The sequence below is a fragment of the Pseudomonas sp. AB39(2026) genome (assembly GCF_059831485.1).
Window position 1 is genome coordinate 2,108,384 of the sequence record NZ_CP195212.1, and the last position, 917,504, is coordinate 3,025,887.

The window sequence follows — 917,504 nt, forward strand, 5'->3', positions numbered from 1 at the left end:
CCTTGAGCACCAGCTCGCGCGCTACGGTGTAGCCACCGATGAGCTCGATCACGATGTCGATGTCCGGGTTGGTTGCCACCGCGAACACATCGTTGGTAATGGGGGTACCGGTAATCTGGCAATCGGGGTTCTGCGAACGCATCGCAATTTGCGCGACCTGAATACCACGCCCGGCACGGCGGGCGATCTCCTCGGCGTTGCGCTGAAGTACATTGAAGGTGCCGCCACCGACGGTACCTAACCCACAGATGCCTACTTTGACCGGTTTCACTCTTGACTCCCCATGAAACGGCCAGCCTGGAAGCCGGCCGCGAACCACTGCAATGGTTGCAGCGTGTGTGTTTAATAGCGTGTCACTGGGCTGCCAGCGCCAGTTTGGCCACCTGAGCGGCTGGCTGGTAGCCCGGAATTACCTGACCGTCTTGCAGCACGATAGCAGGCGTACCGCTGACACCAATGCTCTGGCCCAGCGCGAATTGCTTGCTCACCGGGTTGGCGCACTTGGCAGCGTCCACATCCTTGCCGCTGATCAGCTTATTGAGGGCGCTGCGCCGGTCGGCCGAGCACCAGGCCGCCTGTAGCTGTTGATCGCCTTCAGACCCCAGCCCCTGGCGTGGGAACGCCAGGTAGCGCACCTCGATACCTTGGCGGTTGAGCTCCGGTACTTCGGCATGCAGCTTCTGGCAATAAGGGCACGTGGTATCAGTGAACACGGTAATGTGGGCTTTGGCCTCGCCCTGCGCCGGGTATACCACCATCTCTCCCGCTGGAATGGCGTTGATGGTCTTGGCAATGGCAGCGCGCTCGGTTTTCTCGGTAAGGTTGACCGGTTTGCCGCCCTGCATCTGGTACAGGTAGCCCTGCATCACGAACTGGCCATCGGCGCTGGCATACAACACACGGCCGCCCTTGAGGCGCACTTCATACAAGCCGTTGAGCGGGCTGCTGGAAACGGCTTCGATGGGCACGTCGAGCTGAAGGGTATCAAGGGTTTTGCGAATAGCCTGTTCGGCGTCGTCAGCCAGTGCAAAAGTACTGGCCAGCGCCAAGGCAGTGGCCGCGAAAAGACGTGTCACGCGCATGGGAACTCCTGGAGCGGCGGACGAACAGCCCGGGCCGGCCGTGTGAACAGACGAAGCGGCACATCGGGCATTACTGAGCGGCAAAGACTATCACATTAGGCTCACGGGGCCGACTGTGGCACATATCACCAAATGTGTTCCATGCTAACCCCGAGGATGATGACGGGCGTGCAATTCCTGAAGGCGCGCCTTGGCCACGTGGGTATAGATCTGGGTGGTGGACAGGTCGGCATGCCCCAGCAGCAGCTGAACTGAACGCAGGTCTGCGCCGTGGTTGAGCAAATGCGTGGCAAACGCATGGCGGAGAGTGTGCGGGGACAGCGCCTTTTGAATACCCGCCCGCACAGCGTGGTGCTTGATGCGATGCCAGAAGGTCTGGCGGGTCATCATGTCCCCTCGCTGGCTGGGGAATACCACATCACTGGGGCGCCCATTCAACAACTCGGCGCGGCCATTTCGTAGGTAGCGCTCAAGCCAGGTGATTGCCTCCTCGCCCATGGGCACCAATCGCTCTTTGCTACCCTTGCCCATTACCCGCACCACGCCCTGGCGCAGGTTGACCTGATCCAGCGTGAGGCTTACCAACTCGGTAACACGCAGGCCGCAGGCATACAGCACCTCCAGCATGGCACGGTCCCGCTGGCCCAGCGCCTCAGCCAGCTCTGGCGCTGCCAGCAACGCCTCTACATCCGCTTCGGACAGGCTCTTGGGCAATGGCTTGCCCAGGTTTGGCAGCTCCACCAGCAAGGTAGGGTCTACGGGGATAATGGCTTCGCGCAGCAGGTAACGATAAAACCCCCTGGCCCCCGAAAGAAAACGCGCCGTGGAACGCGGCTTGAAGGCCTCGTCCACGCGCCAGGCCAGGTAGTCGAGCAGCACATCCCGCCCCGCCGTTTTCAAGTCCACGCCCTGCTCTGCCAGCCAGCCGTTGAAATGCGCCAGGTCACTGCGGTAAGCACTGCGGCTGTTCTCGGACAGGCCTTTTTCAAGCCACAGGGCGTCGAGGAATTGGTCTATGAGGGGGTGGTCGAGGGCGGGCATGGCGAGCATTTAGGGAAAAGGTGAATCTATCACCATCTTCTCCTATATGAAACCTTTCTACGGCAAGAGAAGTAACTTGTTGCAATCGGATGCTACAAAGCGAAAGCTTTTTAAGATAATCTCCAGCGTTAAAGGAGATATGCTATGAAAGTTTTTAAATCGTTCGTTATTTTTCTTCTATTACAGGGCTGTGGAACCATCAAAACAAATGTTCAAGAAGACGCCACCATATCCGCAGCGCTCACACAAAGAAAAACGCACTGCACTAGCATCCCAAGAATATATAGTGGGATTGCTTACAACTGGTGCACACTCAACGCACACCCAACCAACTCAAAAGGATGGAACCCAACACTAGAATCGACAATCATAGATATTGCTCTTTCTGGGATAGCAGACACTGTCATACTTCCTTACACACTTATTCAGCACCTACAAAATGGTCCTAACCAATTTTTCGATGCCAAGCATTAAAAGAGGCGCTATCACATAGCGCCCCTCTCGAGTCAATCAAACTTATACACGGTATAACTCAATGGCCCCCAGACTACAAGCTTCCGTTTCGGAGCCTGCCGCAGCCCAAATCGCGCCCAGACGGGACGCTCTAGCGCGACAGAAAAATTACCATTACTTTGAAACTGTGCATATGCTCCCGGATTCCCTGCCGTGTTGGTAGCCCACAGTACTTGACCGCTCGCGCTAATCACGAAATTTCCATCTGGGTGCATAACAGCGGTGTTAGCCCCTTTCCCCTGAGTACCACTACTCCAAAGCCGCAGCCCATCTGCTCTGTAACCTACAAGATCGCCGTCCAACTGAAACACTAATTTTGCGCCATCTACTACATATTCCCTTCCCATCTCCAGCACCACCCCGGATTCAAATCTGAACCCCACCTTGATTGCCGAAAATTCCCAAAGCGACTTATTGACGCTCCAAAGCGGAACAATGTCCACTAGAACTATATTTCCATCATCTTGCAATACTGCAAAGACTCGCTGCTGCCCAGCGTCGTGGTTATTGCCGTGCGCGCCGTAGCCAACAGCACTCCAATATCGCTTTTGTTTAGGCTGATGCACCTGCAAGTACTCATACATAATCACAGCAGGGTGGTCAAAACGCTTTATCTTATAGTATCGACTATAGCGCTGCCCATCATTAGCTATCTAGATATCATTTCCGGCGTCCTTCAAGACCAGATTAGCATCTTCCTGAAGAATAAGCTGATACCGTCCGGACGGCGACTGCAGATACTGTCCCACCGTCATCTTGTTCTTGGCTGGTAAAATTGGGCCACCAGAAGCCCCGAATGGAATTAGATCTTTCATGCGTATTCTCTCGTTACAATGAACATGAGCAACGATTTTTACGCACCAGCCCTATCCAATAACGGTAAATATTGACCTCATGAAACAGAAAACCCCGGCACGAAGGCCGGGGTTTTCGGGTAAGCCTTGGAGGCTTATGCCGCTATCAGGAAAGCTTTTCCTTGATACGGGCAGCCTTGCCAGACAGCTCGCGCAGGTAGTACAGCTTGGCTTTACGCACGTCACCACGACGTTTCACGGCCAGGCTGTCGATCTGTGGGCTGTAGGTCTGGAAGGTACGCTCAACGCCAACACCGTTGGAGATCTTGCGAACGGTGAATGCGCTGTTGACGCCACGGTTACGCTTGCCGATGACAACACCCTCGAAGGCCTGCAAGCGGGTACGCTCGCCTTCCTTTACCTTCACTTGAACGACAACGGTGTCGCCAGGTGCGAAGGTCGGGATTTCCTTGGTCATCTGCTCGGCTTCGAGCTGAAGGATAATCTTGTTGGTCATGCTGTGCTCCTAAGGCAAAGGTGATTCATTTGCCATCGATACGTTAACTATCGTCCCGCTCACGGAAATACTCCGCCAGCAGCTTTTGCTCTTCTCCAGAAAGTGAGCGACTTTCCAGAAGATCAGGCCGTCGTTCGTAGGTCCGCCCAAGGGACTGCTGCAAACGCCAGCGCCGGATATGTGCATGGTTGCCGCTAAGCAACACGTCGGGTACACGCCGTTCCGCATACACCTCAGGCCGGGTGTAGTGCGGGCAATCCAGCAGGCCATCCGTGAAGGAATCCTCCTCCGCGGAGTCTGCATGCCCTAAAGCTCCAGGCAGCAAACGTGTAACCGCATCGATCAGCACCATGGCCGGCAGCTCGCCACCGGACAACACGTAATCGCCAATCGACCACTCTTCATCCACATGCGCTTCAATGAAACGCTCGTCGATGCCTTCATACCGCCCGGCAATCAGAATCAGGGATTCCGCCGTTGCCAGTTGCTTCACCGCAGCCTGTGTCAGGCGTTGGCCTTGTGGCGACAGGTAGATCACCTTCGCCGCGCCTCCGGTTGCCTGCCTGGCCTCGGCCAGCGCATCTTCCAGTGGCTTGATCTTCATTACCATTCCCGGCCCACCGCCGAACGGGCGGTCGTCCACTGTGTGGTGACGGTCCGTGGTGTAGGCCCGCGGGTTGCGACAGGTCAGCTCAAGCAGACCCTGCTTTACCGCGCGGCTGGTAATGCCGTATTCGCTGATGGCCGAAAACATCTCCGGAAACAGGGTGATGACTTCTATGCGCAGGCTCGCCATGGCCTAGAAATCCGCATCCCACTCAACCCTCATTACACCGGCACCCAGGTCGATGGCTTGCACGCAGTCGTCCGTATAGGGCAACAGCCGCTCGCGATCATCCAGGCTACCTGCACAAGGCTTGACCACCATTACATCGTTGGCGCCGGTTTCGAGCAGGTGATCAACCTTGCCCAACACCTGCCCTTTGCCATCAATGACCTGTAACCCCTGAAGCTGCCACCAGTAGTAGTCGCCATCAGAGAGGTCGGGCAGCAGGCTGCGCGCGATGCAGATCTCGTAACCAGCAAGGAGGCGGGCCTCTTCACGGTCATCAAGACCTTTCAACTTTGCGACCAGGACCTTGTTCTGCGAACGGCCACTGATCATGTCCACCTGCTTCACGGTGCCTTCGTGCCGAAGCGTCCAGCGTGTGTAATCAAGCAGGTTTTCAATCGGGTCGGTAAAGGAGTACACCTTCACTTCACCGCGAACACCGTGCACCGAAACAATTTTGCCGATGACGATGAGGTCATCTGCGGCGTCTGGCGTCGGGTTCATACTGCTCAGGCAGCAGCCTTGGCAGCGTCCTTCAGCAGCTGAGCAACACGCTCAGACGGCTGGGCGCCCTGGGACAGCCAGTAGCTTACGCGCTCCTGGTTGACGGACAGGCGAACTTCGCCACCGGCAGCGATCGGGTTGAAGAAGCCAACACGCTCGTTGAAACGACCGTCGCGCGCATTGCGGCTATCGGTCACGGTGAGGTGGTAAAACGGGCGCTTTTTAGAGCCGCCACGGGCAAGACGGATGGTTACCATATGAACATCGTTCCTGTTGTCGGTGCTGCAAATCTGTAAGGCACAGCGGGCACGGGTGCCCGAAAGGCCGCATATTCTCAGGGAACGCCGGAGTTTTTGCAAACTCCTTTTGCCCCTGAGGCGGGCAGGCGTCGAAAAAGGCAACCAAACGGCTCGCCGAACGGCTGGCCGAACGGCATGCCCAGTCGCATCAAAGGCGCGGCATGCCGCCGGGCATCATCCCACCAAGGCCGCGCATCATTTTTGCCATGCCGCCCTTGGCCGAGAATTTCTTCATCATTTTCTGCATCTGCTTGTGCTGCTTGATCAAGCGGCCCACGTCCTGGACCTGCGTACCTGAACCCAGGGCGATACGGCGCTTGCGCGAACCGCTGAGCAGGTCTGGGTCGCGACGTTCGGCCGGGGTCATGGAGTTGATGATCGCTTCCATCTGCTTGAACTGTTTTTCAGCCGCGCCTTGGGCATTGCCCATTTGGGAGAGATTCACGCCGCCGATGTTGGGCAGTTTTTCCATCAGGCTGCCCAGGCCGCCCATGGTTTTCATTTGCTGCAGCTGGTCGCGGAAGTCTTCGAGATCGAAGCCTTTACCCTTCTTGATTTTCTTGGCGAGCTTCTCGGCCTTGTCCTTGTCCAGGTTCTGCTCGGCCTGCTCGATCAGGCTGAGCACGTCCCCCATGCCCAGGATGCGCGACGCGATACGGTCCGGGTGGAAAGGCTCCAGGGCTTCGGTCTTCTCGCCCATGCCGATGAACTTGATGGGCTTGCCTGTGATGGAGCGCACGGACAGCGCCGCACCGCCACGGGCATCGCCGTCCACCTTGGTGAGCACCACGCCAGTCAGCGGCAGTGCATCACCGAACGCCTTGGCCGTATTGGCCGCGTCCTGACCCGTCATGGCGTCGACCACGAACAGGGTTTCGACGGGCTTGACCGCGGCGTGCAACGCCTGGATCTCGGTCATCATGTCGGCGTCGATGTGCAAGCGGCCGGCGGTGTCGAGGATGACCACGTCGATAAATTTGAGCTTGGCCTCGCGGATGGCGGCCTCGGCGATGGCAACAGGCTTCTGACTGATGTCGGACGGGAAGAAGGTTACGCCCACCTCACCGGCCAGGGTTTCCAACTGCTTGATGGCGGCCGGGCGGTACACGTCCGCCGACACCACCATCACCGACTTTTTCTTGCGTTCTTTCAGAAAGCGGGCCAGCTTGGCAGCGGTGGTGGTTTTACCCGCGCCCTGCAGGCCGGCCATCAACACCACGGCCGGCGGTGCCACATTAAGCACCAGGTCTTCGTTCGCCGCGCCCATGACCGATTCCAGCTCGGCCTGCACGATCTTCACAAACGCCTGGCCTGGTGTGAGGCTGCGTGACACCTCGGTACCGACCGCCCGCTCCTTGATGGCGTTGACGAAGTCCTTCACCACCGGCAGGGCAACGTCGGCTTCGAGCAAGGCCATGCGCACTTCGCGCAAAGTGTCCTTGATGTTGTCCTCGGTCAGCTTCGCCTTGCCGGTAACGTGGCGAAGCGTCTGGGAAAGACGGTCGGAAAGATTTTCAAACATGGGGGCGATCCTTTACAGGCTTCGTCGAACCGAAGTGGCATGCGGCCTGCCGATGTGCTCTGGCCACGGGCAAGGGAAGACCGGCGATTATAGCGGGAAGTTGCCTGGCCTGACACAGGGGCTGTCGGCAGTCTTTATCCGGGCCAACGTTCTATGCCACACTCGCGCCTTTAATGGCCGCTCGTCAGGACCTATGCTCCCCTTGCCCTCTAGTCTGCTTCCCAGCCTCGCCTCAGCCTTGATCTACGCAGCGGTCACGGCCTACCAGGGCACCCGGCTTGCACGCGGGGCCAAATCCAGCAAGCGCCTACTGTGCGGCGCTGGTGTCGTGGCCGTATTGCTGCAGGCGCTGGCCGTGTCGTCACAGATGCTGACCCCTGGCGGGCTCAACCTGGACTTCATCACAGCGGCAAGCCTGATCGCCGTGGCCGTGATCGCCCTCACCTTGCTGGCCTGTGCTTCGCTGCCCGTGGAAAACCTGCTGGTGCTGCTGTTCCCCTTGGGTGTCGTTACGGTGCTAGTGGCACAGTTCGTACCACCGGGCACCGTACCGCGCATCGATGACGAGCCTGGCATCCTGTCCCATATCCTGCTGTCCATCCTGGCGTATGGGGTGTTCACGATTGCAGCATTCCAGGCCCTGCTGCTGCTGGCCCAGGACCATCAGCTCAAGCATAAGCACCCGTCAGGCCCTATCCGTGCGTTCCCGCCGCTGCAAACCATGGAAAGCCTGCTATTCGGCTTCCTCTGGGCCGGGTGGGTGCTGCTGTCGCTGTCCCTGATCTCGGGGTGGCTGTTCCTGGAGAACATGTTTGCTCAGCACCTGGTGCATAAAACACTGCTCTCTTGCCTGGCGTGGATCGTGTTCAGTGTGCTGCTATGGGGGCGTACGCGCCTGGGCTGGCGTGGGCACGTGGCCATTCGCTGGACCCTCTCAGGCTTTGTGCTGCTGATGCTGGCTTATTTCGGCAGCAAGCTGGTCCGTGAATACATCCTTCATATCTGAGCGCCCGCTATGACGCCCCTGACTGTTGCACCTGCCGCTGGTGGCATTGCCTTGGCGCTGCTGTGGTCTGCCGGCCTTGGCACCTACGACCAGGCCCGACGCCTTCGACAGGGGCGTGGCCAACGTGCGTCGGACCGTGAGCGGCTTAGCCTGGCGCTGGCGCGCCTGATGTTTCAGGTGATTGCCATCAGCCTGGCGGTGGCGCTGGGGCACTACTGGCGAGGTGATACAGGCGCTGCCTACGGTGCGGTACTGGCCTGGCTGGCCATTACCTTGCTGACCGGCACCCTCCCAAGGCTGCTCGCCCAGCGTTACCCAAATCGCTTCAACGCGCCCGGGCCTGTGCTATGGCTTCCCGTGCGCGCCATGGCCCCCCTGGCCATCTTGCAACAGGCCATGGTGGGGCCACTCTCCACACCCCGGCCTCATTCGCCACCTTCCGGGAGCATGGACCAACGCCATGCCGATGCCTCGCAAGGCCCTGAAGCAGAAAGCCGTGCAGCGCGACAAAACGTTGCCGCCAGTATCATGGGGCTGGACCAGATGACCGTGAATGACATTCTGGTACCCCGCCATGAAGTGGACGGACTGGACCTGAACGACCCACTAGAGCAGATCATCGACCAGTTGATGGTTAGCCGCCATACACGCCTGCCCGTGTTTCGAGGCGATATCAATCACGTGGACAAGGTGGTCAATACTCGCCAGATCAGCCACCTTCTGCCCTCTCGCAGCCTGACTGAACAAGACCTCCTTGGGGCCTGCTACGAAGCGTATTTCGTGCCTGAAGGCACGCCCTTGCACATCCAGTTGCTGAATTTCCATAAACAGCAACGCCGCTTGGGTGTGGTGGTGGACGAATACGGCGAAGTCATGGGCTTGGTCACGCTGGAGGACATTCTCGAAGAAATCGTAGGTGAGTTCGAGAACGAGCAGGCCGCTAGCCACCCCCATGTCTTCCCTCAGGCCGATGGTCGTTACATCCTTGACGGCGCTGCCAGCTTGCGGGACCTGAACAAGGTGCTGGGCTGGCATTTACCCAGCGACGGCCCAAAAACGTTGAACGGGCTGGTGACCGAGGCGCTGGAGTCCATTCCCGAGCGGGCAGTGTGCCTGAAGATCGGGCGCTACCGCCTGGAGATCCTGGAAACCGAAGAAAACCGCGTCAAACGCCTGTTAGCTTGGCAGCACGTACCACCGGCTGCACCCTAGCACGATCACCAAAGCCTTCATTTCTTACGCAATTTTTACGCGCCAAGCCGCTCTACTACGCTGTTTTTAGGCACAGGTCGATACAGTGGCTACGTGTCTTCAGCACGTAGGTGCGCTATGAAACTTCCGCTTGTCAGTACGTTATCTTCAATAGCCTTCACCCGCCCGGCCTTTGCCGACGCCAATAGCAAACACCCTGATGCGGCAGCTTCGGCAGGCCCGGCCGGTTGGCATCAGCGTGAACAGCACCAGCAACAGAATCACGACTTGCGCAGGGCATTAGCCAGCCAGGCACCGGACATGCAGCACATAACCGACCTGCTTGCAGCGGGCGCGGACCCTGCAGCCACCTCTTCGAAACGAGGGGACACGGCAGCGCATGCACTGGCCCGGGCACCGAGCGTTTCCAGCGAACAGGCGGCTGCGTTGCTCGCACAATTGTCGGCCCATGGCCTGACCAACCTGCGTGCCAGCAATGCCAAGGGGAATACGCCGTTGCATCTGGCGCTCGAGGGCCAGAGCGAAGTGGCGAGCGCGCTATTGGCCCAAGGTGGCTACTCGACCAAGCGTAACCTTCAGGGCGAGTCCGTCAGTGATATAGCCAGAGCCAAGGTGGTGGATGCCCGCACCACGGCGCTGTTCAGCTATAAGGCCGCGCAGCTCAAAGAGGCAAACCCTACTGAGCCGGTGCTCCAGGCCTACCAGTTGGCCAAGCGGCTGGAAGGTGCTGTGAAGCAGGCGAGTGTCAAAGAAAACACCAGGCCACGTGTTCGCTTTGCCGAGCCGCCTTCGTTAGGCGCTGCCGCTCGGGTAGTCGAACTGGAGCAGCAACTGGCTCAGGCGCAGCAAGTAATTCAGGGCCTGCAGGCAGACATTGCTCAGCTGCAGCGCTACGCGCCCGGCCCATCGCGTTAAGCACGCACGGTGTCTCTCGGCGTCTTCGGCTATTCTGGCTGTCGTTCTGCACGGTATTAAAACAATACGCCAGCGCCGCCCTGTTGCGTTTGGCCACAGACTGCCGAGATGCCCATGACTGCTACCACCCTTGCTGCCGATGACGCTACAGCGGGGCAACCCGTCAATTCCCTTGCCCGGGTTGCTACCGCCAGCTTTATTGGCACCGCCATCGAATTCTACGATTTTTATGTGTACGCCACGGCCGCCGCATTGGTGATAGGGCCGGTGTTCTTTCCACAGAGTTCGGGCACCGCGCAGATGCTTGCCGCGTTCCTTACGTTCGGTATTGCCTTTCTGGCGCGGCCGCTGGGTTCGGCCTTGTTCGGCCACTTCGGGGACCGCGTAGGCCGAAAAGCCACGCTCGTGGCGTCCCTACTGTTGATGGGCGTATGCACAACCCTGATTGGCGTACTCCCTGGCCATGACCAGATTGGCCTGTGGGCCCCGGCGTTGCTGTGCCTGCTACGGTTTGGTCAAGGCTTGGGCCTTGGGGGAGAATGGGGCGGCGCGGCATTGCTGGCAACGGAAAATGCCCCCAAGGGAAAACGCGGCTGGTTTGGGATGTTCCCCCAGCTTGGCCCTTCGATTGGTTTTCTGGCGGCAAACGGGCTGTTCCTTGCCTTGGCAGTTGGCTTGGACGATGAGCAGTTCAGGGCGTGGGGCTGGCGTTTACCCTTCCTGCTCAGTGCGGTACTGGTGGTGGTGGGCCTGTACGTTCGCCTCAAGCTGGCTGAAACACCGGTGTTCGCTGCGGCCCTGGCACGCCATCAGACCGCTCGGGTACCAGTGATCGAGGTCTTCACCCACCATTGGCGCCCTACCCTGCTGGGTGCTGCGGCCATGGTGGTGTGCTACGCCCTGTTCTACATCTCTACGGTATTCTCGCTCAGCTATGGCGTAAAAACCCTGGGCTATAGCCGGCAGGGTTTTCTGGCCATGCTGTGTTTCGCTGTGCTGTTCATGGCCGTGGCAACGCCTGTTTCGGCATGGCTCAGTGACCGGTATGGGCGCAAGCCGGTGTTATTGGTTAGCGGCGTGCTGGCACTGCTGTCAGGTTTTGCGATGGAGCCTTTGCTCACACAGGGCTCCACAACTGCGGTGGTGGTCTTCCTAAGTATCGAGCTGCTGCTGATGGGGGCCACCTTTGCGCCCATGGGCGCCTTGCTGCCTGAGCTGTTTCCAACGCGAGTGCGTTACACCGGTGCCTCGGCGGCCTATAACCTGGGCGGCATCGTGGGCGCCTCGGCAGCGCCCTTTTTTGCACAGAAGCTGGTGGAAATGGGCGGCCTGGGTTGGGTAGGCGGTTATGTGTCCGCCGCTGCGCTGATCAGCCTGCTGGCAGTGGCGTGCCTGAAAGAGACACGTGACACCACGCTTTGACCGATAGGCCTTGCCCTTCAAGCGCAGGCACCCCTGTGGGAGCAGGCGCCAGCCTGCGAAAGGGTTCGAAGGCTTCGCTGGGCGGGCCTATAACTCGACCTTCACCGCCTGAGCAGCGCGAGTGGCCTTGGCGCGGGCGGCCTCGATGGATTCATCACGGGCCAGGGCCACCCCCATGCGGCGCTGCCCGTTCACTTCCGGCTTGCCAAACAGGCGCAAGGCCGTGTCCGGCTCACTGAGTGCGGCACCCAGGTTAGCGAAGGCTGTTTGCTGCGAAGTGCCTTCCACCAGTACCACTGCCGAGGCGGACGGGCCGAACTGGCGCACCACGGGGACGGGTAGGCCCAGAATGGCACGCGCATGCAAGGCAAACTGGGACAGGTCCTGGGAAATAAGTGTTACCAGGCCAGTGTCATGGGGGCGCGGGGACACTTCGCTGAACCACACCTGGTCACCCTTGATGAACAGCTCTACCCCGAACATGCCCCGCCCGCCCAAGGCTTCAGTCACAGCCCGGGCCACCTCACGTGAGGCTTCCAGTGCTTTCTCGCTCATGGCCTGGGGCTGCCAGGACTCCTGGTAGTCGCCCTTTTCCTGACGATGCCCTACCGGCTCGCAGAAGGTGGTGCCGTTGCCATGACGCACCGTCAGCAACGTGATTTCATAATCGAAGTCGATGAACCCTTCGACGATGACACGGCCTTTGCCAGCGCGCCCTCCTTCTTGGGCATAGTCCCATGCACCCTGCACATCGGCGTCGCTGCGCAACAGGCTCTGCCCCTTGCCCGAAGAGCTCATCACCGGCTTGACCACGCAGGGGAAGCCCAGCACCTGCACCGCTTCACGGTAGTCCTCAACGGTGTCAGCAAAACGGTAAGGTGAGGTAGGCAAGCCCAGCTCTTCGGCCGCCAGGCGGCGAATGCCCTCCCGGTTCATGGTCAGCTGTGCAGCACGTGCGGTAGGAATAACCGTAAACCCTTCGTTTTCCAGTGCCACCAGGGTAGCCGTGGCAATGGCTTCGATTTCGGGCACGATGTAATGAGGCTTTTCCAGCTCGATCACGGCGCGCAGGACGTCGCCATCAAGCATGTTCACCACATGGCTGCGGTGCGCGACCTGCATGGCCGGCGCGTTGGGGTAGCGGTCCACGGCAATGACCTCCACACCCAAGCGTTGCAGCTCGATCACCACTTCCTTGCCCAGCTCGCCAGAGCCACAGAGCAGCACACGGGTAGCCGTGGTCGACAGGGGGGTACCGATACGGGTCATGGGAAGGTCCTCAAGGTGAACGAGTCGAGGGCCGCCGGGTGCGCACCCCATAAAGGCGCGCATTCTACATCAGGCGTTGGCCGCTTACAGCAATACGCCCTGCTGCCGCGCACGCTCATGGGCCTGTGCGATGACCTGCCGGCGTTCCTCATTGCTCATTCGCCCCCAGCGGGTGATCTCATCACCCGTGCGCTGGCAGCCGATGCACAGATCGTACTCGTCCATGGCACAGACGCTTACGCAGGGGGAACGCACTGGGCGTTCGGCAGGGTGATCGTTCACAGTACTGCTCCCGCAGGCTGGTCAGGTTTCGCTGAACGGCCCAACGGGCCTGTCCATGCAAATATTGGCGTCATACAGCACATTGACCAGTTCCACGATCATGATGGCCGTAAGGCCCCATATCTTGTAGCGGTCGAAACGGTAGCTGGGGACGTACCAGCTTCGGCCTTGGTAGTCGATGCGGTGCGTGTGCTCGCGCGGGTCCTGCCGGAAAAAAGCCAGCGGCACCGAGAACACCGCGGCAATTTCCGCGTCGTTTGGGCGGTACTCCACATAATCGGGAATAAGCCCCACATAAGGCGTTACCTTCAAGCCGTGGCGAGAGACCAGAGGGCTAAGAGGCCCTATGATTTCCACCATACCGGGCGGCAGCCCAATCTCCTCCTCGGCCTCGCGCAGGGCGGTGAAGACCAGGTCCGGGTCCTCTGGGTCTCTGCGACCGCCTGGAAAGGCCACTTCGCCGCCATGGGTCGATAACCCTGCAGCACGAAGGGTAAGGATCATTTCCGGGTTGTCGCCACGTGTAATGGGCACCAGCACAGCGGCTTCCGGAAAGCGTGCATCGGTTTCCAGCGCAAGCGGAACATGATTGCCAATACGGCGCAACAACTCCTCAAGCATGGTTTTCCTCACCACAAGGCCCGGCCTCCATCATGCAACAAACAACCGTATTGCCCAACCTCTAAAAAAGACCCTCCGGGCTAGCGGGATCGGCCCTCTATGAAAGCCTGCAGCTTTGTCGGGGCAGGCTTCTCCCACACGGTGGCCGTGCTTTAGAATATGCCCCCACCCCCCTGGAGCTGAAGCTGCCGATGCGTGTGCTGTTCGCGTTGTTATGCCTGGCGTTCGCAAGCGTGGCCAATGCCGCTTTCACCCAGACCATCATCACCCGCCCGCTGGTGCCGCCGGCGACGAGCCCGCTTGCGCCTTCGGCGCGGGTGGATAAGCTGCTGGTGATCAAATCCACACGTCAGTTGCAACTGATCAGCCAGGGGGTGCCGATCAAGACCTACAAGGTGTCCTTGGGCAAGCAACCCAAGGGCCCCAAGGAGCGCGAGGGTGACAAGCGCACGCCTGAAGGCCTGTATTGGGTAGACTGGCGCAAAGTGAGTGACCGCTACAACCTGGCCCTGCACCTGTCCTACCCCAACACCCGGGATGCCGCCAAGGCCCAGGAGGCCGGTGTGGCGCCGGGCAGCATGATCATGATTCACGGCACGCCTGCCAGCGAGGACTACCCTGAGTGGTATTTCCAGTCGCTAGACTGGACCGACGGCTGCATTGCCCTGAAAAACGACGACATGCGTGAGGTATGGAACCTGGTAAAGGACGGCACGTTGATCGAGATCCGCCCCTGAACCTACACGCAACAGGTCCTAGGACATTTCCTGCAACAGCCTAGGCCGCCTCACGCCTTCCTTCCAGACCTGCCCTAACGCGCTCACAGGCGTCGAGCCGATAAGGTAAAAGCCATTCGTTCGAGTGGTTTTTATCGATGCGCACTAGTCTTCCTATCTTTTTGAGTATCGTTCTCGTTTGGGCTTTTTGCAGCTCAGGGCTACAGGCCAGCGAGCCTGCTTCCGTACCATTAGAGGCCAATCGATTTCTGGAAGAGGCCCAGCAGCGGCGTGAAGCCATTGAGCAGGCTGGGCGTGAGCGCCAGCTTCGACGTGGTGCGCCAGGCGCTCCTGCCCCCGATAGCCGGCCAATACCGCCTGAAGAACAACCGGATGCACCTTGCTGGTACTTGACCGGCATGCAACTGAGCGGCAATCAGGTAATCACCGATCACCGCCTTCGTACCGCCATGCAGCCTGTGCTCAAGCCCTGCATGAGCCCAGGCCAGATAAACCGTTTACTGGCGGCCATCACAAAGGCGTACGCCGACGCAGGTTACGTGGCCAGCCGCCCGCTATTACTCAGCCCGCCCAGCGACCATCAGCCGCTTTCATTGGCCATCGAAGAAGGCTTTGTGGAAGCGATCGAACTGGCCGACCAGGACCTTCCCATCAGCCTGGCCAGTGCGTTCCCCGGCATGATCGGCCAGCCCCTTTACTTGCGAGACCTTGAAAGCGGGCTGGACCAGCTCAACCGGCTACGTTCGGTAGACCTCACTGCCGACATCGAACCAGGCGCATTGCCGGGAGGGTCGCGCATTCTGCTGCGCACCCTCGCACGCTTGCCACGCTGGCAGGTGTCGGCCACGTGGGACAATGGCGGCAGCCTTGGCACGGGGCGCCACCGAACCACCCTTGGCGCCAGCCTGGACAGCCCCCTGGAGCGCAATGACGCGCTGAGCCTTTACGGCACGTTCAGCCATAAGGCAGGCCCTGCTGGCAGTGAAACCTTGGGGCTGTACTACAGCCTTCCCTACGGGCGCTGGACCTTGGCCCTGGCGGCCCACCACTTCCAGTTCCGCAGTACAGATAAAGGCCTGTTCGGCCCCCTGAATACCCGCGGCACCACACGCCAGGTCAGCTACTCCCTTGAGCGTACCCTGTGGCGAGACCAGAACCGCCTGTTCAGCGCCAGCCTTCGCCTGGATGACAAGCGGCAGCAAACCCGGTTCCAGCGCCTGCGCCTGCCCTATCAGAGCCCCCATTACCAAGCGCTGGAGGCTGGCATTCACGGCGTATGGACGGGCCAGACGACCTGGACGACCTTCATAGGCCATTCCCGGGGGCTGGGCGGTTGGAGAAGCGACAACCACCTCACCCACAAAGCGTCCAACGCACGTACCGCACGTTACGGAAAATGGCGCGCCAGTGTGAGCCGTACCGCTGGCTACAGCATCGGCGGGTTGCACTGGATCGTTAACAACAGTTGGCAAGGCCAATACAGCCAGGACGCCTTGCCCTCTTTGGAAGGCTTTGTACTAGGCGACGCGTCGCAGGTGCGGGGGTTTGCCCACCAAGGCGTGGAGACTGGCAGCGGCCTGGCCTGGCGCAACGCACTGTATTTACCCATCGCCCTGGGTGCAGGGCTGAGCCTTACACCCACGTTGGGCCTGGACGCAGGCTGGGCCGATGGCCGTGGCCGAGACGCTCGCGTGTTCAGCCCTGCACCCGTACGAGGCGACCAGTTGATCGGCGCCAGCCTGGGCTTTTCCCTCGACCACCGCCACGCCACTCTGGCCGCCGACTACCAGCGTGGCCTGTACCGACGCAATGGTCCCCTTGCGCCGGGGTACTGGCGGCTTGCCCTGCAATTGAAGCTTTGATCCCCCACCCCCAGAGAAACCCCTAATGAAAAAAACCAAAGGTTCTCCGCTGTTCCACCTGCGCCCCGACCCGCTTCGCTGGTCCATTGCAGGCGCCTTGATGCTGCAACCGCTGCTGGCACTGGGTGAGGGCATCACACCTGTTCAAGGCCCCAACGGCAGTGCGCAGGTGCACTTGCAGAACGGCATCCCGGTGATAAACATCACGGCGCCCGGCCCCAGTGGCCTGTCCCATAACCCCTTCAACGACTACAACGTGCCTGTGCAAGGCTTGGTATTGAACAATGCCCTTACGCCAGGCGACTCCCGGCTGGCGGGCGCGCTTGGGAGTAACCCCCAGCTACAAGGGCAAGCTGCAAGCGTGATTCTCAACCAGGTGGTAGGCGCACTACCGTCCACGGTACTGGGTACTCAGGAGATCTTTGGCCAGGCGGCGGACTATGTGCTGGCCAACCCCAACGGCATCCATGTTCAAGGGGTCGGCTTTATCAATACGCCCCGGGCCGTGTTTCTGGTCGGCACCCCAGAAGTCACGGACGGGCGCCTCACTGGCCTGAACACCTTCTCCGCCCCTGGCGACCTTCATATCAGTGGGCGCGGCCTCACAGCTGAAGGCGCTGTAGACCTGATTGCCCCGCGTATCAACAACGAAGGCCAGCTGGAAACCACAGGCGCCCTCACTGCCATCGCCGGGCGTAACCGCGTGGCTGCCGACGGTTTGCAGGTACTTGAAACCCAGCAGCGCCCTGACGAAGCAGCAGGCATCGACCTTAACGTACTGGGCGCAATGAAGGCAGGCCGCATTCGCATGGTGAGCACGCGGGAAGGCGCCGGCATCCGCCTGGCAGGGCCCAGCGTGCTCGGTACACAAGGCGTGCATGTGGTATCCGCTGGCGATGTGAGCGTAGGCCGGGAGGGCAATGGCAAAACCATTGTGGCGTCTACCCAAGGTGAACTGGCCTTCGATGCCGGGCAGGACATCACCTTCACCGGCAGCCGCCTGGCAGGCCGTACGGTACGCGCCAAAGCCAGCCGTGACCTGACCCTGGACGCTGCCACCGAAGCGCAGGTAAAGCGCCAGCGGGAAGACTGGAAAAAGAAAACCTGGTTCGTAACCACCGAAACCTATAGCAACAACACTGAAGAACACCGCACCCTGCTGGAAGGCAATACCCTCACGGCAGTGACAGACATGACGCTTGAGGCAGGGCGCAATGTGACCCTGCGTGCCAGTGACCTGCAAGCAGACCATTCGCTTGCGATCAATGCCGGGAACCAGCTGCTGATTGAAGGCGGCATTGAAACCACCACCCGCACCTCGGAAACTCACCACCGCAAACACCTCTGGAGGGGCGACAAAACCGAACGCAGCCTGGAAGAAAAGGCACGGCCTTCGGCATTGAGTGCAGGTACTGTCACCCTCAGCGCGGGTGACAAGGCGACCGTGCGGGGCAGCGACATCACTAGCCGGGGTGACCTCAACATCACGGCGGGCAGTATCGAGGTAGGCAGCCAGACCGTGAAACGCACAGCCAACCGCGATGACTACCGGGGTGACCTGATCGGCGGCTGGGCGTTTGGGGAAAACGGTGACCGGGAAGAAACCGGCACGCGCCAACGAGGCAGCCACCTCAAGGCCGAAGGCACGGCACGGCTGATTTCCGATGATGTAGTGATCCAGGGCAGCACTGTGCATGGCAAGGGGGGCACTCAGACCATTGGTAAAAAAGGGCCGGTGATCATCGAAAGCGTGGTGGATGTGACCCACGTGAAGGAACGCCGCCACGCCTCCAAGCTGGCAGGCCTGGTAGGCGACAAGACGTCCAGTGTTCGGAACCAGGAACAAGTAGTGCGCGCCTCTGTCACCACCGACGGTGACCACCTCGCTACCAGCGCCACGGACATCACGGTGATCGGCTCGGACGTAACGGCTGGCGGCGCCAACGTGAACAAAGCCAAAGGCAACGTGAATGTGCTGCCGGCCAAAGCCACCCGTAATGAAGTGTCCACCCATGAAACAGCCGGGTTCTATGCCAGGGCTGGGGAAACCCGCAAGGCCGAGGATGGCAAGGCAGGCTCCAAACAGTATGAAGCGGCTGTTGGCCACAAAACCACATCTCAACAAACAACCTTGGATGAAGCCAAGGTAGCGGGCAGCTCATTGACAGGCCGTACCGTTCAACTGGACGGAGAAACGGTCACCCTCGACAGCTCCAAGGTGACGTCCAAGGAAGGCAATGTGGACGTGAATGCAAAAAACCTCAACGTGGTGTCGCAACTCGATACGGCTAAGGAAACGTCCCGCGAGACCAGCCGCGCTTTTAGCGAGCAGGTTACTGGAGGCATAGAGCGCGTGGGCTCTGGCCACGTCTATGAGCAGGAAACATCAACGCGTAGCGAAGAAAAAGCCACCTCGGCCCAGGCAGAGGTAACGTCTGCTGCAGACATCAACTTCAATGTGGATGAACGCATTCACTACAAAGGCGGGTTGGTAAAAGCCGCAGGCAATGTAAACGAGAACGCCCGCGAGATTACGCGCGAGGCGGTGCATGAAGTTGAAGATATCCAAACCACCCGCGAACAGTATGCGTTCAAACCTACGGTCAGCGTGGAGGTTGAAGATGTGACCAAACCGCTGATGCGGCTGTTCACCGGCGAAGACCCTGCCAGGTTCCAGCAGCCTGGCCAGGAAGATTCTATGGTACCGCCTTCCCTGGGCATTGACCTGGAAGCCACCTACCTCAACCGTGAGCAAGGCAAACGGGTGGAAACGCCCGTTGTTACCGCCGTGGAGGGCAAGCAGGTGAATACCCAGGTGGCTGGGCTATTAAAAGACGAGGGCACCCAGTATGTGGCCAAGGAAGGGCCGGTCAACCTTACGGCAGGTAGCCACGAGGCACCGGCTGCCATTGCCAAGACGACTGAAACCTTGAACAGGACGGATGCCAAGGCCGCTGTTCGCGTCGATACCATCACCGGCAGCGACGTTAATGTGAGCGCCAGTGGCGACGCTACCCGCCAGAAGACGCTAACCGAAAACAGTGTGGCTGTACCTGCGTCCCTTGATGGCAAACGTGGCGTGAATGTACAACTGGGTACCGATGGGCGCTATGAAGGCACCGTTATCAAGGCAGGCGAAGGTGAGTTTATCGCCAAGGCAGGTGGCGACTTCACCCTCAAGCAGGCTCAAAACACCCAGTACACCAGAGAGGAAAACCTGGACGGGTACTTCCTGGTGAGAGGGGGTACCGCGCCAGCGGGTAAATCGGCCCTGTTGATGGTGGGTGCTAACGGTAAAACCCTGGAAACCACCAACACCCAAGGCATAGGTGGCAGCATTCAAACCGGCAAAGGCCAGATAACCGCGGGCGGCACCGCTCTGCTTCAAGGCGTAAGCATCAACCAAGGCAACCAGCCCACGGAAACATTTGATATCAACACAGGCGGCAAGGCCGAACTCTTGGCCACGGTGGATACCCACGAAGCCCATGGGCAAGTACTGGGCGGTGCCCTCCAACTGGGCATCAACCGCAACCCCACGGCAGGCGTTGAACGCTTGGGCGGGTCGGTCGGCGGGCATGTGGACATGGGCACTGTGAACGAGCAGTCCGAAACCCGTACAGGCGCGAAGCTCTCGGTCAACCACTTGAATATCAACGCCAAGGCGCACGAAGACGTAGCCATTCACCTGGAAGGCACGCAACTGGCCGGTGAAACCCTCAAGCTTGATGCCGTCAATGGCGGTATTTTGCTTGATGCCGCGCGTAGCCAGGAACACAAAGACAACCTTCGGCTGACGGCCGGTGCCGGCATTGGCGGCAGCAGCGGGCTGAAGAAAGAGGACGACGCCTCCGCACTGTACGGGCGCGTGAAGGTTGACTTGGACAAGGTGGACAACACCACCTACACCCCCCTGGATATTCGCCAGAAGGCCATCGACCTGAACGCTGCCATGAACGTGGAGCTCAAGGGCGCTGTGGTATCAGCAGGCACGGTCACAGGCAACGTGGGCGGCGACCTGATCGTGAGCAGCGCACAGGACAGCGTGTCGGCTACACAGGTAAACGTGGATGCGCGCCTGGGCAAGGAGAAGAACCCCCAAGGCTTGCTTAACGGCCTCAAATCGCTGACAGGCCCTTTCGCCGATAAAGCCACCGAGAAAGTAGGCAAGCAGGTGCAGGCTATGGACCTGGCTGTAACGCCTACCCTGTTGGTGGACGTGGTAACTGAGCAGCGCACCACCGCCGCCAAGGTAGCTTCACTGAGTGGCCAGCAAGGGATCAACCTGAACGTGGGCGGTGACACCTTGCTCAATGGGGCGAAGCTCAAGTCTGCGCAGGGCCAGGTCGCGCTGGGTGGAAGCGAGGTGAAACTCAACGACCTGAGCGGCCGGGACTACCGCGCCGACGTGAGCATCAATGCCTCCAATGGGCCGGCGGAATTGATAGGGAGTGTGATCAACGAATTCACCGCCAACCGCAGCGAACAGGCCAAGGCGGACGAGCATGGCAATGCAGGCCTGATTCGTACCGGTGGGCACGACAGGTCGCAAGCCATCAAGGCGGGGGTAGAGGCGCGTCAGTAATGGGTAGAAGCTGTTCGAAGGCTGCGTCCGCTCGGCTTTCTGTAGGAGCGGGCGCAGCCCGCGAACGGCTTCGGCACTATCTACAGATCATGCAGGTTACAGATCATGCAGGCGCCAGGTGTCATACGCGGGCGTTTCATAGGGATGGCTTTGCTTCAGCGCGGCAATGACAGCCTCAATGCTTTCGTCCACTACCACCAGCTCCACCCGCCACTCCGTGATGGTCTCCAACGCTCCAATGGTGCCTATGAACGGCGCGCTGCCGTTCATAGGCCGGAACTGGCCCTGGCCCAACACCTGCCAACTGCAATGCTCGTAACCGCCCATTCTGCCGCCACCGGCCGCAAACACAGCCGCCTTCACCTGTTCCACATGGCTGGGAGGCACGAAAAAACACAGCTTGTACATCGTGCCCCCCTGCCCCGCGGTCAGTTCACCCATACCCGTGCATTACGGAACATGCGCATCCAGCCGCCGTCTTCGCTCCACTCATCGGCGTACCAAGAGTTCTGCACGGCGCGGAAGACCCGCTCCGGGTGCGGCATCATGATGGTTACACGGCCGTCGCGGCTGGTGAGGCCGGTAATCCCGCGGGGCGAACCGTTAGGGTTGGCCGGGTAGGTTTCCGTAACCTTGCCGTGGTTGTCCACGAAGCGCAGTGCGATGCAGCCTGAGGTGTCCGCTTCGATCAAGGCCTGCTCGTTGGCGAACTCCGCATGGCCTTCACCATGGGCAATGGCGATTGGCATACGCGAACCGGCCATGCCCTGCAGGAAGATGGAGTTGCTCTCCTGCACTTGCACCAAGGCTACGCGGGCTTCGAACTGCTCGGAGCGGTTGCGCACGAAGTGGGGCCAGCTTTCGCTGCCAGGGATCAGCTCGTGCAGGTTGGACATCATCTGGCAACCGTTGCACACGCCCAGGGCAAAGCTGTCGGCACGCTCGAAGAACTGCTGGAAGCCTTCCCGTGCGCGGCTGTTGAACAGCGCCGACTTGGCCCAGCCCTCGCCCGCCCCCAGCACATCGCCATAGGAGAACCCGCCGCAGGCCACCAAGCCCTTGAAGTCGTTCAGGTCTACACGGCCAGCCAGAATGTCGCTCATGTGCACGTCCAGGGCGGTGAAGCCAGCGCGGTCGAAGGCGGCAGCCATCTCGACCTGGCCGTTCACACCCTGCTCGCGCAGCACAGCCACCTTGGGCCGCACGCCCGTCTTGATATACGGCGCGCTGATGTTCTCATTCACGTCGAATGACAGCTTGGCGTGCAGCCCTGGGTTGTCTTCTTCAAGCAACGCGTCGAATTCCTGGTCGGCACAAGTGGCGTTGTCCCGTAGCCGCTGGATGCGGTAGCTGGTTTCGGCCCACTGGCGTTGCAACAGGCGGCGCTCGCCTTCGAACAGGGTGGCCTCGGCCAAGCGAATGGACACATGGCCGTTGTTGATCGGTTTGCCGATCACCACCACGCAGTCGGCAAGGCCGGCCGCGCTGAACTGGGTGAGAATGGCCGGGGTAGCATCGTGACGCACTTGAATCACGGCGCCCAGCTCTTCGTTGAACAGCACGGCTGCCGCTTCTTCAGGGCCATGTGCCAGGGTGTCCAGGCGAAGGTCCAGGCCGCAATGGCCGGCGAAGGCCATTTCCAGCGCCGTTACCAGCAGGCCGCCATCCGAACGGTCATGGTAGGCCAGCAGGTGGCCATCCGCGTTCAAGCCTTGGATCACGGCAAAAAACGCTTTCAGGTCTTCGGCATCGTCCACGTCTGGCGCCGTACGGCCCAGCTGGCTATGCACTTGGGCCAGGATGGAGGCACCCATGCGGTTCTTGCCGCGACCCAGGTCGATCAGGATAAGGTCTGTTTCGCCCTTGTCCATGCGCAACTGAGGCGTGAGGGTTTTGCGAATGTCGGTGACCGGCGCAAAGCCACTGACGATCAGGGACATGGGCGAAGTAACGGACTTGTCCGCGCCCTCATCCTGCCAGCGGGTTTGCATGGACATGGAGTCCTTGCCCACGGGAATAGTAATGCCCAAGGCCGGGCACAGTTCCATGCCCACGGCCTTTACCGTGTCGTAGAGGCGCGCATCTTCGCCGGGATGGCCGGCTGCGGCCATCCAGTTGGCGGAAAGCTTCACGTCCGACAGTTTGCCAATGGCCGAAGCCGCCAGATTGGTAAGGGTTTCGCCAATGGCCATGCGCCCGGACGCGGGAGCGTCCAGCAAGGCTAGCGGGGTGCGCTCGCCCAAGGCCATGGCTTCACCGGTATGTACATCGAAGCTGGTAGCAGTGACCGCACAGTCTGCCACAGGCACCTGCCACGGGCCGACCATCTGGTCGCGAGCCACCAGGCCCGTGATAGTGCGGTCGCCAATGGTGATCAGGAAGCTTTTACTGGCCACCGCCGGGTGGTTCAGCACACGTTTGATCGAGTCCGCCAGGTTCAGCGTGGCCGGGTCGAAATCGTCACCTTGCTCGGCTTCACGCGCCACGGCGCGGTGCATACGGGGCGCCTTGCCCAGCAGTACTTCAAGTGGCATGTCCACAGGGCTGTTGCCAAAGTGGCTGTCGGTGACGGTCAACTGCGGCTCGGCAGTTGCCTCGCCTACCACCGCGAACGGGCAACGCTCACGCTCGCAAATGGCCTGGAAGCGGGGGAAATCTTCCGCAGGCACGGCCATCACGTAGCGTTCCTGGGACTCGTTGCTCCAGATTTCATGCGGGGCCATGCCCGGCTCGTCGTTGGGCACGCTGCGCAGCTCGAAACGGCCACCACGGCCACCGTCATTCACCAGCTCGGGGAAGGCGTTGGACAAGCCGCCCGCACCCACGTCGTGGATGAAGCAGATGGGGTTGGCATCGCCAAGCTGCCAGCAGCGGTCGATCACTTCCTGGCAACGGCGCTCCATTTCAGGGTTTTCACGCTGTACGGAGGCGAAGTCTAGGTCTGCCGAGCTGGCGCCCGTGGCCATGGACGAGGCTGCGCCGCCGCCCAGGCCGATCAGCATGGCCGGGCCGCCCAACACGATCAGCTTGGCCCCTACGGGAATCTCGCCCTTCTGCACGTGCTCGGCGCGGATGTTGCCCAGGCCGCCAGCCAGCATGATGGGCTTGTGGTAGCCGCGGACTTCCTCGCCACGGGGGCTATTCACTGCCTGTTCGAAGGTACGGAAATAGCCGGTAAGCGCCGGGCGCCCGAACTCGTTGTTGAACGCCGCGCCGCCTAGCGGGCCTTCAATCATGATGTCCAGGGGCGTGACAATGCGCTCGGGCTTGCCATAGGCTTTTTCCCAAGGCTGTTCAAAGCCGGGGATATTGAGGTTGGAGACCGTGAAGCCGGTCAGGCCTGCCTTGGGCTTGGCGCCCCGCCCAGTAGCACCTTCGTCGCGGATTTCCCCCCCCGAACCGGTAGAAGCACCTGGGAATGGTGCAATGGCCGTAGGGTGGTTATGGGTTTCCACCTTCATAAGGATATGCACGGGCTCACGCACGGCGGCGTATTCACGTGTGTCCGGGTTGGGGAAGAACCGGCCGGCCTCGTTGCCCACGATCACGGCAGCGTTGTCTTTGTAGGCCGACAGCACCCCTTCGCCATGCATCTGGTAGGTGTTCTTGATCATGCCGAACAGGCTCTTTTCCTGAGCCTGGCCGTCGATGTCCCAACTGGCGTTGAAGATTTTGTGACGGCAGTGCTCGGAGTTCGCCTGGGCGAACATCATCAGTTCGATGTCGTTGGGGTTACGCTTGAGGCCCTGGAAACTGGTGACCAGGTAGTCGATTTCGTCATCGGCCAACGCCAGGCCCAAGCTCACGTTGGCTGCCTCCAAGGCTGCACGGCCGCCGCCCAGCACGTCTACAGAGGTCATGGGTTGAGGTTCGGCATGGCGGAACATGGCCGAAGCGTCTTCCAAGCGATCCAGCACACGCTGGGTCATGCGGTCATGCAGCACGGCGGCCACATCGGCGGCCTGCGCATCGCTCAACTCGCCCTGCACATAATAGGCAATGCCGCGCTCCAGGCGCTCCACGGTACCCAGCCCACAGTTGTGGGCAATGTCGCTGGCCTTGCTCGACCACGGCGAGATGGTGCCGAACCGTGGCACCACCAGGAACAGACGCCCAGCGGGTTCCTGCACCGGAACGCTTGGGCCGTACTTGAGCAAGCGCGCCAGCACCTGCAGCTGTTCATCGTTGAGGTCTGCCTTGAGTTCGGCAAAATGGGCGAACTCGGCGTAAAGACCGGTGACAGCGGGGACCTTCTGACTCACTTGCTCCAGTAATTTACCGTGGCGGAAGGCAGAAAGGGCAGGAGCGCCGCGCAGGATCAACATCGTGGGGACAGCCTCGAGAGGGTGTAGAGGGGTCGCGCATTCTAGCCTAAAGCGGCGCGGCAGGCACCCGTCTCGGCGCAGCGGCAGGCAGACGGTCGCCCTCCTGGGCATAGCCCTGGCGCCTTAGCAGAACGCTGTTACGATGTCGAGATATGGTGGCGCAAGCGCTTTGCGTATACTGCACCCATGTTTGCCTCCAGTGTTCCCCACGTGCGCCATGCGCTGTGGTTCCTTGCAACCTGTCTTCTCCTGATGCTCAGCGGCTGTGTGGAAAAACCCAGCACACTGGAGCGAATCAAGGAGGACGGCGTGTTGCGCGTGATTACCCGCAACAGCCCGGCCACGTATTTCCAGGACCGCAACGGCGAAACCGGCTTCGAATACGAACTGGTCAAGCGCTTTGCCGACGACCTGGGGGTGAAGCTGGAGATCCAGACCGCCGACAACCTGGACGACCTTTTCGACCGCCTGGGCAAACCGGACGGCCCGGTGCTGGCCGCCGCCGGCCTGGTCAGCAGCAGCGCCCGCCAGCAAACGGCCCGCTTCTCGCACCCCTACCTTGAAGTCACGCCGCAGGTCATCTACCGCAACGGCCAGCCCCGCCCGTCCGAAGCCAAGGACCTGGTCGGCAAGAAGATCACTGTGCTCAAGGGCAGCACCCATGCCGAGCAACTGGCCGAACTAAAGCGCCAGAACCCCGGCATCGAATACGAAGAGTCCGACGCGGTGGAAGTGGTAGACCTGTTGCGCATGGTCGACGAAGGGCAGATCGATTACACCTTGGTGGACTCCAACGAGGTGGCCATGAACCAGGTGTACTTCCCCAACGTTCGGGTAGCCTTCGACCTGGGCGAAACACGGGACCAGCGCTGGGCCGTGGCCATGGGCAATGACAATAGCCTGCTGCACGAGATCGACACCTTCCTGGACAAAGTGCGCCGTAACGGGACACTGCAGCGGCTCAAAGACCGTTACTACGGCCATGTGGACGTGTTGGGCTATGTGGGTGCCTATACCTTTGCCCAGCACTTGCAGGAGCGGCTTCCGCGCTTTGAAAAGCACTTCCAGGCCGCCGCCAAGCAGCAGCGGGTGGACTGGCGCCTGATGGCTGCCATCGGCTATCAGGAGTCCATGTGGCAATCGTCGGTCACGTCCAAGACCGGGGTGCGTGGCCTGATGATGCTCACTCAGAACACCGCCCAGGCCATGGGCGTGGCCAACCGGCTGGATGCGCGCCAGAGCATCTACGGCGGCTCCAAGTATTTTGCCCTTATCAAGGATGGGCTCGATGACAGCATTCAGGAGCCAGACCGCACCTGGTTCGCCCTGGCTGCCTATAACATCGGCACCGCTCACCTGGACGACGCACGCAAGCTGGCCGTAGACGAAGGGCTGGATCCGAACAAGTGGCTGGACGTGAAGAAAATGCTGCCAAGGCTGTCCCAGAAAAAGTGGTACAGCAAAACCCGCTACGGCTATGCCCGCGGTGGCGAACCGGTGCATTTCGTTGCCAACATCCGCCGCTACTACGACATCCTCACCTGGGTGACACAGCCCCAGCCCGAGGGTGGGCAAGTGGCGGATAACAACCTGCACGTACCCGGTGTGGACAAGACCAAGCCCCAACAGCCCCCACAGCAGGGTCAGCAGCAAACGCCGCCGCTGTAACAGTACAGAGCCAGTGACGGTACAAAGTGAGGGGGTTGCCATGGCGCGCGCAGCAATCCCACATCTGAAACGAAGCGTTAACACGGAGGCAGGGTTGCGGTATGACGGGTTATGAACACCTGGAGCAAGATGGCACTGTACAAGTGGAGCACCGGTTGTCCTGGCTGGCCTACGTGCGCGTAGTGTTTACCTTCCTGCTCATGGTGGCTATCTCCGTGGGTATTGGCTGGTGGGCCTTGAACGAAGCCCTTACTGACCGGGCGTTTCAGGCAGGCATCGTGGCAAGCGGCGTCGTGCTGCTGAGTGCTTTGGCGTTGTTCGTGTATAAGGTGCTGTACCTCAAGAGCATCTACCTGTACACCGATGCGTCAGGTGTGTGGATACACAGCGGAATCCTGCCTTGGAGCAAAGGCACTCGCGGCGTGAAGTGGCGTGATATCGAAGACGCCGTGTATTACCCAGGCTTTGTCAGTTGGCTGTTTCGTTCGTATACCGTGCGCATCGGGCACCGCTTTACCAAAACCAGCGAAATCTTCGTGTACAACCTGGCCCAGGGCAACAAAGTGGTGGAGCAGATCAATGCGCTGCACCAGAGCAACCTGACAATGGAGCCGAACGGCACGTTGTAAGCTGGAGCTGGTGGTGTACCGCTTTATCCGGCCATTTCACACGCCATGATGTGTAGCCCCACCCTAGCGCTTCCGCGCCCCCAAGCACGAGGGAACTCATCGCCAACGATGGCCACTCATGGGGACACAGAGGGGGTTCGTGATGCACGTAAATCAGCCCAAACATATAGACCACAGTAACTTCTTATCCGCAGCCAGCAAACTATCCGCACCCGGCAAAGTTTCGGTCAAGTTCTCAATCCCGAAATCGCCGTTCAAAATCAATGGGGATTCGCTGGGATGGGTGGAAGGGGTCATCTCGAAACTGAGTGCTTCCCTTGGCAAGCGCTTGATGGACAGTATTCAAAGCAACAGCCTGTTCAAGGTGGCTGGTGCAGGGCCCAACACCTTCGGCATGCACACTTTTACCGAAAACGGGCAAGACTTTCACCCTCAACTCAATTTCGTGCAAGACCACAATCAGGACCTAAACCTCGCCAGTGTCAATGTAAAGATCAACAACGGCCCTTATCAGCAATGGGGAGCTGCGCCAGGCGCAGCACACCCAGCTCCGCCTCCTCAGGCCCAGCCCAGCGCCCCCCGGCCTACATTGCCCCAACGTCCGCCGGTGGGTATAGGGCTAACCAGCGTTGGGTTAGGGCTTGGTAACCATCAGGCATTTAAAAATGCACGCCCAGCCCGTGAAGTGTATGAGGCCAGGCACAGTTCAAACTCAAACGCCCAACACCTTGCTGACAGTATCAATAACATGCGACAGCAGCAGGAAGAACTTCAAAATGCCGCAGCGTTTATTGCTGAAGAAAAAGATAAAGATTTCAAGCCTCCCTTGAGCCGTGAAGCTTACGAGGCCAAGCTCAATGCTAACCTCTAGGCCATGAACCGCTTAGTGGGTGGTCAACCCAAATACCGTATCGCATACCTGCATACTCTGGAGTCGTCATTCGATAGGGTATTTTTTGAAGCGTTGCCGTGGAAGGCGGTACTGGAAGTGATGGGGCCACTAGAAATGGCTCATACCACCTGTGCAGTGATGGTTGAAGCAAACGTTTCAGAGCACTTCACTTATGTTTCGTGGCGACGTGCCAAGGGTGCGCTTAAATGCCGCACCAAAGGCACTGTCAGATGCATAACCAAGCGATGCTGCCACACGGCTGATGGTAGCCCCTTTGACAGCCAAGCGTTCGCAGGCCAGTAGCATGCGCCATCGAGTAACGTACGCCATAGGCGCCTCGCCTACCGTCTCGGTAAAGTGCGCAGCAAACGCCGAGCGCGACATACCAGCGGCGGCAGCAAGCAGTGCAACACTCCATGGGCTCCCCGGTTTGGCATGCACCGCACTGAGGGCCTTGCTCAGCTTGCTATCCTGCAGCGCGTATAACCAATTGCCCCGTCCCGGTACGGCACTGTCGAGGTAATGGCGCAGCGCTTCGATCAGCAGGACCTGAGCAAAGTGGCTGGCCATCAACTGCCCACCTGGCCGTGGGTAGCGCAGTTCCTCCATCAGCCGTGCAATCGCTAGCCTCAACGCTTCACCCGTCGTGGAGGTGACGTGCACCACCTCTGGCAACAGGCCGAGCAAGAGGCGCGCATGCGTATGACCAAAGCCAAGGTAGCCACCCAACCCGGCGCAGTCGATGCCGGACCCAATGCGTGCCACGTTGCCTGGCGCCACTACCGTCAATGCCTCAGCCACATCCACCGGCTCACGCTCCATGTCGCTGCATAAGCGAAAGGCCGTGCTCCCTGACACCGTCACCACATCGCCCTGCACCAAGCGACGCTGGCCAATGGGTGCATCCCCATATAGCCAACAACTGCCCACGGTGATGGCGAAGCACTTGAGTGAACCGTCAGCGGGATAATGGAGCGACCAGCCCCCACCCGCTTCCAACCCGCGAAAGGCATAGTCGGTAGGGCGCAGCATCGACAACACTTCGGACAGTGGATCCATCGGCTAGACCAGTTCCAGTAGCTAGGCCAAGCATCATATCTGCTTGCCATAGCCCCGTCGGCTGCCAGTGGCGCACTCAACAAATGACGTGCGATGGGTCGTTCTTGGACGAATGCGACGAGTTAAAGGGGTTTTGCGCATTTTTCATCAATGGGTCACTCCCTAAACTGTGCGCTCGTCATCCTGGAGTGGGCACCATGCAAGATACTGCTAACACGGCCTTGTGGCTGTCTGCAAAGCAGGCGGCCTTTACGGTAGCGCCGGCGCCCTATATGGCGCCCCGCGGCCGTGAAGTGGTGGTGCGCACCCGTGCCGTTGCACTCAACCCTTTCGATCGCCACATTCAGACCATCGGTTCTCTCGCTTGCCCGTGGCTTAAATACCCCATGGTGGTCGGCCATGATGTGGCTGGCGATGTGGTCGAAGTGGGTGAGGCCGTTACTCGCTTCCAACCAGGAGACCGTGTACTAGGTTTGGCCGGCGGTATCGACAAGGGGCGCAATCGTGCCGCTGAAGGCGCATTTCAGCGCTACGTTGTGTTGCTCGAACACATGGTAACGCCATTGCCTGCCGAGATGAGTTACAAGGAAGCCAGCGTGTTGCCGCTAGGCCTCTCAACAGCGGCCTGTGCCTTGTTTCAGGAGGGGTTCCTGGCCCTGGCGCCGCCCCAGGCCCAACCCCAGCGCCGTAGCGAAACCGTCATAGTGTGGGGAGGTTCAACCAGCGTCGGCGCCAATGCCATCCAATTAGCAGTAGCGGCTGGCTACGATGTCCTGACTACCTGTTCCCCTAAAAACGTTGAGTTTGTGCGGGGGCTGGGGGCGCTTCAGGCCTTCGATTACCGCAGCGCCACGGTTGTGGCTGATCTGGTGGCCGCACTCGGGCAGTCACGCTGTGCTGGCGCGGTGGCCATTGGTCCAGGCGCCGCGCTCACGTGCGTGGACCTCGTAGTTGCGGCAGGAGGCGCGCTTACTGTGGCGGTGGTTACGCCACCCGTTACCTTCGACGGCATCCCCATTGGTCGTGGACGCGTGCGCAAGCTGCTGCCCACGCTGGCCAACAATGGCATTGGCATAATGAAGTTGATGTGGCGTGGGAAGCGAAGCGGTGTTGCAACGCCCTTCGTGTGGGGCACCTCACTGATTCACAATGAGGTGGGGCCGATGATTTTCCAGGATTACCTGCCACAAGCGCTGGCATGCGGAGCGTTCAAGCCTAGCCCTCCCTGTCAGGTTGCAGGTCATGGCCTGGCGGCGATACCGGCAGCAATGGCCATGCATGAGGCGGGCCTCTCTGCCGCCAAACTGGTCGTTACCCTCTAACCGTGCGCACGAATACCTTAGGTCGCAGCCTAGATGAGCCAATGCCCCTTGGGTACGCCAGGGTCAACCTGCGCTGGTGGGAGAGAATACGGTGAACACCACAGCGCACATACTCACCGTGAAGCTGGGATCAATGCTATGGAAAGCAGTTCGATACGGCGGCGTGCTGCTCGGCGTGTGTGTCGGCTTACTTTCCTATCGTTACGTTGCCAACGTTGGCCCCGTGCCAGAGAACGTGCTCGCCAATCGGTTCTATAACCCCTGGATTATCGTTCACGCTGGCGCCGCTTCGACAGCCTTGATACTGGGCGCCATTCAGTTTTCTCACACTGTACGGCGGCGCTTGCCCAGATGGCATCGCGCAAGCGGATGGCTGTATGTATTCGGTTGCATGGCCGGTGGCGCCTCGGCATTGGTGTTGTCGGCGGGCCTGTCCACAGGCCCCATAGCGGCTTCCGGTTTTGGCGCACTGGGTGCACTGTGGCTTTACACCACGGTACAGGGGGTGCGTGCTGCCATTGCACGCGATTTTTCGAGGCACCGGGCCTGGATGATACGCGCTTACGCACTCACGTTTGCGGCGGTCACGCTCAGGATATACCTCCCCCTGTCGCAGATTTGCGGTATCGATTTTGCCCTTGCCTACCCGTGCATCGCATGGTTGTGTTGGGTACCGAATATGATCGTGGCCGAAATCTACATGCGCTGGCCTGTGGTAGGCCCTGCAAACCCTCAGGCTTGACGCGCCGCCCTCCGCTGCTTGAAGAACTCACTCAACACCGCTCCACACGCCTCAGCCATCACTCCGCCCTCTAGCAGCACCCGGTGGTTGAGAAATGGCTGGGTAAAGAACTGGCCCTGGCTTTGGGCAATGCCGGCCTTGGGCTCCAAGGCGCCAAACACCACCCGCGCTATGCGAGCGTGAACGATTAGCCCCGCGCACATGCTGCAGGGCTCCAACGTGACATAGAGCGTGCTGCCAGGCAGCCGGTAGTTGTTCACGGCCTGGGCGGCTTCACGAATGGCGACCATCTCCGCATGAGCACTGGGGTCGCTGGTGGTGATCGGGCAATTGAAACCCTGGCCTATCACCTCACCGTTCTGAACAACGACGGCCCCCACAGGTACCTCGCCCCGTGCGGCGCCTTGTGCAGCCAGTTCCAGAGCAAGTTGCATAAAATGCCGGTCCTGACTTCGGTCGACAATGACGGGCTGGCGCATCACGCCACCTCAATAGCGGCCATCAGGCCGGTTTCCATGTGGTCGATCACATGGCAGTGGAACATCCAGGTGCCTGGGTTATCGGCCACCAGTGCCACCTGCGCACGTTCGTTGCGCCCCAGCAGGTAGGTGTCGGTGAAGTAGGGAATGACCTTATGGCGGTTGGAAGCGATCACCTTGAAGCTCATCCCGTGCAGGTGCACCGGGTGCTGGTACTGGGTCATGTTCTTGAGCTCGAAAATGTAGCTCTTGCCCTTTTCAAGCCGTGCAATGGGCCGGTCTGCGCAGGTTTTATCGTTGATGTCCCACGCCACCCCGTTGATTTGCCAGAGGCTAGGCGTGCCAGTGTCGCCTTCCTCGGCCGTGCTACCTACCCATTCGAAATTGAAATTGAGTTTCTCGGCGGTGGCCAGGTCCGGTTCGGCAATGGGGTTGGCCGGGAGCGCAGGCGGCCACGGCGTGGCGCTACCTTCGGCGGCCACAGCACGCAACGTACCTAGGCGCACCGGGCCGTCGCGCAGTGAAATCTCTTCGCCTACCGCAGGTACTTTCAGGGCCAGGCACAGGCGCATGCCAGGGCCCAGCCAGTAGTCTTTCCCCAAAGGCCGTGGTTCGATAGGGTTGCCATCCAGCGCATAAATACGCGCCTCACCTGCACCTTTGAGGTTCAGCCGGTAGGTAGCGGTGTTGTCCAGGTTGAGTACACGCAGCCTCACGATCTGGCCAGCAGGCAAATCGAGGACAGGCATTGGCGTACCGTTGATGGTCGACAAACGGCCCAGGGTGCCATTGCGCGCTGCCTCACGGACGACGCTGAACGGCAGGAAGCCGCCCTCCTCGTCCACGTGCCAGTTCTTCAGGCATAGGGTGCGCTCGTGCAGGAAACCTGTAGATTCGCGCTCCTCGACGATAAGCGGCCCTACCAGCCCACGTCCCAGCTGCTCACTGCTGGCTACATGGGGGTGGTACCAGTAACTGCCTGCGTCGGGCACACGGAAGCGATAATCAAAGGTTTCCCCCGGCAATACTGGTAGCTGCGACACATAGGGCACACCGTCCATGTTCAACGGCAGGCGGATGCCGTGCCAATGAATCGTGGTAGGCACCGGCAGACGGTTCACGAAACGCACCCGCAGCCAGTCACCCTGCCGTACCCGCAGCTCGGTACCTGGCGCAGTGCCGCCAAAGGCCCAGGCCGTAGTGGTGTGGCCAGGCACCAGCTCCACATCCAGAGGCGCGGCGATCAACTCGTAATCGTGACCGCCTGGCGCTTCGTTTCGGCCCAGCCAGTATCGTGCGCCACCGCCAGCACCCAGCCCTACGACTGCCAGGCCGGAAAGGCCAGCAAGGATTTGGCGACGTGTGAAGGACATTGAGCTCAACCTCTGATACCGAGACGCGGCCCAGGCCGCGAAGGGGGCAGATACGATACACGTGTACTGCAAAAATTTTAAGTAACGGCGCATATGCCCCTGCAGGCTTTGTAATACCTCTGTACCACCCTTGGCTTGCCTCGCCTGCCCATGCTAGGCCCCTTTTCTCTGGAGGCACAGCATGAGCGATTCTGATTCTTCTCTTTCCCAGCCACAGGCCGCCCTATTGACGTTGGCCCAGGAGGTGGCCAGCAGTTGCCCGGACATGCGCCAGCAGGCGTGGGACATCGCCAATAGTGTATTGAAAGCGCACAACCTGGGCATCCTGGCACCGGACAAGGTGTACTGGCATCGCTTCCGTGATCAGGTCAGCAGCCCCCGTGCCTTTTCCGGCTGGGCACATTACCAGCGTCCTCTCCAGTCCCTCACTTTGGTGGAACTGGTGATGGTGCGTTTCAGTGCCAACGACAGCGAGGTTCCGGATGCCTTGGATGCGCAAACCGGTTTTTACCGGGAGGGGCCAGACGCTGCTGCGTTTGACGAGCGCAACGACATTCCTCTCTTGCCCAGCGCAGTCATGAATAAACTATGGGCCGTAGATTTCAAGCAGCGGTTCACGTCGCAGTGCGAGCAGTTCTGGGCAACCCATGCGGATGACTACCGCACCTTGGCCAAGGCCACGCTGATTGCCCATGCCTTGCAGGCACGGCAGCACAAAACGTTTACAGACGTGGACCTTTCCCGTGTTCTCCAAGCGCTTGCTGGCACTATTCAAGCACCCGCTACCCTGCCGATGTTGCAGGCTGCCTTCATCCCGCCTGCGTCAATGCACGTAGGCTTTTTGCGGATCGGGCAGCATCAAGCCACGGATATTCTGCATCTGATTACGGGTGACACCCATTACCTGTACATGCCTGGCGAACCGGAGCCTTGGCAGGTGTGTGCCGATTGGAAGGCTGTGCACTGGTGGCTGCTGATGCACAACAACCAGGCTGAAAACCGGGCACGCTTCGCCAGCCATTTTCCCTTACGCAGCGCGTTGGCCGATGAAGGGAAGCAGCCTTTGAACCAGACGCTGGACTTGCTGTACAGCACCTGGGGCCGGACCCAGTGCCCATTGCTGGAACCGCCAGCGCCCAGTTTACGCCAAGACGTGTTTACCCAAATGCGCACGCAGGCACAGGCCCGCATGGCCGATGATGCTGAACTGCGCCTGACCAGCAATGCCACCCTGCGCAAACAGATCTGGCTGGGCTACCTGGGTGCCTTCAACCGGGTATTCGGCCCGCTTGGGGCACTGGACTGGCCCATAACCCTGGCTTGTATAGGCGCCGGGCTAGCTGAGGTCGCGCTTAACGTGGACCTGGCTGTGAACGCACCGAGTACTGCCCGTCGACAGCACGCTATTCTCAACGCTGTGGTCGCCAGCGTGAACCTGCTGTTCAACAGTACCTTCTTATGGGGGGCGTGGCGTGGGGCACAGCCTGTAGAGGCACCACTGCTGCCGGAGGTCAGCGCAGCCGGCGACGCAGGCTTGCCTGACATTACACCCGAGCGCCAGTACCCCACTGACACGGCTGCCTTGTTAGACCAGTTTCATAGCAATCGCCTGCTCGGTGCTTACACACCAGGACAAGCGGGCCTGCTGCAAGGTGTATATACCCTGAACGGCCAGTTCTATATCGAACTGGACGGGTACAGTTATCAGGTACGCCATGCTTCCGCGCTTAACGAGTGGGCCATCGTCGATCCAGCCTCACCCTTTGCGTTTCAACGCAATGTACCGGTGCGCCTGAACGCGGACGGCCGGTGGGAATTGGCACCACGCCCCGGTTTGCTAGGAGGTGGGCAAACGTTGGGTTGCCTCAACCGAGGCCGCGGTTTGGCAGTAGTACCGGATTACACGCCGCCGCCCCCAAGCCCCTATGACGTTCCCTCGGCACATCAGGCACCGCTGCGCACAGCCGCAGGCAACCTGGGCAGCCCCCTGCTCGACGGTGAGGATTACGACTTTGTGGGTTATCCAGAAGGCAGTGAAGCGCTCGCTGTGTTTCGTGAAAGGCGCGCCAGCTTGCAGCGGGACTCACAGGCCTTTTTCCAGGCCTATGTGCCGCCTTTACGCTCCTCTAATATCGAGCTTGTGCCGCCCAGTACCGCACGCGCGGTACTGTCAGAGATATTCGGCGACCATGACGGTGTCGTTTTGGGAGAGGCGCACCAGGATAACGCTTGCAGGGTGTTTCTGATCGACCACATGGCTAGCCTGCGCAAGCTGGGTGTTAACACGCTATACATGGAGCACTTGCTGGCAGACTTCCACCAGGCCGACCTGGCTACAGCACTTCAACAACGCACCTTGCCTCCCAACTTGAAAGCCTACCTGAATCGCATGGACATCGGTTTCTACAACGGGCACCCCAGCCTCGGCACCTATACTGAACTGGTTCAAACCGCATGTGAGCAAGGTATACGCGTTGTTCCGCTGGATTGCCTGGCCAGCTACAGGGTCAACGGCTTGGAGAACCCAGCAGGCAACCTGCGCCAGCAAATGATGAATTTCTACGCCCATGGCGTGATACAGGCTGATGAAATAGCGCGGGCAAGTGGCAAATGGGTTGCGTTGGTAGGTAACACCCATGCCAGCCTGTTTCGTGGCATTGAAGGCCTTGACACTTTGGAGGGCGTTAACAGCGTACGCTTTGAGGACGTGCCACCAGGCACAGGTCAAGGCTTGCAGGTGGACCCGGGCCGGTATGTAGAGGTGGGGGATGGACGGCAAAACGTGATCCTGCACAGCGACTACCTGTACCGCATGGAAGCGCTTCGCCTTACGCCACCTATTGCTGATCACGAGATTGCCGAGCGGTTGGCTTTGCAGCAAACCTTCCTACTAAGCCCTAGCGACGAGGGCTGGAAACTGTCTATCCACTTGCCCAGTACGGGATTGGTCACGACCCCGGTAATACAGGAAGACACGCTGTTCTGGGTGGACCTGCCGCAGCTGCGCCAAGTCCATCAGGTGCGCTATACCAGCCTCACCGCCTTGAGCAATGATCTGAAACGGCTGGGCTTTAGGTCAGCAAGCTAACGGATCACAACACTTCGGCTGATTGCGTGCACCGTTCTGCACCCGGCATTGCCCAATGTAAGGTCCAGTTCCCGCTGTAGCAGGTTGAACGCATGCACGGCCCCAGGCTGCCCACCTACGGCCGTGCCATATAGAAAGGCACGGCCAACCATCACAGCCTTGGCGCCCAGCGCCAGAGCCTTGAACACGTCACTGCCGCGCTGTATGCCGCTGTCCATCATGATGGTCAGCCGATCAGCAATGGCCTCACTGATGGGTTCGAGGGTTTCCATGGGCGCCACTGCGCTATCCAGGTTTCGGCCCCCGTGGTTGGATACCACAATCCCGTCAGCGCCCAGCTCCAGCGCCTTGAGCGCATCGCCAGGGCGGGCAATGCCCTTGACCACCAAATACCCTTTCCATAGCTTGCGCAGGCGCGCGATGTGCGCCCAGGTCAGCCCAGGGTCATGACGCATCTGCTGCTTGGCGCCTCCACCCAAGAGGGTTTTACGATACGCCTCAGGGTAGTTGGCAAAACTGGGCATACCCCCATTGAGCCAATAACGCCCAAGCACACCCAGTACCCAACCTGGCCGTAGTGCCACATCGCCCAGCAAGCGTGGCGAAAACCGGAACGGCATGCCCATGCCATTGACCACATTGTATTCCCGGTTAGGCACTACGGGCGTGTCCACCGTAATGACAAGCGTACGAATACCCAGGTGTTGTGCACGCTGAACCAGCGCATCTGAAAGTGCCGGGATGTCCCATAGGTAAAGCTGAAACCACAGGTTCTGGACCTGTGTGGCGCTCGCAATAGCCTCGATGGACGTGATGGCTTCCGTGGCGGCACAAAAAGGGATACCCACTTGCTGCGCAGCCTTGGCCAGGGCAATTTCCCCCTGGTACCACACAAGGCCTGCGAACGCGGTGGGCGCAACGACCATTGGGGCGGATATCTCCTGATCGAACAACCGGGTACGGGTAGATCGCGGGGCCCCTCCGGTCAGTACCTGAGGGGCAATACGTACCCGTTCGAACGCTCGCCGATTGGCGATCAAGCCGGTTTCGTCCTCGGTGCCGCGGTCGATGTACTCGAAAATCGGCCGAGGCAGGCGCTTACGTGCGTGGGTGCGTAACGCCTTGAAATTGAGCGGTCGGCTCATTGGGCGTGCCTCGATACTGGGAGGCAGGTGCGGTGCAGGCAGGGGTTACCTGTCACGCTCATTCCGCATAAACCCACAGGACCACGGCCTCTTGCGCGCTGGTGGAAACCCACTTGTGGCCGGCGCTTGCGTCGTAATACAGGCTGTCGCCTTCGCCCAGCGCCACGGGCGCATAAATTTTCGAATACACCGTAAGTTCGCCCGTAAGCACATACACGAATAGCTCACCGGCATGGGTTGCCCAGTCGCTATAGTCGTCTGGGTGCCGCGCCGCCACTTGAGTCTTGAGCGGCAGCATGCGCTTGTGCCTGAGGTCAGCCGCCAGCCACGTGTTCTTGCAGGTGTGTGTATTGGAAACCAGGCCATGGGCGCAGCGGTTCACACTGCGCCGGGCATCGGAGGCATGGGCAGGATGCTCGGACAATAAGGTGATGACATCGATGGAAAAGCCCCGTGCAATCTTGTTCAGGCTGCCCAACGTGGGCGATAGCTCGTTACGCTCGATTCTCGACAAGGCCGAATGAGACAGCCCCGTCTGCTGAGCGGTCTTGGATAACGTCCAGTCGCGCTCTTTACGCAGCTTCTTGATGCGCTCCCCGATATCAAGGGCTACTTCATCCTCTATGATTTCGTACTCCGCCCCTGGAACGGAGGCTTTACCCAGCTGGATATCCAATTGTTTCACCTGATCGTTTTCAATACGGCACAGCATGCCAACTGATGCTGGCGTGCTTGGGTTACAACGTTGAAAGTATGTTCTGTGGCGCTGTGGTTCAAAGATGACACCGTTGCAACCGGCTATCAATTCTGTGATCCATTCTGGCGTGTTGCCCGAACGAATCAATCGAATACTTTGCCAGGGTTCATGCGCCTTTCGGGGTCAATCACGCCTTTGATGGCTTTCATCAGCGCCAGGTCCTGCGGGCTACGGCTGGCCTGCAGGCGCGCCTTGTTGGTCTGCCCGATGCCATGTTCGGCACTCACGGTGCCGCCCAGGCTCAGGGTCACGTCGTCTACCAACTGATGCACGCCCTTGGCCGCAACTGCCAGTTGTTCAGCCGAATGCTGGTCGCGCTGGAACATGTGGATCACGTGAATGTTGCCATCCCCGATATGCCCTACCATCAACACCTGGCCTTGGGGATAGGCCTGCATCAGCCGCTGCTCCACTTCAGTGGCAAACACTCCCTGCTGGCTTAGGGGCACTGCGGTGTCATGGGTGACCCCATACCCTTCCAGCTTGTTTGCCTCCGAAACGCTGTGGCGCAATTGCCAGAGGCTGTTCTGCTGCGCCTGGCTGGTGGCCACCACCGCGTCCGTAATAAGTTCGGTTTCAAGGGCCTTTTCAAGCTCAGCCTCAAGGGCACCGCGCAAGTCGTAGCCTTCAAGGGTTTCAGTCACCTCGATCAGCAAACACCAGGGCGACGGCTCGGCAAACGGCCAGGTGACCCCTTGGGCATGCTTGAGCACCAGCGCCACCTGCGCCCAATTGATGATTTCGCATGACAGCAAGCGCTCGCCCAGGCTGCGCCGCACCCGGTGAAGCAGTGTGAGGGCCTGCTCGACGTTGTGCAGGGTCACCATGGCCAATTCCCGTACCTTGGGCGCGGGAAACACCTTCAACGTGGCGGCCGTGATGATACCCAAGGTGCCTTCCGCACCAATAAAGAGCTGCTTGAGGTCATACCCGGTGTTGTTCTTGCGCAGCGGCGTAAGCCAGTCGTGAACCGTGCCATCGGGCAGTACCACTTCCAGGCCCAGAACCAAGTCTCGCATGGGGCCATAACGCAACACCGCCGTGCCCCCGGCATTGGTCGCAATATTGCCACCAATCTGGCAGCTGCCCTCGGCACCCAAGCTCATGGGAAAGAAGTAACCCTGCTCGGCGGCCAAGTTCTGTACCGTTTCCAGCACACAACCAGCGTCCAGCGTGATACTGCCATCGATCTCGCTAAATGCACGGACGTTGTTCATCCGGCCTAGCCACAGCACCATTTGGTTGCCGTTGGCGCTCGGCGTGGCAGCACCGCACAGCCCGGTATTACCCCCTTGGGGCACCACTTCCACCCCATGGCGCATACACAACGCCATTAGCTCGGACACTTCCCGCGTATTCCCTGGCCGGGCCACACACAGTGCCTTGCCTAAGTAACGGCCCCGCCAATCCACGTCGAAACCGGCTGTGTCAGAGCCGAACAACAGGTTGTCGACCCCAACCACTTCAGCAGCGGCTTGCAGGAACTCATTCAAAATCAATCCCCTACGCTTGATCCCAATAGGCCACAAAGTGCAGTGCGCTCAAAAGTGAAGGTTTTTTGTTGCATTCACTATGAACACAAAGTAACACTATACGCACAATCTGTCACTATGGTGGATGCGGGATATGACTGAGCACGTCGGTAACAACCAGAAAGGCATGACACGCCGCAGTTTCCTGCACAAAGCTGCAGCGACGGGTGCAATGGCAGCGGCGGCCCCTTATTTCATTGGTTCGGCACGCGCTGAGAGCAAGCGCCTGCTGGTGCGTGACGCTGGGGGCAACTGGACCGACGGGTATCGAAAGGCATATTTCGAGCCATTTTTCAAAGAAACAGGCATTGAGGTCATTGGGGTCACGTCCACAGCCGAACCCACAGCCGAAGTGAAGAGCCTGGTCGATACCGGTAACTACACCTGGGACATGGGCGGGGCCATCAGCCTGGCGGCGGCCAACTTGCTGGCGCAGATGAACCTGCTCGAACCCCACCAACTGGGGGACAAACCGGTCATCAAAAGCATTCCCGCGCAGTTCAACACTGACTACGCGGTGGGCTCCGATATTTACTCCACCGCCATCGGCTACAACGTGGAGCGCATCAAACAGGTGCCCGCTGGCTGGCAGCAATTCTGGGATACCCAGAACTTTCCAGGCCGCCGTGGGATGCGTAAATACGCCTTCGACACGGTAGAGGAGGCCTTGATGGCTGATGGCGTGCCGATGGCTGATGTGTATCCCTGCGACCTGGACCGGGCCTTCGCCTCGCTGGACAAGCTGCGCGACCATGTATCGGCCTGGTGGGGCTCCGGGGCGCAGGCCACCCAGATGTTCACCAGCGGGGAGGTAGAGCTGATGCCTACTTGGACATCCCGCATACTGGCGGCCCGTGACGCTGGTGCGAAGGTGGCCATTTCCTGGGACCAGCACATCTGGGGTGTAGATGCCTGGATCATCCTGCGTGGCACGCCCAAGGCAGACCTGTGCCGCCGGTTCATCGAGTTTGCCTGCGACCCCAAGCGGCAAGCCGCCCTCACGGAATACGTGATGAACGGGCCCACCCAGCCGGCAGCCTTCGAGCATATCCCCGAGGGCCGCGCGCGCGACCTGCCGACCTACCCCGACAACATGAAGCGGGGGTTACCCATCGACACCGCGTACTGGGCTGAGAACAAGGCTGAGGCGCTGGACCATTTCAATGAATGGATTCTCGGCTAACGCGCGGCGGACCCCCTATGCAGGCAAAGTTGAAGATCGAAGGCATTCAGAAGCGCTTCGGCGCTTTCCAGGCACTGGCGCCCACGTCGCTGGAATTGCGCCAAGGTGAGTTTCTGACACTGCTTGGCCCCTCGGGCTCGGGTAAGACCACGTTGTTGATGATGGTGGCAGGCCTGCTGGAGCCGGATGCCGGCAAGCTGTGGATTGACGGCACCCTGGCCACCTATGCCCCGCCCTATGAGCGCGACATTGGCATGGTGTTTCAGAATTACGCCCTGTTTCCCCACATGACCATTGCTGAAAACGTCGGCTTTCCCTTGCGCATGCGCCGTCGACCTCTGGCCGAGGTCAACAGCGAGGTGGCCAGAGTATTGGAACTGGTACAACTGGGCCATACCGCGCACCGCCTGCCCCGCGAGCTGTCCGGGGGCCAGCAGCAGCGAATCGCACTGGCGCGGTGCATCGTGTACCAGCCCAGCATCATCCTGATGGATGAACCTTTGGGGGCGCTGGATAAAAAACTGCGCGACCAGCTGCAAATCGAAATCAAGCGGCTGCATCGCCAACTGGGCACGACCATTCTGTTCGTCACCCACGACCAGCAGGAAGCTCTGACCATGTCGGACCGCATCTGCCTGATGAACCACGGCCGGATCGAACAATTGGGCACGCCCAGCGACCTGTACTTCCGCCCCAACACCACGTTCGCGGCAGATTTCCTGGGTGAATCCAACATCGTGCCCGGCGTTGCCCAACCCCAAGGGGCAGCCCGCTGCCAAGTGGCCTGCCAAACGCTGGGCATCAGCCTCACCGTGGAGGGCGCACACAGTGGCCCCGTTAATGTGATGGTGCGCCCTGAACGGGTTGGGCTGTTCACGGCTGCCCAGCCTGCCATGAACAGCGTGCAAGGCACACTGACGGATGTGATCTTCACAGGTGGAATCACCCGCTTTATGGTCACCACGGCCGGTGGCGCCGCGTTGATGGTCGAGGGCCTGACCCTTGAGCGCGAACTCGACGCTACGCCGGGTACACCTGTTTGGGCATGCTGGCAGCCAGCCGACACCGTGATACTGCCGGCTGATGCCGTGCCGGAGGCCGCATGACGGAAGTTGCCTGCGCCCAGGCAGTGGACCAGCGCATGGGGCAACGCCGCTGGCGGGTACGCCCGTGGATGCTGGTACTGCCCGCTATTGTGTTCTTGCTGGCGCTGATGGTCTTCCCCGTGGCAGACCTGCTAAGCCTGAGCTTCACGCGCAAAGGCAGCTTCTCCCTCTATCACTACCAGCGCATCCTGGACCGTGACATCTACTGGCGCGTACTGGGCATCACCTTGCAGTTCGCGGCCTGGACCACTGTGCTGGCGGTGCTGTTCAGCTATCCGCTGGCTTACCTCACCAGTGTTAGCCGTGCCAGCACCCGCACCCGTTTGATGTTCTGGCTGCTGTTGCCGTTCTGGACCAGCTTTCTGGTCAGAACCTTCGCCTGGATCGCGCTGCTGGGTAGAAACGGCCTTTTCAATCAATGGTTCCAGGCCATGGGCCTGAGCGAGGCACCGGCTGAGCTGCTGTACAACTTCACCTCGGTGATGATCGGCATGCTGCACGCCATGATGCCCTTGTGCGTAATCACGTTGCTGTCTGTGCTGGACAATATCGATGGCAACTTAAGCCGGGCCGCCATGACACTGGGGGCCAAGCCTGGCAGCACCTTCTGGCGTATCTATTTCCCGCTGTCGCTACCTGGTGTGGCAGCGGGGGGCCTATTGGTGTTCATTTCGTCTCTAGGCTTCTTCATCACGCCAGCCCTATTGGGCAGCCCGCAAACGATCATGCTGCCCCAGCTGATCATTCAGCAGGTGCAAGAGCTGTTGAACTGGCCGTTCGCCGGTGCTCTGGCCGTGTTGCTGTTCGTGGCAGTCATGGTTGTGTTTGTGCTCTACGACCGCATATTCGGGCTGTCGACACTGGCAGGCGGCGAAGCACGGCAACGGCCGGGCAAACGGGGCGTGCTGGCACGGCTGGGCAACCTGCTGCTGGCGGCGCTGGGCCGTGTATCGGACGGGTTGGTGACCTGCGTGCGCCCGCTGGCAGGAAGGGGTTCGGAAAAACGACGGCGCCCTGTGGGCCGAATCATCCTGTGGGCCATTTCGCTGATGATTCTGACGTTCCTGGTGGCACCCGCCTTTGTGATGGTGCCGCTCTCGTTCACCCAGGGCACGGTATTGGACTGGCCTCCTCAGGGCTTCAGCTGGCAGTGGTACCAGCAGTATTTTCATTCGCCGCAGTGGCTCTCGGCCACGTGGCGTTCCATCAAGGTGGCCACGCTCACGGCGGCCCTCTCCATGGTGTTAGGCACCTTGGCAGCCTTCGGGCTACAGCGGGGGCTCAAGCGAGGTAATGCCTGGGTACTGGCGTTCCTTCTGTCCCCCCTGATCGTGCCAAGGATCATTGTGTCGGTCGCACTCTTCTACCTGTTTTCACGCCTGTCATTGACCGGCTCAACCCTTGGCCTGGTGTTGGGCCATACCATCCTGGCCATTCCCTACGTGGTGGTGAGCGTGATGGCAGTATTGAAGAACTACGACCACCGCTATGACCAGGCGGCCTGGAGCCTAGGGGCCAGCCGGCTGAAAACCTTGCGCTACGTGACCCTGCCCTTGCTGCGAGGTGGGCTGGTGGCCGCCTTCCTGTTTGCATTCGTCACCTCCTTCGACGAGCTGACATTGTCGCTCTTCATCAGTGGCGGCATGCAATCCACGCTGCCCAAGCAAATGTGGGACAGCGCCATCCTTCAAGTGAACCCCCTGCTGGCGGCCGTCTCGACGCTGCTGTTACTGCTGATTGCCTGCATTTTGTGGGTCGCGGGGAAACTTGCCAACCGTGACCAGGCCAAGCGCTGACTGACCCATCCTTAAAGGACCTACCCATGAACGTGCCTACACTTGCCGGTATTCTGCCGCCTTTTCCTACCCCCATCAAAACGGATGGCAGTGTTGACGAAGCCGCTTTGAAAAAGCTGGTAGAACACCTGATTCAAGCCGGGTGCAGCGGCCTGGTGCCCATTGGCGGCACAGGCGAGTACACAGCGCTATCCCCTGCCGATCGCGAGCGCGTGGTGGCTATTACGGTGGAGGTGTCAGCGGGGCGCGTGCCCGTGGTCGCCGGCATGGTGTCGCCAGGGTTTGCCGAATCGGTGCAAGCGGGGAAAGCGTTCAAGGCCCATGGCGCGGACGCATTGCTGACGATCACGCCGTTCTATGTCACACCTTCGCAACAGGGCATTCGCGAGTATTTTCGTGCCTACCGTGAGGCAGTGGACCTGCCCATCGTGTTCTACGACATTCCTTACCGTACGAGGATTGTTACCGACGCCGCCACCATTGCCCAAATGGAACAGGACGGCTCCATTTTTGGCATGAAAGCCTGTAATACCGACATGGCCCACTTCAATGAGATTGCGGCCTCCACTAGCCAAGATTTCCAGTTGCTGGCCGGGGAGGACATGCTGTTCCCGGCGCAGATGGCACTGGGTGCGCGGGGCGGCATTCTGGCGTCGGCCCCACTGATCCCCGAGTACTGGGTAACGCTGTACCAGGCCTTGAAAGACGGCCATATCCAGGCAGCCATCGACGCCCAGCGGGAACTGCTACCGCTGCTCAAGGCGTTGTTCGCCGAGGCCAACCCTGGCCCTTTGAAGGCTGCCATGAAGTGGATCGGTCATGACTGTGGCGAGGTGCTCGCGCCCCTGCAGGCTCCCTCACCCACCACCCTCGAACGCTTGTCCAGTGCATTGGTAGCCTTGGAACGTAAAGGCCTTATTCCTTCAGGTTCTGTATTGGCACATTAACGCAAAGCCGTGCCTCTTACTGCCCGCCTTTCATACGCCGTGCGATCAGGTACAGGCCAAGGCCAGCCAAGGCAGTGGCCGCACCGATGTAACCGGTGCTGGTCCAGCCCAGCCCGGCGGTAATAGCCATGCCCCCGAACCAAGGGCCCAGCGCGTTAGCCAGGTTGAAGGCAGCATGGTTGGAGGCTGCCGCCAGGCTGGGGGCTTCATGGGCGATGTCCATCAGGCGGATTTGCAGGGGCGCGGCTAAGGCAACCATGGTGCCCACCAGGCCAATGCCCAGCATCACGCCCCACAGCGAACCCGCCGCGAACGGGAAGAACAACAGTACGGCGATGGACCACACCAACAGCAGCCCTACGGCCCGGAATTGCAAACGATCGAACAGCTTGCCGCCAGCGATATTACCGATGATGCCGCCTACGCCGAAGGCGGCCAGGCCAAACGGAATCATCTCAGGCGTGGCATGGCTCACATTGAGCATGATGGGCGCCAGGTAGCTGAATACGCAAAACATGCCGGCAAACCCAATGGCTGCGATGGCCAAGGCCATCCAGATCTGCGGCTTGGTAAAGGCGCGCATTTCCTTCATGGGGTGGCTGCGGGGCTCATCGTGGGGCTGGGGTACAAAGCGCCACACCAAAGCAATGGTGCACAGGGCAATCACGCCCACCAACGCAAACGCCGACCGCCAGCCCAAATACTGGCCCAAAAAGGTAGCGATAGGGTTGCCCAACAGCATGGCCAGGGTAAGCCCCATCATCACCCGCGCCACAGCACCGGCCCGTTGGTTGGCCGGCACCATACTGGACGCCACCACGGCTGCAATACCGAAATAAGCCCCGTGTGGTAAACCGCTAAGGAAACGAAACACCACCAGGCTGCCGAACGAGGGTGTAAACGCTGTGGCCAGGTTACCCAAGGCATACAGCATCATTAGCAGCATCAGCATGTGCTTGCGCAGCAGCTTGGCGCCCACAATCGTCAATAACGGTGCACCCACCATCACACCCAGCGCGTAGGCGCTGATGGCGTGCCCTACCTGGGGTTCGCTCAGGTGCAGATTGCTGGCGATGTCCGGCATCAGCCCCATGATCGCGAACTCGCCTGTACCAATGGCAAAGCTGCCAACGGCCATGGCGGCTTCCATCTTGGCGGCAGAATGCGCGGGTAAGGCAGCGCGGGAGGTGTGCGGGATAGACATGGGCAGGTCCGTTTATTGGCAGGTGGAAACAAATTGCTACGTTTATGGGGAACCTGTCTAGAGCAGGGTTTTGGCGTAGAGTTCAGGTGGGGTGTGCAAGACAATCAAGAAGAAGAGCGATGCGCGTAGAGTCGCGTAAAAGGCGACCAAACCGTCCTCTGGAAAGCGACGGGAAAGAAGGGGGGGGATAAAGCCCCAACGGGCACTCTAGCGCAGCCGCGAGACAACAGCCGGTATCTGGTCCCAGCTCAGGGGGCATGTCAACGCGGAGCTGCGGCGAGGGTAGGGGTAAGCCGAATCCTAGCCTTCGACCATAACGACACCGAAGTCCGGTCTCAATTTGTTAAATGAAAGCGTCAGGTAAAAATGTTCAGCTAACTTCCCAAGGATTTATAACTGTTACACCTGCAGCTTCATAAGGAGCGGTATCACGCGAGGCCACGATAAACCCCCGTGATGCGGCAATCGCTGCAATATAACCATCAGGCGTTGGGCACCCTCTTCCACAGCCTCTGGCAGTTAAAGCCAGTCGTGCATAGCAACGTGCAGCACCTGTATCGAAGTTAAGCACCCGCCCTTCGAACAACCCAAGAAGCCCTTCAAAGGCCTCGTCTAGCATGTTTTTCCGCTTACCCGCTGGCAGTGCAGCAATTCCAAACGTCAATTCAGCAATGCTGACGCTGGAGAGGTAAAGCGTGTCTGCTGCTTGTTCGTTCAGCCAATCCCGAACGTTTGGAGCTGGTATAGGCTTCATCGCCTCAGATACGACATTGGTGTCCAAGACGATCATTCAAACCTCATCGGTTCAGCTGAAATCGTGTCGCGCACTTGGTCAAGCACTGCAACGTCTTCGTTGGTGAGGCCTACTTTCTTACCTAGCTCTGCCAGGGCATCACCGAGACGCAAACGCTGATCGGGCTTCACCGCATTAGCTAAGATCTCCCGAACCTCTGCTTCTGCGCTACGGCCGTGCTGAGCGGCCCGAACGCGAATGGCGCGATGCACCTCATCAGGCACATTTCTTACCGTCAGGATTGCCATAGTCACACCTCATAAAACGCATTCAATGACATCAAAAATACAATAATGCAGTCATTCTGGCAAGATCAGTACACACCCGGCCCATGTGTAGTTTTTAGCATGACGGCCTCACTCATCACACCCTGCAGTAGCCCTTAGTCAAGCTCGTAATGACCGGATTGCTGACGGCTCTGGTGAATTGCTATTGCGTCATCGGTGAACCAGGGATTGAGCACCCGATCCGCACCACGTAAAAGAGCTGCTTGGTGCTGCCATAACTGCCAGACGCAAAATGCAAGAAGCCCGCAATGATGCGGGCTTCTTGATTAGGGTAGCGGTGCGGGGATGATTCCCACTGGATTATTAACAGAGGGCGGCCTCAGGTTCAAAGTGCAACAGTCAATTGATCATGTTGAGTCGATTGGTCGCCAGTAACTGCAGATGATCCGTCAACACTTCAACAGGGAATTTCCAGCCCAATGTCTGACGAGGTCGGGTATTGAGCAGGTCGGCAATCTCGTCCAGCCGCTCCTGGCTAACCAGTGACAAATCGGTGCGCTTGGGTAAGTACTGCCGCAGCAAGCCGTTTGTGTTCTCGTTGTTGCCTCTTTTGCCAAGGGCTGTGCGGGTCAGCGAAGTAGATCTTCATTCCCGTGCGCGCTGTCAGCTCCGCATGCCTGGCCATCTCGCTGCCTTGGTCATGGGTCATGGTTTTCAGCAGCGCCGATGCCATACGCGAAAGTTCTCGCGTCATTGCCTCCAGCGCAGCGTTTGCGGTGGGGCATCCAACTTGCCCAGAATCACGAAATGGCTCGTGCGCTCGACCAGCGTCGCCACTGCCGAGCGATTGTTCGTGCCCATGATCAGGTCGCTTTCCCACTGGGCCGGCATACCAGTGACCTGGCACTTGCCGACCTTCGACCTCTTCAGGCCGGTAGCGAATATTCTGTTCAGCTGGATAGCGCTCGCGCCGAGCTGGCGCAGTGCTCCGAGTACGCCGCTTGCGGCCGCCCTGGCGCAGGTAACCGATGAATTGACGCTTAAGCTCGCCGCGGAGGTATGCATAGATTGTCAGGTAGATCGTTTCGTGACTCACATGCCGCTCGGGATTGTCAGGCCAGTAGTTCTTGAGTTTGGCGGCAATTTGCTGAGGAGACCAGCCTTTGGCCAACATGCTGCGTACGACCTGGAACAGTTCAGAACCAGGGCAAGAATCTTGTTGCGCCTCGGGACGTGCTTGAGAGCGCGCGCTCGGGCACCGGCAGCGCTAGCGTCATAGCGCTCAGGCTGCAACTGGCGCCGAACCTCTCGACTCAGTGTGCTGGGCTGACGCCCAAAAATTTGGGCGACGGCTCGCAGCGAGGAGCCTTGCATACGCATGATCATCAGCGTTACGCGCTCTTTTATGGTCAAGTGGGTGTAGTGAGTAGTCAGCAGCACCTTACCTCGCGTGTTGCACTTGGTCACTGAGACCGCCAGGTGTATTTCTCAGCGCTGGGTAAGGTGAGGTTCGAGTTCACGGGCAAAACGTCCATTGTGGAAATAGCGAGGTTGATTTCGGGGCATGTGCTGGGATGAGTTGATTAGTTGAGTTTTACCACTGTTGTTGGTGCTAATAGGCCAATCGTATAAAAAACTAGCCGCCTTGTTCGAGAGCTTGGTGAATAGACGCGCTTACTAAGTTAGGCGAACCTCTATTGTCTGGTATATTTTCTGACAATTAAAAACAGGATTTCCATTTTTTCTATTTGCAATTCGTTACGCGTGATCTATAAGAGTCAATTTATAGCCAGACTGTAACATGAAGTTACATCGTATTGCACTAAGGTTGCAATACGATCCAATTTTGGTTTAACGTCCACGCCTCGCTATTTTTCAAGCAAGGAGCAGGGTTATGGCATTTGATGCTTTCATGAAGATTGAAGGGGTTCAGGGTGAATCGTTGGATGCAGGGCACGAAGGTTGGATAGAGCTACTTTCGTACCACTACGATGCCGCTCAATCCATTAGTCAAACAGCCAGCTCAAGCGGAGGTGCTACCGCTGGCGGTGTGTCGTTAGGGGATTTCCAGATAAGCAAATACGTGGACTGCGCTACCCCAAAGCTGTTCGAACTTTGCTGCCGCGGTACACATATCCCTACCGTCACCATTCGTATCCACCGTGCAGGCTCTGAGAAACTCAAGTACCTCGACATCGTAATGGAAGAGGCACTGATCGCCTTGGTAAGCGGCCAAGGTGCGGAACACTCCGGCTTTCCTGTAGAGGTTGTGACCCTGAACTACGGTCGCATCAGATTCGAATATTCAAAGCAGCGGCGTACCGATGGAGCCAGTGCCGGCATTGTTACAGGCGGCTGGGACAGAAAGGCGAAAAGGCCGTTTGCGTAAGGGAACACACCATGTCTGACGATGGAAGCTTTCGCGTCATCCTCAATTTCGCCCAGATGGCCGCGATACTTACTCACGAATCCCTTACACCTGCCGAAATCATGTCCAACCGTATATTCGGTAGCCTTCGGTTGGTAGGCGGAATTATCGAGCTGGCAGGTTCGGGCGTATTGTGCGCGGTACCTGAACCAACGATGATTTCAAAACTTGGCTGCGTAGCAATGGGGGTTCATGCCTCCGACCAGCTTTCGGCGGCCTCTACACAGCTTTTCACAGGCCAGCAAACGGACTCCTACGCATTCAAAGCGGGGGCAACAGCGGCCGAGGCTTTAGGGGCGTCTCGGATAACAGGTCAGGTAATCGGTTTGGCTACGGAGTTCGCTGTGCCGCTGACTACAGCCTCGCTTTACAACGCGTTTCGGGTGTCTTCGGTGCGGGCGGGTAGGATGAGCATAGCTACGAGCGAAAAGCCGCTTCATGCCCCTAAAAATCTCGGCGGGGGGCACACTATGCTCAAACACGTCGCCAAAGATTTAGATTATTTGAAAAAGAGATTTGCATCGAAGCGAGTTCACACTTCCTCCACGTTCTACAATTTGGAAATAGCGGAATGGGCGGTTAGCCAAGCCCTTAAGAAAAACAGGCTGAAAATATTAATGCAATCCAAAGCAAAGCTAGTGCTAAAGGAAAAACGATATGATTTTTCTACATCATTGGAAAAGCCAGTAGGTTGGGGCGTAAAAAGAGAAGCTCCTGACAAGATCATAGAGATGTCCAAAGTCACAGTTACAATTAAATTTGTAGAGTACAACCACATGCCTTATTATTTAGTAACAGCTTTCCCTTCAGCGTAGAGCAATAATTATGAAATACGGACTTATAAATGACTTCATTTACGATGTCGGCGATGCCGTAGGGGAGTTCCTACCTGAAGAGGAAAAGATAGATCTCACACCTATCAACTTGGAAGACATAGTCAAAAAATATATAGACGAGCGTAACTTGCTAAATGTTTTTTTCTTAAAACGACAGATAAAAATCTATATAAAAAGCCATATGACACCCGACGGCTTGGAATATGCCTACCCCCCTTTCGGGCAGGACACATCTTTTGTTGAAGACTATTTTGAGGGAGACCTTCATACCTTTTTTATCCGTGTCATAAGTCTGCTTGATCTAGAATCCAAGAATCGCTTACGTAGCTTTCTATCAAATGCAGTAAAAAAAGTTAATAACTCAGAAACTGGGAAAAAGTAAAATTTTGCAAAATTATTCAACCAAGAACTCAATGTGATATTTTTAAACCGTACATCGCGCGTACTATCCTAACTCTCCAAACCTCGGACTCTAATGATGCGTGGATATATGGAGCTAACAGACTTCATGAAACATTTAGCTGATGGCATACTTGACTACCTTCCAGATGACCAGAGAGTTGGACAACTCTCGATCGCAACCATAATCGAAAAATGGATGGCAGAGAAATCTTATTTTTCTGCCCTTTCATTGAGAAAAGACGTAGCTTCTTACATAAACCTACAGAAGTCCGGAGACTTTAAAGTTGATGAGATACTGTCATGGGACGACCTTTGCTTTATCCATGAAAGATTCGATGTCGAAGAACATATATTTTTCACCGCCATCTTTGGCTTGATTGACTGTCATGTCGAAAAAAAGAGAAAATCTCTTCTCGCTAAATATTTTGGATGGTTAGGCTATCGATAAAAATGGCCTGGTTTGAGTGGCCTGATGATCTTGGAATTCCAATAGCAGGATAAGGAGATATGGCCTACGGATCAGCGGATCTCTCGATGTGCCTGAATAAACTTATCTTAAAACCAGACTCTTGGCGTCTATTCGGGTATATCAGAACTGATTATGTACGCGCATATAGAAATACGTCAGTACCTGCATTAATTCTAGATAGAGCTGCCGACGCCTTCACAATAGAAGGAATGCAAAAATAGTGAACAAACAAAAAATCGGGCAAATTTTCACACGCAAGAGTTTATTTATTTGCGATTGCATGTGCTGCTTTTCATTCAGTATGGATATTACTTATTGTTAATTATTTTTTTGATTTTAGCATTTTTGTGGCTAGGCTTATTTTGGCAGTATCCTTTATCATAATCTCATTATTTTGCATTAAATTATTCCATCGAAAAACAAACAAGGTTGACGGTTAAAAATGAGTGCAACATCAAAATTTAAAACACGGTATACGCATGTCTTATCAAGAACTCAGCGTCGAAGAACGCGTCCCGATCCAGCTCAGCCAGCTCCAGAGATTGAGCCAACGAAACAGTGCTCGATAGGAATCCGTCCGATCGTCAGCCGTAAGCTACGTCGTCATGCTGCCAGTATCTCGCCCTACTCGGCCAGCCAAGCCCACAACGATAGGCGCGACGCTGCAGGGTCTGCGTCCAGTGCTATGGGCCTTCCTAGTGCTAGACTTGGTTTTGAGAAGCGATAAAGCAGGAGTAAAGAATATCAGCGAAATCATGCTCATTGATATCACCAACAACCAAGTCCCTAACGGCATCCGCTATCAAATCGTTATCTAGAGTAATTTAATAATCATTAAGCGAAAGGTACTCCAAGCCGACTGCAAGCCAGGTACGCTTTTTCGCATCAGGCAATGCGTGGCCTTGCGCGATGCTGGCAGTGTACTTAGCGGCAATTTCAAATACATCGTCAAGGCCATTATAGGCAATCGCGTTGTCAATTCGAGCCAGCGCGCCTTGTAAAAGCGGAATATTTACCACCCCTTTCATACCGGGCTCGGTAGTCAAGATCTGAGCATTTATCTCAATAACACGTTCAAATGGAAAAAAGATCAATTCCATTACATGTCAGCCAACTTCTTAAAGGTTTTTTTGTGCGTCCTGAGAACGAGCTTGGTTTCTGAATGAACGATCTGCTTACCCGAGTCGCCACCCAAGTCCAGCTTCTTGATGGCTTTAACTTTAGGTCGCTCTACTATGGATACACCATAAGTTTTCAGCTTGTGGTTCATGACTTGAGTACCCCAAACGGTTTAATCAATTCTGCTCACACGGTAGCACACTGAGAGGCAAGATACACTGAGCCGTTGGCTGCATCGGGCGCCGCTTACTGGCTAGCATCGGTGTAACGCCAGCGCATGGTTTAGCATCCGTCATTACTTAGGCTGGCCTTGGCGAGCCCAGCTTGACTCTGGCGGCCGCACCGTAGGCATCTAAAATGTCTCGCATCCCGACCTTGAGATTGTGATCGTGTTGAGCTGCTTTTAAACAGATGCGCCAGTTTCGAAGGGTGACAAATGCAAAAAGCCCGCAACTGAGCGGGCATTTTCGTTAGTCAAGACAGGTCCCTTAGAGGGCGCGGGATCATTCCCACTCTATTATTAACAAGCAGGTAAACCTCAGGAAAACCGGCGCTTCTGGAGAGTTGAAGCGCACAAGACCATGAAAAATACCATTTTACATCTCAGCGCATCATTCGTTATCTGTCGCAGATTATGCCATAACACTCAGGAGTAATTCCCCTACTGACTCGCCTACAAGACCTAGCCAAGTCGTCGATGTGCGAAGGCTGACAGGTTCAACGTCAAGCCCTGCAGCAACCGCAGGACCTCTGGATCGTCGTCCGTGAGAAGCTCGACCAGATCCTCTTGGTCAGGTTGCCCAAGCGCCACGCGATATAGGAGGCGTTGCGCCTTCAGCTTGGCAAATCGATCGATGTCGCGGCTCTGCGGCAGGGCGAACAGGTGGCGTTTGAGGTCAGCACCGGGCAGCGTCCACCAAGGCGTAAGGCCGGTTTCGTCATCTTTGAAAGCCTCGTCGGCACCTTTTGCTATCGCGTCCCAGGGAGAGGTCAGGTCGCGCCGGGCCTTGGCCAAGGCGTCCTTTCCGAGCTTGTCGGCGAGCGGACGGCGGACGGTGAGGCCGCCAAAACGCTGAACGCGGCCCTCGCGCTGCTCGAGATCGACCGGGCTCGAGCACAGGTCCCAATGCCCGAGACGGTCACACCAGCTATGGAAATCGAGACCTTCCTGACCAACTGAGGTGGTCGCGAGGACATAGGGCCAGAATGGCGTATTGAACGCGCTGCGAATTTCCTCCGAGCGCGCGGGCGTCTGGTTGTCGTCGCCCTGATCCTGACTCTGCGTCTCGCTCTCAGTGCCGCCGAACGGCACGGCGGCATGGCAGCGGATGCGGATCTTCTCTTTCTTGGCCAGCCCTTTGAAGCCGAACGTCCCGACATTTGCAGAAAGCGCTTCAGACAGGTCGTCGATGAGGCCGATGCCTCCCACCTTGGATTTGCGCAGCCAGAAATGCTCGTCGAGCACCGCCTCGAGACAACCCTCGACGCAGGCACGCTGATATTTGGCCGTCGCGTCGTCTCCCGGCAGTACCGACCAAAACACCGGACGATCAAGATAGGTGCGTAGCTTGCTCCAGCAGAACCGCGCCAACTTACGATAATGCTGACCTTTATAGTCGAAGAGCTCCGGGAGGTGGCGATAGAGCGCGCGGCCGGCAACAACACCCGGGGCGCCGAGCGCCATGTCGACCAGCGCGTCGAGCTCCCACTTGCTAATCCAGCTAATCTGCTCCGCCTGCTGACGCTGTTCGAGGAGGGACTGGAGAGCCGCGTCCTTTGGCGCCACCCCTCCCCACTCCTTTTGGATCGCGGCAAACTCGCGAACGTGTGGCTGCGGCTGTGCAGCTTCGATCGTTGCGAGCACCGCCCAAGCTGGCTTGCGACGGCGACCATCACGCTTGTTCGGCGCCTCGGGCGCAATGGATACCGGCAGCGCCCGAATGATCTGCTGCCTTGCCCGAGCACGAACTTGCTTGATCGAGGCGCCGTCGCGGACGTCGAGCGGATCGACGGCGCGGATCAGGAACGGGCTCGGGTGGAAGAGCGCGAAGGTTGGCCCCTGATTAGGCTTAGGATTGAGGTGGCGCTTTTTCCAAGCGTTCGTATAGGGCAGGGAGCTTCTCCCTACGAACTTGCGCTCGACCTCCAGGCTTACCAGCGCCGCGACGCTTTGCGGCGTTGCCCTAAATCGGCTGAAGATCATCATCTTTTGGGGTCGCGTCACCTTAGCCCAAGGGCCTGCAGGATCCCACCAACTCAACGACGGCAGCATCCAGGGTAAAGCGAGCGCATCGGTTGGCAAGATATCGCCGAGCGCCCGGAGCTTGGCACTCCCCCAGGCATCTTTCGGTGGCTTGGCCCAAGTCGTGATGCCAAGATGCGGGACGCTGCGCGTCACCGGGAACTCCACACCACGTGTGATTTGATAGCGGTCGCCGAGGGCCTGTGCAGGCAAAGGGACCGACAGCCAATAGGCGATCGTGGCGGTCTTCAGGTTGTTGGGCACCCCAGCGGTAAAATGGCGATAGACGTCTAGGTCGTGCGGCTCTATGCGCACGGGCTTAGGCGATGATTCGCTATTTTCTCGAGCGGCAGGACGTTCCGTCCGAGACATGAGCGGCGTGAGCAGTCTCTCTAACCGATGCTTAATCGCCTCAGCCTCGCCGATCGCCGCCCCACGGCTCTCGACCGGCAGGCGGCCGATCGCGTGCAGCAGATCGCCGAATCGGCGGAATTGGGTCTCAGCCTTGCAACGAACATCAGCACCGCCCAGAAACGCGATGAGTTCAAACAGTTCGACGTGCGGAGCAACGCCCGCGCCGGTCTCCCAACGCTCCGCATAAAAGCGGTAAGGCGTGGCCGAGATCAACAGGATTGGCGGCGGCGAGGAGCCGCTCTTGCCTTCGAGCATCTGGCGCGCGAGTGGATTGTCCGCGCGCGCATCGAGCAGTTCGCGGTAGCACTGGAACTCGTCGAGGATAACAAGATCCGGCCTCGCGGAGTCAAGCGCCGCTTGCGCCAGAGCCTTGCGCATTAGACCGATCGTGTGGCCGTCTGAGATCATCTCGTCATTGGCTGCTTGCGAGATGGTCTTGCGCGCAGCCCTGCCAAACTCTCCTCTGAGCGCCCTGCCATAGGCGATCTTGAAGGCAACCGAGGCATATTCGAACTTTCGTTCGGCTTCGGCGAGAGCCCAGACCCAGCCTGTCGTCGCGCCGTGCTCAATGAATTTGTCCGGAAACGTGCTTGTCAGCCCTGGATAAATCTCATCTAGCAACAGTTTGATAAAGGCACGTTCGACAGCTTTGCCGCCGTAGAGGCGCTTCTTGCTGGAGAAGGACGTGTGGGGCGTAAACGCATAGAGCCGCAGGCTGCCGGTACGTTTCTCCTCAATAGGGATCAGACCGACGCGATCAATCTTCGAGAGCGCCGCGTCGGCGGCATCCTCGTCCAGGAAGCGCAGCAGTTCAACCTTGTTCTGATCAGCGACCTTGTGACCGCTCGAGATGTAATAGACCGTGAACTTGCGGGCCTTATGGGCGAGCGCCGCGAGCGTGTCGCGAGCGACGACGGTCTTGCCGAGGCCAACCTCGTCAGCAACGAGGAACCGGCGAAGCTGATTTCCGCCCGAAAGAGCTTTTGTAGCAGCTGCGACCGTCGCTTGCTGGAACGGCTTGGACCGGGCACTCATGAGGCGAGTTGCATGCGTGCGATCGCCCAAATCTGCGCGAGCTCGTTCAAATCTTTCTTCTCCGCTGTGGTGAGGTTCTCGTCATGGGCAAGTAGCGCTTCGACATAAGGCCCGAAGTGTTTATCAACCCTTGTGAACGCCCTCTCATCGCGAGCCCAAGCGGTGAGGATGTCTTCGAGCGTCAAACGGCTATAGCTCAGCGCCTTGCGCCCATTGGCCGGCCCTTCCATTTCTTCGTCCCAGGCAACGTCACCGATCGGAATGGTTTCTCCGCCTAGCATCGCCCGCATCCAATCGTGGAAGGCGCGCAGCCCCATGTGACTGGCGAGAGCGGCGAGGTCGCGCTTTTCGTCGAGCGGGGGATCGACCGTCACGCGCTGCATCCACCGCGCTGATCCCCCGGCTGAGGTTATGCGGACCTGGATGAACGCTGATTGGATCGACAGCGGAATAGCCCCGAGATCGAGCCGGACACCGTCCTGGGGCCACTCGAGAAGATCGCCATTGGCATGCCCGGCGGACAGGCGGTGGCTCGCATCCGTGAGTTGCGGCTCTGCTCTCGCATCGAGGACGAAGCGATCGTCATCACGGCGGAGGATCGGATCCCACGATGCCATGAGCGCCTTGCGTGATTCTTCTAGCGCATCCCCCTTGCTGGTGTCGGCGGGATTGGTCTGCGCAAGTTCCTCGATCGTGACCGGGGTGGCCTTGCCAATCAGGAAATCGAGGCCGGCATTGAACGCGTCGCCCGCTTCGAGCTCGACCATTACTTCGGAATTCCTGCCAGCCCAAGCGCGGTCAGTGGCGTTGGCGCTGCCAACGCGGACGATTGTGGTGTTACGCTGATGAAAAGCGACGAGTTTGGCATGAAGCGCAAGAGGCTGCGGCTCGGCTTCGTCGTCCGACGTCGAAGTCTTGGGTACCTCCGGAGCCTTCTCCTCAATGGTCTCATCTGGTGCTGCGTAGGCGAGGATACGTGAAAAGGCCGCGAGCGGCGATCCCGAACGGTTCGCAACGTCGACCAACGCAGGCATTGAGGAGACCAAGGTTCGCGCGCCGGTCGGCCCCCAGCGCCCCGCTACTTTCAGAAACTTTGGCGAGAGAAACGGGCTAACGATCGTGATGCCATCTATAGTGCCCGCAGGAGGCTCGACGGCCAGAGCGACACCGTCTTCGAGACCGTTAAGAAGAGCCCGCAGTCGAAAGCCCTCCGGTGCCTCCCACCAGACAGAGTCAAGTTCCTCACTTATGGCCGAGGCGTCCGCCCGACCCGCTGCTCTGGCAAGGCTAGCGCCAAGATCACCAATACCGTCGAGGCGCATCCGACCTTTTCCACGCTTTCCATATCCGTCGAGAAGCACGCCCACCTCAAGGTCCTGTGACCGGGTGAGGTTCCGGCTCCCAACCCATAGCTTCCAGCGGGTCGGCCCCTTCTGGCCTTCGTATGCCACGAGCGCGATCTTTGGATGCCAACTGCGGAAACGCTCGTCATGCGTCTGCTCAATCACGAATTGGTCGAGAATACCCGCGACCCTCGGTAGCGCGACCGGCCGCACGATTCTCCCGCGCTGAACTATGATCCGCACACGGTTCCGCAACTGATCAACCGCTTCTGCGAAATCGATCGCCGCGCCCGAGCCCTTCTCGTTATTACGACCGATCAGCGCTAGCAGCATCGCTGCGATGGCCGAAAGGTCCACCGAATAGGTCGCGAACAGCGCGAGACGGACGGTCTCGCCGCGCTCTGGACGAAGCTCGTCAAGATAGGGCTGTCCGTCCCATGCTGGCAGGCGCTCCATTATGCGACGCCCTCCAAGTCCCGGAGAAGGCGTTTCACATTGCCCCAGCGGTAGTGAAGCGGATGCGCAAAGCCATGATTCTCTGCCTGCCACTCCATGCGCCGATCGACACCGAACTGGTTGTTAGCGAGGCGCGACCGATCACCTTTTCGGCTGTACTCGGCCCTGCTATAGACATCGAGCAGGGAGGCTGGCTTCTTTGTCCTCGAGCGGATCCAGGCAAGCGTCTCGCGAAGCACGGCTTCGACGGGCGCGGGGAGGTGGCCGACATCGTCGAGGAACTGAGCGAAATCGAGGCGCCCCGCCTGCGCCCCCCATTCATCAACGACGCCCCCGAGTCTCGCACGGTGCAGCTTCTCCTGGGGGCGCTTGTCTCGGGTCTCCTTTAAGGACTCAACAAGTGCGGCATAGACAGCCCGGCCAATCGCCGAGAGCGCGGCTGCCTGTCCGGCGCGGTTCAGAAGAGCGGCGTCCTTACCAGCAAGGCTAAGGATCTCGTCGCCCCAGCAATGCACAGCATCGTCCAGCGGACGCCCCACGAGCTTGGCAAAAAGGGAGGGCTCGCTCGGGTCGCTCGGCGAACGGACAGCGCGAAGCTTGCGAGCCAAGAATTCCTGTTCTCGTGCCGAGAGCTCAAGCGTCAGCTTGCCGTCGCCGTCCCATCCCGCCGGTGCGTCGATCAAGCCCGTGATCGGCCATGCGACCGCATCGAAGGGCTTGCCGTCGTCATCGTGCATCGACCGCTTGCTTCCGCCCGCGAGCAGCCGCGCCATGTCGGGGCGGCTCCAGGGACGTCCGTCGGGGCGGGCGCCGATCAGTCCCCATTTCGTGAGCGCCGTCCAGTAGACATAGGCAGGCGGCTGGCTGATGGTGCGAGGATAGACCTCACCACCGATCACGCCGTCGCGTTCCCCTTCACTGCCTTTGAACTGAAGGCGGCCGGTCAGCCTATGCTCGAGATCAATGAATGCATGTGCGAAATCTTTGGGGGACGGCCGCTTCGCCCGCAAGCTCTGATATAGCCACGGAATGAGGAGCGCGTATCGGAGTCGGGTGTGCAGGACCGAGGTGCCCGGAAAGAAATGGTCCGCGTAACGCTGGTGGACAATTAGAAAGCCGACCTCATCGCGGACCCCGGAGCTAGCACCGAACATCATCTGCTCTGCCTGCCCAAGTGCCTTCCGCGAAAGGAACGTAAAGCCAAAAGATGACAAGAGACTGCTCCCTATGAACTCTGAGAATCGGATTGCTGTTCGATCCCAGGTAGGACACCGGTCCTCCGGTTCGCAGTATTGCCCTCGCGCGGCGGTGCGATCAACTCTTTCATCCACGCGTTTGCTTTGATCTAGCTGTATTTCGCTTGCTGGGGACATTCGGGCAGCCCTTGCCGCATCTGCATCGATGAAGCTGCGTGGTCCTCCCCCCCAAACGTGGTTACAATACAATTACCATTCGCAGGGAATAAATTTGATGGAACAGCATGACGACCTATTAAACTTTGCTGACGACGCTGATGACGAGCTAGAAAAGCAGGAGAAGCCTGAGTTTTTCGCACAAGCCGTCCTCTACGGTACGGATTGGACCGTCAAAACGATACTTCAACAAATTGAAGACGGAAATATCGATCTGTCACCCGATTTTCAGCGTCGCGATGCATGGTCGTCTAAGAATAAAAGCAGATTCATTGAGTCTGTAGCACTTCAAATCCCAATACCACAGATTGTACTAGCAGAAAGAAAAGAGCAGCGAGGAACCTACATAGTACTAGACGGAAAGCAGCGACTAATCACGCTAGCACAGTTTGCAGCAAGGCTAGAAGATTCACACCCTGTCATTGCCATGTCGAAAGAAAGTCCGCCGCTGCGCTTGAACGGCCTAAAAATATTGAGTCAGCTTAACAAAAAGTCTTATTCAGACATTTGTGAGGATCATAAGCTCTCGGTATTCAAAACACAGTTTGACAATCATACAATCCGAAGCGCTTTAATTCGAAACTGGCCAGACGAAGATTATCTCTATGAGGTTTTTATCCGACTTAATACTGGCAGCGCAAAGCTATCTCCACAAGAGCTGCGCCAGGCAATGAAGCCTGGAGCATTTACTGAATATCTGAGCCTAAAGTCAACACAAATTAGTATTCTTCAAAACATATTGAAACTGGAAGGTCCAGATTTCCGTATGCGCGACGTCGATCTATTATTGCGAATGATAGCATACTCCTACCGCCTTGCAAGTTACAGAGGCAACCTGAAAGACTTCCTCGACAAAACACATGATGAGCTTAACGAAAAATGGGAACTACACCTACCTCCTATCGCTCGACTGACCGAAAACATTGAAGCCGGTTTGACCTATTTGTGTAACAACTTTGGCTCACCCCATCTCGTCGGACGCAGAGTGAAAAATGACGAGTATGAATCCAATATCAATCGCGCGCTTCTAGATGTTCAGTTAGCTTCAGTTATGTCTTCACACAACAGACTTCTGTATGAGGAAAAAGGACTGCGCTTAGCTGACGTGACTCACGAAGTATGTATGAACAACGCTGAGTTTGTTGACGCAATCTCGGGGACAACGAAATCCCTAACAGCCGTCCGTGCTAGATATTCGATTTGGCGCTCCGCGATTGAGTCACGCGTCGGAAAAATCGATATGCCGGAGCTGCCTTGATGCCTGCCGACTCCAAACATTTCACCGATCTAGTCACTGCACACCAGACACTATCATCAACCTATTTACCACACATAAACGACGTCGGCATCCCAACACCGAAAGAGCAGGAAATGGTACGTGCCTTTATAGCACTAATGCATTCGGAGATAGAATTTTACTTTGAGTCGATTTGCGAGGAAATCGTTCTCACAACGGAGGCTGAATTCAAAGCCGGTCGGGTCACATCGGCTGCTCTCGGACTGATAACATTCTCAGGCCAGCAACAATTGACACCCGGTGACAAGATAATACCGGACCAAAAAAGCTCGCCTCGGAAAATAGCCGAGCGCTTTTATACAGCCATCAAATTTTACAAAAAAGATTTAAGCGATAACCATGGAATTAGACAAAAATACCTCGCACCACTGCTCGTCCCATTGGGGTTAACTCAGGAAGACGTAGACCCAAACTGGGTTTTGCTAATAGACTCGTTCGCTGGAAAGAGAGGGGCTATAGCGCACAAATCCATGTTTCACATTGAGGCGCAATCAAAGAATATCAACCCTAAAGATGAGGCGGAGGAGGTTCGCCGAATATTATTCGACGATCCAAAAATAAAAGTTGCCGGATTAATTTCGTCCATCCAAAGCTTTGACGAGTGGGCAATGAGGAACATCGGCGCCCCCTCCAACAGATTTTTAAGCGGCCAACGACGGTATAACAGTTTTTTTAAGCGTATGCTTTGGCAAGTAATTAGAATAATTGAAAGAACTTAAATACCACCTAGCATGACACAAAAAAACTATCCCTGACCTATTCTCACCAATGGGTCAGAGGCTTTAAACCACTCCACCGCTACCTGATAGACGGGCTGCTGATGAGATTTGATACCATGCTCTTCCCTACCAGGGCGACATGGTATCGAGCACCGAACATGGCATTTGGCTCAGTCAATGCCCCGTACCATGCCACATAAGCACGCTGCTTGGCGATGCCCGAAGCTGCCTTTATTTGCCAGACCCAAAAAGCCAAAAGCCCGCAATCACGCGGGCTTCAGGGAATTTTCGCTAGCAGGTACCGGCAAATCCCGGCAACCCAATCATTCCCACTCAATAGTCGCCGGCGGCTTGCTCGACACGTCGTAGGTCACCCGCGAAATACCTTCGATCTCGTTGATGATACGGCCGCTTACCTTTTCCAGCAGTTCATACGGCAGGTGGGCCCAGCGGGCGGTCATGAAGTCGATGGTTTCGACGGCGCGCAGTGCCACTACCCAGGCATAGCGGCGGCCATCGCCGACCACGCCCACGGACTTGACCGGCTGGAACACGACGAAGGCCTGGCTGACTTTGTGGTACCAGTCGGCGTTGCGCAGTTCTTCGATGAAGATGTGGTCTGCCTGGCGCAGCAGGTCGGCGTATTCCTTCTTCACTTCGCCGAGGATGCGCACGCCCAGGCCTGGGCCTGGGAAGGGGTGGCGGTAGACCATGTCGTAGGGCAGGCCCAGCTCCAGGCCCAAGCGGCGTACTTCGTCCTTGAACAGCTCACGCAGCGGCTCGACCAGCTTGAGGTTCATCTCCTCCGGCAGGCCGCCCACGTTGTGGTGGGACTTGATCACGTGGGCCTTGCCACTTTTGGCGCCAGCGGACTCAATCACGTCCGGGTAGATAGTGCCTTGGGCCAGGAACTGGATGTTGTGCAACTGGCTGGCCTGGGCATCGAACACGTCGATAAAGGTGCGGCCAATGATCTTGCGCTTTTTCTCCGGGTCCGCTTCGCCCGCCAGGTTGTCCAGGAACTGGGCCTCGGCGTTGGCACGGATTACTTTCACGCCCATGTTCTCGGCGAACATGGCCATTACCTGCTCGCCTTCATGCAGGCGCAGCAGGCCGTTGTCCACGAATACACAAGTGAGCTGGTCACCGATGGCCTTGTGCAGCAACGCAGCTACCACGGACGAATCCACGCCACCAGACAAGCCCAGCAATACGTTGGCGTCGCCCACCTGGGCGCGTACCTGCTCGATGGCGTCGTCGGCAATGCGCGACGGCGTCCACAGGGCTTCACAGCCGCAAATGTCCAGGATGAAGCGGGACAGGATGCGACCACCCTGCTTGGTGTGGGTCACTTCCGGGTGGAACTGTACGCCGTAGTAGCCACGGGTATCGTCGGCCATACCGGCGATGGGGCAGCTAGGGGTGCTGGCCAGCACGTGGAAGCTGGACGGGATTTCGGTGACCTTGTCGCCGTGGCTCATCCACACGTCCAGGCCCAGCACGCCGTCTGCGTCGATATGGTCTTCGATACCGTCCAGCAGGCGGCTCTTGCCGACCACATCCACACGGGCGTAACCGAACTCACGCAGGTTGGAGCCCTCTACCCGCCCGCCCAGTTGCTCGGCCATGGTTTGCATTCCATAGCAGATCCCGAACAGTGGCACACCCAGGTCGAACACTGCCTTCGGCGCACGCGGGCTATCGGCCATGTGCACGGATTCCGGGCCGCCGGCCAGGATGATCCCGCGCGGGGCAAATTCGCGAATCGCTTCATCGCTCATGTCGAACGGATGCAGTTCGCAATACACACCGATTTCCCGCACGCGGCGAGCGATCAGTTGGGTGTACTGCGAACCGAAGTCGAGGATCAGGATACGGTGGGCGTGAATATCGAGGGCCATGGGGAGAACCTTGGAGGGCAGCTGCAAGCCATAAGCTGCAAGCCGCAAGTTGTTAGGAGCAACACAGCCGCTGCGGTATAAAACGCGGCGGCTGCGTTTTGCCTCAAGCTTGCCGCTTGAAGCTTATAGCTGGAAGCTGTCGGCGCAAGCCGACCGGTTAGCCGACCCTGTAGTTCGGCGCTTCCTTGGTGATCTGCACGTCATGCACGTGGGACTCGGCCATGCCGGCACCGGTGATGCGCACGAACTCGGGCACGGTACGCATCTCGTGGATGTTGGCGCTGCCGGTGTAGCCCATGGAGGACCGCAGCCCCCCCATCAGTTGATGGATGATGGCTGACAGTGCGCCCTTGTACGGTACGCGCCCTTCGATGCCCTCAGGCACCAGCTTCTCCGCACCAGCGGAGGAGTCCTGGAAATAGCGGTCCGAAGAGCCTTGGGCTTGTGCCATGGCGCCCAGCGAGCCCATACCACGGTAGGCCTTGTAGGAACGGCCCTGGAACAGCTCGATTTCACCCGGTGCTTCTTCGGTACCAGCGAACATGGAGCCCATCATCACGCAGTAGGCACCGGCCACAACGGCCTTGGACAGGTCACCAGAGAAGCGGATGCCCCCGTCGGCGATCAGAGGCACGTCCGTGCCCTTCAAGGCCTCGGCCACATTGGCCACGGCGCTGATCTGCGGCACGCCCACGCCGGCCACGATACGGGTGGTGCAGATGGAGCCTGGGCCGATGCCCACCTTCACACCATCCGCGCCGGCTTCCACCAGCGCCAGTGCCGCCGCGCCAGTGGCGATGTTGCCGCCGATGACCTGAACCTGTGGGAAGGTCTGCTTGACCCAGCGAACACGGTCGATCACGCCCTTGGAGTGACCGTGCGCCGTATCCACAACAACCACGTCCACGCCTGCAGCAACCAGCGCCGCAACCCGCTCGCCAGTGTCCTTGCCAGTGCCCACGGCGGCACCTACGCGCAGGCGGCCCTGGTCGTCTTTGCTGGCCAGGGGATAGGCCTTGGCCTTCTCGATGTCCTTGACGGTCATCATACCCTTGAGCTGGAAATCGGCGTCTACGATCAGCACTTTTTCCAACCGGTGCGTATGCAGCAGGTGGCGGACTTCTTCTTTGGTAGCGCCTTCGCGCACGGTCACCAAGCGGTCACGTGGGGTCATCACGTCACGTACGGGGATGTCCAGGCGGTTCTCGAAGCGCACGTCGCGGGAGGTGACGATGCCGACCAGGTCACCGTCATGCAGCACGGGCACACCCGAGATATTGTGCAGGCGGGTCAGCTCGAACAGGTCGCGAACGCTGGCGTCGGCTTCGATGGTAATCGGGTCCTTCACCACGCCAGCCTCGAACTTCTTGACCTTGCGGACTTCCGCGGCCTGCTGTTCGACGGTCATGTTCTTGTGAATGATACCGATGCCGCCTTCCTGTGCCATGGCAATGGCCAGGCGGGCTTCGGTCACGGTATCCATGGCGGCGGACACCAGGGGAATATTCAGTTCGATGCCACGGGTCAAACGGGTCTTGAGGCTGACTTCATTGGGCAGGACCTCGGAATAACCGGGGACCAATAGGATATCATCGAAAGTCAGGGCTTCTTGGCTGATACGCAGCATCGCGGGGGCTCCCGGGCGGGAAAAATGGAAGCGCGCCATCATACCCGTTTATGCCCTGCGGCTCAATGGACAGGCGACTTACAATTGCACGTCTACTACGCGCACCGGCCAGTCCAGGCGCGTGGCGAAGTCCTGCACGAAGGCGTCGGTAAACCCGGCTTCGCTCCAGCCTTCGAAAATGAACCCCAGGTTGGAAAACCCACAGGGCTGCAAGAACAGGAAACCATTGATGTCGTCTTCAAAGCCACACAGCGGGCACATGAAGTTGTCGGTCAAGCCGGGGTACCACTCGTCCAGGCTCTCGAACAGCGGCTCGCCCACTTCGCGCTGGCATTTGGGGCAGCCTGCTTCCTCAAGAAAGCCTTGCTGCGGGGTATAGATGCAGCGCTTGGTGACGATGCGCAGGCCGTTGAATTTCTCGCCAAAGGGGAGCCGCTCAGGATAACGCACCACACGGCGCGCGCCCTCGGCGATGGCATAGCCCATGCCGTTGCCGCCGCGGCAGCAGGTAGTGGCCTGGCCGTCTACTACGTTCTTGTGGACCAGCCAGCGCAACATCAGGCTGGCGGCGCCTTCGTTGCCGGGTACGGAGGACAGTTGTGGAACCAGAATGCTTTGAGAAGCCATGTAAACGCCATGCAACGTTGAAACGGTGGGCAATTCTACCATCAGTGGCCGCGACAGCCGACCGGGTTGCCTTTATTATCGGCCCATGAATAACGATCCCTTTGCCAGGCTCGGCCTGGATCGCCAGGTCCTTACCGTCTCCCAGCTCAACGGGCGCGCCCGGGTGCTGCTCGAAGACGTGTTCAGCAATGTGTGGGTGGAGGGGGAGCTTTCCAACCTGGCACGGCCGGCCTCTGGGCACGTGTACTTTACCTTGAAGGATGCCGGCGCCCAGGTGCGCTGCGCCCTCTTCCGTCAGAATGCGGCACGCGTGCGTTCTGCTCTACGTGATGGGCTGGCGGTAAAAGTGCGCGGCAAGGTGTCCTTGTTCGAAGGGCGCGGCGACTACCAGTTGATTCTCGATACGGTCGAGCCTGCCGGGGATGGCGCGCTGCGGCTGGCTTTCGAAGCATTGAAGGACAAACTGACTGCTGAAGGCCTGTTCAGCGCCGAACGCAAGCAACCCTTGCCTGCGCACCCCCGGCGCATCGGCATCGTCACCTCGCCCAGTGGTGCAGTGATCCGCGACATCATCAGCGTGTTCCGCCGCCGTGCGCCTCAGGTAGAGCTGACCGTGATTGCCACGCCAGTGCAGGGCCGCGAGGCCATTGCGCAGATCGTACGTGCCCTGGGCCTGGCAGACCGCCATGGCTTCGATGCGATCATCCTGGCCCGTGGCGGGGGTTCGCTGGAGGACCTGTGGTGCTTCAACGAGGAGGCGGTAGCGCGGGCCGTGGATGCTTGCGTAACGCCGGTGGTCAGTGCCATTGGCCATGAAACGGATGTGTCGATCAGCGACTTCGTGGCCGACGTGCGGGCCCCTACCCCAACAGCTGCTGCCGAGCTGCTGGCCCCGGACAGCAACGACCTGCAACGCCAGGTGGCCAGCCTTCAGCGCCGCCTGCTGTTGCGCATGCAGCATCGGCTGGCCCATGACCGGCTGCGGCTGGACGGGCTGGCCCAGCGCCTGCGCCATCCCGGCGAGAAACTGCGCCAGCAGGCACAAAGGCTGGACGACCTGGACATGCGCCTGCGCCGCGCCTTCGCAGCCGCCCAGCAGCATCGGCAGCAACGGTTGGTGCACCTGGATGCACGGCTGGCGGCCCAACACCCTGGGCGCACCCTGGCGTTGCTAGGGCAACGGCTGGAACAGCTCCGCCAGCGCCTACCCAAGGTGATGCAGGAACGGTTGCGCGCCGAGCGCCTTCGCTTGCAGGCCCAGGCCCAGGCCCTGAACATCGTTAGCCCCCTTGCCACCTTGGGCCGGGGCTACAGCATTCTGCTGGACAGCCAGGGCCACGCCGTACGCCGGGCCGAGCAAACCACACCCGGCCAACGCCTGACCGCTCGTTTAGGCGAAGGCGAGCTGAGCGTGCGGGTAGAAGATAACCATGTGGCTCCGGTCACCCTTTCCCTGCTGGATTGACCATGCGCCGACTGCTGTGTGTTGCGGTACTTGCCTTTAGCACCCTGCCCGCCTGGGCGGACAGCTACCTCACGCGCCAGTTGAACCGCCCGGTGCCCGGAGGCGTTGCCGTGGTAGACCTTGGCACTGGCGCTACCGCGCCGCAGGCTTCCCTGGCAGGTAAACCGGTGCTCGTGGTGAAAGAGCAGGAAACCTGGCGAGCCATCGTCGGCATCTCTTTGAAAACCCCGGCCGGCCCACTGGCGCTCCAGGTTCGGCAGGCCGGTAATGTGCGTAACGTGCCCTTCACGGTCGGCAGCAAAACCTACCCCGAACAACGGATCACGCTGAAAAACAAACGGCAGGTGAACCCCGAACCTCAGGACCTCACCCGTATCGACAAGGAGCTGGCCGAGCAGAACCGGGCCTATGCCAGCTTCAGCCCAAGCACGCCCAGCAACCTGCTGCTGGACAAGCCCGTGAATGGCCCACTGTCGAGTCGCTTTGGCGTACGTCGGTTCTTCAATGGCGAAGAGCGCAACCCCCACGCAGGCCTGGACTTCGCTGTACCAGCCGGCACGCCCATCCGGGCGCCCGCGGCAGGCAAGGTCATCTTGGTAGGCAACTACTTCTTCAATGGCAATACCGTGTTCGTCGACCACGGCCAGGGCTTTATCAGCATGTTCTGCCATATGTCGAAGATCGATGTGAGCTCGGGTCAAGTGCTTGCACGAGGCACGGTGGTGGGTCGTGTAGGCAGTACCGGCAGGGCAACCGGGCCCCATATGCACTGGAATATCAGCTTGAATGATGCGCGGGTTGATCCTGCGATCTTTATTGGTATGCCTTGAAAACGAACTGGTCCAGATTAAGCAGATCAGGCCTTTGAACCTGACGGTTTGCCAGGAGTAACGGAAACTTACATGCCTGTATGCTTTGAGAAAGCTACTCATAGGCCACCCCATGCTAATGCTTACCGACTCAGCCAATACCCTAAGCAGCAGTGTTCCCTCCCCTCATGAACGTTATAGGTACCGTTTCACCCCCTGGGGTTTTATGTCCATTGGCCCAAGCGGTCCAGGCCTGCATGGTGAATGGCGTGAATCAGGTTCTCAATACCTGATGGGCAATGGGTACCGCCTGTATCAGCCAACACTTATGCGCTTTGCGTCCCCTGACAGCCTCAGTCCCTTTGGAAAAGGCGGACTGAACGCTTACGCCTTCTGCTCAGGCGATCCCTTGAACGCGACTGATCCCACCGGGCATATGCCAGTTCCTTTAATGGCTATGACACGCTCATTGGACGATGTCATTGAAGCGGCCCGCAACATCGCCGTGCATCTGGACCCTTCGAGCACACTGGCGCTAAGTTCTGTTTCCCGCTCATGGAGAGATGCACTGAGAGTGGAGCAAGCAGCTGCTGTGCGTGCTATGCGTGCTGAGCGTGTAGGAAACTATGCGCGGCATGCGCCCGCATTTGCCGAAACTTTTGTCATATCTCGACTCACCGACGGTGATGTACCCAGTGAGGTGCTATTGCATTCGTGGGGATACAGGACTGCGGATATACCCCATGACACGAGGGAGTATTTGCGCGGGAAAGATACTGGCTTCCAAAATCAGGCAAGCGCTTTGAACCGCTTAGAAATAATGCACAGTGTTCTTAAACAGGAGTTCCCGATTACCCAAACCAACGAGGGAAGGCAGGGCTATGAAGTCATGCTAACGCAATCACACCGACGCATGATTTCTACTGTTCAGCACCACACGCGTCAACCGGAATTCTGGTTCGATCGGTTGCCGTCGCTCCACTGATCTCAACGCTGTTGCTATGCCAAAAGCACGTGCGAGCCAATTGATCTCAACCTAGCTGTCCGTCTCGTCAGCGGCATGACCCTACAATACAGACCAGGGCGGACTGATTCATGCGCAAAAAAATGCCATTTTCTTAAGGATCAACAAATTTTTTTTGCCTACAGCGGCTCAATCAGCGTTTTTATACCAATCTTTTTCAGTCGCTTGCGATATTCCCCTGCAATGGTTAGGGTTCTAGCCATGAATAACCCACGCACCCATATTCTGCTGCGCCAGCACCTGACCTTGAACCTGGTCAGCTTCCGACTGCCGGGCTGAATCGCTGCGCCTTGCCTCTTTAAACGACCGTATTCAGAAGCCAAGCAGGCCTATTGCCGCTGCCGCAAAAGGATTAGCCCCATGACCATGCTCAAAGACCCGTCCAGCAAATACCGCGCGTTCCCTATTATCGACCTGCCCGACCGTACCTGGCCTTCAAAGGCCATTACCGAAGCGCCCATCTGGTGCAGCTCGGACTTGCGGGACGGCAACCAGTCGCTGATCGAACCCATGGACGCCGAGAAAAAGCTGCGGTTCTGGAAAACCCTGGTCAAGGTTGGCGTAAAAGAAATCGAAGCGGCCTTCCCATCGGCATCGCAGACTGATTTCGACTTCATCCGTACCCTGATCGAAGATGGCCACGTGCCCGAGGACACCACCATCCAGGTGCTGACCCAGGCCCGTGAAGACCTGATCGCGCGCACGTTCGAATCCCTGCGTGGTGCCAAGAAAGCCATCGTGCACCTGTACAACGCCACCTGCCCTTCTTTCCGCCGCATTGTGTTCAACCAGGACAAGGCCGGTGTGAAGGAAATCGCGGTCAGCGCGGCCAAGCTGTTCGTGAAATACGCCGCTCAGCAACCGGACACTCAGTGGACCTTCCAGTATTCACCGGAAACTTTCAGTGCCACCGAGCTGGAATTTGCCAAGGAAGTGTGCGACGCAGTGATTGAGGTCTGGAACCCAACGCCTGAGCACAAGATCATCCTTAACCTGCCCGCCACGGTAGAAGTGTCCACACCCAACGTGTACGCCGACCAGATCGAGTGGTTCTGCCGCAACGTAAACCGTCGGGACAGCGTGCTGATCAGCCTGCATACCCACAACGACCGCGGCACCGGCGTGGCAGCGACTGAATTGGGCCTTATGGCGGGTGCCGACCGCGTCGAAGGCTGCCTGTTCGGCAATGGCGAACGTACCGGCAACGTGGACTTGGTTACCTTAGGCCTGAACCTCTATACCCAGGGCATCAACCCTCAACTGGACTTTTCGGACATCGACGGCGTGCGCAAGGTGGTCGAAGAATGCAACCAGTTGCCTGTTCACCCGCGCCACCCCTACGTGGGCGACCTGGTACACACCGCATTCTCCGGTTCCCACCAGGATGCTATTCGTAAGGGCCTTACCCAGCAGCAGGAAGGCGCTGTATGGGAAGTACCGTACCTGCCGATTGACCCTGCCGATATTGGCCGTAGCTATGAAGCGGTTATTCGCGTGAACAGCCAGTCGGGCAAGGGTGGGATCACCTACCTGCTGGAACAGGAATACGGCATCAGCCTGCCACGCCGCATGCAGATCGAGTTTAGCCAAGTGGTACAGGGCGAAACCGACCGCCTGGGCCTGGAAATGACCGCCGAGCAAATTTACAAGCTGTTGCAGAAGGAATACCTGCAGGCCAACCTCCCCTACGCGTTGGTCAGCCATCGGTTAACTGAAGAGAACGGTAACAGCCAGGTATTCGTGGAGATCAGCAGCGACGGCGAAACCCTGCACTGGAAAGGCAAAGGCAACGGCGCGCTGGAAGCCTTGGTGGGCTGCTTGCCCGTGGCTGTGGAAATCATGGACTACAACGAGCACGCCATCAGTTCCGGCACCAATGCCAAGGCGGCGGCCTACATCGAGCTGCGGGTGGCCGGTGAGCGGCCGGTGCACGGCATAGGGATAGACGAAAACATCACTACGGCCAGTTTCAAGGCGTTGTTCAGTGCGTTGAACCGTTCGCTGAGCCAGCGGGCGGCACAGGCAGCATAAGCAACACAACCCCGGCATTGGCTTCGTAGGAGTAGGCGCTAGCTTGCGAATATTCATTTCGCCCGCTGCGCAGGCTCCCACACAGGCCTCTGCCCTGAACACACCCACGGCATTGGCCTTGTGCAAGTAGGCGCCAGCCTGCGAACAATCATTTCGCCCGCTCTGCAGGTTCTCACACAGGCCTCTGCCTTGAGCACACCCACGGCATTGGCCTTGTGGGAGTAGGCGCCAGCCTGCGAACAATCATTTCGCCCGCTCTGCAGGTTCTCACACAGGCCTCTGCCTTGAGCACACCCACGGCATTGGCCTTGTGGGAGTAGGCGCCAGCCTGCGAACGTTTATTTCGCCCGCTGCGCAGACTCCCACACAGGCAAGCTGCCCAAAGCGCCTTGCACCGCGACTCAGGACAGCTCGAAACCATCCGCATCCAGGTGTGCCGGGAAGCGGGTACGGTAGGCCGCCAAATTGGCGCTGCTCAAGCTTACGTGAAACACGCCTTCGGCATTGCCTGCGTTGAGCAGCGTTTCACCCTGGAAATCCAGCGCCTGGCTATCGCCGCTGTAGGCATGGCCCTTCCCATCCGAGCCCACTCGGTTGATTGCGGCCACATAGCACAGGTTTTCAATGGCGCGGGCCGGTAGCAGCCGGTTCCAATGCTGGCGACGGGCGCCGGGCCAGTTGGCGGTGTACAGCAGCAGGTCTGTGTTCTCAGCATCCCGGCTCCACACTGGAAACCGAAGGTCGTAGCAGATCAGCGGGCGAATACGCCATCCCTTCAGCTCTAGCCGTACCTGGCGTTCGCCTGCTGCGTAATGCTCGTGTTCGCCTGCCATGCGAAACAAGTGTCGCTTGTCGTAATACAGCACAGTACCGTCTGGCCGCGCCCATAACAGGCGATTCCGATACGTGCCGTCTTGGGCCTGAACAATCACGCTGCCCGTGACCACTGCATTCAACTGCGCGGCCTGCTCGCATAACCAAGCCTGAGTCGGCCCCTGCTCAGGTTCTGCCAGGCTGGCTGACGCCATTGAAAAACCGGTGGTAAACATCTCAGGCAATACCACCAGGTCTGCACCCTTTGCCTGCTGCAGTAATGCTGCAAAGCGCATCAGGTTTGCTTCACGGTTGTGCCAGGTCAGGTCACTTTGTACCAAGGCCAGCTTCAGGTCGGGCAGGTCATTCAGATCGCGCATAGTTTCTCCGCCGCTGCCCGCAAGGTCGCTTCTTGCTTGGCAAAGCACAGGCGTACCAGCCGCTGCCCTTCTGCAGGCACTTGGTAAAACACTGAAATTGGGATAGTCGCCACGCCATGCTCGGAGGTCAGCCACAAGGACATGTCCACATCATTCAGGTCTGGCCGAATAGCGCTGTAATCCACGACCTGGAAATAGGTGCCCGATGTGCGGGTGAAGGTAAAACGCGAATGGTCCAGCAGGTCGCAGAACAGGTCACGCTTGGCTTGGTAAAACGCGGGGAGCTCATCCACGTGTTCCGGGTGGGCAGCCATGTAGTCCGCAAGCCCCCATTGCAGCGGGGTCACGCCACAGAAGTTGACGTACTGGTGAACCTTGCGCAGCTCGGCGGTCAGCGCTGGCGGTGCGACCACATAGCCGGTTTTCCAGCCTGTCACGTGGTAGGTCTTGCCAAAGGAGCTGACCACAAAGGCATGCGAGTACAACCCTGGATGGGCCAGCACACTGGCATGGCGCACACCGTCGTACACCAGGTGCTCATAAACCTCATCACTGATGAGGTACAACCCGCGCGCCTCCACTAGTGCTGCAAGGCGGTCCAGGTCCTCGGGGCTGACTAAGGCACCGCTGGGGTTGTGGGGGCTATTAAGCATAATCAGGCGGGTACGGGGGCTCAGCGCCGCCGTCAGCCGGTCCCAATCAATGGCAAAAGTATCCGGGTTGAGTTGCACATGAATACATCGGCCGCCCGCCAGCTCCACGGACGGTTCATAACTGTCATACACCGGGTCAAACACGATCACTTCATCACCCGGCCGCACCACCGCCTGAACCGCGCAGAAGATGGCCTCGGTGGCGCCAGGGGTAATGGTGATTTCAGCGTCAGGGCTTACCGAGGCGCCATAGGTGCGGGCAATCTTGGCTGCCACCTGCTCGCGCAAAGCTGGCAGGCCGGTCATGGGGGAATACTGGTTGTGCCCGTCCATCACATGCCGCGCCACGGCTTCGCGCAGCGCCAGTGGCCCATCGAAATCAGGAAAGCCCTGGCTGAGGTTCAACGCGCCGGTTTGCGTAGCGAGCTGCGACATGGTGGTGAAGATGGTAGTGCCAACATTTGGCAGTTTGCTAACGATCATCTGGGTCCCCTGGCCTGCGCCCATGGATCGGGCGAAGGCGCAGGATAGCCCATCAGCGCTTGTCTTTGCGCTTCTTCTCAGCCTTCTTATGGTGCGACATCAAACGCCGTTTCTTGTTGACCTGGCGGTCAGTCAGCGTGTTCTTGTTGCCTTCGTACGGGTTCTCGCCGCCCTTGTATTCGATGCGAATGGGCGTGCCCACCAGCTTCAACACACGGCGGTAGGTATTTTCCAAGAAGCGGGTATACGACTTGGGTACTTTATCTACCTGGTTACCATGGATCACGATCAGCGGCGGGTTCGCACCACCCAAGTGGGCATATCGCAACTTGATCCGGCGGCCATTGACCATGGGCGGCTGGTGATCGCCTACGGCGTCTTCCAGGATTTGCGTAAGGCGGCTGGTTGGCCAACGCGTGATGGCAGACTTGAACGCTGCCTGGACCGACCCATACAGGTTCCCGACGCCCGTGCCGTGCAAGGCAGAAATGAAGTGGATGTCTGCGAAGTCTACGAAGAACAACCGGCGTTGCAGCTCGGTTTTCACATACTCGCGCTCGCCCGGCTCCATACCGTCCCATTTGTTCAGGGCAATCACGATGGCACGCCCCGCTTCCAGCGCAAAGCCCAGCAGGTTCAGGTCGTGGTCCACCACGCCTTCGCGAGCGTCCATCACAAAGATCACCACGTTGGCGTCCTTGATGGCCTGAAGGGTTTTAACGACCGAGAACTTCTCCACCTCTTCATGGATCTTGCCGCGCTTGCGCACACCGGCCGTGTCGATGAAGGTGTACTTGTCCCCATCCCGCTCGAACGGGATGTAGATGCTGTCACGGGTAGTGCCGGGCTCATCGTAGGTGATAACCCTTTCTTCACCCAGCATACGGTTGACCAGCGTGGACTTGCCTACGTTGGGGCGGCCAATGATAGCGATCTTCACGCCATCCTTTTCGCTTGGGCCGGGTATACGAACCGGCTCCTCGCCCTCGGCCACGTTCTGGTTGAACTCGTCGTCCACTGGATCACGGGGGTACTCGCCCAGTGCGGTTTCCAGCAGCGCGTTCATGCCGCGGCCCTGGGAGGCGGCCACAGGAATCGCGTTACCCATGCCCAAAGGCGCGAATTCCGCCCGGGCCATTTCTGGGTCAATGTTGTCGACCTTGTTGGCCACCAGCAGCGAACGCTTGTTCCGCTTGCGCAGGTGTTCGGCAATCATCTGGTCAGCCGCGGTGAAACCGGCGCGGGCATCCACCATGAACATCACAAGGTCGGCTTCTTCAATGGCCAGCAAGGATTGCTCGGCCATTTTTTCATCCATGCCCGCTTCGTCGCCGGTGATACCACCGGTATCGATCACGATATAGGTACGGCCCTGCCATACCGCCTCGCTGTACTGGCGATCGCGGGTGAGGCCAGAGAGGTCGCCCACAATAGCGTCGCGGCTTTTGGTGAGGCGGTTGAACATGGTGGACTTGCCCACGTTAGGGCGGCCCACCAAGGCGATTACGGGAACCATGCGGCTCTCCACGTTGCAATTTCAGAAAGGCAAAGGCCGCTGCGGGGGCAGCGGCCATCAACGAATGCGGGATCACCCCGCGTGCTTGGGGCACTGTGCCCCAAGCATAGCAAGCATTACTTGAGGGTCAGCGCCTCCAGCTTGCCGCTGTTTGCATACACGTACAGCATGTCGCCTACCACCAGCGGACGAGCACGCAAGCCGTCGCCGTCTATTTTGGTACGGCCTACGAACCGGCCGTCTACCTGGCTGAGCAAGTGCAGGTAGCCTTCCATGTCGCCCACGGCCACATAGCTGGAGAACACTTCCGGCGCCGTTAGCTGGCGGCGTGCCAACTGGTCGTTGCTCCACAGGGCGGTAGTGGAACGTTCATCAACGCCCTCTACCGTACCCGAGGCCTCGGCCACATACACACTGCCAAAGCCTTGGGCCACGCCCGCGTAGCTGGACGCGTCACGCTGCCACAGCACTCGGCCGCTTTCCAGTTCCAGCCCGGCCATGCGGCCTTGGTAGGTAGACACATACAGCGTGCCGCCCGACAGCAGCAGGCCGCCATCGATATCCACTACCCGGTCCAGTTCCGAACGGCCCTGGGGGATCGCCACACGGGTTTCCCAAACAGGAGTGCCGTTTCGAACGTCCAGTGCGACTACCTTGCCGGTGGACAACCCTGCCACGGCTAGCTGATTGGTGACCAGCGGCGCGCTGGTGCCACGCAATGTGAGAACGGCCGGGGTGCTGTCATACACCCACAATTGGTTGCCATTGCTGGCATCCAGGCCTACCAGGCGGTCGTCCTGAGTCTGGATGACGACCACGTCACCGTTGGTAGCAGGCGGTGCCAGCACCTCGGCTTTTACATGGGCGCGCCAGCGCTCTTCACCGTTAGCTGCGTCTAGCGCCACGATGTCACCGCGCAGGGTTCCGAACATGACCATCCCACTGCCCACGCCCACGGCGCCGGAAATGGGCATTTCCATGTCCTTTTTCCACTGAACGTTGCCGTTCATGCGGTCCATGGCCTTAATGATGCCTTGGGTGTCAGCGGCATAGATCGTGTTGCTCTCTACTGCTGGCACCAGCATGTTGTAGGTCTTGCCTTGGCCGTCGCCAATGGACTCGCTCCACACTTTACTCAAGGTGACCTCTTCCTTGAAATCGGTCAGCTCTGCGGGAGGCAATTCCTTGTTGCTGTTGCTGCTGCAGCCTACCACCGTCACGGCCAGGGCCAGCAATACCGCCTGTTTCCATCGAATCACGTCACGCATCCCCTTTGGCCAGGTCATCCAGCTTGAGTTGGAGGTCGCCTACGGCGGCATCATCGGCCAGTGCAGCCTTGGCCTTGCGGTACGCCGCAGCGGCGTCATCGGCGCGGCCCAGTTTTACCAGCAGGTCGCCACGCAGCTCTTCCCGGCTGGCCACGAAGGCTTTGTCAGCCTCGCCATCGAGCAACTTGAGCGCGTCCTCGGCTTTGCCTTGGGCTGCCAGTACTTGCGACAGCCGCTCCCGAGCGATCTCGCCCAAGGCAGCATCGGCAGGCTTGTCGATCACAGCCTGCAACTGACCAGCCGCCGCGTCTGGGCGGCCGGCGTCTGCATTCACTTTGGCCTGGAACAGCTTGCCATACTGAGCGTAAGCGGTGCCGGCGTAGTTCTTGTCCAGTTCGCCTGCCAGGTAATCCACCTTAGCCTGCTCCGGCTTGCCACCTGGCACCAGGACGGTTTCAAGCAGCTGCTGGTAAAGGTTCGACGCCCCTTGAGCCTGGCTGCCTTGGTACCTCTGCCAACCCTGCCAGCCAAAGACCACGACCAGTGCGATCAGGCCACCGGTCACCAAGGGCTTGCCGTTGCGCTGCCACCAGTCCTTCAACTGGACGACCTGTTCATCATCGCTACCCGACACCCCAATACTCCTGTGTTTTATAAACGTCATGCCCAAGGGGGCAGTTGATCAGGCCTGCAAGGCGCTGGCGAGATGTCCGGCCAGCGCGCCCCAGGCAATATTCTGTTGTTCGCCCTGGCCGCGCAGGGGTTTGAACCCTATCACCTCTTGGGCCAGCTCGTCCTCCCCCAGCACCAAGGCATAGAGCGCGCCGCTTTTGTCAGCCTTCTTGAACTGGCTCTTGAAACTGCCACTACCCGCATTCACCTGTAGCCGCAGGCCTGGAACCTGATCGCGTAACTGTTCGGACAAGGTAAGCGCTGCCAGCTCAGCCGCCTCGCCAATGGCACAGAGGTACACGTCCACTTGGCGCGCCAGCGCATCGGGCACCTGCTCCAGGGTTTCCAGCAGCAGGATCAACCGCTCGATCCCCATGGCGAACCCTACGCCTGGCGTGGGCCTGCCGCCCATCTGCTCGACGAGGCCATCGTAACGGCCACCGGCACAGACGGTGCCTTGCGCACCAAGCTTGTCGGTTGTCCACTCAAATACGGTCTTGGAGTAGTAGTCCAGGCCACGTACCAATTTGGGATTGATCACATAAGGAATACCCGCCGCCTCCAGGCGTGCCTTCAGCCCGTCGAAGTGCACACGGGATTCGTCGTCCAGGTAGTCAGCCAGCTTGGGCGCATCAACCAGCAACGCTTGGGTCTGAGGCGCTTTGCTGTCAAGAATGCGCAGGGGGTTGCTCTTGAGGCGGCGCTGGCTGTCTTCGTCCAACTGCTCCAGGCGTTCGGACAGGAACGCGACCAACGCATCACGATAGCGTGCCCGCGCTTCGCTGGTGCCCAGGCTGTTGAGCTCCAGGGTCACGGCATCGCGGATGCCCAAGGCACCCCACAGGCGCCAGGTGAGCAGTATAAGCTCAGCGTCGATGTCCGGGCCGGTCAGGTTGAACACTTCTACGCCGATCTGGTGAAACTGGCGGTAACGCCCCTTCTGTGGGCGTTCATGGCGAAACATGGGGCCGATGTACCACAGCTTCTGTGGCTGGCCACTGCCTGTGATGCCGTGCTCGAGCACGGCGCGTACACAGGCGGCCGTACCTTCAGGGCGCAAGGTGAGGGAATCACCATTGCGGTCTTCGAAGGTATACATCTCCTTTTCGACGATGTCGGTCACTTCACCAATGGAGCGCTTGAACAACTCGGTGAATTCAACGATAGGCATGCGAATCTGGCGGTAGCCATAGCCATCGAGCAGGCCCGCCACGGTGCCTTCAAAGTAGCGCCACAGCGGCGTCTGCTCGGGCAGGATGTCATTCATGCCACGAATGGCTTGCAGAGACTTTGTCACGGTGTGTCCTTAACGAATTGATTAGCCGCGGGCGATCAGCGCCGCATCGGCCTCGGCTTTTTCCGCCGCCTTGTGGCGAATCAGCCGCTCCAGCTGCTCTACCAGGTTGTCGTTGGTCAGTTTCTGCGCAGGCTTGCCGTCGATGTAGACCAGGTTAGGTGTACCCCCCGTCAGCCCGATATGGGCTTCCTTGGCTTCGCCGGGCCCATTCACCACGCACCCGATAACCGCCACATCCATGGGAACCAGCAGGTCCTCCAGCCGCCCTTCGAGTTCGTTCATGGTTTTCACCACGTCGAAGTTCTGACGTGAACAGCTGGGGCATGCGATGAAATTTATACCGCGGGAACGCAGGCGCAGCGACTTGAGAATGTCGTAGCCGACCTTCACCTCTTCCACCGGGTCTGCTGCCAGGGAAATACGGATGGTGTCGCCGATGCCATCCATCAGCAGCATGCCCAGCCCTACCGAGGACTTCACCGTACCGGAACGCAGGCCGCCCGCTTCGGTGATACCCAAGTGGAGGGGCTGAACGATTTGCGTTGCCAGCTGGCGGTAGGCCGCTACGGCCATGAACACGTCAGAGGCTTTCACGCTCACTTTGAAGTCTTGGAAATCCAGCCGGTCCAAGTGCTCCACATGACGCAGGGCAGACTCTACCAAAGCCTCTGGCGTAGGTTCGCCGTATTTCTTCTGAAGGTCTTTTTCCAAAGAACCGGCGTTCACGCCAATACGGATGGGAATACCCCGGTCACGGGCAGCATCCACAACCGCGCGCACACGGTCTTCACGGCCAATGTTGCCAGGGTTGATCCGCAGGCAGTCCACGCCCAGCTCCGCCACCCGCAAGGCAATGCGGTAATCGAAGTGGATGTCTGCCACCAAAGGAACGTTCACAAGCTGCTTGATTTTCCCGAAGGCCTCGGCGGCGTCCATATCCGGCACGGACACGCGCACGATATCGGCGCCTGCTTCTTCCAACCGAGCGATCTGGGCGACAGTGGACAGCACGTCCAGGGTGTCCGTATTGGTCATGCTTTGCACCGCGATGGGTGCGTCGCCGCCTACCGGGACCGAGCCTACCCAGATCTTCCGGGACTCGCGACGTTTGATGGGTGATTCGCCGTGCATGGTGTTATTGCCCCAGTTTCAGGCGAGCGGTTTCGCCCGAGGTGAAGGGTGCCACATTGACGGCTGCGCCGTTGTAAGTGACCTGTGCGCCGCGGGCAAAGCCCAGGCGTACTTGAAAAGGTGGCTTGCCGTTAACATCCAGGCTGTCACCCTTGCGCTTGAGGCCGCTGCTCAGCACCTTGCCGGTGGCGTCTGTCACCTGGGTCCAGCAGTCAGCGACAAACTGGATCTGCACCTGGCCCTGGCCGGCAGCAGGCGCTGTAGGTTCAGAGGTTGCTGCAGCACTTGGCGCGGTACCCGGCACGGTAGCCGGCGTAGTAGCAGGTACAGTCGGCTGCGCAATGGCGGGTGCAGAAGCCGTGGCTGCTGGCGTGGATGAATGGGTGGTAGCCAGGGGCGGCGCTGTTGGGGTTGCAGCAGGCGCAGAGGCGGAACCCGCCGTTGAACCTGTACTCGACGCCACGGGGGCCTCCGAAGTGGAGGTGTCCGGCGCAGGTGCTACCTGGCTATCGCTTACCGCACGGTCTTCCGGCTCATCGATAGGGTGGATTTGCGTCGTGCCGTCTGCGCTCTCCACTTCAACGTGCTCCATGGCCGTACCGGCCTGGTCACGCCCGCGGGAAGCGTTTTGGTCCTGCCACCAGAGGAAGCCGCCGCCAATCACCAGCACCAGAAGCAACAGGCTCACGATACGCAGAATGTTATGAGACAGCCGCACCGGTTCCTCAATGCGCCCTAGCCCATGCACGGCGGCGCCTTGGGCATTTGTACCGGTGTAATGGTCAAAGGCTTGGACGAGGGGGGTCTGATCCATGCCCAGCAACTTGGCATAGGCGCGAATGTAGCCCCGCGAGAACGTATGCCCTGGCAGCCGTTCGAAAGCACCAGACTCCAGGTTGGTCAGAGAGGTAGTGGTGAGGTTCAACCGCGCGGCGACTTCCTGCAACGACCAGTTTCTGCTTTCACGGGCCTGTCGCAAGGTTTCGCCGGGATTGGTGCGAGCCGCTGCTGCTACTTCGGGATGCGCCGCTTTCATCTTTGCTCCGACAGGTATTGCTGATATTCCGGCGTACCGGGATAGAGTCTTTTCAATTGCAGACCATAACTGGCCGCCCGGTTCTTGTCGTCAAATAGCTTGGCCAGCCGCGTGCCTAATAACAAACTGCGCGCATTCTGCTCGCTCAGCTGGCTGAAGCGCTCATAGTAATCGCGTGCAGGCACATATTGCTGTGCTTCATAGGACAACTGAGCCATTTCGAGCAATGCGCGAGGTTGCTGGCGATTCAACCGCAAAGCCCTGTCCAGCAATTGCCGGGCTTCATCCTTGTTACCTAGCATCAGTGCCGTGATCCCCATGTTTTCGAACACTCTTGAGCGTTCAGGGTAGAGGGCATCGGCAGACGCTTGCTGGAATTTTTCGTAAGCGTCCTTGTAGCGTTTTTGCGCGTATAAAAAACCACCGTAGTTATTCAATATGCGCGCATCGCCAGGGCGTGAGGACAACGCCTTGCCAAACTGCTCCTCGGCAAGGGCCGTTTCACCCTCGGCCTGGAACACCAGGGCCAGGGCTGCGCTTGCATCGGCATTGCTGCTGTCCAGTTCAAGCGCCTTCTTGAGCGGAACCTTGGCGCGCTCGGTATCGCCCTGCTGCAGGTAGCCTAACCCCAACTGGATATAGGCATCGCGTGCCTGCTCCCGCCCCTGGCGGGTATCCATGGGGTTCACCTTGCCTGTGGTCACACAACCAGTGAGCACCAGCAACAGGAAAATCAGAGGTGCGCTGCGCAAGGTCATCGAGTTCCTCTCTAGGTTGCGCTCAGGGGCGGCTAACGTTGGCCGATAGCGCCTCGGCGCCAGCTTCCAGCTGACGCACTGCAATATAACGCTCGCTACGACGAGTACGGTCCATCACCTGCCCTACCAACTGGCCGCAGGCCGCATCGATATCTTCACCACGGGTGGTGCGCACCGTTACGTTGAAACCCGCATGGTGCAGGGCATCCTGGAAGCGCCGGATAGCGTTGTTGCTGGGACGTTCATAACCCGAGTGAGGGAACGGGTTGAACGGAATGAGGTTGACCTTGCAGGGCACATTGCGTAGCAGCTCGATCATCTGCTCGGCATGCTCGGGGCGATCATTCACGTCTTTGAGCAAGGTGTATTCGATCGTAAGCACCCGCTTCTCGCCCAGCGCGGACATGTACCGCTGACAGGATTCGAGCAGCATGGCGAGGGGGTACTTCTTGTTGATCGGCACCAGCTCGTTGCGCAAGGCATCATTCGGCGCATGCAACGACAAGGCCAGCGACACGTCGATGTGCTTGGCAAGCTCGTCGATCATAGGGACCACACCCGAGGTGGACAAGGTGACCCGGCGCTTGGAAATGCCATAGCCGAAGTCGTCCATCATCAGGTGCATGGCCGCGACCACGTTGTCGAAGTTCAGCAGCGGCTCGCCCATGCCCATCATCACCACGTTGGTGATGGCACGGTCCACGGTGGCCGGGATGCTGCCGAAGGACTTGCTCGCGATCCACACCTGGCCGATCACTTCGGCGGCGGTGAGGTTGCTGTTGAAACCTTGCTTGCCGGTAGAGCAGAAGCTGCAATCCAGTGCACAACCCGCCTGGGACGACACGCACAGGGTGCCGCGCTTGCCTTGGGGGATGTAGACGGTTTCTACACAACTGCCCGACGCCACACGCACTACCCACTTGCGCGTGCCATCGGTAGAAATATCTTCGCTGACCACTTCCGGGCCGCGAATTTCGGCACAGGCCTTGAGCTTGGCGCGCAGAACCTTGCCGAAATCGGTCATGGCGTCGAAGTCGTCGACGCCAAAGTGGTGAATCCATTTCATCGCCTGACCGGCGCGGAAGCGCTTTTCCCCGAGCGAATCGAAGAACTGTTCCATTTCCTGGCGGGTAAGGCCCAGCAGGTTGATTTTGTCGGCTGACGTTGTCATGAATTCACCCTTCACTCCTAAGCGATGCTTAGCGAGTGGTTACCTCGGTAGCAGCGAAGAAGTAAGCGATTTCGCGAGCAGCAGCGGCTTCGGAGTCCGAACCATGAACAGCGTTGGCGTCGATGGAGTCTGCGAAATCAGCGCGGATGGTACCGGCATCGGCTTTCTTCGGGTCGGTTGCGCCCATCAGCTCACGGTTCTTGGCAATGGCGTTTTCGCCTTCCAGTACCTGAACAACCACTGGGCCGGAGGTCATGAAGGCCACCAGGTCACCGAAGAAACCGCGCTCGCTGTGCTCAGCGTAGAAGCCTTCGGCCTCGGCCTTGGACAGTTGCTTGAGCTTGGACGCTACAACGCGCAGGCCGGCGTCTTCGAAGCGCGTGGTGATCTTGCCGATGACATTCTTGGCAACAGCATCGGGCTTGATGATAGAGAAAGTACGTTGAACAGCCATGTGACACTCCAGAAACAATGAGTTAAGCAAAAATAAAACCCGCGAATTATACGCGGGTTTGGAGGTATTTCCTAACCACGGAATATTTCAATCCGCTTCTTCGATCCAGTACGCCTGGATCGCTTCCAGTACCTTTTCACCACAGCGGCCAGGATCGTCGTCAAACTTCGGCAGGGCCATCACCCATTCACGCAAGCGTGGAAAGCTGAGGGTCCTGGGATCGACTTCTGGCCTGGCTTCGGCCAGCTGGATAGCGATCTCCTGCACATCCACCCATTTCAGACTCATAGGTACGCTCCTGCTCAGTGCGGCGCTTCAGCCGCATGGTTGAGAGAGTACTTCGGAATCTCAATGGTCAGGTCCTGGTCTGCCACAATCACCTGGCAGCCCAGGCGAGACTGCGCTTCCAGGCCCCAGGCCTTGTCGAGCATGTCCTCTTCCATCTCGTCTGCCTCGGCAAGCGAATTGAAACCCTTGCGTACGACGCAATGACAGGTGGTGCAGGCACATACGCCACCGCAGGCGCTTTCCATCTCGATATGGTGTTCGTGAGCCAGCTCAAGAATATTAGTGCCCGCAGGCACTTCTACCACCAGCCCATTGGGGCAAAATTTTTCATGCGGCAGGAATTCAACCCTGGGCATCGGTTACTCCTCGATCTCATTCAGGTTGCGCCCGGCCAGTGCGGCTTTGACCGTCGAATCAAGGCGACGGGCGGCAAAGGCATCGGTTACTTGCGACAGACGCCGTGTCTGCTGCTCGATGGCAGGGCCATCGGTGCCGTTCATCAAATCACGCAGCTCCTGCATCTGGTAGTCGATGGCTACACGCTCGTCGGCGTCCAGCAACCGATCACCGTCGGCGTCCAAAGCGCCCTGGACGGCTTCAAGCAAACGCTCGGCATCGACTTGGTGCTCGCGCAACTGGCGAGCCTGCTTGTCGTCGCCTGCGTACTGGAACGAATCCTTGAGCATGCGGGCAACTTCATCGTCCGTAAGCCCATACGAAGGCTTGACCTGAATGCTGGACTCTACGCCAGAGGCCAGCTCGCGGGCAGACACATCAAGCAGACCGTCTGCGTCTACCTGGAAGGTCACGCGAATTTTTGCAGCCCCAGCCACCATTGGTGGAATGCCACGCAGCTCGAACCGCGCTAGAGATCGACAATCGCTCACCAACTCACGTTCGCCCTGGAGCACATGGATCACCATGGCTGACTGGCCATCCTTGTAGGTGGTGAATTCCTGTGCACGGGCTACAGGAATGGTGGTGTTGCGCGGGATCACCTTCTCCATCAACCCGCCCATGGTCTCCAGGCCCAACGACAGTGGGATCACGTCCAGCAGCAGCAAGGCTTCGCCGTCGCGCTGGTTACCTGCCAGGGTATCGGCCTGAATGGCTGCACCAATGGCAACCACCTGATCCGGGTCGATGGTGGTCAGTGGCTCGCGCCCAAACAACTGGCCCACGGCCTGGCGTACGCGAGGTACCCGAGTAGAGCCGCCCACCATGACCACGGCGCCGATTTCTTCAAGCTCTACGCCCGAATCGCGCACGGCGCGGCGACAGGCTTTGAGGCTGCGCGCCAGCAGGGGCTCGATCAGGGCTTCGAAACCCACTCGCGTCAGCTCACCGGACCAGCCGCCGTAGGCCAGCGTCACCACGTCCGAAGCACTAAGGGCTTCTTTTGCCGCACACGCTGCCTGTAACAGTTCGCGTTGTGCTGCAGGCGCCAGATCGACTGATAACCCAGCACTTTCCAGCACCCAGGTCGCGATGGCGTGATCGAAATCATCGCCGCCCAAGGCGCTATCTCCGCCGGTGGCCAACACCTCGAACACTCCACGAGACAACCGGAGAATGGAGATATCGAACGTGCCCCCGCCCAGGTCATAAATGGCAATCAGGCCTTCAGCCTGTTGGTCCAGGCCGTAGGCCACAGCAGCAGCCGTGGGCTCATTCAGCAGGCGCAGTACATTAAGGCCAGCCAAGCGAGCAGCATCCTTGGTGGCTTGGCGCTGTGCATCGTCGAAGTAGGCCGGCACGGTGATCACTGCACCCACCAGGTCCCCGCCCAAGCTGGCTTCGGCCCGTATACGGAGGGTGCGCAGAATCTCGGCAGACACTTCCACCGGGCTTTTCGGCCCTTGTACCGTTTCAATGAACGGCATGTGGGACTCGCCCTGGCTGAAGCGATACGGCAGTTGCTCACCCAACTGATGAACATCGGCGATGCCACGGCCCATCAGGCGCTTCACGGAAACGATGGTATTGAACGGATCGGTAGCAGCGGCCTGCCGTGCAGTTGCACCTACCTCGACGCGCTCAGCGTGATAGCGCACGGCGGAAGGCAGAATGACGTTACCCTGCGCATCAGGCAGGGTTTCGGACAGGCCGCTGCGCAAGGCGGCAACCAATGAGTTGGTAGTTCCCAGGTCTATCCCCACCGCCAGCCTGCGCTGGTGCGGCTGAGGGCTGAGGCCGGGTTCGGCGATCTGCAATAAAGCCATGCTTGTCTTTTTTCAGGCGTGCGACCGTAGCGGCACAGGTTAATCGTCGAGGCGTTCTTCGAGCTGGCGCACTTCCTGGGCAAGCTTGTCCAGAAACTGCATACGGCGCATCAAGCGCTCGGCCTGCTCGCGCTGTTCAGGCTGGTCCCAGCAAGCGGCGAAGTCGCTGTCCAATGTGGCTTGCGCAGCTTTGAGGCGCTGCTTGAAGCGAGCAACACCTTCCAGGTCAGCAGCGTCCTGCAGGTCTTCCAACTCTTCGCGCCATTGCATCTGCTGCAAGAGAAAGTCCGGATCATGCACGGTCACTTCCTGCGGCACCTCTTGCCCGCTGACCGCCAGCAAGTAACGAGCACGGCGGGGAGCGTTCTTGAGGGTCTGGTAAGCCTCGTTCAACGCCGCCGACTTTTCCAGCGCCTGGCGCTGTTCAGCGGCAGGGGCATCGGCGAAGCGGTCCGGGTGGACACCCCTGGCCAACGCCCGATAGCGAACAGCCAGTTGATCCAGGTCCAGGCTGAAGGCCGGCTTGAGGTCGAACAGTGCAAAGTGACAGAGCGTACCCACAAGCGACCTCAGATGTTGAAGCTTTCGCCGCAGCCACACTCGCCACGTACGTTAGGGTTGTTGAACTTGAAGCCTTCATTCAACCCTTCGCGAACGAAGTCCAGTTCGGTGCCGTCCAGGTATACCAGGCTCTTGGGATCAATGATCACCTTTACGCCGTGGCTTTCGAACACTTCATCCTCGGAGGCCGTTTCGTCAACGAACTCCAGAACGTAAGCCAACCCCGAGCAGCCGGTGGTACGAACGCCCAGGCGGATGCCCTCACCCTTCCCGCGCCCGTCGAGGGAGCGGCGAACGTGGTTGGCGGCGGCTTCTGTCATGCTGATGGCCATTGGAACTCCTGGTATGCAAACGCGTTTCGAGCGAGTTAAAGCAGGCCTTTCTTCTGCTTGTAATCCCGGACGGCCGCCTTGATAGCGTCCTCGGCCAGCACTGAGCAGTGGATTTTCACCGGCGGCAAGGCCAGCTCTTCAGCCAACTGGGTGTTCTTGATGGTCTCGGCTTCATCCAAGGTCTTGCCCTTCATCCACTCGGTAGCGAGGGAGCTGGAGGCGATGGCGGAACCGCAGCCGTAGGTCTTGAACTTGGCGTCTTCGATAACACCCTGCTCGTTGACCTTGATCTGCAAACGCATCACGTCACCGCAGGCTGGGGCGCCGACCATGCCGGTGCCCACATCCGGGTCTTCGGCATTCATTTTGCCAACGTTGCGTGGGTTTTCGTAGTGGTCGATAACCTTTTCGCTGTAAGCCATGTCAGGTACTCCTCATCAATTCATCAAAGGCCGCTCTGGTGGCGGCCTTGCTAATCAGTGCGCGGCCCACTCGATTTTCGAGATGTCGACACCGTCTTTGTACATGTCCCACAGCGGCGACAGAGAACGTAGCTTCGTGACGGCATCACAGACCTTGGCGGCTGCGTAATCGACGTCCTCTTCAGTAGTGAAGCGGCCGAATGTGAAGCGAATGGAGCTGTGTGCCAGCTCGTCATTACGGCCCAGTGCCCGCAGCACGTAGGACGGTTCCAACGAGGCGGATGTGCACGCCGAGCCAGACGAGACAGCCAGGTCCTTGAGCGCCATGATCAGCGACTCGCCTTCCACATAGTTAAAGCTCAGGTTCAGGTTGTGCGGCACACGGGCATACTGGCTGCCATTGATGTACAGCTCTTCGAGGTGTTCGACCTGCTTGAAGAAGCGATCGCTCAATGCTTTTACATGCTCGCGATCCTTCACCATATCCACCTTGGCAAGGCGGAACGCTTCGCCCATGCCCACGATCTGGTGAGTGGCCAGGGTGCCGGAACGCATGCCGCGCTCATGGCCACCGCCGTGCATTTGCGCTTCCAGGCGTACCCGAGGCTTACGGCTGACGTACAGCGCGCCGATACCCTTGGGGCCGTAGGTTTTGTGGGCCGAGAACGACATCAGGTCCACTTTCAGCGCTTGCAGGTCAATTTCCACCTTGCCGGTGGATTGAGCTGCGTCCACATGGAACAGCACGCCGCGCGACCGGGTGACTTCGCCGATGGCGGCGATATCGTTGACTGTGCCAATTTCGTTGTTCACGTGCATCACCGACACCAGGATGGTGTCATCGCGCAGCGCGCCTTCAACCATGGCAGCTGTGATCAGGCCATCATCGCCGGGCTCCAGGTACGTGACCTCAAAGCCTTCGCGCTCGAGCTGGCGGGTAGTGTCCAACACCGCTTTGTGCTCGATCTTGGTGGTGATCAAGTGCTTACCCTTGCTGGCGTAGAAATGAGCAGCACCTTTAATGGCCAGGTTATCGGATTCGGTTGCGCCAGAGGTCCACACGATTTCGCGCGGGTCGGCGTTGACCAGGTCCGCCACTTGGCGACGGGCATTTTCCACCGCCTCTTCAGCCTTCCAGCCGAACACATGGGAGCGCGACGCCGGGTTACCGAAGTTCGTCTCCATAGTGAGGCAGTCGATCATCTTCTCGGCAACGCGAGGGTCGACAGGGGTGGTTGCAGAATAATCCAGGTAAATCGGCAATTTCATCGGGAATCTCCTAATCAGGCGCGCTCCGCTCTACGGCGGTCAGTCGACGGCAGAGGTTTCTATCTTTTCGAGGACGGGCTTGTCCGGCATCGCAGCCTGGGTGCCACAGCGGCGCTGATCTTGTCGCAGCGCCACTTCCTGGACCTCACGGCGAGTCACCAGGTCAGCAAGGCTGATGCCGCTGAGAAATTCATGGATCTGCTGGCTAAGGTCACACCACAAGTGGTGGGTAAGGCAGGTATCACCGGCATGGCAATCGCCCAGCCCCTGGCAGCGAGTAGCATCGACGGATTCATTGACCGCATCGATGACCTGCGCGACCTGAATGCCCTGCATGTCCCGGGACAACTGATAACCCCCGCCTGGCCCGCGAACGCTGGACACCAGGTTGCCACGGCGAAGCTTGGCAAACAGCTGCTCGAGGTACGAGAGAGAAATACCTTGGCGTTCGGAAATATCGGCCAGGGACACCGGCCCCCGCTGCGCATGTAACGCCAGATCCAGCATGGCGGTCACGGCGTATCGGCCTTTGGTTGTCAGTCGCACAGTTGGGTTACCACGGTTTGCGAATAGGGACGCGATGGGGCAAGTATGCGATTCCCGAGTATTTAAGTCAACTATAAGACCTAGTAAATTACTCGGGATTAGCGGGAAAGCGGCGACGGATAATAGCATAACAATGCACTGCAAGGCCGCTTGGGTTGCTTGCCCAGACCTCCGTGGTAACAGGTAAGCCGCTTCGCCCCTTGGCAGGGGCTCCTACAGAGGGTATCAGGGCTTGGATGCTTCCTTTACGGGGGCGAAGTCTGCTTCGTTCAGCTGAGGCAGGTCTTTGGCACAGTAGTCACTGCCCAGTTGGGTGAGCGCGCCGCACATGCCTTCAAGCCGACCGTCCACGGCATGCAGGTGGTCCAACAATTGGCCAATGGCACGGGCAACCGGGTCGGGCATATCTTCGGTAACGCCGTACGCATCGAAGCCGATTTTTTCGGCCATGGCCTTGCGGCGGCTTTCCTGGCTTTCATCCCGCTTCACGATAATACGGGCAGGAATACCTACCGCTGTCGCCCCAGCGGGCACGGCCTTGGTGACCACCGCGTTGGAACCGATCTTGGCACCTGCCCCCACTGTGAAGGGCCCCAGCACCTTGGCACCGCCGCCCACTACCACACCATCCTCCAGTGTGGGATGGCGCTTGCCAGCGTTCCAGGTAGTACCGCCCAGGGTTACACCCTGATACAGGGTCACGTCATTGCCGATTTCAGCGGTTTCTCCAATCACGATACCCATGCCGTGGTCTATGAAAAAACGACGACCAATGCGCGCACCTGGGTGAATCTCCACCCCCGTGAGCCACCGGCTGAAGTTGGATGTGCAGCGTGCGAGCCACTTCCAGTCCGAGCGCCAGAGGCGATGAGCCACACGGTGCAGCCATATGGCATGCAGCCCGGGGTAGCAGGTCAGCACCTCAAGGGTGTTACGAGCCGCCGGGTCCCGGTGGAAAACGCTTTGGATGTCTTCTCGCATGCGCGCAAACATGGTCAGTCCTTTCGCTTGTAGGGCTCGCCTCGCGCAGCCTTGCGGGTTTCGGTGAGAATGCCGCGCAGGATGCTGACTTCAGTGCGCTCCATGCGGCATCGGCTGTATAGCCGGCGAAGGCGCGCCATCAGATGGCGGGGTTTTTCCGGGTCCAGGAAACCGATCTCCACCAGAGCAGCCTCCATATGCCCATAAAAGCCTTCCAGCTCCTCTGCGGTGGCCAGTTCGGCCACAGGCTCGGCTGCCACGGCGGGCACTGAAGTTGGCAGGGCCAGGAAGGCCAGGCGTACTTCATAGGCCAGCACCTGCACAGCAGCCGCCAAGTTGAGCGAGCTGAATTCCGGTGCGGACGGAATATGCACATGGAAGTGGCAGCGTTGCAGCTCATCGTTGGTAAGGCCGGCATGTTCGCGCCCGAACACCAGCGCCACTTCGCCACCCGCCTGGGCGTCCTCAACCGCTTTGCTGGCGCAGGCACGTGGGTCCAGCAAGGGCCAGGGCAGGCTACGGTCACGGGCACTGGTCCCCATCACCAGGCTGCACCCTACCAGCGCCTCTTCCAAGGTAGGCACCACGCGTGCATTGGCCAGGATATCGTCGGCGCCCGACGCGCGTGCGCTGGCTTCGGCCGAGGGGAACACAGCGGGGTCTACCAGTACCAGCTGTGAAAGCCCCATGTTTTTCATGGCGCGGGCAGCCCCACCGATATTGCCAGGGTGGCTGGTATTGACCAAAACGATGCGAATCCTGCTTAGCATCCTGGGCGTTCCCGTATAAGAAAAAGGGGGCGAATTCTACAGAAGCGACGAAAGCAACGCTATGAAGGCTCAAGGCCCACTTCTGAATGCCAGCTTTTCTGTTAGAATGCGCGGCTCTTTTTAATGACCAGGTGAAAGAACATCCATGCAGCCCATGCTGAATATCGCGCTGCGCGCCGCCCGCAGCGCCAGTGAACTGATCTTCCGCTCCATCGAGCGGCTGGATAGCATCAAGGTCGATGAAAAGGACGCAAAGGACTACGTCAGCGAAGTGGACCGCGCGGCCGAGCAGGCGATCATTACTGCACTGCGCAAGGCCTTCCCTACCCACGGCATCCTGGGCGAGGAAAGCGGCCTGCATGCGGGCAGCGGTGAAGGCGAAGACTACCTCTGGATTATCGACCCGCTCGACGGCACCACCAACTTCGTGCGTGGCGTTCCGCACTTTGCTGTCAGCATTGCCTGCAAATACCGCGGTCGCCTTGAGCACGCCGTGGTGCTTGATCCTGTCCGCCAGGAAGAATTCACTGCCAGCCGTGGCCGTGGCGCTGCCGTAAACGGCCGCCGCATCCGCGTCAGTACGCGTCGCAGCCTGGAAGGCGCCCTGCTGGGTACCGGCTTCCCATTCCGCGACAACCAGATGGACCACCTGGACAACTACCTGGGCATGTTCCGCAGCCTGGTAGGCCAGACCGCCGGCATCCGCCGTGCCGGTGCTGCGAGCCTGGACCTGGCCTACGTGGCCGCCGGCCGCTTCGACGCCTTCTGGGAATCGGGCCTGTCCGAGTGGGACATGGCGGCAGGCGCGCTGCTCATCCAGGAAGCGGGTGGCTTGGTTAGCGATTTCACAGGCGGCCACGAATTCCTTGAAAAAGGCCATATCGTTGCCGGCAACACCAAGTGCTTCAAAGCGGTGCTGACCGCCATCCAGCCGCATCTGCCTGCGTCCATCAAGCGCTGATCGCAAGCGGCTGACATAGAAAAGCACCTTTCGAGGTGCTTTTTTTATGTTCGCGCTATTTCAACACCATCGAAGCGGCTGCTACCACCATCACCAATGCCGCACCACGAAAGAGGCGCTGCAGGGCTTGAGGGCTGCGCAGCAGGTGGCGAATGCGCAACGCCAACACCACAAACACCCCGCCGACACTCAGCAACACCAGTATGGTCAAGGGCACCAGCGTGGATGCCCACACGTGGAACGTTACTGCCTGCAAATCGATAACCAGGGGCAGCAGCGCCAGGTAAAACGCGATGGTTTTAGGGTTTCCCAGTGTAATGGTCAGGCCGGACACGGAGGCCGCCCACAATGCCCTACCCTGCTCGCTGGCAACGCTCTGCGCGGGCTCATGACGCGCTACCCAGAACTGCCAAGCCAGATAGCAAAGGTACAGCGCTGCGCACCAACGTACGACATGGAACAGTGCAGCGAAATGTTCGGCCACCATGGCCAGCCCGAATACCGCGAACGACAGGTAGGTCAGGTCTCCCAGTATCAGGCCGGCTAACAAGCAGAACCCTGCGGCACCTCCACTGCTTACACTTCTTGCCACCAACGCAGCCATACCAGGGCCAGGAATGGCAGCCGCCAGGGCAAGCGCTGCGGAGTAGGTCAGGGCCTGTGTAGTGTCCAGCATGGTTTCTCGCTCGCCTCTAGTGGATTCTCTCTACAAGAGCCTATACCGTTAGGCAGAAATAACTGTTCTGAATTGTCCTTATTAGCGGCCCTGCCGGGCAATTTTCTTCTTATTACTCCAGTTTCAGGGTAGATATGACCACCGACCTTTTACCCCCTACAGATGCCCGTATCTTGGCGGCACTGCAACAGGATGGCCGCATCTCCAACCAGGCCCTGGCAGACCAGTTAGGTATGTCAGCCTCTCCCTGTTGGCGCCGTGTACGCCACTTGGAAGAGCATCGTTATATCCAGGGTTATCGCGCAGTACTGGATCGTCGCAAGATCGGGCTGGGCGTGATGGTGTTCATTCGGATCAATATCGACCGGCACAGCGCGGCAGAAGCAAAGAAGTTCGAGCAGGAGGTGATGCAGCTGGACAGGGTGGTGGCGTGCTATAGCATCGGCGGGGATGCGGACTTCCTCTTGCAGGTAGTGGCACCGGACCTGGACAGCTTTGCAGAATTCGCCATGTCAGTGGTGCGGCAACTTCCCGGCATCAAGGAGATGCAGAGCATGTTTGTGCTCAAGGAGATCAAGCCGTTTACGGCCTTTCCGGTGTAGCGTCGTGCGGCAGGCCGTGGTGGCAGAGTTATACCCCCACGGCCATAGGCCCCGCCCTATTTAGAAGGCATAGCGCGCCTTCAACATCGTAGTGTCGGCGTTATAGCCTGAGCGCCCTTCATAGGTGTAGCTCACGCCCAACGTCAGCGCGTTGATGGCGTAGTTCAGCCCCACTGTACCTTCGTAGGTGTCACGTACAGGCTTGGCACCGGTCACAGCAAAGGTAGCGCCGCCTTGGCTAAAGGCCGAGGTCTGATTGATGCGGTCGCCAATCAGGTCGTGATAGGCCATCACCGTCGCTTCAGGCTGTAGAGAGCCCCCAAACAGCGGCGAGTTACCTGCGACACGCAGCCCGGCCCCTACTTCACCCGTCTCGAAACGCTGGTCGCCATTGCGCAAGGCGGCGCTGGAGCCATGCTCGGTGTAGCCATCCACCTGCACGTTGGCATAGCGGGCAGCCACACGCGGCTCCAACACCAGTTGCTCACTCATTTTGAACGTGTAGCCCGCCAGGGTATTAACGCTCAATACGTCGCTGTCATAGCTGCCCTTGGCCAGGGTGCCAGCCACATAGCGTTTGCTGTCGTTATCGTTATGGCCGTAGGACAGGCTGCCTTGGGTAAACCAGTTGCCTAGCTGCCAGTTGCCGTACAGGGCCAGCGCGCCACCTTGCACATCGGTTTTGTTGCCTGTGTCCGAGGTTACGTTGGCATTCACATACGAGTACGCCAGGCCGACTGTGGTGTCAGGGTTCAGCATGCCGTCCGCACCAACGGCGATGCCGCCAGCATTGGCCGAGTAACCGGCTACGCCATCGCGCGCGTTCTGGTCCATGGTGCTGTTGAGCGCCTGGGCCCATACGCCTGTGTTGGTGAGCACATCCCCCGACGACATACCCCGAAGGCTATTGATGCGAGTACCGATGGCACGGCTGGTGGCGCCCTGGCCGGCCATGGCAGCATCGACACCGCCACGGCTCACTTCAGGCGACAGTTGCTTGCTCAACCGAGCCAAGTTTTCGGTATTGGCGTTGGCAAAAGCTTGATACACGCGGTCGTCGGCCTGCAGGCCACCCAGCACGGTATTTTTAAAGTGATTGAGGATGCCCGTGGTGGCGGGCGTCGCTGCACCTACACTGCCCAGGTCCTCATTTACTTGCTGGTCGGACTTGAGTGTTACCACGGCGGCGACCGAAGTAGGGTCCACGCTATAGCTGGCTACGTTCAACAAGGCCGAAGAACTGGCAACGCTCAGGCCGCTGTTCTGCACGGCACTGGCCGACAACAGCGAATAGGTTTTTCCTTCAGCAGTAGGCGTGAAGTCCCCCGGGTTGGCGCTCAGCGTAATACGAGCGCCATCGGCAAAGCGTGCCACGCCGCCCACGGTGAGGTACGGCGTGGTGTTCACGGTAGCATTGGACAGGCGCATATCGATGGCGCTCAAGCGTGCAACGTCCAAGTCGCCGGTGATCGCGGTCCCGGCGCTTGCCAGGTTCAGCGAACCGCCCTTGCTGACCGACACATTGCTATCGATGCGCGAACCCTGGAAGCCGGCAGGGCCAGTAACATTCACGCCAGCCATGTCTAGCAGGTCGCCCTGGATGTCACCGCCGGACCAATTCAACGTCGCCAAACCGCCGCCCTGGATGGCGGCGCCGTTTGTGCTGACGATCTGGCCTGCACGCTGGTTGATCTCGAAGCCTTGGGCTGGCGCCTCCCGGCCAACGACGATGGTGTCGCCCTCAGCGCTGATAATGCCGGTGTTGACTACACCACGCTCGCCAGAAGGAAGGGTGCTGGTCAGGGTTGCGCCCTTGAAGACAATAGCGTGGGTATCCACGCCTTGGGCAATAATGCTGCCGGAGTTGTTGAAGGTATCAATAGTGCCATCCCACAAGATGACACCTACGGAGGTATCACCAACAACTTTGATAAGGCCGCTGTTCTGGATATCCAATGGGGTGGTCTCGACTTCAATGTCCACACCGCGAACATCATTGCCAGTTACACTGATGGTGCCACTATTGATCAGCTTGCCACCCAGATCAAATTTCAGGTCACCATCCATATCAATAATGAGGCCGCGGCCCTCTTCTGCCGTAACATCAATCAGGCCGGAGTTGACAACATCGCCCTCAACAAGAGTGCCATGAAGATAAAGGCCTTCCGACCCTCCCAGAAAGTCAGGCTTGGAGCCCTGCCGAATGATAACGGAACCGGCGTTGACAACGCTGCCTTTGACGGTCACAGGGCCAATATCAATGCCCTCGGCACTGTCGACATTATCGAGGGTAATCATGCCGTTATTGCGTATATCACCCCCGATGACTGCGGCGCGACCAGGTAGGTCAGAGCTGTAGTAATTCCACTCAGCAATACCAAGCCCTGAGAGGTTGTGATCCGCTGCATCTACCGTAAACGAAGCGTTATTGATCAGAGAGCCAGTAATAAAGGTATTTCTTAAACGTATTTCAGTTTCATCCTGAACAGCATTCTTTAAGGCTGCATTTCCTGTAACTATTACGCTTTCGTTTATTTGCTGCCCACTCAATAAAACACGGCCCTGGCCAATATCAAAATCCAGTGCGAAAGAAGGCGATGCACAAGCGCTGATAGCCAGTGCCAAAAGGGTTTTACTGAAGCTGTTCAAGTGTAGATATCCATGTAATGGTGACAGCGGCCCAGCTGTATTTCCAGTGGGTACATAGGCGCGGCCTGCGTTGGATCCCCTGCGTAGGCGAGGGCGATCTTAACCAGCTGTCAAATTTGTGCAAGCTTTTTAAGACAAATGACTGACGTCAGTTTTACGCCGCTTCGTTTGTGTCAAGGCGTATGGCAGCCAATAGGCTGGTTCGCCAAACGCTCCCACTGGGCCTGGTAACCTTGCGTGTGATCGGCCGGAACGGTTACGACTTCTACACATGTGCCCTTTAAGGCTGCGCCATAAGCCTGTGCTATCGCTGCTGGCATTACTGGGTCGTTCAGCCCTACGAAATGGCGTTGAGGGAGGCTGCTCAACCGGCCTTTGTAATCCAGTGGGAGCATGGGCTGAGCCAAGGGGGTCAGATGGTGCAACTGAACCCAAAGGGCCGGGTCCAGATTACCTGCAAGGGTTTGTACCTGGCCTACGTCCTCGCGCTTGCCCGCCAGCACCAGCGCTACCGCCCCACCACCCGAATGCCCCACCAGTTCGAAATGCTCCACGCCATAGCGTCGCTTGAGTAAAGACAGGGCAGCGTCCATGGCTTGTATCTGTGGGCTATCGAAGCGCGAGCGTGTCCACACGTCCACCGTGCACGCAGGGCCCTGTATGAATTGGCATGGCCTGGCCAGATAAACTGCGGGTGTAGGGTCTTGGGCGGCAAGCTCCACCATGAGCGAGGTATAGGGGGTGGGATCAGTACTGGGCTGGGAAGCCGTAGCCCAAGCATGGCCATCGCCTTCGATATACACCCGCAAACGTGGGTAACCACCCTCAGGGGGCACCAGTGCCTGCAAGCTGAATGGTGCGGTAGGCAGTGTAGCTGGCCGAAGCCTGGCCGTAGGGTAGGTGTCCAGCTTTAAAGGGGATTGGCATGCGGCCAGGAAGGCGAATATGCAGCCCGCTGTGAAAGCTTTGAGCAGGTGCGGTGTTTGGCGAGGCGATGCTTTGAAACGCAGAGCGTGTTGGCGTTGCAGGCACCTAAACATAGGGACGGTGCCTGCAGCGGCCAGGAAGCACTCGAAACGACGTGTTATTGAACAGCCGCTTGGGTCAACACGAGCTGGCCGTCTTTAGTGACCGGAATCTGCCCGCCAGGGTTGTGATCCATGCGCACCTGCCCTTCTTTGCCATTGAGCTGGTACTTCACGTTATAGCCCACCACTTTGCTGCTCACGTCATTGACGGTGCTGCAACGGTTCTGGGTGGTGGTGTAGGTGTCACCGGACTGCAAATGCTCTTGGGCCTTGTTACCGGCATAGCCGCCACCCACTGCGCCAGCTACGGTCGCCAGCTGCTTGCCGTGACCGCCGCCTACCTGATGGCCCAACAGGCCACCGGCAACGGCGCCCAGTACGCTACCTACGATCTGGTGCTGGTCTTGCACAGGGCGCTGGTGCGTTACCGTCACATCCCTGCACACCTCACGCGGCGTCTTGACCTGCTCGTTGATCGGCTCTGCCGCCAACACCTGAGCGTACTCAGGCGCTTTGTTGTTCACGAAACTGTAGGTAGCAACAGCACCTCCGGCGGTGACACCGACAGCACCCAATACTGCACCAATCAGCAACGACTTGTTCACGGAAACCTCCTGCGGCGAGGAAAGTTAGGGCCTCGCGCTTTGCCAAGCCTTGGAGCAAAAAAAACGGCGAAGGTTCAACCTTTCGCCGTTTTTCAAAGACTTAGCACAGCCTAAAGGCTGCCGGATAGCTCAAGGACGGTCGTCAACCGCCTCTTTGGTAGCCGGCGGAATCAGGTCGTCGCTAGTCAGGTTCAGCCAGATCAGCACCACGTTCGCGATGTAGATAGAGGAGTAAGTACCTGCCAGCACACCGATGAACAGCGCCAGGGAGAAGCCGAACAGGTTGTCGCCCCCGAACAGCAGCAACGCGCCAATGGCCAGCAGCGTGGATACCGAGGTGGCAATGGTACGCAGCAGGGTTTGCGTGGTGGACACGTTGATGTTTTCGATCAGCGAGGCCTTGCGCATCACGCGGAAGTTCTCACGCACACGGTCGAATACTACGATGGTGTCGTTGAGCGAATAACCGATAATCGCCAGTACGGCTGCCAGCACCGTAAGGTCGAACGTGACCTGGAAGAACGACAGAATGCCCAGCGTGACCACAACGTCGTGGACCAGTGAGATGATCGCACCTACCGCGAACTTCCACTGGAAACGGAAGGCCAGGTAAAGCAGTACGCCCCCCAGCGCCAGCAACATGCCTAGGCCACCCTGGTCGCGCAGCTCTTCACCCACCTGTGGGCCTACGAACTCTACGCGTTTCACGGTAGCCGGGTTATCTCCGCTTACCTTGCGCAGGGCGTCGGCCACTTCAGTACCCAGCTTCGGGTCTTCGCCTGGCATGCGTACCAGTACATCGGTCGCCGCACCAAAGCTTTGCACGACCGCTTCGTGGTAACCGGCGCCGGACAGCTCTTGACGCAGGCTGCCCAATTCTACGGGCTTCTCGTAGGTCAGCTCGATGAGCGTACCGCCGGTGAAGTCCAGGCCAAAGTTCAGGCCTTTGTAGAACCAGCTGAACAACGCCAGCAGGGTCAGCAACAGCGTGATGGCGAACGCAATATTGCGAACGCCCATAAAGTTGATGGTCTTTTTCATGGCAGTGGCCTCAAATCCACAGCTTCTTGACGTCACGGCCGCCGTAGATCAGGTTGATCATCGCGCGGGTTACCATGATGGCAGTGAACATCGAAGTAAAGATCCCGAGGGACATGGTGACCGCAAAGCCTTTCACCGGCCCAGTACCCATGGCGAACAGGATCGCGCCCACCAGCAGGCTGGTCAGGTTGGCGTCCACGATCGCGGTATAGGCCCGGTTGAAGCCTTCGTTGATGGCCCGCTGCACGCTCATGCCGGCGGCGATCTCTTCCCGGATACGGGAGAAGATCAGCACGTTGGCGTCCACCGCCATGCCCATGGTGAGCACGATACCGGCGATACCCGGCAAGGTGAGCGTAGCGCCCAGCAACGACATCAAGGCCAGCAGCAGGACCATGTTGAAGGCCAGAGCCACGGTCGCGATCAGGCCGAAGAAGCGGTAGATGGCCATGATGAACAGCGACACGAAGAGCATGCCCCACAGCGCGGCATGAATACCCTTGGTGATGTTGTCTGCACCCAGGCTTGGGCCGATGGTGCGCTCTTCGGCAAAGTACATCGGTGCAGCCAGGCCGCCGGCACGCAGCAGCAGGGCCAGCTCGGACGATTCGCCCTGCCCGTCCAGCCCGGTGATACGGAACTGGCTACCCAGCGGCGACTGGATGGTCGCCAGGCTGATGATTTTCTTCTCTTCCGTAAACGTAGGAACCGCTACTTCCTGTTCCACACCGTTGACCGTCTGCTTCACGTATTTGGTCGTGGGCTTCTGCTCAATGAAGATTACAGCCATGCCGCGACCAACGTTGCTGCGGGTCGCACGGTTCATCAGGTCGCCGCCATGGCCGTCCAGGCGAATGTTGACCTGTGGGCGGCCATGCTCGTCGTAGCTGGCCTGGGCATCGGTAACCTGGTCACCGGTGATGATCAGGCCGCGCTCCACGGCGGCTGGCGCACGGTTACCTTCGCGGAACTCGAATTGCTCGGTGGTAGCGCGGCTGTCATCCGGGCCTGCGGCCAGGCGGAATTCCAGGTTCGCGGTTTTGCCAAGAATACGTTTGGCCTCGGCCGTGTCCTGCACGCCTGGCAGCTCTACCACGATACGGTTGGCGCCTTGGCGCTGCACCAGCGGCTCGGCCACACCCAGCTCGTTCACGCGGTTGCGCACGGTGGTGAGGTTCTGCTTGATGGCGTAGTCGCGGATTTCCGACACCTTGGCCTGGGTCAGCGACAGACGCAGCACAGCCAGTTCGCCACGCTCGGTGGGCGCAAGGTCAAAGTCGGTGAAATTCTTGCGGATCAGGTCACGGGCCTGGTCGCGGGTAGCGTCGTCAGAGAAGCCCAGCATGATGCCGCCGTCCTGCTGAGGCAGGCTGCGGTACCGCACTTTCTCTTTGCGCAGCAGGGTCTTGACCTCGCCTTCATACACTTTCATGCGAGCGTCGAGAGCTTTGTCCATGTCCACTTCCAGCAGGAAGTGCACACCACCGGACAGGTCCAGGCCAAGCTTCATCGGGCTGGCGCCCAGGTTGCGCAACCACTGGGGGGTGGTACGCGCCAGGTTCACCGCCACTACGTAATCATCGCCCAGCGCTTTGCGGACAATGTCCTTGGCCGGCAACTGATCTTCCTGGCGGGTGAGGCGCAGCAAGCCGCCCTTGCCATTGTCGGCCAAGGTCGCGGCCTTGACGGTAATGCCGGCATCGCTCAAGGCTTTGCTGGCCTTTTCCAGGTCGGCCTGGCCTACCTGCAGTGCGGTGCTGGCACCGGACAGCTGGATCGCCGGGTCATCCGGGTAAAGGTTGGGTGCGGAATAAATAAAGCCGATCGCAAGTACCGCCACGATCAGAATGTATTTCCACAGAGGGTATTTGTTCAGCATCACGCCGCCCGTTCAAACGCGGGGCACGTTGCGCGCCCCGCCAAGTAGATGTCTTGATCAGATCGCTTTGAGCGTGCCCTTGGGCAGAGTGGCCGCAATGGCACCCTTCTGGAATTTCAGTTCAACGGTGTCCGACACTTCCAGTACCACGAAGTCGTCGCTGACCTTGGTGATTTTCCCGGCAATACCGCCGGAGGTCACCACTTCATCACCCTTCTGCAGGCCACCGAGCAGGTTTTTCTGCTCCTTGGCACGCTTGGCCTGTGGGCGCCAGATCATGAAGTAGAAGATGACCAGGAAGCCAACCAGGAAAATCCATTCGAAACCGGTACCGGCCGGGCCGGCAGCCGGCGCAGCTGCATCCGCATAGGCGGCGGGGATCAGAAAGCTCATTCAGCGCTCCATTCGACGTGTTTCGTCAATTATTAAAGTGGGTCCAGAGGCGGCACGGGAAGCCCGAGCCGTGCATAGAAGGCGTCGACAAAGGCGGCCAATTTACCCTGTTGAATAGCCTCGCGCAAACCAGCCATCAGGCGCTGATAATGGCGCAAGTTATGGATGGTATTGAGCATGCTGCTCAGCATTTCGCCACACTTGTCCAAGTGATGCAGATAGGCGCGGGAGAAGTTCTGGCAGGCATAGCAGTCGCAGGTTGGGTCCAGCGACGACTCATCATGGCGGTGAACCGCGTTGCGGATCTTGATCACGCCGGTTTCAACAAACAGGTGCCCATTGCGCGCATTGCGAGTGGGCATCACGCAGTCGAACATGTCGACGCCTCGGCGCACACCTTCAACAAGGTCTTCCGGTTTGCCAACCCCCATAAGGTAACGAGGTTTGTCTGCGGGCAACTGCGCTGGCAGGTAGTCCAGCACCTTGATCATTTCGTCCTTGGGTTCACCCACAGACAGCCCGCCGATGGCCAGGCCATCGAAACCAATGTTTTCCAGGCCTTCCAGGGAGCGCATGCGCAGGTCCTGGTGCATACCACCCTGCACAATACCGAACAGTGCGGCGGTGTTATCGCCATGGGCCACCTTGGAACGCTGGGCCCAGCGCAGGGACAGCTCCATGGACGTACGCGCCACGTCATGGGTGGCCGGGTATGGGGTGCATTCGTCGAAAATCATCACCACGTCCGAGCCCAGGTCCCGCTGCACCTGCATGGACTCTTCCGGCCCCATGAACACCTTGGAACCGTCCACTGGCGAGGCGAAGGTCACGCCTTCTTCTTTGATCTTGCGCATGGCACCCAGGCTGAACACCTGAAAGCCGCCCGAATCCGTGAGGATGGGGCCTTTCCACTGCATGAAGTCATGCAGGTCACCGTGGCCTTTGATCACCTCAGTGCCAGGGCGCAGCCACAGGTGGAAGGTATTGCCCAGGATCATCTGCGCGCCTGTGGCCTCGATGTCACGGGGCAGCATGCCTTTTACCGTGCCATAGGTGCCCACCGGCATGAACGCCGGGGTTTCCACCACGCCACGGGGGAAGGTGAGGCGGCCACGACGGGCCTTGCCATCGGTGGCCAGCAGTTCGAACGACATACGGCAAGTGCGACTCATGGGTGGTCCTCGATGGCGCTGCCCGCAGGCCCTTCCGGCGCCGGATTGCGGGTGATGAACATGGCATCACCGTAACTGAAGAAGCGGTATTCCCCGGCAATGGCCGCCGCGTAGGCTGCCATGGTCTGGGGGTAGCCAGCGAAAGCGGAAACCAGCATCAGCAAGGTGGATTCCGGCAAATGGAAATTGGTGACCAGGGCATCGACCACATGGAACGGCCGGCCCGGGAACAGGAAAATATCGGTGTCGCCACTGAACGGCTTGAGCTCGCCATCACGGGCAGCGCTTTCCAGGGAACGCACACTGGTAGTGCCTACGGCGATTACCCGCCCTCCCCTGGCCTTGCACGCTTTCACGGCTTCAACCACCTCGGCGCTCACTTCCAACCACTCTTTATGCATCTGGTGGTCTTCAAGCCGCTCGACCCGCACTGGCTGGAACGTGCCCGCACCTACATGCAAGGTCACGAAGGCTGTGCCCACACCCTTGGCGCGAATGGCCTCAAGCAAGGGCTCGTCAAAATGCAGCCCGGCCGTGGGCGCAGCCACGGCGCCGGCATGCTGTGCGTACACGGTCTGATAGCGCTCACGGTCGGCGCTTTCATCCGGCCGGTCTATATAAGGCGGCAACGGCATGTGGCCGACCTGCTCCAGCAAGGGCAATACCGGCTGGTCGAAATGCAGCTCAAACAGGGTATCGTGCCGCCCGACCATCTCTGCCTGGCCACCACCTTCTATCAATAGCGTGGTACCCGGCTTCGGTGCCTTGCTGGCGCGTACGTGGGCCAGTACCTGATGGGTGCCGGTCACACGCTCCACCAGCATCTCCACCTTGCCGCCGCTGGCCTTCTGGCCAAACAACCGCGCCGGGATCACCCGCGTGTTGTTAAACACCATCAGGTCGCCGGGGCGCACGTAGTCCAGCAGGTCTGCAAATTGGCGGTGAGCCAGCTCGCCTGTAGGGCCATCGAGCACCAGCAAGCGGCTGCCACGGCGCTCGGCCAGAGGATGGCGGGCGATCAGGGCGTCGGGAAGGTCAAAGGAAAAGTCAGCGACACGCATTATTTTGCACAGGGGGATCCGCAGGGCCGGGAAGCTTAGCGGAAAACTGCAAATTTGACCATGAAAGCTGATTGACCAACGGTCGCACCCTCTCTATACTTCGCGCCCAGCAAGCCCTGATGGCGGAATTGGTAGACGCGGCGGATTCAAAATCCGTTTTCGAAAGGAGTGGGAGTTCGAGTCTCCCTCGGGGCACCAAATAGAAGGATCACAATTCTCGGTATGAGGATCGTGTAAAAAACCGGCGATAGGCCGGTTTTTTTGTGCCTGCATGTTTAGTGGATGGTTGACCGGCGGATACGGCGCCCCCTTATTCAAACGCCTGACACACTGAAAAGGTGCGCTTGAATCTTGCCCATGCTGAGTCCCACCGCAAAGGCTGCCCCATCGCCAAACCGCCAACAGCCTCACCATCGGCCTCTCATTGAAATTCCGGAAATGCAAATACATTGACGTCAATTTTGTGACGAAATATTATGATCGTCCATCCTGCTTATGCTCAAAGGCTCTGTGCCGGCATGAGTAGTGCCTTTCCGTCGTCCATGTGTAATCAGCAAGGAAGCCTTTTATGTTCAAAGCCTTTTGCAAAGCCACAGCTGTATTTTCAATAGCTCTCCTTTATGGCTGTGCGTCTTCACCCTCCCCTGAACAGATGCAAGCTGAGGTAGCCAATTTTTCACTGCCCAAGAATGCCGTGTCTGATAAGGGTCTCGTTTATGTGGTCCGACCAAGCAATGCCGGGATGATGGTGCGCTTCAACGTCTTTCTTGATGACAAAGAAGCTGATTCCGAAATGGGCTACAACCGTGGGAATCAGTACATTTACTTTTACGTAACGCCTGGCAAGCATGTCATCAGCTCTAAAGCCGAAAACTGGGCAGACATGCCGATTACTGTTAAAGCGGGTGAGGTCACTTACCTCAAGCAAGAAGTTGAAGTGGGCGTGGTCATGGCGCGCAATAGCTTGAAGCAGCTAAGTGATGTAGAAGGTCGGTACTTGGTAAAAGATGCAAAGCTTGGTACGGTTACCAAAGAGAGCAAGTAATACCAGCCTAGGTTCTGTACAAAATTAGCTGTCGCAAACACCGTAGCGAGCAAGCGAGTGAAACCATCGCTGAAAGGCTTTTAGCCAGCTTGTCGCAGCGTGTACCGATCCGGCGATTTTCTCCTTCAGCTAACCGAACATCCGCTCAACATATTGGCTTTTCGAACAGGCGGGGCAGCCATCCTGCGGTAAAAGCTACCTATGCCGAGGGTACTTCACTACTGGGAAGCTTGGGCGGCAGCACGCTAGGTGGTGCTTTGGGCAGTAATCTTGCGGGGATGATATGTGCTGGATTAAGTATACCCACAGGCGGAGGTGCTGCATTAGCCTGTGCGGTAATAGGGGGAGCTGCCGGTGGCATAGCATTAGGCGCGTTGGGGGCTAAATTTGGTGAGGTAACAGGTGAGTATCTATATAGGCAGACCAGCTCATGATAGGCGTGGATCCTAGGCTAATAGCAACCATTATAACTTTTTCCATCTCAATAACGATGTGCGTTTCTTTCTATGTGGCTCACGCCTATATCGAGAAATTTGAACGCTGCCTTCCCAACTGTAAATTTATTGAAGAAAATAAAAGAGTTTTTTCGAGTGCAGGGCTGTCGGGTAAGGTTATGCGTTGCGGCATGATCTATTGGTACCTTTGGATACCAAGCCTTGGAGAAAGAAGAGGCTTATTGAATAGACAAGAGATCAAGCGCTTTCCTGTGAAGCTCAAATACCTGCTTACGATTCCGTGGACCGCGCAGATTATTCTTGTAATAGCACTAATATTATTTCATCAACTAGTTGAAGTTTAATCCCTGTTTCGCTTCCCGAGACCCAAGGTGTTTTTGATCGGCAAATATATGGATGCACATTAAAACCTTATACACCTGTCGCGGTAGAAACTGCTGTTTACTACCGCAACCAAACGAGTGGATTCAGAAGCTGGCGGAGGTCTCTATCAGTCCTGCCCCATTACGCCTACCTCGGCACACCTCCCATCACTCCCCCCTCAACCCACCCTGTGCCGTCTCTCGCAACGTGGTCAACGCCCCCAGCGCCAGCACCGCCGCCCCGCCCATAAAGTAACCGGGCAGCAGCAGGTTGCCTGTATCGGCAATCAGCGACGTCACCACATAGGGCGTCAACCCACCCCCCAATATCGCCCCTATGTTGATACTGATCGCCATGGCGGTGTAGCGCACTTGGGTCGGGAATTGCTCGGCATAGGTGGGGTAGCCCACTGATTGCACCACCGGCATGGGCAAGGTGGCAACGAACATGGCGAAGGCGGCGACCCAGAAGCCCCCGCTGCCCATTAGCATCATCATGGGCACCACCAGCACTACGTAGCCACCAAAGCCAATGGCAAGGGCTTTCTTGCGGCCGATGCGGTCCGATAATCCACCCCAGAACGGCATCATGGCTGCCATGCACAGGCTCACTACCGCAATCACCCAGTACACCTTGGCCTTGTCGAAGTGCAGGTAGGTGGTGAGGTAGATGTTCATGAACACCATGCCAATGAAGTAGCCAGCGTTTTGCGCAAAGGCGAACACAATGACGCGCAACAAGGATGGCAGGTTATGGCGGAACACTTCCCTGACCGGTGCTACCGGTGGTTTATCCTTGGCCAGGAAGGCTTTGAACGCCGGGGTTTCTTCCACGTTGTGGCGCATGTAGAACGAAAAAACCACCAGGGGAATGGACAGAAAAAACGGAATGCGCCACCCCCAGCTCTGCAACTGTTCAGCACTCAGTAGCCCTGTGGTAACCCCGCATACTATCGCCCCTGCCGCGCCGCCGACTGCAACCCCCAACGGCGTGAATGCGCCGAAGAAGCCGCGACGGCCGTCTGGCGAGGACTCGGCGACAAAGGCTGCGGCACCTACCACCTCGCCCCCGGCGAAAAACCCCTGGAACAGCCTGAGCAGCACCAGCAACACAGGCGCGGCGATGCCGATATGGGCCGTAGTGGGCAGTACGCCGATCAAGGCGGTGGCCGTACCCATGCCAATCACCGTGGTCAACAGCACCTTGCGACGGCCGATGCGGTCGGCCAACCGCCCTAGCAGCACGCCACCAATAGGGCGCACCACAAAAGCGATGCCAAACACTGCCAGGGTTGCCAGCAGCGCGGCCGTAGCGTTACCGCTCGGGAAGAACAGCGGTGCAATCAGAGTCGCCATGTAGCCGTAGATACTGAACTCATAATATTCAACCGCGGTGCCCGTAGCAGACGCCATGGCCGCTCTTCTGGCTATCAGGGTCGAAGCGTCAGTGTTCGTGACGCTAGTGAAGGGGGCGGAAGCGGTTTCAGAAAGCACACGGGACATGGTTACCTTCCCTCTTGGCGGATGGCCAATAGCGTTATCGGGCAGGCATTCACAGGGTGTGAATACCCAACGTTCGGCAAGCTGGGCAGAGGTAAACCGTCGCAAATAAACTGTTCATGTAGCGCCTCTTATTGTTTTGTATGGCTACGGATTTGTTGTAAAGCAGTGCCCTAGGGCCGCATTGTTACCTCACAGGTGTTGCAGTGACCGTTACGCCTAGGCATTGAAGGCCTCCATTGCCTTGAGCCCTCGGGCGCGCTTGATAAGCAGCGCCTGTGCGCTGTGCAAGTCGATAAGGGAAAAGCGCAACGTATCGCCCGGCAGCATTTGCGCCAGCCGTGGCAGGTCTACGCTGGCCACCTGGGCAATACGGGGGTAACCCCCGGTGGTTTGCCTGTCCGCCATCAGGATCACAGGCTGGCCATTGGGCGGCACTTGCACCGTGCCAAAGGCCACGCTTTCCGATAGCAGTTCGCATGGCATCGCCAGCGGCAGTGCCTCCCCCTCAAGCCGGTAACCCATACGGTCCGACGCAGGGGTCAGGGTGTAGCGACTGTCTAACAGTACTCGCCGTGCCTGCTCGCTGAAGAAGCGCCACTCCCTGCCCACCATCACCCTGATCGGCGCCTCCAGCCCCTCCTCCACACCGTGTTCCTGCCAGGCCGCCAGCCGTGGCGGGTTGGCGAACGACGAACAGATAGGAATAAGGTCCCCCGCTTGCAACGCTCGGCCTCGCAGGCCGCCGAAGCCACCACGGGTATGGGTGCTGGTGCTATTCATCACCGCAGGCAACAGGAAACCACCGCCAACAGCCAAGTACGCCCTGGCGCCTTTGACCCGTTTGCTAAAGCTGAGCACGGAATCGGCAGGCACGACCCGTGACATGCCGGGTTTGAAAGGTTCGCCATTGATGACAGCCCCGAGGTCAGCACCGGCCAGCCCAACCAGTGCCTTGGCTTGGAAATGCAGGGTCGGGCCTTGAAGGGTCATCTCCAGCGTAGTGAAGGTCCGTGGGTTGCCTACCAGCAGGTTGCACAGTTCATGGGCGGCTTCGTCCATTACACCCCCCACCGGTACCCCCCAATGCTGGAAACCATGGCGCCCGGTGTCCTGGAAAGCCGATAGCAAGCCCGGCTTGATCACTTTAAGGGTCACAGGGCCTCTCCTTGCGCCAGTACGTCAAACTCGCGGCGGCTGATTGCGGTAAAGCGAACCTGGTCACCCCCCTTCAGCAGGCAAGGTACTTCGTCGTTTGGTGAAAACAGGTTTAAAGGCGTAAGCCCCACCAGGTTCCAACCACCAGGCAGGTCAGCCGGGTAGATCACGCTTTGCTGGTTGGCGATCCCAATGCTGCCTTTCCTTACCTGCGTGCGCGGCACCGAGCGGCGGGGTACTGCCAACGCTTCAGGGTGCAGGCCGATGTAGGGGTGGCCAGGGGCGAACCCCATCATCAGTACATCAAGCCAATGTGCCGTATGGGCTTCTATCAGTTGCTTCACCGAGAGCGAACAGGCGTCTGCCACCTGTTCCAGGTCCGGCGCATACTCAGCTTCGTAACACACTGGAATTTCAACGCGCTTGGCAGGCGCTGTAGTTCCAGCTACAGGCTGGTTCAGTGAAGCACTTAACAACTCACATACGGCCTCGAATGGAGAGGTATGTGGGTATTGAGCGGCAAACGCCATGGGTGAGTAATGCACGCCTACTGTCACCATGGCAGCGACCACATCAGTAATGCCTGGCAACAGGCCCTGCCTCTTCAGGTGGCGCAAGGCATTGGCGGCTGCCGCTGCCTGGCGGTTGCGCTCAATAGAGAACACCGTGTCGAACACCAGGATGACGCAACACTCGCCACATGGCTCGAACTGCCAGGCGTGATTGCGATCAACAGGCTTTGGAACCGACACAGGTCGCTGGGTAGCGTTGGCATTGACGTCAAACATACCGGTCCCTATGGGTTGGCCGCAGCGGCAATCGAAACCCAACCGTTACTTGGCGAACAGCTGGCTCATGTCCTTGAACGCCTTGAACTCCAGCGCATTCCCACAAGGGTCGAACAGGAACATGGTGGCCTGTTCGCCCACTTGGCCCTGAAAACGTACATAGGGTTCGATCACGAACTGGGTGTCACGGGCGCGCAGGCGGTCTGCCAGGGCTTCCCATTCATTCCAATGGAGGATGATGCCGAAATGCGGGACGGGCACATCGTGGCCGTCTACCGGGTTGGAGTGAACGGACGCCTGGGATTCGGTTTTCGGGTGCTCGTGGATTACCAATTGGTGGCCGTAGAAATCGAAGTCCACCCATTGAGCGCTGGAGCGCCCTTCGGAAAGGCCAAACACAGTGCCGTAGAAGTGACGTGCGGCTGCCAGGTCGTAAACGGGAATAGCGAGGTGAAAAGGAGAGAGGCTCACGGTGGTCATCCTAGTCGTTGTTAGGCGTGACCTGATTCTTGACCGAAAGCTTGCTGGATAAAAACGGATATTTCAGGTGCTGAGCAACACTATTTTTGTTGAGTCAGCGGTTTTTTCCCTGTTTTGCATCATATTCAACAGGGATGAAGCCTAAGTGCTCAGAAGCTGTGCGCAATACAGAAGTAGGCATTAGTGGCCAAGGTCAAGGCGAGGCGCTTGAGCGCTATGTCTCGCCATGGCATCTACCACGCAGGTACGGAACAGGCTGAACAGCGGTGCGTGCCGTTGCTGGTAGCGCGTTAGCAGTACGATTTCGCGGTAGAACGTCTGTGCTTTCAGCGGGATGATTCGAACGTCAGAAGCATTCTCCAGCCACAGCCCCGCCAAAGGCACCAGCGCCACCCCTAGGCCGCTGCGCACCATTTTTACGATGGCGTCCAACTCATCCAGCTCCAGGGCCTGGCGAACAGAGAGTTTGTGCTCGCGCAGGAACTGCGTGACCGAACGGCCACCGAACGAGTTTCTGTCGTAGCGGATAAAAGGATGGTCTCGCAGTAGTTGCGCCGGGTCGCTGCCGCGTACGCCTTTGGGCGTAATGAGCACATAAGGCTCCCGGGCGATCACTTCGGCGCGCAGGTCCTTGGGTAATGCAAACGGCGGGTTAATCATGATCGCCAGGTCCAGGTCCCCAGAATCCACCAGGCTGAGCAGGTTGAGCGACACACCCGGAATAAGGCTGGCCTCGATAAACGGCGCCTTTGCCTTAAGCGCTACCAGCACCTGCGGAAGGATGCCGGTTTGCACCGTGCCAATGGCGCCAATACGCAAGGCGCCATGAAAGTCGTTCTCTGTAGCAGGCGCACCCATACGTGCAAACAGCTGCAGCATTTCCTCCGCTAGGGGAATGGCCCGCTGGCCTGCGGAGTTAAGGGTGGCGGCCCGGCCAGTACGGTCAAAAAGCTTCACCCCCAGGCTGTCTTCAAGGGTGCGGATTTGCGCACTCACTGCGGACGGGGTCAAGCCCACCTCCTGCCCCGCTGCGGCAAAGGTACCTCGGCGCGCAACGCAGATGAAGGTTTTGAGTTCTCGGATCACAGCTGGCTCTCTGGCTAGGGAATGTTGGCCGCATCTGGATATAGTTATACAAGCGGGCCAGCCCCCCTATTCAATCGCAGCAGCGCTTTATGCAAACAGGAATGTGAGCGCCAAGGGCATTACTCAAGGGGCTTCCCACTCAGGTGGAATATTCTTCCAGCCCGACAAAGTCTTTTTCCCCTCATCATTAATCCACCCCTTGTCGTAATAGTCTCTGTTTGTGACGTTGGAAAGGATTTTATAGGCATTGTCGAGTTGCGTGAACCGAGCTTGGGCATCTGGGTCATTTGGATTCTTGTCTGGATGATCTTTTAACACTCTTTTCCTATAAGTCGTCTTGATTTGCGCAGTGGTGGCATCAGCTAGCAGGCCCATATGCTGATAAAGCGGTTTAGCAGCCGACTCTTTTGGCGCCGCCTCCTCAACCTTGCCAGCACCTGCGGTTGATTCGGTATGAGGCTTCTCCTGTTCGACCTTAGGCGGCCTGGGTGGCGGTGCGTTCTGTGCACGCGGGCGTTCGGTACCGGCGCTGGCACTGGGGCGCCCAGTGCGCTCATCGACGCCAGCGGTAGGTGGTTGATCGCCGCCGGCTGCTTCTGTCTCCTTAGGCGGGCGAGGTGGTGGCGCCGCGTTTTCAGCCTTTGGTGGCTGAGCGAGGTTTGGTGTTGGATTGGGCTCACTGTTGCGACGGGGCCGTGGCGGCGGTGTTGTGCTCTTTTGGCTTTCTTGTGTCCCAGGCTGGTCTGCAAACGTAGATGGCCCCGTCCGCACAGCGCCAGCGGTCTGTGACTGCCCGCTGCCGGGAGCCGCTTCTCTTTCTTTGGGTGGGCGAGGTGGCGGTGCTGCGTTGTCAGCCTGTTGTGGCTGAGAGAAGTTCGGTGCTGGGTTAGGTACACTGGGGCGCTTCGGCAGCGGTGGCGGCCTATCACCTTGCGCGCTCGTTGGAGTGGCAAACGTACCAGGCTTGGATGTGCTGGGGCGCGGCGGCAGCGGTGGAGGCGTATCACCTTGTGCGCCCGGCGGATTAGCGAACGTATTAGGGTTCGGTGGGGTATAAGGCGGTGGCGGCGAGGATGGCCGCGCATAGCCTTGGGACGCCTGAGGATTACGGAACCGGCCTGGGTCCTGTGCGCTATAGCGTGGCGGTGGCGTAGCAGGCCGCCGCCCACTCGCCTGTTTAGCAGCATCCTGAAAAGCCCGAAGCCCACTAAGGCTACTACGGCTCAGGAAAGCCTGCTTTGCCTGGGCAGCGACCTCTTTGCTGAATTGCGGTGCAACCGAGTGCATTGCAGACAGTAGGCTTTGGCCAATAGAGTGCAACAGAACGCCTGCACGATCGCTGATGCCTAGGTAGCTCATAAGGTTTGAAAGCTTCACATCGCGTTCATAATTGACCTTGCTGGCACCTCGCACCTCCTGCGCCAATTCAAACGCTCCACCCTTTTCGTGCGTTTGCACATTGCGTACGGCCGCCTTGCCCTGCAAGGCTTGCATAACGTGCGCGAACATCTCGTGCTTCGGATCACCAGGCTTGGCCGTATGCTGTGACATCAGCGCCTCGGTCATCTGCAACCCAACGCTGCCTGCAATATTGCTGGCAACCTTGATGGCCTGCGTTAGCTTCTGCTGCCCTGTTTCGCTGAAGGCTGCCTTCAGCAACGAAGACGCCGCATTCGTAATGGTGTTCATAGCCGCCCCAGCTGAACCAATTAGCGCCTAAGTGGCCAATGGCGCTATTAGGTTCCCTGACATGTCGCGGTTCGGTACTCCCCCTTCAACGTCTTTAGTGTTTTCACAACGGCTCGTTTTCGCTGGTGCCTGCTTTGGCCAAGGGTTGGGGTGGCTATACCCCTGCCTGCACCGCCAACACCTCGCCCTCCCAAACGCCCGCACGCCGACAGGCAATAACCAAGCAATCGCCCGTGCCTGCAGCACTCACCACCAGCCGCCCGCCCTGCGCCCAAAACGCGCTACGCCCCGCACAGGCCCAGCCACCCGAAGGCCCGCCGTGGTTGGCCATTAGCACGCCGAATGGGTGCGCTGCCGCGTAGCCTTGAAGTAGCGCGCTGTCCTTGGCATAGCCGGCCTCACTGATCAGCACGCTGGCGGCGTATATACCAGCCCCGGCGCGTGCCGCAGCCTGGGCATGGCTGGCATGGGTGAAGTCTGCGCATACGGACAGCGCCAGAGGCTCGCCGCTCACCTCTACCAACGCACCGCCCGTTCCAGGGCTGAACACGACGTCTTCACCTTCATGGAGGTGCTGTTTGGTGTACAGCGCTTGAGAACCGTCCGCGCCCAATACAAGCGCACCGACCATAACCGTGCTCTGGCCAGCCAACCGCACGGGCAAACCTACCACCGTGGTCATACGTAATTGCCTTGCCAGTACCCGCAAGGGTTGCAAGCAGGGTGCGCCTGGGGGCAACGCCAATTGGGCAGCCAGTGAAGGCTCATAACCTGTCAGGGAAAGCTCCGGAAACACCAGAAATGCCACGTGATGCTGGGCCGCCTGGCGCATGAAGTGTTCATGCCGAGCAATATTGGCTTCGATATTTCCTGCTACCGCACAGTACTGTGCTGCACAGACGCTTATATCACTCCTATGGCTTGGCCCTGGCGTTGCCTGGCCCATGCTCAAAACCCCTTCCAATAGTCCACGAAGCCTGCTTTGTAATGAAAGTAAGGGGTCTGCAGCTCTTCGTTGATACGGGCTACTTGTTCAGCCAGGGTGCTCAGGTGTGGGCTGCCCGCCTTGAACAGGAACCAGGTTTTTGCCTGGGGCGAATACAGTGAGGCTGCGTAACCCCACTGCTCCATCAGCATGGCCATGCTTTTGTTGGTGTGCAGCGCCGTGTGCACCATAGGGCTGATGTAGAACCAATTCGGGTCCTGGGGGATGCGTTCGCACACCAGCGTGTGCAGCGCCAGCACCCCGTCGTCAGCGACCAGGTTATTGACTTCATCAAGGGCCGCCCGGTCCAGCACATGCTCGAACATGGCGCTGTTGATCACCAGTTTGTACACCCCCAATGCTTCTGGGGAGACGTACGACACGCCGCCCGTTTCAGCACGCACATATTTGTCGAATACGTGAAGGTCGGTATTGAAGTACTTCTTCAATACCTTGGAGAGGGTGCCATAGCCCGCGGCGTAATCGAGTGCACGTGAGAGGTCGAGCAGCCCGTTCTGTTCAAGCAGCTTGATCGCCAAGCCCTGGTCGGCATAAGGGGGCTGGTTGTTGGTGCGCGCGGCAAGGTCGCCTTCAAAATGAAGGTGCCAGCTTTCGTTCAGCGCCGCCCATTGGGCATGGCTCATGTTTTGGTGAGTGGCGGAAATGACGAACCCGCAATCGCTGCACTTCCAGAAGGCTGCGCTCAACGCCTGCTCGAAAGGGCTGCCTGGATAGGGCGGGTAGGTTTTAGAGAAGAAATAGCTCAACGGGGCATCGCAAATAATACAGCCCTTTTGGTCCACAGCCTCGATACGCATAGTCCACCTTGCAATAACCACAGCGAAACGTTAGCCCTGTGAACGTATGGCAGGCCAACATGGAAGGCACCGAGTATTGCAAATCTGATTGAAAGCAGCGAGGGCGCTGCGCCAGCCAGGCCCGCAAGCAGTGCTTGGAGGTGTGCGGCAATAGAACGTTGCGCCCTGCTACTGCACCCCGTAGGATCCCTGCAGGGTGTACCTAGGCCGCAGCCGGGTGCAGGTTAAAATCTATGCCAGTCGGGCCGCTGGCAGGGACGACCATGCCTGCACCTAACACACCTGCCTCAACGTCAGTGCCTCGTGCTCAACAGCTTACTCACCAGGCACTCACTGCCCTTGAACGTTTCAGCCATGTAGAAGCGGTTAGCGGCATCGTGCTTGTCATTGCCGCCGTTATAGCCTTGGCCTGGGCCAATAGCCCACTGGGTGCTACTTACGAAACCTTCTGGCATTCGCGGCTGAGCCTGACCTTGGGCGACTACTCGCTCGGTGCTTCACTGCATTTCATCGTCAATGATGGCCTGATGACCATTTTCTTCCTGGTCGTCGGTATGGAAATCCGGTCGGAGATCAAAGACGGCTCATTGTCCAACCTGCGAATGGCTGCTTTGCCCGTGGCGGCAGCCTTAGGTGGCGTTCTGGTACCCGCCCTGATCTACAGTGCAACCAACCTTGGCCACCCTTCCCTGTCGGGCTGGGCTGTTCCCACTGCCACTGACATTGCCTTCGCGGTAGGTGTGCTGGCGTTGCTGGGTAAATCCATTGCCCCTGGGGTAAGGATTTTTCTGCTGGCGCTGGCCATCATCGACGACATCGCTGCCGTGCTGATCATCGCGCTGTTCTATACCACATCCCTTGAGGCTACTGGCGCCGCGCTGGCCGTGCTGGGCATCGCTACCGTGCTAGCCATGCAGCGCATGGGGTTTGCAAACGCCTGGGTGTACGTGGTGCCGGGCGTAATGGTGTGGGCAGGGTTAGCCAAGCTGGGCGTACACCCTACCCTGGCTGGCGTAATACTTGGCCTGATAACACCGGTTTATTCCCGCCCCGCCATCGAGCGCCCGTTCGATACGCTGCTCAGCGCCGTTCGCGACCTGGCCCACCACATAAAAGAAGCGCCCGAGGCGGACTCGGTCAAGCAACCGCTGGGCCAGATCCGAAAGGCACAGCGGGAAATGCTGCCGCCGGTCAAGCGTGTGCAGACGGCCCTGCACCCTTGGGTGGCCTATGGAATCATGCCGCTGTTCGCCTTGGCTAATGCCGGCGTTGCCTTCAATGCCACCTCCCTTGAAGGCCCCAGCGCCTATGCCGTGGGCCTGGGCGTAGCCTTGGCGTTGCTGGTTGGCAAGCCTGTGGGGGTGGTTCTCACCTGTGTCGCGCTGGTCAAACTCAAGCTGTGCCAACTGCCAGAGGGCGTCACCTGGCGGGGCGTGGTGTTGATCGGCCTACTGGCCGGAATCGGTTTTACCATGTCCATCTTTATCGCCGGCCTGGCCTTCAGCGACCCCAACTTGCTAGGCGTTGCCAAACTGGCGGTGCTGGTGGGCTCTGCCTGCTCGGCCCTGCTAGGCCTGGCCTGGGGCGTCGTGATGTTTGTACGGCGCCCTGCTTCTCGGCACGTGTGACAACACGTGCCCAATGCTCCACCCAACACAGAGGTAAACAGTGGATCTGGCTTTTCTGACCAACATCACACAAACCGAATTTCTAGGTATCACCCTTGCCAACTGGTGCCTGGCCCTAGGGGCCATCACCCTGAGTTTCACCGTTGCCCGGGCGGGCATCGGCTTTGTGCTCAAGAACCTGCGCAGGCGAGCTAACCGCCCAGATGCACACCTGAGCCACATTGCAATCGAGGTGCTGTCCAGTACCAATAATGCGCTATTACTGCTGGGGGCGGTATTGATAGGGGTAGGCATACTGGACCTGCCTGATCGCTGGGCGTCGCGGGTGAGCAGCCTGTGGTTCGTGGTTGTGGCCCTGCAAGTGGGCTTGTGGGCGAACCGGGCCATTGCACTGGCTGTACTGCGATACTTCAAGCGCCATAGCCGGTCTGAGGTCTACACGGGCAGTGCCTTGGGCACATTGGCGTTATGGGGTGCCAAGGTACTATTGTGGGCCGTGGTGGCGCTGGCCATGCTCTCCAACCTTGGGGTCAACATCACCGCGTTCGTAGCCAGCCTGGGGGTTGGCGGTATTGCGATCGCCTTGGCAGTGCAAAACATATTGGGCGACGTGTTTGCGTCACTGTCGATTGCGGTCGACAAGCCTTTCGAGGTAGGCGACTTCATTGTGGTCGGTGCTTTGGCTGGTACGGTCGAGCACGTGGGGCTGAAGACCACACGCATTCGCAGCCTGGGGGGCGAACAGATTGTGATGGCGAACGCCGAAATGATCGGTAGCACCATCCAGAACTACAAGCGCCTGCAGGAACGCCGCATCGTTTTCAAATTCCGACTGACCTATGGCTGCACACCTGAACAGGTCAAAGAGGTACCTCGGCAAGTGGAGCGGATCATCAGCGAGCAGAAACTGGCACGCTTTGATCGGTCCCACTTCTTGGCCTTCGGCGAAAACGCACTGGAATTTGAAACTGTCTACATCGTGCTGGACCCTAGCTATAACGTGTACATGGACGTTCAGCAGGCTATCAATGTGCAAATGATGGAAGCCTTTGCCGACATGGGTGTGGAATTTGCCTTCCCTACCCGCACCTTGTACGTAGCATCGCTGCCGTCCACGCTGGAAAACCAGTTGCAGCAAAGCCATACCACCCAACAAGGCGACGCATTGCGAACGGTACAGTAACCTGGTGCCCTGCCGCCTGGTGCGAACCAAGTAGCAGGGCAAGTTGGGACCAAGCAGCCCCTACCCCCCTCCCGCGTACTGTCAGGCTGGGCGCACTATCGCCGCTGGGGTTGCGCTGCGCGCCTTCACCGGCCGGTTGCACACCACAATGCCCACAATAATCAGAACGCCACCTATAAAGGTGTAGCCGCTGAGTACCTCCCCTAGCAGTAACCCGCCCAGCAGCACGGCTGTCAGCGGGTTGAGGGCAATGAACACACCTGCCCGGGTGGCCCCGATTTTCTGAATGCCGTTGTAGTACCAGATATAGGCAATGGCCGAGCCCATCACGCCCAGGTACACCAAGCTCAGCATTTCACTGAGCGGCAAGGCCTGAATGGCCGCCAGTTGGAACTGCCCCATGCCCACTGCCGTCACCGTTAGCATCGCAGCCCCGGCCATGATCGAATAGGTCACAGTATGCAGAGCACCGATCTCCTTGACAGTGGTTTTACCGAAGATGCTGAACGCCACCCAACTCAATACGCAGCCAAAAATCAGCAGGTCCCCTATCCAGCTGCCCTCCACGCCTGCAAGGCTGCCTGATAGCCGCGTGAGCAACACGACACCAGCGCCCACCACACACAGCACAATCCCGCCTACTTTCGACAGGGACAAGTGCTCGCGGTACAACAGGTAGGACACGATAGCCATTACGGCAGGGTTCAACGCCACTATCAGAGAGGCCCTGGACGCACTGATGTAATGCAGGCCGTAGAAGAAGCACAGGTTGTACGCAAAAATGCCGCAAAAGCCCAGGCCGATCAGTTTGAACGACTGCGGCCGGGTAAGGCGAACAAAGCCTTGGCCCGATATCAGCAGGTATAAACCCAGCACACCGCCCGCCAGCAGAAAGCGTAAGCTGGCCGACAGCAAGGGCGGGGTTTCACCAGAAATATAACGGCCGGCGACGAAGGTGCCACCCCAGATCATGGCCACCAGCGACAGCTTTAGGTAGGTGCTGCTGTCTGCCAATGGGCGGCCCAGCATTGTATCTTGGGTCATGCCGAGTATCTCCCCAGCGCTACAGAAAGGGTTTGCTGTGCGGCGTAATCCAGCGTCAGCTCAAGGATTTCCCGCTGCGCGTGGCTGCCGCCGAGCAAATGCCAATGGGCGCGCGTATCGCGCAACAGTTCCAGGCACTGCCCATACTCCTCCAACGTGAAGAGGTGGATGGCTTTAAGAACGCCCACGCCTGCAAGGTGCGTTTTAGGCTCCACGCCAAAACCATCGCTTTCGGCAATCTGCTTTTCAATCAGCAACGGCTGGTTGCTGGCGGAGAAGGCGAAGGCAGCGTGGAGCTTGTGAAAGTACGAGGTAGACGTGAAGATACCGCCGCTCCATAGCACGGCCAGGCGCTTCCACACACCGTGATACCGACCATCGGCCGCCTTCAACCGTAGCCGCCATAGAAACCCGACTGCATCCAGGTCCTGTTTGGCAAAAGGGCTGTCCTTGAGCTTGTACAAGGCATCGAAGGCCATCAGCGCGCGCTCGGTGTTCTTGCACCGTTCGTAGGCAATCGCCAGGTGCCAATACACATGCATGCGCATGCCAGGGTTGTCGATCCAGTCGGGCTTGCGGCTTTCCAGGAACCCGGCCAACTCCGCCCAGCGGCCCAGCTCATGCAGCGCATGGGCCGCAGCATGAATGCCGTAGATGTTGCCCGGCACCAGGTTGACCGCTTCCAGTGCAATATCAAAAGCTTCCCCGAACAGGCCGCACTCGCACAGCACAAACGCTTTCATGGATAAATAATAAGAGTACAAAGGGTGCTGGGCCGAGAGCGCCGCATCAAGCATAGGAAACTGATTTTTCAACCGCGTGGTCTTGCCCGTACAGAAATCCAGCATGTGCAGGAAAAACAAAGCGACCACATCGGTGGGGTATACCTTGATGTGGCATACGAAGGCGGCACGCGCCGCTTCATAGTCAAAATTCACCCACGCCTTGAACCCATGCAGCACCATGTTCAGCTCAGGGCGTGATGCCATGTCTGGTGGAACCTGGGCTAGCAACAGCTTGAACCTGTACAGCTCTTTGATTTCACAGCTGGTGATTCTATCGAAACCTGACAGCAACTGTCGGTACAGCGCCTGGTGCTCATTACCGGGTTCCACCGCTTCCGGCATACCGCGCAGGGCCAGGAAAGGGCCATTGGCCTCTGGCCAAAAGCCCGAAATACCATCCGTTTTCCACTGAGTCATCATGGGCACATCCTTATTTTCCGAACCGAGCGCCAGCCTTGGCCCTTATGTCCGCTTCGTCTATCCTTGCGCATTTACGCACTCATGCGGAAATGAGCCTTTACTCATGGCCAGGCAATGACGCTCACTCAGCTCGAGATTTTTGTCGCGGTTGCGCAACGGCGCGGCTTTACCCTTGCGGCCACGGAATTGAACATCTCTCAGTCTGCCGTTTCCCATGCCATCCGGGCGCTGGAACAGGAACTGGGCGTAGCGCTGTTGTTGCGCTACCAAGGCCAGATCGAGCTGACCGACATTGGCGCAACGCTGGTACAGCGTGCCAAGGCCATGCTGGGCCTGGCGGAGGCCATGCGTATGGAGGCCGCTGACGCACAGGCCATGAAGGTCGGCACGCTACGCATCGGTTCATTCGGGCCCACCTCCTCCCAACGGCTGTTGCCCTTGATCCTGGACTCTTTTTCCCACCTGCACCCAGGGATCGAAATCCATATCGATGAAGGGCCAGACCGCCAAGTGGTGCAATGGCTATTGGACCGCCGTGTGGACGTCGGCTTTGTCACCTTGCCCAATGACCAGTTCGATACTTGCCTGCTGCTTGAGGATCAGATGGTGGCCGTGCTCCCCCTCGGCCATCGGCTGGCAACGCAGCCGGCGGTCAGCCTGAATGACCTATGCAGCGACCCCTTTGTGCTGACTGAGGCCGGGTCCTCTGCGCTAGTCTCCCAGTTGTTCGCCGGTGCCCGGCTGCAACCTCGGGTGCGCTACCGCACCTCCCAACTGATGAGTACCCTGGCCGCAGTAACACGTGGTGATGGGGTGACCATTGTGGCCGAATCGTCCCTGCCGCAGCAGACAGCATCCCCGTACGTATCAAAGCCATTGACCCCCCGTGTGAAGCGGCTGGTGGGCATCGCCGTACTGGACAAGGCACAAGCTACACCCGTTACCAAAGCGTTCATTGAAGTGGCGCGGAAGTGTTGTGCGGCCCATGGCTTATAACTCACTGCTGGGCAACGTCCACAAGGTGTGCCTTGGTGAAATGGGGGCGAATCGCCGCTTATGGCTGGCCCTTGCCCCGAACATTCCCACGTCACCGTGTTCCTATGCTGTTCAACCGTAACCCCGCGAAACGTACGAGGTTGTACTACCGTGTCCCAGCCGCAACAGTCAGACGCCTTCCAACTCGCCATGGACAACTGTGCCCGCGAACCCATCCGCATTCCCGGCAGCATTCAGCCGCAGGGGTTCATGCTGGTGATCGAAGAGCCCGACATGGTGATACGGCAGTTCAGCGAAAACCTGATGGCCTGGCTAGGCGTGGATGCCGACCAGTTGCTGGGCGCACGCTTGCCTGACGTCATCCGGGATGGGCATGAGCTGGTTGAACAGCTGGGCGAGCTGGAGGAGGACGAATCCCACCCCTACCACGTGGCAGACGTGGAATTCCTGATCGGCAAGGCCGGGCCAGTGGCCCTGCCCATGATGCTGCACCGGTACGACCAGGTATTGGTCGTGGAGTTTGAACGGCCTACTTCGGAAACCGTGACCCATAACCGGTTGTACCCCATCGTGCGCTCGTTCATTAGCAGCGCGCCGGAAATCGAAACGGTGCAGGGGCTGTGCGAGCGTGCCGTGCGGGTGGTCAAGCGGCTTACCGGCTTTGGCCGGGTCAAAACCTACAAGTTCGACGAGCAAGGCAACGGCCTGGTGAATGCCGAGTTGCTGGATGAGGGTTACCAAAGCTACCTGGGCTTGTGCTTTCCTGCGTCGGACATTCCTGCACAGGCCAGGGCACTGTACTGCTCCAATCGCATTCGCGTGATCGAGGATGCCAATTACACCCCCTCCAGGCTCATTCCCGCTAATAATCCACTAACGGGCCAGCCCTTGGACATGAGTTACGCGACGCTTCGCAGCGTATCGCCGATTCACTTGCAGTACATGCGCAACATGCAAACACTCAGCTCCATGTCCATCTCCATTGTGGTGGAGGGTAAATTATGGGGCTTGGTATCCTGCCACCACAGCGACCCGCACACGGTAAGCTTCCAAACCCGTACGGCTTGTGAGCTGTTAGGCCGGGTACTGTCGCTACAGATCGAAAGCCGTCAATCGCGCCTCAACGCGGCGCGGATGCTGGATATTCGCCAGCGCATGGTGCAGCTGTTGTCGGCCATTGCTGACCACGATAGCGTCCTGCTGGGCTTGCGTGCTGAAACCGATACCTTCCTTGGCTTTGTAGGGGCCGCAGGTGCAGCCGTGGTCTCGACTACAGGCTGCGACCTGTATGGCGATACCCCTGCAAAAGCCGATGTGCAGTTGCTGGCCGAGTGGCTGTTCCAGCGCCCGGCCAACGACTTTTTCGAAACGGACAATGCCAGCCAGAGCATCCCGGAGCTGCCTGCCATAGGTGAAGCCACCAGCGGTGTGATGGCCGTCGCCATTTCAGAGCTGCACCCTCATTACTTGATCTGGTTCAAGCCTGAACAGGCTCACGTGGTGCACTGGGCCGGCAAACCGGACAAGATTCTAGGTGATACCGGCAGCCTCAACCCTCGGCAGAGTTTCGAACAATGGCGGCAGGTGGTTCATGGTTTCTCAACCCCTTGGCTGGCCAGCGAGGCCGAGGGTGTTCAGGAGTTGCGTCAGGCCGTATTGGGCATTGTGCTGCGCAAGGCAGAAGAGCTAGCGCAGATGTCTGAAGAGCTGGACCGCTCCAACAAGGAGCTGGAAGCCTTCTCATACAGCGTGTCCCATGACCTGCGCGCTCCCCTGCGCCACATCGCCGGCTTTACCGACCTGCTGACGGACATGGAATCGGACAACCTCTCGGAGCGAGGCCAGCGCTTTGTCACCACTATTGCAGACTCAGCACGGTTTGCCGGCACACTGGTAGATAACCTGCTCAGTTTTTCCCAAATGGGCCGCAATGCTATCCACCTGGCGCCCATAGACCTGCGCAAGCTTGTGGACACCATTCGCGTGGAACTCCAACCGGACTACGAAGGGCGCGAGGTGCAATGGCACTACACCGACCTGCCTGAGTTGGTGGCAGACCCGGCCTTTATCCACTTGGCCATGCGCAACCTGATTTCCAATGCACTGAAATACTCACGCGCCCGGCCTGTAGCCCTTATTGAAGTCACGGCGGTCAAGCGCGACGACGACACGGTGGTGTGTGTTCAAGACAACGGCGTCGGGTTCGACATGCAGTACGTGGACAAGCTGTTTGGCGTCTTCCAGCGGCTTCATCGCATGGAAGACTACGAGGGCACCGGCATTGGCCTGGCCAACGTCCGCCGTATTATTGAACGCCACGGTGGCCGGGTTTGGGCCAAGGCAGCGCCTAATGAAGGCGCCGCGTTTTCATTCACCCTGCCCCACGCTACCGTGCCACCACTCCCTGACGAGGCGAACGAGCTTGGATAAAGACCTCACAGGTGCTTCTTGGCTTCTTTATCAAGGTGTTTGTCCGCCTTATGGCGCTCTTCGTCGTCGTGCTTGACGCCTTTGTCTACTTCGCTGGCGTCATGCTTCACACCTTTGTCCACCTCTTTGGCGTCATGGTCCATGCCTTCGTCCAACTCACGGTTATCGTGGCGTATGCCCTCTCCCACCTCACCTTCGGCAAAGGCTAATGGCATGGCGGCGGCGAACAACACAGCGACTGCAATCAGTTGTTTACGCATAAAACTGCTCCCGATGGATCCACTTTAAAGGTTGAGCTTTAACTTTAGACCACAGGCGCTTAGCTAGCCGGTTGTATTCAGCTCACGCCGTTAGGGCCGTTCAGTACCTGCCTGACCTTGGCCGATAGCACATTGGGCAAACACGGCTTGGACAGCACTTCAAACTGTTCGCCACTGGCGCCTGTGCGCTCAATGGCATTCTCAGCGTACCCCGTGGTGAGCAGTATCTTCATATCTGGGTAAAGCTTGCGTACTTCACGCGCCAGTACCACGCCATTCATGCCGCCAGGCATGATCACATCCGAAAACAGCAGGTCGAAGCGGGCGTCGCCGGCCAGGATTTCCAGCGCCTGGTTGGCGCTGTTGGCCACGGCCGTGGTGTAGCCACAGTCGTCAAGTACCGCCTTGGCCAGCTCGGCCACGTCTTCCCGGTCTTCAACAATAAGAATGGCCTCGGTACCCGTAGTAGCCGCTGTTGGTTTGGGCACTTCATGGTGAGTAAGGCCTGCGCTGTCGGCTGGGAAATACATCCGCAAGGTGGTGCCTATACCGTCTTCGGAATAGATGCGCACAGCCCCACCTGACTGCTTGGCGAAGCCATACACCATGGACAGTCCCAACCCAGTGCCTTTGCCTTCATCCTTGGTGGTGAAAAACGGCTCCATCACCCGGCTTTTGATGCTTTCGGGCATGCCACAGCCGTTATCGGTCAACGCGATGCACACATAGCGGCCAGGCAGCATACCGTCATAGGCGCGTGCATTGGCTTCAGACACGTGCAGGTTTCGCGTTTCTACGCTGACCGCCGGCCGCTCACGGCCCAGCAGCGCATCGCGGGCATTGATGATGATATTGAGCAACGCCATTTCGGCCTGGGTAGGGTCGATGCGGCAGTTCCACAGGTCCTGCTCCAGGTCCGTACGGAAATCGATGTTATCGCCCATCACATGCTCAACGTTGCGGCGTATTTCATCAACCAGGTTATTTAGGTTGATCACACGGCCTTGCAGCTTTTGCTTCCTGGAAAATGCCAGCAATTGTTGAGTCAGGGACGTCGCACGCTCGATGGCTGTGCGGGTCATGGCCAGGTTGCGCACGATGCGTTCGCCGTCTACCTCAGCCTTGCGTGCCGAACGGTCTGCTAGGTCTACGTACCCACCCATCACTTGCAACAGGTTGTTGAAGTCGTGGGCGATGCCCCCGGTCAGTTGCCCCAGGGCTTCCATTTTCTGAGCCTGGCGCAGTGCGTCTTCAGCGTCCCGGCGACGGCTCACATCCAGTTGCGAGGCAAAGAAGTAGATCAAGTCGCCATCGTCGTTGTACACCGGCGAGATGAACAGGGCATTCCAGAACGAAGACCCGTCCTTGCGGTAATTGAGTATCTCTACCGACACGTCCCGCTGTTCATCCACCGCCCGCTTCACCTGCTCCACCAAATGCCGATCGGTATCGGCCCCCTGGAGGAAGCGGCAGTTGCGCCCGTACAGCTCGTCGGTGCTATACCCCGTCATGTCAACGAAGGCACCATTGGCGAAGATGATCGGGTTATCAGGCTGGTTAGGGTCCGTCACGATCATCGGCATACGCGTGGTAGACACGGCCGCAAAAAAGATGTTTTTGCCTTGTGAGGACAGGTCGGCTGTCTGTGCGTTGTCTACCCGCGCATGCAGGTCTTTGGATTGGTCAGGCATCGGGCTCGTTTTCCTGAAAGCATAAGGCGCCGTACATCTGGTGTTCGATACACAAAGAAGGCAAATAGTTTGTGCAGCGTGTACCCAATGCTCCAAAAAAACTCAGAAATCGGTATCAAGCCGAAGAAAATAGTTGTCGCTCATTTATTTAGCGCGCTTTGTCTGGAACTAACGTGCCACCTGTGCAATAAAGGCACAATAACATCATTCCTCTCTATTTTTCAGTGACGCCCCTATGAACGCTTACGATGCACGACACCTGCGCCTGCTCAACCTGATCGAAGCCCGCCAGTGGAACGAAATAAGCCAGGACGATGCCGAGGAACTACGCGTATTGATTGTGTGCAAGTACGTAGCGTTGGCAGAGGCGGCGGGCAAGGCACCTTCCATGGTGCTAAACCCCGAAGGCCAGCATTACCACCAACGGCTGGCTGAATTGGCCCTGCAGCAGGCTGCCAATATCGCCTGACAAAGCGCAATAGCTCGACCGTTCGTCGCCCAGCAAGGCGAACGTCTTTATCCAGCACTTCGGTTGCCGATAACCATCGCAACCGTCTCGCTGGATAACGCCATGGCGTATCGCAAAACCAACCTGCTGCTTGCAGCCATGGCCGCCATGCTGGTGATGTCGATCACGGCTGCCGTAAGCCCTGTAAGCCTTTTCTGGACCAACCAGACCCGCATGGAGCGTAACTTGGTCGAGCGCCAGCTTGATAGTGTGCGCCAAGTACAAGGCCTGCTGGTGGATGCGGAAACCGGCCAGCGCGGGTATGTGATTACGGGCAAGGAACCCTTCCTGCAACCCTACTTTATTGCGGTTGCGCAATTGCCCGGCGCGATCCGTCAACTCCAGGCGCTGTACGAGGGTAGCGCGAGTACGGAAGCGGAGCAGATTCAAACGTTCATCACCCGCACCCACCTCAAGATGGACCACTTGAACATGGTGGTAAAGCTGCGCAGTGAGGCTGGCTATAGCGCTTCGGAAGCCGAGATTGCCAGTGGCCGTGGCAAGCAGCTAATGGACGACGTGCGGGAAGTCACCACAAGCCTTATGGCGGATGAAACCACCAAGGTCGCGCAACTGGATGACCAGCTTCAGACCAACCTGCGCATTGCGGTTGCCGTCTCCGTGGCCACCTTTCTGCTCACTCTGTCCCTAGGCCGGTTTATCTACGTCTCCATGCGCAGCGCGGTGCAGCGCCAGACCGAGTCGGCACGGCTACAGGCCGACTCTGCTGCGACAGCCCAGATCGCCAGTGCACGCTTGACCCAGAGCCTTGAGCACCTAGAGCACCGCAACCTGGAAATCAGCCTGCTGGCCGAGATGGCCAGGCTGCTGCAGACCGAATTGAGCCAGGAAGAAACCCTGCAGCTGGCCAACAGTTATTGCCAGCGCCTGCTAGAGGGCAGCGCCGGTACGTTTTTCCTGTACCGCAACTCGGCCGACGCCCTGTTACCAGCAGCCAGTTGGGGAACCGTGGACCTGGCGCCCGACACGCTGCTCAGCCCCAAGGATTGCTGGGCCATCCGCCGTGCCCGCGTGCACCTGGTAGAGCAAGACCACGACCTGTGCTGCGCCCATTACCCGCAACACACGGATACGGCGACCTACACGCATTGGTGTATTCCCCTGCTGGCGTATGGGGAAACACTGGGGCTGCTGCACATTTACAGAGACGCACGCCAGCCCACGGAAGAGGCCAGCCTGAAATGCGCCGAAGCCATTGCTGAACAGACCGCCTTGGCCCTGGCCAATGGGCGCATGCGCCAGGTGCTGCAAACCCAGTCCATACGCGACCCCCTCACCGGCCTGTACAACCGTCGGTTCATGGAGGAAACCCTGGAGCGAGAACTGGCCCGGGCCCGTCGAACCCACGCCTGCCTATCGGTGATCATGCTGGACCTGGACCACTTCAAACGCCTGAACGACAACTATGGCCACCCGGCCGGTGACAGCGTGCTCAGAGCTGTTTCGGCTTTGCTGCTCGGTGCCCTGAGAGCCTCGGACATCGCCTGCCGCTTTGGCGGTGAAGAGCTGATCGTGATCCTGCCCGACTGTGCGCTGGAAGGCGCGGTGGTCCGAGCCGAAGCCATACGTGCAGAATTTGCCGCCATGACCCTTCACGAGTTGGGGCAGCCACTGACCGTCACTGCCTCCTTTGGCGTGTCCTCCACTGCCGTGTGCGGTGCCGACCAGAGCCTGCTGCTCAAGGCGGCTGACACCGCGTTGTACAAGGCAAAGCAGAGTGGGCGGAATCGGGTTCAATCCTGCCTGGATGCCTAAGGCTTTGTGTGCAACACCTCTATCCACAACGCCCCTTTACCTGAAGGGGCCTGCCCAGTCCGGGTCAAGGCACCTTTTGGTCCAATGGCATAGCTGCCCACTACGGCGCTTTTTTCACCCGTCACCAGTAACCAGCGCCCGCTAGGGTCAAATGCGATGTTGCGGGGCTGCTGCTCCTGAACGGGGTAGTTGCCCATGAAGGTAGGTTTGCCAGTGTTGGCATCCAGGCTGAACGCGGAGACGCTGCTGCTGGTGCGTTCGGTCATGTACAGCAGCTTGCCGTCCGGTGACAGGCGCAGGTCCGCGGCCCAGATGCGACGGGTGGAATCGTTAGCCAGGTTATTGTTGCTGGCGTCTCTTACTTCTCCGTGGGTCAAGCCCAGGCTGGCCGGTATGCCAGGAACTGCGCCTGCCTCGCTCAGGACGCCGCTTTTGGCGTTGATGGCGTAGGCGGTCACCGTGCCGCTCATTTCTCCCACCACATACAGGAAATGGCCATTGCGGGAAAACGCGATATGCCGCGGCCCGGTTTTGGCCGGTACTGAAACATGCCCATCACCTATTGGCGTGAGCTGCCCCGTGGAGGCGTTGAAACGGTATTGCAGCACATGGTCTGCGCCCAGGTTGCCGGCATAGGCAAACTGGTTGGAAGGGTCGGTGCGTATGGAATGGGCATGGGGCCCGGTCTTGAAGGTGTTAAACGCCGCAGTAGGCTGGCCATCGGTGCCAATGGCCTGGGTGCTGATCAGGTCTGCACCGTAGGAGGCGGCCAGCAACCAGCGCCCGCTTCTATCAGTCGCCAAGTAGGCCATGCTCTCTGCCAGGGGGGCAGTGCCGTGCTCGCTGAGGTGCCCCGTTTCAGGGTCAATACTGTAGCTGCGCACCGTGTAGGGCTTGGCGCGCAGCGCGGCATACAAGGTCTTGCCATCCGGGCTCAATGCCATGGGGTTGACCTGAGCGCCGGCCTGGGTCTGCTCGACCAGCTCCAATTGCCCGGACGTTTCGTCCAGTTGGTACTGGGAAATCAACCCGTCTTCAGGGCTTGAGATATAGGCGAAGGTGGCGGCCTGAACAGGCCCGACCAATGCAGCAACAATCAGGGAAACAGCACAACCTGTACGCAAACCCATGGTGAAGTCCTGTTATTTTTATGATCAGTCATCCTATGACTAAGCCACTATGGACTGCAACGGGTGCCAGGGCCGCGCCACCCTGGCTTGCCTCAGCGGCGGATGTTTGCGTAGAAAATACAGCCGATCAGCCGTGCAAACAGCTCCAAGGTTTCAGCCAGGTTCTCATCATTGAAGGCTGTAGCCTTCGTATCCAAAGCGCAGAGCGCGCCATACAGCGTGCCATCCGGCAGGATCACAGGCACGCCGGCATAGCTGCCAAGGCGATGCTCGGCCACCACTGGCCGCGCAGCCAGCCTGGGATGGTTGGCGATGTTGGCCAGAAACAATGGCCTGGGGTCACGCTGCAACTCATGACACAGGGTGGTTTCCACGTCCAGCGACTCGCCTGGCGCAATGCCCAGGCCAATGGCGTCGTATACCGAACACACCACCCACTGCGTGTCCGTGAATTTGGAAATGCCCGCAAAACCCATCCCAGTCAAGCGCGTAACGAGCTTCAGAACATGGGTTGTCGCTTCGATCTCGGCGATGGCCGAGCGCTCTTCCAGGGTCAGCAGACCCTGCCGTTCACACAGCCTTTCCATCGACTACTTCTCCACTGATGGTCGAAAACGCCAAGGGCTCGCAGGCCCTGGGCGTAATGTAAAGGGAGCCTTCGCACCGCGCAATGTATGCAACACATCGGACGACGGAGCGGCGCCTGGCGGGGAACGGGCTGCGTGTTAGACCTGGCCTGATTGGCACGTAACAATCGGTAATAGCATTACGCGCTTTCTTTGCACAACCACGCATCAATCGCACAAAAAGCCAACCGGTGTCGTGTAAGCTCCGGTGCCTTGGCACAACGGAACACCCGAGCCCTCAATGCCCTTCGCACGTACCTCCTTGCAGGCCCTCCTCACCGCGCTCGCTGCCTGTGCGATGGCGTCAGGCTGCCGCCCTGCAGATACCCCGCCCTCGGCATCGCTACCGGTGGTCGATGTGGTGGTGGCTACACCTTCGGCCAAGGCCGCTACCGCCCTGTTGCCAGGTCGGTTGGAGCCCTACCGCCGGGCCCAGGTGCGCGCGCGGGTGGAAGGGATCGTGCACAAGCGTGTGTACACCGAAGGGCAAGAAGTGCAGGCAGGGCAATTGCTGTTCCGGATCGACCCCGCCCAGCTTGACGTGGACCTGGCAGCAGCCCAGGCCGAGCTTTCCCAGGCCAAGGCCGCGGCAGACGCCGCTGAAGACATCGCGCAACGCTCCCGGCAATTGATCGCGGACCAGTCCATCAGCACTCAGCAGTACCGCAAGGATTTCTTCGCGGCAAAACAGGCACGTGCCTTGGAGGAATCGGCCCTGGCTAAGGTACGCAGCGCACGGCTGCGGCGCGTGTATGCGGACGTGACGGCACCGATTTCCGGGCGCACCCGCAAAGCTGACGTCAGTGAAGGCGCCATGGTAGGCCAGGATGAAGGCACCGTGCTGACCACGGTGGAGCAGATCGACCCTCTGTACGTTGACTTCTCCGAACCCGTATCGGCGTTTCTTGCGCTACGCCAGCAGCAGGTGGACAACCCCCAGGCCGGGCGCGAAGTGGGCCTGATACTGGCAAACGGCTCCCGATACCCTGCTGCCGGCACTCTTGAGTTCCAGGACTCTGCCGTGGACCCTAAAACCGACACGGTCACCCTGCGCGCCGTGGTGCCCAACCCGGATCGCCTGCTGTTGCCCGGCATGTATGTTCAAGTTGAAGTGGCACGCCCCCAGGCGCTTCACACAGTGCTGGTACCGCAGCGTGCGCTGGCACGAGGGGCGGATGGGGCCTACGTGATGGTCGAACGCGACGGCATAGCCCACCAGGTCAGCGTGAAGGCAGACGCGCTGGAAGGCACACAATGGCGCGTGGAGGCCGGGTTGCTTGGCGGCGAACGGGTCATTCTTGATGGCGCTGCACTGAGCGATGGCCAGGCGGTAGCGCTCAAGCCCCCTCCAGCATCGGTGGCGGTGAGCACCCCCTGAGGAAGTCATGTCCGCATTCTTTATCGATCGGCCTGTCATGGCCTGGGTACTGGCACTGCTCATTCTATTGAGCGGCGGCTTTGCGGCTTCTCGCTTGGCGGTGGAGCGTTATCCCAATGTGGCGCCACCCAGGGTGGGTATCGAAGCCTACTACCCTGGTGCCTCGCCACAGGTGATAGCCCGTACGGTCACGTCGGTGATCGAGCGAGAACTGAGCGGGATTCCAGGCCTGCTGGCGTTCAACTCCAGCAGCATCGAAGGCATGGTCAGCATCAACGTACTGCTCGAACCAGGCACTAACACGCAACTGGCGGCGGTAGAGGTGCAGAACCGCCTCAAGCGCGTGGAGGAGCGGCTGCCTGAAACCGTGCGCCGGCAAGGTATTTCCGTAGAGCAAAGCAGCCAGAGTTCGTTGCTGTATGTATTGCTGACCGCTGACAATGCTCAGGTCACCGATGCCCACTTGGGCGATCTGGCGTCTACCTTGGTGCGGCCCGTACTGCTACGCCAGGAAGGCGTGGGGCAGGTGAGCCTATGGAGCGCCGAATATGCCATGCGCATATGGCCCAATGTGCACAAGTTGACCGCGCTGGGCGTGACCAGCACAGAACTGGTAAACGCCATTTCCCTTCAGAACCAGCGCATCCCCCTGGGATCAGTGGGCGGTGCCCCAGCCCCGGCCAGTACGGCCCTTACCGCCCCGCTTGTGGTAGAGGAGCGGCTGGAAACGCCCCAGGCGTTCGGTGACATTGCCTTACGTGTGAACAGCGACGGTTCGGCGCTGCGGGTGGCCGATGTGGCCCAGGTGGAGCTGGGCGCCAGCAACTACGATTACCCAGGGTTCTATAACGGCCAAGCCAGCGCGGTCATGTCCATCAAACTGGCGGCAAGCGCCAATGCCCTGGCTACGGCTGACCGAGTGAAAGCGGCATTGGCCGCGCTGGCGCCCCAACTCCCGCCAGGTACGCACCTGCATACGGCCTACGACGGCTCTGCCTTCGTGAAATTGTCTTTGAAAAAAGTCGGTTACACCTTGGTGGAAGCGCTGGTACTGGTGTTCCTCGTAATGTGGCTGTTCTTGGGCAGCATTCGCGCGACCCTGGTGCCAGCGCTGGTGGTACCTATTGCACTGGCAGGCACCTGCGGCGTGATGTGGGCCATGGGGTTTTCCCTCAATGTGCTCACCTTGTTCGGCATGGTATTGGCCATCGGCATTCTGGTCGACGACGCTATCGTGGTGGTCGAGAACGTAGAGCGCATCATGCGGGAGGAAGGCTTGCCGCCGCGTGACGCCACGCGCAAGGCCATGGGCCAGATCAGCGGCGCGATCGTCGCCATTACCCTGGTGCTGACCACGGTATTCCTGCCCATGGCCTTCCTGGACGGCGCCACGGGTGCCATTTACCGGCAGTTCTCGGTGGCCCTTGCCGCCCCCATGGCCTTGTCCGCCTACCTGGCGCTTACCCTTACACCTGCCCTGTGCGCGTCGTTTCTCAAGCCTGTCAACCGCTCCGCTCACACCGCTGGTGCACTGGCACGCCTGGGCGAACGGTTCGCCTCTGGTTATGCAAAGGCCCTAGGTAGTGTGCTTCAGCGCCCCCTGCGCTTTCTAACCTTGTACGTGGCCTTGGCCGGGGTGCTGGTCTTCTTGTTTGTACGCCTGGCCGGGGGGTTTCTGCCCAACGAGGACGAAGGCCGGTTTGCGGTAGTCGTTCAGCTCCCTACCGGCTCCACTCAGGCGGCCACACGGGGCGTGCTGGACGAGGTGCAGGCTTACCTTCGCCAGATGCCTGGCGTGAAGCATATTTTCGCCATGCAGGGGTTCAGCTACTTTGGCGATGGCCAGAACACCGCCATGGCCTGGCCAGAGTTGCAGGACTGGGCCCAGCGACAAGGGGCCGACCAGCAAGTGCAGGCCATGGTAAAACGCCTGAACGACCACTTCGCGTCCGGCACGGCCACCTACCCTACCGCCTTGATCAAGGCCCTGCGCCCACCGCCCATCAATGGTTTGGGAAATAGCGAAGGTATCGAGCTTCAGTTGCAAGACCGTGCTGGCCTAGGCCCCCAGGCGCTGGCAGCGGCTGGGCAACAATTGCTTGCCTTGGCTGCCCGTGAGCCAGCGCTGGCCAATGTGGAGTTTTCAGGCCAAGGCAGTGTGCCGCAACTACGCGTGAGCATAGACCGGCAAAAGGCGCAGAGCATGGGTATCATCCTGGGGGAGATCAACCAGACCCTGGCCACCCTGTACGGCTCGAACTACGTGGGCGACTTCATTCATGAAAACCAGGTGCGGCGGATTCTGGTACAGGCGCGGGGTGAAGACCGCCAGCAGCCCGACAGCCTGTTGCAGGCCCGCGTGCGTAACAGCAGCGGGGATATGGTGCCGCTGGCCAGCTTCGTGAGCCTGCATTGGACCCAAGACGCCCTCAGCGTTGACCGCTACAACGGCTTTGCCTCCATGGCCCTGAGCGGTAGCGCCGCACCTGGCTACAGCTCCAGCCAGGCCATGGCCGCCCTCGCCGGGCTGGTAACACGTTTGCCGGTGGGCTTCGGCTACGAATGGTCCGGGCAGAGCTATCAGGAACAGGTGTCCGGCCAGCAGGTGCCACTGCTGTTCGGGCTGTCCATTCTTATTGTGTTCCTGTGCCTGGCGGCCCTGTACGAAAGCTGGGTCACGCCGCTCAGCGTTATCCTGGCCATCCCCTTGGGCGTACTGGGTGCCTTCCTGGCCACCACCGTGTCAGGTCTGCCCAATGACCTGTATTTCAAAGTAGGCGTGGTCACGGTTATCGGCCTCTCCGCCAAGAATGCCATCCTGATCGTGGAAGTGGCGCAAGCGTTGATTCATCAAGGCCAGCCTGTCAGCCAGGCCCTCATAAGCGCCGCGCGCATGCGCCTGCGACCTATTGTGATGACCTCATTGGCCTTCATGATGGGTGTGCTGCCCCTGGTATTCGCCAGCGGCGCAGGTTCAGCCAGCCAGCGTGCCATCGGTACTGCAGTGTTTGGCGGCATGCTCAGCGCGACGGTGCTTACGTTGTTGTTTGTGCCACTGCTGCATGCGGGGGTGGTGAGGCTTAGGCAGCCTCGACGAGTGCTGGCGCCCGCAGGAGATTCGAACACCTGACACATCAGGGCCGGGTGAGTGAATGCAGCGGCATTACGCTGGCATTCACCACTCGGCGATGCTCAGGCTTAGTCGATACGGGGGTGCTGTTGCACTAGCAGATCCCGCTTGGCTTGCAGCTCTTTAAGCTGCTGATCGATGTCCTCGATTTTCTGCTCGATGTTGTCGTGGTGCTCCTGCAACAGCTCTTTGGCTTCGTCCAGGTCCGACGCGGTGGGTGCAGCGCCGCGCAAGGGCTTGTTGGCGGTTTCTTTCATGGTGATGCCCGTTACCAGGCCAATTACTGCCACCACCATCAGGTAGTACGCCGGCATGTACAGGTTATTGGTGGTTTCCACCAGCCAGGCAGCCAGCGTGGGGGTAAGGCCGGCGATCAATACCGAAATATTGAAGGCACTGGCCAACGCACTGTAGCGAATGTGGGTGGGGAACATGGCCGGCAATGTAGAGGCCATCACACCGATAAAGAAGTTGAGCACCACGGCCAGCATCAGCAGGCCAGAGAAGATAAGCCCCAGCTTGCCACTGGTGATAAGCATGAAGGCCGGAATCGCCAGGCAGAACAAGGCGATACTGCCGCAGACAATAAAGGGCTTGCGGCCAATCTTGTCACTGAGGCGCCCGATCAGGGGCTGCACGAACAGCATGCCCACCATGATCGCGATGATGATCAGCACACCGCGGTCTTCGCTGTAGTGCAGGTTATGGGACAGGTAGCTGGGCATGTACGTGAGCAGCATGTAATAGGTCACGTTAGTGGCAATCACTATGCCTACGCAGGTCACCAAACTGCGCCAGTGCTTGGTAGCCACTTCCTTGAACGACACCTTGGGGCCATCGGCCAGGCCTTCCCGGTCGCCCTGCTCCAGCTTTTCCACGTGCTGCTGGAATGCTGGCGTTTCTTCCAATGCATTACGCAGGTACAGGCCCAGCAGGCCAAGCGGCAACGCCAGGAAGAACGGCAGGCGCCAGCCCCACTCCTGGAACTTGTCTTCGCCCAATACGGTGGAAATGGCTACCACCACACCTGCGCCGACCACAAAGCCGGCAATGGAGCCGAAGTCCAGCCAACTGCCTAGGAACCCGCGTTTGCGGTCAGGCGCGTATTCAGCCACAAAGATAGAGGCACCCGTGTACTCGCCCCCTACCGAGAACCCTTGGGCCATCTTGGCCAGCAGGAGCAAGATGGGCGCCCAGATACCAATGGAGGCGTAGGACGGGATCAAGCCAATGGCAAAGGTGCTCAGTGACATGATCACGATAGTGGCCGCCAGCACCTTCTGCCGACCATAGCGGTCCCCCATGGCACCAAAGAACAGGCCACCCAAGGGGCGTATCAGGAAGGGCACAGAGAAGGTCGCCAGCGCGGCGACCATCTGCACACTTGGGTCTGCGCTGGGGAAGAACACCTTGCCCAGCACATAGGCAACAAAGCCGTATACGCCAAAATCGAACCATTCCATGGCGTTGCCCAGTGCAGCGGCGGTAATTGCCTTGCGCATCTTGGCGTCATCGACAATGGTGATGTCCTTCAAACCAAAAGGTTTGACACGCTTCTTGCTTAGTTTCATGCATCTTTCCTGGCTGGGGTCGAGCGACGGCTTGTTCGCGCACATGGCACGGCTAGCCGCGTGTGCGCTATTGAAGCTCAGACAATGGGACGCTAAATAATTCACCCGTTGTTTGCCGCCAAGTGCGGTTGTACCTTCTCAAGACGTCCCTTATGAGCAGAGCCCCGTAATGCCGCAAAACACACCACACGCTCTGAGCCTTCGCACCATGAACGCCGCTGACGTACCGGCTGCCTACGCACTGTCCAGGGCATTGGGCTGGGCCCATCGGCAGGAAGATTGGGCCATGCTGCAGCGCTGTGCAGAAGGCGTTGTGGCTGAGTACAACGGCGAGGTGATTGGAACGGCGTTTGCGTGCCATCAAGGCGCGTTTTCTACCATTGGCTTAGTGATCGTAAGCGCTGCCCACCAAGGCAAAGGCGTTGGCCGCCAGCTGATGAACCAGGTACTGGGCACCCTAGGCCCACGCACGGCCCTGCTCAATGCCACTGAAGAAGGCGCCCGGCTTTATGAGCGTATGGGGTTCACAACCTATGGGCATGTGGCGCAGTGGCAGGGCCTGGCGCCTGAACCCGTAAACATGGGCGACCATTGCCGTGCGCTCACACCGGCCGATACCCCTCGGCTGCTGACCCTGGCGGCAGCGGGCAGCGGCCTGGACCGCAATCACGTACTGGCCGACGTGTTGCCTACGGTGGTTCAGGGTGTGGGGATTGAACAGCAGGGTCAGTTGCAAGCGTTCGCACTGTTGCGCCCCTTTGGCCGCGACCTGGGCCTGGGCCCGGTCATTGCTGAGAATGAGGCGCAGGCCAAGGCGCTGGTGCTGGCGTTGCTAGGTACTGTGCCGGGCCGGTTCGTACGCGTAGACATTCCCAGCACCTGCGGGTTGGCAAGCGTATTGGCACAGCAGGGGCTGGTACAGGTAGGCACGGTCGCTCAAATGACCACAGGGCCCGTGCCGCAGCCCCGTGAAAGCGTATGCCAGTTTGCCTTGGTGAGCCAGGCGCTGGGCTAGGGCCGCCGCCTGGCGAGCCGCCTCAGGGGATCAGCTTCAGTTCGCGCAGCCGTTCGAACACTTCGAAGAAGGCCGCGTCACTGGCTTGATAGGACAGGAAGCCCAGTTGGCGGCTCTTGGACATGTCCGTGACCACCTCGATAGGCCGGCCTAGGTCGGCGTCGGTGTGCCACGGCGAAACCAGGCGAGTGATGTCGGTTTCAGCCAGCCCCTGTTCCTCAGCCAAGGCTTTCCACACCGGTGCATCATTGGCCATCTGCTCCTCCAGCGGCACCGCCGTACCGTCAAAGGGCGCTGCTTCCACGTCGAACCATTCGGCCAGTTGAGACCACATCCAGCTCCAGCGGAACACGTCGCCGTTGACGATGTTGAAGGCTTCATTGGCAGCGGCAGGTGTGGTGGCAGCCCACAGCAGTTGCCGCGCCAGCTGGCGTGCGTCGGTCATGTCCGTGAGGCTGTTCCACTGCGCGGCCGAGCCTGGAAAACGGAAAGGCCGGCCGGTGTGGCGGCACAGGCTGGCATACACCGCCAGGGTAGTCGCCATGTTCATGGCATTGCCCACCGCAACGCCGGTAATGGTGTGCGGGCGGTGCACGCTCCACGTGAAGCCATCACGCTCGGCGGCCGTGAACACTTCGTCTTCCTGGGCATAGTAGAAGTTGTCCACATCCAGGCGGGGCTGCGATTCGCGGAACGGCGTCTGCGGCAGGGTGCCTTTGCCGTAGGCTTCGAATGGCCCCAAGTAATGCTTAAGGCCAGTTACTAGTGCCACATGACGAACGCTGCCTGCGGGGCGCAGCGCGTCCAGCACGTTGCGCACCATGGCTGCGTTAACCTTGATGTTCTCTGCTTCCGTGGCCTGGCGCGACCAGGTGGTGATAAACACATGGGTAGGCGCAAGCCCGGCCAGGGCCTTGGCCAGGTCGGCTGGGTCCATCAAATCGGCCGCGACGGGGGTGAAGCCCTCTCGGGCCTGGGGCGTGCGCGCCAGCCCTGCCACCTGCCAGCCTTCGCTGATCAGCAGGTCGGTAATGGCACTGCCCACGATACCGCTGGCGCCTACAACCAATGCAACATTTGACATCTGTATTTTCCTCTCACCTGAACATAACGGTTAGGTGATGGACAGCCGGTGCTAGCGGTTAGCACCAAAAACCTGAAGGTCCGTACACCCAAACTGATCGGCAAGCGGGCTATCACGCCGTGGTATTGGCGAGGTAAATGGCACTTTGCCCACCCGCTGAACGGTGTTAAAGGGCAATCGATCACGGCAGATAGCAGGGTATCGCCCTTCACGCCCCGTTCAGGACCGTACAGGGCCACCTGCTGACCTATTACGGATGTCTACCATGATCGACTTAAGCGTTTGGGACCTGATTCTCCCCATTGGCACACCTGCTCAGGAAGTGGCTGCCAACCGGCTGAGCACCTTTACCAACCCCTACTTCCAGAACAACGGCAGCGGCCTTGTGCTGTGGGCCCCTGTAACGGGCGCGCAATCGGGCAGTAGCCACTTCCCGCGCAGTGAAATGCGTGAGGTGAACAAGAGTGGCACCCAGCGCAACTGGAAATACAACAGCGGCACCAACGAAATCAGTGGCAAGGTGGCCGTGAACCAAGTGCCGTCCGAAGGCAAAGTGGTGGTGGCTCAGATCCACGCCAAGGATGCTGAATCCCCGTTGCTCAAGCTGCAATACCGCTACGCCAAAGGCGTTGGCAACGTCGACATCACCTGGCGCAAGAAGCCAGGCGATGACAAGTCCCCGATCATCTACACCTTGAAAAACGTGCCCCTGGGCCAGCCTTTCACCTACGACATCAAAATGGTGAGCACGGGGGAAGTGACGGCCATCATCAATGGCGTGGCCACCCAGGTGACCCTGGACAGCAAATGGCGGCCCTACTCGTTCTTCTTCAAGGCGGGCAACTACACCCTGGACCACACCGGCTATGCCACTGAAGGTGGGCGTGTGACCTATTACGAGTTGAAGACCAAGCACTGATTACACAGGGGCTTGTTCGCAGGGTACCCCTGCTCCTACAAAACCAACGCATTAACCTGTTGGACCGGGCAAAGCCCGGGAAACGGGCTTAGTACCAGAGCCGCACGCCTACCACCAGGCGTGCTTCTTCGGCGTCGTCGCCTTCTTCCCGGGCATAGTCCAGGGTGCGGCCGTAGCTTTTGGTCCAGTTCACACCGATGTAAGGCGCGATTTCAGGCATGATCTCGTAGCGCAATCGCAGCCCGGCCTCAAGGGTGGATAAACCGCTGCCCTGCTGGCGCACTGGGTCGTTGCGGCTGAAAAAGTTGGCTTCCATCCGAGGCTGGAGCACGAGTGAGCTGGTAATGGCCAGGTCGTACTCGCCCTCAAGCCGCAGCGACGTTTGATGGTTTTCACCTACGTAAAACGTCGCTTCGGTGTCCAGGTCTGCCAGGGGTTCGCCCTGCACACCGAACGCGGCCCAGGTTTGCGGGCTTTCGGGTTTGAAATCCTGGCGCACACCCCCCAGCAGCGTCCACCACGGGGTGACCGAATGGCCATACAAGGCCTGCAGTTCAGCCTGCTCAGTGTGGCCATTGGTGCGTTCGCCCTGGGAGCGAAGCCACAGGCGGTCCACGTCGCCCCCAATCCAGCCTTCGGCGTCCCAGGACAAGGCCGTGCCTTCATCGGCTTTCTGGTACTCCAGCCGGTCAAACAGCCAGTAGGCGCGCAGGTCGCTGTCATGCAACGCATGGCCGGGCACATCCGGGAATGCGGCGGCGCGCTCGGCGGCGGTGGGCGTGGGTAGCGCTGGCGCAGCAGCAGGTGCGGCCTGAGCCGGGGCCGCATCGTGGCCCATGGTGCTGTGGTCCATGCCTTTCATGGCGCTGTGGTCCATCCCGGGCATGCCCTCGGCAGCCAGGGCCGGGCCGGCGCACAGGCTCAGCATCACTAACAGGGCGGGCTTATTCATCAACGCGTACCTCGCGGAACATGCCCGCTTCCATGTGATAAAGCATGTGGCAGTGGTAGGCCCAACGGCCTAGTGCATCCGCACTCACGCGGTAGCTACGCCGGGTGCCGGGTGGCACATCGATGGTGTGTTTGCGCACCATGAAACGCCCCGCTTCGTCTTCCAGGTCGCTCCACATTCCATGCAGGTGAATGGGGTGGGCCATCATAGTGTCGTTTACCAGCACGATGCGCAGCCGCTCGCCGTAGGTGAGGCGAATGGGCTCTGCATCAGAAAACTTCACGCCATCGAAGGCCCAGGCGTATTTATCCATGTGCCCCGTGAGGTGCAGTTCCAACGTGCGACTGGGCTCGCGTGGGTCCGGGTCAGGGAAGGTGCTGCGCAGGTCTGCGTAGGTCAGCACGCGACGGCCGTTGTCACGCAGGCCGATGCCTGGGTCTGCCAGGCGCGCCATAGGCATCATGGCTTGCATGTCTACCAAAGGGTTGCCTTGCTCAGTATCGGGGTGATGGGGCATGGCCATGCCCGGCATGCTGCCGTGGTTCATGCCCTTCATACCTTCATGATCCATGCCCATGTCCGACATGTTCAACATCACCGGTTCATCCAACGCAGGTACTGGCGCGCTGGCACCGGGCCGCGTGCTCAGGGTAGCGCGGGCATAGCCGCTGCGGTCCATGGCCTGGGCAAACACGGTATAAGGCCCTTCGGCGTCGGGTTGCACGATCACGTCCAGGGTTTCGGCCACGGCTATGCGGAATTCGTCCACACTCACCGGCTGTACCGGCTGGCCATCGGCGGCCACGACGGTCATTTTCACGCCAGGAATGCGTACGTCGAAGTAGGTCATGGCCGAGCCGTTGATAAAGCGCAGCCGCAACGGTTCGCCGTGGGCAAACAGGGCGGTGAAGTTATCGTCTGGCGCGCGCCCGTTGATCAAGTAGGTGTAGGCCTGGCCTGTCACGTCCGCCAGGTCGGTGGGGTCCATGCGCATGCGCGCCCACATCCACCGGTTCTTAAGGGTACTGCCCAGGCCCCGCTCGGCAGCGTCCTGCACAAAGCGGGTAAGGGTGAGCGGGTTCTGGTTGTAGTAACCGGGCTCTTTTTTAAGCCGGTCGAAAATGCGCGATGGGTTTTCGTCGGTCCAGTCGGTGAGCATCATCACCTGCTCGCGCATGGCGGGCTGCGCGGGCTCACGTGGCTCGATCACCAGCGGGCCGTACACCCCGATCTGCTCCTGAAAGCCCGAATGGCTGTGGTACCAGTAAGTGCCGCTCTGGCGAACCTTGAAGCGGTATTCGTACATGCCGCCCGGTGGAATGCCGTGGAAGCTCAAGCCCGGTACGCCGTCCATGTTGGCCGGCAGCACAATGCCGTGCCAGTGCAGCGAGGTGGGCTCGTCCAGGCGGTTGTGCACCCGTAGTGTCACGGTGTCGCCTTCGCGCCAGCGCAGCAAAGGGCCTGGCAACCCACCATTGATGGTGAGCGCGTCCCGCACACTTCCACCCAGCGTGACCTGCTGTTTATCAATCACCAGGTCAAAGGTGTCGCCGCTGAGCTCGGTCAAGCCGCTGGCCGGCGCTGCTGCCCAGCCAGGCGTTTGCCACAGGCCGGTGTAGCCCACGGCGCCCAAGGCAGCCAGGCTTTTAACGAAGGTTCTTCTGTGCGGGTGATAGGGCATCAGGGTGTCCTGTAAACGGCGAATAAGCCAGCGCCTGCGCGCTGGCGCTTATCAGAACATTAAACGCGTCCAAGGTTGCGCGGGTTACAGCCGATGCGTCCAACCATAGAACCTTCATAGGCCATAACCTTATGCACAACAGGTCTTGGAACCCACTGCACCGAGCAGGATCTGCGATTTACACGGCAAACCGCGCTGCTGGTACGTACCGCCTACGAAAACGACCATCCTGCCCAAGTACAGAACGTGGCCGCCCCCCGGGTAGTGGCCGCGCAGTGGCCCAGCGTGCTTGATAACCAGTAGGCAGCCCCCAGGCCACTGCCGCGACGGTAAGCGCCCCGGCCCGGCCTGCACACCTACCACGCCCTCGCAACCGCAGCGACAGCGCAGTTATCGAGCTGCGCGACGATGTGATGAGCGACTTTACCGCAACGCACTAGCCGCATGCCTCGTGTACAGCCCACCCACAACCTGAGATGCTTGGCGGCCCTGTTTTCCTGACCGCCGCCATGTTCCTACCTGTCGCCCACCGTTCTGCCTTTCTGCGCGGCGCTGTTGCCGCCATGCCCCTCTCACTGGCCTGCCTGCCGTGGGGCCTGCTGGCCGGCTCGCTGGCCGTTGACGCCGGCCTCACAGCCTTGCAGAGCCAAGGGCTGTCCACCCTTGTGTTCGCCGGCGCAGCGCAGCTGGTGGCTATCGGTATGTTCAAAGGCGGTGCGGGGGCATTGTCTATCCTCATCACCACACTGCTGCTTACGTCCCAGCACCTGCTCTACAGCATGCACATGCGTGCTCGCATTTCGCCGCTCAAGGCGCGCTGGCGAATGGGCCTTGGCTTTCTGCTAACCGATGAGTTGTTTGCACTCACCAGCCAACAACCGCCAGAGCAGTTCCAGCGCTGGTTTGCATTGGGTGCCGGGCTCTCGTTCTACCTGGCATGGAATGCCTGCACCCTGGCAGGGATCGTGCTGGGCAAGAGCCTCCCTGGGCTGCAGCACCTAGGCTTGGACTTCTCAATTGCAGCCACCTTTATTGCACTGATCACGCCCGTGGTGCGGTCGATACCCGTCGTTGTGTGCGTGGGGGTCTCACTGCTGTGTTCGGTACTGTTCAGCCTGTGGCAACTGGAAAGCGCCTTGGTATTGGCAGGGCTGTGCGCAATGGCAGCCGGCTATACGTGCCAACAGCTCATGGAGCGTAAGCCATGATGGTGTGGGCTGTGATAGTGGGTATGGCCCTGGTGTTGTTCTTCAACCGTTATATTTTCCTGGAGCCCCGCTTGCCGGTACGCCTGGGGAAACACGTGCAGGCCTTCCTGAGCTTTGCCGTGCCTGGCATGCTGACGGCCATTTGCGGCCCCATCCTGTTTATGCCAGGCCACCAGTTGAACCTGTCTGCGAACAACCCCTACCTGTTGGCTGGCTTGTGCACGGCCGTGCTCATGCTGGTCACGCATCGGGTGCTGACCAGCGTAGCCTTGGGCATGGCGGTGTTTTACGCCCTGCGCGCCTGGCTGTAATCGCAGTGGAACGTTTGCAAAGGTAAACAGGACGAACGCAAGGCGTGAAAATTGCCTATCGTTGTGGGAATCGTCGTCATAAAGGTGATAGCCATGGAAATCGAAAAACTGTTTGCCCAGTTGCACAGCCTACCCAGCATTCCAAAGGTGGCTCAGGACCTGATCGCTCAGTTCGACAACCCTTCGTCGAGCCTTGAGGCCATCGCCCGCAATATCGAGAAAGACCCGGTCATTTCCGCGAAAATCCTGCGCCTGGCCAACTCGGCCCGCTTCAAGGGCGCGCGCGAGTCCACCAGCATTGAAGACGCGGCCATGCGCCTGGGCTTCAACACCATGCGCACCCTGGTGCTGGCCAGTGCTGTAACGGGCGCTTTTAGTGCACCCGCTTCGTTCAACCTCAAAGCGTTCTGGCTCAAAAGCTTTCAGGTAGCCAGCATTGCCCGTGTGCTGGCCAAGCAAAGCGGCCAGGACCCGGAAGTGGCCTTCACCACCGGCCTGATGCACAACATTGGCGAGCTGCTGATCCAGACAGGCGCCCCGGAGATGGTCGAGCGCCTGAACGCCCGCCGTGCAACCACCTCCCCGGCCCATGCCGCTGACGAAACTGTACAAATCGGCTTTGGTTACCCCGAAGTAGGCGCTGAGCTGGCCAAGCGCTGGAACCTGCCCAAGCAGATTCTCGACGGCATTGCCTACCAAGCCAAACCTCATCAGGCACCCGGCCATTCTCCCCTGCCCCTGATGGTGGCCCAGGCTGAAGAAGTGAGCGATCACCTGCACCAGTACGGCGGCCCTACGCCGGAAGCCAAGGCACAGCTTAACGACGAGTTGATGAAAGGCGTGGACCTGGACCTGCTGTTCGACGCGCTGCCGCCGGTGCTTGAGGCCGACAAGGCGTTTGCCCAACTGCTGGACTGACCCTCGCTACCGGCAACGCTACCCTGCGCGTTTTTCGAAGGTGTCAGTAAGCAGCTGCCCCCGTGGCAAGCCGGCCAAGAACAGCCGCTTGCCAATGGCCTCCACCAGCGCTGGTGCCCCACACACCAGCGCCATGGTGTGCCGGCCGGGGCGTAAATCGTTGAGGTCGGCCACTGGCGCGCGCAGGTCCAGTTCAAGGTTGGAATGCTGAGCGGCCAAGGCGCGTAGCTCCCCTTCGAGGTAATGCTCACCAGGGGCCGCCAGGTGCACCAAGCGTATTGCCCCGGTGTGGCCCTGGCGCAGGGCTTCCCCCAGCACCGCCCACAAAGGCGCCAAGCCAGTTCCACTGGCCAGCAACCATAAGGGCCGCGCCTCCCAGGCCGGGTCATAATGCAGCGGCCCACCCAGTACCTCACCTAGCCGTACGTGATCCCCCACCCTCAACTGCCGGGCCAGCTCAACGAACACCCCAGGGCGCCCGCATTGCACCTGCAACTCAAGCCAGGGTGATGCGCCGGGCACGCTTGCCAGGGAATAGGGCCTTGCCACATCACTCCGGGCCCACACCACCACATGCTGGCCTGCCTGATAGCGCAGCGGGCGGGTGGGCATCAAGCGGATACGCAGTACCTGCGGGCTTAGCCAATGGAGGTCGCTCACCGTAGCCTCCACCCCATCACGGCTGGCGTTATAAGGCACCACCTCAAGGTCTGTGATGACCTGACACTGGCAGGCCAGGCGCCACCCCTGGGCATATTCAGTGGCAGGCAAGGCGTGAGGGCGCTGATCGGCCGGTGCGCCGGTGACACAGCGCACCCGGCACGTGTGGCAATGCCCTGCCCTGCAGCTGGAAGGCACCTTCACGCCTTGGCGGTTCAGCGCCTCCAGCAGGCTTGTACCAGCAGGTACGTGCCAGCGTTGGTCACCTACGGTAAGTTCAGGCATCGGCCGGTTCCCAGGCGGCCACGCACCGGTTGCGGCCTTCACGTTTGGCCTGGTACAGGGCTTTGTCCGCGCGTTGAAGGGCGTCGTCCAGTGCGTCCCCCTCTTCCAGCAAGGTCATGCCGGCACACAGGCTGACCGAGGCTGGTTGGCCTTCTGCAGGGCGGGAGGCGGCAAAGGCCAGCCGCAGGCGCTCGCAACACATGGCCAGGCGGTCGGCATCGGTGTCTAGCATCAGCAACACAAACTCCTCACCCCCGTAGCGAGCCAGCACGTCACCCTCGCGCAAACTCGCGTTGGCAACCTGCGCAAAGCTCTGTAGCACCGCATCGCCTGCGGCATGGCCATGCACATCGTTGATGCGCTTGAAATGGTCAAGGTCGATCAGCGCCAAGCCATGGCTATGCCCTGGCTGCAGCGCCTGCAATTCCCGGGTGGCGAGCCGTAGGAAATGACGGCGGTTGAACAGGCCAGTCAATTCGTCAGTGGAGGCCAGCTCTTCAAGCTGCCGCATCATGCCGCGCAGGGTTTCCTGGTGCGCCTTGAGTGCGAACCGTCGCTGGCGCGTACGCTGCCGGTAGGCCTGCACATAGTTGGAATAAAGGCACAGCCAGAACAGCACAATAAACAGCACCGCGCCCTGGATGGCCACCAGGCCTGGGTCTTGTACCCGGCCTGTGAGGGCTTCATACCCCACCAACCCGGCGAAGCTGATGCACACCAGCCCGGCACAACGCAGGAACACCGCCCGCGGCAAGTGAAACAGCCCGAACATCAACGGCACGATGTACACCATCATAAACGGCCCACGGGCGTTATCCAGGTGGTACAGCAGCCAGGTTTGCCACAAGGTGCCCATCCAGATCTGCAGCTCAGTGAGGCTGGGGTCGGTGAAGCGCCGGTTCAGGCGCGTCACAAACAGGGCTGCCAGCCCGGCCTGGCTCAGCAGCACCAATGCCCCGCCTACTGCCACACTGTGAAGGGTGCCGTCGTAATAGCCGCCCCAGAAGGCGACTGCGATCAATGCCAGCATCATCAGGTAGCTGCTGGCCCCGAGCAGAAACCGTTTGATGAATAAAGCCTGCAGGTTGTGCTCGGTCACTCGTTGACTCATCTCACTCATAGGGATCCCATCCCTTACCACGTTATGGCAAGGTGCCACTTTAGAGAGCCAAGCCTGAAATAACCACAGGATTTTCATCCAACCGATCAAGAACTTCGCTGGTTGATATCGCCGAATACCGCCCGTTGTCCTTCAATGGCGAGTGCGCGGCTGCTACAGGGAGGGTTATACTGCCGCGCCTTTTACAGGTGCCCGCGTGCCCTGCGCGGTGCCTAGAATGTTCCCGTGTCAAAGAGGAGCGCGCCCGTGACCCTGATCAAGCAAGACGACCTCATCCAGAGTGTCGCCGATGCCCTGCAGTATATTTCCTACTACCACCCCGTCGATTTCATTCAGGCAATGAATGATGCCTATTTGCGTGAGGCGTCCCCAGCCGCACGGGATTCCATTGCCCAGATCCTGATCAACTCGCGCATGTGCGCCACCGGCCACCGGCCCATCTGCCAGGACACCGGCATCGTGACCGTGTTTGTGCGCGTGGGCATGGACGTGAGCTGGGCTGGTGCCACCATGAGCGTGGACGACATGATCAACGAGGGCGTGCGCCGGGCCTACAACCTGCCGGAAAACGTACTGCGCGCCTCGATCCTGGCCGACCCGGCCGGTGCCCGCAAGAACACCAAGGACAACACCCCGGCCGTTATCCACTACTCCATCGTGCCCGGTAACACCGTGGAAGTGGACGTGGCCGCCAAGGGCGGTGGTTCGGAAAACAAATCCAAGATGGCCATGCTCAACCCGTCCGATTCCATCGTGGACTGGGTACTCAAAACCGTCCCCACCATGGGCGCCGGCTGGTGCCCGCCGGGCATGCTGGGCATCGGCATCGGCGGTACGGCTGAAAAGGCAGCGGTGATGGCCAAGGAAGTGTTGATGGACCCCATCGACATCCACGACCTCAAGGCCCGCGGCCCGCAGAATCGCCTTGAAGAAATGCGCCTGGAGCTGTTCGAGAAGGTCAACCAGCTGGGCATCGGTGCCCAGGGCCTGGGCGGCCTGACCACAGTGCTGGACGTGAAGATCATGGACTACCCCACCCACGCCGCCTCGTTGCCGGTGTGCATGATCCCTAACTGCGCCGCCACACGCCACGCGCACTTTGTGCTGGATGGCAGCGGCCCGGCGTTGCTGGAAGCACCGCCCCTGGACGCCTACCCAGAAATCGTATGGGAAGCCGGCCCTTCGGCCCGCCGCGTGGACCTTAACACCGTAACCCCCGAAGACGTGCAAACCTGGAAGCCGGGCGAAACCCTGCTGCTCAATGGCAAGATGCTCACCGGCCGCGACGCCGCCCACAAGCGCATGGTGGACATGCTCAACAAGGGCGAAACCCTGCCGGTGGACCTCAAGGGCCGCTTTATCTACTACGTGGGCCCTGTGGACCCGGTACGCGAAGAAGTGGTCGGCCCTGCTGGCCCAACCACCGCTACCCGCATGGACAAGTTCACCCGGCAGATCCTCGATCAAACCGGCCTGCTAGGCATGATCGGCAAGTCCGAACGCGGCCCTACCGCCATCGACGCGATCAAGGACTACAAGGCCGTGTACCTGATGGCCGTGGGCGGCGCCGCCTACCTGGTGGCGCAAGCCATCAAGGGCGCACGCGTGGTGGCCTTCGAAGAGCTGGGGATGGAAGCCATCTACGAGTTCGACGTGAAGGACATGCCGGTTACCGTGGCCGTGGACAGCCAGGGCGAGTCCGTACATATCACCGGGCCAGCTGTATGGCAGAGCAAGATCGCTGAGAGTTTGGCGGTTGAGGTGCGTTGATCCCCCAAGCCCGGTGCAATGCCGGGCTTTTCTTTGGGGCGGGCCTGCCATGGAACCTCCCTGGCTGGCCTGCCACTTACCTTCCTGAACTGTTAACACCCCGCGTCTGAACGTGGGGCTGCTACGGCCCTGCGCCATCGACCTTGGCCGCACGCCGTAAAACCCTGCCCGAGCCCTTGTTATGCATGCCAGAAGCACGATTGATGCGTGGCTGTCCCAGATAAACCCGGACGACCCTTCCCTGTTGCTGGACCCAGAAGGCCAATGCCAGCTAATCCGCAGCCCCAGCGAGATGTGTACATTGTTTTTACCGGCGCACGCCCGTGAAGCCGTAATGCTCTACAGCCACCTTTGGCAATTGAGCGGTGAAGTGAGTGCAGACCAATACGAGGCGTTGCTGGGCCTTAACATGCTGGGTATCAAAACCTTGGGCTGCACGCTTGGGCTGGATGCACGCATGAGGAGCCTTGTGCTTTCTTACTCATTGCCATTGCACGGGTGTGACCTGGACGGCTTTTGCAATGCCATAAACAACTTTTTCTCCGCTATCAGCGAGGTGCGCCGCGAGATCGACCTGGCGCTCAAAGCTAAAGCGCGTCGCGCTCCACGCGCTGCCGTAGGGCGAGCGGGTAACGCCCTACAGCAACCCCACTTCCTGGAAAAAAACTGAGCCGCCCCACAGCCACCTGGAGAGCCCTATGCAAGCGATTGGCGCTTTAGTGAAAAACCCCGCCCAGGTATTGGGCACCCTTGTGACAAGCGGCAGCAAAAGCGGCCCCCCTGCAGACATTGCTAGGGCTTAAGGGCGCCCAGGCGCCACACAGTGTGCGCGAGCTGAGCACCACCGCCGTGCAAAGCATGGGTTACATGGGTAGTAACCAACCCAATGCTTTCAACGAAACCAAGCGCGCCGGTGTCGCTGGCACTGCCTCTGCGCTGGGAAACGGTGTAGGGCAAAAGCGCACCAAGTTCACTATGTTGGACTACGCAGACTTTGAAAAACGTAAGACGTCCGGCCAGCTGGAGTTCGTAGGCCTGCATGGCACCGCCGGCTTTGCAGCTGAAGCCATGGAAAAAGATGGTATCGACGCAGACTTGGCTGGCAAATACACGGGCGGGCGCTCAGGAGGCGGTAAGGGCATCTATACCGCCAACTCCAACAACGCGACAGCGCCGGAGCAGGCCGCGGATGCATTCGAAGCGGTCAGTCACTACGCACGCCGTGCCAGCGTGAGTGAGCCGCTGGCCTATGACCTAAACACCACCAAGACCATCCTTGCGTTTTACCGTGCCCCGTCTCAACACTTGAAGAGCAAGGCCATGCCCTCGGACATACTGGGTAACCCAGAAGCCGTGGCGGCCTTCCGCAAGGAGCACCCCGCCCATGAATACAACCTGGGACCAACACCCTTGCCTCGGCGGCAGGAAGGTGTGAAGGCCGATACCACGCTGATTACAGACGACGCCTTGCGGGGCGACGAGGTGGAGTACTTTGCGGTGCGCTTCGAGCCCAAGCGATAAGCCGGGCAGGCAGGGCCACGCCCTGCCAATGAAGTGTTGAAACCATGGGAAAAGCATTGGCGATACAGCCACGCTTTCCCCCACTGGCTTTTAGTCCGTCCCGTACTTGGGCGACCGCGGCCCATACAGCAAGCCCGCCGGGTGCCCAGCCGACAGTAGCCGGTTGCTGGCGATGCCGGCAATGGGGTGGCCTGCATCGGTGGAGGCGGCGATAATCTGCTTCACCGCTGCGGTGATCAGCATGCCGATCAACCCGCCGCCGCTGTTGCTGCGCCCTTCCTCGCTGGAGGCAGAGGCTGTGCCAGTCCACAGCGCGGTGCCGGTGCGCAGGTCCACGAGCTTGGCCGTAACCGTGACCACCGTTTGGCTGCTGATCAGCACATAGCTGGTGCCGTACTGCTTGACCGTGATGTACATGGCCGCGTCTGCACCGAAAATCTCCCGAAGCTTGGCCGGCGAGGTTTCCTGAATGTCATTGGCGTTGGTCAGGCCGTTGTTGCGGAAGGTTTCGTCCACCAAGGCCACCGGCAACACGTAGTAACCCGACTCTGCCAAGGGGTAGGTCACTTGAGAGAGCAGGCTGTAGGTCGCCTTTACATCCGGGGATTCGTTGACCGGCGGCAACACCAGAATCGAACGCGGCTTGCTTTCCTTGAAGGCGGAATAGTCCACCACGGCCGGGGGCGTGGCACAGCCTGCCAACAGGCTGATGGCAAGCAGGCTGCCGGCGACGTTCAGGTAACGGGCGATCATTGGGCAACTCCGGCGTGGGCGTTCTTGAGCAGGAAGTCCATGTAGGTGGCGGACTCCGGGAACAACGCTTTCTCGGTGCGCAGTTCCTGAACCATCTGGTCGTCCTTGCCCAGGCTGCCGTACAACATGCCCAGTTGAGCGTGGTAACCGGGTGGTGGGTTAGCATTGGTGGAGCGGATTTTCTGCAGGTCTTCTTCGAGTTTGGCGACCTGCACGTCCTTGGGCTCGCCTTTGAAGTATTCGTACACCTCAGGCTGGTAGCTGCCCCACTGGTACAACGGCTTAGGCTGCGGCGCGCAACCGGCCAGGCAAACACCCACGGCACAGACCGTGGCAAACAGGCGCAAAGGCGCCCCGCCGATAGACTTGAACATGGTAAACATCCTTTTAAATGATCAGTTGGCCACTGGCTTCCAGGCACCGCTGTCCAACGCGCGCACCATGTTATTCACCGCCTCACGCATGGCCAGGTCCAGCACCTTACCGTTAAGGGTGGAGTCGTAGCTGGCGGTACCGCCGAAGCCGATCACTTCACGGTTGGAGAGTTGGTACTCCCCTGCCCCTTGGGTGGAATACACCACTTCCGACGTGCTGATGTTCACGATATTGAGGGCCACCTTGGCGTAGGCGATTTGAGATTTGCCACGCCCCAGCAGGCCGAACAATTGCTGGTCGCCCACTTCCTTGCGGCCAAATTCGGTCACGTCGCCGGTCACCACATAGTCCGCGCCCTTGAGGTGCTGGCTGGTGGCTTTGATGGACGCTTCACGCTGAATCTCGTCCATGTTGTCCCGGTCCAGCACGGTGAACCGGTTGGTTTGCTGCAGGTGCGTGATCAGGATGGTCTTGGCCTGGCCCCCCAGCCGGTCCACGCCATCCGAAAAAATCCCGCGCATGTAGCTGGAGCGGTTATCGAACTTGCCCACCGCCATGGGGTGGCGCACGCCGCTGTAGGCCACGCTGGCGCTCTCCACATTGGCCACCGGCAATGCCCTGGAACTCTCCGTGGCACAGCCACCGACCAGCGCAATGGCGACGGCCGTGATCCCTGTTATCCCTACCTGTTGCAGCTTGTTCACACACATGCTCCGACTGTTCTGAAATAGGCGGCCTTGACCGCTTCTGTGGCGATTTCAAGGCAGCAGCAAGGTGTGTATCCGCAGGGATCCAAAGAACTGTAATTTTTTTCGTGGGGTTGAGGGGGCGAGGCGTATGGGAACGTGAGGATTGGGAGGGGAAAGGTAGCCCGCCGCTGCCCTGCTTCGGTGGCTGAATGCGCTAAGCGTTGGGCGCGGCGATAAGCTCCATTACGTCGGCGCGTTGAACTGAAGGCCCTCCTGGATGCGTGCATTTTCCTTGATGATATTTACACGCATGGCTACGCGGGCCACATCCAGCGTAACGCGAGGCACAGGGTAGGTGCCCTTCCCGTCCATCCAACCCAGTACTTCAGCCAAATGCCAGATAACGGCGCTACCTTCATGCACAGGCGTCGGAAAACTGGGATGGTTAGTCACCAGTTTGCGCATGTTTTGCCGAGACACGCCCATGATGTCGGCCACGTCTGTCAAGCCCACCAGATCAGGGGTGGCCTCTATCAACCTGGCGCCGGGCAATGCGCGGCGGACGTCTGCCAATGCGCTTTCGATCGCTTCTCTAGCGCTGGCGGCCTCCCTTGTGAACTCAAGGGCAAGGCGGCCGGTTTGGCCGATGCCTACCAAAGCATCGTCACACCCTTCCTCTGCCAAACGCTCAACGAGGGCATCCGTGTCAGTGCTGCTGTTGGATAAGTGGTACTTAAGCGTGAAGGTAAATTTCATCTTCAATGCTCCGGTTTGTGGGGTCACTGCGCCCATAGTCGGGTGCGTTCTCAGGGTTCTGCTGGGCTTGTGCGTTTTTCAGCTTCGCGCTTTTCACGCTGCCTGGCGCAGTTGTCGACCACTCTGGAAATTTGGGCAGCGTGGTTAGCTGGATTTTTCGGCGTGCTCCACTCGCTGCTGGTGCAAAATTCTCCACAGCGACAGTCGTGATCGTTGAATGGGCAATATATTTTGCCCCAGGCGTGGGAGCCGCCCTGCTTGATGCTCCAACCTTGAGATTCGGCGTATTTCAAAGCGCCTTCAATTTCTTTATTCGCGTGTTTAGAACGACTCATAAGCCCATCCAGTATGGGAAGGTGAGCATTGGTTGTCAATTGACAACCACAAACAGCAAACCAGTATGCGAGGTCGCGAACCGGGGCTGCTACAAAAGGGTACGGCATCATAGCATTGGATCCTTTAAGAGGCCGAAGCGGCTCTTCCCCGCTGGCGAACTGGTCTAGATAAGTGGCGGCGGTGTTTCATCTTGCGGCCAGTGCTCGGGCTCAGGTCGTTGGCCGCTTCGATGCGGGCGGCGTTGTCGGTGTAGTCGGTGTGGCGCTGGCCGTAGGCGGCGGAATTTACCGCCGTAACGGTGCGTTCGTTGAGCACGTCGCCGTTAACCGCCGTCACGCTCACGTCACGGCCGGCGATGATGCCACCGGCCTTGTTGACGATGGTGTTGCCCGCCAGCAGGTCCAGGCGGTTGCCGGCCTGGATCAGGCCGCTGTTCACCAAATCATTGCCTGCCGTGGCGGACAGGTTGTTGGCAGCCTTGAGCGTGCCCACGTTGTCCAGGTTCTGGCCAGCGATCAGGGTTACGTTGTTACCGGCGATCAGTGCGCCGGTGTGGCCGAGGCGACCGCTGGCCTGGGCCAGGTACACCACCGGCACCAGCACGGTTTCGCCGTTCACTACGGCGTTTTCCATCCACACGATGTCGTGGGTAAGCGCGGCGACTTGTTCGGCCGTGAGGCTGACGCCTACCGAGAGGTTGAGCTCGGTTTTGCTGGCCAGGGCGTTGTTCATCAGGTACTTGAACTGGGCTTCGTTGGAGGTTTGCCCATCAATAAACGCCTGCCCGGTGCGGGCGGTGACGGCTTGCCAGGCAGTTGCAGGAAGCGTTACCACCCGTTAACCTCTGCCCGTCGCTGTCAATCCAGCGACCGGGTTTGGCGACCCGGCTAAGCAAAGGCGCACCAGCGCCCACTTCATGTCAGAGGCGCTTTTTTGTGCCTGCTATGACGTGTTATGGCGGCTGTGCGCGGGAGACTTTCGAGTCTGCCGGGTTCCTTTGCCCCGGTTCGCCAACCTGCGTACAGCTGCCACCCCTGCTCGTTTGGCGACGAGTTGTGGCAGCTCCCACATGCAAAGGAGCTTTATCTATGGATCTTTCTATCAGGGCTTGGTTTTACAAACCTGCAACACGTGCGCAAGAGGCGTTAGTCGTCTTGAGAACTGCGCCAACCTTTCTATGTTTAAAGGGCAGCAAAGCCTTCGTGGGGATAGTGAGTGGAGGTGTTTGGAAATGACCAACTTCATTCAGATTCAAAGAAATCTTGAAATACTAATCCAGCAGTCCGATTCCTTCCCGGCCACTGAAATTGATATAGAGATCAGAAGCCTGCGCAAGACGGCAACAAAATTGGATAAAGTCAGAAATCAGCTTAACGCGATGGAGTGTGAAGTGCGCACTGTCCTTGAATTACTGGACACAGCTGAGAATAAATATATGACCTGCAGTCAATTTCACTGCCTACTATCACCGCTTCATAAGCAGGTATTGTCGGCCGTCAGCGAGCTGGATGATTTATTATAGCTTTACGCTCAGGATCAATTAGTGCCTTAGTTCGGCCATAAAAAGCGCAGGCCTGGCCTACGAAGTTCAGGCCTGCTTTTATCATTTACCCAAGTTCTCAACCAGCTTTTTGCTGAGAATAGTAGCCACTCCATTCAGGGCTGCCTTCAATTTTTCGGGGTCAGTGCGGTATTCAAGTGGTGTAAAGGCATAGGTATTATCACCATTGAAAGGCGTGATATAGTTTCCATATCGCCAAACAATAACCTTGCCCTGCTTCATTTCTGCTTCAACTTTCATGGTAGGGTACATGACGCTGCTGAAACCTTGCGTCAGTCCAAACCCCCAGTTGACCACGGTTAGCTGAATTTCCGCGTCAGCTTGAGCATCCGCGCCTACCACTTTGTACTTATTCAACATAGTTATTTGGTTCTCAAACTGAGACTTCACGATCTCCCCTAAATCAATTTGGTTGATGCTCATGCTTGATATGATTGCTTGATAGGTTGGCATAGAGGCCAGGTCACCCAGCTTCATACCTGCTGCCAGGCCAGCGCCACCAAGTGCTGCTTGCCCAATTTTAGATGCCCCTGTTGCAGCTCCGGCCAGGGTCCCGGCCCCTGCGCCCAGCGCCATACCCCAAGCTTGCTCTCGACCTATGTAGGTAAACTCTTTGGGAGACCAAATGACAGGAAGTATTTTTATGGTGTGTATCTTCGAACCAATTTCAGGCTGAAGCGGTTTATTAGTACAACCTGAAAGGATAAAAATAAATACAAAAAAATAAAATATTTTCATAAGTCCTCAAAATCCTTAGAAGTGATTTCGGATTAAAATCTCGTATTCAGTGAATATACGCATCCAAACCAAAACACTTCAGTAACAATGATACCTTCTGAGCAGTTGGCATATCGATATCCTAATCTACATAGGGAACATGATTATTAGAAACATATTTTTCATGTCTCGGGATCTTTTACTCCAAAATGTACATGCAGAACTCTTGGTGCATGCGCTTTTGATGTAGACCCTGAATCGACACGGAACCCCTTGGGGCCAGCAGCGCTGTAACCCCCCCCAGAGCAGGGCTTACCAAACTCCTCATACTCCGGACCGAGGTATTTTTGCGCTGCTGATGTTGTCCCATCGGTTGTTAACCGACGTGAGACAGATGCATTCGCCAATACTATAAAATCTACTCCCCGTCTATCCACGCCTGTTTTATCCAGCTAGCGAGACTAGGCCAAGTTTCATTGGAATTCCAATCATGTGCCCAGTAGACAACAGAACCGTCTTCACGAATACAATAGTAGTTGCCATTGTCCTCGCAAATAGGTAGCCAAGACTTTGGAACACCTTGCCCCCGGGCCTCAGCAACAACGCTCAGAAGTTCTCTTGGGCTGTTTCTTTCTTCCGTTAACCGAAGCGAATCTTTACCATTAAAAATACTGTCACTTGCCTCTTTCAAAAAAATCTTGTACTCCTCCGAAAATGCAATACCCAGCTCACGCTCATAATCATTAATTAAGGCATCGTCAGGAAGCCGCTGTACATTAGGCAGAGATAAACGAACGCTTTTTAACTCTGCAATAGCATCTTTTATTTCAACAGTCATAATAACCCCTAACATTATATTTCATGAATCAAAAGTTATTTTATCGATTCTTCCAATATTCTTTTTTCCATTTCTCAAACTGGGATCTATTGATTCCAGAAGATATACCAGAGCCCGAATTTATATGAATAACTCCACTATTATTTTGGTGGGAGCTTTGCGTAACTTCAGCAATCGGACCGTCTTGAGTTTGCAACATATGATGCAGATTAATCTTCTTGCCATCAGGTCCATAAGGAGCTAATCCATTCTTCATAAGGTCCAAATTTGTAAGACCAGTTTGACTATCTATCCTGCTGGGGTCAATCAAATCATTCCTATGATAAACTTTATTACCGTTAAACTGCATTGGCTCTTGAGACCAATACTTTCTTTGCTGACTAAAAAAGCCTGTCGCTTCGCTCTCTAAAGTTGCTTCAGAAGCTTTTTCACCAAATAGCCTCGGCTGGGCCTAGGCTATTTTTTATTCGAAATTAAAAAGAGATATTATCCAAGAGCTCTTCTACTTTCGCAGTATCTTCGGGATGGCATTGAAGATATTTTTCACAAGCCAATCGAATGTATTCAGAGCAAACAGCTTCACTAACAACAACTGTATCTTCATTCTTAGGCGGATAACCATAAGCAAATTCAACCCCCTCAAAATGCTCCTCATCAAACGGACTATTTTCATCAGGAAAGTTACAGTACGCCCCATCCGTACTAAACCCCCACTTCTTAACTATATAGCCAACCGCTTCAACGAAGCAGCCATCATTATACATTCTATCAAAATACCCTTTAACCGCCCAACAAGGATCTGAATCATCGTATGGCTGACCGAAAAGTTCTTTCATAAGTACTTACCTTTACTTCGGGTGGAAGTTTGTCACCACACCTGTGGCTTTATCTAAATACACCCTAAAGGTGACGCTCCCTGCAATAGAGTCATATTGACTCAACCCTTTAGATAACGCTTCCCTATAGCCACTGGCTGCGGCTTGCTGCCCTAGATCAAGAATTTTCTGATCGGTAAATATTTTCGGATCATAAACAGTTTTCGGGAAGATCTTGTCTTTAAAACCAATAACGTTACCCGCCCGGTCATATGCAGGTATTTGGTATTTGACTGTAGAAACTCCCGCGACGGAAGTTGGTGTTTCGCTGAGTATCTTCAAACCATTCGTAGCTGCCGCCTGATTGAAAGCATCCAAGTTATGGGTACCGCTAATCCCGTTCTTCTGCGTCAAACCATCAAAGTCGCTGAGATGGCTCTTAATATTGGGATTAAAACTCATCCCCTCTGGGAAATCAGCACTTACTTTTGGACCGTCGAAATTCGCATCGTTAGCCGCAGCTTTACCAGTACCTACAACTCCAGTTTCTCCAGAAGCCAAACCTGATGGAATTGCTTTTGGACCAGCTGAGAGATAGTCTACAGCCTTCTGGATTCTTGATAAAGCCGCAGCCTCTCCAGTTTTCAAAGCCGCCCCGGTAGAACCCGCCCCTATTACGGCTCCATCGACCATCCCTAATCGATCATATGTTGGTGCCCAATCTTTGACCACACCAGACAGATAGCTAACTGTGCCCAATGAGCGCTTGATCAATAACTGCTTGTACCCTTCGCATGTACCGTTCCCGCATTGCATCGATACGATACCATCTAAGGAATCAAGCACTCGGTCCCGAGCCTCCTTCGCACGTTGGGAGCCAGCTATATCATTTGCATACTCAACATTGCCCAGGCTGTCTTCGTTATATTTACCTTGCTCCCACTTTCTTTTTGAGCATTCATCATCGGCGCCACAACCACCCATATCCTGCACGAATGCTTCTTTTTCAGGATGCTCTAAGTAATTGAAACTAGTTGCTTGCCGAGCAACCCAACCAGCGACTTCCTGATCTTTATTTGATCCTCCAGCAGCAGCTGATACTGTAATCCCTATGAGCTGCGACGTAATTGCAAGTAATTGATCACGCGGCAAGTCTTTAAAAATCTTATCGCCGACAGAAGCTACGAAAGCTTCATTCGCACCTGATGCTAATGCGCCTGTTCTAAAGTCACCACCAGCGATCTCTGCAATCAGCCCCCCTACTAGTGCGTGAGCACCAACTTTTGCTGTCAGCCCTGAAAACTTTAGCCGGTCCCCCAAGGTACTATATATACTTGCCGTGAGTGCGTCGGCTGCCGAGCTAATAGCTGCTTGAGCCAAATTATCTTTAAGGCTTCCGCCGCTTATCGCAGTACGTGTAGCAGCGCTAAAACTGCCTTCAGCTAAGGTATAGCTCGCATATTGAGTGAATCCATCGATAGTACCTAGTTTGAAACCATGTGAGGCTTTGGCAGCATTTTCAGGCGAAACGCCATAAATCTTGTCGAGAAGACCAGCAGCAAAACCAGCAGCTATCCCACTGATAACATAGCCTTTTAAGCTATCTGAAGAAGTCACATCTTTCAGTACTGCGCCTGGCCTTCCTTTATTGTTAACAGTACTGATTGCTGCCTGCGAAACGGCTGCAGACATAGTTGCTATGGCAGCAGCATTTGCAGCATTGCCTATAGCAACAGCCGTTGCTTGTGCAAAACCTGCTGCTGTTGCAGCACCACTAGCCGTGGCACCAGCGGATGTGCCTATCGCAGCAGCCGTTCCTGAGCCTGCAGTCAAAATCGTAGCCACAATGATGATCGCCAACTGCGCCCCTACACCCAACCCCGACTGGCTGTACTTGAACGAGTCATGAATCTCCTTCACCTGCCGCCAGTCCACATCACCGCGCTGCTCGGCATCTTTCAGCCACGCCAACTGCGGGTCCGCCTTCACCATGGCGTCGATGGCTTGGCTTACGGTCTGCTGGTTCACCTGCTTCACGTCGATGTTCAGACCGTCCACGGCATGAATGGCCACTTCACCTTGCGCCACCAACTCGCTCTGCTTCAGGGTTTCGTCGGTCTTGCCTTTGCCCTTGGCGCTGTTCCAGGCCAGGTTGCTATTGCTCTTGGTGTGGCTTTCCTGGTGCAGGTCCTTCACGCCTTCGAAGGCGATGGCGCCGCCGCTGTTGAGGGTCAGGTCCTTGCCGCTGTCGAGCTTGGCGGCCTGGTAGGTCTGGTCGCCGCCGCTGACCAGCAGCAGGTCGCCGCCGGTTTTTATCTCGGTGCCGATGTTGGTCACGTCGGTGACTTCGTCGTGCTTGGTTTTCTTGGCGCCGAAGTGGCCTTTTTTCTTTTTGTCGTACAGCGAATAGTCGCTGTCTTCGGCAGCGAGCAGGGCCAGTTTGCCACCTGCGACCAAGTAGGCTTCGTTGGCGGCTTCGATGCGGCTGGAGGTAACGGTCAGGTCCTGGCCGGCGCTGAGGGCGACGCTGCTGCCGGAGGTGATGGTGCTGGCCACCTGGCTAACGTGATCTTCCTGGCGCGTGACCTTTTTGCTCTTGGAGTAGGAGTGCTGCTCGTCCGCTGCCGAGCTGATGCTCAGGTCTTCAGTGGCTGACAGGGCCACGTCCCGCTTGGCGTCCAGGGAGCTAGCGATCACGTTCAGGTCGCGCCCGGCCTGGGCGCTGAGGTCGCGGCCGGCGGTGACGGTGGCGCCCAGCTGGGTGATGTCGCTGCTGGTGTGCTTGCGGTCCAGTACCAGGCTGTTGGTGACCTGGGTGGCGGCGAGGTTCACGTCGCGGCCGGCGCTCAAGCTCAGGTCGCGGCCGCTTTGCAGGGTGCTGCCCAGGTTATTGATGTCCCGCCCGGCCTGCACGCTCAGGTCGTTGGCCGCTTCAATGCGGGCGGCGTTGTCGGTGTAGTCGGTGTGGCGCTGGCCGTAGGCGGCGGAATCTACGGCCGTGACAGTGCGCTCGTTGAGCACGTCGCCGTTAACCGCCGTTACGCTCACATCACGGCCAGCGATGATGCCACCGGCCTTGTTCACGATGGTGTTGCCCGCCAGCAGGTCCAGGCGGTTGCCGGCCTGAATCAGGCCGCTGTTCACAAAATCACTGCCTGCCGTGGCGGACAGGTTGTTGGCGGCCTTGAGGGTGCCCACGTTGTCCAGGTTCTGGCCGGCGATCAGGGTCACGTCGTTACCGGCGATCAGTGCGCCGGTGGGGCCAAGGCGACCGCTGGCCTGGGCCAGGTACACCACCGGCACCAGCACGGTTTCGCCGTTCACTACCGCGTTTTCCATCCACACGATGTCGTGGGTAAGGGCGGCCACCTGTTCGGAAGTGAGGCTGACGCCTACCGAGAGGTTGAGCTCGGTTTTGCTGGCCAGGGCGTTGTTCATCAGGTACTTGAACTGGGCCTCGTTGGAGGTTTGCCCATCGATGAATGCTTGGCCGGTGCGGGCGGTAACGGCTTGCTGCACCAAGCGCTGTTCGTACAGGCCATCGCCCAGGCGCTTGGCGCTCTGGTCGGGGTCGTAGCCCAGGCCGGCGAGTAGGTAGTCCGAGCTCATGAATTGCTTGAGGTCGGTGAGTACGGGGTTGGTTTCGATCAGGTATTTATTGCGGTTGGGCTGCGCTGCCGAGCCGGGCAAGCCCTGTACTTTGCTGACAGTTTGCGCAGCGGCAGGTGTTGAGGCGGCAGGCTGAGTGCCCGCGCTCACCGCGGCCACACTGCCAACCTGAGTCATGTCACCTGCACTGGCCTGGTGACTGGGCACCACGTAGGTGCTGCTGCCTAGGCCGGTATCCCCTTGCGCGGTGATAGCAGTGGCGGTGCCCTCAATGCCCGCGCTGTGCCGGGTGACGCCAGCCAACTGCCCGGCGCTGGCGGCCAGCAATGCCGCCGAGCCGAACTGCACGTCCCGTGCCTGGGTGGCAGGTGCGCCTTGCTCACGCTGGGCCGTTGAAATACTGGCCCCGGTGAGGGTCCAGCTTTGGGGCGTGCCGGTGGCTTGGGTGAATTGCGGGGTGCTGCTGCCCTGCCCGCTCAGGCGGAACAGGCCGTTCTGGCCGGTGGGCAGGCTGAAGCCCGGCAGGCTCAAGGGGTTGATTTGTTGCTGGGCCAGGTTGGGGGGGAGTTGGGCGTTGATTCTCAGAACAACAGGCGCACTGGTGCCAGACGCTTGTGTGCCTTGAACTTTACTGGTGCCAGCGCCTACAGCGTAATCTTCATGGATAACGCTGTTTTGCAGGTCCTGGGAGGCTGTAATGGAGACTTTGCCGCCGGCTTGGATGACGGCGCTGCGGCCACCATTGCCGGTGTCATCCTTGGTGACTTCTACATCGCTTACTAATGTAAAGTTGCTTAATTCCGCAGGCAACTCCATTAAATTGGCTGGGTCGTACTCGGAAGTGGGCAATACACCAGAATCATAGCCAACCAGCGTTCTAGGGTACTTCCTGCTACTCCATAATGTTCCAGTTTCTATTTCTTTATAAATAAAGTAGCCGTCATGAAGTATTGGCTCTGCCAACACCAGCTCACCGGCAAGGTTTGTTATGTAGACGTTGGGGAAATCCGGGTTATTACGCTGGTTATAGGCATCTACGGTAGGCATGAATGCCCTTACTGCACCTGCCGATACTTCATGCCCTGAGTACCTGCCGCCCTGGTATTAGGTTCTGGTGCGCTCAACGGTTCCGCTTCTAGCCCCGATATTTTTAACGGTATCGGCCTGTATAGTGATATTACCGACAGCACCAATAGTACTTTTGCTGTTTAGGAAGCTACCGCCATTGAAGATAAAATCACTGCCAGCCATCAGTAGCGCTGAAGCACTGGTGTCATTATCTTCGCCTGCACTAAACGTTTCGCGGGCAATGTAATTTACTTCGTAGTGCGTTTTATTGCAGTCAATACACTCTACCGCAATAAACCCTTTAATCAGGGTACGGCCAACTGCAAAATTCTGCGCACCGTCCGAGCCCTGCGTCCGATTCTCAAACGCCGTCGCGGCAATAGAAAACTGACCGCCACTCTCCATAGAGCCCGAGATATTCAATACCTGGTCAGCCCGCGCTGTGCCGTACCCTGCCAGCGTGACATTGCGCAGCCCATAGAAATCGCCGCCCTGGTTGGTGACGTTGGCGACATTGAGCTGCATATCCCCACCACTGAACACCAACCCATGGTCGTTCACCAGCGACGGACCATTCACCGTCAGGTTCTGCCCGGCCCCCAAGGTGCCGTAGTTGCCTACCCCGCCCGCACCTACCGTAAGGTCACCGGCCGAGGTAAGGCGGCCGTAGTTGGTCAACTGCCCACTTACGTTGATGCCTGTAGTGCCACCGCCGGCGAGGCTGGCGGCGTTGCTGAGGTTCAACTGTGCGGCGCTGAGGGTGAGGTTGCCCAGGCTGGACGCCCGCCCATTACCGCCATAGGCACCACTCAAGATCAGGCTCAGGCTGCCATCACTCGCTATCAACCCATCATTGGTCCAGTTCCCACCGGTACCCACAAACGCGTCGGACGCCAGCAATTGCCCGCTGGCGGTTTGCACGAACTGCCCCACGTTGACGGTGAGGCGCCCGGCCTGGATCACGCTGCTGTTGGTCCAGCTGTCGGCGTTGAGGGTAAGCCCGCCGCGGGTGACGATGCTGCCGCCGGCGTTGGTGATGTTGGCGGTGGAAATGCCGAATTCGCCGGTGCCCACGTGCAGCAGGCTGCCGTTGGTGTTGAGGAAGTTGCCGACATTGAAGGCCAAATCGCTATTGGCGGTTTCCAGGGTGCCGTTGCGGTTGTCGAAGGTGCCGCCGATGTTGAAGCGGGTGGCACCGGCGCTGCCCAGGGCACGGATTTTGCCGGTCTGGTTGTCCAGGCTGGCGGCGGTCACGTTCAGGGTAGTGTCGCTTTCAATCACCCCAAAGCGGTTGTTCAGGGCGCCGGTGAGGTTCAGGTCTATCTGGTTGCCGGCGATCTGGCCGTCGTTGTCGCCGCTGTTGTCGAAGGTGTTGCCGGTGAAGCGCACCAGCCCTTTGGCGTAGAGGCCGCCGTTGCGGTTGTCGAAGCTGCTGGCGTTCACCAGGGCATCGCCGCCTTGGGCGGACACGCGGCCGCCGTAGTTGTCCAGCCCGTTGGCGGCGAGCAGGTCCAGGCGCTGGGCCTGGATCACGCCGCCCTGGCGGTTGAGGTCGTAGCCGTTTTTCAGCACGCCGGTGATACGGGCGGTGAAGGCGCCTTGCAGGCTGGAGAGCACACCACCGCGGCTGTCCAGGTTGGCAGCGGTTACGGTGAGGTCGCCGTTCTGGGCGATCAGGCGGCCGTCCAGGTTGCCCAGGTCCCCGCCCACGTTCACGCTTAGCGCGCCCTGGCTTTGCACGGCGCCGTTGGTGTTGGTGAGGCTGGCGGCCTGCAGTTGCACGTCTGCGCCTTGGCTGTAGATCAGGCCGTCGTTGCTGTTGAGCACCTCGCCGCTGGCGGTGAGGGCCAGGCGTTCGTTGGCGGCGATGGTGCCGCGGTTGCGGTTGTCCAGGCTGCCGGTGTTCAGGGTCATCAGCCGCTGGCTGACCAGTTGCCCGCCCTGGTTGGCCACTTGGCTGCTGCGCAGCAGTTGCAGGGCGCCGCCGCTGGCCAGTTTGCCGTTGGTGTTGATGAGGGCGCCCAGCAGGTCCAGGGTGACCACGCCTTGGCTGCTGAAGGTGCCGGCGCTGTTGTCCAGGGTGGTGCCGGTGAAGCGGGCGCCTTGGGCGGCGTTTACCTGGCCGGCGGCGTTGTTCAGGCTGGTGGCGGTGAGGGCCAGGTCGGCCCCGCTGTCGATCAGGCCGTTCTGGCTGTTGTCCAGCACGCCGTTGATGGAAAGGCTTTGTGCGGTGCCGCTGGAAAGAATACCGCCACGGTTGTCCAGGCTTGCGGTGGACACGGTGAGCGCCTGCTGGCTGACCAGGGCGCCACCGTTGCTGTTGAGCACAGCGCCGCTGAGGCTGGCGGTGAGGTTACCGGCGCGGGCGGATAGGGTGCCGTTGCTGCGATTGTCCAGGCTGTCGCCGGTGAGGCTCAGGCCCTGCCAGCCGGAGATCAGGCCGTTCTGGTTGATCAGGCTGTTGGCGGTCAGGCCCAGCTGGGCGTTGCTGATGAGCTTGCCGTTGGTGTTGTCCAGGGTGCCGGTGGCCAGGGTAAAGCCTTGGGCGCTGGAGATTTCGCCGCCCTGGCTGTTCACGTTGGCCACGTGCTGCAGCAGGAGTGGGCCTTTGGCGTTGATCAGGCCGGTGCGGTTGTTCAGGTCGGCGCCGTGAAGGTCCAGGTTGAGGCCCGCGTCGCTGAGCAGGCGGCCACCGGTTTGGGTGAGGCCGTTGAGGGCCAGCACCATGTCGCCCACTGAGGACACTTCGCCCCCATTGCTGGTGTCCAGGCGGGTGGCGGTGAGGTTCAGGGTGCCCTGGCTGTTGATCAGGCCCTTGGCGGTGGTGTTCAGGGTGCCGGTGGTAAGGGTGAGCGCACGGGTGCCCAGCAGTTGGCCGGCCTGGTTGTCCAGGCTGCCGGCGAACAGGGTCAGGGCCTGGGCGGCGTTGATCAGGCCGTTGTCGCGGTTGCTCAGCAGGCCGTTGGCGGTCAGTTGCAGGTCGCCACGGCTGGTGAGGGTGCCGTTGCTGTTGTCCAGGCTGGCAGCGGTGGCGTCCAGGCTGGCGGCGGCGATCATGCCTTTGACGTTGGTCAGGGCCTGGGCGATGCGCAGGCTCAGGGCCTGGTTGCTCAACACCTTGCCGCCATTGTTGTTCAGCTGTTGCGCGGCCAGGGTGAAGCCTTCGCTGCTGGAAATCTCACCGCCCTGGTTCTGCACCTCGCCCAGTTGCTGCAACAGCAAGGCGCCGGGGGCGTTGATCAGGCCGTTCTGGTTGTTCAGCAGGCCGTTGTTCAGGTTCAGGGTGAGGCTGGTGTTGCTGAACAGCTGGCCGCCTTGTTGGTCCAGGCCGGTCACGTTGGCGACCAAGGCCTGGCCGCTGCCGATGCTGCCCCCGTCGCGGTTGGTCACTTGGCCAGCGGTCAGGGCCAGCTGGGTGGCGGTGCTGATGCGCCCGGCGGTGTTGTTCAGGGCGCCGGTGGTGAGCGCCAGGGCGCCCTTGCTGCTGAGGCTGCCAGTGTTGCGGTTGTCGAGGGTGGTGCTGGTGAGGGTCAGGGCGTCGTCTGTGACGATTTCGCCGCCTTGGTTCAGCACGTCGCCGGTGGCGCTGAGGGCAAGCACGCCGGCGCTGGAGAGGCTGCCGCCGGTGTTGGTGAGGCTGCCCACGCGAGCGCTGAGGGTGCCTTCGCTGGTGATCACGCCTTGGCTGTTGTTCAGCAGGTCGGCCACAGCCAGGTCGATAGCGCCGAGGCTGGCCAGGGTGCCGCCTTGGTTGTCCAGGCCCGTGCCGGCCAGGGTAAGGCCCGTATGGCCAGACAGCACACCCCGGTTGCGGTTGGTGACCTGGGCCAGGTTCAGGACTAGTGCCCGTTGCGCCAGCACCTTGCCGCCGTCGCTGTTGTCCAGGCGCTGGCCGGTGAGGGTGATGTCGCCCTGGCTGGACAGCTCCCCACCCCGGTTGTCCATATCGGCCACCGTCAGCGTGAGGCCTTGGGTGGCGGCGATCAGGCCGTCGGCGTTGTTGACCAGGCTGTCGCCGGTAAGGTCGAGGGTGCCTTGGGCGATGAACTGCCCGCCCTGCTGTTGCAGGTGGTTAACGTGGGCAATGAGGTTGCGCTTGGCCGATACCTGCCCCTGGCTGTTGTCCAGGGTAGCGGCGGTCAGTTGCAGGTCGCTGTCGGCGGTAACGGCGCCGTTCTGGTTCAGCACGCCTTGGGTCACGTTCAGTGCCAGGCTGTCGCGGCTGCTGAGCAGGCCGTCGCTGTTGTCCAGTGTGTCGGCCTGTACGTCCAGGCCACGGGCGGCCACGGCGCCCTTGAGGTTGTTCAGCACCTGGGCGATGCGCAGGGTCAGGCCCTGGTTGCTCAGCACCTTGCCGCTGCGGTTGTCCAGTTGCTGGGCGGCCAGGGTGAAGGCCTGGTCGCTGGAGAGTTCGCCGTTCTGGTTGATCACCACGCCCAGGTTGCTCAGGGTGAGCGCGGGGGCATTGATCAGGCCATTGCTGTTGTTCAGCAAACCGTTGTTCAGGTTCAGGGTGAGCGCGGTGTTGCTGAACAGCTGCCCGCCCTGTTGGTCCAGGCCTGTGACAGAAGCGTTCAGCGCCTGGGCGCTGGCAATGCGGCCGCCGGCCTGGTTGGTCACCTGGGTGGCGGTGAGGGCCAGGGTGTCGGTGCTGGTGAGGCGGCCCTGGCTGTTGTCGAAGGCGCCGGTGGCCACGGTGGTGGCGCCCTTGCCGGAGAGCAGGCCGCCGTTGCGATTGTCCAGGCTGGCGCTGTGAACCATGAGGGCGGCATCGGTGGTGATGGCACCGCCCTGGTTGCTCACCTCGCCGGTGGCGGTGAGCATCAGGGCCGCCGCGCTGGAGAAGCTGCCGCCCGCGTTTTGCACGGTGCCGGCGTTCACGGTGAGCAGGGCTTCGCTGCTAACGGTGCCGGCGGTGTTGTTCAAGGCGTCGCGCAGGGCCAGGGTGGTGCCGTGCTGGCCGGCCAGGGTGCCTTGGGTGTTGTCCAGGCTGTGGCCGGTGAGGCTGAGGGTGTCGCCGAACAGCAGGCCCTTGTTCTGGTTGATCACGCGGTCCACGGCCAGGGCCAGTGCGGTGCCGGCCAGTACCTTGCCGCCGTCACTGTTGTCCAGTTGCTGGCCGTTGACGGCCACGCCCACCTGGCTGCTCAGCTCGCCGCCGCGGTTGTCTACCTGGGCCACATCGAGTGTCAGCGCTTTTGTGGCACCCACCAGCCCGCCGGTGCGGTTGTCCAGCTGGTTGCCGGTCAGGTGCAAAGTGCCCTGGGCGACCAGTTCGCCGCCCTGTTGGGTGAGGGTGTCAACGGTGGCGGTGAGGTCGGCCTGGCTGGCGATACGGCCCGCGCCGTTGAGCACGGTACCCACTTGTACCTGCAAGGGGCCGGTGGCGTTGAGCAGGCCGCTTTGGTTGTTAAGCTGCTGGCCGGTGAGGTCGATACCGGCGCTGCCGGTGATCACGCCTTGGGCGCTGTTGTCCAGTTGGCCCGCGGCCAGGTGCATGGCCTGGGTGGCGCGCAGTACGCCGCCGCGGTTGTCTGCGGTGTCGGTGCGCAGGCTTAACACGTTCTGGGAGGCCACGCGCCCGCCCCGGTTGTCCAGGGCCTGGCTGGTGAGGGTAAGCGCACCTTTGGCCTGCACGCTGCCGCTGTCGCGGTTATTCAGGGTGCCGCCCACGGTGGCGTTCAGCTCACCGTCGGTGACCACAACGCCAGCCTGGCGGTTGTCCAGGCTACCGGCGTTAAGGGTGAGGCCCTGCCCCGCCCCCAGGGTGCCGCCCTGGTTGTCGAGGGCCCCGGTGACCGTGAGGTTCAGGCGCTGGTCGGCGGTTACCTGCCCGCCCAGGTTGCTCAGGCGGGCGGCGGTCAGGGTGGCGTTGCCGGCGGCAGACACTTCGCCATTCACGTTACTGAGCACGCCTGTGGTGCGCAGGGCCAGGTCGGTATCGCTGCTCAGGGCGCCGTTGTCGTTGAGCAGGTCGCCTGCGTTTACCTCAAGGCTGTTGCCCGAGACCAAGCCGCGTACGTTGGCCAGTTGCTGGGCCACCCGTACGGTGAGCGCGTTCTGGCTAAGGAGCGAGCCGTCGGTGTTTTGCAGGCTGTTGGCCGCCAGGGTGAAGGCGTTGATGCTGGAGATTTCACCGTTCTGGTTATTTACGGCGTTGAGGTTGCGCAGCAGCAGTTGGCCGGGGGCGGTGATCAGGCCGCCCTGGTTGTTGAGCAGGCCGTTGTTCAGGTCCAGGGTGACGTTGCCGTTGCTGTACAGGCGCCCGTCGTTGTGCTGGTCCAGGCCCGTGACGCTGGCCGTCAGGGCCATGGCGCTGGCGATGCGGCCGGCTTCGCTGTTGTCCACCTGGCCGGCCGTAAGCTGTAGCGCGCCGGTGCTGGTGAGGCTGCCGCCTTGCTGGTTGCTGAAAGCGCCGGTGGTGACTGCCACGCCGTTGCCGGCCAAGCGGCCTTTCTGGCGGTTGTCCAGGCTGGCGCTGGTGAGCGTAAGGGTGCTGTTGGTCAGCACTTCGCCGCCCTGGTTCACCACCGCCCCGGTGGTGGTGAGGGTGAGTGCGCCAGCACTGGTCACGCTGCCGCCGCTGTTGCCCAGGCTGGCGGCCTGCAGGTTCAGGGTGCCGTCGCTGCGCAGGGTGCCTTGGTCGTTGTTCACGGCCTGGCGGGCGTTCAGGCCCAGGGCGTTTTTGGCGTACAAGGTGCCCTGGCTGTTCAAAAGGTCCGTGGTGGCCAGGTCCAGGCTGCCTTGGCTCAGCACCCGGCCCGCCTGGCGGTTGTCCAGGGTGGCGGCGGTGACCTGGGTGCGGGTCTGGCTGTTGAGGGTGCCGCCCTGGTTGTTCAGGGTTTGCCGGGCCGTGGCAGTGAGGCCGCGGCTGGCGGTGACGCTGCCGCTGTTGCGAAGGTTCTGGGCTGTGAGCGTTACGTCACCGGTGGTGTTGCGGCTGTTGTCTGCATTCACCCCGGCTTCCACGATGCCGCTGTTGGTGAGCTGGCCGCCGCTGCTCAGGCGCACGGTATCTCGGGCAGCCAGGTTGCCCCGGTTGGTGAGGTCGCCCGTGGCGGTGGCGGTAACGGCGGTACCGGCATACACCGGCCCTGTAGCCTCCAGGGCGGCGGCGTTGACGTTCACAGCAGCGGCGGCAGAGGCCTGGGCCACGGTCAACTGGCCGTTGGCGTCGATCTGGATGTCCCCGGCACTGGCCGCCAGGTTACCGGCCAGCTTCACGCCCACGCCGGCTTCGGTGCCCACCAGCTTGATCGCACCAGCATACATGCCGCCCAGTGCCGAGCTGTCGATGGCCACCGTCGGCTTGGCGCTGCCGTCGTCCGCCAGGGAGGTGGGGGTTAGGGTTTGGGCGTCCACCGCGTTGCGGCCCGCCACCACGGTCAGTTGCCGGGCGTTGATCTGGCCGTTGATCTGGGCGGCGCGGGTGATGATTTCGAACTGGTCAACGTTGCTGGCATCCAGGCCCTGCCCTTCCACCGTGACCTGGCCGCCGTTGACCTGGAAGTGGTCCAGGCGGCCGTTGTCCAGCACCGGCGTACCGGTGGTGAGGGTGGCCCTGGGGGTGTTGATAAAGCCGCAGCCGTTGCAGGTCACGCCATAGGGGTTGGCGACGATTACCCGCGCCGCCTGCCCGGCTACTTCCGTGTAGCCCTTGAGCTGGCTGGCGTTGGCGCCGACCACTTCGTTGAGGATGGTGGTAGCGGCTGTGCCCTGGAGGTTGGGGTTGCCAACGATGATGCCGCCCAGCTGGGTGTTCTGGGTGCGGGCGGTGGCGTTGTTGAGAATCGCCCCTTCGCTGCCCACGTTGTACTGCTGGTACTGGTTGTGGGACAGGCCCGTGGCATTGGGGGCGGCGATGTTGACGATGGGCACGCCGTTGCCGGCCTGGTTCAAGGTGGTGTTGGTGCCGCCGCTTACGGCAATGCCTTCGGCCTGGGCCCAGATAGGCTGCCAGAACAGGGCGTTGATCAGGATCAGCGCAATGCCGCGTTTGGGCAGGCCCCAGAAGGTATGCCGCTCCACCAGGCGGGCAGAGGGCTGGCGCACGAGGAAATCGAAGTGACGAACGTCCATGTAAAGAGTCCTGTGCGAGCGCGGGCTAGAGGAAGCAGGCGAGGCTGAAGTAGATCGGTGATTCGCGTTCGATCAGGCCGCTGGGGCGTTCCAGCGAATGGGCGAAAGTCACGCTGGCGGCCACATGCTGGCCCTTAGCAAACAGCTCCAGGGCATTGCTGGATAGCCGCCCGTGCTGGGTGCCGTTGTACCGGTCGTTGCTGATCACGCCTTGGTCGTAGCCCACGGCGGCGCCGTACTGGGCAAACGCCGGGCGCAGCCAGCCCAGGGTGATGGGGCGCGTGAGCCGCAGCTCGTTGCGCCAGTAGCCGCCGCTGTCGCCGGCCAGCAGTTGGTCCTTGTAGCCACGCAGCGACGAGGTGCCGCCTAGGCTCATGCGCTGGCCGCTGAACAGCACGTCTTCACTGCGCTGCCCAGTGGCCAGGCTGCTGAAGCTCAGGTTCTGGCCCCACAGGGTGAAGGGCTGCAGGTAGCTCACCGTGCTGGTGTACTTGCGGTAGCGGGCATCGGCTTCGCCGGGGCCAGGGTGGTTGTTGGCCTGAGCACCAAAAGCGCTGATGCCCTGCTGCATGCCCAAGTCGATGTTCAGGAACGCCGAGCCCACGCGGCGCCCATGGTTGAGCCCGTACTGCACTTCGGTGATGCGGTTGCTGCTCAGGGCCAGGCGGCTGTCTTCGATGTAGTTGTTGGTGCGCAGGTTGGACAGGCCGATGTTCAGGGAGGTCTTACTCAGGGCGTCCCGGTAGATCACACGCTCGGCCCGTACCTGATGGGTTTGGCTGTCGCCGGTCTGCTTGAAGTTGAAGCCGTTGGCGGCGGCTTGGGAGCGGTAGTCGCTTTCGCTGTAGTTGTAGCTGAAGGTCCACCAGCCATAGGGCAGGCTGTAGGCCAGGCCAGCATTGTGGCTGGTGTGCTGGTGGTCGGTCATGGCGTCGTGGCCGCCGCGCAGGTTCAGCTGGTCGGCCAGGCCCAGGGGGTTGTCCCATTCAAACCCGGTGTTCCACTGTTGCTCGCCGGTGCTGCGCTGGCCATCGTTGGTGCGGGCCAGGTTGGCGCGCCATGGCCTTTGCGGGGTGTTCTTCACCACCACGTCGCTGCCGCCTACGGCCTTGCCGGGGGTGAGCTCCATTTGCGCCTGGTTGGACGGCAGGCGGTTGAGCTGGTCCACCATCTGTTCGATTTCGCGCAGGTTCACCAACGCCCCGGTGCGGCCTGGGAAGGTCATGGCCAGTTCCCGGTCGGTCAGGCCGCTGTTGGCGTCTCCTTTGAGGTTTTCCAGGGCGCCTTCGATCACCAGCACCTGCAAGTGCCCTTTGGACAGGTCTTGCTGGGGCAGGTAGGCCCGGCTGGTGACCAGGCCTTTCTCGATGTACAGGTTGGTGACCGCCTTAAGCAGCGCGTTCAGCCCGGTTACACCTAGGCATTGGCCGGTGTAGGGCTGCGTTAAACGGGCGCGCTCGGTGGCGGACAGGGCATCGGCGCCCTTGAGTTCGATGGTGTTGATGGTGAAGCAGCGGGTGTCTTCTGGCGCTGCAGGGGCAGGCGCGGGGGCCTGCTGGCCGGGCAGGTTCTTCAGGTCTTCCAGGCGGCGCTGTTGCTCTTCCAGCAGCTGCTGTTGGCGGTCACGCAACAGGTCCTGATCGCCCGGCGTGGGCGCGGCCATGGCGATAAACGGCACGCTGAGCAGTAGCGTAGACAGTGCGATCCGAGCAGCGAAACGTTCCACAAAAGCGTTCCCAGTAATGGCACAAAGGCATCATTTGACACAATGCTAAATAGTTCAATTTTTGGCGTCAAATAATCGGGACGAGTGGATCCAGCTAGCTGAGCGCACAGTAGCTATCGGGCGGACAGGGGATTTCTTAAGGTTTTTTTCACAAACCCTTATGAAATGGCTGCTCTGGGGCGGGGGTTTGGGAGGGGTTGGTTGTTGAGGCAACCCACATTGGCGCCGCCTGTCCCCTGTGGGAGTTCGCGAAGCGGACGAACCTGGGCAGTTGATACACCGCGGCGGCCTGTTCCCGGTCTCCGCCTTCGGCTGCGCCCGGTCCCACAGCAACCAAGGCTCACGCTGCCTGCCCCCCTGTGGGAGTTCGCGCAGCGGACGAACCTGGGCAACTGATACACCACAGCGGCCTGTTCCCGGTCTCCGCCTTCGGCTGCGCCCGGTCCCACAGCAACCAAGGCTCACGCTGCCTGCCCCCCTGTGGGAGTTCGCGCAGCGGACGAACCTAGGCACTTGATACACCGCGGCGGCCTGTTCCCGGTCTCCGCCTTCGGCTGCGCCCGGTCCCACAGCAACCAAGGCTCACGCTGCCTGCCCCCTATGGGAGTTCGCGCAGCGGACGAACCTGGGCAACTGATACACCACAGCGGCCTGTTCCCGGTCTCCGCCTTCGGCTGCGCCCGGTCCCACAGCAACCAAGGCTCACGCTGCCTGCCCCCCTGTGGGAGTTCGCGCAGCGGACGAACCTGGGCACTTGATACACCGCGGCGGCCTGTTCCCGGTCTCCGCCTTCGGCTGCGCCCGGTCCCACAGCAACCAAGGCTCACGCTGCCTGCCCCCTGTGGGAGTTCGCGCAGCGGACGAACCTGGGCACTTGATACACCGCGGCGGCCTGTTCCCGGTCTCCGCCTTCGGCTGCGCCCGGTCCTACAGCAACCAAGGCTCACGCTGCCTGCCCCCCTGTGGGAGTTCGCGCAGCGGACGAACCTGGGGAACTGATACACCGCGGCGGCCTGTTCCCGGTCTCCGCCTTCGGCTGCGCCCGGTCCTACAGCAACCAAGGCTCACGCTGCCTGCCCCCCTGTGGGAGTTCGCGCAGCGGACGAACCTGGGCAACTGCTACACCGTAGCGGCCTGTTCCTACAGGGCATGCGCTAGCCGCGCGTGTCCAGCAGGTTTGCGACTAATCGATCCAGCCAGCCCCACACCCGCTGCTTGGCACGGCGCCATAGCGGGCGGGCTTGCCAGTGTGCCTGGGTGACCTCATGGCTATTAGCGAAGTCTGCCTCAAAGCTGGCCACCACGGCGGCTGTAAATGTGGGGTCCAGCGCTTCCACATTAGCCTCTAGGTTGAACCGCAGGTTCCAGTGGTCGAAGTTGCACGAACCCAGGCTTACCCAGTCATCCACCAGCACCATTTTCAGGTGGGAGAAACAGGGCTGGTATTCGAAAATCTTCACCCCCGCGCGCATCAGTTTGGGGTAGTAGCGGTGCCCAGCGTAGCGCACGGAGGGATGGTCGGTACGGGGGCCGGTGAGTAGCAGGCGCACATCAACGCCCCGCGCGGCGGCACGGCGCAAGGACCGGCGCACACTGAAGGTAGGCAGGAAATACGGTGTGGCCAGCCAGATGCGCTTCTGCCCCGAATGCAGGGCGCGCACCAGCGAGCGGAGAATGTCCCGGTGTTGCCGAGCATCGCAGTACGCCACCCGGGCATACCCTTCCCCACTGGACGGCATGGGCGGCACACGTGGCAGGCCGAAATGGGTGGGCGGGCGCCAGGCGGTGCGCCGCACATTGGCGCGCCATTGGCGGTCGAACAGCATCTGCCAGTCGCTCACCACCGGGCCGTGCATTTCCACCATCACTTCGTGCCATTCGCTGGTGGGCTCGCCGGGCCGCCAGAATTCATCCGTAACGCCTGTCCCGCCCACCACTGCCAGGGTGTGGTCCACCAGCAACACTTTTCGATGGTCGCGAAACAGGTTGCGCCCGCCTCGGCGCCAGGACACCGGGTTGTACAGCCGCAGCTCCACCCCGGCTGCGATCAGGGCCTGGCGCGAAGGCTCAGCAAAGGCCAGGCTGCCGTAGCCATCGAACAGGCACCGTACCCGTACACCCCGCTCGGCAGTGGCCACCAGCACCTTCACTACCGCGTCCGCACACGCGCCGGCTTCTACCAGGTACAGCTCCAGGTCCACGCATTCCTGCGCGCCCTCGATAGCCGCCAGCATGCGCGGAAAAAAGGCAGGGCCGTCGACCAGCAGCTCGAAGCGGTTATCGCCACGCCAGGGAAATATAGGGCCGGCCATGGATCAGGCCAGGCCGCGCAGGAAACAGCGCACGTGAACATCCTTCAATAGACAGGGCCTGTGGAAAAAGACCCAGCCCCAGCCGTTTAGTTGCTAAAGGCGCCCTGACCTTGCCCGTAACCTGACGCGAACGCCTGCACCTGCGGGTAGAACAGCCGGAAGTCGTTCAACAGCTGCGGGTACAGCGCACGCAGCTCTGGCAACGCCCCCAACAGCCCTTCGGGCCGGGAGAGCCGCCGAGAAATACCCTGCAGCACACGGCCGAGCACCTCGAAGTCCTGATAGGACCCTAGCCAGTCGTCCATCACCATGTAGGGCGCAATGTTAGCCAGCCGGCCTGGTAGGTCCGGCGTGCTGTTCAAAACGGCGTACACGCGCCGGGTAAATACCGGCAGGGGTTCGGGGTGATAGTCCGCCCAGTGCAAGGCCAGGCAGTGGTCGAAAAACACATCCAGAACGATGCCGGCGTACCGTCGCCGCTCGGCGGGGAACCGGCTAATGGCTTCCACGACGCGAGGGTGGGTGTCGGTGTAACGGTCGATGGCCCGGTGCAGGCGAATACCTGCTTCCAGTTCGATAGGAAACCGACCCTCAAGCGTGCCTTTGACGAAGTCGCCATACAGGCTGCCGAGCATCTGCTCAGGGGAAGGGCCACCCAGGTGGAGGTGCGCAAGAAAATTCATGCCCGCAGCGTATCACTGGGTGGCGGTGCCATATAGCGAGAAACCTGGACATCACGACAGAACGATATTTGTATATCGCGATATAACGATTTATAGTTCGTTGCATCGCGATATACCGTTATGCCTTCACCCTGTACCGCCATTGGCCCTCGGCACTGAGCCTATGAACCTCGACGATATCTTCAAAGCCCTGTCCCACCCTGTACGCCGTGACATCCTGCGGTGGTTGAAACACCCGGAAGCGGAGTTTCCAGGCCAGTGCCACAACCTGGGCTACGGCGTGTGCGCCGGGCAGATCGACCAGCGCTGCGGCTTGTCCCAGTCCACCGTGTCGGCTCATTTGGCCACCTTGCAGCGGGCGGGCCTGGTGACCAGCCGCAAGGTGGGGCAATGGCATTATTTCCAACGTAACGAGGCCCAGTTGCAGCTGTTCCTCACGCAATTGAGCGACCAGCTCTGAAAGGACCTTCCATGCCACTTCCGTTGTTTATTCTGGCGCTGAGCTCATTCGCCATCGGCACCACCGAATTCGTGATCATGGGGCTGTTGCCCAATGTGGCACAGGACTTGGGCGTATCCATTCCCGGCGCAGGCTGGCTGGTCACAGGCTATGCCCTAGGCGTAGCACTGGGCGCCCCCTTCATGGCCATGGCCACGGCACGCCTGCCCCGCAAGCTGGCGCTGGTGGTGCTGATGGCGGTGTTTATCGTGGGCAACCTGCTGTGCGCCGTGGCCTCCGACTACAACGTACTGATGTTTGCCCGCGTGGTCACGGCCCTGTGCCATGGCGCGTTCTTCGGTATCGGTTCGGTGGTGGCGGCCAACCTGGTCGCCCCCAACAAACGGGCCTCGGCCGTGGCCTTGATGTTCACCGGGCTTACCCTGGCCAACGTGCTGGGGGTGCCACTGGGCACCGCACTGGGCCAGGCCCTGGGCTGGCGCGCTACCTTCTGGGGCGTGACCGTGATCGGCGTACTGGCGTTCGTGGGGCTGCTGCGTTTTCTGCCCAACCGCCACGACGAGCAAAAGCTGGACATGGGCGCCGAACTGGCCGGTCTCAGGGGCCGTGGCATTTGGCTGTCCTTGAGCATGACGGCCCTGTTCTCTGCGTCCATGTTCGCCCTGTTCACCTACATCGCGCCGTTGCTGGGCGAAGTGACGGGGGTGTCTGACCGGGGCATCACCCTCACCCTGCTGCTGATCGGCCTGGGCCTGACCCTGGGCAATATCGTGGGCGGCAAGCTGGCAGACCGGCAATTGGCTGGCACCCTGGCCGGTGCGTTTATCGCCATGGCAGTGATGTGCACTGTGCTGGCCTGGGCCAGCGTGGCCGTGGTGCCTACCGAGGTCACGCTGTTCGTGTGGGCCATGGCCGCCTTCGCCGCCGTGCCCGCGCTGCAAGTGAACGTGGTGAGTTTTGGGAAGGCTGCGCCCAACCTGGTGTCCACTTTGAACATCAGCGCGTTCAACGTTGGCAACGCCTTGGGCGCCTGGGTGGGCGGTACCGTGATTGACCACGGCCTGGGCCTTACCCGTGTGCCCCTGGCCGCTGCGGCCTTGGCCGTGCTCGCACTGATTGTGACCTTCTTTACGTTTTACCGGGGCGGCACTGCCGGCCTGGCACCTGCTACCCACTGACGAGAGGCCTGATCGATGACGACGCTGTTCGACCCCATTCGTGTAGGCGACCTTGAATTGCCCAACCGGGTATTCATGGCACCGCTCACCCGCTGCCGTGCCGATGAAGGCCGCATTCCCAACGCCTTGATGGCCGAGTACTACGTTCAGCGCGCCAGCGCTGGGCTGATCCTGTCCGAAGCCACCTCGGTAGAGCCTATGGGCGTGGGCTACCCCAACACACCTGGCATCTGGAACGATGAGCAGGTGGCCGGCTGGGCCAAGGTTACCCAGGCCGTGCACGGGGCAGGTGGGCGTATTTTCCTGCAGCTCTGGCATGTGGGCCGTATTTCCCACTCCCGTTACCTGGACGGCAAGCTACCCGTAGCTCCCAGCGCCCTCCAGCCGGCTGGCCATGTGAGCCTGGTGCGCCCTATCACAGCCTTCGAAACGCCACGGGCGTTGGAAACGGCTGAAATCCCAGGGATCGTCGAGGCTTACCGCCTGGGCGCTGAGAACGCCAAGAAAGCCGGCTTTGACGGCGTTGAAATCCATGGCGCCAACGGTTACCTGCTGGACCAGTTCCTGCAAACCAGCACCAACCAGCGCACCGACCAGTACGGCGGCAGCGTGGAAAACCGTGCCCGCCTGTTGCTGGAAGTGACCGATGCGGTCGTGGGCGTATGGGGCGCAGGGCGCGTGGGCATGCACCTGTCGCCACGGGCAGACCTGCACGACATGGGCGATGCCAACCGTGCCGAAACCTTCACCTACGTGGCCACCGAGCTGGGCAAGCGGGGCATTGCGTTTATCTGCGCCCGCGAGAAAGAGGCGGCTGACAGCCTGGGCCCACAGTTGAAAGCCGCGTTTGGTGGCGTGTACGTGGCCAACGAAAGCTTCACCAAGGCCAGCGCCAATGCGGCCATCGCCCGGGGTGACACGGATGCGGTCGCGTTTGGCGTACCGTTCATTGCCAACCCGGACCTGCCCGAGCGCCTGGCGGCCGATGCCCCCTTGAACGCACCCCACCCGGAAACCTTCTACGCCGAAGGTGCCACAGGTTACGTGGATTACCCTGCGCTCTGAAGGCGTGTAACACCCCCACGGGGCTTAAGGGGCCTTATGGCCCTTTACGATCCAGTTGCTGCTGAAGGTTCTGGATCTGTGCCTGCAGGCCATTGATGTTACGGGTGGTCTGCCCTCGGAAGCTGTCAAACTCGGTAGTGCTGGGGCCGGCAGCCTGAGGGGCCGGGCGGTTGTCCAGTTCGCTTTTCACCACGATCAGGTCCTGCTCCAGGCGTTCGATACGGCTGGCAGGGTCCCCCTGTTTCTTCAGCGCAGCGACGTCTGCAGCCAAGCCCTTGAGTTGAGTATCAAGGGCCGCCTGCCCTTCTTGTGCCGCCTTGAGGGCGGCCAGGTCGGCGGCCAGGGTTTTGAGCTGGTTCTGCACTTGTTCTGCAGCGGCCTGTTGCGCACTGAACTGGCTACCTAGCTGCTCCACACGCTTGTCGGTAGCACCCTGTTGCCCGCTGGTGCCTTGCTGCTGGCGGCTTTGGTCATCCAGCTTGGCTTGCAGCTGGCGTACTTGCAGCTTCAAGGCTTCTGTGTCGCTGGCCACGCTGTTTTCCCCATCGGCCACCTTGCCGCTGATGGCTTGCAACCGCCCTGCGGCTTCTTCGCTGACCTTGGCAAAACTGTCCTGGGTGGCGACCAGTTGCTGCTCCATCATGGACATCTGCTGGAAGCTCCACCAACCCAGCACACCCAGGGCAATGAACAGGGCCGCTACCAGCGCCCAGAGCGCACCGAACCCCGGTGCCTTCACCTTCACCACAGGCGTGTCGCGTGAATACACCGCCTCGTGGCGGTTGACCGGCTGATCAAGCAAAGGGGCATCGTCGTCGCGGTCGTTGGCCGTAAGGCTGGGCAGATTGTCGTAATCGTCTGAGGCGTCTTTGCGCATGTGCAAGCGTTCCGGAACGGTAAGTAGTGGCAGAAGGCGCCCAGTTTACCACCGTGGCCACGCCGGAAGGCCGGCCGCCGTGGCTAGCGGTATTTGCCGGACGTGTCCCTGGCGCGCCAGCCTTGGCATAGGGCGTCCATGCCAGCCCACACCGAAGCCTTGGGCTGATAACCCAGGTACTGACGGGCGCGGGTGATGTCCAAGGCGAAATCCTCAGTCATCCAAGCGATATCGGCGGGCAGCAGTAAAGGCCTTGGGCGGCCAGGCCAGTACTCGCAGGCCAAGGCCGAGGCGCCGGCTTTGAAGCGGGCCAGCCCTGCGCCTGTGTAGGCCCGCAACGGCGGCAGCTGCAATTGGCGAAGCCCATAGTTGAGTACGTCCCAGAAGGGCACCGGTGCGCCATTGGCAATGTTGTACACGCGGCCCACGGCGTCTTCACCCGCGTACAGTGCCGCCAGCAGTGCCTGGTTCAGGTTGGCCTGGGTGGTGAAGTCCACGGTGTTCAGGCCCTTGCCCAGAATACGCAAGCGCCCTTTGGCGCACCGGCCGAACACACCGGGCCAGAACGTCGGCTCACCTTCGCCCACCACTGGGGCCGGGCGCAGGGCCAGCACCTGGAGGCCGAACTCCTCGGCACCGAACACCCGCTGTTCGGCCCGAAAGCGAATATCTGCCTGTACGGTGCGACGGCGCGCGGGCAGTTGATCCTCTCGCAAGGGCTGGGTGGTGCGGGGGCGCTCGTACACTTGGGCGCTGGACAGGTACACCAGCCGCTGCACCTGCTCTTTGAGGCAGGCTTCCACGATGTTTTCGGTCACCGCCAGGTTGGCGCGTTCCAGGTCCGCCATGCGCGCCCAGTGCCCGCCCAGCCCGGCACAGTGCACCACCGCGTCCACGCCTTGGCATACGCGGCGCGCGAACGCCGCATCGGCCAGGTCCCCCTCCACCACCTCAGCCCCTGACTGGGCAAGGGGCGCCAGGCGCTCGCGCCGGCGCCCGGTAGCACGCACGGCCAAGCCTTGGCTCAAGGCGTAATGGGCGAAGCTGGCGCCAATGAATCCGCTTGCGCCGGTGACCAGTATGCTCATAGGTTACTCATCAGGTGTTCACGTCCACAGGGCCGACGCTTGCCAGCGGCACCAAGGCACGGCCCGCTGCGTTTACCAGTTCGGTGGTCAGGTCGGCGAGCAGCTTGCCGCCATTGCGCCAATGGTGCCAGTACAACGGAATATCGCTGGGCCGGTCTGGCAGCAGCTCCACCAGCGTACCGCTGGCCAGTTGTGCCTGCACCTGCCGTTCGGGCACCAGCCCCCAGCCCAGGCCCGCTTCAGTCATGCGCACGAAGCCTTCCGAGGACGGCACCAAGTGGTGCGCGAACCCTCCATCAAGCCCCAATGACGCCATGAACCTGTGTTGCAGCAGGTCATCGGGCCCGTAGACCAACGCAGGCACCTGGGCCAGCAGAGGTGCAGTGAAGCCATGAGGAAAGTGACGCGCCAGGAACGCCGGGGTAGCCACCGCCCGGTAACGCATGGCGCCCAGGGCTTCGCTGCGGGCGCCTGCCACTGGCCGCGCTTCGGCACACAGGCAGCCCGCCACTTCGCCAGCCCGCATGCGCCGCAGCCCCACGTCCTGATCTTCGACGACCAGGTCCAGCAGTACCCCGCGCTCCTGGCAAAAGCTGGCTACGGCATCAGCCCACCAGGTGGCCAGGCTGTCGGCGTTTATCGCCACACGCAGGCGCTCTGGTAGCGTGCTGTCGTCCAGGCGGGGCACAGCGTCGCGCAGGTCATGCTCTAACAACCGAACCTGCTGCACATGGTTGAGCAACTGGCGGCCTACTGGGGTTGGGATGGGTGGTGTGGCGCGAACCAGCACCGGCTCACCCAGCCGCGCTTCCAGCAGCTTGATGCGCTGGGATACCGCCGACTGCGACAGGCCCAGTACATGGGCCGCCCGTTCGAAGCCCCCCTGCTCGATCACCATAGCCAGCGCCGACAGCAGTTTGTAATCGAACATCAGTTTTGCTAATGCCTCATGAGCAAGATGTGTTTTTCTTATAGCTCATGGGCCCGCAGACTGTCACCTATTCAAGGGAGACAGACCATGCTGCAGAGTTACCTCAACGGGCTGATCATCGCGATCGGCCTGATCATTGCCATCGGCGCACAGAATGCTTTTGTGTTGGCTCAAAGCCTCAGGCGTGAACACCACCTGCCTGTGGCAGCCCTGTGTGTGCTGTGTGATGTGCTGCTGGTGAGCGCAGGGGTATTCGGCCTGGCCACCGTACTTGCCCAAAGCCCTACTCTGCTGGCCATTGCCCGCTGGGGCGGCGCGGCGTTCCTGTTGTGGTATGGCTACTGCGCCCTGCGCCGTGCCTGTTCACGGCAGGCCCTGGCGGCTGCCAACCAGGCACCCCGCTCGCGCCAGGCCGTGCTGCTCAGCGCACTGGCCGTTACCCTGCTCAACCCCCATGTGTACGTGGATACGGTGTTGCTGATCGGCAGTGTCGGCGCGCGCCAGGCCGTACCGGAGGCCTATGTAGCAGGGGCCGCCAGCGCATCGGTGGTGTGGTTTTTCACCCTGGCACTGGGCGCTGCCTGGTTGGCGCCCTGGCTGGCGCGCCCGGCCACATGGCGGGTGCTGGACCTGTGTGTCGCCCTGATGATGTTCGCAGTGGCGGTGCAGTTGATCCGCGGTTAGGCCGTTGCGCCTGGCCTGCGCGCAGTGTCTAGCGCCTGACATTGGCGCGTGGTGATGCCCTGCCACGGGTGCTATGATCCTCGGCCTGTGCCCGCCCTGCGGGTGCAGCCACGGCCGCCCGTGATCGGCCTTGCGCATAATGCAACAGCCTGACTAGGAGAGTTTCACATGGCTTTTGAACTGCCGCCGCTGCCCTATCCACACGATGCCCTGCAGCCGCACATTTCCAAGGAAACCCTGGAATTCCACCACGACAAGCACCACAACACCTACGTCGTGAACCTGAACAACCTGGTTCCAGGCACCGAATTCGAAGGCAAAACCCTCGAAGAGATCGTCAAGTCCTCCTCCGGTGGCATCTTCAACAACGCCGCCCAGGTCTGGAACCACACCTTCTATTGGAACTGCCTGTCGCCCAACGGCGGCGGTGAGCCTTCGGGCAAGCTGGCCGAGGCCATCACCGAGGCCTTCGGCTCGTTCGAAAAATTCAAGGAAGAGTTCAGCAAAACGTCCATCGGCACCTTCGGTTCCGGCTGGGGCTGGCTGGTGAAAAAACCTGATGGTTCCCTGGCCCTTGCCAGCACCATTGGCGCTGGCAACCCTATTACCAGCGGCGATACCCCTCTGCTGACTTGTGATGTGTGGGAGCACGCCTATTACATCGACTACCGCAACGTTCGCCCTAAATACGTTGAGGCGTTCTGGAACGTGGTGAACTGGGACTTCGTAGCCCAGCAGTTCGAAGGCAGCACCTTCAAAGCGTAACGCTTTGCACAGCTGCATCACCCGCGAACCCACCAGGTTCGCGGGTTTACCCCCCTCCTGGCGCTACCGCTTCAGCGCACTGCCTGTACCGTTGGGCAGGTTTTGGCCACTCCCCCTCAAGTTCCCTCGCTACGCTCCGATACAGAGGTGACGCACTTTTTTCGTCGGCTGCGTGGCACGCCGCGTCCTGAATCTGCTCGAACCCTTTGACGGTCAACCCTGGTTTTGCCAATACTCGGCCGACTAGTACCGCGCGCTCGGAACAAGGAATCTTCCTTTGAAGGTGGAACTCAAGCACAGCTTGTCGCTGAAACTGCTGAGGATCGTACTACTCTCGACGCTTATCGTAGGTGTGGCGCTCAGCTGTGGGCAAATTGTGCTGGATGGCTATAAAACCCGCCATACGATCGCCCGAGACGCCCAGCGCATCCTTGACATGTTCCAGGACCCTTCCACCCAGGCGGTCTACAGCTTGGACAAGGAAATGGCCATGCAGGTGATCGAAGGCCTGTTCCAGGACCCGGCCGTGCGTGCGGCTTCCATCGGTTACCCTGGTGAAGAGATGCTGGCCAGCCGCGAACGCCCGCTGACGGCTTCGCCCACCCGCTGGCTGACCGACCCGGCCTTGGGCCAGGAGCGTTCGTTCAGCATCCGGTTGGTGGGCCACCCGCCGTACAGTGAGTACTACGGCGACCTGAACATCACCCTCGATACCGTTACCTACGGGGACGAGTTCGTACGCAGCTCCGTGGTGCTGTTCGTGTCCGGAGTATTGCGCGCCATGCTGATGGGCCTGGTGCTGTACCTGATCTACCACTGGCTGCTGACCAAGCCACTGTCGCGCCTGCTGCAGCACCTGAGCGAAATCACGCCAGACCGGCCAGGCCAATACCAGTTGCCGGTACCGCCGGGCCACGAACACAACGAATTGGGGCTGTGGGTACGCACCTCGAACCAATTGTTGGCTTCGATCGAACGCAATACCACCCTGCGCCGCGAAGCCGAGGACAGCCTGCTGCGCATGTCCCAGTACGACTTTTTGACCGGCTTGCCCAACCGCCTTCAGCTTCAGCAGCAACTGGACCAGATCCTGATCGACGCTGCCCGCCTGCAACGACGTGTGGCCGTGATCTGTGTAGGCCTGGATGACTTCAAAGGGGTGAACGAGCAGTTCAGCTACCAGGCCGGGGATCAATTGCTACTGGCCACAGCAGACCGCCTGCGGGCCCACAGTGGGCGCCTGGGGGCACTGGCCCGGCTGGGTGGCGACCAATTCGCCCTGGTGCAGGCCAATATCGAAGAGCCCTACAAAGCAGCCGCCCTCGCCCAGCAGATTCTGGATGACCTGGCCGCGCCCTTTGCTCTGGACGGTCGGGAAATTCGCTTGCGTGCCACCATTGGCATCACCTTGTTCCCCGAAGATGGGGACAGCACTGAAAAGCTGCTGCAAAAGGCTGAGCAGACCATGACCCTGGCCAAGACCCGGTCGCGCAACCGTTACCAGTTCTACGTGGCCAGCGTGGACAGCGAAATGCGCCGCCGTCGTGAGCTGGAAAAGGCCTTGCGCGATGCAATGGCGGGTAACCAGCTGTTCCTGGTGTACCAACCGCAGATCAGCTACCGGGACCATCGCATTGTAGGGGTGGAAGCCTTGATACGCTGGCAGCATCCCGAATTCGGCTTCATTCCACCTGACCAGTTCATCCCCTTGGCCGAGCAGAACGGCACTATCGTGGGCATTGGCGAGTGGGTATTGGACCAGGCCTGCAAGCAACTGCGTGAGTGGCATGACCAAGGCTATACGCACCTGCGCATGGCCGTGAACTTGTCTACGGTGCAATTGCACCACAGCGAACTGCCTCGGGTAGTGAGCAATATTCTGCAAACCTACCGGCTGCCGCCGCGCAGCCTTGAGCTGGAAGTCACGGAAACCGGCCTGATGGAAGACATCAGTACCGCTGCCCAACATTTGCTGAGCCTGCGCCGCTCGGGCGCGCTGATTGCGATCGACGACTTTGGCACCGGCTATTCGTCGCTGGGCTACCTGCGCTCGTTGCCGCTAGACAAGATCAAGATCGACAAGAGCTTCGTGAAGGACCTGTTGGACGACGAAGACGACGCTACCATTGTGCGGGCGGTGATCCAGCTGGGCAAAAGCCTGGGCATGCAGGTGATCGCCGAAGGGGTGGAAACCGCTGAGCAGGAGGCCTACATCATTGCCGAGGGCTGCCATGAAGGCCAGGGCTACTATTATTCCCGTCCGTTGCCGGCCAGAGAATTGCTGGCCTTCCTCAAGCAAGCGGAACGCGCTAGCTCATTGCCACTGTGAACCTGCCGGGCCCATGAATTATTTTTCACCCGGCCCTTTACATCAAATGCAAATCCTTCGCATCATGTGGCCCGCTTCGTTCGGCGCCACGGGCGCCTATCGCCACTTTGACGCAGGAATTGCCCATGATCCGTACGCCCTTGGTTGCCAGTCTGCTGGCTGTCGCCATTTCGCTCGCCGGTTGCGGTGACAGCGACAAGGAAAAAGCCGCTGCCCAGAATTCCACGCCTGCTGCCACCAATGCCAGCGCTACGCCAGCGGCCGTTGCCTTGGACGAAACCGCGGCCAAGGCTGTGGTCGCCCACTACAGCGAGATGGTGTATGCGGTGTTCAGCGACGCCCTCACTACGGCAACCACCCTGCAGGGTGCAGTGGACGCCTTCCTGGCCAAGCCTGACGCCAGCACCCTGAAAGCAGCACGGGACGCCTGGCTGGCCGCTCGCCCGTCCTACCTGCAAAGTGAAGCCTTCCGCTTCGGCAATACCATCATCGACGACTGGGAGGGCCAAGTGAACGCCTGGCCTCTGGACGAAGGCCTGATCGATTACGTCGCTAAGGGCTACGAGCCGGCCTTGGGCAATCCGGGCGCCACCGCCAACATCATCGCCAACACCCAGATCCAAGTAGGCGAAGACAAGGTAGACGTAAAAGACATCACGCCGGAGAAACTGGCCAGCCTCAATGAACTGGGAGGTTCGGAGGCCAACGTCGCCACTGGCTACCACGCCATCGAGTTCCTGCTGTGGGGCCAGGACCTTAACGGTACAGGCCCCGGCGCCGGCAACCGCCCTGCCAGCGACTACCTCGAAGGCAAGGGCGCCACCGGTGGCCACAACGACCGCCGCCGTGCCTACCTCAAGGCGGCTACCGACCTGCTGGTCAGCGACCTCACTGAAATGGTGGGCAACTGGAAGCCCAACGTGGCAGACAATTACCGCGCCAGCTTGGAAGCCGAGCCGGTGGACGGTGGCCTGCGCAAAATGCTGTTCGGCATGGGCAGCCTGTCCTTGGGCGAACTGGCAGGCGAACGGTTGAAGGTGGCACTGGAAGCCAATTCACCTGAAGACGAACACGACTGCTTCAGCGACAACACCCACAATTCTGCCTTCTACAACGCCAAGGGCATTCGCAATGTGTACCTGGGCGAGTACGTGCGCACCGACGGCACACGCCTGACCGGGCCAAGCCTGTCGTCGCTGGTGGCCAAGATCGACCCCGCCACGGATGACGCCCTGAAGGCCGACCTGGCCGATACCGAAGCCAAGATGCAAGTGATCGTGGACCACGCCAACAAGGGTGAGCACTTCGACCAGTTGATCGCTGCAGGCAATACCACCGGCAACCAGATCGTACGGGACGCCATTGGTGCATTGGTCAAGCAGACCGGTGCGATCGAGCAGGCTTCGGGCAAGCTGGGCATCACCGACCTGAACCCGGACAACGCTGAACACGAGTTCTGATCGCACGCTTTCAAAAGCCCCTACTGGCGAGCCCTGCCCTGCAGTGGCTCGCTTTTGCATCTTTGCAGCACAGGTTGTTCCGATGTTTGCGATGCCGCTTCGTTTGCCACTGTTGCTGACGGTACTGTGTGCTGCACTGGCGGCGTGCGACCAGGCGCCCCGTTTCACCCAGCCCGAGCCAGGTGAGCGCCTGTCCGGAGGCACAGCGACCGTACAACGCACCGATGTGAACGCCTATGCCCTGCCCTCTGCCAACCTGAGCCCGGCCCGCCGGGTAGACTTCAGCGTGGGCAACAGCTTCTTTCGCAACCCTTGGGTGATCGCGCCCTCCACAACCACCGCCCGTGACGGCTTGGGGCCGCTGTTTAATACCAACGCCTGCCAGAACTGCCACATTCGCGATGGCCGGGGCCAGCCACCTGAGCCCGGTGCCACCAACGCCGTGTCCATGCTGGTACGGCTGTCTGTGCCCACGGTTGATCCTGGCCTGGACGTTGTACGCCAGCTTGGCTTTACACCGGAACCGGTATACGGCATGCAGCTACAGGACATGGCTATTCCAGGTGTAGCGCCTGAAGGTCGTGTGCGTGTGGACTATGACCCCGTGCCCGTCACCTTTGCAGATGGCTTTACGCTGGAGCTTCGCAAGCCTAGGTTGCGTATTGATCAATTGGGCTACGGCCCATTGGCCCCTGAGGTACGGATGTCGGCACGCATTGCCCCGCCGATGATCGGGCTGGGCCTGCTGGAGGCCATTCCGGAACAGGCCATTCTGGATACGGCAACCGCCCAGGCTGCCGCTGGCAACGGGGTAAAAGGGCGGCCCAACCGCGTGTTTGACGATGTTACCGGGCAGCAGGTTGTTGGCCGGTTCGGCTGGAAAGCGGCGCAGCCCACCGTGGACCAGCAAAATGCCCATGCCTTTGCAGGCGACCTGGGGGTCACCTCCTCGGTGCACCTGAACGACGACTGTACGCCAGCCCAAGCGGCCTGCCTGCAGGCCATCAATGGCAATCAAAGCGCCGAAGAACCTTTCGAGGTCAGTGACAATATTCGCCGCCTGGTGTTGTTCTACAGCCGCAACCTGGGTGTGCCAGCGCGCCGTGGCGAAGGTGAGCCGCAGGTGCTGCAGGGCAAGGCCCTGTTCTATCAAGCCGGCTGCCAAACCTGCCATGTGCCCCAGTACCGTACGCGGGCCGATGCCGCCGAACCCGAGCTGGCCAACCAAGTGATCCGCCCGTATACCGACCTGTTGCTGCATGACATGGGCCCCGGCCTGGCAGATGCCCATAGCGAGTTCGAAGCACGGGGGCAGGACTGGCGCACACCGCCACTGTGGGGCCTGGGCCTGTCGAGCACCGTGAACCCCCGTGGGCGCTTCCTGCACGATGGCCGTGCACGCTCCCCTCTTGAAGCGGTGCTATGGCACGGCGGCGAAGCTGCCGAGGCCAAGGCTCATGTACTGGGCTTTGATGCCAGCGAGCGCGCGGCATTGGTGGCCTTTCTCGAATCCCTATAACATTCCTACCCTTTTACCCTGGAGCCTTTCATGTTCCGTCCCAAGCTGTTGTTCACCAGCCTCGCCGCCCTGGCCCTTGGGGCCTGCGCCCCTCAGGACCCGCAGGCAGTGACCAGCGCCGCCCTGGCCAAACAAGTCATATTGCCTACTTACAGCCAATGGGTAGACGCCGACCGCCAGTTGGCCCAAAGCGCCCTGGCGTTCTGCCAGGGCACCGAAAGCCTGGACAAGGCCCGTGCAGACTTCCTCGCTGCCCAGAAAGCCTGGGCGGCCTTGCAGCCCCTATTGATCGGCCCACTGGCCGAAGGTAATCGCCCCTGGTCCGTGCAGTTCTGGCCGGACAAGAAAAACCTCGTAGGCCGCCAGGTCGAACAACTGGTGGCGGGCGGTGCGGTAGACGCGGCCTCCCTGGCCAAGGCCAGTGTGGTGGTTCAAGGGCTGTCCGCCTACGAATACATCCTGTTCGACAGTAAGCCGGAAGTGGCCGACAGCGCACGCAAGGCCAGCTACTGCCCGCTGTTAGTGGCCATTGGCGCCCATCAGAAAGCCTTGGCCGAGGACATACTCGAAGGCTGGAAGCGTAACGACGGCATGCTCTCGCAGCTGAGTACCTTCCCCAACCAACGCTATGCCGATGCTCACGAAGCCATTGCAGACCTGCTGCGTGCGCAGGTTACCGCGCTGGACAGCTTGAAGAAAAAACTCGGCGCCCCTATGGGTCGCCAGAGCAAAGGCGTGCCTCAGCCCTACCAGGCCGAAGCCTGGCGCAGCCAGGCTTCCCTGAAAAGCCTGCAAGCCAGCTTGAATGCGGCCCAAGCCGTGTGGAACGGGGTGGACGGCAAGGGCTTGCGCAACCTGCTACCTGGTGACCAGAAGCCCTTGGCACAGAAAATCGACGCTGCCTACGCGGTAGCTGGCAAGGCCTTGGCTGACAACACCAAAACCCTTACTGAACTGCTGGCCGACCCCGCCGGCCTGCAAACCCTCAACCACCTCTACGACAGCCTGAACACGGTTCACCGGCTGCACGAAGGCGAGTTGGCCCGGGCACTCAACATTCAACTGGGCTTCAATGCCAACGACGGTGACTGACATGTGGCCACGTTCGCTTTCGGCATTGGTTGGCCGACTCACCAACGCCTTGCAATTGGGAGGCTGGCGGTTGGCGGGCAACCGGGGCGCAACACCTCTGCTGCTGTCTGCACGTGATGACGCGCAAGGTGGTCACTACGCGGTAGGTTACCGTTTGGATGGGCGTGTGGCGTTCAGCACGCCGGTGTCCCAACGCTGCCATGCCATCATCGAGCACCCTTCACAGCCTTTGGCATTGTTCGTCGCAAGGCGGCCGGGCACTGAGTGCTACCTGCTTGATCTGCGTGACGGCCGACTCGTGCAAACCCTGCACGCTCGGCCAGGCAGGCACTTTTATGGCCATGCCGTGATTCACAGCAGCGGGGAGTGGCTGTACACCACCGAGAACGATACCACCGAGCCGGGCAAAGGCGTGGTGGGCCTGTACCGGTTCGCGGGTGAGCACCTAGCCTTTGCTGGCGAGCTGACGACACATGGGGTCGGCCCCCATGAACTGGCCTGGATGCCCGATGGCGAAACCCTGGTGGTTGCCAACGGCGGTATCCGAACTGAAGCTGAAAGCCGCGTGGACATGAACCTGGACGCCATGGCGCCCAGCCTTGTACTGATGCACCGAGACGGCACCCTGATCAGTAAGGAAACCCTGGCCCAGCCTATGAACAGCATCCGGCACTTGGCGATTGCCCATGACGGCACCGTGGCGGCATGCCAGCAATTCATGGGCAGTGCAGAGGATGTGGCGCCGTTGCTGGCGATCAAGCGGCCCGGGGAGGCGTTCATTCCATTCCCGGTAAGCGACGCTCAACTGCGCTCGATGGGCCACTACACCGCCAGTGTCGCCATCAACGATGAGCTGCGGCTGGTGGCGATTACTGCACCGCGCTCAAACCGCTTTTTCGTCTGGCACCTGGACACGGCTGAGGTAAAGGTAGATGCGCCCATGCCGGACTGCGCTGGTGTGGCCGCAGTGAAGGGGGGGTTTGTGGTGACATCCGGCCAAGGGCGCTGCCGCTATTACAGCGCCCACACAGGGCAATGGCTAGGTACGCCCATGGACCTGCCTTCGGCTTATTGGGACAACCACGTGCAGGTGGTTGGGCTGTAGACATTCAGCCCAGTGCCCCTGTGGGAGCTGGCGAAGCCTGCGAACTGGGGGAGGCGCTTCACGCCGCAGGTTCCCGGCCTCTGCATACTGTGGGAGCTGGCGAAGCCTGCGAATTGGGGGCGCTTCACGCCGCAGGTTCCCGGCCTCCGCCTTTGGCTACGACCGGTCCTACAAGCCCCCCGACGCATACTGTAGGAGCTGGCGAAGCCTGCGAACTGGGGAGCGCCTCACGCGCCGGAACGCAGGCCCTGGGTCAGCCCAAACATCAATAGGAGGGCATTGTGGCTTGGCTGTACCGCTGAAGCGGCTTCACCCTTCTGGGCTCGCGGTAACACGCAGAACCCCTGCCCGTCTTCAGCACGCAATACGCCGGGGCGTGGTTCGTCCCATGCCGCGAACGCTGCGGTCGCCACTGCCAGTGAGCCCAACAGAAACAAACTTCGTGCAAAGTGTAGGTTCATCGCTCTAACCCTTTGACAACGCTGCCAAACGCGTTCTCATAAAAGTAGACCAGCTTGGTCCAGTCTGCCTTGCTGAACGACGAATGGCGGCGCAATTGCTTCATGTCGTGCTGGGAAGCAGCGGCGGCAGTGAGGCGGCGCCTGCACTTTTCAAGGTCCAGCAATGCCACCTCAGCGCGAAGCCCACTGGCGCCTTCCACTACCCGCACAAATACGTGCTTGATGTACAAGCAACTGTGCTGCCAGCGCCCTTGGTGCATGCGGGCCAGGTTATCGGCCAGGTCCTTGAGCAACTGGTCGTGCACCGCCTCGCCGTAACGTTCGCGGCCGCCTTTTTCATACCACTGGGTAATCTCCTCGAACCCGTCCAGGGACTCGGTCACCAGCAAGGCTTTCCAGCCCAGCGCCGTGTCGCGTTGAGCATCGCAGAACAACAGCCTGGGAACGCGCACGTTCAGCTTACTCAAACCCTGCAAGGCATCTCGCTCGCGCAACACGGTGGGGCGGCCAAAAGGATGCAAAGGTGAGCGGTAAATGTGGCCCACCTGGCGCTTTACATAAATCAGGTGGTCATTGCCCAGGACTACACGCTGCACACCGCTTTCACCGCCCCGCCGCCGGTTGGGTTCTTCTACCCACTCGCCTTTGGTGCCCCAGTAGTGATCGAACCCGGAGGGCCCGCTGGGCTGGTTGAATTCGCTTGCCGGTTGTACTGCCATGCTACTCACTCCTTACGTAATACGTACACTCGCCACATGGCATACAGCGGCAAGAAATCTAAACGCTCCTGAAGCCTGAAACCTGCCTGAGCAAACTCGGCCTCGACCGTGGCAGCTGGCAACATGAACCGGTTCTGGTAGGCCGGCCCTTCTCCACGGCGAGCGCGACGATGCTCAGCCCGTTGCCGCTTCCAGGCCTTGAAGTTGCCGTCTACCCACAACGACAAAATGACCGAATCCCGGGTAACCCGATGAAACTCGCGCAGCATTGCCAACCGATGGCTGGACTCTCCGATGTGGTGCATCAACCGCATGGAGAAAATGCTGTCTACCGCGTTATCCGGCAAATCGATGTCAAAGGCTGACGTCTGCATAGGCCGAACACGTTCCACTACGTCTTTGGGTTGCATCCTGCAAGCCGTAGCAACCATGTTTGGCGAATTGTCCGCTCCGATGATCACCCGGTTTTGCTTTTCCGCCAGCATGGGCCAGAAGCGCCCCGCGCCACAGGGCAGGTCCAGAACCAGGTTGGGATCGCCAGCCAGTTGGAGTGCCTTACGTGCCAGTTGCACATCGCGCATGTGCGACAGGCGGCGCGACAAGCCGTTCTGGTGCTTTTGAAAATAACGCTGCGCGTGGGCTTCGTCGTATTTTTCGGAAAATTCAAGCTTGATGGGGCTGGTCATTGGAACCTCCTGAAACCTGTGCGCACCTTAGGCGCCAGGAGGTCATCGACCAGTCATCTAAACGTGAAAAAACCGTCATGGACGTTAACAGGCCGGACTTGCTGTTGCCAGATGTTTCAAGACGTCGCCGTCTGAAAATACGTTTCAGTGCACAGGGTGTACGGGAGGCGCCGGCACCAGCACCACATGAAACGCGCAACCCTGGGGTTCGTTCGCAGTCAGGGTGACAACCCAGCCTTGGTCATCGCAGATACGTTGCACCAGTGACAGGCCCAACCCAAGGCCTTCTCCACGCTTTTCATTACCGCGTACGAACGGCTGGAACATGGCTTCGCGCTTTTCTTCAGGAATACCGACCCCTGAATCCTCCACGCTGAAGCCTCCTTGATTCAAGCTCAGGCGAATGAAGCCTTGGTCGGTGTAGTGCAAGGCATTACGCAACAGGTTGCTCATGACGGTATGCAGGAAGGTGGCGTTGAAGTGCTCACCATCAGGTTCGCCCCGTTCATAAACCAAGCGTAAACCCTTCTGCGCGATGGGTTGCTGCCATTGGGCCACAAGGTCGTCGGCCACTTTACCTAGGGTGGTCTGGGCACCCATGGTTTCATTGCGCTGTGCACGGGCCAGCATCAGGAAGGTTTGAACCAGCTCGCGCATTTCTTCGCAGGCACGGGTAATACGCTCAACCTGGGCACGGGCGCGGGTGTCCAGGTTATCGTTGGCCAGCAAGAGTTCGCAGGACGTGGCCAGCACCATCAAGGGGGTTCGCAATTCGTGGCTCACGTCGCTAGTAAACAGCCGCTCGCGGGTGAGCGCCTGGCGCAGCCGCCCCAGGGTAGCGTCGAACGCAACAGCCAACTGCCCTACTTCATCCTCGGCGTAGTCTGGCGCCAGGGGTGGAGCAAGCCCCAGCAACTGGTCCCGGTGCCGTACTTGCCGGGCCAGACGAATCACCGGCGCCATCACACGGCGAGCCAGTACCCAGCCCAGGAAGCCGGCCAGCGCCAGGCTGAGTACGAAACCCACCAGAACCACGGCGAACAGAATGCGCTCGCGCTCCTCGAAATCGCTTTGGTCTTGAAGCAGCACATACCGCCGGCCATCCACGATCTCGACCATGGCGTGGTAGGACAGGTCTCCACGAAACACCTCATGAAACCCTGCCGAAAGGTGCCGAAGGTCCTTGGGGAGGGCGAAGTCCCCTTGGCCATCGCTGAAATAGAACAGCTGGTCCGGCTCTGGCCGGTGGCTCCAGTCGTCCATGGTGTCCATCAGCAGCAGGCGCTGAAGGTCCCCTCCAAGGCCCGAAGAGATCAGCTTTTCTTCCACCAGGTGCACCGTAGCCACGATACCGACCGCGAAAGCGCCAGCCACCAATGCGCTCATCAAGGCAAAGGCGATGATGATCCGTTGGGCAAGGCTTTGCTTAAACTCCATCACGCCCCTCGGTGAGGCGGTAGCCCACACCGTGGACGGTATGCAGCAGCGGCTTGGCGAAGGGTTTGTCGATCACTTGTCGCAGCTGATGCACATGGCTGCGCAGGCTATCGCTGTCTGGGCAATCGTCCCCCCACAGGGCTTCTTCCAGCACCTCACGCCGTAGCACATGCGGGCTTTTCTGCATCAGCACCGCCAGCAGCTTCAACCCTACAGGGTTGAGCTTGAGCAACTTGCCCTCGCGGGTCACTTCCAGGGTGTCCAGGTCGTATTGCAGCTCACCCACTTGCAAGGTTCGCCGGCCGCCGCCTTGAGCACGCCGCATCACGGCTTCGATCCGCGCGGCCAATTCCGACAGGGCAAAGGGCTTGACCAGATAGTCGTCTGCCCCATGCCGGAAGCCTTGGAGACGATCATCCAGTTGGTCCCGCGCCGTAAGCATGATCACGGGCGTATCACGGCGGGCGTCTTCGCGCAGCCGCTTGCACAGGGTAAAGCCGTCGATACCGGGCAGCATCACGTCTAGCACGATCAGGTCGTAATGCTCGGTGGCTGCCAAGTGCAGCCCCGACAGGCCGTCCTGGGCACAATCGACCGTATAGCCTTTGAGGCCAAGGTAATCGGCCAGGTTGGCAAGAATGTCGCGGTTGTCTTCCACCACGAGAATGCGCATGGGTGTTTCCTCTGTGAACGCTGCACGGCCTGAAGCGGGGGGCAGCTTACCCCCTGTTTGCTGCCTTCGGCCAGCGTAAACGTCACTCCGAAATTTTCACACCGGCTTGACGCCACTGCCACGCATGCACGGACACAGTATGGCGCCATCCGGCCCTTGCCCAGTATTTGGAGGCACCATGGTGTTGCATCGTTCCCGCCCGCTCAACTGGCCACTTGCATTGGGTATTCCAGCGCTGTTAGTGGTGGGCCTGCTGCTGCTCGAATTCACCAACCTGGACATGTGGATGGCGCGCATGGCCTATGACAGCCGTGCACGCCAGTTCCTTGGCCGGCACAGTGCGTTCCTGGAAAACGTATTGCACGACCGGGCCAAGCAGGCCGTGATTGCCATTGCACTGCTCGCATTGCTGGCATTTGCAGGGGCGTTTGTTGTGCGGCAGCTCAAGCCATGGCGTAGGGAGCTGGGCTGTGTGGTGCTGTCGATGGCCCTCTCGACCAGTTTTGTCACACCGCTCAAAGCCCTTACGGCTGTGCAGTGCCCTTGGAGCCTGACGCAGTTCGGGGGCAGCGAAACCTACAGCAAGGTGTTCGACACCCGGCCGGAAACCGACAGCCCTGGGCGCTGCTGGCCGGGGGGCCATGCCGCCACAGGCTTTACGCTGTTTGCACTCTATTTCGCCTTGCGTGACCGCCGGCCACGGCTGGCGCGCTATGCCTTCGGTGTAGCGTTGGGGCTGGGGGTGATTTTTTCTGTAGGTCGCATGCTCCAGGGCGCGCATTTCTTTTCCCACAATGTGTGGACGGCCGTGTTCTGCTGGTGGATCTGCCTCGGGGCCTATTGCGCGGTGTTGTACCGTCGGCCGGTGGCTGCCCTTGGCGGGGCGGTTGAAGCGGTGGGGTAAAGACGGTGAAGCCACCGCCGGTTAGGGTGGCCTGATTAAGCCTATTCGCCCGCTGTCGCAGGCTCCTACATGATGGACGATGTAGTGCGTAAGGAGAAAAGCATCCCCGTAGAAACGACAAACCCCTGCACGTAGGCAGGGGTTTGTGTTGACGCTGGCCCTGCCGTTTTACCGGCAGGGCCTTATGGCGCAAGGTGAGGCTGGCTTACATCATGCCGCCCATGCCACCCATACCGCCCATGCCACCCATGTCTGGCATGCCGCCAGCTGCCTTGTCTTCCGGCAGGTCAGCGATCATGGCTTCGGTGGTGATCATCAGCGAAGCGATGGAAGCGGCTGCTTGCAGCGCGGAACGGGTAACCTTGGCTGGGTCCAGGATACCCATTTCGATCATGTCGCCGTACTCGCCGGTCGCTGCGTTGTAACCGTAGTTGCCGGTACCCTGCTTGACCTTGTCTACCACGACGCTTGGCTCGTCGCCAGCGTTGGCCACGATCTGGCGCAGTGGTGATTCAACAGCGCGGCGCAGCAGTGCAATACCCACGTTCTGGTCTTCGTTGTCGCCTTTGAGGTCAACGATGGCCTGCAGGGCACGTACCAGGGCAACACCACCGCCAGGTACCACGCCTTCTTCAACGGCTGCACGGGTCGCGTGCAGGGCGTCTTCAACGCGGGCCTTCTTCTCTTTCATTTCAACTTCGGTACCAGCGCCAACCTTGATCACTGCAACGCCGCCAGACAGCTTGGCCAGGCGCTCTTGCAGTTTTTCGCGGTCGTAGTCGGACGAGGTGTCGGCAACCTGGGCACGGATCTGGGAAACGCGGCTCAGGATGTCTTCCTTGGAACCTGCACCATCGACAACAGTGGTGTTTTCCTTGGTCATGGTCACGCGCTTGGCGGTGCCCAGGTGCTCCAGGGTAGTGGTTTCCAGGGTCAGGCCGATTTCTTCGGAAATCACGGTACCACCGGTCAGGATGGCGATGTCCTGCAGCATGGCCTTGCGGCGGTCGCCGAAGCCAGGCGCCTTGACGGCTGCCACTTTGACGATGCCGCGCATGTTGTTCACCACCAGGGTGGCCAGCGCTTCGCCTTCAACGTCCTCGGAAACGATCACCAGCGGGCGGCCCGACTTGGCAACGGCTTCCAACACTGGCAGCAGTTCACGGATGTTGGAGATCTTCTTGTCAACCAGCAGCAGCAGCGGGTTGTCCAGCTCGGCCACCATGGTGTCCGGCTTGTTCACGAAGTAAGGGGACAGGTAGCCACGGTCGAACTGCATGCCTTCTACAACAGACAGTTCGTTTTCCAGGCCCGAGCCTTCTTCAACAGTGATCACGCCTTCGTTGCCGACTTTTTCCATGGCTTCGGCAATGATGTCGCCGATGGCACGGTCGGAGTTGGCAGAGATGGTACCTACCTGAGCAATGGCCTTGTTGTCGGCGCAAGGCTTGGACAGGTTCTTCAGCTCGGCAACAATGGCGATGGTCGCCTTGTCGATGCCGCGCTTGAGGTCCATTGGGTTCATGCCGGCTGCGACAGACTTCAGGCCTTCGCTAACGATGGCCTGGGCCAGCACGGTAGCGGTGGTGGTGCCGTCGCCTGCTTCGTCGTTAGCCTTGGAGGCTACGTCTTTCAGCAGTTGGGCGCCCATGTTCTCAAAGGCGTCCTTGAGTTCGATTTCCTTGGCAACGGAAACGCCGTCCTTGGTGATGGTCGGTGCGCCGAAGCTCTTGGACAGTACAACGTTGCGGCCTTTCGGGCCCAGGGTCGCTTTGACAGCGTCCGCCAGAACGTTAACGCCAACCAGCATTTTCTTGCGAGCGGAGTCGCCGAATTTTACGTCTTTAGCAGCCATGATAGTTTCCTATGAACAGAAGGGATGACGGGAGGCCAGTGCGAGCACTCAGCCTTCGACGACGGCGAGGATTTCGTTCTCGCTCATGACCAGCAGGTCTTCGCCATCAACCTTGACAGTGTTGCTACCCGAGTAAGGACCGAATACGACCTTGTCGCCAACCTTGACCGCCAGGGCACGTACTTCACCGCTGTCCAGAACGCGGCCGGTGCCAACTGCAACGATTTCACCACGGTTTGGCTTCTCGGCAGCCGAACCCGGCAGAACGATGCCGCCCGCGGTCTTGGACTCTTCTTCGCTGCGGCGAATGACGACGCGGTCATGCAGAGGACGAAGCTTCATTGTCGATCTCTCCTAATTATGGTTGTTCATCGGCCAGGTTCACCCGGCCCATTGATGCAGTCCGGCTATCGCCGGTCGCGTTGCGCGATACGCCCAACGCAGATTATTGACCGGCATTCGCGCCGGAACCTTGCGGTGACCCATACATGAGGCCGTGCACCTGGATTGCAAGGCCGGCCTTGAAAATTTTTTGCCTTTTCCATGGCCCATAACGCACTACGCCCCCGAAAATGGAGGCGTAGTGCGTTATGGCGGTGGGTCAGGAATCGCGGTGTTCGTACTCACCTTCAATAACATTCGGCTGCCGGGCACTATGTGGCGGTGCGCCGGGCCCTGCATCCGTGAACGAACGCTGGCGCATCACATGCGCCTGGGTGCGGTCTTTAAGCTTGCCCGCCATCACTCCACGAGTAATGGGCAATAGGAAGAACAGACCAACAACGTCGCTGATAAACCCTGGAATAATCAACAGCAGGCCACCCACGGCGACCATTGCGCCGTTAAGCATGTCCTGAGCCGGCAGCTCGCCGCTTTGCAGGCTGGCCCGCGTTCGCAGGGCGGTAGCAAGGCCGGCGACACGAAGTACCAGCACCCCTATTGCAGAACCGGCGATAATCAGCAGCAAGGCCGGGAAGAAGCCTATGGCCTGCCCCACCTTGAAGAAAACGTAAAGCTCCAGTACAGGAAACAGGAGCAGCAACACCAGAAACGCACGCATCGAACTATCCTCGGCGAAAGTCACCTGCATATGTGACGACGATACGCCTCATTTCAAGCCAACGCTTGTGACATTACTTTCAACAAGCCTTGAAAGCCTCGCCAGTGCTGGGCTGGCGCAGGTGTTTCCAGGTATTGCGCGGGTGATGTATTACCAGGTTACGCCGAAGCCAGCGGTGTAACGGCTGCTGTCCAGGTTGTTGCCATTGGTCGTACCGGTGACCACATCCTTCTCATACTTGAGGTTGAGCGAGGCCCATTCGGTCACTTTGTAGCGCAGGCCTGCTTCGGCATCGAGGCTGTAGTCTGCAACGTTGCTCAAAGGGCGCCCCAGTTCGCCTGTGGTGAAGAACTCGACGGTTTTACCAATGAGGTAGCGGTTGTAATCCCACTTCACAGCCACCGAGTAGAAGTTCTCTTTCGAGTCATCGGCAAACAGGTAGTCGGTGCGGTTGACCAGGCTGCCCAAGGAGAACGCACCCAGCTCGTTGTCCCAGAACTGATAGCCTGGGCCAGTACCCACGGTGCGCTGGCGACGGATGTCTTCAATGTTGTCGTGCTTGTAGTTCAGGCGGCCCTGCCAGTACCACTGGTCCGTAAGGAAGCGGTCCAGGGAGTACTCCATGCCCCAGTTGTCTGTACCCGTCGTGCCGTCTTCCACTTCGCGGTTGTACTCGCCATCGGCGATATGGCGCCACTGGCCGTGACGGGCCGTAGTCTTGAAGCCAATGTTGTAGTCGTCGGTATTGGTGTCAGCGCGCTTGAAGTCCATGGCGGCATCGATGTTGCCCTTCCAGTTCAGGTCTTGCACCAGAGGCTTGGGCTTCATCAGCTGGTGAATGCTGGCCAGCTCCACGGTCTGGGGCGCGTCACCACTGGAGAGCACGACCTTGCCTTCGTCTGAGGGCTTGAGCGAATTGATTACTTCGTCATCGTTCGCGTCCTGGCGTACCAGCAGCGGCTGGTCGCTTTCCAGGGTCTTGACCTGTTTCATGTCCACCGGGATAGACCCACCGTAAGCGGTATCGACCATCAGCTTGCCGCCATCGAATACCTTGATGGTGCCGGTGATACGGTCGCCGTTTTTCAACCAGACAGTGTCGGCGAAGGCGGAAGACATGGTGCAGGTGACAGCCACACACAGCAGGGTTCTGGTGAACATAGGCGACTACGGACTCGGTTTCGTGGAAGATCAACGTTATCTTGCGACAACACAGGGCTCAGGACTGACCTGATTATGCCAAATGAGTTCCGCTTCGCTGACTGTAATAATGTAACGGATCCGTTACCTGATCCGCGCAAGCTTGCGTTATATACGGTGCTCTCTGCTGTTCCGCCGGGGCACGTGGTGACATACGGCCAGTTGGGCGAGCTGGCAGGCCTTGGCCGTGCGGCGCGGTGGGTAGGCCGCCAGCTGAGCCAATTGCCGCCTGGCTCTACCCTGCCCTGGCATCGCGTAGTAGCCGCCGGGGGCCGCCTGAGCCTGCCAGTGGGTAGCCCAAGCGGAGATGAACAGCGTGCCCGCCTGCGGGACGAAGGCATGACAATTAACGGGAATCGTGTGGATATCCTGAGCCATGGCTGGCGCCCAGGCGAGCACAGCGGTTAGAGTGCGCGCTTTGTTTTTGCAGATGTGAGGCACCGCTCCGCCCATGCCCGGTAAAACCTGGCGCGCCGCCTTGGCCGCCTATGCCAGCCCCTCCACCTTGGTGCTGTTGCTTCTCGGCTTCGCCTCTGGCCTGCCTTACATGTTGGTGTTCTCTACCTTGTCGGTGTGGCTGCGTGAAGCCGGCGTGGCGCGGGAAACCATCGGATATGCCAGCCTTATCGGCCTGGCCTACGCCTTCAAGTGGGTATGGTCACCGCTGCTGGATCAATGGCGCCTGCCGGGGCTGGCTCGCCTGGGGCGCCGTCGCTCCTGGCTGGTACTGGCCCAGGCGCTGGTGATCCTCGGCCTGATCGGCATGAGCTTTTGCGACCCTCAACAGCACCTGTCCTGGTTGATCGCCATTGCGGTGGTGGTGGCATTCGCTTCTGCCACCCAAGACATTGCCGTGGATGCCTATCGCCTTGAAATCGCCGGCGACCAGCGCCAAGCCGCGCTGGCAGCCAGTTACATGGCCGGGTACCGCATAGCGGCGCTGCTGGCCACAGCCGGCGCGCTGTTCTTCGCCGAATGGTTCGGGTCCACGGGGTTTGCCTACCTGCACAAAGCCTGGGCCGGCACCTATTTGCTGTTCGGCGTGCTGATGGTGCCCGCGCTGGTAACCACCCTGCTCATGCGTGAGCCGCCTGTGCCGCTGCGCACCCAGCTGTCGGCCGCGCGCTACGGATTCATCCACCAGGTCGCATCGGTAGTTGTGCTGATCATTCTGCTGGTATCGGTGCCCGCCATGTTCACGCAGCTGTATAACACCGACTTTGCCAGTGTGCTCAGTGGTGACATGAGCCCGCTGGACCTGCTGCTGCAGGACCGCGCGTTTCTTCGGGCGCTGCTGTACACGATTCTCACAGCCTTGTGCCTGTCCGCTGTAGGCCGCCGTGGCCTGGCCCCGGTGCTTACGCCGGTAAACGACTTCATTTTGCGCTATCGCTGGCAAGCCTTGCTGCTGCTGGGCCTGATTGCAACCTATCGTATGTCGGACACAGTCATGGGCGTAATGGCCAATGTGTTCTATATCGACCAGGGCTTTACCAAGGACCAGATTGCCAGTGTCAGCAAGGTGTTCGGGCTGGTGATGACCTTGCTGGGCGCAGGTGCAGGTGGGTTGCTGATTGTACGGTTCGGCATTATGCCTATCCTGTTCATTGGCGGGGCGGCTTCGGCAGCGACCAACATCCTGTTCCTGATGCTGGCAGACATGGGCCCTAACCTGCGCATGCTGATTGTGACCATTTCCCTGGACAACCTCAGTTCAGGTTTGGCGACGTCCGCCTTCGTGGCCTACTTGTCCAGCCTCACGAACCTGAAGTTCTCGGCCACACAGTACGCCCTCCTTAGCTCCATCATGTTGCTGCTGCCCCGCCTGATCGGGGGCTACTCGGGCGTGATGGTGGAGAAGTACGGTTATCACACCTTCTTCCTCATCACAGCTCTGATGGGTGTACCTACGCTGTTCCTGATCCTGCTGCACTGGCGCTATCACAACGCTGCTGACATGGAAGCCGCCAGCAGCGAAGCTGATCCGGAAAAACCCTAATCGGCCTTTGCCTGAGGCGCTGGTGACGCAGGCAACGGCTTGCCATCTTCCTGTACCAGGCGAATCACCCGCTGCGGGAATGGAATGTCGATACCGGCATCGCGCAGCCGGTCACGTACCTCGGCGTTGAGCTTGTTCAGAACGCCACCGTAATCACCGGTATTGACCCACAGGCGCAGCGACAGGGTAATGGCGCTGTCGCCCAACGCGGCCACTACCGCTTCCGGTGCGGGGCTTTCCAGCACGCGTGGGTCCTTGGCCAGCTCCAGCAGTACTTCACGGCCTTTTTGCAGGTCCGCGTCGTAGTCCACACCAATGTCCAAGGTGATCTTGCGGGTTGGCTGGCGGTTGGTGTTGGTGATGATGCCGTTGGACAGGTTGCCGTTAGGCACGATCACGGTCTTGTTATCACCCGTGCGTAGCACCGTGTGGAAAATCTGGATCGCGTCCACGGTTCCGGACACCCCTTGGGCTTCGATCCAATCACCGATACGGAAGGGCCGGAACAGCAGAATCAACACCCCGCCCGCAAAGTTCGACAGGCTGCCTTGCAAGGCCAGGCCTACGGCCAGGCCGGCTGCACCGATCGCTGCCACGAAGGAGGTTGTCTCGATACCGATCATCGAGGCCACGCTCACCAACAGCAGGATCTTGAGAATGATGTTGGCCAGGGTACTGATGAACCCCTGCAGGGCCAGGTCGGCGTGACGCAGGGCCAGCAACTTGCCGATTTCCCGCGTGACCTTGTTTATCAGCCACCAACCGATGAGCAGGGTGGCCACGGCCAGCAGCACACGGCTGCCGTATTCCATGATCATGGGTATCCAGGCCTGGGAGGCACGGATAAGGTGATTGACTTGGGCGTTCAGATCCATAGGGGGCTCCTGTGTCGACTTTCGAGGGGCGGACCAGGCGCCCCGTTAACAGCCGTCCGACGCCGATCCACCCGTGATGGTTCCTCGGGAAAGCGCCTGGGCAGCCACTTTCCCGAGCCTGCCTCAATCCCGGAAGTTGTTGAATTGAAGCGGCATGCCGAATTCTTCACCCCGTAGCAGCGCGATGGCTTCTTGCAGGTCATCGCGTTTCTTGCCCGTGATACGCACTTGTTCACCTTGAATGGCGGCCTGGACCTTGAGCTTGGCATCCTTGACGCGGGCCACGATTTTCTTGGCCATTTCCTTATCCAGGCCCTCGCGAAGGACCACGTCCTGCTTCATTTCCTTGCCGGAGGCATAAGCATCTTTCACTTCCAGGCACTGCACATCGATCTTGCGCTTGACCAGTGCCATGCGCAGGATTTCCAAGGTAGCTTCGAGCTGGAATTCCGCTTCGGCGGTGAGGTTGACCGTCTTGTCCTTGTCATTGAAGGACATTTGCGCCTTGCCTTTGAGGTCGTAGCGGCGGTCCAGTTCTTTGACGGCATTGTCGACGGCGTTTGTGACTTCGTGTTTGTCCAACTCGGACACTACGTCGAACGAGGGCATTAAGTTTTCTCCAGAATGTTACAAATAAGCGGCGTACGAGTGATTCTGTCGGTTAAGCACCATAAACCTGCGCACTTGGCTTGACGACTAAAAGCACGGATCATTATAACGAGTGCCAGCATTGAGACACGCATTCCTCCCGAATCTGGTCACAAGCCCGTGAACAGCGTTGCTTGCGTTGCACAGCGGCCCATCCTTCCTTGCGAGAGTGCGAGTTCCAGATGTCAAACCCCAACCTGAGTATTCTCCTGGCCATCAGTGATGCAGGCATGCGCCACTGCGCGGCTGAGTTGCTGTCGCAAGGGGGGTATCACGACGTACGTACCTGCACCCTGGAGGATGCGCCAGGTGAACTGGACGAGCGTGCGGCTGACTTGCTGGTGGCACACGGTGAGGCTGGCATGCGCATGGCCTCGAAGGTTCGGGTGCTGGACGAGGCCACTAACGGCCATACCTGGGTATTGCTTTTGGGCGAGCAGGCAAGCGAACAGGTGCTGGACGAAACGGCCGACCTGGGGGTTGACGACCTACTGCCACCTGAGCTGATCGGCGCGCACTTGCTGGCACGGGTGCATGCCGGGGACCGGATGCACAGCGTACTGCAGCGCCTGGCCCGCGAAAACCGACTACTGCGTGACAACATCGCCAGCCTGGAGCAACGCAACCTGGTGGACTCGCTGACGGGCCTGGGCAATGCACGCTACCTGCGCCAGAAACTCGAAGACAGCCTTCGCCAGATCCAGGCCCGTGGGGGGGCGCTGTGCTACCTGCTGATCGGGTTGCAGAACGCTGGCACCCTGCAGCAGCAACATGGGGAGGCCCTCTATGAAGAACTGCTTCAGGGTGTAGGCCGTCGCCTTCAGCAGATGGTTCGCCCGCTGGACGTACTGGCGCGTGTGGATGACCAGCACTTTGTATTGCTCACCCTGCCCAGAAGCCTGCAGGAGTGCGCGCCTAGCAGTTTCAAGCGCCTCCATGACGGGTTGAACCTCAGGGGGTTCATGACCAGCGGCGGCTTGGTGGACCTGAGCGCAGGCATCAGCCTGGTAGGGCTGGATGAGAAAAGCCTTCCCATAGAGCCAGTGAGCCTGTTTGGTGAGGCCAGCCGCCTGTTGCAGGAGTCCTATGTTTCCGGGCTGGTCAACGCCCGCCGCTTGCCCGCCAAAACCTGACAGCATGGCGGACACCCCCTGGCATGTATTGGGTGCGGGCAGTATTGGCACCCTATGGGCCTGCCGGCTGGCACGTGCGGGCTCACCTGTACGCCTTCTGATGCGCGGCCCTGCGCAATTGGCCCACTATCATCGAGGCTCTGGGTTACGGTGGGTAGAGGATGGTGTTGAACGCGCCTTCCAGCTGCCCGGCGAACTGCCTGACGCGCCGCAACCCATTGCCCGGTTGCTGGTGACCTGCAAGGCCTACGATGTGGCCGCGGCCGTGGCGGCTGTCAGGCCCCGCTTGGTACCTGGCGCACAGGTGATCCTGTTGCAGAACGGCCTGGGCAGCCAGCACGCCCTGACGGCCACCCTCCCCCATGCCTGCGTCACACTGGCGTCTACCACCGAGGGTGCCTTCAGGCGTAACGACGGTGCCATCGTGTTTGCCGGGCAAGGCTTCACCTGGCTAGGCGGCACAGGCGACCAGCCTGCGCCCCTGTGGCTAAGCGAGCTGGAACGCGCCGGCATTCCCCACCAATGGACACCTGACATGCTGGCCAGGCTCTGGCGCAAGCTGGCTATCAATTGCGCCATCAACCCGTTGACCGTGCTTCACGGGTGCCGTAACGGCGCCTTGGTGGAGCATGCGCCTGCGATCACCGGTCTGTGCCAGGAGCTGGCACGGCTGCTTCAAGCCGTGGGCCTACCCGACGCTGCCGTAGGCCTTCTGGAGGCGGTATGGGAGGTGATAGCAGCCACCTCGCAGAATTATTCGTCCATGTATCAGGACATGGCAGCAGGGCGCCGAACCGAAATCCATTACTTGATAGGCCATGCCTGCGCTGAAGCAGCGCGCCTCTCAGTGGCTGTGCCTGCGCTTGAGCAGCTTCGTCAAAACCTGATTGCGCACCTTCATGCCAAAGGCCTGCCCACAGACTGAGCGCACCCTTGCTACACTCGCTCCGTTCCCTTGAGCTGGATGTGTGATGCCTCTGCGACAGCGCCTCGAAAACCTTCCTGTTGGGCAAAAGCTGCTGGCCGCCCTGCTGGTCCTGATGGTCACGGTACTGGTAGCAGCCAACCTGACCTTCATCACGGCTGCCTACTGGATTTCCCACGAGAGCATGGCGCCTCAGGCCATGCAGACCATCGCTCGGCTGGTCAGCCAGCCGCAGCTGGCGCACCAGGCCGCCCGCTCTGCCGAGGCCGCCAATGACCTGCTTCGCGAGCTGGACAGCTACTCGCCCCTGCGTGCGGCAGCGGTATACGCGCCAGATGGTCAGCGGCTGGCGCAGTTGCAGCATGGCAGCAAGCTGTCGGTGCCGCACCTGTTCGAGGAGCTGGGCCAGTGGCGTTTGACCGAATTCCGCAGCACCCAGGTCGCTGAGTTGCCGTCAGACGACGGGTTGCCAGGCCACTTGCTGTTGGTAGCGTCCAGTGAATTGCCTGTGGCGTTCTATACCGGCACGTTTACGGCCAGCCTGGGCATACTGGTATTCAGCGTGCTGCTATGGATGGTGATTGCGCGGCAGATCCGCCGGTTGATCACGCGCCCTATCTACGACCTGGAAGAGCTGACCCGGCAGGTCACGCGCGAGGAAAACTATTCGCTGCGCGCCCTGCCCGGCAACCATGACGAAATCGGCAGCCTGGCCGAAGCCTTTAACACCATGCTGTCGCGCATGGAGGCACGGGAACAGCAGCTCAAGCGGGCACGCGATGATGCCCAGAGCGCCTATGACGCGGCCCAGGGCCTTGCCGAGGAAACCCGGCATACCAATCGCAAGCTTGAGCTTGAAGTGCAGGTACGCAGCAAGATCGAGAAAAAGCTCACCGGCTTTCAGAATTACCTCAACAGCATCATCGACTCCATGCCCTCGGCGCTCATTGCCCTGGATGAGCAGCTGTACGTCACCCAGTGGAACAAAGAGGCCAGTGCCCTTTCAGGCACTCCCCTGGACGAGGCGCTGAACCAGCCCATATTCCTGGCCTTCGAACCGCTCAAACCTTTTCTGACACAGCTGCGTGCTTCGGTGGAGCAACACCGCGTGGTCAAAGTGGAGCGCGTCACGTGGCTCAAGGATGACGTGGCCCATCACTATGCCCTGACCTGCTATCCGTTGGCAGGCGGTGCGGGCCGTGGCGTGGTCATCCGTATCGACGACATCACGCAGCGGCTGTCGCTGGAAGAAGTGATGGTGCAGTCCGAGAAAATGCTGTCCGTGGGTGGGTTAGCAGCAGGCATGGCACACGAGATCAACAACCCCTTGGGGGCCATCCTGCATAACGTACAGAACGTTCGCCGCCGCCTGTCTCCAGACCTGCCCAAGAACCTGGAACAGGCACAGGCCGCAGGTGTACCTCTTGACGGTATCAACCGTTACCTGCAAGCCCGTGAGATCCCTCAACTGCTGGAGGGTATACACAGCGCCGGGGCGCGTGCGGCCAAGATCGTGACCCACATGCTCAGCTTCAGCCGGCGCAGCGACCGGCAACTGGCGCCCTGTGACTTGCCCGCCTTGATCGACCAGGCCATTGAAATCGCCAGCAGCGACTTTGACCTGAGCCTCGGTTTCGACTTCCGTGGCCCGTCCATCGTGCGCCAGTTTGACCCTCGGCTAAGCCCTGTTCCCTGCACGGCCAATGAATTGGAGCAGGTGATCCTCAACCTGCTGAAAAATGCGGCCCAGGCCATTCACCAGCGCGAACACCCCAGTGAGGCCGGCCGTATTGTGTTGCGCACACGCCTTAATGGCACGTGGGCGGAAATACAGGTGGAAGACAACGGCGTGGGCATGCCGGAGCACGTACGCAAGCGCATGTTCGAGCCCTTTTTCACCACCAAGGAAGTGGGCCAGGGCACTGGGCTGGGGTTGTCCGTGTCCTACTTCATCATTACCAATAACCACAAAGGGCAGATGGAAGTGCAGTCGACGCTGGGGGTGGGCACCTGCTTCACCCTGCGCCTGCCGCTGGTGCAGCCAGCGGTGACAGGCGCCATCGCCTCAGGAGCATGACATGGGCTTCAGGCTGTCGAAAATCTACACACGTACCGGGGACGCTGGAGAGACTGGGCTGGGAGACGGGCGCAGGGTTGCCAAGGATCACCCTAGGGTCGAGGCCATTGGCGAGGTAGACACCCTCAACAGCCAACTGGGCCTGCTACTGGCACACTTGAGCGATAAACCTCACCTGGCACAGGTACAGGACGTGCTTGCCCCCTGCCAGCACCGCCTGTTCGATCTGGGCGGCGAGCTGGCCATGCCGGGGCATCGTGCGCTGTACACCAGTGAAATCGAACGCGTGGAGGCGGCCATCGATGCCTGGAACGAGGTGGTAGGCCCCTTGCGCAATTTCATCCTGCCCGGAGGCTCTGTGTGCATTGCGCAGGCGCACCTATGTCGCGCCCAGGCACGCACTGCCGAGCGCAGGTGCCAGCAACTGCAGCGCGAAGAGCCGTTGGACGGTGTAGGGCTGGCTTACCTCAACAGGCTATCGGACCTGCTGTTCGTGGCCGCCAGAATGATCGCCCGGCTGGAGGGTGTGGAAGAAGTGCTGTGGGCACAGGCGGCGGCCCCATCGGAGGGCTAACGCGCTTGGCGTGCCTGGTTTATGTTCTGTGGGAGTAGGCGACAGCCTGCGAATACGGGCCCACAAACCGGCGCCATACCCGGACCTCGCGAGCCCTGTTCGCCCGCTTCGCAGGCTCCTACACAAACCCCAGCAGGCAGGGCCCTCAGGCCGGCTTTTCGGGCCAGAACGCACGAATGCCGGCTACACCCTGTGCACCTATCTCCCATGCCCGCTGGGTATCACCCGGCCCCACCCCACCAAGCAGGAACACAGGCTTGTTGAAGCCTGCAATCCAGTGCTCTGCCTGCACCCACCCTAAAGGCACGGCATCGGGATGGGTTTGAGTGGGCTGTACGGGCGAGAGCGTAACGAAATCCACGCCCATGCGTTCTGCCAGCTCCAGCTCCTCAGGGCCGTGGCAGGACGCCGCCAGCCAACGGTCTGCTGGGAACGGCCGGCCGTTGGGTGCGTATTTGCGCAACTGTTCAGCGGTCAGGTGCCAGCCTGCGCTAGGAAAGTCCCCAAGCCACTCCAGCGGCCCCTTGAGCATCAACTGCGCCTTGGCCGCACACAACCCTGCCGCATCCACTGCCAGGTCCCGGTACTGAGGGTCGTACAGGTTTGGCGCGCGCAGTTGCACCAGCCTGGCACCCTGGGCAATGGCCGTACGCAGCCCGCCTAGCAATTCAGGGCCTGGCAAGCCATCAGGGGTGATCAGGTAGGCGGCTGGGAGGCGCGCTGCGCTCACAATGGGCGCATTGGCTGCCGGGAAGTCATAGTTGCCCAAAGCCTTGGGAGCGACCCATGCCAGCGGCTGCCCCTCGGCACCCTGGGGTTCACCCTCGAAGCCGTCTACCTCCCACACATCCAGCAGCACCTGCTTGTCGGGATAATCGTGGGCGACTTTGATCAGGGGCCGAGCCGAAGTGACCCGGATGGCCAACTCTTCGGCCAGTTCCCGTACCAGGCCAGCCTTGGGCGACTCACCCTCCTCCAGCTTTCCCCCAGGAAACTCCCACAGGTTGCCCTGGTGCTGAGCGGCATTGCGCCGGGCAATCAACACCTTGCCATCGGCGCGTCGAATCACAGCAGCCGCTACATGAACCCGTTTCATTGTGCCTCCTCGTCGCTTGCGCGGGTCAGGTGCGATATTCGGCGTTGATCTTCACATACTCGTGGGAAAGATCGGTTGTCCAGATCGTTTCGCTGCACTCACCGCGGCCTAGCTCGATACGGATACCGATCTCCGGCAATGCCATCACCGCACTACCCTGCTCCTCGGTATACGTTGGCGCACGGCCGCCCTGGCTGGCGATGCACACGTCACCCAGGTACACATCGATCTTGCTCACATCCAGGCTTGGCACACCTGCGCGGCCGACGGCGGCCAAAATACGCCCCCAGTTGGGGTCTGAGGCGAACAGCGCGGTCTTGATCAGTGGCGAGTGCGCAACGGCGTAGCCTACGTCCAGGCATTCCTGATGGTTGCCTCCGCCATTGACCTGCACAGTGACGAACTTGGTAGCGCCTTCGCCATCGCGAACAATGGCCTGGGCCACCTCCATGCACACCTCGAAGACCGCGGCTTTCAGGGCCTGGAACAACGGGCCTTGAGCGTCAGTGATTTCAGGCAATGCAGCCTTGCCTGTGGCGATGAGCATGCAGCAGTCGTTGGTGGAGGTGTCACCGTCGATGGTGATGCGGTTGAACGACTTGTTCGCCGCATCGCGGATCAGGTCTTGCAACAAAGGTTGGGCGACCTTGGCGTCGGTGGCGATGTAGCCCAGCATGGTGGCCATGTTCGGGCGAATCATCCCGGCCCCCTTGCTGATGCCTGTTACCGTAACGGTAACGCCGTCATGGGTAAATTGGCGGCTGGCGCCCTTGGGCAAGGTATCGGTGGTCATGATGCCCGTGGCGGCGTCGGCCCAGTGGTGCTCGGACAGGTTGTCCAAGGCGGTTTGCAACGCACCTTCGATTTTTTCCACTGGCAACGGCTCGCCGATCACACCCGTTGAAAAGGGCAGCACGGCGCTTGCTGGCACGCCCGTCAAGCGGCCCAAGGTTTCGCAGGTACGCTCAGCCGCCTGCAGCCCTGGCTGGCCAGTGCCGGCGTTGGCATTGCCCGTATTGGTCAACAGGTAACGCACGGCACCACCCGCACGTTGCTTGGCCAGGATCACAGGCGCCGCGCAAAAGGCGTTAAGGGTAAACACGCCTGCCACGGTGCTGCCCTCGGCGCAGCGCATCACTACCACGTCCTTGCGCCCTGGCCGCTTGATACCTGCCGAGGCGATGCCCAGCTCGAAACCGGAAACAGGGTGCAGCACAGGCAAGGGACCGAGACCAACCGCCATGTAAGACTCCTTGAGAGGGGTAGCGCTGAAAAAGTAACGCCGCGATGGCAAGGCCAGTCGCGGCGTGATTCAACACGAAAACCAGAGATTATTCAAAGGTGCGTGTTATTCGATACGGCCATGGCAGTGCTTGAACTTCTTGCCCGAGCCACACCAGCACACTTCGTTACGGCCCAGCTTCTGCTCGTTGCGAATGGGCGCCAGGGCCGCTTCCACAACACCTTCAGTGCTTTCCTCCAGCACTTCTGGCTGATCCAGGCCAGGTGCCTCGGCGTGGCGGAACTCCATGCGTTGGGCAAGCTCTTCGGCCTCGCGGCGCAAACGGGCTTCTTCTTCGGCCGGGTCTTCGCGGCGCACCTGCACGTGGGACAGCACGCGCAGGGTATCGCGCTTGATCGAGTCCAGCAGTTCCTGGAACAAGGTGAAGGACTCGCGCTTGTACTCCTGCTTCGGGTTCTTCTGGGCGTAGCCGCGCAAATGAATACCGTGGCGCAGGTGGTCCATGGTAGACAGGTGGTCTTTCCACAGGTCGTCGATCACACGCAGCAGTATCTGCTTCTCGAACGTACGCAGGGCCTCGGCGCTGGCCTGGTCCTCTTTCTCGTTGTAGGCCGCCAGAATCTCGGCCATCAGGCGCTCGCGCAGGGTTTCTTCATACAGCTTGTCATCGTCGTCCAGCCACTGCTGGATAGGCAATGTGACGGCAAAGTCGGCCTGCAAGGCGGCCTCAAGGCCTGGGATATCCCACTGCTCAGGCAACGATTGCGGTGGAATGTGCTGGGACACGATGGTGTTGAGCACTTCCTCACGGAACTCGGCAATGGTGTCGCCGATGTTGTCCGCCGCCAGCAGGCTGTTGCGCATGTGGTAGATCACCTTGCGCTGCTCGCTGGACACGTCGTCGAATTCGAGCAATTGCTTGCGAATGTCGAAGTTACGGCCTTCAACCTTGCGCTGGGCCTTCTCGATGGCGTTGGTCACCATGCGGTGCTCGATGGCCTCGCCGGACTGCATGCCCAGTGCCTTCATGAAGTTCTTCACCCGGTCCGACGCGAAGATACGCATCAGCGGGTCTTCAAGGGACAGGTAGAAGCGGCTGGAGCCGGAGTCCCCCTGACGGCCGGCACGGCCTCGCAACTGGTTGTCGATACGGCGCGACTCGTGACGCTCGGAAGCGATCACATGCAGGCCACCGGCTTCCAGCACCTGCTGGTGACGCTTCTGCCAGTCGGCCTTAATTTGGGCGATCTGCTCATCAGTGGGGTTTTCCAGCGCGGCCACTTCCACTTCCCAGTTGCCGCCCAACAGAATGTCCGTACCCCGGCCTGCCATGTTAGTGGCGATGGTCAGCGCGCCGGGCCGGCCGGCCTGGGCGATGATCTCGGCTTCCTTCTCGTGGTACTTGGCATTGAGCACCTTGTGTTCAATGCCTTCTCTCTGCAGCAGGTTGGACATGTGCTCGGAGGTTTCGATGGTCGCGGTACCTACCAGCACTGGCCGGCCGGTGGCCATGCATTCCTTGATGTCGGCGATGATGGCGACGTACTTCTCTTCGGCCGTGAGGTACACCAGGTCGTTGAAATCCTTTCGGGCCAACGGGCGGTTTGGCGGAATCACCAGAACGGGCAAGTTGTAGATTTGCTGGAATTCGAAGGCTTCGGTGTCGGCAGTACCCGTCATCCCGGACAGCTTGGTGTACAGGCGGAAGTAGTTCTGGAAGGTGGTAGAGGCCAGTGTCTGGCTCTCGGCCTGGATATTGACCCCTTCCTTGGCTTCGATGGCCTGGTGCAAGCCTTCGGAGAGGCGACGGCCCGGCATGGTACGGCCGGTATGCTCGTCGATCAGCAGAATGCCGCCGTCCTGCACGATGTATTCGATATTGCGGTGGAACAGCTTGTGCGCACGCAGGCCGGCATAGACGTGGGTCAACAGGCCCAGGTTGTGCGCCGAGTACAGGCTTTCGCCTTCGGCCAGCAGGCCGGCCTGGGTCAGCATGTCTTCGATGAACTGATGGCCGGACTCATTGAGTTCCACCTGGCGGCTTTTCTCATCGATGCTGTAGTGGCCCTGCTGGGTCACTTGGCCTTCCACTTCCTCGATGTGCTGCTCAAGGCGCGGAATCAGGCGGTTGATTTCCATGTACAGGCGGGAGCTGTCCTCGGCCTGCCCGGAAATGATCAGCGGGGTACGGGCTTCATCGATGAGGATGGAATCCACTTCGTCGATGACGGCGAAATTCAGCTCGCGCTGGAATTTCTCGTCCAGGCTGAAAGCCATGTTGTCGCGCAGGTAATCGAAACCGAATTCGTTGTTGGTGCCGTAGGTAATGTCAGCGTTGTACGCGATGCGCTTGTCTTCCGGAGGCATGAAGGGCGTGACCACGCCTACCGTCAGGCCCAGGAATTCGTACAGCGGGCGCATCCAGTTGGCGTCGCGGCGCGCCAGGTAGTCGTTTACCGTGACCACGTGCACGCCTTTTCCGGACAGCGCATTGAGGTACACCGCTAGCGTTGCCACCAGGGTTTTACCTTCACCCGTACGCATTTCGGCGATCTGGCCCTCGTGCAGGGTCATGCCACCAATGAGCTGCACATCGAAGTGGCGCATGCCCATGATGCGTTTGCCGGCTTCGCGGCATACGGCAAAGGCCTCGGGCAACAGGTCGTCGAGGGTTTCGCCTTTGGCGATGCGAGCCTTGAACTCGGGGGTTTTGGCACGCAGCTGTTCATCCGAGAGCGCGACCATCTTCTCTTCGAAGGCATTGACGTTGCCGACCGTCTTGAGCATGCGTTTCACTTCACGCTCGTTCTTGCTTCCAAAGAGTTTTTTCAACAAAGGCGCAAACATATCGGCTGGATCTTCCACACTTAGGGATGGAGGGCGGCCCCAAGGAGTCGCCCGAGCAGCCCTCATGGCCGCACGCGAACGAACATTCTACCCGGAAACGATGGAGAGGAAAGTGGCGACGCCACAATGCTGGCACAGCGCTTTTACGGGGCGGGTTTACAATAAGGCCTTTTTTTTCAACTTCAAGCGTCTGAAGCAAACGTCATGGCAATGTTCCTGACTTTCGTGCTGGCGGCCTTCTGTTAACATGCCAGGCCCACCGGAGACCGCAGATTTGGCCTTTCGCCCCCACCCTGCCCGCTTGCCTGCCACACTGCTGCGTGAGGCCAGGCCCCTCAAGGCACTCCTGAGCCAGGCGCAGCGCCTGGCGCTGGTCAAGCGGCTGCTGGATACCCAGCTGCAACCCGCCGCTCGCGCGCATTGCCAAGTGGCCAAATGGCGGGAGGGCACCTTGGTGCTAGTAGTCACGGACGGGCATTGGGCAACGCGCCTGCGCTACCAGCAGCGGCGGTTGCAGCAGGGCCTGAGCGGCATGCCTGAGTTCAGTGGCCTTGCGCGCATTCAATTCAAGGTTCAGCCTAGTGTGACGCCTCCAAGCGCCAAGGGCGCCGGGCTAGACTTGTCTGACAGTGCGGCAGACAGCCTGCAGGAAACGGCCGAAAATATCGCCGACCCCAGCTTGCGGGCCGCCCTGGAACGGCTGGCCAGGCATCGGCGCCGGGGTGGCGGCCTAGCTGTAGGACCGGTCGCAGCCACAGGCGGAGGCCGGGAACCTGCCGAATGAAGTGCCCAGTCCAGTTCGCAGGCTTCGCCAGCTCCCACAAGGCCCACGCGTAGTTTCCACAACGAACCTTCAGCCTTTGAATAAAAAAGGCCACCCGAGGGTGGCCTTGAAAGAACAGAGAGAGGAGGTTCGAACTTAAACCGCTGCAACCGGGCGCATGTACGAGATAGGCGCGGTGCTGGCGTCTTCGAACGTGACCACTTCCCAGGCATCCTTCTGCTCGATCAGCTTGCGCAGCAAGCGATTGTTCAGGGCGTGCCCGGACTTGAAGCCACGGAATTCGCCGATCAGGCTGTTGCCCAGCAGGTACAGGTCGCCAATGGCATCAAGGATCTTGTGTTTGACGAATTCGTCTTCATAGCGAAGGCCGTCTTCGTTCAATACGCCTTCCTTGTCCACCACGATAGCGTTTTCAACGCTGCCGCCGAGGGCCAGGTTGTGCTTGCGCAAGTACTCGATGTCACTCATGAAGCCGAACGTGCGCGCCCTGCTCACTTCCTTGACGAAAGAGGTGCTGGAGAAGTCTACGCTGGCACTCTGGGTGCGATCCTTGAAGGCAGGGTGATCGAAATCGATTTCGAAACTGACCTTGAACCCATCGAAAGGCAGGAAAGTAGCGCGCTTGTCGCCATCTTCCACGGACACTTCATGAAGGATACGGATGAATTTCTTCGGGGCGTCCTGCTCTTCCAGGCCAGCCGATTGAATCAGGAATACGAAGGGGCCTGCGCTGCCATCCATGATCGGCACTTCCGACGCGGAGAGTTCGACGTAGGCGTTATCGATCCCCAGGCCGGCCATGGCCGAAAGCAAGTGCTCCACGGTGTCGACCTTGATGTCCCCCTGGATCAGGGTAGTGGACATGGTGGTTTCACCAACGTTTTCCGCACGCGCGGGAATCTGGACCACTGGGTTCAGATCGGTACGACAGAACACGATACCCGTGTTGACCGGTGCAGGCTTGAGGGTAAGGTAAACCTTCTCCCCGGAATGCAGGCCGACGCCGGTGGCACGGATAATGTTCTTCAGGGTGCGTTGTTTAATCATGGCAATGGCCGCTTCAGCGCTAGTTGCGAACTGGTATCAACAAAGGCTGGCGATAATAACAGACCCTGCCTTTGCTGAACACCAATCACCCTTATAGCCCTGATAAATTGCATTAATCGGCCTGGCGACGCAGGAAGGCCGGAATGTCCAGGTAATCCAGATCGTCGTTAGGGTTGAGCTTGGCGGCTGCAGCGGCACCGGCATGGGCCTGGTTACGCATGACCGTTGGGCGTTCCAGATCACGGTAGTTGACGGCTGCCTGGTCATTGCGAACCGGTGCAGGGGCCGGCGTTTGCTGGGCGGCTGCGGTGGATTGCAGGCCGTTGTCGATCACCTTGACCGGTTTTTCGATCTTGGCGCCCAGGCCGGTGGCAACGACGGTCACGTGCAGCTCGTCGCGCATGTCCGGGTCGATCACGGTGCCTACCTTGACCATGGCGTGATCTGAGGCGAAGGCCTCGATGATGCTACCGACGTCTGAGTATTCACCCAGAGACAGGTCCGGGCCTGCGGTAATGTTCACAAGAATGCCACGGGCACCCTGGAGGTTTACGTCTTCAAGCAGCGGGTTGCGAATGGCGGCTTCGGTGGCTTCACGCGCACGGTTCGGGCCACTGGCGCAGCCAGTACCCATCATTGCCATACCCATTTCGCTCATCACGGTACGTACGTCGGCGAAGTCGACGTTGATCATGCCTGGGCGCTTGATGATATCGGAGATACCGCGAACCGCACCGGCCAGTACGTCATCTGCCTTGGCGAACGCCGACAGCAGGCTGGCGTCCTTGCCCAGGATAGTGAGCAGTTTTTCGTTGGGGATGGTGATCAGCGAGTCAACGCTGTCCGCCAGCATACGGATGCCTTCGTCGGCGATCTGCATACGCTTGCGGCCTTCGAACGGGAACGGGCGAGTCACCACCGCTACGGTCAGAATGCCCATTTCCTTGGCCACTTCAGCGATGATCGGCGCAGCGCCCGTGCCGGTGCCCCCGCCCATGCCCGTGGTGATGAAGACCATGTTGGTGCCCTGGAGCACTTCGGCAATGCGCTCGCGGTCTTCCATGGCAGCCTGGCGACCCACTTCAGGGTTGGCGCCAGCGCCCAGGCCCTTGGTCACGCCGGTGCCTAGTTGCAGAATGGTACGCGCACCAATGTTCTTCAAGGCTTGGGCATCGGTGTTGGCGCAGATGAACTCAACGCCTTCGATGTTGCTCTTGACCATGTGATTGACAGCGTTGCCGCCGCCACCACCGACACCGATCACTTTGATGACCGGGCTTTGCGGAATGTTGTCTACCAGCTCGAACATGTGCCCTCTCCTTTCAATCTCTAGTTTTATTCGCCTACTGCCGTTATCAGAAATTGCCCTGAACCCACTTCTTGAGGCGTTCGAATACTGGCGCCTTGGGCTCATCCCCGTAATGAGTTTCACGGCCCGCCAGGCCGGTGAAGGTTACGCCCTCGGATTGCTTCTGCAGGCCATAGGTCAGTAGGCCTACGGCTGTCGAATAGATGGGGCTGCGGATAACGTCATCCAGCCCACGTACGGTGTGCGGTACGCCAAGGCGCACCGGCATATGGAAAATTTCTTCAGCCAGCTCGACCGCACCTTCCATTTTGGCGGTGCCACCGGTGAGCACGATGCCCGCCGGAATGAGGTCTTCATAGCCACTGCGGCGCAATTCTGCCTGAATCAATGTGAACAGCTCGTCATAACGCGGCTCCACCACTTCAGCCAAAGCCTGCCGAGACAGCTCGCGAGGCGGGCGATCACCCACGCTTGGTACTTTGATGGTTTCTCCGGCGCCTGCCAGCTTCGCCAGGCAGCAGGCGTAACGGATCTTGATTTCCTCAGCGTACTGAGTTGGCGTGCGCAACGCCATGGCAATATCGTTGGTTACCTGATCGCCGGCAATGGGAATGACCGCCGTGTGACGGATGGCGCCTTCGGTAAAGATGGCGATGTCCGTGGTACCGCCGCCAATGTCCACCAGGCACACGCCCAGTTCCTTTTCATCATCGGTGAGCACTGAGTAGGCCGACGCCAGTTGCTCAAGAATGATGTCGTCGATTTCCAGGCCACACCGGCGCACGCACTTCTCGATGTTCTGGGCGGCGTTTACCGCGCAGGTTACCACATGCACCTTGGCTTCCAGGCGAACCCCGGACATGCCCAGCGGCTCGCGTACACCTTCCTGGTTGTCGATCACGTAGTCCTGGGGCAGCGTGTGCAGCACACGCTGGTCGGCGGGGATAGCCACGGCCTGGGCCGCGTCCAGTACACGCTCCAGGTCCGCCGTGCTCACTTCACGGTCGCGGATGGCCACGATGCCGTGGGAATTGAGGCTACGGATATGGTTGCCTGCTACCCCGACGAAGGCCGAGTGAATGCGGCAACCGGCCATGAGCTGGGCCTCTTCCACGGCGCGCTGAATCGACTGTACGGTCGATTCGATATTCACCACCACGCCTTTCTTCAGCCCACGCGAGGGATGCGTGCCGATGCCCACGATTTCCAGGGTGCCATCGGCCGCGACTTCGCCTACCAGCGCCACCACCTTGGAGGTGCCGATATCCAGCCCGACGATCATTTTGCCGCTTTGCGCGTTTGCCATGTCCTGCCTCTTGTCAATTCTTCGCCACGGTCGGTACCGCTGGCGCCGCCGCGTTCGGATCGCGCCAGCCGACGGCCAGGCCGTTGGCATAGCGCAGGTCGACGCGGGCAATGTTCGTGATCTGGTCTTTTAGGGTCTTGTCATAAATGGCGATGAACCGGCGCATCTTTTCCACCAGATGGTCACGCCCCAGCAGCAAGTCGATTCCAGGGCCGGCACTACCTGCACCTGTTGTCAAAAACCAGCTGCCGCGTTCACGCAATTCAAGCCGTACTATGGAAAAACCAAGAGGCCGGAGCATCTGGCTGAGTACTTGATACTGCTGCATGACCTGTTGCTGAGCACGCTGCGGGCCGAACAGCTGCGGCAGGTGCTCATAGTTGGCCAGTTCGCGTGGTGCGAACGCTTGGCCCTGATTATTCAGTAACTGGGCCTCGCCCCAACGGGCGATCGGCAATTGCTCTTCCAGGCGAATCACTACCTGATCCGGCCATACGCGGCGCACTTCGGCATGGGCAATCCAGGGCATCTGCTCCAGCTCGGTTCGCATGCCGGTCAGGTCAATGCTGAAGAAACGGGCATTGGAGTAAGGCGCGATGCGCTCCTGCACCGCCTGCTGGCTCACATAGCTGAGGTCGCCTTGCACATTGATCTTCGAAATCGGGCGGTCCAGGTAGGGCAAGGCGCGCTGCGTACCTTCATAAGTGCCTGCCGCCAGTGCCAGCAACAGCAAGGGCCACATCAGCTTCTTGAGGAAGCCGCCACCCCCGCCAGGCAGCCGCGCACGCCCAGGCTCTTTGGCGGCCATGCGGCTGGCACCGCGGGGCGGGGCCTTGCGGGCCGGCACAGGGGGCTGATGTCGAAGGTTCACGGCGCGCATGGGTTAGCCCCTCGCCTGCAATGAGTCGGCCAGAATGGACACTACCAGCTGCTGGAAATCCAGCCCGGCGGCACGCGCTGCCATGGGTACGAGGCTGTGATCAGTCATGCCTGGCGCGGTATTCACTTCCAGCAACCAGAAGGTGCCGTCGGCATCCTGCATCACATCCACCCGCCCCCAGCCGCTGACCCCGATAGCCACGCAGGCACGCTGGCACAACTCCATCAGCTCCTGTTCCTTTTCAGGGGCCAGGCCACAGGGAATGCGGTATTGGGTGTCGTTTGCCACGTACTTGGCGTCGTAATCGTAAAACGTGTGGGGCGTACCCAAGGCGATCGCAGGCAGTACCTGGCCACGCAGAACGGCCACAGTAAATTCCGGGCCGTTTATCCATTGTTCGACCAGAACTTGCGAGTCATAGGCGCTGGCGTCTTTCCACGCGGCGACCAGTTCGTTGCTGCTGGTCACCTTCGCCATGCCGATACTTGAACCTTCATGGGCGGGTTTGACGATCAAAGGGAACCCCAGTTCCGTAGCCGCCGAAATGCAATCGGCTTCGCTGGCCAGCACTGCATGGCGAGGGGTCGAAATCCCTTGGCTATGCCACACCTGCTTGGTGCGCAGCTTGTCCATGGCCAAGGCTGACGCCAGGATGCCGCTGCCGGTGTAGGGAATGCCCAGGCATTCAAGCAGGCCTTGCATGCTGCCATCTTCACCCCCACGGCCATGCAGAATGATGAAGGCGCGGTCGATCTTTTCGCGCAGAAGTACCTGCAGCAGATCACTGCCTACATCGATACCGAAGGCGTCCACACCTGCGGCCTGCAGCGCGCTCAACACCTGAGCACCGGACTTGAGTGATACCTCACGCTCGGCACTGGTGCCGCCATACAGCACAGCAACGCGGCCGAAGTCGCTGGCCGTGATGGTGGACTTCAGGCTCTCATAGTCATGGGCGTTCATTGGTTTTTCCCCGGGGTGGCAATTGCACCGGCAAACAACGGGCTTTTCAACAGTTGAGGTGCAATGGTGCCAACATCCCCTGCGCCTTGGCACAGCAGGATGTCACCTGGGCGTAGCAAAGGCTTGACCACAGGTGCGATGTCCGTACCCCGTTCCACGTAGATCGGGTCCAACTGGCCTCGCTGGCGGATGCTGCGGCACAACTGGCGGCTATCGGCGCCTGGAATAGGCTCTTCCCCGGCCGGGTACACTTCCATCAGCATCAGTACATTGGCATCGGCCAGCACCTGCACGAAGTCATCGTACAGGTCACGGGTGCGGCTGTACCGGTGCGGCTGATAGAGCATCACCAAGCGGCGCTCGGGCCATCCGCCCCGAACTGCCTGGATGACTGCAGACACTTCACGTGGGTGGTGACCATAGTCATCCACCAACATCACCGACCCACCCTCCACTGGCAACTCGCCATACACCTGGAAGCGGCGGCCTACGCCTTGGAAACAGGACAGCCCGGCCACAATGGCCTCGTCGCTGATGCCTTCGTCGGTGGCGATGGCAATGGTAGCCAACGCGTTGAGCACATTGTGATTGCCCGGCATGTTCACCGATACGTCCAGCGGCTCGCGGTCGCGGCGCAGTACCGTAAAGTACGTTTGCATGCCGTCCTGCCGGAGGTTGATCGCCCGCACATCGGCGGCTTCGTGTACACCATAGGTCACAGTAGGCCGTGCCACCTGGGGCAGAATTTCCCGTACCACGGCATCGTCGATGCACACCACGGCCAGGCCGTAGAACGGCAGGTTGTGGAGAAACTCCACAAAGGTCTTCTTCAACTTGTTGAAGTCGCCTTCGTAGGTTTCCATGTGGTCGGCGTCGATGTTGGTGACAACGGCGACCAGCGGCTGCAGGTGGAGGAAGCTCGCATCGCTTTCATCGGCTTCGGCGATCAAATAGCGGCTGCCGCCCAGCTGAGCATTGGTGCCGGCTGCATTGAGGCGGCCACCGATTACAAAGGTCGGGTCCAGGCCACCTGCGGCGAATACTGACGCCAGCAGGCTGGTGGTGGTGGTTTTGCCGTGGGTGCCGGCGACAGCGATGCCATGACGGTAGCGCATCAGTTCGGCCAGCATTTCGGCACGGCGCACCACTGGAATGCGACGCTCAAGTGCAGTCGCCACTTCAGGGTTGTTGACGTTCACAGCACTGGACACCACCAGCACATCGGCGCGGGCAGCGTTTTCGGCACGGTGGCCAATGAACACTTCAGCACCGAAGTCGCGCAGGCGATTGGTCACCCCTGAGTCTTTCAGGTCTGAGCCCGATACCTGATACCCCAGGTTCAGCAGCACCTCGGCAATGCCGCACATGCCCACCCCGCCGATACCCACGAAGTGGATACGGCGGATGCGGCGCATTTCGGGTTGTGGCATGGCGCGCTGGCTCTCAACCATGAGCCACCTCCAGGCACGCGTTCACAACGCTGCGGGTTGCATCGGGTTTCGCCAGGCGGCGGGCAGTCTCGGCCATGGTCACGAGTGTGTGCGGTTGCATCAAAACCTCTTCAAGGCGCGCGGCCAGTTCGGCAGCGCCGGTTGTTGCTTGCGGCATCACGAAGGCAGCGCCTTCACGGGCCAGAAATTCGGCATTGCGGCTCTGATGGTCGTCAATGGCATGGGGCAAGGGTACCAGCAGCGAGGGCAGGCCCGCGGCAGCCAGCTCGCTGACGGTCAGGGCGCCAGCACGGCAGATCACCAGGTCTGCCCAGGCATAAGCCTGAGCCATGTCTGCAATAAAAGGCGCAACCTGGGCTGTAACGCCGGCGGCCTTGTAGCGCTCGGCTGTCACGCCGTCGTGCACTTTGCCAGCTTGATGAAACACCTCTGGGCGCTCTGCTTCAGGCAGCGCTGCGAGGGCTGTGGGTACCAGCTTGTTCAAAGGTTCGGCACCCAGGCTGCCACCCATTACCAGCAAGCGTGCACGGCGGCCCGCCAAGGGCTGGCGAGGGGTTTCCAGGAACAGTTCGGGCCGCACAGGGTTACCCGTGGTGCGGCGTTTGGCAGAGGCGGCGAAAGTCTGCGGGAAAGCTTCGCAGATACGGCTGGCCAACGGTGCCAGCAGCCGGTTGGCGGTGCCGGCCACAGCATTCTGCTCGTGCACGATCACGGGCACCTGGCTCAGACGCGCCGCCAGGCCGCCAGGGCCTGTGACATAGCCACCAAAGCCTACAACGCATACGGGCTTCAACTGCTTGATGATCGCACGCGCCTGCAATACGGACCTGGCCAGCATCAGCGGCGCCTTTAGCAGGGCCAAGCGGCCTTTGCCCCGCAACCCGCTAGCCTGGATGGTGTGCAGCGTAATACCTGCGGCCGGCACCAATTCGTTTTCGATGCCTCGGGGTGTGCCCAACCAGTGCACAGCGTACCCACGCGCCTGGAATTCCCGCGCACAGGCCAGCGCCGGGAACACGTGGCCCCCGGTACCACCTGCCATGATCAGTACATTACCGGGCATGTCGTGGCTCCTCGGCAAAGTCCTTCTCCGTGAACTCCACCTCTTCGCTGCCCAGGTGCGTACGGCTTTCCCACTCGATCCGCAGCAACAGGCCTAGGCAGGCACAGCAGATCACCAGTGAACTGCCTCCGTAGCTGAGGAACGGCAAGGTCAGGCCCTTGGTAGGCAGCAGGCCAACGTTTACGCCGATATTGATCAGGAACTGGCCGATCCACAGGAACGACAAACCGTAGGCCATGTACGCCGCAAAAAACTGTTTGGAGCGCTCGGCCCACAGGCCGATGTACATGCCGCGAATGCACACGAAGACGAACAAGGCCACGGTGCACAGCGAGCCGACTACGCCCAGCTCTTCGGCCAGCACCGAGAACACGAAGTCGGTGTGCGCTTCAGGCAAGTAGAATTGCTTCTGCACGCTGTTACCTAGGCCTACGCCGAACCATTCACCACGGCCGAAGGCGATCAGCGCCTGAGTAAGCTGGTAGCCAGAGCCGAATTGGTCCGACCAAGGGTCAGTAAAGGTAATCAGGCGCGCCATGCGATAAGGCTGTGCCTGTACCAGCACAAAGACCGCGCCAACGGCCAGCACTACCATCAAGGCAAAGCGGAACAGCCCTACCCCTCCGAGGAACAGCATCGCCGCAGCCGCACCCATCATCACCACGGTGGCGCCAAAGTCCGGCTCCATGAGCAGCAGCACGGCCATGGGCATCAGCACGATGAACGGTTTGAAGAAACCCATCCAGGTTTCGCGCACTTCGGTCTGGCGCCTTACCAGGTAACCGGCCAGGAAGATCACCACGAACACCTTGGCCAATTCCGAAGGTTGAACGTTGAACGCCCCGAAGCCGATCCAGCGCATGGAACCGTTTACCTCACGGCCAATGCCCGGCACGATGACCATGAACAGCAAGCCGAACGCCCCTGCCAGCAGTATCCAGCCCATGCGTTGCCACGTGGCGATAGGGATCAGCAGGGTTACCCCGCAGGCACCCAGGCCCAACACCAGATAGATCAGGTGGCGAACCATGTTGTACAGGGTGTTACCGGTCTGGGCCGCCGCCACTTCGGACGACGCCGACGTGATCATCACCAGCCCCAGACCCAGCAGCGCCAAGCAGCCTGCCAGCATGGGGAAGTCGATGTCGATGCCGCGGTTACCGATCAGCGGTGAGGGGTAAGGCTTGATGGCGTTGAAGATCATGCCAATGCCTCCACGGCTTGGGCGAACAACCGCCCGCGTTCTTCATAATTACGGAACATGTCCAGGCTGGCGCACGCCGGCGACAATAGAACGGCATCGCCTGGCTCGGCCAGCTCGGCGCAACAGCGCGCGGCGGCGTTCAAATCATTCACGTACACCTTGACTACCTGTTCATCCAAGGCCTGCGCCACACGCTGGGCGTCACGGCCAATCAACACCACCGCCCGGCAATACCGGCTCACCGGTGCACGCAGGCCAGAAAAGTCGGCCCCTTTGCCATCGCCACCGGCCACCAGCACCAGCTTGCCGGCGATGTCGCTTCCCAGGCCCTCGATAGCGGCCAGCGCCGCTCCCACGTTGGTGGCTTTGGAGTCGTCGTACCAGGCCACGCCGTTACGTTCGCCCAGCCATTGGCACCGGTGTGCCAGGCCAGTGAACCCTCGCAGGGCTTCAAGCATGGCGGCCATGGGCAAGCTGGCGGCATGGCCCAGCGCAAGTGCAGCCAGCGCATTGGCCTGATTGTGCGCGCCACGGACCTTGAGCTCACTGACCGGCAGCAAGAGGGTCTGGCCAAAGGCGAGATACTTCACCCCACCTTCCTGCCGGAGGCCAAACGCGTTCAAGTCGGGTACATCCAGCCCAAACGACCCAGTGCGCATGTCATCACGCAGCAGTGGGCGCGTCAGTACATCCTGCCGATTGATCACTACCTGGCGGGCACCGCGGAAAATCCGATGCTTGGCCTGGTGATAGCCCGGTATGCCGCTGTAGCGGTCCATGTGGTCTTCACTGAGGTTGAGCACAGTGGCCACTTCGGCATTGAGCTGGTGGGTGGTTTCGAGCTGGAAGCTTGAGAGCTCGATTACGTACAGCTCCACGTCGTCGGCCAGCAAGTCCAGTGCAGGCGTACCCAGGTTCCCACCCACTGCCACGCGCTTGCCGGCTGCCTGCCCCATGGCACCTACCAACGTTGTCACAGTGCTTTTGGCATTGGAGCCGGTAATGGCAACGATGGGCGCCTTGGCATGGCGGGCGAACAGGTCGATATCACCGCTTAGCTTCACGCCACGCAAGGCCGCCTCCACTAGGGCCGGTGTGGCCACTGTGAGGCCGGGGCTGACATACAATTCGCTGGCACGGCAGAGAAAATCTACATCCAGCTCACCGCAACGTACGTCCACATAGGGGAAGTCACGCTGCAAGGTCGCCAGCTCCGGAGGGTTCGCGCGCGTATCGGCTACGGCAAAGGCAGCGCCCTGCTTCGCCAGGAAGCGAACCAGGGACATGCCGCTCTTGCCGAGGCCGACAACGATGCGGAATTGATCGGAAGCGATCAGCGACACTATGGGTTACCTCAACTTCAACGTGGCCAGGCCGATCAGCACCAGGATCACGGTAATGATCCAGAAGCGCACGATCACCCGGGGCTCGGGCCAGCCTTTGAGTTCGAAATGGTGGTGGATGGGTGCCATGCGGAACACGCGCTTTCCGGTCAGCTTGAAGGACGCGACCTGGATCACCACGGACAGCGTCTCCATCACGAACACCCCGCCCATGATGAACAGGACGATTTCCTGCCGAACGATAACGGCGATGGTACCCAGGGCGGCGCCCAGCGCGAGCGCACCTACGTCCCCCATGAACACCTGTGCCGGGTAGGTGTTGAACCACAGAAAGCCAAGGCCGGCGCCAATCAGCGCGCCGCAGAACACGATCAGCTCGCCGGCGCCTGGTACATAAGGAATCAGCAGGTAGTCGGCAAATTTCACGTTACCGGACAAGTAGCAGAAGATCCCCAACGCTCCCCCGACCATTACGGTAGGCAGAATCGCCAGCCCATCCAGGCCGTCAGTAAGGTTTACCGCGTTGCTCGAACCTACGATAACCAGGTACGCCAACACCATGAAGCCGACACCCAAGGCAATGCTGGCGTCCTTGAACAACGGAATGATCAGTGTGGTTTCCACAGGTGAATTGGCCGTGGTGTAAAGGAACACGGCTGCACAGATGCCGAACACCGATTGCCAGAAATACTTCCAGCGGCTGGGCAGGCCGCGCGAGTTCTTTTCGATTACCTTGCGGTAGTCATCGACCCAGCCGATGGCCCCGAACGCGAAGGTCACGGCCAGCACTACCCACACGTAACGGTTGGTCAGGTCAGCCCACAGCAGTGTGCTAACGCCGATGGCCGACAGGATGAGCGCACCGCCCATGGTGGGGGTACCCGACTTGGACAGGTGCGATTGCGGGCCATCATTGCGCACGGCCTGGCCGATCTGGCGGATCTGCAAGGTACGAATGAACCAGGGCCCCAGCCACAGTGCCAGGACCAGCGCCGTCAGTACACCCAGAATCCCGCGTAGGGTGAGGTACTGAAAGACCGCGAAGCCCTTGTAGAACTGTTGAAGGAATTCGGCCAACAGCAGCAACATTAATGTGTCTCCCCGCTTGCACCGCACAAGGCTGCTACGACGTGTTCCATCGCAGCGCTGCGCGAGCCTTTTATTAAAATGGTTGTGTCGGTGACCTGCTCGGCGGCCAATGCCGCGATCAGTTCAGCCTGGGTATGAAAATGGCGGGCGTGTTCACCAAAGGTAATGACGGCGTTGGCCATGAGCGGACCAACAGCATATAGCGCGCTGACCTTGCCCCGGGCATAGGTGCCCACCTCGCGGTGGCCTTCGATTGCCCAGTCCCCCAACTCGCCGATGTCACCGAGCACCAGGACAGTGCGACCGGAAAAGCCGGCGAGTATATCAACCGCCGCCGCTACCGAGGAGGGGTTAGCGTTGTAAGTGTCATCGATAACGCGCGTACCCTGCGCCGTGACTTGCGACACGGTGCGGCCCTTGACAGGCTGTACGCTGTTCAGGCCCCGCGCGATCTCCGGCAGCGTGGCGCCCATGGCGCGGGCTGCAGCGGCGGCTGCCAAGGCGTTGCGCACATTGTGCTCGCCCAGCAGGTTCAGTTGAACAGGCTCGATGCCGTCCTTGCAACGCAGCTCGAAGGCAGGGCAGCCACGGGCATCCGTACTCACGGGGCCGGCGTGGAAACTGGCCTCGGGGTTTGCCAGGGAAAAGGTGAGCACCGTATGCGTGCCTGCCCGAACGGCCCACAGGGGAAACGCCTTGTCATCCAGGTTGAGCACTGCGACGCCACGCTCGCCCAGGCCCTCGAGTATTTCGCCCTTGGCCTCGACGATTTTTTCAGGGCCGCCAAACTCGCCCACATGGGCAGTCCCTGCGTTGTTGATCAATGCAACCAACGGCCGGGTAAGGCCAACGGTGTAGCGGATCTCGCCGACACGCGAGGCCCCCAGCTCAATCACAGCCGCCCAATGTTCTTTGCCCAACTCCAGCAGTGTCAGGGGTGCACCCAGGTCATTGTTCAGGTTGCCGCGAGTGGCCAGTGCCGGGCCACGCACACGCAGCACCGCTGCCAACATTTCTTTGACCGTGGTTTTGCCACTGGAGCCGGTAATGGCCGCGACCGGCCCATTGAACGCGTCGCGATTCAATGCACCTAACTGGCCCAATGCCACGCGACAATCCTTTACCACCAGTTGGGGCAGGTTAACGTCGCTTACCGGGTGTTCCACTAGCGCCGCGACAGCGCCTTTGGCCGCTACATCGGCCAGGTAGTCGTGGCCATCGAAACGGGGGCCGGCCAGCGCTATGAACAACTGGCCCGGCACAATATTGCGGCTGTCGATGCTGACGCCCTTGAAGGTGCAGTCCGCGCCTGCCAGTTGCCCATTGAGGGCAGCAGCCACGTGGCTCAGGGACAGGGGTTCAAGCATGGTCTGCCTCCCAGGTGGCCAGGGCCTGTGAGGCCTGTTGAATGTCGGAGAATGGATGGCGCTCGCCCAGAATTTCCTGGTAATCCTCATGGCCCTTACCGGCCAGTACCACTACGTCCCCGGTTTTCGCCTGGGCGATGGCCTGGGCGATGGCGCCGCCGCGCCCCGCCACGAAGCGTGCTTGTTCAGGCCGGTCAAAGCCTGGGCGTATGTCAGCGAAGATCCCTTCCGGAACCTCGCTGCGAGGGTTGTCATCCGTCACGATTACGCGGTCGGCCAGGCGCTCGGCCACGCTGGCCATCAAGGGGCGCTTGCCACGGTCACGGTCGCCGCCACAGCCGAACAGGCATACCAACTGGCCTGTAGCGTGTGGGCGAAGGGCCTGGAGCACTTTTTCAAGGGCGTCGGGTGTGTGGGCGTAGTCGACCACGACCAGTGGTCGATCCCCGCCACCCAGGCGCTGTACACGCCCTTCAGGCCCTTGCAAACGTGGAACGACCTTTAGAATTTCATCCAGCGGGTACTCCAGTGCGACCAGGGCACCGATGGCGGCCAGCAGGTTGCTCAGGTTGAAGCGCCCGAGCAAGGCACTGCGCAGGCTGAACGTACCGTGGGCAGTAACCAGCGTCGCGCTTACACCATGGTCGTCGAAACGGGCGTCTCGGCAATACAGCGTGGCACTGACGTCTTCGAGGCTGTAGGTGATGACCTTGGATACACCTGGTCGCGACGCCAGGCTCTGACCGAACGTATCGTCCAGGTTAATGACACGGGCGCGCAGCGTAGGCCAGGCAAACAGTTTTGCCTTAGCCTGCCCATAGGCTTGCATGCTGCCGTGGTAATCCAGGTGATCGCGGGACAGGTTGGTGAATACGGCGATGCCGAAGTCCAAGGCCGCGACACGGCTTTGCTCTAACGCATGGGAGGACACCTCCATGGCAACCGCGCGTGCCCCGGCCTTGCGCAGGTCGGACAGCGTGGCCTGAACACTCACGGGGTCAGGCGTTGTCATGCGGCCGCTTTTGAGTTCCCCATGAAACCCACTGCCCAAAGTGCCGATCAAGCCACACGGCAGGCCAAGGTGGTCCAACGCCTGGGCAATCAGCTGGGTGACACTGGTTTTGCCATTGGTGCCGGTTACCCCGATCAATCGCAGGTGACGGCCAGGCTCGGAGTAGAAACGGCCGGCAATGGCAGACAATTGCCCGGCCAGGCCACGAACAGGGATCAACGGCGTGTCGGTAAGCGGCAGTACTGTAGCGCCTTGGGCTTCGTAGGCAATTGCCGCAGCCCCGCGCGCCAAGGCATCGGCAATATGCGCACGCCCGTCTACGCGGGCGCCCGGCACGGCCAGGAAGAGGTCGCCAGGCCGCACGTCGCGGCTGTCCAATGCCAGCTCACGAATCAGTGGGTCACGCCCGGCATCCGGGAACAGGTGAGTCAAGAGCATGCTCATCAGCCTTGCCGTCCTTTGACAGGGGCAGCCAGAGGAACAGCCACGGGCGTGGCGTTGGCCTGCTGCTGCGGCGTGGCAGGAAGGTTGTCTGGCGGCACGTTCATCAGGCGCAACGTACCGGACATGACCTTGCTGAACACAGGGGCCGATACCAAGCCACCGAAGTAACCCCCTGCCCCCGGCTCATCGATCACCACCACCACGGCATACCGGGGGTTGCTGATGGGGCCAAAGCCAGCGAACAAAGAACGGTAGGCGTTTTCAGTGTAACCGCGGGAACCAATGGTGGCCTTACGCGCGGTACCGCTCTTACCCGCAACGTGGTAGCCCGGTACCTGGGCACGGTACACACCGCGGGGCGCTTCGATCACCTGCTGAAGCATGCCTTGGATAGTGGAGGCGACGTTTTGCGGAATGACCTGCGCACCTTCGGGTTCGTTATCCACCTTGAGAATCGACAGCGGCACCAGCTTGCCATGGTTGGCCAAGGTGGCGTAGGCATGCACCAGTTGCAGTGCGGTGACCGACAGGCCGTAGCCGTAAGACAAGGTGGCGGTTTCAGCCTTGTGCCACTCGCGGTGGTTGGGCAGGTTGCCTACCCGCTCGCCCGGGAACCCAAGGCCCGAGTACTGGCCCAGGCCTACGGAGGACATCACGCGGTAGATGTTCTCGCCACCTACATCGAACGCTACCTTGCTCATCCCCACGTTACTGGAGTTGATCAGGATGCCTGTAAGGTCCAGTACAGGCCCCTCCGTCTTGGACACGTCCTTGATGGTGTAGCGGCCGATCTGCAACGAGCCGGGATATACCTCGACCTTATCGGTGGGTTTCCAGCGACCGGTTTCCAGCGCTGCACTCATGGACAGCGGCTTCATTGTGGAACCGGGTTCGAACACGTCGATGATCGCACGGTTACGCATAGCCGCCGGGACCATGGTGCGACGGTTGTTGGGGTTGTAGGTGGGCATGTTGACCATGGCCAGCACTTCGCCGGTTTTCACGTCCATGATCACCAGGCTGCCTGCCTTGGCCTGGTTGTCGGTAATGGCCTTTCGCAGCTCACGGGTAGCTAGGTACTGCAGGCGCAGGTCAATGGACAGAGCCAGGGTTTTTCCGGCCTTGGCATTCTTGGTGACCTGCACGTCGCGAATCAACCGCCCGCGGCGGTCCTTGATCACCTGGCGCCTGCCCGCCACGCCCGCCAGCCATTCGTCATAGGCCAGCTCCACGCCCTCGCGGCCGTGGTCGTCCAGGTCGGTGAAGCCCACCATGTGGGCGGTTACGTCGCCCGCTGGGTAAAAGCGGCGGAATTCCTCAAGGCTGTACACACCTGGCACTTTCAGGTCCATCACCGCCTGGCCCTGCTCTGGCGTAAGGCCGCGCACCAGGTAAAGGAATTCCTTGCTGGCGTTGGCTTCGAAGCGCTCGCTCATCTGCGCCGGGTCTTGCCCCAGGGCACGTGCAAGCTCGGGCCAGCGGTCCTTGGCCAGTTGCAGCTCCTTAGGGTTGGCCCACAGCGTGCTTACAGGCGTACTAACGGCCAGGGGTTCGCCGTTACGGTCGGTGATCAGCCCGCGGTGAGCTGGAATGGGGATGTGCCGCATACTGCGCGCATCGCCCTGCCCCTTGAGAAAGGCCCGGTCGATGACTTGAAGGTCGATGATGCGCCAACTAATGGCGGCCACCATGATGCCCAGCAACCCAAGCACCACGCGAAAACGCCAGGGGAAGAGCGCCCCTTCAAGCTTCATCATGGCGCCACCATGCGTACGTCGGCCGCATCGGGCACATGCATCTTCAGTTGGTCGGTAGCCAGGGCCTCGATGCGGCTATGGGCCGTCCAAGTGCTTTGTTCCAGAATCAGCCGGCCCCATTCGGCCTGTGCTTTGTCCTTTTCGCTCAACTCGGTGTAAAGGCCGTTGAGCAGGGTACGGTTAAGGTGTGCGCTGTAAGCCACGGCAATGGACGACACCAGTACTGCCACGAACAGCAGCAACATAAGGAAGCTGCCGGTAGGCAGGGGTTTGAAGAACACCTTGCTCACCGTAGTTTCTCCGCCACGCGCATGACGGCACTGCGTGAACGCGGGTTGGCCTTGAGCTCTTCTTCGGATGCAAAGCGTGCCTTGCCTAGTGTACGGATAACAGGTTCGAACCGCTGAACCTGCACAGGCAGGTTGCGCGGCAAGGTGTCGGCTTCGCCTTTCTCCAGGCGCCGCATGAACAGTTTAACAATCCGATCTTCCAGGGAATGGAAGCTGATCACCACCAACCGGCCGCCCACTGCCAGAATATCCAAAGCCGATTGCAGGCCGGCCTCCAGGTCTGCCAGTTCATTGTTCACATGAATGCGCAGCCCCTGGAACGCACGTGTTGCCGGGTGCTTGTGCTTTTCCCAGGCCGGGTTGGCGACTTTAAGCACCTCGGCCAAGTCACCTGTGCGCTCGAAGGGCTGCTGCGCACGGCGCTCCACCACGGCACGGGCCATCCGCCGGGCAAAACGCTCCTCTCCATACTCCTTGAACACGCGGGCGATTTCTTCCTCAGGCGCCAGGGCAATGAACTGTGCAGCGCTGATGCCACGGCCTGGGTCCATGCGCATGTCCAGCGGGCCGTCGTTCATGAAGCTGAAGCCCCGGCTGGGATCATCCAACTGAGGCGAGGAGACGCCCAGGTCCAGCAGAATGCCACTAACCTTTCCGGACAGGCCCAACTGTTGGGCTTGGCTGGCCATTTCAGCAAAACTGCGCTGCACAATAACAAAGCGGCCGTCTTCGGCCGCTAGCGCTTGCCCAGTGGCAATGGCTAGAGGGTCCTTGTCAAAGCCCAGCAACCGGCCGTCACTGCCCAGTTGTTCAAGTAGCAGGCGGCTATGGCCGCCTCGGCCAAACGTGCCATCTATATAGCAGCCGTCCGCGCGCACGGCCAAGGCCTCGATCGCCTCGTCTAGCAACACGGTAATGTGGTTGAAGCTGCTGTCAGTCGTCACAGGATCAGGTCACGCAATTCGTCAGGCATGGCGCCCGGTTGTTGGATAGCATCGAGGTCCGCCGCGGAAACTGCGTTCCAGGTGTCCTCGTCCCACAGTTGAAACTTGTTCAGTTGGCCGACCAGCATCGCCTTCTTGTCCAGCCGGGCGTGTTCTCGCAGGCGTGGCGGTACCAGAAAGCGCCCGCTGGCGTCCAGCTCCAGATCCACGGCGTTCCCGATCAACAGCCGTTGCAGGCGCTTGACCTCTTCTCGCAACGAGGGCAGCGCCTTGAGCTTGGTTTCTATGATTTCCCACTCGTCGAGGGGGTAGACGTTCAGGCAGCGGTCAACGGTGTCAATGGTGATGATCAACTGGCCAGAGCTGCGCTTATCCAGCTCGTCACGGTACCGGCTCGGCATAGCGAGACGGCCCTTTGCGTCGAGACTGATGGCATTGGCTCCGCGAAACACTGTTGAGCTACCCCGAAAAAGACCCTGTCGCGCTGTTATTCCCTACGCGCCTGAATTTCCCACTTCCTACCACTTCCCGCCACTCGCGCACACTATAGGAACCCGCTCCCTACAGCGTCAAGGCGCGTGGTCAGTGAATTCCCTTACATATCGGTGATTTAGCGCATAGAGAGCGTGGAAACCCTCAAAAAGGAACTGGAAACACCTGGAAATACCCTTTCCATACAGGCAATTACGTCAAATAGTTAAAGCTAATCGGGATGATTAAGATTTTTTCGGTATTACCCAAACCGGGTGATAAGCGAAACGCTGAGGAGGGGAAAAGCGAAACGGCGGGGAGAAACGAAAAGGTGGAGAGCCGGCCTGTAAGCCGGGTTCTGTCGAGGACAGTCATTCCTCTACGATGGCCATCACTGGACACCTTTAGCAACCTACCCGGTTCCAGCGCGGGCCACGCCTATGGAACCCTATTTGGTCTTGCTCCGAGTGGGGTTTGCCTTGACCACGAACTGTTACCAGCCGCGCGGTGCGCTCTTACCGCACCTTTTCACCCTTACCGGCGCCGAAGCGCTTAGGCGGTTATTTTCTGTGGCACTTTCCGTAGGCTCGCGCCTCCCAGGCGTTACCTGGCACTCTGCCCTATGGAGCCCGGACTTTCCTCCCCCGCGCATGCGAGCATGCAACGGCAGCGACTGTCCAACCGACTCTCCGCTGCCAAGGATACAGGCGTTAGCGCCGCGGGGCCAGCCCACGGCGGCATTTCCTGTCAGTGGTACTGCTCACGAGGGCGCCTGCCTTTTAATCAGGCTTGACGATCAAGGGCGGCTTGGTACAGCAGGTTCTTTCGCACGCCGGTGATCTGGGCCGCCAGGGCGGCGGCTCGCTTAAGGGGCATTTCTGCCAGCAGCAGGTCCAGAATACGCAAGGCGTCGGTGCTGACGGCCTCCTCTCCCACGGGCGCTACCCACCCGCCCACCAGCACTACACACTCTCCGCGCTGCTGGTTGGGATCGGCCTCGATGAAAGCACGCAGCTCAGCCAGTGGTACGCCCTTTAGGGTTTCGAACGTTTTGGTCAGTTCGCGTGCAAGCACGGCAGGGCGGTCTGCCCCAAAAGCCAGCTCCATGGCCTGGACCGACTCAAGGATACGGTGGGGCGCTTCATAGAAAATCATTGTACGAGGCTCTTCCTGCAGCGCTGCCAGCCTGCTGGCACGCGCCGCGGCCTTGGCAGGTAAAAAGCCTTCGAAGATAAAGCGATCGGAAGGCAGCCCTGCCGCCGACAAGGCAGCAATGACAGCGCATGCGCCGGGCACAGGTACTATGCGCACGCCAGCGGCACGTGCCTGCCGCACCAGGTGATAACCGGGGTCCGAAATCAGTGGCGTACCTGCATCGGAAATCAATGCAATGTGCTCGCCTGCCTGAAGCCGGCTCAAGAAGCGGCCGCCGTCTTCACGCTCATTGTGTTCATGGCAGGCCGCCAGGGGCGTGGCGATGCCGAAATGCTGGAGCAGGCGCAGGGAGTGGCGCGTGTCCTCGGCTGCAATGAGCGCAACACTCTTGAGCACCTGCAAGGCCCGGGGGGTCATGTCGTCGAGGTTGCCGATGGGAGTGGCCACTACATAAAGTGTGCCTAAAGTTGAATCTGTCGCGCCTGAGAGGGTCACAGCACACACCTTGGAAACGCCGGAAAGCGGGCATTGTAGCGACCTCGGGCGGCTTTTGCCGCATCCAGGGCAGCTCGGCCCGTAGCATCGCACCGGCCACAGGGCTTGGGTACAATTGCCCGTTCAACGATTCGTATCAGGAAGATGTACATGACCGGTTGCCTGCGTCTGCTAATCGCCTTATTCATGGCCACGCTTCTTGCGGCCTGTGCCAGCCAGCAGGGCTCGCCCCTGGGTGAACTGCCGAATACGGCCAACCTCAGTGTGGAACAGCTGTTGCAGCAAGCGGCAGCCAGTACGTCCCCTGACGAGGCAGCAGTATTGCGCCTGAGCGCTGCGAGCAAAGCCAAGGAGCAGCACCAGGATGCACAGGCCACGCAGATCCTGGGCAGCGTTGACCTCAACCGCCTCAAGCCTGCGCAACAGGTGTTTGCAAGTACATTGCTGGCCGAGCTGGCCTTGAGCCGCAACGATGCCAAGGCGGCACTCACGGCATTGAGCCACCCTAGCCTGCAGCACCTGGGGGAGCTGCCGATGGAGCAGCAAGTGCGCACTCAAACCGTTCGTGCCCAAGCGCTGGAAGCCGACGGGCAACCCCTGCCCGCAGCACGCGAGCGCGTATTCATGGCGCCCATGTTGCAAGGCGATGTCGCAACTGCTAACCAGGAGAGCATTTGGGCGCTTGTGTCGAGCCTGCCAGCGGATCAATTGCAGCCTGCCGTTAACGACGACCTGGCCGGCTGGCTCAGCCTGGCGCAAGTGGTGAAAACGCCTGGCACTCTGGACCAGCAGAAAGCAGCGATCCAAGCGTGGCAAGCACAGCACCCTAGCCACCCTGCGGCTCGTACGCTTCCTGCACCGGTGCAGCAATTGATGGCCTTGACCAACCAGCCGCTGGACCACATTGCGCTTCTGCTGCCTCAGCAGGGCCCGCTGGCGGGCGTGGCGCGTGCGCTACGTGACGGCTTCATGGCCGCCCATTACCAGGCGCTGCAGGCCGGCCAGCCAGGGCCTGCCATCGAGGTGTACGACAGTTCCCGTGTCACGTCCATGGACGACTTTTACCGCCAGGCTCAAGCCGCAGGCATCCAGTTGGTTGTGGGCCCTCTTGAGAAGAACCTGGTCAAGCAGTTGAGCAGCCACGCCCAGCTGCCCATCACTACCTTGGCGCTCAACTACAGCGACAGCACCCAGGCTGGCCCAGCGCAGTTGTTCCAGTTCGGCTTGGCCGCAGAAGACGAGGCACGCGAAGTGGCACGGCGTGCACGGGCCGACGGCTTCCACAGCGCTGCAGCCATCGTGCCCAAGGGCGAATTTGGCGATCGCGTGCTAGCGGCCTTTAGACAGGACTGGCTGGCAAACGGGGGCAGCTTGGTCTCCGCCATTCAGGTCGACCAGCCTGTGGCGCTGGCCCAGCAGATCGCTGAGCTGATGCAGGTCAGGCAGACGGGCACTGGCGGCCAGGGTACCCGGCGCCAGGATGTGGATTTCATCTACCTGACGGCGACGCCCCAGCAAGCCCAACAGATCAAGCCCACGCTTAATTACCAGTACGCGGGTGATGTGCCCGTATATGCCACCTCCCATATCTACAGTGCCAGTGGTGACCAGGCTCAGTACAACGACCTCAACGGTGTGCGCTTCTGTGAAACCCCGTGGTTGCTGGATGCGAACAATGCCCTGCGCCAGCAAGTCGCGCGCCAATGGCCACAGGCCAATGGCAGCCTGGGGCGCTTGTATGCCATGGGGGCCGACGCCTATACCCTGGCACCTCGCCTTGGGCAACTCAAGGCCCTGCCAGACAACCGTATTGAGGGGCTTTCAGGCAGCCTCAGCCTGAACAGTGCGCAGCGTATCGAGCGGCAGCTGCCCTGGGCTCGATTCAGCAACGGCAAAGTCGAAGCGCTGCCGGCTGGTAGCCAGTGACCCCAAAAGCCAGCCCTGGCCATGCAGGTCAACAGGCCGAAGCGTGGGCTGAGCGACACTTGTGCGAGCATGGTTTGACCGTGATCGCTCGAAACTGGCGTTGCCGCGAGGGCGAACTGGATCTGGTCATGCTAGACAGCGATACAGTAGTATTCGCCGAAGTCCGTTATCGCGCGCACCCCCAATGGGGCGGTGCGCTTGGTAGCATCGACAGCCGCAAGCAAGCACGTGTGATTACGGCGGCCCAGCGTTTCCTGCTCCAGGCACCAGCCTGGGCGGAATACCCATGCCGGTTTGATATCATTGCGCTTGAAGGTCGCGACGCTAACGCGCCTGGCCTTACCTGGCTAAAGGATGCTTTCGCCGGTTGACCCTAGCGCCACCCGCCCGACTCACCTCGTTAATTCGAGCACCCTGCCCTCGCCGACAAGCCTCTGCGTACGAGGCAGGGCCAGGTTTCTAAGGTAAACGATGGACATGCAATCCCGGATTCGCCGGCTGTTTCAAGCCAGCATCGACACCAAGCAGCACGCGATGGAGGTGCTGGCACCCCATATCGAGCTGGCCAGCCAGGTCATGGTCAATGCCATGCTGGGCGAGGGCAAAGTGCTGTCCTGTGGAAACGGTGGTTCTGCAGGGGATGCCCAGCATTTCTCCTCGGAAATGCTGAACCGCTTCGAGCGGGAAAGACCTGGCCTGCCGGCCATTGCGCTGTCTACCGATAGCTCGACCATTACGTCCATCGCCAACGATTACAGCTACAACGAGATCTTCTCCAAGCAGATTCGTGCACTGGGGCAGGCAGGCGATGTGCTACTGGCCATTTCAACCAGCGGCAACTCGGCCAACATGATCCAGGCCATCCAGGCAGCACACGACCGCGATATGACGGTCGTGGCCCTTACGGGCCGGGACGGCGGCGGCATGGCCTCGCTGTTGCTGCCTGAAGATGTGGAGATACGTGTACCGTCCCAGGTGACGGCACGCATTCAGGAAGTACACCTTCTGGCGATCCATTGCCTCTGCGATTTGATCGACAGCCAACTATTCGGGAGTGAAGAATGAGCCCCACCCGTATCAGCCTCGCGGCCCTGACCCTTTGCCTTGCCCTATCCGGCTGCAGCTCAGTGCTGACCGCTACCCGTGAAAAACCGATCAACGATGATCGGGGTACCCGCACCCTGGGTAGCAAGATCGACGACTCACTTATCGAAACCAAGGTGGCGGTGAACGTTGCCAAGGCCAGCCCAGACCTGGATCAGGGCTCCCACATCGTGGTAACCAGCTACAACGGCGTAGTACTGCTGGCGGGACAGACGCCCCGCGCAGACCTCAAATCCATGGCCGAACAAGCCGCCGCCTCTGTGCAGCGTGTGAAAAAGGTGGAGAACGAACTGCAGGTTATTCAGCCCTCCTCTCTGCTGGCTCGTAGCAATGACGCTGTACTGACCACCAAGATCAAAACCCAGATGTTCGCCGACAGTACTATTCCTGGCTCACGCATCAAGGTAGTGACTGAGAACGGTATTGTCTACTTGCTGGGCTTGGTCACCCAGCAGGAGGCTACCCGGGCAACTACCTTGGTGCAGGGCGTCTCTGGCGTGCAGAAGATCGTAAAGCTGTTCGAATATATCGACTGAAAGGCGTAGCGTTACTTGCAAAAAGGCGACCCAAAGGTCGCCTTTTTTCATTTCACCACTTTCAAACTAGGTCGGCCACTAGGGCGAGGCGGCTCGTCGTCAGGCGGCAGGCCAGGGCTGCTCGCCGGCTCATGCTCGGTGGCTGGCTCGTCGTCGAGATCCGGCACTTCGGGATCGAATACCATGCCTTGGCCATTTTCGCGGGCATAAATGCCCATGATTGCACCTATGGGCACATACAACGTATGAGCCACGCCTGAGAAGCGACCTTCAAAACTGACGGCCTCGTTATCCATGTTCAGATGACGAATAGCATTTGGGGAAACATTGAGCACGATCTGCCCATCCGTCGCGAACCCTTCAGGCACCTGAACCGCGCGATACTCAGCATTGACCAGGATATGGGGCGTGCAATCGTTATCTACTATCCACTCGTAGAGTGAGCGGACCAGATAGGGACGACTGGAATTCATTAATGGCTCCTATAGAACTAACGCATTTCTCGTTCGGCCGCCGAAAGGCTGGCCTGAAAAGCTTCCCGAGCGAACTGCCGATCCATGTAATCGAGCAGCGGCTTGGCCGCGCGTGGCAACTCTACCCCCATAACTGGCAGGCGCCAGAGGATAGGCAATAGACAGCAATCCACCAGGCTTTGCTCATCGCTCATGAAATGAGACATTTCGGCAAACAGGGGCGAGACGCCTGCCAGGCTTTCCCGAAGATGCTTGCGGGCGTCCACCCGAGTTGCTTCTTTGCTGCGAGGGTCCAGCAATGCATCCACGTGGCAGCACCAATCTCGCTGGATTCTATGCATCAGGAGGCGCGCATTGGCACGGGCAACGGGATACGCCGGCAGCAAGGGCGGATGGGGGTAACGTTCGTCCAAGTACTCCATGACCACTGTAGACTCGTACAAGGCCAGGTCACGGTCTACCAGGGTTGGGAGCGAGCCGTAGGGGTTCACCTCCATTAGTGCCGCAGGTTGACGCCCAGGAACGATATCGATGATGTGCACAGTAACGGCTTTTTCAGCCAGTACGATACGCACGCGATGGGAATAATGGTCGGCAGGATCGGAGTAGCAGGCCAACCGGTTGGTTACGCCCATGGCGATCTCCTCGCTGAAAGCAGATAAACAAACGCACCTGATGCGCTCCTTTGCTGCGTGCAGATCAGGGCCTGCTCGGCGACAGCAAAGAGCGCCTCAGGCGCGCAATAACGGCGAATCTTACAGGAGTTTTGGCCCCCACGGGCGGAAGCACGCTACGCGGAGCAGCCTTTCCTACCACTGCGGTACCTCCAAAACGAAAAAGCCCGGCTCTTTCGAACCGGGCTTTTTGTTGAAGCACGAGCAGCGAATTAACGCTTGGAGTACTGCGGACGCTTACGCGCTTTGCGCAGACCGACCTTCTTACGCTCGACTTCACGGGCATCGCGAGTCACGAAGCCAGCACGGCGCAGTTCGCCACGCAGGGTTTCGTCGTAGACCATCAGGGCACGGGTAATGCCGTGACGGATAGCGCCAGCCTGGCCGCTTACGCCACCACCGGAAACGGTCACGAACACGTCGAATTTCTCAACGTTGCCGGTCAGTTCCAGAGGCTGACGAACAACCATGCGAGCGGTTTCACGACCGAAGAACGTGTCCAGCGCGCGGTTGTTGATGGAGATGTTACCGGTACCCGGACGCAGGAAAACGCGAGCGGTTGCGGTCTTGCGACGGCCAGTGCCGTAATTTTGAGTCGCCGACATAGTGGACTATTCCGTTAAAACTTCAGTTCTTGGGGCTGCTGAGCAGTATGAGGGTGTGCAGCGCCCGCATAGACTTTCAGCTTACGGTACATGTCGCGACCCAGCGGGTTCTTCGGCAGCATGCCTTTGACCGCGGTCTCGATCACGCGCTCAGGTGCCTTGTCGATCAGCTTGTCGAAAGTGATCGATTTGATACCGCCCGGGAAACCGGAGTGGGAGTAGTACACCTTGTCCGTGGACTTGGCGCCGGTTACACGAACCTGCTCGGCATTGATAACAACGATGTAGTCACCGGTGTCAACGTGCGGAGTGTATTCAGGCTTGTGCTTGCCACGCAGACGGCTCGCGATTTCAGTAGCCAGACGACCCAGGGTCTGGCCAGCGGCGTCGACGACAAACCAGTCGCGCTTTACTGTTTCCGGTTTAGCAGTAAAAGTTTTCATTCTTTATAGCCTCAGGGGCCGCCCAGCAAAAATAGACGGCGGAGCTTACTGAATAGTGCTTGCTTTGACAAGGTCAAAGACAGCCGCATCCAGACGCTTTTGGGGGCTCGGGTCATCGCGTCGGGGGTCGGCCAGGGGCCTGTTCGGGGAGGGGCATCACTTCCTCCACGTTCAGAGCAGGCGAATTATCCGGATTACGAAGAAAAACTCAAGCAGCTTTTTCAATTCACGGCTTGTGAGCGCGTGAGAGGAACTCATGGGACTGCATTTCCAGCAGCCGGCTAAGTGTGCGCTGGAACTCGAAATTCAACCGGCCACCGGAGTACAGGTCCTTGAGCTCCACTTCTGCCGAGATGATCAGCTTCACGTTACGGTCGTAGAACTCGTCGACCATGTTGATAAAGCGTCGCGCGATGTCATCGGTTGCCACACTCATCTGCTCTACGCCACTGAGAATGACGGCGTGGAAGATCTTGCCCAACTCGATGTAGTCGTTCTGGCTGCGCGGGCCATCGCACAGCGCACGAAAATCAAACCAGGCCACATCGTCACAGGTACGCAATGCCTTGATCTCGCGGTTTTCGATCATCAGCACATCGTTTTCGACCGGTGCAGTGCATTCAGGCGTCAGCGCCTTGAAGCTCTCACGCAGGCTTTTTTCGGCAGCCTCATTGAGCGGGAAATGGAACAGCTCAGCTTGTTCGAGGTGGCGCAGGCGATAATCCACACCGCTGTCGACGTTCACGATTTCGGTGTGCTGCTTGATCAGCGCAATGGCCGGCAGAAAGCGTGCACGCTGCAGGCCATCCTTGTAGAGGCCGTCGGGCACGATGTTGGACGTGGCTACCAGCGTCACGCCGTGCTTGAACAGCTCTTCCATCAAGGTGCCCAGAATCATGGCATCGGTGATGTCCGAAACGAAGAATTCGTCGAAGCAGATCACGCGCGATTCGTCAGCGAAACGCTTGGCGATCAGGGTAAGCGGGTTTTTCTCGCCCTTGAGGTGCTTCATTTCCTCGTGCACACGCTTCATGAAGCGGTGGAAGTGCGTACGGGTTTTTTCCTTGAACGGAAGCGCTTCGAAGAAGGTATCCACCAGGTACGTTTTACCGCGCCCTACGCCTCCCCAGAAGTACAGCCCCTTGACCGGCACCGTGTCCTTCTTCCCGAACAGCTTGCCCAGCAAGCCTGGCTTGGCACCGTTGGCGGCAATCAGGTCATCGTACAAACGTTGCAGGTGGCGAACCGCTGTTTCCTGGGCCGCATCGTGGAAGAAGTCAGGACGTTGAAGGTCGGCTTGGTATCGTTCAAGGGGCGTCATAGGTCATCTACGGGGCTTTAAAACCGGGCCGTCACTGTAACGGCGGCCCTGTGGGATGGCAATCAAGGCCGCGACCGAACGTCACAGCCTTTGCGGGGGCTCAGGCCTGGGGCCGTAACGCCTCACGTACCGCACTCATGGCGGTGTCACGGCCAGTGTCGTCTGTAAAGGCCGGGCTGTCGGCCACACAGGTGTCATCCAGCCACAACTCGAAACCAGCACCGTTGGCCCGAAGGTCAACCCCGGCCTCTTGAAGGCGCTTGGTGACGGCACCTGCACTTTTGCCATCAGCGAACGGCCTGGACAGCAGCAACTGCTCACCCTCAGCGCTCAGCAGGCGGAACCGGAACGTGCCGTCTTGCTCACGGAAACTGACAAAGCGCGAGGCCTTGCCCGCTTTCTTGCGCGCTTCACCGGTGCCTGCCACCTGTGTACGGAACGATCGCAGGCCTACGGCCTCACGTAGCTGCTCAAGGAACGGCGTTGCCACTTGGCGCGCCTTGGCGGCACCTGCCTGGAGAATGTCTTCCAGGTCTGCCGGGCGCTCCATGAACTGGTGATAACGCTCGCGCGCTTCGCCCAGTTCGCTGTCGAGCAAGGCGAACAGTTGCTGCTTGGCCTCTCCCCACCCTAGCCCGCCCAGCAGGTGAGCACGGAACGCCTGCGTTTGCGAGGGGGTAGCGAATGCGCTGTAGAGGGTGAACAGGTGGCTGGCGTCGGGGTCTTTCGGCTCTCCCGGCAGGCGTGAGTCTGTGACGATTCTGGCGATGGTGTCCTTGAGCTGCTTGGGGCTGCTGAACAAAGGAATGGTGTTGTCATAGCTTTTGGACATCTTGCGGCCATCAAGGCCGGGCAAGGTGGCCACGCTTTCTTCTACCACGGCTTCAGGCAGCACGAACAAGTCGCTGCCCTTGCCGAACAAGTGGTTGAAGCGCTGGCCAATGTCACGGGCCATTTCCACATGCTGGATCTGATCACGCCCCACCGGCACCTTGTGGGCATTGAACATCAGGATGTCAGCAGCCATAAGAACCGGGTAACTGAACAGCCCCATGGTGACGCCGGCATCCGGGTCTTCGCCGGCCTCCACATTCTTGTCCACCGACGCCTTGTAAGCATGGGCGCGATTGAGCAACCCCTTGCCTGCGACGCAGGTGAGCAGCCAGGTCAGCTCCGGGATTTCAGGGATGTCGGACTGCCGGTAGAACGTGGCTCGCTCCACATCGAGACCGCCCGCCAGCCAGGTAGCGGCAATTTCCAGGCGGGAACGCTGGATGCGCAAGGGGTCGTCGCACTTGATCAGCGCGTGGTAGTCCGCCAGGAAGTAGAACGAATCCACATTGCTTTGGCGGCTGGCTTCGATCGCCGGGCGAATGGCACCGGCGTAGTTGCCCAAATGGGGCGTGCCAGTGGTGGTAATGCCTGTGAGAATCCGGGTGGTCATGGGTAATCGCTTATCGGGCTGCAGTCAGAGGGGCAAGGCGTGGCAAGACCAGGTCTTTGAGTTCGGTAAGTTTGCCATGAAAGAAGTGACCACATTCAGCCACTTTCAGCAGCTCATGGGGATGGCCGAGGGCCGCTGACCATTCATACACCTGAGCAGGGCTCACCACTTCGTCGCTGTTGGGCTGAATCACAGTGATAGGGCAATGCTGCGGTAGCGGCTCGTCATCACGCAGGCGTGCCACGGCTGGCGCGCACATGAACAGCTGGCTCAGGGGTGCGTTCTGGCGTTCCAGCCTGCCGGCCAATGTGGCGGCCACAAACCCGCCAAAGGAAAAGCCCAGTACCGTAAGCGGCAGCCCCGGATGGCGAATACGCAGCCAGTTGGCCGCGGCGTGGGCGTCGTCCACCTCTCCCAGGCCCATGTCGTGGCTACCTGCACTGCTACCTGTGCCCCGGTAGTTGAAGCGCAGGGTAATGTAGCCCGCATCCCGCGCCGTGCGCTGCAGGGTAGACATGACTTTGTTGAGCATCGTCCCACCCTGCTCCGGGTTGGGATGGCAGAGCAATGCCAGGCCCTGTGGCTCGGGCACTTCAAGGTAAAGGGCTTCAAGCTGGCCTATGGGACCATCGAGCATCAGAGGGTTTTCGCGGATCAGCAAGGGTATGAACTCCGTGACCCTGACCAGGGTCGACTCGTCTAGCTATCGGTTTGTACCTGTGAAGGGCCGGCGCAATGCTGCGCTTTTCAGGCCCTATGACGGTATACAGCGCCGGTGTGAGCCGTTAACGTAATGCAAAGCCGTTTATAGAGGAAGGACTCGTGGAATACTCGCTCTTGATTTGGTTGCTGCCCACCCTGGCGCTCATCGTGGGTGTCGTGGCGGGGTTCCTCATAGCACGCGTGGCGCCCAATGCCGTACCGGGGGGTACCCAGCGCCAATTGGATGACCTTCAGCAGAAGTTCGACAACTACCAGCATGAAGTGGTAACCCATTTCAACAGTACGGCGGTGCTGGTGAAGAAACTGACCCAGAGCTACCAGGAAGTGCAGGACCACTTGGCCGAAGGCGCCAACCACCTGGCGCTCGACGAGCTTACCCGCCAACGCCTATTGGCTGCGTTGCACTCGGATGCCAACCAGGTGCACCGCGATCGCCTCACGCCCCCACGCGACTCGGAAGCCCCCAAGGACTACGCACCGAAAGGCCCTGACATGCCCGGCATGCTCGACGAGCATTACGGCATCAAGCGCAAATAATGAAAAAGGGCCTCGAATGAGGCCCTTTTTCAGGATAAGCGAGTGCGTAAGCTTCCAGGTTACTTCCGCTGCTCGCAGGCCGAAGGGCTAGGCGTTCGAGCAGGTAGAATTTCAAAATTTCCAGAGCGCAAAGCAGCCTCGTAAGCCTGTAGTGCTTGGTTATCGACCCGAACCTTGTGCGCCTTGAGTTCGCTCAATAACACTTGCTGCGAAGCCTTCTTCGAATACTGCATACCCCTGCCCCCCTAGGTATATCTGCGGCTTGTAACCGTACTCACCAAGAATAGCCGCATGCTTTCTATATAACCGCCTATAGAAATCTTTCAACTGCGGCCGCTCATCCAGTACAAGCGCTGCAATGCCGTTGGGACGAATCTGCGCCTGTATCTCACGTATGCTAAGCGCTAGCCCTAGTCCCAGTTCCGTCATGGAAGCCATGCTCAGCGGCTTGAAACCCATTTCTTTGGGCGTACTGAAGTCTATCATGCCATCGGTCGCGTCCTCTGAAAGGTAGAACTTCATTTCCAGATGAAGACCAACCAATTCGCACCCCCAACTCGGCTTCCAGGATATCCCGACAACCGCTCGCACTGGACCCAAGAGGTGTGAAAAGCACTTTGTATGCGTAGCTTGAGGTGTTCAGATCCTGGACATAGAAATATCCGTCAAAACCATACCGCTCGCCCGCTATTTTCGTGAGGTTTCCCAGCAACCGCTGTGGCATCACGGCTCCACATCTACGTCTTATGGGTGCTACGCAAAGCAGCCTGAATTTTGTGAGGGCCATCCTAACGAAATCGACCCACGAGGCCTACACCACAACACATCACCATACAATTCACTGCGCCTGACAGCGCCCATCCCGGCATGCTCGACGAGCATTACGGCATCAAGCGCAAATAATGAAAAAGGGCCTCGAATGAGGCCCTTTTCATTAGGTTAGCGGTACTTGCAAGTCTCAATCACGCAGCGACCTGCAGAAAGGGGCATCTGAAGCTCCCCTTTCGCAGGCTATCGCCAGCTCCAACAGGCTATGCCATGCGCTGCTGGTGTGGGACCGGTTGCAGCCAAAGGCGGAGACCGGGAACTTGCCAAAAACCTCCCGGACACTTCCCAGGCAGAAACGGCCTTAAACCGCGCCACGTGCCCGTAGCAGGTCAATGACCTGTTTCACGCCCTCTTCCACCGACACCGCCTGCGTATCGACCACCAGGTCAGCTTTGAGCGGCACATCGTACGGGAAGGACTCGCCCGGTATATTGTCCTGAGCGGCCGCATAAAGGCCTTGAGGGTCACGCTCGCGGCAGGCTTGTGGCGATGCCTGCACATAAACGGTGACCAGCCGATCGCTACCGATCAGGTCCTGCGCCTGGGCACGGCCCTCAGCATCGGGTGCTACAAAGGCGGCCAGAGTCACCAGGCCCGCTTCGTTGAACTGGCGCGCCACATGCGCAGCCCGGCGCCAGTTTTCGGTACGGCCGGCGCGGTCCTGGGGCAAGCCCTTGTTCAGGTCATGGCGCAGGTTTTGCCCATCCAGCACAAAGACGGCACGGCCCATGTCGAACAGCTTGCGTTCCACCGCGTAAGCCAAGGTGCTCTTGCCTGCGCCGGACAACCCGGTAAACAGCACGGTGGCCGGCTTCTGTCCAAACCGCCGTGCGCGCTCTTCCACGCTCACGTGGGCCAGCTTGCCATGCGTACCGGCTGCGCCATGAGAGACCACCGCAGGCGCAACGATCATGCCTGCGCCGACAGTACCATTGGTCAACCGGTCGATCACGATGAATGCGCCGGTGGTGCGGTTGCTGGCATAGCCGTCCAGGGCGATGGACGAATCCAACGCCACCTTCACCTTGCCAATCTCGTTGAGCGCCAGCGCGCTGGCCGGCCCCTCTTCAAGGGTATTCACGTCTACCCGGTGGGTGATGCTGGCAATGGAACCCGGCACATAGCTCGTCGCACGCTTGATGTCGTACTTCTTGCCCGGCAGCATCGGCTCCTCGGACATCCACACCAGCATCGCTTCGAACTGGTCCGTCACCGGAGGCACATTGTCGGCATGTACCAGCAAGTCACCACGGGAGATGTCGATCTCGTCTTCCATGGTCAGCGTTACCGCCTGGCCAGGGCCAGCCTGCTCCAGCTCGCCCTCGAACGTTACGATGGACTTTACGCGACTGCTCTTGCCTGACGGCAGCACAACCACGTCATCACCCTTGTGCACCACACCGCTGGCAAGGGTGCCGGCGAAGCCACGGAAGTTGAGGTTCGGGCGGTTCACGTACTGCACGGGGAAACGCAGGTCTGTCAGGTTGCGGTCCGCGGCAACCTCAACGGTTTCCAGGATCTCCATCAGTGATGGGCCGGTGTACCACGGAGAGCGCTCACTGTGGTTGACCACGTTGTCGCCCTTGAGGGCCGACATGGGCACGAAATGAAGGCTCGACGGGTTTAGCTTGATGGCCTCGGCAAACTGCAGGTAATCAGCTTTGATGGTTTCGAACACGTCCTCATCGAAGCCTTTGAGGTCCATTTTGTTGATGGCGACCACAATGTGCTTGATACCGAGCAGCGAGGCGATATAGCTGTGCCGGCGAGTCTGGGTCTGCACACCATAGCGCGCGTCTACCAGAATGATTGCCAGGTCGCAGGTCGAAGCGCCTGTGGCCATGTTGCGGGTGTACTGCTCGTGGCCCGGAGTATCGGCAATGATGAACTTGCGCTTGGCAGTGGAGAAATACCGGTAGGCCACATCGATGGTAATGCCCTGCTCGCGCTCGGCCTGCAGGCCGTCGACCAGCAGTGCCAGGTCGATATCATCGCCCGTGGTTCCGACCTTCTTCGAGTCACGGGTGATGGCTTCGAGGTGATCTTCGTAGATCATCTTCGAATCGTGCAGCAGGCGCCCGATCAGGGTGCTCTTGCCATCGTCCACGTTCCCGCAGGTCAGGAAGCGCAGCAATTCCTTGCGTTCATGCTGGGCCAGATAAGCAAGGATGTCCTCGCTGATCAATTCGGATTGGTGGCTCATGGGTCTAGCTCCAAGCTGTTAGCTTCAAGCGGCAAGCTTGTAGCGTACAGCTATCTGAAATTATTGATCCATCGCGAGCATTGTCGAGGGTGCGTACGATGTCAGCAGCAGGCTACAAGCGCAGGACGCTTTTGACTTGTAGCTTGCCGCTTGTAACTTGCAGCTTCCTGTAACTTAAAGCTTAGAAATAGCCCTGACGTTTCTTGTCTTCCATAGAGCCCGCACCATCGTGGTCGATGACGCGCCCCTGGCGTTCGGACGTACGGGTCAGGAGCATTTCCTGAATGATGTCGGTCAGGCTATCTGCGTCCGACTCCACCGCGCCTGTGAGGGGGTAGCAGCCTAGCGTGCGGAAGCGGACCTTCTTCTTGACGATGCTTGCCTTCTCTTCAGGCGACAAGTGCTCGAGGATACGGTCGTCGTCGATCATGATGAGCGTGCCGTTCTTCTCAATAACGTCGCGCTCGGCCGCGAAGTACAGCGGAACGATCGGGATCTGCTCCAGGTAGATGTACTGCCAGATGTCCAGCTCGGTCCAGTTGGACAAGGGGAACACGCGGATGGACTCGCCCTTGTTCACCTTGCCGTTGTACAGGTTCCACAGCTCGGGGCGCTGGTTTTTCGGGTCCCAGCGGTGCTTGCTGTCGCGGAACGAGTACACCCGTTCCTTGGCCCGGGACTTCTCCTCGTCACGGCGGGCGCCACCGAAGGCCGCATCGAAACCATACTTGTCCAATGCCTGCTTCAGGCCTTGGGTTTTCATGATGTCGGTGTGTTTGGCGCTGCCGTGGGTGAACGGGTTGATACCCTGCGCCACGCCTTCCGGGTTCACATGCACCAGCAGGTCCAGGCCCATTTCCTCGACCATGCGATCACGGAACTGGTACATCTCCTGAAACTTCCACCGGGTGTCCACGTGCATTACGGGAAAAGGCAGTTTTCCTGGGAAAAAGGCTTTGCGGGCCAGGTGCAGCATCACGGCAGAATCCTTGCCGATGGAATACAGCATGACCGGGTTGTCGAACTCGGCGGCCACTTCACGGATGATGTGGATGCTTTCCGCTTCGAGCTGTTTCAAGTGCGTCAGTTTGTCGACCATGGCTACTCACGGATTGCGTTGCAGATAGGACGGCCTGCGGGCCGTGTTCGAGCCGGGCACTCTATCACAGCATTAAGGCCTATTAAGGCAGCGCCTTAGATCCAAAAGGTATGAGCATATGCCCGCGAGTTTTGACTACACCGGGTTTGGGCAGTCTATGAACAGGTGCTCGATGGCAAAGCGCCGTGCCAGGTAATCACCCAGCGCCTGCACGCCATAACGTTCGGTAGCGTGATGGCCGGCGGCAATGAATGACACGCGATTCTCACAGGCGCTATGGAACGTCTGCTCGGAGGCTTCACCGGTCAGGAACAGGTCTACCCCAGCCTCGATAGCCTTGTCGATGTAACCTTGGCCACCCCCGGTACACCAACCTACACGCCGTACCACCTGGCCACTGCACACCACCAGTGGCTCGCGGCCCAGCACCTGCGCTACCTGGCGGGAAAATGCCAAGGCGGTTTGAGGCATGGCCAGCGAACCGATCAAGCCAACGACTTTCGAGTCACGCGGGTCGAGGGGACCTTCCACCGTGATGCCAAGCCGCGCAGCCAGCTGTACGTTATTGCCGACGTCTGGGTGTACATCCAACGGGAGGTGGTAGGCCAGCAGGCTCATATCGTGCTTGAACAATGTCTTGAGCCGCCGATGCTTCATGCCTGTGATACAGGGGTTTTCACCTTTCCAGAAGTAACCGTGGTGCACCAGCACCAAGTCGGCACCGGCATCTACAGCGGCGTCCAGCAGTGCCTGGCTGGCCGTCACGCCGCTGACGATCTTGCGTACCTGGGGGCGCCCCTCTACCTGTAGCCCGTAGGGGCAGTAATCGGCAATGCTAGCCGCATTAAGATAACGGTCGGCCTCTTCTACCAGAATGCTCAGCGACACCGCCATAAAAGTCTCCACAAGACAGTTTGCGAGCGGCGATGCGCTCGTATAATGGCGCCCATTATGGGCCGGCACCGGCTCGGTGGAAACGCTATTACCGCTCAGGACTCATTGATGTCGATTGCCTTGCGTTACTTCAGCTGGCCGCTGCTGACCGGCATTCTGGTCGCCCTGCTGATTATCCTGCGCTTTCCCGAATGGGTCGGCCTGCCTAGCCAGGATGTGAACCTGCAAACGGCACCGCAACCAGGCGCCGTTGTCCGTGGGCCGGTTTCCTATGCCGACGCCGTCACCTTGGCCGCCCCGGCGGTCGTCAACCTCTATACCACCAAAGCGGTGAACAAATCGGCCCACCCCTTGCTGGACGACCCTCAGTTCAAACGGTTTTTCGGTGACAACCTACCCCGGCAACGCCGGTGGGAGTCCAGCCTGGGCTCGGCGGTGATCATGAGCCCGGAAGGCTACCTGCTGACCAACAACCATGTGACCTCCGGGGCGGATCAGATTGTGGTCGCCCTCAAGGATGGCCGCGAAACCCTTGCTCGCGTCATTGGCAGTGATCCGGAAACCGACCTGGCCGTGCTGAAGATCGACTTGCAGCACCTGCCCGCCATTACCATCGGCAGTTCAGACAGCTTGCGTATCGGTGATGTGGCCCTGGCCATCGGCAACCCTTTTGGCGTAGGCCAAACCGTGACCATGGGCATCATCAGTGCAACAGGGCGCAACCAACTGGGCCTCAATACCTACGAGGACTTTATCCAGACTGACGCTGCTATCAACCCCGGTAACTCCGGCGGCGCGCTTGTGGATGCCAATGGCAACCTGACCGGCATCAACACCGCCATCTTCTCCAAATCCGGGGGAAGCCAAGGCATCGGGTTCGCCATTCCTACCAAGCTGGCGTTGGAGGTGATGAAATCCATCATCGAACATGGCCAGGTGATTCGTGGCTGGCTGGGCATTGAGGTTCAGCCTTTAACGGATGACTTGGCAGAGTCGTTTGGCCTGAAAGACCGGCCAGGCATCGTGGTAGCTGGCATCTTCCGCGATGGCCCTGCGCAGAAAGCCGGCTTGCAGCTAGGTGACGTGATCCTCAGCATCAATAATGAAATGGCCTCCGATGGCCGACGTTCGATGAACCAGGTCGCCCGCACCAAGCCTGGAGACAAGATCGTTATCGAGGTGATGCGCGACAACAAGACCTTGAAGCTGACGGCTGAAGTAGGGATGCGGCCACCGCCAGCACCGGCGGCTGTGCCCAAGGAAGAGGGCTAACCCTTCTTATGGCAAAAGGGATTGCCACACTGTGGCGGCGCATCATTCGCCCGCTGCGCGCGGGCTGCCACAAGGGACCGTGCCAGGCACGACCCTTAGGGTGTTTAAAGCGCTCTACAGAGGATAGGTAGTGCCCTGTGGGGCCGGTCGCAGCCGAAGGCGGAAACCGGGACCCGCCTTATGTCAAAGCGTCCAGCAGCGCTTGGTTCTCCTCAGGCGTACCGATGGAGATTCGCAGGAACTGGGCAATCCGGGCCTGCTTGAAGTGCCGCACGATCACGTTGTGCTCACGCAAATGAGCCGCTATCGCCGCAGCGTCCTTCTCCGGGTGCCGAACAAAGATAAAGTTCGCCCCCGACGGCAACACCTCAAACCCACGTTGCGTCAATTCGGTAGACAGTTGCTCCCGGCTCGCGATAACACGCTGCCGGGTCTGGTCGAACCAGGCATGGTCCTCGAATGCAGCCGCCGCACCCGCTAGGGCAATACGGTCAATGGGATAAGAGTTGAAGCTGTTCTTCACCCGCTCAAGCGCCTCGATCAGATCTGGGTGCCCCACCGCCAGCCCTACCCGCAGCCCTGCCAGCGAGCGAGACTTGGACAAGGTCTGGGTCACCAGCAGGTTCGGGTACCGGTCTACCAAAGAAATGGCCGTCTCTCCGCCGAAATCGATATACGCCTCATCCACTACCACGACCGAATCCGGGCTGCCTTGAAGGATCTGCTCAATGGCTTTCAAGCCCATCAGGCAACCGGTGGGGGCGTTGGGGTTTGGGAAAATGATTCCGCCGTTGGGCCTGGCGTAGTCGCCCGGGTTTATCTGGAAGCTTTCATCCAGGGTCACCTGTTCGAAATCGATGCCATAGAGCCCACAGTACACGGGATAAAAGCTGTAGCTGATGTCCGGGAACAGCAGCGGCTTATCCTGCTGAAACAGGCCATGGAAGATATGGGCGAGCACTTCGTCCGAACCGTTGCCCACGAATACCTGGCCGGGCTGTACGTCGTAGAAAGCGGCCACGGCTTGTTTGAGCCGGTCCCCGTTCGGATCGGGGTAAAGGCGCAAGGTATTGCCGATTTCAGCGCGCATGGCCTCAAGGGCCAGGGGCGACGGCCCATAGGGGTTTTCGTTGGTATTGAGCTTCACCAAGTTGGTGAGCTTGGGCTGCTCGCCAGGCACATAGGGCACCAGCTGTTTAACAAAGGGGCTCCAGAACTTGCTCATGGTCAGGCTTCCTTGATCCGGTATTCGGCACTACGGGCATGGGCGCTCAACGACTCTCCGCGGGCCAGTACCGAAGCGGTACGGCCCAGTTCGGACGCGCCCTGCTCCGAACAGAAGATGACCGACGAGCGCTTCTGGAAATCGTATACGCCCAGGGGAGAAGAAAAACGTGCAGTGCCCGACGTAGGCAATACGTGATTGGGCCCCGCGCAATAGTCACCCAAGGCCTCGCTGGTGTGGCGCCCCATGAAAATGGCGCCGGCGTGGCGGATGTGCGGCAACCATTGGCTCGGCGTTTCGACAGACAACTCCAGGTGTTCAGGTGCAATACGGTTGGCCACGTCGATGGCCTGGGCCATGTCCGCGACCTTGATCAGTGCACCGCGATTGGCCAGAGACGTGCGAATGATCTCGGCTCGCTCCATGGTGGGAAGCAGCTTGTCTATGCTCTGTGCCACGTTGTCCAGGAAGGCCTGGTCCGGGCTGACAAGAATGGCCTGGGCGTCTTCGTCATGTTCGGCCTGGGAGAACAGGTCCATGGCGATCCAGTCCGGGTCAGTACCACCGTCGCACACCACAAGAATTTCCGAAGGGCCTGCAATCATGTCGATGCCCACCTGCCCAAATACATGGCGTTTGGCAGTGGCCACATAGATGTTGCCCGGCCCGACGATCTTGTCGACCCGGGGCACACTCTCGGTGCCATAGGCCAGCGCGGCGACAGCTTGGGCGCCGCCAATAGTGAATACCCGGTCCACGCCCGCGATACAGGCAGCGGCCAGTACCAACTCATTGATTTCACCGCGCGGGGTAGGCACCACCATCACCACTTCAGGCACCCCGGCCACTTTTGCCGGAATGGCATTCATTAGCACTGAAGAGGGATAGCTGGCCTTCCCACCCGGTACATACAGGCCCGCCCGATCCAGGGGGGTCACCTGCTGCCCCAGCACCGTGCCATCGGCCTCGGTATAGCTCCAGGAGCCCTGCTTCTGCTTTTCATGGTAGCTGCGCACGCGGGTAGCGGCGGTTTCAAGGGCTTCCCTTTGTGCTGGCGTAATACGCTCCAAGGCCTGTTCAAGGCGTGCACGGGGCAGAATCAGGTCAGCCATGGTGGTGGCCTGCACGCCATCAAAACGCTGTGTGAACTCGACCACGGCAGCATCGCCCTGCTCACGCACAGCCTTGATGATGTCCAGTACCCGGCCGTTTACGGCTTCGTCAGACACGCTTTCCCAGCTCAGCAGATGATCCAGATGCCGCGCGAAATCCAGAGCGGTGGCGTCGAGTCGGCGGATGGCGGTAGGTGCGGTCATAGCAAGCCTCAGGCGTTGAGCAAGGTGACGAAATAAACGAACAATCTAGCAGGACCACCGCGCCGTTATCAGCCTTTCTTCATGGAAGTAGCCTATGGCGCGGATAGTGAAAGCGCACCTGAGAAGGCGCGCGAGGTGTCAGCTACGGTGTCGGGATTCTACCGCGTGGCGCAGGCTGTCGATCAGGGCCTGGATACGCCCGTGCTGCATTTTCATGGAGGCCTTGTTGACCACCAGGCGGGAGCTGACCATGGCGATCAGGTCCTGGGGTTCCAGGCCATTGGCCCGCAGGGTATTGCCGGTGTCGACCACGTCGATGATCTTGTCTGCAAGGCCAACCAGGGGCGCAAGCTCCATGGAACCGTACAGCTTGATGATGTCCACCTGGCGCCCCTGCTCGGCGTAATAGCGCTTGGCAACGTTCACGAATTTGGTTGCGATACGCAGCCGGCCCTTAGGCGTTGGTGCGCCGACAGCACCGGCAGTCATCAGTTTGCAACAGGCGATTTTCAGGTCCAGCGGCTCATACAAGCCCTGCCCGCCGTACTCCATGAGTACGTCCTTGCCTGCTACGCCCAGGTCTGCCGCACCGTGCTCTACGTAAGTGGGCACGTCGGTGGCGCGTACGATCAACAGGCGAACGTCGCCTTGAGTAGTAGGAATAATGAGCTTGCGGCTTTTGTCCGGATCTTCGGTCGGGGCAATACCGGCAGCCGCCAGCAGCGGCAAGGTATCGTCGAGAATGCGGCCCTTGGACAGCGCGATGGTTAGCATGGGAGAAACGAATCCCTATCAGAAATGGGCCAGGCGAACCCGGCCCCAAGCAACCTAACCCGGTACGCGACGAATCTTCGCGCCCAGCATTTGCAGTTTTTCCTCGATGCACTCGTAACCACGGTCGATGTGGTAGATACGGTCGATGAGGGTGTCACCTTCGGCCACCAAGGCAGCCAGCACCAGGCTTGCCGAAGCACGCAGGTCGGTAGCCATCACGGGAGCGCCCTTGAGCCCTTCCACGCCGGTCACGATTGCAGTGTTGCCTTCGACCTGAATGTGCGCACCCATGCGCAGCAGCTCGTATACATGCATGAAGCGGTTCTCGAACACCGTTTCAATGACCGCACCCGTGCCTTCGGCCACGCAGTTGAGCGAGATGAACTGCGCCTGCATGTCGGTCGGGAACGCCGGGTACGGTGCTGTGCGCAGGTTAACCGCACGTGCACGCTTGCCATGCATGTTCAGCTCGATCCAATCTGCGCCGGTCGTCACGTCGGCACCTGCCTCGCGCAGCTTTTCCAGCACGGCTTCAAGGATGGTGGGATCGGTGTCCTTGAGCTTCACACGCCCGCCCGTGACCGCCGCCGCTACCAGGTAGGTACCGGTTTCGATACGGTCTGGCATGACCTTGTAAGTGGCCGAATGAAGGCGCTCTACGCCCTCAATGGTAATGGTGTCAGTGCCGGCACCCTGCACGTTGCCACCCATGGCATTGATGAAGTGGGCCAGATCGACCACTTCCGGTTCACGGGCGGCATTCTGCAGGACCGTGCGGCCCTTGGCCAAGGCAGCGGCCATCATGATGTTCTCGGTGCCGGTCACGCTCACGGTGTCGAAGAAGAAGTTCGCCCCACGCAGGCCGCCTTCCGGCGCCTTGGCCTTGATATAACCGCCTTCCACGTCAATGGTCGCGCCCATGGCTTCCAGGCCACGAATGTGGAGATCCACAGGGCGGGAACCGATGGCGCACCCGCCAGGCAACGCCACTTCCGCCTCGCCAAAGCGGGCAACCATGGGGCCGAGCACCAGAATGGACGCGCGCATGGTTTTCACCAGCTCGTAGGGTGCTACCAGTGTTTTGATGGTACGCGGGTCAATTTCGACCGCCAGCTTTTCGTTGATCACAGGCTCGATGCCCATGCGCCCGAACAGCTCGATCATGGTAGTGATGTCGTGCAGGTGCGGCAGGTTCGCCACGGTTACCGGGCCATCGGCGAGCAGGGTCGCAGCGAGGATCGGCAGTGCAGCGTTCTTGGCACCGGAGATGCGGATCTCGCCATCAAGGCGAGCGCCGCCGGTAATAATCAGTTTATCCATAACACTCTCGAAGCCTGTGGCTCAGGTACGCTCAGCCCAGGCTGCGCGGGTGAAAAATTTCATGGTCACGGCATGGATGCTGCCATCGGCGATCCATGGGTTCAGGTGCGTATAGATCTGCTGCTGCCGCTTGACTGGGCTTAGCGCGGCCAGTTCGTCGCTGACCACGTTCAGCTGGAAGTTGCAGCCTTCACCTTCGACTTCTACCTGAACCTGTGGCAGCTGCTCTTCAAGAAAGCGTTTAACTTCTAAGGCCTGCATGCTTAACCTCGATCGGCGCCCTGTGCGCGCGGGTCGGCCATGATACAAAAAAAGCCCGTTGGCTGCGAGGGCAGCAGCGCGAACGGGCTTGTTTCATTTTAGGGCGTGGCGCAGCAAAAGCCTTTGCTCAGGCGCGGCTTAGCAAACCGTCGATGCCACAGACTTCGGCAATCTGGCTCAGCTCCTGGGGCAAGGCACGTATGCTGAAAGCCTTTCCAGCCTTTTTGGCGTCCCGACTCAATGCCAATAGCAGGGAAACACCGACGCTGTTGGCACTCTGGACTGCTGAGCAGTCCACGATCACCTGAGCGGCTGGTAGCTGCCCTATGAGCTTTGCGCCCTGCTCGCGTAAACGCGCGCCTGTGCGATAGTCCAGCACGCCTGACAGGCGAAGCTCACCTGCGGCAACTTCGATAGAACCCAGGCTCATGGCTGCCCTTGCAGCGGCTGGCTGCCTGCAGCGTCCTTGGCCTTGGCGACTTCACCTGCCCAGCCATCGATGGTCTTGTCCAGGTTGTTGCCATTGCGCTGCATGGCATCGGCGAACTGGTCACGAAACAGCTTGCCAATGTTGATGCCGTTAACGATCACGTTACGCACTTTCCAGTCGCCATTTACCTTTTCCAAGGTATAGGAAACCGGATACATCGCGCCGTTGTTGCCTTTTACCTGCATGCCAACGGATGTGCGGTCGCCGCTTTCATCCTTGGGTGCATCTACGGTGATGCCTTGGTTGTTGTATTCCAGCAAGGCATTTCCATAAAACTGGAACAGGCTGCGACGGAAGTTTTCCTGAAAGCGCTGCATCTGCTCAGGCGTCGCCTTACGTGAATACTTGACCGTCATGATGCTGCGAGAGATGCCATCGGCATCTACCACAGGCCCTACGATGCGATTAAGCGCGTCGTAGAATGCCTGAGGGTTCTGGCGGTAACTCTCGCGGTTGGCACTGAGATCAGACAGCAACTGATCCGTAGTGCCCTTGATCAGGTTGTAAGCCGGAGTTGCCGGGGCCGCGCTGGCCAGCAGGGGCACTGCCAGCAGCATGGCGACCAGGGCTTGACGCAGAATAGCTAACATTGAAACTCCTTATTTCGCCTCTTTGCTCACATTATTGAGCAGGAATTTGCCGATCAGGTCTTCGAGCACCAGTGAAGACTGTGTGTCATGGATGGTCTGCCCATCCTTGAGCACAGCGCTCTCACCCCCTACGCTGACCCCGATATATTTCTCGCCCAGCAGGCCAGCGGTCAGGATGGAAGCAGTGGAGTCCACCGGCAGATTGTCAACACTCTTGTCTATTTGAAGCGTTACTCGGCCGGTAAAGGTGTCATGGTCGAGATCGATGGCCGTGACCTTACCAATGGTCACACCGGCCATGGTCACCTTTGCTCTGACCGTGAGCCCGGCAATATTGTCAAAAAAAGCGTAAACCTTGTACGTGTCATGGGCAGTGCCAGGCGATAGCCCACTGACTCGCAGGGCGAGCAGCAGCAGGGCAAGGATCCCGGCCAGGAGAAACAGGCCGACACCAACTTCCAGGGTGCGGTTTTGCATCAGAAATCTCCAAACATCAAAGCGGTCAGAATGAAATCGAGCCCCAGTACAGCCAGTGAGGCGTAAACAACGGTATGTGTGGTTGCACGGCTGATGCCTTCGGAAGTGGGGTCGCAGTCATATCCTTGATAAACCGCCACCCAGGTCACCACGAACGCGAACACAACGCTTTTGATCACGCCGTTGAGCACGTCTTCGGAAAAGCTCACGCTGTTCTGCATGTTTGCCCAGAACGAACCTTCGTAGACACCCAGCCAATCTACCGCTACCCATGAGCCGCCCCAGATGCCTACTACGCTGAACAGCGCAGCCAGAATGGGCAGTGAGATGAAGCCGGCCCACAGGCGGGGCGCGATGATGTACTTGAGCGGGTCTACGCCGATCATTTCCAGGCTGGACAGCTGTTCAGTGGCCTTCATGTTGCCTATTTCCGCCGCCAGGGCAGACCCGGCACGCCCTGCGAACAGCAACGCCGTTACCACAGGCCCGAGCTCGCGCAGCAGCGTAAGGGCAATCATCTGCCCTACGGCCTGTTCCGATCCGTATTTGGCCAGGATGCTGAACCCTTGAAGGGACAGCACACCGCCAATGAATACGCCCGACACCAGGATAATGGCCAGCGACAGCACACCCACCGAGTACAGCTGTCGCACCAGCAGGGAAAAACCGCCTGATACCCCATTCCGGCTGAACACAGCGTGCCCCAGGAACAGCGTGGCACGCCCGAACCCGGCGACGATATCGATAGCAGCCCGGCCCAGTTGCCGTACCCGCTCTATCAAGGACCTGCGACGCATCAGCGACTCTCCAGAAAGTCGTCGGCCAAAGCTGGCGCGGAAAAGTGGAAAGGGACCGGCCCATCGGGCTCCCCTTTCATGAATTGGCGGATACGCGGGTTGTCCGAGGCCATAAGCTCGGCAGGCGTGCCGTGACCCAACACTTGCTTGTCGCCGACCACATACAGGTAGTCGGCAATGCTGGCCGTCTCGGCCAGATCATGGGACACCACGATACTGGTGATGCCGAGCGCGTCGTTGAGCAGGCGAATCAAGCGCACCAGCATGCCCATGGCAATGGGATCCTGCCCCACGAACGGCTCATCGTACATGAGGATCCCAGGGTCCATGGCAATGGCGCGCGCCAGGGCTACCCGCCGCTTCATGCCACCGGACAGCTCATCGGGCATCAGTGCGATGGCGCCGCGCAACCCTACGGCTTGCAACTTCATCAATACGATGTCGCGAATCATCTCCTCTGGCAGGTCGGTATGGACCCGCAAGGGGAAGGCGACATTCTCGAAGACATCAAGGTCTGTAAATAGCGCCCCGCTTTGAAACAGCACGCCCATGTGCTTGCGCGCATCGAACAGATCACTGCGTGAAAGGGCTGGCAGGTTCTGCCCATTGACCCACACTTCGCCTGTGGTCGGGCGCAGTTGGGCACCCATCAGCCGCAGCAAGGTCGTTTTGCCGGAGCCGGATGGCCCCATGATACCGGTCACCTTCCCACGTGGAATGCGGATGTCCACATTCTCGAAAATGCTGCGCGCACCGCGCTTGAAGGTGACGCCCTTCAGCTCGACCGCGTAGGCGTGTTCGACACTCATTCGTTCTCCTTACGATGCGATACTGCGGTAAGACGTGCGGGCCAGACGCTAGGGCACAAATCGGCAGGGTCGAAGCGCGGCGCACTATACCATCGCCACTGGATACCATCGCCACTGGACTGTGACAGCGCGTGACCCCATTAGTGGCCCAAACTGGGCAAAAGGCGGGCTGAGGGGCACCGCCATCGCCTGCAGGCATCCCTCTTGATGACTCGATTTTGCCGCCCCGTGCGCAGTTCGGGCATTCCAGATATAATCTCGGCCCTTTCTTGAGACCGACCATCCCGGCATGAATAGCACCCGCGACCTTATCCAATCGGCGCGCCGTACCATCGGCCTTGAAATCAAGGCAGTGGAAGGCCTGCTTGAACATATAAATGCCGATTTCGTGCAAGCGTGCGAGATGATTCTTGGCAGCAGCGGCCGGGTCGTGGTCATGGGAATGGGTAAGTCGGGGCATATCGCTCGCAAGATTGCCGCCACGCTGGCCAGCACTGGCACGCCGGCCTTTTTCGTGCACCCGGCCGAAGCCAGCCACGGGGACATGGGCATGATTACGCCCAACGACATCGTGCTGGCTTTGTCGAATTCTGGCACTACCGCGGAAATTCTTACGCTTCTGCCCCTGATCAAGCGCCTGGGCATTGGGCTGATCAGCCTCACGGGCAACTCGGAATCCACGCTGGCTCGGGCCTCTGAAGTGCATCTGGATGCCCGAGTGGAGCACGAAGCCTGCCCACTGAACCTGGCACCCACCTCGTCGACAACGGCGGCGCTGGTGATGGGCGATGCCTTGGCGGTGGCCCTGCTGGAAGCACGTGGTTTCACTGCTGAGGATTTCGCTTTCTCCCATCCGGGGGGCGCATTGGGCCGTCGCCTGCTGCTTCGGGTTGAACAGTTGATGCACAGTGGGCGGGCCTTGCCTACCGTAAAACGGGGCACCCTGCTCAAAGAGGCCCTGTTGGAAATGTCCAGGAAAGGCCTGGGCATGACCGTAGTGGTCGAAGAAGATGGGCGCCTGGCGGGCGTGTTCACCGACGGCGATCTGCGCCGCACCCTGGACCGCAACCTGGACGTTCATGCCACGCCCATCGAGCAGGTGATGACCGTTCATGGAAAATCCGTAACGGCAGACATGCTGGCGGCTCAGGCGCTCAAAATCATGGAGGATTTCAAAATAGGTGCATTGGTGGTGGTAGACGAACGCGATCTTCCTGTCGGCGCAGTCAACATGCATGATTTCCTCCGTGCGGGGGTTGTGTAATGGAGCGTACCCTGCTCGAACGCGCAAGCCGCATCAAACTGGCTGTCTTCGACGTTGATGGCGTACTCACTGACGGCCGCCTTTACTTTCTTGAAGACGGCAGTGAAATGAAGGCGTTCAATACGCTTGATGGCCAAGGCATTAAAATGCTCATGGCCTCTGGCGTAGCCACGGCCATTATCAGTGGCCGCAACAGTGTGGCCACCGAACGTCGCGCCCGGAACCTGGGCATACCCCACGTGTTCCAGGGCCGGGAAGACAAACTGGCCGTACTTGAGGGGCTTGTGGCCCAGCTTGGCCTGCCCCTCGATCAGGTCGCTCACTTGGGGGACGATCTGCCAGACCTCCCCGTCATGCGTCGCGTGGGGCTGGGCATGGCAGTGGCCAATGCCGCAGACTTCGTGCGCAAGCATGCCCATGGCGTTACTCAGGCGCGCGGTGGTGAAGGCGCCGCCCGGGAATACTGCGAACTCATTCTGCGCGCCCAAGGCAACCTGGACGCCGCATTGAATCATTACCTGTAGGTTGCTCATGCCAAACCGAAAGTTGCTTACGCTTGCCATTGCCGTTTCACTGGTGGCGCTGTTGGTTGCCGTGGGGTATTGGAACGTCAGCCCAGAGCGCTTCCTGGACAACCCCAAAGCCAGCGTGGATGCTGCAACCATCGATTACTACGCAGTCAATGCCCACACGGTGCAGTATCTGCCCGACGGCAAAATGCAATATGAAATGACGGCTGATCGCGTCGAACACCTCAAGGCCAGTGAAATCACGCATGTGACCAAGCCGGTAATGGATATCTACCGAGGCACTACGTTCCCCTGGCACGTGGTCAGCGAACGTGCGGAGGTGAATCCGGACGGCACCCAGGTCGAACTCATTGATGCGGTTCGGCTCAACCGCACAGACCAGCAAAATCGCGCTACCGTCATTACCACCTCCCGAGCCATGGTCTTCCCGCAGAAGCAATATGCGGAAACTGATCAAGACGTTAGAATCGACGGCGCCGGTGGCGTCACGACTGCCAAGGGAATGAAGGCGTATCTGAATGACAGCAAGATCCACTTGCTGTCCACTGTAAGAGGACAGTATGAGGCTCGTTAAAACCCTCCCCTTTCTGCTTGGCCTGGGCGCGGCACTGGGAAGCGTGAACGCCTTGGCGCTGCCCAATGATCGGGACCAACCCATTCATATCCAGTCCGATGACGCCCAGCTTGATGACAAGCAAGGCGTGGCCGTCTATACCGGCGGCGTGGTCATCACACAGGGCTCCATGAAGATCACGGGCAACAAGGTAACTGTTACACGTACGCCCAGTGGCGATGTGGACGTGTTCACGGCTGTGGGCAACCTGGCGTACTACGAGCAGAAGCCTGCCGTGGACAAGCCGATCGTCCAGGCCTATGGCGTCACTATCCAGTACTTTGCCTCTCAGAACCGTATCGTGCTGATCGACAAGGCGAAGGTCATCAACGATGGCAATACGTCCGAAGGCGAAAAGATCGTCTACGACACGGTACGCCAGGTTGTGAACGCTGGCCGTGCAACGGGTAGCAAGGTCACTGCACCGCGCCCACGCATCGACATGGTGATTCAGCCCAAGAAGAAAACCGATCAGCCGCAGAAGGCCCAGTAATGGCGACGTTGAAGGCCCAGCATCTGGCCAAGAGCTACAAAAGCCGCCAAGTGGTAAGGGATGTGAGCCTTTCCATCGAAAGCGGGCAGATCGTTGGCCTGCTGGGGCCGAACGGGGCTGGCAAAACCACGTGCTTTTACATGATTGTTGGCCTTGTACAGGCTGACCAGGGGCGCGTACTGATTGACGACTTGGATGTCAGCCACCAGCCGATGCATGGCCGTGCCAAGGCCGGCATCGGCTACCTGCCCCAGGAAGCGTCCATTTTCCGCAAGCTGTCCGTGGCTGACAACATCATGGCCATCCTGGAAACCCGCAAGGACCTGGACGCTGCTGGTCGTCGCCAGGCCCTGGAAGGCCTGCTGCAGGAATTCCACATCACGCACATCCGGGACAACCTCGGCATGAGCCTGTCCGGGGGCGAGCGCCGCCGGGTAGAGATTGCACGAGCGCTGGCCACAGCGCCTAAATTCATCCTGCTGGACGAACCCTTTGCCGGGGTAGACCCCATCTCCGTAGGCGATATCAAGCAGATCATTCATCACCTCAAGGCCAAGGGCATCGGTGTGCTGATCACCGATCACAACGTCCGAGAAACCCTGGACATCTGCGAAATCGCTTACATTGTGAACGATGGCCAGTTGATTGCAGAGGGTGATTCGGCAACTATTCTTGCCAATGACCTGGTGAAGGAAGTGTACCTGGGGCACGAGTTCCGGCTGTAGGCCGTGTCTTAATGTAAAGACCTCTAGGCAAACACCCTGGTTTCAGGCATATAATTTGCTTAAGTTCAGGCGCCTCTCTGGGGCGCCCGTTGTGGATGGCGCCTCGCGCCGGCAACCAGGGTGTCAAGCTCACACCATGAAACCATCGCTTGTCCTTAAGATGGGCCAGCAACTGACGATGACGCCGCAGTTGCAACAGGCCATCCGCCTACTCCAGCTCTCGACCCTGGACCTCCAGCAGGAGATTCAGGAAGCGCTGGAGTCCAATCCAATGCTTGAACGCCAGGAAGAAGGCGACGACTTCGACAACACTGACCCGCTGGCCGACAAAGCCGAGCAGTCCGGGCCTGTCGAAGCCCAGGAGCCTACCTTTCAGGAAACCACGTTCCAGGAAACCTCCAGTGCTTCGGAAACCAGCGAGGAAGGCGATTGGAATGAACGCATTCCTGACGAACTTCCTGTGGATACGGCCTGGGAAGACATTTATCAGACCAGCGCCAGCAGCCTGCCAGGCGGTGATGATGACGAGTACGACTTTACAACCCGTACATCGGTAGGCGAAAGCCTGCAGAGCCATCTGCTGTGGCAGCTCAACCTGGCGCCCATGTCGGACAACGACAGACTGATAGCGGTCACGCTGATCGATTGCATCAATAACCAGGGCTACCTTGAGGAAAGCCTGGAAGACGTCTGCCAGGCGTTTGATCCGGAACTGGATATCGAGCTCGACGAAGTGGAAGCCGTGCTCCACCGCATTCAGCAGTTCGAGCCAGCCGGCATCGGGGCGCGCACGCTCAGTGAATGCCTGGCGCTTCAATTAAGGCAGCTTCCTGCAAAAACGCCTTGGCTGGCCGAGGCTCAACGCCTGGTGGCGGACTACATCGAACTCCTGGGCGCGCGGGATTATAGCCAGCTGATGCGCAAGATGAAGCTTAAGGAAGATGAGCTTCGCCAGGTCATCGAGTTGGTACAGAGCCTCAACCCTCGCCCAGGTTCGCAGATAGAATCCAGCGAGCCCGAATACGTGGTGCCTGACGTGATTGTACGCAAGGATAGCGAGCGCTGGCTGGTAGAGCTGAACCAGGAGTCGATGCCACGCCTGCGCGTAAACCCGCAATATGCAGGCTTCGTTCGCCGCGCAGATAGCAGCGCCGACAACACGTTCATGCGCAATCAACTGCAGGAAGCGCGCTGGTTCATCAAGAGCCTGCAAAGTCGCAATGAGACGCTGATGAAGGTGGCGACCCAGATCGTCGAACACCAGCGTGGCTTCCTCGAATACGGCGATGAGGCCATGAAGCCGCTGGTGCTGCACGACATCGCTGAAGCGGTGGGTATGCATGAGTCCACCATTTCCAGGGTGACTACTCAGAAATACATGCATACGCCCCGCGGCATATACGAGTTGAAGTACTTTTTCTCAAGCCATGTGAGCACGTCAGAGGGCGGTGAATGCTCGTCCACGGCCATTCGGGCGATCATCAAGAAACTGGTAGCGGCGGAAAACCAGAAAAAGCCATTGAGTGACAGCAAGATCGCTGGTTTACTGGAGGCACAAGGCATTCAGGTCGCACGCCGCACTGTCGCCAAGTACCGCGAGTCCCTAGGGATCGCGCCCTCGAGCGAACGCAAGCGGTTGATGTAAGCCTCACCCGGAAACGCCTGCTGTCACTGGCGCTACAGCACGCACGCCAATGTCGCGTTACCGGGATGCCACCAGCGTTTCAGTGGCAGGTGCCTCGCCTGCCTCTTTATGCACTGGCAACAAGGAGAAGCAGTATGCAAGTCAACATCAGTGGGCATCAGCTGGATGTGACCGACGCCATGCGTAACTACACCACCGAAAAACTCGCCAAGCTTCAGCGGCACTATGACAAGATCACCAACGTGCAGGTGATCATGGAAGTGGAAAAACAGAAGCAGCGTGTGGAGGCCACCCTCCGGGTGCCAAACTGCGGAGAAATCGTTGCCCAGGCGGAACATGACGATATGTATGCCGCTATCGACCTCCTGACTGATAAACTCGACCGGCAATTGCTCAAGCATAAGGAAAAACAGCAGAGCCACCTGCAAGGTGCGGCCGCTCGCTGAACCCCCAATGATTCGAATAGACAATATCCTGACCCCCGGCCGTTCACTCGTGAACGTGCCGGGCGGCAGTAAAAAACGTGTTCTTGAAGAGATTTCAAGGCTGATTCACGCAGACCTGCCTCAGGTCGGCCAGCAGGTGATATTCGATGCCCTGCTCGCTCGTGAACGCTTGGGCTCAACCGGTTTCGGAAACGGAATCGCCATCCCCCATTGCCGCCTGGCTAATTGCGATCAACCCATGAGTGCGCTTTTGCACCTGCAGGCAGCTGTGGACTTCGACGCTATCGATGGCGCGCCCGTAGATCTCATCTTTGTGCTACTGGTACCCGAGGCGGCTACCGATGCGCACCTTGAATTGCTTCGTCAGATTGCAAGCATGCTGGACCGCAAGGACGTGCGAGAGCAGTTGCGCTCTGCCCAAGACAGTACCGCGCTGTACCAGGTGGTGCTCAATGCGCAGGCTGGCGCCTGACCATGCGCCTGGTCATCGTGAGCGGTCGTTCAGGCTCCGGCAAGAGCACCGCCCTTGATGTACTGGAAGACAACGGCTTCTATTGCATAGACAACCTGCCGGCCGGGCTTCTGCCAGAGCTGGCAGACCGTGCATTGATCCATACCGAACTGGCCGAGCCGCTGGTAGCGGTATCCATTGATGCGCGTAACCTGCCCAGCCACCTTTCGCGCTTCCCACAGTTGCTCGAAGAGGTCCGCCATAAGCACATCCAATGTGACGTGCTGTTTCTGGATGCGGACGAGGATACGCTCCTCAAGCGCTTTTCTGAGACCCGTCGTCGTCACCCATTAACCAGCGCCGACCGCTCGCTGGCCGAAGCCATAGGCGTGGAAAGCGACTTGCTGAGCCCTATTGCGGACTTGGCCGACCTCAAGATAAACACCACTCACCTGAACCTGTACCAACTGCGGGATACACTCAAGCTCAGGTTGCTGGACAAGCCGGAAGCAGGCACGGCGTTTCTGCTGGAATCTTTTGGCTTCAAACGCGGCATGCCCACGGACGCAGACCTGGTGTTCGACGTCCGCTGCCTGCCCAACCCTTACTGGAAGCCCGAGCTCCGGGAGCATTCGGGGCTGGAGCAGCCCGTTATCGAGTACTTGGCAGCACAACCAGATGTCGAGGACATGTTCCAGGATATCTCCCAGTACCTCCTGAAATGGCTCCCCCGTTTTGCAGCCAGCAACCGGGCTTACGTTACGGTTGCCATTGGTTGCACAGGAGGGCACCATCGCTCGGTCTATCTGACCGAACGCCTTGGCAAACTATTGCAGGGCACACTCAGAAACGTTCAGGTACGTCACCGAGACCTTCCCTGAATTCAAGGATTTCCTACGCAATGCCCGCACTCGATATCACCATCATCAACAAGTTGGGCCTACATGCGCGCGCTGCTGCCAAATTCGTAGGCGTGGCCGGGCGCTTCCCTTGCCAGGTTCGGGTAGGCCGTACTGAAGGCAGCCTGGTAGATGGCAAAAGCATTATGGCAGTGATGATGCTGGCCGCCGGGAAAGGTACACAAATCCACTTGAGTACCGAAGGCGACCAGTCTCAAGAAGCATTGGATGCTTTGGTAGTACTAATCAATGGCAAGTTCGACGAGGGCGAGTAAACGCACAAGCCTGCGACCGGCTCCTCATCGGGTCGATATGCCGGTCGCAGCGATAGCCTGTCAGGCAGCCTGTAGCGCTGCGTCGTAGCGTTTCTGCACTTCAGCCCAATTGATCACATTGAAGAACGCACCAATGTACTCGGGCCTGCGGTTCTGGTACTTCAGGTAATACGCATGCTCCCACACGTCCAGGCCAAGGATGGGCGTGTTGCCCTTCATCAGGGGGCTGTCCTGGTTAGCGGTGCTTTCAACCACCAGCTTTTTCTCAGGCGTTACACTCAGCCATGCCCAGCCACTCCCAAACCGGCTCAGGGCTGCTTTGGTGAAGGCGCCCTTGAACGCTTCAAAGCCTCCCACGTCTTTTTCAATGGCCTCGCTCACGCTGCCGGTAGGCTGGCCGCCCGCACGTGGCGCCATCACTTCCCAGAACAGTGAATGGTTGGCATGCCCACCGCCGTTGTTGGCAACGGGGCCTTTAAGCTTCTCATCCAGGCTGGCATGGTTGGCCATCAACTTCTCGATAGGCCATTCGGCGTACTCGGTGCCTTCCAAGGCTGCATTGAGGTTATTGACGTAGGTTTGATGGTGCTTGGTATGGTGGATTTCCATGGTTTGCGCATCGATGTGCGGCTCTAGTGCTTTGTAGTCATAGGGCAAGGCAGGCAGGGTATGGGGCATGTCAGTGAACTCCGTAGCGGGAATGAGCGCTCGTGTGGCGCGACTGTCGGCCCATGGCACTGGCGAGCAAGCTCGAAGTGCGGGGGTATTGGCCATGGACGGCGATGAATCCCAGCAGTTCCGTGTAGGTACGATTGCTGTGACGAAGCGCAGCGTCGCGCAGGGGTTGAGGCAGGCTTTCTTGAGAGGCTGCAGCTAGCAAGTGCTGATGCGCTGCACATAGGTACTCGACGCTTTCTTCAGGCTGATGCAAGCAAAGGTGCAGGTCGGCCAGGTTGTGGTGGGAGACCACGAATGCCATAACGGCTTCGTCTGCATTGGCCCACCGCTCGAAGAGGATTTGCGCCAGTGCTAATGCTTGGAGGTAGTATTCCCGGGCATCCACCCATTGCCCTTGTGCAAAAAGCGCATTGGCGCGCTCAATGGTCTGTTTCCAATGGTCCATGGCCGCTCCGCTGTAAGGCTGGATGGAGGCGGAACCCACCTCCTGAGACTGACTATTAGTTGATAATCAATCTCATTTCAAGCGCAGCGGAGCAGTTTCCCGACGCTTAACTGCCCGCGACTGTCATTCGCTCGATCAACACCGAACCTGTACGGGTACTACCTCGCTGTTCGACATCGTTACCGATACTCACAATTTGGCGGAACATGTCCTTCATATTGCCGGCAATGGTGACTTCCTGAACCGGGAACTGGATTTCACCGTGCTCTACCCAGTAGCCGGCCGCACCACGGGAATAGTCGCCTGTAACCATATTCAAGCCACTGCCCATCAGCTCAGTCACCAACAGCCCGCGGCCCATGCGCCGAATAAGGGCAGCTTGGTCTTCGTTGCCATGGGTCACGAACAGGTTATGCACGCCGCCTGAGTTGGCCGTGCTCGGCATGCCCAGCTTGCGCCCGGAATAGGTGCTCAACACATAGGACACTACCCTGCCCCCTTCCACAAACGGCTTGGCATAGGTGGCGAGCCCGTCTCCGTCGAAACCGGCACTGCCTAGGGCGCGAGGCATGTGCGGGCGCTCGTCCAGCGTAAGCCACTCGGGAAACAGCAACTGCCCCATGCTGCCTTCCAGAAAAGACGACTTACGGTAGAGGTTGCCGCCCGATACCGCAGATAGAAAGCTGCCAAACAAGCCACCTGCCAGGTCAGCTGCAAACAGCACAGGCACTTCACAGGTTGGCACCGGGCGGGCGCCCAGGCGGCGGGCGGCACGCTGCGCTGCTTTGCGGCCAATGGCCTCAGGTGACGCTAGCAGGTGGCCCTCGCGGTTTACGTCGTACCAGTAGTCACGCTGCATCTGGCCATCTTTTTCGGCGATCATTACGCAACTGAGGCTGTGTCGCGTGGACGCATAGCCGCCGATAAAACCATGGCTGTTGCCATACACGCGACACCCTTGGTGAGTAGACACCTGGCTGCCATCGGCATTGCGAATCGACGGGTCTGCATCGAAGGCTGCCGCTTCACACGCCAGGGCCAGGTCAATGCTGGCCTGTGGCGAAATATCCCACGGGTGGTACAAGTCCAGGGTTGGCAGGTCGCGGGCCATCAGGGAGGCGTCAGCCAACCCGGAGGCTTCGTCTTCGGAGGTATGCTTGGCAATGGCCAAGGCCGCAGCGACCGTCTCGCGGATGGCCTCAACCCCGCTGGCCGACGTACTCGCCGACCCTTTGCGCTGGCCTAAGTAAAGGGTGATACCAAAGCCCTGGTCGCGGTTGAACTCAACGGTCTCTACCTCACGCTGGCGAACGGAGGTGGACAGGCCCTGCTCCAAGGATACCGCCACCTCGCAGGCGCTGGCACCTTGGCGACGGGCTTCGGCAATGATCGCTTCGACCTGCTCCTGCAACAGGGGCAGGGCCTCGGGACCAACGCTTTCAACTGCTTTCATTGGATTCTCCACACTTCAAATTCGGATCGCGGCAAAGGCCTCTGCTGGCCGGGCCGGACAATCGGCCCCCGACTGGTTATCATGGCGGCGTTTATCTGCGGACGGCCCCCATGGTTGATTCATACGACGATTCCCTCGGCGAGGGAAAAAGCAAGACACAGGTCAAACGTGAACTTCACGCGTTGACCGAACTGGGCGAGCGGCTTACCACGCTCAAACCCGACCTGCTCGCCAAGCTCCCCCTTACCGAGCCTCTACGGCGTGCCCTTGAAGAGGCGCCTAAACATACTGCCAATGCCGCACTCAAGCGCCACAGGCAGTTCATCGGCAAGCTGATGCGTGACCAGGACACCGATGCCATTCTCCAGTTGCTGGACCAGGTGGATGCCTCTACACGCCAGTACAACGAGCGCTTCCATAACCTGGAACGGTGGCGCGACCGGTTGATCGCTGGCGACGATGCCCTGCTGGACAGCTTTGTGACCCAGTACCCGGAGACCGACCGGCAGCACTTGCGATCCCTGGTGCGCCACGCGCAACACGAAGCCACGCACAACCGGCCACCTTCGGCGAGCCGCAAGATCTTCAAGTACATCCGCGAGATCGACGAACAGCAGCGCGGCCTTCGCTAGACACTAGGCCGGCGCTGCAGGCCTGCACACTCACGCGCCGGTGCCGCCTACGGTAATGGCATCGATTTTCAGGGTCGGCTGGCCAACGCCAACCGGCACTGACTGCCCATCCTTGCCACAGGTGCCAACCCCGCTGTCCAGCGCCAGATCAGTGCCTACCATCGACACGCGGCTCATGCAGTCCGGACCATTGCCTATCAGCGTAGCCCCCTTCACAGGTGCGGTGATCCTGCCGTCTTCGATGAGGTAGGCTTCACTGGTAGAGAACACAAACTTGCCGCTGGTGATATCCACCTGCCCGCCACCCAGGTTGGCGCAGTACAGCCCCTTCTTGACCGACTTGATGATCTCCTCAGGGTCATGTTCACCTGCCAGCATGTAGGTGTTGGTCATGCGAGGCATGGGCAAGTGAGCGTAGGACTCGCGCCGCCCATTACCGGTCGCGGCTGCACCCATTAACCGGGCATTGAGCTTGTCCTGCATGTAGCCTTTGAGAATGCCCTTCTCGATGAGGGTAGTGCATTGGGTACGGGTCCCTTCATCATCCACGCTCAGCGAGCCGCGGCGCCCCTGCAACGTGCCATCGTCCACGATAGTGCACAGGCTGGACGCTACTTTCTGCCCCACCTGGCCGCTATAGGCCGAGCTGCCTTTGCGGTTGAAGTCTCCTTCCAGGCCATGCCCAACCGCTTCGTGCAGCAACACGCCTGACCAGCCAGAGCCCAGCACCACGGGCAGGGTGCCTGCAGGTGCCGGCTGCGCCTCCAGGTTAACCAGCGCCTGACGCAGCGCTTCCCGGGCATACCCCATGGCGCGCTCTTCATCCACGAAATACTGGTAGTGGGTGCGAGCCCCGCCACCATGGCCACCACGTTCACGACGGCCGTTTTGCTCTACGATAACGCTCACATTGAAACGCACCAGCGGGCGCACGTCGGCGGCAAGGCTGCCGTCCATGGCCGCCACCAGTATGCGGTCCCACACGCCCGCCATGCTTACGGTCACTTGCTGTATACGGGGGTCGAGGGTACGGGTGTAGGCGTCGATGCGTTTCAACAGCTCGACTTTTTCGGCGCGCGTCATCACGTCCAGCGGGTTGTCGGGTGCGTACAGCTGTTCGACCGTGGGCGCCTTGAAGGCTTGAACCCGACCCTGCTGGCCGGCCCGGGAAATCGAGCGGGCCGCTTGAGCCGCCAGGCCTAGCGCTTCCCTCGTGATGGTATTGCTGTAGGCAAAGCCGGTCTTTTCACCCGCTTGAGCCCGCACGCCGACACCTTGATCGAAACTGAAGCTGCCTTCCTTGACGATGCCATCCTCAAGTGCCCAGGATTCGGACACTTGGGCTTGGAAATACAGGTCTGCCGCATCGATGCCCGGACCTGCCAGCTCACCCAGCACGCCCGTGAGGCTGTCGAGGGTAAGATTGCCAGGCGCCAGTAATTGTGCGCTGACCGTGTTCAACATTTCGCTCATGTTCACTCCGCGAAAGAGGCAGGCCGCAATGCGCCCTGCAAGGAAAACCGCCGATGCGCCTGCACCGGCATTGGCCAAGGTCATTAGTGCTGACATAAGGCCTTGTGCAAGAAGCTATGCCCGCATCCTAGCGCACTCGATTAAATGGGGCTAACTATCGACGTGATCAATGGGCTTTGTCGAAAGGGCGATCAAAGGTAAGTTTGGGCTCTTTCAGTGTGCCTTCAAGGCGGTACTTGACACTGACTAGGCGCGATACGCGATCGCCCAGCAGCTTGTCTACCAGGAACAAGGCACCGCCAATGGCCGGCGCACCCGCAATAAGCGCGGCCAGTGGCAAGTTGGTGCTTACCGGCAGAGAGACGAGAAGACGTGCGTCTACCCGGTCTGCGGCCATGTCCAGCGTGCCATCCAGCTCCAGGTTGCTCGAAGGCCCTGCCACTGTGATCGGCGTTCGCGTCACGTAGACGCCGTCGCTGGCCGCCAGCTGGCCCTTGATCTTGTCGTAGCTCAAACCCCGGTCCCACAGGTCGGAAAAGTCCAGGCGCAGGCGCCGCCCGATGGCATTGAAATTGAGCAGGCCGAACACGCGCAGAGCCTGCGCACCGCCTTCCACTTCCACAAACTGGCCATGGTTGAGCGTTGCATCAAGGCTGCCTGAATAACGCTTGGGCGACGCCCAGGCAGGCGACCCAGGCCAGCGGCCATCGATGTCGACCGCAAAGTCCTTGCTGGTGACAGAGGGCGCGAATCGCCAGGCTTTGAGGACGTCAGCCAGGTTGCCCCCGCTCACGCGCCCCTTGAACCAGCTGGCCGTGGAGCCGGGGGTACCCTCCCAACTGCCGTCGCCTTGCAACTGCATGCCCTTGAGGCCCAGATTCAATTCATTCAATGCCAGCCCTCGCGTTGAGGGGCGCAGCTTGAGCGACCAGGCGCCTACTAGGTCATCGCCTTGCCAAAGCCTCGCAATGTGCACGTTGGTTGCAGGCAACGTATGGGGATCCACGTCTGCCAGGGGATCTGGCGTGTCTGGCGGCTCAGGCGCCGCCGGGTCGTCCGGTGCAGGGGCGGGCAAGTGAATGTCCTGCATATCGATGTCCAAAGGCGCGGTGGCGCTGTCTGGCAGGGTTGCACGCCCTGTCACCTGCACGCTGTTGACCTGTAGCAGCCACGCCTCGGGCGCCCGATCCAGGCGCACCCTGGCCTGCTCCAGAGACTGCCCAAACGCACTCAGGTGCCCGATGGTCACGTCTGCGCCGCTGATGGCTGAGCTGGCCATCGCCGCATTGGCGGTTGGTGCACCAGCCTTTGCCGTCGCAGGCAGGTACCGGTCACGAACGGCTTGCCACGCTTTGAGGTCTAGCGTGTCGGCTGCACCTCGAATACGCAGGCCTGTACCCTGAGGCAACCGTGGTGTGCCCTCTCCCAGCCACAGCTCGCCTCGGCTAGCGCCGATAGGTGCCGTGAACCGTCCTTCGGCCGGCTGATAGATAAAGCTGGCAAGGTTGGCGTAAGCGACCCGCAGTTGAGGGGCACTGCCCTGCAGGTCCAGTTCCACATGAGCGGGGCGGCTGTCTTCGGGCGCCTTGCCATAAGGGCTAGGCAGGTCCACCGTCACCCCCTTAAGAGGAGAGTCCACTACCAACTGGCTGTTGGCGTTCAGATCTAACCGCAGTTGATAGGGGAATTCCCCGCTGACAGGCAATGCCTGTGTAGCGCCCAACCAGCTGCCAAGGGTGGCAACGTCCATTCGGCCGCCTACGTTTATCTGGGTGAATAGCGCCCCAGGGGCGCCAAGCGCAGCGATACTACCTGTAAAGGGTTTTCCAAGGGCCTGGCCCTCCACGCTCTGCGCTGAAAGCCCTTTATCCAGGTCGAAACGGAAAGCGCCTTTGAGCTGGCTGAGTTCCAGTACCGGCTGGGGGATTTTCAAACGTGCACCACTGGTGTTGAAGTCCACCACCACCTTGGGTGCCTGGCCATGGGCCAAGGGAATGTCCAGGTCCACGCTGCCTTGCAACGGCCCCTCTGCTTCCCAGCCCGTAAAGACTTCTCCGGTGCCTATGGGGGCAGTTTGAAGAATGTTGATGCCATCGCCCAGGGGGCCTTCGAACGCGCCTTGTACCGTGAGGTGTGGTGCTTGCCCCTCCGGCACATGGGGCACTTTTACCTTCACACCGCTTAAGGCGGTATTGAGCAAGGTGCCACGGCTGGCATTGATGCGAACATCGCCATCCTGGATGTAGACCTTACCGTCTACCCCATGAAGCGCCGGCCAGCCGGGCTGGAAGGCCAGCATTGCGTTATGTACGTTAAAAAACAGGGTAATGCTGCGCGCATGGTCCGGGGCGGCATGGGCCAGAGACCCCTGGTACTGGAAGTAGCCTTCCTCAACGTTGCCCTGCTGTACAGCGTTGCGTAGCCAGTCCGCCACCTGTGGGCTCAGTGCTTCAGGCAGGTATTTGGCGGTATAGCGACCGTCCCCTTCATGCAACCCCACGCGCAGGTCCATGTAGGGCTCCAGGCCTTCGCCAAAAGGCAGGCGAATCATGAAATCAGCTGCGATCTTTCCTTCTTCACCCAGCACCTGGATCACAGGGGCCACCAGGCTGAACCCCTCGCTGTTCAAGTGCCACTGAAGCCGCGCGTGGGCTTCCTTGTAACGCCACTGCTGCTTGAAGATTGGCCACAGGTGCAACATAAAGTCATTGCTGGCCAGGCGCAGCTCACCCTGCCCCAAATCACCGCTGATGCTTCCGCTTACGTTGGCAGCGCCGGGTGCGCCGTGATAGGCCTGGAAAGCCACTTGTTCCAGGTTTGTTTCGAACGCCAGGCGGCGGTCGCCTGCTTCCTGCGGGCGTAGCGTCAGCCTCAGGTTACGCAGGGTGCCGCTGGGTTTAAGGATGTCCATCGCAAGTGCCGCTTTGTCTGGCCACGGCGTATAGGCATCCAGCAAGGGCAGCAAGGGGCCGAGATCAAGGCGGTCTGCCTGCACCTGCCACGCCTCGCCTGCTTGCACGGCCTTGATATGGGTCTCCCATCGCTGGCCGTTCAGGCTCATGGCCAACGGCTGGGCCACGGCGGTATAGCCTTCGCCCGTGCGCTGCAGGCAGGCCGTGAGGGCAATGTCTTCTGCTGCGGCAGGCGTACGGCCTTCGATGCCCCCCTTAACACGCGGGGCATTCAAGCGCAGGGTGGCGCTGGCCAAGTGCTGCTGCGCCCAGCTCAGCCATACCTCCCCTCCCGCTTTCAATTCAGCGAAGCGCCACTGGCCCAAGAGGCTGGCGGGCACCCATTGAGCCCAGTCACTTTGGGGCACACTGATGTAGACCTGAGCAGAACCGTCTTGCCAGTGTGCCTGCTCGGCCTGAGCGCGTAGTTGTACAGCCACCGGTTTACCGTCCGGCAAGTGGAACCGGGCGTCCAGCCGCTGCTCGCCTGTTGCTGTTCGCAGGCTCAGGCCCAGGTACGTGAACGCCATGGGGTCTCGCTGCCATGGCCGTACAGTCAGTTGGCTATCCACCACATTCAGCTCGCCCAACTGCCGCAGGCGAGCCAGGGCTACGCCGGGGTCGAAGGGCGTATGGTCCGGGTTGCTGGCCATGCCCTGCAAGGCCCAGTGGCCTTCACCGTCCTGCTGCACGGTCAGCTGCACGCCCTCAAGCTGCAAGGTGGCCACATGGGGTTCAAGGGTGATCAGGCTGCGCCACAGCGCCGGTACTACCCGTATCTGCTCCAGATGCAGGGCGCCAGCACCTGTGCCCAGGCTGACATTGTGCGCAACAATGATGGGCGCCAGCCCGCCCCAGGTGCCTTCAAGCTTGCCGATCTCAACCGGAATGTTCAGCGCCTGGCTCGCCTTCAATGCCAGAACAGGCCGGTAATCACTTACCATGGGCAGCAGTTGCCGCCCCAGGCTTACATACAGGGCCAACAGGATCAGGCACAGGGCGCAGGCGCCGAGGCCCCAGCGGACAAGCACGCTGGCGACTTGTGTCAAACGTGCCATTCGAAGGGCCTTGTACCGTTACGCCACTGACTCAGAGCAGCACCACATCGTATTGTTCCTGCGAGTACATGCTCTCGACCTGGAAACGAATGGTGCGGCCAATGAAGGCTTCCAGTTCCGCGACGTTACCGGACTCTTCATCCAGCAACCGATCGACCACCTTCTGGTTGGCCAATACACGGTAGCCCTCTGCCTCGTAGGCCCGCGCCTCGCGCAGTATTTCCCGGAAGATTTCGTAGCAGACGGTTTCCGGGGTTTTCAACTTTCCCCGGCCCTGGCAGCAGGCACAGGGTTCGCACAGCACCTGTTCAAGGCTCTCCCGGGTGCGCTTACGGGTCATTTGCACCAGGCCCAGCTCGGTAATACCAATGATATTGGTCTTGGCGTGGTCGCGCTCCAGCTGCTTTTCCAAAGTGCGCAGTACTTGGCGCTGGTGATCCTCATCCTCCATGTCAATGAAGTCGATGATGATGATCCCACCGATATTGCGCAGCCGCAGTTGGCGCGCGATGGCAGTGGCCGCCTCCAGGTTGGTCTTGAAGATGGTTTCCTCAAGGTTGCGATGCCCCACAAAGGCTCCGGTATTCACGTCGATGGTGGTCATGGCTTCCGCCGGGTCTACCACAAGGTAGCCACCGGACTTGAGCGGCACCTTGCGGTCCAGCGCGCGCTGTATCTCGTCTTCCACCGCATACAGGTCGAAAATGGGCCGCTCGCCAGGGTAGTGCTCCAGGCGGTCAGCGATCTCAGGCATCAGCTCTTCAACAAACTGCGTGGTTTTTTGAAAGGTTTCCCGCGAGTCGATACGAATTTTCTCGATCTTGGGGTTTACCAGGTCCCGGAGTGTACGCAGGGCAAGGCCCAGGTCTTCGTAGATGACGGTGGGCGCCCCTACGGTTTTGATCTGGGTAGCGATCTGCTCCCAGAGGCGGCGCAGGTAACGGATGTCCATCAGGATTTCTTCAGCGCGTGCGCCTTCGGCCGCCGTGCGCAATATGAAGCCGCCGCTTTCCTGAATGCCTTCCTTCGCTACGCAGTCGCTTACGACCTGCTTGAGCCGGTCACGCTCGGCTTCCTCTTCGATTTTCAGCGAGATGCCCACGTGGCTGGTACGCGGCATGTACACCAGGTAGCGGGAGGGAATGGACAACTGGGTGGTCAGCCGTGCGCCCTTGGAGCCGATGGGGTCCTTGGTAACCTGCACCACCAGGCTTTGCCCTTCATGAACCAATGCACTGATGGCTTCCACCGCAGAGCCTTCACGCAGTGAAATTTCCGAGGCATGAATAAAGGCGGCACGCTCCAGCCCAATATCGATGAACGCTGCCTGCATGCCCGGCAGCACCCGTACCACCTTGCCTTTGTAGATGTTCCCGACAATGCCCCGGCGCTGAGTGCGCTCCACATGCACTTCCTGCAGCACACCGTTTTCCACCACCGCTACCCGGGATTCCATCGGCGTGATGTTGATGAGGATTTCTTCACTCATGACAGGCTCTCGTCAGAACAGTGACCCATGATGCCCGGACTGGCGACGCGGCGCGACGCCAGCGTGCGCTCACTCTACGGAACCTGGTACGGAAGCCGGCTGCCAGCAGGCAACGCCGAAGCGCGCCAGCAGTGCTGCGGTTTCGCACAACGGTAGCCCTACCACGGCGGAATAGCTGCCTTCTATCGCCTCCACAAACACGGCACCTAGCCCCTGAATGGCGTAACCACCGGCCTTGTCCACGGGTTCGCCACTGGCCCAGTAGGCTTGGATTTCGTGAGGCGAAATGTGCCGAAAGCGTACCTGGGTGCTGACACAGCACACTTCACTACGTGCCTCAGTGCTCAAGGCAATGGCTGTAAGCACGTAATGCGTGCGACCACTCAGGGAGGCCAGCATGTGTGCAGCCTGCTCGGCGCTGGTGGGCTTGCCGAAGATCTCACCTTCGCATACCACGGCCGTGTCTGCGCCCAAGACCACTGCACCCGCTGGCGCCTGAGCCAGGCCAGCAGCGGCCTTGGTAACCGCCAGGCGCTGTACGTAGGCGTCAGGCGCTTCTCCGGGCAGAGGCGTTTCGTCGATGCTTGCCTGTACTGTAGTGAAGGGCACGCCAATTTGCGCGAGCAGTTCGCGGCGGCGTGGGGAGCCGGAAGCCAGGAACAGGTTGGTCATGGGTACGGCTCCATGAAACGCGGGTCAGTGGATGTTGAAGCGGCGACGCAGGCCGCGCAGGCCGTAACTGACCCAAGGCCACAACAGGGCACTGGTCACTGCTGGCAGCACCAGCGCCAGGGTAGGCTGGCGATTACCGGTAAGGGCGCTCAGCCAGAGCTGCACCAGCTGCATCACGCCTAGCACCACGAAAATCACCAGGCTTTGCTGCCACATGGGGAACATACGCATGCGTTGCTGAAGGGACAGCACCAGAAAGGTGGTAAGGCTGAGGATAAGTGCATTCTGCCCAAGCAAGGTGCCGTAGAGCACGTCCTCGGCCAACCCAAGCAAAAAGGCCGTGGTCATGCCCACCTTGGCCGGCACGTTCAGGCACCAGAACGCCAGCAACAGCGCCAGCCATAACGGGCGTAACACTTCCATGAACTGGGGAAGCGGCGACACGCTCAGCAGCAGGCCGATGGCAAAGGTCAGCCAGATGATCCAGCCATGGTTGCGCCGGGTATTGACCATCAATGCGCTCCTTCAGGCGTGGCGGGTGCCGGATGGGCTGACCGCCCAGTAGAGGATGTAGTGTGAGGCTGGGTAGGCGCCGGTGTACTTGCCGGATGAGTAGAGGTGGCAGGTGCAGGGGTCGCAGGCGTACTGGTTGCGGGGTGCGCCTGAGTTCCCGAATGCGCGGGTTGGGCCGTGCCTGCAGGGGTTGAAGGCCCAGGCGTAGCTGCCGCAGGTGTCGACCCGGCCGGCGCGGTGGCTGCTGCACCGCCCTCCTCGGCCTGGGCAGCCTCTGCGGCACGCTGCTCTGGCGTACGGCTGTCCGAGAACACCAACAACACGTAGCGGCTTCGGTTCAGGGCTGCGGTAGGCACGGCACGTACAATCGCGAAAGGCTGCCCAGAGTCGTGGATCACCTCTTTCACCATTGCGACCGGGTAGCCTGCTGGGAAACGCTGCCCCAGCCCGGAGCTGACCAGCAGGTCCCCTTCCTTGATATCGGCAGTGTCGGCTACATGGCGCAACTCCAGCCGCTCGGGGTTTCCTGTGCCGCTTGCGATCGCCCTCAACCCGTTGCGGTTCACCTGGACAGGAATGCTGTGGGTGCTGTCGGTCAATAAAAGTACACGCGAGGTGTAGGGCATCAGTTCGACCACCTGCCCCATCAGCCCCCGCGCATCCAGAACGGGCTGGCCCAGAGACACACCGTCACGCTCACCCTTGTTAATCAGGATGCGATGGGTAAAGGGGTTGGGATCTACGCCGATCAGCTCGGCGACCTCGACCTTTTCATTCACCAGCGTGGACGAATTCAATAGCTCGCGCAGCCGCACATTCTGCTCGGTAAGGGCGGCCAGCTTCTGCAAGCGCCCTTGAAGCAGCAAGGCTTCGGTCTTGAGCTTTTCGTTTTCGGCAATCAGCTCGGTGCGGCTGCCAAACTGGCTGGCGACACCCTGGTAGAGCCGCTGAGGCAGGTCGGTAACCCAGTAGGCCTGCATCAACAGCAGCGACATCTGGCTACGGACCGGCTTGAGCAGCATGAAACGCGCGTCCACTACCATCAGTGCAACCGAGAGGACGGTGAGCACCAGCAGGCGGACAATCAGCGAAGGCCCCTTGGAGAACAGCGGTTTAATGGGCTGTTCCTCCCGGGCAGTAGGGCGAAAGATCAGTCATGGAACGGCGCCGCGGTAAAAACGGAAAACACGCGAGCGCCCGGGGCTGCGGCAACACCAATAGGCATTGCCCCACGGCACCAGGCGCCGCCCTGGCTCATTCGCTGGAGAGCAGGTCCATGGTGTGCTTGTCCATCATTTCCAGTGCACGGCCACCGCCGCGTGCCACGCACGTAAGCGGGTCTTCAGCCACGATCACCGGCAGGCCGGTTTCCTGGGCCAGCAGTTTGTCCAGGTCCCGCAGCAACGCACCGCCACCTGTCAGCACCAGGCCGCGCTCTGCAATGTCGGACGCCAGCTCCGGTGGAGACTGCTCCAGGGCGCTTTTAACGGCCTGAACGATAGTGGCCAGCGACTCTTGCAAAGCTTCGAGCACTTCACTGGAGTTCAGCGTAAAGGCACGTGGAACGCCTTCAGCCAGGTTACGGCCGCGCACATCGACTTCGCGCACTTCGCCGCCTGGGTAAGCGGTACCGATTTCCTGCTTGATACGCTCAGCAGTGGACTCGCCAATCAGGCTGCCGTAGTTGCGACGCACGTAGGTCACGATGGCTTCGTCGAAGCGGTCGCCGCCGACACGGACGGACTCTGCGTACACCACACCGTTCAGGGAGATCAGGGCGATTTCGGTAGTACCACCTCCGATGTCGACCACCATGGACCCGCGGGCCTCCTCGACCGGCAGCCCGGCACCGATGGCCGCCGCCATGGGTTCCTCGATCAGGAACACTTCACGGGCACCAGCGCCCAGCGCCGATTCGCGAATGGCACGGCGCTCCACCTGGGTGGACTTGCATGGCACGCAGATCAGTACACGAGGGCTGGGCTGCAGGAAGCTGTTCTCGTGAACCTTGTTGATGAAGTACTGAAGCATTTTTTCGCAAACGCTGAAGTCGGCGATCACGCCGTCCTTCATCGGACGAATGGCTGCAATATTACCCGGGGTACGGCCGAGCATGCGCTTGGCTTCGGTCCCGACGGCCACAACGCTCTTCTGGTTTCCGTGAGTACGGATGGCAACCACCGAGGGCTCATTCAGGACGATACCGCGCTCACGCACGTAGATAAGGGTGTTGGCCGTTCCCAGGTCGATGGACAGATCGCTGGAAAACATGCCACGCAGTTTCTTGAACATGGAGAAGTGACCCTGGCAACGCGTGGGTAAAAAAGTGCGGCAAACTCTAACAACGGTAGGGATTTTGGGCAAGGCGCCAATATGTTAAATTGGCTGTTTTTCCGGGCACACGGCCCCACGATCGCAGCTCTGTGCCAGCATTTTCGTAGCTTTGCCCCCTGTCGGGCGGACACTTTCCGCCTGACTTTACTGGAGATCCCCCATGGCGCTCGAACGCTCCGACGTGGAAAAGATCGCCCACCTGGCCCGCCTCGGGCTGCGCGAGGCTGATCTTTCCACCACCCTTGAGGCCCTGAACCGCATCCTGGGGCTTGCAGACCAGATGCAGGCCGTTGATACCCAAAATATCGCGCCATTGGCCCACCCCCTGGAAGCCAGCCAGCGCCTGCGCATCGACAGGGTTACCGAACACAACCAGCGCGACGCCTACCAGGCCATTGCACCGGCCGTAGACAGCGGCCTGTACCTGGTACCGAAAGTCATCGAGTAAGGGAAAACCGCCTGCCATGCATCAATTGACCCTGGCCGAGATCGCCCGCGGCCTTGCCGCCAAGCAATTCTCCTCCGAAGAGCTGACCCGCACCCTCCTCGCCCGTATCCAGGCACTGGACCCGCAGCTCAATGCCTTCATCACCGTGACAGAAGCGCTCGCGCTGGAACAGGCGCGCGCCGCCGATGTACGGCGCGCCAATGGCGATAACAGCCTACTGCTGGGCGCACCCATCGCCCACAAAGACCTGTTCTGTACGCAGGGCATTCGTACCAGTTGCGCTTCGCGCATGCTCGACAACTTCGAAGCCCCCTACGATGCCACCGTGGTAGAGAAACTGGCTGCAGCGGGCGCCGTGACCCTGGGCAAGACCAACATGGACGAGTTCGCCATGGGGTCGGCGAACGAAAACAGCTATTACGGCCCGGTGAAAAACCCCTGGCAGCTGGAGCACGTCCCCGGTGGCTCTTCTGGCGGCTCGGCAGCCGCCGTGGCAGCGCGCCTGCTACCGGCTACCACCGGCACCGATACAGGCGGTTCCATTCGCCAGCCGGCGGCCTTCACCAACCTCACCGGGCTCAAGCCTACCTACGGGCGCGTGTCCCGCTGGGGCATGATCGCCTACGCCTCCAGCCTGGACCAAGCCGGCCCGCTGGCGCGTACCGCCGAGGACTGCGCCCTGCTGCTGCAGGGCATGGCCGGGTTCGACCCGAAGGACTCCACTAGCATCGACGAACCCGTGCCGGACTACACCGCCACGCTGAACGACTCCCTGGAAGGCCTGCGCATCGGCGTACCCAAGGAATACTTCGGCGCCGGCCTGGACCCTCGCATCGGGGAGCGTGTACAGGCCAGCATTCGTGAACTGGAAAAGCTGGGGGCCGTGATCAAGGAGATCAGCCTGCCGACCATGCAGCATGCCGTGCCAGCCTACTACGTGATCGCACCCGCAGAGGCCTCGTCCAACCTGTCCCGCTTCGACGGCGTACGCTTCGGCTACCGTTGTGACAGCCCCGTGGACCTGACCGACCTGTACAAGCGCTCTCGTGGCGAAGGCTTCGGCCCGGAAGTACAGCGCCGGATCATGGTCGGCGCCTATGCGCTCTCCGCAGGTTACTACGACGCCTACTACCTCAAGGCTCAGCGCATTCGCCGCTTGATCAAGAACGACTTCATGGCCGCCTTCCAGGACGTGGACGTGATTGTCGGGCCTACCACGCCAAACCCGGCCTGGAAGCTCGGCGCCAAAGGCAGTGACCCGGTCGCGGCCTACCTTGAGGATGTGTACACCATTACGGCCAACCTGGCCGGCCTGCCAGGCCTGTCCATGCCCGTTGGCTTCGCCGATGGCCTGCCGGTAGGCGCGCAACTGCTGGCCCCGTATTTCCAGGAAGGGCGGCTGCTGAACATCGCACACCGTTATCAGCAGATCACCGACTGGCATCTCCAGTCGCCCGAAGGCTTCTGAGGAGCTCCACACATGCAATGGGAAGTCGTGATCGGGCTGGAGATTCATACCCAGCTCTCGACCCAATCAAAGATTTTTTCGGGCAGCGCCACCACCTTTGGCGCCGAACCCAACACCCAGGCCAGCCTGGTAGACCTGGGCATGCCTGGCGTATTGCCCGTATTGAACGAGGAAGCCGTGCGCATGGCCGTAATGTTCGGCCTGGCCATTGAAGCCGACATCCGCCCGCAGAACGTGTTTGCCCGCAAAAACTATTTCTACCCTGACCTGCCCAAGGGCTACCAGATCAGCCAGATGGACCACCCCATCGTGGGCAAGGGCCACCTGGACATCACGCTGGAAGACGGCACCGTCAAGCGCATCGGCGTAACTCGTGCACACTTGGAAGAAGATGCGGGCAAGAGCCTGCACGAAGACTTCGCAGGGTCCTCCGGTATCGACTTGAACCGGGCCGGCACCCCGCTGCTGGAGATCGTTTCCGAGCCGGAAATGCGCTCTGCCAAAGAGGCCGTGGCCTACGTGAAAGCCATGCATGCCCTGGTACGTTACCTGGGTATCTGCGACGGCAACATGGCCGAAGGCTCGTTGCGCTGCGACTGCAACGTCTCCATTCGCCCCAAAGGGCAAGCCGAGTTCGGCACCCGTTGCGAGATCAAGAACGTCAACTCGTTCCGCTTCATCGAACGCGCCATCAATAGCGAAGTGCAACGCCAGATCGAGCTGATCGAGGACGGCGGCCGGGTAATCCAGGAAACACGGCTGTACGATCCGAACAAGGACGAAACCCGCTCCATGCGTAGCAAGGAAGAAGCGAACGACTATCGCTACTTCCCGGACCCTGACCTGCTACCGGTAGAGATCGCGCCGGCCTTCCTGGAGGCCGTACGCGCGTCCTTGCCTGAGCTGCCACCCCAAAAGCGCGAGCGCTTCCAGAGCCAGTATGGCCTGTCGGCGTACGACGCTACCGTACTGGCCTCCAGCCGCGAACAAGCCGATTACTTCGAGCAGGTGGTCGCGCTATGCGGCGATGCCAAGCTGGCGGCCAACTGGGTGATGGTGGAGCTGGGCAGCCTGCTCAACAAGCAGGGCCTGGACATCGAGCAATCCCCGGTCAGCGCCGAACACTTGGGCGGCATGCTGGTGCGCATCCGTGACAACACCATTTCCGGAAAGCTCGCCAAGGTGGTCTTCGAAGCCATGGCCAATGGCGAGGGTACGGCGGACCAGGTCATTGAAACCCGCGGCCTGAAGCAGGTCACCGACAGTGGCGCCATCGAAAAGGTGCTGGACGACATGCTGGCGGCCAACGCCGAGCAGGTAGGCCAGTACCGCGCTGCCGACGAAGCCAAGCGTGGCAAGATGTTCGGCTTCTTTGTGGGCCAGGCGATGAAGGCTTCAAAAGGAAAGGCCAACCCGCAACAGGTGAACGAGCTGCTCAAGCGCAAGCTTGAGGGCTAAACGTGCCGGCAAACTGGCCGCTGCTTTACAGGCGGCCAGGACCGCTATCGCATAAGGACAAACCCATGCGGCGCCTGATGTTCTTAACCGCTGGCCTGCTGTTGCTGGCTGGTTGCGCCAGTGATAACACTCCGTTGGAGCGGGGGCAGGGCCAGGAAGGTATGGCCTCCTACTACGGCGCTCGGCACCAGGGCAAACGCACGGCCAGTGGTGAGCGCTTCGATCAGAACAGCCTGACCGCTGCTCACCGTAGCCTGCCCTTCGGCACCGAAGTACAGGTGACCAACCTGAGCAATGATCGCACGGTGGTGGTGCGTATCAACGATCGAGGGCCTCACGCACGCAACCGAATCATCGACCTGTCTCGCAATGCTGCGCAACAGCTGGGCATGACTGCCTCCGGCACTGCGCGCGTGCGTATCGAACGCCTGGACTGAGGAGGCCCTATCGCCGAGCTCGCTGCCCTGCCACCCTTGAGCCTGCTGCAATTTGCAGCGGGCGTATTGATGCTGATACTGGGTGCCGAACTGATGGTACGCAATGCCCTTCGATTGGCAGCTCAGGCCGGTGTTCGCCCATTGATGGCGGGCCTGCTATTGATGGCACTGGGCAGCAGCGCACCACAACTGGCCATTAGTTTGGGGGCCGTCGACGCTGGCGCACCGGATATCGCCTTGGGCAGCCTGGTGGGCGGCACGTTGTTCAACCTGCTGGTAACGCTGGGGGTGTGTGCGTTGGTTGTGCCACTTCGGGTGTCTTTGCCCGTGGTACGTGTGGATGTACCGTTGGTGATTGGCGCCGCGGCGCTGCTCTATGGTGTATCCATGGACCAGCACCTGGGCACGTGGGAGGCGATGCTGCTGCTGGCAGGGTGGGTGTTCTACCTGGGCGTGGCAGGCTGGCAACTTCGCCAAGGCAAGCGGCCAGTGCCTGTGGCCCTCAAACATGAACGCTCAACGCCTGCCACACTGGTTCGCCTAGCCGCTGGTATCACGTTGCTGACCCTTGGGGGCCAGTGGCTACAGGGCGCAGCCGTTGCCTTTGCCAACGAACTGGGCCTGTCTGAACGGGTGATGGGGCTTACTGTGGTCGCTGTGTGTGCCTCGCTGCCACCGCTGATGATATCGCTATTGGCGGCCTGGCGAGGCGAGCGCGAGCTGGCCGTCGGTAATGTGATCGGGAGCAGCCTGTACAACCTCACGGGCGTACTTGCCATCACTGTGCTTGCCAGCCCTGGTGGGGTATCCGTGTCACCCAACAGCCTTTCGTTCGACTTGCCGGCATTGCTGGGCGCTGCCCTGCTCGCCTGGCCGCTGTTCCGCCTGGGTTACCGGTTGACCCGGCTGGAAGGCCTGCTGTTACTGGCGCTGTACGGCGTGTACGGTCTGCACCTCATAGCGTTCAGCACGGGCATGCCTTTGGCGACTCGCCTGGAGCGGCTAGTGCTGGTGTACGTGCTACCGGTGCTGGTGATACTGGTGTGCGCGGGCGCATGGCGGTATCGGCGCCGCACCCGTGCGCGTTAAATCCAGCCACCCCAGTGCAACAAGAAGATACCGATATTAGTGGTCAGGATGGCAGCGATGGTCGTAATCACGACGATGGTCGCCGCCAACCGATAGTTGCCATTGGCCGCCCGGGCCATCACATAGCTGACCGAGGCGGTAGGCGCCCCGAAGTAAAGGAAGAGGATGCCCAGGTCTGCACCACGGAAACCGCATAGCCAGGCACCCAGCGTAGCCACGAGCGGCAACGCAACCATCTTCACCAGGCTGGCACTGATCGCCATTCGGCTGCCTGCGCGCAAGGCAGAGAGTGAGAGGGTGCCACCGATGCAGATTAACGCCAGTGGCAAGGTCATATTGGCCAGATACCCGGCCGACTTGTCCAGCCAACCAGGTAGCGGAATGCGCCAGATCGCGAAGGGTACCGCTGCCAGTACGCCGAGAATAAGCGGGTTGCGAACGATCCCTACCGCAAGGCTGAGCGGGTCGGATTTCATGGTAGGGCTGTAATAGGCCAGCACCACGGATGACAGGCTGTTATAGAGCACGATCAGCACTGCTGCCAGGATCGAACCCACCGCAATGCCGTAATCTCCGTACATACTGGCCGCCAGGGCCAGGCCAATGATGCCGTTGTTGCCCCGGAACGCGCCTTGAACGTAGATGCCACGGTCCTCCACCGGGCAATGCCAGCGCGCCCACAGCCAGATAAGCGCAAAACTGACCACGGTCGCTACCGCGAAATAGGCCAGCACGCCCAGTTGCAGCGCTTCATTTAAATTGGCGTGGATGATGCCCAGGAACAGCAGGCACGGCATAGTGACGTTGAACACCAGCTCAGATGCGACCTTAATGAACCCGTCGTCGATCCAATGCACGCGCTTGAGCAGCAACCCCATGAACAGCATCGCGAACACCGGGGCGGTGATGTTCAGTGTTTCAAGGAAAATGCCAAGCATGCGGTGGGCGGTCCGTTAGCGGTCGGTGATCACATGATAAGTCACTGGAACGAAAAAACGCGCCGAAGCGCGTTTTTCGTCAAGGGCGTTGCGCGTTACTGCGGGCCCAGCTTGTCCATCAGGGCCGCGAGCATTTCGTATTCTTCGCCAGTGAGGTCAGTCAGCGGTGTACGTACCGGGCCGGCATCGTAGCCCGCGATCTTAGCGCCTGCCTTGACAATACTGACCGCATAGCCGGCTTTGCGGTTACGGATATCCAGGTAAGGCAGGAAGAAGTCATCGATCATCTTGCCCACGGCTACGTGGTCGTCTGCAGCAATGGCGTGGTAGAAGTCCATGGCCAGCTTGGGCACGAAGTTGAACACCGCCGAAGAGTAGACCGGCACGCCCAGGGCTTTATAGGCAGCGGCGTAGACTTCGGCAGTGGGCAGGCCGCCCAGGTAGCTGAAGCGGTCGCCCAGGCGCCGGCGGATGCTAACCATCAGTTCGATATCACCCAGGCCGTCCTTGTAACCGATCAGGTTAGGGCAACGCTCGGCCAGCTTCTCCAACTGTGGTGCGTTCAGGCGGCACACGTTGCGGTTGTAGACGATAACGCCAATGTTTACGGATTTGCACACCGCCTCCACATGAGCGGCTACGCCGTCCTGCGATGCCTCGGTGAGGTAGTGAGGCAGCAGCAACAGGCCCTTGGCGCCCAGGCGCTCGGCTTCCTTTGCGTATTCGATGGCTTGGCGGGTAGCACCGCCAACACCTGCAAGGATCGGCACGCTGGTTGCGCAGGTATCGACTGCGGTTTTGATGACTTCGGAGTATTCACTGGCCGCCAGGGAGAAGAACTCGCCGGTACCGCCAGCAGCGAACAAGGCGCTGGCGCCGTACGGGGCAAGCCACTCCAGGCGCTTGATGTAGCCCGCGCGATTGAAATCGCCCTGAGCATTGAAATCGGTAACCGGAAAGGACAGCAGGCCGGCAGAAAGGATGGACTTGAGTTCTTGTGGAGTCATTGTAGTGAACACCCTGGTGCGCTGTAGAACGAAAACCGGCCTTGGCCGATGTTGTAAGTCATCGTACAACTAGTAAGACAAAGCAGCAAGGGGGGTGTCTGTAGATTCCTTGGGGAGACAGCGCTATGGGGACGGATAGGGCCTTTTGAAGCCGATTAGCCATGCGGCGCGGCAGGTTCCCGGCCTCCGCCTTCGGCTGCGACCGGTCCCACCGTAGGTAGCGCCTGGCTTACGCCGGCCTGGCGGCTTCTTCGTGGGCCTGACGCAAGCGTTCGCGGCTATTGGTAAGGTGCAGGCGCATGGCTGCACGGGCAGCGTCGGCATCCTGGCGGGCGATGGCATCGAAGATTTCTTCGTGCTCGCGGCTCAGGCGTGTCATGTAGTGCTGCTGGTCATCATGGGCCAGCCGCGCAGAATTCAGCCGGGTACGTGGAATGATGCTGGTGCCCAGGTGGGTCATGATGTCCGTAAAATACCGGTTACCTGTGGCCAACGCGATCTGCAGGTGGAACTGGAAGTCCGAGGCTACCGCATCGGTGGCATGTGCCGCGCTTTCGTTAAGGGCATCCAGTGCTGCACGCATGGCAGTAAGCTGCTCATCATTGCGGCGGTGGGCCGCCAGCCCGGCGGATTCCACCTCAAGGCTGATGCGCAGCTCAAGCACTGCCAACACGTCACGCAAGGTGACAATGGTGGCTGGGTCGATACGGAACCCGCTGGGGCTTGGGGTATCCAGCACGAAGGTGCCGATCCCGTGACGGGTTTCAACCTGACCGGCCGCCTGCAAACGGGAAATGGCTTCGCGGACCACCGTACGGCTAACGCCCTGCTCTTCCATGATTGCCGACTCGGTGGGCAATTTATCGCCGCGTTTGAGCTGGCCATTACGGATGCGCTCGCTCAGGATGGCTACCAGTTCCTGAGCGAGGCTGCGAGGTTTCTTGCGGGCGCGTGGTGGGGCGCTCTGATTATCCATAGATAAAGCCGGTCTCGGGGTTGATCAGCCGCCATCATAGCGCAAAAGCCCCTTGGACAATCACACCAGGCTGTGTACCTCTTGCGCCTGCAAATGTCCTTGTTCAATGCGCACCAGGCGCGGGTGGAAGCGTTGCAAGCTGCTGCGATGGCCCACGCTTAGAACGCTCAAGCCAGGCAATGTATCGATAAGCCCTTGGTAGAGCACGGCCTCATCCTCCTCGTCCATGGCTGAGGTGGCCTCATCCAGGAACAACCATTGAGGTTTGTACAGCAGTGCCCTGGCAAACGACAGGCGCTGCTGTTCGCCTGGGGATAACAGGCGCTGCCAGTGATTGCTTTCATCCAGTCGCGTCGCCAGGTGCCCAAGGCGGCAGCCTTCCAGCGCTTCGCGATACGCCTCATCAGGATAGGCATCGCCTGCCAAAGGGTAGCTCAACGCTTCGCGCAAGGTACCAATGGGCAGGTAGGGTTTCTGGGGCAGGAACAGTGAGCGCTCGGCTGGCATATGAATAGCCCCGCTGCCTTGCGGCCACAAGCCACCCATTGCACGCAACAAGGTACTCTTACCGCTGCCAGAGCGACCGCTCAGCATCACACGCTCGGCAGGGGCAATGGCCAGGTCTGCTTTGTCGACCAGGGTACGGCCATCGGCCAGGCCTAACACAAGCCCCTTGACGTCTACGCTCGCGTGATCGTGGCGTACGTTAATAGCAGCCGGCCGATCCTCATGCTCAGCCATCGCCTGGCGGAAGCTGAGCAGTCGGTCGCAGGTGGCTCGCCATTCAGCCAGCGAAGCGTAGGCATCCACGAACCAGCTAAGGTTCTCCTGCACATTGCCGAAGGCGGAGTTGATTTGCATCAGCTCACCGAGTTGAATCTTTCCAGCAAAGTAGCGGGGTGCAGCTACCACAAACGGAAAGATGATCGCGATCTGGCCGTAGCCTGCTGTAAAGAAGGTCAAGCGCTTTTGCACCTGCATCAAAGACCAGAAGTTGCTCCACACATGGCCAAACCGCTCTACCAGGCGAGCCTGTTCGTTTGGCTCCCCCTTGTATAGAGCAATGCTTTCAGCGTTTTCTCGTATACGCACCAGGGAAAAACGCAAGTCGGCTTCATAACGCTGCTGGCGGTTGTTCAAAGGAATCAAACGTCGCCCGATCAGGTGGGTTAGCCAACTGCCAACAACGGCATAGACCAAGGCCGCCCAGAACATATAGCCCGGGACGGTAACGCCGAATACTTCGATACTGCCGGACACGCCCCACAAGATCACCGAGAACGACACCAGGCTCACAATGGTACGCAGCAGCCCCAGGCCCAAGGAGAGCGTGGAGCTAGTGAAGCTGTTGATGTCTTCGCTGATGCGCTGGTCCGGGTTGTCCGTATAGGCCCCGGTTTCCAGATGGTAGTAGTTCTTGTGCGCCAGCCAGCGGGCAAAGTGCTGCTCGGTGAGCCATCGGCGCCAGCGGATAGTCAGCATCTGTGTCAGGTACAGCCGGTAGACCGCCCCAAGAATGGCGATGGCGGCAATACCGCCGAAATAGAGAATAAGGTGGCTGAATGCAGCCGTGTCTTTTTCTTGCAGGGCGTTGTAGAAATCTCGGTACCAGTTATTCAGCAGCACCGAAATGGCGACGCTGAACAGCGACAGCACTATCACTGCCCCCAACAGCAGCCAGGCCTTGCCCTTTTCTTCACTGCGCCAATAAGGCGTGGTCATGTTCCAGACGCGGCGTAGAAAATGCCCGCGTACAGCATCGTTCACTGCGGTGTATTCAGCGTTTTCGGTCATGGTGTGCTCAGCGCATCAGGTGCCCGCCAGGCCACCTGGCCTGGTACAGGCGGAACATGGAAAATCTGGGGATTCAGCGCCTGACGGGGCGCTTCTGCAGCTTTCTCTGCAACGTGCGCCGGTGCATGCCCAACGCCCGCGCAGTGGCTGAAATGTTGCCTTCATGCTCGGCCAGCACACGCTGAATGTGCTCCCACTGCAAACGGTCCACGGACATGGGGTTTTCCGGTACCAAGGTGTCCAGGTCGGCGTGCTCGGTCAGCAACGCGGCGAGCACGTCGTCTGCATCGGCGGGTTTGCACAGGTAGTTGCAGGCGCCGCGCTTGATAGCTTCCACAGCGGTCGCAATGCTGGAATACCCCGTAAGGATCACCACACGCATTTCCGCATCCAGCTCCAGCAACTGGGGCAATAGCACCAGCCCGGAATCGCCTTCCATTTTCAGGTCCAGCACGGCGTAGTCCGGAAGGTCCTGCTGGGCCAGCGTCAGCCCTTCTTCGGCTGAGCCTGCGGTGCTTACCCTGAAGCCACGGCGGCCCATGGCGCGTGCCATCACGCGTGTGAAGGTAGCGTCGTCGTCTACCAACAGCAGATGAGGCAGTTCTTCGCCCTCTGCAGCCTGGGGTTGATCAGTCATGTGTATCTCCTCGTGCGTCCCGCGGCAGGCGCAGCTCGGTGAGCGTGCCCCCGTCTTCGTGACTGTAGAGCCTTACCGAGCCACCAGCGCGTGTCACGCTGGCCTTGCTCAAGAACAGGCCAAGGCCGAAGCCTTTGCCCTTGGTGGTGAAGAAAGGTTTACCGATTTGTTCGGCAATGGCCAGAGGTACACCCGGCCCGTGGTCGCGAATTCGAATGAAGATGTTTTCATCGTCCCACTCGAGGCGCACTTCAAGCCCGTTCGGGCACGCATCTGCAGCGTTGTTGAGCAGGTTGAGCAACGCTTGGGTAAGGTCGGCAGGGGGCGACACCCGCGGGATGCTGCCCTGCCCCAGGCGTTGTAGCCGATAGGTGGCTTCCGGGCGCATCAGGTGCCAGCGGTCCAGGGCCTCATCCAGCCACGCTGTAACCTCCAGCTCGACCACGTCCTGCCGCCGATTGGCTTCGGCGGCACGCACCAGTTGCTGCAAGGTCTGCTTGCACAGCTGTACCTGGTCCTGGAGTACCTGAAAATCGTCCTGCAAAGCCGGGTCGTTATGGTCTTGGCGCATTTCCTTGAGCAGCACGCTCATGGTCGCCAAAGGTGTACCCAACTCGTGGGCAGCACCGGCGGCCTGCGTAGCGACCGCCAGCAGTTGCTGATCCCGCAAGCCCTCCTCACGACGCTGGGCGCGCCATTCTTGCTGGCGGCGAAGCTCTTCGGCCATGCGCGCCGCGAAAAACGTGATCACCGCTGCTGCCAGGGCAAAGCTGAGCCACATGCCGTAGATCTGCATGTTCTCCCGGGCGGCAAGGTAGGTTTCCAGCGGAACGAAGCGCACCAGCAGCACAGTGTAACTGGCCAGGGCCAGGCCGGAGAGCAGCAGCGAGTACAACCACGGCAGCGTGACGGCGGCAATGGTCAGTGGCACCAGGTAATAGGAGACGAATGGGTTGGTGCTACCCCCGGCGTAATACAGCAGCACGCTGTGAATCAGGAGGTCGCACGCCAGTTGCAGGGCATATTCCAGTTCCGTGACGGGCAGGCGGCTGCGCAGGCGCAACGCGGTCAGTGCACACAGCACCAGCGAGCAGCACAGGGTGGCGCTCAGCGGCCCCCATGGCAATGGCAGCAGGTGGGTGAGGTAGGCAAAGCCGACGGAGCCGGCTTGGGCGCCCAGCACCAGAATGCGCACGAAGGTCAGTCGCCAGAGGTTCTGGCGAGTAGCGGACAAAGGCAGAGCTACAACGGGCATGGCGTATCCGGCAAAAATGCGCTGGCAAGGAGGGTTGCAGTATAACGGCGTTGATTCAAACCGGCAGCGAAGGTTCGTTAACCGATGTTCCCCAAGCCTGCACTTCCCTTTCAATTACCTGCACGGCCAAGCTGCGATACACCCGAATCGGAACCGTCCGTGCCCCGCCAAGTCTTAGAACCACGATACACACTAAGGAAGGAATACCTCATGCCCCTTACGCTCCGCCGTTCCGCCCTGGCGCTCTGCCTGGCCGCCCTGTCAGTGCCCGCCCTGGCGGACGAGCCGCGTTACAACCAGGTGTCCCTGCACGCCGAAGCGACCAAGGAAGTTGCTCGCGACCTGATGAGCGTGACCCTGTTCAGCGAAGCTCAAGACACCGACCCTGCCCGCCTGGCTGAAACCGTAACCAAAAGCCTTAACGAAGCGTTGGCCAAGGCACGCCAAGCCAAAGGCGTAACCCTGCGCCAGGGCAGCCGCAATAGCAGCCCCGTGTATGACGATAAAGGCCAGAGCATTGTGGCCTGGCGTGAGCGCGCAGAGTTGCGCCTGGAGAGCCAGGACTTCCCCGCATTGGCCAGCCTGACCGGTGAGCTGCAAAAAAGCCTGAAGCTAGCCAGCATGGATTTCAGCATCGCCACCGCCACTCGCCAGCAAAGTGAAGACGCACTGATCAAGGACGCTATTGCAGCCTTCAAGGCGCGTGCAGACATTGCGCGGCAAGCCATGGGTGCGCAGGGTTACAAGATCGTCAACCTGACACTGAACAGTAGTGGTGCGTCGCAACCTTACCTGCGCGCGCCCATGCTGATGAAAGCAGCCCGCAGCGATGCGGTGACACCTGATGTAGAGGCAGGTACCACCGAGGTAACAGTCAGCGCCGACGGTACGGTTGAACTGCAGGTGCAATAAGGTTCAACCCGCCCTACGCTTTGCACCAATAAAGTGCAAAGCGTAGAAACGGTGCACTCGGTAACGGCGAAACAGCGGATTATTTGATCAGCCGACGCATCATTTCGCCTAAAACTTACATCCATGCGACATTACAGTACGTTCGTACTGCATTTTCGGAAGACTATTACCCTCAAGCATTGCATTAGGTATGGCCCCTGCATAAGTATCGGCAGGACGGCCCACAAGGCCCTCCCTCTTTTCGAAAAAAAGACAACAATGAGGCCCCCATGATCAAACACGCAGTCATTCCGTTCCTGGTCGGTGCAGGCCTGCTTGCCGTTACGCCGCTGAGCCAAGCCGCTTCGAACCTGGTGTTCTGTTCGGAAGGGAGCCCGGCAGGCTTCGATCCAGGCCAATACACGACCGGTACGGATTTCGACGCTTCGGCTGAAACCATGTTCAACCGCCTCACGCAGTTCCAGCGTGGCGGCACCCAGGTAGAACCAGGGCTGGCAACCAGCTGGGATGTCTCTCCAGACAACCTGACCTACACCTTCCACCTGCGCCAGGGCGTGAAGTTCCACACCACCGACTACTTCAAGCCCACTCGCAATTTCAACGCCGACGACGTGCTGTTCACCTTCAACCGCATGCTCGACAAGGACATGCCGTTCCGCAAGGCCTACCCTACCGAATTCCCGTACTTCACGGACATGGGTATGGACGCGAACATCACCAAGCTTGAAAAGCTGGATGACGCCACCGTTCGCTTCACCTTGAAAGACGTAGACGCCGCCTTCATCCAGAACCTGGCCATGAGCTTCGCGTCCATTCAGTCTGCCGAGTACGCCGACAAGCTGCTCAAGGAAGGCAAGCCGGAAAACATCAACCAGCAGCCCATTGGTACCGGGCCGTTTGTGTTCAGCCGCTATCAGAAAGATGCGCAGATCCGCTACAAGGGCAACAAGGACTACTGGAAGCCGGCTGACGTTCGCATCGACAACCTGATCTTCGCCATCACCACCGATGCGTCGGTGCGCATGCAGAAACTGAAGAAGAACGAGTGCCAGGTCACCGCCTACCCTCGCCCGGCAGACATTAAGCCACTGGAAGAAGACAAGAACCTGCAGATGCCCCATCAAGCGGGCTTCAACCTGGGCTATATCTCCTACAACGTGACCCACAAGCCACTGGACAACCTCAAGGTTCGCCAGGCGCTGGACATGGCCGTCGACAAGAAGCACATTCTGGAAGCCGTTTACCAGGGCGCAGGGCAATTGGCTGTAAACGCCATGCCGCCGACCCAGTGGTCCTACGACACCAGCATCAAAGATGCAGGCTTCGATCCAGAAAAGGCCAAAGCACTGCTCAAGGAAGCGGGCGTTGCCGAGGGTACTGAAATCCAGCTGTGGGCGATGCCGGTACAGCGCCCTTACAACCCCAATGCCAAGTTGATGGCCGAGTTGCTTCAACAGGACTGGGCCAAGGTGGGTATCAAGGCCAAGATCGTGAGCTACGAATGGGGCGAGTACATCAAGCGCGCCAAGGCCGGTGAAACCGATGCCATGCTCATTGGCTGGAGCGGTGACAACGGTGACCCGGACAACTGGCTGGGCACGCTGTTCAGCTGTGACGCCCTGAACGGTAACAACTTCGGCAAGTTCTGTAACCAAGACTACGAGAAGCTGATCAAGGGCGCCAAAGCGACTGTTGATCAAAGCAAGCGCACCGAGCTGTACAAACAGGCACAGCAGTTCCTGAAACAGCAAGTGCCGCTGACCCCCATCGCGCACTCCACGGTGTACCAACCCATGCGCGCCAACGTGGCGGATTTCAAGATCAGCCCGTTCGGCCTCAACTCCTTCTATGGCGTGGGTATCAAGGACTAAGTGTCAGCCCATGGCTACGCCGACGTTTGGCGTAGCCGGCTGAACGCTCGCACAACACCTTCGGATACAGCGTATTTAGCGCCTCAGTAACCCCTTACTCTTGGGCCGCCGGCCTGCCTGTCCTTATGGGACAGGGCTGGCTGGCGGCGCCTTGGGAAAGGGAACCCCTGCCTGCCACAACGTCCGCACAACGCCAAGGCTTGTCAGGTTTGAGCACTGCAATACCCCTTAACGCAACACAAAAAGAAATGACCGGGGCACCGCCACCGGAAATAAAGAAGTCAGGAGCTACCACTGTTATGAAAACTACCCAGCGCACATTGCTCGCCATTGCAATCGGCAGCCTCAGCACCGTGGCCATGGCTGAACCGGCGAGCCAGGAATTTGTGCCTATCACCGTGAAAAGCACCAATGCCCAAAGCGAAGCCACCGGCTTTGTAGAAGGTCAGTCGTTGTCTGGCACTACCCGTAACTTCTTTGCGAAAGAACTGTATCGGCGCACTGACGAGGGTTTTTTTACGGTTCCCAAGAAAAATGGCGTAATTGACCGCAAGGACCGTCGTGACACTTGGACTCAAGGCACCATCGTCAACTATACCTCGGGCTTCACTCAAGGCACGGTTGGTTTTGCAGTAGAGGGCGCGCTGTATAACGAAATCGCTTTGGAGCGAGGCCGTGGCCGGATCGTTGGTGGTGGCAACCGTACCTTGACCGACCATGATGGCGATGCCGTGGACCAGTGGAGCAAATTGGGCTTGGGTAACATCAAGGCCCGCTACTCCAATACCGTACTGACCGCCGGCCGCCAGACCCTCAACACCCCCATGGTCGCGACCATCGGTAACCGCGCCCTGCCTTCCAGCTTTGAAGGGCTGAGCCTGCACAGCGCGGAGCTCGAAAACCTGACCTTCGACGCCGGGACCTTCGACCGCGTATCACCACGAACCGAGCAGAGCCTTACCAAGTTCGTCAGTGAATACGGCGACCGTTCCGTCACGGCCGACCACGTGAGTACGCTTGGCGCCGTCTACAAGCCCTTCAAGAGCGTGGAAGCCAGCCTGTACGCCACGCGTGTCGAGGACCTGTGGAACCAGTACTACTTTGGCCTGACCCATGAGCTGGGCGATGCCGATGTGCTCGCGTTGACCACCAGCCTGAACTACTACAAGACCAAGGACGAAGGCGCCAGCAAGCTAGGTGACATCGACAATAACACCTACAGCTTGAGCTTTACGGGTACCCATGCTGCGCACAGCCTCACCCTGGCGTATCAGGAAGTGGACGGGAACGAATACTTCGACTACCTGCACGAAACCAACGGCATCTTCCTGGCCAACTCCCTGTTGTCGGACTTCAACGGCCCGAATGAAAAATCCTTCCAGGTCGCCTATGGCCTGAACATGGCCGAATACGGCGTGCCAGGCCTCAAGTTCAACATCTACACCGCTCGCGGCTGGGATATCGACGGCCGTAAATACAAAGGTGGTGGGTACGATGGGGTCCAAAGCATGGCCGATGAGCATCATTATGAATATGGTGTAGGCACGTCCTATGCCGTTCAAAGCGGCCCATTAAAAGCTACTACTGTACGCGCCACCTACACCACTCACCGTGCAAGTGAAAACCAGGTGGACGGCAGCCTTAACGAACTGCGCATCGTAACTACTGTCCCCTTCAACATCCTGTAAACCACAGCAAGCCCGCCTGGCGAGGTACACCCTGGCCCGGCGGGCTATGTTGCATCTGATAGCGAGAGGTTTCCCATGAAGCGCACCCCTTTGCGCATGGCCATCGGCGCAGCATTGCTAGGCCTTACGGCACTGGCCTCTGCCAAACCCCTGGTGGTCTGCACTGAAGCCAGCCCTGAAGGCTTCGATATCGTTCAATACACCGCAGCTACCACAGCGGATGCGGCTTCAGAAACGGTGTTCAACCGCCTGGTGGACTTCACACCTGGCAGTACCGACATCGAGCCAGGGCTGGCCGAGCGCTGGGACATCTCTGAAGACGGCAAGACCTACACCTTCCACCTGCGCCAAGGCGTGAAATTCCAGACCACGGATTACTTCAAGCCCACCCGCACCCTGACTGCCGACGATGTGGTGTGGAGCTTCCAGCGCCAGCTGGACCCCAAGCACCCGTGGCATGAAAAGTCCCCCATGGGTTATCCGTACTTCGAAGCCATGGGCTTCAAGGACCTGCTCAAGAACGTGAGCAAGGTGGACGATGCCACCGTGGTGTTCGAACTCAACCACCCTGAAGCGCCTTTCCTGCGGGACCTGGCCATGGGCTTCAGCTCGATCTATTCGGCCGAATACGCCGACCAATTGCTCAAGGCGGGCAAGACCGGGGACCTGAACACCAAGCCAATTGGTACGGGACCGTTCATCCTTACCCGCTATAACAAGGACGCACAAATCCGGTATAAGGCCAACCCGGACTATTACAAAGGCAAGCCGCCAGCCGACCCGCTGGTGTTCGCCATTACCGTAGACAGCAACGTGCGTTTGCAGAAGCTCAAGGCCAATGAGTGCCAAGTAGCGGTATACCCCAAGCCAGACGACATCAAGGCCCTGAAGGCCGACCCCAATGTGCGTGTGGATGAGCTTGAAGCCTTGGTGGTGAGCTACCTGGCCATGAACACCTCGCATAAATACCTTAGCGACGTGCGGGTGCGGGAAGCCATTTCACTGGCGCTGGACAAGAACAACCTAGTGAAGACGTTGTTCGGCGAGGGCAATGCGACCATTGGTACCGGCCCTTACCCATCGACGCTGCTGGGTTTCAACTCTAAAATCACCAACCCCGCGCCAGACCTGGACAAGGCACGGGCGCTGCTCAAGGAAGCCGGTGTGCCCGAAGGCACGACGTTCACGGTGTTCACCCGCAACGGTGGCGGCGTGACCAACCCCAACCCGGCGCTGTCGGCGCAGTTGCTGCAAGCGGACCTGGCCAAGGTAGGCCTGAAAGCCGACATCCGCATCATGGAATGGGGCGAAATGGTCAAGCGCGCCAAGATGGGCGAGCATGACCTGGTGTTCTATGGCTGGGCTGGCGACAACGGCGACCCGGACAACTTCGTAACACCCAACCTGAGCTGCGATGCAGCCAAGAGTGGGGAAAACGCGGCGCGCTGGTGCAGTGCGGCGTTCGACAAGCTGATTATCCAAGCAAGGGCCGAGACGGAACCGGCCAAACGGGCTGCGCTGTATGAGCAGGCCCAGGAGATTTTCCACAAGGACCAACCCTGGATCAGCCTGGCGTATCCAAAGCTGTTTGTGGCATTGCGTAACTCGGTCGAAGGCTTCCATATCAGCCCGATGACCAATAACAACTTTGCCACTACCCAGGTGAAGTAAAAAACTGACCTGCCGCGGCCCTATCCAGGCCAGCGGCGGGCTCCGAGGCGCCAGGGGTACCCTCCTGGCGCCTCGGCCGTACTGGCCGATGAGGTATGACCCTGAAATGTTGAGCTTTATTGCCCGCCGAGTGGGATTGCTGATCCCCACCTTCTTCGGCATCACCCTGCTGACGTTCGCGTTGATACGCCTTATCCCCGGAGACCCGGTGGAAGTGATGATGGGAGAACGCCGCGTCGATCCCCAGATGCACGCCGAGGCCATGGAACGGCTGGGGCTGAACAAGCCGCTGTACGTGCAATACGGTAACTACATTGCCCAGCTGGCCCATGGTGACCTGGGGCAGTCTTTGCGCACGCGTGAAAGCGTGTGGACCGAATTCACCTCCCTGTTCCCCGCTACCCTGGAGCTGTCCATCGCTGCGCTGATCTTCGCCGGCATCCTGGGCTTGCTGGCCGGGGTGATCGCCGCACTGCGACGAGGCTCACTGTTCGACCATGGCGTCATGGGCATTTCCCTCGCCGGGTATTCGATGCCGATTTTCTGGTGGGGCCTGATCCTCATCATGTTCTTCTCGGTCAGCCTGGGCTGGACGCCTGTGTCCGGGCGGATCGACCTGCTGTATGACATTCCGCCGAAAACCGGCTTCATGCTGATCGACACCCTGTTCACCGATGACGAAGGCGCCTGGATGGATGCCCTGCGGCACCTCATTCTGCCTGCCATCGTGCTGGGGACGATTCCCTTGGCGGTGATCGCGCGCATGACGCGCTCCTCCATGCTGGAAGTGCTGCGCGAGGACTACATTCGTACCGCACGGGCCAAGGGCCTGTCGCCTGCCCGTGTGGTGTTCGTACACGGCCTGCGCAATGCCTTGATCCCCGTACTGACCGTGTTCGGGCTGCAAGTGGGCACATTGCTGGCGGGCGCTGTACTGACCGAGACCATCTTCTCCTGGCCGGGCGTGGGCAAGTGGCTGATCGAAGCCATTGGCGCCCGTGACTACCCCGTGGTGCAGAACGGCATTCTGTTGATTGCCTGCCTGATCATTCTGGTCAACTTCGTCGTGGATATTCTCTACGGCCTGGCCAACCCACGCATCCGTCACCAGCGCTGAGATCTTCACCATGACTACTCAAGTTCAACCCGTGGCAGCGGATCAAAGCCTGCTGTACCCCTCGCCCTTCAAGGAATTCTGGAAGGCTTTCGCGCGTAACAAAGGCGCGGTCGCCGGCCTGATGTTCATGATCCTTGTCGTGTTCTGCGCCCTGTTTGCTCCTTGGGTCGCCCCCTTCGACCCAAGCGAGCAGTTCCGTGACGCGCTGCTCACACCACCATCGTGGGCCGACGGCGGCCAGGCGCGCTACCTGCTGGGCACCGATGAACTGGGCCGGGACCTGTTGTCTCGCCTGATCCACGGTGCGCGCCTGTCACTGCTGATCGGCTTGTCGTCGGTAGTAATGTCGCTGATTCCCGGCATCCTGATGGGCTTGGTGGCTGGGTTCTTCCCGCGCATCCTTGGGCCCTCGATCATGCGCCTGATGGACATCATGCTGGCCCTTCCCTCGCTGCTGCTGGCTGTGGCCATCGTGGCTATCCTGGGTGCCGGCCTGATCAACACGGTGATTGCCATTGCCGTCGTGTCGTTGCCCTCCTACGTTCGCCTCACCCGCGCTGCAGTCATGGGCGAGTTGAACCGCGACTACGTCACCGCCGCCAAGCTGGCCGGTGCCAGCCTGCCACGCCTGATGTTCGTGACCGTGCTACCCAACTGCCTGGCGCCCTTGATCGTGCAGGCCACCTTAAGCTTCTCCTCAGCCATTCTCGATGCCGCCGCGCTGGGCTTCCTGGGCCTGGGCGTGCAACCGCCTACGCCTGAATGGGGCACCATGCTCGCTTCGGCACGGGACTACATCGAGCGCGCCTGGTGGGTGGTGAGCCTTCCCGGCTTGACCATTCTGCTCAGTGTGCTGGCAATCAACCTGATGGGCGACGGCCTGCGCGATGCGCTGGACCCGAAACTCAAGAACGCGATTTGAGGAAGCCTCCATGTCATTGCTCGAAATCAAGAACCTGAGCGTACGCTTCGGCGACGCCAGTGCAGTGCCTGTGGTAGACGGCCTGGACCTGACCGTGGACCGCGGGCAGGTATTGGCCATCGTGGGCGAGTCCGGCTCGGGTAAATCCGTCACCATGATGGCCCTGATGGGCTTGGTGGAAGCCCCCGGCATCGTAAGCGCCGACGCCCTGCGCTTCGACGGCCACGACATGCTCAAATTGAGCAAGCGCCAGCGCCGCCAAGTCGTGGGCAAGGACCTGGCCATGATTTTCCAGGACCCGATGACCGCCTTGAACCCCAGCTACACCGTAGGGTTTCAGATTGAAGAAGTGCTGCGCGCCCACTTGGGCCTCTCAGGCCGGGCGGCCCGTGCTCGGGCACTGGAGCTGCTGCAAAAGGTGGAGATTCCTGCTGCGGCCAGCCGCCTGGATGCCTACCCGCACCAATTGTCTGGCGGCATGAGCCAGCGCGTGGCAATCGCCATGGCCATCGCAGCCGAACCCAAGCTGCTGATCGCCGACGAACCCACTACCGCTTTGGACGTGACTATTCAGGCGCAGATCATGGAGCTGTTGCTGGCGCTGCAGAAGGACCAGGACATGGGCCTGATCCTGATCACCCATGACTTGGCCGTGGTCGCTGAAACCGCCCAGCGCGTGTGTGTGATGTACGCCGGGCAAGCCGTAGAAGTGGGGCATGTACCCCAGTTGTTCGACGCGCCTGCTCACCCCTACAGCGAAGCGCTGTTGGCGGCGATCCCGGAGCACAGCGAAGGGGCCGAACGGCTGTCGACACTCCCTGGTATCGTGCCAGGCCGTTACGACCGCCCGCAGGGTTGCTTGCTATCACCCCGCTGTCCCTACGTTCAAGAGAACTGCCGGGTACAACGCCCGGCCCTGGACCCCAAGGCTCAGAGCCTGGCCCGTTGCTTCTATCCGCGTAACCAGGAGGTGGCGTAATGAGCGTCGTCCTTACCGCTCGCGAGCTTACTCGCCACTATGACGTCTCCCAAGGGGTGTTCAAACCCCATGCCACCGTGCGTGCGCTCAACGGCGTGTCGTTTGAACTTGAAGCCGGGAAAACCCTGGCGGTTGTAGGTGAGTCCGGCTGCGGCAAGTCCACCTTGGCGCGCCAGCTCACCCTGATCGAGGAGCCTAGCTCCGGCTCGTTGAAAATTGCCGGCCAGGAAGTGGCAGGCGCGACCAAAGAGCAGCGCAAGCAACTGCGCCGTGACGTGCAGATGGTGTTCCAGAGCCCTTATGCCTCCTTGAACCCTCGCCAGAAAATCGGCGACCAGTTGGGTGAGCCGCTGCTGATCAACACCAGCCTGTCCAAGGCCGAGCGCCGTGAAAAAGTGCAGGCGATGATGCAGCAGGTGGGGCTTCGCCCGGAGCATTACCAGCGCTACCCCCACATGTTCTCTGGTGGTCAGCGCCAGCGGATCGCCTTGGCGCGGGCGATGATGCTTCAGCCCAAGGTATTGGTGGCAGACGAACCTACCTCAGCGTTGGACGTGTCTATCCAGGCCCAGGTGCTCAACCTGTTCATGGACCTGCAGCAGCAGTACCAGACCGCCTATGTGTTCATTTCCCACAACCTGGCGGTCGTGCGCCATGTGGCCGATGACGTGCTGGTGATGTACCTGGGCCGACCAGCAGAAATGGGGCCCAAGGAGGACCTGTACCATAACCCGCTGCACCCCTATACCCAGGCCTTGCTGTCGGCGACACCTACCATCAAACCCAACCCGGACAAGCCCCGCATCAAAATCGCAGGCGAGCTGCCGAACCCACTCAATCCGCCCTCCGGCTGCGCTTTCCACAAGCGCTGCCCGTATGCCACGGAGAAATGCGTGACAGATGTACCCGCCTTCCGCCCGGTCGGCACTCGCCAGGTGGCTTGCCACTATGCCGAGCAATTTCTGAAGTAACAGCTTGGTTCATGCTCCGGCTTTGCCCGCATCGCCTGCTGGGTGCGGGCAAAGCCTCTGGTTAAGGTCGTAGAGCGCTTCACCTTATAGGTTGGAGCTGGACATAAAAAAACGCCGTAACCTCAGGGCTACGGCGTTTTTTAAGCTTCGCGACTCAGTGCACGAACAGTGCGATCAGGATAATGATCGGGATTGGGATGCCAAGGAACCACAGCAGAATGGAGCGCATAATGTTTCTCCTAGTTTGGGTTCAGTAACCGTTCGAATCAACGAACAGGCACAGTAGTGGTCTGGGTAGCGTGACGCTCTTCGATCCAGCGAGCGTTATCGCGCTGACGGCCACCGGCCAGTGCAGCCAGGCTTGCCGCGAATGCACCGCACAGCAGGGTCACGAAGGTCCACAGGGCAGCCCAGGCAGCGGCTTTGGCAGCAGCGTCGGCCGCTTGTTTAGCAGCCAGCTTGGCGTCATCAACAGCCTTACGTGCTTGCGCATACACTTGGTCTACACGGGCTTCGGCTTCTGCCTGGCTCAGGTTGGTACGCTGTGCGACCAGTTGAGCAAGGTAGGTACGATCATCAGCGTTCAGGCTACCGTCGCCGGCCATAGCCTTGGACAAGATGCGGTTGGCCACACCATTCACTGCATCATTGCTCACCGACGCTGGGCCGTTGCTACGGAACAGGGTATCGGTGAAGTAATCCATCGGGTTACCGCCATTGGCGTTTGCAGCGGCACCGCCAGCTGCACTACCCACCATGCTGGCCGCACCTGAGGCAACGCTTGCACCCGCTTGAGCGCCAGCACCTGCGATGTTGCCAGCGGTACCCACGATCAAAGCGGTGGTCACCAGCGTGGCAACGGCCCACGACAGGAAACCATGGGCGGTGTCACGGAAGTAGACCTCATCCCCATGCAGGTTGGCCCACTTCACCCGCAAGCGACCCGCGATGTAACCACCCAGGCCAGAGGCCAGAATGGCAGTCACCAGCAGCCACAGGATGCTGGAAATACCGATTGCCTTGGCGCTTGCGCCTTGGTCTGCCCACGGTGAGGTCGCGGAGAAGCCCAGGCCTGCGCCTGCAACAACAAGAATCAAGGTAAGCGCTGCAGCACCGGCAGCACCGGCAAAGATGGCACCCCAGGAGACGCCAGAGCGGTTTGGTCCGTCAGAGACGGCGGATGTGTAGTCGGCAGTGGTGATCATTTGGTGAGGCCTTTTTTAGTTAGCAATAAGTCCGTCGCCTTAATCTATTGCACTGTGCGTGCCAGCCTTCAAAATCAGGAAAGCTGTTTAAAAACATAGATATAGACTTGAATGCTATTAAAAGGCCTCATGCAAAATGCCAGATTGCTCTGTCAGCACTCTGGCGTTATGCAACATCTGGCAACGTTTAGGTAGCTACAAAGCACCCATAGTGGGCCACCGCGCTTTCAAGCAGAACGCGTATCTACCAATACTTCGCTCACCTGAGTAATCGGGGTGAGGTTGGTAAAATTGGGAACATCAGCACTCAATTCCTGCCCATGGGAACCCATGCCCGCACTCAGTGCTTCCAGCGAATCGAAGTACAACGTGCAGTGGGTGATGTAGGGAGGGGTACTATCAGGCTCTCCACCCGCTACACCCCTGTCCACGCTGTAAGACAGCAGGCTTGCGCCCAGCCGGTCGCTTACCAGCGTCATGTGCTTATCAAGGTAATAGTCGTAATCGAAGGTGGCGTTGGCAGCGTAAGGGTAAAGCACGGAAACCTTGATCATGCTGGAGGCCTTTTCAAAAAGAAGAAGCGCCCCAGCATAGGCCTAATGCGCCACAGGTCAATGATGCTCGCGTGTGGCGCGGAATTTCACGTCAGGCCAACGCTCTTCCATCACCGACAGGTTCACCCGCGTAGGCGCCAGGTAGGTCAGGTGGCCGCCGCCATCGATGGCCAGGTTCTCCATAGCCTTGACCTCGAAATCTTCCAGCTTCTTTTTGTCATCGCAGGCAATCCAGCGGGCCGACCACACGGTGATGGGCTCGTAGGCACATTCCACTTTGTATTCCTCCTTGAGCCGGCTGGCGACCACGTCGAACTGCAGCACACCCACCGCACCGAGAATGATGTCGTTGCTGCGCTGTGGGAAGAACACCTGGGTAGCGCCCTCCTCTGCCAACTGCTGCAAACCCTGGCGCAGTTGCTTGGACTTGAGCGGGTCTTTGAGGCGAACGCGCCGGAACAGCTCTGGTGCGAAGTGCGGGATACCTGTGAAGCCCAGGCTCTCACCTTCGCTAAAGGTGTCGCCGATCTGAATGGTGCCGTGGTTGTGCAGCCCAATGATATCGCCTGCAAAGGCTTCCACCAGTTGCTCGCGCTCTGAGGAGAAGAAGGTCAGCGCGTCGCCTACCCGCATGTCTTTGCCGGTACGCACGTGGCGCATTTTCATGCCTTGGTCGTAACGGCCTGAGCAAATGCGCATGAAGGCAATACGGTCGCGGTGCTTGGGGTCCATGTTCGCCTGGATCTTGAACACGAAACCGGTGAATTTCTCCTCCACAGGCTCCACAGTGCGCTCATGGGCCACACGCGCCAGTGGGCGCGGGGCCCAATCGACCACTGCATCCAAAACGTGGTCCACACCGAAGTTGCCAAGGGCTGTACCGAAGAACACCGGTGTGAGCTGGCCATTCATGAACTCGTCCTGGTCGAACGGGTGGCAGGCGCCCTGTACCAGTTCCAGCTGGTCCACGAAACGGTCGTACTCGTCGCCCAGGTGGGCGCGGGCTTCGTCCGAATCCAGCTGTTGGATGATCTTCACCTCGGTGCGCTCATGGCCATGGCCTGGGGTGTAGACGATGATGTAGTCGCCTTCCAGGTGGTACACGCCTTTGAAATCCCGATAGCAACCGATGGGCCAGGTGATAGGCGCGGCCTTGATTTTCAGCACGGCCTCGATCTCGTCCAGCAGCTCGATGGGGTCGCGGATGTCACGGTCCAGCTTGTTGATAAAGCTGACGATAGGTGTGTCCCGCAGGCGGCACACGTCCATCAAAGCAATGGTGCGTGGTTCAACGCCTTTACCGCCGTCCAGCACCATCAGGGCCGAGTCCACCGCCGTAAGGGTGCGGTAGGTGTCTTCAGAAAAGTCTTCGTGGCCGGGGGTGTCGAGCAGGTTGATCATGTGCTCGCGGTAAGGGAATTGCATCACGGACGTGGTGATGGAAATGCCCCGTTGCTTTTCCATTTCCATCCAGTCGGACGTTGCATGACGGTCGGATTTACGTGACTTCACCGTACCGGCCACCGCAATCGCCTTGCCCATCAGCAACAGCTTTTCAGTGATGGTGGTTTTACCGGCGTCGGGGTGGGAAATAATTGCGAAGGTGCGGCGTGCATTGACTTCGCTGACAATCTTGCTATCAGACATCGCTTAAAATCTCGATTGCGCGCATATGAGTACGCACAGCTAAAAATACCTTTGACCGGCTTAATGCTGCCAATCCAGAAAACATGCATTGTAATACAGCGCAGCCTGCACACGGCCTGTGGGAGGTAGGCGTAACGACAGATCAGCTATTGCAGTCCGTGTTCAAATCACGAAAGCCTTCCAGCTTTACCGGGCTGCGGCCGGGTAAATGTGCTACCAGCTCCAAGGTTCCGCCAAGCGCTTCCACATAATTACGCAGCGTGGAGATCAGCATGTCCGTGCGCTTTTCGACTTTTGAGACATTTGCCTGCTTCATGTCCAGAAGGCCTGCCATGGTCTCTTGCGTCAGGTTCAGCTCCTTACGCAGCGCTTGCAACGTAAGCTGCTCCTGAATAAGCGCATCAGCCCGCTGCGCAACCTTCTGGCGCCGTGTGGCCGGAAGCGTGCCCATCACTTGGTCAAGCGACTTAGCCATTACTGACCTCCTGTTTCAAAGACGCAAGGTGCCGGTCAAACCGTACATCAGCGGTTCTGATCAAGACCTTATAAAACCTTTTTTCACTACTGCCTGACTTATCGCCCCCTACCAGGACAACCGCTTTACGATAGGGATCGAATGCAAACGCTATGCGCCATACGCCATTATCTGCCTTGAAACGTAACTCCTTCATGTTGGCATGCTTCGACCCTTTTAAAGTATCCACGTGTGGCCTACCTAGGTCAGGCCCGAAGCGCTCAAGTACCTTGAGCTGAGCCAGCAGCTCATCCTGAACGACCTCTGCCATGGAGGCAAAATCCACGTCGAACTCATCGCAGAATTCGATGAACCACTTCGTCACACGATATACCTTTAAGTGACTATTTCGTCAAGCACACAAGCAGGTTTCTGACGCTGCCAAAAGCCTGCTGGGTCATTGAAAATCACCCCGGGAGCTGATCAAAAAAGGCGACTGATTATAGCTCAGTTCGAACGCCGTGCCGAGCCGCCGGGCACATGGCGGGTGGCCATAGTCCCTTTTATGTGGGAACCTTTAAAACACTGGAGCCGTCCATTACCACGCTAACGCTTCGCTTACGTGGCTGAATCACCTGGCTTTTGCGACCTGACGAGGTCGTGCTCATGGTTTGCCGAACACCTGTTTACAGGTCGCTTCGACCGAGCCGCTTTTCGCGCTCACGCCTGACCGCAGCCCTTTTCGGGGCGCTGCTATCACCGCGCGCGCAGACTGATAAAACAGGAGACGTCTATGGCCACACGCTATGGAACGGGCCTGGTAGGGTGCGCCGCCGTGCTCGCCGTCCTGGCCCTGCTGATCCGCTGGATCGGCGTCGATACCGTATTGCACTACCAAGATGACTTGGTGTTCTACCTTCAAGCTCACCTGATGCTTGTGCTGGTGTCCATGCTGGCGGCGCTGCTAGTTGGCATTCCCGCCGGGATAATACTGAGCCGCCCCGCCATGGCCCGGCACGCCGAACGCTTCATGCAAGTGTTCAACATCGGCAACACCGTCCCGCCTTTGGCAGTCCTAGCCATTGCCTTGGGTATCCTGGGTATCGGCAGTGGGCCTGCCATCCTTGCGCTGTTCCTCGCCTCCCTCTTGCCCATTGTGCGCAACACCTATGAGGGCCTTAAGAACGTGCCCGGCTCGCTCAAAGAGGCTGCCACGGGTATTGGCATGACCCCACGCCAAGTGTTGTGGCAAGTGGAGCTGCCCAATGCCGTGCCCATTATCGTAGGCGGTGTACGCGTGGCGTTGGCCATCAACGTAGGGACTGCACCCTTGTCGTTCCTGATCGGCGCAAACAGCCTGGGCAGCCTGATTTTCCCTGGCATTGCCTTGAACAATCAGCCGCAGCTGGCGTTAGGTGCAGCCTGTACCGCCTTGCTGGCATTGATACTGGACGGCCTGGTGCTGGTGATCAGCCGAACCTGGCTGGAACGCGGCCTCGCCCCTGCCCGCTGATAAAAGGACATGCACATGAAACCATCAGGCTGGTTGCTGGCAGCAACCCTGCTGCTCTCCAGTGTTGCCCATGCGGCAGGTGAACCGCCTTTGCTGCGCATCGGCGCGCGGGTGTTCACAGAACAAACCGTGCTGGCGACACTGACTTCCAAATACCTGGCTACTAAAGGCTTTCGCACCGAAATTACTGGCGGCCTGGGCAGCAATATCGCCCGTAGCGCCCAAGAAAGCGGCCAACTCGATCTACTGTGGGAATACACAGGCGTGTCGCTGGTGTCCTACAACCATATCGATGAGAAGCTCGACAGTGATGCCACATACGCCCGGGTAAAGGCGTTGGACGCGCAGAAAGGGCTGGTATGGCTGGCGCCTTCGAAGTTTAACAATACCTACGCGTTGGCTTTCCCAGACAAAGTGGCTCAGCAATACCCGCAGGTGAATACCATCAGCGAGCTGAACGCTCTGGTCGCCTCTGAAAAGGGCAAAGACCACGTACTGGCGTTGGATACAGAGTTCGCCAACCGCCCGGATGGGCTGGTGGGGCTGACCAAGACCTACGGCCTGACCTTCGACCGTCGCGATATCCGGCAAATGGACGCCGGCCTGGTGTACACCGCCTTGCGTAACGGCCAAGTGTTCACCGGCTTGGTGTACACCACAGATGGCCGGCTGGATGCCTTCAAGCTGAAGGTGCTCGAAGACGACCTTCACTACTTCCCCGACTACACCGCAGCGCCTGTAATACGCAAAGCGTTTCTCGACCAGCACCCGCAACTGGCCAGCCTGCTCAAGCCGTTGGCCGAGTTGCTGGACAACGCCACCATGCGCCAGCTCAACGCCAAAGTGGACGTAGACCATGAGAACCCAGGGGCCGTAGCCGACGCCTTCCTGGCACAACACCCTGAACTGAAGGAGGCGAAATGAATTTTCTCGCGACCTTCCAGCACATCGACTGGCAGCAGGTGCTGCAGCTTACCGGCCAGCACGTGATGCTGGTGGGCATTGCCGTAAGCCTGGCCATCTTGATCGGCGTGCCACTGGGCATTCTGATGACACGCTTCCCCGCCTTGGCAGGCCCTCTGCAAGGGGCGGCCACGGTACTGCTTACCATTCCATCCATCGCACTGTTCGGGCTGCTGTTGCCGTTCTACTCCAAGTTCGGCCAGGGTTTAGGACCGTTGCCAGCTATTACGGCAGTGTTCCTTTATTCGCTACTGCCCATCTTGCGCAACACCTACCTAGCACTGACCAGCGTGGAGCCGGGCATTCGTGAGGCCGCCAAAGGCATTGGCATGACCTTCGGGCAACGCCTGCGCATGGTGGAGCTGCCCATTGCGGTACCTGTAATCCTGGCTGGCGTGCGCACAGCCGTGGTGATGAACATCGGCGTGATGACCATCGCCGCCACCATCGGGGCCGGTGGCCTTGGTGTTCTTATCCTGACGTCCATCAGCCGCAGCGACATGTCGATGCTGGTAGTGGGCGCGGTACTGGTGAGCCTGCTCGCCATCGCCGCTGACCTGCTGCTGCAATGGCTGCAACGCTCGCTCACACCCAAAGGGCTGCTCAAATGATCGAACTTCAGAACCTGACCAAAACATTCAACAGCAATGGCAAAGACGTCCGTGCTGTGGATGCCGTAAGCCTGACTGTCAATGAAGGCGAAATTTGCGTATTCCTGGGCCCTTCGGGGTGCGGCAAAAGCACCACGCTAAAAATGATCAACCGCTTGATCGAGCCCACGTCCGGGAAGGTGCTGATCAATGGCGAAGACACCAGCGCCCTGGACGAAGTGAGCCTGCGACGCAAGATCGGCTACGTGATCCAGCAGATCGGCTTGTTCCCCAACATGACCATCGAAGAAAACATCACCGTGGTGCCGCGCCTGCTGGGTTGGGACAAGAACCGCTGCCGTGAGCGTGCGCGGGAATTGATGAGCATGATCAAGCTTGAACCCAAGCAGTACCTGAACCGCTACCCGCGTGAGCTTTCCGGCGGGCAACAGCAGCGTATTGGCGTGATCCGCGCCCTGGCGGCCGAAGCCCCATTGCTGTTGATGGACGAACCTTTTGGCGCGGTGGACCCGATCAACCGGGAGATGATCCAGAACGAGTTTTTCGAGATGCAACGGGCGTTGAACAAGACCGTGATCATGGTTAGCCACGACATCGACGAAGCCTTGAAGCTGGGTGACAAGATCGCGATATTCCGAGGGGGCAAACTGTTGCAGCTTGACCACCCCGACACCCTCCTCGCCCACCCGGTGGACGACTTCGTCAGCAATTTTGTGGGCCAGGACAGCACCCTCAAGCGGTTGCTGCTGGTTAAAGCCGAAGACGCCGCAGACAACGCACCGTCGGTAAGCCCGGAGACCTCCGTTGCCGAAGCGCTGGAACTGATGGACGAGCACGACCGCCGCTATGTAGTGGTGACCGATGGGGAGAATCGAGGCCTGGGCTATGTACGCCGCCGAGAACTCTATCGCCAGCAAGGCGACTGTGCGGCGTTCCTGCGCCCCTTCACAGCGACCGCTGCCTCGGAGGAAAACTGCCGGATACTGCTGTCGCGCATGTATGAATTCAACCGGTCCTGGCTACCGGTGATGAATGCCGAGCAGGTGTTCCAAGGTGAAGTGACCCAGGAATCCATTGCGGCTTACCTAAGCTCCGGTCGTTCCCGCGGCATGAAAACCAGCATTGTGTCGCCGGCCGAACAGGCTGCGGTATAGCTGCTCGTACACACAGGCCAAGGCGGCAGGTGTTCTTTTGTGGGACTGGGCGCAGCCCGGGAACAGGCTCAGTCCCCTTTTACTGCTGACATAAGCCACATCAAGCGGTCATATCAGTCGTTAAACATAGGTACTTCAAACGCTGTTTAATTTATTTAAATGCGACGTTGAATTTATTTAAACACGACATTTTTAGTTGATCTCGTTTTCCCTACGCCCTACAGTGCGCGCCGAACGTCCATGCTGGAAACGATCCATGCGGCCCAAGGGGTTGGTAGCACGCCTTGGGACACAAGCGAACCAGAGTGGGGATACGGAGGGCGTTCAGTTCAGCCACTTTCATTCACGCCTCCTCAAGGAGTTCCCGCATGCCGATCAAGGTCGAAGATTACTACCCGCGCGAAACCTTCCAGAAAATGAAGGCTTTTGCCGACACTCAGGAAACCCCGTTCGTACTGATCGATACCGCTATTATCGACAAGGCCTACGACGACCTGCGCGCCGGTTTCGAATTTGCCAAGGTGTATTACGCCGTCAAGGCCAACCCAGCCGTCGAGATCATCGACCTGCTGCGTGACAAGGGCTCCAGCTTCGACATCGCCTCTATCTACGAGCTGGACAAAGTCATGGACCGCGGTGTGGGGCCAGAGCGCATCAGCTACGGCAACACCATCAAAAAGTCCAAGGACATTCGCTACTTCTATGACAAGGGTGTGCGCCTGTACGCCACCGACTCGGAAGCAGACCTGCGCAACATTGCCAAGGCAGCGCCGGGTTCGAAGGTCTATGTCCGCATCCTGACCGAAGGCTCCACTACAGCCGACTGGCCACTGTCACGCAAGTTCGGTTGCCAGACTGACATGGCCATGGACCTGCTGATTCTGGCGCGCGACCTAGGCCTGGTACCTTATGGCATTTCCTTCCATGTGGGCTCTCAACAGCGCGATATCAGCGTCTGGGACGCTGCCATCGCCAAAGTAAAAGTGATTTTCGAGCGCTTGAAGGAAGAAGATGGCATTGAGCTGAAACTGATCAACATGGGCGGTGGCTTCCCGGCCAACTACATTACCCGCACCAACAGCCTGGAAACCTATGCCGAGGAGATCATTCGTTTCCTCAAGGAAGACTTTGGTGATGACCTGCCAGAAATCATTCTGGAGCCTGGCCGTTCGTTGATTGCCAATGCCGGTATCCTGGTCAGCGAAGTGGTATTGGTAGCGCGCAAGTCTCGTACGGCCGTGGAGCGTTGGGTATACACCGACGTGGGCAAGTTCAGCGGCCTGATCGAAACCATGGACGAGTCCATCAAATTCCCGATCTGGACCGAGAAGAAAGGTGAGATGGAAGAAGTGGTGATCGCCGGCCCAACCTGCGACAGCGCTGACATCATGTATGAACACTACAAGTATGGCCTGCCATTGAACCTGGCCATTGGTGATCGCCTGTACTGGTTGTCCACAGGGGCCTACACCACCAGTTACAGCGCAGTGGAGTTCAACGGCTTTCCTCCACTGAAGGCGTTCTACCTGTAAGGCATCAGCCGCCGACAGGGAACGGGGTCTGTCAAAGGTCCCGTTTTTTGTCGGCAACGGGCAGGCAAGGCTGAGGTGGCTTACCAAGCGCGCCCGCAGTAGCCGCTGTGCGGCTTTCCTTGCGCCATACAACAGCCAGGTGGCGCAGCTCAGGAACCGCCGCAGCGGCAAGTGCCTGCGCGCCTTTTTCACGAAAGCGTTCATGGCCACTCAGCCTTGCCCGTTCCAGCCACATCAGGCCTTCGTTCAGCTGGCCAGCGGCGACCAGTACACCGCCATGACTGAACTGGCCGCGAAAGTCACCCCCCTCAGCGGCACGCCGGTACCAGGCATGAGCGGCAGGAATGTCTTGCACCACGGCTACGCCCTCCTCCAGGTAACGTGCGTACACATTCATTGATTTGGCATGCCCCAGTTCGGCCGCCTTTTTGTAATACGCCACAGCTGTACAGACGTCCCGAGAAACACCACACCCGGTGGCCAACAGGTTGGCCAGGTTGTACAGCCCCCAGTCCAGCCCGCCCTGGGCGCAGGCACGGTAATGCCGTGCAGCAATGGCCGCGTTTGCGTCACACCCCCAGCCGTGTTCATGGCACCGCCCCAGCATGTTTCTGGCCATCAGGTGGCCCGCTTTGGCAGCGATAGCAAACCAGCGCCGGGCCAATACCGGATCACGCTCAATACCGCGCCCATCCAGTAGTATCTGCCCAAGCAGCGCCTGCGCCTCCACAACCCCGGCACTGGCGGCTGCCAACATGGCCTGGGCCGCACGCGCCGGTGTATCTGCCAGGTGAGCCTTCAACTGATCGGCATCGAGCATGCTTTCGCGTCGTAGTGTCCAGCCGCTCATACGTCTACCCAACGGCGCAGCAGGTTGTGGTAAGTGCCGGTCAAGCGCAGTAGCCCAGGGTGATCGGGCATGTCCACCGTCAACGCCTGAATGGCTTCGTCCATCTCGAATAGCAGGGCGCGCTGGGCATCCTCACGCACCAGGCTTTGGGTCCAGAAAAATGCCGCAAAGCGGGTACCTCGTGTGACTGGCCGTACCCGGTGCACGCTGGTACCGGGGTATAGCACCATGTCACCCGCCGCCAGCTTGACCGCTTGATTGCCGAACGTGTCCTGAATCTCCAGCTCACCGCCCTCGTAGCTGGCCGGGTCGCTGAAAAACACGGTGGCGGACAGGTCGGTACGCAACCGCTCGCCACCGCCCCTGGGCTGGCGCACGGCGTTATCGATATGGAAATCGAAACTGCCGCCCTCCCGATAACAGTTGACCAAGGGCGGGAACACTTTATGGGGCAACGCGGCCGAGAGAAACAATGGATGTGCCCACAACCGTTCAAGCACAGCAGCACCGATTTCCCGCGCCAGCGGGTGCTCTTCGGGCAACTGAAGGTTGTGCTTAGCTTTTGCGGACTGGTAACCCGCTGTAAGCCTGCCGTCAGCCCATTCTGTTTCAGCCAGTGCCTCACAAATGCGGGCGGCCTCGCCCAAAGAGAACAGGGCAGGAATGTGAATGAGCATGGAAGCACCTCCAATCAAGGGGGCGCAATGATATTGATTCCCAGTTGCGCAGAGCAAGCACTGGTTTGTTACAGGGCCCTTTAGGGTTTCAAAGGGTGCAAGGCTTCCAACCCTACGACACAAATAATAATATTTCTCAATTGATACAAATAAGCATTTGTCCTATATTCCGCCGCCTTGAATCCGGGGAGGGACCTTCATGTCAGGCAAATTCAACCATTCACCACCTTCATCGCGGCTGTTGGCCTCAGCCGTGGGCGTTGCGATCAGTGCTGTGTCAGTTACACAGTTGGCCCAGGCCACAGAAGCGGATGACAACACGGTTACGCTTGGGGCTACAGAGGTTACGGATAGAGCAGATACGGCATCGTACAAAACTGAGGCCTCGGCTTCGAACAAGTACACCGCGCCCCTACGCGAGACGCCTAAAAGCGTTACTGTCATCTCGCATCAGGTCATTGAGGACACGGCAGCCAGCTCTTTGGCAGACGCACTGCGTACAACTCCCGGCATTACCTTTGGCGCTGGTGAGGGCGGCAACCCTGCAGCTGACCGGCCGATCATCCGTGGTTTCAATGCTGAAAGCGACGTGTTCGTGGATGGTATGCGTGACGTGGCAGCGCAAAGCCGGGAAATTTTCAACGTAGCGTCTGTAGAAGTCAGCAAAGGCCCAGGGTCAGCGTATACCGGGGCGGGTTCGACCGGCGGAAGCCTCAATCTTGTGACTAAATCTGCAAGGCTGGGTGACGCCTACAATGGTGGCTTTACCTGGGGTTCGGACCAGACTAAACGTACAACGCTGGACCTTAACAAACAGCTGACTGATACCTCGGCATTTCGTTTGAACCTCATGAAGCATGAAGCTAATGTGGCTGGCCGCAATGACGTCGATGTCAGCCGCTGGGGCTTTGCCCCCTCCTTCGCATTCGGCTTGGGTACCGATACCCGCGTACAGGTTAATTACTATCATCTGTCCACGGACGACATGCCTGACTACGGCCTTCCTCTGTCACTAAGCCCCAACCGGTCGAAATACACGGTGGACAAGCCTGCTCACGTGAACGAAAACAACTTCTACGGGCTAAGTGGCCGGGATTACAGAAAGAGCACCAACGACAGCGGCACCATTCGTATCGAGCATGACTTCAATGAAAACGTGACGGTCGCCAACAGCTTCCGCATGTCTCGTTCCACCTTGGACTACATCGTCACCAACCCGGATGACAGCCGTGGCAATGTAGCTAATGGCTTGGTATCTCGGTCGGCCAAAAGCCGCAATTCCACCTCATCGGGCTTTGTGAACCAGACGGACATGACCCTGAGGTTCAATACAGGCTTTATTGAGCACACGCTTAATAGCGGTGTTGAGGTGAGCTATCAGGACACCCATAACCGTAACTACGTAGTCTCTGGCACTTCTAATTGCAGAGGTACTACTGTGGGGGCAGGTGACTGTACAAGCTTGTACCGCCCGCGGCCTGGCGACCATTGGGCTGGCACCATTACCGACAGCTCAGCCTATACAGACACCGATACAAAAACCTCGGCTGCTTACGTATTCGATACGCTCAAATTGAACGAACAGTGGTCGCTCAATGCCGGCCTGCGATACGACGATTACGAAACCCAAGCCAGTGGTTATGCCACTGCCGGCCGGGGTACAACGGCAGGTGACTTCTCACGGGAGAACACAGCACACCTGTGGAACTACCAGTTGGGTGTGGTTTACAACGTACAGCCCAATGGAAGCATTTACGCAGCGTGGTCTACCTCCAGCAACCCGGCAGGCGAAACCAGCGGTAACGGTGGCCTTGAGCTAAGCGCGGCGAACACCAACCTTGACCCAGAGCGTAACCGCAACTATGAAATCGGCACCAAATGGGACCTGTTTGATAATAAATTGGCGCTGACTGCAGCGCTGTTCCGTACAGACAAAACCAATGCGCGGATCACGGACCCAGATGGCAGCAGCTATCAGGTACTAGGCGGCAAGCAACGGGTAGACGGGGTCGAGTTGACCTACAGTGGAAAGCTGACCGAGCAATGGAAGGTCTACGGCGGCTATACCTATATGCGCAGCGAGCTAATGAAGGCTACCAATGAGGTGGATGAAGGCAATCATCTGCCTAACACGCCTCGCCACTCGTTCAACCTATGGTCCACGTACGCCATTTTGCCCAAGCTGACCGTTGGCGCTGGTGCGACTTTTGTAGACGCCCGTTTCGGCAACGAAGCCAACTCGGTGGAAGTGCCCTCCTACTGGCGCTATGACGCGATGGCTCAATACAAAGTGACGAAAAATCTAGATCTGCAACTCAACGTGCAAAACCTGACCGACAAGCGTTACTTTGATCAGGTGTTCCAGACACACTATGCACACGTAGCACCCGGCAGGGCAGCTCTTGTAAGCGCCAACTTCCACTTCTAACCCACGCCGGCAAACCGCCCCGCTCAGGTCAACAGCGGGGTTTTTGCTGTCTGCCCACCCTATCGGCCCCGTCAACAGGCAAGCCACGTGTTCAAGAAAACTATTTTCCAGCTTCACTGGCTGTTTGGAATCACGGCCGGCCTGGTGCTTTCGCTGATGGGTATCACCGGGGCGTTGTACTCGTTTCAAGAAGAGATTCTGCTGGCGTTGAACCCCACCACGCTCAGGGTGGAAGTGCGGCCGGCAGGCATGCTGCCCCCTTCGCAGTTGGTCACGCGCTTGGAAGCCCAGGGGTTGGGCAAGGTCAGCAACCTGTGGGTGATGGCCGACACCAATGAGGCGTCGCGGGTGTACTACGCACCACCAGCAGGCGAGCGACGCGGCCCCATGCGTTATTTCGACCCCTACACCGGGGAGCTGCGTGGGCAGGTCACAGGGCAGAACGTCTTCAATTTCGTATTGCAGCTGCACCGTTTTCTGGCCATCGGCGAAACAGGCAAGCAGATCACCGGGGCCTGCACCCTGATGTTGCTGTTCTTTTGCCTGTCAGGGATATACCTGCGCTGGCCTAGAAAGGCCTTGAACTGGCGCACTTGGCTAACCCTGGATTGGGCCAGAAAGGGCCGTGCCTTTCACTGGGACCTGCATGCAGTGGCAGGTACATGGTGCCTAGTGTTCTACCTGATCGCCGCCTGCACAGGCCTGATGTGGTCCTACGATTGGTATCGCGAGGGGGCCTCGAACATACTGACCGGCAATACCCCAAAGCCTCGCGGGGGAGAACGCCGCGGCAAATCAAAGGATGCCGCTCCACAGGCCGACTGGGCAGCGTTGTGGCAGGCCGTACAGAACGCAGCCGGCCCCCACATGAGCAGCTTCACCCTTCGCCTGGCAGCGCAGCCGGGCCAGCCCGCTACAGCGTTCTACCTGCTGGACAGCTCTCCCCATGACCGTGCGCTCAATGCGTTGGAGCTCAACCCGGTGACCGGTGCCGTACTCTCCCATGAGCGCTACGCAGATAAGCCACTGGGTGAGCAGTTGTTCGTCAGCAACTATGCCGTTCATACCGGCAGCTTTTTCGGGCTGCCAGGCCGCGTACTGATGACAGCCGCCAGTGTGTGCATGCCGCTGTTCTTTATCACGGGTTGGTGCCTGTACCTGGACCGCCGCCGCAAGCAGCGCCATATTCGCCTCAGCCAGCAGGGCGTGGACGGCACCGCTGAAGGCTGGCTGGTGGCGTTCGCCAGCCAAAGCGGCCTGGCGGAACAACTGGCCTGGCACACCGCCGCACGGCTACAGGCCAGCGGCCAGGGCGCACGCGTGGTCAACCTTAGCGCTGTTAGCGAGAGCGACTTGAAAGGCGCGAGACAAGCCGTGTTCGTGGTCAGCACCTTTGGCGATGGCGAAGCGCCAGACACGGCCCGGCTGTTCGAGAAGCAACTGGCAGCCCGGCAATGGCCACTGCCCCAACTGCACTATGCCTTGCTGGCATTGGGTGACCGCAGCTATACCCATTTCTGCGGCTTCGGGCGGCGGCTGTCCAGCTGGCTTGACAGCCAAGGTGCACAGCCGCTGTTTCCACCTGTGGAAGTCGACAATGCCAATGCTGACGACCTGCAGCAGTGGGACCGTGCGCTGGCCTCTATTGGCGTTGCAGGTTCAGGGCAGGCTGGCCCTGCCCCGCTGCAGCCATGGCCACTGGTCCAACGCTGCCTGCTCAATCCCGGCAGTGCAGGCGCTTCCCTGTTTTCCGTAGACCTGGCCATTCCCGACGGGTGCCAATGGCAGGCAGGCGACCTGCTGGAAATCATGCCACCTGGCCAGGCGCTGGCCACACGCCCTCGCGCGTATTCCATTGCCTCGTTGCCCAGCGAAGGTTACCTGCGGCTGCTGGTGCGGCAACATCCACAGGGCCTGTGTTCGGGCTGGCTGACTGCACAGGCTGAAATGGGCGAGCCGGTAGAAGCACGCCTGCGGCGCAACAGCAATTTCCATCTGCCCGAGGGGGGCTGCCCGCTGATACTGATCGGCAATGGTAGCGGCCTGGCAGGCTTGCTCAGCCTGCTCAAGGCGCGCATCACTGCTGGGCAGGTAAGCAACTGGTTGATCTTTGGGGAACGCAACCGCGCAACGGACTTCCTTTACGAACGCGAAGTGACTGCCTGGCTGGCTGAAGGCGGCCTGGCACGCCTAGACACGGCTTTTTCCAGAGACCAGGCCGAAAAGCGCTACGTGCAGGATGTGATACGCGAAACAGCACCTGTGCTCACACAATGGCTGGCGGAGGGCGCCGCCCTTTATGTGTGCGGCAGCCTTGAGGGCATGGCGCAGGGTGTGGATGACGCCCTGCGCCAGGTGGCAGGCGATGCGCTGGTGGAGCGGTTGATAGAAAGCGGCCGTTACCGCCGGGATGTGTATTGAACGCCCTACACCGGCGCTAGCTTCTTTTCGTACACCGCTACGCCGTCCAGGTCGCGCAGGGTGACAGTCAGTTCGCCGCTGTGGGCCTCGATATTCACTTCGCCAAAGAACTGGAAACCAGCAAAGGGTGACGTGTTCTGTGCAGTGGGCGCCTTCTGGAACACCAGTTCCGGGCCAAACGTCATGTCCAGCGGGTTTGGGCCGAAACTGCCCGCATTCAACGGGCCGGCAACGAATTCCCAGAAGGGGTCGAAATCCTGGAACGCGGCGCGGTCAGGATGGTAGTGGTGCGCGGCGCAATAGTGCACGTCTGCCGTGAGCCACACCGTGTTCTTCACCTGTTGCTGGCGCAGGTGCCCCAGCAGTTCGGCCACCTCCAGTTCGCGCCCTTTGGCAGGCCCATTGTCGCCATTGGCAATGGCTTCCCAACGCCCTACCCCTGGGCTGACTTCGCCATCGGGAACACCCAGGCCGATGGGCATATCGGCTGCAATCACCTTCCACTGCGCCGTTGACGCTGCCAGCTCAGCCTTGAGCCAATCCAGCTGCGCACGCCCCATGAAGGCGCTGTTGGCGTCCATCTGTTCGCCCAGGTTGGCATCATTGCCGCCTCTGTAGCTGCGCATGTCCAGCACAAAGATATCCAGGGTAGGCCCATAGGGAATACGGCGGTAAACACGTCGGCCCGCGTCACCGGCCTGTGGGCGCATGGGCGAATACTCCAGCCAGGCCTGGCGGGCAGGCGCCACCAGTTGCTGGATATCCCGGGTATGGTAGCGTTCGTCCAACTGCTTGCTAGGGGACCAGTTGTTTGTCACTTCATGGTCGTCCCATTGCCAGATCTGCGGCACCTCAGCGTTGAAACGGCGCACGTTTTCATCCATCAAGTTGTAGCGGTAGTTGCCCCTATAGTCTCCGAGGGTTTCAGCCACCTTGCTCTTGGCCTCTGTGGTGAGGTTGCGCCACACCCGCCCGTTTTCCGTGGTGAGTTGGGCAGGTACAACGCCATCGGCATAGATGGTGTCGCCACTGTGGATAAAGAAATCCGGCAGGCGCAGGCGCATGGCTTCGTAGATGCGCATGCCGCCTATGTCCGGGTTGATACCGAAGCCTTGGCCTACAGTGTCGCCGCTCCACACGAACCGGATGTCACGTGCTTGAGCGGGCACGCTGCGCAGGTGCCCGAACCAGGGTTCACTGGCTACACCGGTGTTACCGTCTTCGAACCAGGCTCGGTAGAAAATGGCTTGGCCGGCGGGTAGGCCAGTAAGCTCTACCCTACCTGTGAAATCACTCGCGGCGGTGACCAGCGCAGACGTTGCTCGCCGTGGCTGGGCGAACATGCTTTGAGTGTCCCATTCCACCACCAGCTTTGCGGGCCGATCACACCTGCTCCACACCATGGCCCGGTCCCCGAGTGGATCACCGGACTGCACGCCGTCAGTCAGTTGAGGGCGATCCTTCACCGATGCCAGGACCACAGGCGCCAGCCCAGGCAGCAACAGGCCAGCGCCGACGCTCTGGAGCAAACGGCGGCGGGCAATCGGAAATTGGCTCATGAACAGCTCCTTCAGCGTGAGTGAAGGGCTAATCAACTACATCAAGATGACAGCAACATGTACGACCCTTTGGGGCGCGGGCGCAGCGCTTGCACAGCGGGCGAACAGAGGGGCCTTTTGAGTGCCTGGCCTGGCCACTTCGCGGGTGGTCACCCGCTCCTACACGGACGGCAGCAGCCTGTATACCACCGTGTAGGCGCTTGCACAGCGGGCGAACAGAGGGGCCTTTTCGAGTGCCTGGCCTGGCCACTTCGCGGGTGGTCACCCGCTCCTACACGGACGGCAGCAGCCTGTATACCACCGTGTAGGAGCTTGCGGAGCGCTAGCGCAGCGGGCGAACGGATGGCCTGTTTTGAGTGCCAGCCCGGTCGTTTTCTCAGGCCGCTTCAGGTACCACCAGTTGCGCAGACTCAGCCTTTTTCAGTACGGCATACACCAAAGCGGTGACCAGGCTGCCTGCCAGGATAGCGATCAGGTAAAGCAAGGCATGGTTGATCGCGTTAGGGATCAGCAGCACAAACAACCCACCATGGGGCGCTACCAGCTTGCAACCAAAGTACATGGACAGCGCCCCTGTCAGCGCACCGCCTACCATGGACGCTGGAATCACACGCAGTGGGTCTTTGGCCGCGAACGGGATGGCACCTTCGGAGATAAAGCACAGCCCCAAGATCACAGCCGCCTTACCTGCTTCACGCTCAGTTTGGGCAAACTTGCGCCGTGCCAGCAGGCTGGCAAGGCCCAGGCCGATTGGGGGCACCATGCCAGCGGCCATGGTCGCAGCCATGGGCCCTGTGGTCTGGCCTGCCAGCAACCCAACGGAGAATGCATAAGCCGCTTTGTTGATCGGCCCACCCAGGTCCACACACATCATGCCGCCCAGCAGAATCCCCAACAGTACTGCGTTGGTGGTGCCCATGCTGTTAAGGAAGTCCGTGAGTGCGTGCAGCATGCCAGCCACAGGGCCGCCTACCACGTAGATCATCACCAACCCGGTAAACAAGCTGGCCAGCAAAGGGATGATCAAGATGGGCTTGAGCGACTCGATACTGGCCGGTAAGCGCGCAGCCTTGCTAATGCCCTTGGCGCCATAACCGGCGATAAACCCCGCCAGAATGCCACCAATGAACCCGGCACCCAGGGTGCTCGCCAATAGCCCGCCGATCATGCCGGGCGCCAGGCCTGGTCGGTCAGCGATAGACCAGGCGATGTACCCCGCCAGCAATGGCACCATCAAGGTAAAGGCCGCATCCCCGATTTGCTTGAGCGCGGCCGGCAGTGTGCCCGGCTGCTTGAACGCTTCGATACCGAACACAAACGACAACGCGATCAACAGGCCGCCAGCAACCACCATGGGCAGCATGAAGGACACGCCGGTGAGTAGGTGCTTGTATACACCACGCTTTTCCTGACGTGCCGGTGCGGCGCTTCCTTCTGCCGCCGCGCCTTCTACCTGCCCCTCGGCCAAGGCCTTGTCCAGCATGGCCTTGGCTTGCTTGAGCGCGATCCCGGTGCCGCAGCGGAAGATCCGCTTGCCTGCGAACCGCTCGGTAGCCACTTCGATATCACACGCTAGCAACACCACATCGGCTGCCGCAATGTCCTCGGCCGTAAGCGGGTTGCGCGCACCAACAGACCCCTGGGTTTCCACCTTCAAGGCATAACCCAGCTGGGTCGCGGCCTGTTGCAAGGCCTCGGCAGCCATGAAGGTATGGGCCACACCGGTCGGGCAAGCGGTAATGGCCACCAGCCGTGGCTGCTGGCTGGCAGCAGGCGCTGCAGACGACGTGCTTGCCTCATAAGGCTGAGCTTCGGCCATGGCGCGGTCTAGGAAGGCATCCACGTTACCTAGTGCTTCGGCAGGCGTGCTCTGGAACACGCGCTTGCCGTGCAGCCGCGCGAGGTCAACCGGGCCGGTATTGACCACCAATACCCAATCCGCCTCTTCGATATTCAGCGGCGACAGGTGACGTTCCGGGTGCTGCGGGTCGTGGATTTCCACGCACGTGCTCCAGCCGCGCCGCTGTGCTGCGCCGTCGAGCAGGCGCGCACTGAGTACGCTGGAGATCTTGCCACTGGGGCAAGCCGTGATAATGGCCAGTTTCATTTAGACACCTCCTGGGAGGTCGACAGGGGGCGTACGCTCACGCCGCTTTCAAGCTGAGCCAGCGCAGCGTGGTCTGGAATGCCAAAGCCGATCTGGGTCACGGCCATGGCGGCAATGGCCGTGGCCGTACGAAGGGTGCTCTCTGGTGACGCCTCGCTCAGCAGGCCGTGCACCATCCCAGCCAGCAACGAGTCACCGGCCCCTACGGTACTGGCGACTGCCACAGTAGGTGGCTGCGCATGCAGCCCCTGGCTTGGGGTCAACCAACTCACACCCTGCGCACCTTGGGAAATCACCACATGCTCAATGCCACGAGCGTGTAGTGCATGGGCCGCGCGGGTCTGGCTCTGGAGGTCTTCGACGGGCTCATCCAACACTTGCGCCAGTTCCTCGGTATTAGGCTTGACCAGCCAGGGCTGGCAGGCCAGGCCGGCACGCAAGGCGGCGCCACTGCTGTCCAGCGCCACACGCACGCCTACGTTACGAAGGGTTTCGAGCAGTGTCTGGAACCATTGGGGGCTTACCCCTTTGGGCAAGCTGCCCGCCACAATCGCCACGTCAAAGCCTGGGGCCAGGCTAGTGAGTTTTTCCAACAGTGCCGCCTGCAAGTGCTCCGGTACATCAGGGCCTGTGCCGTTCACGTCGGTTACACGGCCATCACGCTCGGCCAGTTTGATATTGCGACGGGTTTCCCCCGGTATGCGGATAAAGGCATCGGTAAACCCGCGCTGCTGGAACAGGGTTTCGAAGCGGTCGCTGTTGGCGTCGCCCAGAAAACCGCTCACGGTCAGCTCATGGCCCAGGTCTGCCAGCACCTGCGCCACATTGAGGCCTTTACCTGCCGCATGCACATGCAGCGCCTCGCCACGGTTGACTTCGCCAACGCGCAAGGTCGGCAACTCGACGGTAAGGTCCAGCGCCGGGTTGAGCGTAATTGTCAGAATCCTTGCCATCATGCGTTCTCCACCAAAGCCCGTACATCGCCTGCGCTTGCCGACACCAGCGCCTGCCTGGCCAAGGCCTGGGCATTGCTCAGGGTAAGGGCGCGCACGCCGGCCTTCACTTCGGCGATGCTGCGCGCCGACACACTCAGTTCATCTACGCCCAGGCCTACCAGCACAGGTACGGCCAGAGGGTCGGCCGCCAACTCACCACACACCCCTACCCACTTGCCATGGGCATGGGCCGCACGCACGGTGATGTCGATCAACTGCAACACCGCCGGGTGCAAGCCATCTGCTTGGGCCGACAGCGTGGGATGGCCACGGTCCATGGCCAGGGTGTACTGGGTCAGGTCATTGGTGCCGATACTAAAGAAGTCCACTTCGGCGGCCAGCACCGGTGCCAGTAACGCTGCAGACGGCACCTCGATCATGATGCCCACTTGCAAGTCATCTACCGGATGCTCCAAGCGCAGGCGCTGGACCATGTCACGGCCCAGGCGCCACTCCTCGACGGTGGCGACCATGGGGAACATGATGCGCAAGGGGTGCCCTTGCCCGGCCTGAAGCAGCGCACGCAGCTGGGTTTCCATCACATCTGGCCGTTGCAGGGTCAGGCGAATGCCGCGCACCCCCAGGAAGGGGTTTTCTTCAGCCGCAATCGGCCAGTACGGCAGGGGCTTGTCACCACCCACGTCCAAGGTACGGACCACCAGCGGCCTACCTTCGAGGCCTTCGAGCACACGCTGGTACTCAGCGCGCTGGGTCGCCTGGTCAGGGGCCTGCGGGTGTGCCATGAAAATCAGCTCGGTGCGCAGCAAACCGATACCTTCGGCGCCTTGCTCCACGGCCTTGGCCACGGCGGCGGCTTCGCCGATGTTGGCGCATACTTCTACGTCATGGCCGTCCAGCGTCACCGCAGGCTCATGGCGGCGCTCGGCGGCAGCGGCCAGGCGCGCAGCGCGATGGTCGCGCTCGGTACGCGCACGCGCCAGGGTTTCCTCAGTGGGCGCTACGGTGGCTTGGCCACGCTGCCCGTCCAGCAGCAGTACGGTACCCGAAGCCATGCGTAGCACGGCTTCACCGGCACCTACTACGGCAGGAATGCCCAAGGCACGGGCGACGATAGCGCTGTGGGCCGTGGCACCACCCCGTGCAGTGAGAATGCCGGCCACGCGTGCCGGGTCAAGCCGGGCCACATCCGAAGGGCCCACCTCGTCCATCACCAATACATAGGGCTCGTCCGGCGCTCGGCTGGCTTCTACACCGCAAAGCTGTGCCAACACGCGACGGCCGATATCGCGCAGGTCGGCTGCACGCTCGGCCAGCAAAGCATCATGGAGGGCCTCTTGGCGCTGGGCGGCTGACTCGATAACGGCAACCCAAGCCGCAGCAGCACTGTCACCCTGGCGCAGGCGCAGCGAGACTTCATCGATCAATGCAGGGTCGTCCAGCATTTCCAGGTGGGTAATGAAGATATCGCGGATGGACTGGGCCGCGCCCCGCTCTACCAACTGCTGAATATCGATACGGATGGCGCCAATGGCAGCCTCCAGGTGTTGGCGCTCAGCGGCTGCCGACTCACCCTTGGCGGGGTAATCGAACTGCTGGGGGCCTTCCACATGGGCTGGGCCGATAGCAATGCCAGGGGCGGCTGCCACAGCCCGCAAGGTGGTACCGGCCACAGGGGCCTGTACCTGGACAGGCGCGCTTGGGGCACTCGCCAGTTGCTCGGGCGTGACCAGCGGCAGCGGCTCCACTTCTTCGCCAAGCCCCTGCTCAATCGCGGCGATCAGGGCAGGCAGCGCCTGTTCAGCGATGGTGGGCTCGGCGGCCACTTCTAGCACCTGGCCGCGGCGGGCGCCCAGGCTGAGCAAACGGCTGAGGCTTTTGGCGGACACCGGGGCCTCGCCACTTCCCAGCACGCGAATTTGCACTTCTCCGTCAAACCCTTTGGCCAACTGCGCCAGTTCTTTAGCTGGGCGTGCATGCAGGCCATGTGCGTTGGCCAGGGTTACCTGCGCACTGGGCCAGTCTGGCGGAATGTCACCGCCCAGTACCTCCAGTACCGCCCGGCTGTTCGCGGCATGGAACAGCTCTTCGCCACGGCCGGCAATTAACAGCGCACACAAACGTTCCAACAGGGCCTCATGGGCCTCGCCAAGGCTGGCCAGGCAGAACAGGCCGTTCACAGCCTGGTCCTGGTAGGTCAGTGGCCGCTCCGGCGTCACAAAGGCCAGGCCAGGGCGGCCAACACCTTGCTCGCTGTGCAACCACCACAGCCCTTCGCCCAAGGGGAGTGGCGCCATCTGCTGCAATTGGCCAGCGAAACCGCTACCCACGCATTCGGCTTGGCGCAACAGGCGTGCACCTCGCCATACCAGCTCTTCGAAGTCGTCCACGGGCAGGCTGAGGCTGACCATCTGGGCGTCCAGCGCCAAGGCCTGTGGCGCGCCTTGCAACAACTTGAGCAAGGCATCCGGCGTGCTGGCCCGGCGCAGGGCTTCGCCCAGGTCGGTTTCACCCAAGGCACGGGTAAGTAACTGCAGCAGGCGCAAATGCTCGTCGGACTTGGCCGCGATACCGATGGCCAGGTACACCCGTTGGCCGTCGCCCCAGTCTACCCCTTCGGGGAACTGCAGCAGGCGCACACCGGTGGTAAAAACCTGGTCACGGGTTGCAGGCGTGCCGTGGGGAATGGCGATGCCCTGGCCCAGGTAGGTAGACCCTTGGGCTTCGCGGTCTTGCAGGCCTTGCAGATAACCTTCGGCAACCAAGCCATCGGCTACCAGCCGATCAGCCATCAGGCGCAATGCAGCGGGCTTATCCGCAGCGGCCTGGCCCATGGAAATCTGCTCAGAGGTGAGCTCGAGCATGCTGACTCCTTATCGCGCCGTTGAAGCGGTCGCTCAGGTATTGTTGTGAGTGTTTCAGCTCGCCAGAGCTATCCTGAAGTGCAGCGCAGGCAGTGCGCTTGTGTTGCCATTGAATATGAGACCGGAGAAGGGCCTGTTTTTCTCGTGGTACATCAAGCTGAAACGTTTAATCTGTCCAACCGCGAACGTTACTCGAATTCGTGCAACAAGGGAAAGCCTGCCGTCGGGCGACGGATGAGAAAGTGAGCCTGCGCCTGTGGGGCAGATAAGCGACAATGCGTCTGCCGCCCACTTGGGCGCGCCATGCCGTCCCTAGGGTCATACAAGGAACCTTTGTTTGAAACTCAGCGATATCGCTCGGCTTGCCGGGGTCTCGGTTACCACCGCCAGTTACGTCATCAATGGCAAGGCCACGCAGCAGCGTATCAGCCCCGCGACTGTTGCTCGGGTACGCGCGGTGGTGGACGCCCATGGCTTCACGCCCAACCCCCAGGCAGCGGGCCTACGCAGCCAGCGCACGCGCACCCTAGGATTTATTCTTCCCGACCTTGAAAACCCCAGCTATGCACGCATTGCCAAGATCCTGGAGCAACAGGCCAGGGCCCGTGGCTACCAGCTGTTGATCGCCAGCTCGGACGACGAGCCGGACAGCGAACGACAGTTGCAGCAACTGTTTCGCGCCCGGCGCTGCGATGCGTTGTTTGTAGCCAGTTGCCTGCCTGGCAATGATAGCTGCTATCGCGAAATCCAGAGCCGTGGCACCCCGGTCATTGCCATAGACCGGCAAATGGACCCTCACCTGTTCTGCTCGGTAGTCAGCGATGACCAGGAAGCAGCCCGGTTGCTCACGGCCAGCCTGCTGGCCCCTTCGCCCCGGCATATCGCGCTGATTGGCGCACGGCCTGAACTGAGCATCAGCAAGGCGCGAACAGGTGGCTTTGCGGCTGCCTTGGCAGACTTCCCAGGCACGGTACTGGTGCGTGAGGGCGCCGCCTTCAGCCGAGAGTGGGGCCAGCGGCTGATGGAAGAACTGATTGCTGAACTGGGTGGCCTGCCCGATGCCTTGGTCACCACCTCCTACGTGCTGCTGCAAGGCGTATTTGACGTATTGCAAAGCCGCGCTGCTGCCGACCGAACTCTGAGCCTAGGCACGTTTGGCGATACTCAGCTGCTGGACTTTCTTCCCTTGCCCATCAATGCCATGGCCCAGCAGCATGAGCTGATTGCGAGCCGGGCGCTGGATATCGCCCTCACAGCCCTGGAAGAAAAACACTACCAACCTGGTGTGTATGCCATCGCTCGAACCTTCAAGCAGCGCATCGACGAGCACCTGGCGTGAGGCTGGTGGACACCCATACACACCTGGACTTTCCAGACTTTGACGCCGACCGCAGCGCCTTGCTGGACGCTGCCCAGGCCGCCGGTGTGGAGCGGACCGTAGTGTTGGGTGTTCATCGTGCCAATTGGGCACGGGTATGGCAGCTGGCTGAACAGGACAAACGCGTGTATGCGGCTTTGGGCCTGCACCCGGTGTTCCTGGATGAGCATACCCAGGCCCACATAGACGACCTGCGCAGCTGGCTGGAACGCCTGAACGGCAATAGCAGGCTGTGCGCCTTGGGCGAATTTGGCCTGGACTACTACCTCAAGCATCTGGACCGCGCGCGCCAGCAATGGCTGTTCGAAGCGCAGCTACAACTGGCGGTGGATTTTTCGCTGCCTGTGCTGCTGCATGTGCGCCATAGTCACGCGGCGGTAATCGCCACCCTCAAGCGCTACAAGGTTCCCCGGCGCGGCGTGATCCATGCCTTCGCCGGCAGCTGGGAGGAAGCACGAGAATACCTCAAGCTAGGGTTCAAGCTGGGCCTTGGCGGCGCCCCTACCTGGCCACAGGCCTTGCGGCTACGCAAGGTAATACCGCAGTTGCCCCTAGAGAGCGTGGTGCTGGAAACCGACTCGCCTGACATGGCACCCAGCATGTACCCCGGCCTGCGTAATAGCCCCTTGCACCTGCCCGCCATCTGCCAAGCCCTGGCTACGCTGATGGGCGTGGCACCCCAGGCACTTGCCGAGGCCAGCAGCCGCAATGCCTTTGAGCTGTTTGGCTGGAGCGAAACCGCCCTGTAAACGCAAGCCTTGGGCACGCTACAGGCGTTAATACAGCAGCGCCCACACGGCGAACAGGGCATACCACAGCACAGCCGCCCGTTGCAGCAGGGCCCACAGCGCATCGATGCCTGCTACAGGCGCCGTGTCGCTGGCCGATGCCGGCAGGTCCGTAGCGAGGCACCCGGTGTGGGCAACAAAACGTGCCGCACTGCCCTGCCAGTCCAGCAGCTCATGCAGCATCCACCTGCACACCGCCACGAAGTTTCCCACCAGTGCAAAGCTGGCCCCCAGCAAGCGCGCAGGCAACCAGTTCAAGGCATGGCGAAGCCCACGAGCCTGCTCCCTCACCCCAGGGTGCTGACTGTGCTCGGCAGTAATGGCAAGCAAGCGATACGCCAAGGCCAGCGCAGGGCCAAGCAGGCTGTACCAGAACACGACAGCAAAGAAGCTCTGGAAAGCCTGCCATAGCAGCCAGCCCTGAACCTGCTCTGTAAGCGCGGCAGGGCTGTCTGCGGCGATGCCCAGGTCCCTTGCCGCCACATGCGCTGCTGCCGAGGCATCACCTCGGCGCCAGGCATCGCGCAAGGGCCCCATGGCCACCTTGGGTTCACCCCTGCCCAGGCTGTACAGCAATACCAGCAGGTGCACTGGCAGGGCCAGCCAACCATAAGCGACCGTCGCCAGCAGCCACAGCACCACGGCCACTCCCATCACAGGCAGGCCGATCAGCAAAACCAACAGCAGCCAAGGCTGGCTTGAGAACCTAGCTTGGGTTTCACGCGCGTGCAAGGCGTTCAAAAACCAGCGGTCGCGCTGAATGCGCAAGCGCCAGGCTGAAAATTTTTCGATCCATACAACGGCCAACAGCACCAGAAAACTCACGCATTGCCCTCCTTGCCGGGTGCGAGGGTGGAACGGAAACGGTCCCAGTCAAAGGCCGGCCCAGGGTCGGTTTTGCGGCCTGGAGCGATGTGGCAATGCCCCTGAACCGTTGAGGGGCCGATGGCGGGATACAGGCTTTGAAGCTGTTCAGCCAGCCGGGCCAGGCTACGGTATTGCGCCTCTGTATAGGGCAGGTCGTCCGTTCCCTCAAGCTCGATGCCAATAGAAAAGTCGTTGCAACCGGCCCGCCCCTCAAACGTTGACACCCCGGCATGCCAGGCGCGATCCCTGCAGGACACGAACTGAATGATGTCGCCTTCTCGTTCGATCATGAAGTGGGCAGACACCGTTAGGCTAGAAATGCTCTGGAAATAGGGATGCTCGGCAGGGTCCAGGCGGTTCTGGAAGAATTCCACCACTTTGCCTGTCCCGAACTCGCCCGGTGGCAGGCTGATGTTATGGATCACCAGCAGTGAAACGTCATCACCAGGGCGCGTGTTGAAGTTGGGCGAAGGGCAATGGCGCACGCCATGGCACCAGCCGGAGACGGGATCCAGGCGGACCTCATCAAGGTGCATAGGGGTTCCTTGTGAAGCGTCGATCAAGGGCGCAGTATGCCTTGTTCCGTCAGCCTGCGCAGCGTCGACACATCACGCCTTGAGCTGGCGCAGTTTGCCTACCACGGCATCCAGGGCACGGTCGAACAGCAGGTTGTCATCCAGAATGCGAATGCTGCCTTGCTGGAACTCTGCGGCCAACCCCATGCGAGACTTCTCCAGCACCTTCATGCCCGTGCGGTTCACGAATACGTACTTGCCCGTGCTTTCGATGATGGCCGTAAGCTTACAGCGAAGGCGGGTTTCGCTGTCTTCTTCCAACTCCACCCACATGCCAGGGCGCAGGCGGTCGACCTGTTGCAAAGAAGGGTCGCCTTCAGGCAGGCGTGGCGCGGCCTCACGTGCCGAAGGCGGTTCGCTGCCGGCCAATACGATTTCGTCTAGTACTTGGACCATGCCAGGGTCGTTGGCAGGGTCTGGCAGGCTGGCGCCCAAGGATTCGCGCTGGAAGGCCTGCACATGGAGGCTCTCCAACTGGCTGAAAAACTGGCTGGTTGCAAACGGGTCGAAGGCCGAGCTGGTCAGCCCCTCGCGCAACGACTTGAGCAAGCCTGGTACCAACTCAAGCAACCGCAGGCGGCTTTGTGAGTCATCGTGGGGCGCCACGCTCCAGATAAGCTGGTCCATGGTTTCAAGGCCAGCCCTCCACTCATCTGAATGCGCCCCATGCTTGAGCCAGGTCAGCAGCAGAAACTTGCTCCAAGCCTCTTCCAGCAGGCGCACTACTACGTGTGGCAACGTCTTGCCTACTAGACGGCGGTTCAGCTCATACTGCACTTGGGCACGCGCCATCTCCGCACGCGCACGCCCCTCTTCCGCATCCCGAGTACGCTGCTCCAACAGCTCGCTGCGACGGCGCTCCTCTCCTGTAAACGCCAGGAAATCCACCAGCAGTTCAGAGAACAGCGCAGGATCGTCCACAAAGTCATTGAGCAAGCGCTGAACGATCTGCTCGATACGTGCATGCAGTGCATCACGCTCGGACTCGCCGCGGTTGCTCCAGCCCATGGCCGCGCTGGCGATTTCATTGAGCAGCCGACGAGCCGGGTGTGTGCCCCGGCTGAAGAAACTCTTGTCCAGCACGGCCATTTTCAGCATAGGGATCTGCAGTCGGCCGATCAATACTTTAAGGGAGTCCGGCAGGTTGCGGTCGTCCAGGATGAACTCGAACAACATGGCAACCAGGTTGATCACGTCTTCGTCTACACCCCCAACGACACGGAATTTGCCGCTTTTTACGCTGACCCGCGTCAGCAGCTGTTCAAGCTGGTAACGCAAGTCATAGTCTTCGTGGCTGGTGGGGTGAGTCGGCACGTATTGCTGCAAGTGCGACAATAGCCTTAGCAGATCGTTAGTCGAAATAGGCTGGGCTTCGACAGAGTGTTCCAGCTTGGGCGCCACGGTGCCGCGCACGGTGCGCAGTAGTTCCTGCAACGCAGAAAACACTTCACGTACGCCTTCATCCAGAGGCGCTTGCGCCGAAGGTTGCTGCAGCACCGCAGCACTCTGGCTCAGTTCTTCCCGCTTTCGGCCGGTGGCCGTGCGGTCCTCGGCACGTCGGCTAGGCGCGGCCTTCAGCTCAGGCAGGATGCCAGTGGCGATCAACAGGTGGTTGGCATCGGCATAAAGGTGGTCCGTATCGCTGAGTACATACTTGTCGAACAGCTTGAGGATGATCAGCTTGACCTTGATTTCCACGCCCAAGGTGCGCCCGGCTTGCAAGAAGAACTCGCACAGCATTGCCGGCCCAAGGGGGTTGGTATCGTCATTGAGCTTGCGCGGCACCAGCGTATTAAGGCGGGTAGTCAACTGGCCGAGCGCCAGGCCGTCACGGGCCATGACCTTGCCGACCATGGCGTCCAGCGCCACAGTGCGCTCCAGTTCATCATGAGGAACCAGGGCGAGCTTGTCGTAAGTGACGGCCATGGCGCTGGTATCGGCCACGTCGTACTGGCCGATACGTACGAACGATTCGTAGAATTTTTCCAGGAACCCACGTTCAATACTTTTGCGCTTGAGGCGAAGGTCTCGCATGGCTTCGAAAAACGTATTCTGGTCAACGTTGTTCTGAGCCTTGTCTGCCATTTCAAACAGGGTGTCGTCAGCGTTATCAAACAACGCTTGCAGGCCCTCTTTGAGTTGCTGAGCCGCTTTGTCGCGCACCTGCAGGAGTACCACAGGCAGGCGGGCCAACGGGGCTGATGAAGCCGGGTCGGCAGGCACCTTGAGAGGTACCACTTTGCCATCTGTGGACATGACGTGCTCCTGAGGATTTGGGTTGGACGCTCGGCAGCGGCCGAGCATGACGTGCCGTAAGAGTGGCGTCAAACGCTGGCAGGGCCAATCGTGAACCTTATCGCTAATGCCTGCGTGACGCAAAAAATCGCACGGGCTCCAATGGTGCATAGACCTTGCGAAATGGGAAAAGCTCCCAGCCAGCGCTAAAAATCACGGATTGCCAACCCCGTCACACACGGGCTACGCAGCCACCGGGCACTGCCCTATAATCGCCCCCGAATTCGCCTACGGAGCTGCCCATGCCCCCTGTACAGACCGCTGGCCTGGCCACGGAAATCGAAGCCAATGTGCGCCGTGCATTGCTTGAAGACGTTGGTACCGGCGACATTACCGCCCAGCTGATACCAGCCGAGCGCCTGGCGCGCGCGACCGTGATCACCCGTGAAGCCTGTGTGGTGGCGGGCAGTGCGTGGGTCGATGCGGTATTCCGCCAGCTAGACCCGCGTGTAGCCGTGCATTGGCACGTGGCAGAGGGTGCGCGTGCCGAGCCTGGCCAAACGCTGTTCAGCGTGGAAGGGCCTGCTCGTTCGCTGCTCACAGGGGAACGGTCAGCGCTCAACTTCCTGCAGTTGCTGTCTGGCGTGGCCACGCGGGCAAGGCATTATGCCGACCAGGTCGCGCATACCAGCGTACGCCTGCTGGACACTCGCAAAACAGTGCCTGGGCTGCGCCTGGCGCAAAAATACGCGATCACCTGCGGAGGTTGCTACAACCACCGGATCGGGCTGTATGACGCTTTCCTGATAAAGGAGAACCACATTGCCGCCTGTGGGGGCATTGCCGCCGCCATCGAAGCCGCACGTCGCATTGCCCCAGGCAAGCCCGTGGAAGTGGAAGTGGAAAGCCTGGACGAGCTCAAGCAAGCGTTAGCCGGGGGTGCGGATATCATCATGCTTGATGAACTAAGCCCGGATGACATGCGCGAGGCAGTGCGGCTAACAGCGGGCCAGGCCAAACTTGAGGCCAGTGGCGGCATCAATGACAGTACCCTGCGTAGCGTTGCTGAAACGGGTGTGGACTTTATTTCCATCGGCACCCTCACCAAGGACGTGAAAGCCATCGACCTGTCCATGCGCCTGAGCCTGTAACCTGAGCCGCTACACATAAGCCTGCCAGCGGCCAGGGCCGCATTTACCTTCTTATCGATAAGGGTGCTATGGATATCGGGCCACGACTGAAAATGGTGCGTGAACGTCACCAGTTGTCCCAGCGAGAGCTGGCCAGGCGCAGCGGTGTGACCAACGCGACTATCTCGCTGATCGAGCAGAACCGCGTAAGCCCTTCGGTAAGCTCGTTGAAAAAGCTGCTAGAGGGCATTCCCATGTCCTTGGCAGACTTTTTCACCGCTGATGAAGCGCCTGTGGAAAATGCCCATGTCTTCCGCGCTGCCCTGCAGCCGGACCTGGGCCGCCATGGCCTGCGCTTGCTGCTGGTGGGCGCTACTGTCAAGAACAGGAATATGCGGATGTTGCGCGAGCTATACGCGCCTGGAGCAGACAGTGGTGAACCTATTGTCCACCCGGTGGGCGAAGAGTGCGGGCTGGTGACCCGAGGCACCATCGAGCTGACCCTCAATGGCGAGGTGAGCATTTTGCAACCGGGCGACGGCTACTACTTCTCCACCACCCTGCCCCATAGCTTCAAGAACATTGGCCAGGACGAGGCCGAAATCATCAGCGCCAACACGCCGGCTAACTTTTGAATTACACGCCGGCCAACGGCAGGCCCTCCACCTCCGGCTTGGCAAACAGGTAACCCTGCATCAGTTCAATCCCCAAGCTGAGCAAGGCATCGCGCTCGGCCTGGGTTTCGACGCCTTCAGCTACGATCTGGATATTCAGTTCACGCGCCACCAGCACGATGCCCGCCACAATGGCCTGGCGAACCCGGTCGTCATCGATGTTGCGGGTAAGCACCATGTCCAGCTTGATCACGTGGGGCTGGAACGTTGCCAACAGGTTCAGCCCCGAATAGCCCGACCCGAAATCATCGATGGCCGTGGTAAACCCCTGCCGGGCATATTCAGCAAAGATCGATTGCAGGTGTACCGGGTCTTCCACCCGCTCCCCTTCCATCACTTCGAACATCAGCCTGTCCAAAGGAAAGTCGAACCGGCGCGAGGCTTCCACGGTAGCGCGGATACAGGTTTCTGCACGGTACACGGCATTGGGGTAGAAATTGATGCTCAGCTTGCAGTCAGGCAGGCGCGCCAAACCTAGCCCGGCGGCCAGTTCGATAGCCTTCACTCGGCAGGCCTGGTCAAAGCGGTAAAGGTTGGCATCATTCACCTTGGCCAGAATGTCGGCCGCCCCCTCTCCGTTTACCCCACGCACCAGCGCCTCATAGGCAAAGGGCCGGCCACTGGGCACGTGGACGATAGGCTGGAAGGCCATGGTGAACTGGAAATCGAGCGTTTCCAGGGCACGGCACTGTGCACACCCTACTGCTACAAAGGGTTGCTCGAATACTGGCCTGAGCATTAAAACCTCCGAATACGGTGAAAATGATGTCACTTAGACATCATTGCGGTGAGCCGTTCGCTTGTTCGTTCAAAACATCCGTAAAGGGCGTTTTCGGCCGGCGGCCTTTTTTCTTTGAAAAGATAGACGAAAGGTCGTCTCGCCATTCAAGCCCGCTGTTTCACAGCCGATGAGTTAGACGACGGACAGGGAGGGTCTGGATAACGCAAACCGCCACGTTTTGATTGAGAATTCTCCATGTCGTTAAAGACCTCCCTTAAGGCGCAAATGCTACTGCTCATCGGCGGCAGCCTATTGGCGATCCTGCTGATCGCCCTTGGTTGTTTCCAGTTTCTGGCCCGAGGCGTACATGACTACCGTGCCTTGGTCGATGGCCCTGTCCATGCTTCCCAACTGGTCGAAGACGCCAACCTGCAATTTAAAGTGCAAGTACAGGAATGGAAAAACGTATTGCTGCGTGGCAAGCAACCGGCCGATGCTTCCAAATACTGGGGGCAGTTTGAGGACCGTCACCGCGCCGTGCAAGGCCTGCTTGGCCAACTGATCGCTGAGCCTGGGCTGACACCTGACTTCAAGCAACGTGCCACACAACTGAGGGACAGCCACCAGGCGTTGCTTGCAGCCTATAGCAAAGGCCGTGATGCCTTCACCGCCGCCGATGGCGACCCTGTGGCCGGCGACCGTGCCGTACAGGGCGTTGACCGGGCTACCACTGAACAGCTTAGCCAATTGGCCAAGGATATCTCCACCGACGCTGACACCCAGGCTGCAGCCATCAGCAGTACCGCCGAACGCGCGCTCTGGCTTGGCTTGGCGGTGATGATCGCTTCGGCGGTGTTGGTGGCCGTGCTGAGCCTCTGGCTGGTAAGCCGCCGCCTGGTGGAACCGGTGACCCGCCTGATCGCCTATGTGGCTGACTTGAGCCAGGGCAAGTTCAAGGACCGTGTGCACAATGACCGGCAGGACGAGCTGGGCCAGCTGGCCACTGCCGCCAATACGCTGCGCGACTTCCTGGACGAAACCTTTACACGCCTCAAGCGCAACGCGACTGAACTGGACGGGGCCAGCTCTGCCCTGCACCAGATTGCCCGGCAAATGGCCAAGGGCACTGAAGAACAATTCAGCCGCACGGACCAAGTAGCCACGGCCATGCACGAAATGTCCGCCACGGCGCAGGAAGTGGCCAACCATGCACAGGAAGCCGCCCACGCCGCCGAAGAGGCCGACCAGTCCGCCCAGCGCGGTGGTGAAGTGATGCAAGCCACCATCAACGCCATCAACCAGATGCGAGGCGAGATCGACACCACCTCTACCGTGATTCGCAAGCTGGAAAACGACAGCGGCCGGGTGGGCAAGGTGCTGGAAGTGATTCGCGGCATTGCCGAGCAGACCAACCTGCTGGCCCTCAACGCCGCTATCGAAGCCGCCCGTGCAGGCGAGGCTGGCCGAGGCTTTGCGGTGGTCGCTGATGAAGTGCGTAGCCTGGCACAACGTACGTCGTCGTCCATCACCGAGATCAACCAGATCATCGATGCCGTACAGCTGGGTACCAACGATGCTGCCCGTGCTATAGAAAGTGGCCGGCAGAGCAGCGAACGAAGCGCCGAGCATGTGGGCCAGACCGGCACCATGCTGAGCCGCATCACCGCTGCCATTGAATCGATCCGCGGCATGAACCAGCAGATCGCGACCGCTGCCGCCGAGCAGACCGCCGTGGCCGAGGACATTTCCCGCAACCTCACGGAGATCACCACCATCGGCGTGGCCAATCAGCAGCACGTGCAAGGCACCGAACAGGCCAGTGGCCGCTTGCATGATTTGTCTGGGCAATTGAATGCGCTGACGGCACGCTTGGGTAACTGATTATCGGCGAAATGATTTGAAAACTTTCCAACCGTAGTGTGTTCATGGCATTCCAGCCAAGGAAAACGCCTTGTTCCAATAGCCCTGACATTAGGTCAGGGCCAGGCTAACTAACCCAGGCAGCCCAACGCTTGAAAGTTTTGCATGGCTTTAAATCAATTCCATGAATATCTGGCGTGCACACTTTAAAGCTTCCTGCCTCTCAAGCCGATAACCGTCAAAGCCTAACGGTTACGAGCCTGCTGTCATGCCTGATGCGCCCTCCTCACAGCGTTTTCGTCGACGCCTTTATCCCATTTTGGCGATCTACCTGCTATCTCTGTTTATCGTATCAGTGTTGTGGGAGTTCAAGCTTGAAGGCGCTGCCATGGCGCTATTGGGTTTACCCTATGATGGGGATTTCGAAACTGCAGAACGCTGGCGGTTTGTACTCACCGCTGCAGGTTTTGCACTCCTGTCCATGGTGGTTCCTGTCATTTTGCTGCACCGGCTCCTTCAGCGTCTTAGACGTAGCTATCTTGATGTGCTCAGCGCCCAAACGCACAGCGAAGCCCTGGCTCGCTACGATTCTCTTTCCGGGTTGCTTAATCGTCGCGTGTTCAATGAGCAGCTGATGGATCTTCTTGCACAACAGCAGCCCACAGCAGTGTTCCTGATCGACCTTGACCATTTCAAAGGTATCAATGACAACCATGGCCATGCAGCCGGAGATGCGGCCATCTGTGCTGTCGCTGAGCGATTGCGAGAGGCCACCCATGGCTGGCAGGCTTCCTTGGCCAGGCTAGGTGGCGACGAGTTTGCCGTAGCCGTCACCGGCCATTTTGGCCGTGCCGAGCTGTCTCTTTTGGCTGAAGACGTGCTCAAGCGTATTTCCAAGCCTGTCGCGCAATGGCCAAGTATTTCGCTTGGTGCCACCTTGGGCATCGCTATAGCACCAGGGGACGGGCTGACCCCTGATACGTTGTTGCAGCGTGCAGACCGTGCCATGTACCGTGGTAAACGCAGCGGGCGTTCAGTCTTTCATTTCTTCGAAGCCAGTTTTGAAGCTGAGCAACGTGAACAGGCGCTGTTCGAGGAGGAACTGCGGCAAGCGATCAAAGACGATCGGATTCAGCCGTTCTATCAACCCATCGTAAAACTGCCGGAACAATACCTGGCAGGGTTTGAAATCTTGGCCCGTTGGCCACACCCCACACGCGGGATGATCATGCCACTGACCTTCATCGCCCTTGCCGAGCAGCTTGAACTGATCAAAGCGTTGACACAAAGCTTGTTGCTACAGGCTTTCGCTCATGCCCGCGTGTGGCCTAATACACTGATGCTGGCTATTAATGTGTCCTCCTGCATGATCGAAGATCCCGAGTTTCCACAATGGCTTGAGCACCTTGCCGCTGAAGGCAGGTTTCCTTTGACACGGCTGGAGATTGAAGTCACGGAAAGCATGTTGGTAGCCAACGTGGACAGTGCTCGGGTCAACCTTGAAGCACTTCGCGCCATGGGTGTCAGTGTGGCCCTGGATGACTTTGGTACCGGCTACTCAGGGCTGTATCACCTGACCCAATTGTCCATCGATAAGATCAAGATCGACCGGTCGTTCCTGGACTGTGCGTCGGAAAACCAGAATGAGATGGTCAAGGCTATTCTGGCTTTGGGCAAAAGCTTGAGCATGCAGGTGACCGCCGAAGGCGTGGAGCATGACCAGGTAGCGGACTGGCTGGCTACGCATGGCTGTGACCTTGCCCAGGGCTACCTCTTTGGCCAACCCATTTCTTCGCTTCGTGTAGAACAGGTACTGCGGCAAAACAATGTTTCTGATCGGGTCAGGTACTCGGCCACGTAATAGAATTTTTCAGAGCCTGGCTGCGATTTACTACGCCTTTTAGAGGGCCTGATCTTGCCCACTTCCAGTGGACACCCCGTTAAGCGATACACTGCAACGAGGTGAACCATGGCAAGCCAAGCAAACACGATGAAACACACCCGTACTCGTCATTCTCAAACCTACAAAGATGAAGCGCTGGCCTTGGCTGACCGGGCCGGCGTCAAACAGGCTGCTGAGTAGCTCGGGCTGCATGCGTCGTAGCTCTACGGCTGGAAAAACAAGAAGCATCAGGCCAAGGACAGTACCGAGCGCGAGCAATCGCTTGCCGACGAGAATGCACGGCTCAAGCGGCAGTTGGCTAAGCAGGCGGAGGAGCTGGCCATCGTAAAAAAAGGCCGCCGCGTACTTTGTCAGGCACTTCAAGTGAAGTACGCCTTCATACAGGCGCAGACGCCGCATTTCTCGATCAAAGCCCTGTTTGCTGTGCTGGGCGTCGCCCGCAGTGGCTACTACACTTGGCGTTCATGTCAAACATCAGTGCACCTGCAATGAAGTGTTGAATTGGACAAACCCATATGGCAAGTAGGCCCTCAAACTACGAGTCGCGCTTGCATACGGGCTTCTGCCTCCTTCACCACTTGTGCAGAGATATTGGCCATGAATATGTCTCCATTTTTCACAGCCGGTTTCGTCGCGCCTGAAGGCTTTCACGGGAGCCACTGACTAATCCGATGATGTTCTAACAAGAAATCCACGAACAATCGAACTCGCACCGGCATCGCCGCGCCGCCGACGAACACCGCGCAAACCGGTTCCCGGTCGCCAGGGTTGCAAGAAGCGCTGCCGATACCTGGGTTGTATGCTAGTGCAGGCTTACGACAACGCCCGAATGACGTCCAATGTCATGCTTTCAATGCTTATTGTCCCGTCAATTCGCATGGCTGGAGACGTTTGCCTAGATAGCCATTGCTCGTGCCAAGCTCGGTTGCGCCCTGAAAAGGTAGGATTATCATACTGTGATGCCCACTCCATGAAGCCCGTGTGTATTTCATGCATGTCCCCACCACGGGCTATACGATCTCCAAATCGAGCCTTCTCACGCGCCGCTAGCCGTTCAAGACGTACAGATGTATCGGTCACAACAAGCACTATCAAATCAAGTTGAGCCAGTAGCGCATCACCCCAGCCCATACATGAACCCGTTAGTATCCAGTTATCCTCGCCCAGTGCTTGCTGGATTAATGGGACGCGCTCGCTGACAGGCCGCTTGGTCGTAAACGGAGGGTCTGTGGGTATCCAGAAATAGTCATCCACATCCGCGTGCCGTAACCCGAGCTGCACAGCAAGATTCTGTCCCAACGTAGTTACACCCGCACAAGATGCACCTGTGATGCAGATCCGCATGTACTTCCCTATGAATGCCCGTCGATTTCCGGGACAGGACCTTACCCTGTTTCATGTCGATCTCACACTCGCCTGCATGGGGAGTGGCTAAGTTCTACCTATTGGTATCGTTCTCCATGGGGCCAGGCTTTGTGAAAACGCCAACTGAAAAACCACATACGCGTTCCGACGCGAAATCCGAGACTAAGTAACGGGTGAGCATATTTGAATTTGGCTAGAGACGCGGTTTTGAGAAAAATTTTCGAGTGACCCGGCGTCCAAAAAAATTTTCACACAGCCTGGGCCGATTTCGGCCTACTACCATCAGCAGTCACCCACCTAGCGCAGCTACTGATCAAAAGCGGTTTATCACCGTGAAGAAATGCGCCTCTCACCCAAGCGTTCGACCAATCTGATGAGATACCCATCGGGATCTTGAACGATGAATTCTCGTTGGCCGACTTCTACATCATCAGCTCGATACCAGGTGTCTGAGCAGCCTCGGTAGAGCGCATACCCAGCCTGGCCAAGCTTCTGGATAATAGGCGCGACAGCGATAACATCAATCTGGAGGTTGCTCCCTCTCCCAAACGGCTTGCTCAAAGGCGCGGCGAGCCACTGACCTGCGTCCGGGTTTACCTTCTCCAGCATCACTTGAGCACCATTCAAATCAAGGTAGGCAAATCCGTCTTCTGGACGCTGATAAGCCACTTCGAAACCGAGGCAAACTACCCAAAAATTCAAACTGGCATCTAAGTCTGTAACCATCAACTCTGGAACCAGCTTGTTGCGCTCGAACATGAAGCTTCCTTTTCTGTAGAGCAGAGGCGAGTGTTGTCTCATTAGGCTATCAGGTGGCATACCTTCGTTCCGACACCAGTCAAGCCGATTATCTTCTATGGCGTATTGCCCGGGTGAGTTGATCCTCAGCTTCTTTAGGTTGCTCCTGCCCATTGCTCCCCGAGTTCAGCGAAACATCAGCGACTGATGTGCCGCGCCGCCAGTGCGTGCGCCCTCTCCCACGGCGATGGCGACATTGCCTGCGCCTATGGCGGCATCACCGCAGGCAAACACTCCCTTGACGCTGGTTTCACGCATCGCATCGACCTTGATAAATTCACCCGTTGGCCCTGCTTCAAATTCACAGCCCAATTGCTCTGCCAATGGGCTACTCATGTAGGTTTTAGGCTGAGTAAACAACCCTGCAAATGTGATGACTTGGCCGCTGGCGAGGGTTACATCGGCTTGTTCTCCGCTGACCGACAAGACTGGCTCATCAATTACCGTAACCCCACGCGCGGCCAGGCTGGCCAGTTGCTCGGCATCTGGCTCGAACACCCTATTGAGCAAAAGCGTGGTGGGGCCCCAGTCGGGCAGCATAAGAGCGTGATGGATAGCCAAAGGGGATGCCGCCAATACCCCGATGTGTCCGCCATCCAGTTCATATCCGTGGCAATACGGACAATGAAACACTTGCTGGCCCCATCGCTCGAACACTCCGGGAATGTCAGGCAGCTCATCCACCACGCCGGTGGCCAGGACCAAACGCCGCGCTGTGAATTGTTCCCCGCGCTCGACACTAACCGTAAAGCCGGAGGGGCTTGTACTCGCCTGGATAGCAGATTGGGACACCCACGTCACCGTTGGGTACGCCAACAGTTGTGTCCGTGCTTCACTGGCTATCGTGCCAGGATCACGGCCGTCTTGGCCCAGAAACCCATGTGAGTGGTTGGCAAATCGGTTGCGTCGCCGTCCTCCGTCTATGACTAAAACCTGGCGGCGCGCCCGTGCCAGTTGCAAGCCTGCAGAAATACCGGAATAGCTCCCGCCTACGATAATCACGTCATACACCATGGATCAGCCCCCCTGAATTTTCACCCTTGGACAAGTCTAGATACAACGTAAGTTACGAGATATTGGACTGTCAATAGTCTCGTAACTTTTACTGTGGCGAGCGATACTCGCATCCAGTAATTCAGGAAACCGATCTACATGAGAAATGACACGCGGCTATCACGCATGCTCCACGTCTTGATCCATATGGCGCGCCACGATCAACCCTCAACCTCTGACACCATCGCGCAAATGCTTGGTACCAATCCGGTAGTGGTCCGGCGCACCATGGCGCTGCTCAAGGATAAGGGTTACGTGCGTTCAGAAAAGGGGCACCGGGGCGGCTGGACATTGGCTAAACCGCTAGCGGATATGACGTTGCTGGACATTCACCATGCATTGGGCTCTTCTTCGATTTTCGCCATTGGCTTGTCGACCGACCACCCACAATGCCCGGTTGAACAAGCGGTGAACGCTGCGCTCACCGACGTGTTCGACGAGGCGCAGGCTTTGCTCATCAACCGTTTGGGAAGCATCACGCTTGAGCAACTGGCCCGTGATTTTGAGCGGCGCTATCAGAATCTTTAGGATGTGAGACCTGCAACCCAGCGCTTTAATATGAATGGCTGTCAGGCATATAGACGTCCACGTAGAAACCCCACATAAAAAAATCAGGTTGGAGCTTGTGAGGCGGTAATGGGTACGTTGTCGCCCCTCTCCACACTGACCTGTCATTCCTGCGTGAGTACCCAATGCTGATCTCTACCCTTATCGACGGTCGACCTATAACGCCATCCTTGCCAGCCGAACCCCTCGTGCCCTGGTGGAGTTTCACGAAAACCGTGTTAGCCGTGACTGCCCTTACACTGGTGCGCGACGGTCGGCTCGACTTGGATGCTTCGCTTCCCGAAGGTGTTTTTACGCTGCGCCAACTGCTGCGTCACGAGGCGGGCCTTGCAGACTATGGTGAACTCCCCGAGTACCACGCTGCTGTCACCAATCATGAGTCCGCATGGCCCGCAGGCGAAATGATGAGGCGCCTGGAGGGGCACCGACTCCGATACACCCCCGGAACAGGTTGGCGGTACTCGAATGTTGGTTTCATGCTGGTAGCCCAAATCATCGAGCGTGCCGCCGATCTGCCGCTCGCAGACGCTATAAGGCAGCAAGTCCTGAGTCCGCTCGACATCGCAACGGCTCGCTTGGCAACGGAGCGGGCTGAACTCAATGGGAAATCCCCCGGTAGTTCGCTGAATTACGACCCCGGCTGGGTCTACCACGGATTGCTGATTGGTCCTGTCTCAGAGGCTGCCCGGCTGCTGGATGGCGTGCTCGCTGGAGGCCTCCTGCCCGACAATCTGCTTCAGGAAATGCAGGCGACACGAATACTGGGTGGCCCGATAGCAGGCCGGCCTTGGCTAGCACCTGGTTACGCACTCGGGCTGATGCGAGGGGAAATCAAAGGTGACCTGATGTTGGCTGGCCATACCGGACTGGGGCCAGGAAGCGCTATTGCAGTCTATCGGTGTACCGTTGGTGGCTCCGCCGTATGCTGTGCAGCTCACTCCACTGGAGAGGATGAGGCAGGTATCGAAAAGCGAGTAGTTCAAGAAATACGAAAGGCGTTGGAAACCACACGCTGAGGCTTCGCATATCCGTTGAATGTACTCTGCGCAATGATTCGGTTGCGGCCTGTCGTAAGTGTCTGGCGAAAGAAACTTGCGGATTTGTAATAAACGCACTTTGCAGAAGCCGGGGTTAACGAGTGCCGATTCGGTGGTTTTTTAGCAAGCCAAGCATCAGCTCAATGCCCAGGGTCAGTTGAGCATTCCAAAGGGAACTTAATGCCCTTTCCATGGGCATATACTGCTTTAGCAGCAGCACGCGAACCTTCCGGCAATTCGCATGCTTGGCAGTCGCTCCCGGCCACTTTCTATAGCTCAGAGAGCCCTGCCATGCCTACTGCGAACGACGACGATATCAAGCAGATCAACCGCCCTACCTACATTACCTTTATCGGCACCGACGGTGACGACACCATTACCGGCACCGAGAAGCGCGACGTCATGATCAGCGGCGCGGGCGACGATAAGCTCGATGGGGTAGGCGGCTCTGACATCTACATTGGCGGAGCAGGCGCCGACACGCTGGTTTCGCACCCATTCCACTTCGGGCTTATACCCAGCCAGTTCATTTACACCGCATTGTCCGACAGCTACTACAACGCCTCGGGCTCGCATTCCGACCTGATCGAGAACTTCAACGACAGCAAAGATGTGCTCGACCTCACCGCCTTGGGGCTGGAGCGAGTAGGCGATGGCCGCAACGGCGACTTGGCAGTGCGCTACAACGCCGATGAAAACATTACCTACGTGTATTCGCTGGACAAAGATGCCAACGGCAACGCTTTTGAAGTACGCCTGGCCGGGGACCACACGGCAATCAACACCGGCAACTTCGCGCTCATGTATACGATGGCGCCCAATGAGGAGTTCCCCTACGACAGCAGCGAGAAGGAGTGGCATGTCACCGGCACTGATGGCGATGACTTCATCGGCGCGCCCAAGTATGCCAGCACCATTACCGGAGGTGCAGGAGCAGACACTTACTATCCCGGCTGGGATACAACGTTTCAGTTCGACAAAGTGACGGACAGCTTCGTCAACGATGCGGCCGGCACCTCCAGCATTGATGAGGTGCGTTTCTTTCACGTCGGTAGCAGCGTGCTGGATGTCTCCCGCCTGGGCTTTACCGGGTTGGGCGACGGCTACAATGGCACCTTGAACTACGCCTTCGACGAAGCGCTCGGGAAGATGGTGGCGCAGTCGTTCGAGGCCGACTCGGAGGGCAACCGCTTCGTAGTTTACTCCAACAACACCGACCGCTACGGCGTGGAAAGCTTGCAGGATGTGGACCGCTTCATCTTCGCCGGCAACCCAACATTCGACCGCGCCACCGCGACACTCACTGGCGACGGCTACCACAACATCTTCACTGCGGGCAGCGACGGTGGCGTGTTCATTGGCAATGGCGGGAATGACTTGCTAACGGCCGGTGCGGGGGTAGATACCTTTCTCTACACAGACAAGAGCGACAGCCTGCGCGGCCGTAATGACCTGATCGTAAATTTCGATACCAAGCAGGACAAGATCGACGTGTCGGCGCTGGGCTATACCGGGCTGGGTGACGGCACCGACGGCACTTTGAAGGTGGTATATGACACGGCGAACCACCGTACCTACCTGAAGGATTTCGATACCGATGCCCAAGGCGACCGGTTCGAGATCGGGTTGCAGGGGAATTTTTCGAAAACGTTTAGTGCGGACAACTTGGTGGTACGCGTCCTTGTGGTACCGAGATATCCCTGGCCGTAGTAAAGGCCTAGGGACAAAACGCGGCAGACAAAAACAGCAAAGCCCGCATTAGGCGAGCTCTATTATGAGGGCGTTTTGTAGACAGTCATGGACCTTTAGAAACTAATCTGTGGTGCCGGAGACAGGAATCGAACCTGCGACCTTCGCGTTACGAGTGCGCTGCTCTACCGACTGAGCTACACCGGCGTGTTTCGGGGGTTTACGCTATCACCGCTTTGGCAGGCGGGCAAGCCCTTGTCGTAAATGGATTTTTAGGCGCCTGGGCAGGACTTTGGAGCGTAGGTATTAAGAGCTGTGGTAGCACAGGTCCAGGCTGGCGTGGCGTCACGGGTCCAGGTAATGGTTTGGCCCTGCACAGAGGCAGGGGCGTTGGTGATTGTGCAGACAATCGTGCCTTGTCCAGTCGAGGCGGTGCCTCTTGTAACCAGAGTGCTGCAATTTGCCGTGCTGAATTAGCCGCCGATTTCATCAGGTGAAGTAACGTTGGCCCCACTGTCCAAGCGATCCTGGAAGCTAGCTTTCAACGCGGATGATTCTGCTACACCTGCTGTTACTTTGGCCCGAGCTTGATAGCTGCTGTAAGCCGGGATTGCGATAGCGGCAAGGATGCTGATGATGGCTACTACAATCATCAACTCGATCAAGGTAAATCCTTGTGTACCTTTCACGGATACGCTCCCTGTAAAAATTCAAGGCCCTGAAGTGGGCCTTGAGCATTTCCTATCACTAAATCAGGTCCAGCCCCTTGACTTAAGTGCAGCCCTTTGGCTTAAGTTCTGTAGGAATACTGGCATTGGTAGCACAAGTCCAGCCGGCTGTTGCAGTACGGTTAAGGGTGATGGTACCACCCGCAACAAGAGCCGGAGCGCTTTGAAGGGCGCAGACTAGGCTACCTGTTTGGCTAAATGTGATTGTGTAAGCGCAGTTTGCGCTGCTTGCAGCTGCTCCCAAAGCTGCAGCATCCGCTGTAGTCGCACCGTTATTAAGCAGGTCTTCAAAGTTTGTTTTCAACGCTGATATTTCAGCAAGCCCCGCCGAAACCTTCGCCCGCGCCTGATACTTCGAATAAGCCGGAATCGCAATCGCCGCCAAAATACCGATAATCGCAACCACGATCATCAATTCAATAAGGGTAAAACCCTTCTGGTTCTTCATACTCGTTCTCCTAATGCGAGAAGCCTGGTGGCCTGTTTCCCTACCAGCAACCACCATGCCAACCGCCCATATCACAGCATTTCTACCTTCAAACCCACTTGGCCATCATTTAGCCCCTACCCTTTCATCGTCGTTTAGTGACGTTTTTTGTCACTTTATCCTGTGCATTTGGCACCTGAGGGTCGACTAGGCTATAAACGAGCGACCGAAGGAGTTCCGCCACCCATGAACGACATTGCCCTCACCGGCCTGGCCAAGCAGTTGGTCATTGCAGAGCTGCTGAACGAGAAAAACGCGCAGCAGGCGTTTCAGCAGGCCCAGCAGAACAAGATCCCGCTGGTGCATTACCTGGTGCAGACGAAGCTGGTGCGCGGGCGTGACATTGCGGAGCTGGCGGCGGATCAGTTCGGCATGGCGGTGCTGGATATCTCCGCGGTGGATAAAGAGGCTTTTCCCCAAGGTGTGGTCAATGAACGCCTGGTGCGCCAGCACCGTGCCCTGCCCTTGTGGCGCCGGGGCAACAAGCTGTTTATTGCCCTGTCGGACCCGACCAACCAGCAGGCCATCACCGACATTCAGTTCAACACCGGCCTGAATGCCGAAGCCATTTTGGTAGAAGACGATAAGCTCAGCGACGCTATCGAAAGGTTCTTCGAAAGCACCACAGGCCTGGAAGACCTGGCAGACGTGGACCTGGATGGCCTGGACATTGAGTCCGGTGACGACAAGCGTGACGACGCCCCTGGCCAGGATGCTGACGATGCCCCGGTGGTGCGCTTCGTGAACAAGATGCTGCTGGATGCCATCCGCAGTGGCTCGTCAGACCTTCACTTCGAACCCTACGAGCGGGCCTACCGCGTGCGTTTCCGTACGGATGGTATGCTGCGCGAAGTAGCACGCCCGCCTATCAGCCTGGCTGGGCGTATCGCTGCCCGCTTGAAGGTAATGGCCAGCCTGGACATTTCCGAGCGGCGCAAGCCCCAGGATGGGCGCATCAAGATGCGCATTTCCAAGAGCAAGGCCATCGATTTTCGGGTAAACACCCTGCCCACCCTGTGGGGCGAAAAGATCGTGATGCGTATTCTGGACCCCACCAGCGCGCAGATGGGCATCGATGCCCTGGGGTATGAAGAAAACCAAAAGGCCCTGTACCTGGCGGCGCTGGCACAGCCCCAAGGCATGATTCTGGTCACCGGCCCCACGGGGTCGGGTAAAACCGTGTCGCTCTACACGGGCCTTAATATCCTCAACACCGTGGACATCAATATTTCCACGGCCGAGGACCCGGTAGAGATCAACATGGAAGGCATCAACCAGGTAAACGTGAACCCTCGCCAGGGCATGGACTTTGCCTCGGCCTTGCGTTCCTTCCTGCGCCAAGACCCAGACGTGATCATGGTGGGGGAAATCCGGGACCTGGAAACGGCCGAGATTGCCATTAAGGCGGCTCAGACCGGTCACTTGGTGTTGTCCACCCTCCACACCAACAGTGCCGCAGAAACCCTTACGCGCTTGCAGAACATGGGCGTGGCCGGGTTCAACATCGCCACGTCGGTGAACCTGATCATCGCCCAGCGGCTGGCCCGCAAGCTGTGCCCCAACTGCAAGATCGAAGCGGACATTCCCCGTGACGCCCTGATCGAAGAAGGCTTCCCGCCCGCCAGCATCGGCACCTTCAAGGTGTACGAACCCAAAGGCTGCGACCAGTGCAATGGTGGTTACAAAGGCCGGCAAGGTATCTATGAAGTGGTGAAGAACACCCCGGCCCTGCAGCGGCTGATCATGGAAGCGGCCAACTCCATCGACATCGCCGCCCAGATGCGCGCCGAAGGCTTCAGCGATTTGCGCCAGTCCGGGTTGGCAAAGGTCATGCAAGGGGTCACCAGCCTCGCAGAAGTCAACCGCGTGACCAAGGACTAAACCATGGCAGCAAAAGCACCCAAGGTCAGCGTGTTCAGTTGGGAAGGCGTGGACCGCAAAGGCAACCGCATCAAGGGCGAACTCACCAGCCTCAACACGGCCTTGGTCAAGGCACAGCTACGCCGCCAAGGCGTGGTACCGGGCAAGGTGAAGAAGAAGTCCACGTCCATTTTCAGCCGTGGCAAAAAGATCAAGCCGTTGGACATTGCCTTCTTCACCCGGCAAATGGCGACCATGATGCGCGCCGGTGTTCCGCTGTTGCAATCGTTCGACATCATTGCCGAAGGCGTGGACAAACCCAGCATGCGTGAACTGGTGCTGGAGCTTAAAAACGAAGTGGCGGCCGGTAACAGCTTCGCCAGTTCATTGCGCAAGAAGCCTGAATACTTCGACGACCTGTACTGCAACTTGGTGAACGCCGGTGAGCAGGCCGGTGCACTGGAAACCCTGCTGGACCGGGTAGCCACCTATAAGGAAAAGACCGAAGCCCTCAAGGCCAAGATCAAGAAGGCCATGACCTACCCCATCGCGGTACTGGTAGTGGCCGGTATTGTGTCCGCCATTCTGTTGATAAAAGTGGTGCCGCAGTTCCAGCAGGTGTTCCAGGGCTTTGGCGCTGAACTTCCCGCGTTTACCCAGATGGTGATCAACCTGTCTGAAGCGTTGCAGAACTGGTGGTACATCATCTTGCCTGCGTTGTTTGGGGTAGGCTTGGTATTCCGCAGTGCCTATAAAAAGAATGTGAAGTTTCGCGATACCATCGACCGCCTATTGTTGAAGATGCCTATCGTGGGGCAGATTCTTTATAAAAGTTCGGTGGCACGTTACGCCCGTACCTTATCCACCACCTTTGCAGCGGGTGTGCCGCTGGTAGAGGCCCTGGACTCAGTGGCGGGTGCCACGGGCAACGTGGTGTTCCGTACAGCGGTCAACCAGGTGCGCCAGGATGTCTCTACCGGCATGCAGCTGAACGTGTCCATGCGCGCCACAGGTACGTTCCCTAGCATGGCGATCCAGATGACGTCCATCGGGGAAGAGTCCGGTGCGCTGGATGAGATGCTGGGCAAGGTTGCCAACTACTACGAGGAAGAAGTGGACAATGCCGTGTCCAGCCTCACCACCCTTATGGAGCCTATGATCATGGCAGTGCTCGGCGTACTCGTCGGCGGGCTTGTCATTGCCATGTACCTCCCCATCTTCCAGCTTGGTTCTGTGGTTTAAATGCTCGCTTTCGACCTTCTGGCCAGTTCGCCACTGGCCACCACCCTCTGCGCCCTGCTGTTAGGCCTTATGGTGGGTAGCTTTCTCAATGTGGTGATCCACCGCCTGCCTGTGATGATGAACGCCGACTGGCGCGCCCAGGCCAGGGAGTACCTCAACCTTCCGGCAGAGCCGCCGGGGCCTGTGTATAACTTGATGCTGCCGCGCTCGGCCTGCCCCCAGTGCGGCCACGGGATTCGTGCGGTGGAAAACATTCCGGTGCTTAGCTACCTGTGGCTGCGGGGCCGCTGTGCCAGCTGCAAGGCGGCCATTCCTAAGCGTTACCCGTTGGTGGAGCTGGCAAGTGGGCTGCTGTCGGCCTTTATCGCTTGGCATTTCGGCCCCACCTGGCAGGCCGCTGCCCTGCTGGTACTGACCTGGGGCCTGTTGGCCATGAGCATGATCGACATCGATCACCAGTTGCTCCCGGATACGCTGGTGCTGCCGCTGCTGTGGCTGGGGCTGATCGTTAATGCGCTGGGGCTGTTCGTGCCTCTAGCGGATGCACTGTGGGGCGCTGTGGCCGGTTATCTCAGCCTGTGGATAGTGTTCCAGCTATTCAAGTTGATCACGCGCAAGGAAGGCATGGGCTTTGGTGACTTCAAGCTGCTGGCCCTGATCGGCGCCTGGGGCGGTTGGCAGGTGCTGCCATTGACGATACTGCTGTCGTCGGCGGTGGGTGCCGTGCTGGGCACGCTGATGCTTCGTGCCCGTGGTGCCAACACTTCTACGCCTATCCCCTTCGGCCCGTACCTGGCCGTGGCAGGCTGGGTGGCCTTGATCTGGGGGGAGCAGATCACGGCGGCCTACCTTCAATTCGCGGGGTTCGGCCAATGACGGCTCGTGAGCATCACCCTTGGGTGCTGGGCCTGACCGGAGGCATCGGCAGCGGCAAGAGCGCGGCAGCCGAGCGCTTTGCTGCGCTGGGCCTTGAAGTGGTAGACGCGGACCAGGCGTCCCGCTGGGTAGTGGAGCCCGGCCGGCCAGCGCTGGCAGCCTTGGCGGAGCATTTTAGCCCTGCCATTCTCCAAGCCGATGGCACCCTGGATCGCGCTGCACTAAGGGCGCGTATCTTTGCCGACAGCAACGAACGGCTGTGGGTGGAAAAACTGCTGCACCCGCTGATCGCCACGGAAATCGCTGAGCGCCTGCGCACGGCCACGTCCGCCTACGCCGTGTTTGTGTCCCCACTGATGATCGAATCCGGGCAGTATCGCCTGGCCAATCGCCTCCTGGTGATCGACGCGCCACGAGAGCTGCAGATGGCGCGTACCTTGCGCCGTGACGGTAGCAGCCAGGGCCAGATAGAGGCCATACTGGCCGCGCAAGCCCGTCGCGAAGACCGCACGGCCTTGGCCGATGATGTGATTCTCAACGACGGCACCTTGGAACACTTGCACGCCCAGGTGGACCGCTTGCACCTTGTTTACTTGTCTTTAGCTGGAACCCGTTCATGACCCAACCTTCCGTTGTCAATTGCCCCACCTGCGGCGCCCCCGTGGAATGGACCGCCGCTTCGCTTAACCGCCCGTTCTGTTCCGATCGTTGCAAGCTGATCGACCTGGGGGCCTGGGCCTCCGAAGAGCACAAGATCGCAGGCCGTGAAGAATCCGAAGATGAGCTGTTCTCTGGAGACCTGCCACCGAGCCACCACTGACACAAAGGGTTGTAGTCGGGCGCGGTGGCTGTTACCAATAGGCTAAGCCGCCTACGAGGCATGGTTATGGACGATTCCGATTACCTGAGCCTGCTGACCACCCAGGCCGAACAGGCAAACGCACTGCTTTCCAATGCACGCAAGTGGGAGCGTGAACGCTGGGTATGCCAGCGGTTGCTACAAGGCTTGAACATCGCTCACAGCCCTGAAGAATGCCTGCCTGTGAGCCAGGAGCCGCCGGACGTGCGGTTCCGCGAGGCCAATTTCGAAGTGTTCTTCGTGCTGGATGAAGGCCGGCGCCTCAATGACGAATGGCGCGAGGAGCTGCAACGCCGCCGCAGCGCGTTTTCCCTGAGCCAGCTGGTACGCCGGGAAGCGCGTCCCAAGCGCATTCGGGCACCGGAGCTGCTGGCCCGCCTAGGGCCCACCCTGCGCAAGAAAGCCCATAACTACCGCGAGCGCGGGCTGAATCTGGGCGAGCTGGACATGGTGGCCTTTGCCAGCCTCAAGCGTGAGGTGCTCAACCTTAACAGCCACTTCCCGCCCCCTACCGAATACTTGCGCCAAGGCTGGCGCTCGCTCTCGTTGGTAGGCCCCAACTTTGCCCGTGTGCTGTTCGCTCACCCCAGCGCGCCGGACTTTCTGCGTGCCCACTTGGGCCGCAGTATTGTTTTTGATGTGGGTATCACGCTCTGAGCGTACGCCCATGGCACCTTTTCCCCCATAGTGTTACAACTGAAGCATTGCGCACACCTGCCGGTTTTTCCTTATGGCGACCCTCGACACCACCCTGCTGCCCTCAATCTCTGCTTGCAGACGAATGAGCGTTGGCCCTGTGCAACATTTTGCACAGTGGCGTGGTCTACTCGCGCAACCTGAATTTTGCCCCACCCTGGAGAGGCGCTCGAAGCTGCCTTGCGCTCGCCCCCTCCTGGCTCCCGAATTTTTCAACTCTACGAGATACCTCCATGAAACATCGCATCGTGATCGTTGGCGGCGGCGCCGGCGGCCTGGAACTGGCGACCCGCCTGGGTAAAACCTATGGCAAGCGCGGCAAGGCCAACGTAACGCTGGTGGACGCTAACCTGACCCACATCTGGAAGCCCTTGCTGCATGAGGTTGCGGCGGGGTCGCTGAACTCTTCGGGCGACGAGCTGAATTACCTGGCGCAGGCCAAGTGGAACCACTTCGAGTTCCAACTGGGCCGCATGAGCGGGCTGGACAGGGCCAACCAGCGCATCACCCTGGCAGCGACCCAGGATGAAAGCGGCATGGAACTGGTGCCCGAGCGCGAGCTGAGCTACGACACGCTGATCATCGCCGTAGGCAGCACCACCAACGACTTTGGTACCAAAGGCGCTGCCGAGCATTGCCTGTTCCTGGACACCCGCAAGCAGGCCGAGCGCTTCCACCAGCAGTTGCTCAATGCCTATTTGCGCGCTCACGCCCAGGATGAGTCTCACCAGGAAGAAATCACCGTGGCCATCGTGGGCGCAGGGGCGACCGGCGTGGAACTGGCGGCCGAGCTGCACCATGCTGCGCACGAGCTGGCTGCCTATGGCCTGGGCCGCATTCGCCCGGAAAACATGCGCATCACTGTGATTGAAGCCGGCCCCCGTGTATTGCCGGCCTTGCCGGAGCGTATCAGCGAGCCCGTGCACCGTACCCTGGAAAAACTGGGCGTAACGGTGCTGACCGGCGCAGCCGTAAGTGAAGTGACCGCCGACAACTTGCTGACCGCCGATGGCAAAGTCATTCCTGCACGGTTGAAGGTGTGGGCAGCAGGCATTCGCGCACCGGGGTTCTTGGCGAACATCGACGGGCTGGAAACCAACCGCATCAATCAGTTGCAGGTACGCCCCACCTTGCAGACCACGCGCGACGATAACGTGTTCGCCTTTGGGGATTGCGCGGCCTGCCCGCAACCTGACAGCGACCGTAATGTGCCGCCCCGCGCACAGGCTGCGCATCAGCAGGCCTCGTTGCTGGTGAAGTCCATCAAGCAACGGCTGGAAGGCGGCACGCTGCCGGAATACCGCTACACCGACTACGGCTCGCTGATCTCGCTGTCACGCTTCTCTGCAGTAGGCAACCTGATGGGTAACCTGACCGGTAGCGTGATGCTGGAAGGCTGGCTGGCGCGGATGTTCTACGTCTCCCTGTACCGCATGCACCAAGTGGCGTTGTATGGGCCGTTCCGCACGGCCATGGCCATGCTGGGCAGCCGGCTGGGCCGTGGTACAGAGCCGAGGCTGAAGCTGCACTGACAGGCAAGGTTGAACCAGGCGCTACCCTGTGAGCATCTGTTCGCGGGCTAGCGTCGGAAGACCGGCCTCCTACTCACACAGGCTATGTTGTGTGCTACCCCCTGTGGGACAGGTTGCAGCCAAAGGCGGAAACCGGGAACCGACGGCGACTGGGATATAAAAATCTGCACTTGCCATACCTGTATATACAGGTTTAGATGACAGGCATTCTTCATGCCCTGGGACATCCTGTCATGCCTGCGCCCTTGCTGATTCAGCCTGGTCTGTTCGACCTGGCCCAACTGCGTGCCATCTACCATACCCAAGCCCCTTTCCAGCTGGACCCGGCTGCTCGGGCCACGGTGGATGAGGCGGCCGCCACGGTCACGCGGATCATTGCCAGCAAGCGCACGGTGTATGGCATCAATACCGGTTTCGGGCTGCTGGCGCGCACCTCCATCCCTGAAGCTTCCCTGGCGCGCCTGCAGCGCAACTTGCTGCTCAGCCATTGCACGGGCACCGGGGTACTGCTGGACGACGCGACTGTTGGCCTAGTGCTGGCCCTCAAGGTAGCGTCCTTGGCGCGAGGGTTCTCGGGCATCCGCTGGCAGGTGATCGAACACTTGACCGCCCTCTACAACACAGGCGTGTACCCCTGTGTACCCTCTCAGGGTTCAGTGGGTGCCTCCGGTGACCTGGCACCACTGGCGCACCTGTCGGCGGTGTTGATCGGTGTGGGCCGTGTGCGCCACCAAGGGCGGGAAATGGACGCCACCGAGGGCCTGGCCATCGCGGGGCTGGTGCCGTTGGAACTGGGCCCCAAGGAAGGCCTGGCACTCATCAACGGTACACAGGTGTCCACAGCGCTGGCCCTGCGTGGCCTGTTTGCAGCCGAGCGCCTGTTCAGTGCTGCTGTGGTAGCAGGCAGCCTTACCGTTGAGGCGCTCAAAGGCTCGGACGTCCCCTTCGATGCGCGTATCCAGGCGGTAAGGGGCCAACCCGGCCAGATCGATGTGGCGGCGTTCTACCGCACACTGCTGGCAGGTAGCGACATCCGTGAATCCCACCGGGAATGCCCTCGCGTTCAAGATCCCTATTCCCTACGTTGCCAACCTCAAGTGATGGGCGCCTGCCTGGACCACTTGCGGTTTGCGGCCGGCGTGTTCCTGCGCGAAGCCAACGCCGTGTCCGACAACCCCCTGGTGTTCAGCGCCGAAGGCGATGTGCTGTCGGGCGGTAACTTCCATGCCGAGCCGGTGGCCATGGCCTCAGACGTATTGGCCCTGGCCATTTCGGAAATCGGCGCGCTGTCCGAGCGCCGCACCGCGCAATTGGTAGACCCCGCCCTGTCCGGTTTGCCAGCGTTCCTGGTCAAGGAAGGCGGGCTCAACTCCGGCTTCATGATTGCCCAGGTCACGGCCGCTGCACTGGCGTCCGAGAACAAGACCCTGGCCCACCCGGCGTCGGTCGACAGCCTGCCCACGTCCGCGAACCAGGAAGACCATGTGTCCATGGCCACCTTCGCTGCACGGCGTCTACAGGACATGGCCGGGAACAGCAGTGCGGTGGTGGCCATCGAACTGCTGGGCGCGGCCCAAGGCATAGACCTTCTCGCGCCCCTGCGCACGTCACCACCGTTGGCCGACGTGATGGCCTTGATCCGTTCCAGGGTTGATCACTACCACGAGGATCGCTACTTCGCGCCGGACATCGCTTGTGCAAGGGCGTGGGTGGAGGGCGGCGCATTCGAGCCCTGGATGCCTGTGGCACGGCTGTATGGCGAATAACCGATGTTCACGGTGCGAAACCCTCGGACAAATCCTCAGAAATCATTATTATCCCAAGGTAAGGAACGGCCGGTGATGAGCGGGCCGATATTGTTGATCGAGGGTGTCATGGGCAACGAAAGCATCGATTGGGACAAACTGGGCTTCGACTACATCAAGACTGACCTGCGTTACCTGGCCTACTGGCGTGACGGCGCCTGGCAGCCTGGCGTGCTGACCGAAGACAATGTGCTGCACATCAGCGAAGGCTCCACCGCCCTGCACTATGGCCAACAGTGCTTCGAAGGCCTGAAGGCCTACCGCGACAAGGACGGGTCCATCAACCTGTTCCGCCCGGACCAGAACGCCCAGCGCATGCAACGCAGCTGCCGGCGCGTGATGATGCCCGAAGTGCCGACCGAGCTGTTCATCGAAGCCTGCCAGCAAGTGGCCAAGGCTAACGAACGCTTTATCCCGCCCTATGGCACCGGTGGCACCCTGTACCTGCGCCCCTACGTTATTGGCGTGGGCGACAACATTGGCGTGCGGGCGGCCCCCGAATTCATCTTCGCCGTGTTCGCTGTGCCGGTAGGCCCTTACTTCAAGGGCGGCCTGAAGCCCCACAATTTCCTGATTTCCGGCTACGACCGCGCTGCGCCCAATGGCACAGGTGCGGCCAAGGTGGGGGGCAACTATGCCGCCAGCATGATGCCAGGGGCCGAAGCCAAGAAGCATGGCTTTGCAGACTGCATCTACCTGGACCCACAAACCCACACCAAACTCGAAGAAGTGGGTTCGGCCAACTTCTTTGGCATCACCAAAGACGGCAAACAGTTCGTGACGCCTAAATCCAGTTCCGTGCTGCCGGGCATCACCCGCCTGTCGTTGCTGGAGCTGGCTGCTGACCGCCTGGGCCTGGAGGTGGTTGAGGGCGACGTGCATATCGATCAGCTGGACCGCTTCGCAGAGGCCGGCGCCTGCGGCACCGCTGCAGTGATCACGCCCATCGGCGGGATTGAATACAAAGGCAAGCTGCACGTGTTCTATAGCGAGACCGAGGTGGGCCCGGTGACCCAGCGCCTGTACAAGGAACTGACGGGCATTCAGACCGGTGAAGTGGAAGCCCCACAAGGCTGGATCGTGAAAGTCGTTTAAACGCAGCACTCAAGAAAAAGGCGCCTGTCAGAGGCGCCTTTTTTATACCTGCCCGTTACATCACGGCGGCGAAGGCCTCGATCACATGGCCAAGGTTGCTGGGGCTGAGGCCAGCAATGCAGATGCGGCCGGTTTCTACCGCATACACCGCATGTTCAGCCTTGAGCGCCCGCACTTGAGGGGCGCTCAAACCGGTGTAGGCAAACATCCCTTCCTGATGGGCCAGGAACGCAAAATCCTGCTCGGGCAGGCGCTTGCTCAGGCCTTCCACCAAGGCAGCACGCATAGCCGTGATACGGTCGCGCATCTGGGCCAGCTCACCTTGCCACTGTTTGTTCAGGGCCGGGTCACCCAGTACGCGGGCCACGATACTGGCACCGAACATGGGCGGGCTTGAGTAGTTGCGGCGTACGTGAAGTTTCAGTTGCCCGAACACCTGCGCATGGCTGTCCCGGCCAGTGTGAACGCTCAAGGCCCCTACCCGCTCGCCATACAGAGAGAAGGTTTTGGAGAATGAGCTAGACACCAGGAAGGTCAGGCCACGGCGGGCACATTCGCGGATCAGCCAGGCATCCTCGTCCAGCCCTTTGCCAAAGCCCTGGTAGGCGATGTCCAGGAACAGAATGGCATCGCGCGCTTGCAGTACGTCCAGCATCTTTACCCAGTGCTCCCGCTCAGGCTGGATGCCGGTGGGGTTATGGCAGCACGGGTGCAACAGCACGATAGCTTTGGCCGGCAAGGCTCCCAGCGCTTGGAGTGCGCCCTCGAAATCGAACTGCTTGGTGGCAGGCTCGAAATACGGGTAACGGTTCACCGTAAAGCCGGCGCCCTGGAAAATGCCCAAGTGGTTGTCCCAGGTAGGGTCGGACACCCATACCTGGGAATCAGGCCAGGCGGTCTTGAGAAAATCTGCGCCCACTTTCAAGGCGCCCGAGCCACCCACCGTCTGGATAATGGCCACACTGTTACGGCTTGCGTCTACGCTGTCGGCGAACAGCAATTGCTCCACCACACGGCGGTAGGCCGGTGCCCCCTCCATGGGCAAGTAACTGCGCGGCTGGTGCTCGCCCACCAGCAGCTCCTCGGCCCGTTGTACAGAAGGCAGCAAGGGGACACGGCCCAGCTCGTCGTAATAGATGCCTACGCCCAAGTTGACCTTGTTGGGGCGAGGGTCTTCAGCAAACTCCCCCATCAGCCCGAGAATCGGGTCGCCAGCGTACAGGGGCAAGTGTTCGAACATAGCGGGGCATTCCTGAAAAGGTGTGTGTGGCGAGGGCCGCCAGGAGAGGGGAATTAGTCCACAGCAGCCTTGCAGGGTCAAGGCTGGGAAAGGAATCGGCCCCACAGGTCCGTGGGCTCCCCCCAAGAAGTTGGACACCTCTCCAACCTTAGGAGGATCTATGGGTAAGCACACCGTGTGGGACCGGGCGCAGCCCGGGAACAAGTCCCGAGCCACCCACCATCCATCACGCCACCACAGGCGTACCTTCAGGGCCTGCCTGCACAGTTGGCTCAGGTGGCCGCACCAATTCGCGCGCAACCGTCCACACCACAATGGCGGCGATGATGTCGAACACCGCCAGTACCACGAACAATGGGCTGTAGCCGATCTTGGTAACCAGCACGCCAAATACCATGGTGAACGCTGCGGCGCCCAGGTAACCGAACATGCCTCCCATGCCCGTGGCCGTGGCCACTTCGTTTTTGCCGAAGGAGTCGGAGGTGATGGAATACAACGCGCCCGACAGGGTCTGGTGTGCAAACCCACCGATGCACAGCAGCAGGATGGCGGTATAAGGGCTTTCCACCAAACCGATACAGGCCGGGCCGATCATGCAGGAGCACCCGAACAGCAGCACCATCTTGCGCGAGGTGAATAGGGACACCTTGCAATACTTATGGAACAGCGGGCTGAGGTAGCCACCCAATACGCAGCCGATGTCCGCGGCCAGGAAAGGCAGCCAGGCAAACATGGCCACTTCCTTGATGTTCATGTGGCGTTCGGTCATCAGGTACAGCGGGATCCAGGCATTGAAGGTCTGCCAGGCGGGCTCGGACAGAATCCGCGCCGAGGCAATGGCATAGAAGTTACGGCTGCGGATGATGTTCTTCCAGCTGCCCTTCTGGGGTGCAGCGTCCTTGAAGTGCGCTTCCTGCCCCGACAGGATGTACGTGCGCTCGGTATCGCCCAGCAGGCGCTGGTCACGGGGGTGCTTGTACAGCACCAGCCACAGGAAGCTCCACGCAATGCCCAGCCCCCCTACGATCAGGAACGCCAACTCCCAGCCGTTTTGCAGAATGGCCCATACCACTAGTGGCGGCGCCAGCAGCGCACCGATGGACGAACCGATGTTGAACCAGCCAATGGCTACAGAGCGCTCTTTGGCGGGGAACCACTCGGTGGTGGTTTTCACGCCCGCAGGCAGGCCGGCGGCTTCGGTCAGGCCTAGCAAGCCGCGCAGGAACGCCATGCTTTGCCAGCCAGTCGCCAGCGCCGCCGCCGCACAAGCGGCCGACCAGGCCAGGGCAAAGGTGAAGAAGCCCATCTTGGTCCCGATGGCATCCAGGATATAGCCCGCCACTGGCTGCATGAAGGCATAGCACAACTGCCAGGCCACCACGATCTTGGCGTACTGCTCGGTGGAGATACTGAGTTCTTGCATCAGGGTGGGCGCGGCCACCGACAGCGTGTTGCGGGCGAGGTAGTTGACGATAAGCCCAGCCGTGACGAGGCCGACCATCCACCAGCGGATGCCTTTGATTTTCATGGGCTGACACTCTTTGTATTGTTTTTGTCGAGGTAAAGCGTAACGACATGTGTCGTCGTACTTGTGCGCACTTTATAGGGCGATGCGGGTGCTCTGTCAAACGGATACTGCCTGCCAGCACGTGGCAATGGGGCGATTTCATTTTGCGACCAGGCAGTCACATTTTCCCCAATAACACCTGTAAAGCAGGCGGTATAAGCAGGTTGCATTGACAGCAATAACAACCAACCTGATAATTCCAATCAGTTGTACGACAACCTACTGCAATCATAAAAACAAGCGAGCGTGCGCCCTTATGTCCGTATCCAATGCTGAAGAGCGGCAACTCTACAACCGTGTGCTCTTGACAGGTGCGGCTGGAGGATTGGGCCAAGTGCTGAGGGAACGGTTGCCTGGGTTCGCCAAGCACGTGCGGCTGTCTGACATCTGCGAGATGGCCCCTGCGCAGTCTCAAGAAGAGGTTGTGACCTGCGACCTGGCGGACAAGGCCGCAGTGGACGCACTGGTAGCCGACTGCGACGCCATCGTGCACTTCGGCGGCGTGTCCACGGAAAAATCCTTCGAGACCGTCCTGGGTGCGAACATCTGCGGCGTATTCCACCTGTATGAAGCGGCACGGCGCCATGGGGTAAAACGCGTCGTATTTGCCAGCTCCAACCATGTGATCGGCTTTTACAAACAGACCGAACGCCTGGACCCTACCTGCCAGCATCGCCCAGACAGTTACTACGGGCTGTCCAAGGCGTATGGCGAGGACCTGGCCACTTTTTACTACGATCGCTATGGCGTCGAAACCGTCAGCATTCGCATTGGTTCGTCCTTCCCCGAACCCCAGAACCGGCGCATGCTCGACACCTGGCTCAGCTATGACGACCTGGTGCACCTGGTGGAGCGCAGCCTGTATGCCAGGGGCGTGGGGCATACGGTTGTGTATGGTGTGTCTGCCAACCGCAATACGTGGTGGGACAACCGCCTGGCCGCGCACTTGGGCTACCACCCCAAAGACAGCTCTGAACCCTGGCGTGCGGCGATCGAAGCGTTGCCACCCTTGGCCGATGACGACCCTTTAAGGGTGTATCAGGGCGGCGCTTTTGTTGCCGCTGGCCCCTTCGAAGGCTGAATGGCTGTTCAACCCCTCTGCCATTGCCTATAGTGCCCGCATTCCAATAAATGCCTCTGCCCGCCCCTGGTCTTTTCCAGCGGCGCGCGGAGCGTTGTGCCTTTTACGGACTCGAGGTTTTATGGCTTTCACTTCACTGCGTCGGGACGCACTCGCAGGGCTGACTACAGCCTTCGCTTTGGTGCCCGAATGCATCGCGTTTGCACTGGTTGCGCACCTGAACCCTTTGATGGGCCTGTATGGCGCGTTTTTCATCTGTACGCTGACTGCGCTACTGGGCGGCCGGCCTGGCATGATCTCCGGCGCAGCCGGTTCCATGGCCGTGGTGATTGTGGCGCTGGTGGTGCAGCACGGCGCTCAGTACCTGCTGGCCACGGTGGTGCTGGGCGGCGCACTGATGATGCTGTTTGGTGCCTGCCGCCTGGGCAAGCTGATTCGCATGGTGCCGCACCCGGTCGTGCTGGGCTTTGTCAATGGCCTGGCTATCGTGATCGCCATGGCGCAGCTGGAGCATTTCAAGCAAGGCGAGCACTGGCTACAAGGCAGCGCGCTGTGGGTCATGCTGGGGCTGGTTGCCCTGACCATGGCCATCGTCTACGCCCTGCCCCGCCTGACCCGTGCCGTGCCACCGGCGCTGGTGGCCATCGTCAGCGTCGGCGCGCTCGCGGTGGCCTTGGGCTTGCCTACTCGCACCTTGGGCGACATGGCCCACATTGCGGCTGGCCTCCCGCAACTGCAATTGCCCCAAGTGCCATGGACCATGGACACGCTTCGGATCATCCTGCCCTATGCCGTGCTGATGGCGGCCGTAGGCCTGCTTGAAACCCTGCTGACCTTGAACCTTACCGACGAAATCACCGAAACCCGTGGCCAGCCCGACCGTGAATGCCTGGCACTGGGGGTCGCCAACGTGGCCTCAGGGCTGTTTGGGGGCATGGGCGGTTGCGCCATGATTGGCCAAACCATGATCAACCTGTCCTCTGGTGGGCGTGGGCGCCTGTCCGGCGTGGTCAGCGGCGTGATGATCCTCATGTTCATTCTGTTCCTGTCCAACTGGATCGAACGCATTCCGCTGGCGGCGTTGGTGGGCGTGATGTTTGTGGTCGCCCAGCAGACCTTTGCGTGGGGGTCCTTGCAGGTATTGGGCAAGGTCCCTCGGCACGATGCGCTGGTCGTGGTAGCGGTCACCATCATTACCGTGCTTACCGACCTGGCCACAGCCGTATTGTGTGGCGTCGTGATCAGCGCATTGAGCTTTGCCTGGCAGCACGCTCGGGAGATCCGCGCTGAATACACCAATGGCGAAGGCGAGCGCCATTATCAGGTGCACGGCACGTTGTTCTTTGCCTCGACTACGGCCTTCCAGGCGCTGTTCAACCCCGCCAGTGACCCGGCGAAGGTGGTCATAGACTGTGCTGGCCTGCGTGTGGCAGACCACTCGGCCATTGCAGCCCTTGAAGCGCTGTTCACACGCTACCGTAGCCAGAACCGCCAAGTACGGCTGATCCACCTGTCCCCGCGTTGTGAAATGTTATTGGGGCGGGCGGGTATCCCTACCGCCTGACAAACTGACCGGTTAACCAAAGGGCCTTTTATGGCCCTTTTTTTTGCGCCTGTGTTTGCCGCGCTCAAATCACCTTCCCTCCGCGCCTTCCCGATCTTGACACCTCGCCGCCGCCCATCACGCTCAATTCAAAGCGCCACCATGCCAAAAAACTGAAAGTATACGATTGTTTATTGACGTTACCCTTCGTAACACCTGGCTTACAAAGGAACCGTCATAGGTTATTCGGCATAAAACTGACGTTTTTTTCACATCTGTCCGATCTATTGACGCTAATCGATGGGTGGCCCCGCAGGATTGTGTGAACTGTGTCATAAAAAAGATCAAGCGTGCGTTGAATTATTGGCACCTAACCCCCCTATATATCCAGGATCGGAGCAAGTCCATGATTTTTAACGTAAAGGATTTCGGTGCCGTTGGTGATGGTGTCACGGATGATACCGCTGCCATGCAAGCCGCTATTGATGCAGCGTCTGCTGCCGGCGGCGGCACCGTGTTCGTACCCAGCGGGACCTTTATCGTGTCTGCCGGTGAGGAGCCCTCTGATGGCTGCCTGATGCTCAAGAGCAACGTTCACATGGAAGGCGAAGGCGCTGGGCTTACCACCGTGAAAGTCGCCGATGGCTCCAACACCAAGATTACTGGTGTGATTCGCTCAGCCTACGGTGAAGAAACCCATGATTTCGGCCTGAGCAACCTTACTATCGACGGCAACCGGGACAACACCACCGGCAAGATCGATGGCTGGTTCAACGGCTACATTCCCGGCAAGGACGGCCAGGACACCAACGTGACCCTTAGTGGGGTCGAGATCAAGGACTGCTCGGGGTACGGCTTCGACCCGCACGAGCAGACCGTGAACATGCTCATCGAGAATTGCGTGTCCCATGGCAACGGCCTGGACGGCTTTGTCGCGGACTACATGATCGACACCAAGTACGTGAACAACGTGGCGTACGACAACGATCGCCACGGGTTCAACATCGTGACCAGCACCCACGACTTCACCATGACCGGCAACGTGGCCTACGGCAATGGCGCCGGTGGCATCGTGGTGCAGCGCGGCAGCGAGAACATTCCGTCGCCCTACAACGTCACCATCGAAGGCGGCGCCGTGTATGACAACGGCGCTGAAGGCGTGCTGGTGAAGCTGTCCAGCGGCGTGACCGTGACCGGCGTGGACATTCACGACAATGGCAGCGCGGGCGTGCGCATCTACGGTAGCAGTGACGTCACCGTCACGGGGAATACCCTGACCAACAACGGCCTGAATGCACCGGTGCCGGAAGTGATTATCCAGAGCTATGACGACACCAACGGCGTGTCGGGCAAGTTCTTCCCCGGCAGCGACAATAACGTTCTCAATAACACCATCACCGGTGGCGCCAACTCCACCTATGGTGTGGCCGAGCGCAACGAAGATGGCACGGACCGCAACACCATCGTGGGCAACGATATCACCAATACCACCAAAGGCTCGACGCTGGCCTATGGCGACGGCACCTATGTGGGCGACACACTGCCGACGCTGACCGTTGAAGGCACTGCAGGCAATGACACGCTCACCGGTACGGCCAGGGACGAGCTGTTCCTGGCAGGGGCTGGCAAAGACACCATTTCAGCCGGTGCAGGCAACGACATTCTGGTGGGCGGCGCGGGCGCGGACAAACTCACTGGTGGCGCCGGTGCGGACACATTCCGCTATACCGCCTTGACTGACAGCTACCGCACGGCCAGCGCGACCTTTAGCGACCAGATCACTGACTTCGACGTGACCCAGGACACCCTGGACCTGGCGGACCTGGGCTTTAAAGGCTTAGGCGATGGGTACAACGGCACCTTGCTGGTCCAGTACAACGCCAATACCGGCCGGACCTACATTAAAAGCTATGACGCGGACGCCAGCGGCAACCGCTTCGAGCTGTCCCTTAATGGCAACCTGACCAATACGCTCAAGGCTGATAACTTCGTGTTCCAGCGGGTGATCAACGGCACCAGTGGCAGCGACTCCCTGATGGGCACTAGCGGCGCAGACACGCTCAATGGCCTGGCCGGCGCGGACAGCATCAATGGCGGGGCTGGTGCAGACCGTATCAATGGTGGCGCCGGGGCGGATACCCTCACCGGGGGCGCTGGCGCAGACACGTTCGTCTATACCAGCCGCTTGGACAGCTACCGCAATTACAACACCGGTGGCGACACCGTCACGGACCTGATCACCGACTTCACCGTAGGCAGCGACAAGATTGACCTTGCTGCGCTGGGGATCACGGGCCTGGGAGATGGCCGCAATGGCACTGTTTACCTCACCCTCAACAGTGCCGGCACCAAGACCTACATCAAATCGCTGGACGCCGATGCCTCAGGCAACCGTTTCGAGATCGCCCTCAATGGCAACTACCTCAACAGCCTGACCGCCGCGAGTTTTGTATTTACCACGGTTGCACCGGTCAACCACGCACCTGTGGTCGCCACCCCACTGATGGATAAAACCGCCAGCGAGAACACACCCTTCTTCTATGCCGTGCCGGCTACCAGTTTCAGCGATGCCGACAAGGACACGCTCACCTATTCCGCCAAGCTGGCCGATGGCTCGTCCCTGCCCAGCTGGCTCACCTTTGATGCCGCCACCCGCACTTTCAGCGGTACGCCAGGGGATACCGACTCGGGTACGTTTAACGTTACGGTCACGGCGGCTGATGGCAAGGGCGGCACCGTGGACGACACCTTCACCCTGGCGGTGCAGGATATGCCTGCTACCGGCAGCATCATTAACGGGACAGTGGGCAAGGACACCCTCACCGGCACCAATGGCAATGATCAGCTGTTTGGCCTGGACGGCGCCGATACCCTTAATGGTGGCGCTGGCAATGATGTGCTGGTGGGTGGTGCCGGCGCGGACAAGCTCACCGGTGGTGCTGGGGCGGACGTTTTCCGCTTCACGGCCCTCACCGACAGCTACCGCACCGCCACTGCCAGGGCCAGTGACCTGATCACCGACTTCGATGTGGCGGCGGACAAGATCGACTTGTCAGCGCTCGGTTTTATCGGCCTGGGGGACGGCCTTAACGGCACGTTGAACATCTCCTACAGCAGTAGCAGCAACCGCACCTACATCAAAGAACGTGATGCAGATGCCAATGGCAACCGCTTCGAGCTGGCGTTGCAGGGCAACTACCTGAACACCCTCAAGGCCTCGAACTTTGTATTCAGCACCGATAGCCTGCCGCTCAACCATGCGCCTGTCGTTACCGACCCCTTGCTTGACAGCACGGCCACTGAAAACACGCCTTATAGCTACACGCTGTCCCAAAGTGCGTTCACCGACAGTGATGGCGATGCCCTGACCTTCACCGCTACGCTGCAAGACGGCACCCCCCTGCCAAGCTGGCTCACCTTCGACGCGGCCACACGCACCTTCAGTGGCACACCAGACGATGACGCCGCCGGTGTGTACAACTTCATGGTCACTGCCACGGACACCAAAGGCGCTTCGGCCAGTGACGTGTTCGCACTGACGGTGGCCAATGCACCGCCTGTCACGGTCACCGGCACGGAGAATGCCGAAACCTTGAACGGCACAGGCCGCGAGGACCTGATCCTTGGCCTGGGGGGTGACGACACCCTCAACGGCAACAGCGGCAACGACGTACTGGACGGTGGTAACGGCCGCGATACGCTAACCGGCGGCGCCGGCGCGGATACTTTCCGCTATACGGCCTTGAGCGACAGCTACCGTGATTACGACGCAGGGGGCATTACGGCCACCGATACCGTCACCGACTTCACCGTGGGTGTGGACAAGATCGACGTCAGTGCGCTCGGTTTCCTGGGCCTGGGGGATGGCACCAATCACACCCTCTATACCACCACCAGCAATGGCAAGACCTACATCAAGTCGGCCGACGCTGACAGTGAAGGCAACCGTTTCGAAATCGCCCTCACCGGTGACTATTCAGGCACGCTGACGGCCAGTGACTTTATCTTTGCCGAGCGCCCCCAGCAGGACATTCTGTTCCTGCCTACCTTGGGCCAATCCAACGCCCGCCTGCTGCGCATGACCGAAGACGATGGCGAATCCGGCATCACGGAAATGGTCAAGGACCTGAGCAAATACACCGATTACGACGTACGCAGCCAGTTCACGGACGCCGACGGCAATGGTGTCGACGTGGCGGTGGGTGGCAGCACAGTGAGCGGCTTGTCTACCGGCACGCCTGAAGAACTGCGCCTGTCCTGGTGGCTGACCGACACCAACGAGCCCGGCCCGGCCCTGCTGCGCGCCGTGGGCCTGCTGCAGGAGCAGCTCGCCTCGCTCAAGGCGGTGGACAACGTGACCATGGGCATCGTCTGGGGCCAGGGCGAGGAAGCCGCCCAGGAAATCGGCCGCGCGGCCGACCCAGTCGCCTATGCCGCCCAGTACAAGGCTGACACCTTGAAAGTGTTCGACTACCTGCACGCGCAGTTGGGCGATTTCAAGGTGTACATCATGGAAACCGGCCACTACGACGACAATGCAGCCCGTGTACGGGGCTATGACGACGCCAAGATTGCATCCATCCAGAATGGGGTGGTTGCCGTCAGGGCCATGCAGGAAGCCATCGCTGCCGAGCGCGCAGACGTTGACTTGGCCGTGGACTACAACGACCTGCCCCTGCGCCAGGAAGCAGACCCCGTCACCTACCCCGATGACGTGTGGCACCTGCACGAAGAAAGCGCAGAAATCGTGGGCCAGCGCCTGGCCGATTACATTGCCGGCGATGTGGGCTTCCAAGGCGATACTACGGATAACCGTACCTCGCAGGATGTGTACGACGAGGTGGCCAGCCAGAAAGGCGGGTACATTCTGGGTACCGACCAGGACGATACCCTGGTGGGCAGCGGCTGGAATGACACCCTCGATGGGGACCTGGGTGCGGACAACATGACCGGGGGCGATGGCAAGGACGTGTACATCGTGGACAACGAACTGGACACGGTGACCGAAACCAATGCCGAAGCCAGCCAGATCGACACCGTGAAGTCCTCGGTCAGCTGGACACTGGGCGCCAACGTCGAGTACCTGGTACTGACCGGCTATTCGGCCATCAACGGTACCGGTAACGAGCTGCGCAACTTCCTGACCGGCAACGATGCCGCCAACGTGCTGGACGGTGGTGCGGGCGCGGACAACATGACGGGGGGCAACGGCAACGATACCTACTATGTGGATAACGTTGACGACACCGTGGTGGAAAAAAGCGGTGACGGCAGCGGCATCGACACGGTGTACAGCAGCCTTGCTACCTTTACCTTGGGCAGCAACCTGGAAAACATGGTGATCAACAGCGACGGTGCGGCGGATGCGGTGGGCAACGGCCTGGACAACATCCTGTTCGCTGGCAGCGGCAACAACCTGCTCGATGGCCGTGCAGGCACGGACACCGCGTCTTATGTGTTTGCCGCCGCAGGTGTGAACATTGCGCTGAACACCAGTGCCCAGCAGGACACCCTGGGGTCGGGCCTGGATACGCTCAAGTCCATCGAAAACGTCGTCGGCAGCCGCTTTGCCGATAACCTCACGGGCAACAGCTACGCCAACGTGCTGGACGGCGGTGACGGGGATGACGTGCTCGTAGGCGGTGCCGGGGACGATACCCTGATTGGCGGCGCTGGGACCGACTCCCTCACCGGCGGCACAGGTGCAGACACTTATGTGTTCAAGGCGTTGGCTGACCTGGGCCTGGGTGACCTGCGGGATGTGATCGCAGGGTTCAAGACCACCGAAGGCGACAAGCTGGACTTCACTGGCATCGATGCCGATGCCAGTACTGCAGCCCATGAGAACTTCACCTTTATTGGCAGCCAGGCGTTCAGCAGTACCAACGCAGCCGGCCAGCTACGCCTTGAAAACGGCATTCTGTACGGCAGCGTGAACAGCGATGCCAGCGCTGAATTCGAGGTTTCGCTGGTAGGGGTCAAGGAACTGCAGCAAAGCGATTTCGTCGCGTAACACGGTGTTCGTTTGTAGGCGTGGTACCCAGTTGTGCCATGCCTGCAAACGCCTCAACACTCCTCTTCCCAAAACGCCAGCGCGCTTCGCGCTTCGTGTGTTTCCCGCTGCCTCAATTCCACCCGGCGGATCTTCCCTGAGATCGTCTTGGGCAACTCTTTGACGAACTCGATGCGCCGCACCCGCTTGTAGGGCGCCAGCTGTTCGCGAGCAAACGCAAAGATAGCCTCAGCCAGTTGCCTGTCCGGCTCATACCCCGGCGCAAGCATCAAATAGGCCTTGGGCACGTTGAGCCGGATAGGGTCCGGGCTAGGCACTACCGCCACCTCCACCACGGCAGGGTGCTCGATCAAAGCACTTTCCAGCTCGAACGGGCTGATGCGGTAGTCCGAACACTTGAACACATCGTCTGCCCGGCCTACGAAGGTCACATACCCGTCCTCATCACGCTGGGCGGTATCGCCTGTGCGATAGAAACCGTCGCGCATCGCCTCGGCGGTTTTCTCCGGTGCATCGGCGTACCCCAACATCAGGCCGAGGGGTGCCGGCTGCAAGGGCAGCGCCACCTCCCCTTCACACGCTGGCTGGCCCTGTGTATCCAGCAGGTTCACCTGGTAGCCAGGCAGGGGCCGCCCCATGGAGCCTGGTTTCAAGCGCTGGCCGGGGGTGTTACCAATGATCGCAGTGGTTTCCGATTGCCCAAAACCATCACGTAGCCATAGCCCCCACGCATTGTGTACCTGCTCCAGAATTTCAGGGTTCAAGGGTTCGCCCGCGCCTACCAGTTCGCGCAGGGCCAGGCCAGGCCTGGCAGCGGCCAGGTCCTCTTGGATCAGCAGGCGCCACACCGTAGGCGGCGCACACAGGCTAGTGATGGGATAGGCTTGCAGCACGGCAAGCAACCCCTTGGCACTGAACCGCTCCACGTTATGGATAAACACGCAGGCGCCAGCATTCCAGGGTGCGAAGAAACAGCTCCAGGCATGCTTGGCCCAGCCAGGCGATGAAATGTTCAGGTGCAGGTCACCAGGTTGCAAGCCAATCCAGTACATGGTCGACAGGTGCCCGACCGGGTAGCTTTGGTGGCTGTGCACCACCATCTTGGGCTTGGAGGTGGTGCCCGAGGTGAAGTACAGCAGCAACGGATCGCGCGCCTGTGTCGGGCCATCCACAGTAAAGCCTTCACTTGAAGCATAGGCTGGGTGCAACGGATGCCAGCCTGGCGCGGCCTGCCCCGTGGTGATGCAGGTGCGCCCGCCGCCTAGCCCTTCGAACCGGGGCACATGGGCGTGTGCGGCCACAATGTGCTGAATGCGCCCCCGCTTCAGGCGGTCCTCCAGGTCTTCCCGGGCCAGCAGCGTGGTTGCCGGCACCACCACTGCACCCAGCTTCGCAGCCGCCAGCATCAGGTCCCATAGCGCCACTTCGTTGCCCAGCATTAGCAACAGCCGGTCCCCGCGTTTCACCCCCAACGTACGTAGGTAGTTGGCGATCTGATTGGAGCGAATGCGCAATTGGGCAAAGGTGTAACACGCCTCCTGCCCGTGCTCGTCCACGATGCGCAGTGCCGGGGCGGGGTTGCCCATTGCCATGTGATCGAAGTAATCCAGCGCCCAGTTGAATTGCCCTAGTACCGGCCACTGGAACTCGCGTACCGCGGCGTCATAGTCCGTGCGATGGCGCAGCAGAAGGTCCCGGGCCTCGATAAAGGCAGCGGCCGGCGCCACCGAAGGCGCAAGCGGTGCAGAAGCGTACATAGAAAGGCCTGCTTATTGTTGTTGTGATGGGCCAGAGTATAGGTACGCAAACGCTGCTCGGGCAGGGTAAAAAGGCCTGACCCACCTGTAAAAAACCAGCAGGTTCTCGCACGGCCCGGCCATTGACGGGGCCACTTTAAAGGGGCTTTCAGGCGTCGCGGTTAGGGCTCGATGGCTTGCGAAGCAGAAGCTGAATGACCGGAGCCTGGGTGTAGAAAGCGTGGCAGCACCAGCATATGGGGCACTGCGAAAGCGGCCAGCAGGGCAAACAAGGCACGCATGCCTGTGTGCTCTTGCGGCAGGAACAGCATGCCACCTGCCAGGATGAACAGTGCGGAGGCCAGCAGCACCGGCCAGGTCAGCCACATATAAGCGGTTAAACTTGGTACCCCAAGCAGGCGCTGGCGCGCGTGGGTCTGGGGTGCAGCGTGCAAGCAGTGGAACCCCAACGCGAACCCTATCAGGGGCGGCGCTACCGTGATCCCTGCCAGCGTTGCCATCATCCAGAGGCAGCGTCGTTGCCAGGCGGCCCATAACAGTATGGGCAACGCCACTGCACCGCCTGCTGCCAGGAGTGTGCTCACCACAACCCCTGTCTCAGCAGGCACCTGTGGCCCCATGGCCGCCGCCAACAGCTGGGCAACAGCCTCGCCATGGAGCAGCGCCGGCCCGCCTACGATAAACATCGCCACGGCCAGAGACGTTACGCGGTGGGGGAACAGGTCGTCTTCATGAGCGAAATGCCAGATCGACATCAGCAGGAACAACGAGAGCGCCAGCGCACCTGCCACTTGCCAGCAGGCCAGGGATATCAGGGCGACTGCCAGGTAGCAGCCTACAAACCTGAAGCGCCTGGCAGGCAAAACCAGCTTCAGGTCGCTGGCCCCATGCAGCAACCCAAGCCCTAGGCCTACGGCCACTACAAAGGCCAGCTGCCCTCCACCGCCCGCCAGGCTGGCGAACAACGCCAGCAATGCAAGCGCCAGCCAGTTCCAGCCGGTGACCGTCATGCTTAGCGGCCAGGCTGTGCCAGTGCCGCCTTGAGGTTGCGCTCAGAGGTAAAGGCGTAAACCACTTTGGCGAGTACATCCAGCACCAGGAATGCCCAGACGGTGGCCGCATCGCTGACCATCCATATCCCTTCCGGGCCTACCGCGAACACTACGGGGTAGATAAGCCAAAGCACACTCAAGAAGCCTGTGTTGCGACGGTACGCAGCCCCCAGTGCCGGCTGCTGCCCGGCAACGGCTGCCAGGGGTTTCCACAGCAGGTACAGCACGCCCGCAAAGGCCGCGCAGGACCAGGCAAAAAACACCCACTTGAGAGTCCCATAGGGTGCTAGCGAGGCGACCAGGCCTGTCACGATCATCACCACATCCAGGGTCACAATGGAGGCTACGAAACCGGCCTGCCCTTCCCTTTCCCGTGCGGCCAGGTACGCCGAGCTCACTACACCTGCCAGCAGCAATGGCGTGGTGAATGCCCAGTCCAGGTAGCGGGCGATATAGGTCACGGTACCGTCTGGTTTGATCAGGTTGCCGACGCCCAGGTACATGGCCAGGTAGGCGGTGGCAGCAATGAAGGGAACGGCGGCATGTATCAAGGTATGGCTGGTCAACGGCCCCCGGTGTGCGCCTTTCGCGTAGATGGCCAAGGAGGCCAGCGACATGATGATAAAACCGATAAGCAAAGGCGTTTGGATCATAGGGATCTCCAGGAACATTAAGCGCGCATCGCTGGCATCAGGCCACTTCACGCCCACTGCTCAGCGTGCGCTTCGCTTAACGTAGAGATTTCCACGTAATAATTTGTTCCAAAACATTTCAAGCAGACAATGAGCGAACTAAGGGCTTCAAGGGTGTTTCTGAAAGCCCTTCAACAGGCAGGTTTCAAGCGTTACTCATGGCTGCTCAAACAGCTCCACGAGCATCTGTTCGTTGTCATGGATAAAGGCAAAGCGACAGCCGCCGCTGTTAGGCACTTCCCGTGGCGGCGATACGATGCTCACCCCTTTTGCCTCCAAGGCCTTCACCGTTGCGTCCAGGCCTACGACTTCGATAGCGAAGTGATTGATACCGCCGACCTGCAGGTTGGTCTCAGGCCGGCGACGCTCCACGGCCATGGGGGCAGCCTGCTCGTTTTGAAACAGCTCTATTCTCAAGGCGCCACGGCCAATGAACGCCGCCTTGACACCTGGCCATCCGTACTCATAAAGGGGCTCGAAGCCAAGGTGCTCCCTATACCACGCCATGCTGGCCTCAATGTCCTGAACCACGATGCCAATGTGATGCATACCTGAGAAGCTAGTCATTCGCTACATTCCCATTGCCAGTGTGTGGAGGGCAGAACAGTAATACACGGGGCGTTGAGGATCACCACCCCGCCTCGGTTTTTCCGAAGCAATACCCCGCGCAAATGCTGGTTTCGTCCAGGCCAGGGCGATGTGAAGCTTGGTGCATTCCTCTCCAAGAGTCCCTCGCCATGGTCACGCACACTCGCATCCGCATGTTCAACACCAAGCAGACCTACCCTAACCAGTCCTTGGATAACGACCTGTGCCAGGCCGTGCGGGCGGGGAATACGGTGTATGTGCGGGGCCAGGTGGGTACCGACTTCGAAGGTAACCTGGTAGGCCTGGGCGACCCACGGGCGCAGGCCGAACAGGCGATGAAGAATGTGAAGCAACTGCTGGAAGAGGCTGGCTCGGACCTTTCACACATTGTGAAAACCACTACCTACCTTATTGACCCACGCTACCGCGAGCCGGTGTACCAGGAAGTGGGGAAATGGCTCAAAGGCGTGTTCCCGATCTCCACCGGCCTGGTGGTCTCGGCGCTGGGGCAGCCGCAGTGGCTGATGGAAATAGACGTGATTGCTGTCATCCCCGATGACGCGAGCGCGCAATAGCCTTCTCCCCTCGCCTTTTGGAGCTGCCCATGGCGATTGCCCAGATCAAGCCCCCTGTCCCGCTGGCCAAGGCCGAAGTACCTCTTGCTGCCGGTATCCGTACCGCCGTGCAACTGGATGGCGTACTTAAACGCTTCGGGCAGTCCATCGCGCTACACAAAGTCTCTCTCAAGATTCAGGAAGGCGAATTCGTCACGCTGCTCGGCCCTTCTGGGTGCGGCAAAACCACCTTGTTGAACCTGATGGCTGGCTTTGCTGAGGCGGACAGCGGCGAGATTTTCATCGATGGGCAACTGGTCACTGAAACGCCGCCCTATCAGCGCGAGATCGGCATCGTGTTCCAGAACTACGCGCTGTTCCCCCACATGAATGTGGCCAAGAACGTGGGTTATGGCCTGCGCATGCGTGGTGTTCCAAAGGCGGAAATCGACGAGCGTGTGTCGCAGGCCTTGGCCTTGGTCAAACTGAGCGGCTATGGGGAACGCAAGCCCCGTGAGCTGTCGGGCGGCCAACAGCAACGCGTTGCCCTGGCCCGGGCACTGGTGATTCGCCCCAAAGTGCTGCTGCTGGACGAGCCCTTCTCGGCCCTGGACAAGAACCTCCGCCTGTCCATGCAGATCGAGCTCAAAGACATTCAGCGCAAGCTGGGCGTGACCACGGTGTTCGTGACCCATGACCAAGGCGAGGCCTTGAGCATGAGCGACCGCGTAGTGGTCATGTCCGCCGGGCACATTCGCCAGATCGGCACGCCGGACATGATCTACCGCGCCCCGGAAGACCCTTTCGTTGCGGGCTTTGTGGGGGATGCCAACATCCTGCCCGGCCGCTACCTGAGCCGTGATGAGCTGGCTTGCATCGAACTGGGCGGCGCCACGCTATACCTGCCTGCCGGGCGCGTTCATGCCTCGGTAGGCGACCGGCTGGAGGTGTACGTACGCCCCGAAAACATTCGCCTGGTGCCCTTGGGCAACACGGCAGTGCTCACGGGCACGGTCATCAATCACGTATTTCAAGGCGACCACGTGGATATTCACCTGGACGTGGCTTCCCTGGGCCAGGCACGGCTGTTCGTACGCCAGTCGGGCCTGGAAGCCTTGGCCCGCTGGCCGGTCGGCGCAGTAGCCGGGCTGGCCTTCGACGAAGAAGGCCTGTGCGCCTTCGCCAGCGACCCTACCCCTGCCTGAAACGGAGCCCTGCATGACTGCCTGCCCTGACACCATGACTGCTGTGATCGCACGTGAACCCGGTGGCCCTGACGTACTTGAATGCGTGCACCGGGCACTGCCACGCCCACGGGAAGGCGAAGTGCTGATTCGGGTGGCAGCGGCGGGGGTGAACCGGCCCGATGTGATGCAACGCACCGGTGCGCCGGTGCCGCCAGGCACCACCGATGTGCTGGGCCTGGAGGCTGCCGGCACCGTGGTTGCCCTTGGCGACGGGGTGAGCGGTATTGCCTTGGGCGACCCTGTGATGGCGCTGCTCAACGGTGGCGGCTATGCCCAGTATTGCACCGCCGTGGCCACCCACTGCCTGCCCGTGCCTGAAGGCCTTGGCCTTGAAGCGGCCGCGGGCGTTCCTGAAGCGGCTTTTACCGTGTGGCACAACCTGTTTGAGCTCGGCCGTTTGCAACGCGGCGACACGGTGCTGATTCATAGCGCGGCCAGTGGCGTGGGCACCTTTGCCATCCAGTGTGCCCAGGCCGCTGGCGCTCGCGTGATTGCTACCGCCGGTGGCGCCAGCAAGATCGCTGCCCTGGAAAAACTCGGTGTATGGCGTGCGGTGGACCGACACACCCAAGACTTTGTCGAGGTGGTGGCCGAATGCACCGGCGGGCGTGGTGTGGATGTGGTGCTGGACACCGTTGGCGGTGCCTACGTGCCCCGCAACCTGGCGGCCCTGGCCCCAGGCGGTCGCCATGTGAGCCTGTCGTTCATGCAGGGGCAAACCGTGGAAGTGGACCTGCTGGTGTTGATGCGCAAGGGCCTGAGCATGACCTCTTCCACCCTGCGGCCCAAGAGCCTGGAAGAAAAAGCACGCCTGGCCACCGCCATACGACAGCACCTGCTGCCTTGGTTGGCGTCAGGCCAGGTGCGCCCTTTGATTCATGCCGTGCTGCCGCTCCAGCAGGTCGCCGACGCTCACCGGTTGCTGGAAGCCAACCAGAACATCGGCAAGGTGCTGCTGGCCATGGGCACGGCTTAAGCACCGCACCGGGTGTTTCGTCTAGGGCGCTGCACCCTGGAACCTGCCAGCGAACCAGCAGCGCAGCCTTTCAATGCGTGGGGAGCCACCATGTTCAAGCTTTATTTCGCCGCGACGTCGGCCTACGTACGCAAGGTGATGGTGTGCGCGCAGGTGCTGGGGCTGGAGGATCAGATCGAGAAACTGGCGTCTGCGGCCCACCCTGTGGCCCGTGATGAGCGCATTGCCGCCTTCAACCCATTGGCCAAGGTGCCTGCGTTAAAAACGGCTGATGGCCTCTCGCTCTACGACAGCCGAGTGATCTGTGAATACCTCAACGCATTTGCGGGCGGCTCGCTGTTTCCTGCGCAGGGCAATGCTCGCTGGATCAGCCTTTCCCGCCAGGCGCTGGGTGATGGCCTGATCGATGCGGCCTTGCTGGCGCGCTACGAATCCACCGCCCGGCCTGCGGAAAAACAGTGGGATGGCTGGATAGCGGCGCAACTGACCAAGGTGCGCGCCGCACTGGTCGAGATCGATAAACAAGCCCCGCTGTTCAGCCCAGCGCCCGATGACATCGGCCTGATCGCCATCGGCTGTGCACTGGGCTACCTGGACTTCCGATTCGCCCACCTCAACTGGCGTGCTGACCATCCGGCAGCTGCCGCCTGGTTCGCCACCTTTAGCCAGCACCCTGCCATGCGCGCCACCGTGCCGGTGGCCTGACCTCCTGGAGCGCCTTGATGCCCCACACCGTGTTTTTCCTTAATGGCCCCAATGCCAACCTCTACGGCTTGGACAAAAGCGGGACCTACGGCAGCGAAAATTTCGCCAGCATCGAACAGGGCTGCCAGCGCCACGCCCACGGCCTGGGGCTTGCCCTGGACTTCCGCCAGAGCAACCACGAAGGGGTGCTGGTGGACTGGATTCAGGAAGCCCGCCAGCACGCCAGCGCCCTCATCATCAACGCGGCGGGCCTGACCTACAGCTCAGTGCCCATCTTGGATGCCTTGTTGGCGTTCGACGGCCCGATCGTCGAGGTCCATATGAGCAACCTGTGGAAGCGCGAAAGCTTCCGTCACCATTCCTATGTGTCCAAAGCCGCCACTGGGGTGATTGCCGGGTTCGGTGCACTGGGCTATCGCCTGGCTCTTTCTGCCGTGGCCGAACTGCTGGAGAACCGCCCATGACCCCGACACTGGTGTTTCATAGTGAGTTCGACAGCTTCGAGCAATGGCAGGCCCTGCTCGCGCCCCTGCTGCCCCAGGTGCGCATCTGCCAGGAACACGACGTGGAAGACCCGGACAGCGTGCACTACGCCCTGGCCTGGAAGCCCCCGCAAGGGTTCTTTGCCCGCTACCGTAACCTCAAGTTGCTGGTGAACCTTGGTGCCGGTGTGGACCAGTTGGTCGGCCGGGACGACCTGCCTGCCATTCCTATTACCCGGGTGTCAGACCCCGACATGGGCCGGATGATGGCCAGCTATGTGCTGTTCGCCGTGCTGCGCTATGCCCGTGACATTCCTGCCTTGGAGCGCGCGCAGCGCGAGTGCCGCTGGCACTACCTGCACCCGCGCCTGCCGGGCAGCATTCGGGTGGGCGTACTTGGCCTGGGCGAACTGGGCGCCTATGCCGCTCAGGAACTGGCCCGCCAGGGGTTCGATGTCCGGGGCTGGTCGCGCTCGCCCAAGCACTTGCAGGGCGTGTGCTGTGTCAGCGGCCTGGCGCACCTGGATGCGTTCATTGCCGAGAGTGACATCCTGGTCACGATGCTGCCATTGACCCCACAGACGCGGCACTTGCTGGACGCCCGGCGCCTGGCCTTGCTGCCTGAGGGCGCGTGTTTCATAAACGTGTCCCGAGGCGCTGTGGTAGACCAGCAGGCTCTCACCGAAGCATTGAGCACGCGGCGCATTGCCGAGGCAACGCTAGACGTTTTCGACTATGAACCCCTGCCCCCGCAAGACCCGTTATGGCGCTTGGACAACGTGCTGATCACCCCGCACCTGGCTTCCGTGGCCATTGCAGAATCCGCGGCTCGGCAGATCGCCGACAACATCGGCCGGGTGGACCGCGGCGAGGCTGTTTTGCATCAGGTGGACCCTGTGCGAGGTTACTGACCCTGCGCGCCCTTGCCTGGATCGGAATTTTCTATGCAAAGGCACGGCAAAGGCTCTTTTACCGCCTTGGGTGCTCACCCCTAGTATGACCACAGCAGTTACCAGACCTGCCAGCGCCTCCGGGGCTGGCGTTTTGTTTGGCCACTAGGCCACACGTTGGGCCCCCTCTACTAGGAGCAGACCACCATGCGTAAAGCCATCGCCTTGACGGTACTCAGTGCCAGCTTGCTGGCCAGTGCAACAGCCAGTGCCGCCGATAAGCTGATTGTGAGCACCTGGGGCGGCAGCTTTCGCGACTTGATCGACCAGGCCATTGGCCAGGAATTTACCCGGCGCACTGGCGTTGAGGTGGAGTACGTGACGGGGGGCACCATTGACCGCTTGAACAAGGCCAAGCTGGCCGGCACTGCGGAAACCGACCTCACGTTCACCACGGCCCATGTGGGCTGGCTATACGTCAACGACGGCCTGTTCCAGGAACTGGACACGAGCAAGGTGCCCAACGCGAAAAACCTTGTTCACCAGGCCAAGCTCAGCCCGAACCATATTGGCGTGTGGGGCTATGTCTATACCATCGGCTACCGCCCAGACCTAGTGCCTAAAGGCGAGACCTTCGAGAGCTGGAATGATCTCTGGAAGCCCGAACTCAAAGGCACCCTCGCCCTGCCGGACTGGGACCCGAGCCACATCATTGCCGTGTCCGCCAAGCTGGCTGGCGCCGACGCCCAGCACTGGGAAAAGGGGCAGGACAAACTCAAGGCCCTGATCCCTACTATCAAGTCTTTCTACACCAACGATGCCAACAGCCAGCAGTTGATCGCCACCGGCGAAACACCGGTACAGGTGATGCTCTCCATGAACGCCTACCACATGATGGAAGAAGGCGTGGACATCAAGCTGGCCATTCCCAAGGAAGGCGCCGTGCTCGGCATCGATGCCATGGGCATCAACAAGGGCAGCCACCATACTGACCTGGCGTACCAGTTCATGAACATTGCCCTGTCCCCTGAGGTACAGGCCAAGATTGCCCAGATCAACCGTGGCAGCCCGGTCGTGACCAATGCCACGGTTGACCCGGAGATTGCCAAGCTGCCTGGCATGCTCACCACACCGGCCCAGTGGGACGCCACTATTGACGTTGACCCCAAGCTGCGTGCTGAGCAAACCGCCGAATGGCGCAAGTGGTTCTCGGAAAACATCATGGCGCACTGAAGTGCCCCCCAGGCGCAGGCAGCGCTGCCCCTAAGGCAAAGCGCGTTTATCGATAGCGGTGCCCGTGGTGGCCGCGCTGGATGGAAAACCCTATGACCCGTAACCCTGCGTTTGTTCGCTGGTTCCTGCTGCCCTCGGTACTCACCGCACTAGGCCTGGCCCTTGCCATGCTCACGGTGTTGCAATACAGCGTGCGGGCCTATGTTCCAGGCTCGTTGGAGGTAGGCGGCTTCACCCTGGCCAACTTCCAAGGCATGCTCAAGCCGCTGTATGCAGAGGCCTTCCTCAATACCCTTTCACTGAGTTTCAAGACCGCAGTGTTCGGGCTGCTGTTGAGTTACCCCTTGGCCTATGCGCTGGTGCGTACACAGACCGCTTGGCTGAAGTCGTGCATCCTGATCATTGCGATCACGCCCCTGTTTCTTGGGGAGGTGGTGCGGACCTACTCATGGATCATCGTGCTGGGCAGCAGCGGCTTCCTTAACAGCCTGTTGCTGGGCATTGGGCTGATCGACAAGCCGCTACAGTTGATGTTCACCAACACCGGTGTCGTACTGGCCTTGGTCCATGTCACCCTGCCCATTATGGTGCTGATGCTGGCCACCGGCCTGTCGCATATTGACCCTGGCTACGAAAAAGCCGCCACCAGCCTTGGCGCTGGGCCCGTTCGCGCCTTTTTGACCGTTACCTTGCCGCTGTCGTTGCCCGGCATTGTGGCCAGCGTTACCACGGCGTTTGCCTGGACGTTCAGTGCCTTTGCCACGCCACAGTTGATCGGTGGGGGACGAGTGAGCACGCTCGCCACATTGGTGTACCAGCTGGGCTTCTCCTCGCTCAATTTCCCTTTCGCTGCTGCCCTGAGCATTGCCGGCCTGGTGCTGACGGTGCTGGTGCTGGCCGCCCTCAAGCGCATGAGCCGCTCGCTGCAGAACGTGGGAGCCCACTGAGATGACCCGTTCCAATCAAGACAGGTGGCTAGGCTACGCCGGGCGAGTGCTGGTAGGGCTGATCCTGTGTTTCGTACTGCTGCCCACGGTGGTGGTGATCATCTCGTCGTTCAGCAGCACCTCGGTACTGTTCTTCCCGCCCAAGGGCTGGTCGCTGCGTTGGTTCGAGCGCGCCCTGAGCTACGCTGATTTCCGCCATGGCCTCTCTGCCGGCCTGGTTGTCACGGCGTGGGCTTCGACCCTGGCCGTGCTGATCGGTACTGCCTTGGCCATCGCCATCAACCGCTACACGTTCCGGTTCAAAGCAGTGGTGGAGGCGGTACTGCTGTCACCCCTGTTCATTCCCCACTTCACCATTGGCCTGGGCCTGCTGATGCTGGTGGCGCAGTTCAACCTGGGACGCGGCTATGCCTTGGTGATTTTCTGCCACGTGCTGCTGGTGCTGCCCTTCGTGCTACGCAGCCTCTATGTGTCGCTGCATAACGTGGAGCAACGTATCGAGCTGGCTGCCGCCAGCCTTGGCGCATCGCCCTTGCGGGTGGTGTGGACCATTACGGTACCGCTTATCGTGCCCGGCCTGTTCGGCGGCTGGCTGTTCGCGGCAATCCTTTCCTTCAATGAGTTCACCGCATCGCTGTTCGTGACCACCCAGGCGACCCAGACACTGCCCGTGGCCATGTACAACTATGTGCGGGAATTCGCCGACCCCACGCTAGCAGCCTTATCGGTGTTGTATATCGCCGTTACGGCCACCCTGCTGACCTTGGCCAACCGCTTTTTCGGGCTGGGCCGGATACTCAACGTTGATGCGCCGCGCTAGGCCACAGAGGAACCGAGCATGACCTTTTCAATCACGGGCCGCTGCGCCAAAACCGGCCAGCTGGGCATTGCCATCAGCTCCTCAAGTATCGCGGTAGGCGCCCGCTGCCCTTGGCTACGGCCAGGTGTGGGCGCGGTCTCGACACAAAACGTTACCCTTCCCGCCTTGGGCGAGCGCGCGCTGGATCAACTGGCCGCTGGGCTGGCGCCAGACGCGGCCAGAGACGCTGCCCTCGCTACGGACCCCTTTAGCCAGTACCGGCAACTGACCATGATCGACGCCCAGGGCCGCACATCGCATTTCAGCGGCAGCGAAACCCTCGGCTGCCACATGGCATTGGCGGGTGACCAATGTGTAGGCGCCGGCAACATGCTAGCCAGTGCGTCAGTGATCGAGGCTTTGGTGCAGGCTTTCGAGCGCAGCGAGGGCGCACTGGCGGATCGTCTGCTAGCCGCGATGCAGGCGGCCATGGCCGCTGGGGGTGAAGCCGGGCCTGTGCATTCGGCGGCGCTGGTGGTGGTGGGTGAGCAGCGCTGGCCTATCGTCAACCTTCGCGTGGATTGGGCCGACGAAGCCCCCATTGCCCAGCTGGCCCAGCTGTGGGTCGCCTATCAGCCCCAGATGCAGGATTACATTACCCGCGCCCTTGACCCGACCAGGGCACCCAGTTACGGCGTGCCCGGAGACGAATGATGAACAGCCAAGCGCTTCTCGGCCAACTGGTGGCCTTCGACACGACCAGCCGCGAGTCCAACCTGGCGCTGATTGAGTTTGTGCGCGATTACCTGGCCGAGTTGAAGGTGCCCTGCGAACTTATCTTCAATGAAGCGCGAACCAAGGCAAACCTGTTCGCGAGCCTTGGGCCGGACGATAGACCAGGCATCGTGCTGTCTGGGCACACTGATGTGGTGCCGGTGGATGGCCAACCCTGGACCATGCCCCCTTTCCAGCTCACTGAAAAGGACGGCAGGTTATATGGCCGCGGCACCGCCGACATGAAGGGCTACATTGCCTGCGTGCTGGCGGCAGCCCCGAGGTTCCTCGCCCAGCCGCTGCGCATGCCTGTGCATATTGCCCTGTCCTACGACGAAGAGGTGGGCTGCCTTGGCGTGCGAGACCTGCTCGTTCAGCTTGGCCAACGGCCGCAAAAGCCGTTGCTGTGTATCATCGGTGAGCCCACCGAGCTGCGCCCTGTGCTAGGCCACAAGGGTAAGCTGGCCATGCGCTGTGACGTGCACGGGGCTGCATGCCATTCGGCCTACGCACCCGAGGGCGTGAATGCAATCGAATATGCCGCCGAACTCATAGGCGAACTGGGCCGCATCGGCCACCGCCTGCGCGACCCGGCCCTGTGCGACCCGCGCTTCAACCCGCCCTTCAGCACCGTGCAGACCGGTGTAATCACCGGTGGCAAGGCCTTGAACATTGTGCCGGCCGATTGCCGTTTCGACTTCGAGGTGCGTGCGCTTCCCGCCATGGCGCCGGGCGACGTCGCCGTTGAGCTGGAGCGTTACGCCCAGGAACAGGTACTGCCCAGAATGCGAGCGGTGAATGCCAGCAGCGACATTCGTTTTTCACCGCTTTCTGCCTATCCAGGCCTGGCCACCGACGCGAGCAGCGAAGCGGCGAAATTGATTGCGCAACTGTGCGGTTCCGATGACTTCGGCACCGTGGCCTTCGGGACCGAAGGTGGCCTGTTCGACGCCATAGGCATACCCACCGTGGTGTGCGGCCCTGGCTCCATGGACCAGGGCCATAAGCCCGACGAATTCATCAGCCTGGCTCAGCTCCAGGGGTGTGATGCACTGCTGGAACGGTTAGCGGACTACGTGGCGATGCCCTAGGCGGACAGGACACTGCACGTTTCGAACACCGCAGCTAACAGCATTTGGCTAATAAGGCGGCTGATAACTTTCGACTCGCCCGGCGATGACTTCGCTTTGTTTTTTCCTAAGCGCTGAATACAAAAAGCCTGATTTCTAAAAGCACGTGACCTGATCAGACTTACCTACAGCCGGAAGTTGGCACCTGCCCTCTACCTAACACACCGCGTCGCCTTTCTCTAGGAAACGAACATGTCAGTTGAAACGATCAACACCTTAGTGGTCGGTGCCGGACAGGCTGGGATCGCAATGAGCGAGCACCTTTCGTTGATGGGCGTACCCCACATTGTGCTTGAGCGCAGCCGCATTGCTGAGCGCTGGCGTTCGGAGCGCTGGGACTCGTTGGTAGCCAACGGCCCCGCCTGGCATGACCGCTTTCCGACCATGAAATTCGATAACGTGTCCCCGGAAACCTTCCCGCCGAAGGAGCGCATGGCCAAGTACTTCGAAGACTACGTGTCCATGCTTAACGCGCCCGTGCGCACCGGGGTGGAAGTATTGAAAGCGGAACGCCTGAGCGGCCGCCGTGGCTTCAGGGTCACCACCTCTGAGGGCGTGATCGAGGCCGCCAACGTGGTCGCCGCCACCGGCCCCTTCCAGAAACCCACGTTTCCGCAGATCGTCCCTGCAAGCGCCAAGGTGCACCAGTTGCACTCCTCAGCCTACAAGAACCCCGGCCAACTGCCAGAGGGTGCTGTGCTGGTGGTCGGTGCAGGTGCCTCTGGCTCGCAGATTGCCGAGGAGCTGCAGAAGGCCGGCAGAAAAGTCTACCTCTCGGTAGGCGAGCATTACCGCCCACCCCGCGCCTACCGTGGGCGCGACTACTGCTGGTGGCTTGGCGCCTTGGGCTTGTGGGACGAGGTGAAGGTTCGTCCGAAAAAGGAGCACGTTGCGTTCGCCGTCAGCGGCTATGAAGGCGGCCGTACCGTCGACTTCCGGCGACTTGCCCACGCCGGCATCACCCTGCTAGGTATTACCAAGGCCTATAACAATGGCGTCATCGAACTTCAGGAAGGTTTGGCCAAGAACATTGCCGACGGCGACCAGGCGTACTTCGATGTGCTGCGCGACGCTGATGCCTATATCGAACAGAATGGCCTGCCTTTCCCTCCAGAACCTGAAGCCTGGTCCTTGCTGCCCGATCCGGATTGCATTACCCACCCGATCACGACGCTCGATCTGGAGCAGGCCGGTATTGGCACTATCCTGTGGGCAACCGGGTTCAAGTTCGACTTCAGCTGGCTAAACGTGAATGCTTTCGACGACAAGGGCCTGCCGTTTCATAAGCGCGGCATTTCCGCTGAGAGCGGTATTTATTTCCTGGGGCTTCCCAACCTAGTCAACCGGGCGTCCTCGTTCATTTACGGTGTGTGGCACGACGCCAAATACCTTGCGGACCATATTGTTCTCCAGAACGACTACATGGCCTACGAAAAAGCCTGACATCGCCCTGGGCTGAACACTCATGCCCGCCTGTGCTGCGTTCGATAGCGATGCGGCGGGCTTGTTATGGCAGCACCACTTCAGAAACGCTAAAACCATGGCTGAGTTTACGTGTATTGAAGACTTGCGCTGCCTGGCGCGCCAGCTTGTGCCACGCATGTTCTACGACTATGTGGATGGAGGCTCGTGGACGGAGTCCACCTATCGGGCTAATGAGCGGGCCCGTGGGGCTCGTTGCACTGCGTTAATGGTGACCATGGACCTGTAGATGTTCGGCCAGCGCCACAAGGACATTAAAAACGCGCTGGTGCCTGAACATGCTTCGTACGCGCCATAGAAACTTTGGCAACATCCTGGGCCACGCCAAGGGCGTGGACAGCATTGATTCGCTGGTGGAATGGACGCGGGATCAATTCGACCCCTCCCTTTCCTGGCGTGATGTGGAATGGATCAAGCAACGGTGAGGCGGCCCGCTGATCGTGAAGGGTATCCAGCATCCCGAAGACGCCCGCCTGGAACCCAGGCCTGGGACTGGCGCCTGGGCCACACACCCTTCATCCGCTTTTTCAGACATCCAGAAACGCCAAAACCCTCCAATTAGGAGGGTTTCGGGTGAAGCTGGTGGGTCGTGTAGGATTCGAACCTACGACCAATTGGTTAAAAGCCAACTGCTCTACCAACTGAGCTAACGACCCAAAAATGGTCGGGGTGAGGGGATTCGAACTCCTGACATCCTGCTCCCAAAGCAGGCGCGCTACCGGACTGCGCTACACCCCGAAGTTGGCTCCGTGACCAGGACTCGAACCTGGGACCCAATGATTAACAGTCATTTGCTCTACCGACTGAGCTATCACGGAACTACATACAACGGTCAAACATACAACGGTCAAACTTTATTGCTTCCGAAGGGTTCGGCCTTCGTCTCAACCTGCGTCGCGTATCGCTACGTTCGCTTGTCTGAGGCGCGCCATTCTACACCTTCGTTTTGCTCTGTCAACCCCTGTTTTAGCGTTAAGATGCTGATTTTGCATCTTTTTTTCGCTACCGGTAAAACCGGCTGTCACAAGTGCGTCTGGAGCGGGGCGCATCATATATAACCTCGCCAGTGCATGCAACCCTGCATCCACACACTGGCGAGATTTTTTTAGGCGAAGGTGATTTCGTCCCCGTCTACACGCGCCTGGATCGACGTACCGGGCATAAACGTACCGCTGAGGATCAACTGCGCCAATGGGTTCTCGATCCAGCGCTGGATCGCGCGCTTCAACGGCCGCGCACCATACACGGGGTCATAACCCACAGCGATCAGCTTGTCCAAGGCCTCATCGGTCAGGTCCAGGGCCAGGTCGCGCTCGGCCAGGCGGCTGCGCAGGCGACCCAACTGGATCTGGGTGATCCCTGCGATCTGCTCACGTCCCAGTGGCTCGAAGATCACCACTTCGTCCACGCGGTTGATGAACTCGGGGCGGAAGTGGGAGCTGATGGCATCCATGACCGCTGCCCGCTGCGCCTCACGATCCCCTACCAGCTCTTGGATACGCGCAGAGCCGAGGTTAGAGGTCATGACGATCACGGTATTGCGGAAATCCACCGTACGGCCGTGGCTATCGGTCAAGCGGCCGTCTTCAAGCACCTGTAGCAGGATGTTGAAGACGTCCGGGTGGGCCTTCTCCACCTCATCGAGCAGTACTACCGAGTAAGGCTTGCGCCGTACCGCTTCGGTCAGGTAACCGCCCTCCTCGTAGCCCACATAGCCTGGCGGTGCGCCAATCAGGCGGGCAACCGAATGCTTTTCCATGAATTCGGACATGTCGATCCGCACCATGGCCTCTTCCGTGTCGAACAGGAATTCGGCCAGGGCCTTGCACAGTTCGGTTTTGCCCACCCCTGTTGGGCCCAGGAACATAAACGAGCCGCTGGGGCGATTAGGATCGGACAAGCCCGCGCGTGAGCGACGCACGGCGTTGGCCACGGCCACCACAGCTTCGTGCTGGCCAATCACACGCTGGTGCAGCAGGCTTTCCATCTTCAGCAGTTTGTCGCGTTCACCTTCAAGCATCTTGGACACGGGAATACCGGTCCACTTGGACACTACTTCGGCGATCTCTTCCTCAGTCACCTTGCTGCGCAGCAATTGGTTCTCGGTCTTCCCATGCTGGTCGACCATCTGCAGGCTGCGCTCCAGGTCCGGAATAATACCGTACTGAAGTTCAGCCATGCGGCTCAGGTCGCCCCGGCGGCGCGCCGCCTCCAGCTCCTGACGGGACTGCTCGATTTTCTGCTGGATCTGCGCTGACCCCTGTACCTCAGCTTTTTCAGACAACCAGACCTCTTCCAAGTCCGCGTACTCGCGCTCCAGCCGAGTGATGTCTTCGGTGAGCTTCTCCAGGCGCTTGCGTGCAGCCTCATCCTCTTCTTTCTTCAAGGCCTGGGATTCGACCTTCAGCTGAATCAGGCGCCGCTCCAGGCGGTCGAGCTGCTCAGGCTTGGAATCGATCTCCATGCGAATGCGGCTGGCGGCTTCATCGATCAGGTCAATGGCCTTATCGGGCAATTGGCGGTCGGTGATGTAGCGGTGGCTCAGTTTGGCAGCCGCGATAATGGCACCGTCGGTGATCGCTACCTTGTGATGAACTTCATAGCGCTCTTTAAGGCCACGCAAAATGGCGATGGTGTCTTCTTCGCTGGGCTCGTCCACCAATACTTTCTGGAAGCGCCGCTCAAGGGCCGCGTCTTTCTCGATGTACTGGCGGTACTCATTGAGTGTGGTGGCGCCCACGCAATGCAGCTCACCACGCGCCAGTGCCGGCTTGAGCATGTTACCCGCGTCCATGGACCCTTCGCCTTTGCCGGCGCCGACCATGGTGTGCAATTCGTCAATAAAGAGGATGACCTGCCCTTCCTGCTTGGCCAGGTCGTTGAGTACCCCTTTCAAGCGCTCTTCGAACTCGCCACGGAACTTGGCCCCGGCAATCAGCGACCCCATGTCCAGGGACAGCAGCCGCTTGCCTTTGAGGCCATCCGGCACTTCACCATTAATGATGCGCTGCGCCAGGCCTTCGGCAATGGCCGTTTTGCCCACCCCAGGCTCGCCGATGAGCACCGGGTTGTTTTTGGTACGGCGCTGGAGCACCTGGATGGTACGGCGGATCTCGTCGTCACGGCCGATCACCGGGTCCAGCTTGCCTTCTTCGGCACGCTTGGTGAGGTCCACGGTGTACTTTTCCAGCGCCTTGCGTGACTCCTCGGCATTGGAATCGTTGACGGCCTCACCGCCGCGCAGGTTATTGATGGCGTTTTCCAACGCCTTTTTGCTGACACCCTGAGCCAGCAGCAGCTTGCCGATCTTGGTGTTTTCATCCATGGCCCCCAGCAGCACCAGCTCACTGGAAATGAACTGGTCACCCTTTTGTTGTGCCAGGCGGTCAGCCTGGTTCAGCACACGGGCCAGGTCGGGCGACATGTTCACGTCACCGGTGGGGTTCTGTATTTTCGGCAGCCGGTCCAATTCCTTGGCCAACTCCTTGCGCAGGGCGCCTACGTCGAAGCCAACCTGCATCAGCAAGGGCTTGATGGAACCGCCTTGCTGGTCGATAAGCGCCTGCAGCAAATGCGCAGGCTCAATGGCCGGGTGGTCCAGGCCCACCGCCAAGGATTGAGAATCGGACAGCGCCAACTGCAGCTTGCTGGTTAAGCGATCTATACGCATGGTTGCACCTTCCCCCTAAAGACAAGGCAGGCCGGAACGCATGAACGCTCCCTAGCGATGGCGAGACAACCTGCCCGAGATACCGGTTAGATAGGGGCTATTGTTTAAGATTCAAGCAGGCGGGACGTGACAGGGATCAAGCTTGCCGCTGGAGCCATACCAGCGACGCAAACCGGCCTGTGCGGGCGCTACGGCGGTAGGAGAACCAACGCTCGTCGGTGACGGTGCACAATCCGCCACCATACACGGCAGTGACGCCCATGGCGGCCAGGCGCAGGCGGGCCAATGCATAGATGTCAGCCATCAGCTTCCCAGGCCGTGCGCTGGGCACAAAGGCCGAACGTGCAGCGGGGTGCTGGGCGACAAAAGCGTCCCGCACCTCTTCGCCCACTTCAAAACTTGAGGGGCCAATAGCAGGGCCTAACCACACCAGAACGTCCTGGGCAGGTACCTCAAGGCTGGCCACCGTGGCTTCGAGCACGCCGTTGGCCAGCCCGCGCCACCCGGCATGGGCGGCCGCTACACGCGTACCGGCACGGTCCGTAAACAGGGCGGGCAGGCAATCGGCTGTCATCACCGTACAGGCAATGCCCGGCGTGGACGACCAACTGGCATCGGCGTCAGGCCGCTGCTGGGGGTTCGCTTCCACCACCTCAATGCCATGCACTTGGGAAAGCCAGGCAGGCTTGATGCCATACAGCTCGCCTAGGCGGCTGCGGTTTTCAGCCACTGCAGCGGGGTTGTCGCCCACATGCCCGCCAAGGTTGAAGGTGTCAAAGGGGGCAAGGCTAACGCCGCCTTCACGCGTGGTGACGCAGGCGCGCACATGGGCTGGCGCAGGCCAGTCCGGCAGAAGCAGGCTGCCGGACTGGCCACTCATCCGACGAACGCCTCGCGGTCCTGCTTGAGCAGGGACGTGAGCCAGACGAAGTCATCGGGCAAGGGAGACTCCCAGCCGATGCGCTCGCCTGTGGTGGGATGGTCCAGCTCCAGGAAGCGCGCATGCAGCGCCTGGCGCGGGAACGTCTTGAGGGCATCGACCAGGCTGGCACTGGCCGCCGGCGGAATACGGAAACGGCCGCCATACACCGGGTCCCCGACCAGCGGGAAGCCCACATGGGCCATGTGCACGCGGATCTGGTGCGTACGGCCGGTTTCCAGCTTCACCCGCACATGGGTATGCGAACGGTAACGGTCCAGCACGCGGTAATGGCTTACGGCTGGCTTGCCGTTGTCCATCACGCCCATGCGCTGGCGCTGGGTACCGTGGCGGCCGATGGGCGCGTTGATCTTGCCACCGGCTGTGACCACCCCTACCACCACGCACTCATAGATGCGGCTGACGCTGCGCTTTTGCAGCTGCGCCACCAGGTTGGTCTGGGCTTGAAGGGTTTTGGCGACCACCATCAGACCGGTGGTGTCTTTGTCCAGCCGGTGCACGATGCCGGCACGTGGCACGTTGACGATGTCCGGCACGTGGTGCAGCAGGGCATTGAGCAGGGTGCCATCTGCGTGGCCGGCTGCCGGGTGAACCACAAGGCCTGCAGGCTTGTTGATCACCAGGATTTGATCGTCTTCATAGACGATGTCCAGCTCGATGGCCTGGGCAACCCATTCGCCTTGGGCTTCCTGCTCCGCTTCCAGCGCCAGTACGGCGCCGCCATGTACCACATCGCGCGGGCGCAAGGTGGCGCCGTCGACGGTCAGGCGGCCTTCTTTTATCCAGGCGGAGAGGCGTGAACGGGAGAACTCCGCGAAGAGTTGTGCGGCGACCTGGTCGAGGCGCTGGCCTCCCAGATCGGGGGTGACTTCGGCGCTAAGCCGGATGATCTCAGACATGCTTGGCTACACAGGAAACAGCGCGACCGCACAGCCTTTGGTTTCAGCTGCGCGCTTGTGGTTAAATACGGCGTCTTTCGTCCCGGAGGTTCGCGGGGCGCTCATCATAACAGGACGGCCGCGCCCAAGACAGCGGCTGTTAAGGGACGCAAGCCGCCATGCAACTGAAACACCTGCTGCTGATCGCCATTGTCGGCCTTACTGCCGCCTGTTCGTCGAACAAGGAAGTGGTCGACGAGAACCTGAGCGAAGTGGAGCTGTACCAGCAGGCCCAGACCGACCTGGATAACCACAGTTATACCAGTGCGACGGCCAAGCTGAAGGCTCTCGAGTCCCGCTACCCCTTCGGCCGTTATGCGGACCAGGCCCAGCTGGAACTGATCTACGCCAACTACAAGAATGCCGAGCCGGAGGCTGCCAAGTCTGCCGCCGAGCGCTTCATTCGCCTTCACCCCCAGCACCCGAACGTAGACTACGCCTACTACCTCAAGGGCCTCACCTCCTTTGACCAGGACCGTGGCATCGTGGCGCGCTTCCTGCCGCTGGACATGACCAAGCGGGACCCAGGCGCTGCGCGCGACTCCTACAACGAGTTCGCCCAGCTCACCAGCCGTTACCCCAACAGCCGCTACGCGCCCGACGCCAAGCAGCGCATGATCTACCTGCGCAACCTGCTGGCGGCCTACGAAATCCATGTGGCGCACTACTACATCACTCGCCAGGCTTATGTGGCCGCTGCCAACCGTGGCCGCTACGTGGTGGAGAATTTCCAGGAAACCCCGGCTGTGGGTGATGGCTTGGCCGTAATGACCGAAGCGTACCAGCACCTCCACCTGGATGACCTGGCCGATACCAGCCTGCAAACCCTCAAGTACAACTACCCGGACCACCCCAGCCTGAAAGACGGCCAGTTCGTGCCGCTCAAGGAAGAGGCAGACGACCGCTCGTGGCTGTCCAAGGCCACACTGGGCCTGATCGAGGGCAACGACGCGCCGCCACCACCGAGCGAAAGCCGCGCCAACCAGGAGCTGGCCAAGCAATATCAGGACGCCAAGGACAATATCCCGCGTGAACTGCGCCCTGCGGACGAAGGCGGTACTGCCGACGACGCGCCAGCCGATACCGATGCGCCCAAGCCGCACCGCAGCTGGTTCAGCCGCCTGACCTTCGGCCTGTTCGACTGACCCCCTGTGCAGCGGTCGCCCCACCACCGGGGTGATCGCTGCACAGCGCTTTTGCCCGCTAGCCCTCCCCTGCTCCCCTTGGCTACACTGCACCCTCCCTTTCGCAGAAGCCCCGCCATCATGATTCGCCTGATCTTCTGGATCGCCCTTGTTGCCATCGCCATCTGGGCATGGCGCCGGTTCAAGTCTCCCAAGCCATCTGTGCCACGCGCCTCCGGCACTACCCTGCCCATGGTCCGTTGCGCCCAATGCGGTGTGCATTTGCCTAGCGAGCGCGCCTTGGCCGACGGTAGCCAGTGGTACTGCAGCCGCGAACACCTGGAGCAAGGCCCTGCCCAGCTCGATCGCTGAAACCTCCATGGGCGGGCGGGCACAGGCGCAACGCATGTTGCGGCTGTACCACCTGTACCGGTTGGTCATCGGCATCAGCCTGGTGCTGCTGATTTCCAGCGACATGGACAACCGCCTGCTTGAGCTGGCAAACGGGCAACTGTTCCGCTTGGGCAGCTGGCTGTACCTGATCTTCAACTTGCTGGTAGCGCTCACGTTTGGCAGCGCACACCGTTCGGCCAAAGTGTTCAGCCTGTCCACAGCCGATATCGTGCTGCTGTCCGGGCTGTTTTACGCCGGTGGCGGCACGGCCAGTGGCATTGGCAACCTCATGATTGCCTCGGTAGCCATGAGCAACCTGTTGCTGCGTGGCCGCCTGGGCCTGCTGATTGCGGCCCTGGCGTCTATCGGCATCATCTACCTGACGTTCTACCTGAGCTTCACCCGGCCAGCAGGCCCTAATGATTACGTACAGGCTGGTTCGCTGGGCGTACTGTGCTTTGCCGTGGCCCTGATCGTTCAGGGCTTGAGCCACCTGCTGCGCACCAGTGAAACCTTGGCTGAGCAGCGGGCCAGCGATGTCACCAACCTGGAAGAGCTCAATGCCTTGATTCTGCAGCGCATGCGCACGGGCATCCTGGTACTGGACACAGGCCACCGGGTACAGCTAGCCAACCAAGGCGCACTGGCACTGTTTGGAAAACCTGTGCTTATCGGTCAATTGATCAGCCTGCATGCGCCGGATTTGATCGAGCGGTTGCTGCAATGGCGGGTAAACCCTGCGCTGCGGGTAAACAGCCTCAAGCTCAAGGCCGATGGCCCTCCTGTGCAAGTGAGCTTCATCGCCCTAAGCCGCAATGCGGGGCAGCAGACCCTGGTGTTCTTGGAAGACCTGTCGCAGATAGCCCAGCAGGCGCAGCAGCTCAAGCTTGCCGCGCTGGGCCGCCTTACCGCCGGCATTGCCCACGAAGTGCGCAACCCCCTGGGTGCCATCAGCCATGCAGGCCAGCTGTTGCAGGAGTCCGAGACGTTGGACGATCCAGACCGGCGCCTGGTGCAAATCATTCTGGACCAGTCCAAACGCATGAACCTGGTGATCGAGAACGTGCTGCAACTGTCTCGCCGGCGCCCGGCCGAGCCTCAGATGCTGGACCTGAAAGCATGGCTGTCTGATTTTGTCGACGACTTCATGACCACAGCCCCCAGCCATCACCGGCTGCACATGGAAAGCCCGCCCGGCGTTGTGGAAACTCGCATGGACCCCCATCACCTCACTCAAGTTGTGACTAACCTTGTACAGAATGGGTTGCGTTACAGCGGCCTGAGCCATACCACGGCACAGGTCTGGTTAACGTTGGGGGTGGACAAGGCCAGCGGGTTGCCCGTGCTGGAGGTGGTGGACGACGGCCCTGGTTTCGCCCCGGAAAAGCTGCAACACATTTTCGAGCCCTTTTTCACCACAGAAACCAAAGGTACGGGGTTGGGGCTGTATATTTCCCGGGAGCTGTGCGAAGGCAACCGCGCTCACCTGGATTACCGGCCGGTCCCCCGAGGTGGCAGTTGCATGCGCATTACCTTCGCCCATGCCCGCAGACAGGCCTGACCATGACGCAACGGCAAAAGATTTTGATCGTCGACGACGAGCCGGATATTCGTGAACTGCTGGAAATCACCCTTGGCCGGATGAAGCTGGAGACACGAGGCGCGCGTAACGTAAAGGAAGCAAAGGACTGGCTGGCCACCGAAGCCTTCGACCTTTGCCTGACCGACATGCGACTGCCCGATGGCTCTGGCCTGGACTTGGTCCAGTATATTCAGCAGCGCCACCCCAATGTGCCCGTGGCCATGATCACGGCCTATGGAAACGTGGACACGGCCATCAATGCCTTGAAGGCCGGTGCATTCGACTTTCTGACCAAACCCGTAGACCTGCCCCGCCTGCGCGAACTGGTCGGCACTGCGCTACGCCTGAGCCTGGGTAGCCCTGAGCGTGCCGCTGCCGACGACCGGCTGATCGGTGGCTCGCCGCCCATGCAAGCCCTGCGCAAGCAGATTGACCGCCTGGCACGCAGCCAGGCACCGGTGTACATCAGCGGTGAGTCCGGGACGGGCAAAGAGCTGGTCGCCCGGCAAATCCACGAACAGGGCCCGCGCAGTGAACGGGCGTTTGTGCCCGTGAACTGCGGCGCCATTCCCACTGAACTGATGGAGAGCGAGTTTTTCGGGCACCGCAAAGGCAGCTTCAGCGGGGCCATGGAAGACAAGCCCGGCCTGTTCCAGGCCGCTGAGGGTGGCACCCTGTTCTTGGATGAAGTGGCCGACCTACCCTTGGCAATGCAGGTGAAGCTGCTACGGGCCATTCAGGAAAAGGCCATCCGCAGTGTGGGTGGGCAAACCGAGCGTGTGGTGGATGTGCGGGTGCTGTGTGCAACCCACAAAGACCTGGCCCAAGAGGTGCAGGCCGGGCGTTTCCGGCAGGACCTGTACTACCGCCTCAACGTGATCGAACTGCGCGTGCCACCCCTGCGCGAGCGCCGCGAGGACATCGACGCCATTGCCCAGGCAGTGCTCAAGCGCCTGGCTGCCAGCAGCGGACTGCCCCCAGCCCAACTCGCGCCAGGCGCACAGGCGATCCTGCGCCAGTACCGTTTCCCAGGCAATGTGCGGGAACTGGAAAACATGCTGGAGCGGGCTTACACCCTGTGCGAAAACGACACGATCGAGGCCACTGACCTGCGCGTGGAAGACACCGGGGCGCTGCGTGAGGGCGGCGAGCACAGCTTGGCCGAGGTGGACAACCTGGAGGATTACCTTGAGAACATTGAGCGCACGCTGATTCTTCAGGCACTTGAAGAAACCCGCTGGAACCGCACGGCCGCTGCACAGCGGCTGAACATGAGTTTCCGTTCCATGCGGTATCGGTTGAAGAAATTGGGGCTGGAGTAGCCCCTATTCGCCCGCTGCGCAGGCTCCTACACGCTGAGTTAGGTGTAGGCCTTATGGGAGCAGGCGCCAGCCTGCGAATGAACTGCCCCCTTAAAACGGCGGCGCATAAGGCGCCGGGTCAACAATCGGGGCTCTCTCCAACATAAGGTCAGCCAACAGCTGACACGAAGCCGGTGCCAATACCAGGCCATTGCGGTAGTGCCCGCAGTTCAGCCAAAGCCCAGGGTGGCCGCCTACCGGCCCGATATAAGGGATACCTTCAGGCGACCCAGGCCGCAGGCCAGCCCAATGGGCAACCGGTTCGGCATCACGCAACGCCGGCAGCAGGGCTTCGGCAGAGGCCCGCAAGCTGGCCAGGGCCGGTTCGGTGGGCGTTTTGTCGAACCCGGCATGCTCCAAGGTACTGCCGACCAGCACATGCCCATCTCGCCGTGGAATGGCATAGCGGGTACGCGCCAGCACCATGGCCGGAAGAAAGTCCTCGGCACACTTGAACAGAATCATCTGGCCTTTCACGGGCTCCACGGGCAACGCAAGGCCCAACGTAGCCAACAATTCTCCGCTCCAGGCACCGGCCGTCAGTACCACCTGGTCGGCCAGGATCTCGCCTGCCTCGGTGCTCACGCCTTGAATACGCCCCTGCTTATGCACAAAGCCCTGCACCGGGCAGTGCTCCTTTAACGTTACGTTGGGCAAGGCCGCCAATGCGGCGCGCAGGGCCTTCACCAGCCGTGGGTTACGCACGTTGGCCACGCCCGCCATATGGATACCACTGGCAAAGCCCGCACCCAGCACAGGCACTTTGCGGTACACGTCCGTGATGTTCACCTTGTTCAGAGGGCGCGCCTCTTGCCGGGCCCAGGCCAGCGCCTGCGCTTCATCCTCCAGGTCCAGCCAATACAGGCCCGTAACGTGCACCTCCGGGTCCACACCCGTACGGGTGAAAAGGTGATCGCCCAGCTGTGGATAGAAATCCTGAGACCAGTGAGCCAATGCGGTCACAGCCGGGCTGTAACGCCAGGGGTAGAGGGGCGAGACGATGCCCCCACCGGCCCAGGAGGCCTCTCTGCCTGCTAGCTGGCGGTCCAGCAAGGTCACCTGAACGCCTGCGCTGGCCAGGTTGAGGGCGGTCATCAGGCCGATAACGCCTGCGCCGATGATGAGGGTGTGGTCTGAGCTGCTTGTAGTGCTGTGGTTCATGGCAGCTTATCGGCCCCAGCAGAAGGCATTTGTTGTGCCTGCTGGCAATTGAGAGTTGGATCGCTCGCCCGTTTGGTTAAGGATAAAGCTGCCGCAGACATCGTTGGCCATCATCGTGTTGTTCACCGGCTGGGCGGTTAAGGTAAACGCTTGGTCCTGGCGCACTGCGATCAAGTTATACCAGGCGTTACCTGTCGGAATAACAGGTTCGGTCACACCATCAAGCTTCGAGTACCTCCCAGCTCGTGAATAGTAACGCTCCATATTCTGGGCGGTTTCAGTCAGCAACTGCACAATTTCTGCCCGATGGGTTTTACGCACATAGTTCATGTAGGTGGGGTACGCGATGGCGGCCAGCAGACCGATAATCGCGACCACCACCATTAGCTCAATCAGTGTGAAACCCTTGGATGCCTGCTTCATGGTTGCCTCTACTGAATTTGTCGCCACATGATGCGCCTGTTGGGCGCATTTTCCCCATCAGAAGAAGGGGGGTCAGTAGGAAGGTCTGTGGGCTTGGAGCCACCCTTCTCGTCAATCTTGTCTGCCACACCGCCTGACGTGTTGACGATCTTGCTGTCCCTGCCGTTATCACCTTCAACGATAGAGTTGAGCGTGGGAATCCCCGAGCTGTAGGTTTTGCCGGCTGACATAAGGTCGTTGCCGTCCACCACGCCATCGCCGTTGGTATCGATTACGGCGTAGTTGAGCATGCCGCCACTCAAGGCATCGAGCTCCACCAGCCTGCCATAACCCTGGCTGGCACAAGGGTCTGTGATGTCGACCCCGGCGGTCGTGAATACGATGCGCCCTCGGGTATAGGCGGCCTGATAGATTACGCGTTCGCCTATCAAGGTGTTGTTATAGCTCAGCGGCAGGTACCAACCACTCTTGTTCGTATAGTCCACCGTGTTCTGTGACACCCTCAGGTATTGCCCTCCCGTTGAGCTGAAGGCTCCAGTAATGGACTGCGCCTGCAGGTTGTTCACAACCAGGTTGCCGGCACCTGAGGTCGCATCCAACACCCCGTAGAACGCTTGGGTCGCGCTGGTCGTTTTGTCGGTGTTTTCCAGCAGCTTGCCGGTACCGAAGTACACCATGCGGCCCTTGCCACTCAGGTTGGTGACAAAGGGTTGTGCGGTAATGGGCTGACTGGTGCCACCCGGTGCTGTGAACAAGGGGTTGCCAGAGAAGGCAACTTTCCAACCCGATGTGGCTGTGCTGGTAAGGTCGAATTTCCACATCCGCCCTTTCAGGTCCCCGCCGTAGGCTGCCTGAACCACGTTATTGCCATTGACCACCAGCCTTACCGAGGACAGGCCGTTGTCAGTCTCGCTTTTGTTGATCACGATCTTTTGAATCAGCGAGCCATCCGCCACATTCACTACATACAGTGCAGCCACGCCTGTGTTACTGCCAAAGCCATTACCAATAAATGCCGCCCAGGTACCGTCTGCCAGGCGCGCAACCTCGGGCTTGGCGTAGGCATATCCCAGGTCGTTGAAAGCGTCGGTCGCAGAGGCCGTAGCCGGGGCTCGAATTTCCCACAGGGCCTTGATGTCATTGCCCGTGCCCGCGTCGAACAGTTGCAGTGCATAAAACGCTTTGGCCGCCCCGCCCGTTCCGCCAAAAGCGATGGTTTTCCATGTGTTACCTGGCTTGGCGTCGAACACGGCCAGTTGACCGTCGTTCAAAAACTTGTGGGACGTGCCATTGATATAGGTGGGGTCTTCAACTGTGACCAAGCCAGGCAAGGTGGTAGAGGGCAGATACCCGTAACGACGAGCGCCCGTGGTGGCGTTGAGCACATGGGTAAAGCCGTCATTGGCGTTTACCAACAGAGTGCCTGTCATGTTGGCAGCTTTGTTGGTGGTGTAGGTGCTGTAACTGTAGTCCCCAGGGGTGTCTGATGCCGTCTTGTCCGAGCCAGCGGCCAGTACCACAGGTGAATTAATAATATCCCCCATCAGTACAGCACGGGTTCTCAGGCCATTCTTGTTTGTGCCCTTCAGCCATTCGATCAGGTCTGCACCTGTCACCCCAGCCCCGGTTGTATTACGCGTGCTAAGGCTGGCGAGGCTGCTGGTCAACGCACTCTGCTGTGCGGCAGAGAAGTTACCGTAGGCCAAGGTAATCGGCACGTTGGTGGCCGTGTTCCATGACTCGAGCGTTCCGTTGGCGTTCCCTACGGCCATGGTGGTGTTGGTCGTCCACTTGGGCGTACCGGCGGTGTCCAGGCCCCCATCGCTGTCAAAGGCATAGGCACGGATCAGGCCTCGCCAGTCGGAGGGGTCATACAGGCCCTGGTAATAGAAGTTGGCGTTGTAGGTGGTGGAAGAGGCTGTAGTTCCGCCGCCTCCAGAGCCTGACTGGGAACTGATGTCGTTCAATGCCTGCGTCAGCACGGCGGTCAGGGTGGCGCTGTCGGTGGCTTGGTAGTACTTGCCATGCCCATAACCAGCGGCATCGGACAGCATCTGGTTGGCGGCCGTAAAACCGACGGTGTAGGTCACGATGTTTTGTTGAGGAAAGTCGGTAGCGTCCCAACTTTTCCCGGCAAGGTCGGTACCGTTGTTACTGTTGGCCGCTGTTCTCAGGTCGATGTCGTAAGTGAACTTGGCAAGGTCATCCAGGTAGAGGGTGTCCCCTTCATCGTCTCCGGTAGGGTCTGCCCCGTCATTGTTCACGTTGTCCCAGTTCGGTAGCTTGTTGGCGGAGGTCACTGCCGGGTCATTGGTGGGGAACGTACGGTCGTAGGTGGGCAACCCATCGGTAATGACTACACCAAAGTTTCGCTGGCAGCGGTACTGGATAGGGCTGGTATAGGTGGTGGGCGAGCTGTTGTAGAACGGCGTCATCCCCCTGAAATACCGGGAAATCTCGTAGTAGGTTTCGGCCAGCGGCGTGTTGGCAATTGCGCCCAGCCCACTGATGGAACTGAGCAGATTGTTGTAGTTGGTGTTCGCCTGGGTGCTAGTGGTAGAGCTAGTGGCCTGCAGGTCCGAGATCACACGAGCGATATAACCACCAGGGCCCCGGTCGCTGCTGCTAGGCGGGTTGAACGTAGCCAGGCCCATGCGCAAGCCGCGGTTGGCGGTCACCAGCGAGGTGGATACCGTGCGCGCGACGTTGATGCGATAGTCGTTAGGGATACTGCCGTCAGTGTAGTCCTTGATGTTGACCGAGTTGGGCAGCAAGCCAATGAGGTAGGAAATGTACCGTGTGGAATAGCGGGTGTTCTCGTTACCTACCGGGTCCGGCAGTTTCAGGCAGATCCTGGAGCCCTGGTTGTAGCGGTAGAACCCATAATACCCAGCGCCGCAACCGCCCTGGAACAAACCGCTGAGTATCAGGTTTTCGCTGGTCATGTCCTGGGCGGAAATGTAGTTGCAGTCGCTGTCACGGGTACAGGCATACAATTGTGTACGCGCCACTGACTGGTCGAACGCGAGTGCCCGGATTACGTTGTTCATACTGCCGGAGTCGTCCACCAGCAGCATTACGTTGGGCGGTACTGCTGCGGAGCTCAATAAGGGCGCGGTAGCAGGCGTAAAGGCAGCATAGGCAGGCACGGAAATATACAGCCCCAGCAGCATACCGATGGCGACTGCACGCAGGCGCGCCAGCCGCTGTTTAATTGCAGTTTTTCGCATAAATGCTCTCCAGCACGGTACGCGCGTTACCGGCTACGCCCAGGCTCGTAATGCGGTACATATCCGTACTCTGGGTGGCGCTTCCTGCAACTACACAGTTGAGGGCGTCCTTGCTGCTACCTAGAAACTGCACGGCATACACCCCACTCGTACCGGCCTGTACCCAGAGCACGTTATCCTTTCGCCCCGCCACAGCAGTATCAGGAGGACTAGGCGGCGCACAGGCATTGCCGCAGGGTGGCAGCTGATAATCACTTTTGCTTACAGCCCTTTCACCCAGGCGAAGCGCGGCCTCTGCCGCCTGGAAAGACTGGTTGCGGAATTGCACGCCGCTGCTCATCTTTTCCTGCAGGGTGGAATTCTGCATGGAGCTCAAGCCGACCAAGGTCAGCAGCAGCAGGAAAATCAAGGCAATGATCAAAGCCATGCCTTGTTCTGCCTTGGCCTTCACTAAGGTGCTTGAGCACAGGCGCAGGTTCCTCATGGCAGACGGTTCCGTAGTGCTGCCACAACAGAGTAGGTCTGGTTACGAGTAGTGTTTGCAGGGTCTGTGAGGGTAAGCGTCAAGCGCAGGGTACGTATTTTTCCCATATCGGCCTTGTTCACAACCGTCACATAACGGGTAACCGTGCTGCCAGTGTCATCCGCAGCCAGGCCAAAGCGTACCTGGAAGTCAAAAACATTATTTATCAGGGCCTGCTGGCCCCCTGGCGCGCCTGTCCAAATCTGATTGTTGCGAAACGAATAGGTTACCTGGCGCAATGGGAAGGCGATTTGGCCAGCGGGGACGACCGGCGCGCCTTCGAATGCCTGTGCTGAGCTCTTGCAGTCGGTAACGATGGTCCAGGCAGGCGCAGTACCCGCGGCCCCTACATCGGCTGTTATCAGGACTAGGCGGTTGCCATTGGCGTTGTCCACAACCCAGTTGACCGGCATGGCCTTCGCGTCGGTAAAAGGCGCAGGGTTGTTACTGGGGGGGGTAATGTCATTCAAGCAACCGAACATGCCAGTCATGCGAATCTCCTGGCTCATGCGGCTGAGCAGGTAGCGGGCATCTTCCTGCATGGCCGAGGAGGCGTTTTGGGTCAGGTAGGTGTTCTTGGCGGAGATGAATGTCTGCGTCACCCCCAGTACGATGATCAAGCCCAGCACCAAGGCGACCATCAGCTCGATCAGGGTAAGCCCGCGCTGGTTATGTAAGTTCATTGAGGCTCAACCCCATCCGCGCCTACTCGGCTGGTAAGCACAAAGGTTTGCGTCACCGCGTCGTTCGAACTCTTGCCGCCCGCCGTTACTGTTTTGACAGCACGGGTGTCGTCCCAGGTGATGGTGATGATGTACCGGGTTCTATCCGTCAGCTTGATGCTGATAGGGTCCTTGCCGCCAATGGCCGTAATAGCCTTGTTGAAATCCATAAGGTCTTGCATGGCTATCACCGACGAAGTGTCACCTGTTGGCAGCGCCCCCATGTTATCCACGTTATAAGCACCGGTAGGGTTTGCACGAATCCGGTCCATCATGTCGTAGGCAATGAAACTGGCTTGAGTACGCAAGGCCGAACTGTCGGTATATTTCAGCGCGTTAAGCTGCAAGGCGGCGGCGCCCAGCAAGGCAATGGTCATGACCAATAACGCGACCAATACCTCGATCAACGAGATGCCTGACTGCCGTTGATTCAGCATCCGGCGATTGCTCCATTGGGAACCACACGGCCATTCACGCACACCAGCACGGTTCGAACCACGGTGCCGTTGGTGTATTTGAGAACGGTTTGCTCAGCGGGCACCGCCAAGGCACCTAAACTATTGAATTCCACAAAGTCAGGAACCGTGGTGCCTGCGGCAATGGTAAGCGTGGGAGTACCGCCCAGCCCGGGCACAAGGCGCAGCTTTTTAGGTTCGGCGCATTCCATGCACTGCACTAACAGGTCGCCCTTCCACACCCCTGTATTGACAGGCGCAACACGCACCCTTAGCCCACGGTTGATGGCTTCCAGCCGGGCATAACTTAGTGCGCGCGCGATCTCGGCGGTGTCCGCTTCGCCACGGTTACGGGCAATAAGGCCGGTAAAGCCGGGCACAACCATGGTGATGCCGATGACCAGCACCGCAATGGTGACCAACAGCTCAACGAGCGTAAACCCCTTGTTACCGTGCTGCATTGGACTCTCTCCCTCGATGCACTGACTATAAACCAGCTCCGGCACCGGACCACTGCCCAAAGCATATACGGTTATTTCGGAGTGTTCAGCGCAGGGAAGCGCTGCTTACGGATTATTTCAAGGAAGACACCCATGGCCCTCCATCATCTGTATCAGCGGGGTTTTACTTTACTTGAGCTATTGATTGCGGTGGCGTTGCTGGCGACCTTGGCAAGGCTGGCCGCGCCAGGCTTCAAAACATTGGTAAGCAATCAGCAAAGGCAGGTATTTGCCAATGAATTGGCCAGCGGGTTGCGGATGGCGCGTGTGGAAGCAGTCACGCGCAATCGTACAGTGATCGTTCAGGCCATTGGAGGGGATTGGCGCAACGGCTGGAAAATTATTGCTGATGAAACCGGAAAGGGGCCAGAGGACCCGCGCAACCCAATTATTGCAGTAAGCGAAGGAAATGCCCGTTTCCAGGTGATTGCCAGCAAGACCATGCAAACCCAGATCGCCTTCAACTACCTAGGCATCCCTCGCGCACTTAGCCAGGCAGCCCTGAATGGTTCGGTCCACCTCTGTGGTGCCTCGGCCAGCGACCGGCATTACCGTGTCGTGCTTGCCCGCTCGGGCAGGGTGCGGGTCGCTACCTCCCCAGGAGACACCTCACCCTGCCCCCTCAACTAAGCGTTTTCACCCGCAGCTCCTTGGGCATCGAAAACGTTACGTTCTCCTCGCGGCCAGCCAGCTCGTCTGCGCCGGTGGCACCCCACGCTTGGAGCTGCTGGATCACGCCACGCACCAGCACTTCCGGCGCCGAGGCGCCTGCTGTGATGCCGATGCGACCTATGCCGTCGAACCAGGCCTGGTGCAGGTCTTCGGCGCCGTCGATCAGGTAGGCCGGGGTGCCCATACGCTCGGCCAGCTCGCGCAGGCGGTTGGAGTTGGAGCTGTTGGGGCTGCCGACCACCAGTACCACGTCGCATTCATCCGCCAGCTGCTTGACCGCGTCCTGGCGGTTCTGGGTGGCGTAGCAGATGTCGTCCTTGCGCGGCCCGCCGATGTTGGGGAAGCGGCTGCGCAGCGCATCGATTACCCGGCTGGTATCGTCCATGGACAAGGTGGTCTGGGTCACGAACGCCAGGTTGTTCGGGTCTCGCACTTGCAGGGCAGCCACGTCAGCCTCATCTTCGACCAGGTAGATAGCGCCGCCGTTGCTGGCGTCGTACTGGCCCATGGTGCCTTCTACTTCCGGGTGGCCTTCGTGGCCGATCAGAATGGTTTCACGCCCGTCGCGGCTGTAGCGAGCCACTTCGATGTGCACCTTGGTCACCAGTGGGCAGGTGGCATCGAACACCTTCAAGCCCCGGCCAGCCGCTTCATGGCGTACGGCCTGGGACACACCATGGGCGCTGAAGATCACGATGACGTCGTCTGGCACCTGCTCCAGCTCTTCAACGAAAATGGCGCCACGGCTGCGCAGGTCTTCAACCACGAACTTGTTGTGCACCACTTCATGACGCACGTAGATCGGCGGCCCGAACACTTCCAGCGCCCGGTTCACGATTTCGATGGCTCGGTCCACGCCCGCGCAGAAGCCACGGGGGTTGGCGAGTTTGATGTGCATGCTGGGCTCCGCGGCGCTGGGCCTGTTGAATAGGCTCAAAGAGCCTTTACGTCGATGATCTGGACTTCAAACCGCAATGGCTTGCCTGCCAGCGGGTGGTTGAAGTCTACCGTCACCTGCTGGTTGTCGAAGGCCTTTACGATGCCCGGCAATTCGGTATTGGCCGCATCGTTGAAGATCACCAGCAGGCCTTCGGCCAGCTCCATGCCGTCGAACTGGTTGCGTGGCATCACCTGAACGTTCTGGGGGTTGGGCTGGCCAAAGGCGTTTTCTGGCGGCACTGTCAGGTCACGCTTGTCACCAGCCTTGAGGCCGAACAACGCGTTCTCAAAACCCGGCAACAAGTTGCCATCGCCTACTTTAAAGGTGGCGGGCGCCTTGTCGAAGGTGCTGTCCACGGTGTTGCCGTCTTCCAGGTGCAGTGCGAAGTGAAGAGTCACTTCGGTGTGCTGGCCGATACGAATGTCACCCATGAACGGCTTCTCCGGTTTTCTTGCCCTTGAACATGTCCAGCGCCAGCATGATCGCGCCTACGGTAATGGCACTGTCTGCCAGGTTGAAGGCTGGGAAGTACCAGCGCTTCTCCCAATGAACCAAAACGAAGTCGATCACATGGCCCAGCACGATACGGTCGTACAGGTTGCCAATGGCACCGCCCAGCACCAGGGCCAGCGCAATGGCCAGCCAGGTGTCGGCGCGGCCCAGCCGCTTGAGCCACACCATCAGCGCCACGCTGACCACGATGGCGATCAGCGCGAACAACCAGCGCTGCCAGCCAGAGCTGTCAGCCAGGAAGCTGAAAGCCGCGCCTGTGTTGTAGGCCAGGGTCCAGCTGAAGTAGTTGGGAATCACCACAATTTGCTGGTACAGCTCCAGGGTGTTCTCGAAATACCACTTGGTGGCCTGGTCCAGCACCACCACCAGCACGCTTAGCCAGAGCCAAGCCAGGCGCCCGAAGCGCCCCGCCATATCAGGCATAGTGGCGCACCTCGCCTGCCGTGGTGATGTTGGTCACACAACGGCCGCAGATGTCCGGGTGCTCGGCATTGGCGCCTACGTCTTCGACGAAATGCCAGCAACGGGCACACTTGGTGTTGGTGGACTTGACCACCTTGAGCTTCAACCCGGCCACATCAGTGACTACGGCATCGGCCGGCGCAGCTGCCAGCGGGGCCAACGTAGCCTTGGACGTGATCAGCACGAAGCGCAGCTCGTTGCCCAGTTTGCTCAAGTCGCCAGAAACGGCCTCGTCGGTGTACAGGGTCACTTCGGCTTGCAGGTTACCGCCAATGGCCTTGGCCGCGCGCTGGTTTTCCAGCTCCTTGTTGACCGACGCCTTGACCGCCATCACGCTGTCCCAGAACGCACGGTTCAGCTCGATGCCGTCTGGCAGCTCGGTAAGGCCGATGTACGGGCCGTTGAGCATCACGGACTCGTTGCGCTCACCTGGCAGGTAGCTCCAGATCTCATCGGCCGTGAAGGCCAGGATAGGCGCGACCCAGCGCACCAGGGCCTCGGCAATGTGGTACAGGGCAGTCTGGCAGGAACGGCGCGCCACGCTGTCTGCGGGCGTGGTGTATTGCCGGTCCTTGATGATGTCCAGGTAGAAACCGCCCAACTCCTGCACGCAGAAGTTGTGCACCTTGGAGTACACGTTCCAGAAGCGGTAGGTAGCGTAATGCTCTTCCAGCTCACGCTGAAGCAGCAGGGCACGGTCCACCGCCCAACGGTCCAGGGCCAGCATCTGGTCCGGTGGCAACAGGTCGCGTGCCGGGTCAAAGCCACTGAGGTTGGAAAGCAGGAAGCGCGCGGTGTTGCGGATACGCCGGTAGGCGTCGGCACTGCGCTGCAGGATCTGCTCGGACACCGCCATTTCGCCGGAGTAGTCGGTAGAAGCGACCCACAGGCGCATGATGTCAGCGCCCAGCGTGTCACTGATCTTCTGCGGCGCCACCGTGTTGCCCAGGGATTTGGACATCTTGCGGCCGTTCTCGTCCACGGTGAAGCCATGGGTGAGCAATTCGCGGTAGGGCGCGTGGTCGTCGATGGCACAGCCCGTCAGCAATGACGAGTGGAACCAGCCACGGTGCTGGTCGCTGCCTTCCAGGTACAGGTCCGCACGCGGCCCCTGTTCGTGGCCCATGGGGTGCGAACCGCGCAGCACGTGCCAGTGGGTGGTACCGGAGTCGAACCACACGTCCAGGGTGTCGCTGATCTTCTCGTAATCAGCCGCCTCGGCGCCCAATACATCAGTGGCATCCAGCTTGAACCAGGCTTCGATACCCTGTTGTTCCACGCGCTGAGCCACGGTTTCCATCAGCTCGACGGTACGCGGGTGCAGTTCGCCGGTCTGCTTGTGCAGGAAGAACGGGATCGGCACACCCCAATTGCGCTGGCGCGAGATGCACCAGTCTGGCCGGTTGGCGATCATGGAGTGCAGGCGCGCCTGGCCCCAGTCCGGCACGAACTCGGTCTGTTCAATGGCTTTCAGGGCCCGCTGACGCAGGGTGTCGCCTTCCACAGGCTGTTTGTCCATACCCACGAACCACTGGGCGGTGGCGCGGTAGATCAGCGGGGTTTTGTGACGCCAGCAGTGCATGTAGCTGTGGTTGATGGTGTCCGAATGCACCAGCGCGCCCACGTCAGCGAGCTTCTCGACGATGGCTGCACCGGCTTTCCAGATGAACTGGCCGCCGAAGAACGGCAGGCTGTCCACGTACACACCGTTGCTTTGCACGGGGGTGAGGATGTCGTCGTTGTGCATGCCGTAGCGCTTGCAAGTCACGAAGTCGTCTTCGCCGTAGGCCGGGGCGGAGTGAACTACACCTGTACCGGCGCCCAGCTCTACGTACTCAGCCAGGTAGACCGGGGACAGGCGCTCGTAGAACGGGTGCTGGAACTGAATGTTTTCTAGTGCGGCGCCAGGCGCGCGGGCGATGATTTCGCCAGTGCGGCCGTAACGCTGCAGGCAGCTCTCCACCAGTTCCTCGGCCAACACCAGCAGGCGGTCACCTACATCCACCAAGGCATACACGAATTCAGGGTGAACGTTGAGTGCCTGGTTGGCCGGGATGGTCCACGGGGTGGTGGTCCAGATCACGATGGCAGCCGGCTTTTCCAGGCCTGGCAGGCCAAACGCGTCGGCCAATGCTGCCTGGTCGGCAATTGGGAACGCCACGTCGATGGTGGTGGACTTCTTGTCGGCGTATTCCACTTCGGCCTCGGCCAGGGCCGAGCCACAGTCGAAGCACCAGTTCACAGGCTTGAGGCCCTTGAACACGAAGCCATTGCGTACCATTTCGGCCAAGGCACGGATTTCACCGGCCTCGTTCACAAAGCTCATGGTTTTGTAAGGGTTGCTCCAGTCGCCCAGCACGCCCAGGCGGATAAAACCCGCCTTCTGCTCTTCGATTTGCTCGGCCGCATAGGCACGGCACAGCTCGCGGGTTTTATCGGCGGACAAACCTTTGCCGTGAGTGACTTCCACCTTGTGCTCGATCGGCAGGCCATGGCAATCCCAGCCCGGCACGTAGGGGGCGTCGAAGCCCGCCAGGGTGCGTGACCGCAGGATCATGTCCTTGAGGATCTTGTTCACCGCATGACCGATGTGAATGGCACCGTTGGCGTAGGGCGGGCCGTCGTGCAGGACGAACTTGGGCCGATCCTTGCCAGTTTCGCGCAGCTTCTGGTACAGGCCAATGCTGTCCCAGCGCTGCAGTATCTGCGGCTCGCGCTGCGGCAGGCCGGCCTTCATGGGGAAGGCGGTGTCCGGAAGGTTTAGCGTGGCTTTGTAATCGGTCATTTCAGGCTCTTCATTAGGCGGTTAGCCCTGCCAATGGGCACGGGCGGCGGCGACGTCCGCATCGATCGCCGACTTCAACGCCTCCAGTGAGGCGAAACGCTGCTCATCTCGCAGCTTCTGGTGGAATTCCACCGTCAAATGCCGGCCATACAGATCGCCAGCGAAGTCCAGCAGGTGTATTTCAAGATGCGGCCGGCCATCACCGGCCACAGAGGGGCGTACCCCTATATTGGCAACGCCGGGCCATGTACGGCCCTCTACAACCGTGCTGACCAAGTAAACGCCGGTAAAGGGCACACGGTGCCGCTTGAGCTGCACATTGGCCGTGGGCCAGCCCAGCTGACGCGCCAGCTTCTGGCCATGCAGTACGCGGCCAGTGATGCAGTACGGGCGGCCTAGCAATTGCCGGGCCTGGGCGAAATCAGCATTGGCCAGCGCTATGCGCACCTGCGTGCTGCTGACGCGAACCCCGCTCTCCTCTACCGTACGCGCGGCTTCCAGGGTAAAGCCGTGGGCGCGCCCGGCCTGGGCGAGAAAATCGAAATCTCCCAGGCGGTCGCAGCCGAAGCGAAAGTCGTCGCCAACCTCCAAATGCTTCACGCCAAGGCCGCGCACCAGGATGGCATCCACAAACTCGGCAGCCGTAAGGCTACGCAAGTGCTGATCGAAAGGCAGGCACAGCACTTGGTCCACACCTGCGGCAGCCAGCAACTGTACCTTTTCACGCAACCGCGTAAGGCGCGCTGGGGCCGCGCCGGGCGCAAAATACTCGCGCGGCTGCGGCTCGAAAATCACCACGCAACTGGGTACGCCAAGCTCACGAGCGCGTTCACGTAGGCGCTGAAGGATGGCTTGGTGCCCCCTGTGTACGCCGTCGAAGTTGCCTATGGTGGCAGCACAGCCCCGATGCTGGGGGCGCAGGTTGTGAAGGCCTCGGACCAACTGCATAGCGCGCTTCTTGCTCATAAAGTCGCCGATTATAACCATACCCGGCCGCCTACGACAGGCAACAGCACAGGCAGTGGGCCATGGGGTAATGAAACCGATATTCGGGCAGCGCTCCAGGTTTTCAATGCAGGCCCCGACGAGCGAACTGATGAAGGCGCATACCCATGGCCAGCAAGGCAATAAAGTAAGTGCCTGCGCCGGCGACTACCAATACCCCGAGGCGACCGAAACGCGCAAGCATGGTGCCATCCGCCCACGGCGGCATCACAGCCATCAGGCCGACCAATACCCCAGTCATGGCCAGCACGGCAATCCCGAGACGTATTAGGAAGCCTAGCCAGCCTGGCTGTGGCTGAAACAGTTTCTGGCGCCTTAGTTGCCAGTACAGCAAGCCCGCGTTCAGCGTCGCCCCACCGCTGATGGCCAAGGCCAGCCCAGCGTGTTTGAGTGGCCCGATCAAGGCCAGGTTGAGCAGTTGGGTTGCCAGCAGCGTCACCACTGCAATCTTGACGGGCGTTCGCAGGTTTTGCTGAGCATAAAACCCCGGCGCCAGCACTTTAATCAGGATGATGCCCAGCAGCCCCACAGAATAGGCCACCAGCGCTCGCTGGGTCATGGCGGCGTCGAAAGCGTCGAAACGGCCATACTGGAACAGTGCAACGGTGAGCGGCTCTGCCAGCAACCCCAGCGCGATGGCGCAGGGCAGCACCAGCAGAAAGCACAAGCGCAGGCCCCAGTCCAGAATGCGTGAATACTCGTGCCGGTCCTTGTTGGCGTAGGTGCGCGCCAGGGTGGGCAGCAGAATGGTGCCCAGTGCCACGCCCAGTACGCCGGACGGGAGTTCCATCAAGCGGTCGGCGTAATACATCCACGACACCGAGCCGGCCACCAGAAAGGAGGCAAAGACGGTGTTAATGATGAGGGAGATCTGACTGACCGACACTCCAAGGATGGCCGGCCCCATCTGCCTGAGCACCCGTCGGGCCCCGGAATGCTTGAGGCTGACGCGCGGCAGTACCAGCATGCCGACCTTGCGCAGGTGCGGCAGCTGGTACAGCAATTGCGCCAGGCCACCAGCCAGCACTGACCACGCCAAGGCCATCACCGGCGGGTGGAACAAAGGCGTCAGGAACAGCGCAAAGCCGATCATGGCCACGTTGAGCAATGTGGGCGTAAAGGCCGGCACCGAGAAGCGGTTCCAGGTATTAAGAATGGCCCCCGCCAGCGATGACAGCGAAATGAGCACTATATAGGGGAAGGTGACCCTGAGCAGCGATGTGGTGAGTTCGAACTTTTCCGGCGTGTCTGCAAACCCTGGCGCAGTGACATAAATGACCCAGGGCGCGGCGAGCATGCCCAGGGCGGTTACCACAGCGAGCGCCAGGGTAAGCAGGCCTGCCACGTAGGCCGTGAAAGTTCGCGCCGCCTCATCCCCCTGCTGCTGGCGGTACTCGGCCAGGATAGGCACAAAGGCTTGGGAGAAAGCGCCCTCGGCAAAGATACGGCGCAGCAGGTTGGGCAGCTTGAAGGCAATGAAGAAGGCATCAGTTGCCAGCCCGGCACCGAAGATCCGCGCCACCAGGGTGTCGCGTACGAAGCCCAGCACACGGGAAATCATGGTGATGGAGCTGACCGCAGCCAGGGACTTGAGCAGGTTCATAAGGAAGGAGTGCCGCTGCGCCAAAAAGCCGAAAGTGTACAGGGCTTGCGTAGCAAGGAAAGGTTTTCTGTAAGCTGCCGTTCGTCCTGCCAGTTGAGTAATCTCACCGCTACCGCCCTTGACATTAGCTCGGCGCATGGGCATGATTCGCGCCCTATTTGTTTGCTATTACCCAAGTCTTTCGAGGAGCTCGACGGTGGCCAACTCACCTTCCGCCAAAAAACGCGCAAAACAGGCTGAGAAGCGTCGCAGCCACAACGCCAGCCTGCGTTCCATGGTTCGTACCTACATCAAGAACGTAGTCAAGGCAATCGACAGCAAAGACGCCGAGAAAGCGCAAGCTGCCTACACCCTGGCCGTGCCTGTTATCGACCGTATGGCCGACAAGGGCATCATTCACAAGAACAAGGCCGCTCGCCACAAGAGCCGCCTGAATGGTCACGTGAAGGCCCTGAATCTGGCTGCTGCCGCCTGAGCATGCTGATTCAAGAAAACCGACCCTAGGGTCGGTTTTTTATTGCGTGTTGCAAATGTCAGGCGCCAACGCTGGGCGCAGCACCTGACAAGTCTTAGTAAGCGACCCGCCTAGCGAACCGGCCAAGGCAAAATCGGAATAGCCGTCACGGCATTTTGCGGGCTGCCTTCGATCATGCGGTCGCTGTACACCAGGTAAACCAGCGTGTTGCGCTTGGTATCGAAGAAGCGCACCACCTGCATCGTTTTGAACACCAGTGACGTACGCTCCTTGAACACCTCTTCCCCATCCTTCAACGGCTGGGCGAAACGAATGGCCCCCACCTGCCGACAGGCAATAGAAGCCTCGGCACGGTCTTCTGCCAGCCCCAGCCCACCTTTTACGCCGCCCGTCTTGGCCCGGGACAGGTAACAGGTCACGCCTTCAACCTTGGGATCATCGAAGGCCTCGACCACGATACGGTCATTAGGGCCTACAAACTTGAACACGGTCGACACTTCGCCCACCTGCTCGGCACTGGCCAGCACAGGGGCGAACGCCAGGCTCAAGAGCGCGAACTTCAATACATTCATTGTTTGCCTCATACCAGAATCAGGTTGTCGCGATGGATCAGTTCAGGCTCGGCCATATAACCCAGCACACCATGAATGGCATCCGACGGCAGGCCAATAATCCGCTGCGCCTCGGCGGCGCTGTAGTTGGTAAGCCCTCGGGCCACCTCCGACCCATCTGGCGCAAGGCAGACCACCATCTCGCCACGCCGGAAGCCCCCTTGTACGGACTTTACCCCCACCGGCAACAAGCTTTTGCTGGCCGCGCGCAGAGCCTGAACCGCCCCATCGTCCAGCTGAAGCGTGCCACGGGTTTGCAGGTGCCCGGCCAACCACTGCTTGCGCGCGGCCAGCATGCCCCGCTCCGGCGATAGCAAGGTACCCAACCGCTCGCCAGCCTTGAGCCGATCCAGCACGCGCTCGATACGCCCACCTACGATCAAGGTATGAGCGCCGGACCGCGCAGCCAGCCGTGCTGCACGAAGCTTGGTTTGCATGCCGCCGCGCCCCAAGGCCCCCCCAGTACCTCCCGCCACTGCATCCAGGCTGGGGTCATCGGCGCGGGCTTCGTAAATCAAGGTGGCATCCGGGTTGTGCCGCGGGTCTGCGTCAAACATGCCATCACGGTCCGTGAGGATCACCAGCAGGTCAGCCTCGACCAGGTTGGCCACCAGCGCTGCCAGGGTGTCGTTGTCCCCAAAACGGATTTCATCCGTGACGACCGTGTCGTTCTCGTTGATGACCGGAATCACCCCAAGCTCCACCAGCGCCCGTAGCGTACTGCGGGCATTGAGGTAACGCTTGCGGTCGGAAAGGTCGTCATGGGTGAGCAGAATCTGTGCGGTGCGGCGCTCGTGCTGAGCGAAGCTGGATTCCCAGGCCTGCACGAGCCCCATCTGCCCAATAGCCGCTGCGGCCTGCAGCTCATGCATGGCCGTAGGGCGCTGTACCCAACCCAGGCGGCTCATACCGGCGGCAACGGCACCTGAAGACACCAGCACCAGCTCCACGCCGGCCTCGTGCAAGGCCACCATCTGCTCAACCCATACCGCCATGGCTGCACGGTCCAGGCCTTTGCCATCGGCCGTCAGTAAGGCGCTGCCGATTTTCACGACCCAGCGCTGCGCACCTGTCACCTTGCTCCGCATGTTTCCTGTCCTTGCGTGCCAAACCCATCAACGAAAACGCCCCGAAACCGGGGCGTTGGTAGTGTACTGCAACCGATCAGTCGCGCACGTAAATGATTTCCGGGCCGTCGTCGTTGTCTTCTTCGTCCCAGTCGTCGTCATCGCCGATGTCGTGCACGCTTTTTACACCGGTACGGCGCAGGGCGCGAGCATCGTCCAAGGCCTGCAACTGCGCACGCGCCTCGTCTTCGATGCGCTGATCCAGCTCGGCCAGCTCCTCGGCAAAGCCAGCTTCTTCGGCAATGCGTTCGGCACGCAGCTCCAAATAGCGCATGATGTCGCGGCTAAGGCGTTCGGTGCCTTCCTTGGCCAGGGCAGAAATCACGTACACCGGGCCTTCCCACTGCAAGCGGTCCACCACTTCCTTCACCGCTGCTTCATGCTCTTCTTCGAGCAACTGGTCACACTTGTTCAACACCAGCCAGCGATCCCGCTCGGCCAGGGAAGGGCTGAATTTCACCAGTTCGTTCACGATCACTTCGGCAGCGTCTGCCGCGCTGCTGCCATCGAAGGGCGCCATGTCCACCAGGTGAAGCAGCAAGCGGGTACGTGCCAGGTGCTTTAGGAAGCGAATACCCAGGCCAGCACCGTCAGAAGCGCCTTCGATCAGGCCAGGAATGTCAGCAATGACGAAGCTTTTCCAGCGGTCCACGCTTACCACGCCCAGGTTTGGCACCAGGGTGGTAAAGGGGTAGTCGGCAACCTTCGGCTTCGCGGCAGAGACCGAGCGAATGAAGGTGCTCTTACCAGCATTGGGCAAGCCCAACAGGCCGACATCGGCCAGCACTTTCATTTCCAGCTTCAGGTCACGCTGGTCGCCCGGCTTGCCTGGTGTGGTTTGGCGCGGGGCGCGGTTGGTACTGGATTTGAAGCGGGTGTTGCCCAGGCCGTGCCAGCCTCCTTGAGCAACCATTAGCCGCTGGCCAGCCTTGACCAGGTCACCGATCACTTCCTGCGTGCTGGCATCGATCACCGTAGTGCCTACCGGTACACGCAATACCAGGTCCTCGCCCTTGGCACCGGTGCAATCGGTGCTGCCGCCGTTCTCGCCGCGCTGGGCATCGAAATGGCGGGTGTAGCGGTAATCCACAAGCGTATTGAGGTTCTCGTCGGCGATCATGTACACCGACCCACCGTCACCGCCGTCGCCACCGTTGGGACCGCCGTTTTCGATGAATTTTTCGCGGCGGAAGCTCATGCAACCATTACCGCCATCACCCGCCTTCACGCGAATGGATACTTCGTCTACAAACTTCATTAAAACCATGCCCCTCGCCCGAAGGCGAGCTTATAAGCCAGAAAACGTAAGGCTCTTGCAAAAATGAGCGCAGCGCCCCAATCAACGACCGAGAAAAATAGCGCTGGAGCTCAGGCAGACAGCTTTGCAAGAGACTCACAAACAAAAAAGCCCCGTCGCGAGACAGGGCTTTTCAGCGGGGTCGCGATCAGGCTGCGACGACGCTTACGTAACGACGGCCGAACGCACCTTTGACTTCGAACTTCACCACGCCTTCGACTTTAGCGAAGAGGGTGTGGTCCTTGCCAATGCCAACGCCGTAGCCGGCGTGGAACTGGGTGCCGCGCTGACGCACGATGATGTTACCGGCCTTGATGACCTGGCCGCCGAACATTTTCACGCCAAGGCGTTTACTTTCGGAATCGCGACCGTTACGGGTACTACCACCAGCTTTTTTGTGTGCCATGAGTTCAATACTCCAATGTGCGGTACAGGCTAGAAATCAGCCCTGGATACCGGTGATTTTGATCTCGGTGAACCACTGGCGGTGGCCCATACGCTTCATGTGGTGCTTACGACGACGGAACTTGATGATGCGGATTTTATCGTGGCGGCCTTGCGCAACGACTTCGGCAACCACTTTGGCGCCTTCAACAACTGGTGCGCCGATGTTCACGTCGTCGCCATTGGCAACCAACAGAACGCGATCGAAGGTAACGGATTCGCCGGTAGCGACTTCCAGTTTTTCGATCTTCAGGTATTCACCTTCGGCGACCTTGTATTGCTTGCCACCGGTAACGATTACTGCGTACATGGTATTTCTCCGTTGATCCTGCTCACCCAGCGCTTTATAAGAAGAGTGTCGGCTGGCATGGCTGCAGCGGGTGGGAAACCCGTTCTGCAATTGCGTAAGGCAGGTGATGCCCAAGAAGTTCAGGGTGCGCGATTGTACGCAACACAGGCAGGTGACGCAAGGGCCCGGCCGCAGTCACGCGGCCCTGAGCGGGGCATTGCCTTGACAGGCCTGACCCTGCAACCTAGCATGCCGCGCAACCTATATGGAGCGTTAGTCGCTGATGCAACCCCAAGCCTTTTATCGTGCGGTGGCGGACGATTTCACCGCCGTCGACGAGATCATCAAGCAGCAGCTGACCTCTCGGGTGCCGCTGGTATCGAAGATCGGCGACTACATCACCTCTGCCGGGGGCAAACGCCTGCGGCCGCTGCTGGTCCTGCTCAGCGGCAAGGCACTGGGCCACGAAGGCGACAACCTGCGTTTGCTGGCGGCCACCATCGAATTCTTGCACACGGCCACCTTGCTTCACGATGATGTGGTGGACATGTCCGGCATGCGCCGCGGCCGTTCTACCGCCAATGCCATGTGGGGCAATGCCCCCAGCGTGCTGGTAGGCGACTTCCTTTATTCCCGCTCCTTCGAAATGATGGTAGAGCTGGGCTCGATGCCTGTGATGCAGATCCTCTCCCAGGCCACGCGCATCATCGCCGAGGGCGAAGTGCTGCAGTTGTCCAAGGTGCGCGACGCCAGCACCACCGAAGAGACCTACATGGAAGTCATCCGCGGCAAGACCGCGATGCTGTTCGAGGCCTCCACCCATAGCGCCGCGGCGTTGGTGGGCACTACCGACCAGGCACGCGAGGCGCTGCGCCAGTTTGGCGATCACCTGGGTGTCGCCTTCCAGCTGGTAGACGACCTGCTGGACTACAAAGGCGACGCGGAGGCCCTTGGCAAGAACGTGGGCGATGACCTGGCAGAGGGCAAGCCTACCCTGCCCCTGATCTACACCATGCGCGAAGGCACTGCCGAGCAGGCCGCGCTGGTTCGCCAGGCTATCCAGAAAGGCGGTATTGAGGACCTGGAGCGTATCCGCGAAGCCGTGGAAGCCTCAGGCGCATTGGCTTATACCGCCCAAATGGCGCAGGGCTTTGCGGGCCGCGCCATTGCTTGCCTGGATGCACTCCCGGCCAGTGAGTACCGCGATTCGCTCATCGAATTAAGCGAATTCGCCGTCGCCCGCACCTACTGACACCCGTTACCCTACCCGCTTGCCGCCGCCTGCCTGCCCACCCCGGCACCGCAGCCGTGCGGCTGCCTGCGCTATGACCTGGAGGAACCCCTGATGTCGCTGCCACCCTGCCCAAAATGCAATTCCGAATTCACCTATGAAGACGGCACCCAGCTGGTGTGCCCCGAGTGTGCCCATGAGTGGACACCGGGCGAAGCGGCGGGGAGCGATGACGATGCACGGGTTATCAAGGATTCGGTGGGCAACGTGTTGCAGGATGGGGACAGCGTGACAGTGATCAAGGACCTGAAGGTTAAAGGCACCTCGCTGGTAGTCAAGGTCGGTACTAAAGTGCGTGGCATTCGCCTGTGCGATGGCGACCACGACATCGACTGCAAGATCGATGGTATCGGCGCCATGAAGCTCAAGTCCGAGTTCGTGCGAAAGGCCTGACGACAGCCGGTATGGCCACTACTTTGCAAAGCTGCAAATACGAATTATTCTCAATGAACCTCATTAAGGAGAATAATCGTGACCTACCTCATCGACGCCTGGCTGGACCGCACCCACCCCTACTTGCGTATTCTCCATCGGGAAACCGGCGAAGTGTGTGCAGTACTCCATGAAGACGCCCTGGACGAATTGCGTGACCAGGGCGAGCTCGACTACGACGGGCTGAATTCGACCGAGCCGCAGGTACAGAAAGAGCTGGTACGCAGCCTCTTTCTGTTCTGCTATGCACGGGCTTTGCGCCCGGCAGGGGCGTTGCACTGAAGCGGGCCAGGCCTAGCTAGGGGTTCCCGGCCTCCGCCTTCGGCTACGGCCGGTCCCACAGCAAATACCGGCCCATTTGGCTTAAAGAATGTCCAGCAGCTCTACGTCGAAGACCAGCGTGCTGTGCGGTGGAATGGAGCCCACGCCCTGCGCGCCGTAGGCCAGCTCGCTCGGTACGTACAGGCGCCATTTGCTACCGGTATTCATCAACTGCAGGGCTTCGGTCCAGCCAGCAATCACGCCACCGACGGGGAATTCGGCAGGCTGGCCACGATCATAGGAGCTGTCGAACACCGTGCCGTCGATCAACGTACCGTGGTAATGGGTGCGCACGGTGCTGTCGCGGGTAGGCTTGGCGCCTTCGCCTGCGGTGATCACTTCGTACTGCAGGCCCGACGCCAGGGTGGTGATGCCTTCGCGCTTGGCGTTGGAAGCCAGGTAAGTACGCCCTTCACCCGCAGCCGCCTCAGCCTTGACGCGTTCCTGCTCTTGCATCACTTCGCGAATGGCACGGAAGGCATTGTTCAGGTCATCGGCCGCCACACGGCTTGGCTCGCCGTGAAACGCATCGGTCAGGCCGGCAATGAGGGCATCCAGGCTAACGCCCGGTGGCGGGTTGTCGCGGATCTGGTCACCCAGCTGGCGGCCAATACCATAGCTGACACGCGTTTCGTCAGTGGTGTAATTCACTTCGGACATTGCACTGCTCCGTGGAGGGCCAGCCTGCTGGCCCGGAAAAAAGGGTGAAAGCCTAGCACATCAGTGCTTGGTGAGCTTGTCGAGGTAGCCCATGGCGAAGGCGGAGACCACGAAGGTCATGTGGATGATCACGTACCACATCAGGTGATCGGCGCCGATGTTCTGGGCGTCCATGAACACACGCAGCAGGTGAATGGAGGAGATCGCTACGATGCTGGCCGCCACTTTCATCTTGAGCGACGTGGAATCCATCTTGCCGAGCCAGCTCAGCTTCTCGGAGCCTTCGTCTATGTCCAGTTGGGACACGAAGTTCTCATAGCCGGAAATCATAACCATCACCAGCAAGCCGCCCACCAACGCCATGTCGATCAACGACAGCAGCACTAGAATCAGCTCGGATTCGGCCAATGCAAAGACATTGGGCAAGATATGGACGATTTCCTGGAAGAACTTCAGGGCCAGGGCCAGCAGCCCCAGCGACAGGCCAAAGTAGATGGGTGCAAGTAGCCAGCGAGAGGCGTACATGCTTCTTTCGATAAAGCGTTCCATTGAGACTCACAGGTGGCCGAAAACTGGCGTGAAGTATATCAATATGAAGCCCGTGCGCGGCACACAGCCCCTTAAGGGAAAAGCCCTCAGGCCTCGGGCCCGTGGTCGATCAGATGCTGCCCACGGTCGGCATTGATCTTGCGCAATTGCCCATGCAGGTGAATGTCCCAGATACGGGGGTCATGCTTGAGCCGGTAACCGTGCAACGTAAGGCTGTCTACGATGGCTTCGAGCACCGATTCGGCAGCCTGGGCTCCGTGAAAAGGCCCTTGGGCCTTGATAGCCGTAGGCTGTTCGCCCTCCATGCCAGCCGCAAATAGCAGGGCCCAATGGCCTGCATCACCTGCCACGGGGCGGATGATGCACTCGATCCTTGTTTCCAGCCCCAGGCATTGACGGGTAAGGCTGAGCGAGTGGGTCATGCGTCAGTCCTCTTGTCTGATGCCCCTAAGACCTTCGATAAGCAGAAAATTCCGTGGTTGCTTAATGATGGCGCCGAGCGGTCATGCAGGCCTGGCGCCTTCGCAGGGTTACGAACAGGGCTTGACCTCGGCTAGCGCCTCCACCTTGTGCTCGCGCTCGGCTTCACGCAATTCCTCTTCACTGATTACCTCGGCAATGGCGCGCAGGCGGTCAACCACCAATGCGTTCACGCTACCCTCGGGGAAATTGCCCTCCCCATCAGGCTCGCCTGCATCTTCCCCCACCAGCAGGCTCAAGGCTTCGTCTGCCTGGCTGACGGCATACACGTGGAAGGTGCCCTCGCGCACGGCGTTTACCACGCGCTCATCAAGCATCAGCGTGGCCACATTGGCCTTGGGAATGATTGCGCCCTGCTCCCCGGTCAAGCCGCGCGCTTCGCACAGGCGGAAGAAGCCCTCGATTTTCTCGTTCACCCCACCTACGGCCTGCACCTCACCAAACTGGTTGATCGAGCCGGTGATGGCGAAGCACTGCTTGAGCGGCTTGCGCGACAAGGCGGAAATAAGCGTACAGGCTTCACCCAGCGAAGCGCTGTCGCCATCCACGTAACCGTAGGATTGTTCCAGTGCAATGCTGGCGGAAATGGCTAGAGGAAACTCCTGGGCATAGCGGCTGCCCAGGTAGCCAGTCAGAATCATCACCCCCTTGGAGTGGATGGGCTGCCCTAGGTTGACCTCGCGCTCGATGTCCACGATGCCACTACTGCCAGGGTAGACCGTTGCGGAGATACGCGCGGGCACGCCAAAGGCCGAATCCCCCACTGCTAGCACCGTCAACCCATTGCATTTGCCCACCGCAGCACCTGTGGTGTCGATCAGCACGATACCGGCCAGCATGTCGTCCAGAATGCGCGCCGACACCCGCCCTGTACGGGTGGCCTTGGCCTTGAGGGCGCGTTCGATATGGCCGGCGTCGGTAACCGGGTCGCCGGCGATCTGCCGAATGAAATCGGCCTCGCTTACCAGCTGAAACAGGTCACCGATCTTGGCCGACAGCCGCCCTTGATGTTCGGCCAATCGCGCGCTGTAGGTGGCCAGGCGGGCCACAGCGTCCGCGCTGAGCGCGGCCATGCCTTCTTCCGACGTACGGGTTTTCAGCAACTGGGCGAACTGGTCCAGGCTTTCCCCATCCATGGGAATGTCTTCATCGAAGTCCACCAGCACCCGGAACATCTCCTGGAAATCCGGATCATGGTCCTGCAGGGCGTAGTACAGCTGGCGCGACCCGATGATCACCACCTTCACATTCAAGGGAATCATCTGCGGCGTAAGCGTAACGGTGGCCAGGCGGCCGTATTCGCCCAGTGGAGACTCCATCTTCAACCGACGCGACTGCAGCGAGCGTTTGAGAGCATCCCAAACAAACGGCTCGCCAAGCATTTTCTCAGCTTCCAGGATCAAGAAGCCACCATTGGCGCGGTGCAGAGCGCCGGGGCGCAACTGGCGATAGTTGGTGTAGAGCGCGCCTTGGTCTGTGCTGTACTCGATGCGGCCGAACAGGTTGTCGTAGGTAGGGTGGGGCTCGAACTCCACCGGAGCACCACCACTGGCGTGGTGGCCAATGACCAGGTTGGGTGCGTACTGCTCCTCCAGCATCTTGCGAGCGACCGCGTCCGTTTTTGGATCATCAACCAATTGCTCGACAATGGTGCGCAGCAAATTGACCTGCATGGCTTGCAGGTAGGCGCATACCCCGGCGAGCTCAGCGTAGCGCTCCGACAATGGCCCTAGCAGAGGCTGCAGCGCGAGGGTAATGGTCTCTTCGTTGAGCTGGCGCAGTTGATTACTGGATTCGCGTTTCCACTGGGGCAGGCTGGCCAACTCCTCATTGAGGCGCTCCTCCAAGCCAGCAATATCACTGTGAAAGCGATCACGGTCCGCTTCAGCCAGTTGTGCGAATTCGGCCTCGTCCAGCGCCTTGCCCTCCACCATGGGGGTAAACGCGATGTTGCTGCTGTCCCGGTAAAGCGCCACGTCTTTTTCCAGGGCAGCCCGTTCGATCACATCCAAGGCACGGTCATAGCGGTGGTTGAAGGCACGGTCTATGGCGCTCTTCTTCTGCTGGTAGGAAGGGTGCTCGAAGACCGCTGGGAACGTGGCAAGCAGGTTATCGATCAGCCCGCCGATGGCGTTGATGAACTCGCCCGCACTGCCTGGGGACATTTCCAATGCACGCGGGTTACGCGGCTCATCGAAGTTGTTCACGTACACCCAGTCGTTTGGGGTTTGCAGGCGTTTGGCTTCGGTTTTCAGGTAACGCTTGGCAAAGGAGAAACGCCCCGTGCCGGGTTCCCCCATCACGAACACGTTGTAGCCAGGGCGTGGCATGGCTACCCCGAACTGCAAGGCTTCAACCGCACGCTCCTGGCCCAGTACGCCGCGGAACGGCTCGATGTCTTCTGTACTGACGAAACTGAACTGCTTGGCAGTGAAGGGGCGGGCCAATGCTTCCGGGGCAAGACGCAAGCGGGCAGCAACGGAATCGGGCATCAGGCTTCCTTAGGTTTACAGGCTATGGGGCATTCTGGCGCTCGCAGGGCGCGGCTGGCAAGGCACGTTGCCAATCGCCTGTGCCGCGCCGTGTTTGTGAATGACTTTTTTAAAACGGCAGTAAATGCCAACGGAACCGTAAACCCTGCCTAAACTCCAACGTGCGCACCCTGACCAACGGTGGGGTGTGCACCTGGTGCTTAAGGCCCAGGCCATTTTTGATCGACATGCGAGAACAATGCTATGAAACGGATTCTGCTTGGCTCCCTGTTTACCGTCGTTTCCATCCAGGCATTCGCCCAGGCCCCCGGTGGCCCGGACTGTGGATGGGGCAACATGCTGTTCGAAGGCCAGCGCGGCACCCCGGCTCACTTCCTGGCGTCCACTACCAATGGCACCTCCGGCAACGCCACCTTCGGGATGACGTCCGGCACCAACGGCTGCAACACCAGCGGCGCGCTGACCTATGGCGGCAAGTCCTGGATCGCCATGAATGGCATGATGAACGAACTGTCTGAAGACATGGCCCAGGGCCAAGGCGAAGCGCTGACAACTTACGCCGTGGTGCTGGGCGTACAGCCTGAAGACCGCGCGTACTTCTCCAGCGTGACCCACCAGCACTTCAACGATATTTTCAAGACGGCAGACGTGACGGCTGAAGACGTTCATGCCAACACCCTGAACGTGATTAAAAACGATCCACGGCTGGCCAAGTACGCTACCCAGGCGTAAGGTCTCGGCGTCTCCCGCCCCGTTCGGGGCGGGTTCTGTTTTCCTGACCGGATGCAACGGATGCTCACCCGCTTTCTGTGGCTGGCCTTGCTGGCCTGCGCGTCGACCCCTGCCGCTTCGCTTCCTGCCTCCGCCACGCTGGATCAGCTAGCGCTACAGCCTGGCTGGATCGCGCTGGGGCATTACGAGTACAAGGCGCTGCGCGGGTGGCACAGCTATGTTGACGACACGCGTTTCTTCCTGGCCCCCGATGGCCGCCAGTCCCCAGCCCATGAACTGGGCGCTACGCTGCAGGCGCTCTATGCATCGCCCAGCCTCGGCGACCAGCATGCCCAATGTGTATTTCCCGCACGCACGCGCTGGCTGAAGGCCCAGCTTGGGCTCAATGACCTGCCCACGGTGCAATGCCCCAATTTCAAGCAGTGGTACAGCGATATCGCGCCCCACGCGGCTGTGCTGGTATTTCCCGCCGCTTACCTGAACAGCCCCTCGTCGATGTTCGGCCATACCCTGTTGCGCATCGACCAGGCAGATACCCAGGCCGACAAGACCGCCCTGCTCAGCTACGCGATCAACTTCGGTGCCTACGTTGAAGGCAGTGACAACAGCATGCTGTACGCCTGGAAAGGCCTCGCAGGCGGCTACCCTGGGCTGTTCTCGCTAGTGCCCTACCAGCAGAAGCTGGCCGAATACCGCAGCCTCGAAAACCGCGACTTGTGGGAGTACCAGCTCAACCTTACACCGGAGGAAACCGGGCGGTTGGTGGAGCACGTCTGGGAGCTTCAACAGATTCGCTTTGACTACTACTTCTTCGACGAAAACTGCTCATATCGGTTACTGGAACTACTACAGGTAGCCCGGTCTTCACTGAAGCTGACGGATCAGTTTCCATTGGCGGCCATTCCTACCGACACCGTCAAGGCCGTGAAAGCGGCTGGCCTGGTTCAACACACCGAGTACCGCCCCTCCCGTGAGCGCGAGCTGCTGGTACGCGCCGCGCCGTTAAATGACCAGGAGCAGGCACTGGCGAAAAGCCTGGGAGCGGGCTCAGGGACACCCAATGATGCGGCCCTGGCAGCACTCCCTCGTGACCGCCAGGCCTTGGTCTTGGACACGGCCTACCGCCTGCAGCGCTACAACGCCACTGGAGAGGCACGGGATGCGCAACGCAGCCAACGTAGCTTCGACCTGCTCCAGGCCATCAACCGCAACCCGCCGCCCCCTTTGACGGTGGAACGCCCAGGGCTGCCAGAAGAAGGCCACCCTTCCCGCACCTGGGAGCTTGGGCTAGGCAGCCGTGATGACCGTGCCTTTGCCGAGTACGGGCTACGCATGGCGTACCACGACCTTAACGACAACGCTTACGGTTTCCCGTTGGGCGCCCAGATCGAACTGGGAGGGCTTAAGGTACGGCAGTACGAGCGAGGCGAGTGGCAACTGCAATCCTTGAACCTGGCCACGATCCGGTCGCTGTCACCGCGCAGTGACCTGCTCAAGCCTCTATCCTGGCAAGTCACAGGTGGCCTTGAACGCGTGCCCGGCAAGCACGGGGATGAGGTGCTGGTGACTCACCTCAATGGCGGCGCAGGTGGCACCTGGCAACTGGCACCCGACCTGCTCGGCTTTGCGCTGGGTACGGCCCGCCTTGAGCACAACAACGACTTTGCGGCCTTTGCGGCACCTGCTGCTGGCTTTGACAGCGGCCTTCTGTGGCGCAATGCCTTGGGTAACCTGCGGCTGGAGGCCACGGGTGATTATTTCACCAATGGGGAAGTGCGCCGGCAGTTGAGCCTGAACCAGCAGTGGGAACTAAGCCCCACTCTGGGCCTTCGTTTGAGCGCGATCCGGGACTTCAGCCACTTGGGCGGCACTACCAATGAGGTGATGCTTGAGATGAAGTGGTACCACTACTGACAAATTACTGACCGACGATTAACGCCGTATCCACAAAAACCGACCTAGACTTATACCTATGCCAGGCAACACGCCTGGCGCCTGAGGTATTGAGCATGAACATGCAATGGTGTGTGGTCTTCGGTGTACTGGTGCTCGCCGGCTGTCAGACAACCCACGAGCAATTACTGCAGCAAGGCTACCCGCCGGCCTTCGCAGATGGCTACCAGGACGGTTGTGGCAGCGGGCGTGAGGCGGCCGGCTCGATCAGCGGAACCTTCACCAAGAACGTGCCACGTTACTTGTCTGAGAAACTCTATAGCAGTGGTTGGGATGACGGGTTCCGTCAATGCCAGGCCGCATTGGCCAGCCGCGAACAGCAGGACCTTCATGACAAGGTGTTGAATGATCGTGATCGGGACTGGCAACGTGACGTGAACAACGGCAAGGCGCGGGCATTCCACTCGAACTGAACATTGTCTGGTACACAAGGGAAACTCTGGGGCGTGGATTGCTGCCTACAGTAAGGACGCATAAGGAGGGTTACCATGAGCCGCGCATTCGTCAATGAAGATAACGCCGCTGCCCAGGCCAGCCAACCGGTTGAGCGCTCGATCAGCTTGCACCCCAACTACGTTACCGAATCTGGCCTGGTACAACTGCGCGCCAGGGCCGACGAGCTTAGAGCACTGCACCTGGAGCAAAGCGCCCTGGGTGACCGGGCAGACCATCAGGCCTTGGCCGACCTGGAGCGGGACATGCGCTATTACCACCAGCGCCTGTCTACGGCCAAGGTCGTGCCGCCGGTTCGTGAAACTGAAAAGGTCCAGATCGGCAGTTGGGTCAGCTATGCCGATGAGCGAGACGTACACCGGCAAGTCTGCCTGGTTGGTGAAGACCAGGCCGACGTAGGCGTAGGACTGGTGAACTGGGCCTCTCCCCTTGGACGCGCGCTAATGGGCGCACGGGTGGGGGACGAGGTGGTGTGGCACCGGCCTGCGGGAGACCACACGCTCGAAGTGCTGGCCATTTCGGCAACACCGGACTAGCCCGCTGCTTTTTGGTCGTGTGCTTTGCCGGAGAGCTAGCAAAGCACGCGAACAGGCCAAGCCTCACGCCAACTTGCGGTACTTCACACGGTGTGGCTGGGCCGCAGCTTCGCCCAAGCGCTTCTTGCGATCAGCTTCGTATTCCGTGTAGTTGCCTTCAAAGAACACAATGGACTCGTCCTCGTACGCCAGAATGTGGGTCGCCACACGGTCCAGGAACCACCGATCGTGAGAGATCACAATGGCGGCGCCAGGGAAGTCCAGCAAGGCTTCTTCCAGCGAGCGCAAGGTTTCCACGTCCAGGTCGTTGGACGGTTCGTCGAGCAGCAGCACGTTGCCGCCTTCCTTCAGCGTCAGGGCCAAATGCAAGCGGCCACGCTCACCCCCGGACAGGTCACGGACGAACTTCTGCTGGTCCCCCCCTTTGAAATTGAAGCGGCCTACATACGTACGCGAAGGCACTTCATAGGTGCCGATACGGATCTGGTCCGAACCATCGGAAATCTGCTGGAATACGGTTTTGCTACCGTCCAGGTCCTCACGGCTCTGGTCTACGCAGGCCAGTTGCACGGTATCACCGATGTCGATCACACCTGAGTCCGGCTGTTCCTTGCCCATGATCATGCGGAACAACGTGGACTTACCTGCACCGTTGCCCCCGATCACGCCCACAATGGCGCCTTTGGGCATGGCAAACGACAGGTTGTCGATGAGTACACGGTCGCCATAGCTTTTGGTGACGTTATTGAATTCGATAACCTTGTCGCCCAGGCGTGGGCCCACCGGGATATAGATTTCGTTGGTTTCACTGCGCTTCTGGAATTCCTGGGACTGCAGCTCTTCAAACCGCTGCAGGCGAGCTTTGGACTTGGACTGACGCGCCTTGGCACCCTTGCGTACCCACTCCAGCTCTTCCTTGAGCGCCTTCTCGTGGGCGGACTGCTGCTTGGATTCCTGCGCCAGACGCTCGGATTTTGCTTCCAGCCAGCCAGAGTAGTTGCCCTCGTAAGGAATACCATGGCCGCGGTCCAGTTCCAGAATCCAGCCAGCCACATTGTCCAGGAAGTAGCGGTCGTGGGTAATAGCGACCACGGTGCCTTGGAAATCATGGAGGAAGCGCTCCAACCAGGCTACCGAATCGGCGTCCAAGTGGTTGGTGGGTTCGTCGAGCAATAGCATGTCTGGGGCAGACAGCAACAAGCGGCACAGGGCGACACGGCGCTTTTCACCACCGGACAGGTGTTCAATGCGTGCATCCCATGGCGGCAGGCGCAGGGCATCGGCGGCCACTTCCAGCTGGCGCTCCAGGTTATGCCCATCGGACGCTTGCAGAATGGCTTCCAGCTTGGCCTGCTCGGCAGCCAGCTTGTCAAAATCCGCGTCAGGCTCTGCATAGGCGGCATACACTTCATCCAGGCGTGCCTGGGCATCCTTGATGACAGACACTGCCTCTTCCACCACTTCTCGCACATTCTTGGTGGGGTCGAGTTCCGGCTCCTGAGGCAGGTAACCGATGTTCAGGTCCGGCATGGGGCGCGCTTCGCCATCGAACTCCTTGTCTACACCGGCCATGATGCGCAACAGGGTGGATTTACCCGAACCGTTCAGGCCCAGCACGCCGATCTTGGCACCCGGGAAAAACGACAGGGAGATGTTCTTGAGGATTTCCCGCTTCGGCGGAACAACCTTGCTCAGCCGATGCATGGTGAAAACGTATTGGGCCATGGTAAACCTGACTTATAACGAGGGTGGCGCGCAGAGATGAAAGCGCACGGTGGAAAGCAGTCAAAACTACCGGAATGCGTGATAGAGGGCAAACTTGCAGGCCGCAGTGATAGCACTTTGATATAATCGGCCTCAGCCCGCCTGCTAACGCAGGTGTGCCCTGCTATCATGTCGTCTTTGGCGCCGCCTAAGCATGTGGGCGCAGTGTTAATGTCGGTCGTGGCGTAACCTGGCAGGATTCCAGTTTGAGCAACCTCAATCAGTCGTCGCCTTTGCGCCAGCCTCACCTCCTCACAGGCAGCGTACTTTCAAGCTCCCTCAAGGGTGTGCTGGCTGTTCTGACACTCTTGCTGTCGGGGTTGCTCGTTTGGCAGGTGATTGGCGAATACCGCCACAGCCAGGAAACGCTGCGTAGCAATGCACTGACCCAGAGCGTCAACCTGGCCGACCAGCTCAACCTCAACATGGCGCTCTTTGCCGAAAGCATGCTCAACGGGCGATTGCTGAAGGCTGTTGGTGCAAAGCCTGCGGCCCGCTCCGATTCGCCTGCCGGGCTGATCGCAGTGGTTCAACTCGATGCCCACGGTCAGCTCCTGCCTGGCCAGGAGCCAGGGCCGCTTCTAAGCAACAGCCTCGATAGCTTGTTTGAGCAGGCCGCCGGCGTAGATTACTGGTACAGCAACAGCTCAGACGGCAAGGAAGCCTGGCTGCTGCTACGCGACCCCGTCAGCCAAGGCTACTGGATACTGCGCTTCAAGCCTGCGCTTTACTCAGCCCTGGCCACGCAAATGGCCCCCCAAGGCCCACTGCAATGGCTGATCGAAACCAGCGACGGGCAGGTTATTCATCGGAGTGAGAGCCCGCCTGAAACCCCCGAAGGTGCAGCACCTTTGTCGGCCCATGAGCAGGAGATGGCGCTGGCCAACTACCCGCTGGCCAACAGCGACTGGCAATTCCATAGCGTGTTCGATGGCCGTCAGGCCCGCCTGCCCCTGCTTCCAGGCCTGTTCAGCAAGTTGTCGGTCGGGCTGGCCTGTGCGCTTCTTCCGTTGCTCGTATTACGCGGAATACGGCGTAGGCAACGGGATGTACAGGCGCAACGCCGGCGCTATCAAGACATTTTCGAAGGGGCCGGCGTAGGGCTGTGCGTCTTCGATCTGCGGCACCTGCGCCACCTGCTTGACCAGAACGGTATCCATCAGGTCGAAGACCTCTTGCCGTGGCTGCAGGCACATCCGGGCGAACACGACCTGTTGCGTGATGCCATGTGCCTGACCGAGGCAAACCAGGTGGCACTGAACCTGCTACGCCTTCAGGACACAGCGGGTGTGTGGGAGCTACTGATTGCCCAAGGTGCCTTGGAACACCAGGGGCTGCCTTATGAGCTGCTGGCTGCATTGCTCTCGCCTGCGATGGTGGAACTGGAGTTTTCGCTCCAGCACAAGGACGGCAAAGTCTGCCATGTGTGGGCACAGGTGCGCATTCCTGAAGACGGCAGTGTGGATGAGGTGATTCTCAGCCTCAACGACGTCACTCAGCGTAGACAGGCCCAGGTGTCACTGGTAGAACGCGAGCGTTTCTGGTCGGACGTCGTGCGCGCAGTACCCGACCATCTGTACGTGGCAGATGTGCTTACCCGAAAAGCGCTTTACAGCAACCATCATCTGGGAACGACGCTGGGCTACAGCCCCAGCGAACTGGACGACCTGGGCGAGCAGTTCTGGGAAGGGCTCATGCACCCGGTGGATGCAGAGCAGTACCGTGGGCTGCGCCAATACCAGCGCGACACGCGTTATGTAGGCCAGTTGCACTGCCAATTGCGCTTCCAGCATCGAGATGGCACGTGGCGCTGCTTTGATATTCGTGAACAGACCCTGGCCGAAGACGCCAATGGGCAGGTAACACGCATCATCGGTGTGGCCAAGGATGTCACCGAACAGATCGAGGCCAGCCAATCCTTGCGTGACAGTGAGCAGCGTTATCGCATGCTTGCCGAAAGCATCAGCGACGTGATTTTTTCCACTGACAGCCGCCTTGCGCTCAACTATGTAAGCCCATCCATTAGCCGGATGCTGGGCTATGACGTTCAGGCGATCATGGACAGCGGCTGGCAGGCCATCGTAGCTACACCCACCCAGCTTACAGGCCTGGAAACACTGCTGGGCCGCGTAGCCTCAGCCCTTGGCAACCCTGGGCTGCTAGCCGAGCTGCGAGCCCAGGTACAAAGCCAAACGTTTATTCTGGACTGCCTGCGCGCCGACGGTCGCAAGGTACCCATCGAATTGCGCCTTGTGCTGATCTGGGACGAGCAGGACAACTTCGAAGGTGTGCTAGGTGTAGGCCGCGACATGAGCCAGCAACGACGGGCCGAAAAAGACCTTCGCATGGCTGCCACGGTGTTCCAGCACTCCACGTCGGCCATCCTCATCACAGACCCGGCAGGCTATATCGTTCAGGTCAATGAAGCCTTCACGCGTGTTACTGGGTACCAGCCTGCAGAGGTGCTGGACCAGTTGCCGGCCCTGCTGACGGTCACCGACCAACAGGAAGCGCACCTGCAGTATGTGGTCAAGCAACTGCGCCTTAACGGCAGCTGGGAAGGAGAAATCCGCCTGCAGCGGCGCAACCGGGAGCACTACCCGGCCTGGGTGGGTATCACGGCAGTGCTCGACGAAGAGGGCGACCTGGCCAGCTACGTATGCTTTTTCAGCGACATCAGCGAACGCAAGGCCAGCGAACAGCGTATCCACCGCCTGGCCTACTACGACGCCTTGACCCACCTGCCCAACCGCACCCTGTTCCAGGATCGGTTGTTTACCGCCCTGCAGCAGGCGGAACGGCAAAAGGCCTGGGTCGTGCTGATGTTCCTGGACCTTGACCGGTTCAAGCCTATCAACGACTCCCTGGGTCACGCCGCTGGCGATCGTATGCTCAAGGACATGGCCATGCGCCTGCTGGCTTGTGTCAATGAGGATGACACGGTTGCCCGCATGGGCGGAGATGAGTTTACCCTGCTGTTGCAATCGCGGGGCACACGCGAAGCGGCGCTGACCCAAGCCATTCATGTGGCCGAAGAAATACTAGGCAGCCTGCATGCGCCCTTTGTGCTGGAAAACCGCGAATTCTTTGTCACAGCCAGCATCGGCATTGCGCTCAGCCCCCAGGATGGCAACGAGCTGAGCCAGTTGATGAAAAACGCAGACACGGCCATGTATCACGCCAAGGAGCGCGGAAAAAACAACTTCCAGTTCTATCAGGCTGACATGAATGCCAGCGCCCTGGAGCGGCTTGAGCTGGAGAGCGACCTGCGCCATGCCTTGGAACAGGAAGAGTTCGTGCTGTACTACCAGCCGCAGCTTAGCGGCGACGGCAAACGCCTGACCGGTGCCGAGGCCCTGCTGCGCTGGCGCCATCCACGGCGCGGCCTGGTTCCCCCGCAAGACTTCATACCCGTGCTCGAAGAGCTGGGCCTGGTAGTGGACGTAGGCGACTGGGTATTGGCTGAAGCCTGTCGCCAGCTCAAGGCCTGGCACCAGGCACGGGTGCGTGTACCGAAGGTGTCGGTCAACATATCAGTGCGGCAGTTCTCCGATGGCCAATTGGGCAAACGTATTGCCAGTATTCTTGAGGAGACCGGCGTATCCCCGGCGTGCCTGGAGCTGGAGCTGACTGAAAGCATTCTGATGCGCGATGTGAACGAAGCGCTGCAGATCCTTGATGGTTTGAAACGGCTGGGCCTGAGCATTGCTGTGGATGACTTCGGCACAGGCTACTCATCCCTCAATTACCTCAAGCAATTCCCCATCGATGTGCTGAAGATAGACCGCACGTTTGTAGATGGCCTGCCCGAAGGCGAACAGGACGGCCAGATCGCCCGCGCGATCATTGCCATGGCACACAGCTTGAACCTTTCGGTGATCGCTGAGGGCGTGGAAACCCACGAACAGCTGGACTTCCTCCGCGAGCATGGGTGCGATGAAGTGCAGGGCTACCTGTTTGGCCGGCCAATGCCGGCTAACCGGTTCGAAGCACAATTCAGCAATGATGCGTTGTTCATGTTTGACTGATTATTGCCTGACAGTGACTCTGGTTTCAGGCAGACCTGGCACCCGCCTGAAGGCACTGCCTGTCTTGTAATAGGTGTGCTCAATGCTGCCTGACACCAATGCACCTGCGAAATTGAAGGCTCCCCCGACCAGGTTTTCAGCGGGCTTGGTCGATCCCCCTCGAAGCCAACCGACACTTGAACTGGCGAATGCATAGGTTATTCCTATGGTGCCTTGGTCCGTAGCCGAAGTTAGCGCCGCATACTGGTGAAACTTCTGAACAGACAGGTCCCCAACCCCGTTAGATAGCTGATTACTGTTTACCATCTTTACGGCCTCCGTAAAATGACTTCTACTCTCCGCGCCAATCAACTCATCAAGCCTGAGTCGACGCGTGACCTTGGCCGCATCAATAATTGTTTTTCCTGGTACAAGGGAGTGCTTGGCGACTTCCTTAGTATCTGAAAGAAAAGAAAAAAGTGGTTTTAGCAGCTGTTTGAAATGCCCCCCGCTATCATGATGATTGATAGGGTCGGCAGCGCAATAGCCATAAGCGTTTACGCCCCCATCTCCAAAAGGGCTGATCGCATCCGGGCCGCCGAAACGCAGTATTCCAGGAAGATAAAGCCGATACCCATTGCCCAACAAATAACCAAGGGTTGACCGCTCACAGTGGGCACCTGTAAAACCAGATTTCGCGGTAATGCCTGACGAGTAACCGAAAGGGGTATACGAGCCTTTGCCTTCAAGGTATTTCAGAACAGTGTGCAACCTGTCTGTACTTAATAAGGTAACAGTAGACTGCCGTTTGAGTGCTGGCGATGTGTTAACCGTCATGCCGATCCTCCTCTGGTGTGGTGACAGTAGATACCGGTCCAGCGCTGTCCGTAACTGACAGAAAGATAGACTATGCCCGTCATGAGCCCTGGGGTGAGTACGCATGACAAGCGCTCATATGCTTGGCAGGCTGCAATCTTGTAGAATGTACGCTTTCTCTCTGCCGATCCACGAGGACCGCCATGTTCAGCCGTGATTTGACCCTTGCCACGTTCGACGCTGACCTCTTCGCCGCAATGGAGCAAGAAGCCCTGCGTCAGGAAGAGCACATCGAGCTGATCGCCTCCGAGAACTACACCAGCCCTGCGGTGATGGAAGCCCAGGGGTCGGTGCTCACCAACAAATATGCCGAAGGTTACCCGGGCAAGCGCTACTACGGCGGTTGCGAGTACGTGGACGTGGTAGAGCAACTGGCTATCGACCGCGCCAAGGCGCTGTTTGGTGCTGATTACGCCAACGTCCAGCCCCATGCCGGTTCACAGGCCAACTCAGCGGTGTACCTGGCGCTGTTGCAGGCCGGCGACACCATTCTGGGCATGAGCCTGGCACACGGCGGTCACCTTACCCATGGCGCTTCCGTGTCGGCCTCCGGCAAGCTGTACAACGCCGTGCAGTATGGTATCGACGCCAATGGGCTGATCGACTACGACGAAGTGGAACGCCTGGCGGTCGAGCACAAGCCCAAGATGATCGTGGCGGGTTTCTCTGCGTACTCTCAATTGCTGGACTTCCCGCGCTTCCGCGAAATCGCCGACAAGGTGGGGGCCTACCTGTTCGTGGACATGGCCCACGTAGCGGGCCTGGTTGCTGCTGGCGTGTACCCTAACCCGGTTCCCTTCGCAGATGTGGTAACCACCACCACCCACAAGACCCTGCGCGGCCCACGTGGCGGCCTGATCCTGGCACGCAGCAACCCGGACATCGAGAAAAAGCTCAACTCCGCCGTGTTCCCCGGCGCTCAGGGCGGGCCATTGGAGCACGTAATCGCTGCCAAGGCCGTTTGCTTCAAGGAAGCGCTGCAACCGGAATTCAAGGTGTACCAACAGCAGGTGGTCAAGAATGCCCAGGCCATGGCCGAAGTATTTATCGAGCGTGGCTTCGATGTGGTCTCCGGCGGCACGCAAAACCACTTGTTCCTGCTGTCGCTGATCAAGCAGGACATCTCCGGCAAGGATGCAGACGCAGCCCTTGGCCGTGCGTTCATTACCGTGAACAAGAACTCAGTACCCAATGACCCACGCTCCCCGTTCGTGACCTCCGGCCTGCGCTTTGGTACGCCAGCGGTGACCACCCGTGGTTTCAAGGAAACCGAATGCCGCGAGCTGGCAGGCTGGATCTGCGACATCCTGGCCGACCTGGGCAACGAAGCCGTGATCGACGCCGTGCGCGAAAAGGTCAAGGCCATTTGTGCCAAGCTGCCGGTATACGGCAACTGATACCCCGGCTTGCAAAGAAACCGGCTCAGGCCGGTTTTTTTGTGCCTGGTCAGCGGAACGGGTTCCGTCTGCGACGTGCAATGGCAGCAATAGTAGGGTGTGCAGGCAAGCCTAGGCTGGGCTTTCACATAGACCAGGAGGTCGCCATGCCGTCAGACAAATCTCTTTCATTTACCGCTACGCTTTCCTGCGGGAACAAACCGGTCATCATATTGGGAGAATGGACACGCGGGCCTGTGATCGCAGGCCCGGTTACATCGGGTTCATCTCAACCCAGGCTTTTCGACGCCACCTCTGCATTGGGCACCGTCGATGACAGGCCGGGCGCACTTGACCATGAGCGTGAACTGGGGCTTGTTACGTTCGACGTGATCCCAGGCGTCACCCCTGTTCTGCTGTATTTCCGCCACTCCAACGGTGCCTACCGACTGTATGTACGAAGCGGTCGCCACTTTGGCGACGGCCTGTTCAGCTCGCCACAAGGGGTGTTGATCAGTGCCAACATAGGCCGAGTCGATCCGCCACTTTGGCGCCTTGGCGATGCTGCCACAGGCGCAGCGGTCACCTTGCCGAACCTCACAGACGCCATGGAGATAACGCTCGAATCAGCTGATTCACGTACAGCGGTTTCGCTGCAAGGCATTGCGCCGGGTGCCGGCTACCTGGCTCAACACCCTTCCACCCTGCTAACCACGTTCACAGTAAATATCGTCGAGCGTGAAGTCGATTGGCTCAACGCCTGAACCTTAAAAACAGACGGACAACAATGCGGGGGCTCACTGGCCAGGCTTGACCGGCTGGCTACCCCGCTTCCTACTGGAGGATGCAGGCATGGCCTACCCTTATCCTTTCTCCTTCACCGCTGAGATCCATGCTGGGCAAGGCGCATTGCACACGTTGAAAACCCTTGGCAAAACAAGCGACATTGGGGGCGCCGATCACTACCTGGCGATTGACCCTACCACCTACCTCGATGAGCCGCTGACCTTGACGTTCACACCTGTTGATGGGTTTTACCACCTTCGCGTTGCCTGCGGCCCGCTTGAAAACCAGATGGCTTATCTAGCCTATGGCTACCTCTGCCTGGGCCATGCAATGCCTGCCCCGTTCGCCTTGCGTGGCCTGAACGGCGAACCGCTAGCCGATCCTGGTATGCCCCCGGATTATCTGGAGGTCAGCTTATGCCTTCCGGAAGGGCCTGCCATCGCGGCTTATCGCGGGCAAAGAGACAACCTGCTGCTTATCGGCCCTGGTGCGCCTGACCCCTTACAGATAAGCCTGGCAGTACTTGCCATCCATTGACCCCAAGCCAGCAGTGGCGTGCCATAGCCTGGCTACGGCAGGGCCGAGGCCGCCGCTGCCTGCCTTTCAACTCACCTTGATCCGCACGCCCGACGAAGTCTGACCCTTGCCAAGTGCTTCAAAGCTGCTCGAAGGCCGTTCGAATAACGTCTTCAGGCAGGTCATCAGCAATGAACACCAAGGTACTTTCGCGAGCCTCGTTTGCTGACCACTCGGTATCCCAGTCAAAGCCATACAGCTTGAGCACTCCCTGGAATACCAGCTTGCGTGGCTCGCCTTCAATATTGAGCACGCCCTTGTAGCGCAACAGCTGGCGGCCATGGTCTTCCAGCAGTTGGTTCATGAAAGCGCTCAACCGATCGATATTCAGAGGTGTTGGCGTACGGAGCACCAGGCTACGGATCCGGTCGGTGCCGACGCCAATCAGCATAGGCCGCGCCCCAAGCCCTACCCCAAGCTCGGCATTAAGGTTGAAACCGCGAATATCCAGCAACTCGGACAGGTCGATTTCGCCATGATCCACCACGCGGACAGGGGCGCGGTGGTTGATGCGAGCCAGCCTCTGGCTCAACGCCTCGAACGCTTCAGGCGTGACCAGGTCGGTTTTGCTGACCAGCAAGCGGTCCGCAAAACCAACCTGAGCCTGGGCGATCGTCTGCTTCAGATGTTCAGCAGCATGTGCGGCGTCCACCAGGGTCACAATGCCATCCAGCACGTACCGATCACGCAGCGCCTCTTCAATAAAGAAGGTTTGTGCCACAGGGGCGGGGTCTGCCAGGCCCGTGCATTCGATCACTAGCCGGTCGAAGGCGATCTCCCCTGCGTCCAGGCGCTCAAGCAGCAGAAACAAGGCATTGGTCAAATCCGTATGGATACTGCAGCAGACGCACCCGTTGGCCAGGGTTACGACCTGTACAGGTTCGCTGCCCAGCAGTTGCGTATCGATACTGGTGTCGCTGAATTCGTTTTCGATGACTGCGAGCTTCAAACCATGCTCGGCCTGTAGCAAGTAGCGAAGCAACGTTGTTTTGCCAGCACCGAGAAAACCGCTCAGTACTGTCACAGCAATAGGCGTGGGCACAAAGGCCTCCCAAGTCATGCAGTGTGTAGGCAGGGGGCGGGTTGGCCGCCCCCTGTCGAGGAACGGGCCTCAGCAACAGCGGGGCGAACCCTTGCCGCCGCCGTAGCGCGCCTCTTGCCGCTCGCGAAAGAAGGCCTCGTAGTCCATTACTGCCTGCTCCGGGTGGGTCTTGCGCATGTGCTCCACGTAGTTGTCATAGTCCGGCATGCCTACCATCAGGCGTGCTGCTTGCCCCAGGTACTTACCCAACCGGCTCAGGTCATTGAACATCGATCAGCTCCTCAAGCGTCCGGGAGTGCCTGGAAAGGCGCCTCTTTGTCTGTACGGTCGCGCTTGCCCAAGGCCGCGTAACCCACTTTGACCGCAAACACCAGCACGGCCAGCACCACGAACAGGAACAGCACCGTCAGAGTGGCGTTGGTATAGGCGTTGAAGATCACATGCTGCATCTGGTTGATGTCCTTGGCCGGCGCGATCACCTGCCCTGCCGCCAGCGCGTCGCTGTATTTCTTTGCCAATGCCAGGAAGCCGACTGCCGGGTTGGCATCGAACAATTTGATAAAGCCTGCCGTTGTGGTGCAGATCAGCAGCCAAGCCGCAGGCAGCAGCGTGACCCAAATGTATTGCTGGCGCTTCATCTTGATCAGCACCACAGTGCCTAGCATGAGTGCAATACCGGCCAGCATTTGGTTGGAGATGCCGAACAGCGGCCACAGGGTATTGATACCGCCCAGCGGATCAATGACACCTTGATACAACAGGTAGCCCCACAGCGCGACGCAACCTCCTGTACCGATCAGGTTGGCTCCCCACGATTCAGTGCGCTTAAGGGAGGGGACAAAGCTGCCCAGCAAGTCCTGCAGCATGAATCGCCCTGCCCGGGTGCCCGCATCCACGGCCGTAAGAATAAACAGCGCTTCGAACAAGATCGCAAAGTGGTACCAGAAGGCCATTGCGTTCTGGCCTGGCATCAACCCATGAAGAATTTGCGCAATACCCACTGCCAGGGTAGGCGCGCCGCCTGCACGGGCCAGAATGGTATTTTCGCCGATGTCGTGGGCTACCGCCTGAAGGGCATCCGGGGTAATTGCAAAGCCCCAGTGGCTTACTGCGGCGGCAACCGCCGTGACATCGCCACCGACTACCGCTGCCGGGCTGTTCATGGCGAAATACACGCCAGGTTCGATCACAGAGGCCGCTACCATGGCCATGACCGCTACGAAAGACTCCATCAACATGGCGCCATAACCGATGTAACGGGCGTTGACTTCATTATCCAGCAGTTTGGGCGTGGTTCCGGACGCAATGAGCGAGTGGAACCCTGATACTGCGCCACAGGCAATGGTAATGAACAGGAACGGGAATAAGGTGCCCTTCCATACGGGGCCTGTACCATCGGTGAACTGAGTAAGCGCAGGCATACGAAGCTCGGGCATGGTGACCAGAATGCCGATAGCCAACGCGATGATGGTGCCGATCTTGAGGAAGGTAGACAGATAGTCACGGGGCGCCAGAATCAACCATACCGGCATCACTGCTGCAACAAAGCCATAGCCGATCAGCATCCAGGTGATCTGTACGCCGGTAAACGTGAAGGCTTTTGCCCAGACCGGGTCCGCCGCCACCTGCCCTCCCGCCCAGATCGATGCCAGCAGCAGCGCTACGCCGATCAATGAGATTTCGCCAATGCGACCGGGGCGTATGAAACGCATGTATAGCCCCATGAACATGGCAATTGGAATGGTCGCCATAACCGTGAACACACCCCAGGGGCTTTCGGCCAGTGCCTTGACCACGATCAGGGCCAGCACCGCCAAAATGATGATCATGATCAGGAAGCAGCCGAACAGCGCGATGGTACCGGGAATACGGCCCATTTCCTCACGCACCATGTCGCCCAGGGAGCGGCCGTTACGGCGCGTGGACAGAAACAACACCATGAAATCCTGAACAGCGCCTGCCAGCACTACCCCGGCAATCAGCCACAGCGTGCCTGGCAGGTAGCCCATCTGCGCGGCCAGCACGGGGCCCACCAACGGGCCTGCACCCGCGATGGCTGCAAAGTGGTGCCCGAACAGAATATGTTTGTTGGTGGGGACGTAATCCAGCCCGTCATTATTCAGTACGGCAGGCGTGGCCCGCCGAGGGTCCAGCTGCATCACCTTCTCAGCAATGAACAGGCTGTAATAGCGATACGCGACGAGGTAGATGGCAACGGATGCCACCACGATCCATAGCGCGTTGACACTTTCACCCCGACGCAGGGCCACAACGCCGAGCGACCATGCCCCGATCACTGCCAGCGCAAGCCAGGGAAGATGGCGGGCTAGGCTATTATTGTTTTTCATGTTTTGTATTCCAGCAAATGGGAACGGATAAATCCGGCTCAAGTCTAGCTACACTTGCCACACAGCACACCCCCTTACGAGGTGGGACGCGCAATCCCTGTGTATCTGGCTAAGGGTTTGGCAAGGTTGTCGCAAAAAAGGCACATAGGCATTGCCGAGCACTCACAGCCACGGCAGCATAGACATCATCCCGCGCGGCGGGGGCCTTATCGAGGAAGTACCATGTCCCAGACCACCACAGAAGACCGTCGTCGCTTCAAGCGCATCGCCTTTGATGCACTCACTACGCTCACCCAGGGCAACCAGCAGTGGGAGGTCACCCTGTTGGACCTGTCCCTGAAAGGCCTGCTGGTATCTCGCCCGGCCGACTGGGCGGCAGACCCTGCCCTTCCTTTTGCCGTTGCCATTACCTTGGGCGAGGACGCCCCCATTGCCATGGAAGCCGAGCTGCGCCATGACAACAACGGCCAACTGGGCTTTCAATGCACCCATATCGACCTGGACTCCATCAGCCACCTGCGCCGCCTGGTGGAGCTGAACCTGGGCGACGAGGCGGAACTGGAGCGGGAATTGAGTGCGTTGGTAGGCTAAGCCTCAAGGAAACGCAGGCAACCCCCACGCCTGCGGTTCAAACTCCAGCAAGCTGCCGAGCCGGCCATTAGCATGGGTGTACTTCTCTGGGTCCATAGCCGAATCCGGCACGGCCAGGGCATACATGCCGGCAGCCTTGGCGGCAGTCACGCCGAAGGGTGAGTCCTCGAACACCAGGCAATCGGCCGGCGCTACGCCTAATCGGCGTGCGGCCACGAGGAAAATATCCGGCGCCGGCTTGGCAGCGCCCACCTCGGGGTCATCGGCCGTCACAATAGTGTCGAACAGTGAAAACCACTCCTCGTGCTGCTGTGTCTTGAGCTTGAAATAGGTGCTGGATGAGCTGGTGCCGACGGCGATAGGCACCCCGTTGGCCTTCAAGTGCCGCACCAGAGCCTCAGCCCCTACCATGCCCAACGCCTCGGGAAAGCGAGCGGTCATCAGGGGCGCGCGGATGTCCAGAAACTCATCCACGCTGATCGGCAGCTCCAATGCGGTGACCACGTAGTGCGCCAGGTCTCGGGCGCCGCGGCCAATGATGTGCTGCTTGTGGCTCCAGTCGAAGGTTTTCCCGTACCGCTGGGCAATGGCCTGTGTCACCTCGGTATAGATACCTTCGGTGTCCAGTAGCAGGCCATCCATGTCGAAAATCACAGCCTTGATCTGCGGGGTGGGGCGTGGGGCGTTCACCATGGGGCTTCCTTCGCAGGCTTAAAATACGGGTTTACCCTGCCCCATGGCTTCGGTCAAGGTGGCGCGCTATTCAAACAACGCGTCCAACGCCTGCTCCAGACGCGTTACGGCTACCACCTCAAGCCCTGCGGGCGCCTCCTTAGGCGCATTTCCCTTGGGCACGATAGCGCGCTTGAAACCATGCTTGGCCGCTTCCTTCAGGCGTTCCTGGCCACTGGGCACAGGCCGCACCTCACCTGACAGGCCCACTTCACCAAACACCAGCAGGCCGTGCGGCAGGGGCCGGTTGCGCAAACTGGACATCACCGCTGCCATCAGCGCAAGGTCCGACGCCGTTTCCAGCACTTTCACACCCCCTACCACGTTCAGGAACACGTCCTGGTCATGGGTAGGAATACCTCCATGGCGATGCAACACCGCCAGCAACATGGCCAGGCGATTCTGGTCCAGGCCCAACGTAACCCGGCGAGGGTTGGCCAAGTGGCTGTCATCGACCAGCGCCTGCACCTCTACCAGCATGGGGCGCGTACCTTCCCAGGTCGCCATGACCACGCTGCCAGCAATTTCCTCCTGCGCCCGGCTAAGGAAGATCGCCGAAGGGTTAGATACCTCCTTGAGGCCACGGTCGGTCATGCCAAAAACGCCCAGCTCGTTCACTGCGCCAAAACGATTTTTCACCGCCCGCAACAAACGCAGCCGCCCGTCGGATTCCCCTTCGAAGTACAACACGGTGTCCACCATGTGTTCCAACACCCGAGGGCCCGCTAGGGAGCCCTCTTTGGTTACGTGCCCTACCAGGAAGACCGCCGTGCCGCTTTGCTTGGCGAAGCGTACCAGCAGCGCAGTGCTTTCCCTCACCTGCGCCACGCCGCCCGGTGCAGATTGCAGCTGCTCGGTAAAGATGGTCTGAATAGAATCAATCACCATCACTTTGGGCTTCTCCACCCGCGCCGTGGCAATAATGCTTTCGATGGAGGTTTCGGTCATTACCTTGAGCTTGTCCTGGGGCAGGCCCAACCGGCGCGCCCGCATGGCCACCTGCTGCTGGGACTCCTCCCCCGTGACATACAGCGCCGGCATGCGCTCGGCCATGTTGCACAGGGTTTGCAACAGGATGGTGGACTTGCCGATGCCAGGGTCCCCACCAATCAATACCACCGAGCCATCCACGAGGCCGCCGCCCAGCACGCGATCAAGCTCAGCGGAAGCAGTGGAAAACCGTGGAATTTCTACAATGCTCACTTCAGCCAGGGTTTTAAGCGACGCCTGCTCACCCGCCCACCCGGCACGGCCAGTGCCAGAGGCCGCCGGGGTGTTTTCGATCATAGTTTCCACCAGGGTATTCCAGGCACCGCACTCGGCACATTGCCCTGCCCACTTTGGGAAGGTCGCACCGCACTCGGTGCAGCCATACATGCGTTTGGCCTTGGCCATCGGGATACTCCACTGGAAAAGGCACCTATCATACGCTTGAGCGGGACCACGCCGAGTGGGTTGCAACAAAACTAATCGGTTTGATGCCGGTCTGGTAAAACAGTGGCTGAAGCGGCAACACACTGATTTGACAGCAGTTCGTGTAACACCGGCTTCAGAATTCTCTAACCTGCAAAAAAGGATTCATGCATGAGCTTGCTTAAAGAGTTCAAAGCCTTTGCCGTCAAAGGCAATGTAGTCGACCTGGCCGTAGGTATCATCATCGGTGCCGCTTTCGGCAAGATCGTGTCGTCGTTCGTGGGCGACATCATCATGCCGCCGCTCGGCTTGCTGATCGGTGGCATCAACTTCACAGACCTCGCTATCACCCTGCGCCCCGCCGACGGCGCTACGCCTGCTGTGGTACTGGCGTATGGCAAATTCATCCAGACGGTGGTGGACTTTGTGATCGTGGCGTTCGCTATCTTCATGGGTGTGAAGGTAATTAACCGCCTCAAGCGTGAAGAGGCCAAAGCCCCAAGCCTGCCGCCAGTGCCCAGCAAGGAAGAAGTGCTTCTAGGCGAGATACGCGACCTGCTCAAGGAGCAGAATGCGAAAGCGGCGCCCGTGACGCCGCTCAATCCGCCGATAGGCTAATGGCCTTACTGACGGGCACTCCAAACTAGTAAGCCGGTTTTGGTTTGAAGTGTCTGCTCTTAGGAAACAGGCTACCAGTAGGTCTCCACCGCCACAGCACCAGGGCGGCGGCTGAGGCTCAGGTTCAGCTCGCGGGCCTTCAGCAGCGCACGGGTCTCCTCGACCATGTCCGGGTTGCCACAGATCATCACACGCGAATGCTCAGGCGATAGTTGGGTGCCAGCAGCGTGTTCGAGCGTGCCGTCGGAAATCGCATCGGTGATCCGCCCTTGCAAGGCCCCCGGCCAAGGCTCGCGGCTTACCAGCGGGAGAAATGTAAGCTTGCCGGCATACTCAGCCAGGTAGTCCCGGTGCTCCAAGCCAGCAATGAGCTCTGCATACGCTAGGTCCTGGCCGTGGCGGGCGCTATACACCAGGAAAATTCGCTCGAACCGCTCCCAGGCTTCGAAGCCCTGCAAGATGGATAAGAAAGGCGCCAGCCCTGTACCTGTAGCCAGTAGCCATAGGTCCCGACCGTCCGGGAAACGGTCCAAGGTCAAATAGCCAAACGCCTGCCGTTCCACCAGCAGTTCGTCCCCTACTCCAAGGCGCGACAACTCACTGGTGAACTCGCCACCCGGCACCACTACCGAAAAGAACTCAAGAAACTCGTCATAGGGCGAAGAAACCATCGAATAGGCCCGCCACACCACGCTGCCATCGGCCTTGGCAACACCCAAGCGGGCGAATTGCCCGGCCTGGAAGCGAAAGCCTGCATCCCGGGTGGTGCGTAGCGTAAACAGGTTCGGGGTCAGGGTGTGCACGGCCAGCAGGCGCTGGCGGGTGAATTTCTCGTCGCTCATGAAACCTCCACATCTTGTGCTGTGTAGTGTGGCGCAATCGTGCCCTTACAAACACCGACGGCCTGTGTGGAAAGCCCGTAGAATTCTTCTTTTTTTCACGTTTGAGTGCTCGCATGCCCCGCTTCCACAACGCTTTCGCCCACCTCGACCTGGTTCGCCAGCCGGAAATGGCCAATGAACCGTTGTATGCGTTTGATGCTGCCGACGACTACTTGCTGGCGAACCTGGCAGCGCAGCTGTTGCCGCCGAGCACCCGTGTACTGGTGCTCAATGACAGTTTCGGTGCCTTGGCGATCAGCCTGGCAAGGCGCTTCGAGGTGGTCAGCAGCGGCGACTCGCACTTGGGTGCGCTGGCACTGGGCAAGAACCTGGCACGCAACCACCAGCCCTACGACGCGTTGACCCTTCGCCCGGCCAGCGAGCCATTCGAAGGCAGGTTCGACTATGTGCTGGTACGTGTGCCCAAGACCCTTGCGCTGCTCGAAGAGCAACTGATCCGCTTGCAGCCTCACCTGAGTGCCGGGACGCAGGTGGTGGCTGGCGCCATGATCAAGCACCTGCCGCGGGCGGCTGGCGAGTTGCTGGAAACCTACATAGGGCCTGTTCAGGCATCGCTGGCCGTGAAAAAAGCCCGGCTGCTGACAGCCACCTACCAACCCCGAGAGCTTGCCCAGTCCCCCTACCCTACTCGCTACCAATTGGACACGCCGCCGCTTACGCTCATCAACCACGCCAACGTGTTCTGCCGCGATGGCTTGGACATTGGCACCCGCGCCTTCCTGCCCCACCTGCCTCGCAACCTGGGTAACGCAAAGGTCGCAGACCTGGGCTGCGGCAATGGCGTGCTGGCTATCACGAGCGCACTGGCCAACCCGAATGCCCGTTACACGCTGGTGGATGAGTCCTATATGGCGGTGCAATCGGCACGGGAAAACTGGGCAGCGGCGCTGGGCGATCGCGAAGTGGACATCTGCCCCGGTGATGGCCTGGCCGACCAACCTGCAGGCTCATTGGACGTGGTGCTCTGCAACCCGCCCTTCCACCAGCAGCAGGTAGTAGGTGACTTCCTGGCCTGGCGCATGTTCCAGCAAGCCAGGGAGGCACTGGTCACGGGCGGCGCGCTGTACATCGTCGGCAATCGTCACCTGGGCTACCACACCAAGCTGGCGCGGCTGTTCCGCGGGGTAGAGCAAGTAGCCGCTAATCCAAAGTTTGTGGTGTTAAAAGCGCGTAAATAATTAGGTATTGCCTATCAGGTACCTATCAGATTGCCAGCTACCGGCAAGGCAGCCCTTGGCGTAGCGTTTGCAAGCCCCTATACGGAGTTTGCAAAAATGACAAAAGGTACCGCTGGCGAACTTGATAAATCGTACGGAGAAGACGGCATTGCGCCCATTCCTGCTCCAGGGTTCGAGCCTGACGTAAATACACTCGTGGTTCGCGCTATAACTACAGACTCGGATTATGGCATCGCATGCTTTGGCTACCCACTAGGAGGAAGCTAATGCTCGGCTCCTGGAATGGCCATATACTCATCAATAACAGAAAAATTCTAACTCGGAATTTTCTCGTATTACTTTCGATTTCCCTAGTTGTTTGCCTTCCGCTTCTGCCCGGCGGCGTCTATTACCTTGATGACTTTTCCAGGCTTGTTGGGGGAAGTATAGACTACTGGGCAAACAACGGTAGGCCATTAGCTGTATGGCTAGCAAAGGCCATCAACTATTCTACTGTGGTCAGTGATACATCCCCCTTGTTTTTAGTGCTAGGCTTGGCAAGCCTAGCACTAATACTCTCCCTGGCCATGGAACGCTTGACCCATGCCTCTCCCGGCATGGCCGTATTCTATTCATTGTGTATAGTGCTAAGCCCATTCATTTGCCAACCTCTACTTTATACCTTCGACTGCTTGCCTATTTTACTCGGCGTTGGCCTGAGCATTGCAGGAACAGTAAGAATCAGCGAGCGTTACGTCGCTCAGTTTGCCTTTAGCTGGGTTTCATACCTGGCAGCGCTCTGCCTTTATCAAACCTCGATAAACTATAGCCTCATACACATACTGTTAAGCGGTACGCTCTTGCTTGCGGCAGGAGGTGAAGCGCTTCAAAAAAATATAAAACCCTTCATAGCAATCATCCTTGCTTTCGTACTATCGCTGGTAGCCTATAAAACTTTGGTCGTTCCCTATTACGTGATCGATGACTGGAACCAGGCAAGAGGCGCGTTGATAGAGCCGACAGTGGCAGGGCTTGCACAGCTAGAAAGTAACCTGACCAAAGCCTACGCTTACGGCCTGCTGGCCTTTCCTGGCTTAAGCCTATGGCCTGTGGCCGCATTGTTCCTCATCGGCACGCTGGCGTGCTGGTGGATTGGTGCCCAACAGCTAAACATGAAACTGAGCACAGGGTACCGTTACAGCCGCGCATTGTTCTGTGCTTTAGCCCCATTTGCCGTGATGCTGGGGATAATGGGCGTGCTTCTTGTGTTGAAAAATCTACCTTTAGACCCTAGGGTGTTCACTGCATTTTCGTCGGCGCTCATTTTCAATGCAAGCGTAGCTTGCGCCGCATGGCCGAGGGTAAAACCAGCAATAGCAGGGCTTCTTTTGCTGTACTTGGTTTTTTCTGCAGTTTTCATGATGTCTGCGTTTAGAGCGGTTATTAACCAGCACACCTTCGATGAAGGCATTGCCATTAATATGCGAGGCGACCTTTCGAGGATTGGCATTGAAAACTACAGCCAATTAAGCTTCATAGGCACTAGCCCAAGAGCCCCTAGCACCGGACCTGCATTACTTAACTACCCCTTGCTGAAAAGCATTGTATTCCCCACATTCAGGGAAAACGGTGACTTCGGTTATTATGGCTTCATGGATAAGCAGATGGTTTTCCATCACCTCGCTACCACTACAAATGACATCATATTTCATACACCTGAAAAAGCGATATCTTCAAACTGCATCTATAAACTATACGTCTATCAAAGCACTGCAGTCTTCGATTTCAAATCGCCCACTTGCTCCATGCATAGAAACTTCATATGGGAGTGAGCGCCCTCCGAATTATCAGCTGCTTGGCCGTTCATACACCCTACAGAAAGCGGCAATCCAGCCGCGTGTTGGTAGGGGTGAGACGCACATAGGCCAGTTCGTTTTCGAGATAAAGGCGATAAAAGGGCCTGATCAGTACAGGCTCTGCCGGAGGCGCGGCAGCGTGAATAGGCTGAAGGCGAACGTTGTTCAGGCCTCGCTTGGCCAAGTGCTCTGGTAGCATCATGTAATGATCATTGGACAAATAGTCCATGAGGGGCTGGCCTTTTCGCAAGCATACCGGCGAAAAAAGAGGGTCGTTACTTTCGCGTAGAATGACTGTTTCCCGAGCGTGAAAAAATGCACTGTGGTTCAAAAGGTCGGCCGCTACAAGGTCTCGTGTGAAGCTTTCCTGGTCGTGTTTGTCTCGTACTATTTGCCCATACGCATAGGCGAAGGACAGAAAGCAGAACAAAGGTGCGTAAAGGGCCAAGGTCAGCCCGGGCCGTATCCTTACCAGCCCTACGTAGGCAAGGCACAGCAGGCCGACCATCAGCGAGGCAGCACCGATCATTGCCAATGGATCAAGCGTAAGCCCAGTCTGCCTGGAAAACAGCGTCACTCCACCAGTGGCCCAGACAAGCCCGGCTCCGCTCAAACCGCACAATAAGAAGTGATGCGCCCGTGCGCCGATAAAAACATGGCCTGCCTGGTAAAATACGACCCACCAGCCAGCCACCGCCACCACTGCCACGGTGATGAAGATCACAGCATTGAGTGGCGTGATGAACAACGCCAGGGTATGAGCGACAACACTGGATCGTGCGATGAGCGAATCCAGGGTCGGCCATGCCAACCCTACCTGCTCAGGCGCGACGAACCCACGTACCAACAAGTACAGCGAAATAGCACCTGCGGCGACCTTGATGTGATGCAGGGCCAAGACCCTGGCCTCACGGTTACCAGGCTGGGCATGGGCACGCTGGAGCACATCCACACACGCCAGGCCGAGAAATAGGTTGAGCATCGCTACATGAACACTCATCCCCGCCATGACCAATATGCAGGAAAAGCCCCAGTGGAAGAGGCCGATGCGATGCTGATACGTAATGGCAATGACCGCCATGGCCATTGACAGCGTTATCGGAATACAAGCCTCGTGCCACGAAAGTACAGGCAATAAATAAGGGTTGTACCAGAGGGGAAGTAGCAATGTGCATTGCATCACTGTAGGGCTGGAAAACCAGCGATGCGCCAGGCGACAAAGTGCATAGGTCATGATCGCTATGGCCAGAAGCAACGATAACGGAAACACGTCCAGCGTTGGCGTGCTCCAGTTCAATGCGTGCATCAGGTATAACCTTAACGTGCGCCCCTCTTCAGACCACAACGACGTCGCCAATCCGGTGCGTGACGGTGCATCTATCGCAGGGTAGTTATCCAGTATCAATGGCACGCTATAGCAGGTGAGTGCAGCGAAGAAAAAGCCGGCGGCTTGCCAGGTGGATAACAGGCTAGTCACCAGTTTTAGTGACAGCGGATCACTGGTTTTCATGGGTTTCTCCGGATTGCGTTGAACATTGCGAGGTGTGCACGTGTTCCTGGCGCAAAACGCTATCCACCAGGTAACGAGGCCGCGACTTGGCCTCGGCATAAATGCGGCCTACGTATTCACCTAGCACGCCAATGCCTATGAGCTGAGCCCCGCCCAGGAAAAGCAACGCCGCCATAAGGGAGGGGTAACCTGCCACAGCATTTCCCCAGATAAGTGTGGAAGCCACTGTCCACCCTGCGTAAAGCAGGGCGGAGAGTGCGATCACTGCACCAACGTATGTCCAGACCCTAAGCGGAAGCGTGGAAAAGGACGTAATACCCTCTAACGCCAGATTCCATAGCTTCCAGGCATTGAACTTGGAACTTCCCGCTATACGCCCCGGCCGTGAGTACTCGACAATGGCGCAACGCCCACCCACCCAATGCATCAGCCCCTTCATGAAAAGGTTGCGCTCGGGCATAGCCTTGAGCTGCTCAACTGTTTTGCGTGACAAGAGCCTGAAGTCCCCAACGTTTTCTTCGATAGGGTTCTGGCTAATGGCGTTATTAAGCCGATAGAACCAGGCGGCTGTCTTACGCTTGAGCAGGCTGTCGCTTCTGCGATCGATGCGTTTGGCCAGCACGATGTCAGCGCCTTTCTGCCACTGCTCGATCAAGCGCGGAATCAGCTCCACAGGGTCCTGGAGGTCCACATCGATAGGGATTACCGCTTCACCGCTACTGTGCTCCAGGCCCGCCAACAAGGCAGATTCCTTGCCAAAGTTTCGGCTGAGATTGATTAACAGTACCGCTGCGTCTTTGGCTATAAGGTGTTTGACGGCGCTCTGCGTGCCATCGGTACTGCCGTCGTTTATAAAGACGATCTCGAACGTATGACATTGTTCGCCCGCCATGTGCATCACGGCTTCATAAAACAGAGGGATTGCAGCTTCTTCGTTGAAAACGGGGACTACCAGCGATATACGGCTCATCGAACCTGCCCCCCAAATACAAGAATACGGGCAAAGGTATATCCCAGGATCAAACTCAAGCCACTGAACAGGCAGAAGGTGTAGAAAGGCGGCCAGCCCAGCGGCTGGGCTACTTTCCCCAGCCCGAACGCAAGCAGGGCCAGGAAAGAGGTGAACAAGAGGTAGCGTCGAAAGGAAAGTTGGGTGCGAAACGTCCAGCGAGCGTTAGCCATATAGCTAAAGGTTGCCGCGAGCAGAAAGCCACAGAGGTTTGCCAGGCTTTGATCAGCCACGTCCGCCTGGATCAAGCAAAAGAACACTGCCGCGTGAAGCGTCGTATTGATAACGCCTATGCACACATAGCGAAGGAAGGAAGGCGACTCATCCATATGACGACATACCTGAAAGCCTTTGAAGGCGAGCCCATGCAGCCTATCAATGGATGTCAGCCAGGATAAGCTGATAGAACTGCTAGGTTTGGCTGTTTGCCTTTATCAGTACTGATGCGCTAGCAGATAAACCTCATAAAAAAGCCCGCTGGAGCGCGGGCATAAAGAAAGGCGTGTTTTCAGTGGCTTCGCATCCCTGCAGCTGCCATCAGCAGCCGTAGCAGCCCGGCCACCAGGCCAAGGCTGACTACGCTGGCCACCCAGATAAGGACCAGCCAGCCCACGCGTTGCCATAGCGGTTTCTTCGTTTCAACTGGCTTGATCATGAGCACGCCTCCCTAGTGGTAGCCGTCGTCGATGGTGACCTTGCCTCGGAACACGTAATAGCTCCAAAAGGTATACACCAGGATGCACGGCAGGATGAACAGCGTGCCCACCAGTACAAAGGCCTGGCTCTGGGGCGGCGAAGCTGCATCCCAGATGCTGACGGCGGGCGGGATGATGTTGGGCCACAAGCTGATGCCCAAACCGCTATAGCCCAGGAAGATCAACAGCAATGTCAGCAGAAACGGCATGTAATGCGCTTTCTGTGCCACGGCTTTGATCAGGCCAATGGTGGCGACCACCACCAGAATAGGCACGGGCAGGAACCAGAACAGGTTAGGCAAGGTGAACCAACGGGTGGCGATAGCGCCATGGGCCAGTGGGGTCCAAATGCTGACGGCCCCTACAAATGCCAGCAATACGAAGGTCAAGGGCTTGGCCAACTGGTGCATGCGTTCCTGAAGCTCACCACCGGTTTTCATGATCAGCCAGGTGCAGCCCAGCATCGCATAGGCCGCAATCAACCCCAGGCCACAGAACAGTGAGAAGGGCGTGAGCCAATCGAATGGGCCACCGGCATAGGCACGCCCCACCACCTTGATACCGTCAATGTAAGCTCCCAGTGCAACACCCTGGGAGAACGTGGCCAGCAGTGAGCCGCCGATGAACGCCTTATCCCAGATGTGCTGCTTGTCCATCTTGGCCTTGAAGCGAAACTCGAACGCCACACCTCGGAAGATCAACCCGATCAGCATCAGGATAAGTGGAATGTACAGTGCCGACAGCACTACTGCGTAGGCAAGCGGGAACGCCGCGAACAGCCCTGCCCCACCCAGCACCAGCCAGGTTTCGTTGCCGTCCCAAACAGGGGCGACCGTGTTCATCATCACGTCACGGTCTTGGTTCTTGGGCGTAAACGGGAAGAGAATGCCGATGCCCAGGTCAAACCCGTCCATCACCACATACATCATCACACCAAAAATGATGATGATGGCCCAGATCAAAGAAAGATCGATGCCCATGGCTCAGTTCCTCTCGCTCGGGGTCGCGTGGTGGTCATGCTCGTTTTCTTCATGGGCAGCAGACAAGGGCCGTGCAGGTGTGCGGATCTGCCCAGGGCCACCCTGGCTGTGCGGCTCTGCGATTTTTGGCCCGCGCCGTACCAGGCGCATCATGTAGCCGAAGCCCACGCCGAACACGGCGAAGTACACCAGTACGAACAAGCCGAGGGTGAAGCTCATCTGCCCTACATCGTGGTTGGAAGAGGCATTGGCCGTGCGCATCAGGCCGTACACCACCCATGGCTGACGGCCGATCTCGGTAGTGAACCACCCTGCCAGCAAGGCAATGATCCCCGAGGGTCCCATGAACAGGGCAAGGCGCAGGAACAGCCGCGAATCGTACAGCCTGCCGCGCCAGCGCAGCCACAGGCTCCACAGCCCTACCGCGATCATCAACATGCCCAGGCCAGCCATGACCCGGAAGGACCAGAAGATAATCGTGGAATTGGGGCGGTCTTCTTTCGGGAAGCTCTTGAGCGCCGGGATCTGCTTGTCCAGGCTATGGGTCAGGATCAGGCTGCCCAGGTAAGGAATTTCCACAGCAAAGCGGGTTTTTTCCGCCTCCATATCAGGCCAGCCGAACAGCACCAGCGGCGTGGGGCCACTGTCCACGTTTTCCCAGTGGCCTTCGATGGCTGCAATTTTGGCCGGTTGATGTTCGAGCGTGTTGAGGCCGTGCATGTCGCCCAGCATGGCTTGCACCGGCGCAACGATCAGCGCCATCCACATGGCCATGGAGAACATCTTGCGCACGGTAGGGTTGTTTCGGCCACGCAACAGGTGCCAGGCAGCGGAAGCGCCCACAAAGAATGCGGTAGCAACGAAGGCGGCCGTGGCCATGTGCGCCAGGCGGTACGGGAAGGACGGGTTGAAGATAATGGCGAACCAGTCTGCCGGGACAATGCGCCCATCGACAATGTCGTATCCCTGCGGCGTCTGCATCCAGCTGTTGGAGGCTAGAATCCAGAAGGTGGAAATCAGCGTACCAATGGCGACCATCACAGTTGCGAAGAAGTGCAGCCCACGCCCTACGCGGTTCCAGCCGAACAGCATTACCCCCAGGAAGCCTGCTTCCAGGAAGAATGCCGTCAGTACCTCATAGGTGAGCAGCGGCCCCGTTACGGCCCCTGCAAAGTCTGAGAAGCGACTCCAGTTGGTGCCAAACTGGTAGGCCATGACTAGGCCGGATACCACACCCATGCCGAAATTCACGGCAAAGATCTTCGACCAGTAGTGATAAAGCTCTTTATATACGCTATTGCCGCTCTTCAGCCACATGCCTTCTAGAACTGCCAGGTAGCTCGCCAGGCCAATGGTGATGGCCGGGAACATGATGTGGAAGGAGACAGTAAAGGCAAATTGGATGCGGGCGAGGTCTAGCGCCTCCAAACCGAACATAGGGTTTCCTCTGACAGGCGGCAAGAATCACGGCATTGATGTAGATCAATGACAGTGCATAGCGTAGTCCTGTTCCACCAGATTCACGCTGCGGTGCAGTGCCGCGTGACCAATTGCCTCACCCGCTTCGAAGCGGCGCGCTTAGTGCAAGCCATTCTGTAAAAAACCTGCAACTTTTTGTTTCAGACTAATGATAGGCTGCTAACTTCCCTTGCCTTGCTAAGGTACACGTCGGCCCATGGCGACTTCGCCCCCCCTGCTGCTACGGCATCACCGCCCTTTCCTTGCCTTCTGGCTAGCACGTGTCTGCACAGCCAGCGGCTTCCAGATGCTAACTGTGGCCATTGGCTGGCACCTGTACCAGTTGACCGGTAGCGTGCTGGACCTGGGCTTGGTGGGCTTGGTGGAATTTGCCCCACGGGTGCTGTTCATGTTGCACACCGGCCACGTTGCCGACCGTTACGACCGACGCAAGGTGGCGGCCCTCTGCCAAACCTTGCAAGCGGTTGTAGCTTTGGTGCTGGTGGTGGGGAGCAGCCTGGACAGCGTCAGCCGGGACATGATCTTTGTGCTCGCCTTCTGCCTGGGCGGTGCGCGGGCGTTTGAAATGCCTAGCACGCAGGCCTTGCTTCCCAATATCGTGCCAGCCAGCCTATTTCCCCGGGCTGTAGCCGCTTCCGCATCAGCCATGCAAACCGCAACGATCGTCGCCCCTGCCTTGGGCGGCTTTCTTTATGCGCTCGGCAGTGTATGGGTGTACGGGCCCACCGTTGTGCTCTATCTGCTCGCGTTGACTTTAATGCTCAGCTTGCCCAAGCGGGACACGCCACTGCCTACCGGCAAGCCCACGCTGCACTCGCTGATGGCAGGCATTCGCTTTATTCGTAGCCGGTCAGACATTCTGGGCGCTATCTCCTTGGACCTGTTCGCCGTACTGTTGGGAGGTGCGACCGCCCTTCTGCCTGTGTTCGCCAAGGACATTCTGCTCACCGGCCCCTGGGGCTTGGGCATGCTGCGCTCGGCACCAGCTGTGGGGGCGCTATTGATGTCATTCTACCTGGCGCGCTTTCCCATCGAACGGCAGGTGGGGCGCATCATGTTCGCGGGCGTGGGTGTGTTTGGCGTAGCGACCATTGCCTTCGGCTTATCCACTTCATTCTGGTTCTCTTTGGCCACACTTGCCGTACTGGGCGCGGCAGACATGATCAGCATGGTGATCCGTGGCGCTTTCGTCCAACTGGAAACCCCGGACGAAATGCGTGGGCGTGTGAGTGCGGTCAACGGCCTGTTTATTGGTGCCTCTAACCAGCTTGGCGAGTTCGAGTCGGGGCTGACGGCGCACTGGTTTGGCACGGTACCGGCTGTGGTGATAGGGGGCGTGGGAACGTTGGCTGTAACAGGTATCTGGATAAAGCTATTCCCTAGCCTGGCCAACCGGGACCATATGCAGGCCCCGGTTACTGACAATCCTGCGGCCCAAGCGGCGTCTGCTCCTGTGCTCTAGGGGCAGACGACGGGTGAGAGCTTAAGGGTCAACCCTGTTCAGGCCCGTCCAGCAATTTATCCAGCGTGATAGGGAAGTCCCGAACACGCTTGCCCGTCGCGTTATATACCGCGTTGGCCACGGCCGCTGCAACGCCTACGAGGCCAATTTCGCCGACGCCCTTGGACCCAAGCGCATTGACGATGGTGTCCTGCTCATCCACGAAAACCACGTCGATGGGGCCGATATCGGCCTGAACAGGAATATGGTACTCCGCCAGGTTGTGGTTCATGTGGCGGCCCAACGCATGGTCGGTCAGCGTTTCTTCGTGCAACGCCATGCCGATACCCCATACCACGCCTCCCAGAATCTGGCTGCGTGCCGTCTTGGGGTTCACCACATTACCCGCCGCCACCGCGCTGACCACGCGCATGACGTGAACGGTGCCCAAGTCTTCATCCACTTCCACTTCTGCAAAGACTGCCGAATGGGTAGCGGTAGAATACGCCTCGCGCTTCTTGTCGGGCTCGGCATCGACCTGAACCTCTACTGCATCCTGCCCACTGGCGTGAACCAGGTCGACGAAAGTCAGCTGCTTATCTCCCCATACCAGCGCACTGTCCGTGAACTGCACCTGACCCAACGTCAGCGTGGCGAAGTCCGGATCGATGCTGGCGGCGGCCGTCAGCAACTGCTTGCGCAAGGCTTCGCAGGCTTGCTGTACGGCGGTACCCACGGAAGAGATGGTGAACGAACCGCCTTGCAATGGCGCAGTCGGCAACGAGGAATCGCCCAGCTTGATCTTCACACGCTCGGGCGGCAGACCAGCCGTCTGGGCGGCGATCTGGGTCAGCACGGTGTAGGTGCCGGTGCCGATATCGGTGGTGGCTGTACTGACGGTGAGCATTCCATCCTTACCCAGGCTGGCCTTGGCGCTGGCGGGCATTTGCATCGCCTCCCAGACGCCGCCAGCCATGCCCAAGCCTACCAACTTGTTACCCTTGCGCAGGCTGCGAGGCTGAGCTTGACGGCGATCCCAGCCGAACCGTTCCCGCCCTTCGTTGTAGCAGGCAATCAGCGCCTTGCTGGAGTAAGGCTTACCTTCGTTCAGGTTGCTGTCTGCAAAGTTGAGTTCGCGGAACGTGACCGGGTCCATACTCACACGCTCGGCCAGTTCATCCATGGCGCATTCCAGGCCGATGAGCCCCAAGGCCGCGCCCGGTGCACGCATGTCCAAAGGCGTGTACAGGTCCACTGGAACCAGGTCATAGCTGAGCTTCACGTTCTCGCAGTGATAGAGCATGCCGCTCCACTCCACCACGTGCTCGGTAAACTTCTCGAAGCGGGACGTTTGCCCGGTAGCATGGTGGGCCACCGCTAGAAGCTTGCCGCCAGCATCGCTGGCCAACTGCACACGTTGAACGGTGCGGGGGCGGTAGCCAAACGTGAACATCTGTTGCCGCGTAAGGGTGACTCGCACAGAACGGCGAAGCTTCAGCGCTGCCATGGCCGCCAGTGGCAGTTGGTATTGCGGGCGCAGGCCAGACCCGAATGCCCCGCCTACAAACGCCGCCAAAACCCGCACCTTGTCTTTTTCCAGCCCTAGCGTTTGGCACAGGTAGCTTTGGCAGTTCTGAGTGCCCTGGGTTTTGTCGTGCACTTCCAGACTACCGTCGGCCTTATAGATCACGGTACTGGCGTGAGGCTCCATAGGGTTGTGGTGTTCGATGGGCGTTTCGTAGGTCGAATCCACTTGGTAGGCAGCGGCGTTGTAGACACCGTCAAAATCGCCACGGGGCTCAGGCAGTTCCGCCGGTGCTGGCGCGGCCTTGTCCCATTCGGCCTTCATGTCCGAGCACCAGTCATGGGTTACATATTTGATACGCACCAGCGAGGCCGCATGCCGTGCCAGCTCTAGGTTCTCGGCCACCACCAGCGCCAAGGGCTGGCCGTTGTAAAGTACCCGGTCGTTATACAGCGGGCGGAAGGGCTTGCCATCAGCCGCATCGTCGTCTGAATAGTCTTCGTCATCACCGGCCATCGGGGGGCGATTGCTGTGGTCGATTACGTCCACTACACCTGGCAGCGCCAAGGCAGCGCTGCTATCAATCTTTACCACACGCCCAGCGGCGATGGTGCTGGACACCACACTGCCATACAGCAACCCCTGCTCAGGGTATTCACCCGCGTAGCGTGCCTTGCCAGTGACCTTCAGCAGGCCGTCTACACGGTCCATTGGTTTACCGACTACCGTCATGACCGTGCTCCTCCGCTTACCGCTTCATCCAAGGCGCGAACAATGGCCCGCTGAACCAGCTTGACCTTGAAGGCGTTTCCATCCAAGGGCTGCGCGTCCTTCACCAAGGCCTGCGCTGCTGCTGTGAAGGCTTCGTGGCCGGCAGTCTGCCCCACCAGGGTGGCTTCCACCTCTGCATTGCGCCATGGCTTGTGAGCCACACCGCCCAGCGCCACCCTGGCCTCGCGAATAACATCACCGTCCATTTTCAGCGCAACGGCAACGGACACCAGTGCAAAGGCATAAGAGGCACGGTCCCGCACCTTGAGGTAATGGCTATGGGTTGAAAAATCTTCAGCCGGCAGGTCAATGGCCACAATCAACTCATCGTCTGCCAACTGGTTGTCACGCTCAGGCCGGTCACCTGGCAAGCGGTGGAAATCGGCAAAATCGATTACGCGGGCGCCTGCCCTGCCTTTTACCTCGACCTTGGCATTGAGGGCCGCCAGGGCTACGCACATGTCAGAGGGGTGTGTCGCTACACACTGCTCACTAGCACCAAAAATCGCATGAATACGGTTCAGGCCTGTACGGGCCGGGCAACCACTACCAGGCTCACGCTTGTTGCAGGGCACACCGGTGTCATAAAAGTAATAGCACCGTGTGCGCTGGAGCAGGTTGCCACCGGTTGTGGCCATGTTGCGCAGCTGGGGGGAGGCCCCTGCCAGGATGGCCTGGCTAAGTAGCGGATAGCGGTTCTGAATCACAGGCTCATAGGCCAAGTCTGCGTTGCTGACCAGTGCACCGATGCGTACACGGTCGTCGGCCTGGGTGGTGACCTCATGCAGCGGCAACCGAGTGATGTCGATCAACCGTTCGGGCCGAACCACATTCTCTTTCATCAGGTCCAGCAGGTTGGTACCACCGGCAATGAAGCGACTGCCTGGCTGATAAAGCGCCAGGGCTTCGTCGACATTGGTGGCCCGTGCATAGTTGAAAGGCGTCATGCTGCGCCCTCCCCAGGTGCCTGCACCACCTCTTCGATTGCAGCAAGGATGTTGCCGTAAGCGCCACAGCGGCACAGGTTGCCGCTCATTTGCTCACGGATGTCATCTGCCGAGCTGGCCCGCCCTTCTTTGAGCAAACCTGCCGCCGAGCACAGTTGGCCAGGCGTACAGTAGCCGCACTGGAAGGCATCGTGTTTGATAAAGGCTGTTTGAAGCGGGTGCAAGCTGTCGCCAGTGGCCAAGCCCTCAACGGTGGTCAGGCTGGCCCCATCGCACATTACCGCCAGGGTAAGGCAGGCATTGACTCGCTTGCCATTGACCAGCACCGTGCAGGCGCCGCATTGGCCATGGTCGCAGCCTTTCTTGCTGCCGACCAGGTCCAGTTGTTCACGTAGCAGGTCTAGCAGCGTTGTCCAAGGCAGCACATCAAGCGCTTGCCGTTGGCCATTGAGCTCGAACTGGATCGAATGGCTGGCGTAGCACTCCAGGCCAGTGCGGTGGGAGAGAGCACTCATGGGGAAAGCCTCACGGTCATCTGCGCAAGTCTGGGCGCCTGCGTCACTCGTGTTACGACTTTCCCGTGTAGCGGTTCGTTCAGCCCGATGGCGTGGCATAACGCCGCCTGACGACTTGCCTAACCGTTAGCTGACCGACACTGGCCCGGCAGGAACCATGGAGCGCACCCGGAAACAGCCTGCCTCGCCGTTGTCAGGCTGCTCTAGCGCCCAAGCCCTGGCAGGAATTTCCCGGCCCTGGCTGGTCAAGTGGCTATGAACCAGCAACAGCCAACCGTTTTCTTCCACAGCCAGCAACGCGCCGCTGGCCCTTGCGCCCCCTGCAAACCTGAGCTGGCACGGCACCACGCCGGCAGTGGCCGACGGCAGCGCGCCATTGCCTATTTCACCTTCAGCCCCAGGATAGAGCAGGTTGGCGGACAGATCGAGAAAGGGCTCAGAGACTACAGCAGCCGTCATGTGAAAAACCTTCATAAGAGAGACTGGAACACTTGAAACCTCCCGCAGAGGACAGCTTAACAGCCCATCAGTGCCTGCTGTAGCCTCAGATCATGCCCTAGCCTAGGCGCCTTACACGCCATTGCAAGCGCGACCGCTGATCGCAATCAGCCAAAGGGGGTACGGCAGGCGTCAATGTGCGTTCACCACGGGGGCCTGCGCTGGTATGATGCGCGGCTTTTTTGGGGCCTACGCCAAAGCTGTGCTTTGCTGATAGGTCATCATTTATGGCGCCTATGGAGCGCCGCAGGGGAGCGGGCATGCTGGAAAGGCTGTTTCAATTAAGCGCACACAACACCAACGTGCGCACGGAAATCCTGGCGGGGGTCACCACCTTCCTGGCCATGGCCTATATCCTGTTCGTGAACCCCAGTATCCTGGGCGCCACCGGCATGGACAAAGGCGCCGTATTCGTGGCCACCTGCCTGGCCGCTGCCATCGGCTCGGCCATCATGGGCCTGATCGCCAACTACCCCATCGCACTGGCCCCCGGCATGGGCCTGAACGCCTTCTTCACCTACACCGTGGTGCTGCACATGGGCCACTCCTGGCAAGTGGCACTGGGCGCCGTGTTCATCTCGGCCGTGTGCTTCTTCCTGCTGTCCATCTTCCGCATCCGCGAATGGATCGTGAACAGCATCCCCCTGCCCTTGCGCAGCGCCATCGCCGCCGGCATCGGCCTGTTCCTGGCCCTGATCGCCCTGCAGAACGCCGGCATCGTGGTAGACAACCCCGCCACCCTCGTGGGCCTAGGCGACCTCAAGCAGCCAGGCGCCATTCTGGCAGCCCTGGGCTTTGTGCTGATCATCGGCCTGGAGGCCCTCAAGGTACGCGGTGCCGTGCTGATCGGCATCCTGGCCGTGACGGTGGTGTCGATCCTGTTCGGCTTCAGCGCCTTTGGTGGCCTGGTGTCCATGCCACCCTCACTGGCCCCCACCTTCCTGCAACTGGACATCGCCGGCGCCTTGAACATCGGCCTGGTGAGCGTGATCTTTGCCTTCCTGTTCGTGGACCTGTTCGATAACTCCGGCACCCTGATCGGGGTGGCCAAGCGTGCAGGGCTCATGGGCAAGGACGGCCACATGCCCAAGATGGGCCGTGCGCTGATCGCTGACAGCACTGCGGCCATGGCCGGGTCCCTGCTGGGGACCTCCACCACCACCAGCTACATCGAGTCAGCAGCGGGCGTAAGTGCTGGCGGGCGTACAGGCCTTACCTCCATCGTGGTAGGCGTGCTGTTCCTGCTGGCGCTGTTCTTCGCACCGCTGGCCGGTAGCGTACCGGCCTACGCCACTGCCCCGGCCCTGCTGTTCGTGGCCGTGCTCATGGCCTCGGGCCTGGCGGAAATCAACTGGGACGACATCACCGAAGCCGCACCCGTGGTGGTCACGGCCCTGGCCATGCCCCTCACCTACTCCATCGCCAATGGCATTGCCTTCGGCTTTATCACCTGGACCGCCGTAAAGCTGGCCTCCGGCCGCCTGCGGGACCTGAACCCGGCGCTGGTCATCCTGTCGGTACTGTTCGTAATCAAGCTGGCGTGGTTCAACGCATGACTGCCGTCAACCCGGCGGGGTACGCCGAGCAATTGCAGGCCAAGGTGGATCGCCTTCAAGGGCTGCTTGCACCTTTCGATGCGCCCGCGCCACAGGTATTCGAGTCGCCACCACAACACTACCGCCTTCGGGCGGAGTTTCGCCTGTGGCGTGAAGGCGGCCAACGTCACTATGCGATGTTCGCGCCTGGGGACAACCGCACGCCCATCCTGATCGACCAGTTTCCAGTGGCCAGCCTGCGCATCAATACGCTGATGCCGCTGCTCAAGGCAGCGTGGCACGCGGACGAACACTTGGGGCACAAGCTGTTCCAGGTAGAGTTCCTGACCACCCTGGCAGGCGATGCCCTGGTCACTTTGTGCTATCACCGCCCGCTGGACGCCCAATGGGAAGCCGCTGCGCAGGCTTTGGCGACAAGGCTTGGCGTGCATGTGATCGGCCGCTCGCGGGGCCAGCGCGTGGTGATTGGCCAAGACTTTGTCACCGAGCAGATGACCGTCGCCGGGCGTACGTTCAGTTATCGTCAGCCCGAGGGCGCGTTCACTCAACCCAATGGCACCGTGTGCGGGCATATGCTCAACTGGGCCCATGAGGCCCTTGGTGCACGCGAGGATGACCTGCTGGAGCTGTACTGTGGCAATGGCAACTTTACCTTGCCGCTGGCCACACGCGTGCGCAAGGTACTGGCCACCGAAATCAGTAAAACCAGTGTGGCGGCTGCCTTGCACAACCTGGCCGACAATGGGGTGGACAACGTGACGCTGGTGCGTTTGTCCGCCGAAGAGCTGACCCAGGCCCTCAATGGCGTGCGCGAATTCCGCCGGCTACAGGGTATAGACCTGGCCAGCTATCAGTTTGGCACTATCTTTGTGGACCCTCCCCGCGCCGGCATGGACCCAGACACCTGCGAGCTGGCCCGCCGCTTCGATAACATCCTGTACGTGTCCTGCAATCCTGAAACCCTGGCAACCAACCTGGAACAGCTGAACAGCAGCCACCGCATCGAGCGCTGCGCCCTGTTCGATCAGTTCCCGTACACCCACCATATGGAAGCTGGGGTGCTGCTGGTTCGTCGCTGAACCCTGCCTTAACCCGGGGCCTGCGCCCCGGCGTTTCACATTTTCTTCACGCGCCGCTCACCCCGCACTTACGAATTCGCCTCTACCCTCTGCGCCGACCCCGTTTCCGGGCTTGCCCACGCGCTTAGGCAGAGTATCCATGACTGTCGCACGCCGTTTCCCCGCCATCGGTTCTTCCCGCATGGTGATGCTGTTCTCGGCCTTTCTGGTCGTCGCTTTCAACGTTGCCAGCTGGCATGCCCTGGCCACACTAGTGGAGCTTCAAGGCTTCAAGCGGGTGCTGTTCGAAGCGTCCTTTGGCATATTTCTGTGGTCGGCCTTCACCCTGTTGTTTATCGGGTTTTCGTTCCGTCCCCTGCTCAAGCCCGTGCTGAGCCTTACCGTGCTGGGTGCCGCGGCGGCGGCCTACTTCATGGGTAACTACGGCGTTGCCATCGACACCGTGATGATGCAGAACGTAGTGGAGACCAACCCGGCCGAGGTGGCGGACCTGCTCAGTGCAAAAATGCTGGCCTACCTGCTGCTGCTAGGTGTGCTACCTGCCGTACTGATCTGGGTGTGGCCTGTGCGCTATGCCGCACCGTTGCGCGGGCTGGCCAACAAGCTGGGCGTCGCCCTGTTGGCTGCCCTGCTGCTGGTAAGCGCCGTGGCCGCGTTCTACTCCACCTACGGCCCTCTGCTGCGACAGCACGACCAACTGACCCACTTCATCAACCCCACTAACTTCATCTATGCCGGCGCCAAACTGGCCAAGGAGCAGCTGGGTTTGCATGAGCACCTGACCGTTCAGCCTATAGGGACCGATGCGGTGCAACGTGCACAAGGGCCACGCAAGCAGCTGATGATTTTTGTGGTAGGTGAAACCGCCCGCGCTGATCACTTTTCGCTCAATGGCTATGGCCGCGATACCAACCCTGAGTTGAGCCAGCTCGATGTACTGAACTACACCCAGGTCCATTCCTGCGGCACCTCGACCGCCGTCTCGGTGCCGTGCATGTTCTCGATGTTCGAGCGCAAAGACTACACCGACAAAAAGGGCAAGACGGTAGAGAGCCTGCTGGATGTCTTCCAGCACGCTGGCGTGAAGGTGCTGTGGGTTGAGAACAACAGTGATTGCAAGGGCACGTGCCTGCGTAGCCCTCATCGGGACATTCCGAAAAACCAGCCCGGCCCTTATTGCGATGGCCATAACTGCCTGGACGAGTCCCTCCTTGAGGGGCTGCAAGCTGACATCGACTCAATGGACGGCAATGGGGTGATATTCCTTCACTCTGACGGCAGCCATGGCCCGGAGTACTACCTGCGGTACCCACCGGCGATGGAGCACTTTGCGCCGGTCTGCCATACCAACCAGTTGGGCAGTTGCAGTAGCGAGTCCCTCAACAACGTGTATGACAATACCATTGTGTACACCGACCACTTCCTGGCCCGCGTAGTGGACCTGCTCAAAGCCAACCAGGCCCGCTTCGACACGTCCATGTGGTACGTATCAGACCATGGCGAGTCACTGGGCGAAAATGGGCTGTACCTCCATGCAGCGCCCTATGCCATTGCGCCGGAAACCCAGAAGCACGTGCCCATGGTGCTATGGTTCAGCCAGAACACACTGGCGGATGCCGGCGTGTCTCGCGACTGCCTGGCGGCGAAGCGCGATGAAGCCGACTTGAGCCATGACGTTGTGTTTCATTCGCTGCTTGGCCTGTTCAACGTGCAGACCCAGGTTTATAAACCTGCCTTGGACATCTTCAGCAGTTGCAGGGACAGGGCCCCGCCCGGTTGACAGACACCGCCCTGGGACCGTTATGGCACACGCTAACCAGGAGGTTATTTGACTACACCAACGGCTTTGGCCTTGTCGCCTTCACGCGCACGGTGGCTGGCGTTGCTGGTGGCGGCAGCGTTCTTCATGGACAACCTTGACGCTACTGTGATTGTGACAGCGCTTCCTGCCATGGCCTTGTCCTTCGGGGTGCAGGCCGTGGATGTAAACATCGGTATCACGGCCTACGTGCTTACCTTGGCCGTATTCATTCCAGCCAGTGGGTGGGCCGCAGAACGCTTCGGCCACAGGCGTGTGTTCATGGCTGCACTGGCCGTGTTTACCGCCGCCTCAGTGCTGTGCGCGGCCAGCCAGGCCCTCTGGCAGTTCGTGCTGGCGCGCGTGCTGCAAGCCATAGGCGGAGCCATGATGGTGCCCGTGGGGCGGTTGGCCGTGCTGCGCAACACCGAAAAGCATCACCTGCTTGGAGCGATCGCACTCATCACGTGGCCCGGCTTGATGGCGCCAGTGCTGGGGCCGCCCTTGGGTGGTTTCATCACCCTTTATGCGTCCTGGCACTGGATATTTTTGTTGAACCTGCCGCTTGGCACACTCGCGCTGGGGTTTGCCTGGCGCCTGATGCCTCAAGCACCGCTTTTGAAGGAGGATCACCTCCCCTTCGACTGGGTAGGGTTCGTGTACTGTGCGCTGGGATGTGGCGCGTTAGTGTATGGCCTGGAGCAGATAGGCCAACGGCCAACCGCCGCTGCAAGTTGCCTTTGGCTGGCAGGCAGCACCATGATGCTGTGGGTGTTGGTGCGGCATTTGCGGGTGGCACCGGCACCACTGCTGCGGCTAGGCGTTTTGGAAACACCCACCTATGCCGTCACCGTACGCGGCGGTTTCCTGTACCGGGCAACCGTCAGCACCGCACCCTTTCTACTGCCGCTGATGTTTCAGCTCGCATTTGGTCTGGACCCTGTCCACTCCGGCTTGCTGGTGCTGGCGTTGTTTGCCGGCAACATCGGCATGAAACCAATGACGTCCCGGATCCTGCGCCGCCTAGGCTTCAGAACGACGTTGCTGGGCAGCATCGCCGTACTGGCGATCACAACGTTTGCCTGTGCGCTGATCACTGCGAGCACGCCCTTGTGGGTGGTTGTACCCGTGCTGGTGGTGTCCGGCATGGCACGCTCCATGGGCTTTACCGCTTACCAGAGCCTGGCATTTGCAGACATTCCACCACCTCTGATGGCACCCGCCAACACCCTGTTCAGCATGGTCCAGCAACTGGCTTTCGGCTTGGGTATTGCCCTGGCAGTAATCCTGCTACGGGTGGCCCAAGGTGTACTGGGCCTGCCTGAAGCCAGTGAGCATGTCTTCCATGCCGTGTTCATGATGGTAGGCCTGCTTACCCTGGTTGCCGCCTTCGACGTATGGAGGCTTCCTGCCGACGCCGGCACTGCGGTGTCCAGGGCCCAGTGACCGATTGCCGCCCAGTTTTGACGCGAGCCTAGGGCAGATGCCGGGAAAGCCATTGACCAAGGTAACCGGCTGGTACAATTTAACGCCAGCCAACAATAACAACGGAGTTCTCCATGATTGCCACCCCTCCCGGTAGTATTCTCGCGGGCCTGATCGGTTCGGGCATTCAACTGTCGCGCACCCCAGCCATGCATGAACAGGAAGGTAAAGCCCAAGGGTTGGGTTATGTGTACCGGCTCATCGACCTCGATACGCTCAAGCTGGACAACTCCGCGCTGGAGGCATTGCTGACGTCGGCCCAACGCATGGGCTTCACGGGGCTCAACGTCACCTTCCCCAGCAAGCAAGCCATCATCCCGCACCTAGATGCGTTGTCACCCGAAGCCAAAGGCATTGGTGCCGTGAATACCGTGGTGCTCAAGGACGGCCAGCGCGTGGGCCATAACACTGATTGCCTGGGTTTTGCCGAAGGCTTCAGGCGCGGCCTTTCGCAGGCGGCGCGCGAACACGTGATCCAGATGGGCGCAGGCGGCGCGGGCTCGGCCGTGGCCCATGCCCTACTGATGGAAGGCGTGAAGCAGCTGACCGTGTTCGATGTGAACCCCAAGAGCGCGCATATCTTGGTGGACAACCTGAACGCGAGCTTCCCAGGCGAACGCGCCAAGGTCGGTGCCGACCTGGCCGTGGATATGGCTACAGCGGACGGCCTGGTCAACACCACGCCCATGGGCATGGCCAAGCTGCCGGGCACTCCAGTACCGCGCGGCTTGCTGCGCGCGGACCTGTGGGTGGCAGAGATCGTGTATTTTCCCTTGGAAACCGAACTGCTACGCGATGCCCGTGCGCTGGGCTGCCGTACCCTGGATGGCAGCACCATGGCGGTGTTCCAGGCGGTAAAAGCCTTTGAGCTGTTTACCGGCCTGCACGCCGATGCCGAGCGCATGAGCGCGCATTTCCATAGCATGAACGGCTAACGCAACCAAGTAGTGTGGCGGGCGGCTTGCCCGCCTTTGGCTATGCCCTCACAAACCTCACCAGCGCATCCACAATCATCGCCCTATGGTGCTGCTTGAGCGTGTTGTCCTCGAAGTCCACCTGGAAGATTTCGCCAAAGGTGTGCTTGTTCGACACGCGGTAGAAGCAGAACGAACTGATCAGCATATGGACGTCGATGGCGGCCAACCCTTCACGGAACACACCGCTTGCAACACCTTTGGCCAACAGGGCTTCAAGCTGGAGCAGCACAGTCTGGTTCATGCTGCGAATAGCGCTGGATTGCTTGATGTACTCGCCCTGGTGGATGTTTTCGTTACACACGATGCGCACAAAATCCACGTTGCGGTCATGGTGGTCAAAGGTGAATTCCACCAGGCGCTTCAGGCCTTCGAACGGCTCCAGCTCGGTCAGGTGCATGCTGCTTTCAGTGTGGCGAATCTCGCCATATAGCTTTTCCAGCACTTCGACGTACAGTTGTTCCTTGCTGCTGAAGTAGTAGTAGATCATCCGTTTGGAGGTGTGCGTGCGCTCGGCAATGGCATCAACGCGCGCGCCTGCCAAGCCCTGGGCCACGAACTCGGTAATGGCCGCCTGGAGAATGTTTTCGCGGGTTTTTTCAGGGTTGTTCTTGCGGGTACGTCGTGGTGCGTCAGGCACGCTCACGTCTTGTGTTGTTGTCATGGGCTATGGGCCTGTGGGGATCAGCGGTAATTATGTGCCCCCAGGCATCAGGAAGGAAGCCGCTCCAGGCCAGGGCCGCTTCCTTCCTGATGTTTATAACCGGGCCTGGCGGGCGGCACCGCTGCGGGCCTTGGCCATGGCAGCCAGGCGTACCGCCACATTGGCCGCACCGTAACCTGCATAACCGCCACGGCGCTGAAGCACTTCGAAGAAGAAGCGGTTCTCGAAGGGTTCGGTATAAACGTGGAACAGTTCGCCGCCATTGGCATCGCGGTCATACAGCACGTTGAAATAGGCCAGCTCGCTCAGAAACTCGTCGTCGAAGTCAAAACGGGCTGCCAGGTCATCGTAGTAATTCAGTGGAATTTCCAGCAACGGCAAGCCCGCTTCCTTGGCTTGGGTCACGGTTGCAAAAATGTCGTCGCAGTCGAACGCAATGTGGTGAACGCCCGACCCGCGATAGGACGACAGCGCATGGGAAATCGCTGTGCCACGGTTTTCAGAAATGTTGAGCGGCAGCCGTACCGAGCTGCAGCGGCTACGGATGGCGCGGCTTTTTACCAGGCCGTAGGGGTCGGGCAATACCACTTCGTCATCGGCCGTAAAGTCCAGTACGGTTTTATAGAACAGCACCCAGGTGTCCAATGCCTCCGGCGGCAGCGCCATCGCCATGTGGTCGATGCGGTTGAGCCTACCTGCTGGCCCCTGAGCCGGGGCGTTGAGGTTGAAGTCCGTGTCGTAGATGGTGCGGCCCTGGGCGTCTGGGTCTACCAGGTACAACAGGCTGCCGTCAGGGGCGCGTACCGCTGCCAACTCCCGCTCGTTGGGCCCTACCAGGCCCCGGTAAGGCTGGGCCTTGTAGTCCACGGCGCGCTGCAAGCCTTTGGCGCTGTCCGGCACCCGCAACGCGGTCGCACAGAGCGAAGGCCCGTGGGCTTCGAAGAAGTTATGGGCGAAGGAATAGGGTTCGGAATTCAGGATCAGGTTGATATCGTTCTGCCGTAGCAGCGTGACACTTTTCGAGCGGTGCTGCCCGGCCACGGTAAAGCCCAGTTGCCCCAGCCAATGCTTGAGCTTGGCGCCGGTGCTTTCATCTACGGCAAATTCCAGGAATTCGACACCGTCGTAGCTGGCCACAGGCGGGGTGGAAAACAGTGGCACGGTACTCGCCTTGTCAGTGCCCTCACGTGCCAGCAATTCGCGCGTCTTCTCCTCTAGGTACAGCAGCGAGCGCAAACCGTCGGCAGCATTGGCACGCGGGGGCGCGGCACGAAAATCGTCGTTGAAGATTTCCAGCGAGAGCGGCCCTTGGTAGCCCGTCTTAAGGATAGGCGCGAGGAAACGCGGCAGGTCGAAATCACCCTGCCCTGGGAAGTTGCGGAAGTGACGGCTCCACTCCAGCACATCCATGGCCAACAGGGGCGCGTCGGCCATTTGTACGAAGAAGATTTTGTCGGCCGGCAGTTGCGCAATACCCGATGGGTCTCCACGCAGCGAGAGCGTATGGAAGCTGTCCAGGATCACCCCCAGGTTGGGATGGTCTGCGGCTTTGACAATATTCCACACCTGCTGCCAGGTATTGACGTGGCGGCCCCAGGCCAGAGCTTCGTAACCGATGCGCAAGCCATGCACCGCCGCCCGTTCGGCCAGCAGACGCATGTCGTCCACCAGCACCTGATGCTCGCCTATGGAATCCGGTGCCACGTTGCTGCACACCAGCACCAGGTCGGTGCCCAGTTCCTGCATCAGCTCGAACTTGCGCTCGGCGCGCTCCAGGTTGCGGGCCATGCGCTCCCGGGGAATGCCTTCAAAATCCCGGAAGGGTTGGAATAGGGTGATGGCGATGCCCAGGTCCGCGCACATCTGGCGGATTTCCCGCGGGCTGCCGTCGTAATAGAGAAGATCATTTTCGAAGATCTCCACCCCATCGAAGCCTGCCGCGGCAATGGCTTCGAGTTTTTCCGGCAGGGTGCCGCTGAGGGAAACGGTGGCGATCGAACGGTGCATGCTCTACTCCTGAGGGCGCGTGGGCAATGGCCCATGACCCAACGGCCACCGCGCACCACTGACCGGCTGGCTAGGCCGAAATGCTTTGGGTTTTGTGGGTAGGTTTATACCTGAAAACAATCCTGCGCAAGCGTACCAGCTGGTTAGTATTCCGTTCGATTACCGCCCGATTCACGCCTGTATGCCTTCAGGCCGGCTTTGCCGCGGGGCGGTCAGCGTTATTGGCGGCAACCGAAGGCTGGACCTGTGCAGTGGCCAAGGGTGAGGTTAGGCGCGCTCGCCGCTGTACCCAGGCAGCGGCTATGCCACTGCCACAGATCACCGCAATTCCTATGACGGTGGTCGTGGTTGGGCTGTGGCCGAATACCAGGAACCCGTAGAGGCCTGCAAACACGATCTGGCAATACCCCAAGGGGGCAAGCAGCGCGGGCGGTGCGTAACGAAAGGCTTGGGTAAGCAACAGGTGTGCAGTCATCCCACAGGCCCCCAGCGCTATCATGAACAGCCCGTCGAACCAGGTAGGCCAATGCCAGAAAAAGGGCACCACGGTGCTCATGAGTACGGTATTGAAAATACCGGCAAAGAAGTTGCTGGTGGTAGGGCTATCTACCTCTGCCACTTTGCGGGTGAGTATCTGATAGAAGCAGAAGCACAAGGCCGAACCAAAAGGGAACAGGATGGCAGGGGTAAACAGCTCGCCCCCAGGGTGCACAATGGTCATCACGCCGCAGAAGCCCACCAGTACAGCCGTCCACTGGCCAGCGCTCACACGCTCGCCCAGTAAAGGCACTGACAACGCCGTTACCATCAGCGGCGCAAGAAAGTTGACCGCCGTGGCCTCCGCCAAGGGTATGTATTGCAGGCCGGACACGAACAGCAGGCTGGTACCTAGCAGGCAAAGGGCTCGCAGTACCTGGTGCCAGGGGCGCCGCGTGCGCAGTATGCGCAGCCCGGATTGCGGCAGGAAGATCCCCATCATGAGCAGCGTGTGCACCAGATAACGCACCCAGATCACTAGCATGACCGGGTAGATGCCAGACAGGTACTTGGACAGCACGTCGTGACTGGCGAACAGCAACGTGGCGATCACGATCAGCAACATGCCCTTCAGCGGTTGGCTAGCACCGGTGAGCGACGAAGTGGAATGGGTCATCGGTTAAAGGCGTTCCAGTACGCGGCGGGTGGCGTCCAATGCCAGGGTGGCGCGCTCCAGCGCACTCTTGCCCTGTTCTATCAGGCGGCGGGTCGGGATTTCAACGCTGATCGCAATACCCTCTGGCAGCGCCTTCAACAAGCCGAGCAAATTGCAGTCACCGTCGCCGGGCAGGCACCGTTCATGGCGTGCCTCGTACAGTATCTGGTCCATGTCGGTGGGTGCAGGGCCAGCAATATCACACAGCTGAGCGTAGCGCATCCAGGCTGCCGGTAGCTGTTCCAGTTGCGACAATTGCGAGCCTGAGCGGTTGAAATGAAAAGCGTCCACAAGGATACAGCCGTTGGGCTGATCGGCTTGCGCCACCACCTGAACCGCAGTGGCCAGGTCCTGCACATGGGTCCATGGCATGAACTCCAAGTGAGGGTAGAGACCGTAGCCCGTGGCCAACTCACACAGTGCAGCAAACCGTGCTGCACATCGGCCCAGGTCCGGGTCATTGCCTGCCACCAGCAACTCTGTGGCACCGCATTGGGCACCAAATGCCAGGTGGGGCTCGAACAGGCGGATGTCCGTTTCAGGCTTGAGCCGCAGGATCTCCAGGTCCAGCACCTTCACGCCGGTGTCTTTTAAACGCTGGAGGGTGGCTTGGCGCAGGCGGGGGTCGTTCAACAACGCAAAGTGATGCTCTTGCGCCGTGGCCGGCTCAGTGCGTAAACCTACGTGGCTGTACCCTGCCCGGGCCGCGACCTCGATCATGTCTACCGGTGACAGTTCCAGTACCGTCAACGCGGCCAGGGAGAACACCTGCTGCATGAAGTACCCCACCGATCATTGAAGTAGCTTATTTAGAACCCGGTTCCAGTTTTCGCGCAAGCCTGTTTTTCATTGAAACCACTCTGAAGCGGGGCTTGCTTCGGCCAGCTCCACCGCAGCGGACTGGGCCGCAGGCGCCAAGGCATGCAGCCGTGCTTCGGGCAACCGGGCAGTGGGCCCTGCCACGCTGAGTACCCCTAACGTGGCATGGGTCCGTGGGTGGCGCACAGCAACAGCCAGCGCGGACATACCCACAGCAGAAGACTCCACTACCCAGGCATACCCTTTTTCTCGCGCCAGCCTCAGCCGCTTGAGCAACGCGGTTTTGCTTTTCGGTGCGTTGGGGCCTAAGCCTTCTCTCGACGCTATACCTTGTGCATCCACAAGCTCCAACGCTTCTGCATCCGTGTACGTGGCCAGTAATGCATGACCGCTGGCGGTATAGAACAGGGGGGCTTCGCGGCCCATGTCCGGGTCGTATCGCAAGCCGGCCCTGGCCCCTTGTGCCTTTGCCAGCCATGTCAGGCGTGTGCCCTCCACGATCCCGAGCCGAATCAGTTCGCCACTGTGGTCAGCCAGGCGGTCTAGAACGGGCTGTACCACGTCAACGCCGCTGTTGCTCAAGTACCTGAAACCTTGGGCCACCCAACGGGTGGTGAGCAGGTAGCGCAGGCTTTCGGGGTTCTGGCGGATGTAGCCCAGGCGCGTCAGCTCTGCCAGCAAACGGTGCGCCGCGCTTTTTGGCATACCTGCCTCGTCAGCTAGCACCTGCAAAGGCACGCCACGAGGTTCCAGGGTAAGGCGCTCCAACAGGGTAAGGGCGCGTTCGATCTGACTTCCAGCCATAGGGATGTGTGACTCGACAGGACCGTACTGTGGGCGATCTTCGCCCACTTTTAACGCAAGCGGGCTGGCACCAGCGTAGAGGGCTTTCTACCCTTATGGAACCGAGTTCCAATAAATAATAAAACCGGAGCGTTCTGTGCCTGAGCATTCTCACCCCTTCCCTACCGCGCACTGCGATTTGCTGGTGATCGGCTCAGGGGCCGCCGGGCTGGCCGCTGCCGTGAGCGCGGCGTGGGCAGGTTTGTCTGTGATCGTGGTCGAAAAAGACAGGGTACTGGGAGGCGCCAGCGCCTGGTCGGGCGGCTGGATGTGGATACCCTGCAACCCGTTGGCCAGGCGCGCAGGCATTGTGGAAGACCCTGCCGATCCCCGCCGTTACCTGGAACATGAACTCGGCGATTGGTTCGAGCCTGAACGCATTGATGCGTTTCTGAAAGCAGGCCCGCGCATGGTCGCGTTCTTCGAGCAGCACACGGCCCTGCAGTTTGCCGATGGCAACGGTATCGCTGATATCCATGGGAACAGCCCCGGCGCAAGCACTGGGGGGCGCTCGGTGATTGCTGCACCTATCAGCGCCTATTCGCTGGGCAAGTTGCTTGCGCGCCTGCGCACCACCTTGCGCGAAACTGCGGTGATGGGCATGCCGATCATGGCGGGTGCCGACCTGGGCGCATTTCTAAGCGTGACTCGCTCCTGGCGCTCCGCCTGGCATGTGACCAAGCGGCTGAGTGCGCACCTGTTGGGGCTGGCGCTCAAGGGGCGCGCCACACACCTGGTCAACGGCGTGGCGCTGATCGCCCGGCTGGCAAAGTCGGCCGAAGACCTAGGCGTAGTGCTATGGCCCAGTGCGCCAGCGATACGCCTGGCCCAGCACCATGATCGCGTTACGGGTGCCGACGTGCTTACTGCCAAAGGCACGGTGCGTATTCATGCCAAGCGCGGCGTGGTGCTAGCCACTGGCGGCTTTGCTCACGATAAACCACGGCGCCAGGCCTTGTTTCCTCGAACCCCTACGGGAGAAGAGCACTGGCCATTGCCACCCTCGGGGGCAAGCGGCGACGGGCTGCGGTTGGGTGAAAGCGTAGGGGGTGTGGTCGCGACGGACCTGGCGAGTCCGGTGGCGTGGTGCCCGGTGTCCGAGGTGCCCTACCCTGACGGTACCCATGGCCACTTTCCCCACATCATCGACCGTGGCAAGCCCGGCATTTTCGGTGTGTTGGCCAACGGTAAACGCTTCGTCAACGAGGCCGGCGGTTATTACGACTATGCCAAGGCGATGGTGGAGCAGGCGCCTGGCCCAGAGGTCGTGTCCTGGTTGATCTGCGACCATGCCTTCCAACGTCGTTACGGGCTAGGTATCGCTCGCCCCTTCCCCTTCCCTGTCGGGCCTGCGGTACGGTCGGGTTATTTGAAGGCCGCCGACACTCCCGCTGAACTGGCCCGGCTGTGCGGTATCGACCCTCAAGGGCTTGAGGCTACGTTCGCCGAATGGAACCTGCATGCCCAGCGCGGTGAAGACCCGGCTTTTGGCCGAGGCACTACCCCTTACAACCTTAAGCAAGGCGATCCCCGCCATGCACCTAACCCCTGTGTCGCCCCCTTGCATACACCACCGTTCTACGCCGTAAAGGTACGCCCAGGCAGTTTTGGCACGTTCTCTGGCTTGAAGACCGACGCCAGTGCCCGCGTGCTGAATAACCAAGGCGGCCCTGTCCCCGGCCTCTATGCCGCTGGCACCGACATGGCCAGCATCATGGGCGGCTTCTACCCGGCAGGGGGCATCAACCTTGGGCCTGCCCTGACTTTTGGCTATATCGCTGGTCGCCACGCGGCGGGCGTATCGGACACCCACTGATACCTTGAGGACACTGTCATGCACACCCTCCATAATGCCCATGGCCTGAACATGCCCAAGCTGGGCCTGGGTACCTGGCCCATGCTAGGCCCGGAATGCACAAGCGCTGTACTGAGCGCACTGGACATGGGCTACCGGCATGTCGACACGGCGACGGCCTATCACAATGAGGCCGCCGTTGGCGCCGCACTTACCCACACCTCCGTGGCACGGGACGCTATTCACGTGACCAGCAAGGTGTGGTGGGACCAGTTAGCGCCTGCGGCTATGCAGGCGTCCTTCGACGCCAGCCTCAAGGCCTTGAACACGGACTATATCGACCTGTTCCTGATTCACTGGCCAGGCCAGGAAGGCTGGAACATGGACGCCAGCCTGGAAGCACTGGCGGCGATCAAGGCCAGTGGCAAGGCGAGAGCCATTGGGGTGGCCAATTTTCCGCTCGCCCTCATGCGCCGGGCCGTCGAAACGCTGGGCATTCCACTGGCGGCCTTGCAGGTGGAATACCATGTGGCCTTGAACCAGCAGCCCTTGCTGGACTTCTGCCGCACCCATGATTTGGCCCTGACCGCCTACAGCCCCCTTGCGCGCAACCAGGTGTCGAGCTACCCCGAACTTCAACGCATCGCGCAGAAGCACGGTGTGCTGCCTACGCAGGTGGCCTTGAAATGGCTGCTGGTCCAGGACGGCGTGGCCGCTATCCCCAAGGCTGCCAGTGTAAAGAACCAGCAGAGCAACCTGGACGCGCTCAATGTACGGCTGGATGACGAGGACCGTGCGTTGATCGCCGGGCTGCCCAAGAACAAACGCCTGGTGAGCCCGGACTTCGCGCCCGTGTGGGATTGAAAAGCTGCAGGCCTGTCAGAAGTCGAAGAACACCGTTTCGCCCTCACCCTGCACACGAATATCAAACCGGTACGCAGTTTTGCCTTCCACATCGCAGCGCTGTGCAATCAGGGTTTCACGGCGTTGCGGTTGTTCGATCAGGTTAAGGATTGGGCATTTGGCATTGGCTTGGGCTTCGTCATCGAAGTAAATGCGCGTTTGCAGGTGAATGTTGATGCCCCTGGCAAACAGGCTCACGTTGATATGCGGCGCCATGGGAATACCCGCCGTGGTCGTCACAACGCCTGGTTTGATGGTATGCAGGTTCCACTCCCCGGCATCGAACGTGGTGGCGGTTCGGCCAAAGCTGTTGAACGACTTGGCCAGGTTGTATTCAGTGTCGTAGCGCCCTTGGCTGTCGGCTTGCCAGAACTCCAGAAAGGAATCGCGGATCAGGTGGCCGTTGCCGTCGTACACGTTGCCTAGAAGCAAAATATGCTCCCCTGGCGCGCCGGCTTTAGCCATTTCATTCCAGATTTCCTGATCGCGGGTCGGGTTACCGGCAACACCCAAGGCAAGGCCGATATGCACGTAAGGGCCAGCGGTCTGCGAAGGGGTTTCCTGCAGGTATTGAACAGGCATGTGTGTCACTCCTCTCAGCAGTTTTCGAAATGGGTCTGGCGCTGGCCACGCAGCACGATGTCAAACCGATAGGCCAGGCAATCCATAGGGTTGGCGTTGGTCATGTCCAGGCGTGCAACCAAGCTCTGTACGGCCTCAGGGTTGGCAATGGACTTCACAATAGGGCACATGGGGATGAGGGGATCCCCTTCGAAATACAGTTGGGTAATCAGGCGGGTAGCAATGGACGGCCCACTGACTGACACGTGAATGTGGGCCGGGCGCCAGTCGTTAGGGCCGTTGCGCCATGGGTAGGGGCCTGGTTTGACGGTTCGAAAACTGTAATAACCTTCCGCGTTCGTACGGGTACGGCCCACGCCACCGAAATTAGGGTCCAGCGGCGCCAGGTAACGGTCATTCTTGTGGCGATAGCGACCGCCGGCGTTCGCTTGCCAGATTTCCACCAAGGTTTGAGTCACTGGCTTGCCGAACTGGTCCACTACGCGCCCGGCAAGAATAATGCGCTCGCCAATGGGTAACCCGCCCTGATTGAAATTCAGCAGCAGATCGTTGTCGAATCGTCCAAGTTCGAGGTGTGAGAAGTCCGGGCCGGTACTTTCGCTGGCGGTTTGCGGAATGCTGACCAAAGCCTGGCGGGGCGAGCGCGGTACCGAAGTCTTGTAGTCAGGGGTCAGCGCCTTGGGGTGCCAGTTGCGGTCACGGATCATGAAACGACGGGTGTCTTGTTCAGACATGTCGAGCTCCTGTTCTTGGATTTATAGGGCGTATCGGCAAATACACAGGCAGTGAGTGTCGAATAAAGGAAACCGCTCGACCACTGAAAATATGCAGTTCTTACATAACCTGATGGTTATGAAAAATGACAAAGGAGAGACACGAGCATGCTTTGGAAAAAAGGCCGGCGTAGCGACAACGTGGTGGATGCCCGAGGAGAAGGTGGCGGTGGCGGAGGAATGCGCATTGGCGGCAAAGGCCTGAGCCTGGGCGCGGTTGTGCTGATCGTTGGTTTTGGGCTGCTCACCGGCCAGGACCCTATGCAGATATTGGGGCAGCTTACGGGGCAGGCTACCTCCTCAGCCCCCACCCAACAGCGCACGGCGCCTGCAGGCAACGACGAACAGACCCAGTTCGTACAATCCATTCTCGGGGACACGGAGGATACCTGGCAGGCGATCTTCAAGGAAAACGGTCGCCAGTATCAGGACCCAACCCTTGTGTTGTTCGGCGGCCAGGTGAACTCAGCCTGTGGTCGCGCCACGTCGGCTGTGGGCCCGTTCTACTGCCCAGGTGATCGCAAGGTGTACCTGGACACTGCCTTCTTCACCGAAATGAGCCAGCGCTTCAACGCGGCAGGTGATTTTGCCCAGGCATACGTGATTGCTCACGAAGTGGGTCACCATGTGCAAACCTTGCTGGGAATCTCCGATCAAGTCGATAAAGCCCGCCAAAGCGGTCAGAAGCTGGAAGGTGACAACGGGCTACTGGTGCGTCAGGAATTGCAGGCCGACTGCTTTGCTGGCATCTGGGCCAACCATGCCCAAGCACGCCTGCACTGGCTGGAGCCTGGAGATGTGGAAGAGGCGCTGAACGCTGCCAATGCCATTGGCGATGATCGTCTCCAACAACAGGGCCAAGGGCGCGTGGTGCCCGACTCCTTCACCCATGGTACATCGGCCCAGCGCGTGCATTGGTTCAAGACCGGGTTTGAAGGCGGCAAGCTGGATCAGTGCAATACGTTCAATGCACAGCGCCTCTGAGAACCGCTACATGGCGGTGCCTACAGCGGCTTTGAATACCCGCTGCAGGCGCCAGGCGCTGCCTGCGCTTGGGTAATGGCCGGGGTCAAACCAGCCCCATCAACGCGTCGCAATCCACCACATGCCAGTCCGTCAGCTCAGGCCAGAGGTTGTCGGGCTGGTTCACCAGCACCGTTTGCGTACCCGCCGCACGGCCGGCGGCCAGGTCGAAGCGGTAATCCCCTACCATCACCATGTTCGAGGGCTGTACCTGCCAAGCCGCCGCCAGTTTGAGCAGCCCCTCAGGGTCAGGTTTGAAGGCGGCTTCGTCACGGCCAAGGATGTATTCAGGCGCAAAACAGTCGTCAATGCCAATGGCTGCCAGGGTGATGTGCGCCAGTTCTCGTGCGTTACGGGTCAGTATGCCTAGGCGATGGCCGCGTTCAGCCAGGGTACGTACCAGTGTCACGGCACCTGTTGCAGCCCGTGAGGCAAGGGCTACCTCTCGCTCGTGCTCCAGTAACCAGGCATGTTTGGCCGCAGCTTCTTCAGCAGGGAGCGCAGCAAGGTGGCCGAGAATATCGTCCTCTAACGGAATGCCTAACTCGGCCCGAATGGCCATGAAGTCATGGGCGGCAATGGTCAGGGTGCCGTCCATGTCGAACACCCAGTGGCGAATCTCGCTCAGCTTCATGCCCAGTCCTTGCGGTGGCGAATCAGCCCTTCCTGGGCCGAGGAGGCCACCAGTTGCCCGGCACGGTTATACACGCTACCGCGAGAGAACCCACGTGAGTTGCCCGCCCACGGGCTGTCCAGCGCATACAGCAGCCAGTCGTCAGCGATCAGGTTGCCATGGAACCACAGCGCGTGGTCGAGGCTGGCCAATTGCATGTCCTTGTGCCAAACGCTCTTGCCGTGGGGCAATAGCGCAGTGGTCAGCAGGTTGAAATCAGACGCATAGGCCATGACGTATTTGTGCAGCGCAGGGTTGTCTGCCAAGGCACCGTCAGCCCGGAACCACACATATTTGACCGGGTCCCCAGGCTTAGGGTTGAAGGGGTCGCCTTCGGTCACCGGGCGCATCTCAATGGGCTTGGCACACAGCAGCTTTTCCCGCATAGGGGAAGGGATCCGGTTCTCACCAAGGCGCAATAGCTCAAGTTCAGTAGGCAGGTTTTCCGGCCCCACTACGTTGGGCATCTGGCGTTGGTGGGCATAGCCTTCTTCATCGTATTGGAAGGACAGCGAAGCGGTGAAAATCGTGTTGCCTTTTTGCACCGCTGTCACGCGGCGAGTGGAAAAGCTACCGCCGTCACGCACGCGGTCGACCATGTACACCACAGGCAGTGCAGCGTCACCAGGGCGCAGGAAGTACCCGTGCAAGGAATGAACGTGGCGGCTGTCCTCCACCGTCTGGCAAGCGGCCGACAGGGCCTGCCCCAGTACCTGACCGCCAAACAGCTGACGAAAGCCCAGGTCCTGGCTGTGGCCACGAAACAGGTTTTCTTCGATGGGCTCCAGGCTCAGCAAGCTGACCAGGTCGTCGAGAACGTGGCTCATGTGGTGTTACCTCGGCTTACAAAATCGTATAAGTGGCCATCATACCTTGATCCATCCGCGCAGCGGCCAGCACTGCGTTGTCCGAAGTCACGTAGCTGGCACATTAGGATCGCAGCTAATGGCACCGCCGACGCTTTTGTGATCGTGACCCAAAAGCTGGCACACTCCAGGCTTTCGTGCCATGCAGCCGACCATGCGCTTACCTCTGGTTTATCACGATGACTACAGCCCGGCCTTCCCCGCTGAGCACCGCTTCCCCATGGAGAAATTTCGCCTGCTGCATGACCACCTGGTGGCCACAGGCATCGCCGTGCCCGAGCACTTGCACGCGCCCGGCCTATGCCCAGCGAGTGTGCTGGCACTTGCTCATGCCCCGGACTACATAGAGCGCTACATGGCAGGCGAATTGTCCCGCGAAGACCAGCGGCGGCTGGGCCTTCCCTGGAGTGAAGCCCTTGCTCGTCGCACAGTACGTGCGGTAGGCGGGTCCTTGTTAACCGCCGAACTGGCGCTGCGCCATGGCCTGGCCTGCCACCTGGCAGGCGGCACCCACCATGCGCACTTCGACTACCCTGCCGGCTTCTGCATCTTCAACGACCTGGCGGTGGTCAGCCGCTACCTGCTGGAAGCCGGCCGCGTGCAACGGGTGCTGATTTTCGATTGTGATGTTCATCAAGGTGATGGCACGGCACGCATACTGGCGAACACACCAGACGCCATTACCGTTTCGCTGCATTGCGAGCAGAACTTTCCTGTGCGCAAGGCCAATAGCGATTGGGACATTCCCCTGGCCAGGGGCTTAGGTGACGAGGAATACCTGAAAGTTGTGGACGATGCGCTTAATTACCTTCTGCCGCTGTACGCGCCTGACCTGGTGCTCTACGACGCCGGGGTGGATGTTCACAAGGATGATGCCTTGGGCTATCTCCAACTGACGGACGCCGGTGTGGCCGCTCGGGACCGGCAGGTGCTGCACCATTGCACTGGGCGTGGCATTGCGGTGATGGGTGTGATCGGCGGTGGTTACAGCAAAGACCGACAGGCCCTGGCCCGCCGACATGGCATTCTTCATACCGTCGCCACAGAAGTATGGAACACGGGGTTTAGCTGACAGCGCCAAAGCTTACCCACATTCACTGTGGAACGGCCTGTGGATAACCTGCGTGAAAGCCTGAATCCGCCCGCAAATACAGGCACCTTACACTGCTGGTTGTTTTTTGATCGATTCCACAGGAGTGTTTATACACAAGGTCCGGTACACTAGCGCCCCTCTTTTTTGCTCAGTGAACCCCATGGCTGTTACTTCCTCTGCCTCAACGGTCGCAATCATCGGCGGCGGGCCGGCCGGCCTGATGGCAGCGGAGGTCTTGAGCCAGGCGGGCTACGCCGTCACTGTGTATGACCGAATGCCGTCGGTAGGGCGCAAGTTTCTGCTGGCGGGTGTAGGCGGCATGAACATTACCCATGCCGAACCCGCTCCAGCGTTTGTAAGCCGCTATAGGGAACAGGCTAGCTGGGTGGAAGGTTGGCTGGCCACGTTTGGCGCCGAGCCACTGCGCGCCTGGATTCACGGGCTAGGTATCGACACCTTTGTAGGCAGTTCTGGCCGAGTGTTCCCTGCGGACATGAAGGCCGCGCCCTTGCTGCGTGCTTGGCTCAAGCGGCTACGGGACACTGGGGTGGTTATCCACACCCGCCACCAGTGGCAAGGTTGGGATGAAAGCGGCGGCCTGTTGATAACTCACGAAGGCCAACAAATGGCGGTTCGCCCTTCGGCGACGGTGCTTGCACTGGGCGGTGGCAGCTGGCCGCGCCTGGGCTCGGATGGCGCCTGGCTGCCATGGCTTTCGGCCCGAGGTGTGGCAACCCGAACGTTGCAGGCCGCCAATTGCGGCTTTGAAACCCAGGGCTGGAGCGCCTTGCTCAAGGAACGCTTCGCCGGCGCCCCGCTGAAGAACATTGCCTTGCAACTGGCCGGAGAAGCGCCCCGTGTGGGCGAGTGCGTGGTAACGGAAACAGGCATGGAAGGCAGCCTGGTGTACGCGTTGTCTGCGCCGATTCGCGAGGCCATCGACCGCCAAGGCTATTGCGACGTGTTCTTGGACCTGCTGCCCGCGCGCAGCCTGGCCCAAGTGGAAGCCGCCTTGAGCAAACCACGAGGCACACGGTCCATGGCCCGCCACCTGCAAGGCCAGCTGCGGCTCGATGGCGTAAAAGCTGCCCTGCTGCGTGAATGTAGCGAGGCGGCCGTGTACCAAGACCTGCCACGGTTGGCGAAGGTGATCAAGGCGCTGCCCCTGAAGCTGCTGCGCCCTCGCCCGCTGGCAGAAGCCATCAGCAGCGCGGGTGGGGTCTGCCGCTCCGCTCTGGATGATGGCTTGATGCTCCAGGCCCTACCAGGCGTATTCTGCGCAGGAGAAATGCTGGACTGGGAAGCGCCCACGGGTGGCTACCTGCTTACCGCCTGCTTTGCCAGCGGGCGGCGTGCAGCCGAAGGCGTTTTAACCTACCTGGCCAATAACCGCCGCCTACCTTAAGGCTTGCGCTTGCGCGGCCCGGTATTGAACGCCGGCACCTTGCGTACAGGCTTTATTTCAGGCTCTGGGGCGGCAACCTCACGGCTTTCGGTCCAGCGCCCCAGGGTGGCTTTACCACCCGTGGTCTTGGGCTTTTTAGGTTTCTTGGGCTTTTTGAGTATCTGCCCACCAGCGGTGGTTTCCGGCACGCGGTGCTCAGGTTCGAAATCCGGCTCCTCCACCCGCTTGAGGGTTTGCCGGGTCATGGCCTCGATGGCCGCCAGTTGTTCCACTTCATCTGCGCAGACCAGGGAAATGGCCTCACCCGTAGCGCCTGCACGGCCTGTACGGCCAATGCGATGAATGTAGTCTTCAGCCACAATGGGCAGGTCCAGGTTGACCACCAAGGGCAGGTCCAGGATGTCCAGGCCCCGAGCGGCCACATCCGTCGCCACCAGCACCGTGAGTTCGCCTGCCTTGAAGTTGTCCAGTGCTCTTTGGCGCGTTGCCTGGGGCTTGTCCCCATGGATGCCATCAGCGGCCACACCAAGCCCCTGAAGGCGCTCCACCAGTTGGTCCACGCCGTTACGGGTTTTTGCAAACACCAGCACATGCTTCCAACGGCGCTGGCGCAGCAGGTGGCAGAACAGCTCAGGCTTGCGCTTCTTGTCCACAGGTACAACAGACTGGCGGACGCTGGTCGCGGCCTGGTTTCGTGGGCTCACTTCGATGCTCAAGGGGTCATTGAGCATCTGGCCGGCCAACAGGCGAATGTCATCGGAGAACGTTGCCGAGAACAGCAAGGTTTGCCGTTGTTTTGGAAGGGCTGCATACAGGCTGCGTAGCTCCTCGGCAAAGCCCAGGTCCAGCATGCGATCAGCTTCGTCCAGCACCAGGGTTTCGACCTGGCCGAATTTCACAGCGTTCTGGCGGTTCAGGTCCAGCAAACGGCCTGGCGTGGCGACTAACACATCCACACCCTTGCGCAATGCCATCATCTGCGGGTTGATGCTCACCCCGCCGTATACCGCGTAGGTACGCAGGGGCAGGCCCACGGCATAGGCCTGGATATTGGCATGCACCTGCTCCGCCAGCTCGCGGGTGGGCACCAACACCAAGGCGCGCACGCTGTTGCTGGCTACCTGGCTGCCCTGCAGGGTAAGGCGCTGCAACACCGGCAAAGCAAAGCCTGCGGTCTTGCCGGTGCCGGTTTGTGCCGCAGCCATCAGGTCGCGGCCTGCGAGCACAGCGGGAATCGCCTTGTCCTGAACAGGCGTGGGCTTCTCGTAGCCAAGGCTGTGCAAGCGGCTCAACAACGGCTCGATCAAGCCCAGTGAAGCGAAAGTCATCGGGTGTACCTGAAAAAATGGACTGGCAAGGCGCGCAGTTTACCCGGTATCCATGCTCAACGGCGGCGCCATTGGGGTAAACCAATCAACACCACTGCCCCGACAATCACCCCCATGGCCACCACCTCCCAGGCCCCGATGTGTTCACCGGCAAAGGTAACGCCCAGCAATACGGCTACCACAGGGTTTACGTAGGCATAGCTGGTGGCCGCCGCCGGCCGCACGTGCTTGAGCAGGTACATGTAGGCGTTGAACGCCAGTATCGAGCCAAAGAAAATGAGGTAGGCCAGGGCCAGCCAGCCTGACAGGGTGGGCCAGGCATGCAGCCGCTCACCGCTCAACAGGCCAGCCAGCAACAAGGCAGCGCCTGCGATCAGCATTTCCACTGCGCTGGCCATCCCGCCAGCGGGTAGTGGCAGGTAGCGGCTCCACACCGAGCCAAAGGCCCAGGCGGCCGCGGCGAACAGCAGTAACGCCGCGCCGGCCGGGCTAGCCTGGAGGTTGGCGCCCAGGTTGAGCAATGCAATACCGGCAATGCCCAACAGGATGCCCGTCCATTCCAGCCACGAATTACGTTGCCCCCAGAGCAAGCCAAACAGCAGTGTGAACAGCGGCATGGTAGCGATCACCAAGGCCGCAACGCCGGAGGCGACGCCGGCATGTTCGGCCAGGGTAACGCCGCCATTGCCACAGGCCAGCAACAGCAGACCAATCCAGCCACCGGCCCGCCATTGCGGGGCCGTAGGCCGGGGTGCGCCCCTGGCACGCAGTACACCGTACAAAATGGCACCGGCTACTAGAAACCTGATGCCCGCCATGGTCAGCGGTGGCCAGGACTCCACGCCAATGCGGATAAACAGATAGGTGGAGCCCCACACCAGGTACAGCGCAAGAAAGGCACCCACCAGCAAGGCGGGGACAGGACGGGATGGCATGACAGGCGCTCGGCAGCCAGGAAGGCTGCTCAGTGTACGAGGGAAACAGCGCCTGTCCAGTTCAGTGGCGCAGCAGCAACTCGCCCTCGATAGGGATGTAGTTCGTAGCGGCACGAATCAACGACCCGGCCGTCAGGCCTGGGGTACCAAACACTGTGGTTTCGACGCCATGACGCTGGTGAACCCGTTGCAGGAGCAAATCGAAATCACCGTCTCCCGAAGCCAGCACCACCTCGTCCACATCGGCCGCTGCTTCCAGCAGGTCGATGGTGATACCCACGTCCCAGTCACCTTTGGCAGAGCCGTCGCTGCGCTGGATGTAGGGCTTGAGTTTCACCTCGAAGCCCAGTTGTCGCAGAATGCGTTGAAACTGTTGCTGCTTGGGGTCACCACGGTCGATGGCGTAGGCGTAAGCAAGCACGATGTCGCCGCGCCGGGCCACTTGGGCCCATAGGGCCGCGTAATTGAAGTGACAACCGTGCACTTGGCGCACGGTGTAATAGAGGTTTTGCACGTCGGCAAACAACGCAATACGCCGTTTGCCGGCAGGTGCAGGTGTGGCTTCAGACGTAGTCGTCGTCATCCGGGAGGAACCCTCCGCTGTCGCCGCTATAGTCGGTGTCGGAGAGGCCGCCACTGTCGTTGTTCCAGTCGTTGTTATCGCTTACAGCCTGCTGGTTGTTGTCATTGCCCCAGTCGCCACCGTGATCCGCAGCCGGCGCAGGCTCCTCGCGAATGATTTCCACGATTTCCTGCGGGTTGTCGTGGTGGAACAGGCTGCTGATGCCCTCAGCCAGCATCACGCCCCCCGCTACGCCAGCCGCCGTTTGCAACGCACCGCGCATGAAGCCGCCGCCAGCGGCCTGTGGTTGCGCATACCCTGGTTGTTGGTAAGCGGGCTGTTGATAACCAGGCTGGTATTGAGGCGGCTGGGGCGGCGGTGCAGAACCTCGCGCCGGCTCTCGCCAGCCACCGCCTGAAGACGCTGGCTGCGCAGGCGCTGGCGACGGGTCGCGGCCGCCGCCGAAGATGCCTGACAGGAACCCACCACTCTGGGCGGGTGCCTTGGCGCTGGCCGCCCTGGCTTGCTCAAGTTCAGCCTTGAGCTGCTGGTTTATCTGGTCCAGGCGCTTGACAGCCGCTTCCTGCACCAGAATGGCCTGGGCCATGTAATACGGCGCCGCTGGCTGCTTGCTCACATGTTCATGGATGCGTTGTTCGGCCTGCGTATCGCGGGTACTGCCTTCGGTTTCCGCTTGCTTGAGGCGGGAAAACAGTCCGTCGATCAGGCTCTGCTCATCAGTGTTCATGGCAACCTCTCTGTCAGGCGGCCCTGCAAGGGCCTGATGCAGACATTATGGGGCTGTGCCCCCTGGTTTCAACGACGTGGTGCGATGAAAGATTGTTAATCACTCACTCCCCGTTTGCCCTGCCTGGCCCATCCGGTACAGTGGTGGGCCTGCTGACCCAAGACACTGGCGTGATGAACCCGCTCACCATTCTTCAAGACTCCTTCTACTTCTTCCGTACTCACCTGCTGGCGATCGTGCAGCTGTGCCTGCCGTTGCTGCTGCTTCAGTCACTGGCCGAGCAGCTGGTGGACCACCACGTGGCCGAAAACGTACGTGGAGCGTTCGACATCCTAGTGGGGCTGCTGTTCTATCCGCTCTACACGGCGGCCTTGATTCTATACCTGGACTCACGCAGCAACGGTGAACAGCCTTCCCTGAAAATGCTGCTGGGCATGGGCGTGCGGCTATGGCCGCGCTTTGCACTGCTGGCAGCCATTTCCTCCCTGGCCATTTTATTAGGCATGGCGCTGTGGCTACTGCCCGGCCTCTGGCTCATGGCCCGCCTGGCGTTTGCAGAATACCTGCTGGTGCTGCGTGGCCTTAGCCCGCTGGCGGCCATCAAGCAAAGCTTTGAGCTGACCCGGGGGCCCTTCTGGCGCGTGCTCGGCTGTGTGCTGGCCGTGCTGGTACCGTTGTGGCTGATCGACTATGCCAGCGTGGCCGTCTTTCCTGACGACGACAGCCTGCCCCTGTCCATCGCTCTGGATACCTTGAACGGCCTGGTACAGCTGATGACCACCGTGGTGCTGTTCCGCCTGTTCATGCTGGTGACAGACCCGACACTGCGAGAACCTCGCACGTAGCTTGGGCTCACGCGCCGCCTCGGCTATGCTCTCAGGCTTCGTGATGCCGTAGCCGAGCCGATGATCCGACGACTGCGTACTGCCATGCTGATCCTGCTGCTGATGGCCATTGCGCTTGCCGCACTGGCCTGGCAAGTGTCGTGGCACCCTGCACCCCATGCCGTGCTCTCGCCCGCCTGCCGGGGCACCCCACCGTCACTGGCACCGGGCCAAGCCCTGAAGGTGATGACCTGGAACGTGCAGTTTCTAGCCGGCAAACGCTATTTGTTCTGGTACAACGCGCCCGAAGGCCGCAGCCATGATGACAGTCCCAGCCCCGAGGACATTGCCCATGACTTGGACGAAGTGGTACGGGTAATCCGTGAGGAGCAACCTGACTTGGTGCTGCTGCAGGAACTGGACGACGGTGCCAGAGCGACGGGCTACCAGAACCAGCTGGCCTTGCTGCAGGAACGCTTGGTCGACCTCTACCCTTGCAGCGTCGAAGCCTTCGACTGGAAGGCGGACTTCGTCCCCAGCCTGGACGTATTTGGCAGCGTGGGCCGCAAGCTGGCCACCCTTAGCCGGTACCGCATCGATCAGGCCGAGCGCTGGCAACTGCCGCGTGCCGGCAGCACACTGAGCCTGTTCCACCCCCAGCAAGCCCTGCTAGGGGCCTACCTGCCGATTGCAGACGGCGCGCAGCACCTGGCCGTCCTTAACACCCGTTTGGAACCCTACCGGCAAGGCAGCGATGCCCAAGCTAGGCAGCTGCAAGCGGTGGCCAAACGTGTTGATCGCCTGGAGGGGCAAGGCACACCCTGGTTGCTAGGCGGGGACTTCAACCTGCTGCCGCTGGGCCAATACCGGCGCCTCCCTCCCGGGGAGCAGCCTCAGTATTCTCCGGCGGATGATTTGCACCTGCTGTGGGACCGCTACCCCATCATCCCCAGCAACGTACAGGCCAGTGGCGCAGACCGCGCGGACTGGTTCACCCAGTTCCCGGCCACCGCCAAGGGCCCGGACCGCACCCTGGACTACCTGGTCCACAGCCCTCGCCTGCAACAGCTGGAGGCGCAGGTGAGGCAGGAGGATACACTGGGGATTTCCGACCACTTGCCACTGCTGGGGCGGTTCTTGTTGCCGGGTGGGTAAGGGGTAGCAAAATAGATGCGCGGGCGTTGCAATAGCTGTCAGTGAAAGATCCCCGCTATGTCATCCAACGTGGGCAGCCTGGCGGGTGTCACCGTGCATTCGCACTCCAGCGCAGCCAGCGTTCGAGCATAAGCAGACATGCCTACAGACAGGTCGCCCTTCTCTACGGCGATAACCTTTTGCCGTGTCAGCCTGGCCAGCTCCGCAAGCCTAGCCTGGGTAAGCCCACGGTTTAGGCGCTTTGACCGAATCTGGTCACCCAGACGAGTTGCTATCAGTTCATAATCCATGTCTTGTTTACGTAACAAATGAGCATCGATGTAACGTATACGTAACCCTGGCGTAGTGCAATTGGCCGACAGCGGTTTTTAGTAAGAACGCTTAATTCCACAGTGATCTCTGGCAGGCCTCATTTCCAAGCCACGTCGGGCTTCGTACTGGCAGAGCCATAGCGGCAAGAAGAGCCAAGACGGCGCCTACAGGTACCATTTTCAGCAACGTGCAAACGGCTTCACGTACCCCGCGGCTTTGCCCGCGCTGTCGCTTCAGCCACCAGCGGATCGTCGGGCCAGTAGTGCTTGGGGTAGCGCCCCTTCAGATCCTTTTTTACCTCGCCATAGGTACTGCGCCAGAAACTGGCTAGGTCTTGGGTGACCTGGACAGGGCGGCGTGCCGGTGACAGCAGGTGAAGTTTAACCTGCACACGCCCGCCGGCAATGCGCGGCGTATCCGCCAGGCCAAACAGCTCTTGCAAGCGCACGGCTAATACCGGCGGCTGCTCGCTGTAGTCCAGCCGGATGGACGAACCCGATGGCACCGAGAGGTGTGTGGGGGCCAGCTCGTTAAGGCGCTGGGGCAAAGGCCAGGGCAGCAAGCCTTGGAGAATGACAGGAAGGTCCAGCTGGGCGAAATGCGCAAGCCGGGTGACCTTGCCCAGGTAAGGCGCCAGCCAGCTTTCAAGGGTACCCAGCAGGGCTTGGTCGCTCACATCAGGCCACTGGCTGGTGCCTGCTGGAAGGTCCTGCTCGCGCAGCAGTTGGATACGTGCCTGCCATTGGCGAAGGTCTGGCGTCCAAGGCAACAGCGCTAAACCTTTGCGGCGTACCAGTTCTACCAAGGCACGGCCACGGGCCTGTTCGTCCAGCCCTGAGAGGGGTTCCCGCCGTAACACCAGGTCGCCCACGCGCCACTGCGCTTCAGCACGCAAGGTGCCTTCCTTTTCGTCCCATTCCAGCAATTCCCGCCGCTGCACTTGCTCGGCCAGAACAGTGCTGAAGAGCGCAGGGTCCAGATCGGCCGCCAGATAGATACGCTCCTCTCGCTGACCCTGGCGGCTACCTAGGTCGGCTACGACCAGCCATTCGTGCTTCATTAGCGTATCCGCTTCGCCAAACTGAGCAGCGCGGCCATTGGCCAGCCGATAGTCAGCGCCGCCCGGCCGACGCTGCTGGGCAACGCGGTCGGGGTAAGCCAAGGCCAGCAAGGCACCAAGCCAATGGTCAGCCTCTGGTTCAGCCACAGGTTGGGTGGCCAAGGGTTGAGCGTTGAGCAAGCTGCGGTATTGTTTGGCCAGTTGCTTGATCCGCTGAGGTGCTCGGCCTGCGCTATACAACAAGGCCATGCGGCTGTGCAGGTCCGCGCCACGGTCTCGGCCGATGTCGCGCTCGCCCAGCAGGGCAGCCAGGTCACAACCCATGGCCTCTAGGCCCAAGGCCCTTGCTCGCAACAAAAGATGTGCGATCCGCGGATGCGCTGGCAACACGGCCATAGCCTGGCCATGATGCGTAAGTCGGCCGCCGTGATCGAGTGCAGACAGCCGTGCCAACAGGTCATCGGCCTGCGCCAAGGCAGCAGCAGGCGGAGGATCAAGCCAGCGCAATTGCTCAGGCGTAGCGCCCCATCGGTGAAGTTGCAATGCAAGTGATGCCAAGTCGGCCTGAAGTATTTCCGCGCTATCGTAGGCGGTCAGTTGCTCATGCTGCGCCTCGGACCACAACCGGTAGCAAACGCCTGGCTCCAGCCGCCCGGCCCGCCCCGCGCGCTGAGTGGCACTGGCTTTGGAAATGCGCTGAGTGTCCAGGCGGGTCATGCCGGTACCAGGGTCAAACCGTGGCACGCGAGCCAGGCCTGCATCCACTACCACCCGCACACCTTCTATGGTGAGGCTGGTCTCGGCGATATTGGTGGCCAACACTACCTTGCGCTCACCTGCTGGGGCAGGTGCTATGGCAGCTCGCTGGGCTGAGAGGTCCAGCTCTCCGTGCAACGGGCAAAGCCGAACATTTGGGGCGGCACCCAACACCGTTTCCAGTCGTTGCTGTACGCGGCGAATTTCCGCCTGCCCAGGCAGGAAAACCAACAGGCTTCCGCTTTCCTCTTCCAAAGCCTGAAGCACAATGCTCTCTACCCGTGCATCCAAATATTCACTTGGTTGCAAAGGCCGGCCCCAGCGTACTGAAACCGGGTACATTCGGCCCTGGCTGCTCACTACGGGTGCGTGGTTCAGCAACGCCGATAGCCGTTCACCCTCCAGAGTGGCAGACATCAACAACACCTTGAGCGGCAGCTCGTCACGCAGCAATTCACGACCGTTAAGCACTAACGCCAAAGCCAGGTCAGCATCCAGGCTACGCTCATGGTACTCATCGAAAATAACCAACCCCACCCCTTCCAGCGCGGGGTCCTCTTGCAGGCGGCGGGCGAGAATGCCCTCTGTCACCACTTCGATACGCGTACGCGGCCCTACCCGGCTTTCCAGCCGAATACGATAGCCCACTGTTTCGCCAACGCTCTCCCCCAGCTCACTGGCCAAACGCTCAGCCGCCGCTCGGGCCGCCAATCGACGAGGCTCAAGCATGAGAATGCTCTGGTTGCCTAACCAGGGCTCATTCAACAGGGCCAGCGGTACACGCGTGGTTTTACCTGCACCTGGTGGCGCCTCTAGAACGGCTTCGTGGCGCGACCCAAGGGCCTTGCGAAGGGAAGAAAGTGCAGCATCGATGGGCAGCGAAATCATGAAGGCTCCTGGCAGGGGGCCAATTATAGCGATTTCAGCTTGGAGCACGTCTGATCCAATAAGGTACACTTGTGGCCAAATAATGGCTCATTGCATTCTGTGCGTGCTCGTCAGTCGACGCTGGCACCCCGTAGGGCCCGACCAGATAGAGCGCAACCTATGGAAAAATTCAGTGGCCTTGTTGCTTTTGTACGTGCGGCAGAGCATCAGAGCTTCACCATTGCCGGGAAGACGTTGGGCATTTCTTCTTCGGCGGTAGGAAAAAGCATTAGCCGTTTAGAGCAGCGAGTAGGCGTGCGCCTGTTCCACCGCAGTACTCGGCAAATCAGCCTTACCAGTGAAGGGGCAGATTTTTTCCTCCGCTGCAGCGAACTGCTGCAGCAGCTCAAGGACGCTGAAGAGGCGCTGGCCTCCTCCAGGCTCAGCCCCAACGGCCGCCTGCGTATCAGTCTGCCAGCAATGGGCTATCGGCTCATTTCGGACCTGCTGCCTGAGTTCAGCCGACGCTATCCTGATGTAGAACTGGATGTGGATTTCAGCGACCGGATGGTAGATGTGATCAACGAAGGCTTCGATGCGGTGATACGTACGGGTGAGCTCTCAGACTCAAGCTTGGCGGCAAAGCGTATTGCCACTTTTCGCTTCCTCGTGTGCGCCTCGCCTCGATACCTTGACACCTTTGGGCCGCTTGACCTGGACAGCAACATAGGCCAACACCCGGCCATTGGTTACAAGATTCCCAACACCGAGCGCATCCAACCTTGGGTGCTTCAAGACGATGCCAAGACTGTAACCTTGGCGCCCAAGGTCACGCTTACCATGAATAGCATGGAGGCGGTGCTGGCTGGGTGTGTGAATGGAATGGGCATGGCCTACCTGCCTGATTACCTTGTCCAAGACCATATCAGGCGTGGAACACTGGTTGTCATGCTATCCAAGGCATGTCAAAGCGGAGACTTCTGGATTCTATGGTCGCCCAGCCAGTTCCTGGCGCCCAAAACACGTGCCTTCATTGATTTCCTGACCGAGGTTGGGTTGAGCAATGCGAACACTATCCAGAACGCCCCGGCGGCTGGGCCACACCTGAAACTAGTGCCCTGCCCTGTTTGCAAGGTTGCCCAGTAACTTCTGGCTCAAGGCGCCTGCACATAGACCGGAGCATGGATATGCGCCTGCCCTAAAGACAGGCGACAAACGCTGACGGAAAACCCACCGCCAAACCCACAGGCGATCACTTGGTCCTGCTGCATGTTTTGTAGCTGCTGATGGTGGGTCAACATCAGAGGAATGGACGACGGCCCTGCTTCGCATACGCCGGCAACTTCCTTGGGAATTTTTTCAGGGGCGATGCCAAGCTTGCGTGCCACATAATGCAACATGAATGTACTGGCTTGGTGTAGAAGGAAGTAAGGCACCTCCTCCAGGTTTCGCTGCTGCGATGCCAGAAACCGAGTGATCATATAGGGGACTTTTTCGAAGGCGAAATTAATCAAACCCTCACTTTCAACTTCAAAAGCTTGCCGATAGGCCTTGTCTGTATCAATGTCATCATACGAGATGGAAGAGCGGAAGATCGGTGCCGGGTCAATACCCGTATCGAAATCAAAGGCAAGTTCGTCATCGCCCTGTTCCACTAGCGTGCAGGTTGCAGCGCTAGCGAAAACCAACTTCATGCCATGACGCTGCGGAGCCAGTGGCTCACTGATCATATCGCTAGTACACATCAGTACGCGCCTGCAGCCACCTGCTTTTACCAGCATAGCGGCCTGATAAAGGCCATAGATGTAGCAACTGCATGCACAACTCAGGTCAAACACTACAATATCCGCACGTAAGCCAAGCTTACGCGCTAGGTTAGCGCTGCTGGCAAGCATTGATGTCTCAGCAGCCTGGGTCACCAACACTAAACCGTCGATGCTCTCCGGGGCAATATTGCTGCGCATCATAAGATCCCGCACGGCGACCTCGCACAGCTCCACTGTAGCAAGGTGACCCGCAAGGTGGACCTGCTCGATCCCGGCATTTCTGGCAATGCGCTGCACATCAAGATCGCTGAACAGCAGATCAAAGTCACCACGGGAAGTACGCACTTGTGGAAGCGCAGCACTGACTGCTGCTACCCTGAGACCGGCAATCAATTTGGGCATTGCAGTCTCCCGCCACAGCTGTGCAGGGAATCTTTATCCGCATACGACTCTTTCAGCGCAAGGGCCCGGCTACACAGGCTCGGTATTTCATTCATAGTCGTTACTGGCCGCAATCTTGCAAAAATGATTAACTCGAAGGTGCTTGGCTGCTGCTTATCAAATAGGCCTCGACCGAGATAAATCGCATTACGGCATGCACGGACACCGCATCGAAGCCTGCACTCAACCTATTCTATTTCAAAGCTTTTAGCCACAGTAGAGCTTTTCAGTCCACAGTCTTCAAACCTGCGGTCTCGAATACGGTGCGCGCAAACCAGTAAAAATTACCCCTCCTGCAATATCTCCAGAGTATCGCAAACCAGAAAATTGAAAAAAAATTTACACATACTTCTGTAGGCCTGACTTCCTCTCCAACGGGTAGCCATGATAGTTCGTTAGTTCTAATAGCGCCTGCTTACCTTATATTTTAATAAAATGCGCAAGCCTCACATATGCCACTCTCCGCTCATAGGTGCACACTATGCCCAACGCACCACCCCTGCCAACGACAGCTAGCGGTAACGGCTGCTCCACGGTATAACGGCGAACCGCACGGTGTGGCGATGGTCGTACAGGGGCTGTACGACAGGTTGCCGTGACCATGCCCCTTACCCTCAGGAGAACTTGATGCGTTTCCCATCCCGTATGATTGGCAGTGTGGTGGTTGTGTCGGTGCTGACGCAGCTAACGGCGTGCGGCACATTGTTCTGGCCTGACCGTCGTGGCCAGATCGACGGCAAGATCGACCCGGTGATCGCGGTGCTCGATGCCGTGGGCATTTTGTTTTATGTCATTCCTGGCCTGATCGCCTTTGGCGTGGACTTTGCCACTGGCGCTATCTACCTGCCGGGGGGCACTCACGCACAGGTCGCCCCGGAGCTGCTCAAGGGCGCTGTGAACCCGGATGGCAGCGTGGACAACAAACGCCTGCAAGCCATTCTTGATGCTCAGCTGGGCAAACATCTACCTTTAGACGACCCGCGCCTGATCCAGCACCGCGGCAGTGTCGAACAACTGGCCGCGTACGGCCTGCGCCCGGCGGCCTGATCGCCCATGGTTATTGACGCACGCCATCGCCGCCTGCTTCGCCTGGCGACCCGTGCGTCGTTGGCCGTTGCTACAACATTGATACTGTGCAAGGCCATCGCCTGGTACCTGAGTGGCTCGGTCAGCCTGCTGGCAGGGTTGACTGATTCAATACTCGACGGCGCAGCCTCCTTCCTCAACCTGCTAGCCGTTCACTACGCCTTGCGCCCGGCCGACGATGACCACCGTTACGGCCATGGCAAGGCCGAAGCCCTGGCCGGTATGGGGCAGGCACTGTTTATCGGGGTCAGCGCGGTATTTATCGCGATCCAGGCCGTAGAGCGCTTACGCTCGCCAGCGCCCATTGGCGAAGCAGGGATCGGCATTGCGGTGATGCTGCTGTCACTGGTGCTTACCGTTGGCCTGCTGACGCTGCAGCACAAGGTGGTCAAGGAGACAGGCTCTACCGCCGTACGTGCAGACTCCCTGCACTACCGTTCGGACCTGATGCTCAACGGCAGTATCTTGGTGGCTTTGTTGCTGGCCCATTGGGGGTATCCACAAGTGGACGCTTTCTTCGGGTTGGCTATTTCGCTTTACATCCTGTGGAGCGCTTTCCAGATCGGCCAAGAGAGTGCAGCCATTCTCATGGACCAGGAACTGGACCCCGGTGTGGCCCAGGACATGCTCGCACTGGCCTGCGCCATCCCAGGCGTTCTAGGTGCTCATGACCTGCGGACGCGCATGTCTGGCCAGCACTGGTTCGTACAGCTGCATCTGGAGCTGCCGGGCACCCTGAGCCTTTCGGCGGCGCATGCTTTGTGTGAGCAGGTAGAGGCCGCCATTATTGCCCGCTTCCCGAAAGCCGAGGTGCTAGTACACGCGGACCCGGAAGAAGCAGTGAACCACGTTCAGTTCAAACCGTAACCACGGCTGGTCAAGCAATTTGCCATGCTCTGCCTGAACAGGTTTACCACCTGTTCGGACGGCGCATACGTGGCTGTTTCCGGGTTGAACCCCGTCTGCTGAGCGGCCCAGTTCTGGCAGGCGTACCTGTCCTGCTCCATCTGCGACGCCGTTTGGCCGTTGGCAGGGTAAAAGGCGACATCATAGCCAGCAGTGGGCGTGACAGGCTGTGGCTGGGACTGGACTGGAGCGATAGGGGTATCCACTACCACGTACTCCTGAGTGTCATTCAGCCATTGGTAATAGGTGCCGGCGGCTACGAAGAACATGCCACCTCCGATCCACACGCGAGAGGCATAGTCCGGCAGATAGCGCACACGAATGCCCCGAGGGGGTGGCGTGACGATGTACCCCCCGCGGTCTGGTCTATACCAGTAGCCACTGGAAAAGTAGTAGTCACTGCCACGGTAAGGCACTCGATAGTTATCCCCTGGGAAGCGGTCAATGCGCTGGCCTGGCCGATACTGAGGTCCGGGCCCCCATCCGTTGCCGTGGGGGCGGGCATCCCAGTTGTGATCGGGGTAGCCACCCCCGTGCCACCCAGGGCCGCCGTGAGGCCGAGGCAGGTCGGGATAGCTGCCAATCAGCGGCGGCTCAGTCTGCCGCACTTCGCCAGGCTTGGGCTGGATCGGAAGGCTATTGTCTGGCCGTGGCGGCGGTGGGCGATCGTTGCCGTTCGGGTTAGCCTGCCAACCCTGCCCGTTCTGCGGGCCTGGCCCCATGCCTGGGCGTTGATTGCCGGGCGGCGAATAGTTGGGTTGCCCGTAAGGTGCTGGCTGATAAGGCGTTGCCTGGTAGGCAGGCGGCAAGTAATTGGGCCGCTGAGCGCCTGGCCGTGGGCCGTCCGGGCGGTTGTAGCCTGGCTGTGGTGGGCGCTGTGGCCCCTGAGGCCCATTGCCTTGGGGCTGCCGATTGGGCGCAGCGCCACGTAGCTGGTCCTGGGCACTGGGCGTGTTATCAGCGAACGTCGGGGTGCCAAGGCAGAGGCACAGCGCGGACGCACTGGCCAGGCACCAGTCGCGGGTTTTCATGGTTGATCCTCGATAGGTGCGGGGCACTGACATTTGACTTGAAAAACCAAAGACGGTTCTGGGCGGCTATCAGCTGCTTTAAGAAGGTTATCGGCCGCGTGGTGGGTTTCATGAAAGAGCGCCCACAAAAAAAGGAGGCCCCATGGCCTCCTTCGAAAACAGCGTCCAGGCGCGTCGCTTGTGGCAACGGCTCACACATGCCAGCCTGATTGAGCCGGCACCAAACCCGGTGGCCAGTCGCGCCTGTGGGGGCGGTGGCCGCAGGCGGCCTGATTGGGCGGCCTGCAGTGGACGTATGTCCGGGTGGTGATCATGGTGTAAAGCTTATCGCGCAAGTCGCAGCACAGGATTGCGAAGATTGTCTCTGTAAAGGGCTATTGCGCAATATATAACCGTCTGGACATAATCGACCGCAATTAATCCCATCCAGGTACGCACCATGGGCAAGCTGGACCGTTACGATCTGAACATTCTTGCTGAATTACAGCGTGATGCGCGCATTTCCAACCAGGAGCTGGCCGAGCGTATCGGTTTGTCTCCTTCGCCATGTTCGCGCCGCGTCAAACAGCTGGAAGACGATGGCTATATCACTCGCCAGGTGGCGCTTCTGGACAGAAAGAGGCTGGGCCTGAACCTGACGGCTTATGTACTGATCGGCATGGACCGCCATACGCCAGAACGCTTCGAAAACTTCGAAGCGGCTGTACGCAACCTGCCTCAAGTACTGGAATGCAGCCTGGTCACGGGCATGGAAGCCGACTACCAGCTCAAGGTTGTGGTCCAAGACATGGACCATTATCAGCAATTGCTACTGGGGCATCTCACGCGTATCGAAGGGGTAACCAGTGTGCGCTCCAGCTTTGTACTTAATCAGGTGATTGCGAGCTCTGAGCTGCCGTTGTCTCACTTGCGGCCGTGAACATTGCTTCATAGCCGCGTGTACAAGGGGTGGTAAAACGGTGTGGAACAGGCAAGATAAACGCCTTGCCTGAAAGAGAAGGATCCGCCTGTGAGCACCGAGCCGTTTGTTACCTTTAGCACCCCTGAACAGGCTGTGGATCGCCTGGCCTGGCTGCATGAGCGCGCCACTACTGCGCTCAGCCAAGCCCTCAAGCGCTACTTGAAAGACCGTACCGAACCCAGCCCCGAGGAAAGGGCACAGTTTCGGTACCCCGAACTCCGGTTTACCTACCAGTCACATGGCGAAGTGCCCAGCACCACCCGCGCCTACGCCAAACTGCAGTTGCCTGGCACCTACTCGGTTACCGTGACCCAGCCGGCAGCGTTCCGCAAATACCTGATTGAACAGCTGGCCCCGCTGATCCGCGATTTCGACGTGACCCTGGAAGTAGGCGTAAGCCAGCAGGACATTCCCTACCCTTATGTGGTGGAGCAAGGCGACGAGCTGGCCGGCACAGGCGTGACCGCAGCGGCACTGGCCCGCGTGTTCCCCAGCACGGACCTGTCCGCAGCAACGGACAACATTGCCGACGGCCTGTATGACTGGGCGGACGCCGACCCCCTGCCCCTGGCCTTGTTCGATGCCGCGCGGGTGGACTTCAGCCTGCGCAGGCTGGTGCACTACACCGGCAGCGACTGGCGCCATGTACAGCCCTGGATTCTGCTCACCAACTACCACCGGTATGTGGACCAGTTCGTGGCCCATGGCCTGGAACAACTGAACAGCGATCCGCGTTTCGTCCGCCTGGTCATGCCGGGGAACGTCATCATTGAAAAAGGCATGGACCATGGCGAAACCCAGGCACTGGTCGCCAGCGTGGTCTGGCATCGCTACCAGATGCCGGCTTACCACCTGATCGCCGCCGATGGCGATGGCATCACCCTGGTCAATATCGGTGTGGGCCCGTCCAACGCCAAGAACATCACCGATCACCTGGCTGTGCTGCGCCCGCACTGCTGGTTGATGATCGGCCACTGCGGTGGCCTGCGCGCCTCGCAAACCATAGGGGACTACGTGCTGGCGCATGCCTACATGCGCCGCGATGGCATCCTGGACCGTCTGGTGCCGCCGCACATCCCAATACCGGCACTGGCCGAAGTGCAACTGGCCTTGCAGGACGCAGCCGCCCAAGTAACCGGCGAGCGAGGCGACGAACTCAAGAAGCGCCTGCGCACCGGAACCGTACTGACCTACGACGACCGCAATTGGGAACTGCGCTGGGCTCAGGAGCGGCCGCTGATCAACCTCTCCCGCGCCGTGGCCGTAGATATGGAAAGCGGTACCATTGCCGCCCAAGGTTACCGCCTGCGTGTTCCCTACGGCACTTTGCTGTGTGTCTCGGACAAACCGCTGCACAGTGAAATCAAGCTGCCGGGCTCGGCGAACGCCTTCTACAACCGCGCAGTGAGCCAGCACCTCACCATTGGTATCACGGCCCTGGACCTGCTGCGCACCCAGCTCAACGCACTGCACTCTCGCAAGCTGCGCAGCTTCGACGAGCCGCCGTTCCGCTGATCGTAAGCGGCGGGGCTGCTATGCTATCGGCCCCGCTGCAATCGGTTTGCCTTTATGCCTGCTCCTACCCGTCGCCCTCTGCCTCGCCGCCTGGCCAAAGCGGCCCCGGCCACCCCTCGGCTTATCCTGCTCAACAAGCCCTTCGACGTGTTGACCCAGTTCAGCGACGATCAAGGGCGCCCAACGCTCAAGGATTACCTGGACCTGCCCGGCGTTTACCCGGCAGGGCGCCTGGACCGCGACAGCGAAGGCCTGTTGATGCTAACCAACGACGGCCGCTTGCAAGCACGTATTGCCGACCCAAAGCACAAGCTGGCCAAAACGTACTGGGTACAGGTAGAAGGCGAGCCTACCGAAGCGCACCTCAAACAATTGCGCGAGGGCGTGGTGCTCAACGACGGCCCTACGCTGCCAGCTGAAGCCCGCTTGATGGCCGAACCCGCCCTGTGGGCGCGCAACCCGCCCGTGCGCTTTCGCAAAAGCATACCTACGGCCTGGCTGGAACTGGTGATACGGGAAGGCCGTAACCGGCAGGTAAGGCGCATGACTGCCGCAGTGGGCTTGCCCACCCTGCGGCTGGTGAGGGTAAAGATAGGGCCCTTTGACCTGGAAGGGCTAGAGCCTGGCCAGTGGCGGGAGGTGGATTCAACCCACGTGTAAAAATAATACTGCGCAGTATCAACATACTGAACGCGGTACAGGTGTATACCTAGGTGTTTGATAGCTGTGCAGCAGCAAAGTGACATGGTACCTATAGCTCTACTATGAACTAGACAGGCCATGCCATTATGAAAAAGGCCAATGTGATACATCTGTTACTGACAAGCGAGTCAGGCTGCACATTTGATACAGGGCCCTACGGATACACACGAGCAACGTCTTACAGCTACTTCAACTTCTGCCGTGCAAGCGGTGGCAAACCGTATCACCCCTTGGGGAATGGGCGCCGTTTTTACCACACGGTACCCATGCGCTTCCTTCAGCCTGACACCCTTAGCCCCTTCGGCCCTGGGGGGTTGAGCAGTTATGCGTACTGCCTGAACGACCCTATCAACAGAAACGATCCAACGGGCGCAGCGTCTGTCTTTGGACAGCTTGCAGGGCGATTTGGCAAGCTATTCAAGCGTAAGCCTCCAAAAGGTCTTTATGAACGCCCCAATAACTTTTCTCTAAAGGCAGCAGAGGCTCTTGAAAATCACCAGCCCTTTGAGATTTTTGAAGAGCTCGAAATTTATCAACAAAGCTCATACAAAGGCAGGGCAGTATTTATAACAGACGAAAAATCCCTAGCTAACCTGAAAAATAGAAAACAATACCTTTTCGCTATGTCACGCGAGGGAAAAATTGTTGCAAGCCCTTGGGATTGGCGAAACCATATACCTACTCATGCGGCGCTTGCTGAAGAGCTTGAGAGCAGGGAAATAATTTCGGCAGGGGTACTAAAAAGAAAAGGTAAGAAGCTTGTAAGAATCACCAATAACTCTGGTCACTTCAAGCCCGACAAAGAGTCACTTGATAACGCTGCCTGGCAGTTATCAAGCTTTGGCATATCCGTTCAAATAAAGCCGTGGGAGGCTCCTGAACCATGGCGCAATCGCTGAATATGTTCCAGCTTACGTTAGGTAGTGGCTGCCGGGCTGTGCAGCGCTACAGAAGAGGTTGCCAGCAGTTGCATTGCCAACACCCCTTGCAGCACCTCGAAACGCACAGGGCGCGTGATCACGGCGGCCGCGCCTGCATCCAGGCAGCGCTGGCGATCGGCACTGGACGCGCTGTCGATCAGGGCCAGCAGGTTTAAACGCGTCGAGCCCTGCCGTAGCCGACCCAGTTGTTCAAGCAGTGCGTCCATACCACCATTGGCTTCCAATAGCACGGCAGTCGCGGGCTGGTCCCCTGCACGTTCCAGCACAATCGCTTCGCTGCCCAGGCTGTGCACCTTGTACCCCAGGCGCAGCAACATCCCGCGAGTAAACAACTGGTCCACGCGCTCATTCTCAATCAGCACCACCGTGCAGTCCCCCGGGTAACGCCCACTTGGGCTGCCAGGCGCACCCCAGCGTACCGCCTGCTCAGGCGCAGGCCCATCTACACCCAATGTTAGGGTCAGCTCGAAACAACTGCCTTGCCCAGGTTCGGATTGGTGGCTGAGCAGGCCGCCTACCAGCGTCGCCAATTGGCGCGAAATGGCCAACCCTATGCCCAACCCACCGTGCTCGCGGGTACTGGACGCATCACCCTGATAAAACTGTTGGTAAAGCGTGTCGTCGGGCACATCCAGGCCAATGCCTGTATCGATGACCCGGAACACCACGCGCACCTCGCTGTAGTGCTGCTCAAGGGCTGCCACTTCCAACGTAACCGAGCCGGCTTGAGTAAACTTGATGGCGTTGTCCAGCAAACGCCCCAGGCATAACGCTATTTTCTTCAAGTCGCCATGCAAGGTATCGGGCACACCGGGCACGACGCGGGTGCGCAGGGCGAGCCCTTTGCCAGTGGCTTGGCCGACAAACTGCATGTGCAGGCTATCCAGTAATACCTGCAGGCGGAACGGTGCCTGTTGCGAAGACAGGCGCCCGGCCTGTAGCTCGGTAAGAATCAGAATATCGTCCACCATGCGCATCATGTCGCGGGCCGAATGGGCTGCCGTGCGCTGATAGATGGCCAGCTCGGCGCCCATGGGCACGGTCTGCATCAGTTCCAGCGAGCCGATCACGCCGTTCATGGGCGTGCGCAGTTCGTGGGTCACTGTGGCAAGGAATCCATCTTTGAGGCGATTGCTGTTGGACAGCTGAAGGTTCAGCGCTTCAAGCCGCTGATGGGCATCCATCAGCACCTGAGCCTGCTGGTCGCGCATCACGTTGATACGGTGGGCCAACGCCAAAGACAGCAAGGCCACTTCCAGCGCCGAGCCCAGTTGGCTGGCATACATGGTCAAGAATACATTGGGCAGCAGACCTAGCACCATGAACGTGTTGGCAAAGCCGCCCACCAGGAATGCCGACCAAGCAATCATGAAGTAGCGGGCCTGCCGCTGCCCTTTGGACCAAGCGATGGTGCCTGCAATGAAAATCAGGAGAATGAATACCAAGGCCAGCCCGGTCGCCAGGCGTAGCGCCAGGCCATGGCCTTCCATCAACGACACCCCCATGACCGCAACGCCTGCGCCCATCAACAGGGTTAAAAGGCGGTCCAGCCAGGGGCTATGGCTAGGGGTGTGCAGGAAATAACGCGAAAACTGGCAGCCAAAAAAGGCTGCTGCGCCAACGAAGAAAGGCGTGGCCGCATTCGCCCACCAAGGGTTGTCAGGCCAGAAGAACTGAATGCCTGCGCCATTGATCGAGACCTGGTACAACCCGAACGAGGCAATATAAAGGATGTAGTACAGGTAGCTGGTATCGCGGACGCTGAGGTAGATAAACAAGTTGTAGACCAGCATCACCAGCAGCACGCCGTAGATCAGGCCGAACACGTAGATCCGTTCTGGCTGTGCTTCCAGATACGCTTCTGTAGACCATAGCGAAAGAGGTACCTGGACCGAGCCCTCGCTCTGGACACGCAACAATACTGTGCGGTGCTCGCCAGGCTTGAAGGGCACGCTGAACACATAGGTATTCTGCTTCAACGGCCTGCTGGCCCATGGCAGCTCATCCCCTGTTCGAGCTTCAACCCGCCAGCTTCCGTTGTTGTCCTGCAGGTAAAGGTCCACATGGTCCATGGGCGGATAAGCCAGCTCCAGTAACCAATTGCGTACGCTGTTGGAGGTATGGGTGGGGACATAGTGCAGGTCCACCTTGAGCCAGAAGGCTGCGCTGGAATAGCCTGCGTTCAATACAGCGGTGGTGTTTGGCGTGAAGGGCTGCGCCAGCACCTGGTCCAGGGTAGCCGTGCCGGCCTTGTCCTCGAAATACGCCAGGTGCTGCCCGAGGGGCAGTGCGCGCGTGCTGTCATCAAAGTCCACCGCGCCTGCCAGCAAGGGCAACACGCACAGCATCAGAAAGAAAATGTAGCGCATACCGCCCCATTACAGATGCCAGGCACCGTAGGCCCCTTCAAGCTCCCTTTGAGCCGACGTGCTGGCAACCTGTTATCAATTTTGCCGCATCCTACCATGCCGATTACGGCTGGATCACTTCCTCGCCAGTGCGTTGCGGCCAAGCATTTTTTTGTAATGGCTTGGGGGCTAGGCCTGCATGCCCCAAGGGTTGAGCCGTTAAAATCAGCCTTGCCGTAGCCACGCTCCCGCTGCTTTGGTGATAAGCTCGCGCACCATGAATACCTACACTTCCCGCCCTGTTGTTCTCTGCCTCTCGGGCCACGACCCTAGTGGCGGTGCCGGCCTGCAGGCCGATATCGAGGCCCTGATTGCCCAGGGCTGCCATGCCGCCCCGGTGGTCACTGCTCTAACGGTACAGAACACCGTGGATGTGCTGGATTTCCGCGTGCTGGACCGTGAATGGGTACTGGCCCAGGCCCATGCGGTGATGGCAGATTCGGCTATTGCTGCGATCAAGCTAGGCATGCTGGGTTCGCTGGCCATGGTCGATACCGTGGTCGAGGTGATCCTGGCCAACCCAGGCATCCCCGTCGTCTGCGATCCGGTGCTGCGGGCAGGCGGCGGCGGCCGATTAGGCAAGGATGAAGTAGGCTATGCCATTCGTGAACGCGTGCTGCCCTTGGCCACCATCACCACGCCCAACCTGCCCGAAGCGCGTATCCTGGCAGAGCTGCCTGACGGCTCTGCCCAAGCCTGTGCCCAGGTGCTGCTTGCCCACTGCCCCCATGTGCTGATCACTGGCGGCCATGGCGATGAGCAGGACATTCACAACCGGTTGTTCAGCCGTAACGGCTCGCAAGACACGCGCACTTGCCAGCGCCTGCCAGGTAGCTACCATGGTTCCGGTTGTACCTTGGCCAGTGCCTTGGCGGGTCGCCTGGCCTTGGGTCAAAGCCTGACCAGTGCCGTGCACACGGCACTGGACTACACCTGGCGTACCTTGCGTGATGCCGAGCAACTGGGCAAAGGCCAGTATGTGCCACGCCGGTTGCCACTGGACTTCTGCCACTGAATACGCCTGCTCAGGGCGGCAAGCCTTACATGGCCCCAAGAGGTTTGAAATGAAACGACGCGGGCTCTATGCCATCACTGATCACAGGCTGTTGGCCGGGCACTTTCTGGACTATGTGAAAGCGGCCCTGGACGGCGGCGTTACGCTGCTGCAGTACCGCGACAAGAGCCAGGACGAGGCGCGTCGCCTGCGCGAGGCTCAAGCCCTGCTGCGTGTGTGTGAAAGCTACAACACATCCCTGATCATCAATGACGATGCCGAGCTGGCGGCTCGGCTGGGTGTGGGGGTCCATCTGGGCCAGACCGACGGCCCGCTCGCCCCCGCGCGCAGCCTGTTGGGGCCCAAGGCAATTATCGGCGCTACTTGCCATGCCGACCTTGGCCTGGCACGCCAGGCTGCCGCCGAAGGTGCCAGCTACGTAGCCTTTGGTCGCTTCTTCGACTCGGCCACCAAACCCGAGGCGCCCCCGGCCAGTCTGGATTTACTAACGCAGGCACGTGCCGAGCTGAAGGTGCCGATCTGTGTGATCGGCGGTATCACGCTGGAAAACGCACCGCAGGTACTGGCGCGCGGTGCCGACCTGCTGGCCGTAGTGCATGCCCTGTTTGCCGCTGATACCGCCGCTGACGTCACTCGCCGCGCCCTTGCCTTCAACGCGCTGTTTAGCGCCTGAATCGATCGAGAGAATTGCCCATGTCCCGCTCCGAACACCTTTTTGCTGCTGCCCAGAAACATATCCCTGGCGGCGTGAACTCTCCTGTGCGCGCATTCAAGAGCGTGGGCGGTACGCCTTTGTTCTTCAAGCACGCGGCGGGCGCCTACGTGACAGACGAAGACGACAAGCGCTATGTGGACTACGTGGGTTCCTGGGGCCCGATGATCCTTGGCCATAGCCACCCGGATGTGCTTCAGGCGGTACGCGACCAGCTGGAGCACGGCCTGTCCTACGGCGCGCCTACTGAAATGGAAACGCAAATGGCCGAGCGGGTATGCTCCCTGGTACCGTCCATGGAAATGGTACGCATGGTCAGCTCCGGCACCGAGGCCACCATGAGCGCCATACGGCTGGCCCGTGGCTTTACAGGTCGCGACAGCATCATCAAGTTCGAAGGTTGCTACCACGGCCATTCGGACAGCCTGCTGGTCAAGGCGGGCAGCGGCGCCTTGACCCTGGGCGTGCCCAGCTCACCTGGCGTACCTGCCGCGTTTGCACGTCATACGCTCACCCTCCCCTTCAACGACTTGGATGAAGTCGAGAAATTGCTGGCCGAGTCCGGCGACGAAGTGGCCTGCATCATCGTCGAGCCGGTAGCTGGCAACATGAACTGTGTGCCGCCTGCGCCAGGCTTCCTGGAGGGGCTGCGCACCCTGTGTGATCAGCATGGCGTGGTACTGATCTTCGACGAGGTCATGACAGGTTTCCGCGTGGCCCTCGGTGGTGCCCAGGCTTACTACGGCGTTACCCCCGACCTGTCCACGTTCGGCAAGATCATCGGCGGCGGCATGCCGGTAGGCTGCTTTGGCGGCAAGCGTGAAATCATGTCCCACATCGCGCCGCTCGGCCCGGTGTACCAGGCCGGTACCCTGTCTGGAAACCCGCTGGCCATGGCTGCAGGCCTGACTACGCTCAACCTCATCAGCCGGCCTGGGTTCCATGACGAACTGACAGCCTATACCAGTACGATACTCGATGGCCTGCAACAACGGGCTGACGCGGCGCAGGTGCCCTTTGTGACCACCCAGGCGGGAGGGATGTTCGGGTTGTATTTCAGCGGTGCTGACGACATCGTCACCTTCCAGGACGTGATGGCAAGCGATGCGGAACGATTCAAGCGTTTCTTCCATCTGATGCTGGACGGCGGCGTCTACCTGGCACCCAGCGCCTTCGAAGCCGGGTTTACCTCCATCGCCCACGGCGAAGCGGAATTGAAGATCACGCTGGACGCAGCTGAGCGCGCCTTTGCCCAGTTATAACGCCAACGCCTTTCCATTTGATGCACGGCTGTGCCCACCTCTATGGGGCTGGTACGGCCGTATCAATACGGAAAAATCCCAGTAAAGCTTTGTAAGGTGCGGCTGGCTTATTTCATAATGTGCGCATTGTCATCGCCAGGGCGGGCCTCCCCGCCAGCTCAGAGGTAAATCGATTCCCATGAACCGCACCGGCCGCGCCCTTTCCCTGGGCTGCCTGATGCTCCTCGTACCGCTGATGGCGCAGGCTGAAAGCAATTCATTGCTGGTGCCAGCGCCCAGCCGCTGCATCCTCGACAACGCCCCAGCAGACCTACCCGCTGCCATTACGGCCTGTGAGCAGGCGGCAGCCAGTGGCGACCCCCAGGCAGAATACGAACTGGGCCGGCTTTACTACGAAGGCAAGCAGGCCGAACGCGACCTCAACAAGGCATTGACCTACTTCGAGCAGGCATCACTCAAGGGCCACCCTGATGCGCAATACCACCTGGGGCTGATGTTCTTTCGCGGCGAAGGTGTACCGGCGAACAACATACAGGCTTATATCGTACTCAAGATGGCAGCCGTCAATGGCGCTGAGGATGCGTTGGACTCAGCTGATGAAGTGTCGGCGAGCATGAGTCACGAAGACCTTCAGCGGGCTACCGAAGTGCTGGGGCAGATCTTCCGCAAGTACCTGCTGGAACTGCAAACCGCCGATGGCCGTACGCCGTTCTCACCGCTGCCTTAACCCTACCTGTCTGGCACCGGCAAGGGAAAGGGCATCACATTGCCTACGCCTTGGGCGTCGGAAATCTTTGCCGTACCCAGGCGCTCTACTTCATCGATACGCACAATCGAATGAACCGGGACAAAGCTGCGCACTACCCCTTCGAATTGCGTCTTGAGCTTTTCTTCGCTCGGGTCGACGATCATTTGGGTACGCTCGCCAAACACAAACTCTTCCACCTCAAGAAAGCCCCACAGCTCGCTCTGGTAGATATGTTTGGCGTACATCTCGAACACTTGCCCCTGATTGAGGAAGATCACTTTATAGATGGGATCGCGCTTGGTCATCGTCTTCCGGGGAAACAATTGGAAAGGAAAAAGGGCCGCGATCATAGCATGGGGCAGGCTCATCAATGGCCACACGCTGTCTTTTAAACAGGGCAATGCGCACCCTGTCAGCCCATCATTGCGTTGCGCTTTCACCTTATGGCCCTTGGGGGTATCCTTGGGTCCAACTTCTCAGCCGTAGAGCGGCCAAAAAACGACCTTGAACGCACCTATAGAACCCCATCGCTTTACCCTGGAGCCCTTCGAAGCTCGCCGGTTCGCCAACCTGTGCGGCCAGTTCGACGAGCATCTTCGCCTGCTTGAACAACGCCTGGATGTGGAAATCCGCAACCGAGGCAACCAGTTCGAGATCATTGGCCAGCCTGAGGCTTCTCACTCCACCGAATTGCTGCTACGCCGCCTGTACAGGGAAACCAAGGCCACCGAGCTATCGCCGGATATGGTGCACCTGTTCCTGCAAGAGTCGGCTGTCGAAGCACTGGGCGATCCCGCCAATAACGAAGTGGCTGTGAGCCTTCGCACCCGCAAGGGCATGATTCGCCCGCGGGGGCTCAACCAGCAGAAGTACGTCAAGGCGGTATTGGCCAACGACATCAATTTCGGGATCGGCCCGGCAGGTACGGGCAAGACCTACCTGGCGGTAGCGTGCGCGGTAGACGCGCTGGAACGCGAACAGGTGCGTCGCATTCTGCTGGTCCGCCCTGCAGTAGAGGCTGGCGAGAAGCTGGGCTTCCTGCCTGGCGACCTGGCGCAAAAGATCGACCCGTACCTGCGCCCTCTCTACGACGCCCTGTACGAGATGCTTGGCTTTGAACACGTGGCCAAGCTGATCGAGCGGCAAGTGATCGAGATTGCGCCGCTGGCCTACATGCGGGGGCGCACCTTGAACAACAGCTTCATCATTCTCGACGAAAGCCAGAACACCACCACCGAGCAGATGAAGATGTTCCTGACCCGCATCGGCTTTGGGTCCACGGCCGTGATCACAGGCGATATCACCCAGGTCGATTTGCCTAAAGGCACGCGCTCCGGGCTTGCCCATGTGATGGATGTGCTCAAGGATGTACCCGGCATCAGCTTTACCCATTTCAAACCCAAGGATGTGGTTCGCCACCCCTTGGTGCAGCGCATCGTAGAGGCCTATGAGCGCTTCGACGAAACGGCTGCCCAGGGTAACCCCCGTCATGGTTGAGCTTGATCTGCAGCAGGCCAGTTCACGTGCCATTCCCAGCGAGGCGCAGTTCCGGCAATGGTGCGCGCTGGCCCTGCGCCAACGCACGGCAGATTCGGAACTCACTATCCGCATTGTTGACGAAGCGGAAGGGCAGTTGCTGAACAACACCTACCGGCAGCGAGACTACCCTACCAATGTGCTGTCGTTTCCGGCAGACGTGCCCGACGACATGCTGGACATTCCGCTGCTAGGCGACTTGGTGGTGTGTGCAGCGGTCGTGGAGCGTGAAGCGGCCGAGCAGGGCAAGCCGGTGGACGCTCACTGGGCCCATATGGTTATTCATGGCTGCTTGCATTTGCTGGGCTATGACCATATTGACGACGAAGAAGCCGATGAGATGGAAAGCCTGGAACGGGAGTTGCTTGCAGAACTGGGGCATCCCGATCCCTATGCAGAACCTGTCACATCGCCAAACATCCCATCCTCCGCTGTATCCAAGGAACACGAGTAAACAACGCCATGAGCGAAGATCGATCGAGCAACGGGCAGAAGTCCTGGCTGGAAAAAATCACCCAGGCTTTTGCCCATGAGCCGAAAAACCGCCAGGAGCTCCTTGAGCTGCTGCGCGAAGCCCACAGCAACAAGCTGCTGGACAGCGAAGCGCTGGCCATTGTGGAAGGGGCCATCCAGGTCGCCGACCTTCAGGTACGGGACATCATGGTGCCCCGCTCTCAGATGATCACCATCAAGGCCACGCAGGCACCAAAAGACTTTCTGCCGGCGGTCATTGACGCGGCCCACTCCCGCTATCCGGTCATGGGCGAGAACCATGACGAGGTGCTGGGCGTACTGTTGGCAAAAGACCTCCTGCCCTTGATCCTGAAAGGCACTACAGAAGGTTTCGACATCAAGGCGATGCTGCGCCAAGCCACCTTCGTGCCGGAATCCAAGCGCCTGAACGTGCTGCTGCGGGAGTTTCGCGCCAACCACAATCACATGGCTATCGTCATTGACGAGTACGGCGGTGTGGCAGGCCTGGTCACTATCGAAGACGTGCTTGAGCAGATCGTTGGCGATATCGAAGACGAGCACGATGTTGAGGAAGACAGCTACATCAAGCCGCTGCCCAGTGGCGACTTTCTTGTCAAGGCGCTGACGCCCATCGAAAACTTCAACGAAGCGTTCGGCAGCGACTTCTCTGATGACGAGTTCGATACCATCGGCGGCCTGGTCATGAGCGCCTTTGGCCACTTGCCCAAGCGTAACGAAACCACGGAGATCGGAAACTATCGGTTCCGCATTCTCAACGCCGACAGCCGGCGAATCCATCTGCTGCGCCTAACACCGATAAACCGCTAAGGACCCCCATGCGCTGGATCACCCACCCCGGCTGGCCCGGTAACTTGCTGGCCGTGGTGGCTGGCGGCCTGACCACCCTGGCCTTGGCGCCGTTCGATATCTGGCCATTGGCCGTATTGTCGCTGGCGCTGTTCTACTTGGGGCTACGCCACCTTAGCCCTCGCCAGGCCTTTGCACGGGGCTGGTGCTACGGCTTTGGCACATTCGCGGCGGGGACCAGCTGGATCTACGTCAGCATTCATACCTACGGTGGTGCATCTGCCCTGCTGGCAGGCCTGCTGATGTTCGGGTTCATTGCGGGGGTAGCACTGTTCTTCGCGCTGCCAGCCTGGCTATGGGCGAAGTTGGTACGCAACACCACCTCGCCTCTAGGTGACAGCCTGGGGTTCGCCGCCTTATGGGTTGCTCAGGAAGCCTTCCGAGGCTGGTTTCTCACCGGCTTCCCATGGCTGTATATGGGCTACAGCCAATTGGAAGGCCCCATGGCCGGCTTGGCACCGGTAGGCGGTTTGTGGCTGGTGTCTTTCTGCCTGGCGTTGACCGCCAGCGTAATATGCAACATCCCCGGTTTGCGTGCTCATAAAGGCTTACTCGTGACGGGGCTGGCCCTGTTGTTAGCGCCCTGGCTGGTGGCCACGTTGGTACAAGGCAAGGCGTGGACAGCGCCGGCTGGCAAACCACTTACCGTGGCTGCGCTTCAGGGCAACATCGCACAAAGCCTGAAATGGGACCCGGCGCAGATCGACGCTCAGCTTGAGCTTTACCGGGACCTCACCCTTAAGGCTCGCCGCACCGACCTGGTGGTATGGCCGGAAACAGCGGTGCCTGTGCTACTTGATAGCGCCCGCGGCTACCTCAACGGCTTGGGAGACTTCGCTGCCAGTCGGCAATCGGCACTGATCACTGGCGTGCCCATTCGCCAGGAAGTAGACCACGAGCGGCGCTATTACAACGGGATCACCGTGGTAGGCAATGGCCAGGGCACCTACCTTAAGCAAAAGCTGGTCCCCTTCGGCGAATACGTTCCTTTGCAGGAGCTGCTACGGGGGCTGATTGCCTTCTTCGACCTGCCCATGTCCGACTTCGCTCGGGGCCCGGCCGACCAGCCCTTGCTACAGGCCAAGGGGTATGAAATCGCACCTTACATCTGCTACGAAGTGGTCTACCCGGAGTTTGCAGCCAGCATGGCAGCGCGCAGCGACCTGCTGCTGACGATCAGCAATGACACTTGGTTCGGCACCTCCATTGGCCCGCTGCAACACCTTCAGATGGCCCGCATGCGTGCCCTGGAGGCCGGGCGCTGGATGATCCGGGCCACCAACAGTGGTGTAACTGCACTGATTGACCCCCAAGGGCGCATCACTGAACGCCTGCCCTCGTTTGAAGTGGGCGTGATGTATGGCGAGGTAGTGCCCATGGGCGGCCTTACGCCTTACCTGCAATGGCGTGCCTGGCCACTGATCGGCTTGTGCACCCTTATTTTCGGTTGGGCACTCTGGCAGCGCCGCACACGTTCAATGGCCGAATAGGTTACGCCTGCAATCAATAAAACAGACGATAGCCCAGTTGGCCCACGGCTTCGTTCAGCAACTGGGTGGTCTGCCAGAAGGCTTTTGCATCAGGTATCCAGCCACTGAGAGGGCGCCCGTTACTGTGGCTTAGAAAACCGACCGGGGCGCTTACTACCTCAAGCCCGGCGTGCTCGAAACTCCAGCGCGCGCGGGGCATGTGCCAGGCTTGGGTCACTACCACAACACGGCGCAGCCCTTGGGCCTTTAACAATTGGGCACTAAAGGTCGCGTTTTCCCAGGTGGTACGGCTATGGGGCTCAAGCCAGCGTGTTTCTATGGAAAAGTCCTGTTCAAGCGACTTTGCCATAATGTGGGCCTCGCTGGGCGGCTCGCCGTAGTGCAGCCCACCAGACGTCAACAGCGGCAAGCCGCTGGCTTTAGCCAGCGCTGCGGCATAGCGCAGTCGTTCCAATGCGATGCCCGTAGGCTGATCCTCACCCCCCCAGGCCGGGTCTCCCCGCTCCCGCCCTGCCCCCAGTACAACGATAGCGTCCGCACGCTGGCCCAGGGTTGCCCAACCCTCGACCGGCAGGGGTGGCTCTGTTTCCAATAGCGTGGCGCCCCCCTGCATGGCTGCAGGGAGACTCATCACAATGAACCCCACCAGGCCCGCTGCAAAACAGGTGATGGCCACCCGAGGTGCCCGGTGGCGCATCAGCCAGCCTGTCAGCAGCAGCATGATCAACAGGCAGGGAGGGTAGAAAAGCTGTTTCAGCAGGTAGCGAGCAAACATCGGGCACCCTCTCCTTGGCGGGTGCCCGATGGTATCAGGAACTACTCGAACGGCAGGGCTTGGGCATCGCTTTGCCGGGGTCGACGACGTCGGTCTTTAAGCCAGATCACATTGCCGAGCGGGTCTGCCCCTAACCGCGCTGGCACGGGTGGCACCAATGCACCACTGGCGTGCAGGTAGGCATTGAGCCAATCGAATTCGACGCGGGTGAGGCCTTTGAGCTCAAGCTCGGCAGGTATTTCCTGACGCAGGTGCCTGGACGTACGGGCAACATCCAGTGCCAGGCCCAGGCGATCTAACAGGCGCTCGTAAAGCGCCGGTTCAATGGCTGTGAGATGTGTTTTCACCCTCTGCTGACCTCTGTACTAACGAAACTTTTATCCCCACTCAACAGCTTAGCGGCACCCCTCGCCCAAGCTTGCTGCTGCGACCAACGGAGCACGCACAGCAATCAGCGTTTCACAGGCCCCGCGGGGGTCATGTATGCTACGGCGTTCATTGAGACACTTAGGCTAGCCTGGTCTCGGGCCACTGCGCTCGTTGCCTCCGAGCCTGGACAAGGTCGCCCACTTCCCCAGCAAAAAGTAGCCATGCACGAACACTACCAGCCTCGCGAAATCGAAGCCGCCGCCCAAGCTTTCTGGGATGCGCGCAAGTCCTTTGAAGTCAGTGAAGAGCCCGGCAAGCCGACCTACTACTGCCTGTCCATGTTCCCGTACCCCAGCGGCAAGCTGCACATGGGGCATGTGCGCAACTACACCATTGGCGACGTGATCGCCCGCTATCAGCGCATGCTGGGCAAGAACGTGCTGCAGCCCATGGGCTGGGATGCGTTCGGCATGCCGGCGGAAAACGCCGCGATGAAAAACAATGTCGCGCCGGCCAAGTGGACGTACGAAAACATCGCTTACATGAAAACCCAGCTCAAGAGCCTGGGGTTGGCGATCGACTGGTCGCGGGAAGTGACCACCTGCAAGCCTGATTACTACCGTTGGGAACAATGGCTGTTCACTCGCCTGTTCGAAAAGGGCGTGATCTACCGAAAGAACGGCACCGTGAACTGGGACCCGGTTGACCAGACCGTCCTGGCCAACGAGCAGGTGATCGATGGCCGTGGCTGGCGTTCGGGCGCCGTGATCGAGAAGCGGGAAATCCCGATGTACTACTTCAAGATCACTGCCTACGCCGAAGAGCTGCTGCAAGGCCTGGACGACCTGCCGGGCTGGCCGGAGCAGGTCAAGACCATGCAACGCAACTGGATCGGCAAGTCCAAGGGCATGGAGGTTCGCTTCCCTTATCACCAGCCCTCCATTGGCGAAGACGGCGTGCTGAAGGTCTTCACCACTCGCCCCGACACCCTGATGGGCGCCACCTATGTGGCCGTTGCCGCCGAACACCCGCTGGCTACTTTGGCCGCCCAGGGTGATGCCGACCTGCAGGCTTTCATTGCCGAATGCAAGGCAGGCAGCGTGGCCGAGGCCGACATGGCCACCCAGGAGAAAAAGGGCCGTGCTACCTCGTTGTTCGTGGAGCACCCGCTCACGGGCGAAAAACTGCCTGTCTGGGTCGCCAACTATGTGCTGATGCATTACGGCGACGGTGCAGTGATGGCCGTGCCTGCCCATGACGAGCGTGATTTCGAATTCGCCAGCAAGTACAACCTGCCTATCAAGGCGGTAGTGCGCACCAGTGCCGGTGATGAAACGCCAGCGCCTTGGCAGGCGGCCTATGGCGAACACGGGCAGCTGATCAACTCTGGTGAATTCGATGGGCTGGACTTCGAAGGCGCATTCGACGCCATGGAAGTGGCCCTTCTGAAGAAAAACCTGGGCCAGTCCCGGGTGCAATACCGCCTGCGCGACTGGGGCATCAGCCGCCAGCGCTACTGGGGCTGCCCGATCCCGATCATCCACTGCGACGGCTGTGGTGATGTGCCCGTGCCGGAAGACCAACTGCCGGTGGTCCTGCCCGAGGACGTGGTACCCGACGGTGCCGGTTCGCCGCTGGCACGCCTGCCCGAATTCTATGAGTGCGCCTGCCCGCGTTGTGGCCAAGCCGCGCGCCGCGAAACCGACACCATGGACACCTTCGTGGAGTCGTCCTGGTACTTCGCGCGCTATGCCTCGCCTCGCTACGAAGGTGGCATGGTCGACCCTGCTGCAGCTAACCACTGGTTGCCGGTAGACCAGTACATCGGTGGTATCGAACACGCCATTCTCCACCTGCTCTACGCTCGCTTCTTCCACAAGCTGATGCGCGATGAAGGCCTGGTCACTTCCAGCGAGCCCTTCACCAACCTGCTAACCCAGGGCATGGTGATTGCCGAGACCTACTACCGCACAGAGGCCAATGGCGGGAAAACCTGGTTCAACCCGGCGGACGTGGACCTGGAGCGCGATGCCAAGGCCAAGGTCATCCGGGCCACCCTACGCAGCGACGGCCAGCCGGTGGAAATCGGCGGCACCGAGAAGATGTCCAAGTCCAAGAACAATGGCGTGGACCCGCAATCGATGATTGATCAGTTCGGGGCTGACACGTGCCGGCTGTTCATGATGTTCGCCTCGCCGCCGGACATGAGTGCCGAATGGTCTGATGCCGGTGTGGAAGGTGCCAACCGTTTCCTGCGCCGCGTATGGCGGCTGGCCCAGGCACACGTCGCTCAAGGTATACCGAGCCCACTGCAGGTCACCGGGCTCAACGACGGCCAGAAAGTCGTTCGCCGTGCCATCCACCTTGCCATTCGCCAGGCCGGCCAGGATGTAGGCCAGCACCACAAGTTCAACACGGCTATTGCTCAGGTCATGACCTTGATGAACGTGCTGGAAAAAGCCCCTCAGGTGGACGAGCAGGACCGTGCCTTGCTGCACGAAGGCTTGGAGGCCGTCACCCTGCTGTTGGCCCCGATCACGCCTCACCTGTCGCATGAGCTGTGGCAACGCCTGGGCCATGGCGAGCCGGTCATCGATGCGGCCTGGCCGAAGCATGATGAGTCCGCCCTGGTACAGGACACCCTTACCCTGGTGATTCAAGTGAACGGCAAATTGCGTGGCCAGATCGACATGCCTGCGGGTGCAAGCCGTGAAGACGTCGAAGCGGCAGCGCGCAGCAACGAGAACGTGCTGCGCTTTACCGAAGGCCAGACCATTCGCAAGGTTATCGTGGTGCCAGGCAAGCTGGTCAACATCGTCGCCAACTGATCCCGGCCCCGAGGCGCCTGGCGCTTCGGGGTGCGTCGGCTAATAAAGGTTTGAAGGAGCAACACGCAATGATCAAACGTAACCTGCTGGTATTGGGGCTCGCCACGCTGCTGAGCGCTTGCGGTTTCCAGCTGCGCGGCACTGGCACCAATGAAATGGCCGTCAAGGAAATGGATGTGAAGGCACGTGATGCCTACGGTACAACGGTCAACGACCTGCGCGCGGCCCTTCAGCGTAGTGGTGTGGCGGTGGTTTCCGGTGCTCCATACACCCTTACATTGACCAATGAAAGCGAAGACAACCGTAGTGCGACCTATACAGGCTCGGCACGCTCTTCGGAAATCGAGCTGACCCTGCGCGCGGACTACACCATCACTGGCAGCCAGCAACGGGTGCTGGTCAGCGATCATATGGACGTACAGAAGATATACGTGCATGACAGCAATAACCTGACCGGGTCCGATCAGGAAGCCAGCCGGGTGCGTACTGAAATGCGCCGCGAGCTGATCCAGCGGATGATGCTGCGCCTGGCGCAACTGACCCCGGCCGAGCTGCAAAAGCGCCAGGCCCAAGAAGACGCCAAGGCCGAAGCCGCAGCAGCCGCTGAAGCGGCGGCACAGCGTGTGCGTGATGAAACACCACAGCAGTCACCGATGCAGCTGCCTGGCCAGTGATCGGCTTGGGTAAACGCCAGCGACTCGTGCAATGAAACTGGCGCCAGCCCAGCTGGGCAAACATGTGCAGGGGGCATTGGCGCCGATCTACATGGTCAGCGGCGATGAACCCCTGTTATGCCAGGAAGCCACCGATGCTATCCGTAGCGCGGCGCGGGCGCAGGGCTTCGACGAGCGCCAGGTGTTCAACGCCGACCCGAACTTCGACTGGGGTACCCTGCTCCAGGCGAGCGCGAGCCTGTCCTTGTTTGCTGAAAAACGCTTGCTTGAACTGCGCATGCCCGGCGGCAAACCGGGCGACAAGGGTGCCGCGGCCCTGATCGAATACTCGGCGCGTCCTGCCGACGATACCGTGCTACTGATCAGCCTGCCCAAGCTGGACGGCAGCACACAAAAAAGCAAATGGGCCTCAGCCTTGATCAATGCGCCCCATGTGCAATTCGTGCAGGTGTGGCCTGTAGACGCCAGCCAGTTGCCTCAGTGGATCGGCCAGCGGCTTGCCCAGGCGGGCCTCACCGCTCACCCTGACGCCGTGCAATTGATTGCTGAACGGGTAGAGGGCAACCTGCTTGCCGCTGCGCAAGAGGTGGAAAAGCTCAAACTGCTGGCTGAGGGCACCCAGGTCACCCTTGAAACCGTGCAGGCAGCCGTAGCCGATAGCGCCCGCTTTGACGTGTTTGGCCTGGTTGACGCTGTGCTTGCAGGGGATGCTACTCATGCGCTGCGTATGCTCGAAGGGCTGCGCGGTGAGGGGGTAGAGGCCGCCGTGGTCCTGTGGGCTTTGGCGCGGGAGCTACGAACGCTGGCGGGCGTAGCCCAGCTATACGGCCAGGGCATCCCGCTGGACAAAGCGTTCAGCCAGATGAAACCGCCGGTATGGGATAAGCGCAAAGCCATCGTGGGCAAGGCCATGCGGCGCTATACGGCCCTGCGTTGGAACCTGCTGTTACAAGATGCTCAACACCTAGACGCACAGGTCAAAGGGCAAGCACCAGGCTCTGTGTGGGCCGGGCTTTCTCGGCTGGTGCTGATGATGACGGGCCAGCGTTTCGCACTTCCTGCGCAATAGCCCCTTGGCGGGCCCTGGCCCCGGCGTGTTAAGGTTTCCCTTACCTCTGTATGCCTGGGCAATTGCATGTTTTTTCGCCGTATCTGCCGTCATCGCTCCAGCCGGATCATCGCCGCGTCCAGCCTGTTCTTCCTTGCCGCCTGCTCCGAAACGCCCACCGCTGCCGACGCGCTGCCTGGCAGCCCTGCAGCGGCAACAGCAGTCCCCGCCGATGCTGTGCCTGCACAGAGTTTTGAGCAGTGGCAAGCAGCCTTCCGCGCTCACGCGCTTCAATCTGGCATTCGCACCGATGTGTTTGATAACGCCTTCAAAGGCGTGACGCCAGACCCTTCCGTGATCGAAGCAGATCGCAGCCAGCCTGAATTCAGCCGCCCCGTATGGCAGTACCTGGACAGTGCCATTTCGCCCGTACGCGTGCGTAAGGGGCAGGCCCTGCTCAATCAGTACGCGGCTGACCTGCAGCGCATCGAGCAGCGCTTTGGCGTAGACCGCCAAGCCTTGGTGGCCGTGTGGGGTATGGAAAGCAGCTTCGGCCAGTTCCAGGGTGACAAGTCCGTGATCCGGTCGCTGTCGACGTTGGGCTACGAAGGGCGGCGCCCTGGGTTCGCTCAGGAGCAACTGGTCGCCGCGTTGCAGATCCTGCAGAACGGCGACATCGACGCGGCTCATATGCTGGGATCTTGGGCGGGTGCCATGGGCCAGACCCAATTCATCCCTACCACTTATAACGCCCATGCAGTGGATTTCGATGGCGACGGGCGCCGTGACATCTGGAACAGTGCGGTAGACGCGCTGGCCTCTACTGCGCAGTACCTGCAAGCCTCTGGCTGGCAGCGTGGCCAGCCTTGGGGTATGGAAGTGCAGCTACCTGCAGGCTTCGACTATGCCCAAGCGGATGGCAGCCTGCGCAAACCTGTAAGCGAATGGCTGGCCCAAGGCGTGAAACTGCCGCCGGGCGCGGTAGTAGCGCCCGCAGTGGCACAGCAGCAGGCCAACCTGTTGCTGCCAGCTGGCTACCGTGGCCCCGCATTCCTGGTACTAGACAACTTCAGGGCCATTCTCAAGTACAACAACTCATCGTCCTATGCCTTGGGTGTGAGCCTGTTGTCCCAACGCTTCAGCGGCGGTGGGTACGTGCAGGGCGCATGGCCCACTGACGACCTCCCCCTTAGCCGTACCGAACGTATCGAGTTGCAAACGTTGCTAAGTGCTGCCCAGTACGACGCCGGCGCCCCAGATGGGATTATCGGCAGCAATACCCGCAAGGCCATTCGTGCAGCCCAGCAAGCCCGTGGTTGGCCGGCGGACGGGTATCCTACACACAAGCTGCTGGAGAGTTTGCGCCAGGGGCAGTGATGGCTGTAAAAGCCTGTTCGCGGGCTACGCCGGCTCAGAGCGGCAGGCATCGGCTTCTGTGGGAGCTGGCGCAGCCAGCGAATGTGAAGGTATTGCACTCGCGGGCTGCGTAGCGTGGTTCTTTAATAGGTGATGGGCTGAGCCAGCCTCACCTGCTGACGGTCCGCATCCAGTACCACTTGGGCGCCAAGCGGCAAGGTCAGGTTAGGATCGCAGTGGCCACTGCGCCAGCCTGCCAGGATCGGAATGTTCAGGTGAGCGAAGGTGGCCTGAACCAGCTCGAACAGCGGTGCTTGTTCGACTTTCGCCACATCGCCCAGCAGTACCCCTTTCAAGCCCTTGAACTTGCCTGCCAGCCGCAGTTGGTTAAGGGTGCGATCTATGCGAAACAAGGGCTCGTTGACGTCTTCGATAAACAGCACGCTGTCTTGGGTATCAATGGGCCACGGAGTACCCAACGAAGCGCCTATCATGGTGAGGTTACCGCCTGTCAGGCGCCCTTCTGTCGTGCCACTGGCCAATGTTGTCAGCGGGAACTCAGAGGGGTGCTCAATAACATCCCCCTCCCCTAGCACCCCGCGCAGCATCTGCAGCAGCAGGGCCTCGGTAGGCGGCAGGCGCGGTGTCAGCAGGTCTGGGCGCATCATTGGCCCATGGAACGTCACACACCCTGTTTCCAGCCACAGCGCCTGGTGCAGTGCAGTCAGGTCGCTGTAGCCCACAAAGGGCTTGAGGTTGGCAGCAATCAAAGCGTAATCGATCTGGTCCAGCAGCCTGGGGCTACCGTACCCACCTCGAATGCACAGGATGGCGGCGATATCAGGGGCCGCGAAGGCAGCATGCAGGTCCGCCAGGCGTACTGCGTCACTGCCTGCCAGGTAGCCAGCCTTTTGCGATACACCGGGGTAGATCTTTAACCGGTAACCGTGCCCCTCTGCCCACAGGTGGGCAGCAGCATGGTCGAAGTCGGCAGGGCCTGCGGGGGCGATCAACGCCAGGCAGTCACCTGGGCGCAGTGCCCGCACAGGCCTGCCATAGTGCGTGGTCAAAGCTTGATCTTCGCCTCGTGGGCCTGCTGGTCCGCGTGATACGAAGAGCGCACCAGGGGGCCTGACGCGACGTTCTTGAAGCCCATGCGGTACCCTTCTTCGGCGAACCAGGCGAAGGTGTCCGGGTGAACGAAGCGCTGTACCGGCAAATGGCTGCGGGAGGGTTGCAGGTACTGGCCGAGGGTAAGCATGTCGATGTCGTGCTCGCGCATCCTGTGCATGACTTCGATCACTTCTTCGTCGGTTTCGCCCAAGCCCAGCATCAAGCCGGATTTGGTAGGCACTGTGGGCACACGCTGCTTGAATTTCTGCAGCAGGTCCAGCGACCAGTCGTAATCCGAACCTGGGCGGGCGGCCCGGTACAGGCGTGGCACGGTTTCCAGGTTGTGGTTAAACACGTCTGGCGGCTCCTGAGCCGTAATATCCAGAGCGACGTCCATGCGGCCACGGTAGTCCGGTACCAGTGTTTCCAACTGTACGCCTGGCGACAGCTTACGGATTTCCCGCAGGCAATCGGCAAAATGCTGGGCACCGCCGTCACGCAGGTCGTCCCGGTCCACCGACGTGATCACCACGTACTTCAGGCGCAGGTCTGCGATGGCCACGGCAAGGTTGTGCGGCTCATCCGCGTCCAGGGCTTTCGGGCGGCCATGGCCAACGTCACAGAACGGGCAACGGCGCGTGCAGATATCGCCCATGATCATGAACGTAGCGGTACCGCCGGAGAAGCATTCGCCTAGGTTCGGGCAGGACGCTTCCTCGCACACGCTGTGCAGCTTGTGCTTGCGCAACAGTTGTTTGATACGGTCCACTTCCGGCGATACCGGGATGCGAACACGAATCCAGTCCGGCTTCTTCGGCAGTTCGTCCGTGGGGATGATCTTTACCGGAATGCGCGCAACTTTTTCAGCGCCACGCAGCTTTACGCCCGCTTCCACTTTTTTAGGCGCCGAGGGCTTCTGGATCGCCACTTCAGGGCTTGCGACGGTGTCTTGGGCAATAGTCATATCAGTCGATTCCGCCCGTGAGGGTCGTCTGCTCAGCATAATCGAGGTGTTCGACGAGCTGCGCCTGCAGCCTTGCACTCACCTCACACATTTGGACACCGGGGGCATGGTCGGCCAGTTGCGTCATCGCAAGGCCGGCGTAGCCGCACGGGTTGATTCTCTGGAACGGACGCAGGTCCATGTCCACATTCAGGGCCAGCCCATGGAACGAGCGGCCATTGCGAATACGCAAGCCCAGCGAGGCGATCTTGGCCCCTTGTACATATACACCCGGTGCATCGGGCTTTGCCGAACCGCTGACCCCATAGCTGGCGAGCACAGCCACCAGCGTGTTTTCGATACGGGTTACCAGTTCTCGCACGCCGAACCCGCGCTCGCGCAGGTCCAGCAGCAGGTAGGCTACCAGTTGGCCGGGCCCGTGATAAGTCACCTGGCCACCGCGGTCCACCTGCACCACCGGAATGTCCCCCGGCAGCAGCAGGTGCTCTGGCTTGCCTGCCTGGCCCTGCGTGAACACGGGAGGGTGTTGGACCAGCCATATTTCATCACAAACCTGGCGCTCGCGGGCTAGGTCGGTAACACGACGCATGGCCTGCCATACCGGTTCGTAAGGTGTCAGGCCTAGCTCGCGAAAGCCCAGGCAACCCTGCATCACAACACCATGTGCACGAAGCCGGTGGCACGCAGGGCGCTATTGATATCGCGTAGCTGCTCTTGCCCGGTTGCAATGATGTGCAACTGGATGGTGGTGTATTTGCCATTGCTGCTTTGCCGCTCCGCCAGGGTATTGATGTCCACCTTGGCGTATTTGGCGAGAATTTCGATGACCGCGTCCTTGAACCCTACCACCGTATCGCCAATCACCTTGATGGGATAGTCGGGGCAAGGGAACTCAATGATATGAGACTTTACATCGGTGTCTGTCATGGCAGTGACGGCCTCATCAAGCCGTGGAAAAAAGCTACCCCTCCCGCAGCCGCAGGCTGGGGAGGGGTAACCGACGGTTCGTTAGTTGAACAAGCCGTAGAAGAATAGGCGAATGCTATCCCACAACCGGCGGAAGATACCACCCTCCTCAACCGCGTCCAACGCAATGAGGTCTTTGGTTTCCACAACCTTGTCACCGTTTTTCACTTCAACCTTGCCCACCACCTGGCCTTTTTCAATAGGCGCGGTCAGTTGTGGGTTCATGGTCATGCTGGCCTGCAGGTTTTTGAGCTGGCCACGTGGCAGGGTCATGGTGAGGTCTTCAGCCAGACCAGCCTTCACTTCGTTGGTAGTGCCTTTCCAGACGGGTGCCTTGTTCAGCTCGGCGCCGGCCTTGTAGAAGGTCTGGGTTTCGAAGAAGCGGAAGCCGTAGGTCAGCAGCTTCTGAGTTTCCGCCGCACGGGCCTGCTCGCTGCTGGTACCGAATACGACAGCGATCAGGCGGGTGCCGTCACGGACCGCCGATGCCACCATGCAATAGCCTGCCTCCTGGGTGTGGCCGGTTTTCAGACCGTCAACGGTCTTGTCACGCCATAGCAGCAGGTTACGGTTGGGCTGCTTGATGTTGTTCCAGAAAAACTCTTTCTGGGAGTAGATCGCGTAGTGTGCCGGGTCTTCATGAATGATGGCCCGTGCCAGGATCGCCATGTCGTGGGCCGAAGCGTAGTGGTCCGGGTTAGGCAGGCCAGTGGGGTTCATGAAGTGGCTGTTTTCCATGCCCAGCTTCTTGGCGGTCGCGTTCATCATGTCGGCGAAGGCGTCTTCGCTGCCAGCAATGTGCTCTGCCAGGGCAACGGTAGCATCGTTACCGGACTGGATGATGATGCCGTGCAGCAGGTCACTGACCGTGACTTGGGAACCCACCTTGATGAACATCCGGGAGCCGCCAGTACGCCAGGCATTTTCGCTGACCGTGACCAGGTCGTTCTCGCCGATCTGACCACGGCGGATTTCCAGGGTCGCGATGTAGGCAGACATCAGCTTGGTCAGGCTGGCCGGGGGCAGGCGTTCATCGCCAGCGCTGTCGATCAGCACATTGCCACTGGACGCCTCCATCAGCACGTAGGCACGCGCCGCCAACTGAGGGGCGGCCGGAACCATTTGGTCGACGGCCCAGGCGGTGGGCGAAAGCAGCAAGGGAACTAGCAGGCACAGGCGTTTGGCAAAGTTGGTGATGTTCATCCGTCTCTCGAGATTACTGATGGCACAGGCCCTGAGGGCAAATCTTTAAAAGCCTTGTCAGGGCTTACGTGGGTTGCCGTCCTTGGCGCACGCTCGCAGGGAGCATGAAGCGTTGCAGGTGCAGGTTAGTCTGCCGTGACCATGCTGGGCGAGCCAAGCCTGGCCAGGCGCACACTGTTCTGCACTTGCTGTGCTTCATCCTGGGTTCCGATCGGCCCCAGCCTCACGCGATAGAGCGTTTGCTGGTTGCGAACCGTAGGGCTGGTAAAGGCCGGAGCCTTGACCATGGTACTGAGCTTCGAACGGAGCAGCTCGGCAGCGTCCGGGTTGGCGAAGGCTCCCACCTGGAGATAAAGGCCAGTTGCCTGCGCAGAAACGTTTTTTTTTGGGTCCATGACAACGGGTGCCGTTGCCACGGCGTGCTGCTCAGGCGGCGGGGTGTACTGTTCCACCGTTCCTGTGGACGGCAGCAACGCCGCCTGTGCCTGCGCAGCCTGCACAGGCTCTAGCACCATCGGTGCTGGCCGCCCGCGCTGGGCCCACCATTGCTGCGGGTCGATGCCTTCCACCCGAACCCGAGCGGTGCCGTTTTCGGCATACCCCAACTTCTTCGCAGCGGCGTAGGACAGGTCGATCACACGGTCAGAATAGAACGGCCCGCGGTCGTTCACACGCAGGATCACCGAACGGTTGTTATCCAGGTTGGTAACACGCACATAGCTGGGCAGGGGCAGCGTCTTGTGGGCTGCACTCATGCCATACAGGTCGTACACCTCACCGTTAGCTGTGTTCTGGCCATGAAACTTGGTGCCGTACCAGGAAGCCGTACCCACTACGTTGTAGCTGCTGGCACTAGGGATCGGGAAATAGGTTTTGCCCAGTACCGTGTAAGGGTTGGCTTTGTAAGGGCCTGTATGCAGCGTAGGCACCGCGTCGGGAATACGCGAGATGTCCACATCCCACCAGGGCGCACCGTCTTTGTGGGCACGGTTTATATCCAGGCCGGGCTTGGCGCGCACGGTGTAGGTGCTGGTGCCGGTAGACGTACCCTGCGGGGCCCGGCTGCTGGAGCAACTGACAACCAGCAAGGCCAGCGCGCCATAGAGCGCCAGTTTCAGTGGTGTGCGAAACGGCAAAGCCCGCATTACTTGTTGCCCCGTGCTTGAACCAGCATTTGCGACAGTTGGTGAACGGCCATAGCGTACATCGCGCTGCGGTTGTAGCGCGTGATCACGTAGAAGTTCTTCAGGCCCATCCAGTACTCAGGGCCAGCCGCCCCGTCCAGCTTGAAGGCAACGACCGGCAAGTCATCGCGCAGCGCATCATGACTCGACCACCCCAGCGCTCGCAACTCCCCTACGGTTTTCGTCGGGTCCAGGCCGGGGCTGAGCCCTTCGTCCGCGCGCTCGCCTCGTACGTCGGCACGGCTGACCACGGGCTCGCCAGACACCCAGCCATGGCGGCTGAAGTAGCTGGCTACACTGCCGATGGCATCGGTAGGGTCGCTCCAGATATTGATATGGCCGTCACCGTCGAAGTCCACCGCGTAGGCGCGGAAGCTGCTAGGCATGAACTGCGGCAGCCCCATGGCACCGGCATAGGAGCCCTTGAGGGTCATGGGGTCGACCTGCTCATCCCGCGCCAGCAGCAGGAATTCGCGCAATTCCTTGCGGAAAAAGTCTGCACGGGGAGGATAGTCGAAGCCCAAGGTGGACAAGGCGTCGATCACTCGATAATTGCCGGTATTGCGGCCGAAGAAGGTTTCCACGCCAATAATGGCCACGATCACCTGGGCAGGCACGCCGTATTCCTGCTCTGCACGGGCCAGAGCAGCCTCATGTTGGCGCCAGAAGTCTACACCACGAGCGATACGTGCATCGGTAATGAAGATGGGGCGGTAGTCTTTCCAGGGTTTCACCCGCTCGGCCGGCCGGGAGATGGCGTCCAGAATGGCCTGCTTGCGCTCCACTTCACGGAACACACCCATCAACTGCTCGCCGGCGAAACCATAGTCGCGGGTCATTTCACCTACGAATTCGGCCACCTGGGGCGACCCTTCGTAGTCGCCGGCGACCGATGTAGCTGGCGTGCCAAGGATGCCTGCCAGGCCGACCCAAGGAGCGTATCGAGCGACCCAGCCGCGCATTGCTTGCATTGACATCTTCACCTTATTCAAACCTGAGCGATCCACTTGCGATGGGTATGGACCGACATCAAAACCCCAAACGCTGACAGTAGTGTCACAAGCGAAGTTCCGCCGTAACTAATGAAGGGCAAGGGCACGCCAACTACAGGTAGAAGGCCGCTGACCATGCCGATGTTTACGAATACATACACGAAAAAAGTCATGGTGAGGCTGCCCGCGAGCAGTTTCCCATACAGGGTTTGTGCCTGAGCCGTAATTACCAGCCCACGGCCGATCAACAGCAGGTAGATCAGCAACAGGGCACAGATACCTACCAGGCCAAACTCCTCGCCAAGGACCGCAATGATAAAGTCCGTATGGCTTTCGGGCAAAAAATCCAGGTGGGACTGGGTGCCCAGCAGCCACCCCTTGCCAAATACCCCGCCCGAACCGATGGCTGCCTTGGACTGGATGATGTTCCAGCCTGTGCCCAAGGGGTCACTTTCTGGATCCAGGAAGGTAAGGATTCGCTGCTTCTGGTAGTCATGCATGATGAAGAACCACATGGCGACCGCTACCGGCACCGCTGCAGCCACCACGCTGATGATCCAGCGCCAGCGCAGGCCTGCCATGAACATCACGAAGGCCCCAGATGCCAGGATAAGCAAGGACGTGCCCAGGTCTGGCTGCCGCACGATCAGCACGAAGGGCACACCAATCAGTGCCAAGCTGATTGCCACATGCTTGAGATGAGGCGGCAGCGTACGCTTGGACAGATACCAGGCAATGGTCGCCGGCATGATGATTTTCATGAACTCCGAGGGCTGGAAGCGAATCACCCCAGGGATGTTGATCCACCGAGTCGCCCCCATGGCGTTGTGGCCCATCACATCCACCACCACCAGCAATATCACGCCCACCACGTAGGCCAGGGGCACCCAGCGGGCCATGAACCTGGGTTCCAGCTGAGCAATGACGAACATGGAGACCAGGCCGATCCCGAACGAAGTAGCCTGCTTGATCAGCAGGTCCCAGCTTTTTCCACTGGCCGAATACAGCACGAACAAGCTGCCCGTGGCCAAGGTCAGCAGCAGGACCAGCAGCGGCCCATCAACATGTATACGTTGTAGAAACGTGGCGCGACGGCGCATCACATCTTCGCTGGACAGAATACGGTCGAAATTATTCTTCACGGGCCGTGACCTCCGGGGTCGAACCGCTGGCGAACTGGGGCTTCAGCTGGCCATCAGGGCCCAGCAGCCAAGCATCCATCACCTGCCGAACCACGGGTGCAGCCACACCCGAGCCTGCCTCGCCATTCTCGACCATCACCGCTACCACGATTTTTGGCCGTTCTGCCGGGGCAAAGCCCACGAACAAGGCGTGGTCACGATGGCGCTCTTGCAGCTTGTTGCGGTCATAGCGCTCACCCTGCCTGATGGCGACCACTTGGGCGGTACCACTTTTACCCGCAATGCGGTACTGGGCGCCCAGTGCAGCCTTGCGCGCTGTACCTCTGGCGTTCTGCATCACCTGTTCCATACCATGGGTGACACGCGCCCAATCTGCCGGGTCGCGCAGCACGATATCCGGCATTGGCGAGAGGTCCTTCGGCGGCTGGTTTTCGATTGCACGCGCCAGGCGAGGGCGATTCCAGCGGCCTTTGTTGGCGATCAGCGCGGTGGCTTGTGCCAGCTGCAGCGGGGTAACCTGCATGTAGCCCTGGCCGATCCCCAGGATCAAGGTTTCACCGGGGTACCACACCTGGCGGCGGGTAACCCGTTTCCATTCACGGGAGGGCATCAACCCAGGCGACTCTTCAAACATGTCCAGGGAAACCTTTTTGCCGATACCGAAACGCCCCAGGTATTCACCTAGGCGGTCGATTCCCAGCTTGTGCGCCAGGTCATAGAAATAGGTGTCGTTGGAACGCATGATGGCGGTGTCCAGGTCAACGAAGCCATCACCACTGCGGTTCCAGTTACGGTACTTGTGGTCGTAGTTGGGCAGCGTGTAATAGCCCGGATCGAACACCCTTGTGGAGGGCGTAACCACACCACTGTCCAGCCCTGCGATGGCAACAGCCGGCTTGATAGTGGAGCCTGGCGGGTAAAGCCCGCGCAATACGCGGTTGAACAGCGGCCGATCGATGGAATCACGCAGTTCGGCATAGGTCTTGAACGGAATGCCGGTCACGAACAGGTTGGGATCGAAACTGGGCTGACTGACCATGGCGAGCACTTCGCCTGTGGCCGGGTCCAGCGCTACGATGGCGCCGCGCCGCCCGCCCAACGCGGCTTCGGCAGCCTGCTGCAGCTGGATATCCAGGGAGAGCACGATGTCCTTGCCCGGAATCGGATCGGTCCGCTTGAGTACCCGCAGCACACGCCCCCGGGCGTTGGTTTCGACCTCCTCATAGCCCACCTGGCCATGCAGCTCGGGCTCGTAGAACCGTTCGATGCCTGTCTTGCCGATTTGGTGAGTACCGCTGTAATTAACGGGGTCGAGGGTTTTGAGTTCTTTTTCGTTGATTCGCCCCATATAGCCCACAGAGTGTGCGAAGTGTGCACCCTCTGGATAGTGCCGAGTGAGCTGAGCCACGACTTCAACGCCAGGTAATCGGAACTGGTTTACGGCGATACGGGCAATCTGCTCTTCGGTCAGCTCCTGCATCACGGGCACAGGCTCGAAAGGCCTACGGCCCTGGCGCATACGCTTTTCGAAAAGCGCCCGGTCCTCTGGTGTGAGTTCCAGCATCTCGACGATCAGGTCCAGTGTGCCCTCCCAGTCCCCTGCCCGTTCACGGGTGACGCTCAGGTTGAAACTAGGCCGGTTGTTGGCAATGATCACGCCATTGCGGTCGTAGATGAGCCCACGGCTCGGTGGAATGGGCTGGACGTGCACCCTGTTGTTCTCGGACAACGTGGAGTGGTACTCGTACTGGATGACCTGGAGGAAATACAGCCGCGCCACCAGCACAGCGATCAATGCCACAACTACCACAGCGCCCACCACCACGCGCCCACGCACAAGGCGGGCGTCTTTTTCGTGGTCCTTGAGGCGGATCGGCTGCGACATCTGAAAAGGCTTTAGGGCTTATTTGTGATAGGGATGGCCGGACAGTACCGTCCAAGCCCGGTAGACCTGCTCGCCGATCAGGATACGCACCAGCGGGTGAGGTAGCGTAAGTGCCGACAGTGACCACCGCTGGTCAGCACGCGCGCATACTTCCGGGGCCAGCCCTTCCGGGCCCCCCACCATGAAGTTCACGGTGCGGGCATCCAGGCGCCAACGGTCGAGTTCACCCGCCAGTTGCTCGGTGCTCCAAGGCTTGCCGTGCACCTCCAGCGTCACAATACGCTCGCCAGGTTGCACCTTGGCCAGCATGGCTTCACCTTCCTGGCGCATGAACCGGGCAACGTCGGCATTCTTGCCACGCGTATTGAGCGGGATCTCGACCAGTTCCAAGGGCAGCTCGGCGGGTAGCCGGCGGGCATACTCATGCCAGCCCTCTTCTACCCATTTCGGCATGCGCGAACCCACGGCAATCAGACGTAAACGCACGGGGGCGGTTATTCCTGGTCGGCGCCGTGCTGATCGGGCGCGTGCTGGGCGCGGCTTTGCTCGGCCCCATGCCACAGACGCTCCAGGTCGTAGAACTGACGCGCGGCAGCGGTCATCACATGCACGATCACGTCGCCCAGGTCCAGCAGCACCCAGTCGCTGTCGCCCTTGCCTTCCTCGCCCAAGGGCTGAACACCCTTTTCCTTCACCTTTTCACGCACATGCTCGACCATGGAGTTCACATGGCGGCCAGACGTACCGGTGGCGATCAGCATGTAGTCGGCAATACTGGTCTTTTCCTTCACATCGATGCTGAGGATGTCCTGGGCCTTGATGTCTTCCAGCGCAGCGGTGGCCAACTGGACCAGTTCTTCGCTCTTCATTGTGTGCTTCTTCATATAAAACTCTTCAACTCGTGTATTCGGGGCGCGGGGTATCCCGTCGTTGCCCGGTCAGTTGGGCGCACGGTACAGCCCGTGCGCCTCGATGTAGGCCAATACTGCGTCCGGCACCAGATAACGAACCGACTTACCGCTGGCCAGCAGCTGGCGGATCTGGGTAGCGGACACCGCCAAGGGCGTCTGCCAGACGAAAGCAATGCTGCCGGAGGGCCCATGGAGGCCTGTCGGCGAGCCGACCGCACGGGCGGCCAGCAAATTACGTAGTGCATCCGGGGGTTCGCTATCGGCGTCCGGCCGCTGCAACACAATGATGTGGCAGTGCGCCAGCAGCTCATTCCAGCGATGCCAGCCTGGCAGGCCGCAAAAAGCATCCCAGCCCAGCAAAAGAAACAGCTGGTCATCCGTTGCCAGCTCATCACGCACCGCCTCAAGGGTTTCGATGGTATAGGAGGGCCGCTCCCTCAGCAGCTCCCTGCCATCCACGCACAAGGGGGCAATATCTTGCACGGCCTGCTGAACCATGGCCAGCCGCTGTTTCGGGCTTACCTGGGGTTCCCCACGGTGAGGCGGCCGCGCATTGGGCACCAGCCTGAGTTCATCCAGCGCCAGCATGTCGGCCACTTCCAGCGCGCTGCGCAGGTGACCGATATGCACAGGGTCGAATGTGCCCCCTAGCAGACCAATTCGCCGGGCGTGGGCTGACGCCGGTGCAGGCTCATTCAATGGCCGTTCGACTCGCCACGCAACTGGCCATCACCGACGACGACATACTTTTCGCAGGTCAAACCTTCCAGGCCCACGGGGCCTCGGGCATGCAACTTATCGGTGGAAATACCGATCTCCGCGCCTAGCCCGTACTCGAACCCGTCGGCAAAACAGGTAGGGGCATTGACCATGACCGAAGCTGAATCCACCTCGGCCATGAAACGCCGGGCTTCGCCCTGATGGTCAGTCACGATTGAATCTGTGTGATGCGAGCCATAGTGGTTGATATGCTCGATGGCTTCATCCAGCCCACTGACCACGCGAATCGACAAGACAGGTGCCAGGTATTCGGTGTGCCAGTCCTGTTCGGTCGCCGGCAGTGCCTCGGTAAGCTCACGCGTACGTTCGCAGCCCCGCAGTTCCACACCGTGCTCACGCAATTGCGCCGCCATGCCGGGAACAAACGCAGCGGCCACAGCGGCATCGACCAACAGGGTTTCCATCGCGCCACAGATGCCGTAGCGGTAGGTTTTGGCGTTGAAGGCAATGCGCTGGGCCTTCGGCAGGTCTGCATGGGCAGACACATACACATGGCAAATGCCGTCCAGGTGCTTGATGACCGGCACACGTGCGTCACGACTGATGCGCTCGATCAGCCCACGGCCGCCGCGAGGAACGATGACGTCCACGAACTCGGGCATGGTGATCAGTGCGCCTACGGCTGCACGGTCTGTGGTTTCGACCACTTGCACCACCGCAGCGGGCAGGCCGGCAGCCTCAAGGCCCTGGCTGATGCAGGCGGCAACAGCCCGATTGGAGTGAATGGCTTCGGAGCCCCCACGCAAGATTGTCGCATTGCCGGACTTCAGGCACAGGCTGGCGGCATCGATGGTCACATTAGGGCGTGACTCGTAGATGATGCCGACCACACCCAGTGGTACGCGCATCTTGCCCACCTGGATACCTGAGGGGCGATAGCTCATGTCACGAATGGCACCCACCGGGTCGGGCAAGGCTGCCACCTGGCGCAGGCCTGCGATCATGCCATCGATACGCGCAGGCGTAAGGGCAAGGCGATCCAGCAGAGCAGCTTCCAGGCCGTTGGCGCGAGCAGTGTCCAGGTCCAGCTGGTTGGCCTCGGCCAAGGCGTGGCGGGCGTGGTCCAAGGCATCGGCGGTGGCCAGCAACGCTTGGTTCTTGCGGCCCGTGCTGGCGCGTGCAATAACCCGGGCCGCAGCGCGGGCTGCGTGCCCGAGGCGGTGCATGTAGTCGAGGACAGGCTCAGTCATGGTTCCACGGCTTGGAAAATAGGAAAGCCGCTGATTATAACTGTGACCGGTAGCGACTAACAGCGGTGCCGGGCAGATGGTTACAAACAAGTACGATCGCCCCGTGAAACCGTTCCCAATGGCTTGCTATTATCCACCCCACTCTTTCAACGGTTGGTGACATGCCCGTATTCAATCCCCTGCCCGACGCCTTTTTTGACCGGGATGCCCTTCTGGTGGCCCGCGAACTGCTCGGCAAGGTCATCCGCCATCGCCAGGGTGCCTATTGGCTGGCGGCGAGAATCATCGAAACCGAAGCCTATTACCTGGACGAGAAAGGCAGCCATGCCTCACTGGGATATACCGAAAAGCGCAAGGCGCTGTTTCTCGACGGTGGGCATATCTACATGTACTACGCCCGTGGCGGGGATTCGATGAACTTCAGTGCGAAAGGGCCTGGCAACGCGGTGCTGGTCAAGTCCGCCTTCCCTTGGGTAGATGAGCTGAGCGATGCCAACGCCCTTGCGCAAATGACCCTCAACAACCCTGACGCCAGCGGCCAGCCACGCCCACCCGAACGCTTGTGTGCCGGGCAAACCCTGCTCTGCCGGGCATTGAACCTGAAAGTGCCGGACTGGGACGCCCGCCGTTTCGACCCGGCCAACCTGTTCGTGGACGACGTAGGCGCTCTGGTACCACAGGTTATACAGGCCACCCGCCTGGGTATTCCTCAAGGCCGTGATGAACACTTGCCGTACCGTTTTGTCGATGCTCAATACACGCGTTTCTGCACACGTAACCCACTGCGTCGCGGGCAGGTGGAAGGGCGTGACTATCAGCTACTGACCCAAGGACTCTGAGCATGCATGCCTGGCTGGGCACTATAAACCAATGGCTGAGTGCCAACCCGGAATGGCTGGGCGTGACCATTTTCGTGGTGGCCTGTATCGAGTGCCTGGCTGTGGCCGGGCTGATTGTGCCTGGCACCGTGGCCCTGTTCGCGGTCTCGGCCCTGGCAGGCGGGGGCGCCCTGAGCCTGGGAGACACGTTACTACTGGGTTATGCGGGCGGGCTGCTGGGCGATGGCCTGTCCTATGCCATTGGCCGTGGCCTCAAGGACAGAATCCCGCACCTGCCAGGCCTGCGCAGCCATCCGCAGTGGCTCACCACCGCTGAAAACTTCATTACACGTTATGGGGTGGCCAGCCTGTTGGTGGGCCGCTTCATTGGCCCCCTGCGCCCCATGCTGCCGATGGTAGCCGGCATGCTGAAAATGCCGCTGCCTCGCTTTGTACCGGTGAGCCTGCTGGCCGCAGCCGGTTGGTCCATCGCTTACCTGCTGCCTGGCTGGATGGCTGGCGCGGCAGTGCGCCTGCCGTTGCCTCCGGGCTTCTGGCCACAGGCTGCAGTTGTCGCAGTGGGGCTTATAGCGTTGATCGGCCTTGCTGTTAACAGCAGCCTTCGCCGGCAACCCAGTGCCACAGTGATTACCAGCGCGGCCAGCTTTGTGCTGATGCTGGGCGTGTTTCTGGGCTGGCCCTACCTTGCCCATTTCGATGAGGGCCTGGTAACTCTCGTACAAGAGCACCGTAGCGAAGTACTGGACCGGTTCATTGTGGGTGTGACGCGCCTTGGGGACTTCCGCACACAGCTCTTCGCAGGCGCTTTACTGACCACCTTGCTGCTGATCGCGCGCCACTGGCGCCATGCATTGTTCGCAGGTGGCGTGCTGGTATGTACCGCACTGGGCAATGGCACCTTGAAATGGCTGTTCGCCCGCACACGCCCGGAGGTGCTCAGCCACCCCCTTAGCACCTACAGCATGCCCAGTGGGCACAGCTCAGCGTCCTTTGCGTTCTTCCTGGTGCTGGCGATTCTTGCAAGCCGGGGGCAGCCACCCCGCATGCGGCTAACCTGGGTAGGGCTGGCCTGTATCCCTGCCCTGTCCATTGCCCTGTCACGGGTCTACCTGGGCGCCCATTGGCCTACGGATGTGCTGGCAGGCGCTTTGCTGGCCGTGTTCGTGTGCGCTGCCGGCCTGGCGATCACCTTGCGGGTACATCGCCTTGAACCGCTAAGCTGGCGCACCTGGTTACTGATCCTTGTACCCTGCCTGCTACTCTTTGGCTGGTTCACCTGGCACGATTGGGCAGACGCCCTTACACGCTACGCCTACTGAGCCGCCCGCTGCGGGGCAACGTTATCGCTCAGGCTTGTAGTTCGCCTTGCATGCGCTCCAGCAATGCCTGGAGTGCTGCCAGGCGGGCGCCAGGCTCAGCGATGCCTAGCAATCTGAGCTTGTCGCGGTCGTCGAACGGCAGCAGGTAGGCCAGCCGATTGGCGAGGGCTTGGCGCCCCTGCGGCGGGCCGTCCATGTCCAGCCCAGCGACCATAGGGTGGTCGGTGAGCGCCGCCAGCAGTACCAGAAGGTCCTCGTCCTCATTCTGCACAGGCTCCTCAGGGGCCTCCTCCAGCCAGTGGACGTCGGCGACGATCAGTTGGTCGCGCTGAACCTCTACGCGCTCAACCTGGAAGCGCCGGCCACCTTCAATCCGGATACCTAGCAAGCCATTGTCTTGCTGCTGGAAATCCAACACCCGCGCTTCGCAGCCCAGCGCAGCGTGAGCAGTGGCGGCTTCACCCACTTCACTGCCCTCCAGAATGCACACGATGCCAAAGCCTTCGCCCTGCTTCATGCAACGCCCGATCATGTCCAGGTAACGGGCCTCGAAGAGTTGCAAGTCCAGTTTGCAACCGGGAAACAGTACGGTATTGAGCGGAAACAACGGTAACGTCATCTGGCTTTCCTCTATACAAACAGGCTGACGGCCAAGGGCAGGAAGACCGCAGTGGCCAGTCCCATCAGGCTCATGCCTAACGCAGCAAACCCGCCGCAGGTTTCACCCTCTTGCAGAGCAACGGACGTACCCACGGCATGGGAGGTCAGCCCTAATGCCATACCGCGCGCTTCCGGTGCCTGCACCTTGAGTAGCCGCAGAATGCCTGGGCCGAAAATGCCGCCGATGACGCCGGTGGTCAACACGAACACGGCGGCCAATGCTGGTACACCGCCCAGCTGGCCAGCCACCAGCATGGCAATGGGTGAGGTGACGGACTTGGGTGCCATGGTCATGAGTGTTTCGTGATCTGCACCAAAGCACCAGCCCAGCCATACGCCAGACGCAGTGGCCGCCAGCCCGCCGATAATCAGTGTAAGTACCGTAGGCCAGAACAGTTGCCGTATACGCCGCAGGTTCAGAAACAGAGGAACCGCCAAGGCCACCGTTGCTGGCCCAAGCAGGGTGGCGAGGATCTCCGTGCCGTGCCGATATTCGGCATAACTGATGCCACACGCCAACAGCACGCCCACCACCAGCAGCATCGATAGCAGCACCGGCTGGAGAAACACCAGGCGCGTGCGCTCGTAAAGGGCCATGGCGGCTTGATACGCGCCCAGGCTCACACCAATGCCAAAGAGGGGGTGGTGGGTAACCGAGGCCACTGCACCCTGCCAGTCAAGCATCGCGACCACCTTCGGGCTGCCCGACCTTAAGGTTGATCAAGCGGTTCATCAGCCACCCTGTCAGGCCAAGCGAAACCATCACCGAGATGCCCAGTGCGCCCACGATTGCCCAGAAGTGCTGAGCAATCACCGAGGCATAGACCATGACCCCAACAGCAGGCGGCACCAGCAACAAGGGCAGGTAGCGCAGCAGGCTGGAGGCCGCCAGCTCGATAGGCTGGGGCACATCACCCCGGTACATCAACCAGCCCAGCAGGCAAAGCAGCCCTATGATGGGCCCTGGCAGCATGGGCAGGAACAATTGATGAATGGCCGTGCCGAACAGTTGGAACAGAATCAGCCAGGTCAGCCCTCGCAACAACATAGCCTTCCTCCTCGTGGCGGCTTGAAGTGGGCGGCATTATAGGCATGGTCTCACTGCACCGTATTCAGGATCTGCCCATGCGCCAGGTACCCGCCCATCACTTGAAAGACTTTATCGGCCAGGAGCTGGGCTGCTCCGACTGGCTGCTGATCGATCAGGCCCGCATTGATCGGTTTGCGGATGCCACAGGCGATCATCAATACATCCACGTAGACCCCGTGCGTGCTGCCAGTGGCCCTTTCGGTACCACCATTGCCCATGGCCTGCTGACCTTGTCACTGATTCCAGGCCTGCTCGACGGCTTGCTGGTGCTACCCGAGGGCCTGCAAACGACCGTCAATTACGGCCTAGACGCGGTACGCTTCCTACAGCCTGTGCCTGTGAATGCCCAGGTGCGGCTGCGAGTGACCCTGCTGGGCGTGGATGAAAAACGCCCAGGCCAGTGGTTACTAAAGGTTCAGGCTACTCTTGAGATCGAAGGCCAGGCCAAACCTGCCTGTGTGGCAGAGCCTCTTTTGCTGTGTTTCGTCTGAGCCGCGCCGGTAACCGCGCCAAGGGCTGTATACAACCACAGCTTGTGCGGCATACTCGGCGCCTTGATTGCCCGGACCCTGTCATGCGCGTATTTGCTCCACTGGCTATGTGCCTGCTCCTTGCCGCATGCGGCGAAGGTAAACCCCTGCTGCCTGCCGATGCCCGCCTGCCTGATGGTGGCCAGTACCGGGGCACCATTGTAGATGGGTTGCTGCAGGGCCAGGGGCGTGTGGATTACCCCAATGGCAGCTGGTACGCCGGCACGTTCAAGGATGGCCAGTGGAACGGCAGCGGCGAATGGCATGGCCCCAATGGCGAGGTATACCGCGGCGACTTCAGCCAGGGCCTGTTTGAAGGGCAAGGCACGCTGACTACAGCCACCACCACCTACACCGGCAGTTTCAAGCGCGGCAAACGTGAGGGCGAAGGTACGCTCAAGGCGCCAGGGCGCAACTATCGAGGCGGGTTCCAGAACGATCAGTACGCCGGGGCTGGCCATCTGGACATGGATGATGGCAGCGTTTACCAAGGCGATTTCGAGCGCGGCCAGCCCAATGGCGAAGGTGTGCGTACCGATGCGGATGGCAACCAGTTCAGTGGCCATTTCGTGGACGGCCAGCTTGAAGGGCACGGCACGTTCAGCAACGGCGATGGCGACCAATACATCGGTGACTTCCACCATGGGCGCCTGGAAGGCCATGGCCGATATGAGACCCAGGCAGGCGACGTGTGGATCGGCCAGTTCAAGGAGGGCGCGCCCAATGGCCCGGGCGACCTGTTCGCTAACGATGGCAGCCACTATCAAGGCGACTTTGTGGATTGGCACTTCCAAGGGGAAGGCCAACTGGCGTCGGCCGATGGCAGCCTCTACACCGGCGGTTTTGCCAACGATGCCTACCAAGGCAAAGGCCTTCTGGTAGTACCTGGCCAAGCTCCGCAGGCGGGGTATTGGGCAGAAGGCCGCCGCGTACGCGACGAGCATGACCGAGCCTTGCCTGACCCTCTGGAGCAAGGCCTGCTGATTCAAGGTGCCCTGCTGGATCGCGCGCTCAATCGCCTGCCGAACTCAAGCCCCGCCATTGAACTCTACAGCTTGACGCTGGGTGGCGATGGGGAGCAAAGCGTGTTCATGCGCGAGGCCGATTACGTTCATGACCTGCTGGCCACCCGGTTTGGGGCGGTAGGTGGCGTGACCTTGGTCAACCACCGCGATCACCTGACCGACAGGGTGATGGCGACACGGGAAACCCTTGCCCGCTCGGTACAGGCCATTGCCCAGCGCAGTGGCCCAGAGGACTTGGTGTTTATTTACCTGACCAGCCACGGCACTTCCGAGCATGAACTGGTACTGGAGCAGCCGCGCCTTCAGTTGAGCAATGTTTCTGGACAGGACCTCGCCGCCTTGCTGGCACCGCTCAAGGACAGAGACAAGGTTGTGGTGATTTCAGCGTGCTATTCCGGCGGTTTCATCGAACCCTTGAAGAATGACAAGACGCTTGTGATCACCGCCTCGCGGCCTGACAGGGTGTCCTTCGGCTGCTCGGAAGAGGCCGACTTTACCTACTTTGGCGACGCGCTGTTCGCTCAGGCGCTCACTGCCACGGACGATTTGCAGGTTGCTTTCCAGCAAGCCAGCAGCATCGTTGCCCAGCGTGAGCAGGCTGAAAACTTCGAGGCGTCCGAACCTCAGATGTGGGCCCCCAAGGGCGTACTTGCCCATTGGCATCGGCTTCGACAGCAGCAGGCCAGTGCAGCGCTGCACGATAGCAGTAGCAACAGCCCACCAAAATTGCCCGCCCGCCATTAAACCCCAGGAGCCACTATGTACCTGACCCCACAGAACATCCTGCTTGCGGGCGCAACCGGGCTTACCGGTGAGCACGTGCTGGACCGGCTGCTGAACGAGCCAACGGTGAAGCGGGTAGTGGCTCCAACGCGCCGCCCGCTGGCCGAACACAGTCGGCTGGACAACCCTACTGGCGAACTGGCTGAGCTTTTGCCGAGCCTGGAAGGGCCCGTGGACACCGCATTCTGCTGCCTGGGCACAACCATCAAGCAGGCCGGCTCTCAAGCGGCCTTCCGTGCCGTTGACCATGACCTGGCCGTCGCCTTCGCGCAACGCGCCAGAGAGTTAGGCGCACGTCACCTGTTGGTTATCAGTGCGGTAGGGGCTGACCCAGAGGCCTCAACGTTCTATAACCAGGTCAAAGGCGAGCTGGAAATGACGCTTCGCCAACAGCAGTGGCCACAATTGACATTGGCGCGGCCTTCCCTGCTGATTGGTAACCGTAGCGAGCCGCGCCTGGCCGAACAGATCGCTGGCCCATTGTCCCGCCTCATTCCTGGCAAGTACCACGGCATAGAAGCCTGCCAATTGGCCAGGGCCCTGTGGCGCCTGGCGCTGGAAGAAAGCGACGGCGTTCGGGTGGTAGAGTCCGACGATTTGAGAAAACTGGGCCGGTAGGCCTGCCAGCGCTTACAGCCCGCCCTGGGCCTGGTACCCCACCCCTATCGCCGACAACAGCGAAAAGGGCAGCAATACCGTGTCGAGCAAGGCGCTGGCGGGAAGATCCGCTCGTGGCCAGGCGGGCGGTTGTGCGCCAAACCGGTCCATGGCGCAGCACCCTCCATGGATTGCGTACAGGTCCAACCGTGTGCCGGCGTACACCAGAGGGGCACCCGCCTTGGCGGCGTCCAAGGTGCGGACACTGGCACAGCCCGTGGTGAGGGCTAGCACCAGCAGCAGCCAGGCCTTACTCATCGTTACCTACGTGGTACTCACCCCAGCGCGGCAACATGTCCTGAGGCACATCCAGCAGGTTCAAGATACGCGCCACTACAAAATCCACCAGGTCGTCGATGGTTTGGGGCTGATGGTAGAACCCGGGAGAAGCGGGCACGATGATCGCACCATGCTGCGACAGCTTGAGCATGTTCTCCAGGTGCAGCGTGGAGTACGGCGCCTCCCGGGGAACCAGAATCAACGTGCGGCGTTCCTTGAGGGTCACATCTGCTGCACGCTCGATCAGGTTGTTGCATGCGCCCGTGGCAATGGCCGACAGGGTGCCCGTGGAACAGGGCACTACCACCATGGCGCCTGGTGCGCCGGAACCGGAGGCTACGGGGGCCATCCAGTCTTCCTTTCCATACACCTTGATCTGGCCTGCACTGGCCCCGGTGTATTCTGTAAGGAAGGTTTGCATGGCCTGGGGCTTGGCCGGCAACGTCACGTCTGTTTCAGTGGCCAGCACCAACTGGGCCGCCTTGGAAATCAGAAAATGCACTTCACGGTCTTCACGCACCAGGCAGTCCAGCAGGCGCAAGCCATACTGGGCACCGGACGCGCCCGTCATCGCGAGGGTGATACGTTGCGGACCATTCATTTCAATGCCTCAGCCAATTTACCGTGAAGGCCGCCAAAGCCGCCATTGCTCATAATCACCACATGGGTACCTGGTGCAGCCAGGGCTTTGACCTGGGCGATGATCGCCTCAAGGCTTTCCGCCACGGTGCTAGCTACCGTGCAGTGGGCAGCCGTCCCGGCCAAGTCCCAACCCAGGTTGGGCGGCGCATACCAGATCACTTGGTCGGCCTGGGCTACGCTGGCCGGTAGGCCTTCTCGGTGTGCACCCAGTTTCATGGAATTGGAGCGGGGCTCAACGATAGCAATCACCTGTGCGGCGCCCACGCGCTTGCGCAAGCCGTCCAGGGTGGTGGCGATGGCCGTAGGATGGTGGGCAAAATCGTCGTACACCGTAATGCCGTTGACCTGCGCCACAACCTCCATGCGCCGCTTCACATTGCGGAACCGGCACAAGCCCTCGATGCCCAGTGCGGGTACTACGCCCACGTGGCGCGCCGCCGCCAGGCAGGCCAAGGCGTTGTCCACGTTGTGGCGCCCGGTGAGGGGCCATTCAACCACCCCCTCCACCTGGCCATTGAACAGCACTTCAAAGCGGGAGCCGTCTTCGCTCAGCAGCCGGGCATGCCACTGGCCGCCCTCCCCTGTGGTCTGCACCGGGGTCCAGCAGCCCATCTCGACAACCCGCGCCAAGGCCGTTTCACGCGCGGGGTGAACAATCAGGCCTTCACCGGGAATGGTCCGCACCAAGTGATGGAACTGGCGCTCGATAGCGGCCAGGTCCGGGAAAATATCAGCGTGGTCGAATTCCAGGTTGTTAAGGATGGCCGTGCGAGGGCGGTAATGAACGAACTTCGAGCGTTTGTCGAAGAAGGCACTGTCGTACTCATCAGCTTCCACCACGAAAAATGGCGTATCACCCAAACGCGCCGACACGTCGAAGTTCTGTGGAATGCCCCCGATCAGAAAACCAGGCGCCATGCCGGCGTGCTCCAGCACCCAGGCCAGCATGCTGCTGGTGGTGGTCTTGCCATGGGTGCCGGCCACTGCCATCACCCAGCGCCCTTGCAATACGTGGTCTGCCAACCACTGGGGGCCGGAGACGTAGGGCAGGCCCTTGTTGAGCACATGCTCCACGGCCGGGTTGCCACGGGACAGGGCGTTGCCGATCACCACCAAATCGGGGGCAGGCTCCAGTTGCGCGGGATCATAGCCTTGGGTCAGCTCGATGCCCTGGGCCTGAAGCTGCGTGCTCATGGGGGGATACACGTTCGCGTCGGAGCCCGTCACTCGGTGCCCGGCCTCTTTGGCGAGAACCGCCAGCGAGCCCATGAAAGTACCGCAGATGCCAAGAATGTGGATATGCATGTTCAACCTCGGAAAACATCGCCGCAGGGTAGCCCAGCCCACGGAGAATTTCACCCGCCGGGTGTGGTTACACATGCCAGGCCATAGCGGTGCATTTTTTCATAGAGGGTATTGCGGCGAAGCAGTGCCTTAGGGTTTGCTCTACGCTTGTACGATCGCTCAGGCGTGCACAGCCAAACAATAAGAGGACACCGCCATGCAATACCCACATCCCGGCACCGAAGGCGCTACCGTTTCCTTCAAGGAACGCTACGGCAATTACATTGGCGGCCAGTTCGTCGCGCCTGTTAAAGGCCAGTATTTCACCAACACTTCGCCGGTAAATGGCCAGCCTATTGCTGAATTTCCCCGCTCCAGCGCCGAAGACATCGAAAAGGCATTGGATGCCGCTCATGCCGCTGCCGAGGCCTGGGGCAGCACCTCTGTGCAGGCACGCTCACTGGTGCTGCTGAAAATCGCCGACCGAATCGAGCAGAACCTGGAACTGCTGGCCATCACCGAAACCTGGGATAACGGCAAAGCCGTTCGGGAAACCCTCAACGCGGACATCCCGCTGGCGGCCGATCATTTCCGTTATTTCGCCGGTGCCCTGCGCGCCCAGGAAGGCAGCGCTGCGGAAATCGACGGTAACACTGTGGCGTACCACATCCATGAACCCCTGGGCGTTGTGGGGCAGATCATCCCCTGGAACTTCCCGATCCTGATGGCCGCCTGGAAGCTGGCCCCGGCCTTGGCAGCGGGCAACTGCATCGTGCTTAAACCTGCCGAGCAGACACCCCTGGGCATTTCGGTACTGATGGAACTGATTGGCGACCTGCTGCCGCCTGGCGTGCTTAACGTGGTGCAGGGCTATGGGAAAGAAGCGGGTGAAGCGCTGGCCACCAGCAAGCGTATCGCCAAGATCGCCTTCACCGGCTCAACCCCTGTGGGCTCGCACATCATGAAATGTGCGGCTGAGAACATCATTCCCAGTACTGTGGAGCTGGGCGGCAAGTCCCCCAACATCTTCTTCGAAGACATCATGCAGGCCGAGCCTTCTTTCATCGAAAAGGCGGCTGAAGGCGTAGTGCTGGCGTTCTTCAACCAAGGTGAAGTGTGCACCTGCCCTTCCCGCGTGCTGGTGCAGGAGTCCATCTATGGTGCCTTCATGCAGGAAGTGATGAAAAAGGTGGAACAGATCAAGCGTGGCGACCCGCTAGACACCGACACCATGATCGGCGCCCAGGCGTCCCAGCAGCAGTTCGACAAGATTCTGGGCTACCTGGACATCGCCAAGAACGAAGGGGCCGAGCTGCTCAGCGGCGGCAAGGTCGAGAAGCTGGAAGGCGACTTGGCTACCGGTTACTACATCCAGCCAACCCTGCTCAAGGGCAATAACCGCATGCGGGTATTCCAGGAGGAAATCTTCGGCCCTGTGGTGAGCGTGACCACGTTCAAAGATGAAGCCGAGGCCCTGGCCATTGCCAACGACACGGAATTCGGCCTGGGTGCCGGTGTGTGGACGCGTGACATCAACCGTGCGTACCGTATGGGCCGAGGCATCAAGGCCGGCCGGGTATGGACCAACTGCTACCACTTGTACCCTGCCCATGCCGCGTTTGGCGGCTACAAGAAATCTGGGGTAGGCCGTGAAACCCACAAAATGATGCTTGACCACTACCAGCAGACCAAAAACCTGTTGGTGAGCTACGACATCAACCCGCTGGGCTTCTTCTGACTCAGCGTCTGTTCGCGTGACCGAAGCTGGCGCCTGCTCAGGCGGCGCCAGCAACCTGGCTCCGGCACGATGCGCACTCCCCTTGCCTGCCCTTGTTACCAAGGTTCAACTTCCTAGTGAATTCACCCGTATAATGGCGCCCTTTGCCCGACCGGGCATGGATACAGGCAGCCGTATATGGACTTCAACCCGCTGGACCTCATTCTTCACCTGGACGTGTACCTGAACCAGTTGGTCACCCAGTACGGAAGCTTGATCTACGTCATTCTGTTCGCCGTGATCTTCTGTGAAACCGGCCTGGTGGTGATGCCCTTTCTGCCGGGCGATTCATTGCTGTTCATCGCAGGCGCGGTAGCCGCCGGTGGCGGTATGGACCCTGTGTTGCTGGCAGGGCTGCTCATGGCGGCAGCCATTTTAGGTGACACGACCAACTACACCGTAGGCCGCACACTGGGCGAAAGGCTGTTCGCCAACCCCCACTCGAAGATTTTCCGCCGCGACTACCTGCTGCGCACCCAAGCGTTCTACGCACACCATGGTGGCAAAACCGTCACCCTGGCGCGCTTCCTGCCCATCATCCGTACCTTTGCGCCCTTCGTGGCGGGTGTAGCGCGTATGCCTTATGCCCGCTTCCTGGGCTTCAGTGTGGTGGGCAGCGTGGCGTGGGTGGGCGGGCTGGTCACCTTGGGCTATTTCTTCGGCAATGTGCCGTTTATCAAGAAGAACCTCACGCTGCTGGTGCTTGTCATTGTGCTGCTGTCCTTCCTGCCTATGATTATCGGGCTGGTAAAGGCACGCATGGCCACTAACGACACCAAAGCGGCTCGCCGCTGAAGGCAGGGTGCAACCGAGCAGGCTTGCCATGGTCCTAGCGTGGCACCTGCAACGGGATGTGCCTATAATCCCGCCACTTTGCCAGACACTGGCCAACGATCCGACTTAACGGGAGCACTATTGATGAGCTACAGCAAAATCCCAGCCGGCAAGGACCTGCCGAACGACATCCACGTCGTTATCGAGATCCCGGCCAACCATGCGCCGATCAAATACGAAGTGGACAAGGACAGCGACGCGCTCTTCGTTGACCGTTTTGTCGCTACCCCTATGTTCTACCCAGCCAACTACGGCTACATCCCCAACACCCTGGCCGATGACGGCGACCCGCTGGACGTGCTGGTAGTGACCCCGTACCCCGTGGTACCTGGCTCGGTCATTCGCGCTCGCCCGGTTGGCGTGCTGATGATGGACGACGAAGGCGGCGGCGATGCCAAGGTATTGGCCGTACCTCACGACAAGCTGACCCAGCTGTACAAGGACGTGAAGGAATACACCGACCTGCCCCCGTTGCTGCTGCAGCAGATCCAGCACTTCTTCGAGAACTACAAGGCTCTGGAGCCAGGCAAGTGGGTCAAGCTGAAGGACTGGGGCAATGCTGATGCAGCCCGCGCTGAAATCACCAAGGCGGTAGCGGCTTACAAAGACTAAGCGATTGCGCTATTGTGTGGCCCCTTGCAGCAGGGGCCACTCGCGCTCCCGCTCGGCAACCCGGCTACCCGCCTGCTTGCCCGCTACTGCCTAGCGCAGCAGCACCCTACCCTTTTGCAGATGGGTAAGGCCTGCCAAAAACAGGCCAGACCTATCGACGAGAAGCCGGCCACAAGCCGGCTTTTTAATGCCTGCAAGCCGCGCAGAATGCAAGGTCCATATGAAACACTGTCTCTGACTATAGTGGTCACCAATTCCCGGACACAGAATTGAGTTTTCCTTCTGCAACAGCCGGCGGCACGAAGCCGTTGTGTTGATGCGGCCTTGTCCAGTTGTACCGCTGCATGAGATAGCGCCCGATATCTTGCTCGGCCAGCGCTGCCGTCATGTAACCCACCGTCGGTATCCATTCCGTTTTCAAGCTCCCAAACAGCCGCTCCGTGGGCGTGTTGTCATAGCAGTTCCCCGTCGGCTCATGTTCTCAGTTGTCCGGTAGCGCCACAGCCGCTGGCGGAAGCTACGGCTGGCATCCGAAAGAATTTGCCATGCTTTTCTGTACCAGATTCCGAGGTCGAGGCACGCTGCACGGAAAAAATGCGCGAGGCAGGTGTTAAGGTACGTATCACCGTGAACCCGGGAATGTTCCGTAGATGATCTACAGCAGACTCAATCCAGAAAAGGCTCTGATTTGGCGTATCGTCCAGCGCGATAACCTGCCCTGGATTCTGGACAATGGTCTGCACTGCGCAAATTCGGATGTACAGGCACCGCAGTACGTGAACATTGGCAACGCTGACTTGATCGACAAGCGCCGATCCAGGCACGTCCCGATAGCACCAGGTGGGGTACTGGCCGACTACGTACCCTTCTATTTCACCCCCTTCTCTGTCTAGAGGTCTGACGTTGGCTGTTCATGCGCGTCCGGGATGGTATTTCCAATGATCAGATTTACCCAAGGCAACCTTTTAGAAGCCAAGACCGAAGCCCTTGTCAATACGGTGAACACCGTTGGCGTGATGGGTAAAGGTATCGCGCTGATGTTCAAAGAACGCTTCGCCGAGAATTATCGTCTGTACTCAGCTGCCTGTAGGGCAGGCGAAGTCGAGACAGGCAAAGTTTACGTAACTGCAGTCAATGAACTGGAAGGCCCCCGCTGGATCGTAAACTTCCCTACCAAGCGCCATTGGCGATCACCTTCCCAGATGGCTTGGGTGAAGGAAGGCCTGCAAGATCTGCGACGTTTCTTGATTGAAAATCAGGTTAAGTCTATAGCCGTGCCACCATTGGGCGCCGGTAACGGTGGCTTGAAATGGCCAGAAGTTCGCGAACAGATTACTGCTGTGTTAAGTGATCTGGATGTGGATGTCTTAGTATTCGAACCTTCTAGCCAGTATCTGAATGTGGCTAAACGTAGCGGAGTGGAAAAGCTCACGCCTGCCCGTGCGCTCATTGCCGAATTGGTACGACGCTATTGGGTTTTAGGTATGGAATGCAGCCTGCTCGAAATCCAGAAGCTGGCCTGGTTCCTAGAGCGCGCCATAGGAAAGCAGCCGGATAGGGAAAATCCTCTGGGCCTTAAGTTTGTAGCTCATAAATTTGGTCCGTATGCCCATCGACTGGAGCATTTGCTAAATAATCTCGATGGTAGCTATCTGCATTGCAACAAACGCATTAGTGATGCGGGGATCAGTGATGTGATCTGGTTTGACGAAGAGCGTAAGTCCTTTTTGCAAACCTATCTTAAAACAGAAGCCAAAGAGTATGCTCAAGCGTTGGAACGCACCGTCGAGCTGATCGATGGCTTTGAGTCGCCCTTTGGTATGGAACTGTTGGCAACGGTTGACTGGTTGCTAAGCGAGGAGGGAATCTCCCCGACTGTTCCGGCTCTGCGCGAATCCCTGATGCATTGGGATGGCGGCGCCGGTGCTGCTGCGCGCAAAAGCAGGCTGTTCGACGACCAGGCGCTTGGTATTGCGCTCAAGCGCCTTACCTCCAGTAGTTTCAGGCCTGATATTGCTATTAGCTAGGGGATGCCAATTTTTTTGCGCTTAGCTCATTGTCTTCGAACTAATCGTTTGTCAAAACGCTTCCTGTCTACCCCTTTATCTTCAAGCCCCCAAGCCGAAACAGCTTTCAACCTGAGTGTACTTGAGCAAGGCGCTGGCACGGCGGAACACCACTATTGCTCGACTGAACCTTGCATGCTGCCAGCCCAGACAGCAAAAGGCCGGCATCCTGCCGGCCCTGGGGTTCCAGTAAACTTCAATGCCACAACCCTGCGAGGTATTCATGCCCTGCAGCGGTCAATGTGAGCCTGAACACGATGGCCCGTTCCGGGTCGTACACGCGTTCACTGCGAAGAAAGCCCCCCAGTACCAGGGCTTGCAAGGTCTGGGTCAGCTGCCCGCGATGGGTAGATTGACCAGAGGCTACGTCGGCAAGAAGGCAGCGATGAGTTTTCTTGTAGTCAAGCATGGCAAACATCCTTCTACTGTTTCTTATTGTTAAGCTGCACTGTAGACCATGCTTGAGCCCTCTACTACGGGCTTCTTGAGATTCATCCTCATTGCCGCAAGCGGCTAATGTAGGCAGAAGATCAAAGGCCGCGATTTCCGTGGCCTGGAGAACTGTGACAACCATCACAGCGGGCAGAAAATTCGCTGCACCGGTTGTCGGAATTTACCTTACAGCGCATTCGACCCTCCTTGTCCTCAGCCTTTGCTGTGCGTAGGGGAAGTTGGCGGCACGATAGCGCGTGGTCCCATGATGCCCCATATGATCAGACCTACGACGGGAAGGATAAAGATCAACAGCGTCCAACCCAGTTTGGTACCAGAGGATTTTTCGCTGCGCCAGACGCTCACGACTGCCCAGATGTCTGCTACTAGGATTGCAAGGCTTATCAGGCCGGAGAGTAAGGAGTCCATGGTTACATTCCTCAATGCCAGGGTGGGGGTGGCGGTGCCGCCAGTTACTACTGTCGGCGCCTGCGACAAGCGATGGTTCCCACTCGCCTGATTTATGCCGGACGAATGGCACCTGGCGGCCGCTGCGGAACGCTTCATCCAGGCACCCCTCCAATAGCCAGGCCTCATAGGGGTAACCATGGAAGACCAGAACGAATTTACCAACCGTACGTACCCGGTTGCCGAAAACATGCAACGGCAGCAACGTGCCTGGACAATCGAACGCATAGGCTGGTACGGGCTACTGCTGGTGGTTGCCCTGACGCTGCTGGGCCTGTTCTCGAAGGGCCCGCTGTCCTCCAGGGACCTTTCAAGCCCAGATGGCTCATTGCGGGTTGAATACGAGCGTTTCAGCCGTAATGGCGCCCAGGACACGCTGATCGTCACAGCCAAGGGCAAACCTGACCAGGCCGTGCAGGTGCACGTCGGCGCACGCCTGCTGGAAGGAGTAACCCTGGAAGCGGTACACCCCATCAACGGGCCTTCGCACAGCGAGGGGCGAGACCTGGTAATCCCGGTACGCACAGACTCGACCGGTATCGCCACGCTGTACCTCACCTTGCGCAGCGATGGCGTAGGGCTGTACCGCGGCACTATCTCGCTTTCCTCTGATGCGCTGCCATCCGGCGCCCAACTGGCGATTCCTCGATTCATCTACCCCTGACATTCGGAGCTTCCCATGGACGCGGCCCTGCGCGCAGGCGCGATGTACATCGCGCTGATCATCCTGTTCAAGATTGCTGGCCGCCGCTCGCTGATGGAGCTGACCACCTTCGACTTCGTTCTGCTGCTGATTATTGGCGAAGCGACCCAGCAAGCGTTACTGGGGGACGATTTTTCGTTCACCAACGCGGTACTGATCATCAGCACACTGATTGCCATGGATGTAGGGTTTTCGCTGGCCAAGCAACGGTTCGATGGCTTGGCGCGGTTCATGGATGACAGCGCCATGATTCTTGTGGAAAACGGCAAGCCCCTGAAAAAGCGCCTGGCCAAGGCACGCCTGACTGAGGATGACATCATGGAGAACGCTCGCGCCAATGAAGGCGTAGAGCGTATGGAAGATATCCGCTATGCGATCCTGGAGCGTAATGGCAGCATTTCCATCATCAAACACTAGCGTCGGTTTGCCCCCCTTGCCCCGCTCTGCTAACGTCGCGCGGTTGATCAAGACTGCCGAGACCGCCACCATGGCCCGAAAGAAAACCGCTCTGGACTTCGAGCAATCCCTCTCCGACCTGCAAACGTTGGTAGAGCGCCTGGAGAACGGGCAATTGTCTCTGGAAGATTCGCTCACCGCCTTCGAGCAAGGTATCGGCCTGACCCGTGATTGTCAGGACGCGCTGGCGGCGGCCGAGGTCAAGGTGCAGCAGTTGCTGGAGCGCGACGGGCAGTTGGTGGAAGCACCACTGGACGTGGACGACGCTCAATGATCGCGCGCTACCAGGCGCAATGCCAGGCACGGGTAGACGGGGCCCTTGCCCACTTGTTCGTGCCACACCTGGCAGAGGCCGCAAGGCTGTACGAGGCCATGCGCTATAGCGTGATGAATGGCGGAAAACGCGTTCGCCCCTTGCTGGTGTACGGTGCCTGTGAAGCCTTGGGAGGGGAAGCAGCCAATGCCGATGGTGCAGCCTGTGCTGTAGAGCTCATTCATGCCTATTCACTGGTACATGACGATTTGCCGGCCATGGACGACGACGACTTGCGGCGTGGCCAGCCCACTACACACAAAGCCTTTGACGAAGCCTGCGCAATATTGGCCGGAGACGGGCTGCAGGCGATGGCGTTCGCGGCCTTGAGTGATACGGCCCTTGGCAGGCTGAGTGACGGCACCCGATTGCAGATGGTCCGCGCCCTTGCCATGGGTGCAGGCCCTGCCGGAATGGTCGGAGGCCAAGCCATTGACCTGGGTTCAGTAGGGCTGAAGCTGGACCAGGCGGCCCTGGAGCAGATGCATCGGCACAAGACCGGTGCCTTGATTGAAGCAAGTGTCGTGTTAGGCGCACTGGCCAGTGAGCGTGCCAACGCGCAGAACCTGAGTGCCTTGAAGGCCTATGCAGGCGCTGTGGGCCTGGCGTTCCAGGTGCAGGACGACATCTTGGACGTTGAAAGCGATACCGCGACACTGGGCAAACGCCAGGGGGCAGACATTGCCCGCGACAAGCCGACGTACCCCGCCCTGTTAGGCATGGACGTGGCCAAGGCCTATGCCCATGAGTTGCGTGACCAAGCCCTTCATGCCTTGCAGCCTTTTTCGAGCAGTGCCGAACCGCTGCGGGCGCTGGCGCGCTATATCGTCGATCGCCGCAACTGACGGCCTGGCTTGCCCGCGGATGTGCTATCACGGGTAAGCCAGATTCCTACAGCTCTCCGCCTTAGGCTATGCACGAAAAGTCCTGACACTTGGTAATGCTGCGTTGAAAACAGCTGGGGCCGCCCAGGCTCGGAATACTCATTTACAACGCTTAAATTCGCTTCCTCAGCTGTTTTCGCCTTGCCTGACCTTCGCGTCAGAACATTTCGTACACAGCCTAGGGTAAACTCTTTCCCTTTATGGCTTCCAAAACGATCCGCCTGATGCCTACGACGTTCCAAGAGATTCCCCGTGAGCGCCCGTCAACCCCGCTGCTAGACCAGGCCGATACGCCGGCTGGGCTGCGACGGCTGGGCGAAGCCGAGCTTGAAGGCGTGGCCGATGAACTGCGCCAGGACCTGCTCTATACCGTAGGGCAGACAGGCGGCCATTTCGGCGCCGGCCTGGGCGTGATCGAGCTGACCATCGCGCTGCACTATGTGTTCGACACCCCCGAAGATCGCCTCGTATGGGATGTAGGCCACCAGGCTTACCCACACAAGATACTGACCGGCCGCCGGGAACGTATGCATAGCCTGCGTCAGAAAGACGGCCTTGCCGCGTTCCCTCGCCGCAGTGAAAGCCCTTACGACACCTTTGGCGTAGGGCATTCCAGCACTTCTATCAGTGCGGCACTGGGCATGGCCATTGCTGCCCGCCTGCAAGGCAGCGAGCGCAAGGCTATCGCCGTGATAGGTGATGGCGCACTTACCGCAGGCATGGCATTCGAAGCGCTCAACCACGCGCCTGAAGTCAATGCCAACATGCTGGTTGTGCTGAACGACAACGACATGTCCATTTCCCGTAACGTGGGTGGGCTGTCCAATTACCTGGCGAAAATCCTGTCCAGCCGCACCTATGCCAGTATGCGTGAAGGCGGAAAGAAGGTGCTGTCCCGCCTGCCTGGGGCCTGGGAAATCGCCCGCCGCACCGAGGAGTATGCCAAGGGCATGCTGGTGCCAGGTACGTTGTTCGAGGAACTGGGCTGGAACTACATCGGGCCTATCGACGGCCATGACTTGCCTACATTGATCGCCACGCTGCGCAACATGCGGGACCTCAAGGGGCCGCAGTTCCTCCACGTGGTCACCAAGAAAGGCAAGGGGTTCGGCCCGGCCGAGGCTGATCCCATCGGTTGGCACGCCATTACCAAGCTTGACCCCTTGGTGCCAGTGATAGCGCCGGTCAAAAAGCCAGTTGGGCCCAAGTACTCTGCCGTGTTCGGCCAGTGGCTGTGCGACATGGCCGAAGCGGATAAGCGCCTGGTCGGTATCACCCCCGCAATGAAGGAGGGCTCGGACCTGGTAGCGTTCAGCGAACGTTTTCCCGAGCGTTACTTTGACGTCGCTATTGCTGAGCAGCACGCGGTGACCCTGGCGGCAGGCCTGGCGTGCGATGGCATCAAGCCGGTAGTGGCGATCTACTCTACATTCCTACAGCGGGGCTACGACCAACTGGTTCATGACGTGGCCGTACAAGGCCTGGATGTACTGTTCGCCATCGACCGCGCGGGGCTGGTAGGTGAAGACGGCCCTACCCATGCCGGCAGTTTCGACCTTTCGTTCCTGCGCTGCATACCGGGCCTGGTCATCATGGCACCCAGTGATGAAAACGAGCTGCGCCTGCTGTTGAGCACGGGTTACCAACATGTGGGGCCGGCGGCCGTACGCTACCCCCGTGGTACCGGGCCCAACGCTGCACTGGCGCCTGGGCTGGATACCGTGGAGATCGGCAAAGCCGTGGTACGCAGGCGCGGTGAAGGCGTGGCGATACTGGTATTCGGTGTGCAATTGACCGAGGCCTTGGCGGTGGCAGAGCGCTTGAACGCCACGGTGGTGGACATGCGTTTTGTGAAACCGCTGGACGAAGCGGTTATCCGCGAGATGGCTAGCCAGCATTCACTGATCGCCACCCTCGAAGAAAACGCCGTCATGGGGGGAGCGGGTTCAGCAGTAGGCGAATTCCTGGCCAGCCAGGGCCTGTGCGTACCCTTGCTGCACTTGGGGTTGCCAGACACCTATGTGGAACACGCCAAGCCTGGGCAAATGCTGGCTGAGTGCGGCCTGGACGAAGCCGGGATCGAAAAGGCCATTCAGGCGAGGCTGCAGGCCTCAGCGGGCTGAAGTGCCCGTTACAGCCTGGGGTTACCCCTACACAAGCGGGCGGCATTCCCGCCCGCCTGCCTAGTAGGGGCGGGCCTGGAAATGACCAAGGCTGCTTGGGTTAATTGCCCATCATGTGCCCAAGCTTGCCAGCCTTGGTTGCCAGGTAGTACTTGTTGTGCGGGTTATGGCCTGTGTGCAACGGAACACGCTCAGCTACCTTGATACCCATATCAGTCATGGCCTTGACCTTGCGAGGGTTGTTGGTCATCAGCCGTAGTGAACTCACGCCCAGATGCGCCAGCATCGGTTGGCAGATGGTGTAATCCCGCTGGTCAGCGGCAAAGCCAAGGCGTTCATTCGCTTCCACGGTGTCGGCACCCTGGTCCTGCAACTCATAGGCACGGATCTTGTTCATCAGGCCAATACCCCGGCCTTCCTGACGCAGGTACAGCAATACACCGCGACCTTCGTGCGCAATGGCTTGCAAGGCAGCCTCCAGTTGCGAGCCGCAGTCGCAGCGCTGGCTGAATAACGCATCGCCTGTGAGGCATTCGGAGTGCACACGCCCAAGCACAGGCTGGCCATCGGCGATATCACCCAAGCTGAGTACGACATGTTCACGCCCGGTGGCTTCCTCAAGGAACCCATGCATCGTGAAGGTAGCGAAGGGCGTAGGCAGTTTGGAAGCGGCGACAAAAGCGACTGGCACCTTGTGCTCCTATCTAAGTAGGGAAAATGTTCGTGGCCACGCCTTCAAAGGTAGCGGCGCGGAGAAGATGTCACATTGTAACATCTGCACCTGAGCGTGGCTTAGCCCGAATAATTGACCTTACCTATCGATGTGCTCTATCAGCCCGGCCGTCAGTGTGCTTGGTGGGCTCCCGCTCAAAGGGATAAGGCATTTTCCAACGCTTGTAGATGGCGCGTAGCTGGCCATTGGCAACCAGTTCGTCCATACGCCTATCAAAAACATCGCGTAATTCAAGGCCCCTCGCGCTGTTTGTGAAACCTAGGTACAGCGGCAAGTCGATCAAGTGGGTCATTTTGTAGGCCATCGGGTCTGGCGCTTGCTGCTGGATGTAATCCATCTCCTGCTCGGCATCGATGTAGTAATCGGCACGACCGCGCTTGAGCATTTCGAGAATGCCATCCCGGCGGTGTATTTCTTCATACTGTTTTGCCGAGGGCAAGTAACGCTGGAACTCGTAGCCACGCACCCAGGCCAGGCGGTAGTCGCCCAGCGTGGTAGGGGTCGGTGCTGGCAGCCTGGCCAGGCTCAAGGCATAGATATGGTCAGTGTCGTAATGCCAGCGGGGGTACAGGCAATCTTGCTCATCCTTGTAAGACCCCACCCAGGCATCGGCCTCGCCACGCTGCACCAAGCCTACGGACCGGAGGTAGGGTTCGATCCGCCATACCACTTCATAGCCGGCTGGCTCAAAAATGGTGCGCATAAGGTCCCACCCTAGCCCGGTACCGTCAGCGCCGGTGTAGTCCTCCCAGGCATCGCTGACAATGGCAACGGTGCCAGACGCCGGTACAGCCTTGGCCGCCTGCGCGCTGACAAGCCCAGTGGCCAGAAGCCCGCACAACAATGACGCCACCCACTTGAACATTGCCTACTCCATTTGGCGCGATCCGTGTTTATGCCAGGGTCAGGCCAATAGCTGTACCAGCCCTTGCATTGCCAGCCAGGCAAAGACACCGGCAAGCACATCGTCCAGCATGATGCCGATGCCCCCATGCACATGCCGGTCGATCCAGCGAATGGGCCACGGCTTGAGAATATCGAAGAACCGGAATACCAGAAACCCTATGATCAGCCAGTACCAGCCCTCAGGCACCAGCCAAAGGGTAATCCACATGCCGACCATTTCGTCCCATACAATGCCTTCGTGGTCATGCACACGTAGGTCATCGGCGACCTTGCCGCATAGCCAGAAGCCGAACAGCATGGTCAACCCTAGTACCAGCCAATACCCCCAATCGGGCAGCATCTGCCATAGCGGGATGAAGGGCAGCGCTACCAATGAGCCCCAGGTGCCTGGTGCCTTGGGCAGGGTACCCGAGCCAAAGCCGAACGCGAGAAAATGCCACGGATTGCGCCACACTGAAGGTGGCACAAACTCCGCAGGTACCTGGTTCGGATGGTCTGTCACGGTTGCTCCCGAAAATGTTGATAGCCCAACTGGCGGGGCGTGATCTGCCTGCCCCGTTCATCAAGCAGACGTACGCCGCTGCCTGCCAGAGCCTTGCCGATCACGAAGGGCGTGTGGCCCTGTAGACGCAATGCCTCAAGGTGCTGAGCGGGTAATGTGAACGCCAACCTGTAGTCGTCGCCTCCACTCAGCGCCGCTTGCAAAGCAGCAGGGCTGCCAGCGAAGGCACATACGGCATCTGACAACGGCACGCTTGATTGTTCTATTTCAAGTGCTACGCCCGAAGCCGCCGCGATGTGGCCACAGTCCGCCAGCAGGCCATCGGAAATGTCCAGGGCAGCCGTTGCCAGGCCTCGCAGTGCCAGGCCCAAGGCAAACTGAGGTTGTGGTGCCCAGTAACGTTCGAGCAGCAGGTCGTTGACAGCCGCTGCAGCAGTGCACTCACCCAATACCAGCGGCAATGCACCTGCGGCCTCGCCTAACGTTCCACCCACGCATAGCAGGTCGCCAGGGCGAGCGCCTTGGCGGGTCATCGCCTGGCCCACGGGTACACTGCCAAAAACAGTAAGGGTCAGGCTCAACGGCCCACGGGTGGTGTCCCCCCCTACCAGCTGCATGCCACACGCCAGTGCCATGCTGTCCAGCCCTTCGGCGAAGGCCTGCAGCCATGCAGGGGCAACGGCCGGCAGCGTCAGGGCCAGGGTGAACCCAATCGGTGTTGCCCCCATGGCGGCCAGGTCGCTGGCCGCAACGGCGAGCGCTCGTTGCCCCAGCCGGTGCGCAGGCGCGCCCTGTGGAAAATGCACACCTTCCACAAGGGTGTCGGTAGAGACGGCCAGCTGTTCGCCTTCAGGCAGCCCAAGCAACGCGCAATCGTCGCCGATACCCAAGGCCACGCCGTTTACGGTACGTGCGCAGGCTGCCGCCGCAAAGTAGTGGCGGATCAGCTCGAACTCCCCTAGCGCCACGGCCTTAGCGCTTGTGCGCTTTGACTTCGGGCGCGCGCAGGCGCGGCGCCAGCTTGTCCAGCACGCCATTGACGAACTTGTGACCGTCTGTGGCGCCGTAGATCTTGGCCAGCTCGATACCTTCGTTGATGACGACTCGGTAAGGCACGTCCACTCGCTTGAGCAGTTCGAACGTAGACAGGCGCAGCACCGCCAACTCGACCGGGTCCATCTCGTCCAGCGTCAGGTCCACGCAGGGCGCAAGGGCTTCATCGATTTCGGTTTTGTTGGATGGTACGCCGTGCAGCAGCTCGCGGAAGTAGGCACCGTCTACATCACTGAAGTCGTTGTCCACACGAAACTGCGCTTCGATTTCGTTGAGCGAGTGCCCAGCCAATTGCCATTGATACAAGGCTTGGGTGGCCATCTTGCGGGCCTCGCGGCGCTTCGCGGTCTTGCTTTTCGCAGCAGCAGGGTCCTTGGCTTCCCGAGGGTTGAACTGCTCGTTTTCGTCGTTGATCACTTGGCCTCCAACTGCGCCAGCAGGCTGACCATTTCCAGAGCAGACAAAGCTGCCTCAGCGCCCTTGTTGCCTGCCTTGGTACCGGAACGCTCAATGGCCTGCTCGATGGAGTCTACGGTGAGCACACCGAACGCCACGGGCACACCAAACTCCATGGACACCTGGGACAGGCCCTTGGTGCATTCGCCAGCAACGTATTCAAAATGCGGCGTGCCGCCACGAATGACTGCACCCAGTGCAATGATGGCGTCGAACTCGCTGCGCTGGGCTACCTTTTGTGCTACCAGCGGGATTTCGAATGCGCCAGGGGCACGGATAACCGTGATATCGCTTTCATTGATGCCGTGGCGAACCAGTGCATCAACCGCACCGCTGACCAGGCTTTCCACAACAAAGCTGTTGAAGCGGCCAACTACCAGTGCATAGCGCCCTTGTGGGGCAATGAAGGTACCTTCGATGGTCTTCAGGGTCATTCGGCGGTCTCGTATTTAAAGAGCCAGGCCGCGTGAAGCGGCCTGTGGGTAAGTAAAGTCCAAAAGCAGGCAAGGGGCCTGTTTATTCGGAGGGCACGTATTCTACAACTTCCAGATCGAATCCGGATATCGCGTTGTACTTCATTGGCGAACTCATCAGGCGCATCTTGCGCACGCCCAGGTCGCGCAATATCTGCGAACCGGCACCGATGGTGCTGTAGGTAGTAAGGGCCTTGGGCGGCGCATGTTCGGTCACTTCACGGATATGCGCCAGTAAGCGGTCGCCATCGGGCGCATGCCCCAGCAACAGCACCACACCTGCGCCGGCCTCAGCCACCCGGCTCATGGCTGCCCGCAGGCTCCAGCGCCCTGGCTGTCTCACCATGAGCAGGTCACGCAGGGGGTCCATATTGTGGACGCGCACTAGCGTAGGCTCCTCGCCTTGGATTTTCCCCAGGGTAAGGGCCATGTGCACATCGCCTTCGACCGAATCCCGGTAGGTCACCAGGTTGAACGGCCCCAGGTCGGTGTCCAGCGGCCGCTCGGACACCCGCGCCACGGTACGCTCGTGGATCATGCGGTAATGGATCAGGTCGGCGATGGTACCGATGCGAATCCCATGCTCGGCGGCAAAGGTTTCCAGCTCGGCCCTGCGCGACATGGTGCCGTCATTGTTCATGATCTCGCAGATCACCCCCGCGGGCTCGAACCCGGCCATACGGGCCAGGTCACAGGCCGCTTCGGTATGCCCGGCACGTGCAAGTGTTCCCCCCGGCTGGGCCATCAGCGGGAAGATATGCCCTGGGCTGACGATGTCGTCGGCTACAGCGCCTCTGGCCGCAGCAGCCTGTACGGTCCGTGCCCTGTCTGCTGCAGAAATGCCCGTGGTCACGCCGGTGGCTGCTTCGATGGAGACGGTGAACTTGGTGCCGAAACCTGAACCATTGCGAGGGGCCATCAGTGGCAGCTTCAGGGTTTCACAACGCTCGCGGGTCATGGGCATGCAAATCAGGCCACAGGCAAACCGCGCCATGAAGTTGATGTGCTCGGCCTGGCAGCATTCGGCGGCCATGATCAGGTCGCCTTCGTTCTCGCGGTCTTCGTCATCCATCAGGATGACCATCTTGCCCTGGCGAATGTCTTCTACCAGTTCTTCAATCGTGTTGAGCGCCACGCGGCACCCCCTTGGTGTTATTTGAGGTAGCCATTGGCGGCAAGAAAGCCTTCGGTGATCCCGCCCTGCCCGGGCTCGGCGGCCTTGTCACCCAGCAGCAGACGCTCCAGGTAACGGGCCAGCAGGTCGACTTCCAAGTTGACGCGGCGCCCTGGCCGGTAGTCGGCCATTACGGTCTCGGCCAGCGTGTGAGGCACAATGGTCAGCTCGAATTCGGCGCCATTGACGGCATTGACCGTCAAGCTGGTGCCATCCACGGTAATGGAACCCTTGTGGGCGATGTACTTGGCCAGTTCCTTCGGGGCTCGCACGGTGAATTGCACAGCGCGGGCATTATCGCTGCGGGCAACGACTTCACCTACGCCATCCACATGCCCACTGACCAGGTGACCACCCAGCCGGCTGCTAGGGGTCAGGGCCTTTTCAAGGTTGACCGGGCTGCCAGCCTTCAGATCGTTGAAGGCGGTACAGTCCAGGGTTTCGCGACTCACATCAGCCCAGAAACCATCACCGGGTAGTTCCACAGCAGTGAGGCACACGCCATTGACGGCAATGCTGTCGCCCAGCTTCACATCGCCCAGGTCCAGCTTGCCGGTATGCACGTGAACGCGCACGTCACCGCCCTTGGGCGTGAGGGCGCGGATGCTGCCAATGGATTCGATGATGCCGGTAAACATGAAAACCTCCGGGAAAACGGGAATTATACGGGGCGGGCTGGCGCTGGCACGGCAATGACCTGCCAGTCGTCGCCCACCGCTCGCATGTGCACAATCTTGAGCGCTGGTGCTTCGGCCATATGGGCCAGGGGCCAGTCCAGCAAAGGCCGTGCGCTGGACCCCATGAACAGGGCCGCCATAAACACGTGGTATTCATCTACCAGCCCCGCCTGCGCAAAGGCGCCCGCCAGGCGCGAGCCGGCCTCTACCAATACTTCGTTGGCGCCGCGCCGCGCGAGTTCACGCAATAACTGTGGCAGGGCTACCTGGCTGCTTGAACCGGGCAGTGCCAATAACTCAGCGCTGACCGCCTGATAGGCGGCAGAATCAGCCGGCGGCTGGGCACACACCACCAGCGATGGGCCAGCGGCGAAAAAGGGGGCTGTAGTGGGTACACGCAAGCGACCATCGACCAACACCCGCGTGGGGGACCGGCTGGTTGCCAAGGCCGTTGCAGCTGGCGGCAGGCCCAGCTCAGCCGCTCGTACGGTCAAGCGCGCGCCATCGACCATGACCGTATCTGCGCCGGTAATAACCACACTGGAACGAGCCCGCAGGCGTTGAACCGCACGCCGGGCATCCGGCCCGGTAATCCATTGGCTCTCACCGTTGGCCATGGCCGTTCGGCCATCCAGGCTCATGGCCAGCTTGACCCGGACAAAAGGCAAGCCCTGTTCCATACGCTTGATAAAGCCTGGGTTGATCGCCCGGGCCTCAGCCTCCAGCACGCCAGCCTGCACTGTGACCCCGGCTGCGGCCAGCCGGGCCAACCCTTGACCGGCGACCTGAGGGTTCGGGTCCTGCATGGCAGCGACCACCCGCCCTACTCCAGCCGCCAGCAATGCGTCTGCACAGGGCGGCGTGCGGCCATGGTGGCTACAGGGCTCAAGGGTCACGTAGGCGGTCGCGCCCCGAGCCGCTTCGCCGGCCTGCCGCAGTGCATGCACTTCAGCATGGGGCTCGCCCGCCCGTACGTGCCAGCCCTCGCCTACTGTTTCGTCACCGCGGGCGATGACACAGCCCACACGTGGGTTGGGGTGAGTGGAGTACAGGCCCTGGCGCGCAAGTTCCAGCGCGCGGGCCATGAAACGACGGTCCACAGCATCTTGGGTCACGCTGTTCATTTGGCAGCGGGCTCCCTGGCCAAGCGGTCCAGTTCTTCCCGGAATTCGTCTAGCGCCTGGAAGCGGCGATACACCGAGGCGAAGCGGATATAGGCGACTTCATCCAGCTTGCGCAGCTCGGCCATCACCCATTCGCCCACCACCATCGATTTCACTTCACGCTCTCCCGTGGCACGCAGTTGCCCCTTGATATGGCCCAGCGCAGCTTCGATCCGCTCGATGCTGACAGGCCGCTTTTCCAAAGCCCGCTGCATGCCTGCACGCAGCTTGTCTTCGTCGAAAGGCTGACGGCTGCCGTCCTGCTTGATCAGGCGAGGCAGCACAAGCTCGGCGGTTTCGAAGGTTGTGAAGCGCTCGCCACAGGCCAGGCATTCGCGGCGGCGGCGGACCTGCTCGCCTTCTGCGACCAGTCGCGAATCAATGACTTTGGTGTCGTTGGCGGCACAGAAAGGACAGTGCATGGTGGCCGGTACGTTCTGGAAGGGAGAACAATGTTAGCGCATCGCCCGGCGCAGACACAGCCTTGGGTTTCAGGTATACAGGCCAGGCGCGATGACGCGCTGGTTTCATGCCTACAGGAACAGGCTTCCCATGACAGTACGTTCACTTGCCTTGCTCTGCTGCGTCGGCCTGCTTGCCGCCTGCTCCAGCGAGCCCACCAAGCCGCCACCCGCCCCCGCGCCTGCGGCAGCCAAAGCCCCCGCCCCGGATATACGCGACCCGGAGCCCCTTGGGCCTTTGCCCGCTTATCAGCGTGAACTCAGCGGCACCCTCACCACCATTCCTCGTGGTGCCGAGGTGGAGCTGGCCCTGCTGGTCGTAGACGAACGGGGCCGGCCTCAGCAACTGCTGGCCAATACCACACTGGCCGGTACGGGCCAGCCGCTGCCCTTCCGCCTGCGCTTCAACCCCGATGCGTTCCCTCAAAATGCTCGTGTTGAACTGCGCGGCCGCGCCAGCCAGTCTGGCCAGCTGATTCTGCACCTCACGCCAAGGCAGATCGGCGGCCCTACCACGCAACTGCTGGGCACCTTGGAAATGACCAAGGCCCCTTGAATGCCCCTTGAACACCTGCACAGCGCCTTGGCTGAACTGCTAGGGGAGGCCCGGCTTGCGCAGGTCGCTTTGCCGGGTACAGGGCTGCATCTCTGGTTGCTGGACCCTGCCAACATGGACCGGCCTTTCAGCCGCGAGGAAACCCAGCGGGTGCTGGACACGCCGCCTTATTGGAGCTTCTGCTGGGCCAGTGGCCTGGCCCTGGCACGCTTCATCGCCCAGCACCCCTATTGGGTACAAGGCAAGCGGGTATTGGACTTCGGCGCCGGGTCAGGCGTGGCAGCCATCGCAGCAGCCCGTGCAGGGGCTGCCGGCGTGGTGGCCTGCGACCTGGACCCTATCGCCCTAGAGGCCTGCCGAGCCAATGCAGCGCTTAATCGCGTGACGCTTGAATACCGCGACAACGCTTTTTCTGCCGGCGACAGCTTCGACCTGGCCAGCTTCGACCTAATAGTGGCCGCCGATGTGTTGTACGACCGGGAAAACCTGCCGCTGCTGGCTGCCTTTCTGGAACGCGCCCCGCAGGCACTGGTGGCCGACTCTCGCATTCGAGACCTTAGCCACCCGTGCTATACCCGGCTGGCACACCTTCAAGCCATGACGCTGCCGGACCTGGCTGAACCTGAAGCGTTTCGCCAGGTAAGCCTGTACCACGGCCAGCGGCCGTGACTTTCAGCCGGCCACGGCAGCCATTATAGTGTCGCCAATCATGTCTTCTTCGAGAGTCACCATGAGTCAGGCCACCGCTTACATTTTCGATGCCACCGATGCGAACTTCCAGCAGGAGGTCATCGAAAAATCATTCGACCAGCCCGTATTGGTGGATTTCTGGGCCGACTGGTGCGCACCCTGCAAGGCCTTGATGCCCGTGCTGGAAAAAATCACCGAGGGCTACCAGGGCGAGCTACTGATGGCCAAGGTCAATTGCGACGTTGAACAGCAAGTAGTTGCCATGTTTGGTGTACGCAGCTTGCCTACCGTGGTGCTGTTCAAGGACGGCCAACCCGTGGATGGCTTCGCCGGTGCGCAACAGGAATCGGCTATTCGGGCCATGCTTGAGCCTCATGTGGCAGAACCCGCGCCGATTGCGGCCGATCCCTTTGAGCATGCCCAAGCCTTGTTTGCAGAGGGCCGCTACAGCGAGGCCGAAGTGGCGTTGCAAGGCCTGCTAAGCGCGGACAACAGCCACATGGCCGCCTTGATCCTGTATGCCCGTTGCCTGGCAGAGCGCAATGAGCTAGCCGAAGCTGAAACTGTACTGAGCGCCGTGACCGGTGACGAACACAAGGCTGCATTGGCGGGGGCAAAAGCCCAATTGACCTTCCTGCGCCAGGCCGGCGACCTGCCGGATGCTGCAGACCTGAAAAGCCGCCTGGCCCAGAACCCTCAAGACGACGAAGCGGCCTACCAGCTGGCAATCCGGCAACTTGCGCGTCAGCAATACGAGGGTGCCTTGGACGGCCTGCTTAAACTGTTCCAGCGCAACCGTAGCTACAACGAAGGCCTTGCCCACAAAACGCTGCTGCAAGTATTCGACCTGCTGGGAAATGATCATCCCTTGGTCACCACCTACCGCCGCAAGCTGTTCGCCGCCCTTTACTGACCGCCTGCCCAGGTATAGAGCGGTGCATCGGCGCCGCTCACCACCTGCACCTGATCACAGTGACGCAGCCGTACCAACAGCCGTTTGCCGGCTGCCGCATTACCTGTCAGCCCTTCCAGTTGCTCGAACAACGCTGGCCCGCTGATCTGCCCGCTGGCCTTGACCAGCGCCAACGCGTTCTGCCACACAGCGTCGGTAGCGGCTGGGCGTGGCTCGGGCGCGGCAGGCGTAGCCACCACCTGTGTATTATCCAGGGCGGCCTTCAGTTGCGCCCAATCACCCTCACCCATGTCTATGTTGAGGTCTATCGGCCATTGGCCGATCGTGCCCGTGATTCTGATCATGCGTTCCCCCCATAGCCCATGGCAGCGACCTTAACATGAAGCTTTCGGGTAAGCCCTAGCCGGAGAAGCAAAGCCGTTATAACATAACCAAATACTCCTGATGGACTTCCCCCATGCGCCACGCCCTGCTCGCCCTTTCACTCTCACTAGTGCCCGCCTTTGCACACGCTGCCACTGAGCCTGCTCATGCCCATGCCACGCTAGCGCCCCATGAGCACGGCACGGCGCGGCTGGATGTCGCTCTAGATGGCCAAACCCTTGCCTTGGACTTGGACAGCCCCGGCATGAACCTGGTGGGGTTCGAGCACGCACCTAGCACCGACGCCGACCGTGCCGCCATTGCGAAGGCGCGTGCACAGTTGGCAGCGCCTGTTCAGCTGTTCAACCTGCCCCCGGCTGCCAAGTGCAGCGCCACGCACCAGGAACTGACCAGCCCACTGTTCGGTAACGCCGCTGCAGAACCTGCTGGCCATGACGATGAAGATGACGGCGACGGCCATCACCACGAGCATAGCGATGTAGACGGGCACTTCCAGTTCACCTGCGAGCATCCTGAAGCATTGAAGCGCCTGGACCTGAGCCGCTTCTTCACCACCTTCCCCGCGACCCATAAAGTGCTGGTGCAGGCCATTACCGCCAACGGCCAAGTGGGCGTTGAAGCCACACCTGACAACAGCACACTGGTGTTCTGAACATGGCGGCGGCGTTGATCGAACTGCACAACCTGGGTTATGCCTGGCCAGGGCAGCCAGAGTTGCTCGACCTGCCTGCCCTTGAGCTAGGCACAGGTGAAAGCCTGTTCTTGCGCGGCCCGAGCGGCAGTGGCAAAACCACGCTGCTGGGGTTGCTTGGCGGCGTTCAACTGCCTGATCGAGGGCAGGTACGGCTGCTGGGCCAGGACCTGGCTCAGCTCCGCCAAGGCGCGCGCGACCGCTTTCGAGTGGACCACACCGGGTATATCTTCCAGCAGTTCAACCTCCTGCCTTTTCTGTCGGTTCGCGAAAACGTACGCCTGCCGTGTCGCTTCTCCACCCTGCGCTTGGCCCGCGCACAGCAACGCCATGGCAGCCTGGAAAAGGCCACCGATACCTTGCTGGAGCGGCTAGGCCTGCCCAGCTCGCTGTTTGACCGGCGCGCCGATGCCTTGTCCATTGGCCAGCAGCAGCGTGTGGCCGCTGCCCGCGCCCTGATTGGCCAGCCAGAACTGGTGATCGCCGACGAGCCCACGTCGGCACTGGACAGTGATGCGCGGGAAGCCTTCCTGCGCCTGCTGTTTGAAGAATGCCAGGCCGGCGGTGCTGGCCTGCTGTTCGTAAGCCACGATCAGAGCCTGGCACCGTTGTTTGATCGGGCTGAATCCCTCATGGACCTGAATCGCGCCACGCGCGCCCGGGAGGCTTGATGCCGTTACTACGCCTTGCCCTGGCAAGCCTGGCCAACCGCCGTTTCACCGCCGCACTGACCGCCTTCGCGATTGCAGTTTCCGTGTGCCTGTTGCTGGCTGTGGAGCGTGTTCGCACCGAGGCGCGCGCGAGCTTTGCCAGCACCATCAGCGGTACGGACTTGGTCATCGGCGCCCGTTCCGGCTCGATCAACCTCTTGCTGTATTCGGTATTCCGCATCGGTAACGCCACGAACAACATTCGCTGGAGCAGCTTCGAACACTATGCCCAAGACCCGCGGGTAAAGTGGGCCATTCCGATTTCCCTGGGTGATTCCCACCGGGGTTACCGTGTGATGGGCACCGATCACAACTACTTTGAGCATTACCACTATGGCCATGGCCAGGCCCTTGAACTGGCGCAAGGCCGCGCCTTCGCCAACGACCCGTTCGAAGTGGTGCTAGGCGCCGAGGTGGCCGACGCCCTCCATTACGCTTTGGGCGATCATTTGGTACTGGCCCACGGTGTTGCCGCCATCAGCCTGGTCAAGCATGACGACAAGCCCTTCACGGTGGTAGGCATTCTCAAGCGTACGGGTACCCCTGTGGACCGTACGCTGCATATCAGCCTGGGCGGCATGGAGGCGATTCATGTGGACTGGCACAACGGCATGCCCGCACGGGGTGCCGAACGTATCAGCGCAGACCAGGCACGCGCCATGGACCTCACGCCCAAGGCGATCACGGCCATGCTGATAGGCCTCAAGAACCGAGTGACCACCTTTGCCTTGCAGCGTGAGGTGAACGACTACCTGGACGAACCGTTATTGGCCATTCTGCCAGGCGTGGCCTTGCAGGAGCTGTGGAGCCTGATGGGTACGGCAGAGCAGGCACTGTTCGTTGTGTCGTTGTTTGTCGTGCTCACCGGTTTGATTGGCATGCTGACGGCCATTCTCACCAGCCTCAATGAACGCCGCCGGGAAATGGCTATCCTTCGCTCGGTGGGTGCGCGGCCTTGGCAGATCGCTCTGTTACTGGTTGCAGAGGCCGGCGCGCTAGCAGCGGCGGGCATCATGGCCGGCGTAGCGCTGCTGTATGTGAGCATCGCCTGCGCGCAGGGTTATGTGCAGGCCAGCTATGGGCTATACCTGCCACTTACGCTACCTAGCGCCTATGAATGTGCGCTACTGGGGCTGGTATTCGGCGCTGCTCTCCTGATCGGGGCCATTCCCGCCTGGCGGGCCTACCGGCAATCGTTGGCTGACGGCCTGACGGTCCATCTTTAGGAGTTGAATCACCTGTGCGCCGCCTATTGCTCGCCTTCCTAATGGTCATAAATACGGCCTATGCCGAACCGATTCGTGTATTGACCTGGGAGGCACTGGTACCGCCGGACGCACCAAAAATCGCCCCGGTGCTCACCCCTATGCATGACCTGTCCAAGCTAGGCACAGGGTTAGCCGAAGCGGCCCCAGCCGCCCATCAGCTGGCCCCCCATTCACCGGTGGTGAAGGCCTTGGATGGCCAACTGGTCAGGTTGCCCGGCTACATCGTACCGCTGGAGGTCAACGAAGAAGGGCGTACCACAGACTTCCTATTGGTGCCCTACTACGGCGCCTGCATCCATGTGCCCCCTCCGCCTTCCAACCAGATCGTTCATGTGACCAGCGAGCTGGGTGTGAAGGTAGAAGAGTTGTACCAGCCCTACTGGATCGAAGGCCCGATGCAGGTCAAGGCCAGTAGCAGCGAGCTGGCCGAAGCGGGCTACCAGATGGAGGCGGAAAAGATTTTTGCCTACGAACTGCCGGACTAGAGCACCTGGTGCGACACAGCGCCGCAGACAGCGATAGTGCCGTTATTGATCTGGATCAATAGTCGGTAAGGGAGGGGCGTTCAGGATTGAACGCATTCGCCTACCCATGGAGCTGTCATGAAAACGTCTGCCCTCAGTGCCGCTGTGCTTGCCTTGGCACTGGCTACCCCTACCGCCTTCGCCCACCAGGCCGGGGACCTTATCATCCGCGCTGGCGCCGCAAAGGTGTCACCCGCCGAGGACAGCGGCGAGCTCAAACTCGATGGCGCGCGTATCAGTGGCACCAAGGCTACGCTCGATGGCGACACCCAACTGGGACTGGCCTTCGCCTACATGCTGACCGACCACGTCGGTATCGAATTGTTGGCAGCCACGCCTTTCCAGCACAGGGTTGGCGTGAAAGGTATCAGCAACGCCACAGGCATCGATGGGCTGGATGGCAAGCTGGGCGATATCAAACAACTGCCCCCTACCCTGTCCCTCCAGTATTACCCCATGGCCCCAACGTCGCGCTTCCAGCCCTACGCCGGGGTTGGCGTGAACTATACGATGTTCTTCGATGAAGACCTGAGCAGTGAACGCAAGGCCCAAGGCTTTAGTCACCTCAAGCTGCAGGACTCTATTGGCTTGGCTGGCCAGGTAGGCCTGGACTACATGCTGACCGACCACCTGATGTTCAACGCCGCCGTGTGGTATGCCGACATCAATACCAAGGCCAGTGTGGATGGCCCCACAGCCTTGGGTGTAGGCCGTACCAAGGTGAACGTGGATGTGGACCCCTGGGTGTATATGGTGGGGTTAGGGTACAAGTTTTAATATCAGAGCCTTCGCCAGCAGCCACATGCACCCTGCCGTACATGGCCTGTAGGACCGGTCGAAGCCAAAGGCGGAGGCCGGGAAGCTCTGCAACCAACCGGGGCCTACCGGGACCTACCGGGACCTACCTGTCAGCGGCTCCCGTCACCCAGCAAGCGCCGCAGCCCCGTTTCAAGCGGGGTTGTGTCGCCCAGCGTGAACTGCGCCAGCAACCGCGCGTTGTTGGCGCGTGAATGCCTGATATCCCCTGCCCTGGCCGGCTGATAAGTGATCGCTGGCAACCTGCCCACCACCGTGCCCAGCGCCTCAAGCAACTGGTTGAGGGAGGTGGTGTGGTTCAACCCTACATTGAAGGGCCCCTCTGGCGCGCTTGGGGCTTCCAATGCCTGCACCATCAAGCCAACCAGATCTTCCACATAGAAGAAATCACGGGTCTGCTCGCCATCCCCAAATACAGTAATCGGCAAACCGGCCTGCGCGCGCTGGGCGAAAATGCTGATCACACCAGAATAAGGTGAAGAGGGGTCCTGGCGAGGGCCGTAGATATTGAAGAACCGGAACACCACCGGCTCCAGGCCGTGCTCACGCCGGTAGAAATCCAGGTAATGCTCGCTGGCCAGCTTGTCAGCCGCATAAGGGGTCAAGGGCGCCTTGGTAACGGCTTCATCAATCGCTTCGCCCTCACCGTTATTGCCGTAGATGGCTGCGCTGGATGCAAACAGTACGCGGCGTACCTGGTTGGCCCGCAATGCCTCACACAGGTTCAGCGTGGTCACGAAATTGCTTTGATGCGTTGCTACGGGGTCTTCCACCGAAGCTTGTACCGACGCTACCGCTGCCAGGTGCACGGCAGCACTGCAACCTTGCGCAGCCTGTGCAAGCAGCGCCGTATCGGCAGCATCACCAACGTACAACTGCAGTCGTGGATGCCCCAGCGGGAGGTTTTCGCGCTTGCCTGTGGACAGGTTGTCCAGCACACGGACTGCATAGCCGCGCGCCAGTAGCGCGTCAACCAAGTGGGAGCCAATGAAACCGGCACCGCCGGTAATCAGAATGGGGCGATCAGCCATGGCGGTAATACCGGTCCAGCAGGGTCGGCAAGCCGGCACGCCAGGCGCGTGGCTTGATGCCGAACGTATGTAGAATTTTCTTGCACGCCAGCACGGCATGCTGGGGCTCTTCGGCAGCGTCGGTACAGGCGGCGTGCGCCTGTGGGGTCGGCGCCCGGACGCTCAAGGCACGCAACCCGGCCGCCTCGGCCAGAATGGCCTGGCCAAGGGCGACTGCGGTGGTGGCCTCATTGCCGGCGTAGTGGTACGTGCCCCATAACGGCGCAGCGCAATCAAGCTGCTTGACGACGGACAGCACCACGCGCGCCGCGTCATCGACAGGTGTGGGGTTGCCACGGCGGTCATCGGCCAGTCGTACTTCGCTAGCCGTTTGCGCGCGTTTCAGGAAGCGGCCCAGCAAGCCATCGGCGCTGTCATCGAGCAACCAGCCAAAGCGCAGCAGCACGTGCTGAGGGCAGATGGCACGTACGCTCTGCTCAAGGCGCCACAAGGCCTGGCCGCGCACACCCAAGGGCAGCGGCTCATCCTTTTCGCTGTAGGCCGTTGCACGGGCGCCGTCGAATACTCGATAGCTGGAAGGCTGGATCAATACGATACCGTGGTGCTGACACAGTTCGGCCAGGCGCTCCACCGCTCGCTCCTGCGCGGCAAGCTGTGCTTCGCTCACCTGCGCGGCCTGGAACCAGTCATGGTAATAGGCAAGGTTTACCAGCGCATCGGGGCGGGTATCGTCGAGCAATTGGGTCAGGCTGGAAGCGTCCCAGACGTTATCCGGGGGGCGGGGGGCCAGGAAGCCGATGTCTTCCTCGGCACCTTGGCGAATCAGCGCTTGACCAAGGGCGCTACCGCCGCCCAACAGCATTAGGCGCATTCGCATAGAGTTAGCAGGTCCAATCCGAAGTGTTCAGCGTATGGCCAAGCCATCGCAGGACTGGCCATTTTGCGTGTTTATTGGTCGTTAGTCACCCTGTAGGCAAAGTTTCCCCCGCCTACGCTCCACCTATTACCCAGTGGCGTCAGGCAGGTAGGCCTGACCACGCCTGATCCACATCAGACAGGCCCCAATCCTGTGCCATTTCTATACGCACAATGCGGTCCTCTCCTGTAGACAGATCAATGCACGTGGTGCTCAGCCGGCGGCGCCTTTTGCAGTCAAGCACCACGGCTACCTTGGGCGACAACAGGGCACCGTCGTTCTGGTCTATGACCACTGCCAGGCGGTCACTGCGCAAGCGGACCAAAGCGCCGATGGGATAGATGCCGACTGTACGCACAAAGGCCTGGAACAAGTGGCCATCAAAATGCCCCTTCCAAGACGCCATTTCCTTGAGCGAATGGGCAGGCCCCCAAGCCCTTTTGTAGGGGCGGGCCGAGGTAACGGCGTCGTAGACGTCACAAATGGCAGCCATGCGGGCCATCGGGCTGATAGCCTCGCCGGCCAAGCCATGGGGGTACCCCGTGCCGTCAAATTTTTCGTGGTGATGCAGGCATACATCGATGGCCGCCACGCTGAGAAAACCACTGCGGCGCAAAATATCCAGCCCGCTTACGGGGTGCGCACGCACTACGGCGAACTCATCATCGGTAAGCCGGCCAGGCTTGTTGAGAATCTCCAGCGGGATGGCCATCTTGCCAATGTCGTGCAACAGCCCGGCGGTGCCTGCTTCCAATACCATGGCATCAGGCCAACCTAGCTGACGCGCCAGCGCCACCATCAGCCCACAGACGGCTACCGAATGCATGTACGTGTATTCATCCGCCGTTTTCAGGCGCGCCAGGCTGATCAAGGCGTGAGGGTGGCGCATGACAGACGCGGCAATCTCTTCCACTACGGCGCGTGAGTGTTCACTGCTGATGGCCTGGCCCAGGCGAGCATCATTGAACATGCTAGCCACGGCGCGCTTGGCCCGGGCACATACTTCAACGGCCTGCTCCACTTCGGCCTGCAGGCTTTGTCGAGCCGGTACAGATAGTGCCGGTGCTACTGCTAGCGCCTCCAGCGGCACGTCCAAACCCTTGGCAGTGTCGATAAGCACTTCAGCCATGCCGGACCCACGGATGCGCTCCAGGTCCACAGGGTGCTGGATCTTGAACCCCACTTTCCAAAGAGACTGCGTGATGCCATCGCCTAGGGCTTCATGCAGAAACATGCCGACGGCTAAATCCGTAACTGAAATTTTTCGAATCATACGACGCACCCCATGGTGCCTTCACTGTAACGGCAAAAGACATCATTTTGCCACTATTTATGCTTTGCCGCGCCTCGCGTCAAGGCGCATAGCGGTGCAATGGACCGGTAATCCGCTCAACGGCCTGCACGCTTGATGTCGATCCACTCGCGTGTCATCAGCCGCATGATGCCTTTGGGCAGCTCCTTGGACACATACAACTTGGCCATCACTTCCGGCGGCGGGTAAATCCCTGGGTTACCTGTAATCGCAGCCCCCATAAGGGTGTTGGAAGCAGGATTAGGATTGGCATAGCCCACGGTTTCACTCACGCCAGCGATAACCTTCGGGTCCAGCATATAGTTGATAAAGGCCATGGCCTGTTCGGGGTGCTCGGCGTCCTTGGGTATGGCGAGCATGTCGAACCATAGGTTACCGCCCTCTTTGGGCACCACGTAGGCCACGTTGACGCCATTGCCCGCCTCGTTGGCCCGACTGGCGGCCTGTATCACATCACCCGAATAGCCAAAGGCGACGCAGATATCTCCGGTCGCCAAATCGCTGACATATTTTGAAGAATGGAAATAGGTCACGTAGGGGGCAACCGCCTTGAGTTTGTCTGCCGCGCGCTTGTAGTCGTCAGCGTTTTCACTCCGGGGGTCGAGCCCCATGTAGTTGAGTACGGCTGGGAACAGTTCGTCTGGAGAATCCATGAAAGACACGCCGCAGGCCTTCAGCTTTTTGATGTTTTCAGGTTCGAACAGCGTGGCCCAGGAGTCGATCCTGTCCACCCCCAGTACCGCTTTGACCTTGGCTACGTTGTAGCCAATACCATTGGTGCCCCATAAGTACGGGACGGCGTACTGGTTACCCGGGTCGTTGGCCTCCAGCTGCTTGAGCAACTGCGGGTCGAGGTTTTTCCAGTTGGGCAACTGGTTACGGTCCAGCTTCTGAAAGGCCCCTGCCTTGATTTGCCGCCCCAGAAAGTGGTTGGACGGTACTACCACGTCGTAGCCGGTATGCCCGGCGACCAACTTGCCTTCAAGGGTTTCATTGGAATCAAACACGTCATAGGTCGGCTTGATGCCGGTGGCCTTCTCGAAATCGTCAAGGGTGGTCGGGCCAATGTAGTCCGTCCAATTGTAGATTTTCACGGTGCCACCCGCCGCGTGGGCCAGGGCGCCAAAAAGAACGGCGGACAAGCAGAACAATGTGACGACTGACTTCATGAAGCCTCCAGTAGGCAAGCTAGGCCAGGTTAATTCACAAACATAGCCACTCAGAGCGTAGCCGAACCCGTCATGCCTTATTGGCTTTGGTCCGAGCCGCGCTGATAGCGATGCATGAACGCACCAGCACTGGGCAAAGCGCCGCAACAGTCGGTTTATTTGCACCCAACAAGTGCCGCAGAAAAAATAAACACCATAAAAACAACAAATACAACATATCCCACTTGACGCTTCAGAGCGTTGTGACTGTAATGCGACTGCCATCACCATACGCCTCACTCTTGCTGGAGCTTCAATGATGACTGAGCCTTTTAAGCAGACCATGCCGACTGTCATAGAGGCAGGCACGTTGTTGCATGCCTGCACATTGACGCCCGAGCATTTGGTTAAGCTCAGTCTTGATGCCATAAAAACCCACAATTCCACATTGAACGCTTTTGGCGATGTCTATGCAGAATTAGCGCTTGAGCACGCTCAAACACTGGGTGAAGAAGCCAGAAAGGGCATGTTCCGTGGGCCGCTGCATGGCATTCCATTCGGTATCAAGGATCTGTTTTCCACAGCAGGCCTGCGCACAACCAAAGGTTCTCTGACAAGCTTGACTAACGTGCCGGTCAGGGACGCGCCAATCATTAGACGGTTGAAAGAGGCCGGCGCCATCATTCTTGGCAAAACAGCCACCACCGAATTTGGGTGGACCGGCGCGAGCACCTCCCGTGTCTTTGGCAATGGCCGTACCCCTTGGGACCCGCAGTTGACCAGTGGTGGCTCCAGCTCCGGCTCTGCCATTGCAGTGGCCGCGCGCATGGTGCCTGCGGCGCTGGGGTCCGACGGCGGCGGCTCCGTAAGAATTCCAGGCGCGTTCTGCGGTGTATTCGCCTTGAAAGGCTCCTTGGGCCGCATTCCTACCTGGCCATGGTCGGCCACTGAAATGCTGAGCCATGCAGGGCCTATGACGCGCACAGTGCGCGACTCTGCCCTGCTGTTCGATATTCTGTCTGGCCCTGACCCTCTGGATCACCAGGCCCTGCCTGCACCTGAAGAATCGTACCTGGCACGCTGTGACAAACCTTTGGGGCCGTTACGCATCGGCTATGCCCCCACCCTGTTCAACACCCCTGTGGACCCAGTTATTACCACAGCGGTCGAAGCGGCCATTCAAACCATTGCAAGCAAGCTGCACGTTGATATCACCACGCTTTCCCTCGACTGGAGCGATCCGCTACCCACCTTCGAAACGTTATGGGTGGGCGGCCGGGGCATTGCCTATGGCGCCACACTTACCGACAGGCTGGACGAGCTGGACCCAGGGTTTGCTGAGCTGATCAAGCGATCGGCCCAGTACAGCCTCGCCGACTACCTGCAAGCCGTGCAGCAGCGAGCGGCGTTCGCCAATCAGGTGCATGGGTTGTTTCAGAACTACGACCTGCTGCTTATGCCCACCCTCCCCGTCTTGCCCTTTTCTGCAGAGGCGGTTGCGCCGTTGGGGTGCGCAGGGCAGGACGGTGCTGTGCCGTGGGCGCACTGGACGCCCTTTACCTACCCTTTCAACCTCAGCGGCAACCCGGCAGCGAATATTCCCTGTGGCTGGAGCCCCACTGGGTTGCCTATCGGGTTACAGGTGGTGGGGCCACGGTTTGCAGACGGGCCTGTACTTCAATTTTGTGCAGCCATTGAAGCCATCGCGCCTTGGGACCAGCGCATCCCGCCCATGCTGGGCGCCTGAACGTAGTAAACCGTAGCCTGCCCATGTGCAGGCAGCGGGTGGGTACACTGGCGTTTTATTTGTAGCGGAATCAAAGCCCTATGCTAAACCAGCCTCGTCTCGATGAAATTCTGCGCCTGCTAGCCCAGCAGCAGCGTGTAAAGGCGTCCGAACTGGCAGCCTCACTGTACGTATCTGAGGAAACTATCCGCCGCGACTTCAAGTACTTGGAAGAAATGGGGAAGTTAAGGCGTATTCACGGTGGCGCCATCTTGCCTCAGTTGCAGGATGAACCGCCGCTGCAGGTGCGTAGCCGGATCAAGCCGCAGGCCAAGGCTAGCATCGCCAATAAAGCCGCAGAGCTGGTAACTGAAGGCATGGTGCTGTTCCTGGATACGGGAACATCCACGCTGTCACTGGCCCACCGGCTGACGCAGTTCAGCCAACTTAGGGTAATTACAAATTCGCTGGACATCGCTCAGGTAATAACAAGCCAAAGTGACAATAAAGTGCTGGTAGCCCCAGGTGATGTTCGCCGTAAAGACAATGCGCTGATCGGCCCCCATACGCTGGAGTTTGCTGGGCAGTTTCATTACGACATCGCCTTCATGGGCATTGGGGCCTTTGACCTGGAGCTTGGACTTATGGACTACCAAGAGGCCGAGGCCATGCTGCGCAGACGCCTGGTCAGGCATTCAAGGCGAGGTGTCATCCTTGCAGACGACGGCAAGTTCGGGCACCGCCTATTCATAAACACACTGCCATTTAGTGCGATCACTACGCTGGTGACGAACCGCCCCTTGTCGGCTGAGTTCGCCACTCGCCTGGAGCAAGATAATGTCGAGATCCTGTATGCCTGAACCGCTGATACCCAGCGCTGCCGATCATGCCCAGTTCCAAGACCTGTTCGAACGAAGCTCTGCTATCGGTGCTACCGCGGCAGGCGGCCTGCATCGGCTTGCAGCCTCATCCGAAGATGGCGAGGCGCGCGACCTGCTGTGTGAGTGGCTAACAGCCCAAGGGCTCGATGTTCACATCGATGCCATTGGTAACATCTTTGGATTGAAGACCTTCACACCGGGCGCCCCTTACGTGGTGTGTGGGTCCCACCTCGACAGCCAGCCCAGTGCAGGGCGATTCGATGGCGTATACGGCGTGCTGGCGGGGGCCGTCGCGGTGGCCAGCCTGGCGCGGCAACTGGAGGAACGCCAGGAAACCCCTGCCTGCAACCTCGCAGTGGTTAACTGGACAAACGAGGAAGGCGCTCGCTTCCAGCCCAGCCTGATCGGTAGCGGCGTATTCACCCACGCCCTTACGCTGGAACACGCCTGGGGCAGCCAGGATGCTGACGGTGTGAGCCTGAAGCAGGCATTGCACGCCATAGGGTACCTGGGCCAAGGCAGGGTGGACCTGGAGGTTGCAGGGTATGTGGAAATTCACGTGGAGCAAGGCGCGGCGCTGGAACGTGAGCACCATGCGATTGGCGTCGTCCGAAGCACCTGGGCGGCGCTCAAGCAACGCATTCGCTTCACGGGCGAGCAGAACCACACCGGGCCAACGCCCATGGCAGACCGCCGGGACGCTATGCTGGCAGCGGCACATGCCGTCATTGCCGTTCGCGACGAAGCCGACCAGCACGGAGGGCGCATGCACAGCTCCGTTGGCCGCCTTGAGGTGTACCCCAATTCCCCCAACGTGGTGCCCTCCCTCGCCACCTTGATGGCCGAATACCGCGCCGAGGATGTTCACCTCCTTCAGGCTGCAGGCGACCGCCTAGACGCCACCGTTCGCGCCATTGCTGAAAGAACCCAGACGCAGGTCGAGATTGAAAGCAGTGTGCTGCGCAGCCCGGGTGTTCTGCATGAAGGCTTTGCCGAACTGGCCCACGCGGTAGGCCAGCAATTGGGACTTTCGATCACTGATAGCGTCACCGTGGCCGGCCACGACGCCATCAGCATGAACCGTAAATACCCTACCTGCCTGCTGTTCATTCCAAGCCAGGGAGGGCTGTCCCATAACGAAGCGGAGTTCAGCAGTGCACACGACATGCGCAACGGTTTGATCATGCTCACGGCCTTGCTGCACCGTGCCTGCACCCTGCCAAGCGACCTTCACTGAGGCCAGATCATGCCGAACTCATCGACTTTGCTGGCCCGCCTGAATACAACCTTATTAGGGCATGCGCCAGGCTGCAGCCCTCTGGTTGCACCAGGAGCACCGGCTGTGGCTTCGCCGTCCAGGCTGGCAACGGAGTGGGCGGGATACAGGGTGTCAGGCGGCAATACCCCTTGCTACGCAAAAGTGCTGCAGGCGGACATGACTGAAGTCATCGATGTGGCGAACAGCGCACAGGCTAGCCGCTGTGCAGGGCTGACAGGCGCGACGCCTCGCTTGATCGGGGCAGACACGGCCCTGGGCGTATTGCTTTTCGACGCGCTGCCAGAGGACAGCTGGCGCACTGCCCGGCTTAACGACCTTGTCGCCCCTGAAAGCCTGAACAAACTGTGGGCTTTGAAACGGGCCGTTCATTCCGGCCCTTCCCCAGGTTTTGTTCGGTCCCCCATGGGCGACATCGACACGCTACGTACGCTTTGCCGTCGCGATCAGGTTGCACTGCCCCCCAGCCACGCTTGGATTAATCAATGCATAGACATGGCGTGGGAGGCGCTTCAAGGCCGAGCGTTCTCGGCAGTACCGATTCACGGCGACGGTGTCAGCAGCAATGTGATGATCTCCACAGAGGGCGAACTCAAGCTGGTCGACTTCGACTACGGCGGCTGCATGGACCCTTGGTACGACGTGGCCATTACGCTCAATGAGCTGTACCCGTTCGAAAACCAATGGCGCGAGGGCATTGTAGCCTGGGCTGGCCAGTGCCTTGAAGCGGACTACGCCGCCTGCCGGCTATATGCACTGATCAACGACTGGTATTGGACACTGTGGGCCTTCTGGGCCGGAACGGTGTCTGGCAGGTCGCTCGAATTCTCCAAGCTGGGGCAATGGACGTTCCTGCGCTGCCAGCAGGTCACGCAAGACCCACGGTTGGAGAGCTGGTTGCGTCTGGTAAAGAGGATAAGCGCATGACTTTGCTTGGGAACGCTTCAACCGCTCAGGAGCTGCAACTGGAAGCCGCTGTCAGCAGTATCGGGGAATGGCGAGGCCGACACATTCGCTACTCGCCTGTGAGTGGGGGTATTTCGAACACCAACTGGCGCGTAGAGGTTGAGGGCGCTGGCACCGCTTACTTCTTTAAGGTGCCCGGTGCCGGTACTGAAATGTTCATTGATCGGCGTACAGCCCACGACGCTAGCGTTGCAGCGGCAGCCACCGGTTATGGCGCACCGGTGTTTGCCTTTATAGAGGCACTTGGGGTTGAAGTGTTTGAGTTCATGGAAGGGTGGCGCGCCTCTTCCAACCTCGATTTCCTGAACCGCGATGTACGCCATAACGCATTGCGAGGGCTAAAGGCATTCAACGACCAGCCCTTGCTGCACCAGACCAAAACCATTTTCCACATGATCGAGGAGCACCAGCAGCAAGTGGCTGTGCTGAAGGGAGAAAAACCCTTCGACGATGCCTGGCTGTCCTTACAGTCCCAGCGGGCCCGTGCGGCCCTGGAAACCTCCGGGGTGGACCTGGCGCCCTGCATGAATGACACCTTGGCCGGCAACTTCATGCTCAATGCGCAGCAGGACATACGGCTGGTTGATTTCGAATATGCGTCCAATAATGACCGCCATTACGAACTGGCACTCTGGTTTGGCGAAATGTTCTTTACAGAGGACATGGAGCGCGAATTGATTGAGGACTATTTCGGCCAGGTAAAACCCGAAACAGTGGCCAGGGTTAAAGTGTACAAGGCACTGGCGGACATCAAGTGGTCCACCTGGGCCATGGTACAACACGCTGTATCGCAACTGGACTTTGACTTCTACAAGTACGGCGCCTGGAAACAGATGAGGGCACGAAGTGTCATCAATGACCCTCGTTGGGAGTCTTGGCTGCGCGAAGTGTAAGGCTTCACAACACTAATAAGAACATAGCGGGCCACCGCATAACTTGCTTTCTCTGCTTGAGTTTTATCGGACCTCACCTCGTAAGATCCAAAATTCAAGGAGCTTTCCCATGAACACGCTCTCGACGGCCCCACAGCCGCAGCGCACGAAGTCGCTGGTATTTGCGCTGTACTTTATCGCCTTACTGATGATGGCATTGTTTCCGCCCTTCTACCTGAAGATAAGTGGCAGCACGGTAGTGATACTGGGCATACCCCTGCCTATCTTTTACTGGATCCTTAATGCAACGCTCATGGGCTTGGGCCTATGGGTGCTTTACGCCTATGAATCCGCCACCGGGAATATCCCCGAAGATGGAGAAGCATGATGGTCAGCACAGTGCTTGGCTCCGACCTCTATATCACGTTCGGCCTTGTGGGCTTGTTTCTGGCAGGCATGATTGCAGTGCTGTATGCCACCAACCGCAAGAGTGACTCTTTTTCTGACTATGCTGTAGGTGGCCGTTCATACGGCCCTTGGTATATCGCCATGTGCTACACCAATTCCTGGTGGCCCGGCGCAACTTTTACCGCTTTCTTCGCACTCTCGGTAGGCGGTGCGCTGGGCTTTTACGGCATGGTCTACGCCACACTTGGCGTTACAGCCATGTACCTGATGGCGAACCGTGCCTGGACCTGGGGCAAGCGGTTCAACCTCACCACGCAACCTGACCTGCTAGGCATGCGATTCAATAGCCCCGCCGTGAAGCGGATCGCGTCCATCATCGGCATCATCTCGGTCTTTCCCTGGGTGGTCATGGGCATTCAAGCGCTGGCGACGTTGTTCCAGTTTGCAAGCTTCGGGCGCTGGGGCGTGACAACCTGCCTGTCTGTGGGGGTAGCCGTTATCCTGATACGCCAGTACTGGACCGTGAGCATGGGCATGCGCGGCCTGATCATGACGGACATGTACCAGGGCCTGATTGCCTATGTACTCTGCGCGGCGTTGTGCATCTTCCTGCTGTTCGGTGACCAGGCGTCTTTCTCGAACCTGGCTCACCTGCCGGCGAACATGCTGGTTATCCCAGGCGGAGAAGGCAGCACCTATGGCCCGATGTACATGTTCAGCCTGATCTTCACCGGCGTCATCGGCTCCATGTGCTGGCCCATGAGTTTCCAGCGCATCTACACCGCCAGCGGGGTGCGCTCGGTCAAAAAAGGCACGCTGGTCACCATTATGCTGGTGGCTGGGTTCTACGGCATTCTCATGCTGTTCGGTGCTGCCATCAGCCAGAACCCCAACGTTGCCGCTGCCCCGCAACACGGCTGGTTCCTGTCACTGTTCGATATCGGGGGCCCCTGGCTGCTGGCCCTTGCCATCGTGATTGTGCTGGCAGCGAGCATTGGCCATGTGGATGGCTGCGTGCAGGTTTGCGGCACCCAGTTCGCCAACGACCTGGCCACCTGGCGCACGCCCCGCACAGATCGGCAAAAAACCGTGCTGGCCAAGACAGGCATGGTCGTCTTCATCTGCGCGGCCTCTGTACTGGCTTACCTGACCTTCGACTATGCCCGGCTGCAACTGCTGGCGCAGATCTCCTATCAGGGCATCATCCAACTGGCAGTGCCGCTTTTTTTCGGCATTTTCTCTCGCCATGGCAACAAGCAGGGGGCAATCGCCGGGATGCTGGCTGGCATCGCCGTTGCCATCGTCCTGACCGTGCTTTACCCCGACGACATCCCCGCACTGGGTTCGCTGACCAGTGGCATCGTGGGCCTGGTCGTTAATGCCGCAACGTTCATCGGCTTTGCCCTGGCCATCAAACCCAGCGCAGCTGAGATCAAGCGTGTGGATGACTTGTTCAACGCCGGCACCCGCGTTTCAAAAACGATGAGTGCAGTGCCAACAATGAGTTGATAGCAGGCGCGCCTGAACCCAGGCGCGCACCCCCTATTTGGCACAAAAAAAGGAAACGCCGATGGCTTTGGCAATATTTGACCTGGACGACACCTTGATTCATGGCGACTGTGCAAGCCTGTGGAGCCAGGAAATGGTACGCCTGGGCTGGGTAGAGGGCGAGGCCTTCATCCAGCGCGATCGTGAGCTGATGCAGGCGTATGGTGAGGGCAAACTCGCCATGGAAGATTACATGGCGTTCAGCCTTGCGCCGATGGCTGGGCGCAGTACTGACGATGTCGCCGCTGCCGTGGTGCATTTCATAGACACCGTTATTGAGCCACTTGTGTACCACGATGCACGCCAGGCCATTGCCAGGCACCAAGTGGCGGGTGACCGGCTACTGGTGATCTCGGCTTCCGGTGCGCATCTCGTGTCGCCTATCGCTGCGCACTTGGGCATTGAAGAGGTACTGGCCATCGACCTGGACGTGAAGCGCAACCAGTTCACCGGCCACACCAAGGGTGTTCTGACCTACCGCGAAGGGAAGGTATTAAGGCTGGCGGCCTGGCTGGAAGCGAGCGGTGAAGTATTGGAAGGTGCAGCGTTCTATTCGGACTCGCGTAACGACCTGCCGCTGCTCACCGCTGTACCCAAGCCGTTTGCCGTCAACCCTGACCCCACTCTGCTGGCACATGCGCAACAACAGGGTTGGCCCGTGTTGCAGTGGTCCTGATCGTTGCCATTGGCATCTGCTACAGCATGTGCACTGTTAAGAGGCAGTTGCGCCCACCTTGCAAGGCGCTATTGGCAGATTGGTTCGCTCAAGGCCGAACCAATTGAACGCCTGGGCCGAACCAGTGCCTGCACCAATCTACCATTGGCCCAGCAGCCTTTAGGCCTGTACAGCGTCCCATAGCGGTAAGCGGACCTGAGCCCTGAACCAATGTTCATTGGCATCACTATTGCACCCACCTCCATGCGCCCTACCCAGGCCCTGGCTTGCATTTGCAGGCTGTTCAGCCGGAGTCGAGAACTACGATGGAAAGGTTCGACAGTGATGCCGCTCATGACAGCGCGTCCAAACTCGCACTTGATGCCCTGCGCCAGCTCGTAGCCCAGCAGGCTGCCTACCCCCAGCGCCCGCTGCCTACCGAGCGTGAGCTGGCGGCAGACTTTGGCGTCAGCCGCCGTGCCATTCGAAGGGCATTAGCGGTGCTGGAGGCCGAGGGCCACATCTGGCGCAGGCAAGGCAAAGGGACATTCGTGGGCCCTACCCCGCCCAGCGCCTCCATCAGTTTTGCCAAGCTATGCAGCCGAACCAATTTCAGCGAGGTCATGGAAGCCCGCCTGCACCTTGAACCTGCCCTAGCGTCCTTGGCAGCGGTAAGGGCCAGCGGCGAACAGATGGCGATCCTTCGCCGCCTGGCCGAGCGCACCCAAGGCCAGCAGGGTGCCGAACACACGGACGCCGACAGCCTGGAACTCTGGGACAGCGCACTGCACCGTGGCATTGCTGAAGCCGCTGGCAATCGGTTGATGCTGGACCTGTTTGAAATGCTCGACGCCATACGGCTGGACCCGGTGTGGCGGACCTTACGCCAGCGGGCGCGCAACAGCGACCGCCTGAGCACCTATAGCCACGACCACGATGACATCGTAGGGGCTATCGAAAGCCGCGACCCGGTCAAGGCTGCGACGGCCATGCGCGGGCACTTGCGGGCCTTGCAGCAAGCGCTCGATAACGTCATCCAACACGACCTGGAGGCCAGCGCATGAGCGATCAATCCATAGCTTCAGCACGCCCGGTGCTGAGTGTCAGCGACCTCTCTGTACGCTTCAAAGGCGCCCCGGCCAATGTGGTCGATGGCGTGTCGTTCTCGGTACTGCCAGGGCAAACCCTGGCCATTGTGGGCGAGTCCGGCTGTGGCAAAAGTGTCACGTCCATGTCGCTGATGGGCCTGCTCCCGGACACCGCACAAGTAAACGCTACGGCGTCCAATCTGCTGGGTGAGCCCTTGCTAGGCATGACCGCCGAGCGCTTGCTCAGCGTGCGAGGCAACCGCATGGCGATGATTTTTCAGGAGCCCATGACCTCGCTAAACCCGGTGTTTACCATCGGCGAGCAGATCGCCGAAAGCGTGATGCGCCATCAGGGCCTGCCCAAGCCTGCTGCACGCCAGCGGGCCCTTGAGATGCTGGAAAAGGTGCGGGTGCCCGACGCTCGGCAGCGGCTGGACGCCTACCCTCACGAACTGTCTGGCGGCATGCGGCAGCGGGCGATGATTGCCATGGCGCTGGCCAACGACCCAGCCTTGATCATTGCTGACGAACCTACCACGGCCCTGGACGTGACCATTCAGGCGCAGATCCTTGCCTTGGTAAGCACCTTGCAGGCCGAGACGGGCACGGCCATGGTGTTGATTACTCATGACCTCGGTGTGGTCGCCGAAGTAGCCGATGAGGTGCTGGTGATGTATGCCGGCCAGGTGGTAGAGCGCGGCAGCGTCAAGACCCTTTTTGATGACCCACAGCACCCTTACACCATCGGCTTGATGGGTTCCATGCCGTCTATTGGCCCCCGTGAAGGGCGGCTCGCTACCATTCACGGGCGCGTGCCCACGCCAGCGGAAATGCCCACTGGCTGCCGCTTTGCCGGCCGCTGCCCGTTTGCGATCGACGCTTGCCGGGCGGCGCGCCCGCCGTTGCTTGAAGTATCTCCTGAACATTTCGCCGCGTGCATCCGTGCGCCCCTGGAGCAGCATGTGGGAGTAAGCGCATGAGCCTGGCCCCTGTCGCCCTGAGCGACACCACCAAGCCGATCCTGGAAAGCATTGCCCTGAGCAAGCACTTCAGCAGCGAGGCGGGCTTTCTCCAGCGCAGCAAGCCTCCGGTCCAGGCTGTAAATGAGGTTTCTCTGGCGGTACGCCGGGGTGAAACCCTCGCGCTGGTAGGCGAGTCTGGCTCCGGCAAATCTACCCTTGGCCGGCTGCTGCTCAACCTGCTCAAGCCCACGGCAGGCGATGTTATCTATGAGGGCCGCAACCTGGCCAACCTGGCGCCGGACAAGTTGCGCCAGGTACGGCGCGACCTGCAGATCATCTTCCAGGACCCGTTCGCTTCGCTCAACCCGCGCATGAGCGTTGAAGCGATTGTGGGCGAACCCATCTGGCTTCACCTGGACAGCAACCGCAGCGCCCGCCAGGACAGAGTCGCCGAGTTGCTGCGCACCGTGGGCCTGGCGCCCGAGCACGGCAGCCGGTTTCCCCATGAGTTTTCCGGGGGCCAGCGCCAGCGTATCGGTATTGCCCGCGCACTGGCCTCCGAGCCTCGGCTGATTTTGGGAGACGAGCCCGTGTCTGCACTGGACGTGTCGGTGCAGGCGCAAGTCGTGAACCTGCTGGAGGACCTCAAGCAACAGTTCGGCCTTACCCTGTTGATCGTCGCCCATGGCTTGGCCGTGATCCGCCACATGAGCGACCGGGTAGCGGTGATGTACCTGGGCGAGATTGTGGAATTGGCGCCGGTCAATGCCTTGTTTGAAACCCCTCTGCACCCCTATACCCAGGCGTTGATGGCGGCCGTGCCGGTCAGCCATCCAGATCTGCGCCGCCCACGGGCCGTACTCGGCGGCGATATGCCCAGCCCACGCACCCCGCCCTCGGGCTGTCGGTTTCACACCCGCTGCCCCCATGCGCGACCATTGTGCCGCGAGGTGAAGCCCTTGTTCGAAACGGTCGAGGCCGGGCGGCAGGTGGCATGTCACTACTGGCGCGAGATTGCCAACGCCGGGGCTGATGCCTTGGCGGTGCCTACCCCGAGTGCGGCCTATACCCAGCGCCTTAACCTGTTCAAACACCATCAAGCCATAGCCTTGGAGCGCCAACCATGAAACTCGCCCACCTCATCACAGGCACGCTGATGGTGCTCGCCGCCAACGCCGCCGTTGCTGAAACCACCTTGCGTATCGGTATCCAGGACGACCCGGACGTGCTCGACCCGCACCGCTCGCGCACCTATTCCGGCCGGCTGGTGTATACCGCGCTGTGTGACAAGCTGGTGGACATTAGCCCCCAGCTTGAATATGTGCCGCAATTGGCCACGGCCTGGCACTGGAGCGACGATGGCAAGACCCTGACCATGACCCTGCGAGAAGGCGTGACCTTCCACGACGGCGAAACCTTCGACGCGGCGGCCGTGAAGTTCAACCTGGACCGGGCGCGTACCCTGCCCGACTCGCTACGCAAGAGTGAGCTGGCGTCTATCGACAGTGTGGACGTAGTAGACGCAAAAACGGTGGCCATCAAGGTCAAGCAGCCAGACGCAACCCTTATTTCCCAGCTGTCCGACCGGGCCGGCATGATGCTGGCCCCCAAGGCATCCACCGCAGACGTCGCCGCCAAGCCGGTGTGCTCCGGGCCTTACAAGTTCGTGCAACGGGTGCAGCAGGACCGCATTGTGCTGGAGCGCTTCGACAACTACTGGAACAAGCAGGCCTACCACTTCGACAAGGTGATTTTCCTGCCCATACCGGACACCTCCGTGCGCTTGGCCAACCTGCGCTCCGGCGACCTGGACATCATCGAACGCGTGGCCCCCACCGATGTAAAAACCGCCAAGGCTGACAGCGCGCTCCAGGTATTTAACACCCCTGGGCTGGGCTACATGCAGTTGATCTACAACGTAGGCAACGGTGACCGTGCCAACACGCCCCTGGGCCAGGACAAGCGCGTGCGCCGGGCCTTCGAGCTGGCTATCGACCGGGACGCCATCAACCAGGTGGTGTTCGAAGGCTTGTACGCCCCCAGCGCACAGCCCTTCCCCACCAGCAGCCCGTATTACGACAAAAGCCTGCCTATCCCGCTCCGTGATGTGGCGCAGAGCAAGAAACTGCTGGCCGAAGCAGGGGTGAAGCTGCCCTTGAGCGTTGACTTGAAAGTGGCCAATAACCCCATTGCCCAGCAAGTGGGGCAGATCATTCAGGCCATGGCCGAAGAGGCTGGCTTCAAGGTCAACCTGGTGGCCACCGAGTACGCCACCCTGCTGAGCGAACAAGCAGCGGGTAATTTCCAGATTGGCATGAGCGCCTGGTCAGGCCGGCCGGACCCGGACGGCGACATTCATCAGTTCGTGACCTGCAAGGGCGCTCAAAACGATGGCCGCTTCTGCGACCCCAAGCTCGATGAGCTGCTAGACAAGGCACGTACTGTCAACGACCAGGCCCAACGCCAGGCCCTGTATTCCCAGGCACTGCGCCTGCTGGCCACCGATGTGCCCACCAGCTACCTGTACTTTGACCCGCGCATCATTGCTATGCGCAGCACACTTACAGGCTTTGTGCCCAACCCGGACGGCCTGATCCGGCTCAACGGCATGGCGTTCAAATGAACGCCGCCGGCCGCTTCAAGGAGGTGCCATGCTGACGTTTATCTTGCGGCGCTTGCTGAGCGCCATCCCCACGCTGATTCTGGTTTCCCTGTTCGTGTTCACCCTGCAGAAGCTGTTGCCGGGTGACCCAGTGCAAGCCATGGCAGGCGAGGAGCGCGACCCGGCGGTCATGGAGTACCTGCGTGAAAAATACCGCTTGAATGACCCAGTGCCGCTGCAATACCTGCACTGGGTAGGCAACGTGTTGACGGGTGACTTCGGCACTTCACTGCGCACCGAGCAACCCGTGACTGCGCTGCTGGCCTCCAAGCTGCCGGTGACGATCGAGCTGGCGGTGCTGGCGCTGATCATTGCCTTGGTCATTGGCATTCCCGCCGGAGTGGTATCGGCCGTACGCAAGGGCACAGCAGTGGATTATGGCGCCAACGTGTTCGCCCTATCGGGCATCTCGATTCCTCACTTCTGGCTGGGCATCCTGCTGATTCTGATTTTCGCCGTGAAACTGCAATGGCTACCGGCTTCTGGTTTTGTACCGCTGGGTGAAGACCTGATGCAAAACCTGAAAACCCTCATCCTACCGGCGTTTGTGCTGGGGGCTGGCCTGGCCGGCGTGCTGATGCGCCACACCCGCAGCGCTATGCTGGAAGTGCTGCGTGCTGATTACGTGCGTACCGCCCGGGCCAAGGGCCTGTTTCCTCGCACTGTGGTGCTCAAGCATGCGTTGCGCAATGCATTGATGCCAATCGTAACCCTGACCACGCTGCTGTTTGGCGAACTACTGGGGGGTGCCGTGCTGACCGAGCAAGTGTTCAGCATCCCAGGCTTCGGCAAGATGATTGTCGATGCTGTGTTCAACCGAGATTACGCCGTGGTGCAGGGCGTTGTGCTTTGTGTGGCCATTGGTTTCCTGTTGCTGAACCTGCTGGCCGACGTGCTCTACCGCCTGATCAACCCACGTTTGAGGGCCGCCTGATGACTACGCTGCTGTCGCCTGTTGCTAGTACTTCGGACACCACCCTCATACCACGTGCGCGCTCGCCCTTCGTGCGCAAGTTCTTGGCCAATAAGGGCGCGGTCATTGGCCTGGCGGTGTTGGTGGTGTTTATCCTGGCCGCGCTGCTGGCGCCCTGGATCGCGCCCCATGACCCGCTCAAGGCCAACTTTCTGGCCGTACGCAAAGCACCGTCATTGGTGTACTGGCTAGGCACCGATGAACTAGGCCGTGACCTGTTCTCGCGCCTGCTGTGGGGTGCCCGCAGCTCGCTGGTGGCCGGTGGCGTATCGGTTGCCATCGCCATGGTGATTGGCGTGCCCCTCGGGCTATTGGCCGGTTACTTCGGTGGCAAGCTGGACGCGGTGATCTCTCGCATCATGGAAGCCTTGCTGTCGTGCCCCTTCCTGGTATTAGCCATTGCCTTGGGCGCGTTCCTGGGGCCGAGCCTGACCAATGCCATGATTGCTATCGGCCTGTCGGCCATGCCTATTTTTTCGCGGCTTACCCGTGGGCAGGTACTGGCTATCCGGCATGAGGATTACCTGGAAGGTGCTCAGGCCATCGGCTTGCCGGACCGCTGGATCATCCTGCGCTACGTACTGCCTAACGTGCTATCACCGCTGGTGGTGCAAGCCACGCTGACCATTGCTTCGGCCATTCTTGCCGAGGCGAGCCTATCGTTTCTGGGGCTGGGCCAGCAGCCGCCCTCGCCGTCCTGGGGCTCGATGCTCAACACTGCTAAAAACTTCATGGAGCAGGCACCGTGGATGTCCATCGCCCCCGGTGTGGCGATCTACATCACAGTACTGTGCTTCAACCTGCTAGGCGATGGGCTGCGCGACGCCCTAGACCCAAAAAGCTGATCAACTGCCAAGAGACGACCGCATGTTTGATGATCTGGATTACGCTCAACCCTACGCTTCGGCGCGCTCGCCAGTGATGGGCAACAACATGGTGGCCTGCTCCCAGCCACTGGCTGCTCAGGCGGGCCTGGACATGCTGCGCCAGGGCGGCAATGCCGTAGACGCGGCCATTGCCGCCGCCATGGTGCTGACGGTGGTGGAGCCTACCGGCTGTGGCATTGGCAGCGATGCGTTTGCCATTGTGTGGGATGGAAAACACCTGCAAGGCCTGAACGCCTCCGGGCGGGCGCCTCAAGGCTGGACCCCGGAGTACTTCAAAGGCCAGGCTCAGATGCCACAGCGCGGCTGGGGCGCGGTCACCGTGCCGGGTGCGGTATCGGCCTGGGTCGCCCTGTCCGAACGCTACGGCAAGCTGCCCTTCGCCACGCTGGCCAAGCCAGCCATTGGTTATGCACGTGACGGTTACCAAGTGACCCCGATCATTGCTGAGCTGTGGCGCCGGGGTGCCGAGCTGCTCAAGGACCAGCCAGGGTTTGCCGAGTGTTTCTTGCAAGGCGGCAAAGCGCCTAAAGCCGGTGAGAAAGTTACCTTGGCCGACCATGCGTCCACCCTTGAGCAGATTGCTCAAACCAAGGGCGAGGCCTTTTACCGAGGCGAACTGGCCCAGGCCATGATTGCTCATGCCCAAACCAATGGCAGTGTGATGAGCCTGGAAGACCTGGCCGCTCACCGGGTGGACTGGATTGATACCCTGTCTGTCCCCTATGCCGGTGCTGTAGTGCATGAGCTGCCCCCCAATGGCCAAGGCATTGCTACCCTCGCCGGGCTTGGCATGCTGGAAGCCTTGGGCGTTGGCGAGCACCCGGTAGACAGCGTCGCCACCGTACACCCGGTGCTTGAAGCCATGAAGCTGGCCCTGGCTGACCTCAATGAGCACGTGGCCGAAGACAGCCACATGCGTGTGCGCAGCGAACATTTGCTCGACCCGGCCTACCTGGCTGAGCGCGCAGCCTTGGTGAACGAGCAGGCAGCCAACCCTGGCCATGGCTCACCCAAACCCGGCGGCACGGTGTACCTGTCGACCGCGGATGAAAGCGGCATGATGGTGTCGTTCATTCAGTCCAACTACATGGGCTTCGGTTCGGGTGTGGTCGTGCCTGGCACCGGCATCAGCCTGCAGAACCGCGGTGCGGGCTTTACCCTGGACCCCAACCACGTGAACACCGTGGCACCCGGCAAGCGCCCTTTCCATACCATCATTCCTGGCTTTGTAATGAACGCCGACGGCACGCCCTTGATGACCTTTGGTTTGATGGGCGGCCCTATGCAGGCCCAAGGGCACTTGCAGATGATGATGCGTATTCTGCGCTACAAGCAAAACCCACAGGCAGCAGCAGATGCACCTCGCTGGAGGCTTGAAGCCGGCTTGAAAGTGGCGGTGGAAAAGGCATTCGACCCAGCCGTGGTGAAGGCACTGCGTGACAAAGGGCACGACATCGATGTGGAAGAACCCAGCGGTGTATTCGCCTTTGGCGGCGCACAGATCATTCAGCGTACCGAGCATGGGTACGTGGGCGGCAGTGACCCGCGCAAGGATGGGTTGGTAGCCGCCTATTAGGCAGGCCCTGATGTAGGCAGCTCTCGGCGGCAGGCAAGCGGTACAACCCAATCGCTTGCTTGCCACTGGCTTCCCGTACGGGTGAGGGTCAGGCGTCTACAGCAGGCGACCATCCAAGCAGGCGTTTGGCTTTCTCATTGCTGACAGTGGGGTTGTCGTTAGTGATATTGAAAATGCCACCCTGCTCTGATTCCAACGCCAACAGCGCAGCGCGTGCAGCCGCTTGAACGTGCACAGGGCTGACGCCTGTTGGCTCATCGGTGCCGGTATCGGGCCCGTACAGCTGGCCATAACGCAGCACTGTGCCGCGCAGGGTGGGCTCACCCAACACTTGCTGTTCCAGCGCTACTACGCCCCCTACACTGATACCACGGCTGCCTTGGGCTTCAACGTCCAAGGGGTGGGTTTCCAGGTACGGGGTATCGCCCGGCTGATAGGCCCAGGCAATGCTTTGGGCGACCAGCCGGCTCGCACCCGCGGCCTTGGCTGCAGCCACCAGGTTACGTGTGCCTTCGGTACGGATACGGGCATTGTTCTCTACGGCTTTAGCCATTAGCTCGGGGCTCAGGCCACGGGGCAGGTCGGTCAGTTGGTGAATCACCGCCCAGGGCTGAAGGCTGACCAACGCCTCCTGCAACCGCTCAGCGTCGTACACATCGACGACTATCGCTTTAGCGCCTGTTGCCTCTATGCCCTCCACTTTATCTGGGTGGCGGGTAGCGCCATACACGCTGTAATCCGCCGCTACTAACAGCTTGAGCAGGGCTTTGCCGATTACACCGGATGCGCCGGCAACGAAAACCTTACGGGGCATGGCACGTATCTCCTTGAAGTGTCATGTGGATGAAAATAGGGCAATGGTCAGAGCTTACCAAACGCCGAAACGCCCTGGTGCCAGACCAAGGTGTTAGTACGTTTCAACGTCAGCGGGTAGCCCTGAGATTTCTAACCTGGAATAGCACAACCCCCGCAGTGCGCGGGGGGGTGTAGGGGTAAACCTTGAAAAGTGTATTAGGCGGGCCTAGAACGGGAATACAGATAAAGCCATAATACCTATTTGATTTATATACAAAATCCCAAATATTGCTTTCTAAGAGGGGTTCTGTAAAGAAAGAGACCATCTCCTTACTAATCTTTTTCGGGACGACAGGAATGTAAAGTAGGCTGTGCAACTTCGTAAAGGTCGTCATGCTCAGCGGGATCAGGCCCGAGGCATCGAAACCTCAAGTCGAAAGCGCATCCCGACACAGCTACCTTTCCAGGCAAAATTGGGAATCAGATCCTTGATGTAATGCAGCTCCCCTTTTGAGGCTTCGACCCATAGATCGAAAGTGGGTAACCAATGCTTCCATTCGTTGGCAGCTGGTATCTCGAAGGTTTCGTCTGCCTCTTCCCACTCGACACCGATGGCATTAATGGTCGCAGGTGAGCAAGTGTTAAATCCTGGAGGCGGAAAGCGCGCGATTTCGAGAGCAGAAATTTACGCAAGGCCAGCATCGCGGAGGACTTACCACTGTTGTTGGCTCCGACCAACAGCGTGGTGGTGCTTGCCAGGTCGATTCGAACGGACAGGAGCTTGCGGAAATTCGCGATTTCCAGGTACTGGATCTGCATAGCCTCTTCCTTGTGACGGCTTAAGGTAATTCGCAGGGCCGATGGATCCTGAAACTCTAGCCCAGCACCTGCAGCGCTCCAATAGACGTAGTGAGTTTTGGCAACTGCATTCAAGCAATGGAGCTGCAGCGATCAGAAGCCAGGTTCAATTAGCGCACACATGCACGGCTGACGCAGCTTGTGCCAGCCGTACACGGATTTCAGACGCGCTTTGCCTGGACGCTACTAGGCATACACGAAAGGCACCAAGTAGTTGACCAATCTGTCTGCCCGTATCGGCGAGTGCTCGATTGAAAGCTGACACTGCCCTTCAAGCTCGATGTCGGTCAACTGAGACTCACAAAGCTCTTTCAGCAATACCCGGGACTCAGCAACCAGTTGGTTCAACCGATCAAGCGTGAGCGCATAGCTCTCGTTCGCTGACGCTGCGGCGGTTGCCTTGTTACTGGGGTGCACCACCACTCGATGACTTGAGTAGCCGGGGTAGTTTCGGACAAACCACTGTTCTGCGACCAGAAGCTGACCATGCTCCTCCTTGGTCAACGGATTTTTGTCCTGTTTGCGACTTTTTGCTTCCAGGATCAGAGCAGTCTTGTTGGGGAGAAGCCAAAGCACATCAGGCCCTTCCCCACCGACATCATGGCGCTCTGTAGTAAGCCCGATCAAGCTACCAAGCTCTGCAAGCGCTTGCTCGAACTGATTGGCAGATGCGCCGCCGTGCAACTTGGACACCACCTCCTCAAAGCGTTGAAGCAGGCCGCGCCTGATCCGGTATCCACGTAGCTGAACAGCAATTGCTGCGCCTTGTGCGCCGGGAGACGCTAAGGGCCGGTAGGGAGGAGCGGTGCGTGGACGCAAAAGGTTGCGGTTCGCGGAAAATGCCGATCGTTGGAGCTCGTCACTGCGCTCGGCTTGCCCCCAGTTTTCCGCGATACGGCCTGCCAATTGGTACAACCAACCACGTGTCTGGTCATCCACCGCGCCTTGGGCACCTGCTACCTGATCCAAACGTTCGATAGCTTTGTCATAAAAACCATCAGCCCAAAGGTTGAAGGCCTTGCGTTCCGTTGAGGCAGTATTGAACCGCTTCGGGTCTGCCGCCTCTGGCCCAACGTTTTCCGCAAGGGTTGCGGCATGGTACTCAATCCATCCGATGTCCCGATTGATGCTGAGCGCGATTGTATTGTTCAAATCGTTGACATCACTGACTTCTTTACTGACCGTCGACCCCATTTCGAGCTGTGCCCGAGTCGCGCTCGTGAGCAGCCTGAAGTTCGCGTCCTTGGCAATCCAGCCAGCTAAGTCCGAGCCAAGCAGCAGGACTACGCAATGGTCGCCAGCCCCACGCGCTCCGCGTCCGATTCCCTGTTCAATGCGCTGAGCGAGCATGCGACTGATGGTAGCTCCACCGTAGAGGGTCGCAGCACGTAACAGCTCATAATCAGACGTGCCGGAGGGAAGCCCTTCCATCACCAAAACTCTGCAAGAGTCACCGGGTAGATCGATTCCATCGTAACGGTTGGCAAATACGAATGGCCCATTGGTTCTACGCGACTGCAACGCCTCGATCGCAATCTCCACTTGGTCTGAGCCTTCCGCGAACTGCGCAGTGTCAGTCCATGCCTGCGCGGCATAGTTGGCGTGCACCAAAGCAACAGCCCCCAGGTTCATCCCAGCCACTTGCTTGAGCGTTGACTTAGCGACCTGTTGCGGATCGAAATCGAACGGCATCAGGCTTGGGATCAGGATCATCCGCTCACTGATACCCGCGAGAGACCTGGAGGTCAAAGCGTTGTTTACGAGCTGGGGATCGGCGTCGAATGTGCGGACAATTTCGCTATCGTCAGCGATGGTCGCCGACATGTAGATACGCCGAGGCGCATCAGCGAATGTGGGGAAATTGTTTACCTGGGGCAGAACACTTGTAATGGTGAAGACTTTGCCACTGATCAGCGCATGGCACAGATGCAGATTGTCTCGCAGCAATGGCCAAGCATAAGGAACGTTCGCACCGTCGGGTCGCAACATTCCCCTTACGGTATCCAACTGCTCATTCCAGGCCCAATAAGGCACTTCAACTACGCCGCTGTTGAGGCCTGAAACGGTATCGTCAAAGGTGCCTAGTCGATCAATGTCTCGAAAAGCATTACGGAACAAAGTGCACAGCGCCTCGTACGTTTCCTTGTCATCCGCAGAGGAAACCTCAAGGGTGAACGATTCGCGCACCACAGAGAATGCTACGTGGGCGTCATCAAGGATAACGGCGCCCACTCTAATGGGCGCTTTCAACCCACGAACGCCAAACTTACTGTGGCCATTGAATAGGGCGTTGTAGGAAGCGACCATGACAGCCTTGCCGTTCACAAAGTCGTCGTGCAGGGGCTGACCTCGGGTGTATGGGACAGCGAGAATCCCCAACGATTTCGCTTTCTCCAAGGTCTGTTTAACTAACTGAGTGGTCGGAGCCAGATACAGAACGGGCTCTTTGAGGTCATTCAGGGTCGACTGAGCAATCAGCAGACCAACCAGAGTCTTGCCGCCCCCGGTGTGGAGCTTGACTACCGTGTCACGCTCATCCTTTCGCCCGAACCATGCCTCCAGCACCTCCGCTTGACTGGTATACAGATCATTGATGCCCTGAGGCTTGGGCATGCGCCTGAAGATTTCCAGGGGATCTATCGGTGCAGGTCGCTGAGACTGCGATCTGAGTTTGTTGAAGTCCACCATCCTTGTTTACCTCGCAGTCGTCGTTGAGCTTCAGTCGCTCATGATCATTGGGTTGGATCTCATCATTAACGATTACTTGTTCTGCTCTGCCATGCTGGAAACCCGCGATCCAGCCACGGGACTATTCCCAGCATGGGCTACCAGTGCGCTCTTTAAATGGTGTCTGGCCGCCTAGGCCAATTTCTAGGAATCAGTGCATCCTCTGACTCCTTGTTCCATCGCTTACGAGTAGCCTTGACGTACCTGGGATCGTCACCGAAGTACGCGTGCTCGATCAGCAACACCTGTAAGCCCTTCTGAGCAGCCGTTTCATCGAAAAGGAAGTCGAGGTGCCGCCGCATGGCTGAGACCTCTTCGTTCTCCTCGATGGTCGACTCGTCTTCCCCACGTTGCGGGTAATAGGGCCGACTGATCTGGTCAAACGCAAGAAAGGCAGGTACTGGCGAGTTGATCTCTCCCAGATACTTCTGCAGCGCGAAAGACAGGGCAACGTGAATAGCCAGATAGTTTTCGTCCGACCCGGCGTCATGCAGCCGCAATAAAGCCCTTGAGTCTTGCTCGATGATCGCGACATCTGGTGGTCTGGAGGAAAACTGAAGGTCGGCCCCAATACAGGGAGCCACAGTAGGCAGCTGGCCGAACGCTTCTGACAGATATTCGGACACTTTGCGCTCGGCAAACCTCAGCAGTTTTTCCTTGGCTTCGGTGTCGATTTGCCCTTCCAAACTCTGGATCTGGTCTCGCAGGACACCCAAGTCTGACCCAGGCTGCGGCGTGGTTGGATTCATCTCCAGAAACTGTGAAACCTTGCCCTGCAGGTTCGCATGGTACTAGGCCAAGGTGTTCAACTGCTTGGCCTCCTCACTCTGGCGAATCCAGGTCTTGATACGCTCATCAACCTCATTCACTTGGCGATTCAGGCGATCAATTTCCATGCCCAACGAGTCTTGGTGCTCGATCAGTCGAGGCCGCACGTTCTCAACCGCCACACTCTCCGACCGAATGACGGCCATGGAGTGGCGGATAGCCTCGGAGATTGCAGCACCACGTTCGGTCGGACTGTCACATACTGGGCATGCGTCTGCCGCTGGCTTGAGATGCTCTGCAATTTTCAGCTTTTCATATTGGCGTCGCACCGTACCCTCGAACCCCACCATGTCCTGAAGGGCTGAGCTGGTCGCACGTGATTGTCTCTTCGTTTGTTCAAGGGTGCTCAGCAAGCCTCGACGAGTGTCGTACAACTTGCCGAGCTCACTCTCATTCGGGTTCGAACCGGTTCTGCTGGCAGAGCGCTGAACGCGTTTGAGCACGCCCTCCAATTCTTTCTCGGAAGACTCCTGAGAAGGGGTGTCGCACAGGCCACTTCGGCTTGCATCATGCAGCAAACGCAAGGCGTGCTTTTTGTAGTCGCTACCGGCTGCCTGGCGAGACCGTTGCTGCCGCTCCTCTCGCTCAAGCTGCTTGCGAAGCTCACGCAGGCGCCGCTCCTTGAGCACCGAATCTTCGCTCACAATGCGGAGGAAGTAGGGCATCGTTTCGACAATGGCCGGGGCTTCATCAGCCTGATCCAGTCCATGCAGCAGAGCAGTTTCGTTATAAATGACATCCTTGGGCACGAACATGTAAGCCGTCGCGTGACGTACCGTGGGACGCCATTTACGGGCAGTTTTGTCATCGGAAGCATCGGGCACACCAGCAATCCCAAAGGCGCGCTCGATGAAGCCCTTTGCTGCCTCAAGTGTCGTCAAGCCTTGGAGCTGCTCGACATGACTTGGAATTGGCAGACCCCGTCCGTTGCTCACGTACATTTTGGTGCTGGTGGCCTGACCCACAGGCGGGACTATCCGCGCAGTAATCATCTGCGCATCTCCGAGCACCCATTTCAGACCCACCGCGAGACTATGTCGCTTCACGTGCGCCGCCAGCTCGCACTTGCTGGAGCCAAGACAGTAATCAATGGCTTTGATCAGGGTGGATTTACCCGTACCGGATGCACCCGTGAAGATATTTACCTCTCCCAATTTCAGCGGAAGGTCGCGTAGCCGACCACCCTCGCCGATGAAAAAAATGTTTGAAATATTCCAGCGGCTCATAGCTCCAGCCCCATCATGTCGAATACTGTCCGTGTAGTACCCGCCGAGGCAAACCAGTAACCCAAGCGGTGAATTTTCTTGAAGATTTGTTGAGTGTCCTCACCCAGTTGCGCGGTGAGATGTCGAGGCATCGAGGACGCCCCGTGAACTACACGGCCTTCGGGGTTGAGCGTTAACAACTGGCTGAAGCAGGCGAACTGGATTGCTTCGGTCACAATTTCCAGTGAGCCGTTAATCCTGTCCGCGAGCCGGATCTGGATGACCGGGCTACGGTGCAGCCACTCCAATAGGCCTGTGCTTCGATTAGTGCGATCAAAGGTCGAAGCCAGGTCACCCGAGAGTGCTACCGGCAGAGCCGCATAGCACAACGTGATGTCGGGAGCGCTGCTTCCAAACGACAGATACCCTGTAACGAAGTGGGTCAGCAATGCGGCGCAATATGCCGGGTTGGTTTCGGCGTAGATATCGTGTGTGATGGCCATTCCCTATTCCTTGAGAAGCTTCAGGTACTGGGCATGCCACCCTACCGTCAGATCGATAGCCAGCAGTTGGTAGGTTCCTCGCACGTAGTAGTGACCGCTCCAGCTTGATGAGATCGGCTCGACCTCTTTCGGCGCAAAGTCATGAGTCCAACGCAAGACATCAAGCCCCATGGGTGCGATCTCTTCGGGGCTGCGCATTTCGCAATTTTCAACCATCCGGGTGTGAATATCCGACCAGGACTCCTTGAGCTTGTCGTCGTACTTGGCGATTTTCGAGCGTAGTTGAGGCTTTTCACGAATCCATTTTGATCGCTGGTGTGCAGCCCGCCATTGCTCACGAACAGCTTTGCTGATGTCCGAGGGCTTGCCGCCGACCAAAGCGATCTGACGGTACAGCATGCTGTCAGCCTGATAGTCGTCTGGATGGTTCACCATATCGAAGTCAGCGGTCAGCTTGTCCTCGTCCAACTGGGGGATGATCGACGATAGGGTGTGCTCTACTTCACTTCGGTGAACAACCCGGTCGCGTTTACCACACAGCGTGTAGACCACTTGCAAATCCCACCATGCAAGCAGGCTCTCAGCGGCACGTAGACGGTGCTCTTTGGGCAGCAAATGCAGGTGTCGGGATAATTCAGCAGGAATCTCTCCGATGGTGACTTCATCAGGCTTTATGAAGATTCGCTTGAGAAGACTGGATCTGATGGTCGGGTCAAGCGCGAGAAAGGCCTCACAGCCTTTGGCACGAGCAGCATGGCGAAGACTGACTTTGTTTGCTCGATCGTCCGCACGCTCTGCGACAACCCTCTGCGCCTCCTCAAGCATTGCGTTGAGCAAGGGCTCTCGATCAGTTTCCTCGTCGCACAGTGCCATCAACGCAGAGCCGTCGGGTACGGGGCCCACTGCGACTAAGTGGAACCTCGTATCAGCGAGCGATACCAAAGGGATGGCGTCTATCCAGACCTTGATGGTCTTCCATAGCGCCACACATGCGAGCGTAACTGGAGGCGGGTTTTCCTGGATGGAGTGCTTGAGTTGGTACAGCAAGGACTGTCCATTGGACTTGATTTCAATGTCATCAAGCCTCTCAATGGCCACAGCAGCATCGTCTGTTTTCAGCCGTACCAACATTAGGAGCGCATACTGGCTCTGATAATAAAAACCTAGCGCAGCCGCCGATGCGTCATGAACAGTGTTCGAATCTGTTCCATCCATTCTCGACCACAAGCCTCCGTACGACTGAATGCGATCCAATAAAAATGGCAGAACGATACCAGAATGCCATCGCAAAGCCTACTAGAAGCGGCTAGGGACTAAGCCGCGAAACGCAAAACCCCAGATCCGCAGAGAAATGGCCGGCCCGCATCCGGCCCATCGCCAATAGTTCAGCATTAGTCTGGCGTCGGTGTGGGCCGCCGGCTGTACCGTTGCTCGACAAACAGGTCTGCTATCACCGCCCAAGATTCATTTACAATTACGTAGCGCTTGGTCATCGAGAAATCTGCACTTTCCATGAAAAAAACCAATACATTCAATTGGTTAGGGTAGGAGAAATAGAGGAAGCTAGTTTCGTGAAAAGGCGAACAACCGATAAAAATAGGTTTTAAGCTAGCCTACCGCATACCAGCCATCGGCCATCACCGTATTAGGATATGGCGATCATTAAAATATATAGGATGTAGCATGCGTATTGAATCCATATTGAAGAACATTGAGGCGGGAGGCTCTAGAAGAGGCTACTCTTTTGAGACGTTCGTACTTAACCTTCTGAAACTCCACATATCCTCTCAAGACAAGAGAATATACTTTGAGGATTCTTCTAAACTGTTCGATGCTTGCGCACCAGATGGCTTTGACGAGCATGACGGAATGGTGTTTTTCGAAATCACATATGACGTCAGAAGCTTCCTAAAAAGGGCACAGTCGAGATACTTAAGAGAATTTCTATCACAAGTTGAATCATTACCAGATAACTCTAAACCCAAAACCTTAATTATAATAAGTGCCAAATCGCTCCCTGCCGATCTCTATAGCCTGAACCCGTTCCTCAGCAGCCAAGCCGTGACCAAAACTTGCCAGTTCGTTTTTTGGGGAATAGAAGAGTTAAACAAACTGGTCACGAAACACCCTGGAAAAGCCAACGAAATCAGCAACAACCTTTTCTCTTTACGACTGGAGGCCGCAGTAAAGCCGGCAGAGCAAGACTGGCGAAAGAAAAGAGAAACCGTCATTCATAATTTGAAGGATAGTTTTGATAGAGGGCAATTCTCACTATTTCTTGGAGCTGGAGTTTCTAGCAGCGCAGGCATGCCAGGCTGAGACAACCTTCTTAACTCGCTGTTTATATCCTACCTTACGCAAGCGTTTGATACTGAAAAAACCATAACCAGACCCGAAATACCAGAACTAGTTGACCGCCTTAATAAAGTTTCTGAATCGTCGGCATTAATGGGTGCAAGGTATATTAGAAAGGGACTTACGGGAAAGACTCCCGCTACTGACAACTTTGTAAATGCGATCACAGAAAGCCTATACGAACTGAGAAACCAAACCTTTGACATAAGCTCCCCACTCATTCAAGAAATTGCTTCCATGTGCATGCCAAGGCGCACAGGAGCGAAAGTGAAATCAGTAGTAAACTACAATTTTGATGATTTACTTGAGAGAGAACTTAACAAATCGGGAATTTCACATCGAAGCATCTACACTGAAAGTGAAGCATATGACCCGGAAGAGCTTCCAATATATCATGTACACGGCTTTCTTCCTGAGAACAGAAAGAATTACAACTCTCTAGAAAAATCCACCTTGGTATTTTCTGAGGAAGGCTACCACCATATCTACACCAACGCGTATCATTGGTCTAACCTCGTCCAGCTTAATTGCCTACGCGAAAACATTTGCCTAATGATAGGCTTGTCTATGACTGATCCCAACCTCAGGAGACTTCTGGACATTTCAGCCAGAAGCGTCGAGCAAAACAAGCACTTTGCATTTATAAAGCGACTAGATCTTCATGATTTTTGTCACGACAAGGTGAATAGCGACGAGATAGTCGTTGTAAGTAATACGAAAGGAGCCCAAACATTCTTAGAAACACATCACGCACTAAATGAAGAGTTGATGCTGGAACTAGGAGTTAACGTTATTTGGTATGAAAACTACGATGAGATTCCAAAGATTTTGCATACTATAAGCCGAACACGCAGTAACTGAATAAACATTAGCAACGCGCCCTCCTGCTCGCAGGGCAAACAGCGTTTCGCTGATGCCGGCGACTTCTTACAGGGACAGGCAGACCTTGCTCGTCCAAGAGCATGTGCAACCGTTCTCCCGCCTGCAAACGAACTGTCTCAACAACCATGCACCGATCTCTAATGTTTACATTCGGTTTAGTCGGCATACCTAGCTTTTCAAAACCGTTTGTCTGCTTTCCTAAATCTGCTTTACAAAATGCGGTGCAAAAAAGCCTGAGAATATTTACAAAACCTCAGGCTTTTTTGTCTTATCTACTTGTATTTCAACAACCTATGGAAATATCTTTTACAGAGGAGCCTTTATCCAGGCTAGAACGGAATATCGTCATCAAAGCTGTCGAAGTCGTTGGACTGCTGCGGCGCAGGCTGCTGCTGTGGCGCGGGGCGCGACTGCTGCTGAGGCTGGCTTTGTGGGCGCGGGGCCTGCTGGCGAGGGGCCTGTGGCGCCTGGTTGTAGTTATCACCGCCGCCTTGCTGGTCCTGCCCCTGTGGGCGGCCGCCCAGCAGTTGCATGGTGCCTTGCATGTCCACGATGATTTCCGTGGTGTAGCGCTTGATGCCGTCTTTTTCCCACTCGCGGGTCTGCAGCTTGCCCTCGATGTACACCTGGGAGCCCTTGCGCAGGTAGTTGCCAGCAATTTCCGCCACCTTGCCGAACAGGGACACGCGGTGCCACTCGGTGCGCTCGACCTTCTGGCCGCTTTGCTTGTCGGTCCACTGCTCGCTGGTAGCCAGGCTCACGTTGGTGACGGCGTTGCCATTGGGCAGGTAGCGAACTTCAGGATCCTGGCCGCACGTACCGACCAATATGACTTTGTTAACCCCGCGGGCCATAAACGTTCTCCTAGGCGTCGCGCGTGCCTGGGCGCTGGTTGACCAGTGCTTCCAGCGTTGCGCGATCCAAAATTTTGGTATCGAGTTTGATGTAGATGGCAGCTTCTTCAGCTACCACAACGGCGTCTGTCACCCCGGGGACGACCATCAGCCGCTCGCCCAGCCCGGCTTCGTTCAGCGACGCTGGCGATAGCGGCAGCCGCAGGCTGGTAACGTAGGGTGGTTCACGCATAGTACCAGCAATGACCGCCCAGATCGCCAGTAATGCGGCACAGCCTAGGAATACTCCGCCCAAGCCCCCGTGCTGGTACATCCACCCGCCAAGAATCCCCCCCAATGCCGCGCCCAGGAACTGGCTGGTGGAGTACACGCCCATGGCCGTGCCCTTTCCGCCAGCGGGCGACACCTTACTGACCAACGAGGGCAGCGAAGCTTCCAGCAGGTTGAAGGCGGTGAAGAACACCACCGTGCCCACTACCAGCGCCGTAAGGCCCTGGGCGAAAGCCCAGAAGTACAGTTCGGTAAGCGCCAGCACAATGATTGCCCCGAGAAGAACACGCTTCATTTTGCGCTTCTTCTCGCCATAAATAATGAATGGAATCATTGCAAAGAATGAGATCAGCAAGGCCGTGAGGTACACCCACCAGTGCTGTTCCTTGGGCAGGCCGGCGCGGTCCACGTAGGCCAAGGGCAAGGCCACGAAACTGGACATGAGAATGGCGTGCAGAATGAAAATGCCTGCATCCAGCCGCAGCAAGTCTGGGTGACGCAGCGTAGGGCCCAATGCCTGCTTCGCTACCCCGGATTCACGATGCCGCAGCGCGCGCGTGGAACGTGGCACCACAAAGGCAATGATCGCCATGCCCAGCAGCGCCAGGATGCCTGTGGCGGCGAACAGCCCCTGAAGGCCGAAGGCGCGCGTAAGCAGTGGCCCCACTACCATGGCCACCGCAAAGGACAGGCCGATGCTCATGCCGATCATGGCCATGGCCTTGGTACGGTGCTGCTCGCGGGTCAGGTCTGACAGCAAGGCCATCACCGCTGCCGAAATGGCACCGGCCCCTTGAAGCACGCGGCCGAGGATCACACCCCAGATGGTGTCTGCCTGGGCAGCTACGCCACTGCCAATGGCAAAGATCACCAACCCTACATAGATCACTGGCAGGCGGCCTATTCGGTCGGAAATCATGCCAAACGGAATTTGCAGCACGGCTTGGGTCAGCCCGTAGGCACCGATAGCCAGCCCTATGAGCGGCAGCGTGGCGCCTTGCAGGCCCATCCCATAGGTAGCCAGCACTGGCAGCACCATGAACATGCCCAGCATGCGAAAGGCGAATACCAGCGCCAGGCCGGCAGCAGCGCGTGTTTCGCCGCTACTCATGCGTTCGCTGTGGAGATCTTGCATGGAATTACCTCGTGTGAACCGGTCGGGATTCTACCAGTCCCATCGAGTAACGGCACATCGAGTGACGCTATGCCACATGAACGGATCTTCATGGCATACGCCAGCAGATCAGCCCTCTGGGCTGCAGGGAGGCCATGACGTGAAGTTTGCCTGCCTGTCCCCGTATACTTTCGTGTTTATGCCCGCCGAGCGAGGCCGCCTTGGACAAGATCCTGATTCGTGGGGCGCGTACCCACAACCTGAAAAACATTGACCTGACACTCCCCCGCGACAAACTGATCGTTATCACTGGCCTCTCGGGCTCTGGCAAGTCTTCCCTGGCATTCGATACCCTGTACGCCGAAGGCCAGCGCCGCTATGTGGAGTCGCTGTCGGCCTATGCCCGGCAGTTCCTGTCGATGATGGAAAAGCCGGACGTCGACACGATCGAAGGGCTATCGCCTGCTATTTCCATCGAGCAGAAGTCCACGTCCCACAACCCACGCTCTACTGTGGGGACCATCACCGAGATCTACGACTACCTGCGCTTGCTGTACGCCCGTGTAGGCACCCCACGCTGCCCCGACCACGACATTCCCCTGGAAGCCCAGACGGTGTCCCAGATGGTTGACTTGGTGCTGGCCGAGCCTGAGGGCCGCCGCCTGATGCTGTTGGCGCCGGTGATTCGCGAGCGCAAGGGCGAGCACTTGGGTGTGCTGGAGGAGTTGCGCGCCCAAGGCTTTGTACGCGCCCGTATCAACGGCAAGCTGCATGAGCTGGACGAAGCGCCAAAGCTGGACAAGCAGAAGAAGCACACCATCGACGTGGTGGTGGACCGTTTCAAGGTTCGAAGCGACCTGCAGCAGCGGCTGGCCGAATCATTCGAAACAGCGCTGAAGCTGGCGGATGGCATTGCACTGGTTGCCCCCATGGATGAAAGCGACACAGGTGAAGAGATCATTTTCTCTGCCCGCTTCGCCTGCCCCATCTGTGGCCATGCCATCAGCGAGCTGGAACCCAAACTGTTTTCCTTCAACAACCCTGCTGGCGCCTGCCCTACCTGCGACGGCTTGGGTGTGAAACAGTTCTTCGACGCCAAGCGGCTGGTGAACGGCGACCTTACCCTGGGGGAAGGCGCTATACGCGGTTGGGACCGGCGTAATGTGTACTACTTCCAGATGCTGGGCTCCCTGGCATCTCACTACAAGTTCAGCCTGGAAAAACCCTTTGGTGAACTGTCGGCTGAGAAGCAGAAGTTGCTGCTGTACGGCAGCGGCCGCGAAAACGTGGACTTCCGCTACCTGAACGACCGCGGCGACATCGTGAAACGCTCGCACCCCTTCGAGGGTATTGTGCCGAACCTGGAGCGGCGCTATCGCGAAACCGAGTCTGCCAGCGTACGTGAGGACTTGGCCAAGTACCTGAGTACACAGCCCTGCCCCGAGTGCCGTGGTACGCGCCTGCGCCGGGAATCCCGCCATGTGTGGGTCGGTGAAAAAACCCTGCCTGCCGTTACAGGTTTGCCTATTGGCGAAGCCTGGGACTATTTCGGGAGCTTGCAGCTCACAGGCCGCAAGGGTGAGATCGCCGACAAGATTCTCAAAGAGATCCGTGAGCGCTTGCAGTTCCTCGTAAACGTAGGCCTGGACTATCTCACCCTGGACCGCAGCGCTGATACGCTGTCCGGTGGTGAGGCGCAGCGTATTCGTTTAGCCAGCCAGATCGGGGCTGGCCTTGTAGGGGTGATGTATATCCTCGACGAACCGTCCATTGGCTTGCACCAGCGGGATAACGACCGCTTGTTGGCCACGCTTAACCATTTGCGAGACATCGGCAATACGGTGATCGTGGTAGAGCACGATGAAGACGCCATCCGCCTGGCAGACTACGTTGTAGACATTGGCCCTGGGGCTGGGGTACACGGTGGCGCTATCGTGGCTGAGGGGACACCTGCCGAGGTAATGGCGCACCCTGACTCGCTCACCGGCGCTTACCTGTCCGGTCGCAAAAAGATCGTGTACCCCGCCAAGCGCACGCCGCGTGACAAAAAACGCTCGCTCAGCATCAAGGGCGCACGCGGCAACAACTTGCGCAATGTGGACCTTGAGATCCCTATTGGTTTGCTGACCTGCGTAACAGGTGTATCGGGCTCGGGCAAATCCACGCTGATCAACAATACCCTGTTCCCACTAAGTGCGACGGCCCTGAATGGGGCGACCACATTGGAAGCAGCCGCCCACGACAGCATCGACGGGTTGCAGCATTTGGACAAGGTGGTGGATATCGATCAAAGCCCCATCGGCCGCACGCCCCGTTCAAACCCGGCGACCTATACCGGGCTATTTACGCCAATCCGTGAGCTGTTCTCCGGTGTACCTGAAGCCAGGGCTCGGGGCTATGGGCCGGGGCGGTTCTCATTCAACGTGAAAGGTGGCCGCTGCGAAGCCTGCCAGGGCGATGGTCTGATAAAGGTGGAGATGCACTTCCTGCCTGACATCTACGTGCCCTGTGACGTGTGCAAAAGCAAACGCTATAACCGCGAGACCTTGGAGATCCGTTACAAGGGCAAGAGCATCGACGAAGTGCTGCAAATGACTATCGAAGAAGCCCGCACATTCTTCGATGCAGTGCCGGCCCTGGCGCGCAAGCTGCAAACACTCATGGACGTAGGCTTGTCCTATATCAAGTTGGGCCAGTCGGCGACCACGCTCTCGGGTGGTGAAGCACAGCGTGTGAAGCTGTCACGCGAGCTGTCCAAGCGTGACACAGGCAAAACCCTGTACATCCTGGACGAACCCACTACCGGGCTGCATTTCGCCGATATTCAGCAGTTGTTGGACGTGCTGCACCGGTTGCGTGACCACGGCAACACGGTGGTTGTGATCGAACACAACCTGGATGTGATAAAAACAGCGGACTGGCTGGTGGACCTTGGGCCGGAAGGTGGCTCACGAGGGGGGCAGATCATTGCTTGCGGCACGCCGGAACAGGTGACCAAAATGAGCCAATCCTATACCGGCAAATACCTTAAGCCATTGCTGGAGCGGGACAAAGCGTAACCTGGCTGAGAAACGGTGCCTGCTCCGTTGGGGTCAGGCGCCGATCTGAGACTGCAGGTAATTCTGCAAACCGATGCGCTTGATCAGCCCAAGCTGCTTCTCTAACCAGTAGGTATGGTCTTCTTCGGTATCCGATAGCTGCAGCTTGAGGATATCGCGGCTTACATAGTCTCTATGCTGTTCACACAGCGCGATACCTTTGCAAAGTGCAGCCCGCACTTTGTACTCCAGGCGCAAGTCGCTCTCCAACATTTCAGGTACCGTAGTGCCAACGTCCAAGTCATCTGGACGCATGCGCGGCGTGCCTTCCAGCATCAAAATGCGGCGCATCAATGCGTCAGCATGGCCTGCTTCTTCTTCCATTTCGTGGTTGATGCGCTCGTAGAGCTTGGCAAAACCCCAATCCTCGTACATACGTGAATGGATGAAGTACTGATCGCGCGCAGCAAGTTCGCCGGTCAACAGGGTATTAAGGTAGTCGATAACGTCTGGATGACCTTGCATGGCCTGAATCTCATTGCGCTTGAAAGATGCGTAGTGTGAACCATCGGTATGAATGGGTCGATCACTCAGTGCAAAAAAATCGCGAATCTCGCGAAAAACCAGCTATTAAGGCGCTAAAAACCATCAAATGAGGGCGTTTCGTGTTTGCGTTCCCACTTCCTCTATTTTTAATGCAATACCGCATGTGGGGTTTTAAAGAAATGCGCTCCTTGGGTGATAAGGCGATACGCCACGGCTCACCTGCTAGCGCCCTATTTTGCAGGCAACAAAAAACCGAGCCTAAGCTCGGTTTCCTGTGTTAGCAGAAGCGCGCCTTATTCGGCAGCTTCAACTACGCCGCCGACCGGACGGTCAACCAGCTCAACATAAGCCATCGGCGCATTGTCACCAGCGCGGAAGCCGCACTTGAGGATACGCAGGTAGCCACCTGGGCGAGCAGCGTAGCGCTTGCCTAGGTCGTTGAACAGCTTGCCTACGGCGGACTTCGAACGGGTACGGTCGAAAGCCAGACGACGGTTGGCAACGCTGTCTTCCTTGGCCAGGGTGATCAGCGGCTCGGCAACGCGGCGCAGTTCCTTGGCTTTTGGAAGGGTGGTTTTGATCAGTTCGTGTTCGAACAGCGACACCGCCATGTTTTGGAACATGGCCTTGCGGTGCGCGCTGGTGCGGCTCAGATGACGACCACTTTTACGATGACGCATGGTTCATTCCTTACCGAAACTCTACGTTCGGTGATTACGACGATCAGGCCGTAGCCTTGTCGTCCTTCTTAAGACTTGCCGGCGGCCAGTTATCGAGGCGCATGCCGAGGGACAGACCGCGGGAGGCCAAGACGTCCTTGATTTCGGTCAGGGACTTCTTGCCCAGGTTCGGAGTCTTCAACAGTTCTACTTCGGTACGCTGGATCAGGTCACCGATGTAGTAAATGTTTTCCGCCTTAAGGCAGTTGGCCGAACGTACAGTCAACTCCAGATCGTCAACCGGGCGGAGAAGGATCGGATCGATCTCATCTTCCTGCTCGATGACAACTGGCTCACTGTCACCCTTCAGATCCACGAACGCGGCCAGCTGCTGTTGCAGGATGGTTGCGGCACGACGGATAGCTTCTTCTGGGTCCAGGGTACCGTTGGTTTCCAGATCGATGACCAGCTTGTCCAGGTTAGTGCGCTGCTCGACACGGGCGTTTTCCACCACGTAGGCGATACGGCGCACTGGGCTGAACGAGGCATCCAGCTGCAAGCGACCAATGCTGCGGCTTTCATCATCGTCGCTCTGACGCGAGTCAGCCGGCTCGTAACCACGACCACGAGCTACAACGAGCTTCATGTTCAAGACGCCGTTAGACGCCAGGTTCGCGATCACGTGCTCTGGATTCACGATCTCGACATCATGATCCAGCTGAATATCGGCAGCGGTGACCACCCCCGAACCCTTCTTGGACAAGGTCAGCGTAACTTCGTCACGACCGTGCAGCTTGATGGCCAGACCCTTGAGGTTGAGCAGGATTTCAATGACATCTTCCTGAACACCTTCAATGGCGCTGTACTCATGGAGTACACCGTCGATCTCGGCTTCTACAACTGCACAGCCAGGCATGGAGGACAACAGGATGCGACGCAGCGCGTTGCCCAGGGTGTGGCCGAAACCACGCTCGAGAGGCTCGAGCGTAATCTTGGCGCGGGTTGGGCTGACGACCTGCACATCAATGTGGCGGGGCGTCAGAAACTCATTTACCGAAATCTGCATGGATGCACCTACTTTCTAGCCCTTACTTGGAGTAGAGCTCGACGATCAGGTTTTCGTTGATGTCGGCGGAGAGGTCGCTGCGAGCTGGAACACTTTTGAAAGTGCCAGACTTCTTCTCAACGTCTACTTCAACCCACTCAACGCGGCCACGCTGGGCACACAACTCAAGGGCTTGAGCGATGCGCAGCTGGTTCTTTGCCTTTTCACGAACTGCAACCACGTCGCCTGCGCGAACCTGGAAGGACGGAACGTTTACTACTTTACCGTTAACGGTGATCGACTTGTGCGATACCAGCTGACGGGATTCAGCACGCGTGGCGCCGTAACCCATACGGTAAACAACGTTGTCCAGACGGCATTCGAGCAGCTGAAGGAGGTTTTCGCCGGTGGCGCCCTTCTGGCTGGCGGCTTGCTTGTAGTAGCCGCTGAACTGACGCTCCAGCACGCCGTAGATACGACGAACTTTTTGTTTCTCACGCAGCTGGGTGCCGTAGTCAGACTGACGGCCACGGCGCTGGCCGTGGATACCTGGGGCTGCTTCGATGTTGCACTTCGATTCCAGAGCGCGGACGCCGCTTTTCAGGAACAGGTCAGTGCCTTCACGACGAGCCAGCTTGCATTTTGGACCAATGTAACGAGCCATTATCTATCGTCTCCTGAATTACACGCGGCGCTTCTTCGGCGGACGGCACCCGTTATGCGGGATTGGCGTCACGTCGGTGATGCTGGCGATCTTGTAGCCACAGCCGTTCAAAGCACGGACAGCGGACTCACGACCTGGACCTGGACCTTTGACGTTTACATCAAGGTTTTTCAGGCCATATTCCAGCGCAGCTTGACCAGCACGCTCTGCAGCTACCTGAGCCGCGAACGGGGTGGACTTGCGTGAACCGCGGAAACCCGAACCACCGGAGGTAGCCCAGGACAGGGCGTTACCTTGACGGTCGGTAATGGTCACGATGGTGTTGTTGAAAGACGCATGGATGTGGGCGATGCCATCAACCACTGTCTTTTTTACTTTTTTACGAGGACGAGCAGCAGGTTTTGCCATGAGTAAATTCCTGTCGATTCGCTGGCGCGATTACTTGCGGATCGGCTTGCGCGGACCCTTACGGGTACGGGCGTTGGTCTTGGTACGCTGACCGCGAACCGGCAGACCGCGGCGATGACGCAGGCCACGGTAGCAGCCCAGGTCCATCAAGCGCTTGATCTTCATGTTGATGTCACGACGCAGGTCACCTTCGGTGGTGAACTTCGCAACTTCGCCACGCAGCAGTTCGATTTGCTCGTCGCTCAGATCCTTGATCTTTGCGGCCGGGTTTACACCGGCATCCGCGCAGATTTTTTGCGCGGTGGTGCGACCGACACCATAGATGTAGGTCAGCGAGATAACAGTATGCTTGTTATCTGGAATGTTGACGCCTGCAATACGGGCCATTCAGTGGGACTCCAATTGACAGCTACCTGCGCCCCGGAAGCCAAGAAATAGGGCGCGAGATGATATCGCTGTAGAAACAATTAATCAACCCGGCAGCACACTAGCTGCCGGGCTTATAGCACATTCACAATCAGCCTTGGCGCTGCTTGTGACGTGGTTCCGCGCTGCAGATCACGCGAACAACACCTTCGCGGCGGATAATCTTGCAGTTGCGGCACAGCTTTTTCACCGATGCACGAACTTTCATCACCAACTCCTCGAACCTTATGGGCGCTTCAGCGCAGCATGTTGCTGCCGCCATAGCCCTTCAGGTTGGCTTTCTTCATCAGGGATTCGTACTGGTGCGAAACGAGGTGGGATTGCACTTGGGCCATAAAGTCCATCACAACCACTACCACAATCAGCAACGAGGTCCCGCCAAGGTAGAACGGTACGTTTGCTGCAACCACCAGGAACTGGGGAAGCAGGCATACGGCCGTCATGTATAAAGCTCCGAACATCGTCAAGCGGGTCAACACACCATCAATGTAGCGTGCAGATTGCTCACCGGGACGGATGCCAGGAATAAAGGCACCGGACTTCTTCAGGTTTTCCGCTACGTCTTTAGGGTTGAACATCAACGCTGTATAGAAGAAGCAGAAGAAAATGATCCCTGCGGTAAACAGCAAGATGTTCAACGGCTGACCAGGCGCGATCGACTGCGAGACGTCCTGCAGCCAGCCCATACCTTCGGACTGACCGAACCAGGCGCCCAGCGAAGCCGGGAACAGCAGAATGCTGCTAGCGAAAATGGCAGGGATAACCCCGGCCATGTTCACTTTCAACGGCAAGTGGCTGGTTTGCGCAGCGAAGACCTTACGGCCTTGCTGACGCTTGGCATAGTGCACCGCAATGCGGCGTTGACCACGCTCAATGAACACCACGAAACCGATGATCGCGACTGCCAGAAGCCCGATGGCAATCAGGGCGAAAATGTTGATATCACCCATACGTGCAGACTCGAAGGACTGCCCGATTGCCCTCGGAAGACCGGCGACGATACCCGAGAAAATCAACATCGAGATACCGTTGCCGACACCGCGCTCGGTAATCTGCTCGCCCAGCCACATCATGAACATAGCGCCCGCCACGAAGGTGGAAACTGCCACGAAGTAGAAGCTGAAACCTGCGGAAAACGCGACGCCCTGGTTGGCCAGGCCAATGGACATGCCAATGGCCTGGACCAGTGCCAGGGCTACGGTGCCATAGCGGGTGTACTGGCTTATCTTGCGACGGCCAGACTCCCCTTCCTTCTTCAACTGCTCCAACTGCGGGCTGATCGCTGTCATCAATTGCATGATGATCGATGCCGAAATGTACGGCATGATCCCCAGTGCAAAGATGCTCATGCGCTCAAGCGCGCCGCCGGAAAACATGTTGAACAGGCTAAGAATGGTCCCCTCATTCTGTCGGAACAGGTCTGCCAGCCGGTCTGGGTTGATACCCGGCACTGGGATGTGTGCGCCAATCCTGTAGACGATAATCGCCAGGAACAGGAAACGCAGACGGGCCCAGAGTTCGGACAAACCCCCACCTTTGCTGAGCGCTGAGAGAGCACCTTGCTTAGCCATTTATTCCTCGAATTTGCCGCCAGCTGCTTCGATAGCCGCACGCGCACCTTTGGTGGCGGCGATGCCCTTCAGGGTGACCGCACGAGCAACGTCGCCCGACAGCATGATTTTCACACGCTGAACGTTCTGGTTGATCACGTTGGCATCCTTGAGGGATTGCAGAGTGACGACATCGCCTTCCACCTTGGCCAGTTCGGACGTGCGCACTTCAGCGCGGTCCATGGCTTTCAGCGAAACAAAGCCGAACTTCGGCAGGCGACGGTGCAGCGGCTGTTGACCGCCTTCAAAACCAGGAGCAATGGTGCCACCGGAGCGAGAGGTTTGACCTTTGTGGCCACGGCCACCAGTCTTACCCAAACCGCTACCGATACCACGACCCGGACGATGCTTCTCGCGACGGGAACCCGGCGCTGGACTCAGATCATTGAGTTTCATCGATTAACCCTCGACGCGCAGCATGTAGTAAGCCTTGTTGATCATCCCGCGATTCTCGGGAGTATCCAGGACTTCCACGGTATGACCGATGCGACGCAGACCCAGGCCCTTAACACACAGTTTGTGGTTGGGCAGGCGGCCAGCGGTGCTCTTGATCAGCGTAACTTTAACAGTCGACATTACAGAATCTCCTCGACGGTCTTGCCGCGCTTGGCAGCAATCGAATCAGGGGACTGCATGGCCTTCAGACCGTTGAACGTGGCATGTACAACGTTCACCGGATTGGTGGAGCCGTAGCACTTGGCCAGAACGTTCTGAACGCCGGCAACTTCCAGGACAGCACGCATTGCGCCGCCAGCGATGATGCCAGTACCTTCCGAAGCAGGCTGCATGTATACCTTCGACGCGCCATGGGCGGACTTGGTAGCGTACTGCAGCGTGGTGCCGTTCAGGTCTACCTGAATCATGTTGCGGCGAGCAGCTTCCATAGCTTTCTGGATAGCGGCAGGCACTTCGCGGGATTTGCCACGGCCGAAGCCGACACGGCCTTTGCCATCACCTACCACGGTCAGCGCGGTGAAGGTGAAAATACGACCGCCTTTTACGGTCTTGGCGACGCGGTTAACCTGAACCAGCTTCTCGATGTAGCCTTCGTCGCGCTTTTGATCGTTATTTGCCATAACTTAGAACTCCAGCCCGCCTTCACGAGCAGCATCAGCCAGCGCCTTGACGCGGCCGTGGTACTTGAAGCCAGAACGGTCGAAAGCCACTTGGGAAACGCCAGCGGCTTTCGCACGCTCAGCGACCAGCTGGCCAACCTTAGTGGCGGCGTCGATGTTGCCAGTGGCGCCATCACGCAGTTCTTTGTCCAAGGTCGAAGCGCTTGCCAAGACCTTGCTGCCGTCGGCCGAAATGACCTGGGCATAAATGTGCTGCGAAGAGCGGTACACGCACAGACGCACGGTTTCGAGCTCGTGCATTTTCAGGCGTGCTTTGCGAGCGCGACGCAGACGAGTAACTTTTTTGTCGGTCATTTGCTAGGCCCTACTTCTTCTTGGCTTCTTTACGGCGGACGACTTCATCCGCGTAACGGACACCCTTGCCTTTGTACGGCTCTGGACGACGGAAGTCGCGGATTTCCGCGGCAACCTGGCCAACGAGCTGCTTGTCGATACCTTTGATAACGATATCGGTCTGGCTTGGAGTTTCAGCGGTAACGCCTTGCGGCAGCTGATAATCAACCGGGTGCGAGAAACCGAGCGCCAGGGACAGAATTTCGCCCTTGGCCTGAGCCTTGTAACCTACGCCGACCAGCTGGAGCTTGCGCTCGAAGCCTTGGCTTACGCCCTGCACCATGTTGTTGACCAGAGCACGAGTGGTGCCGGCCATTGCGCGGGTCTGCTGGTCGCCATTGCGAGCGGAGAACTTCAGTTCGCCACCCTCTTCGACTACTTCAACAGAAGCGTGCACATTCAGTTCGAGGGTACCTTTGGCACCTTTGATCGACAGTTGCTGACCAGCGAACTTTACTTCTACGCCGGCAGGCAGCCTGACGGGGTTCTTAGCGACGCGAGACATGCTTATCCCCCCTTAGAACACGGTGCAAAGGACTTCGCCACCGACACCGGCAGCGCGCGCAGCACGATCAGTCATCACACCTTTGCTGGTGGAGACGATCGATACGCCGAGGCCGCCGCGAACTTTTGGCAGATCATCGACGGATTTGTACTGACGCAGACCGGGACGGCTGACGCGCTTAACTTCTTCGATAACCGGACGGCCTTCGAAGTACTTAAGCTCGATGGACAGTGAAGGCTTGGCTTCACCGGTGACCTGATAACCCGCGATGTAACCTTCGTCTTTAAGAACTTTGGCTACCGCTACCTTCACAGTGGAGGAAGGCATGCTTACGACGGACTTTTCAGCCATCTGGGCATTACGGATGCGAGTTAGCATGTCCGCTAACGGGTCCTGCATACTCATGGGCTAGACGCTCCTGATACAAGAAAACGAGCCTTTCGGCTGCAAAAATCGCCTGTGTGCTGCCCAGGACCAAGGTCCGGGCTCAGGCGAGCCGGCAATTCTAGACATACCGTGGAAACGAATCAAGCCCCATGAGGGGCTTGATTGGATCGCGTGACCAGCGGCGGATCGCTCCGCCGTGATCTGAGACTTACCAGCTGGCCTTGACCAGACCTGGTACGTCACCGCGCATTGCAGCTTGACGCAGCATGTTACGCGCCAGGCCGAACTTACGGTATACACCGTGAGGACGACCGGTCAGACGGCAACGGTTACGCATGCGCGAGGCGCTGGCGTCACGTGGTTGCTTCTGCAGCGCTACGCTGGCAGCCCAACGCTCTTCTGGAGAGGCATTGAGGTCAACGATGGTTGCTTTCAGCTCGGCACGCTTTTTAGCGTACTTGGCTACCGTTTGCTGACGCTTCAGCTCACGGTTTTTCATACTCTTCTTAGCCATTGTCCGACTCCTATCAGTTACGGAACGGGAACTTGAAAGCACGCAGCAGAGCGCGGCCTTCGTCGTCCGAACGGGCGGTGGTGGTCAGGGTGATATCCAGACCGCGAAGAGCATCGATCTTGTCGTAATCGATTTCCGGGAAGATGATCTGCTCTTTCACACCCATGCTGTAGTTACCACGACCATCGAAGGACTTGGCATTCAGGCCGCGGAAGTCGCGGACCCGAGGCAGGGAGATCGACAGCAGACGATCCAGGAATTCGTACATACGATCGCGGCGCAGGGTTACCTTGACGCCGATCGGCCAGCCCTCACGCACCTTGAAGCCTGCAATGGACTTGCGAGCGAAGGTAACGACAGGCTTCTGGCCGGTGATTTTCTCAAGATCAGCTACAGCGTGCTCGATGACTTTCTTGTCACCGATGGCTTCGCCCAGACCCATGTTCAGGGTGATCTTGGTAACGCGCGGAACTTCCATCACGTTCGACAGCTTAAGTTCTTCCTTAAGCTTCGGAGCGATTTCCTTCCGATAAATCTCTTTTAGTCGTGCCATTGTCTTCTACCTAGCAGTGTTCAAGCATCAACCGCTTTCTGGGTCGACTTGAAGACACGAATTTTCTTGCCGTCTTCAACTTTGAAGCCAACGCGGTCAGCCTTGTTGGTTTCACCGTTGAAGATGGCAACGTTGGAAGCGTGCAGAGGCGCTTCTTTCTCGACGATACCGCCTTGATTGCCAGCCATCGGATTCGGCTTGGTATGGCGCTTGACCAGGTTCAGACCACCAACGACCAGACGGTCGTCAGCGAGAACCTTCAGCACCTTACCGCGCTTGCCCTTGTCTTTGCCGGCGATCACGATGATCTCGTCGTCACGACGAATCTTTTGCATGTCGGATCTCCTTACAGCACTTCTGGGGCGAGCGAGACGATCTTCATGAACTTCTCAGAGCGAAGTTCACGGGTCACTGGCCCAAAGATACGGGTGCCGATCGGCTCTTGCTTGTTGTTCAGAAGAACAGCAGCGTTGCCGTCGAAGCGGATGATGGAACCATCAGCCCGGCGCACACCGTGACGGGTACGTACGACAACAGCGGTCATCACCTGGCCTTTCTTGACCTTACCGCGAGGAATCGCTTCCTTGACGGTAACTTTGATGATGTCACCAATGCCGGCGTAACGGCGGTGCGAACCGCCGAGTACCTTGATGCACATTACGCGACGAGCGCCGCTGTTATCGGCCACATCGAGCATGGATTGAGTCTGAATCATAAAATATCTCCGACCCCTAGCCCTTAGACTTCAACAGCGCGTTCAACGATTTCAACCAGGGCCCAGTTCTTGGTCTTGGCGACCGGACGGGTTTCACTGATGGTGACCTTGTCACCAACGTGGCACTGGTTGTTTTCGTCGTGAGCGTGCAGCTTAGTCGAACGCTTGACGTACTTGCCGTAGATCGGGTGCTTTACGCGACGCTCGATCAATACGGTGATGGTTTTGTCCATCTTGTCGCTGACGACACGGCCGGTCAGCGTACGGACGGTTTTTTCGGCTTCAGCCATGATTACTTACCTGCCTGCTGGTTGAGCACAGTTTTCACGCGAGCGATGTCGCGCTTCACTTGCGAGAGCAGGTGAGACTGCCCCAACTGGCCAGTTGCCTTCTGCATACGCAGATTGAACTGGTCACGCAGCAAGCCGAGCAGTTGCTCGTTCAGCTGCTGTGCTGATTTCTCACGAAGTTCTTTCGCTTGCATCACATCACCGTCCGCTTAACAAAGGAGGTGGCGAGGGGCAGCTTTGCAGCTGCCAAGGCAAATGCCTCACGCGCCAGCTCTTCGGAAACACCTTCGATTTCATACAGGACTTTGCCTGGCTGAATCTGGGCTACCCAGTACTCAACGCTACCCTTACCTTTACCCATCCGCACTTCGAGAGGCTTCTTGGTGACCGGCTTGTCAGGGAACACGCGAATCCAGATCTTGCCACCACGTTTTACGTGACGGGTCAGAGCACGACGTGCCGACTCGATCTGGCGGGCGGTGAGGCGACCACGAGCAACAGCTTTCAAGGCGAATTCGCCGAAGCTGACCTTGCTACCGCGCAGTGCCAGACCACGGTTGTGGCCGGTCATCTGCTTGCGGAATTTTGTACGCTTTGGTTGCAACATTTGGCGTACCCCTTACTTGGCAGCTTTTTTACGAGGCGCTGGTGCTTGAGGTTTCAGTTCTTCCTGGCGACCACCAATTACTTCGCCTTTGAAGATCCAAACCTTGACACCAATCACACCGTAGGTGGTGTGAGCTTCGTAGGTGGCATAGTCGATATCGGCACGCAGGGTGTGCAGGGGCACACGACCTTCGCGATACCATTCAGTACGTGCGATTTCAGCACCGCCCAGACGACCACTTACCTGGATCTTGATGCCCTTGGCACCAATACGCATGGCGTTCTGTACTGCGCGCTTCATGGCGCGACGGAACATAACGCGGCGCTCCAGCTGCTGAGCTACGCTTTGTGCAACCAACATACCGTCGAGCTCCGGCTTGCGGATCTCTTCGATATTGATGTGCACAGGCACACCCATTTGCTTGGTCAGGTCCTGACGCAGCTTCTCAACATCTTCACCTTTCTTGCCGATCACGATGCCGGGACGAGCGGTGTGGATGGTGATGCGTGCAGTCTGAGCAGGGCGATGAATATCGATACGGCTCACGGACGCGCTTTTTAGTTTGTCTTGCAGGAACTCACGCGTTTTCAGATCCGCCAGCAGATAGTCTGCGTAGGTCCGACCGTCTGCGTACCAGACGGAGGTGTGCTCCTTGACGATTCCCAGGCGAATGCCAACGGGATGTACTTTCTGACCCATCTGATCGACTCCGTTACTTGTCCGCAACCTTGACAGTGATATGGCAAGACCGCTTGACGATGCGATCAGCGCGGCCTTTGGCACGCGGCATGATGCGCTTAAGCGAACGCCCTTCGTTGACGAAAACAGTCGAGACTTTCAGGTCGTCGACGTCTGCGCCTTCGTTGTGTTCGGCGTTGGCAACGGCCGACTCGAGGACTTTCTTCATGACTTCAGCGGCCTTTTTGCTGCTGAAGGCCAACAGGTTGAGCGCTTCGCCCACCTTCTTCCCGCGAATCTGGTCGGCGACCAAGCGGGCTTTCTGGGCGGAGATGCGAGCGCCCGACAACTTAGCGGCTACTTCCATTTCCTAACCCCTTAACGCTTGGCTTTCTTGTCAGCCACGTGCCCGCGATAAGTGCGGGTACCGGCGAACTCGCCCAGTTTATGGCCGACCATGTCTTCGTTCACGAGAACGGGGACATGTTGACGACCGTTATGCACGGCGATGGTGAGACCTACCATTTGCGGCAGGATCATCGAACGGCGCGACCAGGTTTTAACTGGCTTGCGATCGTTCTTTTCCGCCGCCACTTCGACCTTCTTCAACAGGTGAAGATCGATAAAAGGACCTTTTTTCAGAGAACGTGGCACTGTCGTATCCTCAGATTACTTGCGACGACGGACGATCATGTTGTCGGTACGCTTATTACCACGGGTTTTTGCACCCTTGGTTGGGAAGCCCCATGGCGATACCGGATGACGGCCACCGGAGGTACGACCTTCACCACCACCATGCGGGTGGTCAACCGGGTTCATGGCAACACCACGAACAGTCGGCCGAACGCCACGCCAGCGTTTGGCACCGGCTTTACCCAGCGAACGCAGGCTATGCTCGGAGTTGGATACTTCACCCAGGGTAGCGCGGCACTCAGAGAGCACTTTACGCATTTCACCGGAGCGCAGACGCAGGGTCACGTAGACGCCTTCGCGAGCAACCAGCTGAGCGGAAGCACCAGCGGAGCGTGCAATTTGTGCACCCTTGCCTGGCTTGAGCTCGATACCGTGAATGGTGCTACCTACCGGAATGTTACGCAGCTGAAGGCTGTTGCCCGGCTTGATTGGAGCCAAGGAACCTGCGATCAGTTGGTCGCCAGCGCTCACGCCCTTAGGCGCGATGATGTAGCGACGCTCGCCATCGGCGTAACGAATCAGCGCCAGGTGAGCAGTACGGTTTGGATCGTATTCGATACGCTCAACGATGGCCGGAATACCGTCCTTGTCATTGCGACGGAAGTCGACCATACGGTAGTGCTGCTTATGGCCACCGCCAACGTGACGGGTGGTGATACGGCCATTGTTGTTACGACCGCCAGACTTCGACTTCTTCTCGAGCAGCGGAGCGTAAGGAGCGCCTTTATGCAGCTCCTGGTTGACCACCTTGACCACGAAACGGCGGCCAGGGGAAGTCGGTTTGCATTTAACGATTGCCATGATGCACCCCTTCCTTACTCAGCACTGCTGCTGAAATCGAGATCTTGGCCTGGTTGAAGAGCAACAACAGCCTTCTTCCAGTCATTACGCCTGCCCAGACCCCGAGCGGTACGCTTGGTCTTACCCAAAACGTTCAGGGTAGTGACGCGCTCCACTTTAACGTCGAACAACGTTTCGACGGCCTTCTTGATTTCCAGCTTGGTAGCGTCGGTCGCGACCTTGAAGACGAACTGGCCTTTCTTCTCAGCCAGGCCGGTGGCCTTCTCGGATACGTGCGGGCCAAGCAGAACTTTAAATACGCGTTCCTGGTTCATCCCAGCAGCTCCTCGAATTTCTTCACGGCCGACACGGTGATCAACACCTTGTCGTAGGCGATCAGACTGACCGGATCGGAACCCTGAACGTCACGTACATCTACATGCGGCAGGTTGCGAGCAGCCAGGTACAGGTTCTGATCAACGGCTTCGGAAACGATCAGCACGTCAGTCAGGCCCATATCATTGAGTTTGCCCAGCAGTTCCTTGGTTTTCGGCGCTTCAACAGCGAAATCCTGAACCACAACCAGGCGATCAGTGCGTACCAGCTCAGCGAGGATGGAGCGCAGAGCTGCGCGATACATCTTCTTGTTGAGCTTCTGCGAATGATCCTGAGGACGAGCAGCGAACGTAGTACCACCGCCGCGCCACAGTGGGCTACGGATGGTACCGGCACGAGCACGGCCTGTGCCCTTCTGGCGCCATGGGCGCTTGCCACCGCCGGACACGTCCGAACGGGTTTTCTGCTGCTTGCTGCCCTGACGACCGCCAGCCATGTAGGCAACAACGGCCTGGTGTACCAGGGTCTCGTTGAAGTCGCCGCCAAAGGTCAGTTCGGACACTTCGATCGCTTGCGCGTCATTTACATTTAATTGCATGTCAGCTTCCCCTTAACCGCGAGCTTTAACAGCCGAACGCACAACCACGTCGCCGCCAGTAGCGCCGGGAACGGCACCCTTGACGAGCAGCAGGTTACGTTCGACGTCAACGCGGACTACTTCCAGGGACTGTACGGTCACGCGCTCAGCGCCCATGTGACCGGACATTTTCTTGCCCTTGAAGACACGACCAGGAGTCTGGCACTGGCCGATGGAGCCCGGAACGCGGTGAGATACGGAGTTACCGTGGGTGTTGTCCTGGCCACGGAAGTTCCAGCGCTTGATGGTACCGGCAAAGCCTTTACCCTTGGACTGACCGGTAACGTCTACCAGTTGGCCTGCTGCGAACAGTTCCGAATTGATCAGGTCGCCTGCCTGGTAGTCGCCTTCTTCAAGGCGGAATTCCCAGACGCCACGGCCGGCAGCTACGTTCGCCTTGGCGAAGTGACCAGCCTGAGCTGCGGTGACGCGCGAAGCACGACGCTCGCCCACAGTGACTTGCACTGCACGGTAGCCATCGGATTCTTCGGTTTTGAACTGAGTGACGCGATTCGGCTCGATCTCAATGACCGTAACCGGAATAGAGACACCATCTTCGGTGAAGATGCGGGTCATACCGCACTTACGACCGACTACACCAATAGTCATGTTGTAACCTCATGAGTGTACGGGGCTTTCACCCGCTATGGCCGCCCATTTCAGAGCGTTACACGACCAAGACACGGGTCTTAGCCGAGGCTGATCTGTACTTCCACGCCTGCCGCGAGGTCGAGCTTCATCAGCGCATCAACGGTTTTGTCCGTTGGCTGGACAATGTCCAGTACACGCTTATGAGTGCGGATTTCGTACTGGTCGCGCGCGTCTTTGTTGACGTGCGGAGAAACCAGAACGGTGAACCGCTCTTTGCGAGTAGGCAGTGGAATAGGACCACGCACTTGTGCACCAGTACGTTTCGCGGTTTCCACGATTTCCTGGGTGGATTGGTCGATCAGGCGATGGTCAAAAGCCTTCAACCTGATACGAATTTGCTGATTTTGCATTGGATTTCAGACTCCAGGCTCATTCCCCACAGGCGGATTACGCCCGTTAAAAGGAGGCGTGATTCTATAGACGGTCCCAACAGGTGTCAACCCAATAAAAAAACCCCCGCTAGGCGGGGGTTTTTTCAAAGCGTGGGACTTACGCGATGATTTTGGCTACAACGCCAGCACCAACGGTACGACCACCTTCACGGATTGCGAAACGCAGACCGTCTTCCATTGCGATGGTTTTGATCAGGGTAACAACGAGTTTCACGTTGTCGCCTGGCATAACCATTTCAACGCCTTCCGGCAGTTCGCAGTTACCGGTCACGTCAGTGGTCCGGAAGTAGAACTGTGGACGGTAGCCTTTGAAGAACGGCGTGTGACGACCGCCTTCTTCCTTGCTCAGTACGTACACTTCGGCTTCGAACGTGGTGTGCGGCTTGACCGAACCTGGCTTGACCAGTACCTGGCCACGCTCAACGTCGTCACGCTTGGTGCCGCGCAGCAGCACGCCGCAGTTCTCGCCAGCACGACCTTCGTCTAGCAGCTTGCGGAACATTTCAACGCCGGTGCAGGTGGTGACGGTGGTGTCACGCAGACCAACGATTTCCAGAGGATCCTGGACTTTTACGATACCGCGCTCGATACGACCGGTGACAACAGTACCGCGACCGGAGATCGAGAACACGTCTTCGATCGGCATCAGGAACGGCTTGTCGATCACACGCACTGGCTCTGGGATGTAGCTGTCGAGAGTTTCGACCAGCTTCTTCACAGCGGTGGTGCCCATCTCGTTGTCGTCCTGGCCGTTCAGGGCCATCAACGCCGAACCGATGATGATCGGGGTGTCGTCGCCTGGGAAATCGTAGGTGCTGAGCAGGTCACGCACTTCCATTTCAACCAGTTCCAGCAGCTCGGCGTCATCTACCATGTCGGCCTTGTTCAGGAACACGACGATGTAGGGAACACCTACCTGACGGGACAGCAGGATGTGCTCACGAGTCTGAGGCATCGGGCCATCAGCGGCCGAGCAGACCAGGATCGCGCCGTCCATCTGGGCAGCACCGGTGATCATGTTCTTCACGTAGTCAGCGTGACCTGGGCAGTCAACGTGAGCGTAGTGACGAACAGACGAGTCGTACTCGACGTGTGCGGTGTTGATGGTGATACCGCGCGCTTTCTCTTCCGGGGCGCTATCGATCTTGTCGAATTCGACCTTGGCCGAACCGAATACTTCGGAGCAGACGCGAGTCAGAGCAGCCGTCAGAGTGGTCTTGCCATGGTCAACGTGACCGATGGTGCCGACGTTGACGTGCGGTTTGTTACGTTGGAATTTTTCTTTAGCCACGACAGTGAACCTCTTGCCTAAAGGGAGTTAGCCTTGTTTTTTAACCAGTGCTTCGACAATGTTCGAAGGTGCTGGCGCGTATTTGGAGAATTCCATGGAGTAGCTGGCACGGCCCTGGGACATGGAACGCACGTCGGTCGCATAACCGAACATTTCGCCCAGTGGCACTTCGGCACGGATAACCTTGCCGGAGACGGTGTCTTCCATACCCTGGATCAAGCCACGACGACGGTTCAAGTCACCCATCACGTCGCCCATGTAGTCCTCAGGGGTCACTACTTCGACCTTCATGATCGGCTCGAGCACCTCACCACCGCCCTTCTGGGCCAGTTGCTTGGTAGCCATCGAGGCGGCCACTTTGAACGCCATTTCGTTGGAGTCGACGTCGTGGTACGAACCGTCGAATACCGTTGCCTTCAGACCGATCAGAGGATAACCGGCAACAACGCCGTTTTTCATCTGTTCTTCGATGCCCTTCTGAATGGCCGGGATGTATTCCTTAGGAATTACACCACCTACCACTTCGTTGGTGAACACCAGGCCTTCGGTGATGTTGCCGTTCTCGTCAGTGTCTGGCTTCGAGAAACGAACCCAGCAATGACCGAACTGACCGCGACCACCGGACTGACGAACGAACTTGCCTTCAATCTCGACGTTGTCCCGAGTGATCTGCTCACGATAGGACACTTGCGGCTTGCCGATGTTGGCCTCGACATTGAACTCGCGACGCATACGGTCTACGAGGATGTCCAGGTGCAGCTCACCCATACCGGAGATGATGGTCTGGCCGGTTTCTTCGTCGGTCTTGACGCGGAACGACGGGTCTTCCTGAGCCAGCTTGCCCAGTGCGATACCCATCTTTTCCTGGTCGTCCTTGGTCTTGGGCTCTACGGCTACCGAAATTACCGGCTCCGGGAAGTCCATGCGCACAAGGATGATTGGCTTTTCAGCCGAGCAGAGGGTATCACCGGTGGTGACGTCCTTCATGCCGATCAGGGCCGCGATGTCGCCAGCGCGTACTTCCTTGATCTCTTCACGGGTGTTGGCATGCATCTGAACCATACGGCCCACACGCTCTTTCTTGCCTTTCACCGAGTTGATCACGCCGTCACCGGAGCTCAACACGCCAGAGTAAACACGTGCGAAGGTCAGTGTACCCACGAATGGGTCGGTTGCGATCTTGAACGCCAGTGCCGAGAAGGGCTCGTTGTCGTCTGCATGACGCTCCATCTCGTCAGTCTCGTCATCGGGATTGGAACCCTTGATGGCGGGAATGTCGACAGGTGCAGGCAGGTAGTCGATAACGGCGTCCAGAACCAAGGGAACACCCTTGTTCTTGAAGGAGGAACCACAAACAGCCAGAACGATTTCACCAGCGATGGTCCGCTGACGCAGACCAGCCTTGATTTCCTCGATGGTGAGCTCTTCACCTTCCAGGTACTTGTTCATGAACTCTTCATTGGCTTCGGCGGCGGCTTCGATCATGTTCGAACGCCACTCTTCAGCCAGCTCCTGCAGTTCGGCAGGGATTGGCTCACGGCGTGCGGCCATGCCCTTGTCGTCGTCGTTCCAATAGACCGCTTCCATGCTCATCAGGTCGATCTGACCCTGGAAGTTGTCTTCTGCACCGATGGCCAGCTGGATCGGCACCGGGGTGTGGCCCAGACGCTGCTTGATCTGCGCGACAACGCGCAGGAAGTTGGCACCAGCGCGGTCCATCTTGTTCACGTACACCAGACGTGGAACGCCGTACTTGTTGGCCTGACGCCATACTGTTTCGGACTGGGGCTCTACGCCAGAAGTACCACAGAACACTACTACTGCACCGTCGAGTACACGTAGCGAACGTTCTACTTCAATGGTGAAGTCTACGTGGCCGGGGGTATCGATGATGTTGAAGCGGTGCTTTTCGAACTGCTTGTTGGAGCCAGCCCAGAATGCGGTAGTAGCAGCGGAAGTAATGGTAATACCCCGCTCCTGCTCCTGCACCATCCAGTCCATGGTCGCGGCGCCATCATGCACCTCGCCCATTTTGTGGTTTACGCCGGTGTAAAACAGCACGCGCTCGGTGGTGGTGGTTTTACCCGCATCCACGTGAGCAACGATACCGATGTTACGGTAGCGCTTAATCGGAGTTGTACGAGCCATAAAGCCCTCGCAAAGTGAGTGACGCTGATATTAGAAGCGGTAGTGCGAGAAGGCTTTGTTGGCTTCAGCCATACGGTGCACGTCTTCACGCTTCTTGACCGCAGCGCCTTTGCCTTCAGCAGCATCCAGCAGTTCGCCAGCCAAACGCAGCGCCATAGACTTCTCGCCGCGCTTGCGGGCGTAGTCTACGAGCCAGCGCATTGCCAGAGCGTTACGACGGGATGGACGAACTTCGACCGGCACCTGGTAGGTTGCACCGCCTACACGGCGGGACTTCACTTCGACCAGCGGAGCGATGGCGTCGAGAGCTTTCTCGAAGATCTCCAGGGGATCGCTGTTCTTGCGAGCCTTGACTGTTTCCAGTGCACCATAAACGATGCGCTCGGCTACGGCTTTCTTGCCGCTTTCCATCACGTGGTTCATGAATTTGGCGAGGATCTGGGAACCGTATTTCGGATCGTCCAGAATCTCACGCTTGGCTGCTACACGACGTCTTGGCATTGATAAGCCCTCAAACGGTCTTCAGGTTAGCCCGGGACGATGCCCGACCTTACTCTTATCGACTCAATAAAAATGTTGACTGCAAAGTACGGCAAGCCGCCCTTACTTAGGACGCTTGGTACCGTACTTGGAACGACCCTGGTTACGGCCCTTGACACCCGAGGTATCCAGAGAACCGCGAACGGTGTGGTAACGCACACCCGGCAAGTCTTTTACACGACCGCCACGGATCAGAACAACGCTGTGCTCTTGCAGGTTGTGGCCTTCACCACCGATATACGAGGAAACCTCGAAACCGTTGGTCAAGCGTACACGGCAAACCTTACGAAGTGCCGAGTTAGGTTTTTTCGGCGTGGTGGTGTACACACGGGTGCACACGCCACGGCGCTGCGGGCAGTTCTGCAGCGCAGGCACGTCGGATTTCTCGACGATGCGCTTGCGCGGCTGGCGTACCAGCTGGTTAATCGTTGCCATCTTTAAGCTCCACTGAGGTCTTTCGACGCTTGTTGCCCTACTTGAAAAACAAATGGCAGGGCAAAAGCCCCGCCAGATTTAGGGGTACGAGAGTCTAAAGATCTCGCATCCCTCAGTCAAGGCAAAGCGCGCCCTACTCCCCCAGCCAGGCCGGAGCAGTAGGGTGCGCTGCCTTATCAGTTACCGCTTGAGTTCAGGGCTTCCGTCAGTGCGGCTTCCACTTCACTCGCGCTTACGCGCATCGGCTTGTCTGCTTCACGACGACGCTTGCGCTCGCTGTGATAGGCCAGGCCAGTACCGGCCGGGATCAGACGACCTACTACCACGTTTTCCTTCAAGCCACGCAGGTAATCGCGCTTGCCGGTAACCGCTGCCTCGGTAAGTACCCGGGTGGTCTCCTGGAAGGATGCTGCCGAGATGAACGACTCGGTCGACAACGAGGCCTTGGTGATACCCAACAGCACACGTGAGTACTTGGAGACGAACTTGTCTTCAGCAGACAGGCGCTCGTTTTCGCCCAACACGTGGGTGAGTTCCATCTGGTCGCCCTTGATGAAGCTCGAATCACCCGACTCGGCAATCTCAACCTTGCGCAGCATCTGACGCAGAATGGTTTCGATGTGCTTGTCGTTGATCTTCACGCCTTGCAGACGGTAAACGTCCTGAATCTCGTTCACGATGTACTTGGCCAGCGCGCTTACACCTAGCAAACGCAGGATGTCATGCGGATCGCTTGGACCATCGGAGATGACTTCGCCGCGGTTTACCTGTTCGCCTTCGAAGACGTTCAGGTGGCGCCACTTCGGAATCAACTCTTCGTACGGATCGCTGCCATCGTTCGGCGTGATCACCAAGCGGCGCTTGCCTTTGGTTTCCTTGCCGAAGGCGATGGTGCCGCTGACTTCCGCAAGAATCGACGCTTCTTTCGGGCGGCGAGCTTCGAAAAGGTCGGCAACGCGTGGCAGACCACCGGTGATGTCGCGGGTTTTCGACGTTTCCTGTGGAATACGGGCAATTACATCGCCCACGCCCACCTGAACACCATCCGCTACACCTACCAGTGCGTTTGCAGGCAGGAAGTACTGGGCTGGTACGTCTGTACCTGGCAACAGCAGATCCTTGCCATCCACACCCACCATCTTCACAGCAGGGCGAATTTCCTTGCCAGCGGCTGGACGGTCTTTGACATCGAGTACTTCGATGTTGGTCAGACCCGTCAGTTCGTCCGTCTGACGCTTGATGGTGATCCCTTCCTCCATGCCGACGAAGGTAACGGTACCCTTCATTTCGGTCACGATCGGGTGGGTGTGCGGGTCCCACTTGGCCACGATGGCACCAGCATCGACCTTGTCGCCTTCCTTCACGGAAATGACCGCACCGTATGGCAGCTTGTAACGCTCGCGCTCACGACCGAACTCATCGGCAATCGCCAGCTCGCCGGAGCGGGAGACCGCTACCAGGTTGCCGTCGATGCGCTCGACGTGCTTGAGGTTGTGCAGGCGCACCATACCGCCATTCTTCACCTGGACACTGTCCGCAGCGGAAGTCCGGCTTGCAGCACCCCCGATGTGGAAGGTACGCATGGTGAGCTGGGTACCGGGTTCACCGATGGACTGAGCCGCGATAACGCCCACGGCCTCACCGATGTTGACCAGGTGACCACGGGCCAGGTCGCGACCGTAGCACTTGCCGCAGATACCGAAGCGCGTTTCGCAGCTGATCGGCGAACGAACGATCACTTCGTCAATGCTGTTGAGTTCAATGAACTCGACCCACTTCTCGTCTACCAGGGTGCCAGCGGGAACGATAACGTCCTCGGTACCAGGCTTGAAGACGTCACGGGCGATCACTCGACCCAGAACGCGCTCGCCCAGTGGCTCTACGACGTCGCCGCCTTCGATGTGCGGCGTCATCAACAGGCCATGTTCGGTGCCACAGTCGATCTCGGTAACCACCAGATCCTGTGCCACGTCTACCAGACGGCGAGTCAGGTAACCGGAGTTAGCGGTCTTCAAGGCGGTATCCGCCAGACCTTTCCGCGCACCGTGTGTAGAGATGAAGTACTGAAGTACGCTCAAGCCTTCACGGAAGTTCGCAGTGATCGGCGTTTCGATGATCGAGCCGTCCGGCTTGGCCATCAGACCACGCATACCCGCCAGCTGGCGAATCTGTGCAGCCGAACCCCGAGCACCGGAGTCCGCCATCATGTACATGGAGTTGAAAGACTCCTGGTCGACTTCGTCGCCATGGCGGTCGATGACCTTCTCTTTCGAGAGGTTAGCCATCATTGCCTTGGAGACTTCGTCGTTGGCCTTGGACCAAAGGTCGATCACCTTGTTGTACTTCTCGCCCTGGGTTACCAGGCCAGAAGCGTACTGGCTTTCGATTTCTTTCACTTCGTCGGTAGCCGTACCGATGATGCGAGCCTTTTCATCCGGGATAACGAAGTCGTTAACACCGATGGAAACGCCGGAAATGGTCGAGTAGGCAAAACCGGTGTACATCAACTGGTCCGCGAAGATAACGGTTTCCTTCAAGCCCACCACGCGATAGCAATGGTTGATCAGCTTGGAGATCGCCTTTTTCTTCATAGGCTGGTTGACGACTTCGTACGGCAGGCCAGCAGGCACTACTTGGAACAGCAGCGCACGGCCGACAGTGGTGTCGACGATACGGGTGCTGGTCACGCTGCCGCCATCACGGTCGTTCACGGTTTCGGTGATACGCACTTTGATCTTGGCATGAAGCGCCGCTTCGCCGGCGCGGAACACGCGGTCGACTTCCTGCAGGTCAGCGAAGATACGACCTTCGCCCTTGGCATTGATGGCTTCACGGGTCATGTAGTACAGACCGAGAACCACGTCCTGCGAAGGCACGATGATCGGCTCGCCGTTGGCGGGCGAAAGGATGTTGTTGGTGGACATCATCAGCGCGCGCGCTTCCAGCTGTGCCTCAAGGGTCAGCGGAACGTGAACGGCCATCTGGTCACCGTCGAAGTCGGCGTTGTACGCCGCGCACACCAGCGGGTGAAGCTGGATAGCCTTGCCTTCGATGAGCACGGGCTCGAACGCCTGGATCCCCAGACGGTGAAGCGTCGGCGCACGGTTGAGCAGTACGGGGTGTTCGCGAATCACTTCAGCGAGTACGTCCCATACTTCCGGCAGTTCGCGCTCGACCATCTTCTTGGCGGCTTTGATGGTGGTGGCTAGGCCACGCACTTCCAGCTTGCCGAAGATGAACGGCTTGAACAGTTCCAGTGCCATCTTCTTGGGAAGGCCGCACTGATGCAGACGCAGGGTCGGGCCTACGGTAATAACCGAACGACCCGAGTAGTCAACGCGCTTACCCAGCAGGTTCTGACGGAAACGACCCTGCTTACCCTTGATCATGTCAGCCAGGGATTTCAGAGGACGCTTGTTCGAACCGGTGATGGCACGGCCGCGGCGGCCGTTGTCCAGCAAGGCATCGACCGCTTCCTGCAGCATGCGCTTCTCGTTACGCACGATGATATCGGGCGCAGACAGATCCAGCAGGCGCTTCAGGCGGTTGTTACGGTTGATGACACGGCGATACAGGTCGTTCAGGTCCGAGGTCGCAAAGCGGCCACCGTCCAGCGGTACCAGTGGACGCAGATCCGGTGGCAGCACAGGCAGCACCGTCAGCACCATCCACTCTGGCAGGTTGCCGGAGCCCTGGAAGGCTTCCATCAGCTTCAGGCGCTTGGACAGCTTCTTGATCTTGGTTTCGGAGTTGGTCTGCGGAATCTCTTCACGCAGGCGACCGATCTCGTGTTCCAGATCAATGGCGTGCAGCAGCTCGCGGACAGCTTCGGCACCCATGCGGGCATCGAAGTCGTCGCCGAACTCTTCAAGGGCTTCGAAGTACTGTTCGTCGTTGAGCAGCTGACCTTTTTCAAGCGTGGTCATGCCTGGATCGATCACCACGTAGCTCTCGAAGTAGAGCACGCGCTCGATGTCACGCAGGGTCATGTCCATCAGCAAGCCGATACGCGACGGCAGCGACTTCAGGAACCAGATGTGGGCAACTGGCGAGGCCAGTTCGATGTGCGCCATGCGCTCGCGACGGACCTTGGCCAGTGCGACTTCAACACCACACTTCTCGCAGATCACGCCACGGTGCTTCAGGCGCTTGTACTTGCCACACAGGCACTCGTAGTCCTTGACCGGGCCAAAGATCTTGGCGCAGAAAAGGCCGTCACGCTCAGGCTTGAACGTACGGTAGTTGATGGTTTCTGGCTTCTTGACTTCACCGAACGACCACGAACGGATCATTTCAGGCGAGGCAAGGCCGATACGGATGGCGTCGAACTCTTCGACTTGACCCTGGTTTTTCAGCAGATTCAACAGGTCTTTCAAGGCCTTTTCCTCCTGGCGGAGCAGGAAGTGGGGGTTAGCCCCCACTCCCATTCACGTCGCGTGTTATTCGGTTTCCAGATCGATATCGATACCGAGGGAACGAATTTCTTTGATCAACACGTTGAAGGACTCGGGCATGCCCGGCTCCATACGGTGATCGCCATCCACGATGTTCTTGTACATCTTGGTACGGCCGTTCACGTCGTCCGACTTCACGGTGAGCATTTCCTGCAGGGTGTATGCCGCGCCGTATGCTTCCAGCGCCCACACCTCCATCTCCCCGAAACGCTGGCCACCGAACTGGGCCTTACCACCCAGCGGCTGCTGGGTAACCAGGCTGTAAGAACCGGTGGAACGAGCGTGCATCTTGTCGTCCACCAAGTGGTTCAGCTTGAGCATGTACATGTAGCCCACAGTAACCGGACGCTCGAACTTGTTACCAGTCCGCCCGTCGAACAGCTGCATCTGGCCACTTTCGGGCATGTCTGCGAGCTTGAGCATCGACTTGATTTCGCTTTCCTTGGCACCGTCGAAGACTGGGGTAGCCATTGGCACGCCCGCCTTGAGGTTTTTAGCCAAGGCCAGTACTTCCTGGTCCGACAGCTCGTCAATGCTTTCCTGGCGCCCGCCGATCTCATTGTAGATCTCATTCAGGAACCCACGCAGGTCTGCGACCTGGCGCTGCTCTTCGAGCATGCGGTTGATCTTCTCGCCCAGGCCCTTGGCCGCAAGGCCCAGGTGGGTTTCAAGGATCTGACCAACGTTCATCCGCGAAGGTACACCCAGTGGGTTGAGTACCACGTCTACCGGCGTACCGTTGGCATCATGCGGCATGTCTTCGACCGGCATGATCACCGAGACCACACCCTTGTTACCGTGACGGCCGGCCATCTTGTCGCCCGGCTGAATGCGGCGACGGATAGCCAGGTAGACCTTGACGATCTTCAGTACGCCCGGTGCCAGGTCATCGCCCTGCTGCAGCTTGCGCTTCTTGTCTTCAAACTTGTCATCAAGCAGGCGACGGCGGTCAACGATGTACTGCTGGGCTTTCTCCAACTGCTCGTTGAGCGCATCTTCATTCATGCGCAGCTTGAACCACTGGCCGTGCTCAAGGCCGCTCAGGATTTCGTCGGTCAGCTCAGCGCCTTTCTTCAGGCCTGCACCGCCGTCTACCACCTGACCCACCAGCGCATTGCGCAGGCGCTCGAAGGTTGCACCTTCAACGATGCGGAACTCTTCGTTCAGGTCCTTGCGGATCTGGTCGAGCTGGCTCTTCTCGATGGACAGGGCGCGCGAATCGCGCTCCACGCCATCACGTGTGAAGACCTGAACGTCAATGACAGTACCCTTGGTGCCTGTAGGCACGCGCAGGGAGGTGTCTTTAACGTCACTGGCTTTCTCACCGAAGATTGCACGCAGCAGCTTCTCTTCCGGCGTGAGCTGGGTTTCGCCCTTTGGCGTGACCTTGCCTACCAGAATGTCGCCAGCGCCGACTTCAGCACCTACATAAACGATACCCGCCTCGTCCAGCTTGTTGAGCGCTGCTTCACCCACGTTCGGGATGTCAGCAGTGATCTCTTCTGGCCCCAGCTTGGTGTCACGCGCCACACAGGTCAGTTCCTGGATGTGGATCGTGGTGAAGCGATCTTCCTGAACCACACGCTCGGACAGGCAGATGGAGTCTTCGAAGTTGAAGCCGTTCCATGCCATGAATGCGATGCGCATGTTCTGGCCCAACGCCAGCTCACCCATATCGGTGGACGGGCCGTCGGCCATGATGTCGCCGCGAGCGACCTGATCACCGCGGTTCACCAGCGGGCGCTGGTTGATGCAGGTGTTCTGGTTGGAGCGGGTGTATTTGGTCAGGTTGTAGATATCTACACCCGCTTCGCCCGTTTCCACTTCGTCGTCAGCTACACGCACGACGATACGGCTCGCATCGACAGAGTCGATGACGCCGCCACGACGTGCAACTACGCACACGCCGGAGTCACGCGCAACGTTACGCTCCATCCCGGTGCCCACCAGAGGCTTGTCGGAACGCAGGGTAGGTACAGCCTGGCGCTGCATGTTCGAACCCATCAACGCACGGTTGGCGTCGTCGTGCTCAAGGAACGGGATCAGCGACGCTGCAACCGACACCACCTGCTTGGGCGAAACGTCCATCAGGGTGACGTCTTCCGGCGCCTTCACGGTGAATTCGTTCAGGTGACGGACCGCTACCAACTCGTCGATCAGCTGGTTCTGCTCGTTCATGGCCGCCGAAGCCTGGGCGATCACATGATCGGCCTCTTCGATCGCGGACAGGAAGACGATCTCGTCGGTGACCACGCCGTCGTTAACCACACGGTACGGGCTTTCCAGGAAGCCGTACTGGTTGGTGCGCGCATAGGCGGCCAGGGAGTTGATCAGACCGATGTTCGGACCTTCCGGCGTCTCGATGGGGCATACACGACCATAGTGGGTCGGGTGTACGTCACGCACTTCGAAGCCTGCACGCTCACGGGTAAGACCGCCCGGGCCAAGCGCGGAAACGCGGCGCTTGTGGGTGATCTCCGACAGCGGGTTGTTCTGGTCCATGAACTGGGACAGCTGGCTGGAACCGAAGAACTCTTTCACTGCTGCCGCTACGGGCTTGGCGTTGATCAGGTCCTGAGGCATCAGGCCTTCGCTCTCGGCCATGGACAGACGTTCCTTAACGGCACGCTCTACCCGTACCAGCCCTACGCGGAACTGGTTTTCGGCCATTTCACCGACACAACGAACGCGACGGTTACCCAGGTGGTCGATGTCGTCGACAATGCCTTTACCGTTACGGATGTCCACCAGCGTCTTGAGCACGGCAACAATGTCGTCCTTGCTCAGAACACCGGAACCTTCGATTTCGGTCCGGCCAATACGGCGGTTGAACTTCATCCGGCCCACAGCGGAGAGGTCGTAGCGCTCTGCACTGAAGAACAGGTTATTGAACAGGGTTTCGGCAGCGTCCTTGGTGGGCGGCTCGCCTGGGCGCATCATCCGGTAGATTTCGACCAGCGCTTCCAGCTGATTGCTGGTGGAGTCTATTTTCAGGGTGTCGGAGATGAACGGACCACAGTCGATATCGTTGGTATACAACGTTTCGATACGAACGACCTGGGCCTTGGCAATCTTGACCAGCGCTTCGGTGGTCAGCTCGGTGTTGCATTCAGCCAGAATTTCGCCAGTGGCCGGGTGCACGATAGCCTTGGCAGTGGTGCGGCCAATCATGTAGTCCAAAGGAACTTCGAGTTCCTTGATACCGGCCTTTTCAAGCTGGTTGATGTGACGTGCAGTGATCCGGCGACCCTGCTCGACAATGACCTTGCCGTCGTTGTCGGTGAGGTCCATGGCCGCGATTTCACCGCGCAGGCGCTGCGGTACGAGCTCGAGGCTCAGCTTTTCGCCCTTCACATGGAAGATGTTGGTGGTGTAGAACGCGTCAAGCACTTCCTCGGTGGTATAGCCCAGTGCGCGCAGCAGCACGGAGGCCGGCAGCTTGCGACGACGGTCGATACGCACGAACACGCAGTCCTTGGGATCGAACTCGAAGTCCAACCAGGAGCCGCGGTACGGAATGATGCGAGCGGAGTACAGCAGCTTGCCAGAGCTGTGGGTCTTGCCACGGTCGTGATCGAAGAAGACACCAGGCGAACGGTGCAGCTGGGAAACGATTACGCGCTCGGTACCGTTGATGACGAAGGTACCGTTTTCAGTCATCAGGGGAATTTCACCCATGTAGACTTCTTGCTCTTTGATGTCCTTGATCGCTTTGTTCGACGATTCCTTGTCGAAAATGATCAGGCGTACCTTGACTCGCAGTGGAACCGCGAAGGTCACGCCACGAAGCACACATTCCTTCACATCGAAGGCGGGTTCGCCCAGGCGATAACCAACGTACTCCAGGGCAGCGTTGCCGGAGTAGCTGATGATCGGGAATACCGATTTGAAAGCCGCATGCAGGCCGACGTCGCGGAACGAGTCCTTGGACACGCCCGCCTGCAGGAATTCACGATAAGAATCCAGCTGGATGGCCAGGAGGTACGGCACATCCATCACGTCCGGCAACTTGCTAAAGTCCTTGCGGATTCGTTTTTTCTCAGTGTATGAGTAAGCCATCAGCGTTCCCCAGCTTGGTCACCTGCTTGTTTGGCCTCTCCCGGCGGGAGTAGCCAGAAAATCTTGCAAACCCCATGGTTTGCGCCACCCCCTCGGGGCGGTTACCGCTCGTTAAGGGCACCAACCTGATTGGCTGCCAGTAACGGAAAAAGGCCGGTGGCATAAGCCACCAGCCATCAGCCTTCTGCTTGACGCTCCGGCTGGAGACGCAAGGTCGGAGTTACTTGACTTCGACTTTGGCGCCTGCTTCTTCCAGGGCTTTCTTCAGAGCTTCAGCTTCTTCTTTCGAAGCGTTCTCTTTCACAACGCCCAGGTCATCAACAACGGCTTTGGCTTCTTTCAGGCCCAGGCCGGTGGCTTCACGTACAGCCTTGATGACGTTTACTTTCTTCTCGCCGGCTTCAACCAGTTTAACGGTGAATTCGGTTTGCTCTTCAACGACGGCAGCGGCAGCAGCTGGGCCAGCAGAAGCGGCAGCAGCGGTAACACCGAACTTCTCTTCGAAAGCTTTGATCAGCTCAACAACTTCCATTACGGACATGTTGCCAACGGCTTCGAGGATATCGTTTTGGGAAATGGACATGACTCTTTTCCTGAATTGGGGGACGGCCTGCTCGACCATCGAAATAAACAAAAAACGCTAGAAGACGAGCGAGCCTTAGGCTGCTGCAGCTTCTTTCTGGTCGCGAAGTGCAGCCAGTGTACGGGCCAATTTGCTGGTAGCGCCTTGAATCACGCTCATCAGCTGGGAAATGGCTTCGTCACGGGTCGGCAGCGTTGCCAGAACGTCGATCTGATTGGCTGCGAGGAACTTGCCCTCAAACGCAGCTGCCTTGATCTCGAACTTGTCCTGACCCTTCGAGAACTCCTTGAACAACCGGGCGGCGGCGCCTGGGTGCTGGGTGGAGAACGCGATCAGGGTCGGGCCTTTGAACACGTCGTTGAGTACACTGTAATCAGTGCCTTCAACAGCGCGGCGCAGCAGGGTGTTACGTACGACACGTACGTATACGCCAGCTTCGCGGGCCTCTTTACGGAGTCCGGTCATAGCGCCTACAGTCACACCACGGGCATCAGCCACGACAGCAGACAGAGCAGCTTTGGCAGCCTCGTTGACTTCAGCGACGATGGCCTTTTTGTCTTCGAGTTTAATTGCCACGGGTTTCTCCTGGTTTCCGGTTCATTCGGCCGAAACCGAATGTCGTTTTGGTGTCTGATTCAATAACGAATCGGGAGCACCATCTGCGTAGGCTTGTAGTTTAAGGCAAAGCCGCCTACGGTCTTGGACAGCCCCCGCCAGGCAGGGACCCCAATCTTGCACAGAGGGCGTTACAACCGCCCTCCTCCGTCTTACGCGCTCAGCGAGCCTTGGTCGATCACCAGGCCTGGGCCCATGGTGGTGCTCAGCGTAACGCGCTTAACGTAAATACCTTTCGAAGAAGCTGGCTTGATACGCTTGAGGTCAGCGATCAGTGCTTCAACGTTTTCCTTCAGCTTGCCAGCTTCGAAGCCAACCTTGCCAACGGAGGTGTGAATGATACCGTTCTTGTCAGTACGGTACCGCACCTGGCCAGCTTTGGCGTTCTTGACAGCAGTGGCTACGTCTGGAGTTACGGTGCCGACTTTCGGGTTAGGCATCAGGCCGCGAGGACCCAGGACCTGACCCAGCTGACCTACAACGCGCATGGCATCAGGGGATGCGATCACAACGTCATAGTTCAGGTCGCCGCCTTTCATTTCAGCAGCCAAGTCGTCCATGCCAACGCGGTCCGCGCCAGCGGCCAAAGCGGCTTCAGCAGCAGGGCCTTGGGTGAACACGGCAACGCGAACGGTTTTACCGGTGCCATGTGGCAGAACGGTAGCGCTACGTACGACCTGGTCGGATTTACGTGGGTCTACACCCAGGTTTACAGCAACGTCGAACGATTCGCTGAACTTGACGGTCGACAGCTCGGCCAACAGGTTAGCCGCTTCTTCGAAGCTGTAGGCTTTGCCCGCTTCGATTTTCGAAGCGATTGCCTTTTGACGCTTGGTTTGCTTAGCCATTACACACCCTCCACGTTCAGGCCCATGCTACGAGCGGAGCCGGCGATAGTACGCACGGCTGCATCGAGGCTGGCAGCGGTCAGATCAGCGTTCTTGGTCTTGGCAATCTCTTCGAGCTGAGCGCGAGTGACGGTGCCAACCTTGACGGTGTTCGGGCGAGCCGAACCGCTGGTAAGGCCTGCAGCTTTCTTCAGCAGAACAGAAGCAGGGGTGCTTTTGGTTTCGAACGTGAAGCTACGGTCGCTGTAGACCGTGATGATCACAGGCGTCGGCAGGCCTGGCTCCATACCTTGGGTACGGGCGTTGAAGGCCTTGCAGAATTCCATGATGTTCACGCCGTGCTGACCCAGTGCTGGGCCGACGGGTGGGCTTGGGTTGGCCTGAGCGGCCTTTACTTGCAGCTTGATATAAGCCGTGATCTTCTTAGCCATGAGCTACTCCAGATTTGGGTACAAACGCCTTCCGGCTCCCCATTTGCTTACGTTTTATCCCGGTGACGACAAAACCCCGCAGCTTACGCCTGCGGGGTAGGGGATCCGTCTCCAGTCAGACCTTTTCGACCTGGCTGAACTCCAGCTCCACCGGGGTGGAGCGACCGAAAATGAGCACCGCAACCTGCAGGCGGCTCTTCTCGTAATTAACTTCTTCAACCGTACCGTTGAAATCTGCGAATGGACCGTCGACCACACGCACCACTTCACCTGGCTCGAAGAGGGTTTTCGGCTTCGGCTTGTCGCTACCGTCCGCCACCCGACGCAGGATAGCTTCAGCTTCCTTGTCAGTGATCGGCGCCGGCTTATCAGCTGTGCCGCCAATGAAGCCCATGACACGAGGGGTATCCTTGACAAGGTGCCAAGTGCCTTCACTCATGTCCATCTGTACCAGCACATAGCCAGGGAAAAACTTGCGCTCACTTTTGCGCTTTTGGCCATTCCGCATTTCTACCACTTCTTCGGTAGGAACAAGGATTTCGCCAAACTGTTCTTCCATGCCTGCCAGCTTCACACGCTCCACCAAGGAGCGCATGACATGCTTCTCGTAACCCGAGTAAGCATGCACAACGTACCAACGCTTAGCCACGGGACACCCTTAGCCTACAATCAGGGAAACAAGCCAGCCCAGGAGGGAATCGAGCCCCCACAGCAGCAAGGCCATAACCAGAACGACAGCCACAACAATCATGGTTGTCTGCGCAGTCTCTTGGCGCGTAGGCCAGACAACTTTGCGAATTTCGGTGCGAGCTTCCTTGGCCAAGACAAAGAAGGATTTGCCTTTGGCGGTTTGAAGTGCGACATACGCAGCAACAGCGGCAAGCACGATCAGCGCAAGCACGCGATACAGGACTGGAGATGCCGAGTAATACTGATTACCGACAACCCCCACGACGACCAACGCAACAACGACCAACCACTTGAGTAGATCGAAACGAGTGTCAGAGGCTTCGGCCTTCGGCATCATTTGGGAAAGTCCTGTGAAAAGAAAGCCAGCCACCGAAGTGAATCTGGCAGGTCAGGAGGGAATCGAACCCCCAACCTACGGTTTTGGAGACCGTCGCTCTGCCAATTGAGCTACTGACCTAAAACTGAATCAGGCCGACCATTATGCCGGCCTGATGGAGAGATTACAACTACTTACGCGATGATTTTGGCTACAACGCCAGCACCAACGGTACGACCACCTTCACGGATTGCGAAACGCAGACCGTCTTCCATTGCGATGGTTTTGATCAGGGTAACAACGAGTTTCACGTTGTCGCCTGGCATAACCATTTCAACGCCTTCCGGCAGTTCGCAGTTACCGGTCACGTCAGTGGTCCGGAAGTAGAACTGTGGACGGTAGCCTTTGAAGAACGGCGTGTGACGACCGCCTTCTTCCTTGCTCAGTACGTACACTTCGGCTTCGAACGTGGTGTGCGGCTTGACCGAACCTGGCTTGACCAGTACCTGGCCACGCTCAACGTCGTCACGCTTGGTGCCGCGCAGCAGCACGCCGCAGTTCTCGCCAGCACGACCTTCGTCTAGCAGCTTGCGGAACATTTCAACGCCGGTGCAGGTGGTGACGGTGGTGTCACGCAGACCAACGATTTCCAGAGGATCCTGGACTTTTACGATACCGCGCTCGATACGACCGGTGACAACAGTACCGCGACCGGAGATCGAGAACACGTCTTCGATCGGCATCAGGAACGGCTTGTCGATCACACGCACTGGCTCTGGGATGTAGCTGTCGAGAGTTTCGACCAGCTTCTTCACAGCGGTGGTGCCCATCTCGTTGTCGTCCTGGCCGTTCAGGGCCATCAACGCCGAACCGATGATGATCGGGGTGTCGTCGCCTGGGAAATCGTAGGTGCTGAGCAGGTCACGCACTTCCATTTCAACCAGTTCCAGCAGCTCGGCGTCATCTACCATGTCGGCCTTGTTCAGGAACACGACGATGTAGGGAACACCTACCTGACGGGACAGCAGGATGTGCTCACGAGTCTGAGGCATCGGGCCATCAGCGGCCGAGCAGACCAGGATCGCGCCGTCCATCTGGGCAGCACCGGTGATCATGTTCTTCACGTAGTCAGCGTGACCTGGGCAGTCAACGTGAGCGTAGTGACGAACAGACGAGTCGTACTCGACGTGTGCGGTGTTGATGGTGATACCGCGCGCTTTCTCTTCCGGGGCGCTATCGATCTTGTCGAATTCGACCTTGGCCGAACCGAATACTTCGGAGCAGACGCGAGTCAGAGCAGCCGTCAGAGTGGTCTTGCCATGGTCAACGTGACCGATGGTGCCGACGTTGACGTGCGGTTTGTTCCGCTGGAACTTTTCCTTTGCCATCTAACTATCCCCCGCAGAAGAATTAAGCACGACACACATGATCTATAAAACAAAGGCAGATATTTTCATATCTGCCTCTAAGATGGAGCTCTTGAGCGGATTTGAACCGCTGACCTCACCCTTACCAAGGGTGTGCTCTACCAACTGAGCTACAAGAGCGCAACACTTGCGCAATAGCAACAAACATGGAGCGGGTAGCGGGAATCGAACCCGCATCATCAGCTTGGAAGGCTGAGGTTCTACCACTAAACTATACCCGCGGAGCTTGCAGCTCTCGCTAAACTGGTGGAGGGGGAAGGATTCGAACCTTCGAAGTCGTAGACGTCAGATTTACAGTCTGATCCCTTTGGCCGCTCGGGAACCCCTCCTGAACTTGGGCGGCATTTTCAACTCTGCCTGCCCTGCTGTCAAGCTTTTTCTCATTAAAATCTTGAGGTTAGCTAATCTGACAGCGCTCTTTAAGTAACCAACCTTGCTGAGCGGGCGCCATTCTATTCAAACTACTCAGGCGTTGCAATGCCTTCGCACAGAATAATTTCTTGCTTTAAGTCTTTGAATTCTTTGAGCACTGAGGCTGAGGGGCCATTGCTTGCTACATCTGGCTGCGACAACCTTAGCCAATGCTCCTTACCTAAAGCGCTTGTCGTTGCGTAGGCAGCGAATGGCACGTTGACTTCCTGCAGTCGCCGGGCCAAGGCCTTAAGCGGCTGGAGATCCGCCGTTCCGCCTACAAACACACAATCCGAACCAGCATCCACTTGTTGGGCCTCTGAAACCCTACCCGTTTCACTTATCAGTCTAAGCCCGCCGTCACCGCCATGTGGCTGGGCAGCAGCATCTACGTCTTTGGCTTTGACTGGAGCATCTTGGAGATTCCAAGTCAGATAGCATGCGTTAAGTATCAGGAGCAGCAGGAAAAACCATCGCATTCAGGCGCTCTCCTCCAGTGGGCAGGCAATGGCTAGCCCTTGGAATACCAGGTCGGGAACAATATGTGCCTGCGGGAAGGCATCACTTACCAATGCGGCGTCGCCCCCGGTAAGGAAGAGCGAGTAGTCAGCCCCCCAATAATCGGATGCATGATCGAGCTGAGTGCTGACAAAGCCTCTAAGCATTAGCACACAACCTCGCTCAACCGCTTCAACGGTAGAGCGGCCCGGCAGTAAAGTGGCCTTGGCCTGATCGGCTGAATAGTCGTCGTATCGAATCCGTCGGGTATGTGTTCGCAATTGACCACGCATCAACTGGAGCCCTGGGCAAATGAACCCTCCGAGGTGTTCGCCCTCGCCGGAAATGAAATCCGAGGTCACCGCTGTTCCAAGGTCTATCACCACGCAGGCACGATCAGCCAGTTTGAAGGCCGCTAGAATGGCGACCCATCGGTCCATACCCAGGCGCTCGAATGCTTCGTAACCATTAGCGACTCCACCCTGGATGCGTGCAGGTTGAGCCACTTTGGCTTCGATACCGCACTGGCGCCGTAATGATGCGGCAAGACGTTCTGTCTCGTCCTCTGTACGCACGCTGACCAAGCGACACTGCAACGGCCGTAGTGAAGGGGCTTCTGAAAGATGCGTCAGCAGCTCTTCATCCGATCCGACCACGCCTCCTGCCTGTATAGCTCCAGAAGAGTCGATCACCCGCCATTTGATGAAGCTGTTCCCGCAGTCGAGCTCAAGTATCATCGCGCAACCTCAAGCTAAGCTCACCACCACTAAACGCTTCCTCGCGGCCATTGATATCAAGGCGAAGTGCACCTTGCTCGCTGATACCTAACACTCGCCCGTGAGTTACCTGACTTGCGGAGACTAGGCTTACCTCCCTCCCCTGCCATGCATGTAGCGCCTCCCACTCCTCCTGCAGCGCTGTAAAGCCTGACAACTCGAGCTGTTGTATATAGCTAGACAAGGCCTTGCTCAGCGCGATAGCCAAGGCACTGCGATCTATCAGTGTATCTGTCTCCAGGTACATCGATGTCCACTGCTGGTCAATGCCGTCAGCGGCTTTCATGTTGGCGTTTATACCGATGCCCAATACCACATGACAGTGGTCTGACGGATCTCCCACTAGCTCCAGGAGGATGCCGGCTACCTTCTGCCCGCGTACCAGCACGTCGTTAGGCCACTTCAGCATGGCATCTTTGACACCTTGTAGCCGCAGGCAATGCACTACCGCCATCCCTGCAACAAGACTTAGCCCTTCAAAGCGCTTTATTCCGCCTTGTATTGGAAGAGCCAGGCTGTAATAGAGGTTCGAGCCGTAGGGGCTCACCCAAGGCCTGCCTCTACGGCCGCGCCCGGCACTTTGGCGCTCGGCCACTATCAGTCGCGGCCGGGCGATGCCTTGAGCGACTGCACGTAATGCGTGTGCATTTGTTGAATCCAGGGTCTGATGAAGCTCCAAGTCCCACCCTTGCGTCAGCAAAGCAGTCTCGATTTCTTTCTGCCTCAATAGCGACAATGGCACAGCAAGGCGATAGCCACGCCCACGGACTTTATGCACTGCCACGCCCAGGTCTGCCTCTAAGGCTTGTAGTTGCTTCCACACTGCGCTGCGGCTTATTCCGAGCGCCTGACCAAGGTCTTGGCCAGAATGGAACCGACCGTCTTGTAACAGATTCAACAGCTTGGACATCCCGTAGCTCGCCTCGTCATGTGGCCCGCATCATAGCGATGGCCAGGCAGGTTGCATAGAACACCAGGACATTGGCTGGCGAACAAGCATCGAGTTCGAGACTGAGATAATAGAGCGCGGAAAAGACAAAACCCCTGATCGCAGGGCGATCAGGGGTTTTGGGTTTGAATCTTGACGATGACCTACTCTCACATGGGGAAACCCCACACTACCATCGGCGATGCATCGTTTCACTGCTGAGTTCGGGATGGGATCAGGTGGTTCCAATGCTCTATGGTCGTCAAGAAATTCGGGTTGCGGCCTCGTGTTCACGCGGCTGCAGATCTGGGTATGTGATGTGTGAGTGTGCGTCTTTTCGGATGCGTCTTCACCACCGCGCTCTGTGCAGGCACAGATTGCTTGGGTGTTATATGGTCAAGCCTCACGGGCAATTAGTATGGGTTAGCTCAACGCCTCACAGCGCTTACACACCCCACCTATCAACGTCGTAGTCTTCGACGGCCCTTCAGGGAGCTCAAGGCTCCAGTGAGATCTCATCTTGAGGCAAGTTTCCCGCTTAGATGCTTTCAGCGGTTATCTCTTCCGAACATAGCTACCCGGCAATGCCACTGGCGTGACAACCGGAACACCAGAGGTTCGTCCACTCCGGTCCTCTCGTACTAGGAGCAGCCCCTCTCAAATCTCAAACGTCCACGGCAGATAGGGACCGAACTGTCTCACGACGTTCTAAACCCAGCTCGCGTACCACTTTAAATGGCGAACAGCCATACCCTTGGGACCGGCTTCAGCCCCAGGATGTGATGAGCCGACATCGAGGTGCCAAACACCGCCGTCGATATGAACTCTTGGGCGGTATCAGCCTGTTATCCCCGGAGTACCTTTTATCCGTTGAGCGATGGCCCTTCCATACAGAACCACCGGATCACTAAGACCTACTTTCGTACCTGCTCGACGTGTCTGTCTCGCAGTCAAGCGCGCTTTTGCCTTTATACTCTACGACCGATTTCCGACCGGTCTGAGCGCACCTTCGTACTCCTCCGTTACTCTTTGGGAGGAGACCGCCCCAGTCAAACTACCCACCATACACTGTCCTCGATCCGGATAACGGACCTGAGTTAGAACCTCAAGGTTGCCAGGGTGGTATTTCAAGGTTGGCTCCACGCAGACTGGCGTCCACGCTTCAAAGCCTCCCACCTATCCTACACAAGCAAGCTCAAAGTCCAGTGCAAAGCTATAGTAAAGGTTCACGGGGTCTTTCCGTCTAGCCGCGGATACACTGCATCTTCACAGCGATTTCAATTTCACTGAGTCTCGGGTGGAGACAGCGCCGCCATCGTTACGCCATTCGTGCAGGTCGGAACTTACCCGACAAGGAATTTCGCTACCTTAGGACCGTTATAGTTACGGCCGCCGTTTACCGGGGCTTCGATCAAGAGCTTCGCTTGCGCTAACCCCATCAATTAACCTTCCGGCACCGGGCAGGCGTCACACCCTATACGTCCACTTTCGTGTTTGCAGAGTGCTGTGTTTTTAATAAACAGTCGCAGCGGCCTGGTATCTTCGACCGGCAAAAGCTTACGGGGTAAACCCTTCACCTTCGCCGGCGCACCTTCTCCCGAAGTTACGGTGCCATTTTGCCTAGTTCCTTCACCCGAGTTCTCTCAAGCGCCTTGGTATTCTCTACCCAACCACCTGTGTCGGTTTGGGGTACGGTTCCTGGTTACCTGAAGCTTAGAAGCTTTTCCTGGAAGCATGGCATCGACCACTTCATGTCCTAAGGACACTCGTCATCAGCTCTCGGCCTTAAGATCCCGGATTTACCTAAGATCTCAGCCTACCACCTTAAACTTGGACAACCAACGCCAAGCTGGCCTAGCCTTCTCCGTCCCTCCATCGCAGTAACCAGAAGTACAGGAATATTAACCTGTTTTCCATCGACTACGCTTTTCAGCCTCGCCTTAGGGACCGACTAACCCTGCGTCGATTAACGTTGCGCAGGAAACCTTGGTTTTTCGGCGTGCGAGTTTTTCACTCGCATTGTCGTTACTCATGTCAGCATTCGCACTTCTGATACCTCCAGCCAGCTTCTCAACTGACCTTCACAGGCTTACAGAACGCTCCTCTACCGCGTCACTTGCGTGACACCCGTAGCTTCGGTGTATGGTTTGAGCCCCGTTACATCTTCCGCGCAGGCCGACTCGACTAGTGAGCTATTACGCTTTCTTTAAAGGGTGGCTGCTTCTAAGCCAACCTCCTAGCTGTCTAAGCCTTCCCACATCGTTTCCCACTTAACCATAACTTTGGGACCTTAGCTGACGGTCTGGGTTGTTTCCCTTTTCACGACGGACGTTAGCACCCGCCGTGTGTCTCCCATGCTCGGCACTTGTAGGTATTCGGAGTTTGCATCGGTTTGGTAAGTCGGGATGACCCCCTAGCCGAAACAGTGCTCTACCCCCTACAGTGATACATGAGGCGCTACCTAAATAGCTTTCGAGGAGAACCAGCTATCTCCGAGCTTGATTAGCCTTTCACTCCGATCCACAGGTCATCCGCTAACTTTTCAACGGTAGTCGGTTCGGTCCTCCAGTCAGTGTTACCTAACCTTCAACCTGCCCATGGATAGATCGCCCGGTTTCGGGTCTATACCCAGCGACTAAACGCCCTATTAAGACTCGCTTTCGCTACGCCTCCCCTATTCGGTTAAGCTCGCCACTGAATATAAGTCGCTGACCCATTATACAAAAGGTACGCAGTCACAGAACAAGTCTGCTCCCACTGCTTGTACGCATACGGTTTCAGGTTCTATTTCACTCCCCTCTCCGGGGTTCTTTTCGCCTTTCCCTCACGGTACTGGTTCACTATCGGTCAGTCAGTAGTATTTAGCCTTGGAGGATGGTCCCCCCATGTTCAGACAAAGTTTCTCGTGCTCCGTCCTACTCGATTTCATTGACAAGAGATTTTCGCGTACAGGGCTATCACCCACTATGGCCGCACTTTCCAGAGCGTTCCGCTAATCTCAAACCAACTTAAGGGCTGGTCCCCGTTCGCTCGCCACTACTAAGGGAATCTCGGTTGATTTCTTTTCCTCAGGGTACTTAGATGTTTCAGTTCCCCTGGTTCGCCTCTTGCACCTATGGATTCAGTACAAGATACCCAGCTTATGCTGAGTGGGTTCCCCCATTCAGAGATCTCCGGATCAAAGTCTGTTTGCCGACTCCCCGAAGCTTATCGCAGGCTACCACGTCTTTCATCGCCTCTGACTGCCAAGGCATCCACCGTATGCGCTTATTCACTTGACCATATAACCCCAAGCAATCTCGGGATTACGGTTGTGAAGACAACATTCGCCGAAAATTCGCACTTCTGTTCTAGGAACAGCTCACAAATTTTACCTTAGCCTGAATAAACACCAGTGAAAGTGCTATTCAGTCTAACTTTCTATCACATACCCAAATTTTTAAAGAACGATCCAGTCAAAGACCAGAAATCAACATTCAGGCACCGTGTCGGTGGAATGCTCATTTCTAAGCTTTAAACAGCAGAAGCAGAACAGGAATGGTGGAGCCAAGCGGGATCGAACCGCTGACCTCCTGCGTGCAAGGCAGGCGCTCTCCCAGCTGAGCTATGGCCCCGTATCTCTACAGGCATTCCCACACAAAATTGGTGGGTCTGGGCAGATTCGAACTGCCGACCTCACCCTTATCAGGGGTGCGCTCTAACCAACTGAGCTACAGACCCAATTTCGAGCTTGTAGCTTAAAGCTGACCGCTTGAAGCTGCTTCTATCGTCTTTTACAAGGAATCAAGCAATTCGTGTGGGTGCTTATGGGTGGCTGTGTCGTCGATTAAGGAGGTGATCCAGCCGCAGGTTCCCCTACGGCTACCTTGTTACGACTTCACCCCAGTCATGAATCACACCGTGGTAACCGTCCTCCCGAAGGTTAGACTAGCTACTTCTGGTGCAACCCACTCCCATGGTGTGACGGGCGGTGTGTACAAGGCCCGGGAACGTATTCACCGCGACGTTCTGATTCGCGATTACTAGCGATTCCGACTTCACGCAGTCGAGTTGCAGACTGCGATCCGGACTACGATCGGTTTTGTGAGATTAGCTCCACCTCGCGGCTTGGCAACCCTCTGTACCGACCATTGTAGCACGTGTGTAGCCCAGGCCGTAAGGGCCATGATGACTTGACGTCATCCCCACCTTCCTCCGGTTTGTCACCGGCAGTCTCCTTAGAGTGCCCACCATAACGTGCTGGTAACTAAGGACAAGGGTTGCGCTCGTTACGGGACTTAACCCAACATCTCACGACACGAGCTGACGACAGCCATGCAGCACCTGTCTCAATGTTCCCGAAGGCACCAATCCATCTCTGGAAAGTTCATTGGATGTCAAGGCCTGGTAAGGTTCTTCGCGTTGCTTCGAATTAAACCACATGCTCCACCGCTTGTGCGGGCCCCCGTCAATTCATTTGAGTTTTAACCTTGCGGCCGTACTCCCCAGGCGGTCAACTTAATGCGTTAGCTGCGCCACTAAGATCTCAAGGATCCCAACGGCTAGTTGACATCGTTTACGGCGTGGACTACCAGGGTATCTAATCCTGTTTGCTCCCCACGCTTTCGCACCTCAGCGTCAGTATTGGTCCAGGTGGTCGCCTTCGCCACTGATGTTCCTTCCTATATCTACGCATTTCACCGCTACACAGGAAATTCCACCACCCTCTACCATACTCTAGCTTGCCAGTTTCGGATGCAGTTCCCAGGTTGAGCCCGGGGATTTCACATTCGACTTGACAAACCGCCTACGCGCGCTTTACGCCCAGTAATTCCGATTAACGCTTGCACCCTCTGTATTACCGCGGCTGCTGGCACAGAGTTAGCCGGTGCTTATTCTGTCGGTAACGTCAAGACAACCAGGTATTCGCTAGCTGCCCTTCCTCCCAACTTAAAGTGCTTTACAATCCGAAGACCTTCTTCACACACGCGGCATGGCTGGATCAGGCTTTCGCCCATTGTCCAATATTCCCCACTGCTGCCTCCCGTAGGAGTCTGGACCGTGTCTCAGTTCCAGTGTGACTGATCATCCTCTCAGACCAGTTACGGATCGTCGCCTTGGTAGGCCTTTACCCTACCAACTAGCTAATCCGACCTAGGCTCATCTGATAGCGTGAGGCCCGAGGGTCCCCCACTTTCTCCCGTAGGACGTATGCGGTATTAGCAACCGTTTCCGGTTGTTATCCCCCACTATCAGGCAGATTCCTAGGCATTACTCACCCGTCCGCCGCTCGCCACCAGGAGCAAGCTCCCGTGCTGCCGCTCGACTTGCATGTGTTAGGCCTGCCGCCAGCGTTCAATCTGAGCCATGATCAAACTCTTCAGTTCAATACTGCTTGGGTTTTGAGAAAACCCTAAACTTGGCTCAGCAATCGCAAGACTTCCCGAAGGAAGCCACTCATTCGAATTTCTTCGCTGAGTTACTTGTGATGCTGATAATCATTGTGACAATCAGTCCAACTCACAAGCACCCACACGAATTGCTTGATTCATTTGTTAAAGAGCGGTGGCTGAAGTGTTTCGCTTCAACCGAGGCGCGCATTCTACGCTGCCTGTACATCCTGTCAAGCGTTTATTTTGCGAAGTTTTCAGAATTTCTCGTTCAACTTCAAACACTTGACCGCTTCACCAACCTCTCGAAGCGGGAGGCGAATTCTACAGCGTTACAGCCTGCTGTCAACTCCCTTTTTCACCGCATTCGATCCGGAGATCGAAGCACTTCCAGCACCTTTGAAACTGTAAACCCTTGATTCTCAATAAGTTTGCCGTTCCGTTGTCGCTGGAAGTGGGGCGCATTATAAGGGGATTTGAAAGGGCGTCAACAGTTTTTATTACATTTGTATGAACACCCCCTCGAAGGCCCTATTTATAGGCTAGGGAACGCAAACTGCGAGGCTTCATGGGTGGCGCGCTGGGGCCAGCGCTGGGTAATTGACTTGCGGCGCGTATAGAACCGCACGCCATCTGGCCCATAGGCATGCAAGTCCCCAAACAGCGAACGCTTCCAGCCGCCGAAGCTATGGTAGGACACTGGTACAGGAAGTGGCACGTTGACGCCCACCATGCCCACTTCGATCTCGTCGCAGAACAACCTTGCAGCCTCACCGTCACGAGTGAAGATACAGGTACCATTCCCGTATTCATGGTCGTTGATCAACTGCATGGCCTGTTCCAGGCTGCTTACCCGTACGATGCACAGTACCGGCCCGAAAATCTCTTCCTTATAGATACGCATGTCCGGGGTCACGCGGTCGAACAGGCAGCCCCCCAGGAAAAAGCCGTTTTCGTTACCTGTAACACTCAGCCCTCTACCGTCCACTACCAGTTCGGCCCCAGCGTCCACGCCGTCATCTACGTAGCCACGCACCTTGTCCCGGTGCTGGCCAGTGACCAGAGGTCCCATGTCCAGGCCGCACGTGGTACCCGCACCTATCTTCAATGCTTTTATCTGGGGCGTTAGTCGCGCGACTAGTGCATCAGCCACCTGGTCGCCCACACACACAGCAACCGAAATCGCCATACAGCGCTCACCGCATGAACCGTATGCAGCGCCCATCAATGCGCTTACCGCATTGTCCAGGTCTGCGTCGGGCATCAGCACGGCGTGGTTCTTGGCGCCACCCAATGCCTGAACACGTTTGCCACGCGCGGCGCCTTCTTTATAGATGTATTCGGCAATAGGCGTAGAGCCCACAAAGCTAAGCGCTTTTACCTCTGGCGCCTGGATCAAGGCATCCACCGCCACCTTGTCGCCTTGGACCACGTTCATCACGCCAGCCGGCAGCCCCGCTTCCTGCAACAACTGTGCGATATAGAGCGTAGAGGCCGGGTCGCGCTCGGAAGGTTTGAGAATGAAACAGTTGCCGTACACAATGGCCAATGGGTACATCCACAGGGGCACCATGGCAGGGAAGTTGAACGGTGTGATACCCGCAACCACACCCAACGGCTGGAAATCTGACCAGCCATCAATGTTTGGCCCCACGTTGCGGCTGTACTCCCCCTTGAGCAACTCGGGGGCGGCACAGGCAAACTCTACGTTTTCAATGCCACGCTTAAGTTCGCCTGCTGCGTCTTCCAGTGTCTTGCCATGCTCCTGGCTGATCAGCTGAGCAATCTTGCTTTCGTTCTGTTCCAGCAGCTGCTTGAAGCGAAACATCACTTGGGCACGTTTGGCCGCAGGCGTGCGGCGCCATGCAGGGAATGCGGCCTTGGCCGCCTCGATAGCACGTTGAACGGTGCCCGTGTCTGCCAGTTGAACGCGCCCGCTAACTTCTCCGGTCGACGGGTTGAAGACATCGGCAGTACGGTCGCCATCAGTAACCAGGTCGCCATTGATCAAATGTGGGATGGTGCTCATTGCAGGCTCCGGTCTTAGTGAATCTGATTAAGGGCATCGCCCACAGCATCGAACAAACGGTCCATTTCCTGGGCCGTGGCGTTGAAGGTGGGGCCAAACTGGAGGGTGTCTCCGCCATAGCGCACATAGAAACCCTTCTGCCATAGCTTCATGGCCGTTTCGAACGGTCGCACGATGGCATCACCGTCCCGAGGTGCAAGCTGAATAGCACCGGCCAGGCCAAAGTTACGGATGTCCACAATGTGCTGCGCACCTTTTACGCCATGGATAGCTGCTTCGAAATGGGGCGCCAAGGCTGCCGCACTTTGCACCAGGTTTTCCTTGAGCAGCAGATCCAGCGCGGCAATACCTGCTGCGCAGGCGACCGGGTGCGCGGAATAGGTATAGCCATGGGGAAACTCCACGGCGTATTCCGGTGTGGGCTGGGCCATGAAGGTGTGGTAGATCTCACTGCGGGCAACCACCGCCCCCATGGGAATAGCACCATTGGTGATCTGCTTGGCGATGCACATCAGGTCCGGTATCACGTCGAAGGTCGTTGCGCCAAACAGGCTACCCGTGCGGCCGAACCCGGTGATCACCTCATCGAAGATCAACAGAATATTATGCTGATCGCAGATTTCCCGTAGGCGCTTGAGGTAGCCCTTGGGCGGAGGCAGCACACCGGCCGACCCTGCCATGGGCTCTACAATCACAGCCCCAATGTTGGAGGCATCGTGCAGCTCGATCAGGCGTAGCAAGTCATCGGCCAACGCAACGCCACCCTCCTCCGGCAACCCGCGGGAATAGGCATTGGCCGGCAGCAGGGTATGTGGCAAATGGTCAACGTCCATCAGTTGGCCGAACATCTTGCGGTTACCGTTTACGCCGCCCAGGCTGGTGCCAGCAATGTTAACGCCATGATAGCCCCGGGCTCTGCCAATGAACTTGGCCTTAGTGGCCTGCCCTTTCAGGCGCCAGTACGCGCGCACCATCTTGACCGCCGTATCGGCACATTCGGACCCGGAGTTGGTGAAGAACACATGATTAAGATCACCGGGCGTGAGTTCGGTGATCTTTTCAGCAAGCTGGAAGGACAGTGGATGGCCATATTGGAAGGCCGGAGAGTAGTCCAGTATGCCCAACTGGCGAGACACCGCTTCCTGAATTTCCTTGCGAGTATGGCCGGCACCGCAGGTCCATAGGCCAGAGAGGCTGTCATAGATTTCACGGCCGCGATCATCCGTCAGGTAGCGCCCTTGGGCGGCTACGATCAAGCGAGGGTCGCGCTGGAAGTTGCGGTTGGCCGTGTAGGGCATCCAATGCGCGTCAAGTTTCAACTGGCTCGCCAACCCGGCGTGCGCGTTCTCTGGCATGTTCATGTGAAACCTCATTGGGGTCGAAGCAAGGCTGCAGATTGCGGCTACAGTGGCATGGGGATAAAGTTGATAAAAGCACGGTTTTTCAATCTTCACTTCCAGCGCGACTAAACAATGAAGCGACGTGACCCCCTGGCACAGGTCAGTGATTTCGATATACGCCTGCTGCGTATCTTTCGAAGCGTGGTGGAATGCGGTGGGTTTTCGGCGGCTGAAAACGTGCTGGGCATTGGCCGCTCTGCCATCAGCCAGCAAATGAGCGACCTTGAGCAGCGCCTTGGGTTGCGCCTGTGCCAGCGAGGCCGTGCCGGGTTTTCGCTGACCGAAGAAGGGCGAGAGGTGTATCAATCGGCCCTGCAACTGCTAGGGGCCTTGGAAGACTTCCGCACCGGGGTCAATGGCCTGCATCAGCACCTGCGAGGGGAGTTGAACATTGGCCTTACCGACAACCTGGTCACCCTCCCCCACATGCGTATTACCCATGCACTGGCACAGCTCAAAGACCTGGGGCCCGAGGTGCAGATCAATATCCGCATGATCGCACCCAGCCAAGTCGAGCAAGGGGTGCTGGACGGCAGCTTGCATGTCGGCGTTGTGCCGCAGGCCCATGCATTACCGGGCTTGGAGTACCAACCATTGTACAGCGAACGCTCCTCGCTTTACTGTGCCGCCGGCCATGCCCTGTTCTACGCAGACGATGACGCGATTGACGACACCCGCCTTAATGAACAGGACGCTATAGCCCCCACGTTCCGATTGCCGGGTGACATCCAGGCCCATTACCAGGTACTCAACTGCAGCGCGAGCGCTTCAGACCGAGAGGGTATGGCCTTCCTGATTCTCACCGGCCGTTACATTGGTTACTTGCCAGACCACTACGCCCAAGCCTGGATTCAGCAAGGCCGGTTGAGAGCCCTTAAGCCACGCCAGCGGTTCTACGACCTCAGCCTGTCCTGGGTGACTCGCAAGGGCCGCCGGCCGCACCTGGTACTGGAAAGTTTCCTGAAGGCGTTGGCGGCAACGCGCTAATTTGGCCCAAGGCACTGGCAACTGTAAAAAGCACCGCTGCTGCTTGTCTTGTACCTGGCGGTTGCGTTATGAACGTATGTCACGCCTCACAGGTTTCTGGAAAGTCTATGCCCCTTCATGTTCCAGCCCACAGTGCTCAACCGAACGCAAAGCCTGCCAGCCGCATTCGCCAGAAGAACGAAGAAGCCATCATCAAGGCGGCAGAGGACGAGTTCGCGCGCCATGGCTTCAAGGGCACCAGCATGAATACCATCGCCCTCAAGGCGAACCTGCCCAAGGCCAACCTGCACTATTACTTCACCAACAAGCTTGGCCTGTACATCGCAGTACTGAGCAACATCATTGAATTGTGGGACAGCACCTTCAATACACTAAGCGCCGCTGATGACCCTGCCATAGCGCTGGCGGGCTACATCCGCGCAAAAATGGAGTTCTCCCGTCGCCACCCGCAGGCTTCCAGAATTTTCGCCATGGAAATCATCAGCGGCGGCCAGTGCCTGAGCGAGTATTTCAGCCAGGACTATCAACGCTGGTTCAGGGGCCGTGCGGCGGTATTTGAACAATGGATAGCCGAAGGCAAGATGCACCCGGTGGACCCGGTCCATCTGATCTTTCTGCTGTGGAGCAGCACCCAGCATTACGCAGACTTTTCCAACCAGATCTGTCGAGTGACGGGTAAATCCCGCCTTACCCGGCAAGACTTCGACCAGGCGGCCGACAACCTGATCCGCATCATTCTTACCGGTTGCGGGGTCACCCCGCCGGTGCAGGTCACCGAATGAAGTTCGTTCTGCCCGCGGTTGCGCAGTACCGTGAAGAGATCCGAAAAAGCCGCTTTCTGGCCATCGCTGGCCCCATTGGTAGCCCTGACGAGGCACAGGCATTTCTCCACAGCCAGGGCGATGCCCAGGCCACGCACAATTGCTGGGCCTGGAAGATCGGCGGCCAATACCGGAGCAGTGACGACGGGGAGCCAGGAGGCACCGCAGGCCGGCCCATTCTGGCGGCCATCGAGGCCCAAGGCGTTGACCGGGTGATGGTAGTGGTCACGCGCTGGTACGGCGGCATTCAATTGGGTACCGGTGGGTTGGCCAGGGCTTATGGCGGCTGCGCCAACAAATGCCTTCAGTTGGCAGATAAACATCCCTTGGTAGAGCGCTCGATGTTTGCTTGCCGTTGCTTCTTCAACGAGCTGGCGTTGGTACGGTTGCGTGTCAGTGAAGCCAGTGGTGAAGTCTTGAACGAAGCCTTTGAAGCCGATGGCGTGAACCTGACGCTGGCACTGCCTGCACAGGCAGCCCCCGGCCTGGCCGAGCAGTTGGCGCAGTTGAGCCGGGGCCGCATGCAACTGGTGACGTGCGGGTAAAGGCACGGCAACTTCCCACAGTTTGTGTGAGCCTGCCTGTGGATAAGCCTTGAATGAAACGCTGCAGCCCGGCGCAGCCAAGGGCTGCGTAAGCCTGGTCACTTTTTGAACAGAATGCCGTCTGGCGCTTGACGGCTGTAGGCGTATGCTCAAGCCTTTCACACGGAGCTCATTCCAATGGCTGAAACAAAACGTGCTTTGATTATTGGCGCCTCTCGCGGCTTGGGCCTGGGCTTAGTGCACGTGCTGCAGAATGACGGTTGGGCAGTCGCGGCTACCGTTCGGGGCCAGGCCCCTGCCGAACTCACGCAAGCCGGCGCCACTGTCCATACCCTTGAAATGAACGAACTGGCCAGTATTGACGCCCTGGCTCATGAGCTAAATGGCCAAACCTTCGATGTGGTGTTCATCAATGCCGGTGTCATGGGGCCAACTGGGCCCTTGGAGGAGGTGAGCGCGCAGGACATGGCCAACCTTTTCACCACCAATGTGCTTTCCCCCATACGCCTGGCCACACGCCTGGTCGGCACCCTTCGCCCTCACACGGGTGTTCTGGCTTTCATGAGCTCCACACTAGGCACTGTGGCGTCGCCTGATGCCCTGGAAATACCGCTGTACAAGGCGAGCAAAGCAGCGCTCAACTCCATGGTCAACTCGTTTTCCAATACGCTGCCAGAACCGCGCCCTACCCTGCTATGCATGCACCCAGGCTGGGTGAAAACCGACATGGGCGGCCCGCACGCCGATATCGATGTTCAAACCAGCACCCAAGGGATGGTCGCGCAGTTAAACGCCTATGCGGGCAAAGGTGGCCTTCATTTTATCAACTACAAAGGCGAACCCTTGCCCTGGTAACACCTACAGGCCCAGCAGCGAGAGCATGACAAACGTGCCGAACAATACAAAGTGCGTCATGCCCTCGATTGCATTGGTTTCGCCATCATTCAAGTTGATGGCGCAAACCAGTAGCGTGATCACAGCCATGACCGTTTGCACAGGTGTCATCGCCATCTGGAAAGGCTGGCCGGTATACAAGGCCACGGCTTCCATAACAGGCACCGTCAGAATCACGGTAGACAGTGAAGCACCCAAAGCAATGTTCACCACAGACTGCATCCGGTTGGCCAAGGCCGCGCGCAACGCAGTAAGAATCTCGGGTGCTGCGGAGATGGCAGCCACCAGGATGGCCGACAGCACAGGCGGTGCACCACTGCCTTCCAAGCCGACGTCCATAGCTTTGGACATCACCTCAGCCAAGGCACCGATCACTACCACGCCGATTACAAGCACTGTAATGGAATAGGCCGTGCTGACCGGTTTTTCTTCCACGGTTTCGGTGGAAGGTTTCTTGCGCTTCTTTTCAGGGTAGTTGTAGCTGAAGAAGTAACTGTGCGGCCCTACCTGCATCCTCAGGAACAAACTGTACAGCACCAGCATGGCGCCGATGGTAAAGCCTGAGTACATGGCCCAGCGGCCTTCAGGAATGAACTCCGGCACTACCATGGACACACCCATGGCGGTCAGGATCATCACACTGTAGGTGCGGGCCGAGTCGTCGTTATAACTCTGCTCGCCATGTTTAAGGCCACCCATCAATGCAGCAAGCCCCAGAATGCCATTGATGTCGAGCATTACAGCGGAATAGATCGTATCGCGCACCAACGTGGGAGAAGGGTTGTTGCTCATCATGATGGCCAGAATCACGACCTCTACCAGCACTGCTGCCAGGGTAAGGATCATGGTCCCGTAGGGGTCCCCCACTTTTTCCGCCAGCATTTCAGCGTGGTGTGCTACACGTAAAGAAGCACAAATGATTGCTGCTACCAGCAGCCCAGCGCTGACCAGGGCAGTAACCTGGCCGTTGTGCACCATGGCAGGTTCCAGGGGGTACGCGATAATTGCTGCCACTAGCGCAAGCAACAAAAATTTCTCTTCAGCGATCTGCTTGAACATGGCAGTCCTTTGAACAACGGTAAGTAAAAGTTGTAGTACTGACCCCCTACAGGCCGCGATGGTTTCGCCGCGACATTCACGCCCGTGCGTACAGCACCATACGTGCGTAAAATGCCGGGCAATGACTTTCAGAGATACCCCTATGTACGATTGGCTCAACGCCCTGCCAAAGGCTGAACTGCACATGCACCTGGAGGGCTCGCTGGAGCCTGAGCTGCTGTTCTCACTGGCCGAACGCAACCGCATCGCGTTGCCTTGGGCGGATGTGGACGCCTTACGCTCAGCCTACGCGTTCAACAACCTTCAAGAGTTCCTGGACCTGTATTACCGGGGTGCCGATGTACTGCGTACCGAACAGGACTTCTACGACCTTACATGGGCGTACCTGGAGCGTTGCAAGGCGCAGAACGTGATACATACCGAGCCCTTTTTCGACCCGCAAACCCACACTGACCGCGGCATTCCATTTGACGTGGTGCTCAATGGCATCAATGCAGCACTCAAGGACGGCCAGGCCAAGCTGGGTGTGAGCAGCGGGTTGATCCTCAGCTTCCTTCGCCACCTGAGCGAAGAAGAAGCCGAACGCACGCTGGACCAAGCCCTGCCCTTCCGTGACACGTTCGTAGCCGTAGGGCTGGACAGCTCCGAAAAAGGTCACCCGCCCAGCAAGTTCAAGCGTGTTTTTGACCGTGCTCGGGCCGAAGGCTTCCTGACTGTGGCCCACGCCGGAGAAGAAGGCCCGCCCGAGTACATCTGGGAAGCACTGGACCTGCTGCACATTCAGCGCATCGACCATGGCGTGCGTGCCATTGAAGATGAACGCCTGATGCAGCGCATCATCGATGAGCAGATCCCGCTCACTGTGTGCCCGCTGTCCAATACCAAGTTATGCGTATTTGGCGACATGGCCCAGCACACGATCCTTGACATGCTTGAGCGTGGCGTAAAAGTCACGGTCAACTCGGACGACCCTGCCTACTTCGGTGGCTATGTCACGGAAAACTTCCATGCCCTGTACACGCACTTGGGCATGACCCAGGATCAGGCTCGCCGCCTGGCCCAAAACAGCCTGGATGCACGCCTGGTCAAATAACCTGTTCCGGAGCAGCCGGTGCTTGCCGAGCGCTGGCACCGGGCTGGCACCACTGGGCCAATGCCAGCTGCCCCGGGCGAGTAACACGTAAGGCATGGCTGTTATCCAGCCGTCGTACCCAGCCTTTTTGCAGAAACAACTGCAGCAGGCTGGCGCCCAGCACGCCACTCAAATGAGGCCGCCCAGTACACCAATCACAGCACGTGACAACGGACAGGCACCCGCGCTGGGCGAAAGCCTGCACATAAATCCCCCGAGCGGCCAGGGCAAGCACGCCTTGAGAACTAAGGCTGGCGCCTCCCGTATGGATATCCACCCAACCCCACTCGATGAACTGCTCATACAGTTCATTGGCCAATTCCCCGCCCAAGTGGTCTTTGCAGATACACGCTTTGCGCACTGCCCCGGCGTTTCTCGGGAGCAAGCGCTCAGGAGGTCGCTCAGGCTCACTTTGAACCGCAGGTACTGAGGCCAATGCTTCCACTGCCATCCCGACCTCAGGTGCGGCCAGCCGGAAAAAACGTTTTCGCCCCCGTGCCTCTCGCTTGAGCAAGCCAGCAGCAGACAACTGAGACAGGTGCGCGCTGGCTGAAGACGGCGTAAGCCCCGCGAGATTCGCCAGTTCGTCAGCCCCTCGGGTAGCGCCGTCTATCAGGGCCCATAGCATCGCGCTTCGCTTCGGGTCTGCCAGCAAGGTGGCGATTCGGCTGATGCGAGGTATGTAGTCCATGTTCATTCACTCCCTGTATGAAGGCTGGCAGCCGTACAAGCACCAGCGGATCCAGCGCATTATAAGCACGGGCTTCCGGGGGAAAATTGGCCATGGGAAGCGCCAGCGGGCCGCATCCGCAGCGCTTGTGCCACACAGCGTTGGCGTAGTTTGGCGTTCACTTGCAGCGCCAGTGGAACCGCCAAGCATTAGCAGGGGGCAGAACAGGCGTGAGTGTTTCGGCTTTGGAAACGGCTGACGCGCTGGAGTAAAAAAGCCTACACTGCCAGTCGGTATAACGGCGGTAAACAATCTTGTCAGGTTTAGCTAGAAAGTGCGGCCCGCTTGGCCACATACCTGGCCGTTACCGCGCTGGCCGCTAGGGCCAGCGCTCCGCAGCCTGCAATCACAAGCGCCATAGGCAAAGCAGTACCGTTGGCCAGCGCGCCTACCAGGCTGGAAGAGATGGCCGCAATAACAAACTGAAGGAAGCCGAGCATGGCTGAAGCACTACCTGCACGCGGGCCTTGACCCGACATGGCGCAGGCTGATGCGTTCGGAATAATGGTGCCGAGGCTGGCAATGCATACGAACAGCGGGATGAGCAGCGGCCATAAATGATCAGGCCGTGTGGCAGTAATGGCTAACAGCGTGAGGCCAGCGGCCAGATACACCCACACGCCACGGCGCAACAGGGCCTGTGGGCCAAGGCGACCCAGCAAACGGGCATTTACCTGGGCGACCAAGATAAAACCTGCAGCGTTCGTACCAAAAACCCAGCCAAAATGCTCTGCAGGTACGCCATAGAGCTTGATCACCACAAACGGTGACCCTGCGATATAGGCAAACATTCCGGCCATGGCGATGCCGCCCGTCAACGCATAACCTACGAAGGGGCGATCGGCGAGCAGGCGGGCATATTGGCCCAAGGCGCCGCTTAGGGGTAAACGAGGCCGATCCACTGGAATGCTCTCGGGCAACCCCAGGTACACCGCCACTGCGCAGCAGCCGCTGAACACCGTCAATACCAGGAAAATCGACTGCCAACCTGCCGTATTGACCAGAAAGCCACCCAGTACGGGGGCCAAAATGGGCGCCAGCCCCATTACAAGCATCAACTGGGAGAATACTTTTGCCGCGCCAACAGTGTCGCACTTGTCAGTGACGATCGCCCGTGAAAGCACCATGCCCGCACACCCGCCCAGCGCCTGAGCGAACCGTAGCCCAACCAAGGCTTCCAGTGTGGGCGCAAAGGCACACCCTAACGAAGCCAGCGTGAACACCACCACACCAAACAACAAGGGGATACGCCGCCCGAACCTGTCTGCCACGGGGCCATAAAGCAGCTGGCCAAATGATAAGCCCAGGAAATAGGCGGCCAAGGTGCTCTGGATACGGGTTTCATCCGTTCCAAACGCCGTTGCCATGGCTGGAAAGCCGGGGAGATAGAAGTCAATGGCCAAAGGGCCGAATGCGCTGAGCGCACCAAGGATCAGAATGATTCGAAGGTTCATGGGAGGGTCGGCTGCCAGGGTAGCGCGCTAGTGTAACGCGCCCCTGGCGCGATATTCCTAAAAACTGGAGAGGCTAGCCTGTCTCGCCCGCCGGCTGTGCCGCATACCCGCTGTTCTGAATAGCCCTCAGCAGCCGCTCCACAGGCAAGTCGCTGGCGATGCTGACCTGCCCTGCTGCCAGGTCTACCTGCACCTGGGCATTGGCATCCCACTCGTGAACGGCGTCTTTGACGGCGTTTATGCAGTGTTGGCACGTCATACCTTGTACGTTGAAGTGATGCATTGGTGCCTCCTGTCATTGAAAATCGCAGGCTCAACCTTCCTGCGTGGGCAAGGTCAAGTTTTTGCCCTTCCTGCCGGGCTGGTAATCCGCCGTTGGCTCGGCCAAGCTTGAACTGTCGTTCTTGCCCAGGAGCCGCTGCCATGCGCCGGATGCTCACCGTTTTGCTTGCCCTGCTTGGAGGCGTGCCGCTGGCACCTGCGATGGCAGATAACCCCCAAGGCTACGGCGTCTTGATTGTTTCACGCGAACGCCTCGAAGTCGGCACTTCCTGTGAAATAGGCTTGTATATGCAGGACCAGCTGGTAGGCCGGCTGTTCCCTGAGCAAACCTTGTCCTATAACCTGCCGCCCGGGCCGCTGGTGGTGCGCCTGCAGATATTGCCGGGGCAGGCGCCGGGGTGCAGCCCAGGTATTGTGGGCGAACAGCGATCCACCACACTTACGCTGCAGGCTGGCGACATACGCAAATACCGTATCGCCGCTGGCCCGAATGGTCTGTACCTCAAGGCAGCGCCGCTCGAATACGCCCCTTGACCTTGCCAGGGGGTCAAGGTTGAGGCTTCATGCTTCTCGAAGGAGGCATGATCGATGGGCCAACCCTCAACCTTTGAATTCGTTATAGACGGCATGAGCTGTGCCAGTTGCGTTGGCCGCGTAGAGCGTGCGCTTGCCAACGTGCCTGGCGTGCACACTGCCCGTGTGAACCTGGCCAACGAGCGCGCAAGGGTCAGCGCCCAGCCCAGCCTGGCAGCGGCTACTCTGGTTGAAGCTGTCCACCGTGCGGGGTATCAGGCCCGCCTGGCTCGGGATTCAGCTACAGACGATCGCATTCGAAAGCGTGAGCGCTGGCGGCAGAACGCGTGGCTGGCCTTTGCCTTTGTGTTATCCATGCCCCTGTTGCTGCCCATGGCCCTGATGCCGCTTGGCATACATATGGTTTTGCCCGCCTGGGCACAATGGGCCTTGGCAACGCCCGTACAGGTGCTTGCAGGGGCGCGCTTCTACCGAGCTGCCTGGGGTGCAGTACGCGCGCACTCGGCCAATATGGACTTGCTGGTAGCCTTGGGCACCACGGCCGCTTACGGTTTGAGCCTGTTTCTGTGGGTCCGGTCTGCCCCAGGCGAGCTTCCCCACCTGTACTTCGAAACGTCCGCCATGGTGATTACCTTGGTACTGCTGGGCAAAAGCCTGGAAGCGCGAGCCAAGCACACTGCCGCAGGGGCTATCCGTGCCTTGGAAGCGTTACGGCCCTCCACCGTTATGCGGCTCGAACAAGGTGTGCCAGTAAGCGTACCGCTGGCCAGCGTGCGCCTGGGCGATCAGGTACAGGTATTGCCTGGCGCCCGTATTGCCACAGACGGCCGCGTAGTAGAGGGCGCTAGCCATGTGGACGAATCCCTGCTCACGGGCGAAGCATTGCCGGTCGCCAAATCTGTGGGCGACAGTGTCAATGGCGGCGCCCTGAACGGTGAAGGGCTGCTGGTGGTTGAAGTCACTGCCGTGGGTGCCGAAACGCTCCTCGAAGGCATCATTCGCCTGGTAGAGACCGCACAGGGGGCCAAAGCCCCGGTGCAACGGGTTGTGGACCGTGTCAGCCAAGTGTTCGTACCACTGATCCTTGTGCTTGCCGTGATCACGTGCCTGGGCTGGTATCTGGCAGGAAGCTCCTTGGAGCACGCGTTGGTTACTGCTGTCAGTGTGCTGGTCATCGCCTGCCCCTGTGCTTTGGGGCTGGCCACACCGGCTGCCATCCTGGCCGGGACAGGGGCAGCCGCCCGGCAGGGTGTGCTGATTAAAGACATCGGTATCATCGAAGCCGCTAGCAAGGTTCGTCATGTGGTATTCGATAAAACCGGTACCCTCACCCAGGGCAGGGTCGAACTGGCTACTACTCACGCGGCGGCCCCTACGGTACAGCCTCTGTTGGCCCTGGCCGGTGCTTTGGCTCAAGGCAGTTCACATCCCCTGTCACAAGCGGTGCAACGCGCCTGTACCGAGCAGCGTGTCGAACGGCTGCAGGCCGCCTCGATCACCGTCCTGCCAGGGCGCGGCATTGCGGGTGTGGTCGACAACTGTCGCTACGTACTGGGAAGCCAACGCGTCATTGAGGACGCCGGCCTCAACGCACCTGACCTCCAGCATCTGACTGGGCAGTGGCAAGCCAGCGGCATGAGCGTCTCTTGGCTACTGGAGCAAGCGCCCCACCCGCGCGTGCTTGGCGTGCTTGGCTTTGTAGATAAACCCCGTGCCAATGCTGCAGGCGTGGTTCGCCACCTGAGTATCCAAGGTATCGATTGCCATATGCTCACTGGCGACAATGCCGGCAGCGCGGCGCATATGGCCCAGGCCGTTGGGATTTCTCAGGTTCAGGCCCAACTGCTGCCTGCTGATAAAGCCCAGCAAGTGGCTAAACTGAGCGCCGAAGGGCCGGTGGTGATGGTGGGCGATGGTATCAACGACGCGCCTGCGCTGGCCGCTGCGGCCATCGGCATTGCAATGGGTGGCGAAACCGATGTAGCGGCCCAGGCTGGGGCGGTTGTGCTGGTTCGGCCAGACCTGTCGCTGGTGCCCGCCACCCTGGATATCGCCGCCAGAATACAGCGCAAGATCTACCAGAACCTGTTCTGGGCATTTGCCTACAACCTGGTAGGCATACCCCTTGCGGCATTCGGCCTGCTCAACCCCATGTTTGCCGGTGCAGCCATGGCGTTGTCCAGTGTAAGCGTAATGGCCAATGCCCTGTTGCTAACCACTTGGTCACCCTCGACCTTTAAGGAGGCCTGACATGCAACCGTTGAACATTGGCCAAGCCGCTGCTCGCAGCGGGCTGAGCGCCAAGATGATCCGCCATTACGAAAGCATCGGTTTGCTGCCTGCGGCGGTAAGAACACACAGTGGGTACCGGCTGTATGGGCCCGAAGCACTGGAAAGCCTGGCGTTCATCAAGCACGCCCGGGACCTGGGTTTCAGCCTTGAAGAGGTAGGGCAGCTGCTTGCACTCAAGCACGACCCTGCACGCGCCAGCGCCGATGTGCAGGCCTTGGCCAAGCGCCATATCCTTACCCTTGAAGCACGCATCCAGGCCTTGCTTGGCTTACGTGAAAACCTTCAAGCGCTGGTCAGCCAATGCCAAGGCAATGGTTCACCCGAATGCGCGATCCTCGACCAGTTGACCACGCCACAGGGTTGAATGAGCTTCTATCGCATCCAGGGCGGTGTGGGTTCTTCTTTTGCTTCACTGGTCGGTGCCTCCAGCTCGGCGCGTGCCGCCTGGCGACGTGCTTCATCACGCTTGGCCGTCTCGATTTCGCGCATGACAGCATTCACGTCTGCGCTCACTTCCTCTTCTGCAAACGTGCCGGTCAAGGGCGTTTCAGGCAGCAGCGTACCCGCCTTGTACAGGGCCCACATTTCTTTGGCGTAGCGAGTGGCCTTCAGTTCCGGCGCGAAGCGGCCAAAATACTGGGCCATGTTGTTCACGTCCCGTTCAAGCATGTTGAACGCATGGTTGTTGGCCGCTGCGTCCACCGCCTGAGGCAGGTCGATGATCACTGGGCCTTGAGGGCCGAGCAGCACGTTGAACTCGGACAGGTCACCGTGAACCAGCCCGGTGCACAGCATCAGCACAATCTGTTTGATCAGGAAGGCGTGGTACTCACGCGCTTGATCGGCATCCAGCTCCACGTCATTGAGCCGCGGCGCGGCTTCACCGTATTCGTCGGCCACCATTTCCATCAGCAGCACGCCATCCAGGAAGTCGTAGGGCTTGGGTACCCGCACGCCGGCACCTGCCAGGCGAAACAACGCAGCCACTTCGGCGTTTTGCCACGCTTCTTCGGTTTCCTTGCGCCCGTAGCGGCTGCCTTTTGCCATGGCGCGGGCCTGGCGGCTATTGCGGGTTTTGCGGCCTTCCTGGTACTCGGCTGCCTGGCGGAAGCTACGCTTGTTTGCTTCCTTGTAGACCTTGGCACAGCGCAGGGCCGTACCGCAGCGCACAACGTACACCGCTGCTTCCTTGCCGCTCATCAGTGGGCGCAATACCTCATCGACAAGGCCGTCTTCGATCAAGGGTTCAAGGCGTTTTGGCGTCTTCATCGGTTGCTCATGGGTCCTTTTTAACCGAACAGCAAAGGGTGTGAGGCAAAATATGCATTCAGGCGCAGGATGCTCTCCCAGCAGCGTTACGAATGCAAACGCCTCGCCAGTTTGGCAACTATTGAACCGAAGACCAACCCGCCTTAAGCGAATTCCCTCGGAACACCTCGCCTGGCGTGGCGCCAAACAAGGCTTTGAAGGCTGCGATAAAGGCAGAGGTGGACTCATAGCCGCAGGCCAGTGCTGCCTGTGTGACACTGTTGCCGGCCTCAAGTGCACCCAGCGACGCTAATAGGCGTACACGCTGGCGCCAACTCCGGAATGTGAGGCCTGTTTCACGCTGGAACAAACGGGCCAGGGTTTTCTCAGACACCTTCAGCGCAAGCGCCCATGTAGCCATGGCATCAGCAGCATCGGGCTGGGCAATAAACGCCTCGCACAACTTCAGCAAACTGGGATGGCGGGGCAACGGCACCGAAAAGGCCACCTCGCTCAACCCTTGCAATTGATCGACCAGCACAGCGCTGAGCCGGGCCTCTGGCGTATTGCCCAAGGGATAGTCAGCAGCCAGGCTCGAAAAGGACTTGATCAGCTCTCGTGTCAGGGGCGTGACCTCTACCACACGGCAACGGGCTGCGGGTGGGCCTGCCACCGACTCATCCACGTACAAGCTACGCATTTCTGCCTGGTCGGCATTATTGACCCAATGCTCTACCCCTGCCGGTATCCAAACCCCCCACTGCGGCGGCGCAAAATAGCTGCCATGCTCGGTATGCACGGCCAGCACGCCGCTGATGGCATAGGAGAACTGCACCCACGGGTGGCAATGGCGCGGTGTCCAGGCCCCGGCGCCTAACCGCTCGGCCCTGGCAAATAGCGGCCTGGGCAATTGCGCAAGGGCGGGAATGGCACGGGCAGGTTGAAGGTGTCCATTTGGCGTCATCGGCTGGCTTTTTGTCGCAAGACGGCTAAAGGTATTCACGTTACCTTGCTCAGGTAGCCCCGTCACTTACCAATGGTCTTTTATGTCTGTGCTCAAACACCTGAAAAAACTCGTTACCGACTGGTTCCTGTGCGGCATGGTGCTGGCCACGTTGCTGGCCTGGCTATTCCCCAGCTATGGCGGCCGTGGGGGCGCCCTCCATTTGGACAAAGTGATCAACATCGGGGTGTTCCTGGTGTTCTTCCTACACGGTGCCAACCTGTCTGGTGAGCAGATTGGCCGGGGGCTACGCAACTGGAAACTGCATGTGATGGTGCAGGGCTTTACCTTTGTGGTGTTCCCGCTGCTGTGGCTGGCTGCCAGCCACCTTGGCGCTCAAAGCCTGCCACCCATGCTGATGCTGGGCTTCCTTTACTTGTGCGCCCTGCCTTCCACCATTTCCTCGTCGGTGGCCCTTACCGGGAGCGCCAAGGGCAATGTACCGGGTGCCATTCTCAATGCCAGCCTGTCCAGCGTGCTGGGTATTTTCATCACGCCCTGGCTGGTCAGCCTGGTAATGGGCACGGGCCAAGGCGGGATCGACCTAGGCCCCACCCTGCTCGACCTGAGCCTGATGCTGCTGGCGCCCCTGGTGCTTGGCCAGATTGCCCGCCGTTGGATACGCGGCTTTATTGCGCGCAACAAGCGCTACACCAATATTCTGGATAAATGCGTGATCCTCTTGCTGGTGTATTCGGCCTTCTGCAATTCCATGTTGTCGGGCATGTGGCAGCAGCAGAGCGGCAGCGTGATCCTTGCCGCGTTTGCGGGCAGTGCCCTGCTGCTGGCCATCGTATTGGTGATGACCACACGCGTCACACGTTGGGCGGGCTTCAATCATGCGGACCAGGTGGCCGGTGTGTTCTGCGCCAGCAAAAAATCCCTGGCCGCCGGCGCGCCCATGGCGGCGTTGATTTTCGGCCAGCACCCCGCACTCGGCCTTATCCTGCTACCCATCATGATTTATCACCCGCTGCAGCTGATCGTATGCTCGGTCATGGCCGAAACTTACAACCAGCGCGCAGCACGGTTGGACGCGGCACTGGCAGCACCCTGAGCCTTCAGGCCAGCGTGGCATCCGCGTGGCCTGCGAGGGTGCCAAGCAGCTCCAGGGCCGGTTGAGGGTCTGCGAACACAAACGCTTTGTCAGTGAGCTGGCCACTCAGGTTTCCGTCCAGGGTCAGCTCGAACCGGTGGCCTAGCAGGTCCTGATCCAGTTGTTTCACGTAGGTGCGGGTGTGCTCGGCATTGGCGGTGACCTTAAGGGTAGTACCATGCCCATCACCCAGCCCAGTGAACCCCAGCCCTGAGAGGTCAATGCGATCCTGGCTGGCATTGAAATCCTGAAGGCGGTCAGCATGGCTTACCGTGGCCGTCCTGTAGCTGTCTTGCAGGGTTGTGAAGCGGAACACGTCATTGCCCGTGCCACCTGCCAGCACATCTGCCCCCTGGCCGCCTATCAAGGTGTCGTCCTGGCTGCCCCCGGCAAGGTGGTCGCGGCCAAGCCCGCCCCACAGCAGGTCATTGCCAGCACCCCCTAGCAAGGTGTCTGCACCGGCTTTGCCATTCAGCACGTTCGCATCGCTTGTGCCTTGAATTCGATCGTGGCCCGCGCTGCCATTGAGCATGGCGATAAGGTCATTATGGCCCACGTGATCACCGCTGCCCTGCAACAATGTGGTGCCCAGCCCCAGGTGGGTGAAGGTGTTGTCGTAGACCGAGTTATGGCTCTGAGCGCCATGCCGCTCGCCCACGCCATAGGTACTGTTGCCGCCACCGGCTATCACATTGCCTGCGATGATATTGTGGTCAGCCAGGTGCATCTGGCCGGAGCTGCCATGGTGATCATCGTAGGGCTGAAGCTGCACTTCCGGGGCCGCTCCGTGCTGGGCGTTCTCATGAATCAGGTTATCGCGCACGGTTACGTTGCTGCCGCCATGAAGGCGAACACCTGAGCCGCCGTTGTGGTGAATGTCCATGCCCGAAATATCCACCCCGGACGCGAGCCGGACCATGACACCCTCCGCACCATTGGCATAGCTTTCGCCGCCGCTGACGGTGATGTGGTTTGGCGTAGGAATGTTCTCGTGACCACGCTGCACCATCACCCCAGCGCCCCCATTGTGGTGAGCTACGTTGTTCAGCAGCGCCAGGTCGTGGGTAGAGGTCACAACGTTGAAACCGTGGCGGTCATTGTCATAAGCCAGGTTGTTACGAAATACGCTGTCGATCAGGTAGTCGGCCACAAAGCCGTCCAGGCCGTTTCCGTGGGCCACGCTGTTCTCGATCAGCATGTTAGCCGTGCGTTCGTGGGGGTCGAAGCCATAGCCGGAGCAGTTCTGAATTTCCACTTCGCTGAGCGTCACCCGCGTGTTCTGCCCGGGTTCGCCGGGTAGAAAACCGTTGTACCAGCCATCGACCTTGCCGGTGGTATGGGCACGGTTGCCGTCGATGGTCAGGCCGCTCACACCGAAGTCATGGGTGGCCTCGCCACTGGCTGAGCGAATGATGCCGGTGACCGCCTGGTGGGAACCGCTGGCCAGCTTGATCACGGTCTCGCCCATACCGTCGCCCTTGATGAACACATTGCTCTTGATCATCAAGGCGCCATCGGCCGGGTGCGCTCCGCCACTGACCTTGTAGGTCCCTGCCGGCAGGTACACCTCACCACCACCCGCGCGGGCGGCCGCATCAATAGCCGCCTGGATGGCCGCCGTGTCGCTGGCACTGCCGTTGCCCTGCGCGCCAAAATCTTTCACATTGAATTGCCGAGCCATGTCGTTCATCCGTTTGTTAGGCTGTGTACGAAATGTTCTGACACGAAGGTCAGGCAAGGCGAAAACAGCTGAGGAAGCGGAGTTTACTGGTTGTAAATGAGCATTCCGAGCCTAGGCGGCCCCAGCTGTTTTCAACGCAGCATCACCAAGTGTCAGGACTTTTCGTATATAGCCTGCTGCGTAGCGACTGCCCAACGATGCACAAACGTTCTAGCCAGCCGCTACCCTGTGTGGATAACTGAGCACCGGCCGCCATTGTACCTGCTGACATGAGTAACTGGATCAACCTCGCCCAGGACCGGGACACCGGTATCGAAACGCTGCATGCCCACTTTCAGGGGCACGCCCACGCGTACGACCCCCATTGGCACGACACTTACCTGATCGGCTTCACTGAACAGGGCGTGCAGCGCTTCAATAGCCGCAAGGCCCGCCACGACAGCACGCCGGGCACGGTCTTTATGCTGGAGCCTGGCGACATCCACGATGGCGATGCGCCCAGCCCGGACGGTTTCACCTACCGCATGCTATACCTGCACCCCACATGGCTGGACCAGGCCTTTGATGGGCTGTATGGCGACCGACGAGGTACCGGCCTACCGGGAATCGGAACGGTACTCAGCGAAGACCCCGCCTTGGCACAGGCCATACTGCTAGCCTTCAATGCCCTGCACCAACACGACATTCGCCTGGTACGCGACATCGCACTCGATACACTGCTGGAGCGCCTGGCCAAGCACCTGCACTGGCACCAGCGCCTTACCGATCCACGGGCGCCTGCCATCGCCCACCGCGCCCGGGACTACCTCGTGGCCCACCATGAGCAGGACATCAGCCTGGAGGCTCTGGCCCTGGCCTGCAACACAGACCGCTTTCGCCTGACCCGCGCGTTCAAGGCGGCCTATGGTTTAGCGCCTCATGCCTGGCTCATCCAGCTTCGCGTTAGCCGCGCTCGCCAGCTGTTGGCGGCCGGCCTTTCGCCAGCGATGGTGGCCAGCCGGCTGGGGTTTGCCGACCAAAGCCACCTTGGCCGCTGGTTTCGCAGAGCCTATGGCATCAGCCCTGGCAACTATCAACGCCATACCGGCCGATAGCCGCACAAGCCTTCAAGACGCTGCCCGCTTGCCTGCACACACTGCCCTCACTGTCCTATCGAGGGAAGCCCCATGCTGGCATTCATCCTGTTCGCGTTCGTTGCATCCATCACCCCTGGCCCTACCAACCTGATTGTGCTCAGTACCAGTGCGCGCCGAGGCTGGCGCGCCTGTATTCCTATTATCCTGGGGGCCGGTGCGGGGGCCGCCTTGCTGGTATGGATAGCCGGCACGGGCGCAGGCACTGCCCTGCTGGAGCTGCCCCATGCGCGCACGGCCATGACCGCCCTGGGTTTGTGCTGGATGCTCTGGCTGGCCTGGAAGCTCTTTACATCGCCAGTGGTCCCCCTTGATGCCGCGACCAGCGAGCTTCCACGCGAGCTAGGGTTGGTCGGCGCGCTATTGCTGCAATGGGTAAACCCCAAGTCCTGGTTGATGGCGCTCGCTGTAATTGGAGTGTTCACGGCCGATGGTCAACCGCTCACCCCCTTGTGCATGGCCTTCTTTCTGGTGGCCTTACCCTGCCTCGGCGCCTGGGCCCTGCTTGGCCGTGGGGCAGCACGCTGGTTGAATACACCGGCACACCTGCGTTGGATGAACCGCGCCCTGGCATTGCTGCTGGTACTTTCATCAGGCGTTGCGCTGTTACAGGCTTGATTATCACCCTTGGGGCGCTGAAGCTATGCGCCTCTAGGAGAGCCTCATGAACCTGCAAGAACTGACCGAGCGCCTGCACTGCATTCGCGATAACAACCAATGGAAAGGCTTTCACAGCCCCAAGAACCTGGTCATGGCCGCCAGTGTGGAAATGGCTGAGCTGGTGGAAATCTTCCAGTGGCTCACCGAAGCACAGTCCCGTGAACTGGCACCCGAGCAACTGGCCCACGCGGGGCAGGAAATAGGCGATGTGGTGCTCTATCTATTACTGCTGTGCAGTGAGCTGGGGCTGGACATGGACACGGTGGTGCGGGCCAAGCTGGCCCACAGCGAACAGCGGTTTGCACAATGAAAGACCGCCATTTCGACGCCCTTGCCACCCGCTTTGCCAACAAGATCTACGGCGGCGCCAAGGGTGCCATCCGCCTGGCCGTATTGCAGGCAGACCTGGCTGAAGCCCTGCCCGCACGGCCGCTGCGCGTGCTGGACGTAGGTGCTGGCCTCGGCCATATGGGCGCTTGGCTGGCCTCGCAAGGGCACGACGTTACGCTCGCGGAGCCGGCAGTTCCCATGTTGGAAGCGGCACGTGAACGCTTTGCCGAAGCAGGCCTTCACGGCACGTTCATTCAAGCCCCTTGGCAGGAATTGGCCCACCTGGCTCAGGCGCCTTACGACCTGGTGGTGTGCCACGCCGTGCTGGAATGGCTGGCCGAGCCCGAGGCCATCTTCCCGGCTCTGGCTCAGTGGGTTGCACCCCAAGGCTGGCTGTCCCTGGCGTTCTACAACCGCGATGCACTGGTGTACCGCAACTTGCTCAAAGGCCACTTCCGCAAGCTCCAGCAAGACCTTCTGGCCGGTGAAAAGCAAAGCCTTACGCCGCAAACCCCTTTGGACCCACGCCACATCGACGCGCAACTCGCCTCGGCCTGGCAGGTCGAAAGCCGAAGTGGGGTGCGGGTGTTTCACGACTACATGCCCGTGGACTTCCAAGCCAAAGCCAGCGTTGAAGCGCTGGTGGCCATGGAGCTGGAATACCGCCGCCACCCTGCTTATGCAGGGTTGGGACGCTACCTTCATTGGGTATGCCGGCCCCGCTGAGAGGGCCATCGCCCAGGAGAGAACCATGCAACGCCGTCTTGCCATGTTGTGCTGCTGTCTAGGGCTGGCGGCCTGCCAGGCACCTAACCCTTACGTGGCCAGCTCGCTGCCCATGCCACCCGCGCCTGCCACAGCCGCATTGCCCCTGGATACCAGCGCCTACCCAGCCGCACCACGGGATTACGCCCGCTACCAGAGTTGGGCATGGACCAACAACCAACTACCGGCAGGTAGCCCCTGGGCGGCCTCCGAAGAAATCGCAGAGGCGGTGAGCGCCGGGCTTGATCAGCGTGGCCTGCGCCCGGCGCGTACCAGCGCGCCAGATGTACGCGTAACCGTTGAGGTGCGCCAGGAACGGCGGCTTCAGCAGGTGCAAGACGATTACGGCTATGGAGCGAGCTACGGGCCGGGCTATAGGCCCTACGGGCCGTATGGCTATTACGCCCCGCCTCCGGTAGTACGCACCTACGAGGTTCAGGTCACCGTGGTGCGCCTGCACCTGTTCGATGGGCGTACGGGGCAGGAAGTGTGGTCTGCCAGCGCCGACACTCAGGCCCAGGGCAGCCAAGGCCAGCGCGCCGACGCTTTGCGCACCGCCATCACCCGTGCCTTGGCGACATACCCCCCTCATTGATTCCTGGAGGTCCACATGCGTATCCCGCTTTTGTCCGTCTGTACCCTGGCGCTGGCCTTGGTGGGCTGTCAGGCCAACCAGGCCAACCGTGATTACGATGCCAGCCGAGACTTTGCTGCTTACCGCAGCTGGGCGTGGCAGGAGCCTGCCCTGCAATACCGTCCGGACGACCCTCGCATCCGCAGCGACCTTACCGAGCAGCGCCTGCGCCAGGCCGTGGCTGAACAGCTGGACCAACGTGGCCTGCGACCCGCACAAGGTGCAAAGCCAGATGTGAAGGTACAGGCTTGGCTGATCGTGGATAACCGTCAGGAACAAGTCACCACCCATTACGGGGGCCCTTGGGGGCCGGGCTGGGGTGGCCCGTGGATGGGGGCAGGCTGGAATGAAACCCGTAGCGTGGACTACCGCGTCGCGACACTGCAGCTAGATCTGCTCGATGGGCATGACGGCAAACTGGTGTGGCGGGCCAGCCAGGAACGCCTGCTCACCGACGACAATGCCAGCCCAGAGCAGCGGTCGCAGGCCCTGCGTGAAGCGGTAAAACGCTTGCTGGACCAGTATCCGCCACGGTAGCTACCTGGGCGGCGACAGGGCCGTTGCTAAAGTTGCCTTGACGCCGCGTGACTTCGAAGCTGCACTCTTGATAAGCAAGCCGGGGTGCTGGAAAGGCTTCCAGCAAGACAGTGGCGCTTTAAGGACGTGTGACGATGCAAGGCCTCGTATTACTGATCTGGTTCACCTTTTGTGCCGAACAGGACCTGCGCCAGCGGCATATTTCCAATAGCCTGACCCTAGGCGGCGGCTGTTTCGCCTTGTGGTATCTGTTTTCCACAGGCCACACCTGGCTGGGCGCCAGTGCCAGCGAAGGCGCATTCGCGTTGGCTTCCAGCCTGTTGCTCACCTTGCCGGCCTACTGGTATGGCCGGCTTACAGAGGCCGAAGTAAAACTGTTGGGCACCTTGGCCCTGGCCACCGATCGCGTTCACTGGCTAGGCACGCTCGTTGCTGCGCTGATCGTAGCCGTGCTGTGGCTGATGCTGGGCAAGCGCGTGTGGGCGCAGCTGGACCGCAAGCTGCGAGCACGCCTGGCCAACCTGGCCCCGGACGCTTCGCTGGCGCCGCCTTTGGTACCCTTTCTGCTGATGGGGTTCCTGGCCGCGCTTACCTGGGTACGCTAGCTGTTGGCACTAGCGACCGTAGAAGCAGGCTGCTACCGGGGAATAGCAGGGGCCACGGAACCACCGGGCCGCTGCGCTGACCAACGCCACGAACCCGGCGAACGCCGGCCACTGGAAGCACACCATGCAGGTAGACGGTTTTTTCGAATGGCTTGGCCAAGCGATCGGTGCGGTCATCCGCTTTATTGTCGATGGCCTTGAATGGCTCTTTGGCGGCTTGACACATGCTGGGGGCAACTTTGTAGAAGGGCTGTCTCGCACGCTGGGGATGGATACTTCACTGATCAGTATCGCCGCATTGATCGTGGGTTTGTTGCTGCTGTACTCAGCCGTTCGTGCCTTCATGCGAGCATCCATCGTGATGGGTATTATCTGGGGCATTTTGGGCCTGTGGCTGTTGAGCTGGATTATTCATTAAGCCTTTGGCTAAGGTGGCGCTTTATAGACATTCAAGCGCTTACCGTCCATGACGTCCCTCCTCCACGATTGGCTGCACCGCCCCACCCACCGCCGGGTATGGGCGCTTGCGGCACCGATGATCCTTTCCAATGTTTCGGTGCCGCTGGTAGCGCTAGTGGACACCACCGTGATTGGCCATCTGCCCCATGCACACCAACTCGGTGCCGTAGCCGTGGGAGCTGGCTTGTTCAGCCTTTTGGCCTGGGCGTTTGGTTTTCTACGCATGAGCACGACAGGGTTCGCTGCCCAAGCCGCCGGGCGCGGCGATGGTAGTGGCCTGCGCCAGGTGCTGGCACAAGGGCTGATTCTAGCGGCATCGTTCTCGTTGATGCTGGGGCTGCTAGCCATCCCCTTCAGCCGCTTGGCGCTCAGCTGGATGGCTCCCTCTGCCGAGCTTGAAAGCAATGTGCTTGTGTTCTTCCATACCCGCCTGCTGGGCTTGCCAGCGACCCTGGGGAGCTTTGCCCTGGTAGGCTGGTTTCTTGGCACCCAGAATGCCCGCGCGCCTCTGGCCATGCTGTTGATCACGAACGGCTTTAATATTGTGCTCAACCTTTGGTTCGTGCTTGGGCTGGGCTGGGGCGTCATCGGGTCGGCCCGGGCTTCGGTAATCTCCGAGTGGGCAGCATTAGGGCTGGGGTTGGTACTGGCGGTGCCCGCACTGCGCGCGTACGCCGGAACAGTCCCTTGGGCAAGGTTGCGACAGTGGTCACACTGGCGCCCCCTGCTAAGCCTTAATCGAGACATTTTCATCCGCAGCCTGGCGCTTCAGGCTGTGTTTTTCCTGATTACACTCCAAGGTGCCCGGCTGGGCGATGCCACTGTGGCCGCCAACGCCTTGCTGCTCAACGGCCTGATGCTCACTGCCCAGGCACTGGACGGGCTTGCTCACGCCGTAGAAGCATTATGCGGTCATGCCATTGGTGCACGCGATCGGCTGGCACTGCGGCGTGCGCTGGTAGTCGCGGCGGGTTGGTCGTTGGTGGCCAGCCTTGTGTTTGCGGCATTCTTTGGCCTGTACGGCGACCTGTTCATTGGTTTGCAAACCGATATTCTGGCCGTCCGCGCAGCGGCTACTGCGTTTTTGCCGTACTTGGCTGTGCTGCCACTGATCGCGGTATGGAGCTACCTGCTGGATGGCTTGTTCATAGGCGCCACGCGCGCACGGGAAATGCGCGACGGCATGCTGGCCAGTGTCGCACTGGCCGCACCCGTCGCCTGGTTGACCCAAGGGTGGGGCAACCAAGGGTTGTGGTTAAGCTTTCTGGTATTTATGACGCTCAGGGCAATCACCTTGGGAGGGATTGCCCTGGTACTTGCGCGCCAGCAGCGCTGGGTAGGTCAGGAGGCGAGGTAGGAGGAACGCGTGAGGCCCAGGCGCAAGGCATCCAGGAATGCAGTGCGCTCGCGCGGGCTGATCTTCGCGCTGGCCACTTTGTCCCGGTAGTGCGTCATCAGTTCCTCGGGGGACAAGTGCACGTAACGTAGCATGTCCTCGATGGTATCGTGGGTCTCGATACCGGCGTGGTACACGCCGCCACTGGCGGTCTGGTAGATGTTCACCGAATCGGTGTCGCCAAACAGGTTGTGCATGTCACCGAGGATTTCCTGATAGGCGCCTACCAGGAATACACCCAGCATGTAGTCTTCGCCTTTGGCCACCGGGTGCACCGGCAGGCTGGTCTCGATGCTCTGCTCATCCACGTATTGCTTGATCTTGCCGTCAGAGTCGCAGGTCAGGTCTTGCAATACGGCGCGGCGCACCGGCTCTTCATCCAGGCGATGCAGGGGCAGGATGGGCAATACCTGGCCAATGGCCCAGGTGTCAGGCAGGCTCTGGAATACCGAGAAGTTACAGATGTACTTGTCTGCCAACTTGTCGTTGAGTTCGTCCAAGATGGCCCGATGGCTGCGTTGCCGAGCCTTGAGCAGGTTGTGCAACTTGCGGCAGACCGCGAAGTAGCACTGTTCGGCCAAAGCTTTCTGAGCCAGGGTAACCTTGCCATCGGCATACTGGGCCGCGATATCACCGATGTAGTGAGTGGCACGCCAGTAGATTTCCGTGACCATTTCTGGGTCGGTCGGGCCTAGCAGGTCCGCCAGCCACTGCACGGTTTCGGGCAGGCTGTCGTAGTCCGGCAGCTCGGGCATTTCATCGTTGTGACGCTCCACGTCCGTCACTTGCACCACCAGCATGGCATGGTGGGCCGTCAGGGACCGGCCACTTTCCGAGAAAATATGCGGGTGAGGCAAGTTCTGGGCATTGCAGAACTCCTTGAGCATGCCTACAACTACGCCAGCGTAATCATCCATGTCGTAGTTGATGGAGCTGGCATTGCGCGAGTGGGTGCCGTCATAGTCCACGCCCAGGCCGCCGCCCACGTCAATGTGATCGACCGGCAGGCCCAGGTTGCGCAGTTCGCCGTAGTAACGAATCGCTTCCTTGAAACCATGCTGGTAGTCCGCCAGGTTGGCGATCTGGGACCCCATGTGGAAGTGCAGCAGGCGGATGCCCTGCTCCAGCTCGGCCTCGCGGAACCGTTCTACCACCGAAATGAGCTGCGCCGCCGACAGGCCGAACTTGGATTTCTCTCCACCGGTGTCTGCCCATTTGCTGGACGCCAGCGAAGAAAGCCGAACGCGCAGGCCGATCTGCGGCTTGACCTTCAGGTCAGCGGCTTCGTCGATCACCAACTGCACTTCGGACTCTTTTTCGATCACGATGAACACATTGTGGCCAAGCTTCTGACCAATCAGTGCCAGGCGAATGAATTCGCGGTCCTTGTAGCCGTTGCACACGATGGTGCCGCCCTTGGGCGCCAGGGCCAGCACGGCCATCAGCTCAGGCTTGGAACCCGCCTCCAGGCCAATGGACACATCTTTGGTGGCGATGATGTTCTCAACCACGGCCTCCTGCTGGTTCACCTTGATCGGGTACAGCGCGGTGTAACGGCTCTGGTACTCAAGTCGCTCGATATTGGCGTCGAACGCTCCCGTCAACTGGCGAACGCGGTGCTGGAGGATGTCCGGAAAGCGCACCAGCAAGGGCAGCGAAAGGCCGCTTTTGCGCAGTTGCTGCACTTGCTCGAAAAGGTCGATAGCCGGGCTGTCAGGCCCGTTGGGGCGCACCTCGACACGGCCGGCTTCGTTGATTGCGAAATAGCCCGCGCCCCAATGCCTGATCCCATAAACACTGCGGCTGTCCGCAACGGTCCATTGGCTGCCATCGTCTTTGCGAGTGCGTCTTACGGACATCGAGGTCCCCTGTAATAGGTCCGTTCCGGCAGGCACCTGGCCTGCCGCAAAGGTGAGAAGAAGGTGATAGCAGTACGTGGCGGGTAGACCCCATCCAGCATGCCGAGTTTAGAAAGAAGCGCTTCAGCCGCCGGACTTCTTTGCCTTGAAGCCCAAGCGAATCAGTTCGGCCAGTAGCAGGTCTACGTGATCGCCCTGTATTTCGATAACCCCGTCCTTCAACGCCCCGCCTGTGCCGCAGCGGCGCTTGAGGTTGGTGGCCAATACCTTGAGTTCCTCAAGGGGCAGGGGCACACCGGTCACGGTAGTAACGGTCTTGCCCCCCCGCCCCTTGCTTTCACGGCGTACCCGCGCAATGCCATCACCCTCGGGCAGCACGGTGCTGCTACAGGTACACGCGCCTACAGGCTGGCCACACCCGGGGCAGTGCCGACCGCTATCGGTGGAGTAGACAAGGCCGCCTAGCGAGGCGAAGGAGGAAGCTTTCTTGGCCATTGCAATCCCCAGGCGAGGGCGAAAAGGTCGCGCAGTTTACCGGCAAACGTCCCGCCTGCTAAGGGCTGGCGCACGTAATTTGTACAAATTCATACGTCAGAGTAGCCACACCGCATGACGGTTTGGCCTGCGTGGCTTATAACGCTGCAAATTGTGGAAAATAGCGCCGCAGTGCCTCAAGCGAGTCTGGGCACCATGGCTCATCCATGGCGCGGCGCACCAGTTCCTCGGGGTGAACAAAGCACACCTGGCTGATCTCTTCTGGTTGCAAGGTCAGCGGGCCATCCCATACGGCGGAAAATACCCCACACCATAATCGGTTGCCCGGCGCATCGAATAGAAACCGGCCATGATCGTGAAGCGGCACACCGGTGACGCCCAACTCCTCGGCCAGTTCGCGCTCGGCGGACAGCGCGTAGCTCTCATCTACCTGCACCATGCCGCCAGCCGCCGCGTCCCAATAGCCTGGGTAAACCGCTTTGCTCAGGGTGCGTTGTTGGGCACACAGCCTGCCTTGACTATCGAATAGCACGACGAATGTGCCCCGGCCGATCAGCCCACGTGTGCGCAATTCTGCCCGGGGCAGCCCACCCAGGAACTGGTCCTGCTCATCTACCCAGGCAATGATTTCGAGGTCCGAAGCGGCGCGGTGGGCCGCTTCAGCTGCCGTGCATGGCATACCCTGTTTCACCCTTGGGACAGCAACTGACGCAGGTCCAGTACCGCGGCGTTCGCACGCGAGATGTAGTTGGCCATGACCAGCGAATGGTTGGCAAAGATGCCAAAGCCACTGCCGTTGAGAATGACCGGGCTCCACAGAGGCGCCTGTGAGGCTTCCAGTTCGCGGATGATCTGCCGCACACTCACCGTGGCGTTTTTCTTGGCTAGCACATCGGCAAAGTCCACTTCGATGGCGCGCAAGAGGTGGGACAGCGCCCAAGCCTCACCACGGGCCTCGTAGAACACATTGTCGATCTGCAACCAAGGCGTTTCTACAAACTGCTCTTCCAGCTGAGGCGCACTGCCGGGTGCAAAGGTTTCCACCTTCACCGTGGTATCGAGCTTGACACGGCCCACGCTGGCCGACAGCCGCTGGGACAGCGAACCCAGGCGAGTGGATACATCGCCTAGCCAGTTGTTGAGGTTGTCGGCACGGGCATAGAAGAAAGCGTTAGGGTTCTGGTCCGTAAGGCGGCGCTGGTAGTTGGTAAGGGACTTGAGGCCCTCGGTGAACTCGGATTCGCTCGAAGGCAGCACCCAGCTCTTGTTGTCAAAGTTGAAGCGTGGCTCGGCACGGGCCAGGTCCCCGTCTTCGGTAGACTGCGACTGTGAACGGGCGAAGTCCTTGCGTAGAGCGCGGCTCAGGTCTCGTACCTGTACCAGTACGCCATATTCCCAGCTGGGCATGTTGTCCAGCCATACGCCTGGGGGCAGGCGGTCATTTGAGAGGTAACCACCCGGCTTGTTCAGAAGCGTACTGGCCACTTCCTTGAGCGTTTCGACTGTGGTGAAACCCACCACCATCTGACGGCCTTCGCGCTGGATAGCGGCCTGAGCGTCCTGCTGGACCGGGAACAGGTCCGGTTCACGGCTCCAATAAACACCTAGCACTATCGTGACCAGCAAGTAGATCCCCACTACGGCGATCAAGGCGCGGCTGAGCAGCAGGCTCTTCCAGTAACCTCGCCCGGCCCGTTCGGTACGATGCCCGGATTGCGCTGCGGCAGGCGATTCAGGGGTATCGGTGCGTTTCTTCCAATCGAGCATCAGGCTGTCCTTCAGGCTTTCGAGTCAACGGTTCGACCGCACGTGCTCGCTATGGTGCCAGCAGCGCATGGCCAGGCAGCAGCACATCGCCCCTGCCGGTGCACTATAAGGCACCTTGTGGCAGTAGACACCCGCAGGCTTGGCAACGCAACGGCGGGAGTTTTATGACAATCAAAGCATCACGCCCCTCGGAAGTGCTAGCATACGGCCACCATTTCTCCGATGTTCGCCCATGAGCTTTACCGATAACGTCAGCGAGCATCCTATGCGGGTGCATTTTGCGCAGCGCGTGACACATCAGTCCCGTGACGTTCTGCAGCTGTGGCAGCGTTTGCAATACCAGCGTTGGACGCCTGATGCACAGCTGCAACTTGAAGATGCCGTGTTGAGGTGGCAACGCTTCGCCGAGCGTTACGAAGACCGTGCCCACCTGGTGCTGGCCCATGAGGCCCATGCGGCGCTCGCTGGCGTTACCTTAAGCAAGAACCGCCTGGACAGCCCGTCGCTGCAACGCATGAATGATCTCATGCGCCGCGTAGCGGCCAGCGCTTTGCGTGCCTCTGACAGCGTGGAAGATACCGCCCGGCTTCCAGCCCCCAGGCGGCCTGTGGCACTGCTGCTGGATGACCCCGAGGCCAGCCAGCACCTGGCTCGCCAGCTGGGCATCTTTGGCTGTGAGGCACAATCCCTGGACAGCGCGGCCGCGCTGCTCTCCTGCGTTCGCGAGTACCCGCCTGTGGCGGTGGTGCTGGACATTGACTTTTCAGGCACAGGCAAAGGTTTGCTGCTCGGTGCACGCTTGCGACAGCTAGGAGGCGAATCCATCGCACTGGTGTTCCATAGCCTTGCAGAACCTGACACACGGGTTCGCCTGGAGGCTGTGAAAGCCGGCGGTCGGGCCTTTATCAGTGGGCCACTGGAAGCCTGGAATACGCTCGAAGCGCTCGAACCCCTGCTCAACGAAGGCCCTTGGCAGCCTTTTCGCGTTTTGGTAATCGATGATTCATCAGCCCAGGCCAGGCATACCGAACGCTTGTTGAACAACGTAGGCATGGTAACGCGCAGCCTCAACGACCCGCTTGAGACCATGGCGGCACTGGCCGACTTTCAGCCAGACCTGATCATTCTGGACATGTACATGCCCGATTGCACAGGCACCGAGCTTGCTCAAGCTATTCGTCATAATGACCGCTATGTAAGCGTTCCCATCGTTTACCTGTCTGCCGAGGGGGATACGGACAAACAGCTGGATGCTATGAGTGAGGCAGGCGATGATTTCCTCACCAAACCTATCAGCTCACGCCAACTGGTAACGGTAGTGCGCAACCGTGCAGCCCGCGCGCGCAGCCTGCATGCCAGAATGGTTCGTGACAGCCTCACAGGCCTGTACAACCATACTTATATTCTCCGTGAACTCGACGACGCCTGCGACAGGGCCCAGCGCGACTGTCAGCCACTGGTGTTCGCCATGCTCGACATTGATCACTTCAAGCGACTCAATGACAGCCATGGCCATGCCTTGGGTGACCGGGTGATAAAAAGCCTGTCGCTGTTTCTCAAGCACCGGTTGCGCACAACCGACCTTATCGGGCGCTACGGGGGCGAAGAGTTTGCCGTGGTGATGCCAAACACCACATTGGGCTGCGCCCTCAAGGTGCTGGAGGACATCCTGCAACGCTTCTCTGCCCTCCAGTTCCCCGCCCAACCCAAAGGGGTCAGTTGTACCTTTAGCGGCGGGGTTGCCATGGTGCGACCGGGCATGAGCGGTAACTCACTCGCATCCCAAGCCGATGCAGCGCTGTACCGCGCCAAACACCAAGGGCGCAATCGAATTTCAACAGCGCCGGAACCCGGTATTTTCTAATTTAGTAACACACTGTATTCGGCTGGCACGCCACGGCTGGTTATCATGCCAGCCGATTCGCCCTATCGAGCCCGCTATGCGCCAGCTATTGCTTGCCTTCTTGTTACTGTTAACCCTCCCGGCCGCTGCCGACCTGCTAGGCGACCGGCCCAGCGCCGTGCTTGGCGCACCTTCGGTAGGTGGCGAGTCGTTTCTTCCTGTTCGTCAGGCGTTTCAGCTCAGCCGCGTAGACGCGCCAGCCCATTCGATTCGGTTGCGCTTCGTGGCCGCCGAGGGCTATTACCTGTACCGCCATCGGTTGCAGATCACTACCGAGCCTGCCGGTGTTCCCTTGGGTCAACCACAACTGCCCGCAGGAGAGCGCAAGCACGACGAGTACTTCGGTGACGTGGAGGTGTACCACAATATCCTGGATGTAGACGTGCCCCGCCCCGCTGAAGCCGGTACGGCGTTCACCCTGGTGGTCACCTATCAAGGCTGCGCTGACAAAGGTCTTTGCTATCCACCGGAAACCGAGCGCTTGGCCATACCCGCACTTGAGGGGGATGCGTCTGTAGCCTCTTCGCTTGCAGGCGATGCGGCAGTGGCTACCCAGCCATCGGCAGCGCCTTGGACATGGCGCGAGCTGGCCGTGTTCTTCCTGGCAGGGCTGGGGCTGACGTTCACCCCCTGTGTACTGCCCATGCTGCCGATTCTTTCAGGCGTGGTATTGCGCGGCCAAGTGGGTGGGCTGCGCGGCCTGAGCCTGTCTCTGGCTTACACGCTGCCCATGGCCGCCTGCTTTGCGGCACTCGGCGCGCTGATGGGCGTATTCGGGGCCAGCCTCAACCTGCAGGCACGGCTGCAGTCGGCCTGGGTGCTGGTGCCTTTCGCCTGCTTCTTCGGCGTGTTTGCCCTAGCCATGTTCGGTGCATTCGAGCTCAAGCTTCCACGCAGGCTCAACGACTGGCTCGACCATAAGGCCAGCCGCACTCAGGGAGGCTCGTTGCTAGGCGCTGCCGCGTTGGGCGTACTGTCCAGCTTATTGGTATCGCCCTGTGTGTCCGCGCCACTGGCCGGTGCCCTGCTCTATATAAGCGCCAGCGGCGACGCAGTGGGTGGGGGCTTGAAATTGCTGGCCCTGGGCTTTGGCATGGGCACGCCACTGGTGGTGATTGGCACGGGCGGCGCCGCCTGGCTGCCCAAAAGCGGGCCATGGCTGGTCACGGTAAAGAACGCCATAGGGGTATTGCTGCTGGGGCTGGCCATTGCATTGCTAAGCCGCGTACTACCGGGCCCTATCACCTTGTTGCTCGTGGGCCTGCTGGCGGCTGGCACAGGGCTTTTCCTCGGTGCACTGGACCTTTCACCGCTGAAGCAGACACTGCCGCGGTTACGTCAATTGGTCGGCCTGTTGTGCCTGTGCTATGGCATCGCCTGCTGGATCGGTGCCCTCAGCGGAAGCAACGACCCGCTGCGCCCTCTGGCTGCAGGCAACGCTGCCGCCCTGGCTGCACCTGACATACAGGCCTGGCAGTCCATCACTGAAGTGCCTGCCCTTGAGCAGGCACTGGCAGATGCGGCTGCAGAGGGCAGCCCTGTTGTCGTGGACTGGTACGCAGACTGGTGCATCAGTTGCAAGGTGATCGAACGCGAAGTACTCAATCAGGCCCCGACCCTTGCCAAGCTCAAGGAGTATCGCAAGGTGCGCCTCGACATCACCCGCAATACCGCTGCACAACGTGCGCTGCTCGACCAGTATGGGCTGTTCGGCCCACCCGTTATCCAATTCTTTGGCCCCAATGGCAGCGAAGTTCGGGAATCGCGAGTCGTTGGTGAAATAAACCTGGCAGGTTTCCTGGCCAAGGTGCCGCAATAGACCATTTTCCCTCCTCCATGACCAAGGTGAGCAGGCCAGTCACATAAATGTCGGCATTCTCGGCAAACGTGCTTGTAGCTGCGGCAAACTGGACACGCGCGCACTGATTGGGCATAGTCGCCCCCTCACGCTATTACAAGAACCTTCAAAAGGGTCAATCGATGATGGTCATGCCGCCCCGCTTTCCAGTGCCCAGTGCGGCATGGGTTCCGCTGGCATTGCATTCAGAAGTGACGTGGCGGCCCCAAGGGGCATCCCACACTCTGACGCGCCATTTGTCGAGGCGCGATCAAGGACATACGTATTCGCCGGTTGGCTGCTTTGTGCAGGCTACCAGCATATGGCCAACAGTGCCGATGTCGACCGACCGGGCTGCCAGGCCATTCAGGATCATCTGAACCCTTTTGCCTTAAAACCCCTGACCCATGCGGGAGTTGAGTTCATGGATATTCGTAAAGTCAAGAAACTGATCGAGCTGCTGGAAGAGTCCGGCATTGATGAGCTGGAAATCAAGGAAGGCGAGGAGTCTGTACGGATCAGCCGTCACAGCAAGGCACCTGCCCAGCAGTTCTATGCACCACAGCAAATGGCTCCTGCTGCTGCACCTGCCCCGGCAGCCGCTCCAGTGGCTACTGCTGCTGCAGAAACCGCAGCCGCACCAAAACTCAATGGCACCGTTGCACGCTCACCCATGGTCGGCACGTTCTATCGCAAGCCCTCCCCTGCGTCTCCAAACTTTGCAGAAGTCGGCCAGACCGTGAAGAAGGGCGACACCCTGTGCATCGTCGAAGCCATGAAAATGATGAATCACATCGAAGCCGAAACCAGTGGCGTCATCGAGTCCATTTTGGTGGAAGACGGGCAGCCGGTTGAGTTCGACCAGCCGCTGTTCACCATCGTTTGAACCGCGGAGTGCCTCCGATGTTGGAAAAAGTACTGATCGCCAACCGCGGCGAGATCGCCCTTCGCATCTTGCGTGCCTGCAAGGAGTTGGGCGTCAAGACCGTCGCGGTTTATTCGACCGCCGACCGTGAACTGATGCATTTGGGCCTGGCAGACGAGTCTGTGTGCATTGGCCCGGCACCTGCCGGAAAGTCCTACCTGCATATCCCGGCCATCATCGCCGCTGCAGAGGTCACTGGCGCCACGGCCATCCACCCCGGCTACGGCTTTCTGGCAGAAAACGCCGACTTTGCCGAGCAGGTAGAGAAGTCCGGCTTCGCCTTCATCGGGCCCAAGGCCGATACCATCCGCCTGATGGGCGACAAGGTGTCGGCCAAGGACGCCATGAAGCGTACAGGCGTTCCCACGGTGCCGGGCTCGGACGGCCCACTGCCCGAAGACGAAGAAGAAGCGCTGCGCATCGGCCGCGAAGTGGGCTACCCGGTGATTATCAAGGCAGCAGGCGGCGGCGGCGGTCGCGGCATGCGCGTGGTGCACAAGGAAGAAGACCTGATCGCTTCGGCCAAACTCACCCGTAACGAAGCGGGCACGGCCTTTGGCAACCCCATGGTGTACCTGGAGAAATTCCTCACCAACCCACGCCATGTGGAAGTGCAGGTATTGTCCGATGGGCAAGGCCAGGCCGTTCACCTGGGTGATCGCGATTGCTCGCTGCAGCGCCGTCACCAGAAGGTCCTGGAAGAAGCACCAGCACCCGGCATCGATGAGGCTGCCCGCCAGGAAGTGCTGGCTCGCTGCGTCAAGGCCTGCATCGAGATCGGCTACCGGGGCGCCGGCACCTTCGAGTTCCTGTACGAAGACGGCCGTTTCTACTTCATCGAAATGAACACCCGCGTTCAGGTCGAGCACCCGGTTTCCGAAATGGTCACCGGTATCGATATCGTGAAGGAGATGCTCAGCATTGCTGCTGGCAACAAGCTTTCCTTCACCCAGGACGACGTGGTGATTCGTGGCCATTCGCTAGAGTGCCGCATCAACGCTGAAGATCCACGCACCTTCATTCCGAGCCCAGGCACGGTCAAGCACTTCCATGCCCCTGGTGGCAACGGTGTGCGTGTGGATTCGCACCTGTACAGCGGCTATGCGGTGCCGCCGAACTACGACTCGCTGATCGGCAAGCTGATCACCTATGGCAAGGATCGGGATGAGGCCATGGCCCGCATGCGCAATGCCCTGGACGAGATCGTGGTAGACGGCATCAAGACCAACATTCCGCTGCATCGCGACCTGGTGCGTGACGAGGGCTTCTGCAAAGGGGGTGTAAATATTCACTACCTTGAGCACAAGCTGGCTGAAGAAAAAGCGCGTTAAGCGTCACCGCGCCTCTCCAGCCGTCAACGCCCTTCGAACCCCGGCCATCGCGCCGGGGTTTTTATTGGCGGCGTGTAAGCCTTCACTGGCAAGCGGCCATACCCCAAGCCAGCCGTGTGCAGTACACTGCCGCCCTTTACCTGGCCCGCTTTGGCGGGCACGCGCAAAGGAATACAACATGCCCTGGCTTCAAGTTCGCCTGGCCATTGGCCCGGAACAGGCCGAAACCTATGAGGACGCGCTACTGGACATTGGCGCGGTCTCGGTCACCTTCATGGATGCCGAAGACCAGCCGATTTTCGAGCCGGACCTCAACACCACACCCCTGTGGAGCCACACCCATCTTCTGGCATTGTTCGAAGCCGACACATCGCCCGACGCGGTATTTGCCCACCTGCGCTTGCTTACCAGCGCCGAATTGCCCGAACACCACGCTGAAGTGATTGAAGACCAGGACTGGGAGCGCAGCTGGATGGACAACTTCCATCCCATGCGTTTCGGCCAACGGCTATGGATTGTGCCAAGCTGGCACGACGCTCCGGAGCCTGGCGCTGTAAACCTGCTGCTGGACCCTGGCCTGGCCTTCGGCACTGGCACCCACCCCACCACGGCCCTGTGCCTGGAATGGCTCGATGGCCAGGCCCTGGCAGGCACTCATGTGTTGGACTTCGGCTGCGGCTCGGGCATTCTCGCCATCGCAGCACTGCTGCTAGGTGCCGAGAAAGCCGTGGGTACCGACATTGATGTACAGGCCTTGGAGGCCTCTCGCGACAACGCGAGCCGCAACAGGATCGCTGATCACCGGCTGGACCTGCACCTACCCGAGCACATGCCGGCGTTGCAGGCCGACGTGCTGGTCGCGAACATACTGGCGGGCCCCCTGGTGTCTTTGGCGCCAACCCTGGCGTCCCATGTACGGCCGGGTGGGCTGCTGGCGCTCTCAGGCATTCTGGCCGAACAGGGCAAGGAGGTGGCAGCCGCCTACACCGAAGCCTTTGAACTGGACCCCATCGCCGAACGCGATGGCTGGGTTCGCATCAGTGGGCGCCGTCGCGCCTAAACCGAAGGCGCCCCTATCAACATTACCTGCCAGAGCCGGACCCGCGCATGAGCGAAAGCTTCGTCACCCAATGCCCGCATTGCCGTACCAGCTTCAAGGTTAGCCACAATCAGTTGAGCGTGGCGCGAGGTGCTGTGCGCTGCGGCGCATGTAAGCAGGTGTTCAACGCTGCCCGGCAACTGCTTGAGCAAAGCACCGGCCAGCCAGTGCTGGCCTCTGCGTCAGCCAGCCCCGCAGCGGACACCGAGCCGGTACCCCACCTGCCACGGCCTCCGGCACAGTGGCAGGCCGAGGGCGCAGACCTTGAACAACTGGACCTGGACCATGAACTGGCCAGGCTGGAACGCCGGCCTGCACCTTCGAAAAAGCAGGCGGCGCCCTCTTCGATTCTAAGCGCACAGCGGGACCAGGCCGAGGATTGGCCAGACGAGCCCTTCGGTGATCACCAGCATTCCAGCCACGACCACACCGCGGTAACGCTGGCAGATAACATGCGCGAAGAGCCCCGCTTGGGCGACCACAGCGAACCTGCCGCAGGCGACGGGCCAGCGGCCACCGATCGGCGCCGTACGCCCAAGGCCGAACCTGCCGTAGTGCTGCACCGCACCCCGGAATCCGGTTCCCGTAACGAACCCGAACTTCATGACGAATACCTGCCAGACCTGCACAAGGAGCCGTTGCAGCTGCAATGGGAAACGCCACAGCGCTCCCCAGGCAAGCGGTGGCTGTGGGCAGGCTTGAGCCTGGTGGCTGCACTGGCGCTTATAGGCCAGTACGTGGCCTTCCATTTCGATGAGTTGGCGCGACAGGACAGCTACCGCCCCTGGTTTGTATCCCTGTGCCCAATGCTTGGCTGTACCGTGCCTTCACGCGTGGATATCCATCTGATTCGCAGCAGCAACCTGGTAGTGCGTAGCCACCCCACGTTCGCTGGTGCCCTGGTAGTCGATGCGATCATTTATAACCGGGCGCCATTCGGCCAACCCTTCCCGCTGCTGGAACTGCGCTTTGCTGACATCAATAACAAAATGATCGCCAGCCGTCGTTTCAAGCCTTCGGAGTATCTGAGCGGAGACCTGGCCGGGCAAGGCGAAATGCCACCTCAGATCCCCATTCATATCGCGCTCGATATTCTCGACCCCGGCAAGCGAGCGGTTAACTACAGTTTGTCCTTCCACTCACCCGAATGAGCCACCTGTCCAACCGGTTGGCTATAAGCCTGCCACTGTTCAGATTTTATCCAGTTTGACCTTTATCCGGTCATTCAGAGCGGGTATCATGCGTTCCCTTTTTCGAACTCCAGGCTTCGTACGAATCCGGCCTCACCACGGGTAAAACACCTATGTCGGCGGTACGCATCGGCCCCTACACCCTCAGCAACGGCTTGATACTTGCTCCTATGGCAGGTGTCACCGACCAACCCTTTCGCCAGTTGTGCCGGCGTTTAGGCGCTGGGCTTGTGGTATCAGAAATGGTCACTGCAGATATGTCTCTGTGGAACAGCCGCAAATCCCGCTTGCGCAGGATTCACGAAGGCGACCCGGAACCGCGTTCCGTGCAGATCGCCGGTGGCGATGCACAGATGCTGGCCGCCGCTGCAAAGGCGAACGTCGAGGCGGGTGCACAGATCATCGACATCAACATGGGTTGCCCGGCGAAAAAGGTGTGCAACAAGGCAGCTGGCTCCGCCCTGCTGCGGGATGAAGCCTTGGTGGCAGAGATTCTCGAGGCCGTGGTGCGTGCTGTGGATGTGCCCGTCACGCTCAAGATACGCACCGGGTGGGACCACGATAACCGTAATGGTTTGGCAGTGGCCAAAATCGCCGAGCAATCGGGCATCAGCGCGCTTGCCGTGCATGGCCGCACCCGTGCCGACCTGTACAAGGGCAGCGCCGAGTACGACACCATCGCCCTGATCAAGCAGGCCGTTTCCATGCCTGTCTTTGCCAACGGCGATATCACCTCCCCGGCCAAAGCCGCCGAGGTATTGCGATACACAGGTGCCGACGGCCTGCTGATCGGCAGGGCGGCCCAAGGGCGGCCGTGGATCTTTCGGGAAATCGAGCACTACCTGCGCACCGGTGATTACCTCCCGGCGCCTGGGCTGGAAGAAGTGGAACGCATCCTGCTGGACCACCTGGCCGCGTTGCATGCGTTCTACGGGGATGTGATGGGCGTGCGCATTGCCCGCAAGCATGTGGGCTGGTACCTGGCAACCTTGCCTGGCGGCCGCGAATTTCGCGCAGGCTTCAATGGTTTGGAAGAGACAACAGCACAGTGCGCCAGGGTTCGCGAGTTTTTCCGCGAACACGACAAGAACCTTGAAGCAAAGGATGGAGAAGGGGTGGCCGCATGACGATGATGACCGAGACTTTAGTGAGTGGAACAACGCCTGTGAGCGATAACGTCAACCTGAAGCAGCACCTCAACACGCCGTCCGAAGAAGGGCAGACACTTCGCGGAAATGTGGAAAAAGCGCTGCACAATTATTTCGCACACCTTGAAGGCGCTTCTGTCACCGACGTCTACAACCTGGTGCTCTCCGAAGTCGAAGCCCCTCTGCTCGAAACCGTCATGAACTACGTCAAGGGCAACCAGACCAAGGCCAGCGAGATGTTGGGCCTGAATCGAGGAACCCTGCGAAAGAAGCTCAAGCAGTACGATCTGCTCTGAGCTGTACGACATTCCGAAAAGGCGACTGCATGCAGCTCGCCTTTTTTGCTAATCGCTCTGAATGGAAATCGAAATGACCGACCAGACCACCCGCCTGCCGATACGCCGTGCCTTGATCAGCGTGTCCGACAAAACCGGCATCCTGGCGTTTGCCCGTGAGCTCGAAGCGCTCGGCGTGGAAATCCTTTCTACAGGCGGCACCTTCAAGCTGCTGCGTGACAACGGCGTGACTGCTGTGGAAGTAGCCGACTACACCGGTTTCCCGGAAATGATGGATGGGCGGGTAAAAACCCTGCACCCCAAGATTCATGGCGGAATCCTGGGGCGTCGCGGGGTAGATGATGCGGTAATGGCCGAGCACGCCATTGGCCCCATCGACCTGGTTGCGGTCAATCTCTACCCCTTCGAAGCCACAGTTGCCAAGCCAGGCTGCGACCTGGCCACAGCGGTCGAAAATATCGACATCGGCGGCCCGACCATGGTCCGCTCTGCTGCGAAGAATCACAAAGACGTTGCCATCGTCGTCAACGTCAGCGACTACGAGGCGGTGATCGATAGCCTCAAAGCGGGTGGCCTGACCTACGCCCAGCGTTTCGACCTTATGCTCAAAGCGTTCGAGCATACCTCGGCCTATGACGGCATGATCGCCAACTACTTTGGTACAGTCGATCAGCAGGCCAGCACCTTGTCCAGCGAGGGCCGTGACGAGTTCCCGCGCACCTTCAGCAGCCAGTTCATCAAGGCTCAAGGCATGCGCTACGGCGAAAACCCACACCAGAAGGCGGCTTTCTATGTGGAAGCCAAACCTGCCGAAGCCGGTATCGCAACCGCTGTGCAATTGCAGGGCAAGGAACTGTCCTACAACAATGTGGCCGACACGGACGCCGCGCTGGAATGCGTGAAAAGCTTCGTGAAACCGGCCTGCGTCATCGTCAAGCATGCCAACCCCTGTGGCGTGGCTGTGTGCCCGGATGCCGAAGGCGGTATTCGCCAGGCGTACGAGCTGGCGTATGCCACCGATAGCGAGTCGGCATTCGGCGGTATCATCGCCTTTAACCGCGAACTTGATGCGGCGACGGCCCAGGCCATCGTTGATCGCCAGTTCGTCGAAGTCATCATTGCCCCAAGCGTGAGCGCCGAAGCCCGTGCAGTGGTGGCTGCCAAAGCCAATGTACGCCTGCTCACCTGTGGCCAATGGCCGGAGGCACGGGCAGCGGCCTGGGACTTCAAGCGGGTGACCGGCGGCCTGTTGGTGCAAAGCCGTGACATCGGCATGATCAAGGCCGAGGACCTGAAAGTGGTGACCCAGCGTGCGCCTACTGAACAGGAAATCCATGACCTGATCTTCGCGTGGAAAGTGGCCAAATACGTGAAGTCCAACGCTATCGTGTACGCCCGCAACCGGCAGACCATCGGGGTAGGTGCCGGCCAGATGAGCCGCGTCAATTCCGCACGTATCGCCGCCATCAAGGCCGAACATGCCGGCCTGCCAGTGGAAGGTGCAGTGATGGCGTCCGACGCCTTCTTCCCGTTCCGCGATGGCATCGACAACGCGGCCAAGGCAGGCATCCGTGCCGTGATTCAGCCAGGCGGTTCCATGCGCGACGCCGAAGTGATTGCCGCCGCGGATGAGGCGGGGATTGCCATGGTGTTTACCGGCATGCGCCATTTTAGACATTGAGACGGCCGCGCTGACGTAGGCATCTGCTGTGTTGGCGCCGCTTCCCGGAATGCTCATTGCCACCAGGCAACTCCGCTTCCGGAAAACGACGCCGCCTTGCAGCTACCTACGGCATCACGACCTTGTCTGGTAGCGACTGCAAGTCGCCTCTACCGCTAAGGAATTGGATATGAACGTATTGATCATCGGCAGCGGCGGGCGTGAGCACGCGCTGGCGTGGAAAGTAGCGCAGGATCCGCGCATCCAGAAGGTATTCGTGGCCCCCGGCAACGCCGGTACTGCGACCGAGGCCAAATGCGAGAACGTGGCCATTGATGTACTGGCCCTTGAGCAACTGGCAGACTTTGCTGAAAAGAATGTACAGCTGACCATCGTCGGCCCTGAAGCGCCCTTGGTGGCCGGTGTAGTGGACCTGTTCCGCCAGCGTGGCCTGGACTGCTTTGGCCCCACCGCCGGTGCCGCGCAACTGGAAGGCTCCAAGGCCTTCACTAAGGATTTCCTGGCCCGGCATAACATCCCTACCGCCAATTACCAGAATTTCACCGAAGTCGAACATGCTATGGCCTACCTTCGCGAACAAGGTGCCCCGATCGTGATCAAGGCGGATGGCTTGGCGGCGGGCAAAGGTGTCATCGTTGCCATGACGCTTGAGGAAGCCGAAGCGGCCGTGCGCGATATGCTGGCCGGCAACGCTTTCGGCGAGGCAGGCTCCCGCGTGGTGATCGAGGAATTCCTGGACGGCGAAGAAGCCAGCTTCATTGTAATGGTGGACGGCAACAACGTGCTGCCAATGGCGACCAGCCAGGACCATAAGCGCGTAGGGGATGCCGATACTGGGCCGAACACCGGCGGCATGGGTGCCTATTCTCCTGCCCCCGTGGTAACGGATGACGTGCATCAACGGGTCATGGACCAGGTCATCTGGCCCACGGTCAAAGGCATGGCGGCCGAGGGCAATACCTATACCGGCTTCCTGTATGCCGGTTTGATGATCGACACGGCGGGTAACCCCAAGGTCATCGAATTCAATTGCCGCTTCGGTGACCCCGAAACGCAACCGATCATGCTCCGCCTCCAGTCAAGCCTGGTGTTACTGGTGGAAGCTGCGCTGGCCAAGGCGCTGAACAAGATCGAAGCGCAGTGGGACCCTCGCCCTAGCCTGGGCATCGTACTGGCTGCTGGTGGTTACCCTGGGGACTATGCCAAGGGCGACGTCATAGGGGGGCTGGGCGCGGCCTCGCAACTGCCGGGCAAGGTATTCCACGCAGGCACTGCACTTGCGAACGGCGAAGTCGTAACCGCCGGCGGTCGTGTGCTCTGTGCCACGGCACTGGGCACCACGGTAGGCGAGGCACAGCAACAGGCCTATGCCTTGGCTTCCAACGTCAGCTGGAAGGGCAGCTTCTACCGTACGGACATCGGCTATCGTGCCATTGCCCGTGAACGCGGTGAAGGCTGACCGGTCCAAATAGCCACGAAAAGCGCCTTGCAGCCTGTCTTGCGGGGCGCTTTCATGCATTCTGGCAGCCCGCGAACCGGTCTGGCTCAGGCGCGGTTATACTCAGTACACGCTTATCCAGGACAGGGAATTGCCCGTGCATCGGCTCAGGATTGCCTTGCTTTTCATCGTCGGGCTGCTGGTTTCCAGCCTGACGCCCGCCTATGCCGAGCAAGGCACCGGCTGGGCCATCTTTGTTGATGACCAGGCCGCGCTTCAGATCAGTGATATACGCTCAGAGCGCTATCAAAGCCAGTTTGCGCCCATAGACCTGCGCCAGATCGATGCCGCGCCCCCTCGTAGTGCCCTCTGGCTTCACTACCGCCTGCCCCCGTCTTCCCACGAGCAGATCATCCGCCTGTTCGCGCCCGACCTTTCACGGTTCGACCTGTACACCTTTGCCAATGATCAGTTGCTGCAACACAGCCGCAATGGCTATGACACCGTGGGGGAAGCACCGCTACCCAAGAGTGGCGACCTGCTGTTGCCCTTGCCCATCAACCAGGCGCCGGTGGACATCTACCTGCGGCTGATGACCGAGCATCAGGTGCGCCCAGGTATCATACTGGAGCCTGCCATCCAGGCAGCCGCCCACCAGAACCAGACGCTGTTGTTCGGCGTGCTGCTAGGCTGCATGGCCATGTTGATTCTGCATAACCTTGCACGGTATGCCTTTAATCGTTCCGCCAGCAGCCTATGGTTAGCCGCATGCCAAGCATTGGTACTGGCCAGCGCCTTGATTCTGGTCAACCTGGGCCACCCCTGGATTGCACCCTGGAACACCGCGCGTACGCCGGCTGCCTATTTCGCTATGTTGCTAGGTGCCGAATGTGCACTCATGTATACCCTACGCTTCTTCGCTGCCCGCCCCTCTCCGCGGCTCAACCGCCTGGTTACAGGGCTTATGGGCGTGATCGCCCTGGCTGGCGTGCTTTTGATGTTCCTTGCCAACTTGCCACTCAACTTCACCGCCTACGCTGCGGTGGCTGCCACATGCCTATGCATGCTGGTGGTAGCAGCCCGCCATTGGTATCGCGGTTATCCACCTGCGCGGTTGTTCACACTGGCCATGGCATTGTGCAGCATTGGGTTCCTGGTGGTATTGCCGGCCACGCTTGTGCTTACCCGCACCCCCGTACAGTGGTTGATCTTTGGCATGCTCGCCTGTGCAGTGTGTAGCGGTGGCATGTTGAACCTGGCGTTGACTACACGCCTGCGGCGCATCAACGAGGACCGCTACAGTGCCAGCAGGGCGTTGGCAGCCTCCACCGCCGAAACCAACGCCAAGGCAGAGTTTCTGGCCAAGCTGAGCCACGAGATACGCACCCCCATGAATGGTGTGCTGGGCATGACTGAGCTGCTGCTGGGGACGCCGCTGTCGGTCAAGCAACGCGACTACGTACAGACTATTCATGGGGCCGGCAATGAGCTGCTGACCCTGATCAATGACATTCTCGACATTTCCAAGATCGAGTCGGGCCAGATCGAACTGGACGACGTGCAATTCGACCTCAACGCGCTCATGGAAGAATGCCTGAGCATTTATCGCGGGCGGGCCGAGCAGCAAAATGTAGAGCTCATCAGCTTTACCCAGCCACAAGTACCGCGCGTCATCAGTGGCGACCCCATGCGCCTGCGCCAGGCGCTGCTGGCCATGCTGGATAACGCACTGAAAAAGACCGACGGTGGCGAAGTACTGGTAGCCGCTGCCTTGGACCAGCGGGGAGGCGCGCCTCGCCTGCGTATCGCCGTACAGGACAGTGGTGACCCCCTTCCTCCTGAGGAGCGTGACGCGCTGCTTCATGCCGAACTGCGCAGCCAGGACCTGCTCACTACCAACAAGCCGGGAAGCAGCCACCTCGGCCTGCTTATCGCACGGCAGCTGATTGGGTTGATGAACGGAGAATTCGGTATCAAAAGCGGTGCCCATCAGGGCAGTACCTTCTGGCTTACCCTGCCGCTGGACGCGCAGCGCATGGAGCAGCCTCACCCCGACCTGGACAGCAGCCTCAAGGACGCACGCGTTCTGGTAGTGGATGACAATGACACCTGCCGCAAGGTGCTGGTACAGCAGTGCACTGCCTGGGGCCTGAATGTGAGCGCGGCCTCCTCTGGCAAGGAAGCCCTGGCACTGCTGCGGACCAAGGCACACTTACGTGACTATTTCGACGTGGTGCTGCTGGACCAGAACATGCCAGGCATGACCGGTATGCAGTTAGCTACAAAAATCAAGGAAGACCCCAGCCTGAATCACGACATTCTGATCATCATGCTGACAGGGATCAGCAATGCGCCCAGCAAAGTGATTGCACGCAATGCCGGTGTAAAGCGCATTCTTGCCAAACCCGTGGCTGGCTACACATTGCGTACCACCTTGGCTGACGAACTGTCCCATCGCACCCTGGCCGAAGCGCACCTGTCGGCAGCACCCGCCCGGCAAGCCTCCGAAGAGCCCGGCGTGCCTGCAGACTTCCGCATTCTGGTGGCCGAGGACAACAGCATTTCCACCAAAGTGATACGCGGCATGCTCGGCAAGCTCAACCTGCAGCCAGATACCGCCAGCAATGGCGAAGAGGCCCTGCAAGCCATGAAGGCTCGGCGCTATGACCTGGTATTAATGGATTGCGAAATGCCTGTACTGGATGGCTTCAGTGCCACCCAGCAATTGCGTGCCTGGGAACTGGGTACCCGCCGCGAACGTACGCCGGTCGTTGCACTCACGGCGCATATCCTTAGCGAGCACAAGGAACGGGCTAGGGTGGCAGGCATGGACGGTCATATGGCCAAGCCGGTAGAGATGTCCCAGTTGCGAGAACTGATCGACCACTGGGTGGCTCGCCGCGACAGCAGCGCCAACGAGGTCGAACGGGGCTAGCTGGGCTAAGGGGTAGCCAAAGGGGGCGGCACCTGCGCGTGATCTTGCCTCGTCGGCCGACATGCCTTTACTTAAACCCAGAAAACCATGACCCACGACAGCGGCTTGTTCGAGCGTGATGTCTTGCGAAGCCGTCACGATGGTTCAATCCCTGAAAAAGGTGAGCGCCGGTTGTGAAGTGCTAGCACGCGCCTTAGCATCGGGATTGAACCAGGTCAGGATAGACCCGTGTCTGGCTCAGGGCGCCTGAGGGTACCAACGCGGTGTATACACCCAGGGCGGCCCTTCTGCTCGTGGTATCACGCGCGTTGTAGACGACCCCACCAGTACCATGGTGCGCATATCCACCATCTCCGGTGTCAGTTCGCCCAAGGTGACCACGGTTAACCGCTGGGCCGGCCGTGCTACATCCCGGCCCAGTACCACAGGGGTAGCGGGCCCCCGGTGCCGACGAACCACCTCCAGTGCCTGCCCTAGCTGCCAGGGGCGCGACCGGGAAATCGGGTTATAGAACGCCATGGCCAAGTCAGCCTGGCCGGCCAGGTCGAGCCGTGCTTCGATAACCGACCAAGGCTTGAGGTTGTCCGATAGGGAGATCATGCAGAAGTCATGGCCCAAGGGCGCTCCGGCCAGTGCTGCCGTGGCCAGCGAGGCCGATACACCGGGCAGCATGACCAGTTCTACAGCATGCAGTGCCGGGTCAGCCGCCGCCTCCAGGGCTTCGAGCACAGCGGACGCCATGGCAAACACCCCAGGGTCGCCAGACGATACCACCACGACCGAACGCCCCGTGGCAGCCAGTTCCAGGGCATGCCGCGCACGCTGCAGCTCTTCGCGGTTATCCGTACAGTGCAGTACCTGTTCAGGGCGGAACGGCCCGGCCATGTTCACATAGGTTTCATAGCCCAGAATATCCTGTGCGCCCGCCAGTTCGGCCTGCACCGCTGGCACCATGAACGCCCTTGCACCGGGGCCAAGCCCTACCACCGCCAGGCGGCCTCGACGCTGCCCCAGCGTGTCTAGCTGCAAGGGTTCTGTACCGATGACCAAGGTGATGTCGCCGTGTACTACCTGACTTGCACCTGGCACCTCACCCAGCAGGCCCTCGGCGGACTGCCCGGCTCGAATGAAGCGAAGCCCTGCATTCAACATGTGGGCTGCATCTTCAAGCGCGGCCTTGCCCATCAGGGTTTGGGGGGCCAACAGGCACGCCAGCGCAGCAGGTGCCAGGCCTGCCTCACTTAATGCTTTGGCCACCTGCCCCGCAATATCCCCCTCGGCGGTTTGCACCAGGGCCGCGACACACTTGGGATGGATCAACAACGCATCAACGCTTTGGGCCAGCCAAGGGCTAACGCGGATAGCGAGCCGTGCGTCTGCCTGCTTGACAAGCGTGGCGCCTGCCAGCCAGGGCGCGGCCCCTTCGACCCGCACAGGCTGGCCTGCCAGCACGTCCGAAACAAAATGCTTGCCTTGTTCAAGGTCAGCCAGCACATACCCTTGGGGTGGGTTGAGCAGGCAGGTACCGAAGCGTAGTTCACCACTGGTCGTGATCGCCGGGTCAACGCCCAGCGCCTGGGCAATGTCCTTTGCCAGCCGATTCACTCCACCCAGGCCGCCCAGCAGTGGCACCACCGCACTGCCGTCTTCGGCCACGGCCAGCACTGGCGGCTCGCTGCCCTTTTCTTCCAGAACGCTGGCCAGCGCCCGAATCACGATCCCAGCGGCACACAAGGCAACGATGCCTGTCCCCTCGCGGTACAACGCGCGAACGGTGTCACCAAACGCCGTATAGGTCACGTCGGCGGCAGCTGCACGCCCTTCCAGGCCAAGCACATGGGCTTGTGGAAGGAACGCCTGAATACGCCGGGCTACGGGCAAGGCCGAGGCTCCCAGCACAATAATGGCGATTCGCTGCGTGCCGCTCATCCCTGCCACCGTTCGCCAGGCACGATCACCAGTGAGAAATACGGCGACGACATAGGGTCTACCTCCGCCAACGGCACAACCTTCTGGTTGGCCATGGTGGCCCTTTCCACGTACAGGGCACGGTCGCCCAGCCCCAGTTCCATCAGTACCTGCCGTACCTTGGGCAGGTTGCGCCCCAGCTTCATGATCACAGCTGCCTCGGCATCGGCCAGCCGCCGCTTGAGCTCCTCGGCGGGCAACACGCCGGACAGCACGGACAGGCTCTGGTTACGGTAGACCAAGGGCGCACCCAGCACTGCCGCGCCCCCCAGCATGGAACACACCCCTGGAATGACTTCGGTGGTATAGCGTTCAGCCAGGCGATCGTGTAGGTACATGTAAGAGCCATAGAACATGGGGTCGCCTTCGCAAATCACCGCCACGTCTCGCCCAGCTTCAAGGTGCGCTGCCACGTCAACACTGGCCTGATCGTAGAAGTCCGAAATCACCTGCTCATAGGACAATGGCGCCGGCAGCGCTTCGGTAGTGACCGGGTAGACCAGCGGCAACAGGGTTTGCGCGGGCTGCAGGTGGCTTTCGATAATGCCGAAGGCATTGCCCTTTTTGCCCTTGGCAACGAAGTACGCCACCACCGGCGCCTCACGTAACACCCGCAGGGCTTTCACAGTGATCAGCTCGGGGTCCCCTGGACCGACGCCCAGGCCGAACAGGCGACCCAGTGGCATCATTCCACCTCCGTGGCAAGCGCATTGACCGCCGCTGCCGCCATGGCACTGCCGCCACGTCGGCCATTGACCACTACAAAAGGAATGCCCCGGCTATCGGCTGCCAGCATGGCCTTGGATTCAGCCGCGCCTACGAAGCCTACCGGGAACCCCAGTATCAGTGCGGGGCGGGGGGCGCCTGCGTCAATCATGTCCAGCAAGTGAAATAGCGCAGTAGGTGCGTTACCGATCACGACCACGCTGCCTTCTAGCAGGGGACGCCAGAGCTCCAGCGCGACCGCCGAGCGGGTATTGCCCTGCTCCTTGGCCATGCCGGGTACACGTTCGTCCTTGAGCGTACAGATCACCGGGTTATTGGCCGGCAGCCGGGCACGGGTCACGCCCTCGGCCACCATGTGTGCGTCGCACAGGATCGGCGCACCTGCCGCAATCGCCTGGCGGCCGGCCGTACCGGCACCAGGGGAAAATTGAAGGTCCTGTACCACATCGACCATTCCACAGGCATGGATCACCCGTACGGCAAGCTTTTCCAGGTCGGCCGGGATATGGCTCAGGTCCGCCTCGGCCCGAATGATGGCAAAGGAGTTGCGATAGATCGCCTGGCCATCGCGAATGTAATCAATCATCAAAGGTGCTCCGTGAGCAGGCAGCGATCTGCATCGCTGCGTCTTGCACAGTAAGGTCCTGACCCAGCGGCCGGCCAAAGCCAGGCAAGTGTGGGTCGCGGGAGAAGAGGTCGTATCGGCCGGGGGACACCGCCAGCAGTGTCATGGGTGCCACCGAGGGGTAGGCGCATGACCGGGTGCAGCCGGTGAGGTGTACTGGTAGGGCACGGCCGAGCAGAGTCGCCAGCTGACGGGCATCGGCCTTGGTATCTGCCAACCCGCGCTGGCACCCGGCTGACCCCGTGCAGGCCACTAGCCCGGCCAGGGGTTGCCGGTGGTCCACCAACAGGCCCAGTGCCTGCGCCTGGGCTTGTACAGCCTGGGCCTGAGCCTTGGCAACGCCCGGTATTATCACGCCCTGCCATGGGGTAAGGCGCAGTTCACCCTGGGCAACCTCACAGGACAACCGTGCCAAGGCGCTCAGTGCGTCGGCAGGAAGGCGGCCCAGTGCCGGCGATACCCCCACCGACACCTGCCCGGCCTGTTTCTGCGGGTGCAGCCCTAGCGCTGGAGGTACAACACGGGGTGGCAACGCGCCGAACGGGCCTTGGTATACGTCCAAGCCTTCCAGCAGTGCCGAGGCTGGGTAGTGCTCCAACACCTCTCGCATTCGGCCCGGTGCAGGGCCGGCCAAGGCCAGAAAACGGTCCAGTACGGCCAGCCCTAGGGCCACACCCTGTGTGAAAGGTACGGCGGCCACAGGCAGGGCATTGCCGATCGCGCTGGCCAGCCCAAGCGCCAGGTGAAGTTCCCCGTGCAACCAGAGCGGCGACAGCCATAGGTCGTGGGCATGCTGCAGTTCGGCCAGGGCTTCGCCGCCGTCCAGCTGAAGGGCGAACTTGGGGGACAACTGGTGATAATGCGGGCGTTGCTCCAGCGTCTGCAGCAGCTCGGCCGCCAAGGGCCGAGTGTCCAGTGCCGCCGAAGGGTCAAGCCCGGCCATGGGGCTGAGCATCAGGTTGCGTACATCATCGGCCCCGGCAGACGCGGGGCCCAGGCCTGCCGCCATCACCTGGGCTATCAGCCGGTCTTGATTGGCCGGTGTAATGCCCCGTAACTGCACGTTGGCGCGGTTAGTGAGCTCCACTGAACCGTTGCCAAACTGCCGCGCGGCATCGGCCACGGCCTCTGCGCCGTCGGCGGTGATGACGCCGCCTGGCAGCTTGATGCGGCATAGCCCGCCATCACGCGCGGCAACGATACGCAGCAACCCCGGGCAAGCCGATGTTCTGGGTAGTGCAGCAGGCAAGGGGGCCGGCAATGGCTTGTTCAAAAGATCACCCGGCAATCGTCGAAAGGCACTTCTGAGCAGAAGTGCGCGGTATTATGCCTGCTTTGACCGACAGCATGAAAATCCAGCCTGTCGGATTACCCATGAGGATGTTTCATGTTGCCTTGGCTGACCATTGTCGGGATCGGCGAAGATGGCTATTCAGGCCTTGGCAAACAGGCCCGACGCGCCCTGCTGGAGGCCAGCCTGATCATCGGCGCGCCCCGCCAGCTCAACCTGCTTGCGCCCTGCCTGCGGGCCGAGCGGCTGGCCTGGCCTTTGCCCTTTTCCCTGGCGCCGGTGCTGGAGCGCCGTGGGCGCCCGACCTGTGTACTGGCCAGCGGCGACCCCATGTTCAACGGGGTAGGCGCCAGCCTGACACGCCAGTTGCCTGTTACCGAGTGCTGCGTGATCCCGTCACCTTCGTCGGTATCACTGGCCGCCGCGCGGTTGGGCTGGCCACTGGCCGATACCCAAGTAGTCTCCCTGGTCAACCGACCTGTATCCGTGCTCAACCGCTATTTACACACTGGCGAACGGCTGCTGGTGCTCAGCCGCGATGGCGGCACGCCAGCCTTGGTTGCCAATCTGCTGTGTACCGCAGGGTTCTGCCACAGCCGGGTACATGTGCTGGAACACCTGGGTGGCCCCGAGGAAGCCTGCCATGCCGCCACAGCGCAAGCATGGCAGGAAGCGACCTTCCGGGACCTCAACGTCGTGGGGGTGGAGCTGCTTGTTGATGAGGGTATCGCTCCCCTGCCGTGTGTGCCCGGCCTCCCCGACTCGGCCTTCATGCATGACGGCCAGTTGACCAAGCGCGATGTACGGGCAGTTACCTTGGGGCGCCTGGCGCCACGCCCTGGGCAATTGCTCTGGGACGTGGGTGCCGGCTGCGGCTCCATTGGCATTGAGTGGATGCGCGCCCATCCTGGCTGCAGGGCCATTGCCGTGGAAGCGGACACAGGCCGCCAGAAGGTGATCGGCCATAATGCCGCTACCTTGGGCGTGCCCGACCTGCAGGTGGTCAACGGCCGTGCCCCCCTGGCCTTGGAAGGGCTACCCCCACCAGATGCCATCTTCATTGGCGGTGGCGTAACCGTTGAAGGGGTGCTGGCCACCTGCTGGGCCGCGCTCAAGCCCGGTGGCAGGTTGGTAGCCAATGCGGTCACGCTGGAAAGCGAAATGGCGCTGTTCAACTGGCAGGCTTTGCACGGTGGTGAGTTGGTGCGAATACAGGTGGCACAGGCACAGCCCTTGGGTAACTTCCAAACCTGGCGCCAGGCCCTGCCAATCACCCTGCTTGATCTGAAAAAGCCCGACCATGCGTAACGAAACTGCCGAGCAGCCCGCGCCGCTGCGCAGTGGCTTGACCACCGGCACCTGCGCCACCGCCACTAGCCTGGCGGCCGCTACGCTCCTGCTGGAAGGCAGCGCCATGGATGCGGTACAGGTCACCCTGCCAAAGGGCCGTGAAGTGACCTTGCGCCTGGAGTTCTGCCGAGGCCTGTTACCAGGCGAGGCAGAGGCCGGCACACTCAAGGACGCTGGCGATGACCCGGACGTGACCCACGGCGCGCTTGTGCAGGCCCAGGTCAGGCTGACAGAAATGCCGGGCGTGCTGTTCAAGGCAGGCGAAGGCGTAGGCACTGTGACCCGCCCCGGCCTGGTGTTGGGGGTGGGCGAACCCGCCATCAACCCCGTGCCCCGCAAGATGATGACCGAACACCTGGGGCACCTGGCTGCTGCGCAGGGCTATCGAGGCGGGTTTGAAGTGACACTGGGGGTGCGTGACGGCGCAGCACTGGCCTTGAAAACCATGAACCCTCGGTTGGGCATCCTAGGTGGCTTGTCCATTTTGGGCACCAGCGGAATCGTACGGCCGTTTTCCTGCGCGGCCTATATCGCGTCCATTCATCAAGGCATTGATGTGGCCCATACCAACGGCTACGACCACATCGCTGCCTGCACCGGCAACGCCAGCGAAGATACCATCCGGCGGTTATATGGCATGCCAGACATCGCCCTGATCGAGATGGGTGATTTCGTGGGCGCAGTGCTCAAACACCTGCGCAAAGTCCCTATAACCCGCCTGAGCCTGTGTGGCGGCTTCGGCAAGATCAGCAAGCTGGCTGCCGGGCACATGGACCTGCACAGCCGGCACTCGTCCATCGACCTGCCACAGCTGGCCCGGTGGGCAGCGGCGCTGGGGGCGCAGGAAGCCCTGCTGGCAGAGATTCATGGGGCTAATACCAGCCAGCAGGCGCTGGCCCTGGCCACAGCAGCGCAAGTGGCCTTGGGCGACGAAGTGTGCCGGCACGCCTTGGCCTTCGCCCGTAGCGTGGTGCCAGCGTCCGTGGACGTGGAAGTGATTGCTATCGACCGTCAAGGCGGCGTGGTCGGCCGGGCGGGAGGCCCTTGGTAATGCGAATACTGTTGTTAGGCGGGGTCACTGAGAGCCTGCGCATCGCCCGCGAACTGGGGCCGGAGCATATCTATAGCCTGGCGGGCATTGGCCGCATTCCCACAGACCTTCGCTGCACAGTGAAAGTGGGCGGCTATGGCGGCGCTGAGGGGCTGGCCGACTACGTTCGCGCCGAAGGCATCACGCTGCTGGTGGACGCTACACACCCTTATGCGGCGCAGATGAGCCACAACGCTGCCCAGGCCGCTCGGCATGCCGGTATCCCCTGCTGGGCCTTGCGCCGCCCCGGCTGGCACCCCCAGCCCGGTGATGACTGGCGCAATGTGACTGGTTGGGCGTCACTGAGTCAGGCTATCAGTGCGTTCGAACGGCCATTCTTCACCCTCGGCCGTGAACCCCTGGCGCACCTGGGCGATATTCCAGGTCACCAATACTGGACACTGCGCTGTCTGGACGATCACCCCGGCAATGACCATTGCACTGTGATAGGCGCACGTGGCCCGTTCCAGATCGAAGAGGAGCGCGCCCTCTTCGCCCAGAGGCAATTCGACGTGCTGATCAGCAAGAACAGCGGCAGTGGCGCCACCGAGCCCAAGCTTCAGGTTGCTCGCGAACGCGGCATACCCGTGGCGATGCTGGAGAGGCCAGTGCTGCCGGCGGTTGATCGGGCATTCGAGCGGGCTGAGGAGATGATTGAGGCGTTACATGGCTTTATGCCATGAGCGGCAAACACCTATCGTTTGAAAAAGCACCGAAACAGGAGGCTCAACGTTATGTCGAACGCATCGAAAACTGATTGGGAGCGCGTAACAAAGCTTGGTGATCATGAGATCGATATCAGCGATACTCCAGAACTCGGAGACGATTTTTTTCGGCGTGCTGAATTGCGTCTTCCGGTAAAGCGGGCGGTGACCATTCGGCTTGATGCTGATGTACTCGAATGGTTCAAAGGGCAAGGCACTGGCTACCAGACCAGGATCAATCAGTTACTGCGTCAATATATGCAAGCCCACCGAGGCTGATGGACGATCACCTGCACACAGGCTCTTCAGCACATCCCAAATTCACCTTCGGTAACACGCCAGCTTTTTACTTCCCAGGCGGCTTCTGGCTAAATACCGCCCAGTTTTCTTCCTGCCCTGGAATGCACCCATGCCGTCTGTCTGCCGCTCGCTTACGTGGTGCTGCGTACTGTCCGTTGCCCTGTGGGGCAGCATGGCCAGTGCCGAGGATTACCACATCGGCAACCTGGACGTGATCGCCCCTTGGTCCCAGGCGTTGCCCCCCAACGCCCCTACCGTGGCAGCGTACTTCACTGTACGCAACAGGGGTATGGGCGACGACCGGTTGCTGGGGCTCGACAGCCCTGTGGCAGCCGAAGCGCAACTGCATGAGCACATCGGCGCCGATGGCATGATGAAAATGCAGCAGGTGGACGGCCTGATCATTCCCGCCGCCGGCCAGGTTCGCCTAGCGCCCATGGGTGGCCATGTGATGCTGCTGGGGCTGGCCGACCGAAGCCGGCTGGTCAGCGGCGCCAGTTTCCCGCTGGTGCTGCACTTCGAAAAGGCAGGTGACCTTGAAATACAGGTGCCGGTACTGGCCAACCCACCCGAGGGCAATGGCGTGCCCCTGCAAGGCGGCTGATGACCGTTCGCCCTGGTAGCCGCGCCGGTGCCTGGATCAGCCTCTTTGCAGTGCTGATGATGTTTATCGGCCCGCTGATCGCTCAGGCCATGCCCATGAACCACAGCGGCGGCCAGGCGATGCCCCAGCATGCTGGCATGGCCATGGATATGCCCGGCGAACATTGTCAGCCCCAGCCCAGCCACGGTAAGAACACTCAACTTCACCCTCTCTGGGAGCGCTGCGGTTATTGCAGCCTGTTCTTCCATTGCCCCGCTCTTCCTCAAACCCTTCAATTCAGAGCTGACAGCGCACCGCCAGCTACTGCTCGCCTGCTGGTACAAGCCCGCCAGGGCCACGGTGTACAGCCTGTCTTTCCAGGCGCACGCACCCGCGCGCCTCCCCTCCCACTGCACGCCTGACCTTTCCATCACGCGCCAGCCTGCCTGTTTCCTTTAAAGGGGATGGTCAGTGCGCGTGCCTGAACGCTCATTGTGTGGGAACCCCATGTCTGCCTTTTCATTAGCATCACGCTCCGCCCCTCGCTCGGCCGCCCTGTTGATCGGCGCCCTTGTCAGCCCTGCAGCCTTTGCTGTGGAAGAACCCAGAACGGGCCGTAAAGACAGTGTCGAATTACCTCCAACGGTGGTCACGGCAGTAGCCCCTGCCTCGTCACTCACAGTTGTCACCGACCCCAAAGCCCCCCGGCAGCCATTACCTGCAACCGATGGTGCCGACTACCTCAAGACCATTCCCGGCTTCAGCACCATCCGCAACGGTGGCAGCAATGGGGACCCCGTACTGCGGGGCATGTTTGGCTCACGGCTGAATATCCTGGCCAATGGCGGGCAGATCGTCGGCGCCTGCCCCGGTCGCATGGACGCACCCACCGCCTACATCTCACCTCAAAGCTACGACCGCCTTGTGGTGGTCAAAGGGCCGCAGACGGTGCAATGGGGGCCAGGTGCTTCTGCCGGAACCGTACGTTTCGAGCGGGACCCGGAAGCCTTCGCCACCCCCGGCGCACGGCTCGACGCCAGCGTGCTGGCAGGCTCCAATGGGCGTTTTGAACGCCGTGTGGATACGGCAGCAGGTGCGCACGAAGGCTATGCCCGCTTCATCGCCAATGACGCCCAAGCCGATGACTACCATGCAGGCAATGGCGATACCGTGCCATCACGCTGGCGCAAGTGGAATGGTGATATGGCCCTGGGCTGGACACCCGACCCGGACAGCCTGGTAGAACTGTCTGCCGGCCAGGGTGATGGTGAAGCGCGCTATGCCGGCCGTGGCATGGACGGGGCCAGCTTCAAGCGGGAGAGCCTGGGGTTACGCCTTGAGCGGCATGGGCTGGGCGACGTCTTCGAAGGCCTGGAGGCGCAGTTCTATTACAACTATGCCGACCATGTGATGGACAATTACAGCCTGCGTACGCCGCCTACCAGCGGCATGATGCCCGGCCCCCGCGCCAGCAACGTGGACCGCCGTACCCTGGGCGGCCGGGTCAAGGGCACCTGGGCGTGGCAAACCCTGGACCTGGTGGCCGGGGTGGACGGGCAGAACAGTGAGCATCGCAAGCGCGCCGCCTCAGGCGAAGGCGCCTACAAAGCGATCCCCCGCGAAAGGGATGCGGTGATGAACACCCTGGGTACGTTCGCCGAGCTGACCTGGCATGCTACTGATCAAAGCCGATGGCTGGGCGGGGCGCGGCTGGACCATGCCACGGCCCGGGACTACCGCACCACGCTTGGCTCAGGCATGGCCATGCGCACCAACCCCACCGCAGGCCGCGAGCGCAATGAAACACTGCCCAGCGGGTTTATCCGCTTCGAGCATGACCTTCACACTATGCCGCTCACGGCCTATGCAGGCCTCGGCCATGCCCAGCGCTTTCCGGATTACTGGGAGTTGTACTCACCCGCCCAAGGGCCGGCAGGTAGCGCCAATGCCTTTACGGGCATACGCCCGGAAAAAACCACCCAGCTCGATACCGGCCTGCACTACAAGGCCGAGCATGTGGAAGCCTGGGTATCGGCCTATGCCGGGCAGGTGAAGGACTACATTCTGTTCGACTACACCGGTGGGCAATCCACGGCGCGCAATATCAGTGCACACATCGCGGGTGGCGAATTGGGTGGGGCCTGGCATTTCAATGAACACTGGAAAGCCGATGCCACCTTGGCCTACGCCTGGGGGAAAAACCGCAGCGACGGCACTGCCTTGGCGCAAATGCCACCCCTGGATACACGCCTGGGCCTTAGCTACCAGCAGAACCAATGGAGTGCAGGCGCCTTGTGGCGGCTGGTGAGCGCGCAGCACCGGACCGACCCCGGCAAGGGCAATGTGGTCGGCAAGGATTACCGCAGCACGCCGGGCTTTGGGGTGTTCTCCTTGAATGGCGCAGTCCGCCTGGGCCCTAACCTCAAGGTCAGTGTCGGGGTAGACAACCTCTTCAGTAAAACCTATGCCGAACACCTTAACCTGGCCGGCAATGCCGGCTTCGGCTACCCAGGCGACGCCCTTAGCGCCATCGACGAACCAGGGCGCACGCTCTGGACCCAACTTGACCTGAGCTTCTAGGACGGACCATGCGCACTTCCTTTTATAATCTGGCGTGGCGTTGGCACTTCTATGCAGGCCTGCTGGTCGCCCCGATCATGATTCTGCTGGTGGTGACGGGTATCGTCTACCTGTTCAAACCGCAGCTAGACCCGCTCATGTACCCCGAGCTGCTGCACGTCGAGGCCATGGGCCAGAGGCTGCCGGCTGATACCTTGCTGGCACGCGTGCAAGAGACCTACCCTGATGGGCAGGTAAACCAGTACCTGCCGCCGACAAGCGCTACCGCCAGTGCCCAGTTCGTGGTGCAGGCTGGCGGCAACGCCTTCAACCTGTTTATGAACCCTTACACCGGGCAAGTGTTGGGCACCCAGCATGGTCTGTACAACCTCCAGGCCATCGCCCGCGCACTTCATGGCGAACTGATGATCGGCAAGGTCGGCGATGCCGTTGTAGAACTGGCCGCTGGCTGGGGCATCGTGTTGGTAGTATCCGGCCTGTACCTGTGGTGGCCGCGTGGCAAGGGCGCGGCCGGGGTGTTCTGGCCACGCTTGCGCAGCCGCGGCCGAGTATTCTGGCGTGACCTGCATGCCGTAGTGGGCTTCTGGGGTTCAGCGGGGTTGTTGTTCATGCTGCTCACCGGCATGACCTGGACCGGGATCTGGGGCAAACAGTACGCCGAGCTGTGGAACCGCTTCCCGGCGGGCATGTTCAGCGACATCCCCTTGTCGGATATAAGCGCGCGCACCCTTAACACGGCTGCGCGGCAAACCCTGCCTTGGGCCATGGAAAACACCCCCATGCCCATGAGTGGCGGTGACCATGCCGAACACATGGGCCACGGGGGTGCAAACAGCGGGCCTGCAGCCCCCCAGGCCAGCTTGCAGGCCGTGGTGGAAACCGCCGAGCGCGCTGGTGTGCACCCGGGCTACAGCATCACACTGCCCAAGACAGGCAACGGCGTGTACACCGTAGCAGTGTTCGCCGACGACCCCCGCAATGACGCCACCCTCCACATCGACCAGTACACCGGCAAGGTGCTGGTCGATGTGCGTTACGCTCAGTACGGGCTGCTGGCACGGGCCACCGAGCTGTCGGTGATGCTGCACGAGGGCAAGATGTTCGGCCTGGCCAACCAGTTGATCGTGCTGGTGGTGTGCCTGATGGTGCTACTAGGGTCGGTCAGCGGCCTGGTCATCTGGTGGAAGCGCCGCCCGGCCAAGGGCCTGGGCGTACCGCCGCTGCGTCACGGCCTGCCTCTGTGGAAAACTGCCGTGGCCGTGATGGTATGTATCGGCGTGGCCTTCCCACTGGTAGGGGCGTCGCTGGTGGCAGTCGCAGTGCTCGAATATGGCGTGTTGAGGTGGGTGCGCAGGCCTAGGGTACCTGCATAGGCGCTTCGTGAAAGCCTGTCAGCCTGCCAGTTCCAGGGCAAATCGCCCGCATGCGTGCGTGCTGGCTGGCTGGCTGGCTGGCTGGCATTAAAGCAGCCAACATTAAAGCAGCACCTGCAACCCTTTGCTGGCAATGATGTTCAGTAGTTTCAATGCCGGCCCGCTGGGGCGGGTCTCACCTTGTTCCCATTTGCGCACGGTGGAGGCCGTGGTATGCAAATGATGAGCAAACACCGGCTGGCTAAATAGCAGCGACTCGCGCAGGCGCTTGATGTCGGTTGGTGTGAAGGTGTGTACCGGTGGGGGGAAATCGGCATCAAATTCCCTCATCGTTACCTTATCGACCGCGCCTGCAGCCTCCAGGGCCAACAAATCAGCGCGAAGCGACTCAATGATCTTGCTCATTACAAAACACCCTCAATAACACGCCTGAGGACAGGGCCTTCTCGAACTCGAACCCTGACAGGTTCAAGAATACCTTGCCGGCATACCTCAAGGCACTCGCTTCGGCCTGTGAAATATTGCCTGTGGCGCTTTTAGCAAAGCCATGCAGGAATACGTAACGCTCGCCGACCTTCATGGAAACAAGCGTCCTGTATCCGCCTCGCTTTCCACCGTTGTCGCGGGCAATTCGCTTTTTATACAAAAAGCCCCCTAGGTTGGCGTCAACCAGCCCCGCGTCGATTTCTCGAGCAGCCATGCATAACGCCGCATCCGCCACGCCCTGAGCCTTTTGCCATCGAGCAAACTCACGGCGTTTTACAATACAAAGCCCCATTGCAGCCCCAAATGTACCCGTTACGGGCACACCTTAACAAGGTGCATTACCCAGGGCGACTTCTATACGCTCAGGTTTTATCAGCAGATATTTCTTAAAATATCGCTGAGGCCTATAAAACGCTTCAAAGCACTAATCTCCATACATACCTCTTGGCTGCAAGCACCACAACAGCGCACAACCCCGCACCACCTCCCGCCCTAAGCCCTGCCATGGCGCACTTCTTACCCTGACCGCCCCGTCAACTTCAGCACGCCCAAGCCGTTGCGCGCTTCGGCACACCCCTTGCACTGGTCCGTTCAGGAGCATGCCGTCTGCCCACACCAGAAAAATCACAGCACTGGAGATTGCACATGAAGCGCCGCAGTTTGCTAAAGGCTTTTACCCTCTCGGCTTCGATCGCTGCCATGGGGATGACCTGGACCGTCCAGGCCGCGGAAACCATCAAGGTCGGCATTCTGCATTCGCTCTCGGGCACCATGGCGATTTCCGAGACCTCGCTCAAGGACATGGCCTTGATGACCATCGACGAGATCAACAAGGCGGGCGGCGTCAACGGCAAGCAGCTTGAACCCGTGGTAGTAGACCCGGCGTCCAACTGGCCGCTGTTCGCGGAAAAAGGCCGGCAATTGCTGACCCAGGACAAGGTCGCCGTGGTGTTCGGCTGCTGGACCTCCGTATCGCGCAAGTCCGTATTGCCTGTGTTTGAAGAACTCAACGGCTTGCTGTTCTACCCCGTGCAGTACGAAGGCGAGGAAATGAGCCCGAACGTGTTCTACACCGGCGCGGCCCCCAACCAGCAGGCCATCCCGGCAGTGGAATACCTGATGAGCGAAGACGGGGGCGGCGCCAAGCGCTTCTTCCTGCTGGGAACTGACTATGTGTACCCACGCACCACCAACAAGATCCTGCGGGCCTTCCTGCACTCCAAAGGGGTAGCGGATAAAGACATCGAAGAGGTGTACACCCCGTTCGGCCACAGCGACTACCAAACCATTGTGGCCAACATCAAGAAGTTCTCTGCCGGGGGTAAAACGGCGGTGATCTCTACCGTCAACGGCGACTCCAACGTGCCGTTCTACAAAGAGCTGGCCAACCAAGGCCTGGAAGCCACCGACGTTCCGGTCGTGGCCTTCTCTGTGGGCGAAGAAGAACTGCGCGGGATCGACACCAAACCGCTGGTAGGCAACCTGGCGGCCTGGAACTACTTCGAGTCAGTCGAGAACCCCGAGAACAAGAAATTCGTAGCCGCCTGGAAAGCCTACGCCAAGGCGCACAACCTGCCTAATGCCGACACAGTGGTCACCAACGACCCGATGGAAGCCACCTATGTGGGTATCCACATGTGGGCGCAGGCGGCGGAAAAAGCCAAGTCCACCGACGTGGACAAGGTGCGCGAGGCCATGGCAGGCCAAACATTCAAGGCACCCTCCGGTTTCACCCTGACCATGGACAAGACCAACCACCACCTGCACAAGCCTGTGATGATCGGCGAGATCGAAGACAACGGCCAGTTCAACGTGGTGTGGCAGACCAAGGAGCCCATCCGCGCCCAGCCTTGGAGCCCGTTCATTCCTGGCAACGACAAAAAGCCTGACCACCCCGTGAAGAGCAACTGATCCACTGCCTTCATACCCCCGGCCCTGCCTTCGGGCAGGCGCCGCCCAGGCGCCAGGGAACCTTGATGCGTATACACCGTTTGCTGTTGCTCCTCTCGCTGTTGCTGCCCATGCTTGCCCATGCCAGTGACGCGGGCGATTTTGTGTCTGCAGATACCGCAGGCCAGGTGAAACTGCTGGAAAGCTGGGCCGCACAGCCCGTGCCTGAACGCCTGCCGTTGCTAGAGGCGCTGCAGGAAGGCCGGTTGGCCGCCGACAGCGAAAAGCATGCGTTTATCGACACCAACGCCACGATGGTAGGCGTCGACACCCCCGCCCCGGCTGACGAACCGCGAAAGCTGAGGCTGAACAACCGTTTACGAGGCCTGACCAATAACGCCCTGGCCAGCCATCAGTTGCTGTCCAGCGACGACGACTTACGCCTGGCAGCAGCCCAGCAACTCCAGCGCAGCGCCCTGCCCGCGCAGATACCACTGCTGGAGCGCCAACTGCAGGCAGAGCAGGCTAGCGGCGTAAAAGCGGCCCTTGGCCTGGCACTGGCCAACCTGCAACTGACAGACCCTTCGGCAGACGTTCGCCTACGTGCCGTCCGCCTGCTGGGGGACACGGGTGACCCGGCAGCACGCACTCGCCTCCAAGGGCTGCTTGAGCCTGGCTCCGAGCCAGACGCCGCCGTGCGCACCGCCGCCCAGACCAGCCTGGTACAGGTAAACCGCCAACTGCTGATCGGCGAACTCCTGGGCCAAGCCTTCAGTGGTCTGTCGCTGGGGTCGATCCTGTTGCTGGCAGCCCTTGGGCTGGCCATCACCTTCGGCTTGCTCGGCGTGATCAACATGGCCCACGGCGAAATGCTGATGCTGGGCGCCTACACCACTTATGTGGTGCAGATGCTGTTTCAAACCTATGCACCCGGTGCGCTGGCCTGGTACCCACTGGTTGCCCTGCCCGTGGCCTTTTTTGTTACCGCTGCGATCGGCATGGCCTTGGAGCGTACAGTGATTCGTCACCTGTACGGCCGCCCCCTTGAGACCTTGCTGGCCACCTGGGGCATCAGCCTGATCCTCATCCAGCTGATCCGTGTGACCTTTGGCGCGCAGAACGTGGAAGTGGCCAACCCCGCCTGGCTGTCGGGCGGCCTTCAAGTGCTGCCTAACCTGGTGCTGCCTTACAACCGCCTAGTGATTATTGCCTTCTCCCTGTTCGTGGTAGGCCTGACCTGGCTGCTGCTGAACAAGACGCGGCTGGGGCTGAACGTGCGTGCCGTGACCCAGAACCGCAACATGGCCGCTTGCTGTGGCGTACCTACCGGGCGTGTGGACATGCTGGCGTTCGGCCTGGGCTCGGGTATTGCCGGGTTAGGCGGGGTGGCCCTGAGCCAGGTCGGCAACGTCGGCCCGGACTTGGGCCAGAGCTACATCATCGATTCCTTCCTGGTGGTGGTGCTGGGTGGCGTGGGCCAGCTGGCAGGCAGCATTTGCGCAGCGTTCGGCCTGGGTATCGCCAACAAGTTTCTTGAACCACAGATCGGCGCTGTGCTGGGCAAGATCCTGATCCTGGCGCTGATCATTCTGTTTATCCAGAAACGCCCACAAGGGCTGTTCGCACTCAAAGGGCGGGTGATCGACTGATGAATCAACCCCTGATGGTTTCTGCCGTACAAAAGGCCGGCCCCCGCGTTTCCCTGGCGGTTGGCGCTGTGGTGATGGTGGTATTGCTGGCCCTGCCATTGCTGTCTCTGCTGCCTGAAAGCAATAGCCTGCAGGTATCGGCCTACACCCTCACCTTGGTGGGCAAGATCCTCTGCTACGCCATCGTTGCGCTGGCCCTGGACCTAGTATGGGGCTATGCCGGGCTGCTGTCCCTGGGGCACGGGCTGTTCTTCGCCCTGGGTGGCTACGCCATGGGCATGTACCTGATGCGAGAAGCCGCCGGTGACGGCCTGCCGGCCTTTATGACCTTTCTGTCCTGGACCGAGTTGCCCTGGTACTGGGTCGGCACGCAACACTTCCTCTGGGCCCTATGCCTGGTGGTGCTGGCGCCCGGACTGCTGGCACTGGTGTTTGGCTTCTTCGCCTTCCGCTCGCGGATCAAGGGCGTGTACTTCTCCATCATGACCCAGGCCCTCACCTTCGCCGGCATGCTGCTGTTCTTCCGCAACGAAACCGGCTTTGGAGGCAACAACGGCTTCACCAACTTCCGCACGTTGCTGGGGTTCTCGGTCACCGCCCAAGGCACCCGAGCGGTGCTGTTCCTGTTGACCGTGGCCCTGCTGCTGGCCAGCCTGTTCCTGGGCTGGCGGCTGGCCCGCAGCAAGTTCGGGCGCATTCTCACCGCGCTGCGCGATGCGGAAAACCGCCTGATGTTCTGCGGCTACGACCCGCGTGGCTTCAAGCTGTTCGTGTGGGTACTGAGCGCCGTGCTGTGCGGCCTGGCAGGCGCGCTGTATGTGCCACAGGTGGGCATCATCAACCCCAGCGAAATGTCACCGACCAACTCCATCGAAGCGGCGGTATGGGTGGCACTGGGCGGGCGCGGTACGCTGATTGGCCCTTTGTTAGGGGCCGGCGTGGTGAATGGCATGAAAAGCTGGTTTACCGTAGCTTTCCCGGAGTATTGGCTGTTCTTCCTGGGCGCGCTGTTCATTGTAGTAACGCTCTACCTGCCAAAGGGCGTGATCGGCCTGCTGAACAAACGAGGTGAGCCATGAGAATCACCCCTACTCCCCAGTTCATGCTCGAACCCGCCTTGGACCCTAACCAGGATGCGGGCACCAGCCGCGAGGCCATTGGGCTCGGCGGCGTCAGCCATGGCGGCCTGGACACACGGCACGGCACCATCCTTACCTTGGAAGACATCAGCGTGAGCTTCGATGGCTTCAAGGCATTGAACAGCCTCAACCTGTATATCGGTGTCGGCGAACTGCGCTGCATCATTGGGCCCAACGGGGCGGGCAAAACCACGTTGATGGACGTGATTACCGGCAAAACCCGGCCCACGGCCGGCAAGGCTTGGTTCGGTGAAACCCTAGACCTGACCCAGATGAGCGAAGTGCAGATCGCACAGGCCGGCATTGGCCGCAAATTCCAGAAGCCCACGGTATTCGAAGCACTGACTGTGTTCGAAAACCTGGAGCTGGCGCAGAAGGCAGACAAGTCCGTATGGGCTAGCTTGCGTGCCAGGCTTACAGGGGAGCAGCGTGACCATATCGACGACACCCTGGGCACTATCCGCCTGACGGCCTCGGCCACACGCCCGGCAGGCCTGCTGTCGCACGGGCAGAAGCAGTTTCTGGAAATCGGCATGTTGCTGATGCAGGATCCCCAGCTACTGTTGCTGGACGAACCTGTTGCCGGCATGACCGATGCGGAAACCGAATTCACCGCCGAGCTGTTCAAGACCCTGGCGGGCCAGCGCTCGCTGATGGTGGTAGAGCACGACATGGGCTTTGTGGGCTCGATTGCCGACCATGTGACGGTACTGCACCAGGGCAGCGTATTGGCGGAGGGCTCGCTTGAAAGCGTACAGGCCCATGAGCGTGTCATTGAAGTGTATCTAGGCCGTTGATTTTCCTCTGTAGGAGCGTGCGTAGCGCGCGAATACGTTCGCGCGCTACGCACGCTCCTACAGAGGGCAAGCACAAGGTAATACCCATGCTTCAAGTCGAAACGCTTCATCAGTACTACGGCGGCAGCCATATCCTGCGCGGCCTGTCCTTCGAAGCGAAGGTGGGTGAAGTGACGTGCCTGCTGGGCCGCAATGGCGTGGGTAAAACCACACTGTTGCGCTGCCTCATGGGCCTGTTGCCTGCCAAGGAAGGGCAGGTACGCTGGGAAGGCAAACCTATCACTAGCCTCAAGCCTCATCAGCGCGTGCAGGCCGGCATTGCCTACGTGCCACAAGGCCGCGAAATCTTCCCGCGCCTGACCGTTGAAGAAAACCTGCTGATGGGCCTGTCTCGCTTTTCCGCGCGCGAGGCTCGGGAAGTGCCTGCCTTTATCTACGAGTTGTTCCCGGTGCTGCTGGAGATGAAGCACCGCCGTGGTGGCGACCTGTCGGGGGGCCAGCAACAGCAGCTGGCTATTGGCCGCGCCCTGGCCAGCCGGCCGAGGCTGCTGATCCTTGACGAGCCCACCGAGGGCATTCAGCCGTCGGTGATCAAGGAGATCGGTGCGGTCATCCGTACACTGGCGGCACGGGGCGACATGGCCATTGTGCTGGTGGAGCAATTCTATGATTTCGCCGCCGAGCTGGCCGACCATTACATCGTGATGGCCCGTGGCGAAATCATTCGCCAGGGACGCGGAGCCAACATGGAAGCTGAAGGTGTTCGCGGCCTGGTAACCATCTGAACTTATGAACCTGCCCATGAACCTGCCAACGCACCCTGCGGCCTTCGTTCCCCACTGGAACGCCGAACTGGACCTGGCCTATGCCCGTTCAGGCGACACCACCCGCCCGGTACGCCGGCGTCATATCGGCCCGCTGCGGGTACAAAAGCACCTGTACCCGGAAGGGCCCGAGGTGTGCCAGCACATCATTATTCACCCGCCGGCCGGTATCGCCGGGGGTGATCGACTGGCTGTGGCCGCTCATGTCGGCGAAAACGCCTGGGCCCAGCTGACCAGCCCCGGCGCAGCCAAATGGTACCGGGCCGACAGCCCTGCCACACAGCACCTGAACCTGCAGGCTGGTGCAGGCGCTACGCTGGAGTGGCTGCCCCAGGAAACCCTCGTGTTCAGCGGCGCCCAGGCTCGGCTGGACACCCGTATTACCCTCGAAGCCGACGCTCGCCTGTGCTACTGGGACGTGATTGCCTTGGGTAGACCGGCCAGTGGCGAGGCCTTCACGTGTGGCTATTTTCAAGCCGCCCTGGACATCTTCCGCGATGGCAAACTGATCTGGCATGAGCGCCAGCGGCTCACCGGCAACGACCGTTTGCTAACCTCACCCATTGGCTTGCGTGGCCAGCCCGTGTTCGCCACCCTGATCATCACCGGCCTGGCCAGCGAGGATCTGCTGCAAGCCTGCCGCGAACTGCCCTGCCAAGGCCAGGGTGACCTGACACAGCTACCCGGCCTGGTGATTGCCCGCTGCCTGGCCAGTGAAGCCCTGCATGCACGGGACTGGCTGATTCGACTGTGGCGGCTGTTGCGCCCCCATTTACTGGGCCGAGAAGCGCTGGCACCGCGCATCTGGGCCACTTGAACACAGGTTGACGGAAGCCTTATGGACCTTACCCCTCGCGAGAAAGACAAGCTGTTGATCTTCACTGCCGGCCTGGTCGCCGAGCGGCGCCTGGCCCGCGGCGTAAAGCTGAACTACCCCGAAGCCATGGCGTACATTTCCGCCGCGCTGCTGGAGGGGGCCCGGGACGGGCAAACCGTGGCCGAACTGATGCATTACGGCACCACCCTGCTCACCCGCGAACAAGTCATGGAAGGCATCGCCGAAATGATTCCGGAAATCCAGGTGGAAGCCACCTTCCCCGACGGCACCAAGCTGGTCACCGTACACCAGCCTATTGTGTGAGAAGGCACCCATGAACATCGAGATTCGCGACGCTGTGCAGGCCGACCTGCCAGGCATTCTAAGCATCTACAACGACGCCGTGGCCAACACCACCGCTATCTGGAACGACAGCCTGGTAGACCTGGCCAACCGGCAAGCCTGGTTCGACCTGCGCCAGCAACAGGGCTACCCGATCCTGGTGGCTGTGGATGCCAGCAACCAAGTACTGGGGTATGCCTCCTTTGGCGACTGGCGCCCCTTCGATGGCTTCCGCCACAGCGTTGAAAACTCCGTGTACGTCAAGGAGGGGCAGCGTGGCCTGGGGTTAGGTGCCAGGCTGCTTGAGCACCTGGTGGAGCGCGCACGTGGCTGCAACAAGCACGTGGTGGTCGCCGCCATCGAAAGCGGTAACACCTCTTCCATTCGGTTGCATGAAAGGCACGGGTTCGTCATCACCGGGCAGATGCCCCAGGTGGGCGTGAAATTCGGCCGCTGGCTGGACCTGACGTTCATGCAACTGACCCTTGACCAGAACACTGCCCCACCCTCTCCTTTGGAGTGAACCATGAATGCTGCCCAGCTGCGCCGTGTGACAGAGGAAAGCTTCGCCCATTACCGCCAGGGGCTGATCGAGCTGTTGCTGGATGCCGTCGCCAATGGCGCCTCCATCGGTTTCTTGAACACGATTGACGCCGCCGCAGCGCGGGATTATTTCGAGGCGGTGCACAACGACATTGGACGGGGCACACGCCTTCTCTGGGTCGTGGTCAGGCACGAAGAGGTGGTGGCCAGCGTACAACTGGACCTGTGCCAGAAGCCCAACGGCCGCAACCGCGCCGAAGTGCAGAAACTGCTGGTGCACACCCACAGCCGCCGTCACGGTTTGGCTCGGCAACTGATGGCCGAGCTGGAGACAGCCGCTCGCCAGGCACAGCGCGGGTTGCTGTATCTGGACACGGAAACCGGTTCAACCGCCGAATACCTGTACCAGGGGCTGGGATACGAGCGTGCGGGGCAGATTCCCGACTACGCGTGCTCGCCCGAAGGGCAGTACCGGCCTACCTCGCTCTATTACAAGATTCTGCAAGGACCCCGCTCATGATTCCAGGTGAATACCGCATCGACGCGGGTGAAATCGAACTCAATGTGGGCCGCCGTACCCTGAGCCTGACGGTCGCCAACCGTGGCGACCGCCCCATTCAGGTGGGCTCGCATTTCCACTTTTTCGAAACCAACGACGCCCTGGCCTTTGATCGCCCCGCTTCACGCGGCATGCGCCTGAACATCCCGGCCGGCACCGCCGTGCGCTTCGAACCGGGCCAGTCGCGGGAGGTGGAGCTGGTGGAGCTGGCCGGGCTACGACGCGTGTATGGCTTTGCGGGTCGCGTGATGGGCGATCTCTGAACGCCCATGAGCAGCAGGCTTCACGCGGCAAACAGAACCGCGCACTTTCTTGCCGCTTGAAGCTTATGGCTTGAAGCCCAATTCCGAGGAACGAGGATGCGAATAAGCAAACACGCCTACGCCGACATGTTTGGCCCCACCGTGGGCGACCGGGTACGGCTGGCAGACACCGAGCTGTGGATCGAGGTGGAGAAGGACTTCACCCACTACGGTGAAGAAGTGAAGTTTGGTGGCGGCAAGGTCATCCGAGACGGCATGGGCCAGGGCCAGCTACTGGCCGCCGAGGTGGTGGACACTGTGATCACCAATGCGTTGATCCTGGACCACTGGGGCATCGTGAAGGCGGACGTGGGCCTGAAGAATGGCCGCATCGCTGCCATCGGCAAAGCGGGCAACCCGGACATCCAACCGGAGGTGACCATTGCCCTGGGGGCCAGTACCGAAGTGATCGCTGGTGAAGGCATGATCCTCACGGCGGGTGGCATCGATACCCACATTCATTTCATCTGCCCGCAGCAGATCGAAGAAGCGCTCATGAGCGGCGTGACCACCATGATCGGTGGTGGCACAGGCCCAGCCACTGGGACCAATGCCACTACCTGCACGCCCGGCCCGTGGCACATGGCGCGGATGCTCCAGGCCGCTGACGCCTTTCCCATGAACATCGGCTTCACTGGCAAAGGCAACGCCAGCCTCCCCGGCCCGTTGATCGAGCAGGTGGAAGCCGGCGCCATCGGCCTGAAGCTGCATGAGGACTGGGGTACTACACCAGCAGCCATCGACAACTGCTTGAACGTGGCCGACCAGTACGACATTCAGGTGGCGATCCATACGGACACCCTGAACGAGTCAGGCTTTGTGGAAACCACCCTGGGTGCCTTCAAGGGCCGCACCATTCACACCTACCACACCGAGGGCGCGGGCGGCGGCCATGCGCCGGACATCATCAAAGCTTGCGGGCTGCCTAACGTGCTGCCCAGTTCGACCAACCCCACACGGCCGTTCACGCGCAATACCATTGATGAACACCTGGACATGCTGATGGTGTGCCACCACCTGGACCCCAGCATTGCCGAAGATGTGGCCTTTGCGGAAAGCCGCATCCGCCGTGAAACCATCGCTGCCGAGGACATTCTCCACGACTTGGGCGCGTTCTCGATGATCAGCTCCGACAGCCAGGCCATGGGCCGGGTAGGCGAAGTGATCACCCGCACCTGGCAGACCGCCGATAAAATGCGCAAGCAGCGAGGGCCTTTACCCGAAGACAGCGAGCGCAATGACAACTTCCGGGCCCGCCGCTATATCGCCAAATACACCATCAACCCGGCCATCACCCACGGCATCAGCCACGAAGTAGGCTCGGTTGAAGTGGGCAAGTTTGCGGACCTGGTACTGTGGCGCCCGGCGTTCTTCGGTGTAAAACCAACACTGATTCTCAAAGGTGGGGCCATTGCTGCCAGCCTGATGGGCGATGCCAATGCGTCGATTCCCACCCCCCAACCCGTGCATTACCGGCCCATGTTCGGCAGCTATGCCGGCGCCCGCCACGCCACCAGCCTGACCTTTATCAGCCAGGCCGCCCAGGCCGCTGGCGTGCCAGAGCGACTGGGCCTGAAGAAAACCATTGCCGTGGTCAAAGGCTGCCGTAACGTGACCAAAGCCGACCTGATCCACAACAGCTACCAGCCCCACATCGACGTGGACCCGCAAACCTACCAGGTGAAGGCTGACGGGGTGCTGCTGTGGTGCGAGCCAGCGGATGTGCTGCCCATGGCGCAACGGTATTTTCTGTTTTGATAGCGGCAAGCGACGAGCCTCAAGCCTCAAGCCTCAAGCCTCAAGCCTCAAGCCTCAAGCCTCAAGCCTCAAGCCTCAAGCCTCAAGCCTCAAGCCTCAAGCCTCAAGCCTCAAGCCTCAAGCCTCAAGCCTCAAGCCTCAAGCCTCAAGCCTCAAGCCTCAAGCCTCAAGCCTCAAGCCTCAAGCCTCAAGCCTCAAGCCTCAAGCCTCAAGCCTCAAGCCTCAAGCTTAGATCGAGCGGCTTGTCGCTTGTCGCTTGCAGCTTGCAGCTTGCAGCTTATGGCTCGCAGCTAAGCGCCCCGAGGATCGAACCCTGACTTGCTGGCCAACTGCGCCCACAACGCTTTGGTACTGTCGTTAGCAGGTGGCATCACGGCCTTCAACTGCACGAACAGGTCACCACGGCCGCCGCCCTTGATGGGCAGGCCGTTGTCCTTCACGCGCAGGCGCTGGCCGTTCTGGCTATCCGGGCGCACGGTCAGGTTGATGCGGCCTGTCAACGTAGGTACTGGTACCTTGGCCCCGAGGGCCAGCTCCCAAGGGGCGACAGGCACTTCAACTACTAGGTCGGTGCCTTCGGCCGTGAAGCGTGGGTGCGGTGCATAGCGAATGGTGATGTACAGGTCACCTGGCTCACCCCCCGCATGGCCAGGGCCGCCTTGGCCTTTGAGGCGGACGCGCTCGCCATCGGCAACACCGCCTGGGATCTTGACGTTCAGCGTTTTGGTAGCACTGCCCGTGGGGTGCCCGGCTGCATTGTATTGCGGCACTCGGAAGCTGACCTGCTTGGACTCACCGGCCAGGGTTTCCTCTAGAAACAGCGCCAGGTCCAGCTCTACGTCTTTGCCCCTCCGGCTAGCATTGCGCGACTGCCCGCGGGCGTTGCCAAACGGGTTGCCCGCGCGGCTCTGGTTGCCGAAGATAGAGCTGAAGAAGTCGGAAAAATCAGCCTGTTCGCCACCGAAATTGCCACCACCATACCCAGGCGGCGCCTGGAAGGGTCGGCCGTGCACACCGTACTTGCGAAGCTCGTCGTATTCGGCGCGTTTTTCGGGGCTACTGAGGGCGTCGTAGGCTTCGTTGGCCTCTTTGAAATGCGCTTCGGCATTGGGCTCCTTGCTCACGTCCGGGTGGTATTTGCGAGCAAGCTTGCGGTACGCGGCCTTGATGGTCTTCTCATCTGCACTGGGCTCTACGCCAAGTACCTTGTAGTAGTCTTTGAAATCCATTTATGGGTACCACCTGAAAAGAGGAAAGCGCGGGGGCGTCTTCAATCAGACGTTGCCTGTGGCAAAGGTTCGCGCGGGTAATGGCTTCTAGGTTGGGGCCAATAGCCAGCTTTCAAGGCACGAGCCCATTAAAATAACCGACGCCTGCCCTTCGATTTCGTTGAACGCTGGCATACACTGCGCGGCCGTTTTTTTCCAAGGGCCGACCCATGACCTCCGATTCCTTCGCTCGCGCCTGCGGCATCGACTTTGGCACCTCCAACTCCACGGTGGGCTGGTATCGCCCAGGCCAAGAGACCTTGCTTGCCCTTGAAGACGGCAAGATCACGCTGCCGTCAGTGGTATTTTTCAACGCCGAGGAACGCCGCCCAGTCTACGGGCGCCTGGCGCTGAAGGAATACCTGGACGGTTACGAGGGCCGGCTGATGCGGTCGCTCAAAAGCTTGCTGGGTTCCAAGCTGATCAAGCACGACACCAGCGTGCTGGGCAGCGCCATGCCCTTCAAAGACTTACTAGGCCTGTTCATTACCCAACTCAAGCAACGAGCCGAGCAGGCCGGTGAGCGCGCATTCGACCAGGTTGTGCTGGGCCGCCCAGTGTTCTTTGTGGACGACGATGCCAGCGCCGATCAGGACGCCGAAGACACCCTTGCCGCTGTTGCGCGCAAGGTGGGTTTCAAAGACGTGTCCTTTCAGTACGAGCCTATCGCGGCGGCCTTCGACTATGAGTCCGGCATCGACCGTGAAGAACTGGTACTGATCGTCGACATCGGCGGCGGTACCTCCGACTTTTCCCTGGTGCGCCTGGCACCGGAACGCCGTGCCCTGACCGAACGCCAAAGCGATATCCTGGCTACGGGCGGTGTACACGTGGGCGGTACGGACTTCGACAAGCAACTGAGCGTCCAGGGTGTAATGCCCCTGTTCGGGTATGGCAGCCGCATGAAAAGCCAAGCCCTGATGCCCACCAGCTTCCACTTGAACCTTGCCACCTGGCACACCATCAACGCCGTGTATTCGCAAAAATCCCAGATTTCCCTGGGCAACATGCGTTACGACATCGAGGACACCCTGGGCATCGACCGCCTGTTCCGGCTGATCGAACAGCGCGCCGGGCATTGGTTGGCCATGGAAGTGGAAGAGACCAAGATCCAGCTCACCGAGGCGCCCAACCGGCTGCTGGCACTGGACCGGATTGAACCAGGGCTAAGTGTGAACCTGACCCGCACGCTGTTCGAAAGTGCCATCGAAGGCCTGCTGGGCCGGGTGCGCAACAGCGTGCGAGAAACCTTGGCGCGTGCAGGCATCACCGAAGCGCAGGTGGACACCGTATTCTTCACTGGCGGCTCCAGCGGTATCCCTGCCTTGCGTAACAGCGTTGCGGCCATGCTGCCCAACGCTCGCCATGTGGAAGGCAACCGCTTCGGCAGCATCGGCAGCGGCTTGGCCATCGAAGCCTGGCGCCGCTACGGCTGACGTCTGCAGTTGCTGCGTTACCGCTTGTGGGACCGGGCGTAGACCGGGAAAAACGGCACGCCCATTCGCCAGGCATTCAGCCCTATACCAACCCCGCCTCGCGCAGCTCGCTCTTGAGGTACGCGTAGTAGATCGGCCCGGCCACCACGCCGGGCAGGCCAAACGCTGCCTCGAAAATCAACATCGCCAGCAATAGCTCCCAGGACTTGGCACGGATTTGCCCACCTACAATGCGGGCATTGAGGAAGTACTCCACCTTGTGGATGAGGATCAGGTAGGCCAGCGCGCCCACCGCGACCCAGACTGAGATCGACAGCCCTACGATGGTAATCAGGGTATTGGAGATCAGGTTACCGATCACCGGCAGCAACCCCAGCAGGAACGTAAGCACGATCAGGGTTTTGGTCAGCGGCAGCTTGATACCGATCAAGGGCAGCACCACGGCCAGGAAAATGGCGGTAAAGGCGGTGTTGAGCAGCGAGATCTTGAGTTGTGCAAACACGATGTTGCGGAACGCCTGCACCAGCAGGCTCAGCCGTTTGTACAGGGCCGCTGCCAGTGGCTGGCGCTCGGCATGCTCTGGCGCCCGCTGAAGCGCAATGATCGCGCCCAGCACCATGCCAATCAGCAAGGTAACGAAGGTGTGCACAGCGTCCTTGCCTATCAGTTGAAGGTCACTGAGATGCTTGCCCATCCAGGCCCCGATCGCCACGCGAAATTCAGCAGCGCTGGCAGGCAGGTACGCATCGATGGCAGGCGGCAACTGGCCCCTTGCCCGGTCCACAACCCGCATGAACTTGTCCAAGGACGCGCCGGGGTTTTCCACTTCGTGAAGCACCAGGCTGAACGCACCGAAGAAGATCAACGCTAGCCCACACACCACCAGCGTGCCCAGCAAGGCCACCGCCAGCCAGCGTGCTCGAGGCCCGGCGGTCAGCCGTTGCAACTGGGGGGTAAGCATATTGACCAGTTCGAAAACCAGAAGGCCCGCCAGCAGGCTAGGCAACAGGCGCAGCGGCAGCACCAGCAATAGCCCGCCAATAACCAGCACCCAGCTGGCGATCAGTACATGACGTGACGAAAACGTGGGCATACGGCCTCGAACAAACCACCCGGAAAGGATGGGCAGTCTGCCAGTGAACGTGACGCTTCACCAGCCTAAAGCGGGGCGGCAATGTAACGGCTGATCACTGCGTGGAAAGTTCGAACTCTTGCGCACAAGCAAAGCTCCAAATCCCGTAGCCATTCCGGCTTTTCAAGGAGCGATACCCATGTTTCGGCAAACCCTGATCGCCGCTTCCACCCTAGCCATGCTTGCGGGCTGCCAGACCACACCCGAGAACCCTGTGGATTTCGTGACCTACCGCAACGAGCCCTTGGTCAAGCAGGTAGAGAAAGGCATGACCATGCAACAGGTGAACACCATTGGCGGTCCGGCTTCCACAGTGGTGCCAGGCACCGCAGGCTCCAGCAATGGGACCTGCAACAACTACATCCTGAACCGCGAAGGCCACCAGCAGCCCTACTACGTAAGCTTCAACAGTGCGGGCCTGGTAGATACCAAGGGCTTCATGACCTGCGAACAGCGCAAGCAGAACGAAATGGCCAAGTGAGGCCTGGCCGCCTCACGCTTGGGTGAAACCTTCAGCGCAGCGGCCACTCACATCTAGACCGAGCCTGCCACGCGCCCAGAGCGCCCTGAACAGAGCAGGCCGGTTCCGTGAATACTAGCCTGGAGAACCACCATGCTGAACCTGCAATTGACAGACAAGAACACCCTGCGAGAACGCGCCCGCCAGAACGTCGACAATGGCGCCGTGACCGAAGGCTATACCGCAGACCGCGAAGAGATCATTCGCCTGCTGAACGAATCGCTGGCCACCGAACTGGTTTGCACCTTGCGCTACAAGCGTCACTACTTCATGGCGACTGGCCTCAAGGCCAGCGTGGCCGCTGAAGAGTTTGCCGAGCACGCACAGCAGGAAGCCGAGCACGCTGATCGCCTGGCCGAGCGTATCGTGCAATTGGGTGGCGAGCCGGAGTTCGACCCCGACAAGATTTCGGCCATGTCCCACGCCGAGTACAAAGCGGGCAACAACCTCAAGGAAATGGTCTACGAAGACTTGGTAGCCGAACGTATCGCCATCGATTCCTACCGCGAGATCGTGCAATACATCGGTGAGAAAGACCCCACCACTCGCCGCATCTTCGAAGACATCCTGGCCCAGGAAGAAGAGCACGCCGACGATATGGCGGACATCTTGGCCGACCTGAGCTGATTCTGTTCAGCAGTTGGGACAATAAACCAGGCGATGCCTGGTTTTTTATGAACGCTGCTACCCTGCCTGAAAAACCACGTTACGAACTGCCGTTTACACGCTTGGCCAAGCGCTTTACTTTTTCAACTAAATGTGACTTATAAGCTACAGCGTGTTGCAATGAGTTAGGGTAGATAGCAATGAATGAACAGCTCTATGAATATGATCCAGCGTCTGCTTTAACGGACCCCGAGAGCATAGCGGTATTTATGGCTGATGCTTTCGAGACAGGCGATGCAGGGCATATCGCTAAAGCACTAGGGGTAGTGGCCAGGGCCAAAGGTATGACGGAATTGGCCAGAGAATCAGGGTTATCCCGTGAAATGCTCTATCGGTCATTTAGCGAAAAAGGTAACCCAACGCTTAAAACCCTATTAGCGGTCATGAGGGCAGTAGGCGTGGATATGACAGCGCGTCGGCATCTGCCTACCTGAACCAAGTCAAGTAGGCAGTGCAACTAGCAAATCAATGACATCCGCCTCACCTCACCGTTTTCGGCACCTTGCCCTGCTGCATCTGCTCCAGCAGTGGGCGGCATTCGTTGGGCGCCTTGTCGCCACTGGGCACGACCAGGGCCAACAGGCCGGCCGCAGGGGCTACGACCGCACCCAACGCCACCATGCCAGCACCGCGCAGCAGCAGGGGCACGGTTTGCACACCGGCGCTGGGCTTGGCGAACGTGCCGCGTACGTACAACGGGGAGCGCAGGGAGAACAGGCGGAAGCCCTTGGACTCGGGCGTTACCTTGAAGTCCATGCGTTCAGTCTTGAAGTTGGCATCGCCGTCGATGTAGATCACCGCATTTTCCGTATCGAATACAAAGAGATTGGTGCTAGCCAAGCCGTCTTTAATCCCCACGTCCGCGGCCGCACAATTGATCTTCACTTCCTTGTCGCCAAAGATTTTGCCCATCACATAGTTACCGACGTTCAGGCCTGCGATTTCCATCAGATCCCGGCTCACGGCGCCATCGTTGATCAACATCTTTACGCCACCATTGGACGTACCTAGCAAGGCGGCAACCGAGTTCCCGGTGCCTGAGAACTGTGCATCGCCGTTAAGCTCACCGAAGCTGGTGCGCATGGGTTCGAAGGTTGGAAACAGCTGCTTGAGCTTGAAGCCGCGGGCACTGAGCTTTGCCTGGCCCTGCAGTGGCGTGGAGCGGCCATTGAGGCCTACCTGGGCATCCAACTGGCCGCCCGCTACTCCAAAGCGCAAGGGCTCCAGGCTCAGCTTGCCATCGTCTAGCACTACATGGGTGTACAGGTCTGTAATAGGCAGGCTCTCGCTTTTCACGATGCGCTTGCCAGAGAACTCCACGTCAGCATCCATGGCACGCCAGCGGTCAGTCTTGAATTCTTCGACCGGCAGCACCTTACCGTTAGGCTGTTTACTTGCGCCACCTCGGGCCTTCTGCTCGGCGTTGGAGTCGGCACCGATCAAGGGTGCCAGGTCCGCGAACAGCAATTGGTTGGACACCAGCTTGCCGGTCAGTTTCGGCCGTGGCTGGGCTGCTGCAAAGCCCAGGTCACCATGAATATCGCTATCACCGATACGGCCATTGAAGCCCTCGTAGCGGAACGTAGCGCCGCCGGCCTCGTGCAAGCGTGCGATCAGATGGCCATCGGTGCTGTAGGCGGGTGAATCCGGCAGGTTCACGCCCGTCAGCGGGAACAGGTTGCCCAGGCTGGTGCCTGACAGCTTCAGATGAAGGTCCAAGGCTCCCAGGTTGCGGGGGTCGGTCAGGGTGCCGACCGCAGCGGCATGGGTGTCGCCAGCGGTGACGTCCACTTGCACAGGGAACGGCTGGCGGGTGTCCTGCAGCGCCAGCAACCCGCCGATCTTGCCATCACCTTTCACAGGCAGGCCTTTGTACTTGCCAGTGGCCTTGAAACCGAAGGCATAGTCCTGGGCGCTGTTGCCCTCTTTCTCCAACGCTTTGGCAGCGTCTGTCTGGCCTGCCAAGGCCTTGAAGGGGATGGGCTTGCCCAATGGGTCGATCAGCACCTCCACTTGAGTGTTCAGGGTGGCGTCGTCCAGGGTAACCTTGCCTTTGTCGAAGCCGATGGCGCCAATGTCCAACACCCAGCTGGAGGGCTCTGCCGACTCATCCTTCGGCCCCATGTCGAAGGCCCAGTTAGCGCGACCATCCTTCAAGCGCTGTAGGTCCGCGGTAGGCTCGGTCAAGTTGATGCGAGGGATGACAATGTGCTGAGCCAGCAGGGGCAAGGGCGACAACCGAAACTCAATGCGCTTGAGGCCGGCCATCTGCGGCGTGCTGGACCAGTCCGGGTTACCCAGGCTGATATCGTCGGCAATGAAATGTGGCCAAGGTACCCAGGCTTTCAGGCCGCCTTCGTCCGGCTCTCGCGCCCACTCCACCGCAAGGTTGCCGTTGATGGCGAACGGACGATGCAAGGCAGTGGATACCTTTTCGTTAAGCGTAGGCTTTACCCGGTTCCAATTGAACGTCGCGATAAACACCACAAGGGCAAGTACCAGCACCACAAGCGTGGCGACGGTCCAGGCAATGATACGAAGGGGGCGGGACATGGGTATCTCCTTTACAGCGACCCTGTTCTCTCATGAGCGCGCTAATGAATGGTCAGGCTTGTGACTACAGCGAGGCGGCGCTGGTTCGGGCGAACGTGCCTGGCTCGGCGTGCCTTTGGTGCATACCTGCCTTTTGGCAAGGTTAAGCGAGACAGGCAGACAAGGCCCGAAGCCATCGTTCCGGTCGATGGAGACCATGCTCAGGATCGACTTCCGCAATGGCAGGCGCGGCGTAGCATAGGCAGCTTGAAAACCTGCCCAACACTTTTTGGAATCGCCTGCCATGAAACACCTTTTCCTCGCTGCAGCCTTGTCTCTGGTTACCGTAAGTGCTTTCGCCCTGCCGGTTACTGACCAAGCCGTGGCGACTCAAGCCAAGCCAACAGCGGCCCTGAGTATTCAGCACACCTACAGCATTGCCCAAGATGGCGCAGACCGCAGCCTTCGCGCCACTGCCTAGGGCCTTTTACGCGCCTCAAGCTTGGCGCCTGACCTGCAGGCCCGTTCCGCCTGCCCCATCAAGCACTGCAATGGTGCGAATCATAGCCTGATGCACCACATTTAACCTCGCCCTGCCCCAATCCGACTCGCACCTTCCCGGTTTTGCTACTGCTTCATTGGCCTAGCCAGCTTGGCAAGGCCCTTGCTCTACGCTTGTATCGGTCCTTGCCGGAAACTGACCCATGCTTGTGATACATCGCCGTCTATCAGCACAGCCTACCTGGGATGCCGAGGTGCACCTTACCTATGAAGCTCGTAGCAAGAGTCGTTTGCGCTGCTTTTCACAGGGCGGGGAAGACGTGGGGCTATTCCTTGAGCGGGGGCAGCCTCCTTTACGTGACGGCGACTGCCTGGAAGCCCAAGATGGCCGCGTCGTTCGGGTATGTGCCCGGCCTGAATCGCTGTTGCACGTCACCTGTGCCAACGCTTTGGAATTGACTCGAGCGGCCTATCACTTGGGCAACCGCCATGTGGCGCTGCAAATCGGCGACGGCTGGCTACGGTTACTGGATGACCATGTACTTCGGGGCATGCTTGAGCAGTTGGGTGCGACGGTGCAGCCTCTGGAAGCCCCCTTCCAGCCCGAGTACGGCGCCTATGGGGGCGGCCATCACCACTCCCATCAAGGGGAGGAAGGCTTCAACTATGCCCCGCGCCTGCACCAGTTCGGCGCCGCGCGGTGACCAACGCGTGGGCACTGCTGCGCCTGGCCAGCCCGCAACTGCCCATTGGCGGCTATAGCTACTCCCAAGGGCTGGAGATGGCGGTAGAGGCAGGTCACGTGCGGTGCCGAGCCACGGCCGCCACTTGGCTGCGCGACCAGCTTGAACTGAACCTGTGCCGGTTCGATGGCCCTGTGCTTCTAGCCCATTGTCGGCTGGCAGCCGACGAGGACTGGCCTGCCTTGAAGCAGCGAAGTGAAGAACACCGTGCCAGCCGGGAAACCCGGGAGCTGCATCTGGAAAGCCGGCAAATGGGCTATTCGCTCAAACAACTATTGTTGGGGCTCCCCGAGCTGGACAGTGCCGCGCGCGCTTTGCTTGACCACATGGACGAGCCCCATATGGCACTCGGCTGGGCACTGGCTGCCAGGGCATGGGGCCTTTCTCCGGAAGACGCCCTGGCAGCCTGGCTCTGGGGTTGGCTAGAGAACCAGCTGGCGGTACTGATGAAGACCTTGCCACTGGGGCAACAGGCCGCCCAGCAATTGACCAGCGAGCTGCTGCCGGCACTGGAGCACGCCCGGTGCGCTACCTGCGCCTTGAACCCTACCCACATCGGCAGCGCCCCGTTCGGCCTGGCGTTGGCCAGCATGGCCCACGAACGCCAGTACAGCCGCCTGTTCAGATCCTAGGAGAACTGCATGAACACCCAACCCTTGCGAGTCGGTATCGGCGGCCCTGTGGGCTCCGGCAAAACGGCGCTGACCCTGGCCTTGTGCCTGGCCCTGCGTGAGCGCTACAACCTGGCGGTGGTCACCAATGACATCTATACCCGCGAGGACGCGGACTTCCTGGTGCGCAACCAGGCACTGGCACCCGAGCGGATTATTGGCGTGGAAACCGGCGGTTGCCCGCACACCGCCATTCGCGAAGACGCCTCCATCAACCTCGAAGCTGTGGACCAGCTGAACCGGCGGTTTCCTGGGCTGGACCTGATTCTGGTGGAGTCCGGTGGGGATAACCTTTCGGCCACCTTCAGCCCTGAGTTGTCGGACCTGACGGTGTACGTGATCGATGTATCGGCCGGGGACAAGCTGCCGCGCAAGGGCGGCCCGGGCATCTGCAAATCCGACCTGCTGGTTATCAACAAGATCGACCTGGCAGACCTGGTAGGCGCGTCACTGGACAGCATGGACCGGGACACGCGCAAGATGCGCGGCGAGAAGCCTTTTGTGTTCAGCAATCAGAAAACCGGCCAGGGGCTGGACGCCATTATCGCCTTTATCGAACGCCAAGGCCTGCTGAACGCAGCCTGACCACAAGGAAGCCGTTATGACCCGTAAGCAGTTGATCGCCACGCTTGCTCTGTTTGCCTTGCCCACCGTGGCATTCGCCCACCCCGGCCATGGCCAGGGCCTGCTGGCCGGCGCCAGCCACCCGCTCAGTGGCCTGGACCACCTGCTGGCCATGGTTGCCGTAGGCCTGTGGGCGGCCCAGCAGGAAGGCCGCGGGCGTTGGGCACTGCCCTGCACGTTCCTGGTCGCCATGCTGGCAGGTGGCGGCCTGGGCTTTGCCGGTGTAGAACTGCCGGGCCTGGAAAGCGGAATTGCAGCCTCGGTACTGGCGCTGGGCCTGGCTGTAGCGCTGGCCGTGCGCCCGCCGCTGTCGCTGGCAATGATAGCTACCGCAGGCTTTGCACTGTGCCATGGCATGGCTCATGGCCTTGAGCTGCCGGCCATGTCCAGCGCCTGGGCCTATGCGGCCGGCTTCATTGGTGTCACGGCCGCCTTACATGCCGCAGGCTACGCCGTTGTCCGCTGGCTGCCCAATGCAGCTGCGCCCTTGGTGCGCCTGGCAGGTGCAGCGGCAGCCATTGCTGGGGGGTATCTGCTGGCAGCGTAGCGCTATGCGTGGCCAAGGCCGGCACCTACGGGGCTGTGGCGCCTGCCAGGTGTGCCGACCTGGCCTTGGTTTTCTGCTAGAGTGGCGCGCATTTGCCGCCCCATGAAGCCGTCCATGCCTGCCTCCTGCGTGAACCCTCAGCTTGCCGCTACCTACACCTTGGTGTGGGAACATTTTCTCACTGGCATCGTTCCTTTGTGGGAAGGGCCAGGTTGGAACGCCGACCTTCAGCTGCCCTACGAGGCCCTGGATGAACAGCACCAGCCTTTGCCAGCCCAGCGTTATCGGGCCATGGCCTGTGCGCGACAGCTGTTCGTGTTTACCTCCCTGGGCAAGCGCCCAGGTGCGGCCCAACGCGCCAGGCAACTGTTCGATTCACTGAACCGGCATTTCGCTGACCCCGTTCAGGGTGGCTGGTTTTATAGCGTCGATGCCCATGGCCAACCTCTGGACACCCGCAAAGACCTATACACCCACGCGTTCATCGTGTTCGCCTGCGCCCATTACCTGCGCAGCGAGCCGGCCGCGCAGGCGTGCCTGGACCAAGCCTTGGCAGCCGTGCAACGGTTCTCGATCAACCATGGGTTGTACGAAGCCTGCCTGGCCCAAGACTGGTCGAGCCTGGGGCAAGGTGCACTGCAGAACCCTTTGATGCATTTGGCCGAGGCGTTCCTGGCCAGCCTTGAAGTGCGCCCGGAGGCGGCAACACACGCGGCGCTGCTGGACCTGTGCAATGGCATGCACAAGCAGTTCTTTGACCCGCAGCACGGCGTGCTGCTGGAAAAACCACTCACCGCTGTGGACAACTGGTACGAGCCTGGCCACCAGTTCGAATGGTTCTACCTGCTGGCCTCATCCGCGCGGCTGAGCACACATGCCCTGGCAGCCGACATGGCTGAAGCGATGGTGCGCTCACAGCAGCAAGGGCTGCGCGACGGGGCTGTATGCGCCACACTCAAGGCTGACGGCACCTTGCTGGACGGCACGCGTCGCATCTGGGCACAGGCCGAATACCTCCGCGCGCTCACCCTGCTCCCACATAGCGACGATGCGCTGAAGGCTGGCTTGCAGCACCTGCAAGCCCAGTTCTTGCGCCCTGCAGGCTGGTTCGAATGCAGGGACGCCGCAGGCGCCGTGAGCCGGCATGACATGCCATCCACCACGCCCTACCACCTCTACACCTGCCTGGCGGCCTTGGCTAGCGCGCTCAATTCTGGCGGTTGACCGCAAAGCCCGCCCAAGCCTGGTTCACTGGCATCACTTCCAGGCGGTTCACATTGATGTGGGCCGGCTGGGTGAGAATCCAGTAAATGGTGTCGGCAATGTCTTGGGGCTGGAGGGGTTCGACGCCAGCGTAGGTCGCGTCATAGCGCGCCTTGTCCCCACCAAAGCGCACCAGTGAGAACTCGCTCTCACACATGCCAGGCTCCAGGTCCGTTACGCGCACACCCGTGCCCTGCAGGTCACAGCGCAGGTTCAGGGAGAACTGTTTCACGAAGGCCTTGGTGCCCCCGTATACATGGCTGCCCGGATAAGGGTAGCTACCGGCTACTGAGCCCAGGTTGACGATACCTGCGCCTTTACCATGGGCGATCAGCCGAGGCAGGAGCAGCCGGGTGGTATACAGCAAGCCCTTGATATTGGTATCGACCATGGTTTCCCAGTCGTCCAAGTCACACGAAGGCGCTGGATCATTGCCCAAGGCCAGGCCCGCATTGTTCACCAGGGCAGTCAGGGTGGAGAACTGCGCTGGCAGGCCACCAATGGCCGCCTCCATGGCTTTGCGGTCTCGAACGTCCACGGCCAATGGCAGCACCTCTACCTTGGCGGACAGCTCTTCGGCCAAGGCGTTAAGCCGGTCTTCACGACGGCCCGTGATGATGAGCGACCAGCCGGCCTCGGCAAAGCGCCGGGCACAGGCTTCGCCGAAGCCGGACGTGGCGCCAGTGATAAAGACGGTGGAAGTCATTAGGTTCTCCTAAGGTGCCAGCGAACCGGCCAAACGATAGATAAGTAGGGACCTCAGCATGCCCGCCGCGCGCCATGGACACAATTGGCCGAGGCAAATTTCCTTTCGGGCTGAGCCCCAAAAATAATTTGCTCTGTATAACGAACCGACTCAAGGCGCTGAATACGGCCTCTACAGCATCGTTTCCAAAGGTTTCCCACAGAGTTATCCACAGGCCACTTACTCGCCCACCCGTCATCTGTCAAGCCTTGACAAGGTAGCAATAGAAGCTAGCAGGGGCGGCAGTACGTTTTTTGATCAATCGCTTGAAAGCCACGTGGCACGCGGCCTCTAGCGTTACACACCCAGGTTATCAACAGCCTGGTCCACGGCGGCTGGGGGCTAAAAGGCAGGGGTGATAGACGCTATGAAAATGTGGCCTTCTGTCACATTCCAAAGCCGGCCAGAAAATGTTTTCCACATTTTCAAGCCGGCTCAGAAGGACGCCCGCTATGTCAGTGCCCGCCCAGGTAGGCATTACGCACGTCGTCGTTGGACAGCAGTTCCTGCCCTGTGCCACTCAAGCGGATCTGCCCGTTGACCATCACGTACGCTCGGTCCGAGAGCTTCAACGCGTGGTTGGCGTTCTGTTCTACCAAAAAGATGGTCATGCCAGACTTAGCCAGCTCCCGCAGCGTGGCGAAGATCTGCTTCACCACAATAGGGGCAAGCCCCAGGGAAGGCTCATCCAGCAACAACAGTTTGGGGCGGCTCATCAAGGCACGTGCGATAGCCAGCATCTGCTGCTCGCCGCCGGACATGGTCATGGCCCGCTGATTACGCCGTTCCTTGAGCCGCGGGAACAGGTCGAACATTCGTTGCATATCGTCACCGGCGTATTTGTCACCAATGGGAATAGTGCCCATCATCAGGTTTTCCTCCACCGACATGTCCGGAAATACCCGTCGCCCTTCCGGCGACTGGGCAATACCATTTGAGGCAATGTAGTGGGAGGACTTCTGGCTGATGTCGGTGCCTTGGTAGAAGATCTGCCCTGCCGCAATACGTGGCTGGCCGAAGATCGACATCAGCAGCGTGGACTTGCCTGCGCCGTTGGAGCCGATCAGGCTGACAGTCTCGCCAGGGTTAATGTGCATCGATACCTGCTTCAAAGCCTGTATGGGCCCATAGAACACATCGATGGCCTTGAGCTCCAGAATAGGGGCGGTCATACCAGCTCCTCCTCGTCGGCACCTAGGTAGGCTGCGATCACTTTCGGGTCATTGCGGATCTGCTCCGGCTTGCCTACCGCGATCACATTGCCGTGATCCAGCACCACGATGTCGTCGGAAATGCTCATTACCATGCCCATGTCGTGCTCGATCAATACCACGGTCATGTCGTGGTGGTCCCGCAGGTGGCGGATCATCCCGCTCAGCGCTTCGGTTTCCTGCGGGTTCAAGCCTGCAGCCGGCTCATCCAGGCAGATCACCTGGGGCCTGGTACACATGGCGCGGGCAATCTCCAGCCGGCGTTGCTGCCCGTAGGACAGCTCACCGGCCAGGCGGTTGGCGCAATCCACCAGGTCTACCACTTCCAGCCAGTAGAACGCGGTTTCCAACGCACGCGCTTCGGCCTTGCGGTAGCCAGGCGTGTTGAGAATGCCGGCGATCATGTTGCGGTTGACCCACATGTGCTGGGCGACCAGCAGGTTTTCCACCACCGACATTTCCTTGAACAGCCGAATGTTCTGGAACGTCCGGGCCAGGCCCGCGCGGTTCACCAAGTGAGTACCGCCGAACATCTTGTAGTACAGCCGGCTGAAGAAGCGGTTGGGGGCCACGAAGTCCGACGCCTTGAACGGCTCGCCCAGCAACTTGATCACTTCTACGCTGCCCTTGCGGGCATTGAGCTGGATGCGGCCGCCACTGGCCCTGTAAAAGCCTGTAAGGCAGTTGAACACGGTGGTCTTGCCTGCGCCGTTCGGCCCGATCAGGGCAAAGATGGAGTTGCGTTTGACCTGCAGGTTGACGTCGCTTAGCGCCTTGATACCGCCGAACTGCATCATCAGGTGCTCGACAGACAGAATGATATCGTCGTTCATGGCGCCACTCCTTTGCGCGGCATTACCCCGGTACGGCTGATACGGATAAGCCCGCGTGGCCGCCAGATCATCATCAACACCATAAGGATGCCGAACAGCAGCACCCGATACTCGGCAAAGCTGCGCAACAGCTCAGGTGTCACGGTCAATACGAAGGCTGCAATGACTACGCCGACTGTAGAGCCCATGCCACCCAGTACCACAATGGCCAGTATCAGTGCCGACTCGAAGAAGGTGAACGAGGTGGGGTTCACAAAGCCTTGATAGCTGGCGAAGAACACACCGGCCAGGCCTGCCGTGGAAGCACCAATGGTAAAGGCAGACAGCTTGACCAGCACATGGTTGAGGCCCATGGCACGGCAGGCGATCTCATCCTCGCGCAAGGCTTCCCATGCCCGCCCTACCGGCATGCGGGTCAGGCGGTGCTTGACGTACAGCACCAGCATTACCACCAGGAATAGCACGGCGTAGATAAACAGGAATTTCAGGTCCCCGTTGTATTCGAAGCCGAAATATTCGTGGATGGGGATACCACCGTCCTTGGCGCGACGTCCGAACTCAAGGCCGAAGATCGTAGGCGAAGGGACTGGCACACCGTTAGGGCCGCCAGTGAAATCCAGCCAGTTGTTCAGCACAAGGCGGATGATTTCACCAAAGCCCAGTGTCACGATCGCCAGGTAGTCCCCGTGCATGCGTAACACCGGGAAGCCCAGGATGCACCCCGCCAGGGCTGCTGCAATAGCCGCCAATGGCAATGCTGACCAGAAGCCCAGGCCCAGGTACTGGTAACCCAAAGCCAGGCCGTAAGCCCCGATGGCGTAGAAGGCCACGTACCCTAGGTCCAGCAGGCCGGCCAGGCCCACCACAATGTTCAACCCCAACCCCAGCAGCACATAGATCAAGCCCAGAATGACCACGGTGAGCATGTACTTGTTGGCAAACACCGGGAACACCAACGCAATCACGATTAACAGCGGGATGATCCAGCGCAGGCGGGACTTGTAGTCCGGGGCCAGCACATGTACGCCGCCCCCGCTGCTCTCGAAACCTTGCGCAATACGCAGGCCGCTCGGGGTTTGCAGGAACAGGCTGAGGAGGAAACGCCCGGCCATCACAATGGCCACAATCACGGCGGTGCGGGCCGGCTGCAGGTTGAAGCCATAGCCGTCGAGCACAATACCCACGACAGGGCCGAACACGATCAGCGCCAGCAGGCCGGCCACGATCGCATCAATGACGCTTTTCTTGAGGTTGACAGGTTTATTGATCGCAGAAGACATGGTCACACCTTCGCCACAAGTGGGCGACCCAGCAGGCCTTGGGGACGGAAGATCAGTATCAGCACCAGCAGGCCGAAGCTGAACACGTCTTTGTAGTCAGAGTTCACAAGCCCGGAGAACTGCGATTCAGCTACCCCCAGGATCAACCCGCCCAGCATGGCGCCGGGCAATGAGCCGATGCCCCCGAGTACAGCCGCAGTGAAGGCCTTGATACCGATGATGAAGCCTGCGTAAAAATCGAAGGTGCCGTAGTTCATGGTCACTAGCACACCAGCCAGTGCCGCCATGGCCGCACCGATGATGAACACGTAGGAGATCACCCGGTCGGTGTTGATGCCCAGGATAGAAGCCATTTTGCGGTCTTGCTGGGTGGCCCGGCACATGCGGCCCAGCTTGGTGTACTTGATGATGTAGGTCAGCACCGCCATGCCCACGAAGGCAGCAATGATGATGAATAGCTTGGTGTAGCTCAGCTGTACGAAGCCCGAGCCGACCTCGAACCGCCAGCCGCCCTCAAGCAGCGTAGGCACGCCTTGCTGGCGTGACCCTTGGCTGATCTGTACGTAGTTCTGCAGGATCAGCGAAATGCCGATGGCGCTGATCAGCGGTGCCAGACGTGTGGAGTTGCGCAAGGGCTTGTACGCCACGCGCTCGATCACAAACCCGTACACCCCCGTGACCACGATGGTAAAGATCAGCGTACCGAGGATCAGGAAGGGGAAAGACTCGATGCCGAAAAAGGACAGCACGGCCAGCCCGATGGCCGAGAGGTAACAGCTGACCATGTACACGTCGCCATGGGCGAAGTTGATCATGCCAATGATGCCGTACACCATCGTGTAGCCGATGGCGATCAACCCGTAGACCGACCCCAGGGTCAGCCCGTTGACCATTTGCTGCAGGAAAATACCGTCCATCATGCACTCTCGTGAACGTATCAGCGCGCCAGCCACCCGTACCCTGGAAGTGCCACGAGGTACGGCCGGCTGTCATGTTGCGCAGGCAGGGTAAGGCACGCACTGGCGTGGGGCGCAGGCCCGCACGCCAGCCCACAACGCTTATTTTTGTTTTTCGAGCTGCTTGTATTTGCCGTCTGAGCCCCACTGGTACACCACGTAGTCCGACACTTTCAAGTCGCCCTTGCTGTCCCAGGTTTTCTCGCCCATTACGGTCTTGACCGGGTTGGCCTTCAGCCACTTGGCAGCGTCTTCGCCCTTGTTGGACTTGGCGCCATTGAACCCGGCGGCCAGCGCCTGCAACGAGGCGTAGGCATACAGGGTATAGCCTTCAGGCTCGTAGCCGCTCTTGCGGAACCCGTCTACCACGGCTTTGGAATCAGGCAACAGGCGGGGGTCGGCGCCGAAGGTCATGTACACGCCATCGACGTATTGCGCGCCACCGGCAGTGGTCACCAGTTCATCGGTCACGATGCCGTCATCGGACACGAATTTCACATCTTTCAGGCCCTGCTCACGCATCTGACGAACCAGAGGGCCCGCCTCTGGATGCAGGCCGCCGAAGAACACCACTTCCGCACCGGTGCTGCGGATTTTGGTCACCAAGGCGCTGAAGTCTTTCTCGCCACGGGTCAGGCCTTCTTCCAATACAGGCGTCACGCCGCGCTTCTTGAGCTGAGCCGAGGTCGCATCGGCCAAGCCCTTGCCGTAGGTGTCCTTGTCGTTGATCACGGCCACTTTCTTGGCCTTGAGCATGTCCACGATGTAGTCGCCCGCTACAACACCTTGCTGATCATCGCGGCCGCACATGCGGAACATGGTTGCCAAGCCACGTTCTGTCACGGTGGGGTTGGTCGAGCCAGGCGTGATAGCGATCACGCCTGCATCAGCGTACACCTCAGAAGCCGGGATGGTAGAGGATGAGCAGAAGTGCCCTACCACGCCAATAACCTTATCCTGGTCTACCAGGCGGTTGGCCACGGCTACGGCCTGTTTAGGCTCGCAGGCATCATCGCCTGCCACCAGCACAATCTTCTCCCCGTTCACGCCGCCAGCAGCGTTGATGGCATCCGCCGCTGCCTGTGCGCCTTTCATGTACTGTTCGCCGAATGAAGCGTTAGCGCCGGTCATAGGACCGCCAACACCTATCTTCACATCAGCCTGAGCATAAGACGCAACGCCCATGGCGGTAGCAACAGCCAGGGCCAGAATGCCTTTCTTGGAAAACGTCTGCGACATGAGGTGGTGCTCCTGAACATTATTTTGGTTGGCACTACAACTTCAGCGCTCTGCTCAGAGCAAGCAGCGTGCCATCATTTTTTCGGTATGCTCAAAGTCTTAGCACAGGTTTTCAGAAAGGGTGGCAAAGAGGCGTGCCTGTGGGACGTGCAACCGTCTGCAGCACGGCAAGTAGTACCATGGCAATGGCCAGGAGCAACCGGCACAACAGTTACGGAGCAACCATTACCCACAAGCCAGCGCAACCCGGGCGTAACAACAAGCGTAACGGAAGTGCACAATGGCGGTGCGCAGGCGCTACACCACGCACCATTGCGAATGACATACAAAGCTGTCAGCCCTGCTCGACTTTTTGCATAGCCCGCTGTCTGAACGGCATTGGCCTACCTGGAGCCCTTGATGATTGATTCACCCTTTGGCCCTGCCCTTATTCAGTCATTGCTGGATACCGACCTGTACAAGCTGTCGATGATGCAGGCTGTGCTGCACAACTACCCTAATACCGATGTGGAATGGGAGTTTCGTTGCCGCAACGGTGAAGACCTGCGGCCCTACCTTCAAATGCTGCGGCACGAAATGGAGCGCCTGTGCGAGCTGAGCCTGTCTGATGAGGAAACGGCCTTCCTGGAGAACATCAACTTCATGAAGCCGGATTTCCTGCGCTTCCTGGGGTTGTTCCGCTTCAACTTGCGCTACGTTCAGATCGGTATCGAACACGATGAGTTGTTTATTCGACTCAAAGGGCCTTGGCTGCACGTGATTCTGTTCGAGGTGCCGGTGCTAGCCATGATCAGCGAGGTACGCAACCGTGCCTTGCACCCGCAGGTCACGCTACAAAAGGCCCGGGACGCCCTGTACCGCAAATTCGACTGGCTGGTGGCTAACGCCACGGTGGACGAATTGGCAGGCCTGCAGGTGGCAGATTTCGGTACACGCCGGCGCTTTTCCTTCGGCGTACAGGATGAAGTGGTGCGGCTGTTGAAAGCCGAGTTTCCGGCGCGGTTCGTAGGCACCAGCAATGTGTACCTGGCACGCAAGTATGACCTTAAGCCCTTGGGCACCATGGCGCACGAATGGGTAATGGCGCACCAGCAACTAGGGCCTCGGCTGATCGACAGCCAGATCGCAGCCCTGGACTGCTGGGTGCGCGAGTACCGGGGCCTGCTGGGTATCGCGTTGACCGACACCATTACCATGGATGCCTTCCTCAACGATTTCGACCTGTACTTTGCCAAGCTGTTCGACGGCCTGCGCCACGATTCGGGTGACCCGGTGGTATGGGCCGAAAAAGCCATCGCCCACTACCGCAAGCTCGGCATCGACCCTATGACCAAGACACTGGTGTTCTCCGATGGCCTGGACCTGCCCCGGGCACTAAACCTGTTCCGCGTATTGCGCGGGCGTATCAATGTGAGTTTCGGCATCGGCACTAACCTTACGTGCGACCTCGACGGCGTGAAGCCCATGAGCATGGTGCTGAAGATGACCAGTTGCAACGGCGCGCCAGTGGCGAAGATTTCTGACGAGGCCGCCAAGACTCAATGCCGCGATCCTAATTTCGTGGCTTATTTGCGTCATGTGTTCAAGGTGATGTGAGCGCGCCCTCCTGCATCCTCCTGTCTGGGAAACGGCAGGTTCCCGGCCTTCGCCTTCGGCTGCGACCGGTCCCACAGCGCACGGCATAGCCTGTGTGCTTGAGGTCAGTCCACAACCTTGAGCGTGCCTTGCATCATGGCGATGTGGCCAGGGAAACTGCAGAAGAAGGTGTATTGCCCGGCAGGGTCAAGGGCGGACGCATCGAAGGTGACACTGTCCTGCTCGCCTGCACCAATCATTCGGGTATGGGCAATCACTCGGGTGTCTTCAGGCTTGAGGTAACCCTTGTCCGCACCTGCGCTCATGCCGTCGCTGGCGACGTCCCGCATATCAGCGGTTTTGGTGAGTACCCAGTTATGGCCCATCACCTGTATCGGCAAGGTGCCAGAGTGGGTGAGTGTCACCTTGAACGCTTTGCAGCTTTTGCTCACGGTCATGGCCTTCTGGTCAAAGGTCATCTGGTCGGTAGAGTCCACAGTGACGTCGCACTGGGCCGCTAGTGCAGGCATGGCAGCCAGTCCAAGCAGGCTGGCGAACAGGGCTTTCCACAACATACATACACTCCAGACAATTGGCCGGCATCCTGGGGAGCCCGCTGTATCACGATGATTAAGCGACCCAGGCCTACGAAAAGCCACCCAGGCCTTTGTGCCTTGCCTGAACAACCAGGCGCGCCTAGCGAGGAATAACCGGCTGGCGGCTCGGCTTTTTCTTGCCCTTGCTGGCGGCACTGCCACGGCTTTCACGCGCGGTTTGCTCGCGGCGGGCCTGGGCAGCCGCCTTGGCTTGCTCACGCTTGTCCCACGGTTTGCTGCCGTCGCTACCCCGGGGCGGCAGGCCCGTGTGCTGGGTGAGGATGCGCTGCTCGCGCCCTACCTTGTGACTGCCTGCGGGGGTCGAATTCTTGCGGCGGGCGCTGACATAGGTATCACCCTCAGGCTGATAGGCTGGAATCAGCTGGTTCTTGCCCGGCCCGATCAAGTCGGCTCGGCCCATGCGCTCAAGCGCCTCGCGCAGCATCGGCCAGCCTTTGGGGTCGTGGTAACGCAGAAAGGCCTTGTGCAAGCGCCGCTGGGCATCACTTTTCACAATGCTCACGGCAGGGCTCTTGTAGGTGACCTTGCGCAGCGGGTTCTTGCCCGAATGGTACATGGCCGTGGCTGAGGCCATGGGCGACGGGTAGAACGCTTGCACCTGATCGGCGCGGAAGCCATTGCCCTTGAGCCAAAGAGCCAGGTTCATCATGTCTTCGTCGGTGGTACCAGGGTGCGCCGCGATGAAGTACGGAATCAGGTACTGCTCTTTGCCGGCTTCCTTGGAGTACTTCTCGAACATGCGCTTGAAGCGGTCGTAGCTGCCGATGCCCGGCTTCATCATCTGGTTAAGCGGGCCTTCTTCGGTATGCTCCGGCGCAATCTTCAGATAGCCGCCCACATGATGGGTGACCAACTCTTTCACGTATTCCGGTGACTCCACGGCCAGGTCGTAGCGCAAGCCGGAAGCGATCAGAATCTTTTTCACGCCGGGCAATGCCCGTGCGCTACGGTACAGTTGAATCAGCGCCGAGTGATCGGTGTTCAAATTCGGACAGATGCCTGGGAACACACAGGACGGCTTGCGGCACGCCGATTCGATCTCGGGGCTCTTGCACGCGATACGGTACATGTTTGCGGTAGGGCCACCCAGGTCGGAAATGACACCTGTAAAGCCAGGCACCCTGTCGCGAATTTCTTCGATTTCACGAATGATCGATTCTTCGGACCGGTTCTGGATGATGCGACCCTCATGCTCGGTGATCGAGCAGAAGGTACAGCCTCCGAAGCAGCCTCGCATGATGTTCACCGAGAAGCGGATCATGTCATAGGCTGGAATCTTCTCTTTGCCATACACCGGGTGTGGTACCCGCGCATACGGCATGCCGAACACGTAGTCCATTTCTTCGGTGGTCATGGGAATGGCAGGCGGGTTGAACCACACATCCATCTCGCCATGGCGCTGCACCAATGCGCGGGCGTTGCCTGGGTTCGTTTCAAGGTGCAATACGCGGTTCGCGTGTGCGTACAGCACAGCATCACCCCGTACCTTTTCGAACGACGGTAGGCGGATGACCGTTTTATCACGGGTCATGCGCGGGCTTTCGAGGATCTGCACCACCTTCGCTTCGCTCGGGTCGTCCTGCGGGCCCTTTTCCTGCTCGATGGCGCAGGCTTGGGTGTCCTGAGTGTTGACGTAGGGGTTGATGATCTTGTCGATCTTGCCGGGGCGGTCGATACGCGTGGAGTCCACCTCGTACCAGCCCTCGGGCGTGTCACGGCGTACGAACGCCGTCCCACGAATGTCCGTGATGCTCTCGATCGACTCGCCTGCCGACAGCCGCTGGGCCACTTCGACCACCGCGCGCTCGGCATTGCCGTACAGCAGGATATCGGCGCAGGCGTCGATCAGGATCGAATGACGAACCTTGTCCTGCCAGTAGTCGTAATGGGCGATGCGGCGCAACGACGCTTCGATCCCGCCCAGTACGATAGGTACATGCCGGTAGGCTTCCTTGCACCGCTGGCTGTACACCAGGCTGGCGCGGTCTGGGCGCTTGCCTGCCAGGCCGCCAGGGGTATAGGCGTCATCGGAACGGATTTTCTTGTCCGCGGTGTAGCGGTTGATCATCGAGTCCATGTTACCGGCGGCCACGCCGAAGAACAGGTTGGGCTCGCCTAACTTCATGAAGTCGTCTTTGCTGGTCCAGTCTGGCTGGGCAATGATGCCGACACGAAAGCCCTGGGCTTCCAGCAGCCGACCGATGATTGCCATCCCGAACGAGGGATGGTCTACATAGGCATCGCCGGTCACGATGATGATGTCGCACGAATCCCAGCCCAGCTGATCCATCTCAGCACGGCTCATCGGCAAGAAAGGCGCCGGCCCGAAACATTCGGCCCAGTACTTTGGATAGTCGAATAATGGCTTGGCTGCGTGCATGGCGATAACCGAGGTTGAGACAGATGGACCCGCATGAATTCGCGGTCGCGGAGAATAGCACAAAAAACAACCAAACCCGACTACCTTTGTCGGACTTAGGAAGACGAATGACCTTCAGAAAATATTCGAGCGAAGGTCAGGCAAGGCGAAATCAGGCGAGGAAGCGGAGTTTACTAGTTGTAAATGAGCATTCCGAGCCTAGGCGGCCCCACCTGATTTCAACGCAGCATCACCGAGCGCAGAATATTTTCCTACTCGTCGTCGAATTGGTAGCTGCCTGGGGCCAAGTTCTCAAACCTAGTGTACTTACCGATAAAGGCCAACCGCACCGTTCCGATAGGCCCGTTCCGCTGTTTGCCGATAATGATTTCAGCAACGCCCTTGTGCTCGGTTTCGGGGTGGTACACCTCGTCCCGGTACACGAACATGATCACGTCAGCGTCCTGCTCGATCGCACCGGATTCACGCAAGTCTGAGTTTACCGGCCGTTTGTTCGGGCGCTGTTCAAGCGAGCGGTTGAGCTGCGACAACGCGACTACCGGGCACTCGAATTCCTTGGCCAGCGCCTTGAGGGAGCGGGAGATCTCGGAAATTTCATTGGTACGGTTGTCACCGCTGGAGCCTGGAATCTGCATCAGCTGCAGGTAGTCGATCATGATCAGGCCGATATCCCCATGCTCGCGCACAATACGACGGGTACGCGCGCGCATTTCCGACGGGCTGATACCAGCCGTATCGTCGATAAACAGCTTGCGGTCGTTGAGCAGGTTTACCGCAGAGGTGAGCCGTGGCCAATCGTCGTCGTCCAGCCGGCCTGTACGTACCTTGGTCTGGTCGATACGCCCCAAGGACGACAGCATACGCATGATCAGCGAATCCCCTGGCATTTCGAGGGAGTACACCAGCACGGCCTTGTCGCTGCGCAGCACTGCGTTTTCCACCAGGTTCATGGCAAAGGTGGTCTTACCCATGGAGGGGCGCCCCGCCACGATGATCAGGTCGGACGGCTGAAGGCCACTGGTTTTTTCATCCAGATCTGTATAGCCGGTGGAAAGGCCGGTGATAGCCTGGTCGGTATTGAACAGGGTATCAATACGGTCGATGGCCTTGGTCAACAGGTCGTTCACGCCCACCGGGCCGCCTGTCTTGGGCCGAGCCTCGGCGATCTGGAAGATCTGCCGCTCGGCCTCATCAAGAATTTCCGAGGCGTTACGACCCTGGGGGTTGAACGCGCTGTCGGCAATGTCACTGCTGATGCTGATCAGCTGGCGAAGGGTAGCCCGCTCTCGAACAATCTGCGCATACGCTTTAATGTTCGCGACAGAAGGCGTGTTCTTGGCCAGCTCGCCCAGGTAGGCAAGGCCACCTACCTGACTGCCCTGCCCTTCCTTGTCCAGCTGTTCATACAGCGTGACCACGTCGAACGGTAGGTTCTGGTCGGCCAGGCGCGCCACGGCGCGAAAGATCAGGCGGTGGTCATGACGGTAGAAATCACCGTCGGACACCTGGTCCAGTACCCGCTCCCAGGCGTTGTTGTCCAGCATCAAGCCACCAAGCACGGCCTGTTCGGCCTCGATGGAATGAGGCGGCACCTTGAGCGCGGCGGTTTGCAGGTCGTACTGTTCAGGCGTCGAGATTTCGTTCATGACCGGAAGAATTCTTGGGTGTTCTCAAAAGCAAAGGGCACGGCCTGTCGAAGACAGAACCGTGCCCAATGTTAGCCTGCTGGCTGGCCGAGCGGCCAACCAATGGCTCAGGCGGCTACAACCACAACGCGAACGGTCGCTTCAACGTCGCTGTGCAGGTGCACAGCTACGTCGTATTCGCCCACGTGGCGGATGGTGCCGTTCGGCAGACGAACTTCAGCCTTGGCCACTTCAACGCCAGAGGCGGTCAGGGCGTCAGCGATGTCGTGCGTACCGATCGAACCGAACAGCTTGCCTTCATCGCCCGCGGTAGCGGTGATGGTGACTTCCAGTTCGGCCAGCTGAGCGGCGCGGCTTTCGGCCGAGGCTTTCTTGTCGGCGGCAGCCTGTTCCAGTTCGGCGCGGCGAGCTTCGAACGCAGCCAGGTTGGCAGCGGTAGCAGCAGTAGCCTTGCCTTGTGGCAGCAGGTAGTTACGACCATAGCCAGACTTGACGTTTACTTTATCGCCCAGGTTGCCCAGGTTGGCGATTTTTTCCAGCAGGATCAGTTCCATTTGGTATTAACCTCTTAACTTTAACCTTCACCGTTCGCGGAACCCTGGTCATTCCCCTTTTCGGGGGCCAGGCGACCGCGAAAATCAATCAGGCTGTCGACAATGGCCACAGCCACCAGTAACGGATAGGCCAGCTGTATAAACAGCAGGAGCGTGACGTACAACCCTACCAGCCAGAAGCGACCGAGCTTGCCGCGAACGACCAGCCCGTGCACCAGGGCCACACCGGCAAACATCAGCGGCACACTGCAAAGGGGCGTTAACATCGCCACCTGCGGGCCGAACTGCGGCCCTACCAACATGCACGCCAACAAGCCTAATGCCACGGCGCCGGGGAGCTTGACGGCACGAAACTCGCGCCCGAACCCACCGGGGTTATACAACACGGCCTGCCAATAGCGCCCCAGCATCAGGGCCAACAGGCTGACGGCCTGCAACAGCGCTGCTATCAAACCGGTGAGTACTGGAGCGATCAACGCCTCCAGGTGGGCTTGCTCTGCCAGCGACAAGCGCTGGTAGACCCCCCCGAGCAAGGTGGGCAAGTGGCTGTTCATGGCCACCGCCAGCTGGTTCAAGGCCTCACCAAAGGCGACGCCCAGTACCACGCCATACACCACACCCAGGCCAATGCTCGCCAGCAATACCCGCCCCCAGGACCAGCCCGCGCGCAGCAGCGCGGCAAGCCCGAGTGAACCCAGCAACACCATGAGGGTGCGCGGCTCACCGAAGTACCACCAGACAAAAGCTGGCAATACGCCCCAGGCCAGAACGCCAACGGCATCGCTTGCCCCCCGCCGCAGCAGCACAAGGCAGCCGGCAGCGGCACTCAACCAGAACAACAGCGGCAATGCCGCACATCCCGCCACCACCAGGGTGGCCTGCATACGACCCCGCATGATGAAATCAGCCAAGGCACGCATGCGTTCTATCCTTTACGGCTTGTCGACAAAACCCGTATCAGCGGCCGTGGCTGTCGGTGTAAGGCAGCAAGGCCAGGAAGCGGGCACGCTTGATAGCGGTGGCCAGCTGACGCTGATAACGAGCCTTGGTACCCGTGATACGGCTAGGAACGATCTTGCCGGTTTCAGATACGTAAGCTTTCAGGGTGTTGAGATCCTTGTAATCGATCTCTTTAACGTTTTCTGCAGTGAAACGGCAGAATTTACGACGACGGAAGAAACGTGCCATTTAACAGGCTCCTCTAAAGATCCGTGGATTACTCGTCAGCGTTATCGCTGTTGTCGCTGCTGTCGCTGTCATCGCCGTCGGCGTTTTCAGCTTGCTCAGGACGGTCACGACGCTCACGGCGCTCGCTGCGGTTCTCTTCAGCCTTGAGCATTTCGGACGGGCCGGTAACAGCTTCGTCGCGACGGATCACAAGGTTACGGATAACGGCATCGTTGTAGCGGAAGCTGTCTTCCAGCTCGGCCAGGGCCTTGCCAGTGCATTCAACGTTCAGCATCACGTAGTGAGCCTTGTGAACATTGTTGATTGCGTAGGCCAGTTGACGACGGCCCCAGTCTTCCAGGCGGTGGATCTTGCCACCGTCTTCTTCGATCAGCTTGGTGTAACGCTCGACCATGCCGCCGACTTGCTCGCTCTGATCCGGGTGGACCAGGAAGATGATTTCGTAATGACGCATGAATGCTCCTTACGGGTTGTAGCCTGCCGGGAAATCGGTCAGACAAGGAGTTGATCTTTTCTGTGACTTGACCGAGGCGAGCGCAAACACGCCTACCGCCACGGCAAGGGGCGCAATTGTAGAGAAGGGGCCGAGGCAGCGCAAGGAGATTGGCGAATATTTGATCAACCGCAGCGCTGGCTGCTTTTCAAGCTGTTCGCTGGCCGTGCCAGCTCCCACAGTACGTACGCTTGTCTACTGTAGGGCCGGGCATGGCCTGGGAACCTATGCAAGCGCCGCCCTATTTAGGCTTGCGCTGGCGCAGGGCTTCGAACAGGCACACGCCAGTAGCTACCGAGACGTTCAAGCTGCTCACGCTGCCGGCCATGGGCAATTTCACCAAGTGATCGCAATGCTCGCGGGTAAGCCTGCGCATGCCTTTACCTTCCGCACCCATCACCAGCACCAACGGGCCCGTGAGGTCCTGCTGGTAGATTTCCTTCTCGGCTTCGCCAGCAGTACCTACTATCCATAGCCCACGCTGCTGGAGCTTTTCCAGGCTGCGGGCCAGGTTGGTGACAGCTACCAAGGGCATGGTTTCAGCCGCACCGCAGGCTACTTTGCGCACCACAGGTGTCAAGGTAGCGGCCTTGTCCTTGGGAATGATCACGGCCAGTGCCCCGGCAGCGTCTGCAGTACGCAGGCACGCCCCCAGATTATGGGGATCGGTCACGCCATCGAGTACCAGCAGCAAAGGCGCGCCTTCATGACGGTCCAGCAGCTCTTCGAGCATGGCTTCACCCCATACCTGGCTGGGGCTCACATCCGCGACTACACCCTGGTGCACGCCTTCGACCCAAGCGTCCAGTTCCCGGCGCTCTGCAGCACCGACAGCGACCCGATGCTCGCCTGCCAGCTGCAACAAGGCCTGAAGGCGAGGCTCACTGCGCCCCTCGGACAGCCAGATCTGCTTGACCCGGCGCGGATGGTGACGCAACAACGCTTCTACGGCATGCACGCCATAAATCTTTTCCAGCTGACTCATGTGTTTGCCTTGGGCTTGCGCGAGCCGTTTTTCGATGGCCCTTTACGGTGCTTGGAGGGCTTGGTGCTGTCGGTTTTCCCCGAACTGTGCCGGGCATCGCTCATCAGCGCTTGCTTCATTTCACGGCTCTTGCGCACTTCAGCGTTGTTGGCCGTGGCATGGGAGGCACGATAGGCTTCTTCTACCGCCGGGTCTTTCCCTGCCTTGCGCTTGCGAGGCTTGCTGATAGGCGCGGCAGCTTCTTCCTGAGCGGGTTCGGCTTTACGGCTGCGAGCGGCCGGTGCCGGGGACGTGGTCGGCTCAGTGGCATGGGTAGTGGTTTTACGGGACTTACGTGTGCCGCTGTCACCACTCCTAGTACTGCCTTTTTCGGCTTGCTTGTCTGCCAGCTCGAAGTCGATCTTGCGCTCATCCAGGTCGACACGCATGACACGCACTTGCACCGTGTCACCCAGGCGGAAACTACGGCCCGTACGCTCACCTGTCAGGCGATGGTGCACTTGGTCGTAGTGATAGTAATCGCCTGGCAGTGCTGTCACGTGCACAAGACCTTCGACGTAAATGTCGGTCAGGGACACAAACAAGCCAAAGCCGGTGGTTGCAGTAATGATGCCGGGGAACACCTCACCCACACGGTCCTTCATAAACTCGCACTTGAGCCAGTTCACCACGTCACGGGTGGCTTCGTCGGCACGGCGTTCGGTCATGGAGCACTGCTCGCCCAGTTGCTCCAGCGCCCCTTCATCGTAGGGGTAGAGGCGCGCCTTAGGCATCGCAGCGGCACCCGCCCGTACCACATGAGGCGTTTCACGCTTGGAGCGGATCACGCTGCGGATGGCTCGGTGAGTGAGCAGGTCTGGATAGCGGCGAATGGGTGAAGTGAAGTGCGTGTACGCCGGGTAATTCAAGCCAAAGTGGCCATTGTTGTCCGAGGTATAGACCGCCTGGCTCAAGGAACGCAGCATCACCGTCTGGATCAGCTGGAAATCAGGACGGTCCTTGATATGTTCCAATAGCGCCTTGTAGTCCTTCGGGCTGGGCCCTTCCTTACCTTTGTGCAACGACAGGCCCAGCTCGCCCAGGAAGGCCTGGAGCTTCTCCAGCCGCTCGGGTGGCGGGCCGTCATGGACACGGTACAAGGCAGGTATCTCATGCTTCATGAGAAACTCGGCCGTGGCCACGTTGGCGGCCAACATGCACTCTTCGATCAGCTTGTGGGCGTCGTTGCGGGTGGTCGGCTTGATCTCCGCAATCTTGCGCTCGCTACCGAACACAATGCGTGTTTCCTGGGTTTCGAAATCGATCGCACCCCGTACCTGACGCGCAGCGGACAACACCTGATACAGCGCATAGAGCTGCTTGAGGTGCGGCAATACTTCGCCATATTCGCTGCGCAACGCCTTGGCTTCCGCACTACGGGCATGCTCAAGCATGGTGCTGACCTTGTTGTAGGTCAGGCGCGCATGGGAATGGATGACCGCCTCGTAGAACTTGTAGTCGACCATCTGCCCGCTCTTGGACATGGTCATTTCGCACACCATGGCCAAGCGATCCACGTGCGGGTTCAGGGAACACAACCCGTTGGAGAGCTCTTCAGGCAACATGGGGATAACGCGCTCAGGGAAATACACCGAGTTCCCACGTACCTGGGCCTCTGCATCCAGCGCGGAATCCACCTTCACATAGCTGGACACGTCAGCGATGGCCACATACAGGCGCCAGCCGCCGGAGAACAGCTTGATCCGCCCTGTAGGCTCGCAGTACACCGCATCGTCGAAATCGCGGGCGTCTTCACCGTCGATGGTGACGAATGGCAAATGCCGCAGGTCCACACGGTTGAGTTTGTGCTTCTCCTCCACCTCAGGCTTGAGCTTGGCCGCTTCCTTCTCGACAGCCTCTGGCCACACGTTGGGAATGTCGTAGCTACGCAGCGCTACGTCGATTTCCATGCCAGGCGCCATGTAGTTGCCCAGTACTTCGATCACATCGCCCTGAGGCTGGAAGCGTGCAGTTGGCCAATGGGTAATCTTGATTTCCACGAACTGGCCAACCTTCGCACCGCCATTGCGGCCCGGTGTAACCAGGACTTCCTGCTGCACCTTGGGGTTGTCGGCCTGAACGAAGCCAATGCCACCTTCCTCGAAGTACCGGCCCACGATGCTTTCATGGGCACGGCTCACCACTTCAACCAAGGCACCTTCGCGGCGGCCGCGGCGGTCCAGCCCCGACACACGGGCTAAGGCGCGGTCGCCGTCGAACACCAGTCGCATTTGTGCAGGGCTGAGGAACAGATCGTCACTGCCGTCATCCGGCACCAAAAACCCGAAACCGTCGCGGTGGCCACTTACCCGGCCGGCGATAAGGTCAAGTTTGTCTACGGGGGCATACGTGCCCCGGCGCGTATAGATAAGCTGGGCGTCGCGCTCCATGGCCCGAAGGCGGCGGCGCAGGGCTTCAATCTGGTCTTCCGTCCCTAGGCCGAACTCCTCGACCAGCTGCTCACGGCTTGCTGGAGAACCACGCTCGGCGAGGTGGTGCAGGATCAGTTCACGGCTGGGAATAGGATTTTCGTATTTTTCCGCTTCACGAGCGGCCTCGGGATCGAGGGACTGCCAATCGGCCATTAGAGAGTGTTCACCTTGTGTGATATGCAAGTTAGTTTGGCATACCCCTGTTAAAACGGGAAATTCCAACGCCGCATGAAGATATCCAGGCCACCGGCGCGACGCAGATTACGATGCCGGTAGGCGGCCGAAATATTTTTGCAGTCAGGGGTTTACACTGCAATATGGCGACCGTATAGTGCGCGCCATCGACGACGCAAGTAGTCGATTTGCCCAGATGGTGAAATTGGTAGACACGCCAGCTTCAGGTGTTGGTGGCCTTACGGCCGTGGAAGTTCGAGTCTTCTTCTGGGCACCATCTTCAAACGCGAGACTACCTCAGTCTCTTGCGTTCCAAAAGCCCGCGAAAGCGGGCTTTTGCATTTCTACCACTCCTGAATCATCCTCCTCGATTTTTTTCTGGGAGAGGCTTTACAGCGCCAGGGGACCGCCGTATAGTGCGCGCCATCGACGACGCCAGTCTTCGATAAGCCCAGGTGGTGAAATTGGTAGACACGCCAGCTTCAGGTGTTGGTGGCTTTACGGCCGTGGAAGTTCGAGTCTTCTCCTGGGCACCAAATCAAAGCGGTAACGCTGCAAAAGAGCCTGCTCAATAGCAGGCTTTTTTGTGCGCGCTCAGAAAACCGGCACTCAAATACGACCGCATACGAGAAGCAATCTCCTTTATACTCGGGCCCACTTTTTTGCCCCGAGGAGATACGTTCGGATGTCAGTTCGAATTGCCTTTCTGCGCCTGTGTGCCTTGCCCCTGTTGGCAATGTCGCTGTTCGCTGGCGCTGCACACGCGGCCGACGCCCCTGCGCTTACCCTATACAACGGCCAGCACAAGGAACTGGGTGAAGCCATCGCCAAGGCGTTCGAAGCCAGTACCGGCATTCACGTCAACGTGCGCAAAGGGAGCAGCAACCAGCTGGCCAGCCAAATCATGGAGGAAGGCGATCGCTCGCCTGCCGACGTGATCTACAGCGAAGAGTCCCCGCCCCTTAACGCCCTGGGCGAAAAAGGCTTTCTGGCCGTTACCGATAAAAGCACCCTGGACGCTCTACCCGCCGATTATGTGGCTAAAGATGGCACCTGGATCGGCGTAACGGCACGGGTACGCGTGGTGGCCTTCAACCCTAGCCTGGTGGCCGAGAAAGACCTTCCTGCGTCGGTAATGGATTTTGCGCACTCGGACTGGAACGGCAAGATTGGCTTCGTGCCCACCAGCGGCGCATTCCAGGAACAGGCGGTTGCCGTGCTGCGGCTCAAGGGCGAAGACGCTGCCGAAGAATGGCTCACTGGGCTCAAGGCGTACGGCAAAACCTACGCCAACAACATGGTTGCCATCAAAGCGGTAGAAAACGGCGAAATCGCTGCCGTACTGGTCAACAACTATTACTGGTACGCGCTCAAACGCGAGAAAGGCAACCTCAAGTCGCAGCTGTATTACTTCAAGAACAAGGACCCAGGTGCCCTTGTGAGTATTTCCAGTGCTGCCGTGGTGAAAGCCAGCAAACACCCCAAGGAAGCCCAGCAACTGCTGGCCTGGATGACCAGTGAGGAAGGCCAGCGGGTGATCACGCGCGCTCAGGCCGAGTACCCGCTGCGCAAGGGCATGGTGTCCGACCAGGGCTTGAAGCCTTTCGAGGAGCTGGAAGCACCGGACATTACGCCCGCTGATATCGGCAATGCCGAGGAAGCTCTGGACCTTGAACGCGATGTTGGTCTGAACTGATGACGGCACAGGCACGAGGGCTTACTGTCGCAACACCGCTACGCAATAGGCGCACCCGGCGCCCTTCTGCCTGGCTTGTTGCGCCGGTGCTGCTGCTGGTGGGCCTGAGCCTGCTGCCTCTGGCCTATGTCACCCTTCGCACTGCGGAGGCCGGGTGGCACGATATTTCCCGCCTGTTGCTACGCCCCTATGTGTACGGGCTACTGGCCAATACCCTTACGTTATTGGCTGGGGTCACAGTAGCCTGCGCCATTGTCGGCACACTGCTGGCATGGTTGCTGGAACGCACCAACCTGTGGGGCCGGCGCATATGGGGCGTATTGCTCTGCCTGCCCTTTGCGGTGCCGTCTTTTGTATCAAGCTTCACGTGGGTATCGCTCAGCTCTGGCTTCGAAGGCTTGGGCGGCGCCATTCTGATCATGAGCCTCTCCAAGTATCCGTTGGTCTTTCTGCCCGTAGCCGCTACGTTGCGCAACCTGGACCACGCCCTTGAGGAGTCGGCCCGGCTGCTGGGTGCCAGCCGCCGCAGGCTATTCTTCAGCGTTACCCTGCCACTGCTGTGGCCTGCCATCCTGGCTGGGAGCCTATTGATCGCCCTGCACATGCTGGTGGAATTCGGCGCTCTGTCGATCCTCAACGTACGCACCTTCACTACCGCGATCTACCAGCAGTTCGAACTTGAATTCAGCAACGCCAATGCCGCTATGCTTTCGGCCGTACTGCTGATGCTGTGCCTGGCTTTTCTATGGCTGGAGCTCAAGGCACGCGGTCGCGCGCGCCATGTGCGCACAGGGCAAGGGGTAGCACGCCGGGCGCCGCCCCTGCCGCTGCCAGGGTGGGCAATACCGCTGGCACAGGGCTTTTGTGTACTGCTGGCGGCACTAGGCAGTGGCGTACCCTTGGTAATGCTGGGGTATTGGCTGGTAGAGGGCAGTTCCGCTGCCTTCCCTGTCATGGCGATCGGCAAGGCGTTACTGTCCTCACTTGGCTTGTCCCTGGCTGGTGCGGCTGTTTCCTTGATACTGGCGTTACCGGTAGGGTTGCTAGTGGTACGGTATCGTGGCGTGCTTGCCATTTGGGCGGAACGGCTTCCCTACCTTCTACATGCGCTGCCAGGGCTGGTTATCGCGCTGACCCTGGTGTATTTCGCCTTGCACTACGTTCCTGCGCTTTACCAGACCACAGGCCTGCTGGTGCTGGCTTATGCGTTGCTCTTTCTACCCCTGGCGCAAGGGCCTGTGCGCACTGCACTGACCAAGGCCGCACCCCAACTGGAAGAGGCTGCGCGAACGCTGGGTGCAGGCGCGTTCAAAGCGTTTTGCAAAGTAACCCTGCCCATCATTTTCCCAGCGCTGGCAGCAGCGTTTGCCTTGGTGTTTCTCGATGCCATGAAGGAGCTCACAGCCACGCTACTGCTGAGCCCCACCGGAACCACAACCCTGGCCACCGAAGTATGGGCGCATACCTCGAACATGGAGTTCGCCGCCGCAGCACCTTTCGCAGCATTGCTGATCCTGGTTTCGGGGTTGCCGGTGTACCTGCTAACGACCCGGATGTACCTGAACCGGCGGTAGCGCTGGCAGAGGCTTACGCCCTGAACTGCCCTAGGCTAGCTTTCAGTTGGCTTGCCAGGCCGGCCAGCACCTTACTGCTGGCCGTTGTTTCCAGTACCACCTGAGCGGATTGTTCGGCTTGGGCATGTATCACTTCCACTCGCCCTTTTACGGCCTGGGCACCCTGGGCCTGATGCTTGGCGGCGCGGGTGGCCAGGTCAATGGCCGCATGCACCTGCTCTACGGAAGCTTGCATGCTCTGCTGCGCCTGTGCCGCCTCGCGTAACACCAGCAACCCTTCGCTGGCTTGGCGACCTGCTTGGCCGATAGCCGTCACGGCCTCGCGAGCACCGGTTTGCAAAGCCCCAATATGTGCCTGGATATCCCCAGTAGAGCTTTGGGTTTTGCTGGCCAGCGCCCGCACTTCATCAGCGACCACCGCAAACCCTCGTCCGGTTTCGCCAGCGCGAGCCGCTTCGATAGCGGCGTTGAGCGCCAGCAGGTTGGTTTGCTCTGCAATACCATGAATGACGGTCAATACCACTTCAATCTGCTGGCTTTGTTCAGCCAGGCGCTCAATCACACCTGCACCGGTTTGCACCTGGCCTGCAAGCGCCTCGATCAATCGGCCCACTTGGGCTGACGCCTTGGTATTAGTATCAGTGGCTTGGCGAATCTCGGCCACCTGCTGCAAGGCTGCCTGCATGGCTGCACTTTCTGCCTGAGCTTCATCAGCCATGGTTGCCAAAGCGTGCAGGCTTGCCGCTACCTCATCACGCTGCCGCTCGGCCGCAGCATCTGCACCTGCGTTACGCTGCGCCATGGCGCCAATCTCCTGGCCCGTACGCTGGGCGACATCGCCGGCCTCTCGCACAATGGGTTGCAGCTTGGCAACGAAGCGATTCACCGCCCCCGCCATGTCGCCAATTTCGTCATGGGTAGCTAACGCTACACGCTTGGTAAGGTCGCCCTCCCCCGCTGCCAGGTCGTTCAATGCTCGAATCAACAGTTGAAGCTTGCTGACAACCCTTCGGCCCAGCACTACCGCCACTGCCAACAGCACGCCTAGCCCCACGACCGCCAGGCCAGCGCCAATACGCCAACGCAAGGTTTGTGCCGCGCCGCTCACGGCCTTATGGGTATTGGCTTGCATCTGGCCAGCAGCCCCTTGTGCGCTCTCCAACCGGTCTCGCAACACCCGTGAGCTTTCTTCCGCGGCACCTGACACGCTATCGGCCACCAATTGATCGCCGCTGGCGATCAGGTCCTTGAAGCGCTTATCGAGCGCTGCAAGTTGCGCCTCCACACCTGCGGTGGACACCCCCATTCGAACCTTGCCGATTTCAGTACCGTTCGGGCTTATGGAGGCCTCTACGTAATAGACCAAGGGGTTATTACGAGCGGCATCCACAACTTTGTCCAAGGGGCGCTCACCCTGCCCCTTTTCGAGCAGGGCCTGGTTGATTGGGTTTTCTCTGTTCAGGTAACGGGTAAGGTGCTGCCCGGTAGCGTCGTCGTAGATCACGAACAGCACGTTGGGGTTGCGCTGGGCACGGCGGGCAAACTCTGACAGCGTAGGAATGTCGTTATCCCACATGGCTCGAGGGGCCACAGACGCCAGCAGTTCAGCCAGGTCGTTAGCCGAGTCCTTGAGGTTTTGTTCAAGGGCCGCCCGTACCTGCTTCTGTTCGTCGGCTAGCCGGCCAGACAGGCCAGCCGACAAGCGCTGACGCGTGCTAGTCGAAAGCTTATCCAGGCTACTGGTAAGGTCAAGGCCGGCCTGGTCAAGTTCGCTGCCCAAGCGCTCACTGTCTGCGCCCAGTTGCTGCCCAAGGTCCGCCTCCAGGGCGGTAACGGTACTGCCGGTAAGCGCTACAGCTACCAGTACCTGCACCAGAAGCGCTATGCCTAGCGCAAGAAATACAGGCCGCAACAAGCGGCTGCGAAACAGCGAAAGAATGGCTGACACGAAAACCCCCTTATCCGGTGCCATTAAAACAATAGCGCCCACGCGGATGGGTGTTTTCAGCAAGGCCCGTGCCGAATACCAAGGCAGAAACACAAAAGGCCCCTTCAGGGGCCCTTTGCTTTACCTGCCAATGGCTTACGCGAACGGATGGCGTAGCACGATGGTTTCGTTGCGGTCCGGCCCTGTCGAAATAATGTCGATTGGCGCACCGACCAACTCCTCGACACGCTTGATATAAGCGCGGGCGTTGGCAGGCAGCTCTTCCAGGCTTTTGGCGCCCAGGGTGGACTCGGTCCAGCCGGGTACGTCTTCGTATACAGGCTGCAGGCCGATGTAGCTGTCTGCATCTGTAGGCGCATCGATTACCGCACCGGCTTCGTTTTTATAGCCCACGCAGATCCGGATGGTTTCCAAGCCATCGAGCACGTCCAGCTTGGTCAGGCACAAGCCGGAAATGCTATTGATTTCGATGGCACGGCGCAGGATGACAGCGTCGAACCAGCCGCAACGGCGAGCACGGCCCGTGGTGGCGCCAAACTCATGCCCACGCTTGGCCAGGAATGCGCCTACGTCGTCGAACAGCTCGGTAGGGAATGGGCCAGACCCTACACGGGTGGTGTAGGCCTTGGTGATACCCAGGATGTAGTCCAGGTACATCGGCCCAAAGCCCGAACCGGTGGCAATGCCTCCAGCGGTCGTGTTGGAGCTGGTTACGTAGGGGTAGGTGCCGTGGTCGATGTCCAGCAACGACCCCTGTGCGCCTTCGAACATGATGTCTTTGCTGTCTTTGCGCAGCGCATGCAGTTCAGCAGTCACGTCCTGCATCATCGGCTGCAGCAGTTCGGCGTAGCCCATGCACTCGTCCAGGGTTTTCTGGAAGTCGATGGCAGGCTCTTTGTAGTAGTTGACCAACACAAAGTTGTGATAGTCCAGCAACTCGCCCAGCTTGGCAGCGAAACGCTCGCGGTGGTAAAGGTCACCGATACGCAGGCCACGGCGCGCCACTTTGTCTTCGTACGCAGGGCCGATGCCACGGCCAGTGGTGCCGATCTTGTGTTCGCCGCGCGCTTTTTCGCGGGCCTGGTCCAGTGCCACGTGGTACGACAGGATCAGCGGGCAGGAAGGGCTGATACGCAGGCGCTCGCGTACAGGTACACCTTTCTCTTCCAGCTTGACGATCTCGCGCAGGAGCGCGTCCGGCGCAACCACCACACCGTTGCCGATCAGGCACTGCACGCCTTCACGAAGGATGCCGGATGGAATCAGGTGCAATACCGTTTTTTCGCCGTCAATTACCAGCGTGTGGCCAGCATTGTGGCCACCTTGGTAGCGAACGACTGCGGCAGCATGTTCTGTGAGCAGATCAACGATCTTGCCTTTGCCCTCATCACCCCATTGGGTGCCCAGGACGACGACATTCTTACCCATAACACTTGTCCTCATTGGCGCAAACTTGGTGCCGACCTCGGCCGGCGTGAACTCAGGAAACCAGCGGTGCTACCTGCCAGCTACCGCCCTGCAGAATGAGTTGGCGATCGCACCCGGCCTCGCGTGCCGCTGCACCCGCCTGGCCCGGCAATGCCTGAACCACGCGCTGACCTTCACCGCGCAAGTGGCAAGCCATCTGCCAGAGCGCGGTATCCGGGCTGTCAGGCATCCAGATACCGCCCTCGGGCAACTGGACTTCAGCGCGGCCCAAGGTGACCAGGCTTTTAAGGTCGGTGGAAAACCCTGTAGCCGGGCGCGCCCGGCCAAAGTCGGCGCCGAAATCGTCATAGCGCCCGCCTTGGGCAAAGGATTGCCCTACTCCAGGCACGAATGCGGCGAATACCACACCGGTGTGGTAGTGATAGCCACGAAGCTCGCCCAGGTCAAAGTACAATGGCAGCCCAGGGAAGCGCGCCGCCAGCCGCTCGGCCAGCTCGAACAGCTCATCCAGTGCCGCCAGGACGGGCGCTGGCGCACCGCCAAGGATCTCGCGCGCCTGCCCCAGTACCGAACGATCGCCCGACAGGTTGACCAACGCACGCAACATGCGAGCAGGGCCGGCAGCTACCTGAGCCGTCAGCTCGAAGACTTCGTCAGTGGCCTTGCGCTGGAGTGCGTCGAACAACCGCTGCTCCGTATCGCCGGACAGGCCTGCCGCCCGTGCAAGGCCCCGGTAGATACCCACATGCCCCAGGTCCATGTGTACATCCGGCACTTGCCACAACTCAAGCGTGGCCAACATCAGGCTGATGACTTCCAGGTCGCTGCCGGTACTGGCATCGCCATACAGTTCTGCGCCTAGCTGGATAGGGCTGCGAGAGGTGGACAGCGCACGCGGGTTGGCGTGCAGCACGCTACCGGCATAGCACAGGCGGCTAGGGCCTTCCCTGCGCAGGGAGTGAGCATCGATGCGTGCAACCTGGGGGGTGATGTCTGCACGAAAGCCCATCTGCCGCCCAGACAATGGATCGACGACCTTGAAGGTGCGAAGGTCCAGGTCCTGCGAAGCGCCGACCAGCAGCGACTCCAGGTACTCGATATGCGGCGTTACTACGAACTCGTAACCCCAGCTCTGGAATAGATCCAGTACCTGGCGCCGCGCTACTTCAATCCGTGCGGCCTCAGGTGGCAGTACTTCCTCGATACCATCCGGCAAAAGCCAGCGGTCTACCGTCGCCATTACCCCTTCCCCTTCGTTCCGGGCGGAGGGCCATACCGGCCCGTCCTTGAGTGAAGCAGATACTGCCGCGCAGGCGCGAAAACCATAGCGCTTGCCGCGCCACGGGGCAGTGTCCTCGAAAAACTGCTGGGCCTGACACGGTCCATGACCGTGCAGACGCAAAAAAGCCGGGAATTTCCCGGCTGCCGCATCATACACAGGTTTGGCTGGGGGATCACCCCGCCAGCCGTACAACCTGCCGGGCGGGGCTCATTCCTGCAACACTTGGCCTGTTTACGGCTTTGCCCGCTCCATGAAGCGGAAGAAGTCGCTGCTCGGGTCCAGTACTAGCACGTCGTCCTTGCCAGAGAAGCCCTGCTTGTAGGCTTGCAGGCTGCGATAGAACGCATAGAAGTCAGGATCCTGCGTGTAGGCTTTGGCATAGATGGCTGCCGCTTGAGCATCACCGTCGCCTCGGGTTTCCTCGGACTCACGATAGGCCTCGGCCAGCAATACGCGCCGTTGGCGGTCTGCATCGGCACGGATACCCTCGGCCAGCTCGTTACCCTTGGCGCGATGCTCGCGAGCCTCGCGTTCCCGCTCGGTACTCATGCGCTCAAACACGCTGCGGTTCACTTCCTTGGGCAGGTCGATGGTTTTGACCCTGACATCTACCACTTCGATACCCAACTCCTGGTCGGCCATGCGATTGAGCGATGCCGTGATGTCGGCCATCAGGGCGTCGCGCTCACCGGATACCACTTCATGAAGCGTGCGCTTGCCGAACTGGTCCCGCAGGCCTGATTCCAGGCGACGCGAAAGGCGCTCATCGGCTGTAGCCTTCAAGCCAGCGGTCGCTGTGTAGAAGCGATCTGCGTCCTTGACACGCCATTTGGCGTAGGCATCGACCATTACAGCTTTTTTCTCAAGCGTGAGGAAACGCTGGGTAGGCGCGTCCAAGGTCATCAGGCGGGCGTCGAAGCGACGTACCTGGTTCATGTAAGGGATTTTCATGTGCAGGCCTGGCTGCACATCAGCCTCTACCACACGGCCGAACCGCAGCAGTACGGCACGCTCGGTTTGGGACACGATGTAAAAACTGTTCCACAGCGCTACCACGGCAACCACACCGACGATAAGCGCGATTACGGATCTATTGCCCATCAGCGGCTCTCCCTGGTACGCAATTCTCGCTGCTGCTGTTGCAGGTCCCCGGCGCTACGGCCGGCTGAATCCGAAGGCGGGTTCACGGAAGGCTGCGCAGGTGTGGAGGTGCGGCCTTTATCCATCAGCTTGTCCAGCGGCAGGTAAAGCATGTTGTTCTGGCCTTTGCCTGATACCAGTACCTTGCTGGTATTGCTGTAGACCTCCTGCATGGTTTCCAGATAGAGGCGTTCGCGGGTGACATCAGGTGCCTTGCGATACTCGCCCAGCAGCTTGCTGAACCGATCGGCCTCACCCTTGGCGCGAGAAACGACTTCGTCTCGGTAGCCATTGGCGTCTTCTATGATGCGCTGGGCCTGCCCACGGGCTTCCGGCACAACGCCATTGGCATAGGTTTCAGCCTGGTTGCGCGCACGTTGTTCGTCCTCACGGGCACGAATAACGTCGTCGAACGCTTCCTGAACCTCTCGGGGGGCGGCTGCGCTTTGCACGTTCACCTGGGTGACACTGATGCCGGTACGGTAGGTGTCCATGAAGCGCTGCAGGCGGTCCTTGATTTCACCGGCCATCTGTACACGACCTTCGGTCAGTACCTGGTCCATGGCCGTCGAGCCCACCACGTGGCGCAAGGCGCTGTCAGTCGCATGCTGGAGGCTGACCTCAGGTTGATCAACGTTGAGCACGAAGTCTCGCAGGTTCACGATCTTGTACTGAACCGTCAGGGGTACTTCTACGATGTTCTCGTCTTCGGTGAGCATCTGGCCCTGCTTGCTATACGCGCGCTCACGGGTGACGTTCTCGAGGTACTTGCGATCGAAGGGCGGGAAATAGATGTTCAGGCCTGGCCCTACGGTTTCATGGTATTTGCCGAACCGAAGGATGACGGCCTGCTCCTGCTCATCCACCACGTAGACCGCGCTGTATAGCCAGATAGCCGCCAGGACAGCCAGGCCGATGCCCAGCAGGCCGAGGCCACCGCCTTTTGAACCTGAAGGCTCGCTGCCTCGACGCTTGCCGCCACCGAAGAGCCCATTCAGGCTTTCCTGCAGCTTGCGAAAGGCCTCATCCAGATCTGGTGGCCCCTTGCGATCGCCGCCGCCTTTGCGGCCGCCCCAAGGGTCCTGGTTGTTCGAATTGCCACCACCCGGCTCATTCCAAGCCATAGCGCTCTCCATCAGATAAAGCTAAGACGCACCCGCGGCGCGTCGGCCAATGCTACAGAATGCAAGCCTTCCCCACCAAACCTGTGCGGTAAGCTTTTATTGCAAAGTGTGTTCCCGAAGGAAGTCCGGCGGCTGCAACCCTTCCCGGCTGACAAGGCGATTAAGCTCGCCCCGTGGCAGGCGAATGTCCAGCAAGCTCGCACCACTTTCGTCGTGGGCTTCGCTTTGCACAGCGTGGGCAGCAAAAAACTGTGCACGTAACCTACCTAATGCCTGTGGCAGCCGTAAGGTGCCGATGAACATATCTTCGCCCAGCAACTCTGAAATGGCCTGGCCTACCAGTTCCAGACCGCTGCCGTCGCGTGCCGATACCCACACGCGTTGCGGCTTGCCGTCCTCCCCGCGCTGTATATGAGGTTCTACCGCTTCCAGCAGGTCGATCTTGTTGTACACCTCCAGAATCGGAAGGCCTTGGGCACCAATTTCCGTCAGAACGGCCATCACTTGTTCTATCTGGGCCATACGCTCCGGTTCGTGGGCATCTATCACATGCAGCAACAGATCGGAACTGGCAGACTCTTCGAGCGTGGCGCGGAATGCCTCGACCAGTTTGTGAGGCAGGTGACGAATAAAGCCTACGGTATCGGCCAGTACTACCGGGCCTATGTCTGCCAGTTCCAGGCGACGCAGGGTTGGGTCCAGCGTGGCGAACAGCTGGTCCGCCGCATAGACGTCCGATTCGGTGATGGCATTGAACAGGGTGGACTTGCCGGCGTTGGTATAGCCCACCAATGAAACTGAAGGGATATCTGCCCGCTTGCGCCCGCGCCGCGCTTGCTCGCGCTGGCTGCGTACTTTTTCCAGGCGGGCCTTGATCTGGCGCAACCGTACCCGTAGCAGGCGACGGTCGGTTTCAAGCTGGGTTTCACCAGGGCCACGCAGGCCGATCCCGCCTTTCTGGCGCTCAAGGTGTGTCCACCCCCGTACCAGCCGCGTACTCATGTGTTCAAGCTGGGCCAGTTCGACCTGCAGTTTGCCTTCATGGGTACGCGCGCGTTGGGCGAAGATGTCGAGAATAAGGCCTGTGCGATCTAGCACGCGGCACTCGAACGCACGTTCGAGGTTGCGCTCCTGACTGGGGGTCAAGGTGTGATTGAAAATGACCAGGTCCGCTTCGCCGGTTTTCACCTGCTCACGCAGTTCGTCGACCTTGCCAGTGCCAATCAGGTATTTAGCCGTCGGCTGGTGCCGCGAAACGCTTACGAAAGCAACCGTTTCTGCACCGGCCGAGGCTGCCAGCTCCTGAAACTCCTGCGGGTCTTCACGCGCCTCAGGGGCTTGTCCATCCAGATGAACGAGAATGGCCCGTTCACCACCACCGTGGCGCTCAAAGAACAAAGGAGTCTCCTGTCAGGTCAGGCGTTGCCGGGCTCGGCATCAGCGTGTTCGGTATCACCGGCGCTAGGCAGGCGAATGGGGCGAACAGGTACTACGGTGGAAATGGCGTGCTTGTACACCATCTGGCTGACGGTGTTTTTGAGCAGAATCACGAACTGGTCGAATGACTCAATAGTGCCTTGCAGCTTGATACCATTTACGAGGTAGATCGAAACCCCCACTTTTTCTTTACGCAAGGTGTTCAAGTAAGGGTCTTGTAGCGAATGCCCTTTTGACATGTGCCGCACTCCTTTAAGGATCAATAAATAGACTTCAAAAATAGTTGCTGACCGGCTTTTCCCAAGGATAGACGGCAATGCGTGGCTCAGCCCAATATGGAGATCGAGCCAAGGTATTTCAAGGACTGCGTCAGATTGTCGCGAGCAAGGCTGTCGAGCCAGTACAGGTCTTTCCAGCCGCGCAGCCAGGTGAACTGCCGCTTGGCCAGCTGACGCGTGGCAATGATGCCGCGCGCTTTCATGTCAACGGCCGTTAGCTTGCCGTCCAGATGATCCCATACTTGCCGATACCCAACCGCCCTGATCGAAGGCAAACCTGCGTGCAGGTCGTCTCTGCTCCACAAAGCTCTGACCTCGTCAATGAAACCCTGTTCCAACATTGAGTCGAACCGCTGAGCAATGCGCGTATGCAGCAGCGACCGATCGGTCGGCGCAATGGCCAGACAGGCGACAGTATAGGGGAACACAGCCGACGCCGATGCGCCTGTTGCACCATTTTCAGCCATTTGCCGAGTATGTAGCTCGGTCATGCTGACGCCGCTGGCGCGATACACTTCCAACGCCCGAATAATCCGCTGCGGGTCATTGGGGTGGATGCGCGCGGCTGACACCGGATCTACACGCTCAAGCTCTGCATGCAGCTGCTTTAGGCCTTCGGCGGCCAGCTGGGCTTCCAGTACCTGGCGAATGGCCGGATCGTTGCCTGGCATGTCTGCCAGGCCTTCGAGCAGCGCCTTGAAATACAGCATGGTGCCGCCCACCAGCAGCGGAATACGCCCCCGTGCAGTGGTTTGGGCCATGGCCTGCAAGGCATCACGGCGAAACTCGGCGGCAGAATAGCTCTGGGCAGGGTCCAGAATGTCCACCAATTGATGCGGAAACTCTGCCAGCAAGGCTTTGGAAGGCTTGGCCGTACCGATGTCCATGCCCTTGTAAACGAGGGCCGAGTCTACGCTGATCAGGTCGCAAGGCAGCACCCTGGCCAGCTCAAGGGCAAGGTCGGTCTTGCCGGAAGCCGTGGGCCCCATCAGGAAGATGGCAGGTGGCAAAGGCGTCATCAGCGGCCCCGCAGGAACAGTTTGTCGAGCTCGTCTACGCCCAATTGGGTCCAGGTCGGCCGGCCATGGTTGCATTGGCCGCTGCGCTCGGTGACCTCCATGTCCCGAAGCAGCGCGTTCATTTCCGGCACAGCCAGGCGGCGGTTGGCCCGTACTGCACCGTGGCAGGCCATGGTCCCCAGCAGTTCATTGATATGCGCCTGGATACGGTCACTGGTGCCGTACTCCATCAGGTCGGCCAGTACATCGGCCACCAGGCGGTTGGCTTCGGCCTGTTTCAGTAGTGCTGGAATCTGCCGGATCGCGAGGGTTTCAGGCCCCAGGCGCTGCAGTTCGAAACCCAGCCGCGAGAACCAGGCCACATGTTCTTCAGCACAATCCGCTTCACGCTGGCTTAGCGCCAGGGACTCCGGCACCAGCAACGGCTGGCCGCTGAGCCCTTCTGTGGCCATGGCGACCTTCAGGCGCTCGTACATGATGCGTTCATGGGCCGCGTGCATGTCCACCAGCACCAGGCCATGGGCATTTTCGGCTAGGATATAGATACCTTTCAGCTGCGCCAGCGCAAAGCCCAAGGGTGGTACTTCGTCTTGCTGCTCTGGCAGGGGTGAAGGGGGTGGAGCGGCCTCGCTTTGCGCCAAGGGTGCGAAGAAGGCACGGTATACGCCACCGGCTTCAGCCAATGGCATTGATGGCCGGCGCTCGGCATTGCCGCTGTAGCTCCCGGAGCCGCCACCGCCGTTACCGCCATGGCCATAGGTGGCCTGGGGCTGGAAGGGCGTCGACTGGGCCGGGCGGGCCGCCAACGTCATTTCACCTTGGGGGCCAAACTCTCCGGCTTCAGCCCCGGTGGGGCGGGCCTCGGTTGGCGTACCCGCCGGCGCAGCAGCCAGCTGGTCTTCGGGCCGCACTTCGGCCAAAGCACGGTGCAGGGTGCCGTAGAGAAAATCGTGCACCATGCGGCCATCACGGAACCGTACCTCATGCTTGGTGGGGTGAACGTTCACATCCACCACGGCCGGGTCTACTTCAAGAAACAGTACAAAGGTAGGGTGGCGACCGTTGAACAGTACATCGCGATAGGCCTGGCGAACTGCGTGTGCAACCAGCTTGTCGCGTACCACCCGGCCGTTCACGAAGAAATACTGCATGTCAGCCTGGCTGCGTGAGAACGTAGGCAAGCCTACCCAACCCCACAGCCTTACGCCGCTGCGCTCCACATCGATGGGCATGGCCTGTTCCAGGAAACCAGGCCCGCAGATAGCCCCTACGCGCCGTGCCCGCATGGCTTCGTCCGGCGCCTCGTGCAGGCTGAGCACACACTTGCCGTTGTGCCGCAGGTGGAAGGCCACATCAAAACGCGCCAAGGCCAGGCGGCGAATCACTTCCTGCAGGTGATCGAATTCGGTTTTTTCGCTCTTGAGAAACTTGCGCCGGGCCGGCGTATTGAAAAACAGGTCCCGTACTTCCACCGAAGTGCCCACCGGGTGGGCCGCCGGTTGAACCCGGGGTTCCATGTCCCGGCCTTCGGTTTCCACTTGCCAGGCCTGCTCGGCCTCAACCGTACGGGATGTAAGCACCAACCGGGCGACCGAGCTGATGGACGCCAGGGCTTCACCACGAAAGCCCAGGCTCATGACGCGCTCCAAGTCTTCAAGGTCCCGGATTTTGCTGGTGGCATGGCGGGCCAGTGCCAGCGGCAGGTCATCAGAAGCAATACCGGAGCCGTCGTCGCGTACTTTCAACAGCTTCACGCCGCCCTGCTCTACCTCGATATCGATACGGCGTGCACCAGAGTCCAGGCTGTTTTCCAGCAGCTCCTTGATTACCGATGCCGGGCGCTCCACCACCTCACCCGCAGCAATCTGGTTGGCCAGCCTGGGGCTCAGCAGCTCGATGCGTGATGTGAGAACGGTGGTCATGGCTGGGACGCTACAGGGGCAGAGGGAATGGTCAGCAGTTGCCCGATTTTCAAGGCATCGCTTTTCAAGTCATTGGCACTGCGCAAGGCACTCACCGACAATTGGTAGCGTGTGGCAAGCATGGGCAGCGTCTCGCCACTGCGCACGGTGTGTTCACTGGCCTGCCGGGCCAACTTGCCTGAATCCCTGAGCCAGGCAATGTAGGTGCCGGGCGGTGGGTTCTGCTCGAAGAACTGCTTCACACCTGCCCGAATGGAACGCGCCAGCGCCTGCTGGTGCGCGGCAGAGCGCAGCTTGCTGGATTCACCCGAGTTCGAGATGAAGCCCGTTTCCACGAGAATCGAAGGGATGTCCGGGGACTTGAGCACCATGAAGGCGGCCTGCTCGACGCGGTTCTTGTGCAGGGTAGTCACCCGGCCGATATTGCTCAGCACCTTTTGCCCTACGTTAAGGCTGGAGCTGAGCGAAGCGGTCATGGACAGGTCCAGCAGCACACCGGCCAGCATGCGGTCCTTGTCGTCCAGGCTCACGTTGCCGGCGCCCCCGATCAAGTCGGAGCGGTTCTCACTGTCCGCCAGCCAGCGGGCGGTTTCCGACGTCGCGCCCCGCTCGGACAAGGCAAATACCGACGCACCGTAGGCCGCTGACGACGGCGCCGCATCGGCGTGAATCGAGACGAACAGGTCGGCGCCTTTCTTGCGGGCGATTTCGGTACGGCCCCGCAAGGGAATGAAGTAGTCCCCGGTACGGGTAAGTTCTGCCCGGAAGCCTTTTTCCTGGTTGATCTGGCGCTGTAGCTCTTTGGCAATGGCCAGCACTACGTCTTTCTCATGCTCACCCCGCGAACCGGACGCGCCGGGGTCTTCGCCACCGTGACCGGCGTCGATGGCGATGATGATGTCACGCTTGCCATTGGGCACCGGCGCCAGCTTGATCTCAGGCTTGGCCGGGGTAACGGGTACAGCCGGCGTAGTGGCCAGCGTAGGTGGCGGCGCCTCTGGCTCGGCATCAGCCGGGGTGTCGTACAGGTCCACTACCAGGCGGTTGCCATACTGGGCGTTTGGCGCCAAGGTAAAGCTTTTAGGCGTGAGCGGTTTTTTCAGGTCGATCACGACACGCAGGTCGGTAGGCGTACGCTGCGCAGAGCGTACATCTCCAATAGGCGTATTGGCCGTGGACACCTTCAACGGCGCGCCCAAGGTGGCACCATTGATGTCGATCACCAGGCGATCGGGGGCCGTCAGCGTGAACACGCTGTGCTCCACAGGGCCGGACAGGTCGAACACCAGGCGGGTGTTATCGGGAGCTCGCCACAGTCGCATGCTTTTGACTTGTGTGACGGCCATGGCGTCGACCGCGAATACCGTAAGCCAGAGTCCCACGACGGCGATCAGCGCGCGAATGCGCATATGTTCCCTACCCCTTCATTGAATAACCGGCGCAAGTGCGCCCAACCACGTTTCACCCAACGAACTGCTGGCGCGCAATTCGAGACGGCGCCCTTGTTCTTGGGCGCTTATGGTAATGGTCAGGTCCGGCTTTGGCAAAACGCCCTCACCCTTGCCTGGCCACTCCACAAGGCACAGCGCATGGCCGTCGAAATAATCACGGATCCCCATGAACTCCAGCTCTTCGGGGTCTGCCAACCGGTAGAGGTCGAAGTGATAAAGGGCTACATCGCCCAGTTCATAGGGCTCGACCAAGGTAAAGGTGGGGCTTTTCACAGCGCCCGTATGCCCGAAACCACGAACGATACCCCGTGACAAGGTGGTTTTGCCCGCCCCCAGGTCCCCTTCCATGAATACGGTGCCTTTACCGCTGGAAACCGCAGCGAGCCTGGCACCCAGAGCGGTCATGGCCGCTTCGTCCGGCATGAACAGCGTCAGGCTTTGCATGGAGCAAGTTCCTCTATCAACTGACGAATGGTGGGGATCAGGTCGACTGCAGCCAACCCACGCCCCTGTGCACCTTGCAACTCACCAGCCCTGGCATGCAGCCACACGCCCAGGCAGGCCGCCTCGAACGGCGCCAGGTGCTGAGCCAGCAGTGCGCCGATCACCCCCGACAGCACATCGCCCAGGCCGCCTGTGGCCATGGCCGGGTGCCCATGATTGCACAGGGCCAGCCGACCGTCAGGCGCAGCGACCAGGCTACCGGCCCCCTTGAGCACACAGGTCGCGCGGTATCGGCTGGCCAGTGCGCGCACTGCCAAGGGCCTATCCTGCTGCACCTGCTCGGTGTCGATACCGAGCAGGCGCGCCGCTTCCCCAGGGTGCGGAGTGATGACGGCCCCTTCCGGCAGGCGCACAACGCCTTTTGCCAACAGGTTAAGCGCGTCGGCATCCCACACTTGCGGCACCTGCCGCGTCGCCGCTACAGAAACGAGGCTCCGCGCCCAGGCCGCTGTGCCAAGGCCGGGGCCTACCACCAGGACCGATGCGGCCTCCACCAGCGGGCGGAGCTGGTTGGCAGACGCCACGCTGGCCGTCATGACTTCGGGCAACCGGGTCAGCGCCGGTGCCACGTGAGCCTCCCGAGTGGCCAGGGACACCATGCCCGCTCCGCTGCGCAGGGCCGCCTCTGCCGCCATGATGGCCGCGCCACCCGTGCCTTGCTCACCGCCAACCACCAGCACGCGACCGAATTGGCCCTTGTGGGCCGTAGCGCGGCGCGGTGTTGGGAGACTCAGGTTACCCGGCATCAATAGTTGCGCCTCGGCCTGAATACCTTGGGCCAGCGTGAGGTCGGTGTGCAGCGGATCGAATACCAGTCGGCCCACCAGTGCAGGGGCCTCACCCGTCAGCAAGCCCAGCTTGAGGCCGATGAAGGTCACGGTCACATCAGCGCGCACGGCGCTACCCATTACATGCCCGGTGCTAGCGTTCAGCCCGGAAGGTATATCCACCGCCAGTACGCCCAGGCCACTGGCATTGATTGCCTCAATGGCCTGCTGATGAACACCTTGAACATCGCGGGCCAGGCCTGTGCCAAACAGGGCATCCACCACTACGCCATTCAGGGGTGCGCCTGGGGCCCACGGCTGTATGTTCACGCTGTCGCTGCAGGCATCGGCATAGGCCTTTGCCGCGTCACCTGCCAGGGCAGTGGTGTCGGCCAGGGTGTACACCCTCACCTGCCACCCGGCGCGCTGCGCCAACGCAGCGACCAGATAGCCGTCGGCACCATTGTTCCCGGCACCTGCTAGCACCGTCAGCGCCCTGGCCTGTGGCCACTGCAGGCGTAACGCTCGCCAGCACGCCTTGGCAGCACGCTGCATCAGGTCGAAGCCGGGCGTACCGGCTGCGATCACGCGCGCGTCCAGGTCGCGAACCTGCTGCGCGGAGTACAGTACGTCGGGTAAAGCGGTATCTGCCTGTGCCATCGTTCAACCATAAGCCTGGATGTCTGGCAGAATTATACGCACCCAAGCTTCGGTTTCCCCTTTTCATGTCCACCGCCGTCATCGACCTCACTGCCCTGGCCTCCTCCATCAAGGACTGGGGGCGCGAACTCGGCTTCCAGCAAGTCGGCATCAGCGGCCTGGCGCTTGGTGAGCACGAGCAGCACCTGCAGCGCTGGCTGGACGCCGGCTATCACGGTGAAATGGACTACATGGGTGCCCACGGCAGCAAGCGGTGGCGGCCCGATGAACTGGTGCCTGGCACCTTGCGTGTGGTATCGGTACGCATGGATTACCTGCCCGGTGACACACGCATGGCCGAACGCCTGGCAGACCCAAACGCTGCTTACATTTCACGCTACGCGCTGGGCCGGGATTACCACAAGCTCGTGCGCAAACGCCTGCAGCAGTTGGCCGAGCGCATCATTGCCGTGATTGGCCCCTTTGGCTACCGGGCCTTTGTGGACAGCGCACCCGTACTGGAAAAAGCCATCGCCGAACAGGCCGGCCTGGGTTGGATTGGCAAGAACACGCTGGTGCTGAACCGTAAGGCCGGTAGCTATTTCTTTCTGGGCGAGCTGTTTGTCGACCTTCCCCTGCCCACCGACCCGCCACAGGCCTCAGAGCACTGTGGTAAATGCACCGCGTGCCTGGACATCTGCCCCACTCAGGCCTTTGTGGGCCCCTATCAGCTGGATGCCCGGCGCTGCATTTCCTACCTCACGATCGAGTACAAAGGCTCGATTCCTGAAGACCTGCGCCCTCTGATCGGCAACCGCGTATTTGGGTGCGACGACTGCCAGTTGGTATGCCCCTGGAACCGCTTCGCCCGGCCCACGGCCGAGCGCGATTTCAGCCCACGTCACGGCTTGGACAATGCGGAACTGGCCGCCTTGTTTCGCTGGGATGAGCAGGAGTTTCTGGCGCAAACCGAAGGCTCACCCGTGCGCCGTGCAGGCTACGAGCGCTGGTTACGTAACCTGGCAGTGGGCCTGGGCAATGCGCCAACTACCGTTGCAGTGGTGGAGGCACTCAACGCCCGCCGCGACCACCCCTCGGCGCTCGTTCGCGAGCATGTAGAGTGGGCCTTGGGCCGCCACGGGCAGTGCATCACGCCTTGATGAAATGCTTGCGGTAGTGCTGCAACTCGGCAATAGAGTCGCGGATGTCGTCCAGTGCCAGGTGGCTGCCGCCTTTTTCAAGGCTGTCGCGCACTTCCGGCGCCCATAAGCCCGCCAGAATCTTGAGCGTGGAAACGTCCAGGTTGCGGTAATGGAAGTAGCCCTCCAGCGCCGACATGTGACGGTACAGGAAACGGCGGTCCTGGCAGATGCTGTTGCCACAGATCGGCGACTTGCCCTTAGGTACCCACTGTTCCAGAAACGCGATAGTCTGGGCTTCGGCTTCGGCCATGGACACCTGGCTGTCACGCACCCGCTGGGTCAGGCCCGAGCCACCGTGCTGACGCGTGTTCCACTCGTCCATGCGCGCCAGTACTTCGTCGCTGTGGTGAATGGCAATCACCGGCCCTTCAGCCAGGGTATTGAGCTCACTGTCTGTAACGATCGTCGCCATTTCAATGATAACGTCGGTGTCTGGGTCCAGCCCGGTCATTTCCAGGTCGATCCAGATCAGGTTGGTGGGGTTCAGCATTGCACTCTCCTCGACAAGACTGCGAAGTGTAGCGCACCGGGGCATGCTAGACTCATGGCTCGCCTCATCCCCGTCGTCTGCGCGCCCCTGTCGGTGCTTTTTTCCAGGAATCCCATGGCCAAACGCCAACTCAACCGTCGCCAGGCCTGGCGTATCGACAAGATCCAGAACGAGCGCGCCGACCGCGTCGCCAAACGTGAGTCACACGCCGTAGAAGTGCTTGAAGGCGGCGATCTGGGCCCGGAAGAAACCGGCCTGATCATTGCCCACTACGGGGTTCAAGTTGAAGTGGAAGCCCAGCAAGGCGAGCGGGCAGGCGAGGTGTTCCGTTGCCACCTGCGGGCCAACCTGCCGGCCATGGTTACGGGGGACCGAGTGGTATGGCGCGCCGGCAACCAGGGCATTGGCGTTATCGTGGCGCAGTTGCCACGCAGCACGGAGCTGTGCCGCCCCGACCACCGTGGGCAACTCAAACCAGTCGCGGCCAACGTCGACCTTATCGTGATTGTGTTCGCCCCCGCGCCTGAGCCTCAGGCCAACTTGATCGACCGTTACTTGGTGGCAGCAGAGCACTCGGGCATCCGGCCCCTGCTGCTGCTGAACAAGGCTGACCTGATCAACGCCGACAACGAGGGCAGGCTTAACGACTTGCTAGAGGCGTACCGGCAGCTGGGCTACCCGCTGCTGGAAGTGTCTGCCCATGAGGGTGATGGCATGGAACAGCTCAAGGCGCGGCTCAAAGGCCACACCAGTGTATTCGTGGGCCAGTCCGGCGTAGGCAAGTCGTCGCTGGTGAATCAGCTGTTGCCAGACGCGCAGGCTCGGGTAGGGGCGCTATCGGAGTGGTCCGGCCAGGGCCAGCACACCACCACCACGGCCAAGCTGTTCCATTTCCCGCAAGGGGGCGATCTGATCGACTCGCCGGGCATCCGGGAGTTCGGCCTGGCCCATGTCAGCCGTGAGGATGTGGAAGCTGGCTTCATCGAGTTCGACGGCCTGCTCGGCCACTGTCGCTTCCGCGACTGCAAGCACGACCGCGAGCCAGGTTGCGCCTTGTTGATGGCCCTGGAAGAGGGCCGTATTCACCCTCAACGCATGCACAGCTATCGCTCGATCATTGCCAGCCTGGCGCAAGAACGCTATTGAGCCGGTTCACCGTGTAGGGCCGGGCCAAGCCGCAGGCGTAGCCCGGGAACTGGTCTTCTCAGGCCGCCCCTCATACCCGGCTACAATTGCCGGGCCGAGGGTGCCGGTGCCTGCATCTGCAAGGCGCCATTGTCAAAGATGTTCACCTTCTCCCTCAGGTCCCGGGGCTGAACCGTAGGGATCTGCCCACTCGTGGCACTGGGCACTGCTGGCGCCGGGGCAGTGGGCGGTACAGCGGCCCCAGGTGCTGCCGGTGTAGCAGGCGTCGTGGCTGGCGGGCTATCGGGCTGCTCTCCTTCGATATCACGCTGGGCTTTCTTGTTCAGCACAATGATGTCGATACGGCGGTTGACCGGGTTCAACGGGTTCTTGCGATCGAAGAGCGAAGACGAACCGTAGCCCACCACACGCGCAATCTGCGACTCAGGGTAACTGCCTGCCACCAGCGTGCGCCGGGCCGCGTTGGCACGGTTGGCAGACAGCTCCCAGTTGCCGAAGTCTGCACTGGCCGCATAGGGCTTGGCGTCGGTGTGGCCGCTGATGCTCACCTTGTTGGGCACTTCCTTGATGGTGTCGGCCATCGCCAGCAGAATGTCTTCGAAATAGGGTTTGAGCCGGGCACTGCCCAGGTCGAACATGGGCCGGTTCTCGGCATCCATGATCTGAATGCGCAGGCCGTCCTGGGTGATCTCGAAGAGAATCTGGTCCTTGAATTTCTGCAGTTGCGGGTTCTCATCCACCTTGTTCTGCAATTCCTGCAGCAGCAGCTCCAGGCGATCCTTCTCTACTTTCTCGGCAATGTTTTCAGCCTGGTCGGGGTCCACCGAGTTCTCCGCTTCAGGTTTGGGCGGGGTGTCCTTGGTTTCCGGGTTCAGGGTATGGTCGGGCGCCAGCTGCGGCGACCCACCTAGGTCGATCACGTAAGGTGAGCCGCTTTCGGTGAAGCCGATCGGGTCCTTGAAATAGCCCGCGATAGCAAGCTTCTGCTCCGGGGTCGCTTCAGACAGCAACCACAGCACCAGAAAGAAGGCCATCATCGCGGTTGCGAAGTCGGCAAAGGCAATTTTCCAGGCACCCCCGTGGTGCCCTCCGCCGAAGCGCTTTACGCGCTTGACGATGATCGGCTGATTGTTCTCCATGGCTTAGCGACCGCGAACCGCTTGTTCGAGCTCGGCAAAGCTCGGACGGTGGGCGGGGTACAGCACCTTGCGGCCGAATTCCACTGCCAAGGTAGGCGGCATGCCAGAGGCAGAGGCTACCAGGCACGCCTTGATGGCTTCGAACACGTTCATTTCTTCCTTGGCGTCATGGGCCAGGCTCGTCGACAAGGGGCCGAAGAAACCGTAGGCCGCCAGAATACCGAAGAACGTACCGACCAAGGCCGCGCCCACGTGACCACCAATGGCCGCCTTGTCGCCATCGCCCAAGGACGCCATGGTGACCACAATACCCAGTACGGCCGCCACGATACCGAAACCTGGCAGGCCATCGGCAATGCCCTGCACCGCATGGGAAGGGTGTTCCAGCTCTTCCTTCATGCTTAGCAGTTCCATGTCGAACAGGCCCTCCAGCTCATGGGGTGCCATGTTGCCCGAGGACATGATGCGCAGGTAATCGCAGATAAATGCGGTCATGCGCGCATCGTTCAGCACAGCCGGGTATTTGGCGAAGATCGGGCTGGCGGCGGCATCTTCGATGTCGCTTTCGATGGCCATCATGCCTTCACGGCGGCTTTTGTTGAGGATCTCATACACCAGGCCTAGCACTTCCAGGTAGAAGGCGTGAGTAAACCGGCTCTTGAACATCTTCAACGACTTCTTGAGCACGTGCATGGTGGCCGACCCTGGGTTGGCCTGGAGGAAGGCCCCCAGGCACGCCCCGCCGATGATCATGACCTCGAAAGGCTGGATCAGGGCCGCGATTTTTCCGTGGGAAAGGACGTACCCGCCGAGAACGCTCGCGAATACGACGATAATGCCGATAATTTTAGCCATAGGTCAGGAACACTTCGCAAACGTGGGACAACTGGCGCGAGGCCGTTTCAATCTCTGCTTCTACCTATCGGCAGAACTGCGCCAGACTATAGTTACGTTTTCTTAAACACACGTATGCGAGCGCCACCTCCTATGTCAGCCGTTCGGCAGCAGAGCCTTGAAGCCTGGGTTAAATCACTGGGTAACGTTCGCATTCCAGTCCCTCGTGCCAGCCATGAGCGCGTATGCGCTGTACTCAACGATAGCCGCAGTTCGCTGCGAGACATCGCTGAATGCATGCAGGGCAGTCCAGCCCTGGTACTCAACGTTATCCGCGAAGCCAACCTGCAGGCCAGCAATACCCTGGTGGAGCCAGCCGAGAGCCTGGAAATCGCCCTCAACCGCCTGGGCTTGCAACGCACCGGCGAGCTGCTGGCGCGCGTGCCGGCCATGGCACCTGAAGACATCCCGCTGCCCCTGCGCCAGCTTCAGCTGATCAGCCAGCACGCTACCCAGCAAGCCAGCGGCTTTTTTGCCGCTCGCCTGGCGCGCCTGTGGCAGGAGATACACTGGGGCAGCCTGCTGTTTCTGGCACCGCTATGGCCTTTGGCAATGACCGAGCCCAAGCTGTTCGAGGAGTGGGACCTGCGCGTGCTGCACAAGGGTGAGAACCCGGACCGCGTGGAGCGGGAGCTGTTTGGCATACGGGTGTTGGACCTGTGCAAGGCACTGGCGGACTACTGGGGGCTCCCTGCCTGGGTGCGCCAGGGCTACCGCGCTCTTACCCTGGAGCGGCGCTCACTCACCAAGGCCATGCTGATCGCCCGTAACCAGGACGACCCCTTGGCCCAGCAGCATAAGCTGGACAGCAACCCAGAGCTTTACCGCTGGCTCAACCAACCCGCCACCACTGTGTTGCTGGCCAACGGCATGGCCCTGGCCTGCGAACAGGGCTGGGGCACGCCCCATGTGCTGCGTTGGCAACAGCTACTGGCCCTGTATACACAGGCGCCGTTGGAGCAGGTGCAGCAGCAGGCACATGTACAAGCGGTACAGAGTGCCCACAGCCACGCCGGCCCTGCACTCTGGCACCCGGCCATGGCCCTGGTCTGGCCCCTGCATGAACGTCGTGTGCACCCTGGCCTGCTGCCCGTAGCCGGGCCAAGCCAGGAGGCCTTGGCGCTGTGGCGTCAGCACTGCATGACCTTGCGTCAGGCGCCCAGCCCTTTCAATAACGCCATGCACCTGATGGGGGTGGCCATGCAGGCGCTGGAAGCCTGCGGCATGCGCCGTGTGGCCCTGCTGATGGTAGACAAGGCCCAGGCCAACCTGCGCGTTCACCTGATTGCCGGGCTCCCCAAGGCAGCCGTGGACCTGAGCATGCCCTTGAGCCATGCGCCGCTGCTGCAGCGCCTGGTGGAGCGCCCTGGCCAATTGCGGCTTACCCCTGAAAACAATGCTTCATTGTCCCGGCTTGTGCCTGCCAGCCTACGAGTGATGTTTCGCGGCGAGCACCTGCTGTTGCGCTCTATTGCCAGCCAGGATCGGGTGCTGATGCTGGTGCTAGCCGACCAAGGTGGGCAACCCATGGCCGACACCAGCGTTCAGGCGTTTGGCAAAACAGCTCAATGTATCGAGCACGCCCTGACGGTGTTCAGTAGCCGCAGCCGCTAAGGGTTGCGCTACAATCTGGCCTCTTACCCACCCAAGGATTCCTGTATGGCTGACTTCTCTGACCTGGGGCTGATCATCGAACCCTCAGACCTGGCAGCCCGCCTGAATGCGCCTGGCCTGATCGTGGTCGACCTTACCAGCCAGGCGCGTTATGCCGCCGGGCATGTTCCAGGTGCCCGTTTCGTTGCGCCCTCCCGCACCCAACTGGGCACGCCGCCAGCGCCAGGGCTGCTGCCCAGCCTGACCAGCCTCAACGCACTGTTTGGCGAGCTTGGCCATCACCCAGAGGCCACGTATGTGGTGTACGACGACGAAGGCGGTGGCTGGGCAGGCCGGTTCGTCTGGCTACTGGACGTCATTGGCCACAGCCGTTACCACTACCTGGATGGCGGCCTGCTGGCCTGGGAGGCCGAAGGCTATCCCCTCAGCACTGAAGTGCCTGCGCCGCTGTCTACACCTGTAAACCTGGCTGTCCACGACGGCCCAACGGCCACGCTTGATTATTTGCGCAGCCGCCTGGGTGCTCCGGACCTGGCGATCTGGGATGCCCGTGGCCCATTGGAGTTTTCCGGAGAAAAGGTTGTGGCCGCGCGCGGTGGCCATGTGCCCGGCGCCGTGAACTTCGAATGGACCGCTGGCATGGACCCTACCCATCACCTGCGCATTCGCAAGGACCTTCCCCAGGTGCTGGAAACGCTCGGTATCACGCCTGACAAGGAAATCATTACACATTGCCAGACCCACCACCGGTCGGGCTTTACCTATCTGGCCGCCAAGGCACTCGGTTACCCGCGAGTCAAAGCCTATGCCGGCTCCTGGGGTGAATGGGGCAATCACCCTGATACCCCTATCGACCTTTAAGGGCACTTCATGAAAGATCGGCTGTTTATCATTTCCCAGTACCTGCTGCCCCACCACCTGTTGTCTCGGCTGGCAGGCTGCCTGGCAGAATCGCGCGCGCGCTGGGTGAAGAATACGTTCACCAACTGGTTTGTACGGCGGTTCAATGTGGACATGAGCGAAGCACTGGTCGAAGACCAGAACGCCTATGAGCATTTCAACGCCTTCTTCACTCGGGCCTTGAAGCCCGATGCTCGCCCGCTGGACCCTACCCCTGGGGCCATTCTTTCACCCGCTGACGGCGCCATCAGCCAGATGGGCCCCATCGAACACGGCCGCATCTTCCAGGCAAAAGGGCACAGCTTCAGCGTGCTGGAACTGCTGGGCGGTGACCCTGCGCACGCTGCTGCCTTCATGGGTGGCAGCTTTTCCACCGTTTACCTGTCACCACGGGACTACCACCGCGTGCACATGCCACTGGCAGGCACGCTACGGGAGATGATCTACGTTCCGGGCCGAATTTTCTCGGTCAACCAAACCACCGCCGAGAACGTACCTGAACTGTTCGCACGCAACGAGCGCGTGGTGTGCCTGTTCGATACCGAACGCGGCCCCATGGCCATGGTACTGGTGGGTGCCATGATCGTCGCTTCCATCGAGACGGTCTGGGCCGGGTTGGTGACACCGCCCAAGCGCACGCTGAAGAGCTGGCGTTACGACGAGGCGGCCCGTGGCCCTATTCACTTGGAGAAAGGGGCTGAAATGGGTCGGTTCAAGCTGGGTTCCACGGTCATCATACTGTTCGGGCCGGACCAGGTGACCTGGGGCCATCATCTGGCTGCTGTATCTCCCGTACGCATGGGCCAGTTGCTGGGGATGCCTACTGTTGCGCCGTGATGTGCCTTGCAGCAAGTGCGGCCTTATCGGGATGCTGTTAGAGTTCAATGAACGAAGGTCCGCCAAAGGCCACGCGTGTTCGGGCCAATGACGTACCTACCTCGGACGATGATCAGGAACCAGCGGATGCTTCGCCCCAATGCCCATCTGTCGCTTCGTGCGCCGACTCCCACGCAGAACACCTTGTCGTTCTGCGAGGCGAACCCGCGCGACCTCAAGCGGTGGATCTCGCAGTTGCCCAAGGCCAATATAGGGGAAACGGCGCGGCTGCTGTACCAGGGGCTTACCGAACTCAACCAATTGGTAACACCCAGTGAAAACCGGCTGCAGCTGCTCGAACTGCTGCGCCCAGAGGTGTATTACGTCTGCAAGCAGCTGGAGCGGCACTTCCTCAACCAAGCCATTGTGCTGGACGAGCGTGCACGCAAGGTAGTCAATCTGTGCCAGGCGCTGCAGAACCACCTCGCCGTGGGCTACAAGATTATTGTGATACGCCTGGCGTCTGCTGGCCGGGAACAGTCGACGGCCTTGGCCATCTCGCTACAGCGGGCAGCCCATTGCCTTTATGGCCCCTTGGTGCGGGCAGCTCTGCTGTATTGTCCGGTACCTGAACGGCTGTGGCTGGACCTGCATCATTTGTACCTGACCGCTTGCGAACATAAGGTGCAGCACACATCAGTAGCAGACAGCCTTGCTCATCATGTGAAGGCACTCACGCCTGAGCAAACTTATGTAGCGGCGCTGTTGCTAGGCAGCTCTCGCTGTAACCAGATGCGGCAAACAGCGATCATGCGCTTGGCCGAAATGCTCGAAGGCTGGAGCCAGTATGCGCGCATGCAGCCCGCGCTGGCCGTCAGCAGCCTGTTTGCCGTTGCCCCCACAATCGATGGGCCACCTCGCTACAAGGCTTTGTTCGAAGCGGCTGAACTGCCTGACCTGCTAGGGCTGGATACCTCAGTGCTGGCACATTACATCGCCGAATTCCTTGCGCTGCCCGAAGAGCAGCGCCCGCAGGCACGCCTGACAGTGCCGCCTGGTTTCAGCAGCGATGTACTGCAGCATGTGGCAGCGGCCTGGGGCGACGTGGCCGAGCGCACGTTCCAACGCACGCCGGGCCAGGGGCATCTCACCGTGTGCATCGGCATGAGCGCCATGCATTATTACCTGGGCGGCGAGCGCACGTTTGGTGAGCAGTTGGGGCTCCCCGGCAGCAGCACCTCCGCTCAGTTCAACGCATTAGGCAAGCAAGGTGCCTGGGGGCCCGTTATAGAGGTGCCGTCGGTCGAAGAAATCGAGTACTTGCCCGAGCGCGCCAACCAGCAAGGGCAGCCTCCTGAGTTCCCCACGTATGGGCTACAGATTGTCAACCATAGCCCCGGCGGTTACTGCCTGGCATGGCGCAAGGAGGTGCCCTCTCAACTGCAGGCAGGCGAGCTGGTAGGCATTCAGGATGCCCCCTCCCAGGGTTGGAGCGTGGCCGTGGTTCGCTGGATTCGCCAGGTACGTGACGGCGGTACACAGATGGGCATCGAATTGATCGCTCCCCATGCACAGCCCTGTGGCCTGCAACTGGTACGTGGGGATGACCCTCACAGCGAGTACCTGCGTGGCCTGGTACTGCCGGAAATCCGTGCCATCGATATTCCTGCTACGTTGCTGGCCCCTCGCCTGCCTTTCCAGGAAGGCCACAGGATCGTGCTCAATACCAACGGGAGCGAACACAGAGCTAGCCTGTTGAAGCGCCTCTCCAGCACGGGCAGCTTCAATCAGTTCGAATACCGCTTCGCCGAACAGGCACCACAGGCGCCTGCCAAACCTGCCAACCTAGACGTCGCCGCACGCGACGAAGATTTCGATTCCCTCTGGCGAGACCTGTAGCCCCTTTCGATTTCGCTCCGGCAAGGGGCCTGCACCCTTCAAGGGCTAAACGATTCAGCCCTGGTTAAGCCATTGGCCCGCCACCGCTTGCGGTGTACCGGACACCGGGCCTAAGCTTGCCCACCCAAGAGAAGAGTTCCCCGCCATGCTGGCATCGGCCGGCGTCGAGGTTTCACCGAGGCTTTATCCCTATGTTTGATGTCGTATCTTCGAGCAAATGGCCCGCTGGCTACATGATCAACCCTAACGTCGAGCCGCTTGATCCACGCTGGCTGACCGAATTCAGCAAGATCCCAGCCGCTGCCGTAAGCGACTGCCTGGGCCGTAATGTCGGGGGCCTGGGCCTCAAGGCGTTCCATGGCAACAAGCCGATGCTGGGCAGCGCACTGACCGTGCGGGTTCGCCCGGGCGACAACCTGATGATCCTCAAGGCCATGCAGATGGCTCGCCCAGGCGACGTGCTGGTCATCGACGGCAGCGCGGACCTGACCCGTGCCGTGTTTGGCGGCATCATGCGCGCCATGGCCTTGAAGGCAGGCATTGCCGGCGTAGTCATCAACGGCGCACTGCGTGACGTAGACGAATGGCAGACCGGCGAGCTGCCTGTGTACGCCATCGGCGCAGTACACCGTGGCCCAAGCACTGATGGCGGTGGCGAAATCAACGTGCCTATCTCCTGTGCCGGCATGCTGGTAATGCCCGGTGACCTCATGATCGGCGACGGCGACGGTGTAGTAGCCGCAGCCCGTGCCGAATTGCCAGAGCTGGTTCAGCGCTGCAACGATCTGCTGGCTCGTGAGCGCGCTACCTTGGAAGGCATTGCCAATGGCACCCTGGACCCGAAGCGTTTCGACGCGATCCTGCGTGCCAAAGGTTGCCCCATCTGAGCGGCCCACTGTTCGCCCAGACTGCCACCCTGCGCGAGCGCTTCAAGGCCTTGCGCACTCGGGCAGACGCCTTTTCCCTGCGCCATGTGCGCCAGGCCGACCAGTACCTGAGCGTGCGTCGCGGCGTTGCCGAGCCGCCCCGGCTGGTGTTGGACGAAGGCGCAATGCTGGTAGCGCGGGTGGGGGGCAACGAGGCGTATGCCGCCACCAGTGACCTCTCACAGGCAGGCCTGCAACAGGCACTGGACCGTGCCGAAACCTTGGCGCGACAGCTTGGCCCTCATTGGTTGATCAACCAAGCCCCTTTAGCCATGACCCAGGCTCGCCAGGATTACCTGGCGCCTGGCGTGGAACAGCCGTTCGCCACGCTCAGCGATTGCGTGGCGCTGCTGCAGGCTGAAGCGGCTCGGGTTCCGGCTGACGCTCGCTTTGCCAGTTGGGAAACCACACTGGGTATCAGCGACGTCGAGCATCTGTATTTCAACAGCGCCGGTGCTGAACTGCGCCAGGCGTTTCGCTTTGTGTACCCCGGCGTGAGTGTAACGGCCGCCAATAACACGGACAGCCAGACCCGCACCCTGGGCCGCGAGAACTTTGGCCAACAGGGTAGCCTGGACGTGCTTGAACGCCTTGGCCTGGCCGGTAGCGCCGAGCGGGTCGCCGAAGAGGCGCTGCAGTTGCTACTGGCGCCCAATACCCCTGAGGGCGCTCGCGACCTTCTGCTGATGCCAGACCAGATGGCCCTGCAGATTCATGAGTCCATCGGCCACCCTCTGGAGATGGACCGTATCTTGGGCGATGAGCGCAACTATGCAGGTACCAGCTTTGTTCGCCTGGAGGATTTTGGCAGCCTGCGCTATGGCTCACCGCTGTTGAACGTCACCTTTGACCCTACCCTTCCGGAAGAGCTCGCCAGCTATGGCTTTGATGATGATGGCACTTCAGCCAGCAAAGCGTGGCTGATCCGCGACGGTATTCTGCAGCGCCCGCTGGGCAGTGCCTTGTCGGCGCTGCGCAGCGGGTTGCCAAGCGTGGCCAATAGCCGGGCTTCCAGCTGGAACCGTGCGCCCATCGACCGCATGGCCAACCTCAACATCGAGCCGGGGCAGCAATCGCTACAAGCGCTGATCGCTTCAGTGGAGCGCGGCATTCTCATGCGCACCAACCGGTCCTGGTCCATTGACGATGCCCGCAATAAATTCCAGTTTGGCTGCCAATGGGGCCAGTTGATTGAAAACGGCCAGCTGGGCGCTGTGGTAAAAAACCCGAATTACCGAGGCATTTCTGCCAGCTTCTGGCGCAGCCTCAAAGGCGTGGGCGACCGCGACAGCTTTGGCGTGCTGGGTACCCCCTACTGTGGCAAAGGCGAACCCAACCAGATAGTCCGGGTAGGCCATGCTTCACCGCCCTGCCTGTTCGGGAACATTGACGTATTTGGTGGGCGGGAATGATAAGCGCTGCACAGTTCGAGCAACTGGCCCAGGTAGCCCTAGAGACCCTGCGCCCTGGTGAGCACCTGAACGTTTCGCTGGCGGCAGAAACGTCGGACTTCGTACGCTTCAACCATGCCCAGGTACGCCAGGCGGGGCAGGTCAAACAGGCCGTGCTCACGTTGGCCTTGAACGATGGCGTTCGCCAGGCCAGCCTTCAGCTCACCCTGGCCGGCACCGCCCAAGATTTGGCTCAGGTGCAGGCCGGGGTTTCCCAATTACAGCAGCTGTTACCGCTGATTGCCCCAGACCCTTGGTTGGCACCCCACACAGCACCCTGGGAGGTACGTAATCTGGCCCCCGACAACAGGGCCGATACCCTAGCGGTAGTGGACCATGTCTGCGCTGCGGCACAAGGGCTGGACCTGGTAGGTATCCTGGCCAACGGCCCAGTCAGCAGGGGCTTCGCCAACAGCGCCGGTGCGTTCGGCTGGCACGACGCTTACAGCCTGCACCTGGACTGGAGCCTGTTTCACGAAAACGGCCAGGCCGTCAAAACCAGTGTTGCCGGTCCTGGATGGGACTCGGCTGCGTTCGACCGCCAGCTTGAGCAGGGCCGTGAGCAATTGAAGTACCTAGGGTTACCTGCTGTGGTCGTAAAGCCCGGTAGCCACCGTGCCTACCTGGCGCCAGCGGCCATGTATGAACTGCTAGGCATGCTTGCCTGGGGCGGCTTTTCGGCACAGGCCCTTGCCAGCCAAGCCAGCCCTTTGCAGAAGCTCTACGGGGGCCAGCTCAGCCTTAACCCTGCCGTGACCCTTCGTGAACAGGTCACTGGGTCATTGAGCCCCGCATTCAGCTCCGAAGGCAGGCCACGCCACGATGTGCCCCTGATTACCGCAGGCCAGGCCAGCGGGCGCCTGGCCAATAGTCGCAGCGCTGCCGAATACGGGGTGCCCTGCAATGGCGCTGATGCAGGTGAAGCGCCCGTTGCGCTGGACATGGCAGCCGGTGAACTGGCCTTGGCAGAAGTGCCAGCTGCTCTTGGTTGCGGCCTGTACATCAACAACCTGTGGTACCTCAATTACTCGGACCTGCCTGCTGCACGCCTGACCGGGCTGACACGCTTTGCCACTTTCTGGGTAGAGGACGGTCAGATCGTAGGCCCGGTCGACACCATGCGCTTCGACGATAGCGTCTATGATCTGCTAGGGGACAAGCTGCTAGGGCTGACCCAGCAACGCGAACTGATCGTTTCCAGCGATACCTACGAACAACGCCACACCGATTCGAGCCGCCTGCCCGGCGCGCTGGTCAGCAGCCTGAAACTGACGCTCTAGCACATACGGGGCTGAGCGTGGCCTTACCATCCGAGAGGTAATATGCCTACCCACGCTACGCTCGACCCCGCCACCGCCCGCTGGATTCCTTGGGTGGTGGCCATTGCCTTCTTCATGCAGTCGCTTGATGGCACCATCCTCAATACCGCCCTCCCCGCCATGGCTCGCGACTTGGCCGAAGACCCCTTGCGCATGCAGTCGGTGGTCATCGCCTACATGCTCACCGTTGCACTGCTGATACCGGCTTCGGGCTGGGTAGCGGACCGCTTTGGGATCAAGCGCGTGTTCATGACCGCCATCGGGATCTTTACAGTAGGTTCTTTGCTGTGCGCAGTGTCCTTTACCCTGCCTATGCTGGTGACTGCGCGCATTCTCCAAGGCCTGGGGGGAGCGTTGCTGCTGCCGGTAGGTCGGTTGGTGGTATTGCGGGCCTACCCGCGTTCGGAGCTGGTGCGCATTCTCAGCTTTATCACTGTGCCAGGCCTGCTGGGGCCATTGATCGGCCCTACCATGGGCGGCTGGATGGTGGAGTACCTGACCTGGCACTGGATCTTCCTGATCAACCTGCCCGTGGGCATTCTGGGCTGCTGGGCAGTGCACAAGTTGCTGCCAGAGCTGCCGGGCGGTGAGCGCACCCGCTTCGATGGGCTCGGCTTTGGCCTGTTCGGCGCGGCCATGGTGCTGATCACCATCGCCATGGAAGGGCTGGGTGAGCTGCACCTGCCTCACCTGCGGGTCATGCTGCTGCTGTTCGCCGGCATGGCGTGCCTGGCGGCGTACTGGCTGCGTGCGGTCCATGTGGACGCACCTTTGTTTGCTGCCAGCCTGTTCCGCACCCGCAGCTTTGCCGTGGGCATTCTGGGCAACCTGTTTGCCCGGCTAGGCTCCGGCGCACTGCCATTTCTGGTGCCGCTGCTGCTGCAAGTAGGTATGGGCTATTCACCTTCGCTGGCCGGCATGAGCATGATCCCATTGGCGGCTGCGGCTATGGTGGCCAAGCCCTTGGCTGGCCGGCTGATCGGCCGCTTTGGATACCGGAAGGTCCTCACTACCAACACCGTAGCCTTGGGTGTGATGCTGGCCAGCCTAGGGCTGGTGGATGCTCAAACGCCCTACACGTTGCTGATGGTTCACCTGGCAGTGCTGGGGGCTATCAACTCCATGCAGTTCACGGCCATGAACACCGTTACCCTGATCGACCTTGGGGATCAGGAAGCCAGCAGCGGCAACAGCCTGTTGGCGGTGGTCGCCCAACTGTCCATGAGCCTGGGCGTAGCTTGTGCTGGTGCGCTGCTAGGTGGCTTTGAGTCATCGGTGGTGAGCGAAGAAGGGGTTGAGAGCATCTTGGGGGCGTTCCACTGGACCTTCCTCACCATTGGCCTGATGGCCATGTTTGCGGCCACCATTTTCGTGCAGCTGTCCCCGGAAGTTGGGCGTCGCGCAGTTCGTCCGCCACCTGGCCCGGATGCATAGGGAGAACGGCCATAGGCTGCTAGACTGCGCAACATTTTTTTGTGCAGGACCGCTCCATGACCGCCACCGCCTTCGAAACCTTGCCTCTGTCACCCGCGATGCTCACCAACCTGGCATCGCTGGGCTACACGCAAATGACACCGATCCAGGCCCAGAGCCTGCCGGCCATTCTCGAGGGTGCCGACCTGATCGCCCAGGCCAGTACCGGCAGCGGTAAAACCGCTGCCTTTGGTATCGGGCTGCTGAACCCCATCAACCCACGCTACTTCGGCTGCCAGGCCTTGGTGCTGTGCCCTACCCGCGAGTTAGCAGACCAGGTAGCCAAGGAAATCCGCCGCCTGGCCCGCAGTGAAGACAACATCAAGGTGTTGACCCTGTGTGGCGGTACGCCCTTTGGGCCTCAGGTGGGCTCGCTGGAACACGGCGCACATATCATCGTGGGTACGCCAGGCCGGGTGCAGCAGCACCTGGACAAAGGCACACTGGTGCTCAGTGGCCTGAATACGCTGGTACTAGACGAAGCTGACCGCATGCTGGACATGGGTTTCGTGGATGCCATCTCGGCAATCATTGAGCAGACACCCAGTCGTCGCCAGACGCTGCTGTTTTCGGCCACTTACCCCAAGGGCATCGAAACCTTAAGCGCAAGGTTTATGCGTAACCCACGCACCGTCAAGGTCGCCTCGCTGCACAGCAACGTGAAGATCGAGCAGCGTTTCTATGAAGTAGATGCTGAAGACCGTCTGAGCGCCGTGATGAAGGTACTAGGTCACTTCCGACCTCAATCATGCGTGGCGTTCTGCTTCACCCGTCAGCAGTGTCAGGAGGTAACCGATCTGCTGACCAGCAAGGGTATCAGCGCCAGCGCCTTGCATGGCGACATGGAGCAGCGTGATCGAGACCAGGTGCTGGCACTGTTCGCCAACCGCTCCACGACCGTCATGGTAGCCACGGACGTAGCCGCCCGTGGCATTGATATCGAAGGCCTGGACTTGGTGCTTAATGTGGAGCTGGCCCGCGATGCGGAAATCCATATTCACCGCATAGGCCGTACCGGACGTGCTGGAGAAAACGGTATTGCCGTCAGCTTGGTCGCCCCAGCAGAAGCGCACCGTGCCCAGGCCATCGAAGCGCTGCAGAAGTCCCAAGTAAACTGGCGTCCGCTTGATGAACTGAAAAGCCAGGGCGATGGCCCGTTGGTACCGCCCATGGTCACGCTGTGTATTGCTGGCGGACGCAAGGACAAGGTTCGGCCGGGTGACATTCTAGGCGCACTCACCGGCGACGCTGGCATCCCCGGCGCCCAGGTGGGCAAGATCGCGATCTTCGACCACCAAGCCTTTGTGGCGGTTGAGCGTGGCGTGGCCAAGCAGGCGCTGTCCCGCCTCAATAACGGCAAGATCAAGGGCCGCTCCCTGCGAGTACGCCAGCTGTGACACCGGACGTTATCGTAATCGGTGCCGGCGCGGCGGGGCTGATGTGCGCGGCTACGGCAGCAGCGCGTGGGCGCTCGGTGCTGGTGATTGACCACGCTAACAAGGCCGGCAAGAAGATTCTAATGTCGGGCGGCGGGCGCTGCAATTTCACCAATATGTACACAGAACCTGGGAATTTTCTGTCCCAGAACCCTCATTTCTGTAAGTCAGCGTTGGCCCGGTACACCCAGTGGGACTTCATTGGCTTGGTGGCAGGCTATGGCGTGCCCTATCACGAAAAGAAACTGGGCCAGCTGTTCTGTGACAACAAGGCCAGCGACATTCTGGGCCTGCTACTGGCCGAATGCGAACGCACAGGTGCCGAAGTGCGGCTAAACACCAGTGTGCAAGAGGTCAAAGCTGTTGAAGGGGGCTACCGGGTGCTCACCAACGGCGGCGCCCTGGCGTGTGCATCGCTAGTAATCGCCACCGGCGGCCTGTCCATCCCCACCCTCGGCGCGACAGGTTTCGGCTATCAGTTGGCGCGGCAGTTTGGCCATACCGTGTTGCCCACACGTGCCGGCCTGGTGCCTTTTACCATCACCGATCAGCTCAAGGCCCTGTGCACCGAGCTATCGGGTACATCGGTAGATTGCATCGCCAGTTGCAACGGCCATAGTTTTCGCGAGAACCTGCTGTTCACCCACCGGGGCCTGAGCGGCCCGGCAATGCTTCAGGTGTCGTCGTTCTGGGCAGCCGGAGACAAGGTTACGCTCAACCTGCTACCTGATCATGACGCGCTGAGTTGGCTCCAAGCCGCCCAGGCCGAACGCCCCAACGCTGAGCTTCGCACCCTGCTGGGTGACTTGTTCACACGCAAGATGGCCCAGCTGCTGTGCGACACCTGGTTCGAATCCCGCCCTCTGAAACAGTACACGCCCACGCAATTGCAGGCCGTGGCCGATCAACTGGGTCATTGGGAACTGGTGCCGGCCGGTACGGAAGGCTACCGCACGGCAGAAGTCACACTGGGCGGTGTGGATACGCGGGAAGTGTCTTCAAAAACCATGGAATCCATGAAAAGCCCAGGCTTGTATTTCATCGGGGAGGTGCTGGATGTGACCGGCCACTTGGGCGGCTTCAACTTCCAGTGGGCGTGGGCGTCCGGGTATGCGGCGGGTGGGGTGTGTTAATACCTGCTTATCATTGCCAGTACTTACATGTAGGCGCCAAGCTTTGATTGCCCATGAGCGTGAGCGTTTACCCTGCTACGCCCCGATCAGTCCTGACTCATCATCCATGCCAGCCCCATCTGCACATGCGCCGCCGTACTATCAACCAATGGCAGGCGCGTATCCTGATCACCGACCAGCAGGCCGATTTCAGTACAGCCAAGAATCGCTGCCTCTGCCCCCTCGGCATGCAGCCGTTCAAGGCACTTTAGGTAAAAGGTCTTGGATTGGGGGAGGGTTTGCCCAAAACACAGCTCGGAGAAAATGACCCGGTCGATTTCGTCCATTTCGGCATCGGTTGGTAATAGCACTCGCTGACCAAAGCGCTCAAACAGCCGTTCTCGATAAAATGGCTCGCGCATGGTGAACCGGGTACCGATCAAGGCAACTGTATTGATGCCTTTGCTCTGCAACTCGGCACCTACAGCATCGCCTATATGCAACAAGGGAATGTTGACTGCGCTTTCAATGAGCTCAGCGATTTTGTGCATGGTATTGGTTGCCAGCAGCAAGGCCGTGACACCTGCCCGCTCCAGACCTTGAGCGACATCAGCGAGCAGAGAACCTGCAGCCTCCCATTCACCGGCCTTCTGCATAGCGGCGACTTGGGCAAAATCTACGGAATGCACAATTAGCGGCGCCGAATGCAAACCGCCCAGACGGTCCCGTACACCTTCGTTAAGCAAACGGTAGTAGGTGGCGGTCGATTCCCAGCTCATTCCGCCCATTAGGCCAAGCGTTCTCATTAGTGCCCCTCCAACAGGTCATGCAAGGCTACGAACTGCTGCGTCAGCTTGTGCCGTGGGTCGAAATGGATCAGGGGCTGGTTTGCCTCGTGGGATTCGCGCATGCGCACCGAGGCGTTGAGGTAGGCTGGTAATACGGGCAAGCCTTCCGCGATCAACGCATCCAGCATTTTCTGGGGCAGGGCTGCACGCGGCTGGAACTGGTTGACCACAATGCCTTCAATGGTGAGGGCTTCGTTGTGCTCATCTCGTAGTTCGCGGATCTCGTCCATTAGCCCATATAGGGCCTGGCGAGAAAAACTGTCGCAGTCAAATGGCACCAGTACACGGTCAGAAGCGATCAGGGCGGAAACGGCATAGAAATTCAGCGCGGGCGGTGTGTCGATGTAGATGCGTTCGTAGTCTTCATCCAACGAGTCAAGCAGCTTGCGCAGCTTGTTGATCTTGAACTTGGCTTCAAGCTTGGGCTGAAGGTCCGCCAACTCGGCTGTGGCGGTGATCAGGTGAAGGTTGTCAAAAGGCGTCTGGTAGATATCCACTGCGTTCTTTTTGCCGAACGCGCCTGAGGCCAGCGTGTTACGGAAGAACGCCGCGATCCCGGCAGGTACTTCATCACCTGCCAGCCCAGTCAGGTATTGTGTGGCGTTGGCCTGGGCATCAAGGTCGATCAACAGCGTTCGGTAACCGGCACTGGCACTGACTGCCGCCAGGTTGCAGGCGATGCTGGATTTGCCGACACCCCCTTTCTGATTGAATACCACACGCCGCATTGCACCTGCCTCCAGTCATTGACCTTGCTCAATGATATGTACCGTGAAAGCGGGGCAAATGCCACCTTGCTCAACGATGGCCTAGCAAAAGTGCAGTAAAAGCCTCAGCCATGGCCGAGCCGGGTTCCGTGTGGCGTACCAGCCATACGGCGGACTCCGCCGCCGTATCCAGCAACGGCCGGTACGCCACACCCTCGATGCGAATGGAGCGAAAGGACGCAGGCAATACCGAGACGCCTAGGCCCGCCGACACTAGCCCGATGATCGTCATGGCTTCACTGGCCTCTTGAGCGATGTGGGGGTTGAAGCCCGCTTCCCTGGCCAGGCTTAACAGTTGGGCGTACAGCCCACTGCCATAGCTGCGCGGGAAGAACACAAAGGGCTCCTCGGCCAGCGCTGTCATGTACAACCCATCGCCTGGTGCTATTGCCAATGGATGGCCTGCATTCACCACGGCTACGAGGGGTTCGCGAAACAGCTCCACGGCATGCAGGGCATCGGCCAGAGGCAAAGGGCGCATCAAGCCAACGTCCACACGTTTTTCCAGCAATGCGTCGGCTACATCCTGGCTGCTCATCTCTTGCAGGTGCAGGTGAACGGCTGGGTAAGCCTGGCGGAAGGCGCGAATGGCAGTCGAAATGCTGGAGTTGAATGGGGCGGACGATGTGAACGCCACTTTTAATTCGCCCAGTTCACCTAGTTGAGCGCGACGCGCAACGTCAGCCGCTTTATCGACCTGTGTCAGCACCTGGCGCGCCTCGTCCAGGAACAGCCGCCCCGCTTCGCTTAAAGCAACGCGTCGGTTGGTGCGATCGAACAGCCGTGTACCCAGTTCTTGTTCCAAGGCCTGAATCTGCTGGCTCAGGGGTGGCTGGCTGATGCCAAGCAGCGCTGCAGCTCGCCCGAAGTGCAAGCATTCCGCTACGGCAATGAAATACCTAAGGTGACGCAACTCCATACTGATATCCGCAACCTATCAAACAGGTCGAATAATATATTGGAAGTCATGTTCTATGGGCTATATGCTTTTTTCATTCAATACTGACGAAGGCATCCTGTGAAAACTGCCGTGGCCAAGCCCGTTTCTGCCGTTGCACCGTCCGGGGATGCTTCCATGGCATGCTGGACTGAAAAGGGCACACCGCTGTTCGTGCAAACGGTACTCGCCTTGTTCTGCGGGGGGTTCGCAACCTTCGCGCTGCTTTATTGCGTTCAGCCCATGATGCCGTTGCTGTCCCGCGAATTTTCGATCAATGCGGCGCAAAGCAGCCTAGTGCTTTCAGTGTCCACCGGCATGCTGGCCATAGGCTTGTTGATAACGGGTCCCCTATCCGACCGTATGGGCCGCAAACCGGTCATGGTTGCCGCCTTGTTCAGCGCAGCGCTGTGTACCCTCGCCAGCGCCTTGATGCCTAGCTGGCCGGCCGTACTGCTGATGCGGGCTTTGCTGGGCTTATCGCTCAGCGGTGTCGCAGCGGTGGCCATGACTTACCTGAGTGAAGAAATCCACCCCGACCACATTGGCTTGGCCATGGGCTTGTATATCGGCGGCAATGCCATTGGAGGCATGTCGGGGCGGCTGATCCTGGGCGTGCTGATCGACTATGTGAGCTGGCACACCGCAACACTGGTGATTGGCGTATTGGCGTTGATCGCCGCCATCGTATTCGTAAAGGTTTTACCGCCTTCACGTAATTTCACCAGCCGTGCGCTGAACCCGCGTAGCTTGCTTGATGGCTTTACCGTGCATTTCCGTGATGCAGGCTTGCCTTGGTTGTTCCTGGAAGCCTTTCTACTCATGGGTGGCTTCGTAACGCTGTTCAACTACATTGGCTATCGCTTGCTGGCCGACCCCTATGCGCTTAGCCAGGCGGTGGTGGGCCTGCTATCGGTGGTGTACCTGGCAGGCATCTACAGTTCAGCGCAAGTAGGGGCCTTGGCCGACAGGTTCGGCCGGCGGAATGTGTTCTGGGTCGCCATTGCTGTGATGCTGCTGGGGCTAGGCCTTACTCTGCTTCACCCCCTGGGCGCCATTCTGGCAGGCATGCTGGTGTTTACCTTTGGTTTCTTCGGCGCCCATTCGGTGGCCAGCAGCTGGATCGGCCGACGCGCCACCTTTGCCAAAGGGCAGGCGTCCTCGCTGTACCTGTTCAGCTATTACGCAGGTTCCAGCCTTGCAGGCACCCTGGGTGGTGTAGCGTGGCACTACGGCGGCTGGAACGGTATTGGCGTGTTTATTGGCACGCTGCTTGTGGTGGCCCTGGCGATAGCGGTCAAGCTGGCCAGGCTGCCGGTGCTGGCAGGCAACAAAAAACCGGCCTGAGCCGGTTTTCTGAACACACTGCGGTTTATTTCAGTACCTGGATCACGTCAACGTCTACTTCCTGCTTGCCATTATCCATGTCCACCTCACCGATAACACGTACGCGCTGCTGATCGGTAACATCCGACGGCCACTTGTCGTTGTCGATATCCAGCTGGATTGTGCCGGTAGCGTCCTTGAACTCATACCGGTTATCCCGGCCCTGAATAGCAAGCTTCTTGACGATATGGCCTTCCAGCACTGCCGGGGTATCATCCGGTGCAGCCGTCGCAGCTTTGGCGGTATCGACTGCGGTCGCCGCTGTGGCTCCTGTATTGGCGGCCTGGCCACCCGGGCCTGTATAACCTGCAGCCTGGCTGTAACCGGCCATACCAAGCAGGGGCAGAACACAGATCGAAAGATAACGAAGTTTCATGCAAGTAGCCTCATCAGTGCTGGAATGAACAAAGCGTAACCCCGCCAGATGAATCCAAACTTAATCGGGCTGGGCCAGGCCAGACAGGGTTAACGTCAGCAGCAGTTGACCATCGTCCGCTGTCAGGTCCAGTTGTTCAAACGCTATGCGATAACGATCGACCGCTTCGAGCCATGACCAAACGGTGCCAGTTGTACCCTGCACACTCAAATGAGCACGGTTGCCGGACACATCCAGGCGCTTGACCTGCACCCCGGCGTCCAACGCGGTTTGGTGAAGCTGCTGCGCCGTTAACGGGTTACCGCCAGCCTGGGCTGGGGAAATACCGGCAAGCTTGTGGGCCAGCGCCTTTTGCTCAGCCTGCTGGTCCAGTGCTGCTGCGTTGCGCCACTGCAGCGGAAGCCATACGCCTCGCCATGCCCCAGCAACGACCAATACCACGGCTGCCAGTATCAGCCCCCTGCGTTCGCGAACGGACAATCGAAGCCCCCACCCCGTCAGGTTCACTTTCCGCCCTCCGTAAGCGTGCCACGCCAGCGACTGCCCTGCGCTGCCACATCCATCACCCGCCAGGTGCCCTGCTCTAGCGCCTGAACGTCCTGAAGACGCTGCGCGCTCAGCGCTACTCGCCACTGTTTGCCTGGAGCCAAAGACACGGCATGAAGCTGCAACCCTGGCGTCGCATCCATGCGCTGCAGCAATGGCCCAAGCGTTGATAAGGCAGGGGACACTTGACCGGCTTTAGCTTGTGAGAGCCGCGCCAACAGCGCCGGTGTTAAGGGCTGGCCAGGGAACAGCTGAGCCACACGCTGCTCATTGTATTGAGCAAGCGTTTGATTGCCCGCCAGCAGTGCCGTACCGGTACGGTAATCGGCCGCGCACATCAGGGCGAAACAGCCTGTAGCCAGCGCAAGCGCAAGGCCATAGGGCCGGTAGGCCGGGCGGCCGGCACCTTCGAGCAGGTCAATACCGCTAGGCGCAGTGCTCAGCACCTGTTCCATGTATTTCAACCCTGTCTCAGGTGCGTACAAACGGGGGATTGGCTGAGTTAGGGTACGTTCCAGCGCGCTTAGCCAGGCATCCGTCGCGGCCAGCCTTGGCAAGCCCTCCCCGCCTATGAGCCAACGGTTGGCGCACCATACTGCGCCGGGCTCCTGCGGCCCACACAGGTCTGCATCGATATAGAGGGCGCTGATGCCTGGCAAGGCGCTGCGCAGGCCATAAGCTAGCGCCGCATGTTGCTCACGGTCGGTGACCCAGGCGGCATACCGCCCTTGGGCATCACGTTGCCCGCGCCAAGCCCGCAGGCTTTCCAGTGGCTGAAGCAGTTGTTCTTCTAGCTCGAACAGCAATGCCTCAGGCGTAGGTGCACGGCGCGCTTTCCACGGTGCGCACAGGTGCCAGCTGAAGCGCTCAACAGGCAAGATGACGTTAACTCGTTGCCTGCCCAGCAAATGGGCCGCATGTGCCAAGGGCGCTTCAAGGTTTCCCAGGGTTGGGCTGAATACCCAGCAGGGCTGTGATGCAAGGGCCTCGCAGCGTTGAGGCAACAGGTATAGCCAGGTTGTCATGAGGCGGGCCCATTCTCGTCTGGGGCGCGTAACCCGCGCCTTAGGATGCGGGGGTGGCCATCTGCAGGCGCCAGTTCAATATCGGTCAACAGGCGCAAGCGGCGTTGGTGCTTCTCGGCAAACAGTTCAAGCCGGAACCATCGGCTGGTCAGCCCCAGGTCGTTAGCAGCCAGCGGTATGTTTTCCAGGCCCGGCTGCAGGCGCCAGGCCTGGAGAGTGCTGAACCCTTGGCGCGGCCGGTCCCTGACAAGACGTTGTGCAACGCTCAAGGGAATGCCTAGGCTCGCCAATACCGGTGCAGCGGCCGTGTTGACGTTCAACCTCGCCGCCTCGGGCAACCAGGCCACTGCTGGGCTTAGCCGTTCAAGCCAAGGCCGGGTGACGCCGGGCACCAGCCGCCATTGGCTGAGGTCACGCCAACCTGATACCTGAACGGCAGAGAGCGGTACAGCCGGAAGGTCAAGAGCCGCCAGCAGTTGCTCGAATTGCGAGATTGCCCCCCGCCTTGGACGATTGCCAGTCAACACGCCCAGGTTGAAGCGGCCTGCCAGGTCCTTCGTCGTTAGGTGCACTCGGGTGCCATCCTCCAGCACCCAGGTATAGGGCTCAGCCCAAGGCTGCCCTAGGTGAACCATGGGCGGTTTGCCCTTTTCCCAGCGCGGCAAACGCCGGATAGCCATCGCCTCGCCGGCCATGAGGGCCCGGCGCAGCTGGGAAACGTCTAACTGTGTTGAGGTTGCCGCCAAGGTGATGCGTTGCTGGCGAATCAGTGTTTCGATCAGCAATAAGGCCAACGTCATCACCAGTAATACACTCAACAGGGCCATGCCTTGCTCGCGCCTCACAGCTGGCGCTCCGGCCAGGGGAATACACGCGTGACGGTGCCGAACAGCGCGTGCTTCAAGGTCAGGCGTACAGCTTGTGCCTGGCAAGGCGGCAGGCAGGCCTTCTGCCAGGCATGGCTGGCATCCAGCACGTGCCATTGCGCGGCCATAACCCCGTGAAGCAATGGCCGTTGCGTAACTGCACCGTTTTCGCCACGGGCATGGCGCCACAAGGTACCGTCGCTGACGCGATAGCTCACCACCTGCATTTCACTGCGTGGCAGGTCCAGGGGGTTACGCCAGCCTGCGCTACCCAGCGTGAGTTGACGGCTGTCCAGGTACAAGGGGTTGTACCAGGCACTTGCGTGCAGGCTGTCATGGTCGATGGCCGCCAGGGTACGTTGTAGCTCACGCAGTGCCTGTCCCCGTTGCGTAATGCGCTGTTCGGCACGCGTCGCCAGCTCGAATAACTGTGCACAGGCAATCCCCAATACCCCGAACAGCGCTACGGCTATCAGAAGCTCCACCAGCGTAAAGCCCCCTGACTCACGGCGCATTGACCACACCCTGCCAGCTGTCCAGCATGTCGCCGCCGGGAGTTTCACGCACTTGCACGCGCAAGTCGCCGGCAGAGGTTGCCTGCTGCTCTAGCCACCACTGATACCCGGCAAGTTGCACAGGTTGGCTTCGGGTATCGCGCGCTACCAGGCCTAGGGTAAGCGCCGCCAGGTGGTTGTCCAGCGCCAGGCTTGCGAACCAGCGCGCTTCCAGCCGTTGCTGGGCCAGCGTTGCCCAGTGAGCGGCTGCCAATACGGCAGCTGCAAGCGTGGCAAACACCGCCAAAGCTACCAGCAGCTCGACCAGGGTAAACCCACGCGTACCGTTCATGGGCCAGGCTCCGGGTCCGTCACGCCGTCACTGCGTAGCACAACGTAGGTTTGCTGATGCGCTTGCAAGCTCAGCTCGAAGGCCGTCAATTCATCGCTGGCCAGCGCCAGCAGTTGGGGCCGTTCGGGCACGTCCGTGGGCAAGGCTACGGCCTGCCCTTCGATACGCAACTGCCAGGCCAAGCCAGCAGGAAGCTGACGGGGGCGCTGCAAAGGCACCCAGCGCCCGGCCCGTAGCACCATGGCACACCACTGGGTCTGAGTCAGGGCAATGGCATGCTGCTGGTCCAGCAGTACTGCCTGCTGACGTAACGCAATGAGTTGGTTGCCAAGTTCTGCGGCCTGCTGGCGCCCTTCGCGCTGAGGGTCTGGGCCGATAGCCAGGCTTACTATGCCTGCCAGCAGGCCTATCACAATCAGCACGACCAACAGCTCAAGCAGGGTGAAGCCGCCTGCGTTATTGGCCTTCAAGGCGCCCATGCCTCCAGGTCAGTTGCGCTCCCTGTACCGCCGGGCTGCTTGTCCGCACCTAGGGAGAGCAGCTCGATGGCGTTGTTCTTGAGGGTATAGCGGTACGGCGAGCCCCAGGGGTCTACGGGCACTTGGCGTAAATAGCCGCGCGGGCTCCAGTGCGGCGCTGGCGGGTCGGTGTCAGGGCGTGCGACCAGTGCCTGCAACCCTTGCTCGGTGGTAGGGTAGTGGCCATTGTCCAGGCGGTACATTTCCAGGGCCGTTGCAATGGCTTTGAGGTCGCTGCGCGCGGCAGTTATCTTCGCTTGATCGGGGCGGTCCATGAACTGTGGCACGATCAAGGCGCCTAGCACCCCGATGATGACCACCACAATCATGATTTCAATCAGAGTAAAGCCCCGCTGAGCGCGGGCTGCGCGATAAGGTTGACGCATTCAAGTCACCAGTTGGTTAAGGCTGAGAATGGGCAACAGCACGCCCATCACGATAAACATCACCACCAGGCCCATGCCTACGAGCATGAGCGGTTCGAACAGGCTCAGGGCAAGGGCGATCCGATTGGCCAGCAGCTTCTCCTGCTGCTCGGCAGCGCGCTGCATAAGCCCGGACAGGTCGCCGGACTGTTCACCACTGGCAATCAACTGCAACATCAATGGGCTGATGGCATCGGTTGCGCCCAGCGCAGCGGCCAGTGAACCGCCCTCTGCGACCCGCTGGGCAACATCTGCCAGGCGGCTGCGCAAGGCCAGGTTGGTCACCACCGCGTTGGCGATGCGTAAGGCGGCCAATAGCGTGACGCCACTGCCCAACATGATCGCCAGGGTACTGATGTAGCGGGCCGCCTCGGCATTGCGCAGGGTATTGCCCAGCAAGGGGACCCGCAGCCATTGACCGTGCAGCCAAGCCCGCGCCGCTGGCCTGCGAAGTGCCACACGACCGCCCAAGGTGAGTGCTGCGATGGTGGCAAGCAGGTAGGGCCAGGCCAGGCCGACTGCTTCAGTCAGGTGCATGAGCAGGCGCGTAGGCAACGGCAGTGCCTGGCCGCTGCCGGTGAACAGCGCCAGAATGTCTGGCACCACATAACCCAGCAGAAAACCCACAATCACAGTGCTGACCAATAGCAGTAACGTGGGATACACCAACGCGGTGCGAATGCGCTGCTGTGCCAGTTGCCGGGCCTCTAAATGATCGGCCAGCTGTTCCAGTACCTTGCCTAGGTGGCCCGATTGTTCTCCGGCCTGTACGGTTGCGCGGTACAGGCTAGAGAACACGCGTGGCTGGTCGGCCATGGCCGCCGCCAGGCTTCTGCCTTCCAGCACGCCATTGTGCAACGCCTGAATAACACGGGTAGCCGAAGGCGACTGCAGCTGCCGTATCACCGCTTCCAGCGCATTGGCCAACGGCACTGCCGCCTGTAGCAACGTGGCCAGTTGGCGTGTGGCCAGCGTAAGCTCTGCTACACGGAGCCGAGGCGTACGTGGGTACAGGCGTGCGCCTACCGGAGCAACCTGCCGGGGGATCAGGCCACGCCTGCGCAGTGCCTGGCGTAAGGCATGGGGGTTAGCGGCCGCTTCGATGCCCTTGTGAAGGTTGCCTTGGGCGTCCGAGGCGTGGAAACGGTACCGGTTCACGGCTTTACCTCTACCAACCGGCGTACTTCGGTCAGGCTGGTCAGCCCTGCCGCTACAGCTTGCAGGCCCGCTTCAGCAAGGCCTGGTGATTGCTGCCTGGCCAGGTGCTCCAACTGCTGTTCCGAGGCGGCTTCGTGTATGGCACGGGTCAGCGCTGCGTCCACCTCAATCAATTCGTACAGTGCCATGCGACCTCGATAGCCGTGATGGCACTGCGCACAACCTGCAGCTTCATACTGCCCGCTACCGGTCGGCTGGCGGCAATGCACGCACAGCAACCTCACTAGGCGTTGCGACTGCACGGCCACCACGCTGGATGCCAATAGGTAAGCGTCCACGCCCATGTCCAGCAAACGGGTAATGGCGCCTACAGCACTGTTGGTGTGCAAGGTCGATAGCACCAGGTGCCCGGTGAGTGAGGCCTGTATGGCCACTTCGGCCGTTTCACGATCGCGAATCTCACCCACCATGACCACGTCCGGGTCCTGACGCAGGATGGCCCTCAGGCCGCGGGCGAATGTCATGCCCGTGCGCGTATTGACGGGGGATTGCCCAACACCCGGCAGTTGGTACTCCACGGGGTCTTCCACTGTAAGGATGTTGCGCGATTGCTCCCGCAGGCTGGCCAGGGCCGCGTACAGGCTGGTGGTTTTGCCGGACCCTGTAGGCCCGGTTACCAGAAAGATGCCATGGGGGCGCGCCAATACACCTTTGAGCCGGTTCAGGTCATTCCCCGGCGGCATGATGTGGTCCAGGCTGAGCAATACCGCGCTTTTATCCAGCAAGCGCAGCACCACGCGCTCCCCCTGGACACAAGGCAAGGTAGACACACGAATATCAATATCATGGCCGGCCAGGCGCAAGGCGATGCGGCCATCCTGAGGCACACGCTTTTCAGCAATGTCCAGGCCTGCCATTACCTTGAGCCGGGACACTAAGGCCGACGATGCTTCGCGCCGGGCCCGCAACACTTCGCGCAATTGACCATCTACCCGCAGGCGAACCACTACAGCACTGTCTTCGGTCTCCAAGTGAATGTCAGACGCCTGCTCACGGATCGCTTGGGCCAGCAAGGCGTTGATTAACCGAATGACTGGCGCCTGTGCCTCATCTTCGAGCAGGTCAATATTGTGAGGCAGGTCCACGGCCAGCCGGTCCAGGTCATGGTCCTGCTGCAACCCTTCGGCCACGTTCAGCGCGTCGCCTTCGGTGCCTTGGTAATGACGTGCGACGGCTTGGTCGAAGGCAGGCTCGCCCAGCACAGCCAACGTGTATTCGCCGCCCAGCCAGCGCCGCACCTCGGCACAGGTGGCCCAGGAGGGCAAGCTGCGACACATCAATACCGGCGCAGACGCCGTGCCACTGATAAACACCCCAGCTTGCCGGGCGTAGCGAAATGGGACCTGAGGCGGCAGTGGCTCATTCATCTTCAAGGCGCTTGCCATCGAACAGGGTCTGCGGATCAAGGGGTAACCGCCGGTCATCAGCCCGCTCAATGACCTCGGTTTCCACGGCTTGCGCGCGTCGCCACTGGCGATCGGCCAGGGCTGTCTGGGCAGCGGCGTCCCGCATTACCGTCGGGCGTAGAAACACCATCAGGTTGGTCTTGACCTGGGTGTCGCGTCGCCAGCTGAATAGTCGGCCTATCCATGGAAGGCGTTTGAGGCCTGGCACGCCGCTTTCCGTCTGGCGCACGCTGTCCTTGATAAGCCCACCTAACACGATGATCTGTCCGTCTCGCGCCAGGATGGTGCTTTTTACGCTGCGCTTGTTGGTAATCAGGTCCTTGACGGCGGCATCTGTCGTAGGCGCAACTTCCGAGTTCTCCTGCTCAATCTCAAGCCGCATGGCATCGCCATCATTGATATGAGGGCGGATCCTGAGCTTGATGCCTATGTCCTTGCGCTCCACTGTGGTGAAGGGATTGTCCGCCCCACTGTTACCGGTGGTATAGCTACCTGTCAGGAAAGGCACGTTCTGGCCCACCAGAATTTCTGCTTCTTGGTTATCCAGCGTCATCAGGCTGGGCGTGGACAGCAAATTACTGTTCACATTGCTGGCCAACGCGGAGACCAGCAGGCGGAACCGGTCGTTACCCAGGCGCAGCAAGCCCCCATCCGGTAGTGGCAGCTCATCGGCCAAGACACCGACAGGCGAAATGCCAGCCCCCGGGAAGCTCGTGGAGCCTCCGAGATCTCCCCGTTGCAAGCCCCATTGCACCCCTAGGGCTTCGCTGGTATCGCCGCTTATTTCAACGATGGCCGCCTCGATCATCACTTGAGCCCGCGGCTGGTCGAGCTGCTCTACCAACGCCTGCAAGGTACGGATGGCTGCTGCGGGGCCGATCATCACCAAGGCATTCTGGCTTTCGTCTGCGCGCACGCTGGCGACCTGAGCCTTACCAGTACGCTCAGTGGGCAGGCCTGCTTGAGGCTCGCCTGCCTGTTGCCCAAGAGGATCGAGCACGTCAGCCAGTTGCCGAGCATCGCTATGTCGCAGGTGCATAACGGCTGCATTGCTGTTGGCCGCACGGGGAACATCCAGGCTAAGGGCAAGCGTTTGCAAGCGTTGACGCACCGCCGGTGGGCCTAACAGTACCAGCCTTCGGCCTGCCGCATCGGCGATCACGCGGGTCGTGTCATCACCCTTGCGCTGGGAGGCCTGCTTGAGTATCTCAGCCAACTCCTGGGCGTCTGCGTGCTGTAATGGCATCACCTCATGGCCTACCTGCTCGCCACTGTCCAACCGTGTAGCAAGGTTCAGCACGCGCTGGGCATTGGCCGCTGTATCCGTGATGACCAGTGCGTTGGCGGAGGCGGAGGGCCCCACGTAGCCATGTGCCGACACCAGAGGTTTAAGGAGCGCAGCAAGGTCACTGGCATTGGCGCTATTGAGCGCTAGCACGCGGGTGACCACGCCCAGTGCAGTAGCGCTGTTGGCCCGTGCCTTGGCCTCGGCCGCTGGAACGATCAGCAGCCTGCCTTGATCTTCCACCGCCGCCAGGCCGCTGTTTTCAAGCACCGCGTAGAACAGCGCACGTACCTGTTCACGGTCCATTGGCTGGTCGGCGCGCAAGGTCAGCCGTGCCTTGGCCTTAGGGTCCACAATGGCCGTCAACCCCAGAATGTTGGCCACTTCCACGGCCACGTGGGTGACATCGGCATCCTCCATGGCTAGCATCCAGGTCTGTGGGGCGGCCTGGGCGATGCTCCCTATCAGCATCGATAACAGGAGCATTGCCCCTCTGATTGCAGGTGTCATGGCTGCGGCACCTGCGACGAGAGCGGTGTGAGATAACGGGCGTTTTCAAGGCTAGAGGCCAAGGACAACACCACTGCCTTCCCGGCCAGCCATAACTGGGCCCGCCCCGCTTCAATGGCTCGCACCTGGCTACCATCCGGCAACCTTTCACCCATGCCATAGGCGCGCACAGTGCCAGCGTGTTCCACCAGAATGCGTGAGTGCTCACCGGCGACCACACTGGCTTTGAGCTTCAATGCCGATGGTGCGTGAGCCAGGGGATGTTCGGGCGCCAGGTCAAAAAGCCGGGCAAGCACCTGCGGCGACACCGTCGCAGGAGGTTGGCTCGCCTGCAAGGGAGAGGGCAAAGCCGGCGTTGCAGGCAACGGCAGGCGCCAGAGGCGATAAGCTGCCGCCGCCATGCCTATCGCCGCCAACACAGGCAATACCCAGGCAACACGCCTCTGCATAACGGTCAACACATGCGCCTCAATACCGGTTGGCCCGTCAGTGCATGCTTAAGGACGGCCAGCACATGCACGCCTACCAAGCCAACCAGTACATAACAGCTGGCGATATGTACGGTATGGAACCAACCGGTGAGCGCGGGGGATTGGAGCGGCTGGGGCAGCGCAAACCAGTCGAACACAACGATTGGGCGTTCCATCATCAACACCCCGGTAACTAGCACTACCGTGATGGTGAAATACAGCAACAGGTGCACGGCTGTTGCCAAGCGACCCATAAGTGCCTGGGGTTGCGCCACAGCTCGTCCACGCCGCCGGAAAGCCAGCAGGCAGCGCCATATGAACAGGGGGATCATCAGCGTCGTGAGCGAGACGTTAACCCAGGCCACCCAGTTTTTCACGTCGGCCGCTACCGGCATAAGTGCCACGTAGAAGCCTGCCAGCAGCGCCCACAGAATGATCCCGGCATTGAGCCAGTGCAGCAGTTTATGGGTTGTCGAATAGGGTAAGGGGTTCACAACATCACTCCAAGTTGCCTTGGCCTTGCGCCAAGGCAACACAGTCCAGCCTGATCAGCGAGCAATCCAGGCGTCTTCCCAATGGCTGCCTACACCAGGCTCATACTGGCTGGCGGTCGCGCTGTAGATGTTGCACCAGCCTTCGGCCGGGAACGGCTTGCACTCATATACCTGCTCGTTCTTCGGCTGCAGTACACGCGTGCCTGCCTTGTAGTTGCCCAGGCCGTTGGGGAACACGTTGTCGTAGTCAGCGGCCCCATCGCCGGTCAGCTGAACGGCTTCACTGACCTGCAGGTTCACGCGGCCATCCTCGCTGCTACCGATCACCGTGAGGCGGTAATCGCCTGGCATGCCGCGCACGCTCAGGCTGAGCGGGCTGTCACCCGGCTCTACCACCTGCCGTAGCGTACCTACAGGCTTGTGTTGGGTGTCATACACGCCGGCTTCGATATTCAGGCGCCGGTTGGTGCGAACAGTCAGGCTCAGTTCGGCCTGGCCTTTCACCAGTTCATAGGCAGGTTGCAGTTGCTCCAGAGACAGGCGCGCGCCCAGGTCTGGCTTGAGGTCGAAGCCCATCTGGTAGTTGGTGACGCCTGAATCGGCCTTGGCGTAGATACTGTTGGCGCCGCGTACCGGCTCGATGTTGCCGCTTTCATCGCGCATGCCGGCGCGTATCAACTGCTGGGTTGCGTTGATTTTCGTGGCTAGGTCGAAAGCCCAGTTGGCTGGCTGGCCCTGCTCAGCAGACGCAATGTCCAGCGTAACGCTGTGTTCGGGGCTTTCAGTGCCGCTACGGAAAGCACGGGCTGTCACGGTATCACCTGGCAGCAACACTTGAACGGCAGGAATGTTGGCCACGCCTTTCCAGCCGTCGATAGGGGCTGGGCCGGCTTCTGCGGTAATGTCCACATCCGCAACGTTATAGAAGGCCGCTGCGGTATCGCCCACGGTCCAGATCCCGTACACCACATGGTAGCCAGTACGGTCTGCAGGCAAGGTGCATGCGTGCTTGTTCTTGAGCGGGCCGCTGCCACCAGCGGCACCTTCGATAGGCACTTGGTTACCCGTATCGAAGCTGCAGAAAGGCTCTGCATCCAGCGCCGCGCGGGTAAGGGGCTCGTTCGGGTTCCAGCCCTGACGGGTGATGTAGTATTCGAACTTCGTGGCCGGGTGTGCCGCAGTAAATTGCCAGTCGAACGTCACGTCGCGTTCAGCCAGTTCGGTCTTGGTCCAGCGCCCTGCGGACTGGACATCAAGCGAACTTCCCAGCGACTTACCGCCGCTGGCCAGTTGGCCATCGGCCGGGCCGAGAGCAGGAAAGCCCTTGTCGGTCTCACCGACGCTTTGCGGCTCGTACTGGGCAGCCCCGCAATTGGCGTTCAGCCCTTGCTGGCAAAGCGCTGCACGGGAAGGTGGGTACGACAAATAGCCATGGGCGGCTGCCTGCCCTGCGACAATGGCGGCGCATACCCCCAGTGCCAGCTGGTGCGGCTTGAAAAATCCTTTCATCTGATAAGTCCTCTAACGGTCACGATGCCTTCGGGTTGAGATACTTCACCGAAGGCTGCGTACGCTAAAGGCTTACGCGCCGAACTTCTTTGGGGCTTAATCTGAAACAATCTTATCGCCTACCTGTAAGGCTAAAGAGGGGAGGACCCCACTTGATTTGGCGCCTTCAGGTTGATGCCGAGCCAAGGATTGTTATCGTATCTTCATTGTTGATACGCATTGGGGGGCGTCGTATGCACGTACTTATTAAAAAGTGGGGAAACAGCCCATCTGTCCGCATTCCAGCTGCGGTAATGAAGCTTGCGAAGCTATCGCTTGATACGCTGGTGGGCGTTCGTGCTGAAGGAGGCCGAGTCGTTATCGAGCCGGTATACCCCAGTGAGATTGATCTGGATTCACTGGTTGCAGGTATTACCTCGGATAACATGCATTCCGAGGCTGACTTTGGCAAAGCCGTTGGCAAGGAAACGTTTTAATGGTTCGCCGTTATATCCCGGATTCCGGGGATATTGTGTGGCTCTACTCTGCCCCTCAGGCCAACAATGAACAAGCAGGCCATCGCCCAGCCCTTGTATTAAGCCCGTCAAATTACAATGGCAAAACCGGCTTGATGCTGTATTGCCCAATGACAACACAGCTCAAGGGGTATCCGTTTGAAGTTGAAATCAGCGGTGAGCGTGCAGGTGCAGTGCTTGCAGATCAAGTCAAGAGCCTGGATTGGCGAGCGCACAGGGCCGAATTCAAGGGCAAGGTCTTACCAGCTGAACTCAGTGCCGTGCGCATTCGCGCTATCGCCCTGATTGGAAAGCCTTAGAGGCCCACGTGTTCAGGCTGGCACAGCACCGTTTCAAAATGCTTATCAGCCGTGATAACCCGCCGACAGCTCGTGCACCGCTTCGATAAAGGCGCCGGCATGGGCCGGGTCCACTTCCGGGGTAATGCCGTGGCCCAGGTTAAACACATGGCCGGTACCGTGCCCGTAGCTGGCCAGAATACGACCCACCTCGGCCCGAATAGCCGCTGGTTTGGCGTAGAGCACGCTGGGGTCCATGTTGCCTTGCAGCGCCACCTTGTCACCCACGCGACGGCGGGCGTCGCCGATGTCGCAGGTCCAGTCCAAGCCCAGGGCGTCTGCACCCGCATCGGCAATGGATTCCAGCCACAGGCCACCGTTCTTGGTGAACAGAATGACCGGCACCTTGCGGCCGTCATGCTCGCGAATCAGGCCGCTTACGATCTGCTTCATGTAGGCCAGGGAGAACGTCTGATAGGCAGCTGACGACAGGTTGCCCCCCCAGGTATCGAAAATCTGCACCGCCTGGGCACCGGCAAGGATCTGCCCATTCAGGTACGCCGTTACAGACTGCGCGAGCTTGTCCAACAGCTTGTGCATGGCCTGAGGTTGGTCGTACACCATGGCTTTGGTCTTGCGGAAGTCCTTGGACGAGCCGCCTTCAACCATGTAAGTGGCCAGCGTCCACGGGCTACCGGAAAAACCGATCAGGGGAACGCTGCCATTGAGGGCGTGGCGGATGGTACTCACAGCATCCATCACATAGCCCAGGTCTTTTTGGGCATCAGGCATTGGCAACGCGTCGATGTCTGCTTCGGTGTTGATTACCTTGCGAAAACGCGGCCCCTCGCCGGTTTCGAAATACAGGCCCTGGCCCATGGCATCGGGAATGGTGAGGATGTCCGAGAACAGGATGGCAGCATCCAGTGGGTAGCGCTCCAGGGGCTGCAGGGTGACTTCGCAAGCAAACGCCGGGTTCTTGCACAGGCTCATGAAGTCACCTGCCTTGGCGCGGCTGGCGCGGTATTCGGGCAGGTAGCGGCCGGCCTGGCGCATCATCCACACCGGGGTCACGTCTACCGGTTGCTTGAGCAAGGCGCGCAGGAAGCGGTCGTTTTTCAAAGGAGTCATGAGGGTATCCGGAAAAAAAGTATCGGTATTTTCTCAGACACCAACATAAAAGGCACGGCATGGCGCCGTGCCTTTTATTTATTGCCCCCATTACCCTTTCAGAGTTGCAGGTAATCCATGATGCCTTCAGCCGCCGTGCGGCCTTCGAAAATGGCCGTAACCACTAGGTCCGAGCCGCGTACCATGTCTCCACCTGCGAAGACCTTGGGGTTGCTGGTCTGGTGCCGGAACTGGCCACCGGCTTCAGGGGCAACCACACGGCCCTGGCTGTCCAGCTGGATGGTATGCTGGCCGAACCAGGTGGCCGGGCTGGGGCGGAAGCCAAACGCGATCACCACGGCATCGGCCGGCAGAATCTCTTCCGAACCAGGAATCGGCTCTGGGCTGCGACGGCCGCGTGCATCGGGTTCACCCAAACGCGTCTCCACCACCTTCACGCCTTCTACCCTGTCTTCGCCCACAATGGCGATAGGTTGCCGGTTATAGAGGAAGCGTACGCCCTCTTCCTTGGCGTTTTTCACCTCACGGCGAGAGCCTGGCATGTTGGCCTCGTCACGGCGGTAGGCGCAGGTCACGGTTTTGGCGCCCTGGCGAATGGAGGTACGGTTGCAATCCATCGCCGTGTCGCCACCACCGAGCACCACCACGCGCTTGCCCTTCATGTCCACGAAGTCTTCCGGCGCCTTTTCAAAGCCCAGGTTACGGTTCACGTTGGCAATCAGGAAGTCCAGCGCATCGTGTACGCCTGGCAGGTCTTCGCCGGGGAACCCACCTTTCATGTAGGTGTAGGTGCCCATGCCCATGAATACGGCATCGTACTCAGTGAGCAACTGCTCCATGGTGATGTCCTTACCTACCTCGGTATTAAGGCGGAACTCAATGCCCATACCGGTGAAGATCTCCCGGCGATTGCTGAGCACGGACTTTTCAAGCTTGAACTCAGGGATGCCGAAGGTCAGCAGGCCGCCGATTTCCGGGTTGCGATCAAATACCACGGGCGTTACGCCGCCACGTACCAGTACATCAGCGCAGCCCAGGCCAGCAGGCCCGGCGCCAATGATTGCCACGCGCTTGCCTGTCGGCTTGACCTTGGACATGTCTGGGCGCCAGCCCATGGCAAAGGCCGTGTCGGCAATGTATTTCTCCACCGACCCGATGGTGACCGCGCCGAAGCCGTCATTGAGCGTACAGGCGCCTTCGCACAGGCGGTCCTGTGGGCACACGCGGCCGCACACTTCGGGCAGGGTATTGGTTTGGTGGGCAAGCTCGGCCGCAGCCAGGATATTGCCCTCCGACACCAGTTTGAGCCAATTGGGAATGAAGTTGTGCACAGGGCACTTCCATTCGCAATAGGGGTTGCCGCAGCCCAGGCAACGGTGAGCCTGCTCACCAGCCTGTTGTGGCTTGAGGGGTTCGTAGATTTCCACGAACGCCTTCTTGCGCTGGCGCAGCAGCTTTTTCTTCGGGTCCTTGCGGCCCACATCGATGAACTGGAAGTCGTTACTCAAACGTTCTGACATATAGGCGCCTCACGGCGCAGCTTCAAGCGGCAAGCTTCAAGCTGCAAGCAAAAATTCGGTGTTCGGGAGAGCGCGCCTCAAGCTTGCAGCTTGTAACTTGCCGCTTGAGGCTCGCCCGCCAGGGCATTATTGAGGGCTGGCAATGGTGCTGGACAATAGCGACTTCAAGCTCGCGGCCTTTGGCTTCACCAGCCAGAAGCGGCGCAGGTAGTCATCCAGGTTTTCCCAAAGGTTGCGGCCCCACTCGCTATCGGTTTCTGCCACGTACTCGGCCAGCACTCCTTCCAGGTGGCTGCGGTAGGCTTCCATCGCCTCGCCGCTGATACGCTGGATTTCCACCAGCTCGTGGTTCACCCGGTCTACGAAGGTATTGTCCTGATCCAGCACGTAGGCGAAGCCGCCGGTCATGCCCGAGCCAAAGTTGTAACCGGTTCGGCCCAGCACGCAGACGAAGCCCCCCGTCATGTATTCACAGCAATGGTCGCCCGTGCCTTCTACTACCGTGTGGGCGCCGGAGTTGCGAACGGCAAACCGCTCACCAGCGGTGCCGGCTGCGAAGAGCTTGCCTCCGGTAGCACCATACAGGCAGGTATTGCCAATGATGGCGCTGTCCTGGGTCTTGAACGGGCTACCCTTGGGCGGCACGATCACCAGTTTGCCACCTGTCATCCCCTTGCCTACATAGTCGTTGGCGTCGCCTTCAAGGTACATGTTCAGGCCACCGGCATTCCACACGCCAAAGCTTTGCCCCGCCGTGCCTTGGAAGCGGAAGGTCACCGGCGCATCGGCCATGCCTTGGTTGCCATAACGCTTGGCAATTTCGCCTGATACACGTGCGCCGATGGAGCGGTCGCAGTTGCACAGGTCCATGGCATAGTCGCCGCCCGTGCGCGCTTCGATACCGGCGAGCGACAGCGCGACCATTTTTTCCGCCACCAGCCCCTTGTCGAACGGGGGGTTGCGTTCGGCTTCGCAGAACTGCGGCTTGTTGGCCGGTACATGGTCACTGCCCAGCAGCGGGGTAAGGTCGAGGTGGTTCTGCTTGGCGCTTTCGCCAGCCAATACGTCTAGCAGGTCAGTGCGGCCAATCAGCTCGCCCAGGCTGCGTACACCCAGCCGTGCCAACCACTCGCGGGTTTCTTCGGCCACGAAGGTGAAGAAATTCACCACCATGTCCACCGTGCCGATGTAGTGGTCCTTGCGCAGCTTTTCGTTCTGCGTGGCTACCCCGGTAGCGCAGTTGTTCAAATGGCAGATACGCAGGTACTTGCAACCCAGGGCGATCATGGGCGCCGTGCCAAAGCCAAAGCTTTCTGCGCCTAGAATGGCAGCCTTGATCACGTCCAGGCCTGTTTTAAGGCCGCCGTCAGTCTGTACCCGAACCTTGCCGCGCAGGTCGTTCCCGCGCAGGGTCTGGTGGGTTTCGGCCAAGCCCAGCTCCCACGGGCTGCCTGCGTACTTGATGGAGGTAAGCGGTGAAGCTCCGGTACCGCCGTCATAGCCGGAGATAGTGATCAGGTCGGCGTAGGCCTTGGCCACGCCAGCAGCAATGGTCCCCACCCCGGCTTCCGAGACCAGCTTGACCGACACCAGGGCCGACGGGTTGACCTGCTTGAGGTCAAAAATCAGCTGGGACAAATCTTCGATGGAATAGATGTCGTGGTGCGGCGGCGGTGAAATCAAGGTAACACCAGGCACGGCATAACGCAGCTTGGCGATCAGGCCATTGACCTTGCCACCAGGCAACTGCCCGCCTTCACCCGGCTTGGCCCCCTGGGCCACCTTTATCTGCAATACCTCGGCGTTCACCAGGTATTCAGGCGTCACACCAAAGCGGCCGGTAGCCACCTGCTTGATCTTAGAGCTACGTACGGTGCCGTAGCGGGCCGGGTCTTCACCGCCCTCGCCGGAGTTGGAGCGTGCGCCCAGGCGGTTCATGGCCTCGGCCAATGCCTCATGGGCCTCTGGTGACAAGGCGCCCAGGGAAATACCCGCAGAGTCGAAGCGCTTGAGAATAGCTTCCAGAGGCTCGATGTCGCTCAGTGGCAACGGTTGTTCAGCTTCGCGGACCTTGAGCAGGTCGCGCAGCATCGAGACCGGACGCTTGTCCACCAGCGCCGTGTACTCCCTGAACTTGGCGTAATCGCCCTGCTGCACGGCAGCCTGAAGCGAGTTCACAACGTCCGGGTTGTAGGCATGGTACTCACCGCCATACACGAACTTGAGCAGGCCACCTTGCTGGATTGCCTTGCGCGGGCTCCAGGCCTCGGCAGCCAAGGCTTTCTGCTCTGCTTCAAGGTCAATGAAACGAGCCCCCTTGAGGCGGCTGGCCACGCCACGGAAACACAGTTCGGTCACCTCGTCCGCCAGGCCGATCGCTTCGAACAGCTGCGCACCCCGGTAGGAGGTGACTGTGGAAATCCCCATCTTGGAGAGGATTTTCAGCAAGCCTTTGGTAATACCCTTGCGGTAGTTCTTGAACACCTCGAACAGATCGCCTAGCACTTCCCCGGTGCGAATCAGGTCACCGAGCACTTCGTATGCCAGGAAGGGATAGATCGCCGAAGCACCAAAGCCTATCAGTACCGCGAAATGGTGGGGGTCACGCGCTGTAGCCGTTTCCACCAGGATGTTGCTGTCACAACGCAGGCCTTTTTCTACCAGCCGGTGGTGCACCGCACCTACGGCCATGGCCGCATGAGCAGGCAACCTGCCTTGGGCGATGGCCCGGTCGCTGAGCACGATCTGGGTCTTGCCTCCGCGCACCGCTTCCTCGGCCTGGTCCGCGATGTTACGAATGGCAGCTTCCAGGCCCAGATGCTCATCGTAATTAAGGTCGATCAGCTGGCGGTCGAAACCTTCGCGGTCCAGGTTCATCAGCGCACGCCACTTGGCAGGCGAGATCACCGGCGAGCTGAGAATCACCCGGGAGGCATGCTCCGGCGACTCCTGGAAAATGTTGCGCTCTGCGCCCAGGCAGATTTCCAACGACATCACGATAGCTTCACGCAAGGGATCGATCGGCGGGTTGGTCACCTGCGCGAACTGCTGGCGGAAGTAGTCGTAAGGGGTGCGTACCCGCTGGGACAGCACCGCCATAGGCGTGTCGTCGCCCATGGAGCCTACTGCTTCGTACCCCTGCTCACCCAATGGGCGCATGACCTGGTCACGCTCCTCGAAGGTGACCTGGTACATCTTCATGTATTGCTTCAGGCGGTCCGTGTCGTAGAAATCCGAACCATGGTCATGGTCGTCCATCTTGGCCTGGATACGCAACGCATGGCGGCGCAACCACTGCTTGTACGGGTGGCGCGACTTGAGCCGGTCATCAATGGCATCGGTATCGAGGATCTGCCCGGTTTCGGTATCCACGGCAAAGATCTGGCCTGGCCCTACACGGCCTTTGGCAATCACATCTTCGGGCCTGTAGTTCCACACGCCAATTTCAGACGCCAGGGTGATGTAACCGTTACGGGTCGTGACCCAGCGCGCAGGCCGCAGGCCATTGCGGTCCAGCAGGCAGACGGCGTGGCGCCCTTCGGTCATGACCACGCCAGCCGGGCCGTCCCAGGGCTCCATGTGCATGGAGTTGTATTCGTAGAAGGCACGCAGGTCCGGGTCCATGGTTTCGACGTTCTGCCAGGCTGGTGGAATCAGCATGCGCACACCGCGGAACAAGTCGATGCCACCAGTGACCATCAGCTCAAGCATGTTGTCCATGCTGGAGGAGTCCGAGCCCACCCGGTTGACCAATGGGCCTAGCTCATCCAGGTCTGGAATCAAGTCATTGGCAAACTTTGTGCGCCGGGCCTGGGCCCAGTTACGGTTGCCGGTAATGGTGTTGATTTCACCGTTATGGGCCAGGAACCGGAAAGGCTGTGCCAATGGCCACTTAGGCAAGGTATTGGTAGAGAAGCGCTGGTGGAACACGCAGATCGCGGTTTGCAGCCGTTCATCGCTCAGGTCTGGAAAGAAGGCCGCCAGGTCGGCGGGCATCATCAGGCCTTTGTAGATGATCGTTTTCTGCGAAAAACTGCAGATGTAATGGTCTGTGTCCTCGGCATTGGATACCGAAGAGCGGCGCCGTGCGCTGAACAGCTTGATCGCAAAGGCTTGGTCGGTCAGGCCTTCCCCGCCCACGAACACCTGCTCGATCTTCGGCAGTCGTTCCAGGGCCAGTTGGCCCAGTACCGACGTATTGACCGGCACTTGGCGCCAGCCAATGAGCTGCAAGCCAGCGGCGAGGATTTCACGATTCATGTTCTCCCGGGCAGCGTCGGCGCGGGCGTCGTCCTGATTAAGGAACACCATGCCCACGGCATACTGCCGTGGCAGTTCGGCGCCAAAGTGCTCCTTGGCAATGGCCCGCAGGAACAGGTCAGGTTTCTGCATCAACAAGCCGCAGCCATCGCCTGTTTTGCCATCGGCGTTGATACCGCCGCGATGGGTCATGCAGGTCAGGGCCTCAATGGCCGTTTGCAACAGGTTGTGGCTAGCCTCGCCGGTCATGTGGGCAATGAGGCCGAAACCGCAGTTGTCCTTGAATTCTTCGGGATTATACAGACCTGTTTTCATAGACACGTTCTCACCAGGCTTGCCGCTCAAAGGGGCAAATGCTCTTTAATTCCAACCGCTTACCTTCTACGCCGAACGAGCGTCAGCTTTGCAGAGGCAAAAGGGCAATCATTGTACACAGCAGGGCTGTGTGCCACAAATTTGATGACGAACCAATGTATTTTGATGTCGCCATTCTGAAGGAAATTAACTGCCTTTATGATGTAGCAGGGCAGCCTGAGTCAATGGATTATTGGCTTCGCATCAGAGGGCTTGTGGCCGGCGGGCACTTTGAAGGGCACGAAGCCCACGGCGGGGTGCGCAGTGGGCTTTGAGTTGACTCGGGGACGTCAGGAGAGCGGCGCGGATGGCGCCGCTGGGCCTTCAGCGGGCTGAAGCAAGCTCTTGTTGGACGCTGGCGACAGTTCTAGGCCAAGGTTTACCAGCCTGAACCTTCGCTGGCAAGTTCTTGATGGCATCAACCGCTGCAGAGCGGTTACTAAAACTGCCATACGTAACCACGTACAGTGGCTTGCCTTGCAGTGTTTTCTTGAAGTAGCGGTATTCGCCGCCCTGCTCACGCACGTAAGACTGGGCAGCGCTTTCGGAACTGGTGCCGAATATCTGTACGACATAGTTACCAGGCGACTGCGCGGTATACCAGCTGGCGCCCAGGTCTTTGGCGACTGGTTTTTCGACAGCCTTCTCAACAGGCGGCTTAACGGGTGCAGGCTTGGCCATGGCCAGTTGCTGTGCCGGTTTGGGGGCCGGAGCCGGTTTTGCCGCTACGGCGGGCTCTACTGGCTTGGCTGGCGGCGTGGCAGGCACGGGCACAGGCGTGGTGGCCGGGCCTGGTGTAGCACCCGCAGGCGGTGCGCTGGTAGTGACCATAGGTGGTTGATCAGACCCTGTATCTTCTACAGGCGGTGCGTCGTCGTCTTCAGCCCCTGCTGCAGAGGCCAAAGGCTCACGCATTACAGGCTGACCGTTGAGCGGCAGGGGTTTGGAGTTGCCAGCGAACTCGATGGCAGGGTTGCCGTCCTGGTTAGGTTGCGCACTGCCAGGCTGACCTTGGCCCAAAGGTAACTGGGCCTGCTCGGCGCCGGGCGTTGGCGCCTTGTTATGGCCCGATAGCAAGCCTGCGGCGGCGACGACAATCACCACTACAGCAGAAAGGGCCAGCAGGTATTTCTTAGGCATTTTTAGTCCTATGGAGGGTCGCTTACCCGCGGAGCGACTGGCGATCATTGCCTCGATCAGCGAATCCCGCGCGGCCTGGTTGATAGGCCCAGGCCACCCGGCAGAGGATTCGTGAATGTCCGCGATCTGCTCGTTGCTGAACAATGCAATACCTTTACCAGCACCTTCCAGGCGCTGTGCCAGGTATTCACGTGTTTCTTCCAGAGTGTAAGGCTGAAGCTCGATGACGTGGTAACGCTCGGGGCCAGCATCCAGCTGCTCCAGCACCGGTACTACCGACGGCTCGCCGAACAGAAATACGTGCGGGCGCCCTTCAGGCACGCCACCTGCCAGCTCCAGCAGGGCTTCGAGCCCGGATTCGTCGAGTTGTTCCGCATCGTCCACCAGCAGGTAAACTTCCTGCCCAGTGAGGCCCAGCTGCACAACGCGGTTGAGGATGCTGTCTACCTCCGCTTCGCCCGTGGCCGTACCCTGTGCAATCTGGCTCAATACGCCTGCTGCACTGCCGGCGCCGCGTGCTGAGATCACAACGCTGACAACCGACTGTTTGTTGGTACTGGCAACCAGGGCCTGGCGCAGCAGGGTCTTCCCGCTCCCATGTGGGCCGGTTACCACCAGCATCAACTGGCTGTAACGCGCCAGGTGGTGCAGTTGGCCAAGTACCGGCTTGCGCTGGGCAGGAAAGAACTTGAAACCAGGCACCCTTGCAGCGAAGGGGTCGTGTTCCAACTGGTAGTGACCGAGGAAGGCCTCATCGGCATGCAAACTTGTCATCGAACTCTCGTTAACCTCGAAGCTGAGCCACAATAGCGCTGTAATCCGCCGTCAGCGTGGCCTTGAGTATCTCGGGGGCATAGTCATCCGTCACAACGGCCTCGCCCAATTGACGCAGCAGCACCAGACGCATACGCCCATCAAGCACTTTCTTGTCTACAGCCATGTGGCGAAGGAAATCGTCGGCGCTCATTTCAACCGGCGGCACCACGGGCAAGCCAGCACGCACCAGCAAGCGAATGCCACGGTCGCGGGCCGCGGCATCGATCCAGCCCAGACGCATGGACATCTCAAGCGCCATGGCCGTGCCTGCCGCCACTGCCTCCCCGTGAAGCCACACACCATAACCCATCTGGGTCTCGATAGCGTGGCCGAACGTATGGCCGAGATTCAGGGTAGCGCGAACACCGGACTCTCGCTCATCGGCATTCACCACCACTGCTTTGGCAGCACATGAGCGGCTGATGGCTTCGGTCAGTGCCGTTTGGTCCACAGCCACCAGCGCGGCCATGTTTTCTTCCAGCCAGGCCAGAAACGGCAGGTCGTGAATCAGCCCGTACTTGATGACTTCCGCCAACCCTGCGGACAGCTCCCGTGGCGGCAGTGTGCGTAAGGTGGCCGTATCGATCACAACGGCCTGTGGCTGGTAGAACGCGCCGACCATGTTCTTGCCCAACGGGTGGTTGATGCCGGTCTTGCCGCCCACCGAAGAGTCCACCTGGGAGAGCAACGTCGTGGGTACCTGGATGAAGTCCACCCCACGCTGATAGCACGCGGCGGCAAAACCGGCCATGTCGCCAACCACTCCCCCGCCCAAGGCGATAACCGTGGTACGACGGTCATGGCGTGCCCCCAACAGCGCATCGAAAATCTGCTGCAACGTTTCCCAGTTCTTGTGGGCTTCGCCATCAGGCAGCACAACCGGAAGCACCGAACAGCCTTCCAGCGCTTTGCTCAACTGCTCCAGATACAGCGGCGCGACCGTTTCGTTGGTGACAATCGCCACCTGCCGCCCAGCCAAGTAGGGCAGGAATAGTTCGGGAGTGCTCAGCAGGTGCTCGCCGATGTGAATCGGATAGCTACGCTCAGCCAGTTCAACCTTGAGTGTGTGCATTGTTTTGCAAATCCAGGCGTTGGGCCGCTCATCCAGTGGGCCGAAAATATCACCGAGGCGGCAGGTGCCTCAGGCGGTCGAGAATATCCATTACTACCATCCGGGGAGGCCGCTCATCGGTTTCGACCACCACGTCAGCGATCTCCCGGTACAGCGGGTCGCGAACCTCCAACAGGGCTCGCAGCGTCGCTTCGGGGTTGGCGGTACGCAACAGCGGCCGGTTCCGGTCGCGCGCGGTGCGCCCTACCTGCTGCTCTACGGAAGCGTGAAGATACACCACCCTGCCGCCAGTGCGCAGGATGCGCCTGTTGGCGTCTCGCATCACAGCGCCTCCGCCCGTGGCCAACACCACACCGTCATGGCCGCATAGTTCGGCCAGCATGGCATGTTCCCGTTCACGAAAGCCGGCCTCACCCTCCTGATCGAAGATCCAGGGGATGTTGGCACCACAGCGTGTCTCGATTTCCTTGTCGGAATCCCGGAAGGGCAAGCGCAGTTCTTTGGCCAGCAAACGGCCGATGGTGCTTTTCCCTGCGCCCATCGGCCCAACGAGTATCAGATTTCGCACAGCATCAATGACTCACAGCAATCGCCTGGTTATTCATGATACGCGGAGTCAGGAACACCAACAGCTCGGATTTGGATTCCGAGACCACGTCTCGGCGGAATAGTCGGCCAACATACGGTACATCGCCGAGAAATGGCACCTTATCCGTGGTTTTGGTCTGGTTGTTGGAGAACACACCGCCGATCACGATGGTTTCGCCGTCATTGACCAGCACCTTGGCGTTCACTTCGTTCTTGTCGATCGGTGGAACACCCAGCACTTGCCGGAGGTAGTCCGGAGCATCCTTGGTCACCTTCACTTCCATGATGATACGGTTATCAGGCGTGATCTGGGGCGTGACCTCAAGCGACAGGGCGGCTTCCTTGAAGGAAACGGTCGTCGCCCCGCTGGAGCTGGATTCCTGATAAGGGATTTCCTGGCCCTTGAGGATCTTGGCCGTTTCCTTGTCTGAGGTGACCACCTTGGGTTGTGATACCACCTCGCCGTTGCCGGTGCTTTCCATGGCGCTGAGTTCCAGATCGATCAGCGTGTTGCTGGTCACAAAGCCCAGGCCAATGCCGGAGGTGGCGTCGGTAACCCCCATGTCGACGAAGGGCACATTGGTACCAACGTCGCTACCGGTGTTGCCGGCCTCATCGCCATTGTTGTCCAGGCCATAGATGGTCGTATTACCGTGGCCTCTGGATGTACCGCCCCAGCGCACACCCAAGGCCTTGTCATACCCTACGTTGGCCTCCACGATGCGGGCCTCGATCATCACCTGGCGAACAGGAATGTCCAGCTGCGCCACAATGCGCCGCAGCTCATCGAGGCTGTCCTGGGTCTGGTAGGCGATGATGCTGTTGGTACGGTCATCGACCGTGATGGAACCGCGTACATCTGCATTGTCCTTGGCGCCTGTGACGGACTGGAACAGCTTGGCAATGTCAGCGGCCTTGGCATAGTTCACTTGGATAAGGTCGCGCCGCAGGGGAGCCAGCTCCTGCAACTGCTTCTGGGACTCCAGTTCCTGGCGCTCGCGGGCGGCGATTTCGTCAGCGGGCGCTACCAGCAACACATTGCCGATCTTTCGTTTATCCAGGCCCTTGGTTTTCAGCACAAGGTCCAGCGCCTGATCCCATGGCACGTTTTGCAGGCGCAGGGTAATGCCGCCCTGAACGGTATCGCTGGCCACCAGGTTGAGGTTGGTGAAGTCAGCAATAAGCTGCAGCACCGAGCGCACGTCGATGTCCTGGAAATTGAGCGAAAGCTTTTCGCCGGTGTAAACGTTCCGGTCGGCATTGCGCCGTTGCAGGTCTTCGTTGGTCAACGGGCGAACACTGAGCGTAAGCTTGTTCTCGGCCTGGTAGGCGGAGTAATCGAAGGCGCCGGAAGGCTCGATGGTCACCGTGGCGTTACCGCCGGCTACCGTGGAACTCACGTATTGCACCGGGGTAGCGAAATCCTTCACGTCCAGGCGAAGGCGCAGCGGGTCGGGCAAGGCAGTATTGGCGAAGGTAACGATGATCTTCCCGCCTTGCTCCTTGATATCAGGGCTGATGCCTTGATCGCTCAGGTCAATGACCACATTGCCCTCGCCCAATGACCCCCGTTGGAAATCCACGCTGCGAATGGCCTTGCCAACGGGCGCAGGCGTAGATGACCGGGAGGTACTTGCAGGGGTAGCAGCCGGGCGAGCAGCAGTGGCCGCTACAGGTGCTGCGGGCCGGGAAGCCTGTACGGCATTGGCGCCCTGGCCAATCAATACGAATACGTTGTTGCCTTCGGCACGCGTGCTGTAAGGCACCAGCGTCGCCAGGTTGACGATCAGCCGGGTACGGTCCTTGGCCTCGATCAGTGACAGGGTTCGCGCATTCCCTACCCCTAGGTCACGGCTTCGGTTGGCAACAGCCGTTACAACACCGGGGAAATCCAGCGCGATACGGGCAGGGTCCTCGGTGGTATAGCCGCGCGGCAAGGTCACCGGGCTGTCGAAGGACAGCTTCAGTTCCACGCGGTCCCCCGGCAAGGCGGCCACGTCGAGCGTCTTGAGGGTGGCCGCCAGCAGGGCCGGAGATGCCAGCAACGCGACCAGCGCGAGGCCAAAGGCGGAGAAAATCCTGTTCATTGTTTGGTTCCACTGAGCTTGCTTGACCGACCTGTCAGGAAGGTTCCTTGAGCAGAATGGCACGTGGCCGTTCAAGCCACCCCCCTTCGCCGTCTGGAACCAGCTCCATGACATCGACTTCTGTGTCGCTGATGGCAGTTATCTTGCCGTCGTTCTGGCCAAGGTAGTCACCCACCTTGACCCTGTGGACCCCCCCACCGCCTTTCATCAGGGCGAATTTGCCTGAAGCGTTGGCCAGAATCCCCACCATTTCGAAATCCTCGATATTGAAGCCTTCGAGGAACTGCTTCACGCGGTTCGGATCCGGGTGTACGTTGCGCGAGCCTTTCTGTTTCTCGGCCTGCTCCACCCTGACCGGAGGCTGGAACGGGCTACGCATGTTCGAGGCCTGGTACGTGAAGGCCTGGTATGTCTGGAACCTGGGGATGGGTTCGATAGTGCCTTTGGGCTTTTCGTTGACCTCCTTGATGAACGCGTCGATATCAGTGTGATCGTTAGCGCCGTCGCACCCTGAAAGCGCCAGCAGTGCCACTGTCAGCCCTGCAGTGAACCAGGCCCTCATTGAGGCAGCCCTTTGTCGTTATAGCGATAGGTCTTGGCAAGGATCTGCATGCGCAATTGCGAGGTACTCCCTTCCTCGGCCGGTTTTACATCAAAGTCGTGCAGCGTCACGATTCGCGGCAGGCTGGCCACGCCACTTACGAAGGTCGCCAGGTCATGGTAGCTGCCTGTCACCGTGATCTGTATCGGCAGCTCAATATAGAACTGCTGCGCTGTTTCAGGCAGCAGCTTGATTTCCTCGAACTCCAGGCCTGCACCCAGGCCCGTACGCGTGATGTCTTCCAGCAGGCCCGGAACCTCGGTGTCACTGGGCAACTGCCTCAGCATGGCACCGAACGACGTTTCCATTTCCTGCATCTGCACTTTATAGGCATCCAGGTTGGCCGCCTGGAAGGCCTTGGTCGAATACTGCGACCGCAGGGCCTGTTCCTGCAGCACCTGGCTGTCCAGCTCCGTTTCCAGGTCCTCGATATGAAAATAATAGCCCAGCCCCAGCAACAGCAACCCGAGCAATACCGCCGCGATGCCTTTTACCGGCGCCGGCCAGGACCCTACGTTGTTGATGTCCAGCTCGCTCAGCTCGACCTTGCGCAGGCTGTCCAGCCATCCAGAGAGGTTCATTTATCGTCCTCCTCCACCGTTGGCGCGGTCTGCCGAACGGACAGCTGGAACAGGTTGGTCTGGTCGGTCTCAGCATCGGTCTTGGCCTTGACCTCGGTAAGGCTGGGGGCCTCCAACCAAGGCGAGGCGTCCAGGTTGCGCATCAGGTCCGATACCCGATTGTTGGATTCAGCAGCCCCGGCAATGTCGATCTGCTTGCCGTTCATTTTCACGTCGGTGAAATACACGCCGTCGGGCAATGTGCGCACCAGTTGGTCGAATACGCGGCCAATGATGGGGCGATTGCCCTGCAGGTCCTGGATGATGCGCATGCGGGCGAGCAATTGCTTGCGCCGGGTTTTGAGTTCGCTGATTTCCTTGATGCGCTGGTCGAGCTTGGCGTTTTCGCTCTGCAGGTAGTTGTTGCGCGCAGTCTGGCGGTCAATCTGCCCCTTGATGTACTGGTCCGTCAGAAAGACTATCCCACCACACAGCAGCACAACCGCCGCCAGCAGTATCAGGAATTGTTTCTTGCGCTCTTCGCGCTGCTGATCACGCCAAGGCAACAGGTTGATGCGTGCCATCAGTCAAAGCTCCTCAGCGCCAACCCGCAGGCGATCATCAACGCAGGCGCGTCGCTGGCCAACGCACCGGCATTGACCTTGCTGTTGAGTGCCATGTCCGCAAAGGGGTTGGCCACCAATGTAGGCGTGCCTATGCGCTGCTGGATCAGTTGATCCAGGCCTGCCAGCGAGGCGGTGCCCCCGGCGAGCATGATGTAGTCCACCTGGTTGAACTGCCCTGCCGCGAAGAAGAACTGCAAGGAGCGAGACACTTGCTGCACCACCGCTTCGCGGAAGGGCTGCAGCACCTCGGCCACGTAATCGTCCGGCAAGCCGCCCTGCTTCTTGGCCAACCCCGCTTCTTCCATGCTCAGGCCATAACGGCGCTGGATTTCCTCGGTCAGCTGGCGCCCTCCGAACAACTGCTCGCGGGTATAGATGATGCGGCCGTTATGAATCACGCTAAGGGTAGTCATGGTGGCACCTACGTCCACGATCGCAACGGTCAGCGGCTGATCGCCATTGCCTAGCTGCGGCGACAGCAACCCGAACGCCCGCTCCAAGGCGTAGGCTTCCACATCCAGTACCCGGGCATTGAGGCCCGCCACAGCCAGGGCAGCTTCGCGAACTTCCACGTTCTCCTTGCGGCAGGCTGCCAGCAGCACCTCGACTCGCTCAGGGTTGCGCGCAGAAGGGCCTTGGACTTCGAAATCGATGGCGACTTCTTCAAGGGGATAGGGGATGTACTGGTCTGCCTCAAGCTTGAGCTGGTTCTCCATTTCGTCGTCGGTCATGCCCGCATCCATTTCGATGGACTTGGTAATGACAGCCGAGCCGGAAACTGCCAGGGCCACACCACGCGTGGCTGTACGGGCCTTTACCAGTACACGCATCAGGGCATTGCCCACACCTTCGAGTTCGGCGATGTTCTTTTCTACAACGGCGTTGGCAGGCAGGGGCTCAACGGCATATGACTCCACCTTCAACCGGTCACCTACCCTGCTCAGCTCCAGCAGCTTGACCGAGGTGGAACTGATGTCGATCCCCAGAAGCGAGTTCGCTTTCTTGCTGAAAAGTCCTAGCACTGCCCAATTCCCTAGCACTATCCGAGGCTTACGGACCGTTGATGATAACGGCATTTAATAGCAGTCTTGACAGAAGCGCAAATGACGCTCCACTACAAAATGCTTATAATGCCGGGCGCATTTTCTGCCTTGGCTCACTTAAAGCGCCAAGCCCTTATTCTTACTGGAAATCCGAAAGCCTTGATCCGCCTGCTCAAGTTTTTCTGCTGGTCCACCCTCGCGGTCGTATGCGGGCTTCTGCTCGTTCTGAGCGGCGCGTATCTGTATCTTAGCCCCGGCCTGCCTTCCGTGGAGGTCCTCAAGAGCGTTCAGCTGCAAATTCCTTTACGGGTCTACAGCAGCGACGGCAAATTGATAGCAGAATTTGGTGAGATGCGTCGGTCGCCCATCAAGTTTTCCGATATCCCGCCTCACTTCATTCAGGCCCTGCTATCGGCCGAAGATGACAACTTCGAGAACCACTACGGCGTGGACCCATCGAGCCTGGTCAGGGCTGCTGGTCAGCTGGTACGCAGCGGTCACATCCAGACCGGCGGCAGTACGATCACCATGCAGGTCGCTAAAAACTATTTCCTGAGCAGCGAACGCAGCTTCTCGCGCAAAACCAATGAAATCCTGCTGGCTCTGCAGATCGAGCGGCAGTTGAGCAAGGATGAAATCCTTGAGCTGTATGTCAACAAGATCTACTTGGGCAACCGGGCCTACGGCATCGAAGCGGCAGCACAGGTGTATTACGGCAAGTCCATCCGCGATTGCAGCCTGGCACAGATGGCCATGATCGCAGGCCTGCCTAAGGCACCCTCGCGCTTCAACCCCCTAGCCAACCCGGTTCGCGCCAAGGAACGCCGCGACTGGATTCTGGGGCGCATGTACAAGCTGGGTAAAATTGACGAGGGCAGTTACCAAGCTGCGCTGGCCGAGCCGATCAATGCCAGCTATCACGTCCCAACTCCAGAAGTGAATGCGCCTTACATTGCCGAGATGGCCCGTGCCGAAATGGTCGGCCGCTATGGCAGCGACGCCTACACTGAAGGCTTCCGCGTGACGACTACGGTGCCTAGCACGTTGCAGGAAGATGCCAACAAGGCTGTGCTTGATGGCTTGGTCACTTATGACGAACGCCACGGCTACCGTGGGCCGGAATCGCGCCTGCCAGGCAAGACACGCGAGGCCTGGCTGACCGAGCTGGCTCGCCAACGCACGCTTAACACGCTGGAACCGGTCATTGTCACCCGCGTAGACAAGGCCGGCCTGACCGTGCTGAACAGGGACGGCAAAGACGAACACGTGCCGTGGGAAACGATGAAATGGGCACGCCCCTTCCTTAATACCAATAGCCAGGGCCGTGCACCTGGGCAGCCGGCAGACGTTGCCCAGATTGGCGACTTGGTTCGGGTACAGCGCCTGGCCGATGGCAGCCTCAAATTCAGTCAGGTGCCGACCGTTCAGAGCGCGCTCGTGTCGCTGGACCCCCACGACGGTGGCATCAAGGCGCTGGTCGGCGGTTTCGCCTTCGAGCAGAGCAACTACAACCGTGCCATGCAGGCCAAGCGCCAGCCCGGCTCCAGCTTCAAGCCGTTTATTTATAGCGCAGCGCTGGATAACGGTTATACCCCTGCCAGCCTGGTGAACGATGCGCCTATCGTGTTCGTGGACGAATTCCTGGACAAGGTATGGCGGCCAAAGAATGACACCAACACGTTCCTGGGCCCGATTCGGCTGCGCGAAGCGTTGTACAAGTCGCGCAACCTGGTATCCATTCGTGTGCTGCAAAGCCTAGGTGTGGATCGCACTATCGACTACATCACGCGCTTTGGCTTCAATCGCCAGGACCTGCCGCGTAACCTGTCGCTGGCGCTAGGCACGGCTACCCTCACGCCGATGGAAATCGCAACGGGCTGGAGTACTTTCGCCAATGGTGGCTTCAAGGTCACCCCGTACCTGATCCAGAAAATCGAAAGCCGCAGTGGCGATACCTTGTTTACAGCTACGCCGCCTGTAGTACCCACTCAGGCTCAGGAAGCCAGTGAACCTGCCGCCCAGCCGGTGACAGTAGCCACAGGTAACGACGTGCAGCCGGGCAATAGCATGCCCACACCCTCTACACCCACCTTCGCACCGCGCGTGGTGGATGGGCGTACAACGTATATCCTTACCAGCATGCTGCAGGACGTGATCAAGAAGGGGACAGGGCGCCGTGCATTGGCGCTGAACCGCCCAGACATCGCTGGCAAGACCGGTACCACCAACGACTCGAAGGACGCCTGGTTCTCCGGCTACAACGCCGATTACATGACCACGGTGTGGACAGGCTTCGACCAGCCGGAAACCCTCGGCCATAAAGAGTTCGGTGGTACGGTCTCGCTGCCTATCTGGATGAGCTATATGGGCGCAGCGCTCAAGGACAAGCCGCCGCATACCCAGGCAGAGCCTGAGGGCATCGTAAGCCTCAGGGTAGACCCGGTCAGCGGCCGTGCCGCTACCCCGTCCACGCCCAATGCCTATTTCGAGCTCTTCAAGAGCGAAGATACGCCGCCTTCTGTCAACGAACTGGGCAATGGCTCGGCACCCGGCAGCCCGTTGCCAGCCGACGAAGCCGCGCCTATGGACCTGTTCTAACTGAGGGCAGGTGCCCCTGGGCGGGTTGACATGACACTGTGGGAGCCCGCACAGCGGGCGAACGAGATATACCCAGCAATATTTCTGCAATAAAAAAACCGGCCATCAAGGCCGGTTTTCTATTGCAGGCAGGTATCAGCCTTTGAACACGTCATCCACGCTCTTGAGCGGGTAGTTGGCTGGGTATGGCAGGGTAGCCACGCCCGTCTCGATGGCCGCCTTGGCGACAGCATCGGACACCACCTCGATCAGGCGCACGTCCAGAGGCTTTGGAATGATGTACTCGCGGCCAAAGCTCAGGCTTGCCACACCGTAGGCATCACATACGTCCTGGGGCACCGGCAGCTTGGCCAGGTCACGCAGGGCGTAGGCGGCGGCGATCTTCATTTCTTCGTTGATGCGCGTGGCGCGTACGTCCAAGGCACCACGGAAAATGAAGGGGAAGCCAAGCACGTTGTTGACTTGGTTCGGGTAATCCGAACGGCCGGTGGCCATGATCACGTCATCGCGAGTGGCGTGTGCCAGTTCCGGGGCGATCTCTGGGTCTGGGTTGGAGCAGGCGAACACGATGGGGTTAGCCGCCATGCTCTTGAGGCCTTCGGCACTGAGCAGGTTAGGGCCGGACAGGCCCACGAACACATCGGCACCGTCCAGGGCGTCAGCCAGGCTGCGCTTGTCGGTTTCGTGCGCGAACACCGCCTTGTACTGGTTCAGGTCATCACGGCCGGAGTGAATCACGCCTACACGGTCGATCATGAAGATGTTCTCGACCTTGCCGCCCATGCTGATCAGCAGCTTCATGCAGGAGATAGCCGCTGCCCCAGCGCCCAGACAGACGATTTTGGCGTCTTCGAGCGTTTTGCCAGCGATTTCCAGCGCATTGAGCATACCGGCTGCCGTCACGATCGCGGTGCCATGCTGGTCATCGTGGAAGACCGGGATATCACACTGTTCAATCAGCGCGCGCTCGATCTCGAAGCATTCCGGCGCCTTGATGTCTTCAAGGTTGATACCGCCGAAGGTAATGGAGATACGCTTGACCGTGTCAATGAACGCCTGGGGGCTTTCAGCATCGACTTCGATGTCGAACACGTCCACACCTGCGAAGCGCTTGAACAGAACACCCTTGCCTTCCATCACCGGCTTGGACGCCAGCGGGCCGAGGTTGCCCAGGCCGAGAATAGCGGTGCCGTCAGAGATCACTGCTACCAGGTTGCCCTTGCCGGTGTATTTGTAAGCGAGTTCCGGGTCACGGCCAATTTCGCGTACAGGCTCGGCAACACCTGGGCTGTAGGCCAGCGACAGGTCACGAGCAGTGGCGGTAGGCTTGGTGAGCTCGACGCTCAATTTACCGGGGCGAGGGCTTGCATGGTATTCGAGAGCGGCAGTTTTCAGGTCTGACATAATGGCGTTCCGCTTGACTGTTGGGCTTTTCGGATCGCCGAGGATACGCACAAAGGAAAGTCGCGACAAGACTACCCGGTCACCGCTGTCAAGGCTCTGCGCCTACGACTTTCGGCTCAGGTGGCAGAAACCTGACTCTATACAGCCTGAGCTTGGCAAAAGACCGGTAGCCCTCTGTACAGCCAGCCATTCTCATCACTTGGGGCAAATCGCAAGCACAAAAAAGGCGCCCACAAGGGACGCCTTTCTGATCAGCCTGGAAGCGCCGTTGGGGCACTCCAGCACGAAAACCCTTAGTTGGTTTTCGCAGCGCCGAACACGCCGAAGCGCTGCTTGAAGCGATCAACACGGCCGCCGGTGTCCAGCATTTTCTGCTTGCCGGTGTAGAACGGGTGGCACTCGTTGCACACGTCCAGGCTCAGGGGCTTGCCCAAGGTGGAGCGGGTGTGGATCACGTTACCGCAGCTGCAGGTAGCGTCGATGGCTTCGTATTTCGGATGAATTTCAGGCTTCATGGGTAATTCCTCGATTGTCGTGCCGCCACCCGACACCATTGCCGGATACCGCACATACTGGGGGCGGCATATTAACAGAGTCGTGCAATCGCGCAAGCGCAGCGGTATACCGGTGGTCTAACTCAAGTGTTAGGCTTTCCTGGCCTGCCAGATGGAACACACCGTGCCCGACGTCATCCTTCGCCTTGCCCTGCCTTCGCCCTTGCGCCGCCTGTTCGATTACCGCGCGCCGGCCACTGTGCGTGCCGAGAACCTGCAACCGGGGATGCGGTGGCGCGTGCCATTCGGCAAGCGCGAGATGATTGGCGTGCTGGTGGAAGTGGATGAGCATACCGACGTACCTCGCGACAAGCTCAAAACCGCCAAGGCGCTGTTGGACGAAACATCGCCCATTCCTGCCAGCATGTTCAACCTGTGCGTGTGGACGGCCCAATACTATCAGCACAGCCTTGGCGACACGCTGGCCTGGGCGCTGCCAAGCCTCCTGCGCCAGGGCGAGCCTGCCGAAGCTCGGCAGGAGCGGTTCTGGGCGGTGGCCCCCCAAGTGCGCGCAGATGATGCGCGTATGGCACGTGCGCCTCGCCAGCGCGAGGCCTTTGCAGCGCTGGCGCAACACCCTCATGGTGTCGCCCACTCGCTGCTACCTCGCCTCGGCCTGGCCAGGGAGGCCCTGGATGCCTTGCTAGCCAAGGGGCTGGCCCAGGTAGAAATACGCAGCCATGCGCCAGCGCGCCGCCAGGCACACTGGCTGGCACAACCGGAACTGCCACTGAATACCGAGCAGCGAGGCGCATTTGAAGCGGTGAAGGCAGGCTTCGGGCATTTCCACGCCTTTCTGCTGGCCGGCGTGACCGGGAGCGGCAAGACCGAGGTCTACCTGCAACTGATCCACGCCGTACTGGAGGCGGGCAAACAGGCCTTGGTGCTTATTCCAGAGATCAACCTGGGGCCACAGACGCTGCAACGGTTCGAGCAACGGTTCAATGCCCGCATCGCCCTTATGCATTCGGCCGTGAACGACCGTGAACGCCTGGACGTGTGGGTAGCCGCACGTGACGGTGACGTGGACATTGTCATCGGCACCCGCTCAGCGTTATTCACCCCCTTGCTCAACCCCGGCATCATCATTGTCGACGAGGAGCACGACAGCTCCTATAAACAGCAGGAAGGCCTTCGCTACCATGCCCGTGACCTGGCGATCGTTCGAGGTCGCCTGGACAACGTTCCAGTGCTGCTAGGCTCGGCCACGCCCTCCCTGGAAAGCCTGCAGAATGCTCACAGCGGCCGGTACGGGTTGCTTCCCATGGACCACCGTGCCGGCGGCGCGCTGCCGCCACGCTACCTGCGCCTGGATGTGAAGAGCAGGCCCCTGGACAGCGGCATGAGCCCGCCCTTGCAGCAAGCTATTGGCCAGGTGCTGGCCCAAGGGCAGCAGGTGCTGGTCTTTCTCAACCGCCGCGGCTTCGCACCTACGTTGCTGTGCCACGACTGTGGCTGGTTGTCCGAATGCCCCTTGTGCGATGCCCGGATGACGGTTCACCTGCGCTCGGGAGAGCTACGCTGCCACCATTGCGGCCATTCCGCGCCCCGGCCCCGCCAGTGCCCGGCCTGCCAGTCGGTGGACCTGCGGCCCGTAGGGGCAGGCACCGAGCGCGCAGAGGACCGGCTCAGCACCCTATTTCCCCAGGTGCCCGTATTGCGGGTAGACCGCGACAGCACCTCACGCAAGGACGCTATGGCCCAGCTCTACGCACGGGTGCAACGGGGTGAGCCCTGCATTCTTGTGGGCACCCAGATGCTTGCCAAAGGGCATCACTTCCCTCGCGTGACCCTGGTGGCGATTCTGGACGCAGACGGCGGCCTGTTCTCGGCAGATTTTCGCGCTGCCGAGCGCATGGCGCAGCTGATCGTACAGGTAGCCGGGCGTGCCGGCCGCGCGGAGCAACCTGGGCGCACCATCATCCAGAGCCACATGGCTGACCACCCCCTCCTGGTCCAGTTGACTGAAGAAGGCTACGGCGCCTTCGCGGCGCAAGCGTTGAGCGAGCGTCGGGCCGCAGGCCTGCCACCCTTCTGCCACCTGGCCCTGCTGCGGGCCGAAGCCCACAAACCCGGCCAGGCAGAAGCTTTTCTAGAGCAGGCCTGCGTGGAGGCCGAGCGGGTGCGCGATACCCTTGGCGTGCCCAGCGTAGAGTTGCTCGGGCCGGTGCCTGCCCCTATGGAGCGCCGTGCAGGCCGTTACCGTTCCCAGCTGTTACTGCAAGCAACCACCCGAGCCCCTTTGCATCGCTTGCTTAGCGCCTGGGTGCTGCAACTGGAGCAACTGCCAGGCGGCCGCCAAGTACGCTGGTCGTTGGACATAGACCCCATCGACCTCTATTGAATGGCTACGAAGGTTGGCAAGCCCGCCCCATGAACGGATAATGCCCCGTTTTTCCACCCGCGCACCTAGCAGCACACGAGACGACAATGAAAGACACCCTTCGCCTGCTGATCCAACACGCCCTTGCCCGCCTGGTTGAGGACGGTGTGCTGCCTGCCGGGCTTGCCCCCGCGATCCAGGTCGAAAACACACGCGACAAGACCCACGGGGACTTCGCCAGCAACATTGCCATGATGCTGGCCAAGCCCGCTGGCATGAAGCCCCGGGACCTGGCCGAGAAGCTTATCGCTGCCCTGCCCGCCGACCCGCAACTGAGCAAGGCCGAGATTGCCGGCCCAGGTTTTATCAATTTCTTCCAGAACACCGAAGCGCTGGCCACTCGCCTGGATGCTGCCCTGGCCGACCGCCGGCTGGGCGTACGTAAAGCCAGTGCCCCTCAGCGCGTGGTTGTCGACCTCTCGGCCCCCAACCTGGCCAAGGAAATGCATGTGGGCCATCTGCGCTCCACCATCATTGGCGACGCGGTGGCCAATGTGCTGGAGTTCCTGGGCGACACCGTTATCCGCCAGAACCACGTAGGCGACTGGGGTACGCAGTTCGGCATGCTGCTGGCCTACCTGGAGGAAAGCCCGGCCGACAGCGATCAGCTGTCGGACCTGGAAAACTTCTACCGGGCCGCTAAAAAGCGTTTCGACGAGTCCGAGGCATTTGCCGAACGCGCACGTAGCCTTGTTGTGAAACTGCAGGCTGGAGACCCGGACTGCCTGCGCCTTTGGAAGCGTTTCAATGAAATTTCTCTGTCTCACTGCCAGAAAACCTACCAGCGCCTGAACGTTCACCTCACGCCCAACGATGTGATGGGTGAAAGCGCCTACAACGACGACCTGCCCAGTGTGGTAGCGGACCTGCGAACAAAGGGCCTGCTGGTGGAAAGCGAGGGCGCGCAGTGCGTGTTCCTGGACGAATTCAAGAACGCCGAAGGCAACCCGTTGCCCGTGATCGTTCAGAAGGCCGGCGGTGGCTACCTGTATGCCACCACCGACCTGGCAGCCGTTCGCTACCGCAGCAGTGTGCTCAAGGCAGACCGCGCCTTGTACTTCGTGGACCAGCGCCAGGCACTGCACTTCCAGCAGGTGTTCGAAGTGGCGCGCCGGGCAGGCTTTATTACCAACGGCATGAAAACCGAACACATGGGCTTCGGTACCATGAACGGCGCCGATGGCCGCCCCTTCAAGACCCGCGATGGCGGCACCGTGAAGCTGATCGACCTGCTGGACGAAGCCGAACAGCGCGCCTATGCCTTGGTGAAGGAAAAGAACCCGGGCCTGGAAGAAAGCCGTCTGCGTGACATTGCTCGGGTGGTAGGCATTGGCGCAGTGAAATATGCAGACCTGTCCAAGCACCGCACCAGCGATTACAGCTTCAACTTCGATCAGATGCTCAACTTCGAAGGCAATACCGCCCCTTATCTGCTGTATGCCTATACCCGCGTGGCCGGTGTGTTCCGCAAACTGGGCAAGGGTTTTGACGAAGCAGACGGTAAAATAGTGCTCGAAGCACCACAGGAGCAGGAGCTGGCCGCCAGGCTGGCCCAGTTCGGGGAAACGCTCAGCAACGTTGCCGACAAAGGGACCCCGCACGTGCTGTGCAGCTACTTGTATGACGTGGCCGGCCTGTTCTCCAGCTTCTACGAGAACTGCCCTATTCTGGCGGCCGACAGCCCCGCGCAGCAACAAAGCCGGCTGCGCCTGGCGGCACTGGCCGGCCTTACCTTGAAACAAGGCCTGGAATTGCTGGGCCTGGAAACACTGGAGCGCATGTAAGTTGGCGGCAAAAAAACCTGCACCCAAGCGTGGTGCCAGCCGTAACCAGGCACCGGCCAAAAAGCCTGTGCCTGGCTGGCTATGGCTAGCCATTGGCCTGTCGGTCGGCGCATTCATCGTCTTTCTGATGAAGCTTGAACCCGGCCGAACGGACGTGAAGCGGATCAAGCCCGAAGATCAGAAGGTTGCGACAAAGGCCGCTGAAGAAAAAACGCCGCCCAGCCCGGAGAAGATCAAGCCCAAATACGACTTCTACACGCTACTGCCGGAATCGGAAGTCATTGTGCCGCCGGAGGCCGTACCGGAAAAAACACCGCCAGTACCGGCACAACCGCCCGTCACTCCGGCTGAAGCGGCCAAAATCGATACCGCCCGCGCCCAGGCTGCGCTTTCAGGCCAGGTGCCGCCCCCGGCGCCAGCCGTGATCAAACCGGCCGCTACCACCCAGTACTATCTGCAGGCGGGTTCTTTCCGCAAGCAAACGGACGCCGACAAGGTCCGCGCGCAGATCATTCTGCTGGGCCAGGCCGTGCAGGTGGAATCGGGCACTGTTAAAGAGGAAACCTGGTATCGCGTACTGGTGGGCCCCTTCAGCAACCGGGAACAGCTTACCTCGGCGCAGAAGATGCTCGCTGGCAGCGGTTTCAACAACCTGTTGCTACAACAGCGGCAAAGCCGCCAGTAACCATGGATTCGCGGGTTACACCCGCTCCTACACCAGGCATGCTGTGTAGGAGTGGGCGCAGCCCGCGAACTGTGGCATGGCCTTTGGTTGAAATTCCCTCCTCTCGTCCCCACCTCTGTCTGCATTGGGCAGTTTCGCCCCGCAGCGTGAGGACGTTCCCTTGACCACCATCGTTTCAGTCCGCCGCCATGGCAAAGTCGTCATGGGCGGGGATGGCCAGGTTTCCCTCGGCAATACCGTGATGAAAGGCAACGCCCGGAAGGTTCGCCGCCTGTACCACGGCCAGGTCATCGCTGGCTTTGCCGGCGCAACCGCCGATGCTTTCACTCTTTTCGAGCGCTTTGAAGCGCAATTGGAAAAACATCAGGGGCACTTGGTACGTGCCGCTGTGGAGCTGGCCAAAGACTGGCGTACCGACCGATCGCTCAGCCGCCTGGAAGCCATGCTCGCCGTCGCCAACAAAGACGCCTCCTTGATCATCACAGGCAATGGCGACGTGGTAGAGCCTGAAGATGGCCTTATCGCCATGGGCTCTGGTGGCGCCTTCGCTCAGGCAGCCGCACGTGCGCTATTGAACAAGACGGATCTTTCCGCCCGGGAAATTGCCGAGTCTGCGCTGAACATTGCTGCCGATATTTGCGTGTTCACCAATCATCACCTGACCATTGAGGAGCAGGACCTCGCGCAGTGACATGCCCGAGGCCTTTAACGCCATGTCCATGACCCCCCGCGAGATTGTCCACGAACTCAACCGCCATATCATTGGCCAGGACGACGCCAAGCGCGCTGTCGCCATTGCTCTGCGTAACCGTTGGCGCCGTATGCAGTTGCCGGCCGAGCTGCGTGCAGAAGTTACCCCCAAGAACATCCTGATGATCGGCCCCACCGGCGTGGGCAAGACCGAGATTGCCCGGCGCCTGGCCAAACTGGCCAATGCGCCTTTTATCAAGGTAGAAGCCACCAAGTTCACTGAGGTGGGCTATGTGGGCCGCGATGTAGAGTCGATCATCCGCGATCTGGCCGACGCCGCCATGAAGCTGCTGCGCGAGCAGGAAGTGATCAAGGTGCAGCACCGCGCCGAGGATGCCGCCGAGGAGCGCATCCTGGACGCCTTGTTGCCACCCGCTCGCGTCGGCTTCAATGAAGACCCTTCGCCCAGCGACTCCAACACTCGTCAGCTGTTCCGCAAGCGCCTGCGTGAAGGCCAGCTGGATGACAAGGAAATCGAGATCGAAGTAGCCGAAGTGATGGGCGTGGACATTTCCGCCCCACCTGGCATGGAAGAAATGACCAACCAGTTGCAAAGCCTGTTTGCCAACATGGGCAAGGGCAAGCGCAAGGCCCGCAAGCTCAAGGTCAAAGAAGCCCTCAAGCTGGTACGCGACGAGGAAGCCGGGCGCCTGGTGAATGAAGAAGAACTCAAGGCCCAGGCGTTGGAAGCCGTTGAGCAGCACGGCATTGTGTTTATCGACGAAATCGACAAGGTCGCCAAGCGGGGCAACGTTGGTGGCGCCGACGTCTCCCGCGAAGGCGTTCAACGGGACCTGCTGCCGCTGATCGAAGGCTGCACCGTGAACACCAAGCTGGGTATGGTCAAAACAGACCATATTCTGTTCATTGCCTCTGGTGCCTTCCACTTGAGCAAGCCCAGTGACCTGGTTCCCGAGCTGCAAGGCCGGCTCCCCATTCGCGTGGAACTCAAAGCACTGACCCCTGGCGACTTCGAGCGGATTCTCAGCGAACCCCATGCTTCCTTGACCGAACAGTACCGGGAATTGCTGAAAACCGAAGGCCTGGACATCGAATTCCAGGGTGACGGCATCAAGCGCCTGGCCGAAATTGCCTGGCAGGTGAACGAAAAGACGGAAAACATTGGCGCCCGCCGCTTGCATACGCTGCTGGAGCGGCTGCTTGAAGAAGTGTCCTTCAGTGCAGGCGACCTTGCCGGGTCTCAGAACGGTTCGCCTATCCGTATCGATGCCGAGTATGTGAACAGCCACTTGGGTGAGCTGGCAGAAAACGAAGACCTGTCACGGTATATTCTGTAACTCGACAGTTCCAATGGGGCCCTTCGGGGCCCTTTTTCATCCGCCTGCCCAGGCCGTTGCCATGACCAAGCGCCCCACCGCCATCAAGCTTCACAAAGCGTCGAAAGTACTCAGCCTGACCTATGGGCCGGAAGAAGCCTACACGTTGCCGGCGGAGTTTCTGCGCGTGCACTCCCCTTCAGCTGAAGTACAAGGGCACGGCAAACCTGTTTTGCAGTACGGCAAACTCAACGTGGCACTGGTAGGCGTTGAACCGGCGGGCCAGTATGCACTTAAACTGGTCTTCGACGATGGCCATGACAGTGGCCTGTACACCTGGGACTACCTTTACGAACTGGCCACTCGACGTGACAGCCTATGGGCCGACTACCTCTCTACCATGCACGCGGCCGGTAAATCCCGGGACCCGCAGGAATCCGTCGTAAGGTTTATGCCCTAGGGTTCATCGCCGAGAGGTTGAGGCGCCTGGGCCACGCTCTGCTAGCAGAGGCGTGCCCAGGTTTGCACTTCAGGCGTTCGAATCGGCCTTATCAGTGGCTGGCACAGCATCGGTCGGCACGGCTTTCATTGCAGGCTTGCGGGAGCGGGTTTTCTTGTCAGCATCGGGTAAGGGAGCGCTGGAGGCCGCAGGCTTGGCTGCCGGGCTGGCCGCAGCCTTGCCAACCACCTTTTTCAACTCAGGCTTGGGCGCGGCAGGCTTATCGGCTTTCTCAGGCGTACCTGGCAAGGCCTTGGGTGCACGGCCCGCTGGCGCTGCTGGAGGTGCCTTTGGCGCCTTGGTATCGGCAAGGCGCTTGAGTTCGCCCATGAGTACATCCACCTTTTCATTCAAGGCGGCGACTTCATGCCGGCTCGGTACGCCTAACCTTGAAATGGCGCTATCGAGGCGTTTATCGAAGGCCTCTTCGAGCGCCTCCCATTTGCCCAAGGCCTTTTCCTTCAAGTCGTCTACCTTTGAGCGTGCGCTGGCCTTGGCCTTGGCCTTGTCTGCAGGCTTGCTGGCCTGCGCACGCACCTGCTTCTCTACCTGTTCGCCTTCCTTGAGCAGCTCGTCGAACAGCTTGCTGTCGTCGGCGCTTGCCCTGGCATAGGCGCCAAGCCCGGCCAACCAGATCTGCCGGGAAGACTTGTCGATGCCGCCCACACGGGACGCGGCTTCTTTTTCTATTTTTTTCTTGCCAGCCATTGATGCGTTCCTCATTGATTGCGGGCGGCGTATTCCACCAGCACCAGCAATTTGTCGAGTTTTACGATCAATCGTTCCGCTTGCGCCCAAAGACGCCTGCCTATTTACAAGCAAGCTAGCTAGCGCCTCAGGTCAGGCCAGTGCCTTGTCCAGTGCACGGTCAACTTCAGACTCGATCATGGGCCCCATCATCGACAGCATCATGCCCAGCTTGAGCTCAACCACTACGTTATCCTCGCCCACGGCTACCTGGCCCGTCACGCCACTGCGCGTGAGCTCGACCACATCGCCCTTCCACTCGGCATTCATGTCGTACTTGCTTACCAGCTTGTCCACCAACCGCTCAGCCTTCTGCCTGGCGACCTCCTTGCCCAGCTGATGCTTGCGTTCTACCCGGATAGTGCTCATGAAGGCCTCGATCATGGAAAGTTGGCCGGTATCTTAACGCGGATCGCCACAAGCCCCATACGCCAAGACAAATGCCATCGCGGCCTATTAGAATGGCGAGTACTTTTTCCGGTGACAGCGATAATGACCGATCAGCGCAAAGGCAGCGATGCCGAACCCACTACTCACTTCGGCTACCAGGACGTCCCTGAAAGCCAGAAGGCGAAAAAGGTCGCAGAGGTGTTTCACTCGGTAGCGGCCAAGTACGACGTGATGAACGACCTGCTGTCTGGCGGCATGCACCGGTTGTGGAAGCGTTTCACCATCGAGCTGTCCGGTGTGCGCATGGGCAACCGTGTACTGGACATCGCCGGGGGTACCGGTGATCTGGCACGCAAGTTTTCGCAGTTGGTAGGCCCCACCGGCGAAGTAGTACTGGCCGACATTAATGCGTCCATGCTCAAAGTAGGCCGGGACCGTCTGCTGGACCTAGGCGTAGCGGGCAATGTGCAGTTTGTGCAGGCCGACGCCGAGAAGCTGCCGTTCCCGGATAACCACTTCGACTGCGTTACCATTGCCTTCGGGCTGCGTAATGTGACCCACAAGGAAGACGCACTGCGCTCCATGCTTCGCGTACTCAAGCCCGGTGGTCGCCTGTTGGTGCTGGAGTTCTCCAAACCTACCAGCAAGGTCATGTCCAAGGCCTATGACGCCTACTCATTCGCCTTCATGCCGCTGATGGGCAAACTGATCGCCAACGATTCGGAGAGCTATCGTTACCTGGCCGAGTCCATTCGCATGCACCCAGACCAGGAAACCCTCAAGGCCATGATGGGTGATGCCGGTTTCGACCGCGTGACCTACCACAACATGACCTCTGGCATCGTCGCCCTGCACCGGGGCATCAAGCCCTGATGGTCACGGACGGCCTGCTGGCCGCTGCCGAGGCAGGCCTCAATGCCACCTTGCGCCTGGACAGCACCGCCCTGCCCCGGCTGGCACGGCTGGCTGGCCAGGTCATCCTGGTGGACTGCGTGCAACCCCCGCAGCGCCTGTATGTGATTCCGGGCCCCGAGGGGCTTACCCTCGCACGCCACTGGGAGGCACCAGCAGACTGCACATTGCGTGCGCCCCTGGGCACGCTTGTGCAGTTGGCACTGCGAAAGGACAAGACGCGTGTACTCCACGCGCCGGACGTCACCTTAAGCGGCGACAGTGCCGCGCTCATGGAGCTGGCGGCGGTACTGGAAGGCCTGTCGCTGGACTGGGAATACGAAGTCTCACGCTGGCTAGGGCCGGTTCCTGCCGCACTGTTAGGCAGCCATGTTCGCCTGCATACGCAATGGGCAAAACGCGGCGGTGAGCGAATGCTTGCCACGCTGGCCGATTACTTGAACGAAGAAACCCAAACCCTGGTCGGAAAGCGAGAAGCCGACGCACGCCTGCGTGAGCTGGACCAGCTCAAGCTGGATACCGACCGCCTGCAAGCGCGTTTCGACCGTTTGCTCCGAACCCTTGAAGCCAGCGATAACGCATGAAGCTGCTCGCCGCCGTACTTCGCCTGTTCCGCATCCTGCGCGTTGCCATCCGTTTCCGCCTCGATGACCTTATCCTTGAGCTGCCCCTGCCGTGGTGGCTACGGCTATTGCGCTTTGGCATGCCGTGGCGGGCTTTCCCGCGCCGCAACCGCCAGCTCAGCCGAGGCGCTTGCCTGAGGTTGGCACTCCAGGACCTGGGGCCGATCTTCATCAAGTTCGGGCAGATACTGTCTACCCGGCGCGACCTGCTGCCTGAAGACATCGCCGACGAGTTGATGCGGCTGCAGGACCGCGTGCCGCCATTCGACCCTCAGCAGTCCATGCAACTGATCGAGTCCCAACTGGGGGTGAAGATCACCAGCGTGTTCAGCCGTTTCGACGTAGAACCCATGGCATCGGCCTCTGTGGCCCAAGTACACGCCGCGCGGTTGAAAACGGGTGAAGAGGTCGTGGTCAAGGTGGTGCGCCCTGGACTGCGCCCCATCATCAGCCAGGACATCGCCTGGTTGTTCATACTGGCCCGGCTGGCCGAGCGCGTGTCCGCCGACGCCCGGTTGCTGCATCCCATCGATGTGGTGGCCGACTATGAAAAAACCATCTACGACGAGCTCGACCTGCTCCGCGAGGCTGCAAACGCCAGCCAGTTGCGGCGCAACTTCGAAGACTCGAACCTGCTGTATGTGCCTCAGATCTACTGGGACTGGTGCCGTCCCAAAGTGCTGGTGATGGAGCGCATCTACGGGGTTCAGGTCAATGACATGGCCACCCTGGCCGACCAGCGCACCGACATGAAGCTGCTGGCCGAGCGCGGGGTGGAGATTTTCTTCACCCAAGTATTCCGTGACAGTTTCTTTCACGCAGACATGCACCCGGGCAACATCTTTGTCAGCACGGTCACCCCTTGGGACCCGCGCTACATCGCCATCGACTGCGGCATCGTGGGCAGCCTTACGCCTGAAGACCAGGATTACCTGGCCCGTAACCTGTTCGCGTTCTTCAAACGCGACTACCGCCGCGTCGCTCAGTTGCATATCGACTCAGGTTGGGTGCCGGCTGAAACCAAGCTCAACGAGTTCGAGGCCGCCATTCGGACCGTGTGCGAGCCCATCTTTGAGAAGCCGCTCAAGGACATTTCCTTTGGCCAAGTGTTGATGCGTCTGTTCCAGACGGCTCGACGCTTCAACATGGAAGTGCAGCCTCAATTGGTGCTGCTGCAGAAAACTCTACTGAACATCGAAGGCCTCGGCCGCCAGCTGTACCCGGACCTGGACCTGTGGGCCACGGCCCAACCCTACCTGGAACGCTGGATGCGCCAGCGCATGAGCCCACGTACTTTGTTGGCCAATGCCCAAACCCAGCTTGAGCAGCTTCCGCACATTGTGGGCATGACCCGAGACCTGCTGGAACGCATGTCACAGCCACACCGCCATGATCCGCCCCCGCCTTGGCGGCGCACGGGCGAAGAAATGGCGCTGCGTGTAGTGGGCGGCATTCTGGTTGCAGCTGGTGCAGTCATGGCTGTGACAGCCGGCACTATCAGCAGCCTGGAGGGTTGGCCGGCGTGGGTCATGCTGGCATCCGGGGTGTACCTGGTGGCACGCGGATAGCCAGTGGCGGACGAGGCTGGCACACTAGCCGAACATGTGTTGGAGCAGAAGATGAAAGACTGGCTGGATGAGATCAACTGGAACAGCGACGGCCTGGTACCGGCCATTGCCCAGGATCATCAAACCGGGCGTATCTTGATGATGGCCTGGATGAACCGCGAAGCCCTGTCGCTCACCGCGCAAGAGAACCGCGCCATCTACTGGTCACGTTCACGTGGCAAACTGTGGCGCAAGGGTGAAGAGTCCGGGCACGTGCAAAAAGTCCATGAACTGCGCCTGGACTGTGATGCCGACGTTATCGTGCTGGCTGTTGAACAACTGGGTGGCATCGCCTGCCATACGGGCCGTGAAAGCTGTTTCTATCGGGTCTTTGAAAACGGCGCCTGGAACACGGTCGAGCCGGTTCTGAAAGACCCTGCTGCCATTTATCAGGGGCATAGCCATGAATGACACCCTTGCCCGCGTGGCCGAGGTACTGGAATCGCGCAAAGGCGCCTCGGCTGATAGTTCCTACGTGGCCAGCCTGTACCACAAGGGCCTGAACAAGATTCTGGAAAAGGTGGGCGAAGAATCGGTCGAAACGATTCTGGCGGCCAAGGACGCAGAACGTAGTGGAGATTGCAGCGATGTCATCTACGAGACCGCCGACCTGTGGTTCCATAGCCTGGTCATGCTTGCGGCGCTGGGCCAACACCCGCAGGCTGTACTGGACGAACTCGAACGCCGCTTTGGCCTGTCGGGCCATGCGGAGAAGGCGGCACGCCAGCCGTCGGCCTGAACCTCAATTCATTTACGGAGCTGTTCATGGGTATCTTCGACTGGAAACACTGGATCGTCATTCTTATCGTGGTCGTATTGGTATTCGGCACCAAAAAGCTCAAAAACCTGGGCACGGATGTGGGTGAGTCCATCAAGGGCTTCCGCAAGGCGATGAATGACGAAGAAAAGCCTGCCGAACCTCAGCAACCGGTTCATCCGCAGGCCACTTCGCCTATCCCACCTGCCCCTACTACTTTTGATGGCCAGCATCAGCGTGTAGACGAACCTGTGCGCAAAGACGCCAACAGGGACTGAGCCAATGTTCGGGATCAGTTTCAGCGAGCTGTTACTGGTAGGGCTGGTAGCCCTACTGGTACTTGGGCCGGAACGCCTGCCAGGCGCCGCACGCACGGCGGGCCTGTGGATTGGCCGGCTCAAGCGCAGCTTCAATTCCATCAAGACCGAAATCGAGCGGGAGTTGGGCGCGGACGAGATTCGTCGACAGTTGCACAACGAACATATTCTTTCGCTTGAGCAGGAAGCTCGCAAACTGCTTGACCCCCACTCCCCTAACCAGGCACCACCTTCGATTCACACGCCCTCTTCAGGCGTACCCACTGCACCGCCTGTTCCCCCAGCGGTGCCCGTATCGGCTGCGCCGGCCAACCCCGAGCCCGACAGTAGCAATACGCCTGGGCCTCAACCTGCAAACCGTGCGCCCGAGGATTCAAAACCCGCCCCATGAGCCAGATTCCTGAAGACGACCAGCCTATGCCGCTGGTGTCCCACCTTACTGAACTGCGTAGCCGCCTCCTGCGCTGTGTTGCTGTGGTATTTCTGGTATTTGCCGGGCTGTTTTCCTTCGCGCAGCAAATCTATACCTTGGTGTCCGCCCCGCTGAGGGCCTACCTGCCGCCCGGCGCCACCATGATTGCCACCGATGTGGCATCGCCGTTCCTCACGCCTTTCAAGCTGACCATGACAGTGTCGCTGTTCCTGGCGATCCCGATGATTCTTCACCAGGTGTGGGGGTTTATCGCGCCGGGGTTGTACCGCCATGAAAAGCGCATCGCCATTCCCTTGCTGGTATCAAGCATCTTTCTGTTCTATGCGGGCATGGCCTTCGCGTATTTCATCGTTTTCCCGTTGATGTTCAAGTTCTTTGCGGCAGCGACCCCAGACGGCGTGGCCATGATGACGGACATCACCAGTTACCTCGATTTCGTGATGACCCTGTTTTTCGCGTTCGGGGTGGCATTCGAAATTCCCGTTGCTGTCGTGCTGCTGGTCTGGATCGGCGTGGTAGAGGTAAAGGCACTTCGCAAGGCCAGGCCCTACGTCGTCATTGCCTGTTTTGTGGTGGGTATGATCCTTACCCCACCCGATATCTTTTCCCAGACCTTGCTGGCCGTCCCTATGTGGCTGCTGTTTGAGATAGGTGTGCTGTTTGGCGCGCTTATTCGCAAGCGCAGTGAAGAAGCCGACGCCGCTGAAAACCACAACGACCAGCCGCCCGCGACTCGCCCATGAACCTGCTGCTGCTTGAGCCAGCCGACTTCATCGGCCAGGGCCGCGTACGGCTGGCAGGCCGCCGCCTTACCCACATGCGCGAAGTACACCGGGCCGCCGTTGGAGACAGCGTGCGAGTGGGTTGCCTTGACGGGCTTATGGGCGATGGCGTGATCCACGCACTGGATACCGAGCACGCCGAGCTGAGCGTTGCCTTCGATCGCCCGCCACCTTCCAAGCTGCCCCTGACCCTGATACTCGCCCTGCCTCGCCCTAAAATGTTGCGCCGGGTATTCCAGACCATTGCGACCCTCGGCGTGCCGCGCCTGATTCTGGTCAACAGTTACCGTGTGGAGAAGAGTTTTTGGCAAACGCCTTTTCTGCACCCGGACAGCATCCGCGAGAACCTAGTACTGGGTCTGGAGCAGGCCCGGGACACTGTGCTACCTGAGGTAATCGTTGAAAAGCGATTCAAGCCCTTCGTGGAGGACCGCTTGGCTACCTTGGCTCAAGGTACGCATGGCCTGATCGCTCACCCTGGCGATTTCCCACCCTGCCCGCGCGCGCTCCCAGGCCCTGTAACCTTGGCTATCGGCCCTGAAGGCGGGTGGATACCTTATGAAGTGGAGCTGCTCCAGAAGCAGGGGCTCCAGCCTGTGCAGATGGGTGAGCGCATATTGCGTGTGGAAACCGCTGTGACGGCATTGGTATCACGGTTGTTCTAATAGGCGTTTTACACGTTTAGCCGGTGGCTTCAGTGCTCGCAAGGCCAATCGCGCCTGCCTGTTGGACCAGGCGAAGCCTGGGAACATGCCCACCTCAAAATGGCGCTCGGCACGCAAAAAAAATCGCGGGCTTCGTGAAAAGCCCGCGATCGTTTTTCAGCCTAATAGGATCAGGCGTTAGCCAGCGTTCCTACTACCCTCGGTTGCATAGGCAATGTAGGCGCATGAGGATCTGCAGCTACCGAATCCCGCCAAGCCGACAGCCAGGCCTCACTACGGGTGTCCCATACTTGGTGATGCAGGCGGCTCAAAGCCACCGGATCGCTGAGCAGGTACAGCCGTGCATTGCCAACCACTGCGCCTGGGCCGCCAGCCAAGGCTTTCTCTACCATGGTTTCGCGCATGGCTTCCACTGGCTGCGCCTGACCGTGACGTGACGTGGCCAAGGCACAGGCCAGGGCGTTCTGACGAGGATCTACTACTGCCCGTACAAAGCCTTGGTGCAGTGCATGAGCCCGGTTTTCCTCTGTGTAGGCGTCAGTCGAAATCAGTTCCTGCGGCGTGTCGTACTCCTCCGGAATCAGGAACATCTTCTCCTTTCTAGCCTTAAGCCCCAGGTTCGTGCGGCTGGAAATCACCGACACGGGAATGGACAACATCAGCGACACCACGATAGGCGCCAACCACCACAGGAAGCTTGGGTTAAGGGCAGTCACCAGCAGTGCCCATAGCAAGCCAAGCAGCGTCTGTGGCCCATGCCGGCGTACCGCTTCGCCCCACGGGGTAGAGTCATCGTCGCGCTGTGGCGAGTTCCAGGTCGCCGCCCAGCCCAGGAATGCGGCCAGCACAAAGCGGGTGTGGAAAATCATCCGCACCGGTGCCAGCAGCATGGAGAACAACATTTCCAGCAGCATGGACAGGGTAACGCGGATGCCGCCGCCGTACTCTTTCGCACCTTTGGCCCAGATCAGGATGATGCTGAGCAGCTTTGGCAGGAACAGCAGCACGATCGTAGTGGAGAACAGGGCAATGGCTTTATCCGGATGCCATTGTGGCCACAGAGGGTACAACTGCCGTGGCTCCATGAAGTACGTCGGCTCCATCAGGGTATTGACCGCCAGCAAGGCCGTGGACAACACCAGGAAGAAGAACCATAAGGGTGCAGAAAGGTAGGACATCACGCCCGTCAGGAATACCGCGCGGTGAACCGGGTGCATGCCTTTTACCAGGAACAGCCTGAAGTTCATCAGGTTGCCGTGGCACCAGCGCCGGTCCCGCTTGAGTTCGTCAAGCAAGTTAGGTGGCAGCTCTTCGTAACTACCAGGTAGGTCGTAGGCGATCCATACCCCCCAGCCCGCGCGGCGCATCAGTGCCGCTTCGACGAAGTCGTGGGACAAGATGGCCCCTGCGAATGCACCCTTGCCAGGCAGGGGTGCCAAGGCACAGTGCTCGATGAAGGGCTTCATACGAATGATCGCGTTGTGCCCCCAGTAGTGGGACTCACCCAACTGCCAGAAGTGGAGGCCGGCAGTGAAGAGAGGGCCGTATACCCGCGTGGCGAATTGCTGCAGGCGAGCGTACAGGGTATCCATGCCAGAAGCCTTGGGCGCGGTCTGGATAATGCCTGCGTCTGGCGTGGCCTCCATCAGCCGTACCAGCGAGGTCAGGCATTCACCGCTCATTACGCTGTCGGCATCCAGCACCACCATGTAGCGGTAGTCCGAACCCCAGCGGCGGCAGAAGTCATCCAGGTTACCGCTCTTGCGCTTCACGCGGCGGCGACGGCGGCGATAGAAGATCCTGCCAAAGCCCTTCGTTTCGCGACAGACATCCATCCAGGCCTGCTGCTCGGCTACGGCAATGTCGCCGTCGTAGCTATCGCTGAGGATGAAGAAGTCGAAACGGTCCAGGTCGCCAGTCGCCGCAACGGACTCGAAAGTCGCACGCAGGCCTGCGAACACACGAGGCACATCCTCGTTGCAGATAGGCATCACCAGCGCTGTACGTGCGCCGGGCTCTATGGGCTCGTTGCCAGCACTTGCCCCAGAGATACGGTACTTATCGCGGCCGGTCAGCAGCTCAAGAAAGCCCATGAGGGCAGTCCAGAACCCCGCCGACACCCAGCAGAACAAGATGCCGAACAGGATCAGGATGCTGGTTTGCAGCACATAGGGCAGCACTTGCTGAGCCGTTTGAAGGAGGGGTTGGTGGATGACCTCGTTCAGGTCCACCATGGCCCAGCCTTGGTAGGGCATGATGCCCTTCATGTAGTAACCCGCGACGAGGGTTTGCCCCAGCATGAGCACCAGCAGGATATAGCGACGGATAGAGCCGACTGTACGCCACCGTGCCTTAGGCAGGTCTCGCTTGTCGCTGGTGGGCTGTGGCGGTATGCCTTTGCCCAGCAAGCGACGCCAGCCACGTGCCACGATGTTGGTTTTCCACGGCTCCGGGACCATTTTCGTACGGCGAATGGGCGGGGTGGCTTTCAGGCGTACCCGGCCAGCGGCATCCACCGCAAGCATTTCGTGGTCTTGGAGTTCGGCGGCCGAGTCGATGGCAAGGCGACTAGCAACGGAGGCCTGCGCCCCTTCCCCAGCCGCAGAAGGCTGTGAAAGGCGCTGATGCAGGTCTGCAAACGAGCCACTCTGCGCCAGTTCATTGCGCTGCTCCGGGCTCAGCGGCAAATGCGCCAGGTACTCGGAGAGCGTTTCGGGGCGTTCCATTGAGTTACTCATCGGCAGGCAACTGGTAGCTCCAGGTTTCGGTCAGCACTTCTTCAGTCTTGACCGGTTCAGCCGGCTGTGGCGCGGCTTGTGCTTCTACAGGGGCTGCGGCTTTTTCAGCGGCCTTGTCATGCTTGCCACCTTTCTTGTGGCCATGGGCAGGCTCTTCGGCCTTGGTTTCAGCCACAGGCTTGGGCGGGTCCACTGGAACCACGTCCTGTACCAGGGCGGCGCGCATTTCCACGGGCTTGCTGCCGTCCTTGACCTTGACCCGCAACGTCAGGCGCCAGCCCTGTGTTTCCGGATTGTAGCGAACGTTGTTTTCTACCAGCTCAGCGTTGTCGCCAACACTGACTTGGCTACGCACGCTAGCGTCGTCCAGCAGAGACTTGAGCTTTGGCCCTTCGAAATCGACCAGGAAGGCCACGCTGCCGTCAGGCTGGCGAACCAGGTTGGACTGTTTCACGTCGCCGGTGGAGCGAAGGGTTTGTTTAACCCAGGCGATATCAGGCGAGTGCAGCTCGGCTTCGTCGGCTGTCCAGTGAATGCGATAGTTGTGTTCCAGTGGCTCACCGGCCTCAGGCATTTTTTCCGGGCTCCAGAACGCAACGATGTTGTCGTTGGTTTCATCGGCAGTCGGAATTTCAACCAGGTCTACAGTGCCCTTGCCCCAGTCACCGCGAGGTTCGATCCAGGCACTGGGGCGGCGGTCGTAACGGTCGTCCAGGTCTTCATAGCGGCCGAACTCGCGGCCACGCTGTAGCAGACCGAAGCCCTTCGGGTTCTCAACAGTAAAGTTGCTGACCGACAGGTGCTTGGGATTGTTCAGCGGGCGCCAGATCCATTCGCCACTACCGGCATGAATGGAAAGGCCGGTGGAATCATGAAGCTCATGGCGGTAGTTGAGCACACGAGACGGCTGGTTGGAGCCGAACAGGAACATGCTGGTGAGCGGCGCTACGCCAAGGCGGCTAACATGATCACGCAGGTAGACGCGCGATTGTACGTCTACCACGCTGTCCGTACCCGGGCGCAGTACCATGCGGTACGCACCAGTGGAACGGGGGGAATCGAGCAGCGCATAGATAATCAGTTGCTTGTCTTCAGGATTGGGTTTCTCTACCCAGAACTCGGTGAAGCGCGGGAATTCCTCGCCAGAAGGCAAAGCGGTGTCGATTGCCAGGCCGCGTGCGGAGAGGCCATAGGTCTGGCCCTTGCCTACTACACGGAAATAGCTGGCACCGAGCAGGGTCATCACTTCGTCCTGCTTGTCCGACTTGTTCAACGGGTACAGTACACGGAAGCCAGCCCAACCCAGGTTCTCAGTAGACTTGGGGTCGAATTGCACATCACCGAAGTCGAAACGTGCAGGGTCGTATTTGATTTCCTCGACCGAGTTGGCGGTCACTTCGTTGACTTTTACTGGTGTATCGAAGTGCATGCCCTGGTGGTAGAACGACAGCTTGAAGGGCGTTTTGTCGTCGGCCCATTGGGCCTTGTCGGTGCGGAACTGGATTTTCTGATAGTCCGCAAACTTCATGTCACGGAATTGAGGCGGAAGATTGCTTTTGGGCGCTTCGAATTTCTGCCCGGCAAGGTCCTTTGCCCTTGCTGCAACATCGTCCAGGCTAAAGGCCCACAGTTGCCCAGCGCCAAACAGGCAGAACAGTGCAGAGCCCGCCATCAGGGCCTTGCGCAAGCGTTTGCTGGTTGTTCCTGGTGTGTTACATGGACTGACAATCACGAGCTACCCTCGCCGAAAAACTGATATTGAACCAACGACCAGCTGCGGTTGCCGGGTTGGCGAGCATTGTTCCGACTCCGAAAGGGGCTAATGATTCCCTAGCGGCCACGGCCCAGCACTCACGTTAGAACACAACCGGGGGATCAAGCCTGTGGAGCCCCCCGGCGCGCGATTATCTAGCACCCTGCGAAACAACGCATCAGGGCATAGGAAGAATTTTTGCTGCAAAACGGCAGATCTTAGCCCAGAAGGCACTATTTCATCGGCAGGGCTGCTTAGACCTCAAGCATGAACGTCACAGGGCCGTCATTGACCAGATGCACCTGCATGTCTGCGCCGAAACGGCCACTGGCTGTGCCTGGGTGCTGTTGCTGGGCTTGCCCGAGCAAGTAGTCGAACAGCTCGCGTGCCAGTGGGGGTGGAGCTGCCGTCGAAAAACCAGGGCGCAGGCCGCTGCGTGTGTCGGCAGCCAAGGTGAACTGCGACACCAACAACAGCCCCCCGGCCACATCGCTCAGCGAACGGTTCATGCGGCCCTCAGGGTCGCTGAACACGCGATAGTTGAGCAGCTTATGCAGGAGCTTGTCAGCCTGTGCCGGTGTGTCATGCGGTTCCACGGCCACTAGCACCAGCAACCCTTGCCCTATGGCCCCCACGGTTTCACCTGCTACGTCTACTCGCGCATTGGCCACGCGCTGCAGCAGGCCCTTCATGCTTCTTCGAGCGGCAGGTCCAGCAGGCGCCGGGCCATTTGGTCAGCAGCACGGACCAGTGCATCGATGATGCCCGGCTCGGAACTGGCATGGCCGGCATCTCGAATCACCTGCAGCTCGCTGTTGGGCCAGGCATGGTGCAGTTCCCAGGCGTTGTCCAGCGGGCAGATCACATCATACCGGCCGTGGATGATGACCGCTGGCAGGTGAGCGATCTTGGGCACGTCACGGATCAACTGATCGGGCTCAAGGAACGCGTTGTTGATGAAGTAGTGGGTTTCGATACGGGCAATGGACAACGCCCGTTGCGGCTCAGAGAAACGGTCCACTACCAGTGGATTGGGGCGCAAGGTGGCGGTACGGCCTTCCCAGGTAGACCACGCCTTGGCAGCATGCATCTGTGCGATCTGGTCGCTGCCGGTCAGGCGCTTGTGGAAGGCCTTGAGCAGGTCTCCGCGCTCGTCTGGCGGAATCGGCGCCAGGTAATCCTGCCAGTAATCGGGGAACAGCCGGTTGGCCCCGCTTTGGTAGAACCACTGGAACTCTTGCGGGCGGCACAGGAACACGCCCCGCAGGATAAGGCCGTGAACGCGCTCCGGATGGGCCTGCGCGTAGGCCAGCGCCAGGGTAGAGCCCCAGGAACCGCCAAACAGGACCCACTTTTCGATCCCTAGGTGTTCACGTATGCGCTCGATGTCACGCACCAGATCCCAGGTCGTGTTGTTTTCCAGGCTGGCGTGAGGTGTGGAGCGGCCACAGCCTCGCTGGTCGAACGTGACGATGCGGTACAGGTTGGGGTCGAAGTAGCAACGGCTGGCCGCATCGCAACCGGTGCCCGGCCCCCCGTGCAGAAACAGTACCGGCAAACCCTCCGGGGAACCACTTTCGTCAACATACAGTACATGGGGCTCATCCACGGCAAGATCATGCCGTGCATAGGGTTTGATCTGCGGATACAGGGTCAGCATCGGGCGCTCCGAAAGGGGTTGGTCAGCCGTAGGCCATCATAAACCTGAATCGGCTGAATATGCTTGCCTAAACGCTTCGGTGATTTGCCGCGCCCCACGCCAGCATCGTTTCCAGCAATTGGCGCAATACCTGCCGGGTAGGCTCGGCAACGTCGGGCAAATACTCGAATGGCGCTTGCTCACTCATGTAGGTGGCCTGCCCCAATTCCAGCTGTACGGCATGGACACAGTTCGCCGGTGCGCCGTAGTGGCGAGTGATGTGGCCGCCTTTGAATCGGCCATTGAGCACGTGGGTATAGCCCTGGGCCTGAGCGCATACCTGCTCCAGCTGAGCAGCCAGTGCCGGAGCGCAACTGGCGTTGTTGAACGTACCGAGGTTGAAATCCGGCAGCTTGCCCTCGAACAACCGGGGGATGCGGGAACAGATAGAGTGCGCATCCCATAGCAGCGCGTACCCATGAATGCTCCGCAGGCGCGCCAGCTCATCGGCGATTTTCTGATGGTAGGGGCGCCATATGCCTTCAAGGTAGCGGGCACGCTCCTGGCGAGAGGGCGCCTGGCCGGGTTTGAACAGTGGCGTGCCGTCAAACAGCGTGTCGGGATACAGGCCAGTGGTGGCACCGGCATAGAGCGGCTGGTCGTCATCGGGGCGGTTCAGGTCGATAACGAACCGGGAGTACTGGCCAACCAACAGGCTGGCGCCTAGCCCGCTGGCAAAGTCGTATAGCCGTGGAATGTGCCAGTCCGTATCCGGCAGTGTTCGGGCGGCCTCCAACAGCCCCTCTTCGACAACAGGGGTAAGCCGCAGCCCCGCATGGGGCACGCTGATCAGCAGCGGTGAGCTGCCAGCGCTGAAAGTAAAGGTATCGTTCATTGGCGTGCCTGCGTGAAGTTGAGTTCCGCCCCATGGCGGATGATGCGTTTGTCCAGATCTCCGCCTAACCAGTAGGCCAGGTCTGCGGGCTGCTCGATATCCCAGGCTACGAAGTCCGCTACCTTGCCCTCCTCCAGCGAACCGTGGCTGCTGCCCAACCCAAGTGCCCGCGCAGCATGCAATGTCACACCGGCCAGTGCCTGCTCGGGCGTGAGGCGGAACAGCGTGCACGCCATGTTCATCATCAGGCGCAGTGACAAGGTTGGCGAGGTGCCGGGGTTGCTGTCTGTTGAAAGGGCTATGGCCACGTTGTGGTCATGAAGCGCCTGCATAGGCGGCAAGCGGGTTTCACGGAGGAAATAAAAGGCACCCGGCAGCAATACCGCTACTGTGCCTGCGGCGCCCATGGCGGCTGCATCAGCGCTGGTCATAAACTCCAGGTGGTCTGCCGACAGCGCCTGGTAGCGTGCGGCCAGGCTGGACCCACCCAGGGAGGACAACTGCTCGGCGTGCAGTTTTACAGGCAGGCCAAGGCGCGCGGCCGTCTGGAACACTTGCTCCACCTGAGCAGGGGAAAACGCCAGGTACTCGCAAAACGCGTCTACGGCATCGACCAGGCCTTCGCTGGCCAGCGCAGGCAGCAATTCGTTGCAGACATAGCCGATGTACCCCGCCGCGTTGTCCTTGTACTCGGCCGGAATGGCATGAGCAGCCAGGCAAGTGGCCTTGACGGTAACCGGCAGTTCGGCACCCAACCGGCGAATCACCCGCAGCATCTTGCGCTCGCTGGTCAAGTCCAGGCCATAGCCGGACTTGATTTCCACCGTGGTGACACCCTCGCGCTGAAGGCACGCAAGACGGCGGCGGGCACTGTTAAACAGCTCTTCTTCAGTAGCAGCTCGCGTGGCCCGCACGGTATTGGCAATGCCTCCGCCACTGGCAGCGATATCGGCATAGCTCACGCCTTGCAGCCGTTGCTCGAACTCGCCACTGCGGTTACCGCCGTACACCAGGTGCGTGTGGCAGTCGATCAGGCCAGGTGTTACCCAATACCCTTGCAGGTCAACCTGCCCATCTGAAACTGGCGCCTGGGCCAAGGGGCCTATCCACTGAATAACCCCGGCCTCGGTTACGATCCCCGCGTTTTCAATGATCGAATAGCGCCCTTCGGCAAGGGTCGCTGCATGGCAGTTGTGCCATAGGGTTGGCATCTGAACCTCCGTCGTCAGGCCAACCGGGTTGGCGCTGGTTTGTTTAGTTGCGAGCCTTAAGCTGCAAGCTGCAAGCTGCAAGCTGCAAGCTGAAAGCTGCAAGCTGCAAGCTGCAAGCTGAAAGCTGCAAGTGGCTTATGGCTTATGGCTTATGGCTTATGGCTTATGGCTTATGGCTTGAAGCTTGAAGCTTGCCGCTCAAAGCTTGCCGTTAGCCCCCTGCACGAACCGGGCTACGTAGTCGTCCGCTGGGTGCTGAAGTATGTGATTAGGGGTGCCCACCTGAACCAGGCGGCCATCCCGCAGGATGGCAATGCGGTCGCCGAGGCGCAGCGCTTCGTCAAGGTCATGGGTAATGAACACAATGGTCTTGTGCAGGCGCGCTTGCAGCTCGCGCAACTGTGCCTGTAGGTCTGCGCGAATCAGCGGGTCAAGCGCGCTGAAAGCCTCGTCCAGCAACAGGATGGGGGTGTCGGTGGCCAAGGCGCGGGCCAGGCCCACCCGCTGCCGCATGCCGCCAGACAGCTGCTCTGGCCAGTGCTGTGCATAGCCTTCAAGGCCCACCTGGCTGATCCAGTGATGCGCCTGCTCCCGGCAGGTAGCGGCGGACTCACCGCGTAGCCTGAGCCCATAGGCCACGTTATCCACGACATTTTTATGGGGCAGCAAGCCAAACCCCTGGAACACCATGCTGACGTCGCGCTGGCGGAACTCGCGCAAGCGGGACGCCCCATAGCTCAGCACATTTTCCCCTTGCACAAGCACCTCGCCCCGTGAAGGCTCGATCAGCCGGTTCAAGTGCCGCACCAGCGTGGACTTGCCTGAGCCGGACAAGCCCATGATCACGAACACTTCTCCAGCTTCAATGTTCAAGGACACGTCTGTCACCCCCACCACACAACCGGTGTCGGCCAGGATGCGGGCCTTGTCGGCTCCTGCATCCAGCAGCTTGAGCGCCTGTTCAGGGCGAGGGCCGAATACCTTGGTCACGTGGCGCAGTTCGATAAGGCTCATCAGCGCACCCTCCGGCGAGGCTGACCATAGGCCTGGGTAATACGGTCGATCACGATTGCCAAGGCCACGATCGCCAGCCCGGCTTCCAGGCCTTTGCCTACATTGAGCGTCTGGATACCGGCGAGCACGTCCTCCCCCAGCCCACGTGCGCCGATCATGGACGCGATCACCACCATGGACAGCGCCAGCATGGTGGTCTGGTTGATACCGGCCATGATGCTGGGCAGCGCCAAGGGTAGCTGCACGCCGGTCAGTTGCTGCCAAGGGCTGGCGCCGAAGGCGTTGACGGCTTCCATTACCTCCCGGTCTACCTGGCGGATACCCAGTTCGGTCAGGCGAATAACCGGCGCAATGGCATACACCACGGTGGCGAAGATGGCGGGCACCTTGCCCAACCCGAACAGCATCAACACGGGAATCAGGTAGACGAAGCTGGGTAATGTCTGCATCACGTCCAACAAGGGCAGCAACACTGCGCGCACCCGCGCAAAACGGGCGGCCAGCACGCCCAAGGGCACGCCGATAACAACAGCCAGGGTAGTGGCCACAAGAACCAGTGCCAGGGTTTGCAGCAGCTTGTCCCATAAGCCGACGGCGCCCACCATAAACAGCAAGCCCGCCATCAGCACCCCCATGTACCAACGTCGGCTGGCATGCCAGGCCAGCCCTGCCACAACGAGCAACAGCAGCCACCAGGGCGTTGCCCGCAACAGGCTCTCCAGCCCCACCAGCACACCGAGCAGAGCATCGGACACCTGCCGCAAGTTGTCTCCGTAACGACCCACCAACAGGTCGACCCAGGTATTGACCCAATCGGCAATGGAAAACGTAAAGCTGTCTGGAAACATGGGCTGCGCTCGTCATGGCTATATCACCATCCTAGGACAGCAACGACAGCGCAGCGGCTCATACTGCACCCACCCCGCCCAACTGTTGACCTGCCTCATATCCAGCATCAGCCGGCAGGATCAACTGGGCAGGCACCGGCCGGGGCCAGCGGCGCGCGGCCCAGTAATACACCACGGCCGGCACCACCAGGCCGATGATCCATGAGATGTCCGTATCGCCCAGGTGCGCTACCAGAGGCCCGGTGTAGAAGTGCGTGGCAATGAACGGCATCTGAATCAGCACACCGAGCACGTATACGGTGATCCCTAAGGTATTCCAGGCGCCATAGCGGCCTTGAGGGTCGTTGAGCGCTGGAAGGTCATAGCGCTCCTTGCTGATGCAGTAGTAGTCCACCAGGTTGATGGCGCTCCAAGGTGTAAAGAACGCCAGCAGAAACAGAATAAAGGCCGAGAAGTCCTTGAGAAACGAATCCTTGCCCAGCAAGGCCAGGCTGGTCGACACCAGCACCATGCACAGGATGCACAGCGTTCGCACAGTGGGGCTGATCCGGCGTTGGCCGGATAACCCCGTAACAATGGTCGCCACCGACATAAAGCTGCCGTAGGCGTTAAGAATGGTGATGGTGAGCTTGCCAAAGGCAATGCTGAAGTACAGCAGAGCGGCAATTGCCCCTGTGCCGCCCAGCCCGACAATGAACGCTACCTCGTGGTGCGCGAACCCCTTACCCGCCAACGCCGCGGCAAACACCCCGAATACCATGGCGGCCTGCGCACCGATCACTGAACCCAACCCAACTGCCCAGAAGGTGCCCGCCGCTGACGTACTGCGCGGCAGGTAACGGGAGTAGTCCGCTACATAGGGGCCGAAGGCGATCTGCCAAGAAGCGGACAGGGACACGGCCAGCAGGAAACTGCTCAGGGAGAAATGCCTGTTGGCCAACAGTGCCGACATATCGTTACCAGCCAGCAAGGCATAGAAAAGATAGGCAAACGCCAGCACGCCCAAGACACTGGCCACGCGGCCTATCAGATGAATGACGCGATAGCCGAACACCGTGAACAGGACGATGATGGCGGCGAACAGACCAATGCCTTGCCAGTCCGCCAGGCCGGTCAATTGCGCAATAGCCTGCCCGGCCAGTACCGAGCCGCTGGCCGAAAAGCCTATGTACATCAAGCACACCAGCACCAAGGGAATCACCGCTCCGTAGACACCGAACTGCACACGGCTGGAGATCATCTGCGGCAACCCCAGGCGCGGGCCTTGGGCAGCATGCAGGGCCATGACGGCCCCGCCCAGCAGTTGCCCGATCAGCAAGCCCACCAGCGACCAGAACACATCGCCTCCCAGTACCACTGCCAGCGCGCCCGTTACGATGGCGGTGATCTGCAGGTTGGCGCTCAGCCACAGGCTGAACTGGCTACCTAACCGGCCATGGCGCTCGGCCTCCGGGATGTAGTCGATGGAGCGCTGCTCGATCAACGGCTGGTTTACAGGTTCACGCGTATCTACGGGCATACCATGTCTCCAAAGCGCGGAAGGAAAGTAAGGGCGTCAGCGGTCCAGCATGGGCAGGTTCAGGCCCTGCTCGCGGGCACATTCGATGGCTATCTGGTAGCCCGCGTCGGCATGGCGCATCACGCCTGTGGCCGGGTCGTTGTGCAGTACCCGGGCAATGCGCTCGGCTGCTTCGTCGGTGCCATCGCACACCACCACCATGCCGGAGTGCTGGGAGAAGCCCATGCCCACGCCACCACCGTGGTGCAGAGATACCCACGTTGCGCCGCTGGCGGTGTTGAGCAAGGCATTGAGCAGCGGCCAGTCCGATACGGCGTCGGAGCCGTCACGCATGGCTTCGGTTTCCCGGTTGGGGCTGGCCACAGAGCCGGAGTCCAAATGATCGCGGCCAATGACGACGGGGGCAGACAGTTCGCCACTGCGCACCATTTCGTTGAACGCCAGGCCCAGCTTGGCGCGCTGGCCCAGGCCTACCCAGCAGATACGCGCTGGCAGCCCCTGGAAGGCAATGCGCTCGCGTGCCATGGTCAGCCAGTTGTGCAAATGGGCATCGTCCGGAATCAGCTCTTTTACCTTGGCGTCGGTCTTGTAGATGTCCTCGGCATCCCCTGAAAGCGCTGCCCAGCGGAAAGGCCCTACACCCCGGCAGAACAGCGGGCGAATGTAGGCCGGCACAAAACCTGGGAAGTCGAACGCATTGTGAACGCCCTCCTCCTTGGCCATTTGCCGAATATTGTTGCCATAGTCGAACGTGGGCACGCCCATCTGCTGGAAGGCCAGCATGGCCTGTACGTGTTCAGCCATGGACTGGCGCGCGGCCTTTACCACTACCGCAGGCTCCTGCTGGGCACGCATGCGGTACTCCTCCCAGGCCCAGCCCTTGGGCAGGTAACCGTTGAGCGGGTCGTGGGCGCTGGTCTGGTCGGTGACCATGTCCGGGCGTACGCCACGGCGAACCAGTTCCGGCAATACCTCGGCGGCGTTGCCACACAGGGCGATGGACACCGCACGGCCTTCGTCGGTGTAGCGTTTGATGCGGGCCAGGGCGTCATCCAGGTTGTGTGCCTGCTCATCGACGTAACGGGTTTTAAGGCGGAAATCGATGCGGCTTTGCTGGCATTCGATGTTCAACGAGCAGGCGCCTGCCAGGGTAGCGGCCAATGGCTGCGCCCCGCCCATGCCACCTAACCCGGCGGTGAGCACCCAACGGCCTGCCAATTTGCCCTCATAGTGCTGGCGGCCGGCTTCCACGAACGTTTCATAGGTGCCTTGTACGATGCCTTGGCTGCCAATGTAGATCCAGCTGCCGGCGGTCATCTGGCCATACATGGCCAGGCCCTTGGCATCCAGTTCGTTGAAATGCTCCCAATTGGCCCAGTGAGGCACGAGGTTGGAGTTAGCAATCAGCACGCGTGGGGCATTGGCGTGGGTTTTGAACACCCCCACAGGCTTGCCAGACTGCACCAGCAGGGTTTCATCGGCCTCAAGGTTTTTCAAACTCTCCACAATGCGGTCGTAACACTCCCAGTTCCGCGCCGCTCGGCCAATGCCACCGTAAACCACCAGCTCTTTAGGGTTCTCGGCCACTTCAGGGTCAAGGTTGTTCATCAGCATGCGCAGCGGGGCTTCAGTCAGCCAGCTTTTGGCAGTGAGCTGAGTACCACGGGGGGCACGGACATTTACGTCACGGAAGGTGGTCATGGGTAATCCTCTGAGCTGAGCGGGTGTTTCGTCCGCACACATATTTACTTGTATGTACAAGCATATGCAATCCAGAGGCCAGCCCCATGGGCTACTGTTTTTACAGGGAGCCGGAGAAAACCAGACGGCTGATACGCACTGAAACAGCGCACGCGGGATGGCTGACGCACCTGTCAGGTACGCTCATTCACCGAGGCGTAAGGGTGATATGGCAACAGTGACCTGTAACTTGAGCACCGGTGTGGGCCGGTAATACCAAGGCATCGTAGCGTCCCAGTTGCCAAGCGCCGCCTGCTATCGCCACTTCAACGCTGTCTGTGGCGGCGAATACAACCTGAGTGGCCGGGGTGGCATCGACCAGGCAAGTAGCGCTCACCCACTTCAGTACGGCCTGATAGCGGGCAGGCGAGTAGATCAGGTTGAAGTCCCTGATAGGGCCGTCAACCAAAGTGCAGTTCACATGGCTGGCGCCGGAAAAGGCAAAGGGCTGGAACGCCTGCAGCGGCGCGGTATCCAGGCCGTCGACCGTCAGCACCATACCTTGGCCCTCCAGCACGGTGATCACCCGCTCATAGCCTACGAAGGCCGAAAAGGGCCCAGCCTCGGCAATGTCTGCAATGGACAGCCGCCAGCCAAACCCATCCAGGCCATCACCTTCGTCCCGGCAAATTTCTACCGTGCTGCCGCCGCCGTTTTTCCAGGGCGTACGCCTGTGGTCGCGCGCGCGCACTACCTTCACTTGCTGAAGCGCCCTTCCAAGCGGTGGCGGGAGCCTGGGTGGATCAGCCGCGCCGCGGTTACGGCCTCACGGCCCGACCAGGTGCGCCGCCGAATCAGCAGGCAGGGTTCGCTAGGCTCGATCTGCAGCCACTGGCAGGCCTGGTCGTCCGCGAGAATGGCCTCTACCACATGCTCACCCTCGGTCAGGGGCGCTACGCGGCTCAGGTAGGCATAGGGGGTTTCGCGGGTAAAATCCTGCTGGAGGTAGTCGGGTGCTACCTGCGCATTCACGTAACGGTCTTCGATCTGCACCGGGATATCGTTCTCGTAATGCACGATAATCGAATGGAAGATACGCTGGCCTTCGCGCACATCCAGGGCAGCCGCACGCATGGCGCCCGCTACTTCCTCGACCAACCGGATCACTTGGCAATGGTGCCGGTGGCCCCGTGCAGTGATTTCATCAGCGATGTTATTGACTTCGAACAGCGCCGACTGCGTCTTGGGCTCAGCCACAAACGTTCCGACCCCTTGCATGCGCACCAGCAGGCCTTCGGCCGTCAGCTCACGCAATGCACGGTTGATGGTCATGCGACTGAACCCCAATTGGCTCACCAGTTCACTTTCCGAAGGCACTCGAAAATGGGGGGGCCAGCTGCCAGCCTGGATCTGCTGGGCAATCATCTGCTTGACCCGCGCATACAGCGGTGCCGGGCTCTCGCCCAACTGGTCAGCTAGAGAGGAAACAACGGGCGGCATTGGCACAAAAGGCCCCTGTGGGTAGTGAACGGACTATAGCTTGCCGCAGTTTACCCGGCACGCAAACAGCTGTATATGTATATACAACCCGTTTCCAGAGGCTTCTTGCATGCCCGCTTACTTTGCTGATCGCGCACTATTACCTGATGGCTGGGCATCACATGTGCGTGTGAGCGTGGATGTTCAGGGCGTAATCACTCACGTACAGGCCAATGCATCGCCAGAAGGGGCAGAACGCCTGAACGGGCCGTTGCTGCCCGGCATGCCTAACCTGCATTCCCATGCCTTTCAAAGGGTAATGGCGGGCCTGGCGGAAGTGACCGGCAACCCCAATGACAGTTTCTGGACCTGGCGTGACCTGATGTATCGGCTGGTGGGAGGGGTAAACCCAGATGACCTTGAGGTGATTGCACGCCAGCTGTATATCGAAATGCTCAAGGCCGGCTATACGTCTGTGGCGGAGTTTCACTACCTGCACCACAACGCCGATGGCAAGGCTTATAGCAACCCTGGGGAAATGGCCCTGCGTATCAGCCACGCCGCTGCCAGTGCTGGTATCGGCCTTACGCTGCTACCTGTGCTCTACAGCCATAGCGGGTTCGGCGCCCAGGCGCCTATGGAAGGCCAGCGCCGGTTCATCCATGGCACCGAGGCCTACCTGTCGCTGCACCAACAGCTGTCTACACACCTGGCAACCCAACCTGCACAGCAGCTCGGCGTATGCTTCCACTCGTTGCGCGCAGTCACGCCTGAGCAGATCAGCGACGTACTGGCGGCCAGCGTTGGGGCTGGGCCGATCCATATCCACATCGCCGAGCAGCAGAAGGAAGTGAGCGACTGCCTGGCCTGGAACGCACAGCGGCCTCTGCAATGGCTGTTCAACCATGTAGCGGTGGATGAACGCTGGTGCCTGGTGCACGCCACCCATGCCAACGCCGAGGAGGTTCAACGCATGGCCGCCAGCGGTGCTGTGGCCGGCCTGTGCCTGACAACGGAGGCCAACTTGGGCGATGGCGTGTTCCCTGCGGTAGATTACCTGGCCGCCGGAGGACGTTGGGGCATTGGCTCGGACAGCCACGTGTCATTGAGTGTGCTGGAAGAACTTCGCTGGCTCGAATATGGCCAGCGGTTGCGCGACCAGCGCCGCAACCGGCTGCATACCCCCCAAACGCCGCAGGTGGGGCAAACCCTGTACCAAGGCGCGTTGGCGGGCGGGGCTCAGGCTCTGGGGCAGCTGGTCGGGCGCCTGGAAGCAGGCAGGCGAGCCGATTGGCTGGTACTGGATGGGGCAGACCCTTACCTGGCAACTGTCGACGACAGTGCCCTGCTCAGCCGGTGGCTGTTTGCAGGAAGCGACCGCCAGGTAAGGGACGTGATGGTGCGTGGGCATTGGGTGGTCCGCGATGGCCACCACGCCGACGAAGCTGAAAGCCGCCTCGCCTTTACCCAGGTACTGCGCAGCTTGCTGAGCTAGCCTACCCCTGCCTTAGTCTGCAGAACGCCAGATAAGGCGCGAGGTGTCAAAGCCTTGTTGCTGGGCTCGGGACACCATCTGTTCCTTCACACTTTCGCTCACATCCGGCGTGCGCGACATCAGCCATAGGAACTTGCGATCCGGGGTGCCGACAATGACTTGGTTATAGCCGCTGTCCAGGTCAATGATCCAGTAATCCCCTTTGGTCAGGCCAGGGGCGATTTTTGAAAACCAGTTATCGAACACAACCCATAGCTTGTCCGTTTCCCCAGCCACTTGCTGGGTCGCCGTGCCATGGGCCTCCTCCCACGTACCGTCGGCAGTCTTACAGCGGTTGAGCACATCAACCGTGCCGTCAGGCTTGACCCCGTAGTGGGCCTCAGACTGTACGCAGTTGCGCTGGAAGAACATCGGCAAGCGCGCCAGCTCATACCAAGTGCCTTGGTAGCGCTTGAGGTCCACCTTGCCGGCTGTCTTAGGTGCCACTTCACGAGTGTTGGAGGTACTGCACGCTGCCAGCACACCTGCGCATACAGCAAGGGCCAGCAGCACCTTGCCGGGGGACCAGAAGCGGGATTGCCCGTTATTTGCCATGTTCACGTACTCCTGTGTTCAAGCGTGTTCAGTCATCTGACGCAGAAGGTTCAAGTGCTTGCACGCGATGCTCCAGCGCCAGGCGCAAGGGCGGGTCTATCACGCCGGCATCGTAGAGTGCTGCGATGTAGCCCAGCGCCATGCCGGTCATCAGTACCGTTTCAGGGCCTTTGTCCGCGTGGCTGATAGCAGCCATGCGCCGGCCGATGGCGCGCCCGATTTTTTCAGGAAGGTCCTGTTCAGTCATTGCCTGCCCTGCAGTGGTTAAGGAAGTCGCCGTTGGACGGTAGGTTCGAAAAGAGGTTCAGGTGATATCCTGCCGGAACATAACGCCTTCTGGCTGTCCAATTCTCTCCCGCACTCGCCCTGGCCCTCTATGCAAGACCGTTCTAGCGACGAAATCATCCGCAGTGCCCTCCAGGCGTCGCATACCCGTTTACGCAGGCAGCATGAGCTGTGCGTGCAGTTCGGCGTGAACTCGCTGCAGGCGACAAATCTGTTGCACCTGCAAACCCAGGCCTGCGCAGTCGTCGCCAAAGGCATGGGCACGGCGTACGCCAAGGTGTTGAAGTACCAGAAGGCCGAAGGCCGCCTTGTGCTTGAAAGCGGCATTGGCTGGGCCCCTACAGACATTGGCACCGCTACCCTGGGCGCAGACGATAGCAGCCCGGCTGGCTATGCCTACATGATGGACCGGCCGGTGATTTCCAACCACCTGGGCCAGGAGCTGCGATTCCGTACGCCCGAGCTTCTGAAAAGATATGGCATCGAGCGGGCCATTAACGTGCCGATTCGTGGTACTGGCTCACCTATGGGCGTGCTGGAAGCCGATAGCCCGGATGGCGACGACTTCATTGAAACCGATCTGGTATTCATGCAAGGCATTGCCAACATCATTGCCATGACTGCGGAGCGCCTGGCCTTCCAGGTAGAACAGCACGACCCAGCGCCCTACTCCGAGAGCGTGCTTAATGCCAGCCCGGACTGTGTGAAAATTATCTCAACAGACGGGCGCATCGAATTTTTCAACGAAACTGGCCTGTGCCAGATGGGCCTGCCTAGCCTGGATGCTGTGAAAGGCAATCGGTGGGAAACGTTGTGGCCTGAGCAGTCCAAGGCACAGGTTGAACAGGCCATTCGCGATGCCGCCCAAGGCCACGCTTACCGCTTTGAGTCCTTTTGCCCTACAGCTACTGGAGAGCCGCGCTGGTGGGATGTCACGGTAGCGCCTATCAAGAACAGTGAGCAGCAGGTTGAAAAACTGATCGTCGTCTCACGTGACATCAGCGAGCGTTACCACCAGGAAGCCAAGCTCAAGGCGCTCATTGATGCGCAAAGCGTACAGATCGATCAAAACCAGCTAATGATCGAAGAAATCCATCATCGCGTGAAAAACAGCCTGCATCTGGTCAACGCCATGCTGATGCTGCAGGCCAACATCGCCACCGAAGAAGTGGTGAAGGTTCAGTTGCAGACGGCTGCCAACCGGGTGCTCACGGTGGCATCGGTACACGAGCGTTTGTACCGCTCCCTTGATACCAAGATTTCAGACCCTAGGGAATTCTTGCAATTGCTGTTGCAGGATCTCGGCGAAGCCTTTGGTGACCGGGAAATTGCCCTCCAGGCCGAACCGTTGGCCGTGGCCGCCGAGCGCTTGGCCCCTTTGGGCTTCGTGACCTCCGAGCTGGTTATAAACGCGCTCAAATATGGCAAGGGCAAAGTCACCATCACCCTGGCAAGGCAGGATGGCCATGCGGTGGTCACGGTGGTCGACCAAGGCGACGGCTTCCCGGATTCATACCCCAAACCTAGCGGTACAGGCCTGGGCATGCGCTTGGTGAAAAGCTATTCAGGCTTTGGCAGCGAAGCCATTACCGTGGACCGCAGCGCCCCGACCAGCACCATCCATGTGAGGTTTCGGTTGTAACCGTGTAAGCCATCATGCCCCCGTGGTTGCACTCAATTGCTTAGCGATGCCTGGAAAGGCTGCGAGACAGCGCCGCCACACGGCTGTGCTCGTCGGTTTGATCTGCTTAGGTAAACTAAGCCTGGACTAGAGTTGCCAAAGTTATCTAGCAGCGCAATCGTGATCAAGCCCCTCTTATCATTCAGTCCAGCCACTCAGTTCTTTTAGGGACTCATCCATGAAATCTAGGATATCTTCATCTGTCACGTCCCCTGCTGCTGCAAGCCGCGACTGACAATGGCATTCTTCATTAAAACCTAGTCTATCCATGTCCAACATCCAGATTTGTAGCAGGCGTAGTCTCGCTGTACGCAACGCGTCACTGTGCTTTTGAACACGTGAGTTAACGTGGGGCATAAGCACCTCCAATACGTTACATGCAACGATTTTAGCTTTGCATGGCGCCTTAATGAACGCGCTGAGGTCGGAGACTTCGAAAAGGTCGCCCCAGCCAAGCCATTGGTGCTCAACGGGCAAAAAAAATCCGATACCAGTAGACTGATATCGGATTTTCCAGAAAACCAAGCTTCGGCACAAAGGCTTAGGTAAACGGTATCAGCCTCTTGGGCAACCCTGTACCGTACGCCGTGCGCTTACTGGTGGTAGCCCGTCACGCGTTTCACTTCTTCCTTGGACCCCAGGAACACTGCGACACGCTGGTGCAGGCCATCGGGCTGGATGTCGAGAATGCGCTGGTGCCCGTCCGTTGAAGCGCCCCCAGCCTGCTCGATCAGGAACGACATCGGGTTAGCCTCGTACATCAGGCGCAACTTGCCCGGCTTGGAAGGCTCGCGGGAATCGCGGGGGTACATGAAGATGCCGCCGCGGGTAAGAATACGGTGCACGTCAGCCACCATGGCGGCGACCCAACGCATGTTGTAGTCCTTGCCCAGCGCGCCGTCCTTGCCTGCCAGCAACTCGTCTACATAGCGTTTGACTGGGGCTTCCCAGTGGCGCTGGTTGGACATGTTGATGGCGAATTCGGCGGTGGTTTCCGGCACCTGAATGTTCTCATGGGTGAGCACGAAGCTGCCCAGTTCACGGTCCAGGGTAAAGCCGATCACGCCATTGCCCAACGTCAGCACCAGCATGGTTTGCGGGCCGTAGATGGCATAACCCGCGGCAACCTGCTTGGTGCCAGGCTGCAGGAAAGCTTGTTCGCTCAGGGCATCGTTCTGGCTCAGATACTGGTCCGGGCAGCGCAGTACCGAGAAAATGGTGCCGACGGATACGTTCACGTCGATGTTCGAGGAGCCGTCCAGTGGGTCGAAGACCAACAGATAGGCACCCTTGGGGTACTTGCCCGGGATCTGGTAGGCGTTGTCCATTTCTTCCGACGCCATGCCAGCCAGGTGGCCGCCCCATTCGTTGGCTTCTAGCAGAATTTCATTGGAGAGCACATCCAGCTTCTTCTGGACTTCGCCCTGCACGTTTTCGGTCCCCATGCTGCCCAACACGCCACCTAAGGCGCCTTTCTGTACCTGATGGGCGATGGCCTTGCACGCACGAGCAACGACCTCGATAAGGAAGCGCAGGTCGGCAGGGGTATTGTTGCTGCGCGTCTGCTCGATCAGGTAGCGACTCAGGGTAACGGGCGACATGGACAAGCTCCGGTTCCAGGGAGGGGGATAAAACCCGCGCAGTCTACAGGGCGAACACGAACCAGGGCTATGTACGGAATATAACTACATACCGTCCCTGGTGCATGCGCCACGGGCGCGACTGCTATCGGACCCTCGCAAGGCAGCCGAGTTCAGCAGGCCTTTAGTGTTGACGCCAAGCCTTGTACAGGCTTGGCGTCATGGGGGGTGCCTTTGGGAACCGATGTGCTGTTACAACGCCTTCCAGATCTCCGTAGCGTACTCACGGATGGTACGGTCCGAGGAGAACCATCCCATGCGGGCCGTGTTGAGAATCGCCGAGCGCCACCATTGCTTCGGATGGCGCCACAGCTCTTCCACCTTCATCTGCGCGCTCCAGTAGGACTCGAAATCCGCACACACCAGGAAGCGGTCATAACTTAACAGCCCATCTACCAACCCTGCATACCGAGACGGATCATCCGGGGAGAATACACCGCCACGAATGGCCTGCAGCACATCGTTAAGGCGGTGAGAGTTAGCGGCCTCCTGGTGCGCACTGTAGTCCCCACCGTGCTTGCGGGCTTCGACTTCATCGGCACTGAGGCCAAAGATGAACATGTTTTCCCGGCCCAGGTACTCACACATCTCCACGTTAGCCCCATCCATGGTGCCAATGGTAAGCGCGCCATTGAGGCCGAACTTCATGTTGCTGGTACCAGACGCCTCGTAGCCAGCCGTAGAGATCTGCTCGGACAGGTCAGCTGCTGGAATGATGCTTTCAGCCAGGCTCACGTTGTAGTTAGGCAGGAAGGCTACTTTCAGCAGGCCACGGACAGTTGGGTCATTATTGATGGTGCGGGCAATATCGTTGGACAGCTTGATGATCAACTTGGCTTGGTGGTAACTCGCTGCAGCCTTGCCAGCGAAGATTTTCACGCGTGGCACCCAAGGCTTCTCTGGCGTAGCACGGATGGCCTGGTACAGCGCAACGGTGTGCAGCAGGTTCAGCAATTGGCGTTTGTACTCGTGAATCCGCTTTACCTGAACATCAAACAGCGCTTTAGGGTCGACCGTGACACCTATACGCTCTTGGATAATGCGCGCCAGTGCCTCTTTGCTATGCAAGCGCTGGTCAGCAAACCGCCGCTGGTAGGCCGCATCATCAGCGAAAGCTTCCAGGCGCTTGAGGTTGTTTTCAGGGTCATCCAGCACGGCGTTCCCAAGCTTGTCCACCAGCATGGCGGTCAGTTTAGGGTTGGCCTGGTACAGCCAGCGGCGGAAGGTAATACCGTTGGTTTTGTTGTTGATGCGCTCCGGGTACAGCCTGTTGAGGTCCGAGAACACGGTGCTACGCATCAGGTCGGTATGAAGCGCTGATACGCCGTTGATGCTATGGGACCCCAAAAACGCCAGGTTCCCCATGCGTACACGACGGCCATGATCTTCCTCGATCAGTGACACAGTGCGCAGCAGGTCTACATCGTGAGTCCCTTTCTCGCGCAGGCCATCGATGTGCTGGGCATTGATCAGGTAGATGATCTGCATGTGGCGCGGCAGCATGCGCTCCATCAGCCCCACCGGCCAGGTTTCCAGTGCTTCAGGCAGCAGGGTGTGGTTGGTATAGGACAGGGTTTCCACCGTCACTTTCCAGGCTTCGTCCCAGCTCAGCTGATGGATATCCACCAGCAGGCGCATCAGTTCGGCCACAGCAATCGAAGGGTGTGTGTCGTTCATCTGGATGGCTGCATGCTCACCCAGCGAGTTCACGGTTTCATACACATTGAGGTGGCGGCGCAGCAGGTCTTGCAAGGAAGCGGAAACGAAGAAGTATTCCTGCCGCAGGCGCAGTTCCTGGCCCGCTTCGGTGCTGTCGGCTGGGTACAGCACGCGCGAGATACTTTCGGCACGTGCCACGTCGGCCACAGCACCCAGGTGGTCACCGGCGTTGAAACGTTCAAGGTGCAGGTCTTCCATGGCGCGTGCACGCCACAGCCGCAGGGTATTCACACTGGCACCTTTCCAACCTACAACCGGGGTGTCATAGGCGACCGCTCGCACGGTTTCGCCGGGCCGCCACACCTGACGCGGGTTGCCGTCGCTGTCCACGGTGCCTTCCACGTGCCCGCCAAAACTGATCGGGTAAATCACCTCGGGGCGTTCGAATTCCCATGGGTTGCCGAAGTCCAGCCAGTTCTCCGTCTGCTCTTGCTGCCAACCATCGATGATGGCCTGGCGGAACAGCCCGTGTTCATAGCGGATGCCATAACCATGGGCTGCCACGCCCAAGGTGGACATGCTTTCCATGAAGCAGGCGGCCAGCCGGCCCAGCCCACCGTTGCCCAAGGCAGCGTCTGGCTCCAGCAGGCGGATCTTGTCCAGGTCCACACCCAGGCCGTCCAACGCCTCACGAGCGATGTCCAGAATGCCCATGTTGCTCAAGCTGTCCACCAGCAGGCGGCCGATCAGGAACTCCAGCGAGAGGTAATAGACCCGCTTCTGCTGGCTGCGGTAGATCTGCCGAGTATGGTCCATCCAATGATCGACCATGTGATCCCGGGCCGCCAAGGCAATGGCTTCGAACCAGTCATGATCGAAGGCATGTTCTGGATCCTTGCCAACCGCGTAGGTCAGTTTGGCGAGTACAGCGGTACGAAATTCGTCCACATCGACGTTGACTTTTCGGGTAAGCGGTTCTGGAGACATTTGCAGCCCTCAATACGTAAAAGGTTTTGCATTCATGCGTTGAGCCTAGACCGTTCGACACAGGGTGCTAGGGCGCGTTCGAGAAATGTCCGTCAAGAAAAGGCTGAACGGCCATTGAACCCTTTGGCAGGGCAGGTATGATCGCGCGCCCGTTCCTTTAGATCCGTTGCCACCATGAAACCCGCCCTGATTGCCGCCGCCGAGCTGGACCGCCTCGAAACCTGGCAGAAATACGCCAGCCACATGTGCGGTGGCTGCATGTCGACCTGCTGCACACTGCCTGTTGAAGTGCGTATCAAGGACTTGATCCGCATTGGTGTGGTGGACGAGTTCGAAATGGCTGAACCGCCGAAGAACGTCGCCAAACGATTGCAGAAGGAAGGTATTGTCGAGCGCTTCAACCAGAAAAGCGGCATTTTCACGTTGGCACGCATGAGCAACGACGACTGCCTGTACCTGGACCGCAAAAGCCGTTTGTGCACGATCTACGACAAACGCCCCGATACCTGCCGCAATCACCCCAAGATTGGCCCACGCCCTGGCTACTGCGCCTACAAGCCCAAGCCACTGGCGCGCTAACGTTTAACACTACATATCAGGAAACCATTACCCCTCTTTCTAAAGGGCTGCATAGGCGTCACCATTGCCCCTCGTGGTTTACAGGTGAGGCGCCATGGACATCCAATGGTGGTACTGGGCAGTCGCCGGGGTAACGCTGGTACTGCTGGAGCTGCTGCTTACATCTTTCTTTATCGTCTGGTTTGGCTTGGGCGCCTTGTTGGTCGCTCTGCTGCTATGGCTTATACCCGCTCTAGGCATCGGCGCCCAACTGGCTGCTTGGGGCATAGCTTCGGTAGCCCTGACACTGCTCTGGTTCAGGGTCTTTCGCGCAGGCCTGCAGCCGGGGCCCCAGTGGTCCGCCGACGATGCCTTGGGCGAAATCGGCCTGCTTACCGTGCAGGTCAATGCCTTTCAACGCGGCAAGGTGCGCTTTCAAAAGCCTCTGATGGGCACTGAAGAATGGCCTTGCCTAGCCAATACCCACATCCCTGCCGGCGAACGTGTCCGCGTGCTTGCCGTGGAAGGCAACCTCGTTCGCGTTGGCCCTGCAGGCGAGGCCTGACCGTTCTCTTTTGAATAAGGAATTCATATGAACGCTGCAGTTATCATTCCGCTCGTTTTCTTTATCTTCATCGTGGTCACCATCGCCAAGGGCGTACGCTTGGTGCCCCAGGGCCAGGAGTGGATCGTGGAGCGCCTGGGGCGCTACCGCGTCACACTCAAGCCAGGCCTGAACTTCCTCATTCCTTACATGGATGCGGTGGGCTACAAGATGAGCACCAAGGACCTGATCCTGGATGTTCAGCAGCAGGAGGTCATCACCAAGGACAACGCGGTTCTCCTGGCCAATGCGCTGTGCTTTGCCAAGATCACAGACCCTACCAAGGCGGCGTATGGCATCGAAGACTACGACCAGGCCGTGCGCAGCCTTACCATGACCAGCCTGCGCTCCATTATCGGCGGCATGGAGCTGGATGAAGCCCTCTCCTCCCGTGACAAGATCAAAGCCTTGCTGCGCGAAGCCATGGCCGAGCAGACCATCGACTGGGGCATCACCATTCGCTCGGTGGAGATCCAGGACATAAAACCCTCGGAATCCATGCAGAGGGCCATGGAACTGCAGGCAGCCGCCGAGCGTGAGCGCAAGGCAACCGTCACCCGTGCCGAGGGTGCGAAAACCGCAGCCATCCTGGAAGCCGAGGCACGGCTTGAATCGGCCAAGCGTGACGGGGATGCCCAAGTGACCTTGGCCAATGCCTCGGCCCAGGCCATCGAGCGGGTGAAGGAAGCCATCGGCACCGATACCGGGCCAATGATCTACCTGCTGGGAGAGAAGTACATTGGCGCCATGGAAAAACTGGCTACCAGCAACAACGCCAAAACCATCGTGCTGCCGGCTGATATCCAGGACACCATTGGCGGGTTGATGGGGCGGGGGAAGGTTCGGTGAGGGTGTAGGCTAGTCTGTTCGCAGGCTATGCCAGCTCCCACAATAAAAAAGCCCGGCATTCGCCGGGCTTCTTCGCTACCGCATACTTACTTCGAGGCGCGCTTACGCTCGTTCTCGTTCAGTACTTTCTTGCGCAGGCGGATCGACTTCGGCGTAACTTCTACCAGCTCGTCGTCATCGATGAATTCCAGTGCCTGTTCAAGGGTGAACTTGATTGGCGGTACCAGCGCGATGGTTTCGTCCTTGCCCGAAGCACGCATGTTGTCGAGCTTCTTGCCCTTGGTGGGGTTGATCACCAGGTCGTTGTCGCGGCTGTTGATACCAGCCAGCTGGCCTTCGTAAATTTCCTGGCCAGGCTCAAGGAACAGCTTGCCACGGTCTTGCAGGGTTTCCAGCGAGTAGGTCAGCGCCTTGCCTGTTGCCATGGACACCAGTACGCCGTTCTGGCGGTGGCTCACTTCACCGGCCTTGATCGGGCCGTAGTGGCTGAAGGTCCCGGTCAGGATACCGCTGCCCGAGGTCATGGTCAGGAAGGCGTTACGGAAGCCGATCAGGCCGCGTGCTGGAATGGTGTATTCCAGGCGGATGCGGCCCTTGCCGTCCGGCACCATGTTGCTCAGGTCGCCCTTGCGCAGGCCCATCTGCTCCATCACAGCACCTTGATGCTGCTCTTCGATGTCGATGGTGACCGCTTCGTAGGGTTCCTGCTTCTCGCCGTCCACTTCCTTGATAACCACTTCAGGGCGGGAGATGGCCAGTTCGAACCCTTCACGGCGCATGGTTTCGATCAGTACCGACAGGTGCAGCTCGCCACGGCCGGAGACCTTGAACTTGTCAGCGCTGTCGGTTTCTTCAACGCGCAGGGCTACGTTGTGCAACAGTTCCTTTTCCAGGCGCTCTTTGATGTTGCGGCTGGTGACGAACTTGCCTTCCTTGCCGCAGAACGGCGAGTCGTTGACCTGGAAGGTCATGCTTACAGTAGGTTCGTCCACGCTCAGCGGCGGCATGGCTTCAACGTTCTGTGGGTCGCACAGGGTGTCGGAGATGAACAGCTGGTCCATACCGCTGATGCAGACGATGTCGCCGGCTTCGGCGTCAGCCACTTCAACGCGCTGCAGGCCATGGTGGCCCATCAGCTTCAGGATGCGACCGTTGCGCTTTTTGCCTTGGGCGTCGATGGCGACAACCGGGCTGTTGGCCTTGACGCGACCGCGGGCAATACGGCCGATGCCGATTACGCCCAGGAAGCTGTTGTAGTCCAGTGCAGAGATCTGCATCTGGAACGGGCCGTCCAGGTCAACCTTGGGTGCTGGCACGTGGTCCAGAATGGCCTGGAACAGCGGGTCCATGTTTTCGGCCATTTCCGAAGGGTCGTTACCGGCAATACCGTTCAGGGCGCTGGCGTAGATAACAGGGAAGTCCAGTTGCTCTTCGGTAGCACCCAGGTTGTCGAACAGGTCGAATACCAGGCCCAGTACTTTGTCTGGGTCTGCGCCTGGGCGGTCCACCTTGTTGATGACTACGATCGGACGCAGGCCGGCCTTGAAGGCCTTCTGGGTCACGAAACGGGTTTGCGGCATAGGGCCGTCCTGGGCGTCGACCAGCAGCAGCACGGAATCCACCATGGACATCACGCGCTCTACTTCACCACCGAAGTCGGCGTGGCCAGGGGTGTCCACGATGTTGATGTCGTGGCCGTTCCATTTGATAGCCGTGTTCTTGGCCAGAATGGTAATGCCGCGCTCTTTTTCCTGGTCGTTGCTGTCCATCACGCGCTCGTCGTTCAGCTCCTTGCGGTCCAGGGTGCCGGACAGCTTCAGGAGCTTGTCGACCAGGGTGGTTTTACCATGGTCAACGTGGGCGATGATGGCGATGTTGCGAAGGTTGTCTCTCACAATACAGGTCTCGGTGATGAATTCGGTGGGGCCGGCTCAAGGCGACGGCGGATCAATTGGCGCAATCAGCGCGCCGGGTCAGGGGGGCGATGGCGACCACGGCCGCCAAGGCCCCTCCTAGGCCGGACGATAAACGCGCACATTGGCGTGCCCCTCGCTGAGCAGGTGGTGAGCATGCAGCCTGCTCATGACACCTTTGTCGCAGTACAACAGGTATTGCCGGCCTGGATCGAGATCCTTGAACCGGCTGTTAAGGGCATAGAACGGTACCGCATGGACATCGACGCCCTCGATAAGCAATGGGGCATCTTCCTGGGCATCGGGGTGGCGAATGTCCAGCACAACATGGCTGGTCAAGGCTTCGGCCACTTCTTCGATTTCGACTTCCTGGCCTAGCTCGTCGATCACATGGTCGATGGAAACCAGACGCGCCCGCGCCAGGGCAGCCTCCAGCACGGCCATGTCGAAACGCTCTTCTTCGCGTTCGATGCGGTAGCCGCGGGCGCTGGTAGTCGGGTTTACAGAGATCACGCCACAATATTCGGGCATATGCTTGGCAAAGTCGGCGGTGCCGATAGCCGTTGCGGTGTCAATGATGTCCTGCTTGTGCGAAGCAAGCAATGGGCGCAGCACAAGCGTTGGGGTTGCCGCGTCGATTACGGCCAGGTTGGTCAGGGTCTGGCTGGACACCTGGGAGATCGCTTCACCTGTAACCAGTGCGTCGATTTCAAGGCGCTCGGCCATGCGGCTGGCAGCGCGCAGCATCATGCGCTTGAGGATGACGCCCATCTGGCTGTCGTCTACCTTGGCAAGGATTTCGCCAACCACCTCTTCGAACGGCACGCTGATGAACAACACGCGGTGCGAGCTGCCGTACTTCTTCCAAAGGTAATGAGCGACTTCCATCACGCCCAGTTCATGTGCACGGCCGCCCAGGTTGAAGAAGCAGAAATGGGTCATCAACCCACGCCGCATCATCTGGTAGGCCGCCACGGTGGAGTCGAACCCGCCGGACATCAGCACCAAGGTCTGTTCCAGCGCACCCAAGGGGTAGCCACCCAGGCCTTTGTGCTGGTCATGGATCACGAACAACCGTTGGTCGCGAATTTCCATTCGCACGACCACTTCCGGGTTTTTCAGGTCGATTCCGGCCGCGCTGCACTGCTGGCGCAACTGGCTGCCCACGTAACGATCCACATCCATGGAGCTGAACCCATGACGCCCACCGCGCTTGCAACGAACGGAAAAACGCTTGCCAGCCAGCTTGTCGCCAAAGTGCGCTTTGCACTTGGCCACGATATCGTCGAAGTCCCCTAGCGGGTATTCATCCACTTGCAGAAAATGAGCAATACCTGGTGTGCAGCACAGGCGCTCGGTCAGCTCTTTCAGGGCCTTGGCGTCGCTGAGCTTCGTTTGTACCTCGAGGTTGTCCCATACGCCGACCACTGAAATGTCCGGGTCCAGGTCACGCATGACCGCGCGGATATTCTTGGCGAGCTGGCGGATAAACCGCTTGCGCACCGGCGGGCTTTTAATGGTGATCTCGGGAAAAACTTTAACGATCAGTTTCATGAACAGCGCGCACAATGCCCAGCTGAAAAAAGGGGCGGCATTATAGCGGAAATTGTTCAAGCTTTGACCAACTATATATCAGAACCCTTCAAGGCACTGTTTTGGAGCTCAAGCCGGAGCGTTCGCCCTATAATAGGGCATCCATTTTTTGAGTGTTGGACGCAAACCCTTGTAAACCGGCCAGCTTTTGATGGCTGCCCATCTTTGGGCACTGGCATGCAAATTGCTCTCTTGTGAGGCAGGTTGCCATGGCCGAGTATGCGGCGGCAGCACTGAATCCAGGGGCGCATAGTCCGTCCCCATCCACCCGGAGGACAACATGTCGAAGTCGGTTCAACTCATCAAAGATCATGACGTAAAGTGGATTGATCTGCGCTTCACTGATACCAAAGGCAAGCAGCAGCACGTCACCATGCCAGCCCGTGACGCCCTGGACGATGATTTCTTCGAGCACGGCAAGATGTTCGATGGCTCCTCTATCGCTGGCTGGAAAGGCATCGAAGCCTCTGACATGATCCTGCTGCCGGACGACGAAACCGCCGTGCTGGACCCCTTCACCGAAGAGCCTACGCTGATTCTGGTCTGCGACATCATTGAGCCGTCGACCATGCAAGGCTACGACCGCGACCCGCGCGCCATCGCCCACCGTGCCGAGGAATACCTCAAGTCCACCGGTATCGGCGATACCGTGTTCGTAGGCCCGGAGCCAGAATTCTTCATCTTCGACGAAGTGAAGTTCAAGTCGGATATCTCCGGCTCCATGTTCAAGATCTTCTCCGAACAAGCCTCCTGGATGACCGACCAGGACGTTGACGGCGGCAACAAGGGCCACCGCCCAGGCGTGAAAGGCGGCTACTTCCCAGTGCCACCGGTCGACCACGACCACGAAATTCGTACGGCCATGTGCAATGCACTGGAAGAAATGGGCCAGACCGTCGAAGTGCATCACCACGAAGTGGCGACTGCAGGCCAGAACGAAATCGGCGTCAAATTCAACACCCTGGTGAAGAAAGCCGACGAAGTTCAAACCCTCAAGTACATCGTGCATAACGTAGCCGACGCTTACGGCCGCACTGCCACCTTCATGCCCAAGCCACTGTACGGTGACAACGGCTCAGGCATGCACGTGCACATGTCCATCTCCAAAGAAGGCAAGAACACCTTCGCTGGCGAAGGCTATGCCGGCCTGTCCGAAACCGCCCTGTACTTCATCGGCGGCATCATCAAGCACGGCAAGGCACTCAACGGCTTCACCAACCCGGCCACCAACTCCTACAAGCGCCTGGTGCCTGGTTTCGAAGCCCCGGTGATGCTGGCCTACTCGGCTCGCAACCGTTCGGCGTCCATCCGTATTCCTTACGTGTCCAGCCCTAAAGGCCGCCGTATCGAAGCACGCTTCCCGGACCCAGCTGCCAACCCGTACCTGGCCTTCGCTGCACTGCTGATGGCTGGCCTGGACGGCATTCAGAACAAGATTCACCCTGGCGACGCTGCGGACAAAAACCTGTATGACCTGCCACCTGAAGAGGCCAAGGAAATCCCGCAGGTTTGTGGCAGCCTCAAAGAAGCCTTGGAAGAGCTGGATAAGGGCCGTGCCTTCCTGACCAAGGGCGGCGTGTTCTCCGACGACTTCATCGATGCCTACATCGAGCTGAAGGCCGAAGAAGAAATCAAGGTGCGTACCTTCGTACACCCACTGGAATACGACCTGTACTACAGCGTCTAATCCCTCTGGCTGTACACAAGAGGCCTCCTTCGGGAGGCCTTTTTCATGCCCAGAAAAAAAGCCCGATACATTTGCTCGCTGGCCCCTGCCTCGGTTTGCTGGCATAACAAGGCGCGACTTCGACGACTCTGGACCTTGTCATGTTCAAACGCCCTGCCTGCTACCTTGCCTTGGCCTCAAGCCTTATGGCCACCTCAGCCTTTGCCGCTGCGCCAGTTGAGCTGCAACCCTTGCTGGCCAGCATCGAGCAACGCCTCAACATTGCTGACCAGGTAGCGTTAAGCAAATGGGACAGCAAAAAGGCGGTTGAAGACCGCACGCGTGAGCGCGAGGTGATTGCAGGGGCCGTGGTGCTGGCGCCGAACTACAGCCTTGAGCCTGCTTTCGTAGAGCAGTTCTTTGCGGCCCAGATAGAAGCCAACAAACTGGTGCAGTACGGCCACCTCAATGAGTGGCGCATGGCGGGCAAGGCGCCAGATAGCCCACGCCCCGACCTAGTGGGGCAAATTCGCCCGCAACTGGATGGCCTGCAGAAAACGTTGCTGGACCAGTTGGCTGCTTTCGCGCCTCATCGTACGAACGCTGCCTGCCCTCAATGGATAGCAGAGACTGTAAACCAGGGCGAGCGTGACGAGCTTCACCAGCTTGCATTGATTCGTGCCACCGGCGAGTTATGCCTGGGGCCGCATTAAGCTGTGAACGGCTGGGCGGTCTGATCTATGCTGGGCAGGCCGCTGATGCCACTTGAGTAGCCCTCATGCACCGCCTCCTTTTGCTATTGCTCAGCCTTCTCTGTACTCAGGCTGAGGCCCAGATCTACAAGTCCACCGATGCCAATGGCAATACGGTTTATTCAGAGCAGCCCCCCGCCGGGCGCGCCTCACAGAAGATGGAGCTGCCCCCTCTCAACAGTGTGCCAATGCCTAAGGCCAAACCCGCCCCCGCGCCAGTCGAAGCGGCTCCAGCCCCGGTGCCTGCTGCAGCCTACAATGTGCTTGAGCTAACAGGCATTCCAGGAGACGGCGCCATTCGGGCCAACAACGGTACGTTCGATGTAGGTGTCAACATTCAACCTCGCCTTGCCGGGGGCCACTTGCTGCAATTGGTACTGGATGACGTAGCCTATGGTACCCCCAGCAATGTGCCTCGCTTGCAACTGGTGAACGTAGACCGCGGCCAGCATCGCCTGGCGGTTCAAGTGCTGGCCGGGGCCAACGTGGTCCAGGCCAGCACACCGGTCACGATCTCAGTGTTGAGGGTAAGCGTGCCATGAAGGCATGGCTGTTTCTTGCGTTTGCAGGCCTGGCCAGCGTGAGCCAGGCACAGGTGTTTACCTACATCGATGCACAAGGTAATCGGGTCTACACTGACCAGCCGCGCAAGGGCGCCAGTGCCGTACAGGTGCCCCAAGGCAACCGGCTGAACCAGCCTAATACCAGGCTGCCCGCTGCACCTGGCGCCTCCACGGCAGCAAAGCCCAAGCCAATGGCCGTTACGCGCGTGGTCCACTATGAGATGTTTCGCATCCTGGTGCCGCTGCCAGATGCTTCGGTTACCCACGCCAGCGGGGAAATGATCGTTACCCTCACCAGTGAGCCTGCACTGGAAGAGGGAAACCTCTACCGAGTGCTTCTGGACGGTAAACCTGCTGCCGAACCTGGTACCAGCCCCGTGATTGCATTGCACAACGTTGACCGAGGCACTCACCAGTTAGCTGGGGAAATCCTGGACACCCAAGGTAACGTTATCGAGCGTACCCCGCCTCAGCCTGTACATATGAAGCGCACGTCTTTGTCCCAGAAGCGACGAATTCATCCTTGTAAAAAGGACGAGTATGGTCAGCGCCCTGAATGCCCTTTGGCAGACAAGCCGGAGGAAGACGACTAGCGCTTTGCGACCACGCTATAGCACCTTTATAGTGCACAAGGCGCACCTTTTCTGAAACCATGTACCGAAGTGGCGCATTACGCTTGTTTTCCTAGGCAACCGTTTCCCTCAAGTGCCAATTTGGTAAGGGAAGACGCTTCTTTTCAGCGCTTGGTTTGGTTTTTGCAGTTTGCATGCATCAGTGGGGCGCGGCGATGGTTCGATCCCCTGCACCGAGACCGCGCCCGTTGGGCCGCGACCTGCCAATAGAGGTCAAGGACACCCATGACCATCAGTGATGCGCTGCACCGACTGTTACTGGACAACCTCACAACCGCCACCATTCTCTTGAACGCCGAACTGCGCCTGGAATATATGAACCCAGCGGCGGAAATGTTGCTGGCTATCAGTGGGCAGCGTAATCATGGGCAGTTCATCAGCGAGCTGTTCACCGAATCGGCCGAGGCGCTTAACTCCCTTCGCCAAGCCGTGGAACAAGCTCACCCGTTTACCAAGCGTGAGGCGATGCTCACCGCCCTTACTGGGCAGACACTGACCGTGGACTACGCCGTGACTCCGATTTTAAGCAAGGGCGAAACGCTCCTGCTGCTGGAGGTACACCCTCGGGATCGGCTGCTACGGATCACCAAGGAAGAAGCGCAGCTGTCAAAGCAGGAAACCACCAAAATGCTGGTACGTGGCCTCGCCCATGAGATCAAGAACCCGCTGGGGGGCATCCGTGGCGCGGCGCAACTGCTGGCCCGGGAACTGCCCGAGGACGGCCTGCGCGATTACACCAACGTGATTATCGAAGAGGCCGACCGGCTTCGTAATCTGGTGGACCGCATGCTGGGGTCCAACAAGCTGCCTTCGTTGGCGATGACCAATATTCATGAGGTGCTGGAGCGGGTATGCAGCCTGGTGGACGCTGAAACCCAGGGCGGCATTTCCCTGTTGCGCGACTACGACCCCAGCATTCCTGACGTACTGATCGACCGGGAACAGCTGATACAGGCCGTACTCAACATTGTGCGCAACGCCATGCAAGCCATCAGCGGTGAAAACGAATTGCGCCTGGGCCGTATCACGCTGCGCACACGCACCATGCGCCAGTTCACCATCGGCCACACCCGCCACCGGCTAGTCGCCAAGGTGGAAATCATAGACAACGGCCCAGGCATCCCCGTCGAGCTTCAGGAAACCATCTTCTACCCCATGGTCAGCGGCCGCCCGGACGGCACTGGCCTTGGCCTGGCCATTACCCAGAACATCATCAGCCAGCATCAGGGCCTGATCGAATGTGAGAGTCACCCAGGCCATACCACCTTCTCGATCTTCCTGCCGCTGGAACAAGGAGCAGCTTCGTCATGAGCCGTAGTGAAACAGTCTGGATCGTCGATGACGACCGTTCCATCCGCTGGGTGCTGGAAAAAGCACTCCAGCAAGAAGGCATGACAACCCAAAGCTTCGATAGCGCCGACGGGGTAATGAGCCGTCTGGCCCGGCAACAACCGGATGTGATCATTTCGGACATCCGCATGCCTGGCGCCAGCGGCCTGGACCTGCTCGCCCGCATTCGCGAGCAGCACCCTCGCCTGCCGGTCATCATCATGACGGCCCACTCTGACCTGGAAAGCGCCGTGGCGTCTTACCAAGGCGGCGCTTTTGAGTACCTGCCCAAGCCTTTCGACGTGGATGAGGCCGTGTCGCTAGTAAAGCGTGCGAACCAGCACGCTCAGGAACAGCAAGGCCTGGACACACCGCCGGCACTTACCCGCACGCCTGAGATCATTGGCGAAGCCCCGGCCATGCAGGAAGTGTTTCGCGCCATCGGCCGGCTAAGCCATTCCAACATTACGGTGCTGATCAATGGTGAGTCAGGCACGGGTAAGGAGCTGGTCGCCCACGCGCTGCATCGCCATAGCCCGCGCGCTGCCGCACCGTTCATTGCACTGAACATGGCCGCCATTCCCAAGGACCTGATGGAGTCCGAGCTGTTCGGCCATGAGAAAGGTGCGTTCACGGGTGCCGCGAACCTGCGCCGGGGACGTTTCGAGCAGGCCGATGGGGGCACACTGTTCCTGGACGAAATCGGCGACATGCCGGCAGATACCCAAACCCGCCTGCTAAGGGTATTGGCCGATGGCGAGTTCTATCGGGTAGGCGGCCACACACCGGTAAAGGTGGATGTACGCATCATTGCTGCCACCCACCAGAACCTTGAAAACCTGGTGCAGGCAGGCAAGTTCCGGGAGGACCTGTTCCACCGGCTGAACGTTATTCGCATTCATATCCCGCGGATGTCTGACCGGCGTGAAGATATCCCTGCGCTGGCCAGGCACTTCCTCAGCCGGGCAGCCCAAGAGCTGGCCGTTGAGCCCAAGCTGCTGAAGGCGGAGACGGAGGAGTACCTCAAAAACCTGCCATGGCCTGGTAACGTGCGCCAGCTTGAGAACACGTGCCGCTGGATTACCGTCATGGCCTCAGGCCGTGAAGTGCATGTGTCTGACCTGCCGCCAGAACTGTTGAACCTGCCCCAGGATGCCGCCCCGGTCACCAACTGGGAGCAGGCCCTACGCCAATGGGCAGATCAAGCTTTGGCACGGGGCCAGTCCAGCCTGCTGGACAGCGCCGTACCCAGCTTCGAGCGGATCATGATCGAGACAGCGCTCAAGCATACGGCGGGGCGACGCCGTGACGCCGCCATATTGCTGGGTTGGGGGCGTAACACCCTTACCCGCAAGATCAAGGAACTGGGCATGAAAGTAGACGGTGGCGAAGAAGAGGATGGCGACGACGCCTGACCCACGTTGCCCTCCTAAACCCCGCCCTGGCGGGGTTTTTTTATAAGCGCCGAGCCTCTGTTTTGTGCACGCCCGCCTCTTTTGCACCGAGGTAAGGCGATGAGCTGGGTCGGGCTAGTGGCCTGTTTCCAGCCTCTTTATCTCTGCAAACCGCCTGGAAGAACCAAAAAAGCCACTAAATACAGTGAGATAGTTATTTATTGGAAACCCTACACAAGACTTGGCACGCCCCCTGCAACTACCTCTACATGACCAGTTTCGGGGGCCCTGGTACAGGCAGGCCAGGGTCCCCTTCTTTACGCCGGGCCGAGCGCCCACCCCTTTTTGGGGACCTTGGTACAGGCAGGCCGGGGCTTCCCTCTTTTATTCGTCGCGGAGGCTGACATGCAGCCTCCAGCCGTCAGAAGCCTCCTCCCCCTCCCATTTAGCCTGTAACGGCCGAGCAGCAATAACCGTCAGCAACAGCCCTTTGTCTGTATGGCGCAGCGTCCATTTCGCCTGCCGGCCGCCAAGCTCCAGCTGCCCTTGCACAGATGGGCCGGAGGCATCGAACAGAATGGCGACCGCACCGTCTACGATTTCCCCGTGAACCTGAGGTGCGTGGTCGAACCATACGTTCATTTCCCCCGCAGGTAGCAGCTCTACCCGCTCGAACGCGCTACGGCCAGGGTCCATCAGCTTGCCCACCATCAACCCTACCAACATCCCGAAGATAGCCAGTGAGCCGAGAAAACGTGGCCAATAGGAAGATCGTGGCGGCAGCACTTCAGCGTTAGAATGCTGCCCGTCGTTTGTATCGGAGCCGCGCATGTTTCACGTCATCCTGTTTCAACCGGAAATACCGCCCAATACGGGCAACGTTATCAGGCTCTGCGCCAACAGCGGCTGCCACCTTCACCTGATCGAGCCGCTGGGCTTCGACCTGGACGATAAGCGCCTGCGCCGTGCAGGCCTGGACTACCACGAGTATGCGCCACTCAAGCGCTATCCGGACCTCCCCACCTGCCTGGAAAGCCTTGGTCAACCGCGCCTGTTTGCTTTTACCACCAAAGGCTCTCAGCCTTTCCATGATGTGGCCTTCGCGCCTGGCGATGCGTTCCTGTTCGGCCCCGAAAGCCGCGGGCTGCCCACGGACGTACTTGACAGCCTGCCAAGCGGCCAACGGCTGCGCCTGCCCATGCGCCCCAACAGCCGCAGCCTGAACCTGTCCAATACTGTAGCTATTGCGGTGTATGAGGCGTGGCGGCAGCACGGGTTCAGTGGGTTGCAGGCCTAGTGAGTGCCCGTCAGTGCTGGCCATGGCAAGCCAGCGAACAATGCTGATTGCCGCCGCCAGCGTATAATGCCCTGCATCTCCAAGGGGCGAATGGTCTGCGCTGTTGTAAGTCGCGAGCAGGTGCATAGCCCCCTGTCGAAAACGAAAAAACGCCCCGAAGGGCGTTTTGGTACAGCGCGTTACACTCAGGCCTGGGGCGCTTCACCGGCTTCCTGCATACGCTGCAGTTCCTGCGCGTAGAGGGCGTCGAAGTTGACCGGGGCCAGCATCAGCGCCGGGAAGGAGCCGCGGGTGACCAGGCTGTCCAGGGTTTCACGGGCATACGGGAACAAGATGTTAGGGCAGAACGCACCCAGGGTGTGGCTCATGGCGCTGGCGTCCAGGCCTTTGATCATGAAGATACCGGCCTGCTGCACTTCAGCGATAAAGGCCACTTCTTCACCGTTCTTCACGGTAACCGACAAGGTCAGCACCACTTCGTGGAAATCACCGTCCAGCGCCTTCTGGCGAGTGTTCAGGTCCAGAGCAACGCTTGGCTCCCACTGCTGACGGAAGATCGCTGGGCTTTTCGGGGCCTCGAAGGAGAGGTCTCGAACATAAATACGCTGCAACGAGAACTGAGGGCCTTCAGCCTCTTCGTTAGCTGCGCTGTTAGTAGCTTGATCAGTCATGACAGGTCCTTCTTGTAAGGTAGGGTTGGGTTCAGCGCAACAACGGGTCCAGTTTGCCTGCCCGCTCCAACGCATACAGGTCGTCGCAGCCGCCAATGTGGTGGTCGCCGACCCAGATCTGAGGCACAGAGGTACGCCCGGCCTTGCGGGCCATATCTGCACGCAGCTGGGGCTGGCCATCCACACGGATTTCCTCGAAGGCGACGCCCTTCTTGGCCAACAGTGCCTTGGCACGGCTGCAATACGGGCACCAATCGCTGGAATAAACGACTATTTGAGGCATATCACTTCACCAGGGGCAGGTTATCGGCGCGCCAGCTGGAGATCCCCCCAGACAACTTGGCAGCGGTATGGCCGCTTTTGAGCAGGTCCCGGCAGACCGTGCCGGCGTGCTGGCCCATGGCGTCGACAATGATCAGGGTTTTACCCTTGTGCTTGTCCAGTTCCGCCGTGCGGGCGGCCAGCTTGTCTTGAGGGATGTTCAGCGCGTCGACGATATGGCCGGCGGCAAAGTCCTTCTTGGCACGGATGTCGATCACCACGCCTTTGTCAGCGTTCACCAATGCAGTCAGCTCGCGTGGGCTGAGGCTGCGGCCACCACGGCTGCTTTCAAGCACCAGCAGCAACACCAGCAGGATGACGAAAAGACCAACAAGCAGGTAGTGATTGGTAGCGAATTCCAGCAAGTGAGCGACCATCGACAACTTCCAGAGCATTAAAAATGGCGGCCAGTATACACAGCGCCACAGCCCGGCCAAAGCCCACCCGGCGCCTGTTTCATGGAACCGTACCCCGCTTGCAGGGTCTGCAAGAGCACGCCTGGGTACTCATGGCGTGCCTGATTGGCCTAAGATACCTATCCCTACCCTTCGACAGCCGCGAGTGGAACCCATGACAGCCACGCCAAAACCTCTGGTCCTGATTATCCTGGACGGCTTTGGGCACAGCGACAGCCACGAATACAACGCCGTGTATTCAGCCAGCAAGCCAAACCTGGACGAGCTGGTTCGCACCCATGCCAATGGCCTGATTTCCGGTTCGGGCATGGACGTGGGATTGCCGGATGGGCAAATGGGCAACTCTGAAGTAGGCCACATGAACCTCGGCGCAGGCCGCGTGGTGTACCAGGACTTCACCCGGGTGACCAAGGCTATTCGTGACGGCGAGTTCTTCGAGAACCCTACCATTTGCAGTGCAGTCGACAAAGCGGTCAGTGCAGGCAAGGCCGTGCACATCATGGGCCTGCTGTCCGATGGCGGTGTACACAGCCACCAGGACCACATTGTGGCAATGGTAGAGCTGGCAGCCCGCCGCGGCGCCGAGCACATCTACCTGCACGCGTTTCTGGATGGCCGAGACACGCCACCCAAAAGCGCTGAAAGCTCCATCGCGCTGCTGGAAAGCACGTTCACACGCCTGGGCAAAGGCCGCTTTGCCAGCATCATCGGCCGCTACTTCGCCATGGACCGCGACAATCGCTGGGACCGTGTGAGCGCCGCCTACAACCTGATTGTGGACGCTACTGCCGACTACCATGCTGCCAACGCCTCCGAAGGCCTGGAAGCGGCCTATGATCGGGGTGAGAGCGACGAATTCGTCAAGGCCACTACCGTGGGCCAGCCTGTAACAGTGGAAGACGGCGATGCCGTGGTGTTCATGAACTTCCGCGCCGACCGTGCCCGGGAACTCTCCCGCGTGTTCGTGGAAGACAGCTTCGCTGACTTCGAGCGCAAGCGCCAGCCCAAGCTGGCAGGCTACGTGGGCCTGACCCAGTATTCGGCCAAGATTCCGGCACCTGCAGCGTTCGGCGCCAGCAGCTTGAAGAACGTACTGGGCGAATACCTGGCCAACAGTGGCAAAACCCAGTTGCGCATTGCCGAAACGGAGAAATATGCACACGTGACCTTCTTCTTCTCGGGCGGGCGTGAAGAACCGTTCGAAGGCGAAGAGCGCATCTTGATTCCGTCGCCCAAGGTCGCCACCTATGACCTGCAGCCAGAAATGAGCGCACCGGAAGTGACCGACAAGATTGTCGACGCCATCGAACACCAGCGTTACGACGTGATCGTGGTCAACTACGCAAATGGTGACATGGTCGGCCATAGCGGCATCTTCGCTGCTGCCGTCAAAGCAGTAGAATGCCTGGACACCTGCGTGGGCAGGATCGCCACGGCGTTGGAAAAAGTGGGCGGCGAAGCGCTGATCACGGCCGACCACGGCAACGTCGAGCAGATGGAAGACGAGTCTACCGGGCAAGCGCATACGGCCCACACCACTGAACCCGTGCCTTTCATTTATGTGGGCAAGCGCCCCCTGAAGGTGCGAGAAGGTGGGGTACTGGCAGACGTAGCGCCTACCATGCTCAAGCTGCTGGGCCTGGAAAAACCCGAAGAGATGACCGGCACGTCGATTCTGGTCGATGCCTGAGAGGTTGCGAAACAGGGCGTGCACGGCGCGCCCTTTTGATTGCCGATGCCGCCGGGCATACTAGGCCGACTTTCTACTTGGTAACGACCTGCCCAATGCTCCGCGCCCTTGCCTTTATTGCCCTTGCGGCCCTGACCTTTCCTGCCTCGGCAGATGACCGTACCCAAACCCAGCAGCAGATCGAAGCCACGCGGCAAGACATCAACGAGCTGAAAAAGGTACTGGGCCAGCTTCAGGAGCAGCGGGCCGATGTGCAGAAAGACCTGCGCGGTACTGAAACCCAGATGGGCACCCTGCAAAAACAGGTAGATGCCCTTCAGGAACAGCTGAATAAAACCGAAAGCGAGCTTCAGCGGCTCGAAACCGAGAAAAAAAAACTCCAGAGTTCGCGCGCTGAACAGCAAAAGCTAATCGGCATACAAGCGCGTGCTGCCTATCAGGGTGGCCGGCAGGAATACCTAAAACTACTGCTCAACCAGCAGAACCCTGAGCAGTTCGCCCGCACGCTGACCTACTACGACTACCTGAGCAAGGCGCGCCTGGACCAGCTCAAGGCCTTCAACGACACCTTGCATCAACTGGCCGGGGTAGAGAAGGACATCCAGATGCAGCAGGCACAATTGCTGGTTCAACAGGGCAACCTTGAAGACCAGCGGGCGCAGCTCGATGACGTGCGCAAGCAGCGCCAGGTCGCCTTGGCCAAGCTCAATGCCGACTACAGCGCTCGCGATGACAAGCTTCAACGCCGCCAGCAGGACCAGGCAGACCTGCAAAAGGTGCTGGCGACCATTGAAGAAACCCTTGCGCGGCAGGCCCGTGAAGCCGAAGAAGCCCGGCGCAAGGCATTGCTGGCACAGCAACAAGCCCAGCAGGAAGAGGAACGCCGACAGCGTGAAGCCGCCGTCGCCAAGAATGACCCTGCGCCAGTAGCCAAGCCCAAGCCAACACCGGGCATAAGCGTCAGCACAGGCGAAACCTTCGGTGGCGCATTCGCGTCGGCCCGCGGAAAACTTCCATGGCCGGTTGATGGTCGACTATTGGCGCGTTTCGGTGACACACGCGGCGATGAACGTACCCGTTGGGACGGGGTAATGATCAGTGCGGCGGCAGGCACCTCGGTTCGCGCCGTACATGGGGGGCGCGTGGTCTTTGCAGACTGGTTGCGCGGGGCTGGCCTTCTGGTCATTCTGGACCACGGTAATGGTTACCTCAGCCTGTATGGCCATAACCAGACGTTACTCAAGAGTGCGGGAGATGTAGTCAAGGCTGGTGAAGCGATCTCTACGGTCGGCACCAGCGGTGGGCAGGACACGCCAGCATTGTATTTCGCCATTCGACAGCAGGGCCGGGCAACCGACCCTGCTCAGTGGTGCCGCAGTTAGCGGTGCCGGTCACACAGGATCAGGAGTTGTTCGACATGCTGCATTCGTCCCGCCTTTCCAAGCTGGCCCTTGCCTTGATGGTAGCCGTGCCGCTGGCGAATGCCGCCGGCCCTGCTGCTACCCCCACGCCTGCAGCCGCACCTGCCGCCACCGCGCCGGCTACCGCGCCAGCTGCCAAACCGCCCCTGCCCTTGGACGAGTTGCGTACCTTTGCCGAAGTGATGGACCGCATCAAGGCCGCCTACGTTGAGCCAGTGGACGACAAGACGCTGCTGGAAAATGCCATCAAGGGCATGCTCAGCAACCTGGATCCCCACTCGGCCTACCTCGGCCCGGAAGACTTTGCCGAATTACAGGAAAGCACCAGCGGCGAATTTGGCGGCCTGGGCATCGAAGTCGGCGTCGAGGACAACTTCATCAAGGTGGTATCGCCCATCGATGACACGCCGGCAACCCGGGCTGGCATCGAAGCCGGTGACCTGATCGTGAAGATCAATGGCCAGCCTACGCGTGGCCAGACCATGACCGAAGCCGTGGACCAGATGCGTGGCAAGGTAGGCGAAAAAATCACACTGACCCTGGTGCGCGACGGCGGCCAGCCCTTCGACGTGACCCTGGCCCGCGCCATCATTCAGGTAAAAAGCGTGAAAGCGCAGTTGCTCGAAGACGGTTATGGCTACATCCGCATTACCCAGTTCCAGGTCAAGACCGGCGAAGAAGTGGGCGCTGCGCTTGCAAAGCTGCGCAAGGACAACGGCAAAAAGCTCAACGGCCTGGTGCTGGACCTTCGCAACAACCCTGGTGGCGTACTGCAAGCTGCCGTGGAGGTGGCCGACCACTTCCTCACCCATGGCCTGATCGTGTACACCAAAGGTCGCATCGCTAACTCCGAATTGCGCTTCAATGCTGACCCAGCAGACGCCAGCGAAGGGGTGCCACTGGTGGTACTGATCAACGGCGGCAGCGCATCGGCGTCTGAAATTGTGGCGGGCGCGCTGCAGGACCAAAAGCGTGGTGTGCTAATGGGCACAGACAGCTTCGGCAAGGGGTCGGTGCAGACCGTGCTTCCGCTGAACAACGACCGCGCGCTCAAGCTCACCACGGCGTTGTATTTCACACCCAATGGCCGTTCGATCCAGGCCCAGGGTATTGTCCCGGACGTAGAAGTACGCCGCGCCAAGATTACCCGTGAGCAGGACCAGGAGACTTTCAAGGAAGCAGACCTGCAGGGCCACCTGGGCAATGGCAACGGTGGCGCAGACCGGCCTACGGGCAGCGCAACCGCTGACAAGAAAGCGCGCCCTCAGGACGATGACTTCCAGCTCAGCCAAGCCCTCAGCCTGCTCAAAGGCCTGAAGGTCACACGCGGCAACTAAGCCTATGCGCACTTTGCTGCTGGCTGGCCTGCTCGCCCTGTCATGGGGCGGCCAGGCCCAGGCCGACGGCGCGCCTGCCTACCTGAGCCTGATCATCGATGACCTGGGGCAAAACGCATCCCGCGATGCTCGCGCCCTGGCGCTGCCTGGCCCTGTAACCCTGGCGGTGATGCCAGACACGCCTCATGCTGCCGACTTTGCTCGCGACGCTCATAAAGCGGGCAGAACCGTGATCGTGCACATGCCCATGGACCCCGCCGGCGGGCCTTTTGCGTGGGCCCCCGGCATGAGTGACGATCAACTGCGGGAGCGGCTGGCGGCAGCGTTCAAGGCTGTGCCCTATGCGGCCGGCCTGAATAACCACGAGGGCAGCCGCATGACAGCCGAACCCGGCGCCATGGCGCTGCTGGCGAGCGAGTTGCAACAGCGCCAGTTGTTCCTGGTGGACAGCCGCACCAGTGCCGCAACGCAAGCAGCGGCACAGGCGCAAGCCATTGGCCTGGCCAGTGTGTCGCGCGATGTGTTCCTGGATGACGAACGCACTCCACAGGCCATTGCCGTACAACTGGAAAAGGCCGTGGTGCTGGCTCACAAGCAGGGCTCAGCTGTAGTGATCGGCCACCCCTACCCCCAGACCCTTGCCGTGCTAGAGCAGGCCCTGCCTGGGCTCAAGGCCCGAGGTGTGCAAATGATCGGCATCCGGCAGATGATTGCCGAGCGGGGAAACCAGGCGATGCGGGGGCATGGTAAGGGCGGCAAGTACAGGCCCTTGTGATTGCAACCCTTGTGGGAGTAGACGAAGCCTGCGAACAGCTGTTAGCGAATGCAAATCCCTTGCGCCGCCATGAACGCCTTGGCTTCAGGCACGGTGTATTCCCCAAAGTGGAAGATACTGGCCGCTAACACCGCACTGGCATGGCCCTCGATAACCCCATCGGCCAGGTGCTGAAGGTTGCCCACACCACCGGAGGCAATCACCGGAATACCCAATGCATCGCTGATAGCGCGGGTTACGCCCAGGTCGAAGCCATTCTTCATGCCATCCTGGTCCATGCTGGTGAGCAGGATTTCACCTGCGCCCAAGCCTTCCATTTTTTTTGCCCACTCTACCGCGTCTAGCCCAGTAGGCTTGCGCCCACCATGGGTAAAGATTTCCCAGCGCGGCACCTCACCGGGCCCGGACACTTTCTTGGCGTCGATGGCGACCACAATGCATTGCGAGCCAAAGCGCGAGGCGGCTTCGCCTACGAATTCAGGTGTGAACACAGCTGCCGTATTGATGGACACTTTATCTGCGCCCGCGTTGAGCAGGTTGCGGATGTCCTGCACGGTGCGTACACCACCGCCCACGGTCAGCGGAATAAACACCTGGCTGGCCATGCGTTCCACCGTATGCAGCGTGGTATCACGGCCGTCTACGCTGGCGGTAATGTCCAGGAAGGTGATCTCGTCCGCGCCCTGCTCATCGTAGCGGCGCGCGATTTCCACAGGGTCGCCAGCATCGCGGATGTTCTCGAACTTGACCCCTTTCACCACCCGGCCGTTGTCCACGTCCAGGCAAGGGATGATGCGTTTAGCCAAGGCCAATGGGGGCCTCCTTTGTCGGTAGTTGCAAGCTGCAAGCTGCAAGCTGCAAGCTGTAAGCTTCAAGGGAAAGCGAGTCGTAGGGCTTTCTTGCAGCTTGCAGCTTATGGCTTATGGCTTATGGCTTGGCGCTTAGTGTTGGGAGCTTCAAGCTGCAAGAGAAAGCGAATTGCGGCGTAGCACTTTCTTGCAGCTTTCAGCTTATGGCTTGGCGCTTAATAGTTGTCGCAGAACGCCTGGGCTTCGGCTACGTCCAGCGTGCCTTCGTAGATGGCACGGCCGGTGATGGCACCAATGATACCTGGCGCCTTGGCATCCAGCAGGGCCTTGATGTCACCCAGGTTGTGGATACCGCCGGACGCGATTACAGGAATGCGAGTGGCGGCCGCCAGGGCTGCCGTGAACGGCACGTTGCAGCCTTGCATCATCCCGTCTTTGGCAATGTCGGTGTACACAATGGCAGACACACCATCGGCTTCGAAGCGCTTGGCCAAGTCGATCACCTGCACGGTGCTCACTTCGGCCCAGCCGTCAGTGGCCACGAAACCGTCTTTTGCATCCAGGCCCACGATCACCTTGCCGGGGAACGCTTTGCACGCTTCGGCTACGAACTCGGGCTGCTTCACGGCTTTGGTGCCGATGATCACGTAGCTCACACCCGCCTTCACGTAGTGCTCAATGGTTTCAAGGGAGCGGATACCGCCACCGATCTGGATTGGCAGGTGCGGGTAGCGCTTAGCGATAGCCGTGACGACCTCGCCATTGACCGGTTGGCCTTCGAAGGCGCCGTTGAGGTCCACCAGGTGCAGCCGGCGGCAACCGCCGTCCACCCACTTGGCAGCCATGCTGACCGGGTCATCGGAGAACACCGTGGAATCGTCCATACGGCCCTGGCGCAAGCGTACGCAGGCACCGTCTTTGAGATCGATAGCGGGAATGATCAACATTTCAGGGATTCCTTCGGGATCAGCTTCAAGCTGCAAGCTATAAGCTTCAAGCAAAAGCAAGCCGTGCGCGTTGGTTCCGTTTCTGGCTTGCCGCTTGCTGCTTACCGCTTGCCGCTACAGGATTCTTACCAGCGCCCATCCCAGGCGGCGAAATTCTGCAGTAGCTGCAGGCCGTGGGTGTGGCTTTTCTCGGGGTGGAACTGCACGGCAAAGCGCGAGCCTTCAGCCAGGGCGGCGGCGAAGGCCTTGCCATAGTGGCCGCGGCCAACCACCTGCGACGGCTTGCCAGCTTCGATGTAGTAACTGTGCACGAAGTAGAAGCGCGCCCGGTCCGGAATGCCATGCCAGAGCGGGTGCTCTACGGGCAGCTCGATCTCGTTCCACCCCATGTGTGGCACCTTCAGGTGCTCAGTGCCTTCGTGCAGGTCCTTGCCGAAGAACCGTACCTGGCCTGGGAACATGCCGATGCAGTCTACGCCATCGTTTTCTTCACTGCGCTCCATGAGCGCCTGCATGCCCACACAGATGCCCAGGAAAGGGCGGTCCTTGCTGACTTCCTGCACCAAGGTATCGAAGCCCAGGCGGCGGATTTCGGCCATGCAGTCGCGGATGGCGCCTACCCCTGGGAACACGATGCGGTCGGCTTCACGAATCACCGCAGCGTCGCTGGTGACCAGCACCTTGCCAGCGCCCACGTGTTCCAGGGCCTTGGCTACGGAGTGCAGGTTGCCCATGCCATAGTCGATAACGGCTACTGTCTGCATCAGAGCACACCTTTGGTGGACGGCATCTGGCCGCCCATACGCTCGTCCACTTCCACGGCCATGCGCAGCGCGCGGCCAAATGCCTTGAACACGGTCTCGATCTGGTGGTGGGTGTTGTGCCCACGCAGGTTGTCGATGTGCAGGGTTACGTTGGCGTGGTTCACAAAGCCTTGGAAGAACTCCTGGAACAGGTCCACATCGAAGCGGCCGACCACCGCACGGGTGTAGGGCACATGCATCTGCAGGCCGGGGCGGCCGGAGAAGTCGATGACCACACGTGACAGGGCCTCGTCCAGCGGCACATAGGCATGGCCATAACGGCGAATGCCCTTTTTATCACCCACGGCGCGGGCAAAGGCTTGGCCCAGGGTAATGCCAACGTCCTCGACGGTATGGTGGTCGTCGATATTCAGGTCGCCCTTGCACTCGATGTCCAGGTCGATCAGCCCGTGGCGGGCGATCTGGTCCAGCATGTGTTCAAGGAAAGGCACACCGATATCGAACCGGGCCTTGCCAGTGCCATCCAGGTTGATCGAGGCTTTGATCTGGGTTTCCAGGGTATTGCGCTCGACGAACGCCTTACGTTCGGCCATCACCAACTCCGCAACAATCATTCAGCGAAAAAGGGGCACAGTATAGGCGCATACAGCGCATGGCATGAAGCGAACCGCGACGAAGAAACGAAAAACCCCGCTTGGCTGTTCGGCCAAGCGGGGTTTGTGGTGTTACAACCGGCGTATCAGAACAGCACAGCCGTTTTCTGGATGGTGATCAATATCCCCCAGGCCAACGGAATGCCAACGGCCAGCCAGGCGGCGATGACCAGCGGGCGTGTGCCAGGTGCAGCGCTCCACTCCAGCACGGTGGAACCGTTGGCGGTCTTGTCGTGGCTGAGGGCACGTTCACGGGCCAGTTCGTCTGGCGTCATGAAGTACTTGTCCGCTACCGGGCGAATCAGCGCGTTGCAGATGAAGCCCAGTACCAGCAGGCCAGACAGGATGTACAGCGTGATGTCATAGACCGCGGCACGTTCAACACCAATGCTCAATTGGTATTCGCGCAGGTAGTTCACCAGCACCGGGCCCAGCACACCCGCCGCAGCCCAGGCAGTCAGCAAACGACCGTGGATAGCGCCCACCATTTGCGTACCGAACAGGTCTGCCAGGTAGGCCGGTACGGTTGCAAAACCACCGCCATACATGGACAGGATGATGCAGAACGCGGCCACGAACAGCGCTACGTTGCCCAGGTGGCCCAAGTTCGGCACCAATGCGTACAGCGCAACACCCAAGGTAAAGAACACGAAGTAGGTGTACTTACGGCCGATGTAGTCCGAGAAAGAGGCCCAGAAGAAGCGGCCACCGATGTTGAACAGGCTGAGCAGGCCGGTGAAGCCCGCAGCGATGGCAGCGATCTGCGCCAGTTGCGCAGGTGACAGCTCGCTGAAGGTCTGGTTGGTGCCAATCAGCTTGCCGGCAAACACTTCCTGCAGCAGCGGCGAGGCCATGCCCAGGATGCCGATACCTGCCGACACGTTCAGGCACAGCACCAGCCATACCAGTACGAACTGAGGTGTTTTCCAAGCCACGCTTACGTGCACATGGCGGTCGGTGATCATGGTGTTGCCGGCTTTCTTGGCCACGGCGGTCCAGCCTTCAGGCTTCCAGCCGGTTGGCGGTACGCGGTAGGTCAAGGCACCGCCAATCATGAACACGAAGTAGATCGCGGCCATTACCAGGAAGCTCTGCCATACACCCACGTCAGTAGGCGTCGCAAAGTGAGACATCAAGGCCGTGGCCAGCGGTGCGCCCACCATGGCGCCCCCACCAAAGCCCATGATCGCCATACCGGTGGCCATGCCGCGCTTGTCCGGGAACCACTTGATCAGGGTCGACACCGGCGAGATATAGCCCAAGCCCAGACCGATACCGCCGATCACGCCCGAACCGATCCACATGAGCCAGATCTGATGGGTGTGCACGCCGATGGCCGACAGCACCAGGCCGCCACACCAGCACAGGGCCGATACCACACCGGCCTTACGCGGGCCGGCATGTTCCAGCCAGCCACCCCAAATGGCCGCCGAGCAGCCCAGGAAGATGAAGAACAGGGTGTAGATCCAGCCCAGCATGGAAATAGGCCAGTCGCAGTCCGACGCAAACACCTGGCTGATAAAGCCCATGTCTGCCGGGCAGGCTACGGCCTTGCTTACACCTACGGCCTTGGACAGCGGCAGCCAGAAGACGGAGAACCCGTAAGCCATGCCGATGCACAAGTGAATGGCAAGGGCGGCCGGCGGTACCAGCCAGCGGTTGAACCCTGGCTTGGCGATGATACGTTCCTTGGCGAAGAAACCCGGCTGGTCAGCCGAGCCCGCCACATGTGTGTGTTGAGTCATGTACTACCCCTAGTTGTGATTGGCTCGCGGCCGTTGCACCAGGCGTTTGCCTGCTGCACAGAGGGCTACCCCGATCTTGATGCCCACGGCACTGATCGTGTTATCGGCAGCACTCTCGAAAACGCGACAAACTGACGCACAAAGCTTACGCGCGGCGAAGATTAAACATTTGTTCAGTGCGATGGAAGCAATCTGATATCGCGTTTTTAACCGCTTTTGGACGTGCTCATAACCAAAATGCCCATTGGCACTACGTCAGACGCTTGGCGCAGTGGCAAACCGTTATACTCGCGGTAACCAACCTTATGAACTACAAGGACCCGCCCATGAAAGCGTTCGGCAAAATCCTGGGGCTTGTCATTCTCGGGCTGTTGCTGATCGTGGTGGCTCTGGGCTTTGCCCTGACTCACTTTTTCGATCCCAACGACTATAAAAGCGAGATCCGCCAACTGGCCCGCGACAAGGCTCATGTGGAGCTGACCCTCAATGGCGATATCGGCTGGAGCCTGTTTCCCTGGCTTGGCCTGGAGTTGCATGACGCCAGCGTGGCCACCCTCGCCCAACCACAGCAGCCTTTTGCCAACCTGCAGTTGCTCGGTTTGTCGGTACGGGTGCTGCCGCTACTGCGCCATGAGTTGCAGATGAGCGATGTACGCGTGGATGGCCTGGACCTGAACCTGGTTCGCAACGCCCAGGGCCATGGCAACTGGGAAGACTTCGGCAAGCCACTGCCTAGCGAAGCCGCGCCTGCTACGCCTGATAGCGGCCCTGCAGAGGCACCCGCCAGCCCTGATCGCGGCCGCCCGTTAAAGCTGGATATCGACAGCCTTACCGTGAACAACGCCCGTGTGGCCTACCTGGACGAACGCAGCGGCCGCAGCTTTACCGCCGAAAGCATCCAGCTGAGCACAGGGGCCGTGCAGCCAGCTACGGACATTCCAGTTACCCTCACCGCCTTCCTAGGCACCAATCAGCCCGAGTTGCGCGCCCGCACCGAACTCAAGGGCACCTTGCGCTTCGACCCCTCGGTGGAGCGTTACCAGTTCGAAGACATGCGCCTGGGCGGCGAATTGTCCGGCGCCCCACTGCAAGGCAAAACCGTCACGTTTGCGGCCCAGGGCCAGTTGCTGGCGGACCTGGCCGCAAACGTTGCCGACTGGAACAACCTCAAGCTCTCGGCCAACCAGTTGCGTGCCTTGGGTGAGCTTCATGTTCGCGACCTGGACACTACCCCACAGCTCAGCGGCGCACTCTCTGTCGCGCAACTGGACGTGCGAGCCTTCCTGGACGGTATTGGCCAGGCGGTGCCTGCCACCGCAGACCCCTCCGCGCTGACACAGGTAGAGCTGGTGAGTACCCTCAAGGGCAATGCCAACGCCCTGGCCTTGGAAGACCTGAACATCAAGCTGGACGGCAGCACCCTCACGGGCCGCGTGGCAGTGGATGACATCGCCGCACAGGCGTTACGCATCACGTTGCAGGGCGACGCCTTGAACATGGATCGCTACCTGCCGGCGCAAAGCGAGGAAGCCAAAGGTACGGCGGCGGCACGCCAGGCCGAAGTGCAAGGCAGTGAAGCTGCCGCGATGGCCAGCGGGGGCAATTCTCCCTTGCCTGAAGCGCCTGGTCGCCAAGCCTGGAGCGATGACCGGCTGTTCCCTATCGAGCGCCTGCGGACCATCGACCTGCAAACCGAACTCAGCCTGAACCAGTTGACGCTGCAAAAGCTGACCATCGACAAAGCCCACCTCACGGCCTCAGGCCACGACGGCCTCCTTAACCTTCAAGGCCTGAGCGGGCAGATCGCACAAGGTGACTTCAATGCCAGCGGCACCTTGGACGTGCGCCCCGACGTGCCTGCCCTCAGCCTCAAGACCAAACTGAACAGAGTGCCGGTGGACGTGGTGCTTGCCACCCATACCAACCCGCCCCCCGTACGCGGCCTGCTTACGCTTGATGCCGCCTTTACCGGCACGGGCAACAGCCAGAAAGCCCTGGTCGACACCCTTAACGGCAATGGCCGCTTTACCGTCGACAACGGCGTGCTGGTGAATGCCAACCTGGAGCAGCAGCTGTGCCAGGGCATCGCGCTGCTCAACCGCAAGACCCTCACCAGCGAACCGCGTGGTCGTGATACGCCCTTCCAGCGCCTGGAAGGCAGCCTCACCGTACGAGACGGCGTAGCCAACAACCCAGACTTCAAGGCCCGCATCCCTGGGCTGCGGGCCAGCGGCAACGGCGATATCGACCTGCGTGTGCTGGGCCTAGATTACCGCGTAGGCGTGGTGGTGGAAGGCGAAAGCGGCAACATGGCTGACCCGGCCTGCCAGGTGAACGATCGCTTCGCCAACCTGGAGCTGCCGATCCGCTGCCGTGGCCCGTTGGAGCTGGGCGCCCGCGCCTGCCGTGTGGACCGCGACGGCCTTGGGCAACTGGCAACCCAAGCCGTACGCAACCGTGTGCAGGAAAAGATTGAAGACAAGCTGGGGGACAAGGTGCCTTCAGAACTGAAAGATGCCCTCAAGGGGTTGTTCAAACGATGAACCCTGAGCAATTTTCCAGCGCTGTGCTGAACTGGTTCGATGTACACGGCCGCCATGACCTGCCGTGGCAGCAACAGATCAACCCGTACCGCGTGTGGGTGTCGGAGATCATGCTGCAGCAGACGCAGGTGAGCACGGTGCTCAACTACTTCGACCGCTTCATGACCGCCTTGCCCACCGTTCGAGACCTGGCCGAGGCCCCTGAAGATGAAGTGCTGCACCTGTGGACCGGGCTGGGTTACTACACCCGCGCCCGTAACCTGCAGAAGGCAGCACGCAGGGTAGTGGCAGACCACAACGGTGAGTTCCCGCGCGATCCGGCGCTGCTGGAAACACTGCCGGGCATCGGCCGCTCCACCGCTGGCGCCATCGCCAGTATCAGCATGGGGCTGCGAGCGCCCATTCTGGATGGCAACGTGAAGCGTGTGCTGGCCCGTTACATTGCCCAGGCAGGCTACCCCGGCGAACCCAAGGTCGCCAAAGCCCTCTGGGAGGCCGCTGACCGCTTTACACCCCATGCACGGGTAAACGACTACACCCAGGCAATGATGGACCTGGGCGCCACCCTGTGCACCCGCACGCGCCCCACCTGCCTGCTGTGCCCGCTACGTGAAGGCTGCCGTGCCCACCTGCTGGGTGAAGAAACCCGCTACCCGTCGCCCAAGCCACGCAAAACGCTGCCACAGCGGCAAACCCTGATGCCGCTGCTCAGCAACGGCCAGGGCGCCATTTTGTTGTACCGCCGCCCCTCCACGGGCTTGTGGGGCGGGCTGTGGAGCCTGCCGGAGCTGGACAGCTTTAGCGACATCCAGCACCTGGTCGCCCAACACGACCTTACGCTGCTCGACACCCAGGCCCTGCAAGGCCTGACGCATACTTTCAGCCACTTCCAGCTCAGCATCGAGCCCTGGCTGGTACGGGTAGACGCCCGTGCCGCCCACGTGGCCGAGGCCGACTGGCTTTGGTATAACCTCGCCACCCCGCCGCGCCTGGGCCTGGCTGCCCCGGTAAAAGCATTGCTGGAGCGCGCGGCTGTTGCCTTGCATGCAGGAGAAACCCCATGACCCGCACCGTGATGTGCCGCAAGTACAAAGAAGAACTGCCCGCCCTGGAGCGCCCTCCCTACCCTGGCGCCAAGGGCGAAGACATCTACCAGCACGTGTCCCAGAAGGCCTGGGCCGACTGGCAGAAACACCAGACCCTGCTGATCAACGAGCGCCGCTTGAACATGATGAACGCCGAGGACCGCAAATTCCTTCAAGGCGAGATGGACAAGTACCTGTCTGGCGAGGAGTACGCCAAAGCCGAAGGCTACGTCCCACCCGCTGAATAAGGGGCTTGGCGCGTAAGCGACGGGAAAGATTAAAATTTTTTTGCACCGACGCTTGACGCAAACCTTAAAAACCCGTTTAATGCGCCCCGTTGCCCAGGTAGCTCAGTTGGTAGAGCAGGGGATTGAAAATCCCCGTGTCGGCGGTTCGATTCCGTCCCTGGGCACCATGAACATAAATCCGAATGGTCCCAAATGACCTCGGAACACAGAGAAACCGGCCCTTGAGCCGGTTTTTTTGTGCCTGAATGAATCTGTAAAGCGGTGGGTGCAAATGCCAACGCGGCTCGCTGGCCCCAGCATTGGCTGAGGTACAACGAGGCACGTCAGAGCCCGGCCTGCGAGGCCCGGCCCGCGAGGCCCGCCTTTGTTTACAGCAAAGCGGGCCATACTCATCAGCTGTTTACCCTACTCGATTAATTGCATCAGTGAGTTCGTCCAAACTGGGGTCAGGAAGGCCGTCGCCTATCGCATGCGGCAAGGTCGCTGCCTGCCTTGCCTCATTTTGCAGCTCTTCCAGATCAAGGGCATATCGCTCCTGGCTCACCGTCGTCTGCAAGCGGGCGCTTTCAGTCTTGGCTTGGCCGTCTGCCAGTGAAGCCCGGGTGCTGCGCACAGGCAAGGTGACAGCCGCTTTCATGTGCGTGCCGAAGCTTTTGCTGGTTTCCCCAAGCGCTTCCATGAACGCACGGGAAGCACTGTGGGTTTGCATGTACCAAGCGCGGGTTTCACGCAGGTCGATCGTTTGGCCGTCGCTCAGTTGGATCGTTGGCTGTAGGCGCAGGTCGGGTTTAAGGGGCGTGCGGCCGGTAAGGGTTTTCTTCTCCCGCAATGCGGCGCCTTCCTCTTTTTTCGGCAGCAGTTGACGACGGGTAACGCGTTGCTTGGTGAACTTGGTCACTGGGTTGGCGTACGCATTGCCAGTCAACACGCCGGTTTGAACCATCGCAGCGGCGGCCGGGCTGGAGCCGGTGACCCCAACTGCCGGCGCGGCGGCTTCAGCGTCCGTACCCTGCGCGTCCCCTCCATCCGGTGCGCTTGCGGACTCACCCGGCCCTGGGTGGGCAGGGCCTACATTAAAGCCGTCTTCAAATGCAGCAAAAACCGTACGTGGCAATGACAAGCCACCATGGCGGTCCAGCACCTGCGCCGCGTACTCCCCAGGCCTACGGAATTTAGATTTGGTGAGCAACATGAAGTGCTCCTTGCTCGACAGCAGCATGGCCGCGATAGTACCGCCGCTATGCAGTTCGGACCATTGGCCGCCTTTGAAGCGAACGATGTCCGTTTTAAGGTTGTCCAGTTCTGCCTGTTGCTGAGCGCGTTTTGTTTTCAGCTCGCGCAATGCAGGAGACTCTGCTGCTGCCGAGCCAGGTGGGCCCCGGCGCGCGCCTTGCTTGCCTCGCACTTTATCTGCAAGGCTTACCGTGTTAGAGGTCTTCTCAATCTTCGCATCCAGCTCATCCAGAGCGGCCAGGCGCGACGCCAGTTCGTCTGCCACCACCGCATTGACGTTGGAGGTGACTATTTCCTTGGGGTGTGTCCACAAGCTACGTACCTTGGCCGGATCTAGGTCGGCTTGCTGAAGGTCACGGTCAGTACGGGTTTTGCCGGCTGCCTTGGCAGCATCGGTCAGCACATCGGCGTACTTAGTGTTGGCGCGCATCATGTGGTCCTTGAGCATGATCTCGTCCATGTAGCCGAATGGGGCTTGCAAGGCCTGTTGTGCAGTGACAGCACCGAACGAGGCGAACGGCCCACCAAACACACCGGCCGCGACGACCGCCGGTGTAGTGACCGCTTTGTAGCCGATCTGGCTTTGGTATTTCACAAAGTTGGCTTGGCCTAAGGCCACGCGTTTGCGGTATTCGTTGTGCAACGTATCGAGCTTTTGGCCGCAGGCCTCCAGCCTGTCCAGTGCCTGGCGACGGGCCTGGGGTGTAGCACCTGGTGCTTCGTAGGCCGCCTGATGGGTAGCGGCTTCTTTCAACGCCTCACCAATGTGCTGGCGGATAACGTTTAGTTTTTTGGTGCCGGCGATATCCCCTGCGAACGCTGGAATGCCGTTAAATTTGGCAACCATATCCTGGTAGCCGTCCACAACGATCTGCCCTGCGCCGTTAGAGAACGGCGTGAGTGCCCAGAGTGCTGCATATTTGATCGCCTTTGCAGCACCCGCCCCTAGCGCGTCCGCGCCCGGCCCGGCCGCTGCAGCCAGCGCCGGGGCGATGGCCAACGTGGTGAACGCAGAGTCGTAGACATCCGCCAAACCTTGCATCCCGATGGCGTGCTTGGCCTTATTGTAGGTAGCCTGGTCGATACCGCAGCCTTCGCGCATCAAGGTGCGTGCCTGGCTGTACTTACGGTTGCGCTCGCCAATACCCAGCTTTTCGTCATGCCCCTCGGCCACCAGGCGCAGCGCTTGGGTCACCTTGCCAAGGTCCAGGGGGTGGTCAGCATCCCACTGGTTCAAGCCATCCTGAAACCCTTGCAATTGCACATTCACTGGGCCTTTTTTGGCCAGCGATGCTGCCCGGCGCTCCTGGGGTGACAGTTTGGTCAGCTTGCTGTCGCGCACGGTTTGGCGTGGCGCCTGTGTTGCCACGTTATCACCCGTGCGCGGCGCTGCGGTGCCGCGAGTGGCTAACTCATGCGCGGGTTCAGCTGCGGGGGTTGCGTGAGAAAACCCTGGGAGCGAAGGGATACGCATGCTGATTACCTCCGATGAAGGGACGCAGGGGCGCTCAAGCCACGGCGTACCTGCGCTGGGTCAGCCTCGGTGCGGCGATATGACAGCCCGAACGCCTTACCGCGCTCTACCAAGTGAGCCAGTACCTCACGCAGGAGCGCAACGGTCATAGTGCCAAGGCTGAAGCGGGTCGCCAGAATGATACGGCCGCTGTCCGGCGAGGTGCCGAACACACCCAGATCCAGCTCGTAGCCTGCCAGGTTCACTTCCAAAATGCGGCTATACACCTTGGCGCGTTGCGCCTGGGGCGGGATGCCGAAGTCGCAGTAAATGCTCAAGCGATCCGGCGCGATCCCTGCCGCGTGCCGTACAGTAATCGCTACGCCGTCGATATTCAGAGGGGCACCGCCGATGATCGCTTCAATGTCAGCGTTATCACGAATGCCAGTCGCTTGGCAGAACTCAGTCATCAATGCTTCAAAAGTCATAGGCATGTCGTCGGGTCTCTTGGCAACAAAGGGGCCGCGCTATCGCCTTTGCGATAGTGGGCTTGAAACACTTGAACGCTAGGCCGAGCCGCGCTGAAAAGGGCGGCACAGCATAGGCATTACACGGTCTTCAATTGGCTGAAGTGCTGGTTCAGCTCATTGCCAAGCGCTGCCTTGTCGGTATCTGCCATCTGCTTGGCCTGCGTGGCTGCCAGGGCCATCAGCGACCTTAGGGTGTCAACGAACTGCACGTTGTGAGCGTCAAAGTCTTTCTGATTGATGACCAGGGGTACTTCGGTGCAGGCGCCCGTTACCACTTGCGCTCCACCATCGACTAGGGTCTTCGCCGGCTCAAGCATCAGGTCACGAGAATTTTTGTATTCGCCGCCTTTGATGCCATTAGTTTCAGGGCCGCCCTGGACCGGGAAGTTTTTGGTCCCGTAGATACTGCCCATGGTTTTTTGCTGCTGTTCTTCGTCCGGCACGGTGATGCTGAACTGGTTGGGGTATTTGCTTGCCAAGCGGTTCTGGTACAAACCGGTGCTGTTGGTGCCGTTGGTTGCCAACTGGCCGATTTTAACGGGGTAGTGACGTCCGCCTTTGCCGTCCATGGCCTTGTTGACCTCTTCGGCAACGGAGTCGGCAATGTGGAGCAGCTTCACGCCCTTGGATTCGGCGTGCGCTTCCAAGGCGTCAAACCAGATATGCGCGGTGTTGCAAGTAATCACTGCAACCTTAGCACCTGCGCTGGCCGCTTGGTCGATAGCCCCTTTCATGCCGTGGTAAGGGTTGTCAGCACGCGGGTCGGTCAGCATTTTGATGCGCTCGTCGCGCCCACGTTTACCCAGGTCGGGGGGGAGGTTGTCTTTGGCGTAGGCGGTGCGGTCACCGATGTTGGGGGAGTCCGACACCAGTACATAAGCCCCATGGGCCTGGTCGCTTTTAACTGCGAATTCATTTTGGAAGATGTCTACCAGCCGTTCTGCAGCGGCATTGCCCGCAGCCGGCCCCATCCCACCGATAATGCCAATCTTGGCGAAATCAGGTAGTGGTCCGCCACGCTTGGCTTCAAGGGCCTGCGTGTTGACAGGGCGCTGCCCACCCAATATGTCGCTTACTGCTTTTAAGGCACCTCGCCCTTCGTTGACGAACGCGTCACGCGGCGAAATAGCAGGCGGTTGCGATTTACTGATTTCTGCTTGGGCGCAAGCCAGGTTAGCGGCGGCGGATGCCACGTTCGCAGTGGGAATTCTTGGAATCATGTAACGCCTCTCCTTGATAAGTTTCACGCACGCGCGCCGAGACAGCTCTGCTAATGAGCGGCAACTATAAGGCGGCTAACGTACAAGGGGGTGTGTGGCAGAAGCGTTCAAGCAGTTCCACATCAAACATTAAATAATAAATAATGTAGAGTGCTCTGAAATGCTGATAGCAGAGCCTTCCAAGCGAACTAATGACTTGGAAGGCAGGCACTTATAAAGTGCATGGAATTAATAGTAATAACTTTTTTGCACAGTTAAGGTGCGTTTATTATTTTTGTGTGCCTTTTCAGTTTTACTAGAGCGTTTAATTAAAACAATGCTGCACCTTTAAGAGGCAGTTGCAATGGCCACGCACCGCTGTGCCAATACCTCAGTAGGGTCTACCAAAGCCACTGTGTAGGCGCCAAGGGAAAAAGCATCCGCTTGGCGTAATACCAAGGGCAGCTCGGTGCACCCCAAAATGAGGATTTTTGCACCCTGCTCGGCTAAATGCTGTGCTGCGGCCAACAGGTCCTCACGGCATTCGCCTTCGACAAACCCTGCCTTGATACCGCGTTCACCATAGATGGACCGCATTACCCTGGCCTGAAACTCAGCATTGGGTGTCATCAACTGCAGGCCCACCCTCTCAGCCGCCTGCTGGTACACCCCTGACTGCACAGTACCCGTTGTGGCCAGCAGCCCTACTTGCGCCGCTACGCCGTAGCGGTCTCGCACATGCTTGACCGTCTCGTCGAGCATGTGTATCACAGGGATCGACAGCAGCGGCTGGATACGCTCAACGAAGGCATGAGCGGTATTGCAGGGAATAGCAATGGCACCCGCGCCTTCTTCTTCCAGCCGTTTGCACGTGGCATACAGCGCAATGCTGGGGTCGGCCTCGTTGCGCAGCAAATTTGCTGTACGGTCAGGAATCTGTGGGTTCTGCTCCACGATCATCTTGATGTGATCCTGGTCGCGGCTGGCAGGGGTGTTGCGCACCACCTTGCCCATAAAGTCCACCGTGGCTGCCGGGCCTACCCCGCCCACTACCCCGAGCTTGAAGGGCAATGCCCGGCTTATTTCACCGCCACGCGTGGCGAAATCCGCATACAGCCGATTAGCGTCCAGCAGTGGCAGGCCCTGTTGCTGAAGCAGCGGAGCCACCAAACTGAGTTCGGTTGCACCCGGCAATAGCAGGTCTACGCCTTGCTCGCGCAGGTCCAGGCATGCACGGCGCACTTGAGCCAGCGGCTCACCATCCAAATAACCGGCCTTAATGCCCGCAGCGCCATAGAGCGCGTCCATCAAGATGGCCTGGCATTCGGCGCGGGGGTAAATAACGGTATAGCGGTCACCGAAGTAGCGCTCGAACAACCCGGAATGCCGGACAAAATCCGAGCACACCACACCCAATCGCCCACCGTCGCCCAAGGTTTCGCTCACGTGCTGGCGCAGCGCGGCCATCATGTCGAGCACCGGAATGTCCAACTCGTTCTGCAGCTGCTCCAGAAACGTGTGGCTGGCAAAGCAAGGCAACAGCACCGCATCTGCTGAGCGCTGTGCCAAGGCCTGGCACGTCTGGAATACGTAGAACATCCGTGAGCTGAGGTTAGCGTTCGAAGCCAGGGGCAGCGCGCTGCCTTTGAACGGATCCTGTTGGAGTATGAAATGGTATTGGTCGCGAGCGCCCTGCACCGCCGGATTACTGACCAGCTTAGCCAACAAGTCGACGCCGGCCAGGTCGCCGAGGCCGCCCACGACCCCCAGTGAGCGCTCGCCAGCTTGGTGGGTATACCGGTTCATTATGTTCATCGCTACTTCCGTTAGCTTAAGCCAGTTCTGAGGTATTCAGGGGTTGCCGTGGGGGCGTACCCGCCACAGTTGGCGTGTCGAGGGTCTCGGCTACCGGTGCTTCACCACGGTCGGCTTCAAGCTTGGCCACCACGGCGGTGGCAATGCTGTTGCCGCCGACGTTGGTCGCGGTACGGGCCATGTCCATGAAGGGGTCTATGCCGATGATCAGTAACAGCCCGGCTTCAGGCAGGTGCACGATTGGCAAGGTAGCGGCTACTACCACCAAGGATGCCCGCGCTACGCCGGCCATGCCTTTGCTGGTGATCATGCAGGTGAGGAGAATCACGATCTGTTCAAAGATCGACAAGTCAATGTTGTACGCCTGGGCAATGAACATCAGGGCGAATGCCTGGTACATCATCGAGCCGTCCAGGTTGAACGAATACCCCAGCGGTAGCACGAAGCGGGTTACGTTCTTGGAGGCACCGAACTTTTCCAGCGCGTCGATGGTTTTAGGGTAGGCCGACTCACTGCTGCACGTAGAGAACGCCAACAGCACCGGCTCACGGATCAGCTTGATCAGTTTAAACACCGCGTTGCCGAGAAACGCACGCCCTACCAGAATCAGCGCTGCCCACAACAAGGCAATACCTACGTAGAACTCACCTACCAGCTTGCCGTAGTCGACCAGCAACCCCAGCCCTTGCACGGTGATCGCCGAGCCAATCGCGGTAAAGACGGCGATCGGTGCCAGCGCCATGACATAGTCGGTAATGCGGAACATGACCTTGACCAACTCGTCGAGTAACGGCTGGATCATGGAGTTGCCGGTGGTCTTCTTCACGTAGGCCAATGCGGCGCCGAAAAACAGCGCGAAGATCAGGATCTGCAAGATCTCGTTAGTGGCCATGGCCTCGGCAATGCTGCGGGGAAACACATGGGTCAGGAACGATTGCAGCGTAAAGCCACTGGTGTTGAGGCCACCGACTGCCGCATCTTTCTCGGGAATAGGCAGGTTCATGCCCGCGCCCGGCTGGAACACATTCACCAGTACGATCCCGAGCGACAGGGAGAACAACGACGCGCAGATGAACCACGTCATGGATCGAATGGAAATCCGTGCGACCATGCCCGAACCACTGGAACTCATGCTCGCCAGGCCCGCTACCAAGGTGGCAAAGACCAGCGGTGCGATAATCATCTTGATCAACCGCAAGAACACGTCGGTGATCATGTTGAAGTACGAGGCTACCTCTTTGGTCATTTCTGGGTTTGCCAGGTAATGATGCAGGCCACCCCCGACCACTACGCCGAGTATCAAAGCAATAACGATTTGCTTGGCCAATCGAATGTTATTCATGCGTAACCTCAGCAAGGCGCGCGGCGAACCTGACGCGCAAAAAGTATGTTCAGCGGGTAACACGGCACGCCGCATATCCGCTCCGGTAGAAGCGATGCGTTAGGCAGGCAAAACGTAAATGGCGACACCGCGTGAACCGAGAACGGGCTTGTGCTCTAGGGGTCAATGCCCGAAACACCATCGCGCCCTGTGGGGGCATCGGCGGCTGAGATCGATTCTAAGAACAAATGCTTCACAAGGTGATGCATTCGCGGTCTATAACTATGTGCTTTATGCATAGCCTGGGTGGCATATGGCGCTGAAAGGTTTCACCTTCCATCGCAAAGTCGTAGATGGAACGCTGGGCGTCGTATTTTTCTCTAACCCAGGCTGCCTACAGGTGCCGTTGCTTGTTAGGGTAACGCCCTTGCCAACAGGGAACCGGGTGCCCCATGCAACTGAAATGGATCGAAGACCTGATTGCGCTGGCAGAGACCAACAGCTTCTCGCGCGCGGCTGATATCCGCTGTATCAGCCAGTCGGCGTTGTCCCGGCGTATTCAGTCCCTAGAGAGCTGGGTAGGGGTGGAGCTGGTCAATCGCGGGATCTACCCCGCGCAACTTACCAGTGCCGGGCAAGCGTTTTATGAGCAGAGCCGAGAAACCCTGCTCAGCCTGCTCGCTGTGCGCGAGGAGTTATTAGAGGCCGGCCGTATGCCGGGGGACTCTATCGCGGTCACTGTAGGCCATACCCTCTCGGTTACCTTCCTCCCCAAGTGGCTCAAGCAACAGCAGGCGCGCAACGGCCACTTCAAGGCGCGCGTAGTGGCCGCTAACGTGCATCAGGCCGTAATGGCCCTGGAAGAGGGGCACTGCGACTTGATGATCGGCTACCACCACCCCCATGCCCCGATCTCCTTGAGCACGGAAAAATTCAGCAGCTTGTCCTTGGGTTTGGATTCCCTGGTGCCTGTGTCCGCGCCAGGTAGGCGCGGCCGCCCCTTGTTCACCTTACCCGGCAGCCCCCATGCACCCACACCGCACCTGGCCTACACGGAAAGCACCTTCCTGAGGCGGATCGTCGACACCATCCTCAAGCGCAGCCCTACGCCCTACTACCTGGAAACCTGTTACGAAGGCGACATGGCAGTGCAGGTCATGCAAATGGCCCGGGAAGGCTACGGCCTGGCCTGGCTGCCCAAAAGTGCAGCCCAGGAAGAGTTGGCACGGGGTACTCTGGTGCCCGCTGGCAGCGATGCCTGGAATGAAGAGCTGGAAATCCGCTCCTACCGCACCAATGGAAACAATAACGCCACCATGCAGGCTTTCTGGAGCGCCCTCAAACACGACAGCGAGGCACGCCAGGGCTGAGGCCGATTGCAAGCTCCTGCGCTCGATAGGTACACTCCGCCCCCCTTTAGGGCCAGCCACTGAATACGATCGGCTACCCTTACCACGCCCCTTTACACGCCGGCACAGGAGCCGCCCTTATGTCCTCCGATCGCAAGCAGCAGAAGAAACATAAGCGTGCGTCGTCCAAGGCTCGCCAGAACCGTATCCAGCGTAACAACCAGCCGGACGCGCCAAGGGAGAAGAACCCGGACGCCTTGTCGCCTGAATTCGTGAGCATGGAAGAGTTCTTCGAAGGTGGGCTGGAAACAGGCGCCTTCGAAGACTTGTTTGCGGCCATGGCGGCCGTGGAGAAAGAGGGCCAGGAAGCGGTGGCCTTTGCCTTCCTCACCGAGTCGCCTTTGCCCATGGTAATCGACAACTATTCCGAAGACGATGTCTCGGACTTGATCGTTTCCCTGTGGATTGCCTACTACGAGAAGCACCATGGCTTGAGCGAGGACGATGCCATGGCGCGGATCGAAAGCACCGAGTTCACAGAAGCCTATGTAGCGGCTGCCGCGGCTATTGCCGAGGCCTGATAAGCCTAGCAACGCGCGGCAGAGTGATTGTGGGAGCCTGCGAAACGCTAGTGCAGCGGGCGAACAAGCAAATCCCCTCTGCACTCAACACGGGCCCTTACACAACCTTTACCGTCCCCAGACCGCGCTTTACACAGCAAAGGTGTTTCATACGTCCATGGCGCTACCCAAGCCGGCGCCGAAGGAGACACCATGTTTGCGAAGTTGACCAAAGCCGTACTGCTCTCCACCTGCCTGGTGGGCGCTGGAGTGGTGGGCACTGCCTCGGCAGACGAGCGCAACCTGATAGTGCCCGCCATCGCAGGCGCTGCGGTCGGCGCGCTGATCGCCAGCAGCTGGGATAATGGCGGCCACCACCATCGCCACGAAGCACGCCGGTATTACGAAGAGCGTTACTACGCACCGCCTCCCCCACGGCCGGTGATGTACGTACCTGCGCCTCCACCGGTGGTGTACTACCGCCGTGCCCCGCAGCCTGTCTATTACCAGCCTGGCCCGCCGCCTCGCCATTGGGTCCACTACCGCGACGAAGGCCCACGCTGGTAGAACCAAAACCGGCAATACGAAAAAAGGCCGTTACCCTCTCAGGTAACGGCCTTTTGCTTGGTACAGCGAACGGGCGTCAGCGGCTCAGCACTGCACGGCCATGGGCAGCTGCCTTGCGACGACGGTCCACGATCAACCCGGCTGCCACAACGGCAATAGTCAGCAAACCAGTGGCAACAATTTCCACGCGGTGGCCTTCCTGGCGGAACATCTCCACCAACACGCCAACGATGAACAGAATCACCAGGTAAGTGAGGCCAGGGAACAGCCACATCTTGAAGGCAAGCTTCTCACCACGGGCTTCGGCCTGGCGGCGCATGCGCAGTTGAGAGAACGCGATCACCAGGTACACCAGCAACGCAATGGCGCCCGAGCTGGCCAACAGGAAGTCGAACACCGCGGCAGGCGCAACATAGTTGGCGAAGGTGGCCAGGAATGCAGCTGCTGTGGACAAGATGACGGCCGCGTAAGGCGTACTAGCACGGGACGTGCGCTGTGCCACCTTGGGCGCATCGCCGCGTTTGCTCAGGGAGAAGAGCATGCGAGACGAGGTATAGAGTGCCGAGTTCAGGCAACTGGTCACGGCCACCAGCACCACGATGTCTACGATCAGTTTCGCGTTAGGTACACCGATCAGGTTCAGCACGGTCTGGTACGAGCCCAATGCCGGCAGTGAAGGATCGTTCCACGGCACCAGGCCGACTACCAAGAAGATCGAAAGCAGGTAGAACAGGCAGATACGCCAGATCACCGAGTTGGTGGCCTTGGAGATCTGACGGCCCGGGTCGCGAGATTCGGAGGCCGCGATGGTCACGATTTCCGTGCCCATGAACGAGAACATGGTGGTCAGCATGGCGGCAACTACAGCGCCCAAGCCGTTCGGCATGAAGCCTTGAACATCGGTAAGGTGGCTGACGCCGCTTACCTGGCTACCTGGCACAAAGCCGAACGCTGCGCCCAGGCCCAATACGATGAAGGCAATGATCGCAATGATCTTCAGCAGGGCGAACCAGAACTCGAACTCACCGTAGTTCTTCACACTGAACAGGTTGGTCACGGTCAGCACGGCAGTAATGATCAGCGCGAAGACCCAGATTTGAACGTCTGGAATCCAGGCGTGGAGAATGCCCGCAGCAGCGTTGGCTTCCAGCGGAATCACCAGCACCCAGAACCACCAGTACAGCCAGCCGATGGTGAAGCCTGCCCAATGCCCGATGGCGCGGTCTGCATAAGTGGAAAACGAACCGGTGTCTGGCGAAGCCACTGCCATTTCACCCAACATGCGCATCACCAGCACCACTAAGGTACCGGCTGCAGCGTAGGCCAGAAGCACAGCGGGGCCCGCTTGAGCGATGGCATGGCCAGAACCGACGAACAAGCCTGCCCCGATAACACCTGCGATGGACAACATGGTCACATGGCGAGGTTTCAGGCCTTGGGCAAGCCCGCCGGCGTTTTGAATACTGCTCATAGGTGTACCCTTCCGAGAAAGCGATTTGTCCAACGCGTGCACCGGGCCCTACCGCTGTGTGGGACAAGCAACGCGCTGTTGGATTTTTTTTACGCAAGAAGTGCGCCAAATTGATGCAAAATAGTTCAAACCCACAGACCAGCGGGGGTTGGCGCTCGAAGCTAAAACGATTTAGCCATAGGACATATTGTCGCGTTACCACAAAAGCATTACTAGAGTACCCAGGCAATGCTCTGAATGTGCCCTGTTTTAGACCGCCAGGTAACACCCTCGCCCATTCGCGGTGCAACTTTGGCTGCCTTTTCTCCAGGGACAGTGCAACCTTTCCTCACGTTTTCGCAATCGCGTTCGATAAATAAAATGTCGCAACCTTGGCCGCCAAGCGCGTGATGTTTCTGCAATAACCGTTGTCGAAGCCCGTACACCCTGCTGCATTGCCTTTGGAGTTTGTTACATGCCCCGATTTTTCAGTTCGCTGGTGGGTTGCGTTCTGGCCTTGACCTGCCTGTCTTCGGCATACGCGGTCGATAAGCTGCGCATGGGTATGGAAGGTAGCCACCCCCCCTTCAACGACACTGATGCCAGCGGGCAAGTGGTAGGGTTCGATGCAGACATCGGCGCTGCACTCTGCGCCAAGATGAAAGTGGAATGCGAGATCGTTACGGCAGATTTTGAAAACCTGATTCCTGCACTTAACAACAACCAGTACGACTTCCTGATCTCTTCCCTTTCCATCACGGAAGACCGCAAGCAGCAAGTGGACTTCACTGACCCCTACTACACCAACAAACTGCAGTTCATCGCTGCGGCCAGCAGTGACCTCTCCGGCACCCCCAGCAGCTTCATGGGCAAGACACTGGGTGCTCAACAGGGCACCCTGGCCGCTAGTTGGCTGGCGGAAAACGCGGCTGACGTTGCCATTGTGCAAAGCTTTTCCACCCAGGAAGAGCTGTACGTGGCGCTGACCACCGGCCAGATCGATGGCGCGCTGGCAGACAAGTACTCCAGCTACGAGTGGATGCGTACCGAGGCAGGCAAAGGCTATGAACTCAAGGGCGAACCTGTAAAAGACGGCGACCAGATCGCCATTGCCACGCGCTTGAACGACCCCCTTCGTACCCGGCTGAACCTGGCCCTCAAGGACATCATCCAGGACGGCACCTACAAGAAGATCAATGACAAGTACTTCCCCTTCAGCATTCGTTGACCGTGCACGCTGTTGATGGGCTAGAGGCTCGATTCTTCGCACTGCAGGCGTTCTTGAACACCCATGAGGGGCTGTGGAAACCACGGCCCTTCACGCACCTGCAACTGCCTTGGGAAACCCAGCACCCCGCCCTGGCCCAGTGGCTTCGAAATCAGTCTCTGGAAGACGCCGAGGCAGCATCAGGGGTGCCTGTACCTGCACAGGCGCCTGAGCTTCTACGCGACCTCGCCGAACAAGGCCTTGCGCTCTCGCAGCTAGGCAGCTTGCCTACCCTGGAGTTACCTCCAGCGCTCCACCGACTGGAGCGCGATGTACCTGGCCGCAAGTGGGAACAGGTAGAAGCGTTTTCGCGCCACCTGTCCTTTACCCAGCCCGTCACCCATTGGGTGGACTGGTGCGGTGGCAAGGGACACTTGGGGCGCAGGCTGGTGCAGCCTGGCCAGGCCCTGACCTGCCTGGAATGGGACCCTGCTTTGGTAAGCGAAGGCCAGGCGCTTAGCGACCGTCATCACCTGCCCGCCCGGCACCAGTTGCAGAACGTATTGGCCGCCGACACGCTGTTGCGGCCTTATCATGTACCGGTTGCCTTGCATGCCTGCGGTGACCTGCATGTGCGGCTGCTGCAAAAAGCCGTTGAACAGGGTTGTGAGCAATTGGCACTGGCGCCCTGCTGCTACAACCGCACCCAGGCCGATCACTATGTACCCTTGTCAGATGCGGGTAGTACCAGACCATTGGCATTGAACCGTGAGGATCTGGCTTTGACTGCCAGCGAAACGGTCACTGCAGGCGCACGCGAGCGACGCCAGCGCGATACCTCTATGGCACGGCGCCTGGGGTTTGATCTATTGCAACGGCACGTGCGCGGCCAAAACGCTTACCTGCCTACACCGTCATTGCCTGCCAACTGGCTGAACGAGACGTTCGCACGATACTGCCTTCATCTGGCAGCGCTCAAAGGCGTGGCATTAAGCCCCAACGAAGCGTGGAACACCTGGGAAGCCCACGGCTGGCAACGCCTAGCGCAGGTGCGCAACCTGGAGCGGGTACGCAACCTGTTCCGCAGGCCCCTGGAACTGTGGCTGGTACTGGACCGTGCATTGTATTTGAGGGAACACGGTTATGACGTGCAGGTAGGGCTGTTTTGTGAACCCAGGCTAACGCCGCGCAACCTGATGATCCTGGCGAGCAAGCCTGGATAACCTGTGGATAAGCCTGTGAAGAACCTTTGATCACATACGCCCGCACGACCGGCACACAGGCACAATGCCTCTTCGCTAGCGTGTGCATAGCCATTCAAACAAGGTGATGGCGGTGCGCAAGGTCTGCCAGGCAAACCAGCGAATCCACCTTGAGTTTGGCCACCAGTCGAGACTTGTAAGAGCTGACCGTTTTATTGCTCAGCAACAATGCTTCGCCAATTTGGATGTTTGTGAACCCCAGAGCGAGATAACGCAAAATGGCCAACTCTCTCGTGGACAAGCGTGCTACCCGCTCTTGCTCGGTAGGGCCGCCCAAGGCCGGCGTTACCTGCCCCAAACAAGGTTTAGGGAAAAAGATATAACCCGACACCAGGGTACGTACCGCCTGACGAAAAACATCCAGCTGGTGTGTTTTGGTCAAAAAGCCTGCGGCACTGGCCTTCATGCAGCGCTCGGCGCTGTATTCAGCGGGATAGCTGGTGAGCACCAGAATGTCCGTGTCTAACCCCAGCTGTTTGATGCGGCTGATGACTTCGATGCCATCCAGCCCTGTTACAGCAATTTCCATTACGATCAGCTTTGGTTCAAGCCTGCGCGCCAGCGCCAGCGCTTGCACACCATCGCTGGCATGGGCAAGGGTCTTGATGCCTTCCTCAGCCAAGAGGTTCTCCACGATAATACGGATGTAGGGCTGGTCATCAACGATCAGTGCATTACGCATAGGGGTTCCTTACCATACGCCATACCTTGCTTAACGCTGGTGACGCGTGCGTTGGCTGCCCTCAACCAGCGTGAAGCAGAACCGCTGCGAGGGCGCGGCCGTCTGAATGAACGCCTGGCCAGGCCTTACATGAACGGTTCTGCCTTGCCCGCAGCCTGTTTTAGAGTGATAGGTGGAAAAATCTTCCAAGCGCACGGTGGTGTTGCCTTGGTTGGTCACGCGCACTTCCCCCTCCCGCTGCTGGAGTCGGGTATCGAAGCGCGCGGATGAAGGCTCAACCAGCACAACCCCACCGATGGCCTTGAGCATGCCTACTTGTGCTTCGATTGCCTCACGGTAGTGCGCACGCTCCTCATCCCCCAGCCCAAACGTGTCGTCCTTGGCAGGCACTACTGGGACAAAGCGCAGGCGGAAATAACGCTCACGTGTGCGGTCGCCCTCGAACAGTAAACGTACGGTTTGCATCCCTTTGGCGGGAATGATCAACCGCGTGGGGCTCGCCACCAACTCACGCTGGCCAGCGCCGGCCTGGATATCGAGGGGCAACTCCTCAACCGTGCCGTCAGGCTTGGGGATAAGCTCCCAGGCGCGTACCTTCACAAACGCGGTCGCGTCCCCACCATTAGCGATACGCTTCACCAGCACGCCTTTTTCGGCCTGCAGGTAATCGTTGAGGGACCCGATACTGATCTGCGGCCCACTCAGCGCCAACCCAGGCAAGCCAAACAACAATGCAATTACGAAGGTAAACCGCATGGAACAATAGCCTCCAACAACAAGCGAAGCGGCGTTAGGGAGGCGCCATTGTTGGAGCTTTCATACAAGGTTCATGCGGGCATTTTCTTTCTAAACTGCTCGAAATATCCAAACGATGCATAGGAATTTTCTTGGAAATCAAGCGCACACGACGTGCGGAGCCGTTTGCATGTTTCGCTTTACAGCGCGCGCGTAATCGTTATAATCAGCGCCCTCACCGCCGGTATAGCTCAGCTGGTAGAGCAACTGACTTGTAATCAGTAGGTCCCGGGTTCGATTCCTGGTGCCGGCACCACGTTTTGCCCCTACGCGTTCTATGGATACGTTGGGGTAAGAAAACCCGCCTTTTGGCGGGTTTTTTCGTTTCTGGTAGTCAGGGCTAGGCTCTGTACGAAATTAACTGTCGCAAACACCTTTGCGAGCAAGCGAGTGAAACCATCGCAGAAAAGCCTTTGGCCAGCTTTTCGTAGCGTGTACCGATCTGGCGATTTCCTTCAGGCAACCGAACATCCACTCAATGATGTTGCGTTGAGCCTATTTGGGCTTGCGCTTCATGGTCCTGGGTGGGATTACTGGCTGCATGCGGTAGTGGTCGCAGTACTGGCGCAGCGCTTCACAGTCGTAGCCTTTGTCTGCAAGCAGCCACTTGCAACGTTTGCGAGGGCGACCGCGCTGAGTCGGCGTGTGAGCGCCATCGAGCAATGGCTGTGCGTAGTTGATGTCAGTGGCATTGCCATCTGAGCAGGGCGATACACAGCCGGCGCCCGTAGAAGTGGGTTTGTTAGGCACCGCTGAAACGGCCTACAATGAACATGGCGTTTGATGTAAGCCTGAGTCAGCCTGTCGAAACTCCATGTGAGAGGGAGTTCGCACTGCGTGCTGAAGTCAGCAGATAGTAGAACAGACTAAATAGTCACCTAGGTGTGCCCAAGCCCCGCCATCAAACGCGGGGCCGAAGCCTGAAGGAGCCATCCATTTTCGCGCCTGCAGAAAGCGACCTGCGATCTGAGAGCAGTGGCTCTCTGCGATCAGCTGGCAGGAAACTGCCCATTACTGATTAACCGGCACACCGGAGAACTGGTCGGGGTGGCTACTGCTGAGCCACTTGAGGCGTACTTAAAGCGCTACATGGCGCTCAGTGCGGCCGCTCTACCAAAACAATCTACACAGTAACCATCCGAAGCCTGTTAGCGAGGGATTGGTTTCACCGCCACAAACTGAATCTCGTGCCAGTTTTTTACGGTCTCACCATTGCCGGCCTTGTAATTCGGATATTTAGGCGCTTGCGAGGCCTCCATCTTCAAGCCCTTTTCTTCCAGCAATTGCCGAATATCGCCCTCGGTCTGGAACCGCAACCGGGGGTGCTGCCCATCATTCCAGGAATGCTCGGGGCCGAACACTGAGGCGCTGAGATAGCCCCCTGGCTTGAGCGCAGCGGCAATACCTGCCAGGGTATCTTTCAATGCTTCCCCATGAATGAAAGGCAATACCCGCTGGGCATTGATCACATCCGTTGTACCTGGCTCAAGCCCGGCGTCCTGAAGCGTGCCGTGAACGACCTTTACGCCAGGCTCTTCAGTGATTGATCTGAGGACGTCAGCCGACGGGTCTATGGCCGTAACGTGGCAATTCTTCTTGTTAAAGCAGCGTGTATCCCGGCCCCCGCCTGCGCCTAGGTCAACTACTTGCCTGCGTTTATCGAAGTAGTTAGCGCCCACATGGTTGAACAATAGGCTCAAGCCCGGCGTTGGCGTTTGCGCGCTGGCGGTATTTTTAATAACGCCTTCAAACCCTACCCCAGGTGCGGAGGTGGAGGGCATAGAGGAAGTCGGCGCTGCCCGTGCGAGGGCAACAGGTGCCGCTGCCTGGCGCGCAGGCGGCGGCGTAGTACCCCGCTCGCTAGATGTGATACAGCAGAGCGTCCGCAGAAACCCTGGCTTCTGGGTGCTCGAAGCGCTTACCTGAGGGGCTCGACTCTCACGGGCGGCAACGGGTTCTAAGCTAGCGTCGCAGAGGCTACGCCCGTTGGCTTGAGAAAGGCTGTGCCGATCTGCTTCGGCGATCCTGGCCTGTGTTACGCACCTGGCATTATCCAAAGTACAGGTGACTTCAAGCTGTGCAGGCACACGTGCATCCTGCGCAAGGTTGGGGAGTTGTTCTTTAGCCACTTGGTAGCGGAGTTGGTCAGCACTACCAGGTGCAGATGCCAAAGGAGCCTTTGGGGTTTGTGCGTTAAATACATCGTGAAGAAGCTGTTGCTGCCATTGGCTCAAACTCGACATCACCCGGCCGAGGTGGGCCGTTGAATCGCCGACGGTCACCGAGGCTGGCAATGCGGTAGCGGGCGGGTGTGAGGCGCTGTCGGTATTCCCACCAATGGGCAAGTTATCCAAGGGGTAGGCTGACGCAGTGCCGCTTGCGGAGGCACGATTGTGGGGCGGAATCATGATGAAGCCTCGCGGACGAAGGACCAGTAAGCAGGCGGCCCATTAGCCACGTGCCTTTAACCCTTTTGTGTCGAAGACCACTGTCCGGTTCCCCCACCGGGCGCCTGCCTCCCATAGCTGCACTCAACGAACGAGCCTACACCGGTGCTACCGCGCTATTTTCTGCAAAACAGCTCTTCAGGTAGCCAGGCACAGGCCATGCTGGGCAACGATAAAAAGTGGCACGTGCTCTTTAGGATCACACCATGTCATCGCTGCCAGCCGGCTGAGCGGTAGGCTGCGGATTCGAGCTTGAGGGCTGGGCTTGCAATGTTGTCATTGGTATCGCTGGCGTTGAGGCAGTAGTTGCGGCTTGTGCCGGCGCCGGTCCCTGTGTTGCAGAGGGGGAGGACATGAACTCGTGGGCACGATTTCTGAGGCTGCGGCCGGCACCAGCTGTTTTATCGTAGCCAGAGGATAGCGCTTGGCCAGCCCAGCGCCCGCCCTCCATAATCCCGGTGCCGACATACTGTCCGCCTGAAACGATTCCATTACCCGTAGCAGCGAGCCCATGTCCGGTCTTTCTAGCCCCCACGGCACTTGCGTGCGCAACGGTATCAAGCCCTTTGGTTACGCCTTTGGCAACTTGGTCATCTTTATCGATTCCCTCTACGGCTTTCTCGGAAAGTCCTTTGCCGACCACCCCGCCAAATGCTTCGGCCCAGAAAGCGCCCGCCCCCAAAAATTCTTTCACGCCATCCGCAATGGCAGCAAGGGCTGCACGATTGCTCAACGCCAGTGAGGGAAGCGCGTTACGAATGGCATTAGGCCCTACGCCATACAGGGCGAAACCTCCGGCCAGCAGCGCTTCGCCAAGAAGGTTTGCCGGATCACCCACGACATCTTTGATCGCATCGCCACTGGCGAGCGCTCTCATCGCACCTGCAATGCCCTTACCAACCCGGTTGTTCAATTCCTTGGACGTGCCGCTTGAAAACAGCCAGTCTGCCTTCTCAAGGTTTTTGAGGTTATCCAGCCATTCATGGTCTTCGGAGATCGGCTTCGGATCCTGGCCTTCCGGCACGTAGTCACGCAGCCCGTAGAGCATCGCCGGCCCGGCAACGTTGCGCCGCTTATCCCGCTGCTGATTGAAATGCTCGATGGCAATGCCAGCGGCCAGGGCGGTTAAAGGCCGTAAAAGGTTTTCGATGGCCGCCGCCAGTTTAGCGTGGCCGGTCGCTTCCAGCGCTATGTGGGGACCATAGATCAAGACGAAGTTGCGGATAATGAAGGCAACCCCCCATTTATTGGCCTCATCGACCGCCTTATGGAACAGCCCCTTGTCATGAAACTCTCGCTTTTCTACTCGCGAGGCCTTTAGAGAAGAATGTACATCGGCATCTTTTGGGTTCAGGTTTTCAGTGGGCTTGAGGTCCTTCATCAGCCTGTTCAAAAATAAATTCGTTCCTGAGGCATACAGGGACGCGAAGGTATTTTGCTTGCCAATTTCTTGCAATGGCGTTTCTTGTGGGTTGTACTCGAGCACTTCCGGATGCAGGTTGCCTAGCAAGGTCATGCCCGCGAATGGCGCACCGGCCATGCCCGCCTTGATGTTGGTGAGCACTAGCGTGTCCAACTTCGCCGCGTTTTTTTCAGCTTTTTCCATACGGGCAACAGTGAAGCCCTCTTCCTGCAACTTGAAGGCCCGATCATCGCGAATAGCGTCCAGCTCCGCATTACGCGCTTCGTGCTGCTCCTGCGTACCAGGAGATCTACTGGTGGGCCGGTGCGCCTGGAAGTAGTGGTCGAGGCGGTCTCGTATTTCAACCCCGGTCGCATTTAAAGATTGAAAGGGATGGATCGATCCCGCACGTGTCGCTGGCGTGATCTCATCAGTATGGACCGGCATGTGCCTATTGACTGAATTGATATCCATTGCATGTCCTCGTAGGTGCTGGGACGGCAGGGGTTTAAAAGCGATCATGAAAGCGGAGCGGAAAATGCCCGCTGTGCAGGAGCTCTTAATGCCTCGACGGGGCACCTTGGGAAAGCCATGCGTTAGGTTAAGTGGCAGATGCGTTGGCTCGGTTCCCCCTGCCTGTCAAAAAAAGGATTGACCCATGTTGCGGTTAGCTCCAGAAGCTGGATCCAGAATCAGGTACCAGAACTGTTAAATGTAGCCGAGTATGCGTCCAGGTTGCTGGAGCCTCTGAGCATGGGGTACAACCAGCCTTGCCAATTGATAGCTTGTTAATAACGTTGACAGTGAATCTACCAAGCCAAGTTGCAGAGACTGGCTGCCTCTTTGCTTCAACCAATTAAAAGTTTCACTAAAGCGTTCTTGACTTGCCCTCTAAATCATGGTCTTTTCGAGACACCAATCGTTTCCGCCTTTCTTCTTCCCACCCTTCAAAGAGATAGCTTATGGATAAGGCTTATAACGGAAAGTGCATTTTTATCACAGGTGCTACAGGGTTCATCGGCGCGTTGCTGGTTAAAACAATTTCCGAGAAGCTCAAGGGTGTGGAGCGGATCTACTGCCTCTACCACTCCAGGGCGCCAGGTGAGGCCAGTGCGTATGATGAGCGAGTGGTGTGGATCAAAGGGGATGTAACCCGGGTCAATTGGGGGATCACCGAAGAGCTGTTGCAGAGCCTTCGGGAGCAGGTGAACATCATTTTCCACCTGGCCGCCTACACCCGGTGGGACACCGGTTTGCAGGATCAGGCGCGGGCTAATACCTTGGCCGCGCTACACGGTGCCGAACTGGCCAGTACGTTCGAACACTTGGAGCTATTTCTTGTCACCTCCAGCTATTGGGCCCAATGTAATCGCGTGGGCAACGGCACCATTAAAGAGCAGGTATACCAAGACCATACGGCTCAAGTTGAACTTGACCATATTATGGAGACCGGCAGCCACCCTAGGCTGAATGAATGGCCCAATGCCTATGCTTATGCCAAGAACCTGATGGAACGACTGCTGCACCAGCAGTACCCAAAGTTGCCCATTATGGTGGCACGTATTACGTCAGTCACAGGCGCATGGGCCTACCCTTACAAAGGCTACTGTGACTTTTCTATTTCGTTGCCGGCGTTTATCCGTGCCGTAGTAGTGGGTGGTGTAAAGTATTTCCCGCTGTCGATGAAGGCAGCGGTCAACGACATGATCCCAGTGGATATCTGCGTGAACATGCTTTTGGCCAATGCGGTCGAGCCTACCAATAGCACCTTCGAGGTTATTAACTGCTCGTCTGCTACCCGCAACATCCCAACCTTGGGCGAAGTGACCGAAATGGCAGGCCGTGTGACCTACTATGCGAACCGGGACACGTTCGAGGAGGGTTTGCAAAGCTTGGATGAGCGGCAGGCCAAGCTCAACAAAGTGATCGTCAACGCCTACGGCTTTGCCATGAGCACCTGTTTTACCTTCGACGATACCCAGGCACGCAGGCCCCTGGCCTGGATGAGCCCTGAAGCCCAGACGCGTTTCCCCATCGACATGGATGCGGTGGACTGGAGGTCTATCATCACCACCATGAAAAACACATTACTGGCGACCGCTGCCGTGGCAGCGCCGGCTGTGGGTTAAGCACTTGCAACGGGTTGGAGCAGGTAGTCGCACCTTCCTGGCTATCTGCTTCAACTCGCTGCCTCATCGTCAACCCCACCTACCCACGTCTGAAGAGGAGCAGCCCGCAGTGTCTTATTCATGGCCTGCAGTTGCGCTAATGGCTGTTCAGATAATTCGCCTTCAATGTGCTGGCTTTCGAGCCATTGATCCAGTTTTTCACGGAAGTCGGTAAAGTGCTCGGCCGAGAGGTAGATGGCCTTGCCTTGCTTGCCACCCGTTTGGCTATTTCTCGACGCGCGCAGGCGAATGACTGTGTTGGTATCCTCGGGAAGCGAGGCCCCTTTGACACGCATCCCCAGCGCCAACGTGGCAAGGTCTTGCAAATCACGGACTTCTATCTCTAGCAAACGGCCGCCATTCGCAGAACCGGCTAATGCATGGTCCTCGTCCTGATAGGAGTAGCGCAAGTGGCGGCCAGAAAAGGTTTTAACCGTGTGGGTTTTCAACGCTTTGATAGGGCTGAAGCCGAATACCAAAGGCACTACCTTCCCACTGTTGAGCAGCGCGAGGTAGGGCGCTTTACCTACCTCCAGCGTATCTAACCCGCTACGAATGGCCTGCCCGTATAGCGCTTGTAAAGGCTGCCCTTCAACAGACAGTATCTTGCCGGTACCAGATTCTTTGATGTCCAAACGCCTAGGTAAGTGCATTTCGAGTAATGACTGAATGCCGATATTTTCAGGCGACCCCGTGAGCTCGCTGGCACTACGGAGAAGCGGTACTTGCCTCAGCCAGTTGCTGACTACGGCTGCATACGTCTCGCCAGGTTGCAGGTTAAGTGTGATGGGGTTACCGCTGATGGAAAGGACCTTGCCACCTTCAATGTGCTTGTTCAATGCCTGGAGCAAACGGTGGGTAACGACACGGATAACCGGGGTCGATTCCCTGATACCAGCACCTTTGGCATAGGTGCGGGCTTTTTTTCGCAAGTTGGGCCGTGTTGTCTCCGCTTGATCGGTGGAGGGGGTGCGATCAGAAAAAAAGACTTTCCCGTTCAGAGACTCTGAGCCCCCCTTGGCATCGTTTAAGCCGCCCCTAAGCGCGCCGGCCAGCAAAATCTCTAGCCCCCATGGGCTTCCATGCCCCGCTTCCCACTTGGCATGGCCTGCTGGGGCAGTAGGGTTCAGCGATCCAACAAGTGCGTGATGCAAAGCCGCGCGTTGCGTGCTGGCAAGCCCTTCCATGCGTTCCAGGCGCTGTAATGGGCTGTGCCCTTCACTATCCAGCTGGTTGGCTTTTTCACCGCTACGTCGCAGGTCGAGGATTTTCGCTGGATCATGGTCGGCTAGGGCTTGATGAATCCTCAAAGGCTTGCCGTACAGTGCCTGGCCCATAGCGCTCACCCTGGGTCGCTTTGAGGGTTCAGGTGGGTGATCGGAGGCGGCACGTTTAAGATGGGGAGCTGAGGGGTTTTCAGCCGGTGGTTCAAGGATGATTGAAGGGCCTGCGGATGAAGTGGGGTGTTCAGGGCCAGAAACCGATGAAGGTTCATCGGACAATTGAATAACGATCGAAGGTATCTGTAAGGACGGCGAGAGCGAGGAAACCATTGCGATACATACCTACTATGCCGGTGCACGGATAAGAGTGGCCTTTTGATCGGTTCTACCGTAAGGGCTGTGCCAGAGCAGCAAGGCCTATATGCTTGAATAGGTGGTAGAAATCACCCGCCAGTTCCAGCTTGGGCAAAACCCGCTATCAAGACCGAGGCTTTCGACCGAACCGGACTTTATCCTGCAAGGGCTCACACCTTGAATGGGAACCCTGCACACCCTTATCCCTCTCCCACCCTTTATCAGAAATTCACCCCTCGCAACAAAATCTCCCATGATTTTCTGTAATGAAAATGTAATATTCGGTTTCGCAAACAATAAAAATATCGGAGACCTTATGTTCGCCTTCTTCCGCCCCGCGGCTCACCGGGCCCCGTTGCCCGAGGACAAGATCGACAGCACCTACCGGCGTCTGCGCTGGCAGATCTTCGCCGGCATCTTCTTCGGCTACGCGGGCTACTACCTGCTGCGCAAGAATTTTTCCCTGGCTATGCCTTACCTTATTGAGCAAGAAGGCTATTCACGGGGCCAACTGGGCGTGGCGATTTCGGCCATCGCCATTGCATACGGGCTGTCCAAATTTCTGATGGGGCTGGTGTCGGACCGGTCCAACCCGCGTTATTTCCTGCCGTTCGGGTTGCTGCTGTCAGCGGCAGTGATGTTTGTGTTCGGTTTCGCACATTGGGCCACGTCCAGCGTGGCGATCATGTTCGTGCTGCTGTTTATCAATGGCTGGGCACAGGGCATGGGGTGGCCACCTAGCGGGCGGACCATGGTGCACTGGTGGTCGCAGAAAGAGCGTGGCGGCGTAGTGTCCACTTGGAACGTGGCGCATAACGTAGGGGGCGGTTTGATTGGCCCGCTGTTCCTGCTGGGCTTGGGCTGGACCAACGATTGGCATGCGGCCTTTTATGTGCCCGCAGCCGTGGCGGTGCTGGTGGCGGTGTTCGCGTTCGCGACCATGCGTGATACCCCGCAGTCGGTAGGGTTGCCGCCGATCGAGGCGTACAAGAACGACTATCCAGACGGCTACGATGCCAGCCATGAAGAGGAATTCAGCGCTAAGGAAATCTTCGTCAAGTATGTGCTGCGCAACAAAATGCTGTGGTACATCGCCTTGGCCAACGTGTTCGTTTACCTGTTGCGCTATGGGGTTTTGGACTGGGCGCCTACCTACCTCAAGGAAGCCAAGCACTTCAACGTAGATACCACGTCCTGGGCGTATTTCTTCTATGAGTGGGCAGGTATTCCAGGCACCCTGCTGTGCGGCTGGATGTCGGACAAAATCTTCCGGGGCAACCGTGGCCTGACCGGCATCGTGTTTATGGCTCTGGTGACAGTGGCTACCCTGGTGTACTGGCTCAACCCACCGGGCAACCCCACCATCGACATGGCAGCGCTGTTTGCCATTGGCTTCCTGATCTATGGCCCGGTAATGCTGGTGGGCCTGCAAGCGCTGGAGCTTGCCCCCAAGAAAGCGGCCGGTACCGCAGCCGGGTTTACCGGGTTGTTCGGTTACTTGGGCGGTTCAGTGGCGGCCAGCGCGGCCATGGGTTACACCGTGGACCACTTTGGCTGGGACGGCGGGTTCGTGATGCTGGTGGCGGCGTGCGTGCTGGCGATCGTGTTCCTGATTCCAACCCTGCGCCATACGCAGGTCGCCAGCGCCAGCCGGTAAGGGTTATCTGCCTGAGTTGGGCCTCAAGGCGTTTTTCGCTTGAGTCCCAATGCAGGTAGCGCCTCGCGTGCCTTACAACTTCCAGCTCACGGACGCGGTTATATTGCGCGGATCGCCGTAGTTGCTTTGGCCGTACCGCAGGCTTTGCAGGTATTTCTCATTGGTGAGGTTATCCAGGTTGAGCTGGGTGCTCCAATGGGCATCGATGTCGTAGCGGGCCATCAGGCCTACCAGGGCATAACTGTCCTGGCGAGCCGTGGTGTCGGTGTCGTACGCCACTTCGCTCTGCCATTCCAGGCTGCCGCCCACCTTAACCTTGGGCATGCCTGGCAGGCGGTAAGTCACTGACGAGTTGAAGGCGTGGCGGGGAATAAAGCGGCGGGCGCGGCTGTCGTTGTCGTCCGTGATGTACACATAGGTATAGCCGCCGTTTACCTGCAAGCCCGGCGCTAGCTCACCGGCCATGGACAGCTCCACGCCGCTGCTGTCGTAGCTCGTGCCTTCATACACACTGCCACCCAGGCTGGCGTCGTAGCCGGCATAGGCTGCTACGTTATCCTGCTTGGTATGGAACACCGCTGCCGACACATCCAGCTTCTTCTCCATGAGCTGGCCCTTGATACCGGCTTCGTAGCTTTTGCCTTCGAGCGGGTCCAGCACGCGGCCCTGGGTGTCCAGGGAATACTGTGGGTTGTAGATCTCGGCGTAGCTGGCATAGAGCGCGTATTGCGGGGTGAGGTCGTACACCAGGCCCGCATAAGGCGTGACCTTGCCGTGTACGCGCACTTCGCGCGGGGTGTCGTAACTTTCGCCGTCGCTGTCCGCGCTCAGCATACGTGCGCCTGTGATCAGGTGCAGGTCGTCTGCCAGGCTGAAGCGTGCACCGGCATACACGCTTTTCTGCCGGTCGGTGTAGCGGGAGGTGTTTTCCGGCAGTGCAGCGTTGTAGATGGGCCGTGGCAGGTTGCCTGCCAGCGCATCTTCAAGGGATACAGGAGCATAGTTGAGGGTGTCGCCATACTGGGACGATTCACGGTTACGTGACCTGGCCCAGTTGGCCCCGAAGGTCAGCTGGTGCTCGCGGCCGGCCAGGGAGAACGGCCCTGTGAACGCCAGGTCGCCGTCCAGCTCGGTGTTTTTGTCTTTGTACTTGGAACCCAGCCCGGTGTAACCATCGCCGGCGCCATAGATGTAGAACATCTCGGTGTCTTCCCTGTGCTCTACGCCGGTAATGGTCAGCTTGGAAGTCCAGGCGTTATCGAAGGTGTGCTCCCACTCGCCAAAGGCGCGTTGAGTGTGCACGTCCCAGTACACCCAAGGCTGGGCAATGCTGGAATGGGTGCTGCTGTAGTGGACCTTGTTACCGTTGCCATCTACCAATGGCAAGGCGCCCCAGCTGGCCGCGTTGGCGTCGCTTTTCTGGTTCTCGTAGCCAACCGTCAAGGTGTCGCGCTCGCTCAGGTCAAACGCTAGCAGGCCACTGAAAATGTTTTTCTCACGCGAATAGCGGTCCAGGTACGAGTTACCGTTTTCGTTGGCGTAAATCACCCGCCCCCGCACATTGCCGCTGTCTGTGAGCGGGCCGGACACGTCCAGGTCTACACGACGCTTGTCCCAGGCACCTACGGTCATATCCACTTGGGCTTGAGGCGTATAGGTTGGGCGTTTGCGCACTAGGTTCACTGTGGCGGAAGGGTTGCCGTTCCCGGTCATCAGCCCGTTGGCACCGTGCAGGATGTCCACTTGTTCAAAGGGAGCCATGTCGATGTCGCCCACTAGCAGGCCGCTCATCAACGGCATGCCGGTGCCATCGTATTGAATGTTGTTGATGTCGAAGCCCCGTGCCGTGAAATAGGTACGGTCGGTTTCCACTTTTTGCACGTTCACGCCTGGCGTGCTGGTCAGTACATCTCGGATGCTGTTGAGTTTGAAGTCCTCGAGTTGCTCACGTTTGATGGTAGTCACCCCCTGTGGGGTTTCGTGAGCGGTGAGGTTCAACCGCGTGGTGCCTGTTGCAGGCTTGCCTTGATAGCCCACCGCCGTAACCTCGCTACCCTGCCCTGAGGCGTTGACGTCTATAGTAGGTAACGCAACGACCGCGTCATCTGCATAGGCGCCGCTCGCAACGCTAATAGCCAACAACGACAGTACCAAGGGGGTATACGAGAAGGGTGCACGCATGATTGCGCTCCAGCGGGGCAATAAAGCGCGAGATCATCCAACACTGTCAAATGCAAATCAATATCGTTACTGAAATTTAGAAAGTGGAAAGCCTATACCGTGTTCGAAAAAGGGGCGCGTACCAGGACTGATACATTTTCGGCCTTGGGCGCCCCTCTTCTAAGCCTGTGGTGCTTTGTTCAAGCCGTTGGTCGTTGTTCAGCGTAGGTAAGAAATTCCTCAATGCGGTCACTGCAAAGCATGTGCACCGTGTTGCGCAACTCATCGGTAGGCCAATCCCACCAGGCAGTAGCCAGCAGGCGCGCTCTGATCGAAGCATCTTCGAACCGCCAACGGATAAAGCGGCATGGGTTCCCGCCCACAATGGCGTAAGGCTCCACGCTTTTGGTCACCAGCGCGCCGGCGCCCACCACTGCCCCGTGACCGATAGTAACGCCGGACAGGATCATGGCGCCCATGCCCACCCAGCAGTCATTCCCGATGACCACATCACCCTTGGTGGGGTGAATGTCCTTGATCCGCTCCGCCTCCTTGAACACCTTTTGGAAGGGGTAGCACGTTACCCAGTCCGTGCGGTGAATGCCGCCAAGCAAAATGTTCACGTTGGCGGCAATCGAGGTATACGCACCGATACGCAGGGTGGCATCGGCCTCGAAATCCCAGACTTCTGGAACCCCATAGCTGCCTGGCCCTACCGAATACATGGGGTATTTGAGGCGGATCTTTTCAGGGTAGCGCTGCACCCGTTCCAACTGGTTGAGGTGTTTGCGAACCTTGCGCTTACGCCACTTTTCAAGCCATCCGGTCATTGTTCTATATCCATAGCCACACAGAGCATCCTTCAGTATTTCAGTGCGTCAGCAACCGCTTGAAGCGCCTTACCGTAGTACGGTCGATCAGCCGCCAGGGAATCTCTCGCAACAAGCGCCACGCGTCGCGCTTGTCCTGTACCACCGCATACTTGAGTGCCTTGTTGATCAACGCCACCCGGCCCCGTGCGTACTGCGGGTGCGCCTTGTAAGGGGCGATGGTGCGCAGGTCGGAATCGAGCAGCACCTTGTAGCGTTTGGAAAGGTTGTTGGGATGGCGGCGGTAGCGCGTGACCACGTCAGGAAGCACATGTACCCCGAAGCCTTGGTACGCAATGCGCAGGGTCATCTGGAAATCCTGAACTTTGATCGCAGCGTCGTAGCCACCCACTGCCTTTATTGCGCTCATGCGGTACAGGGAAACAGGTGCACCTACCACGCGCCCTTCAGCCAGTAGCGAGGCAAAATCCAGGTGCCGAATACCCTGCTGGCGCTCGGTTTTAGTAAGGGTGCCGTGCTCATCCATATACGTAATCAGGGCCCCCACCAGGCCTACCTCCGGGTGAGCTTCCAGGTAACTGGCCCGCACACTGATGGAATGCGGCAGCATGAGGTCATCCAGATCGGGCGTCGCCACATAATCACCGCGAGCGACTGACAGGCCGGTATTCAGTGCACCACTGACCCCTTGGTTGGCCTGGGTATACAGAGAAAACCCATAACGTGGCTGCAGGCTGTTCAGCAGTTCGATGCTGCGGTCCGTTGACCCGTCATCCACAATGATGACTTCGAAATTGCCGTAATCCTGGGCATAAATGCTTTCGAGCGCTTGCTCAAGGTACCGCTCGGCGTTGTAGCAAGGCGCAATGATCGAAACCAGTGGCATTGAAGCCGCAAGGGGGCGGGAAAGATGGTGCTCAGTCATAAATCAGTGCGCCCAATGGCCTCACTTTTTGACAGGCAAGCCTGAAGGGCCGCTGCCCTCAAGCAAAGCGATCGTTGTTTTAAGGACACGTATAATGCGGCATCGCTTGCGCAGTTGTCATGGCCGGAATGTCAGCGCTGATACATTTTGCTGACAGGGTGCAGAAGGCCCGCCTCAAAAAGGCGGGCCTGAAAGGGTTAGAACACGTTGATCGGGTACTCCACAAACACCCGCACTTCATTCCCATCGTCGTTGTAGCCCGACTCGCGCACATTGGTGGAGGTACGCAGCATCGAATTACGCAGGCGTACTTTCAGGTCTTTTGCGGGGCCTTCCTGCACGACGTATTGCAGTTGGTTGAACCACTCACGCTCATTGCCTTCGCCACTGTTGGTGCGGATATTGTCGCCCCGTACGTAAGCGATCTTGTAGCTCAGGCCTGGGATACCATAGGCCGCAAAGTCCAAGCCATAGGCCAGCTGCCACGAGCGCTCATCCTCGGCATTGAAGTCCGACCAGTAGGAGTTGGCCAGGAAGATAGTAGAACCCCCATCACCCACGCCGCCGTTCTTGCCATAGCCGCCGTAGTTATAGCCCGTGTCGCCGGTGCTGCGCTGGTGGGCCAGGGTGAAGGAGTGGGCGCCCAAGGCATAGGTGGCTGCCAGGCTCCAGATCGTGTTGTTCTGGCCTGTGCTCAGCTGGTCTGCATAGGATTGGTCCAAGCGTGTACGGTAACCGTTGAAGTCCAGGGTCAGGGACTGGTCGCTGGCCATGGGCATCACATAGGTCATGCCCAGGTATTGTTTCTTGAGGCGGTCCTGTACGTCGGAGGCGTAGAGCGAAGCGGTGAACTGGTCGGTGAATTTATAACTGCCCCCGAACACATCCATCTGCTTGATGCCGCCGCTGTCACGGCCTTCATCGCTTTTTCGAGTTTGGGCCGTGAAGTGCCCGGCGTTGAGTTCCAGGCCCTCTACCTCGCGAGAGGTAAGCAGGTAGCCGGTGTAACTCTCTGGCAGCAAGCGGCTGTCGTCGTAGTTCATGACAGGCAGCGCCGGCATCATCTCGCCGTATTTCAGTACGGTATTGGACACACGGAACTTGATCGCCGCGCCCGCACGCGCAATGTCGTGCTCGGGATTGCCGTGGTTGTCCTGCCGGAAGAAATCGATGCCACCTGATCCGCTGCGGCCACCGCCGCCGTCCAGGCGCAGTGCGTACAGGCCGAAAGCATCCACGCCCACGCCGACGGTACCTTGAGTGAAGCCGGAGCTGAATTGGCCAATGACGCCTTGGCCCCATTCAGCACGGTCTTCAGCCCCGTGCTTGTAGTCACGATTCATGTAGGCATTGCGCAGCAGCACATTAAGGTGGCTGTCTTCCACAAAACCTTGGGCATTGGATTGATCGCTGGCCATCGCGTGGGTAGCGGTGCAGATCCCTAGCGCCAGTACGCCGATACGGTAGTTCAACATTTTGCATTCCTTGTGCCGAGAAAAAACCCGTGGGCTGGAAGGCCCTTTGCAGAGCACAGGCCAACGCTACCAGCAGCCACAGCGGGCTCGGATCCTAGTGAGGACAGGAAAGGGTGTCAAACTACAAAACGGAGTAAAACGCGCTGGAGGAGGCAGATACGCGGGCACCCTGCTCAACGGCAGATGGGCTTTTCAGCATCGCCTGCTAAGGCTTTGCACCGCCCAGCAGTGCTTCCAGCTCATCGTCACTGATCAACCCTGCTGGATAGCGATTTGCGATCGCTTCGCGAAAGTCTTCGGGCCGTGCGCCTGTGGAGGGCCTGGTTTTGAGCGGCTGGGCAAGACCTTGGCAGGCCACGCCGTCGCTCTTTTGAGGTACCGCATCTCTGACTGCATTCATGGCTACATCCCCGGCTCAACGCGCAACGCAGGCTAAGTCCTTTTGATGACAAAACGAGGACGTTCAGGTTCGCCTTCGCTAAGCATTTAGATACAAAACCTGTGCCACCGTTCATTACGTAACACAGTGAATGCACAAAGGCCCGGCAGTTTGGTACCGGGCTTATGGGAGCTCAGGAATGGTGGGGCGCAGGTTGCTGCTGGGTCAGGCAGTGAATATTGCCGCCGCCTAGCAGCAGCTCACGCCCAGGCACGAACACCACTTCATGCTCCGGGAACACCTGCTGCAGAATAGCCTGGGCCGCGTCATCTGTGGCTTCGCCAAAGCTGGGTGCGATAATGCCGCCATTCACGATCAGGAAGTTCACGTAGGACCCGGCAAGCCGCACGGAAGGGTCTCGATGCTGGCTACCTGCGGCAATGTCGACGCCATCACATTCTTCCTCGGTAGCGAACAACGGGCCAGGGATGGGCATTTTGTGCACTATGAACGCGCGACCTTTGGCATCGGTCGTGGTTTCCAGCACGCGCAAGGCGGCCTGGCAACGGCTGTAGTTGGGGTTTTCCGGGTCGTCTGTCCAGGCCAGTAACACTTCACCGGGGCGAACGTAACAGCAGAAGTTATCCACGTGCCCATCGGTTTCATCATTGAACAGCCCATCGGGAAGCCAAACCACCTTGCTGACATTCAGGTAGTCCCCCAGTATCGCTTCGATTTGAGCACGGTCCATGTGGGGGTTGCGGTTACGGTTGAGCAGGCACTCCTCGGTGGTAATCACCGTACCCTCCCCGTCCACATGAATGGAGCCACCCTCCAGTACAAAGCCTTCTGTGCGGTAGCGTGCCAAGCGTTCCATTTCGAGCACCTTGCGGGCTACCTGGTCGTCACGCTGCCATGGGCTGTACAAGCCACCCTCGAAACCGCCCCAGGCATTGAAGCCCCAATCCACGCCGCGCACTTCCCCTTGGTCATTGATCACGAAGCTAGGGCCTGTGTCGCGCATCCAGGCGTCATCGCTGCTCATTTCCACCAGCCGGATGTTAGGAACATCCAGCCGGGCACGAGCGTTTTCGTATTGCGCCGCCGAAACGGCCACCGTCACTGGCTCGAAACGGGCGATGGCCCGGGCCAGGGTCACATGTGCGGCCTGGGCCGGCTTGCCACCGAGGCGCCAGTTGTCTGGGCGCTCGGGCCAGATCATCCAGACCTGGCTTTGGGAAGCCCACTCGGCTGGCATATGGAAGCCGTCGGCGCGTGGCGTGCTGTTCAGGGTGGTCATCAGGGGTCAGGGCTCCAGTAAACCGTCGAAAAGGCAATGGGAGCATGCCAAGGCCGCGATTGAAAGGCGGTGAAGGCTTTTTGCCGATAAAAACGGCGGATAACATCCGACGCAACGTCCAAGCGCAAGCGCATGCAGAAACGCGCGATCAACGGCTTGCAGGCCATTGCCCAAGGCTTATAGGTCCTCCTCTAATACTTTGGTTACACAATCGATGAAGAAGTCTACGCTTTGCTGACCGGTACACATGGGGGGTTTGATCTTGAGGATATTAAGGTGGTCGCCCGTGGGTTGCATGAAAACGCCCAGGTCGCGCAGGCGGTTGCACAGCACAGCGGTTTCTTCGGTGGCAGGCTCCAGCGTAGTGCGGTCACGTACCAGCTCCAGCCCCAAGTAGAAGCCCGAACCATGGGCCGCACCTACGAGCGGAAAACGCTCCACGAGCGCCTCCAGCCGCTGTTTGAAATAGGCCCCGGTCTCGCGCGCGTTATTCCACAGCCCCTCTTCTTGCATCACGTCCAGCACTGCCAGGCCGATCTCGCAGCTGACTGGGCTGCCGCCTGCCGATGAAAAGAAGTAACCCTCCGCTTCCAGGGCTTCGGCGATTTCACGCCGCGTGATCACAGCACCCAGCGGGTGGCCGTTCCCCATGCCTTTGGCCATGGTGATGATGTCGGGCACTACCTGCTGCTCTTCGAACCCCCAGAAGTGAGTACCCAGCCGGCCATACCCCACCTGATTTCATCGGCGATGCACACCCCTCCCCGTGCACGCACCTGGCCATAGACCTGTTCCAGGTAGCCCGGCGGCAAGGCAATTCCTCCCGCGTTGCCGTACACCGGCTCGCAGATGAACCCCGCCACCTGCCGCCCCTGTGCATCCAGTTTAGCTAGCACATCGTTCACGCTGCGTACGTAGTCAGCGGTACTGTCAGGGCCTCGATAAGGGCCTCGGTAGGTGTTGGGCGCAACCACCGGGTGAACCCATTCCGGGCGGGTTTCCAAGGCTTTAGGGTTATCGGCGATGGACGTGGACAGGGCATCGGCACCGACGGTCCAGCCGTGATAGGCCTCCAGCACGCTGAGCATGTCGCGGCCACCGCTGTAGGCCCACGCCAGCCGTATGGCCAGGTCGTTGGCTTCACTCCCGCTGTTGACCAGGAACACCCGGTTCATCGATGAAGGCGATAGTGCCAGCAGCCGTTCGGAAAACTCGGCCAGCGCAGCGTAATGAAAACGTGAGTTGGTATTGAGCAGGGACCACTGCCGGCTGGCTACTTGGGCCATGCGCGGGTGGCCATGGCCTAAAACTGCCACGTTATTGAGCATGTCCAGATAGGCGCGGCCTTGCAGGTCGATCAAGTGGTTGCGCCAGCCACGCTCGATACGGGGCGGTGCCTGGTAGTAATGCTTTTGGGACCGGGCAAAGCTGGCATCGCGGCGAGCCAGCAGCGCCTGAGCCTCTTCGTGCGGCGGTGCATCACAGGCCCAACCCAGCACCGCAGAGGGGGACGGCGACAGGCGCGACCAGGCTGCAGCTCTGGAAGGCGTGGTGAACGCGGGGGCCGGTAGGTCAACGGCCATCAGTTGCACACGCAGGCCAGCGCTGACAGTGCCCAGCGGTTGGCCTGCCTGCCTCTTTCCAGGGAGGGCCTTTATATGTTCGCTGTCCAGGCGCAGCGCCCACCGCTGGTTTCTCAACACCCACCCGGTGTCAATCGCTTCGAACACACCATCGAATGGGGCTTGGAGCGCCTGTTCGCTGGCCAGCAGCAGGTCAACGTGCAATGCGAAGGTGTGGGGCTCCTGGGCGGTGTCTGGCTGGGTCTGGGCGAGGCAGTACTCGCCGTAACGGGAAGCCGCAGCGGCAAACCCTGGCAAGGCCGCCGCCAGCTGCCGAGCCACGGCGCCGTCCGCTTCCCAGTTTCCAGCCTGCCATTGGGGGCTGAGCACGCTTAGGTCCAGTGTGTTGACTGACGCTGCATTCAGCCCAGGTAACAAGACATGACCGGTGCCCTCAAAGAGAGTCGCAGGTGCCGCGCTGAGGGCCTGCAAAATGGCGCTTTCCATCAGCTCCGGTGGCACAGACCGCGCCACGTCGAACACTTCCCATTCATGGGCGGCATTGGCCAGCAGGTAAGGGTTGTCCGGGTTGAGCGTAAGCTGCTGGGCTGTGCTTAACACAAGCACCGCTGCCCGGTTCACAATCAACGGCCACAGTGCCCGCAGTTCAGCCACCCCCAGGGGGTTGGCCTGATGATAGGCCACGATGGCGGGGAGCAGCCCCAGCGGGTCCCCTTCACAGTGATGCAACAGGCCCGCACAAGTCACGCTCAGGTCGGCTACCCGCCAGGTATGGGCAAGGTCGCCGAAGTCGATGATGCCCACCAGCGCCCATTCGCGCTGCGCCGTGCGCTGCCACAGGGTGTTGTCGTCTGTAAGTTCCAGGTGAGCGGCCTGGGTGGGCAGCAGGTGAGCCAGGCTGTCGAGCCGGGCCTGTGCCTGCTGTGTCACTTTCTGCACCTGCTGCTGGCGTTCCGGTTGGCCATTCAGCACGGCAAGTAGGTGCTCCACCAGAGTGGCTGCGTGCTGAGGGTCCCACTGCAGGGTGCGCGTCAGGCCTGGATGGCTAAAGCCCTCTAGGGCGCGATCCACCTGGGCGCACAAGCGCCCCAATGCTGCGCGAAGCTCAGGCCCCACATAAGGCCGGCGCGTCAGCGGTTCACCCTCCAGGTAATCCAGCAGGCGAATGTGCAAAGGCTCATCGTTCATGACCACGCTTAACACCAGCGCCCCCGCACGCGTAGGCCTTACCTTGGGTACCGGCAGCCCCTGATGGGCCAAGTGGGCCAATGCGGCGTGCTGCGCCTGAAGCTCTTCTACAGCGTAATAGCCGTGGCAGGCCTTGAGCACGAACTGGCCTTCCGTGCTTTGTACATGGAAATTAAGGTCCTGCTGGCTGCCCATGGGCGTCAGTTCAGCCTGGAGGCCGTAGTGCTCATGCAGGATTTGGCACGCATCAGCAATACTCAGGCGAGGTGTGGGCAGGCTGGAACGCTGGATCAATGCAGGAAGCGACATCGGGCAGGCCTCGGCTTTATTCTGCGAGTACTATCTGCAAGGTGCGCCCGAATTGGCAAGCGTGAGGGCACTTTTGCTCGGGGCCTGGCATGTTTAGCGTATTCCAGCTTGCACCCGGCAGCATATCCCCACAAAGTATGCCCATTTCTATTGGCGACTTAAGGGAAAAGGCGCGTTCACATGCGAATCCTCATTACTGGTGGTGCAGGCTTTATCGGTTCTGCACTCGTGCGGCACCTGATCGAAAATACCGAGCACGATGTCCTTAACATCGACAAGCTTACTTATGCAGGCAACCTTGAATCCCTGGCGGGCATCGCGACCAACACACGCTATGAATTCGTTCAGGCCGACATTGCCGACCAACCTAAGATGGCTGAAGTACTGGCGCGCTTCCAGCCCGAAGCCATCATGCACCTGGCGGCCGAGTCCCATGTTGACCGCTCCATTGATGGCCCTAGCGAGTTCATCCAGACCAACATCGTAGGCACCTACGCGCTGCTTGAAGCCACGCGTGCGTACTGGAGCCAGCTAGGCGAACCGGCACGTACAGCATTTCGCTTCCATCACATTTCCACGGATGAGGTGTATGGCGACCTGCACGGCGTGGATGACCTGTTCACCGAAACCACCCCTTACGCACCTAGCTCGCCGTACTCGGCCAGTAAGGCTGCGTCCGACCACCTGGTTCGCGCCTGGCACCGCACCTATGGCCTGCCTGTAGTCGTCACCAACTGCTCGAACAACTACGGCCCGTATCACTTCCCGGAAAAGCTGATCCCGCTGGTGATCCTTAACGCACTGGAAGGCAAGAAACTGCCGGTATACGGTGACGGCCTGCAGGTGCGTGACTGGCTGTTCGTGGAAGACCACGCCCGTGCCTTGCTTGAAGTGGTCACCCGTGGTGACGTAGGCGAGACCTACAACATCGGCGGCCATAACGAGCAGAAGAACATCGACGTGGTGCGCGGCATCTGTGCCCTGCTTGAAGAGCTGGCCCCCAGCCGCCCTGAAGGGGTCGCCCACTACGCAGACCTGATCACGTTCGTGAAGGATCGCCCTGGTCACGACCTGCGCTACGCCATCGATGCCAGCAAGATCGAGCGTGACTTGGGCTGGGTGCCTCAGGAAACCTTCCAGACCGGCCTGCGCAAGACCGTGCAATGGTACCTGGACAACCTGGAATGGTGCCGCCGCGTACAGGACGGCAGCTACCAACGCGAGCGCCTGGGCTTTACCGAACCCAAGGACCTGATCGCATGAAGCAGATTGTCTTGGTGAGGGCAGCGCGATGAATATTGTTGCAACCAGCATTCCAGAGGTTCTGATTTTCGAGCCTCGCGTCTTTGGTGATGACCGCGGTTTCTTCTTCGAAAGCTTCAACGAACGTGCTTTCGAGGAGGCCGTTGGCCGCCGGGTGACCTTCGTTCAGGACAACCATTCGCGCTCCCAGCGCGGTGTACTGCGCGGCCTGCATTACCAGATCGAAAACCCCCAGGGCAAGCTGGTGCGCGTGGCCACCGGCGACGTGCTGGACGTTGCGGTAGACATTCGCAAGGGTTCACCTACGTTCGGCCAGTCCGTGGCAGTACGCCTGACAGAGACCAACAAGCGCCAGTTGTGGATTCCCGAAGGTTTTGCCCACGGTTTTGTAGTACTCAGCGAAACGGCTGACTTCCTCTACAAGACGACCGACTACTACAACCCGGCTGCCGAACGCGCCATCGCCTGGAATGACCCCGCCTTAGCCATTGACTGGCAACTGGACGGCCTCGAGCCACGGTTGTCTGCCAAAGACCAGCAAGCCAAGGCCTTGGCCGATGCGGACCTGTTCCCATGAGCGGCGTGTTGAAGGTACTGCTGGTAGGCGCCAACGGGCAGGTCACGACCGAACTTCAACAGCGCCTGCGCGGCAAGGTCGAGTTGCATGTGATGGGTAGCGCCGACCTGGACCTGACCCAGCCCGAAGCCATTCGTGAAAAGGTACGGGCCCTCCGGCCTGGCTTGATCGTCAACCCGGCCGCCCATACGGCCGTGGACAAAGCCGAAAGCGAACGGGATCTGGCGTTTGCCATCAACGCCACGGCACCCGGCATATTGGCCGAAGAGGCCAAGGCGCTGGGCGCGCTGCTGATTCACTACTCCACGGACTACGTGTTCGATGGCAGCAAGGCCGAGCCCTATGTGGAAACCGACCCTACCGCCCCCCTTGGGGTGTACGGCCAGAGCAAACTGGCCGGCGAGCAGGCCATTCAGGCCGTGGGTGGGGAGCACCTTATCCTGCGCACCAGTTGGGTCTATGCCGCTCATGGGCGCAACTTCCTGCTGACCATGCAGCGCCTGCTGCAGGAACGGCCGGAACTGAAGGTGGTAGCAGACCAGATTGGTGCCCCAACCTGGGCCGGCAGCATCGCCCAAAGCACCGTTCAGTTGATTGAGCGCTGGCAGGCGGGCACTCCCGGCGAATGGGGCGTGTACCACCTCACTAATAGCGGCGAAACCTCCTGGTTCGGGTTCGCCCAGGCTATTGGGGAGCAACTGCGCAACGCAGGCAAGCCCTGTGCGTCGCTGGTGCCTATTCCCTCCAGCCAATACCCTACCCCTGCCCAGCGCCCGCTCAATTCCCGCCTTGAGTGCGGCAAGCTGTATGTCCAATGGGGCGTGACCCAGCCGCATTGGCAGGATGCCTTGCTGGAGTGCCTGCGCCCGGCATAACGGCCGGGCATAACGGTTGTGCGGTGGCTGAGGTAACATGGCCGGATGATCAAACCGGCCATTCCTCGCCGCCCACGGTGGCGCAACCTTGTGCTCGTAGCCATTTGCCTGGCCCCGTTGCTGTACCCTTTGCAACGGCTTGCCGAGCGTTACTACCACAGTGAACTGGTTAGCCAGAACCGGCAAACCCTTGACCTGTATGTAGCCAACCTGCTGGGTACCTTGCACCGCTACGAAGCCCTCTCCCCCATATTGGGCCAGTTGCCAGCCCTGCGCGAAGCGCTTGCGAATCCGGGGGATCCCGTGTTGCTCGCTGCCGCTAACGCCCTGCTCAAAACCCTCTGTGACCAGACCGGCGCAGAAGTGATGTACCTGATGGACCCGGCAGGCAATACCCTGGCGGCGTCCAACTGGGAGCAGAAAGACAGCTTCGTAGGCCGCAACTTTGCCTTTCGGCCCTACTTCAATGATGCGATTGCCGGGCGGCTGGGGCGCTTTTTCGGCTTGGGTACCACGTCGGCCAAGCGTGGTTACTTCTTTGCCGCCAGTGTTCGCGACCAGGAAGCAACCTTGGGCGCACTGGTGGTAAAAGTAGACCTTGATCACACAGAAACCTTATGGGGGCGTACGCCAGAACAACTGGCCGTGACAGACCAGTACGGTGTAGTGATCCTGACCTCGCACCCTGAGTGGCGGTACCGGGCAACGCGCCCACTGACGGATGCTGAGCGGGCCACCATCGGCGCCAACCAGCCTTACCCCACGAACAGCCCCGGCGCCTTGCAGCTGGACGACCGAACCTGGCTTATCCAACGCCGTTTCATCACCGAGACCGGTTGGACCGTAAACCTGCTGGCGCCCCACGCGCTGGTTGATCGACCGGTGCGTACGGTGGTGGCGGTGGGCAGCGCAGCGTTGCTGGCCTTGATGCTGATGCTAGGTTTGATGATGCAACGGCGGCGCAACTACATGGACCGCATTGCCTTGGAGGCCTCGGGCCGCCAGGAGCTGGAAGCGCGGGTCAGCGAACGGACTAGCGCGCTGCAGAAGCTCAACAGCCGCCTTCGCCAGGAAGTACTGGAACGCGAACAGGCGCAGCAGAAGCTGGTACAGGCACAGGATGAGCTGGTGCAGGCCAGCAAGCTGTCGGCACTGGGCACCATGAGCGCCAGCATCAGCCATGAGCTGAATCAGCCACTGGCGGCTATCCGCAGCTATGCCGACAATGCGGGCGTACTGCTTGACCACGAGCGCACCGATGACGCTCGCGGCAACCTCAAAGCCATCAGCGAACTGACCGCACGCATGGCGTCCATCATCGCGCACTTGCGGGCCTTTGCCCGCCGTGACCGCCATGCCCCTGAAAGCGTAGCGCTGCAACCTGCCCTAGAGGATGCGTTGGCCCTACTGGCCCAACGCCGTCGCGCCATGGCCGTGGAACTGATTCGGGACCTTCCAGATGCGCCGCTGTGGGTACAGGCCGGTGAAACACGCCTGCGCCAGGTGCTGGGCAATGTGCTGGCCAATGCCTTGGATGCACTCACCGAAAAGGCTAACCCACGGCGGATCTGGCTAAGCGCCGAAAAGTCTGCCGACGGGATCAGCCTGTACATTCGTGACAATGGCCCGGGGTTCAGTAGCGAGGCCCTGGCCCATGCCAAAGAGCCGTTCTTCACCACCAAGACCCGCACGCAGGGCCTTGGCCTGGGGCTGGCCATATGCGATACGCTGATGCGTGCCCTTGGCGGTGAACTGCTGATGGCCAACCACCCCCAGGGCGGCGCCTTGCTGACACTACGGTTAAGGCCAGCCACGCCTGGTGCAAGCCCGCAACCCCTTGAGGACCTGGCATGAGCCACCTGGATGTACTGGACGCCCGGATCGACGTACTGTTGATCGACGACGACCCGCACCTGCGCCAAGCCTTGGGCCAAACCCTGGACCTGGCAGGCCTCAAGGTACTTGCACTGGAAGAGGCCACAGGGCTGCCGGCCCGTATCGCCCGGGATTGGCCCGGTGTGGTGGTATCGGATATCCGCATGCCAGGGGTGGACGGGCTGACCTTCTTGCGCCAATTGCAGGCCGCTGACCCTGAGCTTCCTGTGTTGCTCATCACCGGCCACGGCGACGTGCCCCTGGCGGTGGAAGCTATGCGGGCAGGGGCCTACGATTTTCTGGAAAAACCCTTCGCCAGTGAGGCCTTGCTCGACGGCGTGCGACGCGCCTTGAGCCACAGGCGGCTGGTGCTGGACAACCGCAGCCTGCGCCTGGCCTTGAGCGACCGCCAGGCATTGGGCACACGGCTGGTGGGCCATAGCCCCTCAATGGCACGGCTCAGGGAGCAGATAGGCGCACTGGCCGGCACGCGTGCGGATGTCCTGATCCTGGGCGAAACCGGCGCCGGCAAGGAAGTGGTCGCCCGAGCACTGCATGACCTGTCCAGCCGACGAAACGGCCCCTTTGTCGCCATCAACGCCGGTGCCCTGGCAGAGTCGGTGGTGGAAAGCGAACTGTTCGGCCATGAGCCTGGGGCGTTCACGGGTGCGCAAAAACGCCGTATCGGCAAGTTTGAGTTCGCCAACGGTGGCACGTTGTTCCTGGATGAAATCGAAAGCATGAGCCTGGACGTGCAGGTCAAACTGCTACGCCTGTTGCAGGAGCGCATGGTGGAGCGGCTGGGAGGCAACCAGCAGGTCCCTTTGGATATTCGGGTAATTGCGGCTACCAAAGAAGATTTACGTCAGGCCGCCGACCAAGGGCGCTTCCGGGCAGACCTGTACTATCGCCTGAACGTGGCACCGCTGCGTATTCCGCCCCTGCGCGATCGCGGCGAGGACATCGTGACCCTATTCGAGTACTTCAGCAGCGCAGCCTCCGAGCGCCATGGCCTGCCGCCGCAAACCCTGCAGCCGGCACAGCGCAGCGCCCTGCTGCGCCACCGCTGGCCGGGCAATGTGCGTGAGCTGCAAAACGCTGCCGAACGGTTCGCGCTCGGGCTGGACCTGGCCCTGGATGCACCCGCCGATACGCCGATGGCCGCCACGGAACCCGAGCCGCATGGCCCCCTGAATGAACAAGTGGAAGCGTTCGAGCGGCAACTGATCAGCGCGGAGATGGCCCGAGGGCATGCCTCATTGAGAAGCCTGTCCGAGGCGCTGGGTATCCCACGCAAAACCCTCCATGACAAGTTACGCAAGCATGGGTTGAGCGTGGGTAATGGGGACGAGGGGGAGTAGGGACTGGCCTATTGTGCACGGCGCAATAAAGCTTTGTGCTAAGGCGTTGTCATTGGTGACGGTAAACATTACGGCGGTTGCCAATCCTTACTATCAGGATGGTTAGCCCATTAACTTTCCAGGCTGTATCGCCTGATCACGTCGTCCAGCGAAAGGGTTTCAACACGGCCAGCTCTGATCCCTGCCCTGCGCTGCTCGGCCAGATAAAGGTCTCCAAGGTCTTCCAGATGCTTGCAAATGGCTTCGGTTGCATAGAATGCTCTGCTTTTGCCAGTTAGTGCTGCAAGCCTGTCCAGCCGCGCCTCGACCTCATCAGAAAGCTTGAGTGAGATTGCCATAAATTCGCGTGCCCTCCTTTAAGTGCGTAGAAGGCGTCGAATACCTTGGCACGCACAATGAAAATTTACAGTGAGGTGTCGACTTGAATACGTCAAAGAGCACTAAGCCTCACACAACCTCAATAACGCCCCCCGCCAGGGCGCGTTGCCTGGTAAAGCCAGGAAGTGCTCGTTGAGCAGGCTGTCCTGCACAGGGTAGCGGAAGGGCTTGCCTTGGGTATCCACCACTTCACCGCCTGCGCCTTCAAGCACACCTTGGGCGGCGGCCGTGTCCCATTGGGAGGTTGGGGCCAGGCGCGGGTAGCAATGGGCAACGCCCTCGGCCACCAGGCAGAACTTCAGGGAGCTGCCAATGCTGGTAAGGCTTAGCGGGCCAACGGCACTTTCCAGCCCGGCCAGCAGGGCTTGCTGCTGCGGGCTGGAATGGCGACGGCTGGCGACCACGGTAAAGGGCTCGCCCGCTGGAGGGGCCGGTTGCGTTTCAATAGGCTCAGGCGCATCACCCGCCGCCTGGCACCAGGCGCCCAGGCCCGCGCCGCCCCACCAGGCACGCCCGGTAACCGGCATGGTTACCACGCCAAATACCACGTCACCCTGCCCAATGAGCGCGATGTTTACGGTGAATTCCTCGGTTCCAGAAATGAATTCCTTGGTACCGTCCAGTGGGTCCACCAGCCACCATTGAGTCCACCCCTCCCGTACCGACAGAGGCACGTTACAGTCCTCTTCGGACAAGATGGGGATATGCGGCGCCAGGCGGGTAAGGCCGGCAACGATCACATGATGGGCAGCCAGGTCCGCCGCAGTCACCGGAGAGTCATCTGTTTTAGTGGTGACATCCACGCCTGCGCGCCAGAACGGCAGGATCGCCTCCCCCGCTTCGCGGGCTATGGCCAGCACCCCTTCGAGCAACGGATGAGCAAAGGTCATGGCTTGAAAACGCCGCGCTGGGTCAACAAGTCTCGCACCAAGTACAGCGCTGCCAGCGCGCGACCCTCTGTAAAGTCCGCATTGCTGGCCAGTTCGGTCAGGTTGCGCAGGTTTACCTTGTCCACGCGAAGCGGTTCGGGTTCATCACCTTCCAGGCGCTCTTCGTAGAGGTCCATGGCCAGTACTACCTGAATCTTCTGGCTCATGTACCCCGGCGACAAGGACAGTTCGGTGAGGTGCTCAAGCTGGCGTGCACCAAAGCCTGCTTCTTCCTTCAACTCACGGTTGGCAGCAGCGACGACATCTTCGCCCGGCTCGATCAGGCCTTTGGGCAGGGACAGTTCGTAGGTTTCGGTGCCACCGCAGTATTCTTCGACCAGTACCGCATGTTCGTCGTCCAGCATGGCCACGATCATGACCGCGCCATAGCCATTGCCGCGCCCCACCAGGCGCTCATAGGTGCGTTCAACCCCATTGGAGAAACGCAACTGCACTTGCTCGACACGGAAGATACGGCTACTGGCGACGATCTCACGACCCAGTACGGTGGGCTTATGGCGCATAAGGGCGGCTCCTTGGCTTGAACGGGTTACTATACCTTGGCTCGCGCCTGTGCCGAGCCTGTTTTTCCGCTGCCCGGGAGCTCACCAATGCCTGCTTTAGCCTGGCCCGACATCGACACAGTGCTGTTGGACATGGACGGCACCCTGCTGGACCTGCACTTCGACAACCATTTCTGGCTTCACCATTTGCCACAGCGCTATGCCCAAGTCCATGGCACAAGCCTGGCAATGGCACAGATGGAGCTACAGCCGCTGTTCGAACACCATGCTGGCCAGTTGAACTGGTATTGCCTGGATTTCTGGACCCAGGAACTTGACCTGCCCATCCTGGCCCTCAAACATGAAATTGCCGAACTGATTGCCTTGCGCCCCCATGCCGACACCTTCCTCAAGGCTGTGAAGGGTGCGGGAAAGCGCCTGGTGCTGATCACCAATGCTCACCGAGATTCGCTGTCGCTCAAGCTGGAGCGCATCGAGCTGGCGCCTTGGTTCGACCGGCTGATTACGTCCCATGACTACGGTTACCCCAAGGAAGCGGCACAGTTCTGGGACGCGCTGCAGGCCGACATCGGCTTCGACCCGGCCCGGGCCTTGTTCATCGACGACACACTGCCGATTCTGCGCAGCGCGCGCGCCTGGGGAATTGGCCACCTGCTGGCGGTGTGCGAGCCGGACAGCCGCAAAGGCCCCAAGAACACCGAAGAATTCGAAGCCGTAGGCGACTTCCGCGAGCTTATGGTGGGCCTGGTGCAGCGGCCGGAGGCCTGATGGACATCAAGCAGTTGAAGTTTCTGGTAGCACTGGACGAAACCCGCCATTTTGGCCAGGCCGCTGCGCGTTGCCATATTACCCAGCCCACCCTGTCCATGCGGTTGCGCAACCTGGAAGAGGAACTGCAACTACCGCTGGTGAACCGCGGCCAGCGTTTCGAAGGGTTCACACCGCCAGGGGAACGCATTCTAGCGTGGGCACGCACGGTGCTGGCGGCCTATGATGGCTTGCAGGCCGAGGCGGCCGCTTGCCGTGGCCATCTGGTAGGGACCTTGCGACTGGGCATCGTTCCTCTGTCGAGCTTCGACCCGGTGCCTTTGCTCACTGGCTTGCATGGTCTGCACCCCGAATTACGCTTCGAACTCAGCTCACTGAGCTCTGACCAGTTGATCGAACACCTGGCCAGCAATCGCCTGGACCTGGGCGTGTCCTACCTGGATCGCCTGGACGCTTCGCAATTTGAATCCCTGACCTTGAGCGACACGCGCATGGGCCTGCTGCATGATCAGCGGTATTTCCAGTTCGATGCCGCGCCGCTGTCCTGGGAAGCCTTGAACAGCCTGCCATTGGGCTTGCTAACCAATGGTATGCATTTTCGCCAGTCCATCGACCACGCGTTTCATAGCCGCGGGCTGAACCCGCGCCCTTTACTGCAAACCGATGCCGTGCACCAACTGCTGCAAGCCGTACAGGGTGGCCTGTGCTGCGCGATCATGCCCCTGCACAATGGCTTGGAAGGCTTTACCGAACACTTGCGCTTGCACCCCATCGAGCAAGCCCAGACCTTGGCCAGCGTAGGCCTGATCATGCGCCGTACTGCGCCGCGCTCTCCGCTCGCCCAGGCATGTTTTGCCTATTGCCAGCAGCTCTTGCCGCTTGGCTGATCGAGGCCGTCTATCAAAGGATCGGAACAAGCGATTAGACGCTTAGTCACACTCGACATAGGCTCAATGAACGAAACTGCCGGTATCGTCGAATGTCTGCCCCGCGCGTTGCACCGCTGTCGCCGCCTGAACCTGCGCCCGCCGCCAGTCAGGACTACCGCTATGCGAACCTCGATGAAAGCGGGCACGGTAATGCCGCGCTCGCCGACGAGGCGGCATTGGCCATCGCTTACAACGGCATCAGCCAGGCCGTTATGTTGGTCAGCCCGCGTGACCTTGAAGACTTCGTTGTGGGCTTCAGCCTGGCCAGCGGCATCGTGCCAGCGGCTGACGACATCTATGACATTCAGTTACAGGGCTTAGGTGCCTCTCGCCAGGCCCAGGTGGAGATTTCCAGCAGGGCCTTCTGGGCGCTGAAAGATCATCGCCGGCAAATGGCTGGCACCACAGGCTGCGGATTGTGCGGTGTGGAAGCCATGGACCAGGCCCTGCCGGACCTTCCTGTACTGGCCCCAGCGCCGTTGCCGCCCGCCCAGTGGCTACAAGGGCTGCGCCAACGCATTAGTGACTTGCAACCCTTGGGGCAGCACTCAGGTGCCGTGCATGCTGCAGCTTTCATGAATAAAAAAGGCGAGCTGCTCTTGGCTCGCGAAGATATCGGCCGACATAACGCTATGGACAAGCTTATCGGTGCCTTGGTCCGCCAAGGGATCGACACCGCTGGTGGCCTGGTGGTGGTCACCAGCCGCTGCAGCCTTGAGCTCATCCAGAAAATGCTACGCGCCGGGATCAGCACCCTGGTGAGCCTTTCCTCACCTACAGGCCTGGCCTGCCAATGGGCACGCCAGCACCGTTTGAACCTCATTCATCTGCCGCATCACAGCGCGCCGCGGGTGTACAGCCCCGCGATGGAGAACCAGCCGTGAGTACCAAAGACGAAATCGCTCCAGCCTCTGCCCCCCGTTACAAGCCCTACAATGGCGCCGCCGCCGGTTGGGGCGCGCTGCAAAGCGTGACCCGCTTCTGGTTGGGCAGCGGTAATGCCTTGAAGAACATTCGTACCCTGCTCAAGACCAACCAGAATGGCGGCTTTGACTGCCCAGGTTGCGCATGGGGCGAATCGCCAGAAGACGGCATGGTCAAGTTCTGCGAGAACGGCGCCAAGGCCGTGAACTGGGAAGCCACCAAGCGCCGGGTGGATGCTTCGTTCTTTGCGCGCCACAGCGTGACGTCATTGCTGGAGCAGAGTGACTACTGGCTCGAATACCAAGGCCGCCTCACCGAGCCTATGGTGTACGACGCGACCAATGACCGTTACAAGCCTATCGCTTGGGACGACGCGTTCGCCCTGATCGCGCAGCACCTCAATAGGCTGGAGAGCCCGGACCAGGCTGAGTTCTACACTTCTGGCCGTGCCAGTAACGAAGCGGCCTACCTGTACCAGCTGTTCGTGCGCGCTTTCGGCACCAACAACTTCCCAGACTGTTCGAACATGTGCCACGAAGCCAGCGGCGTGGCGTTGTCCCAAAGCATTGGCGTGGGCAAGGGCACTGTCACGTTCGAGGATTTCGAGCACGCGGATGCCATTTTTGTATGGGGCCAGAACCCCGGCACTAACCACCCTCGTATGCTGGAGCCTTTGCGCGAAGCCGTAGAACGTGGTGCGCAGGTGGTGTGCGTCAACCCGCTCAAAGAGCGTGGCCTGGAACGCTTCCAGCACCCGCAGCACCCATTGGAAATGCTGACCAATGGTGACCGCCCGACCAATACCGCGTTCTTCCGCCCTGCCTTGGGCGGCGACATGGCCATCGCCCGCGGCATGGCGAAGTTCCTGCTGCAGTGGGAGCGCGATGCTCAGGCCGCTGGCAAGCCGCCTGTATTCGATCATGAGTTCCTGAACGCACACACCGCTGCCGTACAGGAATACTTGGCTGCTGTAGATGCCACTACCTGGGAACACATTGTGGAGCAGTCCGGGCTGCCGCTGATCGAGATCGAGCGAGCAGCGCGCATGTACGCCAAAGGCACCAAGGTCATCATGTGCTGGGCCATGGGTATTACACAGCACCGTCACTCAGTGCCTACCATTCAGGAACTGTCCAACCTGATGCTGCTGCGTGGCAACATCGGCCGCCCAGGTGCCGGCCTGTGCCCTGTACGCGGCCACAGTAACGTGCAGGGCGACCGCACCATGGGCATTAACGAACGCCCGCCAGTGTTCCTGCTCGATGCCATCGAAAAGCGTTTTGGTTTCGAAGTGCCCCGCCAGCAAGGGCATAACGTGGTCGAAGCCATTCACGCGATGCTAGAGGGCCGCGCCAAAGTCTTTATCGCGCTGGGCGGCAACTTTGCCCAGGCTACCCCAGACAGCCCTCGTACAGCGCAAGCCTTGCGCAATTGCGACCTTACGGTACAGATCAGCACCAAGCTGAACCGCAGCCACTTGATGCATGGTAAAGATGCGTTGATTCTGCCGTGCCTGGGCCGTACCGACATTGACCGCCAGGCTGAAGGCCCGCAAGCCGTGACCGTAGAAGACTCGTTCTCCATGGTGCATGCCTCGTTTGGCCAGTTGCAGCCGCTTTCTGCGCTGCAACGCTCTGAGCCTGCGATAATTGCCGGGATTGCCAGCGCAACGCTGGGTCCACGCCCAATGGATTGGCAATGGTTGATTGGCGACTACCAGCGTATTCGTGAGTTGATTGCCGATACCATCCCTGGCTTTACGGATTTCAACACCAAGCTGAACCATCCTGGTGGCTTCTACCTGGGCAATACGGCAGGGGCGCGTCGGTGGAACACTGCCAGCGGCCGGGCCAACTTCAAGCCTAATGCACTGCCTGTGGACCTGCTCCATGACAAGGTGCATGAGACAGGTGTGGTACCGGACCTGATTTTGCAAACCCTGCGTTCGCATGATCAGTACAACACCACTATTTATAGCCTGGATGACCGCTACCGCGGTGTGCGTGGCCAGCGCGAGGTGGTGTTTGCCAACGAGGCCGATATCATTCGCCTTGGGTACCAGCCGGGCCAGAAAGTGGACATGATCTCGGTATGGGCAGACGGCCACGAGCGACGGGTGAGCGGCTTCACACTGTTGCCATTCGATATCCCGGCAGGTCAGGCAGCCGCTTACTATCCAGAAACCAACCCCTTGGTGCCGCTGGAAAGTACCGGTGACGGCAGCAGCACGCCTACCTCGAAATTCGTTGCCATCCGATTCGAACGCGCACGGGACAGCGCACGCATCGTCTAAATCGCGGAGCCATTGGGGCGGGTTGATATCATAAGACCCGCCCCACCCCTGCCTGGTTTCCTGGGCAGGCCATCACATCAGCGTTTTGTGACCCAGTCGCGTGATTTGTCGTTTTTAGGTTGTAACCCCTCCCTTGCGTTGTCAGGATCGCGCCGTCATAAGCCTGAGATTTCCTTCATGAAGTTTGCCTCAATCATCGCGTTGTCTTTAGCTGTAGTCAGCGGTGCTGCTGTTGCTGGCGGGACTGTTCAAGCCGGAGCAGGTGGTGCACTGGGTGGGGTTCTGGGTTCGGTTGTCGGCCAGTCACTGGGCGGCAGCACGGGCTCTGCCATTGGTGCTGGCCTTGGCGGTGCAGCTGGCAGCGCCGTTGGCGCCGATAAGCACAGCCGTGGCCAGGCGGCCATTGGTGGTGCGCTAGGTGCGGCCGGTGGCAATGTGATCGGCCGCAATCTGGGTGGGAGCACAGGGAGCCTAGTGGGCGCAGCAGCCGGTGGCGGTGCGGGCGGCGCACTGGGTAACTACATGGGCGAAGACAACGATTCCGGACGTAACGGCAAACACCGTGGGCGTGCCGACCGCCGCTGGGACCATGACCATGGCCGCCATGGTGGGCACCGCAAACACTGGCGCCACCGCTAAAGCGTCTAGGGCAACAATCGTTGCCCTTCTCCGCCGGATCCATTCCGACCAACTGCGCTGTATTTCTCTGTTCATTTTCTGAAGCGGCGTTTAATCTGCGCGCGAAAATAACGGCATTACGACATCACCTGCGCGCCTTTCTACCGCAGCCGTGTCGGTACGCAGGGCACTTGTGATGAACACAACCAATGACAGTGGTGTAACGCATTTTCAGCGTCTGGACCCTAACCAGATCGATGTGGTGCTTGGCAGTGCTCGTTCGCAGCGCCCGCAGGCGCCGTCAGGGCAGAGCCGCAAAGGGCTGTGGTGGCTTGCCTTGTCTGGTATTGCGGTCGCGGGATGGTGGTTGGGGGCAAGCCAGTCACCTGTCACGGTAGCGGCTAACCAGCCCCAACCTGTCGCCTCAGCCCCTGAGGCGCAGACCGTTACCGTGGTCAACCAAGCCACGGACACTCGTGTCATTAACCAAGTAGTGATCTTCAACCCGACTGTTCAAACCGCTCCCAAGCGCACGGCACCGATGCCAGAGGCCACACCGGCCCCGCCTCAACCTGCGCAGGGCATGGTGTCAGCTCAATACCTGGCACAGTTCAAGGCTGGAGCGGGCCACTCGCCAGAGGCCACTCAGCGCCCCTATCAGATCGCGACGGTCAACATTCGTGAATGGGATGGGCCAAACCGTTACGTGGCCAAATGGCGCGTCCAGGACAGCGAAATCGACCAAGGCTCCGTATGCTTCAACTTCATGGCTGACAGCATCGGCTACCGTGAATGCCGGCGCGCAGCGCAGCGATACTTCAAGGAACAGTGCAAGGACTGGACGCGCCGTACAGAGAAGTCCCGCGACAAGGAAACCCGCGAGGCACGCGTTCAATATTGCACGGTTGCAGGCGCGTTTGTGCCGTGAAGCACCTACTGCGCCAGCCTTAGGCTTTTTTGTACCTCACCCACACCGCCCCGCCCTCTTGCACCTCTGCAGATACAAGGGTGAGGTGTGTGGGCTGCTTCCAGGCCTTTGGCGGCACTTCGAAAGAGGCTGGATGCTCGCCGCGGCCGTCTACCAATGGCAGGATAGCCACGCTCACCTCGTCCACAAGGCCTGCGGCAACAAAAGAGCCGCTTACATGGGGCCCGCCCTCCACAATCAACCGCTTGCATCCTAATTCCTTGGCAAGAATATCGATCACCTGGGCCAGGTCGATCTCGTCTTTACCTGCAAACAGGTATGACACATTAATGGATTGCAGGTAGGCCAGGTAATCATCCGACACGCGTTCTGTCAGCACTTCCACTACGTGAGAATCCAGCGCCTGGTTGGTTTTCCAGCCTACTTTTCCTTCAGGGTCGATGGAAATGGCATAGGCCTCGGCGGTGCGATTGGCGAAGTGATGGGTGCGCGGTATCGGCCCCTTGGCCATACCCTTGGTATAGCCCTCATCATGGGCAATTTCCTGCATGGTGACACGGCCGCAGATCCAGGCATCGAACTCGAACGTTTTGGCGAGCTTTTCATACAGCTCGTTGGCCGATTTCTTGAACGCACGGTCCCAGCCATCTGTGAGGGCGTGACCGTCCAGCGATGACATCATGTGGCAGATTACGTAGGGCTGCATAACAGGCTCTTTTTAGGTTCAGGGGTCTATAGCCGACTGAAACACGCCTGGGTTAGTTCAGCGCAAGCTATTGAGGGGCAGCGAGGCCCTAGAAGGAAAGCCCTGCTCAATAAAAAACCCCGGCACAAGGCCGGGGTTCGGTGCAACGTGTGGTAAGCCAAGCGCCTACAATTGTAGGCGCAGGCAAGCTTACAACTGAGGGCCTGCAGCACGGATGGCATCGGAAACTTCGAATTTCTTGAAGTTTTCGATGAACAACCCAGCCAGGCCTTTGGCCGCCTCATCGTAGGCCGCACCATCGGCCCAGGTATTGCGCGGGGCGAGCAGGTTGGTCTCAACGCCCGGTACGGCTTTTGGCACGTCCAAGTTGATGATGTCCAGGTGCTCGGTTTCAACGCCCACCAGTGCACCGCTTTGAATGGCTGCAATCACGCCACGGGTAGTAGGGATGTTGAAACGCTTGCCTACGCCGTAGCCACCACCGGTCCAGCCGGTGTTGACCAGGTATACCTTGGAGCCGAACGCGCGGATGCGCTTGATCAGCAACTCGGCATACACACCGGCAGGGCGTGGGAAGAACGGTGCGCCGAAGCAGGTAGAGAAGGTGGACTTGATGCCCGAACCCGAACCCATTTCAGTGGAGCCTACCAACGCGGTATAGCCGGACAGGAAGTGGTAAGCGGCCTGCTCTTCACTGAGAATCGACACAGGCGGCAGTACGCCGGTGAGGTCACAGGTCAGGAAGATAACGGCATTGGGCTCGCCGCCCAGGTTTTTCGGGGCGATCTTGTCGATCAGCTGGCGCGGGTAAGCCGCACGGCTATTCTGGGTCAGGCTGTCGTCGGTGTAGTCCGGCAGGCGCGTTTCTGGATTCAACACCACGTTTTCCAACACGGCCCCGAACTGAATAGCTTTCCAGATGACCGGCTCGTTCTTCTGGGTCAGGTCGATGCACTTGGCATAGCAGCCGCCTTCGATGTTGAAGACAACGCCTTCGCCCCAGCCATGTTCATCATCACCGATCAGGTAACGGCTTTCGTCGGCAGAAAGGGTAGTCTTGCCAGTGCCCGACAGGCCGAAGAACAGGGTAACGTCGCCGTCTTCACCCATGTTGGCCGCGCAGTGCATGGGCAATACGTCGGCATCGGTCAGCAGGAAGTTCTGCACCGAGAACATGGCTTTCTTCATTTCACCGGCATAACGCATGCCAGCGATCAGCACTTTTTTAGCCGCGAAATTGATGATCACGCAACCATCGGAGTTGGTACCGTCACGCTCAGGCTCACAGGTGAACCATGGAGCGTTCAGCACTTCCCACTCCTGGCGGGCAGCCGGGTTGTACTGTTCAGGGTTGATGAACAGGCAACGGCCGAACAGGTTGTGCCAGGCGGTTTCCGTGGTCATTTTCACCGCCAGGTAGTGGCTGTCGTCAGACCCTACGTGAACATGGGAAACAAAGTGATCACGCTCTGCCACATACCCACTCACACGCTCCCACAGGGCATCGAACTTGTCGGCCGGGAACTTGCGGTTAATAGGGCCCCAGGCGATGGAATCGCGGGTGGACGGCTCATCTACAATAAAGCGGTCAACCGGTGAACGCCCGGTACGATGCCCGGTTTTGACAACCAGTGAGCCATTGGCAGCAAGCTCACCCTCGCCGCGACGAATGGCCTCTTCGACCAGTTGAGCGGTGCTGATATCGGTATACACGGCGTTTTTGGCTTGCGTCATGAGAATCCCCGTCGGCGATCGTGCCGAGTGCTCCAAACGTTTGTAGTAGAAAACCACACCCTACTACAGCTAAAAAGTGGGCCGGATTATGCCTAGAACCGAGGTCTATGGATAGCTCTTTGGGTTCAAAACGGCGCTATTCCGGCGCTTGCAGGTCCATTTACAGTGCTGAAACTATTCAGTGACGACTATCTGACGGTGTATCGACCCCGCCGCCGGCAAAGAGTTGTGCAACATCGGCAGCATCGAACAAATAACGCTGGTTACAGAACTGACAATCGATTTCCACCCTACCGCCCTCTTCCTTGAGCAAGGCCTGTGCATCGTCTTCGCCAAGGCTGATCAATGCCCGCGCCGAACGCTCTCGCGAACAACTGCATTGGAACCGAACAGCCTGACGGTCAAACAACCGCACGTCTTCTTCGTGATACAAACGGTGCAGTACCGTTTCGTTATCCAGGGTCAGCAACTCTTCAGCGCTAAGTGTGCCCCCCAGCGTCAATACATGTTGCCAATGGTCATTGCGCTCGTCGGCATCCTTGAGCTTTTCGGCCGGCAACTGCTGGAGCAACATGCCCCGCGCCTGTTTTCCGTCTGCCTCTAACCAGAATCTGGTGCCCAGTTGCTCCGACAATGCAAAGTAGTTGGAGAAACAAGCGGCCAGGTCTTCACCATCCAACGCCACGATGCCTTGGTAACGCTGCCCATGCGTAGGGTCAATCGTCATAGCCAGAGTGCCATCAGGCATCAGCGCCTGCAAGCCGTCTGCCATACCGGTCAGCGCTTCGTCGTAACGTGCAAGGCCTCGTATTTCCAGTGTGTTGGAACACTCCACCATCAGCATCGGAACCGGCCCATCGGAACGGGCCTGAAGAATCAACAAACCTTCGAATTTCAACGTACCTGCCAGCAATGCGGCGGCAGCAATCAGCTCGCCCAACAGCTTGGCCACCGGCGCTGGGTAGGTATGGCGCGTAAGCACTTCGGTATAGCTGTGCTCCAACGACACCATTTCTCCACGCACGTCTGCATTGTCAAAGATGAAACGTTGAGTGAAATCAGTGTTTGGCAAATCGCTCATAGGTTCGGCTATCACAGAAAGATGACAAAATATGTATCGGTACTTTTATAAAAAGCCCGACTCGGAGCACCAGACGGGTGCGAGTGGATGTCCTGATAGAGGTCTATATGAACAAACCGGCACTGTTCCGGGCAAGCTGGAATACGCGCGGGCTGGTCCTGTGCAATCTGTTGGCGATTGCGCTGCTGTGTGTATGGCTATGGCCGGCCGGCCATGCAGCTTTCACTGCATTCGATGAATCACTGTTCACCCTGTTGAACCAGCCCTTGGCGAGCAACGCCGGTTGGCGGTACATATGGACCGCGGGCAGCTTGCGCCCGTTCGACGCGCTGGTCGGGCTTATTCTACTGGCCCTGCTGATCAGAGGCGACTGGGTTTTCAAGGCTGCTCAGGTACGCCAGGCATTTTGGGGGTTTATCGCAACCTTGATACTGCTGCTGGTAGTACGGGCACTGTTCTCCAAACTGTGTGACGCCATGGGGTGGCAGCACGACAGCCCCACCATAGTGCTACCGGGGGCCATTCATTTGAGCGACTGGTACCCTCACCTGGAAAAAAAGTGGGAGCTCAAAGACCAGTCCAGCTCCAGTTTCCCGGGTGACCATGCTTCAGTGTTGCTGATCTGGGCGTTCTATATGACATTTTCCAGCCACCGGTTTGGCCAGCGTGTGGTGATCTGGGCCTTGGCGCTGCTGTTCATGATGCCTCGGTTGGTAGCAGGCGCCCATTGGGGCCAAGACGACTACATTGGCGGCCTGGTCATGGCGCTGGTTGCATTGGGGTGGTCGTGCTACACCCCTTTCGTAGCCCATGCCAGTGCCTGGTTGGTGAAGGTCACCGCACCGGTGTTCCGCCTGCTGGGGCACTTGCCCGTTGTTCGTCGGCTGAGCGTGATCAGCGCCTAACCTTCCGAACGGAAGCTGAACAACTGGCGGCGCTGCTTCTTCGAAGGCTTCCCGTCAGTTGTTACGCCCAACGCCCCGGCCTTGCGCAAGGCCGCCGCTTGCTCCCGACGTGCAA

837 protein-coding genes, 15 tRNA genes, 3 rRNA genes, 1 other RNA gene and 19 pseudogenes (2 of these 875 running past the window's edge) are annotated in these 917,504 nt (G+C 59.7%); 372 read left to right on the forward strand and 503 right to left on the reverse strand.

Going from position 1 to position 917,504, the window contains the following annotated elements; translation table 11 throughout:
- The 3 genes from ACSAMW_RS09575 to xerD form a co-directional block, all read right to left on the reverse strand.
- On the reverse strand, positions 1-271 hold the beginning of the coding sequence (locus ACSAMW_RS09575; protein WP_500593720.1) for a homoserine dehydrogenase. It extends 1,034 nt beyond the left edge of the window; only the first 271 of its 1,305 coding nucleotides appear in the window; it begins with the start codon at positions 269-271; its stop codon lies beyond the left edge, outside the window.
- 82 nt (positions 272-353) lie between these two features.
- Positions 354-1,082, reverse strand: a complete 729-nt coding sequence (gene dsbC / locus ACSAMW_RS09580) for a bifunctional protein-disulfide isomerase/oxidoreductase DsbC (RefSeq protein ID WP_500593721.1) — start codon at positions 1,080-1,082, stop codon at positions 354-356.
- A gap of 144 nt (positions 1,083-1,226) precedes the next feature.
- A complete protein-coding gene (gene xerD, locus ACSAMW_RS09585) occupies positions 1,227-2,123 on the reverse strand; it encodes a site-specific tyrosine recombinase XerD (RefSeq protein WP_500593722.1) in 897 nt (298 codons plus the stop codon).
- Positions 2,124-2,267: 144 nt separating this feature from the next.
- Between xerD and ACSAMW_RS09590 the strand changes: the two genes are divergently transcribed.
- Complete coding sequence (locus tag ACSAMW_RS09590) at positions 2,268-2,597, forward strand: YceK/YidQ family lipoprotein (RefSeq protein ID WP_500593723.1); 330 nt, start codon at positions 2,268-2,270, stop codon at positions 2,595-2,597.
- Positions 2,598-2,629: 32 nt separating this feature from the next.
- Here ACSAMW_RS09590 and ACSAMW_RS09595 read toward each other — a convergent pair whose 3' ends face one another.
- The 6 genes from ACSAMW_RS09595 to ffh form a co-directional block, all read right to left on the reverse strand.
- Entirely contained in the window at positions 2,630-3,220 is a 591-nt protein-coding gene (locus ACSAMW_RS09595) for a hypothetical protein (protein WP_500593724.1), read from the reverse strand.
- Between the two features lie 376 nt (positions 3,221-3,596).
- A complete protein-coding gene (gene rplS / locus ACSAMW_RS09600; RefSeq protein ID WP_168084395.1) occupies positions 3,597-3,947 on the reverse strand; it encodes a 50S ribosomal protein L19 in 351 nt (116 codons plus the stop codon).
- Between the two features lie 43 nt (positions 3,948-3,990).
- Positions 3,991-4,743, reverse strand: coding sequence for a tRNA (guanosine(37)-N1)-methyltransferase TrmD (gene trmD / locus ACSAMW_RS09605; protein ID WP_500593725.1), 753 nt, complete (start codon positions 4,741-4,743; stop codon positions 3,991-3,993).
- Positions 4,744-4,746: 3 nt separating this feature from the next.
- Positions 4,747-5,283, reverse strand: a complete 537-nt coding sequence (rimM, locus tag ACSAMW_RS09610; RefSeq protein ID WP_168084397.1) for a ribosome maturation factor RimM — start codon at positions 5,281-5,283, stop codon at positions 4,747-4,749.
- 5 nt (positions 5,284-5,288) lie between these two features.
- On the reverse strand, positions 5,289-5,540 hold the full coding sequence (gene rpsP, locus ACSAMW_RS09615; RefSeq protein ID WP_168084398.1) for a 30S ribosomal protein S16: 252 nt from the start codon (positions 5,538-5,540) through the stop codon (positions 5,289-5,291).
- Between the two features lie 190 nt (positions 5,541-5,730).
- Entirely contained in the window at positions 5,731-7,104 is a 1,374-nt protein-coding gene (gene ffh, locus ACSAMW_RS09620; RefSeq protein WP_168084399.1) for a signal recognition particle protein, read from the reverse strand.
- Between the two features lie 193 nt (positions 7,105-7,297).
- On the opposite strand from ffh, the gene ACSAMW_RS09625 reads away from it, so the two are divergent.
- The 4 genes from ACSAMW_RS09625 (at position 7,298) to ACSAMW_RS09640 (ending at position 11,659) form a co-directional block, all read left to right on the forward strand.
- Positions 7,298-8,110: a cytochrome C assembly family protein gene (locus ACSAMW_RS09625; RefSeq protein WP_168084400.1), complete on the forward strand. Its 813-nt coding sequence runs from the start codon at positions 7,298-7,300 to the stop codon at positions 8,108-8,110.
- A gap of 9 nt (positions 8,111-8,119) precedes the next feature.
- On the forward strand, positions 8,120-9,322 hold the full coding sequence (locus ACSAMW_RS09630) for a transporter associated domain-containing protein (RefSeq protein ID WP_500593726.1): 1,203 nt from the start codon (positions 8,120-8,122) through the stop codon (positions 9,320-9,322).
- Between the two features lie 117 nt (positions 9,323-9,439).
- A complete protein-coding gene (locus ACSAMW_RS09635) occupies positions 9,440-10,237 on the forward strand; it encodes an ankyrin repeat domain-containing protein (protein WP_500593727.1) in 798 nt (265 codons plus the stop codon).
- Positions 10,238-10,351: 114 nt separating this feature from the next.
- Complete coding sequence (locus tag ACSAMW_RS09640; RefSeq protein WP_500593728.1) at positions 10,352-11,659, forward strand: MFS transporter; 1,308 nt, start codon at positions 10,352-10,354, stop codon at positions 11,657-11,659.
- Positions 11,660-11,746: 87 nt separating this feature from the next.
- Here the strand turns inward: ACSAMW_RS09640 and purT are convergent, their stop codons facing one another.
- The 3 genes from purT to ACSAMW_RS09655 form a co-directional block, all read right to left on the reverse strand.
- Complete coding sequence (gene purT, locus ACSAMW_RS09645) at positions 11,747-12,928, reverse strand: formate-dependent phosphoribosylglycinamide formyltransferase (RefSeq protein ID WP_500593729.1); 1,182 nt, start codon at positions 12,926-12,928, stop codon at positions 11,747-11,749.
- Positions 12,929-13,012: 84 nt separating this feature from the next.
- The gene (locus ACSAMW_RS09650; RefSeq protein ID WP_500593730.1) at positions 13,013-13,210 is read right to left on the reverse strand and encodes a DUF1289 domain-containing protein; all 198 of its coding nucleotides are present in this window, start codon (positions 13,208-13,210) and stop codon (positions 13,013-13,015) included.
- A 21-nt stretch (positions 13,211-13,231) separates the two neighbouring features.
- Complete coding sequence (locus ACSAMW_RS09655) at positions 13,232-13,831, reverse strand: CoA pyrophosphatase (protein ID WP_500593731.1); 600 nt, start codon at positions 13,829-13,831, stop codon at positions 13,232-13,234.
- A 191-nt stretch (positions 13,832-14,022) separates the two neighbouring features.
- Between ACSAMW_RS09655 and ACSAMW_RS09660 the strand changes: the two genes are divergently transcribed.
- From ACSAMW_RS09660 to ACSAMW_RS09670, 3 genes are all read left to right on the forward strand, one after another.
- Entirely contained in the window at positions 14,023-14,568 is a 546-nt protein-coding gene (locus tag ACSAMW_RS09660) for a L,D-transpeptidase family protein (RefSeq protein ID WP_500593732.1), read from the forward strand.
- 137 nt (positions 14,569-14,705) lie between these two features.
- Entirely contained in the window at positions 14,706-16,430 is a 1,725-nt protein-coding gene (locus ACSAMW_RS09665) for a ShlB/FhaC/HecB family hemolysin secretion/activation protein (RefSeq protein WP_500593733.1), read from the forward strand.
- A 25-nt stretch (positions 16,431-16,455) separates the two neighbouring features.
- The gene (locus tag ACSAMW_RS09670; protein ID WP_500593734.1) at positions 16,456-21,015 is read left to right on the forward strand and encodes a hemagglutinin repeat-containing protein; all 4,560 of its coding nucleotides are present in this window, start codon (positions 16,456-16,458) and stop codon (positions 21,013-21,015) included.
- 96 nt (positions 21,016-21,111) lie between these two features.
- Here the strand turns inward: ACSAMW_RS09670 and ACSAMW_RS09675 are convergent, their stop codons facing one another.
- Together ACSAMW_RS09675 and purL are read right to left on the reverse strand one after the other, a co-directional pair.
- Positions 21,112-21,423, reverse strand: a complete 312-nt coding sequence (locus ACSAMW_RS09675; protein ID WP_500593735.1) for an NGG1p interacting factor NIF3 — start codon at positions 21,421-21,423, stop codon at positions 21,112-21,114.
- 20 nt (positions 21,424-21,443) lie between these two features.
- Positions 21,444-25,340 carry a phosphoribosylformylglycinamidine synthase gene (gene purL, locus ACSAMW_RS09680; RefSeq protein WP_500593736.1) on the reverse strand — a complete coding sequence of 1,299 codons (3,897 nt, stop codon included), beginning with the start codon at positions 25,338-25,340 and terminating at the stop codon, positions 21,444-21,446.
- Between the two features lie 186 nt (positions 25,341-25,526).
- On the opposite strand from purL, the gene mltF reads away from it, so the two are divergent.
- The 3 genes from mltF to ACSAMW_RS09695 all read left to right on the forward strand — a co-directional run bounded on the left by mltF (position 25,527) and on the right by ACSAMW_RS09695 (position 28,508).
- Positions 25,527-27,008, forward strand: coding sequence for a membrane-bound lytic murein transglycosylase MltF (mltF, locus tag ACSAMW_RS09685; protein ID WP_500593737.1), 1,482 nt, complete (start codon positions 25,527-25,529; stop codon positions 27,006-27,008).
- Between the two features lie 101 nt (positions 27,009-27,109).
- A complete protein-coding gene (locus ACSAMW_RS09690; protein WP_500593738.1) occupies positions 27,110-27,637 on the forward strand; it encodes a hypothetical protein in 528 nt (175 codons plus the stop codon).
- Between the two features lie 142 nt (positions 27,638-27,779).
- Entirely contained in the window at positions 27,780-28,508 is a 729-nt protein-coding gene (locus ACSAMW_RS09695) for a hypothetical protein (RefSeq protein ID WP_500593739.1), read from the forward strand.
- A 177-nt stretch (positions 28,509-28,685) separates the two neighbouring features.
- Here ACSAMW_RS09695 and ACSAMW_RS09700 read toward each other — a convergent pair whose 3' ends face one another.
- Entirely contained in the window at positions 28,686-29,588 is a 903-nt protein-coding gene (locus ACSAMW_RS09700; protein WP_500593740.1) for an AraC family transcriptional regulator, read from the reverse strand.
- 197 nt (positions 29,589-29,785) lie between these two features.
- On the opposite strand from ACSAMW_RS09700, the gene ACSAMW_RS09705 reads away from it, so the two are divergent.
- Together ACSAMW_RS09705 and ACSAMW_RS09710 are read left to right on the forward strand one after the other, a co-directional pair.
- Positions 29,786-30,910, forward strand: coding sequence for a zinc-binding alcohol dehydrogenase family protein (locus tag ACSAMW_RS09705; RefSeq protein ID WP_500593741.1), 1,125 nt, complete (start codon positions 29,786-29,788; stop codon positions 30,908-30,910).
- A 91-nt stretch (positions 30,911-31,001) separates the two neighbouring features.
- Positions 31,002-31,652: a DUF2306 domain-containing protein gene (locus tag ACSAMW_RS09710; protein ID WP_500593742.1), complete on the forward strand. Its 651-nt coding sequence runs from the start codon at positions 31,002-31,004 to the stop codon at positions 31,650-31,652.
- Here ACSAMW_RS09710 and tadA read toward each other — a convergent pair.
- Together tadA and ACSAMW_RS09720 are read right to left on the reverse strand one after the other, a co-directional pair.
- Positions 31,643-32,131, reverse strand: a complete 489-nt coding sequence (gene tadA, locus ACSAMW_RS09715; protein ID WP_500593743.1) for a tRNA adenosine(34) deaminase TadA — start codon at positions 32,129-32,131, stop codon at positions 31,643-31,645. The genes ACSAMW_RS09710 and tadA overlap by 10 nt on opposite strands.
- Entirely contained in the window at positions 32,131-33,504 is a 1,374-nt protein-coding gene (locus ACSAMW_RS09720) for a multicopper oxidase family protein (protein ID WP_500593744.1), read from the reverse strand. The genes tadA and ACSAMW_RS09720 overlap by 1 nt, the downstream gene beginning before the upstream one ends.
- A gap of 181 nt (positions 33,505-33,685) precedes the next feature.
- Between ACSAMW_RS09720 and ACSAMW_RS09725 the strand changes: the two genes are divergently transcribed.
- Complete coding sequence (locus ACSAMW_RS09725) at positions 33,686-36,592, forward strand: dermonecrotic toxin domain-containing protein (protein ID WP_500593745.1); 2,907 nt, start codon at positions 33,686-33,688, stop codon at positions 36,590-36,592.
- Here the strand turns inward: ACSAMW_RS09725 and ACSAMW_RS09730 are convergent.
- From ACSAMW_RS09730 to ACSAMW_RS09740, 3 genes are all read right to left on the reverse strand, one after another.
- Positions 36,589-37,737 (reverse strand): alpha-hydroxy acid oxidase, encoded by a 1,149-nt coding sequence (locus tag ACSAMW_RS09730; protein ID WP_500593746.1) that lies wholly within the window; start codon positions 37,735-37,737, stop codon positions 36,589-36,591. The two genes, ACSAMW_RS09725 and ACSAMW_RS09730, sit on opposite strands and share 4 nt — an antisense overlap.
- Positions 37,738-37,795: 58 nt before the next feature.
- Positions 37,796-38,449, reverse strand: coding sequence for a helix-turn-helix domain-containing protein (locus tag ACSAMW_RS09735; RefSeq protein WP_500593747.1), 654 nt, complete (start codon positions 38,447-38,449; stop codon positions 37,796-37,798).
- A 128-nt stretch (positions 38,450-38,577) separates the two neighbouring features.
- Complete coding sequence (locus ACSAMW_RS09740) at positions 38,578-39,987, reverse strand: FAD-binding oxidoreductase (protein WP_500593748.1); 1,410 nt, start codon at positions 39,985-39,987, stop codon at positions 38,578-38,580.
- Between the two features lie 133 nt (positions 39,988-40,120).
- On the opposite strand from ACSAMW_RS09740, the gene ACSAMW_RS09745 reads away from it, so the two are divergent.
- The 4 genes from ACSAMW_RS09745 to dapA are packed head-to-tail and all read left to right on the forward strand — an operon-like array spanning position 40,121 to position 45,058.
- The gene (locus ACSAMW_RS09745; RefSeq protein WP_500593749.1) at positions 40,121-41,209 is read left to right on the forward strand and encodes an ABC transporter substrate-binding protein; all 1,089 of its coding nucleotides are present in this window, start codon (positions 40,121-40,123) and stop codon (positions 41,207-41,209) included.
- A 17-nt stretch (positions 41,210-41,226) separates the two neighbouring features.
- Positions 41,227-42,315, forward strand: a complete 1,089-nt coding sequence (locus ACSAMW_RS09750) for an ABC transporter ATP-binding protein (protein ID WP_500593750.1) — start codon at positions 41,227-41,229, stop codon at positions 42,313-42,315.
- The gene (locus ACSAMW_RS09755) at positions 42,312-44,111 is read left to right on the forward strand and encodes an ABC transporter permease subunit (RefSeq protein ID WP_500593751.1); all 1,800 of its coding nucleotides are present in this window, start codon (positions 42,312-42,314) and stop codon (positions 44,109-44,111) included. The genes ACSAMW_RS09750 and ACSAMW_RS09755 overlap by 4 nt, the downstream gene beginning before the upstream one ends.
- 26 nt (positions 44,112-44,137) lie before the next feature.
- Positions 44,138-45,058, forward strand: a complete 921-nt coding sequence (dapA, locus tag ACSAMW_RS09760) for a 4-hydroxy-tetrahydrodipicolinate synthase (RefSeq protein ID WP_500593752.1) — start codon at positions 44,138-44,140, stop codon at positions 45,056-45,058.
- Between the two features lie 16 nt (positions 45,059-45,074).
- On the opposite strand, the gene ACSAMW_RS09765 is transcribed toward dapA, so the two are convergent.
- The 4 genes and pseudogenes from ACSAMW_RS09765 to ACSAMW_RS09780 all read right to left on the reverse strand — a co-directional run bounded on the left by ACSAMW_RS09765 (position 45,075) and on the right by ACSAMW_RS09780 (position 48,716).
- The gene (locus ACSAMW_RS09765; RefSeq protein ID WP_500593753.1) at positions 45,075-46,262 is read right to left on the reverse strand and encodes an MFS transporter; all 1,188 of its coding nucleotides are present in this window, start codon (positions 46,260-46,262) and stop codon (positions 45,075-45,077) included.
- A 370-nt stretch (positions 46,263-46,632) separates the two neighbouring features.
- A complete protein-coding gene (locus ACSAMW_RS09770) occupies positions 46,633-47,052 on the reverse strand; it encodes a type II toxin-antitoxin system VapC family toxin (protein ID WP_500593754.1) in 420 nt (139 codons plus the stop codon).
- Positions 47,049-47,303 carry a FitA-like ribbon-helix-helix domain-containing protein gene (locus ACSAMW_RS09775; protein WP_500593755.1) on the reverse strand — a complete coding sequence of 85 codons (255 nt, stop codon included), beginning with the start codon at positions 47,301-47,303 and terminating at the stop codon, positions 47,049-47,051. The genes ACSAMW_RS09770 and ACSAMW_RS09775 overlap by 4 nt, the downstream gene beginning before the upstream one ends.
- Positions 47,304-47,681: 378 nt before the next feature.
- A pseudogene (locus ACSAMW_RS09780) lies at positions 47,682-48,716 on the reverse strand (IS30 family transposase).
- A 42-nt stretch (positions 48,717-48,758) separates the two neighbouring features.
- On the opposite strand from ACSAMW_RS09780, the pseudogene ACSAMW_RS09785 reads away from it, so the two are divergent.
- From ACSAMW_RS09785 to ACSAMW_RS09810, 6 genes and pseudogenes are all read left to right on the forward strand, one after another.
- Positions 48,759-48,860: pseudogene (locus ACSAMW_RS09785) on the forward strand (PH domain-containing protein); the annotation flags it as partial.
- A 316-nt stretch (positions 48,861-49,176) separates the two neighbouring features.
- Complete coding sequence (locus tag ACSAMW_RS09790) at positions 49,177-49,671, forward strand: Hcp family type VI secretion system effector (protein ID WP_500593756.1); 495 nt, start codon at positions 49,177-49,179, stop codon at positions 49,669-49,671.
- Between the two features lie 11 nt (positions 49,672-49,682).
- The gene (locus ACSAMW_RS09795; RefSeq protein WP_500593757.1) at positions 49,683-50,525 is read left to right on the forward strand and encodes an RNase A-like domain-containing protein; all 843 of its coding nucleotides are present in this window, start codon (positions 49,683-49,685) and stop codon (positions 50,523-50,525) included.
- A 10-nt stretch (positions 50,526-50,535) separates the two neighbouring features.
- A complete protein-coding gene (locus tag ACSAMW_RS09800) occupies positions 50,536-50,928 on the forward strand; it encodes a hypothetical protein (RefSeq protein ID WP_500593758.1) in 393 nt (130 codons plus the stop codon).
- 126 nt (positions 50,929-51,054) lie between these two features.
- Entirely contained in the window at positions 51,055-51,396 is a 342-nt protein-coding gene (locus tag ACSAMW_RS09805) for a hypothetical protein (RefSeq protein WP_500593759.1), read from the forward strand.
- 59 nt (positions 51,397-51,455) lie between these two features.
- Positions 51,456-51,638, forward strand: a complete 183-nt coding sequence (locus ACSAMW_RS09810; RefSeq protein ID WP_500593760.1) for a DUF4225 domain-containing protein — start codon at positions 51,456-51,458, stop codon at positions 51,636-51,638.
- A gap of 603 nt (positions 51,639-52,241) precedes the next feature.
- Here ACSAMW_RS09810 and ACSAMW_RS09815 read toward each other — a convergent pair.
- The 4 genes from ACSAMW_RS09815 to ACSAMW_RS09830 form a co-directional block, all read right to left on the reverse strand.
- Positions 52,242-52,517 (reverse strand): type II toxin-antitoxin system death-on-curing family toxin, encoded by a 276-nt coding sequence (locus ACSAMW_RS09815; protein WP_500593761.1) that lies wholly within the window; start codon positions 52,515-52,517, stop codon positions 52,242-52,244.
- Positions 52,518-53,218: 701 nt separating this feature from the next.
- Positions 53,219-56,227, reverse strand: a complete 3,009-nt coding sequence (locus tag ACSAMW_RS09820; protein ID WP_500593762.1) for a helicase — start codon at positions 56,225-56,227, stop codon at positions 53,219-53,221.
- Positions 56,224-58,026 carry a phospholipase D family protein gene (locus tag ACSAMW_RS09825; protein WP_500593763.1) on the reverse strand — a complete coding sequence of 601 codons (1,803 nt, stop codon included), beginning with the start codon at positions 58,024-58,026 and terminating at the stop codon, positions 56,224-56,226. Before ACSAMW_RS09825 ends, ACSAMW_RS09820 begins: the two co-directional genes overlap by 4 nt.
- Positions 58,026-59,183 (reverse strand): DUF6361 family protein, encoded by a 1,158-nt coding sequence (locus ACSAMW_RS09830; protein WP_500593764.1) that lies wholly within the window; start codon positions 59,181-59,183, stop codon positions 58,026-58,028. Before ACSAMW_RS09830 ends, ACSAMW_RS09825 begins: the two co-directional genes overlap by 1 nt.
- 313 nt (positions 59,184-59,496) lie before the next feature.
- Between ACSAMW_RS09830 and ACSAMW_RS09835 the strand changes: the two genes are divergently transcribed.
- Together ACSAMW_RS09835 and ACSAMW_RS09840 are read left to right on the forward strand one after the other, a co-directional pair.
- Positions 59,497-60,696: a GmrSD restriction endonuclease domain-containing protein gene (locus tag ACSAMW_RS09835; RefSeq protein WP_500593765.1), complete on the forward strand. Its 1,200-nt coding sequence runs from the start codon at positions 59,497-59,499 to the stop codon at positions 60,694-60,696.
- A complete protein-coding gene (locus ACSAMW_RS09840; RefSeq protein ID WP_500593766.1) occupies positions 60,696-61,454 on the forward strand; it encodes a HEPN domain-containing protein in 759 nt (252 codons plus the stop codon). Before ACSAMW_RS09835 ends, ACSAMW_RS09840 begins: the two co-directional genes overlap by 1 nt.
- 323 nt (positions 61,455-61,777) lie before the next feature.
- Here ACSAMW_RS09840 and guaA read toward each other — a convergent pair whose 3' ends face one another.
- The 3 genes from guaA to ACSAMW_RS09855 all read right to left on the reverse strand — a co-directional run bounded on the left by guaA (position 61,778) and on the right by ACSAMW_RS09855 (position 65,609).
- Positions 61,778-63,355 carry a glutamine-hydrolyzing GMP synthase gene (gene guaA, locus ACSAMW_RS09845; protein ID WP_168084434.1) on the reverse strand — a complete coding sequence of 526 codons (1,578 nt, stop codon included), beginning with the start codon at positions 63,353-63,355 and terminating at the stop codon, positions 61,778-61,780.
- A gap of 157 nt (positions 63,356-63,512) precedes the next feature.
- Positions 63,513-64,982: an IMP dehydrogenase gene (guaB, locus tag ACSAMW_RS09850; protein WP_168084435.1), complete on the reverse strand. Its 1,470-nt coding sequence runs from the start codon at positions 64,980-64,982 to the stop codon at positions 63,513-63,515.
- A 78-nt stretch (positions 64,983-65,060) separates the two neighbouring features.
- Complete coding sequence (locus ACSAMW_RS09855) at positions 65,061-65,609, reverse strand: sugar ABC transporter ATPase (protein WP_500593767.1); 549 nt, start codon at positions 65,607-65,609, stop codon at positions 65,061-65,063.
- Positions 65,610-65,694: 85 nt separating this feature from the next.
- Between ACSAMW_RS09855 and xseA the strand changes: the two genes are divergently transcribed.
- From xseA to leuA, 4 genes are all read left to right on the forward strand, one after another.
- A complete protein-coding gene (xseA, locus tag ACSAMW_RS09860; RefSeq protein ID WP_500593768.1) occupies positions 65,695-67,074 on the forward strand; it encodes an exodeoxyribonuclease VII large subunit in 1,380 nt (459 codons plus the stop codon).
- Between the two features lie 2 nt (positions 67,075-67,076).
- The gene (locus tag ACSAMW_RS09865) at positions 67,077-67,904 is read left to right on the forward strand and encodes a peptidoglycan DD-metalloendopeptidase family protein (protein WP_500593769.1); all 828 of its coding nucleotides are present in this window, start codon (positions 67,077-67,079) and stop codon (positions 67,902-67,904) included.
- Positions 67,905-68,016: 112 nt separating this feature from the next.
- Positions 68,017-68,868, forward strand: coding sequence for an RHS repeat-associated core domain-containing protein (locus tag ACSAMW_RS09870; protein ID WP_500593770.1), 852 nt, complete (start codon positions 68,017-68,019; stop codon positions 68,866-68,868).
- 399 nt (positions 68,869-69,267) lie between these two features.
- Positions 69,268-70,938, forward strand: a complete 1,671-nt coding sequence (leuA, locus tag ACSAMW_RS09875) for a 2-isopropylmalate synthase (protein WP_168084439.1) — start codon at positions 69,268-69,270, stop codon at positions 70,936-70,938.
- A 401-nt stretch (positions 70,939-71,339) separates the two neighbouring features.
- On the opposite strand, the gene ACSAMW_RS09880 is transcribed toward leuA, so the two are convergent.
- The 21 genes from ACSAMW_RS09880 to trmJ form a co-directional block, all read right to left on the reverse strand.
- Complete coding sequence (locus ACSAMW_RS09880; RefSeq protein ID WP_500593771.1) at positions 71,340-72,131, reverse strand: amidohydrolase; 792 nt, start codon at positions 72,129-72,131, stop codon at positions 71,340-71,342.
- The gene (locus tag ACSAMW_RS09885; protein ID WP_500593772.1) at positions 72,119-73,267 is read right to left on the reverse strand and encodes a pyridoxal phosphate-dependent aminotransferase; all 1,149 of its coding nucleotides are present in this window, start codon (positions 73,265-73,267) and stop codon (positions 72,119-72,121) included. Before ACSAMW_RS09885 ends, ACSAMW_RS09880 begins: the two co-directional genes overlap by 13 nt.
- A 52-nt stretch (positions 73,268-73,319) precedes the next feature.
- Positions 73,320-74,783: a ribosome biogenesis GTPase Der gene (gene der, locus ACSAMW_RS09890; RefSeq protein WP_500593773.1), complete on the reverse strand. Its 1,464-nt coding sequence runs from the start codon at positions 74,781-74,783 to the stop codon at positions 73,320-73,322.
- A 116-nt stretch (positions 74,784-74,899) separates the two neighbouring features.
- Positions 74,900-76,051 (reverse strand): outer membrane protein assembly factor BamB, encoded by a 1,152-nt coding sequence (bamB, locus tag ACSAMW_RS09895; protein ID WP_500593774.1) that lies wholly within the window; start codon positions 76,049-76,051, stop codon positions 74,900-74,902.
- A complete protein-coding gene (locus tag ACSAMW_RS09900; RefSeq protein ID WP_500593775.1) occupies positions 76,044-76,685 on the reverse strand; it encodes a YfgM family protein in 642 nt (213 codons plus the stop codon). The genes bamB and ACSAMW_RS09900 overlap by 8 nt, the downstream gene beginning before the upstream one ends.
- 48 nt (positions 76,686-76,733) lie before the next feature.
- The gene (gene hisS, locus ACSAMW_RS09905) at positions 76,734-78,020 is read right to left on the reverse strand and encodes a histidine--tRNA ligase (protein ID WP_500593776.1); all 1,287 of its coding nucleotides are present in this window, start codon (positions 78,018-78,020) and stop codon (positions 76,734-76,736) included.
- Positions 78,021-78,041: 21 nt separating this feature from the next.
- Positions 78,042-79,151, reverse strand: coding sequence for a flavodoxin-dependent (E)-4-hydroxy-3-methylbut-2-enyl-diphosphate synthase (gene ispG / locus ACSAMW_RS09910; protein ID WP_500593777.1), 1,110 nt, complete (start codon positions 79,149-79,151; stop codon positions 78,042-78,044).
- A gap of 4 nt (positions 79,152-79,155) precedes the next feature.
- Positions 79,156-80,187: a RodZ domain-containing protein gene (locus ACSAMW_RS09915; protein ID WP_500593778.1), complete on the reverse strand. Its 1,032-nt coding sequence runs from the start codon at positions 80,185-80,187 to the stop codon at positions 79,156-79,158.
- Positions 80,184-80,945: a type IV pilus biogenesis/stability protein PilW gene (gene pilW / locus ACSAMW_RS09920; protein WP_168084448.1), complete on the reverse strand. Its 762-nt coding sequence runs from the start codon at positions 80,943-80,945 to the stop codon at positions 80,184-80,186. Before pilW ends, ACSAMW_RS09915 begins: the two co-directional genes overlap by 4 nt.
- A 22-nt stretch (positions 80,946-80,967) precedes the next feature.
- Entirely contained in the window at positions 80,968-82,116 is a 1,149-nt protein-coding gene (gene rlmN, locus ACSAMW_RS09925; RefSeq protein WP_500593779.1) for a dual-specificity RNA methyltransferase RlmN, read from the reverse strand.
- Positions 82,117-82,144: 28 nt separating this feature from the next.
- Positions 82,145-82,570: a nucleoside-diphosphate kinase gene (gene ndk, locus ACSAMW_RS09930; protein ID WP_263260635.1), complete on the reverse strand. Its 426-nt coding sequence runs from the start codon at positions 82,568-82,570 to the stop codon at positions 82,145-82,147.
- A gap of 87 nt (positions 82,571-82,657) precedes the next feature.
- Positions 82,658-82,858 (reverse strand): Fe-S cluster assembly protein IscX, encoded by a 201-nt coding sequence (gene iscX / locus ACSAMW_RS09935; protein WP_500593780.1) that lies wholly within the window; start codon positions 82,856-82,858, stop codon positions 82,658-82,660.
- 14 nt (positions 82,859-82,872) lie between these two features.
- Positions 82,873-83,214: an ISC system 2Fe-2S type ferredoxin gene (gene fdx / locus ACSAMW_RS09940; protein ID WP_500593781.1), complete on the reverse strand. Its 342-nt coding sequence runs from the start codon at positions 83,212-83,214 to the stop codon at positions 82,873-82,875.
- A 3-nt stretch (positions 83,215-83,217) separates the two neighbouring features.
- Positions 83,218-85,080: a Fe-S protein assembly chaperone HscA gene (gene hscA / locus ACSAMW_RS09945; RefSeq protein WP_500593782.1), complete on the reverse strand. Its 1,863-nt coding sequence runs from the start codon at positions 85,078-85,080 to the stop codon at positions 83,218-83,220.
- A 39-nt stretch (positions 85,081-85,119) separates the two neighbouring features.
- Positions 85,120-85,641 carry a co-chaperone HscB gene (gene hscB, locus ACSAMW_RS09950; protein WP_500593783.1) on the reverse strand — a complete coding sequence of 174 codons (522 nt, stop codon included), beginning with the start codon at positions 85,639-85,641 and terminating at the stop codon, positions 85,120-85,122.
- 8 nt (positions 85,642-85,649) lie between these two features.
- Entirely contained in the window at positions 85,650-85,973 is a 324-nt protein-coding gene (iscA, locus tag ACSAMW_RS09955; RefSeq protein ID WP_168084455.1) for an iron-sulfur cluster assembly protein IscA, read from the reverse strand.
- Between the two features lie 35 nt (positions 85,974-86,008).
- Entirely contained in the window at positions 86,009-86,395 is a 387-nt protein-coding gene (iscU, locus tag ACSAMW_RS09960) for a Fe-S cluster assembly scaffold IscU (RefSeq protein WP_002552476.1), read from the reverse strand.
- Between the two features lie 54 nt (positions 86,396-86,449).
- Positions 86,450-87,664: an IscS subfamily cysteine desulfurase gene (locus ACSAMW_RS09965; protein WP_500593784.1), complete on the reverse strand. Its 1,215-nt coding sequence runs from the start codon at positions 87,662-87,664 to the stop codon at positions 86,450-86,452.
- A gap of 39 nt (positions 87,665-87,703) precedes the next feature.
- The gene (gene iscR, locus ACSAMW_RS09970) at positions 87,704-88,210 is read right to left on the reverse strand and encodes a Fe-S cluster assembly transcriptional regulator IscR (protein ID WP_168084457.1); all 507 of its coding nucleotides are present in this window, start codon (positions 88,208-88,210) and stop codon (positions 87,704-87,706) included.
- A gap of 225 nt (positions 88,211-88,435) precedes the next feature.
- Positions 88,436-89,203 (reverse strand): serine O-acetyltransferase, encoded by a 768-nt coding sequence (gene cysE / locus ACSAMW_RS09975; RefSeq protein WP_500593785.1) that lies wholly within the window; start codon positions 89,201-89,203, stop codon positions 88,436-88,438.
- 2 nt (positions 89,204-89,205) lie between these two features.
- A complete protein-coding gene (trmJ, locus tag ACSAMW_RS09980) occupies positions 89,206-89,961 on the reverse strand; it encodes a tRNA (cytosine(32)/uridine(32)-2'-O)-methyltransferase TrmJ (RefSeq protein WP_500593786.1) in 756 nt (251 codons plus the stop codon).
- A gap of 145 nt (positions 89,962-90,106) precedes the next feature.
- On the opposite strand from trmJ, the gene suhB reads away from it, so the two are divergent.
- Positions 90,107-90,922, forward strand: a complete 816-nt coding sequence (gene suhB / locus ACSAMW_RS09985) for a type III secretion system regulator SuhB (protein WP_168084460.1) — start codon at positions 90,107-90,109, stop codon at positions 90,920-90,922.
- A 55-nt stretch (positions 90,923-90,977) separates the two neighbouring features.
- On the opposite strand, the gene ACSAMW_RS09990 is transcribed toward suhB, so the two are convergent.
- Positions 90,978-91,598 (reverse strand): LysE family translocator, encoded by a 621-nt coding sequence (locus tag ACSAMW_RS09990; RefSeq protein WP_500593787.1) that lies wholly within the window; start codon positions 91,596-91,598, stop codon positions 90,978-90,980.
- Between the two features lie 134 nt (positions 91,599-91,732).
- Between ACSAMW_RS09990 and ACSAMW_RS09995 the strand changes: the two genes are divergently transcribed.
- On the forward strand, positions 91,733-92,200 hold the full coding sequence (locus ACSAMW_RS09995) for an Lrp/AsnC family transcriptional regulator (protein ID WP_168084462.1): 468 nt from the start codon (positions 91,733-91,735) through the stop codon (positions 92,198-92,200).
- A 60-nt stretch (positions 92,201-92,260) separates the two neighbouring features.
- Here ACSAMW_RS09995 and ACSAMW_RS10000 read toward each other — a convergent pair whose 3' ends face one another.
- The 8 genes from ACSAMW_RS10000 to queA form a co-directional block, all read right to left on the reverse strand.
- On the reverse strand, positions 92,261-94,498 hold the full coding sequence (locus ACSAMW_RS10000) for an autotransporter family protein (protein WP_500593788.1): 2,238 nt from the start codon (positions 94,496-94,498) through the stop codon (positions 92,261-92,263).
- A 524-nt stretch (positions 94,499-95,022) separates the two neighbouring features.
- A complete protein-coding gene (locus ACSAMW_RS10005; protein WP_500593789.1) occupies positions 95,023-95,889 on the reverse strand; it encodes an alpha/beta hydrolase family protein in 867 nt (288 codons plus the stop codon).
- Between the two features lie 44 nt (positions 95,890-95,933).
- The gene (locus ACSAMW_RS10010; RefSeq protein WP_500593790.1) at positions 95,934-96,482 is read right to left on the reverse strand and encodes a glycine zipper 2TM domain-containing protein; all 549 of its coding nucleotides are present in this window, start codon (positions 96,480-96,482) and stop codon (positions 95,934-95,936) included.
- A 129-nt stretch (positions 96,483-96,611) separates the two neighbouring features.
- A complete protein-coding gene (gene secF, locus ACSAMW_RS10015; protein ID WP_500593791.1) occupies positions 96,612-97,523 on the reverse strand; it encodes a protein translocase subunit SecF in 912 nt (303 codons plus the stop codon).
- Between the two features lie 10 nt (positions 97,524-97,533).
- Entirely contained in the window at positions 97,534-99,402 is a 1,869-nt protein-coding gene (gene secD, locus ACSAMW_RS10020; RefSeq protein ID WP_168084466.1) for a protein translocase subunit SecD, read from the reverse strand.
- Positions 99,403-99,459: 57 nt separating this feature from the next.
- Positions 99,460-99,795, reverse strand: coding sequence for a preprotein translocase subunit YajC (yajC, locus tag ACSAMW_RS10025; RefSeq protein ID WP_168084467.1), 336 nt, complete (start codon positions 99,793-99,795; stop codon positions 99,460-99,462).
- A gap of 32 nt (positions 99,796-99,827) precedes the next feature.
- On the reverse strand, positions 99,828-100,949 hold the full coding sequence (gene tgt / locus ACSAMW_RS10030; RefSeq protein WP_500594015.1) for a tRNA guanosine(34) transglycosylase Tgt: 1,122 nt from the start codon (positions 100,947-100,949) through the stop codon (positions 99,828-99,830).
- A gap of 14 nt (positions 100,950-100,963) precedes the next feature.
- Positions 100,964-102,028, reverse strand: a complete 1,065-nt coding sequence (queA, locus tag ACSAMW_RS10035; protein WP_500593792.1) for a tRNA preQ1(34) S-adenosylmethionine ribosyltransferase-isomerase QueA — start codon at positions 102,026-102,028, stop codon at positions 100,964-100,966.
- 113 nt (positions 102,029-102,141) lie between these two features.
- On the opposite strand from queA, the gene ACSAMW_RS10040 reads away from it, so the two are divergent.
- Positions 102,142-102,226 (forward strand) — tRNA-Leu (locus tag ACSAMW_RS10040).
- Positions 102,227-102,680: 454 nt separating this feature from the next.
- Entirely contained in the window at positions 102,681-103,073 is a 393-nt protein-coding gene (locus ACSAMW_RS10045; protein WP_500594016.1) for a DUF2846 domain-containing protein, read from the forward strand.
- Between the two features lie 7 nt (positions 103,074-103,080).
- On the opposite strand, the pseudogene ACSAMW_RS10050 reads toward ACSAMW_RS10045, so the two are convergent.
- The 9 genes and pseudogenes from ACSAMW_RS10050 to ACSAMW_RS10090 all read right to left on the reverse strand — a co-directional run.
- Positions 103,081-103,251, reverse strand: a pseudogene (locus tag ACSAMW_RS10050) (IS5/IS1182 family transposase); the annotation flags it as partial.
- 807 nt (positions 103,252-104,058) lie between these two features.
- Complete coding sequence (locus ACSAMW_RS10055; RefSeq protein ID WP_500593793.1) at positions 104,059-105,303, reverse strand: MFS transporter; 1,245 nt, start codon at positions 105,301-105,303, stop codon at positions 104,059-104,061.
- 306 nt (positions 105,304-105,609) lie between these two features.
- Complete coding sequence (locus ACSAMW_RS10060; RefSeq protein ID WP_500593794.1) at positions 105,610-106,548, reverse strand: 5-oxoprolinase subunit C family protein; 939 nt, start codon at positions 106,546-106,548, stop codon at positions 105,610-105,612.
- Positions 106,545-107,336, reverse strand: coding sequence for a 5-oxoprolinase subunit PxpB (gene pxpB, locus ACSAMW_RS10065; RefSeq protein ID WP_500593795.1), 792 nt, complete (start codon positions 107,334-107,336; stop codon positions 106,545-106,547). Before pxpB ends, ACSAMW_RS10060 begins: the two co-directional genes overlap by 4 nt.
- A gap of 45 nt (positions 107,337-107,381) precedes the next feature.
- Complete coding sequence (locus ACSAMW_RS10070; RefSeq protein ID WP_500593796.1) at positions 107,382-107,807, reverse strand: VOC family protein; 426 nt, start codon at positions 107,805-107,807, stop codon at positions 107,382-107,384.
- A 189-nt stretch (positions 107,808-107,996) separates the two neighbouring features.
- Entirely contained in the window at positions 107,997-108,902 is a 906-nt protein-coding gene (locus tag ACSAMW_RS10075) for a LysR family transcriptional regulator (protein WP_500593797.1), read from the reverse strand.
- A gap of 123 nt (positions 108,903-109,025) precedes the next feature.
- A complete protein-coding gene (locus tag ACSAMW_RS10080) occupies positions 109,026-110,591 on the reverse strand; it encodes a J domain-containing protein (RefSeq protein ID WP_500593798.1) in 1,566 nt (521 codons plus the stop codon).
- Positions 110,592-110,745: 154 nt separating this feature from the next.
- The gene (locus ACSAMW_RS10085) at positions 110,746-111,537 is read right to left on the reverse strand and encodes a carbon-nitrogen hydrolase family protein (protein ID WP_500593799.1); all 792 of its coding nucleotides are present in this window, start codon (positions 111,535-111,537) and stop codon (positions 110,746-110,748) included.
- A 2-nt stretch (positions 111,538-111,539) separates the two neighbouring features.
- Entirely contained in the window at positions 111,540-112,394 is an 855-nt protein-coding gene (locus ACSAMW_RS10090) for a class I SAM-dependent methyltransferase (RefSeq protein WP_500593800.1), read from the reverse strand.
- Positions 112,395-112,657: 263 nt separating this feature from the next.
- Here ACSAMW_RS10090 and nhaA point away from each other — a divergent pair, with 263 nt between their 5' ends.
- Both nhaA and ACSAMW_RS10100 read left to right on the forward strand, forming a co-directional pair.
- On the forward strand, positions 112,658-114,022 hold the full coding sequence (nhaA, locus tag ACSAMW_RS10095) for a Na+/H+ antiporter NhaA (protein ID WP_500593801.1): 1,365 nt from the start codon (positions 112,658-112,660) through the stop codon (positions 114,020-114,022).
- Between the two features lie 40 nt (positions 114,023-114,062).
- Complete coding sequence (locus tag ACSAMW_RS10100) at positions 114,063-115,205, forward strand: mechanosensitive ion channel family protein (protein WP_500593802.1); 1,143 nt, start codon at positions 114,063-114,065, stop codon at positions 115,203-115,205.
- A gap of 81 nt (positions 115,206-115,286) precedes the next feature.
- On the opposite strand, the gene ACSAMW_RS10105 is transcribed toward ACSAMW_RS10100, so the two are convergent.
- Together ACSAMW_RS10105 and ACSAMW_RS10110 are read right to left on the reverse strand one after the other, a co-directional pair.
- Positions 115,287-116,249, reverse strand: coding sequence for a DMT family transporter (locus ACSAMW_RS10105; RefSeq protein ID WP_500593803.1), 963 nt, complete (start codon positions 116,247-116,249; stop codon positions 115,287-115,289).
- On the reverse strand, positions 116,246-117,454 hold the full coding sequence (locus ACSAMW_RS10110) for a tetratricopeptide repeat protein (RefSeq protein ID WP_500593804.1): 1,209 nt from the start codon (positions 117,452-117,454) through the stop codon (positions 116,246-116,248). The genes ACSAMW_RS10105 and ACSAMW_RS10110 overlap by 4 nt, the downstream gene beginning before the upstream one ends.
- Positions 117,455-117,568: 114 nt before the next feature.
- Here ACSAMW_RS10110 and ACSAMW_RS10115 point away from each other — a divergent pair, with 114 nt between their 5' ends.
- Together ACSAMW_RS10115 and ACSAMW_RS10120 are read left to right on the forward strand one after the other, a co-directional pair.
- On the forward strand, positions 117,569-118,450 hold the full coding sequence (locus ACSAMW_RS10115) for a LysR family transcriptional regulator (protein ID WP_500593805.1): 882 nt from the start codon (positions 117,569-117,571) through the stop codon (positions 118,448-118,450).
- 189 nt (positions 118,451-118,639) lie between these two features.
- Entirely contained in the window at positions 118,640-120,880 is a 2,241-nt protein-coding gene (locus ACSAMW_RS10120) for an ATP-binding protein (protein ID WP_500594017.1), read from the forward strand.
- A gap of 5 nt (positions 120,881-120,885) precedes the next feature.
- On the opposite strand, the gene ACSAMW_RS10125 is transcribed toward ACSAMW_RS10120, so the two are convergent.
- Together ACSAMW_RS10125 and ACSAMW_RS10130 are read right to left on the reverse strand one after the other, a co-directional pair.
- Positions 120,886-121,140 carry a hypothetical protein gene (locus tag ACSAMW_RS10125; protein WP_500593806.1) on the reverse strand — a complete coding sequence of 85 codons (255 nt, stop codon included), beginning with the start codon at positions 121,138-121,140 and terminating at the stop codon, positions 120,886-120,888.
- Between the two features lie 77 nt (positions 121,141-121,217).
- A complete protein-coding gene (locus ACSAMW_RS10130) occupies positions 121,218-122,831 on the reverse strand; it encodes a histidine kinase famiy protein (protein ID WP_500593807.1) in 1,614 nt (537 codons plus the stop codon).
- Between the two features lie 235 nt (positions 122,832-123,066).
- Between ACSAMW_RS10130 and ACSAMW_RS10135 the strand changes: the two genes are divergently transcribed.
- Positions 123,067-123,300 carry a hypothetical protein gene (locus ACSAMW_RS10135; RefSeq protein WP_168084494.1) on the forward strand — a complete coding sequence of 78 codons (234 nt, stop codon included), beginning with the start codon at positions 123,067-123,069 and terminating at the stop codon, positions 123,298-123,300.
- A gap of 102 nt (positions 123,301-123,402) precedes the next feature.
- Positions 123,403-125,115 carry a diguanylate cyclase gene (locus tag ACSAMW_RS10140; RefSeq protein WP_500593808.1) on the forward strand — a complete coding sequence of 571 codons (1,713 nt, stop codon included), beginning with the start codon at positions 123,403-123,405 and terminating at the stop codon, positions 125,113-125,115.
- On the opposite strand, the gene ACSAMW_RS10145 is transcribed toward ACSAMW_RS10140, so the two are convergent.
- Both ACSAMW_RS10145 and ACSAMW_RS10150 read right to left on the reverse strand, forming a co-directional pair.
- Positions 125,112-126,245 (reverse strand): lactonase family protein, encoded by a 1,134-nt coding sequence (locus ACSAMW_RS10145; RefSeq protein WP_500593809.1) that lies wholly within the window; start codon positions 126,243-126,245, stop codon positions 125,112-125,114. The two genes, ACSAMW_RS10140 and ACSAMW_RS10145, sit on opposite strands and share 4 nt — an antisense overlap.
- A 92-nt stretch (positions 126,246-126,337) precedes the next feature.
- Positions 126,338-126,832, reverse strand: a complete 495-nt coding sequence (locus ACSAMW_RS10150; RefSeq protein WP_500593810.1) for a GAF domain-containing protein — start codon at positions 126,830-126,832, stop codon at positions 126,338-126,340.
- A gap of 280 nt (positions 126,833-127,112) precedes the next feature.
- Here ACSAMW_RS10150 and ACSAMW_RS10155 point away from each other — a divergent pair, with 280 nt between their 5' ends.
- Positions 127,113-128,249: an efflux RND transporter periplasmic adaptor subunit gene (locus ACSAMW_RS10155; RefSeq protein ID WP_500593811.1), complete on the forward strand. Its 1,137-nt coding sequence runs from the start codon at positions 127,113-127,115 to the stop codon at positions 128,247-128,249.
- A 7-nt stretch (positions 128,250-128,256) separates the two neighbouring features.
- Complete coding sequence (locus ACSAMW_RS10160; protein WP_500593812.1) at positions 128,257-131,379, forward strand: multidrug efflux RND transporter permease subunit; 3,123 nt, start codon at positions 128,257-128,259, stop codon at positions 131,377-131,379.
- Between the two features lie 68 nt (positions 131,380-131,447).
- Here the strand turns inward: ACSAMW_RS10160 and proP are convergent, their stop codons facing one another.
- Positions 131,448-132,950, reverse strand: a complete 1,503-nt coding sequence (gene proP, locus ACSAMW_RS10165) for a glycine betaine/L-proline transporter ProP (RefSeq protein ID WP_500593813.1) — start codon at positions 132,948-132,950, stop codon at positions 131,448-131,450.
- 169 nt (positions 132,951-133,119) lie between these two features.
- Between proP and ACSAMW_RS10170 the strand changes: the two genes are divergently transcribed.
- Positions 133,120-133,965, forward strand: coding sequence for a GNAT family N-acetyltransferase (locus ACSAMW_RS10170; RefSeq protein WP_500593814.1), 846 nt, complete (start codon positions 133,120-133,122; stop codon positions 133,963-133,965).
- Positions 133,966-133,987: 22 nt separating this feature from the next.
- Here the strand turns inward: ACSAMW_RS10170 and ACSAMW_RS10175 are convergent, their stop codons facing one another.
- Entirely contained in the window at positions 133,988-135,049 is a 1,062-nt protein-coding gene (locus ACSAMW_RS10175) for an SDR family oxidoreductase (protein ID WP_500593815.1), read from the reverse strand.
- A gap of 265 nt (positions 135,050-135,314) precedes the next feature.
- On the opposite strand from ACSAMW_RS10175, the gene ACSAMW_RS10180 reads away from it, so the two are divergent.
- Entirely contained in the window at positions 135,315-135,968 is a 654-nt protein-coding gene (locus ACSAMW_RS10180; RefSeq protein WP_500593816.1) for a polysaccharide lyase family 7 protein, read from the forward strand.
- An 88-nt stretch (positions 135,969-136,056) separates the two neighbouring features.
- Here the strand turns inward: ACSAMW_RS10180 and ACSAMW_RS10185 are convergent, their stop codons facing one another.
- Together ACSAMW_RS10185 and ACSAMW_RS10190 are read right to left on the reverse strand one after the other, a co-directional pair.
- The gene (locus tag ACSAMW_RS10185) at positions 136,057-136,920 is read right to left on the reverse strand and encodes a copper resistance protein B (RefSeq protein ID WP_500593817.1); all 864 of its coding nucleotides are present in this window, start codon (positions 136,918-136,920) and stop codon (positions 136,057-136,059) included.
- Positions 136,913-138,601 carry a copper resistance system multicopper oxidase gene (locus ACSAMW_RS10190; RefSeq protein WP_500593818.1) on the reverse strand — a complete coding sequence of 563 codons (1,689 nt, stop codon included), beginning with the start codon at positions 138,599-138,601 and terminating at the stop codon, positions 136,913-136,915. Before ACSAMW_RS10190 ends, ACSAMW_RS10185 begins: the two co-directional genes overlap by 8 nt.
- Before the next feature lie 509 nt (positions 138,602-139,110).
- On the opposite strand from ACSAMW_RS10190, the gene ACSAMW_RS10195 reads away from it, so the two are divergent.
- The 3 genes from ACSAMW_RS10195 (at position 139,111) to ACSAMW_RS10205 (ending at position 141,038) form a co-directional block, all read left to right on the forward strand.
- Positions 139,111-139,809 carry an AzlC family ABC transporter permease gene (locus ACSAMW_RS10195; protein ID WP_500593819.1) on the forward strand — a complete coding sequence of 233 codons (699 nt, stop codon included), beginning with the start codon at positions 139,111-139,113 and terminating at the stop codon, positions 139,807-139,809.
- Positions 139,809-140,120 (forward strand): AzlD domain-containing protein, encoded by a 312-nt coding sequence (locus ACSAMW_RS10200; protein WP_500594018.1) that lies wholly within the window; start codon positions 139,809-139,811, stop codon positions 140,118-140,120. The genes ACSAMW_RS10195 and ACSAMW_RS10200 overlap by 1 nt, the downstream gene beginning before the upstream one ends.
- 93 nt (positions 140,121-140,213) lie before the next feature.
- Positions 140,214-141,038, forward strand: coding sequence for an HDOD domain-containing protein (locus ACSAMW_RS10205; protein ID WP_500593820.1), 825 nt, complete (start codon positions 140,214-140,216; stop codon positions 141,036-141,038).
- An 18-nt stretch (positions 141,039-141,056) separates the two neighbouring features.
- Here the strand turns inward: ACSAMW_RS10205 and ACSAMW_RS10210 are convergent, their stop codons facing one another.
- Positions 141,057-141,983: an iron-sulfur-binding ferredoxin reductase gene (locus tag ACSAMW_RS10210; protein ID WP_500593821.1), complete on the reverse strand. Its 927-nt coding sequence runs from the start codon at positions 141,981-141,983 to the stop codon at positions 141,057-141,059.
- Positions 141,976-143,082, reverse strand: a complete 1,107-nt coding sequence (locus ACSAMW_RS10215) for a GGDEF domain-containing protein (protein WP_500594019.1) — start codon at positions 143,080-143,082, stop codon at positions 141,976-141,978. The genes ACSAMW_RS10210 and ACSAMW_RS10215 overlap by 8 nt, the downstream gene beginning before the upstream one ends.
- A gap of 267 nt (positions 143,083-143,349) precedes the next feature.
- Here ACSAMW_RS10215 and ACSAMW_RS10220 point away from each other — a divergent pair, with 267 nt between their 5' ends.
- The 3 genes from ACSAMW_RS10220 to ACSAMW_RS10230 all read left to right on the forward strand — a co-directional run bounded on the left by ACSAMW_RS10220 (position 143,350) and on the right by ACSAMW_RS10230 (position 146,394).
- A complete protein-coding gene (locus ACSAMW_RS10220; RefSeq protein WP_500593822.1) occupies positions 143,350-144,873 on the forward strand; it encodes a fumarate hydratase in 1,524 nt (507 codons plus the stop codon).
- A 181-nt stretch (positions 144,874-145,054) separates the two neighbouring features.
- A complete protein-coding gene (locus ACSAMW_RS10225; RefSeq protein ID WP_500593823.1) occupies positions 145,055-145,543 on the forward strand; it encodes a CesT family type III secretion system chaperone in 489 nt (162 codons plus the stop codon).
- A gap of 155 nt (positions 145,544-145,698) precedes the next feature.
- Positions 145,699-146,394 carry a hypothetical protein gene (locus ACSAMW_RS10230; protein WP_500593824.1) on the forward strand — a complete coding sequence of 232 codons (696 nt, stop codon included), beginning with the start codon at positions 145,699-145,701 and terminating at the stop codon, positions 146,392-146,394.
- Positions 146,395-146,484: 90 nt separating this feature from the next.
- Here ACSAMW_RS10230 and ACSAMW_RS10235 read toward each other — a convergent pair whose 3' ends face one another.
- The 6 genes and pseudogenes from ACSAMW_RS10235 to ACSAMW_RS10260 form a co-directional block, all read right to left on the reverse strand.
- Entirely contained in the window at positions 146,485-147,147 is a 663-nt protein-coding gene (locus ACSAMW_RS10235; protein WP_500593825.1) for a DUF799 domain-containing protein, read from the reverse strand.
- The gene (locus ACSAMW_RS10240) at positions 147,144-147,521 is read right to left on the reverse strand and encodes a DUF4810 domain-containing protein (protein ID WP_500593826.1); all 378 of its coding nucleotides are present in this window, start codon (positions 147,519-147,521) and stop codon (positions 147,144-147,146) included. Before ACSAMW_RS10240 ends, ACSAMW_RS10235 begins: the two co-directional genes overlap by 4 nt.
- 21 nt (positions 147,522-147,542) lie before the next feature.
- Positions 147,543-148,226: a CsgG/HfaB family protein gene (locus tag ACSAMW_RS10245; RefSeq protein ID WP_500593827.1), complete on the reverse strand. Its 684-nt coding sequence runs from the start codon at positions 148,224-148,226 to the stop codon at positions 147,543-147,545.
- Between the two features lie 228 nt (positions 148,227-148,454).
- Entirely contained in the window at positions 148,455-148,967 is a 513-nt protein-coding gene (locus ACSAMW_RS10250; RefSeq protein WP_500593828.1) for a helix-turn-helix transcriptional regulator, read from the reverse strand.
- 50 nt (positions 148,968-149,017) lie between these two features.
- Positions 149,018-149,302 (reverse strand): hypothetical protein, encoded by a 285-nt coding sequence (locus tag ACSAMW_RS10255; RefSeq protein WP_500593829.1) that lies wholly within the window; start codon positions 149,300-149,302, stop codon positions 149,018-149,020.
- Positions 149,303-149,483: 181 nt separating this feature from the next.
- Positions 149,484-150,110 (reverse strand): annotated as a pseudogene (locus tag ACSAMW_RS10260) (DUF637 domain-containing protein); the annotation flags it as partial.
- A gap of 424 nt (positions 150,111-150,534) precedes the next feature.
- Here ACSAMW_RS10260 and ACSAMW_RS10265 point away from each other — a divergent pair.
- On the forward strand, positions 150,535-150,825 hold the full coding sequence (locus tag ACSAMW_RS10265; RefSeq protein ID WP_500593830.1) for a DUF1484 family protein: 291 nt from the start codon (positions 150,535-150,537) through the stop codon (positions 150,823-150,825).
- An 81-nt stretch (positions 150,826-150,906) separates the two neighbouring features.
- Here ACSAMW_RS10265 and ACSAMW_RS10270 read toward each other — a convergent pair whose 3' ends face one another.
- The 9 genes and pseudogenes from ACSAMW_RS10270 to ACSAMW_RS10310 form a co-directional block, all read right to left on the reverse strand.
- Positions 150,907-151,602 carry a hypothetical protein gene (locus ACSAMW_RS10270; protein WP_500593831.1) on the reverse strand — a complete coding sequence of 232 codons (696 nt, stop codon included), beginning with the start codon at positions 151,600-151,602 and terminating at the stop codon, positions 150,907-150,909.
- A 397-nt stretch (positions 151,603-151,999) separates the two neighbouring features.
- Positions 152,000-152,419: an SMI1/KNR4 family protein gene (locus ACSAMW_RS10275; protein WP_500593832.1), complete on the reverse strand. Its 420-nt coding sequence runs from the start codon at positions 152,417-152,419 to the stop codon at positions 152,000-152,002.
- Positions 152,420-152,459: 40 nt separating this feature from the next.
- Positions 152,460-152,768: an HNH/ENDO VII family nuclease gene (locus tag ACSAMW_RS10280; RefSeq protein ID WP_500593833.1), complete on the reverse strand. Its 309-nt coding sequence runs from the start codon at positions 152,766-152,768 to the stop codon at positions 152,460-152,462.
- Between the two features lie 124 nt (positions 152,769-152,892).
- Positions 152,893-153,255, reverse strand: a complete 363-nt coding sequence (gene cdiI / locus ACSAMW_RS10285; RefSeq protein WP_500593834.1) for a ribonuclease toxin immunity protein CdiI — start codon at positions 153,253-153,255, stop codon at positions 152,893-152,895.
- 12 nt (positions 153,256-153,267) lie between these two features.
- Positions 153,268-157,890, reverse strand: a complete 4,623-nt coding sequence (locus ACSAMW_RS10290) for a DUF637 domain-containing protein (RefSeq protein WP_500593835.1) — start codon at positions 157,888-157,890, stop codon at positions 153,268-153,270.
- Between the two features lie 477 nt (positions 157,891-158,367).
- Positions 158,368-165,990, reverse strand: a pseudogene (locus ACSAMW_RS10295) (two-partner secretion domain-containing protein); the annotation flags it as partial.
- Between the two features lie 25 nt (positions 165,991-166,015).
- Complete coding sequence (locus ACSAMW_RS10300) at positions 166,016-167,716, reverse strand: ShlB/FhaC/HecB family hemolysin secretion/activation protein (protein WP_500593836.1); 1,701 nt, start codon at positions 167,714-167,716, stop codon at positions 166,016-166,018.
- A 1,154-nt stretch (positions 167,717-168,870) separates the two neighbouring features.
- Positions 168,871-170,028, reverse strand: a complete 1,158-nt coding sequence (locus ACSAMW_RS10305) for a phospholipase D-like domain-containing protein (RefSeq protein ID WP_500593837.1) — start codon at positions 170,026-170,028, stop codon at positions 168,871-168,873.
- An 86-nt stretch (positions 170,029-170,114) separates the two neighbouring features.
- Positions 170,115-170,711: an acyl carrier protein phosphodiesterase gene (locus ACSAMW_RS10310; RefSeq protein WP_500593838.1), complete on the reverse strand. Its 597-nt coding sequence runs from the start codon at positions 170,709-170,711 to the stop codon at positions 170,115-170,117.
- A gap of 163 nt (positions 170,712-170,874) precedes the next feature.
- Here ACSAMW_RS10310 and ACSAMW_RS10315 point away from each other — a divergent pair, with 163 nt between their 5' ends.
- Genes ACSAMW_RS10315 through ACSAMW_RS10325 form a run of 3 tightly spaced genes read left to right on the forward strand, consistent with a single transcriptional unit; the run spans position 170,875 to position 173,414 of the window.
- Entirely contained in the window at positions 170,875-171,171 is a 297-nt protein-coding gene (locus ACSAMW_RS10315) for an ArsR/SmtB family transcription factor (protein WP_500593839.1), read from the forward strand.
- 11 nt (positions 171,172-171,182) lie between these two features.
- Entirely contained in the window at positions 171,183-172,349 is a 1,167-nt protein-coding gene (locus ACSAMW_RS10320; RefSeq protein ID WP_500593840.1) for an MFS transporter, read from the forward strand.
- 15 nt (positions 172,350-172,364) lie between these two features.
- Positions 172,365-173,414 (forward strand): alkene reductase, encoded by a 1,050-nt coding sequence (locus ACSAMW_RS10325; protein ID WP_500593841.1) that lies wholly within the window; start codon positions 172,365-172,367, stop codon positions 173,412-173,414.
- A gap of 34 nt (positions 173,415-173,448) precedes the next feature.
- Here ACSAMW_RS10325 and ACSAMW_RS10330 read toward each other — a convergent pair whose 3' ends face one another.
- From ACSAMW_RS10330 to ACSAMW_RS10340, 3 genes are all read right to left on the reverse strand, one after another.
- A complete protein-coding gene (locus ACSAMW_RS10330; protein WP_500593842.1) occupies positions 173,449-174,291 on the reverse strand; it encodes an ATPase in 843 nt (280 codons plus the stop codon).
- Between the two features lie 83 nt (positions 174,292-174,374).
- Positions 174,375-175,379 (reverse strand): NAD-dependent epimerase/dehydratase family protein, encoded by a 1,005-nt coding sequence (locus ACSAMW_RS10335; RefSeq protein ID WP_500593843.1) that lies wholly within the window; start codon positions 175,377-175,379, stop codon positions 174,375-174,377.
- A 10-nt stretch (positions 175,380-175,389) separates the two neighbouring features.
- On the reverse strand, positions 175,390-176,310 hold the full coding sequence (locus ACSAMW_RS10340) for a LysR family transcriptional regulator ArgP (protein WP_500593844.1): 921 nt from the start codon (positions 176,308-176,310) through the stop codon (positions 175,390-175,392).
- 87 nt (positions 176,311-176,397) lie between these two features.
- On the opposite strand from ACSAMW_RS10340, the gene ACSAMW_RS10345 reads away from it, so the two are divergent.
- The 7 genes from ACSAMW_RS10345 (at position 176,398) to ACSAMW_RS10375 (ending at position 185,264) form a co-directional block, all read left to right on the forward strand.
- Positions 176,398-176,994: a LysE/ArgO family amino acid transporter gene (locus ACSAMW_RS10345; protein ID WP_500593845.1), complete on the forward strand. Its 597-nt coding sequence runs from the start codon at positions 176,398-176,400 to the stop codon at positions 176,992-176,994.
- A gap of 168 nt (positions 176,995-177,162) precedes the next feature.
- The gene (locus tag ACSAMW_RS10350; protein ID WP_500593846.1) at positions 177,163-177,759 is read left to right on the forward strand and encodes a superoxide dismutase; all 597 of its coding nucleotides are present in this window, start codon (positions 177,163-177,165) and stop codon (positions 177,757-177,759) included.
- Positions 177,760-178,036: 277 nt separating this feature from the next.
- On the forward strand, positions 178,037-180,088 hold the full coding sequence (locus ACSAMW_RS10355; protein ID WP_500593847.1) for a putative bifunctional diguanylate cyclase/phosphodiesterase: 2,052 nt from the start codon (positions 178,037-178,039) through the stop codon (positions 180,086-180,088).
- 125 nt (positions 180,089-180,213) lie between these two features.
- Positions 180,214-181,548, forward strand: coding sequence for an imelysin family protein (locus ACSAMW_RS10360; RefSeq protein WP_500593848.1), 1,335 nt, complete (start codon positions 180,214-180,216; stop codon positions 181,546-181,548).
- A gap of 82 nt (positions 181,549-181,630) precedes the next feature.
- On the forward strand, positions 181,631-183,067 hold the full coding sequence (locus ACSAMW_RS10365; protein WP_500593849.1) for a di-heme oxidoreductase family protein: 1,437 nt from the start codon (positions 181,631-181,633) through the stop codon (positions 183,065-183,067).
- Positions 183,068-183,097: 30 nt separating this feature from the next.
- Positions 183,098-184,159, forward strand: coding sequence for an imelysin family protein (locus ACSAMW_RS10370; protein ID WP_500593850.1), 1,062 nt, complete (start codon positions 183,098-183,100; stop codon positions 184,157-184,159).
- Between the two features lies 1 nt (position 184,160).
- On the forward strand, positions 184,161-185,264 hold the full coding sequence (locus tag ACSAMW_RS10375) for a DUF1513 domain-containing protein (RefSeq protein ID WP_500593851.1): 1,104 nt from the start codon (positions 184,161-184,163) through the stop codon (positions 185,262-185,264).
- Positions 185,265-185,491: 227 nt separating this feature from the next.
- Here the strand turns inward: ACSAMW_RS10375 and ACSAMW_RS10380 are convergent, their stop codons facing one another.
- The 5 genes from ACSAMW_RS10380 to ACSAMW_RS10400 form a co-directional block, all read right to left on the reverse strand.
- Positions 185,492-185,725, reverse strand: a complete 234-nt coding sequence (locus ACSAMW_RS10380) for a hypothetical protein (protein ID WP_500593852.1) — start codon at positions 185,723-185,725, stop codon at positions 185,492-185,494.
- Positions 185,722-186,444 carry a lipopolysaccharide kinase InaA family protein gene (locus ACSAMW_RS10385; RefSeq protein WP_500593853.1) on the reverse strand — a complete coding sequence of 241 codons (723 nt, stop codon included), beginning with the start codon at positions 186,442-186,444 and terminating at the stop codon, positions 185,722-185,724. The genes ACSAMW_RS10380 and ACSAMW_RS10385 overlap by 4 nt, the downstream gene beginning before the upstream one ends.
- Positions 186,445-186,449: 5 nt before the next feature.
- Positions 186,450-187,130: a class I SAM-dependent methyltransferase gene (locus ACSAMW_RS10390; protein WP_500593854.1), complete on the reverse strand. Its 681-nt coding sequence runs from the start codon at positions 187,128-187,130 to the stop codon at positions 186,450-186,452.
- Between the two features lie 144 nt (positions 187,131-187,274).
- Positions 187,275-188,567 (reverse strand): sensor histidine kinase, encoded by a 1,293-nt coding sequence (locus tag ACSAMW_RS10395; protein ID WP_500593855.1) that lies wholly within the window; start codon positions 188,565-188,567, stop codon positions 187,275-187,277.
- A complete protein-coding gene (locus ACSAMW_RS10400; RefSeq protein WP_168083892.1) occupies positions 188,557-189,240 on the reverse strand; it encodes a response regulator transcription factor in 684 nt (227 codons plus the stop codon). The genes ACSAMW_RS10395 and ACSAMW_RS10400 overlap by 11 nt, the downstream gene beginning before the upstream one ends.
- 178 nt (positions 189,241-189,418) lie before the next feature.
- Between ACSAMW_RS10400 and ACSAMW_RS10405 the strand changes: the two genes are divergently transcribed.
- Positions 189,419-190,144: a phosphatase PAP2 family protein gene (locus tag ACSAMW_RS10405; RefSeq protein ID WP_500593856.1), complete on the forward strand. Its 726-nt coding sequence runs from the start codon at positions 189,419-189,421 to the stop codon at positions 190,142-190,144.
- Positions 190,145-190,349: 205 nt separating this feature from the next.
- Here ACSAMW_RS10405 and groL read toward each other — a convergent pair whose 3' ends face one another.
- The 4 genes from groL to ACSAMW_RS10425 all read right to left on the reverse strand — a co-directional run bounded on the left by groL (position 190,350) and on the right by ACSAMW_RS10425 (position 194,220).
- Positions 190,350-191,999: a chaperonin GroEL gene (gene groL / locus ACSAMW_RS10410; RefSeq protein WP_500593857.1), complete on the reverse strand. Its 1,650-nt coding sequence runs from the start codon at positions 191,997-191,999 to the stop codon at positions 190,350-190,352.
- 48 nt (positions 192,000-192,047) lie between these two features.
- Positions 192,048-192,341, reverse strand: a complete 294-nt coding sequence (locus tag ACSAMW_RS10415; RefSeq protein WP_028696642.1) for a co-chaperone GroES — start codon at positions 192,339-192,341, stop codon at positions 192,048-192,050.
- Between the two features lie 259 nt (positions 192,342-192,600).
- Positions 192,601-193,059, reverse strand: coding sequence for an FxsA family protein (locus ACSAMW_RS10420; RefSeq protein WP_500593858.1), 459 nt, complete (start codon positions 193,057-193,059; stop codon positions 192,601-192,603).
- 150 nt (positions 193,060-193,209) lie between these two features.
- Positions 193,210-194,220, reverse strand: a complete 1,011-nt coding sequence (locus ACSAMW_RS10425; protein WP_500593859.1) for a DUF481 domain-containing protein — start codon at positions 194,218-194,220, stop codon at positions 193,210-193,212.
- A 75-nt stretch (positions 194,221-194,295) separates the two neighbouring features.
- Here ACSAMW_RS10425 and ACSAMW_RS10430 point away from each other — a divergent pair, with 75 nt between their 5' ends.
- Together ACSAMW_RS10430 and ACSAMW_RS10435 are read left to right on the forward strand one after the other, a co-directional pair.
- On the forward strand, positions 194,296-194,667 hold the full coding sequence (locus ACSAMW_RS10430) for an MGMT family protein (protein WP_500593860.1): 372 nt from the start codon (positions 194,296-194,298) through the stop codon (positions 194,665-194,667).
- Between the two features lie 43 nt (positions 194,668-194,710).
- Entirely contained in the window at positions 194,711-196,258 is a 1,548-nt protein-coding gene (locus tag ACSAMW_RS10435) for an AmpG family muropeptide MFS transporter (RefSeq protein WP_500593861.1), read from the forward strand.
- Here the strand turns inward: ACSAMW_RS10435 and ACSAMW_RS10440 are convergent.
- Positions 196,255-197,133 (reverse strand): mechanosensitive ion channel family protein, encoded by an 879-nt coding sequence (locus ACSAMW_RS10440; RefSeq protein WP_500593862.1) that lies wholly within the window; start codon positions 197,131-197,133, stop codon positions 196,255-196,257. The two genes, ACSAMW_RS10435 and ACSAMW_RS10440, sit on opposite strands and share 4 nt — an antisense overlap.
- Positions 197,134-197,256: 123 nt before the next feature.
- Positions 197,257-197,742 carry a YajQ family cyclic di-GMP-binding protein gene (locus ACSAMW_RS10445; protein ID WP_500593863.1) on the reverse strand — a complete coding sequence of 162 codons (486 nt, stop codon included), beginning with the start codon at positions 197,740-197,742 and terminating at the stop codon, positions 197,257-197,259.
- Between the two features lie 221 nt (positions 197,743-197,963).
- On the opposite strand from ACSAMW_RS10445, the gene ACSAMW_RS10450 reads away from it, so the two are divergent.
- Genes ACSAMW_RS10450 through ACSAMW_RS10465 form a run of 4 tightly spaced genes read left to right on the forward strand, consistent with a single transcriptional unit; the run spans position 197,964 to position 202,490 of the window.
- On the forward strand, positions 197,964-198,914 hold the full coding sequence (locus tag ACSAMW_RS10450; protein WP_500593864.1) for a GGDEF domain-containing protein: 951 nt from the start codon (positions 197,964-197,966) through the stop codon (positions 198,912-198,914).
- A 4-nt stretch (positions 198,915-198,918) separates the two neighbouring features.
- Positions 198,919-199,839: a putative 2-dehydropantoate 2-reductase gene (locus tag ACSAMW_RS10455; protein WP_500593865.1), complete on the forward strand. Its 921-nt coding sequence runs from the start codon at positions 198,919-198,921 to the stop codon at positions 199,837-199,839.
- 46 nt (positions 199,840-199,885) lie between these two features.
- Positions 199,886-201,916, forward strand: a complete 2,031-nt coding sequence (locus tag ACSAMW_RS10460) for a sensor histidine kinase (protein WP_500593866.1) — start codon at positions 199,886-199,888, stop codon at positions 201,914-201,916.
- 1 nt (position 201,917) lies between these two features.
- On the forward strand, positions 201,918-202,490 hold the full coding sequence (locus ACSAMW_RS10465; RefSeq protein ID WP_500593867.1) for a cob(I)yrinic acid a,c-diamide adenosyltransferase: 573 nt from the start codon (positions 201,918-201,920) through the stop codon (positions 202,488-202,490).
- 145 nt (positions 202,491-202,635) lie between these two features.
- On the opposite strand, the gene ACSAMW_RS10470 is transcribed toward ACSAMW_RS10465, so the two are convergent.
- The 3 genes from ACSAMW_RS10470 to secA form a co-directional block, all read right to left on the reverse strand.
- Positions 202,636-203,586, reverse strand: a complete 951-nt coding sequence (locus ACSAMW_RS10470; RefSeq protein WP_500593868.1) for a Nudix family hydrolase — start codon at positions 203,584-203,586, stop codon at positions 202,636-202,638.
- A 25-nt stretch (positions 203,587-203,611) separates the two neighbouring features.
- Positions 203,612-204,829, reverse strand: coding sequence for a bifunctional glutamate N-acetyltransferase/amino-acid acetyltransferase ArgJ (gene argJ, locus ACSAMW_RS10475; RefSeq protein WP_500593869.1), 1,218 nt, complete (start codon positions 204,827-204,829; stop codon positions 203,612-203,614).
- A gap of 105 nt (positions 204,830-204,934) precedes the next feature.
- Positions 204,935-207,676: a preprotein translocase subunit SecA gene (gene secA / locus ACSAMW_RS10480; protein WP_500593870.1), complete on the reverse strand. Its 2,742-nt coding sequence runs from the start codon at positions 207,674-207,676 to the stop codon at positions 204,935-204,937.
- Positions 207,677-207,950: 274 nt separating this feature from the next.
- Between secA and ACSAMW_RS10485 the strand changes: the two genes are divergently transcribed.
- Positions 207,951-208,460, forward strand: a complete 510-nt coding sequence (locus ACSAMW_RS10485; protein WP_500593871.1) for a DUF721 domain-containing protein — start codon at positions 207,951-207,953, stop codon at positions 208,458-208,460.
- A gap of 135 nt (positions 208,461-208,595) precedes the next feature.
- Here the strand turns inward: ACSAMW_RS10485 and lpxC are convergent, their stop codons facing one another.
- The 18 genes from lpxC to rsmI form a co-directional block, all read right to left on the reverse strand.
- Positions 208,596-209,507 carry a UDP-3-O-acyl-N-acetylglucosamine deacetylase gene (gene lpxC, locus ACSAMW_RS10490; RefSeq protein WP_168083909.1) on the reverse strand — a complete coding sequence of 304 codons (912 nt, stop codon included), beginning with the start codon at positions 209,505-209,507 and terminating at the stop codon, positions 208,596-208,598.
- 112 nt (positions 209,508-209,619) lie between these two features.
- Complete coding sequence (gene ftsZ, locus ACSAMW_RS10495) at positions 209,620-210,816, reverse strand: cell division protein FtsZ (RefSeq protein WP_168083910.1); 1,197 nt, start codon at positions 210,814-210,816, stop codon at positions 209,620-209,622.
- 46 nt (positions 210,817-210,862) lie between these two features.
- Complete coding sequence (gene ftsA / locus ACSAMW_RS10500; protein WP_168083911.1) at positions 210,863-212,122, reverse strand: cell division protein FtsA; 1,260 nt, start codon at positions 212,120-212,122, stop codon at positions 210,863-210,865.
- Between the two features lie 13 nt (positions 212,123-212,135).
- A complete protein-coding gene (locus tag ACSAMW_RS10505) occupies positions 212,136-213,002 on the reverse strand; it encodes a cell division protein FtsQ/DivIB (protein ID WP_500593872.1) in 867 nt (288 codons plus the stop codon).
- A 3-nt stretch (positions 213,003-213,005) separates the two neighbouring features.
- Positions 213,006-213,965, reverse strand: a complete 960-nt coding sequence (locus ACSAMW_RS10510; protein ID WP_500593873.1) for a D-alanine--D-alanine ligase — start codon at positions 213,963-213,965, stop codon at positions 213,006-213,008.
- Positions 213,962-215,416 (reverse strand): UDP-N-acetylmuramate--L-alanine ligase, encoded by a 1,455-nt coding sequence (gene murC / locus ACSAMW_RS10515; RefSeq protein WP_500593874.1) that lies wholly within the window; start codon positions 215,414-215,416, stop codon positions 213,962-213,964. Before murC ends, ACSAMW_RS10510 begins: the two co-directional genes overlap by 4 nt.
- Positions 215,409-216,479 carry an undecaprenyldiphospho-muramoylpentapeptide beta-N-acetylglucosaminyltransferase gene (gene murG, locus ACSAMW_RS10520; RefSeq protein WP_500593875.1) on the reverse strand — a complete coding sequence of 357 codons (1,071 nt, stop codon included), beginning with the start codon at positions 216,477-216,479 and terminating at the stop codon, positions 215,409-215,411. Before murG ends, murC begins: the two co-directional genes overlap by 8 nt.
- Complete coding sequence (gene ftsW / locus ACSAMW_RS10525; RefSeq protein WP_178088930.1) at positions 216,469-217,683, reverse strand: putative lipid II flippase FtsW; 1,215 nt, start codon at positions 217,681-217,683, stop codon at positions 216,469-216,471. The genes murG and ftsW overlap by 11 nt, the downstream gene beginning before the upstream one ends.
- Complete coding sequence (gene murD / locus ACSAMW_RS10530) at positions 217,680-219,026, reverse strand: UDP-N-acetylmuramoyl-L-alanine--D-glutamate ligase (protein WP_500593876.1); 1,347 nt, start codon at positions 219,024-219,026, stop codon at positions 217,680-217,682. The genes ftsW and murD overlap by 4 nt, the downstream gene beginning before the upstream one ends.
- Before the next feature lie 6 nt (positions 219,027-219,032).
- On the reverse strand, positions 219,033-220,115 hold the full coding sequence (gene mraY, locus ACSAMW_RS10535; RefSeq protein WP_500593877.1) for a phospho-N-acetylmuramoyl-pentapeptide-transferase: 1,083 nt from the start codon (positions 220,113-220,115) through the stop codon (positions 219,033-219,035).
- The gene (locus tag ACSAMW_RS10540) at positions 220,115-221,482 is read right to left on the reverse strand and encodes a UDP-N-acetylmuramoyl-tripeptide--D-alanyl-D-alanine ligase (RefSeq protein WP_500593878.1); all 1,368 of its coding nucleotides are present in this window, start codon (positions 221,480-221,482) and stop codon (positions 220,115-220,117) included. Before ACSAMW_RS10540 ends, mraY begins: the two co-directional genes overlap by 1 nt.
- Entirely contained in the window at positions 221,475-222,938 is a 1,464-nt protein-coding gene (locus ACSAMW_RS10545) for a UDP-N-acetylmuramoyl-L-alanyl-D-glutamate--2,6-diaminopimelate ligase (RefSeq protein ID WP_500593879.1), read from the reverse strand. Before ACSAMW_RS10545 ends, ACSAMW_RS10540 begins: the two co-directional genes overlap by 8 nt.
- Positions 222,938-224,692, reverse strand: a complete 1,755-nt coding sequence (locus ACSAMW_RS10550) for a peptidoglycan D,D-transpeptidase FtsI family protein (protein ID WP_500594021.1) — start codon at positions 224,690-224,692, stop codon at positions 222,938-222,940. Before ACSAMW_RS10550 ends, ACSAMW_RS10545 begins: the two co-directional genes overlap by 1 nt.
- Positions 224,692-224,985: a cell division protein FtsL gene (gene ftsL / locus ACSAMW_RS10555; protein ID WP_500593880.1), complete on the reverse strand. Its 294-nt coding sequence runs from the start codon at positions 224,983-224,985 to the stop codon at positions 224,692-224,694. Before ftsL ends, ACSAMW_RS10550 begins: the two co-directional genes overlap by 1 nt.
- Positions 224,982-225,929 (reverse strand): 16S rRNA (cytosine(1402)-N(4))-methyltransferase RsmH, encoded by a 948-nt coding sequence (rsmH, locus tag ACSAMW_RS10560; RefSeq protein ID WP_500593881.1) that lies wholly within the window; start codon positions 225,927-225,929, stop codon positions 224,982-224,984. The genes ftsL and rsmH overlap by 4 nt, the downstream gene beginning before the upstream one ends.
- On the reverse strand, positions 225,926-226,381 hold the full coding sequence (mraZ, locus tag ACSAMW_RS10565; RefSeq protein ID WP_168083922.1) for a division/cell wall cluster transcriptional repressor MraZ: 456 nt from the start codon (positions 226,379-226,381) through the stop codon (positions 225,926-225,928). Before mraZ ends, rsmH begins: the two co-directional genes overlap by 4 nt.
- A 350-nt stretch (positions 226,382-226,731) precedes the next feature.
- Positions 226,732-227,089, reverse strand: an RNA gene (gene rnpB / locus ACSAMW_RS10570) — RNase P RNA component class A.
- A 94-nt stretch (positions 227,090-227,183) separates the two neighbouring features.
- Complete coding sequence (rsmI, locus tag ACSAMW_RS10575) at positions 227,184-228,050, reverse strand: 16S rRNA (cytidine(1402)-2'-O)-methyltransferase (protein ID WP_500593882.1); 867 nt, start codon at positions 228,048-228,050, stop codon at positions 227,184-227,186.
- Positions 228,051-228,200: 150 nt separating this feature from the next.
- On the opposite strand from rsmI, the gene ACSAMW_RS10580 reads away from it, so the two are divergent.
- From ACSAMW_RS10580 to ACSAMW_RS10595, 4 genes are all read left to right on the forward strand, one after another.
- Entirely contained in the window at positions 228,201-229,976 is a 1,776-nt protein-coding gene (locus ACSAMW_RS10580) for a penicillin-binding protein activator (protein WP_500593883.1), read from the forward strand.
- The gene (locus ACSAMW_RS10585) at positions 229,973-230,347 is read left to right on the forward strand and encodes a YraN family protein (RefSeq protein WP_500593884.1); all 375 of its coding nucleotides are present in this window, start codon (positions 229,973-229,975) and stop codon (positions 230,345-230,347) included. The genes ACSAMW_RS10580 and ACSAMW_RS10585 overlap by 4 nt, the downstream gene beginning before the upstream one ends.
- Positions 230,348-230,447: 100 nt before the next feature.
- Entirely contained in the window at positions 230,448-231,041 is a 594-nt protein-coding gene (locus ACSAMW_RS10590; protein ID WP_168083925.1) for a phosphoheptose isomerase, read from the forward strand.
- Positions 231,038-231,616, forward strand: coding sequence for a BON domain-containing protein (locus tag ACSAMW_RS10595; RefSeq protein ID WP_500593885.1), 579 nt, complete (start codon positions 231,038-231,040; stop codon positions 231,614-231,616). The genes ACSAMW_RS10590 and ACSAMW_RS10595 overlap by 4 nt, the downstream gene beginning before the upstream one ends.
- Before the next feature lie 47 nt (positions 231,617-231,663).
- On the opposite strand, the gene ACSAMW_RS10600 is transcribed toward ACSAMW_RS10595, so the two are convergent.
- The 7 genes from ACSAMW_RS10600 to ACSAMW_RS10630 form a co-directional block, all read right to left on the reverse strand.
- Positions 231,664-232,089 (reverse strand): ClpXP protease specificity-enhancing factor, encoded by a 426-nt coding sequence (locus ACSAMW_RS10600; RefSeq protein ID WP_500593886.1) that lies wholly within the window; start codon positions 232,087-232,089, stop codon positions 231,664-231,666.
- 17 nt (positions 232,090-232,106) lie between these two features.
- On the reverse strand, positions 232,107-232,724 hold the full coding sequence (locus ACSAMW_RS10605) for a glutathione S-transferase N-terminal domain-containing protein (RefSeq protein ID WP_168083928.1): 618 nt from the start codon (positions 232,722-232,724) through the stop codon (positions 232,107-232,109).
- A 251-nt stretch (positions 232,725-232,975) separates the two neighbouring features.
- Positions 232,976-233,368 (reverse strand): 30S ribosomal protein S9, encoded by a 393-nt coding sequence (rpsI, locus tag ACSAMW_RS10610; RefSeq protein WP_168083929.1) that lies wholly within the window; start codon positions 233,366-233,368, stop codon positions 232,976-232,978.
- A 14-nt stretch (positions 233,369-233,382) separates the two neighbouring features.
- Complete coding sequence (gene rplM, locus ACSAMW_RS10615) at positions 233,383-233,811, reverse strand: 50S ribosomal protein L13 (RefSeq protein WP_168083930.1); 429 nt, start codon at positions 233,809-233,811, stop codon at positions 233,383-233,385.
- Positions 233,812-234,037: 226 nt separating this feature from the next.
- Entirely contained in the window at positions 234,038-235,132 is a 1,095-nt protein-coding gene (gene zapE / locus ACSAMW_RS10620; protein ID WP_500593887.1) for a cell division protein ZapE, read from the reverse strand.
- Positions 235,133-235,232: 100 nt separating this feature from the next.
- Complete coding sequence (locus ACSAMW_RS10625) at positions 235,233-236,576, reverse strand: tryptophan--tRNA ligase (RefSeq protein ID WP_500593888.1); 1,344 nt, start codon at positions 236,574-236,576, stop codon at positions 235,233-235,235.
- A gap of 10 nt (positions 236,577-236,586) precedes the next feature.
- The gene (locus ACSAMW_RS10630) at positions 236,587-237,237 is read right to left on the reverse strand and encodes an alpha/beta hydrolase (RefSeq protein WP_500593889.1); all 651 of its coding nucleotides are present in this window, start codon (positions 237,235-237,237) and stop codon (positions 236,587-236,589) included.
- A 161-nt stretch (positions 237,238-237,398) separates the two neighbouring features.
- Between ACSAMW_RS10630 and ACSAMW_RS10635 the strand changes: the two genes are divergently transcribed.
- On the forward strand, positions 237,399-237,836 hold the full coding sequence (locus ACSAMW_RS10635) for a ZapG family protein (protein ID WP_168083933.1): 438 nt from the start codon (positions 237,399-237,401) through the stop codon (positions 237,834-237,836).
- 159 nt (positions 237,837-237,995) lie between these two features.
- On the opposite strand, the gene ACSAMW_RS10640 is transcribed toward ACSAMW_RS10635, so the two are convergent.
- The 4 genes from ACSAMW_RS10640 to ACSAMW_RS10655 form a co-directional block, all read right to left on the reverse strand.
- On the reverse strand, positions 237,996-238,358 hold the full coding sequence (locus ACSAMW_RS10640; protein WP_500593890.1) for a hypothetical protein: 363 nt from the start codon (positions 238,356-238,358) through the stop codon (positions 237,996-237,998).
- A gap of 607 nt (positions 238,359-238,965) precedes the next feature.
- On the reverse strand, positions 238,966-240,867 hold the full coding sequence (gene cysN, locus ACSAMW_RS10645; protein WP_500593891.1) for a sulfate adenylyltransferase subunit CysN: 1,902 nt from the start codon (positions 240,865-240,867) through the stop codon (positions 238,966-238,968).
- 181 nt (positions 240,868-241,048) lie between these two features.
- Entirely contained in the window at positions 241,049-241,966 is a 918-nt protein-coding gene (cysD, locus tag ACSAMW_RS10650) for a sulfate adenylyltransferase subunit CysD (protein WP_168083936.1), read from the reverse strand.
- A gap of 135 nt (positions 241,967-242,101) precedes the next feature.
- On the reverse strand, positions 242,102-242,860 hold the full coding sequence (locus tag ACSAMW_RS10655; protein ID WP_500593892.1) for a Nif3-like dinuclear metal center hexameric protein: 759 nt from the start codon (positions 242,858-242,860) through the stop codon (positions 242,102-242,104).
- Positions 242,861-242,968: 108 nt separating this feature from the next.
- Here ACSAMW_RS10655 and algW point away from each other — a divergent pair, with 108 nt between their 5' ends.
- Positions 242,969-244,132 (forward strand): Do family serine endopeptidase AlgW, encoded by a 1,164-nt coding sequence (gene algW / locus ACSAMW_RS10660; RefSeq protein ID WP_500593893.1) that lies wholly within the window; start codon positions 242,969-242,971, stop codon positions 244,130-244,132.
- Between the two features lie 178 nt (positions 244,133-244,310).
- On the opposite strand, the gene hisC is transcribed toward algW, so the two are convergent.
- The 10 genes from hisC to ACSAMW_RS10710 form a co-directional block, all read right to left on the reverse strand.
- Positions 244,311-245,357: a histidinol-phosphate transaminase gene (gene hisC / locus ACSAMW_RS10665; protein ID WP_500593894.1), complete on the reverse strand. Its 1,047-nt coding sequence runs from the start codon at positions 245,355-245,357 to the stop codon at positions 244,311-244,313.
- Positions 245,358-245,359: 2 nt separating this feature from the next.
- Positions 245,360-246,673, reverse strand: a complete 1,314-nt coding sequence (hisD, locus tag ACSAMW_RS10670) for a histidinol dehydrogenase (protein WP_500593895.1) — start codon at positions 246,671-246,673, stop codon at positions 245,360-245,362.
- A gap of 138 nt (positions 246,674-246,811) precedes the next feature.
- Positions 246,812-247,447: an ATP phosphoribosyltransferase gene (hisG, locus tag ACSAMW_RS10675; protein WP_168083941.1), complete on the reverse strand. Its 636-nt coding sequence runs from the start codon at positions 247,445-247,447 to the stop codon at positions 246,812-246,814.
- A 54-nt stretch (positions 247,448-247,501) separates the two neighbouring features.
- A complete protein-coding gene (murA, locus tag ACSAMW_RS10680; RefSeq protein ID WP_500593896.1) occupies positions 247,502-248,767 on the reverse strand; it encodes a UDP-N-acetylglucosamine 1-carboxyvinyltransferase in 1,266 nt (421 codons plus the stop codon).
- A gap of 21 nt (positions 248,768-248,788) precedes the next feature.
- Entirely contained in the window at positions 248,789-249,028 is a 240-nt protein-coding gene (locus ACSAMW_RS10685; protein ID WP_500593897.1) for a BolA family protein, read from the reverse strand.
- 127 nt (positions 249,029-249,155) lie between these two features.
- Entirely contained in the window at positions 249,156-249,458 is a 303-nt protein-coding gene (locus ACSAMW_RS10690; RefSeq protein WP_500593898.1) for an STAS domain-containing protein, read from the reverse strand.
- Positions 249,455-250,108 carry an MlaC/ttg2D family ABC transporter substrate-binding protein gene (locus ACSAMW_RS10695; RefSeq protein ID WP_500593899.1) on the reverse strand — a complete coding sequence of 218 codons (654 nt, stop codon included), beginning with the start codon at positions 250,106-250,108 and terminating at the stop codon, positions 249,455-249,457. The genes ACSAMW_RS10690 and ACSAMW_RS10695 overlap by 4 nt, the downstream gene beginning before the upstream one ends.
- Before the next feature lie 9 nt (positions 250,109-250,117).
- Positions 250,118-250,585 carry an outer membrane lipid asymmetry maintenance protein MlaD gene (gene mlaD, locus ACSAMW_RS10700; RefSeq protein ID WP_168083946.1) on the reverse strand — a complete coding sequence of 156 codons (468 nt, stop codon included), beginning with the start codon at positions 250,583-250,585 and terminating at the stop codon, positions 250,118-250,120.
- A complete protein-coding gene (mlaE, locus tag ACSAMW_RS10705; RefSeq protein WP_500593900.1) occupies positions 250,585-251,382 on the reverse strand; it encodes a lipid asymmetry maintenance ABC transporter permease subunit MlaE in 798 nt (265 codons plus the stop codon). The genes mlaD and mlaE overlap by 1 nt, the downstream gene beginning before the upstream one ends.
- Positions 251,382-252,191: an ATP-binding cassette domain-containing protein gene (locus tag ACSAMW_RS10710; protein WP_500593901.1), complete on the reverse strand. Its 810-nt coding sequence runs from the start codon at positions 252,189-252,191 to the stop codon at positions 251,382-251,384. The genes mlaE and ACSAMW_RS10710 overlap by 1 nt, the downstream gene beginning before the upstream one ends.
- Before the next feature lie 289 nt (positions 252,192-252,480).
- Here ACSAMW_RS10710 and ACSAMW_RS10715 point away from each other — a divergent pair, with 289 nt between their 5' ends.
- The 10 genes from ACSAMW_RS10715 (at position 252,481) to ACSAMW_RS10760 (ending at position 259,532) form a co-directional block, all read left to right on the forward strand.
- Positions 252,481-253,455, forward strand: a complete 975-nt coding sequence (locus tag ACSAMW_RS10715; RefSeq protein WP_500593902.1) for a KpsF/GutQ family sugar-phosphate isomerase — start codon at positions 252,481-252,483, stop codon at positions 253,453-253,455.
- Complete coding sequence (locus ACSAMW_RS10720) at positions 253,455-253,979, forward strand: KdsC family phosphatase (RefSeq protein WP_500593903.1); 525 nt, start codon at positions 253,455-253,457, stop codon at positions 253,977-253,979. The genes ACSAMW_RS10715 and ACSAMW_RS10720 overlap by 1 nt, the downstream gene beginning before the upstream one ends.
- Positions 253,980-253,986: 7 nt before the next feature.
- Positions 253,987-254,559 carry an LPS export ABC transporter periplasmic protein LptC gene (lptC, locus tag ACSAMW_RS10725; protein ID WP_168083951.1) on the forward strand — a complete coding sequence of 191 codons (573 nt, stop codon included), beginning with the start codon at positions 253,987-253,989 and terminating at the stop codon, positions 254,557-254,559.
- Positions 254,546-255,091 (forward strand): lipopolysaccharide transport periplasmic protein LptA, encoded by a 546-nt coding sequence (gene lptA, locus ACSAMW_RS10730; protein ID WP_500593904.1) that lies wholly within the window; start codon positions 254,546-254,548, stop codon positions 255,089-255,091. The genes lptC and lptA overlap by 14 nt, the downstream gene beginning before the upstream one ends.
- Entirely contained in the window at positions 255,091-255,816 is a 726-nt protein-coding gene (gene lptB / locus ACSAMW_RS10735) for an LPS export ABC transporter ATP-binding protein (RefSeq protein WP_168083953.1), read from the forward strand. The genes lptA and lptB overlap by 1 nt, the downstream gene beginning before the upstream one ends.
- Before the next feature lie 136 nt (positions 255,817-255,952).
- A complete protein-coding gene (locus tag ACSAMW_RS10740; RefSeq protein ID WP_500593905.1) occupies positions 255,953-257,461 on the forward strand; it encodes an RNA polymerase factor sigma-54 in 1,509 nt (502 codons plus the stop codon).
- A gap of 134 nt (positions 257,462-257,595) precedes the next feature.
- Entirely contained in the window at positions 257,596-257,907 is a 312-nt protein-coding gene (gene hpf / locus ACSAMW_RS10745) for a ribosome hibernation-promoting factor, HPF/YfiA family (protein WP_500593906.1), read from the forward strand.
- A gap of 7 nt (positions 257,908-257,914) precedes the next feature.
- Positions 257,915-258,379: a PTS IIA-like nitrogen regulatory protein PtsN gene (gene ptsN, locus ACSAMW_RS10750; RefSeq protein ID WP_500593907.1), complete on the forward strand. Its 465-nt coding sequence runs from the start codon at positions 257,915-257,917 to the stop codon at positions 258,377-258,379.
- Between the two features lie 2 nt (positions 258,380-258,381).
- The gene (gene rapZ, locus ACSAMW_RS10755; RefSeq protein WP_500593908.1) at positions 258,382-259,239 is read left to right on the forward strand and encodes an RNase adapter RapZ; all 858 of its coding nucleotides are present in this window, start codon (positions 258,382-258,384) and stop codon (positions 259,237-259,239) included.
- 20 nt (positions 259,240-259,259) lie between these two features.
- Positions 259,260-259,532, forward strand: coding sequence for an HPr family phosphocarrier protein (locus tag ACSAMW_RS10760; RefSeq protein ID WP_500593909.1), 273 nt, complete (start codon positions 259,260-259,262; stop codon positions 259,530-259,532).
- A gap of 60 nt (positions 259,533-259,592) precedes the next feature.
- On the opposite strand, the gene ACSAMW_RS10765 is transcribed toward ACSAMW_RS10760, so the two are convergent.
- The 3 genes from ACSAMW_RS10765 to pmbA form a co-directional block, all read right to left on the reverse strand.
- Positions 259,593-260,210 (reverse strand): superoxide dismutase, encoded by a 618-nt coding sequence (locus ACSAMW_RS10765; protein WP_500593910.1) that lies wholly within the window; start codon positions 260,208-260,210, stop codon positions 259,593-259,595.
- Position 260,211: 1 nt separating this feature from the next.
- A complete protein-coding gene (locus ACSAMW_RS10770) occupies positions 260,212-260,655 on the reverse strand; it encodes a tetratricopeptide repeat protein (RefSeq protein WP_500593911.1) in 444 nt (147 codons plus the stop codon).
- A 106-nt stretch (positions 260,656-260,761) separates the two neighbouring features.
- The gene (gene pmbA / locus ACSAMW_RS10775) at positions 260,762-262,108 is read right to left on the reverse strand and encodes a metalloprotease PmbA (protein WP_500593912.1); all 1,347 of its coding nucleotides are present in this window, start codon (positions 262,106-262,108) and stop codon (positions 260,762-260,764) included.
- Positions 262,109-262,218: 110 nt separating this feature from the next.
- Here pmbA and yjgA point away from each other — a divergent pair, with 110 nt between their 5' ends.
- On the forward strand, positions 262,219-262,740 hold the full coding sequence (yjgA, locus tag ACSAMW_RS10780) for a ribosome biogenesis factor YjgA (RefSeq protein WP_500593913.1): 522 nt from the start codon (positions 262,219-262,221) through the stop codon (positions 262,738-262,740).
- Positions 262,741-262,770: 30 nt separating this feature from the next.
- On the opposite strand, the gene tldD is transcribed toward yjgA, so the two are convergent.
- The 7 genes from tldD to mreB form a co-directional block, all read right to left on the reverse strand.
- A complete protein-coding gene (tldD, locus tag ACSAMW_RS10785) occupies positions 262,771-264,213 on the reverse strand; it encodes a metalloprotease TldD (protein WP_500593914.1) in 1,443 nt (480 codons plus the stop codon).
- A 166-nt stretch (positions 264,214-264,379) separates the two neighbouring features.
- The gene (locus tag ACSAMW_RS10790) at positions 264,380-268,222 is read right to left on the reverse strand and encodes a YhdP family protein (RefSeq protein WP_500593915.1); all 3,843 of its coding nucleotides are present in this window, start codon (positions 268,220-268,222) and stop codon (positions 264,380-264,382) included.
- Positions 268,223-268,253: 31 nt separating this feature from the next.
- Positions 268,254-269,711 carry a ribonuclease G gene (gene rng / locus ACSAMW_RS10795; protein ID WP_168083966.1) on the reverse strand — a complete coding sequence of 486 codons (1,458 nt, stop codon included), beginning with the start codon at positions 269,709-269,711 and terminating at the stop codon, positions 268,254-268,256.
- 69 nt (positions 269,712-269,780) lie between these two features.
- Positions 269,781-270,383 carry a Maf family protein gene (locus ACSAMW_RS10800; protein WP_500593916.1) on the reverse strand — a complete coding sequence of 201 codons (603 nt, stop codon included), beginning with the start codon at positions 270,381-270,383 and terminating at the stop codon, positions 269,781-269,783.
- 24 nt (positions 270,384-270,407) lie between these two features.
- A complete protein-coding gene (gene mreD, locus ACSAMW_RS10805) occupies positions 270,408-270,896 on the reverse strand; it encodes a rod shape-determining protein MreD (protein ID WP_500593917.1) in 489 nt (162 codons plus the stop codon).
- A complete protein-coding gene (gene mreC, locus ACSAMW_RS10810; protein WP_500594022.1) occupies positions 270,896-271,984 on the reverse strand; it encodes a rod shape-determining protein MreC in 1,089 nt (362 codons plus the stop codon). The genes mreD and mreC overlap by 1 nt, the downstream gene beginning before the upstream one ends.
- A gap of 166 nt (positions 271,985-272,150) precedes the next feature.
- The gene (mreB, locus tag ACSAMW_RS10815) at positions 272,151-273,188 is read right to left on the reverse strand and encodes a rod shape-determining protein MreB (RefSeq protein ID WP_168083969.1); all 1,038 of its coding nucleotides are present in this window, start codon (positions 273,186-273,188) and stop codon (positions 272,151-272,153) included.
- Positions 273,189-273,390: 202 nt separating this feature from the next.
- Between mreB and gatC the strand changes: the two genes are divergently transcribed.
- The 5 genes from gatC (at position 273,391) to ACSAMW_RS10840 (ending at position 278,130) form a co-directional block, all read left to right on the forward strand.
- The gene (gatC, locus tag ACSAMW_RS10820; protein ID WP_500593918.1) at positions 273,391-273,678 is read left to right on the forward strand and encodes an Asp-tRNA(Asn)/Glu-tRNA(Gln) amidotransferase subunit GatC; all 288 of its coding nucleotides are present in this window, start codon (positions 273,391-273,393) and stop codon (positions 273,676-273,678) included.
- A 16-nt stretch (positions 273,679-273,694) separates the two neighbouring features.
- Positions 273,695-275,146 carry an Asp-tRNA(Asn)/Glu-tRNA(Gln) amidotransferase subunit GatA gene (gene gatA / locus ACSAMW_RS10825; protein ID WP_500593919.1) on the forward strand — a complete coding sequence of 484 codons (1,452 nt, stop codon included), beginning with the start codon at positions 273,695-273,697 and terminating at the stop codon, positions 275,144-275,146.
- A gap of 12 nt (positions 275,147-275,158) precedes the next feature.
- Entirely contained in the window at positions 275,159-276,604 is a 1,446-nt protein-coding gene (gatB, locus tag ACSAMW_RS10830) for an Asp-tRNA(Asn)/Glu-tRNA(Gln) amidotransferase subunit GatB (RefSeq protein ID WP_500593920.1), read from the forward strand.
- A 65-nt stretch (positions 276,605-276,669) separates the two neighbouring features.
- Complete coding sequence (locus tag ACSAMW_RS10835) at positions 276,670-277,041, forward strand: septal ring lytic transglycosylase RlpA family protein (RefSeq protein ID WP_500593921.1); 372 nt, start codon at positions 276,670-276,672, stop codon at positions 277,039-277,041.
- Positions 277,042-277,083: 42 nt separating this feature from the next.
- A complete protein-coding gene (locus tag ACSAMW_RS10840) occupies positions 277,084-278,130 on the forward strand; it encodes a calcium/sodium antiporter (RefSeq protein WP_500594023.1) in 1,047 nt (348 codons plus the stop codon).
- Here ACSAMW_RS10840 and ACSAMW_RS10845 read toward each other — a convergent pair.
- The 6 genes from ACSAMW_RS10845 to ACSAMW_RS10870 form a co-directional block, all read right to left on the reverse strand.
- Positions 278,127-279,068: an AEC family transporter gene (locus ACSAMW_RS10845; protein ID WP_500593922.1), complete on the reverse strand. Its 942-nt coding sequence runs from the start codon at positions 279,066-279,068 to the stop codon at positions 278,127-278,129. The genes ACSAMW_RS10840 and ACSAMW_RS10845 overlap by 4 nt on opposite strands.
- A gap of 95 nt (positions 279,069-279,163) precedes the next feature.
- Complete coding sequence (kdgD, locus tag ACSAMW_RS10850; RefSeq protein WP_500593923.1) at positions 279,164-280,075, reverse strand: 5-dehydro-4-deoxyglucarate dehydratase; 912 nt, start codon at positions 280,073-280,075, stop codon at positions 279,164-279,166.
- Between the two features lie 229 nt (positions 280,076-280,304).
- Positions 280,305-281,051, reverse strand: a complete 747-nt coding sequence (locus ACSAMW_RS10855) for a FadR/GntR family transcriptional regulator (RefSeq protein WP_500593924.1) — start codon at positions 281,049-281,051, stop codon at positions 280,305-280,307.
- A 60-nt stretch (positions 281,052-281,111) separates the two neighbouring features.
- Positions 281,112-282,845: an ABC transporter ATP-binding protein/permease gene (locus ACSAMW_RS10860; protein ID WP_500593925.1), complete on the reverse strand. Its 1,734-nt coding sequence runs from the start codon at positions 282,843-282,845 to the stop codon at positions 281,112-281,114.
- 73 nt (positions 282,846-282,918) lie between these two features.
- Positions 282,919-283,482 carry a response regulator transcription factor gene (locus ACSAMW_RS10865; RefSeq protein WP_168083978.1) on the reverse strand — a complete coding sequence of 188 codons (564 nt, stop codon included), beginning with the start codon at positions 283,480-283,482 and terminating at the stop codon, positions 282,919-282,921.
- On the reverse strand, positions 283,475-284,737 hold the full coding sequence (locus ACSAMW_RS10870; protein ID WP_500593926.1) for an ATP-binding protein: 1,263 nt from the start codon (positions 284,735-284,737) through the stop codon (positions 283,475-283,477). The genes ACSAMW_RS10865 and ACSAMW_RS10870 overlap by 8 nt, the downstream gene beginning before the upstream one ends.
- A gap of 210 nt (positions 284,738-284,947) precedes the next feature.
- Between ACSAMW_RS10870 and ACSAMW_RS10875 the strand changes: the two genes are divergently transcribed.
- The 8 genes from ACSAMW_RS10875 to ACSAMW_RS10910 all read left to right on the forward strand — a co-directional run bounded on the left by ACSAMW_RS10875 (position 284,948) and on the right by ACSAMW_RS10910 (position 294,868).
- Complete coding sequence (locus ACSAMW_RS10875; protein WP_500590349.1) at positions 284,948-285,649, forward strand: SIMPL domain-containing protein; 702 nt, start codon at positions 284,948-284,950, stop codon at positions 285,647-285,649.
- Between the two features lie 269 nt (positions 285,650-285,918).
- Positions 285,919-287,520, forward strand: coding sequence for an ABC transporter substrate-binding protein (locus tag ACSAMW_RS10880; protein ID WP_500590350.1), 1,602 nt, complete (start codon positions 285,919-285,921; stop codon positions 287,518-287,520).
- A 299-nt stretch (positions 287,521-287,819) separates the two neighbouring features.
- Positions 287,820-289,208 (forward strand): OprD family porin, encoded by a 1,389-nt coding sequence (locus ACSAMW_RS10885; protein ID WP_500590351.1) that lies wholly within the window; start codon positions 287,820-287,822, stop codon positions 289,206-289,208.
- Between the two features lie 75 nt (positions 289,209-289,283).
- Positions 289,284-290,879: an ABC transporter substrate-binding protein gene (locus ACSAMW_RS10890; protein ID WP_500590352.1), complete on the forward strand. Its 1,596-nt coding sequence runs from the start codon at positions 289,284-289,286 to the stop codon at positions 290,877-290,879.
- A 106-nt stretch (positions 290,880-290,985) separates the two neighbouring features.
- A complete protein-coding gene (locus ACSAMW_RS10895) occupies positions 290,986-291,996 on the forward strand; it encodes an ABC transporter permease subunit (RefSeq protein ID WP_168083984.1) in 1,011 nt (336 codons plus the stop codon).
- Positions 291,997-292,006: 10 nt separating this feature from the next.
- Entirely contained in the window at positions 292,007-292,918 is a 912-nt protein-coding gene (locus tag ACSAMW_RS10900; protein ID WP_168083985.1) for an ABC transporter permease subunit, read from the forward strand.
- Between the two features lie 10 nt (positions 292,919-292,928).
- On the forward strand, positions 292,929-293,897 hold the full coding sequence (locus ACSAMW_RS10905; protein ID WP_168083986.1) for an ABC transporter ATP-binding protein: 969 nt from the start codon (positions 292,929-292,931) through the stop codon (positions 293,895-293,897).
- Positions 293,897-294,868, forward strand: a complete 972-nt coding sequence (locus ACSAMW_RS10910; RefSeq protein ID WP_500590353.1) for a peptide ABC transporter ATP-binding protein — start codon at positions 293,897-293,899, stop codon at positions 294,866-294,868. The genes ACSAMW_RS10905 and ACSAMW_RS10910 overlap by 1 nt, the downstream gene beginning before the upstream one ends.
- Positions 294,869-295,134: 266 nt before the next feature.
- Here ACSAMW_RS10910 and ACSAMW_RS10915 read toward each other — a convergent pair whose 3' ends face one another.
- The 5 genes from ACSAMW_RS10915 to ACSAMW_RS10935 all read right to left on the reverse strand — a co-directional run bounded on the left by ACSAMW_RS10915 (position 295,135) and on the right by ACSAMW_RS10935 (position 299,113).
- A complete protein-coding gene (locus tag ACSAMW_RS10915) occupies positions 295,135-296,073 on the reverse strand; it encodes a hypothetical protein (protein ID WP_500590354.1) in 939 nt (312 codons plus the stop codon).
- Between the two features lie 227 nt (positions 296,074-296,300).
- Positions 296,301-296,627, reverse strand: coding sequence for an EthD family reductase (locus ACSAMW_RS10920; protein WP_500590355.1), 327 nt, complete (start codon positions 296,625-296,627; stop codon positions 296,301-296,303).
- 57 nt (positions 296,628-296,684) lie between these two features.
- On the reverse strand, positions 296,685-298,274 hold the full coding sequence (locus tag ACSAMW_RS10925) for a peptide chain release factor 3 (RefSeq protein ID WP_500590356.1): 1,590 nt from the start codon (positions 298,272-298,274) through the stop codon (positions 296,685-296,687).
- 142 nt (positions 298,275-298,416) lie between these two features.
- Positions 298,417-298,749 (reverse strand): helix-turn-helix domain-containing protein, encoded by a 333-nt coding sequence (locus tag ACSAMW_RS10930; protein WP_500590357.1) that lies wholly within the window; start codon positions 298,747-298,749, stop codon positions 298,417-298,419.
- Entirely contained in the window at positions 298,742-299,113 is a 372-nt protein-coding gene (locus tag ACSAMW_RS10935) for a type II toxin-antitoxin system RelE/ParE family toxin (protein ID WP_500590358.1), read from the reverse strand. The genes ACSAMW_RS10930 and ACSAMW_RS10935 overlap by 8 nt, the downstream gene beginning before the upstream one ends.
- A 408-nt stretch (positions 299,114-299,521) precedes the next feature.
- Between ACSAMW_RS10935 and ACSAMW_RS10940 the strand changes: the two genes are divergently transcribed.
- The 5 genes from ACSAMW_RS10940 (at position 299,522) to ACSAMW_RS10960 (ending at position 304,501) form a co-directional block, all read left to right on the forward strand.
- Positions 299,522-300,241, forward strand: a complete 720-nt coding sequence (locus ACSAMW_RS10940; protein ID WP_500590359.1) for an ABC transporter permease — start codon at positions 299,522-299,524, stop codon at positions 300,239-300,241.
- Positions 300,242-300,256: 15 nt separating this feature from the next.
- Positions 300,257-301,165, forward strand: coding sequence for a glycine betaine ABC transporter substrate-binding protein (locus ACSAMW_RS10945; protein WP_500590360.1), 909 nt, complete (start codon positions 300,257-300,259; stop codon positions 301,163-301,165).
- Positions 301,162-301,815: an ABC transporter permease gene (locus ACSAMW_RS10950; RefSeq protein WP_500590361.1), complete on the forward strand. Its 654-nt coding sequence runs from the start codon at positions 301,162-301,164 to the stop codon at positions 301,813-301,815. The genes ACSAMW_RS10945 and ACSAMW_RS10950 overlap by 4 nt, the downstream gene beginning before the upstream one ends.
- Entirely contained in the window at positions 301,812-302,969 is a 1,158-nt protein-coding gene (locus ACSAMW_RS10955) for an osmoprotectant ABC transporter ATP-binding protein OsmV (RefSeq protein ID WP_500590362.1), read from the forward strand. Before ACSAMW_RS10950 ends, ACSAMW_RS10955 begins: the two co-directional genes overlap by 4 nt.
- Before the next feature lie 368 nt (positions 302,970-303,337).
- Positions 303,338-304,501: a type III PLP-dependent enzyme gene (locus tag ACSAMW_RS10960; protein ID WP_168083997.1), complete on the forward strand. Its 1,164-nt coding sequence runs from the start codon at positions 303,338-303,340 to the stop codon at positions 304,499-304,501.
- 31 nt (positions 304,502-304,532) lie between these two features.
- On the opposite strand, the gene ACSAMW_RS10965 is transcribed toward ACSAMW_RS10960, so the two are convergent.
- Positions 304,533-305,351, reverse strand: a complete 819-nt coding sequence (locus tag ACSAMW_RS10965) for a tetratricopeptide repeat protein (RefSeq protein WP_500590363.1) — start codon at positions 305,349-305,351, stop codon at positions 304,533-304,535.
- A complete protein-coding gene (locus ACSAMW_RS10970) occupies positions 305,348-306,028 on the reverse strand; it encodes a Fe2+-dependent dioxygenase (RefSeq protein ID WP_500590364.1) in 681 nt (226 codons plus the stop codon). The genes ACSAMW_RS10965 and ACSAMW_RS10970 overlap by 4 nt, the downstream gene beginning before the upstream one ends.
- 199 nt (positions 306,029-306,227) lie before the next feature.
- Between ACSAMW_RS10970 and ACSAMW_RS10975 the strand changes: the two genes are divergently transcribed.
- Both ACSAMW_RS10975 and ACSAMW_RS10980 read left to right on the forward strand, forming a co-directional pair.
- Entirely contained in the window at positions 306,228-308,456 is a 2,229-nt protein-coding gene (locus tag ACSAMW_RS10975; RefSeq protein WP_500590365.1) for a TonB-dependent receptor, read from the forward strand.
- Positions 308,457-308,543: 87 nt separating this feature from the next.
- Positions 308,544-310,877 (forward strand): PepSY domain-containing protein, encoded by a 2,334-nt coding sequence (locus tag ACSAMW_RS10980; RefSeq protein ID WP_500590366.1) that lies wholly within the window; start codon positions 308,544-308,546, stop codon positions 310,875-310,877.
- A 5-nt stretch (positions 310,878-310,882) separates the two neighbouring features.
- Here ACSAMW_RS10980 and ACSAMW_RS10985 read toward each other — a convergent pair whose 3' ends face one another.
- The 4 genes from ACSAMW_RS10985 to ptsP all read right to left on the reverse strand — a co-directional run bounded on the left by ACSAMW_RS10985 (position 310,883) and on the right by ptsP (position 318,360).
- Positions 310,883-312,436 carry an alkaline phosphatase D family protein gene (locus tag ACSAMW_RS10985; RefSeq protein WP_500590367.1) on the reverse strand — a complete coding sequence of 518 codons (1,554 nt, stop codon included), beginning with the start codon at positions 312,434-312,436 and terminating at the stop codon, positions 310,883-310,885.
- A gap of 376 nt (positions 312,437-312,812) precedes the next feature.
- Positions 312,813-314,543 (reverse strand): PTS fructose-like transporter subunit IIB, encoded by a 1,731-nt coding sequence (locus tag ACSAMW_RS10990; protein ID WP_500590368.1) that lies wholly within the window; start codon positions 314,541-314,543, stop codon positions 312,813-312,815.
- Positions 314,540-315,496 (reverse strand): 1-phosphofructokinase, encoded by a 957-nt coding sequence (gene pfkB / locus ACSAMW_RS10995; RefSeq protein WP_500594024.1) that lies wholly within the window; start codon positions 315,494-315,496, stop codon positions 314,540-314,542. The genes ACSAMW_RS10990 and pfkB overlap by 4 nt, the downstream gene beginning before the upstream one ends.
- The gene (gene ptsP / locus ACSAMW_RS11000; RefSeq protein WP_500590369.1) at positions 315,496-318,360 is read right to left on the reverse strand and encodes a phosphoenolpyruvate--protein phosphotransferase; all 2,865 of its coding nucleotides are present in this window, start codon (positions 318,358-318,360) and stop codon (positions 315,496-315,498) included. Before ptsP ends, pfkB begins: the two co-directional genes overlap by 1 nt.
- Positions 318,361-318,697: 337 nt before the next feature.
- Here ptsP and cra point away from each other — a divergent pair, with 337 nt between their 5' ends.
- Both cra and ACSAMW_RS11010 read left to right on the forward strand, forming a co-directional pair.
- Complete coding sequence (gene cra / locus ACSAMW_RS11005; protein WP_500590370.1) at positions 318,698-319,699, forward strand: catabolite repressor/activator; 1,002 nt, start codon at positions 318,698-318,700, stop codon at positions 319,697-319,699.
- Entirely contained in the window at positions 319,696-320,487 is a 792-nt protein-coding gene (locus ACSAMW_RS11010; protein WP_500590371.1) for a TatD family hydrolase, read from the forward strand. The genes cra and ACSAMW_RS11010 overlap by 4 nt, the downstream gene beginning before the upstream one ends.
- A gap of 27 nt (positions 320,488-320,514) precedes the next feature.
- Here ACSAMW_RS11010 and ampE read toward each other — a convergent pair whose 3' ends face one another.
- The 3 genes from ampE to ACSAMW_RS11025 form a co-directional block, all read right to left on the reverse strand.
- A complete protein-coding gene (ampE, locus tag ACSAMW_RS11015) occupies positions 320,515-321,351 on the reverse strand; it encodes a regulatory signaling modulator protein AmpE (protein ID WP_500590372.1) in 837 nt (278 codons plus the stop codon).
- On the reverse strand, positions 321,348-321,929 hold the full coding sequence (gene ampD, locus ACSAMW_RS11020; RefSeq protein ID WP_500590373.1) for a 1,6-anhydro-N-acetylmuramyl-L-alanine amidase AmpD: 582 nt from the start codon (positions 321,927-321,929) through the stop codon (positions 321,348-321,350). Before ampD ends, ampE begins: the two co-directional genes overlap by 4 nt.
- 72 nt (positions 321,930-322,001) lie before the next feature.
- Positions 322,002-324,224, reverse strand: coding sequence for a DUF1631 domain-containing protein (locus tag ACSAMW_RS11025; RefSeq protein ID WP_500590374.1), 2,223 nt, complete (start codon positions 324,222-324,224; stop codon positions 322,002-322,004).
- A 281-nt stretch (positions 324,225-324,505) separates the two neighbouring features.
- Here ACSAMW_RS11025 and nadC point away from each other — a divergent pair, with 281 nt between their 5' ends.
- The gene (gene nadC, locus ACSAMW_RS11030) at positions 324,506-325,354 is read left to right on the forward strand and encodes a carboxylating nicotinate-nucleotide diphosphorylase (protein ID WP_500590375.1); all 849 of its coding nucleotides are present in this window, start codon (positions 324,506-324,508) and stop codon (positions 325,352-325,354) included.
- Positions 325,355-325,422: 68 nt separating this feature from the next.
- Positions 325,423-325,968, forward strand: coding sequence for a cupin domain-containing protein (locus ACSAMW_RS11035; RefSeq protein ID WP_168084012.1), 546 nt, complete (start codon positions 325,423-325,425; stop codon positions 325,966-325,968).
- 1 nt (position 325,969) lies between these two features.
- Here the strand turns inward: ACSAMW_RS11035 and ACSAMW_RS11040 are convergent, their stop codons facing one another.
- Positions 325,970-326,746, reverse strand: a complete 777-nt coding sequence (locus tag ACSAMW_RS11040; protein ID WP_500590376.1) for an EAL domain-containing protein — start codon at positions 326,744-326,746, stop codon at positions 325,970-325,972.
- Between the two features lie 819 nt (positions 326,747-327,565).
- Between ACSAMW_RS11040 and ACSAMW_RS11045 the strand changes: the two are divergent.
- The 4 genes and pseudogenes from ACSAMW_RS11045 to ACSAMW_RS11060 all read left to right on the forward strand — a co-directional run.
- Positions 327,566-327,676 (forward strand): annotated as a pseudogene (locus ACSAMW_RS11045) (hypothetical protein); the annotation flags it as partial.
- Positions 327,677-327,904: 228 nt separating this feature from the next.
- Positions 327,905-328,609, forward strand: a complete 705-nt coding sequence (locus ACSAMW_RS11050; RefSeq protein WP_420708474.1) for a methyl-accepting chemotaxis protein — start codon at positions 327,905-327,907, stop codon at positions 328,607-328,609.
- A 247-nt stretch (positions 328,610-328,856) separates the two neighbouring features.
- Entirely contained in the window at positions 328,857-330,449 is a 1,593-nt protein-coding gene (locus tag ACSAMW_RS11055) for a putative bifunctional diguanylate cyclase/phosphodiesterase (protein WP_500590377.1), read from the forward strand.
- 108 nt (positions 330,450-330,557) lie between these two features.
- Positions 330,558-330,957: pseudogene (locus tag ACSAMW_RS11060) on the forward strand (transposase); the annotation flags it as partial.
- Between the two features lie 181 nt (positions 330,958-331,138).
- Here ACSAMW_RS11060 and ACSAMW_RS11065 read toward each other — a convergent pair.
- The 4 genes and pseudogenes from ACSAMW_RS11065 to ACSAMW_RS11080 form a co-directional block, all read right to left on the reverse strand.
- Positions 331,139-331,261: pseudogene (locus ACSAMW_RS11065) on the reverse strand (LysR family transcriptional regulator); the annotation flags it as partial.
- A gap of 43 nt (positions 331,262-331,304) precedes the next feature.
- Positions 331,305-331,835, reverse strand: coding sequence for an AAA family ATPase (locus tag ACSAMW_RS11070; RefSeq protein ID WP_500590378.1), 531 nt, complete (start codon positions 331,833-331,835; stop codon positions 331,305-331,307).
- Between the two features lie 348 nt (positions 331,836-332,183).
- On the reverse strand, positions 332,184-332,615 hold the full coding sequence (locus ACSAMW_RS11075) for a bleomycin resistance protein (RefSeq protein ID WP_500590379.1): 432 nt from the start codon (positions 332,613-332,615) through the stop codon (positions 332,184-332,186).
- A gap of 165 nt (positions 332,616-332,780) precedes the next feature.
- Positions 332,781-333,668 carry an NAD(P)/FAD-dependent oxidoreductase gene (locus tag ACSAMW_RS11080; RefSeq protein WP_500590380.1) on the reverse strand — a complete coding sequence of 296 codons (888 nt, stop codon included), beginning with the start codon at positions 333,666-333,668 and terminating at the stop codon, positions 332,781-332,783.
- 138 nt (positions 333,669-333,806) lie between these two features.
- On the opposite strand from ACSAMW_RS11080, the gene ACSAMW_RS11085 reads away from it, so the two are divergent.
- The 3 genes from ACSAMW_RS11085 (at position 333,807) to ACSAMW_RS11095 (ending at position 337,021) form a co-directional block, all read left to right on the forward strand.
- Positions 333,807-334,235 carry an Rrf2 family transcriptional regulator gene (locus tag ACSAMW_RS11085; RefSeq protein ID WP_500590381.1) on the forward strand — a complete coding sequence of 143 codons (429 nt, stop codon included), beginning with the start codon at positions 333,807-333,809 and terminating at the stop codon, positions 334,233-334,235.
- Positions 334,236-334,399: 164 nt separating this feature from the next.
- Positions 334,400-335,290, forward strand: coding sequence for a serine hydrolase domain-containing protein (locus ACSAMW_RS11090; protein ID WP_500590382.1), 891 nt, complete (start codon positions 334,400-334,402; stop codon positions 335,288-335,290).
- A gap of 312 nt (positions 335,291-335,602) precedes the next feature.
- Positions 335,603-337,021 carry a M10 family metallopeptidase C-terminal domain-containing protein gene (locus ACSAMW_RS11095; protein WP_500590383.1) on the forward strand — a complete coding sequence of 473 codons (1,419 nt, stop codon included), beginning with the start codon at positions 335,603-335,605 and terminating at the stop codon, positions 337,019-337,021.
- 110 nt (positions 337,022-337,131) lie between these two features.
- On the opposite strand, the gene ACSAMW_RS11100 is transcribed toward ACSAMW_RS11095, so the two are convergent.
- The 3 genes and pseudogenes from ACSAMW_RS11100 to ACSAMW_RS11110 all read right to left on the reverse strand — a co-directional run bounded on the left by ACSAMW_RS11100 (position 337,132) and on the right by ACSAMW_RS11110 (position 338,176).
- Positions 337,132-337,207 (reverse strand) — tRNA-Thr (locus ACSAMW_RS11100).
- A gap of 65 nt (positions 337,208-337,272) precedes the next feature.
- Positions 337,273-337,689 (reverse strand): annotated as a pseudogene (locus ACSAMW_RS11105) (pilin).
- A gap of 82 nt (positions 337,690-337,771) precedes the next feature.
- Positions 337,772-338,176, reverse strand: coding sequence for a pilin (locus tag ACSAMW_RS11110; protein ID WP_500590384.1), 405 nt, complete (start codon positions 338,174-338,176; stop codon positions 337,772-337,774).
- 225 nt (positions 338,177-338,401) lie between these two features.
- On the opposite strand from ACSAMW_RS11110, the gene pilB reads away from it, so the two are divergent.
- The 9 genes from pilB (at position 338,402) to ACSAMW_RS11155 (ending at position 348,180) form a co-directional block, all read left to right on the forward strand.
- Positions 338,402-340,096, forward strand: coding sequence for a type IV-A pilus assembly ATPase PilB (gene pilB / locus ACSAMW_RS11115; protein WP_500590385.1), 1,695 nt, complete (start codon positions 338,402-338,404; stop codon positions 340,094-340,096).
- Between the two features lie 3 nt (positions 340,097-340,099).
- Positions 340,100-341,317 (forward strand): type II secretion system F family protein, encoded by a 1,218-nt coding sequence (locus ACSAMW_RS11120; RefSeq protein WP_500590386.1) that lies wholly within the window; start codon positions 340,100-340,102, stop codon positions 341,315-341,317.
- Positions 341,318-342,193 (forward strand): prepilin peptidase, encoded by an 876-nt coding sequence (locus ACSAMW_RS11125; protein WP_500590387.1) that lies wholly within the window; start codon positions 341,318-341,320, stop codon positions 342,191-342,193. It begins immediately after the preceding gene.
- On the forward strand, positions 342,190-342,813 hold the full coding sequence (gene coaE / locus ACSAMW_RS11130) for a dephospho-CoA kinase (RefSeq protein ID WP_500590388.1): 624 nt from the start codon (positions 342,190-342,192) through the stop codon (positions 342,811-342,813). The genes ACSAMW_RS11125 and coaE overlap by 4 nt, the downstream gene beginning before the upstream one ends.
- Positions 342,810-343,013 carry a DNA gyrase inhibitor YacG gene (gene yacG, locus ACSAMW_RS11135; RefSeq protein ID WP_168084036.1) on the forward strand — a complete coding sequence of 68 codons (204 nt, stop codon included), beginning with the start codon at positions 342,810-342,812 and terminating at the stop codon, positions 343,011-343,013. The genes coaE and yacG overlap by 4 nt, the downstream gene beginning before the upstream one ends.
- Before the next feature lie 66 nt (positions 343,014-343,079).
- Positions 343,080-343,709 (forward strand): DUF1780 domain-containing protein, encoded by a 630-nt coding sequence (locus ACSAMW_RS11140; RefSeq protein WP_500590389.1) that lies wholly within the window; start codon positions 343,080-343,082, stop codon positions 343,707-343,709.
- 272 nt (positions 343,710-343,981) lie between these two features.
- Positions 343,982-345,280: an NAD(P)/FAD-dependent oxidoreductase gene (locus ACSAMW_RS11145; RefSeq protein ID WP_500590390.1), complete on the forward strand. Its 1,299-nt coding sequence runs from the start codon at positions 343,982-343,984 to the stop codon at positions 345,278-345,280.
- A gap of 233 nt (positions 345,281-345,513) precedes the next feature.
- Positions 345,514-347,046 carry a histidine ammonia-lyase gene (gene hutH / locus ACSAMW_RS11150; protein ID WP_500590391.1) on the forward strand — a complete coding sequence of 511 codons (1,533 nt, stop codon included), beginning with the start codon at positions 345,514-345,516 and terminating at the stop codon, positions 347,044-347,046.
- Positions 347,047-347,154: 108 nt separating this feature from the next.
- A complete protein-coding gene (locus ACSAMW_RS11155; RefSeq protein ID WP_500594025.1) occupies positions 347,155-348,180 on the forward strand; it encodes a branched-chain amino acid aminotransferase in 1,026 nt (341 codons plus the stop codon).
- A 55-nt stretch (positions 348,181-348,235) separates the two neighbouring features.
- On the opposite strand, the gene ACSAMW_RS11160 is transcribed toward ACSAMW_RS11155, so the two are convergent.
- Both ACSAMW_RS11160 and ACSAMW_RS11165 read right to left on the reverse strand, forming a co-directional pair.
- Positions 348,236-349,420: an amino acid aminotransferase gene (locus ACSAMW_RS11160; protein ID WP_500590392.1), complete on the reverse strand. Its 1,185-nt coding sequence runs from the start codon at positions 349,418-349,420 to the stop codon at positions 348,236-348,238.
- A gap of 226 nt (positions 349,421-349,646) precedes the next feature.
- Positions 349,647-350,948 carry an MFS transporter gene (locus tag ACSAMW_RS11165; RefSeq protein ID WP_484573228.1) on the reverse strand — a complete coding sequence of 434 codons (1,302 nt, stop codon included), beginning with the start codon at positions 350,946-350,948 and terminating at the stop codon, positions 349,647-349,649.
- Between the two features lie 295 nt (positions 350,949-351,243).
- On the opposite strand from ACSAMW_RS11165, the gene ACSAMW_RS11170 reads away from it, so the two are divergent.
- From ACSAMW_RS11170 to ACSAMW_RS11180, 3 genes are all read left to right on the forward strand, one after another.
- Positions 351,244-352,068 (forward strand): NAD-dependent epimerase/dehydratase family protein, encoded by an 825-nt coding sequence (locus ACSAMW_RS11170; protein ID WP_500590393.1) that lies wholly within the window; start codon positions 351,244-351,246, stop codon positions 352,066-352,068.
- 121 nt (positions 352,069-352,189) lie between these two features.
- A complete protein-coding gene (locus ACSAMW_RS11175) occupies positions 352,190-353,632 on the forward strand; it encodes a SulP family inorganic anion transporter (protein ID WP_500590394.1) in 1,443 nt (480 codons plus the stop codon).
- A 385-nt stretch (positions 353,633-354,017) separates the two neighbouring features.
- On the forward strand, positions 354,018-359,624 hold the full coding sequence (locus ACSAMW_RS11180) for a M10 family metallopeptidase C-terminal domain-containing protein (protein ID WP_500590395.1): 5,607 nt from the start codon (positions 354,018-354,020) through the stop codon (positions 359,622-359,624).
- A 53-nt stretch (positions 359,625-359,677) separates the two neighbouring features.
- Here the strand turns inward: ACSAMW_RS11180 and ACSAMW_RS11185 are convergent, their stop codons facing one another.
- From ACSAMW_RS11185 to ACSAMW_RS11200, 4 genes are all read right to left on the reverse strand, one after another.
- Positions 359,678-361,381, reverse strand: coding sequence for an AMP-binding protein (locus tag ACSAMW_RS11185; protein WP_500590396.1), 1,704 nt, complete (start codon positions 361,379-361,381; stop codon positions 359,678-359,680).
- Between the two features lie 161 nt (positions 361,382-361,542).
- A complete protein-coding gene (locus ACSAMW_RS11190) occupies positions 361,543-362,391 on the reverse strand; it encodes a Brp/Blh family beta-carotene 15,15'-dioxygenase (RefSeq protein WP_500590397.1) in 849 nt (282 codons plus the stop codon).
- A gap of 2 nt (positions 362,392-362,393) precedes the next feature.
- Positions 362,394-363,086, reverse strand: a complete 693-nt coding sequence (locus ACSAMW_RS11195) for a bacteriorhodopsin (protein WP_168084046.1) — start codon at positions 363,084-363,086, stop codon at positions 362,394-362,396.
- Between the two features lie 195 nt (positions 363,087-363,281).
- Positions 363,282-363,692, reverse strand: coding sequence for a VOC family protein (locus ACSAMW_RS11200; protein ID WP_500590398.1), 411 nt, complete (start codon positions 363,690-363,692; stop codon positions 363,282-363,284).
- A 170-nt stretch (positions 363,693-363,862) separates the two neighbouring features.
- On the opposite strand from ACSAMW_RS11200, the gene ACSAMW_RS11205 reads away from it, so the two are divergent.
- The 13 genes and pseudogenes from ACSAMW_RS11205 to ACSAMW_RS11265 form a co-directional block, all read left to right on the forward strand.
- Positions 363,863-364,288, forward strand: a complete 426-nt coding sequence (locus ACSAMW_RS11205) for a RidA family protein (protein ID WP_500590399.1) — start codon at positions 363,863-363,865, stop codon at positions 364,286-364,288.
- A gap of 29 nt (positions 364,289-364,317) precedes the next feature.
- The gene (locus tag ACSAMW_RS11210; RefSeq protein ID WP_500590400.1) at positions 364,318-365,472 is read left to right on the forward strand and encodes an ABC transporter ATP-binding protein; all 1,155 of its coding nucleotides are present in this window, start codon (positions 364,318-364,320) and stop codon (positions 365,470-365,472) included.
- A gap of 13 nt (positions 365,473-365,485) precedes the next feature.
- Complete coding sequence (locus ACSAMW_RS11215) at positions 365,486-366,490, forward strand: NAD(P)H-quinone oxidoreductase (RefSeq protein WP_500590401.1); 1,005 nt, start codon at positions 365,486-365,488, stop codon at positions 366,488-366,490.
- A gap of 90 nt (positions 366,491-366,580) precedes the next feature.
- A complete protein-coding gene (locus ACSAMW_RS11220) occupies positions 366,581-367,195 on the forward strand; it encodes a glutathione S-transferase family protein (protein ID WP_500590402.1) in 615 nt (204 codons plus the stop codon).
- Positions 367,196-367,212: 17 nt separating this feature from the next.
- The gene (locus ACSAMW_RS11225) at positions 367,213-367,659 is read left to right on the forward strand and encodes a type II 3-dehydroquinate dehydratase (RefSeq protein ID WP_500590403.1); all 447 of its coding nucleotides are present in this window, start codon (positions 367,213-367,215) and stop codon (positions 367,657-367,659) included.
- A complete protein-coding gene (locus ACSAMW_RS11230) occupies positions 367,656-368,588 on the forward strand; it encodes a 2-hydroxyacid dehydrogenase (RefSeq protein ID WP_500590404.1) in 933 nt (310 codons plus the stop codon). The genes ACSAMW_RS11225 and ACSAMW_RS11230 overlap by 4 nt, the downstream gene beginning before the upstream one ends.
- A 186-nt stretch (positions 368,589-368,774) precedes the next feature.
- Positions 368,775-369,800, forward strand: coding sequence for an ABC transporter substrate-binding protein (locus tag ACSAMW_RS11235; RefSeq protein ID WP_500590405.1), 1,026 nt, complete (start codon positions 368,775-368,777; stop codon positions 369,798-369,800).
- Between the two features lie 92 nt (positions 369,801-369,892).
- A complete protein-coding gene (locus ACSAMW_RS11240) occupies positions 369,893-370,747 on the forward strand; it encodes an ABC transporter permease (RefSeq protein WP_500590406.1) in 855 nt (284 codons plus the stop codon).
- Between the two features lies 1 nt (position 370,748).
- Entirely contained in the window at positions 370,749-371,567 is an 819-nt protein-coding gene (locus tag ACSAMW_RS11245; protein WP_500590407.1) for an ABC transporter permease, read from the forward strand.
- 18 nt (positions 371,568-371,585) lie between these two features.
- Positions 371,586-372,260, forward strand: coding sequence for a DUF1028 domain-containing protein (locus tag ACSAMW_RS11250; protein WP_500590408.1), 675 nt, complete (start codon positions 371,586-371,588; stop codon positions 372,258-372,260).
- The gene (argE, locus tag ACSAMW_RS11255) at positions 372,257-373,411 is read left to right on the forward strand and encodes an acetylornithine deacetylase (protein ID WP_500590409.1); all 1,155 of its coding nucleotides are present in this window, start codon (positions 372,257-372,259) and stop codon (positions 373,409-373,411) included. The genes ACSAMW_RS11250 and argE overlap by 4 nt, the downstream gene beginning before the upstream one ends.
- Positions 373,412-373,642: 231 nt before the next feature.
- Complete coding sequence (locus ACSAMW_RS11260) at positions 373,643-374,893, forward strand: flavin-containing monooxygenase (protein WP_500590410.1); 1,251 nt, start codon at positions 373,643-373,645, stop codon at positions 374,891-374,893.
- A gap of 97 nt (positions 374,894-374,990) precedes the next feature.
- Positions 374,991-375,432 (forward strand): annotated as a pseudogene (locus tag ACSAMW_RS11265) (alpha-hydroxy-acid oxidizing protein); the annotation flags it as partial.
- Between the two features lie 80 nt (positions 375,433-375,512).
- Here ACSAMW_RS11265 and ACSAMW_RS11270 read toward each other — a convergent pair.
- From ACSAMW_RS11270 to rluD, 6 genes are all read right to left on the reverse strand, one after another.
- Positions 375,513-375,588, reverse strand: a tRNA-Lys gene (locus ACSAMW_RS11270).
- 5 nt (positions 375,589-375,593) lie between these two features.
- Positions 375,594-375,670, reverse strand: a tRNA-Pro gene (locus ACSAMW_RS11275).
- 4 nt (positions 375,671-375,674) lie between these two features.
- Positions 375,675-375,750, reverse strand: a tRNA-Asn gene (locus ACSAMW_RS11280).
- Between the two features lie 287 nt (positions 375,751-376,037).
- The gene (clpB, locus tag ACSAMW_RS11285; protein ID WP_500590411.1) at positions 376,038-378,602 is read right to left on the reverse strand and encodes an ATP-dependent chaperone ClpB; all 2,565 of its coding nucleotides are present in this window, start codon (positions 378,600-378,602) and stop codon (positions 376,038-376,040) included.
- A gap of 136 nt (positions 378,603-378,738) precedes the next feature.
- The gene (pgeF, locus tag ACSAMW_RS11290) at positions 378,739-379,482 is read right to left on the reverse strand and encodes a peptidoglycan editing factor PgeF (protein WP_500590412.1); all 744 of its coding nucleotides are present in this window, start codon (positions 379,480-379,482) and stop codon (positions 378,739-378,741) included.
- Positions 379,479-380,441: a 23S rRNA pseudouridine(1911/1915/1917) synthase RluD gene (gene rluD / locus ACSAMW_RS11295; RefSeq protein ID WP_500590413.1), complete on the reverse strand. Its 963-nt coding sequence runs from the start codon at positions 380,439-380,441 to the stop codon at positions 379,479-379,481. The genes pgeF and rluD overlap by 4 nt, the downstream gene beginning before the upstream one ends.
- Before the next feature lie 158 nt (positions 380,442-380,599).
- Between rluD and ACSAMW_RS11300 the strand changes: the two genes are divergently transcribed.
- The 4 genes from ACSAMW_RS11300 to ACSAMW_RS11315 all read left to right on the forward strand — a co-directional run bounded on the left by ACSAMW_RS11300 (position 380,600) and on the right by ACSAMW_RS11315 (position 384,901).
- Positions 380,600-381,625 carry an outer membrane protein assembly factor BamD gene (locus ACSAMW_RS11300; protein ID WP_168084064.1) on the forward strand — a complete coding sequence of 342 codons (1,026 nt, stop codon included), beginning with the start codon at positions 380,600-380,602 and terminating at the stop codon, positions 381,623-381,625.
- Between the two features lie 120 nt (positions 381,626-381,745).
- Positions 381,746-381,976, forward strand: a complete 231-nt coding sequence (locus ACSAMW_RS11305; protein ID WP_500590414.1) for a PP0621 family protein — start codon at positions 381,746-381,748, stop codon at positions 381,974-381,976.
- Positions 381,977-381,983: 7 nt separating this feature from the next.
- A complete protein-coding gene (locus ACSAMW_RS11310; protein ID WP_500590415.1) occupies positions 381,984-383,558 on the forward strand; it encodes a two-component system sensor histidine kinase NtrB in 1,575 nt (524 codons plus the stop codon).
- Between the two features lie 2 nt (positions 383,559-383,560).
- Complete coding sequence (locus ACSAMW_RS11315; protein WP_500590416.1) at positions 383,561-384,901, forward strand: sigma-54-dependent transcriptional regulator; 1,341 nt, start codon at positions 383,561-383,563, stop codon at positions 384,899-384,901.
- A 90-nt stretch (positions 384,902-384,991) separates the two neighbouring features.
- Here ACSAMW_RS11315 and thiO read toward each other — a convergent pair whose 3' ends face one another.
- The 7 genes from thiO to ACSAMW_RS11350 are packed head-to-tail and all read right to left on the reverse strand — an operon-like array spanning position 384,992 to position 391,915.
- Positions 384,992-386,101, reverse strand: a complete 1,110-nt coding sequence (gene thiO, locus ACSAMW_RS11320; protein WP_500590417.1) for a glycine oxidase ThiO — start codon at positions 386,099-386,101, stop codon at positions 384,992-384,994.
- A gap of 6 nt (positions 386,102-386,107) precedes the next feature.
- Complete coding sequence (locus ACSAMW_RS11325) at positions 386,108-386,524, reverse strand: type IV pilin protein (protein ID WP_500590418.1); 417 nt, start codon at positions 386,522-386,524, stop codon at positions 386,108-386,110.
- Positions 386,525-386,532: 8 nt separating this feature from the next.
- On the reverse strand, positions 386,533-389,754 hold the full coding sequence (locus ACSAMW_RS11330; protein ID WP_500590419.1) for a pilus assembly protein: 3,222 nt from the start codon (positions 389,752-389,754) through the stop codon (positions 386,533-386,535).
- On the reverse strand, positions 389,735-390,238 hold the full coding sequence (locus ACSAMW_RS11335; protein ID WP_500590420.1) for a pilus assembly PilX family protein: 504 nt from the start codon (positions 390,236-390,238) through the stop codon (positions 389,735-389,737). Before ACSAMW_RS11335 ends, ACSAMW_RS11330 begins: the two co-directional genes overlap by 20 nt.
- Positions 390,235-390,960, reverse strand: a complete 726-nt coding sequence (locus ACSAMW_RS11340; protein ID WP_500590421.1) for a PilW family protein — start codon at positions 390,958-390,960, stop codon at positions 390,235-390,237. Before ACSAMW_RS11340 ends, ACSAMW_RS11335 begins: the two co-directional genes overlap by 4 nt.
- Positions 390,957-391,436, reverse strand: coding sequence for a type IV pilus modification protein PilV (gene pilV, locus ACSAMW_RS11345; protein WP_500590422.1), 480 nt, complete (start codon positions 391,434-391,436; stop codon positions 390,957-390,959). Before pilV ends, ACSAMW_RS11340 begins: the two co-directional genes overlap by 4 nt.
- Entirely contained in the window at positions 391,430-391,915 is a 486-nt protein-coding gene (locus ACSAMW_RS11350; RefSeq protein ID WP_500590423.1) for a GspH/FimT family pseudopilin, read from the reverse strand. The genes pilV and ACSAMW_RS11350 overlap by 7 nt, the downstream gene beginning before the upstream one ends.
- A 132-nt stretch (positions 391,916-392,047) precedes the next feature.
- On the opposite strand from ACSAMW_RS11350, the gene ACSAMW_RS11355 reads away from it, so the two are divergent.
- Positions 392,048-392,584 (forward strand): GspH/FimT family pseudopilin, encoded by a 537-nt coding sequence (locus tag ACSAMW_RS11355; RefSeq protein ID WP_500590424.1) that lies wholly within the window; start codon positions 392,048-392,050, stop codon positions 392,582-392,584.
- Here the strand turns inward: ACSAMW_RS11355 and ispH are convergent.
- From ispH to murJ, 6 genes and pseudogenes are all read right to left on the reverse strand, one after another.
- Positions 392,577-393,524 carry a 4-hydroxy-3-methylbut-2-enyl diphosphate reductase gene (gene ispH, locus ACSAMW_RS11360; protein WP_500590425.1) on the reverse strand — a complete coding sequence of 316 codons (948 nt, stop codon included), beginning with the start codon at positions 393,522-393,524 and terminating at the stop codon, positions 392,577-392,579. The genes ACSAMW_RS11355 and ispH overlap by 8 nt on opposite strands.
- 35 nt (positions 393,525-393,559) lie before the next feature.
- Positions 393,560-393,997, reverse strand: a complete 438-nt coding sequence (locus ACSAMW_RS11365; protein WP_500590426.1) for an FKBP-type peptidyl-prolyl cis-trans isomerase — start codon at positions 393,995-393,997, stop codon at positions 393,560-393,562.
- Positions 393,990-394,502, reverse strand: coding sequence for a signal peptidase II (lspA, locus tag ACSAMW_RS11370; protein ID WP_500590427.1), 513 nt, complete (start codon positions 394,500-394,502; stop codon positions 393,990-393,992). The genes ACSAMW_RS11365 and lspA overlap by 8 nt, the downstream gene beginning before the upstream one ends.
- A complete protein-coding gene (gene ileS, locus ACSAMW_RS11375) occupies positions 394,495-397,326 on the reverse strand; it encodes an isoleucine--tRNA ligase (protein WP_500590428.1) in 2,832 nt (943 codons plus the stop codon). Before ileS ends, lspA begins: the two co-directional genes overlap by 8 nt.
- A pseudogene (gene ribF / locus ACSAMW_RS11380) lies at positions 397,323-398,274 on the reverse strand (bifunctional riboflavin kinase/FAD synthetase). Before ribF ends, ileS begins: the two are co-directional and overlap by 4 nt.
- 121 nt (positions 398,275-398,395) lie before the next feature.
- On the reverse strand, positions 398,396-399,934 hold the full coding sequence (murJ, locus tag ACSAMW_RS11385) for a murein biosynthesis integral membrane protein MurJ (protein WP_500590429.1): 1,539 nt from the start codon (positions 399,932-399,934) through the stop codon (positions 398,396-398,398).
- A 196-nt stretch (positions 399,935-400,130) separates the two neighbouring features.
- Between murJ and rpsT the strand changes: the two genes are divergently transcribed.
- The gene (rpsT, locus tag ACSAMW_RS11390) at positions 400,131-400,409 is read left to right on the forward strand and encodes a 30S ribosomal protein S20 (RefSeq protein WP_168084077.1); all 279 of its coding nucleotides are present in this window, start codon (positions 400,131-400,133) and stop codon (positions 400,407-400,409) included.
- A 110-nt stretch (positions 400,410-400,519) separates the two neighbouring features.
- On the opposite strand, the gene ACSAMW_RS11395 is transcribed toward rpsT, so the two are convergent.
- The 5 genes from ACSAMW_RS11395 to rplU all read right to left on the reverse strand — a co-directional run bounded on the left by ACSAMW_RS11395 (position 400,520) and on the right by rplU (position 404,198).
- A complete protein-coding gene (locus tag ACSAMW_RS11395) occupies positions 400,520-400,981 on the reverse strand; it encodes a CreA family protein (protein WP_500590430.1) in 462 nt (153 codons plus the stop codon).
- Between the two features lie 8 nt (positions 400,982-400,989).
- Positions 400,990-402,108: a glutamate 5-kinase gene (proB, locus tag ACSAMW_RS11400; RefSeq protein ID WP_500590431.1), complete on the reverse strand. Its 1,119-nt coding sequence runs from the start codon at positions 402,106-402,108 to the stop codon at positions 400,990-400,992.
- A 76-nt stretch (positions 402,109-402,184) separates the two neighbouring features.
- The gene (gene cgtA / locus ACSAMW_RS11405; protein WP_500590432.1) at positions 402,185-403,405 is read right to left on the reverse strand and encodes an Obg family GTPase CgtA; all 1,221 of its coding nucleotides are present in this window, start codon (positions 403,403-403,405) and stop codon (positions 402,185-402,187) included.
- A 187-nt stretch (positions 403,406-403,592) separates the two neighbouring features.
- On the reverse strand, positions 403,593-403,850 hold the full coding sequence (gene rpmA / locus ACSAMW_RS11410; protein WP_040261664.1) for a 50S ribosomal protein L27: 258 nt from the start codon (positions 403,848-403,850) through the stop codon (positions 403,593-403,595).
- A 36-nt stretch (positions 403,851-403,886) separates the two neighbouring features.
- Positions 403,887-404,198 carry a 50S ribosomal protein L21 gene (gene rplU, locus ACSAMW_RS11415; protein WP_168084081.1) on the reverse strand — a complete coding sequence of 104 codons (312 nt, stop codon included), beginning with the start codon at positions 404,196-404,198 and terminating at the stop codon, positions 403,887-403,889.
- Between the two features lie 262 nt (positions 404,199-404,460).
- Between rplU and ACSAMW_RS11420 the strand changes: the two genes are divergently transcribed.
- The 3 genes from ACSAMW_RS11420 (at position 404,461) to ACSAMW_RS11430 (ending at position 406,182) form a co-directional block, all read left to right on the forward strand.
- Positions 404,461-405,429: a polyprenyl synthetase family protein gene (locus ACSAMW_RS11420; RefSeq protein WP_500590433.1), complete on the forward strand. Its 969-nt coding sequence runs from the start codon at positions 404,461-404,463 to the stop codon at positions 405,427-405,429.
- 90 nt (positions 405,430-405,519) lie between these two features.
- The gene (locus ACSAMW_RS11425) at positions 405,520-405,861 is read left to right on the forward strand and encodes a zinc ribbon domain-containing protein YjdM (protein WP_168084141.1); all 342 of its coding nucleotides are present in this window, start codon (positions 405,520-405,522) and stop codon (positions 405,859-405,861) included.
- Positions 405,862-405,939: 78 nt separating this feature from the next.
- A complete protein-coding gene (locus ACSAMW_RS11430) occupies positions 405,940-406,182 on the forward strand; it encodes a PA4570 family protein (protein WP_168084083.1) in 243 nt (80 codons plus the stop codon).
- An 81-nt stretch (positions 406,183-406,263) separates the two neighbouring features.
- Here ACSAMW_RS11430 and bamJ read toward each other — a convergent pair whose 3' ends face one another.
- From bamJ to ACSAMW_RS11450, 4 genes are all read right to left on the reverse strand, one after another.
- Positions 406,264-406,881, reverse strand: a complete 618-nt coding sequence (gene bamJ, locus ACSAMW_RS11435; RefSeq protein WP_500590434.1) for a BamJ family beta-barrel-assembly machinery protein — start codon at positions 406,879-406,881, stop codon at positions 406,264-406,266.
- A 60-nt stretch (positions 406,882-406,941) separates the two neighbouring features.
- Positions 406,942-407,430: a TIGR00645 family protein gene (locus ACSAMW_RS11440; RefSeq protein WP_168084085.1), complete on the reverse strand. Its 489-nt coding sequence runs from the start codon at positions 407,428-407,430 to the stop codon at positions 406,942-406,944.
- A gap of 86 nt (positions 407,431-407,516) precedes the next feature.
- Positions 407,517-407,852, reverse strand: coding sequence for a PA4575 family protein (locus ACSAMW_RS11445; protein WP_168084086.1), 336 nt, complete (start codon positions 407,850-407,852; stop codon positions 407,517-407,519).
- A gap of 108 nt (positions 407,853-407,960) precedes the next feature.
- A complete protein-coding gene (locus ACSAMW_RS11450) occupies positions 407,961-410,402 on the reverse strand; it encodes a Lon protease family protein (protein WP_500590435.1) in 2,442 nt (813 codons plus the stop codon).
- 243 nt (positions 410,403-410,645) lie between these two features.
- Between ACSAMW_RS11450 and ACSAMW_RS11455 the strand changes: the two genes are divergently transcribed.
- From ACSAMW_RS11455 to ACSAMW_RS11470, 4 genes are all read left to right on the forward strand, one after another.
- Complete coding sequence (locus tag ACSAMW_RS11455; protein ID WP_168084088.1) at positions 410,646-411,134, forward strand: DUF3015 domain-containing protein; 489 nt, start codon at positions 410,646-410,648, stop codon at positions 411,132-411,134.
- Positions 411,135-411,194: 60 nt separating this feature from the next.
- Positions 411,195-413,048, forward strand: coding sequence for an Lnb N-terminal periplasmic domain-containing protein (locus ACSAMW_RS11460; protein WP_500590436.1), 1,854 nt, complete (start codon positions 411,195-411,197; stop codon positions 413,046-413,048).
- Between the two features lie 95 nt (positions 413,049-413,143).
- Positions 413,144-413,500: a hypothetical protein gene (locus ACSAMW_RS11465; protein ID WP_500590437.1), complete on the forward strand. Its 357-nt coding sequence runs from the start codon at positions 413,144-413,146 to the stop codon at positions 413,498-413,500.
- A 75-nt stretch (positions 413,501-413,575) separates the two neighbouring features.
- Positions 413,576-414,076: a GreA/GreB family elongation factor gene (locus tag ACSAMW_RS11470; RefSeq protein ID WP_500590438.1), complete on the forward strand. Its 501-nt coding sequence runs from the start codon at positions 413,576-413,578 to the stop codon at positions 414,074-414,076.
- A gap of 63 nt (positions 414,077-414,139) precedes the next feature.
- Here the strand turns inward: ACSAMW_RS11470 and ettA are convergent, their stop codons facing one another.
- A complete protein-coding gene (gene ettA / locus ACSAMW_RS11475) occupies positions 414,140-415,801 on the reverse strand; it encodes an energy-dependent translational throttle protein EttA (RefSeq protein ID WP_168084092.1) in 1,662 nt (553 codons plus the stop codon).
- Positions 415,802-416,046: 245 nt separating this feature from the next.
- Here ettA and ACSAMW_RS11480 point away from each other — a divergent pair, with 245 nt between their 5' ends.
- The gene (locus tag ACSAMW_RS11480; protein WP_500590439.1) at positions 416,047-419,868 is read left to right on the forward strand and encodes a sensor domain-containing protein; all 3,822 of its coding nucleotides are present in this window, start codon (positions 416,047-416,049) and stop codon (positions 419,866-419,868) included.
- Here the strand turns inward: ACSAMW_RS11480 and ACSAMW_RS11485 are convergent, their stop codons facing one another.
- Entirely contained in the window at positions 419,869-420,684 is an 816-nt protein-coding gene (locus tag ACSAMW_RS11485) for an RHS repeat-associated core domain-containing protein (RefSeq protein ID WP_500590440.1), read from the reverse strand.
- Positions 420,685-420,866: 182 nt separating this feature from the next.
- Here ACSAMW_RS11485 and glyA point away from each other — a divergent pair, with 182 nt between their 5' ends.
- From glyA to ACSAMW_RS11500, 3 genes are all read left to right on the forward strand, one after another.
- A complete protein-coding gene (gene glyA / locus ACSAMW_RS11490) occupies positions 420,867-422,120 on the forward strand; it encodes a serine hydroxymethyltransferase (protein ID WP_500590441.1) in 1,254 nt (417 codons plus the stop codon).
- A gap of 146 nt (positions 422,121-422,266) precedes the next feature.
- Positions 422,267-422,863, forward strand: coding sequence for a hypothetical protein (locus tag ACSAMW_RS11495; protein WP_500590442.1), 597 nt, complete (start codon positions 422,267-422,269; stop codon positions 422,861-422,863).
- An 88-nt stretch (positions 422,864-422,951) separates the two neighbouring features.
- On the forward strand, positions 422,952-423,422 hold the full coding sequence (locus ACSAMW_RS11500) for a hypothetical protein (protein WP_500590443.1): 471 nt from the start codon (positions 422,952-422,954) through the stop codon (positions 423,420-423,422).
- A gap of 118 nt (positions 423,423-423,540) precedes the next feature.
- Here ACSAMW_RS11500 and yjiA read toward each other — a convergent pair whose 3' ends face one another.
- The 3 genes from yjiA to ACSAMW_RS11515 all read right to left on the reverse strand — a co-directional run bounded on the left by yjiA (position 423,541) and on the right by ACSAMW_RS11515 (position 426,851).
- Positions 423,541-424,503, reverse strand: a complete 963-nt coding sequence (yjiA, locus tag ACSAMW_RS11505; RefSeq protein ID WP_500590444.1) for a GTPase — start codon at positions 424,501-424,503, stop codon at positions 423,541-423,543.
- Positions 424,504-424,572: 69 nt separating this feature from the next.
- A complete protein-coding gene (locus ACSAMW_RS11510; protein WP_500590445.1) occupies positions 424,573-424,773 on the reverse strand; it encodes a YbdD/YjiX family protein in 201 nt (66 codons plus the stop codon).
- An 11-nt stretch (positions 424,774-424,784) separates the two neighbouring features.
- The gene (locus ACSAMW_RS11515) at positions 424,785-426,851 is read right to left on the reverse strand and encodes a carbon starvation CstA family protein (protein ID WP_500590446.1); all 2,067 of its coding nucleotides are present in this window, start codon (positions 426,849-426,851) and stop codon (positions 424,785-424,787) included.
- Between the two features lie 222 nt (positions 426,852-427,073).
- Here ACSAMW_RS11515 and ACSAMW_RS11520 point away from each other — a divergent pair, with 222 nt between their 5' ends.
- Positions 427,074-427,442, forward strand: coding sequence for a PilZ domain-containing protein (locus ACSAMW_RS11520; protein ID WP_168084102.1), 369 nt, complete (start codon positions 427,074-427,076; stop codon positions 427,440-427,442).
- A gap of 3 nt (positions 427,443-427,445) precedes the next feature.
- Here the strand turns inward: ACSAMW_RS11520 and ACSAMW_RS11525 are convergent, their stop codons facing one another.
- Together ACSAMW_RS11525 and radA are read right to left on the reverse strand one after the other, a co-directional pair.
- Complete coding sequence (locus tag ACSAMW_RS11525) at positions 427,446-428,135, reverse strand: HAD-IA family hydrolase (protein ID WP_500590447.1); 690 nt, start codon at positions 428,133-428,135, stop codon at positions 427,446-427,448.
- Positions 428,136-428,201: 66 nt separating this feature from the next.
- Positions 428,202-429,569 (reverse strand): DNA repair protein RadA, encoded by a 1,368-nt coding sequence (gene radA / locus ACSAMW_RS11530; RefSeq protein WP_168084105.1) that lies wholly within the window; start codon positions 429,567-429,569, stop codon positions 428,202-428,204.
- A gap of 189 nt (positions 429,570-429,758) precedes the next feature.
- Between radA and mscL the strand changes: the two genes are divergently transcribed.
- Complete coding sequence (gene mscL / locus ACSAMW_RS11535) at positions 429,759-430,205, forward strand: large-conductance mechanosensitive channel protein MscL (RefSeq protein WP_500590448.1); 447 nt, start codon at positions 429,759-429,761, stop codon at positions 430,203-430,205.
- A gap of 71 nt (positions 430,206-430,276) precedes the next feature.
- Here mscL and ACSAMW_RS11540 read toward each other — a convergent pair whose 3' ends face one another.
- On the reverse strand, positions 430,277-431,047 hold the full coding sequence (locus tag ACSAMW_RS11540; protein ID WP_500590449.1) for a ferredoxin--NADP reductase: 771 nt from the start codon (positions 431,045-431,047) through the stop codon (positions 430,277-430,279).
- Positions 431,048-431,160: 113 nt separating this feature from the next.
- Here ACSAMW_RS11540 and ACSAMW_RS11545 point away from each other — a divergent pair, with 113 nt between their 5' ends.
- Both ACSAMW_RS11545 and ACSAMW_RS11550 read left to right on the forward strand, forming a co-directional pair.
- Positions 431,161-432,285 carry a methyltransferase gene (locus ACSAMW_RS11545; protein ID WP_500590450.1) on the forward strand — a complete coding sequence of 375 codons (1,125 nt, stop codon included), beginning with the start codon at positions 431,161-431,163 and terminating at the stop codon, positions 432,283-432,285.
- 266 nt (positions 432,286-432,551) lie between these two features.
- Positions 432,552-434,096 (forward strand): glucosyltransferase domain-containing protein, encoded by a 1,545-nt coding sequence (locus ACSAMW_RS11550; protein WP_500590451.1) that lies wholly within the window; start codon positions 432,552-432,554, stop codon positions 434,094-434,096.
- A gap of 40 nt (positions 434,097-434,136) precedes the next feature.
- On the opposite strand, the gene ACSAMW_RS11555 is transcribed toward ACSAMW_RS11550, so the two are convergent.
- From ACSAMW_RS11555 to ACSAMW_RS11580, 6 genes are all read right to left on the reverse strand, one after another.
- Positions 434,137-435,630 carry a hypothetical protein gene (locus ACSAMW_RS11555; protein ID WP_500590452.1) on the reverse strand — a complete coding sequence of 498 codons (1,494 nt, stop codon included), beginning with the start codon at positions 435,628-435,630 and terminating at the stop codon, positions 434,137-434,139.
- A complete protein-coding gene (locus tag ACSAMW_RS11560; protein ID WP_500590453.1) occupies positions 435,617-436,600 on the reverse strand; it encodes a glycosyltransferase family 2 protein in 984 nt (327 codons plus the stop codon). Before ACSAMW_RS11560 ends, ACSAMW_RS11555 begins: the two co-directional genes overlap by 14 nt.
- On the reverse strand, positions 436,597-436,968 hold the full coding sequence (locus ACSAMW_RS11565; protein WP_500590454.1) for a GtrA family protein: 372 nt from the start codon (positions 436,966-436,968) through the stop codon (positions 436,597-436,599). Before ACSAMW_RS11565 ends, ACSAMW_RS11560 begins: the two co-directional genes overlap by 4 nt.
- Before the next feature lie 179 nt (positions 436,969-437,147).
- Complete coding sequence (locus tag ACSAMW_RS11570; protein WP_500590455.1) at positions 437,148-437,294, reverse strand: DUF2474 domain-containing protein; 147 nt, start codon at positions 437,292-437,294, stop codon at positions 437,148-437,150.
- Positions 437,295-437,306: 12 nt separating this feature from the next.
- On the reverse strand, positions 437,307-438,314 hold the full coding sequence (cydB, locus tag ACSAMW_RS11575; protein WP_168084115.1) for a cytochrome d ubiquinol oxidase subunit II: 1,008 nt from the start codon (positions 438,312-438,314) through the stop codon (positions 437,307-437,309).
- Positions 438,315-438,317: 3 nt separating this feature from the next.
- Positions 438,318-439,751, reverse strand: a complete 1,434-nt coding sequence (locus ACSAMW_RS11580; RefSeq protein ID WP_500590456.1) for a cytochrome ubiquinol oxidase subunit I — start codon at positions 439,749-439,751, stop codon at positions 438,318-438,320.
- Positions 439,752-439,989: 238 nt separating this feature from the next.
- On the opposite strand from ACSAMW_RS11580, the gene ACSAMW_RS11585 reads away from it, so the two are divergent.
- Complete coding sequence (locus ACSAMW_RS11585) at positions 439,990-441,255, forward strand: MFS transporter (RefSeq protein WP_500590457.1); 1,266 nt, start codon at positions 439,990-439,992, stop codon at positions 441,253-441,255.
- 28 nt (positions 441,256-441,283) lie between these two features.
- Here ACSAMW_RS11585 and ACSAMW_RS11590 read toward each other — a convergent pair whose 3' ends face one another.
- From ACSAMW_RS11590 to ACSAMW_RS11605, 4 genes are all read right to left on the reverse strand, one after another.
- On the reverse strand, positions 441,284-443,491 hold the full coding sequence (locus tag ACSAMW_RS11590; protein ID WP_500590458.1) for a xanthine dehydrogenase family protein molybdopterin-binding subunit: 2,208 nt from the start codon (positions 443,489-443,491) through the stop codon (positions 441,284-441,286).
- Positions 443,488-444,477 (reverse strand): FAD binding domain-containing protein, encoded by a 990-nt coding sequence (locus ACSAMW_RS11595; RefSeq protein ID WP_500590459.1) that lies wholly within the window; start codon positions 444,475-444,477, stop codon positions 443,488-443,490. Before ACSAMW_RS11595 ends, ACSAMW_RS11590 begins: the two co-directional genes overlap by 4 nt.
- Positions 444,474-444,992, reverse strand: a complete 519-nt coding sequence (locus ACSAMW_RS11600) for a (2Fe-2S)-binding protein (protein WP_500590460.1) — start codon at positions 444,990-444,992, stop codon at positions 444,474-444,476. Before ACSAMW_RS11600 ends, ACSAMW_RS11595 begins: the two co-directional genes overlap by 4 nt.
- A gap of 126 nt (positions 444,993-445,118) precedes the next feature.
- On the reverse strand, positions 445,119-445,451 hold the full coding sequence (locus tag ACSAMW_RS11605; RefSeq protein ID WP_500590461.1) for a hypothetical protein: 333 nt from the start codon (positions 445,449-445,451) through the stop codon (positions 445,119-445,121).
- A 299-nt stretch (positions 445,452-445,750) separates the two neighbouring features.
- Between ACSAMW_RS11605 and ACSAMW_RS11610 the strand changes: the two genes are divergently transcribed.
- The 5 genes from ACSAMW_RS11610 (at position 445,751) to ACSAMW_RS11630 (ending at position 452,343) form a co-directional block, all read left to right on the forward strand.
- Positions 445,751-447,046, forward strand: coding sequence for an NCS2 family permease (locus ACSAMW_RS11610; RefSeq protein WP_500590462.1), 1,296 nt, complete (start codon positions 445,751-445,753; stop codon positions 447,044-447,046).
- Positions 447,043-448,125, forward strand: coding sequence for a tRNA (uridine(54)-C5)-methyltransferase TrmA (gene trmA / locus ACSAMW_RS11615; protein ID WP_500590463.1), 1,083 nt, complete (start codon positions 447,043-447,045; stop codon positions 448,123-448,125). The genes ACSAMW_RS11610 and trmA overlap by 4 nt, the downstream gene beginning before the upstream one ends.
- A 139-nt stretch (positions 448,126-448,264) precedes the next feature.
- The gene (locus ACSAMW_RS11620; RefSeq protein ID WP_500590464.1) at positions 448,265-449,905 is read left to right on the forward strand and encodes a phosphoethanolamine transferase; all 1,641 of its coding nucleotides are present in this window, start codon (positions 448,265-448,267) and stop codon (positions 449,903-449,905) included.
- Between the two features lie 48 nt (positions 449,906-449,953).
- Entirely contained in the window at positions 449,954-451,369 is a 1,416-nt protein-coding gene (locus tag ACSAMW_RS11625) for an MFS transporter (protein WP_500590465.1), read from the forward strand.
- Positions 451,370-451,482: 113 nt separating this feature from the next.
- Entirely contained in the window at positions 451,483-452,343 is an 861-nt protein-coding gene (locus tag ACSAMW_RS11630; RefSeq protein WP_500590466.1) for a shikimate dehydrogenase, read from the forward strand.
- A gap of 40 nt (positions 452,344-452,383) precedes the next feature.
- Here ACSAMW_RS11630 and ACSAMW_RS11635 read toward each other — a convergent pair whose 3' ends face one another.
- The 5 genes from ACSAMW_RS11635 to ACSAMW_RS11655 all read right to left on the reverse strand — a co-directional run bounded on the left by ACSAMW_RS11635 (position 452,384) and on the right by ACSAMW_RS11655 (position 457,868).
- The gene (locus tag ACSAMW_RS11635; RefSeq protein WP_500590467.1) at positions 452,384-453,046 is read right to left on the reverse strand and encodes a TetR/AcrR family transcriptional regulator; all 663 of its coding nucleotides are present in this window, start codon (positions 453,044-453,046) and stop codon (positions 452,384-452,386) included.
- Positions 453,047-453,139: 93 nt separating this feature from the next.
- Complete coding sequence (quiC, locus tag ACSAMW_RS11640; RefSeq protein WP_500590468.1) at positions 453,140-455,053, reverse strand: 3-dehydroshikimate dehydratase QuiC; 1,914 nt, start codon at positions 455,051-455,053, stop codon at positions 453,140-453,142.
- Positions 455,054-455,240: 187 nt separating this feature from the next.
- A complete protein-coding gene (locus tag ACSAMW_RS11645) occupies positions 455,241-456,206 on the reverse strand; it encodes a DMT family transporter (protein WP_500590469.1) in 966 nt (321 codons plus the stop codon).
- Between the two features lie 3 nt (positions 456,207-456,209).
- Complete coding sequence (locus ACSAMW_RS11650; RefSeq protein ID WP_500590470.1) at positions 456,210-457,022, reverse strand: sugar phosphate isomerase/epimerase family protein; 813 nt, start codon at positions 457,020-457,022, stop codon at positions 456,210-456,212.
- Between the two features lie 69 nt (positions 457,023-457,091).
- On the reverse strand, positions 457,092-457,868 hold the full coding sequence (locus ACSAMW_RS11655) for an IclR family transcriptional regulator (protein ID WP_500590471.1): 777 nt from the start codon (positions 457,866-457,868) through the stop codon (positions 457,092-457,094).
- Between the two features lie 136 nt (positions 457,869-458,004).
- Between ACSAMW_RS11655 and ACSAMW_RS11660 the strand changes: the two genes are divergently transcribed.
- Positions 458,005-459,723, forward strand: coding sequence for an FAD-dependent oxidoreductase (locus tag ACSAMW_RS11660; RefSeq protein ID WP_500590472.1), 1,719 nt, complete (start codon positions 458,005-458,007; stop codon positions 459,721-459,723).
- 18 nt (positions 459,724-459,741) lie between these two features.
- Positions 459,742-460,566: an aldo/keto reductase gene (locus ACSAMW_RS11665; RefSeq protein ID WP_500590473.1), complete on the forward strand. Its 825-nt coding sequence runs from the start codon at positions 459,742-459,744 to the stop codon at positions 460,564-460,566.
- Between the two features lie 15 nt (positions 460,567-460,581).
- Here the strand turns inward: ACSAMW_RS11665 and pcaG are convergent, their stop codons facing one another.
- The gene (pcaG, locus tag ACSAMW_RS11670) at positions 460,582-461,187 is read right to left on the reverse strand and encodes a protocatechuate 3,4-dioxygenase subunit alpha (RefSeq protein ID WP_500590474.1); all 606 of its coding nucleotides are present in this window, start codon (positions 461,185-461,187) and stop codon (positions 460,582-460,584) included.
- A gap of 14 nt (positions 461,188-461,201) precedes the next feature.
- Positions 461,202-461,921: a protocatechuate 3,4-dioxygenase subunit beta gene (pcaH, locus tag ACSAMW_RS11675; protein WP_168085072.1), complete on the reverse strand. Its 720-nt coding sequence runs from the start codon at positions 461,919-461,921 to the stop codon at positions 461,202-461,204.
- Positions 461,922-462,068: 147 nt separating this feature from the next.
- On the opposite strand from pcaH, the gene ypfJ reads away from it, so the two are divergent.
- Complete coding sequence (gene ypfJ / locus ACSAMW_RS11680; RefSeq protein ID WP_500590475.1) at positions 462,069-462,944, forward strand: KPN_02809 family neutral zinc metallopeptidase; 876 nt, start codon at positions 462,069-462,071, stop codon at positions 462,942-462,944.
- Positions 462,945-463,029: 85 nt separating this feature from the next.
- Here the strand turns inward: ypfJ and ACSAMW_RS11685 are convergent, their stop codons facing one another.
- Positions 463,030-463,617: an HAD family hydrolase gene (locus ACSAMW_RS11685; RefSeq protein WP_500590476.1), complete on the reverse strand. Its 588-nt coding sequence runs from the start codon at positions 463,615-463,617 to the stop codon at positions 463,030-463,032.
- Complete coding sequence (locus ACSAMW_RS11690) at positions 463,614-464,483, reverse strand: acyl-CoA thioesterase (RefSeq protein ID WP_500590477.1); 870 nt, start codon at positions 464,481-464,483, stop codon at positions 463,614-463,616. The genes ACSAMW_RS11685 and ACSAMW_RS11690 overlap by 4 nt, the downstream gene beginning before the upstream one ends.
- Positions 464,484-464,676: 193 nt before the next feature.
- On the opposite strand from ACSAMW_RS11690, the gene ACSAMW_RS11695 reads away from it, so the two are divergent.
- Both ACSAMW_RS11695 and ACSAMW_RS11700 read left to right on the forward strand, forming a co-directional pair.
- On the forward strand, positions 464,677-465,594 hold the full coding sequence (locus tag ACSAMW_RS11695; protein ID WP_500590478.1) for a histone deacetylase family protein: 918 nt from the start codon (positions 464,677-464,679) through the stop codon (positions 465,592-465,594).
- A gap of 181 nt (positions 465,595-465,775) precedes the next feature.
- Positions 465,776-467,020, forward strand: a complete 1,245-nt coding sequence (locus ACSAMW_RS11700) for a TIGR03862 family flavoprotein (protein ID WP_500590479.1) — start codon at positions 465,776-465,778, stop codon at positions 467,018-467,020.
- Here ACSAMW_RS11700 and rhlE1 read toward each other — a convergent pair.
- The 4 genes from rhlE1 to ACSAMW_RS11720 form a co-directional block, all read right to left on the reverse strand.
- A complete protein-coding gene (gene rhlE1, locus ACSAMW_RS11705) occupies positions 467,017-468,348 on the reverse strand; it encodes an RNA helicase RhlE1 (RefSeq protein ID WP_500590480.1) in 1,332 nt (443 codons plus the stop codon). The two genes, ACSAMW_RS11700 and rhlE1, sit on opposite strands and share 4 nt — an antisense overlap.
- 56 nt (positions 468,349-468,404) lie before the next feature.
- Positions 468,405-469,283, reverse strand: coding sequence for a drug/metabolite exporter YedA (yedA, locus tag ACSAMW_RS11710; protein ID WP_500590481.1), 879 nt, complete (start codon positions 469,281-469,283; stop codon positions 468,405-468,407).
- A gap of 61 nt (positions 469,284-469,344) precedes the next feature.
- Positions 469,345-469,866 (reverse strand): LabA-like NYN domain-containing protein, encoded by a 522-nt coding sequence (locus ACSAMW_RS11715; RefSeq protein ID WP_500590482.1) that lies wholly within the window; start codon positions 469,864-469,866, stop codon positions 469,345-469,347.
- A complete protein-coding gene (locus tag ACSAMW_RS11720; protein WP_500590483.1) occupies positions 469,847-470,593 on the reverse strand; it encodes a DUF2076 domain-containing protein in 747 nt (248 codons plus the stop codon). Before ACSAMW_RS11720 ends, ACSAMW_RS11715 begins: the two co-directional genes overlap by 20 nt.
- Positions 470,594-470,766: 173 nt before the next feature.
- Here ACSAMW_RS11720 and ACSAMW_RS11725 point away from each other — a divergent pair, with 173 nt between their 5' ends.
- On the forward strand, positions 470,767-471,438 hold the full coding sequence (locus tag ACSAMW_RS11725; RefSeq protein WP_500594026.1) for a YciC family protein: 672 nt from the start codon (positions 470,767-470,769) through the stop codon (positions 471,436-471,438).
- 60 nt (positions 471,439-471,498) lie between these two features.
- Positions 471,499-472,572 carry an endonuclease/exonuclease/phosphatase family protein gene (locus ACSAMW_RS11730; protein ID WP_500590484.1) on the forward strand — a complete coding sequence of 358 codons (1,074 nt, stop codon included), beginning with the start codon at positions 471,499-471,501 and terminating at the stop codon, positions 472,570-472,572.
- A gap of 38 nt (positions 472,573-472,610) precedes the next feature.
- Here the strand turns inward: ACSAMW_RS11730 and ACSAMW_RS11735 are convergent, their stop codons facing one another.
- Positions 472,611-472,862 (reverse strand): helix-turn-helix domain-containing protein, encoded by a 252-nt coding sequence (locus ACSAMW_RS11735; protein ID WP_500590485.1) that lies wholly within the window; start codon positions 472,860-472,862, stop codon positions 472,611-472,613.
- A 221-nt stretch (positions 472,863-473,083) separates the two neighbouring features.
- A complete protein-coding gene (gene hrpB, locus ACSAMW_RS11740) occupies positions 473,084-475,588 on the reverse strand; it encodes an ATP-dependent helicase HrpB (protein ID WP_500590486.1) in 2,505 nt (834 codons plus the stop codon).
- A 159-nt stretch (positions 475,589-475,747) separates the two neighbouring features.
- On the opposite strand from hrpB, the gene ACSAMW_RS11745 reads away from it, so the two are divergent.
- Positions 475,748-476,713, forward strand: coding sequence for a LysR family transcriptional regulator (locus ACSAMW_RS11745; RefSeq protein WP_500590487.1), 966 nt, complete (start codon positions 475,748-475,750; stop codon positions 476,711-476,713).
- Between the two features lie 8 nt (positions 476,714-476,721).
- On the opposite strand, the gene ACSAMW_RS11750 is transcribed toward ACSAMW_RS11745, so the two are convergent.
- Entirely contained in the window at positions 476,722-477,735 is a 1,014-nt protein-coding gene (locus ACSAMW_RS11750) for a 3-oxoacyl-[acyl-carrier-protein] synthase III C-terminal domain-containing protein (protein ID WP_500590488.1), read from the reverse strand.
- Positions 477,736-478,401: 666 nt separating this feature from the next.
- Between ACSAMW_RS11750 and pmcY the strand changes: the two genes are divergently transcribed.
- Complete coding sequence (gene pmcY, locus ACSAMW_RS11755; protein ID WP_500590489.1) at positions 478,402-478,821, forward strand: periplasmic Zn2+ metallochaperone PmcY; 420 nt, start codon at positions 478,402-478,404, stop codon at positions 478,819-478,821.
- Positions 478,822-478,827: 6 nt separating this feature from the next.
- Entirely contained in the window at positions 478,828-479,727 is a 900-nt protein-coding gene (locus ACSAMW_RS11760) for a cation diffusion facilitator family transporter (RefSeq protein ID WP_500590490.1), read from the forward strand.
- On the opposite strand, the gene ACSAMW_RS11765 is transcribed toward ACSAMW_RS11760, so the two are convergent.
- Positions 479,712-480,797, reverse strand: a complete 1,086-nt coding sequence (locus ACSAMW_RS11765) for a DUF6515 family protein (RefSeq protein ID WP_500590491.1) — start codon at positions 480,795-480,797, stop codon at positions 479,712-479,714. The genes ACSAMW_RS11760 and ACSAMW_RS11765 overlap by 16 nt on opposite strands.
- A 439-nt stretch (positions 480,798-481,236) precedes the next feature.
- On the opposite strand from ACSAMW_RS11765, the gene ACSAMW_RS11770 reads away from it, so the two are divergent.
- The 4 genes from ACSAMW_RS11770 to ACSAMW_RS11785 all read left to right on the forward strand — a co-directional run bounded on the left by ACSAMW_RS11770 (position 481,237) and on the right by ACSAMW_RS11785 (position 484,874).
- Complete coding sequence (locus tag ACSAMW_RS11770; RefSeq protein WP_500590492.1) at positions 481,237-481,716, forward strand: Lrp/AsnC family transcriptional regulator; 480 nt, start codon at positions 481,237-481,239, stop codon at positions 481,714-481,716.
- Between the two features lie 69 nt (positions 481,717-481,785).
- Positions 481,786-483,273, forward strand: coding sequence for an AMP nucleosidase (gene amn, locus ACSAMW_RS11775; RefSeq protein ID WP_178089029.1), 1,488 nt, complete (start codon positions 481,786-481,788; stop codon positions 483,271-483,273).
- Positions 483,274-483,363: 90 nt separating this feature from the next.
- Positions 483,364-483,933 carry a pseudouridine synthase gene (locus ACSAMW_RS11780; RefSeq protein ID WP_500594027.1) on the forward strand — a complete coding sequence of 190 codons (570 nt, stop codon included), beginning with the start codon at positions 483,364-483,366 and terminating at the stop codon, positions 483,931-483,933.
- 128 nt (positions 483,934-484,061) lie between these two features.
- The gene (locus tag ACSAMW_RS11785) at positions 484,062-484,874 is read left to right on the forward strand and encodes an RHS repeat-associated core domain-containing protein (protein ID WP_500590493.1); all 813 of its coding nucleotides are present in this window, start codon (positions 484,062-484,064) and stop codon (positions 484,872-484,874) included.
- A 17-nt stretch (positions 484,875-484,891) separates the two neighbouring features.
- On the opposite strand, the gene ACSAMW_RS11790 is transcribed toward ACSAMW_RS11785, so the two are convergent.
- Entirely contained in the window at positions 484,892-487,285 is a 2,394-nt protein-coding gene (locus tag ACSAMW_RS11790) for a 7TM diverse intracellular signaling domain-containing protein (RefSeq protein ID WP_500590494.1), read from the reverse strand.
- 256 nt (positions 487,286-487,541) lie between these two features.
- On the opposite strand from ACSAMW_RS11790, the gene ACSAMW_RS11795 reads away from it, so the two are divergent.
- The 4 genes from ACSAMW_RS11795 to ACSAMW_RS11810 all read left to right on the forward strand — a co-directional run bounded on the left by ACSAMW_RS11795 (position 487,542) and on the right by ACSAMW_RS11810 (position 491,040).
- The gene (locus tag ACSAMW_RS11795; RefSeq protein ID WP_500590495.1) at positions 487,542-488,339 is read left to right on the forward strand and encodes a bifunctional hydroxymethylpyrimidine kinase/phosphomethylpyrimidine kinase; all 798 of its coding nucleotides are present in this window, start codon (positions 487,542-487,544) and stop codon (positions 488,337-488,339) included.
- A 49-nt stretch (positions 488,340-488,388) separates the two neighbouring features.
- On the forward strand, positions 488,389-489,012 hold the full coding sequence (thiE, locus tag ACSAMW_RS11800; protein ID WP_500590496.1) for a thiamine phosphate synthase: 624 nt from the start codon (positions 488,389-488,391) through the stop codon (positions 489,010-489,012).
- A gap of 20 nt (positions 489,013-489,032) precedes the next feature.
- Positions 489,033-490,313 (forward strand): glutamate-1-semialdehyde 2,1-aminomutase, encoded by a 1,281-nt coding sequence (hemL, locus tag ACSAMW_RS11805; protein ID WP_500590497.1) that lies wholly within the window; start codon positions 489,033-489,035, stop codon positions 490,311-490,313.
- 178 nt (positions 490,314-490,491) lie between these two features.
- Positions 490,492-491,040, forward strand: coding sequence for a tetratricopeptide repeat protein (locus ACSAMW_RS11810; protein WP_500590498.1), 549 nt, complete (start codon positions 490,492-490,494; stop codon positions 491,038-491,040).
- A 2-nt stretch (positions 491,041-491,042) separates the two neighbouring features.
- On the opposite strand, the gene ACSAMW_RS11815 is transcribed toward ACSAMW_RS11810, so the two are convergent.
- Positions 491,043-491,366, reverse strand: a complete 324-nt coding sequence (locus ACSAMW_RS11815; protein ID WP_168085099.1) for a DUF1820 family protein — start codon at positions 491,364-491,366, stop codon at positions 491,043-491,045.
- 199 nt (positions 491,367-491,565) lie between these two features.
- On the opposite strand from ACSAMW_RS11815, the gene ACSAMW_RS11820 reads away from it, so the two are divergent.
- Genes ACSAMW_RS11820 through lnt form a run of 4 tightly spaced genes read left to right on the forward strand, consistent with a single transcriptional unit; the run spans position 491,566 to position 495,428 of the window.
- Positions 491,566-492,558 (forward strand): PhoH family protein, encoded by a 993-nt coding sequence (locus tag ACSAMW_RS11820; RefSeq protein ID WP_500590499.1) that lies wholly within the window; start codon positions 491,566-491,568, stop codon positions 492,556-492,558.
- Positions 492,551-493,051: an rRNA maturation RNase YbeY gene (ybeY, locus tag ACSAMW_RS11825; RefSeq protein ID WP_500590500.1), complete on the forward strand. Its 501-nt coding sequence runs from the start codon at positions 492,551-492,553 to the stop codon at positions 493,049-493,051. Before ACSAMW_RS11820 ends, ybeY begins: the two co-directional genes overlap by 8 nt.
- An 8-nt stretch (positions 493,052-493,059) precedes the next feature.
- The gene (locus ACSAMW_RS11830) at positions 493,060-493,899 is read left to right on the forward strand and encodes a CorC family transporter (protein WP_500590501.1); all 840 of its coding nucleotides are present in this window, start codon (positions 493,060-493,062) and stop codon (positions 493,897-493,899) included.
- Positions 493,900-493,907: 8 nt separating this feature from the next.
- Complete coding sequence (gene lnt / locus ACSAMW_RS11835) at positions 493,908-495,428, forward strand: apolipoprotein N-acyltransferase (RefSeq protein WP_500590502.1); 1,521 nt, start codon at positions 493,908-493,910, stop codon at positions 495,426-495,428.
- Positions 495,429-495,441: 13 nt separating this feature from the next.
- Here the strand turns inward: lnt and ACSAMW_RS11840 are convergent, their stop codons facing one another.
- Both ACSAMW_RS11840 and ACSAMW_RS11845 read right to left on the reverse strand, forming a co-directional pair.
- A complete protein-coding gene (locus ACSAMW_RS11840) occupies positions 495,442-496,203 on the reverse strand; it encodes a YdcF family protein (protein WP_500590503.1) in 762 nt (253 codons plus the stop codon).
- Between the two features lie 41 nt (positions 496,204-496,244).
- Positions 496,245-496,550: a hypothetical protein gene (locus tag ACSAMW_RS11845; RefSeq protein ID WP_500590504.1), complete on the reverse strand. Its 306-nt coding sequence runs from the start codon at positions 496,548-496,550 to the stop codon at positions 496,245-496,247.
- A gap of 243 nt (positions 496,551-496,793) precedes the next feature.
- Here ACSAMW_RS11845 and leuS point away from each other — a divergent pair, with 243 nt between their 5' ends.
- The 4 genes from leuS to ACSAMW_RS11865 all read left to right on the forward strand — a co-directional run bounded on the left by leuS (position 496,794) and on the right by ACSAMW_RS11865 (position 502,499).
- On the forward strand, positions 496,794-499,400 hold the full coding sequence (gene leuS, locus ACSAMW_RS11850; protein WP_500590505.1) for a leucine--tRNA ligase: 2,607 nt from the start codon (positions 496,794-496,796) through the stop codon (positions 499,398-499,400).
- A gap of 68 nt (positions 499,401-499,468) precedes the next feature.
- On the forward strand, positions 499,469-500,074 hold the full coding sequence (locus tag ACSAMW_RS11855) for an LPS-assembly lipoprotein LptE (protein ID WP_500590506.1): 606 nt from the start codon (positions 499,469-499,471) through the stop codon (positions 500,072-500,074).
- A 31-nt stretch (positions 500,075-500,105) separates the two neighbouring features.
- On the forward strand, positions 500,106-501,143 hold the full coding sequence (gene holA, locus ACSAMW_RS11860; protein ID WP_500590507.1) for a DNA polymerase III subunit delta: 1,038 nt from the start codon (positions 500,106-500,108) through the stop codon (positions 501,141-501,143).
- Positions 501,144-501,209: 66 nt separating this feature from the next.
- Positions 501,210-502,499, forward strand: a complete 1,290-nt coding sequence (locus ACSAMW_RS11865) for a lytic murein transglycosylase (RefSeq protein WP_500590508.1) — start codon at positions 501,210-501,212, stop codon at positions 502,497-502,499.
- Between the two features lie 122 nt (positions 502,500-502,621).
- Here ACSAMW_RS11865 and ACSAMW_RS11870 read toward each other — a convergent pair whose 3' ends face one another.
- From ACSAMW_RS11870 to ACSAMW_RS11930, 13 genes are all read right to left on the reverse strand, one after another.
- Positions 502,622-503,548, reverse strand: coding sequence for a S66 peptidase family protein (locus ACSAMW_RS11870; protein ID WP_500590509.1), 927 nt, complete (start codon positions 503,546-503,548; stop codon positions 502,622-502,624).
- Positions 503,545-504,555 (reverse strand): lipoyl synthase, encoded by a 1,011-nt coding sequence (lipA, locus tag ACSAMW_RS11875; RefSeq protein WP_178089027.1) that lies wholly within the window; start codon positions 504,553-504,555, stop codon positions 503,545-503,547. The genes ACSAMW_RS11870 and lipA overlap by 4 nt, the downstream gene beginning before the upstream one ends.
- A 1-nt stretch (position 504,556) precedes the next feature.
- Positions 504,557-505,207: a lipoyl(octanoyl) transferase LipB gene (gene lipB, locus ACSAMW_RS11880; protein ID WP_500590510.1), complete on the reverse strand. Its 651-nt coding sequence runs from the start codon at positions 505,205-505,207 to the stop codon at positions 504,557-504,559.
- Positions 505,207-505,482 (reverse strand): DUF493 domain-containing protein, encoded by a 276-nt coding sequence (locus ACSAMW_RS11885; RefSeq protein ID WP_168085112.1) that lies wholly within the window; start codon positions 505,480-505,482, stop codon positions 505,207-505,209. The genes lipB and ACSAMW_RS11885 overlap by 1 nt, the downstream gene beginning before the upstream one ends.
- A gap of 81 nt (positions 505,483-505,563) precedes the next feature.
- A complete protein-coding gene (locus ACSAMW_RS11890) occupies positions 505,564-506,724 on the reverse strand; it encodes a D-alanyl-D-alanine carboxypeptidase family protein (protein WP_168085113.1) in 1,161 nt (386 codons plus the stop codon).
- 125 nt (positions 506,725-506,849) lie between these two features.
- Positions 506,850-507,869 (reverse strand): septal ring lytic transglycosylase RlpA family protein, encoded by a 1,020-nt coding sequence (locus tag ACSAMW_RS11895; protein WP_500590511.1) that lies wholly within the window; start codon positions 507,867-507,869, stop codon positions 506,850-506,852.
- Complete coding sequence (mltB, locus tag ACSAMW_RS11900) at positions 507,869-508,879, reverse strand: lytic murein transglycosylase B (RefSeq protein ID WP_500590512.1); 1,011 nt, start codon at positions 508,877-508,879, stop codon at positions 507,869-507,871. The genes ACSAMW_RS11895 and mltB overlap by 1 nt, the downstream gene beginning before the upstream one ends.
- A 17-nt stretch (positions 508,880-508,896) precedes the next feature.
- The gene (rodA, locus tag ACSAMW_RS11905) at positions 508,897-510,000 is read right to left on the reverse strand and encodes a rod shape-determining protein RodA (protein ID WP_500594028.1); all 1,104 of its coding nucleotides are present in this window, start codon (positions 509,998-510,000) and stop codon (positions 508,897-508,899) included.
- A gap of 31 nt (positions 510,001-510,031) precedes the next feature.
- Entirely contained in the window at positions 510,032-511,927 is a 1,896-nt protein-coding gene (mrdA, locus tag ACSAMW_RS11910) for a penicillin-binding protein 2 (protein WP_500590513.1), read from the reverse strand.
- A gap of 18 nt (positions 511,928-511,945) precedes the next feature.
- Complete coding sequence (rlmH, locus tag ACSAMW_RS11915) at positions 511,946-512,413, reverse strand: 23S rRNA (pseudouridine(1915)-N(3))-methyltransferase RlmH (protein ID WP_500590514.1); 468 nt, start codon at positions 512,411-512,413, stop codon at positions 511,946-511,948.
- Between the two features lie 8 nt (positions 512,414-512,421).
- On the reverse strand, positions 512,422-512,811 hold the full coding sequence (gene rsfS / locus ACSAMW_RS11920; protein ID WP_500590515.1) for a ribosome silencing factor: 390 nt from the start codon (positions 512,809-512,811) through the stop codon (positions 512,422-512,424).
- Between the two features lie 54 nt (positions 512,812-512,865).
- Positions 512,866-513,537, reverse strand: coding sequence for a nicotinate-nucleotide adenylyltransferase (gene nadD / locus ACSAMW_RS11925; RefSeq protein ID WP_500590516.1), 672 nt, complete (start codon positions 513,535-513,537; stop codon positions 512,866-512,868).
- Positions 513,534-514,808, reverse strand: coding sequence for a glutamate-5-semialdehyde dehydrogenase (locus ACSAMW_RS11930; RefSeq protein ID WP_500590517.1), 1,275 nt, complete (start codon positions 514,806-514,808; stop codon positions 513,534-513,536). The genes nadD and ACSAMW_RS11930 overlap by 4 nt, the downstream gene beginning before the upstream one ends.
- 161 nt (positions 514,809-514,969) lie before the next feature.
- On the opposite strand from ACSAMW_RS11930, the gene ACSAMW_RS11935 reads away from it, so the two are divergent.
- Positions 514,970-515,647 carry a DNA-3-methyladenine glycosylase gene (locus ACSAMW_RS11935; RefSeq protein ID WP_500590518.1) on the forward strand — a complete coding sequence of 226 codons (678 nt, stop codon included), beginning with the start codon at positions 514,970-514,972 and terminating at the stop codon, positions 515,645-515,647.
- Between the two features lie 2 nt (positions 515,648-515,649).
- Positions 515,650-516,966, forward strand: a complete 1,317-nt coding sequence (locus ACSAMW_RS11940) for a bifunctional DedA family/phosphatase PAP2 family protein (RefSeq protein WP_500590519.1) — start codon at positions 515,650-515,652, stop codon at positions 516,964-516,966.
- A gap of 28 nt (positions 516,967-516,994) precedes the next feature.
- Here ACSAMW_RS11940 and ACSAMW_RS11945 read toward each other — a convergent pair whose 3' ends face one another.
- The 3 genes from ACSAMW_RS11945 to ACSAMW_RS11955 are packed head-to-tail and all read right to left on the reverse strand — an operon-like array spanning position 516,995 to position 518,674.
- A complete protein-coding gene (locus ACSAMW_RS11945; protein ID WP_500590520.1) occupies positions 516,995-517,585 on the reverse strand; it encodes an LON peptidase substrate-binding domain-containing protein in 591 nt (196 codons plus the stop codon).
- 11 nt (positions 517,586-517,596) lie between these two features.
- Complete coding sequence (locus ACSAMW_RS11950; RefSeq protein WP_500590521.1) at positions 517,597-518,310, reverse strand: LrgB family protein; 714 nt, start codon at positions 518,308-518,310, stop codon at positions 517,597-517,599.
- Positions 518,303-518,674 (reverse strand): CidA/LrgA family protein, encoded by a 372-nt coding sequence (locus tag ACSAMW_RS11955; protein ID WP_500590522.1) that lies wholly within the window; start codon positions 518,672-518,674, stop codon positions 518,303-518,305. Before ACSAMW_RS11955 ends, ACSAMW_RS11950 begins: the two co-directional genes overlap by 8 nt.
- Before the next feature lie 77 nt (positions 518,675-518,751).
- Here ACSAMW_RS11955 and ACSAMW_RS11960 point away from each other — a divergent pair, with 77 nt between their 5' ends.
- From ACSAMW_RS11960 to ACSAMW_RS11970, 3 genes are all read left to right on the forward strand, one after another.
- A complete protein-coding gene (locus ACSAMW_RS11960; protein WP_500590523.1) occupies positions 518,752-519,207 on the forward strand; it encodes a MaoC family dehydratase in 456 nt (151 codons plus the stop codon).
- A gap of 83 nt (positions 519,208-519,290) precedes the next feature.
- Entirely contained in the window at positions 519,291-521,015 is a 1,725-nt protein-coding gene (locus ACSAMW_RS11965) for a C13 family peptidase (RefSeq protein ID WP_500590524.1), read from the forward strand.
- Between the two features lie 15 nt (positions 521,016-521,030).
- Entirely contained in the window at positions 521,031-521,672 is a 642-nt protein-coding gene (locus ACSAMW_RS11970; RefSeq protein WP_500590525.1) for a Rossmann-fold NAD(P)-binding domain-containing protein, read from the forward strand.
- Positions 521,673-521,684: 12 nt separating this feature from the next.
- Here the strand turns inward: ACSAMW_RS11970 and ACSAMW_RS11975 are convergent, their stop codons facing one another.
- The 3 genes from ACSAMW_RS11975 to mpl are packed head-to-tail and all read right to left on the reverse strand — an operon-like array spanning position 521,685 to position 523,937.
- Positions 521,685-521,969 (reverse strand): YceK/YidQ family lipoprotein, encoded by a 285-nt coding sequence (locus ACSAMW_RS11975; RefSeq protein WP_500590526.1) that lies wholly within the window; start codon positions 521,967-521,969, stop codon positions 521,685-521,687.
- The gene (gene ubiX, locus ACSAMW_RS11980) at positions 521,962-522,591 is read right to left on the reverse strand and encodes a flavin prenyltransferase UbiX (protein WP_500590527.1); all 630 of its coding nucleotides are present in this window, start codon (positions 522,589-522,591) and stop codon (positions 521,962-521,964) included. The genes ACSAMW_RS11975 and ubiX overlap by 8 nt, the downstream gene beginning before the upstream one ends.
- The gene (gene mpl / locus ACSAMW_RS11985) at positions 522,588-523,937 is read right to left on the reverse strand and encodes a UDP-N-acetylmuramate:L-alanyl-gamma-D-glutamyl-meso-diaminopimelate ligase (RefSeq protein WP_500590528.1); all 1,350 of its coding nucleotides are present in this window, start codon (positions 523,935-523,937) and stop codon (positions 522,588-522,590) included. The genes ubiX and mpl overlap by 4 nt, the downstream gene beginning before the upstream one ends.
- A gap of 196 nt (positions 523,938-524,133) precedes the next feature.
- Between mpl and exaC the strand changes: the two genes are divergently transcribed.
- The 3 genes from exaC (at position 524,134) to ppa (ending at position 527,139) form a co-directional block, all read left to right on the forward strand.
- On the forward strand, positions 524,134-525,654 hold the full coding sequence (gene exaC, locus ACSAMW_RS11990; RefSeq protein WP_168085132.1) for an acetaldehyde dehydrogenase ExaC: 1,521 nt from the start codon (positions 524,134-524,136) through the stop codon (positions 525,652-525,654).
- Between the two features lie 177 nt (positions 525,655-525,831).
- Entirely contained in the window at positions 525,832-526,488 is a 657-nt protein-coding gene (locus ACSAMW_RS11995) for a DedA family protein (RefSeq protein ID WP_500590529.1), read from the forward strand.
- A gap of 123 nt (positions 526,489-526,611) precedes the next feature.
- On the forward strand, positions 526,612-527,139 hold the full coding sequence (gene ppa / locus ACSAMW_RS12000) for an inorganic diphosphatase (protein WP_500590530.1): 528 nt from the start codon (positions 526,612-526,614) through the stop codon (positions 527,137-527,139).
- 247 nt (positions 527,140-527,386) lie between these two features.
- On the opposite strand, the pseudogene ACSAMW_RS12005 reads toward ppa, so the two are convergent.
- Positions 527,387-527,664 (reverse strand): annotated as a pseudogene (locus ACSAMW_RS12005) (integrase core domain-containing protein); the annotation flags it as partial.
- Between the two features lie 5 nt (positions 527,665-527,669).
- On the opposite strand from ACSAMW_RS12005, the pseudogene ACSAMW_RS12010 reads away from it, so the two are divergent.
- The 3 genes and pseudogenes from ACSAMW_RS12010 to darG all read left to right on the forward strand — a co-directional run.
- A pseudogene (locus ACSAMW_RS12010) lies at positions 527,670-527,793 on the forward strand (DarT ssDNA thymidine ADP-ribosyltransferase family protein); the annotation flags it as partial.
- Positions 527,790-528,029, forward strand: a pseudogene (locus ACSAMW_RS12015) (DarT ssDNA thymidine ADP-ribosyltransferase family protein); the annotation flags it as partial. The pseudogenes ACSAMW_RS12010 and ACSAMW_RS12015, both read left to right, overlap by 4 nt.
- A gap of 48 nt (positions 528,030-528,077) precedes the next feature.
- Positions 528,078-529,166: a type II toxin-antitoxin system antitoxin DNA ADP-ribosyl glycohydrolase DarG gene (gene darG / locus ACSAMW_RS12020; protein ID WP_500590531.1), complete on the forward strand. Its 1,089-nt coding sequence runs from the start codon at positions 528,078-528,080 to the stop codon at positions 529,164-529,166.
- A gap of 235 nt (positions 529,167-529,401) precedes the next feature.
- Here darG and ACSAMW_RS12025 read toward each other — a convergent pair whose 3' ends face one another.
- Positions 529,402-529,614, reverse strand: coding sequence for a hypothetical protein (locus ACSAMW_RS12025; protein WP_168085135.1), 213 nt, complete (start codon positions 529,612-529,614; stop codon positions 529,402-529,404).
- Between the two features lie 236 nt (positions 529,615-529,850).
- Positions 529,851-530,333 carry a PLD nuclease N-terminal domain-containing protein gene (locus tag ACSAMW_RS12030; protein WP_500590532.1) on the reverse strand — a complete coding sequence of 161 codons (483 nt, stop codon included), beginning with the start codon at positions 530,331-530,333 and terminating at the stop codon, positions 529,851-529,853.
- On the opposite strand from ACSAMW_RS12030, the gene ACSAMW_RS12035 reads away from it, so the two are divergent.
- The 5 genes from ACSAMW_RS12035 to dxs all read left to right on the forward strand — a co-directional run bounded on the left by ACSAMW_RS12035 (position 530,245) and on the right by dxs (position 534,584).
- Positions 530,245-530,769 carry a hypothetical protein gene (locus ACSAMW_RS12035; RefSeq protein WP_500590533.1) on the forward strand — a complete coding sequence of 175 codons (525 nt, stop codon included), beginning with the start codon at positions 530,245-530,247 and terminating at the stop codon, positions 530,767-530,769. The genes ACSAMW_RS12030 and ACSAMW_RS12035 overlap by 89 nt on opposite strands.
- A gap of 15 nt (positions 530,770-530,784) precedes the next feature.
- A complete protein-coding gene (locus ACSAMW_RS12040) occupies positions 530,785-531,225 on the forward strand; it encodes a DUF421 domain-containing protein (protein ID WP_500590534.1) in 441 nt (146 codons plus the stop codon).
- A 70-nt stretch (positions 531,226-531,295) separates the two neighbouring features.
- Positions 531,296-531,538, forward strand: coding sequence for an exodeoxyribonuclease VII small subunit (locus ACSAMW_RS12045; protein WP_500594029.1), 243 nt, complete (start codon positions 531,296-531,298; stop codon positions 531,536-531,538).
- On the forward strand, positions 531,535-532,422 hold the full coding sequence (ispA, locus tag ACSAMW_RS12050; protein ID WP_500590535.1) for a (2E,6E)-farnesyl diphosphate synthase: 888 nt from the start codon (positions 531,535-531,537) through the stop codon (positions 532,420-532,422). Before ACSAMW_RS12045 ends, ispA begins: the two co-directional genes overlap by 4 nt.
- Positions 532,423-532,685: 263 nt before the next feature.
- Positions 532,686-534,584: a 1-deoxy-D-xylulose-5-phosphate synthase gene (gene dxs / locus ACSAMW_RS12055; protein ID WP_500590536.1), complete on the forward strand. Its 1,899-nt coding sequence runs from the start codon at positions 532,686-532,688 to the stop codon at positions 534,582-534,584.
- 100 nt (positions 534,585-534,684) lie between these two features.
- On the opposite strand, the gene ribA is transcribed toward dxs, so the two are convergent.
- The 10 genes from ribA to nrdR all read right to left on the reverse strand — a co-directional run bounded on the left by ribA (position 534,685) and on the right by nrdR (position 542,143).
- Positions 534,685-535,275, reverse strand: a complete 591-nt coding sequence (gene ribA, locus ACSAMW_RS12060; protein WP_500590537.1) for a GTP cyclohydrolase II — start codon at positions 535,273-535,275, stop codon at positions 534,685-534,687.
- Between the two features lie 124 nt (positions 535,276-535,399).
- On the reverse strand, positions 535,400-536,182 hold the full coding sequence (locus tag ACSAMW_RS12065; RefSeq protein WP_500590538.1) for a substrate-binding periplasmic protein: 783 nt from the start codon (positions 536,180-536,182) through the stop codon (positions 535,400-535,402).
- A gap of 39 nt (positions 536,183-536,221) precedes the next feature.
- A complete protein-coding gene (locus ACSAMW_RS12070) occupies positions 536,222-536,725 on the reverse strand; it encodes a phosphatidylglycerophosphatase A family protein (RefSeq protein ID WP_500590539.1) in 504 nt (167 codons plus the stop codon).
- On the reverse strand, positions 536,722-537,693 hold the full coding sequence (thiL, locus tag ACSAMW_RS12075) for a thiamine-phosphate kinase (protein ID WP_500590540.1): 972 nt from the start codon (positions 537,691-537,693) through the stop codon (positions 536,722-536,724). Before thiL ends, ACSAMW_RS12070 begins: the two co-directional genes overlap by 4 nt.
- Positions 537,694-537,697: 4 nt before the next feature.
- A complete protein-coding gene (nusB, locus tag ACSAMW_RS12080) occupies positions 537,698-538,195 on the reverse strand; it encodes a transcription antitermination factor NusB (RefSeq protein WP_500590541.1) in 498 nt (165 codons plus the stop codon).
- Positions 538,192-538,668: a 6,7-dimethyl-8-ribityllumazine synthase gene (gene ribH, locus ACSAMW_RS12085; RefSeq protein ID WP_168085146.1), complete on the reverse strand. Its 477-nt coding sequence runs from the start codon at positions 538,666-538,668 to the stop codon at positions 538,192-538,194. The genes nusB and ribH overlap by 4 nt, the downstream gene beginning before the upstream one ends.
- Positions 538,669-538,750: 82 nt before the next feature.
- On the reverse strand, positions 538,751-539,842 hold the full coding sequence (gene ribBA / locus ACSAMW_RS12090; protein WP_500590542.1) for a bifunctional 3,4-dihydroxy-2-butanone-4-phosphate synthase/GTP cyclohydrolase II: 1,092 nt from the start codon (positions 539,840-539,842) through the stop codon (positions 538,751-538,753).
- Between the two features lie 17 nt (positions 539,843-539,859).
- A complete protein-coding gene (locus tag ACSAMW_RS12095) occupies positions 539,860-540,519 on the reverse strand; it encodes a riboflavin synthase (protein ID WP_168085148.1) in 660 nt (219 codons plus the stop codon).
- Positions 540,520-540,542: 23 nt separating this feature from the next.
- Positions 540,543-541,682, reverse strand: coding sequence for a bifunctional diaminohydroxyphosphoribosylaminopyrimidine deaminase/5-amino-6-(5-phosphoribosylamino)uracil reductase RibD (gene ribD / locus ACSAMW_RS12100; RefSeq protein ID WP_500590543.1), 1,140 nt, complete (start codon positions 541,680-541,682; stop codon positions 540,543-540,545).
- Positions 541,679-542,143: a transcriptional regulator NrdR gene (gene nrdR, locus ACSAMW_RS12105; protein ID WP_168085150.1), complete on the reverse strand. Its 465-nt coding sequence runs from the start codon at positions 542,141-542,143 to the stop codon at positions 541,679-541,681. Before nrdR ends, ribD begins: the two co-directional genes overlap by 4 nt.
- A 130-nt stretch (positions 542,144-542,273) precedes the next feature.
- On the opposite strand from nrdR, the gene ACSAMW_RS12110 reads away from it, so the two are divergent.
- The 3 genes from ACSAMW_RS12110 (at position 542,274) to trxA (ending at position 544,341) form a co-directional block, all read left to right on the forward strand.
- Positions 542,274-542,738: a YbaY family lipoprotein gene (locus ACSAMW_RS12110; protein ID WP_500590544.1), complete on the forward strand. Its 465-nt coding sequence runs from the start codon at positions 542,274-542,276 to the stop codon at positions 542,736-542,738.
- A complete protein-coding gene (locus ACSAMW_RS12115; RefSeq protein ID WP_500590545.1) occupies positions 542,739-543,407 on the forward strand; it encodes a class I SAM-dependent methyltransferase in 669 nt (222 codons plus the stop codon).
- Between the two features lie 61 nt (positions 543,408-543,468).
- The gene (trxA, locus tag ACSAMW_RS12120; protein ID WP_500590546.1) at positions 543,469-544,341 is read left to right on the forward strand and encodes a thioredoxin; all 873 of its coding nucleotides are present in this window, start codon (positions 543,469-543,471) and stop codon (positions 544,339-544,341) included.
- Here the strand turns inward: trxA and ACSAMW_RS12125 are convergent.
- Entirely contained in the window at positions 544,335-544,685 is a 351-nt protein-coding gene (locus tag ACSAMW_RS12125) for a hypothetical protein (RefSeq protein ID WP_500590547.1), read from the reverse strand. The two genes, trxA and ACSAMW_RS12125, sit on opposite strands and share 7 nt — an antisense overlap.
- A 113-nt stretch (positions 544,686-544,798) precedes the next feature.
- Between ACSAMW_RS12125 and ACSAMW_RS12130 the strand changes: the two genes are divergently transcribed.
- The 5 genes from ACSAMW_RS12130 to ACSAMW_RS12150 all read left to right on the forward strand — a co-directional run bounded on the left by ACSAMW_RS12130 (position 544,799) and on the right by ACSAMW_RS12150 (position 548,695).
- The gene (locus ACSAMW_RS12130) at positions 544,799-545,377 is read left to right on the forward strand and encodes a DUF2796 domain-containing protein (protein ID WP_500590548.1); all 579 of its coding nucleotides are present in this window, start codon (positions 544,799-544,801) and stop codon (positions 545,375-545,377) included.
- 2 nt (positions 545,378-545,379) lie between these two features.
- On the forward strand, positions 545,380-546,087 hold the full coding sequence (locus tag ACSAMW_RS12135; protein ID WP_500590549.1) for an ATP-binding cassette domain-containing protein: 708 nt from the start codon (positions 545,380-545,382) through the stop codon (positions 546,085-546,087).
- Entirely contained in the window at positions 546,087-547,352 is a 1,266-nt protein-coding gene (locus tag ACSAMW_RS12140; protein ID WP_500590550.1) for an ABC transporter permease, read from the forward strand. Before ACSAMW_RS12135 ends, ACSAMW_RS12140 begins: the two co-directional genes overlap by 1 nt.
- 41 nt (positions 547,353-547,393) lie before the next feature.
- Positions 547,394-547,879, forward strand: a complete 486-nt coding sequence (locus tag ACSAMW_RS12145; RefSeq protein WP_500594030.1) for a DUF3299 domain-containing protein — start codon at positions 547,394-547,396, stop codon at positions 547,877-547,879.
- Between the two features lie 117 nt (positions 547,880-547,996).
- Complete coding sequence (locus ACSAMW_RS12150; protein WP_500590551.1) at positions 547,997-548,695, forward strand: OmpW/AlkL family protein; 699 nt, start codon at positions 547,997-547,999, stop codon at positions 548,693-548,695.
- Positions 548,696-548,826: 131 nt separating this feature from the next.
- Here the strand turns inward: ACSAMW_RS12150 and ACSAMW_RS12155 are convergent, their stop codons facing one another.
- The 4 genes from ACSAMW_RS12155 to ACSAMW_RS12170 all read right to left on the reverse strand — a co-directional run bounded on the left by ACSAMW_RS12155 (position 548,827) and on the right by ACSAMW_RS12170 (position 553,162).
- Positions 548,827-549,765 (reverse strand): NAD-dependent epimerase/dehydratase family protein, encoded by a 939-nt coding sequence (locus tag ACSAMW_RS12155; RefSeq protein WP_500590552.1) that lies wholly within the window; start codon positions 549,763-549,765, stop codon positions 548,827-548,829.
- A complete protein-coding gene (locus tag ACSAMW_RS12160) occupies positions 549,758-550,642 on the reverse strand; it encodes a sugar nucleotide-binding protein (RefSeq protein ID WP_500590553.1) in 885 nt (294 codons plus the stop codon). The genes ACSAMW_RS12155 and ACSAMW_RS12160 overlap by 8 nt, the downstream gene beginning before the upstream one ends.
- 139 nt (positions 550,643-550,781) lie before the next feature.
- Entirely contained in the window at positions 550,782-551,954 is a 1,173-nt protein-coding gene (locus tag ACSAMW_RS12165) for an HD-GYP domain-containing protein (RefSeq protein WP_500590554.1), read from the reverse strand.
- A 116-nt stretch (positions 551,955-552,070) separates the two neighbouring features.
- The gene (locus ACSAMW_RS12170; protein ID WP_500590555.1) at positions 552,071-553,162 is read right to left on the reverse strand and encodes a polyamine ABC transporter substrate-binding protein; all 1,092 of its coding nucleotides are present in this window, start codon (positions 553,160-553,162) and stop codon (positions 552,071-552,073) included.
- 322 nt (positions 553,163-553,484) lie between these two features.
- On the opposite strand from ACSAMW_RS12170, the gene ACSAMW_RS12175 reads away from it, so the two are divergent.
- From ACSAMW_RS12175 to ACSAMW_RS12245, 15 genes are all read left to right on the forward strand, one after another.
- On the forward strand, positions 553,485-554,888 hold the full coding sequence (locus ACSAMW_RS12175) for an amidase (protein ID WP_500594031.1): 1,404 nt from the start codon (positions 553,485-553,487) through the stop codon (positions 554,886-554,888).
- Positions 554,889-554,968: 80 nt separating this feature from the next.
- Positions 554,969-555,727, forward strand: coding sequence for a DeoR/GlpR family DNA-binding transcription regulator (locus ACSAMW_RS12180; RefSeq protein WP_500590556.1), 759 nt, complete (start codon positions 554,969-554,971; stop codon positions 555,725-555,727).
- Complete coding sequence (locus tag ACSAMW_RS12185) at positions 555,705-556,985, forward strand: Zn-dependent hydrolase (RefSeq protein WP_500590557.1); 1,281 nt, start codon at positions 555,705-555,707, stop codon at positions 556,983-556,985. Before ACSAMW_RS12180 ends, ACSAMW_RS12185 begins: the two co-directional genes overlap by 23 nt.
- 9 nt (positions 556,986-556,994) lie before the next feature.
- Complete coding sequence (locus ACSAMW_RS12190) at positions 556,995-557,951, forward strand: phosphotransferase (RefSeq protein ID WP_500590558.1); 957 nt, start codon at positions 556,995-556,997, stop codon at positions 557,949-557,951.
- The gene (locus tag ACSAMW_RS12195) at positions 557,948-558,883 is read left to right on the forward strand and encodes a phosphotransferase (RefSeq protein WP_500590559.1); all 936 of its coding nucleotides are present in this window, start codon (positions 557,948-557,950) and stop codon (positions 558,881-558,883) included. Before ACSAMW_RS12190 ends, ACSAMW_RS12195 begins: the two co-directional genes overlap by 4 nt.
- A gap of 109 nt (positions 558,884-558,992) precedes the next feature.
- Positions 558,993-559,250, forward strand: coding sequence for a hypothetical protein (locus ACSAMW_RS12200; protein WP_500590560.1), 258 nt, complete (start codon positions 558,993-558,995; stop codon positions 559,248-559,250).
- Entirely contained in the window at positions 559,250-560,779 is a 1,530-nt protein-coding gene (locus ACSAMW_RS12205; RefSeq protein WP_500594032.1) for a sodium:solute symporter family protein, read from the forward strand. Before ACSAMW_RS12200 ends, ACSAMW_RS12205 begins: the two co-directional genes overlap by 1 nt.
- A 61-nt stretch (positions 560,780-560,840) precedes the next feature.
- Positions 560,841-561,494 (forward strand): HAD family hydrolase, encoded by a 654-nt coding sequence (locus ACSAMW_RS12210; protein ID WP_500590561.1) that lies wholly within the window; start codon positions 560,841-560,843, stop codon positions 561,492-561,494.
- A 305-nt stretch (positions 561,495-561,799) separates the two neighbouring features.
- Positions 561,800-562,537, forward strand: coding sequence for a FadR/GntR family transcriptional regulator (locus ACSAMW_RS12215; RefSeq protein ID WP_500590562.1), 738 nt, complete (start codon positions 561,800-561,802; stop codon positions 562,535-562,537).
- On the forward strand, positions 562,534-563,541 hold the full coding sequence (locus ACSAMW_RS12220) for an ABC transporter ATP-binding protein (protein WP_500590563.1): 1,008 nt from the start codon (positions 562,534-562,536) through the stop codon (positions 563,539-563,541). Before ACSAMW_RS12215 ends, ACSAMW_RS12220 begins: the two co-directional genes overlap by 4 nt.
- Positions 563,538-564,650 carry an ABC transporter ATP-binding protein gene (locus ACSAMW_RS12225; protein ID WP_500590564.1) on the forward strand — a complete coding sequence of 371 codons (1,113 nt, stop codon included), beginning with the start codon at positions 563,538-563,540 and terminating at the stop codon, positions 564,648-564,650. The genes ACSAMW_RS12220 and ACSAMW_RS12225 overlap by 4 nt, the downstream gene beginning before the upstream one ends.
- Positions 564,647-566,146, forward strand: coding sequence for an ABC transporter substrate-binding protein (locus ACSAMW_RS12230; protein ID WP_500590565.1), 1,500 nt, complete (start codon positions 564,647-564,649; stop codon positions 566,144-566,146). Before ACSAMW_RS12225 ends, ACSAMW_RS12230 begins: the two co-directional genes overlap by 4 nt.
- 28 nt (positions 566,147-566,174) lie before the next feature.
- The gene (locus ACSAMW_RS12235; RefSeq protein WP_168085172.1) at positions 566,175-567,119 is read left to right on the forward strand and encodes an ABC transporter permease; all 945 of its coding nucleotides are present in this window, start codon (positions 566,175-566,177) and stop codon (positions 567,117-567,119) included.
- Positions 567,119-568,003 (forward strand): ABC transporter permease, encoded by an 885-nt coding sequence (locus ACSAMW_RS12240; RefSeq protein WP_500590566.1) that lies wholly within the window; start codon positions 567,119-567,121, stop codon positions 568,001-568,003. The genes ACSAMW_RS12235 and ACSAMW_RS12240 overlap by 1 nt, the downstream gene beginning before the upstream one ends.
- A 22-nt stretch (positions 568,004-568,025) precedes the next feature.
- Entirely contained in the window at positions 568,026-569,621 is a 1,596-nt protein-coding gene (locus ACSAMW_RS12245) for a gamma-glutamyltransferase family protein (RefSeq protein ID WP_500590567.1), read from the forward strand.
- Positions 569,622-569,709: 88 nt separating this feature from the next.
- Here ACSAMW_RS12245 and ACSAMW_RS12250 read toward each other — a convergent pair whose 3' ends face one another.
- The 7 genes from ACSAMW_RS12250 to ACSAMW_RS12280 form a co-directional block, all read right to left on the reverse strand.
- The gene (locus ACSAMW_RS12250) at positions 569,710-570,435 is read right to left on the reverse strand and encodes an NAD-dependent epimerase/dehydratase family protein (protein WP_500590568.1); all 726 of its coding nucleotides are present in this window, start codon (positions 570,433-570,435) and stop codon (positions 569,710-569,712) included.
- Between the two features lie 461 nt (positions 570,436-570,896).
- The gene (locus ACSAMW_RS12255) at positions 570,897-571,235 is read right to left on the reverse strand and encodes an AAA family ATPase (protein WP_500590569.1); all 339 of its coding nucleotides are present in this window, start codon (positions 571,233-571,235) and stop codon (positions 570,897-570,899) included.
- A gap of 225 nt (positions 571,236-571,460) precedes the next feature.
- Positions 571,461-573,887, reverse strand: coding sequence for a DEAD/DEAH box helicase (locus ACSAMW_RS12260; protein WP_500590570.1), 2,427 nt, complete (start codon positions 573,885-573,887; stop codon positions 571,461-571,463).
- Between the two features lie 227 nt (positions 573,888-574,114).
- The gene (locus ACSAMW_RS12265; protein ID WP_500590571.1) at positions 574,115-574,750 is read right to left on the reverse strand and encodes a DUF3732 domain-containing protein; all 636 of its coding nucleotides are present in this window, start codon (positions 574,748-574,750) and stop codon (positions 574,115-574,117) included.
- A gap of 42 nt (positions 574,751-574,792) precedes the next feature.
- Positions 574,793-576,055 (reverse strand): hypothetical protein, encoded by a 1,263-nt coding sequence (locus ACSAMW_RS12270; protein WP_500590572.1) that lies wholly within the window; start codon positions 576,053-576,055, stop codon positions 574,793-574,795.
- Positions 576,052-576,537, reverse strand: a complete 486-nt coding sequence (locus ACSAMW_RS12275) for a three component ABC system middle component (protein WP_500590573.1) — start codon at positions 576,535-576,537, stop codon at positions 576,052-576,054. Before ACSAMW_RS12275 ends, ACSAMW_RS12270 begins: the two co-directional genes overlap by 4 nt.
- A 3-nt stretch (positions 576,538-576,540) precedes the next feature.
- On the reverse strand, positions 576,541-577,752 hold the full coding sequence (locus ACSAMW_RS12280; protein WP_500590575.1) for an ABC-three component system protein: 1,212 nt from the start codon (positions 577,750-577,752) through the stop codon (positions 576,541-576,543).
- Between the two features lie 468 nt (positions 577,753-578,220).
- On the opposite strand from ACSAMW_RS12280, the gene ACSAMW_RS12285 reads away from it, so the two are divergent.
- Together ACSAMW_RS12285 and ACSAMW_RS12290 are read left to right on the forward strand one after the other, a co-directional pair.
- On the forward strand, positions 578,221-578,856 hold the full coding sequence (locus tag ACSAMW_RS12285; protein WP_500590576.1) for a hypothetical protein: 636 nt from the start codon (positions 578,221-578,223) through the stop codon (positions 578,854-578,856).
- A gap of 303 nt (positions 578,857-579,159) precedes the next feature.
- Positions 579,160-579,753, forward strand: coding sequence for an SIR2 family protein (locus tag ACSAMW_RS12290; protein ID WP_500590577.1), 594 nt, complete (start codon positions 579,160-579,162; stop codon positions 579,751-579,753).
- 350 nt (positions 579,754-580,103) lie between these two features.
- Here the strand turns inward: ACSAMW_RS12290 and ACSAMW_RS12295 are convergent, their stop codons facing one another.
- Both ACSAMW_RS12295 and ACSAMW_RS12300 read right to left on the reverse strand, forming a co-directional pair.
- Positions 580,104-580,628, reverse strand: coding sequence for a single-stranded DNA-binding protein (locus ACSAMW_RS12295; protein ID WP_168085176.1), 525 nt, complete (start codon positions 580,626-580,628; stop codon positions 580,104-580,106).
- A 10-nt stretch (positions 580,629-580,638) separates the two neighbouring features.
- On the reverse strand, positions 580,639-582,033 hold the full coding sequence (locus tag ACSAMW_RS12300; RefSeq protein ID WP_500590578.1) for an MFS transporter: 1,395 nt from the start codon (positions 582,031-582,033) through the stop codon (positions 580,639-580,641).
- A gap of 200 nt (positions 582,034-582,233) precedes the next feature.
- On the opposite strand from ACSAMW_RS12300, the gene uvrA reads away from it, so the two are divergent.
- Positions 582,234-585,071 (forward strand): excinuclease ABC subunit UvrA, encoded by a 2,838-nt coding sequence (gene uvrA / locus ACSAMW_RS12305; RefSeq protein ID WP_500590579.1) that lies wholly within the window; start codon positions 582,234-582,236, stop codon positions 585,069-585,071.
- Between the two features lie 33 nt (positions 585,072-585,104).
- Here the strand turns inward: uvrA and bfr are convergent, their stop codons facing one another.
- The 56 genes from bfr to aptA form a co-directional block, all read right to left on the reverse strand.
- A complete protein-coding gene (bfr, locus tag ACSAMW_RS12310; protein WP_168085179.1) occupies positions 585,105-585,575 on the reverse strand; it encodes a bacterioferritin in 471 nt (156 codons plus the stop codon).
- A 314-nt stretch (positions 585,576-585,889) separates the two neighbouring features.
- Positions 585,890-586,276, reverse strand: coding sequence for a 50S ribosomal protein L17 (gene rplQ / locus ACSAMW_RS12315; protein ID WP_168085180.1), 387 nt, complete (start codon positions 586,274-586,276; stop codon positions 585,890-585,892).
- Between the two features lie 43 nt (positions 586,277-586,319).
- Positions 586,320-587,321, reverse strand: coding sequence for a DNA-directed RNA polymerase subunit alpha (locus ACSAMW_RS12320; RefSeq protein ID WP_500590580.1), 1,002 nt, complete (start codon positions 587,319-587,321; stop codon positions 586,320-586,322).
- Positions 587,322-587,343: 22 nt separating this feature from the next.
- Positions 587,344-587,964: a 30S ribosomal protein S4 gene (gene rpsD / locus ACSAMW_RS12325; RefSeq protein ID WP_168085181.1), complete on the reverse strand. Its 621-nt coding sequence runs from the start codon at positions 587,962-587,964 to the stop codon at positions 587,344-587,346.
- Positions 587,965-587,982: 18 nt separating this feature from the next.
- On the reverse strand, positions 587,983-588,372 hold the full coding sequence (rpsK, locus tag ACSAMW_RS12330; RefSeq protein WP_002555466.1) for a 30S ribosomal protein S11: 390 nt from the start codon (positions 588,370-588,372) through the stop codon (positions 587,983-587,985).
- A 30-nt stretch (positions 588,373-588,402) separates the two neighbouring features.
- Positions 588,403-588,759, reverse strand: coding sequence for a 30S ribosomal protein S13 (rpsM, locus tag ACSAMW_RS12335; protein ID WP_168085182.1), 357 nt, complete (start codon positions 588,757-588,759; stop codon positions 588,403-588,405).
- A 130-nt stretch (positions 588,760-588,889) separates the two neighbouring features.
- Entirely contained in the window at positions 588,890-589,006 is a 117-nt protein-coding gene (rpmJ, locus tag ACSAMW_RS12340; protein WP_002555468.1) for a 50S ribosomal protein L36, read from the reverse strand.
- A 28-nt stretch (positions 589,007-589,034) separates the two neighbouring features.
- Entirely contained in the window at positions 589,035-590,369 is a 1,335-nt protein-coding gene (secY, locus tag ACSAMW_RS12345) for a preprotein translocase subunit SecY (RefSeq protein WP_168085183.1), read from the reverse strand.
- Positions 590,370-590,804, reverse strand: coding sequence for a 50S ribosomal protein L15 (gene rplO, locus ACSAMW_RS12350; RefSeq protein WP_168085184.1), 435 nt, complete (start codon positions 590,802-590,804; stop codon positions 590,370-590,372). It lies immediately after the preceding gene.
- A 3-nt stretch (positions 590,805-590,807) separates the two neighbouring features.
- Positions 590,808-590,984: a 50S ribosomal protein L30 gene (gene rpmD / locus ACSAMW_RS12355; protein WP_168085185.1), complete on the reverse strand. Its 177-nt coding sequence runs from the start codon at positions 590,982-590,984 to the stop codon at positions 590,808-590,810.
- Positions 590,984-591,484, reverse strand: a complete 501-nt coding sequence (gene rpsE, locus ACSAMW_RS12360) for a 30S ribosomal protein S5 (protein ID WP_500590581.1) — start codon at positions 591,482-591,484, stop codon at positions 590,984-590,986. Before rpsE ends, rpmD begins: the two co-directional genes overlap by 1 nt.
- Before the next feature lie 3 nt (positions 591,485-591,487).
- Positions 591,488-591,838 (reverse strand): 50S ribosomal protein L18, encoded by a 351-nt coding sequence (rplR, locus tag ACSAMW_RS12365; RefSeq protein WP_168085187.1) that lies wholly within the window; start codon positions 591,836-591,838, stop codon positions 591,488-591,490.
- Between the two features lie 10 nt (positions 591,839-591,848).
- Positions 591,849-592,382: a 50S ribosomal protein L6 gene (gene rplF / locus ACSAMW_RS12370; RefSeq protein WP_168085188.1), complete on the reverse strand. Its 534-nt coding sequence runs from the start codon at positions 592,380-592,382 to the stop codon at positions 591,849-591,851.
- A gap of 12 nt (positions 592,383-592,394) precedes the next feature.
- The gene (gene rpsH, locus ACSAMW_RS12375) at positions 592,395-592,787 is read right to left on the reverse strand and encodes a 30S ribosomal protein S8 (protein ID WP_168085189.1); all 393 of its coding nucleotides are present in this window, start codon (positions 592,785-592,787) and stop codon (positions 592,395-592,397) included.
- A gap of 190 nt (positions 592,788-592,977) precedes the next feature.
- Complete coding sequence (rpsN, locus tag ACSAMW_RS12380) at positions 592,978-593,283, reverse strand: 30S ribosomal protein S14 (protein ID WP_168085190.1); 306 nt, start codon at positions 593,281-593,283, stop codon at positions 592,978-592,980.
- Positions 593,284-593,296: 13 nt separating this feature from the next.
- The gene (gene rplE / locus ACSAMW_RS12385) at positions 593,297-593,836 is read right to left on the reverse strand and encodes a 50S ribosomal protein L5 (protein ID WP_168085191.1); all 540 of its coding nucleotides are present in this window, start codon (positions 593,834-593,836) and stop codon (positions 593,297-593,299) included.
- Between the two features lie 20 nt (positions 593,837-593,856).
- Positions 593,857-594,171 (reverse strand): 50S ribosomal protein L24, encoded by a 315-nt coding sequence (rplX, locus tag ACSAMW_RS12390; protein ID WP_168085192.1) that lies wholly within the window; start codon positions 594,169-594,171, stop codon positions 593,857-593,859.
- 11 nt (positions 594,172-594,182) lie between these two features.
- Positions 594,183-594,551: a 50S ribosomal protein L14 gene (gene rplN / locus ACSAMW_RS12395; protein WP_003243907.1), complete on the reverse strand. Its 369-nt coding sequence runs from the start codon at positions 594,549-594,551 to the stop codon at positions 594,183-594,185.
- A 23-nt stretch (positions 594,552-594,574) separates the two neighbouring features.
- The gene (rpsQ, locus tag ACSAMW_RS12400; RefSeq protein ID WP_168085193.1) at positions 594,575-594,841 is read right to left on the reverse strand and encodes a 30S ribosomal protein S17; all 267 of its coding nucleotides are present in this window, start codon (positions 594,839-594,841) and stop codon (positions 594,575-594,577) included.
- Positions 594,842-594,843: 2 nt separating this feature from the next.
- Positions 594,844-595,035, reverse strand: a complete 192-nt coding sequence (gene rpmC / locus ACSAMW_RS12405; RefSeq protein WP_040261502.1) for a 50S ribosomal protein L29 — start codon at positions 595,033-595,035, stop codon at positions 594,844-594,846.
- Positions 595,035-595,448: a 50S ribosomal protein L16 gene (gene rplP, locus ACSAMW_RS12410; RefSeq protein ID WP_009397508.1), complete on the reverse strand. Its 414-nt coding sequence runs from the start codon at positions 595,446-595,448 to the stop codon at positions 595,035-595,037. The genes rpmC and rplP overlap by 1 nt, the downstream gene beginning before the upstream one ends.
- A 12-nt stretch (positions 595,449-595,460) precedes the next feature.
- Entirely contained in the window at positions 595,461-596,147 is a 687-nt protein-coding gene (rpsC, locus tag ACSAMW_RS12415; RefSeq protein ID WP_168085194.1) for a 30S ribosomal protein S3, read from the reverse strand.
- Between the two features lie 13 nt (positions 596,148-596,160).
- Positions 596,161-596,493, reverse strand: a complete 333-nt coding sequence (gene rplV, locus ACSAMW_RS12420) for a 50S ribosomal protein L22 (RefSeq protein WP_168085195.1) — start codon at positions 596,491-596,493, stop codon at positions 596,161-596,163.
- Positions 596,494-596,504: 11 nt separating this feature from the next.
- Positions 596,505-596,780, reverse strand: coding sequence for a 30S ribosomal protein S19 (rpsS, locus tag ACSAMW_RS12425; protein WP_013789761.1), 276 nt, complete (start codon positions 596,778-596,780; stop codon positions 596,505-596,507).
- A 15-nt stretch (positions 596,781-596,795) separates the two neighbouring features.
- Positions 596,796-597,620 carry a 50S ribosomal protein L2 gene (rplB, locus tag ACSAMW_RS12430; protein WP_168085196.1) on the reverse strand — a complete coding sequence of 275 codons (825 nt, stop codon included), beginning with the start codon at positions 597,618-597,620 and terminating at the stop codon, positions 596,796-596,798.
- Between the two features lie 14 nt (positions 597,621-597,634).
- Positions 597,635-597,934, reverse strand: a complete 300-nt coding sequence (gene rplW, locus ACSAMW_RS12435) for a 50S ribosomal protein L23 (RefSeq protein ID WP_500590582.1) — start codon at positions 597,932-597,934, stop codon at positions 597,635-597,637.
- Positions 597,931-598,533, reverse strand: a complete 603-nt coding sequence (gene rplD / locus ACSAMW_RS12440) for a 50S ribosomal protein L4 (RefSeq protein ID WP_168085198.1) — start codon at positions 598,531-598,533, stop codon at positions 597,931-597,933. The genes rplW and rplD overlap by 4 nt, the downstream gene beginning before the upstream one ends.
- 12 nt (positions 598,534-598,545) lie before the next feature.
- Positions 598,546-599,181 (reverse strand): 50S ribosomal protein L3, encoded by a 636-nt coding sequence (rplC, locus tag ACSAMW_RS12445; RefSeq protein ID WP_168085199.1) that lies wholly within the window; start codon positions 599,179-599,181, stop codon positions 598,546-598,548.
- Between the two features lie 80 nt (positions 599,182-599,261).
- Entirely contained in the window at positions 599,262-599,573 is a 312-nt protein-coding gene (gene rpsJ / locus ACSAMW_RS12450) for a 30S ribosomal protein S10 (protein WP_003186070.1), read from the reverse strand.
- A 139-nt stretch (positions 599,574-599,712) separates the two neighbouring features.
- On the reverse strand, positions 599,713-600,906 hold the full coding sequence (gene tuf, locus ACSAMW_RS12455) for an elongation factor Tu (protein WP_500590583.1): 1,194 nt from the start codon (positions 600,904-600,906) through the stop codon (positions 599,713-599,715).
- Between the two features lie 27 nt (positions 600,907-600,933).
- Positions 600,934-603,054, reverse strand: coding sequence for an elongation factor G (gene fusA, locus ACSAMW_RS12460; RefSeq protein ID WP_500590584.1), 2,121 nt, complete (start codon positions 603,052-603,054; stop codon positions 600,934-600,936).
- Positions 603,055-603,084: 30 nt separating this feature from the next.
- The gene (rpsG, locus tag ACSAMW_RS12465) at positions 603,085-603,555 is read right to left on the reverse strand and encodes a 30S ribosomal protein S7 (RefSeq protein WP_040261491.1); all 471 of its coding nucleotides are present in this window, start codon (positions 603,553-603,555) and stop codon (positions 603,085-603,087) included.
- 102 nt (positions 603,556-603,657) lie between these two features.
- Positions 603,658-604,029 carry a 30S ribosomal protein S12 gene (rpsL, locus tag ACSAMW_RS12470; protein ID WP_003186084.1) on the reverse strand — a complete coding sequence of 124 codons (372 nt, stop codon included), beginning with the start codon at positions 604,027-604,029 and terminating at the stop codon, positions 603,658-603,660.
- Positions 604,030-604,205: 176 nt separating this feature from the next.
- The gene (gene rpoC / locus ACSAMW_RS12475; protein ID WP_168085202.1) at positions 604,206-608,405 is read right to left on the reverse strand and encodes a DNA-directed RNA polymerase subunit beta'; all 4,200 of its coding nucleotides are present in this window, start codon (positions 608,403-608,405) and stop codon (positions 604,206-604,208) included.
- A gap of 63 nt (positions 608,406-608,468) precedes the next feature.
- Positions 608,469-612,542: a DNA-directed RNA polymerase subunit beta gene (gene rpoB, locus ACSAMW_RS12480; protein ID WP_168085203.1), complete on the reverse strand. Its 4,074-nt coding sequence runs from the start codon at positions 612,540-612,542 to the stop codon at positions 608,469-608,471.
- Between the two features lie 220 nt (positions 612,543-612,762).
- Positions 612,763-613,125: a 50S ribosomal protein L7/L12 gene (gene rplL / locus ACSAMW_RS12485; protein ID WP_168085204.1), complete on the reverse strand. Its 363-nt coding sequence runs from the start codon at positions 613,123-613,125 to the stop codon at positions 612,763-612,765.
- Positions 613,126-613,200: 75 nt separating this feature from the next.
- Positions 613,201-613,701, reverse strand: a complete 501-nt coding sequence (gene rplJ, locus ACSAMW_RS12490) for a 50S ribosomal protein L10 (protein ID WP_168085205.1) — start codon at positions 613,699-613,701, stop codon at positions 613,201-613,203.
- Between the two features lie 191 nt (positions 613,702-613,892).
- On the reverse strand, positions 613,893-614,588 hold the full coding sequence (rplA, locus tag ACSAMW_RS12495; RefSeq protein ID WP_168085206.1) for a 50S ribosomal protein L1: 696 nt from the start codon (positions 614,586-614,588) through the stop codon (positions 613,893-613,895).
- Positions 614,588-615,019: a 50S ribosomal protein L11 gene (rplK, locus tag ACSAMW_RS12500; protein WP_168085207.1), complete on the reverse strand. Its 432-nt coding sequence runs from the start codon at positions 615,017-615,019 to the stop codon at positions 614,588-614,590. The genes rplA and rplK overlap by 1 nt, the downstream gene beginning before the upstream one ends.
- Positions 615,020-615,134: 115 nt before the next feature.
- Positions 615,135-615,668 (reverse strand): transcription termination/antitermination protein NusG, encoded by a 534-nt coding sequence (gene nusG / locus ACSAMW_RS12505; protein ID WP_168085208.1) that lies wholly within the window; start codon positions 615,666-615,668, stop codon positions 615,135-615,137.
- A gap of 9 nt (positions 615,669-615,677) precedes the next feature.
- Positions 615,678-616,046 (reverse strand): preprotein translocase subunit SecE, encoded by a 369-nt coding sequence (gene secE, locus ACSAMW_RS12510; RefSeq protein WP_168085209.1) that lies wholly within the window; start codon positions 616,044-616,046, stop codon positions 615,678-615,680.
- 44 nt (positions 616,047-616,090) lie between these two features.
- Positions 616,091-616,166, reverse strand: a tRNA-Trp gene (locus tag ACSAMW_RS12515).
- 53 nt (positions 616,167-616,219) lie between these two features.
- Positions 616,220-617,413, reverse strand: coding sequence for an elongation factor Tu (gene tuf / locus ACSAMW_RS12520; protein ID WP_500590583.1), 1,194 nt, complete (start codon positions 617,411-617,413; stop codon positions 616,220-616,222).
- A gap of 83 nt (positions 617,414-617,496) precedes the next feature.
- Positions 617,497-617,572 (reverse strand) — tRNA-Thr (locus tag ACSAMW_RS12525).
- Between the two features lie 27 nt (positions 617,573-617,599).
- Positions 617,600-617,673: transfer RNA gene (locus ACSAMW_RS12530), tRNA-Gly, on the reverse strand.
- A gap of 23 nt (positions 617,674-617,696) precedes the next feature.
- A tRNA-Tyr gene (locus ACSAMW_RS12535) sits at positions 617,697-617,781 on the reverse strand.
- Between the two features lie 132 nt (positions 617,782-617,913).
- Positions 617,914-618,342, reverse strand: a complete 429-nt coding sequence (locus ACSAMW_RS12540) for a hypothetical protein (protein WP_500590585.1) — start codon at positions 618,340-618,342, stop codon at positions 617,914-617,916.
- On the reverse strand, positions 618,343-619,098 hold the full coding sequence (locus ACSAMW_RS12545) for a pantothenate kinase (RefSeq protein ID WP_500590586.1): 756 nt from the start codon (positions 619,096-619,098) through the stop codon (positions 618,343-618,345).
- Positions 619,088-620,047 (reverse strand): bifunctional biotin--[acetyl-CoA-carboxylase] ligase/biotin operon repressor BirA, encoded by a 960-nt coding sequence (birA, locus tag ACSAMW_RS12550; protein ID WP_500590587.1) that lies wholly within the window; start codon positions 620,045-620,047, stop codon positions 619,088-619,090. The genes ACSAMW_RS12545 and birA overlap by 11 nt, the downstream gene beginning before the upstream one ends.
- A 169-nt stretch (positions 620,048-620,216) precedes the next feature.
- A 5S ribosomal RNA gene (gene rrf, locus ACSAMW_RS12555) occupies positions 620,217-620,332 on the reverse strand.
- Between the two features lie 125 nt (positions 620,333-620,457).
- Positions 620,458-623,346 (reverse strand): 23S ribosomal RNA (locus ACSAMW_RS12560).
- Positions 623,347-623,603: 257 nt separating this feature from the next.
- Positions 623,604-623,679: transfer RNA gene (locus ACSAMW_RS12565), tRNA-Ala, on the reverse strand.
- Between the two features lie 29 nt (positions 623,680-623,708).
- Positions 623,709-623,785: transfer RNA gene (locus ACSAMW_RS12570), tRNA-Ile, on the reverse strand.
- Between the two features lie 107 nt (positions 623,786-623,892).
- A 16S ribosomal RNA gene (locus ACSAMW_RS12575) occupies positions 623,893-625,431 on the reverse strand.
- The 16S, 23S and 5S rRNA genes sit together here with 2 tRNA genes alongside, the layout of an rRNA operon.
- A 538-nt stretch (positions 625,432-625,969) precedes the next feature.
- On the reverse strand, positions 625,970-627,463 hold the full coding sequence (locus ACSAMW_RS12580) for a CoA-acylating methylmalonate-semialdehyde dehydrogenase (protein WP_500590588.1): 1,494 nt from the start codon (positions 627,461-627,463) through the stop codon (positions 625,970-625,972).
- 14 nt (positions 627,464-627,477) lie between these two features.
- On the reverse strand, positions 627,478-628,824 hold the full coding sequence (gene aptA / locus ACSAMW_RS12585; protein ID WP_500590589.1) for an omega-aminotransferase AptA: 1,347 nt from the start codon (positions 628,822-628,824) through the stop codon (positions 627,478-627,480).
- 111 nt (positions 628,825-628,935) lie between these two features.
- On the opposite strand from aptA, the gene ACSAMW_RS12590 reads away from it, so the two are divergent.
- The 4 genes from ACSAMW_RS12590 to ACSAMW_RS12605 all read left to right on the forward strand — a co-directional run bounded on the left by ACSAMW_RS12590 (position 628,936) and on the right by ACSAMW_RS12605 (position 632,071).
- Positions 628,936-629,850, forward strand: a complete 915-nt coding sequence (locus ACSAMW_RS12590; RefSeq protein ID WP_500590590.1) for a LysR family transcriptional regulator — start codon at positions 628,936-628,938, stop codon at positions 629,848-629,850.
- Positions 629,851-629,957: 107 nt separating this feature from the next.
- Positions 629,958-630,632, forward strand: a complete 675-nt coding sequence (locus ACSAMW_RS12595) for a TetR/AcrR family transcriptional regulator (protein WP_500590591.1) — start codon at positions 629,958-629,960, stop codon at positions 630,630-630,632.
- Entirely contained in the window at positions 630,629-631,216 is a 588-nt protein-coding gene (locus tag ACSAMW_RS12600; RefSeq protein ID WP_500590592.1) for an IMPACT family protein, read from the forward strand. The genes ACSAMW_RS12595 and ACSAMW_RS12600 overlap by 4 nt, the downstream gene beginning before the upstream one ends.
- Positions 631,217-631,393: 177 nt before the next feature.
- The gene (locus ACSAMW_RS12605) at positions 631,394-632,071 is read left to right on the forward strand and encodes an SDR family oxidoreductase (RefSeq protein WP_500590593.1); all 678 of its coding nucleotides are present in this window, start codon (positions 631,394-631,396) and stop codon (positions 632,069-632,071) included.
- A 3-nt stretch (positions 632,072-632,074) separates the two neighbouring features.
- Here the strand turns inward: ACSAMW_RS12605 and ACSAMW_RS12610 are convergent, their stop codons facing one another.
- Positions 632,075-633,169: a calcium:cation antiporter gene (locus tag ACSAMW_RS12610; protein WP_500590594.1), complete on the reverse strand. Its 1,095-nt coding sequence runs from the start codon at positions 633,167-633,169 to the stop codon at positions 632,075-632,077.
- Positions 633,170-633,311: 142 nt separating this feature from the next.
- On the opposite strand from ACSAMW_RS12610, the gene ACSAMW_RS12615 reads away from it, so the two are divergent.
- Positions 633,312-634,262, forward strand: coding sequence for an adenosine deaminase (locus ACSAMW_RS12615; protein WP_168083500.1), 951 nt, complete (start codon positions 633,312-633,314; stop codon positions 634,260-634,262).
- On the opposite strand, the gene ACSAMW_RS12620 is transcribed toward ACSAMW_RS12615, so the two are convergent.
- The 3 genes from ACSAMW_RS12620 to ACSAMW_RS12630 all read right to left on the reverse strand — a co-directional run bounded on the left by ACSAMW_RS12620 (position 634,255) and on the right by ACSAMW_RS12630 (position 636,768).
- Positions 634,255-634,992 carry an ArsR/SmtB family transcription factor gene (locus ACSAMW_RS12620; RefSeq protein ID WP_500590595.1) on the reverse strand — a complete coding sequence of 246 codons (738 nt, stop codon included), beginning with the start codon at positions 634,990-634,992 and terminating at the stop codon, positions 634,255-634,257. The genes ACSAMW_RS12615 and ACSAMW_RS12620 overlap by 8 nt on opposite strands.
- Before the next feature lie 302 nt (positions 634,993-635,294).
- On the reverse strand, positions 635,295-636,485 hold the full coding sequence (locus tag ACSAMW_RS12625; RefSeq protein WP_500590596.1) for a multidrug effflux MFS transporter: 1,191 nt from the start codon (positions 636,483-636,485) through the stop codon (positions 635,295-635,297).
- Between the two features lie 73 nt (positions 636,486-636,558).
- Positions 636,559-636,768 (reverse strand): heavy-metal-associated domain-containing protein, encoded by a 210-nt coding sequence (locus ACSAMW_RS12630; protein ID WP_500590597.1) that lies wholly within the window; start codon positions 636,766-636,768, stop codon positions 636,559-636,561.
- Between the two features lie 140 nt (positions 636,769-636,908).
- Here ACSAMW_RS12630 and ACSAMW_RS12635 point away from each other — a divergent pair, with 140 nt between their 5' ends.
- Genes ACSAMW_RS12635 through cueR form a run of 3 tightly spaced genes read left to right on the forward strand, consistent with a single transcriptional unit; the run spans position 636,909 to position 639,957 of the window.
- Positions 636,909-637,301, forward strand: a complete 393-nt coding sequence (locus ACSAMW_RS12635; protein ID WP_500590598.1) for a hypothetical protein — start codon at positions 636,909-636,911, stop codon at positions 637,299-637,301.
- A 54-nt stretch (positions 637,302-637,355) separates the two neighbouring features.
- Positions 637,356-639,551, forward strand: coding sequence for a heavy metal translocating P-type ATPase (locus ACSAMW_RS12640; protein WP_500590599.1), 2,196 nt, complete (start codon positions 637,356-637,358; stop codon positions 639,549-639,551).
- 10 nt (positions 639,552-639,561) lie between these two features.
- Complete coding sequence (gene cueR, locus ACSAMW_RS12645) at positions 639,562-639,957, forward strand: Cu(I)-responsive transcriptional regulator (protein ID WP_500594033.1); 396 nt, start codon at positions 639,562-639,564, stop codon at positions 639,955-639,957.
- An 8-nt stretch (positions 639,958-639,965) separates the two neighbouring features.
- On the opposite strand, the gene ACSAMW_RS12650 is transcribed toward cueR, so the two are convergent.
- Together ACSAMW_RS12650 and ACSAMW_RS12655 are read right to left on the reverse strand one after the other, a co-directional pair.
- Positions 639,966-640,862, reverse strand: coding sequence for a PA4780 family RIO1-like protein kinase (locus tag ACSAMW_RS12650; RefSeq protein ID WP_500590600.1), 897 nt, complete (start codon positions 640,860-640,862; stop codon positions 639,966-639,968).
- Positions 640,863-640,980: 118 nt separating this feature from the next.
- On the reverse strand, positions 640,981-641,805 hold the full coding sequence (locus ACSAMW_RS12655) for an AraC family transcriptional regulator (RefSeq protein WP_500590601.1): 825 nt from the start codon (positions 641,803-641,805) through the stop codon (positions 640,981-640,983).
- 82 nt (positions 641,806-641,887) lie between these two features.
- Here ACSAMW_RS12655 and ACSAMW_RS12660 point away from each other — a divergent pair, with 82 nt between their 5' ends.
- Complete coding sequence (locus ACSAMW_RS12660; RefSeq protein WP_500590602.1) at positions 641,888-642,901, forward strand: bile acid:sodium symporter family protein; 1,014 nt, start codon at positions 641,888-641,890, stop codon at positions 642,899-642,901.
- Positions 642,902-642,905: 4 nt separating this feature from the next.
- Here the strand turns inward: ACSAMW_RS12660 and ACSAMW_RS12665 are convergent, their stop codons facing one another.
- Positions 642,906-644,621: a glycosyl hydrolase family 28-related protein gene (locus ACSAMW_RS12665; RefSeq protein WP_500590603.1), complete on the reverse strand. Its 1,716-nt coding sequence runs from the start codon at positions 644,619-644,621 to the stop codon at positions 642,906-642,908.
- 269 nt (positions 644,622-644,890) lie between these two features.
- Between ACSAMW_RS12665 and ACSAMW_RS12670 the strand changes: the two genes are divergently transcribed.
- From ACSAMW_RS12670 to ACSAMW_RS12710, 9 genes are all read left to right on the forward strand, one after another.
- Complete coding sequence (locus ACSAMW_RS12670) at positions 644,891-645,715, forward strand: AraC family transcriptional regulator (RefSeq protein WP_500590604.1); 825 nt, start codon at positions 644,891-644,893, stop codon at positions 645,713-645,715.
- A gap of 72 nt (positions 645,716-645,787) precedes the next feature.
- Positions 645,788-646,372 carry a LysE family translocator gene (locus tag ACSAMW_RS12675; RefSeq protein ID WP_500590605.1) on the forward strand — a complete coding sequence of 195 codons (585 nt, stop codon included), beginning with the start codon at positions 645,788-645,790 and terminating at the stop codon, positions 646,370-646,372.
- Positions 646,373-646,418: 46 nt separating this feature from the next.
- Positions 646,419-646,724 carry a MazG-like family protein gene (locus tag ACSAMW_RS12680; RefSeq protein WP_500590606.1) on the forward strand — a complete coding sequence of 102 codons (306 nt, stop codon included), beginning with the start codon at positions 646,419-646,421 and terminating at the stop codon, positions 646,722-646,724.
- Positions 646,721-647,470, forward strand: a complete 750-nt coding sequence (locus ACSAMW_RS12685) for a methyltransferase domain-containing protein (protein WP_500590607.1) — start codon at positions 646,721-646,723, stop codon at positions 647,468-647,470. Before ACSAMW_RS12680 ends, ACSAMW_RS12685 begins: the two co-directional genes overlap by 4 nt.
- Positions 647,471-647,495: 25 nt before the next feature.
- Positions 647,496-648,104, forward strand: a complete 609-nt coding sequence (locus ACSAMW_RS12690; RefSeq protein ID WP_500590608.1) for a DUF4136 domain-containing protein — start codon at positions 647,496-647,498, stop codon at positions 648,102-648,104.
- Positions 648,105-648,119: 15 nt separating this feature from the next.
- A complete protein-coding gene (locus tag ACSAMW_RS12695; protein WP_500590609.1) occupies positions 648,120-648,680 on the forward strand; it encodes a DUF4136 domain-containing protein in 561 nt (186 codons plus the stop codon).
- 134 nt (positions 648,681-648,814) lie between these two features.
- Positions 648,815-649,285 (forward strand): prepilin peptidase, encoded by a 471-nt coding sequence (locus ACSAMW_RS12700; RefSeq protein ID WP_168082759.1) that lies wholly within the window; start codon positions 648,815-648,817, stop codon positions 649,283-649,285.
- 124 nt (positions 649,286-649,409) lie between these two features.
- Positions 649,410-649,703, forward strand: a complete 294-nt coding sequence (locus tag ACSAMW_RS12705) for a hypothetical protein (protein ID WP_500590610.1) — start codon at positions 649,410-649,412, stop codon at positions 649,701-649,703.
- Positions 649,704-649,751: 48 nt separating this feature from the next.
- Positions 649,752-651,101 (forward strand): MATE family efflux transporter, encoded by a 1,350-nt coding sequence (locus ACSAMW_RS12710; protein ID WP_500590611.1) that lies wholly within the window; start codon positions 649,752-649,754, stop codon positions 651,099-651,101.
- Here the strand turns inward: ACSAMW_RS12710 and speA are convergent.
- From speA to ACSAMW_RS12730, 4 genes are all read right to left on the reverse strand, one after another.
- Positions 651,086-652,999, reverse strand: a complete 1,914-nt coding sequence (gene speA, locus ACSAMW_RS12715) for an arginine decarboxylase (protein ID WP_168082765.1) — start codon at positions 652,997-652,999, stop codon at positions 651,086-651,088. The genes ACSAMW_RS12710 and speA overlap by 16 nt on opposite strands.
- Positions 653,000-653,122: 123 nt before the next feature.
- Positions 653,123-653,494 carry a translation initiation factor Sui1 gene (locus ACSAMW_RS12720; protein ID WP_500590612.1) on the reverse strand — a complete coding sequence of 124 codons (372 nt, stop codon included), beginning with the start codon at positions 653,492-653,494 and terminating at the stop codon, positions 653,123-653,125.
- Positions 653,495-653,630: 136 nt separating this feature from the next.
- Positions 653,631-654,173 carry an NUDIX hydrolase gene (locus tag ACSAMW_RS12725; RefSeq protein WP_500590613.1) on the reverse strand — a complete coding sequence of 181 codons (543 nt, stop codon included), beginning with the start codon at positions 654,171-654,173 and terminating at the stop codon, positions 653,631-653,633.
- Positions 654,174-654,181: 8 nt separating this feature from the next.
- A complete protein-coding gene (locus ACSAMW_RS12730; protein WP_500590614.1) occupies positions 654,182-655,261 on the reverse strand; it encodes a DUF2333 family protein in 1,080 nt (359 codons plus the stop codon).
- Positions 655,262-655,493: 232 nt separating this feature from the next.
- Between ACSAMW_RS12730 and ACSAMW_RS12735 the strand changes: the two genes are divergently transcribed.
- The 11 genes from ACSAMW_RS12735 to ACSAMW_RS12785 all read left to right on the forward strand — a co-directional run bounded on the left by ACSAMW_RS12735 (position 655,494) and on the right by ACSAMW_RS12785 (position 671,044).
- Entirely contained in the window at positions 655,494-657,125 is a 1,632-nt protein-coding gene (locus tag ACSAMW_RS12735; protein WP_500590615.1) for a diguanylate cyclase, read from the forward strand.
- A gap of 76 nt (positions 657,126-657,201) precedes the next feature.
- On the forward strand, positions 657,202-658,983 hold the full coding sequence (gene dsbD / locus ACSAMW_RS12740) for a protein-disulfide reductase DsbD (RefSeq protein ID WP_500590616.1): 1,782 nt from the start codon (positions 657,202-657,204) through the stop codon (positions 658,981-658,983).
- 442 nt (positions 658,984-659,425) lie between these two features.
- Positions 659,426-659,887, forward strand: coding sequence for an acetyl-CoA carboxylase biotin carboxyl carrier protein (gene accB, locus ACSAMW_RS12745; RefSeq protein ID WP_500590617.1), 462 nt, complete (start codon positions 659,426-659,428; stop codon positions 659,885-659,887).
- Between the two features lie 17 nt (positions 659,888-659,904).
- Entirely contained in the window at positions 659,905-661,257 is a 1,353-nt protein-coding gene (gene accC / locus ACSAMW_RS12750) for an acetyl-CoA carboxylase biotin carboxylase subunit (RefSeq protein ID WP_168082779.1), read from the forward strand.
- A 178-nt stretch (positions 661,258-661,435) separates the two neighbouring features.
- Entirely contained in the window at positions 661,436-662,317 is an 882-nt protein-coding gene (gene prmA / locus ACSAMW_RS12755; protein WP_500590618.1) for a 50S ribosomal protein L11 methyltransferase, read from the forward strand.
- Positions 662,318-662,364: 47 nt separating this feature from the next.
- Positions 662,365-663,507 carry a DUF3426 domain-containing protein gene (locus tag ACSAMW_RS12760; RefSeq protein WP_500590619.1) on the forward strand — a complete coding sequence of 381 codons (1,143 nt, stop codon included), beginning with the start codon at positions 662,365-662,367 and terminating at the stop codon, positions 663,505-663,507.
- 152 nt (positions 663,508-663,659) lie between these two features.
- The gene (gene dusB / locus ACSAMW_RS12765; protein WP_500590620.1) at positions 663,660-664,673 is read left to right on the forward strand and encodes a tRNA dihydrouridine synthase DusB; all 1,014 of its coding nucleotides are present in this window, start codon (positions 663,660-663,662) and stop codon (positions 664,671-664,673) included.
- Entirely contained in the window at positions 664,670-664,990 is a 321-nt protein-coding gene (gene fis / locus ACSAMW_RS12770; protein ID WP_168082787.1) for a DNA-binding transcriptional regulator Fis, read from the forward strand. Before dusB ends, fis begins: the two co-directional genes overlap by 4 nt.
- Before the next feature lie 73 nt (positions 664,991-665,063).
- Positions 665,064-666,671, forward strand: coding sequence for a bifunctional phosphoribosylaminoimidazolecarboxamide formyltransferase/IMP cyclohydrolase (purH, locus tag ACSAMW_RS12775; RefSeq protein WP_500590621.1), 1,608 nt, complete (start codon positions 665,064-665,066; stop codon positions 666,669-666,671).
- A gap of 169 nt (positions 666,672-666,840) precedes the next feature.
- Positions 666,841-668,130 carry a phosphoribosylamine--glycine ligase gene (purD, locus tag ACSAMW_RS12780; protein ID WP_500590622.1) on the forward strand — a complete coding sequence of 430 codons (1,290 nt, stop codon included), beginning with the start codon at positions 666,841-666,843 and terminating at the stop codon, positions 668,128-668,130.
- Positions 668,131-668,266: 136 nt separating this feature from the next.
- Entirely contained in the window at positions 668,267-671,044 is a 2,778-nt protein-coding gene (locus ACSAMW_RS12785; protein WP_500594034.1) for a response regulator, read from the forward strand.
- Positions 671,045-671,281: 237 nt separating this feature from the next.
- On the opposite strand, the gene cobJ is transcribed toward ACSAMW_RS12785, so the two are convergent.
- The 4 genes from cobJ to cobG are packed head-to-tail and all read right to left on the reverse strand — an operon-like array spanning position 671,282 to position 675,636.
- Positions 671,282-672,973 carry a precorrin-3B C(17)-methyltransferase gene (cobJ, locus tag ACSAMW_RS12790; protein WP_500590623.1) on the reverse strand — a complete coding sequence of 564 codons (1,692 nt, stop codon included), beginning with the start codon at positions 672,971-672,973 and terminating at the stop codon, positions 671,282-671,284.
- Positions 672,970-673,701 carry a precorrin-2 C(20)-methyltransferase gene (locus ACSAMW_RS12795; protein ID WP_500590624.1) on the reverse strand — a complete coding sequence of 244 codons (732 nt, stop codon included), beginning with the start codon at positions 673,699-673,701 and terminating at the stop codon, positions 672,970-672,972. Before ACSAMW_RS12795 ends, cobJ begins: the two co-directional genes overlap by 4 nt.
- A complete protein-coding gene (locus ACSAMW_RS12800; RefSeq protein ID WP_500590625.1) occupies positions 673,698-674,324 on the reverse strand; it encodes a precorrin-8X methylmutase in 627 nt (208 codons plus the stop codon). The genes ACSAMW_RS12795 and ACSAMW_RS12800 overlap by 4 nt, the downstream gene beginning before the upstream one ends.
- Positions 674,317-675,636 carry a precorrin-3B synthase gene (cobG, locus tag ACSAMW_RS12805; protein ID WP_500590626.1) on the reverse strand — a complete coding sequence of 440 codons (1,320 nt, stop codon included), beginning with the start codon at positions 675,634-675,636 and terminating at the stop codon, positions 674,317-674,319. The genes ACSAMW_RS12800 and cobG overlap by 8 nt, the downstream gene beginning before the upstream one ends.
- A 114-nt stretch (positions 675,637-675,750) precedes the next feature.
- Between cobG and cbiE the strand changes: the two genes are divergently transcribed.
- The 8 genes from cbiE (at position 675,751) to ACSAMW_RS12845 (ending at position 683,634) form a co-directional block, all read left to right on the forward strand.
- Positions 675,751-676,962 carry a precorrin-6y C5,15-methyltransferase (decarboxylating) subunit CbiE gene (gene cbiE, locus ACSAMW_RS12810; RefSeq protein WP_500590627.1) on the forward strand — a complete coding sequence of 404 codons (1,212 nt, stop codon included), beginning with the start codon at positions 675,751-675,753 and terminating at the stop codon, positions 676,960-676,962.
- A complete protein-coding gene (locus ACSAMW_RS12815) occupies positions 676,955-678,055 on the forward strand; it encodes a cobalt-precorrin-5B (C(1))-methyltransferase (RefSeq protein WP_500590628.1) in 1,101 nt (366 codons plus the stop codon). The genes cbiE and ACSAMW_RS12815 overlap by 8 nt, the downstream gene beginning before the upstream one ends.
- Positions 678,055-678,777 carry a cobalt-precorrin-6A reductase gene (locus ACSAMW_RS12820; RefSeq protein WP_500590629.1) on the forward strand — a complete coding sequence of 241 codons (723 nt, stop codon included), beginning with the start codon at positions 678,055-678,057 and terminating at the stop codon, positions 678,775-678,777. Before ACSAMW_RS12815 ends, ACSAMW_RS12820 begins: the two co-directional genes overlap by 1 nt.
- Before the next feature lie 51 nt (positions 678,778-678,828).
- On the forward strand, positions 678,829-679,077 hold the full coding sequence (locus tag ACSAMW_RS12825) for a BrnA antitoxin family protein (RefSeq protein ID WP_168082813.1): 249 nt from the start codon (positions 678,829-678,831) through the stop codon (positions 679,075-679,077).
- 193 nt (positions 679,078-679,270) lie between these two features.
- Positions 679,271-679,702 carry a copper chaperone PCu(A)C gene (locus ACSAMW_RS12830; protein ID WP_500594035.1) on the forward strand — a complete coding sequence of 144 codons (432 nt, stop codon included), beginning with the start codon at positions 679,271-679,273 and terminating at the stop codon, positions 679,700-679,702.
- Positions 679,702-680,103, forward strand: coding sequence for a DUF2946 domain-containing protein (locus tag ACSAMW_RS12835; protein WP_500590630.1), 402 nt, complete (start codon positions 679,702-679,704; stop codon positions 680,101-680,103). Before ACSAMW_RS12830 ends, ACSAMW_RS12835 begins: the two co-directional genes overlap by 1 nt.
- Before the next feature lie 85 nt (positions 680,104-680,188).
- On the forward strand, positions 680,189-682,261 hold the full coding sequence (locus ACSAMW_RS12840; RefSeq protein WP_500590631.1) for a TonB-dependent copper receptor: 2,073 nt from the start codon (positions 680,189-680,191) through the stop codon (positions 682,259-682,261).
- Positions 682,262-682,269: 8 nt separating this feature from the next.
- Positions 682,270-683,634, forward strand: coding sequence for a PepSY-associated TM helix domain-containing protein (locus tag ACSAMW_RS12845; protein WP_500590632.1), 1,365 nt, complete (start codon positions 682,270-682,272; stop codon positions 683,632-683,634).
- Positions 683,635-683,736: 102 nt separating this feature from the next.
- On the opposite strand, the gene ACSAMW_RS12850 is transcribed toward ACSAMW_RS12845, so the two are convergent.
- Positions 683,737-684,039 carry a helix-turn-helix domain-containing protein gene (locus tag ACSAMW_RS12850; protein ID WP_500590633.1) on the reverse strand — a complete coding sequence of 101 codons (303 nt, stop codon included), beginning with the start codon at positions 684,037-684,039 and terminating at the stop codon, positions 683,737-683,739.
- Positions 684,023-684,412 (reverse strand): type II toxin-antitoxin system RelE/ParE family toxin, encoded by a 390-nt coding sequence (locus ACSAMW_RS12855; RefSeq protein WP_500590634.1) that lies wholly within the window; start codon positions 684,410-684,412, stop codon positions 684,023-684,025. The genes ACSAMW_RS12850 and ACSAMW_RS12855 overlap by 17 nt, the downstream gene beginning before the upstream one ends.
- A gap of 353 nt (positions 684,413-684,765) precedes the next feature.
- Between ACSAMW_RS12855 and urtA the strand changes: the two genes are divergently transcribed.
- The 11 genes from urtA (at position 684,766) to ureC (ending at position 694,740) form a co-directional block, all read left to right on the forward strand.
- Positions 684,766-686,031 (forward strand): urea ABC transporter substrate-binding protein, encoded by a 1,266-nt coding sequence (gene urtA / locus ACSAMW_RS12860; RefSeq protein ID WP_500590635.1) that lies wholly within the window; start codon positions 684,766-684,768, stop codon positions 686,029-686,031.
- Positions 686,032-686,096: 65 nt separating this feature from the next.
- Entirely contained in the window at positions 686,097-687,659 is a 1,563-nt protein-coding gene (gene urtB / locus ACSAMW_RS12865; protein WP_500590636.1) for an urea ABC transporter permease subunit UrtB, read from the forward strand.
- Positions 687,659-688,738: an urea ABC transporter permease subunit UrtC gene (gene urtC, locus ACSAMW_RS12870; RefSeq protein ID WP_500590637.1), complete on the forward strand. Its 1,080-nt coding sequence runs from the start codon at positions 687,659-687,661 to the stop codon at positions 688,736-688,738. Before urtB ends, urtC begins: the two co-directional genes overlap by 1 nt.
- Entirely contained in the window at positions 688,735-689,595 is an 861-nt protein-coding gene (urtD, locus tag ACSAMW_RS12875) for an urea ABC transporter ATP-binding protein UrtD (RefSeq protein ID WP_500590638.1), read from the forward strand. The genes urtC and urtD overlap by 4 nt, the downstream gene beginning before the upstream one ends.
- Positions 689,596-689,681: 86 nt before the next feature.
- Positions 689,682-690,380, forward strand: coding sequence for an urea ABC transporter ATP-binding subunit UrtE (urtE, locus tag ACSAMW_RS12880; protein ID WP_500590639.1), 699 nt, complete (start codon positions 689,682-689,684; stop codon positions 690,378-690,380).
- Between the two features lie 16 nt (positions 690,381-690,396).
- Complete coding sequence (locus ACSAMW_RS12885; protein WP_500590640.1) at positions 690,397-691,236, forward strand: urease accessory protein UreD; 840 nt, start codon at positions 690,397-690,399, stop codon at positions 691,234-691,236.
- A gap of 21 nt (positions 691,237-691,257) precedes the next feature.
- Positions 691,258-691,560: an urease subunit gamma gene (gene ureA, locus ACSAMW_RS12890; RefSeq protein ID WP_368556809.1), complete on the forward strand. Its 303-nt coding sequence runs from the start codon at positions 691,258-691,260 to the stop codon at positions 691,558-691,560.
- A gap of 10 nt (positions 691,561-691,570) precedes the next feature.
- Positions 691,571-692,101, forward strand: coding sequence for a GNAT family N-acetyltransferase (locus tag ACSAMW_RS12895; protein ID WP_500590641.1), 531 nt, complete (start codon positions 691,571-691,573; stop codon positions 692,099-692,101).
- Between the two features lie 3 nt (positions 692,102-692,104).
- Positions 692,105-692,641 (forward strand): GNAT family N-acetyltransferase, encoded by a 537-nt coding sequence (locus ACSAMW_RS12900; RefSeq protein WP_500590642.1) that lies wholly within the window; start codon positions 692,105-692,107, stop codon positions 692,639-692,641.
- Positions 692,638-692,943, forward strand: coding sequence for an urease subunit beta (locus ACSAMW_RS12905; protein WP_168082839.1), 306 nt, complete (start codon positions 692,638-692,640; stop codon positions 692,941-692,943). Before ACSAMW_RS12900 ends, ACSAMW_RS12905 begins: the two co-directional genes overlap by 4 nt.
- A gap of 96 nt (positions 692,944-693,039) precedes the next feature.
- The gene (gene ureC, locus ACSAMW_RS12910) at positions 693,040-694,740 is read left to right on the forward strand and encodes an urease subunit alpha (protein ID WP_500590643.1); all 1,701 of its coding nucleotides are present in this window, start codon (positions 693,040-693,042) and stop codon (positions 694,738-694,740) included.
- Between the two features lie 290 nt (positions 694,741-695,030).
- Here ureC and ACSAMW_RS12915 read toward each other — a convergent pair whose 3' ends face one another.
- Positions 695,031-695,969: a DnaJ C-terminal domain-containing protein gene (locus ACSAMW_RS12915; RefSeq protein ID WP_500590644.1), complete on the reverse strand. Its 939-nt coding sequence runs from the start codon at positions 695,967-695,969 to the stop codon at positions 695,031-695,033.
- Between the two features lie 209 nt (positions 695,970-696,178).
- Here ACSAMW_RS12915 and ACSAMW_RS12920 point away from each other — a divergent pair, with 209 nt between their 5' ends.
- Positions 696,179-697,444 (forward strand): Hsp70 family protein, encoded by a 1,266-nt coding sequence (locus ACSAMW_RS12920; RefSeq protein WP_500590645.1) that lies wholly within the window; start codon positions 696,179-696,181, stop codon positions 697,442-697,444.
- Positions 697,445-697,526: 82 nt separating this feature from the next.
- Here ACSAMW_RS12920 and ACSAMW_RS12925 read toward each other — a convergent pair whose 3' ends face one another.
- Positions 697,527-698,537 carry an AI-2E family transporter gene (locus tag ACSAMW_RS12925; RefSeq protein WP_500590646.1) on the reverse strand — a complete coding sequence of 337 codons (1,011 nt, stop codon included), beginning with the start codon at positions 698,535-698,537 and terminating at the stop codon, positions 697,527-697,529.
- 178 nt (positions 698,538-698,715) lie between these two features.
- Here ACSAMW_RS12925 and osmE point away from each other — a divergent pair, with 178 nt between their 5' ends.
- From osmE to ACSAMW_RS12940, 3 genes are all read left to right on the forward strand, one after another.
- Positions 698,716-699,057: an osmotically-inducible lipoprotein OsmE gene (osmE, locus tag ACSAMW_RS12930; RefSeq protein ID WP_500590647.1), complete on the forward strand. Its 342-nt coding sequence runs from the start codon at positions 698,716-698,718 to the stop codon at positions 699,055-699,057.
- A 132-nt stretch (positions 699,058-699,189) separates the two neighbouring features.
- Complete coding sequence (locus ACSAMW_RS12935; RefSeq protein WP_168082851.1) at positions 699,190-699,723, forward strand: ferritin-like domain-containing protein; 534 nt, start codon at positions 699,190-699,192, stop codon at positions 699,721-699,723.
- A gap of 179 nt (positions 699,724-699,902) precedes the next feature.
- Complete coding sequence (locus tag ACSAMW_RS12940; RefSeq protein WP_500590648.1) at positions 699,903-700,196, forward strand: addiction module antidote protein; 294 nt, start codon at positions 699,903-699,905, stop codon at positions 700,194-700,196.
- Positions 700,197-700,242: 46 nt separating this feature from the next.
- On the opposite strand, the gene ACSAMW_RS12945 is transcribed toward ACSAMW_RS12940, so the two are convergent.
- Complete coding sequence (locus ACSAMW_RS12945) at positions 700,243-702,315, reverse strand: AsmA family protein (RefSeq protein ID WP_500590649.1); 2,073 nt, start codon at positions 702,313-702,315, stop codon at positions 700,243-700,245.
- 283 nt (positions 702,316-702,598) lie between these two features.
- Here ACSAMW_RS12945 and ACSAMW_RS12950 point away from each other — a divergent pair, with 283 nt between their 5' ends.
- From ACSAMW_RS12950 to ACSAMW_RS12975, 6 genes are all read left to right on the forward strand, one after another.
- Positions 702,599-702,775: a hypothetical protein gene (locus tag ACSAMW_RS12950; protein ID WP_500590650.1), complete on the forward strand. Its 177-nt coding sequence runs from the start codon at positions 702,599-702,601 to the stop codon at positions 702,773-702,775.
- Positions 702,776-702,998: 223 nt separating this feature from the next.
- A complete protein-coding gene (ureE, locus tag ACSAMW_RS12955) occupies positions 702,999-703,499 on the forward strand; it encodes an urease accessory protein UreE (protein WP_500590651.1) in 501 nt (166 codons plus the stop codon).
- On the forward strand, positions 703,496-704,170 hold the full coding sequence (locus tag ACSAMW_RS12960; RefSeq protein WP_500590652.1) for an urease accessory protein UreF: 675 nt from the start codon (positions 703,496-703,498) through the stop codon (positions 704,168-704,170). The genes ureE and ACSAMW_RS12960 overlap by 4 nt, the downstream gene beginning before the upstream one ends.
- A 9-nt stretch (positions 704,171-704,179) precedes the next feature.
- Complete coding sequence (gene ureG, locus ACSAMW_RS12965; protein ID WP_500590653.1) at positions 704,180-704,794, forward strand: urease accessory protein UreG; 615 nt, start codon at positions 704,180-704,182, stop codon at positions 704,792-704,794.
- Between the two features lie 16 nt (positions 704,795-704,810).
- Positions 704,811-705,380 (forward strand): HupE/UreJ family protein, encoded by a 570-nt coding sequence (locus ACSAMW_RS12970; protein WP_500590654.1) that lies wholly within the window; start codon positions 704,811-704,813, stop codon positions 705,378-705,380.
- A 114-nt stretch (positions 705,381-705,494) separates the two neighbouring features.
- Positions 705,495-706,604, forward strand: coding sequence for an AGE family epimerase/isomerase (locus tag ACSAMW_RS12975; RefSeq protein WP_500590655.1), 1,110 nt, complete (start codon positions 705,495-705,497; stop codon positions 706,602-706,604).
- On the opposite strand, the gene ACSAMW_RS12980 is transcribed toward ACSAMW_RS12975, so the two are convergent.
- From ACSAMW_RS12980 to ACSAMW_RS13005, 6 genes are all read right to left on the reverse strand, one after another.
- Entirely contained in the window at positions 706,588-707,349 is a 762-nt protein-coding gene (locus tag ACSAMW_RS12980) for an SDR family oxidoreductase (protein ID WP_500590656.1), read from the reverse strand. The genes ACSAMW_RS12975 and ACSAMW_RS12980 overlap by 17 nt on opposite strands.
- 494 nt (positions 707,350-707,843) lie before the next feature.
- Positions 707,844-708,560: an ABC transporter ATP-binding protein gene (locus ACSAMW_RS12985; RefSeq protein ID WP_168082871.1), complete on the reverse strand. Its 717-nt coding sequence runs from the start codon at positions 708,558-708,560 to the stop codon at positions 707,844-707,846.
- A complete protein-coding gene (locus tag ACSAMW_RS12990) occupies positions 708,557-709,432 on the reverse strand; it encodes an ABC transporter ATP-binding protein (protein ID WP_500590657.1) in 876 nt (291 codons plus the stop codon). Before ACSAMW_RS12990 ends, ACSAMW_RS12985 begins: the two co-directional genes overlap by 4 nt.
- On the reverse strand, positions 709,429-710,712 hold the full coding sequence (gene livM, locus ACSAMW_RS12995) for a high-affinity branched-chain amino acid ABC transporter permease LivM (protein ID WP_500590658.1): 1,284 nt from the start codon (positions 710,710-710,712) through the stop codon (positions 709,429-709,431). The genes ACSAMW_RS12990 and livM overlap by 4 nt, the downstream gene beginning before the upstream one ends.
- Positions 710,713-710,714: 2 nt before the next feature.
- The gene (locus ACSAMW_RS13000) at positions 710,715-711,629 is read right to left on the reverse strand and encodes an ABC transporter permease subunit (RefSeq protein ID WP_168083505.1); all 915 of its coding nucleotides are present in this window, start codon (positions 711,627-711,629) and stop codon (positions 710,715-710,717) included.
- Between the two features lie 141 nt (positions 711,630-711,770).
- Positions 711,771-712,907, reverse strand: coding sequence for a branched-chain amino acid ABC transporter substrate-binding protein (locus ACSAMW_RS13005; RefSeq protein ID WP_500590659.1), 1,137 nt, complete (start codon positions 712,905-712,907; stop codon positions 711,771-711,773).
- A gap of 399 nt (positions 712,908-713,306) precedes the next feature.
- On the opposite strand from ACSAMW_RS13005, the gene pncB reads away from it, so the two are divergent.
- Complete coding sequence (gene pncB / locus ACSAMW_RS13010) at positions 713,307-714,503, forward strand: nicotinate phosphoribosyltransferase (protein ID WP_500590660.1); 1,197 nt, start codon at positions 713,307-713,309, stop codon at positions 714,501-714,503.
- A gap of 104 nt (positions 714,504-714,607) precedes the next feature.
- Here the strand turns inward: pncB and azu are convergent, their stop codons facing one another.
- The 9 genes from azu to rnr all read right to left on the reverse strand — a co-directional run bounded on the left by azu (position 714,608) and on the right by rnr (position 724,969).
- Positions 714,608-715,057: an azurin gene (azu, locus tag ACSAMW_RS13015; RefSeq protein WP_500590661.1), complete on the reverse strand. Its 450-nt coding sequence runs from the start codon at positions 715,055-715,057 to the stop codon at positions 714,608-714,610.
- 121 nt (positions 715,058-715,178) lie between these two features.
- Positions 715,179-717,479 carry a YgiQ family radical SAM protein gene (locus ACSAMW_RS13020; protein ID WP_500590662.1) on the reverse strand — a complete coding sequence of 767 codons (2,301 nt, stop codon included), beginning with the start codon at positions 717,477-717,479 and terminating at the stop codon, positions 715,179-715,181.
- 251 nt (positions 717,480-717,730) lie between these two features.
- Positions 717,731-719,125, reverse strand: a complete 1,395-nt coding sequence (dnaB, locus tag ACSAMW_RS13025) for a replicative DNA helicase (RefSeq protein WP_168082887.1) — start codon at positions 719,123-719,125, stop codon at positions 717,731-717,733.
- 107 nt (positions 719,126-719,232) lie between these two features.
- Positions 719,233-719,679 (reverse strand): 50S ribosomal protein L9, encoded by a 447-nt coding sequence (gene rplI / locus ACSAMW_RS13030; protein WP_168082889.1) that lies wholly within the window; start codon positions 719,677-719,679, stop codon positions 719,233-719,235.
- 20 nt (positions 719,680-719,699) lie between these two features.
- The gene (locus tag ACSAMW_RS13035; RefSeq protein ID WP_500590663.1) at positions 719,700-720,599 is read right to left on the reverse strand and encodes a hypothetical protein; all 900 of its coding nucleotides are present in this window, start codon (positions 720,597-720,599) and stop codon (positions 719,700-719,702) included.
- 37 nt (positions 720,600-720,636) lie between these two features.
- Positions 720,637-720,867: a 30S ribosomal protein S18 gene (gene rpsR, locus ACSAMW_RS13040; RefSeq protein WP_040260021.1), complete on the reverse strand. Its 231-nt coding sequence runs from the start codon at positions 720,865-720,867 to the stop codon at positions 720,637-720,639.
- 28 nt (positions 720,868-720,895) lie between these two features.
- Complete coding sequence (gene rpsF / locus ACSAMW_RS13045) at positions 720,896-721,321, reverse strand: 30S ribosomal protein S6 (protein WP_168082893.1); 426 nt, start codon at positions 721,319-721,321, stop codon at positions 720,896-720,898.
- A gap of 280 nt (positions 721,322-721,601) precedes the next feature.
- A complete protein-coding gene (gene rlmB, locus ACSAMW_RS13050; protein WP_168082895.1) occupies positions 721,602-722,345 on the reverse strand; it encodes a 23S rRNA (guanosine(2251)-2'-O)-methyltransferase RlmB in 744 nt (247 codons plus the stop codon).
- On the reverse strand, positions 722,342-724,969 hold the full coding sequence (rnr, locus tag ACSAMW_RS13055; protein ID WP_500590664.1) for a ribonuclease R: 2,628 nt from the start codon (positions 724,967-724,969) through the stop codon (positions 722,342-722,344). The genes rlmB and rnr overlap by 4 nt, the downstream gene beginning before the upstream one ends.
- Positions 724,970-725,180: 211 nt before the next feature.
- Here rnr and ACSAMW_RS13060 point away from each other — a divergent pair.
- The 4 genes from ACSAMW_RS13060 to ACSAMW_RS13075 all read left to right on the forward strand — a co-directional run bounded on the left by ACSAMW_RS13060 (position 725,181) and on the right by ACSAMW_RS13075 (position 728,260).
- A tRNA-Leu gene (locus ACSAMW_RS13060) sits at positions 725,181-725,267 on the forward strand.
- 172 nt (positions 725,268-725,439) lie between these two features.
- A tRNA-Leu gene (locus ACSAMW_RS13065) sits at positions 725,440-725,526 on the forward strand.
- Positions 725,527-725,726: 200 nt separating this feature from the next.
- Positions 725,727-726,686, forward strand: a complete 960-nt coding sequence (locus tag ACSAMW_RS13070) for an iron ABC transporter substrate-binding protein (RefSeq protein WP_229631853.1) — start codon at positions 725,727-725,729, stop codon at positions 726,684-726,686.
- Complete coding sequence (locus tag ACSAMW_RS13075) at positions 726,686-728,260, forward strand: ABC transporter permease (RefSeq protein WP_500590665.1); 1,575 nt, start codon at positions 726,686-726,688, stop codon at positions 728,258-728,260. The genes ACSAMW_RS13070 and ACSAMW_RS13075 overlap by 1 nt, the downstream gene beginning before the upstream one ends.
- Positions 728,261-728,273: 13 nt before the next feature.
- Here ACSAMW_RS13075 and ACSAMW_RS13080 read toward each other — a convergent pair whose 3' ends face one another.
- The 13 genes and pseudogenes from ACSAMW_RS13080 to ACSAMW_RS13140 form a co-directional block, all read right to left on the reverse strand.
- A complete protein-coding gene (locus ACSAMW_RS13080; protein ID WP_500594036.1) occupies positions 728,274-729,158 on the reverse strand; it encodes a methyl-accepting chemotaxis protein in 885 nt (294 codons plus the stop codon).
- Positions 729,132-730,232, reverse strand: a pseudogene (locus ACSAMW_RS13085) (HAMP domain-containing protein); the annotation flags it as partial. The pseudogene ACSAMW_RS13085 and the gene ACSAMW_RS13080, both read right to left, overlap by 27 nt.
- 111 nt (positions 730,233-730,343) lie before the next feature.
- Positions 730,344-731,636 (reverse strand): adenylosuccinate synthase, encoded by a 1,293-nt coding sequence (locus ACSAMW_RS13090; RefSeq protein WP_500590666.1) that lies wholly within the window; start codon positions 731,634-731,636, stop codon positions 730,344-730,346.
- A gap of 52 nt (positions 731,637-731,688) precedes the next feature.
- The gene (locus tag ACSAMW_RS13095; RefSeq protein WP_500590667.1) at positions 731,689-732,876 is read right to left on the reverse strand and encodes an ATP phosphoribosyltransferase regulatory subunit; all 1,188 of its coding nucleotides are present in this window, start codon (positions 732,874-732,876) and stop codon (positions 731,689-731,691) included.
- Between the two features lie 273 nt (positions 732,877-733,149).
- Positions 733,150-734,019, reverse strand: coding sequence for a protease modulator HflC (gene hflC / locus ACSAMW_RS13100; protein WP_168082911.1), 870 nt, complete (start codon positions 734,017-734,019; stop codon positions 733,150-733,152).
- Positions 734,019-735,182: an FtsH protease activity modulator HflK gene (gene hflK / locus ACSAMW_RS13105; protein WP_168082913.1), complete on the reverse strand. Its 1,164-nt coding sequence runs from the start codon at positions 735,180-735,182 to the stop codon at positions 734,019-734,021. Before hflK ends, hflC begins: the two co-directional genes overlap by 1 nt.
- 96 nt (positions 735,183-735,278) lie before the next feature.
- Complete coding sequence (hflX, locus tag ACSAMW_RS13110; protein ID WP_168082915.1) at positions 735,279-736,580, reverse strand: ribosome rescue GTPase HflX; 1,302 nt, start codon at positions 736,578-736,580, stop codon at positions 735,279-735,281.
- Positions 736,581-736,597: 17 nt separating this feature from the next.
- A complete protein-coding gene (gene hfq / locus ACSAMW_RS13115; RefSeq protein WP_168082917.1) occupies positions 736,598-736,858 on the reverse strand; it encodes an RNA chaperone Hfq in 261 nt (86 codons plus the stop codon).
- Positions 736,859-736,944: 86 nt separating this feature from the next.
- Positions 736,945-737,916: a tRNA (adenosine(37)-N6)-dimethylallyltransferase MiaA gene (miaA, locus tag ACSAMW_RS13120; protein WP_500590668.1), complete on the reverse strand. Its 972-nt coding sequence runs from the start codon at positions 737,914-737,916 to the stop codon at positions 736,945-736,947.
- Positions 737,916-739,838, reverse strand: coding sequence for a DNA mismatch repair endonuclease MutL (gene mutL, locus ACSAMW_RS13125; protein WP_500590669.1), 1,923 nt, complete (start codon positions 739,836-739,838; stop codon positions 737,916-737,918). The genes miaA and mutL overlap by 1 nt, the downstream gene beginning before the upstream one ends.
- Positions 739,835-741,247 (reverse strand): N-acetylmuramoyl-L-alanine amidase, encoded by a 1,413-nt coding sequence (locus tag ACSAMW_RS13130; RefSeq protein WP_500590670.1) that lies wholly within the window; start codon positions 741,245-741,247, stop codon positions 739,835-739,837. Before ACSAMW_RS13130 ends, mutL begins: the two co-directional genes overlap by 4 nt.
- A gap of 15 nt (positions 741,248-741,262) precedes the next feature.
- Entirely contained in the window at positions 741,263-741,733 is a 471-nt protein-coding gene (gene tsaE / locus ACSAMW_RS13135; RefSeq protein WP_500590671.1) for a tRNA (adenosine(37)-N6)-threonylcarbamoyltransferase complex ATPase subunit type 1 TsaE, read from the reverse strand.
- The gene (locus tag ACSAMW_RS13140) at positions 741,721-743,220 is read right to left on the reverse strand and encodes an NAD(P)H-hydrate dehydratase (RefSeq protein ID WP_500590672.1); all 1,500 of its coding nucleotides are present in this window, start codon (positions 743,218-743,220) and stop codon (positions 741,721-741,723) included. The genes tsaE and ACSAMW_RS13140 overlap by 13 nt, the downstream gene beginning before the upstream one ends.
- Positions 743,221-743,285: 65 nt before the next feature.
- On the opposite strand from ACSAMW_RS13140, the gene queG reads away from it, so the two are divergent.
- On the forward strand, positions 743,286-744,359 hold the full coding sequence (gene queG, locus ACSAMW_RS13145) for a tRNA epoxyqueuosine(34) reductase QueG (RefSeq protein ID WP_500590673.1): 1,074 nt from the start codon (positions 743,286-743,288) through the stop codon (positions 744,357-744,359).
- Here queG and orn read toward each other — a convergent pair.
- Positions 744,349-744,891: an oligoribonuclease gene (gene orn / locus ACSAMW_RS13150; RefSeq protein WP_500590674.1), complete on the reverse strand. Its 543-nt coding sequence runs from the start codon at positions 744,889-744,891 to the stop codon at positions 744,349-744,351. The two genes, queG and orn, sit on opposite strands and share 11 nt — an antisense overlap.
- Before the next feature lie 114 nt (positions 744,892-745,005).
- On the opposite strand from orn, the gene rsgA reads away from it, so the two are divergent.
- Positions 745,006-746,037 (forward strand): small ribosomal subunit biogenesis GTPase RsgA, encoded by a 1,032-nt coding sequence (gene rsgA, locus ACSAMW_RS13155; RefSeq protein ID WP_500590675.1) that lies wholly within the window; start codon positions 745,006-745,008, stop codon positions 746,035-746,037.
- 80 nt (positions 746,038-746,117) lie between these two features.
- Here rsgA and motB read toward each other — a convergent pair whose 3' ends face one another.
- Both motB and motA read right to left on the reverse strand, forming a co-directional pair.
- Positions 746,118-747,176, reverse strand: coding sequence for a flagellar motor protein MotB (gene motB / locus ACSAMW_RS13160; protein WP_500590676.1), 1,059 nt, complete (start codon positions 747,174-747,176; stop codon positions 746,118-746,120).
- A 3-nt stretch (positions 747,177-747,179) separates the two neighbouring features.
- Positions 747,180-748,031: a flagellar motor stator protein MotA gene (gene motA, locus ACSAMW_RS13165; RefSeq protein ID WP_168082937.1), complete on the reverse strand. Its 852-nt coding sequence runs from the start codon at positions 748,029-748,031 to the stop codon at positions 747,180-747,182.
- Positions 748,032-748,145: 114 nt separating this feature from the next.
- Here motA and ACSAMW_RS13170 point away from each other — a divergent pair, with 114 nt between their 5' ends.
- The 10 genes from ACSAMW_RS13170 to ACSAMW_RS13215 all read left to right on the forward strand — a co-directional run bounded on the left by ACSAMW_RS13170 (position 748,146) and on the right by ACSAMW_RS13215 (position 761,037).
- A complete protein-coding gene (locus ACSAMW_RS13170) occupies positions 748,146-749,684 on the forward strand; it encodes an HDOD domain-containing protein (RefSeq protein WP_500590677.1) in 1,539 nt (512 codons plus the stop codon).
- A 45-nt stretch (positions 749,685-749,729) separates the two neighbouring features.
- Positions 749,730-750,545, forward strand: coding sequence for a rhodanese-like domain-containing protein (locus tag ACSAMW_RS13175; protein ID WP_500590678.1), 816 nt, complete (start codon positions 749,730-749,732; stop codon positions 750,543-750,545).
- Positions 750,546-750,554: 9 nt separating this feature from the next.
- Positions 750,555-751,421 carry an archaetidylserine decarboxylase gene (gene asd / locus ACSAMW_RS13180; RefSeq protein ID WP_500590679.1) on the forward strand — a complete coding sequence of 289 codons (867 nt, stop codon included), beginning with the start codon at positions 750,555-750,557 and terminating at the stop codon, positions 751,419-751,421.
- A 126-nt stretch (positions 751,422-751,547) separates the two neighbouring features.
- A complete protein-coding gene (locus ACSAMW_RS13185; protein WP_500590680.1) occupies positions 751,548-753,299 on the forward strand; it encodes a cyclic-di-GMP receptor FimW-related protein in 1,752 nt (583 codons plus the stop codon).
- A gap of 191 nt (positions 753,300-753,490) precedes the next feature.
- Positions 753,491-754,186, forward strand: coding sequence for an RraA family protein (locus tag ACSAMW_RS13190; RefSeq protein ID WP_168082947.1), 696 nt, complete (start codon positions 753,491-753,493; stop codon positions 754,184-754,186).
- 8 nt (positions 754,187-754,194) lie between these two features.
- On the forward strand, positions 754,195-755,637 hold the full coding sequence (locus ACSAMW_RS13195) for a TldD/PmbA family protein (protein WP_500594037.1): 1,443 nt from the start codon (positions 754,195-754,197) through the stop codon (positions 755,635-755,637).
- Positions 755,634-756,956 carry a metallopeptidase TldD-related protein gene (locus ACSAMW_RS13200; RefSeq protein ID WP_500590681.1) on the forward strand — a complete coding sequence of 441 codons (1,323 nt, stop codon included), beginning with the start codon at positions 755,634-755,636 and terminating at the stop codon, positions 756,954-756,956. The genes ACSAMW_RS13195 and ACSAMW_RS13200 overlap by 4 nt, the downstream gene beginning before the upstream one ends.
- A gap of 42 nt (positions 756,957-756,998) precedes the next feature.
- Positions 756,999-758,429 carry a multidrug transporter subunit MdtD gene (gene mdtD / locus ACSAMW_RS13205; RefSeq protein ID WP_500590682.1) on the forward strand — a complete coding sequence of 477 codons (1,431 nt, stop codon included), beginning with the start codon at positions 756,999-757,001 and terminating at the stop codon, positions 758,427-758,429.
- Positions 758,430-758,485: 56 nt separating this feature from the next.
- The gene (gene dbpA / locus ACSAMW_RS13210) at positions 758,486-759,865 is read left to right on the forward strand and encodes an ATP-dependent RNA helicase DbpA (protein WP_500590683.1); all 1,380 of its coding nucleotides are present in this window, start codon (positions 758,486-758,488) and stop codon (positions 759,863-759,865) included.
- Positions 759,866-759,906: 41 nt separating this feature from the next.
- On the forward strand, positions 759,907-761,037 hold the full coding sequence (locus tag ACSAMW_RS13215) for a BaiN/RdsA family NAD(P)/FAD-dependent oxidoreductase (RefSeq protein WP_500594038.1): 1,131 nt from the start codon (positions 759,907-759,909) through the stop codon (positions 761,035-761,037).
- A gap of 86 nt (positions 761,038-761,123) precedes the next feature.
- Here ACSAMW_RS13215 and ACSAMW_RS13220 read toward each other — a convergent pair whose 3' ends face one another.
- From ACSAMW_RS13220 to ACSAMW_RS13230, 3 genes are all read right to left on the reverse strand, one after another.
- Positions 761,124-761,822: an aspartate/glutamate racemase family protein gene (locus ACSAMW_RS13220; protein ID WP_500590684.1), complete on the reverse strand. Its 699-nt coding sequence runs from the start codon at positions 761,820-761,822 to the stop codon at positions 761,124-761,126.
- Positions 761,822-762,592, reverse strand: coding sequence for a ParA family protein (locus ACSAMW_RS13225; RefSeq protein ID WP_500590685.1), 771 nt, complete (start codon positions 762,590-762,592; stop codon positions 761,822-761,824). Before ACSAMW_RS13225 ends, ACSAMW_RS13220 begins: the two co-directional genes overlap by 1 nt.
- Before the next feature lie 70 nt (positions 762,593-762,662).
- Complete coding sequence (locus tag ACSAMW_RS13230) at positions 762,663-763,550, reverse strand: LysR family transcriptional regulator (RefSeq protein WP_500590686.1); 888 nt, start codon at positions 763,548-763,550, stop codon at positions 762,663-762,665.
- 99 nt (positions 763,551-763,649) lie between these two features.
- Here ACSAMW_RS13230 and ACSAMW_RS13235 point away from each other — a divergent pair, with 99 nt between their 5' ends.
- Positions 763,650-764,915, forward strand: a complete 1,266-nt coding sequence (locus ACSAMW_RS13235; protein ID WP_500590687.1) for an MFS transporter — start codon at positions 763,650-763,652, stop codon at positions 764,913-764,915.
- Positions 764,916-764,940: 25 nt separating this feature from the next.
- On the opposite strand, the gene ACSAMW_RS13240 is transcribed toward ACSAMW_RS13235, so the two are convergent.
- From ACSAMW_RS13240 to gbpA, 14 genes are read right to left on the reverse strand one after another with little or no spacing between them, the layout of a single operon-like run.
- Entirely contained in the window at positions 764,941-765,330 is a 390-nt protein-coding gene (locus ACSAMW_RS13240) for a NirD/YgiW/YdeI family stress tolerance protein (protein ID WP_500590688.1), read from the reverse strand.
- Between the two features lie 60 nt (positions 765,331-765,390).
- On the reverse strand, positions 765,391-765,810 hold the full coding sequence (locus ACSAMW_RS13245) for a type II secretion system protein M (RefSeq protein ID WP_500590689.1): 420 nt from the start codon (positions 765,808-765,810) through the stop codon (positions 765,391-765,393).
- A 23-nt stretch (positions 765,811-765,833) separates the two neighbouring features.
- Positions 765,834-766,901 carry a hypothetical protein gene (locus tag ACSAMW_RS13250; protein ID WP_500590690.1) on the reverse strand — a complete coding sequence of 356 codons (1,068 nt, stop codon included), beginning with the start codon at positions 766,899-766,901 and terminating at the stop codon, positions 765,834-765,836.
- Positions 766,898-767,728: a type II secretion system minor pseudopilin gene (locus tag ACSAMW_RS13255; protein ID WP_500590691.1), complete on the reverse strand. Its 831-nt coding sequence runs from the start codon at positions 767,726-767,728 to the stop codon at positions 766,898-766,900. Before ACSAMW_RS13255 ends, ACSAMW_RS13250 begins: the two co-directional genes overlap by 4 nt.
- A gap of 14 nt (positions 767,729-767,742) precedes the next feature.
- Positions 767,743-768,282, reverse strand: coding sequence for a type II secretion system protein GspJ (locus ACSAMW_RS13260; RefSeq protein WP_500590692.1), 540 nt, complete (start codon positions 768,280-768,282; stop codon positions 767,743-767,745).
- Complete coding sequence (gene gspI, locus ACSAMW_RS13265; protein WP_500590693.1) at positions 768,272-768,613, reverse strand: type II secretion system minor pseudopilin GspI; 342 nt, start codon at positions 768,611-768,613, stop codon at positions 768,272-768,274. Before gspI ends, ACSAMW_RS13260 begins: the two co-directional genes overlap by 11 nt.
- The gene (locus tag ACSAMW_RS13270; RefSeq protein WP_500590694.1) at positions 768,610-769,092 is read right to left on the reverse strand and encodes a prepilin-type N-terminal cleavage/methylation domain-containing protein; all 483 of its coding nucleotides are present in this window, start codon (positions 769,090-769,092) and stop codon (positions 768,610-768,612) included. Before ACSAMW_RS13270 ends, gspI begins: the two co-directional genes overlap by 4 nt.
- Entirely contained in the window at positions 769,080-769,517 is a 438-nt protein-coding gene (gene gspG, locus ACSAMW_RS13275; protein ID WP_500590695.1) for a type II secretion system major pseudopilin GspG, read from the reverse strand. Before gspG ends, ACSAMW_RS13270 begins: the two co-directional genes overlap by 13 nt.
- Entirely contained in the window at positions 769,518-770,714 is a 1,197-nt protein-coding gene (locus tag ACSAMW_RS13280) for a type II secretion system F family protein (RefSeq protein WP_500590696.1), read from the reverse strand.
- On the reverse strand, positions 770,711-772,141 hold the full coding sequence (locus ACSAMW_RS13285; RefSeq protein WP_500590697.1) for a GspE/PulE family protein: 1,431 nt from the start codon (positions 772,139-772,141) through the stop codon (positions 770,711-770,713). Before ACSAMW_RS13285 ends, ACSAMW_RS13280 begins: the two co-directional genes overlap by 4 nt.
- A complete protein-coding gene (gene gspD / locus ACSAMW_RS13290; protein WP_500590698.1) occupies positions 772,134-773,975 on the reverse strand; it encodes a type II secretion system secretin GspD in 1,842 nt (613 codons plus the stop codon). Before gspD ends, ACSAMW_RS13285 begins: the two co-directional genes overlap by 8 nt.
- Positions 773,972-774,433, reverse strand: coding sequence for a hypothetical protein (locus tag ACSAMW_RS13295; protein WP_500590699.1), 462 nt, complete (start codon positions 774,431-774,433; stop codon positions 773,972-773,974). The genes gspD and ACSAMW_RS13295 overlap by 4 nt, the downstream gene beginning before the upstream one ends.
- A complete protein-coding gene (locus ACSAMW_RS13300) occupies positions 774,430-774,939 on the reverse strand; it encodes a cytochrome b (protein WP_500590700.1) in 510 nt (169 codons plus the stop codon). The genes ACSAMW_RS13295 and ACSAMW_RS13300 overlap by 4 nt, the downstream gene beginning before the upstream one ends.
- Positions 774,940-774,993: 54 nt before the next feature.
- Positions 774,994-776,448 carry an N-acetylglucosamine-binding protein GbpA gene (gene gbpA, locus ACSAMW_RS13305; protein ID WP_500590701.1) on the reverse strand — a complete coding sequence of 485 codons (1,455 nt, stop codon included), beginning with the start codon at positions 776,446-776,448 and terminating at the stop codon, positions 774,994-774,996.
- 233 nt (positions 776,449-776,681) lie between these two features.
- Here gbpA and ACSAMW_RS13310 point away from each other — a divergent pair, with 233 nt between their 5' ends.
- On the forward strand, positions 776,682-776,924 hold the full coding sequence (locus tag ACSAMW_RS13310; RefSeq protein WP_500590702.1) for an AbrB/MazE/SpoVT family DNA-binding domain-containing protein: 243 nt from the start codon (positions 776,682-776,684) through the stop codon (positions 776,922-776,924).
- Positions 776,924-777,262: an endoribonuclease MazF gene (mazF, locus tag ACSAMW_RS13315; RefSeq protein ID WP_500590703.1), complete on the forward strand. Its 339-nt coding sequence runs from the start codon at positions 776,924-776,926 to the stop codon at positions 777,260-777,262. Before ACSAMW_RS13310 ends, mazF begins: the two co-directional genes overlap by 1 nt.
- Before the next feature lie 45 nt (positions 777,263-777,307).
- Here the strand turns inward: mazF and hemE are convergent, their stop codons facing one another.
- The 11 genes from hemE to ACSAMW_RS13370 all read right to left on the reverse strand — a co-directional run bounded on the left by hemE (position 777,308) and on the right by ACSAMW_RS13370 (position 793,018).
- Positions 777,308-778,372, reverse strand: coding sequence for a uroporphyrinogen decarboxylase (gene hemE, locus ACSAMW_RS13320; RefSeq protein ID WP_500590704.1), 1,065 nt, complete (start codon positions 778,370-778,372; stop codon positions 777,308-777,310).
- Between the two features lie 98 nt (positions 778,373-778,470).
- Positions 778,471-779,892, reverse strand: a complete 1,422-nt coding sequence (locus tag ACSAMW_RS13325; protein ID WP_500590705.1) for an FAD-dependent oxidoreductase — start codon at positions 779,890-779,892, stop codon at positions 778,471-778,473.
- A 126-nt stretch (positions 779,893-780,018) separates the two neighbouring features.
- On the reverse strand, positions 780,019-784,467 hold the full coding sequence (gene gltB, locus ACSAMW_RS13330) for a glutamate synthase large subunit (protein WP_500590706.1): 4,449 nt from the start codon (positions 784,465-784,467) through the stop codon (positions 780,019-780,021).
- Positions 784,468-784,830: 363 nt separating this feature from the next.
- The gene (locus tag ACSAMW_RS13335; protein WP_168082999.1) at positions 784,831-786,420 is read right to left on the reverse strand and encodes an AAA family ATPase; all 1,590 of its coding nucleotides are present in this window, start codon (positions 786,418-786,420) and stop codon (positions 784,831-784,833) included.
- Between the two features lie 10 nt (positions 786,421-786,430).
- The gene (gene aroB, locus ACSAMW_RS13340; protein WP_500590707.1) at positions 786,431-787,534 is read right to left on the reverse strand and encodes a 3-dehydroquinate synthase; all 1,104 of its coding nucleotides are present in this window, start codon (positions 787,532-787,534) and stop codon (positions 786,431-786,433) included.
- A gap of 49 nt (positions 787,535-787,583) precedes the next feature.
- On the reverse strand, positions 787,584-788,102 hold the full coding sequence (gene aroK, locus ACSAMW_RS13345; RefSeq protein WP_168083003.1) for a shikimate kinase AroK: 519 nt from the start codon (positions 788,100-788,102) through the stop codon (positions 787,584-787,586).
- A gap of 4 nt (positions 788,103-788,106) precedes the next feature.
- Positions 788,107-790,209 (reverse strand): type IV pilus secretin PilQ, encoded by a 2,103-nt coding sequence (locus tag ACSAMW_RS13350; RefSeq protein ID WP_500590708.1) that lies wholly within the window; start codon positions 790,207-790,209, stop codon positions 788,107-788,109.
- Positions 790,210-790,243: 34 nt separating this feature from the next.
- Positions 790,244-790,771: a pilus assembly protein PilP gene (locus ACSAMW_RS13355; protein WP_168083007.1), complete on the reverse strand. Its 528-nt coding sequence runs from the start codon at positions 790,769-790,771 to the stop codon at positions 790,244-790,246.
- A complete protein-coding gene (gene pilO, locus ACSAMW_RS13360) occupies positions 790,768-791,391 on the reverse strand; it encodes a type 4a pilus biogenesis protein PilO (RefSeq protein ID WP_500590709.1) in 624 nt (207 codons plus the stop codon). Before pilO ends, ACSAMW_RS13355 begins: the two co-directional genes overlap by 4 nt.
- Positions 791,388-791,954 carry a PilN domain-containing protein gene (locus ACSAMW_RS13365; RefSeq protein WP_500590710.1) on the reverse strand — a complete coding sequence of 189 codons (567 nt, stop codon included), beginning with the start codon at positions 791,952-791,954 and terminating at the stop codon, positions 791,388-791,390. Before ACSAMW_RS13365 ends, pilO begins: the two co-directional genes overlap by 4 nt.
- Entirely contained in the window at positions 791,954-793,018 is a 1,065-nt protein-coding gene (locus tag ACSAMW_RS13370) for a pilus assembly protein PilM (protein ID WP_500590711.1), read from the reverse strand. Before ACSAMW_RS13370 ends, ACSAMW_RS13365 begins: the two co-directional genes overlap by 1 nt.
- Before the next feature lie 183 nt (positions 793,019-793,201).
- On the opposite strand from ACSAMW_RS13370, the gene ACSAMW_RS13375 reads away from it, so the two are divergent.
- Positions 793,202-795,637: a penicillin-binding protein 1A gene (locus tag ACSAMW_RS13375; protein ID WP_500594039.1), complete on the forward strand. Its 2,436-nt coding sequence runs from the start codon at positions 793,202-793,204 to the stop codon at positions 795,635-795,637.
- A 135-nt stretch (positions 795,638-795,772) separates the two neighbouring features.
- Here ACSAMW_RS13375 and ACSAMW_RS13380 read toward each other — a convergent pair whose 3' ends face one another.
- On the reverse strand, positions 795,773-797,041 hold the full coding sequence (locus ACSAMW_RS13380) for a malic enzyme-like NAD(P)-binding protein (protein ID WP_500590712.1): 1,269 nt from the start codon (positions 797,039-797,041) through the stop codon (positions 795,773-795,775).
- 293 nt (positions 797,042-797,334) lie between these two features.
- The gene (gene rpmE, locus ACSAMW_RS13385; protein ID WP_500590713.1) at positions 797,335-797,556 is read right to left on the reverse strand and encodes a 50S ribosomal protein L31; all 222 of its coding nucleotides are present in this window, start codon (positions 797,554-797,556) and stop codon (positions 797,335-797,337) included.
- A 163-nt stretch (positions 797,557-797,719) separates the two neighbouring features.
- Here rpmE and ACSAMW_RS13390 point away from each other — a divergent pair, with 163 nt between their 5' ends.
- From ACSAMW_RS13390 to ACSAMW_RS13415, 6 genes are all read left to right on the forward strand, one after another.
- Positions 797,720-799,939: a primosomal protein N' gene (locus ACSAMW_RS13390; protein WP_500590714.1), complete on the forward strand. Its 2,220-nt coding sequence runs from the start codon at positions 797,720-797,722 to the stop codon at positions 799,937-799,939.
- Positions 799,940-800,025: 86 nt separating this feature from the next.
- Complete coding sequence (gene argS / locus ACSAMW_RS13395) at positions 800,026-801,762, forward strand: arginine--tRNA ligase (RefSeq protein WP_168083023.1); 1,737 nt, start codon at positions 800,026-800,028, stop codon at positions 801,760-801,762.
- 1 nt (position 801,763) lies between these two features.
- Complete coding sequence (locus tag ACSAMW_RS13400) at positions 801,764-802,447, forward strand: SPOR domain-containing protein (protein ID WP_500590715.1); 684 nt, start codon at positions 801,764-801,766, stop codon at positions 802,445-802,447.
- Between the two features lie 160 nt (positions 802,448-802,607).
- Positions 802,608-803,138, forward strand: a complete 531-nt coding sequence (gene hslV / locus ACSAMW_RS13405; protein ID WP_040260526.1) for an ATP-dependent protease subunit HslV — start codon at positions 802,608-802,610, stop codon at positions 803,136-803,138.
- Positions 803,139-803,160: 22 nt separating this feature from the next.
- Positions 803,161-804,495 (forward strand): ATP-dependent protease ATPase subunit HslU, encoded by a 1,335-nt coding sequence (gene hslU, locus ACSAMW_RS13410; RefSeq protein ID WP_168083509.1) that lies wholly within the window; start codon positions 803,161-803,163, stop codon positions 804,493-804,495.
- Positions 804,496-804,556: 61 nt separating this feature from the next.
- Positions 804,557-804,934: a gamma-butyrobetaine hydroxylase family protein gene (locus tag ACSAMW_RS13415; RefSeq protein ID WP_500590716.1), complete on the forward strand. Its 378-nt coding sequence runs from the start codon at positions 804,557-804,559 to the stop codon at positions 804,932-804,934.
- 69 nt (positions 804,935-805,003) lie between these two features.
- Here ACSAMW_RS13415 and ACSAMW_RS13420 read toward each other — a convergent pair whose 3' ends face one another.
- The gene (locus tag ACSAMW_RS13420; protein WP_500590717.1) at positions 805,004-805,681 is read right to left on the reverse strand and encodes a phasin family protein; all 678 of its coding nucleotides are present in this window, start codon (positions 805,679-805,681) and stop codon (positions 805,004-805,006) included.
- Between the two features lie 132 nt (positions 805,682-805,813).
- Positions 805,814-806,089: a polyhydroxyalkanoic acid system family protein gene (locus ACSAMW_RS13425; RefSeq protein WP_168083031.1), complete on the reverse strand. Its 276-nt coding sequence runs from the start codon at positions 806,087-806,089 to the stop codon at positions 805,814-805,816.
- A 123-nt stretch (positions 806,090-806,212) separates the two neighbouring features.
- On the opposite strand from ACSAMW_RS13425, the gene ubiE reads away from it, so the two are divergent.
- From ubiE to ACSAMW_RS13470, 9 genes are read left to right on the forward strand one after another with little or no spacing between them, the layout of a single operon-like run.
- Positions 806,213-806,983: a bifunctional demethylmenaquinone methyltransferase/2-methoxy-6-polyprenyl-1,4-benzoquinol methylase UbiE gene (gene ubiE / locus ACSAMW_RS13430; protein WP_168083033.1), complete on the forward strand. Its 771-nt coding sequence runs from the start codon at positions 806,213-806,215 to the stop codon at positions 806,981-806,983.
- The gene (locus tag ACSAMW_RS13435) at positions 806,983-807,606 is read left to right on the forward strand and encodes a ubiquinone biosynthesis accessory factor UbiJ (protein WP_500590718.1); all 624 of its coding nucleotides are present in this window, start codon (positions 806,983-806,985) and stop codon (positions 807,604-807,606) included. The genes ubiE and ACSAMW_RS13435 overlap by 1 nt, the downstream gene beginning before the upstream one ends.
- The gene (gene ubiB / locus ACSAMW_RS13440) at positions 807,603-809,213 is read left to right on the forward strand and encodes a ubiquinone biosynthesis regulatory protein kinase UbiB (RefSeq protein WP_500590719.1); all 1,611 of its coding nucleotides are present in this window, start codon (positions 807,603-807,605) and stop codon (positions 809,211-809,213) included. Before ACSAMW_RS13435 ends, ubiB begins: the two co-directional genes overlap by 4 nt.
- A 51-nt stretch (positions 809,214-809,264) precedes the next feature.
- Complete coding sequence (gene hisI, locus ACSAMW_RS13445) at positions 809,265-809,663, forward strand: phosphoribosyl-AMP cyclohydrolase (protein ID WP_500590720.1); 399 nt, start codon at positions 809,265-809,267, stop codon at positions 809,661-809,663.
- Positions 809,656-809,991 carry a phosphoribosyl-ATP diphosphatase gene (locus tag ACSAMW_RS13450; protein ID WP_168083041.1) on the forward strand — a complete coding sequence of 112 codons (336 nt, stop codon included), beginning with the start codon at positions 809,656-809,658 and terminating at the stop codon, positions 809,989-809,991. Before hisI ends, ACSAMW_RS13450 begins: the two co-directional genes overlap by 8 nt.
- Before the next feature lie 26 nt (positions 809,992-810,017).
- Positions 810,018-810,287, forward strand: coding sequence for a twin-arginine translocase TatA/TatE family subunit (locus ACSAMW_RS13455; RefSeq protein WP_168083043.1), 270 nt, complete (start codon positions 810,018-810,020; stop codon positions 810,285-810,287).
- A gap of 4 nt (positions 810,288-810,291) precedes the next feature.
- A complete protein-coding gene (gene tatB / locus ACSAMW_RS13460; RefSeq protein ID WP_500590721.1) occupies positions 810,292-810,717 on the forward strand; it encodes a Sec-independent protein translocase protein TatB in 426 nt (141 codons plus the stop codon).
- Positions 810,714-811,502, forward strand: coding sequence for a twin-arginine translocase subunit TatC (gene tatC / locus ACSAMW_RS13465; RefSeq protein WP_168083047.1), 789 nt, complete (start codon positions 810,714-810,716; stop codon positions 811,500-811,502). The genes tatB and tatC overlap by 4 nt, the downstream gene beginning before the upstream one ends.
- Entirely contained in the window at positions 811,499-812,206 is a 708-nt protein-coding gene (locus ACSAMW_RS13470) for a 16S rRNA (uracil(1498)-N(3))-methyltransferase (protein ID WP_500590722.1), read from the forward strand. The genes tatC and ACSAMW_RS13470 overlap by 4 nt, the downstream gene beginning before the upstream one ends.
- Before the next feature lie 170 nt (positions 812,207-812,376).
- Here the strand turns inward: ACSAMW_RS13470 and mdoH are convergent, their stop codons facing one another.
- From mdoH to hutC, 12 genes are all read right to left on the reverse strand, one after another.
- On the reverse strand, positions 812,377-814,944 hold the full coding sequence (gene mdoH / locus ACSAMW_RS13475; RefSeq protein ID WP_500590723.1) for a glucans biosynthesis glucosyltransferase MdoH: 2,568 nt from the start codon (positions 814,942-814,944) through the stop codon (positions 812,377-812,379).
- Positions 814,937-816,676, reverse strand: coding sequence for a glucan biosynthesis protein G (locus tag ACSAMW_RS13480; protein ID WP_500590724.1), 1,740 nt, complete (start codon positions 816,674-816,676; stop codon positions 814,937-814,939). Before ACSAMW_RS13480 ends, mdoH begins: the two co-directional genes overlap by 8 nt.
- A 275-nt stretch (positions 816,677-816,951) precedes the next feature.
- Positions 816,952-817,389: a D-aminoacyl-tRNA deacylase gene (dtd, locus tag ACSAMW_RS13485; protein WP_168083053.1), complete on the reverse strand. Its 438-nt coding sequence runs from the start codon at positions 817,387-817,389 to the stop codon at positions 816,952-816,954.
- Positions 817,386-818,357 (reverse strand): prolyl aminopeptidase, encoded by a 972-nt coding sequence (gene pip, locus ACSAMW_RS13490; RefSeq protein WP_168083055.1) that lies wholly within the window; start codon positions 818,355-818,357, stop codon positions 817,386-817,388. Before pip ends, dtd begins: the two co-directional genes overlap by 4 nt.
- Before the next feature lie 67 nt (positions 818,358-818,424).
- On the reverse strand, positions 818,425-819,231 hold the full coding sequence (hutG, locus tag ACSAMW_RS13495; protein ID WP_500590725.1) for an N-formylglutamate deformylase: 807 nt from the start codon (positions 819,229-819,231) through the stop codon (positions 818,425-818,427).
- Positions 819,228-820,442: an imidazolonepropionase gene (gene hutI / locus ACSAMW_RS13500; protein WP_500590726.1), complete on the reverse strand. Its 1,215-nt coding sequence runs from the start codon at positions 820,440-820,442 to the stop codon at positions 819,228-819,230. Before hutI ends, hutG begins: the two co-directional genes overlap by 4 nt.
- Before the next feature lie 198 nt (positions 820,443-820,640).
- Positions 820,641-821,456 carry a quaternary amine ABC transporter ATP-binding protein gene (locus ACSAMW_RS13505; RefSeq protein ID WP_500590727.1) on the reverse strand — a complete coding sequence of 272 codons (816 nt, stop codon included), beginning with the start codon at positions 821,454-821,456 and terminating at the stop codon, positions 820,641-820,643.
- On the reverse strand, positions 821,456-822,304 hold the full coding sequence (locus tag ACSAMW_RS13510) for an ABC transporter permease (protein ID WP_500590728.1): 849 nt from the start codon (positions 822,302-822,304) through the stop codon (positions 821,456-821,458). Before ACSAMW_RS13510 ends, ACSAMW_RS13505 begins: the two co-directional genes overlap by 1 nt.
- A 58-nt stretch (positions 822,305-822,362) precedes the next feature.
- Positions 822,363-823,823, reverse strand: coding sequence for a purine-cytosine permease family protein (locus tag ACSAMW_RS13515; protein ID WP_500590729.1), 1,461 nt, complete (start codon positions 823,821-823,823; stop codon positions 822,363-822,365).
- A gap of 36 nt (positions 823,824-823,859) precedes the next feature.
- The gene (gene hutU / locus ACSAMW_RS13520; RefSeq protein WP_500590730.1) at positions 823,860-825,524 is read right to left on the reverse strand and encodes a urocanate hydratase; all 1,665 of its coding nucleotides are present in this window, start codon (positions 825,522-825,524) and stop codon (positions 823,860-823,862) included.
- 187 nt (positions 825,525-825,711) lie between these two features.
- Complete coding sequence (locus ACSAMW_RS13525) at positions 825,712-826,254, reverse strand: HutD/Ves family protein (protein WP_500590731.1); 543 nt, start codon at positions 826,252-826,254, stop codon at positions 825,712-825,714.
- Positions 826,255-826,259: 5 nt separating this feature from the next.
- Positions 826,260-827,003 (reverse strand): histidine utilization transcriptional repressor HutC, encoded by a 744-nt coding sequence (gene hutC, locus ACSAMW_RS13530; protein ID WP_500594040.1) that lies wholly within the window; start codon positions 827,001-827,003, stop codon positions 826,260-826,262.
- 109 nt (positions 827,004-827,112) lie between these two features.
- On the opposite strand from hutC, the gene ACSAMW_RS13535 reads away from it, so the two are divergent.
- Positions 827,113-828,477 carry a formimidoylglutamate deiminase gene (locus ACSAMW_RS13535; RefSeq protein WP_500590732.1) on the forward strand — a complete coding sequence of 455 codons (1,365 nt, stop codon included), beginning with the start codon at positions 827,113-827,115 and terminating at the stop codon, positions 828,475-828,477.
- A 12-nt stretch (positions 828,478-828,489) separates the two neighbouring features.
- Here the strand turns inward: ACSAMW_RS13535 and ACSAMW_RS13540 are convergent, their stop codons facing one another.
- The gene (locus ACSAMW_RS13540) at positions 828,490-829,071 is read right to left on the reverse strand and encodes a lipocalin family protein (protein WP_500590733.1); all 582 of its coding nucleotides are present in this window, start codon (positions 829,069-829,071) and stop codon (positions 828,490-828,492) included.
- A 28-nt stretch (positions 829,072-829,099) separates the two neighbouring features.
- Positions 829,100-829,318, reverse strand: a complete 219-nt coding sequence (locus ACSAMW_RS13545; protein WP_500590734.1) for a hypothetical protein — start codon at positions 829,316-829,318, stop codon at positions 829,100-829,102.
- Between the two features lie 129 nt (positions 829,319-829,447).
- On the opposite strand from ACSAMW_RS13545, the gene ACSAMW_RS13550 reads away from it, so the two are divergent.
- Complete coding sequence (locus ACSAMW_RS13550; RefSeq protein WP_500590735.1) at positions 829,448-830,998, forward strand: sensor histidine kinase; 1,551 nt, start codon at positions 829,448-829,450, stop codon at positions 830,996-830,998.
- Positions 830,999-831,175: 177 nt separating this feature from the next.
- Here the strand turns inward: ACSAMW_RS13550 and ACSAMW_RS13555 are convergent, their stop codons facing one another.
- The 3 genes from ACSAMW_RS13555 to ACSAMW_RS13565 all read right to left on the reverse strand — a co-directional run bounded on the left by ACSAMW_RS13555 (position 831,176) and on the right by ACSAMW_RS13565 (position 835,323).
- A complete protein-coding gene (locus tag ACSAMW_RS13555; protein ID WP_500590736.1) occupies positions 831,176-831,394 on the reverse strand; it encodes an antitoxin MazE family protein in 219 nt (72 codons plus the stop codon).
- A 236-nt stretch (positions 831,395-831,630) separates the two neighbouring features.
- A complete protein-coding gene (locus tag ACSAMW_RS13560) occupies positions 831,631-832,638 on the reverse strand; it encodes a class 1 fructose-bisphosphatase (RefSeq protein ID WP_168083079.1) in 1,008 nt (335 codons plus the stop codon).
- A gap of 231 nt (positions 832,639-832,869) precedes the next feature.
- Positions 832,870-835,323, reverse strand: coding sequence for a glycogen/starch/alpha-glucan phosphorylase (locus ACSAMW_RS13565; RefSeq protein WP_500590737.1), 2,454 nt, complete (start codon positions 835,321-835,323; stop codon positions 832,870-832,872).
- A 174-nt stretch (positions 835,324-835,497) separates the two neighbouring features.
- On the opposite strand from ACSAMW_RS13565, the gene ACSAMW_RS13570 reads away from it, so the two are divergent.
- From ACSAMW_RS13570 to ACSAMW_RS13580, 3 genes are all read left to right on the forward strand, one after another.
- The gene (locus ACSAMW_RS13570) at positions 835,498-835,902 is read left to right on the forward strand and encodes a YkgJ family cysteine cluster protein (RefSeq protein WP_500590738.1); all 405 of its coding nucleotides are present in this window, start codon (positions 835,498-835,500) and stop codon (positions 835,900-835,902) included.
- Between the two features lie 94 nt (positions 835,903-835,996).
- Positions 835,997-836,446 (forward strand): NfeD family protein, encoded by a 450-nt coding sequence (locus ACSAMW_RS13575; RefSeq protein WP_500590739.1) that lies wholly within the window; start codon positions 835,997-835,999, stop codon positions 836,444-836,446.
- Between the two features lie 27 nt (positions 836,447-836,473).
- Entirely contained in the window at positions 836,474-837,334 is an 861-nt protein-coding gene (locus ACSAMW_RS13580; protein WP_168083087.1) for an SPFH domain-containing protein, read from the forward strand.
- Between the two features lie 86 nt (positions 837,335-837,420).
- On the opposite strand, the gene typA is transcribed toward ACSAMW_RS13580, so the two are convergent.
- Entirely contained in the window at positions 837,421-839,229 is a 1,809-nt protein-coding gene (typA, locus tag ACSAMW_RS13585; RefSeq protein ID WP_168083089.1) for a translational GTPase TypA, read from the reverse strand.
- A 117-nt stretch (positions 839,230-839,346) separates the two neighbouring features.
- The gene (gene thiI, locus ACSAMW_RS13590; protein ID WP_500590740.1) at positions 839,347-840,801 is read right to left on the reverse strand and encodes a tRNA uracil 4-sulfurtransferase ThiI; all 1,455 of its coding nucleotides are present in this window, start codon (positions 840,799-840,801) and stop codon (positions 839,347-839,349) included.
- 319 nt (positions 840,802-841,120) lie between these two features.
- Between thiI and glnA the strand changes: the two genes are divergently transcribed.
- The 7 genes and pseudogenes from glnA to ACSAMW_RS13625 all read left to right on the forward strand — a co-directional run.
- Complete coding sequence (gene glnA, locus ACSAMW_RS13595; protein WP_168083093.1) at positions 841,121-842,527, forward strand: glutamate--ammonia ligase; 1,407 nt, start codon at positions 841,121-841,123, stop codon at positions 842,525-842,527.
- Positions 842,528-842,667: 140 nt separating this feature from the next.
- Positions 842,668-843,219 carry a chorismate mutase gene (locus tag ACSAMW_RS13600; protein ID WP_500590741.1) on the forward strand — a complete coding sequence of 184 codons (552 nt, stop codon included), beginning with the start codon at positions 842,668-842,670 and terminating at the stop codon, positions 843,217-843,219.
- A gap of 65 nt (positions 843,220-843,284) precedes the next feature.
- Positions 843,285-843,800 (forward strand): DUF4124 domain-containing protein, encoded by a 516-nt coding sequence (locus ACSAMW_RS13605; protein WP_500590742.1) that lies wholly within the window; start codon positions 843,285-843,287, stop codon positions 843,798-843,800.
- A complete protein-coding gene (locus ACSAMW_RS13610; protein ID WP_500590743.1) occupies positions 843,797-844,414 on the forward strand; it encodes a DUF4124 domain-containing protein in 618 nt (205 codons plus the stop codon). Before ACSAMW_RS13605 ends, ACSAMW_RS13610 begins: the two co-directional genes overlap by 4 nt.
- A 264-nt stretch (positions 844,415-844,678) precedes the next feature.
- Positions 844,679-845,764 (forward strand): nitrogen regulation protein NR(II), encoded by a 1,086-nt coding sequence (gene glnL, locus ACSAMW_RS13615; protein ID WP_500590744.1) that lies wholly within the window; start codon positions 844,679-844,681, stop codon positions 845,762-845,764.
- A complete protein-coding gene (gene ntrC / locus ACSAMW_RS13620) occupies positions 845,761-847,197 on the forward strand; it encodes a nitrogen regulation protein NR(I) (RefSeq protein WP_500590745.1) in 1,437 nt (478 codons plus the stop codon). Before glnL ends, ntrC begins: the two co-directional genes overlap by 4 nt.
- Positions 847,182-847,292, forward strand: a pseudogene (locus ACSAMW_RS13625) (hypothetical protein); the annotation flags it as partial. The gene ntrC and the pseudogene ACSAMW_RS13625, both read left to right, overlap by 16 nt.
- 268 nt (positions 847,293-847,560) lie before the next feature.
- Here ACSAMW_RS13625 and ACSAMW_RS13630 read toward each other — a convergent pair.
- Complete coding sequence (locus ACSAMW_RS13630) at positions 847,561-848,007, reverse strand: hypothetical protein (RefSeq protein WP_500590746.1); 447 nt, start codon at positions 848,005-848,007, stop codon at positions 847,561-847,563.
- Between ACSAMW_RS13630 and ACSAMW_RS13635 the strand changes: the two genes are divergently transcribed.
- Entirely contained in the window at positions 848,006-848,473 is a 468-nt protein-coding gene (locus ACSAMW_RS13635; RefSeq protein WP_500590747.1) for a tRNA (cytidine(34)-2'-O)-methyltransferase, read from the forward strand. The two genes, ACSAMW_RS13630 and ACSAMW_RS13635, sit on opposite strands and share 2 nt — an antisense overlap.
- A gap of 185 nt (positions 848,474-848,658) precedes the next feature.
- Here ACSAMW_RS13635 and secB read toward each other — a convergent pair whose 3' ends face one another.
- From secB to ACSAMW_RS13650, 3 genes are read right to left on the reverse strand one after another with little or no spacing between them, the layout of a single operon-like run.
- Complete coding sequence (gene secB, locus ACSAMW_RS13640) at positions 848,659-849,144, reverse strand: protein-export chaperone SecB (RefSeq protein WP_168083111.1); 486 nt, start codon at positions 849,142-849,144, stop codon at positions 848,659-848,661.
- A gap of 31 nt (positions 849,145-849,175) precedes the next feature.
- Complete coding sequence (gene grxC / locus ACSAMW_RS13645) at positions 849,176-849,427, reverse strand: glutaredoxin 3 (protein WP_500590748.1); 252 nt, start codon at positions 849,425-849,427, stop codon at positions 849,176-849,178.
- 1 nt (position 849,428) lies between these two features.
- The gene (locus ACSAMW_RS13650; protein ID WP_168083115.1) at positions 849,429-849,842 is read right to left on the reverse strand and encodes a rhodanese-like domain-containing protein; all 414 of its coding nucleotides are present in this window, start codon (positions 849,840-849,842) and stop codon (positions 849,429-849,431) included.
- Between the two features lie 193 nt (positions 849,843-850,035).
- Between ACSAMW_RS13650 and gpmI the strand changes: the two genes are divergently transcribed.
- The 4 genes from gpmI to ACSAMW_RS13670 all read left to right on the forward strand — a co-directional run bounded on the left by gpmI (position 850,036) and on the right by ACSAMW_RS13670 (position 855,104).
- The gene (gene gpmI, locus ACSAMW_RS13655; protein ID WP_500590749.1) at positions 850,036-851,571 is read left to right on the forward strand and encodes a 2,3-bisphosphoglycerate-independent phosphoglycerate mutase; all 1,536 of its coding nucleotides are present in this window, start codon (positions 850,036-850,038) and stop codon (positions 851,569-851,571) included.
- Positions 851,572-851,666: 95 nt separating this feature from the next.
- Positions 851,667-852,953, forward strand: coding sequence for a murein hydrolase activator EnvC family protein (locus tag ACSAMW_RS13660; RefSeq protein WP_500590750.1), 1,287 nt, complete (start codon positions 851,667-851,669; stop codon positions 852,951-852,953).
- Between the two features lie 35 nt (positions 852,954-852,988).
- Positions 852,989-854,329 carry a S41 family peptidase gene (locus ACSAMW_RS13665; RefSeq protein WP_500590751.1) on the forward strand — a complete coding sequence of 447 codons (1,341 nt, stop codon included), beginning with the start codon at positions 852,989-852,991 and terminating at the stop codon, positions 854,327-854,329.
- 4 nt (positions 854,330-854,333) lie between these two features.
- Positions 854,334-855,104: a divergent polysaccharide deacetylase family protein gene (locus tag ACSAMW_RS13670; RefSeq protein ID WP_500590752.1), complete on the forward strand. Its 771-nt coding sequence runs from the start codon at positions 854,334-854,336 to the stop codon at positions 855,102-855,104.
- Between the two features lie 41 nt (positions 855,105-855,145).
- Here ACSAMW_RS13670 and hisF read toward each other — a convergent pair whose 3' ends face one another.
- From hisF to ACSAMW_RS13695, 5 genes are all read right to left on the reverse strand, one after another.
- Positions 855,146-855,916 (reverse strand): imidazole glycerol phosphate synthase subunit HisF, encoded by a 771-nt coding sequence (gene hisF, locus ACSAMW_RS13675; RefSeq protein WP_500590753.1) that lies wholly within the window; start codon positions 855,914-855,916, stop codon positions 855,146-855,148.
- A gap of 212 nt (positions 855,917-856,128) precedes the next feature.
- Positions 856,129-856,860 carry a 1-(5-phosphoribosyl)-5-[(5-phosphoribosylamino)methylideneamino]imidazole-4-carboxamide isomerase gene (gene hisA / locus ACSAMW_RS13680; RefSeq protein ID WP_500590754.1) on the reverse strand — a complete coding sequence of 244 codons (732 nt, stop codon included), beginning with the start codon at positions 856,858-856,860 and terminating at the stop codon, positions 856,129-856,131.
- A gap of 125 nt (positions 856,861-856,985) precedes the next feature.
- Positions 856,986-857,624 (reverse strand): imidazole glycerol phosphate synthase subunit HisH, encoded by a 639-nt coding sequence (gene hisH, locus ACSAMW_RS13685; protein WP_500590755.1) that lies wholly within the window; start codon positions 857,622-857,624, stop codon positions 856,986-856,988.
- A complete protein-coding gene (hisB, locus tag ACSAMW_RS13690; RefSeq protein ID WP_168083133.1) occupies positions 857,624-858,217 on the reverse strand; it encodes an imidazoleglycerol-phosphate dehydratase HisB in 594 nt (197 codons plus the stop codon). Before hisB ends, hisH begins: the two co-directional genes overlap by 1 nt.
- Positions 858,218-858,363: 146 nt before the next feature.
- Positions 858,364-860,022 (reverse strand): OFA family MFS transporter, encoded by a 1,659-nt coding sequence (locus ACSAMW_RS13695; RefSeq protein ID WP_500590756.1) that lies wholly within the window; start codon positions 860,020-860,022, stop codon positions 858,364-858,366.
- 326 nt (positions 860,023-860,348) lie between these two features.
- Here ACSAMW_RS13695 and ACSAMW_RS13700 point away from each other — a divergent pair, with 326 nt between their 5' ends.
- The 4 genes from ACSAMW_RS13700 to ACSAMW_RS13715 all read left to right on the forward strand — a co-directional run bounded on the left by ACSAMW_RS13700 (position 860,349) and on the right by ACSAMW_RS13715 (position 864,065).
- The gene (locus ACSAMW_RS13700; RefSeq protein WP_500590757.1) at positions 860,349-862,565 is read left to right on the forward strand and encodes an AsmA family protein; all 2,217 of its coding nucleotides are present in this window, start codon (positions 860,349-860,351) and stop codon (positions 862,563-862,565) included.
- The gene (mutY, locus tag ACSAMW_RS13705) at positions 862,562-863,629 is read left to right on the forward strand and encodes an A/G-specific adenine glycosylase (protein WP_500590758.1); all 1,068 of its coding nucleotides are present in this window, start codon (positions 862,562-862,564) and stop codon (positions 863,627-863,629) included. Before ACSAMW_RS13700 ends, mutY begins: the two co-directional genes overlap by 4 nt.
- Positions 863,626-863,898, forward strand: a complete 273-nt coding sequence (locus tag ACSAMW_RS13710; RefSeq protein WP_500590759.1) for an oxidative damage protection protein — start codon at positions 863,626-863,628, stop codon at positions 863,896-863,898. The genes mutY and ACSAMW_RS13710 overlap by 4 nt, the downstream gene beginning before the upstream one ends.
- A 91-nt stretch (positions 863,899-863,989) precedes the next feature.
- A tRNA-Phe gene (locus ACSAMW_RS13715) sits at positions 863,990-864,065 on the forward strand.
- Between the two features lie 233 nt (positions 864,066-864,298).
- Here ACSAMW_RS13715 and ACSAMW_RS13720 read toward each other — a convergent pair.
- From ACSAMW_RS13720 to ACSAMW_RS13740, 5 genes are all read right to left on the reverse strand, one after another.
- Complete coding sequence (locus tag ACSAMW_RS13720; protein WP_500590760.1) at positions 864,299-866,605, reverse strand: hypothetical protein; 2,307 nt, start codon at positions 866,603-866,605, stop codon at positions 864,299-864,301.
- Positions 866,606-866,610: 5 nt separating this feature from the next.
- Positions 866,611-867,078 carry a CesT family type III secretion system chaperone gene (locus tag ACSAMW_RS13725; RefSeq protein WP_500590761.1) on the reverse strand — a complete coding sequence of 156 codons (468 nt, stop codon included), beginning with the start codon at positions 867,076-867,078 and terminating at the stop codon, positions 866,611-866,613.
- 113 nt (positions 867,079-867,191) lie between these two features.
- Complete coding sequence (locus tag ACSAMW_RS13730) at positions 867,192-868,334, reverse strand: aspartate/glutamate racemase family protein (RefSeq protein ID WP_500590762.1); 1,143 nt, start codon at positions 868,332-868,334, stop codon at positions 867,192-867,194.
- Positions 868,335-868,661: 327 nt separating this feature from the next.
- Positions 868,662-870,128 carry a cysteate racemase gene (gene cuyB, locus ACSAMW_RS13735; protein ID WP_500590763.1) on the reverse strand — a complete coding sequence of 489 codons (1,467 nt, stop codon included), beginning with the start codon at positions 870,126-870,128 and terminating at the stop codon, positions 868,662-868,664.
- A 16-nt stretch (positions 870,129-870,144) separates the two neighbouring features.
- Complete coding sequence (locus ACSAMW_RS13740) at positions 870,145-871,470, reverse strand: dicarboxylate/amino acid:cation symporter (protein ID WP_500590764.1); 1,326 nt, start codon at positions 871,468-871,470, stop codon at positions 870,145-870,147.
- Between the two features lie 431 nt (positions 871,471-871,901).
- Between ACSAMW_RS13740 and ACSAMW_RS13745 the strand changes: the two genes are divergently transcribed.
- The 3 genes from ACSAMW_RS13745 (at position 871,902) to ACSAMW_RS13755 (ending at position 873,925) form a co-directional block, all read left to right on the forward strand.
- Complete coding sequence (locus ACSAMW_RS13745) at positions 871,902-872,819, forward strand: LysR substrate-binding domain-containing protein (RefSeq protein WP_500590765.1); 918 nt, start codon at positions 871,902-871,904, stop codon at positions 872,817-872,819.
- Positions 872,820-872,938: 119 nt separating this feature from the next.
- On the forward strand, positions 872,939-873,379 hold the full coding sequence (locus tag ACSAMW_RS13750) for a hypothetical protein (protein ID WP_168083143.1): 441 nt from the start codon (positions 872,939-872,941) through the stop codon (positions 873,377-873,379).
- 192 nt (positions 873,380-873,571) lie between these two features.
- Positions 873,572-873,925 carry a hypothetical protein gene (locus tag ACSAMW_RS13755; RefSeq protein WP_500590766.1) on the forward strand — a complete coding sequence of 118 codons (354 nt, stop codon included), beginning with the start codon at positions 873,572-873,574 and terminating at the stop codon, positions 873,923-873,925.
- 76 nt (positions 873,926-874,001) lie between these two features.
- Here ACSAMW_RS13755 and gabP read toward each other — a convergent pair whose 3' ends face one another.
- Positions 874,002-875,396 (reverse strand): GABA permease, encoded by a 1,395-nt coding sequence (gabP, locus tag ACSAMW_RS13760; RefSeq protein WP_500590767.1) that lies wholly within the window; start codon positions 875,394-875,396, stop codon positions 874,002-874,004.
- Positions 875,397-875,850: 454 nt separating this feature from the next.
- Between gabP and ACSAMW_RS13765 the strand changes: the two genes are divergently transcribed.
- Positions 875,851-876,603, forward strand: a complete 753-nt coding sequence (locus ACSAMW_RS13765) for a transporter substrate-binding domain-containing protein (protein ID WP_500590768.1) — start codon at positions 875,851-875,853, stop codon at positions 876,601-876,603.
- Positions 876,604-876,605: 2 nt separating this feature from the next.
- Positions 876,606-877,805 carry a methyltransferase gene (locus tag ACSAMW_RS13770; protein ID WP_500590769.1) on the forward strand — a complete coding sequence of 400 codons (1,200 nt, stop codon included), beginning with the start codon at positions 876,606-876,608 and terminating at the stop codon, positions 877,803-877,805.
- A 94-nt stretch (positions 877,806-877,899) separates the two neighbouring features.
- Here the strand turns inward: ACSAMW_RS13770 and ACSAMW_RS13775 are convergent, their stop codons facing one another.
- On the reverse strand, positions 877,900-878,526 hold the full coding sequence (locus ACSAMW_RS13775) for a response regulator (RefSeq protein ID WP_500590770.1): 627 nt from the start codon (positions 878,524-878,526) through the stop codon (positions 877,900-877,902).
- Between the two features lie 30 nt (positions 878,527-878,556).
- Positions 878,557-879,282, reverse strand: coding sequence for a molecular chaperone (locus ACSAMW_RS13780; RefSeq protein WP_500590771.1), 726 nt, complete (start codon positions 879,280-879,282; stop codon positions 878,557-878,559).
- A 219-nt stretch (positions 879,283-879,501) separates the two neighbouring features.
- Between ACSAMW_RS13780 and ACSAMW_RS13785 the strand changes: the two genes are divergently transcribed.
- Positions 879,502-879,577 (forward strand) — tRNA-Thr (locus tag ACSAMW_RS13785).
- 84 nt (positions 879,578-879,661) lie between these two features.
- Here ACSAMW_RS13785 and ACSAMW_RS13790 read toward each other — a convergent pair.
- From ACSAMW_RS13790 to ACSAMW_RS13800, 3 genes and pseudogenes are all read right to left on the reverse strand, one after another.
- Positions 879,662-880,023 (reverse strand): annotated as a pseudogene (locus ACSAMW_RS13790) (transposase); the annotation flags it as partial.
- A gap of 446 nt (positions 880,024-880,469) precedes the next feature.
- Positions 880,470-881,102: a class I SAM-dependent methyltransferase gene (locus tag ACSAMW_RS13795; RefSeq protein ID WP_500590772.1), complete on the reverse strand. Its 633-nt coding sequence runs from the start codon at positions 881,100-881,102 to the stop codon at positions 880,470-880,472.
- Positions 881,103-881,967: 865 nt separating this feature from the next.
- Positions 881,968-883,644: a hypothetical protein gene (locus tag ACSAMW_RS13800; protein ID WP_500590773.1), complete on the reverse strand. Its 1,677-nt coding sequence runs from the start codon at positions 883,642-883,644 to the stop codon at positions 881,968-881,970.
- Positions 883,645-884,132: 488 nt separating this feature from the next.
- On the opposite strand from ACSAMW_RS13800, the gene ACSAMW_RS13805 reads away from it, so the two are divergent.
- The gene (locus ACSAMW_RS13805; protein WP_500590774.1) at positions 884,133-885,299 is read left to right on the forward strand and encodes an SDR family oxidoreductase; all 1,167 of its coding nucleotides are present in this window, start codon (positions 884,133-884,135) and stop codon (positions 885,297-885,299) included.
- A gap of 50 nt (positions 885,300-885,349) precedes the next feature.
- Here the strand turns inward: ACSAMW_RS13805 and ACSAMW_RS13810 are convergent, their stop codons facing one another.
- Positions 885,350-886,675 carry an ankyrin repeat domain-containing protein gene (locus ACSAMW_RS13810; protein ID WP_500590775.1) on the reverse strand — a complete coding sequence of 442 codons (1,326 nt, stop codon included), beginning with the start codon at positions 886,673-886,675 and terminating at the stop codon, positions 885,350-885,352.
- Between the two features lie 556 nt (positions 886,676-887,231).
- Here ACSAMW_RS13810 and glpT point away from each other — a divergent pair.
- Positions 887,232-888,572: a glycerol-3-phosphate transporter gene (gene glpT / locus ACSAMW_RS13815; RefSeq protein ID WP_500590776.1), complete on the forward strand. Its 1,341-nt coding sequence runs from the start codon at positions 887,232-887,234 to the stop codon at positions 888,570-888,572.
- Between the two features lie 72 nt (positions 888,573-888,644).
- Here glpT and ACSAMW_RS13820 read toward each other — a convergent pair whose 3' ends face one another.
- The 7 genes and pseudogenes from ACSAMW_RS13820 to ACSAMW_RS13850 form a co-directional block, all read right to left on the reverse strand.
- Positions 888,645-890,753 (reverse strand): TonB-dependent siderophore receptor, encoded by a 2,109-nt coding sequence (locus ACSAMW_RS13820; protein ID WP_500590777.1) that lies wholly within the window; start codon positions 890,751-890,753, stop codon positions 888,645-888,647.
- A gap of 179 nt (positions 890,754-890,932) precedes the next feature.
- Positions 890,933-891,562, reverse strand: a complete 630-nt coding sequence (locus ACSAMW_RS13825) for a CatB-related O-acetyltransferase (RefSeq protein ID WP_500590778.1) — start codon at positions 891,560-891,562, stop codon at positions 890,933-890,935.
- Between the two features lie 40 nt (positions 891,563-891,602).
- Positions 891,603-892,448, reverse strand: a complete 846-nt coding sequence (locus tag ACSAMW_RS13830; RefSeq protein WP_500590779.1) for a glycosyltransferase family 2 protein — start codon at positions 892,446-892,448, stop codon at positions 891,603-891,605.
- Between the two features lie 236 nt (positions 892,449-892,684).
- Positions 892,685-893,962 carry an OprD family porin gene (locus tag ACSAMW_RS13835; protein WP_500590780.1) on the reverse strand — a complete coding sequence of 426 codons (1,278 nt, stop codon included), beginning with the start codon at positions 893,960-893,962 and terminating at the stop codon, positions 892,685-892,687.
- Positions 893,963-894,167: 205 nt separating this feature from the next.
- Complete coding sequence (locus tag ACSAMW_RS13840; RefSeq protein ID WP_500590781.1) at positions 894,168-894,362, reverse strand: hypothetical protein; 195 nt, start codon at positions 894,360-894,362, stop codon at positions 894,168-894,170.
- A 172-nt stretch (positions 894,363-894,534) separates the two neighbouring features.
- Entirely contained in the window at positions 894,535-895,641 is a 1,107-nt protein-coding gene (gene aguA, locus ACSAMW_RS13845; RefSeq protein WP_500590782.1) for an agmatine deiminase, read from the reverse strand.
- A 177-nt stretch (positions 895,642-895,818) separates the two neighbouring features.
- Positions 895,819-898,721, reverse strand: a pseudogene (locus ACSAMW_RS13850) (aminotransferase).
- Between the two features lie 180 nt (positions 898,722-898,901).
- Between ACSAMW_RS13850 and rfbB the strand changes: the two are divergent.
- The 5 genes from rfbB to ACSAMW_RS13875 are packed head-to-tail and all read left to right on the forward strand — an operon-like array spanning position 898,902 to position 904,672.
- Complete coding sequence (rfbB, locus tag ACSAMW_RS13855; RefSeq protein WP_500590783.1) at positions 898,902-899,984, forward strand: dTDP-glucose 4,6-dehydratase; 1,083 nt, start codon at positions 898,902-898,904, stop codon at positions 899,982-899,984.
- A 28-nt stretch (positions 899,985-900,012) separates the two neighbouring features.
- Positions 900,013-900,561, forward strand: coding sequence for a dTDP-4-dehydrorhamnose 3,5-epimerase (gene rfbC / locus ACSAMW_RS13860; RefSeq protein ID WP_500590784.1), 549 nt, complete (start codon positions 900,013-900,015; stop codon positions 900,559-900,561).
- Entirely contained in the window at positions 900,558-901,436 is an 879-nt protein-coding gene (gene rfbD / locus ACSAMW_RS13865; protein WP_500590785.1) for a dTDP-4-dehydrorhamnose reductase, read from the forward strand. The genes rfbC and rfbD overlap by 4 nt, the downstream gene beginning before the upstream one ends.
- 45 nt (positions 901,437-901,481) lie before the next feature.
- Positions 901,482-903,290 carry a sensor histidine kinase gene (locus ACSAMW_RS13870; protein ID WP_500590786.1) on the forward strand — a complete coding sequence of 603 codons (1,809 nt, stop codon included), beginning with the start codon at positions 901,482-901,484 and terminating at the stop codon, positions 903,288-903,290.
- On the forward strand, positions 903,287-904,672 hold the full coding sequence (locus ACSAMW_RS13875) for a sigma-54-dependent transcriptional regulator (protein ID WP_500590787.1): 1,386 nt from the start codon (positions 903,287-903,289) through the stop codon (positions 904,670-904,672). The genes ACSAMW_RS13870 and ACSAMW_RS13875 overlap by 4 nt, the downstream gene beginning before the upstream one ends.
- A 110-nt stretch (positions 904,673-904,782) precedes the next feature.
- Here the strand turns inward: ACSAMW_RS13875 and relB are convergent, their stop codons facing one another.
- The 3 genes from relB to nudE form a co-directional block, all read right to left on the reverse strand.
- Positions 904,783-905,010 carry a type II toxin-antitoxin system RelB family antitoxin gene (relB, locus tag ACSAMW_RS13880; RefSeq protein ID WP_500590788.1) on the reverse strand — a complete coding sequence of 76 codons (228 nt, stop codon included), beginning with the start codon at positions 905,008-905,010 and terminating at the stop codon, positions 904,783-904,785.
- A gap of 102 nt (positions 905,011-905,112) precedes the next feature.
- Complete coding sequence (gene cysQ, locus ACSAMW_RS13885; RefSeq protein ID WP_500590789.1) at positions 905,113-905,940, reverse strand: 3'(2'),5'-bisphosphate nucleotidase CysQ; 828 nt, start codon at positions 905,938-905,940, stop codon at positions 905,113-905,115.
- On the reverse strand, positions 905,937-906,503 hold the full coding sequence (gene nudE, locus ACSAMW_RS13890; protein WP_168083211.1) for an ADP compounds hydrolase NudE: 567 nt from the start codon (positions 906,501-906,503) through the stop codon (positions 905,937-905,939). Before nudE ends, cysQ begins: the two co-directional genes overlap by 4 nt.
- An 87-nt stretch (positions 906,504-906,590) precedes the next feature.
- Between nudE and yrfG the strand changes: the two genes are divergently transcribed.
- From yrfG to ACSAMW_RS13920, 6 genes and pseudogenes are all read left to right on the forward strand, one after another.
- The gene (gene yrfG / locus ACSAMW_RS13895; RefSeq protein ID WP_500590790.1) at positions 906,591-907,271 is read left to right on the forward strand and encodes a GMP/IMP nucleotidase; all 681 of its coding nucleotides are present in this window, start codon (positions 906,591-906,593) and stop codon (positions 907,269-907,271) included.
- A complete protein-coding gene (locus tag ACSAMW_RS13900; RefSeq protein ID WP_500590791.1) occupies positions 907,271-908,158 on the forward strand; it encodes a LysR family transcriptional regulator in 888 nt (295 codons plus the stop codon). Before yrfG ends, ACSAMW_RS13900 begins: the two co-directional genes overlap by 1 nt.
- 92 nt (positions 908,159-908,250) lie before the next feature.
- Entirely contained in the window at positions 908,251-909,084 is an 834-nt protein-coding gene (gene fdhD, locus ACSAMW_RS13905) for a formate dehydrogenase accessory sulfurtransferase FdhD (protein WP_500590792.1), read from the forward strand.
- A gap of 27 nt (positions 909,085-909,111) precedes the next feature.
- Positions 909,112-911,417, forward strand: a pseudogene (locus ACSAMW_RS13910) (FdhF/YdeP family oxidoreductase).
- A gap of 177 nt (positions 911,418-911,594) precedes the next feature.
- Positions 911,595-912,056, forward strand: a complete 462-nt coding sequence (locus tag ACSAMW_RS13915) for a glycine zipper domain-containing protein (RefSeq protein WP_500590793.1) — start codon at positions 911,595-911,597, stop codon at positions 912,054-912,056.
- Between the two features lie 175 nt (positions 912,057-912,231).
- Positions 912,232-912,963, forward strand: coding sequence for a hypothetical protein (locus tag ACSAMW_RS13920; RefSeq protein ID WP_500590794.1), 732 nt, complete (start codon positions 912,232-912,234; stop codon positions 912,961-912,963).
- A 19-nt stretch (positions 912,964-912,982) separates the two neighbouring features.
- On the opposite strand, the gene ACSAMW_RS13925 is transcribed toward ACSAMW_RS13920, so the two are convergent.
- The 3 genes from ACSAMW_RS13925 to hslO all read right to left on the reverse strand — a co-directional run bounded on the left by ACSAMW_RS13925 (position 912,983) and on the right by hslO (position 916,484).
- Positions 912,983-913,669 (reverse strand): dihydrofolate reductase family protein, encoded by a 687-nt coding sequence (locus ACSAMW_RS13925; protein WP_500590795.1) that lies wholly within the window; start codon positions 913,667-913,669, stop codon positions 912,983-912,985.
- Between the two features lie 189 nt (positions 913,670-913,858).
- The gene (locus tag ACSAMW_RS13930; RefSeq protein WP_500590796.1) at positions 913,859-915,403 is read right to left on the reverse strand and encodes a phosphoenolpyruvate carboxykinase; all 1,545 of its coding nucleotides are present in this window, start codon (positions 915,401-915,403) and stop codon (positions 913,859-913,861) included.
- 178 nt (positions 915,404-915,581) lie between these two features.
- Positions 915,582-916,484: an Hsp33 family molecular chaperone HslO gene (hslO, locus tag ACSAMW_RS13935; RefSeq protein WP_500590797.1), complete on the reverse strand. Its 903-nt coding sequence runs from the start codon at positions 916,482-916,484 to the stop codon at positions 915,582-915,584.
- 107 nt (positions 916,485-916,591) lie between these two features.
- Between hslO and ACSAMW_RS13940 the strand changes: the two genes are divergently transcribed.
- Complete coding sequence (locus ACSAMW_RS13940; protein WP_500590798.1) at positions 916,592-917,389, forward strand: phosphatase PAP2 family protein; 798 nt, start codon at positions 916,592-916,594, stop codon at positions 917,387-917,389.
- Here ACSAMW_RS13940 and ACSAMW_RS13945 read toward each other — a convergent pair.
- Positions 917,386-917,504, reverse strand: the 3' end of a protein-coding gene (locus tag ACSAMW_RS13945; RefSeq protein ID WP_500590799.1) for an RNA-binding S4 domain-containing protein. The gene runs 280 nt beyond the window's last position; 119 of the gene's 399 nt are visible here — the last part of the coding sequence; its start codon lies beyond the right edge, outside the window — the gene reads right to left on this strand; it ends in the stop codon at positions 917,386-917,388. The two genes, ACSAMW_RS13940 and ACSAMW_RS13945, sit on opposite strands and share 4 nt — an antisense overlap.

Coding starts and splice junctions, on each gene's coding strand:
- dsbC (WP_500593721.1), bottom strand. CDS start 1,082: ATGCGCGTGACACGTCTTTTCGCGGCCACTGCCTTGGCGCTGGCCAGT.
- xerD (WP_500593722.1), bottom strand. CDS start 2,123: ATGCCCGCCCTCGACCACCCCCTCATAGACCAATTCCTCGACGCCCTG.
- ACSAMW_RS09590 (WP_500593723.1), top strand. CDS start 2,268: ATGAAAGTTTTTAAATCGTTCGTTATTTTTCTTCTATTACAGGGCTGT.
- ACSAMW_RS09595 (WP_500593724.1), bottom strand. CDS start 3,220: ATGTATGAGTACTTGCAGGTGCATCAGCCTAAACAAAAGCGATATTGG.
- rplS (WP_168084395.1), bottom strand. CDS start 3,947: ATGACCAACAAGATTATCCTTCAGCTCGAAGCCGAGCAGATGACCAAG.
- trmD (WP_500593725.1), bottom strand. CDS start 4,743: ATGGCGAGCCTGCGCATAGAAGTCATCACCCTGTTTCCGGAGATGTTT.
- rimM (WP_168084397.1), bottom strand. CDS start 5,283: ATGAACCCGACGCCAGACGCCGCAGATGACCTCATCGTCATCGGCAAA.
- rpsP (WP_168084398.1), bottom strand. CDS start 5,540: ATGGTAACCATCCGTCTTGCCCGTGGCGGCTCTAAAAAGCGCCCGTTT.
- ffh (WP_168084399.1), bottom strand. CDS start 7,104: ATGTTTGAAAATCTTTCCGACCGTCTTTCCCAGACGCTTCGCCACGTT.
- ACSAMW_RS09625 (WP_168084400.1), top strand. CDS start 7,298: ATGCTCCCCTTGCCCTCTAGTCTGCTTCCCAGCCTCGCCTCAGCCTTG.
- ACSAMW_RS09630 (WP_500593726.1), top strand. CDS start 8,120: ATGACGCCCCTGACTGTTGCACCTGCCGCTGGTGGCATTGCCTTGGCG.
- ACSAMW_RS09635 (WP_500593727.1), top strand. CDS start 9,440: ATGAAACTTCCGCTTGTCAGTACGTTATCTTCAATAGCCTTCACCCGC.
- ACSAMW_RS09640 (WP_500593728.1), top strand. CDS start 10,352: ATGACTGCTACCACCCTTGCTGCCGATGACGCTACAGCGGGGCAACCC.
- purT (WP_500593729.1), bottom strand. CDS start 12,928: ATGACCCGTATCGGTACCCCCCTGTCGACCACGGCTACCCGTGTGCTG.
- ACSAMW_RS09655 (WP_500593731.1), bottom strand. CDS start 13,831: ATGCTTGAGGAGTTGTTGCGCCGTATTGGCAATCATGTTCCGCTTGCG.
- ACSAMW_RS09660 (WP_500593732.1), top strand. CDS start 14,023: ATGCGTGTGCTGTTCGCGTTGTTATGCCTGGCGTTCGCAAGCGTGGCC.
- ACSAMW_RS09665 (WP_500593733.1), top strand. CDS start 14,706: ATGCGCACTAGTCTTCCTATCTTTTTGAGTATCGTTCTCGTTTGGGCT.
- ACSAMW_RS09670 (WP_500593734.1), top strand. CDS start 16,456: ATGAAAAAAACCAAAGGTTCTCCGCTGTTCCACCTGCGCCCCGACCCG.
- ACSAMW_RS09675 (WP_500593735.1), bottom strand. CDS start 21,423: ATGTACAAGCTGTGTTTTTTCGTGCCTCCCAGCCATGTGGAACAGGTG.
- purL (WP_500593736.1), bottom strand. CDS start 25,340: ATGTTGATCCTGCGCGGCGCTCCTGCCCTTTCTGCCTTCCGCCACGGT.
- mltF (WP_500593737.1), top strand. CDS start 25,527: ATGTTTGCCTCCAGTGTTCCCCACGTGCGCCATGCGCTGTGGTTCCTT.
- ACSAMW_RS09690 (WP_500593738.1), top strand. CDS start 27,110: ATGACGGGTTATGAACACCTGGAGCAAGATGGCACTGTACAAGTGGAG.
- ACSAMW_RS09695 (WP_500593739.1), top strand. CDS start 27,780: ATGCACGTAAATCAGCCCAAACATATAGACCACAGTAACTTCTTATCC.
- ACSAMW_RS09700 (WP_500593740.1), bottom strand. CDS start 29,588: ATGGATCCACTGTCCGAAGTGTTGTCGATGCTGCGCCCTACCGACTAT.
- ACSAMW_RS09705 (WP_500593741.1), top strand. CDS start 29,786: ATGCAAGATACTGCTAACACGGCCTTGTGGCTGTCTGCAAAGCAGGCG.
- tadA (WP_500593743.1), bottom strand. CDS start 32,131: ATGCGCCAGCCCGTCATTGTCGACCGAAGTCAGGACCGGCATTTTATG.
- ACSAMW_RS09720 (WP_500593744.1), bottom strand. CDS start 33,504: ATGTCCTTCACACGTCGCCAAATCCTTGCTGGCCTTTCCGGCCTGGCA.
- ACSAMW_RS09725 (WP_500593745.1), top strand. CDS start 33,686: ATGAGCGATTCTGATTCTTCTCTTTCCCAGCCACAGGCCGCCCTATTG.
- ACSAMW_RS09730 (WP_500593746.1), bottom strand. CDS start 37,737: ATGAGCCGACCGCTCAATTTCAAGGCGTTACGCACCCACGCACGTAAG.
- ACSAMW_RS09735 (WP_500593747.1), bottom strand. CDS start 38,449: ATGCTGTGCCGTATTGAAAACGATCAGGTGAAACAATTGGATATCCAG.
- ACSAMW_RS09745 (WP_500593749.1), top strand. CDS start 40,121: ATGACTGAGCACGTCGGTAACAACCAGAAAGGCATGACACGCCGCAGT.
- ACSAMW_RS09750 (WP_500593750.1), top strand. CDS start 41,227: ATGCAGGCAAAGTTGAAGATCGAAGGCATTCAGAAGCGCTTCGGCGCT.
- ACSAMW_RS09755 (WP_500593751.1), top strand. CDS start 42,312: ATGACGGAAGTTGCCTGCGCCCAGGCAGTGGACCAGCGCATGGGGCAA.
- dapA (WP_500593752.1), top strand. CDS start 44,138: ATGAACGTGCCTACACTTGCCGGTATTCTGCCGCCTTTTCCTACCCCC.
- ACSAMW_RS09765 (WP_500593753.1), bottom strand. CDS start 46,262: ATGTCTATCCCGCACACCTCCCGCGCTGCCTTACCCGCGCATTCTGCC.
- ACSAMW_RS09770 (WP_500593754.1), bottom strand. CDS start 47,052: ATGATCGTCTTGGACACCAATGTCGTATCTGAGGCGATGAAGCCTATA.
- ACSAMW_RS09775 (WP_500593755.1), bottom strand. CDS start 47,303: ATGGCAATCCTGACGGTAAGAAATGTGCCTGATGAGGTGCATCGCGCC.
- ACSAMW_RS09790 (WP_500593756.1), top strand. CDS start 49,177: ATGGCATTTGATGCTTTCATGAAGATTGAAGGGGTTCAGGGTGAATCG.
- ACSAMW_RS09795 (WP_500593757.1), top strand. CDS start 49,683: ATGTCTGACGATGGAAGCTTTCGCGTCATCCTCAATTTCGCCCAGATG.
- ACSAMW_RS09800 (WP_500593758.1), top strand. CDS start 50,536: ATGAAATACGGACTTATAAATGACTTCATTTACGATGTCGGCGATGCC.
- ACSAMW_RS09805 (WP_500593759.1), top strand. CDS start 51,055: ATGAAACATTTAGCTGATGGCATACTTGACTACCTTCCAGATGACCAG.
- ACSAMW_RS09810 (WP_500593760.1), top strand. CDS start 51,456: ATGGCCTACGGATCAGCGGATCTCTCGATGTGCCTGAATAAACTTATC.
- ACSAMW_RS09815 (WP_500593761.1), bottom strand. CDS start 52,517: ATGGAATTGATCTTTTTTCCATTTGAACGTGTTATTGAGATAAATGCT.
- ACSAMW_RS09820 (WP_500593762.1), bottom strand. CDS start 56,227: ATGAGTGCCCGGTCCAAGCCGTTCCAGCAAGCGACGGTCGCAGCTGCT.
- ACSAMW_RS09825 (WP_500593763.1), bottom strand. CDS start 58,026: ATGGAGCGCCTGCCAGCATGGGACGGACAGCCCTATCTTGACGAGCTT.
- ACSAMW_RS09830 (WP_500593764.1), bottom strand. CDS start 59,183: ATGATGTTCGGTGCTAGCTCCGGGGTCCGCGATGAGGTCGGCTTTCTA.
- ACSAMW_RS09835 (WP_500593765.1), top strand. CDS start 59,497: ATGGAACAGCATGACGACCTATTAAACTTTGCTGACGACGCTGATGAC.
- ACSAMW_RS09840 (WP_500593766.1), top strand. CDS start 60,696: ATGCCTGCCGACTCCAAACATTTCACCGATCTAGTCACTGCACACCAG.
- guaA (WP_168084434.1), bottom strand. CDS start 63,355: ATGGCCCTCGATATTCACGCCCACCGTATCCTGATCCTCGACTTCGGT.
- guaB (WP_168084435.1), bottom strand. CDS start 64,982: ATGCTGCGTATCAGCCAAGAAGCCCTGACTTTCGATGATATCCTATTG.
- ACSAMW_RS09855 (WP_500593767.1), bottom strand. CDS start 65,609: ATGGCTTCTCAAAGCATTCTGGTTCCACAACTGTCCTCCGTACCCGGC.
- xseA (WP_500593768.1), top strand. CDS start 65,695: ATGAATAACGATCCCTTTGCCAGGCTCGGCCTGGATCGCCAGGTCCTT.
- ACSAMW_RS09865 (WP_500593769.1), top strand. CDS start 67,077: ATGCGCCGACTGCTGTGTGTTGCGGTACTTGCCTTTAGCACCCTGCCC.
- ACSAMW_RS09870 (WP_500593770.1), top strand. CDS start 68,017: ATGCTAATGCTTACCGACTCAGCCAATACCCTAAGCAGCAGTGTTCCC.
- leuA (WP_168084439.1), top strand. CDS start 69,268: ATGACCATGCTCAAAGACCCGTCCAGCAAATACCGCGCGTTCCCTATT.
- ACSAMW_RS09880 (WP_500593771.1), bottom strand. CDS start 72,131: ATGCGCGATCTGAATGACCTGCCCGACCTGAAGCTGGCCTTGGTACAA.
- ACSAMW_RS09885 (WP_500593772.1), bottom strand. CDS start 73,267: ATGATCGTTAGCAAACTGCCAAATGTTGGCACTACCATCTTCACCACC.
- der (WP_500593773.1), bottom strand. CDS start 74,783: ATGGTTCCCGTAATCGCCTTGGTGGGCCGCCCTAACGTGGGCAAGTCC.
- bamB (WP_500593774.1), bottom strand. CDS start 76,051: ATGCGTGACGTGATTCGATGGAAACAGGCGGTATTGCTGGCCCTGGCC.
- ispG (WP_500593777.1), bottom strand. CDS start 79,151: ATGCACGGCGAATCACCCATCAAACGTCGCGAGTCCCGGAAGATCTGG.
- ACSAMW_RS09915 (WP_500593778.1), bottom strand. CDS start 80,187: ATGAAAGCGGCGCATCCCGAAGTAGCAGCAGCGGCTCGCACCAATCCC.
- pilW (WP_168084448.1), bottom strand. CDS start 80,945: ATGACCTTGCGCAGCGCACCTCTGATTTTCCTGTTGCTGGTGCTCACT.
- rlmN (WP_500593779.1), bottom strand. CDS start 82,116: ATGACAACGTCAGCCGACAAAATCAACCTGCTGGGCCTTACCCGCCAG.
- ndk (WP_263260635.1), bottom strand. CDS start 82,570: ATGGCTGTTCAACGTACTTTCTCTATCATCAAGCCCGATGCTGTTGCC.
- iscX (WP_500593780.1), bottom strand. CDS start 82,858: ATGAGTCTGAAATGGGTGGATGTGCAGGAGATCGCTATCCAGCTGGCC.
- fdx (WP_500593781.1), bottom strand. CDS start 83,214: ATGCCCAGGGTTGAATTCCTGCCGCATGAAAAATTTTGCCCCAATGGG.
- hscA (WP_500593782.1), bottom strand. CDS start 85,080: ATGGCTTTATTGCAGATCGCCGAACCCGGCCTCAGCCCTCAGCCGCAC.
- iscA (WP_168084455.1), bottom strand. CDS start 85,973: ATGGCCATCAGCATGACAGAAGCCGCCGCCAACCACGTTCGCCGCTCC.
- iscU (WP_002552476.1), bottom strand. CDS start 86,395: ATGGCTTACAGCGAAAAGGTTATCGACCACTACGAAAACCCACGCAAC.
- ACSAMW_RS09965 (WP_500593784.1), bottom strand. CDS start 87,664: ATGAAATTGCCGATTTACCTGGATTATTCTGCAACCACCCCTGTCGAC.
- cysE (WP_500593785.1), bottom strand. CDS start 89,203: ATGTTTGCGCGCATGCGAGAAGACATCCAAAGCGTTTTCCACCGGGAC.
- trmJ (WP_500593786.1), bottom strand. CDS start 89,961: ATGCTAAGCAGGATTCGCATCGTTTTGGTCAATACCAGCCACCCTGGC.
- suhB (WP_168084460.1), top strand. CDS start 90,107: ATGCAGCCCATGCTGAATATCGCGCTGCGCGCCGCCCGCAGCGCCAGT.
- ACSAMW_RS09990 (WP_500593787.1), bottom strand. CDS start 91,598: ATGCTGGACACTACACAGGCCCTGACCTACTCCGCAGCGCTTGCCCTG.
- ACSAMW_RS09995 (WP_168084462.1), top strand. CDS start 91,733: ATGACCACCGACCTTTTACCCCCTACAGATGCCCGTATCTTGGCGGCA.
- ACSAMW_RS10000 (WP_500593788.1), bottom strand. CDS start 94,498: ATGATTACCCTCGATAATGTCGACAGTGCCGAGGGCATTGATATTGGC.
- ACSAMW_RS10005 (WP_500593789.1), bottom strand. CDS start 95,889: ATGTTTAGGTGCCTGCAACGCCAACACGCTCTGCGTTTCAAAGCATCG.
- secF (WP_500593791.1), bottom strand. CDS start 97,523: ATGAAAAAGACCATCAACTTTATGGGCGTTCGCAATATTGCGTTCGCC.
- secD (WP_168084466.1), bottom strand. CDS start 99,402: ATGCTGAACAAATACCCTCTGTGGAAATACATTCTGATCGTGGCGGTA.
- yajC (WP_168084467.1), bottom strand. CDS start 99,795: ATGAGCTTTCTGATCCCCGCCGCCTATGCGGATGCAGCTGCGCCGGCT.
- tgt (WP_500594015.1), bottom strand. CDS start 100,949: ATGTCGTTCGAACTGCTGGCCACCGATGGCAAGGCCCGTCGTGGCCGC.
- queA (WP_500593792.1), bottom strand. CDS start 102,028: ATGCGTGTCGCTGACTTTTCCTTTGACCTTCCCGACGCCCTGATCGCC.
- ACSAMW_RS10045 (WP_500594016.1), top strand. CDS start 102,681: ATGCAAGCTGAGGTAGCCAATTTTTCACTGCCCAAGAATGCCGTGTCT.
- ACSAMW_RS10055 (WP_500593793.1), bottom strand. CDS start 105,303: ATGGCGTCTGCTACGGGCACCGCGGTTGAATATTATGAGTTCAGTATC.
- pxpB (WP_500593795.1), bottom strand. CDS start 107,336: ATGTTTGACGTCAATGCCAACGCTACCCAGCGACCTGTGTCGGTTCCA.
- ACSAMW_RS10080 (WP_500593798.1), bottom strand. CDS start 110,591: ATGAACACCATTACGAATGCGGCGTCTTCGTTGCTGAAGGCAGCCTTC.
- ACSAMW_RS10085 (WP_500593799.1), bottom strand. CDS start 111,537: ATGGGCCAGGCAACGCCAGGGCCAAGCCATAGGAGTGATATAAGCGTC.
- ACSAMW_RS10090 (WP_500593800.1), bottom strand. CDS start 112,394: ATGCGTATCGAGGCTGTGGACCAAAAGGGCTGTATTATTTGCGATGCC.
- nhaA (WP_500593801.1), top strand. CDS start 112,658: ATGCCTGCACCTAACACACCTGCCTCAACGTCAGTGCCTCGTGCTCAA.
- ACSAMW_RS10105 (WP_500593803.1), bottom strand. CDS start 116,249: ATGACCCAAGATACAATGCTGGGCCGCCCATTGGCAGACAGCAGCACC.
- ACSAMW_RS10110 (WP_500593804.1), bottom strand. CDS start 117,454: ATGATGACTCAGTGGAAAACGGATGGTATTTCGGGCTTTTGGCCAGAG.
- ACSAMW_RS10115 (WP_500593805.1), top strand. CDS start 117,569: ATGACGCTCACTCAGCTCGAGATTTTTGTCGCGGTTGCGCAACGGCGC.
- ACSAMW_RS10120 (WP_500594017.1), top strand. CDS start 118,640: ATGGACAACTGTGCCCGCGAACCCATCCGCATTCCCGGCAGCATTCAG.
- ACSAMW_RS10125 (WP_500593806.1), bottom strand. CDS start 121,140: ATGCGTAAACAACTGATTGCAGTCGCTGTGTTGTTCGCCGCCGCCATG.
- ACSAMW_RS10130 (WP_500593807.1), bottom strand. CDS start 122,831: ATGCCTGACCAATCCAAAGACCTGCATGCGCGGGTAGACAACGCACAG.
- ACSAMW_RS10135 (WP_168084494.1), top strand. CDS start 123,067: ATGAACGCTTACGATGCACGACACCTGCGCCTGCTCAACCTGATCGAA.
- ACSAMW_RS10140 (WP_500593808.1), top strand. CDS start 123,403: ATGGCGTATCGCAAAACCAACCTGCTGCTTGCAGCCATGGCCGCCATG.
- ACSAMW_RS10145 (WP_500593809.1), bottom strand. CDS start 126,245: ATGGGTTTGCGTACAGGTTGTGCTGTTTCCCTGATTGTTGCTGCATTG.
- ACSAMW_RS10150 (WP_500593810.1), bottom strand. CDS start 126,832: ATGGAAAGGCTGTGTGAACGGCAGGGTCTGCTGACCCTGGAAGAGCGC.
- ACSAMW_RS10155 (WP_500593811.1), top strand. CDS start 127,113: ATGCCCTTCGCACGTACCTCCTTGCAGGCCCTCCTCACCGCGCTCGCT.
- ACSAMW_RS10160 (WP_500593812.1), top strand. CDS start 128,257: ATGTCCGCATTCTTTATCGATCGGCCTGTCATGGCCTGGGTACTGGCA.
- proP (WP_500593813.1), bottom strand. CDS start 132,950: ATGAAACTAAGCAAGAAGCGTGTCAAACCTTTTGGTTTGAAGGACATC.
- ACSAMW_RS10170 (WP_500593814.1), top strand. CDS start 133,120: ATGCCGCAAAACACACCACACGCTCTGAGCCTTCGCACCATGAACGCC.
- ACSAMW_RS10175 (WP_500593815.1), bottom strand. CDS start 135,049: ATGTCAAATGTTGCATTGGTTGTAGGCGCCAGCGGTATCGTGGGCAGT.
- ACSAMW_RS10180 (WP_500593816.1), top strand. CDS start 135,315: ATGATCGACTTAAGCGTTTGGGACCTGATTCTCCCCATTGGCACACCT.
- ACSAMW_RS10185 (WP_500593817.1), bottom strand. CDS start 136,920: ATGAATAAGCCCGCCCTGTTAGTGATGCTGAGCCTGTGCGCCGGCCCG.
- ACSAMW_RS10190 (WP_500593818.1), bottom strand. CDS start 138,601: ATGCCCTATCACCCGCACAGAAGAACCTTCGTTAAAAGCCTGGCTGCC.
- ACSAMW_RS10195 (WP_500593819.1), top strand. CDS start 139,111: ATGTTCCTACCTGTCGCCCACCGTTCTGCCTTTCTGCGCGGCGCTGTT.
- ACSAMW_RS10200 (WP_500594018.1), top strand. CDS start 139,809: ATGGTGTGGGCTGTGATAGTGGGTATGGCCCTGGTGTTGTTCTTCAAC.
- ACSAMW_RS10205 (WP_500593820.1), top strand. CDS start 140,214: ATGGAAATCGAAAAACTGTTTGCCCAGTTGCACAGCCTACCCAGCATT.
- ACSAMW_RS10210 (WP_500593821.1), bottom strand. CDS start 141,983: ATGCCTGAACTTACCGTAGGTGACCAACGCTGGCACGTACCTGCTGGT.
- ACSAMW_RS10225 (WP_500593823.1), top strand. CDS start 145,055: ATGCATGCCAGAAGCACGATTGATGCGTGGCTGTCCCAGATAAACCCG.
- ACSAMW_RS10235 (WP_500593825.1), bottom strand. CDS start 147,147: ATGATCGCCCGTTACCTGAACGTCGCCGGCAGCCTGCTTGCCATCAGC.
- ACSAMW_RS10240 (WP_500593826.1), bottom strand. CDS start 147,521: ATGTTCAAGTCTATCGGCGGGGCGCCTTTGCGCCTGTTTGCCACGGTC.
- ACSAMW_RS10250 (WP_500593828.1), bottom strand. CDS start 148,967: ATGAAATTTACCTTCACGCTTAAGTACCACTTATCCAACAGCAGCACT.
- ACSAMW_RS10255 (WP_500593829.1), bottom strand. CDS start 149,302: ATGAGTCGTTCTAAACACGCGAATAAAGAAATTGAAGGCGCTTTGAAA.
- ACSAMW_RS10265 (WP_500593830.1), top strand. CDS start 150,535: ATGACCAACTTCATTCAGATTCAAAGAAATCTTGAAATACTAATCCAG.
- ACSAMW_RS10270 (WP_500593831.1), bottom strand. CDS start 151,602: ATGAAAATATTTTATTTTTTTGTATTTATTTTTATCCTTTCAGGTTGT.
- ACSAMW_RS10275 (WP_500593832.1), bottom strand. CDS start 152,419: ATGACTGTTGAAATAAAAGATGCTATTGCAGAGTTAAAAAGCGTTCGT.
- ACSAMW_RS10280 (WP_500593833.1), bottom strand. CDS start 152,768: ATGCAGTTTAACGGTAATAAAGTTTATCATAGGAATGATTTGATTGAC.
- cdiI (WP_500593834.1), bottom strand. CDS start 153,255: ATGAAAGAACTTTTCGGTCAGCCATACGATGATTCAGATCCTTGTTGG.
- ACSAMW_RS10290 (WP_500593835.1), bottom strand. CDS start 157,890: ATGCCTACCGTAGATGCCTATAACCAGCGTAATAACCCGGATTTCCCC.
- ACSAMW_RS10305 (WP_500593837.1), bottom strand. CDS start 170,028: ATGGCCGGCCCTATATTTCCCTGGCGTGGCGATAACCGCTTCGAGCTG.
- ACSAMW_RS10310 (WP_500593838.1), bottom strand. CDS start 170,711: ATGAATTTTCTTGCGCACCTCCACCTGGGTGGCCCTTCCCCTGAGCAG.
- ACSAMW_RS10315 (WP_500593839.1), top strand. CDS start 170,875: ATGAACCTCGACGATATCTTCAAAGCCCTGTCCCACCCTGTACGCCGT.
- ACSAMW_RS10320 (WP_500593840.1), top strand. CDS start 171,183: ATGCCACTTCCGTTGTTTATTCTGGCGCTGAGCTCATTCGCCATCGGC.
- ACSAMW_RS10325 (WP_500593841.1), top strand. CDS start 172,365: ATGACGACGCTGTTCGACCCCATTCGTGTAGGCGACCTTGAATTGCCC.
- ACSAMW_RS10330 (WP_500593842.1), bottom strand. CDS start 174,291: ATGCGCAAAGACGCCTCAGACGATTACGACAATCTGCCCAGCCTTACG.
- ACSAMW_RS10335 (WP_500593843.1), bottom strand. CDS start 175,379: ATGAGCATACTGGTCACCGGCGCAAGCGGATTCATTGGCGCCAGCTTC.
- ACSAMW_RS10340 (WP_500593844.1), bottom strand. CDS start 176,310: ATGTTCGATTACAAACTGCTGTCGGCGCTGGCTATGGTGATCGAGCAG.
- ACSAMW_RS10345 (WP_500593845.1), top strand. CDS start 176,398: ATGCTGCAGAGTTACCTCAACGGGCTGATCATCGCGATCGGCCTGATC.
- ACSAMW_RS10350 (WP_500593846.1), top strand. CDS start 177,163: ATGGCTTTTGAACTGCCGCCGCTGCCCTATCCACACGATGCCCTGCAG.
- ACSAMW_RS10360 (WP_500593848.1), top strand. CDS start 180,214: ATGATCCGTACGCCCTTGGTTGCCAGTCTGCTGGCTGTCGCCATTTCG.
- ACSAMW_RS10365 (WP_500593849.1), top strand. CDS start 181,631: ATGTTTGCGATGCCGCTTCGTTTGCCACTGTTGCTGACGGTACTGTGT.
- ACSAMW_RS10370 (WP_500593850.1), top strand. CDS start 183,098: ATGTTCCGTCCCAAGCTGTTGTTCACCAGCCTCGCCGCCCTGGCCCTT.
- ACSAMW_RS10375 (WP_500593851.1), top strand. CDS start 184,161: ATGTGGCCACGTTCGCTTTCGGCATTGGTTGGCCGACTCACCAACGCC.
- ACSAMW_RS10380 (WP_500593852.1), bottom strand. CDS start 185,725: ATGAACCTACACTTTGCACGAAGTTTGTTTCTGTTGGGCTCACTGGCA.
- ACSAMW_RS10385 (WP_500593853.1), bottom strand. CDS start 186,444: ATGGCAGTACAACCGGCAAGCGAATTCAACCAGCCCAGCGGGCCCTCC.
- ACSAMW_RS10390 (WP_500593854.1), bottom strand. CDS start 187,130: ATGACCAGCCCCATCAAGCTTGAATTTTCCGAAAAATACGACGAAGCC.
- ACSAMW_RS10395 (WP_500593855.1), bottom strand. CDS start 188,567: ATGGAGTTTAAGCAAAGCCTTGCCCAACGGATCATCATCGCCTTTGCC.
- ACSAMW_RS10400 (WP_168083892.1), bottom strand. CDS start 189,240: ATGCGCATTCTCGTGGTGGAAGACAACCGCGACATTCTTGCCAACCTG.
- ACSAMW_RS10405 (WP_500593856.1), top strand. CDS start 189,419: ATGGTGTTGCATCGTTCCCGCCCGCTCAACTGGCCACTTGCATTGGGT.
- groL (WP_500593857.1), bottom strand. CDS start 191,999: ATGGCTGCTAAAGACGTAAAATTCGGCGACTCCGCTCGCAAGAAAATG.
- ACSAMW_RS10415 (WP_028696642.1), bottom strand. CDS start 192,341: ATGAAGCTTCGTCCTCTGCATGACCGCGTCGTCATTCGCCGCAGCGAA.
- ACSAMW_RS10420 (WP_500593858.1), bottom strand. CDS start 193,059: ATGCGTGCGTTTCTGGTGTTGCTGCTCCTGTTTCCTGTACTGGAGCTT.
- ACSAMW_RS10425 (WP_500593859.1), bottom strand. CDS start 194,220: ATGTTCACCAGAACCCTGCTGTGTGTGGCTGTCACCTGCACCATGTCT.
- ACSAMW_RS10430 (WP_500593860.1), top strand. CDS start 194,296: ATGCCAAATGAGTTCCGCTTCGCTGACTGTAATAATGTAACGGATCCG.
- ACSAMW_RS10435 (WP_500593861.1), top strand. CDS start 194,711: ATGCCCGGTAAAACCTGGCGCGCCGCCTTGGCCGCCTATGCCAGCCCC.
- ACSAMW_RS10440 (WP_500593862.1), bottom strand. CDS start 197,133: ATGGATCTGAACGCCCAAGTCAATCACCTTATCCGTGCCTCCCAGGCC.
- ACSAMW_RS10445 (WP_500593863.1), bottom strand. CDS start 197,742: ATGCCCTCGTTCGACGTAGTGTCCGAGTTGGACAAACACGAAGTCACA.
- ACSAMW_RS10450 (WP_500593864.1), top strand. CDS start 197,964: ATGTCAAACCCCAACCTGAGTATTCTCCTGGCCATCAGTGATGCAGGC.
- ACSAMW_RS10455 (WP_500593865.1), top strand. CDS start 198,919: ATGGCGGACACCCCCTGGCATGTATTGGGTGCGGGCAGTATTGGCACC.
- ACSAMW_RS10460 (WP_500593866.1), top strand. CDS start 199,886: ATGCCTCTGCGACAGCGCCTCGAAAACCTTCCTGTTGGGCAAAAGCTG.
- ACSAMW_RS10465 (WP_500593867.1), top strand. CDS start 201,918: ATGGGCTTCAGGCTGTCGAAAATCTACACACGTACCGGGGACGCTGGA.
- ACSAMW_RS10470 (WP_500593868.1), bottom strand. CDS start 203,586: ATGAAACGGGTTCATGTAGCGGCTGCTGTGATTCGACGCGCCGATGGC.
- argJ (WP_500593869.1), bottom strand. CDS start 204,829: ATGGCGGTTGGTCTCGGTCCCTTGCCTGTGCTGCACCCTGTTTCCGGT.
- secA (WP_500593870.1), bottom strand. CDS start 207,676: ATGTTTGCGCCTTTGTTGAAAAAACTCTTTGGAAGCAAGAACGAGCGT.
- lpxC (WP_168083909.1), bottom strand. CDS start 209,507: ATGATTAAACAACGCACCCTGAAGAACATTATCCGTGCCACCGGCGTC.
- ftsZ (WP_168083910.1), bottom strand. CDS start 210,816: ATGTTCGAGCTGGTAGACAACATTCCGCAAAGCCCGGTCATCAAAGTG.
- ftsA (WP_168083911.1), bottom strand. CDS start 212,122: ATGGCAAACGCGCAAAGCGGCAAAATGATCGTCGGGCTGGATATCGGC.
- ACSAMW_RS10505 (WP_500593872.1), bottom strand. CDS start 213,002: ATGCGCGCCGTGAACCTTCGACATCAGCCCCCTGTGCCGGCCCGCAAG.
- ACSAMW_RS10510 (WP_500593873.1), bottom strand. CDS start 213,965: ATGAACGCCCATGACTATGAGAGCCTGAAGTCCACCATCACGGCCAGC.
- murC (WP_500593874.1), bottom strand. CDS start 215,416: ATGGTTGAGAGCCAGCGCGCCATGCCACAACCCGAAATGCGCCGCATC.
- murG (WP_500593875.1), bottom strand. CDS start 216,479: ATGCCCGGTAATGTACTGATCATGGCAGGTGGTACCGGGGGCCACGTG.
- ftsW (WP_178088930.1), bottom strand. CDS start 217,683: ATGATCTTCAACGCCATCAAGCCTTACCCCTCACCGCTGATCGGTAAC.
- mraY (WP_500593877.1), bottom strand. CDS start 220,115: ATGTTGCTGCTGTTGGCCGAATTCCTTCAACAGTTCTACAAGGGCTTC.
- ACSAMW_RS10540 (WP_500593878.1), bottom strand. CDS start 221,482: ATGCTTGAACCCCTGTCCCTGAGCCACGTGGCTGCTGCCCTCAATGGG.
- ACSAMW_RS10545 (WP_500593879.1), bottom strand. CDS start 222,938: ATGAGCATGCTCTTGACTCACCTGTTCCCGGATGCCGGGCGTGACCCA.
- ACSAMW_RS10550 (WP_500594021.1), bottom strand. CDS start 224,692: ATGAAGCTTGAAGGGGCGCTCTTCCCCTGGCGTTTTCGCGTGGTGCTT.
- ACSAMW_RS10580 (WP_500593883.1), top strand. CDS start 228,201: ATGACCGGTTGCCTGCGTCTGCTAATCGCCTTATTCATGGCCACGCTT.
- ACSAMW_RS10590 (WP_168083925.1), top strand. CDS start 230,448: ATGGACATGCAATCCCGGATTCGCCGGCTGTTTCAAGCCAGCATCGAC.
- ACSAMW_RS10595 (WP_500593885.1), top strand. CDS start 231,038: ATGAGCCCCACCCGTATCAGCCTCGCGGCCCTGACCCTTTGCCTTGCC.
- ACSAMW_RS10600 (WP_500593886.1), bottom strand. CDS start 232,089: ATGAATTCCAGTCGTCCCTATCTGGTCCGCTCACTCTACGAGTGGATA.
- ACSAMW_RS10605 (WP_168083928.1), bottom strand. CDS start 232,724: ATGGGCGTAACCAACCGGTTGGCCTGCTACTCCGATCCTGCCGACCAT.
- rpsI (WP_168083929.1), bottom strand. CDS start 233,368: ATGTCGGCGACTCAAAATTACGGCACTGGCCGTCGCAAGACCGCAACC.
- rplM (WP_168083930.1), bottom strand. CDS start 233,811: ATGAAAACTTTTACTGCTAAACCGGAAACAGTAAAGCGCGACTGGTTT.
- zapE (WP_500593887.1), bottom strand. CDS start 235,132: ATGACGCCCCTTGAACGATACCAAGCCGACCTTCAACGTCCTGACTTC.
- ACSAMW_RS10625 (WP_500593888.1), bottom strand. CDS start 236,576: ATGACCACCCGGATTCTCACAGGCATTACCACCACTGGCACGCCCCAT.
- ACSAMW_RS10640 (WP_500593890.1), bottom strand. CDS start 238,358: ATGAAGTTCTACCTTTCAGAGGACGCGACCGATGGCATGATAGACTTC.
- cysN (WP_500593891.1), bottom strand. CDS start 240,867: ATGAGCCACCAATCCGAATTGATCAGCGAGGACATCCTTGCTTATCTG.
- cysD (WP_168083936.1), bottom strand. CDS start 241,966: ATGGTCGACAAACTGACGCACTTGAAACAGCTCGAAGCGGAAAGCATC.
- ACSAMW_RS10655 (WP_500593892.1), bottom strand. CDS start 242,860: ATGGCGGTGTCGCTGAGCATTCTGGTAGAAGAGGCCGACCGTTATCTT.
- algW (WP_500593893.1), top strand. CDS start 242,969: ATGTCGATTGCCTTGCGTTACTTCAGCTGGCCGCTGCTGACCGGCATT.
- hisC (WP_500593894.1), bottom strand. CDS start 245,357: ATGAGCAAGTTCTGGAGCCCCTTTGTTAAACAGCTGGTGCCCTATGTG.
- hisD (WP_500593895.1), bottom strand. CDS start 246,673: ATGACCGCACCTACCGCCATCCGCCGACTCGACGCCACCGCTCTGGAT.
- hisG (WP_168083941.1), bottom strand. CDS start 247,447: ATGCTAACCATCGCGCTGTCCAAGGGCCGCATTCTCGACGATACCTTG.
- murA (WP_500593896.1), bottom strand. CDS start 248,767: ATGGATAAACTGATTATTACCGGCGGCGCTCGCCTTGATGGCGAGATC.
- ACSAMW_RS10685 (WP_500593897.1), bottom strand. CDS start 249,028: ATGCAGGCCTTAGAAGTTAAACGCTTTCTTGAAGAGCAGCTGCCACAG.
- ACSAMW_RS10690 (WP_500593898.1), bottom strand. CDS start 249,458: ATGAGCCTGGGTTCTATCGAAGTTGCCGCAGGTGAGCTTCGCCTGTCA.
- ACSAMW_RS10695 (WP_500593899.1), bottom strand. CDS start 250,108: ATGTTAGCTATTCTGCGTCAAGCCCTGGTCGCCATGCTGCTGGCAGTG.
- mlaD (WP_168083946.1), bottom strand. CDS start 250,585: ATGCAAAACCGCACCCTGGAAGTTGGTGTCGGCCTGTTTCTCCTGGCC.
- mlaE (WP_500593900.1), bottom strand. CDS start 251,382: ATGCGTCGCAGGTCCTTGATAGAGCGGGTACGGCAACTGGGCCGGGCT.
- ACSAMW_RS10710 (WP_500593901.1), bottom strand. CDS start 252,191: ATGAGTGTCGAACACGCCTACGCGGTCGAGCTGAAGGGCGTCACCTTC.
- ACSAMW_RS10715 (WP_500593902.1), top strand. CDS start 252,481: ATGAATAGCACCCGCGACCTTATCCAATCGGCGCGCCGTACCATCGGC.
- ACSAMW_RS10720 (WP_500593903.1), top strand. CDS start 253,455: ATGGAGCGTACCCTGCTCGAACGCGCAAGCCGCATCAAACTGGCTGTC.
- lptC (WP_168083951.1), top strand. CDS start 253,987: ATGCCAAACCGAAAGTTGCTTACGCTTGCCATTGCCGTTTCACTGGTG.
- lptA (WP_500593904.1), top strand. CDS start 254,546: ATGAGGCTCGTTAAAACCCTCCCCTTTCTGCTTGGCCTGGGCGCGGCA.
- lptB (WP_168083953.1), top strand. CDS start 255,091: ATGGCGACGTTGAAGGCCCAGCATCTGGCCAAGAGCTACAAAAGCCGC.
- ACSAMW_RS10740 (WP_500593905.1), top strand. CDS start 255,953: ATGAAACCATCGCTTGTCCTTAAGATGGGCCAGCAACTGACGATGACG.
- hpf (WP_500593906.1), top strand. CDS start 257,596: ATGCAAGTCAACATCAGTGGGCATCAGCTGGATGTGACCGACGCCATG.
- ptsN (WP_500593907.1), top strand. CDS start 257,915: ATGATTCGAATAGACAATATCCTGACCCCCGGCCGTTCACTCGTGAAC.
- rapZ (WP_500593908.1), top strand. CDS start 258,382: ATGCGCCTGGTCATCGTGAGCGGTCGTTCAGGCTCCGGCAAGAGCACC.
- ACSAMW_RS10760 (WP_500593909.1), top strand. CDS start 259,260: ATGCCCGCACTCGATATCACCATCATCAACAAGTTGGGCCTACATGCG.
- ACSAMW_RS10765 (WP_500593910.1), bottom strand. CDS start 260,210: ATGCCCCATACCCTGCCTGCCTTGCCCTATGACTACAAAGCACTAGAG.
- ACSAMW_RS10770 (WP_500593911.1), bottom strand. CDS start 260,655: ATGGACCATTGGAAACAGACCATTGAGCGCGCCAATGCGCTTTTTGCA.
- pmbA (WP_500593912.1), bottom strand. CDS start 262,108: ATGAAAGCAGTTGAAAGCGTTGGTCCCGAGGCCCTGCCCCTGTTGCAG.
- yjgA (WP_500593913.1), top strand. CDS start 262,219: ATGGTTGATTCATACGACGATTCCCTCGGCGAGGGAAAAAGCAAGACA.
- tldD (WP_500593914.1), bottom strand. CDS start 264,213: ATGAGCGAAATGTTGAACACGGTCAGCGCACAATTACTGGCGCCTGGC.
- ACSAMW_RS10790 (WP_500593915.1), bottom strand. CDS start 268,222: ATGGCACGTTTGACACAAGTCGCCAGCGTGCTTGTCCGCTGGGGCCTC.
- rng (WP_168083966.1), bottom strand. CDS start 269,711: ATGAGTGAAGAAATCCTCATCAACATCACGCCGATGGAATCCCGGGTA.
- ACSAMW_RS10800 (WP_500593916.1), bottom strand. CDS start 270,383: ATGACCAACCTGTTCCTGGCTTCCGGCTCCCCACGCCGCCGCGAACTG.
- mreD (WP_500593917.1), bottom strand. CDS start 270,896: ATGGTCAATACCCGGCGCAACCATGGCTGGATCATCTGGCTGACCTTT.
- mreB (WP_168083969.1), bottom strand. CDS start 273,188: ATGTTCAAGAAACTGCGTGGCATGTTTTCCAGCGATCTGTCCATCGAC.
- gatC (WP_500593918.1), top strand. CDS start 273,391: ATGGCGCTCGAACGCTCCGACGTGGAAAAGATCGCCCACCTGGCCCGC.
- gatA (WP_500593919.1), top strand. CDS start 273,695: ATGCATCAATTGACCCTGGCCGAGATCGCCCGCGGCCTTGCCGCCAAG.
- gatB (WP_500593920.1), top strand. CDS start 275,159: ATGCAATGGGAAGTCGTGATCGGGCTGGAGATTCATACCCAGCTCTCG.
- ACSAMW_RS10835 (WP_500593921.1), top strand. CDS start 276,670: ATGCGGCGCCTGATGTTCTTAACCGCTGGCCTGCTGTTGCTGGCTGGT.
- ACSAMW_RS10845 (WP_500593922.1), bottom strand. CDS start 279,068: ATGCTTGGCATTTTCCTTGAAACACTGAACATCACCGCCCCGGTGTTC.
- kdgD (WP_500593923.1), bottom strand. CDS start 280,075: ATGACTCCACAAGAACTCAAGTCCATCCTTTCTGCCGGCCTGCTGTCC.
- ACSAMW_RS10855 (WP_500593924.1), bottom strand. CDS start 281,051: ATGGATAATCAGAGCGCCCCACCACGCGCCCGCAAGAAACCTCGCAGC.
- ACSAMW_RS10860 (WP_500593925.1), bottom strand. CDS start 282,845: ATGACCGAAAACGCTGAATACACCGCAGTGAACGATGCTGTACGCGGG.
- ACSAMW_RS10865 (WP_168083978.1), bottom strand. CDS start 283,482: ATGACTGATCAACCCCAGGCTGCAGAGGGCGAAGAACTGCCTCATCTG.
- ACSAMW_RS10870 (WP_500593926.1), bottom strand. CDS start 284,737: ATGCCCGTTGTAGCTCTGCCTTTGTCCGCTACTCGCCAGAACCTCTGG.
- ACSAMW_RS10875 (WP_500590349.1), top strand. CDS start 284,948: ATGCCCCTTACGCTCCGCCGTTCCGCCCTGGCGCTCTGCCTGGCCGCC.
- ACSAMW_RS10880 (WP_500590350.1), top strand. CDS start 285,919: ATGATCAAACACGCAGTCATTCCGTTCCTGGTCGGTGCAGGCCTGCTT.
- ACSAMW_RS10885 (WP_500590351.1), top strand. CDS start 287,820: ATGAAAACTACCCAGCGCACATTGCTCGCCATTGCAATCGGCAGCCTC.
- ACSAMW_RS10890 (WP_500590352.1), top strand. CDS start 289,284: ATGAAGCGCACCCCTTTGCGCATGGCCATCGGCGCAGCATTGCTAGGC.
- ACSAMW_RS10895 (WP_168083984.1), top strand. CDS start 290,986: ATGTTGAGCTTTATTGCCCGCCGAGTGGGATTGCTGATCCCCACCTTC.
- ACSAMW_RS10900 (WP_168083985.1), top strand. CDS start 292,007: ATGACTACTCAAGTTCAACCCGTGGCAGCGGATCAAAGCCTGCTGTAC.
- ACSAMW_RS10905 (WP_168083986.1), top strand. CDS start 292,929: ATGTCATTGCTCGAAATCAAGAACCTGAGCGTACGCTTCGGCGACGCC.
- ACSAMW_RS10910 (WP_500590353.1), top strand. CDS start 293,897: ATGAGCGTCGTCCTTACCGCTCGCGAGCTTACTCGCCACTATGACGTC.
- ACSAMW_RS10915 (WP_500590354.1), bottom strand. CDS start 296,073: ATGATCACCACTGCCGACTACACATCCGCCGTCTCTGACGGACCAAAC.
- ACSAMW_RS10920 (WP_500590355.1), bottom strand. CDS start 296,627: ATGATCAAGGTTTCCGTGCTTTACCCTTACGCTGCCAACGCCACCTTC.
- ACSAMW_RS10925 (WP_500590356.1), bottom strand. CDS start 298,274: ATGTCTGATAGCAAGATTGTCAGCGAAGTCAATGCACGCCGCACCTTC.
- ACSAMW_RS10930 (WP_500590357.1), bottom strand. CDS start 298,749: ATGGCTAAGTCGCTTGACCAAGTGATGGGCACGCTTCCGGCCACACGG.
- ACSAMW_RS10940 (WP_500590359.1), top strand. CDS start 299,522: ATGGCCACACGCTATGGAACGGGCCTGGTAGGGTGCGCCGCCGTGCTC.
- ACSAMW_RS10945 (WP_500590360.1), top strand. CDS start 300,257: ATGAAACCATCAGGCTGGTTGCTGGCAGCAACCCTGCTGCTCTCCAGT.
- ACSAMW_RS10950 (WP_500590361.1), top strand. CDS start 301,162: ATGAATTTTCTCGCGACCTTCCAGCACATCGACTGGCAGCAGGTGCTG.
- ACSAMW_RS10955 (WP_500590362.1), top strand. CDS start 301,812: ATGATCGAACTTCAGAACCTGACCAAAACATTCAACAGCAATGGCAAA.
- ACSAMW_RS10960 (WP_168083997.1), top strand. CDS start 303,338: ATGCCGATCAAGGTCGAAGATTACTACCCGCGCGAAACCTTCCAGAAA.
- ACSAMW_RS10965 (WP_500590363.1), bottom strand. CDS start 305,351: ATGAGCGGCTGGACACTACGACGCGAAAGCATGCTCGATGCCGATCAG.
- ACSAMW_RS10970 (WP_500590364.1), bottom strand. CDS start 306,028: ATGCTCATTCACATTCCTGCCCTGTTCTCTTTGGGCGAGGCCGCCCGC.
- ACSAMW_RS10975 (WP_500590365.1), top strand. CDS start 306,228: ATGTCAGGCAAATTCAACCATTCACCACCTTCATCGCGGCTGTTGGCC.
- ACSAMW_RS10985 (WP_500590367.1), bottom strand. CDS start 312,436: ATGAGCCAATTTCCGATTGCCCGCCGCCGTTTGCTCCAGAGCGTCGGC.
- ACSAMW_RS10990 (WP_500590368.1), bottom strand. CDS start 314,543: ATGAAACTGGCCATTATCACGGCTTGCCCCAGTGGCAAGATCTCCAGC.
- pfkB (WP_500594024.1), bottom strand. CDS start 315,496: ATGGCAAGGATTCTGACAATTACGCTCAACCCGGCGCTGGACCTTACC.
- ptsP (WP_500590369.1), bottom strand. CDS start 318,360: ATGCTCGAGCTCACCTCTGAGCAGATTTCCATGGGCCAGGCCGCTGCG.
- ampD (WP_500590373.1), bottom strand. CDS start 321,929: ATGCACCTTGATGAGGTCCGCCTGGATCCCGTCTCCGGCTGGTGCCAT.
- ACSAMW_RS11025 (WP_500590374.1), bottom strand. CDS start 324,224: ATGTCCACAGATGGCAAAGTGGTACCTCTCAAGGTGCCTGCCGACCCG.
- nadC (WP_500590375.1), top strand. CDS start 324,506: ATGCCCCCTGTACAGACCGCTGGCCTGGCCACGGAAATCGAAGCCAAT.
- ACSAMW_RS11035 (WP_168084012.1), top strand. CDS start 325,423: ATGGATATCGGGCCACGACTGAAAATGGTGCGTGAACGTCACCAGTTG.
- ACSAMW_RS11040 (WP_500590376.1), bottom strand. CDS start 326,746: ATGCTCAGGCCAGTATTCGAGCAACCCTTTGTAGCAGTAGGGTGTGCA.
- ACSAMW_RS11050 (WP_420708474.1), top strand. CDS start 327,905: ATGTCCGCCACGGCGCAGGAAGTGGCCAACCATGCACAGGAAGCCGCC.
- ACSAMW_RS11055 (WP_500590377.1), top strand. CDS start 328,857: ATGCCTGATGCGCCCTCCTCACAGCGTTTTCGTCGACGCCTTTATCCC.
- ACSAMW_RS11070 (WP_500590378.1), bottom strand. CDS start 331,835: ATGCGGATCTGCATCACAGGTGCATCTTGTGCGGGTGTAACTACGTTG.
- ACSAMW_RS11075 (WP_500590379.1), bottom strand. CDS start 332,615: ATGTTCGAGCGCAACAAGCTGGTTCCAGAGTTGATGGTTACAGACTTA.
- ACSAMW_RS11080 (WP_500590380.1), bottom strand. CDS start 333,668: ATGGTGTATGACGTGATTATCGTAGGCGGGAGCTATTCCGGTATTTCT.
- ACSAMW_RS11085 (WP_500590381.1), top strand. CDS start 333,807: ATGAGAAATGACACGCGGCTATCACGCATGCTCCACGTCTTGATCCAT.
- ACSAMW_RS11090 (WP_500590382.1), top strand. CDS start 334,400: ATGCTGATCTCTACCCTTATCGACGGTCGACCTATAACGCCATCCTTG.
- ACSAMW_RS11095 (WP_500590383.1), top strand. CDS start 335,603: ATGCCTACTGCGAACGACGACGATATCAAGCAGATCAACCGCCCTACC.
- ACSAMW_RS11110 (WP_500590384.1), bottom strand. CDS start 338,176: ATGAAGAACCAGAAGGGTTTTACCCTTATTGAATTGATGATCGTGGTT.
- pilB (WP_500590385.1), top strand. CDS start 338,402: ATGAACGACATTGCCCTCACCGGCCTGGCCAAGCAGTTGGTCATTGCA.
- ACSAMW_RS11120 (WP_500590386.1), top strand. CDS start 340,100: ATGGCAGCAAAAGCACCCAAGGTCAGCGTGTTCAGTTGGGAAGGCGTG.
- ACSAMW_RS11125 (WP_500590387.1), top strand. CDS start 341,318: ATGCTCGCTTTCGACCTTCTGGCCAGTTCGCCACTGGCCACCACCCTC.
- coaE (WP_500590388.1), top strand. CDS start 342,190: ATGACGGCTCGTGAGCATCACCCTTGGGTGCTGGGCCTGACCGGAGGC.
- yacG (WP_168084036.1), top strand. CDS start 342,810: ATGACCCAACCTTCCGTTGTCAATTGCCCCACCTGCGGCGCCCCCGTG.
- ACSAMW_RS11140 (WP_500590389.1), top strand. CDS start 343,080: ATGGACGATTCCGATTACCTGAGCCTGCTGACCACCCAGGCCGAACAG.
- ACSAMW_RS11145 (WP_500590390.1), top strand. CDS start 343,982: ATGAAACATCGCATCGTGATCGTTGGCGGCGGCGCCGGCGGCCTGGAA.
- hutH (WP_500590391.1), top strand. CDS start 345,514: ATGCCTGCGCCCTTGCTGATTCAGCCTGGTCTGTTCGACCTGGCCCAA.
- ACSAMW_RS11155 (WP_500594025.1), top strand. CDS start 347,155: ATGGGCAACGAAAGCATCGATTGGGACAAACTGGGCTTCGACTACATC.
- ACSAMW_RS11160 (WP_500590392.1), bottom strand. CDS start 349,420: ATGTTCGAACACTTGCCCCTGTACGCTGGCGACCCGATTCTCGGGCTG.
- ACSAMW_RS11165 (WP_484573228.1), bottom strand. CDS start 350,948: ATGAAAATCAAAGGCATCCGCTGGTGGATGGTCGGCCTCGTCACGGCT.
- ACSAMW_RS11170 (WP_500590393.1), top strand. CDS start 351,244: ATGTCCGTATCCAATGCTGAAGAGCGGCAACTCTACAACCGTGTGCTC.
- ACSAMW_RS11175 (WP_500590394.1), top strand. CDS start 352,190: ATGGCTTTCACTTCACTGCGTCGGGACGCACTCGCAGGGCTGACTACA.
- ACSAMW_RS11180 (WP_500590395.1), top strand. CDS start 354,018: ATGATTTTTAACGTAAAGGATTTCGGTGCCGTTGGTGATGGTGTCACG.
- ACSAMW_RS11185 (WP_500590396.1), bottom strand. CDS start 361,381: ATGTACGCTTCTGCACCGCTTGCGCCTTCGGTGGCGCCGGCCGCTGCC.
- ACSAMW_RS11190 (WP_500590397.1), bottom strand. CDS start 362,391: ATGACGGTCACCGGCTGGAACTGGCTGGCGCTTGCATTGCTGGCGTTG.
- ACSAMW_RS11195 (WP_168084046.1), bottom strand. CDS start 363,086: ATGATCCAAACGCCTTTGCTTATCGGTTTTATCATCATGTCGCTGGCC.
- ACSAMW_RS11200 (WP_500590398.1), bottom strand. CDS start 363,692: ATGACTAGCTTCTCAGGTATGCATCACATTGGCATCGTGGTTCAGGAC.
- ACSAMW_RS11205 (WP_500590399.1), top strand. CDS start 363,863: ATGGTCACGCACACTCGCATCCGCATGTTCAACACCAAGCAGACCTAC.
- ACSAMW_RS11210 (WP_500590400.1), top strand. CDS start 364,318: ATGGCGATTGCCCAGATCAAGCCCCCTGTCCCGCTGGCCAAGGCCGAA.
- ACSAMW_RS11215 (WP_500590401.1), top strand. CDS start 365,486: ATGACTGCCTGCCCTGACACCATGACTGCTGTGATCGCACGTGAACCC.
- ACSAMW_RS11220 (WP_500590402.1), top strand. CDS start 366,581: ATGTTCAAGCTTTATTTCGCCGCGACGTCGGCCTACGTACGCAAGGTG.
- ACSAMW_RS11225 (WP_500590403.1), top strand. CDS start 367,213: ATGCCCCACACCGTGTTTTTCCTTAATGGCCCCAATGCCAACCTCTAC.
- ACSAMW_RS11230 (WP_500590404.1), top strand. CDS start 367,656: ATGACCCCGACACTGGTGTTTCATAGTGAGTTCGACAGCTTCGAGCAA.
- ACSAMW_RS11235 (WP_500590405.1), top strand. CDS start 368,775: ATGCGTAAAGCCATCGCCTTGACGGTACTCAGTGCCAGCTTGCTGGCC.
- ACSAMW_RS11240 (WP_500590406.1), top strand. CDS start 369,893: ATGACCCGTAACCCTGCGTTTGTTCGCTGGTTCCTGCTGCCCTCGGTA.
- ACSAMW_RS11245 (WP_500590407.1), top strand. CDS start 370,749: ATGACCCGTTCCAATCAAGACAGGTGGCTAGGCTACGCCGGGCGAGTG.
- ACSAMW_RS11250 (WP_500590408.1), top strand. CDS start 371,586: ATGACCTTTTCAATCACGGGCCGCTGCGCCAAAACCGGCCAGCTGGGC.
- argE (WP_500590409.1), top strand. CDS start 372,257: ATGATGAACAGCCAAGCGCTTCTCGGCCAACTGGTGGCCTTCGACACG.
- ACSAMW_RS11260 (WP_500590410.1), top strand. CDS start 373,643: ATGTCAGTTGAAACGATCAACACCTTAGTGGTCGGTGCCGGACAGGCT.
- clpB (WP_500590411.1), bottom strand. CDS start 378,602: ATGCGTATAGATCGCTTAACCAGCAAGCTGCAGTTGGCGCTGTCCGAT.
- pgeF (WP_500590412.1), bottom strand. CDS start 379,482: ATGAGTGGCCAGTCCGGCAGCCTGCTTCTGCCGGACTGGCCTGCGCCA.
- rluD (WP_500590413.1), bottom strand. CDS start 380,441: ATGTCTGAGATCATCCGGCTTAGCGCCGAAGTCACCCCCGATCTGGGA.
- ACSAMW_RS11300 (WP_168084064.1), top strand. CDS start 380,600: ATGCAACTGAAACACCTGCTGCTGATCGCCATTGTCGGCCTTACTGCC.
- ACSAMW_RS11305 (WP_500590414.1), top strand. CDS start 381,746: ATGATTCGCCTGATCTTCTGGATCGCCCTTGTTGCCATCGCCATCTGG.
- ACSAMW_RS11310 (WP_500590415.1), top strand. CDS start 381,984: ATGGGCGGGCGGGCACAGGCGCAACGCATGTTGCGGCTGTACCACCTG.
- ACSAMW_RS11315 (WP_500590416.1), top strand. CDS start 383,561: ATGACGCAACGGCAAAAGATTTTGATCGTCGACGACGAGCCGGATATT.
- thiO (WP_500590417.1), bottom strand. CDS start 386,101: ATGAACCACAGCACTACAAGCAGCTCAGACCACACCCTCATCATCGGC.
- ACSAMW_RS11325 (WP_500590418.1), bottom strand. CDS start 386,524: ATGAAGCAGGCATCCAAGGGTTTCACACTGATTGAGCTAATGGTGGTG.
- ACSAMW_RS11330 (WP_500590419.1), bottom strand. CDS start 389,754: ATGCGAAAAACTGCAATTAAACAGCGGCTGGCGCGCCTGCGTGCAGTC.
- ACSAMW_RS11335 (WP_500590420.1), bottom strand. CDS start 390,238: ATGAGGAACCTGCGCCTGTGCTCAAGCACCTTAGTGAAGGCCAAGGCA.
- ACSAMW_RS11340 (WP_500590421.1), bottom strand. CDS start 390,960: ATGAACTTACATAACCAGCGCGGGCTTACCCTGATCGAGCTGATGGTC.
- pilV (WP_500590422.1), bottom strand. CDS start 391,436: ATGCTGAATCAACGGCAGTCAGGCATCTCGTTGATCGAGGTATTGGTC.
- ACSAMW_RS11350 (WP_500590423.1), bottom strand. CDS start 391,915: ATGCAGCACGGTAACAAGGGGTTTACGCTCGTTGAGCTGTTGGTCACC.
- ACSAMW_RS11355 (WP_500590424.1), top strand. CDS start 392,048: ATGGCCCTCCATCATCTGTATCAGCGGGGTTTTACTTTACTTGAGCTA.
- ispH (WP_500590425.1), bottom strand. CDS start 393,524: ATGCACATCAAACTCGCCAACCCCCGTGGCTTCTGCGCGGGCGTGGAC.
- ACSAMW_RS11365 (WP_500590426.1), bottom strand. CDS start 393,997: ATGGGTGACATTCGTATCGGCCAGCACACCGAAGTGACTCTTCACTTC.
- lspA (WP_500590427.1), bottom strand. CDS start 394,502: ATGCCTGATATGGCGGGGCGCTTCGGGCGCCTGGCTTGGCTCTGGCTA.
- ileS (WP_500590428.1), bottom strand. CDS start 397,326: ATGACCGATTACAAAGCCACGCTAAACCTTCCGGACACCGCCTTCCCC.
- murJ (WP_500590429.1), bottom strand. CDS start 399,934: ATGAACCTGCTCAAGTCCCTGGCTGCGGTCAGCTCCATCACCATGATT.
- ACSAMW_RS11395 (WP_500590430.1), bottom strand. CDS start 400,981: ATGAATGTATTGAAGTTCGCGCTCTTGAGCCTGGCGTTCGCCCCTGTG.
- proB (WP_500590431.1), bottom strand. CDS start 402,108: ATGCGGAGCAAGGTGACAGGTGCGCAGCGCTGGGTCGTGAAAATCGGC.
- cgtA (WP_500590432.1), bottom strand. CDS start 403,405: ATGAAGTTTGTAGACGAAGTATCCATTCGCGTGAAGGCGGGTGATGGC.
- rpmA (WP_040261664.1), bottom strand. CDS start 403,850: ATGGCACACAAAAAAGCTGGTGGTAGTACCCGTAACGGTCGCGATTCC.
- rplU (WP_168084081.1), bottom strand. CDS start 404,198: ATGTACGCAGTAATCGTTACCGGTGGCAAGCAATACAAGGTCGCCGAA.
- ACSAMW_RS11420 (WP_500590433.1), top strand. CDS start 404,461: ATGCAACCCCAAGCCTTTTATCGTGCGGTGGCGGACGATTTCACCGCC.
- bamJ (WP_500590434.1), bottom strand. CDS start 406,881: ATGTCCGAAGTGAATTACACCACTGACGAAACGCGTGTCAGCTATGGT.
- ACSAMW_RS11440 (WP_168084085.1), bottom strand. CDS start 407,430: ATGGAACGCTTTATCGAAAGAAGCATGTACGCCTCTCGCTGGCTACTT.
- ACSAMW_RS11445 (WP_168084086.1), bottom strand. CDS start 407,852: ATGACCCACTCGCTCAGCCTTACCCGTCAATGCCTGGGGCTGGAAACA.
- ACSAMW_RS11450 (WP_500590435.1), bottom strand. CDS start 410,402: ATGCCCGATTCCGTTGCTGCCCGCTTGCGTCTTGCCCCGGAAGCATTG.
- ACSAMW_RS11455 (WP_168084088.1), top strand. CDS start 410,646: ATGAAACGGATTCTGCTTGGCTCCCTGTTTACCGTCGTTTCCATCCAG.
- ACSAMW_RS11460 (WP_500590436.1), top strand. CDS start 411,195: ATGCTCACCCGCTTTCTGTGGCTGGCCTTGCTGGCCTGCGCGTCGACC.
- ACSAMW_RS11465 (WP_500590437.1), top strand. CDS start 413,144: ATGAACATGCAATGGTGTGTGGTCTTCGGTGTACTGGTGCTCGCCGGC.
- ACSAMW_RS11470 (WP_500590438.1), top strand. CDS start 413,576: ATGAGCCGCGCATTCGTCAATGAAGATAACGCCGCTGCCCAGGCCAGC.
- ettA (WP_168084092.1), bottom strand. CDS start 415,801: ATGGCCCAATACGTTTTCACCATGCATCGGCTGAGCAAGGTTGTTCCG.
- ACSAMW_RS11485 (WP_500590440.1), bottom strand. CDS start 420,684: ATGACGGTTAACACATCGCCAGCACTCAAACGGCAGTCTACTGTTACC.
- glyA (WP_500590441.1), top strand. CDS start 420,867: ATGTTCAGCCGTGATTTGACCCTTGCCACGTTCGACGCTGACCTCTTC.
- ACSAMW_RS11495 (WP_500590442.1), top strand. CDS start 422,267: ATGCCGTCAGACAAATCTCTTTCATTTACCGCTACGCTTTCCTGCGGG.
- ACSAMW_RS11500 (WP_500590443.1), top strand. CDS start 422,952: ATGGCCTACCCTTATCCTTTCTCCTTCACCGCTGAGATCCATGCTGGG.
- ACSAMW_RS11510 (WP_500590445.1), bottom strand. CDS start 424,773: ATGTTCAATGACCTGAGCCGGTTGGGTAAGTACCTGGGGCAAGCAGCA.
- ACSAMW_RS11515 (WP_500590446.1), bottom strand. CDS start 426,851: ATGAAAAACAATAATAGCCTAGCCCGCCATCTTCCCTGGCTTGCGCTG.
- ACSAMW_RS11520 (WP_168084102.1), top strand. CDS start 427,074: ATGTCCCAGACCACCACAGAAGACCGTCGTCGCTTCAAGCGCATCGCC.
- ACSAMW_RS11525 (WP_500590447.1), bottom strand. CDS start 428,135: ATGGTGAACGCCCCACGCCCCACCCCGCAGATCAAGGCTGTGATTTTC.
- radA (WP_168084105.1), bottom strand. CDS start 429,569: ATGGCCAAGGCCAAACGCATGTATGGCTGCACCGAGTGCGGTGCGACC.
- mscL (WP_500590448.1), top strand. CDS start 429,759: ATGAGCTTGCTTAAAGAGTTCAAAGCCTTTGCCGTCAAAGGCAATGTA.
- ACSAMW_RS11540 (WP_500590449.1), bottom strand. CDS start 431,047: ATGAGCGACGAGAAATTCACCCGCCAGCGCCTGCTGGCCGTGCACACC.
- ACSAMW_RS11545 (WP_500590450.1), top strand. CDS start 431,161: ATGCCCCGCTTCCACAACGCTTTCGCCCACCTCGACCTGGTTCGCCAG.
- ACSAMW_RS11550 (WP_500590451.1), top strand. CDS start 432,552: ATGCTCGGCTCCTGGAATGGCCATATACTCATCAATAACAGAAAAATT.
- ACSAMW_RS11555 (WP_500590452.1), bottom strand. CDS start 435,630: ATGAAAACCAGTGATCCGCTGTCACTAAAACTGGTGACTAGCCTGTTA.
- ACSAMW_RS11560 (WP_500590453.1), bottom strand. CDS start 436,600: ATGAGCCGTATATCGCTGGTAGTCCCCGTTTTCAACGAAGAAGCTGCA.
- ACSAMW_RS11565 (WP_500590454.1), bottom strand. CDS start 436,968: ATGGATGAGTCGCCTTCCTTCCTTCGCTATGTGTGCATAGGCGTTATC.
- ACSAMW_RS11570 (WP_500590455.1), bottom strand. CDS start 437,294: ATGATCAAGCCAGTTGAAACGAAGAAACCGCTATGGCAACGCGTGGGC.
- cydB (WP_168084115.1), bottom strand. CDS start 438,314: ATGGGCATCGATCTTTCTTTGATCTGGGCCATCATCATCATTTTTGGT.
- ACSAMW_RS11580 (WP_500590456.1), bottom strand. CDS start 439,751: ATGTTCGGTTTGGAGGCGCTAGACCTCGCCCGCATCCAATTTGCCTTT.
- ACSAMW_RS11585 (WP_500590457.1), top strand. CDS start 439,990: ATGGCGACTTCGCCCCCCCTGCTGCTACGGCATCACCGCCCTTTCCTT.
- ACSAMW_RS11590 (WP_500590458.1), bottom strand. CDS start 443,491: ATGACGGTAGTCGGTAAACCAATGGACCGTGTAGACGGCCTGCTGAAG.
- ACSAMW_RS11595 (WP_500590459.1), bottom strand. CDS start 444,477: ATGACGCCTTTCAACTATGCACGGGCCACCAATGTCGACGAAGCCCTG.
- ACSAMW_RS11600 (WP_500590460.1), bottom strand. CDS start 444,992: ATGAGTGCTCTCTCCCACCGCACTGGCCTGGAGTGCTACGCCAGCCAT.
- ACSAMW_RS11605 (WP_500590461.1), bottom strand. CDS start 445,451: ATGACGGCTGCTGTAGTCTCTGAGCCCTTTCTCGATCTGTCCGCCAAC.
- ACSAMW_RS11610 (WP_500590462.1), top strand. CDS start 445,751: ATGCTGGAAAGGCTGTTTCAATTAAGCGCACACAACACCAACGTGCGC.
- trmA (WP_500590463.1), top strand. CDS start 447,043: ATGACTGCCGTCAACCCGGCGGGGTACGCCGAGCAATTGCAGGCCAAG.
- ACSAMW_RS11620 (WP_500590464.1), top strand. CDS start 448,265: ATGACTGTCGCACGCCGTTTCCCCGCCATCGGTTCTTCCCGCATGGTG.
- ACSAMW_RS11630 (WP_500590466.1), top strand. CDS start 451,483: ATGATTGCCACCCCTCCCGGTAGTATTCTCGCGGGCCTGATCGGTTCG.
- ACSAMW_RS11635 (WP_500590467.1), bottom strand. CDS start 453,046: ATGACAACAACACAAGACGTGAGCGTGCCTGACGCACCACGACGTACC.
- quiC (WP_500590468.1), bottom strand. CDS start 455,053: ATGCACCGTTCGATCGCCACCGTTTCCCTCAGCGGCACCCTGCCGGAA.
- ACSAMW_RS11645 (WP_500590469.1), bottom strand. CDS start 456,206: ATGACCCATTCCACTTCGTCGCTCACCGGTGCTAGCCAACCGCTGAAG.
- ACSAMW_RS11650 (WP_500590470.1), bottom strand. CDS start 457,022: ATGCAGCAGGTGTTCTCCCTGGCCGCGTTGACGGTACTGGAACTGTCA.
- ACSAMW_RS11655 (WP_500590471.1), bottom strand. CDS start 457,868: ATGGCTGGAAGTCAGATCGAACGCGCCCTTACCCTGTTGGAGCGCCTT.
- ACSAMW_RS11665 (WP_500590473.1), top strand. CDS start 459,742: ATGCACACCCTCCATAATGCCCATGGCCTGAACATGCCCAAGCTGGGC.
- pcaG (WP_500590474.1), bottom strand. CDS start 461,187: ATGCCTGTTCAATACCTGCAGGAAACCCCTTCGCAGACCGCTGGCCCT.
- pcaH (WP_168085072.1), bottom strand. CDS start 461,921: ATGTCTGAACAAGACACCCGTCGTTTCATGATCCGTGACCGCAACTGG.
- ypfJ (WP_500590475.1), top strand. CDS start 462,069: ATGCTTTGGAAAAAAGGCCGGCGTAGCGACAACGTGGTGGATGCCCGA.
- ACSAMW_RS11685 (WP_500590476.1), bottom strand. CDS start 463,617: ATGAAGCTGAGCGAGATTCGCCACTGGGTGTTCGACATGGACGGCACC.
- ACSAMW_RS11690 (WP_500590477.1), bottom strand. CDS start 464,483: ATGAGCCACGTTCTCGACGACCTGGTCAGCTTGCTGAGCCTGGAGCCC.
- ACSAMW_RS11695 (WP_500590478.1), top strand. CDS start 464,677: ATGCGCTTACCTCTGGTTTATCACGATGACTACAGCCCGGCCTTCCCC.
- ACSAMW_RS11700 (WP_500590479.1), top strand. CDS start 465,776: ATGGCTGTTACTTCCTCTGCCTCAACGGTCGCAATCATCGGCGGCGGG.
- rhlE1 (WP_500590480.1), bottom strand. CDS start 468,348: ATGACTTTCGCTTCACTGGGCTTGATCGAGCCGTTGTTGAGCCGCTTG.
- yedA (WP_500590481.1), bottom strand. CDS start 469,283: ATGCCATCCCGTCCTGTCCCCGCCTTGCTGGTGGGTGCCTTTCTTGCG.
- ACSAMW_RS11715 (WP_500590482.1), bottom strand. CDS start 469,866: ATGACGACGACTACGTCTGAAGCCACACCTGCACCTGCCGGCAAACGG.
- ACSAMW_RS11720 (WP_500590483.1), bottom strand. CDS start 470,593: ATGAACACTGATGAGCAGAGCCTGATCGACGGACTGTTTTCCCGCCTC.
- ACSAMW_RS11725 (WP_500594026.1), top strand. CDS start 470,767: ATGAACCCGCTCACCATTCTTCAAGACTCCTTCTACTTCTTCCGTACT.
- ACSAMW_RS11730 (WP_500590484.1), top strand. CDS start 471,499: ATGATCCGACGACTGCGTACTGCCATGCTGATCCTGCTGCTGATGGCC.
- ACSAMW_RS11735 (WP_500590485.1), bottom strand. CDS start 472,862: ATGGATTATGAACTGATAGCAACTCGTCTGGGTGACCAGATTCGGTCA.
- hrpB (WP_500590486.1), bottom strand. CDS start 475,588: ATGATTTCGCTGCCCATCGATGCTGCACTTTCTTCCCTTCGCAAGGCC.
- ACSAMW_RS11745 (WP_500590487.1), top strand. CDS start 475,748: ATGGAAAAATTCAGTGGCCTTGTTGCTTTTGTACGTGCGGCAGAGCAT.
- ACSAMW_RS11750 (WP_500590488.1), bottom strand. CDS start 477,735: ATGCCCAAATTGATTGCCGGTCTCAGGGTAGCAGCAGTCAGTGCTGCG.
- pmcY (WP_500590489.1), top strand. CDS start 478,402: ATGCGTTTCCCATCCCGTATGATTGGCAGTGTGGTGGTTGTGTCGGTG.
- ACSAMW_RS11760 (WP_500590490.1), top strand. CDS start 478,828: ATGGTTATTGACGCACGCCATCGCCGCCTGCTTCGCCTGGCGACCCGT.
- ACSAMW_RS11765 (WP_500590491.1), bottom strand. CDS start 480,797: ATGAAAACCCGCGACTGGTGCCTGGCCAGTGCGTCCGCGCTGTGCCTC.
- ACSAMW_RS11770 (WP_500590492.1), top strand. CDS start 481,237: ATGGGCAAGCTGGACCGTTACGATCTGAACATTCTTGCTGAATTACAG.
- ACSAMW_RS11785 (WP_500590493.1), top strand. CDS start 484,062: ATGAAAAAGGCCAATGTGATACATCTGTTACTGACAAGCGAGTCAGGC.
- ACSAMW_RS11790 (WP_500590494.1), bottom strand. CDS start 487,285: ATGCGCTACATTTTCTTTCTGATGCTGTGCGTGTTGCCCTTGCTGGCA.
- ACSAMW_RS11795 (WP_500590495.1), top strand. CDS start 487,542: ATGAATACCTACACTTCCCGCCCTGTTGTTCTCTGCCTCTCGGGCCAC.
- thiE (WP_500590496.1), top strand. CDS start 488,389: ATGAAACGACGCGGGCTCTATGCCATCACTGATCACAGGCTGTTGGCC.
- hemL (WP_500590497.1), top strand. CDS start 489,033: ATGTCCCGCTCCGAACACCTTTTTGCTGCTGCCCAGAAACATATCCCT.
- ACSAMW_RS11810 (WP_500590498.1), top strand. CDS start 490,492: ATGAACCGCACCGGCCGCGCCCTTTCCCTGGGCTGCCTGATGCTCCTC.
- ACSAMW_RS11815 (WP_168085099.1), bottom strand. CDS start 491,366: ATGACCAAGCGCGATCCCATCTATAAAGTGATCTTCCTCAATCAGGGG.
- ybeY (WP_500590500.1), top strand. CDS start 492,551: ATGGTTGAGCTTGATCTGCAGCAGGCCAGTTCACGTGCCATTCCCAGC.
- ACSAMW_RS11830 (WP_500590501.1), top strand. CDS start 493,060: ATGAGCGAAGATCGATCGAGCAACGGGCAGAAGTCCTGGCTGGAAAAA.
- lnt (WP_500590502.1), top strand. CDS start 493,908: ATGCGCTGGATCACCCACCCCGGCTGGCCCGGTAACTTGCTGGCCGTG.
- ACSAMW_RS11840 (WP_500590503.1), bottom strand. CDS start 496,203: ATGTTTGCTCGCTACCTGCTGAAACAGCTTTTCTACCCTCCCTGCCTG.
- leuS (WP_500590505.1), top strand. CDS start 496,794: ATGCACGAACACTACCAGCCTCGCGAAATCGAAGCCGCCGCCCAAGCT.
- ACSAMW_RS11855 (WP_500590506.1), top strand. CDS start 499,469: ATGATCAAACGTAACCTGCTGGTATTGGGGCTCGCCACGCTGCTGAGC.
- holA (WP_500590507.1), top strand. CDS start 500,106: ATGAAACTGGCGCCAGCCCAGCTGGGCAAACATGTGCAGGGGGCATTG.
- ACSAMW_RS11865 (WP_500590508.1), top strand. CDS start 501,210: ATGTTTTTTCGCCGTATCTGCCGTCATCGCTCCAGCCGGATCATCGCC.
- lipA (WP_178089027.1), bottom strand. CDS start 504,555: ATGACTATTGCCCAAGACACCGTCGCAAGCCCTGAAGTGGCGATCCAG.
- lipB (WP_500590510.1), bottom strand. CDS start 505,207: ATGCAGGGTTGCCTGGGCTTTCGCGAGCTAGGCCTGACACCTTACGAA.
- ACSAMW_RS11885 (WP_168085112.1), bottom strand. CDS start 505,482: ATGACAGACACCGATGTAAAGTCTCATATCATTGAGTTCCCTTGCCCC.
- ACSAMW_RS11890 (WP_168085113.1), bottom strand. CDS start 506,724: ATGAACATCACCAACTTTGCCAAACGCCTGTGCCTGCTAGTTCCCTTG.
- ACSAMW_RS11895 (WP_500590511.1), bottom strand. CDS start 507,869: ATGCGGGCTTTGCCGTTTCGCACACCACTGAAACTGGCGCTCTATGGC.
- mltB (WP_500590512.1), bottom strand. CDS start 508,879: ATGCAAGCAATGCGCGGCTGGGTCGCTCGATACGCTCCTTGGGTCGGC.
- rodA (WP_500594028.1), bottom strand. CDS start 510,000: ATGCGCCGTCGCGCCACGTTTCTACAACGTATACATGTTGATGGGCCG.
- mrdA (WP_500590513.1), bottom strand. CDS start 511,927: ATGTCGCAGCCGATCCGCCTCAAGGACCACGAAAAAGACGCCCGCCTT.
- rsfS (WP_500590515.1), bottom strand. CDS start 512,811: ATGAAGAAGCACACAATGAAGAGCGAAGAACTGGTCCAGTTGGCCACC.
- ACSAMW_RS11930 (WP_500590517.1), bottom strand. CDS start 514,808: ATGACTGAGCCTGTCCTCGACTACATGCACCGCCTCGGGCACGCAGCC.
- ACSAMW_RS11935 (WP_500590518.1), top strand. CDS start 514,970: ATGCCCGTATTCAATCCCCTGCCCGACGCCTTTTTTGACCGGGATGCC.
- ACSAMW_RS11940 (WP_500590519.1), top strand. CDS start 515,650: ATGCATGCCTGGCTGGGCACTATAAACCAATGGCTGAGTGCCAACCCG.
- ACSAMW_RS11945 (WP_500590520.1), bottom strand. CDS start 517,585: ATGACGTTACCGTTGTTTCCGCTCAATACCGTACTGTTTCCCGGTTGC.
- ACSAMW_RS11950 (WP_500590521.1), bottom strand. CDS start 518,310: ATGCTTGACTGGCAGGGTGCAGTGGCCTCGGTTACCCACCACCCCCTC.
- ACSAMW_RS11955 (WP_500590522.1), bottom strand. CDS start 518,674: ATGTTGTTGCGAGGGCTGACCTGGCTGATTCTGTTCCAACTGTTCGGC.
- ACSAMW_RS11960 (WP_500590523.1), top strand. CDS start 518,752: ATGCGCCAGGTACCCGCCCATCACTTGAAAGACTTTATCGGCCAGGAG.
- ACSAMW_RS11965 (WP_500590524.1), top strand. CDS start 519,291: ATGCGCGTATTTGCTCCACTGGCTATGTGCCTGCTCCTTGCCGCATGC.
- ACSAMW_RS11970 (WP_500590525.1), top strand. CDS start 521,031: ATGTACCTGACCCCACAGAACATCCTGCTTGCGGGCGCAACCGGGCTT.
- ACSAMW_RS11975 (WP_500590526.1), bottom strand. CDS start 521,969: ATGAGTAAGGCCTGGCTGCTGCTGGTGCTAGCCCTCACCACGGGCTGT.
- ubiX (WP_500590527.1), bottom strand. CDS start 522,591: ATGAATGGTCCGCAACGTATCACCCTCGCGATGACGGGCGCGTCCGGT.
- mpl (WP_500590528.1), bottom strand. CDS start 523,937: ATGCATATCCACATTCTTGGCATCTGCGGTACTTTCATGGGCTCGCTG.
- exaC (WP_168085132.1), top strand. CDS start 524,134: ATGCAATACCCACATCCCGGCACCGAAGGCGCTACCGTTTCCTTCAAG.
- ACSAMW_RS11995 (WP_500590529.1), top strand. CDS start 525,832: ATGGACTTCAACCCGCTGGACCTCATTCTTCACCTGGACGTGTACCTG.
- ppa (WP_500590530.1), top strand. CDS start 526,612: ATGAGCTACAGCAAAATCCCAGCCGGCAAGGACCTGCCGAACGACATC.
- darG (WP_500590531.1), top strand. CDS start 528,078: ATGATCAGATTTACCCAAGGCAACCTTTTAGAAGCCAAGACCGAAGCC.
- ACSAMW_RS12025 (WP_168085135.1), bottom strand. CDS start 529,614: ATGCTTGACTACAAGAAAACTCATCGCTGCCTTCTTGCCGACGTAGCC.
- ACSAMW_RS12035 (WP_500590533.1), top strand. CDS start 530,245: ATGGAAGACCAGAACGAATTTACCAACCGTACGTACCCGGTTGCCGAA.
- ACSAMW_RS12030 (WP_500590532.1), bottom strand. CDS start 530,333: ATGCGTTCGATTGTCCAGGCACGTTGCTGCCGTTGCATGTTTTCGGCA.
- ACSAMW_RS12040 (WP_500590534.1), top strand. CDS start 530,785: ATGGACGCGGCCCTGCGCGCAGGCGCGATGTACATCGCGCTGATCATC.
- ACSAMW_RS12045 (WP_500594029.1), top strand. CDS start 531,296: ATGGCCCGAAAGAAAACCGCTCTGGACTTCGAGCAATCCCTCTCCGAC.
- ispA (WP_500590535.1), top strand. CDS start 531,535: ATGATCGCGCGCTACCAGGCGCAATGCCAGGCACGGGTAGACGGGGCC.
- dxs (WP_500590536.1), top strand. CDS start 532,686: ATGCCTACGACGTTCCAAGAGATTCCCCGTGAGCGCCCGTCAACCCCG.
- ACSAMW_RS12065 (WP_500590538.1), bottom strand. CDS start 536,182: ATGTTCAAGTGGGTGGCGTCATTGTTGTGCGGGCTTCTGGCCACTGGG.
- ribH (WP_168085146.1), bottom strand. CDS start 538,668: ATGACCCTGAAGACCATCGAAGGTACCTTCATTGCCCCACAAGGGCGC.
- ACSAMW_RS12095 (WP_168085148.1), bottom strand. CDS start 540,519: ATGTTTACCGGCATCATCGAATCCATTGGCAGCATCCGCGCCCTCACG.
- ribD (WP_500590543.1), bottom strand. CDS start 541,682: ATGAACAGCGTGACCCAAGATGCTGTGGACCGTCGTTTCATGGCCCGC.
- nrdR (WP_168085150.1), bottom strand. CDS start 542,143: ATGCACTGTCCTTTCTGTGCCGCCAACGACACCAAAGTCATTGATTCG.
- ACSAMW_RS12110 (WP_500590544.1), top strand. CDS start 542,274: ATGACAGTACGTTCACTTGCCTTGCTCTGCTGCGTCGGCCTGCTTGCC.
- ACSAMW_RS12115 (WP_500590545.1), top strand. CDS start 542,739: ATGCCCCTTGAACACCTGCACAGCGCCTTGGCTGAACTGCTAGGGGAG.
- trxA (WP_500590546.1), top strand. CDS start 543,469: ATGAGTCAGGCCACCGCTTACATTTTCGATGCCACCGATGCGAACTTC.
- ACSAMW_RS12125 (WP_500590547.1), bottom strand. CDS start 544,685: ATGATCAGAATCACGGGCACGATCGGCCAATGGCCGATAGACCTCAAC.
- ACSAMW_RS12130 (WP_500590548.1), top strand. CDS start 544,799: ATGCGCCACGCCCTGCTCGCCCTTTCACTCTCACTAGTGCCCGCCTTT.
- ACSAMW_RS12135 (WP_500590549.1), top strand. CDS start 545,380: ATGGCGGCGGCGTTGATCGAACTGCACAACCTGGGTTATGCCTGGCCA.
- ACSAMW_RS12140 (WP_500590550.1), top strand. CDS start 546,087: ATGCCGTTACTACGCCTTGCCCTGGCAAGCCTGGCCAACCGCCGTTTC.
- ACSAMW_RS12145 (WP_500594030.1), top strand. CDS start 547,394: ATGGTCATAAATACGGCCTATGCCGAACCGATTCGTGTATTGACCTGG.
- ACSAMW_RS12150 (WP_500590551.1), top strand. CDS start 547,997: ATGAAAACGTCTGCCCTCAGTGCCGCTGTGCTTGCCTTGGCACTGGCT.
- ACSAMW_RS12155 (WP_500590552.1), bottom strand. CDS start 549,765: ATGGCTGATCGCCCCATTCTGATTACCGGCGGTGCCGGTTTCATTGGC.
- ACSAMW_RS12160 (WP_500590553.1), bottom strand. CDS start 550,642: ATGCGAATGCGCCTAATGCTGTTGGGCGGCGGTAGCGCCCTTGGTCAA.
- ACSAMW_RS12165 (WP_500590554.1), bottom strand. CDS start 551,954: ATGATTCGAAAAATTTCAGTTACGGATTTAGCCGTCGGCATGTTTCTG.
- ACSAMW_RS12170 (WP_500590555.1), bottom strand. CDS start 553,162: ATGAAGTCAGTCGTCACATTGTTCTGCTTGTCCGCCGTTCTTTTTGGC.
- ACSAMW_RS12175 (WP_500594031.1), top strand. CDS start 553,485: ATGCCGACTGTCATAGAGGCAGGCACGTTGTTGCATGCCTGCACATTG.
- ACSAMW_RS12180 (WP_500590556.1), top strand. CDS start 554,969: ATGCTAAACCAGCCTCGTCTCGATGAAATTCTGCGCCTGCTAGCCCAG.
- ACSAMW_RS12185 (WP_500590557.1), top strand. CDS start 555,705: ATGTCGAGATCCTGTATGCCTGAACCGCTGATACCCAGCGCTGCCGAT.
- ACSAMW_RS12190 (WP_500590558.1), top strand. CDS start 556,995: ATGCCGAACTCATCGACTTTGCTGGCCCGCCTGAATACAACCTTATTA.
- ACSAMW_RS12195 (WP_500590559.1), top strand. CDS start 557,948: ATGACTTTGCTTGGGAACGCTTCAACCGCTCAGGAGCTGCAACTGGAA.
- ACSAMW_RS12200 (WP_500590560.1), top strand. CDS start 558,993: ATGAACACGCTCTCGACGGCCCCACAGCCGCAGCGCACGAAGTCGCTG.
- ACSAMW_RS12205 (WP_500594032.1), top strand. CDS start 559,250: ATGGTCAGCACAGTGCTTGGCTCCGACCTCTATATCACGTTCGGCCTT.
- ACSAMW_RS12210 (WP_500590561.1), top strand. CDS start 560,841: ATGGCTTTGGCAATATTTGACCTGGACGACACCTTGATTCATGGCGAC.
- ACSAMW_RS12215 (WP_500590562.1), top strand. CDS start 561,800: ATGGAAAGGTTCGACAGTGATGCCGCTCATGACAGCGCGTCCAAACTC.
- ACSAMW_RS12220 (WP_500590563.1), top strand. CDS start 562,534: ATGAGCGATCAATCCATAGCTTCAGCACGCCCGGTGCTGAGTGTCAGC.
- ACSAMW_RS12225 (WP_500590564.1), top strand. CDS start 563,538: ATGAGCCTGGCCCCTGTCGCCCTGAGCGACACCACCAAGCCGATCCTG.
- ACSAMW_RS12230 (WP_500590565.1), top strand. CDS start 564,647: ATGAAACTCGCCCACCTCATCACAGGCACGCTGATGGTGCTCGCCGCC.
- ACSAMW_RS12235 (WP_168085172.1), top strand. CDS start 566,175: ATGCTGACGTTTATCTTGCGGCGCTTGCTGAGCGCCATCCCCACGCTG.
- ACSAMW_RS12240 (WP_500590566.1), top strand. CDS start 567,119: ATGACTACGCTGCTGTCGCCTGTTGCTAGTACTTCGGACACCACCCTC.
- ACSAMW_RS12245 (WP_500590567.1), top strand. CDS start 568,026: ATGTTTGATGATCTGGATTACGCTCAACCCTACGCTTCGGCGCGCTCG.
- ACSAMW_RS12250 (WP_500590568.1), bottom strand. CDS start 570,435: ATGCCCCGTAAGGTTTTCGTTGCCGGCGCATCCGGTGTAATCGGCAAA.
- ACSAMW_RS12255 (WP_500590569.1), bottom strand. CDS start 571,235: ATGCAGATCCAGTACCTGGAAATCGCGAATTTCCGCAAGCTCCTGTCC.
- ACSAMW_RS12260 (WP_500590570.1), bottom strand. CDS start 573,887: ATGCCCAAGCCTCAGGGCATCAATGATCTGTATACCAGTCAAGCGGAG.
- ACSAMW_RS12265 (WP_500590571.1), bottom strand. CDS start 574,750: ATGAATCCAACCACGCCGCAGCCTGGGTCAGACTTGGGTGTCCTGCGA.
- ACSAMW_RS12270 (WP_500590572.1), bottom strand. CDS start 576,055: ATGAGCCGCTGGAATATTTCAAACATTTTTTTCATCGGCGAGGGTGGT.
- ACSAMW_RS12275 (WP_500590573.1), bottom strand. CDS start 576,537: ATGGCCATCACACACGATATCTACGCCGAAACCAACCCGGCATATTGC.
- ACSAMW_RS12280 (WP_500590575.1), bottom strand. CDS start 577,752: ATGGATGGAACAGATTCGAACACTGTTCATGACGCATCGGCGGCTGCG.
- ACSAMW_RS12285 (WP_500590576.1), top strand. CDS start 578,221: ATGCGTATTGAATCCATATTGAAGAACATTGAGGCGGGAGGCTCTAGA.
- ACSAMW_RS12295 (WP_168085176.1), bottom strand. CDS start 580,628: ATGGCCCGCGGGGTTAACAAAGTCATATTGGTCGGTACGTGCGGCCAG.
- ACSAMW_RS12300 (WP_500590578.1), bottom strand. CDS start 582,033: ATGCAAGATCTCCACAGCGAACGCATGAGTAGCGGCGAAACACGCGCT.
- bfr (WP_168085179.1), bottom strand. CDS start 585,575: ATGCAAGGTCATCCAGACGTTATCGACTACCTTAATACCCTGTTGACC.
- rplQ (WP_168085180.1), bottom strand. CDS start 586,276: ATGCGTCATCGTAAAAGTGGTCGTCATCTGAGCCGCACCAGCGCGCAC.
- ACSAMW_RS12320 (WP_500590580.1), bottom strand. CDS start 587,321: ATGCAGATTTCGGTAAATGAGTTTCTGACGCCCCGCCACATTGATGTG.
- rpsD (WP_168085181.1), bottom strand. CDS start 587,964: ATGGCTCGTTACATTGGTCCAAAATGCAAGCTGGCTCGTCGTGAAGGC.
- rpsK (WP_002555466.1), bottom strand. CDS start 588,372: ATGGCAAAACCTGCTGCTCGTCCTCGTAAAAAAGTAAAAAAGACAGTG.
- rpsM (WP_168085182.1), bottom strand. CDS start 588,759: ATGGCCCGTATTGCAGGCGTCAACATTCCAGATAACAAGCATACTGTT.
- rpmJ (WP_002555468.1), bottom strand. CDS start 589,006: ATGAAAGTTCGTGCATCGGTGAAAAAGCTGTGCCGCAACTGCAAGATT.
- secY (WP_168085183.1), bottom strand. CDS start 590,369: ATGGCTAAGCAAGGTGCTCTCTCAGCGCTCAGCAAAGGTGGGGGTTTG.
- rplO (WP_168085184.1), bottom strand. CDS start 590,804: ATGAAACTCAATGATCTGAGTCCAGCGCCGGGTTCCCGTCGCGAGAAG.
- rpmD (WP_168085185.1), bottom strand. CDS start 590,984: ATGTCGACTGTTAAAGTTACGCTGATCAAGAGCACCGCTGGCCGCCTG.
- rpsE (WP_500590581.1), bottom strand. CDS start 591,484: ATGGCAAATAACGATCAAAAGCGCGACGAAGGCTACATCGAGAAGCTG.
- rplR (WP_168085187.1), bottom strand. CDS start 591,838: ATGACCGACAAAAAAGTTACTCGTCTGCGTCGCGCTCGCAAAGCACGC.
- rplF (WP_168085188.1), bottom strand. CDS start 592,382: ATGTCTCGCGTCGCTAAGAACCCCGTCAGGCTGCCTGCCGGCGTAGAA.
- rpsH (WP_168085189.1), bottom strand. CDS start 592,787: ATGAGTATGCAGGACCCGTTAGCGGACATGCTAACTCGCATCCGTAAT.
- rpsN (WP_168085190.1), bottom strand. CDS start 593,283: ATGGCTAAGAAGAGTATGAAAAACCGTGAGCTGAAGCGTCAGCAAACG.
- rplE (WP_168085191.1), bottom strand. CDS start 593,836: ATGGCACGACTAAAAGAGATTTATCGGAAGGAAATCGCTCCGAAGCTT.
- rplX (WP_168085192.1), bottom strand. CDS start 594,171: ATGCAAAAGATTCGTCGTGACGACGAGATCATCGTGATCGCCGGCAAA.
- rplN (WP_003243907.1), bottom strand. CDS start 594,551: ATGATTCAGACTCAATCCATGCTCGATGTGGCCGATAACAGCGGCGCT.
- rpsQ (WP_168085193.1), bottom strand. CDS start 594,841: ATGGCTGAAGCCGAAAAAACCGTCCGTACGCTGACCGGCCGTGTCGTC.
- rpmC (WP_040261502.1), bottom strand. CDS start 595,035: ATGCAAGCGAAAGAACTTCGTGAGAAATCAGCACAGCAGCTGAACGAG.
- rplP (WP_009397508.1), bottom strand. CDS start 595,448: ATGTTGCAACCAAAGCGTACAAAATTCCGCAAGCAGATGACCGGCCAC.
- rpsC (WP_168085194.1), bottom strand. CDS start 596,147: ATGGGTCAGAAAGTACATCCCGTTGGCATTCGCCTGGGAATCGTCAAG.
- rplV (WP_168085195.1), bottom strand. CDS start 596,493: ATGGAAGTAGCCGCTAAGTTGTCGGGCGCTCGCATCTCCGCCCAGAAA.
- rplB (WP_168085196.1), bottom strand. CDS start 597,620: ATGGCAATCGTTAAATGCAAACCGACTTCCCCTGGCCGCCGTTTCGTG.
- rplW (WP_500590582.1), bottom strand. CDS start 597,934: ATGAACCAGGAACGCGTATTTAAAGTTCTGCTTGGCCCGCACGTATCC.
- rplD (WP_168085198.1), bottom strand. CDS start 598,533: ATGCAATTAAATGTAAATGACGCGCAAGCGATCGAAGTGTCCGAACTG.
- rplC (WP_168085199.1), bottom strand. CDS start 599,181: ATGACTATTGGTGTAGTCGGTCGTAAGTGCGGTATGACCCGCATCTTC.
- rpsJ (WP_003186070.1), bottom strand. CDS start 599,573: ATGCAAAATCAGCAAATTCGTATCAGGTTGAAGGCTTTTGACCATCGC.
- fusA (WP_500590584.1), bottom strand. CDS start 603,054: ATGGCTCGTACAACTCCGATTAAGCGCTACCGTAACATCGGTATCGTT.
- rpsG (WP_040261491.1), bottom strand. CDS start 603,555: ATGCCAAGACGTCGTGTAGCAGCCAAGCGTGAGATTCTGGACGATCCG.
- rpsL (WP_003186084.1), bottom strand. CDS start 604,029: ATGGCAACGATTAACCAGCTGGTACGCCAGCCGCGCAAGCGCATCGTC.
- rpoB (WP_168085203.1), bottom strand. CDS start 612,542: ATGGCTTACTCATACACTGAGAAAAAACGAATCCGCAAGGACTTTAGC.
- rplL (WP_168085204.1), bottom strand. CDS start 613,125: ATGTCCATTTCCCAAAACGATATCCTCGAAGCCGTTGGCAACATGTCC.
- rplA (WP_168085206.1), bottom strand. CDS start 614,588: ATGGCTAAGCAAACCAAGCGTCAAAAGGCAATCGCTTCGAAAATCGAA.
- rplK (WP_168085207.1), bottom strand. CDS start 615,019: ATGGCTAAGAAGATCACGGCTTATATCAAGCTGCAAGTAAAGGCCGCT.
- secE (WP_168085209.1), bottom strand. CDS start 616,046: ATGATGCCGAAGGCCGAAGCCTCTGACACTCGTTTCGATCTACTCAAG.
- tuf (WP_500590583.1), bottom strand. CDS start 617,413: ATGGCAAAGGAAAAGTTCCAGCGGAACAAACCGCACGTCAACGTCGGC.
- ACSAMW_RS12540 (WP_500590585.1), bottom strand. CDS start 618,342: ATGCGATGGTTTTTCCTGCTGCTCCTGATACTTAACGCATGCTATCTG.
- ACSAMW_RS12545 (WP_500590586.1), bottom strand. CDS start 619,098: ATGATACTTGAGCTCGACTGCGGGAACAGCTTCATCAAATGGCGGGTG.
- birA (WP_500590587.1), bottom strand. CDS start 620,047: ATGTCCAAGCTGTTGAATCTGTTACAAGACGGTCGGTTCCATTCTGGC.
- ACSAMW_RS12580 (WP_500590588.1), bottom strand. CDS start 627,463: ATGAGCACCATCCCACATTTGATCAATGGCGACCTGGTTACTGATGGC.
- aptA (WP_500590589.1), bottom strand. CDS start 628,824: ATGAACATGCCAGAGAACGCGCACGCCGGGTTGGCGAGCCAGTTGAAA.
- ACSAMW_RS12590 (WP_500590590.1), top strand. CDS start 628,936: ATGAAGCGACGTGACCCCCTGGCACAGGTCAGTGATTTCGATATACGC.
- ACSAMW_RS12595 (WP_500590591.1), top strand. CDS start 629,958: ATGCCCCTTCATGTTCCAGCCCACAGTGCTCAACCGAACGCAAAGCCT.
- ACSAMW_RS12600 (WP_500590592.1), top strand. CDS start 630,629: ATGAAGTTCGTTCTGCCCGCGGTTGCGCAGTACCGTGAAGAGATCCGA.
- ACSAMW_RS12605 (WP_500590593.1), top strand. CDS start 631,394: ATGGCTGAAACAAAACGTGCTTTGATTATTGGCGCCTCTCGCGGCTTG.
- ACSAMW_RS12610 (WP_500590594.1), bottom strand. CDS start 633,169: ATGTTCAAGCAGATCGCTGAAGAGAAATTTTTGTTGCTTGCGCTAGTG.
- ACSAMW_RS12615 (WP_168083500.1), top strand. CDS start 633,312: ATGTACGATTGGCTCAACGCCCTGCCAAAGGCTGAACTGCACATGCAC.
- ACSAMW_RS12620 (WP_500590595.1), bottom strand. CDS start 634,992: ATGGACTACATACCTCGCATCAGCCGAATCGCCACCTTGCTGGCAGAC.
- ACSAMW_RS12625 (WP_500590596.1), bottom strand. CDS start 636,485: ATGAACCTTCGAATCATTCTGATCCTTGGTGCGCTCAGCGCATTCGGC.
- ACSAMW_RS12630 (WP_500590597.1), bottom strand. CDS start 636,768: ATGCATCACTTCAACGTACAAGGTATGACGTGCCAACACTGCATAAAC.
- ACSAMW_RS12635 (WP_500590598.1), top strand. CDS start 636,909: ATGCGCCGGATGCTCACCGTTTTGCTTGCCCTGCTTGGAGGCGTGCCG.
- ACSAMW_RS12640 (WP_500590599.1), top strand. CDS start 637,356: ATGGGCCAACCCTCAACCTTTGAATTCGTTATAGACGGCATGAGCTGT.
- ACSAMW_RS12650 (WP_500590600.1), bottom strand. CDS start 640,862: ATGAAGACGCCAAAACGCCTTGAACCCTTGATCGAAGACGGCCTTGTC.
- ACSAMW_RS12655 (WP_500590601.1), bottom strand. CDS start 641,805: ATGACGCCAAATGGACACCTTCAACCTGCCCGTGCCATTCCCGCCCTT.
- ACSAMW_RS12660 (WP_500590602.1), top strand. CDS start 641,888: ATGTCTGTGCTCAAACACCTGAAAAAACTCGTTACCGACTGGTTCCTG.
- ACSAMW_RS12665 (WP_500590603.1), bottom strand. CDS start 644,621: ATGGCTCGGCAATTCAATGTGAAAGATTTTGGCGCGCAGGGCAACGGC.
- ACSAMW_RS12670 (WP_500590604.1), top strand. CDS start 644,891: ATGAGTAACTGGATCAACCTCGCCCAGGACCGGGACACCGGTATCGAA.
- ACSAMW_RS12675 (WP_500590605.1), top strand. CDS start 645,788: ATGCTGGCATTCATCCTGTTCGCGTTCGTTGCATCCATCACCCCTGGC.
- ACSAMW_RS12680 (WP_500590606.1), top strand. CDS start 646,419: ATGAACCTGCAAGAACTGACCGAGCGCCTGCACTGCATTCGCGATAAC.
- ACSAMW_RS12685 (WP_500590607.1), top strand. CDS start 646,721: ATGAAAGACCGCCATTTCGACGCCCTTGCCACCCGCTTTGCCAACAAG.
- ACSAMW_RS12690 (WP_500590608.1), top strand. CDS start 647,496: ATGCAACGCCGTCTTGCCATGTTGTGCTGCTGTCTAGGGCTGGCGGCC.
- ACSAMW_RS12695 (WP_500590609.1), top strand. CDS start 648,120: ATGCGTATCCCGCTTTTGTCCGTCTGTACCCTGGCGCTGGCCTTGGTG.
- ACSAMW_RS12700 (WP_168082759.1), top strand. CDS start 648,815: ATGCAAGGCCTCGTATTACTGATCTGGTTCACCTTTTGTGCCGAACAG.
- ACSAMW_RS12705 (WP_500590610.1), top strand. CDS start 649,410: ATGCAGGTAGACGGTTTTTTCGAATGGCTTGGCCAAGCGATCGGTGCG.
- ACSAMW_RS12710 (WP_500590611.1), top strand. CDS start 649,752: ATGACGTCCCTCCTCCACGATTGGCTGCACCGCCCCACCCACCGCCGG.
- speA (WP_168082765.1), bottom strand. CDS start 652,999: ATGTCCGTAAGACGCACTCGCAAAGACGATGGCAGCCAATGGACCGTT.
- ACSAMW_RS12720 (WP_500590612.1), bottom strand. CDS start 653,494: ATGGCCAAGAAAGCTTCCTCCTTCGCCTCGCTAGGCGGCCTTGTCTAC.
- ACSAMW_RS12725 (WP_500590613.1), bottom strand. CDS start 654,173: ATGCCATGCACGGCAGCTGAAGCGGCCCACCGCGCCGCTTCGGACCTC.
- ACSAMW_RS12730 (WP_500590614.1), bottom strand. CDS start 655,261: ATGCTCGATTGGAAGAAACGCACCGATACCCCTGAATCGCCTGCCGCA.
- ACSAMW_RS12735 (WP_500590615.1), top strand. CDS start 655,494: ATGAGCTTTACCGATAACGTCAGCGAGCATCCTATGCGGGTGCATTTT.
- dsbD (WP_500590616.1), top strand. CDS start 657,202: ATGCGCCAGCTATTGCTTGCCTTCTTGTTACTGTTAACCCTCCCGGCC.
- accB (WP_500590617.1), top strand. CDS start 659,426: ATGGATATTCGTAAAGTCAAGAAACTGATCGAGCTGCTGGAAGAGTCC.
- accC (WP_168082779.1), top strand. CDS start 659,905: ATGTTGGAAAAAGTACTGATCGCCAACCGCGGCGAGATCGCCCTTCGC.
- prmA (WP_500590618.1), top strand. CDS start 661,436: ATGCCCTGGCTTCAAGTTCGCCTGGCCATTGGCCCGGAACAGGCCGAA.
- ACSAMW_RS12760 (WP_500590619.1), top strand. CDS start 662,365: ATGAGCGAAAGCTTCGTCACCCAATGCCCGCATTGCCGTACCAGCTTC.
- dusB (WP_500590620.1), top strand. CDS start 663,660: ATGTCGGCGGTACGCATCGGCCCCTACACCCTCAGCAACGGCTTGATA.
- fis (WP_168082787.1), top strand. CDS start 664,670: ATGACGATGATGACCGAGACTTTAGTGAGTGGAACAACGCCTGTGAGC.
- purH (WP_500590621.1), top strand. CDS start 665,064: ATGACCGACCAGACCACCCGCCTGCCGATACGCCGTGCCTTGATCAGC.
- purD (WP_500590622.1), top strand. CDS start 666,841: ATGAACGTATTGATCATCGGCAGCGGCGGGCGTGAGCACGCGCTGGCG.
- cobJ (WP_500590623.1), bottom strand. CDS start 672,973: ATGAGCGGCACGCAGCGAATCGCCATTATTGTGCTGGGAGCCTCGGCC.
- ACSAMW_RS12795 (WP_500590624.1), bottom strand. CDS start 673,701: ATGATGCCACTGGGTCGCCTGTTCGGCCTGGGCGTCGGTCCAGGGGAC.
- ACSAMW_RS12800 (WP_500590625.1), bottom strand. CDS start 674,324: ATGATTGATTACATTCGCGATGGCCAGGCGATCTATCGCAACTCCTTT.
- cbiE (WP_500590627.1), top strand. CDS start 675,751: ATGTTGCCTTGGCTGACCATTGTCGGGATCGGCGAAGATGGCTATTCA.
- ACSAMW_RS12815 (WP_500590628.1), top strand. CDS start 676,955: ATGCGTAACGAAACTGCCGAGCAGCCCGCGCCGCTGCGCAGTGGCTTG.
- ACSAMW_RS12820 (WP_500590629.1), top strand. CDS start 678,055: ATGCGAATACTGTTGTTAGGCGGGGTCACTGAGAGCCTGCGCATCGCC.
- ACSAMW_RS12825 (WP_168082813.1), top strand. CDS start 678,829: ATGTCGAACGCATCGAAAACTGATTGGGAGCGCGTAACAAAGCTTGGT.
- ACSAMW_RS12830 (WP_500594035.1), top strand. CDS start 679,271: ATGGCCAGTGCCGAGGATTACCACATCGGCAACCTGGACGTGATCGCC.
- ACSAMW_RS12835 (WP_500590630.1), top strand. CDS start 679,702: ATGACCGTTCGCCCTGGTAGCCGCGCCGGTGCCTGGATCAGCCTCTTT.
- ACSAMW_RS12840 (WP_500590631.1), top strand. CDS start 680,189: ATGTCTGCCTTTTCATTAGCATCACGCTCCGCCCCTCGCTCGGCCGCC.
- ACSAMW_RS12845 (WP_500590632.1), top strand. CDS start 682,270: ATGCGCACTTCCTTTTATAATCTGGCGTGGCGTTGGCACTTCTATGCA.
- ACSAMW_RS12850 (WP_500590633.1), bottom strand. CDS start 684,039: ATGAGCAAGATCATTGAGTCGCTTCGCGCTGATTTGTTGGCCCTGGAG.
- ACSAMW_RS12855 (WP_500590634.1), bottom strand. CDS start 684,412: ATGGGGCTTTGTATTGTAAAACGCCGTGAGTTTGCTCGATGGCAAAAG.
- urtA (WP_500590635.1), top strand. CDS start 684,766: ATGAAGCGCCGCAGTTTGCTAAAGGCTTTTACCCTCTCGGCTTCGATC.
- urtB (WP_500590636.1), top strand. CDS start 686,097: ATGCGTATACACCGTTTGCTGTTGCTCCTCTCGCTGTTGCTGCCCATG.
- urtC (WP_500590637.1), top strand. CDS start 687,659: ATGAATCAACCCCTGATGGTTTCTGCCGTACAAAAGGCCGGCCCCCGC.
- urtD (WP_500590638.1), top strand. CDS start 688,735: ATGAGAATCACCCCTACTCCCCAGTTCATGCTCGAACCCGCCTTGGAC.
- urtE (WP_500590639.1), top strand. CDS start 689,682: ATGCTTCAAGTCGAAACGCTTCATCAGTACTACGGCGGCAGCCATATC.
- ACSAMW_RS12885 (WP_500590640.1), top strand. CDS start 690,397: ATGAACCTGCCAACGCACCCTGCGGCCTTCGTTCCCCACTGGAACGCC.
- ureA (WP_368556809.1), top strand. CDS start 691,258: ATGGACCTTACCCCTCGCGAGAAAGACAAGCTGTTGATCTTCACTGCC.
- ACSAMW_RS12895 (WP_500590641.1), top strand. CDS start 691,571: ATGAACATCGAGATTCGCGACGCTGTGCAGGCCGACCTGCCAGGCATT.
- ACSAMW_RS12900 (WP_500590642.1), top strand. CDS start 692,105: ATGAATGCTGCCCAGCTGCGCCGTGTGACAGAGGAAAGCTTCGCCCAT.
- ACSAMW_RS12905 (WP_168082839.1), top strand. CDS start 692,638: ATGATTCCAGGTGAATACCGCATCGACGCGGGTGAAATCGAACTCAAT.
- ureC (WP_500590643.1), top strand. CDS start 693,040: ATGCGAATAAGCAAACACGCCTACGCCGACATGTTTGGCCCCACCGTG.
- ACSAMW_RS12915 (WP_500590644.1), bottom strand. CDS start 695,969: ATGGATTTCAAAGACTACTACAAGGTACTTGGCGTAGAGCCCAGTGCA.
- ACSAMW_RS12920 (WP_500590645.1), top strand. CDS start 696,179: ATGACCTCCGATTCCTTCGCTCGCGCCTGCGGCATCGACTTTGGCACC.
- ACSAMW_RS12925 (WP_500590646.1), bottom strand. CDS start 698,537: ATGCCCACGTTTTCGTCACGTCATGTACTGATCGCCAGCTGGGTGCTG.
- osmE (WP_500590647.1), top strand. CDS start 698,716: ATGTTTCGGCAAACCCTGATCGCCGCTTCCACCCTAGCCATGCTTGCG.
- ACSAMW_RS12935 (WP_168082851.1), top strand. CDS start 699,190: ATGCTGAACCTGCAATTGACAGACAAGAACACCCTGCGAGAACGCGCC.
- ACSAMW_RS12940 (WP_500590648.1), top strand. CDS start 699,903: ATGAATGAACAGCTCTATGAATATGATCCAGCGTCTGCTTTAACGGAC.
- ACSAMW_RS12945 (WP_500590649.1), bottom strand. CDS start 702,315: ATGTCCCGCCCCCTTCGTATCATTGCCTGGACCGTCGCCACGCTTGTG.
- ACSAMW_RS12950 (WP_500590650.1), top strand. CDS start 702,599: ATGAAACACCTTTTCCTCGCTGCAGCCTTGTCTCTGGTTACCGTAAGT.
- ureE (WP_500590651.1), top strand. CDS start 702,999: ATGCTTGTGATACATCGCCGTCTATCAGCACAGCCTACCTGGGATGCC.
- ureG (WP_500590653.1), top strand. CDS start 704,180: ATGAACACCCAACCCTTGCGAGTCGGTATCGGCGGCCCTGTGGGCTCC.
- ACSAMW_RS12970 (WP_500590654.1), top strand. CDS start 704,811: ATGACCCGTAAGCAGTTGATCGCCACGCTTGCTCTGTTTGCCTTGCCC.
- ACSAMW_RS12975 (WP_500590655.1), top strand. CDS start 705,495: ATGCCTGCCTCCTGCGTGAACCCTCAGCTTGCCGCTACCTACACCTTG.
- ACSAMW_RS12980 (WP_500590656.1), bottom strand. CDS start 707,349: ATGACTTCCACCGTCTTTATCACTGGCGCCACGTCCGGCTTCGGCGAA.
- ACSAMW_RS12985 (WP_168082871.1), bottom strand. CDS start 708,560: ATGACCGCCCCTATTCTGGAGCTCAAGGCCATCGATGTGTTCTATGGG.
- ACSAMW_RS12990 (WP_500590657.1), bottom strand. CDS start 709,432: ATGAACGACGATATCATTCTGTCTGTCGAGCACCTGATGATGCAGTTC.
- livM (WP_500590658.1), bottom strand. CDS start 710,712: ATGTCTTCTGCGATCAATAAACCTGTCAACCTCAAGAAAAGCGTCATT.
- ACSAMW_RS13000 (WP_168083505.1), bottom strand. CDS start 711,629: ATGGACGGTATTTTCCTGCAGCAAATGGTCAACGGGCTGACCCTGGGG.
- ACSAMW_RS13005 (WP_500590659.1), bottom strand. CDS start 712,907: ATGTCGCAGACGTTTTCCAAGAAAGGCATTCTGGCCCTGGCTGTTGCT.
- pncB (WP_500590660.1), top strand. CDS start 713,307: ATGATTGATTCACCCTTTGGCCCTGCCCTTATTCAGTCATTGCTGGAT.
- azu (WP_500590661.1), bottom strand. CDS start 715,057: ATGTTGTGGAAAGCCCTGTTCGCCAGCCTGCTTGGACTGGCTGCCATG.
- ACSAMW_RS13020 (WP_500590662.1), bottom strand. CDS start 717,479: ATGCACGCAGCCAAGCCATTATTCGACTATCCAAAGTACTGGGCCGAA.
- dnaB (WP_168082887.1), bottom strand. CDS start 719,125: ATGAACGAAATCTCGACGCCTGAACAGTACGACCTGCAAACCGCCGCG.
- rplI (WP_168082889.1), bottom strand. CDS start 719,679: ATGGAACTGATCCTGCTGGAAAAAATCGCCAACCTGGGCAACCTGGGC.
- ACSAMW_RS13035 (WP_500590663.1), bottom strand. CDS start 720,599: ATGCGTGCCTTGGCTGATTTCATCATGCGGGGTCGTATGCAGGCCACC.
- rpsR (WP_040260021.1), bottom strand. CDS start 720,867: ATGGCACGTTTCTTCCGTCGTCGTAAATTCTGCCGTTTCACTGCAGAA.
- rpsF (WP_168082893.1), bottom strand. CDS start 721,321: ATGCGTCATTACGAAATCATCTTCCTGGTCCACCCGGATCAGAGCGAG.
- rlmB (WP_168082895.1), bottom strand. CDS start 722,345: ATGAGTCAGCTGGAAAAGATTTATGGCGTGCATGCCGTAGAAGCGTTG.
- rnr (WP_500590664.1), bottom strand. CDS start 724,969: ATGGCCGATTGGCAGTCCCTCGATCCCGAGGCCGCTCGTGAAGCGGAA.
- ACSAMW_RS13070 (WP_229631853.1), top strand. CDS start 725,727: ATGTCGCTGTTCGCTGGCGCTGCACACGCGGCCGACGCCCCTGCGCTT.
- ACSAMW_RS13075 (WP_500590665.1), top strand. CDS start 726,686: ATGACGGCACAGGCACGAGGGCTTACTGTCGCAACACCGCTACGCAAT.
- ACSAMW_RS13080 (WP_500594036.1), bottom strand. CDS start 729,158: ATGGCGGGGGCGGTGAATCGCTTCGTTGCCAAGCTGCAACCCATTGTG.
- ACSAMW_RS13090 (WP_500590666.1), bottom strand. CDS start 731,636: ATGGGTAAGAATGTCGTCGTCCTGGGCACCCAATGGGGTGATGAGGGC.
- ACSAMW_RS13095 (WP_500590667.1), bottom strand. CDS start 732,876: ATGGCGACGGTAGACCGCTGGCTTTTGCCGGATGGTATCGAGGAAGTA.
- hflC (WP_168082911.1), bottom strand. CDS start 734,019: ATGGGCAATAGATCCGTAATCGCGCTTATCGTCGGTGTGGTTGCCGTG.
- hflK (WP_168082913.1), bottom strand. CDS start 735,182: ATGGCTTGGAATGAGCCGGGTGGTGGCAATTCGAACAACCAGGACCCT.
- hfq (WP_168082917.1), bottom strand. CDS start 736,858: ATGTCAAAAGGGCATTCGCTACAAGACCCTTACTTGAACACCTTGCGT.
- miaA (WP_500590668.1), bottom strand. CDS start 737,916: ATGACGCCTTTGCCACCTGCCATCTTCCTGATGGGGCCCACGGCTTCC.
- mutL (WP_500590669.1), bottom strand. CDS start 739,838: ATGACCACCGTTCTCACATCACGCATCGAGCTGCTGAGCCCCAGGCTG.
- ACSAMW_RS13130 (WP_500590670.1), bottom strand. CDS start 741,247: ATGCGCATTCGCGCGCTGATCGCCGTCGTGGGACTCTGGCTTACGGTA.
- tsaE (WP_500590671.1), bottom strand. CDS start 741,733: ATGCAAAGCCTGACGCTGTTCATGCCGGACGAAGCGGCCATGACCGCT.
- ACSAMW_RS13140 (WP_500590672.1), bottom strand. CDS start 743,220: ATGGCACAGGCAGATACCGCTTTACCCGACGTACTGTACTCCGCGCAG.
- queG (WP_500590673.1), top strand. CDS start 743,286: ATGTCCACCGCCGTCATCGACCTCACTGCCCTGGCCTCCTCCATCAAG.
- orn (WP_500590674.1), bottom strand. CDS start 744,891: ATGCTGAACCCCACCAACCTGATCTGGATCGACCTGGAAATGACCGGG.
- rsgA (WP_500590675.1), top strand. CDS start 745,006: ATGGCCAAACGCCAACTCAACCGTCGCCAGGCCTGGCGTATCGACAAG.
- motB (WP_500590676.1), bottom strand. CDS start 747,176: ATGGAGAACAATCAGCCGATCATCGTCAAGCGCGTAAAGCGCTTCGGC.
- motA (WP_168082937.1), bottom strand. CDS start 748,031: ATGGCTAAAATTATCGGCATTATCGTCGTATTCGCGAGCGTTCTCGGC.
- ACSAMW_RS13170 (WP_500590677.1), top strand. CDS start 748,146: ATGCGAGCGCCACCTCCTATGTCAGCCGTTCGGCAGCAGAGCCTTGAA.
- ACSAMW_RS13175 (WP_500590678.1), top strand. CDS start 749,730: ATGGCTGACTTCTCTGACCTGGGGCTGATCATCGAACCCTCAGACCTG.
- asd (WP_500590679.1), top strand. CDS start 750,555: ATGAAAGATCGGCTGTTTATCATTTCCCAGTACCTGCTGCCCCACCAC.
- ACSAMW_RS13185 (WP_500590680.1), top strand. CDS start 751,548: ATGCTTCGCCCCAATGCCCATCTGTCGCTTCGTGCGCCGACTCCCACG.
- ACSAMW_RS13190 (WP_168082947.1), top strand. CDS start 753,491: ATGTTTGATGTCGTATCTTCGAGCAAATGGCCCGCTGGCTACATGATC.
- ACSAMW_RS13200 (WP_500590681.1), top strand. CDS start 755,634: ATGATAAGCGCTGCACAGTTCGAGCAACTGGCCCAGGTAGCCCTAGAG.
- mdtD (WP_500590682.1), top strand. CDS start 756,999: ATGCCTACCCACGCTACGCTCGACCCCGCCACCGCCCGCTGGATTCCT.
- dbpA (WP_500590683.1), top strand. CDS start 758,486: ATGACCGCCACCGCCTTCGAAACCTTGCCTCTGTCACCCGCGATGCTC.
- ACSAMW_RS13215 (WP_500594038.1), top strand. CDS start 759,907: ATGTGCGCGGCTACGGCAGCAGCGCGTGGGCGCTCGGTGCTGGTGATT.
- ACSAMW_RS13220 (WP_500590684.1), bottom strand. CDS start 761,822: ATGAGAACGCTTGGCCTAATGGGCGGAATGAGCTGGGAATCGACCGCC.
- ACSAMW_RS13225 (WP_500590685.1), bottom strand. CDS start 762,592: ATGCGGCGTGTGGTATTCAATCAGAAAGGGGGTGTCGGCAAATCCAGC.
- ACSAMW_RS13230 (WP_500590686.1), bottom strand. CDS start 763,550: ATGGAGTTGCGTCACCTTAGGTATTTCATTGCCGTAGCGGAATGCTTG.
- ACSAMW_RS13240 (WP_500590688.1), bottom strand. CDS start 765,330: ATGAAACTTCGTTATCTTTCGATCTGTGTTCTGCCCCTGCTTGGTATG.
- ACSAMW_RS13250 (WP_500590690.1), bottom strand. CDS start 766,901: ATGACAACCTGGCTATACCTGTTGCCTCAACGCTGCGAGGCCCTTGCA.
- ACSAMW_RS13255 (WP_500590691.1), bottom strand. CDS start 767,728: ATGGCCCTGTTGAGTGTATTACTGGTGATGACGTTGGCCTTATTGCTG.
- ACSAMW_RS13260 (WP_500590692.1), bottom strand. CDS start 768,282: ATGCGCCGTGAGTCAGGGGGCTTTACGCTGGTGGAGCTTCTGATAGCC.
- gspI (WP_500590693.1), bottom strand. CDS start 768,613: ATGAACGGTACGCGTGGGTTTACCCTGGTCGAGCTGCTGGTAGCTTTG.
- ACSAMW_RS13270 (WP_500590694.1), bottom strand. CDS start 769,092: ATGGGCGCCTTGAAGGCCAATAACGCAGGCGGCTTCACCCTGCTTGAG.
- gspG (WP_500590695.1), bottom strand. CDS start 769,517: ATGCGTCAACCTTATCGCGCAGCCCGCGCTCAGCGGGGCTTTACTCTG.
- ACSAMW_RS13285 (WP_500590697.1), bottom strand. CDS start 772,141: ATGAATGAGCCACTGCCGCCTCAGGTCCCATTTCGCTACGCCCGGCAA.
- gspD (WP_500590698.1), bottom strand. CDS start 773,975: ATGACACCTGCAATCAGAGGGGCAATGCTCCTGTTATCGATGCTGATA.
- gbpA (WP_500590701.1), bottom strand. CDS start 776,448: ATGAAAGGATTTTTCAAGCCGCACCAGCTGGCACTGGGGGTATGCGCC.
- ACSAMW_RS13310 (WP_500590702.1), top strand. CDS start 776,682: ATGCACGTACTTATTAAAAAGTGGGGAAACAGCCCATCTGTCCGCATT.
- mazF (WP_500590703.1), top strand. CDS start 776,924: ATGGTTCGCCGTTATATCCCGGATTCCGGGGATATTGTGTGGCTCTAC.
- hemE (WP_500590704.1), bottom strand. CDS start 778,372: ATGACTCCTTTGAAAAACGACCGCTTCCTGCGCGCCTTGCTCAAGCAA.
- ACSAMW_RS13325 (WP_500590705.1), bottom strand. CDS start 779,892: ATGTCAGAACGTTTGAGTAACGACTTCCAGTTCATCGATGTGGGCCGC.
- gltB (WP_500590706.1), bottom strand. CDS start 784,467: ATGAAAACAGGTCTGTATAATCCCGAAGAATTCAAGGACAACTGCGGT.
- ACSAMW_RS13335 (WP_168082999.1), bottom strand. CDS start 786,420: ATGACAAGTTTGCATGCCGATGAGGCCTTCCTCGGTCACTACCAGTTG.
- aroB (WP_500590707.1), bottom strand. CDS start 787,534: ATGCACACACTCAAGGTTGAACTGGCTGAGCGTAGCTATCCGATTCAC.
- ACSAMW_RS13350 (WP_500590708.1), bottom strand. CDS start 790,209: ATGAACAGGATTTTCTCCGCCTTTGGCCTCGCGCTGGTCGCGTTGCTG.
- ACSAMW_RS13355 (WP_168083007.1), bottom strand. CDS start 790,771: ATGAGGGCCTGGTTCACTGCAGGGCTGACAGTGGCACTGCTGGCGCTT.
- pilO (WP_500590709.1), bottom strand. CDS start 791,391: ATGAACCTCTCTGGATGGCTGGACAGCCTGCGCAAGGTCGAGCTGAGC.
- ACSAMW_RS13365 (WP_500590710.1), bottom strand. CDS start 791,954: ATGGCACGCATCAACCTGTTGCCTTGGCGTGATCAGCAGCGCGAAGAG.
- ACSAMW_RS13380 (WP_500590712.1), bottom strand. CDS start 797,041: ATGTCAGACCTGAAAACTGCCGCTCTCGAATACCATGCAAGCCCTCGC.
- rpmE (WP_500590713.1), bottom strand. CDS start 797,556: ATGAAGCCTGAAATTCATCCGAAATACGAAGCCATCGACGCTACCTGC.
- argS (WP_168083023.1), top strand. CDS start 800,026: ATGAAAGACACCCTTCGCCTGCTGATCCAACACGCCCTTGCCCGCCTG.
- hslU (WP_168083509.1), top strand. CDS start 803,161: ATGTCCATGACCCCCCGCGAGATTGTCCACGAACTCAACCGCCATATC.
- ACSAMW_RS13415 (WP_500590716.1), top strand. CDS start 804,557: ATGACCAAGCGCCCCACCGCCATCAAGCTTCACAAAGCGTCGAAAGTA.
- ACSAMW_RS13420 (WP_500590717.1), bottom strand. CDS start 805,681: ATGGCTGGCAAGAAAAAAATAGAAAAAGAAGCCGCGTCCCGTGTGGGC.
- ACSAMW_RS13425 (WP_168083031.1), bottom strand. CDS start 806,089: ATGAGCACTATCCGGGTAGAACGCAAGCATCAGCTGGGCAAGGAGGTC.
- ubiE (WP_168083033.1), top strand. CDS start 806,213: ATGACCGATCAGCGCAAAGGCAGCGATGCCGAACCCACTACTCACTTC.
- ACSAMW_RS13435 (WP_500590718.1), top strand. CDS start 806,983: ATGGTCACGGACGGCCTGCTGGCCGCTGCCGAGGCAGGCCTCAATGCC.
- ubiB (WP_500590719.1), top strand. CDS start 807,603: ATGAAGCTGCTCGCCGCCGTACTTCGCCTGTTCCGCATCCTGCGCGTT.
- hisI (WP_500590720.1), top strand. CDS start 809,265: ATGAAAGACTGGCTGGATGAGATCAACTGGAACAGCGACGGCCTGGTA.
- ACSAMW_RS13450 (WP_168083041.1), top strand. CDS start 809,656: ATGAATGACACCCTTGCCCGCGTGGCCGAGGTACTGGAATCGCGCAAA.
- ACSAMW_RS13455 (WP_168083043.1), top strand. CDS start 810,018: ATGGGTATCTTCGACTGGAAACACTGGATCGTCATTCTTATCGTGGTC.
- tatB (WP_500590721.1), top strand. CDS start 810,292: ATGTTCGGGATCAGTTTCAGCGAGCTGTTACTGGTAGGGCTGGTAGCC.
- tatC (WP_168083047.1), top strand. CDS start 810,714: ATGAGCCAGATTCCTGAAGACGACCAGCCTATGCCGCTGGTGTCCCAC.
- ACSAMW_RS13470 (WP_500590722.1), top strand. CDS start 811,499: ATGAACCTGCTGCTGCTTGAGCCAGCCGACTTCATCGGCCAGGGCCGC.
- mdoH (WP_500590723.1), bottom strand. CDS start 814,944: ATGAGTAACTCAATGGAACGCCCCGAAACGCTCTCCGAGTACCTGGCG.
- dtd (WP_168083053.1), bottom strand. CDS start 817,389: ATGAAGGGCCTGCTGCAGCGCGTGGCCAATGCGCGAGTAGACGTAGCA.
- pip (WP_168083055.1), bottom strand. CDS start 818,357: ATGCTGACCCTGTATCCGCAGATCAAACCCTATGCACGGCATGATCTT.
- hutG (WP_500590725.1), bottom strand. CDS start 819,231: ATGAACGATACCTTTACTTTCAGCGCTGGCAGCTCACCGCTGCTGATC.
- hutI (WP_500590726.1), bottom strand. CDS start 820,442: ATGCCAACCCTATGGCACAACTGCCATGCAGCGACCCTTGCCGAAGGG.
- ACSAMW_RS13505 (WP_500590727.1), bottom strand. CDS start 821,456: ATGAGCCTTATCGAACTGCGCCACGTGACCAAGGTATTCGGCCCTCGC.
- ACSAMW_RS13510 (WP_500590728.1), bottom strand. CDS start 822,304: ATGTTTCCAGACAGCTTTACGTTTTCCATTGCCGATTGGGTCAATACC.
- ACSAMW_RS13515 (WP_500590729.1), bottom strand. CDS start 823,823: ATGCCCGTAGATACGCGTGAACCTGTAAACCAGCCGTTGATCGAGCAG.
- hutU (WP_500590730.1), bottom strand. CDS start 825,524: ATGACCACCTTCCGTGACGTAAATGTCCGTGCCCCCCGTGGTACTCAG.
- hutC (WP_500594040.1), bottom strand. CDS start 827,003: ATGCCGCCCGTTGTTTCCTCTCTAGCTGACCAGTTGGGCGAGAGCCCG.
- ACSAMW_RS13535 (WP_500590732.1), top strand. CDS start 827,113: ATGCCCGCTTACTTTGCTGATCGCGCACTATTACCTGATGGCTGGGCA.
- ACSAMW_RS13540 (WP_500590733.1), bottom strand. CDS start 829,071: ATGGCAAATAACGGGCAATCCCGCTTCTGGTCCCCCGGCAAGGTGCTG.
- ACSAMW_RS13545 (WP_500590734.1), bottom strand. CDS start 829,318: ATGACTGAACAGGACCTTCCTGAAAAAATCGGGCGCGCCATCGGCCGG.
- ACSAMW_RS13550 (WP_500590735.1), top strand. CDS start 829,448: ATGCAAGACCGTTCTAGCGACGAAATCATCCGCAGTGCCCTCCAGGCG.
- ACSAMW_RS13555 (WP_500590736.1), bottom strand. CDS start 831,394: ATGCCCCACGTTAACTCACGTGTTCAAAAGCACAGTGACGCGTTGCGT.
- ACSAMW_RS13560 (WP_168083079.1), bottom strand. CDS start 832,638: ATGTCGCCCGTTACCCTGAGTCGCTACCTGATCGAGCAGACGCGCAGC.
- ACSAMW_RS13565 (WP_500590737.1), bottom strand. CDS start 835,323: ATGTCTCCAGAACCGCTTACCCGAAAAGTCAACGTCGATGTGGACGAA.
- ACSAMW_RS13570 (WP_500590738.1), top strand. CDS start 835,498: ATGAAACCCGCCCTGATTGCCGCCGCCGAGCTGGACCGCCTCGAAACC.
- ACSAMW_RS13575 (WP_500590739.1), top strand. CDS start 835,997: ATGGACATCCAATGGTGGTACTGGGCAGTCGCCGGGGTAACGCTGGTA.
- ACSAMW_RS13580 (WP_168083087.1), top strand. CDS start 836,474: ATGAACGCTGCAGTTATCATTCCGCTCGTTTTCTTTATCTTCATCGTG.
- thiI (WP_500590740.1), bottom strand. CDS start 840,801: ATGAAACTGATCGTTAAAGTTTTTCCCGAGATCACCATTAAAAGCCCG.
- glnA (WP_168083093.1), top strand. CDS start 841,121: ATGTCGAAGTCGGTTCAACTCATCAAAGATCATGACGTAAAGTGGATT.
- ACSAMW_RS13600 (WP_500590741.1), top strand. CDS start 842,668: ATGTTCAAACGCCCTGCCTGCTACCTTGCCTTGGCCTCAAGCCTTATG.
- ACSAMW_RS13605 (WP_500590742.1), top strand. CDS start 843,285: ATGCACCGCCTCCTTTTGCTATTGCTCAGCCTTCTCTGTACTCAGGCT.
- ACSAMW_RS13610 (WP_500590743.1), top strand. CDS start 843,797: ATGAAGGCATGGCTGTTTCTTGCGTTTGCAGGCCTGGCCAGCGTGAGC.
- glnL (WP_500590744.1), top strand. CDS start 844,679: ATGACCATCAGTGATGCGCTGCACCGACTGTTACTGGACAACCTCACA.
- ntrC (WP_500590745.1), top strand. CDS start 845,761: ATGAGCCGTAGTGAAACAGTCTGGATCGTCGATGACGACCGTTCCATC.
- ACSAMW_RS13635 (WP_500590747.1), top strand. CDS start 848,006: ATGTTTCACGTCATCCTGTTTCAACCGGAAATACCGCCCAATACGGGC.
- ACSAMW_RS13630 (WP_500590746.1), bottom strand. CDS start 848,007: ATGCGCGGCTCCGATACAAACGACGGGCAGCATTCTAACGCTGAAGTG.
- secB (WP_168083111.1), bottom strand. CDS start 849,144: ATGACTGATCAAGCTACTAACAGCGCAGCTAACGAAGAGGCTGAAGGC.
- grxC (WP_500590748.1), bottom strand. CDS start 849,427: ATGCCTCAAATAGTCGTTTATTCCAGCGATTGGTGCCCGTATTGCAGC.
- ACSAMW_RS13650 (WP_168083115.1), bottom strand. CDS start 849,842: ATGGTCGCTCACTTGCTGGAATTCGCTACCAATCACTACCTGCTTGTT.
- gpmI (WP_500590749.1), top strand. CDS start 850,036: ATGACAGCCACGCCAAAACCTCTGGTCCTGATTATCCTGGACGGCTTT.
- ACSAMW_RS13660 (WP_500590750.1), top strand. CDS start 851,667: ATGCTCCGCGCCCTTGCCTTTATTGCCCTTGCGGCCCTGACCTTTCCT.
- ACSAMW_RS13665 (WP_500590751.1), top strand. CDS start 852,989: ATGCTGCATTCGTCCCGCCTTTCCAAGCTGGCCCTTGCCTTGATGGTA.
- ACSAMW_RS13670 (WP_500590752.1), top strand. CDS start 854,334: ATGCGCACTTTGCTGCTGGCTGGCCTGCTCGCCCTGTCATGGGGCGGC.
- hisA (WP_500590754.1), bottom strand. CDS start 856,860: ATGTTGATCATTCCCGCTATCGATCTCAAAGACGGTGCCTGCGTACGC.
- hisH (WP_500590755.1), bottom strand. CDS start 857,624: ATGCAGACAGTAGCCGTTATCGACTATGGCATGGGCAACCTGCACTCC.
- hisB (WP_168083133.1), bottom strand. CDS start 858,217: ATGGCCGAACGTAAGGCGTTCGTCGAGCGCAATACCCTGGAAACCCAG.
- ACSAMW_RS13695 (WP_500590756.1), bottom strand. CDS start 860,022: ATGACTCAACACACACATGTGGCGGGCTCGGCTGACCAGCCGGGTTTC.
- ACSAMW_RS13700 (WP_500590757.1), top strand. CDS start 860,349: ATGAAAGCGTTCGGCAAAATCCTGGGGCTTGTCATTCTCGGGCTGTTG.
- mutY (WP_500590758.1), top strand. CDS start 862,562: ATGAACCCTGAGCAATTTTCCAGCGCTGTGCTGAACTGGTTCGATGTA.
- ACSAMW_RS13710 (WP_500590759.1), top strand. CDS start 863,626: ATGACCCGCACCGTGATGTGCCGCAAGTACAAAGAAGAACTGCCCGCC.
- ACSAMW_RS13720 (WP_500590760.1), bottom strand. CDS start 866,605: ATGCGTATCCCTTCGCTCCCAGGGTTTTCTCACGCAACCCCCGCAGCT.
- ACSAMW_RS13725 (WP_500590761.1), bottom strand. CDS start 867,078: ATGCCTATGACTTTTGAAGCATTGATGACTGAGTTCTGCCAAGCGACT.
- ACSAMW_RS13730 (WP_500590762.1), bottom strand. CDS start 868,334: ATGATTCCAAGAATTCCCACTGCGAACGTGGCATCCGCCGCCGCTAAC.
- cuyB (WP_500590763.1), bottom strand. CDS start 870,128: ATGAACATAATGAACCGGTATACCCACCAAGCTGGCGAGCGCTCACTG.
- ACSAMW_RS13740 (WP_500590764.1), bottom strand. CDS start 871,470: ATGAATAACATTCGATTGGCCAAGCAAATCGTTATTGCTTTGATACTC.
- ACSAMW_RS13745 (WP_500590765.1), top strand. CDS start 871,902: ATGCAACTGAAATGGATCGAAGACCTGATTGCGCTGGCAGAGACCAAC.
- ACSAMW_RS13750 (WP_168083143.1), top strand. CDS start 872,939: ATGTCCTCCGATCGCAAGCAGCAGAAGAAACATAAGCGTGCGTCGTCC.
- ACSAMW_RS13755 (WP_500590766.1), top strand. CDS start 873,572: ATGTTTGCGAAGTTGACCAAAGCCGTACTGCTCTCCACCTGCCTGGTG.
- gabP (WP_500590767.1), bottom strand. CDS start 875,396: ATGAGCAGTATTCAAAACGCCGGCGGGCTTGCCCAAGGCCTGAAACCT.
- ACSAMW_RS13765 (WP_500590768.1), top strand. CDS start 875,851: ATGCCCCGATTTTTCAGTTCGCTGGTGGGTTGCGTTCTGGCCTTGACC.
- ACSAMW_RS13775 (WP_500590770.1), bottom strand. CDS start 878,526: ATGCGTAATGCACTGATCGTTGATGACCAGCCCTACATCCGTATTATC.
- ACSAMW_RS13780 (WP_500590771.1), bottom strand. CDS start 879,282: ATGCGGTTTACCTTCGTAATTGCATTGTTGTTTGGCTTGCCTGGGTTG.
- ACSAMW_RS13795 (WP_500590772.1), bottom strand. CDS start 881,102: ATGCCCTCCACCTCCGCACCTGGGGTAGGGTTTGAAGGCGTTATTAAA.
- ACSAMW_RS13800 (WP_500590773.1), bottom strand. CDS start 883,644: ATGGATATCAATTCAGTCAATAGGCACATGCCGGTCCATACTGATGAG.
- ACSAMW_RS13805 (WP_500590774.1), top strand. CDS start 884,133: ATGGATAAGGCTTATAACGGAAAGTGCATTTTTATCACAGGTGCTACA.
- ACSAMW_RS13810 (WP_500590775.1), bottom strand. CDS start 886,675: ATGGGCCAGGCACTGTACGGCAAGCCTTTGAGGATTCATCAAGCCCTA.
- glpT (WP_500590776.1), top strand. CDS start 887,232: ATGTTCGCCTTCTTCCGCCCCGCGGCTCACCGGGCCCCGTTGCCCGAG.
- ACSAMW_RS13820 (WP_500590777.1), bottom strand. CDS start 890,753: ATGCGTGCACCCTTCTCGTATACCCCCTTGGTACTGTCGTTGTTGGCT.
- ACSAMW_RS13825 (WP_500590778.1), bottom strand. CDS start 891,562: ATGACCGGATGGCTTGAAAAGTGGCGTAAGCGCAAGGTTCGCAAACAC.
- ACSAMW_RS13830 (WP_500590779.1), bottom strand. CDS start 892,448: ATGCCACTGGTTTCGATCATTGCGCCTTGCTACAACGCCGAGCGGTAC.
- ACSAMW_RS13835 (WP_500590780.1), bottom strand. CDS start 893,962: ATGTTGAACTACCGTATCGGCGTACTGGCGCTAGGGATCTGCACCGCT.
- ACSAMW_RS13840 (WP_500590781.1), bottom strand. CDS start 894,362: ATGAATGCAGTCAGAGATGCGGTACCTCAAAAGAGCGACGGCGTGGCC.
- aguA (WP_500590782.1), bottom strand. CDS start 895,641: ATGACCACCCTGAACAGCACGCCACGCGCCGACGGCTTCCATATGCCA.
- rfbB (WP_500590783.1), top strand. CDS start 898,902: ATGCGAATCCTCATTACTGGTGGTGCAGGCTTTATCGGTTCTGCACTC.
- rfbC (WP_500590784.1), top strand. CDS start 900,013: ATGAATATTGTTGCAACCAGCATTCCAGAGGTTCTGATTTTCGAGCCT.
- rfbD (WP_500590785.1), top strand. CDS start 900,558: ATGAGCGGCGTGTTGAAGGTACTGCTGGTAGGCGCCAACGGGCAGGTC.
- ACSAMW_RS13870 (WP_500590786.1), top strand. CDS start 901,482: ATGATCAAACCGGCCATTCCTCGCCGCCCACGGTGGCGCAACCTTGTG.
- ACSAMW_RS13875 (WP_500590787.1), top strand. CDS start 903,287: ATGAGCCACCTGGATGTACTGGACGCCCGGATCGACGTACTGTTGATC.
- relB (WP_500590788.1), bottom strand. CDS start 905,010: ATGGCAATCTCACTCAAGCTTTCTGATGAGGTCGAGGCGCGGCTGGAC.
- cysQ (WP_500590789.1), bottom strand. CDS start 905,940: ATGACCTTTGCTCATCCGTTGCTCGAAGGGGTGCTGGCCATAGCCCGC.
- nudE (WP_168083211.1), bottom strand. CDS start 906,503: ATGCGCCATAAGCCCACCGTACTGGGTCGTGAGATCGTCGCCAGTAGC.
- yrfG (WP_500590790.1), top strand. CDS start 906,591: ATGCCTGCTTTAGCCTGGCCCGACATCGACACAGTGCTGTTGGACATG.
- ACSAMW_RS13900 (WP_500590791.1), top strand. CDS start 907,271: ATGGACATCAAGCAGTTGAAGTTTCTGGTAGCACTGGACGAAACCCGC.
- fdhD (WP_500590792.1), top strand. CDS start 908,251: ATGTCTGCCCCGCGCGTTGCACCGCTGTCGCCGCCTGAACCTGCGCCC.
- ACSAMW_RS13915 (WP_500590793.1), top strand. CDS start 911,595: ATGAAGTTTGCCTCAATCATCGCGTTGTCTTTAGCTGTAGTCAGCGGT.
- ACSAMW_RS13920 (WP_500590794.1), top strand. CDS start 912,232: ATGAACACAACCAATGACAGTGGTGTAACGCATTTTCAGCGTCTGGAC.
- ACSAMW_RS13925 (WP_500590795.1), bottom strand. CDS start 913,669: ATGCAGCCCTACGTAATCTGCCACATGATGTCATCGCTGGACGGTCAC.
- ACSAMW_RS13930 (WP_500590796.1), bottom strand. CDS start 915,403: ATGACGCAAGCCAAAAACGCCGTGTATACCGATATCAGCACCGCTCAA.
- hslO (WP_500590797.1), bottom strand. CDS start 916,484: ATGAGCGATTTGCCAAACACTGATTTCACTCAACGTTTCATCTTTGAC.
- ACSAMW_RS13940 (WP_500590798.1), top strand. CDS start 916,592: ATGAACAAACCGGCACTGTTCCGGGCAAGCTGGAATACGCGCGGGCTG.